The 913,164-nt window shown below is 70.2% G+C and carries 850 protein-coding genes, 15 tRNA genes, 3 rRNA genes, 1 other RNA gene, 4 pseudogenes and 2 riboswitches (2 of these 875 cut by a window edge); of the genes and pseudogenes, 490 read left to right on the top strand and 383 right to left on the bottom strand.

The annotated features are described in order from the left end of the window. The 4 genes in view from OG707_RS14235 to OG707_RS14220 are tightly spaced (at most 40 nt apart) and all read left to right on the top strand, a layout consistent with a single transcriptional unit that may run on beyond the window. A protein-coding gene (locus OG707_RS14235; protein ID WP_329127786.1) for a helix-turn-helix domain-containing protein crosses the window boundary here: on the top strand, positions 1–690 show its 3' portion. The gene continues 177 nt to the left of window position 1, outside the view; only the last 690 of its 867 coding nucleotides appear in the window; the start codon falls outside the window, past its left edge; the stop codon is at positions 688–690. Then, a complete protein-coding gene (locus OG707_RS14230; RefSeq protein ID WP_329118094.1) occupies positions 687–896 on the top strand; it encodes a DUF397 domain-containing protein in 210 nt (69 codons plus the stop codon). Before OG707_RS14235 ends, OG707_RS14230 begins: the two co-directional genes overlap by 4 nt. 40 nt (positions 897–936) lie before the next feature. Next, entirely contained in the window at positions 937–1,146 is a 210-nt protein-coding gene (locus OG707_RS14225; protein WP_329118093.1) for a DUF397 domain-containing protein, read from the top strand. Further along, positions 1,139–2,509, top strand: coding sequence for an oxidoreductase (locus OG707_RS14220; RefSeq protein WP_329118091.1), 1,371 nt, complete (start codon positions 1,139–1,141; stop codon positions 2,507–2,509). The genes OG707_RS14225 and OG707_RS14220 overlap by 8 nt, the downstream gene beginning before the upstream one ends. Positions 2,510–2,551: 42 nt before the next feature. Here the strand turns inward: OG707_RS14220 and OG707_RS14215 are convergent, their stop codons facing one another. Beyond that, positions 2,552–3,532, bottom strand: a complete 981-nt coding sequence (locus OG707_RS14215; protein WP_329118088.1) for a winged helix-turn-helix domain-containing protein — start codon at positions 3,530–3,532, stop codon at positions 2,552–2,554. An 89-nt stretch (positions 3,533–3,621) separates the two neighbouring features. On the opposite strand from OG707_RS14215, the gene OG707_RS14210 reads away from it, so the two are divergent. Both OG707_RS14210 and OG707_RS14205 read left to right on the top strand, forming a co-directional pair. Then, positions 3,622–4,938, top strand: coding sequence for an MFS transporter (locus OG707_RS14210; protein WP_329118087.1), 1,317 nt, complete (start codon positions 3,622–3,624; stop codon positions 4,936–4,938). 1,278 nt (positions 4,939–6,216) lie between these two features. Continuing rightward, complete coding sequence (locus OG707_RS14205; RefSeq protein ID WP_329118085.1) at positions 6,217–6,597, top strand: VOC family protein; 381 nt, start codon at positions 6,217–6,219, stop codon at positions 6,595–6,597. Between the two features lie 60 nt (positions 6,598–6,657). On the opposite strand, the gene OG707_RS14200 is transcribed toward OG707_RS14205, so the two are convergent. The 9 genes from OG707_RS14200 to OG707_RS14160 form a co-directional block, all read right to left on the bottom strand. Continuing rightward, positions 6,658–7,440 carry a hypothetical protein gene (locus tag OG707_RS14200; protein ID WP_329118083.1) on the bottom strand — a complete coding sequence of 261 codons (783 nt, stop codon included), beginning with the start codon at positions 7,438–7,440 and terminating at the stop codon, positions 6,658–6,660. 169 nt (positions 7,441–7,609) lie between these two features. Further along, positions 7,610–8,494, bottom strand: coding sequence for an aldehyde dehydrogenase family protein (locus tag OG707_RS14195; RefSeq protein WP_329118081.1), 885 nt, complete (start codon positions 8,492–8,494; stop codon positions 7,610–7,612). Next, positions 8,487–9,923 carry an aldehyde dehydrogenase family protein gene (locus OG707_RS14190; RefSeq protein WP_329118079.1) on the bottom strand — a complete coding sequence of 479 codons (1,437 nt, stop codon included), beginning with the start codon at positions 9,921–9,923 and terminating at the stop codon, positions 8,487–8,489. Before OG707_RS14190 ends, OG707_RS14195 begins: the two co-directional genes overlap by 8 nt. A gap of 5 nt (positions 9,924–9,928) precedes the next feature. Continuing rightward, complete coding sequence (deoC, locus tag OG707_RS14185) at positions 9,929–10,876, bottom strand: deoxyribose-phosphate aldolase (protein WP_329127785.1); 948 nt, start codon at positions 10,874–10,876, stop codon at positions 9,929–9,931. A 73-nt stretch (positions 10,877–10,949) separates the two neighbouring features. Continuing rightward, positions 10,950–11,600, bottom strand: coding sequence for a PH domain-containing protein (locus OG707_RS14180; RefSeq protein WP_329118077.1), 651 nt, complete (start codon positions 11,598–11,600; stop codon positions 10,950–10,952). A gap of 59 nt (positions 11,601–11,659) precedes the next feature. Next, positions 11,660–12,835 carry a glycosyltransferase family 39 protein gene (locus OG707_RS14175; RefSeq protein WP_443071330.1) on the bottom strand — a complete coding sequence of 392 codons (1,176 nt, stop codon included), beginning with the start codon at positions 12,833–12,835 and terminating at the stop codon, positions 11,660–11,662. Positions 12,836–12,951: 116 nt separating this feature from the next. Further along, the gene (locus tag OG707_RS14170; protein ID WP_329118075.1) at positions 12,952–14,586 is read right to left on the bottom strand and encodes a phospho-sugar mutase; all 1,635 of its coding nucleotides are present in this window, start codon (positions 14,584–14,586) and stop codon (positions 12,952–12,954) included. 306 nt (positions 14,587–14,892) lie between these two features. After that, the gene (locus tag OG707_RS14165) at positions 14,893–15,702 is read right to left on the bottom strand and encodes a purine-nucleoside phosphorylase (RefSeq protein WP_329118073.1); all 810 of its coding nucleotides are present in this window, start codon (positions 15,700–15,702) and stop codon (positions 14,893–14,895) included. Between the two features lie 103 nt (positions 15,703–15,805). After that, positions 15,806–16,243 (bottom strand): gamma-glutamylcyclotransferase, encoded by a 438-nt coding sequence (locus tag OG707_RS14160; RefSeq protein WP_329118071.1) that lies wholly within the window; start codon positions 16,241–16,243, stop codon positions 15,806–15,808. A gap of 158 nt (positions 16,244–16,401) precedes the next feature. On the opposite strand from OG707_RS14160, the gene OG707_RS14155 reads away from it, so the two are divergent. Beyond that, positions 16,402–17,841 (top strand): NAD(P)H-quinone dehydrogenase, encoded by a 1,440-nt coding sequence (locus tag OG707_RS14155; protein ID WP_329118068.1) that lies wholly within the window; start codon positions 16,402–16,404, stop codon positions 17,839–17,841. Positions 17,842–17,989: 148 nt separating this feature from the next. Next, positions 17,990–18,952: a DeoR/GlpR family DNA-binding transcription regulator gene (locus OG707_RS14150; protein ID WP_329118067.1), complete on the top strand. Its 963-nt coding sequence runs from the start codon at positions 17,990–17,992 to the stop codon at positions 18,950–18,952. Between the two features lie 147 nt (positions 18,953–19,099). Here the strand turns inward: OG707_RS14150 and OG707_RS14145 are convergent, their stop codons facing one another. Beyond that, positions 19,100–20,854 (bottom strand): acetyl/propionyl/methylcrotonyl-CoA carboxylase subunit alpha, encoded by a 1,755-nt coding sequence (locus OG707_RS14145; protein WP_329118065.1) that lies wholly within the window; start codon positions 20,852–20,854, stop codon positions 19,100–19,102. A gap of 347 nt (positions 20,855–21,201) precedes the next feature. Here OG707_RS14145 and OG707_RS14140 point away from each other — a divergent pair, with 347 nt between their 5' ends. Continuing rightward, entirely contained in the window at positions 21,202–21,684 is a 483-nt protein-coding gene (locus OG707_RS14140) for a hypothetical protein (protein WP_329118063.1), read from the top strand. Positions 21,685–21,690: 6 nt separating this feature from the next. Here the strand turns inward: OG707_RS14140 and OG707_RS14135 are convergent, their stop codons facing one another. From OG707_RS14135 to OG707_RS14115, 5 genes are all read right to left on the bottom strand, one after another. Then, on the bottom strand, positions 21,691–22,626 hold the full coding sequence (locus OG707_RS14135) for a hypothetical protein (protein WP_329118061.1): 936 nt from the start codon (positions 22,624–22,626) through the stop codon (positions 21,691–21,693). A gap of 52 nt (positions 22,627–22,678) precedes the next feature. Continuing rightward, positions 22,679–23,275 (bottom strand): Maf family protein, encoded by a 597-nt coding sequence (locus OG707_RS14130; RefSeq protein WP_329118059.1) that lies wholly within the window; start codon positions 23,273–23,275, stop codon positions 22,679–22,681. A gap of 158 nt (positions 23,276–23,433) precedes the next feature. Continuing rightward, positions 23,434–23,562: a morphogenic membrane protein MmpB gene (gene mmpB / locus OG707_RS14125; protein ID WP_329118057.1), complete on the bottom strand. Its 129-nt coding sequence runs from the start codon at positions 23,560–23,562 to the stop codon at positions 23,434–23,436. Positions 23,563–23,637: 75 nt separating this feature from the next. Further along, positions 23,638–23,847 carry an acyl-CoA carboxylase epsilon subunit gene (locus tag OG707_RS14120; RefSeq protein ID WP_329118056.1) on the bottom strand — a complete coding sequence of 70 codons (210 nt, stop codon included), beginning with the start codon at positions 23,845–23,847 and terminating at the stop codon, positions 23,638–23,640. A 9-nt stretch (positions 23,848–23,856) separates the two neighbouring features. Then, positions 23,857–25,443, bottom strand: coding sequence for an acyl-CoA carboxylase subunit beta (locus OG707_RS14115; protein ID WP_329118054.1), 1,587 nt, complete (start codon positions 25,441–25,443; stop codon positions 23,857–23,859). 110 nt (positions 25,444–25,553) lie between these two features. Here OG707_RS14115 and OG707_RS14110 point away from each other — a divergent pair, with 110 nt between their 5' ends. The 5 genes from OG707_RS14110 (at position 25,554) to hutH (ending at position 31,327) form a co-directional block, all read left to right on the top strand. Continuing rightward, on the top strand, positions 25,554–26,414 hold the full coding sequence (locus tag OG707_RS14110; protein ID WP_329118052.1) for a biotin--[acetyl-CoA-carboxylase] ligase: 861 nt from the start codon (positions 25,554–25,556) through the stop codon (positions 26,412–26,414). A gap of 131 nt (positions 26,415–26,545) precedes the next feature. After that, positions 26,546–27,697 (top strand): adenylate/guanylate cyclase domain-containing protein, encoded by a 1,152-nt coding sequence (locus OG707_RS14105; RefSeq protein ID WP_329118050.1) that lies wholly within the window; start codon positions 26,546–26,548, stop codon positions 27,695–27,697. A gap of 12 nt (positions 27,698–27,709) precedes the next feature. After that, positions 27,710–28,501, top strand: a complete 792-nt coding sequence (locus tag OG707_RS14100) for an enoyl-CoA hydratase/isomerase family protein (protein ID WP_329118048.1) — start codon at positions 27,710–27,712, stop codon at positions 28,499–28,501. A 60-nt stretch (positions 28,502–28,561) separates the two neighbouring features. Next, on the top strand, positions 28,562–29,707 hold the full coding sequence (locus tag OG707_RS14095; RefSeq protein ID WP_329118046.1) for a GGDEF domain-containing protein: 1,146 nt from the start codon (positions 28,562–28,564) through the stop codon (positions 29,705–29,707). 81 nt (positions 29,708–29,788) lie between these two features. After that, on the top strand, positions 29,789–31,327 hold the full coding sequence (hutH, locus tag OG707_RS14090) for a histidine ammonia-lyase (protein WP_329127781.1): 1,539 nt from the start codon (positions 29,789–29,791) through the stop codon (positions 31,325–31,327). Between the two features lie 3 nt (positions 31,328–31,330). On the opposite strand, the gene OG707_RS14085 is transcribed toward hutH, so the two are convergent. After that, positions 31,331–31,510 (bottom strand): hypothetical protein, encoded by a 180-nt coding sequence (locus OG707_RS14085; protein WP_329128239.1) that lies wholly within the window; start codon positions 31,508–31,510, stop codon positions 31,331–31,333. 221 nt (positions 31,511–31,731) lie between these two features. On the opposite strand from OG707_RS14085, the gene OG707_RS14080 reads away from it, so the two are divergent. From OG707_RS14080 to OG707_RS14060, 5 genes are all read left to right on the top strand, one after another. After that, positions 31,732–33,000: a L,D-transpeptidase gene (locus OG707_RS14080; protein ID WP_329118044.1), complete on the top strand. Its 1,269-nt coding sequence runs from the start codon at positions 31,732–31,734 to the stop codon at positions 32,998–33,000. 123 nt (positions 33,001–33,123) lie between these two features. Continuing rightward, positions 33,124–34,611 carry an ABC transporter permease gene (locus OG707_RS14075; protein WP_329118042.1) on the top strand — a complete coding sequence of 496 codons (1,488 nt, stop codon included), beginning with the start codon at positions 33,124–33,126 and terminating at the stop codon, positions 34,609–34,611. A 54-nt stretch (positions 34,612–34,665) separates the two neighbouring features. Continuing rightward, entirely contained in the window at positions 34,666–35,361 is a 696-nt protein-coding gene (locus tag OG707_RS14070; RefSeq protein WP_329118040.1) for an ABC transporter ATP-binding protein, read from the top strand. 65 nt (positions 35,362–35,426) lie between these two features. Beyond that, on the top strand, positions 35,427–36,386 hold the full coding sequence (locus tag OG707_RS14065) for a GNAT family N-acetyltransferase (RefSeq protein WP_329118038.1): 960 nt from the start codon (positions 35,427–35,429) through the stop codon (positions 36,384–36,386). 104 nt (positions 36,387–36,490) lie between these two features. Then, a complete protein-coding gene (locus OG707_RS14060; protein ID WP_329118036.1) occupies positions 36,491–36,955 on the top strand; it encodes a group II truncated hemoglobin in 465 nt (154 codons plus the stop codon). 1 nt (position 36,956) lies between these two features. Here OG707_RS14060 and OG707_RS14055 read toward each other — a convergent pair whose 3' ends face one another. Further along, positions 36,957–37,820 (bottom strand): helix-turn-helix domain-containing protein, encoded by an 864-nt coding sequence (locus OG707_RS14055; RefSeq protein WP_329118034.1) that lies wholly within the window; start codon positions 37,818–37,820, stop codon positions 36,957–36,959. Positions 37,821–37,968: 148 nt separating this feature from the next. Between OG707_RS14055 and OG707_RS14050 the strand changes: the two genes are divergently transcribed. The 4 genes from OG707_RS14050 to OG707_RS14035 all read left to right on the top strand — a co-directional run bounded on the left by OG707_RS14050 (position 37,969) and on the right by OG707_RS14035 (position 42,219). Then, on the top strand, positions 37,969–39,015 hold the full coding sequence (locus OG707_RS14050) for an NAD(P)-dependent alcohol dehydrogenase (RefSeq protein ID WP_329118032.1): 1,047 nt from the start codon (positions 37,969–37,971) through the stop codon (positions 39,013–39,015). A gap of 96 nt (positions 39,016–39,111) precedes the next feature. Then, positions 39,112–39,462 carry a DUF1330 domain-containing protein gene (locus OG707_RS14045; protein ID WP_329118030.1) on the top strand — a complete coding sequence of 117 codons (351 nt, stop codon included), beginning with the start codon at positions 39,112–39,114 and terminating at the stop codon, positions 39,460–39,462. Between the two features lie 91 nt (positions 39,463–39,553). After that, the gene (locus OG707_RS14040; protein ID WP_443071328.1) at positions 39,554–41,179 is read left to right on the top strand and encodes a hypothetical protein; all 1,626 of its coding nucleotides are present in this window, start codon (positions 39,554–39,556) and stop codon (positions 41,177–41,179) included. Between the two features lie 491 nt (positions 41,180–41,670). Next, positions 41,671–42,219 (top strand): hypothetical protein, encoded by a 549-nt coding sequence (locus tag OG707_RS14035; protein ID WP_329118028.1) that lies wholly within the window; start codon positions 41,671–41,673, stop codon positions 42,217–42,219. A 17-nt stretch (positions 42,220–42,236) separates the two neighbouring features. Here OG707_RS14035 and OG707_RS14030 read toward each other — a convergent pair whose 3' ends face one another. The 8 genes from OG707_RS14030 to OG707_RS13995 all read right to left on the bottom strand — a co-directional run bounded on the left by OG707_RS14030 (position 42,237) and on the right by OG707_RS13995 (position 49,191). Further along, positions 42,237–43,511 (bottom strand): L,D-transpeptidase, encoded by a 1,275-nt coding sequence (locus OG707_RS14030; RefSeq protein WP_329118026.1) that lies wholly within the window; start codon positions 43,509–43,511, stop codon positions 42,237–42,239. A 93-nt stretch (positions 43,512–43,604) separates the two neighbouring features. Beyond that, on the bottom strand, positions 43,605–44,261 hold the full coding sequence (locus tag OG707_RS14025; protein WP_329118024.1) for an HAD family hydrolase: 657 nt from the start codon (positions 44,259–44,261) through the stop codon (positions 43,605–43,607). 14 nt (positions 44,262–44,275) lie between these two features. Next, entirely contained in the window at positions 44,276–44,851 is a 576-nt protein-coding gene (locus tag OG707_RS14020) for a maltokinase N-terminal cap-like domain-containing protein (protein WP_329118022.1), read from the bottom strand. A gap of 74 nt (positions 44,852–44,925) precedes the next feature. Further along, on the bottom strand, positions 44,926–45,669 hold the full coding sequence (locus OG707_RS14015) for an SDR family oxidoreductase (RefSeq protein ID WP_329118020.1): 744 nt from the start codon (positions 45,667–45,669) through the stop codon (positions 44,926–44,928). A gap of 66 nt (positions 45,670–45,735) precedes the next feature. Continuing rightward, complete coding sequence (locus OG707_RS14010; RefSeq protein WP_329118018.1) at positions 45,736–46,188, bottom strand: hypothetical protein; 453 nt, start codon at positions 46,186–46,188, stop codon at positions 45,736–45,738. 135 nt (positions 46,189–46,323) lie between these two features. Further along, complete coding sequence (msrA, locus tag OG707_RS14005) at positions 46,324–46,836, bottom strand: peptide-methionine (S)-S-oxide reductase MsrA (RefSeq protein WP_329118016.1); 513 nt, start codon at positions 46,834–46,836, stop codon at positions 46,324–46,326. Positions 46,837–46,913: 77 nt separating this feature from the next. Further along, positions 46,914–47,987 carry a hypothetical protein gene (locus OG707_RS14000; protein WP_329118013.1) on the bottom strand — a complete coding sequence of 358 codons (1,074 nt, stop codon included), beginning with the start codon at positions 47,985–47,987 and terminating at the stop codon, positions 46,914–46,916. Between the two features lie 85 nt (positions 47,988–48,072). After that, the gene (locus OG707_RS13995) at positions 48,073–49,191 is read right to left on the bottom strand and encodes a hypothetical protein (protein ID WP_329118011.1); all 1,119 of its coding nucleotides are present in this window, start codon (positions 49,189–49,191) and stop codon (positions 48,073–48,075) included. A 52-nt stretch (positions 49,192–49,243) separates the two neighbouring features. On the opposite strand from OG707_RS13995, the gene OG707_RS13990 reads away from it, so the two are divergent. Then, a complete protein-coding gene (locus OG707_RS13990) occupies positions 49,244–50,401 on the top strand; it encodes a cystathionine gamma-synthase (protein ID WP_329118009.1) in 1,158 nt (385 codons plus the stop codon). Here the strand turns inward: OG707_RS13990 and OG707_RS13985 are convergent. The 3 genes from OG707_RS13985 to OG707_RS13975 are packed head-to-tail and all read right to left on the bottom strand — an operon-like array spanning position 50,398 to position 51,675. Next, entirely contained in the window at positions 50,398–50,649 is a 252-nt protein-coding gene (locus OG707_RS13985; RefSeq protein ID WP_329118007.1) for a hypothetical protein, read from the bottom strand. The genes OG707_RS13990 and OG707_RS13985 overlap by 4 nt on opposite strands. Beyond that, positions 50,646–51,119 carry a sigma factor-like helix-turn-helix DNA-binding protein gene (locus OG707_RS13980; RefSeq protein ID WP_329118005.1) on the bottom strand — a complete coding sequence of 158 codons (474 nt, stop codon included), beginning with the start codon at positions 51,117–51,119 and terminating at the stop codon, positions 50,646–50,648. Before OG707_RS13980 ends, OG707_RS13985 begins: the two co-directional genes overlap by 4 nt. Positions 51,120–51,171: 52 nt before the next feature. Beyond that, entirely contained in the window at positions 51,172–51,675 is a 504-nt protein-coding gene (locus tag OG707_RS13975; protein ID WP_329118003.1) for a MarR family winged helix-turn-helix transcriptional regulator, read from the bottom strand. 156 nt (positions 51,676–51,831) lie between these two features. Between OG707_RS13975 and ilvA the strand changes: the two genes are divergently transcribed. From ilvA to OG707_RS13955, 4 genes are all read left to right on the top strand, one after another. Then, the gene (gene ilvA, locus OG707_RS13970; protein ID WP_329118000.1) at positions 51,832–53,061 is read left to right on the top strand and encodes a threonine ammonia-lyase; all 1,230 of its coding nucleotides are present in this window, start codon (positions 51,832–51,834) and stop codon (positions 53,059–53,061) included. Positions 53,062–53,183: 122 nt separating this feature from the next. Beyond that, entirely contained in the window at positions 53,184–54,167 is a 984-nt protein-coding gene (locus OG707_RS13965) for an ATP-binding cassette domain-containing protein (protein ID WP_329117998.1), read from the top strand. Beyond that, positions 54,164–55,018 carry an ABC transporter permease gene (locus OG707_RS13960; protein ID WP_329117996.1) on the top strand — a complete coding sequence of 285 codons (855 nt, stop codon included), beginning with the start codon at positions 54,164–54,166 and terminating at the stop codon, positions 55,016–55,018. The genes OG707_RS13965 and OG707_RS13960 overlap by 4 nt, the downstream gene beginning before the upstream one ends. A gap of 25 nt (positions 55,019–55,043) precedes the next feature. Continuing rightward, positions 55,044–55,463 carry a universal stress protein gene (locus OG707_RS13955; RefSeq protein WP_329117994.1) on the top strand — a complete coding sequence of 140 codons (420 nt, stop codon included), beginning with the start codon at positions 55,044–55,046 and terminating at the stop codon, positions 55,461–55,463. Positions 55,464–55,539: 76 nt separating this feature from the next. Here the strand turns inward: OG707_RS13955 and greA are convergent, their stop codons facing one another. Further along, positions 55,540–56,040 (bottom strand): transcription elongation factor GreA, encoded by a 501-nt coding sequence (gene greA / locus OG707_RS13950; RefSeq protein ID WP_329117992.1) that lies wholly within the window; start codon positions 56,038–56,040, stop codon positions 55,540–55,542. Positions 56,041–56,187: 147 nt separating this feature from the next. Beyond that, the gene (locus OG707_RS13945) at positions 56,188–56,592 is read right to left on the bottom strand and encodes a DUF4307 domain-containing protein (protein ID WP_329117991.1); all 405 of its coding nucleotides are present in this window, start codon (positions 56,590–56,592) and stop codon (positions 56,188–56,190) included. Positions 56,593–56,688: 96 nt separating this feature from the next. On the opposite strand from OG707_RS13945, the gene mca reads away from it, so the two are divergent. Continuing rightward, positions 56,689–57,570, top strand: coding sequence for a mycothiol conjugate amidase Mca (gene mca / locus OG707_RS13940; RefSeq protein ID WP_329117990.1), 882 nt, complete (start codon positions 56,689–56,691; stop codon positions 57,568–57,570). Then, on the top strand, positions 57,563–57,808 hold the full coding sequence (locus OG707_RS13935) for a hypothetical protein (RefSeq protein ID WP_329117989.1): 246 nt from the start codon (positions 57,563–57,565) through the stop codon (positions 57,806–57,808). The genes mca and OG707_RS13935 overlap by 8 nt, the downstream gene beginning before the upstream one ends. Before the next feature lie 43 nt (positions 57,809–57,851). On the opposite strand, the gene OG707_RS13930 is transcribed toward OG707_RS13935, so the two are convergent. The 4 genes from OG707_RS13930 to OG707_RS13915 all read right to left on the bottom strand — a co-directional run bounded on the left by OG707_RS13930 (position 57,852) and on the right by OG707_RS13915 (position 62,614). Next, complete coding sequence (locus tag OG707_RS13930) at positions 57,852–61,064, bottom strand: tetratricopeptide repeat protein (RefSeq protein WP_329117988.1); 3,213 nt, start codon at positions 61,062–61,064, stop codon at positions 57,852–57,854. Positions 61,065–61,159: 95 nt separating this feature from the next. After that, entirely contained in the window at positions 61,160–61,666 is a 507-nt protein-coding gene (locus tag OG707_RS13925; RefSeq protein WP_329117986.1) for a GNAT family N-acetyltransferase, read from the bottom strand. Between the two features lie 25 nt (positions 61,667–61,691). Further along, positions 61,692–61,853: a hypothetical protein gene (locus OG707_RS13920; protein ID WP_329117984.1), complete on the bottom strand. Its 162-nt coding sequence runs from the start codon at positions 61,851–61,853 to the stop codon at positions 61,692–61,694. After that, entirely contained in the window at positions 61,850–62,614 is a 765-nt protein-coding gene (locus OG707_RS13915; protein ID WP_329117982.1) for a MerR family transcriptional regulator, read from the bottom strand. The genes OG707_RS13920 and OG707_RS13915 overlap by 4 nt, the downstream gene beginning before the upstream one ends. Positions 62,615–62,730: 116 nt before the next feature. Here OG707_RS13915 and OG707_RS13910 point away from each other — a divergent pair, with 116 nt between their 5' ends. From OG707_RS13910 to OG707_RS13885, 6 genes are all read left to right on the top strand, one after another. Next, on the top strand, positions 62,731–63,309 hold the full coding sequence (locus tag OG707_RS13910; RefSeq protein WP_329117980.1) for a CGNR zinc finger domain-containing protein: 579 nt from the start codon (positions 62,731–62,733) through the stop codon (positions 63,307–63,309). Between the two features lie 88 nt (positions 63,310–63,397). Beyond that, the gene (locus tag OG707_RS13905; protein WP_329117979.1) at positions 63,398–63,961 is read left to right on the top strand and encodes a sigma-70 family RNA polymerase sigma factor; all 564 of its coding nucleotides are present in this window, start codon (positions 63,398–63,400) and stop codon (positions 63,959–63,961) included. After that, the gene (locus OG707_RS13900; RefSeq protein WP_329117978.1) at positions 63,958–64,716 is read left to right on the top strand and encodes an anti-sigma factor family protein; all 759 of its coding nucleotides are present in this window, start codon (positions 63,958–63,960) and stop codon (positions 64,714–64,716) included. Before OG707_RS13905 ends, OG707_RS13900 begins: the two co-directional genes overlap by 4 nt. Before the next feature lie 66 nt (positions 64,717–64,782). Next, entirely contained in the window at positions 64,783–67,125 is a 2,343-nt protein-coding gene (locus OG707_RS13895) for a HelD family protein (protein WP_329117976.1), read from the top strand. Between the two features lie 342 nt (positions 67,126–67,467). Next, complete coding sequence (locus OG707_RS13890) at positions 67,468–68,910, top strand: NAD-dependent malic enzyme (protein ID WP_329117973.1); 1,443 nt, start codon at positions 67,468–67,470, stop codon at positions 68,908–68,910. A gap of 235 nt (positions 68,911–69,145) precedes the next feature. Continuing rightward, positions 69,146–69,427, top strand: coding sequence for an HU family DNA-binding protein (locus OG707_RS13885; RefSeq protein ID WP_003968811.1), 282 nt, complete (start codon positions 69,146–69,148; stop codon positions 69,425–69,427). Positions 69,428–69,514: 87 nt separating this feature from the next. On the opposite strand, the gene murA is transcribed toward OG707_RS13885, so the two are convergent. Beyond that, positions 69,515–70,855 carry a UDP-N-acetylglucosamine 1-carboxyvinyltransferase gene (gene murA / locus OG707_RS13880; protein ID WP_329117971.1) on the bottom strand — a complete coding sequence of 447 codons (1,341 nt, stop codon included), beginning with the start codon at positions 70,853–70,855 and terminating at the stop codon, positions 69,515–69,517. A 211-nt stretch (positions 70,856–71,066) separates the two neighbouring features. Between murA and OG707_RS13875 the strand changes: the two genes are divergently transcribed. The 9 genes from OG707_RS13875 to OG707_RS13835 all read left to right on the top strand — a co-directional run bounded on the left by OG707_RS13875 (position 71,067) and on the right by OG707_RS13835 (position 81,881). Then, positions 71,067–71,627 (top strand): YqgE/AlgH family protein, encoded by a 561-nt coding sequence (locus OG707_RS13875; RefSeq protein ID WP_329117969.1) that lies wholly within the window; start codon positions 71,067–71,069, stop codon positions 71,625–71,627. Between the two features lie 31 nt (positions 71,628–71,658). Beyond that, positions 71,659–71,946, top strand: a complete 288-nt coding sequence (locus OG707_RS13870; RefSeq protein ID WP_329117967.1) for a DUF3039 domain-containing protein — start codon at positions 71,659–71,661, stop codon at positions 71,944–71,946. 99 nt (positions 71,947–72,045) lie between these two features. After that, positions 72,046–73,680, top strand: coding sequence for a beta-N-acetylhexosaminidase (locus OG707_RS13865; RefSeq protein WP_329117965.1), 1,635 nt, complete (start codon positions 72,046–72,048; stop codon positions 73,678–73,680). A 235-nt stretch (positions 73,681–73,915) separates the two neighbouring features. After that, complete coding sequence (locus tag OG707_RS13860; RefSeq protein WP_329117963.1) at positions 73,916–74,809, top strand: FAD binding domain-containing protein; 894 nt, start codon at positions 73,916–73,918, stop codon at positions 74,807–74,809. Further along, complete coding sequence (locus OG707_RS13855) at positions 74,806–76,335, top strand: 2Fe-2S iron-sulfur cluster-binding protein (RefSeq protein WP_329117961.1); 1,530 nt, start codon at positions 74,806–74,808, stop codon at positions 76,333–76,335. The genes OG707_RS13860 and OG707_RS13855 overlap by 4 nt, the downstream gene beginning before the upstream one ends. Then, the gene (locus OG707_RS13850) at positions 76,332–78,638 is read left to right on the top strand and encodes a xanthine dehydrogenase family protein molybdopterin-binding subunit (RefSeq protein ID WP_329117959.1); all 2,307 of its coding nucleotides are present in this window, start codon (positions 76,332–76,334) and stop codon (positions 78,636–78,638) included. The genes OG707_RS13855 and OG707_RS13850 overlap by 4 nt, the downstream gene beginning before the upstream one ends. Further along, the gene (locus OG707_RS13845) at positions 78,635–79,033 is read left to right on the top strand and encodes a cytidine deaminase family protein (RefSeq protein WP_329117957.1); all 399 of its coding nucleotides are present in this window, start codon (positions 78,635–78,637) and stop codon (positions 79,031–79,033) included. Before OG707_RS13850 ends, OG707_RS13845 begins: the two co-directional genes overlap by 4 nt. A 71-nt stretch (positions 79,034–79,104) precedes the next feature. Then, entirely contained in the window at positions 79,105–81,285 is a 2,181-nt protein-coding gene (locus tag OG707_RS13840) for a terpene synthase family protein (protein WP_443071327.1), read from the top strand. Between the two features lie 89 nt (positions 81,286–81,374). Further along, positions 81,375–81,881, top strand: a complete 507-nt coding sequence (locus tag OG707_RS13835) for a DUF1269 domain-containing protein (protein WP_329117953.1) — start codon at positions 81,375–81,377, stop codon at positions 81,879–81,881. A gap of 62 nt (positions 81,882–81,943) precedes the next feature. On the opposite strand, the gene OG707_RS13830 is transcribed toward OG707_RS13835, so the two are convergent. Continuing rightward, a tRNA-Cys gene (locus tag OG707_RS13830) sits at positions 81,944–82,015 on the bottom strand. 172 nt (positions 82,016–82,187) lie between these two features. On the opposite strand from OG707_RS13830, the gene OG707_RS13825 reads away from it, so the two are divergent. From OG707_RS13825 to OG707_RS13800, 6 genes are all read left to right on the top strand, one after another. Continuing rightward, positions 82,188–83,651, top strand: coding sequence for an MFS transporter (locus OG707_RS13825; RefSeq protein ID WP_329117951.1), 1,464 nt, complete (start codon positions 82,188–82,190; stop codon positions 83,649–83,651). A gap of 339 nt (positions 83,652–83,990) precedes the next feature. Next, positions 83,991–84,215, top strand: a complete 225-nt coding sequence (locus tag OG707_RS13820) for a hypothetical protein (RefSeq protein WP_329117949.1) — start codon at positions 83,991–83,993, stop codon at positions 84,213–84,215. Beyond that, positions 84,212–84,586, top strand: a complete 375-nt coding sequence (locus OG707_RS13815; RefSeq protein ID WP_329117947.1) for a type II toxin-antitoxin system death-on-curing family toxin — start codon at positions 84,212–84,214, stop codon at positions 84,584–84,586. The genes OG707_RS13820 and OG707_RS13815 overlap by 4 nt, the downstream gene beginning before the upstream one ends. A 150-nt stretch (positions 84,587–84,736) precedes the next feature. Continuing rightward, positions 84,737–86,518, top strand: a complete 1,782-nt coding sequence (locus tag OG707_RS13810; RefSeq protein WP_329117945.1) for a DEAD/DEAH box helicase — start codon at positions 84,737–84,739, stop codon at positions 86,516–86,518. Between the two features lie 267 nt (positions 86,519–86,785). Beyond that, positions 86,786–87,430, top strand: a complete 645-nt coding sequence (locus OG707_RS13805) for an IclR family transcriptional regulator (protein WP_329117943.1) — start codon at positions 86,786–86,788, stop codon at positions 87,428–87,430. 33 nt (positions 87,431–87,463) lie between these two features. Next, entirely contained in the window at positions 87,464–88,261 is a 798-nt protein-coding gene (locus OG707_RS13800) for a S16 family serine protease (protein ID WP_329117941.1), read from the top strand. 23 nt (positions 88,262–88,284) lie between these two features. Here the strand turns inward: OG707_RS13800 and OG707_RS13795 are convergent, their stop codons facing one another. From OG707_RS13795 to OG707_RS13775, 5 genes are read right to left on the bottom strand one after another with little or no spacing between them, the layout of a single operon-like run. Next, the gene (locus OG707_RS13795; protein ID WP_329117939.1) at positions 88,285–89,268 is read right to left on the bottom strand and encodes a glycine betaine ABC transporter substrate-binding protein; all 984 of its coding nucleotides are present in this window, start codon (positions 89,266–89,268) and stop codon (positions 88,285–88,287) included. After that, positions 89,265–90,125: an ABC transporter permease gene (locus tag OG707_RS13790; RefSeq protein WP_443071326.1), complete on the bottom strand. Its 861-nt coding sequence runs from the start codon at positions 90,123–90,125 to the stop codon at positions 89,265–89,267. The genes OG707_RS13795 and OG707_RS13790 overlap by 4 nt, the downstream gene beginning before the upstream one ends. Continuing rightward, positions 90,122–91,369: a betaine/proline/choline family ABC transporter ATP-binding protein gene (locus tag OG707_RS13785; RefSeq protein WP_329127777.1), complete on the bottom strand. Its 1,248-nt coding sequence runs from the start codon at positions 91,367–91,369 to the stop codon at positions 90,122–90,124. Before OG707_RS13785 ends, OG707_RS13790 begins: the two co-directional genes overlap by 4 nt. A 25-nt stretch (positions 91,370–91,394) precedes the next feature. Then, positions 91,395–92,042: an ABC transporter permease gene (locus tag OG707_RS13780; protein ID WP_329117937.1), complete on the bottom strand. Its 648-nt coding sequence runs from the start codon at positions 92,040–92,042 to the stop codon at positions 91,395–91,397. A gap of 39 nt (positions 92,043–92,081) precedes the next feature. Continuing rightward, positions 92,082–92,552: an Lrp/AsnC family transcriptional regulator gene (locus tag OG707_RS13775; protein ID WP_329117935.1), complete on the bottom strand. Its 471-nt coding sequence runs from the start codon at positions 92,550–92,552 to the stop codon at positions 92,082–92,084. 124 nt (positions 92,553–92,676) lie between these two features. Between OG707_RS13775 and hppD the strand changes: the two genes are divergently transcribed. The 4 genes from hppD to nthA all read left to right on the top strand — a co-directional run bounded on the left by hppD (position 92,677) and on the right by nthA (position 95,096). Next, the gene (gene hppD / locus OG707_RS13770; protein WP_329117932.1) at positions 92,677–93,834 is read left to right on the top strand and encodes a 4-hydroxyphenylpyruvate dioxygenase; all 1,158 of its coding nucleotides are present in this window, start codon (positions 92,677–92,679) and stop codon (positions 93,832–93,834) included. Positions 93,835–93,956: 122 nt separating this feature from the next. After that, the gene (locus OG707_RS13765) at positions 93,957–94,238 is read left to right on the top strand and encodes a hypothetical protein (RefSeq protein WP_329117930.1); all 282 of its coding nucleotides are present in this window, start codon (positions 93,957–93,959) and stop codon (positions 94,236–94,238) included. Next, the gene (locus OG707_RS13760) at positions 94,231–94,512 is read left to right on the top strand and encodes an SH3-like domain-containing protein (RefSeq protein WP_329117929.1); all 282 of its coding nucleotides are present in this window, start codon (positions 94,231–94,233) and stop codon (positions 94,510–94,512) included. Before OG707_RS13765 ends, OG707_RS13760 begins: the two co-directional genes overlap by 8 nt. Continuing rightward, positions 94,509–95,096, top strand: a complete 588-nt coding sequence (gene nthA, locus OG707_RS13755) for a nitrile hydratase subunit alpha (RefSeq protein ID WP_329117927.1) — start codon at positions 94,509–94,511, stop codon at positions 95,094–95,096. Before OG707_RS13760 ends, nthA begins: the two co-directional genes overlap by 4 nt. Before the next feature lie 4 nt (positions 95,097–95,100). On the opposite strand, the gene OG707_RS13750 is transcribed toward nthA, so the two are convergent. Beyond that, entirely contained in the window at positions 95,101–95,823 is a 723-nt protein-coding gene (locus tag OG707_RS13750) for a hypothetical protein (RefSeq protein ID WP_329117925.1), read from the bottom strand. Positions 95,824–96,019: 196 nt separating this feature from the next. On the opposite strand from OG707_RS13750, the gene OG707_RS13745 reads away from it, so the two are divergent. Then, positions 96,020–96,745: a hypothetical protein gene (locus OG707_RS13745; protein WP_329117923.1), complete on the top strand. Its 726-nt coding sequence runs from the start codon at positions 96,020–96,022 to the stop codon at positions 96,743–96,745. A gap of 9 nt (positions 96,746–96,754) precedes the next feature. On the opposite strand, the gene OG707_RS13740 is transcribed toward OG707_RS13745, so the two are convergent. From OG707_RS13740 to OG707_RS13730, 3 genes are read right to left on the bottom strand one after another with little or no spacing between them, the layout of a single operon-like run. Beyond that, positions 96,755–98,215 (bottom strand): nickel/cobalt transporter, encoded by a 1,461-nt coding sequence (locus OG707_RS13740; RefSeq protein ID WP_329117921.1) that lies wholly within the window; start codon positions 98,213–98,215, stop codon positions 96,755–96,757. Next, positions 98,212–99,537, bottom strand: coding sequence for a tetratricopeptide repeat protein (locus tag OG707_RS13735; RefSeq protein ID WP_329117919.1), 1,326 nt, complete (start codon positions 99,535–99,537; stop codon positions 98,212–98,214). Before OG707_RS13735 ends, OG707_RS13740 begins: the two co-directional genes overlap by 4 nt. After that, a complete protein-coding gene (locus tag OG707_RS13730; RefSeq protein ID WP_329117917.1) occupies positions 99,524–100,942 on the bottom strand; it encodes a DUF4331 domain-containing protein in 1,419 nt (472 codons plus the stop codon). The genes OG707_RS13735 and OG707_RS13730 overlap by 14 nt, the downstream gene beginning before the upstream one ends. 130 nt (positions 100,943–101,072) lie before the next feature. Here OG707_RS13730 and OG707_RS13725 point away from each other — a divergent pair, with 130 nt between their 5' ends. Continuing rightward, positions 101,073–102,440 carry an FAD-binding oxidoreductase gene (locus tag OG707_RS13725; RefSeq protein ID WP_329117915.1) on the top strand — a complete coding sequence of 456 codons (1,368 nt, stop codon included), beginning with the start codon at positions 101,073–101,075 and terminating at the stop codon, positions 102,438–102,440. A 16-nt stretch (positions 102,441–102,456) separates the two neighbouring features. Here OG707_RS13725 and OG707_RS13720 read toward each other — a convergent pair whose 3' ends face one another. Then, the gene (locus OG707_RS13720; protein ID WP_329117913.1) at positions 102,457–102,936 is read right to left on the bottom strand and encodes an SsgA family sporulation/cell division regulator; all 480 of its coding nucleotides are present in this window, start codon (positions 102,934–102,936) and stop codon (positions 102,457–102,459) included. 220 nt (positions 102,937–103,156) lie between these two features. Here OG707_RS13720 and OG707_RS13715 point away from each other — a divergent pair, with 220 nt between their 5' ends. Then, positions 103,157–104,599, top strand: coding sequence for an RDD family protein (locus OG707_RS13715; protein WP_329117911.1), 1,443 nt, complete (start codon positions 103,157–103,159; stop codon positions 104,597–104,599). A gap of 77 nt (positions 104,600–104,676) precedes the next feature. Then, positions 104,677–105,327, top strand: coding sequence for an RDD family protein (locus OG707_RS13710; protein WP_329117909.1), 651 nt, complete (start codon positions 104,677–104,679; stop codon positions 105,325–105,327). Positions 105,328–105,337: 10 nt separating this feature from the next. Here OG707_RS13710 and OG707_RS13705 read toward each other — a convergent pair whose 3' ends face one another. After that, positions 105,338–105,634, bottom strand: coding sequence for a hypothetical protein (locus OG707_RS13705; RefSeq protein WP_329117908.1), 297 nt, complete (start codon positions 105,632–105,634; stop codon positions 105,338–105,340). Positions 105,635–106,018: 384 nt separating this feature from the next. Between OG707_RS13705 and OG707_RS13700 the strand changes: the two genes are divergently transcribed. Then, positions 106,019–108,406, top strand: coding sequence for an immune inhibitor A domain-containing protein (locus tag OG707_RS13700; RefSeq protein ID WP_329117906.1), 2,388 nt, complete (start codon positions 106,019–106,021; stop codon positions 108,404–108,406). Positions 108,407–108,528: 122 nt separating this feature from the next. Then, the gene (locus OG707_RS13695) at positions 108,529–108,822 is read left to right on the top strand and encodes a hypothetical protein (RefSeq protein WP_329117903.1); all 294 of its coding nucleotides are present in this window, start codon (positions 108,529–108,531) and stop codon (positions 108,820–108,822) included. Positions 108,823–108,841: 19 nt separating this feature from the next. On the opposite strand, the gene OG707_RS13690 is transcribed toward OG707_RS13695, so the two are convergent. Both OG707_RS13690 and OG707_RS13685 read right to left on the bottom strand, forming a co-directional pair. Continuing rightward, complete coding sequence (locus tag OG707_RS13690) at positions 108,842–109,426, bottom strand: isochorismatase family protein (RefSeq protein ID WP_329117901.1); 585 nt, start codon at positions 109,424–109,426, stop codon at positions 108,842–108,844. A 106-nt stretch (positions 109,427–109,532) separates the two neighbouring features. Further along, positions 109,533–110,861: a nicotinate phosphoribosyltransferase gene (locus OG707_RS13685; protein ID WP_329117899.1), complete on the bottom strand. Its 1,329-nt coding sequence runs from the start codon at positions 110,859–110,861 to the stop codon at positions 109,533–109,535. An 81-nt stretch (positions 110,862–110,942) separates the two neighbouring features. Between OG707_RS13685 and clpS the strand changes: the two genes are divergently transcribed. The 7 genes from clpS (at position 110,943) to OG707_RS13650 (ending at position 115,553) form a co-directional block, all read left to right on the top strand. Beyond that, positions 110,943–111,263, top strand: coding sequence for an ATP-dependent Clp protease adapter ClpS (gene clpS / locus OG707_RS13680; protein ID WP_329117897.1), 321 nt, complete (start codon positions 110,943–110,945; stop codon positions 111,261–111,263). Continuing rightward, positions 111,263–111,817 carry a DUF2017 domain-containing protein gene (locus tag OG707_RS13675; protein WP_329117894.1) on the top strand — a complete coding sequence of 185 codons (555 nt, stop codon included), beginning with the start codon at positions 111,263–111,265 and terminating at the stop codon, positions 111,815–111,817. The genes clpS and OG707_RS13675 overlap by 1 nt, the downstream gene beginning before the upstream one ends. 287 nt (positions 111,818–112,104) lie before the next feature. Next, entirely contained in the window at positions 112,105–113,544 is a 1,440-nt protein-coding gene (locus OG707_RS13670; RefSeq protein ID WP_329117892.1) for an amino acid permease, read from the top strand. Positions 113,545–113,623: 79 nt separating this feature from the next. Further along, positions 113,624–114,040: a M67 family metallopeptidase gene (locus OG707_RS13665; RefSeq protein ID WP_329117890.1), complete on the top strand. Its 417-nt coding sequence runs from the start codon at positions 113,624–113,626 to the stop codon at positions 114,038–114,040. A gap of 70 nt (positions 114,041–114,110) precedes the next feature. Further along, positions 114,111–114,227: a putative leader peptide gene (locus OG707_RS13660; protein WP_329117888.1), complete on the top strand. Its 117-nt coding sequence runs from the start codon at positions 114,111–114,113 to the stop codon at positions 114,225–114,227. 91 nt (positions 114,228–114,318) lie between these two features. Beyond that, on the top strand, positions 114,319–114,597 hold the full coding sequence (locus OG707_RS13655; protein WP_329117886.1) for a MoaD/ThiS family protein: 279 nt from the start codon (positions 114,319–114,321) through the stop codon (positions 114,595–114,597). A gap of 5 nt (positions 114,598–114,602) precedes the next feature. Then, positions 114,603–115,553, top strand: coding sequence for a PLP-dependent cysteine synthase family protein (locus tag OG707_RS13650; RefSeq protein ID WP_329117884.1), 951 nt, complete (start codon positions 114,603–114,605; stop codon positions 115,551–115,553). A 408-nt stretch (positions 115,554–115,961) separates the two neighbouring features. Here OG707_RS13650 and OG707_RS13645 read toward each other — a convergent pair whose 3' ends face one another. Continuing rightward, positions 115,962–116,435, bottom strand: coding sequence for a type II toxin-antitoxin system PemK/MazF family toxin (locus OG707_RS13645; protein WP_329117882.1), 474 nt, complete (start codon positions 116,433–116,435; stop codon positions 115,962–115,964). Between the two features lie 152 nt (positions 116,436–116,587). Here OG707_RS13645 and OG707_RS13640 point away from each other — a divergent pair, with 152 nt between their 5' ends. Beyond that, positions 116,588–117,340, top strand: a complete 753-nt coding sequence (locus OG707_RS13640; protein WP_329117880.1) for an MBL fold metallo-hydrolase — start codon at positions 116,588–116,590, stop codon at positions 117,338–117,340. Between the two features lie 6 nt (positions 117,341–117,346). On the opposite strand, the gene OG707_RS13635 is transcribed toward OG707_RS13640, so the two are convergent. The 4 genes from OG707_RS13635 to OG707_RS13620 form a co-directional block, all read right to left on the bottom strand. Beyond that, complete coding sequence (locus OG707_RS13635; RefSeq protein WP_329117879.1) at positions 117,347–118,258, bottom strand: DUF7916 family protein; 912 nt, start codon at positions 118,256–118,258, stop codon at positions 117,347–117,349. Positions 118,259–118,350: 92 nt separating this feature from the next. After that, positions 118,351–119,616, bottom strand: a complete 1,266-nt coding sequence (locus tag OG707_RS13630) for a PTS transporter subunit EIIC (protein WP_329117877.1) — start codon at positions 119,614–119,616, stop codon at positions 118,351–118,353. Positions 119,617–119,856: 240 nt separating this feature from the next. Then, entirely contained in the window at positions 119,857–121,098 is a 1,242-nt protein-coding gene (locus tag OG707_RS13625) for a PTS transporter subunit EIIC (RefSeq protein WP_329117875.1), read from the bottom strand. Between the two features lie 198 nt (positions 121,099–121,296). Continuing rightward, positions 121,297–122,589 (bottom strand): PTS transporter subunit EIIC, encoded by a 1,293-nt coding sequence (locus OG707_RS13620; RefSeq protein ID WP_329117873.1) that lies wholly within the window; start codon positions 122,587–122,589, stop codon positions 121,297–121,299. Between the two features lie 156 nt (positions 122,590–122,745). Between OG707_RS13620 and OG707_RS13615 the strand changes: the two genes are divergently transcribed. Then, positions 122,746–123,042: a PTS glucose/sucrose transporter subunit IIB gene (locus OG707_RS13615; RefSeq protein WP_329117871.1), complete on the top strand. Its 297-nt coding sequence runs from the start codon at positions 122,746–122,748 to the stop codon at positions 123,040–123,042. 90 nt (positions 123,043–123,132) lie between these two features. Here OG707_RS13615 and OG707_RS13610 read toward each other — a convergent pair whose 3' ends face one another. Next, positions 123,133–124,815, bottom strand: coding sequence for a GAF domain-containing SpoIIE family protein phosphatase (locus OG707_RS13610; RefSeq protein WP_329117869.1), 1,683 nt, complete (start codon positions 124,813–124,815; stop codon positions 123,133–123,135). A 133-nt stretch (positions 124,816–124,948) separates the two neighbouring features. On the opposite strand from OG707_RS13610, the gene rph reads away from it, so the two are divergent. The 4 genes from rph (at position 124,949) to rdgB (ending at position 127,136) form a co-directional block, all read left to right on the top strand. Then, complete coding sequence (gene rph / locus OG707_RS13605) at positions 124,949–125,686, top strand: ribonuclease PH (protein WP_329117867.1); 738 nt, start codon at positions 124,949–124,951, stop codon at positions 125,684–125,686. 107 nt (positions 125,687–125,793) lie between these two features. Then, positions 125,794–126,171, top strand: a complete 378-nt coding sequence (locus tag OG707_RS13600) for a hypothetical protein (RefSeq protein WP_329117866.1) — start codon at positions 125,794–125,796, stop codon at positions 126,169–126,171. A 22-nt stretch (positions 126,172–126,193) separates the two neighbouring features. After that, entirely contained in the window at positions 126,194–126,526 is a 333-nt protein-coding gene (locus OG707_RS13595; RefSeq protein WP_329117864.1) for a hypothetical protein, read from the top strand. Positions 126,527–126,533: 7 nt separating this feature from the next. Next, entirely contained in the window at positions 126,534–127,136 is a 603-nt protein-coding gene (gene rdgB, locus OG707_RS13590) for an RdgB/HAM1 family non-canonical purine NTP pyrophosphatase (RefSeq protein WP_329117863.1), read from the top strand. A gap of 42 nt (positions 127,137–127,178) precedes the next feature. Here the strand turns inward: rdgB and OG707_RS13585 are convergent. The 3 genes from OG707_RS13585 to bcp all read right to left on the bottom strand — a co-directional run bounded on the left by OG707_RS13585 (position 127,179) and on the right by bcp (position 129,379). Beyond that, positions 127,179–127,262: transfer RNA gene (locus OG707_RS13585), tRNA-Leu, on the bottom strand. A 47-nt stretch (positions 127,263–127,309) separates the two neighbouring features. Then, the gene (gene proP / locus OG707_RS13580) at positions 127,310–128,806 is read right to left on the bottom strand and encodes a glycine betaine/L-proline transporter ProP (protein ID WP_329117861.1); all 1,497 of its coding nucleotides are present in this window, start codon (positions 128,804–128,806) and stop codon (positions 127,310–127,312) included. A 105-nt stretch (positions 128,807–128,911) separates the two neighbouring features. After that, positions 128,912–129,379 (bottom strand): thioredoxin-dependent thiol peroxidase, encoded by a 468-nt coding sequence (gene bcp / locus OG707_RS13575; RefSeq protein ID WP_329117858.1) that lies wholly within the window; start codon positions 129,377–129,379, stop codon positions 128,912–128,914. A 125-nt stretch (positions 129,380–129,504) separates the two neighbouring features. Between bcp and OG707_RS13570 the strand changes: the two genes are divergently transcribed. The 3 genes from OG707_RS13570 to sugE all read left to right on the top strand — a co-directional run bounded on the left by OG707_RS13570 (position 129,505) and on the right by sugE (position 130,649). Next, positions 129,505–129,834: a DUF3618 domain-containing protein gene (locus OG707_RS13570; RefSeq protein ID WP_329117856.1), complete on the top strand. Its 330-nt coding sequence runs from the start codon at positions 129,505–129,507 to the stop codon at positions 129,832–129,834. Positions 129,835–129,921: 87 nt separating this feature from the next. Further along, positions 129,922–130,218, top strand: coding sequence for a GroES family chaperonin (locus tag OG707_RS13565; RefSeq protein WP_329127775.1), 297 nt, complete (start codon positions 129,922–129,924; stop codon positions 130,216–130,218). Between the two features lie 13 nt (positions 130,219–130,231). Continuing rightward, positions 130,232–130,298: riboswitch (guanidine-III (ykkC-III) riboswitch) on the top strand. A gap of 30 nt (positions 130,299–130,328) precedes the next feature. Further along, positions 130,329–130,649, top strand: a complete 321-nt coding sequence (gene sugE / locus OG707_RS13560; protein ID WP_329117853.1) for a quaternary ammonium compound efflux SMR transporter SugE — start codon at positions 130,329–130,331, stop codon at positions 130,647–130,649. Here sugE and OG707_RS13555 read toward each other — a convergent pair. Further along, the gene (locus OG707_RS13555; protein WP_329117851.1) at positions 130,646–132,895 is read right to left on the bottom strand and encodes a transglycosylase domain-containing protein; all 2,250 of its coding nucleotides are present in this window, start codon (positions 132,893–132,895) and stop codon (positions 130,646–130,648) included. The genes sugE and OG707_RS13555 overlap by 4 nt on opposite strands. A gap of 154 nt (positions 132,896–133,049) precedes the next feature. Between OG707_RS13555 and OG707_RS13550 the strand changes: the two genes are divergently transcribed. Genes OG707_RS13550 through OG707_RS13535 form a run of 4 tightly spaced genes read left to right on the top strand, consistent with a single transcriptional unit; the run spans position 133,050 to position 136,339 of the window. After that, on the top strand, positions 133,050–133,853 hold the full coding sequence (locus OG707_RS13550; protein ID WP_329117849.1) for an ABC transporter permease: 804 nt from the start codon (positions 133,050–133,052) through the stop codon (positions 133,851–133,853). Further along, the gene (locus OG707_RS13545; RefSeq protein WP_329117847.1) at positions 133,846–134,679 is read left to right on the top strand and encodes an ABC transporter permease; all 834 of its coding nucleotides are present in this window, start codon (positions 133,846–133,848) and stop codon (positions 134,677–134,679) included. The genes OG707_RS13550 and OG707_RS13545 overlap by 8 nt, the downstream gene beginning before the upstream one ends. A gap of 13 nt (positions 134,680–134,692) precedes the next feature. Beyond that, the gene (locus OG707_RS13540; protein WP_329117845.1) at positions 134,693–135,664 is read left to right on the top strand and encodes an ABC transporter ATP-binding protein; all 972 of its coding nucleotides are present in this window, start codon (positions 134,693–134,695) and stop codon (positions 135,662–135,664) included. A gap of 30 nt (positions 135,665–135,694) precedes the next feature. Next, positions 135,695–136,339 carry a DUF1707 SHOCT-like domain-containing protein gene (locus OG707_RS13535; RefSeq protein ID WP_443071485.1) on the top strand — a complete coding sequence of 215 codons (645 nt, stop codon included), beginning with the start codon at positions 135,695–135,697 and terminating at the stop codon, positions 136,337–136,339. Between the two features lie 309 nt (positions 136,340–136,648). Here the strand turns inward: OG707_RS13535 and OG707_RS13530 are convergent, their stop codons facing one another. Continuing rightward, on the bottom strand, positions 136,649–137,800 hold the full coding sequence (locus tag OG707_RS13530) for an SGNH/GDSL hydrolase family protein (RefSeq protein WP_329117841.1): 1,152 nt from the start codon (positions 137,798–137,800) through the stop codon (positions 136,649–136,651). A gap of 97 nt (positions 137,801–137,897) precedes the next feature. Here OG707_RS13530 and OG707_RS13525 point away from each other — a divergent pair, with 97 nt between their 5' ends. Next, positions 137,898–139,217 (top strand): DUF445 domain-containing protein, encoded by a 1,320-nt coding sequence (locus tag OG707_RS13525; RefSeq protein WP_329117839.1) that lies wholly within the window; start codon positions 137,898–137,900, stop codon positions 139,215–139,217. Here OG707_RS13525 and OG707_RS13520 read toward each other — a convergent pair. Next, positions 139,214–139,510 (bottom strand): hypothetical protein, encoded by a 297-nt coding sequence (locus OG707_RS13520; protein ID WP_329117837.1) that lies wholly within the window; start codon positions 139,508–139,510, stop codon positions 139,214–139,216. The two genes, OG707_RS13525 and OG707_RS13520, sit on opposite strands and share 4 nt — an antisense overlap. A 60-nt stretch (positions 139,511–139,570) precedes the next feature. Then, positions 139,571–140,410 (bottom strand): excalibur calcium-binding domain-containing protein, encoded by an 840-nt coding sequence (locus tag OG707_RS13515; RefSeq protein ID WP_329117835.1) that lies wholly within the window; start codon positions 140,408–140,410, stop codon positions 139,571–139,573. Between the two features lie 127 nt (positions 140,411–140,537). Here OG707_RS13515 and OG707_RS13510 point away from each other — a divergent pair, with 127 nt between their 5' ends. Both OG707_RS13510 and OG707_RS13505 read left to right on the top strand, forming a co-directional pair. Next, a complete protein-coding gene (locus tag OG707_RS13510) occupies positions 140,538–141,062 on the top strand; it encodes a GNAT family N-acetyltransferase (protein WP_329117834.1) in 525 nt (174 codons plus the stop codon). Beyond that, positions 141,062–141,529: a hypothetical protein gene (locus OG707_RS13505; RefSeq protein ID WP_329127774.1), complete on the top strand. Its 468-nt coding sequence runs from the start codon at positions 141,062–141,064 to the stop codon at positions 141,527–141,529. The genes OG707_RS13510 and OG707_RS13505 overlap by 1 nt, the downstream gene beginning before the upstream one ends. A gap of 34 nt (positions 141,530–141,563) precedes the next feature. On the opposite strand, the gene OG707_RS13500 is transcribed toward OG707_RS13505, so the two are convergent. The 5 genes from OG707_RS13500 to OG707_RS13480 form a co-directional block, all read right to left on the bottom strand. Then, positions 141,564–142,418 (bottom strand): DUF4190 domain-containing protein, encoded by an 855-nt coding sequence (locus OG707_RS13500; protein WP_329117833.1) that lies wholly within the window; start codon positions 142,416–142,418, stop codon positions 141,564–141,566. 158 nt (positions 142,419–142,576) lie between these two features. Beyond that, positions 142,577–143,809, bottom strand: coding sequence for an ABC transporter permease (locus OG707_RS13495; RefSeq protein ID WP_329117831.1), 1,233 nt, complete (start codon positions 143,807–143,809; stop codon positions 142,577–142,579). Further along, on the bottom strand, positions 143,806–144,489 hold the full coding sequence (locus tag OG707_RS13490; protein ID WP_329117829.1) for an ABC transporter ATP-binding protein: 684 nt from the start codon (positions 144,487–144,489) through the stop codon (positions 143,806–143,808). Before OG707_RS13490 ends, OG707_RS13495 begins: the two co-directional genes overlap by 4 nt. Beyond that, positions 144,486–145,547, bottom strand: a complete 1,062-nt coding sequence (locus OG707_RS13485) for a peptidoglycan-binding protein (RefSeq protein WP_329117827.1) — start codon at positions 145,545–145,547, stop codon at positions 144,486–144,488. The genes OG707_RS13490 and OG707_RS13485 overlap by 4 nt, the downstream gene beginning before the upstream one ends. After that, complete coding sequence (locus OG707_RS13480) at positions 145,544–146,062, bottom strand: hypothetical protein (protein WP_329117825.1); 519 nt, start codon at positions 146,060–146,062, stop codon at positions 145,544–145,546. Before OG707_RS13480 ends, OG707_RS13485 begins: the two co-directional genes overlap by 4 nt. Before the next feature lie 128 nt (positions 146,063–146,190). Between OG707_RS13480 and OG707_RS13475 the strand changes: the two genes are divergently transcribed. After that, positions 146,191–146,856: a response regulator transcription factor gene (locus OG707_RS13475; protein WP_329117823.1), complete on the top strand. Its 666-nt coding sequence runs from the start codon at positions 146,191–146,193 to the stop codon at positions 146,854–146,856. Beyond that, positions 146,853–148,055, top strand: a complete 1,203-nt coding sequence (locus OG707_RS13470) for a sensor histidine kinase (RefSeq protein WP_329117820.1) — start codon at positions 146,853–146,855, stop codon at positions 148,053–148,055. The genes OG707_RS13475 and OG707_RS13470 overlap by 4 nt, the downstream gene beginning before the upstream one ends. A gap of 10 nt (positions 148,056–148,065) precedes the next feature. Here the strand turns inward: OG707_RS13470 and OG707_RS13465 are convergent, their stop codons facing one another. Next, the gene (locus OG707_RS13465) at positions 148,066–148,407 is read right to left on the bottom strand and encodes a transcriptional regulator (protein WP_329117818.1); all 342 of its coding nucleotides are present in this window, start codon (positions 148,405–148,407) and stop codon (positions 148,066–148,068) included. Next, a complete protein-coding gene (locus OG707_RS13460) occupies positions 148,404–148,883 on the bottom strand; it encodes a hypothetical protein (protein WP_329117817.1) in 480 nt (159 codons plus the stop codon). Before OG707_RS13460 ends, OG707_RS13465 begins: the two co-directional genes overlap by 4 nt. Positions 148,884–148,999: 116 nt before the next feature. On the opposite strand from OG707_RS13460, the gene OG707_RS13455 reads away from it, so the two are divergent. Continuing rightward, positions 149,000–149,437 carry a hypothetical protein gene (locus OG707_RS13455; RefSeq protein ID WP_329117815.1) on the top strand — a complete coding sequence of 146 codons (438 nt, stop codon included), beginning with the start codon at positions 149,000–149,002 and terminating at the stop codon, positions 149,435–149,437. A 5-nt stretch (positions 149,438–149,442) separates the two neighbouring features. On the opposite strand, the gene OG707_RS13450 is transcribed toward OG707_RS13455, so the two are convergent. Continuing rightward, entirely contained in the window at positions 149,443–149,946 is a 504-nt protein-coding gene (locus OG707_RS13450; RefSeq protein WP_329117813.1) for a DinB family protein, read from the bottom strand. A 112-nt stretch (positions 149,947–150,058) separates the two neighbouring features. Between OG707_RS13450 and OG707_RS13445 the strand changes: the two genes are divergently transcribed. Genes OG707_RS13445 through OG707_RS13430 form a run of 4 tightly spaced genes read left to right on the top strand, consistent with a single transcriptional unit; the run spans position 150,059 to position 153,166 of the window. After that, the gene (locus OG707_RS13445; protein WP_329117811.1) at positions 150,059–150,886 is read left to right on the top strand and encodes an alpha/beta fold hydrolase; all 828 of its coding nucleotides are present in this window, start codon (positions 150,059–150,061) and stop codon (positions 150,884–150,886) included. Between the two features lie 9 nt (positions 150,887–150,895). Then, complete coding sequence (locus OG707_RS13440) at positions 150,896–151,738, top strand: AraC family transcriptional regulator (RefSeq protein WP_329117809.1); 843 nt, start codon at positions 150,896–150,898, stop codon at positions 151,736–151,738. After that, positions 151,735–152,307: a hypothetical protein gene (locus OG707_RS13435; RefSeq protein WP_329117807.1), complete on the top strand. Its 573-nt coding sequence runs from the start codon at positions 151,735–151,737 to the stop codon at positions 152,305–152,307. The genes OG707_RS13440 and OG707_RS13435 overlap by 4 nt, the downstream gene beginning before the upstream one ends. A 10-nt stretch (positions 152,308–152,317) precedes the next feature. After that, on the top strand, positions 152,318–153,166 hold the full coding sequence (locus tag OG707_RS13430; RefSeq protein WP_329117805.1) for a hypothetical protein: 849 nt from the start codon (positions 152,318–152,320) through the stop codon (positions 153,164–153,166). Here the strand turns inward: OG707_RS13430 and OG707_RS13425 are convergent. Further along, positions 153,159–153,932: an alpha/beta fold hydrolase gene (locus tag OG707_RS13425; RefSeq protein ID WP_329117803.1), complete on the bottom strand. Its 774-nt coding sequence runs from the start codon at positions 153,930–153,932 to the stop codon at positions 153,159–153,161. The genes OG707_RS13430 and OG707_RS13425 overlap by 8 nt on opposite strands. A 110-nt stretch (positions 153,933–154,042) precedes the next feature. Between OG707_RS13425 and OG707_RS13420 the strand changes: the two genes are divergently transcribed. The 5 genes from OG707_RS13420 to OG707_RS13400 all read left to right on the top strand — a co-directional run bounded on the left by OG707_RS13420 (position 154,043) and on the right by OG707_RS13400 (position 161,309). Then, positions 154,043–155,086 (top strand): saccharopine dehydrogenase NADP-binding domain-containing protein, encoded by a 1,044-nt coding sequence (locus OG707_RS13420; RefSeq protein ID WP_329117801.1) that lies wholly within the window; start codon positions 154,043–154,045, stop codon positions 155,084–155,086. A gap of 210 nt (positions 155,087–155,296) precedes the next feature. After that, entirely contained in the window at positions 155,297–157,540 is a 2,244-nt protein-coding gene (locus OG707_RS13415; protein ID WP_329117799.1) for a M12 family metallopeptidase, read from the top strand. Between the two features lie 287 nt (positions 157,541–157,827). Beyond that, complete coding sequence (locus OG707_RS13410) at positions 157,828–158,787, top strand: hypothetical protein (RefSeq protein ID WP_329117797.1); 960 nt, start codon at positions 157,828–157,830, stop codon at positions 158,785–158,787. Between the two features lie 1,062 nt (positions 158,788–159,849). Continuing rightward, a complete protein-coding gene (locus OG707_RS13405) occupies positions 159,850–160,713 on the top strand; it encodes a helix-turn-helix domain-containing protein (RefSeq protein WP_329117794.1) in 864 nt (287 codons plus the stop codon). A 23-nt stretch (positions 160,714–160,736) separates the two neighbouring features. Next, positions 160,737–161,309, top strand: a complete 573-nt coding sequence (locus OG707_RS13400) for a YdeI/OmpD-associated family protein (RefSeq protein WP_329117791.1) — start codon at positions 160,737–160,739, stop codon at positions 161,307–161,309. 4 nt (positions 161,310–161,313) lie between these two features. Here the strand turns inward: OG707_RS13400 and OG707_RS13395 are convergent, their stop codons facing one another. Next, entirely contained in the window at positions 161,314–161,643 is a 330-nt protein-coding gene (locus tag OG707_RS13395) for a hypothetical protein (protein ID WP_329117789.1), read from the bottom strand. Between the two features lie 103 nt (positions 161,644–161,746). Here OG707_RS13395 and OG707_RS13390 point away from each other — a divergent pair, with 103 nt between their 5' ends. The 3 genes from OG707_RS13390 to OG707_RS13380 all read left to right on the top strand — a co-directional run bounded on the left by OG707_RS13390 (position 161,747) and on the right by OG707_RS13380 (position 164,115). Then, positions 161,747–162,214 (top strand): hypothetical protein, encoded by a 468-nt coding sequence (locus OG707_RS13390; protein WP_329117787.1) that lies wholly within the window; start codon positions 161,747–161,749, stop codon positions 162,212–162,214. An 82-nt stretch (positions 162,215–162,296) separates the two neighbouring features. Further along, positions 162,297–162,833: a DinB family protein gene (locus tag OG707_RS13385; RefSeq protein WP_329117786.1), complete on the top strand. Its 537-nt coding sequence runs from the start codon at positions 162,297–162,299 to the stop codon at positions 162,831–162,833. Between the two features lie 43 nt (positions 162,834–162,876). Further along, the gene (locus OG707_RS13380; RefSeq protein WP_329117784.1) at positions 162,877–164,115 is read left to right on the top strand and encodes a hypothetical protein; all 1,239 of its coding nucleotides are present in this window, start codon (positions 162,877–162,879) and stop codon (positions 164,113–164,115) included. Between the two features lie 6 nt (positions 164,116–164,121). Here the strand turns inward: OG707_RS13380 and OG707_RS13375 are convergent, their stop codons facing one another. Then, the gene (locus OG707_RS13375) at positions 164,122–165,015 is read right to left on the bottom strand and encodes a LysR family transcriptional regulator (protein ID WP_329127772.1); all 894 of its coding nucleotides are present in this window, start codon (positions 165,013–165,015) and stop codon (positions 164,122–164,124) included. Positions 165,016–165,178: 163 nt separating this feature from the next. On the opposite strand from OG707_RS13375, the gene OG707_RS13370 reads away from it, so the two are divergent. From OG707_RS13370 to OG707_RS13360, 3 genes are all read left to right on the top strand, one after another. After that, a complete protein-coding gene (locus OG707_RS13370; protein WP_329117782.1) occupies positions 165,179–165,913 on the top strand; it encodes an SDR family NAD(P)-dependent oxidoreductase in 735 nt (244 codons plus the stop codon). Positions 165,914–165,941: 28 nt separating this feature from the next. Further along, positions 165,942–166,565, top strand: coding sequence for an NADPH-dependent F420 reductase (locus OG707_RS13365; RefSeq protein WP_329117780.1), 624 nt, complete (start codon positions 165,942–165,944; stop codon positions 166,563–166,565). A gap of 66 nt (positions 166,566–166,631) precedes the next feature. Beyond that, the gene (locus tag OG707_RS13360) at positions 166,632–167,570 is read left to right on the top strand and encodes an SDR family oxidoreductase (protein ID WP_329117778.1); all 939 of its coding nucleotides are present in this window, start codon (positions 166,632–166,634) and stop codon (positions 167,568–167,570) included. 88 nt (positions 167,571–167,658) lie between these two features. On the opposite strand, the gene OG707_RS42440 is transcribed toward OG707_RS13360, so the two are convergent. Then, the gene (locus tag OG707_RS42440) at positions 167,659–167,841 is read right to left on the bottom strand and encodes a hypothetical protein (protein WP_443071325.1); all 183 of its coding nucleotides are present in this window, start codon (positions 167,839–167,841) and stop codon (positions 167,659–167,661) included. Between the two features lie 149 nt (positions 167,842–167,990). Between OG707_RS42440 and OG707_RS13350 the strand changes: the two genes are divergently transcribed. After that, positions 167,991–168,314: a hypothetical protein gene (locus tag OG707_RS13350; RefSeq protein ID WP_329117776.1), complete on the top strand. Its 324-nt coding sequence runs from the start codon at positions 167,991–167,993 to the stop codon at positions 168,312–168,314. Positions 168,315–168,434: 120 nt separating this feature from the next. Here OG707_RS13350 and OG707_RS13345 read toward each other — a convergent pair whose 3' ends face one another. After that, positions 168,435–169,013 (bottom strand): hypothetical protein, encoded by a 579-nt coding sequence (locus tag OG707_RS13345; protein ID WP_329117774.1) that lies wholly within the window; start codon positions 169,011–169,013, stop codon positions 168,435–168,437. Next, positions 169,013–169,603, bottom strand: coding sequence for a hypothetical protein (locus tag OG707_RS13340; protein WP_329117771.1), 591 nt, complete (start codon positions 169,601–169,603; stop codon positions 169,013–169,015). The genes OG707_RS13345 and OG707_RS13340 overlap by 1 nt, the downstream gene beginning before the upstream one ends. Positions 169,604–169,711: 108 nt before the next feature. On the opposite strand from OG707_RS13340, the gene OG707_RS13335 reads away from it, so the two are divergent. The 5 genes from OG707_RS13335 to OG707_RS13315 all read left to right on the top strand — a co-directional run bounded on the left by OG707_RS13335 (position 169,712) and on the right by OG707_RS13315 (position 172,397). Further along, complete coding sequence (locus OG707_RS13335; RefSeq protein ID WP_329117769.1) at positions 169,712–170,002, top strand: hypothetical protein; 291 nt, start codon at positions 169,712–169,714, stop codon at positions 170,000–170,002. Positions 170,003–170,188: 186 nt separating this feature from the next. Continuing rightward, positions 170,189–170,962, top strand: a complete 774-nt coding sequence (locus OG707_RS13330) for an alpha/beta hydrolase (RefSeq protein WP_329117767.1) — start codon at positions 170,189–170,191, stop codon at positions 170,960–170,962. 116 nt (positions 170,963–171,078) lie between these two features. Continuing rightward, positions 171,079–171,522, top strand: a complete 444-nt coding sequence (locus OG707_RS13325; RefSeq protein WP_329117765.1) for an SRPBCC domain-containing protein — start codon at positions 171,079–171,081, stop codon at positions 171,520–171,522. After that, complete coding sequence (locus OG707_RS13320) at positions 171,519–171,905, top strand: ArsR/SmtB family transcription factor (protein WP_329117763.1); 387 nt, start codon at positions 171,519–171,521, stop codon at positions 171,903–171,905. Before OG707_RS13325 ends, OG707_RS13320 begins: the two co-directional genes overlap by 4 nt. A 30-nt stretch (positions 171,906–171,935) precedes the next feature. Then, positions 171,936–172,397: a hypothetical protein gene (locus OG707_RS13315; protein WP_329117762.1), complete on the top strand. Its 462-nt coding sequence runs from the start codon at positions 171,936–171,938 to the stop codon at positions 172,395–172,397. 71 nt (positions 172,398–172,468) lie between these two features. On the opposite strand, the gene OG707_RS13310 is transcribed toward OG707_RS13315, so the two are convergent. Continuing rightward, positions 172,469–173,473 carry an SEC-C metal-binding domain-containing protein gene (locus OG707_RS13310; RefSeq protein WP_329117759.1) on the bottom strand — a complete coding sequence of 335 codons (1,005 nt, stop codon included), beginning with the start codon at positions 173,471–173,473 and terminating at the stop codon, positions 172,469–172,471. Positions 173,474–173,595: 122 nt separating this feature from the next. Here OG707_RS13310 and OG707_RS13305 point away from each other — a divergent pair, with 122 nt between their 5' ends. From OG707_RS13305 to OG707_RS13275, 7 genes are all read left to right on the top strand, one after another. Continuing rightward, the gene (locus OG707_RS13305; RefSeq protein WP_329117757.1) at positions 173,596–174,411 is read left to right on the top strand and encodes a class E sortase; all 816 of its coding nucleotides are present in this window, start codon (positions 173,596–173,598) and stop codon (positions 174,409–174,411) included. 1 nt (position 174,412) lies between these two features. Next, positions 174,413–174,622, top strand: a complete 210-nt coding sequence (locus OG707_RS13300) for a DUF3311 domain-containing protein (protein ID WP_329117755.1) — start codon at positions 174,413–174,415, stop codon at positions 174,620–174,622. Next, positions 174,619–176,109 (top strand): sodium:solute symporter family protein, encoded by a 1,491-nt coding sequence (locus OG707_RS13295; RefSeq protein ID WP_329117753.1) that lies wholly within the window; start codon positions 174,619–174,621, stop codon positions 176,107–176,109. Before OG707_RS13300 ends, OG707_RS13295 begins: the two co-directional genes overlap by 4 nt. Before the next feature lie 40 nt (positions 176,110–176,149). Next, positions 176,150–176,458 carry a DUF6412 domain-containing protein gene (locus OG707_RS13290; RefSeq protein WP_329117751.1) on the top strand — a complete coding sequence of 103 codons (309 nt, stop codon included), beginning with the start codon at positions 176,150–176,152 and terminating at the stop codon, positions 176,456–176,458. A gap of 90 nt (positions 176,459–176,548) precedes the next feature. Beyond that, entirely contained in the window at positions 176,549–177,325 is a 777-nt protein-coding gene (locus tag OG707_RS13285) for a YidC/Oxa1 family membrane protein insertase (RefSeq protein WP_329117749.1), read from the top strand. 119 nt (positions 177,326–177,444) lie between these two features. Then, a complete protein-coding gene (locus tag OG707_RS13280; protein ID WP_329117747.1) occupies positions 177,445–178,302 on the top strand; it encodes a fumarylacetoacetate hydrolase family protein in 858 nt (285 codons plus the stop codon). Positions 178,303–178,638: 336 nt separating this feature from the next. Next, complete coding sequence (locus OG707_RS13275) at positions 178,639–179,364, top strand: dienelactone hydrolase family protein (protein WP_329117745.1); 726 nt, start codon at positions 178,639–178,641, stop codon at positions 179,362–179,364. Here OG707_RS13275 and OG707_RS13270 read toward each other — a convergent pair. Together OG707_RS13270 and OG707_RS13265 are read right to left on the bottom strand one after the other, a co-directional pair. Next, complete coding sequence (locus OG707_RS13270; protein ID WP_329117744.1) at positions 179,348–179,821, bottom strand: heme-degrading domain-containing protein; 474 nt, start codon at positions 179,819–179,821, stop codon at positions 179,348–179,350. The two genes, OG707_RS13275 and OG707_RS13270, sit on opposite strands and share 17 nt — an antisense overlap. Then, positions 179,818–180,903: a Gfo/Idh/MocA family oxidoreductase gene (locus tag OG707_RS13265; protein ID WP_329117742.1), complete on the bottom strand. Its 1,086-nt coding sequence runs from the start codon at positions 180,901–180,903 to the stop codon at positions 179,818–179,820. Before OG707_RS13265 ends, OG707_RS13270 begins: the two co-directional genes overlap by 4 nt. Positions 180,904–180,959: 56 nt before the next feature. Between OG707_RS13265 and OG707_RS13260 the strand changes: the two genes are divergently transcribed. The 14 genes from OG707_RS13260 (at position 180,960) to OG707_RS13195 (ending at position 195,625) form a co-directional block, all read left to right on the top strand. Further along, the gene (locus tag OG707_RS13260) at positions 180,960–182,090 is read left to right on the top strand and encodes an ROK family transcriptional regulator (RefSeq protein ID WP_329117740.1); all 1,131 of its coding nucleotides are present in this window, start codon (positions 180,960–180,962) and stop codon (positions 182,088–182,090) included. A gap of 151 nt (positions 182,091–182,241) precedes the next feature. Next, positions 182,242–183,417 (top strand): hypothetical protein, encoded by a 1,176-nt coding sequence (locus OG707_RS13255; RefSeq protein ID WP_329117738.1) that lies wholly within the window; start codon positions 182,242–182,244, stop codon positions 183,415–183,417. A gap of 116 nt (positions 183,418–183,533) precedes the next feature. Then, positions 183,534–184,298 (top strand): GntR family transcriptional regulator, encoded by a 765-nt coding sequence (locus tag OG707_RS13250; protein ID WP_329117736.1) that lies wholly within the window; start codon positions 183,534–183,536, stop codon positions 184,296–184,298. Positions 184,299–184,397: 99 nt separating this feature from the next. Continuing rightward, positions 184,398–185,519, top strand: a complete 1,122-nt coding sequence (locus OG707_RS13245) for a TIGR03364 family FAD-dependent oxidoreductase (protein ID WP_329117734.1) — start codon at positions 184,398–184,400, stop codon at positions 185,517–185,519. Positions 185,520–185,533: 14 nt separating this feature from the next. Further along, complete coding sequence (locus OG707_RS13240) at positions 185,534–186,223, top strand: HAD family hydrolase (protein ID WP_329117732.1); 690 nt, start codon at positions 185,534–185,536, stop codon at positions 186,221–186,223. Further along, positions 186,220–187,287 carry an ABC transporter ATP-binding protein gene (locus OG707_RS13235; protein WP_329117730.1) on the top strand — a complete coding sequence of 356 codons (1,068 nt, stop codon included), beginning with the start codon at positions 186,220–186,222 and terminating at the stop codon, positions 187,285–187,287. Before OG707_RS13240 ends, OG707_RS13235 begins: the two co-directional genes overlap by 4 nt. Before the next feature lie 412 nt (positions 187,288–187,699). After that, positions 187,700–188,563 carry a 2-aminoethylphosphonate ABC transporter permease subunit gene (locus OG707_RS13230; RefSeq protein ID WP_329127770.1) on the top strand — a complete coding sequence of 288 codons (864 nt, stop codon included), beginning with the start codon at positions 187,700–187,702 and terminating at the stop codon, positions 188,561–188,563. Then, the gene (locus OG707_RS13225; RefSeq protein ID WP_329117728.1) at positions 188,550–189,347 is read left to right on the top strand and encodes an ABC transporter permease; all 798 of its coding nucleotides are present in this window, start codon (positions 188,550–188,552) and stop codon (positions 189,345–189,347) included. The genes OG707_RS13230 and OG707_RS13225 overlap by 14 nt, the downstream gene beginning before the upstream one ends. A gap of 32 nt (positions 189,348–189,379) precedes the next feature. Next, positions 189,380–190,441, top strand: coding sequence for a 2-aminoethylphosphonate ABC transporter substrate-binding protein (locus tag OG707_RS13220; RefSeq protein ID WP_329117726.1), 1,062 nt, complete (start codon positions 189,380–189,382; stop codon positions 190,439–190,441). A gap of 142 nt (positions 190,442–190,583) precedes the next feature. After that, on the top strand, positions 190,584–192,077 hold the full coding sequence (locus tag OG707_RS13215; protein ID WP_329117724.1) for an alkaline phosphatase family protein: 1,494 nt from the start codon (positions 190,584–190,586) through the stop codon (positions 192,075–192,077). Positions 192,078–192,165: 88 nt separating this feature from the next. Further along, positions 192,166–192,945 carry an HAD-IIA family hydrolase gene (locus OG707_RS13210; RefSeq protein WP_329117722.1) on the top strand — a complete coding sequence of 260 codons (780 nt, stop codon included), beginning with the start codon at positions 192,166–192,168 and terminating at the stop codon, positions 192,943–192,945. Positions 192,946–193,028: 83 nt separating this feature from the next. Next, positions 193,029–193,562 (top strand): hypothetical protein, encoded by a 534-nt coding sequence (locus tag OG707_RS13205; RefSeq protein ID WP_329117720.1) that lies wholly within the window; start codon positions 193,029–193,031, stop codon positions 193,560–193,562. A gap of 1 nt (position 193,563) precedes the next feature. Then, positions 193,564–194,235, top strand: coding sequence for a class F sortase (locus OG707_RS13200; RefSeq protein WP_329117718.1), 672 nt, complete (start codon positions 193,564–193,566; stop codon positions 194,233–194,235). A gap of 373 nt (positions 194,236–194,608) precedes the next feature. After that, on the top strand, positions 194,609–195,625 hold the full coding sequence (locus OG707_RS13195) for a glycoside hydrolase family 6 protein (protein WP_329117716.1): 1,017 nt from the start codon (positions 194,609–194,611) through the stop codon (positions 195,623–195,625). A gap of 224 nt (positions 195,626–195,849) precedes the next feature. Here the strand turns inward: OG707_RS13195 and OG707_RS13190 are convergent, their stop codons facing one another. Both OG707_RS13190 and OG707_RS13185 read right to left on the bottom strand, forming a co-directional pair. Beyond that, the gene (locus OG707_RS13190; protein ID WP_329117714.1) at positions 195,850–197,784 is read right to left on the bottom strand and encodes a kelch motif-containing protein; all 1,935 of its coding nucleotides are present in this window, start codon (positions 197,782–197,784) and stop codon (positions 195,850–195,852) included. Next, positions 197,781–199,709, bottom strand: coding sequence for a glycosyltransferase family 2 protein (locus OG707_RS13185; RefSeq protein ID WP_329117712.1), 1,929 nt, complete (start codon positions 199,707–199,709; stop codon positions 197,781–197,783). Before OG707_RS13185 ends, OG707_RS13190 begins: the two co-directional genes overlap by 4 nt. Positions 199,710–200,151: 442 nt before the next feature. Here OG707_RS13185 and OG707_RS13180 point away from each other — a divergent pair, with 442 nt between their 5' ends. Beyond that, on the top strand, positions 200,152–200,874 hold the full coding sequence (locus OG707_RS13180) for a trypsin-like serine peptidase (protein WP_329117710.1): 723 nt from the start codon (positions 200,152–200,154) through the stop codon (positions 200,872–200,874). A gap of 53 nt (positions 200,875–200,927) precedes the next feature. On the opposite strand, the gene OG707_RS13175 is transcribed toward OG707_RS13180, so the two are convergent. Further along, positions 200,928–201,001 (bottom strand) — tRNA-Lys (locus OG707_RS13175). 175 nt (positions 201,002–201,176) lie between these two features. Between OG707_RS13175 and OG707_RS13170 the strand changes: the two genes are divergently transcribed. The 5 genes from OG707_RS13170 (at position 201,177) to OG707_RS13150 (ending at position 207,057) form a co-directional block, all read left to right on the top strand. Then, positions 201,177–202,436, top strand: a complete 1,260-nt coding sequence (locus tag OG707_RS13170; protein WP_329127768.1) for a peptidoglycan-binding protein — start codon at positions 201,177–201,179, stop codon at positions 202,434–202,436. Between the two features lie 11 nt (positions 202,437–202,447). Further along, on the top strand, positions 202,448–203,542 hold the full coding sequence (locus OG707_RS13165; RefSeq protein WP_329117707.1) for an SPFH domain-containing protein: 1,095 nt from the start codon (positions 202,448–202,450) through the stop codon (positions 203,540–203,542). Between the two features lie 102 nt (positions 203,543–203,644). Further along, on the top strand, positions 203,645–204,244 hold the full coding sequence (locus OG707_RS13160) for a lytic polysaccharide monooxygenase auxiliary activity family 9 protein (RefSeq protein WP_329117705.1): 600 nt from the start codon (positions 203,645–203,647) through the stop codon (positions 204,242–204,244). Positions 204,245–204,279: 35 nt separating this feature from the next. After that, positions 204,280–205,965, top strand: coding sequence for an AMP-binding protein (locus OG707_RS13155; RefSeq protein WP_329127766.1), 1,686 nt, complete (start codon positions 204,280–204,282; stop codon positions 205,963–205,965). 153 nt (positions 205,966–206,118) lie between these two features. Further along, a complete protein-coding gene (locus OG707_RS13150) occupies positions 206,119–207,057 on the top strand; it encodes an SGNH/GDSL hydrolase family protein (protein WP_329117703.1) in 939 nt (312 codons plus the stop codon). A gap of 63 nt (positions 207,058–207,120) precedes the next feature. Here the strand turns inward: OG707_RS13150 and OG707_RS13145 are convergent, their stop codons facing one another. Next, on the bottom strand, positions 207,121–208,638 hold the full coding sequence (locus OG707_RS13145; RefSeq protein ID WP_329117701.1) for an MFS transporter: 1,518 nt from the start codon (positions 208,636–208,638) through the stop codon (positions 207,121–207,123). 148 nt (positions 208,639–208,786) lie between these two features. Here OG707_RS13145 and OG707_RS13140 point away from each other — a divergent pair, with 148 nt between their 5' ends. Next, complete coding sequence (locus OG707_RS13140; RefSeq protein WP_329117700.1) at positions 208,787–210,010, top strand: sensor histidine kinase; 1,224 nt, start codon at positions 208,787–208,789, stop codon at positions 210,008–210,010. Continuing rightward, positions 210,010–210,642, top strand: a complete 633-nt coding sequence (locus tag OG707_RS13135; RefSeq protein WP_329127765.1) for a response regulator transcription factor — start codon at positions 210,010–210,012, stop codon at positions 210,640–210,642. The genes OG707_RS13140 and OG707_RS13135 overlap by 1 nt, the downstream gene beginning before the upstream one ends. Positions 210,643–210,704: 62 nt before the next feature. Here the strand turns inward: OG707_RS13135 and OG707_RS13130 are convergent. The 6 genes from OG707_RS13130 to ehuB all read right to left on the bottom strand — a co-directional run bounded on the left by OG707_RS13130 (position 210,705) and on the right by ehuB (position 214,848). After that, a tRNA-Lys gene (locus OG707_RS13130) sits at positions 210,705–210,778 on the bottom strand. A gap of 51 nt (positions 210,779–210,829) precedes the next feature. After that, a complete protein-coding gene (locus OG707_RS13125; protein ID WP_329117698.1) occupies positions 210,830–211,588 on the bottom strand; it encodes an IclR family transcriptional regulator in 759 nt (252 codons plus the stop codon). A 258-nt stretch (positions 211,589–211,846) separates the two neighbouring features. Further along, positions 211,847–212,626: an amino acid ABC transporter ATP-binding protein gene (locus OG707_RS13120; RefSeq protein WP_329117697.1), complete on the bottom strand. Its 780-nt coding sequence runs from the start codon at positions 212,624–212,626 to the stop codon at positions 211,847–211,849. Beyond that, positions 212,616–213,233, bottom strand: coding sequence for an ectoine/hydroxyectoine ABC transporter permease subunit EhuD (gene ehuD / locus OG707_RS13115; protein WP_329127764.1), 618 nt, complete (start codon positions 213,231–213,233; stop codon positions 212,616–212,618). The genes OG707_RS13120 and ehuD overlap by 11 nt, the downstream gene beginning before the upstream one ends. A gap of 32 nt (positions 213,234–213,265) precedes the next feature. Further along, a complete protein-coding gene (ehuC, locus tag OG707_RS13110; RefSeq protein ID WP_329117695.1) occupies positions 213,266–213,943 on the bottom strand; it encodes an ectoine/hydroxyectoine ABC transporter permease subunit EhuC in 678 nt (225 codons plus the stop codon). Next, a complete protein-coding gene (gene ehuB, locus OG707_RS13105; protein WP_329117693.1) occupies positions 213,940–214,848 on the bottom strand; it encodes an ectoine/hydroxyectoine ABC transporter substrate-binding protein EhuB in 909 nt (302 codons plus the stop codon). Before ehuB ends, ehuC begins: the two co-directional genes overlap by 4 nt. A 62-nt stretch (positions 214,849–214,910) precedes the next feature. On the opposite strand from ehuB, the gene OG707_RS13100 reads away from it, so the two are divergent. Then, positions 214,911–215,420, top strand: coding sequence for a DUF3830 family protein (locus OG707_RS13100; RefSeq protein WP_329117692.1), 510 nt, complete (start codon positions 214,911–214,913; stop codon positions 215,418–215,420). Here the strand turns inward: OG707_RS13100 and OG707_RS13095 are convergent. Together OG707_RS13095 and OG707_RS13090 are read right to left on the bottom strand one after the other, a co-directional pair. Continuing rightward, a complete protein-coding gene (locus tag OG707_RS13095) occupies positions 215,392–216,801 on the bottom strand; it encodes an amidase (RefSeq protein ID WP_329117690.1) in 1,410 nt (469 codons plus the stop codon). The two genes, OG707_RS13100 and OG707_RS13095, sit on opposite strands and share 29 nt — an antisense overlap. After that, positions 216,794–217,744 carry a D-2-hydroxyacid dehydrogenase gene (locus OG707_RS13090; protein WP_329117688.1) on the bottom strand — a complete coding sequence of 317 codons (951 nt, stop codon included), beginning with the start codon at positions 217,742–217,744 and terminating at the stop codon, positions 216,794–216,796. The genes OG707_RS13095 and OG707_RS13090 overlap by 8 nt, the downstream gene beginning before the upstream one ends. 164 nt (positions 217,745–217,908) lie before the next feature. Here OG707_RS13090 and OG707_RS13085 point away from each other — a divergent pair, with 164 nt between their 5' ends. The 4 genes from OG707_RS13085 (at position 217,909) to OG707_RS13070 (ending at position 222,628) form a co-directional block, all read left to right on the top strand. Beyond that, positions 217,909–218,712, top strand: coding sequence for a maleate cis-trans isomerase family protein (locus OG707_RS13085; RefSeq protein ID WP_329117687.1), 804 nt, complete (start codon positions 217,909–217,911; stop codon positions 218,710–218,712). Beyond that, the gene (locus tag OG707_RS13080; RefSeq protein WP_329117686.1) at positions 218,709–219,431 is read left to right on the top strand and encodes a maleate cis-trans isomerase family protein; all 723 of its coding nucleotides are present in this window, start codon (positions 218,709–218,711) and stop codon (positions 219,429–219,431) included. Before OG707_RS13085 ends, OG707_RS13080 begins: the two co-directional genes overlap by 4 nt. A gap of 167 nt (positions 219,432–219,598) precedes the next feature. After that, positions 219,599–220,660 (top strand): LLM class flavin-dependent oxidoreductase, encoded by a 1,062-nt coding sequence (locus tag OG707_RS13075; RefSeq protein ID WP_329117685.1) that lies wholly within the window; start codon positions 219,599–219,601, stop codon positions 220,658–220,660. Between the two features lie 261 nt (positions 220,661–220,921). After that, a complete protein-coding gene (locus OG707_RS13070) occupies positions 220,922–222,628 on the top strand; it encodes a glycosyl hydrolase family 18 protein (RefSeq protein WP_329117684.1) in 1,707 nt (568 codons plus the stop codon). Positions 222,629–222,673: 45 nt separating this feature from the next. Here the strand turns inward: OG707_RS13070 and OG707_RS13065 are convergent, their stop codons facing one another. Continuing rightward, a complete protein-coding gene (locus OG707_RS13065; protein ID WP_329117683.1) occupies positions 222,674–224,494 on the bottom strand; it encodes a putative bifunctional diguanylate cyclase/phosphodiesterase in 1,821 nt (606 codons plus the stop codon). 278 nt (positions 224,495–224,772) lie between these two features. Between OG707_RS13065 and OG707_RS13060 the strand changes: the two genes are divergently transcribed. After that, on the top strand, positions 224,773–226,062 hold the full coding sequence (locus OG707_RS13060) for a M6 family metalloprotease domain-containing protein (protein WP_443071324.1): 1,290 nt from the start codon (positions 224,773–224,775) through the stop codon (positions 226,060–226,062). 62 nt (positions 226,063–226,124) lie between these two features. Here OG707_RS13060 and OG707_RS13055 read toward each other — a convergent pair. The 7 genes from OG707_RS13055 to OG707_RS13025 form a co-directional block, all read right to left on the bottom strand. After that, a tRNA-Lys gene (locus OG707_RS13055) sits at positions 226,125–226,198 on the bottom strand. After that, positions 226,189–226,797: a bifunctional DNA primase/polymerase gene (locus OG707_RS13050; protein ID WP_329117682.1), complete on the bottom strand. Its 609-nt coding sequence runs from the start codon at positions 226,795–226,797 to the stop codon at positions 226,189–226,191. Before OG707_RS13050 ends, OG707_RS13055 begins: the two co-directional genes overlap by 10 nt. 219 nt (positions 226,798–227,016) lie before the next feature. Next, entirely contained in the window at positions 227,017–227,361 is a 345-nt protein-coding gene (locus tag OG707_RS13045) for a hypothetical protein (protein ID WP_329117681.1), read from the bottom strand. A gap of 237 nt (positions 227,362–227,598) precedes the next feature. Further along, positions 227,599–228,939, bottom strand: a complete 1,341-nt coding sequence (locus tag OG707_RS13040; RefSeq protein ID WP_329117679.1) for an AAA family ATPase — start codon at positions 228,937–228,939, stop codon at positions 227,599–227,601. A 112-nt stretch (positions 228,940–229,051) separates the two neighbouring features. Continuing rightward, positions 229,052–230,638 carry a hypothetical protein gene (locus OG707_RS13035; RefSeq protein ID WP_329117677.1) on the bottom strand — a complete coding sequence of 529 codons (1,587 nt, stop codon included), beginning with the start codon at positions 230,636–230,638 and terminating at the stop codon, positions 229,052–229,054. A 175-nt stretch (positions 230,639–230,813) separates the two neighbouring features. After that, on the bottom strand, positions 230,814–231,950 hold the full coding sequence (locus OG707_RS13030) for a hypothetical protein (RefSeq protein WP_329117674.1): 1,137 nt from the start codon (positions 231,948–231,950) through the stop codon (positions 230,814–230,816). Next, a complete protein-coding gene (locus OG707_RS13025; RefSeq protein WP_329117672.1) occupies positions 231,868–232,758 on the bottom strand; it encodes a phosphatase PAP2 family protein in 891 nt (296 codons plus the stop codon). Before OG707_RS13025 ends, OG707_RS13030 begins: the two co-directional genes overlap by 83 nt. 195 nt (positions 232,759–232,953) lie before the next feature. Between OG707_RS13025 and OG707_RS13020 the strand changes: the two genes are divergently transcribed. Further along, positions 232,954–233,550, top strand: coding sequence for a histidine phosphatase family protein (locus tag OG707_RS13020; protein WP_329117671.1), 597 nt, complete (start codon positions 232,954–232,956; stop codon positions 233,548–233,550). A 9-nt stretch (positions 233,551–233,559) separates the two neighbouring features. On the opposite strand, the gene OG707_RS13015 is transcribed toward OG707_RS13020, so the two are convergent. Beyond that, a complete protein-coding gene (locus tag OG707_RS13015) occupies positions 233,560–234,897 on the bottom strand; it encodes a hypothetical protein (protein ID WP_329117669.1) in 1,338 nt (445 codons plus the stop codon). A 218-nt stretch (positions 234,898–235,115) separates the two neighbouring features. On the opposite strand from OG707_RS13015, the gene OG707_RS13010 reads away from it, so the two are divergent. Both OG707_RS13010 and OG707_RS13005 read left to right on the top strand, forming a co-directional pair. Then, positions 235,116–235,547, top strand: a complete 432-nt coding sequence (locus tag OG707_RS13010; protein ID WP_329117667.1) for a hypothetical protein — start codon at positions 235,116–235,118, stop codon at positions 235,545–235,547. An 85-nt stretch (positions 235,548–235,632) separates the two neighbouring features. Beyond that, a complete protein-coding gene (locus tag OG707_RS13005; RefSeq protein WP_329117665.1) occupies positions 235,633–236,496 on the top strand; it encodes a spermidine synthase in 864 nt (287 codons plus the stop codon). Here the strand turns inward: OG707_RS13005 and OG707_RS13000 are convergent. Further along, positions 236,493–237,059, bottom strand: a complete 567-nt coding sequence (locus tag OG707_RS13000; RefSeq protein WP_443071323.1) for a hypothetical protein — start codon at positions 237,057–237,059, stop codon at positions 236,493–236,495. The two genes, OG707_RS13005 and OG707_RS13000, sit on opposite strands and share 4 nt — an antisense overlap. Before the next feature lie 79 nt (positions 237,060–237,138). On the opposite strand from OG707_RS13000, the gene OG707_RS12995 reads away from it, so the two are divergent. From OG707_RS12995 to OG707_RS12980, 4 genes are all read left to right on the top strand, one after another. Next, on the top strand, positions 237,139–237,828 hold the full coding sequence (locus OG707_RS12995; RefSeq protein WP_329117661.1) for a response regulator transcription factor: 690 nt from the start codon (positions 237,139–237,141) through the stop codon (positions 237,826–237,828). Next, positions 237,825–239,219, top strand: a complete 1,395-nt coding sequence (locus OG707_RS12990) for a sensor histidine kinase (protein WP_329117659.1) — start codon at positions 237,825–237,827, stop codon at positions 239,217–239,219. The genes OG707_RS12995 and OG707_RS12990 overlap by 4 nt, the downstream gene beginning before the upstream one ends. A gap of 174 nt (positions 239,220–239,393) precedes the next feature. Further along, positions 239,394–240,872, top strand: a complete 1,479-nt coding sequence (locus tag OG707_RS12985; protein ID WP_329117657.1) for a glycoside hydrolase family 18 protein — start codon at positions 239,394–239,396, stop codon at positions 240,870–240,872. Between the two features lie 150 nt (positions 240,873–241,022). Then, on the top strand, positions 241,023–241,751 hold the full coding sequence (locus OG707_RS12980) for a radical SAM protein (protein WP_329117654.1): 729 nt from the start codon (positions 241,023–241,025) through the stop codon (positions 241,749–241,751). Between the two features lie 97 nt (positions 241,752–241,848). Here OG707_RS12980 and OG707_RS12975 read toward each other — a convergent pair whose 3' ends face one another. From OG707_RS12975 to OG707_RS12945, 7 genes are all read right to left on the bottom strand, one after another. Next, a complete protein-coding gene (locus OG707_RS12975) occupies positions 241,849–243,504 on the bottom strand; it encodes a bifunctional aspartate transaminase/aspartate 4-decarboxylase (protein ID WP_329117652.1) in 1,656 nt (551 codons plus the stop codon). Positions 243,505–243,520: 16 nt separating this feature from the next. Further along, positions 243,521–245,224 carry an aspartate-alanine antiporter gene (aspT, locus tag OG707_RS12970; RefSeq protein WP_329117650.1) on the bottom strand — a complete coding sequence of 568 codons (1,704 nt, stop codon included), beginning with the start codon at positions 245,222–245,224 and terminating at the stop codon, positions 243,521–243,523. Beyond that, complete coding sequence (aspT, locus tag OG707_RS12965; protein WP_329117648.1) at positions 245,221–246,906, bottom strand: aspartate-alanine antiporter; 1,686 nt, start codon at positions 246,904–246,906, stop codon at positions 245,221–245,223. Before aspT (OG707_RS12965) ends, aspT (OG707_RS12970) begins: the two co-directional genes overlap by 4 nt. Before the next feature lie 117 nt (positions 246,907–247,023). Next, on the bottom strand, positions 247,024–248,442 hold the full coding sequence (locus OG707_RS12960) for a GH1 family beta-glucosidase (protein ID WP_329117646.1): 1,419 nt from the start codon (positions 248,440–248,442) through the stop codon (positions 247,024–247,026). Positions 248,443–248,585: 143 nt separating this feature from the next. Continuing rightward, entirely contained in the window at positions 248,586–249,473 is an 888-nt protein-coding gene (locus OG707_RS12955) for a carbohydrate ABC transporter permease (protein ID WP_329117643.1), read from the bottom strand. 3 nt (positions 249,474–249,476) lie between these two features. Further along, positions 249,477–250,478, bottom strand: a complete 1,002-nt coding sequence (locus OG707_RS12950; RefSeq protein ID WP_329117641.1) for a carbohydrate ABC transporter permease — start codon at positions 250,476–250,478, stop codon at positions 249,477–249,479. A gap of 102 nt (positions 250,479–250,580) precedes the next feature. Further along, positions 250,581–251,921 (bottom strand): ABC transporter substrate-binding protein, encoded by a 1,341-nt coding sequence (locus OG707_RS12945; protein WP_329117639.1) that lies wholly within the window; start codon positions 251,919–251,921, stop codon positions 250,581–250,583. A 258-nt stretch (positions 251,922–252,179) separates the two neighbouring features. Between OG707_RS12945 and OG707_RS12940 the strand changes: the two genes are divergently transcribed. Together OG707_RS12940 and OG707_RS12935 are read left to right on the top strand one after the other, a co-directional pair. Further along, positions 252,180–253,235, top strand: coding sequence for a LacI family DNA-binding transcriptional regulator (locus OG707_RS12940; RefSeq protein WP_329117637.1), 1,056 nt, complete (start codon positions 252,180–252,182; stop codon positions 253,233–253,235). An 88-nt stretch (positions 253,236–253,323) separates the two neighbouring features. Beyond that, positions 253,324–253,485 (top strand): hypothetical protein, encoded by a 162-nt coding sequence (locus OG707_RS12935; protein WP_329117634.1) that lies wholly within the window; start codon positions 253,324–253,326, stop codon positions 253,483–253,485. Between the two features lie 89 nt (positions 253,486–253,574). On the opposite strand, the gene OG707_RS12930 is transcribed toward OG707_RS12935, so the two are convergent. The 4 genes from OG707_RS12930 to OG707_RS12915 all read right to left on the bottom strand — a co-directional run bounded on the left by OG707_RS12930 (position 253,575) and on the right by OG707_RS12915 (position 256,334). After that, a tRNA-His gene (locus OG707_RS12930) sits at positions 253,575–253,647 on the bottom strand. A gap of 91 nt (positions 253,648–253,738) precedes the next feature. Continuing rightward, positions 253,739–254,341, bottom strand: coding sequence for an oligoribonuclease (orn, locus tag OG707_RS12925; protein ID WP_329117633.1), 603 nt, complete (start codon positions 254,339–254,341; stop codon positions 253,739–253,741). Positions 254,342–254,350: 9 nt separating this feature from the next. After that, positions 254,351–255,562: a helix-turn-helix domain-containing protein gene (locus tag OG707_RS12920; RefSeq protein WP_329117631.1), complete on the bottom strand. Its 1,212-nt coding sequence runs from the start codon at positions 255,560–255,562 to the stop codon at positions 254,351–254,353. A 391-nt stretch (positions 255,563–255,953) separates the two neighbouring features. Continuing rightward, positions 255,954–256,334, bottom strand: coding sequence for a hypothetical protein (locus OG707_RS12915; protein WP_329117629.1), 381 nt, complete (start codon positions 256,332–256,334; stop codon positions 255,954–255,956). A gap of 322 nt (positions 256,335–256,656) precedes the next feature. On the opposite strand from OG707_RS12915, the gene OG707_RS12910 reads away from it, so the two are divergent. Then, entirely contained in the window at positions 256,657–257,178 is a 522-nt protein-coding gene (locus OG707_RS12910; RefSeq protein ID WP_329117627.1) for a universal stress protein, read from the top strand. A gap of 133 nt (positions 257,179–257,311) precedes the next feature. Next, the gene (locus tag OG707_RS12905; RefSeq protein ID WP_329117625.1) at positions 257,312–257,881 is read left to right on the top strand and encodes an acetate uptake transporter; all 570 of its coding nucleotides are present in this window, start codon (positions 257,312–257,314) and stop codon (positions 257,879–257,881) included. A 100-nt stretch (positions 257,882–257,981) separates the two neighbouring features. On the opposite strand, the gene glmS is transcribed toward OG707_RS12905, so the two are convergent. From glmS to OG707_RS12890, 3 genes are all read right to left on the bottom strand, one after another. Beyond that, the gene (gene glmS / locus OG707_RS12900; RefSeq protein ID WP_329117622.1) at positions 257,982–259,799 is read right to left on the bottom strand and encodes a glutamine--fructose-6-phosphate transaminase (isomerizing); all 1,818 of its coding nucleotides are present in this window, start codon (positions 259,797–259,799) and stop codon (positions 257,982–257,984) included. A gap of 28 nt (positions 259,800–259,827) precedes the next feature. Next, positions 259,828–260,103: a hypothetical protein gene (locus OG707_RS12895; RefSeq protein WP_329117620.1), complete on the bottom strand. Its 276-nt coding sequence runs from the start codon at positions 260,101–260,103 to the stop codon at positions 259,828–259,830. An 85-nt stretch (positions 260,104–260,188) separates the two neighbouring features. Continuing rightward, positions 260,189–261,064 (bottom strand): DUF4429 domain-containing protein, encoded by an 876-nt coding sequence (locus OG707_RS12890; RefSeq protein WP_329117618.1) that lies wholly within the window; start codon positions 261,062–261,064, stop codon positions 260,189–260,191. A 133-nt stretch (positions 261,065–261,197) separates the two neighbouring features. On the opposite strand from OG707_RS12890, the gene OG707_RS12885 reads away from it, so the two are divergent. Further along, a complete protein-coding gene (locus tag OG707_RS12885; protein WP_329117616.1) occupies positions 261,198–262,793 on the top strand; it encodes a beta-N-acetylhexosaminidase in 1,596 nt (531 codons plus the stop codon). Positions 262,794–262,862: 69 nt separating this feature from the next. Here the strand turns inward: OG707_RS12885 and OG707_RS12880 are convergent, their stop codons facing one another. From OG707_RS12880 to OG707_RS12835, 10 genes are all read right to left on the bottom strand, one after another. Then, positions 262,863–264,629: an IucA/IucC family protein gene (locus tag OG707_RS12880; protein ID WP_329117614.1), complete on the bottom strand. Its 1,767-nt coding sequence runs from the start codon at positions 264,627–264,629 to the stop codon at positions 262,863–262,865. Further along, a complete protein-coding gene (locus OG707_RS12875; RefSeq protein WP_329117612.1) occupies positions 264,626–265,150 on the bottom strand; it encodes a GNAT family N-acetyltransferase in 525 nt (174 codons plus the stop codon). The genes OG707_RS12880 and OG707_RS12875 overlap by 4 nt, the downstream gene beginning before the upstream one ends. Beyond that, on the bottom strand, positions 265,147–266,409 hold the full coding sequence (locus tag OG707_RS12870) for a lysine N(6)-hydroxylase/L-ornithine N(5)-oxygenase family protein (RefSeq protein WP_329117610.1): 1,263 nt from the start codon (positions 266,407–266,409) through the stop codon (positions 265,147–265,149). Before OG707_RS12870 ends, OG707_RS12875 begins: the two co-directional genes overlap by 4 nt. After that, positions 266,393–267,829, bottom strand: a complete 1,437-nt coding sequence (locus OG707_RS12865) for a pyridoxal phosphate-dependent decarboxylase family protein (protein WP_329117608.1) — start codon at positions 267,827–267,829, stop codon at positions 266,393–266,395. The genes OG707_RS12870 and OG707_RS12865 overlap by 17 nt, the downstream gene beginning before the upstream one ends. A 114-nt stretch (positions 267,830–267,943) precedes the next feature. Continuing rightward, entirely contained in the window at positions 267,944–268,816 is an 873-nt protein-coding gene (locus tag OG707_RS12860) for a siderophore-interacting protein (protein ID WP_329117606.1), read from the bottom strand. Positions 268,817–268,821: 5 nt separating this feature from the next. After that, complete coding sequence (locus OG707_RS12855; RefSeq protein ID WP_329117604.1) at positions 268,822–269,850, bottom strand: ABC transporter substrate-binding protein; 1,029 nt, start codon at positions 269,848–269,850, stop codon at positions 268,822–268,824. A gap of 586 nt (positions 269,851–270,436) precedes the next feature. After that, positions 270,437–271,591: an acyl-CoA dehydrogenase family protein gene (locus OG707_RS12850; RefSeq protein WP_329117602.1), complete on the bottom strand. Its 1,155-nt coding sequence runs from the start codon at positions 271,589–271,591 to the stop codon at positions 270,437–270,439. Between the two features lie 6 nt (positions 271,592–271,597). After that, positions 271,598–272,533 (bottom strand): hydroxymethylglutaryl-CoA lyase, encoded by a 936-nt coding sequence (locus OG707_RS12845; RefSeq protein ID WP_329117600.1) that lies wholly within the window; start codon positions 272,531–272,533, stop codon positions 271,598–271,600. Then, the gene (locus OG707_RS12840) at positions 272,530–274,440 is read right to left on the bottom strand and encodes an ATP-binding protein (RefSeq protein ID WP_329117598.1); all 1,911 of its coding nucleotides are present in this window, start codon (positions 274,438–274,440) and stop codon (positions 272,530–272,532) included. The genes OG707_RS12845 and OG707_RS12840 overlap by 4 nt, the downstream gene beginning before the upstream one ends. 5 nt (positions 274,441–274,445) lie before the next feature. Then, positions 274,446–276,062: a carboxyl transferase domain-containing protein gene (locus OG707_RS12835; RefSeq protein WP_329117596.1), complete on the bottom strand. Its 1,617-nt coding sequence runs from the start codon at positions 276,060–276,062 to the stop codon at positions 274,446–274,448. Positions 276,063–276,161: 99 nt separating this feature from the next. Between OG707_RS12835 and OG707_RS12830 the strand changes: the two genes are divergently transcribed. Both OG707_RS12830 and OG707_RS12825 read left to right on the top strand, forming a co-directional pair. Next, positions 276,162–276,740 (top strand): SACE_7040 family transcriptional regulator, encoded by a 579-nt coding sequence (locus OG707_RS12830; protein ID WP_329117594.1) that lies wholly within the window; start codon positions 276,162–276,164, stop codon positions 276,738–276,740. Between the two features lie 50 nt (positions 276,741–276,790). After that, positions 276,791–277,579, top strand: coding sequence for a phosphatase (locus OG707_RS12825; RefSeq protein ID WP_329117592.1), 789 nt, complete (start codon positions 276,791–276,793; stop codon positions 277,577–277,579). Here OG707_RS12825 and OG707_RS12820 read toward each other — a convergent pair. The 4 genes from OG707_RS12820 to OG707_RS12805 form a co-directional block, all read right to left on the bottom strand. Further along, positions 277,549–278,526: a cation diffusion facilitator family transporter gene (locus OG707_RS12820; RefSeq protein ID WP_329117590.1), complete on the bottom strand. Its 978-nt coding sequence runs from the start codon at positions 278,524–278,526 to the stop codon at positions 277,549–277,551. The two genes, OG707_RS12825 and OG707_RS12820, sit on opposite strands and share 31 nt — an antisense overlap. 19 nt (positions 278,527–278,545) lie before the next feature. Continuing rightward, positions 278,546–279,406: an acyl-CoA thioesterase gene (locus tag OG707_RS12815; RefSeq protein WP_329117588.1), complete on the bottom strand. Its 861-nt coding sequence runs from the start codon at positions 279,404–279,406 to the stop codon at positions 278,546–278,548. 11 nt (positions 279,407–279,417) lie between these two features. Continuing rightward, positions 279,418–280,575: an acyl-CoA dehydrogenase family protein gene (locus OG707_RS12810; protein ID WP_329117586.1), complete on the bottom strand. Its 1,158-nt coding sequence runs from the start codon at positions 280,573–280,575 to the stop codon at positions 279,418–279,420. A gap of 70 nt (positions 280,576–280,645) precedes the next feature. Continuing rightward, entirely contained in the window at positions 280,646–282,079 is a 1,434-nt protein-coding gene (locus OG707_RS12805; protein WP_329117584.1) for a PucR family transcriptional regulator, read from the bottom strand. A gap of 100 nt (positions 282,080–282,179) precedes the next feature. Between OG707_RS12805 and OG707_RS12800 the strand changes: the two genes are divergently transcribed. The 3 genes from OG707_RS12800 to OG707_RS12790 all read left to right on the top strand — a co-directional run bounded on the left by OG707_RS12800 (position 282,180) and on the right by OG707_RS12790 (position 286,385). Then, on the top strand, positions 282,180–283,649 hold the full coding sequence (locus OG707_RS12800; RefSeq protein ID WP_329117582.1) for a sodium:solute symporter: 1,470 nt from the start codon (positions 282,180–282,182) through the stop codon (positions 283,647–283,649). Positions 283,650–283,728: 79 nt separating this feature from the next. Beyond that, a complete protein-coding gene (speB, locus tag OG707_RS12795) occupies positions 283,729–284,709 on the top strand; it encodes an agmatinase (protein ID WP_329117580.1) in 981 nt (326 codons plus the stop codon). Then, positions 284,706–286,385 carry a thiamine pyrophosphate-binding protein gene (locus OG707_RS12790; protein ID WP_329117578.1) on the top strand — a complete coding sequence of 560 codons (1,680 nt, stop codon included), beginning with the start codon at positions 284,706–284,708 and terminating at the stop codon, positions 286,383–286,385. Before speB ends, OG707_RS12790 begins: the two co-directional genes overlap by 4 nt. 75 nt (positions 286,386–286,460) lie before the next feature. On the opposite strand, the gene OG707_RS12785 is transcribed toward OG707_RS12790, so the two are convergent. Beyond that, positions 286,461–287,273 carry an endonuclease I family protein gene (locus tag OG707_RS12785; protein ID WP_329117576.1) on the bottom strand — a complete coding sequence of 271 codons (813 nt, stop codon included), beginning with the start codon at positions 287,271–287,273 and terminating at the stop codon, positions 286,461–286,463. Positions 287,274–287,438: 165 nt separating this feature from the next. Next, the gene (gene cpt / locus OG707_RS12780; protein WP_329117574.1) at positions 287,439–287,963 is read right to left on the bottom strand and encodes a chloramphenicol phosphotransferase CPT; all 525 of its coding nucleotides are present in this window, start codon (positions 287,961–287,963) and stop codon (positions 287,439–287,441) included. Positions 287,964–288,105: 142 nt separating this feature from the next. On the opposite strand from cpt, the gene OG707_RS12775 reads away from it, so the two are divergent. The 3 genes from OG707_RS12775 (at position 288,106) to OG707_RS12765 (ending at position 294,212) form a co-directional block, all read left to right on the top strand. Further along, positions 288,106–289,371 (top strand): hypothetical protein, encoded by a 1,266-nt coding sequence (locus tag OG707_RS12775; protein ID WP_329117572.1) that lies wholly within the window; start codon positions 288,106–288,108, stop codon positions 289,369–289,371. 109 nt (positions 289,372–289,480) lie between these two features. Then, entirely contained in the window at positions 289,481–290,395 is a 915-nt protein-coding gene (locus OG707_RS12770; RefSeq protein WP_329117570.1) for a serine hydrolase, read from the top strand. Positions 290,396–290,498: 103 nt separating this feature from the next. After that, a complete protein-coding gene (locus OG707_RS12765) occupies positions 290,499–294,212 on the top strand; it encodes an ABC transporter ATP-binding protein (RefSeq protein WP_329117568.1) in 3,714 nt (1,237 codons plus the stop codon). A 34-nt stretch (positions 294,213–294,246) separates the two neighbouring features. Here the strand turns inward: OG707_RS12765 and OG707_RS12760 are convergent, their stop codons facing one another. Beyond that, positions 294,247–294,750, bottom strand: a complete 504-nt coding sequence (locus tag OG707_RS12760; protein ID WP_329117566.1) for a hypothetical protein — start codon at positions 294,748–294,750, stop codon at positions 294,247–294,249. 161 nt (positions 294,751–294,911) lie between these two features. Here OG707_RS12760 and OG707_RS12755 point away from each other — a divergent pair, with 161 nt between their 5' ends. Together OG707_RS12755 and OG707_RS12750 are read left to right on the top strand one after the other, a co-directional pair. Continuing rightward, entirely contained in the window at positions 294,912–295,313 is a 402-nt protein-coding gene (locus OG707_RS12755; protein WP_443071322.1) for a hypothetical protein, read from the top strand. A gap of 90 nt (positions 295,314–295,403) precedes the next feature. Continuing rightward, positions 295,404–296,846 (top strand): S28 family serine protease, encoded by a 1,443-nt coding sequence (locus OG707_RS12750; RefSeq protein WP_329117564.1) that lies wholly within the window; start codon positions 295,404–295,406, stop codon positions 296,844–296,846. A 22-nt stretch (positions 296,847–296,868) separates the two neighbouring features. Here the strand turns inward: OG707_RS12750 and OG707_RS12745 are convergent, their stop codons facing one another. From OG707_RS12745 to OG707_RS12735, 3 genes are all read right to left on the bottom strand, one after another. Then, positions 296,869–297,525 carry a hypothetical protein gene (locus OG707_RS12745; protein WP_443071321.1) on the bottom strand — a complete coding sequence of 219 codons (657 nt, stop codon included), beginning with the start codon at positions 297,523–297,525 and terminating at the stop codon, positions 296,869–296,871. A 58-nt stretch (positions 297,526–297,583) separates the two neighbouring features. Further along, complete coding sequence (locus OG707_RS12740; protein ID WP_329117560.1) at positions 297,584–299,407, bottom strand: glycoside hydrolase family 3 protein; 1,824 nt, start codon at positions 299,405–299,407, stop codon at positions 297,584–297,586. A 340-nt stretch (positions 299,408–299,747) separates the two neighbouring features. Beyond that, the gene (locus tag OG707_RS12735) at positions 299,748–300,644 is read right to left on the bottom strand and encodes a LysR family transcriptional regulator (RefSeq protein ID WP_329117558.1); all 897 of its coding nucleotides are present in this window, start codon (positions 300,642–300,644) and stop codon (positions 299,748–299,750) included. Positions 300,645–300,744: 100 nt separating this feature from the next. Between OG707_RS12735 and OG707_RS12730 the strand changes: the two genes are divergently transcribed. Further along, positions 300,745–301,728, top strand: a complete 984-nt coding sequence (locus tag OG707_RS12730; RefSeq protein ID WP_329117556.1) for an EamA family transporter — start codon at positions 300,745–300,747, stop codon at positions 301,726–301,728. Here the strand turns inward: OG707_RS12730 and OG707_RS12725 are convergent. The 3 genes and pseudogenes from OG707_RS12725 to OG707_RS12715 form a co-directional block, all read right to left on the bottom strand. Continuing rightward, positions 301,610–302,392: pseudogene (locus tag OG707_RS12725) on the bottom strand (sugar phosphate isomerase/epimerase family protein); the annotation flags it as partial. The gene OG707_RS12730 and the pseudogene OG707_RS12725 sit on opposite strands and share 119 nt — an antisense overlap. Next, positions 302,389–303,324: a bifunctional helix-turn-helix transcriptional regulator/GNAT family N-acetyltransferase gene (locus OG707_RS12720; RefSeq protein WP_329117554.1), complete on the bottom strand. Its 936-nt coding sequence runs from the start codon at positions 303,322–303,324 to the stop codon at positions 302,389–302,391. The gene OG707_RS12720 and the pseudogene OG707_RS12725, both read right to left, overlap by 4 nt. Before the next feature lie 84 nt (positions 303,325–303,408). Further along, positions 303,409–304,470 carry a LacI family DNA-binding transcriptional regulator gene (locus OG707_RS12715; RefSeq protein ID WP_329117552.1) on the bottom strand — a complete coding sequence of 354 codons (1,062 nt, stop codon included), beginning with the start codon at positions 304,468–304,470 and terminating at the stop codon, positions 303,409–303,411. Between the two features lie 174 nt (positions 304,471–304,644). Here OG707_RS12715 and OG707_RS12710 point away from each other — a divergent pair, with 174 nt between their 5' ends. From OG707_RS12710 to OG707_RS12700, 3 genes are read left to right on the top strand one after another with little or no spacing between them, the layout of a single operon-like run. Continuing rightward, positions 304,645–305,796: a Gfo/Idh/MocA family protein gene (locus OG707_RS12710; RefSeq protein ID WP_329117550.1), complete on the top strand. Its 1,152-nt coding sequence runs from the start codon at positions 304,645–304,647 to the stop codon at positions 305,794–305,796. Beyond that, the gene (locus tag OG707_RS12705; RefSeq protein WP_329117548.1) at positions 305,793–306,953 is read left to right on the top strand and encodes a dihydrodipicolinate synthase family protein; all 1,161 of its coding nucleotides are present in this window, start codon (positions 305,793–305,795) and stop codon (positions 306,951–306,953) included. Before OG707_RS12710 ends, OG707_RS12705 begins: the two co-directional genes overlap by 4 nt. A 35-nt stretch (positions 306,954–306,988) precedes the next feature. Further along, positions 306,989–307,786 (top strand): sugar phosphate isomerase/epimerase family protein, encoded by a 798-nt coding sequence (locus tag OG707_RS12700; RefSeq protein ID WP_443071484.1) that lies wholly within the window; start codon positions 306,989–306,991, stop codon positions 307,784–307,786. A gap of 70 nt (positions 307,787–307,856) precedes the next feature. On the opposite strand, the gene OG707_RS12695 is transcribed toward OG707_RS12700, so the two are convergent. After that, positions 307,857–308,432 carry a hypothetical protein gene (locus OG707_RS12695; RefSeq protein ID WP_329117544.1) on the bottom strand — a complete coding sequence of 192 codons (576 nt, stop codon included), beginning with the start codon at positions 308,430–308,432 and terminating at the stop codon, positions 307,857–307,859. A gap of 134 nt (positions 308,433–308,566) precedes the next feature. Between OG707_RS12695 and OG707_RS12690 the strand changes: the two genes are divergently transcribed. The 3 genes from OG707_RS12690 to OG707_RS12680 all read left to right on the top strand — a co-directional run bounded on the left by OG707_RS12690 (position 308,567) and on the right by OG707_RS12680 (position 312,898). Beyond that, on the top strand, positions 308,567–311,863 hold the full coding sequence (locus OG707_RS12690; protein ID WP_329117542.1) for an AfsR/SARP family transcriptional regulator: 3,297 nt from the start codon (positions 308,567–308,569) through the stop codon (positions 311,861–311,863). Between the two features lie 209 nt (positions 311,864–312,072). Then, positions 312,073–312,309, top strand: coding sequence for a hypothetical protein (locus OG707_RS12685; RefSeq protein WP_329117540.1), 237 nt, complete (start codon positions 312,073–312,075; stop codon positions 312,307–312,309). 40 nt (positions 312,310–312,349) lie between these two features. After that, the gene (locus OG707_RS12680) at positions 312,350–312,898 is read left to right on the top strand and encodes a hypothetical protein (RefSeq protein ID WP_329117538.1); all 549 of its coding nucleotides are present in this window, start codon (positions 312,350–312,352) and stop codon (positions 312,896–312,898) included. 11 nt (positions 312,899–312,909) lie between these two features. Here OG707_RS12680 and OG707_RS12675 read toward each other — a convergent pair whose 3' ends face one another. From OG707_RS12675 to OG707_RS12665, 3 genes are all read right to left on the bottom strand, one after another. Next, the gene (locus OG707_RS12675; RefSeq protein WP_329117536.1) at positions 312,910–313,419 is read right to left on the bottom strand and encodes a hypothetical protein; all 510 of its coding nucleotides are present in this window, start codon (positions 313,417–313,419) and stop codon (positions 312,910–312,912) included. A gap of 35 nt (positions 313,420–313,454) precedes the next feature. Further along, complete coding sequence (locus OG707_RS12670; protein WP_329117534.1) at positions 313,455–313,919, bottom strand: VOC family protein; 465 nt, start codon at positions 313,917–313,919, stop codon at positions 313,455–313,457. Between the two features lie 73 nt (positions 313,920–313,992). After that, positions 313,993–314,703, bottom strand: coding sequence for a DUF7674 family protein (locus tag OG707_RS12665; protein ID WP_329117533.1), 711 nt, complete (start codon positions 314,701–314,703; stop codon positions 313,993–313,995). A 30-nt stretch (positions 314,704–314,733) separates the two neighbouring features. Between OG707_RS12665 and OG707_RS12660 the strand changes: the two genes are divergently transcribed. Continuing rightward, complete coding sequence (locus OG707_RS12660) at positions 314,734–315,168, top strand: GNAT family N-acetyltransferase (protein WP_329117532.1); 435 nt, start codon at positions 314,734–314,736, stop codon at positions 315,166–315,168. Between the two features lie 12 nt (positions 315,169–315,180). Here the strand turns inward: OG707_RS12660 and OG707_RS12655 are convergent, their stop codons facing one another. The 3 genes from OG707_RS12655 to OG707_RS12645 all read right to left on the bottom strand — a co-directional run bounded on the left by OG707_RS12655 (position 315,181) and on the right by OG707_RS12645 (position 317,761). Next, complete coding sequence (locus tag OG707_RS12655; protein WP_329117531.1) at positions 315,181–315,648, bottom strand: DUF937 domain-containing protein; 468 nt, start codon at positions 315,646–315,648, stop codon at positions 315,181–315,183. Positions 315,649–315,867: 219 nt separating this feature from the next. After that, complete coding sequence (locus OG707_RS12650; protein WP_329117530.1) at positions 315,868–316,803, bottom strand: alpha/beta hydrolase family protein; 936 nt, start codon at positions 316,801–316,803, stop codon at positions 315,868–315,870. A gap of 55 nt (positions 316,804–316,858) precedes the next feature. Next, positions 316,859–317,761 carry a ribokinase gene (locus OG707_RS12645; protein ID WP_329117529.1) on the bottom strand — a complete coding sequence of 301 codons (903 nt, stop codon included), beginning with the start codon at positions 317,759–317,761 and terminating at the stop codon, positions 316,859–316,861. A gap of 120 nt (positions 317,762–317,881) precedes the next feature. Here OG707_RS12645 and recD2 point away from each other — a divergent pair, with 120 nt between their 5' ends. Both recD2 and OG707_RS12635 read left to right on the top strand, forming a co-directional pair. Beyond that, the gene (gene recD2 / locus OG707_RS12640) at positions 317,882–320,098 is read left to right on the top strand and encodes an SF1B family DNA helicase RecD2 (protein ID WP_329117528.1); all 2,217 of its coding nucleotides are present in this window, start codon (positions 317,882–317,884) and stop codon (positions 320,096–320,098) included. A 193-nt stretch (positions 320,099–320,291) separates the two neighbouring features. Further along, on the top strand, positions 320,292–321,581 hold the full coding sequence (locus tag OG707_RS12635; protein WP_329117527.1) for a citrate synthase: 1,290 nt from the start codon (positions 320,292–320,294) through the stop codon (positions 321,579–321,581). 401 nt (positions 321,582–321,982) lie between these two features. Here the strand turns inward: OG707_RS12635 and OG707_RS12630 are convergent, their stop codons facing one another. The 3 genes from OG707_RS12630 to OG707_RS12620 all read right to left on the bottom strand — a co-directional run bounded on the left by OG707_RS12630 (position 321,983) and on the right by OG707_RS12620 (position 325,567). Then, on the bottom strand, positions 321,983–324,097 hold the full coding sequence (locus tag OG707_RS12630; protein ID WP_329127759.1) for a heavy metal translocating P-type ATPase: 2,115 nt from the start codon (positions 324,095–324,097) through the stop codon (positions 321,983–321,985). Between the two features lie 139 nt (positions 324,098–324,236). Further along, entirely contained in the window at positions 324,237–324,566 is a 330-nt protein-coding gene (locus tag OG707_RS12625; RefSeq protein WP_329117526.1) for a heavy-metal-associated domain-containing protein, read from the bottom strand. A gap of 92 nt (positions 324,567–324,658) precedes the next feature. Then, on the bottom strand, positions 324,659–325,567 hold the full coding sequence (locus OG707_RS12620; protein ID WP_443071483.1) for a PrsW family intramembrane metalloprotease: 909 nt from the start codon (positions 325,565–325,567) through the stop codon (positions 324,659–324,661). A 50-nt stretch (positions 325,568–325,617) separates the two neighbouring features. Between OG707_RS12620 and OG707_RS12615 the strand changes: the two genes are divergently transcribed. Continuing rightward, positions 325,618–326,832, top strand: coding sequence for a cation:proton antiporter (locus tag OG707_RS12615; RefSeq protein WP_329117524.1), 1,215 nt, complete (start codon positions 325,618–325,620; stop codon positions 326,830–326,832). Positions 326,833–326,835: 3 nt separating this feature from the next. Here OG707_RS12615 and OG707_RS12610 read toward each other — a convergent pair whose 3' ends face one another. The 4 genes from OG707_RS12610 to OG707_RS12595 all read right to left on the bottom strand — a co-directional run bounded on the left by OG707_RS12610 (position 326,836) and on the right by OG707_RS12595 (position 330,485). After that, positions 326,836–327,390, bottom strand: coding sequence for a GNAT family N-acetyltransferase (locus tag OG707_RS12610; RefSeq protein ID WP_329117523.1), 555 nt, complete (start codon positions 327,388–327,390; stop codon positions 326,836–326,838). 59 nt (positions 327,391–327,449) lie between these two features. Continuing rightward, complete coding sequence (locus OG707_RS12605) at positions 327,450–327,653, bottom strand: helix-turn-helix transcriptional regulator (protein WP_329117522.1); 204 nt, start codon at positions 327,651–327,653, stop codon at positions 327,450–327,452. Between the two features lie 286 nt (positions 327,654–327,939). Further along, on the bottom strand, positions 327,940–328,296 hold the full coding sequence (locus tag OG707_RS12600) for a peptidoglycan-binding domain-containing protein (RefSeq protein WP_329117521.1): 357 nt from the start codon (positions 328,294–328,296) through the stop codon (positions 327,940–327,942). Further along, positions 328,293–330,485 carry an MMPL family transporter gene (locus OG707_RS12595; protein ID WP_329117520.1) on the bottom strand — a complete coding sequence of 731 codons (2,193 nt, stop codon included), beginning with the start codon at positions 330,483–330,485 and terminating at the stop codon, positions 328,293–328,295. Before OG707_RS12595 ends, OG707_RS12600 begins: the two co-directional genes overlap by 4 nt. Before the next feature lie 65 nt (positions 330,486–330,550). Here OG707_RS12595 and OG707_RS12590 point away from each other — a divergent pair, with 65 nt between their 5' ends. After that, positions 330,551–331,342, top strand: a complete 792-nt coding sequence (locus tag OG707_RS12590; RefSeq protein WP_329117519.1) for an AfsR/SARP family transcriptional regulator — start codon at positions 330,551–330,553, stop codon at positions 331,340–331,342. Here OG707_RS12590 and OG707_RS12585 read toward each other — a convergent pair. Then, positions 331,322–332,218, bottom strand: a complete 897-nt coding sequence (locus OG707_RS12585) for a sugar phosphate isomerase/epimerase family protein (protein ID WP_329117518.1) — start codon at positions 332,216–332,218, stop codon at positions 331,322–331,324. The two genes, OG707_RS12590 and OG707_RS12585, sit on opposite strands and share 21 nt — an antisense overlap. Before the next feature lie 145 nt (positions 332,219–332,363). Between OG707_RS12585 and OG707_RS12580 the strand changes: the two genes are divergently transcribed. From OG707_RS12580 to OG707_RS12555, 6 genes are all read left to right on the top strand, one after another. Beyond that, the gene (locus tag OG707_RS12580) at positions 332,364–333,551 is read left to right on the top strand and encodes a 5-dehydro-2-deoxygluconokinase (RefSeq protein WP_329127757.1); all 1,188 of its coding nucleotides are present in this window, start codon (positions 332,364–332,366) and stop codon (positions 333,549–333,551) included. Then, positions 333,548–334,432 (top strand): Cgl0159 family (beta/alpha)8-fold protein, encoded by an 885-nt coding sequence (locus tag OG707_RS12575; protein WP_329117517.1) that lies wholly within the window; start codon positions 333,548–333,550, stop codon positions 334,430–334,432. Before OG707_RS12580 ends, OG707_RS12575 begins: the two co-directional genes overlap by 4 nt. A gap of 9 nt (positions 334,433–334,441) precedes the next feature. Continuing rightward, entirely contained in the window at positions 334,442–335,257 is an 816-nt protein-coding gene (gene iolB, locus OG707_RS12570) for a 5-deoxy-glucuronate isomerase (RefSeq protein WP_329117515.1), read from the top strand. After that, positions 335,254–337,089, top strand: coding sequence for a 3D-(3,5/4)-trihydroxycyclohexane-1,2-dione acylhydrolase (decyclizing) (iolD, locus tag OG707_RS12565; protein ID WP_329117514.1), 1,836 nt, complete (start codon positions 335,254–335,256; stop codon positions 337,087–337,089). The genes iolB and iolD overlap by 4 nt, the downstream gene beginning before the upstream one ends. Before the next feature lie 20 nt (positions 337,090–337,109). Then, a complete protein-coding gene (locus tag OG707_RS12560; protein ID WP_329117513.1) occupies positions 337,110–338,612 on the top strand; it encodes a CoA-acylating methylmalonate-semialdehyde dehydrogenase in 1,503 nt (500 codons plus the stop codon). Positions 338,613–338,701: 89 nt separating this feature from the next. Continuing rightward, positions 338,702–339,232, top strand: coding sequence for a GNAT family N-acetyltransferase (locus tag OG707_RS12555; protein ID WP_329117512.1), 531 nt, complete (start codon positions 338,702–338,704; stop codon positions 339,230–339,232). A gap of 3 nt (positions 339,233–339,235) precedes the next feature. On the opposite strand, the gene OG707_RS12550 is transcribed toward OG707_RS12555, so the two are convergent. Next, positions 339,236–339,910, bottom strand: a complete 675-nt coding sequence (locus OG707_RS12550) for a hypothetical protein (protein WP_329117511.1) — start codon at positions 339,908–339,910, stop codon at positions 339,236–339,238. Positions 339,911–339,946: 36 nt separating this feature from the next. Here OG707_RS12550 and OG707_RS12545 point away from each other — a divergent pair, with 36 nt between their 5' ends. Genes OG707_RS12545 through OG707_RS12530 form a run of 4 tightly spaced genes read left to right on the top strand, consistent with a single transcriptional unit; the run spans position 339,947 to position 342,443 of the window. Next, positions 339,947–340,468 carry a CGNR zinc finger domain-containing protein gene (locus tag OG707_RS12545; RefSeq protein WP_329117509.1) on the top strand — a complete coding sequence of 174 codons (522 nt, stop codon included), beginning with the start codon at positions 339,947–339,949 and terminating at the stop codon, positions 340,466–340,468. Positions 340,469–340,476: 8 nt separating this feature from the next. Next, a complete protein-coding gene (locus OG707_RS12540) occupies positions 340,477–341,526 on the top strand; it encodes an aminoglycoside phosphotransferase family protein (RefSeq protein WP_329117507.1) in 1,050 nt (349 codons plus the stop codon). Continuing rightward, positions 341,523–341,939, top strand: a complete 417-nt coding sequence (locus tag OG707_RS12535) for a GNAT family N-acetyltransferase (protein WP_329117506.1) — start codon at positions 341,523–341,525, stop codon at positions 341,937–341,939. Before OG707_RS12540 ends, OG707_RS12535 begins: the two co-directional genes overlap by 4 nt. A 9-nt stretch (positions 341,940–341,948) precedes the next feature. Then, positions 341,949–342,443, top strand: coding sequence for a tetratricopeptide repeat protein (locus OG707_RS12530; protein WP_329117503.1), 495 nt, complete (start codon positions 341,949–341,951; stop codon positions 342,441–342,443). 15 nt (positions 342,444–342,458) lie between these two features. On the opposite strand, the gene OG707_RS12525 is transcribed toward OG707_RS12530, so the two are convergent. Together OG707_RS12525 and OG707_RS12520 are read right to left on the bottom strand one after the other, a co-directional pair. Further along, on the bottom strand, positions 342,459–342,953 hold the full coding sequence (locus OG707_RS12525; RefSeq protein ID WP_443071320.1) for an isochorismatase family protein: 495 nt from the start codon (positions 342,951–342,953) through the stop codon (positions 342,459–342,461). Positions 342,954–342,974: 21 nt separating this feature from the next. Next, entirely contained in the window at positions 342,975–343,397 is a 423-nt protein-coding gene (locus OG707_RS12520; RefSeq protein WP_329117500.1) for a GNAT family N-acetyltransferase, read from the bottom strand. A gap of 121 nt (positions 343,398–343,518) precedes the next feature. Between OG707_RS12520 and OG707_RS12515 the strand changes: the two genes are divergently transcribed. The 4 genes from OG707_RS12515 (at position 343,519) to OG707_RS12500 (ending at position 349,163) form a co-directional block, all read left to right on the top strand. Next, positions 343,519–346,149, top strand: coding sequence for an alpha/beta fold hydrolase (locus OG707_RS12515; RefSeq protein WP_329117498.1), 2,631 nt, complete (start codon positions 343,519–343,521; stop codon positions 346,147–346,149). Then, positions 346,146–347,012 (top strand): ABC transporter permease, encoded by an 867-nt coding sequence (locus OG707_RS12510; RefSeq protein WP_329117496.1) that lies wholly within the window; start codon positions 346,146–346,148, stop codon positions 347,010–347,012. Before OG707_RS12515 ends, OG707_RS12510 begins: the two co-directional genes overlap by 4 nt. Before the next feature lie 95 nt (positions 347,013–347,107). Continuing rightward, positions 347,108–348,649 carry a vWA domain-containing protein gene (locus OG707_RS12505; RefSeq protein WP_329127755.1) on the top strand — a complete coding sequence of 514 codons (1,542 nt, stop codon included), beginning with the start codon at positions 347,108–347,110 and terminating at the stop codon, positions 348,647–348,649. A gap of 55 nt (positions 348,650–348,704) precedes the next feature. Then, on the top strand, positions 348,705–349,163 hold the full coding sequence (locus tag OG707_RS12500) for an anthrone oxygenase family protein (protein ID WP_329117494.1): 459 nt from the start codon (positions 348,705–348,707) through the stop codon (positions 349,161–349,163). Between the two features lie 4 nt (positions 349,164–349,167). Here the strand turns inward: OG707_RS12500 and OG707_RS12495 are convergent, their stop codons facing one another. Then, complete coding sequence (locus tag OG707_RS12495) at positions 349,168–349,623, bottom strand: tellurite resistance TerB family protein (protein WP_329117492.1); 456 nt, start codon at positions 349,621–349,623, stop codon at positions 349,168–349,170. Positions 349,624–350,654: 1,031 nt separating this feature from the next. Here OG707_RS12495 and OG707_RS12490 point away from each other — a divergent pair. Continuing rightward, positions 350,655–352,055: a hypothetical protein gene (locus tag OG707_RS12490; protein ID WP_329117489.1), complete on the top strand. Its 1,401-nt coding sequence runs from the start codon at positions 350,655–350,657 to the stop codon at positions 352,053–352,055. A 457-nt stretch (positions 352,056–352,512) separates the two neighbouring features. On the opposite strand, the gene OG707_RS12485 is transcribed toward OG707_RS12490, so the two are convergent. Continuing rightward, entirely contained in the window at positions 352,513–353,370 is an 858-nt protein-coding gene (locus OG707_RS12485; RefSeq protein ID WP_329117487.1) for a DUF4231 domain-containing protein, read from the bottom strand. Between the two features lie 675 nt (positions 353,371–354,045). On the opposite strand from OG707_RS12485, the gene OG707_RS12480 reads away from it, so the two are divergent. Beyond that, complete coding sequence (locus tag OG707_RS12480; RefSeq protein WP_329117485.1) at positions 354,046–354,507, top strand: GntR family transcriptional regulator; 462 nt, start codon at positions 354,046–354,048, stop codon at positions 354,505–354,507. 1 nt (position 354,508) lies between these two features. Further along, positions 354,509–355,081: an HD domain-containing protein gene (locus tag OG707_RS12475; RefSeq protein ID WP_329117483.1), complete on the top strand. Its 573-nt coding sequence runs from the start codon at positions 354,509–354,511 to the stop codon at positions 355,079–355,081. Here OG707_RS12475 and OG707_RS12470 read toward each other — a convergent pair. Further along, the gene (locus tag OG707_RS12470; RefSeq protein WP_329117481.1) at positions 355,069–355,542 is read right to left on the bottom strand and encodes an NUDIX domain-containing protein; all 474 of its coding nucleotides are present in this window, start codon (positions 355,540–355,542) and stop codon (positions 355,069–355,071) included. The two genes, OG707_RS12475 and OG707_RS12470, sit on opposite strands and share 13 nt — an antisense overlap. 2 nt (positions 355,543–355,544) lie before the next feature. After that, on the bottom strand, positions 355,545–356,303 hold the full coding sequence (locus tag OG707_RS12465) for an XRE family transcriptional regulator (RefSeq protein ID WP_329117479.1): 759 nt from the start codon (positions 356,301–356,303) through the stop codon (positions 355,545–355,547). 863 nt (positions 356,304–357,166) lie between these two features. On the opposite strand from OG707_RS12465, the gene OG707_RS12460 reads away from it, so the two are divergent. From OG707_RS12460 to OG707_RS12355, 22 genes are all read left to right on the top strand, one after another. Beyond that, complete coding sequence (locus OG707_RS12460) at positions 357,167–357,487, top strand: hypothetical protein (RefSeq protein ID WP_329117477.1); 321 nt, start codon at positions 357,167–357,169, stop codon at positions 357,485–357,487. Continuing rightward, positions 357,484–358,086, top strand: a complete 603-nt coding sequence (locus OG707_RS12455) for a hypothetical protein (protein WP_329117475.1) — start codon at positions 357,484–357,486, stop codon at positions 358,084–358,086. Before OG707_RS12460 ends, OG707_RS12455 begins: the two co-directional genes overlap by 4 nt. Further along, positions 358,083–359,063 (top strand): DUF2637 domain-containing protein, encoded by a 981-nt coding sequence (locus OG707_RS12450; protein ID WP_329117474.1) that lies wholly within the window; start codon positions 358,083–358,085, stop codon positions 359,061–359,063. Before OG707_RS12455 ends, OG707_RS12450 begins: the two co-directional genes overlap by 4 nt. After that, complete coding sequence (locus tag OG707_RS12445) at positions 359,063–359,425, top strand: hypothetical protein (protein WP_329117472.1); 363 nt, start codon at positions 359,063–359,065, stop codon at positions 359,423–359,425. Before OG707_RS12450 ends, OG707_RS12445 begins: the two co-directional genes overlap by 1 nt. Next, positions 359,422–360,120: a hypothetical protein gene (locus OG707_RS12440; RefSeq protein WP_329117470.1), complete on the top strand. Its 699-nt coding sequence runs from the start codon at positions 359,422–359,424 to the stop codon at positions 360,118–360,120. The genes OG707_RS12445 and OG707_RS12440 overlap by 4 nt, the downstream gene beginning before the upstream one ends. Before the next feature lie 29 nt (positions 360,121–360,149). Beyond that, positions 360,150–360,701 carry a hypothetical protein gene (locus OG707_RS12435; RefSeq protein ID WP_329117468.1) on the top strand — a complete coding sequence of 184 codons (552 nt, stop codon included), beginning with the start codon at positions 360,150–360,152 and terminating at the stop codon, positions 360,699–360,701. A 25-nt stretch (positions 360,702–360,726) separates the two neighbouring features. Beyond that, positions 360,727–361,077: a hypothetical protein gene (locus tag OG707_RS12430; protein ID WP_329117467.1), complete on the top strand. Its 351-nt coding sequence runs from the start codon at positions 360,727–360,729 to the stop codon at positions 361,075–361,077. 136 nt (positions 361,078–361,213) lie between these two features. Then, positions 361,214–363,475 (top strand): cell division protein FtsK, encoded by a 2,262-nt coding sequence (locus OG707_RS12425; RefSeq protein WP_329117465.1) that lies wholly within the window; start codon positions 361,214–361,216, stop codon positions 363,473–363,475. A gap of 141 nt (positions 363,476–363,616) precedes the next feature. After that, on the top strand, positions 363,617–363,868 hold the full coding sequence (locus OG707_RS12420) for a hypothetical protein (RefSeq protein ID WP_329117463.1): 252 nt from the start codon (positions 363,617–363,619) through the stop codon (positions 363,866–363,868). A gap of 20 nt (positions 363,869–363,888) precedes the next feature. Then, positions 363,889–364,080: a hypothetical protein gene (locus OG707_RS12415; protein ID WP_329117461.1), complete on the top strand. Its 192-nt coding sequence runs from the start codon at positions 363,889–363,891 to the stop codon at positions 364,078–364,080. Positions 364,081–364,097: 17 nt separating this feature from the next. Beyond that, positions 364,098–364,286, top strand: a complete 189-nt coding sequence (locus tag OG707_RS12410; RefSeq protein WP_329117459.1) for a hypothetical protein — start codon at positions 364,098–364,100, stop codon at positions 364,284–364,286. Between the two features lie 15 nt (positions 364,287–364,301). Then, positions 364,302–364,907: a hypothetical protein gene (locus OG707_RS12405; RefSeq protein ID WP_329117457.1), complete on the top strand. Its 606-nt coding sequence runs from the start codon at positions 364,302–364,304 to the stop codon at positions 364,905–364,907. Then, positions 364,904–365,248, top strand: coding sequence for a MazG-like family protein (locus tag OG707_RS12400; RefSeq protein WP_329117455.1), 345 nt, complete (start codon positions 364,904–364,906; stop codon positions 365,246–365,248). Before OG707_RS12405 ends, OG707_RS12400 begins: the two co-directional genes overlap by 4 nt. A gap of 2 nt (positions 365,249–365,250) precedes the next feature. Continuing rightward, positions 365,251–365,577: a hypothetical protein gene (locus OG707_RS12395; protein ID WP_329117453.1), complete on the top strand. Its 327-nt coding sequence runs from the start codon at positions 365,251–365,253 to the stop codon at positions 365,575–365,577. A 6-nt stretch (positions 365,578–365,583) separates the two neighbouring features. Next, complete coding sequence (locus OG707_RS12390) at positions 365,584–365,787, top strand: hypothetical protein (RefSeq protein WP_329117450.1); 204 nt, start codon at positions 365,584–365,586, stop codon at positions 365,785–365,787. A gap of 19 nt (positions 365,788–365,806) precedes the next feature. Continuing rightward, positions 365,807–366,331, top strand: a complete 525-nt coding sequence (locus OG707_RS12385) for a hypothetical protein (RefSeq protein ID WP_329117448.1) — start codon at positions 365,807–365,809, stop codon at positions 366,329–366,331. An 86-nt stretch (positions 366,332–366,417) separates the two neighbouring features. Then, on the top strand, positions 366,418–367,911 hold the full coding sequence (locus tag OG707_RS12380; RefSeq protein ID WP_329117445.1) for a DNA cytosine methyltransferase: 1,494 nt from the start codon (positions 366,418–366,420) through the stop codon (positions 367,909–367,911). Positions 367,912–368,010: 99 nt separating this feature from the next. After that, positions 368,011–368,466: a single-stranded DNA-binding protein gene (ssb, locus tag OG707_RS12375; protein ID WP_329117443.1), complete on the top strand. Its 456-nt coding sequence runs from the start codon at positions 368,011–368,013 to the stop codon at positions 368,464–368,466. Between the two features lie 182 nt (positions 368,467–368,648). Next, entirely contained in the window at positions 368,649–369,503 is an 855-nt protein-coding gene (locus OG707_RS12370; RefSeq protein WP_329127753.1) for a bifunctional DNA primase/polymerase, read from the top strand. Next, a complete protein-coding gene (locus OG707_RS12365) occupies positions 369,500–371,047 on the top strand; it encodes a YfjI family protein (RefSeq protein ID WP_329117441.1) in 1,548 nt (515 codons plus the stop codon). Before OG707_RS12370 ends, OG707_RS12365 begins: the two co-directional genes overlap by 4 nt. A gap of 331 nt (positions 371,048–371,378) precedes the next feature. Beyond that, complete coding sequence (locus OG707_RS12360; protein ID WP_329117439.1) at positions 371,379–371,576, top strand: helix-turn-helix transcriptional regulator; 198 nt, start codon at positions 371,379–371,381, stop codon at positions 371,574–371,576. Beyond that, complete coding sequence (locus OG707_RS12355) at positions 371,576–372,964, top strand: tyrosine-type recombinase/integrase (RefSeq protein WP_329117437.1); 1,389 nt, start codon at positions 371,576–371,578, stop codon at positions 372,962–372,964. Before OG707_RS12360 ends, OG707_RS12355 begins: the two co-directional genes overlap by 1 nt. A 196-nt stretch (positions 372,965–373,160) precedes the next feature. On the opposite strand, the gene OG707_RS12350 is transcribed toward OG707_RS12355, so the two are convergent. Beyond that, positions 373,161–373,236 (bottom strand) — tRNA-Arg (locus OG707_RS12350). Between the two features lie 348 nt (positions 373,237–373,584). Here OG707_RS12350 and OG707_RS12345 point away from each other — a divergent pair. The 8 genes from OG707_RS12345 to OG707_RS12310 all read left to right on the top strand — a co-directional run bounded on the left by OG707_RS12345 (position 373,585) and on the right by OG707_RS12310 (position 385,928). After that, on the top strand, positions 373,585–375,171 hold the full coding sequence (locus tag OG707_RS12345; protein WP_329127750.1) for a dynamin family protein: 1,587 nt from the start codon (positions 373,585–373,587) through the stop codon (positions 375,169–375,171). 78 nt (positions 375,172–375,249) lie between these two features. Further along, a complete protein-coding gene (locus OG707_RS12340; protein WP_443071482.1) occupies positions 375,250–376,989 on the top strand; it encodes a GTPase in 1,740 nt (579 codons plus the stop codon). Positions 376,990–377,098: 109 nt separating this feature from the next. After that, a complete protein-coding gene (locus OG707_RS12335; RefSeq protein ID WP_329117433.1) occupies positions 377,099–377,518 on the top strand; it encodes a single-stranded DNA-binding protein in 420 nt (139 codons plus the stop codon). Positions 377,519–377,719: 201 nt separating this feature from the next. Then, positions 377,720–379,120 carry an LAETG motif-containing sortase-dependent surface protein gene (locus OG707_RS12330; RefSeq protein WP_329117431.1) on the top strand — a complete coding sequence of 467 codons (1,401 nt, stop codon included), beginning with the start codon at positions 377,720–377,722 and terminating at the stop codon, positions 379,118–379,120. 148 nt (positions 379,121–379,268) lie between these two features. After that, positions 379,269–380,933, top strand: coding sequence for an energy-dependent translational throttle protein EttA (gene ettA, locus OG707_RS12325; protein ID WP_329117429.1), 1,665 nt, complete (start codon positions 379,269–379,271; stop codon positions 380,931–380,933). Continuing rightward, positions 380,933–381,376: an acyl-CoA thioesterase gene (locus tag OG707_RS12320; RefSeq protein ID WP_329127749.1), complete on the top strand. Its 444-nt coding sequence runs from the start codon at positions 380,933–380,935 to the stop codon at positions 381,374–381,376. The genes ettA and OG707_RS12320 overlap by 1 nt, the downstream gene beginning before the upstream one ends. Beyond that, a complete protein-coding gene (locus tag OG707_RS12315) occupies positions 381,373–382,080 on the top strand; it encodes a hypothetical protein (protein WP_329117427.1) in 708 nt (235 codons plus the stop codon). Before OG707_RS12320 ends, OG707_RS12315 begins: the two co-directional genes overlap by 4 nt. 137 nt (positions 382,081–382,217) lie before the next feature. After that, complete coding sequence (locus OG707_RS12310; protein ID WP_329117424.1) at positions 382,218–385,928, top strand: S8 family serine peptidase; 3,711 nt, start codon at positions 382,218–382,220, stop codon at positions 385,926–385,928. An 80-nt stretch (positions 385,929–386,008) separates the two neighbouring features. On the opposite strand, the gene OG707_RS12305 is transcribed toward OG707_RS12310, so the two are convergent. The 3 genes from OG707_RS12305 to OG707_RS12295 are packed head-to-tail and all read right to left on the bottom strand — an operon-like array spanning position 386,009 to position 392,983. Then, positions 386,009–386,953: an ABC transporter ATP-binding protein gene (locus tag OG707_RS12305; protein WP_329117422.1), complete on the bottom strand. Its 945-nt coding sequence runs from the start codon at positions 386,951–386,953 to the stop codon at positions 386,009–386,011. Then, a complete protein-coding gene (locus OG707_RS12300) occupies positions 386,950–389,667 on the bottom strand; it encodes an FtsX-like permease family protein (protein WP_329117420.1) in 2,718 nt (905 codons plus the stop codon). The genes OG707_RS12305 and OG707_RS12300 overlap by 4 nt, the downstream gene beginning before the upstream one ends. A 1-nt stretch (position 389,668) precedes the next feature. After that, a complete protein-coding gene (locus OG707_RS12295; protein ID WP_329117418.1) occupies positions 389,669–392,983 on the bottom strand; it encodes an ABC transporter permease in 3,315 nt (1,104 codons plus the stop codon). Positions 392,984–393,234: 251 nt separating this feature from the next. Here OG707_RS12295 and OG707_RS12290 point away from each other — a divergent pair, with 251 nt between their 5' ends. Further along, the gene (locus OG707_RS12290) at positions 393,235–393,855 is read left to right on the top strand and encodes a hypothetical protein (RefSeq protein WP_329117416.1); all 621 of its coding nucleotides are present in this window, start codon (positions 393,235–393,237) and stop codon (positions 393,853–393,855) included. 7 nt (positions 393,856–393,862) lie between these two features. On the opposite strand, the gene OG707_RS12285 is transcribed toward OG707_RS12290, so the two are convergent. Next, complete coding sequence (locus OG707_RS12285) at positions 393,863–394,243, bottom strand: response regulator transcription factor (RefSeq protein ID WP_329117414.1); 381 nt, start codon at positions 394,241–394,243, stop codon at positions 393,863–393,865. Between the two features lie 138 nt (positions 394,244–394,381). Continuing rightward, positions 394,382–394,786, bottom strand: a complete 405-nt coding sequence (locus tag OG707_RS12280) for a globin (RefSeq protein WP_329117413.1) — start codon at positions 394,784–394,786, stop codon at positions 394,382–394,384. Positions 394,787–394,855: 69 nt separating this feature from the next. On the opposite strand from OG707_RS12280, the gene OG707_RS12275 reads away from it, so the two are divergent. Then, a complete protein-coding gene (locus OG707_RS12275) occupies positions 394,856–395,812 on the top strand; it encodes a methyltransferase domain-containing protein (RefSeq protein WP_329117410.1) in 957 nt (318 codons plus the stop codon). On the opposite strand, the gene OG707_RS12270 is transcribed toward OG707_RS12275, so the two are convergent. From OG707_RS12270 to OG707_RS12240, 7 genes are all read right to left on the bottom strand, one after another. Beyond that, positions 395,793–397,097: an FHA domain-containing protein gene (locus OG707_RS12270; protein ID WP_329117408.1), complete on the bottom strand. Its 1,305-nt coding sequence runs from the start codon at positions 397,095–397,097 to the stop codon at positions 395,793–395,795. The two genes, OG707_RS12275 and OG707_RS12270, sit on opposite strands and share 20 nt — an antisense overlap. Positions 397,098–397,112: 15 nt before the next feature. Continuing rightward, a complete protein-coding gene (locus tag OG707_RS12265; RefSeq protein WP_329117406.1) occupies positions 397,113–398,456 on the bottom strand; it encodes a vWA domain-containing protein in 1,344 nt (447 codons plus the stop codon). A gap of 42 nt (positions 398,457–398,498) precedes the next feature. Then, positions 398,499–399,773: a PP2C family serine/threonine-protein phosphatase gene (locus OG707_RS12260; protein WP_329117404.1), complete on the bottom strand. Its 1,275-nt coding sequence runs from the start codon at positions 399,771–399,773 to the stop codon at positions 398,499–398,501. Between the two features lie 4 nt (positions 399,774–399,777). Then, entirely contained in the window at positions 399,778–402,594 is a 2,817-nt protein-coding gene (locus tag OG707_RS12255; protein ID WP_443071319.1) for a tetratricopeptide repeat protein, read from the bottom strand. Further along, a complete protein-coding gene (locus OG707_RS12250; protein ID WP_329117402.1) occupies positions 402,591–403,913 on the bottom strand; it encodes a hypothetical protein in 1,323 nt (440 codons plus the stop codon). Before OG707_RS12250 ends, OG707_RS12255 begins: the two co-directional genes overlap by 4 nt. Positions 403,914–403,984: 71 nt before the next feature. After that, entirely contained in the window at positions 403,985–404,968 is a 984-nt protein-coding gene (locus OG707_RS12245) for a glutamate ABC transporter substrate-binding protein (protein WP_329117400.1), read from the bottom strand. Between the two features lie 14 nt (positions 404,969–404,982). Then, positions 404,983–406,374, bottom strand: a complete 1,392-nt coding sequence (locus OG707_RS12240) for a hypothetical protein (protein ID WP_443071318.1) — start codon at positions 406,372–406,374, stop codon at positions 404,983–404,985. Positions 406,375–406,623: 249 nt separating this feature from the next. Here OG707_RS12240 and OG707_RS12235 point away from each other — a divergent pair, with 249 nt between their 5' ends. Further along, positions 406,624–407,349 (top strand): hypothetical protein, encoded by a 726-nt coding sequence (locus OG707_RS12235; RefSeq protein ID WP_329117399.1) that lies wholly within the window; start codon positions 406,624–406,626, stop codon positions 407,347–407,349. A gap of 22 nt (positions 407,350–407,371) precedes the next feature. Here OG707_RS12235 and OG707_RS12230 read toward each other — a convergent pair whose 3' ends face one another. Genes OG707_RS12230 through yczE form a run of 3 tightly spaced genes read right to left on the bottom strand, consistent with a single transcriptional unit; the run spans position 407,372 to position 408,697 of the window. Next, complete coding sequence (locus tag OG707_RS12230) at positions 407,372–407,785, bottom strand: type II toxin-antitoxin system VapC family toxin (protein WP_329117397.1); 414 nt, start codon at positions 407,783–407,785, stop codon at positions 407,372–407,374. After that, complete coding sequence (locus OG707_RS12225) at positions 407,782–408,045, bottom strand: CopG family transcriptional regulator (protein ID WP_329117395.1); 264 nt, start codon at positions 408,043–408,045, stop codon at positions 407,782–407,784. Before OG707_RS12225 ends, OG707_RS12230 begins: the two co-directional genes overlap by 4 nt. 10 nt (positions 408,046–408,055) lie before the next feature. After that, complete coding sequence (gene yczE, locus OG707_RS12220; protein WP_329117393.1) at positions 408,056–408,697, bottom strand: membrane protein YczE; 642 nt, start codon at positions 408,695–408,697, stop codon at positions 408,056–408,058. A gap of 91 nt (positions 408,698–408,788) precedes the next feature. Between yczE and yczR the strand changes: the two genes are divergently transcribed. The 3 genes from yczR (at position 408,789) to OG707_RS12205 (ending at position 411,282) form a co-directional block, all read left to right on the top strand. Beyond that, positions 408,789–410,222, top strand: coding sequence for a MocR-like transcription factor YczR (yczR, locus tag OG707_RS12215; RefSeq protein ID WP_329117391.1), 1,434 nt, complete (start codon positions 408,789–408,791; stop codon positions 410,220–410,222). A gap of 52 nt (positions 410,223–410,274) precedes the next feature. After that, complete coding sequence (locus tag OG707_RS12210) at positions 410,275–410,859, top strand: DinB family protein (protein ID WP_329117389.1); 585 nt, start codon at positions 410,275–410,277, stop codon at positions 410,857–410,859. Positions 410,860–410,970: 111 nt separating this feature from the next. After that, positions 410,971–411,282: a hypothetical protein gene (locus OG707_RS12205; RefSeq protein ID WP_329117387.1), complete on the top strand. Its 312-nt coding sequence runs from the start codon at positions 410,971–410,973 to the stop codon at positions 411,280–411,282. A 44-nt stretch (positions 411,283–411,326) separates the two neighbouring features. On the opposite strand, the gene OG707_RS12200 is transcribed toward OG707_RS12205, so the two are convergent. The 7 genes from OG707_RS12200 to OG707_RS12170 form a co-directional block, all read right to left on the bottom strand. Further along, entirely contained in the window at positions 411,327–412,295 is a 969-nt protein-coding gene (locus tag OG707_RS12200; RefSeq protein ID WP_329117385.1) for an N-acetylglucosamine kinase, read from the bottom strand. Then, the gene (locus OG707_RS12195; RefSeq protein WP_329117383.1) at positions 412,286–413,551 is read right to left on the bottom strand and encodes a 6-phospho-beta-glucosidase; all 1,266 of its coding nucleotides are present in this window, start codon (positions 413,549–413,551) and stop codon (positions 412,286–412,288) included. Before OG707_RS12195 ends, OG707_RS12200 begins: the two co-directional genes overlap by 10 nt. Before the next feature lie 7 nt (positions 413,552–413,558). Continuing rightward, positions 413,559–414,455 (bottom strand): carbohydrate ABC transporter permease, encoded by an 897-nt coding sequence (locus OG707_RS12190; RefSeq protein ID WP_329117381.1) that lies wholly within the window; start codon positions 414,453–414,455, stop codon positions 413,559–413,561. A 1-nt stretch (position 414,456) separates the two neighbouring features. Further along, on the bottom strand, positions 414,457–415,401 hold the full coding sequence (locus OG707_RS12185) for a carbohydrate ABC transporter permease (protein ID WP_329117379.1): 945 nt from the start codon (positions 415,399–415,401) through the stop codon (positions 414,457–414,459). 6 nt (positions 415,402–415,407) lie between these two features. Beyond that, positions 415,408–416,742, bottom strand: coding sequence for an ABC transporter substrate-binding protein (locus OG707_RS12180; RefSeq protein ID WP_329117377.1), 1,335 nt, complete (start codon positions 416,740–416,742; stop codon positions 415,408–415,410). A 58-nt stretch (positions 416,743–416,800) separates the two neighbouring features. Next, entirely contained in the window at positions 416,801–417,964 is a 1,164-nt protein-coding gene (locus tag OG707_RS12175; protein WP_329117375.1) for an ROK family transcriptional regulator, read from the bottom strand. A 227-nt stretch (positions 417,965–418,191) separates the two neighbouring features. After that, the gene (locus OG707_RS12170; RefSeq protein ID WP_329117373.1) at positions 418,192–419,229 is read right to left on the bottom strand and encodes a mechanosensitive ion channel family protein; all 1,038 of its coding nucleotides are present in this window, start codon (positions 419,227–419,229) and stop codon (positions 418,192–418,194) included. Positions 419,230–419,465: 236 nt separating this feature from the next. Here OG707_RS12170 and OG707_RS12165 point away from each other — a divergent pair, with 236 nt between their 5' ends. Continuing rightward, positions 419,466–420,002, top strand: coding sequence for an HNH endonuclease (locus OG707_RS12165; RefSeq protein ID WP_329117371.1), 537 nt, complete (start codon positions 419,466–419,468; stop codon positions 420,000–420,002). A 45-nt stretch (positions 420,003–420,047) separates the two neighbouring features. Here OG707_RS12165 and OG707_RS12160 read toward each other — a convergent pair whose 3' ends face one another. Then, complete coding sequence (locus tag OG707_RS12160; RefSeq protein ID WP_329117368.1) at positions 420,048–422,969, bottom strand: beta-N-acetylglucosaminidase domain-containing protein; 2,922 nt, start codon at positions 422,967–422,969, stop codon at positions 420,048–420,050. A 217-nt stretch (positions 422,970–423,186) separates the two neighbouring features. Here OG707_RS12160 and OG707_RS12155 point away from each other — a divergent pair, with 217 nt between their 5' ends. Genes OG707_RS12155 through OG707_RS12145 form a run of 3 tightly spaced genes read left to right on the top strand, consistent with a single transcriptional unit; the run spans position 423,187 to position 425,711 of the window. Next, complete coding sequence (locus tag OG707_RS12155) at positions 423,187–423,411, top strand: hypothetical protein (RefSeq protein ID WP_329117366.1); 225 nt, start codon at positions 423,187–423,189, stop codon at positions 423,409–423,411. Beyond that, positions 423,412–425,463 carry a 4-alpha-glucanotransferase gene (gene malQ / locus OG707_RS12150; RefSeq protein ID WP_329117364.1) on the top strand — a complete coding sequence of 684 codons (2,052 nt, stop codon included), beginning with the start codon at positions 423,412–423,414 and terminating at the stop codon, positions 425,461–425,463. Between the two features lie 20 nt (positions 425,464–425,483). Further along, positions 425,484–425,711, top strand: a complete 228-nt coding sequence (locus OG707_RS12145; protein ID WP_329117363.1) for a hypothetical protein — start codon at positions 425,484–425,486, stop codon at positions 425,709–425,711. Between the two features lie 68 nt (positions 425,712–425,779). Here OG707_RS12145 and OG707_RS12140 read toward each other — a convergent pair whose 3' ends face one another. Then, positions 425,780–426,286, bottom strand: a complete 507-nt coding sequence (locus tag OG707_RS12140) for a MarR family winged helix-turn-helix transcriptional regulator (RefSeq protein WP_329117361.1) — start codon at positions 426,284–426,286, stop codon at positions 425,780–425,782. A 110-nt stretch (positions 426,287–426,396) separates the two neighbouring features. Here OG707_RS12140 and OG707_RS12135 point away from each other — a divergent pair, with 110 nt between their 5' ends. From OG707_RS12135 to alc, 5 genes are all read left to right on the top strand, one after another. Continuing rightward, positions 426,397–427,674: an MFS transporter gene (locus OG707_RS12135; RefSeq protein ID WP_329117359.1), complete on the top strand. Its 1,278-nt coding sequence runs from the start codon at positions 426,397–426,399 to the stop codon at positions 427,672–427,674. Positions 427,675–427,708: 34 nt separating this feature from the next. Then, complete coding sequence (locus tag OG707_RS12130; protein ID WP_329117358.1) at positions 427,709–428,632, top strand: EamA family transporter; 924 nt, start codon at positions 427,709–427,711, stop codon at positions 428,630–428,632. Positions 428,633–428,661: 29 nt separating this feature from the next. Next, on the top strand, positions 428,662–429,564 hold the full coding sequence (locus tag OG707_RS12125; protein WP_329117355.1) for a DMT family transporter: 903 nt from the start codon (positions 428,662–428,664) through the stop codon (positions 429,562–429,564). A gap of 14 nt (positions 429,565–429,578) precedes the next feature. Beyond that, positions 429,579–430,472, top strand: a complete 894-nt coding sequence (locus OG707_RS12120; RefSeq protein WP_329117353.1) for a LysR family transcriptional regulator — start codon at positions 429,579–429,581, stop codon at positions 430,470–430,472. 65 nt (positions 430,473–430,537) lie between these two features. Further along, entirely contained in the window at positions 430,538–431,665 is a 1,128-nt protein-coding gene (gene alc, locus OG707_RS12115; protein WP_329117351.1) for an allantoicase, read from the top strand. Between the two features lie 13 nt (positions 431,666–431,678). On the opposite strand, the gene OG707_RS12110 is transcribed toward alc, so the two are convergent. Continuing rightward, positions 431,679–432,881 (bottom strand): hypothetical protein, encoded by a 1,203-nt coding sequence (locus tag OG707_RS12110; protein WP_329117349.1) that lies wholly within the window; start codon positions 432,879–432,881, stop codon positions 431,679–431,681. Then, positions 432,878–434,017, bottom strand: coding sequence for a HesA/MoeB/ThiF family protein (locus OG707_RS12105; RefSeq protein ID WP_329117347.1), 1,140 nt, complete (start codon positions 434,015–434,017; stop codon positions 432,878–432,880). Before OG707_RS12105 ends, OG707_RS12110 begins: the two co-directional genes overlap by 4 nt. 193 nt (positions 434,018–434,210) lie before the next feature. Between OG707_RS12105 and OG707_RS12100 the strand changes: the two genes are divergently transcribed. Then, positions 434,211–435,548 (top strand): M14 family zinc carboxypeptidase, encoded by a 1,338-nt coding sequence (locus OG707_RS12100; RefSeq protein WP_329117345.1) that lies wholly within the window; start codon positions 434,211–434,213, stop codon positions 435,546–435,548. Here the strand turns inward: OG707_RS12100 and OG707_RS12095 are convergent. Then, positions 435,499–435,999, bottom strand: a complete 501-nt coding sequence (locus tag OG707_RS12095) for a DUF1203 domain-containing protein (RefSeq protein ID WP_329117343.1) — start codon at positions 435,997–435,999, stop codon at positions 435,499–435,501. The two genes, OG707_RS12100 and OG707_RS12095, sit on opposite strands and share 50 nt — an antisense overlap. A 79-nt stretch (positions 436,000–436,078) precedes the next feature. Beyond that, a complete protein-coding gene (locus OG707_RS12090; RefSeq protein ID WP_329117341.1) occupies positions 436,079–436,630 on the bottom strand; it encodes a hypothetical protein in 552 nt (183 codons plus the stop codon). Positions 436,631–436,732: 102 nt separating this feature from the next. Between OG707_RS12090 and OG707_RS12085 the strand changes: the two genes are divergently transcribed. Together OG707_RS12085 and pepN (OG707_RS12080) are read left to right on the top strand one after the other, a co-directional pair. Then, positions 436,733–437,251, top strand: a complete 519-nt coding sequence (locus OG707_RS12085; RefSeq protein WP_329117339.1) for a PadR family transcriptional regulator — start codon at positions 436,733–436,735, stop codon at positions 437,249–437,251. An 86-nt stretch (positions 437,252–437,337) separates the two neighbouring features. After that, positions 437,338–439,902 carry an aminopeptidase N gene (pepN, locus tag OG707_RS12080; RefSeq protein WP_329117337.1) on the top strand — a complete coding sequence of 855 codons (2,565 nt, stop codon included), beginning with the start codon at positions 437,338–437,340 and terminating at the stop codon, positions 439,900–439,902. A gap of 80 nt (positions 439,903–439,982) precedes the next feature. Here pepN (OG707_RS12080) and OG707_RS12075 read toward each other — a convergent pair whose 3' ends face one another. The 3 genes from OG707_RS12075 to OG707_RS12065 form a co-directional block, all read right to left on the bottom strand. Then, on the bottom strand, positions 439,983–440,999 hold the full coding sequence (locus OG707_RS12075) for an aspartate-semialdehyde dehydrogenase (protein ID WP_329117334.1): 1,017 nt from the start codon (positions 440,997–440,999) through the stop codon (positions 439,983–439,985). 184 nt (positions 441,000–441,183) lie between these two features. Then, on the bottom strand, positions 441,184–444,492 hold the full coding sequence (locus tag OG707_RS12070; protein WP_329117332.1) for a S8 family serine peptidase: 3,309 nt from the start codon (positions 444,490–444,492) through the stop codon (positions 441,184–441,186). A 181-nt stretch (positions 444,493–444,673) separates the two neighbouring features. Further along, entirely contained in the window at positions 444,674–445,219 is a 546-nt protein-coding gene (locus tag OG707_RS12065; RefSeq protein WP_329117330.1) for a CGNR zinc finger domain-containing protein, read from the bottom strand. A gap of 137 nt (positions 445,220–445,356) precedes the next feature. Here OG707_RS12065 and OG707_RS12060 point away from each other — a divergent pair, with 137 nt between their 5' ends. The 4 genes from OG707_RS12060 (at position 445,357) to OG707_RS12045 (ending at position 449,103) form a co-directional block, all read left to right on the top strand. Beyond that, entirely contained in the window at positions 445,357–445,806 is a 450-nt protein-coding gene (locus tag OG707_RS12060) for a VOC family protein (protein WP_329117329.1), read from the top strand. A 13-nt stretch (positions 445,807–445,819) separates the two neighbouring features. Beyond that, positions 445,820–446,698, top strand: a complete 879-nt coding sequence (locus OG707_RS12055) for a pyridoxamine 5'-phosphate oxidase family protein (RefSeq protein WP_329117327.1) — start codon at positions 445,820–445,822, stop codon at positions 446,696–446,698. Between the two features lie 9 nt (positions 446,699–446,707). Continuing rightward, complete coding sequence (locus OG707_RS12050; RefSeq protein WP_329117325.1) at positions 446,708–447,166, top strand: NUDIX hydrolase; 459 nt, start codon at positions 446,708–446,710, stop codon at positions 447,164–447,166. Positions 447,167–447,366: 200 nt separating this feature from the next. Then, a complete protein-coding gene (locus OG707_RS12045) occupies positions 447,367–449,103 on the top strand; it encodes a TIGR03767 family metallophosphoesterase (RefSeq protein ID WP_329117323.1) in 1,737 nt (578 codons plus the stop codon). Between the two features lie 12 nt (positions 449,104–449,115). Here the strand turns inward: OG707_RS12045 and OG707_RS12040 are convergent, their stop codons facing one another. Both OG707_RS12040 and pepN (OG707_RS12035) read right to left on the bottom strand, forming a co-directional pair. Beyond that, positions 449,116–450,171 carry a hypothetical protein gene (locus OG707_RS12040; RefSeq protein WP_329117321.1) on the bottom strand — a complete coding sequence of 352 codons (1,056 nt, stop codon included), beginning with the start codon at positions 450,169–450,171 and terminating at the stop codon, positions 449,116–449,118. A 236-nt stretch (positions 450,172–450,407) separates the two neighbouring features. Continuing rightward, the gene (gene pepN, locus OG707_RS12035; RefSeq protein WP_329117319.1) at positions 450,408–452,984 is read right to left on the bottom strand and encodes an aminopeptidase N; all 2,577 of its coding nucleotides are present in this window, start codon (positions 452,982–452,984) and stop codon (positions 450,408–450,410) included. A gap of 132 nt (positions 452,985–453,116) precedes the next feature. Between pepN (OG707_RS12035) and OG707_RS12030 the strand changes: the two genes are divergently transcribed. Together OG707_RS12030 and OG707_RS12025 are read left to right on the top strand one after the other, a co-directional pair. Next, positions 453,117–453,752: a mycothiol-dependent nitroreductase Rv2466c family protein gene (locus OG707_RS12030; RefSeq protein WP_329117316.1), complete on the top strand. Its 636-nt coding sequence runs from the start codon at positions 453,117–453,119 to the stop codon at positions 453,750–453,752. Positions 453,753–453,802: 50 nt separating this feature from the next. Further along, positions 453,803–454,417, top strand: a complete 615-nt coding sequence (locus OG707_RS12025) for a hypothetical protein (RefSeq protein ID WP_329117314.1) — start codon at positions 453,803–453,805, stop codon at positions 454,415–454,417. Here OG707_RS12025 and OG707_RS12020 read toward each other — a convergent pair. From OG707_RS12020 to OG707_RS12005, 4 genes are all read right to left on the bottom strand, one after another. Beyond that, positions 454,411–454,626 (bottom strand): hypothetical protein, encoded by a 216-nt coding sequence (locus OG707_RS12020; RefSeq protein WP_329117311.1) that lies wholly within the window; start codon positions 454,624–454,626, stop codon positions 454,411–454,413. The genes OG707_RS12025 and OG707_RS12020 overlap by 7 nt on opposite strands. Positions 454,627–454,805: 179 nt before the next feature. Then, positions 454,806–455,447 (bottom strand): superoxide dismutase, encoded by a 642-nt coding sequence (locus OG707_RS12015; protein WP_329117309.1) that lies wholly within the window; start codon positions 455,445–455,447, stop codon positions 454,806–454,808. 129 nt (positions 455,448–455,576) lie between these two features. Next, positions 455,577–457,013 carry an amino acid permease gene (locus OG707_RS12010; protein WP_329117307.1) on the bottom strand — a complete coding sequence of 479 codons (1,437 nt, stop codon included), beginning with the start codon at positions 457,011–457,013 and terminating at the stop codon, positions 455,577–455,579. Between the two features lie 100 nt (positions 457,014–457,113). Further along, entirely contained in the window at positions 457,114–458,502 is a 1,389-nt protein-coding gene (locus tag OG707_RS12005; protein WP_329117305.1) for an amino acid permease, read from the bottom strand. 251 nt (positions 458,503–458,753) lie between these two features. Here OG707_RS12005 and OG707_RS12000 point away from each other — a divergent pair, with 251 nt between their 5' ends. Next, positions 458,754–459,344, top strand: coding sequence for a biotin transporter BioY (locus OG707_RS12000; protein WP_329117303.1), 591 nt, complete (start codon positions 458,754–458,756; stop codon positions 459,342–459,344). Between the two features lie 71 nt (positions 459,345–459,415). Here the strand turns inward: OG707_RS12000 and OG707_RS11995 are convergent, their stop codons facing one another. After that, entirely contained in the window at positions 459,416–460,156 is a 741-nt protein-coding gene (locus OG707_RS11995; RefSeq protein WP_329117301.1) for a hypothetical protein, read from the bottom strand. Positions 460,157–460,291: 135 nt separating this feature from the next. On the opposite strand from OG707_RS11995, the gene OG707_RS11990 reads away from it, so the two are divergent. Further along, on the top strand, positions 460,292–461,941 hold the full coding sequence (locus OG707_RS11990) for a serine/threonine-protein kinase (protein WP_329117298.1): 1,650 nt from the start codon (positions 460,292–460,294) through the stop codon (positions 461,939–461,941). On the opposite strand, the gene OG707_RS11985 is transcribed toward OG707_RS11990, so the two are convergent. Further along, the gene (locus tag OG707_RS11985; protein WP_329117296.1) at positions 461,905–463,335 is read right to left on the bottom strand and encodes an amino acid permease; all 1,431 of its coding nucleotides are present in this window, start codon (positions 463,333–463,335) and stop codon (positions 461,905–461,907) included. The genes OG707_RS11990 and OG707_RS11985 overlap by 37 nt on opposite strands. 86 nt (positions 463,336–463,421) lie before the next feature. Between OG707_RS11985 and OG707_RS11980 the strand changes: the two genes are divergently transcribed. After that, entirely contained in the window at positions 463,422–463,910 is a 489-nt protein-coding gene (locus tag OG707_RS11980; protein ID WP_329117294.1) for a ribose-5-phosphate isomerase, read from the top strand. An 8-nt stretch (positions 463,911–463,918) separates the two neighbouring features. Continuing rightward, the gene (locus tag OG707_RS11975) at positions 463,919–464,746 is read left to right on the top strand and encodes an Fpg/Nei family DNA glycosylase (protein ID WP_329117292.1); all 828 of its coding nucleotides are present in this window, start codon (positions 463,919–463,921) and stop codon (positions 464,744–464,746) included. 37 nt (positions 464,747–464,783) lie between these two features. On the opposite strand, the gene OG707_RS11970 is transcribed toward OG707_RS11975, so the two are convergent. Next, positions 464,784–466,022 (bottom strand): GNAT family N-acetyltransferase, encoded by a 1,239-nt coding sequence (locus OG707_RS11970; RefSeq protein WP_329117290.1) that lies wholly within the window; start codon positions 466,020–466,022, stop codon positions 464,784–464,786. Positions 466,023–466,127: 105 nt separating this feature from the next. On the opposite strand from OG707_RS11970, the gene OG707_RS11965 reads away from it, so the two are divergent. Both OG707_RS11965 and OG707_RS11960 read left to right on the top strand, forming a co-directional pair. Next, positions 466,128–467,291: a PP2C family protein-serine/threonine phosphatase gene (locus OG707_RS11965; protein WP_329117288.1), complete on the top strand. Its 1,164-nt coding sequence runs from the start codon at positions 466,128–466,130 to the stop codon at positions 467,289–467,291. Between the two features lie 129 nt (positions 467,292–467,420). Further along, positions 467,421–468,248 (top strand): ABC transporter ATP-binding protein, encoded by an 828-nt coding sequence (locus tag OG707_RS11960; protein WP_329117286.1) that lies wholly within the window; start codon positions 467,421–467,423, stop codon positions 468,246–468,248. A gap of 28 nt (positions 468,249–468,276) precedes the next feature. Here the strand turns inward: OG707_RS11960 and OG707_RS11955 are convergent, their stop codons facing one another. Beyond that, positions 468,277–469,368 (bottom strand): acyltransferase family protein, encoded by a 1,092-nt coding sequence (locus OG707_RS11955; RefSeq protein ID WP_329117284.1) that lies wholly within the window; start codon positions 469,366–469,368, stop codon positions 468,277–468,279. A gap of 368 nt (positions 469,369–469,736) precedes the next feature. Between OG707_RS11955 and OG707_RS11950 the strand changes: the two genes are divergently transcribed. Further along, entirely contained in the window at positions 469,737–469,931 is a 195-nt protein-coding gene (locus tag OG707_RS11950) for a hypothetical protein (protein ID WP_329117281.1), read from the top strand. A gap of 51 nt (positions 469,932–469,982) precedes the next feature. On the opposite strand, the gene OG707_RS11945 is transcribed toward OG707_RS11950, so the two are convergent. Beyond that, positions 469,983–470,056, bottom strand: a tRNA-Gly gene (locus OG707_RS11945). A gap of 130 nt (positions 470,057–470,186) precedes the next feature. Here OG707_RS11945 and OG707_RS11940 point away from each other — a divergent pair. The 5 genes from OG707_RS11940 to clpX all read left to right on the top strand — a co-directional run bounded on the left by OG707_RS11940 (position 470,187) and on the right by clpX (position 474,875). Further along, positions 470,187–470,263 (top strand) — tRNA-Pro (locus OG707_RS11940). A 169-nt stretch (positions 470,264–470,432) separates the two neighbouring features. Further along, positions 470,433–471,824 carry a trigger factor gene (gene tig / locus OG707_RS11935; RefSeq protein ID WP_329117279.1) on the top strand — a complete coding sequence of 464 codons (1,392 nt, stop codon included), beginning with the start codon at positions 470,433–470,435 and terminating at the stop codon, positions 471,822–471,824. A 244-nt stretch (positions 471,825–472,068) separates the two neighbouring features. Continuing rightward, positions 472,069–472,674 (top strand): ATP-dependent Clp protease proteolytic subunit, encoded by a 606-nt coding sequence (locus OG707_RS11930; RefSeq protein WP_329127744.1) that lies wholly within the window; start codon positions 472,069–472,071, stop codon positions 472,672–472,674. A gap of 64 nt (positions 472,675–472,738) precedes the next feature. Then, complete coding sequence (locus OG707_RS11925) at positions 472,739–473,425, top strand: ATP-dependent Clp protease proteolytic subunit (RefSeq protein ID WP_329127742.1); 687 nt, start codon at positions 472,739–472,741, stop codon at positions 473,423–473,425. Between the two features lie 157 nt (positions 473,426–473,582). Further along, positions 473,583–474,875, top strand: coding sequence for an ATP-dependent Clp protease ATP-binding subunit ClpX (clpX, locus tag OG707_RS11920; RefSeq protein WP_329117277.1), 1,293 nt, complete (start codon positions 473,583–473,585; stop codon positions 474,873–474,875). 79 nt (positions 474,876–474,954) lie between these two features. Here clpX and OG707_RS11915 read toward each other — a convergent pair whose 3' ends face one another. The 3 genes from OG707_RS11915 to OG707_RS11905 are packed head-to-tail and all read right to left on the bottom strand — an operon-like array spanning position 474,955 to position 477,699. Beyond that, complete coding sequence (locus OG707_RS11915; protein ID WP_329117276.1) at positions 474,955–475,929, bottom strand: hypothetical protein; 975 nt, start codon at positions 475,927–475,929, stop codon at positions 474,955–474,957. A 16-nt stretch (positions 475,930–475,945) separates the two neighbouring features. Continuing rightward, complete coding sequence (locus tag OG707_RS11910) at positions 475,946–476,758, bottom strand: hypothetical protein (RefSeq protein ID WP_329117274.1); 813 nt, start codon at positions 476,756–476,758, stop codon at positions 475,946–475,948. Between the two features lie 14 nt (positions 476,759–476,772). Next, positions 476,773–477,699 carry a hypothetical protein gene (locus OG707_RS11905; protein ID WP_329117272.1) on the bottom strand — a complete coding sequence of 309 codons (927 nt, stop codon included), beginning with the start codon at positions 477,697–477,699 and terminating at the stop codon, positions 476,773–476,775. A gap of 137 nt (positions 477,700–477,836) precedes the next feature. On the opposite strand from OG707_RS11905, the gene OG707_RS11900 reads away from it, so the two are divergent. Further along, on the top strand, positions 477,837–480,461 hold the full coding sequence (locus OG707_RS11900; protein ID WP_329117270.1) for a valine--tRNA ligase: 2,625 nt from the start codon (positions 477,837–477,839) through the stop codon (positions 480,459–480,461). A gap of 57 nt (positions 480,462–480,518) precedes the next feature. Here OG707_RS11900 and OG707_RS11895 read toward each other — a convergent pair whose 3' ends face one another. The 9 genes from OG707_RS11895 to wecB form a co-directional block, all read right to left on the bottom strand. Further along, positions 480,519–481,625, bottom strand: coding sequence for a DUF5925 domain-containing protein (locus OG707_RS11895; protein WP_329117268.1), 1,107 nt, complete (start codon positions 481,623–481,625; stop codon positions 480,519–480,521). Between the two features lie 46 nt (positions 481,626–481,671). Continuing rightward, complete coding sequence (locus tag OG707_RS11890) at positions 481,672–481,854, bottom strand: hypothetical protein (protein WP_329117266.1); 183 nt, start codon at positions 481,852–481,854, stop codon at positions 481,672–481,674. 48 nt (positions 481,855–481,902) lie between these two features. Then, entirely contained in the window at positions 481,903–482,946 is a 1,044-nt protein-coding gene (locus tag OG707_RS11885) for a glycosyltransferase family 2 protein (RefSeq protein WP_329117264.1), read from the bottom strand. 152 nt (positions 482,947–483,098) lie between these two features. Then, a complete protein-coding gene (locus tag OG707_RS11880) occupies positions 483,099–484,634 on the bottom strand; it encodes a sensor histidine kinase (RefSeq protein ID WP_329117262.1) in 1,536 nt (511 codons plus the stop codon). A gap of 66 nt (positions 484,635–484,700) precedes the next feature. Then, a complete protein-coding gene (locus tag OG707_RS11875) occupies positions 484,701–484,880 on the bottom strand; it encodes a hypothetical protein (RefSeq protein WP_329117260.1) in 180 nt (59 codons plus the stop codon). A gap of 116 nt (positions 484,881–484,996) precedes the next feature. Then, complete coding sequence (locus OG707_RS11870; protein WP_329117258.1) at positions 484,997–486,523, bottom strand: PAS domain-containing sensor histidine kinase; 1,527 nt, start codon at positions 486,521–486,523, stop codon at positions 484,997–484,999. 37 nt (positions 486,524–486,560) lie between these two features. Beyond that, the gene (locus OG707_RS11865) at positions 486,561–487,241 is read right to left on the bottom strand and encodes a response regulator transcription factor (protein WP_329117256.1); all 681 of its coding nucleotides are present in this window, start codon (positions 487,239–487,241) and stop codon (positions 486,561–486,563) included. Between the two features lie 6 nt (positions 487,242–487,247). After that, a complete protein-coding gene (locus tag OG707_RS11860; RefSeq protein ID WP_329117254.1) occupies positions 487,248–488,627 on the bottom strand; it encodes a glycosyltransferase family 2 protein in 1,380 nt (459 codons plus the stop codon). 3 nt (positions 488,628–488,630) lie between these two features. Then, on the bottom strand, positions 488,631–489,770 hold the full coding sequence (wecB, locus tag OG707_RS11855; RefSeq protein ID WP_329117252.1) for a non-hydrolyzing UDP-N-acetylglucosamine 2-epimerase: 1,140 nt from the start codon (positions 489,768–489,770) through the stop codon (positions 488,631–488,633). A gap of 177 nt (positions 489,771–489,947) precedes the next feature. Between wecB and OG707_RS11850 the strand changes: the two genes are divergently transcribed. Next, positions 489,948–491,057, top strand: a complete 1,110-nt coding sequence (locus OG707_RS11850; protein WP_329117250.1) for a sensor histidine kinase — start codon at positions 489,948–489,950, stop codon at positions 491,055–491,057. A gap of 9 nt (positions 491,058–491,066) precedes the next feature. Here the strand turns inward: OG707_RS11850 and OG707_RS11845 are convergent, their stop codons facing one another. Continuing rightward, positions 491,067–492,074, bottom strand: a complete 1,008-nt coding sequence (locus tag OG707_RS11845; protein ID WP_329117248.1) for a rod shape-determining protein — start codon at positions 492,072–492,074, stop codon at positions 491,067–491,069. A 107-nt stretch (positions 492,075–492,181) separates the two neighbouring features. On the opposite strand from OG707_RS11845, the gene folC reads away from it, so the two are divergent. The 30 genes from folC to OG707_RS11695 all read left to right on the top strand — a co-directional run bounded on the left by folC (position 492,182) and on the right by OG707_RS11695 (position 530,731). After that, positions 492,182–493,663, top strand: coding sequence for a bifunctional tetrahydrofolate synthase/dihydrofolate synthase (gene folC, locus OG707_RS11840; protein ID WP_329127739.1), 1,482 nt, complete (start codon positions 492,182–492,184; stop codon positions 493,661–493,663). A gap of 4 nt (positions 493,664–493,667) precedes the next feature. After that, complete coding sequence (locus OG707_RS11835) at positions 493,668–494,018, top strand: DUF4233 domain-containing protein (protein ID WP_329117246.1); 351 nt, start codon at positions 493,668–493,670, stop codon at positions 494,016–494,018. A 63-nt stretch (positions 494,019–494,081) separates the two neighbouring features. Further along, complete coding sequence (gene ndk, locus OG707_RS11830; RefSeq protein ID WP_329117244.1) at positions 494,082–494,495, top strand: nucleoside-diphosphate kinase; 414 nt, start codon at positions 494,082–494,084, stop codon at positions 494,493–494,495. A 290-nt stretch (positions 494,496–494,785) separates the two neighbouring features. Then, on the top strand, positions 494,786–495,805 hold the full coding sequence (locus tag OG707_RS11825; protein ID WP_329117242.1) for a rod shape-determining protein: 1,020 nt from the start codon (positions 494,786–494,788) through the stop codon (positions 495,803–495,805). A 112-nt stretch (positions 495,806–495,917) separates the two neighbouring features. Beyond that, positions 495,918–496,853 carry a rod shape-determining protein MreC gene (gene mreC / locus OG707_RS11820; RefSeq protein ID WP_329117240.1) on the top strand — a complete coding sequence of 312 codons (936 nt, stop codon included), beginning with the start codon at positions 495,918–495,920 and terminating at the stop codon, positions 496,851–496,853. 12 nt (positions 496,854–496,865) lie between these two features. Then, complete coding sequence (gene mreD / locus OG707_RS11815) at positions 496,866–497,534, top strand: rod shape-determining protein MreD (RefSeq protein ID WP_329117238.1); 669 nt, start codon at positions 496,866–496,868, stop codon at positions 497,532–497,534. After that, positions 497,531–499,708: a penicillin-binding protein 2 gene (mrdA, locus tag OG707_RS11810; protein ID WP_329117236.1), complete on the top strand. Its 2,178-nt coding sequence runs from the start codon at positions 497,531–497,533 to the stop codon at positions 499,706–499,708. Before mreD ends, mrdA begins: the two co-directional genes overlap by 4 nt. 3 nt (positions 499,709–499,711) lie before the next feature. Then, positions 499,712–500,902 carry a rod shape-determining protein RodA gene (gene rodA, locus OG707_RS11805; protein WP_329117234.1) on the top strand — a complete coding sequence of 397 codons (1,191 nt, stop codon included), beginning with the start codon at positions 499,712–499,714 and terminating at the stop codon, positions 500,900–500,902. Positions 500,903–500,926: 24 nt separating this feature from the next. Next, on the top strand, positions 500,927–502,429 hold the full coding sequence (locus tag OG707_RS11800) for a CYTH and CHAD domain-containing protein (RefSeq protein ID WP_329117232.1): 1,503 nt from the start codon (positions 500,927–500,929) through the stop codon (positions 502,427–502,429). Positions 502,430–502,503: 74 nt separating this feature from the next. Beyond that, positions 502,504–504,426 carry a TIGR03960 family B12-binding radical SAM protein gene (locus tag OG707_RS11795; RefSeq protein WP_329117230.1) on the top strand — a complete coding sequence of 641 codons (1,923 nt, stop codon included), beginning with the start codon at positions 502,504–502,506 and terminating at the stop codon, positions 504,424–504,426. A gap of 78 nt (positions 504,427–504,504) precedes the next feature. Beyond that, positions 504,505–505,593, top strand: a complete 1,089-nt coding sequence (locus tag OG707_RS11790) for a hypothetical protein (protein ID WP_329117229.1) — start codon at positions 504,505–504,507, stop codon at positions 505,591–505,593. A gap of 122 nt (positions 505,594–505,715) precedes the next feature. Then, entirely contained in the window at positions 505,716–506,495 is a 780-nt protein-coding gene (locus tag OG707_RS11785) for a TIGR03936 family radical SAM-associated protein (protein WP_329117228.1), read from the top strand. A gap of 232 nt (positions 506,496–506,727) precedes the next feature. Further along, positions 506,728–510,762 carry an Rne/Rng family ribonuclease gene (locus OG707_RS11780; protein ID WP_329117227.1) on the top strand — a complete coding sequence of 1,345 codons (4,035 nt, stop codon included), beginning with the start codon at positions 506,728–506,730 and terminating at the stop codon, positions 510,760–510,762. A gap of 305 nt (positions 510,763–511,067) precedes the next feature. Continuing rightward, a complete protein-coding gene (gene rplU, locus OG707_RS11775) occupies positions 511,068–511,388 on the top strand; it encodes a 50S ribosomal protein L21 (protein WP_329117225.1) in 321 nt (106 codons plus the stop codon). A gap of 16 nt (positions 511,389–511,404) precedes the next feature. Next, entirely contained in the window at positions 511,405–511,668 is a 264-nt protein-coding gene (gene rpmA, locus OG707_RS11770) for a 50S ribosomal protein L27 (protein ID WP_329117224.1), read from the top strand. Between the two features lie 152 nt (positions 511,669–511,820). Further along, entirely contained in the window at positions 511,821–513,257 is a 1,437-nt protein-coding gene (obgE, locus tag OG707_RS11765) for a GTPase ObgE (protein WP_329117223.1), read from the top strand. A gap of 222 nt (positions 513,258–513,479) precedes the next feature. Next, positions 513,480–514,982: a bifunctional cytidylyltransferase/SDR family oxidoreductase gene (locus tag OG707_RS11760; protein ID WP_329117220.1), complete on the top strand. Its 1,503-nt coding sequence runs from the start codon at positions 513,480–513,482 to the stop codon at positions 514,980–514,982. Between the two features lie 128 nt (positions 514,983–515,110). Beyond that, a complete protein-coding gene (locus OG707_RS11755) occupies positions 515,111–517,210 on the top strand; it encodes a hypothetical protein (protein ID WP_329117218.1) in 2,100 nt (699 codons plus the stop codon). A 143-nt stretch (positions 517,211–517,353) separates the two neighbouring features. After that, positions 517,354–518,421 carry a glucose-1-phosphate thymidylyltransferase gene (locus tag OG707_RS11750; RefSeq protein ID WP_329117215.1) on the top strand — a complete coding sequence of 356 codons (1,068 nt, stop codon included), beginning with the start codon at positions 517,354–517,356 and terminating at the stop codon, positions 518,419–518,421. Further along, complete coding sequence (rfbB, locus tag OG707_RS11745) at positions 518,418–519,404, top strand: dTDP-glucose 4,6-dehydratase (RefSeq protein WP_329117213.1); 987 nt, start codon at positions 518,418–518,420, stop codon at positions 519,402–519,404. The genes OG707_RS11750 and rfbB overlap by 4 nt, the downstream gene beginning before the upstream one ends. Before the next feature lie 128 nt (positions 519,405–519,532). Continuing rightward, the gene (locus OG707_RS11740; RefSeq protein ID WP_329117211.1) at positions 519,533–520,927 is read left to right on the top strand and encodes a VCBS repeat-containing protein; all 1,395 of its coding nucleotides are present in this window, start codon (positions 519,533–519,535) and stop codon (positions 520,925–520,927) included. A gap of 43 nt (positions 520,928–520,970) precedes the next feature. Next, complete coding sequence (gene rfbD / locus OG707_RS11735) at positions 520,971–521,849, top strand: dTDP-4-dehydrorhamnose reductase (RefSeq protein ID WP_329117209.1); 879 nt, start codon at positions 520,971–520,973, stop codon at positions 521,847–521,849. 123 nt (positions 521,850–521,972) lie between these two features. Continuing rightward, entirely contained in the window at positions 521,973–522,839 is an 867-nt protein-coding gene (locus tag OG707_RS11730; RefSeq protein WP_329117207.1) for a hypothetical protein, read from the top strand. A 216-nt stretch (positions 522,840–523,055) separates the two neighbouring features. Then, on the top strand, positions 523,056–525,074 hold the full coding sequence (locus tag OG707_RS11725) for a glycosyltransferase family 2 protein (RefSeq protein ID WP_329117205.1): 2,019 nt from the start codon (positions 523,056–523,058) through the stop codon (positions 525,072–525,074). Positions 525,075–525,137: 63 nt separating this feature from the next. Then, positions 525,138–525,743, top strand: a complete 606-nt coding sequence (rfbC, locus tag OG707_RS11720) for a dTDP-4-dehydrorhamnose 3,5-epimerase (protein ID WP_329117204.1) — start codon at positions 525,138–525,140, stop codon at positions 525,741–525,743. Between the two features lie 98 nt (positions 525,744–525,841). Continuing rightward, the gene (proB, locus tag OG707_RS11715; protein ID WP_329117202.1) at positions 525,842–526,969 is read left to right on the top strand and encodes a glutamate 5-kinase; all 1,128 of its coding nucleotides are present in this window, start codon (positions 525,842–525,844) and stop codon (positions 526,967–526,969) included. A 129-nt stretch (positions 526,970–527,098) separates the two neighbouring features. Continuing rightward, the gene (locus tag OG707_RS11710) at positions 527,099–527,584 is read left to right on the top strand and encodes a hypothetical protein (RefSeq protein ID WP_329117200.1); all 486 of its coding nucleotides are present in this window, start codon (positions 527,099–527,101) and stop codon (positions 527,582–527,584) included. 75 nt (positions 527,585–527,659) lie between these two features. Beyond that, the gene (locus tag OG707_RS11705) at positions 527,660–528,943 is read left to right on the top strand and encodes a glutamate-5-semialdehyde dehydrogenase (protein WP_329117197.1); all 1,284 of its coding nucleotides are present in this window, start codon (positions 527,660–527,662) and stop codon (positions 528,941–528,943) included. A gap of 69 nt (positions 528,944–529,012) precedes the next feature. Then, positions 529,013–529,564 carry an SCO2584 family spore wall biosynthesis protein gene (locus tag OG707_RS11700; protein ID WP_329117195.1) on the top strand — a complete coding sequence of 184 codons (552 nt, stop codon included), beginning with the start codon at positions 529,013–529,015 and terminating at the stop codon, positions 529,562–529,564. A 78-nt stretch (positions 529,565–529,642) separates the two neighbouring features. Beyond that, entirely contained in the window at positions 529,643–530,731 is a 1,089-nt protein-coding gene (locus tag OG707_RS11695) for an SCO2583 family membrane protein (RefSeq protein WP_329117193.1), read from the top strand. On the opposite strand, the gene OG707_RS11690 is transcribed toward OG707_RS11695, so the two are convergent. Further along, entirely contained in the window at positions 530,694–531,824 is a 1,131-nt protein-coding gene (locus tag OG707_RS11690; protein WP_329117191.1) for a M48 family metallopeptidase, read from the bottom strand. The genes OG707_RS11695 and OG707_RS11690 overlap by 38 nt on opposite strands. A gap of 127 nt (positions 531,825–531,951) precedes the next feature. Between OG707_RS11690 and OG707_RS11685 the strand changes: the two genes are divergently transcribed. From OG707_RS11685 to OG707_RS11655, 7 genes are all read left to right on the top strand, one after another. Beyond that, positions 531,952–532,095: a hypothetical protein gene (locus OG707_RS11685; RefSeq protein ID WP_329117188.1), complete on the top strand. Its 144-nt coding sequence runs from the start codon at positions 531,952–531,954 to the stop codon at positions 532,093–532,095. 83 nt (positions 532,096–532,178) lie between these two features. Next, positions 532,179–532,340, top strand: coding sequence for a hypothetical protein (locus tag OG707_RS11680; protein WP_329117186.1), 162 nt, complete (start codon positions 532,179–532,181; stop codon positions 532,338–532,340). Between the two features lie 38 nt (positions 532,341–532,378). After that, positions 532,379–532,975, top strand: coding sequence for a nicotinate-nucleotide adenylyltransferase (gene nadD / locus OG707_RS11675; protein ID WP_329117184.1), 597 nt, complete (start codon positions 532,379–532,381; stop codon positions 532,973–532,975). Between the two features lie 19 nt (positions 532,976–532,994). Then, positions 532,995–534,689, top strand: coding sequence for an LCP family protein (locus tag OG707_RS11670; protein ID WP_329117182.1), 1,695 nt, complete (start codon positions 532,995–532,997; stop codon positions 534,687–534,689). 62 nt (positions 534,690–534,751) lie between these two features. Continuing rightward, positions 534,752–535,204 carry a ribosome silencing factor gene (rsfS, locus tag OG707_RS11665; protein WP_329117180.1) on the top strand — a complete coding sequence of 151 codons (453 nt, stop codon included), beginning with the start codon at positions 534,752–534,754 and terminating at the stop codon, positions 535,202–535,204. Further along, entirely contained in the window at positions 535,201–535,863 is a 663-nt protein-coding gene (locus tag OG707_RS11660) for a histidine phosphatase family protein (RefSeq protein WP_329127738.1), read from the top strand. The genes rsfS and OG707_RS11660 overlap by 4 nt, the downstream gene beginning before the upstream one ends. A 91-nt stretch (positions 535,864–535,954) precedes the next feature. Further along, positions 535,955–536,027: transfer RNA gene (locus tag OG707_RS11655), tRNA-Ala, on the top strand. A gap of 46 nt (positions 536,028–536,073) precedes the next feature. Here OG707_RS11655 and OG707_RS11650 read toward each other — a convergent pair. Further along, positions 536,074–536,925, bottom strand: a complete 852-nt coding sequence (locus OG707_RS11650; protein ID WP_329117178.1) for a helix-turn-helix transcriptional regulator — start codon at positions 536,923–536,925, stop codon at positions 536,074–536,076. Between the two features lie 111 nt (positions 536,926–537,036). Between OG707_RS11650 and OG707_RS11645 the strand changes: the two genes are divergently transcribed. Both OG707_RS11645 and OG707_RS11640 read left to right on the top strand, forming a co-directional pair. After that, positions 537,037–538,473 (top strand): MFS transporter, encoded by a 1,437-nt coding sequence (locus OG707_RS11645; protein ID WP_329117168.1) that lies wholly within the window; start codon positions 537,037–537,039, stop codon positions 538,471–538,473. Positions 538,474–538,663: 190 nt separating this feature from the next. Beyond that, positions 538,664–538,897, top strand: coding sequence for a hypothetical protein (locus OG707_RS11640; protein ID WP_024494568.1), 234 nt, complete (start codon positions 538,664–538,666; stop codon positions 538,895–538,897). On the opposite strand, the gene OG707_RS11635 is transcribed toward OG707_RS11640, so the two are convergent. Beyond that, on the bottom strand, positions 538,866–540,020 hold the full coding sequence (locus OG707_RS11635; protein ID WP_329117166.1) for a glycosyltransferase 87 family protein: 1,155 nt from the start codon (positions 540,018–540,020) through the stop codon (positions 538,866–538,868). The two genes, OG707_RS11640 and OG707_RS11635, sit on opposite strands and share 32 nt — an antisense overlap. A gap of 106 nt (positions 540,021–540,126) precedes the next feature. On the opposite strand from OG707_RS11635, the gene OG707_RS11630 reads away from it, so the two are divergent. Continuing rightward, positions 540,127–540,199 (top strand) — tRNA-Ala (locus OG707_RS11630). 56 nt (positions 540,200–540,255) lie between these two features. Here the strand turns inward: OG707_RS11630 and OG707_RS11625 are convergent. Next, positions 540,256–541,836, bottom strand: a complete 1,581-nt coding sequence (locus OG707_RS11625; RefSeq protein ID WP_329117164.1) for a ferredoxin — start codon at positions 541,834–541,836, stop codon at positions 540,256–540,258. Then, positions 541,833–542,780, bottom strand: a complete 948-nt coding sequence (locus OG707_RS11620) for a hypothetical protein (RefSeq protein WP_329117162.1) — start codon at positions 542,778–542,780, stop codon at positions 541,833–541,835. Before OG707_RS11620 ends, OG707_RS11625 begins: the two co-directional genes overlap by 4 nt. A 329-nt stretch (positions 542,781–543,109) precedes the next feature. Here OG707_RS11620 and leuS point away from each other — a divergent pair, with 329 nt between their 5' ends. From leuS to OG707_RS11585, 7 genes are all read left to right on the top strand, one after another. Next, entirely contained in the window at positions 543,110–545,980 is a 2,871-nt protein-coding gene (gene leuS / locus OG707_RS11615; RefSeq protein ID WP_329117160.1) for a leucine--tRNA ligase, read from the top strand. Positions 545,981–546,106: 126 nt separating this feature from the next. Beyond that, entirely contained in the window at positions 546,107–546,793 is a 687-nt protein-coding gene (locus OG707_RS11610; protein ID WP_329117158.1) for a hypothetical protein, read from the top strand. A 93-nt stretch (positions 546,794–546,886) separates the two neighbouring features. Further along, positions 546,887–547,732, top strand: a complete 846-nt coding sequence (locus tag OG707_RS11605) for a DegV family protein (protein WP_329117156.1) — start codon at positions 546,887–546,889, stop codon at positions 547,730–547,732. A gap of 102 nt (positions 547,733–547,834) precedes the next feature. Beyond that, positions 547,835–548,773: a ComEA family DNA-binding protein gene (locus tag OG707_RS11600; RefSeq protein ID WP_329117154.1), complete on the top strand. Its 939-nt coding sequence runs from the start codon at positions 547,835–547,837 to the stop codon at positions 548,771–548,773. Then, a complete protein-coding gene (locus OG707_RS11595; RefSeq protein WP_329117152.1) occupies positions 548,770–551,211 on the top strand; it encodes a ComEC/Rec2 family competence protein in 2,442 nt (813 codons plus the stop codon). The genes OG707_RS11600 and OG707_RS11595 overlap by 4 nt, the downstream gene beginning before the upstream one ends. 50 nt (positions 551,212–551,261) lie before the next feature. Continuing rightward, positions 551,262–552,074: an arylamine N-acetyltransferase family protein gene (locus tag OG707_RS11590; protein WP_329117150.1), complete on the top strand. Its 813-nt coding sequence runs from the start codon at positions 551,262–551,264 to the stop codon at positions 552,072–552,074. A 90-nt stretch (positions 552,075–552,164) separates the two neighbouring features. Continuing rightward, positions 552,165–553,052 (top strand): YceI family protein, encoded by an 888-nt coding sequence (locus OG707_RS11585; protein WP_329117148.1) that lies wholly within the window; start codon positions 552,165–552,167, stop codon positions 553,050–553,052. A 10-nt stretch (positions 553,053–553,062) separates the two neighbouring features. Here the strand turns inward: OG707_RS11585 and OG707_RS11580 are convergent, their stop codons facing one another. Further along, a complete protein-coding gene (locus OG707_RS11580) occupies positions 553,063–553,311 on the bottom strand; it encodes a hypothetical protein (protein WP_329127736.1) in 249 nt (82 codons plus the stop codon). A gap of 57 nt (positions 553,312–553,368) precedes the next feature. On the opposite strand from OG707_RS11580, the gene holA reads away from it, so the two are divergent. Next, positions 553,369–554,361, top strand: a complete 993-nt coding sequence (gene holA / locus OG707_RS11575) for a DNA polymerase III subunit delta (protein WP_329117147.1) — start codon at positions 553,369–553,371, stop codon at positions 554,359–554,361. A 189-nt stretch (positions 554,362–554,550) separates the two neighbouring features. Here holA and rpsT read toward each other — a convergent pair whose 3' ends face one another. Continuing rightward, positions 554,551–554,817, bottom strand: coding sequence for a 30S ribosomal protein S20 (gene rpsT, locus OG707_RS11570; protein ID WP_329117146.1), 267 nt, complete (start codon positions 554,815–554,817; stop codon positions 554,551–554,553). 374 nt (positions 554,818–555,191) lie between these two features. Here rpsT and lepA point away from each other — a divergent pair, with 374 nt between their 5' ends. The 4 genes from lepA to OG707_RS11550 all read left to right on the top strand — a co-directional run bounded on the left by lepA (position 555,192) and on the right by OG707_RS11550 (position 560,189). Continuing rightward, positions 555,192–557,057: a translation elongation factor 4 gene (gene lepA, locus OG707_RS11565; protein ID WP_329117145.1), complete on the top strand. Its 1,866-nt coding sequence runs from the start codon at positions 555,192–555,194 to the stop codon at positions 557,055–557,057. 253 nt (positions 557,058–557,310) lie between these two features. After that, the gene (locus OG707_RS11560) at positions 557,311–557,619 is read left to right on the top strand and encodes a hypothetical protein (RefSeq protein ID WP_329117144.1); all 309 of its coding nucleotides are present in this window, start codon (positions 557,311–557,313) and stop codon (positions 557,617–557,619) included. A gap of 192 nt (positions 557,620–557,811) precedes the next feature. Beyond that, positions 557,812–558,141 carry a hypothetical protein gene (locus OG707_RS11555; RefSeq protein ID WP_329117143.1) on the top strand — a complete coding sequence of 110 codons (330 nt, stop codon included), beginning with the start codon at positions 557,812–557,814 and terminating at the stop codon, positions 558,139–558,141. A 167-nt stretch (positions 558,142–558,308) separates the two neighbouring features. Beyond that, positions 558,309–560,189, top strand: a complete 1,881-nt coding sequence (locus tag OG707_RS11550) for an AMP-dependent synthetase/ligase (protein WP_329117142.1) — start codon at positions 558,309–558,311, stop codon at positions 560,187–560,189. Positions 560,190–560,231: 42 nt separating this feature from the next. Here the strand turns inward: OG707_RS11550 and OG707_RS11545 are convergent, their stop codons facing one another. Together OG707_RS11545 and OG707_RS11540 are read right to left on the bottom strand one after the other, a co-directional pair. Beyond that, the gene (locus OG707_RS11545) at positions 560,232–560,822 is read right to left on the bottom strand and encodes a response regulator (RefSeq protein ID WP_329117140.1); all 591 of its coding nucleotides are present in this window, start codon (positions 560,820–560,822) and stop codon (positions 560,232–560,234) included. 13 nt (positions 560,823–560,835) lie between these two features. Continuing rightward, positions 560,836–564,927 (bottom strand): HAMP domain-containing protein, encoded by a 4,092-nt coding sequence (locus OG707_RS11540; protein ID WP_443071481.1) that lies wholly within the window; start codon positions 564,925–564,927, stop codon positions 560,836–560,838. 179 nt (positions 564,928–565,106) lie between these two features. Here OG707_RS11540 and OG707_RS11535 point away from each other — a divergent pair, with 179 nt between their 5' ends. Both OG707_RS11535 and hemW read left to right on the top strand, forming a co-directional pair. Then, complete coding sequence (locus tag OG707_RS11535; RefSeq protein ID WP_443071315.1) at positions 565,107–567,026, top strand: SpoIIE family protein phosphatase; 1,920 nt, start codon at positions 565,107–565,109, stop codon at positions 567,024–567,026. A 41-nt stretch (positions 567,027–567,067) separates the two neighbouring features. Continuing rightward, positions 567,068–568,300: a radical SAM family heme chaperone HemW gene (gene hemW / locus OG707_RS11530; protein ID WP_329117138.1), complete on the top strand. Its 1,233-nt coding sequence runs from the start codon at positions 567,068–567,070 to the stop codon at positions 568,298–568,300. 165 nt (positions 568,301–568,465) lie between these two features. Here the strand turns inward: hemW and OG707_RS11525 are convergent, their stop codons facing one another. Both OG707_RS11525 and OG707_RS11520 read right to left on the bottom strand, forming a co-directional pair. Beyond that, positions 568,466–569,278, bottom strand: coding sequence for a DUF3097 domain-containing protein (locus tag OG707_RS11525; RefSeq protein WP_329117137.1), 813 nt, complete (start codon positions 569,276–569,278; stop codon positions 568,466–568,468). Positions 569,279–569,288: 10 nt separating this feature from the next. Continuing rightward, a complete protein-coding gene (locus OG707_RS11520) occupies positions 569,289–570,011 on the bottom strand; it encodes an MBL fold metallo-hydrolase (RefSeq protein WP_329117136.1) in 723 nt (240 codons plus the stop codon). Positions 570,012–570,176: 165 nt separating this feature from the next. Between OG707_RS11520 and hrcA the strand changes: the two genes are divergently transcribed. From hrcA to OG707_RS11455, 13 genes are all read left to right on the top strand, one after another. Then, positions 570,177–571,193: a heat-inducible transcriptional repressor HrcA gene (gene hrcA, locus OG707_RS11515; protein WP_329117134.1), complete on the top strand. Its 1,017-nt coding sequence runs from the start codon at positions 570,177–570,179 to the stop codon at positions 571,191–571,193. Beyond that, the gene (dnaJ, locus tag OG707_RS11510) at positions 571,194–572,330 is read left to right on the top strand and encodes a molecular chaperone DnaJ (protein ID WP_329117133.1); all 1,137 of its coding nucleotides are present in this window, start codon (positions 571,194–571,196) and stop codon (positions 572,328–572,330) included. A 217-nt stretch (positions 572,331–572,547) separates the two neighbouring features. After that, on the top strand, positions 572,548–573,615 hold the full coding sequence (locus OG707_RS11505; protein WP_329117132.1) for a nitronate monooxygenase: 1,068 nt from the start codon (positions 572,548–572,550) through the stop codon (positions 573,613–573,615). 10 nt (positions 573,616–573,625) lie between these two features. Then, positions 573,626–574,360, top strand: coding sequence for a 16S rRNA (uracil(1498)-N(3))-methyltransferase (locus tag OG707_RS11500; protein WP_329117131.1), 735 nt, complete (start codon positions 573,626–573,628; stop codon positions 574,358–574,360). Between the two features lie 49 nt (positions 574,361–574,409). Next, complete coding sequence (locus OG707_RS11495) at positions 574,410–574,928, top strand: hypothetical protein (protein WP_329117130.1); 519 nt, start codon at positions 574,410–574,412, stop codon at positions 574,926–574,928. Between the two features lie 21 nt (positions 574,929–574,949). Next, positions 574,950–577,250: an ATP-binding protein gene (locus tag OG707_RS11490; protein WP_329117129.1), complete on the top strand. Its 2,301-nt coding sequence runs from the start codon at positions 574,950–574,952 to the stop codon at positions 577,248–577,250. 30 nt (positions 577,251–577,280) lie between these two features. Continuing rightward, complete coding sequence (locus OG707_RS11485) at positions 577,281–579,563, top strand: ATP-binding protein (protein ID WP_329117128.1); 2,283 nt, start codon at positions 577,281–577,283, stop codon at positions 579,561–579,563. An 80-nt stretch (positions 579,564–579,643) separates the two neighbouring features. Continuing rightward, positions 579,644–580,588: an ATP-binding protein gene (locus tag OG707_RS11480; protein ID WP_329117126.1), complete on the top strand. Its 945-nt coding sequence runs from the start codon at positions 579,644–579,646 to the stop codon at positions 580,586–580,588. A gap of 10 nt (positions 580,589–580,598) precedes the next feature. Next, entirely contained in the window at positions 580,599–583,829 is a 3,231-nt protein-coding gene (locus OG707_RS11475) for a S41 family peptidase (RefSeq protein ID WP_329117124.1), read from the top strand. A gap of 104 nt (positions 583,830–583,933) precedes the next feature. Then, positions 583,934–584,761 (top strand): tetratricopeptide repeat protein, encoded by an 828-nt coding sequence (locus OG707_RS11470; protein ID WP_329117122.1) that lies wholly within the window; start codon positions 583,934–583,936, stop codon positions 584,759–584,761. A 42-nt stretch (positions 584,762–584,803) separates the two neighbouring features. Next, positions 584,804–585,163: a histidine triad nucleotide-binding protein gene (locus OG707_RS11465; RefSeq protein ID WP_329117121.1), complete on the top strand. Its 360-nt coding sequence runs from the start codon at positions 584,804–584,806 to the stop codon at positions 585,161–585,163. 5 nt (positions 585,164–585,168) lie between these two features. After that, positions 585,169–586,077 (top strand): ribonuclease Z, encoded by a 909-nt coding sequence (locus OG707_RS11460; RefSeq protein ID WP_329117119.1) that lies wholly within the window; start codon positions 585,169–585,171, stop codon positions 586,075–586,077. Positions 586,078–586,091: 14 nt separating this feature from the next. Then, on the top strand, positions 586,092–587,096 hold the full coding sequence (locus tag OG707_RS11455) for an adenosine deaminase (protein WP_329117117.1): 1,005 nt from the start codon (positions 586,092–586,094) through the stop codon (positions 587,094–587,096). Here OG707_RS11455 and OG707_RS11450 read toward each other — a convergent pair. Both OG707_RS11450 and OG707_RS11445 read right to left on the bottom strand, forming a co-directional pair. Next, positions 587,060–588,412: an MFS transporter gene (locus OG707_RS11450; protein WP_329117115.1), complete on the bottom strand. Its 1,353-nt coding sequence runs from the start codon at positions 588,410–588,412 to the stop codon at positions 587,060–587,062. The two genes, OG707_RS11455 and OG707_RS11450, sit on opposite strands and share 37 nt — an antisense overlap. A 435-nt stretch (positions 588,413–588,847) precedes the next feature. Further along, positions 588,848–589,624 carry an IclR family transcriptional regulator gene (locus OG707_RS11445; protein WP_329117113.1) on the bottom strand — a complete coding sequence of 259 codons (777 nt, stop codon included), beginning with the start codon at positions 589,622–589,624 and terminating at the stop codon, positions 588,848–588,850. 72 nt (positions 589,625–589,696) lie between these two features. Between OG707_RS11445 and OG707_RS11440 the strand changes: the two genes are divergently transcribed. The 7 genes from OG707_RS11440 (at position 589,697) to OG707_RS11410 (ending at position 596,419) form a co-directional block, all read left to right on the top strand. Then, positions 589,697–590,650 carry a 5-dehydro-4-deoxyglucarate dehydratase gene (locus OG707_RS11440; protein WP_329117112.1) on the top strand — a complete coding sequence of 318 codons (954 nt, stop codon included), beginning with the start codon at positions 589,697–589,699 and terminating at the stop codon, positions 590,648–590,650. After that, a complete protein-coding gene (locus OG707_RS11435; protein ID WP_329117111.1) occupies positions 590,647–591,948 on the top strand; it encodes a glucarate dehydratase family protein in 1,302 nt (433 codons plus the stop codon). The genes OG707_RS11440 and OG707_RS11435 overlap by 4 nt, the downstream gene beginning before the upstream one ends. A 75-nt stretch (positions 591,949–592,023) precedes the next feature. Next, positions 592,024–593,127 carry a carbohydrate kinase family protein gene (locus OG707_RS11430; protein ID WP_329117110.1) on the top strand — a complete coding sequence of 368 codons (1,104 nt, stop codon included), beginning with the start codon at positions 592,024–592,026 and terminating at the stop codon, positions 593,125–593,127. A gap of 108 nt (positions 593,128–593,235) precedes the next feature. Continuing rightward, positions 593,236–594,243 (top strand): PhoH family protein, encoded by a 1,008-nt coding sequence (locus OG707_RS11425; protein WP_329117108.1) that lies wholly within the window; start codon positions 593,236–593,238, stop codon positions 594,241–594,243. A 12-nt stretch (positions 594,244–594,255) separates the two neighbouring features. Beyond that, positions 594,256–594,753 carry an rRNA maturation RNase YbeY gene (ybeY, locus tag OG707_RS11420; protein WP_329117106.1) on the top strand — a complete coding sequence of 166 codons (498 nt, stop codon included), beginning with the start codon at positions 594,256–594,258 and terminating at the stop codon, positions 594,751–594,753. Continuing rightward, complete coding sequence (locus OG707_RS11415) at positions 594,750–596,045, top strand: hemolysin family protein (protein ID WP_329117104.1); 1,296 nt, start codon at positions 594,750–594,752, stop codon at positions 596,043–596,045. Before ybeY ends, OG707_RS11415 begins: the two co-directional genes overlap by 4 nt. A gap of 17 nt (positions 596,046–596,062) precedes the next feature. Next, a complete protein-coding gene (locus OG707_RS11410) occupies positions 596,063–596,419 on the top strand; it encodes an MmcQ/YjbR family DNA-binding protein (RefSeq protein WP_329117102.1) in 357 nt (118 codons plus the stop codon). 3 nt (positions 596,420–596,422) lie between these two features. Here OG707_RS11410 and OG707_RS11405 read toward each other — a convergent pair whose 3' ends face one another. Then, positions 596,423–597,856 (bottom strand): MFS transporter, encoded by a 1,434-nt coding sequence (locus OG707_RS11405; protein ID WP_329117099.1) that lies wholly within the window; start codon positions 597,854–597,856, stop codon positions 596,423–596,425. Between the two features lie 163 nt (positions 597,857–598,019). Between OG707_RS11405 and OG707_RS11400 the strand changes: the two genes are divergently transcribed. The 5 genes from OG707_RS11400 to OG707_RS11380 all read left to right on the top strand — a co-directional run bounded on the left by OG707_RS11400 (position 598,020) and on the right by OG707_RS11380 (position 602,629). Continuing rightward, positions 598,020–598,841: a helix-turn-helix transcriptional regulator gene (locus OG707_RS11400; RefSeq protein WP_443071480.1), complete on the top strand. Its 822-nt coding sequence runs from the start codon at positions 598,020–598,022 to the stop codon at positions 598,839–598,841. 333 nt (positions 598,842–599,174) lie between these two features. Beyond that, positions 599,175–599,660, top strand: coding sequence for a hypothetical protein (locus OG707_RS11395; RefSeq protein ID WP_329117096.1), 486 nt, complete (start codon positions 599,175–599,177; stop codon positions 599,658–599,660). A 97-nt stretch (positions 599,661–599,757) separates the two neighbouring features. Next, positions 599,758–600,111 carry a cytidine deaminase gene (locus OG707_RS11390; protein ID WP_329117094.1) on the top strand — a complete coding sequence of 118 codons (354 nt, stop codon included), beginning with the start codon at positions 599,758–599,760 and terminating at the stop codon, positions 600,109–600,111. 169 nt (positions 600,112–600,280) lie between these two features. Further along, positions 600,281–601,621, top strand: coding sequence for a WxL domain-containing protein (locus tag OG707_RS11385; RefSeq protein WP_329117092.1), 1,341 nt, complete (start codon positions 600,281–600,283; stop codon positions 601,619–601,621). Between the two features lie 57 nt (positions 601,622–601,678). Continuing rightward, complete coding sequence (locus tag OG707_RS11380) at positions 601,679–602,629, top strand: WxL protein peptidoglycan domain-containing protein (RefSeq protein WP_329117090.1); 951 nt, start codon at positions 601,679–601,681, stop codon at positions 602,627–602,629. Here the strand turns inward: OG707_RS11380 and OG707_RS11375 are convergent. Continuing rightward, a complete protein-coding gene (locus OG707_RS11375) occupies positions 602,595–602,933 on the bottom strand; it encodes a P-II family nitrogen regulator (RefSeq protein ID WP_329117088.1) in 339 nt (112 codons plus the stop codon). The genes OG707_RS11380 and OG707_RS11375 overlap by 35 nt on opposite strands. After that, positions 602,930–604,207, bottom strand: a complete 1,278-nt coding sequence (locus tag OG707_RS11370) for an ammonium transporter (protein ID WP_329117087.1) — start codon at positions 604,205–604,207, stop codon at positions 602,930–602,932. The genes OG707_RS11375 and OG707_RS11370 overlap by 4 nt, the downstream gene beginning before the upstream one ends. 178 nt (positions 604,208–604,385) lie before the next feature. Here OG707_RS11370 and era point away from each other — a divergent pair, with 178 nt between their 5' ends. Further along, positions 604,386–605,327, top strand: coding sequence for a GTPase Era (gene era, locus OG707_RS11365; protein ID WP_329117084.1), 942 nt, complete (start codon positions 604,386–604,388; stop codon positions 605,325–605,327). On the opposite strand, the gene OG707_RS11360 is transcribed toward era, so the two are convergent. Genes OG707_RS11360 through OG707_RS11350 form a run of 3 tightly spaced genes read right to left on the bottom strand, consistent with a single transcriptional unit; the run spans position 605,324 to position 607,504 of the window. Continuing rightward, the gene (locus tag OG707_RS11360; RefSeq protein ID WP_329117082.1) at positions 605,324–606,127 is read right to left on the bottom strand and encodes a GNAT family N-acetyltransferase; all 804 of its coding nucleotides are present in this window, start codon (positions 606,125–606,127) and stop codon (positions 605,324–605,326) included. The two genes, era and OG707_RS11360, sit on opposite strands and share 4 nt — an antisense overlap. 28 nt (positions 606,128–606,155) lie before the next feature. Beyond that, positions 606,156–606,422, bottom strand: a complete 267-nt coding sequence (locus tag OG707_RS11355; RefSeq protein WP_329117080.1) for a protealysin inhibitor emfourin — start codon at positions 606,420–606,422, stop codon at positions 606,156–606,158. Between the two features lie 17 nt (positions 606,423–606,439). Further along, positions 606,440–607,504 (bottom strand): M4 family metallopeptidase, encoded by a 1,065-nt coding sequence (locus tag OG707_RS11350; RefSeq protein WP_329117078.1) that lies wholly within the window; start codon positions 607,502–607,504, stop codon positions 606,440–606,442. A 298-nt stretch (positions 607,505–607,802) separates the two neighbouring features. On the opposite strand from OG707_RS11350, the gene leuA reads away from it, so the two are divergent. From leuA to OG707_RS11295, 11 genes are all read left to right on the top strand, one after another. Next, entirely contained in the window at positions 607,803–609,551 is a 1,749-nt protein-coding gene (leuA, locus tag OG707_RS11345; RefSeq protein ID WP_329117076.1) for a 2-isopropylmalate synthase, read from the top strand. A gap of 208 nt (positions 609,552–609,759) precedes the next feature. Then, positions 609,760–610,434, top strand: a complete 675-nt coding sequence (locus OG707_RS11340; RefSeq protein ID WP_329117074.1) for a TerB family tellurite resistance protein — start codon at positions 609,760–609,762, stop codon at positions 610,432–610,434. Between the two features lie 487 nt (positions 610,435–610,921). After that, positions 610,922–613,027 carry an MMPL family transporter gene (locus tag OG707_RS11335; RefSeq protein WP_329117072.1) on the top strand — a complete coding sequence of 702 codons (2,106 nt, stop codon included), beginning with the start codon at positions 610,922–610,924 and terminating at the stop codon, positions 613,025–613,027. A gap of 26 nt (positions 613,028–613,053) precedes the next feature. After that, positions 613,054–614,247: a sensor histidine kinase gene (locus OG707_RS11330; RefSeq protein ID WP_329117070.1), complete on the top strand. Its 1,194-nt coding sequence runs from the start codon at positions 613,054–613,056 to the stop codon at positions 614,245–614,247. Further along, on the top strand, positions 614,244–614,930 hold the full coding sequence (locus OG707_RS11325) for a response regulator transcription factor (protein ID WP_329117069.1): 687 nt from the start codon (positions 614,244–614,246) through the stop codon (positions 614,928–614,930). Before OG707_RS11330 ends, OG707_RS11325 begins: the two co-directional genes overlap by 4 nt. A 115-nt stretch (positions 614,931–615,045) precedes the next feature. After that, positions 615,046–615,366 (top strand): hypothetical protein, encoded by a 321-nt coding sequence (locus OG707_RS11320; RefSeq protein WP_329117067.1) that lies wholly within the window; start codon positions 615,046–615,048, stop codon positions 615,364–615,366. Further along, positions 615,366–616,655, top strand: coding sequence for a hypothetical protein (locus OG707_RS11315; RefSeq protein ID WP_329117065.1), 1,290 nt, complete (start codon positions 615,366–615,368; stop codon positions 616,653–616,655). The genes OG707_RS11320 and OG707_RS11315 overlap by 1 nt, the downstream gene beginning before the upstream one ends. Next, positions 616,649–617,311, top strand: a complete 663-nt coding sequence (locus tag OG707_RS11310; RefSeq protein WP_329117063.1) for a hypothetical protein — start codon at positions 616,649–616,651, stop codon at positions 617,309–617,311. The genes OG707_RS11315 and OG707_RS11310 overlap by 7 nt, the downstream gene beginning before the upstream one ends. Beyond that, complete coding sequence (locus tag OG707_RS11305; RefSeq protein ID WP_329117061.1) at positions 617,308–617,901, top strand: hypothetical protein; 594 nt, start codon at positions 617,308–617,310, stop codon at positions 617,899–617,901. The genes OG707_RS11310 and OG707_RS11305 overlap by 4 nt, the downstream gene beginning before the upstream one ends. Before the next feature lie 182 nt (positions 617,902–618,083). Next, on the top strand, positions 618,084–618,539 hold the full coding sequence (locus OG707_RS11300; RefSeq protein WP_329117059.1) for a hypothetical protein: 456 nt from the start codon (positions 618,084–618,086) through the stop codon (positions 618,537–618,539). Beyond that, positions 618,539–618,919 carry a nuclear transport factor 2 family protein gene (locus tag OG707_RS11295; RefSeq protein ID WP_329117056.1) on the top strand — a complete coding sequence of 127 codons (381 nt, stop codon included), beginning with the start codon at positions 618,539–618,541 and terminating at the stop codon, positions 618,917–618,919. Before OG707_RS11300 ends, OG707_RS11295 begins: the two co-directional genes overlap by 1 nt. A gap of 5 nt (positions 618,920–618,924) precedes the next feature. On the opposite strand, the gene OG707_RS11290 is transcribed toward OG707_RS11295, so the two are convergent. Together OG707_RS11290 and OG707_RS11285 are read right to left on the bottom strand one after the other, a co-directional pair. Continuing rightward, a complete protein-coding gene (locus tag OG707_RS11290; RefSeq protein ID WP_329117054.1) occupies positions 618,925–619,113 on the bottom strand; it encodes a DUF397 domain-containing protein in 189 nt (62 codons plus the stop codon). Continuing rightward, positions 619,095–619,928: a helix-turn-helix domain-containing protein gene (locus OG707_RS11285; protein WP_329117053.1), complete on the bottom strand. Its 834-nt coding sequence runs from the start codon at positions 619,926–619,928 to the stop codon at positions 619,095–619,097. Before OG707_RS11285 ends, OG707_RS11290 begins: the two co-directional genes overlap by 19 nt. 117 nt (positions 619,929–620,045) lie before the next feature. On the opposite strand from OG707_RS11285, the gene OG707_RS11280 reads away from it, so the two are divergent. From OG707_RS11280 to OG707_RS11260, 5 genes are all read left to right on the top strand, one after another. Continuing rightward, positions 620,046–620,279, top strand: coding sequence for a hypothetical protein (locus OG707_RS11280; protein WP_329117051.1), 234 nt, complete (start codon positions 620,046–620,048; stop codon positions 620,277–620,279). Then, entirely contained in the window at positions 620,276–620,491 is a 216-nt protein-coding gene (locus OG707_RS11275; protein WP_329117048.1) for a hypothetical protein, read from the top strand. Before OG707_RS11280 ends, OG707_RS11275 begins: the two co-directional genes overlap by 4 nt. A gap of 19 nt (positions 620,492–620,510) precedes the next feature. Next, positions 620,511–621,257, top strand: a complete 747-nt coding sequence (locus tag OG707_RS11270; RefSeq protein WP_329117046.1) for a hypothetical protein — start codon at positions 620,511–620,513, stop codon at positions 621,255–621,257. Between the two features lie 67 nt (positions 621,258–621,324). Beyond that, on the top strand, positions 621,325–622,074 hold the full coding sequence (gene recO / locus OG707_RS11265) for a DNA repair protein RecO (protein WP_329117044.1): 750 nt from the start codon (positions 621,325–621,327) through the stop codon (positions 622,072–622,074). Between the two features lie 15 nt (positions 622,075–622,089). Beyond that, a complete protein-coding gene (locus OG707_RS11260) occupies positions 622,090–622,932 on the top strand; it encodes an isoprenyl transferase (RefSeq protein ID WP_329117042.1) in 843 nt (280 codons plus the stop codon). A gap of 20 nt (positions 622,933–622,952) precedes the next feature. Here the strand turns inward: OG707_RS11260 and OG707_RS11255 are convergent, their stop codons facing one another. Genes OG707_RS11255 through OG707_RS11240 form a run of 4 tightly spaced genes read right to left on the bottom strand, consistent with a single transcriptional unit; the run spans position 622,953 to position 626,102 of the window. Next, the gene (locus tag OG707_RS11255) at positions 622,953–623,372 is read right to left on the bottom strand and encodes a Fur family transcriptional regulator (RefSeq protein ID WP_329117040.1); all 420 of its coding nucleotides are present in this window, start codon (positions 623,370–623,372) and stop codon (positions 622,953–622,955) included. A gap of 59 nt (positions 623,373–623,431) precedes the next feature. After that, complete coding sequence (locus OG707_RS11250; RefSeq protein ID WP_329117038.1) at positions 623,432–624,331, bottom strand: metal ABC transporter permease; 900 nt, start codon at positions 624,329–624,331, stop codon at positions 623,432–623,434. After that, positions 624,328–625,098 carry a metal ABC transporter ATP-binding protein gene (locus OG707_RS11245; protein WP_329117037.1) on the bottom strand — a complete coding sequence of 257 codons (771 nt, stop codon included), beginning with the start codon at positions 625,096–625,098 and terminating at the stop codon, positions 624,328–624,330. Before OG707_RS11245 ends, OG707_RS11250 begins: the two co-directional genes overlap by 4 nt. A 35-nt stretch (positions 625,099–625,133) precedes the next feature. Further along, the gene (locus OG707_RS11240) at positions 625,134–626,102 is read right to left on the bottom strand and encodes a metal ABC transporter substrate-binding protein (protein WP_329117035.1); all 969 of its coding nucleotides are present in this window, start codon (positions 626,100–626,102) and stop codon (positions 625,134–625,136) included. A 134-nt stretch (positions 626,103–626,236) separates the two neighbouring features. On the opposite strand from OG707_RS11240, the gene OG707_RS11235 reads away from it, so the two are divergent. Beyond that, on the top strand, positions 626,237–627,619 hold the full coding sequence (locus tag OG707_RS11235; RefSeq protein WP_329117033.1) for a glycine--tRNA ligase: 1,383 nt from the start codon (positions 626,237–626,239) through the stop codon (positions 627,617–627,619). A gap of 86 nt (positions 627,620–627,705) precedes the next feature. On the opposite strand, the gene OG707_RS11230 is transcribed toward OG707_RS11235, so the two are convergent. Both OG707_RS11230 and OG707_RS11225 read right to left on the bottom strand, forming a co-directional pair. Beyond that, positions 627,706–629,013: an MFS transporter gene (locus tag OG707_RS11230; protein ID WP_329117031.1), complete on the bottom strand. Its 1,308-nt coding sequence runs from the start codon at positions 629,011–629,013 to the stop codon at positions 627,706–627,708. A 75-nt stretch (positions 629,014–629,088) separates the two neighbouring features. Next, a complete protein-coding gene (locus OG707_RS11225) occupies positions 629,089–629,667 on the bottom strand; it encodes a winged helix-turn-helix domain-containing protein (protein WP_329117029.1) in 579 nt (192 codons plus the stop codon). An 87-nt stretch (positions 629,668–629,754) separates the two neighbouring features. On the opposite strand from OG707_RS11225, the pseudogene OG707_RS11220 reads away from it, so the two are divergent. Both OG707_RS11220 and OG707_RS11215 read left to right on the top strand, forming a co-directional pair. Continuing rightward, positions 629,755–630,342, top strand: a pseudogene (locus OG707_RS11220) (GNAT family N-acetyltransferase); the annotation flags it as partial. Positions 630,343–630,360: 18 nt separating this feature from the next. Beyond that, positions 630,361–630,837, top strand: coding sequence for a GNAT family N-acetyltransferase (locus tag OG707_RS11215; protein WP_329127733.1), 477 nt, complete (start codon positions 630,361–630,363; stop codon positions 630,835–630,837). Here the strand turns inward: OG707_RS11215 and OG707_RS11210 are convergent. Together OG707_RS11210 and OG707_RS11205 are read right to left on the bottom strand one after the other, a co-directional pair. Next, complete coding sequence (locus OG707_RS11210) at positions 630,807–631,625, bottom strand: aminoglycoside N(3)-acetyltransferase (RefSeq protein WP_329117027.1); 819 nt, start codon at positions 631,623–631,625, stop codon at positions 630,807–630,809. The two genes, OG707_RS11215 and OG707_RS11210, sit on opposite strands and share 31 nt — an antisense overlap. Positions 631,626–631,674: 49 nt before the next feature. Beyond that, positions 631,675–632,067 (bottom strand): hypothetical protein, encoded by a 393-nt coding sequence (locus OG707_RS11205; RefSeq protein ID WP_329117024.1) that lies wholly within the window; start codon positions 632,065–632,067, stop codon positions 631,675–631,677. Positions 632,068–632,243: 176 nt separating this feature from the next. On the opposite strand from OG707_RS11205, the gene OG707_RS11200 reads away from it, so the two are divergent. The 4 genes from OG707_RS11200 (at position 632,244) to OG707_RS11185 (ending at position 635,206) form a co-directional block, all read left to right on the top strand. Further along, complete coding sequence (locus OG707_RS11200) at positions 632,244–633,482, top strand: sensor histidine kinase (protein ID WP_329117022.1); 1,239 nt, start codon at positions 632,244–632,246, stop codon at positions 633,480–633,482. Next, positions 633,470–634,120, top strand: coding sequence for a response regulator transcription factor (locus tag OG707_RS11195; RefSeq protein ID WP_329117021.1), 651 nt, complete (start codon positions 633,470–633,472; stop codon positions 634,118–634,120). Before OG707_RS11200 ends, OG707_RS11195 begins: the two co-directional genes overlap by 13 nt. Continuing rightward, on the top strand, positions 634,117–634,920 hold the full coding sequence (locus OG707_RS11190; RefSeq protein WP_329117019.1) for a DUF4097 family beta strand repeat-containing protein: 804 nt from the start codon (positions 634,117–634,119) through the stop codon (positions 634,918–634,920). The genes OG707_RS11195 and OG707_RS11190 overlap by 4 nt, the downstream gene beginning before the upstream one ends. Before the next feature lie 61 nt (positions 634,921–634,981). Continuing rightward, complete coding sequence (locus OG707_RS11185; protein WP_329117017.1) at positions 634,982–635,206, top strand: hypothetical protein; 225 nt, start codon at positions 634,982–634,984, stop codon at positions 635,204–635,206. A gap of 9 nt (positions 635,207–635,215) precedes the next feature. On the opposite strand, the gene OG707_RS11180 is transcribed toward OG707_RS11185, so the two are convergent. Together OG707_RS11180 and OG707_RS11175 are read right to left on the bottom strand one after the other, a co-directional pair. Next, positions 635,216–635,800 carry a TetR/AcrR family transcriptional regulator gene (locus OG707_RS11180; protein ID WP_329117015.1) on the bottom strand — a complete coding sequence of 195 codons (585 nt, stop codon included), beginning with the start codon at positions 635,798–635,800 and terminating at the stop codon, positions 635,216–635,218. A 55-nt stretch (positions 635,801–635,855) separates the two neighbouring features. Continuing rightward, positions 635,856–636,863 (bottom strand): aldo/keto reductase, encoded by a 1,008-nt coding sequence (locus OG707_RS11175; RefSeq protein ID WP_329117013.1) that lies wholly within the window; start codon positions 636,861–636,863, stop codon positions 635,856–635,858. A 113-nt stretch (positions 636,864–636,976) separates the two neighbouring features. Here OG707_RS11175 and OG707_RS11170 point away from each other — a divergent pair, with 113 nt between their 5' ends. After that, entirely contained in the window at positions 636,977–637,192 is a 216-nt protein-coding gene (locus tag OG707_RS11170) for a DUF6243 family protein (protein ID WP_329117011.1), read from the top strand. Between the two features lie 89 nt (positions 637,193–637,281). Here OG707_RS11170 and OG707_RS11165 read toward each other — a convergent pair whose 3' ends face one another. Beyond that, positions 637,282–638,730, bottom strand: coding sequence for an MFS transporter (locus tag OG707_RS11165; protein WP_329117008.1), 1,449 nt, complete (start codon positions 638,728–638,730; stop codon positions 637,282–637,284). A gap of 101 nt (positions 638,731–638,831) precedes the next feature. Between OG707_RS11165 and OG707_RS11160 the strand changes: the two genes are divergently transcribed. Then, complete coding sequence (locus tag OG707_RS11160) at positions 638,832–639,686, top strand: helix-turn-helix transcriptional regulator (RefSeq protein WP_329117007.1); 855 nt, start codon at positions 638,832–638,834, stop codon at positions 639,684–639,686. Here OG707_RS11160 and OG707_RS11155 read toward each other — a convergent pair. Then, a complete protein-coding gene (locus OG707_RS11155; protein ID WP_329117005.1) occupies positions 639,659–641,113 on the bottom strand; it encodes an MFS transporter in 1,455 nt (484 codons plus the stop codon). The genes OG707_RS11160 and OG707_RS11155 overlap by 28 nt on opposite strands. Positions 641,114–641,165: 52 nt before the next feature. Here OG707_RS11155 and dusB point away from each other — a divergent pair, with 52 nt between their 5' ends. Together dusB and ppdK are read left to right on the top strand one after the other, a co-directional pair. After that, entirely contained in the window at positions 641,166–642,293 is a 1,128-nt protein-coding gene (gene dusB, locus OG707_RS11150) for a tRNA dihydrouridine synthase DusB (protein WP_329117003.1), read from the top strand. A gap of 589 nt (positions 642,294–642,882) precedes the next feature. Next, positions 642,883–645,603: a pyruvate, phosphate dikinase gene (ppdK, locus tag OG707_RS11145; RefSeq protein ID WP_329117000.1), complete on the top strand. Its 2,721-nt coding sequence runs from the start codon at positions 642,883–642,885 to the stop codon at positions 645,601–645,603. A 132-nt stretch (positions 645,604–645,735) separates the two neighbouring features. Here ppdK and pcaDC read toward each other — a convergent pair whose 3' ends face one another. The 6 genes from pcaDC to OG707_RS11115 are packed head-to-tail and all read right to left on the bottom strand — an operon-like array spanning position 645,736 to position 651,093. Next, a complete protein-coding gene (gene pcaDC / locus OG707_RS11140; RefSeq protein WP_329116998.1) occupies positions 645,736–646,881 on the bottom strand; it encodes a bifunctional 3-oxoadipate enol-lactonase/4-carboxymuconolactone decarboxylase PcaDC in 1,146 nt (381 codons plus the stop codon). Beyond that, positions 646,878–648,278: a lyase family protein gene (locus OG707_RS11135; protein WP_329116996.1), complete on the bottom strand. Its 1,401-nt coding sequence runs from the start codon at positions 648,276–648,278 to the stop codon at positions 646,878–646,880. The genes pcaDC and OG707_RS11135 overlap by 4 nt, the downstream gene beginning before the upstream one ends. After that, positions 648,265–648,768, bottom strand: coding sequence for a protocatechuate 3,4-dioxygenase subunit alpha (pcaG, locus tag OG707_RS11130; protein ID WP_329116994.1), 504 nt, complete (start codon positions 648,766–648,768; stop codon positions 648,265–648,267). The genes OG707_RS11135 and pcaG overlap by 14 nt, the downstream gene beginning before the upstream one ends. Continuing rightward, positions 648,765–649,535 (bottom strand): protocatechuate 3,4-dioxygenase subunit beta, encoded by a 771-nt coding sequence (pcaH, locus tag OG707_RS11125; RefSeq protein ID WP_329116992.1) that lies wholly within the window; start codon positions 649,533–649,535, stop codon positions 648,765–648,767. The genes pcaG and pcaH overlap by 4 nt, the downstream gene beginning before the upstream one ends. Continuing rightward, positions 649,532–650,269 (bottom strand): CoA-transferase subunit beta, encoded by a 738-nt coding sequence (locus OG707_RS11120; RefSeq protein ID WP_329127731.1) that lies wholly within the window; start codon positions 650,267–650,269, stop codon positions 649,532–649,534. Before OG707_RS11120 ends, pcaH begins: the two co-directional genes overlap by 4 nt. A gap of 23 nt (positions 650,270–650,292) precedes the next feature. Next, positions 650,293–651,093 (bottom strand): CoA transferase subunit A, encoded by an 801-nt coding sequence (locus OG707_RS11115; protein WP_329116990.1) that lies wholly within the window; start codon positions 651,091–651,093, stop codon positions 650,293–650,295. Between the two features lie 113 nt (positions 651,094–651,206). On the opposite strand from OG707_RS11115, the gene OG707_RS11110 reads away from it, so the two are divergent. Next, positions 651,207–651,644 (top strand): MarR family winged helix-turn-helix transcriptional regulator, encoded by a 438-nt coding sequence (locus OG707_RS11110; protein WP_329116987.1) that lies wholly within the window; start codon positions 651,207–651,209, stop codon positions 651,642–651,644. A gap of 2 nt (positions 651,645–651,646) precedes the next feature. On the opposite strand, the gene OG707_RS11105 is transcribed toward OG707_RS11110, so the two are convergent. Together OG707_RS11105 and OG707_RS11100 are read right to left on the bottom strand one after the other, a co-directional pair. Beyond that, a complete protein-coding gene (locus OG707_RS11105) occupies positions 651,647–652,759 on the bottom strand; it encodes a DUF5937 family protein (protein WP_329127729.1) in 1,113 nt (370 codons plus the stop codon). 2 nt (positions 652,760–652,761) lie between these two features. Continuing rightward, positions 652,762–653,367, bottom strand: coding sequence for an RBBP9/YdeN family alpha/beta hydrolase (locus OG707_RS11100; protein ID WP_329116985.1), 606 nt, complete (start codon positions 653,365–653,367; stop codon positions 652,762–652,764). A 51-nt stretch (positions 653,368–653,418) separates the two neighbouring features. Here OG707_RS11100 and OG707_RS11095 point away from each other — a divergent pair, with 51 nt between their 5' ends. Beyond that, the gene (locus OG707_RS11095; protein ID WP_329116983.1) at positions 653,419–654,351 is read left to right on the top strand and encodes a LysR family transcriptional regulator; all 933 of its coding nucleotides are present in this window, start codon (positions 653,419–653,421) and stop codon (positions 654,349–654,351) included. Here OG707_RS11095 and OG707_RS11090 read toward each other — a convergent pair. From OG707_RS11090 to OG707_RS11080, 3 genes are all read right to left on the bottom strand, one after another. Then, positions 654,348–656,237, bottom strand: coding sequence for an APC family permease (locus OG707_RS11090; RefSeq protein WP_329116981.1), 1,890 nt, complete (start codon positions 656,235–656,237; stop codon positions 654,348–654,350). The genes OG707_RS11095 and OG707_RS11090 overlap by 4 nt on opposite strands. 131 nt (positions 656,238–656,368) lie before the next feature. Next, complete coding sequence (locus tag OG707_RS11085) at positions 656,369–657,025, bottom strand: response regulator transcription factor (protein ID WP_329116980.1); 657 nt, start codon at positions 657,023–657,025, stop codon at positions 656,369–656,371. Then, entirely contained in the window at positions 657,022–658,143 is a 1,122-nt protein-coding gene (locus OG707_RS11080) for a sensor histidine kinase (RefSeq protein WP_329116979.1), read from the bottom strand. Before OG707_RS11080 ends, OG707_RS11085 begins: the two co-directional genes overlap by 4 nt. A 231-nt stretch (positions 658,144–658,374) precedes the next feature. Here OG707_RS11080 and OG707_RS11075 point away from each other — a divergent pair, with 231 nt between their 5' ends. The 4 genes from OG707_RS11075 to OG707_RS11060 all read left to right on the top strand — a co-directional run bounded on the left by OG707_RS11075 (position 658,375) and on the right by OG707_RS11060 (position 661,239). Beyond that, positions 658,375–659,286 carry an ABC transporter ATP-binding protein gene (locus OG707_RS11075; protein WP_329116977.1) on the top strand — a complete coding sequence of 304 codons (912 nt, stop codon included), beginning with the start codon at positions 658,375–658,377 and terminating at the stop codon, positions 659,284–659,286. After that, positions 659,283–660,137 carry an ABC transporter permease gene (locus OG707_RS11070; RefSeq protein ID WP_329116975.1) on the top strand — a complete coding sequence of 285 codons (855 nt, stop codon included), beginning with the start codon at positions 659,283–659,285 and terminating at the stop codon, positions 660,135–660,137. The genes OG707_RS11075 and OG707_RS11070 overlap by 4 nt, the downstream gene beginning before the upstream one ends. A gap of 98 nt (positions 660,138–660,235) precedes the next feature. Further along, the gene (locus OG707_RS11065) at positions 660,236–660,700 is read left to right on the top strand and encodes a hypothetical protein (RefSeq protein WP_329116973.1); all 465 of its coding nucleotides are present in this window, start codon (positions 660,236–660,238) and stop codon (positions 660,698–660,700) included. Between the two features lie 134 nt (positions 660,701–660,834). Beyond that, complete coding sequence (locus OG707_RS11060; RefSeq protein WP_329116971.1) at positions 660,835–661,239, top strand: VOC family protein; 405 nt, start codon at positions 660,835–660,837, stop codon at positions 661,237–661,239. A gap of 69 nt (positions 661,240–661,308) precedes the next feature. On the opposite strand, the gene OG707_RS11055 is transcribed toward OG707_RS11060, so the two are convergent. The 3 genes from OG707_RS11055 to OG707_RS11045 all read right to left on the bottom strand — a co-directional run bounded on the left by OG707_RS11055 (position 661,309) and on the right by OG707_RS11045 (position 664,220). Continuing rightward, the gene (locus OG707_RS11055) at positions 661,309–662,520 is read right to left on the bottom strand and encodes an RNA-guided endonuclease InsQ/TnpB family protein (RefSeq protein WP_329116969.1); all 1,212 of its coding nucleotides are present in this window, start codon (positions 662,518–662,520) and stop codon (positions 661,309–661,311) included. A 146-nt stretch (positions 662,521–662,666) separates the two neighbouring features. After that, entirely contained in the window at positions 662,667–663,236 is a 570-nt protein-coding gene (locus OG707_RS11050; protein ID WP_329116967.1) for a barstar family protein, read from the bottom strand. Positions 663,237–663,296: 60 nt separating this feature from the next. Continuing rightward, complete coding sequence (locus OG707_RS11045; RefSeq protein WP_329116965.1) at positions 663,297–664,220, bottom strand: oxidoreductase; 924 nt, start codon at positions 664,218–664,220, stop codon at positions 663,297–663,299. 154 nt (positions 664,221–664,374) lie between these two features. On the opposite strand from OG707_RS11045, the gene OG707_RS11040 reads away from it, so the two are divergent. The 4 genes from OG707_RS11040 to OG707_RS11025 are packed head-to-tail and all read left to right on the top strand — an operon-like array spanning position 664,375 to position 669,429. Next, complete coding sequence (locus tag OG707_RS11040; RefSeq protein ID WP_329116963.1) at positions 664,375–667,116, top strand: exo-rhamnogalacturonan lyase family protein; 2,742 nt, start codon at positions 664,375–664,377, stop codon at positions 667,114–667,116. Further along, positions 667,113–668,162 (top strand): GDSL-type esterase/lipase family protein, encoded by a 1,050-nt coding sequence (locus OG707_RS11035; RefSeq protein ID WP_329116962.1) that lies wholly within the window; start codon positions 667,113–667,115, stop codon positions 668,160–668,162. Before OG707_RS11040 ends, OG707_RS11035 begins: the two co-directional genes overlap by 4 nt. Then, positions 668,159–668,881, top strand: coding sequence for a DUF6250 domain-containing protein (locus OG707_RS11030; protein ID WP_329116960.1), 723 nt, complete (start codon positions 668,159–668,161; stop codon positions 668,879–668,881). The genes OG707_RS11035 and OG707_RS11030 overlap by 4 nt, the downstream gene beginning before the upstream one ends. After that, on the top strand, positions 668,878–669,429 hold the full coding sequence (locus tag OG707_RS11025; protein WP_329116958.1) for a GNAT family N-acetyltransferase: 552 nt from the start codon (positions 668,878–668,880) through the stop codon (positions 669,427–669,429). The genes OG707_RS11030 and OG707_RS11025 overlap by 4 nt, the downstream gene beginning before the upstream one ends. Here OG707_RS11025 and OG707_RS11020 read toward each other — a convergent pair. From OG707_RS11020 to OG707_RS10985, 8 genes are all read right to left on the bottom strand, one after another. Further along, positions 669,426–670,190 (bottom strand): SDR family NAD(P)-dependent oxidoreductase, encoded by a 765-nt coding sequence (locus tag OG707_RS11020; protein WP_329116956.1) that lies wholly within the window; start codon positions 670,188–670,190, stop codon positions 669,426–669,428. The two genes, OG707_RS11025 and OG707_RS11020, sit on opposite strands and share 4 nt — an antisense overlap. A 93-nt stretch (positions 670,191–670,283) precedes the next feature. Next, complete coding sequence (locus OG707_RS11015) at positions 670,284–670,868, bottom strand: TetR/AcrR family transcriptional regulator (protein ID WP_329116954.1); 585 nt, start codon at positions 670,866–670,868, stop codon at positions 670,284–670,286. A 10-nt stretch (positions 670,869–670,878) separates the two neighbouring features. Continuing rightward, complete coding sequence (locus OG707_RS11010) at positions 670,879–671,910, bottom strand: LacI family DNA-binding transcriptional regulator (RefSeq protein ID WP_329116952.1); 1,032 nt, start codon at positions 671,908–671,910, stop codon at positions 670,879–670,881. A 145-nt stretch (positions 671,911–672,055) separates the two neighbouring features. Next, entirely contained in the window at positions 672,056–672,748 is a 693-nt protein-coding gene (locus tag OG707_RS11005; protein ID WP_329116949.1) for an ABC transporter ATP-binding protein, read from the bottom strand. Between the two features lie 28 nt (positions 672,749–672,776). Further along, complete coding sequence (locus OG707_RS11000; RefSeq protein ID WP_329116947.1) at positions 672,777–674,243, bottom strand: ABC transporter permease; 1,467 nt, start codon at positions 674,241–674,243, stop codon at positions 672,777–672,779. A 111-nt stretch (positions 674,244–674,354) separates the two neighbouring features. Further along, on the bottom strand, positions 674,355–674,621 hold the full coding sequence (nirD, locus tag OG707_RS10995; protein ID WP_443071479.1) for a nitrite reductase small subunit NirD: 267 nt from the start codon (positions 674,619–674,621) through the stop codon (positions 674,355–674,357). A 53-nt stretch (positions 674,622–674,674) separates the two neighbouring features. Beyond that, positions 674,675–677,179, bottom strand: coding sequence for a nitrite reductase large subunit NirB (nirB, locus tag OG707_RS10990; protein ID WP_329127727.1), 2,505 nt, complete (start codon positions 677,177–677,179; stop codon positions 674,675–674,677). A 7-nt stretch (positions 677,180–677,186) separates the two neighbouring features. Then, positions 677,187–678,344, bottom strand: coding sequence for an NAD(P)/FAD-dependent oxidoreductase (locus OG707_RS10985; protein ID WP_329116943.1), 1,158 nt, complete (start codon positions 678,342–678,344; stop codon positions 677,187–677,189). 182 nt (positions 678,345–678,526) lie between these two features. Here OG707_RS10985 and OG707_RS10980 point away from each other — a divergent pair, with 182 nt between their 5' ends. The 6 genes from OG707_RS10980 (at position 678,527) to OG707_RS10955 (ending at position 684,280) form a co-directional block, all read left to right on the top strand. Next, positions 678,527–679,159: a sensor domain-containing protein gene (locus tag OG707_RS10980; RefSeq protein WP_329116941.1), complete on the top strand. Its 633-nt coding sequence runs from the start codon at positions 678,527–678,529 to the stop codon at positions 679,157–679,159. Positions 679,160–679,169: 10 nt separating this feature from the next. Beyond that, positions 679,170–680,414, top strand: a complete 1,245-nt coding sequence (locus OG707_RS10975; RefSeq protein WP_329116940.1) for a sensor histidine kinase — start codon at positions 679,170–679,172, stop codon at positions 680,412–680,414. Between the two features lie 13 nt (positions 680,415–680,427). After that, a complete protein-coding gene (locus OG707_RS10970) occupies positions 680,428–681,072 on the top strand; it encodes a response regulator transcription factor (protein ID WP_329116938.1) in 645 nt (214 codons plus the stop codon). A gap of 758 nt (positions 681,073–681,830) precedes the next feature. Beyond that, complete coding sequence (locus OG707_RS10965) at positions 681,831–683,219, top strand: ferredoxin reductase family protein (RefSeq protein WP_329116936.1); 1,389 nt, start codon at positions 681,831–681,833, stop codon at positions 683,217–683,219. Between the two features lie 31 nt (positions 683,220–683,250). Beyond that, a complete protein-coding gene (locus OG707_RS10960; RefSeq protein ID WP_329116934.1) occupies positions 683,251–683,454 on the top strand; it encodes a hypothetical protein in 204 nt (67 codons plus the stop codon). 43 nt (positions 683,455–683,497) lie between these two features. Then, a complete protein-coding gene (locus OG707_RS10955; protein ID WP_443071478.1) occupies positions 683,498–684,280 on the top strand; it encodes a sulfite exporter TauE/SafE family protein in 783 nt (260 codons plus the stop codon). A gap of 16 nt (positions 684,281–684,296) precedes the next feature. Here the strand turns inward: OG707_RS10955 and OG707_RS10950 are convergent, their stop codons facing one another. Then, complete coding sequence (locus OG707_RS10950) at positions 684,297–685,058, bottom strand: aminotransferase class IV (RefSeq protein ID WP_329116930.1); 762 nt, start codon at positions 685,056–685,058, stop codon at positions 684,297–684,299. Positions 685,059–685,124: 66 nt separating this feature from the next. On the opposite strand from OG707_RS10950, the gene OG707_RS10945 reads away from it, so the two are divergent. Genes OG707_RS10945 through OG707_RS10935 form a run of 3 tightly spaced genes read left to right on the top strand, consistent with a single transcriptional unit; the run spans position 685,125 to position 686,481 of the window. Further along, a complete protein-coding gene (locus tag OG707_RS10945) occupies positions 685,125–685,715 on the top strand; it encodes an NADPH-dependent FMN reductase (RefSeq protein ID WP_329116927.1) in 591 nt (196 codons plus the stop codon). Between the two features lie 29 nt (positions 685,716–685,744). Next, complete coding sequence (cutA, locus tag OG707_RS10940; protein WP_329127725.1) at positions 685,745–686,071, top strand: divalent-cation tolerance protein CutA; 327 nt, start codon at positions 685,745–685,747, stop codon at positions 686,069–686,071. Further along, complete coding sequence (locus OG707_RS10935; protein WP_329127724.1) at positions 686,071–686,481, top strand: gamma-glutamylcyclotransferase family protein; 411 nt, start codon at positions 686,071–686,073, stop codon at positions 686,479–686,481. The genes cutA and OG707_RS10935 overlap by 1 nt, the downstream gene beginning before the upstream one ends. Here OG707_RS10935 and OG707_RS10930 read toward each other — a convergent pair. Both OG707_RS10930 and OG707_RS10925 read right to left on the bottom strand, forming a co-directional pair. Beyond that, a complete protein-coding gene (locus tag OG707_RS10930) occupies positions 686,390–688,513 on the bottom strand; it encodes a molybdopterin oxidoreductase family protein (protein WP_329116925.1) in 2,124 nt (707 codons plus the stop codon). The genes OG707_RS10935 and OG707_RS10930 overlap by 92 nt on opposite strands. An 80-nt stretch (positions 688,514–688,593) precedes the next feature. Beyond that, a complete protein-coding gene (locus tag OG707_RS10925) occupies positions 688,594–689,202 on the bottom strand; it encodes a SanA/YdcF family protein (protein WP_329127722.1) in 609 nt (202 codons plus the stop codon). Positions 689,203–689,380: 178 nt separating this feature from the next. Between OG707_RS10925 and OG707_RS10920 the strand changes: the two genes are divergently transcribed. Continuing rightward, positions 689,381–690,613 (top strand): hypothetical protein, encoded by a 1,233-nt coding sequence (locus OG707_RS10920; RefSeq protein ID WP_329116922.1) that lies wholly within the window; start codon positions 689,381–689,383, stop codon positions 690,611–690,613. Beyond that, positions 690,610–691,392, top strand: coding sequence for an isocitrate lyase/PEP mutase family protein (locus tag OG707_RS10915; protein ID WP_329116920.1), 783 nt, complete (start codon positions 690,610–690,612; stop codon positions 691,390–691,392). The genes OG707_RS10920 and OG707_RS10915 overlap by 4 nt, the downstream gene beginning before the upstream one ends. On the opposite strand, the gene OG707_RS10910 is transcribed toward OG707_RS10915, so the two are convergent. From OG707_RS10910 to OG707_RS10890, 5 genes are read right to left on the bottom strand one after another with little or no spacing between them, the layout of a single operon-like run. After that, a complete protein-coding gene (locus tag OG707_RS10910) occupies positions 691,370–693,058 on the bottom strand; it encodes a hypothetical protein (protein WP_329116918.1) in 1,689 nt (562 codons plus the stop codon). The two genes, OG707_RS10915 and OG707_RS10910, sit on opposite strands and share 23 nt — an antisense overlap. Further along, positions 693,055–696,537: a DUF5682 family protein gene (locus OG707_RS10905; protein ID WP_329116916.1), complete on the bottom strand. Its 3,483-nt coding sequence runs from the start codon at positions 696,535–696,537 to the stop codon at positions 693,055–693,057. Before OG707_RS10905 ends, OG707_RS10910 begins: the two co-directional genes overlap by 4 nt. Then, positions 696,524–697,672: an AAA family ATPase gene (locus tag OG707_RS10900; protein ID WP_329116914.1), complete on the bottom strand. Its 1,149-nt coding sequence runs from the start codon at positions 697,670–697,672 to the stop codon at positions 696,524–696,526. Before OG707_RS10900 ends, OG707_RS10905 begins: the two co-directional genes overlap by 14 nt. Beyond that, positions 697,669–702,516 (bottom strand): hypothetical protein, encoded by a 4,848-nt coding sequence (locus tag OG707_RS10895; RefSeq protein WP_329116913.1) that lies wholly within the window; start codon positions 702,514–702,516, stop codon positions 697,669–697,671. Before OG707_RS10895 ends, OG707_RS10900 begins: the two co-directional genes overlap by 4 nt. Further along, positions 702,513–703,412, bottom strand: coding sequence for a DUF4132 domain-containing protein (locus OG707_RS10890; protein WP_329116911.1), 900 nt, complete (start codon positions 703,410–703,412; stop codon positions 702,513–702,515). The genes OG707_RS10895 and OG707_RS10890 overlap by 4 nt, the downstream gene beginning before the upstream one ends. 171 nt (positions 703,413–703,583) lie before the next feature. Between OG707_RS10890 and OG707_RS10885 the strand changes: the two genes are divergently transcribed. Both OG707_RS10885 and OG707_RS10880 read left to right on the top strand, forming a co-directional pair. Next, positions 703,584–704,480: a sirohydrochlorin chelatase gene (locus OG707_RS10885; RefSeq protein WP_329116909.1), complete on the top strand. Its 897-nt coding sequence runs from the start codon at positions 703,584–703,586 to the stop codon at positions 704,478–704,480. Positions 704,481–704,515: 35 nt separating this feature from the next. Then, on the top strand, positions 704,516–705,799 hold the full coding sequence (locus tag OG707_RS10880; RefSeq protein ID WP_329116907.1) for a deoxyguanosinetriphosphate triphosphohydrolase: 1,284 nt from the start codon (positions 704,516–704,518) through the stop codon (positions 705,797–705,799). Here OG707_RS10880 and OG707_RS10875 read toward each other — a convergent pair. Further along, complete coding sequence (locus OG707_RS10875) at positions 705,780–706,772, bottom strand: ArsR/SmtB family transcription factor (RefSeq protein WP_329116906.1); 993 nt, start codon at positions 706,770–706,772, stop codon at positions 705,780–705,782. The genes OG707_RS10880 and OG707_RS10875 overlap by 20 nt on opposite strands. 204 nt (positions 706,773–706,976) lie before the next feature. On the opposite strand from OG707_RS10875, the gene OG707_RS10870 reads away from it, so the two are divergent. The 4 genes from OG707_RS10870 to OG707_RS10855 all read left to right on the top strand — a co-directional run bounded on the left by OG707_RS10870 (position 706,977) and on the right by OG707_RS10855 (position 712,395). After that, positions 706,977–707,753, top strand: coding sequence for a sulfite exporter TauE/SafE family protein (locus OG707_RS10870; RefSeq protein WP_329116903.1), 777 nt, complete (start codon positions 706,977–706,979; stop codon positions 707,751–707,753). Positions 707,754–707,851: 98 nt separating this feature from the next. Continuing rightward, a complete protein-coding gene (locus tag OG707_RS10865; protein ID WP_329116902.1) occupies positions 707,852–709,114 on the top strand; it encodes an NAD(P)/FAD-dependent oxidoreductase in 1,263 nt (420 codons plus the stop codon). Between the two features lie 28 nt (positions 709,115–709,142). Continuing rightward, entirely contained in the window at positions 709,143–711,038 is a 1,896-nt protein-coding gene (dnaG, locus tag OG707_RS10860; protein ID WP_329116900.1) for a DNA primase, read from the top strand. A 109-nt stretch (positions 711,039–711,147) separates the two neighbouring features. Then, the gene (locus tag OG707_RS10855; protein ID WP_329116898.1) at positions 711,148–712,395 is read left to right on the top strand and encodes an RNA polymerase sigma factor; all 1,248 of its coding nucleotides are present in this window, start codon (positions 711,148–711,150) and stop codon (positions 712,393–712,395) included. 68 nt (positions 712,396–712,463) lie between these two features. Here OG707_RS10855 and OG707_RS10850 read toward each other — a convergent pair whose 3' ends face one another. From OG707_RS10850 to OG707_RS10835, 4 genes are all read right to left on the bottom strand, one after another. Beyond that, positions 712,464–714,392, bottom strand: coding sequence for an ABC transporter ATP-binding protein (locus OG707_RS10850; RefSeq protein ID WP_329116895.1), 1,929 nt, complete (start codon positions 714,390–714,392; stop codon positions 712,464–712,466). Further along, positions 714,392–716,131, bottom strand: a complete 1,740-nt coding sequence (locus tag OG707_RS10845) for an ABC transporter ATP-binding protein (protein ID WP_329116893.1) — start codon at positions 716,129–716,131, stop codon at positions 714,392–714,394. Before OG707_RS10845 ends, OG707_RS10850 begins: the two co-directional genes overlap by 1 nt. Positions 716,132–716,237: 106 nt before the next feature. Then, positions 716,238–717,683 carry an FGGY family carbohydrate kinase gene (locus OG707_RS10840; RefSeq protein ID WP_329116891.1) on the bottom strand — a complete coding sequence of 482 codons (1,446 nt, stop codon included), beginning with the start codon at positions 717,681–717,683 and terminating at the stop codon, positions 716,238–716,240. 29 nt (positions 717,684–717,712) lie between these two features. After that, the gene (locus OG707_RS10835; protein ID WP_329116890.1) at positions 717,713–718,033 is read right to left on the bottom strand and encodes a YtxH domain-containing protein; all 321 of its coding nucleotides are present in this window, start codon (positions 718,031–718,033) and stop codon (positions 717,713–717,715) included. A gap of 173 nt (positions 718,034–718,206) precedes the next feature. Here OG707_RS10835 and OG707_RS10830 point away from each other — a divergent pair. The 3 genes from OG707_RS10830 (at position 718,207) to OG707_RS10820 (ending at position 718,621) form a co-directional block, all read left to right on the top strand. After that, a tRNA-Asn gene (locus OG707_RS10830) sits at positions 718,207–718,279 on the top strand. A 5-nt stretch (positions 718,280–718,284) separates the two neighbouring features. Continuing rightward, positions 718,285–718,357 (top strand) — tRNA-Asn (locus OG707_RS10825). 190 nt (positions 718,358–718,547) lie between these two features. Then, positions 718,548–718,621, top strand: a tRNA-Ile gene (locus OG707_RS10820). A 66-nt stretch (positions 718,622–718,687) separates the two neighbouring features. Here the strand turns inward: OG707_RS10820 and OG707_RS10815 are convergent. After that, positions 718,688–719,155 carry a hypothetical protein gene (locus OG707_RS10815; protein ID WP_329116888.1) on the bottom strand — a complete coding sequence of 156 codons (468 nt, stop codon included), beginning with the start codon at positions 719,153–719,155 and terminating at the stop codon, positions 718,688–718,690. 60 nt (positions 719,156–719,215) lie between these two features. Between OG707_RS10815 and OG707_RS10810 the strand changes: the two genes are divergently transcribed. After that, the gene (locus OG707_RS10810; RefSeq protein ID WP_329116886.1) at positions 719,216–719,503 is read left to right on the top strand and encodes a hypothetical protein; all 288 of its coding nucleotides are present in this window, start codon (positions 719,216–719,218) and stop codon (positions 719,501–719,503) included. A 106-nt stretch (positions 719,504–719,609) separates the two neighbouring features. On the opposite strand, the gene OG707_RS10805 is transcribed toward OG707_RS10810, so the two are convergent. Next, positions 719,610–719,798, bottom strand: a complete 189-nt coding sequence (locus tag OG707_RS10805; protein WP_329116883.1) for a hypothetical protein — start codon at positions 719,796–719,798, stop codon at positions 719,610–719,612. 159 nt (positions 719,799–719,957) lie between these two features. Between OG707_RS10805 and OG707_RS10800 the strand changes: the two genes are divergently transcribed. Continuing rightward, complete coding sequence (locus OG707_RS10800) at positions 719,958–720,818, top strand: ABC transporter substrate-binding protein (RefSeq protein ID WP_329116881.1); 861 nt, start codon at positions 719,958–719,960, stop codon at positions 720,816–720,818. A 23-nt stretch (positions 720,819–720,841) separates the two neighbouring features. On the opposite strand, the gene OG707_RS10795 is transcribed toward OG707_RS10800, so the two are convergent. Beyond that, entirely contained in the window at positions 720,842–722,452 is a 1,611-nt protein-coding gene (locus OG707_RS10795; protein WP_329116878.1) for an FAD-dependent oxidoreductase, read from the bottom strand. A 64-nt stretch (positions 722,453–722,516) separates the two neighbouring features. Between OG707_RS10795 and OG707_RS10790 the strand changes: the two genes are divergently transcribed. Continuing rightward, positions 722,517–723,119, top strand: coding sequence for a helix-turn-helix domain-containing protein (locus OG707_RS10790; RefSeq protein WP_329116876.1), 603 nt, complete (start codon positions 722,517–722,519; stop codon positions 723,117–723,119). Between the two features lie 37 nt (positions 723,120–723,156). On the opposite strand, the gene OG707_RS10785 is transcribed toward OG707_RS10790, so the two are convergent. From OG707_RS10785 to OG707_RS10765, 5 genes are all read right to left on the bottom strand, one after another. Beyond that, positions 723,157–724,002, bottom strand: coding sequence for an SMP-30/gluconolactonase/LRE family protein (locus tag OG707_RS10785; protein WP_329116874.1), 846 nt, complete (start codon positions 724,000–724,002; stop codon positions 723,157–723,159). Then, complete coding sequence (locus OG707_RS10780; protein ID WP_329116872.1) at positions 723,999–724,769, bottom strand: IclR family transcriptional regulator; 771 nt, start codon at positions 724,767–724,769, stop codon at positions 723,999–724,001. Before OG707_RS10780 ends, OG707_RS10785 begins: the two co-directional genes overlap by 4 nt. Before the next feature lie 160 nt (positions 724,770–724,929). Then, the gene (locus OG707_RS10775) at positions 724,930–725,358 is read right to left on the bottom strand and encodes an organic hydroperoxide resistance protein (RefSeq protein ID WP_329116869.1); all 429 of its coding nucleotides are present in this window, start codon (positions 725,356–725,358) and stop codon (positions 724,930–724,932) included. A 69-nt stretch (positions 725,359–725,427) separates the two neighbouring features. Further along, entirely contained in the window at positions 725,428–726,447 is a 1,020-nt protein-coding gene (locus OG707_RS10770) for an NADP-dependent oxidoreductase (RefSeq protein WP_329116867.1), read from the bottom strand. 98 nt (positions 726,448–726,545) lie between these two features. Further along, the gene (locus OG707_RS10765; protein WP_329116865.1) at positions 726,546–727,205 is read right to left on the bottom strand and encodes an SCO2400 family protein; all 660 of its coding nucleotides are present in this window, start codon (positions 727,203–727,205) and stop codon (positions 726,546–726,548) included. Positions 727,206–727,317: 112 nt separating this feature from the next. Between OG707_RS10765 and OG707_RS10760 the strand changes: the two genes are divergently transcribed. The 9 genes and pseudogenes from OG707_RS10760 (at position 727,318) to OG707_RS10720 (ending at position 737,135) form a co-directional block, all read left to right on the top strand. Then, a complete protein-coding gene (locus OG707_RS10760) occupies positions 727,318–727,905 on the top strand; it encodes a hypothetical protein (RefSeq protein ID WP_329116863.1) in 588 nt (195 codons plus the stop codon). A 148-nt stretch (positions 727,906–728,053) separates the two neighbouring features. Then, entirely contained in the window at positions 728,054–729,091 is a 1,038-nt protein-coding gene (locus tag OG707_RS10755) for a rod shape-determining protein (RefSeq protein ID WP_329116861.1), read from the top strand. Continuing rightward, positions 729,088–730,239, top strand: a pseudogene (locus tag OG707_RS10750) (GAF domain-containing protein); the annotation flags it as partial. The gene OG707_RS10755 and the pseudogene OG707_RS10750, both read left to right, overlap by 4 nt. 170 nt (positions 730,240–730,409) lie before the next feature. Then, positions 730,410–731,759, top strand: a complete 1,350-nt coding sequence (locus tag OG707_RS10745; RefSeq protein WP_329116858.1) for an extracellular solute-binding protein — start codon at positions 730,410–730,412, stop codon at positions 731,757–731,759. Continuing rightward, positions 731,756–732,697: a carbohydrate ABC transporter permease gene (locus tag OG707_RS10740; protein ID WP_329116856.1), complete on the top strand. Its 942-nt coding sequence runs from the start codon at positions 731,756–731,758 to the stop codon at positions 732,695–732,697. Before OG707_RS10745 ends, OG707_RS10740 begins: the two co-directional genes overlap by 4 nt. Then, positions 732,694–733,563 (top strand): carbohydrate ABC transporter permease, encoded by an 870-nt coding sequence (locus tag OG707_RS10735; RefSeq protein ID WP_329116854.1) that lies wholly within the window; start codon positions 732,694–732,696, stop codon positions 733,561–733,563. Before OG707_RS10740 ends, OG707_RS10735 begins: the two co-directional genes overlap by 4 nt. A gap of 22 nt (positions 733,564–733,585) precedes the next feature. After that, a complete protein-coding gene (locus tag OG707_RS10730; protein WP_329116851.1) occupies positions 733,586–734,551 on the top strand; it encodes an arabinan endo-1,5-alpha-L-arabinosidase in 966 nt (321 codons plus the stop codon). Positions 734,552–734,578: 27 nt separating this feature from the next. Further along, a complete protein-coding gene (arfA, locus tag OG707_RS10725) occupies positions 734,579–736,090 on the top strand; it encodes an arabinosylfuranosidase ArfA (protein WP_329116849.1) in 1,512 nt (503 codons plus the stop codon). Between the two features lie 76 nt (positions 736,091–736,166). Further along, positions 736,167–737,135, top strand: coding sequence for an arabinan endo-1,5-alpha-L-arabinosidase (locus OG707_RS10720; RefSeq protein ID WP_329116847.1), 969 nt, complete (start codon positions 736,167–736,169; stop codon positions 737,133–737,135). Here OG707_RS10720 and OG707_RS10715 read toward each other — a convergent pair. The 3 genes from OG707_RS10715 to OG707_RS10705 all read right to left on the bottom strand — a co-directional run bounded on the left by OG707_RS10715 (position 737,092) and on the right by OG707_RS10705 (position 739,981). Then, positions 737,092–737,643, bottom strand: a complete 552-nt coding sequence (locus tag OG707_RS10715; RefSeq protein WP_329116845.1) for a GNAT family N-acetyltransferase — start codon at positions 737,641–737,643, stop codon at positions 737,092–737,094. The two genes, OG707_RS10720 and OG707_RS10715, sit on opposite strands and share 44 nt — an antisense overlap. A 14-nt stretch (positions 737,644–737,657) precedes the next feature. After that, entirely contained in the window at positions 737,658–738,806 is a 1,149-nt protein-coding gene (locus OG707_RS10710; protein WP_329116842.1) for a serine hydrolase domain-containing protein, read from the bottom strand. 83 nt (positions 738,807–738,889) lie between these two features. After that, positions 738,890–739,981, bottom strand: coding sequence for an Lrp/AsnC family transcriptional regulator (locus OG707_RS10705; protein WP_329116841.1), 1,092 nt, complete (start codon positions 739,979–739,981; stop codon positions 738,890–738,892). 66 nt (positions 739,982–740,047) lie between these two features. Between OG707_RS10705 and OG707_RS10700 the strand changes: the two genes are divergently transcribed. From OG707_RS10700 to OG707_RS10680, 5 genes are all read left to right on the top strand, one after another. Beyond that, on the top strand, positions 740,048–741,298 hold the full coding sequence (locus OG707_RS10700) for an MFS transporter (RefSeq protein WP_329116839.1): 1,251 nt from the start codon (positions 740,048–740,050) through the stop codon (positions 741,296–741,298). Then, a complete protein-coding gene (locus OG707_RS10695) occupies positions 741,295–742,584 on the top strand; it encodes an amidohydrolase (RefSeq protein ID WP_329116837.1) in 1,290 nt (429 codons plus the stop codon). Before OG707_RS10700 ends, OG707_RS10695 begins: the two co-directional genes overlap by 4 nt. Next, a complete protein-coding gene (locus OG707_RS10690; RefSeq protein WP_329116835.1) occupies positions 742,577–744,013 on the top strand; it encodes an amidase in 1,437 nt (478 codons plus the stop codon). The genes OG707_RS10695 and OG707_RS10690 overlap by 8 nt, the downstream gene beginning before the upstream one ends. 18 nt (positions 744,014–744,031) lie before the next feature. Continuing rightward, positions 744,032–744,832 (top strand): class I SAM-dependent methyltransferase, encoded by an 801-nt coding sequence (locus tag OG707_RS10685; RefSeq protein ID WP_329116832.1) that lies wholly within the window; start codon positions 744,032–744,034, stop codon positions 744,830–744,832. Between the two features lie 103 nt (positions 744,833–744,935). After that, on the top strand, positions 744,936–746,861 hold the full coding sequence (locus tag OG707_RS10680) for a flavin monoamine oxidase family protein (protein WP_329116830.1): 1,926 nt from the start codon (positions 744,936–744,938) through the stop codon (positions 746,859–746,861). 76 nt (positions 746,862–746,937) lie between these two features. Here the strand turns inward: OG707_RS10680 and OG707_RS10675 are convergent, their stop codons facing one another. The 7 genes from OG707_RS10675 to OG707_RS10645 are packed head-to-tail and all read right to left on the bottom strand — an operon-like array spanning position 746,938 to position 755,242. After that, entirely contained in the window at positions 746,938–748,101 is a 1,164-nt protein-coding gene (locus OG707_RS10675; RefSeq protein WP_329116828.1) for an aldose epimerase family protein, read from the bottom strand. Between the two features lie 26 nt (positions 748,102–748,127). Next, a complete protein-coding gene (gene mmsB, locus OG707_RS10670; protein WP_329116826.1) occupies positions 748,128–749,363 on the bottom strand; it encodes a multiple monosaccharide ABC transporter permease in 1,236 nt (411 codons plus the stop codon). A 5-nt stretch (positions 749,364–749,368) separates the two neighbouring features. After that, entirely contained in the window at positions 749,369–750,889 is a 1,521-nt protein-coding gene (gene mmsA, locus OG707_RS10665; RefSeq protein ID WP_329127721.1) for a multiple monosaccharide ABC transporter ATP-binding protein, read from the bottom strand. Positions 750,890–750,909: 20 nt separating this feature from the next. Then, positions 750,910–752,022 carry a multiple monosaccharide ABC transporter substrate-binding protein gene (gene chvE / locus OG707_RS10660; RefSeq protein WP_329116824.1) on the bottom strand — a complete coding sequence of 371 codons (1,113 nt, stop codon included), beginning with the start codon at positions 752,020–752,022 and terminating at the stop codon, positions 750,910–750,912. Next, positions 752,022–752,996, bottom strand: a complete 975-nt coding sequence (locus OG707_RS10655) for a hypothetical protein (RefSeq protein ID WP_329116822.1) — start codon at positions 752,994–752,996, stop codon at positions 752,022–752,024. The genes chvE and OG707_RS10655 overlap by 1 nt, the downstream gene beginning before the upstream one ends. Before the next feature lie 57 nt (positions 752,997–753,053). Next, the gene (locus tag OG707_RS10650) at positions 753,054–754,082 is read right to left on the bottom strand and encodes a zinc-dependent alcohol dehydrogenase (RefSeq protein WP_329116820.1); all 1,029 of its coding nucleotides are present in this window, start codon (positions 754,080–754,082) and stop codon (positions 753,054–753,056) included. Beyond that, positions 754,079–755,242: a mandelate racemase/muconate lactonizing enzyme family protein gene (locus OG707_RS10645; RefSeq protein WP_329116818.1), complete on the bottom strand. Its 1,164-nt coding sequence runs from the start codon at positions 755,240–755,242 to the stop codon at positions 754,079–754,081. The genes OG707_RS10650 and OG707_RS10645 overlap by 4 nt, the downstream gene beginning before the upstream one ends. A 228-nt stretch (positions 755,243–755,470) precedes the next feature. On the opposite strand from OG707_RS10645, the gene OG707_RS10640 reads away from it, so the two are divergent. The 3 genes from OG707_RS10640 to OG707_RS10630 all read left to right on the top strand — a co-directional run bounded on the left by OG707_RS10640 (position 755,471) and on the right by OG707_RS10630 (position 759,522). Further along, positions 755,471–758,050, top strand: a complete 2,580-nt coding sequence (locus OG707_RS10640; RefSeq protein ID WP_329116816.1) for an alpha-L-arabinofuranosidase C-terminal domain-containing protein — start codon at positions 755,471–755,473, stop codon at positions 758,048–758,050. Positions 758,051–758,060: 10 nt separating this feature from the next. Next, positions 758,061–758,846: an EI24 domain-containing protein gene (locus tag OG707_RS10635; RefSeq protein WP_329116815.1), complete on the top strand. Its 786-nt coding sequence runs from the start codon at positions 758,061–758,063 to the stop codon at positions 758,844–758,846. A gap of 67 nt (positions 758,847–758,913) precedes the next feature. Further along, a complete protein-coding gene (locus OG707_RS10630) occupies positions 758,914–759,522 on the top strand; it encodes a LysE family translocator (protein ID WP_329116814.1) in 609 nt (202 codons plus the stop codon). 18 nt (positions 759,523–759,540) lie between these two features. Here the strand turns inward: OG707_RS10630 and OG707_RS10625 are convergent, their stop codons facing one another. Next, positions 759,541–760,347: a carbon-nitrogen hydrolase family protein gene (locus OG707_RS10625; RefSeq protein WP_329116811.1), complete on the bottom strand. Its 807-nt coding sequence runs from the start codon at positions 760,345–760,347 to the stop codon at positions 759,541–759,543. Further along, positions 760,344–760,916 (bottom strand): TetR/AcrR family transcriptional regulator, encoded by a 573-nt coding sequence (locus OG707_RS10620; RefSeq protein ID WP_329116810.1) that lies wholly within the window; start codon positions 760,914–760,916, stop codon positions 760,344–760,346. Before OG707_RS10620 ends, OG707_RS10625 begins: the two co-directional genes overlap by 4 nt. A gap of 111 nt (positions 760,917–761,027) precedes the next feature. On the opposite strand from OG707_RS10620, the gene OG707_RS10615 reads away from it, so the two are divergent. Beyond that, positions 761,028–763,484 carry a beta-glucosidase family protein gene (locus OG707_RS10615; protein WP_329116808.1) on the top strand — a complete coding sequence of 819 codons (2,457 nt, stop codon included), beginning with the start codon at positions 761,028–761,030 and terminating at the stop codon, positions 763,482–763,484. A gap of 221 nt (positions 763,485–763,705) precedes the next feature. Here OG707_RS10615 and OG707_RS10610 read toward each other — a convergent pair whose 3' ends face one another. Further along, the gene (locus OG707_RS10610; RefSeq protein WP_329127719.1) at positions 763,706–764,680 is read right to left on the bottom strand and encodes an aldose epimerase family protein; all 975 of its coding nucleotides are present in this window, start codon (positions 764,678–764,680) and stop codon (positions 763,706–763,708) included. Positions 764,681–764,687: 7 nt separating this feature from the next. After that, entirely contained in the window at positions 764,688–765,599 is a 912-nt protein-coding gene (locus tag OG707_RS10605; protein WP_329116807.1) for an SGNH/GDSL hydrolase family protein, read from the bottom strand. 180 nt (positions 765,600–765,779) lie between these two features. Between OG707_RS10605 and OG707_RS10600 the strand changes: the two genes are divergently transcribed. Continuing rightward, positions 765,780–766,274 (top strand): DUF3145 domain-containing protein, encoded by a 495-nt coding sequence (locus OG707_RS10600; RefSeq protein ID WP_329116805.1) that lies wholly within the window; start codon positions 765,780–765,782, stop codon positions 766,272–766,274. Then, complete coding sequence (locus OG707_RS10595; RefSeq protein ID WP_329116802.1) at positions 766,271–767,197, top strand: NAD(P)-dependent oxidoreductase; 927 nt, start codon at positions 766,271–766,273, stop codon at positions 767,195–767,197. Before OG707_RS10600 ends, OG707_RS10595 begins: the two co-directional genes overlap by 4 nt. 218 nt (positions 767,198–767,415) lie before the next feature. Here OG707_RS10595 and fabF read toward each other — a convergent pair whose 3' ends face one another. The 5 genes from fabF to OG707_RS10570 form a co-directional block, all read right to left on the bottom strand. Beyond that, positions 767,416–768,681, bottom strand: coding sequence for a beta-ketoacyl-ACP synthase II (gene fabF / locus OG707_RS10590; RefSeq protein ID WP_329116801.1), 1,266 nt, complete (start codon positions 768,679–768,681; stop codon positions 767,416–767,418). A gap of 75 nt (positions 768,682–768,756) precedes the next feature. Continuing rightward, a complete protein-coding gene (locus OG707_RS10585; protein ID WP_206958848.1) occupies positions 768,757–769,005 on the bottom strand; it encodes an acyl carrier protein in 249 nt (82 codons plus the stop codon). A gap of 65 nt (positions 769,006–769,070) precedes the next feature. Continuing rightward, positions 769,071–770,102, bottom strand: a complete 1,032-nt coding sequence (locus OG707_RS10580) for a ketoacyl-ACP synthase III (protein WP_329116796.1) — start codon at positions 770,100–770,102, stop codon at positions 769,071–769,073. Between the two features lie 15 nt (positions 770,103–770,117). After that, positions 770,118–771,035, bottom strand: coding sequence for an ACP S-malonyltransferase (locus tag OG707_RS10575; protein WP_329116794.1), 918 nt, complete (start codon positions 771,033–771,035; stop codon positions 770,118–770,120). An 89-nt stretch (positions 771,036–771,124) separates the two neighbouring features. After that, positions 771,125–772,309, bottom strand: a complete 1,185-nt coding sequence (locus tag OG707_RS10570; protein ID WP_329116793.1) for a PucR family transcriptional regulator — start codon at positions 772,307–772,309, stop codon at positions 771,125–771,127. A 59-nt stretch (positions 772,310–772,368) separates the two neighbouring features. On the opposite strand from OG707_RS10570, the gene OG707_RS10565 reads away from it, so the two are divergent. Further along, on the top strand, positions 772,369–773,028 hold the full coding sequence (locus OG707_RS10565) for a pirin family protein (protein ID WP_329116792.1): 660 nt from the start codon (positions 772,369–772,371) through the stop codon (positions 773,026–773,028). Here OG707_RS10565 and OG707_RS10560 read toward each other — a convergent pair. Continuing rightward, entirely contained in the window at positions 773,015–773,833 is an 819-nt protein-coding gene (locus tag OG707_RS10560) for a serine hydrolase domain-containing protein (protein WP_329116790.1), read from the bottom strand. The genes OG707_RS10565 and OG707_RS10560 overlap by 14 nt on opposite strands. A 104-nt stretch (positions 773,834–773,937) precedes the next feature. Here OG707_RS10560 and OG707_RS10555 point away from each other — a divergent pair, with 104 nt between their 5' ends. Together OG707_RS10555 and OG707_RS10550 are read left to right on the top strand one after the other, a co-directional pair. Continuing rightward, on the top strand, positions 773,938–774,405 hold the full coding sequence (locus tag OG707_RS10555) for a MerR family transcriptional regulator (RefSeq protein WP_329116788.1): 468 nt from the start codon (positions 773,938–773,940) through the stop codon (positions 774,403–774,405). A gap of 5 nt (positions 774,406–774,410) precedes the next feature. Beyond that, on the top strand, positions 774,411–775,427 hold the full coding sequence (locus OG707_RS10550; protein ID WP_329116786.1) for an aldo/keto reductase: 1,017 nt from the start codon (positions 774,411–774,413) through the stop codon (positions 775,425–775,427). Positions 775,428–775,429: 2 nt separating this feature from the next. Here the strand turns inward: OG707_RS10550 and OG707_RS10545 are convergent, their stop codons facing one another. From OG707_RS10545 to OG707_RS10515, 7 genes are all read right to left on the bottom strand, one after another. Then, positions 775,430–776,638 carry an acyltransferase family protein gene (locus tag OG707_RS10545; protein WP_329116784.1) on the bottom strand — a complete coding sequence of 403 codons (1,209 nt, stop codon included), beginning with the start codon at positions 776,636–776,638 and terminating at the stop codon, positions 775,430–775,432. After that, positions 776,638–777,657, bottom strand: a complete 1,020-nt coding sequence (locus tag OG707_RS10540; protein ID WP_329116782.1) for an alpha/beta hydrolase — start codon at positions 777,655–777,657, stop codon at positions 776,638–776,640. Before OG707_RS10540 ends, OG707_RS10545 begins: the two co-directional genes overlap by 1 nt. 501 nt (positions 777,658–778,158) lie before the next feature. Beyond that, positions 778,159–778,851, bottom strand: coding sequence for a response regulator transcription factor (locus OG707_RS10535; RefSeq protein ID WP_329116780.1), 693 nt, complete (start codon positions 778,849–778,851; stop codon positions 778,159–778,161). Beyond that, positions 778,848–780,113 (bottom strand): sensor histidine kinase, encoded by a 1,266-nt coding sequence (locus OG707_RS10530; RefSeq protein ID WP_329116778.1) that lies wholly within the window; start codon positions 780,111–780,113, stop codon positions 778,848–778,850. The genes OG707_RS10535 and OG707_RS10530 overlap by 4 nt, the downstream gene beginning before the upstream one ends. 37 nt (positions 780,114–780,150) lie before the next feature. Beyond that, positions 780,151–781,008 carry a DUF4429 domain-containing protein gene (locus OG707_RS10525; RefSeq protein WP_329116775.1) on the bottom strand — a complete coding sequence of 286 codons (858 nt, stop codon included), beginning with the start codon at positions 781,006–781,008 and terminating at the stop codon, positions 780,151–780,153. Positions 781,009–781,057: 49 nt separating this feature from the next. Continuing rightward, complete coding sequence (locus OG707_RS10520) at positions 781,058–782,245, bottom strand: alpha/beta hydrolase (protein WP_329116772.1); 1,188 nt, start codon at positions 782,243–782,245, stop codon at positions 781,058–781,060. Between the two features lie 85 nt (positions 782,246–782,330). Beyond that, positions 782,331–782,987: a TetR family transcriptional regulator gene (locus OG707_RS10515; protein WP_329127717.1), complete on the bottom strand. Its 657-nt coding sequence runs from the start codon at positions 782,985–782,987 to the stop codon at positions 782,331–782,333. Between the two features lie 131 nt (positions 782,988–783,118). Between OG707_RS10515 and OG707_RS10510 the strand changes: the two genes are divergently transcribed. Continuing rightward, positions 783,119–784,720, top strand: a complete 1,602-nt coding sequence (locus tag OG707_RS10510) for an MFS transporter (RefSeq protein WP_329116770.1) — start codon at positions 783,119–783,121, stop codon at positions 784,718–784,720. Between the two features lie 150 nt (positions 784,721–784,870). Then, positions 784,871–785,197 (top strand): peptidase inhibitor family I36 protein, encoded by a 327-nt coding sequence (locus OG707_RS10505; protein ID WP_329116768.1) that lies wholly within the window; start codon positions 784,871–784,873, stop codon positions 785,195–785,197. A 246-nt stretch (positions 785,198–785,443) separates the two neighbouring features. Here the strand turns inward: OG707_RS10505 and OG707_RS10500 are convergent, their stop codons facing one another. Both OG707_RS10500 and aceE read right to left on the bottom strand, forming a co-directional pair. Then, a complete protein-coding gene (locus tag OG707_RS10500) occupies positions 785,444–786,214 on the bottom strand; it encodes a potassium channel family protein (RefSeq protein WP_329116766.1) in 771 nt (256 codons plus the stop codon). 96 nt (positions 786,215–786,310) lie between these two features. Further along, the gene (aceE, locus tag OG707_RS10495; protein WP_329116763.1) at positions 786,311–789,043 is read right to left on the bottom strand and encodes a pyruvate dehydrogenase (acetyl-transferring), homodimeric type; all 2,733 of its coding nucleotides are present in this window, start codon (positions 789,041–789,043) and stop codon (positions 786,311–786,313) included. Between the two features lie 432 nt (positions 789,044–789,475). Between aceE and OG707_RS10490 the strand changes: the two genes are divergently transcribed. The 6 genes from OG707_RS10490 to OG707_RS10465 all read left to right on the top strand — a co-directional run bounded on the left by OG707_RS10490 (position 789,476) and on the right by OG707_RS10465 (position 793,868). Continuing rightward, on the top strand, positions 789,476–789,913 hold the full coding sequence (locus OG707_RS10490; RefSeq protein WP_329116761.1) for a DUF3052 domain-containing protein: 438 nt from the start codon (positions 789,476–789,478) through the stop codon (positions 789,911–789,913). 127 nt (positions 789,914–790,040) lie between these two features. Beyond that, on the top strand, positions 790,041–790,499 hold the full coding sequence (locus tag OG707_RS10485; RefSeq protein ID WP_329116759.1) for a peroxiredoxin: 459 nt from the start codon (positions 790,041–790,043) through the stop codon (positions 790,497–790,499). 114 nt (positions 790,500–790,613) lie between these two features. Continuing rightward, on the top strand, positions 790,614–791,189 hold the full coding sequence (locus tag OG707_RS10480; RefSeq protein ID WP_329116757.1) for a TerD family protein: 576 nt from the start codon (positions 790,614–790,616) through the stop codon (positions 791,187–791,189). Between the two features lie 94 nt (positions 791,190–791,283). Then, a complete protein-coding gene (locus OG707_RS10475) occupies positions 791,284–791,859 on the top strand; it encodes a TerD family protein (protein WP_329116755.1) in 576 nt (191 codons plus the stop codon). A 22-nt stretch (positions 791,860–791,881) separates the two neighbouring features. Then, on the top strand, positions 791,882–793,024 hold the full coding sequence (locus tag OG707_RS10470; protein ID WP_329116753.1) for a DUF475 domain-containing protein: 1,143 nt from the start codon (positions 791,882–791,884) through the stop codon (positions 793,022–793,024). Between the two features lie 106 nt (positions 793,025–793,130). Then, a complete protein-coding gene (locus OG707_RS10465; protein ID WP_329116751.1) occupies positions 793,131–793,868 on the top strand; it encodes a TerD family protein in 738 nt (245 codons plus the stop codon). A 7-nt stretch (positions 793,869–793,875) separates the two neighbouring features. Here the strand turns inward: OG707_RS10465 and OG707_RS10460 are convergent, their stop codons facing one another. Continuing rightward, positions 793,876–794,676 (bottom strand): TerD family protein, encoded by an 801-nt coding sequence (locus OG707_RS10460; RefSeq protein ID WP_329116745.1) that lies wholly within the window; start codon positions 794,674–794,676, stop codon positions 793,876–793,878. 212 nt (positions 794,677–794,888) lie between these two features. Here OG707_RS10460 and OG707_RS10455 point away from each other — a divergent pair, with 212 nt between their 5' ends. From OG707_RS10455 to OG707_RS10440, 4 genes are read left to right on the top strand one after another with little or no spacing between them, the layout of a single operon-like run. Continuing rightward, positions 794,889–796,055 carry an HpcH/HpaI aldolase/citrate lyase family protein gene (locus OG707_RS10455; RefSeq protein ID WP_329116743.1) on the top strand — a complete coding sequence of 389 codons (1,167 nt, stop codon included), beginning with the start codon at positions 794,889–794,891 and terminating at the stop codon, positions 796,053–796,055. After that, complete coding sequence (locus tag OG707_RS10450; RefSeq protein WP_329116741.1) at positions 796,052–798,499, top strand: phosphoribosyltransferase; 2,448 nt, start codon at positions 796,052–796,054, stop codon at positions 798,497–798,499. The genes OG707_RS10455 and OG707_RS10450 overlap by 4 nt, the downstream gene beginning before the upstream one ends. Further along, positions 798,496–799,335: an HAD family hydrolase gene (locus OG707_RS10445; protein WP_329116739.1), complete on the top strand. Its 840-nt coding sequence runs from the start codon at positions 798,496–798,498 to the stop codon at positions 799,333–799,335. Before OG707_RS10450 ends, OG707_RS10445 begins: the two co-directional genes overlap by 4 nt. Then, on the top strand, positions 799,332–799,991 hold the full coding sequence (locus OG707_RS10440) for an O-methyltransferase (protein ID WP_329116737.1): 660 nt from the start codon (positions 799,332–799,334) through the stop codon (positions 799,989–799,991). Before OG707_RS10445 ends, OG707_RS10440 begins: the two co-directional genes overlap by 4 nt. Here the strand turns inward: OG707_RS10440 and OG707_RS10435 are convergent. From OG707_RS10435 to OG707_RS10425, 3 genes are all read right to left on the bottom strand, one after another. Then, positions 799,988–800,203 (bottom strand): FmdB family zinc ribbon protein, encoded by a 216-nt coding sequence (locus tag OG707_RS10435; RefSeq protein WP_329116735.1) that lies wholly within the window; start codon positions 800,201–800,203, stop codon positions 799,988–799,990. The two genes, OG707_RS10440 and OG707_RS10435, sit on opposite strands and share 4 nt — an antisense overlap. A gap of 20 nt (positions 800,204–800,223) precedes the next feature. Further along, positions 800,224–801,522, bottom strand: a complete 1,299-nt coding sequence (locus OG707_RS10430) for a hypothetical protein (RefSeq protein WP_329116733.1) — start codon at positions 801,520–801,522, stop codon at positions 800,224–800,226. 156 nt (positions 801,523–801,678) lie between these two features. Further along, complete coding sequence (locus OG707_RS10425) at positions 801,679–802,452, bottom strand: DUF4097 family beta strand repeat-containing protein (protein ID WP_329116730.1); 774 nt, start codon at positions 802,450–802,452, stop codon at positions 801,679–801,681. Between the two features lie 158 nt (positions 802,453–802,610). Here OG707_RS10425 and OG707_RS10420 point away from each other — a divergent pair. Then, positions 802,611–802,682, top strand: a tRNA-Val gene (locus tag OG707_RS10420). A 23-nt stretch (positions 802,683–802,705) separates the two neighbouring features. On the opposite strand, the gene OG707_RS10415 is transcribed toward OG707_RS10420, so the two are convergent. Beyond that, a complete protein-coding gene (locus OG707_RS10415) occupies positions 802,706–803,143 on the bottom strand; it encodes a hypothetical protein (protein ID WP_329116728.1) in 438 nt (145 codons plus the stop codon). A gap of 62 nt (positions 803,144–803,205) precedes the next feature. Beyond that, complete coding sequence (locus tag OG707_RS10410) at positions 803,206–803,946, bottom strand: peptidase E (RefSeq protein ID WP_329116726.1); 741 nt, start codon at positions 803,944–803,946, stop codon at positions 803,206–803,208. A 59-nt stretch (positions 803,947–804,005) separates the two neighbouring features. Between OG707_RS10410 and OG707_RS10405 the strand changes: the two genes are divergently transcribed. Further along, positions 804,006–804,791, top strand: coding sequence for a VOC family protein (locus OG707_RS10405; RefSeq protein WP_443071311.1), 786 nt, complete (start codon positions 804,006–804,008; stop codon positions 804,789–804,791). Between the two features lie 16 nt (positions 804,792–804,807). Here the strand turns inward: OG707_RS10405 and OG707_RS10400 are convergent, their stop codons facing one another. Further along, a complete protein-coding gene (locus tag OG707_RS10400; RefSeq protein WP_329116724.1) occupies positions 804,808–805,176 on the bottom strand; it encodes a hypothetical protein in 369 nt (122 codons plus the stop codon). 112 nt (positions 805,177–805,288) lie between these two features. On the opposite strand from OG707_RS10400, the gene OG707_RS10395 reads away from it, so the two are divergent. From OG707_RS10395 to rrf, 4 genes are all read left to right on the top strand, one after another. Next, positions 805,289–806,146, top strand: a complete 858-nt coding sequence (locus OG707_RS10395; protein WP_329116722.1) for an NAD(P)H-binding protein — start codon at positions 805,289–805,291, stop codon at positions 806,144–806,146. A gap of 553 nt (positions 806,147–806,699) precedes the next feature. Then, positions 806,700–808,224, top strand: a 16S ribosomal RNA gene (locus tag OG707_RS10390). 302 nt (positions 808,225–808,526) lie between these two features. Continuing rightward, positions 808,527–811,652 (top strand): 23S ribosomal RNA (locus tag OG707_RS10385). A gap of 77 nt (positions 811,653–811,729) precedes the next feature. Next, a 5S ribosomal RNA gene (gene rrf / locus OG707_RS10380) occupies positions 811,730–811,846 on the top strand. The 16S, 23S and 5S rRNA genes sit together here, the layout of an rRNA operon. Positions 811,847–811,900: 54 nt before the next feature. On the opposite strand, the gene OG707_RS10375 is transcribed toward rrf, so the two are convergent. From OG707_RS10375 to OG707_RS10365, 3 genes are read right to left on the bottom strand one after another with little or no spacing between them, the layout of a single operon-like run. Further along, positions 811,901–812,425 carry an AAA family ATPase gene (locus OG707_RS10375; protein ID WP_329116717.1) on the bottom strand — a complete coding sequence of 175 codons (525 nt, stop codon included), beginning with the start codon at positions 812,423–812,425 and terminating at the stop codon, positions 811,901–811,903. Between the two features lie 14 nt (positions 812,426–812,439). Beyond that, a complete protein-coding gene (locus tag OG707_RS10370) occupies positions 812,440–812,706 on the bottom strand; it encodes a hypothetical protein (protein WP_329116715.1) in 267 nt (88 codons plus the stop codon). 14 nt (positions 812,707–812,720) lie between these two features. Then, positions 812,721–813,059, bottom strand: coding sequence for an STAS domain-containing protein (locus OG707_RS10365; protein WP_329116713.1), 339 nt, complete (start codon positions 813,057–813,059; stop codon positions 812,721–812,723). Positions 813,060–813,215: 156 nt separating this feature from the next. Between OG707_RS10365 and OG707_RS10360 the strand changes: the two genes are divergently transcribed. Beyond that, positions 813,216–813,467, top strand: coding sequence for a DUF2277 domain-containing protein (locus tag OG707_RS10360; protein WP_329116711.1), 252 nt, complete (start codon positions 813,216–813,218; stop codon positions 813,465–813,467). On the opposite strand, the gene OG707_RS10355 is transcribed toward OG707_RS10360, so the two are convergent. Further along, positions 813,427–814,056: a DedA family protein gene (locus tag OG707_RS10355; protein WP_329116709.1), complete on the bottom strand. Its 630-nt coding sequence runs from the start codon at positions 814,054–814,056 to the stop codon at positions 813,427–813,429. The two genes, OG707_RS10360 and OG707_RS10355, sit on opposite strands and share 41 nt — an antisense overlap. Positions 814,057–814,250: 194 nt before the next feature. Between OG707_RS10355 and OG707_RS10350 the strand changes: the two genes are divergently transcribed. After that, positions 814,251–814,796: a superoxide dismutase family protein gene (locus tag OG707_RS10350; protein WP_329116707.1), complete on the top strand. Its 546-nt coding sequence runs from the start codon at positions 814,251–814,253 to the stop codon at positions 814,794–814,796. 54 nt (positions 814,797–814,850) lie between these two features. Here OG707_RS10350 and OG707_RS10345 read toward each other — a convergent pair whose 3' ends face one another. From OG707_RS10345 to OG707_RS10335, 3 genes are all read right to left on the bottom strand, one after another. After that, positions 814,851–815,276: a DoxX family protein gene (locus OG707_RS10345; protein ID WP_443071310.1), complete on the bottom strand. Its 426-nt coding sequence runs from the start codon at positions 815,274–815,276 to the stop codon at positions 814,851–814,853. 73 nt (positions 815,277–815,349) lie between these two features. After that, positions 815,350–817,011, bottom strand: a complete 1,662-nt coding sequence (locus tag OG707_RS10340) for an alkaline phosphatase D family protein (RefSeq protein WP_329116705.1) — start codon at positions 817,009–817,011, stop codon at positions 815,350–815,352. 75 nt (positions 817,012–817,086) lie between these two features. Next, positions 817,087–817,728 (bottom strand): HNH endonuclease family protein, encoded by a 642-nt coding sequence (locus OG707_RS10335; protein WP_329116703.1) that lies wholly within the window; start codon positions 817,726–817,728, stop codon positions 817,087–817,089. A 165-nt stretch (positions 817,729–817,893) separates the two neighbouring features. On the opposite strand from OG707_RS10335, the gene OG707_RS10330 reads away from it, so the two are divergent. The 4 genes from OG707_RS10330 (at position 817,894) to OG707_RS10315 (ending at position 824,821) form a co-directional block, all read left to right on the top strand. Continuing rightward, complete coding sequence (locus OG707_RS10330) at positions 817,894–818,628, top strand: ABC transporter permease (RefSeq protein ID WP_329116699.1); 735 nt, start codon at positions 817,894–817,896, stop codon at positions 818,626–818,628. Positions 818,629–818,852: 224 nt separating this feature from the next. Next, positions 818,853–819,434 carry a TMEM165/GDT1 family protein gene (locus tag OG707_RS10325; RefSeq protein ID WP_329116698.1) on the top strand — a complete coding sequence of 194 codons (582 nt, stop codon included), beginning with the start codon at positions 818,853–818,855 and terminating at the stop codon, positions 819,432–819,434. A gap of 115 nt (positions 819,435–819,549) precedes the next feature. Beyond that, positions 819,550–823,437, top strand: coding sequence for a Pls/PosA family non-ribosomal peptide synthetase (locus tag OG707_RS10320; protein ID WP_329116697.1), 3,888 nt, complete (start codon positions 819,550–819,552; stop codon positions 823,435–823,437). Positions 823,438–823,501: 64 nt separating this feature from the next. Then, positions 823,502–824,821: a M1 family metallopeptidase gene (locus OG707_RS10315; protein WP_329116695.1), complete on the top strand. Its 1,320-nt coding sequence runs from the start codon at positions 823,502–823,504 to the stop codon at positions 824,819–824,821. A gap of 20 nt (positions 824,822–824,841) precedes the next feature. Here the strand turns inward: OG707_RS10315 and OG707_RS10310 are convergent, their stop codons facing one another. Together OG707_RS10310 and OG707_RS10305 are read right to left on the bottom strand one after the other, a co-directional pair. Beyond that, entirely contained in the window at positions 824,842–825,501 is a 660-nt protein-coding gene (locus OG707_RS10310; RefSeq protein WP_329116693.1) for an HAD-IA family hydrolase, read from the bottom strand. A 137-nt stretch (positions 825,502–825,638) separates the two neighbouring features. Next, complete coding sequence (locus tag OG707_RS10305) at positions 825,639–826,394, bottom strand: peptidoglycan-binding domain-containing protein (RefSeq protein ID WP_329116691.1); 756 nt, start codon at positions 826,392–826,394, stop codon at positions 825,639–825,641. 54 nt (positions 826,395–826,448) lie between these two features. On the opposite strand from OG707_RS10305, the gene OG707_RS10300 reads away from it, so the two are divergent. Beyond that, positions 826,449–828,458 carry an MFS transporter gene (locus tag OG707_RS10300; RefSeq protein ID WP_329116689.1) on the top strand — a complete coding sequence of 670 codons (2,010 nt, stop codon included), beginning with the start codon at positions 826,449–826,451 and terminating at the stop codon, positions 828,456–828,458. A gap of 12 nt (positions 828,459–828,470) precedes the next feature. Here OG707_RS10300 and OG707_RS10295 read toward each other — a convergent pair whose 3' ends face one another. Next, on the bottom strand, positions 828,471–828,950 hold the full coding sequence (locus tag OG707_RS10295; RefSeq protein WP_329116685.1) for a GNAT family N-acetyltransferase: 480 nt from the start codon (positions 828,948–828,950) through the stop codon (positions 828,471–828,473). 96 nt (positions 828,951–829,046) lie between these two features. Between OG707_RS10295 and OG707_RS10290 the strand changes: the two genes are divergently transcribed. Together OG707_RS10290 and OG707_RS10285 are read left to right on the top strand one after the other, a co-directional pair. Beyond that, positions 829,047–829,652 (top strand): hypothetical protein, encoded by a 606-nt coding sequence (locus OG707_RS10290; protein ID WP_329116683.1) that lies wholly within the window; start codon positions 829,047–829,049, stop codon positions 829,650–829,652. Continuing rightward, the gene (locus OG707_RS10285; RefSeq protein ID WP_329116682.1) at positions 829,649–830,335 is read left to right on the top strand and encodes a hypothetical protein; all 687 of its coding nucleotides are present in this window, start codon (positions 829,649–829,651) and stop codon (positions 830,333–830,335) included. Before OG707_RS10290 ends, OG707_RS10285 begins: the two co-directional genes overlap by 4 nt. Positions 830,336–830,343: 8 nt before the next feature. On the opposite strand, the gene OG707_RS10280 is transcribed toward OG707_RS10285, so the two are convergent. After that, positions 830,344–830,673 carry an antibiotic biosynthesis monooxygenase family protein gene (locus OG707_RS10280; RefSeq protein WP_329116680.1) on the bottom strand — a complete coding sequence of 110 codons (330 nt, stop codon included), beginning with the start codon at positions 830,671–830,673 and terminating at the stop codon, positions 830,344–830,346. Positions 830,674–830,755: 82 nt separating this feature from the next. Here OG707_RS10280 and OG707_RS10275 point away from each other — a divergent pair, with 82 nt between their 5' ends. After that, entirely contained in the window at positions 830,756–831,016 is a 261-nt protein-coding gene (locus OG707_RS10275) for a DUF2087 domain-containing protein (RefSeq protein ID WP_329116678.1), read from the top strand. Between the two features lie 3 nt (positions 831,017–831,019). Here the strand turns inward: OG707_RS10275 and OG707_RS10270 are convergent, their stop codons facing one another. Together OG707_RS10270 and proP (OG707_RS10265) are read right to left on the bottom strand one after the other, a co-directional pair. Next, positions 831,020–832,114 carry a DUF2330 domain-containing protein gene (locus tag OG707_RS10270; protein ID WP_329116676.1) on the bottom strand — a complete coding sequence of 365 codons (1,095 nt, stop codon included), beginning with the start codon at positions 832,112–832,114 and terminating at the stop codon, positions 831,020–831,022. 80 nt (positions 832,115–832,194) lie between these two features. Next, positions 832,195–833,619 carry a glycine betaine/L-proline transporter ProP gene (proP, locus tag OG707_RS10265; protein ID WP_443071309.1) on the bottom strand — a complete coding sequence of 475 codons (1,425 nt, stop codon included), beginning with the start codon at positions 833,617–833,619 and terminating at the stop codon, positions 832,195–832,197. A gap of 303 nt (positions 833,620–833,922) precedes the next feature. Between proP (OG707_RS10265) and OG707_RS10260 the strand changes: the two genes are divergently transcribed. Continuing rightward, positions 833,923–836,013, top strand: a complete 2,091-nt coding sequence (locus OG707_RS10260; RefSeq protein WP_443071308.1) for a bifunctional glycosyltransferase 87/phosphatase PAP2 family protein — start codon at positions 833,923–833,925, stop codon at positions 836,011–836,013. On the opposite strand, the pseudogene OG707_RS10255 reads toward OG707_RS10260, so the two are convergent. The 5 genes and pseudogenes from OG707_RS10255 to OG707_RS10235 all read right to left on the bottom strand — a co-directional run. Next, positions 835,913–838,042: pseudogene (locus OG707_RS10255) on the bottom strand (MMPL family transporter); the annotation flags it as partial. The gene OG707_RS10260 and the pseudogene OG707_RS10255 sit on opposite strands and share 101 nt — an antisense overlap. A 110-nt stretch (positions 838,043–838,152) precedes the next feature. Continuing rightward, positions 838,153–839,589, bottom strand: a complete 1,437-nt coding sequence (locus tag OG707_RS10250) for a DHA2 family efflux MFS transporter permease subunit (RefSeq protein ID WP_329116674.1) — start codon at positions 839,587–839,589, stop codon at positions 838,153–838,155. A 124-nt stretch (positions 839,590–839,713) separates the two neighbouring features. Beyond that, a complete protein-coding gene (locus OG707_RS10245; RefSeq protein WP_329116673.1) occupies positions 839,714–840,832 on the bottom strand; it encodes a DNA alkylation repair protein in 1,119 nt (372 codons plus the stop codon). 87 nt (positions 840,833–840,919) lie between these two features. Further along, positions 840,920–841,612 (bottom strand): pyridoxamine 5'-phosphate oxidase family protein, encoded by a 693-nt coding sequence (locus OG707_RS10240; RefSeq protein WP_329116671.1) that lies wholly within the window; start codon positions 841,610–841,612, stop codon positions 840,920–840,922. Positions 841,613–841,955: 343 nt separating this feature from the next. After that, on the bottom strand, positions 841,956–843,203 hold the full coding sequence (locus tag OG707_RS10235; protein WP_329127708.1) for a cytochrome P450: 1,248 nt from the start codon (positions 843,201–843,203) through the stop codon (positions 841,956–841,958). Positions 843,204–843,460: 257 nt separating this feature from the next. Between OG707_RS10235 and OG707_RS10230 the strand changes: the two genes are divergently transcribed. From OG707_RS10230 to OG707_RS10220, 3 genes are all read left to right on the top strand, one after another. Next, positions 843,461–844,630 carry a steroid 3-ketoacyl-CoA thiolase gene (locus OG707_RS10230; protein ID WP_329116669.1) on the top strand — a complete coding sequence of 390 codons (1,170 nt, stop codon included), beginning with the start codon at positions 843,461–843,463 and terminating at the stop codon, positions 844,628–844,630. Between the two features lie 94 nt (positions 844,631–844,724). Further along, positions 844,725–845,990, top strand: a complete 1,266-nt coding sequence (locus OG707_RS10225; protein ID WP_329116667.1) for an alpha/beta hydrolase family protein — start codon at positions 844,725–844,727, stop codon at positions 845,988–845,990. Between the two features lie 216 nt (positions 845,991–846,206). Further along, a complete protein-coding gene (locus OG707_RS10220; RefSeq protein ID WP_329116665.1) occupies positions 846,207–846,614 on the top strand; it encodes a hypothetical protein in 408 nt (135 codons plus the stop codon). Between the two features lie 21 nt (positions 846,615–846,635). Here OG707_RS10220 and OG707_RS10215 read toward each other — a convergent pair whose 3' ends face one another. The 7 genes from OG707_RS10215 to OG707_RS10185 form a co-directional block, all read right to left on the bottom strand. After that, the gene (locus tag OG707_RS10215) at positions 846,636–847,265 is read right to left on the bottom strand and encodes a transglycosylase SLT domain-containing protein (RefSeq protein ID WP_443071307.1); all 630 of its coding nucleotides are present in this window, start codon (positions 847,263–847,265) and stop codon (positions 846,636–846,638) included. 201 nt (positions 847,266–847,466) lie between these two features. Then, entirely contained in the window at positions 847,467–848,315 is an 849-nt protein-coding gene (locus OG707_RS10210) for an ECF transporter S component (protein ID WP_443071306.1), read from the bottom strand. Further along, entirely contained in the window at positions 848,267–849,985 is a 1,719-nt protein-coding gene (locus tag OG707_RS10205) for an ABC transporter ATP-binding protein (protein ID WP_329116661.1), read from the bottom strand. Before OG707_RS10205 ends, OG707_RS10210 begins: the two co-directional genes overlap by 49 nt. Then, positions 849,982–851,097, bottom strand: coding sequence for a CbiQ family ECF transporter T component (locus tag OG707_RS10200; RefSeq protein WP_329116660.1), 1,116 nt, complete (start codon positions 851,095–851,097; stop codon positions 849,982–849,984). Before OG707_RS10200 ends, OG707_RS10205 begins: the two co-directional genes overlap by 4 nt. Next, positions 851,097–851,765, bottom strand: coding sequence for an SCO2322 family protein (locus OG707_RS10195; RefSeq protein WP_329116659.1), 669 nt, complete (start codon positions 851,763–851,765; stop codon positions 851,097–851,099). The genes OG707_RS10200 and OG707_RS10195 overlap by 1 nt, the downstream gene beginning before the upstream one ends. Positions 851,766–851,770: 5 nt before the next feature. Next, positions 851,771–852,988 carry a prenyltransferase/squalene oxidase repeat-containing protein gene (locus tag OG707_RS10190; RefSeq protein ID WP_329116657.1) on the bottom strand — a complete coding sequence of 406 codons (1,218 nt, stop codon included), beginning with the start codon at positions 852,986–852,988 and terminating at the stop codon, positions 851,771–851,773. 133 nt (positions 852,989–853,121) lie between these two features. Next, a riboswitch (cobalamin riboswitch) is annotated at positions 853,122–853,188 on the bottom strand. Between the two features lie 86 nt (positions 853,189–853,274). Continuing rightward, positions 853,275–853,781, bottom strand: a complete 507-nt coding sequence (locus OG707_RS10185) for an ATP-binding protein (protein ID WP_329116655.1) — start codon at positions 853,779–853,781, stop codon at positions 853,275–853,277. 84 nt (positions 853,782–853,865) lie between these two features. Between OG707_RS10185 and OG707_RS10180 the strand changes: the two genes are divergently transcribed. Beyond that, positions 853,866–854,690: a helix-turn-helix domain-containing protein gene (locus OG707_RS10180; RefSeq protein ID WP_329116653.1), complete on the top strand. Its 825-nt coding sequence runs from the start codon at positions 853,866–853,868 to the stop codon at positions 854,688–854,690. Further along, entirely contained in the window at positions 854,674–854,871 is a 198-nt protein-coding gene (locus OG707_RS10175) for a DUF397 domain-containing protein (RefSeq protein ID WP_329116651.1), read from the top strand. The genes OG707_RS10180 and OG707_RS10175 overlap by 17 nt, the downstream gene beginning before the upstream one ends. 1 nt (position 854,872) lies before the next feature. On the opposite strand, the gene OG707_RS10170 is transcribed toward OG707_RS10175, so the two are convergent. From OG707_RS10170 to OG707_RS10145, 6 genes are all read right to left on the bottom strand, one after another. Next, complete coding sequence (locus tag OG707_RS10170) at positions 854,873–855,289, bottom strand: hypothetical protein (RefSeq protein ID WP_329116649.1); 417 nt, start codon at positions 855,287–855,289, stop codon at positions 854,873–854,875. A gap of 110 nt (positions 855,290–855,399) precedes the next feature. Next, positions 855,400–855,939, bottom strand: a complete 540-nt coding sequence (locus OG707_RS10165) for a phosphoribosyltransferase family protein (RefSeq protein WP_329116647.1) — start codon at positions 855,937–855,939, stop codon at positions 855,400–855,402. Positions 855,940–856,027: 88 nt separating this feature from the next. Then, positions 856,028–856,666 carry a LysE family translocator gene (locus OG707_RS10160; protein WP_329116645.1) on the bottom strand — a complete coding sequence of 213 codons (639 nt, stop codon included), beginning with the start codon at positions 856,664–856,666 and terminating at the stop codon, positions 856,028–856,030. 54 nt (positions 856,667–856,720) lie between these two features. Then, on the bottom strand, positions 856,721–857,179 hold the full coding sequence (locus tag OG707_RS10155) for a MarR family winged helix-turn-helix transcriptional regulator (protein ID WP_329116643.1): 459 nt from the start codon (positions 857,177–857,179) through the stop codon (positions 856,721–856,723). Positions 857,180–857,237: 58 nt separating this feature from the next. Then, positions 857,238–858,461 (bottom strand): MFS transporter, encoded by a 1,224-nt coding sequence (locus OG707_RS10150; protein WP_329116641.1) that lies wholly within the window; start codon positions 858,459–858,461, stop codon positions 857,238–857,240. Between the two features lie 185 nt (positions 858,462–858,646). After that, entirely contained in the window at positions 858,647–859,081 is a 435-nt protein-coding gene (locus OG707_RS10145) for an ATP-binding protein (protein ID WP_329116640.1), read from the bottom strand. A gap of 147 nt (positions 859,082–859,228) precedes the next feature. Between OG707_RS10145 and OG707_RS10140 the strand changes: the two genes are divergently transcribed. After that, complete coding sequence (locus OG707_RS10140) at positions 859,229–859,993, top strand: GntR family transcriptional regulator (protein WP_329127704.1); 765 nt, start codon at positions 859,229–859,231, stop codon at positions 859,991–859,993. A gap of 128 nt (positions 859,994–860,121) precedes the next feature. Continuing rightward, positions 860,122–860,340, top strand: a complete 219-nt coding sequence (locus OG707_RS10135; RefSeq protein WP_329116639.1) for a hypothetical protein — start codon at positions 860,122–860,124, stop codon at positions 860,338–860,340. A 53-nt stretch (positions 860,341–860,393) separates the two neighbouring features. Here the strand turns inward: OG707_RS10135 and OG707_RS10130 are convergent, their stop codons facing one another. Continuing rightward, the gene (locus OG707_RS10130; protein ID WP_443071305.1) at positions 860,394–861,812 is read right to left on the bottom strand and encodes a cellulose binding domain-containing protein; all 1,419 of its coding nucleotides are present in this window, start codon (positions 861,810–861,812) and stop codon (positions 860,394–860,396) included. A gap of 217 nt (positions 861,813–862,029) precedes the next feature. Between OG707_RS10130 and OG707_RS10125 the strand changes: the two genes are divergently transcribed. Further along, positions 862,030–862,869, top strand: coding sequence for a GntR family transcriptional regulator (locus OG707_RS10125; protein WP_329116637.1), 840 nt, complete (start codon positions 862,030–862,032; stop codon positions 862,867–862,869). 4 nt (positions 862,870–862,873) lie between these two features. Here the strand turns inward: OG707_RS10125 and OG707_RS10120 are convergent, their stop codons facing one another. Together OG707_RS10120 and OG707_RS10115 are read right to left on the bottom strand one after the other, a co-directional pair. Next, positions 862,874–863,488, bottom strand: a complete 615-nt coding sequence (locus tag OG707_RS10120; RefSeq protein ID WP_329116635.1) for an acyl-CoA-like ligand-binding transcription factor — start codon at positions 863,486–863,488, stop codon at positions 862,874–862,876. Further along, on the bottom strand, positions 863,485–865,059 hold the full coding sequence (locus tag OG707_RS10115) for a DHA2 family efflux MFS transporter permease subunit (protein WP_329116634.1): 1,575 nt from the start codon (positions 865,057–865,059) through the stop codon (positions 863,485–863,487). The genes OG707_RS10120 and OG707_RS10115 overlap by 4 nt, the downstream gene beginning before the upstream one ends. Positions 865,060–865,168: 109 nt before the next feature. Between OG707_RS10115 and OG707_RS10110 the strand changes: the two genes are divergently transcribed. After that, entirely contained in the window at positions 865,169–865,672 is a 504-nt protein-coding gene (locus OG707_RS10110; RefSeq protein ID WP_329116631.1) for an NUDIX hydrolase, read from the top strand. A 40-nt stretch (positions 865,673–865,712) separates the two neighbouring features. Here the strand turns inward: OG707_RS10110 and OG707_RS10105 are convergent, their stop codons facing one another. From OG707_RS10105 to OG707_RS10095, 3 genes are all read right to left on the bottom strand, one after another. After that, complete coding sequence (locus OG707_RS10105; RefSeq protein WP_329116630.1) at positions 865,713–866,888, bottom strand: flotillin family protein; 1,176 nt, start codon at positions 866,886–866,888, stop codon at positions 865,713–865,715. A 10-nt stretch (positions 866,889–866,898) separates the two neighbouring features. Next, positions 866,899–867,159, bottom strand: coding sequence for a hypothetical protein (locus tag OG707_RS10100; RefSeq protein WP_329127700.1), 261 nt, complete (start codon positions 867,157–867,159; stop codon positions 866,899–866,901). 111 nt (positions 867,160–867,270) lie between these two features. Next, positions 867,271–868,308, bottom strand: a complete 1,038-nt coding sequence (locus tag OG707_RS10095) for an MBL fold metallo-hydrolase (protein WP_329116628.1) — start codon at positions 868,306–868,308, stop codon at positions 867,271–867,273. A gap of 202 nt (positions 868,309–868,510) precedes the next feature. On the opposite strand from OG707_RS10095, the gene OG707_RS10090 reads away from it, so the two are divergent. The 3 genes from OG707_RS10090 (at position 868,511) to OG707_RS10080 (ending at position 871,208) form a co-directional block, all read left to right on the top strand. Further along, positions 868,511–869,974: an aldehyde dehydrogenase gene (locus OG707_RS10090; protein ID WP_329116625.1), complete on the top strand. Its 1,464-nt coding sequence runs from the start codon at positions 868,511–868,513 to the stop codon at positions 869,972–869,974. Next, entirely contained in the window at positions 869,974–870,207 is a 234-nt protein-coding gene (locus OG707_RS10085; protein ID WP_329116623.1) for a ferredoxin, read from the top strand. The genes OG707_RS10090 and OG707_RS10085 overlap by 1 nt, the downstream gene beginning before the upstream one ends. A gap of 137 nt (positions 870,208–870,344) precedes the next feature. Next, positions 870,345–871,208 (top strand): tetratricopeptide repeat protein, encoded by an 864-nt coding sequence (locus tag OG707_RS10080; RefSeq protein WP_329116621.1) that lies wholly within the window; start codon positions 870,345–870,347, stop codon positions 871,206–871,208. Here OG707_RS10080 and OG707_RS10075 read toward each other — a convergent pair. Beyond that, positions 871,193–871,810 (bottom strand): TetR family transcriptional regulator, encoded by a 618-nt coding sequence (locus OG707_RS10075; RefSeq protein ID WP_329116619.1) that lies wholly within the window; start codon positions 871,808–871,810, stop codon positions 871,193–871,195. The two genes, OG707_RS10080 and OG707_RS10075, sit on opposite strands and share 16 nt — an antisense overlap. A gap of 229 nt (positions 871,811–872,039) precedes the next feature. Between OG707_RS10075 and OG707_RS10070 the strand changes: the two genes are divergently transcribed. From OG707_RS10070 to OG707_RS10050, 5 genes are all read left to right on the top strand, one after another. Next, positions 872,040–873,374 carry a glycosyltransferase family 4 protein gene (locus OG707_RS10070; protein ID WP_329116617.1) on the top strand — a complete coding sequence of 445 codons (1,335 nt, stop codon included), beginning with the start codon at positions 872,040–872,042 and terminating at the stop codon, positions 873,372–873,374. A gap of 67 nt (positions 873,375–873,441) precedes the next feature. Next, entirely contained in the window at positions 873,442–874,173 is a 732-nt protein-coding gene (locus OG707_RS10065; protein ID WP_329116615.1) for a class I SAM-dependent methyltransferase, read from the top strand. After that, positions 874,170–875,258, top strand: coding sequence for a prenyltransferase (locus OG707_RS10060; RefSeq protein WP_329116613.1), 1,089 nt, complete (start codon positions 874,170–874,172; stop codon positions 875,256–875,258). Before OG707_RS10065 ends, OG707_RS10060 begins: the two co-directional genes overlap by 4 nt. A 102-nt stretch (positions 875,259–875,360) precedes the next feature. Further along, positions 875,361–875,906 carry a hypothetical protein gene (locus OG707_RS10055; protein ID WP_329116610.1) on the top strand — a complete coding sequence of 182 codons (546 nt, stop codon included), beginning with the start codon at positions 875,361–875,363 and terminating at the stop codon, positions 875,904–875,906. An 18-nt stretch (positions 875,907–875,924) separates the two neighbouring features. Beyond that, complete coding sequence (locus tag OG707_RS10050) at positions 875,925–876,710, top strand: maleylpyruvate isomerase family mycothiol-dependent enzyme (RefSeq protein WP_329116608.1); 786 nt, start codon at positions 875,925–875,927, stop codon at positions 876,708–876,710. 16 nt (positions 876,711–876,726) lie between these two features. Here OG707_RS10050 and OG707_RS10045 read toward each other — a convergent pair whose 3' ends face one another. The 7 genes from OG707_RS10045 to OG707_RS10015 all read right to left on the bottom strand — a co-directional run bounded on the left by OG707_RS10045 (position 876,727) and on the right by OG707_RS10015 (position 884,526). After that, positions 876,727–877,512, bottom strand: a complete 786-nt coding sequence (locus OG707_RS10045) for an SAM-dependent methyltransferase (RefSeq protein WP_329116606.1) — start codon at positions 877,510–877,512, stop codon at positions 876,727–876,729. A gap of 72 nt (positions 877,513–877,584) precedes the next feature. Further along, on the bottom strand, positions 877,585–878,595 hold the full coding sequence (locus OG707_RS10040) for an LLM class F420-dependent oxidoreductase (protein ID WP_329116605.1): 1,011 nt from the start codon (positions 878,593–878,595) through the stop codon (positions 877,585–877,587). A gap of 137 nt (positions 878,596–878,732) precedes the next feature. Continuing rightward, positions 878,733–879,644 carry a hypothetical protein gene (locus OG707_RS10035; RefSeq protein WP_329116603.1) on the bottom strand — a complete coding sequence of 304 codons (912 nt, stop codon included), beginning with the start codon at positions 879,642–879,644 and terminating at the stop codon, positions 878,733–878,735. A 118-nt stretch (positions 879,645–879,762) separates the two neighbouring features. Continuing rightward, positions 879,763–880,737, bottom strand: a complete 975-nt coding sequence (locus OG707_RS10030; protein ID WP_329116601.1) for an N-acetylmuramoyl-L-alanine amidase — start codon at positions 880,735–880,737, stop codon at positions 879,763–879,765. Positions 880,738–880,758: 21 nt separating this feature from the next. Further along, the gene (locus OG707_RS10025; protein ID WP_329116599.1) at positions 880,759–881,409 is read right to left on the bottom strand and encodes a class I SAM-dependent methyltransferase; all 651 of its coding nucleotides are present in this window, start codon (positions 881,407–881,409) and stop codon (positions 880,759–880,761) included. A 1,347-nt stretch (positions 881,410–882,756) separates the two neighbouring features. Continuing rightward, the gene (locus OG707_RS10020; protein ID WP_329116597.1) at positions 882,757–883,605 is read right to left on the bottom strand and encodes a triphosphoribosyl-dephospho-CoA synthase; all 849 of its coding nucleotides are present in this window, start codon (positions 883,603–883,605) and stop codon (positions 882,757–882,759) included. A gap of 12 nt (positions 883,606–883,617) precedes the next feature. Continuing rightward, complete coding sequence (locus OG707_RS10015; protein ID WP_329116595.1) at positions 883,618–884,526, bottom strand: intradiol ring-cleavage dioxygenase; 909 nt, start codon at positions 884,524–884,526, stop codon at positions 883,618–883,620. A gap of 137 nt (positions 884,527–884,663) precedes the next feature. On the opposite strand from OG707_RS10015, the gene OG707_RS10010 reads away from it, so the two are divergent. Further along, complete coding sequence (locus tag OG707_RS10010) at positions 884,664–885,344, top strand: DUF6585 family protein (protein WP_329116593.1); 681 nt, start codon at positions 884,664–884,666, stop codon at positions 885,342–885,344. Here OG707_RS10010 and OG707_RS10005 read toward each other — a convergent pair whose 3' ends face one another. Continuing rightward, complete coding sequence (locus tag OG707_RS10005; RefSeq protein ID WP_329116591.1) at positions 885,345–886,565, bottom strand: ankyrin repeat domain-containing protein; 1,221 nt, start codon at positions 886,563–886,565, stop codon at positions 885,345–885,347. It lies immediately after the preceding gene. 98 nt (positions 886,566–886,663) lie between these two features. Then, positions 886,664–888,409, bottom strand: coding sequence for an MFS transporter (locus tag OG707_RS10000; protein ID WP_329116589.1), 1,746 nt, complete (start codon positions 888,407–888,409; stop codon positions 886,664–886,666). Between the two features lie 173 nt (positions 888,410–888,582). Here OG707_RS10000 and OG707_RS09995 point away from each other — a divergent pair, with 173 nt between their 5' ends. From OG707_RS09995 to OG707_RS09985, 3 genes are all read left to right on the top strand, one after another. Beyond that, the gene (locus tag OG707_RS09995; protein ID WP_329116587.1) at positions 888,583–890,757 is read left to right on the top strand and encodes an acyl-CoA dehydrogenase; all 2,175 of its coding nucleotides are present in this window, start codon (positions 888,583–888,585) and stop codon (positions 890,755–890,757) included. A 13-nt stretch (positions 890,758–890,770) separates the two neighbouring features. Next, positions 890,771–891,961, top strand: a complete 1,191-nt coding sequence (locus tag OG707_RS09990; protein WP_329116585.1) for a lipid-transfer protein — start codon at positions 890,771–890,773, stop codon at positions 891,959–891,961. 118 nt (positions 891,962–892,079) lie between these two features. Then, positions 892,080–892,952, top strand: coding sequence for a phosphotransferase family protein (locus tag OG707_RS09985; RefSeq protein ID WP_329116583.1), 873 nt, complete (start codon positions 892,080–892,082; stop codon positions 892,950–892,952). 21 nt (positions 892,953–892,973) lie between these two features. Here the strand turns inward: OG707_RS09985 and OG707_RS09980 are convergent, their stop codons facing one another. Then, on the bottom strand, positions 892,974–893,657 hold the full coding sequence (locus OG707_RS09980) for a GntR family transcriptional regulator (RefSeq protein ID WP_443071304.1): 684 nt from the start codon (positions 893,655–893,657) through the stop codon (positions 892,974–892,976). Positions 893,658–893,794: 137 nt separating this feature from the next. Here OG707_RS09980 and OG707_RS09975 point away from each other — a divergent pair, with 137 nt between their 5' ends. From OG707_RS09975 to OG707_RS09965, 3 genes are all read left to right on the top strand, one after another. After that, positions 893,795–895,249 carry an NCS1 family nucleobase:cation symporter-1 gene (locus OG707_RS09975; RefSeq protein ID WP_329116579.1) on the top strand — a complete coding sequence of 485 codons (1,455 nt, stop codon included), beginning with the start codon at positions 893,795–893,797 and terminating at the stop codon, positions 895,247–895,249. Between the two features lie 5 nt (positions 895,250–895,254). Continuing rightward, positions 895,255–895,989 carry an aspartate/glutamate racemase family protein gene (locus OG707_RS09970; RefSeq protein ID WP_329116577.1) on the top strand — a complete coding sequence of 245 codons (735 nt, stop codon included), beginning with the start codon at positions 895,255–895,257 and terminating at the stop codon, positions 895,987–895,989. Positions 895,990–896,061: 72 nt separating this feature from the next. Continuing rightward, a complete protein-coding gene (locus tag OG707_RS09965; protein WP_329116575.1) occupies positions 896,062–897,489 on the top strand; it encodes an MFS transporter in 1,428 nt (475 codons plus the stop codon). Here OG707_RS09965 and OG707_RS09960 read toward each other — a convergent pair. From OG707_RS09960 to OG707_RS09950, 3 genes are all read right to left on the bottom strand, one after another. Further along, the gene (locus OG707_RS09960; protein WP_329116573.1) at positions 897,486–898,091 is read right to left on the bottom strand and encodes a response regulator transcription factor; all 606 of its coding nucleotides are present in this window, start codon (positions 898,089–898,091) and stop codon (positions 897,486–897,488) included. The two genes, OG707_RS09965 and OG707_RS09960, sit on opposite strands and share 4 nt — an antisense overlap. After that, positions 898,088–899,266: a sensor histidine kinase gene (locus tag OG707_RS09955; RefSeq protein WP_329116570.1), complete on the bottom strand. Its 1,179-nt coding sequence runs from the start codon at positions 899,264–899,266 to the stop codon at positions 898,088–898,090. The genes OG707_RS09960 and OG707_RS09955 overlap by 4 nt, the downstream gene beginning before the upstream one ends. A 222-nt stretch (positions 899,267–899,488) precedes the next feature. Continuing rightward, positions 899,489–899,611 (bottom strand): hypothetical protein, encoded by a 123-nt coding sequence (locus OG707_RS09950; RefSeq protein WP_329116569.1) that lies wholly within the window; start codon positions 899,609–899,611, stop codon positions 899,489–899,491. On the opposite strand from OG707_RS09950, the gene OG707_RS09945 reads away from it, so the two are divergent. From OG707_RS09945 to OG707_RS09935, 3 genes are read left to right on the top strand one after another with little or no spacing between them, the layout of a single operon-like run. Beyond that, on the top strand, positions 899,610–900,464 hold the full coding sequence (locus OG707_RS09945) for a MaoC/PaaZ C-terminal domain-containing protein (protein WP_329116567.1): 855 nt from the start codon (positions 899,610–899,612) through the stop codon (positions 900,462–900,464). The two genes, OG707_RS09950 and OG707_RS09945, sit on opposite strands and share 2 nt — an antisense overlap. 46 nt (positions 900,465–900,510) lie before the next feature. After that, positions 900,511–901,587 (top strand): Zn-dependent alcohol dehydrogenase, encoded by a 1,077-nt coding sequence (locus OG707_RS09940; RefSeq protein ID WP_329116565.1) that lies wholly within the window; start codon positions 900,511–900,513, stop codon positions 901,585–901,587. 31 nt (positions 901,588–901,618) lie between these two features. Then, positions 901,619–902,560 (top strand): 3-oxoacyl-ACP reductase, encoded by a 942-nt coding sequence (locus tag OG707_RS09935; protein WP_329116563.1) that lies wholly within the window; start codon positions 901,619–901,621, stop codon positions 902,558–902,560. Between the two features lie 360 nt (positions 902,561–902,920). On the opposite strand, the gene OG707_RS09930 is transcribed toward OG707_RS09935, so the two are convergent. Next, entirely contained in the window at positions 902,921–904,054 is a 1,134-nt protein-coding gene (locus tag OG707_RS09930) for a hypothetical protein (RefSeq protein ID WP_329116562.1), read from the bottom strand. A 187-nt stretch (positions 904,055–904,241) separates the two neighbouring features. Between OG707_RS09930 and OG707_RS09925 the strand changes: the two genes are divergently transcribed. From OG707_RS09925 to OG707_RS09910, 4 genes are read left to right on the top strand one after another with little or no spacing between them, the layout of a single operon-like run. Beyond that, positions 904,242–905,276, top strand: a complete 1,035-nt coding sequence (locus tag OG707_RS09925; protein ID WP_329116560.1) for an ABC transporter substrate-binding protein — start codon at positions 904,242–904,244, stop codon at positions 905,274–905,276. A 54-nt stretch (positions 905,277–905,330) separates the two neighbouring features. Next, positions 905,331–906,170 (top strand): Nif3-like dinuclear metal center hexameric protein, encoded by an 840-nt coding sequence (locus OG707_RS09920; protein ID WP_329116558.1) that lies wholly within the window; start codon positions 905,331–905,333, stop codon positions 906,168–906,170. Then, positions 906,167–906,910, top strand: a complete 744-nt coding sequence (locus OG707_RS09915; protein ID WP_329127699.1) for a zinc ribbon domain-containing protein — start codon at positions 906,167–906,169, stop codon at positions 906,908–906,910. Before OG707_RS09920 ends, OG707_RS09915 begins: the two co-directional genes overlap by 4 nt. Beyond that, positions 906,910–908,088, top strand: a complete 1,179-nt coding sequence (locus OG707_RS09910; RefSeq protein WP_329127698.1) for a bifunctional RNase H/acid phosphatase — start codon at positions 906,910–906,912, stop codon at positions 908,086–908,088. Before OG707_RS09915 ends, OG707_RS09910 begins: the two co-directional genes overlap by 1 nt. 65 nt (positions 908,089–908,153) lie before the next feature. On the opposite strand, the gene eda is transcribed toward OG707_RS09910, so the two are convergent. Together eda and yaaA are read right to left on the bottom strand one after the other, a co-directional pair. Next, entirely contained in the window at positions 908,154–908,786 is a 633-nt protein-coding gene (gene eda / locus OG707_RS09905) for a bifunctional 4-hydroxy-2-oxoglutarate aldolase/2-dehydro-3-deoxy-phosphogluconate aldolase (protein WP_329116556.1), read from the bottom strand. Positions 908,787–908,848: 62 nt separating this feature from the next. Then, positions 908,849–909,631, bottom strand: coding sequence for a peroxide stress protein YaaA (gene yaaA / locus OG707_RS09900; protein WP_329116554.1), 783 nt, complete (start codon positions 909,629–909,631; stop codon positions 908,849–908,851). Positions 909,632–909,719: 88 nt separating this feature from the next. Between yaaA and OG707_RS09895 the strand changes: the two genes are divergently transcribed. From OG707_RS09895 to rnpB, 5 genes are all read left to right on the top strand, one after another. Further along, on the top strand, positions 909,720–911,159 hold the full coding sequence (locus OG707_RS09895; RefSeq protein WP_329116552.1) for an RNB domain-containing ribonuclease: 1,440 nt from the start codon (positions 909,720–909,722) through the stop codon (positions 911,157–911,159). Positions 911,160–911,239: 80 nt separating this feature from the next. After that, positions 911,240–911,665, top strand: a complete 426-nt coding sequence (locus OG707_RS09890; protein ID WP_329116550.1) for a DUF4260 family protein — start codon at positions 911,240–911,242, stop codon at positions 911,663–911,665. Further along, positions 911,658–912,206 carry a TetR/AcrR family transcriptional regulator gene (locus tag OG707_RS09885; RefSeq protein ID WP_329116548.1) on the top strand — a complete coding sequence of 183 codons (549 nt, stop codon included), beginning with the start codon at positions 911,658–911,660 and terminating at the stop codon, positions 912,204–912,206. The genes OG707_RS09890 and OG707_RS09885 overlap by 8 nt, the downstream gene beginning before the upstream one ends. 105 nt (positions 912,207–912,311) lie before the next feature. After that, positions 912,312–912,881, top strand: coding sequence for a Uma2 family endonuclease (locus OG707_RS09880; protein WP_329127696.1), 570 nt, complete (start codon positions 912,312–912,314; stop codon positions 912,879–912,881). A 39-nt stretch (positions 912,882–912,920) separates the two neighbouring features. Further along, an RNA gene (rnpB, locus tag OG707_RS09875) (RNase P RNA component class A) lies at positions 912,921–913,164 on the top strand; it runs 158 nt beyond the window's last position.

Below are 913,164 nucleotides of genomic sequence, written 5' to 3'. Positions count from 1 at the left end.
CTCGTCTACAAGGTCGAGGGCGGGAAGCGGATCCCTCGTCCCGAGTACCTGGAGCGGGCGGACGTACTGCTGGGCGCGGGCGGGAAGATCGCGGCGATGGCGGCGGACTTGGCGGCGGTTCGGTACCCGAAGAAGGTTCGGGAACTGGCGAAGCTGGAGGAGCGGGCCGTCGAACTGGCGGCATACGGCAACCACAACCTCCACGGGTTGTTGCAGACGAAGGAGCACGCGCAGGCGCTGCTCGGCACTCGGCGCCCCGTTCTGTCGGCGGACGACTTGGAGCGAGCAGTGGCCGCCCGTATGTCCCGGCAGTCCATTTTCGAGAGGTCGCCCGCGCCTGACCTCAGCTTTGTGCAGGAGGAGGCATCCTTGCTCCGCCCGATCGGGGGCACAATGGTGTGGCGTCGACAGCTGGAACACCTGTTGGATGTAGGGAAGTTGCCGTACGTGGAGATCCAGGTGATGCCGATCGCGCGCTGGGATCACCCCGGGACGGGTGGGCGGATTCAGGTGCTGAAGTTCGCCGACGGGTCGGCGGTGGGGCGCGCGGACGATGAATTTGGCGGGCGGCCGGTTTCCGATCCGAGGCAGCTCCGGATCCTGGAGCTGCGGTATGGCACCATCCGGGCTCAGGCTCTCAGCCCACGGGAGTCGATGGCCCTCATCGAGGAAATGCTGGGAGAGACATGATCCGCAAGATCTCTGCTGGGGAAGCTGCCGAGTTGGTGTGGTTCAAGAGCAGCTACAGCGACAGCAGCAACCCCAGCGACTGCGTCGAGGTTGCAAGCGCCCCCAGTGTGATCCACGTCCGTGACTCCAAGAACGCGCAAGGCGCCCACTTGGCCGTCGATCGTGCGGCATGGGCGGGCTTCGTCACGTATGTGGTGGCGATCTGAGCCATACGCCGGCCCCTGTCGAGGAAGTGTTGGGAGCGAGATGATCCGCAAGGTGTCTGCCGGAGACGGCTCCGAGCTGAAGTGGTTCAAGAGCAGCTACAGCAGCAACGGAAGCGAAGGCGACTGCGTCGAGGTGGCGTCCACCCCCGCCGCGGTCCACGTCCGCGACTCCAAGAACGACCCTGCCACCGGAGCCGTGCTCGCCATCACCCCCGGCGCCTGGACCGCGTTCCTCGGCGCCCGTGCCTGACGGGTACATAGACGCCACAGAAGTCAGACGCGCCATCCTGAACCCGGACGCGCACGCGGCCTCGGAGCCCTATGTCCTGCGCGGCATCCACGTTCGCGGGGCGCTGGCGCTCGACGGGGCCGACATCAGACGGCTCGTGCGTTTCGAGGCATGCCGTTTCGACGAGCCGATCACCCTCGAAGGCGCGAGCACCCTCGCCTTCACGGTCACAGGATGCGAGCTGCCCGGTTTCATCGCACCGACCGCGCGGATCGGCGGGCGACTCGATCTGCGCGGGTCGACGATCAGCGGGGGCCGGCGCGGCCCCGTGAACCTCCTCCATGCGCATATCGCGGGCGGGCTTCGGCTCGACGGGGCGCGCCTGGTGTCGGCGGAGGGCCCAGCGGTGAACGCGGGCGGGTTGGTGATGGCGGGAGGAGTCTTCTGCGAGGACGAGTTCGTCGCCTACGGGCAGGTGCTGTTTCCAGGAGCCGAGCTGCCCGGTGGGCTGTGGATGCGCGGGGCGCGGATCGTGATGCCAGAGCCGGACCAGCTCGCGTTCAACGGGGACGCGCTGCGGGCGTCGACCGTACGCATGCACATGGGTTTCCGGGCGAACGGGCGGGTCCGGTTGCGCGGGGCGCGTGTCGATGACCTGCTGTCGTTCAACGGGGCCGAACTCCTCGGCGTCGGCTCGTCGTTGATGTGCGTGGGCGCGCAGGTGGAGGCACTCGACCTGCGCTTCGCGAGCCCCCCGGCGGGTGGCGTGAACCTGAGCAACGCGCGTGCGACCCGCATCCAGGACCACCCGTCCACCTGGCGCAAACCGCTGGGCCTGGACGGATTGACGTACGACTGGCTGGAGTCGACGGCGCAGTCCCAGCACGAGGACTGCGCGAATCGGCTCGCATGGTTGGATCACCAATCCGTGTACGCGCCGCAGCCGTACGAGCAACTGGCCGCGCACTACCGGCGGTTGGGCTATGACGGCGAGGCGCGGCGCGTGCTGCTCGTACGGGAGCGGCGGCGTCGGGCGACGCGGCGCGGAGTCAGCCGGGTCTGGGGTGCTCTCCTCGACGTGACCGTCGGCTACGGCTACCGCCCCTGGATCGCCGGGATCTGGCTGGCGCTGCTGACGCTGCTGGGCTCGCTCGTCTTTCACTTCCACACCCCGGTGGCGAACAAGCAGGGCGAGGGCCCGCCTTTCAACCCGGTCGCGTACACCCTCGATCTGCTCGTACCGATCGGCGGCCTCGGCCAGCGAGGCGTCTGGCACTGGGACCAGGCAGGAGTCCAGGCGTTGGCGTACGGGCTGATCGCGGTTGGGTGGGTGCTGACGACGACGGTGGTGGCGGGGGTGACGCGGACGCTGAGCCGCGGCTGAGCCGGGACCGTCCGGGCGGGTGTTGCTCTGAGCCCTGAGCCCTCAGCCCGAACCGGCGACCAGTGCCTCGCCGAGCGGGGTGCGCCGGTAGAGCACCGACCGTCCGGACCGGGCGCGGACGAGCAGCCCCGCGCTTCGCAGGATGGCGAGGTGATCTCCTACCGCGCCGGGTGTCATGGCGAGGCTTCGGGCGAGGTGGCTGGTGCTGGCCGGGGCATCCAGCGCCAAGAGCAGCCGGGCTCGGGCCCGGCCGACCAGAGCGGTCAGCGCGTCCGGTTGAGGGACTGTCTCCTGTTCGCCCCACAGGGCGGCGGTTCCGCGGGCACGGTAGATCAAGGTTCTGGGCCAGGGGTCTTCCAGGTGGGCTGCGATATTGCCGACGAAGACCGAAGGGATCAGCAGGAGACCGTCGCCGGCGAGGCGGACAGTTCCGACTTGGGGGAAGTGACCGATCTCGATACCGCCGGCTTGCCAGGCGATGCTCGGGTGCAGGCTCTCGATGGTCGTGACCCATCCGTGTTCGCCGATCACCCCCACCCGGTGTACGACATCACGCTCACAGATCGCGCGCAGTTGCGGCCAGTCCGCAGCGAGCAGCTCGTGCCACGCCTGGTCCATCGCCGCGGCGATCCTGGGCACGGCCTCCGGAGAGTCCAGCACTGCGCGTACGCGGGGATCACGGGCGGACGGGCCGGTCGCGTTGGTGGCGAATTCGCGGCGGGCTGCTTCCAGAGGTGTGGCCCGGATCATGGCCAGGTCGTCTGCCCAGGTCTGGTTGAGGCCGCGCGGAGGCGGGGCGACGAAGTTCGGCCCCGATTGCGGGGCATGCAGAGCAAGGACGGCGTCCAGTTCGCTCTCGCGGCGAAGCCGTTCAAAGTCCGGCATGAGCCGGGTGGCCCACGCTCGCGGCAGCGGTTGGTCCTGGCCGGCGAGCGAGCGCAGCAGGAAGCAGAGGTCCATCGCGGGCGACAGTGCGAAGCGGCTGCGCAGCAGGTCCTCGACGGAGACTTCGAAGCGCAGCACCCTGCCATGCTACCGGCGGCCCTCTGTTCAGATTCGTCCAGCGACGAATCATTGGTGAGTGGCGTGGGCCCACGGCGAGGCTGGGCGCCATGCCCCCAACCGCCCAACCCGTGCAGGTCAACCACCGTGCCACCTACCGGGAAGTGCTGGCCGAGCCACGATTCCGGCTGCTCTTCTCGACCCGCACCGTCGCGATCACCGCGGACTCGCTGCGGATCACCACGTTCTCGGTGCTGGTCTTCGCGGCCACCGGCTCCGCGCTGCTGAGCGCACTGGCCTTCGGCATCGGCTTTCTCCCGCAGTTGTTCGGCTCGCTGCTGCTGGGCTCACTGGCCGACCAACTCCCGCCCCGCACGCTCATCGCCGGCGGCTACGCCTCGCAGTGCGCCGCCGCCCTGCTGCTCGCCCTGGTGCGGATGCCGATCGCGGCAAGCCTCGGTGTCGTGGCGCTGGTTGCCCTCGCCACACCGGTGTTTCACGGCGCGTCGAGCCGGCTGGTCGCGCAGTCGCTGGTCGGCGACGCCTATGTACTGGGCCGTTCACTGAACAACATCGCTGCCTCCGGAGCGCAATTGTCCGGTCTGGCGCTGGGAGGTGCGGCCGTCGCGGCACTCGGCCCGCACCGGGCGCTCACGCTCAGCGCCGCCCTCTACCTCGGCTGCGCGCTCGCTGTCCGCATCCGGCTACCCCGGCCGCAGGCGGGAGAGTTCGGCCGCACACCCGCCAGCACTCGGGGCGACGGCGGGACCGTCCGGGCAAGTCTGAACGGTGCCGGCCTGCTGCTGCGCGGCCACACAGTACGGCGACTGATGTTGGCCCAGTGGCTGCCGCCCGCGTTCGTAGCGGGCGCGGAAAGCCTGATCGTCGCTTACGCGGGAGGGCGTCACTTCGCGCCCGGCTGGTACGCGGTGCTGATGGGCTGTCTGCCGGTCGGCATGCTGGTCGGTGACCTGCTGGTGGGCCGACTCCTACGTCCACCCACCAGGGAGCGACTGGTGGTCCCGTTGATCGCGTTGATGGGACTGCCGCTGGTCGGCTTCGCCGCCGAGCCCGGAGTGGGCGTCTCGTCCTGGCTACTGCTGCTCTGCGGCTTCGGATTCGCCTACGGTCTCGGCTTGCAACGGCCGTTCCTTGACGCCCTGCCGCAGGATGGCCAGGGCCAGGCCTTCGGTCTGCTCGGCTCCGGCAACATGACGCTTCAGGGCGTCGGGCCGGCCGGCTTCGGCGCGGTGGCCGCAGGCATCGGAACAGGCGGCGCAATCGCCCTGGCAGGCATCGCGGCCGCGCTCACTGCCAGCTGGATTCTCACCTGGCACCCACTCACATCCCCGATCCCCGTCCCGAACTGCTCAACGGGATCAGAGAACGGCACCGAACAGCATGCGAGTAGTACGCCTGCGCAGTAACCGTCGCAGGCCGGGTCGCGATTCGCCGTGGGCCGCGAGGCATGGGCAGGCTTCGTCGCGTACGCGGCTGCGATCTGAGACGCCTCCTACCCGTTTCCCCTGGTCGGGGGCTTCGTGTGGTGGGTCTCCCTGTCAACCGACGCCGGGAGTGTGCGCGCCTCCAGGGCCGGCGTCAATGGCGCTCCTTCGTCGCGTCGGCTGCGCCGATTCCGCTGCGCTCCACCATTGACCCCGTCCCTTCCGGCGCTGGGGTTGGCGGCTATCGGTCGGCAGGGAGGCCTGGCCACAGTGGGGAGGGGATCAGGGTCGTGGGTTGGCCCGGACCGGAAGGGCGGGGGTCGGGGCGGGCCCGGGGCTGCGGGCGGCGGACCGGTGCCCGGGTGCGGGCTGCGCCCGCAACAGCGGCCCGGTCCTGGTGGCCCGGGACGCGAAGGGTGCGCGGTGGCCGGTTGGCGCACCACTTGAATGGGGCAATTGCTCTCGGCTCAGCGTCAACCACCCACTCGTTGGCCGGACTTCATGCCCCGCTGGTCACTGCCCGGTGGGGGGACGGGCGGGGTGGGCGTTGAACGGGGCTCCCACACCGCCCGGTGCACCGGGCCCGCCCCCGGCCCCCGCCACGGATTCCATGGTGCGGCCGGAAACGAACCCCCAGCACCCCCAACCAAGCACCCCGTAACACCCCATATAGGACAGGTGCAGTGAGAGCGGGACCATCACGGTCCCATTCTCACCGCACCTGTCCCAAATGCCCGGAATTCCATCTCGGCGAGGGATGATCCACCCACCGGACAGCGACCAGCGGGGCATGAAGTCCCGCCAACCGACAGCCAATTGACGCCGAGCCGGGAGTGGCTGCCCCATTCAGGTGGTGCGACCTGTGCCCCCACCCCGGGGAGCGGAGCTCCATCCCGGACGCTGTAACCGCAACTTCCCCGCCGAAGTGCCCCGCAGCCGAACCGATCAGCCCTACCGGCCCGCACGAGCATCGCGGTGTCCACGATGCCGCAACCACCGCGCGGCAGCAGCCAGCCGGACTCGCCCCCAGGGCGAGGCCTACGACGCGCAGCGTCGTACATCCTGCGACACCAACATCGAACCGGCCCGCGCGACCGGCAACCGGCCCCCGCCCCCCACCTGTTCGTCGTAGCCAGCCTCTTTGCGCCGAAGGCGCGAGACGAGCCCGCCACACACCCACCCACCCGACGCCCACCACCCACCGGAACCCGACGTTTCGGTGAAGACTGACAACCCAGCCTCGCGAAGGGAATCGCAGCCATGGACTTCCGCCTCGAACTGATCCCGCTCCCCGTCGCCGACGTCGACCGTGCCAAGGCCTTCTACGCCGATCAGCTCGGCTTCAAGGTCGACCTCGACTTCAGCCCGAACGACTCCTTCCGCGTCGTCCAGCTCACTCCGCCCGGGTCCGCCTGCTCGATCGCCATCGGGGTCGGCATCGTCTCCACCACCCCCGGCGCCGTCCAGGGGCTGCACCTCGTCGTCGACGACATCCACGCCGCCCGCGCCGAACTCGTCGGGCGCGACGTCGACGTCGCCGCCGTGGAGGACATGAGCGCGCCGGGCAAGCCCACCGTCTCCTACGCCGCCTTCACCGACCCCGACGGCAACGGCTGGACCCTGCAGCAACTCCCTTACTGACTATGCGCAAAAGGCCCCGCTCACCCTGGACGGAGGGTGAACGGGGTCCTTTGCAGCGCCTCAACGAGCAGCAGGGCGACGCGTCCGCCGGTAGAGCACCGTACCCACCGCGCACACCACCAAGGGCACGGTGACGGGCACGGTCCACCACGGGAGCCTGAGCCACGTCGCCGGGAGGCCGAGACCGAAGCCGGCCGCGAAGATCGTGATGAGCAGGCGCCTGCCGTACGGGTCCCAGGTCAGTCGCCCGTACCCGCCGCGGGACCCGGCCAGGCGTGCCGCTCCGAACACGAAGGCCTGGGCTGCGACAAGCGCCGCGAGCACGCCGAACGCCGCGTTCATCTGGATCTCGCCGCGGGGTGCCTCTGAGGTGTTCTGGCGTACGCCGTCCTTGCTCAGCACCACGATGTCGCGCCGCCAGACCGTGGCCGTGACCCGGTCGCCGGGCGCGAGCCGCTTCAGGAGGGGTCCGGGGTCGCCGAAGGACACCGTTCCGCGCCAGGAGTCCTGGCCCGTCAGGGTCGCTTCGTAGGTGGAGGTCTTCCCCTCGCTCTTGTTCACCGTCTTCTCCACGGTGAAGTGGAAGGTGCTCAGGCAGTCCTTCTGTTCCTGCTCGCCGGCCCGGGAGGTGCACGCGGCGGCCGCGCGGTAGTCCTGGTAGCGCTCACGGTCGGAGGGCAGCCACCAGGCGAACGCCGCGTAGCAGCCGACCGCCAGCGCCATCGACAGCAGGATCAGCAGCACCCCCATGGACCGCGCGCTGCCCGGCGGCCGCAGGTCCGCGCCGCCCCCGCTCAGCAGCGTGCTGCCGGTGCTGTGGGCTCTTGCCCGTGTTGTGGTCATCGTCTGCCCCCTCCGCCGTAGTTTCTCGCTCCGGGTCACGCGGATCACAGGGGTGGCACGGCAGTCTGCGAGGGGTGCCGGCTTCCGTAACCCGGCAATGACAACTGACATGCGAGGGCCCTGCGCCCCCGGGTCGGGGGCGCAGGGCCGGTTCGTCAGGTTCAGTGCGTCAGTACGAGGAGCCCGATGCGCCCAGCGAGCCCGTCGGGTGCCACACCGTCTTCGTCTCCAGGAACGCCGTCAGGCGGTGCGTGCCCGGGTCCGCCGTGAAGTCCACCGGCTGGGGACGCAGTACGCGCTTGAGGTTGTCCGCCGCCGCGATCTCCAGGTCGCGCGCCAGGTCCGCGTCCGCGCCCGTCAGGTCGATCGCGTTCACGTCCTGGTGGGACGCGAGCGACGGCGTGATCTCCGCCGTCTTGCCCGAGAGGATGTTGACCACGCCGCCCGGGAGGTCGGAGGTCGCCAGGACCTCGCCCAGGGACAGCGCCGGGAGCGGGGACTTCTCCGAAGCCACCACCACCGCCGTGTTGCCCGTCGCGATCACCGGTGCGATCACCGAGATCAGGCCCAGGAAGGAGGACTCCTGGGGCGCGATCACCGTCACCACACCCGTCGGCTCCGGCGTCGAGAGGTTGAAGAACGGGCCCGCCACCGGGTTCGCCCCGCCCGCGAGTTGGGCGATCTTGTCCGTCCAGCCCGCGTACCAGACCCAGCGGTCGATCGCCGCGTCCACGACCACGGCCGCCTTCGACTTCGACAGGCCCTCGGCCTCCGCGACCTCCCGTACGAACTGGTCCCTGCGCCCCTCCAGCATCTCCGCGATGCGGTAGAGGATCTGGCCGCGGTTGTACGCCGTCGCACCCGCCCACCCGCCGAACGCCTTGCGCGCCGCGACGACCGCGTCACGCGCGTCCTTGCGGGAGGAAAGGGGCGCGTTCGCCAGCCAGTTGGACTTCTTGTCCTGCACCTCGTACACCCGGCCGCTCTCGCTCCGGGGGAACTTGCCCCCTACGTACAGCTTGTAGGTCTTGAAGACGCTCAAACGGTCAGACATCGAGGTACGCCTCCAGGCCGTGGCGGCCGCCTTCGCGGCCGTAGCCCGACTCCTTGTAACCGCCGAAGGGCGAGGTCGGGTCGAACTTGTTGAACGTGTTGGCCCAGACGACGCCCGCCCGGAGCTTGTTCGCGACCGCGAGGATGCGCGAGCCCTTCTCCGTCCAGATGCCGGCCGAGAGGCCGTACTGCGTGTTGTTCGCCTTGGCGACCGCTTCCTCCGGCGTACGGAAGGAGAGCACCGACAGCACCGGGCCGAAGATCTCGTCGCGCGCGACCGTGTGCGCCTGCGTGACACCCGTGAAGAGGGTCGGGCGGAACCAGTAGCCCGACGTGGGCAGTTCGCACTCCGGCGACCAGCGCTCCGCGCCCTCCGCCTCGCCCGTCTCGGCGAGGGCGGTGATGCGCGCCAGCTGCTCGGCCGAGTTGATCGCGCCGATGTCCGTGTTCTTGTCGAGCGGGTCGCCGAGGCGCAGCGTCGACAGGCGGCGCTTCAGTGCGTCAAGCACCTCGTCCTGGACCGACTCCTGTACGAGGAGCCGCGAGCCCGCGCAGCAGACCTGGCCCTGGTTGAAGAAGATGCCGGTGACGATGCCCTCGACCGCCTGGTCGATGGGCGCGTCGTCGAAGACGATGTTCGCGCCCTTGCCGCCCAGCTCCAGGGTGACCTTCTTGTTCGTACCCGCCACCTGGCGCGCGATCGCCTTGCCGACCGCCGTCGAGCCCGTGAACGCGACCTTGTTCACGTCCGGGTGCTCGGTCAGCGCCGCGCCCGCGTCCCCGTAGCCGGGGAGGATGTTGACGACGCCCTTGGGGAGACCCGCCTGGCGGCAGATGTCCGCGAAGAAGAGAGCGGAGAGCGGGGTCGTTTCGGCCGGCTTCAGGACGACCGTGTTGCCCGTCGCCAGCGCCGGGGCGATCTTCCACGCCAGCATCAGCAGCGGGAAGTTCCACGGGATGACCTGGCCCGCCACACCCAGCGGCTTCGGGTCGGCCCCGTACCCCGCGTGCGAGAGCTTGTCCGCCCAGCCCGCGTAGTAGAAGAAGTGCGCGGCGACCAGCGGGAGGTCCGCGTCGCGCGTCTCCTTGATCGGCTTACCGTTGTCCAGCGTTTCCAGGACGGCCAGTTCGCGGCTGCGCTCCTGGATGATCCGGGCGATACGGAACAGGTACTTCGCGCGCTCGGAGCCGGGCAGCGCCGACCACTTCTCGAACGCCTTGCGGGCCGCCTTCACCGCGCGGTCCACGTCTGCGGTGCCCGCTTGGGCGACCTCGGAGAGGACCTCCTCCGTCGACGGGGAGACCGACTTGAAGACCTTGCCGTCCGCCGCCTCGACGAACTCGCCGTCGATGAACAGGCCGTAGGACGGCGCGATGTCCACCACAGACCGGGACTCGGGCGCCGGTGCGTACTCGAATACAGATGCCATGGTGATCAGTCCACCGTCACGTAGTCGGGACCGGAGTACCGGCCGGTGCTGAGCTTCTGCCGCTGCATCAGCAGGTCGTTCAGCAGCGAGGAGGCGCCGAAGCGGAACCAGTGGTTGTCCAGCCAGTCCGCGCCGGCCGTCTCGTTCACCAGCACCAGGAACTTGATCGCTTCCTTGGTGTTGCGGATGCCGCCCGCGGGCTTCACGCCCACCTGGATGCCGGTCTGCGCACGGTAGTCGCGCACCGCCTCCAGCATGAGGAGCGCGTTCGCGGGGGTCGCGTTGACCCCGACCTTGCCCGTCGACGTCTTGATGAAGTCCGCGCCGGCCATCATGCCGATCCACGAGGCGCGGCGGATGTTGTCGTACGTGGAGAGCTCGCCGGTCTCGAAGATGACCTTGAGCCTGGCCGTCCCGCACTCCGCCTTCACTGCCGAGATCAGCTCGTACGTCTCCATGTACCGGCCCGCGAGGAACGCCCCGCGGTCGATCACCATGTCGATCTCGTCCGCGCCCGCGGCCACCGCGTCGCGCACGTCCGCGAGCTTCACCGGGAGCGCCGCGCGCCCCGCCGGGAAGGCGGTGGCGACCGAGGCGACCTTGACCGGCGCCCCGCCGAGCGCGGCCTTCGCCGTCGCCACCATGTCGGGGTAGACGCAGACCGCGGCGGTCATGGGCGTCGTGCGGTCGGTCGGGTCGGGGTGGACGGCCTTCGCGGAGAGCGCCCGGACCTTGCCCGGGGTGTCCGCGCCTTCGAGGGTCGTCAGGTCGATCATCGAGATGGCCAGATCGATGGCATACGCCTTCGAGGTGGTCTTGATCGATCGGGTGCCGAGGGAGGCGGCGCGCGCTTCCAGGCCGACGGCGTCGACGCCGGGGAGGCCGTGCAGGAAGCGGCGCAGCGCACCGTCGGACGCGGTGGCGTCTACGAATGCGGGTGCAGTACTGGGCATGGTCACCAGAGCAGCATATCTACGCGCGTAGCTACCTGTACAGGGGGAGCATGGATCTGCTCCTGTGAGCGATTTAACCGACGGCGAGCACGATGACGAAGAGGAGCGCCCCGACCGCGGCCGGCGCGATGATCTCGAACGCCCAGCGCACCGCCGCCGCCCCCTGCGCCTCGGGCCGCGCGGCATTGCGCTCCGCGAGCCCGCGCAGGTCCGCGACGGCCTGGTCGGCCTGGGCCCGTCCGGTCTCCGCGTCCAGGCCCCGGCTGCTGCGGGCCGAGCGCGCCGACGCCACCGCCGAGGTGCGCCCGTACGGGTCGCTCGCCGCGTCCCGCGCCTGGCGGGACGTCGCCCGCTTGCGGCTGCGCAGCGAGACGGGGATCGCCCAGAGCTGGTACTTCTCGCCGCCGCTCGTGTAGATCTCGCTGGAGTAGCTCGCCCGGACGTCCTCGACCGCGGCCCAGGGGAGCGTGATCGTACGGAAGGGATTGCGGATCCTGATCCGGTTGTCGTTGGCGTACACGGCGGGCCGCAGCGTGAAGGCGATCACCAGGGGGATCACGCAGAGCAGTGCGGCCAGCGCGAGCCACGGCGCGCGGCCCTTGCCGTTCAGCACTGCGTCGCCGCCGAGCCAGACGGCGAGCGCGAGCAGCAGAACGCCGCCGACGAGGGCGGCGGACGACCGGAAGATGCGGTCGGCGTACGTGGTCTGCGGCTCGGTGCTCATGTACACGATTCTGCCTGATGCCCCGAGCCCCCTGGAGGGTGCCGTTCGTTACGGCTCCATCACGGAGGCCCGGTCCACACCAGCGTCATGTACGCCCCGAGGTACGCCGAGAACAGCGCCGCCCCGCCCAGCACCATGACCAGCGTCCGCGTCCGCGCCCGTGCGATCGCCACCGCGAACGGCAGCAGCAGCGGGAAGGCGGGCAGCAGGAAGCGGGCCCGCGGGAAGTACACGCCCCCGCTCCCGAGCACGACAAGGAGCAGCATCCCGGTGAAGACCAGCAGCGGCAGCGGCTGCCGCTGACTCACGCACACCAGCCACAGCGCCGCCGAGAGCGCCAGGATCGCCGTGACCACCAGCAGGAACGGCTGCGGGTGACCTTGGTAGATCAGCTGGCGGCGGATCTCGCGCAGGGTGTCCGCGCCGCCGTCCCACTGGTTCTTCCAGAGCTTCTGTACGGCGAAATAGCCGTCCCAGCGCCCGACCCTGACGCCCACCCAGGCGACGTAACCGACCCAGCCCAGCGGGGCGATCAGCGCGCCCGCGATCATCCGCCGCGAACGGTTCCCGCGCCAGAGCGCGACCGCCGCCGGGATCACGACGGCGGCCGCGACCGCGACGCCGGTGGGGCGGGTCATTCCGGCGAGTGCGGCGAAGACGCCCGCGTACACCCAGCGGCCGGTGAGGACCGCGTACAGCGACCAGGCGGCGAGCGCCGTGAACAGCGATTCGGTGTAGCCCATCCACTGGACGAGGGCGACGGGCGTCGCGCCCCACAGGATCGCGAGGACGGTGCCGGTCCTGCGCCCGTACAGCCGCTCACCGACCGCGTAGATCCCGGCGGCCGCGGCCAGCGAGCAGACCATCGCGAGCAGGACGCCGATGGTGGCGCGCGAGCCGGGGGTGACCGCGGCGACGGCCTTCACCAGGACCGGATAGAGCGGGAAGAAGGCGAGGTTGTTGTTGTCGAGGTGCTGCGCGTAGCCGTGGTCGGCGATCCCCAGGTACCAGGACGAGTCCCAGGACGTGGCGAGCGCGGGCCACAGACCGTGGTGCTTGAGGTGCGACCAGAAGGCGAGCAGGACCAGACCGGTCAGGCGTACGGCGGTGTAGACGGCCAGCGCGGGGACGGCGCGGCGCAGGAGACCGGCGCCTCTCGCCGCGACCCTTGCGGGGGCGGGGCGAGAGGCGGGTGCAGTGGGCAGTTCGGTCGCAGGGGACGCGATCGGGGGCACAGCGGCTGCTCCAGGGACTCGGCGTGGGTACCGGGCCACCTTTTCTCGGATGATCCGCAAAGGGTGCGGGCTGCTGCACCACCTGCCGTACGGGAATCACCCGTACGGGCGGTTCCTCAGATCCCCGCTGCCGCCGAGAGGTCGGCCTTGACGGCGGCGAGGAGCTCGGCGGCCTTCGCGTGGGCGGCCGGGAGCGCGGCGGCGTCCGCGACCGGGACGACGACCTCCAGGTAGCACTTGAGCTTGGGCTCGGTGCCGCTGGGGCGGACGATCACGCGGGCGCCTTCGAGGTGGTAGCGCAGGCCGTCGGTGGGCGGGAGTTGGGCCGTGCCCTGGTTGAGGTCCTCGGCGGAGGTGACGGCCAGGCCGCCGAGTGCGGTGGGCGGCTGCTCGCGGAGGCGCCGCATGGCGTCGGCGATGACGCTCAGGTCCTCGACGCGGACCGAGAGCTGGTCGGTGGCGTGCAGGCCGTGGGCGACGGCGAGGTCGTCGAGGAGGTCGAGGAGGGTGCGGCCCTCCTTCTTCAGCTCGGAGGCGAGCTCGGTGACGAGGAGGGCGGCGGTGATGCCGTCCTTGTCGCGTACGCCGTCGGGGTCGACGCAGTAGCCGAGGGCCTCTTCGTAGCCGTAGCGGATGCCGTCGACGCGGGCGATCCACTTGAACCCGGTGAGGGTCTCCTCGTACGGGAGGCCTGCCGCCTCCGCGATCCGGCCCAGCAGGGACGAGGAGACGATCGACTCGGCGAAGGTGCCGGTGACGCCGCGGCGCACCAGCTGGGCGGCGAGCAGCGCGCCGACCTCGTCGCCGCGGAGCATGCGCCAGTCGTTCTCGTACGGGACGGCGACGGCGCAACGGTCCGCGTCGGGGTCGTTGGCGATGATCAGGTCGGGGCCGGTGCGGCGGGCCGTCGCGAAGGCGAGGTCCATCGCGCCGGGCTCTTCCGGGTTGGGGAAGGCAACGGTCGGGAACGCCGGGTCGGGCTCGGCCTGTTCGGCGACGAGCACGGGCTCGGGGAATCCGGCGCGGGCGAAGGCGGCGACGAGGGTGTCCTTGCCGACGCCGTGCATGGCCGTGTAGACGACGCGGGCGGTACGGGGGGATCCGGGGGCCAGGACCGCGTCCGTACGGGCGAGATACGCCTCCAGGACGTCGTCCCCGAGGGTCTCCCAGCCGTCGATGGGGCGGGGGACGTCGTCGAGGCTCGCGACGGCGTCGATCTCGGCGGCGATGTCGGCGTCGGCGGGCGGCACGATCTGCGAGCCGTCGCCGAGGTAGACCTTGTAGCCGTTGTCGCGGGGCGGGTTGTGACTGGCGGTCACCTCGACACCGGCGACGGCGCCCAGGTGCCGTATGGCGAAGGCGAGGACGGGGGTGGGGAGGGGGCGGGGGAGGACGGCGGCGCGGAGGCCGGCGCCGGTCATGACGGCGGCGGTGTCGCGGGCGAAGTCCGCGGACTTGTAGCGGGCGTCGTACCCGACGACGACGAGGCCGCCGTCCTGGCCATTGGCCTTGAGGTACGCGGCGAGGCCGGCGGCGGCGCGGATGACGACGGAGCGGTTCATGCGCATGGGGCCGGCGCCGAGCTCGCCCCTCAGCCCGGCGGTGCCGAACTGGAGAGTGCCGCTGAAGCGCGCCGCGAGCTCGTCGGTGTCCCCGGCGTCGATGAGCGCTGCGAGCTCGTCGCGGGTGTCGGGGTCGGGGTCCTCGGCGAGCCATGCCTTGGCTTGCGTGATCAGGTCCTGCGTCGTCACCGTCGTCTGCCTCTCGCGTCGTGCATCTACATGTTCATGTCGCCTGCGGCGGGCAAGCTTCCCCAACCCCGCCCCTTCCCGAAACTGGGGGCGCCGCCCCCAGCCCCCCGTACGCGACCTCCGGCCGTGTGTCCTCAAGCGCCGGACGGGCTGGATTTTGCCGGCGTGGGATTTCCGGCGTCGGATCCGAACGGTCCGCAAGCGGCCATTGAGCAACCCCCACCCACGCCAGCAACCTCCGCGAGAGCGGCGCCGGTTTAGGCGCAAAACCAGCGGTCTGGGGCGGAGCCCCAGGAGGAGGCTGCGCTAGATGCGGTCCAGCACCCTGGTCAGGAGCTCGCCCATCCGCACCGCAGAGTCGCGGCCCGCCTGCAGAACCTCTTCATGGTTGAGGGGCTCGCCCGAGAGACCCGCAGCCAGGTTCGTCACCAGCGAGATGCCGAGCACCTCCGCCCCCGCCTCGCGCGCAGCGATCGCCTCGAGCACCGTCGACATGCCCACGAGGTCCGCCCCGAGGATGCCCGCCATACGGACCTCCGCCGGCGTCTCGTAGTGCGGGCCGGGGAACTGGGCGTACACGCCCTCCTCCAGCGAGGGGTCGATCTCCTGGCACATCGCCCGCAGCCGCGGCGAGTACAGGTCCGTCAGGTCCACGAAGTTCGCCCCGATGATCGGGGACGTGGCCGTGAGGTTGATGTGGTCGCTGATCAGCACCGGCTGGCCGGGGCGCATGCCCGGGCGCAGACCGCCGCAGCCGTTCGTCAGGACGATCGTCTTGCAGCCCGCCGCGACAGCCGTCCGCACACCGTGCGAGACCGCGGCGACGCCCCGGCCCTCGTAGAAGTGCGTACGCCCGAGGAAGACCAGCGCGCGCTTCTCGCCGATCTTGTACGAGCGGATCTTGCCGCCGTGGCCCTCGACGGCCGGCGGCGGGAACCCGGGCAGCTCGGTCACGGGGAACTCGGCCTCGGGCGTGCCGAGCGCGTCGACTGCGGGTGCCCAGCCCGAGCCCATCACCAGGGCGACGTCGTGCGACTCCGCTCCGGTGAGCTCGCGGAGGCGGGCGGCCGCGGCGTCGGCGGCGGCGTGGGGGTCCGGGATAACTGATGCGTTCACGCAGATGAGGGTAGCCGGTCTCGCCCTACGCGCGTAGATGACGGTCCTCACGTACCTGAAGCGATCTCCTTGGGGGATCACCCAAAAGGGGAACGGAGGGCGCTCAGCAGGGGCGCTTCCGCAGCTCCATCACATAGTCGTGCGGCGCCCCGGCCGATTCGGCGGCGTCCGCCAGCTCGCCCAGGTAGCGCGCGGAGGGCAGACCGCCCTCGTACCCGTTCAGTACGTACATCCAGGCGGGCTCCTCGCCCTCCAGGGTGTCGACGCGGACCCGCATCCGCCGGTAGATGTCGAGGCCGACACCCTCCCAGCGGTCCATGGAGTCCTCGTCCATCGGGGCGATGTCGTACAGCGCGACGAAGACCTGCGAGCGCGGTGCCTCCACGACCGTGCAGAGCGCGCCCTCCCAGCCCATCTGCTCTCCGCCGAAGGTCAGCCGCCAGCCGCTGAGCCAGCCGGTCGAGCGCATCGGGGAGTGCGGGGCGCGGCGTGACATCAGCCGCGCGTCGAGGTTGCCGGCGTACGCGGCGTAGAGCGACATGGTGTCGAGGGTACGACAGAGGCGTTGTACCGCCCCGGGGAAGAAGCATCTTGAAGCGTGCGGGACAATGGAGTACGTACTGCATCTCCCGGGGGCGACCCCCGGACCCCCGGCCGGGCGGGCAGGCGCGCCGGGGTTGGCGACGCGAGGGACTTTCTGTGACCCGGATCGTGATCATTGGCGGCGGACCCGGCGGGTATGAGGCGGCCCTGGTGGGCGCGCAGCTCGGCGCTGAGGTGACCGTCGTGGACTGCGACGGTCTGGGCGGGGCGTCGGTGCTGACCGACTGCGTACCGTCCAAGACCCTCATCGCGACGGCCGAGGTGATGACGACCTTCGACTCTTCGTACGAGGAGTTGGGCATCCTCGTCGCCGACGACACTCCTCCGGAGGAGCAGTCGGCCCGCGTCGTCGGCGTCGACCTGGGCAAGGTCAACCGCCGTGTGAAGCGCCTCGCGCTCGCCCAGTCCCACGACATCACCGCCTCCGTCACCCGGGCGGGCGCCCGCGTGATGCGCGGCCGCGGCCGCCTCGCGGGGCAGCAGGCGATGGACGGCTCCCGCAAGGTGATCGTCACGGCCGCCGACGGCAGCGAGGAGACGCTCACCGCGGACGCCGTGCTGCTCGCCACCGGCGCCCACCCGCGCGAGATCCCCGACGCGCTGCCCGACGGCGAGCGCATCCTGAACTGGACGCAGGTGTACGACCTGGACGAGCTCCCCGAGGAGCTCATCGTGGTCGGCTCCGGTGTCACGGGTGCCGAGTTCGCCGGCGCCTACCAGGCCCTCGGCTCGCGCGTCACCCTCGTCTCCTCGCGCGACCGCGTGCTCCCGGGCGAGGACCCGGACGCCGCCGCGGTCCTGGAGGACGTCTTCCGCCGCCGCGGCATGAACGTCATGGCCCGCTCCCGCGCCGAGTCCGCCAAGCGCGTCGGCGACCGCGTCGAGGTCACCCTGGCGGACGGCCGGGTCATCTCCGGTACGCACTGCCTCATGGCCGTGGGCGCCATCCCGAACTCCGCGGGCATGGGCCTGGAGGAGGCCGGGGTCAAGGTGAAGGAGTCGGGCCACATCTGGACCGACAAGGTCTCCCGTACCTCCGCCCCCGGCGTGTACGCGGCCGGCGACGTCACCGGCATCTTCGCGCTGGCCTCGGTCGCCGCCATGCAGGGCCGTATCGCGATGTACCACTTCCTGGGCGACGCGGTGCAGCCGCTCAACCTCAAGACGGTCTCCTCGAACGTCTTCACCGACCCGGAGATCGCGACCGTCGGTTACTCGCAGGCCGACGTGGACTCGGGCAAGATCGACGCCCGGGTGGTCAAACTCCCGCTTCTCCGAAACCCGCGCGCCAAGATGCAGGGCATCCGCGACGGCTTCGTCAAGATCTTCTGCCGTCCGGGCACGGGCATCGTGGTCGGCGGCTGTGTAGTGGCGCCCCGCGCAAGCGAGTTGATCCACCCGATTTCGATCGCGGTCGACAACAACCTGACCGTGGAACAGATCGCGAACGCGTTCACCGTGTACCCGTCTCTGTCGGGTTCGATCGCAGAGGTGGCACGGCAGTTGCACACCCGGAAGTCCGCCGGCGAGGCATAGGGCGGGGCGCGACAAGGGCGTGTGGCAAGGGCGCGTGGCACTGACCGCCACGCGCCGTATACCACCCGGCAACCTGATCTGGGCACAACTTCTGTTATTCGGCGCAAACTGCTGAAAAGAATCGGCCGGTCAGGTTACTGTCAGTTTCGTGTTCGCTGCAGAACGTCGCCAATTGATCCTCGAAATGGTGCGTGCCAACGGGGCCGTGTCGCTCCGTGAGCTCGCCCGCGTCGTCCAGACCTCCGAAGTAACCGTACGGCGGGACGTGCGGGCGCTGGAGGCAGAAGGACTCCTGGACCGCCGCCACGGCGGAGCGGTCCTCCCCGGCGGATTCACCCGTGAATCCGGATTTCCCCAGAAGTCCCATCTCGCGACCGCGGAGAAGACGGCCATTGCCGACCTCGCCGCGTCACTCGTCGAGGAGGGCGAGGCCATCGTGGTCGGCGCGGGGACGACCACGCAGGAGCTGGCCCGCCGGCTCGCGCGGGTCCCAGGGCTGACCGTCGTCACCAACTCCCTCCTGGTCGCCCAGGCGTTGGCACACGCCAACCGCGTGGAAGTGGTGATGACCGGCGGGACGCTGCGCGGCTCCAACTACGCCCTGGTGGGCAGTGGTGCCGAACAGTCCCTGCAAGGCCTGCGGGTCTCCCGCGCCTTCCTCTCCGGGAGCGGACTGACCGCCGAGCGCGGGCTGTCCACCTCCAACATGCTCTCGGCGAGCGTGGACAGAGCCCTGGTGCAGGCGGCGGCGGAGGTCGTCGTCCTGGCCGACCACACCAAGCTCGGCACCGACACGATGTTCCAGACCGTGCCGACGGACGTCATCACGCGTCTGGTCACCGACGAGCCGCCCGTCCACGACGACCGCGCCGCAACGGAGTTGCAGGCCCTGGCCGACCAGGGCGTGCAGATCACGGTGGCGGGCCCGGGCACGGGCTCGGTGGGCAACGACCACCCCCCGGCGGGGCGCCAGCCCCGCCGGGACATGCCCCTCCCGGGACAGCGCCGCACGGCCCCGGGCAACACGTCGCCGCTACGGAACGCGACGGCATCCCTGGCCGATCAACAGGCGGGGGAGCGGGCGAGGGTGGCCGAGATGCGGCGTCGCTAGGCGCTGTGCCGGGGGCGGGTGGGGCTAGTCGTTTCCGCGCAGGTTCGTTGTGGCTGGTCGCGCAGTTCCCCGCGCCCCTGACTCCTGGACGCCAAGGACCCCGCCGAACCAGCCGACGGGGTCCTCGCTCGCGGATACGGATCCGCGTCAGTCCTTGATCTCGCAGATCGTCGCGCCGGAGGTGAGCGAGGCTCCGACCTCGGCCGCCAGTCCCTTGATGGTGCCGGACCGGTGCGCGTTCAGAGGCTGTTCCATCTTCATGGCCTCGAGCACCACGATCAGGTCGCCCTCCTTGACCTCCTGGCCCTCCTCGACCGCGACCTTGACGATCGTGCCCTGCATCGGAGATGCCAGGGTGTCGCCGGACGCAGCCGAGCCCGCCTTCTTCGCGGCCCGCCGCTTCGGCTTGGCGCCGGCGGCAAGTCCCGTACGGGCCAGGGTCATTCCGAGCGAGGACGGCAGCGAGACCTCGAGCCGCTTGCCGCCGACCTCGACGACGATCGTCTCGCGCCCGGCCTCGTCCTCATCCGCGTCGCCGCCGCCCGGGGCGAACGGCGGGATCTCGTTGACGAACTCGGTCTCGATCCACCGCGTGTGGATGGTGAACGGGTCGGCGGTGAACGCCGGGTCCACAACCACCGCACGGTGGAAGGGAATCGCCGTCGCCATCCCCTCGACCTCGAACTCCGCGAGCGCGCGTGCCGCACGCTGCAGCGCCTGCTCGCGCGTGGCGCCGGTGACGATCAGCTTGGCGAGGAGCGAGTCCCAGGCCGGGCCGATGACCGACCCGGACTCGACACCCGCGTCCAGCCGGACACCGGGCCCACTCGGAGGCGCGAAGCTCGTGACCGTACCCGGAGCGGGAAGGAAACCGCGGCCCGGGTCCTCGCCGTTGATACGGAACTCAAAAGAGTGCCCGCGCGTGACCGGGTCGTCGTAACCCAGCTCTTCGCCGTCGGCGATACGGAACATCTCGCGGACCAGGTCGATGCCGGAGACCTCTTCGGTGACCGGGTGCTCCACCTGCAGACGGGTGTTGACCTCCAGGAAGGAGATCGTCCCGTCGGCGCCGACGAGGAACTCGACGGTGCCGGCGCCCACATAGCCGGCCTCCTTGAGGATGGCCTTCGACGCGGCGTACAGCTCCGCGTTCTGCGCCTCGCTCAGGAACGGGGCCGGGGCCTCCTCGACGAGCTTCTGGTGGCGGCGCTGCAGCGAGCAGTCACGCGTCGAGACGACGACCACGTTGCCGTGGGAGTCGGCGAGGCACTGGGTCTCCACGTGCCGCGGCTTGTCCAGGTAACGCTCGACGAAGCACTCGCCGCGACCGAACGCGGCCACCGCCTCGCGCACCGCCGAGTCGTACAGCTCGGGGATCTCCTCCAAGGTGCGGGCCACCTTCAGACCACGCCCGCCACCACCGAAGGCGGCCTTGATCGCGATCGGCAGACCGTGCTGCTCGGCGAAGGTCACGACCTCGGCGGAGCCCGAGACCGGGTCCGGGGTGCCCGCGACCAGCGGGGCGCCGGCGCGCTGGGCGATGTGACGGGCCGCCACCTTGTCGCCCAGATCACGGATCGCCTGCGGCGGCGGGCCGATCCAGGTCAGACCCGCATCCAGTACGGCCTGCGCGAACTCGGCGTTCTCCGACAGGAATCCGTAACCGGGGTGGATGGCGTCCGCGCCCGAATCCTTGGCGGCCTGAAGCACCTTGGCCATGTCCAGATAGCTGGTGGCCGGGGTGTCACCGCCCAGGGCGAACGCCTCGTCGGCCGCGCGGACGTGCAGAGCGTCCCGGTCCGGATCTGCGTAGACGGCTACGGATCCGATTCCGGCGTCACGGCACGCCCTGGCCACACGGACAGCGATTTCGCCACGGTTGGCGATGAGCACCTTGCGCACGATGGCTCCCTCCAAGAAACAAGCTGAGTTTAGGGACTGCCGACACGGCCGGACGACCCGTCCCCAAGGGTGAGCTTGCCCACACGCTGTGTGATTCGAGGCCCACTCGAGTCGCGAAATCCCTTGTCGCACCACGGTACGGGGGCTTCCTGCTGCCCACAGTAACCCTGCTGTGTGGCCTAGGTCTCTGTCAGCTGGGCCAGCGGCGACGGACGTTTCTTTGTGGAGTCCCTACGAATGGCCGAATGATTCTTTGCCGTCCGTCAGAACCCTTGTCCGTACGGCTACCCATTAGTAGCCTGCGCGATGTCAGACGTACTGGCGGTAACGGACCGAGGGTGGGGGCCATGGCACGCAAGCCGGTGGCATGGACGGGCGCGATACTCCTCTTCCTGGAGGCGCTCGGCATCGCATTCGTGAACTGGATACTCGGCAGGGTCGCCGACAACCAGAACATGTCCCTCGCGGGCATAGACCCCCAGGCGATATCCGCCGGCGCATGGATCATGGGCGGGGTCACCGCGCTCTATCTGATCCTCTGCGGAGTGGTCCTCCTGAGGATGGCGCTGCGCGACCGCGGCCCCGGCCTCCCGGGATGGATCCTCCTCATCACCTGCGCGGTGATGCACGGGATTCTCGGCGCGCTGGCGGTGGGCCTGGTCGGCTGGGACGCGTTCGCGTTCATGATGGTCGTGCTCGGCCTGATCGTTTTCAGCCTGATGATGTACGAGCGAGAGGGCGACGCCCCCGCGGCCCCGCAGGACCAGGCGCCGCCCGCGCCGCCGGTGCCGCCCGCGCCCGCCGCGAACGGCGGCCCGAGCCCCGCCTGAGTCCTCTCAGCCCCGGTAGATCATGGTGCAGAGCACCGCCGAGCTGTCGCGGATCTTCCAGATCCAGTACCGCGTCTGATCGCCGCTGGAGCGTGCGCAGGTGGACGAGGTGATGGCGCCCGAGTGCTTGTAGACGCCGGTGATGTGCATGATCTGGTTGTAGGCGATCGGGACCTTCTTGGCCTTGCAGTCCACGGCGGTCATCGGCCCGAGGGAGATCTTGTCGCCGGACTGCTTGCCGAGGACGCAGTAATTCTTGTGGTAGATCCGGGTCAGGCAGAGCGCGGTGGTCTCACCGGTGGAGGCGGACTGGTAGTCCCAGTAGGACTTGTCCGATCCCGTCGGGCAGCTGCTGCCTGATGTGGTGACCTGGGTGACGAAGACGAGCGCGTCGCCGCTGTCGCAGTTCCCGACGGGGGCCGGGGGCGTCTTCGAACTCCACTCGACGGTGTTGCCGCCGTACCCGGTGTCCCAAACGGCATAGCACTGACCGGACTTGACCGCCTTGAAGGCGTCGGCGGTGGGGTCGGGTGAGGGGGTCGTCGGGTCGGGCGTGGGGGTGCTGTAGGTGCTCCCGCTCGTGCCTCCGCTCCCGTTGTTGCTGTCGTCCGTCGAGCCGCCGTAGGTGGCGGTGGGTGAGACGCTCGACCCCGAACCGGCCTTGTCCGTCTCGGATTTGAACCACCCGTCGATGAGCCCGAAGGCGAGCACGGCGATCAGCGCGAGGGCGACGGTGGAGCAGAGCCCGACGATGAGGATGATCTTCGCGGGGTTCGGGGGCGGAGCCTGGGGCCCGAAGGGCTGCTGGCCGAACGGGGGCGGCCCGTACGGCGGTTGGCCCTGCGGGGGCTGAGGGGGAGGCGGTCCGTACGGCATGGGCGGCGGTCCCTGCGGCGGGCCGAATTCGCCGGGCGGTGGTGGACCGAAGGAGTTGTTGCTCATGCTGTGATGCCCCCCGTGACGGTGTTCTTTGGCGTGTACAGGCTATCGGCAGCTACACCCAGAGGTCGGTGACGGAGACGCCCAGCTCACCGAAAAGCTGCCGCAGCAGGGGCAGGGACAGGCCGATGACATTGCCGTGGCTGCCGTCGATGGAGTCGACGAAGGGGGCCGAGCGCCCGTCGAGGGTGAACGCCCCGGCGACGTACAGGGGTTCACCGCTCGCGACGTACGCGGCGATCTCGGCGTCGGTCGGCTCGCCGAAGCGGACGGTGGTGGAGGCGGTGGCCGAGGCGCGGCGGCCGGTGGCGGTGTCGATGACGCAGTGCCCGGTCTGCAGGACGCCGGCGCGGCCGCGCATGGACTTCCAGCGGGCGGTGGCCTCTTCGGCGTCGGCGGGCTTCCCGTACGCCTCGCCGTCGAGCTCGAGAACGGAGTCGCACCCGATGACAAGCGCCCCGGCGGCCTCGGCCCGAGCGGCGACGACGTCGGCCTTGGCCTCGGCGAGCACGAGCGCGAGCTCACCCGGAGTGGGAGCGCTGATGGCGTCCTCGTCGACGCCACTGACGATCACTTCCGGGGCGAACCCGGCCTGGCGGAGGAGGCCCAGACGGGCGGGGGACTGAGAGGCGAGAACGAGGCGCGGGGTCATGGGGGGAAAGGTTAGCCGGGCTCGTTCGTGCCAGTGCGCACGAGCCCATGTGGGCAAAATCAGCCCCTCCGGCGATTGAGGAGCGGGGTCCGGGGCGGAGCCCCGGTGGGGGCAAGTCCGCTGGGGGTGCGCCTACCGGAGGCCCAGTACCAACGCGCCTATCCCAGGCCCAGCACGATCATGCCCACCACCATCAGCAGCGCCACGAGCAGCGCCGCCCGCCGCAGCATCGCCTGCGCCTCGCGGAGCTCCTTCGGGGGCTCGTTCTTCGGGTCTGACCAGAGCATGCATCGATACTCCTGCGCCCGCCGCAGAGGCGCCTGAGTACGCGTACTCAAGCGCCTCTGGTCAATCGGGAGGGGTCAGGAGGGCCAGTACGTCCTGGCCCACGCCCGCGGCCCCGGCTGCTGCATCCGGTGCCTGGCGATCCGCGCCGGATCGGACCATTCCTCCGGCGGCAGCGGCGCACCGCCGGCCGCGGCCGAAGCCGTCGCCGCGGCGCGCGCCTGGACCACCGCCAGTGCGGCGGCCAGCTCCTCAGGGGTCGGGTTTCCCCGTACGACCTTGATCATCACCGCTCCTTACAGGGGGATGTTGCCGTGCTTCTTCGGCGGCAGCGACTCGCGCTTCGTACGCAACTGCCGCAGCCCGCGCACCACATGGCGCCGCGTCTCCGACGGCATGATCACGGCGTCCACGTACCCGCGTTCGGCCGCGACGTACGGATTGAGGAGCGTGTCCTCGTACTCCGAGATCAGCTCCGCCCGCGTAGCCTCCGCGTCCTCGGCCGCCGCGATCGTCCGCCGGTGCAGGATGTTGACCGCGCCTTGCGCGCCCATGACCGCGATCTGCGCCGTGGGCCACGCCAGGTTGAGGTCGGCGCCGAGGTGCTTGGACCCCATGACGTCGTACGCACCCCCGAAGGCCTTCCGCGTGATCACCGTGATCAGCGGGACGGTCGCCTCCGCGTACGCGTAGATCAGCTTCGCGCCCCGCCGGATGATCCCGCCGTACTCCTGGTCGACGCCCGGCAGGAAGCCCGGCACGTCCACGAACGTCAGCACCGGCACGTTGAACGCGTCGCACGTCCGCACGAACCGCGCCGCCTTCTCGCTCGCGTTGATGTCGAGACATCCCGCGAACTGCATCGGCTGGTTGGCGACGATCCCGACCGGGAAGCCCTCCACCCGCCCGAAGCCGGTGATGATGTTCGGCGCGAACAGGGCCTGGGTCTCCAGGAATTCACCGTCGTCGAGGACGTGCTCGATCGCCGTGTGCATGTCGTACGGCTGGTTGGCGCTGTCCGGGATGAGGACATCCAGCTCGCGGTCCTCGTCGGACGTCTCCAGGTCCGCCTCCTCCGGGAAGGCCGGCGGCTCGCTGAGATTGTTCGACGGCAGATAGGAAAGCAGCGACTTCACATACTCGATCGCGTCCTTCTCGTCGCCCGCCATGTGATGGGCCACACCCGACGTCGTGTTGTGTGTCCGGGCGCCGCCCAGCTCCTCGAAGCCGACGTCCTCACCGGTGACCGTCTTGATGACGTCGGGTCCGGTGATGAACATGTGCGAGGTCTGGTCGACCATCACCGTGAAGTCCGTGATGGCGGGCGAGTACACCGCACCGCCCGCGCACGGCCCGACGATGAGCGAGATCTGCGGTACGACACCCGACGCGTGCACGTTCCGCCGGAAGATCTCCGCGAACAGGCCCAGCGCGGCGACACCCTCCTGAATACGGGCGCCACCACCGTCGTTGATGCCGATGACCGGGCAGCCGGTCTTCATCGCGAAGTCCATGACCTTGACGATCTTCTCGCCGTAGACCTCGCCGAGCGAGCCGCCGAAGATGGTGAAGTCCTGGGAGTACACGCAGACGGGACGCCCGTCCACGGTCCCGTACCCCGTCACGACCCCGTCCCCGTACGGCCGGTTCTTCTCGATGCCGAAATTGGTGGAGCGGTGCCGGGCGAACTCGTCCAGCTCGACGAACGACCCCTCGTCGAGCAGCAGATCCACCCGCTCGCGAGCCGTCAACTTGCCCTTGGCGTGCTGCTTTTCGACAGCGCGCGCGGAGCCGGCGTGGGTCGCCTCGTCGACGCGGCGCTGAAGATCAGCGAGCTTCCCCGCGGTGCTGTGGATGTCCAGTTGCTCTTCCGACTCAGGCATCGGGCTGCGGCTCCCTGGCTGCTCATGTGTGGCATTGGCTACTCACGCGTAGCGTAACGGCGCAGGTACGGGACGGCACTGCGTCGTTTGCCACACCTACTGTGGCTTGCATGACTGCGTTTAATCCTGCTGGCAACCGTTGGTCCAACCTCGACCGTCCGCCCCTCAACACCACCGCTCTGCGCCGCGCCCTGGTGCGCCCCGGCGCGCTCTGGACCTCCTTCGACGTCGTGGAGTCCACGGGCTCGACCAACACCGACCTCTCCGCCCGCGCGATCGCCGGTGCGGAGGAGGGCGCGGTCCTGGTCGCCGAGGAGCAGTCCGCCGCCCGCGGCCGCCTCGACCGCCGCTGGTCGGCGCCCGCCCGCTCGGGCCTCTTCTTCTCCGTACTCCTCAGGCCGGGCGCGCACGCCATCCCGATCGAGCGCTGGGGCTGGCTCCCCCTGCTCACCGGAGTCGCCGTGGCGACGGGCCTCTCCCGCTCGGCCGGCGTCGACACGGCGCTGAAGTGGCCGAACGACCTCCTCGTCACGGTCGACGGCGAGGAGCGCAAGGCGGGCGGCATCCTCGCCGAGCGCGCGGGCGAGGACGGCGTCGTGATCGGCATCGGCCTGAACGTCACCCTCGCCAAGGACGAGCTCCCCGTCCCCACGGCCGGCTCCCTCGCCCTCGCGGGCGCCGTCTCCACCGACCGCGACCCCCTGCTGCGGGCCGTGCTCCGCTCGCTGGAGCAGTGGTACGGGGACTGGCGCGCGGCGGGCGGCGACCCGGCGGCGTCCGGGCTCCACGACGCGTACGCCGCGGGCTGCTCGACTCTTGGCCGTACGGTACGGGCCGAGCTCCCCGGCGACACCTCCCTCACGGGCGAGGCGGTGGCCGTCGACGGCGACGGACGGCTCGTCCTGGCGACCGGCGAAGGTGTCCAGCATCCGGTCGGAGCGGGCGACATTGTCCACTTGCGGCCCGTCTGAACCCCCTTCCCTCCACATCGACACGTGAGCTACGGCACACCTGCCGTATGGTTGAGGCGATCCACGGAGATCAACGGAGATCGGCAGGGCAGTGGCAGGGCAGTACGCAGGGAATGGGCAGGAGGCGGCAGGTGACCGTCGACGACACCTCGTCTGAGTCCAGCAGCAGCGGCACTCCGGCGTCCTCGCCGTACCCCACCCCCCATCACGAGGTCGATCACACGGCCGAACCGACCGACGACCCCCTTGCGATCCGGCTCGAACAGCTGATCCTCGGAGCGGAACGCCGCTACACCCCCTTTCAGGCCGCCCGCACGGCCGGTGTCTCCATGGAGCTCGCCTCCCGCTTCTGGCGGGCGATGGGCTTCGCCGACATCGGCCAGGCGAAGGCCCTGACCGAGGCGGACGTGCTGGCCCTGCGCCGACTGGCCGGTCTCGTGGAAGCAGGTCTCCTCAGCGAGCCGATGGCCGTCCAGGTGGCGCGCTCCACCGGCCAGACGACCGCCCGCCTGGCGGAGTGGCAGATCGACTCTTTCCTCGAAGGCCTCACCGAGCCCCCCGAGCCCGGAATGACGCGCACCGAGGTCACGTACCCCCTGGTCGAGCTGCTCCTGCCCGAGCTGGAGGAGTTCCTGCGGTACGTGTGGCGCCGCCAGCTGGCGGCCGCGACGGGCCGTGTCGTCCAGGCGGCCGACGACGAGGAGATGGTCGACCGCCGTCTGGCCGTCGGCTTCGCGGACCTCGTCGGCTTCACGCGGCTGACCCGCCGCCTGGAGGAGGAGGAGCTCGGCGAGCTCGTCGAGTCCTTCGAGACGACCTGCGCGGACCTGGTCGCGGCGCACGGCGGCCGCCTCATCAAGACCCTCGGCGACGAGGTGCTGTACGCGGCGGACGATGCCGGGACGGCAGCCGAGATCGCGATGCGCCTGATCGAGACGATGTCGAACGACGAGACGATGCCCGCGCTCCGGGTCGGCATCGCCTTCGGCACGGTCACGACGCGCATGGGCGACGTCTTCGGTACGACGGTGAACCTGGCGAGCCGCCTCACGTCGATAGCGCCGAAGGACACGGTGCTGGTGGACGGCGCGCTCGCGGAGGAGCTGAGCCGTACGGGAGACGCGCCGGTCTCCGAGGCGGAGGCGGCGGCGGAGGCCGAGCGCGCGGAGAAGACGGGCGACGAGCCGCCTTCGTACCGCTTCGCGCTGCAGCCGATGTGGCAGCGGCCGGTGCGTGGTCTGGGTGTCGTCGAACCATGGTTGCTCACGCGCCGCACGTCCTGACATCGTGCGCGGATGACTGATGAGCAGCGCTTCGGAGAATTTGTAGCAGTACGGCGGCACGGGTACGTGGCCGAGCTGGTCCTGGACCGCCCCAAGGCGATGAACGCCGTCTCCACGGAGATGGCGCGCTCGATCGCGGCCGCCTGCACGGCCCTCTCCGCCGACCCCGACGCCCGCGTCACCGTCGTCACCTCCACGCACGACCGGGCGTTCTGCGTCGGCGCGGACCTCAAGGAGCGCAACTCCTTCTCGGACGCGGACCTGGTACGCCAACGCCCCACGGCCCGCGCCGCCTACACGGGCGTCCTGGAGCTGCCGATGCCGACGATCGCGGCCGTCCACGGCTTCGCCCTCGGCGGCGGCTTCGAACTTGCGCTGGCCTGCGACGTGATCGTCGGGGACGCGACGGCGGTGGTGGGCCTCCCCGAGGTCTCGGTCGGCGTGATCCCGGGCGGCGGCGGTACGCAGCTGCTGCCGCGCAGGGTCGGGGCGGCGCGGGCGGCCGAACTGGTCTTCACGGCACGGCGGGTGGAGGCGGAGGAGGCGCGGGAGCTGGGTCTCATCGACGTACTCGCGTCGGACGCCCGGCCCGAGGCGCTGGAGCTCGCGGCCCGTATCGCGGCGAACTCGCCGGTGGGGCTGCGGGCGGCGAAGCGGGCGATGCGGCTGGGGCAGGGGCTCGATCTGCGGGCGGGCTTGGAGGTCGAGGACGCTGCGTGGCGGTCGGTCGCTTTCTCGGGTGACCGTGCGGAGGGGGTCGCGGCGTTCAACGAGAAGCGGAAGCCGAACTGGCCAGGGGAGTAACGACTACGGTCCGTAGTCAATAACTGTCCAAACAACCAAAAACCCTCCTAAACTGGGTCAATGGGTGACGACGACAGGCTACGGGCCGTGGTGGCGCTGGCGCAGGCCATGGCGGCCGCGCAGAGTCCGCGCGAGACGTGGCGGGCGGCGGCGGTGGGGGCGGGCAGTGCGCTGCAGGGGAGCTTTTCGGCTCTCTCGGTCTGGGAGCGTGAACTCGGCCGCCTCAAAGTCCTGGTCAACGTAGGGGAGTTGGCGGACGGGGAGGCCGAGTTCCCCGAGGACGAGACGTACCCCGTCCACCAGTTCCCGGAGATCACCGAGTTCCTGCACGAGAAGTGGGCGGGCGGCGGCCAGCCCAACGCCTGGGTGGAAACGGCGGCGGGCCCGTCCGAACCGACGGCCGGCTACTGCCACCAGCGCGTGGCGGCGCTGCGGCGCCGGGGGAGGGGCTGCTGCGTGGTGGCGCCGATCGTCCTCCGCGGCCGTGCCTGGGGCGAGCTGTACGTGGCCCGCCCGGCGGGAGCGCCGATCTTCGACCCGGCGGACGCGGACTTCGCGACGGTGCTCGCGTCGGTGGTAGCGGCAGGAATCGCCCAGACGGAACGCCTCGAAGAGGTCCGCAAACTGGCCTTCACGGATCCCTTGACGGGCTTGGCGAACCGCCGAGCAGTGGACATACGCCTGGACGAGGCGATCGAGAAGCACCGCACGACGGGCGCGACGGTGAGCCTGGTGGTCTGCGACCTGAACGGCCTGAAGAAGGTCAACGACACCCTGGGCCACGCAACGGGCGACCGCCTCCTCGAACGCTTCGGCTCGGTCCTCTCGCTCTGCGGCGCGATGCTGCCGGGGGCGCTGGCGGCCCGCCTGGGAGGAGACGAGTTCTGCCTCCTGTCGGTGGGCCCCACGGCGGACGAGGTGATCCACGCCTCGACCGAACTCTGCATCAGGGCGGCCGAGTTGGACCTGGGCGAGGGAGTGGCCTGCGGCGTCGCATCAACAGGCGACCCCATCGGCCCCCTGCGCTCGGCCCGCCGCCTGTTCCGCCTGGCGGACGCGGCCCAGTACAGCGCAAAGGCAACCCGCTCCCCGAAGCCGGTGGTGGCGGGCAGAGACGGCGCGGTCATCCGCCTCGCGGACGCCCCTCCGTCACGCACGGACCGCCGCCGCTTCCGGGGCACGCGCCCGCAGCCGGGGCCCGGGTAGGCGGGGGAGGCGGGTAAGGGGCCAACCCCGCGTCCGGTGGTGACATCTTGGGTTTCAGTCCGTACGCTCCTGAATATGGATATGCACACCGTTGTGTTGGGGACGTCCGGGACCACCGCCGCCGACGTCATCGCCGTCGCCCGTGGGAACGCTCGGATCGAGCTCTCCGGGGAAGCCGTCGCCGCCCTTGCCGCCGCCCGTGAGATCGTCGACGCGCTCGCCGCCAAGCCCGAGCCCGTCTACGGCGTCTCGACCGGGTTCGGGGCGCTCGCCTCCCGGCACATCAGCCCCGAGCTGCGTGCGCAGTTGCAGCGCAACATCGTGCGGTCGCACGCCGCCGGCATGGGGCCGCGGGTGGAGCGCGAAGTCGTACGCGCGCTGATGTTCCTGCGGCTCAAGACCGTCTGCTCCGGGCACACCGGGGTGCGGCCCGAGGTCGCGCAGACCATGGCCGATGTTCTGAACGCGGGCATCACGCCTGTTGTTCATGAGTTCGGGTCGCTGGGGTGTTCCGGGGATCTTGCGCCGCTGTCCCACTGTGCGCTGACGCTGATGGGCGAGGGTGACGCCGAGGGTGCCGATGGTGTGGTGAAGCCCGCCGGGGAGCTGCTCGCCGCTGCCGGGATCGCTCCCGTCGAGCTGCGCGAGAAGGAGGGGCTCGCCCTCCTCAACGGGACCGACGGCATGCTCGGCATGCTCGTCATGGCGCTCGACGACCTGGAGATGCTCTACAAGAGCGCCGATGTCACCGCCGCGTTGAGCCTTGAGGCTCTGCTGGGGACTGAGAAGGTGCTTGCTCCTGAGCTTCATGCCATTCGGCCCCACCCGGGGCAGGGTGCCGCCGCCGCCAACATGCTCAAGGTCCTCGAGGGGTCCCAGCTCACCGGTCACCACCAGGACGACGCGCCGCGCGTCCAGGACGCCTACTCGGTGCGGTGCGCGCCGCAGGTCGCGGGGGCCGGGCGCGACACCCTTGCCTATGCGCGCGTCGTGGCCGAGCGGGAGCTCGCCTCTGCCGTCGACAATCCTGTGGTGCTGGCTGATGGGCGCGTGGAGTCCAACGGGAACTTCCATGGTGCGCCCGTTGCGTACGTGCTGGACTTCCTCGCCATCGCCGCCGCCGACCTCGGGTCCATCGCCGAGCGTCGCACCGACCGGCTCCTCGACAAGAACCGTTCGCACGGGCTGCCGGCCTTCCTCGCCGACGACGCCGGTGTCGACTCCGGGCTGATGATCGCCCAGTACACGCAGGCCGCGCTCGTGAGCGAGATGAAGCGGCTCGCGGTGCCCGCTTCCGTCGATTCGATTCCGTCCTCCGCCATGCAGGAGGACCACGTCTCCATGGGGTGGTCGGCCGCGCGGAAGCTGCGGACCTCCGTCGCGAACCTCGCCCGGATCGTCGCCGTCGAGTTGTACGCGTCGACGCGTGCGATCGAGTTCCGTGCGGGGCTCGCCCCGGCGCCTGCCTCGCAGGCCGTCATCGACGCCGTACGGAAGGCGGGGGTCGAAGGCCCCGGCCCCGACCGGTTCCTCGCGCCGGACCTTGCCGCGGCGGACGAGTTCGTACGGGGTGGCGGCGTGGTCACGGCCGTCGAGACCGTGACCGGAGCGCTCGCCTAGGCGCTACTTGGCAGACGTGTTCGCAGCGGGCTGCGGCTGTGCGACCTGGTGGTCCACCGTCGCGACCCGCTGCTGCTGTTCCTGCGTCGCATTCGCCGACGGCACGAACCACAGGGCGGCGAGCAGAGTGCCCGCGGCGGTGGCGGTCAGCAGCGGGCGGCGTACGGAAGCGGACGCGTGCACGAATCGATCTCCCTTGTGGCATACACGAATTGGCCCCCTGTGCGGTGATGTTAGTGACCCCGGGCCACCTGAGGAAAGCCCTGGCCACCCCCGTGTTCGCGAGATGATTCGGGAGAGGAGGATGGGGTACCCGGCGTGGCGTTGTTCACAGGCGACGCATATGCGGAACCGAATCATCGGTATGGGTGTTAATACGGGGTAAGGCAGGGGATTCGCCAACGATGGAGATGCGTGTGAAGAGGGACAGCAAGCGGCGCAGGGCTCTGATAGCCGCGTCTGCGGTGCTCGGCGGCGTTGTGGTGCTGTCGGCGTGCAGTGGCAGCAGCGACAAGGGGAGCGACTCGACCGGGTCGAAGTCGTCGTCGCAGGCGCAGGCGGACAAGGCCGCTGCCGAGGACACCTCAGCCGCCAAGATCACCATCGCGCCCAAGGCCGGTACGCAGAACGCCGGTATCAACAGTGACGCCAAGGTCACCGTCAGCGAGGGCAAGCTGACGCAGGTGGCGATGACCACCGCGGCCGGTGCCGCCGTCAAGGGCACGATCTCCGCCGACGGGCTCAGCTGGAAGCCGGACGCCCAGCTCGACCGGTCGACCACGTACAAGATCGACGCGACCGCCGAGGACTCGAAGGGCCGCCAGGCCCACGAGAACTCGTCGTTCACGACCGTCTCGCCGGCCAACAGCTTCATAGGGAACTTCACCCCCGAGGACGGTTCGACCGTCGGCGTGGGCATGCCGGTCTCGATCAACTTCAACAAGACGATCACCGACAAGAAGGCCGTCCAGTCCGGCATCACGGTGACGTCGAGCGCCGGTCAGGAAGTCGTCGGGCACTGGTTCTCCGGTACACGGCTCGACTTCCGCCCCGACCAGTACTGGAAGGAAGGGTCGACGATCACCCTGAAGCTGGCCCTGGACGGCGTCGAGGGCGCCAACGGTGTCACCGGCGTTCAGGACAAGACCGTCACCTTCAAGATCGGCCGCAACCAGGTCTCCGTGGTCGACGCCAAGGCGCACACCATGAAGGTCACGCAGGACGGGAACGTCATCAAGACGATCCCGATCTCGGCGGGCTCGCCGGAGCACACCACGTACAACGGCCAGATGGTGATCTCCGAGAAGTACAAGCAGACCCGTATGAACGGTGCGACGGTCGGCTTCACGGACTCCGACGGCAAGGGCGAGTACGACATCAAGGACGTCCCGCACGCCATGCGGCTGTCCAACTCGGGCACCTTCATCCACGGCAACTACTGGGGCGCCAAGTCGATCTTCGGCTCGACCAACACCAGCCACGGCTGTGTCGGCCTGTCCGACACCAAGGGTGCGGGCGACCCGAACACGTCGGCCGCGTGGTTCTACAACCACTCGCTCATCGGTGATGTCGTGATCGTCAAGAACTCCAACGACAAGACCATCCAGCCCGACAACGGCCTCAACGGCTGGAACCTGAACTGGTCGTCGTGGAAGGCCGGTTCGGCCGTCTGACCGACCTGATCAACGCGCTGTAGCACGGCGGCCGTCCCTCCGGGAACGGCCGCCGTCTGCGTTCTCATGCGACTCTCACACTGGCCTTATCCCACCATCACCACAGCGCCTTAATTTCGCGCCATGTTCTTCACCTACCTCCGGCGCGAACTGCGCCGCCGCAGAAAAGCGGCACTGGTCATCGCGTCGGGGCTCGCCCTCGGCATCGCCCTGGTCATCGTGGTCTCCTCGGTCTCCTCGGGCATGGGCAAGGCGCAGGACAAGGTCCTGCAGTCGCTGTACGGACTCGGTACGGACATGACCGTCACCAAGGCCGCCGCCGCGCCGGGCACCACGGGCGCCACCACCCGCCCGAAGTTCAACTTCGACGCCCAGGGCAGCGGCGACGCCAAGACGCAGTCCACCGACCGCGTCATGGTCCAGGGCTTCCAGACCCTCGCCGCCTCCACCGTCACCAAGGTCGGCAGCCAGAGCGGCGTCTCCGGCGCCGTCGGCGGGCTCTCGCTGACCGTGATGAAGGTCGACGGGCAGTTCACCCGCGGCGAGTTCAAGCAGACCCCCGGCACGGGCACCGGCGGCGGCCAGGGCGGCCGCAACGGCGGCGGAGGCAACCAGCAGCCGCAGGGCGAGGTCCGCGGCGGCGGGGCCAACTTCGACGTCAACTCCTACACCGTCTACGGCACCGACGTCGCTCACCTGGGCCTCGGCCCGATGACCTCGTCGAAGATCACGTCCGGGCGTACGTTCACGTCCTCGGAGACCAACGCCAAGGTCGCCGTGGTCGACGCCTCGTACGCCAAGGAGAAGAAGCTCAAGGTCGGTTCGACCGTCACCATCCACGCGGTCAAGTTCAAGATCGTCGGTGTCGCGACCCCCGACAGCGGTGACGCGGCGGCCAACCTCTACATCCCGCTGACCCAGGCGCAGACCCTCTCCTCCTCGAAGGACAAGGTCACCACGGTCTACGTCCAGGCCACCGACTCGAAGCAGATCTCCGGCGTGAAGTCGGCCATCCAGAAGAACGTCTCGGGCACCACGGTCACCACCTCCGCCGACCTGGCGAAGTCCGTCTCCGGCTCGCTGTCGACCGCCTCCAACCTGGCGACCAACGTAGGCAAGTGGCTCTCCATCGCCGTCCTCGTCGCCGCGTTCCTGGTGGCCGGACTGCTCACCTCCTCCGCCGTCAGCCGCCGTGTGCGCGAGTTCGGCACGCTCAAGGCGCTCGGCTGGAAGAGTGGGCGCGTCACCCGTCAGGTCATGGGCGAGGCCCTGGTCAACGGCCTTCTCGGCGGGATCCTCGGCATCGCGGTCGGCCTGGCCGGCGCGTACACCGTGACCGCGATCAGCCCGACCCTCTCCGCCTCGCTCGGCTCCACGGGCGGCGGCGCGGGCGGTGGCGGCGGTGGCTTCGGCGGGGGCGGCGGCTTCGGCGGTCCCGGCCGTCAGGCCGCCTCCAAGGCCGTCGACATCGCACTGACCGCGCCCGTCTCGGTCTCCACCATCGGCATCGCGGTCGCTCTCGCTGTCGGCGGCGGACTCGTCGCGGGCGGCTTCGGCGGCTGGCGCGCATCGCGGCTGCGTCCCGCGGACGCGCTGCGCCGCGTCGAGTAGTCCCGGCCCCCGCCCCGATCTTCCTTACGTACAGCAGGAGTTGAGAGCGATCCCATGTATGAACTCAGCGGCGTCATCAAGCGCTACGCCAAAGGCAAGAAGACCGTCGACGCGCTCGCCGGCGTCGACCTGACCATCGAGGACGGCGGCCGGCTCGTCATCCAGGGCCCCACCGGCGGCGGCAAGTCCACCCTGCTGCAGATGCTCGGCGGGCTCGACCGGCCGACGGCCGGCAGCGTCGTCCTGGACGGCGTCGACCTGGCCAGGCTCAGCGAGGCCAAGCTGACGAAGGTACGGAGCGAGAACATCGGCTTCGTCTTCCAGTCCTTCAACCTCATCCCGACGCTCACCGCCCAGGAGAACGTCGAGACGGCCCTCGTGCCGCTCGGTCTCAAGGCCAAGGAGCGGCGCGCCCGGGCCGCCGAGGCGCTGGAGTCGGTGGGGCTCGGTGAGCGCTTCGGGCACCTCCCCGGCGAGATGTCCGGCGGTCAGCAGCAGCGCGTCGCGATCGCCCGCGCGTTGGTCAAGAAGCCGAAGGTGCTCCTGGCCGACGAGCCCACCGGCAACCTCGACGAGGGTATGCGCGACGAGATCATGGACGTACTGGAAGGGCTGTGGAAGGACCACGGCCTGACGTTCATCATGGTCACGCACGACACGACCCTCGCGAAGCGGGCGCCGCGGCTGGCCACGATCCGCAAGGGCAGGGTCACCGTCACGGAGAACCCGAAGAGCGCGGCTGCCGCGTAGGGGAGTTGGGGCGTCGTACGGAAATGCCCGGCCCCTCGGCGGGGGCCGGGCATACGCTCGCCGGTATGCAGATCACCACACTTCCCACCCCGCCCTCCGACGCCGACGTCGCCGCCTGGCACCGCACCGTCACTGCCGCCCAGTCCCACGACCTGCCCCCGGGGGTGCCCGCCCAGGGCCCCGTCGAGACGGCGGGGCGGCTGCGGACCGCTTCGGTGCACGGGCGGTCCACGCACCGGGTGGCGGGGGAGTTCGACGGGGTGGCCTCCGTGCTGCTCTCGGAGGCCGAGGGCAATGAACACACCGCGTTCCTGGACGTGTTGACGGTACGGCCCGAGGCGCGGCGCCGGGGTGTGGGCGCGGCGCTCTGGCAGGACGTACGGGCGGAACTGGTCGCGTCAGGGCGCAGTGCGGTCTCGGTCATGGTCGAGGTGGACGGTCCCGGGGAGGTCTTCGCGCGGGCACAGGGCTTCGAGATGGTGCTGCCGCTGGCGTGGTACGTACAGGACGTGACGGCTCCGTCCCCCGCACCTCAACTCCCGGACGGCTACCGGCTGGTGGCGTGGTCGGGCGTCGTACCGGACGCGTACGCGGAGAGCTCGGCAGTGGCGCACGAGGCGATGGAGGACGCGCCGACGGGCGACGTCGAGGAGCAGGCGCCGACGTGGACGGCGGACCAGGTGCGGGCCGCGGTGCAGATCGTGCTCGACCGGGGCGGCCGGATGCTGACGGTGGCGGCGCTGGACGCGGAGGGCGCGATGGCGGCGTACACGGAGGTGGTGCTGCGGGACCCGGCGGATGCGCGGGCGCTCCAGTACGACACGGTGGTGGTGCCGGCGCACCGGGGCAAGGGGCTGGGCCGGGCGGTGAAGCTGCGGATGCTGGAGGAGGTGCGGCGGGCGGAGCCGGGGGTGCGGGCGATCGGGACGACGGTGGCGGACGAGAACGGCCCGATGCTGGTGGTGAACGAGGGGCTGGGGTACGTGCGGGAGCGGGGACTGGCGGTGTACCAGGCCAAGCTCTAGGCGGAGCCCGCCGTGACGCTGAGAGCGAAGCCCGGCCCCGCTCCGGCCGGATCCGCATACGTTGGGCCCATTACCCGTCCCTGGTAAGGGAGTTGACCACACCCATGACCGACGACATCCCCACCCTCTACGACTGGGCCGGCGGAGCAGACGCGCTGTCGCGGCTCACCGAGGCCTTCTACGTGCACGTCCGCAAGGACGAGCTCCTCGCCCCGGTCTTCGCCGAGATGTCCTCCGCCCACCCCGCCCATGTCGCCCTCTGGCTCGGCGAGGTCTTCGGGGGCCCGGCCACGTACACCTCCGAGCACGGCGGTTACCCCGCCATGCTCGCCCACCACCTCGGCAAGGCCATCACCGAACCGCAGCGCCGCCGCTGGGCATCCCTGCTCATGGACGCCGCCGACGAGGTGGGGCTGCCCGACGACCCCGAGTTCCGGTCCGCGTTCGCCGCGTACATCGAGTGGGGCACGCGCATCGCCCTGACCAACTCCCAGCCCGGCGCCACCCCGCCGCCCCGCGCCCCCGTCCCGCACTGGGGCTGGGGTGTGGCACCTCCGTACCAGGGCTGACTCAGCGGTGCTGGGGCGCGGCGGCCGCGTCCACGCCCCAGCTCGCGAGCAGCCGCAGCGACTCCGCCGACGCCGAACCCGGCTCCGCGTGGAAGGTGACCAGCGACAGGTCGTGGTCGTCGGGGAACTTCAGGGTCTCGTACGAGAGGGTCAGCTCGCCCACCACCGGATGGTGCAGCCGCTTCACCCCGTGCCCCTTCTCCGTCACCGTGTGCGCCGCCCACAGCGTCCTGAACTCGTCGCTCTTGACGGAGAGTTCACCCACCAGGGCGGAGAGCTGCGGATCGTCCGGCGAGCACCCCGCGTACAGCCGCAGCACGCTCACCACCTCCGTCGCCTTGCACTCCCAGTCCATGTACAGCTCGCGCTGCGTCGGATTGAGGAAGACCTGGCGCGCCACGTTCCGCTCGGCGGGCGGGACCGACGCGAGGTCGCCGAAGAGCGCCTGCCCGAGCCGGTTCATGCCGAGGATGTCCAGGCGCTGACCGAGCAGATACGCCGGTACGCCCTCCATCGCGTCCATCAGGTGCTGGACGTCCGCCCGCACCTTCTGCGTCCGCCACGCGGGCTGCCGCTTCTTCTTCGTCTTCGGCTTGGCGAGGTGAGTGAGATGCGCCTGCTCGGCGTCCGTCAGCCGCAGGGCGCGCGCGATCGCGTCCAGGACCTCGGTCGACACATTGCGTCCGTTGCCCTGCTCCAGGCGCGTGTAGTACGCCACCGACACCCCGGCCAGCTGCGCCAGCTCCTCGCGCCGCAGCCCCGGCACGCGCCGCGCCCGGCCGTGCTCCGGCAGCCCGACGTCCTCGGGCTTGAGGCGGGCACGGCGGGAGCGGAGGAATTCGCTGAGTTCGGCGCGCTGGTCCATGACATCCAGTATCCGTGGTCGTACGTCCACGATCCTGTCCCTGCCAGTAGTACGTTCGCCAGGCGTAGGCACAGCAGTGACCTGGGTAAACCCTTCGCACTCAGGCAGGCTGTACTGAGACACCCCCCTCCTGAGGAGATCGTTCCGCATGAGCATCACCACCGTCGCTGCTTACGCCGCCCCCTCGGCCAACGCCCCGCTGGAGCGCACCACCGTGCCGCGCCGCCCGGTCGGCGAGCACGACGTACTGATCGACATCAAGTTCGCGGGCATCTGCCACTCCGACATCCACCAGGCCCGCAACGGCTGGGGCGAGGGCATCTTCCCGATGGTCCCGGGCCACGAGATCGCCGGCGTCGTCGCCGAGGTCGGTGACGGAGTGACCAAGTTCAAGGTCGGCGACCGCGTGGGCGTCGGCTGTTTCGTGGACTCGTGCCGTGAGTGCGAGTACTGCAAGCAGGGCCTGGAGCAGTACTGCTCGGGCGCCGGAGTCTCCACGTACAACGGTGTCGGCAAGGACGGCGAGCCCACCTACGGCGGCTACTCCACCCACATCGTCGTCGACGAGAACTACACCCTCCGCATCCCGGACGGCATCAACCTCGACGAGGCCGCCCCGCTGCTCTGCGCCGGCATCACCCTCTACTCCCCGCTCGCCCACTGGAACGCGGGCCCGGGCAAGAAGGTCGCCATCGTCGGTCTCGGCGGCCTCGGCCACATGGGCGTCAAGATCGCGCACGCGCTCGGCGCCGAGGTGACCGTGCTCTCGCAGTCGCTGCGCAAGCAGGAGGACGGCAAGAAGCTCGGCGCCGACCACTTCTACGCCACCAGCGACCCGAAGACCTTCGAGGAGCTCGCGGGCACCTTCGACCTGATCATCTCGACGGTCTCGGCGCCGCTGGACTTCTCCGCGTACCTCTCCCTCGTCAAGACGGACGGCGCGCTGGTGAACGTGGGCGCCCCCGAGGAGCCGATCTCGCTCAACCTGTTCTCGCTGATCGGCGGCCGCAAGACCCTCGCCGGTTCCATGATCGGCTCCATCGGTGAGACCCAGGAGATGCTGGACTTCTGCGCCCAGCACGGGCTCGGCTCGGAGATCGAGCTGATCAACGCGGACCAGATCAACGAGGCGTACGAGCGCGTCATCAAGAGCGACGTGCGCTACCGCTTCGTGATCGACACGGCGACGATCTGATCGGCATCACCCGCATTACCTCTGCGGTAATCGACGCATGACGCCCTCCCCGGGAGGATCGGTACTACCGATTCCGACCGGGGAGGACCCGTTCTCATGACTGCTTACGCGATAGGCAACCTGCGCCCCACCGAGGCTCTCGTCCACGAGGACGTCATCGTCTACATCGAGCGCATCCAGTCGACCCTCGACCCCTTCGGCGGCCGCTTCCTCCTCCACTTCGCGACCCCCGAGGTGCGCGAGGGCCAGTGGCCGACCGCGCCGGTGATCATCGGCTTCCCGGGGATCGAGGAGGCGCGCGCCTGGTACGACTCCCCGGCCTACCAGGAGCTGATCCCGCTCCGGACGAAGCACATCGACGGGGACATCATCCTGGTGGAGGGCGTCGCGCCGGACTACGACCCCCGCAAGACGGCGGCGCGGATCCGCGAGGCGCAGGCTCAGTAGGCGGAGCGCTCAAGTCGTGGCATTTCGTTGAGTAGTTAGGGTTGGCCTCCCGGCGGACCTGTTTCTGCTCGACGACTGATCGGAACCGCTTGTGCCGCTCTCCACCGAGACGAGCCGACTGCCCTCGCAGCGTACGAACAACGGCGATCTCGCGCGGACACCTGCCTTCCTGCATCGCCACCGTGTGCCGCTGCTGGCCGCAGCCCTCGCCGTACCTCTGTATCTGCTGTGGGCGATCTTCCTCGCCACGGGCGGCGGGGACCTCGCGGCGCAGGTCGCCTGGGCCGACTTCGTATCGCGCCACCCCGGCTCTCCGTACAACCTCTCCTGGTACGGCGGCTCCTACGTCGGCAACTACAGCCTCATCGCACCGCAGTTGATGGCACTGTGCGGTGTGCGCACGGTCACGGTGCTGTCAGGGATCGCGGGTTCCTGGCTGGCCGCGAGCCTGTTCGTGCGGAGCGGTGTCCGCCGGCCTCTGTGGCCCGCCCTGCTCGCCACGCTCACTCTGTGGTGCAACGTGGCGTCCGGGCGCTCCACCTTCGCTCTGGGCGTGGCGCTCGCCCTGGTCTCGTGCCTGGCGCTGATGGGGAGCCCGCACCGACTCGTGGTGGCCGCGCTGTTCAGCGCGCTGGCCACCATGGCCAGCCCGGTCGCCGGGCTGTTCCTGCTGGTCGTAGCCGCGGGCCTGCTGTTGGACCGCGATGTCCGCAGAGCCGCCGCACTCGCTGCCCCGCCGGTGGCCGTGGTCGGGCTGACGACCCTGTTGTTCCCCTTCAGCGGCGAGATGCCGATGGCGGCGAGCGATGTCTGGAAGCCGGTTCTCTTCAGTGTGCTGCTCGCCGTGCTGGCACCGAGGGACTGGCGGGTGGTGCGTTACGGCGCGGGGGTCTATGCGGTGGGGGTGGTGCTGACGGCCCTTGTCCCGTCCCCGGTCGGCTCGAACGTGATTCGCCTTGCCGAGCTGTTCGGACCGCCGGTTCTGCTGGCAGCGCTCCTGGCGCACGGAGTGCAGCTGGTCCGCAGGATCGCGTTCGCCCTGGCCCTGGCGCTCTCCGTGCAGTGGGTCGCACAGCACACTGTCCATGTGCTCCGCATGTCAACTCCCGTACCGTCGTGGGCGAGCGAGACGAAAGGCGTGGTGGCCGCTCTCGACCGTCTCGGTGCCGACCGCACGCGTGTCGAAGTGGTGCCGGCCGTCAACCACAGGGAGACGAGCGCGCTGGGCCCGCATGTCGATCTGGCCCGGGGCTGGAATCGCCAGCTCGATGCGGAGCGGGGCGGGCTCTTCTACGACGGCACCTTCTCCGCCGCCACGTACCGTTCCTGGCTGGACCGTTGGGCTGTCGGCTATGTCGTACTGCCGGAGGGGACCCCGGACTGGGCCGCCGAGGACGAGGCCGCACTGGTGAGGGCGCAGCCGAGCTGGCTGAAGCTCGTATGGCAGGACTCCGGCTGGCGCATCTATCAAGTCAAGGACGCCACGCCCCTGGTGGCGGGCGCCGGGGCATCCGTGGTCAGCAGCGACGGTGCCGATCTGGTGGTGCGCGCCCGTGGACGAGGGCCTGTGACGGTGCGCATCGCATATTCCCCGTGGCTCCGTGCCGACGGAGGATGCCTGGAGAGGACGGGGGAATGGACGCTGCTGAACGTCCCCGCGGCCGGTGAATACCGCATCGATTCGTCGTATCGACCCCACTGGGGCGCACGGTGCTGACCGTTGCGGGGTCCTTAACCTCCTCCTGCCGTGCGCGTACGCCATCACCGTCGACCCGTGCACGCTCGCGCAGGGCGCGCGGGCGGCGCGGGGGTACGGCAGGGGGCCGATACGGGCCGCCGCATTCAGCCGTACGGGTGTCTGGGCGTGGACCTGCCCCGGCTACGCCTGTGAACCCGGGCCTGCGGTGGGCGGAGGTACGCCTTCCGGGGCGGGGGGATCGGCGCCGGAGGGCGGACTTCCGGGGCGGGCCGGCGGCGCCCGCAGCTCCGAGGGCTTGCAAGTGACGTACCGTCAAAAACCGTCATGTGCCGGATATTGAGGCACGGATACGCCCCTGCTCGTGTCCCGGTTTCGCCACATACAGAACGCCTCGCCAGGGCGCCGCACCCCTCCCCGAGAGTCCGCAACCGCCCCGATCCCGGCCCCCGTCCCTCACCGCGAAGGCCGACCCACGGGGGATGCGGCCGACCATCTCGGGGGAGACCACCATGAACACGCAGACCGCACCCACCAGCACAGACACCACGACCCGCGCCACCCGCCGACGACGCACCGTCGCCCTCGGAATGGCCACACTCTTCGCCGCGGCGGCCGTCGCCACGACCACCTCCTGCGCGGGCCACCCGGCGAAGTCGGCCTCCGCGCCGGCCAAGGCGGCGGCGAAGACCGCGCCGTCGACCTCGAAGCCGGCCGTGGAGGGCAAGGCTTTCGGCCTCAACCCCTACGCCTGGGCGACCCGTAGTCCGAGCAAGTACGGCATCTACGGCATCACCGCGCACGGCCAAAGCTTCAGCTACAGCCAGGTGCGGCTCGCCGTCTTCAAGGACGGCGGTTTCCCCGGCGTCCCGAGCTGGACCGGGACGACCACCGCGCACTACGTCTCCGGGCGCCCCGGCGGCGGCTTCGACGTCACGACGGGCCTGCTGGACTGCACCGCGTACGGCTACCGGCTGAACGCGACGATGATGGTCCTGGACCTCGCGACCAACACCTGGTCGAACAAGGTCCGTGTCTCGACGGGCTGCGGCAACAACTGACGGCGCGGGGGCCGGAGTTACGTCCTGGTCCCCGTCCCCGACTGCACGTCGGACTGCGGGAGCGCACTGCCCGCGGTCCACTTCGCCCAGGAGAGGTTCCAGCCGTTGAGGCCGTTGTCCGCGGAGACGTCACCGCCGCCGTCGGAGTTCTTGACGACGACGAGGTCGCCGAGCAGCGAGTTGCTGTAGAACCAGGACCCGGGCATCGACGCGTCTCCGCCGCCCTGCACGTCCTGCAGGCCGATGCAGCCGTGACTGGTGTTCTCCGAGCCGAAGATGGACGGGTTCGACCAGTAGTTGCCGTGGATGAAGGTCCCGGAGTCGGTCAGCCGCTGGGCGTGCGGGACATCGGGGATGTTGTACTCGTCGCCGAGCCCGACCGTCGTGGAATCCATCTTGGTCTGCTCGAACTGCTCCTCGATGGCCATGATGCCGTTCCACGTCGGGTGCTCCGGGGAGCCGGCCGACACCGGGATCGTCTTGAGCGTCGCGCCGTCCCTGACGACGGTCATCTGATGCGTTGCCGCGTCGACGGTGGAGATCTGCTTGCGGCCGACGGTGAAGGTGAAGGACTTGTTCTGCACCCCGAACACACCCTGGGAGACCTCGACGCCGTCGAGGTCGAAGTCGACCGTCACGGTGGAACCGGCGGTCCAGTACTCCTTGGGCCGGAAGTCGAGCCGCTGCGAGCCGAACCAGTGCCCGACGGCCGTCTGCCCGCTGCTCGAAGTGATCGTGACGGCGGACTCGACGGCCTTCTTGTCGGTGACGGGTTTGTCGAGCTTGAAGGAGACCTCCATGCCGACGCCGACCTTGCTGTTGTTCTCCGGGGTGTAGTACGCGATCGCCGAATCCGCCTTCGAGACGGTGGTGAAGTTCGAGGTGCGGGTCGCGGTCTTCCCGTTGGAGTCCTTGGCCTTCGCGGTGAGCGTGTACTTGGTGCCGCGCTCCAGGGCGCGCGAGGACTTCCAGGAGGTCTTCGAGGCGTCGGTGACGCCGGGTACGGAGACGCCGGTGAGGGGGTCGGCGAGGGTGACGGAGGTGAGGGTTCCGTCGTCCACGGAGGCCTTGACGGTGCCGGAGGTGATGGAGACGTCGGTGGCGTTGTTCTTCGGGGTGAGGGTGAGGGTGGCGGCGGGTGCGCTGGAGGGCGTACTGGAGCTGTGGTTTCCGCTTCCCCCGCCGGACCCGCTGGAACACCCCGCCAGCGCCACCACGGCCGCGACGGGCGCCGCCACCAGGGCGGTCCAGCGACCGCGGCGCCGGCCTCCGGCGGACTGCGTGGATATCAAGGCTCAGGCCTCCCAGCGCGGGGCGCTGTGCCCCGTATGTGGCGAAATTCCCTCCACAGCAGTCTGCCGGACGGACCGGAATCCGACACCTTCTCAGCCGGCGAGCAGCTGGGGCAGCTTCCGCATGTCCTCGAAGACGACGGTGTCAGGACCTTCGAGCCAGGCGGCGGGGGTGAGCCCGCCCGCGTACCCGAAGGAGCGCATACCGGCGGCGCGGGCGGCGCGTACGCCGTACTTGCTGTCCTCGACGACGGCGCAGGCGGCGGGGTCCACGCCCAGCTGCCGGGCGGCGTGGAGGAAGAGATCGGGCTCGGGCTTGCCGCGGTCGACCTCGGTGGCGCTGAAGATGCGCCCCGCGAAGCGCTCGTACAGGCCGGTGCGCCCCAGGGTGTGCCGCATCTTGTCGTGGCTGCCGCTGGACGCGACGCAGACGGGGAGCCCGAGGAGCCCGATGCGGTCGAGGGCCTCGTGGATGCCGTCGACCGCGACGAGCTCACGGTCGACGGCCTCGCGGTGCAGCTCCTCGAAGCGCGCCTGCCAGGCGACGGCGGCCTCGGCGCCGAGTCGCGCGGCGACCTGCTCCCCGTTGGAGGCGGCGGACCGCCCGACGAAGAGCTCCATGACGTCGGCCTCGGTCAGCGGCCAGCCGAGTTCGGCGCCGATGGCGACCTGGACGCGTACGGCGATGCGCTCGCTGTCGACGAGGACGCCGTCGCAGTCGAATATGACGAGCTCAATGGGTGTGATCACCGCTGAAGTGTGCCTCAGGCAGGCAGCACGAGGACGTACGGCCCCCGCACGGTGCTCCCGTCGGGCAGCGTCCATCCGGCGGTGACGTGTCCGGGGGCGTCATGACCGTCCCCGGCGAGCAGGACGCGCTGCACGCGGATGCTCAGCCCGTCGAGGGCGCCGTCTTCGAGGTGGGTGACGACGGAGGGGTCGGGGGTGTCGCTGATGCTCTGGGCCTGAGGGACGGCCTTCCCGGCGAGAAGGGCGGTCAACTCCTGTACGAGAACGGGGTCTTGAGTCCCGTCGTACACCCAGCGCTTGCCGAGGACCCCGTGCTCGGTGATCCCGATGAGGGCGTCGTCGGCACCGTCGAGGGGAGCGGCGCGATAGGTGAACGGGACGTGATAGGTGACGACTTGACCCCCGGAGACATCCCGCACGGCCATGAACTCGATGCCGACTTCCCCTTCGGGATCGTCGAGCCGGAACCCGCCGACCTTGGAGAGTTGGGTCGCGGACTCGTCCCCGAGATACCAGGACTGCACGGGCAGCCACTCGGCGAGGAGTTCGAGCTTGGTGGGGGTGAGGGTGGTGTGGTGGATGGAGGCCATGCGATGGCGCCTTTCCCGAGTCCTGAGCACGTGTGACCGGCGCTCATCCTGCCATTCGGTTCTGGCCCCGGGCCCTAGAGGATGCCCCCGGTGGCGCGCAGGTTCTGGCCCGTCATCCAGCGGCCGTCCGAGCCCGCCAGGAAGGCGACGACGTCCGCCACGTCCTCCGGGGTGCCCAGGCGGCCCAGCGGCGTCATGCCGGCGACCCGTTCCAGCGCCTCCGGAGGGTTGGCGTTGCGGAGGAGGTCGGTGTCCGTGGCGCCGGGGGAGACCGTGTTGGCGGTGATGCCGCGTGCGCCCAGCTCGCGCGAGGCGGCCAGGGTGAGCTGCTCCACGGCGCCCTTGCTCGCCATGTACGAGGCGGCGCCGGGGGCGGGGCGGACCGTGTTGAGGGTGGAGATGTTCACGATGCGGCCGCCGTCGCGGAGGTGCCGGGCCGCGTAACGCATGGTCAGGAAAACGGACTTGGCGTTCACCGTCATCGTACGGTCGAAGTCCGCCTCCTCGGTGTCGGCGAGGGGAGCGATCTCGATGGCGGCGGCCGCGTTGTTGACGAGGATGTCGAGCCCGCCGAGCTGCTGGTCGGCGGCCTCCATGAGGGCTTCGGCGGCGCCGGGTTCGGCCAGGTCGAGCTGGAGCGCGATGACGGTCCCGCCGGCCGCCTCCGCTTTCCGTACGACCTCGTCCGCCGCGTCCTTGCTCCGCGCATAGTTGAAGACGACCGCGGCCCCGTCGCGCGCGAGCCGCAGCACGATGGCCCGCCCGATGCCGCGCGAACCCCCGGTCACAACCGCGGTCTTGCCTTCGAGTGCCGCCATGGCCCCGCCCCTCCCGCTCCTGAACGACCTTGCCCGGCGACGTTACCCGTGCGGAGAGGATGCTGGTCAAGCCCTCGGTGTGAGCTGCTCCACTGCGGCGCGCAGTTCCTCGAAGCGGGCGTCCTGGGGTCTGGACCCGGCCATGTCGCTGAGGGCGCAGGCGGTGAACTTGAAGCCGTCGGGCGTGATGAACTCGGCACCCCAGTTCCCCAGACGCACGTCCGCGACGCGGTCCCACGGCAGGCACTGGGTCCCCCAGGGATTGACCATCACGATGAGGTCGGCTCTCAACTCCAGGCGTACGCGCAGCACACAACACCACATGAAGACGTACGCGCCGAGGGCGAGACCCGCGTACAGGCCGGCCGACTCGAGGCTTCCCACGGTGGGGTGATGCGCCAGGCGCAGGGTTTCCACCAGCGCCTTGAGCGCGGTGGCGCCGATGGCGATGTAGGCCACGAGCGGGCCCGGCCCGTCCACGCGCCACACATGCACGGGCGCGTTGGTTTCCTCGGCCATGGCGTAACTGTGCCCGGCCCGGTGGGCCTTGAACAGGCCGCAGTCCGGTCCGACCGCAACTCCCGTCGCGAGGGCGCCGTCCGCTTCGGGCAGACGCTGGTCATGCCCGCCGCGCCGTGACGGCGCGGACCGTGCTCAGCCCTCCGCGCGCGCCGGCAGCCGCCACCCCGGCCGCGCGAAGTGGCAGGTGTACCCCTCCGGGTAGCGCTCCAGGTAGTCCTGGTGCTCCGGTTCCGCCTCCCAGAACGGGCCCACCGGCTCCACCTCCGTGACGACCTTCCCCGGCCAGAGCCCGGACGCGTCCACGTCCGCGATCGTGTCCTCCGCGATCCGCTTCTGCTCGTCGTCCGCGTAGTAGATCGCCGAGCGGTAGCTCAGGCCGATGTCGTTGCCCTGGCGGTTCTTCGTGCTCGGGTCGTGGATCTGGAAGAAGAACTCAAGGAGCGCGCGGTAGTCCGTCCCCGTCGGGTCGAAGAGGATCTCGATGGCCTCCGCGTGCGTGCCGTGGTTGCGGTACGTCGCGTTCGGGACGTCGCCGCCCGTGTAGCCGACCCGCGTTCCCGTCACTCCGGGGAGCCGGCGGATCAGGTCTTCCATGCCCCAGAAGCATCCGCCCGCGAGTACGGCCCTCTGTGTCTGCGCAGCCATTGCGGCTCCTCCAAAAATCGTCGGCTCGGTGCCGTCCCTCTCAACGTACGAAGGGCCCCGACGATTCCGCCGCCCCCTCAGGCCGTCGCCCTGACCGTCCGCTCGCGCGCCTTCACGTACGTCTTCGCCGTGTCCCCGTAGTACGACCACGGGAAGCCGCCCACGTACCCGTCCACCAGCAGGAACTGCTCCAGCGCCGCCTCGTGGCGCTCCAGCTTCACCAGGTACCAGGCCAGCAGCAGCCGCACCTCGCGCAGCCGCGGGTGGTCCTCGGAAGCCGCCGCCACGTCCGCCGCGAGGGCGTCCACCAGGGCCGCCACCTCGGGGGAGCCGTAGCCGCGCGAGGTGTGGCCGAAGGACTCGTGTTCGTACCAGCAGATCAGGGGGAGCGCCGTGAGCAGGCTGCCCTGCGGGGCCGTCGCGGCGGCGTGGGCCGCGAAGTCCGTGCCCAGTTCGACCGAGCCGCGCCACTTCTGGCACCAGTACTGCAGGGCGCTGTAGTGCGCCGAGTAGTGGTACGGGGCCCGCGCCGTGATCTGCGCCCAGAGCCTGCGCATCTCCTCGTGCGGGTAGCCGAGGGCCAGCGCCACCCAGATCTCGCTGATCGCGGGGGTCGGGTCCGTCGGGTTCAGTTCGGCGGCGCGGGCGATCTCCGACCGGGCCTGGCGCATCATCCGGTGGAAGCCGTCGAACTGCTCCTGGGTGGTCTTCTTCGCCGTGGCGCTGCCGCGCAGTGCGCCTGCCACCGACACCGTGGTGTCGGCCCGTACGACCGCCGCGTCCGGGTCGTCGGGGCGGGCGCTCTCCCAGGCGACCAGCCAGGCGTCGTCCTTCGCACCGGCGCTCCCGAGCGAGCTCACGAAGGCCGCGCGCCGCTCCCAGTCGGCTCCGGTCGCGACGAGCAGCGCGGCCGCGGGCTGCCAGTCGCCGGCGCGGGCCGCGGTCAGCGCGGCGGCCAGGGCGGGGTCGGCGGGGGCGGCGCGCTCGGTGTCCAGCTGGTCCGCGGGGAGGAAACCGAGCTCCCGCGAGCGGGCGGACTGGGCGGGGGCGGAGGACTTCACGCCGAACTTCTCCGGGTCCAGCCGCTTCTTGTTCTTCAGCCAGGAGTAGACGACCAGCGCGAGAATGATCAGGGGTATGAGCCGTGCCATGAGAGGGGGATCCGATCGTCCGGGTCAGGTGAGGGTGTGCCAGTGGCACGGCGCCTGAGCGGAGTGGAGTATCCCCTGTCGCAGGTCAGTGGGGCAATGTTGCCGGGCTCCCGCCGTTCGCCTCGTACCCCGCCACCGCCAGCGCCCGGTACACCGCGTACTCCGCCGCCGGGTCCGCGTTCATCGTCCACGGCAGCGCGCCCACATGGCCGTCCACGTGCATGAGTTGGTCCATCGCCTCCGCCCACCGCTCGCCGCGCACCAGGAAGAGGATCAGGAGGTGCCGTACGTGCGCGAGCATCGGGTCGTCCGGGCGGGCCGTGTGCACCGCGTGCAGCGCGCCCTCCATCGCACGGCGCACCACCGCGCTGCCGTAGAAGTCCTGGACCAGGACGATGTCGGGCAGGTGCTCGTACACCGCGAACAGCGGAAGCGCCGCCAGCATCGAACCCCTGGGCGCCCGCGCCGCCGCCGCGTGCGCGAACTCGTCCGCCAGTTCGCGCGAGCCGTGCCACTTCTCGCACCAGTAGTGCAGGGCCGCCAGATGCGCCCCCATGTGATCCGGTGCGCGGTCGATCACCTTCGCCCAGAGCTGCTCGAACTCGGCCTGGGGGTACGCGAGTCCGCGCGCCACCGCCAGTTCCGTGATGTACGGAACGGGGTCGCCCGGAGCGAGCAGCGCAGCCTCGCCGCAGACCGTCCGCGCCTCCTCCAGGATGATCCGGAAGTCGTCCGCGTGCGCCGCCGACGACCGCCACGCCTGCTGCACCAGGAACTCCGCGTGCACCTGCGCAGCGCCCGCGTCCTTCGGCGACTCCGCCCGCCACTTCCGCAGCCACGCCCCGCCGACCCCGGGCTGCTGCGCCAGCTCCAGCGACGCCGCGCCCGCGAAGGCCTGCACGCGCTGCAGCCGCACCTCGCCCTCCTTGGGCGTCCCCGCGAGCAGCTGTGACGCGGCCCGCCAGTCCTGGGTGCGCTGTACGACCTCCCACACGTTGAGGAGGTCCTTGTCCGGGCCCGGCAGCCGTACGTCGAGCAGCTCCTGCCGTACGAAGCCGTAGTTCGCCGGGTCCGCCCCGTCCGGATCCCCCGGCGACACCAGCTGGATGCCGCCGCCACCGCGCGCCGCCCGCCTGCGCCGCAGGATCGGGCCGACGGCCATCGTCAGCATGCAGAGCGCGAGCAGGATCCAGAGAATCTCCATGTCACAAGGGAACCAGACATGACTGACATCCGACCAACTACGCTCTGGCACCATGAGCGACCAGCACAGTGCGCACCAGAGTTTCGAGACTCTCGCCATTCACGCCGGGAACACCGCCGACCCCCTCACGGGCGCGGTCGTCCCGCCGATCTACCAGGTCTCCACGTACAAGCAGGACGGCGTCGGCGGACTGCGCGGCGGCTACGAGTACAGCCGCAGCGCCAACCCCACCCGCACCGCCCTGGAGGAGAACCTCGCGGCCCTGGAAGGCGGCCGCCGCGGTCTCGCCTTCGCCTCGGGACTGGCCGCCGAGGACTGCCTGCTGCGTACGCTGCTCAGCCCCGGTGACCATGTCGTCATCCCCAACGACGCGTACGGCGGCACCTTCCGCCTCTTCGCCAAGGTCGTCTCGCGCTGGGGCGTGGAGTGGTCGGTCGCCGACACCTCTGTCCCGGCAGCAGTACAGGCCGCGATCACCCCCCGTACGAAGGTCATCTGGGTCGAGACGCCCTCCAACCCGCTGCTCGGCATCACCGACATCGCGGCGGTCGCCGAGGTGGCGCGCACGGCCGGCGCGAAGCTGGTCGTCGACAACACGTTCGCGAGCCCCTACCTGCAGCAGCCCCTCGCGCTGGGCGCGGACGTGGTCGTGCACTCGCTGACCAAGTACATGGGCGGCCACTCTGACGTCGTGGGCGGCGCGCTGATCACCGCCGACCAGGAGCTGGGCGAGGAACTGGCGTACCACCAGAACGCGATGGGCGCGATCGCCGGCCCCTTCGACTCGTGGATCGTGCTGCGCGGCATCAAGACGCTGGCCGTACGGATGGACCGCCACAGCGAGAACGCGGGCCGGGTCGCGGAGATGCTCACCGCCCACCCCAAGGTCACCAAGGTCCTCTACCCGGGCCTGCCCGACCACCCCGGCCACGAGACCGCGGCCAAGCAGATGCGGGCCTTCGGCGGCATGGTGTCGTTCCAGGTCGCGGGCGGCGAGGAGGCGGCGGTCGAGGTCTGCAACCGCGCACAGCTCTTCACGCTGGGCGAGTCGCTGGGCGGCGTGGAGTCGCTGATCGAGCACCCGGGCCGGATGACGCACGCGAGCGTGGCGGGGTCGGCGCTGGAGGTGCCGTCGGATCTCGTACGACTGTCGGTGGGCATCGAGTCCGGCGATGACCTGCTCGCCGATCTCAAGCAGGCGCTGGGCTAGAAGCCTTCTACAGGCGGTGTCACCGTAGACGGTGGCACCGCCCACGGCTGGGCCACCGCCACCCACACCACGAACCCGATCACCACCACAACGAGCACCATCCACGCCGCCCGCCGCGCGACCCGCCGCCTGCGCTGCATCCGCGCCCCGCGCTCCGTGGCGCGGACCGCCAGGCCCGCGGGCACCACCGGATGCGGGGTCTCCAGCATCAGCCGGACCTCGGTCTCCTTGCGGTCGGGGGCGCTCATGGGATCGCCACCTGCCGCAGCGCGGACCCCGCACGCTTCTGCGAGCGCATCTCGGCGATCGCGCGCGTGCAGATCGCTCTGACCCGCTCCACCGGAAGCCCGATCAGCGCCGCCGTCTGCTCCTCGGCCACCCCTTCGTACAGCCGCAGCACCAGAATCAGCCGCTCCTGCGGCGACAGCCGGTCGAGGACCCCGCCCCTGATCCGGTGATAGCGCCACGCACCCCGCGCGAAACGCGAGGCCAGTTCCTGGCGGGTGCGGTCGTAGGGGTCCTCGCCGCGCAGCCTGTCCCAGCGGGCGTACGTTCCCGACAGGGCGGCCAGCAGCAGTCGTTGGGCCCGCGGGTTGTCCTCGACGGGCTCCGCGGTCAGCAGGGTGGCCGCATGCAGCAGCCGGCCTGCCGCGCCCGCGACGAATGCCTCGAACTCCCGGGCGTGGCGGACCTGTTGGGCCACCGAACGCTCGCGCACAGTACGACCTCCCTGCCCTCAACCTCATATGAGGGCAGGCAGGCCGCCCCGGTCAAGAGGCCGGAGTACCGCTTTCCTGCTGGCCCGCGGCCCGCACGGAGAGCGCCGAGTTGAAGCGGGTGAGCAGCGTGCAGAACGATTCGCGCTCGTCCTCCGTCCACCCGTCCGTCACCTGCGCCATCAACTCGCGCCGCGAGGAGCGGACCTCGCCCAGGCGGGCCTGACCGCGCGGGGAGAGCTGCAGGACGACCGCGCGGCCGTCCTCGGGGTGCGAGGTGCGCTTGACCAGGCCGGTGTCGACGAGCGGTGCGACCTGCCGGGTCACGGTCGAGGAGTCGATCCCCATCCCGGCAGCGAGCGCCTTGACGCCCATCGGACCCTCCAGGTCCAGCCGGTTGAGCAGGAGATACGCGGCCCGGTCCATGGAGTTGCGGACCTGGCCTACGCCCCCGAGCCTGGTCTGCTCGGCACGGCGGGCGAAGAGGGCGACCTGGTGCTGGAGCGCATCGAGGAGGCCTGGTTCGAGATCAGAAGTCATGTCCTGAGAAAGGGGCATGGCCGGGGGCTCAATTCGTGCGATGGTCGGTTGGTGGGGGACAGAGTACGCGGCCCGGGGCAGACCCGTACCGGCCGTGCGCAAACAAGTGCGCGCGCAGCGTCCAAGGGGCAGACGGACGGGCTCGCACGCCGCTGAGCTGCAAGACTTGCGGTCATGAGCTTCGGTACTCCAGACCCCTTGCAGACCCTGATCCTCGACGACATCCGCGGGGCCCAGAAGATGCTGTCCGGGGTGTCCCGTTCGACCGCGATGGAGGGCAGCCGCCATCTGTCGCGGCTGGTCGGCTCCCCGGTCCACTTCAAGTGCGAGAACCTCCAGCGCACCGGCTCCTTCAAGCTCAGGGGCGCGTACGTGAGGATCGCCGGCCTCAGCCCCGAGGAGCGGGCGGCGGGCGTCGTCGCCGCGAGCGCGGGCAACCACGCCCAGGGCGTCGCCCTCGCCTCGTCCCTCCTCGGCGTGCGCTCCACGGTGTTCATGCCGGTCGGCGCCCCGCTGCCCAAGGTCGCGGCGACGCGCGAGTACGGGGCGGAGGTGCGGATGCAGGGCCAGGTCGTCGACGAGACCCTCGCGGCCGCGCAGGAGTACGCGGAGCAGACGGGCGCGGTCTTCATCCACCCCTTCGACCACCTCGACATCATCGCGGGCCAGGGCACGGTGGGCCTGGAGATCCTGGAGCAGTGCCCCGAGGTGCGGACGATCGTCGTCGGGGTGGGCGGCGGCGGGCTGATCGCGGGGATCGCGGTCGCGGTGAAGTCGGTGCGGCCCGACATCAGGATCATCGGCGTCCAGGCGGCGGGCGCGGCCGCGTACCCGCCCTCGCTGGCCGCCGGGCACCCGGTCTCGATCCCGGCGCCGACCACGATGGCGGACGGCATCAAGGTGGGCCGCCCCGGCGACGTCCCCTTCGGGATCATCAAGGAGTACGTCGACGAGATCCGTACGGTCTCCGAGTACGAGCTCTCCAGCGCCCAGCTGCTCTGCCTGGAGCGCGCGAAGATGGTGGTCGAGCCGGCCGGTGCGTCCCCGGTGGCAGCGCTCCTCAGCAACCCGTCCTCCTTCGAGGGCCCGGTCGTGGCGGTCCTCTCCGGCGGGAACGTCGACCCGCTCCTGATGCAGCGCATCCTCACGCACGGCATGGCTGCGGCCGGCCGCTACCTCTCGCTGCGCCTGCGGCTGACCGACCGCCCGGGGGCGCTCGCCCATCTCCTCGGGGTGATGTCAGTGGCGGACGCTAACGTCCTTGATGTGGGTCACGTACGCATCGACCCGCAGCTCGGACTCAGCGAAGTGGAGGTGGAGTTGCACCTGGAGACGAAGGGCCCGGAGCACTGTGCCGAGGTCGGTGCGGCGCTGCGGGACGCGGGCTACACGGTCATCGAGTAAAACCCCTGCGATACGCGATGTATCGCGTTAGTGTGTGGTCCGCGAGCTGCTCACCGGGCGCCGTGCGCCCGACAAATCTAAGATTTGTGCAGGAACTCACCCAAAAAACTGGGGGAACCCACATGCCAGGCGCGATCTACGCCGAAGGCCTGGTCAAGACCTTCGGTGATGTACGAGCGGTGGACGGCGTCGATCTCGACGTACCGCAAGGCACGGTCCTCGGTCTGCTCGGCCCCAACGGAGCCGGCAAGACCACCGCCGTCCGCTGTCTGACCACCCTCCTGACCCCCGACAGCGGAACGCTGACGGTGGCGGGAATCGACGTCGTCAAGAACCCGAACGAAGTACGCCGCAACATCGGCCTCTCCGGCCAATTCGCCGCCGTCGACGAGTACTTGACGGGCCGCGAGAACCTCCAGATGGTCGGCCAGCTCTACCAGATGTCGGCCAAGGCGGCGAAGGCCCGCGCGGGCGAGCTCCTCGACCGCTTCAACCTCGCGGACGCCGCGGACCGCCCCTCCAAGACGTACTCCGGTGGCATGCGCCGCCGCCTCGACCTGGCGGCAGCGCTCGTCGTCTCCCCGCCGGTGATGTTCATGGACGAGCCGACGACCGGGCTCGACCCGCGCAACCGGCAGCAACTGTGGGACGTCATCCGGGAGTTGGTCTCCGGCGGCACGACCCTGCTGCTCACCACGCAGTACCTGGAGGAGGCCGACCACCTCGCCCACGACATCTGCGTCATCGACCACGGCAAGGTCATCGCGCGTGGCACCTCCGACCAGCTCAAGGCCCAGATCGGCGGCGAGCGCGTCGAGGTCGTCGTTCATGAACGCGACCAGATCGACCCGGCCGTCGAGGTCATGCGGGCGCTCGGCAAGGGCGAGGTGAAGGTCGAGGACCACACGCGCAGGCTGACGGTCCCGGTCACCGGCGGCGCCAAACTGCTGGCGGAGGTCATCCGAGACCTGGACGCGCGGGGAGTGGAGATCGACGACATCGGTCTGCGCCGCCCGACGCTCGACGACGTGTTCATCTCGCTGACCGGCCATGCGGCCGAGATGGACGAGGCCGAGAACGGGACCGAGAAGGAGGCCGACAAGTGAGTGCCATCACCGAGACCACGGTGAACTCCGTGGCTCCGCGGCCGCGCGGCGGACTCAGCCAGTCGGTCTCCGACTCGCTCGTCATAGCCAAACGCAATCTGATCCGGATGACCCGGATCCCGGAGATGATCATCTTCGGGCTGATCCAGCCGATCATGTTCGTGGTGCTGTTCAGCTACGTCTTCGGTGGCTCGATGGTCATCAACGGCTCGACCAACGCCGCGGACTACCGCGAGTTCCTGATGGCGGGCATCTTCGCCCAGACCGTCACCTTCGCCACCGCGGGTGCGGGCGCCGGCATCGCCGACGACATGCACAAGGGCCTGATCGACCGTTTCCGCTCCCTGCCCATGTCGCGCGGCGCGGTCCTCACCGGGCGCACCCTCGCCGACCTGGTCCAGACGGCGCTGACCCTGGTGGTCCTGGCGATCGTCGCGCTGCTGGTCGGCTGGCGCACCCACGAGAACATCGGAAAGGTGCTCGGCGCCTTCGGGCTGCTGCTGCTCCTCGGGTACGCGTTCTCCTGGATCGGGGCGCTGATCGGTCTCTCGGTCCGTACACCCGAGGCGGCCACGTCCGGCGGGCTGATCTGGCTCTTCCCGGTCACGTTCATCTCGAACGCGTTCGTGCCGACGGCCACGATGCCGGGCTGGCTGCAGCCCGTCGCCGAGTGGAACCCGTTCAGCGCGACCGTCCAGGCCTGCCGTGTGCTCTTCGGCAACCCGGGTGTGTCGACGTCCGACGCCTGGCCCATGCAGCACCCGGTCTGGGCCTCGCTGATCTGGTCGATCGTGATCCTGGTGGTCTTCCGGACCCTGGCCGTACGCAAGTACCGCTCGGCGACGGCCTGATCCCGATACCGAACTGGAGGCACTCATGGGCAAGATCGTGGTCGGCGTGGACGGTTCGGAACCGTCTCTCAAGGCGCTGCAGTGGGCCGTGAAGCAGGCGGCCCTGACCGGCGACTCCGTGGAGGCGGTCATCGGCTGGGAGCTCCCCGCCGCGGGCTGGGCCGTGCCGGCGGGCATGCCCGAGGACTTCGACCCCGAAGCGCTGGGGACGATGCAGCTCGACGAGGCGCTGGCGAAGGCACTCGAACCGGAAGCCGCGGAGGCCGTCACCAAGGTCGTCGTGGTCGGCAGCCCCGCACAGGCGCTGCTCGACCGGTCCGAGGGCGCCGAGCTGCTGGTCGTGGGCGCGCGCGGGCACGGCGCGCTGAAGGCGGCGCTCCTCGGATCGGTGAGCCTCCAGGTCGCCCAGCACGCCTCCTGTCCGGTCACCGTCCTGCGCGGCTGACGGCCCGGCGTACCGCATACGCGAAAGCCCCAGCCCGGTCACCGGGCTGGGGCTTCTGCGTGTCGTGGTCCGGGGCTCAGCCCTGGTACGGCTCGGCCTTCAGGATCTTGACCGTGGCCTTCTTGCCGTTGGGCAGCTCGTACTGCGCATTCTCGCCGACCTTCTTGCCGATCACGCCCGTGCCGAGCGGCGACTGCGGCGAGTACGTCTCGAAGTCCGAGCTCGCGTACTCGCGCGAGGCGAGCAGGAACGTCATGGTGTCGTCCTCGTCGCCGTCGAAGGCGATCGTCACGACCATGCCGGGGGCCGCCTCGCCGCTGGCCGTCGGGGCCTCGCCGACCTTGGCGGCCTCCAGGAGCTGGGTGAGCTGGCGTACACGCAGCTCCTGCTTGCCCTGCTCCTCCTTGGCCGCGTGGTACCCGCCGTTCTCACGCAGGTCACCCTCCTCGCGGGCCGCCGCGATCTTGGCAGTGACTTCGGCGCGCGCGGGACCCGTCAGATACTCCAGCTCGGCCTTCAGCTGGTTGTACGCATCCTGAGTCAGCCAGGTGACGTTCTCACTGCTGGTCTGGGTCACGGTCGCTCCTCGTAGGTACTGGGAATACAAAGCATCGCCCTACCCAGAAGTGTGTGCCTCCATGGGCGGGCGAAACCACGAGCCTAACAATTTCGGGACGGAAGGGGGAGGACCGAACGTCAGAGGTACGCCAGAAACGGGATGCGGTCAGCCGGTCTGACAGCTGACCAGTTCCGCACTGCTGGCCTTCGCCGTCGTCCGCAGTTCCACGGTGACGTGGGACACCTTCTGGCCCTTGGTGAAGGCGACGTCCTTGCGGCCGACCTCGTTGTGGTCCTCGTCCAGGGCGCGCACCGTGCAGGTCCCGGCGGCGGAGGTGTCCTTGTTGACGTCCAGGCCCATCGTGACCTTGTCCTTCGAGGGAATGTCGAAGGTGACGACCTGCGCGTTGAGGGAGGACTTGCCGGAGACGTAGTCGAAGCCGATCCAGGCGACGACGACCAGCACGATGACGCCGAGCACAGCGCCGACGATCTTGAGTTTGTGGTCCGCGCGCTCGTCCGCGGAGCGCCCGTAACGGCCCTCGGGGAGCTCTTCGCGTACCGCAGTCATGATCGTTCCTCCAGGGGGCGGGCTCAGGAATTTTCTGTGCGCCCGTTCGGTCATCATAGGAGGCGCATTCCGCGACGAATCACTGAGGATCCTGTCTTGTCTGAGCAGCTGCGACTGATGGCCGTTCACGCCCACCCCGACGACGAGTCGAGCAAGGGCGCGGCCACCATGGCCAAGTACGTGTCCGAGGGGGTGGACGTGCTGGTCGTGACCTGCACAGGAGGCGAGCGCGGCTCCATCCTCAATCCCAAGCTCCAGGGCGACAAGTACATCGAGGAGCACATCCACGAGGTACGCAAGAAGGAGATGGACGAGGCCCGCGAGATCCTCGGCGTCAAGCAGGAGTGGCTCGGCTTCGTCGACTCCGGGCTGCCCGAGGGCGACCCGCTGCCGCCGCTGCCCGAGGGCTGCTTCGCCCTTGAGGACGTCGATGTGGCGGCCGGGCGTCTGGTGAAGAAGATCCGCGCCTTCCGGCCGCAGGCCATCACCACGTACGACGAGAACGGCGGCTACCCGCACCCCGACCACATCATGACCCACAAGATTTCCATGGTGGCTTTTGATGGTGCGGGCGATGCGGAGAAGTTCCCGGAGGCCGAGTTCGGCCCCGTCTACCAGCCGCAGAAGCTCTACTACAACCAGGGCTTCAACAAGCCGCGGACCGTCGCCCTGCACGAGGCGCTGCTCTCGCGCGGCATGGAGTCCCCGTACGGCGACTGGCTGAAGCGCTGGGAGGAGTTCGAGCGCGCCGAGCGGACGCTGACCACGCACGTTCCCTGCGCCGACTTCTACGAGATCCGCGACAAGGCGCTCATCGCGCACGCCACGCAGATCGACCCCGACGGCGGCTGGTTCCGCGTGCCGATGGACATCCAGAGGGAGGTCTGGCCGACGGAGGAGTACGAGCTGGCGAAGTCGCTCGTGGACACTTCCCTCCCCGAGGACGACCTCTTCGCGGGCATCCGCAACAATGGCTGACATGAGCGCTAGCTATGCAGCACTGACGCATCTCGTCCCTCTCGCGAAGGAGGTCGACGACAGCAAGGTGACTCCGGGCGTCCTCGGCTTCATCGTCTTCGCGGTGCTGGCCGGCGGCACGTGGCTGCTGATGAAGTCGATGAACCGCCACATGGGCCGCGTCTCCTTCGAGGAGGCCCCGGACCCGGACGCCGCCCCGGCCGCGGCCCCGGCGGCCGCGGAGCCGAAGCAGAAGTGACCTGACCGCTGTCCGGCGGGGGAGACCCCCGCCGGGCAGCGGATCAGTGCGGTGCCGCCGTCACCGGTACGCCCATGACCTCGCGTGCGTGCCGGTTCGGGACCATGCCCAGGCGCCAGGCCTGCCAGCCGTCCTCCAGGGCCACGCCCCGGCCCAGCACCAGGGCGTACGCCTCCGCGCAGTCCTCCAGCTTGCCGTCGCGCGTGGGGTGCGTGGCGCGGATCAGGTCCGCGAGCTCCTGTTCGGCGACCGCCGTGCCGACCTCCGAGCCTCCCGGGGAGGCGTACGGGAGCAGCGTGCAGCGCAGGAAGCGGGCCCAGTCGCCGCCGCGGCGGTCGTCGTACGTGGCGAAGAGCGTTGATGCCTCCTCGCAGAGGGCCAGTGCCTGTGCGGCGCGTGCGTTGCCCGCGTCGATCATCGCGAGTTCCAGGCAGGTCCACGCCTCGCCGTGCGCGTTGCCGATGCGGTGGAAGTCGTTGCGGGCGTCGACCAGGAGCTGGCGGGCGAAGCCGGAGTTGCGGAGGTTGCCGGTCTGGGCGGCCCGCTGGTCGCGGGTGACGCGGCCCGAGTGGTGGCGGGCGCAGGCCAGGCCGTACACGTCGCGCATCCGGGAGAACATCGCGCGGGCGCGCTCCAGTTCCCGTACCGACTGGTCGCGGTCGCCGCGCTCCTCCAGGGCCTGGCCCAGGTAGTACAGCGTCCAGGCCTCGCCGCGCGCGTCCTCGTTGTCGCGGTGGCGCGAGAGGGCGCCGCGCAGCTGGTCGACCGCTGCGGCCGGGTCGCCGTCCACCAGGCGGGCCCGCGCGAGCTGGGTCATCGCCCAGGCTTCGCCGCGGCCGTCGCGGGTCTGTCCGTACCCGTCGAGCGCGATGTGCAGCTCGTCCTCGGCGCGCTCCACGTCGCCCATGCGCAGACAGGTCTGGCCGAGCTGGAAGTGGGTCCAGGCCTCGCCGTGCAGGGAGTCGTTCTCCTGGTGGAGGGCGAGGGAGGTGGCGAGGAGGGTGAGGGCCTCGGCGATGTTGGCGCGGTCGCGTTCCACGGCCGCGAGCGCGTGCAGGGTCCAGGCGCGGTCGGCGGCCAGTTCGGGCGGGGCCTGCAGAGTGAGGGCTTCGCGCAGTCGTACGGCGGCCTCGGTGAGGTTGCCCTGGTGGTGCAGCGTGATGCCGAGCGAGCAGAGCGCGAGGGCCTCGCCCGCCTCGTGGTGCGCCTCTCGGTAGAGGTCGACGACCGAGGTGAGGGTGGTACGCGCCTCGTCGAGCTCGCCGAGCTGGCGGGCGGCGATTCCCGTACGCCACTGGACGGAGCGGACGAGGAGGCCCTGGCCGACGGCCTGCGTCAACTCGCTGATCTCGCCCAGGCGGTAGAGGTCGCCGCGCAGCAGGCAGTAGTCGCAGAGGGCGCCGAGGAGGTGGAGGACCACGTCCTGGTCGACGCCCTCGGCCTGGCGCAGGGCGGAGGTGATGAAGCTCGACTCCTCGTCGAGCCAGGCGAGCGCCGCGTCGAGTGAGGTGAAACCGTGGGAGCCGAATTTGGTTGCCCGGGTGGAGAGTTGGCCGTCCACGAGGCGGATCACGGCGTCGGCGAGTTCCGCGTAGGAGTTGATCAGGCGCTCCTGCGCCGCCGTGCGTTCGGCCGGTTCCTCCTCGTCGATCAGGCGGGCCTGGGCGAAGGTGCGCACCGTGTCGTGCAGGCGGTAGCGGCTGCCGCGTACGTTGTCGATCAGGCCGGTGCGGGCGAGGTGGTTGAGGAGCTGCTGGGCCTCCTGCTCCTCGGCGGAGAGCAGCGCCGCCGCGGCCGCGGCCCCGAGCGAGGCCCGGCCCGCGAGCGCCAGGCGGCGCAGCAGACGGCGGCCCTGCTCGGACTGGTCGCTGTAGCGCAGCCACAGGGCGCGCTCGATGGGCGGGACGGGGCCGTACGCGGCCAGGTCGGCGGCCAGCATGCGCGTGGTGCGGGGGCCGATCGCGGACCCGGAGACGCGCAGGGCGAGCGGCAGGCCGCCGCACAACTCCCGTACGGCGTCGGTCGCTTCGCTGTCGTACGGCGACTCCGCCTCCTCCGCGGCCTCCCGCAGCAGCTCCTCCGCGCCCGCCGCGCCCAGCGCCTCCACCGGCATCTGGTGGACCCAGGCGGGGAGGTCGGACGGCAGAGTGATGGGCTGGCGGGCGGTGACGATGACGAGGCTGTCGGAGCGTTCGGGGATGAGGGTGAGGACCTGGGCGGCGTCGTTCGCGTCGTCCAGTACGACGGTGACCGGGAGGCCCGTCAGGTGCTGACGGTAGAGCTCGTTGAGGCGCCTCAACTGCTGGTCGGGGGAGGAGCGTTCACGGAAGAGGAGCTGTTCGCGCGGTGCGCCGAGACGATTCAGCAGATGCAGCAGCGCGTCACGCGTCGACAGCGGCTCGTCGCCGGGCGCGTCCCCGCGCAGATCGACCACGCACGCCCCGCGGAACTGGTCCCTCAGCTGGTGCGCCGCCCGTACGGCCAGCGTGGTGCGCCCGGACCCGTCGACCCCGTGCAGGACGACGACGGTGGGCCGGGTCTCGGTGTTCGCGCGCGCCGCGTGCACCCACTGGGCGATCTGTGCCAGCTCGGTGCGCCGGCCCGCGAACGGGCCGTCGTTGAGCGGGAGTTGATCGAAGGACTGCTCCAGTACGGACCGCCGGCGCGCCGCCGCGCTCTTGTCGGTGCCGCGAAGCTGCGGCGGTACGGCGACGGGCGACGTCTTCTTCTTCGGGGTGGCCAGCATCCGCTGCTGGTCCAGGTACGGGCGGATGCCCCGTACCTCCAGCGCGGTGAGCCACTGCAGCCTCAACTGCTCGGCCCCGCCCGGCTGTCCGGCCGCCCCGGCGCGTGCGTGCGCGGCCGGCCAGTGCGAGGCGGTGACCTTGGCGACGGTGGCCGCCGCCCCGGCGACCGCGACGACCACGCCGGTGCCGAGCGCGGTGCCCGCCGGCGTACCGAAGACGACGTCGGAGCCGAAGGCGGCGACCGCCGCAACCACCGTCACCAGGGCGGGAGTTGCCACGTTCTTGCGGCTGAACCTCTCGGAGAGCGGATGCGCATCGGCCGCCGCGGCGTCCAGCGCCTGGGTGTACGCGGCGTACTCGTCGGCCGAGCTCGCGGCGAGCGAATCGAGCGCCGCCCGCCCCCGCGCAAGCAGCGTCCCCGTGTCGGCCCGGCCGCCAGAGCGCCGCGCCTCCTCCTCCACGGCGCGCGCCAACAGCCGCTCGGCTTCGGCCCGGTGGCCATCCCGCATGTGCAGTCCCCCTCCGCGATGCGATGCAATGCAATCGATGCGCTGCGCCTGGTCCGGCGGAACGCTTCCGCGTCAATTGTCCTGCGTGACGCGCGTCAGCGCGAGGGAGCGTGGGATACGTGCAGATGACCCTCGGTGGGCCAGGGCGGCGCGGCGGGCAGAATCTCGACGAAGGGGAAGCCGCTCTTCTCCGCGACGCGGCAGGAGGGCGCGTTGTCGACGGCGTGGAAGAGATCGAGCCGCCGCAGACCGTGGCTGCCGTACGCCCACTCCGCCACCGCACCGACCGCACGCGGCGCGATGCCGCGCCCGCGCACGGCGGCGGCGGTCCAGTAGCCGACCTCGGCCGAGTCCCCGGCCGGATCGGGGCGCTTCAGGACCACGCACCCGGCCACCTGCCCGCTCTCCGTGTCGATCACGGCGAAGGTGTAGAGCGTCCCCGCCTCCCACCAGGCGCGCCGCTCCTCCAGCCACTTCAGCCCGTCCGCCTCGTCCGTGATCTCGCTGTACGCCTCGACGAGCGCGCCCAGATCGCGCTCCTCCCAGGGGCGCAGCAGCAGTCCGGGGGCGTGCAGGGTCTCGGGTATCCGATCGCTGTCCATCGGATCACCGTACGACGAGGGCGAGTTACGGCGCCCGGCGTCCCGTACGGAAATACGTGAGCGCGGCCAGCACCGCCAGCGCGATCAGCACCGACGACAAGGCGCCCCACGGCAGCAGGCCCGCCGCGACGGCCAGCAGCGGGACCACGGACAGCAGCGCGACACGCGCCCGGCTCCTGCGGTTCACGACTCCTCACCGCCGCCCAGGGCTGCCCGCGCCCGGTCGAGGAAGTCCGCGAGCGCGCGCCACTCGTCGGCCGGAGCGTCCGCGTCGCCCGACATGGCCGCCGGATCCTCCCGCCAGGCCGCCCGGACACCACCCGAGGTCGCCCCGCCACCGAAGAGCGCCCCCAGCTCGTCCATCCTGGCGACGATCTTCCGTACCCGCGGATCCCCGGGCTCCGCCCCCTCGGCCCGCAGCACCTCCGCCCGCCGGTACAGCTCGGGCCACTCGATCTCCAGCAGGTAGCGCACGCCGGGCCCCAGCTCCGCGCCCCGCGCGGCCAGCACCCCCAGCTGGTCCTCGTCGAGATGGCGCCGCAGTACGCGCTCCCGCTCGGTCCCCGCCGCGCCCATCGCCTCCAGCGCGTCCATCAGCGCTCCGGTGGTCAGCCCGTCCCGCAGCTTCAGCAGCCGCTCCCGCAGCGTGCCGAGCGCCGCCAACGAGGCCTCCACGTCCGCCAGATGGTCCCGCAGCAGCCGGTCGGGATCGACCCCGGTGTCCAGGCACACGGCGATCGTCTCCAGCCCGAGCCCCAGACTCCGCAGCGCCAGCACCTGGTAGAGCCGGGCCGCGTCCTCCCCGGTGTACTCGCGGTGCCCGCCGGACGTCCGCCGCGACGGCGAGAGCAGCCCGATGGTGTCCCAGTGGTGCAGCGTGCGCACCGTGAGACCGCTGGCCTCGGCCAGCGGTCCGACCTTCCACGTCATCGCTCCAGAAGTGCTCATACGCCCACGATGCATCCTCACGCCGCGTGAGGTTCAAGCCCACCGCGCACCCTCGCGCACGGCGAGGGCGGTATCAGGGGTTCCGGCACGGGCGGGCTTTGGGCACTGTAAGAGGTATGGGTTCGTACGCGTACGAGTTGAGGTTCGACTCCGGGCGCATCTGCCTGGACCTGGTGGCGACGGGGGTGCACCCGGTCGAGCAGCTCGACTGCGGGGAGCGCCTCGCCGCCTGGCTCACGGGGGCCGGTCTGCTCCCCCCGGACACCACCCTTCCCGCCGACCCCGCCTGGCTCTCGGGTTTCATCGAACTCCGGGAGTACGTAAGGCAGTTGGTCCGCGCCGAGATCGCCGACCGCCCCGCCGACACCGCCCTCGACCGCGTCAACGCGTACGCCTCGGGCTCACCCCCCGCGCTGAAGGCGGTACGCCTCCCCGACGGCACCCTCGTGAAGTCCTTCGCCAATGCCCCCCACCGCGACGCCCTCCTCGCGGTCGTCGCCCGCGACACCGTGGACCTCCTCACCGACCCGGCGGCCCGCGCCCTGCTCCGCCAGTGCGAGGGCGACAGCTGCGCCCGGCTCTATCTCGACACGTCCCGCGGGCGCCGCCGCCGCTGGTGCTCCAGCGAGGTCTGCGGCAACCGGGAAAGGGTGGCCAGGCACCGGCGGCGTGCGGCAGTAGGGGCACGTGCGTAAAGAAAACCGGCCAGGCATTGAATGATTCCGGGCAGCCCCCCGTACAAGAGACCAAGGAGCAGGACAGGGTCTCGACCGGGAGGTTCAGGTGCGCAAGGATGCGGCCGTGGCCGATGACCGTCCGTCGGGGGCCCGTCATCGCTCCGTGCCCGACGAGGAGCTGATGCGGGCGCTCTACCGCGAGCATGCTGGACCGCTTCTCGCGTACGTCATCCGACTCGTCGCCGGCGACCGCCAGCGCGCCGAGGACGTCGTACAGGAGACGCTCATCCGTGCCTGGAAGAACGCCGGCCAGCTCAACCGGGCGACCGGCTCTGTCCGACCCTGGCTGGTGACGGTGGCAAGGCGCATCGTCATCGACAACCACCGCAGCCGGCAGTCCCGGCCGCAGGAGGTCGAACCGTCGCCGCTGGAGGTCATGCCCGCGGAGGACGAGATCGACAAGGCGTTGTGGCTGATGACGCTCTCGGATGCGCTCGACGACCTGACTCCCGCGCACCGGGAGGCACTTGTGGAGACGTACTTCAAAGGGCGTACGGTCAATGAGGCGGCCGAGGCACTCGGCATTCCCGCCGGGACCGTGCGGTCCCGGGTCTTCTACGCACTGCGCTCGATGAAGCTCGCACTGGAGGAGAGGGGGGTGACGGCATGACGACCCAGCACGAGCCCGAGTCGGTCCACGACGCCGTGGGCGCGTACGTCCTCGGCATCCTCGACGACACCGAGGCCACCGCCTTCGAGGCGCATCTGGCGGGCTGCGAGATCTGCGCGGCCGAGCTCGACGACCTCGCCGGGATGGAGCCGATGCTGGCGTCGCTGGCCGAGTTCCCCGGTCCCGCGCCCCGGGCCGAGCACCCCGTGCCCCCGCAGCTGCTCGACCACCTGGTCGACGAGGTCAGTGCCCAGCGCGCCAAGCGCAAGCGCCGCACGATGTACCTGGTCGCGGCCGCGGCGGCCCTGGTCATCGGCGGTCCCGCGGTCGCGGTGGTCGCCACGTCCGCGAACAACGACACCGGCACCTCCGCCCACCCGCACTCCACCAGCCCCGCCCAGGACGCCTTCTTCAGCGGCATGCTCGACAAGGTCTCGGCCACCGACCCGACGACGAAGGTCGCGGCGACCGTCGGCACCGAGGCCAAGCCCTGGGGCACCCATGCCGTCCTCGAACTGAAAAACGTCCAGGGCCCGCTGAAGTGCTCGCTGATCGCGGTCTCCAAGAGCGGCGAGCGCGAGACGGTCACCACCTGGGCCGTCCCGAAGTGGGGGTACGGAATCCCGGCCAGTCCGCACGAGTCGGCGAAGTATCCGCTGTACGTGCACGGCGGCGCGGCGATGAGTCCGTCCGACATCGACCACTTCGAGGTGGCGACCCTGGACGGGAAGAAGCTGGTCGACGTCCCGGTGTAGCTGTGTTTACGCTCCCCTTCGCGTAAGGTTGACGGTCGCCCAAATGCACGTCAGAAGGGGGCCTCAGTGGCCGCGCAGGACGCCGCTGTCGACTCGGTCAGAGACCGCGAGATCGGTATCGAGCAGGACCACCTCGACCAGGTGTACCGGCGCCTCGAGGAGAAGATCCACGAGGCGGAGTTCCTGATGAACGACGCCGCCCAGCGCGGCCAGGTCGGCACGCCCGGCGCCCTGGCCGAGCGGGACGCCCAGGTCTTCAGGGCCGGTGTCCACCTCAACCGCCTCAACAACGAATTCGAGGACTTCCTCTTCGGCCGCATCGACCTGCTGCAGGGCAAGGACGGCAAGAAGGGCCCGGACGGGGCGTTCACCTCGGTCGAGCCCGCCGACGACGCGATCCGCCCCGACGACACGGCGGACATCGCGGAGACCCTCCACATCGGGCGGATCGGGGTCCTGGACTCCGACTACTCACCGCTGGTCATCGACTGGCGGGCGCCCGCCGCCGCGCCCTTCTACCGTTCGACGCCGGTCGATCCGGGTCGTGTCGTACGCCGAAGGGTCATCCGCTCCAAGGGCCGCCAGGTCCTCGGGGTCGAGGACGACCTGATGCGCCCGGAGCTCAAGGCCACGCTCGACGGCGCCGAGCTCCCCGCGATCGGCGACGGCGCCCTGATGGCCGCGCTCGGCCAGGCCCGCAGTCACACCATGCGCGACATCGTCTCCTCCATCCAGGCCGAGCAGGACCTGGTCATCCGCGCCCCCGCCGCCTCGGTCACCGAGGTCGCGGGCGGTCCGGGTACGGGCAAGACGGCGGTGGCGCTGCACCGGGCCGCGTACCTCCTCTACCAGGACCGCCGCCGCTACTCGGGCGGCATCCTGATCGTCTCCCCGACGCCGCTGCTCGTCTCGTACACCGAAGGCGTGCTGCCCTCGCTCGGCGAGGAGGGCCAGGTCGCGATCCGCGCGCTCGGCTCGCTCGTGGACGGCGCGGAGGCGACCGCGTACGACGAACCGTCCATCGCCCGCATCAAGGGCTCGTCCCGGATGCTCGCGGTCCTGCGCAAGGCGGCCAGGGGAGCCCTGGAGGGCGACAGGGCCCCGGCCCCGAAGGAGAGCAACGGCCAACTGGCGTTCGGGGACGAGGGGAGCGCACCGAGCCCCGCCAACCGGCTCCGCGTGGTCGCGTTCGGCACCCGCCTCGAACTGGAGGCGGACGACCTCCAGCGCATCCGCCACAACGTCCTCGGCGGCACCGCCCCCGTCAACCTGCTGCGCCCGCGCGCCCGCAAGCTGCTCCTGGACGCGCTCTGGTCCAAGTCCAGCGGCCGCGGCCGCTACAGCGACCCCGAGCTGCTCGCCGAGCTCCGCTCCACCTTCGACGACGAGGTCTCGTCCGAGGACTCCTTCCTCGCGTTCCTCGACGCCTGGTGGCCCGAGCTCACCCCGCGCGGCGTGCTCACCGCCATGTCGGACGAGCGCAGGCTGGGCCGCTGGGCGCGGCGCGTGCTCAATCCGCGCGAGGTACGCCAACTGGCCCGCGCTCTCAAGCGTGAAGCCCTCTCCGTGCACGACGTGGCGCTCCTCGACGAGCTGCAGACGCTGCTCGGCACCCCGCACAAGCCGAAGAAGAAGCGCGAGTACGACCCGCTGGACGCGCTCACGGGCCTCGAGGAGCTGATGCCGCACCGCGAGGAGACCCAGTGGGAGCGGGCCGAGCGGCTCGCGCAGGAGCGCACCGAGTACGCGCACGTCATCGTCGACGAGGCGCAGGACCTGACGCCGATGCAGTGGCGGATGGTCGGCCGCCGGGGCCGGCAGGCGACGTGGACGATCGTCGGCGATGCGGCCCAGTCGTCGTGGTCGTACCCGGACGAGGCGGCCGAGGCCCGCGACGAGGCGCTCGGCACGCGCCCGCGCCGCCGTTTCACGCTCACCGTCAACTACCGCAACCCGGCGGAGATCGCGGAGCTCGCGGCCAAGGTCCTCAAGCTCGCGATGCCGGGCATGGAGTCCCCCTCCGCGGTCCGCTCGACCGGCGTGAAGCCGCGCTTCGGCGTCGTACAGAACGGCGATCTGGCCGCGTCCGTACGGGCCGAGGCGCAGCGTCTGCTGGACCAGGTGGACGGCACGGTCGGTGTGGTCGTGGCGATGAACCGCCGCGAGCAGGCGCGCAAATGGCTGGCGGATCTCGGCGACCGGGTGGTGGCGCTCGGCTCCCTGGAGGCGAAGGGCCTGGAGTACGACGCGACGGTGGTCGTCTCGCCCGCGGAGATCGCGGACGAGTCCCCGGCCGGACTGCGGGTGCTGTACGTCGCGTTGACGCGCGCCACCCAGCAGCTGACGGTGGTCTCCGCCGCACGTGACGAGCCGGACGGGGACGGTGTCCCGGACCTTCTGAGGGACTGAACGGGGCTGAATGTCAGTCAATCTGCGATGCGGGAATCACTTCCTGAGGGTGTTTGTTAGCCTGGGTGTGACACCGGCTCGATCCAAGCCCCCGGGCCCAACCTTCGTCGCTTAGAGCGACCACTTGCCGCGAGGCGAGCATGGCGGGTCGGTGTCGCTAAAACGCACAGGGAGAGGCCTTCCTCAACTGAGGGAGGCCTCTTCTGTTTCCTCTTCATTTTCGCGCCAACTTCTCGTATGGTGGAAAACTCTTTCCGAAACGGACCGCCTTTACCTGCTACCCGCAGGTAGGTGCGACCATCGGACAGCAGCAAAGAAGCTCAACGGAAGAGGAAGTCGGCCATGGCAACGGCGCCCAGCGTCTCGTACTCGATGACGGCACGACTGGAGGTTCCCGCCAGCGGGACCGCGGTCAGCCAGCTCACCACGGCCGTGGAGTCCTCCGGTGGCTCGGTAACCGGCCTCGACGTGACCGCATCGGGTCACGAGAAGCTCCGTATCGACGTCACCATCGCCGCGACGTCCACCGCGCATGCGGACGAGATCGTCGACAAACTCCGCTCGGTCGAGGGCGTCGAGGTCGGCAAGGTCTCCGACCGTACGTTCCTGATGCACCTCGGCGGCAAGATCGAGATGGCGTCCAAGCACCCCATCCGCAACCGTGACGACCTCTCCATGATCTACACCCCGGGCGTCGCCCGCGTGTGCATGGCGATCGCCGAGAACCCCGAGGACGCGCGCCGCCTCACCATCAAGCGCAACTCCGTTGCAGTGGTGACGGACGGGTCCGCCGTACTCGGCCTCGGCAACATCGGCCCGATGGCCGCGCTGCCCGTCATGGAGGGCAAGGCGGCCCTCTTCAAGCGCTTCGCCGGCATCGACGCCTGGCCGATCTGCCTCGACACCCAGGACAGCGACGAGATCGTCGCCATCGTCAAGGCGATCGCCCCCGGCTTCGCCGGAATCAACCTCGAGGACATCTCCGCACCCCGCTGCTTCGAGATCGAGGCACGGCTCCGCGAGGCCCTCGACATCCCCGTCTTCCACGACGACCAGCACGGCACCGCGATCGTCGTCCTCGCCTCCCTCACCAACGCACTTCGCGTCGTGGGCAAGGGAATTGGGGACGTCCGCGTCGTCATGTCGGGCGCCGGAGCGGCCGGTACGGCCATCCTCAAGCTCCTCATCGCGGCCGGTGTGAAGCACGCCGTCGTCGCCGACATCCACGGCGTCGTGCACGCGGACCGCGAGGACCTGGTCGACGCGCAGCCCGGCTCCGCACTGCGCTGGATCGCCGACAACACCAACCCCGAGGGCGCCCGCGGCACCCTCAAGGAGGCCGTCGTCGGCGCGGACGTCTTCATCGGCGTCTCCGCCCCGAACGTCCTCGACGGCGACGACGTCGCGGCCATGGCGGAGGGTTCCATCGTCTTCGCACTCGCGAACCCGGACCCCGAGGTGGACCCCGCAATCGCCCGGCAGACGGCGGCAGTTGTGGCCACGGGCCGCTCCGACTTCCCCAACCAGATCAACAACGTGCTGGTCTTCCCGGGCGTCTTCCGAGGCCTCCTGGACGCCCAGTCGCGCACCGTCAACACGGAGATGATGCTCGCCGCCGCGGGCGCCCTGGCGGACGTCGTCGCCGAGGACGAGCTCAACGCGAACTACATCATCCCCTCGGTCTTCAACGACAAGGTCGCGGGAGCGGTCGCCGGGGCGGTGCGTACGGCCGCCAAGGCGGCCGGTGCGGGCGCCGGGGCTGTGACAGGCCCCACGTCCGTCTGACGCCCGGCGCGTCGCGCGACGCGGCGCCGTAAACGCCCCTTTAGGGTGGCGGGCAATGAGCCCAGGAGCCCGGCAGTCCGTGCCGGATTGGCTTTCCCGCCGCTGGTGGGGGCAGGATGCGTAATCGGGCGCGAGGGTCTGACGTCAGACCCGGGTCCGGGGACTGTCCTAGGGCCCTGGCAGCATCGGCTTCGATCTCACGCCTTACAGGCAAGAAGAACACGGGAGTAACAACATGAACCGCAGTGAGCTGGTGGCCGCCCTGGCCGACCGTGCCGAGGTCACCCGCAAGGACGCCGACGCCGTTCTGGCCGCGCTCGCCGAGACCGTCGGCGAGATCGTCGCCAAGGGCGACGAGAAGGTCACCATCCCCGGCTTCCTGACCTTCGAGCGCACCCACCGTGCCGCTCGCACCGCTCGTAACCCGCAGACCGGCGACCCGATCAACATCCCGGCCGGCTACAGCGTGAAGGTCTCCGCGGGCTCGAAGCTCAAGGAAGCCGCCAAGGGTAAGTAATTCCTTGTAGGCAACGACGAAGGGCGCTACCCCAGCCGGGGTAGCGCCCTTCGGCATATCAAGCCCCGCCCTGGGGCGGGGCTTGAACTACACGAGCGCCCCACCCGGCAGCTCGACCTTCGCGCCGAGCTCCGTGAGCTTCTCCATGAAGTTCTCGTAGCCCCGGTTGATCAGGTCGATGCCGTGCACCCGCGAAGTCCCCTGCGCCGCGAGAGCAGCGATCAGGTACGAGAAGCCGCCGCGCAGGTCGGGGATGACCAGATCCGCGCCCTGGAGCTTCGTGGGGCCGCTCACGACCGCCGAGTGCAGGAAGTTGCGCTGGCCGAAGCGGCAGTCCGAGCCGCCCAGGCACTCGCGGTAGAGCTGGATGTGTGCGCCCATCTGGTTGAGCGCCGAGGTGAAGCCCAGACGGGACTCGTAGACCGTCTCGTGGACGATCGAGAGGCCCGCGGCCTGCGTCAGCGCCACGACCAGCGGCTGCTGCCAGTCGGTCTGGAAGCCGGGGTGCACGTCCGTCTCCAGGACGATCGCGTTGAGCGCGCCGCCCGGGTGCCAGAAGCGGATGCCCTCGTCGTCGATCTCGAAGGCGCCGCCGACCTTCCGGTAGGTGTTGAGGAAGGTCACCATCGAGCGCTGCTGGGCGCCGCGCACGTAGATGTTGCCCTCGGTCGCCAGCGCCGCGGACGCCCACGAGGCCGCCTCCAGGCGGTCCGGGAGGGCGCGGTGGGTGTAGCCGTCGAGGCGGTCGACACCGGTGATGCGGATCGTCCGGTCGGTGTCCATGGAGATGATCGCGCCCATCTTCTGCAGTACGCAGATGAGGTCCTCGATCTCCGGCTCCACGGCCGCGTTGGAGAGCTCCGTCACACCTTCGGCCAGTACGGCCGTCAGCAGCACCTGCTCGGTCGAGCCGACCGAGGGGTAGGGCAACCGGATCTTGCAACCGCGAAGGCGCTGCGGGGCCTCCAGGTACTGGCCGTCCGCGCGCTTCTCGATGGTCGCGCCGAACTGGCGGAGCACCTCGAAGTGGAAGTCGATCGGCCGGCCGCCGATGTCGCAGCCGCCGAGGCCCGGGATGAAGGCGTGGCCGAGGCGGTGCAGCAGCGGGCCGCAGAAGAGGATCGGGATCCGCGAGGAGCCCGCGTGGGCGTCGATGTCGGCGACATTGGCGGACTCGACGTGGGACGGGTCGAGGACCAGCTCGCCGGGCTCGTCACCCGGGCGGACCGTCACGCCGTGCAGCTGCAGCAGGCCTCGTACGACCCGGACGTCGCGGATGTCGGGCACATTGCGCAGCCGGCTCGGACCGCTGCCCAGGAGGGCGGCGACCATCGCCTTGGGCACGAGGTTCTTCGCGCCGCGCACGCGGATTTCGCCCTCCAGCGGGGTTCCGCCGTGGACAAGCAGTACATCGTCGGTGACGGTCATGAATCTCGCGTTCCGGAAGGGGGACGGACGGGGGACAGCTTTCAAGAGTAAGGGGGGAACACCCCTGTTCCGTAAGGCCAAGGGGGGTCCCGGGATGTCATGGGTTTGCTACAGCACGCTGTGTGCGGGGGTCGCCACGGGCGGTGTGCGCCTCCGGTGCGCCCCCCGATCCGCTCCCCGCGGAGGGCGAAGATGCGGGAGGATCTCTGGCATGACGGAGGTGTCCTCGCTCACCGGGCGGCTGCTCGTGGCCACCCCTGCCCTGGCGGACCCGAACTTCGACCGCGCCGTGGTGCTGCTCCTGGACCACGACGACGGCGGTTCGCTCGGCGTCGTGCTCAATCAGCCGACCCCGGTGGAGGTCGGTTCCGTACTGGGCGGCTGGGAGAGTCTCGCGGGGGAGCCCGGCGTGGTCTTCCGCGGCGGCCCGGTCTCGCTGGACTCGGCGCTCGGCGTCGCGGTGATTCCCGGCAGCTCGGGGCCCCTGGGCTGGCGGCGGGTGTACGGGGCGATCGGCCTGGTCGACCTGGAGACGCCTCCCGAGCTGCTGATCGCCGCCCTCGGCAGCCTGCGGATCTTCGCCGGTTACGCGGGCTGGGGACCCGGTCAGCTGGAGGGCGAGCTCAAGGACGGGGCCTGGTACGTCGTCGACTCCGAGCCCGGCGACGTCTCCTCCCCGCGCCCGGAAAGCCTCTGGCGGGCGGTGCTGAGGCGCCAGCGCAGCAGTCTCGCGATGATCGCGACCTACCCGGACGACCCGTCGCTGAACTGAAGCCCGCATCTGCTGAGTACCCTTGGCAGTTATGAGCACTCTTGAGCCCGAGCGCGGGGCAGGTACGGGGACCCTCGTAGAGCCGACACCTCAGGTGTCGAACGGCGACGGCGACCACGAGCGCTTCGCCCACTACGTCCAGAAGGACAAGATCATGGCGAGCGCGCTGGACGGCACGCCCGTCGTCGCGCTCTGCGGCAAGGTCTGGGTCCCGGGCCGTGACCCGAAGAAGTATCCGGTCTGCCCCATGTGCAAGGAGATCTACGAGTCCATGGGCGCCGGCGGCGGCGACAAGGACAAGGGCGGCAAGGACAAGTAGGCCCGCAGCCCTGCGCCGCGTTGCGCAGGGTGCTTCACCCGGTTACGGAGTGGTGTAGACCTCTTGCCGTTCCCGGCCGGTTCGGGTGGGGTGGGGTGCATGGATCTGATTCCGGCACCCCGGGCCGTCCAAGGCCCCGGCCACAGCGCCTTTTCCCTCGTCACGGACACGCAGCTCGTCGCCGCCCCCGGTACGGAGACCACGGAGCGCTGGCTGCGCTCCACGGTCGGCGTCGCGCTCGGGCTGCCGCTGCCGCCGGGCGAGGCGGGCGCCGCGAACGCGGTGACGCTGCGGATCGACGACGCGCTCGCCCCCGAGGCGTACCGGCTCGACGTCTCCGGGCGGGGCGTCGAGATCCTCGGCGGCAGCGCGGCCGGCGTCTTCTGGGGCGCGCAGACGCTCCGTCAGCTCCTCGGCTCCGACGCGTTCCGCAAGGCGCCGGTGCGGGCGCGGGCCGCGTACGAGATCGCGTACCGGACCGTCGAGGACAGCCCCCGCTTCGGCTGGCGCGGCCTCATGCTCGACGTCTCCCGGCACTTCATGCCCAAGGACGGCGTCCTGCGCTACCTGGACCTGCTGGCCGCCCACAAGCTCAACGTCTTCCACTTCCACCTCACCGACGACCAGGGCTGGCGCATCGAGATCGAGCGCCACCCGAAGCTCACCGAGGTCGGCGCCTGGCGGGCACGTTCCAGGTGGGGGTACCGGACCTCCGGGCTCTGGAACGAGACCCCGCACGGCGGTTACTACACCCAGGACGACATCCGCGAGATCGTCGCGTACGCCGCCGAGCGCCACATCACCGTCGTCCCCGAGATCGAGATCCCGGGCCACTCGCAGGCCGTCATCGCCGCCTACCCCGAGCTCGGCAACACCGACGTCGTGGACACGGCCGCGCTCACCGTCTGGGACACCTGGGGCATCAACCCCAACATCCTCGCCCCCACCGAAGAGGTACTGCGCTTCTACGAGGGCGTCTTCGAGGAGGTCCTCGACCTCTTCCCGTCGACCTTCATCCACGTCGGCGGCGACGAGGCCCCCAAGGACCAGTGGAAGGCGTCCCCGACCGCCCAGGCGCGCATCAAGGAGCTCGGGCTCGCCGACGAGGACGAGCTGCAGTCGTGGTTCATCCGCCACTTCGACCAGTGGCTCGCCGAGCGCGGCCGCCGCCTCATCGGCTGGGACGAGATCCTGGAGGGCGGGCTCGCACCCGGCGCCACCGTCTCCTCCTGGCGCGGTTACGAGGGCGGGATCGCCGCCGCCGAGGCCGGGCACGACGTCGTGATGTGCCCGCACACGCAGGTCTACCTCGACTACCGGCAGGCGGACGGCGACGAGGAGCCGATGCCGATCGCGTACGTACGGACCCTCGAGGACGTCTACCGCTTCGAGCCCGTCCCGCCGCAGCTGAGCCCGGAGGCCGCTGCCCATGTGATCGGCGTACAGGCCAATGTGTGGACCGAGGTGATGGAGAACCAGGCGCGCGTCGACTACCAGACGTTCCCGCGGCTGGCCGCCTTCGCCGAGGTCGCCTGGTCCGACCTGCCCGCCTCCGCGGAGCGCGACTACGCCGACTTCGACCGCCGAATGGGCGCCCACTACGGGCGACTTGACGCGCTGGGCGTCGACTACCGGGCGCCCGGGGGCCCGTTGCCGTGGCAGAAGCGACCGGCCCCCGAGAATTTCAAGGGAAGTCTCGGACGCCCGATCGAGGGGGCGCCCCCAAACGTGTGAGCGTGAGGGGAAGGTGCGTGTCCCGCGGGCGCGCTCCTGGGACCGTTGAGGGCCGTACGGAACAAGCCGTGCGAAACGGACCATCGACGTGGACCGGTACGGATCATCCCTTCGTGGACCCTCGCGTCGGGCAGATCGGAAGATGTGCCAGAGTTGCCACGTCCGGCCTGTGAGCACGTACCGTACGGCCGTAGTGCGGCGGACTGCCGGGACGGACCTGGAAGGGGCAGCTGGGTTGAGCACGTACGTACCGCAGGCGGCGGCAGCCGTGACGCTGCCGGCCTCGCTCGACGAGGCCGTGGCGGCCCTCACCGCCATGCCCGCCGCCGTGCCCGTCGCGGGCGGCACCGACCTGATGGCGGCGGTCAACGCGGGCCTGTTGAGGCCCGCGGGACTCGTCGGCCTCGGCCGCATCAGCGAGATCCGCGGCTGGCACTACCAGGACGGACACGCGCTGCTCGGCGCGGGCCTCACGCACGCGCGGATGGGGCGGCCGGACTTCGCCGCCCTGATCCCGGCGCTGGCGGCGGCCTCGCGGGCCGCGGGCCCGCCCCAGATCCGTAACGCCGGAACGCTCGGCGGGAACATCGTCACCGCGGCACCGACCGGCGACGCGCTGCCCGTACTGGCCGCGCTGGAAGCCACCTTGGTGATCGCGGGGCCCGGCGGGGCGCGGCGCGAGACGCCGGTCTCGCATCTGCTCGCGGGGCGGGACATGCTGGAGCCCGCCGAGTTGGTGGGTTTTGTACGGGTACCGCTGCTGCACGCCCCGCAGGTCTTCCTCAAGGCGACCGGGCGCACCGGGCCGGGACGCGCCACCGCCTCGGTCGCGGTCGTCCTCGACCCGGCGCGGCGCGGAGTGCGGTGCGCGGTCGGCGCCATCGCGCCGATGCCGCTGCGGCCGCTGGAGGCCGAGCAGTGGATCGCCTCGCTGATCGACTGGGACGGCGAACGGGCGGCGCTCGCACCGGAGGCGCTCCACGCCTTCGGGGAGTACGTCGCGGCCGCGTGCATCCCCGACCCGGTCGGCGAGGGGGACGAGGCGCCACCGCTGTCCCCGGCCGTACTCCACCTGCGGCGGACCGTCGCCGCACTGGCCCGTCGAGCACTGGGGAGGGCGCTGGCATGACCACGAACGACGAGAACCACGAGCAGCAGGGCGGCTGGCAGCCGGTCCCGCAGGGCGGCGAGTACGACTCCGAGGCGACGGCGTTCGTCCAGCTGCCCGCGTACCCCGAGGACATGGACTGGGCGGGCCCCGCGGGCTCGCCGCTCGCGGCGCCCGGGCACGGCTACGTACCGCCGATGATCCTTCCGTTGACGCCCGCGGCCGGTACGGACCCGGCGGCGACGGGGTCCTGGTCGATGCCGGTGACACCGCAGGCCCCGCAGTGGCCCGAGCCGGAACCGGCGCCCGCGCCGGTGCAGGACCAGGGGCTGACGGGGCAGTGGACGTTCAGCGAGCCGGAGCCCGAGCCGACGGCGAGCGACCTCACGGGCCAGTGGACGATCCCGGTGGCCGGGGGCGAAGTCCCGGAGGACTCGGGCGAGTTCACGATGTCGACGCTGCGCGGCCCGGCGACGCTGCCGGGCGGGGCGGCGGCTCCCTGGGCGGTACGGGACGAACCCGCGGGGGACTTCGACCCGCGCCCCACGCACCCGGACGCGGAGCCGGCCCCCGCGCCGTGGCCGACGCCGGCCGCGACGGACGGAACCCCGCCCGAGGGCACCCCGGTACCGGAGTTCACGACCCACCAGGCCCCGCCGACCCTGCCCGGCGGCGCCCCGGCGCCATGGGCGGTGGCCGGCGGCGGGACCCCGGCGCAGGGCACGCCCGTACCGGACGAGACGTTCACGGCCGTCGAGGAAACTCCGGTCGAGGAGGCGCGGCCCGCGCCCGTCCCGGAGCCGGAGTCCGCCGTTCCCGTACCTGCACCCGTGCAGGAACAGGTGCCCGCGGAAGAGCCGGAGCCCGAGGCCGATGTGCCCGGACCCGAGCCCGAGGCCGATCTCGATCTCGCGGCCGAACCCGAAGCCGAACCCGCGCTCCCCGCAGCCCGGAGCGAGCACACCCCCGCCTCCTACGTCCTGCGCGTGAACGGCGCCGACCGGCCCGTCACCGATGCCTGGATCGGGGAGTCGCTGCTCTACGTCCTGCGTGAGCGCCTCGGTCTCGCCGGGGCCAAGGACGGGTGCTCGCAGGGCGAGTGCGGGGCCTGCAATGTCCAGGTCGACGGGCGGCTCGTCGCCTCCTGTCTGGTGCCCGCGGCCACCGCCGCCGGGTCCGAGGTCCGTACGGTCGAAGGGCTCGCCACCGACGGCGAACCCTCCGACGTCCAGCGCGCCCTCGCCCAGTGCGGGGCCGTGCAGTGCGGATTCTGCATCCCTGGCATGGCCATGACGGTCCATGACCTCCTCGAGGGCAACCACGCCCCCACCGAGCTCGAGACCCGTCAGGCGCTCTGCGGCAACCTCTGCCGCTGCTCCGGCTACCGGGGCGTCCTGGACGCCGTCGCCGAGGTCGTCGCCGGGCGCGAGGCGTCGGCAGCGGCGACCGCAGCGAGTACCGAGGAAGCCCGCATCCCGCACCAGGCGCCCCCCGGCGCGGGCAGCGTCCAGCAGCAACCCCACCCGCACGACGGAGGCATGGCGTGAGCAACGACGCGGCCACCGCGACGACCCCCGAGACGAGCGGCACCGAGCAGGAGCAGCCCGCCCACGGGCTCGGCGCGTCGCTCTCCTCGGCCGACGCGCGCGCCAAGGCGGAGGGCACCTTCCCGTACGCCGCCGACCTCTGGGCCGAGGGCCTGCTCTGGGCCTCCATCCTGCGCTCGCCGCACGCCCACGCCCGGATCGTCTCGATCGACACCTCGGCCGCCGCCGCGATGCCGGGCGTGAGGGCCGTCGTCACGCACGCCGACATCCCCGGCGACACCGCCCACGGGCGCACCGTCGCGGACCGGCCCGTCTTCGCCTCCGACCTCGTACGCCACCACGGCGAGCCCATCGCCGCGGTCGCCGCCGACCACCCGGACACCGCGCGCCTGGCCGTCGCCGCCATCGCGGTCGAGTACGAGGTCCTGGAGCCGGTCACCGACCCGGAGAAGGCCTTCGCCGCCGAGCCGCTGCACCCCGACGGCAACGTCATCCGCCACATCCCGCTGCGCTACGGCGACCCCGACATCACCGGCGAGGTCGTCGTCGAAGGGGTCTACCGCATCGGCCGCCAGGACCCCGCCCCCATCGGTGCCGAGGCCGGTCTCGCCGTGCCCCGCCCCGACGGCGGCGTCGAGATCTACACGGCGTCGACCGACCCGCACACCGACCGCGATCTGGCCGCCGCCTGCTTCGGCCTGGAGCCCGACCGCGTGAAGGTCGTCGTCACCGGCGTGCCCGGCGCGACCGGCGACCGCGAGGACACCGGCTTCCAACTCCCGCTCGGGCTCCTGGCGTTGAAGACCGGCTGCCCGGTCAAGCTCGCCGCGACCCGCGAGGAGTCCTTCCTCGGCCACGCCCACCGCCACCCCACCCTCCTGCGCTACCGCCACCACGCGGACGCCGAGGGTCGGCTGGTCAAGGTCGAGGCGCAGATCCTCCTCGACGCGGGCGCGTACGCCGACGCCTCCTCCGAGTCGCTCGCCGCCGCGGTCGCCTTTGCCTGCGGCCCGTACGTCGTCCCGCACGCCTTCATCGAGGGCTGGGCGGTACGGACGAACAACCCGCCGTCCGGCCACGTCCGGGGCGAGGGCGCGCTGCAGGTCTGTGCCGCGTACGAGGGCCAGATGGACAAGCTGGCCGCCAAGCTGGGCGTCGACCCCGCCGAGCTGCGCCTCCGCAATGTGCTCGCCACCGGCGACCTGCTCCCCACCGGCCAGACCGTCACCTGCCCGGCCCCCGTCGCCGAACTCCTGCGCGCGGTAAGGGACTTCCCGCTGCCCGCGCTCCCCGTGGACACCCCCGAGGACGAGTGGCTGCTGCCCGGAGGGCCCGAGGGCGCGGGCGAGCCCGGTGCCGTACGGCGCGGAGTCGGCTACGGCGTCGGCATGGTCCACATGCTCGGCGCCGAGGGCAAGGACGAGGTCTCCACGGCCACCGTGAAGGTCCACGACGGGGTCGCGACCGTGATCTGCGCGGCCGTCGAGACCGGGCAGGGATTCTCCACGCTGGCCCGGCAGATCGTCCAGGAGACGCTCGGAGTCGAGGAGGTGCACGTCGCCTCGGTCGACACCGACCAGCCCCCGGCGGGGCCCGCGACGCACGGGCGCCACACCTGGGTCTCCGGCGGTGCGGTCGAGCGCGCGGCCAAGATGGTGCGGACGCAGCTATTGCAGCCCCTGGCGCACAAGTTCGGGATGTCGACGGAGCTGCTGCAGATCGCGGACGGCAAGATCACGTCGTACGACGGTGTGCTCTCGACGACCGTCACCGAGGCGATGGACGGCAAGGAGCTCTGGGCCACCGCCCAGTGCCGGCCGCACCCGACCGAGCCGCTCGACGAGAACGGGCAGGGCGACGCCTTCGTCGGCCTCGCGTTCTGCGCGATCCGCGCGGTGGTGGACGTGGACATCGAGCTCGGTTCGGTCCGGGTGGTGGAGCTGGCCGTCGCGCAGGACGTGGGCCGGGTCCTCAACCCCCGTCAGCTCGCGGCCCGTATCGAGGCCGGGGTCACGCTCGGCGTCGGCGCGGCGCTCACCGAGAACCTGCGGACCACGCGCGGAGTCATCCGCCACCCCGACCTCACCGGCTACGCACTGCCGACCGCCCTCGACGCCCCGGACATCCGCATCGTGAAGCTGGTCGAGGAGCGCGACGTCGTCGCCCCCTTCGGCGCGAAGGCGGCCGGCGCGGCGCCCGTGGTGGCGTCTCCGGCGGCGGTCGCTTCGGCCGTACGGGCGGCCACCGGGCGTCCGGTCAGCAGGCTGCCGATCCGGCCGCAGGCGGCCGTGGTGACACCGTGAGCGACGCCGAACTCGTCGCGGCGGCAACGGAGTTGGCGGCCACCGGCTGCCGCGGTGAGAACCACACGATGGCGGCGGCCGTGCGCACGGCCGACGGCAGGATCGTCACCGGCCTGAACGTCTACCACTTCACCGGCGGACCCTGCGCCGAACTCGTCGCGATCGGGGCGGCGGCCACCCAGGGCGCGTACGACCTCACCACGATCGTCGCGGTCGGCGACGGGGGCCGCGGCATCGTGCCGCCCTGCGGGCGCTGCCGCCAGGTCCTGCTCGACTACTTCCCGGAGATCCGGGTGCTGCTCGGCGCCGGTGAGCACGTAGGTGAGCACGTAAAGGCCGTCCCTGTCAGGGATTTGCTGCCCGAGTCATACGTTTGGGCAGATCACCAGCTCTGAGCGGATGGCCCCGGCGGGCCGCGGGTAGTGCTGACCGAGTTCAGTGACCCCGTGGGAAAGGCCGGAGTGCAGTGGCGAAGAGTTTTGTCATGCCGGAGTTCTATCTGCCTCATCCGGCACGGCTCAATCCCCACCTCGAAGCAGCCAGGACCCACACCAAGCAGTGGGCCAGGGACATGGGGATGCTGGAGGGCTCGGACGTCTGGGAGGAGAAGGACCTCGACTCCCACGACTACGCGCTGCTCTGCGCCTACACGCACCCGGACTGCACCGCCGAGGAGTTGGCGACGGTCACCGACTGGTACGTGTGGGTCTTCTTCTTCGACGACCACTTCCTGAAGCTCTTCAAGTACTCGCACGACCGCGAGGGCGGCAAGGCCTATCTGGACCGCCTCCCGGCTTTCATGCCCATGGATCTGTCGGCCGGCTTCCCGGAGCCGCAGAACCCCGTCGAGGCGGGCCTGGCGGACCTCTGGGCGCGGACCGTCCCCTCCATGTCGATGGAGTGGCGGGCGCGGTTCGCGGAGTCCACCGAGCACCTCCTCAACGAGTCCCTCTGGGAACTCTCCAACATCAACGCGGGCCGCATCTCCAACCCCGTCGAGTACATCGAGATGCGGCGCAAGGTGGGCGGCGCGCCCTGGTCGGCGGGCCTGGTCGAGTACGTCACCGCCGAGATCCCCGCCGCCATCGCCGGCACGCGCCCGCTGCGGGTCCTCAAGGACGCCTTCTCGGACGGGGTGCACCTGCGCAACGACCTCTTCTCGTACGACCGCGAGATCCACGACGAGGGTGAACTCTCCAACGGCGTCCTGGTGTTGGAGACTTTCCTCGGGTGTACGACGCAGGAGGCGGCGGACGCCGTCAACGACCTGATCACCTCGCGCCTCCAGCAGTTCGAGCACACGGCACTGACCGAACTGGCCCCGGTCTTCGCGGAGTCGGGCGTGGACGCGGCGGGGGTCGCGGACACGCTGCTGTATGTGAAGGGCCTCCAGGACTGGCAGTCGGGCGGCCACGAATGGCACGCGGCCTCGGGCCGCTACCCGGAGGGGCGGGCCGACCGGGGCTTCGCGTTGGGTGCTCTCTCGGGGCCCGGCACGTCCGCGGCCGACATCAGGCAGCTGATCGGCGCGAGCGGTCTCGGCAGGCTCAGGCAGCACGCGCATGTCCCCTTCCAGCGGACCGGACCCTCCCAACTCCTCGACTTCGACGTGCCGTTCCCGCTCTCGCTCAGCCCGCACCTTCCCGGGGCGCGGGTCGCGCTGGTGGAGTGGGCGCACCGGATGGGGATGCTCAGCGACATCTGGGACGAGCACAAACTCATCGGCTACGACTTCGCGCTCTGCTCGGCGGGCATCGACCCGGACGCGACCCCGGAGGAGCTGGCGCTGTCGGCGGAGTGGCTGGCGTGGGGGACGTACGCGGACGACTTCTACCCGCTGGTCCTCGGCCAGTCCCGCAGCCTGCTCGCCGCCAAGCTCTCCAAGGACCGGCTCGCGGCGCTGATGGCGGTCGAGGGGGAGTCGGAGGTCGTCCCCATGGACGCGATGGAGCGCGGTCTCGCGGATCTGTGGGCGCGGACGGCGGGCCCGCTGGACCTCGAAGGGCGCCGGTATTTCAGGGCCGCCGTCGACACGATGCTCGACAGCTGGCTCTGGGAGCTGGCCAACCAGGCGGAGCACCGGGTCCCCGACCCGGTCGACTACATCGAGATGCGCCGGGCGACCTTCGGCTCGGACCTCACGATGGCGCTCGCGCGCCTGCGGCGCGGGAATGTCATCCCGGCCGCCCTCTACAACAGCGGCCCGATGCGCTCGCTGGAGGGCGCGGCCGCGGACTACGCGGCGCTGATGAACGACGTCTTCTCGTACCAGAAGGAGATCGAGTTCGAGGGCGAGCTGCACAACGCCCTGCTGGTGGTGCAGACGTTCTTCGGCTGCGACTACGAGGCCGCGCTCGCGGTCGTCGACGATCTGATGCGGGAGCGGATGCGACAGTTCCAGCATGTCGCCGAGCATGAACTCCCGGTGCTGTACGAGGACTTCGGGCTCGACGGGGAGGGGCGGCAGGCGATGGCCGACCATGTGCGCGAGCTGGAGGACTGGATGGTGGCGATCTTGAACTGGCACCGGGGCACGCGCCGTTACGGGGAGGCGGAGCTGCTGGCCGACCGGCCCGGGATCCGCCCGCTGCCGCTGGCGCCGACGGGGATCGGGACCTCGGCGGCGCGGGTGTTCGTCGCCGGCTGAGGATCCACACACGCCGTTTATGCCCTATTTGCGGACTTATTCCTATAGTGGGTGTTGTCGTACCGCATCCCGATGAGGAGTCAGTCCGCATGAGCAATCTGTTCGTCGTCGCCTACAACGACCTCGCCACCGCCAACCAGGTGCGCGACAAGCTCTTCTCCATGAACCGCGAACACCTTGTCGAGCTGGAGGACGCGGTCGTCGTCGAGCGCCGCGAGTCCGACGGCAAGATCAAGCTGCACCAGGCCGTCAACCACACCACCACGGGTGCTGCCAGCGGCGCGCTGTGGGGCGGCGTCATCGGGCTGCTCTTCCTGGTGCCGTTCCTCGGCGCGGCTGTGGGCGCGGCGGCGGGCGCCGCGGGCGGGGCCGTCACCGACACCGGGGTCAACGACAACTTCATGAAGGAGGTCAGCGAGAACCTCCGTCCCGGAGCCGCTGCCCTCTTCGTGCTGGTCAAGACTGCGGCGCGCGACAAGGTCGTCCCGGAGCTGGCGCAGTTCGGCGGCCAGTTGGTGCAGACCTCGCTCTCCACGGAGGACGAGGAGCACCTCAAGGAGATGGTGAAGGCGGCGCAGGCCGAGAAGCAGGCCTAGTCCGTACGCACGCGAAGAAGTGGCCGCCCCCGCACCATGGGGGCGGCCACTCCTTCGCTGTGAGGCCGTGACGGGAATCGAACCCGTGTGCTTCGCTTTGCAGGCGAATCCCTCAGCCACTCGGGCACACGGCCATGTGCCACTCGAACACCTCGACCGTAGGCGGGCGGGGTGCGGGAGCTCAAGGGTGCGGGCCGCCCTGCAATGCGACTGCCACACGGCGTTCATGGTCGTACGACCAAAGGCCTAGCCCAGGCCCTCCCCGGGACAGGGTTCAAAGCCCGCAACGCCCCTTACTCTGAGCCCATGACCGTCCTGGAACCACGCGACGCCGAGGTCGCTGCCCCCGCCCCCATACCCGCCCCTGAGCAGGGCGGGATCCTCGGCAGGACCCACCGCGCGCTCTCCCTCGGCATCATCACCGTCGTCCTGCTGATCGCCTTCGAGGCGACGGCCGTCGGCACGGCGATGCCGATCGCGGCGCGTGAACTGGACGGTGTCTCGCTCTACGCCTTCGCGTTCTCCGCGTACTTCACGACGTCTCTGTTCTCGATGGTCCTCTCCGGGCAGTGGGCAGACCGGCGCGGGCCGCTCGCGCCCCTCGCGACCGGGATCGCCGCCTTCGGAGCAGGGCTGCTCCTGTCCGGCACGGCGTCCTCGATGTGGCTGTTCATCGCGGGGCGTGCGGTGCAGGGGCTGGGCGGGGGACTGGTCATCGTCGCCCTGTACGTCGTCGTCAGCCGCGCCTACTCCGAGCGGCTGCGCCCCGCGATCATGGCGGGGTTCGCGGCGAGCTGGGTGGTGCCGTCGGTGGTCGGGCCGCTGGTCTCCGGGGCGGTGACCGAACACCTGGGCTGGCGCTGGGTTTTCGTGGGGATTCCGGTCCTTGTCGTCTTCCCGCTCGCGCTGGCGCTCCCGGCGATCCGGCGGATGGCATCGGGCCCTGCGGACCCCTCGGCCCCGGTTCCGCCCTTCGACCGGCGGCGCATCCGACTGGCGCTCGCGATCTCGGCGGGGGCGGCGCTGCTGCAGTACGCGGGGGAGGACCTGCGGTGGCTGTCGCTGATCCCGGCGGTGGCGGGTGCGGGGCTTTTGGTGCCCGCCGTACTCGGGCTGCTGCCGCGCGGGACCTACCGCGCGGTGCGCGGGCTGCCGTCCGTGGTGCTGCTGCGGGGGATCGCGGCGGGGTCCTTCATCGCGGCGGAGAGCTTCGTGCCGCTGATGCTGGTGACACAGCGGGGGCTCTCGCCGACGATGGCGGGGCTCTCGCTGGCGGTCGGCGGGGGGACGTGGGCGCTGGGGTCGTGGGTGCAGTCCCGGCCGCGGCTGGAGCCGTACCGGCAGAGCCTGATGGTGTTCGGGATGCTGTGCGTGGTGGTGGCCATCGTGCTGGCGCCCAGCGTGCTGATCCAGTCGGTGCCGGTGTGGATCGTGGCGGTCGCGTGGGCGATCGGGTGCTTCGGGATGGGGATGGTGATCGCGTCGACGAGCGTGCTGCTGCTGAAGCTGTCGGCGCCCGAGGAGGCGGGGGAGAACTCGGCGGCGCTGCAGATCTCCGACGGGCTGTCGAACGTGATTCTGCTGGCGGTGGGCGGGGCGACGTTCGCTGCGCTGGGCGGGGGAGCGGTGGGGGCGCTTCACGACACGTCGTCGGCGTCGCACCCTGCCGCGTTCGCGGCGGTGTTCCTGCCGATGGCCGGGGTGGCGCTGGTGGGGATGTGGGTCGCGACGAGGCTGGGGCCGGGGTCTCCCCGCCGCGGGGCGGCGTAGCCAACGCCGCTGCACCCGGCCGCTCCGCGGCCACCACCCCGGCCGCTCCGCGGCCACCACCCCGGCGCTCCGCGCCGCTGCCTCCCACCACGCCCACCCGTGCAAGGTGGCTGCGATGGGGCGGCCTCCTGGTCGTGGGTGGCTCTCGCCGTTGGCGGCCGCGGGTTGGTGGTGCGGGCCGGGTGCGTGCAAGGAGGCTGCGACCCTGCGGCCTCCTGCTCGTAGGCGCCCCTCGCCGTCGACCGCCGCAGGCCGGCCGTGCGTGCAGGGTGGCCGGGGCGGGCCCCCGCAATCCCCCATGCGCCCCCACCCCCACCCCCACCCCCGTACGCTCCTCCCGTGCACCACCAGACGATCAACCTCAACTTCAACCTCAACCTCAATCTCACCGACGCCGAGTCCGTCGCCCTCGCCGACCTGGCCGACGCCCAGGGCCGTACCGCCGACGACCTCGTCCAGGACGCCGTCCGCTTCCACCTCCGCGCCGAGGGCGAACGCGTGCAGGCGGCCGCCGAGCGGCTGGCCGGGGCGCACGCCGATCTGTTGCGGAGGCTGGGCGAATGACCCGTCATCTCACCGTCGCCGAGGTCACCGGCCTCGCCAGCGCCGCCTTCGGCGGGCAGCCGCCCGAGCTCCGGGCCCCCGGGCTCCTGGAGTCCGCCGTGCACCGGCCGCGCGCCCGGATGTTCGGCACCGAGGCGTACAGCGACACGTACGAGCAGGCCGCCGCCCTCCTCCACGCCATCGCCACCAACCACCCCTTCGTGGACGGCAACAAGCGCACCGCCTGGCTGGCAGCGGCGACGTTCCTCGCGCTCAACGGCGTCGATCTCGCCGGCGCCGACCAGGACGTGGCGTACGACCTCGTCATCGACATCGCGGCCGGTACGGCAAGCGACCTCCCCGCCCTCGCGCAGCGCCTCCGCGCGCTGTGACGCTGTGACCTGAGTCGCACCGGACCCGTCCCCGGCGTCGTCGGCGGCGGGTCCGGTCGGGCCACCGGTAAGGTGGCCCGGTTGTCCTACGGAACGTACGGACGGAACGTACGGACGCCCCCGTGCCCCCGAGAGCCCGAATCGGAGACCGTGACTACTACCGCCTCCCACCACCTCTCACCCGCCTTCCCCGGCCGCGCCCCCTGGGGCACCGCCAGCAAGCTGCGTGCCTGGCAGGAGGGTGCCCTGGAGCGGTACCTCCAGGAGCAGCCCAAGGACTTCCTCGCCGTGGCGACGCCCGGCGCCGGGAAGACCACCTTCGCGCTGACCCTCGCGTCGTGGCTGCTGCACCACCATGTCGTGCAGCAGGTGACCGTGGTCGCGCCGACCGAGCATCTGAAGAAGCAGTGGGCCGAGGCGGCCGCCCGCATAGGGATCAAGCTCGATCCGGACTACTCCGCGGGCCCGCTGAGCAAGGAGTACCACGGCGTCGCCGTGACGTACGCGGGCGTCGGCGTGCGCCCCATGCTGCACCGCAACCGCTGCGAGCAGCGCAAGACCCTTGTGATCCTCGACGAGATCCACCACGCCGGTGACTCGAAGTCCTGGGGCGAGGCCTGTCAGGAGGCGTTCGACCCGGCCACCCGCCGGCTCGCGCTGACCGGGACGCCTTTCCGCTCCGACACCAACCCGATCCCCTTCGTCGCGTACGAGGAAGGCAACGACGGGATCAGGCGCTCCTCCGCCGACTACACCTACGGCTACGGCAACGCCCTCGCCGACGGTGTCGTGCGGCCCGTCATCTTCCTCTCCTACAGCGGCAACATGCGCTGGCGCACGAAGGCCGGCGACGAGATCGCCGCCCGTCTCGGCGAGCCGATGACCAAGGACGCCATCGGGCAGGCCTGGCGTACCGCGCTCGCGCCCACCGGCGACTGGATCCCGAACGTCCTGAAGGCCGCCGACACCCGTCTCACCGAGGTCCGCAAGGGCATTCCGGACGCCGGCGGGCTCGTGATCGCCACCGACCAGGAGTCGGCCCGCGAGTACGCGAAGATCCTCAAGAGGGTCACCGGCGAGAAGGCCACCGTCGTCCTCTCCGACGAGAAGGCCGCGTCCAAGAAGATCGACCAGTTCGCGGCCGACGAGTCGCGCTGGATGGTCGCCGTCCGCATGGTGTCCGAGGGCGTCGACGTCCCCCGGCTCGCGGTCGGCGTGTACGCGACGACCATTTCCACCCCGCTCTTCTTCGCCCAGGCCGTCGGCCGTTTCGTACGGTCGCGCCGCCGCGGCGAGACCGCCTCCGTCTTCGTCCCCACCATTCCGATGCTCCTCGACTTCGCCAACGAGATGGAGGTCGAGCGCGACCACGTGCTCGACAAGGGCAAGAAGGGCAACGACGAGGAGAACCCGTTCTCCGAGGAGGACAAGCTACTCGCCGACGCCGAGAAGCTCGAGGACGAGGAGACCGAGGACCAACTCCCCTTCGAGGCACTGGAGTCGGACGCGGTCTTCGACCGGGTGCTGTACGACGGCGCCGAGTTCGGCATGCAGGCCCACCCGGGCAGCGAGGAGGAGCAGGACTACCTCGGCATCCCCGGGCTCCTGGAGCCCGACCAGGTCCAACTCCTGCTCCAGAAGCGGCAGACGCGCCAGATCGCGCACAGCCGACAGAAGCCGGCCTCGGAGGCCGACCTCCTGGAGAAGCCGGCCGAGGACCGCCCGGTCGTCACGCACAAGAAGCTCCTCGAACTGCGCAAGCAGCTCAACACGTTGGTCTCGGCCTACACCCACCAGAGCGGCAAACCGCACGGCGTCATCCACACCGAACTCCGCCGCACCTGTGGCGGTCCGCCGAGCGCGGAGGCGACCGCGCACCAGATCCAGACGCGGATCGCGAAGGTCCAGGAGTGGGCCACGCGTATGCGGTGACCGGACGCTCGTACGGTCAAAAAGGAACGGCATCCCGGGACAATCCGGATGCCGTTCTTCCATTACTGCCCGGATTCTGGACGGAGTCTTCCGCTGAGCGGACCAGCTCGCTAATGTCCCCGCAACGCACACGCCCCGTGGCAGCGCCGCCTCGGAGCGCAGCCGGTGCCATGGCCTGCCGGTGGCCTCTGCGCGCGACGCCGATGGGACCGGTGGAGCGAGTTCCGTGGAAGTGCCGCCGCGACTCACCACTAAGGAGTGGGCGTCGTGACCGCGGAGACCTCCCAGACGCTCGACCGAGGACTTCGTGTCCTCAAACTGCTCGCCGACACCGACCACGGCCTGACCGTCACCGAGTTGTCCAACAAACTCGGCGTCAACCGCACCGTGGTCTACCGTCTGCTCGCCACCCTCGAACAGCACGCGCTCGTCCGCCGCGACCTGGGCGGCCGCGCCCGCGTGGGTCTGGGCGTGCTGCGGCTGGGCCGCCAGGTGCACCCTCTCGTACGGGAGGCCGCGCTGCCCGCGCTGCGTTCCCTCGCCGAGGACATAGGCGCCACCGCCCACCTCACCCTCGTCGACGGCACGGACGCACTCGCCGTCGCGGTCGTCGAGCCCACCTGGACCGACTACCACGTCGCCTACCGGGCCGGCTTCCGCCACCCGCTGGACCGCGGAGCCGCAGGCCGGGCGATCCTGACCGCCCGGGCCGGGGGCCCGGCGGAGGGCCCCGGCTACACCCTCACCCACGGCGAACTGGAGGCCGGCGCCTCAGGGGCCGCCGCGCCGCTGGTCGGGGTGTCGGGCCTGGAGGGCAGCGTCGGCGTGGTGATGCTCGCCGAGGCGGTGCCGGAGCGGGTCGGGCCGCGGGTGGTGGAGGCGGCCCGGGAGGTCGCGGACGCACTGCGATAAGGGGGGAACGGGGTCGCCCGATAGATTGGCCCCGTGCTCACCCGCCTCACGCGCTCACGCCCCCGCGCCCTCGCCCTCTGCGCCCTGCCCGTCCTCGCGCTCTTCGGCACGGTCGCCTTCGCGCCCCTGCCGTTCTCCGTCGCGCAGCCCGGCCAGACCACCGACGTGCTCGGCGACGACAAGGGCAAACCGGTGATCACCATCAGCGGCGCGCCCACCCGCACCACCACCGGTGAGCTGCGGATGGTCACCATCCTGGCGACGGGCCCGGACGCCGACGTCCGTCTCTCCGACGTCGTCGACAGCTGGTTCCGTACGGACCGGGCCGTGATGCCGCGCGACTCCGTCTACCCGGCGGGCGACAGCACCGAGGAAGCCAACCAGCACAATCTCGCCGAGATGAAGGAGTCCCAGGACGCCGCCACGGCGGCCGCCCTCTCCTACGTCGGCGACAGTGCGAGCAAGGTCAAGGTCACCCTGAACCTGGCGGACGTCGGCGGCCCCAGCGCCGGTCTGCTCTTCACGCTCGGCATCATCGACAAGCTCGACGGCGACGGCGCGGGCGGCGACCTCACCGGCGGGAAGACCATCGCCGGTACGGGCACGATCTCCGAGTCCGGCGAGGTCGGCGCGGTGGGCGGGGTGGCCCTGAAGACGCAGGCCGCGGCCCGCGACGGCGCGCACGTCTTTCTCGTACCGAAGGCCGAGTGCTCGGACGCCAAGTCCGAACTCCCCGCCGGAATGCGGCTGATCCCGGTGGGCACCCTCAAGGACGCGGTGGCGTCGCTGACGGCGCTGGAGAAGGGCAGCGGGAAGATCCCCAGCTGCTGAGAACCTGAGAACCGCTGCCGCCCTCAACTGCCCTTCTTGACGAAGCCCTCCTGCACCAGCCAGTCCAGCGCCACGTCGTGCGGGTCCTGCCCGTCGACGTCGACCTTGGCGTTGAGCTCCTGCGCCACCGAGTTGTTGAGCTTCTTGGTGATCGGCTCGATGACGTCGGCCATCTGCGGGTACTTCGCCAGCGCCTTGCTGTTGATCTCGGGCGCCGCGTTGTAGTTGGGGAAGAAGTTCCTGTCGTCCTCCATCACCGTCAGGTTCATGGCCTGGATCCGGCCGTCGGTGGTGTACACCTCGCCGAAGGTGCAGGCGCCCTTCTGGACCTGGGTGTAGACGATGCCGGTGTCCATCTGCGTGATGTTCCCGGCGGGGATGTTCATCCCGTACGCCTTCTCCATGCCCGGCAGCCCGTCCGCCCTGTTCGCGAACTCGCTCTCCACGCACAGCGTCACCGCCGAGGGGTTCGACTTGGCGAGCGCGGCCACGTCGGAGAGGGTCTTCGTCCCGTACTTCTTCTCGTTGGCGGCGTTCGTCGCCAGCGCGTAGGTGTTGTTGAGCTGGGACATCGGGAGCCAGGTGATGCCGTTCTTCAGGTCGGCGTCGTGCACCGCCTGCCACTGCTTCTGCGGGTCGGCGATGGGCGTGGAGTTGCCGAGGTACGTGATCCAGGCGCTGCCCGTGTACTCGTACATGGCGTCCGCGTCGCCGTTCTCGATCGCCGCCCGTGCGCCGATGGAGCCCTGGATGCCGGTCCGGTCGAGGACGTCCGCGCCGGCCGCCTTGAATGCGATGCCCATCATCGCGCCGAGGATCAGCTGCTCGGTGAACTCCTTGGACGCCACCGTGATGTCGGCGCCCTTCAACGGCAGACCCTTGCCGACCGAGCCCGGCACCACGTCGTCGACCATCGGGGATCCGCTGGTCAGCCCGCATCCGGCGAGCAGGACTCCGGCCGCGGCGAGGAGGCAGGCGGTCTTCTTCGTACGGGGAAAGCTCCTCATGAGCGAGCCTCCAGTCCGCGCGGGGAGAGCAGGATCTCGGCCAGCGACGCCAGCCAGTCCACGAGCAGGGCCAGGGCCACGGTCAGGATCGAGCCGAGCAGCAGCACCGGCATGCGCTGGTTGGTGATTCCGGTGGTGATCAGTACGCCGAGCCCGCCGCCGCCGCCGAAGGTGGCGAGGGTCGCGGTGCCGACGTTCAGGACGAGCGCGGTGCGGACGCCGGCGAGGATCAGCGGTACGGCCAGGGGGAGTTCGACCTTCGTCAGCACGCCCATCGGCGACATTCCGATGCCGCGGGCGGCCTCCATCAGGTTCGGGTCGTTCGCCTTCAGGCCCGCGATGGTGTTGGAGAGGACGGGGAGCACGGCGTAGATGATGATGCCGATCAGGGCGGGCTTCTCGCCGATGCCCATCCAGATCACCAGCAGTGCGAGGAGCCCGATCGCCGGGGTCGCCTGGCCCATGTTGGCGAGGGTCATCGCGATGGGGGCGGCTTTGCGGAACGCCTTGCGGGTCAGCAGGATGCCCAGCGGGATCGCGATGATCAGCACGAAGAACGTGGAGATCACGGTGAGTTGGACGTGCTGTCTGAAGCACTTCCACACCTGGCCGTTGGACAGCGCCGTCTCGGAGATGGTGTCGAGGTCGGCCCGCTGGAACCAGAGCCAGGTGGCCAGCAGGATCACGACGAGCACCGAGGGCAGCAGGACCAGCTTCAGTGTGCTGATCCGCCGCACCTTCTTCGCCGGCTCCGCGACGGGCGGCGTCTCCTGCTCGCCGACGCCCACGCCCTCGTCCCGGAAGGCGAGGCCCTTGACCTCGTGCTCGCCCTCGGGCCGTTGCTCTCGGGTACTCACGCCTCCGGCTCCCCTCCGTCGCCCTCCTGGGCGTGGTGGACCTGGTCGGCGCGCTGCTCCTCCAGCTCGTGCTGGTGCTCGACGGCGTCCAGGCGGTCGGCTTCCAGGAGTTCGTGGACGGAGTTCATGAGCGTCTCCATGTCCACGACGCCTTCGTACGCACCACGCTTGCCGGTCACCGCGACGCGGCCCGCGTTGTCGGTCAGTACGGCTTCCAGTGCGTCGCGCAGCGTCGCGTCGCGCGTCACGGTGTCGTGCACCAGCGTGCCCGCCCGTGCGAGCGATCCGCGCGCCCGCATCAGGTCGCCGCGCCTCAGCCACTTGTAGGGGCGGCCGCGCTTGTCGAGCAGCAGCAGCTCGTTGGTGTTGGCGGCGCGGAGCTTGTTGAAGATGTCCTGCAGCGGGTCGTCGACGGTCACCGTCGGATAGTCGGTGATCGCCACGTCCCGTACGCGGGTGAGGTTGAGCCGCTTCAGCGCGGCGCCCGCTCCCACGAACCCCGACACGAAGTCGTCGGCGGGGTTGGTGAGGATGGCCTCGGGGGTGTCGAACTGGGCGATCTGCGAGCGTTCGCGCAGCACCACGATCCGGTCGCCGAGTTTGATGGCCTCGTCGAAGTCGTGGGTGACGAAGACGATAGTCTTGTGCAACTCCCGCTGCAGGCGGATGAGTTCGTCCTGGAGGTGGTCGCGGGTGATCGGGTCGACGGCGCCGAACGGCTCGTCCATCAGCAGGACGGGAGGATCGGCGGCCAGTGCCCGTGCCACGCCCACACGCTGCTGCTGTCCGCCGGAGAGCTGGCGCGGGTAGCGGTTGTGGAACTCGCCCGGGTCGAGGCCGACCAGGTCGAGCATCTCCTCGACCCGCGACTTGATCTTCGACTTGGGCCAGCCGACCATCTTCGGTACGAGGGCGATGTTCTGGGCGACGGTCATGTGCGGGAAGAGCCCGGACGACTGGATGGCGTACCCGATCTTCCGGCGCAGCTTCACCGGGTCCATGTCGGTGACGTCCTCGCCGTCGATGCGGATCCGCCCGCTGGTCGGCTCGATCAGCCGGTTGATCATCTTCAGCGTGGTGGACTTACCGCAGCCCGACGGGCCGACGAAGATGACCAGCTCGCCGGCCTTGATCTCCATGTTGACGCTGTCCACGGCCGGGTCCGCGGTGCCGGGATAGCGCTTGGTGAGGTTCTCCAGCTCGATGGTCGCGCCGGTGGTGGAGGAGGAAGTGGTCTTCTCCACGGCCTCGATGGATGTCGTGGATGTCTCAGACACGGATCCCCCTCGGGATGGTCAGTCGGCCGACGAGGACGTACACGGCGTCGAAGATCAGGGCGAGGATGATGATGCCGATCGTGCCCGCGAGCACCTGGTTGAGTGCGTTCTTGCTGCCCAGGGATGCGATGCCGCGGAAGATCTCGTTGCCGAGGCCGGGCCCGGAGGCGTACGCGGCGATGGCGGCGATGCCCATCAGCATCTGGGTGGAGACCCGGATCCCGGTGAGGATCGGGGGCCAGGCGAGCGGCAGTTCCACCCGTACGAGCCGGGCGATGCGCGACATCCCGATGCCTTTCGCGGCATCGATCAGGGCGGGATCGACGCCGCGCAGTCCGACGATGGAGTTCCGGACGATCGGCAGCAGCCCGTACAGGGTCAGCGCGATGACGGTCGGTGCGACGCCGAGCCCGACGATGGGGATCAGCAGACCGATCATGGCCAGCGAGGGGATGGTGAGGATGGTCGACGTGGTGATGGTCGCGAAGCTGCCCGCCCATTCGCTGCGGTACGAGACGACGCCGATCAGCACCCCGATGACGGTGGCGACGACCATGCACTGGAACACGGCGCTCGCGTGTTGATACGCATCTGCCAGCAGCTGCTGGTGACGGTTGCCGATGTAGTCCCAGAAGTTCACACCCGCGCACCTCCCGGTCGGTCCTGCTACCCGGCCGGGTCAGGAATCTCCTGCCGCCTGTTCCACGAGCGGGATGATCCGCAGCGGAACGGGGTTCTCCATGACGATCGCCGTGGAAGCCCGGACGATGCCATCGAAACCCACCACGAGGTCGATCACCCGCTGAAGATCGGCGTTGGAGCGGGCCACGAGGCGGCAGAGCATGTCGCCGTGCCCGGTGGTGGTGTGCAGCTCCAGGACCTCCGGCACACCCGCCAAGTGCGCCCGTACGTCCGCCCCTTGCCCCTGCTTGATCTCCAGCGTGGCGAAGGCCGTGACGGGATAGCCGAGGGCGGCCGGATCGACATCGGGACCGAATCCCCGGATGACTCCATTCGACTGAAGCCGGTCGAGCCGCGCCTGTACGGTCCCGCGCGCCACCCCCAGCCGCCGGGACGCCTCCTGCACCCCGATCCGGGGCTCCCTGGCCAGCAGCACGATCAGCCGGCCGTCGAGCGCGTCGATACCCACCGCACACCTCTTCTCTTGGTCACCCTGTACAGATCGCGCCCCTATCCTGCCGATGCACTGGGCATTCTGCCCACCAAAAACGCAAACTATTGCGCACCCTGATGGCGGGGGAGACGCTGGACCCATGACTGAGACGACGCAGCACGACACCACCGTCACCCCCACCACCGCGCGCGAGGCCGACCCCTTCCCGGTCAAGGGAATGGACGCGGTCGTCTTCGCCGTGGGCAACGCCAAGCAGGCCGCGCACTACTACTCCACCGCCTTCGGCATGAAGCTGGTGGCCTACGCGGGCCCGGAGAACGGCACCCGCGAGACCGCCTCGTACGTCCTCACGAACGGCTCGGCCCGCTTCGTCCTCACCTCCGTCATCAAGGCCGCCACCGACCACGGCCGCTTCCTCGACGAGCACGTCGCGGCCCACGGCGACGGCGTGGTCGACCTGGCCATCGAGGTCCCGGACGCGCGGGCTGCGTACGCGTACGCGGTCGAGCACGGAGCCACCGGCCTCACCGAGCCCCACGAGGTCAAGGACGAGCACGGTGTGGTGGTGCTGGCCGCGATCGCCACGTACGGCAAGACGCGCCACACGCTCGTCGAGCGCGGCGCGTACACCGGCCCCTACCTGCCCGGCTACGCTGCCGCCGCGCCGATCGTCGAGCCGCCGGCCAAGCGCACCTTCCAGGCGATCGACCACTGCGTGGGCAACGTCGAGCTCGGCAAGATGAACGAGTGGGTCGCCTTCTACAACAAGGTCATGGGCTTCACGAACATGAAGGAGTTCGTGGGCGACGACATCGCGACCGAGTACTCGGCGCTGATGTCGAAGGTCGTCGCGGACGGCACGCTCAAGGTGAAGTTCCCGATCAACGAGCCGGCGATCGCGAAGAAGAAGTCGCAGATCGACGAGTACCTGGAGTTCTACGGCGGCGCGGGCGTCCAGCACATCGCGCTCGCGACGAACGACATCGTCGCCTCGGTGAAGGCGATGCGCGCCGCGGGCGTCCAGTTCCTCGACACCCCCGACTCCTACTACGACACGCTGGGCGAGTGGGCGGGCGAGACCCGCGTGCCCGTCGAGACGCTGCGCGAGCAGAAGATCCTGGTCGACCGTGACGAGGACGGCTATCTGCTGCAGATCTTCACCAAGCCGGTCCAGGACCGTCCGACGGTGTTCTTCGAGATGATCGAGCGCCACGGGTCGATGGGCTTCGGCAAGGGCAACTTCAAGGCGCTGTTCGAGGCGATCGAGCGCGAGCAGGAGAAGCGCGGCAACCTGTAGGCAGAGCAGGGCAGTTACGACTCGAGGGCGGGACCGCGGTGGCGCGGTCCCGCCCCCGAGGTGTTTGCAGGTCGGTCGGCCAGGCCCTTCGGCTGAGGGGCGACCGGCGCTAGGGTCGGCCCATGGCCAGGATCAATGACGTGGGCGGAATGCAGGGATTCGGCGCCCTCGACACCACCGACGACAGCGAGCCCTTCCACGCCGACTGGGAGGCCCGCGTCTTCGCCCTCAATCGGGCGCTGATCGCCCAACAGGTCTACAACCTCGACGAGTTCAGGGACGCCGTCGAGTCCATGGCCCCCGCCGACTACCTCGCCGCGTCCTACTATGAGCGCTGGTTCCACGGCATCGTCGCGCTCCTGGAGCGCAAGGGCGTCATCGCGGCGGGCGAGCTCGATGACTGACCCGCGCTTTTCGCCGGGGACGCGCGTACGGACCTCGGACGTCGACCCCGTCCACCACACCCGGCTGCCGCGCTACGCCCGCGGCAAGCTCGGGGTCGTCGTCGAGCCCGAGGGTGCCCACCCGCTCGCCGACATCCGCTCCCAGGGGCGCGACGACTTCCCCGTGGAGCCGGTGTACGCGGTCCGGTTCGCGGCCCGGGACCTGTGGGGCGAGGGCGACCACCACGTCGTACTCGACCTGTGGGAAAGCTACTTGGAGGAGGACGACTCATGAGCGGTACGCATTCCGACGCGCTGATCTCCCGGCAGGTGCGCCGCCTGGAGACCCTCCTCGAGACCCGGGGGATCGTCGCCGGCGCCGCCCTCGACGAGGCGCTCGACGCCTTCCTCAGCGGCGCGTCTCCCGCCAACGGCACCCGTATCGTCGCCCGCGCCTGGACCGACGACGCGTACCGTGCGCGGCTCCTCGACGACGCCAACTCCGCTGTCGCAGAGCTCGGTTACGCGAGTGGGGGAGTGCAGCCACAACGCCTGCGCGTCGTCGAGAACACCGACGGCGTCCACAACGTCATCGTCTGCACGCTCTGCTCCTGCTACCCGCTGGGGCTCCTCGGCCCGTCCCCCAGCTGGTACAAGAGCGAGGCCTACCGCTCGCGCGTCGTCCGCGAACCCCGCGCCGTCCTGGCCGAGTTCGGCCTCGACCTCCCGGACGGCACGGAGATCACGGTCTGGGACTCCACGTCGGAGTCCCGCTACATGGTGCTGCCGCGCCGCCCGGCCGGGACCGACGGGCTCGACGAGGCGGCGCTGGCCGCGCTCGTGACCCGTAACGCACTCATCGGTACGGCCGCCGTCTGAGGGGTCAGCGCTTCGTCTTGCCGTGCAGCGCCTGGTACGGGTTCGGGCGGCCCGGCTCCGAGCCGGTCGGCGGAGTGCCGTACGCGTCGAAGACCGAGATCGTGGCGTCCAGGTTGAAGATGGGCGTGCCCTTGGTCAGGCCGCTGATGCCCAGCTCGTCGATGGCCGGTGTGATGTCGTCGTCCAGGTAGAACGGCCAGATCGTCGGGCCGATGCCCGGGCCCTTCGGCGCGATGAGGGAGAAGGGGAACTGGGCGAGGTTGAAGTAGCCCATCTTCACCTCCTTCCACGGCTCGTCGTTCACCTTGAGGTTGCACCAGACGCCGGACGGATTGACCTTCAGCCAGAAGCCGTTGCACTCCATGCTGTCGTGCGTCGCGTCACGGATGATCTTGAACCCGCCGGAGTAGTAGACCCGGCCCTGGGTCACGTCGAGGCTGTCGTACTTGAAGCCGATGGGCATCCAGATCCCGGTGTCCGAGCCGTCCTTCGACTTCATGCGGCTGACCGGTGCGATCGTCTCGACGCGGGCGTTGTTGGCCTTGAGTGCGGACTGGAGCTCCTTGCTCCAGGTGACCACGGCGTTGCCGGTGGGGGCGAAGTAGCTGCCCAGGGGTGGCAGATAGGTGGGTTGGTCGCCGCTGTCGGCGGAGGCCGCGCCGGGCAGGGTCAGCAGGGCGGCGAGGGCGAGGGCCGCTGTGGTCGTGGTACGGCGGAGTGTGCGCATGGGAGGGGCTCCTGGTGCGGTACGGGATCGGGGCTCCCCCCACCCCGAGTGGACCCTCCACGCGGGCGGGCGGCCATCGGGCGGGGCCGTTCGTGGTAGCTGACCGTGACCCGTTCAGTACGCTCCGTGTCGCGCGGGAGGTGGCGGCGGGCTTCAGTGGAAGCGCCGTATCCCCACCCCACAAGGAGCTCCGCCCATGCGCATCCCCCGCCGTATCGCGGCCGTCGCCGCCTCCGCCCTCCTGCTGACCGGCGCCGTCACCGGCACCGCTGCCGCCGCCTCGCACGCGGCCCCCGCCTCGGACGCGCCCTGCAAGACCCGCACCGGTGGTGCGTACCTCTCGCCCTTCGGGCACGCCGACGTCACGCTCAAGCCCGAGGCCCTCGCGAAGCTGAAGCAGGAGCACGCGGAGGTCGGCGCCGTCGCCCCGCTGTCGATGAACCGGCCCGACCAGTTCAGATTCCCGCTGGGCTTCATGGAGGACAGCATCGAGCCGGACCTCACGAGCGGGCTGCGGGTCTGCTACCCGGGCGGCATCACCATCAGTCGGCCGTCCACGCACGACGAGGCGGTCTGCGACGGCGTGTGGCTCACCGTCTTCCCGACCGCGGCCTGGTGCAACGTCAGGATCAACGGCGGCCCGGAGAAGAAGATCATCCTCGCGGAGACCACGATCCCCGAGGTGCTGCTCGGCTCGAAGACGTTCCACCCGGTCCTGCTGCCGCGCGTCGACTTCAAGACGGGCGAGTTCGGCTACGGGCCCGAGGACTGGGAGTTCCGGGCGAGCAAGGACTTCAGCACGGTGCTGAAGACGTTCGGCGTGGACCTGCCCGTCGGCACCCCGCTGTTCAACCTCGACGCCACGCTGAGCTTCCTGCCCGGACCGGACTTCTGGTCGCGGATCACGGGCGAGAAGCACTAGCGCGTCGCGTCAGTAGAGCAGCTGCCCCGCACTCCGCAGGGCGAGCCCGGCCCCCACGGCGACGACCAGCGAGGCCGTCAGCACGGGGGTCCAGGGGCTCAACCGCCGTACCCACCGCATGCGTTGACCGAGCGCGCCCTGCGCCCGGTCGCCGAACCGGGCCACGAGAAGCCCGGCGGCGGTGAGTACGGCGGCCATGCCGACGCCGTACCCGAGCACGAGCCCGACACCGAAGGCCGTACGGTTCAGGGCGATCGCCCCGAGCAGCACAACGAGCGCGGACGGACTGGGGACAAGCCCCCCGGCGATCCCCATGCCGAGGAGGGTGCGACGGCGGTAGGGGGCGGGGTGGTGGTCGTGGTCGTGGTCGTGGTGATGTGCGGCTTCATGGGTGTGCGTGTGGCCGTGCCCGTGCGTGTGCCCGTGCCCGTGCGCATGCCCGTGACCCTCCTGTACGGCCCTCGGTCGCGCCCCCCGCAGCAGCATGAGCCCCACCCCCGCCACCAGCACGCCGCTCGCCGCGCCCAGCCAGTTCAGCATGCGGTCGGCGGCCAGGGAGGCCGATGCCGTCAGGATCAGGCCCAGGGCCAGGACCCCTGCCGTGTGCGTGAACGTCACCGTCGCGCCCACCGCCACCGCGTCCTTCACCCCGCCCCTGCGCCCCGCCATGCACGCCGCCATCACCGTCTTGCCGTGGCCGGGGAGCGCGGCGTGCGCCGCCCCCAGCAGCAGCGACAGCAGGACTGCGGCCAGCCCAACGGGCAGTGTCAGCCGGTCCGTTGAGCTCAGTGCCGCCAGGTGCCCGTCCATCCCCGCCAGCCATCCCTCGGCCGACCAGCCGGACCCCGGAGCGCCCGCCGCAGGCGCCGCACCCGCGCCCGGGCCCACCTTCAGCCGTGCGCTCCGTACGTCCAGCGGGTCCGTGAGCAGCTCCTGCGGATAGCGCGTGAGGCGGTTCGACGCGCTCCGCACAGGCACGTCCGAGGCGCTCAACCGCACCCCTCCCGCCGCCCGCGCCGTGACCTCCCGCCAGCCGACGCGCCCCGCGTCCGAGGGGTCCGTGAACGTCACGTCCGACGGGGTGCGCAGATCGGCGGGGGCCGTGAAGTGGCAGGTGATACGGCTCGTCCGCAGCCCGGCCTGCCCCTCCCGCAGCTCCATCCGGCTCGCGTCCACCCGCCACGCCAGCACCCTCCCGCCCGCCGCAGCACGCAGGCCGTGCCCCAACTCCCCGCAGAAACGGGCCGCATGGAGCGCAGGCCCGCCCTCCGCGCGTACCGCACCCTGCGCCTGAAGCGTCGGGATCTCGGCCCGGTCGACGACCGCGTCGTCCTCGATCCGGTCGGGGAAGACCGTCAGGCCGTGGAAGTGGTTCACCGTGAAGTTCCCCAACGGGTGTGCCTGAGCCGGGAATTGACTCCACAGTACGAGAACGGCCGCCGCCCCCACCACTGCCAGTACCGCCCTCATGACGCCATCGCCTTCCGCGCCCGCGGCGCCAGTAGCGGCGAGAAGTGCGGGTTCAGCCGCAACGCCTCGCCCAGGTGGGTACGGGCCGCATCCCGCATCCCCAGCGCCCGCTCGATCTCGCCCCGGTGGTACGCGAACACCGCGCTGCGCGTGCCGATCGCCGCCGCCTTCCGTGCGTACGCGAGCGCCTCCTCGTCCCGCCCCGCCCGGTGCAGCGCCCACCCCAGACCGTCCGCCACCAGCACGCTCTTCCGCCGCCCCCACTCGCGCTCCAGGTCCCGGACGGCCGCCGCCGCGGACCCGTGGTCGGCCTCGTACAGGCCGAGCGTCAGATCGTCCCGCGCGCCGTTCGCCGCGAAGAGCTTCACCTCCGCGCGCAGCACGGCGTACTGCGCCCGTGCCTCCTCCACTCGCCCCAGTGACTCGTACAACTCACCCAGCTCCAGTACGTATTCGGGCAGCGGCACCCGCTCCACCGCCGTCCGGTAGTCCCGCAGCGCCGCCCCGGTCCGCCCCAGCGCGGCCTCCGCCCGCGCCCGCCCGACCAGTGCCGCGTGATGCTCCGGATCGGTCCGCAGCGCGTCGTCCTGAAGGCGCAGCGCACCCCGTACGTCACCGCGCTGCCACGCCAGCTCACCCAGCCGCTGCAGGCAAAAAGCGCGCTCCGCAGGCGAGTTGGCGGCCGCCAGCGCCTCCCGCAGGGCGAGCGCGGACTCCGCGGTGCGGCCGTGGATCTCCAGCTCGTACGCCGCCCGTGTGAAGGCGGGGAGTCCAGGCCGCAGATCGAGCAGCCGCTGTACGGCACGGCTCGCCGCCCGGTAGTCGCCGAGCTGCGTGTACGCGTCCACCAGGACCGGGTACACGCTCCACCGGTCGGGCGCGGCCGCCCGCACCCGCTCGCCCCACCCCTTCGCCGCCCCGAAGTCGTGCCGGGCATTGGCGAGAGCGCCCATCCCCGTCATCGCGTCCGGGTTGCGCGGGGCCACGGAGAGCGAACGCCGCAGCGCCGCCTCCGCCTTGGGGTAGTACGCCGGGTCCATCGACCGCCGCGCCTGCCCGATCCGCGCCGACCCGAGCACCGCCCACGACGCGGCGTCGTCGGGGTGCTTGCGCAGCCACCCGCGTCGCGTCTCCACCGTCGCCGCCAGCTCCCCGGCCGGGGCGGGCGCACCGGCCGCGGCCAGCGCACCCCCCTCGGCCCGGGGTGCGGCGACCGGGCCCGGCCCCGACGTGGTGTCGGGGCCGAGCGCCAGCAGTCCGCCGACGGCCGCGGCGAGTGCCGCGGCCGCGGCCAGTGCGCTGCGTCGGTTACGCAAGCGCATGCGGCGTCGCCAGGTACGGGAAGGTGCCCAGGAACGGCTTGCTGCTCCCGATCGTCACCTGGGGCACCAGCTGCGGTGCCCCCTTCGCGCCGGGCTCGCCCATCAGCCGCCGGAAGATGACGGGCACGATGTCGTCGGCGGGCCTGCGCCCGTTCGGCCAGCCCTGCGGGTCGCCGCCGAGCGGGCCCCACGGGCTGGTCTTCGTACTCACCGGGGTGGTGAGGTTGAGCCGCAGCTCCTCGGCGGGCACGAGCCCGGACGCGTCCTTGTTCATGCTGTGCGCGTTGAGCCCGGGGATGCCGGTGAGGAACAGCTCCTCGATGTCCTTGCGCGGGGCGGCCGGCACCGGGATCCGGCTGTCGAGGAGGTGCACGGAGCGCGGGGTGTCCGGGTCCTGCACGGCCTTCATCAGTCCGGCGCTCTTGTGGTCGGTGTCGGGCGTCGCCCAGTTGAACCGGTCGGCCTGCCCGCCGCGCGTGCCGGTCGGCAGCCCGTCCTGGAAGAGGCTCTCGCCGAAGAAGGGGTTGCCCATCCGCCCGACCTGCCGGTAGCTCCCCGCGCCCTTGCGCAGGTCCTCGCTGAGGTCGAGGGAGTGCCGGGAGGCGGTGGCCCAGGCGCCGATGACGGGGTTGCGGTTGACGTCCCCGCCGAGCGCGACCTCGCTCTTGGGCACCTGGAGAGCGATCGAGTTGACGTTGGTCAGCACGGTCGGATTGACCGGGGGCAGCACCGGCGCACCGGCCTTGAGCAGCGCGAAGACCCCGACGTTGAAGACGAAGGAGTCCGCGGACTGTCCGGCCATGGTCTTGCCGCCGCCCTTCAGGGCGGTCGTGGCCTGGGTGCGCAGGGCGCCGTAGTCGGGCATCTGGACGAGGCCGGCGTGCGGCGGGGCGGCCACGTGGTCCCGTACGAGCACCTCCTCGCGGCCGCCCGAGATCCGCTTCAGCGAGTAGTGCTGACGGAACTTCAGGTTGGGCGAGTCCAGGGACGTCACGATGCCGAAGGCGGCGCCGCCGACGGAGAGCGGGCGCAGGTCCTCGTCCCAGAAGTCCCAGCGGTAGGTGGTCTCGGGCTTCCCGTCGCCCGACCCGTCGACGTTGATGTCGTAGTGCGTACGGGTCGCGAACGGCTCGAAGCCCGTCGGGTTCCCGGGCGGGATGATCGGGTGGTAGTTGGCGACGAAGGTGACCGTGTCCGGGTTGTCCGGGCTGGTGAAGGCGTAGAAGTCGGTGCCGTCGACGGCCGCGTCGGCGGCGACCGTCGGGGCGTCGACATGGCTCGCGGCCTCGGGGCTCCCGGTGCCGGGTCCGGCGACGATGCCGGTGGCGATGACGGTGCCGGCGGCCACGGTGACGGCGGTGTGCCGCACCGACCTCCGCAGGGTTCGGGGTCTGAGTTTGTTCATGTTTCTCTGCTCCTCGCTGTGTATGTCCCTGGACGTGATCACTTTGCGTCTGCAAGTGATCGACTTCTGTCCGCGAGTGAGCAGGAACAGGGAGGTTCACACCGATGGCTCCGAGTGCGAGGCTGGAAGGATGAGCGATCTTCTGGACCAGCTGAGCACGGGCCTTCCGGCCGAGGCGCTGATCTCCGACCCGGACGTCATGGCCTCGTACGCACACGACATGGCGAGCTTCTGCGACGCGGGCGCCCCCGCCGTCGTGGTCCTCCCGCGCACCGTCGAGCAGGTCCAGCACGTCATGCGCACGGCAACCGCCCTGCGCGTCCCCGTCGTCCCCCAGGGGGCGCGTACGGGCCTCTCAGGGGCCGCGAACGCCAGCGACGGCTGCATCGTCCTCTCGCTCACCAAGATGGACCGCATCCTGGAGATCAGCCCCGTCGACCGGATCGCGGTCGTCGAGCCGGGCGTCGTCAACGCCGTCCTGTCGCGCGCCGTCGCCGAACAGGGCCTCTACTACCCGCCGGACCCCTCCAGCTGGGAGATGTGCACCATCGGCGGCAACATCGGCACGGCCTCGGGCGGACTGTGCTGTGTGAAGTACGGAGTGACCGCGGAGTACGTCCTCGGCCTCGACGTCGTCCTCGCCGACGGCCGGCTGCTCGCCACGGGCCGCCGCACCGCCAAGGGCGTCGCGGGCTACGACCTCACGCGACTCTTCGTCGGCTCCGAGGGCAGCCTCGGCATCGTCGTCCGCGCCGTACTCGCCCTCAAGCCCGCCCCGCCCCAGCAGCTCGCGCTCGCCGCCGAGTTCCCCTCGGCCGCCGCGGCCTGCGCCGCCGTCTGCCGGATCATGGAGGAGGGGCACACCCCGTCACTCCTCGAACTCATGGACCGCACCACCATCCAGGCCGTCAACAAGATGGCGCAGATGGGGCTCCCCGAGACGACCGAAGCCCTGCTCCTGGCCGCCTTCGACACCCCCGACCCCGCCGCCGACCTCGCCGCAGTCGGCGCGCTCTGCACGGCCGCCGGAGCCACCGACGTCGTCCCCGCCGACTCCGTCGCCGAGTCCGAACTCCTCCTCCAGGCGCGCCGGATGTCGCTCACCGCGCTCGAGACCGTCAAATCGGCCACGATGATCGACGACGTCTGCGTCCCCCGCTCACAGCTCGGCGCGATGATCGAGGGCACCGCGGCCATCGCCGAGCGGTACGGACTGACCATCGGCGTCTGCGCCCACGCGGGCGACGGCAACACCCACCCGGTCGTCTGCTTCGACCACGAGGACGCCGACGAGTCCCGCAGGGCCCGCGAGTCCTTCGACGAGATCATGGCGCTCGGCCTGGAACTCGGCGGGACGATCACGGGCGAGCACGGCGTCGGCGTACTGAAGAAGGAGTGGCTGGCACGCGAACTGGGCCCGGTGGGGCTGGAGTTGCAGCGCGGGGTCAAGCAGGCCTTCGACCCGCTGGGTCTGCTCAACCCGGGCAAGCTGTTCTGATCAGTACGTCTACGCCTCACGCACCCTCCTCCGGCGACGACTCGTCGGAGGGCCAGGGGTCCCGCAGCCAGAGATCGTCGGCGGGCAGCGGCGCCAGCAGCTCCGCCAGCCCCTCGTCGATCCCGAGCTGCGCGGTCTCCGACCCCGGAGGCACGATCCGCAGCGTCCGCTCCATCCACGCCGAGACCTGCGCGGAGGGCGCCTCCAGGAGCGCGTCCCCGTCCGGCGAGGTCAGCGCGATGCAGATGACGTTGCGCGAATCCACCTTGGTCGGCCAGATCCGCACATCGCCGTGACCGCACGCCCGGAACACCCCCTCCACCAGCAGCTCGCGCGCGAAGGTCCAGTTGACGGGGGAGTCCGAGCCGATGTGGAAGCTGACGTGCACGGCGTACGGATCGGCCGTGTTGTACGTCAGCCGGGCCGGCACGGGGATGCTGCGCTCCGGCGACAGCACCAGCTTGAGTTCCAGTTCGCGTTCGACGACGGTGTTCATGACGCGGGTTCCTCTCGTTCCGTACGCGGACCGGAAGCGGGCCGCTACAGGGTGAGAGCGCGCGGGCCGGGGTTCATTACGCGGGTTTCGGGACTGATTTCAGGAAACTTTCCGATGCCCGAAAAGTGGCCCATACGGCAGGACCGGCCCGCCGGTGCACAGCGGTCTGATAGATGTGGTCCTTTGAAACAAGGCCTCTAGGAGATACGGGACCACGGTGATGAGCGCCCCCACCCCGGCCACCGGAGACGGCAGCCCCACGCCTGGCTACTATCCGGATCCTTCAATTCCGGGATATGTCCGCTTCTGGAACGGCGGCGCATGGGTCCCCGGTACGAGCCGGCCCGCACCGGCCGACGGCGAGGCACTGCCGTCCGCACCCGCGGCAACCTCCGCACCGGCACCCACCCCCGTCGTACCCCCGGCGGAAGAGACCGGGCCGATGTTCTTCGACGAGGAGCCGGAGCCGAGCAGCCGTCAGGAGCCCGCCTCCGCCTGGCAGGCCGACACCTCGCGCCAGACCGGGTTCGGCGGCGAACGCGACCAGCGCGTCTCCTGGGGCGGCCCGGTGCCCTCGCAGGCCCCCGCACAGGACCCGCGCGGCATCCCCGCCCAGCCCCCGGCCGCGGCGCAGCAGCAGGCGGCCGAGCTCCCCGCGGCCCCGACCCCGGCCGCGCTCCCTCCCGTACGCCAGGCCCCTTCGGAAGGCACGGCGCTGATCCGCCGCACCCGCCGCCCCGAGCCCGCGCCCGAGGAGAGCCAGGAGCCCGCGCCCGACCGTACGACCGCGATCCGTGCCGTGCGCCCCCAGGCCGCGTCCGCGCCCACGAACCGCACCGACGGCACGATGGCCATCCGCTCGATCCAGCCGAACCGGACGCCGAACCAGGCGCAGGCTCAGGCCGCACCGCAGGCGCAGACCCCGGCCCAGGCCCAGCCCGCCCCGCTCCCCGTACAGCCCCAGCAGCCCCGCCCCGAGGCGCTCAACTCGCCGACCACCCCGGGCCCCGGCGGCGGCTCCGCGTCCTGGGCGCAGCAGGTCCACCAGCTCGCCCAGCCGGACGCGCCGCAGCAGCAGTCCCCGCAGCAGCAGTCCCCGCAGGCCGAGCCCCAGCAGGCCGCCCCCTGGAAGCCCCCGACCCTCGACCCCTTCGCGCAGCTCGCCCAGGCCCAGGCCAACGCCCGGCCCGCCGGCCTCGGCAGGCGTCTGGCGGCCCGGCTGATCGACACCGTCGTCCTGGGCGCGGCCGTCGGCGCGATCGCGACTCCCTTCGTCACCAAGGCCGTCGACCACATCAACGCCAAGATCGACGAGGCCAAGCTCTCCGGCGAGACCGTCACGGTGTGGCTGCTCGACGGGACGACGGCGACGTACCTCGGTATCGTGCTCGGCGCCTTCCTGGTCCTCGGCGTGCTGTACGAGGCCCTGCCGACCGCCAAGTGGGGCCGCACCCTGGGCAAGAAGCTCTGCGGCATCGATGTGCGCGGCATCGAGTCCCACGAGCCCCCCGGCTTCGCCGCGGCCCTGCGCCGCTGGCTGGTCTACGGGATCCTCGGGCTGCTCGCGATCGGCGTGCTCAACGTCCTGTGGTGCCTCTTCGACCGCCCGTGGCGCCAGTGCTGGCACGACAAGGCGGCCGGTACCTTCGTCGCGGCAGGCTGACAGCACGTCACTCGTCGCGTCACTCGTACGGCCTTGACCGGATGGCGGCGGGGCACGGGGCGGGTTCTGCTCGGGCCATGAGCACCCAGCCGCCCGAGGACGACCCGTTCCTCAAGAAGCCGCAGGACAACACTCCGCCGTCGGGCGACCCGTACGGCTCGACCCCGCCGCCTCCGCCGCCGCCCCCGCCGTCCGGTTCGCCGTACGACAACGCCCCGCCCCCGCCGTACGACCCGAACGCCTACGGCGGCGGTGCGGGCTACGGAGCCACGGACCCGCTGGCCGGGATGCCGCCGCTCGCCGACAGCGGCAAGCGTGTGCTGGCCCGGATCATCGACATCGTGATCATCTCGGCGGTCATCTGGCTGATCTTGCTGATCTTCGGCGGGTTCAAGTACGACACGGATCACGTCAACTACGGCCGCCAGGCCGGGCAGAGCCTGCTCGCCGCCGTGCTCTACATCGGCTACGACGTCTACATGACCGTCAAGCAGCAGGGCCAGACCGTCGGCAAGCGCATCATGAAGCTGCGGGTCGCCAACCTCAACGACGGTTCCATCCCCACGGTGCAGACCGCTCTCGTGCGGGCAGCGGTGCTGTGGCTGCCCGCTGTGTTCTGCTGCGCGTGCATCTGGACCGCGATCTGCGGCGGCTGGAGCTTCTTCGACAAGCCGTACAAGCAGGGCCTGCACGACAAGGCGGGCAAGACGGTCGTGGTCTCGGCCTGACGGTCGCGGCTCAGCGCCGGAGCGAGGGCTCGCTGACTCGCTCGGCACCCGTACGGGACGTACGGACACGGGGCTGCGGCACCCGGGCAGTTGGGACGGAGGCGGCGGTGCGGTCCTCGAGGGCCGCGCGCGCCGCCTTCGGCATGGGTACGGTCACCGCGACCAGTACCCCGAGCACCAGGGCGGCCAGGACGATGACGGCGACACCGACGCCCGTCTCCGTCCGGGAGAGCAGGAGCATGGCGACGGTCGAGAAGACGACGGTGGCCGAACCGTAGGAGAGCTGTGCGGCAGTCGGACGCGGCATGGCGATATCCGTCCTCGGGACAGCGATGGGGGATCTGAATCGGTCTCGACTGAGCAAAGCATTTCGTCGAGCGACTCTATTCCGACGGATGCCCGAGGGGAACGGTTGGTAAGCGTGACCTAACCCACGGTGGGGAGTCATGGGGGGCGCACGGAGTCATACCACCATCCAACTGGCGAGACGGACGCGCCGGTTGGGCCGTGGACAGGGGTCGGGCAGGGGGCCGGGCGGGCGTCGCGAGGGCGTTCGGATAGCGGAACGCGCTTTCGCATAATGCAGTCACCATGCTCAAGTCAAGATCTGTTATTTCTTCCTCACCTCCGGTCAAATGGCGTCACTTGTGACGCGTGGTGCGCCTGCGCCACGGAGGAGGGGAACTACTAAGTGACCACGAAGAGACGGGCGTTGCGATCCACCGCCGTCCTCATCACTCTCGCGGCGACTGCCGCGACCGGGACGGCGTTCAGCGCGGCGCAGGCCGACACCAAGGCTCCGACGGGCATCGACCGCCAGGACCCGAGCACGTCGAGCGGCCAGAAGGACGACCTCGACGGCCCGTTCAGCAAGCAGCAGGACAAGGAGCGCCAGGCCGCGCTCGAGCAGGTCATATCCGGCTCGAAGCAGGTCCAGCAGCGCGGTGCCTCCAAGGTCGTCAAGCTCGACGACAAGAAGTACGTCGAGCTCGGCCGGGAGAAGACCGACAAGATCTTCACGATCCTCGCCGAGTTCGGCACCCAGGTCGACGACACCACGATGTTCGACCCGGACGGCACCGGCCCGGCGCCTGCCGTGAAGAAGTACGGCGGCGCCCCCGGCCCCGCGCACAACGAGATAGCCGCGCCGGACCGTGCGAAGGACAACAGCACGGCCTGGCAGGCGGACTACAACCAGAAGCACTTCTCCGACCTGTACTTCGGTACGGGCAAGGGCGTCAACTCCCTCAAGACCTACTACGAGAAGACCTCGTCCGGCCGCTACTCGGTCGACGGCGAAGTCTCCGCGTGGGTCAAGGTCCCGTACAACGAGGCCCGTTACGGCTCCAACTACTGCGGCGCCAGCAACTGCGCCAACGTGATGGACCTGGTCCGCGACGGCGTCACCGCGTACGCCGCCGACCAGAAGGCGGCCGGCAAGACCGACGCCGAGATCAAGGCGGACCTCGCCCAGTACGACCAGTGGGACCGCTACGACTACGACGGCGACGGCAACTTCAACGAGCCCGACGGTTACATCGACCACTTCCAGATCGTGCACGCCGGCGAGGACGAGTCCGCAGGCGGCGGCGTCCAGGGCGGCGACGCACTCTGGGCACACCGCAGCTACGCCTACGGCACCGGCGCCGGCAAGACCGGCCCGGACAACAACAAGGCCGGCGGCACGCAGATCGGCTCCACCGGCATCTGGGTCGGCGACTACACGATGCAGCCGGAGAACGGCGGCCTCGGCGTCTTCGCGCACGAGTACGGCCACGACCTGGGCCTCCCGGACCTGTACGACACCACCAACACCGCCGAGAACTCGGTCGGTTTCTGGTCCCTGATGTCGGCGGGCTCCTGGCTGGGCACGGCCTCCAACGCGATCGGCAACCTGCCGGGCGACATGACCGCCTGGGACAAGCTGCAGCTGGGCTGGCTCGACTACGACAAGGCCAAGGCGGCCACCAAGTCGACGCACAAGCTGGGTGTTTCGGAGTACAACACCAAGAACCCGCAGGCGCTCGTCGTCTCGCTGCCCGACAAGGCAGTCACCACCACCGTCGTGAAGCCCGCCGAGGGCTCCAAGCAGTGGTGGAGCGGCATGGGTGACAACCTCAACAACACCCTGACGCGCTCCGTCGACCTGACCGGCAAGACGTCCGCCTCGCTGGACCTCTCGGGCTGGTGGGACATCGAGAAGGATTACGACTACCTCTACACCGAGGTCTCCACGGACGGCGGCGCCAACTGGACGCCGATCGACGGCACCGCGGACGGCGCGCAGATCACGCGTGACGGCAGCGACCAGCCGGCCCTGACCGACGTCTCGGGCGCGTACAAGAAGCTCTCGTACCCGCTGAACGCCTACGCCGGCAAGAAGATCGACGTCCGCTTCCGCTACACCTCGGACGGCGGTGTCGCGCAGAAGGGCTTCGCGGCCGACTCGATCACGGTCACCGCGGACGGTGCGGCGCTCTTCACGGACAACGCCGAGGGCGACGACAACGGCTGGACCGCGAAGGGCTTTTCGCGGATCGGTGAGTCGTTCACCAACGACTACCCGCAGTACTACATCGCGGAGAACCGCCAGTACGTGTCCTACGACCAGACGCTGAAGGTCGGCCCGTACAACTTCGGCTTCGCCTCGACCCGTCCGGACTGGGTCGAGTACTACTCGTACCGTCCCGGTCTGGTCATCTGGCAGTGGGACACCTCGCAGGCGGACAACAACGTCAGCGCCCACCCCGGCCAGGGTCTGATCCTGCCGATCGACGCGCACGCCAAGCCGCTGAAGTGGTCGGACGGCACGGTGCTCCGCAACAAGATCCAGCCCTTCGACGCCGCGTTCAGCTGGTACCCGGTCCCGGGCTTCACGCTGCACAAGGCGGACGTCGCGACCAAGTTCAAGGCGCAGCTGGGCGTCCCGGTCTTCGACGACCACAAGGGCACCTACTGGTACGAGGAGAACAAGACGGGAAGCGTGCAGGTTACTGACACGAACACCCGGATCTCGATCGTCCAGCAGCCGCTGAGTGGCTCGACGATCACCGTCCAGGTGGGTGCGTCGCACCGCTAGAACACATCACCGCAGGTCAAAGCATGATCGGCCGTCGCCCTCTAGCGGGCGGCGGCCGATCGTGTTTAGGTGCGTCGTACGAACTCTTATTGACGCGACGTCTCACGGGGGAGATGAATGACATGCCTGGTGGTGGATTTGCCAGACTTCCGAACGGCAGCGTGGTGGTCGCCCTCACGCTCCCGGTCGACAACCAGAGCATCCGCATCCTGGTGCACGCGGCGAACCGCGCCCGGGCGCTGACGAGGCTGCGGAACCTGGGGCTGCGGGCGGTCTATCTGCGCGGAAACGCGCAGCCGCCGACCCCGGACGAGATCACGGCGGTCCTGCACCATCCGGACGGCCTGCTGTGGCGCACGGCCCCGGAGGGCGCGGAGGAGCTGTGGCACCCGATAAGGGCGCTCAAGGTGACGTGAAGCCCGGTGTGAGCTCCGCTCACACCACCGGCTTGCCGCTCAGCTCCACACCCGCCGCCCGCATCTCCTCCAGAGCCCGCTCCGTGGTCTCCTCGGAGACCCCGGCGGTCAGATCCAGCAGCACATGCGCAGCGAACCCCGCCCGCACCGCATCGAGCGCCGTGGCCCGTACGCAGTGGTCCGTGGCGATGCCCACCACGTCCACCGCGGTCACCTCGCGGGCCCGCAGCCAGTCGGCGAGCGTCTGGCCGTTCTCGTCGAGTCCTTCGAAGCCGCTGTACGCAGCCGCGTACGCCCCCTTGTCGAACACCGCGTCGATCGCGCCCGAGGCGACGACCGGCGCGAAGTTCGGATGGAAGCCGACGCCCTCGGTCCCGGCGACGCAGTGCACCGGCCAGGAGTGGACGTAGTCCGGGTTCGGCGAGAAGTGGTCGCCCGGGTCCACATGGTGGTCACGGGTGGCCACCACATGCCGGTAGCAGGCGGGCGACTGCCCGATGAGATCGGTGATCGCGGCGGCCACGTCGGCCCCGCCCGCGACCGCCAGGGATCCGTTCTCGCAGAAGTCGTTCTGCACATCGACGACGATCAAGGCGCGGTGCATGGGCGGTGTCCTTCATCGGGAGTTGGCGGCGAGTCCAGCGTAGAGACTTCAACGGGCTTGCGGCAGTGGGCAATTGGGGCGCGGGGCGGCGCGAGGGCCGGCTGGGTCAGGCGTACTCGGTCGGGATGACCGGCTCGCCCCGCGACAGCTGGATCGCGGACATGGGCAGCGTCGCCCGGACCGCCAGATGCCGGTCCCGCACCGCGTCCAGCGGCTCGCGCGCGACGACCTCGCCGCCCTTGACGAGCTCCACCAGAAGCTGCCGGTCGACGAGCTCGGCCGGTACGGGACCCGTGCCGACGACCTCCGCCTCGGCGATCCCGTCCGCGTCCGTGCGCCGCGCGGCCCACTTGCGGCCGCCGACCGAGTACTTGCCGCCCATCGACTTCTTGGCGACGGACACCAGCGGCGCCGAGCGGTCGGCCGAGGTGGCCCGGGCGACGAGCTTGTAGACCATCGAGCAGGTCGGGTGCCCGCTGCCGGTGACCAGCTGGGTGCCGACCCCGTACGCGTCCACGGGGGCGGCGGCCAGCGAGGCGATGGCGTACTCGTCCAGATCAGAAGTGACGACGATCTTCGTCTGCGTCGCACCCATCTCGTCGAGCTGCTGCCGCACCTTGTGCGCAACGAGCAGCAGATCCCCGGAGTCGATGCGTACGGCGCCCAGATCGGTCCCGGCAACCTCGACGGCGACCCGTACGGCCTCGGCGACGTCGTACGTGTCCACCAGCAGTGTCGTCCCGCGCCCGAGCGACTCGACCTGCGCCGTGAAGGCGTGGCGCTCGCTGTCGTGGAGCAGGGTGAAGGCGTGGGCGCTGGTGCCGACGGTCGGGATCCCGTACCGGAAACCGGCCGCGAGGTCCGACGTCGTGGAGAAACCGCCGACGTACGCGGCCCGGGCCGAGGCGACGGCCGCCAGCTCGTGCGTACGCCGCGCGCCCATCTCGATCAGCGGCCGGCCGCCCGCGGCGGCGGACATCCGCGAGGCCGCGGCGGCGATCGCCGAGTCGTGGTTGAGGATGGAGAGGATCACGGTCTCCAGGAGCACGCACTCGGCGAAGGAGCCCTCGACCCGCAGCAGCGGGGAGCCGGGGAAGTAGACCTCGCCCTCCGGGTAGCCCCAGATGTCGCCGCCGAAGCGGTACGAGGCGAGCCACTCGGCGGTCGGCCCGTCGACGATGTTGTTCTCGCGCAGGAAGGCCAGGACCGGCTCGTCGAAGCGGAAGTTCTCGACGGCGTCCAGGACCCGGCCCGTGCCCGCCACGACGCCGTAGCGGCGCCCCTCGGGCAGCCGGCGGGTGAAGACCTCGAAGACGGAGCGCCGCTCGGCGGTGCCGGCCTTGAGGGCGGCCTGGAGCATGGTCAGCTCGTACTGGTCGGTGAAGAGGGCTGTCGACGGGACGTCCACCGGCAGTCCAAGGTCCGCAGTGTTCATGCGAGGGATGCTACCCCCAATCTCGTCAGAGTGACGAGATGTAGGAGCCCATGTGTGCGACGGGCTCCGCAGGGTGGCAGCATGGATGGGGTGAGTGTCGCTCCCGTAGAGATCGAACGTCCCGAATCGGCCGAGTCGGAGGAAACCTTCGCCGTCCCCGAACCCGACGTCCCCTGGGTGACGCTCGTCCACAACGACCCCGTGAACCTGATGAGCTACGTCAGCTATGTGTTCCAGAGCTACTTCGGCTACTCCAAGGACAAGGCCCACAAACTGATGCTCGACGTGCACCACAAGGGCCGGGCCGCCGTCTCCAGCGGCAGCCGCGAGGAGATGGAACGCGATGTGCAGGCGATGCACGGGTACGGGCTGTGGGCGACGATGACCCAGGACCGCAACTGATGGCCGGGCAGTTCGAGACGGTGGCCGGCGGCGGTGCGTCCGTCGCGCTCGACGAGGTCGAGATCTCCATCCTGCGCTCGCTCGCCGTACAGCTCCTGGAGCTGTACGGCCCGGGCGACGAACCGGCCGAGGGCGAGGACCCCCTGGCGGCGCTCTTCGCCGAGGGCCCCAGCGAGCCGCCGTCGGACCCGGCGCTGGCCCGGCTGTTCCCGGATGCGTACGGCGAGGAGAACCCGGAGCACTCCGCGGAGTTCCGCCGCTTCACCGAGAACGACCTGCGCACCCGCAAGCGCGAGGACGCGCTCGCCGTGATCCGCACGCTCGACGCGGCGGACGCCTCCGGCGTCACCCTCTCCGCCGAGGACTCGCGCCACTGGCTCGGCGCCCTCAACGACCTGCGCCTGACGATCGGGACCCGCCTGGAGGTCTCCGACGACGAGGACGACCGCGGGCTCTACCGGCTCCCGGACGACGACCCGCGCAAGCCGATGGTGATGGCGTACCTCTGGCTCGGGGCGCTCCAGGAAACCTTGATCGAAACGCTGATGCCGTAACCCAGCAGTTCGCTCAGCGGACGCTCAATTCCGGATAACGATCACGTCACTACTGCAAAGACCTTTGCTGCGGTAATGACGCTATGTCCGGTTCTTCCAGTGGTGTGCGCCACATTCGCCCAAGATGATCACTTATGCGGCCGTGATAGTTCTTCACGACCGCTCGGAGGACGCCACCCCTGTCCCCCGGGGCGCTACAGCCGGCCGACCGTCGGCGCTGCTCCAAGGATCGTCACAGTCGATCCGCGCCAGTCAGGCCGGATCGGCATGGAGAAAGGCGCACCACCATGACCTCAGTGCAGGTCGATCAGGTCCCCGACAGCAGTGAGGCCCAAGGCCCGGAAGGCTCCTCCGGGGAGGGCTACCAGCGAGGCCTCGGCGCCCGCCAGATCCAGATGATCGCGATCGGCGGCGCCATCGGCACCGGGCTCTTCCTCGGCGCCGGCAAGGCCATCTCCAAGGCCGGACCCAGCCTCATCCTGGCGTACGCCATCGCGGGCCTGGTCATCTTCTTCATCATGCGGGCGCTCGGCGAGCTGCTGATGTACCGCTCGGTCTCCGGCTCCTTCTCGGAGTACGCCCGCGAGTTCATCGGTCCGTTCTGGGGCTTCGTCACCGGATGGACGTACTGGCTCTTCTGGGTCGTCACGGGCATCACCGAAGTCACCGCGGCCGCCCAGTACATGTCCTTCTGGACCCACGACAGCTTCCCGCAATGGGCGTACGCGCTCATCTTCACGGTCGTCCTCTACGGAGTGAACCTGATCTCCGTGAAGCTCTTCGGCGAGCTCGAGTTCTGGTTCTCGATGGTCAAGGTCACCGCGATCGTCGGCATGATCCTCATCTGCGCCGGCATCCTCACGGTCGGCTTCTCGGACGCCGCGGACACCGCGACCGTCTCCAACCTCTGGAACGACGGCGGGTTCTTCCCCAAGGGCATCGGCGGCACGCTGATGACGCTGCAGATCGTGATGTTCGCCTTCCTCGCCGTCGAGCTGGTCGGCGTCACCGCGGGCGAGTCCAAGAACCCGGAGAAGACGCTCCCCAAGGCCATCAACACCGTGCCGTGGCGCATCGCCGTCTTCTACGTCGGCGCGCTGATCATGATCCTCTCGGTCATCCCCTGGCACGAGTTCCAGCCGGGCGTCAGCCCCTTCGTCCACGCCTTCCAGAAGATGGGCCTGGGCGCCGGCGCCGCGATAGTCAACTTCGTCGTCCTCACCGCGGCCCTTTCCTCCTGCAACTCCGGCATGTACTCCACCGGCCGGATGCTGCGCGACCTGGCCCTCAACAGCCAGGGCCCGAAGGCCTTCACGAAGCTCACGAAGAGCGGCACCCCGCTGATCGGCACGACGGTCTCCGCGGCGCTCATGCTGGTCGGCGTCTGGATCAACTACGTCGCCCCCGGCCAGGCGTTCAACTACGTCGTCTCCTTCGCCACGATCTCCGGCATGTGGGCCTGGATCATGATCCTGGTCTGCCAGCTCCGCTTCCGCGCCAAGGCCGACCGCGGCGAACTCCCGCAGTCCTCGTTCCGCGCCCCCGGCGCCCCCTGGACCAGCTGGTTCTCGCTGGCCTTCATCGGCATGGTCATCGTGATGATGGGCGTCGACAAGGACGCACGCATCTCCCTCTACTGCGCCCCGCTCTGGGCGGTCCTGCTCTGCATCTCGTACGTGGTGCTCAAGCGCCGCAATCCGGCGGCGGCAGCCTTCCAGAAGCGGTAATCACCCGCGCGTCTCAACATCCGGGCCCGCCCGTACCGCACTCCGGTACGGACGGGCCCGTCTGCTTATCCTTCTCAGCATGCTGACCATCACCCAGTCCCTGTACGACCAGATCGTGGCCCACGCCAGGGCCGACCACCCCGACGAGGCCTGCGGAGTCGTCGCGGGCCCGGTGGGGGAGGGCCGCCCCGAGCGCTTCATCCCCATGCTGAATGCCGCGCGCTCGCCGACCTTCTACGAGTTCGACTCCGCGGACCTCCTCAAGCTCTACCGCGACATGGACGACCGCGACGAGGAGCCGGTGATCGTCTACCACTCGCACACGGCGACCGAGGCCTACCCGTCGCGCACGGACATCACGTACGCGAACGAGCCGGGCGCGCACTACGTCCTGGTCTCGACGGCGGACGCGGACGACGCGGGCCCCTTCCAGTTCCGCTCGTACCGCATCGTCGACGGCGAGGTCACGGAGGAAGAAATCAAGATCGTCCACTGATTGGACGCGACTGTCCCACCCCTCAAGACAAGACTCCGAATTCAGGACCGGGAATCGATACGATGACCGCATGGTTCTCCACGACGTGAGCGACAAGACGCCGAGCGCACTGCTGCTCGTTGCGCGCCTCCACGTCGACCTGTGCCGACTGGCGAGCGCGATCTGTTGTGGGCGCGCCGCCGTCTGAGCCGCGCTCCACCCCCGCACCACAGCCCCACTCCCAGCGCTCAGCCGTGCGCGCCCCCGCCTTCCCCTCTCCTCCCGACTGGAGTCCAGCCATGGCCATCGAGGTCCGCATCCCGACCATCCTCCGCACCTACACCGACGGCGCCAAGGCCGTCGAAGGCAGCGGCGACACCCTTGCCGACCTCCTCGCCGACCTCGAGACCCGGCACAACGGCATCCAGGCGCGCATCGTCGACGGCGAGCAGCTGCGCCGCTTCGTGAACGTCTACCTCAACGACGAGGACGTCCGCTTCCTCGACGGCATCTCCACCAAGCTCACCGACGGCGACAACGTCACGATCCTCCCGGCCGTGGCCGGCGGCATGGTCTGAGCCCGATGCGCTACGACAGCCCCCTCGCCGCCGTCGGGAACACCCCGCTGGTACGCCTCCCGCGCCTGTCCCCGTCGGACGACGTCCGCATCTGGGCCAAGCTGGAGGACCGCAACCCCACCGGCTCGATCAAGGACCGCCCCGCGCTCCACATGGTCGAACAGGCGGAGAAGGACGGCCGGTTGACGCCGGGCTGCACGATCCTGGAGCCCACCAGCGGCAACACGGGAATCTCCCTCGCGATGGCGGCGAAGCTCAAGGGCTACAACATCGTCTGCGTCATGCCGGAGAACACCTCGCAGGAGCGGCGCGACCTGCTGGCGATGTGGGGCGCGGAGATCATCTCGTCCCCCGCGGCGGGAGGCTCCAACACGGCGGTACGGGTGGCGAAGGAGCTGGCGGCGGAGAACCCGACGTGGGTGATGCTCTACCAGTACGGAAACCCAGACAATGCGGGCGCGCACTACGCGACGACGGGCCCGGAGATCCTCACCGACCTCCCGTCGATCACGCACTTCGTGGCGGGCCTGGGGACGACGGGCACGCTGATGGGCGTGGGCCGCTACCTCCGCGAGAACGTCCCCGGCATCAAGATCGTCGCGGCGGAACCGCGCTACGACGACCTGGTGTACGGCCTGCGCAACCTGGACGAGGGCTTCGTCCCCGAGCTGTACGACGCGTCGGTCCTCACGACCCGCTTCTCGGTGGGCTCGGCGGACGCGGTGACGCGGACGCGTGAACTCCTGCAGCAGGAGGGCATCTTCGCGGGGGTCTCGACGGGGGCGGCGCTGCACGCGGCGATCGGTGTGGGGCAGAAGGCAGTCAAGGCGGGTGAGTCGGCGGACATCGTGTTCGTCGTAGCCGACGGCGGCTGGAAGTACTTGTCGACGGGCGTGTACACGGCCGCGACGACGGAGGCGGCGATCGAGACTCTGCAGGGCCAACTCTGGGCGTAGCGCGGCTGGGCCTCCTCTGGGGCTCCGCCCCAGACCCCGCTCCTCAATCGCCGGAGGGGCTTGATTTTGCTGGTGAGGGCTCACTTTCTGCGGGCCGTACGAGCCCGCACGTGCGAGCTCAGTTGGGCAAATCCAGCCCGTCCGGCGATTGAGGACAAGCGGCCGAAGGTCGCTTACGGGGGTGCAGGGGGCGAAGCCCCCGCAAGGCGGGGTTGGGGGTGCGCAGCCCCCGTTCAACCCACCCCAGCCAAGGGGGCGCAGGGGGCGAAGCCCCCGCATGCGGGGCTCGGGGGCGCAGCCCCCGTTCGCCCCACCCCTGGCAAGGGGGTCTGGGGCGTAGCCCCTCACGCGGCGGAGCCGCAAAATGTCACAGCCGGGAAGGGGCGGGGTGGGGGGAAGAACCCCCGGTCAGCCCGCCAAGTGCCGGACCTGGTCCCAAAGCGTCGGGTCCACCACCCCCACCCGCCTCCGGAACTCCCACACCGCGACCTCCCGCAGCTCATCCGTCTCCAGGAAGCTCGGCCGCCCCTGCGCATCGCCCACCGACCCCGGCGGCAGCGCAATGACCCCCGGCCGCTCGTCGTGGTACTTGCTGGTGATCTTCGCGACCAGCACCTGCTCGCCCCGCAGGGACAGCACCAGACACGGCCGGTCCTTGGCCCCGGGCCCGTCCTCGTAAGGCACGTTCGCCCACCAGATCTCCCCGGCGGCGGGCGCCTTCTTCGGCCCCGTACGACGAGGTCCCCGCGCCCGCCCCGGCGGCCGGGTCCGCCCCCGCGGCCCACCGGGCCGGCGGCCCCCGCGCGCCCGCCCGTCCACCACGGCAGCGACGAGCGCGATCAGCACGACAGCGATGAGCGCGAGCACCCAAGACGTATCCATGGAGCCGACGCTACCCCCACCCGAACCGGTGACAACGCAGGTGAGTTCGCCCACAACGGCCCGCCGCGAAGGAGCGAGCCCCCCTTTCGCGCCTTACGCTCAACAGACCGCTCGACCCCCGTCGCCTGCCCGCCCACGGAGGTTCCCTCCCCATGAAGCTCACCGTCGTCGGCTGCTCGGGGTCGTTTCCGTCCGCGGATTCGGCCTGCTCGAGCTACCTCGTAGAGGCCGACGGCTTCCGGCTGCTCCTCGACATGGGCAATGGCGCCCTGGGCGAGCTGCAGCGTCACATCGGCCTGTACGACCTCGATGCGATCTTCCTCAGCCATCTCCACGCGGACCACTGCATCGACATGTGCGCGTACTTCGTCGCCCGCTACTACCGCCACGAGGGCGGCCGCTGCGACGCGATCCCCGTGTACGCCCCCGAAGGCGCCGACCAGCGCCTGACCACGGCCTACGCGGACACGCCTTCCCCCACCTCCATGGGTGAGGTCTTCGACTTCCACACCCTGAAGCCGGGCTCCTTCGACATCGGCCCCTTCTCGGTCCGTACGGAGAAGGTCTGCCACCCGGTGGAGGCGTTCGGCATCCGCATCGAGCACGACGGCAAGTCCCTCACGTACTCCGGTGACACGGGAGTCTGCGAGAGCCTGCACGAACTGGCCGACGGCACCGACCTGTTCCTCTGCGAGGCGTCCTTCACGCACGGCAAGGAGGACGTCCCCGACCTGCACCTCAACGGTCGCGAGGCGGGCGCCCACGCGGAGCGCGCGAAGGCGGGCCGCCTGGTCCTGACCCACATCCCGCCGTGGACGGACGCCGAGCAGAACCTGGCGGACGCGCGCGAGGTGTACGGCGGCGAGGCCGAACTGGCCGCCCCCGGCGCGGTGTACGAGATCTAGCGGGATCTAGCGCGCGTCCCCGCTGCGGTAGCCGCGGCCGCTCAGCCCCATCCGGTTCCAGGTGTGGCGCCGGCCGCGGATCGCGACCGAGTAGGCGTAGAAGACCTCGGGGTCGCACATGCCGGGGATGTAGGAGTCGCCGAAGTGGTGGGCGTCGAAGCCCACTTCCTTGGCGTTCAGCGCGAGTTGCGGCACGACATCGGCGTGCGAGCCCTCCTGGCTGGTGCCGATGGCGCCCATCACGATCGCTCCCGCGTCCTGTACGGCGGCGACCGCCTCGGCCGCGAGCTCCTTGGTGACACCGGGCATGGTGCCGGGCAGCGGCATGACCACACCGTCCGCGCCCGCGTCGACGAGCGCGGTGAGCCGCCCCACGGTGATCCGCTCGGGATGACCGGCGTGGTGCATTTTCCCGCTCCACAGCGCGACGTCGTCACCGAGCCCGTTGCGGAGCTCTTCGGTGACGCGGGCCATGCCGTCGAAGGAGCCGCCGGTGCCGGGGTTGGCGGTGATGCAGAGCATCGCCGCCCCCATGTCGATCAGCCGCTTGGCGTGCTCGGGCTTGGCGCGGCGGATCTCGGGGACGTCGCCGGGCTCGAGGTTGATGCCGACGGGCCGCCCGATGTACGCGGCGAGGTCGGTGAAGGAGGTGAAGGTGCCGAGCCCCGGCAGCTCCAACTTCTCGCCGTCCCAGGCGCGCTCGATCAGATTGAGTACGACGATGTCGGCGCCGAACGCCGAGACGAGCTCCATGTTGTGGATGCCGCGGCCGCCCGGGTCGGGGATCATCGCGGCGCGTTCGGCGAACACTTCGGCGATCATCGTGCGGCCTTCGGCGGCGGCGACGGAGGCGGTGAGTTCGCGGCCTCGGAGGGCGGCGAGCTGTTCGCGGTGCAGGTCGAGGATGCGCTGGGTCATGCATTCCACCGTAGGCCCCGAAACAGGACAAAGCCCCTCGCCATTGGGGTCAATGGCGAGGGGCTTTGGTCCCGTACGGGAGGGGCTGAGGACTACTTCGCCTCGGCCTTGAGGATCTCTGCGAGCTCCTCGTCGGACTCGCGGCCCGGCGTGGGGAGGTTCCACTTGATGATCGCGAAGCGGAAGACCACGTAGTAGACGACTGCGAAGCAGACGCCGACCAGGGCGAGGCCCAGCGGGTTGGTCGCGATCCCCAGGTTGAGGAAGTAGTCGACTGCGCCGGCGGAGAAGCCGAAGCCGTCCTTCATGCCGAGCGCCCAGGTCAGGGCCATGGAGACACCGGTGAGCACCGCGTGGATCGCGTACAGCGCCGGGGCGATGAACATGAAGGTGAACTCGATCGGCTCGGTCACACCGGTGACGAACGCGGTGGCCGCGAGGGAGAACATCATGCCGCCGACGACCTTGCGGCGCTCGGGGCGGGCGCAGTGGACGATCGCGAGGCAGGCCGCGGGAAGGGCGAACATCATGATCGGGAAGAAGCCGGTCATGAACTGTCCGGCGCTCGGGTCGCCGGCGAGGAAGCGCGAGATGTCGCCGTGCTTGCCCTGGTAGTCGCCTGCCTGGAACCACGGGAAGGAGTTCAGCAGGTGGTGCATGCCGATCGGGATCAGCGCACGGTTGGCGACACCGAAGATGCCCGCGCCGACAGCGCCCGAACCGACGAGCCACTCACCGAAGTTGTGCAGACCGGTGCCGAGGACCGGCCAGATGAGACCGAAGACGATGCCGATGACCAGACCCGCGAAGGCCGAGAGGATCGGGACCAGGCGGCGGCCGCCGAAGAAGCCCGCCCAGTCGGGGAGCTTGGTCCGGTAGAACTTCTGGTAGAGCAGGGCGACGACTACGCCCATGATGACGCCGCCGAGCACGCCGGCGTTGACCGGTGCGGCGTTTTCGACGATCTTGCCGTCGACCACGGCCGCGACCTTGGGCAGGTTGCTGTCGGTGAAGGTGCTCAGCACCTTCTGGAAGACGAGGTAGCCGGTGACTGCGGCGAGGGCGGTCGAGCCGTCCGACTTCTTGGCGAAGCCGATCGCGATACCGACGCAGAACAGCAGCGGCATGTTGTCGAGGATCGCGCCACCACCGGCGGCCATGTAGCCGGCGATCTTGGTGATGAACGTCGGGAACGAATCGCGGCCGAGCATGTCGGGGTTGCCGAGGCGCACGAGGAGCGCTCCGGCAGGCAGCACGGCGACCGGCAGCATGAGGCTGCGGCCGATGCGCTGCATGACAGCCATCGCGCCGGAGCCCTTTTTCTTGGCGGCCGCGGGGGCGGCACTGGCCGTGGACACAACTTCCTCCAGTAGGCAAGGCGCCGCCTGGGGACATGGAAGTGGGGACGGCGGCGTCTCCGGGGGGACGCGGCGAGAACGCCGCGTGGTCTACACCACTCAGTGGTGTAGACCAGTTGTACCCCGTGAAGCCGGGATAAAGGAACCCCCTTAAACCTGTGGCACGGGACACACCGCACCAGACACGCCGAAAAGCCCCAGCTCTTTATGGAACTGGGACTTCCGGTCGTGGGGGAGCGGCTACGCCTTGGTGAGGTCCTCGACCTCCTCGTCGGGCTCGCGGCCCGGCGTCGGCAGGTTGAACTTCACGATGATGAAGCGGAAGAGCGTGTAGTAGACCGCCGCGAAGGCCAGGCCGATCGGAAGGATCAGATACGGCTTGGTGGCCAGCTTCCAGTTGAGCAGGTAGTCGATCAGGCCGGCCGAGAACCCGAACCCGTCGTGCACCCCGAGCCCCCAGGTCACCGCCATCGAGAGGCCGGTCAGTACCGCGTGGACCGCGAAGAGCGCCGGGGCGATGAAGAGGAAGGTGAACTCGATCGGCTCGGTCACACCCGTCACGAACGAGGTCAGCGCGAGCGAGATCATCATGCCCATCACGGCCTTGCGGCGGTGCGGCTTGGCGCAGTGCGCGATGGCGATCGCGGCGGCCGGGAGGCCGAACATCATGATCGGGAAGAAGCCCGACATGAACTGCCCGGCGGTCGGGTCACCGTGGAAGAAGCGGGGAATCTCGCCGTGCCAGACCGCGCCCGTGCTGTCGGTGAAGGTGCCCATCTGCTGCTGGAAGAACGTGTTCAGGAACTGGTGCATGCCGACGGGTATCAGCCCGCGGTTGAACACGCCGTAGATGCCGGAGCCGACCGCGCCCAGGCCCATGAGCCAGTCGCCGAAGCTGGTCAGCGCGTCACCGATCGGCTGCCAGGCCAGCCCGAAGACCACGCCGAAGATCACGCCGATGAAGGCCATGAGGATCGGCACGAGACGGCGGCCGTTGAAGAAGCCGAGCCAGTCGACCAGCTTGGTGCGGTGGTACTTCTGCCAGACGATGGCGCTGACCAGGCCGACGAGGATGCCGCCGAGGACACCGGGGTTCTGCGGTACGCCGCCCGGCAGGGCGTCGGTGACCGAGCCGTCCGCGGGGAACGCGGTCAGCACGTTCTTGTAGACGAGGAAGCCCACGAGCGCGGCCAGCGCGGTGGAGCCGTCGGCCTTCTTCGCGTAGCCGATGGCCACGCCCACGCAGAACAGCAGCGGCAGGGCGTCGAAGAGCGCACCGCCGGCGGCGCCGAAGACCGCGGAGACCTTGTCCCAGCCGAGTCCGTCCTTGCCGAAGACGTCGTCCTGGCCGAGCCGGAGCAGGATGGCGGCGGCGGGCAGGACGGCCACCGGCAGCTGAAGGCTGCGGCCGATCTTCTGCATTCCCTGGAACAGGCCGGAGCCCCGCTTCTTCGCGGGAGGTGCGGCAATGGCCGTACTCATGACGTGACTTCCTCCAGTACGTCCAGGTGGTCTGAACCACCCAGTGGTGTAGACCAGTACTAGCACGGTCAAATCGGCATAAAGGCCTGGAAGTTACCTATGGCGGGAAGCTCGCGCCAGGACATGACGAAGGGCCCCCGGACCATGAGGTCCGAGGGCCCTTCGTGCTGCGGGGCGTAGGTCCCGAAGCGGGCGCCGCTACTTCACGTTGTCGCGCTCCATCTCCTCCGCCACCTCGTCGTCCTCGCGACCGGGGGTCTTGAGGTTGAACTTGGTGATGACGAAGCGGAAGAGCGCGTAGTAGACCACCGCGAAGCACAGGCCGATCGGAATGATCATCCAAGGCTTGGTGGCCAGGCTCCAGTTGATGACGTAGTCGATCAGACCTGCCGAGAAGCTGAATCCGTCCTTCACTCCGAGCGCCCAGGTCACGGCCATCGAGACACCGGTGAGGATCGCGTGGATTCCGTACAGGACCGGGGCGATGTAGAGGAACGAGTACTCGATCGGCTCCGTGACACCCGTGACGAACGAGGTCAGGGCGACGGAGACCATCATGCCCGTGACCTCCTTGCGGCGGTGCGGCTTGGCGCAGTGCGCGATCGCCAGGGCCGCCGCGGGGAGGGCGAACATCATGATCGGGAAGAAGCCCGAGGTGAACTGGCCGGCCGTCGGGTCGCCCGCGAGGAAGCGGGTGATGTCACCGTGGACGACCGTGCCGTCGGGCTTGGTGAAGTCGCCGAACTGGAACCACATGAAGGTGTTCAGGAACTGGTGCATACCGACCACCAGCAGGGCGCGGTTGGCGACACCGAAGACACCCGAACCGAACGAGCCGAGGTCCGACATCCACTGCGCGAACGACGTGAGCGCGTCACCGACCGGCGGCCACACCCACAGGCACAGGACGGCGAAGACGAGTGCGACGCCGGACATGATGATCGGGACGAGGCGGCGGCCGTTGAAGAAGCCGAGCCAGTCGACCAGCTTCACGCGGTGGTAGCGCTGCCAGAACCAGGCCGTGAGCAGGCCGATGATGATTCCGCCGAAGACGCCGGGGTTCTGGTACGAGAAGGCGGTGACGGTGTGGTCGGCGGCCTGGCAGCCCGTGGCGACCGCGACCGCTCCCTTGGCGCAGTCCACCGGGAACGCCTGAAGGATCTTGTAGTAGACGAGGAAGGCGGTGACCGCGGCGAGCGCGGTCGAGCCGTCCGACTTCTTCGCCATGCCGATCGCGACACCGACCGCGAACAGCAGCGGCATGCCGAGCGAGGAGTCGAGCAGCGCGCCACCGGCGCCTGCGAAGACCTTCGCGACGTTGTCCCAGCCCAGGCCGTCGGAGCCGAACACGTCGGGCTGGCCGAGCCGGTTGAGGATGCCCGCTGCGGGCAGTACGGCGATGGGCAGCTGGAGGCTGCGTCCCATCTTCTGGAGTCCGCCGATCAGCCCCTGGTACCAGGGTGTCTGTACGGCGGATGGGTTCGTGCTCATCGGTCGGCGTCCTCCGTGCGGGCTGAAGCGGCGGTCGCCGTACACTGGTGTAGACCACTTACGGCGCGGGTCGGCACCAAGCCCCCGAGGGCGCAGCACCAGTGATCGTCATCCTGCGATCCGGCGCCGCGTAACGCTCGTATAAGTGGTCCAAACGTGCGTTACCGTGATCAAACGGACCGGGTCGCCGGGCCGCGAAGAGACACTCAGGAGTCAGACATGGCCACTAAGGCTGAGAAGATCGTCGCCGGGCTCGGCGGACTCGACAACATCGAAGAGGTCGAGGGCTGCATCACCCGCCTGCGCACCGAGGTCAAGGACCCGTCGCTCGTCGACGACGCCGCCCTCAAGGCAGCCGGCGCCCACGGCGTCGTCAAGATGGGCACCGCGATCCAGGTCGTCATCGGCACCGACGCCGACCCGATCGCCGCCGACATCGAAGACATGATGTAAGCACCTGCAAAGCTCGCAGAAGGGCCTGTTCCGACCGACCGGAACAGGCCCTTCTGCGTACGCAATCGCTAACCGGCCGCCAGCCGGCTGCTAGCCGACCCGGATCGCCAGGATCGCCACGTCGTCCGGGTTCGCCCCCTCGTCCAGGCACTCCTCCACCAGGTGCGCGCACAACTCGCCCACCTCCGAGGGCGCGCTGAGCGCCGCCCGCCGCAGCCGCTCCAGACCCGTCCCCAGATCCTCGCCCCGCCGCTCCACCAGACCGTCCGTGTACATCACCAGCAGCGCACCCGGCGGCAGCGGCACTTCCTTCTCCTCGGCGTTCCACTCGTCCACGACACCCAGCGGCACACCCTGGCCCGCCCGCACGAACGAGGCACCCGACTGGTCGATCAACAGTGGTGGAGGATGCCCCGCCGACACCACCTGCGCCACGTGCTCCTTCGGGTCCACCGTCATGTACAGCACCGTCGTCATGTCGGTCAGCCCCATGTTCTGGGTCAGTGCGTTGAGGTCCGTCAGCACCGCCACCGGGTCCTCGCCCTCCACCAGTGCGTACGCACGCAGCGCCGTCCGCAGCTGCCCCATCGCAGTCGCCGCACCCAGGCCCTTGCCCATCACATCGCCCAGCGCCAGCGCCACCTTGCCGTCGCGCAGCGCCACCACGTCGTACCAGTCGCCGCCCGCCTGCATCCCGTGCGCACCCGGCAGACTGCACGCCGCGATCTGCACCCCCTCGATGTGGGGGAGCGTCTGGGCGAGCATCGACTGCTGCAGGGTGCTCGCGATGCGCCGCTCGCGCTCGTACAACTGCGTGTTCTCCACGATCTGACCCGCGAACCGGCAGTAGGTGCCGGTCAGTTGACGCTGGCGCAGCGTCGGCCGGCCCGGCTGCCGGAACGCCCAGCCCACGACGCCGAGGCGCCGCCCGTCGGAGGCCGAGAGCGTCACCGCGTACGCACTGCGGAAGCCGGCCGTACGGGCCAGCTCCCGGAAGGACTCCCCGCACGCCGGGTCCGTCTCCACGTCCTCGACGATCAGCGCGCCGCCGGAGTCCGCCACCTCGTCCATCAGGCAGCGGTCCTCCGTCAGCTTCTCCAGCGCGCGATGCACCTCGTCGTCCGGATCCGCCAGCCCGAACACCGCCTGCGTCGTCATGGTCCCGTGCTCGTCGTCGAAGAGCCGGGCCACCCCCATGTCCGCGTGCAGCAGCAGCGATCCCTCCTCCAGGACCCGCGCCAGCGCGCTCTGCAGCGAGCCGCGGTCCGCGAGCCGCTCGGTCAGGCCGTGTACCCAGGTCAGGTCCTCCAGCTGCTCGGCGAGCCGCTGGTTCGCCTCGTCCAGCTCGGTCGCCGAGTGGCGCTGGTGGGAGACGTCGTGGATGTACGAGACCGCCAGGGGCTGCCCGCCGTACGTGCACTCCAGGGGGCTCGCGCTGATGTCCAGCCAGAGCGGCGGCTCGCCCGGCACCCGGTACTGCACCTCGGCGCGGGTGGCGCGCCTGCGGTGCAGGGCGATGCCCATGGGGGAGTCGTCGAACGCCATGGGCTCGCCGTTGCGGTCGAAGAGGAGCAGCGCGGCGGCGGCGATGCCGCCCGGCTCCATGGGGACCGGCGTACGGAACAGCTCCGAGAGGCGCCGGTTCGCGTACACGGCGGTGCCGCCGTGGTCGGCCGAGGCGATCAGGATTCCGTGCGGGGACCCTTCCAGCACCGTGACCGACGAGAAGCGGTCGGACGAGTCGGTCGTGGGCTGGCGGACGTCGACGGTCATGGCTACCTTTCTCTGTAAACAATTTAGGGCTTTACTCTAAGAGTAGTAATTGTCGCATAAGTACGTCTTGGGCCATTGGTCCTGCTCTTCCGGGACCTTCGACCCCCCCACCACGCCAGCTAGGCTCGACGCCATGTCTCGCATCGACGGCCGCACCCCCGAACAGCTCCGCCCGGTCACCATCGAACGTGCCTGGAGCAAGCACGCCGAGGGCTCCGTCCTCATCTCCTTCGGCGACACCAAAGTCTTCTGCACCGCCTCCTTCACCGAAGGCGTACCGCGCTGGCGCAAGGGCAGCGGGGAGGGCTGGGTCACCGCCGAGTACTCGATGCTGCCCCGCTCCACCAACACCCGCGGCGACCGCGAATCCGTACGCGGCAAGATCGGCGGCCGCACCCACGAGATCTCCCGCCTCATCGGCCGCTCGCTGCGCGCCGTCATCGACTACAAGGCGCTCGGCGAGAACACGATCGTCCTCGACTGCGACGTCCTCCAGGCCGACGGCGGCACCCGTACGGCAGCCATCACCGGCGCGTACGTGGCCCTCGCCGACGCGATCGCCTGGGGCCAGTCCAAGAAGGCGATCAAGCACGGCCGCGTGCCCCTGACCGGCACCGTCTCCGCCGTCTCCGTCGGCATCGTCGACGGCGAACCCCTCCTCGACCTCTGCTACGAGGAGGACGTGCGCGCCGAGACCGACATGAACGTCGTCTGCACCGGCGACGGCCGCTTCGTCGAGGTCCAGGGCACGGCGGAGGCCGAGCCCTTCGACCGCAAGGAGCTCAACGCGCTCCTCGACCTCGCCACCGGCGGCTGCGCGGACCTCACCGCGCTCCAGGTCGAGGCCCTCGGAAAGACCCTCGGCGAGTAAAGAAGCAACCAAGTCGGCCCGGCCGACGTCATCCCAGACACGGGCGCGCGGATCGAACCGTGCGCCCGTCCGTCTGTCCGTACACGTCGAAACCGGGGGACCCGACCATGCGTCGCATCGCACTGGCAGCAGCAGGAGCCACACTCGCCCTGACCGCGACCATGGTCGGCTGCAGCGCCGTGGACAAGGCGGTCGACTGCGTCCAGACCGCGGACGCGATCGCCTCCAACGTCAACAACCTGCAGCAGGCCGTCTCCAACGCCGCGAACGACCCGACGCAGGCGGACAAGGCCCTCGACGACATCAGCAAGAACCTCACGTCGCTCAAGGACAAGACCGACAACGCGGACCTCGACAAGTCCATCGACAGCCTCAACACGGCCGTGGACAACGTCCGTTCGTCGATCAAGAACGGCGACAAGACCCCCGACATCAGCCCGGTCGCGGACGCGGCGTCGGAGCTGGGTAAGGTCTGCACCTCGTAGACCGTCAGGGGGGCCTGTCCGTATGCGCCGTACCAGCTGTGCCGTGTCGGCGGCGGTCGTGATCGCCGCCGGAATCCTGATCTTCCGGGCCTGCGGCCCCGGCGGGGACGACGCCCTGGCCCGGGAGTGCAAGGACACCCGGGGCCTGATGGCCCTGGCCATCGAGGCCGGAGGCGGGCATCCCCAGACGGACCTCATGCAGCGGCGCCTCGACGAGCTGCACGGCGGCAACGACCTCAAGGACCCCGACGTCCAGCAGGCCGTTTTCACCATCGACAAGGTCCTGTACGACAAGGACCCGGCCCGCCTGCTCAACGCCGGGTACGCACTTCAGGAAGCCTGCGGCGCGGGATAATCACCCCATGAGCCGTCTGATCCTCGCCACCCGCAACGCCGGGAAAATCACCGAACTCCACGCGATCCTCGCCGAGGCGGGCCTCCCGCACGACCTGGTCGGCGCGGACGCGTACCCGGAAATCCCCGACGTGAAGGAAACGGGCGTCACCTTCGCCGAGAACGCCCTCCTCAAGGCCCACGCCCTGGCCCAGGCCACGGGCCTCCCGGCGGTCGCCGACGACTCGGGCCTCTGCGTGGACGTCCTGAACGGCGCCCCCGGCATCTTCTCGGCCCGCTGGTCGGGCGTGCACGGCAACGACCAGGCCAACCTGGACCTGCTCCTGGCCCAGCTCTCGGACATCGCCGACGAACACCGCGCAGCCCACTTCGCGTGCGCGGCGGCGCTGGCGCTCCCCGACGGCACGGAACGAGTGGTGGAAGGCCGCCTCCTGGGCACCCTGCGCCACACCCCGGCGGGCCAGGGCGGCTTCGGCTACGACCCGATCCTGCAGCCGGAGGGCGAGACGCGAACCTGCGCGGAGATGTCACCAGCAGAGAAGAACGCCATCAGCCACCGCGGCCAGGCATTCCGGGCGCTGGTCCCGGTCGTCAGGGAACTGCTGGGCTAAACACGCGGAAGGGCCGCCCCGAGGGGCGGCCCTTCGTGTCTGTGCGGCGGAAGGGATTCGAACCCTCAAGCCGTTTCACGGGCCACAGATCCTAAGTCTGCTGTGTCGCCATTGCACCACCGCCGCCAGCCGTCAGTCATCGTACTGGGCAGGCGGTTCGGGGAGGCGTGGGGTCAGAACTTGGGGTCCGGGGTCTGGGCGTGGACCAGTTCCTCCGCCTCCTCCTTCGTTTCCACCGACGGAGGCGAGCCCGCCAGGGGCTTCTGGGCCGTTTCCTTCATGCAGGCCACCGCGATCACGCCGATCAGGGCCGCCGCCATCGAGTAGTACGCCGGCATCAGGTTCGAGCCCGTCCAGGCGATCAGGGCGGTGATCACCAGGGGTGTCGTACCGCCGAAGATCGATGCCGAGAGGTTGTAGCCCACGGAGAGCGAGCCGTAGCGGACGTGCGTGGGGAACAGGGCCGGGAGCGCTGCCGACATCGTGCCCAGGAGGCAGACCAGGGAGAGGCCCAGCATCAGCATGCCTGCCACGATCGCCGGGATCGAGCCCTGGCCGATCAGGAGGAACGCGGGGAGCGAGAGGAAGAAGAAGCCCAGCATTCCTGCCATCAGCAGGGGCTTGCGGCCGAAGCGGTCGTTGAGTTTGCCGACCTGGTTGATGATCAGCATCAGGAAGGCCATCACGGCCAGGAGGATCACCAGGCCGTGCGTCTCGCTGTAGCCGAGTTCGTCCGAGAGGTACGTCGGCATGTAGGACAGGAGCATGTAGTCCGTGACGTTGTACGCGCCTACCAGGGCGATGCACAGGACCAGGGACGGCCAGTAGTCCTTGAAGATCTTGCCCAGGTCGGCCGTTGCCGAGGTCTCCACCGCGTCCGCCGCCTCGCTCGCGCGGGCGTTCTCGTTCTCCAGTTTCTGGAAGGCCGGGGTCTCGTCCAGCTTGAGGCGGAGGTAGAGGCCGACCAGGCCGAGCGGGCCTGCCACCAGGAACGGGATGCGCCAGCCCCAGGAGTTCATGTCGGGGGTGGAGAGGACCGTGGTGAGGATCGTGACCAGGCCGGCCGCGCCCACGTAGCCCGCCAGGGTGCCGAACTCCAGGAAGCTGCCGAAGTAGCCGCGGCGCTTGTCGGGGGCGTACTCGGCGATGAACGTCGAGGCGCCGCCGTACTCGCCGCCGGTCGAGAAGCCCTGGAGCATACGGAAGAGGATCAGCAGGACCGGGGACCAGAAGCCGATCGCCGCGTACGAGGGGAGCAGGCCGATCGCGAACGTGCCGATCGCCATCAGCACCATCGTGAGGGCGAGGACCTTCTTGCGGCCGATCTTGTCGCCCATGGGGCCGAAGACCATGCCGCCGATGGGCCTTACCAGGAATGCGACTGCGAATGTTGCGAACGAGGAGAGCAGCTGGACGGTGTCTCCGGCGCCCGAGAAGAAGACATGGCCGATGGTCGACGCCAGGTAGGCGTAGATGCCGAAGTCGAACCATTCCATCGCGTTGCCGAGCGAGGCCGCCTTGACGGCCCGCTTGACCGCCGCTTCATCGGTGATGGTGATGTCGGTGCGGCGGAGTTTGGGGTTTTCGCGTCTTCTGATCGCTCGGAAGAGAGCCCGGTGGCGCTTGACCGCTTCCGGGTCGGCCTGGCTCTCGGGGCCTGCGGCCGCCATGGTGCTGTTCCTCTCGGTTGACATTCGTGTCCAAGAGAAACATCTGCACGATTGCGACGGTTGCAAACCGAAGTCCCACCTGAGTGGGACTTCGGTCACTCGTTTTCAGAGACCAAGGTCCTTGATGATCTTGGCTACGTGGCCCGTCGCCTTCACGTTGTAGAAGGCGTGCTCGACCTTGCCCTGCTCGTCGACGACGATCGTCGAGCGGATGACGCCGGTCACCGTCTTGCCGTAGAGCTTCTTCTCGCCGAAGGCGGCGTACGCCTCGAGGGTCTCCTTCGACGGGTCGCCGACCAGGGTGACCTTGAGGGACTCCTTCTCGCGGAACTTCGCGAGCTTCTCCGGCTTGTCGGGGGAGACGCCGATGACGTCGTACCCGGCGGCCGCGAGCAGGTCCAGGTTGTCGGTGAAGTCGCAGGCCTGCTTGGTGCAGCCGGGGGTCAGGGCGGCCGGGTAGAAGTAGACGATGACCTTGCGGCCCTTGTGGTCCGCGAGGGAGACGTTCTTGCCGTCCGCGTCGGGGAGGGTGAAGGCGGGGGCGGTGTCGCCGGTCTGGAGTCGCTCGCTCATCGGGGGTCCCATCGAGAAGACGTGTGCGTACGCGATTGAGCGTAATAGGGGTGCCGTGGGGTGCGGTGCGTCGCGAGCTGACAGACTGTCGACCTACGACTACCGGATACGACGGAGGCAGCGCAGTGTCGGATGTGTCGGACGCCAGGACCCCTGCGCAGATCGAGGCGGACATCAAGAGCCGGCGCGACCAGCTGGCGGTCACGCTGGACGAGATCGGTGTGCGGTTGCACCCGAGCACCGTCATCGGGGATGCGAAGGCCAAGGTCGCTTCTGCTGTCGATCAGACCGCTGGGCGGGCCTTTGTCGCCGTCAATCGCGGTGTGAGCGATGTGAAGGCCCAGTTCGTCGACGAGGACGGGGCGCCTCGGCTGGAGCGTGTGGTTCCGGTGGCGCTGGTTGTGGTGGGGCTGGTGGGGTTGCTCGCCCTCAATGCCAAGCGGCGTCGGGGCTGACCCCTTCCGTGAACAGCGGCTTCGTGGGCGGGTAGGTTCGAGTCCGTGAGCAAGGACACCACCACCCACGACAAGCTGCCGATCCGGATGCTGCACGACCGCGTGCTCGTCCGGTCCGATTCGCCCGAGGGCGAGCGCCGGTCCGGCGGCGGGATTCTGATCCCGGCGACCGCGGCGGTCGGCAGGCGTATGGCCTGGGCCGAAGTGGTCGCGGTCGGTCCCAATGTGCGGACCGTGGAGCCGGGGGACCGGGTGCTGTACGACCCGGAGGACCGTGCCGAGGTCGAGGTGCGCGGGGTGGGGTACATCCTCATGCGCGAGCGGGATCTGCACGCTGTTGCCTCCGAGCGCGGGGGCGAGGGCTCCACCGGGCTGTATCTGTAGTCCTGTGGTTGTTTGCTACCTTTGAGGGACCCCGACGAGACGCGCCGTACCGGGTTTCTGAACTGGAAAGACGACGCACCCCCTGTTGTTTCTTCACGGAGGTCGTCGTCATGGCGTGGGTTCTGCTTGTTGTTGCCGGTCTGCTCGAAGTGGGCTGGTCGATCGGGATGAAGTACACCGACGGTTTTACGCGGCTCGTGCCGAGTCTTCTGACCGGTGCCGGGATCGTCGCTTCCATGGCGCTGCTTGCGCAGGCCACCAAGACCCTGCCCATCGGTACGGCGTACGGCGTGTGGGTCGGGATCGGTGCTGCCGGTGCGGCGGTGTTCGGCATGGTGGTGCTGGGTGAGCCTGCCACCGCCGCCCGGATCTTCTTCGTCTGTCTGCTGCTGGTCGCCGTCGTCGGGCTGAAGGCGACCTCCGGGCATTAGTTCCTGTTGCCGCCGTCGGCGTTCTCGTCGGGGCCGAAGCTGAACGTCGGGGTCTCCGTCGGGAGGGTCGGTGTGTCCGTCGGGGACTCCGACGGCGTCTCCGTCGTCGGGATGTCCGTGGGGGACTCCGACGTCGGGGGTTCCGTGGACGGGGTCTCCGAGGGTGTCTCCGACGGGGTGGGCGACGTGGTCGGTTCGGGCTCCGCGCCCGACTGGAGCTCCAGGTCGAAGGGGACGGGCGTCGTGTTCTCGAGGGCGTCCGCCGTGTACTGGCCCCAGATCTGGGCGGGCGGGCCTCCGCCGTTGACGCGGCCTCCGCCGAGTGCTCCGTACAGCGCCTTCTGGTTGCCGTTCTTCGGGTCCTCGCCCATCATCGCGACGACCGTGGAGAGGGCCGGGGTGTAGCCGGCGAACCAGGCGGCCTTGTCGTCGTCGATGGTGCCGGTCTTGCCCGCGACCTCCCAGCCGGGGACCTGGGCGGCTGCGCCGGTGCCGTTCTCGACGACGCTGGTGAGCATCGAGGTGGTGGTGTCGACGGCGTCGCGCGGGGTCTTCTGGTTGTCGTCCTCGCTGGGGAGGCTGACCGTGTCGCCGTTCTTGGTGAGCTTCTCGACGAAGGTGTACGGGCGGTAGTTGCCGTGGTTGGCGAGCGTCGCGTACGCGTGTGCCATGTCGAGCGGGCTGACCTGGGCGACGCCGAGTGCCATGGAGGGGCCGGGGTTGAGGTTCACGGTCGCCTTCGGTACGCCGAGGTCGACGGCGGTGGCTGCGACGTTGTCGGTGCCGACGTCCTCGGCCATCTGCGCGAAGACCGCGTTGACGGAGTTGTCCATCGCCGTGGAGACGGTGATGTTGCCGTAGTTGCGGCCGTCCTCGTTGGGCGGGGCGTAGCCGGTGGGGCCGTCCGGGCCCTGGACCTCGCGCTGGGTGTTGCCGTTGTAGATCGTGTACGGGGTGATCGTGCGGCCGTCCTGGGTGGTGGAGTTGTTCTGCACGGCCGAGGTGAAGATGAACGGCTTGAAGGTGGAGCCGACTTGGAAGTCGCGGCGGGTGGCGTTGGAGATGTAGTGCTTGAGGTAGTCCGTGCCGCCGTACAGGGCGCGGACCTTGGCGCTCTCCGGTTCGATGGAGGCGGCGCCGATCTGGACGTAGCTGTCGACCTTCGAGCTGCCGAGTTTGTCGGTGACCTGCTGTTTTACGCTCTTGGTGAGGTCGTCCTGCTTGGACTTCTCCAGGGTGGTGGTGATGCGGTAGCCGCCGGCGGCGAGGTCGTCGGTGGAGACGACGCCTGCCGTGTCGAGGTAGTTCTTGACGGCTTCGACGATGTAGCCGCGCTGGCCGGAGAGGCCGGCGGAGGGGTGGGCGTCGGGGACGTCGGGGAACTCGGCCTCGTCGTGCTGGGCCTGGGTGATCCACTTCTCCTTGAGCATGCCGTCGAGCACGTACTGCCAGCGGGCCTTCGCCGCGGGCTTGTTCTCGGGGTGTGCGGCGACGTCGTACGCGCTCGGGGCGTTCAGGAGCGTGGCGAGGTAGGCGCTCTGGGAGAGGGTGACTTCGTTGGCGTCCTTGGAGAAGTACGCCTGGGACGCGGCCTGGATGCCGTACGCGTTGCGGCCGAAGTAGCTGGTGTTGAGGTAGCCGGCGAGGATTTCGTCCTTGGACTCGTTGCGGTCGACCTTGATGGAGATGAACAGTTCTTTGATCTTGCGGACGATCGTCTGTTCCTGGCCCAGGTAGTAGTTCTTCACGTACTGCTGGGTGATGGTCGAGCCGGACTGTTTGCCCTTGCCGGTGACGGTGTTGAAGAGGCCGCGCAGGGTGCCGGTGATGGAGATGCCGCGTTCGTTGTAGAAGTTGCGGTCCTCGGCGGCGAGTGCGGCGTGCTGGGTGGTGAGGGCGATCTTGCTGAGGGGGACGTCCTCGCGGTTGACCGCGCCGTCGATGGCGAGCTGGGTCTTGCCGTCGGCGTAGAGGTAGACGTTGGACTGGGCGGTGGCCGCGTCGTTGGGGTCGGGGATGGGGACGAGTGCGTAGCCGAGGAAGAACAGGCCGATGCAGAGGAGGAGGAAGCCGAGGATCGAGCCGAGGACCCAGCGCCAGCGGGGGACGAAGCGACGCCAGCCGGTGCGCTTGGGGCGCTTGGGCTTCTTGCCGTTCTTGCCGGGGGCGGCGGGCGCGGGCTCGGGGGCGGTGAGGTCCCGGGGTGCCCAGCCCGGGTGCTGCTGGTCCGGCTGCTCGTCGCTCATGTCTCTCCGGCCGTAATGGGATGGTATGCGCCCATATTGCACTTCTTCGGTGGCGAACCCCCGGACCCCTGGGCCCGGGCCGCAAAACCCGTCGCGGCGGCCGCCTTCGGTGGACTAGGGTCGGGCGCTTTGGTGCGTGGACGGAGGGGACCGGGTGTTACGGCTGTATGCGCTGGTCGCGGCGGGTGGGTTCCGGCGCCATGCGACCTACCGGGTGGCGACGGTCGCGGGGGTGTTCACCAACACCGTCTTCGGGTTCATCGTGGCGTACACGTACATCGCGCTCTGGGACCAGCGGCCGCACCTCGGAGGGTACGACCAGGCCCAGGCCCTGACGTACGTGTGGCTGGGCCAGGGGATGATGGCGACCGTCGCCATGATGGGCGGCGGCTTCGAGGAGGAGTTGATCGAACGGGTCCGCAGCGGTGACATCGCCACGGACCTCTACCGCCCCGCCGACCTGCAACTGTGGTGGCTGGCAGGGGACTTGGGGCGGGCCGCATTCCACCTCCTGGTGCGCGGCACGCTGCCGATGCTGCTGGGGGCGCTCGCCTTTGATCTCGCGCTTCCGGACAACCCTTTCGTGTGGATTGCTTTTGTGGTGGCCGTGGTCCTGGGGGTCGTGGTCAGTTTCGCGGTGCGCTATCTGGTGGCGCTCTCCTCCTTCTGGCTCCTCGACGGGGCGGGTGTCACGCAGATCGCCGCGCTGGTGACGATGTTCTTCTCGGGGATGCTGCTGCCGCTGAACGTGTTTCCCGGGGCGCTGGGCGAGCTGGCCAAGGTGCTGCCCTGGTCGGCGCTGCTGCAGATTCCGGCCGACGTACTGCTGGGCAAGCACACAGGGTGGGGGCTTGTGGGGGCGTACGCCTTTCAGCTGGGGTGGGCCGCCGTGCTGCTGACGGCGGGGCGGCTGCTGCAGTCCGCCGCCACCACGAAGGTGGTGGTGCAGGGTGGGTGAGGGCCGGGTGAGTGAGGGCCGGGTGCTCGGCGGGATCCGTGTCTACGGGCTGATCGTCTCGATGTGGATGCGCTCGACGATGGCCTACCGGGCCTCCTTCGCGATGACGGCCTTCGGCAACTTCGCGGCGAACGCCTTCGACTTCGTCGCGATCCTGCTGATGTTCAGTCATATCGACGCGCTGGGCGGCTACTCGCTGCCGGAGATCGCCTTCCTGTACGGGACGTCGAGCATCTCCTTCGGGCTCGCCGACCTTGCCCTGGGCTCGATGGACCGCCTCGGCCGGCGGATCAGGGACGGCACGCTGGACACGCTGCTCGTGCGCCCGGCGCCCGTCCTCGCACAGGTCGCCGCGGACCGGTTCGCGCTGCGGCGGCTGGGGCGGGTCACGCAGGGGGCGCTCGTGCTCGGCTATGCGGTGGTCGCGCTTGATATTGCCTGGACGCCGCTGAAGGTGCTGCTGATGCCGGTGATGCTGCTGTCCGGCGGGGTGATCTTCTCGGCGGTGTTCGTGGCAGGGGCTGCGTTCCAGTTCTGGGCGCAGGACGCTTCGGAGGTGCAGAACTCCTTCACGTACGGCGGGGCGACGCTCCTGGAGTACCCGCCGACGGTGTTCGCCAAGGACCTGGTGCGGGGCGTGACCTTTGTGGTGCCGCTGGCCTTCGTCAACTGGCTGCCGGCGCTGTATGTGCTGGGGCGGCCGTATCCGCTGGACGTGCCGCGGTGGCTGGCCTTCGCGGCGCCGCTGGTGGCTGTGGTGTGCATGGGGCTGGCGGGGATCGTGTGGCGGGCGGGGCTTCGGTCGTACCGCAGTACTGGGAGCTGAGGGGTTGGTTGGTGTGGACGCGGATTTCATTGAACTGGACGGACTCGAGAAGGTCTTCGACGTACGGCGCAAGGCGGGTCTTCTGCGGCGCGAGCGGACGCAGGTGCGGGCCGTCGACGGCATCAGTTTTCGCGTGGCGCGGGGCGAGATGGTCGGGTACATCGGGCCCAACGGGGCGGGGAAGTCGACCACCATCAAGATGCTGACCGGGATTCTGACGCCGAGCGGTGGGCGGCTGCGGGTCGCCGGGCTCGATCCGGCGCGGGAGCGGACGAAGCTGGCGCAGCGGATCGGGGTCGTGTTCGGGCAGCGGACCACGCTGTGGTGGGATCTGCCGCTGCGGGATTCGTACCGGCTGGCGCATCGGATGTACCGGATTCCGGATGCGAGGTTCCGGGAGAACCTGGAGCGGTGCGTCGAACTGCTCGATCTGGAGGAGCTGTTGGAGGTGCCGGTGCGGCAGCTGTCTCTGGGGCAGCGGATGCGCGGGGACATCGCGGCGGCGCTGCTTCATGATCCCGAGGTGCTGTACCTGGATGAGCCGACCATTGGTCTTGACGTCGTCTCGAAGGCCAAAGTGCGGGAGTTTCTGCGGGAGTTGAACGCTGAGCGCGGGACCACTGTGCTTCTGACCACTCATGATCTGCAGGACATCGAGCAGTTGTGCAAGCGCGTCATGGTGATCGACCACGGGCGGCTGATGTACGACGGGGCGCTGGCCGGGCTGCACGAGGTGGGGTCGGGGGTGAGTGAGCGGATGCTGGTGGTGGACCTGGAGCGTGAACTTCCGCCGGTGGAGGTGGAGTTGGTGCGGGTGGTGAAGGTTGAGGGGCCGCGGCAGTGGCTGGCGTTTCCGGCGTCGGCGTCGGCGGCGCCGATCGTGGCGGCTGTCGCTGCCTCGTATCCGCTGGTCGACCTCTCGGTGAGGGAGCCGGACATCGAGGCGGTCATCGCAAAGATGTACGCAGATCGCGGCGTTTACTAGGGTGGCGGTATGACTTCTGAACTCCCGGAGATGCGCGCCTCCGATGCCGAGCGCGAGAGGGTGGCCGAGTCGCTGCGGGAGGCCGTGGCGGAGGGACGCCTCGACATGGAGGAGTTCGAGAACCGGCTCGATGCGGCCTACAAGGCGCGTACGCACGGAGAGTTGGAGCCGCTCGTACGGGATCTGCCGGCGCCGGGGACGTTCCGTAAGGCGGGGGCGGTTGCTCCTGCTTCCTCTGCGGCTGCGGAGGGGTGGGCGGAGCGGGTCGGCGGGACTGTCTCTTCGGGTGGGGCTTTCGCTTTCTGGGGCGGGTTCAGCCGCAAGGGGCGGTGGACCGTGGGGCGGCGGTTCACGGCGTTCGCGATGATGGGCGGCGGGGAGATCGATCTGCGCGAGGCGCGGTTCGCCGAGCGGGATGTGGAGATCCGGTGCTTCACGCTGATGGGCGGGATCGGGGTGGTCGTGCCGCCCGACCTGACGGTCACGGTGCGGGGGATCGGGATCATGGGGGGCTTCGGCGACGAGGCGACCGGTGAGGGCACGGAGGGGTCGCCGCGGGTGACGGTGAGGGGGTTTGCGCTGATGGGCGGGGTGGGGGTCGAGCGGAAGGTGACGCGGGCGGAGAGGTTGCGGTTGCGGGAGGAGAAGAGGGCTCAGCGCAAGGAGTTGGGCTGAGTTCGGACGGCTGGTCCGGGCCGGGGTGGGCCTGCGCCGCCGCTGCGCGGGGCTGGTTCCCCAATCCCGCCCCTTCCCGAAACTGGGGCTCCCGCCCCAGACCCCGGGCCCCGGTGGGCGGGGGCTTCGCCCCCTGCGCCCCCGTACGCGACCTTCGGTCGCGTGTCCTCAATCGCCGGACGGGCTTGATTTGCCCGATGTGGACTTTCCGGTGTCGCATCGGAACGGACCGTATGCGGCCATTGAGCAACCCCCACTCACGCCGGCTACCTCCGCGAGAGCGGCGCCGGTTTAGGCGCAAAACCAGCCTCAGAGCCCAACCACCGGTACCGCCCGGCCCATCGCCCGGTACCCCGCATCTCCCGGGTGCAGATGGTCCCCCGAGTCGTACCGGTCCAGCATCCGCTTCGGTGCGTACGGGTCCCTGATCACCTTGTCGAAGTCGACGACCCCGTCGAAGATCTTCCCCGACCTGATCGCCGCGTTGACCTCCTCCCGGACCTCCTCGCGCGCCCGCGTCGACCGCTCGTACCCGCCGAACGGTGTCAGCGTCGCTCCGATCACCCGCAGGCCCCGCGCGTGCGCACGCTCCGTCAGGTCACGCAGGCCTGCCGTGATCGACTGTGCGTCGCTTCCGTGCAGGACGTCGTTGATCCCCAGCGCCACCAGCACCGTCTTCGCCCCGGCCCGCGCCAGCACGTCCCCGTCGAACCTGGTCAGACCTGAGCGTCCGCCTGTGCCGTCCGTCAGCAGGCGGTTGCCCGCTATGCCCTCGTTGACCACGCCGTAGCGGCCGGCCAGGCGGTCGGCCAGGACGTCCGGCCAGCGGTGGTTCGCGTCCGGGCTGGAGCGGTAGCCGTCCGTTATCGAGTCGCCGAAGGCGATGACCGTGCCCTCCGCGCGGTTCGTCAGGACGTCCACCGCCGTCAGGTAGCGCCAGTACGGGGTCGGCGCCGTCACCGCGCCGGTCACCAGGGTGGAGATCTGCTGGGTGTGCGGGTGGTACGTGACCGGGCCGCTCGCCGCGGGGGTCAGCAGGGCCACCACCAGGTCCGCGTCCGCCGCCACCTTCATCCGTACCGGGTCGGAGACCGTCTGGCCGCCCGCCGGGACCGTCACCGCCGTACGGCCCGCGAAGGTCACCTGGTGCGTGCCCACCGTGGCCCGGGTGATCCGCAGCGGCCCGGTCCCGTAGAGGTTCGAGACGGTGATCCTGGCCGCGGTGCCCCCGATGCTGGTGTGCACGATGTTGCTCACGGTGCTTCCGGGGAACCCGCGTGACGTCCCCGGCTCCGCGCCCCCCGGTGCCGCCGCCCAGGTCCCGACCCAGACGGAGGGCCTGGCCAGCTCGGAGCGGACCGCGGAGGCCGGGGTGCGGGCCAGCAGGACGATGCCCACGGACAGGGCCGCCACGACCGCCACCAGAGCGGCGAGCAGGGCGTAACCGCGCCTCAGGGTCATTTCAGGGTTCTCCTTGGGAACTCGACGTGCGTCCCGGGAGTCGCTCAGGTAGGGACAATACGTACGGGGGTCGCGGATGGACGGACGGGCGGAGCGGATGGAACGTACGAGAGGGACCGGCACCCCGGATCAGGGTGCCCCGGCCCCGCTGGGCTCCTTTGCCTTCAGCGCGGCCGACGAGGAGAAGCGCCGTGGGGTGCGCCGCATGAAGGCGACGGCCACCGGCCTGCTTCTGATCGTCTCCTTGATTTTCGTACTTGCCACCTGGGCGAAGAACAGCGGGGCCGGTTCCTGGGCCGGTTACGTCGCTGCGGCCGCCGAGGCCGGCATGGTGGGCGCGCTGGCCGACTGGTTTGCCGTGACGGCACTTTTCCGCCGTCCCCTCGGTCTTCCCATCCCGCACACCGCGATCATTCCGAACAAGAAGGACCAGCTGGGGGCGTCCCTCGGTTCCTTCGTCGGGGAAAATTTTCTCTCCGGTGATGTCGTACGCGGCCGGCTCCGTGCCCTGGGGATCGGGCGTCGGCTCGGTGCGTGGCTGGCGGAGCCGGACCACGCGGACCGCGTCACCGCCGAGCTCGCCACCGCGCTGCGCGGCGCGCTCACCGTGCTCAGGGACTCCGATGTGCAGGCCGTCGTCGGCGAGGCGATCACCCGGCGGGCGAACGCGGCCGAAGTCGCCCCCGGCGTCGGCAAGATGCTGGAGAAGGTCGTCGCGGACGGCGGCCACCGCCGCGTCGTCGACCTGATCTGCGCCCGCGCCCACGACTGGCTGACGGTCCACTCCGACTCGGTGATGGACGCGGTCCAGGGCGGCGCCCCCGGCTGGACGCCGCGCTTCGTCGACCGCAAGGTCGGCGACCGCGTCTACAAGGAGCTGCTGCGCTTCATCACGGAGATGCGCGACATGCCGGGCCACCCGGCGCGCGGCGCCCTCGACCGTTTCCTCGCCGACTTCGCCTCCGACCTGCAGTCGGACACCGAGACGCGGGCCAAGGTGGAGCGGCTGAAGTCGGAGATCGTGGGGCGGCCGGAGGTGCAGGACGTGATCGCGTCCGCGTGGTCCTCCGTACGCACCATGATTCTTTCGGCGGCGGAGGACGAGCAGAGCGAACTGCGGCTGCGTGCGCGGGCGTCGCTGATGTCGCTGGGGGCGCGGCTGTCGACGGACGAGCGGCTGCAGGCCAAGGTCGACGGGTGGCTGGAGGAGGCGGCGGTGTACGTCGTCACGACGTACCGCAACGAGATCACCTCGCTGATCACGGACACGGTCGCGGGCTGGGACGCCGACCACACCTCGAAGAAGATCGAGGCCCACATCGGCCGCGATCTGCAGTTCATCCGGATCAACGGCACGGTGGTCGGCGCCCTGGCGGGCCTGCTGATCTACACGGTCACGCAGGCGGTGGGGGGCTAGCGGCGGGTGGTCGCCCAGGAGGCGGCGGCGACTGCCCCGGCCACGGCGAAGACCGCGGGCCAGGCTCCGACCTTCTTGGCCAGGGGGTGGGAGCCGGCGAAGGCGGCCACGTATGCACCCGTCAGGCCGACGGCGGTCTTCGTGCCTGCGGCCTGCTGCCAGTCGCGCGCGGCGACCACCCCTGCGGCGGCCAGCACGGCACCGCCCAGCGGGCGCTTCCTGGTCCAGCGGGCGACGGCGTACCCGCCGACGAGCCCGCCCGCCGCGACAACTGCTGCCGGAACCTTCGCCATGACGACAACCTCCTGGTCTGTGGACCCCCGAGGTTCCCGAGGCTAACGGGGGCCGCCGGGTCACTCGCAGCCGACCCCGTCGCCGTCCCGGTCGAGGTGGGGGCCGTACCCGGGGTCTCCGACGTGGATGGGCGCGGCGCCCGCGGCCCGTACGGCGGTGCAGTTCTTGTAGTACGTGGTGCTGCTGTCGCCGCCCCCGCCACTGGAGCCGCCGGTGCTGCCGCCGCTGGTGCCGCCGCCGCTCTTCTGTTCGCAGCCGATTCCGTCCCCGTCGCGGTCCAGCCACCGCCCGTACCCGGGATCGCCCACGCGCACCGGTGCGGCGCCCGCGGCGCGGGCCGCCGTGCAATTGCGGTAGTACACCTTGGGTTTGGCGGACGGTGTCGGCGAGGGGGAGGGCGTGGGCGACGGTGAAGGGCCGGCCACCGTGATCCGTACGACAGCCGTCCCGGTCAGCGGCGGTTCGCCTTTCAGCGTCACGCGGTACGTGAACTCGTCCTCGCCCCCGTAGCCGCCGGTCGGCGTGTAGGCGACGCCGGTCCCGTCCACGACGGCGGTCCCGTGCGCGGCGGGGTGGTCGACGGTCACCGTCAGGTCCGTGGCGCCGAACTCCGTGGCGAGGTCATGGCTTTCGCCCGCCTCCAGCGTGATGCGGTCATTGCCCAGCACCTTCACGACGAGGCGCTTCCCGGCCCGTGCCTGCGCCGTGTCGTCGGCGAGCTTGAGCACCCGTCCGGGCGCGGGCGACGACGCGGTCTCCTTCACCGGGACGGCGGATGCGGTCGTGGCGGCGGGCTTCGCATCCCCCGTGCCGCCCCCGTCCCCGCATCCGGCGAGCGCAAGTCCCAGTGCCAGCACACCGACTGCGCAGCTTCCCCACTTCGTACGGTCCGAAGTCACGTGCCCCCCAAGGCAGTTCACGTCTCCCGAAGCAAGCGATGCTCGCAGTGCGCGGCGCACGCCAGGGCCGCTTGGCCGAAGTTGTGATGAAACTGTGCGTGCGTGGCCAGTAGGTACTCTGCCGGGCATGAGCGACGACGACCCCGTAATACTGCGCCCGGTCCTGGAGGGCGACCTCCCCTTCTTCGACCAGTTCATGACGGACTCCGAGGCCACCGGCGCGTTCGCCTGGACCGGCTGGCGCGATCCCCGCCACTGGCGCAGGGGCTGGGAGGAGAACGCGCTGCTCGGCACCGACGGCGGGACGCTGCTGGTGACGGCCGGTGCGGAGAGCCTCGGCTTCGTCGCCTGGCGGAAGGTCCCGGTCTGGAACGGCGGCCACTACTGGAACATCGGCGTCCAGCTGGTGCCGGCGGCCCGCGGCCGAGGGGCCGGCACCCGGGCCCAACAGCAGCTGGTGGCCTACCTGTTCGCGCACAGCCCGGTGGTACGGATCGAGGCCGACACCGAGGCGGGGAACATCGCGGAGCAACGCGCCCTGGAGAAGGCCGGGTTCACCCGCGAGGGCGTGGGCCGCAGTGTCGCCTTCCGCGACGGCCAGTGGCGCGACGTGGTGCACTGCGGCATCCTGCGCGGCGAGCAGGGCGTGTGATGGAGGCGCTGTGGACGAGCGCGGTCGCGGTCATCGGAACGGTGCTCGGCGGTGTGATGACGCATGTGTTCCAGCGCCGGGCGGCCCGGGAGAACGAGGTCTTCTCGCGTGCGGAGTCGCTGCGGCAGGAGCGCATCGCCGCGTACAGCGCGCTCGCGGGGGCGCTGGAGGACTTCCGGAAGGTGCAGGGCGACCGCTGGTACCGCCGTCAGGAGGACCGCAACGGGGAGCCGTACAAGGAGGCGATGCGGGAGGGGCACATCCGGCGGGCGGCGGCGCGCCAGGCGCTGTTCCGGGTCAAACTGCTCGCGGGCGACCCGGAGTTGATCGCGGTGGCGGACCGTGCCTTCGAGGCGACGCGGGACACGGCGAGGGCCAGGGACGCAGTGCACAGGGACGAGCTCTTCGCCGCCGCCAGCGCGGCGATCGAGGCGTTCGTGGAGGCGGCCGCGCCCAGCGTCCAGTGACGCGGGGGCGCGGCCGACTGCCGTACGCACAGGCCTACTTGACGGCGCCGACCCAGATGGCGTCGTCGTGCTCGATGTCGGGGGAGAGCTCGACCTGGAGCTCCTTGGCCGCGTCGGCGGGCAGGGAGAAGGTGAACTGGCTGACGGCCTGCTTGCCCGGCAGCAGCTTCCCGGCGAAGGGCTTGCTGGAGTAGTGGCCGTCGAAGACCATCTCCGGCTCGGCGCCCTTGGCGTCCTTCGCGGAGGGCAGGGCGAGGGTGATGTCGTAGGGCTTCTTGGTGCCGTTGACGATGGTGATCTTCACCTGGACGGCGACGTTGCCCGCCTTGTGCCCGGCGGCGAACTCGTCGGGCTTGTACGTGGCCGGCTTGCCGACGGTGACCTTGATCCCGTCGTCGTACGTCATGGCCTGCCCGAAGGCGAGCGGCTTGTCCTCGGCCGGCTCCTCGGCAGGCTCCTCGGAGGCGGACGCCCCGCTGTCGGCGGGAGCGGTGGCGGCGGGGCTGCCCTTCACGGACTTGGCGTCGTCCACCGCCTTGACGGCGTCCTTCACGAGGAAGACGGTGACGATGAGCCCGACCACGGCCAGCGCGGTGGCCACGCCGCCGAGGGCGATCCCGGCTATCGCGATGCCCTTGTTGTTCGCCTGTCCCTTGCGGACGCGGCCGAGGCCGACGATGCCGAAGATCAGGGCGAGGATGCCCAGCGGACCGGCCAGCCAGAACAGGAAGATGAGGGTCCCGAGAAGGGTGCCGACGATGCCGACGACGAGCGCGGCGGTGCCGAGTCCGTTACGGGGCTGCTGCTGCATCACGGGCGGCGGCATCCCGGGGATTCCGGTGGGCGGCGGGCCCCACGGGGACTCGGGGCTGTTGGTGGGCATGGGCATGCGAAGTCCTTCTGGGATCAGGGAAGTCGGCACACCTTAACAGGATGCTTTACGTTTCATTTACTTTATTTACGATTCCGCCGCATGCTCACGTGCACATAGGTGTGGGCGGTGTCCATGGGGGATGTCCCCGGGCGGCAGTGCCGCCCGGGGCCCGTTCAGGCGGCGTGCAGGGCCAGCGTCGGCGAGAGCCGGGCCGCGCGTACGGCTGGATAGAGGCCCGCGATCGTCCCGATGGCCAGTGTGGAGACGAAGCCCCCTGCGACGGCCCACAGCGGTACGACCCACGGCAGCCCGCCGCTCGTCGCGTACACCCCGGTCGCGGCGGCGCCGAGCAGGACTCCGGCGAGCCCGCCAAGACCCGAGAGCATCAGCGACTCGGTGACGAACTGGATGCGGATCTGCCCCCGGGTGGCGCCCAGCGAGCGCCGCAACCCGATCTCGTAGCGTCTCTCCAGTACGGAGATGATCATGGTGTTGGCCACGCCGACCCCGCCCACGAGCAGGGCGATCCCGCCCAGACCCAGCAGCAGATTGCTGAAGGCGCCCTCCGTGGCCGCCTTCGCCTGGAGGGCCGAGGACGGGTCGGTCACCCGTACGTCCTGCGGGCTCTGGGGGTTGATGGTCCCGGCCATCCGCTTGCGTACGTCGTGGACGGTGGCGTCCGTCGAGCGCTCGTAGACGGAGGTGGGGTGACCGTCGTAACCGAGGAGCTTCTGCGCGGCGCTCCAGCCGACCAGGGCCGACCGCTCGATCTCGGGGGCGAGCGGCAGCGGGTCGAGGATGCCCACCACGGTGAAGTAGCGGTTGTCGACCCGGACTTGCTGCCCGGGTGTGGTGATGCCCAGGCGCTCCGCCGCGACATGCCCCAGGACGACGGCCGGGTAGCGGCCGTTGGCGCCGTTGAGCCAGGTGCCGGTGGCGACCTTGCCGCGCAGGACCTGCAGGAGCGATTCCGTCGCGGCCTTGACGGCGATCCCGGCCGTCTCGTCCTCGGGGATCTTCTCGCTGCGGCGGACGGTGGCGTCGACGTCGCCGGTCGCACCGGCCTTCTCGACCCCGTCGATACGGCCGACCGTACCGACCGACTCCTTGGGCAGCTTGACCGTCTCCCCGGCGAACATCGACTCTCCGGGCGTCGCCACGAGCATGTTGGTTCCCAGCGCGTCGAGTTGGCGCAGCAGCTGCTCCTTGCTGGACGCGGAGATCCCGACGACGGCGATCATCGTGGCGATCCCGATGGCGATGCCCAGCGCGGACAGCACGACGCGCAGGGGCCGGCTGCGGAGCCCGGCGGAGCCGACGTGTGCGACGTCGCGCGGGCTCAACCGGGCGGCGTGCAGGGCGTGTTCGGGGCGCTCCCGCGTACCGGCCCGCGTACCGGCGCTCACCGCGTACCGCTTCCGGTGTCCGCGACGACCTGTCCGTCGCGCATCCGCACCTGCCGCGGCAGGCGCTCGGCGATCTCGGTGTCGTGGGTGATGACGGCGATGGTGGCGCCGTCCTGGTGGAGGTCGTGGAGGAGTTTCATCACGGTCTCGCCCGATGCCGTGTCCAGTGCGCCGGTGGGTTCGTCGGCGAGCAGCAGGTCGGGCTCCCCGACGAGCGCGCGGGCGATCGCGACCCGCTGCTTCTGTCCGCCGGAGAGTTCATGGGGTCTGTGGCCGGTGCGTTCGGCGAGGCCGACGCGCTCCAGGGCCGCGGCGGCGCGCCTGCGGCGCTCCGAGCGGGGGAGTCCGGAGTAGAGGAGCCCTTCGGCCACGTTGTCCTGCGCGCTGATGCCGGGGACCAGATGGAAGGCCTGGAAGACGAAGCCGATGTGCTGGGCGCGCAGGGCGGAGAGCTTCCGGTCGGAGAGCTCGGCGATGTCGTGGCCGGCGACGGCCACGGAGCCTGCGGTGGGCCGGTCGAGCGTGCCCACGATGTGCAGCAGGGTGGACTTGCCGGAGCCGGACGGGCCGACGATGGCGAGGAGTTCACCCTGTTCGACGGTCAGGTTCACGCCGTCCAGCGCTCTGACTCCGCCGGGATACTCCTTGGTGACGCCGCTCAGGGCGACCACGGTGCTCATATCTTCGGCACCCCGACCTTCATGCCCTCGCGCAGGCCGCCGCCCGACACCTCCACGCGCCCCTGCCCGAACAGCCCCAGCTCGACCTTCACCTCACGGGCGGTGCCGTTCTCCACCACCTGTACGCCGAAGCCGCCGCCCGACAGGGCCAGCAGCGCGTCGACCGGGACGGTCAGCACGCCCGTACGCGTCTGCCCGGTGAGATCGACGGTGACCGGCGACTGGTCGATGCCGCCGACCTTGTCCGGCTCGTCGAAGGCCACGGTGATGCCGATCTTCGGCGTCTTGTCCTGCGGGTCGTCGCCGGGCCTGGCGGTCTTGCCGACCGAGGCGATTTTCCCCTTCGCCGTGGACCCGTCGGGAAGGCCGACGCTCACCCCGGCGCCCACCTTCACGGACTTGCTCTCGGCGACAGCGAGGCTGAACGTCACGATCCGCTCGGAGCCCGTCGTCCTCAGTACGGGACGGCCGGGCGCGACCTGGTCGCCGACCGCCCCCTCCGTCTCCTTGACGCGTACGGCGCCGGGCGCGAAGGCGATCTGATCCGGTCCCGCCTGCCCGGTCTCCTTCAGGCCGTGCGACTTCTGCCACCGCTCGACGGCGTCCGCGGTCAGGGCGCTGTACTCGTCGTCGACCGTGAACCCGGTGTACCCCAGTGCGGCCAGGTTCTCCTCCAACTGCCGTACGTCGCGGCCCTTGTCCCCGGTCTTGAGCGTGCGGTACATCGGCCCCGCCCCGTACATCAGCCGGACCGGCGTCCCGTCGATCTCGTACAGCTTCCCGTCGCGCTTCACCGAGGACCCGGCCCCCGCGGCCCAGGTCAGTGTCCCCGCGGCACCCGCGTTGACCTTGCGCTCCTTGGCGTACCCGAGGACGCCGTCCACCTGCGTGCTGTCGCTCAGATCGCCGCGCTCGACGGATGCGGTGGCCGGGGGCAGGCCGGTGTCCTTGCCGACCGTGCCCGTGTCCCGCGCCGACAGCGTGGTCGCGGCGACGGCCGCACCGCCGATCACGGCGAGGACCACCGCCGAGGAGACCAGGACCCTGCGGCGCTTCATCGGACGATGCTTTCGCAGACCTTCGACGCCTTGTCGAACTTCTGCTTCTCCGCGCCCTGCGGGATCTTCTGGGCCGACATCATCGACCCGTCGAACTTCGGATCGGGCATGTTGTAGCCGTTCTTGCGCATGCACTGGGCGTACTTCAGCATCTTGTCCTTGTCGGCCTGGGTGATCTCCCCGCCCGCACCCGCCCCGCCCTTGCCCGTACGGCACGCCTTCAGCGCCTTCTCCAGCTGCGCCTTGTCCATGTCGCCGCCGATGGTGAGCCCCACGCCCTTCTCGCCCGGCTTGGGCTCGGGCACCTTCAGCCCGTGCTCGCGCAGACACTTGCGCTGCTTGACGGCGGCGTCGTCGGCGTTGCCGCCACCGCTGCCCGTACTGCTGGACCCCTTCGAGGCGCCGTCGTCCGAGCCGCCCCCGGAGCAGGCCGCCGCGAAGAGGGCGAGGGCCGCGCATCCCGAGGCGATGACAGCAGAACGCGTACGGGTACGGGTACTGGTCCGCACATGCATGGGTCTCTCCTTGCCGACTGGCAGGCCGCATCTCGGCCGCGCCGGCAGCGTGCCAAGGGCCGCTGTTTCGTCTCTCTAAGGGAAGTCGTTAACAGAGACGAAAGGTGCGGATGGGATAGACAGAGCCCATGCGCGTGCTGGTGGTGGAAGACGAGACATTCCTGGCGGAAATGATCGCCGAGGGGCTGCGCCGCGACGCCCTCGCCGTGGACGTGGCCCCCGACGGCCTGACCGCGCTGCGCAAGCTGCAGTTCGGCGAGTACGACGTGATGGTCCTCGACCGCGACCTGCCCGACATCCACGGCGACGAGGTGTGCCGCCGCGTCGTCACCCAGCGCCTGCTCACCCGCATCCTGATGCTCACGGCCTCCGGAACCCTGCGCGACCGGGTCGAGGGCCTCGGGCTCGGCGCCGACGACTACCTGACGAAACCCTTCGCCTACGACGAACTCCTCGCCCGGATCCTGGCGCTCGGCCGCCGCGCCCGCCCCGCCCTCCCGCCGGTCATCGAACGCGCCGGACTCGTCATGGACACCTCCCGCCGACAGGTCAGCAGGGACGGCCGCCATCTGTCGCTCTCGCGCAAGGAGTTCGCCGTCCTGGAGACCCTGCTGCGCGCCGACGGGGCGGTCGTGAGCAGCGACGACCTCATCGAGCAGGTCTGGGAGGAGGACACCGGCTACCGCACGAACGCCGTCCGCGTCGCCCTGAGCAAACTGCGGGCGAAACTCGGCGACCCCCCGGTCGTGGAGACCGTGCCGGGCGCGGGCTACCGCATCGGGGGCACGGCATGAGCAGCGAACGCGTACGGCTCACCGCCCTGTACGGGGGTCTGCTCGTGCTGGCCGGGGGCCTTCTGACGGCGCTCGTGTACTTCCTCGTACGCAGCGGGCTCGGCACCAGCATCTCCACGGCGATCACCACCGTGCCCACCCGTGCCCTGACCGAGGCCGAGGCCGAGGCGATGCGGTCCCCGTACGCGTCGGCCTCACCGGCCCAGCCGATGCCCGGTGTGACGCCGGGCAAGAGGTCGATGGCGTTGGCCGTCACCCATCAGCTGAGCAAGGCGGCGGAGGATGCCACGCTCCACCGCCTGCTCACCGTCTCGGGCATCGCGCTGGTCTGCTTCGCGGCCGTCTCCATCGCGCTCGCCTGGTGGATGGCGGGACGCGTACTCCGCCCCGTCGCTGTGATCACCACGACCGCCCGCCGCCTCTCGGGCGAGAACCTCCACGAACGCATCGCGCTCAAGGCGCCGCCGGGTGAGCTCAAGGAACTCGCCGACACCTTCGACGCGATGCTCGGTCGCATAGAGCAACTGGTCTCCGCACAACAGCGGTTCGCCGCCAACGCGGCACATGAACTGCGCACCCCGCTGGCCGTCCAGCGGGCGGCGGCCGAGATCGGGCTCGCGGACGAGCCCACCCCTCAGCGGGTCGCCGAGATCAGGGCCAAGCTCATCCAGGTCGCCGACAACAGCGAGCACCTCATCGAGGAACTCCTCCTCCTCGCGGCCTCCGACCAGGGCCTGCAGCGCAGGGAGCCGGTGCAGTTGGCGAACACGGCCGCCACGGTGGTGGAGACACTGGCGGCCGAAGCGGCCGGTGCGGGCATCACCGTCGAGACCGACCTCGAACCCCTGGAGGTGCAGGGCGACGAGGTCCTCCTGGAGCATCTCGTACGCAATCTGCTCATCAACGCCGTCCGCTACAACCACCGCGGCGGAAGCGTCCGGATCCGTACCCGCGAAGGCGTCCTGGAGGTGTCCAACACCGGTCCTCTGATCCCGGCCGGCTCCGTGGACCGCCTCTTCGAACCCTTCCAGCGCGCGCAGGAACGCCGGCACGCCCCCGGCGAAGGGGCCGGGCTGGGACTGTCCATCGTCGAGTCGATCGCCCAGGCCCATCTGGCCACCGTCACCGGCCGGTCCAATGCGGGCGGGGGGCTGACGATCAAGGTGCGGTTCACTGCCGCGGCCGCACCGGACCACTGACCGGCCCCGCTCATCTGGCGAGGTGTTCCGCCTTCTCCCTGGCCGCGGATGCGATGTCCTGGAGCGCCGTGATGTGCGCGACCAGCGCGTCCTGGCCCTCGTCGGTGAGCGCCAGCCAGGTGCGGGGGCGTTTGCCGACGTGGCCCTTGCGGACGGTGAGGTAGCCGGCCGCCTCCAGCGCGGAGGCGGTCTTGCTGAGGACCGAGTCGGAGATCCCGCAACCGTCGCGTACGGCCGCGAACTCCGCCTCGTCGCAGGCGGAGAGGAAGGCGGTGACGGCGAGCCGGGTCGGGTGGTGGATCGTCTCGTCGAGGGCGGCGGGCGGCGGGTCCGGGGGCGGCGTGCCGGTCATGCGAGGTCCTGGAGTCTCTGGCGGATCGAGGCGTTGCGTACGGCGACGACGATCCACGCGCCGATCCCCGAAGTGACGGACGTCAGCAGGAGCGTGCCGTTGCGGCCGATGTCGAACTGCAGGCATAGGGCGAGGACAACCAGGTCGGCTACGAGTACGGAGGCGAGGGCGAGCCACCGGCGCCTGAGGCGCGCGGCGAGGGGCTGCGACACCACAACTCCCGTCCTGCGCCGGGCTGTTCGGACCAGTATGAGGATGGCGGCCAGCCCTGCGAACGGCAGCAGCAGCGACGCGAGCAGCCACAGGCCGCCCCGGCCCGAGGCCCAGGCCTGGCCCGCGGCCGGGGCGGTGACGGTGGCCGCCGCGACGGGGCCGTACCAGCCGGGCATGAGCGTGGACCGCAGGTGGGCCTGCTCCTTGAACCCCTCGACGTACCGCAGGGCGTCCTGTGCGGTGTGGTTCTCGTACGTTGCCATCGGGGGTTCCGGGCCCTTCCTGGGTCTGCGACCAGCCTGTCGCTTGCCATCATGGCACGTACTTTCCAGGGTGGAAAGTGAATGCCGCACCGGTCCGGCAGGTCATGCTGGGAGGTATGGCAGAGACAGACGCGAAACGCGTGGCGCTTCTGGCCCCGCTGTCGACCCGGTCCGCGGCGGAGAGGTGGCTGACCCGCCTGGCGGTCGCCCTCGTCTCCGCGGGGGCGTATCTCCTCCTCATCCCCTGGGACACGCGCAACAGGGCGACCCCGGCCCATCCGTACGACGAGACGACGCCCGTCTCCGGCCTGGGAGTCGCCCTGCTCGGTGTGATCCTGGTGGCCCTGGCGGCTTACCTCGGGCACCGCGATCACGTGGTGTGGGCCATGGTGCTGATCCCGGTGCCGCCCGCGGTCCTGATGTTCGTGTCCTTCGACTCCCACCCCACCGAGGACGCGTCGCTCTGGCCGATCGCCTGGGCCTTCTTCACGGCGGTGATCGTGGGGGCGGTGACGGTCGCGGCGCTGGTGGGGCGGGCCGTGCGGAGGGACTGACGCGGTCAGTCGCCGGTGGTGCCGTCGGCCAGCTCGCGCAGGATGTCGAGGTGGCCGTTGTGCCGGGAGGTCTCCTCGATGATGTGCATGATCACCCAGCTCAGGGTGACGTGCGTACCGTCCCTGACGGGTCGCTTGGCGGTGGCCGCCAGGTCGGTCGTGGCGACCAACTCCCGGAAGCGGACGCTCTGTTCCTCGTACTCGGCGAGCAGATCGGCGAGGGGGAGCTCGGCGCCGATGCGCATCTCGCGGTCGGGGTCCTCGTCCGTCCAGGGGCCGCGGTCCTCCTCGCCGAGGAAGATCACCTCGAACCACCAGTGCTCGACCCATCGGAGGTGGCTGATGAGGCCGCCCAGGGTCATGAGGGGCGAACCGGGAAGGGGTGCGGCGGCGGCGTCCTCCGCGGAGACGTCGGCGCACTTGGCGACCGCGGTGGCCCGTGCGTAGTCGAGGAAGGTGGCGAGCATGGCGCGCTCGTCCCACGTGGTCGGCATATCGGTTCGTGACATCCGGTGATGCTCCCACGTACGGGTGTGCAGGCGGACATGGTTTTTGACGGGGGTGTCCGGCGGCGACATTTGTACAAGACCGGCCCGCACCGGCCCGCGCACCATCCGTCGCATGAGGAAGTACGACGCAGAACTCGCGCAAGGGATGCACGTGGTCCACGACGGCCCTCCCCAGGCGCCGCCCCTGCTGCTCATCCACGGTTCGGGCGCCTCGGGCGACACCTGGGCCCCGATGGTCCCGGAGCTCGCCGCCCACCGCCGGGTGATCCGGGTCGACCTCCCGGGCTGCGGCCACTCGCCGCCGGCGCCGTCGTACGAGGTGCCCGACCAGGCCGCCCGCCTCGCATCGCTGCTCGACGAACTCGGCCTGCGCGAGGTCGCCGTGGCCGGGCACTCCAGCGGCGGCTACGCGGCCACCGCGCTCGCCGAGCAGCGCCCCGACCTGGTGGGCTCCCTCACCCTGATCAGTACGGGCCCGGGTCTCGATGCGCTCCTCCCCGAACCCGCCGTCCTGCGGCTGCTGTTGGGCCCGCCGTTCGGGCCGCTGCTCTGGTCGATCCGTACGGACTCGATGATCCGCAGGGGGATCGGCTCGACGACCGCGCTGCCGGCGGAGATCCCGGACGACCTGGTGGCGGGGGTGCGGCGCATCTCGTACCGGGCGTTCAGGAAGGTGGCGCGCGGGAACATCGCGTACCTCGCCGAACGGAGCGTGCCCGAGCGCCTCGCCGCCCTCCGCGTCCCGGTCCTGGTGATCTTCGGGGCGGCGGACCCCCGCTGGGATCCGGCATCGGCGCACGACTACGAGTCTCCGTACACCAGGATCGAGATGCTCCCCGAGGTGGGCCACATCCCGCTGATCGAAGCGCCGGGGGCGACCGTACGTCTCCTCCTCGCGCCAACACTCGTTCCCTCACCGGCAGTTGGCACCGAGACCTAGACTGTTCCCATGCTGCCGTCCGGGGCGCCACCCGACTGGTCGAGCGTGGACATCGCCACCCCGCGCCCGTCGGACCGGCTGCCCGGGATCAGCATGGCGGGCTTCCGCCAGCGGGTCCCCGCCTCCGTGAACATCGCGATGGTCGCGCACCCGTCGGTCACCCTCCTCCTCGACCTGAGCGAGGGCGAGGGCCTCGTCTACGACACCCGCGGCAGACACGCACGCGGCAGCGCGGTCATCGGCCTCCTCCCCGGTGAGGTCCGGGCGGGAGGCCTGGTCGGCGAGTGCCTGCAGATCCGGCTGGGCCCGGTCGCGGCGGCCGCGGTCCTCGGCGGCGCATCAATGGAACTGAGCGGGACGATGGTGTCGCTGGACGACGTCTGGGGCGCCGACGCCGCCCGTACCGAGGACAGACTCCGTGCCGCCGCCACCTGGGACGAACGCTTCACGATCGCGTCGGACATCCTGACCCGCCGCCTCGCCGCCCGCCCCCGGGTCGACCCGGAGGTGGCCCACACCTGGCGCCGGACGCTCACGAGCCGGGGCCGCCTGCGCGTGGAGGGACTGGCGGACGAAACGGGCTGGAGCCGCAAACGCCTCTCGGCCCGCTTCGGCGCCCAGTTGGGGATCACGCCCAAGCGCGCGGCCCGCCTGGTGCGGTTCGACCACGCCGCCCATCTGCTGGCGGCGGGACATCCGGCGGCCGTGGTCGCGGCGGCCAGCGGATATGTGGACCAGTCCCATCTCCACCGGGACGTAAGGGAGTTCACGGGACTCACGCCCGCCGGGGTGGCGTCGGCCCCGTGGCTGGCGATCGACGACGTGGCCTGGCCGGCGCGGAGCTCCCGATGAGTGCGCAGGACGTCGTGACGGTCGCTGTGGCGGTACTGGTCCCGGTGGTGACGGCGGCCACCGGAATCCTGAGCCTGGTCCTCCAGGACCGGCGCCAGCGGCGCAGCCGACGCGGGCGGCGGCGGCTCGCGTACGAGGACGCGTCCCGGCAGGTGTCCTTCGCGGCCGAGTGGTGGGCGGCGCAGCAGTCGCTCCCCGCAGCACCGGAGACACTCAGTGCCGGGCAGTCGCAGGCGCAGGCCTGGCTCGACCAGGCGTCCGAGCGCGTGAACGAGGCGGGGCGGCAGGACGCCGACGACGAGCCCCAAGTGACCTTCGCCAGGCTGCTGTTGCTCTACGGAATGCAGAGCAGGCAGGCCAAGATCGTACGGCTCGGCTTCTACGCGGGACTGGTCGCCATGGCCTGCTGGAGCCTGGTCCTGATCAGCGAGGTGTCCGCCCACGGGTCGCGCGATGCGGTGACCGGCGAGACGGTGACGATGCTGCTCATCGCCGTAGCACTGCTCCTGCTGCGCTTCTGGGCGGTCTCGGCGGACGCGGCCACCGACCATGTTCATGGCGGCGGCTAGCATCCTGCGCATGGTGAGACGGGGGTGGCGGCTGAGTGCCGTGGCAGGGGTGGCGTTGCTGGCGGCGGTCTGTGCCTCGGGGCCGGCAAGCCCGGACACGGGCGTCCGTACGGGATCGGACCTCGGCCCGCTCCCCGCCGACCGTTACGACTACACCGGGCAGGACTACCAACGCGACCGCCGCGCCTCGGCGTTGCTGGTCCGCCAGTGCATGGCGGGCCACGGCCACCGGGACTTCCCGCTCGACCCTCGATCCCCGTACAGCTCCATTGGCACCATCGTCTTGGCCGGCACCGACTACGGCGTCCTCGATCCGGACGTAGCCCGCCGCTGGGGCTACGGCTGGGATCCGGCCAAGCACCCGTCCCTCACCCCGAAGGGCCGCCGTATGACCAACGCCGAGTATGCGGACTGGCCCGCCTGCGGGGCAGAGGCGAACCGGCGGCTGATGCGCGGCATCGACGTCAAGCGGGACTGGGGTTACGCGTCCATCCGCGGCGTCGAGGTCGACAAGGCGGTCATGCGCGACCCGCGTCTCCGCGCGGCCTGGGCCGTGTGGTCCAACTGCCTTGTCCAGCGGGGATTCCCGCGCTATCCGGACCCGGTCGCCGCGTACGCGGACAAGGCCTGGAAGCGGGACCGCGACGCCAACACCCGCCACACGGAGCGCGAGCGGGCCACCGCCGCGGCGGACGTGACCTGCAAGCGCCGCCACCACACGGCCGAACTCTGGCACACCGTGAAGGCGGAGAAGCAGGCCGCGGACATCGCGCTCCACCGTGCGCGGTACGCAGCCGGACTGCGGGCCCTGCGCACGTACCGGAGCAACATCACCGAGGTTTTGGACGAGCTCAGCTGACGGGGACGGGCACCGTCTCGCGCAGGAACCCGGCCAGCAGCTCCGTCACCTCGGCGGGCCGCTCCAGGCTGGGGAGATGGCCGGCCCAGGGCAGTGCGAGGTGCCGGGTGGTGTCGCCGAGCAGGTCCACCAGCCGGTGCGCGATCTGCCGGTAGTCCGCGAGATCGTGGTCGCCCGTGACGGCGAGAACGGGTGCCTTGATCGCCGACAGGTCGCTCTCGACCTTGTTCCGTCCGGCGCCCTCGGGGGCGGCGAGCTGCACGTCGAAGGCCTGCCGCTGCATCGTCCGCACCTGCTCCCGGGCCGCGTCGTTCGCGTCCGGTCCCAGCCAGAAGTCCACGTTCAGTTCCACGGCCGCCGCGACATCGCCCGCTTCGAGGAGCTCGTCCTCGCGGTCGCCGAACGCGCGCATCTCGTCGGAAGGTTCATGTCCCGGCACCCCGGAGCACAGCAGAGCCAGTGCGGACACCCGGTCCGGACGGCGCGCGGCGATCTCCACGGCGATCTGGCCGCCGTACGAGGAGCCGATCAGCGCCGCCTGCTCGACCCCGAGGGCGTCCAGCAATTCCAGTACGTCTTCGGCGTCGTTGTGGCGCCGGTCCGGCAGAGGGGACTGCCCGAAGCCGTGGAAGTCGGGGCGCACCACCCGATAACCGGCATCGACAAGGGCGGTGAACTGCGGGTCCCACATTCTTCGGTCGCACACCGCGGAGTGCAGAAGAACCAGCGCGGGACCGTCTCCGGAAACATCGTAAGCAAGAGTCATTGCGCAGACCTTAAGCGCAGAGTGATCAAAACACCCAGGGCTTTTCACCGCCGCAGGCCCCGCCTCTCGGCGACACTTGCCCTCACCGGAACAGCGAGATGGGGGACAGCATGAACGCGCAGGCTGCAGTGGTGGTGTACGGGGCGACGGGGCACACAGGTCGCTTCATGGTCGCCGAGCTGAGACGCCGCGGCTTCACGACGATCGTCTCGGGCCGTAACGCGGCCCAGTTGGAGGCCCTGGCAGCCTCGTCCCAGCCGGGTCTTGTCGTACGACCGGCCGCCGTCGACGACCCGGCCGCGCTCGACCGGGCCCTCGCCGGGGCGGCGGCCGTGATCAACTGCGCCGGACCGTTCGCGGTCACCGGCGGCCCGGTCGTCGAGGCGGCGCTGCGGGCGGGGATCCCGTACGTCGACGTGGCGGCGGAGCTGGAGGCGAACGTCGCGATGTTCGCGGACTACGCGGAGGCGGCCGCCAAGGCCGGGACCGCCGTGGTCCCGGCGATGGCGTTCTACGGCGGGCTCGGCGACCTCCTGGTCACGGCGGCGATGGGGGAGCGGACGGCGGCGGACGCCGTGCACGTGGCGTACGGACTGAGCAGCTGGCGCCCGACGGCGGGCACGCGGGCCGCGGGCCAGGTGTCGCACGACCGGCGCGGGGGCCGGCGGGTGCGGTTCGCGGAGGGCGAGCTGCAGTACCACGACGAGAAGACGGTGGTGGAGCAGGACTGGGAGTTCCCGGAGCCGCTGGGCACGCGCAGGGTGTTCGCGGAGTTCACGATGGCCGACGTGGTGACGGTCCCGAGCCACGTGCAGGTGCCGTCGGTGACCACGTACATGGCGGTCGAGGCGGCCCGCGACCTGGCGGGTGCGGACACGCCGGCACCGGAGGCGATGGACGAACTGGGCCGCTCCGACCAGACGTTCGTGGTCGACGTGCTGGTCGTGTCGGACGGCGTCGAGCGCCGGGCGACGGCCAGTGGCCAGGACATCTACGCGGTGACCGCACCGCTCGCGGTGGAGGCGGTGGAGCGGCTCCTCGACGGGCGGACGCGGGCGGGGGCGACGGGTGTGGTGTCGGCGGGAACGGCGTTCGAGGCGGCGGACTTCCTGCGGGCGCTGAGCCCGTACGTGACGGTGCAACTACCGCACTGAGCATCAGACTTGGGAAAGTCGATTCGGAGGTTGGCCCGTCTGTGAGGTAGGCGGCACCTCTGGGTGCCTGAAGCCGGCGTGCGCGGGCGCGGAGTTCGGAAACCCCGAACTCCGCGCCCCCCACGGTGGCCTGTTCGCGGCTGTCGGCCGGGCCGCGGCGGTGCTTGTCTCGTTCTCACCACCCTGAAGGGCAACCGTGGGGAGGCCGTCATGGCCGACGAGCAGATGCATCCCGCCGACGTTCCCGAGGAGAAGCACGGGGAGGATTCCGGCGAGCAGCAGCCGGGCGGGAAAGTCATCAGGACGGCGCTGATCACCGGCGAGACGTTCGAGGTGCGTGCTGTCCGGTACGCGGTGGTCGACGGTCTGGCCGTCGTCGAGGGCGACATCGTTCTGGGCCGGGACGAGGACGTCCGGCGACGGACCGACGAGCTGCGCGAGAAGGCGGCACAGGGCGCGGCGGGAGTCGGGGACGGGGTCCTGGAGGGGGATGCCGTCGACCTGACGAAGTTCGTCGGCGTCAGGCCCACGGCGGTCGTGATCCCCTGGCAGGGCAGGCGGTGGCCCGGCGGAGTGGTGCCGTTCGTCCTGGACGTCTCCCTGACCTCCACGGCCCGGACCGCCATCACCACGGCGATCTCCCACTGGCACGACCGAACCCGCCTCGCACTGCGCCCGCGCAACGGCTCCGATGCGGCCTGGCTGAACTTCCGGGACGCAAGCGTGTGCCGGTCCTCGGTCGGCCGCCAGGGTGGGTCCCAGGACGTCGAAATCGGCGTGAAGTGCGGCATCAGCGGGACCATCCACGAGATCGGCCACGCGGTCGGGCTCTGGCACGAGCAGAGCCGCGAGGACCGCGATTTCTTCGTCAGCATCATCTGGGCGAACATCGTGGCCGGTGAGGGCCACAACTTCGACCAGAACATCTCCGACGGCGATGACGTAGGGCCGTACGACTACGGCTCGATCATGCACTACGGGCCAACGGCCTTCGGTGTCATCAACCCCGCGACGGGCCAGAAGAGGACGACCATCGTGGCGGAGCAACAGCTGCCGCCCGGCGTCACCATGGGCGGTGCCTCCGGACTGAGTGTGGGCGACCGGGGGGCCGTGGCCACGATGTACCCCGGTGTCTACCCGGGCCCGCGCAACGTGTGGCTGGGGCGCTTCCGGGGGCAGCCGGGGACCGACGTCCTGTACTACTCACCGGCCCGTCAGCGCTGGTACCTCGGGCGGACGAATCCGGGTGCGCCGGGAACGCTCGTGTTCAGCGATGTCAGTGACACCAGCGGGTTCGGGGACCTGGCGGACGGCCGCCCCTTCTGGACGGGCGACTTCACCGGCGACGGTGCGACCGACATCATCTTCCACTTCCCGGGGGACCAGAACTGGATCCTCGGCACCGTCCAGAACGGGCAGCTCGGCTGGTCGCTCGTGGGGAACACGGCAGGCTTCGGCGACGTGACCGGAAACCCTTTCTGGACAGGGGACTTCACCGGAAACGGACGTACGGAACTGCTCTTCTACTACGCGGGCGACCAGAACTGGTGGCTCGGCTCGATCACGGGCGGGCAGTTGAGCTGGACCCGCGTGGCGGTCACGACCGGATTCGGCGACGTGACCGGAAACCCGGTCTGGGCAGGCGACTTCACCGGTGACGGGCGTACGGAACTGCTCTTCCACTACCCGGGCGACCAGAACTGGTGGCTCGGCTCGGTCACCGGCGGACAACTGAGCTTCGACCTGGTGGGCAACACGGCCGGCTTCGGCGACGTGTCCCACAACCCGTTCTGGACGGGCGACTTCACCGGTGACGGGAAGACCGACATCATCTTCCATTACCCGGGCGACCGGAACTGGTGGCTCGGCACGATCCGGAATGGGCAGCTCACCTGGGCGTACGTGGGGAACACGACCGGCTTCGGCGATGTGACCGGAAACCCGTTCTGGACGGGCGACTTCACCGGTGACGGGAAGACCGACATCGTCTTCCACTACCCGGGTGACGAGAACTGGTGGCTCGGCTCCATCCAGCTGGTACCTCCCGAGAACGCGCGGTGCGCAGTGCTCCGCTCGGAAATCGCCGGGCATCGCGCGGAGATCCGTACCCTCCAGGACATCAGGGACGGTCTCGACCCCAAGCTCGACCGGGAGGAGATCAGGGAGATCAACCGGCAGATCACGGCGATCCGCCAGGCCATGACCTCGGAGCAGTCCGAAATGGCAACGCTCGCCTGCCCGGTCACCCCCAACCCGGGCGGCCTGCAGCTGGTCTGGTCGCTGATCGGGAACACGGCAGGATTCGGGTCGTTCACCGATGGCCGTCCGGTCTGGGCGGGGGATTTCACCGGCGACGGGCGGACCGATCTGCTGTTCCACTACCGCGGTGACCTCAACTGGTGGCGCGGCAGCGTGGACGGCAGCCTGAACTGGACGCTGGCGGCCAACTGGTAGGAATCGAGGCGGGCAAGGCGGCAGGTCATGGCCCAGGACGTGAAGGGCGAGGTGCTCCTGCGCGGCGGGTCGCGCGCCACGCCCATCGAGGGGATCCACCTCCGGATCTCCGTCCGGTACACGGACTACCACGGCGCGTGGGTGCATGTGCGCCGCGCGGCCCCCGACGTACGCGGCTGTGGCAGAAAGCCCCAGTCCGCCGCGCGCTTGTCACCGCAGGGTGACTGTTCAGGTGCGGCGGTGCTACTGCGGTGTCGGGGCGTACGGGGTCCGGGCATCTCCGCAGCATGCTCTCAACGATCTTCGCCAGTACGGAAATTGCCTGCACGCAGCAGGGACTGCTCACCTCGGCTCAGCTGATCGCCATGGGGTGCCCGAAATCGACGATGTCAGACAGGGTCGCGGAGGGCGGGCCGTGGCAGAGGCTGTTGCCGCGGGTGATCCTTTTGCAGACCGGTGCCCCCAGCTCACAACAGCGTTTGCAGGCAGCGCTGTTGCATGCAGGTCGGGGTGCGTGCCTGACGGGTGACGCGGCGCTTGCGCTGTACGAGGTGCGTGCGGCGCCACGGCTGGAGCAGGTACGGGAGGTCGATGTGCTGGTGTCGCAGGACAGGAGCCCGCGAAGCGTTGGCTTCGTACGCATCCACCGCACGCACCGCCCCTGGCGGACGCTCCCTGTGCAACGGCTGCCGTGTGCACCCCTGGTCAGGGCGGCGCTGCAGGCAGTCCCGTATCGCAGGACGGAGGACGAGGTGGTGGCTCTGCTGGCGGAGTTGGTGCAGAACAGGCGTGTTGGAGTGGAGGAGTTGCTCGGCGAGGTGCGGGACGCCGCGCTGGGGAAGGTGCCGGGGGTCGCGGCGGCGAGGGACGGGCTGGTCGCGGGGGTGCGTTCGGTGGCGGAGGCGGAGGCGCGGCGGATTCTGCGTACGGCGGGGATCCCGGACCCGCTGTGGAATCGCGACCTCCGCCTGCCGGACGGCGCATGGGTGGGTCGCGCGGATGCGTACTGGCCGGGGGAGGGTGTGGCGCTGGAGATCGACTCGCGCAGCTGGCACCTGAACCCGGGCGACTGGCAGGACACGATGACTCGCCGTAACCGGATGACGGGGGTAGGGCTGATTGTGCTGGCGTTCTCACCAAACCAACTCCGGGTGGCTCCCGCCAAGTTCGTGGCCTCGGTCCGGGCGGCACTGGCGACGGGGGCGGGCCGCGTGCCGCCGGTGATGCGGGTGGGGGTAGGCGGGTAGCGATGGCCTGCGGTGTCCGGGCTCGGCGACCGAACCCCGTGCTCCGTGCCGGGCTCCTCGGCTATGGCCGGTGGTGACGACACCGGGCCTCGTGGCCGACTGCGGACGGGTGGAGGGCCGCCTCTACTCTTCGGTGGGGTGCGGGGGCAGGGCGTGAGCGGGTGCGGCTCAATGATTGAGATTGGCGTGGTTGCTGCCCGTGGCCGGTTGAACTACCTCCGCATGCGCGCTGCAGGCTGCGGCACCGTCGCAACGACCGTTCCCCAACTGGTCTTCGGACTGGGCCCGGTGGGGAGCGTCGGCTCGGTTCGGACAGTTTCGGCGCGTGTCGCGCCTGACGGCGCAAAGACGCTGGTTGGGTGAGGAGGGGTGAGGGCCGGTTCGCGATCCTCGGCGGGGACGGCGCTGAGGCGACGCCCCAGTGTCCAATATGCCCGAGTGTGGGAGTGCTTGGCGGTACTCCGAGATACGTAGGTCCGGTCTCACCGGACCTACGTATCTCGGAGTGTCCGCGCGGTCCTCGAAGGGCGGGATTTGGTCCCGGGCCGCGTCTCGCCGGTTCGTCGTAGCCCGACTCTTTGCGCCCGGAGGGCGCGAGACGAAGTGTGGGTTCGCCTCTCACCCGAAGCCCACCACCGGGCCCATCACTCACGCCAGTTGGAACACGGACGTTGCGACGGTTCCGCAGACGGCAACGCGCGAAGGGAGAGGCGCCGACCGACCACGCACCCCAGCCACGTATTTCTCCGTCTTTGAGCCGCGCCCGCCCACGCTCTGCCCCTGCACTCCGCCGGACAGTAGAGGCGGCCCTCCACTTACCAGCACCCGGCCGCGAGACCCGGTGTCGTCACCACCGGCCGTAGCCGCGCGCAGTTGTGATCAGGGTTCGATCGATCGGGGTGATCAAGGCGTCAGGTCGTGGCCAATACGCGTCAAGTGATCAGTGTGCATTGACAGTTCGGAATGGGCCCGGCCTACGCTCACGCCAAACGACCCGGACATAGACGGTCCCGGCGGTGCTCGAACACCCCGGGACCCGACACCGAAGGAAGTAGAACTTCGATGCGCATCCACACTAGCGCCCACGCGCGCAATTTCACGGTCCTCCCCAACGCGGCCGTCCGTGACCCCCATCTCAGCTTCACGGCACGAGGCATCCTCTGCCACCTCCTCTCCCTCCCCGACGGAGCCCGCGAGGACGTCCGTACGCTCGCGGACCGCCATCCCCGGGTCGGCCGCAGCGGCGTGGCGAAGGCCGTGGATGAGCTGATCGAGCACGGCTACTACGTCCGCCGCACCACGCACGACCCGGCGACGGGCCAAGTGCGCACGGAGACACATGTGTACGACACTCCGCAGTACCCGGGAACCGGTGAGGCGGGGCACGGCATCACGGGAGCGTCCCCTGAAGGGGTTAAGGACCAGGAGCAAGAACCCTCCCTCCCTGAGGAGCAGGCTCCGGAACTGCCAACTCCCGTACAGGAGACGCCAGAGCTGGCCCGTGCGGCAGCCCTCCTCCTGCGCATCGTCAGCCGCGAACCCAAGCTCGCCCTCAGCGCCACCGAGGCGTTGGCCCTTGCGCCGCGAGCTGTTCCGTGGCTGGACCGAGGAGTCTCCGACCTGGAGGCCCGCTCTCTGCTGACCTCCGGTCTGCCCCCGGTGGTCTTCTCCGCGCGGGCGATCCTGTCGGACCGCCTGCACCGCAAACTCCCGCCCGAGCGCCGGGACGCGGTGGTCGCCCGGGCGGAGTGCGCCGACTGCCGGGACCCGCTCCCGCCCACCCAGAAGACGGGCATCTGCACGCCGTGCACGGGGGCCGCGCCCCGACCCGTAACGCAGCCACTGCCGGAATCCGTACCGGCCAGGGTGGCGGCGCTGCGATCATCTCTGCGTAGGGGGAGGGGTGTTGACCCGGCTCCGGCTTGATCGGCCGGGCTAGCCTGGCGCGCATGGAGAAGTTCCACGAGGTGGACGTCGTCGCGTTTCCCGATGCTGCGGCCTTTGAGGACTGGCTGGCGGCCGGGCATCACACGCGCCGTGAGGGCGTGTGGGTGAAGGTGGCGAAGAAGGCGTCGGGGATCGCGTCGGTCACGGACGACGAACCGGTCGACGTGGGGCTGTGCTGGGGCTGGATCTCCGGTCAGCGCAGGGGCCTGGACGATCAGTACTACCTGCAGAAGTACAGCCCTCGGCGCCCAAGAAGCGTGTGGTCGCGGGTAAACGTAGAGAAGGTCGCGGCGCTGACAGCGGCGGGCCGGATGCGAGAGCCAGGCCTCGCCGAGGTGCAACGGGCCCGGGAGGACGGCCGCTGGGACCGCGCGTACGCGTCGCAGGCAACGGCGGAGGTCCCGGACGACCTCGCGGCGGCGCTCGCCGCGGACCCGGCGGCGAGCGCGGTGTTCGACGCGCTCGACCGGAGCGCCCGCTACCAGCTGATGCTCCCGCTGCTCCAGGCCGCGACGCCGGAGACGCGGCGGACGCGGCTGGAGCGGGCGGTTCAGGCGCTGGGGGCCGAGGGGTGACGGCTCACTGCACGGCGCCCTCGGGGAGGCAGACGTACCCCGACCCCCACATGTTCGGCTCGACGTGGTTGGGCGGCAGGCAGTCGAGCCACACCGAGCGGTACGCCGCGTCGTCCCAGATCAGCCGCTGCTCGTCCGGGGATGCCTGCGCGAAGCGGTCGTAGTCCTCATTGGACAGTACGAGGGTGGAGGGCGGCCCGGGGCAGGCGGCGAGGGCCGGCGCGGCGACGCCGAGAGAACCGGCGGCGGCCAGCAGCAGGGCGGTCAGGGAGGTGCGGATATGGGGCATGGTGGAGGGCTCCAGGGTCGGGATACGGATGCGAAGGACGCGCACCCTCAACCTCGTAGCTCCGAAGAGGTCACGCTTCAGGCGTGCAGGGTGGGCCGGTAGACGGCACGTCACGGCGAAACGCATCGCCGGCTGACTGGGGGAAGCGATGGAGCGACGGAGAGTGATCGGGATCGGGGCGGGGCTGGCGGCTCTGCCCGCCTGGTGGGTCCTGCGGCAGGAGTCGGACGGGGCCAAGGGGGACTGGCGCACCGACACCGCACCGCTGGAGCGGGCGTTCCCGCTGCTGGGACCGCTCACCGGCGCGAAGTGGGTGAGCAGCCGGGACAACGACCGGGACCTCCCGTCGCCGGAGCTGGTGATCTCGGGCTTCGCCCGGCTGGCACCGGGGAAGCTGGCGGAGCTCACGGCGGCGCATGCCTTCGTCTCCGAGGGGCCGGCCTCCGATGGCTTCACCTCGTGGTTCGAGAAGCCGCTCAAGGGCGAGGGCCCAGAGGATCCGCAGTGGGTTCGGTCGAACGAACTCGACCGCGACGGCACGGGCTACTCCACCACCCTGTGGTTCGACCGCCGCAGCGACATCGTCCGCTTCCGGGCACTCAACCCGTATGGATAGGGCGGGAGTTGTGCGATGAGTTCCGGCGCGAACCGAGGTCTTCTTGGCGACAACGCCCAGTCCTCGGAGGGGAGACTCCAGCGTGAGCGACATCGTGGTCCAGAAGGCCGTCAGGCCCGAGCGCACGCTATCGGGTTCATGGCTGGAGGTGATCGCCTCGAACCTCGACCACCACCGGGCGACGTTCCTGTGGAAGTGCGAGGGCCTCTCGGACGCACAACTGCGCCAACGCCCCGTGCCGTCCTCGGCGTTGACCCTTCTGGGCCTCATGCGCCACCTGCAAGGCGTTGAACGCGCCTGGTTCCAAAGGGCGTTGGCCGGCACGACACCCCGCTTCTTCCCGTACCGGACCTACGCCACCCCCGACGGCGACGAGTGGTACGACGAGTCGGACGCAACACCCGCCATCGACGTCTACGAGGACTACCTCAAGGCGTGCGAGGAGTCGCGCCAGATCTTCGCCGAGGTCACCACCGACCCCGCACGCATCGTCCCGAACCCGGAATTCGGCGACACCGACGTACGGTTCATCCTCGAGCACGTCATCGAGGAGTACGCCCGCCACGTCGGCCACACAGACCTCCTCCGCGAGGCCGTCGACGGCGCCACGGGCGAGTAACGCGCCCTGCCGAGGCCGGAGTTCCGCCGCTACCGTCGGCCGTATGGGGGGATGGCGCAAGGCGTTGTTGGCGCTCGGGGTGATGGCGGTGATCGTCACCCTCGTGCTGGTCGTGGGGGATCGGAGCGACGACGAGCCAGGGAAGGGGAAGTCCGAGCAGGCGGCACCGTTCACCGTCGCCGTAGTGACCGACCACGCCACCGAGGACCGTGCCGCAGCGGCCCGCGTCGCGCTCGACGAGTTGCGGCGACTGCTGGTGGACAACAAGTCGCCGGGCCGCCTGCCGCTGGAGTTCGTCGCGGTGAGGCCGCGGGACGGGCTGACGGTCGGGGCGCTGCGCAAGAGCTACCCGCGGCTCGTGGCGGTGGTTGCCGACGACCCGGTCGATGACGACACAGGCAGTTCCGTGCCGGTGGTGGGCACGTGCCGCCCGGACGCGCCGACCGGCTTCGGCGACGACTTCACCACGACGATCGCCCCGCCGGTGGCCGAGGTGGGCTGGCAGTTGAGGACGTACCTGGCGAAGAAGCAAAGGACGAAGAAGCTGCTCGTATTCGGCTCGTGGGGCACCGATGCCGGGATCACCGACGAACTGGGGAAACGCGGCGCTGATCCGGGCTGGCGCGGGCCGGACCTCCCCTCGATGACCGTCGAGATCCACAGGCCGGGCGACATGACCGCCGGGGAACTGCGTTCCGCCCTCTCCAAAGGCACCGGCGACGCCCGCACCGCCGTCCACCTCTCGGGCAGGTTCTCCAGGCTCTCCGCCGATCTGCGCGCCCTGGGCCGCGCCGGCTACCGCGGCACGGTGCTGTACGCCCCCGGCGTCGAGAGCCCCTGCTGGGACGTGGAGTCGGAGGCCCCCGGCCCGGTGCCCGACGGCATCACCCTGTACCGCGTCGACACCGTGGCGCCCGGCTCCGTACTGGCGAAGGACTGCCAGAAGGGGAACACCGAGCGGTGCCCGTGGCTGGTGCAGCTGCCCGACCGGCTCGGCGCGCTGGAGGAGTACGAGGCGGCACAGGCGATCGTCCGGATGTACCGGACCGTCTGGTACGAGGGGAAGGGCGAAGTGCCGGACGACCCCGACGAGTTGGCCGAGGGTCTGGCCAAGGGGATCAACGAGCAGCTCGTACGGAGCCTCGGGGGCTGGTTCGATCCGAGCGGCGAAGCAGAGGACCACACGTTCGGCTTCGGCCACGACATCTGGCTCCACCGGTGGTCGGAGCGGGCCGGCGGGCGGTGGGAACGGCTCGGTCCCCTCTCGGCGCTGTACTGGTAGCGCTCGTCAGCGAGCGTCAGGCTGCCACATTTCGTAATTCCCGCATTCAGACGTGATCTCGGCCGTCGCCCGAGCCGCGGTGACGAAGTCATCGACCACGGGCGAGGTACGTGATGCCGCCACCGCGAGGCACACCTGGTCGGGTGCCAGATCCGGGATGGGCACATAGGCGACGTCCGGATGGGAGAAGAACACGGACGCCGAACGGGCCAGGAACGAGATGCCCCGGCCGGCCGCGACATGCTCGAGCGTCTCGTCCACCCCGCGCACCAGGTACCCGGCGTTGGGGTGCGGGCGCCTGGTGGGCTGCGTGCTCGGATCGGCATGCCAGAGCAGCGGTTCACCGTCCAGGTCGGCCTCGGTGACCTCCTCCTTGCCGGCCAGCCGGTGGCCGGCGGGCAGCACCACCACGCGCGGCTCGTCGTAGAGCGGGGTGACGTTCAGGCCGGCCTCATCGATGGGCAGCCGTACGTAGGCGACGTCGATGCGGCCGTCGAGCAGCATCGCGGCCTGGTCGTCCCCTTCGATCCGCTGTACGTCCACGACCACGTCCGGGTGCCGGGCCTCGAACGCCCGCGCCGCCGGGATGACCGGGATACCGGCCCGGAAGCCGACCATCAGCCGCCGGCTGCCGTGGGCCGCCACGGACACCCGGCGGCGGACCGCGTGCGCGGAGGCGAGCAACGGACCGGCGTCGGCCAGCAGTTGCCGGCCCGCCTCGGTCAGCGCTACGCCGTGGCGATCCCTGGTGAACAGCGAGGCGCCGAGATCCTTCTCGAGCGCGCGGATCTGCCGGCTGAGCACCGGCTGCGCGATATGGAGCTCATCGGCGGCGCGGCCGAAGTGCAACTGGTCGGCCACGGCGGCGAAGTAACGCAATTTGCGCAGGTCCAGATCCAGATCCATGGCGTCCCCCAGTCCGGTGATGCCTTCAGGGTATCACCGCGGCTAAAAGAGGTCTTGGACACCAACTCGGGCCAATGGCAACCTGAATGGGAATTCGACACCGGAATTCGTCAACACGTACCCGTCAATAAATACCCGTCAATTCAACGGAGTGATCGTGGGAAAGCTCGATGGCAAGGTAGCGGTGATCACCGGTGGATCCACCGGCATGGCACTGGCCGGCGCCAGACTCTTCGTCGAGGAAGGAGCGCACGTCTTCATCCAGGCCCGGCGGCAGGAAGCACTGGACGACGCCGTCGAGTTGATCGGCCGCAACGTCACCGCCGTCCAGGGCGACGCGGCAGACCTGGATGACTTGGACCGCTTGTACGCCACCGTCAAGCGGGAAAAGGGCTCGATCGACGTGCTGTGGGCCAGCGCCGGGACGGGCGAACCCGCCGCCCTCGGCGAGATCACCGAGGAACAGTTCCACCGCGCCTTCTGGCTCAACGCGCGCGGCACCCTGTTCACCGTGCAGAAGGCGCTGCCGCTGATCAACGACAACGGCTCGATCTTCATGACCGGATCCAACGCCTCTCTCGGCGCCTTTTCCGGCTGGAGCCTCTACGCGGGAAGCAAAGCCGTCCAGCAGGCCTGGGCCCGTGTCTGGCTCAACGAATTGCGCGACCGCAAGATCCGGGTCAACGTCCTGACTCCCGGCCAGGTCGCCACCGCCAAACAGGCAGAACTGTTCGACGAGACAACCAGGGCTGCATTCGAGTCCCTGATCCCCCGCGGAGAAATGGGACGCCCCGAAGAAATCGCCACCGTCGCCCTGTTCCTCGCCTCCGACGACTCCAGCTACGTCAACGGCCTGGAACTGGTCGCCGACGGCGGCACCACCGCCATCTGAACCACATCGTAGGAAGAGAGCACACCTCATGAGCAGCATCACCCTCATCGGTACAGGGAACATGGCCCGAACCATCGGCACGCTCGCGGTCGCGGGCGGCAACACCGTAGAGGTCATGGGACGCGATCAGTCCAAGGCCGACGACCTGGCCAAGGCTCTGGGCGGCGGCGCGACGACGGGCAAGTGGGGCGCCGTTCCGGCCGGGGACATCGTGATCACCGCCCTGTTGTACGACGGTGTCGTGCCGGTCGTCGCCGAGTACGCAGACGCCCTCGCCGGCAAGGTCATCGTCGACATCAGCAACCCCTTCAACGCCGCGTTCGACGGACTGGCCCACAGCGAGGAGACCTCGATCGCGCAGGAAGTCGCCAAGGTGGCCCCGGCCAACGCCCGCGTGGTAAAGGCGTTCAACACCATTTTCCGCAATGTCCTGGAGAAGGGCCGCCCCAATGTCTTCGTCGCCGGCGACGATGCGCGGGCCAAGGCGGACGTGGCGGAATTCATCGAGAGCCTCGGGCTGCGCCCGCTGGATGTCGGCGGCCTGAAAATGGCGCACTGGCTCGAAGGAATGGGCCTGGTCACGATGGGTCTCGCCGGCAACGGGGTCGGCCACTGGGACTTCGCCCTCGGCGTCGACGAATTCACCGGCTGAGCGCGCCCGCACCACCACGTGCCGCGCCACATCACACCAGTCGGTCTACTCACGAGGAGCAGTCGCATGCGCGTTTTCGTCACCGGCGGGACCGGTCATTCCGGTTCGTACATCGTCCCCGAACTCATCACCGCCGGACACGAGGTCACCGGCCTGGCCCGGTCCGACAAGGCCGCGGCGACGCTGTCCGCGCTCGGCGCGAAGGTGCGCCGCGGCGACCTCCAGGATCTCGACGGGCTCAAGGAGGCGGCCGCGGACTCCGACGGCGTCATCCACGTCGCGCACCGGCAGGACCTGCTTCCCTCCGGCGGGCTCGACGCCGTGGCCGCCGCGGAGCTCCCGATCATGCTCGCGTACGGCGAGGCACTCGCGGGAACGGGAAAGCCGCTGGTCGCAGCGGGGAGCATAGGTTCGCCCGGGCAGCACCTGGGCCGGCCGGTCACCGAGGAGGACCCGGCCCTTCCCGGCGGCGACGAGTACAAGGGCACCCTGCGGGTGCGCAACGTCGTGGAAACCGCCGTAATCGGCCTCGCCGAGCGGGGAGTGAGGTCTTCCGTCGTACGGATCGCCAACATCGCGCACAGCACGACCGATCGCGCCGGCTTCCTCGTGCAGCTGATCGCGCTCGCGAAGGAGAAGGGCTTCGTCGGCTACCCCGGAGACGGCACGAACCTGTGGAACGCCGTGCACATCCGCGATGTCGCGTCCTTGTTCCGCTTGGCGCTGGAGAAGGGGCCGGCCGGCAGATACTGGCACGCGGTGGACGACGGTGCCGTCCCGCTCCGCGCAATCGCCGAGGCCATCGGCAGCCGCCTGGGCCTGCCCGTCGTGAGCATTCCCGCGGACGTACTGATGGTGCCGGGATACTTCGGTTTCCTCGCGAACATCGTCACGCAGAACTACCCGGCGTCCAGCCTCATCACCCGCCGGACCCTCGACTGGGAACCGTCCCAGCCCGGCCTGCTCGCCGATCTGGACAACGGCCACTACTTCTCCACCAGTTGACGGTCCCCCGTCCCCCCCCGCCCCCGGTCATTCGATCTCCTGGTAGGGACCGCCGGCAGTACCTCGAGCAGGTCGGAACCCGCACCCCCTACATCCAATTGCGCTGCGGTCGTTGCGCAGAGCGGTTTCCGGGGACCGGGACGTTCACGCGGTAGGGCAGGCCCGCCGCGTGCAGGATTTTGCGTACGGCTACTTCGGGAGCTGTGTCGCGCGAGGCCCGGCGGCTCATGCGGGCCGACACAGCGGCCGAGGACGGGGCGGGGTCGGGCATGGAGGGCATTGTGCCGCTCCCTGGCGGGTTCTCCTGGCGGTCCCCTCCACCTTGGCTGTCAGTGGTCGTGCTTAGGGTCTCGGGCCATGGGGTTCTCGGGTTCATTCATCGTGGCGCGTGCCGATCGGCCTGTGACGGAGTTGGGGGCGATGAGCGCGTCGTCCTGTGCTGCGGTCTGGTGGGCGCGGGACGGCGGATGGCAGATCGTGGAAACGGATCTCATGGAGGATCCTGACTCGTCGATCGTCGATGAGACCGCGGCTCCGGTGATGGTCTGCCACGTGGTCGACAGCGACTTCGTCACCGTTCAGGCTCACAGCCCCGGTGGCGTGTCATGGCAGTGCGCGTTGTCTCCGGTCATGGCGCGGGACTACGAATTTCCGGAGGAGTGGATCGGGATCCGGACGTGGTGGCCGAGCGGGCAGTCGCGTGGGCTCGGGAGGCTGGTCTCGATCCGGTGCCGGCGGAGGTGAGAGCTGCCCTGGTGGCGGAGTGTGATCCGTTGGCCGAGGACCTGGTCTTTCAGCTCGCCCGCGCATTGGGGTTCCGGTTCAACGAGGGGGAGCGGCTGGGGTAGTTGCTCTGTCGTCCGGTCAGTCGTCGAGTGCCGGGCCGGGCTTCGCCTGTCGGACCGTTGTTGTCCAGTAGCCCTCCACCGTTTGCGTGCCCCGGATGTGGTGCGGGTGGAGCGGGCGGGCGCCCTGGGGTGGGCCGAAGGGGGCCGTGAGCGCGGGGGAGAGGCGGGTGCCCGTTTCGCCGTTGAAGGGGTAGTAGGTGTTCTCGGTTTCGTCGTGGTGGCCCGCGAAGACGTACTGCCGGCCTTTGCGGGGGAGGACCGCGCCTCCGTCGGCGGTGAGCGAGCCGTTCGGGGTGCGGTAGGCCAGGGTGCTTACCGTTACCAGACCGGATGCCTGGCCCTTGAAGGTTCTGTCTACGCGGACCTGCCAGTGCTGTTCCACCTCGCCCTGCTGGTCTGTGTTCCTCTGGAGAGTTTTTCGGAGGGCTGTGCCGTGGAAGATCTCCGGGGAGGCCGCTGCCAGGTATTCGTCCTTCGACAGGTCTGTGGCCAACAGTGATTCGGTGGTGGGGTGTTCGGTTTGCGTTGTGCAGGCCGCAGCGCCGAGGAGTAGAGCGGCTGCCGCGGTGATGGCGGCCGTGGTGGTGCAGGTCATCAGGTCCCCCAGATCCGGTGGTAGTCGCCGCGGTCGCGGCGCGTGGGCTTGTTGTCCGCCGTGTCGCGCGCTTGGCGGCCCATGATCGTGGCCCACCGGTCCGGATTTTTGTGGCACAGGCCCAGGGCGTGGCCGAACTCGTGGGATGCGGCGAAGCGGCGCCACCAGGGGGTGTCGTAGTCCCCGGGGCTGTTCTTCTTCAGGTAGCGGTCGTTCATGTAGATCACGTCTGTCATGCCGGTGTTCGGGTTGCGTGCGTACGTGGCCAGGGCGTCGTCCTTCTTGTTCTTGTCCTTCCAGATCAGGTCGTTGCTCGTGTTCCAGGCGTCGGGCCTGATGGCGACCCGGCGCAGGCCGTTGCCGTTCCACACCCTGTGGGCGTGAGCGCGGGCGTCGTCGTACTTCGACTCCTCCGTCCAGCGGATCTCGTGGTCGTCCACGGCGCTTCGGTGCGGTGAGTCATGGCCCTCGCGGCCCACGCAACGCGCGGGACCGGAGGCTGAGTTGGCGTGGGCCGGAGCAGTTGACGTCGTTGTGGCGAGGAGCGTTGCTGTCGCCAGGGCCGTCGGCCAGGTCGTCGTGGTGATCATGTTCTACATGAACGGCGAACTCCCCGAGTGCGAAACGGGGTTCCGTCGCTCTTGTGGGTGTGGTCCGGGACACGGCATCCGGCGCGTGCGCCGTGGCACACTCCGCGCGTGCCTTCCTGGATAACCCCGCGCCGCCTCGGCGTCACCGCCGTCCTGTACGCCGTCTTCGTCGGTGGCTGGTTTCTCGGTCAGCCCCTCGCGGGCGTCGGCTGCGACTCCTCCCAGCCCGACTACGCCTCCGACGCCTCGACTGAGTTCGGGGAGCCCGGTGATGTTTCGCGTGACGTCAGCAGGGTCGTGGGAACGGCCGTCACCTACGACATCGTCTCTACGCAGGGCCTGTGCCGGTGGGAGCCCCGGCCCCGGCTGGTCGCCTGGGTGCTCGGGGACTGGCGCTGAAAAAGCGTTGGATGTTGTGGCGGGCGTGCTGCTAGCGTCCGTAGCACCGTGACGACGTACGAGGAGGTGGGACCCATGAACGCTGTATTCACGTGGGTGCTCTCTCTCCCGCCACGGCCGTGCGACTGACGTAGACGTCGCCGGGAGCGCCTCGACACATCAGGCACTCCTGAGAGGCAGAACGTCATGGAATCTATTCTCTTCAGCGCACAGACATCTTCGGACGGCGTCCTCGAACGCGACTTCACCCTGGGCGACATTGCCGGGGTTCTGTGGTCGCCCACGTCCCCCGCATCCGACCGTCCCACCCCCCTCGTCCTCATGGGGCACAGCGGCGGCATGCACAAGCGGGCTCCGGGGATCGTTGCCCGGGCCGAGCGTTACGTGAGCGACTACGGGTTCTCCGTCGCCGCCATCGATGCCCCCGGGCACGGCGACCGGCCCCGTAACCGCCGCGATCAGCAGTGGGTCGACGAGCTCATGCGTACCCGGGACGCCGGCGAGTCCATCGCGCCCGTCGTCGCCGAGTTCAACGCGTCCCTCGCCCAGCGCGCCGTGCCCGAGTGGCAGGCCACTCTCGACGCGCTCCAGGCGCTGCCCGAGATCGGCGTCGAAGCGCCCGTCGGGTACGGCGGGATGACCTTGGGGACCGCGGTGGGGCTGTTGTTGACGGCCGTTGAGCCTCGGATCGTCGCCGCGACCCTGGGTGGGGTTCTCGTGTACGACGATCTCGTCGAGGCCGCGCGTGCGATCACCGTTCCCGTGGAGCTTCAACTCCCCTGGGACGACGAGGAGATCAGGCGTGAGGGCGGGCTGGCGCTCTACGACGCCATCGGGTCCAAGGAGAAGACCTTGCACGTCAACCCGGGGCGCCACAACCAGGTACCCTGGTTCGAGATCGACAACTCCTCGCGCTTTCTTCAGCGGCACCTTGGATGGGGCGGCACGTTGCGGAGGTGATCTCGACTGACGGGTGTCGGTGCTTGTCCCGCAACCCTGGAGTTGCGCGAGAGGGGGTGATGTGCAACTCTTGGGTTGCATCACCACCCCCTCTCATCGTGACGAAGGAGTTCCTCATGAGCGCGGACCGGATCGAGTGCGACACCCTCATTGCCGCATCCCTGGAGCGCGTCTGGGACCTCGTGCTGCAGCCCGGGTTCTGGCTCGACGAACACGCCATGGCCGGGGTCGTCGCCAAGGAGGGGGATTCGATGGTCGTGAAGAGCGCCGAGCACGGCGACCACCCCCTCCGGGTGGAGAAGATCGACCCGCCCACGTACATCGCGTACCGCTGGAACAGCGCCTACAGCCCCGATCCGGTGACCGACGACAACAGCACCCTCGTCGAGTTCACCCTCAGCCGGGAGGGTGACCGGACGCGACTGCGCGTCGTTGAGAGCGGGTTCGCCACGCTCGCCGGGTCCGAGGAGCTGCGCGCCAGCAACTACCAGGACCACAAGGGTGGTTGGCCCGTCGTGATCGACTCGTTCCGGGTGCGCGTCGAGAGGTCCTCGGCGTGAGCGACGGGCGGCGCGGCAGGGACGAGACCGTCGACTCCGTCCTCACCGCACTCGCCGACCCGACCCGTCGGCGGCTGCTCGAGATCCTTGCCGCGCGGGGCGAGGCCACCGCGACGACCCTCGCCGAGCCGTTGCCCGTCTCCCGTCAGGCGGTGGTCAAGCACCTCGCCGTACTGGACGCCGCCGGGCTCGTCTCCGGCGGGCGGGTCGGGCGCGAAGTGCGGTACGCCGTACGGCCCGAAGCCCTCGACGTGACCGCCCGCTGGATGTCCGCGCTCGCCGCCGACTGGGACCGGCGACTGGCCACCATCAAGCGCCTTGCCGAGGCCGCCGAGGCCGCCGAGGCCGCTGAGACCGACGAGCGGTCGGCCTCGTCCGACTGATTTTCATTGCGAGTTGAAGGGGTGTCTCCCATGGATTCCGCAGCACTGCGCGCCGCCTACGACCGACTGCTCGACGCCGCCGCCTCCCCCGGCCTCGGTGAGGCGAGCGACGGCGGGTGGGATGCCGATCACGTCCTCGCCCATCTCCTCAGCGTCGACGCCACCGTCGCGGCCGTCGCCCTCGGCGTCGTCGCGGGGGCGCGGCCCACCTTCGACAACCGGATCACCCTCGACGAGTGGAACCTCCGGCGCATCATCGCCGAGCACGCGGGCCGGGCCGATCTCATCGCTCATGTACGCAGCCAGGCCGGCATCCTGTGCGACATCGCCGACCGGCTCGGCAAGGACGCCGCCGCCGTTCTGGTGCCGTCGATCCTCTTCTCCGGCGGAGAACTTGCCCTGGACCAGCCCCTCTCCGTCGAGGGGCTCATCGACGGACTCGCAGGGGATCATGTGCCGCGTCACACCCAGCAGCTTCTTGATCTTCGCTGAGCGGAGTGGAGCGACGTGACGTGAAGTGGCGTGAGGGGAGCTGCCCTGTGGCGGCTCCCCTCGGCGTCGTTCTACGGGTTCGGCGTCCCATGGCAGTCCCTGTACGCATCCCCCGACCCGCACCAGCACGGCGCCGTCCGCGCCGGCGGCCACGGGATCGCCCGGCCGCGCGCGGCGAGGGTCGTCGCGTACTGGGGCAGCAGGTCCACGTCCGCCGGCTGCGTCGACTCCGATGCGGCGAACGCTTCGTACGACGGGACCGTGCCCGTCACGATGCCCAGGTTCTGCGTCCCCGTCTGGCGCAGCTCCCGCAGTGACGTCTCCACGTCCAGCAAGTGCGCCTCGTGCGTGGGGTATTCGTCCCCCAGACGCGGGTACGCCGTCGTCAGCTCCGTGAGCTCCGACGCCGTCCAGTGCAGGATCGCCACCGGGAACGGGCGCGACAAGGCTGCCCGGTACGACCCCAACTCCGCCTGCAGACGCCTGATTTCGGCCCGCAGCTCCTCCGGGTTGTCCGAGCCCAGCGCCCACAGCCGCTTCGGGTCGTGCAGTTCGTCCAGCGGCACCGGCGACGTGTGCGCCGTGTCCGCGAGCGCGTCCCACTCGTCGTGGGGGAGCGCGAGCAGCCGGCGTACGCGATGCCGGCCCGTGAGCAGCGACTGGGAGGTGTACGGGACCGGCTCGGCGGGGTCGATCAGTTTCTCCGCCGCCGAGGTGAAGGCGGTGTGCGCCGCCTCCAGCTCGTCGTGCGTCTCCAGGGTCTCCGCGATCACGGCCCACGCCGCCGGGGTGTCCGGGGACGCGGCGCGCAGGCCCTCGATGATCGCGCGGGCCTCCGGCTCGTGGCCGTACTCCCAGAGGTTGGCGGCCTGGAGGGCCTTGATCAGTGAGGCGTCGTCGGGGTCGGACTGGAGGAGTTGGTCGTAGAGCGTCGTGGCACGGGGGCGGTCGTCCGCCAGTTCCAGATGGGCCGCGGCCTGGAGGAGCAGCGGCTCCTGGTCCTCCGGGTACTGCGCCGCGGTGCGCAGCAGGCGCTCGGCTTCGGCGATGTGGTCGGCAGGCGTGTCGGGGCGCATGCACCACACCGTACTGCCGCGTGATGGGACGCGGTCAGGATGTGGTGGGGATGTGGGCAATGACCCACGTGAGAGTGGCGCGGCTCTGGAGAGTTGCCGGGCCAGGGCCTATCGTGCGCGCCGTGCGGGAGCGGATAGCGGGAGTACCGGTGGTCGTGCAGCGGCACGCGTCCCGGCGGCGTGCGGGTGCGCTGCGCGGGCTGTGGGTCGGGGCCGAGGCGGCGGTGACGCTCGGGGTCGTCGTACTGCTGCTCGTGGTGCATCAGCTGTGGTGGACCAACCGGGAGGCGCGGGCCGCGGCCGGGCACAAGGTGCAGGCGCTGGAGCGGGAGTGGGGCGACAGCAGTCCTGGGACCGGGACCGGGCCCGATCCGGCTGCTTCCGGTGCTCCTGCGCCCGATCCTTCGTCCGATGCGGGTTCGGGTTCGGGTTCGGGGGGTGCCAAAGGTTCCGGTTCCGGCGTACGGAAAGAATCGGCGCCCTCCTGGGACCAGGCCTTCGCCGTCATCCGTATCCCCAAGCTCGGGGTCGTCGCCCCCATCGCGCAGGGCGTGGGCAAGCAGAACGTCCTCAACAAGGGATATGTCGGGCATTACGTCGGCACCGCCCTCGCCGGGCAGCCCGGCAACTTCGCCCTCGCCGGCCACCGCAACACCCATGGCGAGCCCTTCCGTTACATCAACCGGCTCAGCCGCGGCGACACCGTCGTCGTCGAGACCCGGACCTCCGTCTTCACGTACGTCGTCGACAAGGGCCTGCCCCAGACCTCCTCGCGCGACGGAGGCGTCATCGCCGCCGTGCCGCGCTCCATCGTCAAGCCGTCGTACGGCTACAGCGCCGCCGGGCACTATCTGACCCTCACCACCTGCACCCCCGAGTACACGTCCAAGTACCGGCTCGTCGTGTGGGCGAAGTTGCAGTCGACGCGCCCGCGATAGCGTGATCGCCGTGCTCAGACGTCGTCCTCATCTCCTGTGGTTGCTCGTGCCCTACGTGCTGTTCGTGGGCGCCCTGCCGTTCGTCAACCGCGTCCAGCCCGTGATCCTCGGGCTGCCGTTCCTCTTCGCTTGGCTGATGGGGGCGACGCTCGTCACGCCCTTGCTGGTGTGGCTCGCGCGACGAGGCGATCAGCGGGGTGACCGGCGATGAGCAGCGACGCGGCGATCGCGACCTCCGTCTTCGGCGTCTTCATGGTGGGCACCGTCCTTCTCGGGCTGCTCGCCGTACGCGGCGGCCGCGGCGGCGGCCTCACCGCCTGGTCCGTGGGCGGCCGCAGCCTCGGCTCCGTCTTCATCTGGGTCCTGATGGCGGGCGAGGGCTACACCAGCTTCAGCTATCTGGGCGCGGCGGGCTGGGGCTACAACTACGGGGCCCCGGTGCTCTACGTCGTCGCGTACATGTCCTGCGGATACGCCGTCGGCTACGTCGTCGGGCCGATGCTCTGGTCCTACGCGCGCCGGCACGGCCTCGTCGGCATCACCGACATGATCAGCCACCGCTACGGAAAGCCCTGGCTGGGCGCCGTCGTCGCCGTCCTCGCCACCGTCTTCCTTCTCCCGTACATCCAGCTGCAGATCACCGGCATGGGCGTCGTCGTCTCGACCATCTCGTACGGTTCGATCAGCCTCAACTGGGCCTATTTCATCGCCTTCGCCGTCACGACCGGCTTCGTCGTCGTCAGCGGCCTCAAGGGCAGCGCCTGGGTCTCCGTCCTCAAGGACGTCCTCGTCATCGGGACGCTCGGCTTCCTCGCCTTCTACGTCCCCTTCCACTACTTCGACGGATACGGCCCCTTCCTCGACCGCCTCGTCGCCGAGAAGAGCGACTGGCTGACCTTCCCCGGCCACGGCGACAGCGGCTTCGGCCAGGCCTGGTACGCGACGACCACCGTCCTCAACTCCCTCACCGTCGTGATCTTCCCGACCACCGTCGCCGGCTACCTCGGCGCCCGGAACGCGGACGTCCTGCGCAAGAACGCCGTCTGGCTCCCCGCGTACAACATCCTTCTCTTCGTCCCGATGCTGCTCGGCATGGCGGCCCTTTTCGTCGTCCCCGGCCTCGTCGGCGCCGAGTCCAACCTCGCCCTCTTCAAGCTGGTCGTCGACTCACTGCCCGCCTGGGCGGTCGGCGTGATCGGGGTCGCGGCCGCGCTGTCCTCCGTCGTCCCCATGGCCGTCTTCATGCTGGTGATCGGGACGATGTGGGGCCGCAGCGTGCTCTCGCTCGTACCGCGCTGGAACGAGCGCCAGAAGGGCGCCTCGCAGGTGGTGGTCGTCGTCGCGGGGACCCTCGCCCTGGTCATGACGTACACCGCGCCGAACACCCTGGTCCGCCTCTCCCTGATCTCGTACGAGGGGATGGCGCAGCTCCTGCCGATGCTGCTGCTCGGCCTGGTGTGGCGGCGGCTGACCCTCCTCGCCGCCGGGAGCGGGCTCGTCGTGGGCGTCGCCGTCGTCTGCTCGCTCGTCTTCACCGACCGCGACCCGGTGTGGGGCGTCAACGCCGGGATCGTGGCCCTGGCCGCCAACCTCGCCGTCGCGCTCGCCGTGACGTACGCGGGGCGGCCGGACCGGGATCCGCGGCCGGACTCCGAGGTGCTGGCCTCCGATCCGATCCTGGAGGACAGTCGTGTATAACGGCTGAAGGTCTGTTTTTTCGCGGGAGAGGAGGGGTGCCATGTTCGGTCGACGTGTACGTGTGTCGGCAGCCGGTCTGCTGCTCTTCCTCCTCGCCGATGTGCTGCTCGCCGAGGGCGGCACGCTCACCTCCGCCGTCGCACTCGCCGCCACCGCCGCGGTCGGATCCGCGCTGGCCGCGTGTGCGCTCGTCGCCTCGCGCAATGTGCCCGCGGTGCCGCGGACGCGCGTCCGCACCGCCATCCGCGACCGGGAACGGCGTACCGCCTTCCTGCCGCAACGCGATCCCGACGCATCGGGGCGGCCCAGGCCGCGAGCTCCGGGACGTCTCGTCCCGACGGCCGCGTAGGACACACCTCTTCTCCGGTTCTCCCCGCGGTCCGTCACGCCGACATCTCCTGCCTGTCCGGCTTATGACGAGACCCCTCGGAGGGCTCCCGTGTCCGCATTCATGTCCGCTTTCGCCAGCCTGGTCGCGCACCTCGCCGATCTGCTCGACCCGCTCTTCCACGGAGCCTCGATGGCCGCCGCGATCGTCCTGTTCACCGCGTGTGTACGGCTCGCGATCCACCCGCTCTCCCGCCAGTCGGCCCGCGCCCAGAAGGCACGCGCCGCGCTCGCGCCCCAGATCGCCGCGCTGCGCAAGAAGCACGGCAAGGACGCGCAGAAGCTGCAGAAGGCGACGATGGAGCTGTACGCGGCGGAGAAGGTCTCGCCGCTGGCCGGCTGCCTGCCGAGCCTGCTGCAGATGCCCGCCTTCTTCCTGATGTACCACCTCTTCGAGTCGACGAAGATCGGCGGCAAGGCGAACGTGCTGCTGGAGCACTCGCTGCTCGGGAGTCCGCTGGGCGGGACGTGGCGCGGGGCGCTCGCGGACGGCGGGGTGTTCGGGTCCGAGGCGGTCGTCTATCTGGTGCTGTTCGCGATCGTGGCGGCGGTGGCCACGTTCAATTACGGGCGTACGAAGCGGATGATGGCGGCCAGTGCGGCCGCTGCGCCGGCGCCGAGTTCATCGGATGTTCCGGGGGCGGGCGCGATGAGCGCGATGACCAAGGTGATGCCGCTGATGTCCTTCATGACGCTGTTCACGGTGGGCATCGTGCCGTTGGCCGCGGCGCTGTACGTGGTGACGAGTACGACGTGGTCTGCAGTGGAAAGGGCCTACCTTTACCGGGACATGGTGCCCTCAGCGGCGGTCCTTGCTACTCCGATGTAAAGGTCCGGGTGGTGAACAGGGTCTTGCGGAGTGGACGCCGGGCTTAGAGGATCGACCAGTCCTCCGATGACCGCTACTCGTCGGCCCGGACAGTCTCTAGTCCAAGGAGTTGACTGACCATGAAGCTGCTGCGAGTCGGTACGGCCGGGAACGAACGCCCTGCGCTGCTCGACGAGGACGGAACGCTGAGGGATCTGTCCGGGATTGTCCCGGATGTGAACGGCGAACTGCTCGGCGACGCGGGCGCGATGACGCGCGTACGGGAGGCGGCTGCGGGCGGGGAGCTGCCGGTCCTGGACGCGGACGGGCTCCGGGTCGGGCCGCCGCTGGGGCGGATCGGCAAGATCGTGTGCATCGGGCTGAACTACCACGACCACGCGACGGAGACGGGCGCGGCGATCCCGGCCGAGCCGATCCTGTTCATGAAGGCCCCGGACACGGTGGTGGGCCCGGACGACACGGTGCTGGTGCCCCGGGGGTCGGTGAAGACCGACTGGGAGGTCGAGCTGGCGGTCGTCATCGGGCGCACGGCCCGGTACGTGGGCGAGGACGAGGACCCGCTGTCGTACGTGGCGGGGTACGCCGTCGCCCATGACGTGTCCGAGCGCGCCTTCCAGATCGAGCGCGGCGGGCAGTGGGACAAGGGGAAGAACTGCGAGACGTTCAACCCGCTGGGGCCGTGGCTGGTGACCGCCGATGAGGTGGGGGATCCGCAGGCGCTGGGGCTGAAACTGTGGGTGAACGGGGAGCTGAAGCAGGACGGGACGACTGCGGAGCAGATCTTCGGGGTCGCGGAAGTGGTGCGGTACCTGAGCCAGTTCATGACGCTCTACCCGGGCGATGTCATCAACACGGGGACGCCGGCGGGGGTCGCGCTCGGGCAGCCCGAGCCGAAGCCGTATCTGCGGGCGGGGGATGTCGTGGAGCTGGAGATTGCTGGGCTGGGGCGGCAGCGGCAGGAGTTGAAGGGGGCGTAGGGGTTGGCGGGGGTGGGGCGGGGGCTTGCGTCCGGGGGGTGCCCCGAGCCCTGGCCCCAGACCCCGCTCCTCAATCGCCGGAGGGGCTGGATACGGGCATCTCAAGCCCGTCCGGCGATTGAGGACAAGCGGCCGAAGGTCGCGTACGGGGTGCAGGGGGCGAAGCCCCCGCAGGGGCGGGGCTCGGGGGGTCTGGGGCGCAGCCCCAGTTTCGGGAAGGGGCGGGATCGGGGAGCCCCTCTGCTTGAACCCGCGCCATCACCCCCGCGCAAACCAATGGTCAAGCCCGCAAAACCCGCCGCCCCAAAGCCAGTTGACCCGCCTATCGTCACCCCCATGACGACCTCAACCTCCACCTGGGCCGACATCAACGGCATGGCCGCCTACATAGCAAGGCCCGCCACCCCCGGCACCCACCCCGGCGTCATCCTCGCCCCCGAACTCTTCGGCCTCGACGAGAACATCCAGGCCACCGCCCGCCGCCTCGCCGCCCTCGGCTTCACCGTCGTCGCCCCCGACTTCCACCACCGCACCCAGCCCCGCGCGGCCCTCGCCGGCGACGAAGCGGGCCGCAAGCGCGGGTTCGAGCTGCTGACGCTCCTTACCCGCGACGGCGTCCTCGCCGACGTCGAAGCCATCATGAACCACCTCCGCGCACACGAAGGCACCGGCGACCGCATCGGCATGGTCGGCTTCAGCGCCGGCGGGCACATGGCCTACCTCGCCGCCGCCCGCCTCCCCCTCCGCGCGGTCGCCACCGTCTACCCGGGTTGGCTGACCGTCACCGACATCCCGCTCTCCACCCCGGAGCCGACCCTCACCCTGACCTCCGGGATCACCGGGCGGCTCCTCTTCCTCGTGGGGGACGAGGACCACGTCATCAGCCCGGCCCAACGCGCCCGGATCGAAGCCGAGTTGAAGGCATCCGGCGTCCGCTACGACTTCGTCGTCTACCCGGGCGCCGGTCACCCCTACCTCTTCGAGGGCCGCGAGACCTACGACGAGGCCGCGGCCACCGACACCTGGCGCAGGGTGGAGGAGTTGCTCAGCTCGCTGCGATGAGGCGCTCCAGCGCCTCCACCACCATCGCGTGATCCTCCACCTGCGGCAGCCCCGACACGGTCACCGTGCCGATCACCCCCGCCCCCTCAACCACCAGCGGGAACGAACCCCCGTGCGCCGCAAACAAATTGGCGTCGAGCCGCGAGTCCGTCTCGAACGTCTTGCCCTTCTCGCGGAAGCGCGTCCCGACGAGCAGCGAGCTCTCGCCGTAGCGCGCCACCACCGCCCGCTTCCGGTCGATCCAGCCGTCGTTGTCGGCGGAGGAGCCGGGCAGCGCCGCGTGGAACAGCTGCTGCGCGCCCCGGTGGATGTCGATCGCCACCGGGGCCTTGCGTTCCCTGGCCAGATCGGTCAGGAGCGTGCCGAGCGTCCAGGCGTCCTCGTACGTGAAACGGGGCAGCGTCAGACGCAGCTGCTGCGCCTCCAGCTCGGCCACCGTCGGCGGGGTCGTCGTCACAGCTGCACCGTGATTCCCTCGGCGGCGCTGCGACGCGCCGCTTCTAGTACGTCCAGCGCGGACGCCGCCTCCTCCGCGGTGACCGGGGGCTTCGCACCCGTACGGAGCGACTCGGCGATCCCCGCGTAGTACGCCGGGTAGTCGCCGGGCAGCGTCCGGACCGGGCGGCCGCCGCCCGTCAGCGGGGACTCGCCGGAGCCGACCCGGCCCCAGAGCGACTCGGGCTCCTCGCCCCAGCCGCCGGCCGCGGCCGGGCGCTTGCCGTCGCGCAGGGCGGCCTCCTGGGGGTCGAGGCCGTACTTCACGTAACCCGCCGAAGAGCCCAGCACCCGGAAGCGCGGGCCCAGTTGGGCCGTCGTCGCCGAGACATAGAGGTGCGAGCGGACCCCGCCGGCGTGCGTGATCGCGATGAACGTGTCGTCGTCCGCGTACGCGCCGGGGCGGCGTACGTCCGACTCGGCGTACACGCTCACCGCCGGGCCGAAGAGCACCAGCGCCTGGTCGACGACGTGGCTGCCGAGGTCGTACAGCAGTCCGCCGATCTCGCTCGGGTCGCCCGACTCGCGCCAGCCGCCCTTGGGCTGCGGACGCCAGCGCTCGAAGCGCGACTCGAAGCGCTGGATCTCGCCGAGCTCGCCGTCGGCGATCAGGGCCCGGAGGGTGAGGAAGTCGTTGTCCCAGCGGCGGTTCTGGAAGACGGAGAGGAGCAGGCCCTTCTCCTCGGCGAGGGCCGCCAGGTCGCGGGCCTCGGCCGCCGTGCCGGCGATCGGCTTGTCCACGACCACCGGGAGGCCGGCCTTGAGGGCGGCCGTCGCGACGGGGATGTGCGTCTTGTTCGGGGACGCGATGACGATCAGGTCGAGCTCGTCCGCGTGCTGCCACAGGTCGTCGGCGGAGTCGACGAAGCGGACGTCGGGGAACTCGGCGCGTGCCTGCTCCTGACGCTCCGGGTTCGACGTGACGACCGTGTCGAGGACCAGGCCCTCGGTGGCGGCGATCAGAGGGGCGTGGAATACGGAGCCCGCCAGGCCGTAGCCGACGAGGCCCACACGGAGGTCACGGTGGTCATGGGGAGCAGTCATGCCATCCACTTAAGCAACGCTGTTGCCAAAGTGCAAGCGCAGTGGAGAATGTCCCTGTGAACAGGGACAACAGTGGGGTGAATCTGCCGGCACTGCGCAGCCACAACGCCGCGCTGGTGCTGGATCTGCTGCGAATGGCGGCAGAGGGCGGCATCAGCAGGCTGGAGCTGGCCGAGCGCACCGGTCTCACACCGCAGGCCGTCAGCAAGATCACGGCCCGGTTGAGGGACGAGGGCCTCGTCACGGAGGCCGGCCGCCGCGCCTCCACGGGCGGCAAGCCGCGTACGGTGCTGCGGCTCGTGCCGGGGGCCGGCCATGCGGTCGGGCTGCACCTCGACCGCGACGAGGTGACCGCCGTCCTGGTCGACCTCGCCGGGACGGTCGTCGGGGAGCAGCGCGGGGAGCTGGACTTCGGGGCAGGGGTCGCGGCGGTCGCCGACACTGCCGTACGAGAGGTCGACGCGCTCGTCGCGGAGAGCGGCGGATGCGGGCCCGTGCTCGGGGTCGGCGTCGCCACCCCCGGGCCGCTCGACCACGAGGCGGGGGTGCTGCACCGGGTCACCGGGTTCCCGCAGTGGAACGGGGTGCCGCTGCGGGAGGTCCTCGCGCAGAAGCTCCGGAGCACCGTCGTACTGGACAAGGACACCAACGCCGCCGCCCTGGGCCTCGCACTGCGCGGTCAGTGTGGTCTGGGGGCTGCCGACTCCTTCGCGTATCTGCACCTGGGCAGCGGGCTCGGCGCCGGGCTCGTCCTCGGGGGCGCGCTCTACCGGGGCGCGCGCACCGGGGCGGGCGAATTCGGCCACCAGACGATCCTTATCGGCGGCCCTCCGTGCGGCTGCGGCGGACGCGGCTGCATCGAGGCGCTCTGCCTGGGCGCGGTCGAGCGCGGGGACGTGGCGGCCGCCGCCCGGTTCCTGGGGGCGGGCGCCGCCAACCTCGCCGGGCTGCTCGACATCGACCGGGTCCTGCTGGGCGGACGTACCGTCGACGCCCATCGTGACCTGTTCGTACGGGGAGTTGGCGCCGTACTGGAGGAACGGGCCCGCAGGGAAGGGGGCGTGGCCGCCGTGCCGGTCTCGGCCGTCGACGGCGGGCGGGGCATGGTCGCCGAAGGGGCCGCACAGTTGGTCCTCGCATCCGTATTCGGCCGGGGAACTATGGCGTTTCCCGCCAATCGGAAATGACTGAAAATGGGCTGACCGAGGGGGATTCGAGGGCTATTCGGCCGTACGGGTTCGTGGCGTTCGTGGCCGACCGCGCGCGCGTGGGAGTGTCACGGAACACGACCGGGTGATCACCCGGTGGTGTTCGTCCGCTCGTGAGCAAGGGTTCTTCATGCGACTGCGCAGTGCGATTGCCTTCGGCGTTACCGCAGCCTCTCTGGCCCCTGCCGCCCTCGGTGCGGCGTCCGCCGTGGCGGCCGACGGGGGCCTCGTCGACCAGCAACTCTGTGTGGTGACGGGCCTGTTGGGCGCGCAGCCGGACGCGAGCTGCGGGGACGGCGGCGCCGCCCAGACGGACACCACCAGTGAGACGGAGAACGGCGTACAGACGCTGCAGCCGGCCGATCAGCCGGCCGCGGATCAGCCCGCCGGGGACCAGCCTGCAGTCGATCAGCCGGCAGCGGATCAGCCGGCAGCGGATCAGCCCGCCGCGGACCAACCCGCAGCCGACCAGCCTGCGAACGTGCCCGTCGCCCCGCCGTCCAAGGACATCGTCGGCGACACCACCGACACCGGGCAGGGCATCACGCCCGTCATCGCAGAGGACGCCCCCGCCGACACCTCCTCGGACACCACCACCCAGGCGGTGCCCAAGCCGCGCCGGCAGCCGGTCGCCACCGTGCCCCAACTGGCGCAGGACGAAGTCCTGAAGGCCGATCAGGCCCCGGTCTGCGGCGCCTCCGGCGACAGCGCAGAGTTCCCCGTCGACACCAAGATCCACGGCGGCCCGACCGAGTACAACGCGGGCGGCGGCTACAAGACCTGGTACATCGACATGACGAACACGGCCAAGGAGAGCTGCCACAACATCCACCCCGTGGTCGTCTTCGTCGACCGGGACCGCACGCTCAAGTCCCAGCAGGTCCAGATGGAGTTCTTCGACGAGAGCACCGGCAGCTGGCGCCCCATCCCCTTCACGGCCACCGACGAGGACGAGCACATCGGCGTCTTCGACGACGGCTTCCCGGGCTTCGTCATCGGCGCGGGCGAGACCCTCACCGTGAAGGTACGGCTCGCCTTCACCAGCGACACCGCCCCCAACGAAATCGTCGCCAACGCCGCGATCGTGCAGCGCCAGGGCGACGACGGCGACTGGGTCGGCGAGTCCAACGACTACCGCTTCTCCATCCTCGGTGCCTCCGGCATCAGGCCCGGCGCCGGAAGCGCCGAGCTCGCAGAGACAGGCCCGAGCTCCCTGCTCGGGCTTGGGGCCACCGCCGGCGCCTTCCTCCTCGGCGGCGGTGCCCTTGTGGTGGGTTCTCGGCGCCTTCGTACGAAGGGGCGCTGACCAGCCGGCCCACCACGCTCCGGAAGCAGTGCCCGCGTCGCCCCAGCCGAGCAGTACCGGTGGCGCGGGCGCCGCTGTGTGCGGGGCCGTTCAGGTTCGGATGAGAACATCCCGGCGTGGACTACCCGAATGACCAGGCACCTGGCGCACCCGTCCGCTCCGGCATCCCGGAGCACGGCCGCATTCCCAAGTACTACGCGGTCAAGGCCCAAATCGCGCTGCTGATCGACGAGTTGGGCGAGGGCGGACTGCTGCCCACCGAGCGCGATCTCGCCCTGCGCTACGAGGTCTCGCGCGAGACCGTACGGCAGGCGCTGCGTGAACTCCTCCTGGAGGGGCGGCTGCGGAGGCAGGGGCGCGGCACGGTGGTGGCCGGGCCCAAGCTGGAGCAGCCGCTGTCGCTGGCGAGCTACACCGAAGGCGTACGGCGGCAGGGGCGGCGGCCCGGGCGCCATCTGATCTCGCTCGACCGCTTCCCCTGCCCGCAGGCGCTCGCCGCCGAGATGGGGTTCGCGCGGGGCGAGGAGGTCTGGCACCTGGAGCGGGTGCTGCTCGCGGACGACGAGCGGGTGGGGCTCGAGAGCACGTACATCGCGGTGGCGCGGGCGCCCCGGCTGGACGTGGACTTCGAGCCGGACTCGTCCTTCTACTCGTATCTGCGGGAGAGGCTCGGCATCGGCTTCGGGACCGCGGACGAGCGGATCGAGACCGTACTGGCGACCCCGCGCGAGGCGCTGCTCATCGGGACGCCGCCCGCGCTGCCGATGCTCCTGATCCACCGGCTGTCGCGGGACACGGGCGGGCTGCCGCTGGAGCGGGTGCGGACGCTGTTCCGGGGGGACCGGTTCAGCTTCACGACGCGTCTCGGTACACGCCGATAACAGACTCGTAACGGGTCTAGGCCAGCCTTGGGGGGCTGTTCACCGTGCCGTTGCCGAGAGGTCGGCAGCGGGTCACTCCCCCCGAGGAGCGTGTCCGCCGTGAGAGTCATAGTCGTTGGAGCCGGCGTCGTGGGAACCATGCACGCCTGGCACGCAGTGGAACGCGGCCACGAGGTCGTACAGATCGAGCGCGAGAGCGAGGCGCGGGGAGCATCCCTCCGTAACTTCGGGCAGGTGTGGGTCAGCGGGCGCGCCGGGGGCGAGGAGCTCGAGACCGCCCTGCGGGCCCGGGTGCTGTGGGAGGAGATCGGGGAGCGGGTGCCGGGGCTCGGCTTCCGGGCCAACGGGTCGCTCACTCCCGTACGGGGAGAACTCGAACTCGCCGTCGCCGAGGCCGCGTTGAAGCGGGGTGATGCGGAGGCGCGCGGGTATCGGGTGGTGAGCGCTGCTGAGGCGCGGGAGATCAATCCGGCGCTGCGGGGTGATTTTGAGGCTGCGCTGTGGTGCGAGCGCGATGCCGCTGTGGAGCCTCGGGTTGCTCAACTGGAGCTGAAGAAGGCGCTGTTGGCGTCCGGTCGGTACACGTATCTCGGCGGGCGTGAGGTCCGGGAGGTCGTGGGCGAGCGTGCCGTGCGTGACGACCACGGGGACGTTCATGCCGGGGATGTTGTCGTGCTGTGCACCGGGGCCTGGCTGGGTGGGCTGGTGCGTGAGCTCGCGCCGGAGCTGCCTGTGCGGCGGGTGCGGCTGCAGATGATGCAGACCGAGCCGCTGGGGGAGACGCTCACTACTTCTGTGGCTGATGCGGACTCCTTCCGGTACTACCCGGCGTACGCGGGAGAAGCGCTGGACGCGCTGAATGCCGGGCAGGCGCAGGATCCGGTGGCTGCCGAGCACAAGATGCAGCTGCTGATGGTGCAGCGGCGCGACGGCGGGCTGACCATCGGCGACACCCATGAGTACGAGCACCCCTTCGCCTTCGACGTGCGGGAAGAGCCGTACGCGCACGTCGCGCGGGTGGCGGAAGGGTTCCTGGGGCGGCCGCTGCCGAAGATCCGGCACCGGTGGGCCGGGGTGTACGCGCAGTGCACCGACACGACGCGCGTTGTTCACCGGGAGCAGGTCCGCGACGGGGTGTGGCTGGTGACCGGGCCCGGTGGGCGCGGGATGACCTGCTCGCCCGCCATCGGAGAGACCACTGCCAACGAGCTGGGCTGGTAAGGGAGTTGCTGGGGATGAGTGCAGGTATTCACAAGCTGGTCGTGCTCGACATGGCCGGGACGACCGTTGCCGACGGTGGACTCGTCGAGGAGTCGTTCGCTGCTGCGGCGCGGACCATGGGCGCCGATCCGGAATCGATGATCGGGTACGTGCGCGCCACGATGGGCGAGTCGAAGATATCCGTCTTCCGGCACCTCTTCGGGGGTGACGAGGGGCTGGCGCGGACCGCCAACTCCGCTTTTGAGGCGGCGTACGGGGAGCGGGTCTCGGCCGGGCTCATCGCGCCGGTGGACGGGGCCCGGGAAGCGATTGAGCAACTGCGAGGGGAGGGGCGGGTTGTCGTACTGAGTACGGGGTTCGCGCGGGTCACCCAGGACGCGATCCTCACGGCGCTCGGGTGGGAGGACCTCGCGGACTTCACGCTCTGCCCGGCGGATGCGGGGGGCCGGGGGCGGCCGTACCCGGACATGGTGCTTGCCGCGTTTCTGCGGGCGGGGGTTGCGGACGGCGTGCGGGAGGTCGTTGTGGCCGGGGACACCTCGTACGACATGGTGAGTGGTGTGCGGGCGGGGGCCGGTGTGGTGGCGGGGGTGCTCACCGGGGCTCATGGCAAGGCGCAGCTCGTGGAGAACGGGGCCGGGTTCGTGCTCGGGTCCGTTGCTGAACTCCCGGGGCTCTTGGGTGAGTTGGAGCGGGCGTCGTGAGCAGCGGGATTCGGTTCGAGTCGGTCTCGGTCGCGTACGGGAAGAACGTGGTTCTTGACGCGCTGGACCTGGTGGTCGAGCCCGGGGAGGTCATGGCGCTGCTCGGCCCTTCGGGGTCCGGGAAGACGACGGCGCTGCGGGCCGTCGCGGGATTCGTACGGCCGGTGTCCGGGCGGGTGCTGATCGGGGGGCGGGACGTCACTGCTCTGCCGCCGCATCGGCGGGGGATCGGGATGGTCGTGCAGCAGTACGCGCTGTTTCCCCATATGAAGGTCGCCGAGAACGTGGCTTTTGGGCTGCGGGCGCAGAAGGTTGCGCGGGGAGAGATCGCGGGGCGCGTGGCCGAGGCGCTGGAGATGACCGGGATGGGGGCCTACGCGGCCCGGTATCCGCGGGAGCTCTCGGGCGGGCAGCAGCAGCGGGTCGCGATCGCGCGGGCGCTGGCCATTCGGCCGGGGGTGCTGCTGCTGGATGAGCCGCTGTCGGCGCTGGACGCGCAGCTTCGGTCGGGGATGCTGGCTGAACTGGCGCGGCTGCACCGGGAGTTGCCGGACGTTTCTATCTTGTACGTCACTCATGACCAGGTCGAGGCGCTGACGTTGGCGGACCGGATCGCGGTCATGGACCGGGCGCGGCTGCGGGACTGCGGGACGCCGCAGGAGCTTTATCGGCGGCCTCGGACGGAGTTCACGGCTTCGTTCGTGGGCAATGCGAATTTGCTGCCGGTGGTGGTGGGGCCGGGTTCGGGGTCTGTCTCCTTCGGGGAGACGGAGCTGGCTGTCGCTACGGGGGGTGGGGCTTCTGTCGGGGCTTCGGCGACTCTGTGCGTACGGCCGCACCTGGTGGGTCTGGGCGATGGCCCGAACGCGCTGCACGGGAAGGTCACGGAGGTGCAGTGGCGGGGGTCTACGCACCGGCTGTTCGTGGATGTCGACGGCCATCGGGTGAAGGCGGACGTGCGGGAGTTGCGGGTGACGCCGGGGCTGGGTGATTTGGTGACGCTGCATTTCGCCGCGGACGATGCGGTGTTGCTGCCGGCGGGGGCGGGGGTCTCCGATGTCTGAGCGTGATGGTGGCGCGGTGGGTGCGGCTCCGTCGGGGGTGGGTCCCCTGGGGGTTCCCACCCGCACCGCCCGTGCAGGAGGTGGGGAAGGTACGGGTTCCCCTGTGCGGGGTGGCTCGCCGTCGGCGGGTGCGGGTGTGGGGTCGCGTGCGGCTCTGCCCGGTGCGGCCGGGAGTGAGTCGGACGGCCTGGGTCCGGCCTCCGGCCGGGGGGTTCCCACCCGCACCGCCCGTGCAGGAGGTGGGGAAGGTGCGGGTTCCCCTGTGGGGGGTAGCTCGCCGTCGGCGGCTGCGGGTTCTGCCACGACCGGCTTCGCCGGCGCGGACGGCTCGGCCGTTCCGGCTCAGGCCGGTGCTGATCGCGCCGCGAAGGGGTCGGTTGACGCCGACTCCGATCGGCCTTCAGGACCCGGGATCGTTCCGGGTCGTGAACAGCCGAACCCAGCCGCCCATCCCCGCACCCTGCCCCACTGGGTCTGGGCCCTGCCGCCCGTCCTCGTCCTCGCGCTCGTCTTCCTCTATCCGCTCGCCCTCGTCGTCCAGCAGTCCTTCTCTCCCGACACCGGCGGCACCTCCCTCTCCCCCTACCGCACCGTCTTCGCCTCCGACGCCTTCCGCGACGCCCTCGGCACCACCGTCTGGCTCGCCGTCGGCGCCACCGTCGGGTGTCTCGTCCTCGGGTTCTTTCTCGCCCTCGTCATCTCCTTCGTCCCCTTCCCCGGCGGGAAAGCCGTCGCCAAGTTCATCGACGTCTTCCTCTCCTTTCCCTCCTTCCTCATCACGCTCGCGCTGCTGTTCATCTACGGCACCGTCGGCATGGCCAACGGCGTCTGGACCGGTGCCACCGGTGCCCACAGCGGGCCCTTCCAGTTCCTCACCACCCCCTGGGGCGTGCTCCTCGCGGAGATCACCTACTTCACGCCCTTCGTCATGCGGCCCCTCCTCGCCGCCTTCTCCCAGCTCGACACCTCGCAGCTGGAAGTCGCGTCCTCCCTCGGCGCCGGGCCCGCCCGCATCGTGCGGCGCGTCATCCTGCCCGAGGCGCTGCCCGCCCTCGCCGCCGGCGGCAGCCTCGTCCTCGTCATGTGCCTCAACGAGTTCGGGATCGTCCTCTTCACCGGGGCCAAGGGCGTCAACACCCTCCCGATGCTCGTCTACTCGAAAGCCATCCTCGAGTCCGACTATCCCGCCGCCTGCGTCGTCGCCGTCGTCAACGTCGCGATCTCCGTGGGGCTTTACTCGATCTACCGGGTGGTGAGCCGCCGTGTTGGTGCATAGCCGTACGGGCAAGTGGACGACCTGGGGAGTCTTCGGGCTTCTCTTCGTCCCCCTCTTCGCCCTTCCCCTCCTCGTCATCCTCGCCGCCTCGTTCGCCGGGCACTGGTCCGGGGCCTTTCCCTCCGGGTTCACCGGGGAGCACTACTCCTCCGCCGTACGCGGAGACTCCCTCCAGGCCCTGACCACCAGCCTCGTCACCGCCCTCAGCGCCAGCCTTCTCGCGCTCACCGTCGGGACATGGGCCGCCCTCGCCGCCGCCGCGCTCAAGAAGCGCGGGCGCCGCGTGCTCGACGGGCTGTTCATGCTGCCCGTCGCCGTGCCGTCCGTCGTCGTCGGGCTCTCCGTGCTGGTCGCCTTCAGCAAGCCGCCCGTCATCCTCAACGGCACCTCCACCATCGTCATCCTCGCGCACACCATTCTTGTCACGGCGTTCGCCTACCAGTCGGTTTCGGCCGCCATCCTGCGTCTGGATCCGATGTACGAGCAGGCCGCGGCCTCCCTCGGGGCCAGGCCCTCGTACGTCCTGTGGCGCGTGAAGCTACCGCTTCTCCTGCCCTCCCTCACGGCGGCCGCCGGGCTCTGCTTCGCCCTGTCCATGGGCGAGTTGAGCGCCACGATGATGCTCTACCCGCCGGACTGGACACCTCTTCCGGTCCAGATCTTCGCGGCCACCGACCGCGGATCCCTCTTCACCGGTGCGGCCGTCGCGGTGGTCCTCATGGGGGCGACGCTCCTCGTGCTGTTCGCCGTCTCCCGGATCCGTAACCGCGCTTCCTTCCGCTGACCAGACAACAACTTCAGGAGAAGAACCACGCCATGCGCAGCAACCACATCAGGCCGATCGCCGCCCTCGCCGGCTCCCTCGTCCTCGCCGGCTCCCTCACCGCCTGCGGCGGCTCCGCCGGTGCCTCCGATGCCAAGGAAGTCACCGTCTACAGCGCCGACGGCCTCAAGGGCGAGAACAACGACGGCTGGTACGACCAGGTGTTCAAGGACTTCACCGCCAAGACCGGCATCAAGGTCAAGTACGTCGAGGGCGGCTCCGGCGAGATGGTGCAGCGCGCCGTCCGCGAGAAGTCCAACACCCAGGCAGACGTCATCGTCACCCTCCCGCCCTTCATTCAGCAGGCCGACGAGAAGGGGCTGTTGCAGGCCTACAAGCCCGCCGGCTCCGAGAACGTCGACGCCGCCAGCAAGGCCGCCGACGGCAAGTGGACCTCCGTCGTCAACAACTACTTCGGCTTCATCTACAACAAGAAGGAGCTGAAGACCGCCCCCACCACCTGGGACGAGCTGACCGGCCCGACGTACAAGAACAAGCTCCAGTACTCCACCCCCGGCGTCGCGGGCGACGGCACCGCCGTCCTCATCAAGGCCATGCACGACTTCGGTGGGAAGGACGCCGCCCTGACCTACCTGGGCAAGCTCCAGTCCAACAACGTCGGCCCCTCCGCCTCCACCGGCAAGCTCGCCCCCAAGGTCGACAAGGGCGAGATCCTCGTCGCCAACGGTGACGTGCAGATGAACTTCGCCCAGCAGAAGACCATGCCGAACCTCGGCATCTGGTTCCCGGCCAAGGCGGGCGGCAAGCCCACCACCTTCGCCCTCCCGTACGCCGCCGGCCTCGTCAACAAGGCCCCGCACACCGCCAACGGCAAGAAACTCCTCGACTTCATGCTCTCCGCCGAGGCCCAGAAGCAGGTCAGCTCCATAGGCGGCGGCTTCACCTCCCGTACGGACGTGAAGGCCACCGACGCCAACGCGACCGCGCTCACCCAGCTGATGAGCGGCGTCGAGATCTTCCAGCCCGACTGGGCCGACATCTCCAAGAACCTCTCCTCGTACGTCGACGGATGGAAGTCCGCCACGCACAGCTAATCCAAGGTTCACCGCACGCTCTCTGGCGCGCGGCGATCTGTCGCGGAAAGATAACGGGTCTAGTCCCAGGCTCACCCAACACCCCGTGCACGAAGGGGTGTTGGGTGGGCCTCCCCCCACTCCCCACCCGGAGGACGACACCGTGTCTGCCCGCCTGTCCCGCCGCTCCCTCCTCGTCGGTGCCGCCGCCCTCGCCGCGGCCGCCGGCCCCCTCGCCTCCGTCGCGCGCGCCGCCGCCAAGACCCCCAAGGTCCTGGTCATCGGCCTCGACGGCACCCTGCTGAAGAGAATCAAGGACGCCGACGCCCCCCACCTCGACGCCCTGATGGCCGGCGGCCTCACCGCCGCCAGTTCGCTCTACGCCAACCCCCTCGCCCCCACCCTCTCCGGGCCGGGCTGGTCGACGATCATCACCGGGGTCTGGCCGGACAAGCACAACGTCAAGGACAACAACTTCACCGGCTCCAACTTCACCCAGTACCCCGACTTCCTGACCCGCATCGAGACCGCCAAGCCCTCCCTCGGCACGTACGCGATAGCCTCCTGGAACCCGATCACCACCACCGTCTTCTCCGCGAAGGTCGACACCCGCGTCAACACCCCCAGCGCCGAGTACGACACCGGGACCACGTCCCGCCTCGTCACCCAGCTCGCCTCCGGCTCCGCCGCCGCGCACTTCGTGCAGCTCGACGGCGTCGACGAGGCCGGGCACGAGCACGGTGCCGCCAGCCAGCAGTACCTCGACGCGATCCATGCCGTGGACGGGTCCGTCGGGCAGTTCGTGGCCGCCGTCAAGTCCCGTGCCTCGTACGCAAATGAGGACTGGCTCCTCCTCGTCACCGCCGACCACGGCCACACCGACCCGGGCGGCCACGGCGGCTCCACCTGGCAGGAGCGCCAGACCTTCCTCATCGCCAACGGGGCCGGAATCAGCGCCGGTTCGACCCGCTACGACATCAAGATGCCCGACGTCGCCGCCTCCGCCCTCGCCCACCTCGGCATCGCGATCGACCCTGCGTGGGGTCTCGACGGCCGTCCTCTCCAGCAGCCCACGCCCGACGCGTTCGACGCGCTGCGCCCCCAACTCCAGGCCCCCGTCGACGAGTCGGGCATCGGCGCCGGAGTCATCGGCTTCACCCACACCCCGCCCTCGGGGTGGTCCGTCGACAACACGAAGATGGGCACGGGCGGCGTGACCGAGTGGCGCGGCTGGTCCTTCACCACCGACGAGTTCTGGACCAAGGCCGAGCGCGACCAGCAGCGCGAGTCCAACATCCGGGCCCGCAACGTCTTCGCCGTGGCCGACGGCGACGAGTGGTCCGACAAGACCTTCTCCGGGTCCTTCGACTCGACCCTGATCAGCCCCGCCTTCCCGGTCACCGCCGGGCGCGCGGCCACCCTCACGTACACGACCTTCTACCGCCAGGAGGCCCCGCAGAAGGGCGAGGTCCTCGTCTCGTACGGCGGCGGGACCCCGGTCGGCGTCAAGACGTACACGGCGGACACCTCGTCCCGCACCGAGACCATCACCCTGCAGGTCCCGGCCGGTGCCACCACCGCCCAGGTCCGTTTCCGCTACACCGGCGGCAACAACTGGTACTGGGTGATCGACGGGGTCAAGATCACCGCTTCTTGATTAGGCTGGGGGCGTCGGGGGGCACAGAGCGGTGCGACCGGCGTCCCCAGCTCAAGAAGCACACCGCGTACGGCAGGAGTCCCACCCCATGGCAGAGCGCAAGCCGATCGAATCCTGGCTCACCGACATGGACGGTGTCCTCATCCACGAGGGCACCCCCATCCCCGGCGCCGACGCCTTCATCAAGCGGCTGCGTGACTCCGGGAAGCCCTTCCTGGTCCTCACCAACAACTCGATCTACACCGCCCGTGACCTGCACGCCCGCCTCAACCGGATGGGCCTGGACGTCCCCGTCGAGAACATCTGGACCTCCGCGCTCGCCACCGCGAAGTTCGTGGAGGCCCAGAACCCGGGCGGCACCGCGTACGTCATCGGCGAGGCCGGTCTCACCACCGCCCTGCACGACGCCGGGTACATCCTCACCGACCACGACCCGGACTTCGTGATCCTCGGCGAGACGCGGACGTACTCCTTCGAGGCCATGACCAAGGCCGTACGGCTGATCAACGGCGGCGCCCGCTTCATCTGCACCAACCCCGACGAGACCGGCCCCTCCGCCGAGGGCCCGCTGCCCGCCACCGGGTCGGTCGCCGCGCTGATCACCAAGGCCACCGGCAAGGACCCGTACTTCGTGGGCAAGCCGAACCCGCTGATGATGCGCACCGGCCTGAACGCGATCGGCGCACACTCCGAGTCCAGCGCGATGATCGGCGACCGCATGGACACCGACGTGCTGGCCGGACTGGAGGCCGGGATGGAGACGTTCCTGGTGCTCACCGGGCTCACGGGGACGGCCGACCTCGACCGCTACCCGTTCCGGCCGACACACGTCCGCGACTCGATCGCGGACCTGGTCGACCTGATCTGACCTCCGGTTCTCGCCCGAACGGCCCAGTGGGGATGCGGGCACGGCCTTAGCACGTGAGCCTTCGAAGTACCAGGAGGTTCACCATGCGTATATCCCGTGTCACATTCTGTGCCGTCGCCCTCACGGCGACGGCACTGCTGCCCGTGACCACTGCCAGTGCCGAATCCGAGTCGACCGGCTCCGTCACCGTCACCCCGTCCGTCATCGCACCCGGCGGGGTCGTGGACCTCCGGGTGAGTGTCTGCAGCGGCGAGGCGGCGGTCGGGTCCTCGGACGCGTTCGTCTCGGAGGCGCAGTTCGCGCCGGCCGCGGACGGCGGGCTCTTCGCCGAGATGAAGATCCGCTCCGACGCCTCGGCCCGCGAGTACCCGATCCAGGTCAAGTGCCAGGACAGCTCCGGCAACGCCACCGGCACCGTCACCGTCGTCCGCTCCAGCGCCACCCCCGTGGCCCCCGTCCACGCGGGCGGCGGCGGTACGGCGCTGCTCGCGTCCGACGGCGCCCAGGAGGAAGGCCCCGGCACCCGGCACGCGCTGATCGGGCTCGGCCTCGCCGGAATCGCGGCCGTTGCGGTCGCCGGGCGGAGTGTGCGCCGCCGCCGGCAAGGCATGAAGTGACATGTCCGACTCCCGTTCGTCGGGTACGGGCAGGCTGCTGACCGGGGTCGCCTGGGCGGTCCTGCTCCTCGGGCTGTGGCTCTGGGGCAAGAACATCGGCGACGGCACGGGCAGCGGGAGCTCGGCCCCCACCACGGGTGACGTGGCGGCGGTCGGGCGCCCGCTGGACGTACCGCTGCCGCCGGCGCACGAGCCCGTGCAGGGCACGAAGCCGGAGCGGGTCGACATCCCCTCGGTGGGCATCACCGCACCGGTGATGGCCCGCGGCCTCGACGCGGACGGCGGGGTCGACCCGCCGCCGTTCGCGGCACCCGGCACGGTCGGCTGGTACGACGAGGGCACCAGGCCGGGGGCCTCCGGGCCCGCGCTGCTGGTCGGTCATGTCGACACCAGGGACAAGAAGGCCGTCTTCTACGGACTGAGCGCGGCCCGCCCCGGCGAGAAGGTCAGGGTGACGGGGATCGACGGCTCGGTCTCCGAATTCACCATCGACGACGTACAGGTCGTGCAGCGCGACCACTTCGATCCGCAGAAGGTGTACGGGGCGCACCAGCGCGGGCGGGCGGAGCTGCGGCTGATCACCTGCGGCGGTTCCTACGACAGGGAGGCCGAGGCGTACTCGGCGAACGTGGTCGTCTCCGCGTATCTGACGGACGTGCCGAAGGCATCGTGACGGGGTGGCGGTGTGACGCGCGTAAACGCAGCCCGGCCGACGTACTGCTCCCCCCGGGAGTCGCCGGCCGGGCTGGTCCTCGACCGCGGGCGCACGGACTGCGGGAGGAGTCCGGCACCGACGCGGGAGGTGTGTGGAAGACCAGTGGCATATCTGGCAGGCCAGGGACCGGGGCCACTCAGACACTGTAGGACGTTCAACTGCCGTGGCCTAGAGGCTTTTTGACGCCATGTCGTGAATCTGTCGCTGTGCGTGGCGGCGCGGCTCCCCGTAACAGGTCATACACGAAGAAGCGGGACCTCGTTGGCGGCAGGGCCCGTGTGTCACAGTGGAAGGGACGGCGTGTGCCGGTAGTACACCCAAGGGGGAGTGGATGTACGGCAGTTGTGCGCGGAGGGCCGCGGTGGGGGCTGCGGGGGCGGTGGTGCTGCTGGTGTCGGGGTGTTCCTCGTCGGGCGGCGGTGGATCCAAGGACGGCGCGAGCCCGTCGGCGGTGACGCAGCAGCCGAAGGGGGACGACCCGTACTGGGTGAATCCGGACGGGAACGCGGCCCAGCAGGTCGCCGCGTACACGAAGAGCGGGGATGCGGAGAACGCGGGCCTGATCCGGAAGATCGCCTCGCAGCCGACCGGCGAATGGATCGGCCCCGACAACCCGCAGGCCGAGGCGGAGGGCTTCACGGAGGCGGCACAGAAGGCCGACCGGGACGCACTGCTGGTGCTCTACAACATCCCGCACCGCGACTGCGGCCAGCACTCGGCGGGCGGGGCGGCCGACGGGAACGCGTACCGGGCGTGGGTGGACAAGGTGGCGCAGGGGATCGCGGACCGGCGCGCGACGGTGATCCTGGAGCCGGACGCGGTCCTGCACATGGTGAACGAGTGCACGCCGGAGGAGTTCCACGAGGAGCGGTACGACCTGCTGAAGGACGCCGTCGAGCGGCTGAAGCGGCAGCCGGGGGTCAAGGTCTATCTGGACGCGGGGAACGCGGGCTGGCAGAAGCCGGATGCACTGTTCCAGCCGCTGCAGCGGGCGGGGATCGGGGAGGCGGACGGGTTCGCGGTGAACGTGTCCAACTTCCAGACGACGGCGGCCAGTACGGAGTTCGGGAAGGCGCTGTCCGAGAAGGTGGGCGGCAAGCATTTTGTGATCGACACGAGCCGGAACGGGAACGGTCCGTACACGGGCGGCGACCCGGCGGAGAACTGGTGCAACCCGCCGGGGCGGGCGCTGGGGGAGACGCCGTCCACGGAGACGGGGGAGGCGCTGGTGGACGCGTATGTGTGGGTGAAGCGGCCCGGGGAGTCGGACGGGGACTGCCGGGGCGGGCCCAAGGCGGGGGACTGGTGGGCGGATTACGCGCTGGGGCTGGCCCGCAACACGAAGTAGGGGGCGGGGGAGGTGCGGCTCCTCCGGGGCGAAGCTCCTCCTGGGGCTCCGCCCCAGACCCCGCCTGGTTTTGCGCCTAAACCGGCGCCGCTCTCGCGGAGGTGGTTGGCGTGGGTGTGGGTTGCTCAATGGCCGCTTGCGGTCCGTTTGGATGCGACACCGGAAAGCCCACATCAGGCAAATCAAGCCCGTCCGGCGATTGAGGACAAGCGGCCGAAGGTCGCTTACGGCACCCGCACCCACTGCGCCTTCGACGGCGTGCCCTGATCGTCCGTCACGAACAGCATGTACCACCCCGGTTGGACCAGATTCCGATTCGCGGGCAGCGTCACCCGCACACCCCCCGCCACCTTCCCCACCGTCAGCGCGATCGACGTCTGGTCGATGTCCGTCACATGCGTCGACGCACTCGGCTTGATCAGCCGCGCCGTGCGAATCGCGTCGCCGTGGCCCGTCTTGAACACCCCGCTCGCCCCCCGCGCGATCGACTCCGGCCCCGCCCCCAGCTCCGGCCGCCCGTCCCGGTACAGATACGGCGGCGTGTAGATCTCGATGCGCTGCTCGAAGACGCCCGGCTTCGTGTTGTCCTTGTCGGAGTACAGCGAGTCGCCGCCGAACGTCAGCACCCGCCCGTCCGGCAGCAGGATCGAGCCCGAGTGGTAGTTCCGGCCCACCTCGGGGTCGGCAACTCGCCGCATCTGACCCGTCGTTGCGTCGTACAGCCTCGCCTCCAGGATGTTGGACCCGCCCCGGCCCCGGTAGTCCTTCGAGCCGCCCGTGATCAGTACTGAGTCGTCGGGGAGGATCGACGATTCCGGATAGCGCGTGCCCTCGTCGAGCGACGGGCCGTCCTTGAACGCCGGGTTCGGCACCGACAGGTCGACGATCCGCGTCTTGTTCGACGACGCCGACGACTCGCCCACCCCGCCCCCGCCCAGCACCATGAACTTCTCGCTCTGCGACGGCGGCAGCCGCACCGTGCCCGCCGTCTCCATGTCGGACGCGTCGCTCAGGCCGGGCAGCTTCACGAAGCTGTTCGTGTCGACGTCCCAGACCCCCGGGTCACGGCCCACATTGTCCGGCCCGTACCCCGCGTTCGCGCCCGAGTAGAAGAGCTTCCCGTCCTGGAGCAGGAAGACCGCCGGGTACGTGGGGAACTGGCGGATCCCCTTCGTGTACGTCCACTTCTTCGTCGCCGGGTCGTACACCTCGTTCTTCCCCGGCACCAGCTGCCCGATCTCGTCGAGACCCGACAGCGCGAGAATCTTCCCCGACGAGAGCGTGGTGAGCGTCGGGTACCAGCGCGCCTCGTTCATCGGGTCGACGGTGATGTACCGCTCCGCCTTCGCGTCGAACTCGTACGCCTCCCGGATCCCCTGGAAGTCCTTCTTGTCGAGGGCGAGCTTCTGGGCCATTCCGTATACGTTCTGGGCATCCGTCCCGGTGAGGCCCGCAACGCGGTAGTTGTCCTGCGTCCCCGTCTCGTGCTTCTGCCCGGACAGCGGCGCCTCGACGTAGATCCGCCCCAGCCCCGGGTCGTTGCGCAGGAACTTGCCGGTCTTCTTGTCGAAGACCTTCGTGGCCCGCGGGACCAGCACCGGGTCCTTCGAGACGAAGGTCTTCCCGTTCTGCTTGCCCGTGAATTTGGTGCCCGCGGGCAGCGTGATCGGCTTGTCCGGGTCCTCGTTGTGGACGATCATCAGGCCGCCGGCCTTGGTGACGTCGCCCTTGAGCTTCTCGTACCGCTTCGTGCCGCCCGCGATCAGCAGGTCCCCGTTGGGCAGTTGGGTGTGGCCCGAGCAGAACAGGTCCTTCGGCGTCGGGATGTTCTTGAAGGTGTCGTCCGCCGGGTCGTAGAGGACCGACCGGAAGCTCTTCGCGTCGAAGTTCTTCTGGTTGTTGCCGGAGCCGGCGACCAGCAGGATCTTGCCGGTGTGGAGCAGCGCCGCGTGGATCGTGTTGATCTTGTACTCGGACGGGACGTTCAGCGTCGCCCAGTGCCCGTTGTCCGCCTTGTACTCCGGCTTGTTGATCGAGTACGTGTGGTACTTGTCCGACCCGACCCGGTACAGCCACGGCCCGTTCGCTCCCGCCAGCGCGAGGACCACTGCCGTCGTGATCGCCAGCCGGCGGGTGCGGCGGCTAGGACGGTAGTTCATTTGTTGCGTCCCCCGAGTGCGATCTGCATGGTCTGGTCACCGGCCGCCCAGGTGGGCTTCTGCTGCGGCGCGTGACCGTGTGCGGGCGGCGGCGGGCCCTGCGGCGGCTGCGGGTCCCGCGGCTGCGAGGCCGCCTTCTTCTTGTCCTGGCGCATGGTCCAGCGCCAGATCAAGATCGGCGACGCGGTCATCAGCAGGGCGAGCGAGGCCCAGGTGAGCATCGCGGGATGGCTGTGCCCGAAGACGAAGGACGCCCCGAGGGAGCCGCCGAAGACCAGGATGAAGAAGAGGTGGATGCGGAAGGTGCCGAAGAGGGTGTCCGGGCTCGACGAGTCGCCCTTCGGGGTCACCACGAACTTGCTCTTGCGGCGCAGCACCGCGTCGAAGAGCGAGCGCGCGTACACGGGCGCCGACAGCGCGGACATCACCATTCCGGCCAGACCGCCGGAGCCCTCGGGCTCGTGCGGGGAGACGTTGTGGCGGCGGTTCCAGATGTAGAGGCCGATCTGGAGGGCCGAGGCGTTGCCGTACAGCATCATCCACACCGACGGATCGATCTGTACGCCCGATGCGCCCATGCCCAGGAAGAGGGCACAACTCAGCGCCGCCAGAATCCAGTTGAGCGCCGACATCGGGTAGAAGATGATCATCATCGTGTAGTTGAAGAACTTGCCCGGCGGCAGCGTGCAGAGGCCCTTCCAGTACTGCTTGAGGATCGTCTCGTACGTCCCCCGCGACCAGCGCAGCTGCTGCGTGAAGAAGTCCGTCCAGGCGGTGGGTCCCTCGCCGACCGCGAGCACGTCGGGGGTGTAGACCGAGCGCCATTTGCGGCCCGTCTCCGGGTTCTTGGCGCGGTGCAGTTCGAAGCCGGTGGCCATGTCCTCGGTGATCGAGTCGTAGAGGCCGCCGATGCCCTTGATCGCCTTGATCCGTACGGCATTCGACGTCCCCACGAACATCGGGGCGCCGTACGCGTTGCCCGCGCGCTGGATCAGCGCGTGGAAGAGGAACTGCTGGGACTCCGCCGCCTTCGTCACGAAGGAGTCGTAGTTGCCGTAGACCTGCGGGCCGATGACGAAGCCGATGTCCGGGTCGCGGAAGTAACCGAGCATCCGCTCCAGGTAGTTGGGCAGCGGTACGTGGTCGGTGTCGACGGAGGCGAAGAAGTCGTAGTCGCCGCCGTGCGCCTGGAGCCAGGCGTTGTAGTTGCCGTGCTTGGTCTTCGCCCGGTGGGGCCCCTTGGGCTGGTTCCACTGGGCCACGCCCTTGCGGGAGAAGTGGTGGACGCCGAGCCGCGCGCAGACCTCCTTCACCGCGGGGTCGTCGCCCTCGTCCAGGAGCCAGACGTGAAGCAGGCCCCGGTGACGGATCTTCACCGCGGCCTCCAGAGTCTTCGTCACCATCTCGAGCGGCTCTTTGCCGGGGACGAAGGAGGTGAGGAAGGCCACCTTGGTGCCGGTCTCGGGCACCACGGGGACCGGGTCTCTCGCCACCAGGGTGGCGTGCGCGTTGGAGAGGACGTTCATGCAGCGGAAGAACTCGATCAGGCCGATCGAGACGAGCATGACGACGTCGAGGACCTTCAGCGTGTCCGACGCGTAGTCGCGCTGGGTCCAGTGCTCGGGCTGCATCAGCCACGCCAGTAGACCCAGGGAGAGCAGCGGGGCGGCGCCCAGGAGCAGGGCCGCGCGGAAGCGGTGCGGTTCCTGCGAGAGCAGGGTGCGGTACTGCACGGTGTACGGCCGGGTCGGGTCGGGCTGGGTCAGCGGGCCCGCGAGCCGGCTGTAGTGCTCGTAGTCGTAGCGAGGCAGTGCCTTGGCGGGCCGGGGACTCCGTCCGGCGGTCCGCAGCTGCTGAGGCACCCGCAACTGGGTGGTCTGGGACGGGTCTTCGCCCCGTCGGGCGCCAGTAGGCGTCGACGTCATGAGTCATCCCCCCGCACGCAAGCTGGCTGCGTGTTTGGTCGGTTCACTTCCGCACGGGTTGATCCCCCTCGACCTTCCCGAGCGCAATCACTGGTCTCTGGCTGCCTTTTGTACAGACGCGGGAAGAGCATCTTCCGGTTGCTTGATACCCACCTGCACATCTGTTCACCTACGGGGGTCCCTAGTCCCCGTACAGCCCTCCAGTACCTTCCAACTCCTTTACGTTTGTGCCCCATTGAGGCCATTGGCTCCAGGTCAGATTGTCCGACCTGTGGCTTGAACGCAAGGGTGAAACGCACTGTTTACCGGTCGTGCGCGCGATGTGAGAGGCCTTTGTGGTGGTCGTGTGAAGGGGCTGGGGCGGGTGGGGTGAAACCGTTGCTTTGGTGATCGCGCGGCGGGTATTCAGCCACCTCTCAGAAAGGTTCGGCATGATGCGGGGGTGACCCATCGGATGCTGATCGCGGTGTTCCTGCTCACCGCCTCGCTGCTGGCCGGCCCCGTGCGCCCGGCCGCGGCCGCCGCGCCCGGCGTCTCGCACACGGTGTGGAGCGTGGCCTCCACTGCCCCGGTCGGCGCCCTCTTCAACGGTTCGCCGGCGGACGACGACCACAGCTGTACGGCGAGCGTGGTGAGCAGCGAGGGCCGCGACCTGCTGGTGACGGCGGCGCACTGCCTGGACGGCGGCACGGACGGTCTCGTCTTCGTCCCCGGCTACCACGACGGCGAGGAGCCGTACGGGGAGTGGAAGGTCACCGGGTCGGTCACCGCCTCGCGGTGGACCGACGACACGGACCAGGACGCGGACGTGGCCTTCGCGACGGTCGCGCCGAACGACGGCGAGCGGATCCAGGACGTGGTCGGCGCGTACACCCTGGGCGTCGACGGGGTCTTTGGCAGCGCGGTGACGGTGACCGGGTATCCGGCCGACTCCGAGACGCCGATCACCTGCACCAACGCGGCGGGCAGGTACACCGACCGGCAGTGGGTCATCGACTGCCCCGGCTACAGCGGCGGGACCAGCGGAAGCCCGTGGGTCACGGAGCGCGGCACGGTGATCGGCGTCATCGGCGGGTTCGAGCGCGGCGGCGACACGGACGACATCTCCTACAGCGTGCGCTTCGACGCCGACACCGAGGCGCTCTTCCAGCGGGCCGACAGCTGATACGGAAACGACTGAAGCCCCACCAGCAGTGCTGGTGGGGCTTCAGGTGCCGGTGCGCCGTCAGGGACTCGAACCCCGGACCCGCTGATTAAGAGTCAGCTGCTCTAACCAACTGAGCTAACGGCGCCTGCTGACCTGGAGAACTTTACCGGACGGAGAGCCGTGCTCCGCACCGCGCCGTGCGCTCGAAGGTTCGATTTGTCATAGTTTCCTCCTTTTCATCCGTCAAAGTGCGATATGCGGCGACAATTGAGAAGCTGACGCTCGTGAAGTTACGAGTCGTCAAGGCGGAGGGGACGCACATGATGCTGCCGGTCTTCGAGGAGTACGAACCCGACCACGACTGCGGCTGCGAGGGCTGCATCCAGCAGCGCAGGTCCCTGCGCAACGGAGACCACCCCTCGGCGCACGGCGCCCGCCGCGCGCTGGTCCTGGTCACCGCGGCCGGTGTCGTGCTCGGCGGCGCGAGCGTCGCCCAGGCGGCGACCGCCCGCACCTCCCCGTCCGCCTCCCAGCCCGACAGCCCCCAGGCCGCCGTCGCCCCGCACGCCGCCGGCGCCGCCCGCAAGCTGCCCGCCACCACCCGGGCCGACATCCTCAGCAGGGCGCAGCTGTGGGTGAGCGCCCAGGTCCCGTACAGCATGGACAAGTACTGGTCGGACGGGTACCGCCAGGACTGCTCGGGCTTCGTCTCGATGGCCTGGAACCTCGACGGCAGCGAGTGGACGGGCAGCCTGGCCGAGTACGGGACCCGCATAGCCGCATCGGATCTCCAGCCCGGCGACATCCTGCTCTTCCACAACCCGGCCAACCCGACCAAGGGCTCGCACGTGACGATCTTCGGAGGGTGGGCGGACGCCGCGCACTCCTCGTACGTCGCGTACGAGCAGACGCGGCCGCACGCCCGCAAGCAGGTCACGCCGTACGCGTACTGGAGCAACTCCAGCCGCTACGTCGCCTACCGCTACAAGGGACTGATCGGCGGGAGCACGGGCGGCGGCTCGGGGACCTCGACCCGTTTCCCCGGGGCGAAGTCCTTCGGCCCGGGCGCCAAGAACGCCTACGTCACCCAGCTCGGCCGGATGCTCGTCGCGCGCGGCGGCTCCCGCTTCTACAAGACGGGTCCCGGACCGAGCTGGGGCAACGCCGACAAGCTCGCCACCCAGGCCTTCCAGAAGGCGCAGGGGTGGAAGGGCTCGGCGGCCGACGGGCTGCCGGGGCCCACGACGTGGTCGCTGCTGGTCAGCGGCGGCGGGAGGAGCATTCCGAAGGCGGGTGCGGGCGGCAGCACCGGGAGCGGGGCGGGTGCGGGTGCGGGTGCGGTCAAGGCCTTCCCGGGCAAGGGCTATTTCCGGCCGGGGCAGTCCAACGCCTATGTCACGGCGCTCGGCAGGCAGCTGGTGAAGAAGGGCTTCGGCAAGAACTACACCTCGGGACCGGGACCGAGCTGGTCCGAGGCGGACCGGCGCAACGTCGAGGCGTTCCAGCGCGCGCAGGGCTGGCGCGGCGGAGCGGCAGACGGCTACCCCGGCCCCGAGACCTGGCGGCGGTTGTTCGCATGACGGAGGCAACGATGCAATCCCCCGAGCCCGCACGACGGACTTCGGTCATTCTCAACGAGTCCACGACCGAGATCCCGGTGCATCTGCTCTTCCGGGACGACCCCGAGCCGGGCGCGGAGGGCACGAAACCCAAGCCGAAGCCGGTTCGCAGGAACGCCCCGGCCGTACGCCCCCCGGCCCGGCCGGCACCGCCCGCCGACGCCCGGCTCGGCGAGCGGCCCGGGCCCGTCCTGCCGGGCTGGGTCGCGGTGTTCACCGGTGGTGCCGCGCTCGCCGGGATCGTGGCGGCGCTGTGGCGGGCGGGGGTGATCGGGGCGCCGGTGACCGGGGTGCTCGGGCTCGAGTCGTATCCGTACGACGGTCTGGCGATCGGTCAGGCCCTGGCGCTCGCGGTGCTCGTGGCGGTCCTGATCCTCGCGTTCGGCGGGCTCGGGCGCGGGCGGGCCGGGCACGCGTGGGTGCTCACGCTCTTCGGGGACTACCGGGGGAGTGTGCGGCGGACGGGGCTGGTGTGGCTGAGCCCGCTGCTGCTGCGGCGGCGGGTCGACGTACGGCTGCGGCACTGGCGCAGCGAGCCGATGCCCGCGGTGGACGCGCAGGGCACGGCGCTGCAGGTGGTGGTCCTGGTGGTGTGGCGGATCAGGGACACGGCGCGGGCCACGTTCGCGGTCGCCGACCACCAGGCGTATCTGCGCGAGCAGGTCGAGGCGTCGATGGCGCGGGTGCTCTCGCAGCTGCCGGCCGACGCCTTCCACGCGGAGGCCGACGCGCCGACGCTGCGCAACGCCGAGGCGGTGGGCGGTGCGCTGACCCGGCTGCTGAAGGCGGAGGCGGCTCCGGTGGGCATCGACGTCTACTCGGCGCAGCCGACGCGGATCGAGTACGCGCCCGAGGTGGCGGCCGCGATGCAGCGGCGGCGGGTGGCCGCGATCGACGCCAAGCACCGGGACACCGTGCTGACCTCGGTCGTGGACGCGGTCGACGACACGGTGACGCGGCTGACGGCGCGGGGGCTCGTCGAACTGGACGACTACGAGCGCAAAGCTCTCGTCAAGGATCTGACGGTGGCGTTCTACACGGGCGGACGGCACGGAGCTTCTTCCTGAGTTCTTCAATTGGTATGGACATGTCTAAGCGGCGTCCATACATTGGGACTTGGTCTAGACCGCATGCACAGCAGAACTCCCCCACGTTCTCTGAGGAGCGGTATGAAGAAGCAACTCGGCGTGGCCGTTGTGGGCCTCGCCGTCGCAGGTGTGTCCCTGCTCGCCACGTCCAGTGCGAGCAGCCACGGCTACACCGATCAGCCCATCAGCCGTCAGAAGCTCTGCGCCAACGGCACCGTGACCAACTGCGGCGCCATCCAGTACGAACCCCAGAGCGTCGAGGCGCCCAAGGGCTTCCCCGGGGCAGGGCCTGCCGACGGATCGATCTGTTCCGGCGCGCACGCCAACTTCTCCGCGCTCGACGGGGCCAAGACCCCGGGCGGCGCGGCGTGGCCCACCACCCATCTGACCGGCGGGCAGGGGTACACCTTCCGCTGGCAGTTCACCGCGCGGCACGCGACGACCGACTTCCGGTACTACATCACCAAGAACGGCTGGGACGACACCAAGCCGCTGACCAGGGCGGCGCTCGATCCGCAGCCGTTCATGACCGTCCCGTACGGGGGTGCGCAGCCACCGGCCACGCTCTCCCAGCAGGGCACGATCCCCACCCAGAAGACGGGGCACCACATCATCCTGTCGGTCTGGAACATCGCCGACACGACCAACGCCTTCTACTCCTGCGCGGACGTGTCTTTCTGACGGTGCGTCAATTACCGTGCTGATCCATGGATTCCATGGGGAGTGCGGGCACCGTAGCGGAACTCGTCGCGCGCCAATGGGGCGACGACAGGGTGGGGCTGAGGGCGGACAGCCTCACTCTGAGCCATCACGACGTGGCGGCGGGCGCGGCGGCGCGGGCGGCGCTGCTGGTGGACCTGCTGCCTCGGGGCGCTCAGCCGCACCTGGGTGTGCTGCTCGACAACACCCCTGAATTTCCCCTGTGGTTGAGCGCCGCGGCCCTCGCGGGGGCCGCCGTCGCCGGCATCAATCCGACCCGGCGCGGGGCGGAGCTGGCGCGGGACATCGTGCACACGGAAGTCCGGGTGCTGGTCACCTCGCGGGAACGGATCGGGCTGCTCGACGGGCTTCAACTGCCCGGCGTACGGATCCTGGTGACCGGGACGGACGCGTACGAGGAGCTGCTGGCTCCCTACGCGGGGGCGCGGCCGGGAGACGCGGTGGCCCGGAAGGTCACGCCCGACAGCCGGATGCTCCTGTACTTCACCTCCGGGTCGACCGGGGCGCCCAAAGCGGCGATCTGCACGCAGGGGCGGCTGGCGGCGGCAGGATATTCGCTGGTCAGGCACTTCGGGGTGACCGGGGACGACGTCCACTATGTGTGCATGCCGATGTTCCACGGGAACGCCGTGATCGCGAACTGGGCGCCCGCCCTGGCGGGAGGGGCGGCGGTCGCCCTGCGGGAGCGGTTCTCGGCGTCGGGGTTTTTGGGTGATGTGAGGAAGTTCGGGGCTACTTACTTCACGTACGTGGGGCGGGCCGTTCAGTATCTGCTGGCCACACCGGAGCGGGACGACGACCGCGAGCACGCGCTGCGGATGGGGTTCGGCACGGAGGCGGGCGCGGTGGACGCGGCCCGCTTCAAGGAGCGGTTCGGGGCGCCGCTGGTGGAGGGGTACGGATCGTCGGAGGGCGGCGCTGCGATCCAGCGGACCGCGGACACGCCGGCGGGCGCGGTGGGGCGGGCGGCGCCCGGGGACCAGCTGGCCGTGGTGGATCCGGAGACGGGGGAGGAGCGGGTCGCGGCGCGGTTCGGGGAGGGTGGGGTGCTGGTCAACGGGGCTGACGCGATAGGGGAGTTGGTGAACCGGGGGCCGAATCCTTTTGAGGGGTACTGGCGGAACGAGGCTGCGGATGCGGCGCGGCGGCGGGGCGGGTGGTACTGGACCGGGGATCTGTTCTTCCGGGACGGGGAGGGGTTTCTCTATTTCGCAGGGCGTACGGACGACCGGCTGCGGGTCGACAGCGAGAACCTGGCGGCGGCGATGATCGAGAACATCCTGGCCAGGTGGGAGGACGCGGCGGGGGTCGCGGTGTACGCGGTGCCGGATCCGGTGGCCGGGGATCAGGTGATGGCGGCGGTGGCGTTGCGGGAGGGGGTGGCGTTCGACGCGGATGGCTTCGCCGAATTCCTGCGGGCACAGGGCGACTTGGGCACGAAGATGGCGCCCCGGTTCGTACGGGTGGTGGCGTCGATGCCGGTGACCGCCACGAACAAGGTGCACCGGGTCGCGCTGCGGGGGGAGGGTTTTTCGGGGTGTGCGGATGAGGTGTGGTGGGCGGAGGGTGGCTCGTACCGGAGGCTGACCCCGGAGGACGTTGCGGTTCTGCGGGAGGAGTACCGCGTGCACGGGCGGGAGGGGTTGCTGGAGGCGGGGAAATCCAGCCCGTCCGGCGCTTGAGGACACGCGGCCGAAGGTCGCGTACCTGGGCGTGGTCGGAATGGGCTAGGCCGTACGAGGGCATCGCACAGGTGGATGATCCGCGCGGCGCGCATGGGTGAATCCGGGCCCGGTGTGACCCGCGCGGACCCCCATCGGTGGCCTGATGGCGGGGTGAAATCCACCCGCGTCCTCCTCGCGCTCGCCGTCGCCGCCTGCGCCCTCGCCGCCGCACCCGCCCATGCGGAGACCGGGCCTCCGTACAAGGAGTACGTGGCCCTCGGGGACTCCTGGTCCGCCGATGTCACCCCGATCGGCATCGACTCCACGTACGCGCCCAGCGGTTGTGCCCAGTCCTCCTGGAACTACCCCAAGCAGGTCGCCAAGGCCCTCGGTGTCCCCGTCTTCCGCGACGCCACCTGCGGCAGCGCCACCACCGTGGAGATGACCAAGGCCCAGGACGTCAACATCGTCCCGGGGCTGGCGTGGGGCACCAACGCCCCCCAGTTCGACCGCCTCACCCCCACCACCGACCTCGTCACCCTCGGCATCGGCGGCAACGACGTCGGTCTGGCCGGTGCGGCCAAGGGGTGCATCAATCTCCTGCCCCAGCTGACCCTCATCCCCGGCGTGCACCTGCCCGCGCCCCTCGGCGGCTCCTGCAAGTCCGGGTGGGTCAAGCCCGACGGCACCGATCTGATGTCCCAGAAGATCAAGGACACCCAGCACCTCGTCGAGGACGCCGTGAAGGGGATCAAGGACAAGGCGCCCCACGCCAGGATCCTCGTCGTCGACTACCTCGCCGGCGTCCCCGTCGACCACGGCTGCTATCCGTACGTCCAGGCCCTCGACGACGACCTGGAGTGGCTCGGCGCCAAGCTGAAGGAGATCGACGCGATGCTGGCCCGGGTCGCCGCCGACACCGACACCACCTTCGTCGACACCTACACCGGCTCCATCGGGCACGACGTCTGCGAGGCCCCCGGCACCAAGTGGGTGGAGGGCGTGATCCCGCTCTCCACCAACCCGCCCGGTCTCGCCATCCCCTTCCACCCGAACCAGCTCGGCGCCAACCACCAGGCCGCCACCGTTCTGGAGACGCTGAAGAAGTAGGCGAGCACGCGGAAGGGCCGGCCGTCGGGGAGACGGCCGGCCCTTTTCGCGTTCGTACGGTGGTTACGCGATCTCTGCAAGTTCCGCCACCGGGGCAGGAGTTGCGGCCGACCGGTTCCGCAGCATCGTCACCGACAGCACCGCCCCCGCCACCAGGACCGCCGCCCCGCCGACCGCCGCGTACTGCATGCCGTGCACGAAGGCCTCCTGGGCCAGGTGCAGCAGACCCGCGTCGCCCGTCGCCGCCGCGCCGCCCAGCGTCTCGCGGGCCGCCGAGGGGGCTGCGGCCGGCATGTCCGAGCGGTAGACCGCCGTGGCGATCGAGCCCAGGACCGCCATGCCCAGCGCCCCGCCGAACTCCTGGCCCGTCTCCAGGAGCGAGGCCGCGGAGCCCGCCTTCTCCACCGGCGCCGTCGACAGCGCCATGTCGGTGACCAGGACCATCACCGCGACGATGCCGCAGCTGATGACGGCCGCACCGCAGAGCAGGATGGCGAGGGAGTCCGTGCCGGACAGCATCAGCATTCCGAAGCCGGCCGCGGCGACGAGGAAGCCGACCGCCATGACGTACGCCCGGTCGAACTTCTGGCCCAGCGCACCGGCCACCGGAGCCGCGATGCCCACCGAGATCGACGGCGCCAGCGACCAGAACGCGGCCTTCATCGTGCTCATGTCGAGGACCAGCTGCAGGTACTGCGTGGTGAAGAGCGCCGACCCCATCATCGCGATCGCCGCGATGGTGTTGAGGCTGATGCCCGCGCCGAAGCGGTGGTCACGGAAGAGCGCCGGGTTGATCATCGCGTGGGGCAGGGTGCGCTGGCGGCGGACGAAGACGTACGCGAGGACCGCGCCGAGGGCGATGAGCAGGGCCATCGGGACGCTGAAGCCGTGCGACGCCATCTCCTTGAGCCCGTAGATGACCGGGAGCACCGCGCCCATGGAGAGCGGGATCGAGAGGAGGTCGAAGCGACCCGGGTTCGGGTCCTTGAACTCGGGGACCAGGACCGGGACCAGGACGAGCAGGAGCAGCATCGCGGGGACGTTGATCAGGAAGACCGAGCCCCACCAGAAGTGCTCCAGCATGATGCCGCTCATCACGGAGCCGAGTGCGATGCCGCCGGCCATGGCGCCCGACCAGATGCCGATCGCCTTGGTGCGCTGCTTCTCGTCGGTGAACATGTTGCGGACCAGCGCCATGGTGGAGGGCATCAGCGTGGCCCCGCCGATGCCGAGCAACGCCCTTGCCGCGATGAGCATTTCGGCGCTCTGTGCGTACGCCGCCCCGACCGAGGCGAGCCCGAAGGCCGCGGCTCCGAAGAGGAGGAGCTTGCGGCGGCCGATGCGGTCGCCGAGCGAACCCATGGTGATGAGGAGCCCGGCGAGCGCGAATCCGTACACATCGAAGATCCACAGCTGCTGGGTGGCGCTGGGGTCGAGTTCGCGGGTGATGGAGGGGGCCGCGAAGTACAGGACGGAGACATCCATCGCGACCAGGAGGAGGGGCAGCAGGAGGACGACGAAGGCGGTCCATTCCTTGCGGCCTGCGGTGGTGCCGGCAGAAGTGCTCGTCGGGTTCGTCATGACAGTGACTGTACGGATGTCATAAACGCTTGTCTAGTACGAGTGTGTAAAACGTTTGTCTGGGGTCCGGGGGTAGGGCTGGGCCTACCCCCGAAGCGCCCACTGGGCCGATGGTGGCGGGGAGTTCGCGGCGCTTACGGTTACCGCCATGAACTCCCCCTGGCAGGCCCTCACCCGGCCCCGCTACCTGCGCACCCGCTGGCCCTGGCGCTCGGCGGCGTATCTGCTGAGCGGTGCGCTCACCGGGATCCCGGTGCTGCTGGTGATCGTGCTGCTCGCCGTCTTCTCGCTGGTGGGCGTCGGGCTGCCGCTGCTGCTCCTCGTGGGGGTGCCGCTCGCCGCGGTCGAGCGCCGCAGGCTGCGGATCGCGGAGACCGAGCCCGCTCCGAGCCCGCACCGCGACCCCGCCGAACCGGGGCTGCTGGCCTGGGCGCGGCTGCGATTCACGGAGCAGGCGACCTGGCGCGAGCTCGCGTACGCCCTGCTGCACGCCCTGGTCCTCTGGCCGCTGGACCTCCTCGCCGTGGGCGTCGCGCTGGGGGCGCCGGCGGGGATGATGCTCGCCCCGGTGCAGCTCGCGGTGGACGGCCACGAGGCGCGGGTGATCAAGCTCTGGCTGGTGGACTCCTACCCGGCGGCCTTCGCGCTGGCCGCAGGCGGTCTCGTACTCCTCGCCGTGCTGCTCTATCCGCTCGGCGCACTGGCCGGCGCGCGGGCCGCCTTCACGCGGCTGCTGCTCGCCCCCAGGGAGTCGGAGGTGGCGCGCTCGCGGGCCCGCCTCGTCGACTCCTTCGACGCCGAACGGCGGCGCATCGAGCGGGACTTGCACGACGGGGCGCAGCAGCGGCTGGTTTCGCTCACCATGGCGCTGGGTCTCGTACGGCTGGACGCGCCGCCCGGGCCGCTGGCCGACCGGATCGGTGCGGCCCACGACGAGGCCGGTCAAGTGCTGGTGGAGATCAGGGAGTTGATCCGGGGCATCCATCCCCAGGTGCTGACCGACTACGGTCTCGGCGCGGCCCTGGAGGACGTCGCCGACCGCTCCGCCGTCCCCGTCGACACCGACATCGACGTGCCCCGGCTGCCCGGACCGGCAGAGACCGCCGCCTACTTCGCCGTCTGCGAGGCGCTCGCCAACGTCGCCAAGCACAGCGGGGCGACGGGCGCGCAGGTGCGGGCGCGCCACCGGCGCGGGCGGCTGACCGTCGACGTACGGGACGACGGCCACGGCGGGGCGGACCCGTCGCGCGGCACCGGACTGACCGGTCTCGCCGACCGCCTCTCCGTGCTCGATGGCACACTGTCGATCACCAGCCCGCCCGGCGGGCCCACCGTCCTGCGTCTGGAGATCCCGTGCCGCCCCTGTCCGTAGTGCTCGCCGAGGACAGTGTGCTGCTGCGCGAGGGGCTGACCGGACTGCTCGCCCGCTTCGGGCACGAGGTCGTCGCGGCGGTCGGGGACGCGGTGGCGTTGCCGGCCGCGGTGGCCGAGCACCGGCCGGACATCGTCGTCACCGACGTACGGATGCCGCCGTCGTTCCAGGACGAGGGGCTGCGCGCCGCCCTCGCCCTGCGCGCCGGGCAGCCGACCCTGCCGGTCCTGGTGCTCAGCCAGTACGTGCAGCGGTCGTACGCGGCCGAGCTGCTCGACACCGGCGACGGCACCGGCGTCGGCTATCTGCTCAAGGACCGCGTCGGCCAGGTCGAGGAGTTCGTCGCCGCGCTGGAGACCGTCGCGGGCGGCGGCACGGTGGTCGACCCCGAGGTCGTGCGGCAACTGCTGCGGCGCCGCCGCGACCCCCTGGAGAAGCTCACCCCGCGCGAGCGCGAGGTGCTCGGCCTGGTCGCGGAGGGCAAGTCCAACGCGGCCATCGCGCGGACGCTCGTCGTCACCGAGGCCGCGGTCGGCAAGCACATCGGCAACATCCTGGCCAAGCTCGGACTCCCGCAGGCCGACGACACCCACCGCCGTGTCCTGGCGGTCCTCGCCTACCTCAAGGGGTGATCTCCCCGGGGCGAGCGGACACGAAAAAGCCCCTCGCTCTCGCGAGGGGCTTTCTCCGTCTGTGCGCCGTCAGGGACTCGAACCCCGGACCCGCTGATTAAGAGTCAGCTGCTCTAACCAACTGAGCTAACGGCGCCTGGTGACTCGGACAAGAATACCTGGTCCGGAGGGGTGCTCCAAACCGGATTCAGATCGCCAGCGAGAGGACCACCGGAGCGGCCCGCCGGTTCAGGGTGTCCGCCGCCGCGCGCAGCCGGTGCGCGTGCTCCAGCGGGAGGGAGAGGGCCAGGCAGCCCACGGCCGAACCTGCCGTCAGCGGCACCGCCGCGCAGACCGTCCCCACCGCGTACTCCTGGAGGTCGAGCACCGGGACCGTGGCCGGCTGGCTGTCCAGCTTGGAGAAGAGGACCTTCTCGTTGGTGATCGTCTTGGAGGTCAGCCGGGCGATCTTGTGCCGGGAGATGTGGTCGCGGCGCCCGTTCTGGTCGAGCTGGGTGAGCAGGCACTTGCCGACCGCGCTGGCGTGGGCCGAGGAGCGGAAGTCCACCCACTCGTGCACCGCGGGCGTACGCGGACCGTCGGCTACCTGGGTGATCTTGACCTCGCCGTCCAGGTACCGGCTGATGTAGACCGCGGCGCCGAGCGAGTCCCGCAGCTCGGTCAGGGTCTCCTGGAGCTTGGCCTCCAGGGCCGCCTTGCGGGTGGCGCCGGAGCCGAGCAGGACGAGGGAGTCGCCGATGACGTAGGCGCCGTCGGTGATCTGCTCGATGTACCCCTCGCGGCGCAGCATCAGCAGGAGGGAGGTGAGGTGGACGATGGGGAGTCCGGTCTCGCGGGAGATCTGGGCGTCGGTGACGCCCCCGCCGTGCTTCGAGATCGACTCGAGGACGCGGAGTGCGTACTGCACCGAATGGAACGGCGCAGTCGGCTCGGGCTTCAGCGCCACGGTTCCCCCTACAGGTTGTGACCGCTTGCTCGCACACCACGATAGCGGCCAAGAGCCCTTCGCGGTGCGGGTGTTGACGAGAATGATGGAGTGCCGTAGCCCCGTACGCTGCGGGTCGCCACCGTGGCATATGCCAGAGTCACGATTGCGCGATGGATGCGGAGGTCAGGGGAGTGCGTCCATGGGCTCGGTCGTACGTTCGGGGCCCGGTTCTCCGAAGATTTTCTCCGGAGAACCGGAATCGATCAGCCCGATGCGCTACAGGACGGCACTGAGGAATTCGCGCGTACGGTCGTGTCCCGGCTCGCCGAACATCTGCTCCGGCGGACCGAACTCGATCACCTTCCCGGAGTCGAACATCATCACGCAGTCGGAGATGTCCCGGGCGAAGCTCATCTCGTGCGTGACGCACAGCATCGTGATGTCCGTGGTGCGGGCGATGTCGCGCAGGACGTCGAGGACGCCGGCCACGAGCTCCGGGTCGAGCGCGGACGTCACCTCGTCGAGGAGGAGCACCTGCGGGCGCATCGCCAACGCCCGTGCGATGGCGACCCGTTGCTGCTGGCCGCCCGAGAGCTGGCTGGGCTTGGAGCCGGCGCGGTCGGCGAGGCCCACCAGGTCCAGGAGGCCCTTGGCGCGCTCGGCGGCCTCGTCCTTGTCCATGCCGAGGACCCGGACCGGGGCCTCGGTGATGTTGCGCAGGACGTCCATGTTGGGGAAGAGGTTGAACTGCTGGAAGACCATGCCGATGTTCTTCCGTACCTCGCGGACCTGCTTGTCCGTCGCCGGGAAGAGCGAGTCGCCGTTGACCTTGATCGTGCCCTCGTCGGGCTTGAGCAGGGTCATCAGGAGACGCAGGATCGTCGTCTTTCCGGAACCGGAAGGTCCGATCAGGGTCACGTGCTTGCCCGGGTGCACGGAGAAGCAGAGGTCGTCGAGGACCGTGTTCTGGCCGAACCGCTTGGTGACGTTGTCGAAGCGGACCAGGTCAGTGGCCTTGACGGGCTCGATGGGCTCGGTGGTGGTGTCAGCGGACAAGGCGGCGCTCCAGGGCTCGTACAAGAAGAGAAGCCGGATAGGCGATGAGGATGAAGGCGACGCCGACGACGGTCAGCGGCTCGGTGTACTGGAAGGTGTGCGAGCTCTCCAGGCGGGCCTGGCCCAGCAGGTCCAGGACGCTGATCGCGACGACCAGCGGGGTGTCCTTCAGCATCGCGATGACGTAGTTGCCGAGCGCGGGGACCACCCGGCGGATCGCCTGGGGGAGGATCACCGCGGTCCAGGTGCGGGTCGTGGGCAGGGAGAGCGCGGTGGCCGCCTCCCACTGGCCGACGGGGACGGCGTCGATGCCGGCCCGGTAGACCTGCGCGGTGTACGTCGAGTAGTGGACGCCGATCGCCACCGTGCCGGTGGTCAGGGCGGAGAACTGCACACCCCAGTCCGGCAGGACGAAGTAGAGGAAGAACAGCTGCACCAGCAGCGGGGTGTTGCGGATGAACTCGGTGACGAGGTTCACCGGCCAGCGGATGAAGCGGGTCGGCGCCCGGAAGGCGATCGCCCAGACCAGGCCGAGTGCGAAGGAGAGCACCGAGCCGAGGGCGAGGATCTGCAGGGAGACCAGGAGGCCGTCCCAGAAGCGCGGCATGAAGTCCCAGACCGCGGACCAGTCCCAGCTGTTCACTTGGCACCTCCGGCGGCTACGGGCTGCAGGCCCAGGCCGGCTTTCGTCTTGCGTTCAAGTGCGCGCATTCCTCGGGTGAGGAGGAAGGCGATCACGAAGTAGATGACCAGGGAGATCGCGTAGATCTGCGCGCTCTCCTGGGTGGCGAGGCGCACCAGGTACGCGGCGAACGACACGTCGCCGACGCCGAGCAGCGAGACGAGCGCCGTGCCCTTGAGCAGCTCGACCAGGAGGTTCGAGAACGGCGGGATCATCTCCGGGATCGCCTGCGGCAGGCGGATCAGCCTCATCTGCTGCCACGGCGTGAAGTTGAGCGCGATGCCCGCCTCGCGCTGGGCGGGCGGTACGGCGTTCAGGGCGCCGCGCACGATCTCGGCGCCGTACGCCCCGTAGCTCAGCCCGAGCGCGAGGACGGCCGCCCACATCGGGACGAGCGCCCAGCCGAAGAGGTTCGGCATCACGAAGAAGATCCAGAACATCAGGACCAGCGCCGACGTGCCGCGGAAGATCTCCGTGTAGAAGCCCGCGAGGAAGCGGACGAAGCGCGAGCGGTGGGTGCGGGCCATGCCGACGCCGAACGCGACGACGGTCGCCAACGCGGCGCTGTAGACCGTCAGTTGGATCGTTATCCAGATGCCTGGGAGGACCCAGTGCTGCCACAGTCCTGACGTCATGCGCACAGCTCCTTGGCCGTCAGCGTGGTCATCTCCGCCTTGGTGAAGCCGAACGGCTGGAGCACGCGGAAGAGCTCGCCGCTCTTCTTCATCTTGTGGATCTCCACGTTGAAGGCGTCGCGGAGTTCGGTGTCGGTCGGGCGGAAGGTGAATCCGCCGCCGTCGATCTTCTTCTTGCCGTCGACGACCGCGGCGAAGGCCCCGGTCGCCTCGGCCTTGCTGGACTTCTTCACCACTTCGCGGGCGGTGAGCGCGGTACCGGCGAAGACGTCGACCCGGCCCGACTCGACGGCGTTGAGCCCCGCCACCTGGTCCTGGAGGATGACGATGTCCTTCTCGCGGTAGCCGGCGGCGACGGCGTAGGCGATCTCCGCGTAGCCGGTGCCGGTCGCGAACTTCGCCTTCTGCTTCACCACGTCCTCGTAGCTGTGCAGGTTCTTCGGGTTGCCCTTGCGGACGATGAAGGAGTCGAGCATCTGGTACTCGGGGTCCGCGAAGATGACCTGCTCGCAGCGCTCCTTGTTGATGTACATCCCGGCCGAGACGACGTCGAACTGCTGGGAGTTGAGGCCGGGTATGAGGGAGGCGAAGTCGGTGGCGACGGGCTGGACGTGGGCGACGCCGATCCGCTTGAAGATGATCTTCGCAAGCTCCACCGCCTCGCCGGTGAACTCGCCCTGGTCGTTGATGTAGCCGTACGGAACCTCGCCCGCGATGCCCAGGCGCACGGTCCCCTGCGACTTCAGCCGCGCCAGGGTGTTCCCCGACGGGACCTTGGCGCAGCCGGCAGCCCCGAGCGCCCCCGCGGCACCCAGGGCAGCCGTGCCGAACAGGAGGGAGCGGCGGCGTATCGCGCGCCGTGACGTGGTGTTGCTCTTCGAATCGTTCCTCGATGGTGGAGCCATGGCCGCGCGGCTACCCGGGCCCAGCCGAGTTATTCCGATCTTTTTTCGGGTAGCCAGGGGGGATGACCGACCGATTCATCGAAGTCTCGCTCGACAAGCGCGGTGTGAGCTGTACCGCGAAACTCCTCGACGACCTGGCCCCGGTGACCTGTGCGGCGGTGTGGGACGCGCTGCCTCTGGGCGGAGATGTCTACCACGCGAAGTATGCGCGTAATGAGATCTATGCCCTGTTCCCCGGCTTCGCCGAGCACGAACCGCCGCTGGAGAACCCGACGGTGACCCCCATCCCCGGCGACCTCTGCTACTTCACGTTCTCCGAGATATCCCTGGGCACGTCATCCCACGGCTACACGAAGAAGCACGCCACCCGGGAGCCCACCCCCGTGGTCGACCTCGCCCTCTTCTACGAGCGCAACAACCTGCTGCTCAACGGGGACGCGGGCTGGGTGCCCGGCATCGTCTGGGGCACGGTGGTCGACGGCCTCGACCGGATGGCCGAGGCCTGCCAGGACCTCTGGCGCGCGGGCGCGATCGGCGAGACGCTCAGCTTCCGGCGGGTGGAGCGGGGATAGTCGCCGCCGCCCCCGACTCGTAGAGCGCGTGGGCCGCTCGCAGCACCAGGGCGTCCTGGTGCCGGGCGCCCACCAGTTGGACCCCGATCGGCAGCCCGTCCGCGTCGACTCCGCACGGGACGGTGGCCGCGGGCTGCTGGGTCATGTTGAAGGGGTACGTGAACGGGGTCCACCCCGTCCACCGCCGGTGGCCCGAGCCCTTGGGGACCTCGGCTCCCGCCTCGAAGGCGGTGATCGGCATCGTCGGGGTCACCAGCAGGTCGTACGTCTCGTGGAAGAGGCCCATGCGGCGGCCGAGTTCGGCCCGTACGTCCATCGCCGCCAGATACTCCAGCGCCGAGTACCGCGCCCCGGCCGTCGTGATCTCCCGCAGCCCCGGGTCGAGTTGGTCCCGCTGCTCGCGGCTCAGGGACTGCGCGACGCGGGCCGCCCCGCTGAACCACAGGGTGTGGAAGGCCTCCACCGGGTCCGCGAAGTCCGGGTCCGCCTCCTCGATGTACGCGCCGAGCTCCGCCAGCTTCGAGACCGCGCCCCGTACGGCCGCCGCCACGGCGGGCCGCACCGCGACCTGGCCGCCGAGCGCGGGGGAGTAGGCGATCCGCAGCCCCTTCACGCCCTCGTCGAGGTGGGTGCGGTAGCTGGTGGACGGGGGTGCCAGCTGCGACCAGTCGCGGCTGTCCGGGGCGGAGATCACATCCAGCAGCAGGGCCGCGTCCGCCGCGTCCCGGGTCATCGGGCCCACGTGGGAGAGGGTTCCGAAGGCGCTGGCGGGGAAGAGCGGCACCCTGCCGTACGTCGGCTTCAGCCCGAAGATCCCGCAGAACGACGCCGGTATACGGACCGACCCGCCGCCGTCCGTCCCCAGTGACAGCGGCCCCGCACCCAGCGCGACGGCCGCCGCGCTCCCGCCGCTGGACCCGCCGGAGGTGCGCGCGCGGTCGTACGGGTTGCGCGTCACGCCCGAAAGGGGCGAGTCGGTGACGCCCTTCCAGCCGAACTCCGGGGTCGTCGTCCGGGCCACGAAGACCGCGCCGTGTTCGCGCATCCGTGCCACGGACGGCGCGTCCTGGGTCCAACTGCCCTGTGGATTCACGGTCTTCGAGCCACGCAGGGTCGGTCCGCCGCGCTGCAGCAGGATGTCCTTCACCGTGACCGGCACCCCGTCGAGGAGCCCCTGCGGCTCCCCGCGCCGCCACCTCCCGGCCGACTCCTCCGCCCGCGCGAGAGCCTCCTCGGTGTCGAAGCGGACGAACGCGTTGACCCGTGGCTGGATCTCCTCGGCCCGGGCCAGGACGGCGCGGGTGACGTCGACGGGGGTGAACGCGCCGTTCTCGTAGCCGGAGAGGAGTTGGAGTGCGGTCAGGCGGGTGAGTTCAGTCATGCTGGGGGACGTACCCACGTTTCTTGTCGACCACGTTCGGAAGTTGCTTCCCGGCTGCCCAGAGTTCGTACAACTCCAGGAATTGGGTGCCCAGTTCGTCGCGCCAGCCGACCGTGTCGCCGCTCATGTGCGGCGACACGATCAGGTCGGGCACGTCCCAGAGCGGGCTCTCCGGGGGCAGCGGCTCATGGGCGAAGACATCGAGCGCCGCCCCTGCGATCCACCGCTTGCGGACCGCCTCGACCAGGTCGTTCTCGACGACGAGCGCCCCGCGCCCGACGTTGATGAAGCGGGCGGACGGCTGCATCGCCCCGAAGGCGCGCGCGTCGAACATGCCGCGCGTGGACTCGGTGAGCGGCGCCGCGCAGACCACCCAGTCCGCGCGGGTCAGCAGCAGTGGGAGGTCCTCGGGGCCGTGCACCCGACCGCGCGCGGTGCGGCCCGTCAGCGCCACCTTCACGCCGAGCGCGGCGAGCGTGGTGCCGATCGCCCGGCCGATGGGGCCCGAGCCCACCACCACAGCCCGGGTGCCGGCCAGGCGCACCGTCTCGCGGTGGCGCCAGCGGCGCTGGCGCTGGAGCTCCAGCGTGCCGGGGAGGTCCTTCGCGAAGGCGAGGACGAGCCCGGCGACGTACTCGGCGATCGGCTGGTCGAAGATGCCGCGCGCATTGGTCACCACGGTGTCGGAGGCGGCGAGTTCAGGACAGAGGAGGTGGTCGACGCCGGCGCTCGCGGTGTGCACCCAGCGGGGCCTCGGGCCCTCGCCCGGCCAGGCGCGGCGTACCGCGTCGGAGAGGAAGTCCCACACCAACAGGACGTCTGCGGAGGGGAGTTGAGCGGCGAGCGTGTGCTCGTCGGCATGCAGGACGCGGGCCCGGCCGGTCAGTGCGCCCAGGCGGGGTGGCGGGTCGTCGTCCAGTACGAGAAGGGTGATCTCGGACATCGGTGCAGCCCTTCGACGGAGGTCGTCAGGATTTCGTCAGGGTAAGCACAAAGCAACGTCTGAGATGTACGGATTGACCGGGCTCGCGGCGTACCCCTACCGTCGGCACCAGTAGAGCCTCGTCAAGAACGGCCGCCTCACGTATGTCAGTTGGGGGCAGGTAAATGGACATCTCCTTTCTGGGCGGGCCCCAGCCGCAGTGCGGCGTCGGAGTCGTGGCCCCTTTCGATTTCGCGCTCGACCGGGAACTGTGGCGCTGGGTCCCGGACGACGTCTCGTTGCACCTCACCCGTACCCCGTTCGTCCCGGTCGAAGTCTCCCTGGATCTCGCCCGGCTGGTCAGTGAGCACGAGACGCTGCGCGAGGCGGTACGGGCGCTGATCGCGGTGGAGCCGCAGGTCGTCGCGTACGCCTGCACGAGCGGCAGCTTCGTCGGCGGGCTCGCCGGGGAGCGCGCGATGTGCGAGGCGATGACGCAGGCCGGCGAACTGCCGTCGGTGACGACGTCGGGGGCGCTGCTCGCGGCCTTCGAGGAGCTGGGGGTGCGGCGGATCGCGCTGGTCACGCCGTACACGGAATCGGTGACTTCCTCGCTGGAGGAATATCTTGCCGAGGCCGGGATAGCCGTCACCGGACGGGCTTTCCTGGGCCTCACCCGGCACATCTGGAAGGTTCCGTACCGCGATGTGGTCGACATGGCGCGGCAGGCGGTGGTGGGTGCGGCGGATGCACTGTTCATCAGCTGCACGAATCTGCCCACGTACGACGTGATCCCGCAGCTGGAGGCGGAGTTGAGGATGCCGGTGCTGTCGGCGAACCAGGTCACGATGTGGGCGGCGCTGCGGTCGATCGGGGCGCGGGCGGTGGGCCCGTACCAGCAGCTGCTGCTGGCGACGCAGCCCTCCCCGTCACCGTCCCCTTCCCCCGCTCCTGCCGAGCCGGAAGAACAGGGAGGCTGGACGGCATGACAGCGATCGGATTCCTCTACCCCGGACATTCGGCGGAGGACGACTACGAGCGCATGGAGCAGATGCTCGCCTCGGACAACGTCCGGCTGCCGGTGGTCCACACGGACATCGGCGAGGACGCGCACCGCGTCGACGCCCTGCTGGAAATGGGCGCGGCGGACCGGCTGGCGGCGGGCGTGGAGGAGCTGCGGCTGTCGGGGGCCGAGGCGGTCGTCTGGGCGTGCACGAGCGGAAGCTTCGTGTACGGCTGGGAGGGCGCGAAGGAGCAGGTCCGGGGCTTGGCGCTGGCGGCGGGCCTGCCAGCGTCCAGTACGTCCTTCGCTTTCGCGCACGCGGTACGGGCGCTGGGCGCGACCAGGGTCGCGGTGGCGGCGACGTACCCGGCGGACGTGGCGGCCCTCTTCGCGGACTTCCTGAAGGCGGGGGGAGTGGAGGCGGTCTCGGCGAGGTCGAGCGGGATCATCACGGCGGCGGAGGTCGGCACGTGGGGCCGCGACGAGGTGCTGGAGCTGGCGCTGGCGGGAGACGCGAGGGGCGCGGAACTGGTCCTGCTGCCGGACACGGCGCTGCACACGGCGGCGCACCTGCGGGAGCTTGAGCAGGTACTGGGCAAACCGGTGCTCACGGCGAACCAGGTGTCGGTGTGGGAGGGCCTGCGCCTGGCGGAACGCCGGGTGTGGTCGGAAACGCTGGGTCGCCTGTTCGCGCGCCCGGAGTAGGGATTTCCCCGCGCCGGGCAAAATCCAGCCCCTCCGGCGATTGAGGAGCGGGGTCCGGGGCGGAGCCCCGGAGGAGGCGCGCCCCCAGCACGGGTGCGGGAATAACCGGGGGGTGCCCCCAGTTGCCACTAGCCGTACGTACCGACGGCAGAAAAGGGCACCCCACGGTGGACGCGATCAAGGGCACGGCACTCGGAGACGCCCCCGTACCCCTCTCCGTACTGGACCTCGTCACGGTCGGCGCAGGCCGCACCGCCACCCAGGCGATCCGGACCGGCGTCGACATCGCCCGCCTCGCAGAGAGCCGCGGCTACCACCGGCACTGGGTCGCCGAGCACCATTCCATGCCCGGCGTCGCCTCGTCCTCGCCCGCCGTCCTCCTCGCGCACCTCGCCGCCCACACCACCCGCATCCGCCTCGGCTCCGGCGGCGTGATGCTCCCCAATCACGCCCCGCTCGTCATCGCCGAGCAGTTCGGCACCGTCGAGGCGATGGCCCCCGGCCGCGTCGACCTCGGTCTCGGCCGCGCCCCCGGCACCGACGGCGCCACCGCCGCGGCCCTGCGCCGCAGCGACAACCTCCTCGAGGGCGCGGACGAATTCCCGCAGCAGCTCAGCGAGTTGACCCGCTTCCTCGACGACGACTTCCCCGACGGCCACCCGTACTCCCGGATCCACGCCGTCCCCGGCCCCGTCCAGGGCCCCACCGGACGCCCCCCGATCTGGCTGCTCGGCTCCTCCGGCTTCAGTGCGCGCCTCGCCGGCACGCTCGGCCTGCCGTTCGCGTTCGCGCACCACTTCTCCGCGCAGAACACCGTCCCGGCCCTCGACCTCTACCGGGACTCCTTCCGCCCCTCGGCCGTCCTCGACGCCCCGTACGCCCTCATCGGCGTCTCGGCGCTCGCCGCCGACGACGAGAAGGAGGCGCACCGCCAGGTCCTGACCGGCGCGCTCTCCATGATCCGGCTGCGCACCGGCCGCCCCGGCCTCATTCCGACCCCCGAAGAGGCGGCCGCGTACACCTTCAGCGCGATGGAGCAGGAGTTCGCCGACAGCTGGCTCTCCAACGTCATCAAGGGCACCGCGGACGAGGTCCGCTCCGGCCTCGACGACCTGCAGAAGCGCACCGGCGCCGACGAGTTGATGATCACCGCGAACGCCCACGGCGGGGACGTCCGACTGCGTTCGTACGAGCTGATCGCGGACGCCTACAACCTGCCGAAGGCGTAAATCCTGGGTTACCGGAACTGCCTGGTCCAGATCCCGGCAGCCGCCCCGCCCACCCCGCCAAGATCGATTAACTCAGCCTTAAACCGCTCGTCACCCATGGTGGCGGGCGGTTTTTGTGTGCCCAACGCACCTCCACCGTAAGCGGTTTCACGGCCAAATTGGTCTAGTCCTCAATTTGGTTCAGACCATTGACTCGGTGCTGACGGGGTCGCTATCTCTACTCCACGACCGACCTCACCCGCTCCCCACCGGAGGCTGTAAGTGCGCTCCCGCAGACCCCTGATCGCGGCCCTGACCACCGCCGCGCTCGCCACCGGCGCGCTCGGCGCGCTGCTCGGCCTCGGCTCCACCGCCGAGGCCGCGGCGACCCCGTCCACCGGTGGCGTGAAAATCGCGTACTACGACCAGTGGAGCGTGTACGGCAACGCCTTCTACCCCAAGCAGCTCGACACCCGGGGCATCGCGGGCAAGCTCGACGTCATCAACTACTCCTTCGGCAACATCCACCCCACCGACCTCACCTGTTTCGAGGCGAACAAGGCGGCGGGCGACGACAACAACCCCAGCGCCGGTGACGGTGCGGGCGACAGCTACGCGGACTACCAGAAGTCCTTCTCCGCGGCCGACAGCGTCGACGGCACCGCCGACAAGTGGGACCAGCCGATCGTGGGCGTCTTCAACCAGTTCAAGGAGCTGAAGGCGAAGTACCCCAAGCTGAAGATCAACATCTCGATCGGCGGCTGGAGTTACTCCAAGTACTTCTCCGACGCGGCCAAGACCGACGCCGGCCGCAAGAAGCTCGTCGCCTCCTGTATCAAGCAGTACATCCAGGGCGACCTGCCCGTCGACGGCGGCTACGGCGGCGCGGGCGCGGCGGCCGGGATCTTCGACGGCATCGACATCGACTGGGAGTACCCGGCCTCGGCCGGCGGCCACCTCGGCAACCACACCGACCCCGCCGACAAGCAGAACTTCACGCTCCTGCTCGCCGAGTTCCGCAAGCAGCTGGATGAGTACGGCACCGCGCACGGCGGCAAGAAGTACCTGCTCACGGCCGCTCTCCCGGCCGGCCAGGACAAGATCAAGAACATCGAGACGGACAAGATCGGCGCGTATCTCGACTACGCCAACATCATGACGTACGACATGCACGGCGCCTGGGACGCCGACGGCCCGACCTACCACCAGTCGCCGCTCACCTCCCCGGCCAACGACCCCACCGACGCCATCGCCCCCGGCACCGAGAAGTACTCGGTCACCAACGCGATCGACGCCTGGCTCGACGGTGACTCCACGTACGGCATCACCGGCGGCTTCCCCGCCAACAAGCTGACCCTCGGCTACGAGTTCTACTACCGCGGCTGGAAGGGCGTCCCCGCCGGCACCGCCAACGGCCTCGCCCAGAGCGCGACCGGCGCATCGGCCGCCCGCCCGCTCAGCGCCCAGGCGGGCATCGCGTACTACAAGGAGCTCGGCGGCATCGTCGACAACCCGGCGACCACCTTCTGGGACGACGCGGCGAAGGCCTCGTACTTCTACAAGGACGGCGAGTTCTTCACCGGCCTGAACCAGAAGTCGATCCAGGCCCGCGCCGACTACGCCCACAGCCGGGGCCTCGCAGGCGCGATGATGTACTCCCTGCTCGGCCTGGACGCCAACACGACCCTGTTCAACCAGATCGTGACCGCGGTCGGCTCCTCCCCGTCCTCGACCCCGGACCCGACGCCCACGGCGACCGCGAGCCCCACCCCGACCCCGACCGCCACGGCGTCCCCGAGCCCGACCGCGACGGCCACCCCGCCGGCCGGCAGCTGCACGGCGCCCGCCTGGGACAAGGCGGCGACGTACACGGGCGGCTCGACGGTCTCGTACGGCGGTCACACCTGGAAGGCCCAGTGGTGGACCCAGAACGAGGTCCCCGGCACCACGGGCCAGTGGGGCGTCTGGACCGACCTCGGCGCCTGCTGACCGGATGACCATCTGAACCCCCCACAGGGGCACGGTGATTCGGGGTCAGGCCGGCAGCGGACTGACCCCGATCATCGTGTCGATCTTCTCCGGCGCGACCGCACGCGAGTACAGCCACCCCTGCCCGGTGTCGACGCCGATCCGCCGCAGCCGCGCCGCCTGCTCGGGCGTCTCCACGCACTCGGCGGTGACGGTCAGCCCCAGCCGGTGCGCCAGCTGGACGAGCGTCTCGACGATCACCTCGTCGGCCGGGTTGGGGTGCGTACCGCCCTCGTCGTACTGGAAGCCGCGCACGAAGGAGCCGTCCAGCTTCAGTACGGAGACGGGCAGGCGGCTGAGATAGGCCAGGTTCGAGTAGCCGGTGCCGAAGTCGTCGATGGCGATCTGCACGCCCATGTCGCTGAGCGCCTGCAGAGCCTGCAGCGGACGCCCCGCCGACCCCATCACCGCGGACTCCGTCAGCTCCAACTGCAGCAGTTCCGGGGCGAGTTCGGTCTCCGCGAGAATGCCCGCCACATCGGCCACCAGATCCGAGTCCCACACCTGGCGCACCGCGACGTTGACGCTCACGAAGAGCGGCTCCTCGTCCGGATGGTCGAGCTGCCACTGCCTGGCCTGGACGCACGCGGTCCGCAGCACCCAGCGCCCCAGCTGGACGATCGAGCCGTCCTCCTCGGCGATACCGATGAACCGATTCGGCGCGAGCATGCCGAACTGCGGGTGCCGCCAGCGCACCAGCGCCTCCACGCCCCGCACCACTCCGTCCGCCATCCCGACCAACGGCTGGTATTCCAGGGTGAATTCACCCCGCTCGACGGCGGGGCGCAGCGATGACGTGAGCGCCTGGCGGGTCATCCGGTGGGCGTTGCGCTCCGGGTCGAAGAGGGTCCAGCGGGCCTTGCCGTCCGCCTTCGCCCAGTAGAGCGTCGTGTCCGCGGCCTGCATCAGACCGGTCGCCGTGGTGCCCGCCGCGATGCGCTCCACGACCCCGATCGAGGCCGACACCGAGAGCCGCTGGCCGGCCAGGTCGAACGGCTCCTGGAGGGCGACGAGCACCGACCTGGCGAGGTCGGCGAGCTGTTCCGTACCCGTGGAGTCCTCGACGAGCAGTGCGAACTCGTCGCCGCCGAGCCGGGCGACCAGATGGCCGCTGCTGCGGGTGTATCCGGCCTGGTCGGCGCAGGTGGTGAGGCGGGCGGCGACGGCGCTGAGGAGCCGGTCGCCGACGCGGTGGCCGAGTGTGTCGTTGACCGCCTTGAAGCCGTCGAGGTCCAGATAGCAGAGGCCGATCCTGCCGGTTCCGCTCTGCCCGCAGGAGGAGGTGTCGAGGGCGGCGGAGAGCCGCTCGAAGAACAGGGTGCGGTTGGGGAGGCGGGTCACCGGGTCGTGCATCTGCAGGTGCCGCAGCCGCGCCTGGAGCTCGCGCCGGTCGCTGATGTCGGAGACCGAGACCAGCACGCTGGAGCTGTCGGGTACGGGGGCGACGCTCACCTCGGCCCAGAGCGAGTGCCCGTCGGGGTGCTTGAGGCGGCGCGTGCAGCGGAAGCGGGAGCGGCGGCCGCGGAGCACCTCGCGGTAGGCGTGCCAGGTGCGGGCGTCGGCGGCCAGGTCGACGAGGTCGGCGGCGGGCCGTTCGGTCAGCGAGGCGGGGTCGGTGCCGAGCAGTGCGGCGAGGGCGTCGTTGGCGGTGACGACGAGGCCCTCGCGGTCGACGACCGCCATGGCGAGCTGGGCCGCGTGGAAGGCGGCGCGGTAGTCGCGCAGCTCGGAGGCGGTCCGGCCGACAGCATGACGCTCCGTGACCGTAAGCCGGGGTGTGCGCGGCGTACCGGGCGCCTGGCTCGGTCCGTCGGAGGTTCCGCTCACCGCTCGCTCCCGCAGGGCAGTTGTTCTCGTACAGATGGAATCCGGCGAGGTAAGTGTGCCGATCATAGAGGCTGGCGCAAGGGCCCAGCCAGCTTCGCCACCGTACTCCCGCAGTGATGCGGAGCACCCTGTGCTCGCGGTCGATCGTTTCTGCGCGGGTGTGATCGAGGTGGCTCTTGCTCGTGATCGTTTGTGACTTTCCGTGAAGTGCCGGGGTGTTCGGTCGGTCACCCGACTGGGGCATCGGAACAGTGCGAAACCTCCCAAATCACCACAGTGTGGGTGGGGTGTTCCGCATCCGTTACCCGGAGGTCGACGTGGAGCGTCATCCGACACCCGGGGGAGTGGACCGCCGCCTGCGCAGTACGGCGGCCGGCCTCACTTCCCTGTTGGCGCTCGCCGCCATCACTCTGGCGGCAGGTCCCGCCGTCGCCGCATCGGCGGCCGCCGGGCCCTGCGCGCTGCCGCGCACGGGCGCGCACCACTCGCTGGGCCTGGACAGCTGGAATTCCGCGTACACCCGCCCCGACAAGGCGCTCGACGCGGTCATGATCTTCCTGTCCTTCCCGGACTCGGAGCCGCTGTCCACCCCCGAGGAACTCGCGGGCGACTACTTCCCCGCCACCAGCAACTTCTTCCAGCGCGCCTCGTACGGGAAGTTCACGCTGCGCCCGCATCCGCTGAAGCAGTGGATCCAGATGCCCGAGTCGGCGACCTCGTACGACATAGAGCGGGACTGGGACGCCGACCGGCGCACCGCCTATCTGCGCGACGCGGTCGCCGCCGCGGACCCCTCGGTGGACTTCGGCAAGTACGACGTCGTCTATCTCGTCGCCGATCCGGACGCCCCCGGGGTCAACGCCGACGCCACCAAGGTCGTCAACTTCGACACCCCGATGCGGGCCGACGGCCACGACCTCAAGCGCCTGGTCACCGTCTTCGAGCAGCACCCGCCGGACCGCAACGTGCTGGCCCACGAGACCGGGCACGTCTTCGACCTGCCCGACCTCTACCACCGGCCGACGGACGGCAACGGCGACTGGGACACCTACGTCGGCGACTGGGACGTCATGGGCAGCCAGTTCGGGCTCGCCCCGGACTTCTTCGCCTGGCACAAGTGGAAGCTGGGCTGGCTCGACCCGCGCCAGGTCGCGTGCGTGCAGCGCGGCGGCGGCGGGCGCCTCACCCTGGACTCGCTGGAGTCGCTGCCCGCCCGCGGCGGGGGCGGTGGCGGGACGCGGCTCGCGGTCGTACGGACCGGGGACGACAGCGTCATCGCCATCGAGGCCCGCTCGTCCACCGGCAACGACCGCTCGACCTGCACCGAGGGCGTGCTCCTGTACCGGGTGCGCAGCGGGACGGAGTCGGGCGGCGGGCCCGTCGAGGTGATCGACACGCACCCGAGGACCGCGGCCTGCTGGGACCAGTCGGTCTATCCGCAGCTCGCCGATGCGCCGCTCCGGGTCGGCGAGACCTTCACGGTGCCGGACGACGGGACGAGGGTGCAGGTGACCGACCGGACGCGGTCGGGGGCCTGGACGATCAGGGTCACGCCGGGTCCGGCGTAGGAGCGCGTGAGCACACGAAGAAGCCCCTCGCAGGTGAACCTGCGAGGGGCTTCTTCTGTCTGTGCGCCGTCAGGGACTCGAACCCCGGACCCGCTGATTAAGAGTCAGCTGCTCTAACCAACTGAGCTAACGGCGCCTGGTGACGTCGTAGACATTAGCACCCTGATCGGCCGGAGGAAAAATCGATATCCGCGGGGAGGACACCGAGGTCGCACGGGCTGCGCGTACGCAGGCCCAGAGCATCACCTCGGGCCCCGGGAGCCAGGGGTGGCGGGTGTCGGGGGCGACCACCCAGCGGGCCCCGGCGGGGGCGTCGGTACGGGCCGGCGACGGTACGGTCACGGCGTCGCCGACGCCGTGACAGAGCAGCGGCGGCACTTCCGAGCCCCACTCCTCCCAGTCGAGGAGCGAGGGCAGTCGCTGGGCGGTCCCCGGGGCGGTGAAGAGCAGCATCCGGCCCCGGTGCGTGGCGACCGGGCCGCACCCCGGGCCCTCCGCCCATAAGGCGTCCAGCATCCGCCGGCCGAACATCGCGGGCACATTGACCACGTCGAAGGCCGACCCGCAGGGCAGGACGACCGGGGCGACGGGCCGGGACTCCCACAGCGAGAGCGTGGAGCGCGGGTAGGCGACGGCGGAGGCGAGCCAGGCGGCGCCCGCCGGGGTCACCTCGGCGGCCTGGGTGTGGGTGCGGTCGCGGTCGCTGTCACGGAGGAGGGAGAAAACGTCGCTCATGGGATCTAGATCTACCGGCTGTGACGGTTCCACTTCTGAGGGTTGGCAGAAACCGGGACAGGGCGGGCCGGCGGGGAGTATCTTGCGGTCCGGCATATGCCAGTCGGCTATGGGCGGGTGGTGTCCATTCCTTCGCGTGCGACCCTCGCACCGTTCGGCACTGGCGGGCCTCTCGGGCTTCGGGCCGCTGTGCCGGACTCCGTCCGGCGCGCGGGGGTGCTAGGAGGTGGCGTCCTTCAGGAGGTCGCGGCCGAAGTCGATCATTTTCTTCGCGTAGTCCTCCGTCCACTGGGCGCGGTCCGCGATGTCGGCCGCGGTGAGGCGGTCGAAGCGGCGGGGGTCGGCGAGCTGGGCCGCGGCGACCGCCTGGAACTCCGTTGCCCGGTCGGCCGCGGCGCGGAACGCCAGGGTCAGCTCCGTGGCCCGGGTGAGCAGGGCCGCGGGATCGTCCATCGACTCCAGGTCGAAGAAGTGCTCGGGGTCGGTGGCCGCCTCCGAGGGCTCGAAGAGGAGGGGCGCGGGACGCAGACGCCGTGGCTGCTCGCTCTGGTCGGACTCCGCCATGGGTTGCTGCTCCTTCGTGGTGCTGTGATGACCACCGTCCATTGTCCAACGCCGCGCAAGGGGGCCTGCCCTGCCCTTGGTGGTTACGGCTGGTACGGCACCCGGTGTTCTGCCAGGTGGGCCAGGACCGCGTGGTTCGCCTCCCAGCCGTCCGGGGCTGTATTCATTTGCCGCCTCCGGCGGCGTGCCGGACTCCGTCCGGCGATTGGGGTCCGGGGGTGAGGGCCGGGGCTCGCGTCAGCTGGTCCAGGGCACCCGGTGTTCCGCGAGGTGGGCCAGGACCGCGTGGTTCGCCTCCCAGCCGTCCGGGAACTTCAGCGTCACTCCCAGGTGGACCGGTTCCGTCGAGGGGTGTTCGTCCAGGAGCTCCGCCACGCCCTCGCGGCAGACCACGATGCACGCGTGGCGGTGGCGGGAGGCCAGGACGCAGAGGCGGCCCGTCTCCAGGTGGAACGCCGTCGCGTCGGGGCGGCCCGACAGGGGGTGCAGGATCACCGTCACGTCGAACTCGCGGCCCTGGAGGCGGTTGGCGGTGTCCACCGCGACGCCCGTCACGCCCAGGTCGGACAGGGCTGCCCGTACCGCCGCCGCCTGGTCCCGGTGTGCCGTCCCCACCGCGATCCGGTCCGCCGTCAGCGGGACCGGGTCGGCGGACTGCTCGCTGAGGGCCGCGCCGCCGCGGTCCAGGAGGCGGCGGACCGTGTGGGCCAGGGCCCTGACCGCCTCGGGGTCGGTGCGCGGGGTGTGGCGGGCGGGGAGCTCGAGCAGGGCCCAGCCGGACTCCGCCGCCTCGTCCAGGGCCCGGTCGGGCGCCGTGCCGTCGGACGGGACGCCGAAGGTCAGGCGCCGGTCGCCGTGGTCCGTACCGCTGCGGAAGGGCGTGTACGGGTAGAACGCGCTCGACACCAGCGGGGCCGCCGAGGCCGGCAGGCGCCAGGAGACCGGGAGGCGGTGCTGGGGGAGGTCCGGGTTGTGGGCGAGGAGCGTGGAGACCGCGCTCGCCGAGGGGTCGTAGGACAGGCCGGCCCATTGGTCTGCTCCGACCACCGAGAAGGGGTCCAACTGGCCAGGGTCGCCCACGAACAGGGCCCGCTCGAAGAGGCCCGCGACGGCGAGGAGTGCGTCCGAGCGCATCTGGTACGCCTCGTCGACGATCGCGTGCTGCCAGGGGTCGACGTTCTTGACGTGGGCCCACTTCGCGGCGGTCGAGATCACGATGTCGAGGCCGGTGAGGTCGGCGGCCTTGGACGACTTGCGGACGTTCGGGAGGTCGTCGAGGACCTTGTCGTACGGGTCGGGGTCGCTGCTGTGGAGGCGGCCGACGGGGAGGTCGGGGTCCTTGTCGGCGAGGCGGACCACCAGGTCGTCGACCTGGGCGTTCGTCTGCGCGATGACCATCAACGGACGCCCTGCGGCGGCGAGTTCGCGGGCCGCACGGACCACGAGGGTCGACTTCCCCGCGCCGGGCGGGGAGTCGACGACGACGCCGCGGGCGGCGTCGTGCAGCGTCGAGTCGAGGATGGCTTGTGTGGCGCGGGCGGCTTCCGCGCCGGGGTCGAAGCCGGGGGAGGGGGTCACTGGGCGTCCTCCGAGGGCGTGTGGGGTCGGCCGGTGCAGGTCGCGCCCGGTCGAGCGGGGGTGAGCGAGCAGGGCCGCCCTGTTCCTGCGGGCGCCGGGGCCGGGGTGAACGTCACAGGACGTCCTCCGTCGTTACGGGGTCCGGGTTCTCCGCCGTCGTGCCCGGGGGGCCGCCGTGGGTCCAGGGGGTGTCCTCCTGGGCGGGGAGGTCCGGGCCGCCTCGGGAGGAGTGCTCGAAGAGCGTCCAGCAGATCCGGTCGCCCTTCTCGGGGACCGTTCCGGGGGCCGGGTCCTTCGAGCGGCCCATCCCGTTGACCAGGCGCAGGGTGAGCGTGCCGTCCTCCTCGTACGCGACGAACTCCGCGCTCTGCGGCTTGCCTTCGAGGGAGCGGTGGACCTTGGCGCGCTCGGCCAGGTGCGGGGCGTCGTCCGTACGGAACGCGATCAGGGGGCGGGGGGACGGGCGCTTCGACTCGCTCCACGCCATCGTGACGTCGACGACCTCGCCCGCGAACGCCTCGCCCGCGAGGCGGCGGCCCGCCATGACGAGCGGGTCGTCCAGGGCTTCCTGGGCGTCGAGTTGGGCCTGCGCGGTCTCCCGGGAGGCCAGTTTCTGGGCGGCCGTCACGGCGTCGTCGCGGCGCGGCTGCGGGGGTTCGCCCGCGCGCACCCGGTCGCGGTGGCCGGTGAAGGACCAGCGGTCGCGGGTCCAGCGGTCGGTGGCGCGGGGGCCCTCGGGGAGGGTGCGGAGGTGGTCGATCGAGCGCCAGACGGCGTCCCAGGTGGGGCGCATCACGGCGTTGAGGACCTCGCGGATCTGCCGCTCGGCGGCGGCGAGTTCGGCGAGGTGGGCATCGGCGGCGAGGCCGTCCTCGGCGGTCGCCAGGGCCTGGCGGGCCCGGTCGTGGCGCTCGATGGCGGGGGCCAGGAGCTTGTTGTCGAAGGCGGGGTCGGTGGCCGGGCCCGCGGGCGGGCAGATCAGCTGTCCCTTGGGGTCGCGGTCGAGCTCGGCGTGGAGCGCGGCCTCGGCCCCGGAGGTGCCCTCGGGCGGGTCGATCCAGGCGAGCAGGGCGCCCAGGTGCTGGTCCTCCAGCGTGGACTGGCCCGTTGCCCAGTGCCGGTTGAGGAGATCGGTCGCCGAGAGGAGGAGCGAGGAGCCGGGGACGCGGGCGCGCTCTCCGTAGTGCGTCAGCCAGCGGCCGAGGAGGGGGACGCGCGGGGGTGCGGGGTAGGGGGTCTCCGGGTCTTCCTCGGCGGTGCGGCGGAAACGCATGGAGCGGCCGAGGAGGCGTACGAAGTCGATGCCGGCGCGGCTGGGGAGGATCAACTGGGGTGCGTCCGCACAGAGTTCGACCTCGACCTTGGCCTTCTTGCCGGTCTCCGAGTCGAGTTCGTTGCGCTCGGCGGTCTCGATGTTGTCCGTGAAGGTGTCGATGTACGGGAGGACTGATTCGGCCAGCTCGGCGAGGAACGCGAAACGGAGGTCGCGGTCGCGGGGCTGGGTGACGGTGAGCAGGCGGGGGGCGTCGCGGTCCGTGCCGACGAGGGCGCCGAGGGGGGCGCCGGCTTCGCCTGCGGTGGTGAGGGGGACGAGGACGAGGGGGTGGTCGGAGAGGTGGCGGTGGCGGACTGTGGCGGTGGGCTGGGCGCGGCCGGCCTCGACGGCTTCGAGCCGCGCGAGCGTGCTGATCAGCGACACGGGTGCATCTCCTCCGCTGCGCGGGGCTGATTCCCCAACCCCGCCCCTTCCCGAACTGGGGCTGCGCCCCAGACCCCCCGGGCCCCGGTAAGCGGGGGCTTCGCCCCCGGCGCCCCCGTACGCGACCTTCGGTCGCGTGTCCTCAATCGCCGGACGGGCTGGATTTGCCTGGTGCTCAGCACGCAGCACCCCCAAGCGCCTCCGACCGCAGCGCCGCCGCCCTGCGGAGGGCAGCCACCGTGGGGTCGTCCGGGTCGCCCGCGACCCCCCGCGCCGCGGCCAGCACTGCATCCACCGTTCGCAAGCCCCCGAGCTCCCCCCGCACGCTCCTCCCCAGCGTCTCCACCGCCCCCGCTTCCCGCGAGCGCCCGCGGCAGTGGAAGGCCAGTTCGCATGCGGCCAGGCACTCCGGGGCGTACGCCGCCTCGACCTGCTCTACCGCCTCCTTCAGCTCTTCCTTCGGCAGGCCCGGGTCGAACGTCGTGCCCTCGGGGAGCGTCTCCGCGATCTCCTCGATCCTCGTGAGGCGGGTCAGCTGGCGGCGGGTCACCGACAGCTGTTTGCGTACGTCGACGACCGACGCCGTCGGCAGGTTCGAGAAGTCCTTCGGGCAGACCAGCAGCACCCGGTCGTGGACCGAGGCCCCCGTCGTACGCGCCGCCACCCGCTCCAGCGCCAGTACGTACACCGCGGACTGGCGCGCCGCAGCCCCCACCTTCGCCGCGTCCGCCGCCGCGTCGATCATCGGGAAGGACTTGATCTCGATCACCGTCCAGCGGCCGTCCGGCGCCACCACCACCGCGTCCGGCTCCAGGTAGACGGGCGATCCCGCCACCTCCAGCGCCAGCATCGGGTGGTCCAGGAACGTCCACCCGTCCGACTCCGTCGCCTCCCGCAGCGCCAGCGCCGTACGGGCCGCGCGGCCCTCCGGGCCTGCCGCCGAGAGGTCCGGGGTGGAGACCGCGGCGTCTTCGGGGCGGTCCGGGGCGAGCAGCCGCAGCAGTTCCGCGCCGCCGTCCGCCTTGACCTTCGCCTCGAAGGCGTTCCCCCGCATGAAGGCGAACTGCGACTGGCCGAAGCCCGAGGGCGAGCCGAGCGCGTTCGCCAGGACCGCCTTGTTCACCCCGGCGCCGTCGAGCAGCGCCCGGCGTCTGCAGCCGGGGTTGGCCGCGAGCGCGGCCAGGGCGCGGGCGTCCAGCGGCTGGGGCGCGACCGTGGGGCCGCGCAGCTCAGCGAGCCGCTGTCGAAGTGCCGTCGTCGGCGGGTGCGTCGGCAGATGCGGAGGAGGTCCGCTGGCCAGGGATGCGCTCACCCGCGGAAGTCTTGCATCCGGCACTGACAATCGGGGACGGAGCGGGAGTTGTGGTGGCCGAGAAGCGTGCGCGCACCCGGTCCGTGAGAGCCAGCGCGGGCTTCGTGAGCAGGAAGCCGACGCCCATCACGGCCGCCCCCGCCAGCGCGTCGAAGAAGTAGTGGTTGGCCGTCCCCATCACCACGAAAGTGATGGTCAGCGGGTACGCGACCGCCAGCACGCGGGCCAGCGGAGTCCGTCCGTAGCGCCACAGCATGACCCCGCACCACAGCGCCCAGCCGACGTGCAGGCTCGGCATCGCCGCGAACTGATTCGTCATTCCGCCCATGCCGCGCGGCGCGCTCGCCTCGCTGCCCCACCAGCCGTACGAACTGAACTGGGCCATCGTGTCGACGAAGCCCTCGCTCGCCGCGAGCAGCCGCGGCGGACAGGTCGGGAGCAGCGTGAAGCCGATCAGGCCGAGCAGCGTGGAGATCATCAGCCAGGTGCGGGCCGCGCGGTACTGGACGGGGCGGCGGCGGAAGAGCCAGATCAGCACGGCCGGGGTGACCAGATAGTGCAGGGAGGCGTAGATGAAGTCGGCCGGTATGCCCACGGCCGGGGTGTGCGTGAGGAAGCGGTTCAGCGGGTGCTCGAGGTTGAGATGCAGGAACTTCTCGGCCCTGAGTATCTCCAGGCCGTGGTCGACCGCGTCCGCGGTGGAGCCTCTGGCCAGCAGGCGCCCGCCCGAGTAGGCCGAGTAGACCACGGCTATGAGCAGCAGCTCGGTCCACCAGCGGGGCCTGGTGCGGGGCTCGCTGTACGGCATCCGAACGCTCTCCATCGTGTGAGTAAACGAGGGCAGGAATGCCCAGCGTTCAAATGTACGGGTTCCGTCGACGGGGGCGTCCGCCGCCCCGTCCTACCCCTCTGACGCGGGTTTCGGCTCCGAGGTTGCGTCCGTCCCACGTACGGGATGATGGAAGACGAACAACAGGCACGATGAGTAGGGAGTGGAGCCGTCGTGGCACCGCGCATGCTGCTGGCCCGGCACGGGCAGACCGAGTGGTCGCTCTCGGGCAGGCACACCGGCAGGACGGACATCCCCCTCCTCGAGGAGGGCCGCCGCGGCGCGAAGCTCCTCGGCGAGCGGCTGCACCGGGCGCCGTGGGACGCACTGCCGGACACCGACGTGCTGACCAGCCCCCTCGTCCGCGCGAGCGAGACCTGCGAGCTGGCCGGCTTCGGGGAGCGCGCGCAGACGTGGGACGCGCTCATGGAGTGGCACTACGGGGAGTACGAGGGCATGACGCCGCCCGAGATCCAGGCGATCAGGCCGGGCTGGTTCATCTGGCGCGACGGGGTCCCCGGCGGCGAGTCCGTCGCCGACGTCACCGCCCGCGCCGACGAGGTGATCGAGAAGATCCGCTCGGGCGGCCGCGACGTCCTGGTCTTCGCGCACGGCCACATCCTGCGGGCCCTCGGCGCGCGCTGGCTCGGCTACGACCTGGACTTCGGTGCCCGCATCCGGCTCGCCCCGACCTCGCTGTCCGTGCTCGGGTGGGCGTACGACGCCCCCGCGGTCGAGCGGTGGAACGACACCGGGCACCTGGAGCAGTAGACAGCGCTGTTACGCGGCGTGCCGCTCCAGGAACTCCCCGACCCCGGCCGCCCTGCGGTGCGGCAGCAGCACCCGCGCCGTCCCCGCCAGCATCGTCCGGATCCGCTCCGACCTGACCCGGTCCCCGTCGAGCAGATCGAGGACCCGGTGCCCCGCCGCGGCCGCCCGGTCGGGGGCGCCGGCCCTGGCCAGGTCGTCCGCGAGCTCCGCCCGGTAGAGCGCCAGGTTGCGGACGAAGTGCGGGTCCTGCAGCGAGGCGGCGCGGTGCGCGTGACGGGACGCCCGGGCCCAGTCGCCCACCGACGACCAGCACTGCGCCTCCAGATGCTCCAGCTCCGCCTCGCCGAAGAAGCTCATCCACTCCGGGTCCGCGTCCGAAGTGCCGTGCGCGAAGAGGGACTTGGCGCCGGTGAGAGCCTCGGCGCAGCTCGTACGGTCACCGAGCCCGGCCCAGCCGCCCGCCTCCCGCAGGGTCAGCAGCGAGAGCAGCCTCGGCGAGGACAGGTGCTTGGCCGCCCGCTGTCCCGCCTGCGCCGCCCTGACCGCCTCGCGCGGCCGCCCGGTGTCGCGCGCCAGGAAGGCCATGTTGCAGAAGGCGTGCGCCTCCAGTGCCGGGTCGGCGGACATCCGGGCGGTGGCGAGGGCCTCTCCGTAGTGCGAGCGCGCATCGTCGAAGCGGCCCGAGTCGTGCGCCAACCAGCCGACGGAGATGGCGAGTTCACCGGCGCCCGCGTGCAGCCGGTCGGACGCGTTCTGCCGGGCCGCCCCCGCGTCGAGCAGTGCGTACGCCGTACGGAGCGGCTGCGCGGCCCGGTGGTAGAGCCCGTCGGCGCCGTGCCGGTCGTCGAGCAGCCGGATCTGCCGTACGGCCGTCTCGACGGCCCGCACCTCGCTCTCGCCGACGCGGTGGTGCACCGCCCGCTCGGGCGCGGGGCCGAGCCCCAGTGAGACGGCCGCCATCGCGGCGGAACCGCTCGTCATGAATGCGCGACGCAGCACGTCGCTCTCCTCGTGGTTCTGGACTGTGTGGTTCGTGGGGTGCGGCAGGGGCGCGTCGTCCACTTCACGCGCCCCCCTTCCACGCACCGTCTCCCTGTCCGAGAACCCCAGATCGGTGAGGGTCAAACCCGGGAACATGTGCAGAAAGACGCGCTCGTAGGCGTAGTTGGGGCAGCGGATCTCGCCTGCCTCCACCCGGCCGATGTAGCGGGCGTCGCAGGCGACCTGTTCGCCGATCTCCCGCGCGGCCCTGCGGACCACTGCGGCGAACTCGCCGGGGGAGCGCGCTCCCCGCAGCCGTCGGAAGGCGGAATTGTGTACTGCCCGTGCTGCCCGTGACGTCGCCATGGCCGAGCCCTCTCTGGCGGTTGGTGCTGCCGGGAACGTACCGGCTGTGCCCGGCCGCTCACGCCCGGTTTGGCTACAAACGGGATATCTCACCCCTGATCTGCCATGAACTGCCATCCTTTACGGCGGCGTGGTGCCGTAGCCCTTGACGTCCTGGCGCGTTGAACCCTTGCGGACACCGCCACGGACGCGGAGGGGTTGCCTTGTTGGAGGCCAGCATGGAGATCAGCGGTTCGGTCACACACGCCACGACTGCCCGGCACAGGCCCCAGCAGGAGGCCAGCGCGCCACCACCGGCACCGGACGGCTGCGATCTGGTGACGGTCCCGGCCCGGCAGGGGCTCGAGGCCGTCGACATCCTGCGCCGCGCGGCCGGTACGGCCGAGGTGGGACCCGTCCTGCACGACGGCTCCTGCGACACCCTGGGCTTCCTGGTTCCGCCCGGTACGGCCGCGGGCTGGGACATGCCCGGCAGCGCGTGTACGGAGACGGACGGGCGGGGGCTGCGGATTCCTGCGGAGCCGCCGGTGAGCGGTGGGGGGTGGCTCCTTCCTCCTGCGGAGGACGCGCCCGTCACGGACCCGACGGTGCTGCGCGCTGCGCTGGGGGAGGCGGCTCGGCTCATCGAGGCCGCGGACGGGTGCCGCTGATAAGCCCCTCCGGCGATTGAGGAGCGGGGTCCGGGGCAGACCTCGTGCAGCGCGCCCGCGCCAAGAGACGGCGATAATGACGTCCGTGGCCAAAAACAAGCGTCAGGGGCGGGCGGCCCCCGAATCCGTCGTCGAGCCCGTCGACGGCGGTCTCGCCGAGCTGATACCCGACCGGGACCGTCCCCGCGCGTGGACCCTCCTCCTGGACGGCGCCCCGCAGTCCCACGTGGACCTCGACGATCCTCGCCACCTCGACTTCGAGTACCAGCGCCGCCTCGGCCATGTCGCCGACCTCGTCGCGCCGCTGCCCCAGCCGCTCCAGGTCCTCCACCTCGGCGGCGGCGCCTTCACCCTCGCCCGGTACGTCGCCGCCACCCGCCCCCGCTCCACGCAGCAGATCGTCGAGATCGACGGGCCCCTGGTCCAACTCGTGCGCCGCGCCCTCCCGTTGGACCCCGCCGCCCGCATCAGGGTCCGGTCCGCCGACGCCCGGGCGGGGCTCGCCAAGATCCCCGACGGGTGGGCCGACCTGGTCATCGCCGACGTGTTCAGCGGCGCCCGGACCCCGGCCCACCTCACCTCCGGCGAGTTTCTCGCCGACGTACGACGGGCGCTGAAGCCGGGCGGCTGGTACGCGGCCAATCTCGCCGACGGGCCTCCGCTCGCGCATCTGCGCGCCCAGATCGCCACCGCCGCCACGGTCTTCCCCGAACTGGCCCTGGCCGCCGACCCGACCGTGTTCCGCGGCCGCCGCTTCGGCAACGCCGTCCTGGTCGCCTCCGCCGTGCCGCTGCCGGTCGCCGAGCTGACCCGCCGTATCGCGGGCGACCCGCATCCCGGACGCGTCGAACACGGGCGTGCGCTGGCCGACTTCACCGGGGGAGCGGTCGCCGTCACGGATGCGAGCGCGGCCCCGTCACCCGCCCCGCCGCCCGGAGTTTTCCGCTAGCGGTTGTCGACCTCGACGGTCGGGGGGTGGTCGTTCCAGGTGCAGAAGACCGAATTGGAGTCGGTGCCCTGGGTGAACGTCACCCGGATCCACTCCGCCTGCTTCCAGACCTGCATCTTCCAGCCCGCCGTGGGTGTGGCCGAGACCAGCTCCGCCGACGAGGGGCCGAGGTCGAAGACGACCCGGCCGCCGGTGACCGTGTAGCTCTTCGCTTCCCTCGACAGTGACGACGACGCGGAAGCGGACGCGGACGACGAGGCGGAGGGTTTGCCGTCCGCCGACTTCGATGCCCCGGGGCTCCGGCTCGCGCCCGGCGACTGCGACGGCTTGCTGCTGCCCGGGCCGCTCTCCTCCGCCTTGTTGAGCGACGGAGCGCCGCCCTCCGGGCGCTGCGTCGAGTTGCCCAGTGCGTCCGCGCCCTTGGCCACGGCGAGCGCCGGAGGCGGGTCGTAGACCGTCCCCGCCATCACCGTCCGCACCCCCCACCACGACAGCGTGACCGCCGCGCCGGTGGCGAGCGTCCAGGCCAGGGTGTGTATGAGTCCGCGTCGCATCCGGCCCATCCTGCACCACGCGCCCCTCTGCTGTCCCGAGAGGCGGGAGGCTGCCCGGGGGTCCCCCGTATGGCGTACGGTGCCGCCCATGGCAAGTGTGCTCGTGGTCGAGGACGACCAGTTCGTACGCTCAGCCCTCATCCGGCACCTGACCGAGGCCTCCCACACCGTACGGAGCGTCGGCACGGCCCTGGAGGCGCTGCGCGAGGTGGCCCATTTCAGTTTCGACGTCGTGATTCTCGACCTCGGACTGCCCGACCTGGACGGGTCCGAGGCGCTGAAGATGCTGCGCGGGATCACCGACGTACCCGTGATCATCGCCACAGCGCGCGACGACGAGGCGGAGATCGTCCGGCTGCTGAACGACGGCGCCGACGACTACCTCACCAAGCCCTTCTCGGTGGAGCACCTCTCCGCTCGGATGGCCGCCGTACTGCGCCGCTCGCGCGCGACCGCCGGCGCCGAGCCGCCGTCCCGGGTGATCCAGGTCGGGGGTCTCTCCATCGACCCGCTGCGCCGCCAGGCCGAGCTCGATGGAGGCCAACTCGACCTGACACGGCGCGAGTTCGACCTGCTCGCCTTTCTCGCCGGGCGTCCCGGTGTCGTCGTACCGCGCAAGGAACTGCTCGCCGAGGTGTGGCAGCAGTCGTACGGTGACGACCAGACCATCGATGTCCATCTGTCCTGGTTGCGCCGGAAACTGGGTGAGACGGCCGCCAAGCCCCGCTATCTGCACACCCTGCGCGGGGTCGGAGTGAAGCTGGAGCCGCCGCGATGAGGTGGGCGCTGGTCAAGGTGTGTCTGGCGGTCACGGCGATGGTCGTGATCGCCTTTGCCGTACCGCTGGCGCTGGTCATCAAGGAGATGGCGAGCGACCGGGCGTTCTCCAACGCCGAGCGGCAGGCGGCCGCCCTCGGCCCCACGCTCTCCATCACCACCGACCCGGTCGCCCTCGACGGGGCCGTCAAGAGCACCGCGGCGGGCGCCGACGACCGCATCGCGCTGCACATCCCGGCCTCGGGGGAGCCCGGCTCGCTGCCGCTGGACCTCGGCACGGGGCACGCGACCGCCAAGGAGATCGAGGCCGCGCGCGCCCAGTCCGTCATCGCCCCCGTCAAGGGCGGCTCCGCGCTCCTCCAGCCGACCGCGCTGCCCACCGGCAAGGTCGCGGTCATCGAGGTGTACGTACCCGAGGGCGAGGTCTCCAACGGCGTCGGCACCTCCTGGCTGGTCCTCGCCGGCGTCGGGCTCGCGCTGATCGTCGGCTCGGTGGCGGTCGCCGACCGGCTCGGCGTCCGCATGGTGCAGCCCGCCCAGCGGCTCGCGGGCGCGGCCCAGGACCTGGGGGACGGCAAGCTCGGGGCGCGCGTTCCCGAGGAGGGGCCGACCGAACTGCGCTCGGCCGCCGTCGCGTTCAACTCCATGGCCGATCAGGTCGTACAACTCCTCGCCAACGAACGGGAGTTGGCGGCGGACCTCTCGCACCGGCTGCGCACTCCGCTCACCGTCCTGCGGCTCAATGCCGCCTCCCTCGGCGAGGGGCCTGCTGCCGAGCAGACCCGGGCCGCCGTCGAGCAGCTGGAGCGCGAGGTCGACACGATCATCCGGACCGCCCGCGAGGCCAAACCGCAGACCCAGCCCGCAGGAGCGGGCGCCGGGTGCGACGCCTCCGCGGTGATCCGGGAGCGCATGGACTTCTGGTCGGCGCTCGCGGAGGACGAGGGGCGCGAGGTGCGGCTCGCGGGCGTGGATCGTACCGTACGCATCCCGGTCGCCCGCGCCGAACTGGCCGCCGCGCTCGACGCGTTGCTCGGCAACGTCTTCCGGCACACCCCCGAGGGCACGTCCTTCTCGGTCGACGTCCACAACGGCGACGACGCCGTGATCGTGCTCGTCTCGGACGCAGGCGGCGGGATATCCGACCCCGCCTCCGCGATGGCGCGCGGCAACAGCGGGCGGCAGGCGGGCTCGACCGGCCTCGGTCTGGACATCGTCCGCCGGGTCGCGGAGTCCACCGGCGGCGACGTACGCATCGGGCGCTCGGTGCTCGGCGGGACCGAGGTCCGCATCTGGATCGCACTCGACGGCGGGCGCACCGCGGGGGGCGGGCGGGGACACCGGGTGCGCGGGAAGCGGCGCGGGTCGTCACGCAGGGGTGCCGGAGTCTGACCACAGTGGTACAGACCTTTAATCGCCCCCTTTGGCTTCCTTAAGCCCGCCCTAAGAAGTGCAACGGCCGCCCCAAACAGATCAATTGTCCGTTTCGGAGCGGCTAGCGTGCTGCCGCACCCACCCCCCACTTCTCCACTTCCCCCACTTACGTAATGCAGAGGCAGGCACGCGATGAGCACGACGACGCACCGGCGCAGAGTGAGCGGCAGGAACAAGGCAATAGGCGCGGTTGTGGCCCTGGGCCTGGCAGGCGGCGTGGCCTTCGCGCTGACGAGTTCGGCGCAGGCCGCCTCCGTCGGTGCCGCGTACAGCAAGACCAGTGGCTGGAGCGGCGGTTACACCGGCCAGTACGTCATCACCAATGACACCGACAAGGCGCTGGCAGACTGGAAGCTGGAGTTCGACCTGCCGGCCGGCACCAAGATCAGCTCGCTGTGGAACGCCGAGGACACCGTCAGCGGCCAGCACGTCACCGTGAAGCCCGCGAGCTGGGACACGACGGGGATCGCCCCCGGCAAGACGCTGACCGTCGGTTTCGTCGCCAACTCCGGTGCGGATGCCGGGGACCCGACCGGCTGTCTCATCAACAACACCGCGTGCTCGGTCGACTCCACGACTCCTCCGACCGCCACGGCGACCGCGACGCCGTCCGCATCGGCCTCCGCGTCCGCCACCCCCACCGCGACGGCGAGCGCCACAGCGACCGCGACCGCTTCCCCGACCCCGACGGCCACCTCCACCTCCGGCACCTCGACCGCCGCGGGCTTCTCGCCGTACGTCGACACCTCGCTCTACCCCGTGTACGACCTGGTCGCCCAGTCCAAGGCGACGGGCGTCAAGGACTTCAACCTGGCGTTCATCACCGACGGCGGCTCCTGCACCCCGAAGTTCGGCGGCGTCACCGACGTCGGCAGCGACGCCGTGGCCTCCCAGGTCGGCGACCTGCGCGCGCTCGGCGGTGACGTCCGGGTCTCCTTCGGCGGCGCGTCGGGCACCGAGCTGGGCACCAGCTGCTCCTCGGTCTCGGCTCTGCAGGCCGCGTACGAGAAGGTCATCTCCGCGTACAAGCTCACCAAGGTCGACTTCGACATCGAAGGCGGTGCGATCACCAACACCGCGGCCAACACCCTGCGCGCCAAGGCCATCGCCGGCCTCCAGTCCGCGCACCCGGGCCTCGAAGTCTCCTACACCCTCCCGGTCATGCCCGAGGGCCTGACCGCCGACGGTGTCTCCCTGGTCAAGAACGCGGCCGACAACGGTGTGAACATCGACGCCGTCAACATCATGGCGATGGACTACGGCGGCTCCTACTCCGGCGACATGGGTACGTACGCCGAGCAGGCGGCCACCGCCACGCAGGCCCAGGTCAAGAGCGCCCTGGGCATCTCGGACAGCGCCGCCTGGGCCAAGGTCGCGGTCACCCCGATGATCGGCGTCAACGACGTCAACACCGAGATCTTCAAGGTCGACGACGCCACCCAGCTGGCCACCTTCGCCAAGGAGAAGGGCCTGGCCTGGATCTCGATGTGGTCCGGCGCCCGTGACAAGGAGTGCTCCGGCGGCGCGAAGAACTACGCCGACCCGACCTGCTCCTCGATCGTCCAGGACGCGAACGCCTTCGCGAAGGCCTTCGCCGCCTACACGAAGTAACCCCACCCCGAGCCCCACCCCCCAGCGCGCCCCGGCCGGCACCCCCCCCACCCGGCCGGGGCGCGCGCCTCTGTCCGTACGAGCCGAAGGTCCCCCAGGACGGGCCGAACGGCGCCTGCCGCCCCGCCGGGACCGGCGCAGACTGAACTCATGAAGCTCATCAGCCGCTTCCGCCCCACGCCCTCACCGGCAGCCGTGGCCGCACCCACCGCCCCCGGCACCCGCGGTTTCGTCCACTCGCTCCTCTTCGACGCCAGGGACACCGAGCGCGGAGCGCTGATGTCACTGCGACTGGCGGGCGACAGCGTGCGCTGCCCGTACGCCGAGCACCCCGAGACCTGGTTCCGCAGTACGTCGTGCCGCCTGACCAGCGCCGACCTCCACGACTACGCCCTCCCGCACCTTCAGCACCTGCGCGAGGGCCGGGGCATGGAGATCACGGGCGGCGAACCGCTCACCCAGCCCGAGTTCACGTCGGAGCTCCTGACGACCTTCGCAACGTCGGGCATCCGCACGACACTCCGCACCAGCGGCCACGCCCCCGCCGACCTGGACCTCTCCCTCCTGGACGCCGCCGACGAGGTGATCCTGGACCTGCACGCCTGCGACGAGCGCACCAGCTGGGCCCTCCACCACCGCCGGGCCACCCCCGCCCTGACATTCGCCCGCCGAGCAACGGCACACGGAACCCCGCTCCGGATCTCGTACGCCCTGATCCCCGGCGTCACGGACACGGAAGCGCCCCTGACGGCGGCGACGGAACTCTTCAAGGAGCTGGCCTGCCCGGTGGACCTGCACCCCTCCACACGCCTGGCCCCCGCAGCCCTCGCCGAGACCCGCGCCCGCTTCGAGCAGGCAGGTCTCAAGGTCGCGGCGTGAGGCTCAGCGGTCTGCACACGAGAGAGCTCCAGCGGCCGAGAGGCAGGGGTCGTACCCTGCCCAGCGGCCACTGGAGCCCGTTCCTGCAGGTCAGGCGTTAGGCGTTCGCGCCCGACGCCTTCCACTCCGTCGCGTAGTCCAGGAAGATCTCGCGGAGGTGGTGGCCGATCTTCAGGTAGTCCAGGTCGTCCAGGTTGGCCAGTGAGACGCGCACCGACCACTCCGGGCCGTCGAAGCCGCCGCCGTTCAGGAGCACCACCGAGGTCTGCTCGGCCAGGCGGAACAGCGGGTCGACCGGCTCGTACGTCTTCTCCAGGAAGTCCGCGAAAGCCTTGCCGTGCACGCGCTCGGCCTCCGCGAGGAGGTCCAGCTCGATGTAGTAGCCCGCCCGCTGGGGGTCGTCGGCGATCTTCATCTGGGCGCCTTCGAGGAGCAGGTCGAGGCGCTGGTTCACGATGGCGCGGATCTTGCCCTTGTAGGCCTGGCCCTCCTCCAGCATGTCGAAGAGCGAGAAGAGCGTCATCATGACCTGCTGGGGGAGCGACAGGCCGGCCGTGTGGTTCAGCGCCACCTGGCGGGAGTCGGCGACCAGGCGGTCGATGAACCTGATCTTCTCCGGCTCCAGGGTGAGCGTGCCGTAGCGCTTGTTGAGGCGCTCCTTGTCCGCCTGCGGGAGCTTCGCGATCATCTCATCGATCACGTTGTCGTCGTGCAGACCGATGACGCCCAGGCGCCAGCCCGTGCAGCCGTAGTGCTTGGAGAAGGAGTACACGAGGAGGCAGTTGCGCGGGATGTCGGCGGCCAGCGAGCGGAAGCCCTCCACGAACGTGCCGTAGACGTCGTCCGTGACGAAGAGCAGGTTCGGGTTCTTGTTGGCGACGATGTCCTTGATCTGGTTGCCGACCCGCTCCGACAGCGCCAGCGACGGCGGGTTGCTCGGGTTGACCACGCAGACCAGCTTGATCGCCGGGTCCTCCAGCTTGGCGACCTCCTCCGTCGGATAGCGCCACTCGCGTACGCCGGTCTCGGTGAAGAGGGAGGCCTTGACGTGCACGACCTCGAACTCGTACGTGTCGAGCTCGGGGATCTCCAGGTACGGGGTGAAGACCGGCGTCATCAGCGCGATCTTGTCGCCCTTGTGCAGGATGCCGTTCTTCATCAGCGAGTCGAAGATGTAGCACATGGCGGCGGTGCCGCCCTCGGTCGCGAACAGGCTCAGATTGTCCTGCGGCGGCTGCTTGTTGAACATCTCGTCGCCGACGTACCCGCGCACGATCTTCTCCGCGTGCACCAGCATCCGGTCGGGGACCGGGTAGTTGTCGCCGACCGAGCTGTCGGTCAGCTCGTGGATGAAGTCGTCGCGGTCGAAGCCGAAGCGCTCGACGGCGTACGCGATGCACTTCTCCAGCAGCTCGATGCCCGGCAGGTCGGCGTGCTGGCGGACGTACGTGTCGAAGCGCTCGCCCGAGCCCTTCTTCTCCGGCATGCCGCCCAGGTTGTCGGCGGTCCACACCCGGCGGGACTCGGCGAGGGCGAAGTAGCCGAGCGCGTAGAAGGCCTCGCGGGGGCCCGTGGCGATCCAGTTCGGATTGCCGCGGCCCGCGTTCAGCATCTGCGCGCTGGACTTCTCCTTCTGGCCCGGCTTGTCCGCCTGCGCCGCCTGGGCGATCTGGATGAACTTGTCCTTCAGCTCGAACGGGCTGAGCTGCGCGAAGGACTGGATCTCTTCTCGGGTGAACGTCGTTTTGGGCACGGTGGGGACTCCCTGGTCAGTGGTTCAGGAGGACGATGACTGCGCCCCACACCGTCAGCAGCACGTTGCCGATGGCGTAGGGGATCGTGTAACCGAGCGTCGGGATCTGCGACTTGGACGTCTCGTTGATCGCACCGATCGCCGCCGTGGTGGTCTGGCCGCCGGCCAGCACGCCCATCAGGATCGGGAAGCGGATCTTCTGGATGTAGTGGCCCACGAGGAAGCCCACGATCAGCGGGATGATCGTGATCACCGCTCCGAAGAGGAGCAGGCCCCAGCCGGCCGACGAGAGACCGCTGGTGAAGCTCGGGCCCGCGTTGATGCCGACGACCGCGACGAACATGCACAGGCCGAGCGTGTCCATGAACCACTGGGCGCCGGGCGGGACGTTGCCGTACGTCGGGTACTTGCCGCGGATCCAGCCGAAGACCAGACCCATGATCAGGCCGCCGCCGGAGGTCGAGAGCGAGATCGGGACTCCGCTGACCGTCAGCGCCGGGATGCCGAGGCAGCCGCCGAGGAAGATGCCGATGCCCACCCAGACCATGTCGGTCGCGAAGCTGGTGGGGACGCGCTTGCCGATGGCCGCGCCCGCCGGGTCCACCAGGCGCTTGGGGCCGGTGAGGATGACGGTGTCGCCGCGCTCGATCTGCGTGGAGAGGCGGTAGGGGAACTGGGAGCCCGCCCGGTAGAGCTTGTCGACGTACACGCCGACCATGAACGGCTCCTTGCGCAGCTCGGCGATCGTCTTGCCGATCTGGTCCTTCTCGGAGACGACGACGTGCAGCGACTCGGTCTGGTAGCCGAGCAGTTCGATGTCGTCGGTCTCGGCGCCCACGTGCGTACGGGCGTCGAATTCGACGAGGTCGCCGCGGATGGCGCTGACGGCGACGATGTCGCCCTCCATCAGCGCGGTCTTCTGGTCGTGCTCGAGGATCGCCCCGTCGCGCCGTACGCGCGTGATGTAGACGCGGCGGCCGAGCTCCTGCTGCTGCTTCTCGAAGTCGTCGATCGTGCGGCCGACGAGGTCGGGGCGCTGGATCGTGTACGCGCGCAGGACGGCCTCGTAGTAGCCCGCGCCGAGGTCGGGGTCGCTGTCCGGGGCGTCCAGCTCGACGGCGAGCTGGGTGCACTCCGCGGCCAGGTCGCGGCGGTAGAGCTTGGGCAGGACGTTGGCCAGCAGCATCGCGCAGAGGATCGTGCCGAGCGGGTACGTCACCGCGTAACCGACGGCGACGAGGTTGGACTCCGACTTGACCTGGGCCGAACTCAGCCCGGGGAGCGTGGAGATGGCGTCCTGGGCGACACCGATGGCGGCGGACTGCGTGAGTGCGCCGCTCATCATGCCGGCGCCGAGCCCGGGTCCGTAACCGAGCATCGCGGCGAAGAGCCAGGAGGCGAGGAGGCCGGTGACACAGACGATGACCGCGTTGAGAACCTGCGGCAGGCCGTCCTTCTTCAGACCGCGGAAGAACTGCGGGCCGACCCGGTAGCCGAGGGCGAACAGGAACATGATGAAGAACAGGTTCTTCACCGTCCCGTCGATCTCGACCTTGAACTGGGCGCCGAGGACGAGCCCCGCGACCAGACAGCCGGTGACGGCGCCGAGCGCGATGGCCTTGTAGCGGACCTTGCCGACCAGGAAGCCGAGGGCGACGACCAGGAAGACGAGGAGTTCGGGGTGCGGGTTGAAGATGTTTCTGTTGAGGAAATCGATCATGATCCGGCTCCCAGGATGCCGACGAGCAGAGGCCCGGTCAGCGGCAGAAGGAAGTTGGAGAGGGTGTAGGTGATCGTGTAGCCGAGCATCGGGACCGAGCTCTGGGCCACCTGGGTGACCGAGGTGATCGCGGGGGTCGAGCACTGCTGGCCCGCGATGGCGCCGATCAGGAGCGGCGGCTCGATCTTCAGCAGCTTGCGTCCGACGATCAGCGAGAGCGTCGCCGGTACGAGGACCATCGCGATCCCCGCGAACGGCAGCAGCGCTCCGTACTCCTTGAGCAGCGGCCACGCCTGCGGGCCCGAGACCAGACCGGTGCACGCGATGAACACCGCGAGCCCCATGTCCTTGATCGTGGTGGCGGCCTGCGGCGGGAACGCCCCGAAGGTCTGCTTGCGGGAGCGGAACCAGCCGAAGAGCAGCCCGGAGATCAGACAGCCGCCGCCGGTGCCGAGCGACATCGGGACGGTGCCGAACTTGACGACGATCTGGCCGATCAGCGAACCGACCGCGATACCGAGCCCCAGGTAGATGAAGTCGGTGGCGTCGTTCTTGACGGCGGCGCCGATCCGGCCCGCCAGCTTGTTGAGGCCGGAGCGGGCGCCCACCAGGGTCACCACGTCGCCGCGGTGCACGACGGTCGTGCCGTTGGCCGGGAGGTGCTGGTCACCGCGGACCAGGTCGGTGACGTACACCCCGTCCTTGTAGAACTCCGGGTGCGCCTTCTGCAGCTCGTCGATGGTGATGTTCTCGACGGCCTTGTCGGTGAGCGCCACCTGGCTGGTGGCGAGCGGAGAGTCGAGGCCGGGCACGCCGGGCGTCTCGGGGCCGATCTCGCGTCCCGCCTCGATCGTGTTGGCGCGGCGGCCGACGACCAGGACCAGGTCGGAGAGGGTGAGTTCCAGGTCGGGGGAGGGCTCGAGGAACGTCGAGCCGCGCTTGACGGACTCGATCGTGATCCGGTTCTCGAGTCCCGACTCCAGCGCGCCGACGGTGGAGCCGTCGGCCTTGGTCACCAGGTACGTGCGCCCGACGAGCCCGGGCAGGGACTCGCGCTCGTCGGCCTCCAGGCTGCCGCTGGTGCCGCGGGTCTTCTCCCACAGCTCGCGCGAGGCGTCGCGGAGGTTGATGCGCAGCAGCATCGGCATGATCTGGCTCGTGTACATCACGATCGTGATCAGGCCGAAGAGGTAGCAGACGGTGTACGCGGTGGCCACATGGCCCTGGTACGTACTGATCTGCTCGGGGGTCAGACCGGAGAGCTGGCCGATGGACTCGGTCGCCGTACCGACGACCGCGGACTCGGTGGCGGCTCCGGCCAGGATGCCCGCCGCCGTGCCGACGTCCAGGTCGAAGGCCTTGGCCAGTCCGAGCGCGATGGCCACGACGGTGACCACCTCGATCCCGCAGAGCACGAAGAAGCGCAGGCTCTTGCGGTTGAGGTTGGCGAAGAACTGGGGGCCCGCCATGTAGCCGAGGGCGAAGATGAAGAGCGCGAAGAAGATCGTCTTCACGTCGCCCGAGATCTCGACCTTGGTCCAGGCGCCGATCAGCAGCGAGACGATCAGCGTGCCGCAGATGCCGCCGAGGGTGAGGGGGCCCACGCGCAGCTTGCCGAGGAGATAGCCGGCCGCGAGGCAGAGGAACAGTACGAGTTCGGGGTGGTCCTTGAGGATGCCCATGGCGGCTCAGCCGACAACTAGGACACTGAGGTTAATAGCGGACATAAAGGGAAATTAGCAGCGGCGTGAGGCGGGGGCATCCGCTTCCCCCGCGCCACGCCGCTGGATGAGCCCCCGTCAGGCGGCCGGAATCTGCGGCAGTTCGCCTGTCCTCGCGAGGTCCGCGTACCAGTACGCACTCGACTTGGGGGTGCGGACCTGGGTCTCGTAGTCGACGTACACCGCGCCGAAGCGCTTGCTGTACCCGTAGGACCACTCGAAGTTGTCCAGCAGCGACCAGAGGTAGTAGCCGCGCACGTCCGCGCCGTCCCCGATCGCGCGGTGGACCGCGTCCAGGTGCGCCTGGAGGTAGCGGATGCGGTCCGGGTCGTGGACCGTCCCGTCGGCGCCCGGCTTGTCGTCGTACGCCGCACCGTTCTCGGTGATGTAGATCGGCAGGCCCGGCGCCAGGCGGGTGTAGCGCGAGATCAGGTCGTGCAGGCCCGTGGCGTCGACGGACCAGCCCATCTCGGTGCGCTCGCCCGGCAGCTGGTGGAAGGTGATGTCCTCGGCGCAGGGCCAGGGGGAGTGGTCGCTGGCGCCGTGGCCGTCCGCGCGGCGGGTGCCGGGGGCGACGGGGGCGGCGGAGACCACGGTGGGCGTGTAGTAGTTCAGGCCGAGCGCGTCCAGCGGCTGGTGGATGGTTTCCAGGTCGCCGTCCTGGACGTAACTCCAGTCGGTGAGGCGCACTGTGTCGGAGAAGAGCGTCTCGGGGTACGCGCCCTGCAGCATCGGGCCGTGGAAGATCCCGTTGGCGAGGTTGTCGATGCGGCGGACCGCCTCCAGGTCCTCCGGGGAAGGCGAAAGCGGCCTGATCACCGAGGAGTTGAGGCTGACCGCGACGGAGTTGCGGGCCGGCATGGCCGCGCGCAGCGCCTTGGTGCCCAGGCCGTGCGCCAGGTTGAGGTGGTGGGCGGCGCGCAGGGTGGAGAGCGGGTCGGTGCGGCCCGGGGCGTGCACTCCGGATCCGTAGCCGAGGAAGGCGCTGCACCAGGGCTCGTTGAGGGTGATCCACTGCTCGACGCGGTCGCCGAGCGCCTCGCCCACGATGTGCGCGTACTCGGCGAAGCGGTACGCCGTCTCGCGCTCGGGCCAGCCGCCCGCGTCCTCCAGCTCCTGCGGCAGGTCCCAGTGGTAGAGGGTCACGGCCGGCTTGATGCCCTTGTCGAGCAGCTCGTCGACCAGGCGGCGGTAGAAGTCCAGGCCGCGCTGGATGGCGGGGCCGCGGCCGGTGGGCTGGACGCGCGACCAGGAGACGGAGAACCGGTAGGCGTTCAGGCCGAGTTCGGCCATCAGCGCCACGTCGTCGCGGTACCGGTGGTAGTGGTCCACGGCCACGTCGCCGGTCTCACCGCCCTCGGTCTTGCCGGGTGTATGGCTGAAGGTGTCCCAGATGGACGGGGTGCGGCCGTCCTCCCGTACCGCACCCTCGATCTGGTACGCGGACGTGGCGGCGCCCCACAGGAAGGTGGACGGGAAGGCCAGGGATTCAGGCATGGAAGCGCTCCCAAGAAGGTAAGGAGGGAAGGGATCAAAGGCGGGGCGACCCGGTCAGGGCGGGTGCGAAGCGCGGCGGGGGGCAGAGGCGACAGCGGCTCGGCTCCCCCGCGGCGGACACCCCGACAAGGTGGGGCGGTGGATCAGCTCTTGACCGCGCCGGCGGTGATGCCGCCCACGATGTGCTTGCCCAGGAAGGCGAAGACGAGCAGCAGGGGCACGGTGGAGATCAGCGCCCCGGCCAGCACGATCGCCGAGTCCACCGTGTGGTTGCCCGCGCCGAGGCCCGCCAGGGAGACCTGAAGGGTGGGTGTGCCGTTGTCGGTGAGGACGATGAACGGCCAGAAGAAGTCGTTCCATGACTGCACGAACGTGAGCATGCCGAGTACGGCCATCGCGGGACGGGCGATCGGGAAGACGATGTGCCAGATGATCCGCAGGCTGTTCGCCCCGTCCATGCGGGCCGCTTCGACCAGTTCGACCGGGAGCGCCTCGACGAGGAACTGCCGCATGAAGAACACACCGAAGGCCGCGACGAGCGACGGCATGATCACTGCCTGCAGGGTGTCCGTCCAGTGCAGGTCCGTGACGATCTGGTAGAGCGGGATCACCGTGAGCTGCGGAGGCACGGTCATGGTCGCGACGACCAGACCCAGCAGAAGGTTGCGGCCCTTGAACCGCAGCTTGGCGAAGGCGAATCCGGCGAGAGTCGCGAAGAGCACGGTGCTGAGACTGACGACGCTCGCGACCACGGTGGTGTTGACCAGCGCCGTGCCCATGTGGACTTCGTTCCAGGCGACGGAGAGGTTGTCCAGCAGGTGGGAGCCTGGCAGCAGGGGCGCCGGGGCCTGCTGCACCCGCGCGCCGCTGTTCGACGCCGCCACGAGGTTCCAGTACAGCGGGAACAGGGAGACCAGTGCGGCGACGATCAGCAGCACATACGCGATCGGTCCGGCCTTGCGCTGGTCTCCGGCACCGAGCGCGAAGCGGCTCCGGCGCGTGGCCGGAGCCACCGGGAGTTGGGTGGTCATGGATCAGCCTCCCAGCTTCTTGCGGTTCACTCGGGCCGTGATCACTTGGATCGCCCCGATCAACAGAAGGATCAGCAGCATCACCCAGGCGATGGCGGAGGCCCGGCCCAGGTTGTTGTTGGTCCAGCCGGTCTGGTAGAGCAGCAGCGAGAGCGTCTGGTACTGGCCGCCGCTGCCGCCGCTGATGCCGACATTGCCGCCGTAGAGCATCGGCTCCCCGAAGAGCTGGGTGGCACCGATGGTGGAAACGATGATGGTGAACAGGATCGTCGGCCGGATGGACGGGATCGTCACGCTGATGAACTGCCGCCAGCGCGAGGCCCCGTCGAGCGCGGCCGCCTCATAGAGGTCGTTCGGTACGGCCTGCATCGCGGCGAGGTAGATGAGCGCGTTGTAGCCGGTCCAGCGCCACGTCACGATCGTCGAAATCGCGATCTGTGCGGGCCACTTGGACGTTTCCCACTGCACGGGGCCTATCCCGAACACGTCGAGCAGTGAGTTGATCAGCCCGTAGTCGGTCTGGAACAGCGCTGCGAAGACCAGGGTGGCCGCGGCGATGGACGTCGCGTACGGGGTGAGCACCGCGATCCGCAGGAAGGCGCGGCCCCGCAGTTTGGAGTTGAGCAGATGGGCGAGACCGAGGGCCATCAACAGCTGGGGGACGGTGGAGATCACGCCGATGGTGAAGGTGTTGACCAGTGCGTGCCAGAAGAACTCGCTGCCCATCAGCTTGGCGTAGTTCTCGAAGCCCACCCACTGGGCCTGTCCCTCGGCGCCGAGCTGCACTTTGTGCAGCGAAAGCCAGCCGGTGTAGATCAGCGGGAACAGGCCGAAGGCGGCGAAGCACAGGAAGAACGGGGCGATGAAGGCGTACGGCGACGCCTTGAGGTCCCAGTGGTAGATCTTGCTGCGCAGGCTCGAAGGGGAGGGGCGGCGGTGCTGGGCGGGGGAGGGCGGTACGGAGGCCGGACTTCCGCCGGAGTCCGCCTTGACGGAGGTGGCCACGAGGGCTTTCCTTCCGGATCGATCGGGTGTGGTGCGCCGTGGTGTGGTCGGCAGGGCCCGGCAGCCGGCCGTCAGGTGCGGTGCCGGGCCCTGCCGTTGGGATTACTGCGTGATCTTGTCGTCGACCAGCTTCTTCACGTTGCCCCAGGCCTTCTCGGGGGACGTGCCTCGCGTCTCGATGTCGAGGATGCCGTTGTCGGTGAGGAAGGTCTTCACCTGGCCGTCGTTGGCGCCGATCGGAACCGGCTTGATGCCCGCGGCGATGGTCGTGTAGATCTCGCCGACCGGAGTGTCACCGAAGAAGTCCATCTTCGAGTTCTTGACCGCCGGGTCGGCCAGACCGGCCTTGGTGGAGGGGATGTTGCCGGTGACCGCGAAGTTCTTGGCCTGCGAGGCGGCCGAGGTCAGGAAGGCCGCCAGTTCGGTGGCCTCCTTGACGTGCTTGCCGGACTTCGGGACGCCGAGGAAGGAACCGCCCCAGCTTCCGTTCTGCGGCGGCAGGGCGATGTCCCACTTGCCCTTGTTCGCGGGGCCCGCGTTGTCCCTGACGAGACCGGCCATCCAGCTCGGGCAGGCGACCGTGGCGAACTTGTTGTTCTTGAACCCGGCGGCCCAGGTACCCGGCTTGTCGAACTGCCGCAGCTTGGCGGAGTATCCGTTCTGCGCGGCCTTGGCAGCCAGGTCCCAGGCCGTCTTCACACCGGGGCTGGTGTCGTAGATCAGCTTGCCGCTGCTGTCGGAGTACTGCTCGGGCTGGCTGGAGAGCACCGCGTTGAACAGCCCGCTCGCGGAGTCGGTGAAGGCCGTGCCCGCGGGAGCGCTCTTCTTGTAGTCGGCGGCCACGTCGAGGAACTTGGACCAGTCGCCCGTCCACAGCTTGGCGACTGCGTCGCGCTCGGTGGGCAGACCCGCCTTCTTGAAGAGGTCCTTGTTGTAGCAGATGGCCATCGGGCCCGCGTCGGTGCCGAAGGCGATGGTCTTGCCGTCGGTGGTGGTGGCCTGCTTTTCCTTCCAGTCGACGAAGTCGCCCACGTGGGGGTTGTCGGCCAGGTTCGTCCACTTGTCCGCCATGGTGGGACCGGTGGCTTCGGCGATGTAGCCGATCTCGATGGCCTGGATGTCGGCGAGGCCACTGTTGCGGGACATCCGGAGCTTGAGGGTGTCCCAGTACTGCTGGCCGTCCTGGACGTTGTCCTCGACGATCTTGATGTTCGGGTGGGACTTCTCGTACTCGGCGTAGAGCTTGGCGCCCTTGACGTTGTCGAAGCCGAACGCGTTGAACGTGCCGACATGCAGCGTGATCTTCCCTCCCGCCGAAGAGCTGCCGCCGTCGTCGTCGCTGGCGCTGCACGCGCTGGTCAGCAGCGATATGGCGGCCAGTCCTGCGGCTGAGGCCAGGGCGGTGCGGCGGGCGCTCCTGTGGGAGTTGCCGGAAATGCGCATTGCGTCCTCCAATGTGCTTTCTCTGCTATGACGGTCCGACCCCGGCCAACTGCCTTGCTCGGCCCGTTCGTTGTTGCATACGGCTCGGGCGGGGATTACGGCTTCTGTATGGGTCTAGTACGGTGGGAGCGCTCCCACGCGTGATGTGTTGAAGAGACTCGCCGCTCGGTCGGTTGGTGTCAAGACGCGCGACAGATCCAAGTCCGACTGGTTACAGGGCTGTTAGATTCCGCCCTAGACATCCTGGAGGTAGCGCAGATGGCCCATCGCGGCATGCATGGCAGGCGGCCCACCCTCGAAGAGGTGGCGGCACGGGCCGGCGTCGGCCGAGGCACGGTGTCCCGGGTGATCAATGGATCGCCTCGCGTCAGCGAACGCACGAGGAGCGCGGTCGAGGAGGCGGTGGCCGAGCTCGGGTACGTACCGAACACCGCGGCGCGTGCCCTCGCCGCGAACCGCACCGACTCGATAGCCGTAGTGGTTCCCGAGGCGGAATCCCGCTTCTTCTCCGAGCCCTACTTCTCCGGGATCGTCGGCGGGGTCGGCGCCGCCCTGGCCGAGACCGACCTTCAGCTGCTGCTCACCTTCGCCGGCGGCGCACGCGAGCAGGACAAGCTCGCCTCCTACCTGGCGGCCCACCGGGTGGACGGCGTCCTGCTGGTCTCCGTCCACTCCGACGACCCGCTGGCCGACCGTCTTCACCAGATGGATCTGCCGACCGTGATCAGCGGCCCCCGTTCGGCCGGCGAACCGCTGCCGTCGGTCGACTCCGACAACTACTCAGGTGCCCGCGCGGCGGTCGACCATCTGCTGTCCCGGGGGCGCCGCTCCGTCGGGATCATCGCGGGGCCGCTCGACGTGTACGGCGCCGAGCGGCGTCTGGTGGGCTACCGGGACCAGCTGGCCGCGGGCGGATTCGCGTACGAGAAGAAGCTGGTCGCGTACGGCGACTTCACGGAGGAGGGCGGTCGGCGCTGCATGGCCGAGCTCCTGGACCGCAGTCCCGGCCTCGACGCCGTCTTCGCCTGCTCGGACCTGATGGCCTCGGGCGCCCGCCAGGTGCTGCGCGAGTCGGGCCGGCGGATCCCCGATGACGTCGCCCTGGTCGGCTTCGACGACTCGATGATCGCCCAGCACATGGAGCCCACGCTGACGAGTGTGCGCCAGCCGACCTGGGAGATGGGCCGGGCGATGACGGGCCTGCTCCTCGACGAGATCGCGCTCGCCGCGGAGGGCAACCGCTCCTCGGCCTCTCGCGATGCCGAGCGGCATCTGGTGCTGCCGACGGAGCTGGTGATCCGCGCCTCCTCGTAGCGGCGGTCTTCCCCCGGATGCCGATCGGAGAGGGCGGGCGCAGAGTGGAAGGACCTGTCGCGCAGTACGTCCTCGAGGAGGATCGATCATGGCCAAACAGGCCCATCGCCCGCAGGAACAGTCCCAGCACGCGAAGAACGCGGCTGCGGAGGCCCGGGCGAAGCAGGCAGCACGCCCCGTGGAGTCGATCTCGGCCAGGACGCGGGGCATGCAGCAGAAGTCCCAGGCCCGCCGACAGGGCAACCGCTGACAGTCGCGGCCCGCACCCGGCCCGGACATGACGGCCCGGACATGACGAAGGCCCGACCTGTTCTCACAGGTCGGGCCTTCGTCGTACAGGGTGAGTAACGGGACTTGAACCCGCGACATCCTGGACCACAACCAGGTGCTCTGCCAGCTGAGCTATACCCACCATGACCATGTCGTTTCCGACCGGCCGAGAAGAAGTCTACAGGGTCCGGGAGGGTGCTCGCGCCCCCCTTTTCCCGGGCCCTCGCGGAACGCTAATCCGCAGGCAGGACGTGCTTCGCCGCGATCGCCTTCGCGGTCTCCGAGTCCGGTCCGGGCTGCGGGACGAAGACCGCCTCCCGGTAGTAGCGCAGTTCCGCGATGGATTCGCGGATGTCGGCGAGCGCCCGGTGGTTGCCGTTCTTGTCCGGGCTGTTGAAGTACGCCCGCGGGTACCAGCGCCGCGCCAGTTCCTTCACCGAGGAGACGTCGACGATGCGGTAGTGGAGGAAGCCCTCCAGGTCGGGCATGTCCCGCAGGAGGAATCCGCGGTCGGTGCCGACCGAGTTCCCGCAGAGCGGAGCCTTGCCCGGTTCCTTGACGTGTTCACGTACGTACGCGAGGACCTGTGCCTCGGCGTCGGCGAGGGTGGTGCCCTCCGCCAGCTCGTCGAGGAGACCCGACGAGGTGTGCATCCTGCGCACCACGTCGGGCATCGTCTCCAGCGCCTCGGCGGGCGGGCGGATCACGATGTCCACCCCTTCACCGAGCACGTTCAGCTCCGAGTCGGTGACCAGTGCGGCCACCTCAATGAGTGCGTCGTCCGTCAACGAGAGCCCGGTCATCTCGCAGTCGATCCACACCATGCGATCGTTCATGCGTCTACCTTATGGGGCACTCCGCTGCCCAGGCACCGCCGGACGCCCCGGAGCGTACGTATCGGAGCTCGGCTTGCCCGGGTCCGGTGGGGCCGGGGACGTCGCCGCCGGGGCCGACGGAGCGGCCGCGGCCGCCGCCCGGCGGGCCGGGGGGACCACCGTCTCCGTCACCGTGGCCACCGCCGACGCGGGCTCGCTCTGCGGCCTGCGGGCGCGGTACGCGGCCCGGTACGCGGCCGGGGAGGACCCCAGCTGCCGCCGGAAATGGCCACGCAGGGCCACCGGGGAACGGAAGCCGCAGCGGCCCGCGACCTCGTCGACCGAGTACTCCGACGTCTCCAGGAGCCGCTGGGCCTGCAGCACCCGCTGGGTGATCAGCCACTGCAGCGGCGCGCTGCCCGTCAGGGAGCGGAAGCGGCGGTCGAACGTACGGCGGCTCATGTACGCCCGCGCGGCCAGTGTCTCCACGTCGAACTGCTCGTGGAGGTGCTCCAGCGCCCAGGCGACGACCTCGGCCAGCGGGTCGGAGCCGATCTCCTCCGGCAGCGACCGGTCGAGATAGCGCTCCTGGCCGCCACTGCGCCGCGGCGGTACGACGAGGCGGCGGGCCAGTGCCCCGGCCGCCTCCGTGCCGTGGTCGCTGCGGACGATGTGCAGACAGAGATCAATTCCGGCCGCCGTGCCCGCGGAGGTGAGCACGTCGCCGTCGTCGACGAAGAGCTCCCGGGGGTCGACGTGGACCGAGGGGTAGCGCTTGGCGAGCGTCGGCGCGTACATCCAGTGCGTGGTCGCCGGGCGCCCGTCGAGCAGGCCGGCGGCCGCGAGCACGAACGCGCCGGTGCACAGACCGACGATGCGCGCGCCCTCCTCGTGCGCGCGGCGCAGCGCGTCGAGCGCCTCGGACGGCGGCGGTGAGGTGATCGACCGCCACGCGGGTACGACGACGGTGCCCGCCCGCCCGATCGCCTCCAGGCCGTATGGAGCGGTCAGTTCGAGCCCGCCCGTGGTCCGCAGCGGTCCCTCCTCGCCGCCGGCGACCAGCAGCCGGTAGCGCGGAACCCCCGCGTCCTGGCGGTCGATGCCGAAGACGGAGAGCGGAATGGAACTCTCGAAGATGGGGCCGCCGCTGAACAGCAGCACAGCGACGATCTCCTTGCGGCGACGCCCGGAGAGCTTCCGCGCGGCCTCTGGTGCGGCGGTGGAGTCCTGGCCCTGGCTCATGGCGCTAAGCCCCCCTCGTTGCTCACGGCTCCCTGCTTATTGCGAGCTTGTTGCTCCTGCACGCTGTTGCCCCTCGGTCCTGCACGAGATCCCCCGCCGTCCTCTGGCCATGATCGAATCTACTGTGTCCCGTGGTGGCGCCGTGACAAGTTCGGCCCACGGCACTATGTCGACAAGGCAACTTGGCGTGAAGCATTCGATCACGAAGCGTTCCACTCACAGGCCGCGCAGGGAAGTACGCCTCACGCGCATGGCCCGTCCCCGTAGGGTGCAACGGCTTGCGATGGTCCTTTCATCCCTGGTGGCACGGGGGTTGGCGGGTCATTCCGCCAAGGTCTGGACGGTGCAGTGAAGTTGGCTGAAAAGTACCAGGGGCGTGTGTGCGAATCAGTCAGTCCTCCGGCGCACTCCCGCCGGCGTGACGGCCGCCCCGGTGCGCCCCGGAGCCCGTCCGTCCGTGCCGGCCGCGATGGGGTGCGGACTGCTCGGCGATCAGTCGTGCCGCGGTGCGCTCGGAGTGGAGCAGCAGCAGCCGGCTGACGGCGGTCACGGCGGCCAGTCCGAGGGCGGCCAGGAGGGCGGTGACGAACCCCGTTCCGTAGACAAGGAGGACGACCGGGACCAGGACGCAGCAGAACGCCGCCCAGCGGACCACCTCGGCGCCGGAGTCCGAGAGCGGTTCCGGGGGAGCGGCGGGCGGGGCCGCGGGGGACGGTCCGGGGGCGCGGCGTCGGCCGCGCGGCGGGGCGGGGACGGTCGGCGGTGCAGACACTGCGGGCTCCCTGGGCTCCCTGGGCGGTGGCGGGTACAGCCGGTGGGAACAACGGGGAGAAAGCGCCTTCGGTCACTGTGGGGCGGCCGGGCGGCGGAGGTGGGACAAAGCTGTAAATGCCAACAGGCATTGCCTAAGGGGTGCCCGCTCGTGCATGCTCCCTGGAACGCCGGAGTGGTTCGGCAGGCTCTGGGCAGGAGAGGAGTGTCGCCGTACCCTTGGGGGTATGGGGTTGGGAAGATGATTCCCGGACACAACTCCACTGCCGATTAGGTTTTGCTTCCCGTTCCCTCCTCAGAGGATCTCCTTCGCCGAGACGCCGATGGCCGGTTACGAATACTCCGAACCCGCGGACCGCAAGCAGGTTGCCGACCCCTCGTCGGACCTCCAGGCGGCAGAAGAGACACGTCATGCCTGCGACCCGGCCTTTCGGCACGGAGTCGTCGTCGGCTTCGACGGGTCGACCTCCAGCGAGCGTGCGCTCGCCTACGCCATCGGCATGGCGCTCCGGTCGGGCTCCGGCCTGATCATCGTCCATGTCGCGAACCGGCTGCCGACCACGGTGTGGGCCGGCTGTGAGCCCCCCGTCTTCGTCGACGTGCCGGACCACCGCACCGAGGTGCTCGGACTCGAACTGGCCTGTGCGGACTATCTGTCCGAGGTCCCCTGGATCCTCGTCGAGCGCGGCGGCGACATCTGCCACGAGCTGGAGGAGGTCGGCCGGGAGTACTCGGCCGACGCGATCGTGGTGGGGTCGACCCATGGGATCGTCGGGCGGATCTTCGGGTCCGTCGCGGGGCGGCTCGCGCGGCGTGCGCAGCGGCCCGTCATCGTCATTCCCTGATTTGGCGTCAACTCCCGCTTGACCGTGGTCGACGGCGCGAAAACTACCCGTGCGTAGAGGTGGATTGTGCCCTTGTGAAGGGTACATAACGGTCGCTGGGAAGCAGCACCACTGCACTTGAAGGGAGCCCGCCGTGGACAACGACGTCTCTGCGGGAAGCACCACATCGACTCTCGGCCAACTCGCCCTGGGCCTCACCCTGCTGGCCTTCGGCATCGGAGCCACGGGTGTGATCGACGGCGTGACCACAGCCAACGCCGTTCCGATCGCCACGTACGTGGGCGGCATCGCACTGTTCATCGCGGGACTCCTCGAGTTCCGGGCCGGCAACTCCTTCTCCGGTACGGCCTTCAGCGGCCTCGGCGCCTTCTGGTTCACCTGGGCCGCCGCCTCCGACAACCAGGTCTCGGCGCACGCCGCCGGACTCTTCCTGCTGCTGTGGGCGCTGCTCGCACTGAGCCTCACCCTGGGCGCCGCGGGGAGCGGGCTGCTCTCTCAGGGGACCTACGGACTCCTCTTCGCCTCGCTGGTCCTCCTGGCGGTGGCGGCCTTCGCGGACAACAACAGCCTTGCCAAGGCGGGCGGTTGGGTCGCCGCGGTCGCCGGACTCGCCGCCTGGTACGCCGCCACGGCCGCCCTCGCCAAATGGCCGACGGCCGTTCCCGGACGCGCTGCCGGCCGGGGGGTGACGGCCACCGGCTGAGCAGCAATGCGCTGACGCAATGGGCGGTGTCGGCGCTTACGAGAGCGACCCCCGTGCGCATGGTGGCGCGCACGGGGGTCGCTCTCGTGTTGGGACGGGCCTACTCGACCGTGACCGACTTCGCCAGGTTGCGGGGCTTGTCGATGTCTCGGCCCAGGTGCAACGCCGTGTGGTACGCGAGGAGTTGGAGCGGGATGCCCATCAGGATCGGGTCCAGCTCGTCCTCGTTCTTCGGGACCACGATCGTGTGGTCCGCCTTCTCCTGCTCCTGGTGCGCGACCGCGAGGATCCTGCCGTTGCGGGCCTTGATCTCCTCCAGCGCCGCCCGGTTCTTCTCCAGCAGGTCGTCGTCGGGGACGATCGCGACCGTCGGCATCGCGGGCTCGATCAGCGCGAGCGGGCCGTGCTTCAGCTCGGAGGCGGGGTAGGCCTCGGCGTGGATGTACGAGACCTCCTTCAGCTTCAGCGACGCCTCGCGGGCCACCGGGTAGCCCCGGACCCGGCCGATGAACATCATCGACTTGGCCTCGGCGTAGTGCTTGGCCAGCTTCTTGATCTCGCCCTCGGTCTTGAGGATCTCGTCGATCTGGCCGGGCAGCCGGCGCAGGCCCTCGATGATCCGCTTGCCGTCGGAGACCGACAGGTCGCGGATGCGGCCCAGGTGCAGGGCCAGGAGCGCGAAGGCGACGACCGTGTTGGTGAAGCACTTCGTGGAGACGACGCAGACCTCCGGGCCCGCGTGGACGTACATCCCGCCGTCCGCCTCGCGGGCGATCGCCGAGCCGACGACGTTCACCACGCCGAGGACGCGGGCGCCCTTGCGCTTCAGCTCCTGGACGGCGGCCAGCACGTCGTACGTCTCGCCGGACTGCGAGACCGCGACGTACAGGGTGTCCGGGTCGACCACCGGGTTGCGGTAGCGGAACTCCGAGGCCGGCTCGGCGTCCGCGGGGATGCGGGCCAGCTCCTCGATGAGCTGGGCGCCGATCTGGCCCGCGTGGTACGACGTGCCGCAGCCAAGGATCTTGATCCGGCGCACGCCGCGCGCCTCGCGGGCGTCCAGGTTCAGCCCGCCCAGGTGGACGGTGGCGAACCGGTCGTTGATCCGGCCGCGCAGGACGCGGTCGACCGCCTCCGCCTGCTCGGAGATCTCCTTGTGCATGTACGTGTCGTGGCCGCCCATGTCGTACGAGGCGGCCTCCCACTCCACCGTCATCGGCGTCGGCGAGGTGGAGGAGCCCTCGGTCGTGTACGTACGGAAGTCGTCGGCCTTCAGCGTCGCCATCTCGCCGTCGTCCAGCGTGACGATCTGGCGGGTGTGCGAGACCAGGGCCGCGACGTCCGAGGCGACGAACATCTCCTTCTCGCCGATGCCGAGCACCACGGGCGAGCCGTTGCGGGCGACGACGATGCGGTCGGGGAAGTCGGCGTGCAGGACGGCGATGCCGTACGTGCCCTCGATGATCCGCAGCGCGTCGCGGACCTTCTCCTCCAGGGTGGGGGAGGTGGAGCGGGCGATCAGGTGGACCAGTACCTCGGTGTCGGTCTCGGAGGCGAAGACGACTCCGTCCGCGATCAGCTTGGCGCGCAGGTCGGTGGCGTTGTCGATGATGCCGTTGTGGACGACGGCGACCTTGCCCTCGGTGTCCAGGTGAGGGTGTGCGTTCTCGTCGCTCGGGGCGCCGTGGGTGGCCCAGCGGGTGTGGGCGATGCCCGTGGTCCCCGCGAATCGCTTGGGGATCCGGGACTCCAGCTCGCGGACCCTGCCCTTGGCCTTGACGGTCTTGAGACCGGCGGCCTTGGGGCCCGTGATGACGATGCCCGCGGAGTCGTAACCGCGGTATTCGAGCCGCTGCAGGCCCTCCAGCAGCAGCGGTGCCACGTCACGCTTTCCGATGTACCCGACGATTCCGCACATATCGCTCCTTCAGGTCGTTCTGGCCGTACTAGCCGTAGATCATGCGGCGCAGTTGCCGCAGGGAGAGCTCGGGCGGTGCCACTGCACGATGAGGCAGCTCGTCCGAGATCCGCTCGAAAATGTCCGGGTTGTTGAGTCCGCCGGACTGCAGCTCACGGTGGCGGCGGCGGACGTATTCCTCGGTCGTCTCGTCGAAATACGCGAGCACGTCGAGGATCACCCGGGCGGCCTCACCACGTTGCAGCGCGGTGGAGCGGACCAGGTGGTCAATGAGGTCGTCGTACGACGGACGTGTTTCGAGCACTCGCTGATACTGCGGGCCCAGGAGGTGCTTTGCAAGATTTCTGCCCGCTTTCGGGCAGAAGTGACGCCAAACGGCGCTGAAGCGTCTACTGGAGTCGCTTCAGGATGGCTTGTTTCGCCTCTTTGAACTCATCAGCGTCGAGAATTCCGGCCTGGTGCAGCTCGCCGAGCTCGCGGAGGCGGCGGAGCAGGACGTCGTGGTCGGCGGGGTCCGCGGGCGCCGGTGGGGCGGGTGTGCTGTCGGCGGGGCCGGTCAGGACGGATTCACCGCGGTCGAGACGGGCCGCGACCGCCGCCCCGACGAGTGCCATCAGCGGGTCCTTCTTGAAGCCCCAGAGCTCGACGGCGTGCAGGTCGTACTTGGCGGGGGCGGTGGTCGCGGCCTGCGGGACGACGAAGCGGAGGAAGCCGTTCTCCAGTCCGGCGGACGGCTGCCACTTCACCTTCTGGACGTCCTTGAGCGGGATCGTCACCGGCCCCGCCGAGCGCTTGGACTCCTCGGTCTTCCAGTTCCACTCGATGCGGATCTGCTCCCCGTCGAAGGTGACGGAACCATCCCCGGCGGCGGCCGAGACAGGGATGGAAGGCCCAGGGAGGAGGAAGCGGTCGACGGGACCCGTGGGCACCTGGTCGAGGAGGAGGGCGTTGCGGACCTCGTCGACCAGATACTCGGCGACGCCCGAGCGGTCGGAGTCGACGGCCAGCTGGTACGGGTCGTTGGCGCCCTCCAGCCGGCCCCCGGTGACCTGCAGCAGCGGGTCGGCGCCGTCGCGCAGCCGGAGCCGCAGACGGCCGCCCTTCTTGCCGGACTCGAACGCGATGCCCGCCAACGCGCCCAGGGGGACGGCCAGTTCACCGAGCGTCTGCCGCAGCAGGCTGACGCCCTTGTCGCGACCGGGCACGATGCGGACCGTGTCCCCGTCGAAGGTCCAGGTCCCGTCCTTCTGGATGATTTCCGCCATGGTGCCGATTCTTGCACCGGCTGCCGGGCGGAAGTGGTCTACACCTTGACCGCGGGTGGGGCGGGCGGTTCCCATGGTGTCGTTCAGTTGCTCTGCACCACAGTCGCGCGACCCCGTCGAAAGGGACCCGCTTGTGAGACAGCACAGAACATTCCCCCGACTGCTCGGTTCGCTGCTGCTCTTCGCGGCGGCCGGAGTCTCCTGCATCGGCGCCACCGAAGCTCCCGCCTCCGCCACTGCTCCGGAGGTCCGTGCGCTCGACCAGATCGTGCCCGCGCCCGCCGCGGTCGCGCCGGGCGGATCCGCGTACGCGATCACGAGCCGGACCCGGATCCAGGCCGAAGGACCGCGCGAGGTGCGCGCGATCGGGTCGTATCTGGCCGGGGTGCTGCGGCCCTCCACGGGCTACCGGCTGCCGGTCACCGGCGGCGGAGGCGGCGACGGGATCCGGCTGCGGATCAGTGCGTACGAGAAGAGCCTGGGCGACGAGGGCTACCGCCTGGTCAGCGGCGCGCACGGCGTCACGATCACCGCCCGCAAGCCCGCCGGGCTCTTCCACGGCGTGCAGACGCTGCGCCAGCTGCTGCCCGCGTCGGTGGAGAAGGACAGCCGGCAGCCGGGGCCGTGGAAGGTCGCGGGCGGGACGATCACGGACACTCCGCGCTATGCCTACCGGGGCGCGATGATCGACGTCTCGCGGCACTTCTTCACCGTCGAGCAGGTCGAGCGGTACATCGACCAGATGGCGCTCTACAAGATCAACAAACTGCATCTGCACCTGAGCGACGACCAGGGCTGGCGCATCGCCATCAAGTCCTGGCCCCGGCTTGCCACTTACGGCGGCTCGACCCAGGTCGGCGGCGGCAAGGGCGGCTACTACACGCAGGCGGAGTACAAGGAGATCATCCGGTACGCGGCCTCGCGCTATCTGGAGGTCGTCCCCGAGATCGACACCCCCAGCCACACGAACGCGGTGCTCGCCTCGTACGCGGAGCTCAACTGCGACGGTGTCGCGCCGCCGCTCTACACGGGCACGGAGGTCGGCTTCAGCTCGCTGTGCGCGGGCAAGCCGGTGACGTACGACTTCATCGACGACGTGGTGCGTGAGCTGGCGGCGATCACGCCGGGCAAGTACCTCCACATCGGCGGGGACGAGGCGCACTCGACGAGTCCGGCGGACTACCAGACGTACATGGGGAAGGCGCAGGCCATCGTCCAGAAGTACGGCAAGACCGTGATGGGCTGGCACCAGATCGTCGGGGGCAACCCGGTGAAGGGCGCGGTCGCGCAGTACTGGGGTACGGACGGGAACGAGGCGGACGTGGTCGCGGCGGCGAAGGCGGGCACGAAGCTGGTGATGTCGCCCGCCAACCGCGCGTACCTGGACATGAAGTACGACGCGAAGACCCCGCTGGGGCTGTCGTGGGCGGGCTATGTCGAGGTCGACAAGTCCTACAACTGGGACCCGGCGACCTTCGTGAAGGGGGTCCCGGCCGAGTCGGTCCTGGGTGTCGAGGCGCCGATCTGGTCGGAGACGCTGACGAAGAGCGACGAGATCGAGTTCATGGCGTTCCCGCGTCTGCCGGGGATCGCCGAGCTGGGCTGGTCGCCGGCGTCCACGCACAACTGGGACGCGTACAAGGTGCGCCTGGCCCAGCAGGGCCCGCGTTTCGAGGCGCTGGGGATCGACTACTACCGGTCGCCGGTGGTGCCCTGGCCGGCGGGGTAGGGGCTTGGGCCGGTGCCCCGGGAGAGGAGCTCTCCCGGGGCACCGGTGTGCTCAGGCTCAGGCTCAGGCTCAGGCGATCGGGTTCTGCAGGGTGCCGGCCAGTTGGAGGGCACCTGCCGGGTCCGTCAGGTCGACCATCTGCTGGTTGTTGCGGAGCTGCAGGCGGTTCAGGCAGGACAGGGTGAATTCGGGGGCGAAGAGGTCGTACTGGCGGAACTTCTCCGCCAGTTGGGGGTGCGCCTCCTGGTAGTCGCGGACCGTGTCCGCCACCGTGCTCCAGAAGTCCTTCTCCTCCAGTACGCCCTCCGTCACCAGCGTCGCGTTGAGGAAGCGGAAGAAGCAGTCGAAGACGTCCGTGAAGAGGGAGAGGATCTTCAGGTCCTCGGGGACGTCCGCGCGGATCCGCTCGACTGCCTTGGGGAGTACGGCAGTTGGGTCCATTACCGCGATCTCCTCCGCGATGTCCTTGTAGATCGCGCGCTGCACGGCGCCGTCCTTGAGGACCAGGATCACGTTCTCGCCGTGCGGCATGTAGACCAGGTCGTACGCGTAGAAGCTGTGCAGGAGCGGGACGAAGTACGCCTTGAGGTAGCCGCGCAGCCACTCCTGCGGGGACAGGCCCGACTCCTCGATCAGGGCCGCCGCCAGGGACGCGCCCTCGCGGTCCGTGTGGAGGAGCGAGGCCATCGTGGCGAGGCGTTCGCCGGGGGCCAGGTTCGGGACCGGGCTCTCGCGCCAGAGCGCGGCGAGCATTTTCAGGTACGGGGAGCCCTTGGCGGTGGCGGCCTCGTACTGGCGGTGGTGGTAGCCGATCGCCGCGCGCTCGCGGATGACCGTCAGGCCCGTGGAGGAGAGGGTCTCGTCGGCGGCGATGAGCTGGGCCAGCCAGTCGTTGATCGCCGGGGTCGCCTCCATGTACGCGGCGGAGAGGCCGCGCATGAAGCCCATGTTGAGGACGGAGAGGGCTGTTTTGACGTAGTGCTTGGAGGGGTCCGTGGTGTTGAAGAAGGTGCGGATCGACTGCTGGGCGAGGTACGCGTCGTCGCCCGGTCCCAGGTGCACCAGCCGCTGCTGCGCCACCTCCGCCGCGAAGGTGACCGAGAGCTTGTTCTGCCACTGCCAGGGGTGCGTGGGGATGAGGAAGTAGTCGGCCAGGTCCAGGCCCTGCGCCGTCATCGTGCGCTCGAAGCGCGCCAGGGTGCGGGGCGCGAGCTCGGTGCGGATCAGCGTGTCGTAGTCCAGGTCCGCGCCCGCCGTGAACGTCGCCCGGTCGCGGCGGGCCGCCAGCCAGACCAGGTGGACGGGGGTCGCGGTCTCGGGGGCGTACGCGAGGTACTCGTCCGCGCCGAAGCCGAGGCGGCCGTTGTTGGCCACGAAGCAGGGGTGGCCCTCCGTCATGCCCGTCTCGATGGACTGGAAGTCGGCGCGGGCCAGTTCGGCGGCCGGGATGTGCGGCTTGGTGAGTTTGTACGCCGTGCCCGAGAGGGTGGAGGAGATCTCCTCCAGGTAGGTGGGGAGGACCTTCTCGGAGAGGCCGAGCGCGCCTCGGAACTCGATGAAGAAGTCCAGGGCGTCCAGGGGGAGTTCGGGTTCGTCGGCTCGGTGGCGGGAGATCGAGCCGGCCTCGATGTGCCAGTGGTCGAGCGTCAGGACGGCCGCCGTGAAGCGGTACTCGGTCGCGCCGTCGTCGCTGGTGACGGCGTACCTGCCGTCGCCGCCGAGCGGGCGGGGCGTCAGCAGCCGCTCGTGCGAGAACTCGGCGAGCGCCTTGCGGACCAGGAGGCGGTTGGCCTCGGCCCAGAGGGCGGGGGTGAGGTGGTCGGGCTGGGTGCTCATCGGATCGCCTCTTCGTAGCTTCGGCGGGTGCATATGCTCAAGTAGGCGAGTTTTTCCGGCTTCTGGAGCTCGCGGACGATCTCGAAGCCGACGGCCTTGTTGAGGGTGTGGACGGCGGTGTTGCTCACGTCCGGCTCGACCACGACGCGGCGCGTCGCGGGGTCCGCGAAGAGCTCCGCCATGACCGCGGTGATCACGGCGCGTGTGAAGCCGTGGATCGGGGTGTCGGTCGGGGCGACGAGGAAGTGCATGCCGACGTCGCCCTCCTCGGCCTCGTACAGGCCCTTGAGTTCGATGTGCTCGGGGTCGTAGCGCTCCATGAGGACGGCGGGGGCGCCGTCGTGGAGGCCGATGTACGCGTCGTGGTGGGGGGAGGCCGCGATGCCCATGTACTCGCGCTCGATGTCGGGGAGCGATGCGTCCTGCATCAGCCAGAACGCGGCCTTGGGGTGCGTGACCCAGCTGTGGACGAGCTCGGAGTCGGTGAGGGGATCGAGGGGGCGGAACGTGATCGGGATCATGCGGCGAACTCCTGGAAAGCGATGGCCTTTTCGACCGGGTAGTACTCGCGGCCGCCGAGCAGCTCGCGGATGATCGTCGAGTTGCGGTACGCCGCCATGCCGAGGTCGGGGGCGACGAAACCGTGGGTGTGCAGCTCGGCGTTCTGGACGTAGATCGAGGCGTCCGGGGTGATGCTGTAGTTGCGGTGGACGTCGAAGCGGCCCTGGTCGTCCCAGTTGATGCGGTCGCGTACGGGGGCGAGGAAGGCGGGGACCTCGTACTTGTAGCCGGTGGCCAGGATCAGGCCCTGGGTGGCGAGGGTGAGGTCCTTGCCCTGCTCCTCCTGGCGGAGGCCGAGGGTGTACGTGCCGTGGTCGTAACTGGCGCTCTGAAGTGCTGTGTTGGTCATCAGGCGGGTCGGGACCGGGCCCCTGCGGTTCTTCGCGTACAGCAGGTCGAAGATCGCGTCGATCAGCTCGCTGTTGATGCCCTTGTAGAGGTTCTTCTGGGCGGTGTTGAGACGGTCGCGGGTCGCCGGGGGGAGGGCGTGGAAGTAGTCGACGTACTCCGGCGACGTCATCTCGAGCGTGAGCTTGGTGTATTCGAGCGGGAAGAAGCGCGGCGATCGGGTGACCCAGTTCAGGGCGTAGCCGTGGGCGTCGATGTCCTGGAGGAGGTCGTAGTAGATCTCGGCCGCGCTCTGGCCGCTGCCGACGATCGTGATCGACTCCTTCTGCTGGAGGGCTGCTTTTCCGTCCAGGTAACGGGAGTTGTGGATCAGGTCGCCGCCGAGGTCGCGGCAGGAGTCGGGGACGTACGCCGGGGTGCCGGTGCCGAGGACCAGTTTGCGGGCCTGGTGCGTGGCGCCGCTCGCAGTCGTCACGGAGTAGAGCGCGGCTCCCTCGTCGTAACTGACCTCCGTCACCGTCTCGTTGAAGCGGATCGCGGGGATCTTCGCGGCCGCCCAGCGGCAGTAGTCGTTGAACTCCTCGCGGAGCGGATAGAAGCTCTCGCGGATGTAGAAGGAGTACAACCGCCCCGATTCCTTCAGGTAGTTGAGGAAGGAGAAGGGCGACGTCGGGTCGGCGAGAGTGACCAGGTCCGACATGAACGGGGTCTGGAGCGTGGAGCCCTCCAGGAACATTCCGCTGTGCCAGTCGAAGTCCGGCTTCGATTCGAGGAACAGACCGTCGAGTTCGTCTATGGGTTCCGTCAGCGCGGCGAGGCCCAGGTTGAAGGGGCCGAGGCCGATCGCGATGAAGTCATGAGGCGTGGACAAGGGAGTCTCCCAGGTACTGGCGGGCGTGTCCGGCGAGGAGGTCGAGGACCGCTTCGATGTCGGCGACGGTCGTCTGCGGGTTGAGGAGGGTGAACTTCAGGTAGTGGCGGCCGCCGACCTTCGTGCCTGCCACGACGGCCTCGCCCGAGGCGAACAACGCTTTGCGTGCATAGAGGTTGGCGCGGTCGATCTCGGCCGGGCTGGTCACGTTGTCGGGGATGTAGCGGAAGACGAGCGTGGAGAGCTGCGGCTCCACAGGGACGTCGAAGCGCGGGTCGGCGGCGAGGAGCGCCCAGCCCTGCTCGGCCAGGTCGACGACCTCGTCGAAGAGGCCGCCGATGCCGTCCGCGCCCATCACGCGCAGCGTCATCCACAGCTTGAGGGCGTCGAAGCGGCGGGTGGTCTGGAGGGACTTGTCGACCTGGTTGGGGACGGGCGCCGAGCGCGGGTTGAGGTAGTCCGCGTAGTACGTCGCATGGCGCAGGGTGACGCCGTCGCGGACCAGGAGCGCGCTCGAACTCACCGGCTGGAAGAAGGACTTGTGGTAGTCGACGGTGACGGAGTCCGCGTGCTCGATGCCGTCCAGGAGGTGGCGGCGGGTGGGGGAGACGAGGAGTCCGCAGCCGTACGCGGCGTCCACGTGCATCCAGGTCTCGTACTGCGCGCAGAGCGCGGCGATCTCCGGCAGCGGGTCGATGGACCCGAAGTCGGTGGTGCCGGCGGTGGCGACGACCGCCATGGGGATCGCGCCTTCGTCGGCGCAGCGCTCAAGGGCGCGGGCGAGTGCCACGGTCTGCATGCGCTTGTTGTGGTCGACGGGGATCGACACGACGGACTCGGGCGGCAGGCCGAGGAGTTTGGCCGACTTCTGTACGGAGAAGTGGCTGCACTCGGAGGTGAACACCCGGAGATCCGAGGGGTGTTGGGCTTTCGCCTCCTCGCGGGCGAGCAGCAGCGCCTGGAGGTTGGACTGGCTGCCGCCGCTGGTGAAGACGCCGTCGGCGGTGGTCGGTCCGTAACCGATGCGGCCGGCGGTCCAGTCGATGAGGCGGCGCTCGATCAGGGTGCCGCCGGCGCTCTGGTCCCAGGTGTCGAGGGAGGAGTTGACGGCGGAGAGGACGGCCTCGGCGGTGACGGCGGGGATGACGACCGGGCAGTTGAGGTGGGCCAGGTAGCGGGGGTGGTGGAAGTAGACGGCGTCGCGGAGGTAGACCTCCTGGAGCTCGTCGAGAGCGGCGGAGGTGTCGCCCAGCGGCCGGTCCAGATCTACGGCGTCGACGGCCGGGGAGAGCTCGTCGGGGGAGACGCCGGTGAAGGGCCTTTTGGTGGCGGCGAGTTGGGCTGCCACCCGCTCGACTGCTTCGGTCGCGGAGCGGCGGTACTGCTCCGCGGTCGTGTCATTGAGCAGGTGTGAGCGCATGAACGGTCCTCCGGGCAGGGAGAAGGGGGTGGGGGTGCGAAGCGTTAGTTAGGTTAGCCTAACCTCACCGTGCTTCGCACCCCCACCCCCTCCGGAGTGGTTCCGTTTCGGCCGTTACGCCGCTGCTTCCTCGCGGAGTTGCTCTTCGCTCAGGCCCCGGCGCCAGTAGCCGACGAACGTGATGTCGCGCCGGTCCAGCTCGCGCTCCCGTACGAGATGACGGCGCAGCTCCTTGACCGACCCGGACTCGCCCGCGATCCACACATAGGGGCGTGCGCCGGGCAGTTCGGCCTCGCGTACGGCGTCGAGGGCCTGGGGTGCGCCCTCGTCCCGTACGAGCCAGGTGATGCGTGCGTCGGCGGCCGTCGTCAGCGCCTGGCGGTCCTTGGTGTGCTGAACTTCCAGCCAGACGCGGGCAGTTGTGCCCGTGGGGAGCGACTCCAGGATCGCGGCGGCGGCGGGGAGGGCCGTCTCGTCGGCCCAGATCAGGACCGAGTCCGTGCCCTCACGCGGCTGGAAACGTACGGCGGTGTTCTCCGCGACGGTGGGACCGATGACCGCGACCCGGTCGCCCGGGGCGGCCTGCGCGGCCCAGCGGCAGGCGGGGCCCACGCTCGCGGCGTCGGACGCCGCCTCGTGGAGGACGAAGTCGATGTCGATCTCTTCGCGCGGGTGCCGGCGCTGGGCGCGCACCGTGTACGAGCGCATCACCGCCCGGACGTCCTCGGGCACGGACCGGTACTCGGCGTACCAGGTGGCGGGCTCGTAGGAGGCGGGCAGCACCGGCTCGTGCTGGCCGGGGTGCGGCAGGAAGAGCGTGATGCTCTGGTCGCGGCCCCCGGCGTAGAAGTCCTTCAACTCCTCGCCGCCGAAGGTGACGCGCATGAGGGAGGGACTGATCCGCCGCGCCCCGACGACCTGCAGGCCGAAGAGGCGGAACGGCGCGATTTCGGGGGAGGTCTTCGTCGGGGCTGCGGCAGTCGGCACTGGGGTCAGCTCACCTTCTTGGCGTTCTCGATGGCCTTGGCGAGGTCGTCGAGGATCGGGGTGCACTTCGCGTACGAGTAGATGGGCTCCGTCGTACGGGGGACGACCTGGCCGACCTTGACCGCGGGCAGCGCGGCCCAGGTCGGCTTGTCCGTGAGGGCGGACGGCTGGAGGGCGGAGGCGCGGTTGTCCATCATGATGATGTCGGCCTTGTACTTGTCCGCGTTCTCCCAGCTCAGCTCCTCGAAGAAGCCCTGGGCGTTGGCCTTCGGCTCGACGAAGTTCACGCCGAGCTCCTGGAAGTAGAGGGTGTCCGCGGACATCTTCGGGACCGACGCGTAGAGCAGGTCCTTGGAGGCGGAGCCGATCAGGACCTTGATGTTCGGCTTCGACTTCGCGGCGGCGCGCAGGCGGGCCGCGGCCTTCTCGAAGGCGGCCTTGGCGTCCGTGAACTTCGCCGTCGAGAGGTCGGCGCCGAGGGACTTCGCGAGGTCGGCGCGGCGCTGCAGGGCCTTCGCCATGTTGACCTCGGCGGCCCAGAGGGCGACGGAGGGGGCGAGCTTGAGGATCTTCGCCTTGGACTCGTCCGGGACGTACCAGAGCGCGTCCTTCTGCCACATGTCGGTGACGAGGAGGTCGGGCGCGAGGGTGGCGTACTTCTCGACGTTGAACTCGCCCCAGACGTTGCCGAGGATCGTCAGCTTCGAGATGTCCAGGTCACCGGCCTGGACGTCGGGCTTGCCATCGGCGGCCTTGGTCGGGCCGAAGACGCCCTTGACCTCGATGCCGTAGTCGTGGAGGGCGGCGGCGGTGCCGGTGAAGGCGACGATGTTCTTGGGCGTCGACTTGGCTGTCACCTTGGTGCCGCGGTCGTCGGTGAAGGCCCAGGGGCCGGAGTCCTCGGCGGCGCTGCCCGACTTTTTCTTGTCGTCGCTGCCGCCGCAGGCGGTGAGGGCGGCGCCGATGCCGATGACGCCGCCGGCGGCGAGGATGCCGCGACGGGAGAAGTGGGAAGCGCGGGCGGTGGAGGACATGGCAGGGCTCTGCTTTCCATACGTGGCGGGGGCCACCGGGCAAGTTCCTGGGTAGGTTAGCCTAACCTTGCTGTGTGTCCAGAGGGCCCCCTCCTCGTACTCCTCAGCCTGTGAACTGGCTGAGACACCCCTCCAGCCCGGTGATGGTGACGTCGGCTGTGGGGCGGGCCGCCTCCCACTGCGTGCGGTCGATACGGAGACGCTGGAGGGTGGCCCGACCGGCGGCCTGCCAAGTTGGGCGGCGGGGTGTCGAACGGTTTGCGGGGGCGGGGAGGCTTTCCCCGATCCCGCCCCTTCCCGAAGCTGGGGGCAAGCCCCCAGACCCCCGGGCCCCGGTGTGCGGGGGCTTCGCCCCCTGCGCCCCCGTTCGGGGGCTCCGCCCCCGGACCCCCGCTCCTCAATCGCCGGAGGGGCTTGAATTTGCCTGGCGTGGGCTCCTTTTTGTGCGAGTGCGTTCAGTACTGGCTACGTGTGCGGGTCCGCACAGCACGGGCCACGTGTGCAGGCCCCCTCCAGGCAAAACCAGCCCGTCCGGCGATTGAGGACAAGCGGCCGAAGGTCGCTTACCGCCCCCGGCCGTTTCGCCTCAGCCCGAGAGCCCCATCTCCCGTGCGATCAGCATCCGTTGCACCTCGCTCGTGCCCTCGCCGATCTCAAGGATCTTGGAGTCCCGCCACATCCGCGCCACCGGATACTCGTTCATGAACCCGTACCCGCCATGGATCTGCGTCGCCTCACGCGCGTTGTCCACAGCCACCGTCGACGAGTACAGCTTCGCCAGCGCCGCCTCCTTCTTGAACGGCTCGCCCGCCACCAGGCGGGACGCCGCGTCGCGCCACGCCAGGCGGGCCGTGTGGGCCTTCATCTCCATGTCCGCCAGCTTGAACTGGATCGCCTGGTTGTCGCCGATCGGGCGGCCGAACGCCTTGCGCTCCTTCGCGTACGACAGGGACTCGTCCACGCAGCCCTGCGCCAGGCCCGTCGCCAGCGCCGAGATCGCCACCCGGCCCTCGTCGAGGATGCGCAGGAACTGGGCGTAGCCGCGGCCCTCCTCGCCCACCAGGTTCGCCGCCGGGACGCGGACGTCGGAGAAGGAGAGCTCACGCGTGTCCGACGCGTTCCAGCCGACCTTCGAGTACGGGGCCGCCACCGTGAAGCCCGGTGTCCCCGACGGGACGATGATCGAGGAGATGCGCGGGCGGCCGTCCTCCTTGCGGCCCGTCACCGCCGTGACCGTCACCAGGCCCGTGATGTCCGTACCCGAGTTGGTGATGAAGCACTTCGAGCCGTTGATCACCCACTCGTCGCCGTCCAGGACGGCTGTCGTGCGCGTACCGCCCGCGTCGCTGCCGCAGTCCGGCTCCGTCAGGCCGAACGCGCCCAGCACCTCGCCCGCGCACATCCTCGGCAGCCACTCGTTCTTCTGGGCCTCCGTGCCGAAGCGGTAGATCGGCATCGCGCCCAGCGAGACGCCCGCTTCGAGCGTGATCGCGACCGAGGAGTCGACCCTGGCCAACTCCTCCAGGGCGATCCCCAGCGCCAGGTAGTCGCCGCCCATGCCGCCGTACTCCTCCGGGAAGGGCAGGCCGAAGAGGCCCATCTGCCCCATCTCGCGGACGATCTCGTACGGGAACTCGTGCCGCTCGTAGAAGTCGCCGATCTTCGGCGCGATCACATCGTGCGCGAACGCCTCCACCGTGCGGCGGAGTTCTTCGTGCTCAGGGGAGAGACGGTGGTCCATCGTTGTTCACTGCTCCTGGTGGGAGAGGGCTCGGACGGTACGGGAAGGGCTCGGTCGGCCCAGTTCGCCGGCCAGCCACACGCTTGTGGCGGTGAGCCGGCCGAGGTCGACCCCGGTGTCGATACCGAGGCCGTCGAGCATCCACACGAGGTCTTCGGTGGCGAGGTTTCCGGTGGCGGACTTCGCGTACGGGCAGCCGCCCAGGCCGCCCGCCGACGCGTCCACCGTGGTCACCCCGTGCTGCAGCGCGGCCAGGGTGTTGGAGAGCGCCTGGCCGTACGTGTCGTGGAAGTGCACGCCGATCGAACTCGTCGGCACACCCGCCTCGTTGAGGCCCGCCAGAAGCGTCTGGACGTGGCCCGGTGTCGCCACGCCGATCGTGTCGCCGAGGCTCAGTTCGTCGCAGCCCATGTCCATCAGCGCCTTCGCGACCCTGATCACCTGCGCCACCGGCACGGCCCCCTCCCAGGGGTCGCCGAAGCACATCGACAGGTAGCCGCGCACATGGACCTTGTCCGCCTTCGCCTTGGCCACCACGGGGGCGAACATCCCCAGCGCCTCGTCCACCGTGCGGTTGAGGTTGGCCTTCGCGAAGGACTCCGTGGCGCTCGCGAACACCGCGATCCTGCGCGCCCCGAGCGCGAGTGCCCGGTCCAGGCCCCGCTCGTTCGGGACCAGGACGGGGAGGGCCACACCCTCCATGTCCCCGAGCAGCGGGAACAGCTGCTCCGCGTCCGCCAGTTGCGGCACCCACTTCGGGTGCACGAAGCTCGTCGCCTCGATCGTCGTCAGACCCGCTTCGGCCAGGCGGTGGATGAACTCCGCCTTCACCTCCACCGGCACGACCGCCTTCTCGTTCTGCAGCCCGTCGCGCGCACCCACCTCGTGGATACGGACCCTCGCCGGAAGGTCCTGCGCCGGTACGACCATCGGGAGCGTCATGCCGTCTCCTCCTCGTCCGGGGTCACCACGGCCAGCACCTGGTCCATCGCGACCGTGACGCCCGCCCTGACGTCCAGCTCGGTGACCGTGCCCGCGTGCGGGGCGGAGATCAGGTGTTCCATCTTCATCGCCTCCACCACCAACAGGCCCTGGCCTGCGGCTACTTGGTCGCCGACCGCCACCTTCACCACCGTCACCGTCCCCGGCATCGGTGCCGTCAGGCTGCCGGTCCCGGAGCCTCCCGCTCCGTGCAGCGCCGCCTCCACCGGGTCGTGGTCCTGCACGTGCCAGGAGTCGCCGTCCCTGCCGAGCCAGTCACCGGCCCGGTGGAAGGTGTGCACCGTCCCGTCGACCGTGACGGAGACCGTGCGCTCCTCGACCCGTCCGCCCGAAGCGTGCACCTGCACCGGCTCCTGTCCCGCGATACGCAGCCAGTGCCCGACCCGCACCGCGTCCCCGCCCAGCCGCCAGCCGCTCGGCACCGAGAACGGGTCCGTCCAGCCGCTGGCAGAAACCGGGGCCAAGTCGGCCTCCCGTACCGCCGCAGCGGCCGCGTAGACCTCCTCCGGGACCCCGTCGGGGACCAGCCCCTCCGCGTCCCGCTCCACCAGACCCGTGTCCAACTCGCCTGCCACCACCGCGGGATGGGCCAGCAGCCGCCGCAGGAAGCCCGCGTTCGTCGGCACGCCCAGCGTCACCGTCTCCGCCAGCGCCGCCCGCAGCTTGCGCAGCGCGGTCGCGCGGTCCGGGCCGTACGCGATGACCTTCGACAGCATCGGGTCGTACGCGCTCCCGACCTCCGTGCCCTCGCTCAGCCCGGAGTCCGTCCGCACCCCGTGCCCCTGCGGCTCGCGCAGCGACAGGACCGTTCCGCCCGAGGGGAGGAACCCGCGAGCAGGATCTTCAGCGCAGATCCGCGCCTCGATCGCATGCCCCGTCAGCGTGATGTCGCCCTGCCCGTACGGGAGTTCCTCGCCGGCCGCGACCCGCAGCTGCCACTCCACCAGGTCCAGCCCGGTCACCAGCTCCGTCACCGGGTGCTCGACCTGCAGGCGCGTGTTCATCTCCATGAAGTAGTACGAGGCCGGGTCGTCGCCCGGGACGATGAACTCCACCGTCCCCGCGCCCTCGTACCCGCAGCTCCGCGCCGCCTGCACCGCAGCCTCGCCCATCGCGGCCCGCGTCGCCTCGTCGAGCAGGACCGACGGCGCCTCCTCGATGACCTTCTGGTGGCGTCGCTGCAGCGAGCACTCGCGCTCGCCCAGGTGCACCACATTGCCGTGGCCGTCGGCCAGGACCTGGATCTCGATGTGGCGCGGACGGTCGATCCACCGCTCCACCAGCAGCGTGTCGTCGCCGAAGGAGTTCAGCGCCTCGCGCTTCGCCGCCGCGATCTCGTCGCCGAGCAGCGCCTCGTCGCGCACCAGCCGCATGCCCTTGCCGCCGCCGCCCGCCGACGGCTTCAGCAGCACCGGCATGCCCATCTTGCGGGCGATCTCCTCCAGTTCGGGCCCGGAGCCGCCGGGGACGACCGGCACCCCGTACGCCGAGACCGTCTCCTTGGCCCGGATCTTGTCGCCCATCAGCGCGATGGCGGATGCGGGCGGGCCGATGAAGACCAGCCCGGCCGCCGCGCACGCCTCCGCGAACGCCGCGTTCTCCGCGAGGAATCCGTACCCCGGGTGGACCGCCTCCGCGCCCGCCCGCCGGCCCGCGTCCACCAGGTCGTCGGCCGACAGATAGCTGCCGATCCGGACCGCCGTGTCCGCCTCCCGTACGTGACGGGCGTCCGCGTCCGCGTCGCTGAACACGGCCACCGATCGCACGCCCAGCTCCCGCAGCGTGCGGATGACGCGGACCGCGATCTCGCCCCGGTTGGCGACCAGCACTGAACCGAACATTCCCATCCCCATCACATCCGGAAGACGCCGTAGCCGGGCTCACCCAGCGGCGCGTTGCCACACGCGGTCAGTGCCAGACCCAGGACCTGCCGGGTCTCCATGGGGTCGATGACCCCGTCGTCCCAGAGCCGGGCGGTCGCGTAGTAGGCGTTGCCCTGCTGCTCGTACTGGGCGCGGATCGGGGCCTTGAAGGCCTCCTCGTCGTCGGCCGGCCAGGTGTAGCCCTGGCCCTCGATCTGGTCCTTCTTCACCGTCGCGAGCACCGAAGCCGCCTGCTCGCCGCCCATCACCGAGATCTTGGCGTTCGGCCACATCCACAGGAAGCGCGGCGAATAAGCGCGCCCGCACATCGAGTAGTTGCCCGCTCCGTACGAACCGCCCACGACCACCGTCAGCTTCGGCACCCGCGCGCACGCGACCGCCGTCACCATCTTGGCGCCGTGCTTGGCGATGCCGCCCGCCTCGTAGTCCCGGCCGACCATGAAGCCGGAGATGTTCTGCAGGAAGACGAGCGGGATGCCGCGCTGGTCGCACAGCTCGATGAAGTGCGCGCCCTTCTGGGCGGACTCCGAGAACAGGATCCCGTTGTTGGCGACGATCCCCACCGGGTGGCCGTGGATCCGCGCGAAGCCCGTCACCAGCGTTGTCCCGAACTCCGCCTTGAACTCGGCGAATCGCGACCCGTCGACGACCCTCGCGATCACTTCCCGCACGTCGTACGGCGTCCGGGAGTCCACCGGAACCGCCCCGTACAACCCCGCAGGATCAACCTTCGGCTCCTCAACAGGCTCAACGCTCCAGGGCAGTTGACCCCGCTCCGGCAGCGTCGAGGCGATCGTCCGTACGATCCGCAGCGCATGCGCGTCGTCCTCGGCGAGATGGTCGGTGACACCAGAGACCTTGGAGTGGACCTCGCCGCCCCCCAGCTCCTCCGCCGTCACGACCTCGCCCGTCGCCGCCTTCACGAGCGGCGGTCCGCCGAGAAAAATGGTCCCCTGACCGCGCACGATCACGGCCTCGTCGCTCATCGCGGGCACATACGCACCGCCCGCGGTGCACGAGCCCATGACGGCCGCGATCTGCGGGATCCCGGCCCCCGACATCCGCGCCTGGTTGTAGAAGATCCGCCCGAAGTGGTCCCGGTCGGGGAAGACCTCGTCCTGCATGGGCAGGAACGCGCCGCCCGAGTCGACCAGATAAATACACGGCAGCCGGTTCTCCAGGGCCACCTCCTGCGCCCTGAGGTGCTTCTTCACCGTCATCGGGTAGTACGTACCGCCCTTGACGGTGGCGTCATTGGCGACGACCACGCACTCGCGCCCGCTGACCCGCCCGATCCCCGCGATCACCCCGGCCGCGGGTGCCGCGCCCCCGTACAGCCCGTCGGCCGCGAGCGGCGCCAGCTCCAGGAAGGGCGATCCGGGGTCGAGCAGCCCGTCGACCCGGTCCCTGGGCAGCAGCTTGCCGCGCGCCACATGCCGGGCCCGGGACTTCTCGCCGCCCCCGAGCCGGGCCGCGGACAGCTTGGCCCGCAGCTCCTCGGCCAGCGCCTCGTGCGCCGCCTCATTGGCCCGCCAGGCCTCCGAGGCGGGGTCGGCCGCGCTGGCCAGCACCGGTGCCTGCTGCATCGCTTCGAGCCCCCTCTGTACGGTCTGCTCTGTTAATGAGCGTTAACACGTCGCGTTCAGGTTAACGCTCGCTAACCCCCACTGTCTAGAATCGAATCCATGACCACCAGGACGGACGCCCCGACCCGCCGCGAGCAGATCCTCAAAGAGGCCGCCCGCCTCTTCGCAGCCCGTGGATTCCACGGCGTGGGCGTCGACGAGATAGGCGCCGCAGTCGGCATCAGCGGCCCCGGGCTCTACCGCCACTTCGCCGGCAAGGACGCGATGCTCGCCGAGCTGCTCGTCGGCATCAGCGGCCGCCTCCTCGACGGCGGCAAGCGCCGCGTGGCCGAGACCGGGGGCGGCCCGCAGGACGTACTGTCCGCGCTCATCGACGGCCACATCGATTTCGCCCTCGACGACCGTCCCCTCATCACCCTCCACGACCGCGAGCTCGACCGCCTGCGCGACAGCGACCGCAAGCTGGTGCGCCAGCTGCAGCGCCAGTACGTGGAGCTCTGGGTCGGTGTCGTAAGGGAAATCCACCCCACGGCCCCCGAGGCAGAGGCCCGCGTCGCGGTCCACGCCGTCTTCGGCCTCCTCAACTCCACCCCGCACCTGGGCTCCCTCGGCCGCCCCGCCACCGAGGCCCTGCTGCGCCGCCTCGCACACGGAGCGTTCGCCGCCCTGTCGGGCTGAGGGCGGGCTGCGGGCGTACGGCCTTTCGCCCCGCGCGGCACAATGGGCCCATGCCGATATCCGGGATTCCCAGCCGCGCCGACCTCGTCGACCACCTCGTCCGTACGCGGATCGCCGGAGAGGTCGCCACTCCCCGCGACAACAACCTCTCCCACTACCGCAAGCTCGCCAACGGCGACCGTCACTACTGGCTCGGCCTGGAGCTCGGCGACCGCTGGACGGACGAGCAGGACGTGCTCGCCGTCATGGCCGAGCGCTGCGGGGTCGTCGACGACCCCGAGCACCGCAGCGGCCAGGACACCATCGACGTGGAGCTGACCGTCGACGGGCTCGACCGGATGGCGGCGCGGCTGCGGAAGGCCGCCGAGGGGCGGCAGCGGGTGCTGATCGCGACCGGGCACCCCGGCGCGCTCCTCGACGTACACGGGGAGACGGGGCGGGCCCTGCGGAGGGCCGGGTGCGAGGTGGTGCGCATTCCGGAGGGGCTGACGACCGACGAGGGCTGCGTGGTGCAGTTCGGCGGGGTCGCCGTTTTCGAGCGGGGCGCGACCCTGTGGCACACGCACGCGCCCGAGCCGATGACCGCGATCCTCGACGGCCTGGAGCGCGAGGGGCGTCCGCTGCCCGATCTGGTCGTCGCCGACCACGGGTGGGCGGGGTGCGCGGGGCAGCGGGGCATCGACTCGGTCGGTTACGCGGACTGCAACGACCCCGCCCTGTTCATCGGCGAGGCCGAGGGGACGATGCAGGTCACCGTGCCCCTCGACGACCACGTCATCGACCCGTTCTTCTACGAGCCGATGACCGCCTACTTGCTGGGCGCCGCCGGCCTGACCTGATGCAGCCCGGGGGTCGGGTCCAGATAGACCCGCCGGATGGCCGGGAAGCGCTCGCGCAGCTGCTCCTCGGCCTCCTCGCAGGCCCACTCGATCTCCTCGGCCGTCGACACGTCCCGGAAGTCGACCTTCGCCGCGATCAGGATCTCCTTGGGGCCCTGCACGATCGTGGTCAGCTCCAGTACGGCCTCCACATGCGGTACGGAGAGGATTTCCGCCCGCACCTCGTCGCGCATCTTCTCCGGCAGCGCACGGCCGATCAGCAGGTCGGCGTTGGAGCGGCCCAGCTCCCAGGCCACCCAGACCAGCAGCAGGCCGATGAGGATCGACGAGATGCCGTCGAAGATGCCCGACCCGGTCAGCTGGCCGCCGAGCAGGCCGCCCGCGGCAAGGAGCAGGCCGATGAGGGCGGCGACGTTCTCCAGGAGTACCGCCTTGACCGCGGTGTCCGGGGTGTCGCGCACATAGACGGCGAGCGGGGCGCGGAAGCGGGCCGCCTCGCCCTTCATCTGGCGCCAGGCGACCAGGAGCGAGTAGCCCTCCAGGAGGAAGGCGATCGCCAGGATGATGTACGAGAGGGTGGGGTTGCCGGGGTCCTCGCCGTGCACGAGCGTGTGGATGCCGTCGTAGATCGCGAAGACCGCGCCGCCGACGAAGGTGGCGATGGAGGCGAGCATCGCCCAGATGTAGCGCTCGGGTCCGTAGCCCAGCGGGTGGGCCTCGTCGGCCGGCTTCTCGCTGCGCTTCAGGGCGGCGAGCAGCAGGACCTCGGTGACGGTGTCGGCCACCGAGTGGGCGGCCTCGGAGAGCATCGCGGACGAGCCGCTGACGATGCCGCCGATCGCCTTGGCCACGGCGATGCCGAGGTTGGTGACGACCGCGACGATGACGGTCCCTACGCTCTCGCCGCTTTCCTCGGGCTCAGTGCTCTCCGACTCCACATCAGACATGGTCTGACGGTATGTCCGATCAGCGAGGTACGCGAACGACGCCTTCCTGGATGACCGTCACCGCGAGCTGCCCGCCCTGCGTGTAGATCCGGGCCTGGCCGAGGCCCCTGCCGCCCGACGCGGACGGCGACTCCTGGTCGTACAGCAGCCATTCGTCCGCCCGGAAGGGCCGGTGGAACCACATCGCGTGGTCGAGCGAGGCGCCGACGACGTCGCCGACCGCCCAGCCGCCGCGGCCGTGCGCGAGCAGCACCGAGTCGAGCAGGGTCATGTCGGAGACATAGGTGGCGAGGACGACGTGCAGGAGCGGTTCGTCCGCGAGCTTGCCGTTCGTACGGAACCAGACCTGCGAGCGCGGCTCGCGCGGGGTGCCGACGCTGCCCCACGGCGGGGTGTCCGCGTACCGCAGATCGACGGCCGCGCGGGCCTCGACGAGGCGCTGGGCCACGTTCGCCGGGAGGTGGCGCGGCAGCATCTCGGCCGCGGTGGGGAGGGTTTCGGGGTCCGGGGCGGCCGGGATCGGGTACTGGTGCTCGAGCCCCTCCTCGTACGTCTGGAAGGACGCCGAGAGGTGGAAGATCGGCAGCCCGTGCTGGGTCGCGACGACGCGGCGGGTGGTGAAGGAGCGCCCGTCGCGGATGCGGTCGACCTCGTAGACGATCGGCACACCGGGGTCGCCGGGGCGCAGGAAGTACGCGTGCAGCGAGTGCGGCGGCCGGTCCTCGGGGACGGTGCGGCCCGCGGCGACCAGGGCCTGGGCGGCGACCTGGCCGCCGAAGACCCGCGGCACGAGGGCCGAACGGCTCTGGCCGCGGAAGATGTCCTCCTCGATCCGCTCGAGGTCGAGCAGATCGAGGAGGGACTCAAGTTGCTTGGACATCAGGTGAGTTCTTAGAGGCCCATGTCCTTGGCGATGATCATCTTCATGACCTCGCTGGTGCCGCCGTAGATGCGGTTGACGCGGTTGTCCGCGTACAGGCGGGCGATCGGGTACTCGTTCATGAAGCCGTAGCCGCCGTGCAGCTGCAGGCAGCGGTCGATCACGCGGTGCGCGACCTCGGTGCAGAAGAGCTTCGCGGACGCGGCCTCGGCCGGGGTCAGCTCGTCGTTGTCGAGGGCTTCGAGGGAGCGGTCGACGACGGCCTGGGCGGCGTCCACCTCGGCCTGGCAGGCGGCCAGTTCGAACTTGGTGTTCTGGAACGAGGCGACCGTCTTGCCGAAGACCGTACGGTCCTGGACGTACTCCTTGGCGAAGCGGACGGCGGCCGCGGCCTGCGCGTACGCACCGAAGGCGATGCCCCAGCGCTCGGAGGCGAGGTTCAGGCCGAGGTAGGAGAAGCCCTTGTTCTCCTCGCCGAGCAGGTCGTCGACGGGGACCTTCACGTCGACGAACGCCAGCTCGGCGGTGTCGGAGACCTTCAGGCCGAGCTTGTCGAGCTTGCGGCCGACCGAGTAGCCCTCGGACTTGGTGTCGACGGCGAACAGCGAGATGCCGAAGCGGCGGTCGTCCTCGCGCGGGGCGGAGGTACGGGCGCAGACGATGACCTTGTCGGCGTGCACACCGCCGGTGATGAAGGTCTTGGCGCCGTTGAGGACGTAGTGCGTACCGTCCTCGGAGAGCTTCGCGGTGGTCTTCATGCCCGCGAGGTCGGAGCCGGTGCCCGGCTCGGTCATCGCGAGGGCCCACATCTCCTCGCCGGAGACGAACTTCGGCAGGAAGCGCTTCTTCTGCTCGTCGGTGGCGAGCATCTTGATGTAGGGCAGGCCCAGCAGCACGTGCACGCCGGAGCCGCCGAAGGAGACGCCCGCGCGGGCGGTCTCCTCGTACATCACGGCCTCGAACTTGTACGAGTCGATGCCCGCGCCGCCGAACTCCTCGGGGACGCGGATGCCGAAGATGCCCAGCTCGGCGAGCTTGTAGTAGAAGTCCCGGGGCGCCTGACCCTTGGCGAACCACTCGTCGTAGACCGGGACGACCTCGGACTCGATGAAGGCGCGGAGAGTCTCCCGGAACGCCTCGTGGTCCTCGTTGAATACGGTACGGCGCACGGGGGAGCCTCCTTGTTGATTCTTCTTGGTTCACCTAAGCGCTTGCTCAGCGTTAAAAGTTACCCGCCGGTCATTCTTTCTGTCCAGAGTGAGCCTCAGCACTCCGGAGCGCGAACCAGAGCTCCGCGCGTACGTCCATGTCGTCCAGATCCGCGTCCAGCAGGGCCGCGCAGCGGGCGATGCGCTGGCGGACGGTGTTGCGGTGGACGGCGAGGGCGACGGCGGTGCGGTCCCAGCTGCCGTGGAGGGAGAGCCAGCTGCGGAGGGTCCTGGGGAGGGGACTGCTTTTCTCGTCGCCGAGCGGGGCGAGGAGCTCGCGGGCGTACGAGGCCGCTTCGGCGGGGTCCGTCAGCCCGGCCAGGCCCGAGGTGCGGTGGCGGACCAGGGGCGAACGGGTGGCCTCGGCGCGGCGCAGGGCGCGGGCCGCCTGGGCCTCGGCGGCGGGGAGTTGGCGGGGGTCGGCGGGGGCGCTGATGCCGAGCGTCCAGCCGGGGTGGGGGGCCGGTTCGTGGCCGGCGGGGAGCAGGATCCGTACGGACTCGGGCTGTACGTCCACGAGCGGACTGCCCAGCGCGGGCGGCGGTCCTTCGCCGCGGGCGTGCACGACGGTCCAGGGGGCGTCGCCGAGGAGCGGGGCGACGTCCGCGGCCTCCTCGCCGAGGAGCATCCGTACGAGGGCGGAGGACCGGGCGGCCTCGTCGGCGCCCTGCCGTTCGGCGGTGAGGAGGGAGAGGAGGACGACGGCGACTCCGGCGACGGTGTGGTCGCCGGGTTCACGGTGGGGGGTGGCGATGCAGAGGGTTGCGCGGTTGGCGAGGGCGTAGGCGGTGAGGTGGGTGCCGTCGACGGTGTCGGTGGCGGAGGACACCAGTCTCTCCGGCGCGGGCCGCACCACGTGGGCCAGCGCGTCGAGCGAGGTCCGCACCGCCGCCGACGGCGCAGCCCCCGCCTCGTACGCCACCGAACCGTCCGCCCCCAGCACCCCGGCCCACCCACCCACCCGCGTCGCCAACTGCCGCAGCACCGCCGGGACCGGGTCCGGGCGGGCCGCGGCCGACGCCAGGCCCTGCTGGGCGTCCGTCACCCGCCGCAGCTCCCGGTGGCGGGCCTGCGCCATCAGCCCCCACACCGCCCGCGCCACCGCCGTGAACGGAGTCCGCGGCGGGACCTCCACCAGCGGCAGGCCCCGCCGGTCGCACGCCTCCGCGAGCGCCGCCGGCACCGTGTCGTACACCGGCGTCACCCCGAAGCCCAGCGCCGCCCCGCCCGCCTCCACGATCCGCGCGACGTAGAGGTCCGGGTCGGTCCCGGGGAGCTGCACGCCCGCCGTCAGCAGCAGTTCGCCGCCGAGCAGATACGGATACGGGTCGGCCATCTCGCTCGTGTGCACCCAGTGCACGGCCGCCTCCGACGGACCCGCCACATGAAGGAGCCCCAGATCCTCGCGCGCCAGCAGCGCGGCGAGAGGAACCGGGGAGGTCGGGGGAGAAGCGGGGTCCGGCATGGACGGTCCATCCACTCAAGAGGGTGAGGAGTGGAGGAAACGTACACTTCAGAGTCGCTTTCCGGCCACCTAGGGTCGTCCCGACCGGAAGGAGGCCCCCATGGCCATCGACTACGCGGTGATCGTCATTTACCTGGCCGGCATGCTGGCCATGGGCTGGTGGGGCATGCGCCGCGCCAAGTCCAAGAGTGAGTTCCTGGTCGCGGGCCGCCGCCTCGGCCCCGCCATGTACTCCGGGACCATGGCCGCCATCGTCCTCGGCGGTGCCTCGACCATCGGCGGCGTCGGCCTCGGCTACCAGTACGGACTCTCCGGCGCCTGGATGGTCTTCACCATCGGCCTCGGTCTGCTCGCGCTCTCGGTCTTCTTCTCCGCGCGCATCGCCCGCCTGAAGGTCTACACCGTCTCCGAGATGCTCGACCTGCGCTACGGCGGCAAGGCCGGCCTCATCTCCGGCATCGTCATGTGGGCGTACACCCTCATGCTCGCGGTGACCTCGACCATCGCCTACGCGACCATCTTCGACGTCATCTTCGACATGCACCGCACCGTCGCGATCATCCTCGGCGGCGCGATCGTCGTGGCGTACTCGACGCTCGGCGGCATGTGGTCGATCACCATCACCGACATGGTGCAGTTCGTCGTGAAGTCGGTCGGCATCCTGATCCTTCTCCTCCCGATCGCCGTCATCCGGGCGGGCGGCTTCAGCGAGATGAAGGCCGAGCTGCCGACCTCGTACTTCGACCCGCTGGGCATCGGCGGCGAGACGATCTTCACGTACGTCCTGATCTACACCTTCGGGATGCTCATCGGGCAGGACATCTGGCAGCGGGTGTTCACCGCGCGCAGCGACAAGGTCGCGCGGGCCGGCGGCACGGTCGCCGGTACGTACTGCCTGCTGTACGCCATCGCCGGCGCGGTCATCGGCACCGCGGCGAAGGTCCTCTACCCGCACCTGGCCAACCCGGACGACGCGTTCGCGACCATCGTCAAGGACCAGCTCCCCATGGGTGTGCGGGGCCTCGTGCTCGCCGCCGCCCTCGCCGCCGTGATGTCCACGTCCTCCGGCGCGCTGATCGCCTGCGCCACCGTCGCCAACAACGACATCTGGTCGCGGCTGAAGGGCCTCACGGGCTCCGCCCGCGCAGAGGGCGACCACGACGAGGTGAAGGGCAACCGCATCTTCATCCTCGTCATGGGCATCGCCGTGATCGTCATCGCGATCCAGCTCAAGAGCGTCGTCGAGGGCCTGACCGTCGCGTACGACCTGCTCGTCGGCGGCCTCCTCGTCCCGATCCTCGGCGGACTGCTGTGGAAGCGCGGCACGGTGTACGGCGCGCTCTCGGCCGTCGTGGTCGGCGGGCTCGCCGTCCTGGGGCTGATGGCCGCGTACGGAATCCTCGCCAACGAGCCCGTCTACTACGGCCTCCTCGCCTCCCTCGTCTCGTACGTCGCCGTCTCCCTCGCGACGCCCCCGACCGACCCCGCCGTCCTCGCCAACTGGCGCGAGCGGCTGGCCGGCCGGGGCACGGAGACCGAGGCGGAAGACCTGGCCGAGGTCCCGGCCTGACCCCGTGCACCGGCCCGCTGTCAGTGGGCCGGTGCATTCTTGACAGAGCACCACCCGCATCACCCGAAGGGCACCCACCATGAGCAGCACCGGACAGCAGAGCAGCGGCCCCCGCGGCCCCGTCGACTCCTCCCGCATCCCGCGGTACGCGGGCCCTGCGACCTTCGCCCGGCTGCCCCGCCTCGACGAAGTCGGCACCGCCGACGTCGCCGTGGTCGGCGTGCCCTTCGACTCCGGGGTCTCCTACCGCCCGGGCGCCCGCTTCGGCGGCAACGCGATCCGCGAGGCGTCCCGGCTGCTCCGCCCGTACAACCCGGCACAGGACGCGTCGCCCTTCGCGCTCGCGCAGGTCGCGGACGCCGGGGACATCGCGGCGAACCCGTTCAACATCAACGAGGCCGTCGAGACGATCGAGGCCGCGGCCGACGACCTGCTCGGCACGGGCGCCCGGATGATGACGCTCGGTGGCGACCACACCATCGCTCTGCCGCTGCTGCGCTCGGTCGCCAAGAAGCACGGCCCGGTGGCGCTGCTGCACTTCGATGCGCACCTGGACACCTGGGACACGTACTTCGGCGCCGAATACACGCACGGAACCCCGTTCCGCCGGGCCGTCGAGGAGGGCATCCTCGACACCTCCGCGCTCAGCCACGTCGGTACGCGCGGCCCGCTGTACGGCAAGCAGGACCTGACCGACGACGCCAAGCTCGGTTTCGGCATCGTCACCTCCGCCGACGTCATGCGGCGCGGCGTCGACGAGGTCGCCGACCAGCTGCGCCAGCGCATCGGCGACCGCCCGCTCTACATCTCCATCGACATCGACGTCCTCGACCCGGCGCACGCACCCGGCACGGGCACCCCGGAGGCGGGCGGCCTGACCTCGCGCGAGCTCCTGGAGATCGTGCGCGGGCTCTCCTCCTGCAACCTGGTCTCGGCGGACCTGGTGGAGGTGGCCCCGGCGTACGACCACGCCGAGATCACCTCGGTCGCCGCATCCCACACGGCGTACGAGCTGACGACGATCATGTCCCGTCAGATCGCGGAGGCGCGTACCAAGTGAGCCCCCACGACCACCACCACGAGACCCCGCAGCTCACGCCCGAGCAGATCGAGGCGGCGCTCAACCCGCCGGCCGGACGCAACGGCGGCGACCTGGTCGTCGAGACGCTCCAGGGTCTTGGCGCCACCACGGTGTTCGGGCTCCCGGGGCAGCACGCGCTCGGCATGTTCGACGCCCTGCGCCGGTCCGCGCTGTCGTACGTGGGCCTGCGCGTCGAGAACAACACCGGCTTCGCGGCGGACGCGTACGGCCGGGTGACCGGCGAGGTCGCCCCGCTGCTGCTCTCCACGGGCCCCGGTGCGCTGACGTCGCTGGCCGCGCTGCAGGAGGCGGCGGCCGCGTCGTCCCCGATCCTCGCGATCTCCAGCCAGATCCCGACGGCCGGACTGGGCGGCGGACGGCACGGCTATCTCCATGAACTCCGGGACCAGCAGGCCTCGTTCCGCGACATCGTGAAGTCGGTCCACACCGTACGACACGCCTCGCAGATCCCCTCCGCCATCGCGGCGGCCTGGGAGTCGGCGCTCACCGCGCCGCACGGCCCGGTCTGGGTGGAGATCCCGCAGGACGTGCTCCTCGCCGAGACGACGCTGCCCGTGGTCACGGCGATGGACGCGACGCCGCGCGACCTGGACCCCCGGCCCGAACTCGTCGCCGTGGCAGCGCACTTGCTGTCGCACGCGACCCGGCCGGTGATCATCGCGGGCGGCGGTGTGGTCCGCTCGGACGCCGCCGGCAAGCTCCGCGCGCTCGCCGAGAAGGTGAATGCCCCGGTCGTCTCCACCTTCGGCGGCAAGGGTGCGTTCCCCTGGGAGCACCCCCTCTCGCTCCAGTCCTGGATGGAGGACCGCCACACCACGGACTTCCTGGAGTCGGCGGACGTCCTGCTCGTGGTCGGATCGGGCCTCGGCGAACTCTCCTCGAACTACCACACGTTCGCCCCGCGCGGCCGGGTGATCCAGATCGAGGCGGACCTCGGCAAGCTGGAGTCGAACCACCCCGCGCTGGGCATCCACGCGGACGCACGTATCGCGCTCTCGGAGATCCTGGAGCAGGCGGAGGAGCGTGCGGACGAGACGGCGGCACCTGCGGTCGCCGAGGTCCTGGCCAAGGTGAAGTCCCGTATCGACTCCCAGGAGTTGACCTTCGAGCAGCAGATCCTGGCATCGGTGCGCGAGGCCCTTCCCGCCGCGTCGCCGAGCTTCTGGGACATGACGATCCTGGCGTACTGGGCCTGGTCCGCCTGGCCGGGCGCGCTCCACTCGGCGCAGGGCGCGGGCGGTCTCGGGTACGGCTTCCCGGCGGCGATCGGGGCTGCGGCCGCCGACCGTACGACGCCGGTGCTCGCGGTGTCGGGCGACGGCGGTGCGATGTACTCGATCGCCGAGCTGGCCACGGCCCGGCAGTACGACCTCCCCGTCACCTGGCTGATCGTGGACGACGGCGGGTACGGCATCCTCCGCGAGTACATGACGGACGCCTTCGGCGAGGCCACGGCGACGGAGCTCACGCGCCCCGACTTCGTGGCGCTGGCGGAGTCCTTCGGGGTCCCGGCGGTCCGTACGACACCCGAGTCGCTCGGCGACGACCTCGCCAAGTCCTTTGTCCAGCCGGGCCCTTCGGTGGTCGTGCTCCCCGCGGTGCTGAAGATGTTCGCGCCGACGCACCTGGGCTGAGTGCCGCATCCGGTCCGGCCGTCAGGGGAGTGACGGCCGGACCGGGGCGGAGCCGCGGGCCCAGTGGCCCAGCGCCTAGTAGATCGACTCCACCCACTCGGGGTGGTCGATGAACGGGTTGCGGTTGTGCTGGTAGGTCGCGTAGATGACCTGGTTGCGGTTCTCCTCGAAGGCGTCCGGCGGGTCCTCCTCGTTCCAGGCCTTCAGCACGGAGAGCCGGCCGATGTACGGGTTGGAGCCGTTGTTGACGATGTCGTCGGGCTCCAGGTCGGCGAAGCCGTCGCCGCCCTCGTAGCGGACCGCCATGTAGAGGATCATGCGGGCCACGTCGCCCTTGACCGCGTCGCGCGGTTCGAAGGAGTTGGAGTCGACGAGGCTGCCGCCGCTGTTGGTGAAGCTGCTGCCGCCGTTGTCGAAGTCCAGGTTGCCGCGGACGTTGTTGACGGCCACGTCCTCGGGACGCAGATGGTGGAGGTCGGTGCCGGGACCGGTCGCCGTCCCGAAGTCGCCGTGGGACTTGGCCCACACATGTTCACGGTTCCAGTCGCCGCTGTCGCCGCCGTTGAGCGACTTGCTCCGCGAGAGACCGCTGTAGAGCAGGATCACGTTGCTGCTGTTCTTCGGGTCCTGGTCGGTGACCTTGAGCGCGTTCCAGACCGCGTCGTACGAGATCTTGGTCTGGGTGCTGATGATCGTGTGCAGCGAACTCTTCAGCGCTGAACCGCTCTTGCCGACCGCGTTCTTGTAGTACGTGCTGTCGTACGCGGTGTTGTACGCCGTGGCGGCGTTCGCCGGTGGGGCGGCGGCGGTCGGCACGGCGAGGGCGATGAGCAGCGTGGAGAGCGCGAGGGCTCCTGATCTCCAGCGACGTATGTGCGAGGCGGGCATGTGGGGATGTCCTCTCCCGAGGGGACGGAAGGCCGCCGCCCCTCAACCGGGCGGCGATCTACGCGCGTTGACGACGCGCATGAACGAGAGAGTGACATGTCCGAGTGTTGCCTGGCATGAACATTGCGAGGCGGTGGTGTGACGATTTCCTGTGGATCCCCGGGGTCACTCCACCCAGGCGGCGATGACCTGGGCGCACTCCAACGCCTCGGCCCGCGAGCTGTCCACTTCGAGGTCGTACCGCACCCCGCGGTGCACCAACTCCGCCTGGGCGGCGGCCATTCCGACGGTACGGTCACCCCGCGCGGCCTCACGCCCCGCCGCGACCTCCGCGTCGCACCGCACCCCCACCCAGAGCACGCGCACCCCGTCGAGCTCCTTCTCCCACCGCGCCTGGGACTCGCCCCCACCGAGAAACACCTCGTCGACGACGACCCGCGCCCCGGCCCGCACCATGGCGGCAACCCCGGCGATCCAAGCAGCCTCGAGCTCGCGGAACGCGGCCCCCACGACGACCTCGCCGTCCGCCCCGAACTCGATCCCGTCCGCATCCGACGACGTCATGGACAGAGGCAGGGCATCGACAAAGGTGTCGGTCCCGAAGGTCAGCCACGGATCGGGCAGCAACTCCTGCAAATGCCGGGCGACGGTGGACTTCCCGGCGCTGGAACCGCCGTTGAGAACGATCATTCGTGTGGATTCTGATTGCGTCATGACACCACCATCATGACAGGTCAGAGGGGATCCGCGTAGGACGAACGGCACAGCGGACAAGGCTTGTTGGGCCCGTCCCGGCGCCCTCAGAATCTGGGCTATGCATCACTCGGGGAAAGTGGATCAGGACGACATTCTGCGGGCCCGGAACACACTGCTCGCTTCAGGCCGGCGCACCCCGCGCGAGGAGGTGGACGCCTACCGGGTGCTCGCCCACGTCAGCCCCGCCGCCTACCTTCCGCGCCTGTCCAAGGCACTGCAACGGCTGAGCTACAACACCAACAACGCCACCTGGCATCCGGACCGCCTCGCGCTGTGCGAGGAAGCGGTGGCTGCGGCCCGGGCCGTCGACCCCTCCGATCCCGCCCGTGCGGACCTCCTCTTCGAGGCGCTCAACTCCTGCCAGAGGGCGCTGTACACGCTGGGCCGACGGACCGAAGGCCTCGCGATGCGCGCCGAGATGCTCGCGATCGGCCGTGCACAGGCCGACCTGACCGGAAAGTCGGCGGTAGTAGGGCTGGGCGTCTGGGCTGCAGGTCTCTCGGAGGAAGGCCGCCATGCCGAGGCTGCCGATGCGCTGACCGAGTCGATGGCGGCAGAACTCCCCGGCGGACCCAGGAGCGGGGCGCTCGCCTGGTCACTCCTGGAGTGGATCGCCACGCTCGCCGACGCGGGCCGGCCCACCGAAGCGCTCTCCGCGTTCAAGACACTGGTCGGCATGGAAGCGGACGAGGCCGCGAACGACCGCGGTCCGATGGCCTGCCATCTGTACTCGCTGATCGGGTACGCGCAGATGCAGGACATCTGCGGACGAGGCGAACAGGCGGCCGCAGTGCGGCAGGAGGCGCTCGCTCTGCTGACGGAACTGGCCGCCACCGGTGAGCGTAAGTCCTGGAGCGGCTATCAGGCGTCGTACTGGGCGGTGCTCCTGACCTTCTACGGCGCCGACAGCGAACGGCCGAAGTCCGGCGAGCCGCGCCCGCCTTCGGGGGCGACGCCCATGCGATGGTCCCCCGACGTCAAGCAGCGCTACTTCGACAGCCGCATCGCCCTGCGCGAGGAGGTGGACGCCCTGGCCCCGCGAGCCACCGAGGATCCGGACCAACACCTGGCCGAACTGGTCCGGCTGCACCGGGTCCTCACCGTCCGCTCCGCCGTCTACTGGCAGGACCGCACGCATCTGTTCGCGGAACGAGTGCGCCCCCTGTTCGACGACGGGGTGGCACTGGCCCGCAGGCTGGCCCAGCACAGCCCGGCGGACGGAACCCCGACGCTGGCCAAGATCCTCGTGGACCGGTCGACCTTCCACACCACCACGGGCGATTTCGGCCCGGCGCTCGCCGACTTCCGCGAGGCCCTGAGCCACCTCGGGGAGGCCGCGTAGGGAAACCAAGGGTTTCGTACAACTTTTCGGTCGGCCGTGAGTCATCTGTGACGGGCGTGGCCATGGGGGACGCGCCCGCACGACCACGCAGCACTGAACGGGGAAGCTCATGACCTCACACCGCCACCACCGAATACTGGCCCTCACCGTGGCCGCCGGCGTCGTCGCGCCCGTCGCCCTCGTCGCGGCGCCCGCGCAGGCCGCCGCGCCCGCCGTGAGCTGCACCTCGGCCAAGGCCGGGCTCGCCGCCAAGCTGAAGACGGACATCACCGCCGCGCTCAAGGGGCGCAAGTCCACCGTGGCCCTCGGGCTCTACGACCGGACCACCAAGACCACCTGCACCCTGCGCTACGACACGAAGTACGACTCCGCCAGCGTCGTGAAGGCGACCGTCCTCGCCACCCTGCTCTGGGACCACAAGAAGACGAACAAGTACCTGACGTCGCGCGAGGTCAGCCTGACCACCGCGATGATCACCAAGTCCGACAACAACGCCACCACCGCCCTCTGGAAGCAGCTGGGCGTGACCAAGGTGAAGGGGTTCCTGAAGGCGGCCGGGATGACCCACACCGTCCCCGGGTCCGGCGGCTACTGGGGGCTCACCCAGATCACCCCGCGCGACGAGCAGCGGCTCCTCGCCCTCCTCACCGCCAAGAACTCCGTGCTGAGCGACAACTCGCGCGCGTACGAACTCGGGCTGATGCGCAAGGTCACCTCCTCGCAGCGCTGGGGCACCCCCGCCGGCGCCCCGAGCAACGCCACAGTCCAGCTCAAGAACGGCTGGCTCCAGCGCTCCACCCACGGATGGCGCGTCCACTCCATCGGGGCCTTCACCGGCAAGGGGCACGACTACACGATCAGCGTGCTCACCCAGGACAACAAGACGATGACCGACGGTGTCAACACCATCCAGGCCGTCGCCCGCGTCATCCACCGCGATCTCAACACCAAGACCGCGCTGAGCGCCACCGTCGTCCCGCCCGCACTGCCCCGTGAGGTCGCCCCGCCGGTGCCCCGCCCCTGAGGTCCGGTCCTAGGACTTCCGGCCGAAGTTTTGTTGCAGCGGGATGAAATCCGCTGGTCGCCGCGTTGGTGCCTTCCGGTGGGATCGACAACGGGAGGCATCAGTGGCGGACGACGCCGCAACAGAGACGTGGGCGCGACGGCTCACGCGGTACGCCTGGCGCTACCGGACCAATGTGGTGCTCGCGCTCGGCTCCTCGCTGGCCGGCATGGCCGTCATGGCACTCGTCCCGCTGATCACCAAGGTGATCATCGACGACGTCATCGGTGACGGATCGCGGTCGCTGGCCGTCTGGACCGGCGCGCTCATAGCCGCAGCCGTGGTCGTGTACGTACTGACGTACATCCGGCGCTACTACGGCGGACGCCTCGCCCTCGACGTCCAGCACGACCTCCGTACCGAGATGTACGGGACGATCATGAAGCTGGACGGCCGCCGCCAGGACGAGCTCTCCACCGGGCAGGTCGTCGGACGCGCCACCAGCGACCTGCAGCTCATCCAGGGCCTGCTCTTCATGCTCCCGATGACCATCGGGAACGTGCTGCTCTTCGTGATCTCTCTTGGGATCATGGCCTGGCTCTCGCCCGTCCTGACCCTGATCGCCCTCGCCGTCGCCCCCGCCCTCTGGGTCATCGCCAAGCGCAGCCGCACCCGTCTCTTCCCCGCCACCTGGTACGCCCAGGGCCAGGCCGCCGCCGTCGCCGGAGTCGTCGACGGGGCCGTCACCGGCGTCCGCGTCGTCAAGGGCTTCGGGCAGGAGGAGCAGGAGACCGGGAAGCTGCGCGCCGTCAGCCGCCGCCTCTTCGCCGGACGGCTCCGCACCATCAAGCTGAACTCCCGCTACACCCCCGCACTCCAGGCCGTGCCCGCCCTCGGCCAGGTCGCGATGCTGGCCGTCGGCGGATGGCTCGCCACCAAGGGGGAGATCACGCTCGGGACGTTCGTCGCCTTCTCCTCGTACCTCGCCCAGCTCGTCGGCCCGGTGCGCATGCTCGCCATGGTGCTCACCGTGGGGCAGCAGGCGCGGGCCGGTGTCGAGCGCGTACTGGAGCTCATCGACACCGAGCCGTCGATCGAGGACGGCACGGCGGAGCTGCCCGCCGACGCCCCCGCGACCGTCGAGTTCGACAACGTCACGTTCGGCTACGACGACGACCGCCCCGTCCTCGACGGCTTCTCCCTCACCATCGCCCCCGGCGAGACCGTCGCCGTCGTCGGCTCCTCCGGCAGCGGCAAGTCCACCGTCTCGCTCCTCCTGCCGCGCTTCTACGACGTCACCCGCGGCGCCGTCCTCGTCGGCGGGCGCGACGTGCGCGAGCTGACGCTCGAATCGCTGCGGGCCGCGATCGGCATGGTCCCCGAGGACAGCTTCCTGTTCTCCGACACCGTCCGCGCCAACATCGCCTACGGACTCCCCGACGCCACCGACGAGCAGATCCTCGCCGCCGCCCGCGCCGCCCAGGCCGACCGGTTCATCTCCGAGCTGCCTGCCGGGTACGACACCAAGGTCGGCGAACACGGACTGACGCTCTCCGGCGGCCAGCGCCAGCGCGTCGCGCTCGCCCGCGCCATCCTCACCGACCCCCGGCTGCTGCTCCTCGACGACGCCACCTCCGCCGTCGACGCACGCGTCGAGCACGAGATCCACGAGGCGCTGAAGAGCGTCATGGAGGGCCGCACCACCCTCCTCATCGCCCACCGCCGCTCCACCCTCAACCTCGCCGACCGCATCGCCGTCCTCGACGGCGGCCGGCTCGCCGACATCGGCACCCACGAGGAGCTGGAGCGCCGCTCCGCCCTCTACCGGCGGCTGCTGACCGACCCCGACGAACTGGGCGGCGTATCACCCGGCCACGTCAAGCCCGAGGCGGTCGTCGAGGACACGTCCGTACGGGCAGAACTGGACGCCGAGTTCGACGCCGAGCGCGGCATCACACCCCCGCTCTGGATCCGCGAGGAGAAGGCGATCGAGGCGGCCCCGGGCGGCATGCCGGCCACCCCGGAACTCCTCGCGCAGGTCGCGGCGCTGCCTGCCGCGGACGACACCCCCGACGTGGACGAGGCGGGCGCGGTCCGCGCCGAGGACTCGTACGGGCTGCGACGCCTGCTGCGCGGCTTCGGCCCCGTCCTCCTCGTCAGCCTGCTGCTCGTGGCGATCGACGCGGGCATGAGCCTGCTCCTGCCGGTCCTGATCCGGCACGGCATCGACGAGGGCGTCACCAAGCTCGCGCTCGGCGCGGTGTGGGCGGCGGCCGGGCTCGGACTGGGGACCGTGGCCGTGCAGTGGCTGGCCCAGACCGCGGAGACGCGGCTGACCGGGCGGACCGGCGAGCGGGTGCTCTACACACTCCGGCTGAAGATCTTCGCGCAGCTCCAGCGGCTCGGACTCGACTACTACGAGCGGGAGTTGACCGGGCGCATCATGACCCGGATGACCACGGACGTCGACGCGCTGTCGACCTTCCTGCAGACGGGACTGGTCACCGCCTTCGTCTCGGTGGTCACCTTCTTCGGGATCCTGGTCGTGCTCCTGGTCCTCGACGTACAGCTCGCGCTGGTCGTCTTCGCGACGCTGCCGCTGCTGATCGTGGGCACGTACTTCTTCCGGAAGAAGAGCGTCAAGGCGTACGAACTCGCCCGCGAGCGGGTCGCGTTGGTCAACGCCGACCTCCAGGAGTCCGTGTCGGGGCTGCGCATCGTGCAGGCCTTCCGGCGCGAGCGCAGGGGCGGCGCCGCCTTCGCGGCGAGCAGCGACAGCTACCGCCAGGCGCGGGTGCGCGGCCAGTGGCTGATCTCGGTCTACTTCCCGTTCGTGCAGCTCCTGTCGTCGGTGGCCGCGGCCGCCGTGCTGATCGTGGGCGCGCACCGGGTCGAGGCGGGGACGCTGACGACGGGTGCGCTGGTGGCGTACCTGCTCTACATCGACCTCTTCTTCGCGCCCGTGCAGCAGCTGTCCCAGGTCTTCGACGGATACCAGCAGGCGACGGTGTCGTTGAAGCGCATCCAGGAGCTGCTGCAGGAGCCGACGTCGACGGAGAACGCGACCGACCCGGAGCCGGTGGCCGCCCTGCGCGGCGACATCGCCTTCGAGGACGTGCGCTTCGCGTACGGCGACGAGGAGGAGGCCCTCAAGGGCATCGACCTGCGGATCCCCGCGGGCCAGACAGTCGCCTTCGTCGGCGAGACCGGCGCGGGCAAGTCCACGCTGGTCAAGCTCGTGGCGCGGTTCTACGACCCGACGGGCGGGCGGGTCACCGCGGACGGGACGGACCTGCGGACGCTGGACATGACGGCGTACCGGCACCGGCTCGGGGTCGTACCGCAGGAGGCGTATCTCTTCCCGGGGACGGTGCGCGACGCGATCGCGTACGGGCGCCCCGAGGCGGGCGACGCGGAGGTCGAGGCGGCGGCGCGGGCGGTCGGCGCGCACGAGATGATCGCGACGCTGGACGGCGGCTACCTGCACGAGGTGGCCGAGCGGGGCCGCAATCTCTCCGCCGGGCAGCGGCAGTTGATCGCGCTGGCGCGGGCGGAGCTGGTGGACCCGGACGTCCTGCTGCTCGACGAGGCGACGGCGGCGCTGGACCTGGCGACCGAGGCACAGGTCAACCAGGCGACGGACCGGATCGCGGGCCGGCGCACGACGCTGGTGGTGGCGCACCGGCTGACGACCGCGGCGCGGGCGGACCGGGTGGTGGTGATGGACCACGGGCGGGTCGTGGAGGACGGCACGCACGAGGAGCTGCTGGCGCTGGACGGGGACTACGCGAGGCTGTGGCGCACGTTCGTGGGCGAGGAAGAGCCCGTCGGGGCGTAGCGGGGCCGACCGGCCGGCCCCGCTCGCTGCGGCACTAGCGCCGCGCCTCCCGGATCCCCGAGATCTTCTTCGTCGCCAGGTCCGACTGGACGTCCAGGTACGTGTACGACGGGTGCCTCGGCGAGCCCCACGTCAGCCGCACCGTCGACCACGTGTGGCCCATCCCGCTGTCGACCGGCGTCACCTTCCACGCCCGCGGCACGTTCTGCGCGCGCAGCACGCCGTCCGCGTGGTTGCGGGCCTCCCATGCCGCGAGGTGCTTCCGCAGCTGCGGCGTGAGGTAGAAGTTCCGCAGCGCGGTGGAGAGTTTGCCGCCCGCGACGCCGCCCTCTCCGTAGCCGGCGTCGATGTACGACCCGTAGAAATCGGCGACCCTGTTGTACGCCACCTCGGGGCTGCCGCTCTTCGACGGAGCCGGCGGGTGCGCGGCCGAAGAGGAAGCCGAGGAGGTCGTGGACGCGGCGGCCGGAACCACCGCCACTGCCGTGAGGAGTGCGGCCGCAATCGCAATACGGCCCGCTGTACGCGTGTGAACCATGGCAAGCCCTGCCTTTCGCGCGCAACCGTGCGCGCGGTCTGTCCCGTTAGACCCCGGGTGGGTTGGTTTGGTTGTTCCCAACCTCGCACCGGGCCGCCCGGAACCGCCCGCCCGTGCCACGCGTCGTACACACATACGCTCATGTGGCCCAGGGGGAATTTGTGTTCGACGGCGGATTGCGCAGGAGGCTGGTCTTCGGCCTCGCCGTACTGACGGCGACGGCGGTTCTGGAGATCGCGGCGCCGGGCGCGCACGCGGCGACCCCGGCCGCCACCGCGGCCGCGTGCCCCGGCCAGCGCGTGAAGACCGTGGCCTTCGCCACCGGGCGCCTCGAGGTGTACCGCAGCGGTGCCTACACCTGTGCCGTCACCCTCGCGAAGACCCCCGGCGCCCGCCGCCCCATGTCCGTCACCCTGCAGCCCCGCGGCGGGAGGGTCGTCGTCGACAGCGGACGGTTCACGCGGCTCGCGGGTCCCGTGAAGGTCCGCAGCGCCAAGCGGTGCGTGCGGGCCGTCGGCACGGTCTCCGGGAAGTCGGGCGCCACGGGATGGATCCTCTGCTGATCATGTGCCCAACTGGGTCTGGCGGGTCGCCTGTTGACCCCGCTAGGTTCTCGGGGTCTGTCGTGATCTCGTAAACCCAGGGGAGGGCGAATGCGCAAGGCGCTCAGATGGCTGCTGGCGCTCGTGGTGCTCATAGGCACCGTGAGTGCGGCAGGAGTGTCGACGGCCGGAGCGGTCACCACCGCGGAGCCGAGTACGGCGAGCACGGACATCAAGGAACGGATCCTCGCGATCCCGGGGATGAGCATCGTCGAGGAGAAGCCGTACACCGGCTATCGCTACTTCGTCCTCAACTACACCCAGCCCATCGACCACCGGCACCCCTCCAAGGGCACCTTCCAGCAGCGCCTGACCCTGCTGCACAAGGACACCAGCCGGCCCACGGTCTTCTTCACCTCGGGCTACAACGTCTCGACGACCCCCAGTCGCTCCGAGCCGACCCGGATCGTCGACGGCAACCAAGTCTCCCTGGAATACCGGTACTTCACCCCGTCCCGGCCCCAGCCCGCCGACTGGACCAAGCTGGACATCTGGCAGGCAGCCAGTGACCAGCACCGGATCTTCCAGGCGCTGAAGCCCATCTACAACCAGAAGTGGCTGACCACCGGCGGCTCCAAGGGCGGCATGACCGCCACGTACTTCGAGCGCTACTACCCGCGTGACATGGACGGCGTCGTCGCGTACGTCGCGCCCAACGACGTGGTGAACAACGAGGACTCGGCGTACGACCGCTTCTTCCAGCAGGTCGGCACCAAGGAGTGCCGCGACAAGCTCCAGGCCGTGCAGCGCGAGGCCCTGGTGCGCCGCGCACCGCTGGAGAAGAAGTACGCGGAGTACGCCGCCGCGAACGGCTACACCTTCACCACCGTCGGCACCCTCGACAAGGCGTACGAGGCCGTCGTCCTCGACTACGTCTGGGGCTTCTGGCAGTACAGCCTTCTCGCCGACTGCGCCGAGATCCCGGCCGACGCCCCGCACGCCACGGACCAGGCGATCTGGGACTCCATCGACACGATCTCCGGCTTCTCCTTCTACACCGACCAGGGCCTGTCCCCGTACACGCCGTACTACTACCAGGCGGGCACGCAGCTCGGCTCGCCCGACATCCGCCAGCCCTGGCTCGGCAAGCTGTCGCGCTACGGATACCAGCCGCCGCGCAACTTCGTCCCGAGCGACATCCCGATGCGCTTCCAGAAGGGCGTCATGCGGGACGTCGACTCCTGGGTGAAGCGCAACGCGCACCAGATGCTGTTCGTGTACGGGCAGAACGACCCGTGGGGCGCGGAGCGCTTCAGCGTCGGGCGGCACGCGGACGACAGCTACGTGTTCACCGCGCCGGGCATGAACCACGGTGCGAGCGTCGCGACGCTCTCCGCCGACCAGAAGGCCCTCGCCACGGCCCGCATCCTGGAGTGGGCGGGCGTCGCCCCGGCCGCGGTCCAGGCGGACCCTGCGAAGGCGAAGCCGCTGGCCTCGTACGACGCGAAGCTGGACCGCCAGAGCGTCGAGCGGGAACCGGCTCTGCGCCCGTAACACCCCTGGCTGCGCCCGCCGTTCAGAACACGCGGCGGGCGCAGCCCACCGGTTTCGCGCCCCCCAGCTGCACGTACAGCCTGGTCGTCGAGGGGCACAAGGCGCGGCGCGCCACCGACGTCGTCACCTCGAACTCCGGTGCCTTCTCGCCCGACCCGTTGCACGCCGTCTCCTTCACCTGCCCCTTGCCGGCGTTGTAGACGCAGTCCCCGACCACCGTCCGCGGACCGCCCCCCATGCCCGGGTCACCGGGATGCGGCGGCTCCAGCGTGCGCATGCAGGCGTAGCCGCGCGCGACCGGCGACGGTGTCGCACTCGCCCCCGGAGTCGCGCTCGCGCCTTCGGCCAGCGCCGGTGTGGTCTCCGAGATATAGAGGACGAAGTCCGTCGGTCCCGGGCAGGCGGGCCCCGCCGTCCGGTTCCCGTCGTGGCGGGCGAGCACCCGCGCGTACGCCCTCTCGCTGGTGCAGGACACTTCGCGGAAGTCCTTTCCGCGCGAGCTGCATTCGTCCGGCCCCAGGAACGTCGCCCCGTACCCCGTGGGCTGCGGCGACTCCTGGAGCTTCTGCGCCGAACCGCCCCCCGACGGCTGCTGGCAGGAGCTGAGCACCCCCACCAGCACGACGCACAGCAGCCCCAAAACCCAAGCTCCGAGCCTGTGCACAAGTACACCCCCCATTACTGCATCCAGCGTGACCCGCCGGGGCGGGACCACGCCAGATGCACGGAGCGTACGTCTAGTACGACAGACCGTAGCCGATCGGGTACAGCACCTGTGTGGGGTCGTCCGCCCGGGGGACCGGCACGGGCAGTTTCCCGCGGGGTTCCACTGTGCCCGCGATCACCCGTGCTGCGGCCCGGAGTTCGACATCCGTCCAGCTGTACGTCGCGAGCGCCGCGCCCACCGTGGGCAGTGCGGCGATGTCGTACGGATTGCGGATCGCGACCTGCACCACCACCGCCCCGCTCGCGACGAGCGCCGCCACGAGCTTGGACTGGGCGCCGCCCGCACCCGCGTTGTACGTACCGATCACCACGGCGTCCTTGCCCTGCGCGGCGGCGACGGCCGCGTCGATCTGGGCCTGGGTGGGGAGCGTGCCCGTGGAGAGCACCGTGGTGGTGAAGCCCAGCCGGTCGAACTCCTTGCCGAGCACGGTCGTCGGCGGACCGGTCGTGCCCGAGGGCGACGCCGGGTCGGCGCCGAGGACCAGGAGGTTCTTCTGACGGCGCCGGGAGAGCGGCAGCAGAGCGCCCTGGTTGCGCAGCAGGGTGGTGGTGCGCTCGGCGATGCGGTCGGCGGTGGCCAGGTGCGAGCGGGTGCCGACGACGTGGTCGATCTCCCGGTCGCTGACGTACGGACGGCTGAACAGGCCGCGCCTTGCCTTGAGTTGGAGGACGCGCAGGATCGACTCGTCGAGCCGGGCCTCCGTGATCTCGCCGCTGTCGACGGCCGCGCGGACCCCGTTCCAGGCGGTCGCCAGGTCGGGCGGGTTCAGGAGCTGGTCGACGCCCGCCTTGAGGGCGAGCACGGGGACGCGGGCGTCGCCGTACTTGTCGCGTACGCCCTGCATGTCGAGCGCGTCGGTGATGATCACGCCCCGGTAGCCGAGCTCGCCGCGCAGTATCCCGGTGAGGATGGGGTGCGAGAGCGTCGCCGGGTCGTTGCTCGGGTCGAGCGCCGGGAACTGGATGTGCGCCGTCATGATCGAGTCGATCCCGGCGGCGATCACGGCCCTGAAGGGCGGGGCGTCGATCCGCTCCCACTCCTCGCGGGTGTGGGTGATGAGCGGGATGCCGGTGTGGCTGTCGACGCTCGTGTCCCCATGTCCGGGGAAATGCTTGGCAGTTGAGGCGGTCGACGAGGACTGGTAGCCCTGCACCTCGGCGGCGGCCATCCGGGCGACGGAGGCGGGGTCGGCGCCGAAGGAGCGTACGCCGATGACCGGGTTGGCCGGGTTGATGTTGACGTCGGAGTCGGGGGAGTAGTTCTGCCGGATGCCGATCGCGTTCAGCTCGGCCCCGGCGATCCTGCCGACCGTACGGGCGTCGTCGCGCGAGCCTCCCGCGCCGAGCGCCATCGCGCCGGGGAAGAGGGTGGCGGGGTAGCCGACGCGGCAGACGATGCCGTGCTCCTGGTCGGTGGCGATCAGGAGGGGGATCGGGGTGGGCTGGGAGAGGCCGGCGCGCTGGATGCCGTTGGAGAGGGCGGCGATCTGGTGCGGGTCGCGGACGTTGTGGGCCCAGCCGAAGTAGATGATGCCGCCGACGTGGTACTTGGCGATCAGCTCGGCGGCGGTGCGGACGCCCATCTGGGCGAGGTTGGCGTCGATGTCGGCCTGGTCGGGGGCGGTGGCGGAGTGCCCGTACACCCGCATGACGAAGAGCTGGCCGATCTTCTCCTCGATGCTCATCCGGGCGATGAGCCTCTTGAGCTGCCGGTCGCGGTCGCGGTCGTGGTCGCGGTCGTGGCTGTGGGCTTGTGCGGGGCCGCCGACGGCAATCGTGGCGGCGGCTGCCGCGGTAGCGGAGAGCAGGGTGCGTCTGGATGTGCGGTGGGGCACTGGTGCTCCTTCCGGCCATGCTGCGCAAGGGAGTTGAAGGAAACTTCCAAGGTGCAGCGATAGCCGGAAAGTAACTGCCGGGTCAAGAGGGCGCGCAGAACCCGCCGCCGAAAGGGGGCCGGCGAGAGGGCCGGAAGGGAGCCGCCACCGGTGCAGTTGGAGGGGGGCGCACCGGTGGCGGCTGTGCTGCTGGCCGCAGGCGGTTGGAGAGGGGAGTCGGCGTTCGCAGCCAGCAGCGAGGCCGACACCGCTCTGCGGTGACTCACCAGCAGTACGGGACTTGGACGCCGGCCGTTCCCCGCCGGTTCCGCGCATTTCCGCAGTTCGGTACGGGTGTGAACTAGCGGGCCCAGTGCTCCTGGAGGGCCCGAACGGTCTCCGTGATCGCGGGCCGCCGCGCCGCCCCGGTACGCCAGAGGGCGTACAGCCGCCGCACCGGAAGCGGATCCAGCGGTACGGCGACGGCCCCCTCCGGCACTGGACCGCGCCCCAGCCGGGGCACCACCGCGATCCCGAGCCCGGCCGCGACGAGGGCGACGATGGTGTGGTTCTCCTCGGCGGTGTGCGCGATGTCCGGCTCCTCGCCGATCGCGCGCAGCGTCCGTACGAGCCAGTCGTGGCAGACCCGCCCCGGCGGCTGGCAGACCCAGACCTCCCCGGCGAGTTCCTCGCGCCGTACGGACTTCCGCCCGGCCAGCGGATGGGCGGCCGGTACGAGCAGATCGCAGGGGTCGTCGCCGATCACCGCCTGCTCGACGCCCTCGGGGGTCGGCAGCGGGGCGATGTCCCAGTCGTGCGCGACGGCGAGGTCGACGACGCCGCGTGCGACGAGACCGATCGAGAGATGCGGATCGACCTCGCTGAGGCGGGCGGTCAACCCGGGGTGATCGGCGGCGAGTTGGGCCAGTACGCCGGGGAGCAGCCCGCGCGCGGAGGAGGCGAAGGCGGCGATGGAGAGCCGGCCGGCGGGCTCCCCGCGCTGCTCCTCCAGGGTCGTCTCGGCGCGTTCGACGATGGCGAGGAGCTCCTGCGCGGTGGCGGCCAGCTGGACCGCCTCCTCGGTCAGGGCGATGCCCCGGCCGCGGCGCTCCAGGAGGGTGGTGCGGGTCTCGCGCTCCAGCTTGGTGATCTGCTGCGAGACGGCGGAGGGGGTGTAGCCGAGGGCGGTCGCGGCGGCGGCGACCGAACCGTGGACGGAGATGGCGTGCAGCGCGCGCAGCCGGGCGAGATCGAGCACGAGAGCCCTCCTTCATCAGCCCATTCATTAGCGATGCTCAATCCAACCATGAAGACATCCGCGCTGGTGCTAAAGGGTCGATCCGGCCGATCATCGACCCATGCGCCCACCGCACATCGCCCTCGCCGTCCTGGTCACCGCCGTCTGGGGAGTCAACTTCGTCGTCATCGACATCGGCCTCGCCCACTTCCCGCCGCTGCTCTTCTCGGCCCTGCGCTTCCTGGTCGCGGCGCTGCCCGCGGTCTTCTTCGTAGGACGCCCCAAGGTCGCCTGGAAGTGGGTCCTGGGGGTCGGACTCGCCCTGGGCGTCGGCAAGTTCGGGCTGCTCTTCATCGGCATGGACCAGGGGATGGGGGCCGGTCTGCCGTCCCTCGTGCTGCAGGTCCAAGCGGTCTTCACAGCGCTCTTCGCCGCGGCCGCGCTCGGCGAGAGGCTGCCGCGCGTACGGGTGCTCGGCATGGCGATCGCACTCGCCGGCATCGGAGTCGCGGCGGTCGGCGAAGGGGTCGACGGGGCCGTGCTGGGCTTCGTCCTGGTGGTCGCGGCGGCGGCCTTCTGGGGCATCTCGAACGTACTGACCCGCAAGGCCGCCCCGCCCGACCCGCTCAACTTCATGGTGTGGGTCTCGACCGTGCCCGTACTCCCGCTCCTCGCCCTCTCCCTGCTCTTCGAGGGCCCCCGCGCGGACGCGGACGCCCTGGCGGGGCTCGACTGGAGCGGGGCGGGCACGATCGTCTTCGTCGCCTGGGTCTCCACCGTCTTCGGCTTCGGGGCGTGGGGCTATCTGCTCCGCCACCACCCCGCCAACTCGGTGGCGCCCTTCACGCTCCTGGTCCCGGTCTTCGGGATGTCCTCGGCGGCACTCTTCCTCGACGAGCGCCTGACCGCGCTGGACTGGTGCGCGGCGGCGCTCCTCGTCGGCGGAGTGGCTCTGGCTTCTAGGACTGCACAGCCTTCGCTCGCGCGATCAACCGCTCCAGGTGCTCGCGCCCCGCTGCCAGCATCCCCGGCAGCTCCGCCGCCTGCGGATACCACCGCTTCTCGTACTCCCAGCACAGCCAGCCCTCAGGGTTCTCGGAGCTGAGGATCCGTACGCACTCGGCGAGTGGCAGGACCCCGGCGCCCAGCGCGAGCGGGGTCTTGTCGTCGGCCGACGCGATGTCCTTGACCTGGGCGTATCCGAGGTACGGGGCGAGTACGGCATGGCTGGTGACGGGGTCCTCGCCGCCGAGCCAGGTGTGCATGACGTCCCAGAGGGAGCCGGCGTTCTTGTGTCCGACGGGGCCCAGGACGCGGGCCGCGGAAGCGCCCGTACGGTGCGAGTCGTGCGTCTCCATCAGGATCCGTACGCCCTTCTCCGCCGCGACCTCCGCCCCGAAACCCAGCCGCCGCGCGGCCGTTGCGTCCGCAACCTCCTGGGGCTGCTCGCCGCCGCCGGGGAAGACGCGGACGAAGGGTGCGCCCAGGTCGGCGGCGAGGTCGACGAGCTCGACGAGCCCGCGCTCGGCCTCGGTGTCGTCGCCCTCGGCGGCGACCTTCACATACCCGGCGACGCCGAGGATCTCGATACCGCCGCGCGCGAACTCCTCGACGGCGGCGGCCCGTTCGGCCGCGGTGGACCCGGGGTGCAGGGGCTCCTCGGGGTGGGCGCGCAGCTCGACGCCCTGGTAGCCGGTGTCGGAGGCGAGCCGTACGACATCCGCTATGGGTAGACCGGGCACCCCGAGGGTGGAGAACGCGAACTTCAACGCACTGTTCCTTCCTGAAGACTGAGCCGCCAGTCCTGTCCGACCAGATCCGCCCCGTAGGAGCGGTGCGGCTTCTCGGCGACGAGCGTGAACCCGGCGCCCTGATAGATCCTGCGGGCGGACGCGAGCACGTCGTTGGTCCAGAGCACGAGCTCGCGATATCCCACTTCGCGGGCGAACTCGACGACGGCGTCCACGAGTTGGCGTCCGACGCCGTGCCCGCGCGCCGACGGCTCGACGAGCAGCAGCCGCAGCCGGGCGGTCCCGGGCGCATCGTCGCGTACGCACATCACACCGCCGACCGGGCGCCCGTCGAGCTCGGCGATCCAGACCCGTTCCAGATGCGGGTCGTGGTCCTGGGTGAAGTCGGCGACGATCCGGGCGACGAGCCCCTCGAAGTCGGCGTTCCACCCGAACTCGGCGGCGTACAGGGCCCCGTGCCGCTGCACGATCCACCCCAGATCGCCGGGTCCGGGATCGCGCAGAGCGGGCCGGGCGGCGTCGATTCCGCGGCTCCGCTGCAGGATGTCGCGTACGGACCGCAGGGACTCCGTGAGTCGGTCCCGTTCGGCGGGATCGACCCGGGAGAGCATCGTGGAGACGGCTTCGCGCGAGCGCTCGTCGAGCAGCGCAGCGGCCTCGCGCCCGCTCGGGGTGAGCGTGATGCGCTGGCGCCGCGAATCGAGCGCGGAGGGCGCCCGCTCGACCAGTCCGTCACGCTCGAACTTGGCGAGGAGTCGGCTCAAGTACCCGGCGTCAAGGGAGAGTTCGGCCCGGAGGTCGGCCGCGTCGGTGCGGGGCGCGTGGGCGAGCTCGTAGAGGACGCGGGACTCGGTGAGCGTGTACGGGGTGTAGAGGTGCTTGCTGTAGTCGAGCGCGCCGATGAGGTTGGTGTAGAAGCGGTTGAACGCGCGGATCTCATGTACGGGCATGATGTCCACCCAGGGCCGGTTTCTTTGACTCCGTCAACGGTAGGAGGCGGGGCGCGCCCGCACAAGGGGTCCGCCCGTACCCGTTCACCGCCCCGGCGCCCCCGTGGACGCCCGCGCCATCAACTCGCCCCGGACCACCGCGACCCCGCCCGCGGGCGGTGCCTCCGTGCCCATCGCGAGGCGGCCGGCCCAGGCCCCGGCGTCGTACAGCGGCAGTCGTACGGTCGTGAGCGCCGGCACCGCGTCGACCGAGAACGGCAGGTCGTCGAAGCCCGCCACCGAGATGTCCTCGGGGATCCGCAGCCCCCGCTCGCGCACCGCCGCGCACGCGCCCAGGGCCACGGTGTCGTTGGCGGCGACGACCGCCGTCAACCCCGGCTCCCTGTCGAGGAGTTCGCGCGTCGCCTCGTACCCCGACTGGCGGTCGTACGGACCGTGCACCACCAGCCGCGGGTCGTCCTTGATCCCCGCCGCCTCCAGCGCCTTGCGGTGTCCCTCCAGCCGGTGGCGGGTGGTGGTCCGCTCCTCGGGCCCGGCGACGTATCCGATCCGCCGATGCCCCAACTCCAGCAGGTGTTCGGTGAGTTGACGCCCGCCGCCCTGGTTGTCGAAGCTCAGCGTCGCCAGTACGGCAGCCCCGCCGCCCTCCATCGGCGGCCGTCCGCACAGCACCACGCGCGTCCCCGCGTCCGCGAGCTTCCCCAGCTTGGCCAGGACCGCGGCCGAGTGCTCGGGGTCCTCGATCGCCCCGCCCGTCAGCACCACGGCCGCCGCGCGCTGGCGCTGCAGCAGGGTCAGATACGTCAGCTCGCGCTCGGGTGACCCGCCGGTGTTGCAGACCACGGCCAGCTTCTCGCCGCCCCCGCGCCCCGTGCCCTCCTGGCCGCCGATCGCCGACTGGGCGGCGCCCGCCATGATCCCGAAGAAGGGGTCGGCGATGTCGTTGACGAGGATGCCGACCAGGTCGGAGGTGGCGGCGGCCAGGGAGCTCGCCGTCGCGTTCAGGACGTAGTCCAGCTCGTCCACCGCCCGCAGCACCCGCTCGCGGGTGGAGGCGGCGACCGGGTAGTTGCCGTTCAGGACCCGGGAGACCGTCGCCGGGGAGACCCGGGCCCGGGCTGCCACGTCCGCGAGCGTCGTCGTCATCTCTTCCTCGTCTCAATCCCCGGGCAACTTGCTGATTGCCACTTGTCCGACCCGTCGGTCGCAGGTTAGCTTCATAGCGCGTAGAAAGCGCTTGCTATCACGCTTGTCGTCGCAGTGCGGACGGAAATGCTGCGGTTGGAAATGCTGCGGTTGGAATTGCGGAGAGGGAATCTCGTGACGCGTAAGACAGTGCGGATCGCCATGAACGGTGTCACCGGCCGGATGGGGTACCGCCAGCACCTGGTCCGCTCGATCCTCGCCATCCGTGAGCAGGGCGGCCTCGACCTCGGCGACGGCACGGTCCTGTGGCCCGAGCCGGTCCTGGTCGGCCGCCGCGAGCACGTACTGAAGTCGATGGCCGAGAAGCACGGCATCGAGCACTGGTCGACGGACCTCGACGCGGTCCTCGCCGACCCGACGATCGACATCTACTTCGACGCCCAGGTCACCTCCGCCCGCGAGGAGGCCATCCGCAAGGCCATCGCGGCCGGCAAGCACATCTACACCGAGAAGCCGACCGCCACCGGCCTCGACGGCGCCCTGGAACTGGCGCGCCTGGCGAAGGCGGCCGGGATCAAGCACGGCGTGGTCCAGGACAAGCTCTTCCTCCCCGGCCTCCTCAAGCTGAAGCGCCTCATCGACGGCGGCTTCTTCGGCAAGATCCTCTCCATCCGCGGAGAGTTCGGCTACTGGGTCTTCGAGGGTGACTGGCAGGAGGCGCAGCGCCCGTCCTGGAACTACCGCTCGGAGGACGGCGGCGGCATCGTCGTCGACATGTTCCCGCACTGGGAGTACGTGCTGCACGAGCTCTTCGGCCGCGTCACCGCCGTCCAGGCGCTGACCGCCACGCACATCCCCGAGCGCTGGGACGAGCAGGGCAAGCCGTACGACGCCACGGCCGACGACGCCGCGTACGGGATCTTCCAGCTTGAGGGCGGCGCGATAGCCCAGATCAACTCCTCCTGGACGGTCCGCGTCAACCGCGACGAGCTGGTGGAGTTCCAGGTGGACGGCACCGAGGGCTCGGCAGTGGCGGGCCTCCGCAACTGCCGCGTACAGCACCGCAGTTCCACCCCGAAGCCGGTCTGGAACCCCGACCTCCCGGTCACGCACTCCTTCCGCGACCAGTGGCAGGAAGTCCCGGACAACACGGACTTCGACAACGGCTTCAAGGTCCAGTGGGAGCTCTTCCTCCGTCACATCGCCCTCGACGAGCCCTACCACTGGGACCTCCTCGCCGGCGCGCGCGGCGTCCAGCTCGCCGAGCTCGGCCTGAAGTCGTCGGCCGAGGGTACCCGCCTCGACGTCCCGGAGATCCAGCTGTGACCCTCCTCCTGCCGCGCGCGGACGGCACGACGTACTCGTACGCCCCGCGCACCGCACCCACCGCCTTCCAGCCGGGAGGCGCCGCGCTCACCTCCCGTACGGTCTTCTCGGCCGCCCACGTCGTCGCCGACCCGTACGCGGACATCTCCCCGGACTCCCCGGCCGCCGTCGACTGGGACGCGACGCTCGCCTTCCGCCGCCACCTGTGGTCGCACGGCCTGGGCGTGGCCGAGGCGATGGACACCGCGCAGCGCGGCATGGGCCTGGACTGGGCGAACGCCGCCGAGCTCATCCGCCGCTCGTCGGCCGAGGCGAAGGCGGTCGGCGGTGCGATCGCCTGCGGCGTCGGCACCGACCAGCTCACGCCCGGCGAGGCGACGCTGCACGACGTGATCGAGGCGTACGAGGACCAGCTGAGCCTCGTCGAGGAGCAGGGCGCCCAGGCGATCCTGATGGCGTCGCGCGCCCTGGCCGCCGCGGCGAAGACGCCCGACGACTACCTGGAGGTGTACGGCCACCTCCTCCGCCAGTGCACCGAGCCGGTGATCCTGCACTGGCTGGGCCCGATGTTCGACCCGGCGCTGGAGGGCTACTGGGGCTCGTCTGACCTGGACGCCGCAACGGAGACGTTCCTCGAAGTCATCGCCGCCCACCCCGACAAGGTCGACGGCATCAAGGTCTCGCTCCTGGACGCCCAGCGCGAGGTCGACCTGCGCCGGCGCTTGCCGGACGGAGTCCGCTGCTACACGGGCGACGACTTCAACTACCCCGAGCTGATCGAGGGCGACGACCGCGGCTTCAGCCACGCGCTGCTCGGCATCTTCGACCCGCTGGGCCCGGTCGCGGCGGAGGCGGTACGCCACCTGGACCGCGGCGACGACGCGGCCTTCCGCGACCTCCTGGACCCGACGGTGGAGCTCTCCCGCCACCTGTTCCAGACCCCAACGCGCTTCTACAAAACGGGAGTTGTGTTCCTGGCGTGGCTCGCGGGCCACCAGCAGCACTTCACCATGGTCGGCGGCCTCCAGTCGGCGCGCTCACTCCCGCACTTCGCGAAGGCGTACGAACTCGCCGACGGCCTGGGCCTGTTCCCGGACCCCGCGGTGGCGGAGTCCCGTATGAAGTCGCTCCTCAACGTGTACGGAGTCCCCCAGTGACCTCACAGGACCTGACCCGCTTCTCGATCAACCAGATGACGGTGAAGCAACTCCCGCTCCCCACCCTGGTGGAGGCCTGCGTCGACCTGGGCATCCCGGGCATCGGCCTCTGGCGCGAGCCGGTCCAGAACTACGGCGTGGAATCGGCGGCGAAGCTGGTCAGCGACGCGGGCCTGACGGTGACGACACTGTGCCGCGGCGGCTTCCTGACGGCGATCGACGCAACGGAACGCGCGGCAGCGATAGCCGACAACCGCAAGGCGATCGACGAGGCGGCCACGCTCGGCACGGACACCCTGGTCCTGGTCTCGGGCGGCCTCCCGGCGGGCTCGAAGGACCTGCACGGAGCGCGGGAGCGGATCGCGGACGCGATCAGCGAACTCGCCCCGTACGCGGCCGAGCGCGGCATCCGCCTGGCGATCGAGCCGCTGCACCCGATGTACGCGTCGGACCGCTGCGTGATCTCCACCCTGACCCAGGCCCTGGACATCGCGGAGCGCTTCCCGGCGGACCAGGTGGGCGTGGCGGTCGACACGTACCACATCTGGTGGGACGACCAGGCTCCGGCGCAGGTGGCGAGGGCGGGTGCGGCGGGCCGCATCCACACCTTCCAACTCGCCGACTGGACAACGCCGTTGCCCGAGGGCGTCCTGAACGGCCGTGGCCAGATCGGCGACGGCGCGATCGACATGCGCGAGTGGCGCGAGCGGGTGGACGCGGCGGGCTACACGGGCGCGATCGAGGTGGAGCTGTTCAACGACGTGCTCTGGGCGAGGGACGGCCTGGAACTCCTGAAGGAGACGGCGGACCGCTTCGTCGAGCACGCGCTGTAACTCCGCACCAGGTTCCGGCCCGGCATCCGTGGGGGGTGCCGGGCCGGTGTCATACGGCGCGCACCTCGCATCACCCCGCCAACCGACCCCGGGCGTCCTGCCGTTCAGGGCGGGCTTCGCGTGTCAGAGGGAACGATGCTCCGGCCGGCCAGAGCCGGTCCTCGTGGTCCACGCGGCAGCCGAGCCGTTCCGGCAGGCCCCGCAGGAACGCGACCGCGGCAGCGGTGAGGCGGACCCGGCCGGTGCCGAGGCGGGTGATGCCCTCGGGGCCGGCGAGTGCGGTGAGGCGGGTGATGTGGCGGCGGGGCAGGCCGGCCGTGTAGGTGGTGTGGGAGCCCGCGGTCAGCTCCAGGGCGCGCAGCACGTCGCCGAAGTAGGCGTTGTCGAGAACCGCGCGTACCGCCGAATCGGCGCTGAACAAGCCGGAATCCACCAGGTCGCAGGCGAAGATCCGGCCGGGGCGCGACCGGGCGTAGGCGTACCAGGTTCCGGTGCGGGACGGGATGACGTACCCCACCGGGTAGCCGCCGGGGAGGCCGTCGGCCAGGCATACGTACAGGATCTCGGCGGCGTCGCTGCGTTCCTGGGCGAGGAAGAGCCCGCGCTGATTCAGCAGTTCCGCCAGAGCCCGGTCAACTACAGTCATGTTCGTGATCCTTCCGCGGGTCGACGGCGGCGGCCGTTCCCCTGTGTCGGCCGCCGCACTGGTGCACCGTCGCGGAAGATGCTGCGGATTCGCTGAATTCTTGATGTTGTGCCTGGTGGGGCGGGGGATGCAGGGTGGGCTCGGGATCTCGGCTGCGGCTCTCGGTCCTCGGGCCGGTGCGGGCCTGGCGCGACGGTGTGCGGCTGCCCCTCGGACCGGTCCGGCAGCAGGCGGTGCTTGCCGCGCTCGCGCTGCGTCCGGGCCTTCTGGTGAGTCGTGAGCAACTGCTCGACGCGGTCTGGGGTGACAGGCCGCCGCAGTCGGGCCACAAAGTGCTGCCCAGCCACGTGTACGGGTTGCGCAAGTCGCTCGACGAGACAGGTGCCGGGCCCGCCGAGTCGCTGATCCGCGGCGAGCGCGGGGGCTACCGGTTCGTCCGGGACGGGGTGCGCCTCGATGTGGCCGATCTCGCCGACCGGGTCGAGAGCGCCCGGCGTATGAAGGCGGCCGACGACACGGCCGGCGCGGCGGGTCAACTGCTGGAGGCACTCGGCCTGTTCGACGGCGAACCGCTGGCCGGACTGCCCGGACCGTACGCCGAAGCCGAAAGGCAGCGGCTCCTGCAGCGCCTGCGTACGGTCCGCATCGAGCGGATCGACTGCCTGGTGCTGCTCGGCCGCCACGCCGAGGCCCTCGAGGAACTCGTCGCGCCGTCCGCCTCCGATCCGTACGACGAGTCACTGCTCGCTCTGCGCATGCGGGCGCTGTACGGCAGTGAGCGGCAGGCCGAGGCGCTCACCGCGTACGAGGAGATGCGCTCACGGCTGCGTGACGAACTCGGCGTCGATCCGGGCGAGGAGCTCCGCCGGGTGTACGAGTCGGTGCTGCGCCAGGACGGCGTTGCCCCCGCCGGCTCGGCCCCGCCCCCGTCGGCACACGCAACGGATGCCGCACCCTCCCCGGCGGAACTCCCGCACATCACCCGGGGGTTCGCGGGCCGCTTCGACGAACTCGCCCATCTGGACGGCCTGTTGACGCCGACACGAGCCCAAGGGCAGGCGAACACCGTGGTGATCTCCGCCATTGGAGGTGCTGCAGGCATCGGCAAGACGGCCCTCGCCGTGCACTGGGCGCACCAGGTCCGTGACCGTTTCCCCGACGGCCAGCTGTATGTGAATCTGCACGGATTCGACCACGAGCGGCCGCCGCTCACGCCCGGCGAAGTCCTCGAACTGCTGCTGCGCAGCCTGGGATTCGAGGCGTCGCAGATACCGGCGGACGGCGAGGCGCAGGCACGCGCGTACCGGACCCTGACCGATGGCCGGCGGCTGCTCGTACTGCTGGACAACGCGGCCTCCGCCGAGCAGGTGCGCCCGCTGCTGCCGGGCAGCCCGTCCTGCTGCGTCGTCGTCACCAGCCGCAACCGGCTCGGCGACCTCGTGGCCCGCGACGGAGCACGCGCCCTGGCGCTGGACGTCCTGCTGCCGGACGAGGCTCGCGCGCTGCTCGTCGAGGCACTCGGCGCGGACCGGCTGACCGCGCAGCCGGACGCGGCCGACGAACTGATACGGCTGTGCGGCGGCCTGCCGCTGGCGCTGCGCGTGGCCGCCGCACGACTTGCCGGTGATCCGGGGTTCGGTGTGGCCGATCTGGTCGGCGAGATGTCCGAGGGCAGCCGCCTGGAAGCGCTCGCTCTGGACGAAGACGCGAACTCCCCGCTGCGGGTGGCCTTTTCGGTGTCGTACGGATTCCTGGCCCCTGAGGCGCAGCGGCTCTTTCGGCTGCTCGGCCTGTTTCCCGGTCCGGAGTTCACCGCGCCGGTTGCGGCGGCTCTGCTCGACATCGAGCCGACGCAGGCCCGGCGGCTGCTCGGGGCGCTCGCCGCGGCCCATCTCATCGACCACGGGGCGACGGGCCGCTACCGGTTCCACGACCTCCTGCGGGAGTACGCGCGGGAGTGCGCACGGGCGGAGGAGGCGGAGGCGGACCGAGAAGCCGCGTTGAAACGCGTCCTGATCTGGTACGTACACGCCACCCGGGCCGCCGCAGGCACGTGGTTCTTCCCGGAGCTGCCCGACAGCCTCGACGGGGGCGAGCAGCGGGGCCTGCCGACCGCAGCCGAGGCCAGAGCATGGCTGGAGGCGGAGCGGGCCAATCTGCTCGCAGTGATCAATCACGCAAGTCTTCACGGCCCGCACGCCGTCGCCGGATATCTGGTCTCCAGCCTGCTCGGCTACTTCTGGCTCCATCTGTCGCGGGCGACCTGGAGGTCCCTCGCGCAGACGGCACTGGAAGCGACCATGGCTGCGGACGACCTGCACACCCAGGCCGTCATGCACAGCATCCTCGGCATCACCCAGTGGGACCAAGGGCAGCCCCGGCGCGCGGCGGAGCACTGCACACGCGTGCTGGAGATTGGCCGGGAACTCCACTGGCCGGCAGCGGAGGCCATGGCTCTCGGCGTCAGCGGCTATGTGGACTGGAGCACGGCCCGCCTCGACCGTGCGTACGAGCGTCTTACTGCGGGCCTTCGGATCACCGACGAGATCGGGAACCGCTACTTCGAGGCCTTCGGTCTGCTCGGGCTCGGGATGACCGCCCGGGATCTGGGCCGATTGCACGAGGCCGCCGGCCATCTGGAACTGGTCATCAGCCGTAACGCAAAGGTGAGTTGGTGGGACGACAGCCTGGCGTTGCAGGTTCTGGGCGGAGTCTACTGGGAGCTCGGCCGTCTCGCCGACGGCCTGTACGTCCTCGGCCCCAAGGTGACCGCAGACGACGGGGGCGGGTATCGCAGCGGCCGCGCGATGATGCTCGACGCCGCTGCGAAGATCAAGGTCGAACTCGGCCGTCACGAGGAGGCGCTGGCGCTGACGGAGCGGGCCTGCGACATGTTCGGCGACCCCGAGCGCCCGTGGATCCACTCCGGCATCCTCAATACCGTCGCGAGCGCTCACCGCAGTCTGTCCCGCTTCGACACATCCCTGCAGGCCGACCAAGAGGCCCTTGCACTGGCCCGTACGTCGCGCTCCCGACGCGCCGAGGCGGACAGTCTCCTGGGTCTCGCCCTCACCCACGAGCGCCTCGGCCGCCCCGAGGACGCCCGCCGCCCGGCCGACGAGGCGCTGCGGCTGGCCCGTGCGTACGGCTTCCGTGTGGTGGAGGGCCAGGCCCTGACCGTCCTGAGCGCCGTGGCGCTGTCTGAGTCGGCGTACGCCAAGGCCGTCACCCTGGGCGAGGCCTCCCTGACGGCACACCGTGAGACCGGCCACCGCCTGGGCGAAGCCCGCGCCTTGACCGTCCTCGCCCGCGCACTGGGGCCGAGCGACGGCGCCGCCGCCGACCGCCTGCGGCAGCAGGCGTCGGCGATCTACTCGGGTGCGGGCATCCCGGCGGAGGTGTACGAGGGAGGCTTGGGCCACTCGACGTGAGGTCAAGGCCCTTGGCGTGAACTCTGCTCTGTTGCGGATTTTGCCGGTGCCATCACCACCGGCAAAATCCGCAGCAGGGCGTGGGTGTGGCTCTCGAAGCGCGCGCTGTACTTCCGTGCACTGACCACGGAGAGGGCGGCCCGAGGCGTAGATTCGCACCGATGTCATGTGATGGTGACGGGCCGAACGCATGCACTCGGGAGGTCGAAATGGCGGGCCCCTACAAGGAGTTCGAGCAGCGCTTCGCTGCGTTCCTCGCCGAGCGGAACAAGGAGCGCTGGGACGCCGAACGGGCAGGGGCCGCTCGCGAGGCGCGGGAGCAAATGAGGGCTGCACGTGTGTTGGCGCGCCAGGTTTCGCTGGAGGAGTTGGAGCGGCTGCGTGTGTGCGGGCTGATCACGGAGGTGGAGTACAAGAACCGCCTCACGGTGCTCCTGGAGATGTGACACCAAAGCATTGTCAGTGGGCCAGGGCATGATCCCGGGCATGCGCTATACAACCTGGTCCTCGGACCGCATGTTCGTCTCGTACCACCAGTACTACCTGCAGGGCGACGGCTTCCTCACGGAGTACCAGGAATCCGACACGGTCGGGCGGATCTTCGCAGGCAACAGCGTCGTGGCCGGAGGGCCGGAACATCTCACGGTGCGGTCCGGCACGCACACGGGCTGGATACGCCTGACCACCCAGCAGTGCGCAGCCGAGCCACCGCTGCCCGGCCCGGAGTGGGAGACGGTGGTGGACGTGAGCATCTGCAGTACGAGCGGCCAGCTGCACCTGTGCTGTTGGGGCGGCGATGTGGAGGAGGACGCAGGGAACTTCGCGATGGCGGGGGAGGGTTGGTACCGGGTCCGCGTCCAGGCCCGTGGCCGTGACGAGGGCGATGCGAACCAGGGCGACGACCCGGTGGAGGAGCACGTCCTGAGCGTGTGGCCGTCACCGCCGCAGCCCGACGTGGTCCACTCCGCGTCGGACACCTTCGCCCGCGAACACTACGACCCCGCCCGCCCGGCGCCCGAACCGATCCAACCCTGAGGGAGGTGCACTCAGCCGAGGGAGTGTCGCCGGTAGTGCGGATCCGGTGCGCCGAAGTCCAGGCCGTTCTCGTCCAATGCGTTGGAGACGGTGACCCGGCCGCCAGGGAAGAGCAGGCTCACCGCCACCATCCCCGAGGCCATGTCGCGATCGGCCACCCACTCCAAGAGCTCAACGCCCAGGAGGGTCTGTCCTTGAACGGCCTTCAACTCGGGCAGGGGCGCCTGACGCCACCGCAGGTCGAAGTCCACCCAATAGACGGAGAATTCGGGGTCGATGGAGTTCCACGTGATCGAGAGGTCGTCGAACTTCGTGTGATTGATCTCGGTCTGTTCACCCTCGAACTCGAAGAGGACGGGACAGTCGCAGAACCACTCGTCGCTCTCGATGTCCCACACCAGCCACACTCCGGTGAGCACACGACCCACGAGCGCGCGCAGCCGATCGCCCTGGGCGTCCTTGACAGCGTCAATGCCGCTGAGCCACTGCGGTCGGTAGGTCTTTATCCCGAAGTCGAACATCGACCCATTGTGCCTAGGCTGTTGTGCGGGGATGGCTAGGGGCGGAACAACTCCCGGGCCCGGCCGGCGATTTCGTCCGGTGTGAGGTCCTCCAGGTGCGTGAGGAAGACCCAGATGTGTCCGAAGGGATCACGCAGTACGGCTGTCCGGTCGCCATGGAACTGGTCGGTCGGCGGCTGCAGCAGTTCCGCACCGGCGGCGACCGCCCGCTGCGCCAGAGCATCAACGTCATCCACGTAGACGTGCAGCCCCACCGTGGTGCCGCCGACGGCGGTCGGCGCGCTGAACAGCAGGCCCTCCGCGTCGCCCAGCATGATGGTCGACCCCTTGACGCTGACCTCGGCGTGCACGACGCGTCCGTCGGGCCCGTCGATACGGATCAACTCCTCTGCGCCGAAGGCTTCCGCGTAGAAGTCGATCGCCGCAGCGGCACCGTCGATCATGATGTGGGCGATCACGGCGTTGCGGTAGTTCTCGGGAACGGTGGTCGTGGTCGGCATGGCGAGCCCTCTCGGTCGGAGTCTGTCGTTGACCACGAACGTAGAAGCTCAACTTCGATAGAGGTCAAGCAGTTCAGAGCTGTGCATACGGTGCCTGGAGCTGTGCGGATCGGAGCAGTGCGGGAGGCCAGGTCCGGATGAAGGGCGCCATCTGCGGGTCCCAGGGGCCGACCTGATAGACGAAGGATGTGGCGACCATGCTCCGGGTTTCGGCGTCGTCGCAGGTCAGAGCTCGCTCGATGAACTGCATGCAGCGGTTGGTCAGTTCGGTCCGGTCCTGGTTCCAGGCGCTGATCACGAACGGCGTGACGTCGAGTGCCATGAAGACGTGCTGCAGGAGCTCGTACTCGTTGTAGAGATGGATGGCCAAGTCCTCGCGGAGTTCGGGTACTTCGGCCACCAAGGCGTGCAGCACCTTGTCGTACGCAAAGCCCATGGGTTCGTTCGGAGGGCAGGATCCGGCGAGGTGGCGTTCGCAGGCGTAGTCGAATATCTCCTCGGGTGCGCCCGTCCAGGCTCCGGAGGGAAGCGCACCCTCCTGGTAGCGCCTGCCCGGGCAGGTGGTTCGGAAGGCGAAGGTCCAGAAATCCGCATGGGCCGTCTCGCGGAGCCTGCACAGCTTGCCGGGGCGCTCGTGCTCTTCGCCGGCCCAACGAGCCTCCAGGTGGACGAACTCGCCCCGCGCGCGGACGGTCAGGTCCGCGATCTGGGGCCACCGCGCCGCTGCATGCCGGACCAACTGCTGGATGCGGTCCGCCCTGGCCTGCTTGTACGACGTGGTCATGGCGCTCATTGTGCCGATAGGTTCCAGGGCATGAGTGTGGAGACCGAGATCGTTCGCGAGGCGACCGACGAGATCGTGGAGGCGTTCGCGCGCCTCCTGCCGCAGTTGTCGTCCACGGCCGATCCCCTGGATCAGGAGTCGTTGACGCGGTTGATCGGCGCCGGCGTCAACACCCTGCTCGTGGCCCGCGTCGGGGGCGTCATCGTAGGGGCGTTGACGCTGGTCGCGGTCCCCTTGCCCTCCGGGCTTCGCGCCCACATCGAGGACGTCGTCGTCGACAGCGCCGCACGCGGGCACGGGGTCGGCAAGGTGCTGATCGACCGGGCCCTCGCGCTGGCCGCCGACGCCGGTGCCCGTACCGTCGATCTCACGTCGCGGCCCTCACGCGAAGCTGCGAACCGGCTCTACGAGCGCGCGGGGTTCCAGCGGCGGGAGTCGACCGTCTATCGCGTCACCCTCGGCTGACGCGTCTGTCGTCTACTTCTTGCCGCCGCCCAGGAGCGACCCCAGCAGGCCGCCCAGGCCGCCGCTCTTCGCGGCGCCCGTCGTACCCGCCGCCTTGCCCGCCGCCGCCCGCTTCGTCACCACCGCCATGATCACCGGCAGCAGGATCTCGATCCCCCGCGTCACCGACGCCGCCGGGAGGCCCGTCTTCTTCGCCACCGCGTTGGCGATCGGGCGGCTCATCTTCGCGAGCATGCCGCCCATCATCGCGCCGCCCAGGCCGCCGCCCAGCGCGGCCACGCCCTCCAGCTGGGGCTCCGGCTGCGGGACCGGGGTGTCCGCCACCGCCTCCTGGACCTCGCTGCCCGACAGCGCGGACACCGTCGTACCCACGAAGGACTCCGCGCCCGCCGTGTCCGTACCGAGCAGTCCGGCGATCTCCTGGAGCTTGTCGTCGCCGAGCTCGCTCAGGACGTCCTTCTGCATCGAATCGTCGCTCATGGCTGAAACGCTACGACTGACCCGCTATGTCGGCATTCTGGGAGCCCGGGATTCCGGAAAAATTACTCGCCGCATCCGTACAACCCTGTCTGGGTCACGTGGGTCTTACTTGGCATCGGGACTTCCGGGAGGGGATCTGGGGGGATCTGGCAGTCCTGATGGAGGGGGAAACAGGGGAGGGGAATGCGGGAGGGGGCTCGGTCCACGGATCGGGCCCCCTTAAAACGTCCTCCCCGCGAGCCAGTTGGTCAGGACGGCCAGGTAGCCGGGCGCGAGCCGGTCCGTTCCGGGCGTCTGGAGCCGGTGGTCCGCGCCCGGGAAGAGCTCCGTGGTCAACGTTGCCGTGGGGTGGCGGCCGGGACGGCAGGCCGTCGTGGCGTACGCGTGCATGCTGTCCGCCACCGGCACCAGCTCGTCCGCGGCGCCGAACAGCGCCAGATGCGGGCAGCGCAGGTGTGCCGCGTCCGCGAGCGGGTCGTGATCCTGCTTCCGCTTGAGGAACCCCCACAGACGTTCGTCCATGCCGTCCCAGAAGGCGGCCAGGGCGGGTGGATCACCCGCGGCCGCGACGAGCGCCGACACCTCGGCGAAGCCGGCGTCCCGTCGGCCCGCCGCGACGATGCGGTCGTACAGGGACAGGACTCCGGCGACGTCGTCGGTGTCCCGCCGTACGACGCGGGCCAGCGCATGGCGTTCCTGGATCGCCGGAGTCGTTCCCGGGCAGCTGTTGGTGATCACCCACGGCAGGGCGTCACCCTCGGCGGCCGCGGCGCGAAGCGCGACCCAGCCGCCCTCGCTGTGACCGAACACGCCCACCGCGCCGGGCCGGACGCCGGGCTGGGCGCGGAGGAATCGGAGTGCGGCGCGCGCGTCGTCGGCGAGGTCCGCGAGGGTCGCCTCGCGCCAGTCGCCGGAGGAGTCGCCGACGCCGCGCTTGTCGTACGACAGCACGGCGAATCCTGCGTCCCGCAGGTGCCGGCGGATCGGCGGGAAGTACGTGCCGTTGTCCCGGTCGGACGGGCCTGACCCGCCGACCAGGACGATTCCGGGTGCCTGCGACGCGCCCCCGCTGCCCGGGAGCGCCAGCGAACCGGCAAGCGTCACCTGGTCGTTGGTGAAAGTGACGGCATCGTACGGAGTCCGGTCGGTCGGCATGGAGCCAGCCTTCCCGGTCGCGTCAGAAGCAGGCCCCGTATGCGACGGCCCGCCGTCAGAGACCCAGTTCCTCCGCCGTCGGGTACGACTCCTGGGCGCCCGCCCTGGTCACCGCCGCCGCTCCCACCCGTACGGCGAACCCCGCCGCCTCCGCGAGCTTCTCGCCCAGGCCCAGCCGCCAGGCCAGCGCCGCCGTGAACGCGTCGCCCGCGCCCGTGGTGTCCACCGCGTCGACCCGGGGGCTCGGTACGCGGTCGTACGCACCCGAGGCGTCCGCCGTCAGCGCGCCGTCCGCGCCCAGCGTGATGACCACCGACCGCGGGCCCAGCGCGAGCAGCCCCCGCGCCCAGTCCTCCGGCGTCTCGCCCGCCCCGTCGCCCAGGACCACCCTGGCCTCGTGCTCGTTGACCACGAGGGGGTCGCAGGCCGCAAGCAGCTCGGCGGGCAGCGGCATCGGCGGGGAGGGGTTCAGTACGAAGCGCGCGTCGGGCGCCAGCATCCGTACCGCCTCCGTCACCGACTCCAGGGGGATCTCCAGCTGCGCCGACACCACCTTCGCCGCCGCGATCAGCGGGGCGGAGGCCCGGATGTCCTCGGGCGTGAGGCGGCCGTTGGCGCCGGGGGAGACCACGATGCTGTTGTCGCCCGTCGGGTCGACTGTGATCAGCGCGACGCCCGTGGGGGCCCCGCCGACCAGCACGCCCGCCGTGTCGACCCCGGACTCGCGCTGGGAGTCGAGGAGCAGGCGCCCGTTGGCGTCGTCGCCGACCCGGGCGAGCAGCGCGGTGCGCGCGCCGAGGCGGGCCGCGGCGACCGCCTGGTTGGCGCCCTTGCCGCCGGGGTGGACGGCGAGGTCGCCGCCGAGGACCGTCTCGCCGGGGGCGGGACGGCGCTCGACGCCGATCACCAGGTCGGCGTTGGCCGAGCCCACCACCAGCAGGTCGTAGTCCTCGTGCATCTGGGGCCCGCTTTCGGATCGAAGAGCAATGAAGCAGACAGAGTAGGTCAGCCAGAGAAGGTCAGAACGTTTTCCACAGGCCCGCACGGGCTGTCGGACCCGGGCGATAACGTCGGTCACATGTCCAACATGGCAGTGCTGGAAGGGGTCCTGGAGCGGATCACGTACAGCAACGAGGAGAACGGCTACACGGTCGCCAAGGTCGACACCGGCCGCGGCGGCGGTGACCTGCTGACGGTCGTCGGCTCGCTGCTCGGCGCCCAGGCCGGCGAGTCGCTGCGCATGGAGGGCCGCTGGGGATCGCATCCGCAGTACGGCAAGCAGTTCACCGTCGAGAACTACACGACCGTGCTCCCCGCCACGATCCAGGGCATCCGCCGCTACCTCGGCTCCGGCCTGATCAAGGGCATCGGCCCGGTGATGGCCGACCGCATCACCACCCACTTCGGCACGGACACCCTCGACATCATCGAGCAGGCGCCGAAGCGCCTCGTCGAGGTCCCCGGCCTCGGCCCCAAGCGCACGAAGATGATCGCGGCCGCCTGGGAGGAGCAGAAGGCGATCAAGGAAGTGATGATCTTCCTCCAGAGCGTCGGGGTCTCCACCTCCATCGCCGTGCGCATCTACAAGAAGTACGGCGACGCCTCGATCTCCGTCGTCAAGAACGAGCCGTACCGCCTGGCCGCCGACGTCTGGGGCATCGGCTTCCTCACCGCCGACCGCATCGCCCAGGCCGTCGGCATCCCGCACGACAGCCCGGAGCGCGTGAAGGCGGGCCTCCAGTACGCGCTCTCGCAATCCTCCGACCAGGGCCACTGCTTCCTCCCCGAGGAGCAGCTCCTCAGTGACGCGGTGAAGCTGCTCCAGGTCGACATGGGCCTGGTCATCGAGTGTCTGGACGCGCTGGCCGCCGAGGAGGGTGTCGTACGGGAAGACGTGCCCGGCAAGGACGAGGGCGGCCAGGCGACCATCACCGCCGTCTACCTCGTCCCCTTCCACCGTGCCGAGATCTCCCTCGCCTCCCAGGTGGTCAGACTCCTGCGCACCGGCGAGGACCGGATGCCGGCTTTCAGGGACGTGGCCTGGGACAAGGCGCTGACCTGGCTCGCGGGCCGTACGGGGGCCGAGCTCGCCCCCGAGCAGGAGGCCGCGGTGAAGCTCGCCCTGACCGAGAAGGTCGCCGTCCTCACCGGCGGCCCCGGCTGCGGCAAGTCCTTCACCGTCCGGTCGATTGTGGAGCTGGCCCGCGCCCGGAAGGCCAAGGTGGTCCTCGCGGCCCCCACGGGACGGGCCGCCAAGCGCCTCGCCGAGCTCACCGGAGCCGAGGCCTCCACGGTCCACCGGCTCCTTGAACTCAAGCCGGGCGGGGACGCCGCCTACGACAAGGACCGGCCCCTCGATGCAGACCTGGTCGTGGTCGACGAGGCCTCCATGCTCGACCTCCTCCTCGCCAACAAGCTGGTCAAGGCCGTCGCCCCCGGCGCGCATCTCCTCCTGGTCGGCGATGTGGACCAGCTGCCGTCGGTCGGGGCGGGCGAGGTGCTGCGCGACCTCCTCGCGGCGATCAGTCCCGTACCGAATGTGCGCCTCACCCGGATCTTCCGCCAGGCCCAGCAGTCCGGCGTCGTCACCAACGCGCACCGCATCAACTCCGGGGTGCAGCCCATCACTCAGGGCCTGCCCGACTTCTTCCACTTCGTGGCCGAGGAGACCGAGGAGGCCGGTCTGCTGACGGTGGACGTGGCGGCCCGCCGCATCCCGCAGAAGTTCGGCCTCAACCCGCGCAGGGACGTCCAGGTGCTCGCGCCGATGCACCGGGGCCCCGCGGGCGCCGGGAACCTCAACGGGCTGCTCCAGCAGGCGATCACACCCGCCAGGCCCGACCTCCCGGAGAAAAGGTTCGGTGGAAGGGTCTTCCGCGTCGGCGACAAGGTCACCCAGATTCGCAACAATTACGAGAAGGGTGCCAACGGGGTCTTCAACGGCACGGTCGGCGTCGTCACCGCCCTGAATCTCGACGAGCAGACGCTGACCGTACTGACGGATGAGGACGAGGAAGTGGGGTACGACTTCGATGAGCTCGACGAGCTGGCCCATGCGTACGCCGTCACCATCCACCGCTCCCAGGGGAGTGAATATCCGGCGGTCGTGATTCCGGTGACCACCGGCGCTTGGATGATGCTCCAGCGGAACCTGCTCTACACGGCGGTCACCCGGGCCAAGAAGCTCGTGGTCCTCGTCGGGTCGCGGAAGGCGATCGGGCAGGCGGTCCGGACGGTTTCCGCAGGCAGGCGCTTTACCGCACTTGATCACCGGCTGTCAGGTGGTGGCAGGTAGCGGAGATCGTGTGAAACCTCACCCCGCCCTTCCGGAACCGGGGCGAAGAGGGCAGGATGAGCAGGTTGGCGGCACTGAGTGCCGCTGAATAGCCCAATGGGCGACCCCGAGTGCACTCTGCTGAGCCAAGTGGGGGATGGTAGAGACAGTCAGGGCACCTCGAAGAAGAGGCACTACGTCGGTGAGGGATGACGTGAGCGACAACTCTGTAGTACTGCGGTACGGCGATGGCGAGTACACCTACCCGGTGATCGACAGCACCGTCGGCGACACGGGCTTCGACATCGGGAAGCTCCGGGCCCAGACCGGTCTGGTGACCCTCGATAGCGGATATGGCAACACCGCCGCCTATAAATCCGCCATTACCTACCTCGACGGCGAGCAGGGCATCCTGCGTTACCGCGGGTACCCGATCGAGCAGCTCGCCGAGCAGAGCAGCTTCCTGGAGACGGCGTACCTGCTGATCAACGGTGAGCTGCCCAAGGTCGACGAGCTGTCGACCTTCAAGAACGAGATCACCCAGCACACGCTGCTGCACGAGGACGTCAAGCGGTTCTTCGACGGCTTCCCGCGTGACGCACACCCGATGGCCATGCTGTCCTCGGTCGTGTCCGCGCTGTCCACCTTCTACCAGGACAGCCACAACCCGTTCGACGAGCAGCAGCGCCACCTCTCGACGATCCGGCTGCTTGCCAAGCTGCCGACGATCGCCGCGTACGCGTACAAGAAGTCGATCGGCCACCCCTTCGTCTACCCGCGCAACGATCTCGGCTACGTCGAGAACTTCCTGCGCATGACGTTCTCGGTCCCGGCCCAGGAGTACGTGCCGGACCCGGTCGTCGTCTCGGCGCTGGAGAAGCTGCTCATCCTGCACGCGGACCACGAGCAGAACTGTTCGACCTCCACCGTGCGTCTGGTCGGCTCCTCGCAGGCGAACATGTTCGCCTCGATCTCCGCCGGCATCAGCGCCCTCTGGGGCCCGCTGCACGGTGGCGCCAACGCGTCCGTCCTGGAGATGCTGGAGAGCATCCAGGCCGACGGCGGCGACGTCGACGCCTTCATCCAGAAGGTGAAGAACAAGGAGGACGGCGTCCGCCTGATGGGCTTCGGCCACCGGGTGTACAAGTCCTTCGACCCGCGCGCGAAGATCATCAAGGCTGCCGCGCACGACGTCCTCTCGGCCCTCGGCAAGTCCGACGAGCTGCTGGACATCGCGCTCAAGCTGGAGGAGCACGCGCTCTCCGACGAGTACTTCGTCTCGCGCAACCTCTACCCGAACGTCGACTTCTACACGGGTCTGATCTACCGGGCGATGGGCTTCCCCACCGACATGTTCACCGTGCTCTTCGCGATCGGCCGGCTCCCCGGCTGGATCGCCCAGTGGCACGAGATGATCAAGGAGCCGGGTTCGCGCATCGGCCGCCCGCGCCAGATCTACACCGGTGAGGTTCTTCGGGACTTCGTCCCGGTCGAAGGCCGCTGAACTCAAGGCCGCTGAACATCACGGCACACCTGGCCTGAGCCGCTGCAGTAAAGCGGAAAGCGCCCCGCCGTCGATCCCCCCACGGGTCGACGATACGGGGCGCTTCCCATTTCCCCGGTCGGATTCCCCCCACGGGATCCGGGCCGGGCGTCTGCTGGCTGCAGCCGGTATCTGGGTGCGGTCCGCCGGGGTACGCACCAGGCGGGAGGGCCGCTCAAAGCTCCCCGCCGGGCGTGCCCCGGCCAACGCTTGCCTGGAACGTCCCCCAAGACATTCCACGGACGTCCCCCAAGACATCCTTGGCATCGCCCACTAAGACTCACGAGGGGTGCGAATGGTTACCCCCAAATATGTGTGATCCACGTCTCATTCGTGTGCGAGCTGTGAAGCGGAGCGTCCGGTTACGTGAAGGACCGCAGCCGGAGGCTGTTGGTGACCACGAAGACGGACGAGAACGCCATGGCCGCGCCCGCGATCATGGGGTTCAGCAGCCCGGCGGCGGCCAGCGGCAGCGCCGCCACGTTGTAGCCGAAGGCCCAGAAGAGATTGCCCTTGATCGTGGCGAGCGTCCGGCGCGACAGCCGGATCGCGTCGGCGGCCGTCCGCAGGTCTCCCCGTACGAGCGTGAGGTCGCCCGCCTCGATGGCCGCGTCCGTGCCCGTCCCCATCGCCAGGCCCAGGTCGGCGGTGGCGAGCGCGGCCGCGTCGTTGACGCCGTCGCCGACCATGGCCACGGTCCGCCCCTCGGCGCGGAGTTGGCCGATCACCGCGGCCTTCCCTTCCGGAAGCACCCCGGCGTGTACGTCCTCGGGGGCGATGCCGACCTCCGCCGCCACCGCCTCGGCGACCGCCCGGCTGTCCCCGGTGAGCAGTACGGGCCGCAGCCCCAGGCCGCGCAGGTTCCGTACGGCCTCCGCGCTGGTCTCCTTGACCGTGTCCGCGACGGCCAGGACACCGCGCGGCTTCCCGTCCCAGGCGATGCACACGGTCGTACGGCCTTCGGCGCCCGGCGGCGTCTCCGGCACCTCGATGCCCGCCTCGACGAGCAACTGCCCGCGCCCGGCGAGCACCTCGTGCCCGTCGACGGTCCCGCGGACCCCCAGCCCGGGGACGTTCACGAAACCGGTCACCGCAGGAAGCGGACCGGTCCGCTCCTGCGCGCCCGCGGCGACAGCGCGCGCGACCGGGTGCTCGGAGGCGTGCTCCAGAGCCCCGGCGAGCCGCAGCAACTGCGCCTCGTCCGTCCCCAGTACGGGATGAACGGCGACCAGCGCCATCCGCCCCGTCGTCACCGTCCCCGTCTTGTCGAGGACGACGGTGTCCACGCGCCGGGTCGACTCCAGGACCTCGGGACCCTTGATCAGGATGCCCAGTTGGGCTCCGCGCCCGGTGCCGACCATCAGCGCGGTCGGCGTGGCGAGGCCGAGCGCGCAGGGGCAGGCGATGATCAGCACCGCGACGGCGGCGGTGAAGGCGGCCGTGGCGTCCCCGGTCACCAGCAACCACCCCGCGAGGGTGCCGGCCGCGATGACGAGGACGACGGGCACGAAGACGGCGGCGATACGGTCCGCGAGCCGCTGCACCTGCGCCTTGCCGTTCTGCGCGTCCTCCACGAGCCGCGCCATCCGGGCGAGTTGGGTGTCGGAGCCGACCCGGGTCGCCTCGACGACGAGACGCCCCGACACATTGACGGTCGCCCCGGCGACGGAGTCCCCGGCCGCGACGTCCACCGGCACGGATTCGCCGGTGAGGAGGGCGGCGTCCACGGCCGAACTCCCCTCGACGACCCGCCCGTCGGTGGCGATCTTCTCCCCGGGCCGTACGACGAAGCGGTCGCCGACGGAGAGGCGGTCGGCCGGAATCCGTACCTCCGTACTCCCGTGCAGCACGGCCACGTCCTTGACGCCCAGCTCAAGCAGCGCCCGTAGGGCGGCGCCTGCCTTCCGCTTGGAGCGGGCCTCCAGATAGCGCCCGAGCAGGATGAAGGTCACGACCCCGGAAGCGACTTCGAGGTAGATGTCCATGGATTCGCTGATGAACAGCGCCCAGAGGGACCAGACGAAGGCGGCCAGTGTGCCCACCGAGACCAGGGTGTCCATGGTCGCGGCGCCGTGCCGGAGGTTGGTCCAGGCGGCCCGGTGGAAGGGGAGCCCGCCCCAGACGACGACCGGGGATGCGAGGGTCAGCGCGAGCCAGCGCCAGTTGTCGAACTGGAGCGCCGGGATCATCGACATCAGGACGACGGGCAGCGCGAGCACGGCGCACACGACGAGCCGCTGCCGCAGGGAGGCCAGTTCGGGGTCGCCCGCGGGCGTCTCCCCGGCATCGGGCTCCGGGGGTGCGGGCACCTCCGCCGTGTACCCCGTCTTCACCACCGTGGCGATCAGGTCCGCCACCTCGACCCCGTCGCCGTAGACGACCCTCGCCTTCTCCGTGGCGTAGTTGACGGTGGCCTCGACCCCGTCCATGCGGTTGAGCTTCTTCTCGATGCGGGCCGCGCACGAGGCGCACGTCATGCCGCCGACGACGAGCTCCACCTGGGAGGTTTCCACTGACGTGCTCCAAAACGAGACCGGGCCGTACAGAACCAGTATGGAACTGGTCCGGTACGGCCCGGTCGGCAGTGTGAATCAGGGGTGTGAGTGTGGGGGTGTGTCAGGCCCGGCCGACGAGCTCGTAGCCCGCCTCGTCGACCACCGCGCGCACGGCCTCCTCGTCCAGCGGGGCCTTGGAGACCACCGTCACCTGGCCCGTCGACGCCACGGCCGTCACCGAGGTGACGCCGGGGAGCTCCGAGATCTCGCCGGAGACCGCGCCCTCGCAGTGGCCGCAGGTCATGCCGGTCACCTGGTAGACCGCGGTGACGGCGCCGACCTCGACCTCGGCGGAACCGGCGGGTCCGCAGGATCCGCCGCCGCAGCAGGAGCCGGCGGTCGGGGCGGTCTGCGCGATCTCGGCCTGGGGGATCTCGGTCTCGGCGGTCATCTCGTTCTCCTCTTCAGGGATGTACGTACCCATGGTGCGCCAGTGGTCCTGCGGGAATCCCGCGACCCCCTGACACGAACCACACTATACCCCTAGGGGGTATCACGTCGAGACAGCGACCTCAGCCAGAGGATCGCCAGCGCCGTGATCACGACCAGCCCGCCCACCGAGAAGAGCGTGAACAGGTGCTTCTGCTCCTCCGTCGGCTTCGGGATGTAGCCGAGCGCGAAGAGGCTCCGGTCCCAGTCGCTCGCCGTGATCTTCGCGACCAGCCAGATCGCGATGCCGTGCATCGAGTCCCACAGGGAGTGCAGGATCGCGACGCCGACGTACGTACCAACGACCGGGGCGGTGAAGCGGAAGTGGCCGTTCGGCTTACGGAAAGACAGCAGCACCCCGCCCGCGATCGCCGTCCACAGCCCGTGCCCGAAGGGTGCGAGCAGTCCGCGCAGGATCTCCGTCTCCAGGAGCGAGCGCAGATCGATGCCGCGCAGGGTGACGGCCGCGTTGAACGCGTACCCCGCGCTCTCGAAGGCCGCGAAGCCGAAGCCGACGGTCGCGCCGAGCACCAGGCCGGCCCGCATCCCGTGGATCCGCGGGTAGCGCCGCAGCACGAACATCAGCGCGACGAGCTTCACCGCCTCCTCGATCAGCCCGACGCCGAGGAACATCCAGGCGGAGGGGTGGAGCAGGTAGTACTCCATGACCGAGGCGCCGAGCACACCGAGGATGCCGCCGGTGACGAAGCAGCCGAGGATCAGGTTCACCCCGAAGTCGGCGCCGTGGCGCTCGTACGCCCAGAGCACGAAGACGGCCGGCGTCAGGAACGAGCCGAGCAGGATGAGGGTCGGGAGCAGGGTCGTGTTCTGGGTCGCGTACGTGACGACCGCGGTCAGCGCCCAGAGCGCGAGCCCGCCCCACAGGCAGCGCTTCCACAGGCCGGGCCGTGCCTGTGGAGCCGCTGACGGACCGCCGGGATCGATGTGCTGCGTCACGCTGATTCCCTCCGCTTATTGGCCAACTTGTCCGGAGCCTATGGTAAATACCCCATATGTCGCATTCGGGGACGCTGGTCCTGATCATGTCCATCGCGGTGCTCGCACCACTTCTGGCCTACGGGCTGGGCCGTTGGGTGCCCGTGCCGCTCGTCATCTTCGAGATCCTGCTCGGCATCGCGATCGGCCCCGACGTCCTCGGCTGGGCGCACACGGACGCGGCGACCGACGGACTCTCCCAACTCGGCCTGGCCATGCTGATCTTCCTGGCCGGGTACGAGATCGAGTTCGACAAGATCCGCGGCGACACGCTCAAGCGGGCGAGCTGGGCGTGGCTCGTCGCGCTCGTACTCGGCCTGGGAATCGGCGTACTGCTCGCGAGCGGCGACTTCAGCAAGGGCGTCTACATCGGCACCGCGCTGACCAGCACCGCACTCGGCACCGTCCTGCCGGTCCTGCGCGACTCCGGCGATCTGCACAGCCGGTTCGGCTCGGTGATGATGGCGGTCGGCGCGGTGGGGGAGTTCGGCCCGATCATCGCGATGGCGCTGCTGCTGAGCGGCCGCAATCCCGGCGAGTCGACGGTGCTGCTCGCCCTGTTCGCGGCGATGACGGCGGGCGCGGTGTACTGGGGGATGCGGCCGAAGCCGCCCTGGTTCTCGGGCGTGATCGCCAAGACGCTGCACTCCAGCGGTCAGTTCGCGGTCCGCTTCGTGGTGTTGATGCTCGCGGTGATGCTCGGCCTCTCCCAGGCGCTCGGCCTCGATGTGCTGCTCGGCGCGTTCGCCGCGGGGCTGGTCACCCGGCTCGTGCTGCACGGGGCGGTGCCCGAGAGCAGCGGGGAGATCCTGGAGAAGGTCGAGGCGATGGGCTTCGGTTTCCTCGTACCGATCTTCTTCATCGTCACCGGCATCGAGTTCGACCTGCGCGCGCTGCTCGACGGCGGGCGGGTGCTGATCCTGCTGCCCGTGTTCCTGGTGCTGTTCCTGGTCGTACGCGGCGGACCGATCTGGGTCCTCGCCCCGCGCGACCTGGGCCCCAAGGACCGCAAGGCGCTGACCCTCTTCGGGTCGACCGCGCTGCCGCTGGTCGTGGCGATCACCACGATCGGCGTCGAGGACAAGGTCCTGGAGGCGGGCGAGGCGGCGGCGCTGGTGGGGGCGGGCATGGTGTCGGTGCTGGTCTTCCCGCTCGTCGCGCTCAAGCTGCGGGCGGGTGCGGGCGGGAAGGTGATGCCCAACGGGCCGATCCAGGGGGCGGAATCCTGGTGAGTGCTATGGGGCCGCGGTCCACTCCCGGGCGAGGATCGACATCGATACGGAGTCGATCCACTGGCCGTCGTGGAGCAGCGCCTCGCGCTCGACGCCCTCGACGACGAAGCCGGCCTTCTCGTAGGCGCGCCGGGCGCGGGGGTTGAAGTCGAAGACGCCCAGGGCGATGCGGTTCAGGCCCAGTTGCCCGAATCCGTACCCGACGATGAGCCGGCAGGCCTCGGTGCCGAGGCCGCGGTCGCGTCCGGTCGGGCCGATCAGGGTGCGGAAGGTGCAGCTGCGGTTGTGGGCGTCGTACTCGTAGAGGATCGCCTCGCCGACCAGTTCGCCGGTCGTACGGTCCGTGACGGCGAGGTCGAGGCGGTCCGGCTGGTCGTTGCGCGTGGTGTAGAAGGTGCGCACCGTCTCGTCGCTCACCTCGGTGTGCGCGGATCCGGTGAACTTGAGGACCTCGGGATCGCGGAGGATCACGGACATCGTGTCCACGTCCTCGGCGGTGAAGGGCCGCAGGACGACCTTGTCTCCGCTGAGGGTGGGCTTGAAGGAGAAGTCGCTCATCCGGGGATTCTCTTCAGTGGGGGGTGGGGCGCGCAATCGGATTGCGCGCCCCACCGGTACTAGTACTTGTCCCTGCTGCCTCTGGTCCCGGGCCGCCGGGCCTGCCAGGCGCGGATCGTGTCGGCGAACCAGTAGGGCTTTCCGCCCTCCACGAGGTCGGGCGGCGGGAGCAGTCCGTGTTTGCGGTACGAGCGCACCGTGTCCGGCTGCACCCGGATGTGCGCGGCAATCTCCTTGTAGGACCAGAGCCTTCGGTCGGTCATAGGGACACCTCCTTGCGTACGCCGCGACGTCGGCCTGGGGGCCGGCGGGGGAGCCGCGGCGGGGACGCTGGCGATCACTCAGCCTGTGCCCGGTGAACGACGGAGAGTGAGGCTGGAGGTATGGCTGTTGATCTCCTGTGACGGAAAGCCCGCGTAATGGAGACATGTGTGACGAGGGGGTAACTGCCGTGACGTATGCAGCACATGGGGCGCGATATTACAAAAGGGAAAAGGTCCGGACTCGCGGGGTGCGGGTCCGGACCTTCGGGGGGCTGGGGTTACGGGGCTACGCGTACCAGAGCGCGTTCCAGGTCAGCGTCCCCACCATGCCGTCCACGGCCAGCGGCGGATGGTCGCGCTGGAAGCGCTCGACAGCGGCCAGGGTGCGGTCGCCGAAGACCCCGTCGACCGCCTTCCAGGGGAGGTAGTGCCGGTTGGCGAGCATGCACTGGATCTGCGAGACCCGGTCGCCGCGCTGTCCGTACATGGTGAGCGCGTCACCGTCGTAGAACGCGCAGGCGGCCGCGGTGTCGGCGGTGGGGGGTTGCTGGGCGGCGGAGGCCGTGGCGGTCGGGGCGAGTGCGAGGACGGCGGTCAGGGCGGCCGCCGCCCACGCCGAACGCCTCAGGGTGGTGCGCATCATGGTGTGCTGCTCCTTGCGGTTGGCTCCGGTCGGGTCACCGGATCAACGCCGCGTACGGGGCCGGGGTCACCGCGTCGGCGCCCCGGCATCCACCAGTTGGCGTTCCCCGCCAGCCGCATGAGGACGGGGACGAGCACCGCCCGGATCAGGGTCGCGTCGACGAGGATCACCACGACCATGCCGACGGCGAGCATTTTCAGATAAACGATGCCCGACGTGGCGTACGTCGCGAACGAGGCGGCCAGCACCGCGGCGGCCGACGTGATGAGCGGGCCGCTGCGTGCCAGACCGGTGGCGACCGATCCGGGCAGGTCGCCGGTCCGCCCGTACTCCTCCGTGATCCGCGACAGCATGAGGACTTCGTAGTCCATGGAGAGGCCGAAAGCCGTGCAGAGCATCAGGATCGGGATGCTCGGTTCGATGGAACCGGTCGGCGTGAAGCCGAGGAGGCCGGAGAGATGCCCCTCCTGGAAGATCCAGACCAGGGTGCCGAACATGACCGCCATGGAGAGGAAGTTGAGCACCATCGCCTTGGCGGGGAGCAGGACGCTGCGGGTCATGAGGAGCAGGACCAGGAAGGTGACGGCCAGGATCAGAGCGAGCACCAGAGGGGCGCGGTCCGTCAGTGCGGAACGGAAGTCGTGGAGTTCCGCCGGGTAGCCGCCGAGGCGGACGCTGTCGGGTCCCGCGGCGGTGCGGACGGCGGAGAGCAGGTGGTCGACGGATTCGGTTGATTCCAGGGCGTGTTGGGAAGGGACGACGGAGTACCAGCTGTCCCGGGGGGAGTCGAAGCGTCGCGAGGCGTCGTTCGGGCCGAGGATCCGGCGGCCCTGGGCGTACGCACCGGACAGGGCGTCCACCTGCTGGACGCCGGGGATACGGGAGAGCGCGAGCGCCGTCGAGGCGGAGTCGCGCGCATCGGGCGTCAGGACCTGGATCGCGTCGGTCTCCTCCGCCGCGAAATGGTCACGGACATCCTGCTGGACGACCCGGCTGGACACGTCCTCCGGTAGGACCCGGTCGTCCGGGGTGCCGAAGCGCAGGCCCGGGGCGGGGGAGGCCAGGGCCAGGACGAGGAGCAGGGCCGGGATCCCGTACCGCAGCGGGTGGCGCATCATGCGCAGAGCCGTGTCGCTCCACCAGTCGCGCGACGGGCGGGAGTTGGCCGGCAGGATCCGGTGGCCGAGGCGGGTCAGAGCGGCGGGCAGGATCACCAGGGCGGCGAAGACCGAGGTCAGGACGGTGCCGATGCCCGCGTACGCGAAGGAGCGGAGGAAGGGGAAAGGGAAGAGGAGGAGGCAGGACAGGGAGATCAGAACGGTCAGGCCGCTGAAGGCCACGGTGCGCCCCGCGTGGGCGACCGACTGTGCGACGGCCCCGGGGACGTCCTGTCCGGAGCGCAGTTCCTCGCGGAATCGGCTGATCACGAAGAGGGAGTAGTCCACGCCGAGACCGATGCCCATGACGAGGGTGAGATTGGCCGCGAACGTCGAGACCTCGGTGAGATGGCTGACGCCGCGCAGCAGAGCAAGGGTGGCGGCGACGGAGAAGAGGCCCATGGCGAGGGTGAGGGCGGCGGCGGGGAGGCGGCGGTAGATGAGGAAGAGCAGGAGGAGGACCAGGGGAAGGACCATCAGTTCGGCGCGCAGGAAGTCCGTGCGCGCCTGCTCCGCCGCTTGCCGGAAGACCTCGTCACTGCCGCCGACGCGGACGGTGAGGACGGCATCGGAGCGGGTGAACTCCGGGGAGAGAGCGGCGAGTCGGGACCGCGCCTCGGTGACCGTGCCCGACATCCGGGCCAGGATCATCGCCCGGCGGCCGTCGGTGGAGCGCAGCACCGGGGAGCTTCCGTGGGACCAGTACGAGGCGGTCTCGGCGACGCCCGGTTGTGCGGCCAGCTCGCGTTCCAGGGCGCGGCCGGCCGCGGCGACCTGCGGTGAGTCCGCCGTGCCGTGCCGGGCGGTGAGGAGGAGCAGGACGCTCGGCGGACCGGTGCCGAACTCTTGTCGCAGCAGGGCGCGGGTGGTGACGGACTCCGATCCGGGGCTCTCGAACCGGCTCAGCACGAGGCGGTCCATCGTGCCCGCCGCGACCGCGAGGCAGACGGCGGCCAGGGCTACGGAGAGCCAGATGACAGGACGGGGGCGCCGGCGGAGGGGGCTGCTGGGTGGGCTGCTGGGTGGGGCCATGCGCACAGCCTGCGGCGGGGCGCTGGAACGTACGCTGGAACAACCGCTGGAAGGGGGCACGCAGAATGACCCGTACCGTGCCGTACGCCATTGACCTCTACGGGCCGCTGAGGGTGCGCGCGGGCGACACCGCCGTCCCGCTCGGTCCGCCGCGCCAACGGGCCCTGCTCGCCGTGCTGTTGCTGCGCCCGGGAGCGGTGACGACGGCGGACCAGCTGGCCGCCGCGCTCTGGGGCGACCGGCATCCGGCATATGTGAAGAACCTGCTGCAGAAGTGGGTGTCGGGACTGCGGGGTGCGCTCGGTGACGCGGTGGAACTCAGCTGGGCCGGGGACGGCTACCTGCTGGACACCGGGGGTGCGGTGGTGGACGTCGTCGCGTACGAGCAGCTTGCGGCGGAGGGCACGGCGGCGGCGACGAGGGGCGAACTCGCGCGTGCTGCACAGCTGTTGGACGAGGGGCGCGCCCTGGTCAAGGGCCCCCTGGTCGAGGGGCTCGAAGGGCCGCTCCTGGAGCTTGAGCGGATGTACCGCAAGGAGCGGTTCCTGGCGGATATCGAGCTTCGGGCGGAGATCGAGCTGGACCTGGGGGGTCACCGCAACGCGGTCCCCTATCTGCAGCGCATCGTGACGAAGCATCCGCTGCGCGAGCGGTTCGTCTGGTTGCTGATGCTGGGGCTCTACCGGGCAGGGCGCGGGGCCCAGGCGCTGGGCGTGTACGCGGAGTATCGCAGGCAGGTCGGGGAGGAGCTTGGTGCGGACCCCGGCCCCGAACTCAAAGTGCTGCACGCCCAGTTGCTCCGGCAGGACCCGGAGCTGGCAGAGCTGGTGACCCTCTCAGTGCCCGCAGGAGCGTAGGAAGGCGCGGGTGCGGCGGGCGATGGGGAGGGGGCGGTCGGGCGGGCAGGGGTACATGTCCTGCTCGACGACGGCGAAGAGCTCGTCCTGGTGGGCGAGGGCGCGGGCGGCTTCGAGGACCGGCTCCAGGGCGGGGATGCCGTGCGGGGGCTCGCACATCACGCCCTGGGCTACAGCGGGGCCGAACGGGGTGTTGTGGGTGCGGACTTGGGCCAGGACGGTGGGGTCCACCTGTTTGAGGTGGAGGTAGCCGATGCGCTCGCCGTACGTCTTGATGAGCTGCAGGCTGTCGCCGCCGCAGTAGGCGTAGTGGCCGGTGTCCAGGCAGAGGGAGACCAGGTCCGGGTCGGTCGCGTCGAGGAAACGGGTGGTGTTCTCGTCCGTGTCGATGTGGGTGTCGGCGTGGGGGTGGACGACGATGCGGAGGCCGTAGCGGTCCTGGACCTCGCGGCCCAACTGGTTTGTTTGGGTGGTGAGTTGGTCCCACTGGGTGGGGGTGAGGGTGCGGTCTTCTAGGACCTTGCCCGTCTTGTCGTCGCGCCAGAAGGAGGGGATGACGACGAGGTGGCGGGCGCCGGTGGACCGGGTGAGGGCGGCGACTGCGGAGACGTGGTTCCAGGTGGCGTCCCAGACGGCGGGGCCGTGGTGGAGGCCGGTGAAGACGGTGCCGGCGGAGACGCGGAGGCTGCGGGCGGCGAGTTCGTCGGCGAGGCGGGCGGGGTCGGTGGGGAGGTACCCGTACGGGCCGAGCTCGATCCACTCGTACCCGGAGTCGGCGACCTCGTCGAGGAAGCGGGGCCAGGGGACTTGAGCGGGGTCTTCGGGGAACCAGACCCCCCAGGAGTCGGGGGCCGAGCCGATCCGGATGCGCGTCATGGGGCCAGGCTGCGGGGGGACTTGGAGGGGTGTCAAGGGTTGGTCCGAATGTCCGGACATTGCGTTGACAGGGGGTGGGGGAGGGGTTTAGACCTGGGGGCAGCCTGGGTGAGGGAGGGATGTGCGGGTGTACGACCTGATCACGATGGGCCGGATCGGGGTGGATCTGTATCCGCTCCAGGGGGGCGTCGGGCTGGCGCGGGTGGAGACCTTTCAGAAGTTTCTGGGGGGCTCGGCGACGAATGTGGCGGTTGCGGCGGCGCGGTTGGGGCGGCGGGTGGCTGTCATTACGCGGACGGGGGCGGATCCGTTCGGGGAGTATCTGCGGGCTGCGTTGCGGGAGTTCGGGGTGGATGACCGGTGGGTTACTGAGGTGTCGGGGCTTGCGACGCCGGTCACCTTCTGTGAGATTTTTCCGCCGGACTCGTTTCCGCTGTACTTCTACCGGCAGCCGACGGCTCCTGATCTGGTGATCAGGGAGGGGGAGTTGGATCTGGAGGAGGTGCGGGAGGCTCGGGTGTTCTGGGTTACGGGGACTGGGTTGTGTGCGGAGCCGAGTCGGTCGGCGACGCTGGCTGCGCTTGAGGTACGGGCGGAAGCTCTCCCCAACCCCGCCCCTTCCCGAAACTGGGGGCTCCGCCCCGCAGACCCCCACCGGGGCTCCGCCCCGGACCCCGGTCCTCAATCGCCGGACGGGCTTGAAAATCAAGCCCGTCCGGCGATTGAGGACACGCGGCCGAAGGTCGCTTACGGGGGTGCAGGGGGCGAAGCCCCCGCTCTCCGGGGCCCGGGGTCTGGGGCGGGAGCCACAGTTTCGGGAAGGGGCGGGATTGGGGAAGCCCGCCCGCCGCAGGCGACCCGTACCGCAACCGTCTTCGACCTCGACTGGCGGCCCATGTTCTGGGGCGACGACGACCCCCGCCCCCACTACACCACCGCCCTCGCCCACTCCACCGTCGCCGTAGGCAACATCGACGAGGTAGAGATCGCCACCGGCGAGCGCGACCCTCTCACCGCCGCCCACGCCCTCCTCGACCACGGCCTCGAACTGGCCGTCGTCAAGCAGGGCCCCAAGGGCGTCCTCGCCGTCCACCGCGACGGCACCACCGTCGAGGCCCCACCCGTCCCCGTAGAAGTCGTCAACGGCCTCGGCGCAGGCGACGCGTTCGGCGGGGCGCTCTGCCATGGGCTCCTCTCCGGCTGGGACCTCGACCGCACGATCCGGTACGCCAACGCCGCCGGCGCCATCGTCGCCTCCCGCCTCGCCTGCTCCTCCGCGATGCCGTTCCCGCCCGAGGTGGAAGCCGTACTGGACGGGCAGCAGACGCCGTGACCCCCGTCTCCGTCGCCGACCTCGTCTCCATCCGCAGCCGCCACCCCGAAGCCGTCGCGGAGGCCGCCGCCCGCCGTACCCGACGGCCCCTCCTCGGCGACCGCGGCCGGCTGATGATCGTCGCCGCCGACCATCCCGCCCGCGGCTCCCTCGCCGTGGGCGCCCGCACGCACGCCATGGCCAACCGCCTCGACCTCCTCGAACGCCTCTGCCTCGCCCTCTCCAGACCTGGCGTCGACGGCGTTCTCGCCACCGCCGACATCCTCGACGACCTCCTCCTCCTGGGCGCCCTGGAGGGCAAGGTCGTCATGGGCTCCATGAACCGCGGCGGCCTCGCCGGGGCCTCCTTCGAGCTCGACGACCGGTTCACGGGACACCGCCCCGAGGACCTCTCCCGGCTCAACTTCGACGCGGGCAAGCTCCTCCTCCGTATCGACTACGACGACCCCGGTTCGCTCGCCACGCTCCACTCCGCCGCCCGCGCCATCGACGCCATGGCGGCCCGTCGGCTGCCCGTCTTCGTCGAGCCGTTCATCTGCCGGCGCGACGCGGACGGAGCCCTCCGCAACGACCTCACCCCCGACGCCGTCACCCTTTCCATCGCCATCGCGTCGGGACTCGCCGGCACCTCCGCGTACACCTGGCTGAAGGTCCCCGTCACCGCCGACCCCGACGACATGGCCCGCGTCATGGAGACCTCCACCCTGCCCGCCGTGCTGCTCGGCGGGGAGACCGGGGGCGACCAGGACGGTACGTACGAGAAATGGCGCAAGGCGCTCCAACTCCCCACAGTTCAGGGGCTCGTGGCAGGCCGCTCGCTGCTCTACCCCGGTGACGGGGACGTGGCGACGGCCGTCGACACCGCCGTCGGGCTGCTCTAGGAGGCGACCATGAAGGACGACCAGCTCCACGTACGGGCGGGCTCCACCGCCCACGGCCCGTACACCCTCGACATCGACCCCGAACGGGCCGGCTGGACCCATTCCTCGCTGCGCGTGCTCGAACTGGACGCCGGAGGTTCACATCTTCTTTCCGCAGGAGACAGCGAGTGGATCGTGCTGCCGTTGCGCGGCCACTGTACGGTCCTCGTCGACGGAGAGATCTTCGAACTGCGGGGCAGGACCGGTGTGTTCGACGGAGTCACCGACTTCGTGTACGTACCGCGCGACGCCCATGCCCAGATCGCCTCCGGTGCGGGAGGCCGCTTCGCCCTGGCAGGAGCGAAGTGCGAGCGACGACTCCCCGCCCGCTACGGCCCCGCACCGGAGGTACCCGTCGAGCACCGCGGCAGCGGCAACTGCGCCCGTACGGTGCACAACTTCGCCGCCGCCGACAGCTTCGACTGCGACCGGCTGATCGCCGTGGAGGTGCTCACCCCCGGCGGCAACTGGTCCTCCTACCCGCCCCACAAGCACGACGAGCGGCGACCGGGCGAGGAGTCCGAGCTGGAGGAGATCTACTACTACGAGTTCGGGCGCGGCGTCGGCCCCGGCTACCAGCGCGTCTCCCCGTCGAGGGAAGGCGGCGCCGACCTGCTCACCGAAGTCGCCACCGGGGACGCGGTGTTGATCCCCGACGGCTGGCACGGCCCGTCCATCGCGCCGCCCGGACGCACCATGTACTACCTGAACGTGATGGCGGGTCCGGGCGAGCAGCGCGAGTGGCGTATCAGTTTTCACCCGGACCACGAAGTGGGGTATCAGTGAGGCTCACGACCGCACAGGCGCTGATCGCCTTCCTGGCCGCGCAGTACACCGAGCGCGACGGCGTACGCCACCGCCTCGTCGGCGCCACCTGGGGCATCTTCGGGCACGGCAACGTCGCTGGCGTCGGCCAGGCGCTGGTGGAGGCGGGGCCCGACCTCATGCCGTACCACCAGGGGCGCAACGAGCAGGCCATGGTGCACGCGGCCGTCGGCTACGCCCGCCAGTGCGACCGTCTCTCCGCGCACGCCGTCACCACCTCGATCGGCCCCGGCGCCACCAATCTGGTCACCGGGGCCGCGCTCGCGACGATCAACCACATTCCCGTGCTGCTCCTGCCCGGCGACACCTTCGCGGGCCGCCCCGCCGACCCGGTGCTGCAGCAGCTCGAAGTCCCTTACGCGGGCGATGTGTCGGTCAACGACTGTCTGCGCCCCGTCTCGAAGTACTTCGACCGGATCACCCGCCCTGAAGCCCTGATCCCCGCCGCGCTCGCCGCGATGCGGGTGCTCTCCGACCCGGCGGAGACGGGCGCGGTCACGCTCTGCCTGCCGCAGGACGTGCAGGTGGAGGCGTACGACTGGCCCGAGGAGTTCTTCGCGCACCGGGTGTGGCACGTGCGCAGGCCGGCCCCGGAGCCGTACGAACTCGACCGCGCGGCCGATGCGGTACGGACCGCCCGCCGGCCCCTGGTGATCGCGGGTGGCGGCGTCCACCACAGCGCCGCCGAGGACGCCCTGCGCGCCTTCGCCGACGCCACCGGGATCCCGGTCACCTCGACCCAGGCGGGCAAGGGCTCGCTGCCGTACGACCACCCCGCCGACGTCGGCGGGATCGGCCACACGGGGACGGCCACCGCCGACCGACTCGCCCGCGAGGCCGACCTGGTGATCGGGATCGGCACCCGGTACTCCGACTTCACCACCGCGTCCGCGACGCTCTTCGCCCACCCCGGAGTCCGCTTCCTCAACCTCAATGTCGCGCCCTTCGACGCCCACAAGATGGCGGGGCAGACGCTGATCGCGGATGCGCGTGCGGGGTTGGAAGCGCTGACGTCCGCGCTGGAAGGTCACCGGGTGGAGGTGCGGCACGGGGACGCGAAGGCGGCCTGGGAGCAGCGGGTCGACGAGGCGTACGCGGGTCCGGACGGCGCCCGGCCCACGCAGGCCCAAGTTCTGGGCGTACTCGACGAGTTGGTGACCGGTGACGACATCCTGATCAACGCCGCAGGGTCCCTCCCCGGCGACCTCCACAAGCTGTGGCGCACCCGCTCCCGCGACCAGTACCACGTCGAGTACGGCTACTCCTGCATGGGCTACGAGATCCCCGCCGCGATCGGCGTCCAGCTCGCCGCGCCCGGGCGGCCGGTGTGGGCGCTGGTCGGCGACGGTACGTATCTGATGAACCCGACCGAAATCGTCACGGCCGTCCAGGAGGGCCTGCCCATCAAGATCGTGATTCTGCAGAACCACGGCTATGCCTCGATCGGCGGCCTCTCGGAGTCCGTCGGCGCGGAACGCCTGGGCACGGCCTACCGCTTCCCGTCCGGCGATCCGCTCCCCGTCGACCTCGCGGCCAACGCCGCCTCGCTGGGCATGTCCGTACTACGCGCGAAGACCCGCCACGACCTGCGCGAAGCCCTGGCCACGGCTCGGGCGGCGGACGTTCCCACATGTGTCTACGTGGAGACCGAAACGGCAGACACAGTGTCGGGCCCGCCCCCTGCCCAGGCGTGGTGGGATGTGCCCGTGGCCGAGACTGCGACCCGCCCGTCGGCGGTCAAGGCCCGGGAGGAGTACGACAGGCAAGTCGCCGCCCGACGCCGCCATCTGTGAAGGTTCGTAAGGAGCTAGTTATGACCAAGACCGTCAACCACTGGATCGGTGGCAAGACCGTCGAGGGCACGTCGGGCAACTGGGGCCCGGTCACCGACCCGGCGACCGGAGAGGTGACCACACAGGTCGCGCTCGCCTCGGTCGAGGACGTCGACGCCGCGGTCGCCTCGGCGAAGGCCGCGTACGCCACCTGGGGCACGTCGTCCCTCGCGGCCCGCACCACGGTCCTCTTCAAGTACCGCGCGTTGCTCGACGCCAACCGCGACGCGATCGCCGCGCTGATCACCGCCGAGCACGGCAAGGTCCACTCGGACGCGCTGGGCGAGGTCGCCCGCGGTCTGGAGATCGTGGAGCTGGCCTGCGGCATCACCACCCAGCTCAAGGGCGAGCTGTCCACCCAGGTCTCGAACCGGGTCGACGTCTCCTCCATCCGCCAGTCGCTGGGTGTCGTCGCGGGCATCACGCCCTTCAACTTCCCCGCGATGGTGCCGATGTGGATGTTCCCCATCGCCATCGCGTGCGGCAACACCTTCGTGCTGAAGCCGAGCGAGAAGGACCCCTCGGCCGCGGTCAAGCTGGCCGAGCTGGCCTCCGAGGCCGGCCTCCCGGACGGCGTCCTGAACGTCCTGCACGGCGACAAGGTCGCGGTCGACGCGCTGCTCGCCCACCCGGACGTGGCCGCTGTCTCGTTCGTCGGCTCGACGCCCATCGCCCGCCACATCCACACCACGGCCTCGGCGAACGGCAAGCGCGTCCAGGCGCTCGGCGGCGCCAAGAACCACATGCTGGTCCTCCCGGACGCGGACCTCGACGCTGCGGCGGACGCCGCGGTCTCGGCCGCGTACGGCTCGGCTGGCGAGCGCTGCATGGCGATCTCGGCGGTCGTCGCGGTAGGTTCGATTGCGGACGAACTGGTCGCGAAGATCAAGGAGCGCGCCGAGAAGATCAAGATCGGCCCCGGCAACGACCCGGCCTCCGAGATGGGCCCGCTGATCACGGCCGCGCACCGCGACAAGGTGGCGTCGTACGTGACGGGCGCGGCGGCCCAGGGCTCCGAAGTCGTCCTGGACGGAACCGACTTCACGGTCGAGGGCCACGAGAAGGGCCACTGGATCGGCCTCTCGCTGCTCGACCGGGTCCCGACGGACTCCGACGCGTACCGCGACGAGATCTTCGGCCCGGTGCTGTGCGTGCTGCGTACGGAGACCTACGAGGAGGGCGTCGCCCTCATCAACGCGTCCCCCTTCGGCAACGGCACCGCGATCTTCACGCGCGACGGCGGCGCGGCCCGCCGCTTCCAGCTGGAGATCGAGGCCGGCATGGTCGGCGTCAACGTCCCGATCCCGGTCCCCGTCGGCTACCACTCCTTCGGAGGCTGGAAGGACTCGCTCTTCGGCGACCACCACATCTACGGCAACGACGGCGTGCACTTCTACACGCGCGGCAAGGTCGTCACCACGCGCTGGCCGGACCCGTCGGAGGCGGCGGCCGGAGTGGACCTGGGCTTCCCGCGCAACCACTGAGCGCTGCTGCTCCTCTCCGCGGCCCGTACGGACATCACACGACGTCCGTGCGGGCCTCGCGCTCACCTGACGTGTGTTTGCATGCTGCGGTGAACCAACAGAATGAATCCTCGCCCTGCCGCATCAGGCGGCGCGACGCAGCCGATCTCGATGCCTGCGTCCGCGTGCTGGCCGACGTCCATGGCGGCGACGGCTATCCGGTGAACTGGCCCGAGCGGCCCGGCGATTGGCTTGCGCAGCCCTCGCTGCTCGCGGCCTGGGTGGCGGAGCTGGACGGGCAGGTGATCGGTCACATCGGGCTGTCCCGCAGCGGTGAAGGCGATGCGGCGCCGGTGCTGTGGGGCCGCCGCGAGGGCGCCTCGGCCGGCCGCACTGCGGTGATCAGCCGCCTGTTCGTGTCGCCGGCGGCGCGTGGCCATGGGATCGGTGCCCGGCTGATGGCGCGGGCCGTGGAGGACGCGCACGAGCGCGGTCTGCACCCGGTCCTCGACGTCCTGGCCTCCGACACCGCGGCGGCGGCCCTGTACGAACGCCTGGGCTGGGAGCTGCTGGCCACGGTGGACCAGCAGTGGAGCCCGACCCAGACGGTGACGGTGCACTGCTACGCCGCACCGGCCTGATCCCTAGGCGGCCTTGAGCCAGGTCAACCCCAGCTCCTCGGCGGTCCCAGCGGCGATCTCGCGCAGCTCGTCACCCTCCTCGCCCGGGCCCAGTGCCTCCGCCAACGTCATCTGGGAGGCCGCCACTTGGGGCCGCGCCCCGCAGGCCGCGCGCAGCTGAAGCGAGCGGCGCAGGAGGGGGAGGCCGCGCTGGTGGTCGCCCTTCTCGAAGAAGAGGAGGCCGCCCTGGTGGCGTACGGCGTACGACTCCACCAGGCGATCCCCTTCGGCCGCGGCGAGCGCCCGCGCCCGGGCCAGCCCCTCGGCGGCCGCGTCCTTGTCCTGGAGGAGGTTCTCCTGGGCCACGGACCACCAGAAGACGGACCACGCCGTCGGCGGCAGGCCGGCGAAGGCTTCGACGGGGTCGGCGCAGAGTGCGGGTCCGCCGAGGTTGAACAGTCGCCGGTAGTACTCCAGTTGGGCGGTGAGCAGGGCCGCGGTTCCGGAGTGCGGATCGCCCAGGCTGCGTACGGCATCCAGCGCCTCGTCGACCGGATCGAGCCGCCAGGTGTGCCGGTCGACGAGCAACTCGGCCCGCAGGGCGGCGGTTTCAGCGCCCCCGGGGAGCAGCGCAAGTGCGGCGTCCCACTGGCCGGCCCGCTGGAGTGTGCGCGCAGAGTAGGTGGCATCAAGCATCATGGTGGCTACAGTCCCAGCGGAGAGGTAGGTGGTCAAGTGCGCTACGAGGACTACATGGGAAACGTGGCCCGGGTGGCCGTGGAAGTGGCCAACGCCGAGTCGGAGTCCGAACTCACCGACCACACACGGCAGATGCTCACGGAGCACCACGTCACCCTGACCGCCTGGACCGAGCTGGCACCCCTCTTGGCTCCGCTCCGCGCGGCAGTGGCCGCCGTGGCCGACGGAGACGCCGGCGACGTCGAGGCCGTCAACCGGCTCCTGACCCGCTTCCCGCCCCGCCTCCACCTCAGCGCCCACGACGGCCCCGGCACCGCCCACCTCCACTACGCCCCCGACGGCGAACCCCCGGCCCGCTGGCTGGGCCGCACCTGCGCGGCGGCGCTCGCGCACGTCGCGAGTGGCGCCCCGGAGGTGACGGTGGGCCGCTGCCGCGCGACAGGCTGCGCGCGCTTCTTCGTCGACCAGTCGCGCAACCGCAGCCGCCGCTTCTGCGGCAACACGTGCGCGAGCCGTACGACGGTGGCCGCCCATCGGGCCCGTAACCGCGGTGAATAGTGGGACAGATGAGATCACCGGTGCCGTACGGGGAAGGCATGCAAGCCGAGTTGGGCCAGCTGAAGGGGGCCAGGAAGCTGGTCAGCAGCCCGCGCTCGCGGGTGTGGCGGGTGGAACTGGACGCGGGCCCGGCGGTGGTGAAGCAGTTCGTGGAGGGACCGGACGCCGCCGACCGGTACGCGCGCGAGGTCACCGCCCTGCGCCTCGCCGCCCGCGCGGACCCGCCCGTGGTGCCCGCACTGCTGGCCACGGACGACGAGGAACGGCTGCTCGTACTGGAACACGTGGAGCACCACCTCCGCCCCGCCGACGGGATCGTGCACTACGCCACGGCGCTGGCGGCGCTGCATGCGACGACGGGGCCGGAGGACAGGGGTGCGCTGCCGAAGTGGAAGGGCCCGGCGCAGGAGGACGTGACGGCGTTCCTGGCACTCGCGGACACTCTGGAAGTTCCTTGCCCTACAGGGGTGTCGGGGGAACTCGCAGCACTCCTGGACCGCCTGGCCGAGGCTCCGGGCGACGCCCTGCTCCACGGCGACCCGTGCCCGGGCAACGACCTGCACACCTCCGCCGGAGTCAGATTCATCGACTTCGAACAGGCCTCGCTGGGCAACGGCATGGCGGAACTCGCGTACCTGCGCATCGGCTTCCCGACGTGCTGGTGCGTCACCGCACCCCCGGCCGACCTGCTCGACCGGGCGGAAGCGGCCTACCGTACGACGTGGCGCGAGGCGAGGGGTGCGGAGCCGGAGGGCGACCTCACGGACGCGTGCGTGGGCTGGCTGATCAGGGGAGACGCCCTGGTGGAGCGGGCGTTGAGGGAGTCCGAGGACCACCTGGCCCAACTCCCGTACAAGGACTGGAAGTGGGGCACGGTCACGGCGAGGGAACGGCTGACGCACCGCCTGGGCGTGGTGACCCGCCGCACGGCGGCCCGCCCCGACCTGGCGGGTGTCCACGGCCTCACCAGGGATCTGCACGACCGCGTACGAGAACGCTGGCCCAAGCTGAAGCCGCCGCCGGAACGCCCCGCGAGGCGAGGCAGTCTCGCCGCATGACGACCAACACCCCGACCCTCTCGGTGAGCCCCGCACTCACGGACGAAGCCCTGAACACCCTCTTCACCGCCGCCTGGCCGGACCACCGCCCGACGGCCTTCGCACCGTTGCTGGCCCGGAGCCTTGTCTGGATCGCGGCGCACAGGGGTGATCGCCTGGTGGGGTACGTCAACGTGGTCGGCGACGGCGGGGCGCACGCCTTCATCCTGGACACGACGGTCCACCCGGAGGAGGGCCGACGAGGCCTGGGGGTCCGCCTGGTGCGCGCGGCAGCGGCCGAGGCGCGGGCGCGGGGCGCGGAGTGGCTGCACGTCGACTACGAGCCGGAGCTGGAGCCGTTCTACGCCGCGTGCGGTTTCCGCCCCACCGCGGCCGGCCTCATGAACCTCCGGGCGGACGCGTCCGCTCCCTAAGGTGTGACCATGAACTCTGACTGGGAGCAGCGCATCGTGGACGCCTACGCGTCCATCGACTCGTACGAGGACAACGATTTCCGGGCCGCCATCGACAAGCTCGTCGCCGAACTGCCCGAAGGAAGCCCGATCGGGATCTTCGAGCGCGCGGCAGCGCTCGATTCGACCGGGCATTCCGACCTTGCCGTGCCGCTGTACAAGGAGGCACTGGAGGCCGGGCTGCCCGGGATACGGCGGCGACGTGCCGTGATCCAGATGGCCAGTTCGCTGCGGAATCTGGGGCGGTCGGAGGAGAGCGTCACCCTGCTCACCGCCGAGGCGGACGCCGGGAGCGACGAACTCGATGATGCCGTAAGGGGATTCCTCGCATTGGCCCTGACCGACGTGGGCCGCGAGCGCGAAGCCGTGTCGCTCGCACTCCGTGCACTCGCACCCCATCTGCCGCGTTATCAGCGGTCGTTGGGGAACTACGCGCGGATCCTGGTGGAAGGCGAGGGCGAGTGACCTGATCGGCTGGCCTCAGAGGTACGCCGACGCGTTCCTGACCTCACCGAACCGGGGGAAGATCCGCTCCACCGCGAAGTCGTGCTCGTCCGCCGCGAAGGCGGACATCGCATCGGCCACGAACTCCAGCTCGTAGCCGTGGTCGCTCGCCGCCCGCGCCGTGGACTCCACGCCCATCGTGGTGACCAGCCCCGCCAGCACCAGCGTGTCCACCCCGCGCCTGCGCAACTCCCCGTCCAGGTCCGTCCCGTGGAACGCGCCCACCGTGCGCTTGACGATCTCGATGTCGCCGGGCCGTACGAGGCCCTCGGCGAAGCCGCTGCCCGGCGGCTGCTCGGCGACGTTCGGGCGGTCCACCCGGACCAGCACCACTGGCCGGCCGTCCGCCCGGAACGCGTCCGCCAGGAGCAGGGAGCGCGCCAGCACCTCCTCGCCGGTGTGCGGGGCCAGAGGGAGGGCGACGATGCGCGGCATCAGGTCGATCAGGACCAGGGCTGAAGGCATGGGCATGATCGTAGGGGCGGCGACGGTTCAGTCCCAGGTCCAGGTCAGCACCGCGACCGCTTCCTCTGTCCCCGCCCCCGTCGCCCGGTACAGCGCCAGCGCCACCTCGTTGTCGGCGTCTACCGGGACCCACATGTCGTAGCAGCCGCGGTCGCGCGCCACCGCCGCCAGCGTCGCGACGAGCTCACTGGCGATCCCGCGTCTGCGGTACGGCTCGTCCACCGCCAGTTCGTACAGGCACATCTCGGACCCCTTGTCGGGGTGGAGCATCTCGATGCCCGTGATGAAACCGGCCGGCGCCCCCTCGACGTACGCGAGGAGCATCAGATGGCCGGGGTCCGCCAGGAAGCGCTCCGACCACTCGCGGCGGACCGGGCCGTCGAAGAGGTGCTGGGCGGCGAGGAGTTCGGCGGGGTCGCTCGCGCGGCGGATCTCCAGATGGTCCGGCATGGGCGCCGCCTCTCTACTCCTGCTGCGGTACGGGGCGTCGGCCGCGTACTCCCCGGGTGCTACCGAGAGTTCCACCTGGTGGCAGCTTCGGGTGTCAGACCTGCCGCTTAGGGTTGCAGTCATGAAGCTACGCAAGCCTCGCAGCAGGCGCAGCCGGGTTTTCACCGGCGCTGTCGCCGCGATCGCCGTCCTGGTGGGGGCGGGGACGTGGACGGCCGTCGCCTCCGACGGGCCTGCGCCCGTGCACCGCGAGGACCGGACCATGGCGGTGGACGGGGTCTCGCTCGACACCTCGTACTTCACCGAGGGCGGTTCCGGGCGGCGTCCCGCCGTGCTGATCGGACACGGGTTCGGCGGGTCGAAGGACGAGGTGAAGGGGCAGGCCGAGAAGCTCGCACGGGACGGGTACGCGGTCCTGACCTGGTCCGCGCGCGGCTTCGGCAAGTCGACCGGCAAGATCGGCCTGAACGATCCGAACGGCGAGGTCAAGGACGTCTCACGGCTGATCGACTGGCTGGCGAAGCGACCGGAGGTCCAGCTGGACAAGGCAGGGGACCCGCGCGTTGGCGTCACGGGGGCGTCGTACGGAGGGGCGATCTCACTCCTCGCGGCGGGGTACGACGGGCGGGTCGACGCCATCGCCCCGCAGATCACGTACTGGAACCTTGCCGACTCACTCTTCCCCGACGGCGTCTTCAAGAAGCTCTGGGCCGGGATCTTCATCAACAGCGGCGGCGGCTGCTCGCACTTCGAGAAGCAGCTCTGCGAGATGTACCAGCGGGTCGCGGTGGCCGGAAAGCCGGACGCCGCGGCGACCGCACTGCTGGAAGCGCGCAGCCCCTCGGCGGTGGGCAGCAGGATCAAGGTGCCCGCGCTGATCGTGCAGGGCCAGACCGACTCCCTCTTCCCGCTGGGTCAGGCGGACGCCGCGACGAAGGCGATCAAGGCGAACGGCGCACCCGTGGCCGTGGACTGGATCGCGGGCGGCCACGACGGAGGGGACCGCGAGACCGGCCGTATCGACGGGCGGATCTCGAACTGGTTCGGGCGCTATCTGAAGGGGGACAAGGGCGTCGACACGGGCCCTGCCTTCCGGGTGACGCGCACGGGCGGGATCAGTTCGACCGACGGGGCGGCCCAGTTGAGGGGCGCGAGCTCCGGCAGCTACCCGGGGCTGGTCTCCGGCGACCGTACGATCGCGCTCACCGGCCGCGAACAGACCGTCGAGAACCCTGCGGGCGCCAACCCGCCCGCGATCTCCGCCGTGCCGGGTGTGGGCGCGCTGTCGCAGCTCTCCGGGCTCGGCGTCGGCCTCTCCCTCGACTTCCCCGGTCAGTACGCGCGCTTCGACTCGGCGCCGCTGAAGCAGAACCTGCGGATCACGGGCACGCCGACCGTCAAGGTGAAGGTGAAGTCCGAGGGCAGCGACGAGACGGTGCTCTTCGGGAAGGTGTACGACGTCGGGCCCGACGGGAAGCAACAGGTGCTGCCCAGCCAGCTGGTGGCACCGGTGCGGATCACCGGGACCGCCGCGGGCAAGTCGGTCGAGCTGACGCTGCCCGCCGTCGACCACCAGGTCGACGCGGGGCACCGGCTGCGGCTGGTGCTCGCCTCGACCGACCTCGGGTACGCATCCCCGGCCGCCCCGGCGACGTACACCATCGGCCTCGAAGGGAGCGGCGGGCTGAGCGTGCCCACCGACCCGGCCGTGAAGACGGCGGCCGCCCCGCTGCCGTGGTGGGTCTGGGGGCTGCCCGCGCTGGCGGCGCTGATCGCCGCAGGGCTGCTGGTCACGCGGAGGAAGTCGGTCCCCGCGCCGGACCCCGAACTGGCGGAAGTGCCGCTGCAGATCACCGACCTGGCGAAGAAGTACTCCAAGTCGTCCGACCGGTACGCGGTCCGCGACCTCTCCTTCCGGGTCGAGAAGGGCCAGGTCCTCGGCCTGCTCGGCCCCAACGGCGCGGGCAAGACCACCACCCTGCGCATGCTGATGGGGCTCATCACGCCCGACGGCGGCGACATCAGGGTCTTCGGGCACGCCATCCAGCCGGGCTCGCCGGTGCTGTCGCGGGTCGGGGCCTTCGTGGAGGGCGCGGGCTTCCTGCCGCACCTCACCGGGCGCGAGAACCTGGACCTGTACTGGAAGGCGACCGGCCGCCCGACCGAGGACTCGCACATCGAGGACGCCCTGCGGATCGCCGGCCTCGGCGACGCGCTGGAGCGCGCGGTGCGGACGTACTCGCAGGGCATGCGGCAGCGGCTCGCCATCGCCCAGGCGATGCTCGGACTCCCGGACCTCCTCATCCTCGACGAGCCGACCAACGGGCTCGACCCGCCGCAGATCCGCGAGATGCGCGACGTGATGATCCGGTACGCGGCCGAGGGCCGGACCGTGATCGTCTCCAGCCACCTGCTCGCCGAGGTGGAGCAGTCCTGTACGCATCTGGTCGTCATGGACCGCGGCCGGCTGATCCAGGCCGGACCCGTCGCCGAGATCACGGGCAGCGGGGACACGCTGCTGGTCATGGCGGAGACGGAATTCACCGACGTACTGGCGGAGAAGGTGGCCGCACTGCCCGGCATCGGATCGGCCGTACGGACGGACGGCGGACTCCTGGTGCGGCTGGACGGGGCGACCCCGGTCGCGCTCATCACCGAACTGGTGCGCCTGGACGTGCCGTTGACGGCGGTCGGCCCGCACCGACGCCTCGAGGACGCGTTCCTCACCCTGATCGGAGGAGGAGCCGAATGAGCAGCACCCCCGTAACCCTCGTACAGACCGCGCCCGGCTACCGCCCCCGGCACACGCTGCCGCTGCGTGTCGAGGCGATGCGGCAGTGGAAGCGGCGGCGGACGCTGGTCATGGGGGCGGTGCTCGTGGCGCTCCCGTTCATCCTGATCGCGGCCTTCGCGATCGGCGGGACCCCCAGCGGGCGGGACGGCCGGGTGACGCTGATGGACACCGCGACGGCGTCCGGGGCCAACTTCGCCGCGACGTGCCTGTTCGTCTCGGCGGGGTTCCTGCTGGTGGTGCCGGTGGCGCTGTTCTGCGGCGACACCGTGGCTCAGGAGGCGAGTTGGTCCTCGCTGAGGTATCTGCTCGCCGCCCCCGTGCCCCGGGTGAGGCTGCTGCTGAGCAAGCTGACGGTGGCGCTGGGCTTCAGCCTGGCGGCGATGGTGCTGCTGCCGCTCGTGGCGCTGGCCGCGGGGACGGTCGCGTACGGCTGGGGCCCCCTGGAGCTGCCGACCGGCGGATCGCTCACGGCCGGCGAGGCGATTCCCCGCCTGGCGATCGCCGTGGCGTTCATCTTCGTCTCCCAACTGGTCACCGCGGCCCTGGCGTTCTGGCTGTCGACGAAGACGGACGCGCCGCTGGGGGCGGTCGGGGGCGCGGTCGGGCTGACGATCGTGGGCAATGTGCTGGACGCGGTCACCGCGCTCGGCTCCTGGCGCGACTTCCTGCCCGCGCACTGGCAGTTCGCGTGGGCGGACGCGCTCCAGCCGCACCTCGAATGGGGCGGAATGCTCAAGGGGTCGGCGATCTCGGTGACGTACGCGCTTATCCTCTTCGCGCTCGCATTCCGGGGGTTCGCCCGAAAGGACATCGTCTCGTAGCCCGCCCGTGACTGCTGTGTCCGCATCGAGACGCAGCCGCAACTCCTTCGTCTGCTCCGAAACGGGGCCTCGCGAGTCTCATAGACATGAAGCTCATGAAGCTCAGCGGAAAGACCTGCAGAGGAGTGCTGGCCACGATGCTGGCCGGCGGAATGCTGCTCACCGCCGGATGCGGGGCGGGCGGCAGCCAATCGGACCGATCCAACGGAAGCAACAGCAAGGGCGGCGGAGGGTACAGCGGCCCGCTTCCCGCCCCCGCGCAGCCGACTTCGGCCGCGGGGGCGGACAAGGCCGAGGGCGAACAGAAGGACATGGCCCCCACTCCCACCCCCGACTACCTCTCGACGTTCGCACTGGACGTGGACACGGCCTCGTACGGCTACGCCCGCCGCACCCTGGCCGACGGACGGCTCCCGGAGGCGCACACCGTACGGCCCGAGGAGTTCGTCAACAGCTTCCGGCAGGACTACGAGCGCCCGGACGGCAACGGCTTCACGGTGACGGTCGACGGCGCCAGGACGGGCGATGACGACTGGTCACTGGTCCGCGTGGGTCTCGCCACCCGAGGCCGCTCCGAATCGTCCGAACGCCCGCCCGCAGCCCTCACCTTCGTGGTCGACATCTCGGGTTCGATGGCCGAATCGGGCCGCCTGGACCTGGTGCGCGACGCACTGGGAGTCCTCACCGACCAACTCAGGGACGACGACTCGATCGCGATCGTCACCTTCAGCGACAGGGCCGAGACGCGGCTCCCGATGACCAGGGTCGAGGGCCGCAGGGACCGCATCCACCACATCGTCGACAGCCTGGAGCCGACCGACTCCACGAACGTCGAGGCGGGCGTCAGGACCGGCTACGACGTAGCGGTGGAAGGCCACAGGAAAGGCGCGACCAACCGCGTCGTACTGCTCTCGGACGCGCTCGCCAACACGGGCGAGACCTCGGCGGACAAGATCCTGAAGCGGATCGACGGGGCGCGCCGCGAGTACGGCATCACGCTCTTCGGCGTAGGAGTAGGCAGCGACTACGGGGATGCCCTCATGGAACGCCTGGCGGACAAAGGCGACGGCCACACCACCTACGTCTCCACGCGCACGGAGGCCCGCAAGCTCTTCTGCGACCAGCTCCCGGCGAACATCGAGCTCACAGCCAGGGACGCGAAGGCCCAAGTCGCCTTCGACCCGCAGACGGTGGAGCAGTTCCGCCTGATCGGCTACGACAACCGCAAGGTCGCGGACAAGGACTTCCGCAACGACCGGGTGGACGGCGGAGAGGTGGGCCCCGGCCACACGGTGACGGCGCTCTACGCGGTACGGCTGCGAGCGGGAGCCACGGGCCACATGGCGACGGCGACCGTACGGTGGCAGGACCCGTCGGACCGCTCCCCGCACGAACAGAACGGCATGGTGGAGACGGAGACGCTCAAGAGCAACCTCTGGAACGAAACGAGCACCCGCCTCCAGGTGACGGCGGTGGCGGCCTACTTCGCGGACGAACTACGAGGCAGGAGCCTCCCGTCCGCACCGACACTCACCGAACTGTCCGACAGGGCAGCCAAGCTGGCAACCACAACGGAGGACGCCCAAGTGAAGGACCTGGCGACAGCAATACGAGAGGCGAACAACCTCAAGACCTAACTCTCGCCGCACAACAAGGCTGCAAGATCGCCCAGTTGGAGCCATGATGTCTCGCATGGCCACCACACTGCTCGTCCTCGCCGTCATCGCCACAGGGCTCTACGCCGGCTTCATGTTCTCCTTCGCGACAGGAATCATGCCCGGCCTGAAGCTGCTGGACGACGAGCAGTTCGTGGCGGCCATGCGCCGCATCAACGAGAAGGTCCCGGGCCCCTTGTTCCTTCTGCTCTTCCTGGGCTTCGTAGCACTGCCGGCCGCAGCCCTGGCGGTCCCCGTGACCGACCGCACGGACGACGCCCGCCTGCTCCTGATAGGAGCCCTGGCATGCGCGGCGGCCAGCCACCTGATCACGATGGCAGGCAACATCCCCCTGAACGTGGCGCTGGACAAGTCAACAACACCGGCACCCGAAACCCGCAAGGCCTTCGAGGCCAGGTGGACCCGTCTCCACCTGGCCCGCACCGCGGTGACGACAGCGTCGTTCGCCCTGACGGCAGGCTCGGCCCTGGCCTGAAGAACTACAGATCGAACTCCGTAGGAGCGATCCCCAACGCATAACAAGCCTCACGCACGATGGCCTGCTCGGTCTTGTCGAAGTCACCGTCGGCGCCACCGATGACGATCCCGATCTGAATCACGGCACGCGCCTCGGTCGGCTTCTTGCTGACCTTCCCGATGGTCTGCAGAACGCTGACCTTGCCGAAATCAAAGTCGGCGGAGAGCTTCTGGCAGTAGTCGTTGAACCGAGCCTGCAGATCATCGGCAGGGAAGTTCTGCAGCACGTCATTGGTAGCGATCAGCGAGGCAACACGCTGCCGCTCCGACGGATCAATGGACCCGTCCGCAGCCGCGACGAGCGCGCACATGGCCATGCTGGCATCCCGGAACCCGCCGCTCTTCAGGTCGTTCTTCTTGGCGTTGAGCTGGCTCTGCATGGTCTGCGCAGAGTCCTTGAAGCGGTCCCACAGGGCCATCGTTCGTCTCCATAGTCATCAACGTGCACAGCGCTTACACCCCGACAACGGACAACCCCCCAAGGAAGTGCCCACCCCCACCATTCCCCTGCGGCACCCACCGGAGGTGCCCTTCACTGGCGACATGGAACTTGTCGAGCCACCGATCCAGTGGGATCAGCACAAGCACGCAGTGGGCACGGAGTCTCATCGCCGGCACTGCGCATGGAACGCCCCATGCCCCAACAGGGCAGCCTGGAGCGTCCACGTGAGTGACAAGGGCGGCGAAAGCTGGTGGGCGGTCTGCGAGCAGCACCGCGCTTCGTCCCCGGTCCTGAACGCCCTGCCGCCAGCCGAATAGCGTCCCCGGCGAAGAAGCACGCGTAGACGGGGTCCGACCCTTATGCGCCCTGTACGGGCCTCTCGCTAGTGTGCCGCTGGCCAGCAAAAAGGCCCTCCCAGGAGGAGGGCCGGACACTGGCTGATCAAGAGTGCCCCCGGCAGGACTCGAACCTGCGGCCAAGTGCTTAGAAGAGAGTGGGCGGGTACGGCACGATCATGGCGTTGACCTCTACCTATGTGCCCTCACCTGCTGGAGATCGGCTTAACTTCAGTACGTATTCGGGGGAGTGAGTCCCGGGACGCCGTTCGGGCGAGGCCCAACTGACGCCCTCAGGGCCCCGTCCGGTGAAACTACGTCAGCCGCCTTGTGTCCTTCTGTATCACGACACGGTTCCATTGGATCAGTTGCTGCACTATGCGTTCTGCCCGCTGGCTGCCTGCCTGACCCGTGAACGGCAGAATCAGCAATGCGGGCACAGCCGAGATGCTCACTAGCACGAGCGGGACCATGCGTAGTGCGACGATCAATGCCTCTTGGACTACGCCAGCCCCAACGACTGGTGATCTCCAGTTCTCCACCCTGATTGACCTCCTTCAGCTCTTGTGGATGTCTGCTTGGCCAACATGTAAGCCAGGATGGGGAAGTTGCTGCAATCATCAAGCGTTGCCAGTGCAGTTGCACCGGTCTCGACACTGGAGGTTGGTCAGAGATGTCCGAAGTTGCCAGGTCAGAGCTTGGTCGCTCCGAGTTGGAAGTCAGTACTCCTCCCGAAGTTGCGGCGCTGGCAACGGAGTTGACAACTCTCTTCAACAGCTTGGGTATCCCGCAGCAGCAGTACGCCGCGCGCATCATGATCGACAAGAGCACTGTGTCCAGATTCCTAAAAGGGCGGCGAGTTTGTACTCAAGAGTTCATTGATCGACTCTTCCAAGAGCTAGAACGGCATCAGAGGCGCGAAGTCACTCGGGAGGCGCGACAGAGAATTCATCAGCTCAGGCTCGATGCGCTGAAGGTCACCGATCCGGCTGCATTCAAACTGGAGCATCTGCGTGACGAGGTGGACCGCTCTCATCGGGCAATCCGGCAGCTTGTACGACAGCAGGAGGCACTCGAACTGCTTCTGGATCAGAGAGAGGCCGCAGCCGATGACGCAAACAGACAATTAAGTGAATTGCGTAGCGATTGGGTGCAGGAGAGGCTGCAAAATGAAACCCATTCCAGCGAGCTGGCGAGGAGAGAGGGGGAGTTTAGGGATGAGCAGGATCGGTTGAGGGATGAAATAGCAGACTTGAGGAGGCAGCTTCAGGTGCTCACTCGCCTGAAGGCCGAAGCGGAAGGGCGGTGCGCTGAGCTTGAAGAGCGGATCCATCAGGTAGAGGTGGAGCTCGCGGAGCGGGCCGAGGCGGCGAGTGGATCGTCATTCACCCTCAGTCCTGAAGAGGTAGTAGAGGAGATCTCGGTAAGCTACAGGGATCAGCGATATCATGACGCGGCGCGCACCCTTACCTTGGCTGCGGCACATTTTTCGGAAAGCGAGATCGTCGCCCTCTGGGGACTTCTCAGCCGAGGCCTTAGGCGCCAATTTGATGCTGCCAGATTGTTGGATGATGCAATCCGATTTAGGTCTGCGGAATTTAGCGCAAATATCGTCGAATCGATCCTCGTGGTGGACTCTTCGGATTACTTGACTCAGCAGAATCTTGCAGCGAGCCTTAGTACGTCGAAGTCTTCGGAGGAGTTCTTCTATCTTTATGACAGGTGGAAGAGTGGGGGTCCTCTCTATGGAGTTCTTCGGTCGGCGCTAGTGGCGTGGACCGAATTAATGGGCGCGACGAGTGTCTTCCTCTGGCTGCGTAAACTCACTGAGGAAAATGACACACCTATTCGGATCAGGATCCTGCACCTCTTCGGCCTGAGGTCCGCTGACGAAGTCGTAAAGCTTGTCAGCAAGTGCGTCGAATGGGGTATGGATGAAGATATCCGAATACTTGTTTCACGATGGTACAGCTCAATCCCGCCGGAAGATCGCGCGCATCAACGGGACGTTTGGCGGGAAGCGGCCAGCAAGTGCGAGAATAGTGAAAAGGTGTCGAAGATTTTCAGAGGGTGAAGGGGGCGAGTGGGTCTTCGGTTCGAACGCTTGGGTCTATCGGTGCGATTGGGAATTTTACGGACGAACTAAATCGTCCGGTGGCGTACCCCAGTCTGTCACCTCGATGCCCGCGCGAACTATAAAGTCGCTGCTTATCTCGAGGAGTTGGAAAGGAGATTTGCCGTGACGGGCGAGCCACTTTCCGCGTCGTCTTATTTCGCTGTTCGGCAGGGTGGACCATTCGTCGAACCGAACTCCAGAGTCCGCGCTGACGGGTAGCGCGCTTTCGGACAGTGCATAATCCGCCTCGGCTGGGTTCCTTCTTAGTCGTACAAGTACCCAGGCAGTCTGAACGTCCATCCCGGCACCCTGTTGTTTCGTGAACCTCTGTGCGCGCCATTGAGTCAGTGGCGACAGGAGCCATCGTTTCGTAGTGCGCTGCATAGGATCAGATCCCCCTGTTCGCTGGAATACTTCAGACGGTCCCGTCGCGACCTTCATGCGGCTGGTCCAGTTGCTGTTCCCGTTTGCGCTGCTCGACGCGGAGTGACTCAACCTCCTTCGTCAGCTTCGACAGGTTGTCCATTTCATCTCCTCCGGCGTACGGAGGGATACCGAGCTCAAACGCTGCGGTGTGTTGCTCTATCGCATCAGCGGTCTGTTGCAGGTAGAAGCTCCGCTCGCGGTACTTGAAGTACCCCGTGAACCCTGCCGAGGCCCCGACTGCAAAACTGAGGCCGACAGTTACCCATTTCAGATACGACGGAGTTTCGGCCAGGCTTGCAGCAGTGGTAGTTCCAAGGGAGCCAAGGATGATGACAGACTGAAACGCGTTGTGGAGTCTTCGATAGTGTTGTGCGTCCGTTCTTAGCTGGTCGAGCTCCTTTGGGAGTGAATCCTTGTACGAGAACTGACGCTGCTCTACAGGTACCCCGAGAGTGAACGCGTGGAGGAGCCGATGTTCTTCGGCAATCTCAAGATTCAGTTCAAGCTTCCGAATCGAGTTCCGTTCCGTTTGGTTCGTCCCCTCCTCGTGATGCGTTTCTGTCGTACGGCGTCTCTCTTTGCGGCCTAGGTATATCGCGCAAAGCCCACACAGGCCGGCCAGTGGTATTGCGATCCTGTTGACGTTGGCCATATCGACTGCGCGCCATGTTGCCGTAGTTGCAACATAGATTGCGACGAATGAGAACACTGCGATAAATCTGGCGCCGTACAGGGTTCGGAGTTCGCGCTTCCTGCTCTGGATCTGGGATTGTAGTTCCAGGATCGCCGTCTTGTGCTCCAAGAGCTGTTCAGCAGGGCCACTTTCCGAATTGAGCGGACCGGCCATGTCTCCCACCCCCCCCGTGATCACAAAATGTGACCTGGGGAATCCTACAAGCGGAGTTCAGGTAATGGTTCCGTCTTGGTCGCGCTTGAGTGTGATCCATCAAGAATGGCGGAATGGCGACGGTATTGACAGTCGGGAGTTTTGATGTCTTCGCCAATCGGCCCTGCTGGCCGGTGTTCAGAATTGGTCTGCGACTTGGAGGGGTCTATGGCCAAATTGTGTGTCTGGCGCAGTTGCTCTGTCGCAGGTGGGGGGCTAGTGCGAGAGATGGCCTGGCTGAATTCATTCTCGGCTCTGTGGCTGGTTTCCTTGCTGCGTTCCGTGACTCGGTTGACGCATGTCCTACTTGGGAAGCCCTGGACCCGGACACTCCGTCTGTCCGAGCGGTACGCGCTGCGTTCTGCGGCCCTGCGGGTAGAGGCGGATCGGTCCCGGTGCCATCGGCTGTATCGGTGGTTTGCACCGGGAGTCAGGGATAGAACATCGGGCCCCTCAGGGCCAAAACCATGATCCAAGCCATACAAAGGAGCCATCCTGAACCCCCATGAACGAGCGCGGACGGTGATGAATGAGGCGGGAGCCGAGAGTAGAGCCGGGACCGCATTGAGGCTGTCACCTGCGGGGCAACCCGTGCGAGGCTTGCGTCTGACGACGGCATGCGGAGAAGGAGAGCCAGTGTCGCAGCAGGCCAGTGCCCGGGGGACGTACCTCACAGTGGCGCAAGCGGTGAAGGGGCAGATCGATGCTGACCCGGAGATGGAGAACCTGCCGCTGATCGCCGATGTGATGGCAGCGCATGACGTTTCCCGGGGCGTGGTCATTCGGGCATTCGGGGTACTCCGTGAAGAAGGCCGCGCGGAGGCGGTACCCGGTGGTCGCTGGCGCGTGGTCCGGAGCGGGGACTCGACGGACCGCCGGCCATTGGCCGAACGGCTTACCGCCCTGATCACGGATAGGGGGCTCAAGGTGGGGGAAGCGTTTCCGAGTGCTTCCGCACTGAGTGCTGAACTTGGCGTCGCGAGGCTGACGGTCAGCAAGGCCCTGGAGAAGATGGAAGCGGCCGGGCTGCTGTCAGAAGGAGGACAGGGCAAGCTCCGTACGGTGCGGGCCCTGCCCCATGGAGAGGAGAGTTCGTAGCTTGAGTGCCACGGGACTGACTGAGTGGGCCCACCCCCTTGCCGAATCGCTCCTTGCTGAGCCGCTGCCGCGTCGGTGGCGTCACTCGGAGGGTGTGGCGGAGAGAGCACGAACCCTCGCGCCAATCCTCGGGGAAGACGCTGATCTGTTGGAGGCGGCAGCGCTGCTGCACGACATCGGCTATGCGCCCGACCTCGCCAAGACGGGCTTTCATCCGTTGGACGGCGCGCGGTACCTGCGGGACGTAGCGCGGGCAGACGAACGGATCGTGCACCTGGTGGCGCACCACTCGTGTTCATGGATGGAGGCCGAAGCGCGGGGCATGCGCGCGGAGTTGGAAGCGGAGTTTCCCCGGGAACCGGCCAGCCTCAATGACGCGCTCTGCTACTGCGACATGAACACGACTCCGGACGGTACCCCCACGAACCCCGTGGACCGGGTGAACGAGATTGCCGGGCGGTACGGGCCGGACAGCCTGATCGGTACGTTCATCCGCCGTGCTGAACCGGAGATTCTGGCGAGTACGGCCCGTGTGCTCGACCGACTCGCCGCGGTGGAGCGTCAGCCGATATAGGGCGTCGGCCGCTTCCGGTCCATCGCGTGCTCGATGCGAAGCCGCATGGTGGAGTGGATGTCGTACTCCGACAGGTCCGCTGGGTCCACCCAGCGGACCTGTGTCGTTTCGTCGCTCGTACGGACGTCACCGCCGACCGGCCGGGCGCGGAAACAGATGCTGAATTGCTGCCGGGCCTCGCCGTCGCTGTACAACATCACGTGGCCGGGGTCGGTGTAGATCCCGGACATGTCGATGACTTCGGCCTTGACCCCGGTCTCTTCCCAGACCTCGCGCACCACGGTGTCGCTGATGGACTCGCCGACGTCGTGGCCACCACCGGGCAGGGCCCATCGGCCGTTGTCGGACCGCTGGATCAGCAGCACCTGACCAGCGTCGTTCTGGACGAACGCCACGACGGAGGGCACGACCGAGTTGGGTGCCGGACCGTCTGGGTCGTGCAGGTAGTCGATGCGTCCCATGCTCAAGCTCCCGTGATGTCGTGTTCGGTCACCGGCCTGGCGCCTTCCCAGGTCTGCTGAACGCTATTCGCAAAGGTGTCGAACAGACCACCTCCGGGAAGCCGACGCAGGTGCAGCACAGGCGCCATGTACGCGCCGATCCCGTACACGTGGGTGTTGGCCAACATCTCGTCATCTGCGCAGTAGATCGAGTTGTAGAGCACGGTGTCGTGCAGCCGGAATTCGATCTCGGGGTGGCTGGTGAGGAGCGGGCGGTAGTTGACCAGGGCATTGCGGATCTTGCCATCCATGATGCGATGCCCTTCGTCGATGCCGCGCCGGATGACGGCTTCGCACGTCGGGTCGCCCATCAGTACGCGGATGCGGACGCCGCTCTCTGCCTTCGCCTTCAATGTCGAGAAGAAGAGCGGATCTTCCGCCAGGTAGATACCGGCGTACACGAGGATGTCGATGCGCTGCATAGCGCGTTGGCACATCTCGCGCCACAGGTTCGACGGCACGACGTGCCGATGCGGGTAGACAGCCGCGATCTCGGCCTTGCTCAGGTCTGCTGAGGACTCCTGGTTGCGGGAGTCGTCCCACAGCGTCGTCACGTCGACCTTCAACACGGAGGCCGTGGCGTACTGATGCCGTCGGTACGGCACCTTCCCCTGCGTGATCCAACGCTCGACCGTCTTCGGGTTGACCTCAATCGCTTCGGCCAGGCCGTTCAGGGTCATGCCCTGAGCCAAGAGAGCTGAACGCAGACGTTCGTTGGACATCTGGACCCCCGAGGGACTTCTTGGGAGCTCTTGACGGTAGCGAGCTGACCACAAGCTGTCCAGGCGTGGGGTGACCAACTCCCCTGACCTGCACCGATTCTGATGGTGCGCCAAGAAGTCCCGGCGCGAAGAGAAGAAGTTCCGCCGATGCACTTGACGGAACTCGATGCAGTACCTGTAATACAGGTACTGCATCAGCGCCCGGAGGGCTCCGTGAGACGGGCTCGAAGGAAGCGTCCGTTCCTTGAGAACTGAACAGTGCGACATGCGACGGGATGAGACTTCCCGTCCCCGCAACGGCCCGGGTGACGGCCGCCGGCGGCCACTTCGTGGCAGGGGAACGAGCCTTGCCCGCGCGTCAGCTCTGGAGAAACGCTCTTGGGGAGCATGCCTTCATCACTGGAGGACAGCCCCGCGGGTGCCACCTGATGCGCGCCGCCCTGCTGGCGTCAGAGCAGTGACGATGACGCACCGACTCGCAGGCTCGGGACCGGAAGGCCGTCGCAAACGGCCCGCCGGCGAAGCCCTGATCCCTCCGGATCTGGAGGTTGTTGTGATCCGCCGATTGCTTCCGGCGCTGCCCGGGTTGGACCAACCCGGCGGCAACGCCCTTCGCGTCATCGCTTGACCGTCGTGGGAGACGGGGCCCGAGCCGCGAGCCCGGGACCGTCTCGCACGGCGTGACCACGCACCACCGCCCCGGCAATTCGCCGTGAGGGCGCGGGATCAAATCCCGCCCGGGGCGCCGCCCGCCGCTGCTGCAGCGGGCCCTGTTCCTTCCTGTCTCCCCGTGCGGTCGCCGTCTCGCCAAAGCCGGGCGGCCGTACGGGCTCTGCGTCCCTTCGACATCAGGAGTGATCCCTATGCGTGCCTACATCGGCCGCCACCAGGTCGTCAGCACCGACGACTTCATCGAACTCGCCCTTGGCACCCCCGTTGAGCTGTGGCTCGGGGTGGAGGGCGAGAGCGAGTTGGACCGCCTGGCCCGCGAGGACGCGGCCCGCGACATCCTCGCCGAGGACCCCGGCCTGCCGGACCGCGTCAGCCAGGTCGCCGCGCAGGCCATCGAGACCTACGCGCCGGAGCTGTTCAACGTCGCCCTACTGATCCGCCCGCTCTCCCGCAGCACGGCACACGCCCTCCCGCTGGGCATCACCCGGCGCGGCAAGGGGGTGGCGGCATGAGGGCCACCGCCCCCGCCCCGGAACTGCTGGCGGACCACCGGGGTACGCCCCGGCCGACGCTCCACATGCCGCTCAGCTACGAGCAGGCCCGTTTGGGCCTCGCGTTCCATGAGGCCGGTCACGCCGTGCTCGGTATGGCCTACGGCATGCACGTCCAGACCAGCGAGGTCATCGCCTGGTCCCCCGAACCCGACAAGTGGACGGTCACCGGGAACACCACGTGGGGGACGTGCAATGTCGACCAGTGGCAGTTCGCCGCGCAGGCGGCGGCCGGAGAGATCTGCCACGTGCTGTACCTGATGACCTGCGGCCTGTGGACCCCGGACCGGGCAGCTGCCTGCGCCTCCCCGCATGACCGAGAGCAGGCCATCGACGTGCTCGCCGAGTTCGGCTACCGCATCGGTCGCACCTACGTACCCGAGGGCGGCAAGTCCTGGGGGATGGTGCGCGGGATGGCCCGCCGCAAGGTCGGCTACCTCTGGCGCGAGATCCGCACCGTGGCGCATGCGATGAACGAGCACACCGTCCTGACCGGTGCGGACATCGCCGCCCTGACCGGCATGACCAACGCTCCCCTCGCAGAGGGGGCGACGTCATGACGGCAGCCATCGAGACGACGCCACCGCGGGTGCCGCCGCTGACCCGCCCTGAACTGGGCTTGGCCGGGGTGGGTATCGCCGCCGCGGCCGGAGTTGGCGTGCTGGGTCTGGCATCGTCCTTCGACTCCGTGTCAGCCGCCGCACTGTCCTGGGGCTTCAGTGCTCCGTGGATGCTGCCGATCGGTATCGACGTCGCCATCCCGGTGTTCACCCTGGCCAACCTGCTACTGATCCGCACCGACATGCCTCTTGCGTGGGTGCGGTTCGTGCCGTGGGTGCTGACTCTGATCACGTGCGGGCTGAACGTGGCGGCCGGGCATTCGCTGTCCGCGAAGGTCGCGCATGGCACGATGCCGCTGCTGTGGGTGGTCTTCTCCGAGATCGCCGCCCACATCTACGCCTCACGGATCGGTGCGGTGACCGGACGGCGGATGGAGAAGATCCGCCGCTCCCGGTGGCTGCTGGCCTTCCCCTCCACCTTCGCCCTGTGGCGGCGGATGACGCTGTGGGAGATCACCTCCTACTCCGAGGCCCTCGCCAAGGAGCGGGAGCGGCAGCTGGCCCGCGCGCAGCTGCGCCAGGAGCACGGGTGGCGGTGGAGGTCCAAGACCCCGCGCCCCGAGCGCGTGTTGCTCAAACTCGGAGAGCTGAACCCGCCGAGTGAGGAGCTGCCGCCCCTCCCCCCGCCGAACACCGAGCCGGACAAGGACCGGGCGCCCAAGGTGCCGCGCAAGCGCGCCCCGAAGGCGAAGGCGTCGAAGGGTGCACGGACGGCGGCGGAGTTGCTCGCCGAGGCCCGCACGGCCACCGCCACATGGGCGGACGCGGAGATCAACGCGGAGGCCCTGCGGACCACGCTGCGCTGTTCGGCTGCCAACTCCCGTGCGCTGCGCGATGCGCTGCTGGGGGAGCGGGCGGAGGGCAAGCGGCTGCACGCCGTGGACGACGACGGCAACGGCGGGGAGGTGGCTGCGTGATGTCCGATCCCATCGTGGCCGCCGACCTGTTCCGCACCGTGATGGCGGCGGCCGGCGGTCGCTGCACCTGCGCCGGGGCGTGCGGTTCTCCGCACGCCAAGACCGAAGGCCGCTGCCCGCGCGAGCACAACACCTACGCGGCCAACCGGCCGGTGCGGCTGATCGCGGCTGCCGCCGACCCGCTCACCCCCGACCGCCAGGCCGCTGCCCTTCCGGGCAGCGAGCTGCGGGCGTGGTGCCCGGAGTGCTTCGCCGCCGCCCGCCGCATCGCCCGACGTGAGCACGCCCCCGCACCGACCACCGACCAGGGCGGGCTGTTCGATCTGCCCGCCCCGGGCCAGAGCGAAGGAGACGCGGCATGATCGGCCCGATCGCGGACTTCCCGCACCTGCTGAACCAGCTCAGCGGTCACATGCACCCGCTGAGGCATGACATCCCGCATCTGAACGGCATCTACTTCGAGGCCACCGGGACGCACCTGTACGCGGTCGCCACCGACCGGCACACCCTCGCCGTGGTCAAGCGCCCGTTGGAGGCGGGACCGGAGCGGGAGTGGGAGGCGTTCGTGACGGCCGATGCGCTCAAGTCGGTGCGTGCCTTCGTCCGGCTGAACCGGCGCGAGCCGATCTACCTGGACTACGTCAGGGGGATGTACGACGACGTGCTCAGCGTGACAGCCGGACGCCAGACGCTGGCTGTGCCGACGCTGGACGACCAGGAGCTGGGCAGTCCCTGGCGCAGCGACAACCCGAAGTGGCTGTGGCGCAACGTCCTCACGGACGCGCTGGCCGGCGCCCCCGACCTGCGGCAGGAAGCCCACTTCTCGCCCCGCCTGCTGGCCCGCTGGGGCACCGCGGGCGGAGCGGTCGGTCATGAACCGCTGACCGTGTGGGCGGCCGGTCCGAACCGTCCGCTGGTCATCGCCTGCGGCACCGACTTCATCGGTCTGCACATGCCGATCCGGGTGGACGGCTCCATCGTCCACCCGCTGAAGAGCATCCGCGCCGACTGGGCCGACCTGGCCCCCGCAGCCTCCCGCGACCAGCACGCCGCCTGAACACCTCACCTGCTGAAGGAGATTGACCGATGAAGGTCACCACGCACCGGCTGTTCGGGCAGCGTCACATCCTGCGCGAAGTGCAGTACCTGGCCCCGTACGCGGCCCGCCTGGTCGAGCGCCACGTTCCCGGTCGCCTGCCGAATGTCGAGATCGTGCTCACCACCCCTGAAGGGATGACCGAACTCACCGTCGACTACGCGGCCGCGGTCACCGGGGCGAGCGTCACGCCGAAGGTGCGGGCGAAGGCGCAGCGCGAGCTGCGCCGCGAGGACCGCCGCGCCTACGGCAAGGCCCTGCTCGCCCCGTCCGGGGCGGTGGTGCTGCTGAATGCCCGCCAGGTCACCAACTCGACCGTGATCGCGGAAACCCTCGTGCACGAGCTCGTGCACACCGTGCAGTTCACCCGCCACGGAGTGCGCGAGCTGATCACCGCCTCGCTGCGCGAGAACCTCGGCATCGAGCCGATGCCCCGGCGCGAGGCACGCCGCTACGACCGGCTGCTGACCGCGCACGAGAGCGAGGCATACCGCACCGAATCCAACCTTGCCCCGCAGCTCACCACACCCTCCGCCGCCTGACCGTCCATCGCACGAGGAGACCGAGATGACCAGCCGCACCGAACAGCCCGTCGCCCCCATCACCGCCGAACAGCGCCGCGAGGACCGTAACCGGCGTCGTCGCGTACAGCGCCGTATCGAAGGCCGACTCCGCATGGCCCGGCACGCCGCCCACGAGCTCATCACGTACGGCAGGTGGATCGACAACGAGCCCGCCGCGACCGCGCAGGACGTCATCGCCCAGACCGGCTTCATGTACGGCGGCTACCTCGATGGCGTGCCGATCACGACCGTGGAGGCGGAGATCGCCCTTGGCTTCGCGAAGGACCTCGCGGCGTCGTTCGAGGACAACCAGCGACCGGTCCGCGAGGCCGCGCGCCGCATCCTCGCCGCTTGAACAGCACGACAGCCCCGATGGTCGCAGGACCGGTTCGACTCCGGCCCGGGGCACGCACAGGCACAGCGGGGTCCGGACGGTAGGCCGTCCAAAGCGCCGTCCGGACCCCTTCCACTCCCTTTCGGAAGGACCTTCAGTGAAGCACCCCGACGACGACAACGAACTCTTCAACCGGCTCGAAGCCGAGATGGCCCCCGACTTGGGCGGTGAGGTGGTCGACCTGAAGTCGGCCCGCACCGCCCGCGACCAGTCGGCCACACCCGCCCCCGACTCTGACCCGACCGGGTCGGTCGACTCCGCCCCCGACTCCTTTGGTGCCCCGTCGCCCGATCCGACACCCGGACCGTGGTCGGGGGAGTCGGGCGACCCCACCGCGCCCGTGATGGTGGATCCTCCGGCCGCGAAGGCGACCGGCCCCGGCTACCTGGGTCGCCTGCTCGCTGCCCAGCGGCGCCCGGTCGTTCCGCTGTGGCTGCGGTCCGTGGCGGAGCTGAAGACCGCCACCGGGTGGGTGGCCCGCCACTACGTCCACACCCTCGGCTACCACGCGCTGCGCTCCCCGGTCTACGCTCTGCGGCTCGCCCTTCAGGCGCCGTCCGGTGCGGCGAAGTTCGTGGGCGCTTCCATGCGGTGGATGGCCGACCGGGAGGGCGAGCCGGTGCGCCTGGCCGCGGTTCGCCGCGAGGACGCGGGCGAGTACCTCAAGCTGTCGCGGCAGCGTGATGGCCGGGTCCGGCTGCGGACCCTGGCCATGGTGCTGGCGACGTTCATCGGAGTCGGTGCCGCGCTCGCCCTCTACGTGCTGGCTCCGGGCTGGCTTCAGGCCGTGTCCGTGGGCGCGGTCACGATGGCGCTCGGGGTCGCCGGCGGCAAGGCGGATGACCCGGTCATCCACCGGGCGGTCGAGATGCCCAAGGCGGTCAAGCTCACCAGCGACATTGTGCTGCGCGCGCTGGGAGCCCTCGGCATTCCGGCGATCAACCAGGCGCAGGGCAAGGGCCGGGACGGGTTCGAGTTCACCGCCCCGATCACCCGGGACGGTCCCGGCTGGCGGGCGGAGGGCAACCTGCCCTACGGCGTGACCGTGACCGACGTCATCGAGCGCCGCGACCGCCTCGCCTCCGGGCTGCGCCGCCCGCTGGGCTGCGTGTGGCCCGAGGCGGTGCCCAACGAGCACACCGGGCACCTGGTGCTGTGGGTCGGCGATGAGGACATGTCGACCGCGAAGAAGCCCAAGTGGCCGCTGCTGAACAGCGGCAGCGTGAACCTGTTCAAGCCCGTCGCGTACGGCACCGACCAGCGGGGACGCTGGGTCGAGGTCACCTTGATGTACATCGCGGGCATCATCGGCGCCATCCCGCGCATGGGCAAGACGTTCCTGCTGCGTCTGCTGCTGCTGATCGCGGCCCTGGATCCGCGAGCTGAGCTGCACACCTACGACATGAAGGGCACCGGCGACCTGGACCCGGTCGGCAACGCCGTCTCCCACCGGCACGCGGCGGGCGACGACGACGAGGCGATCGCGTATGCGCTGGCGGACTTCCGCGCACTGCGCGAGGAACTGCGACGGCGCACCAAGGTGATCCGCTCCCTGCCCCGGGACATCTGCCCAGAGTCGAAGGTGACCAGCGAGCTGGCCGACAAGCGCTCGCTCGGTCTGCACCCGATCGTGATCGGGGTGGACGAGTGCCAGGTGCTGTTCGAGCACCCCAAGCACAAGGACGAGTTCGAGGAAATCGCCACTGACCTGGTCAAACGCGGCCCGGCCACCGGCATCGTCCTCCTACTCGCCACCCAGCGACCCGACGCGAAGGCCCTGCCCACCGGCATCTCGGCGAACGCCTCCGCCCGCTGGTGCCTGAAGGTCATGGGCCAGCTGGAGAACGACATGGTGCTGGGCACCTCCGCCTACAAGCGCGGGGTGCGGGCGACCATGTTCGCCTGGGGCGACAAGGGCATTCACTACTTCGTCGGTGAAGGCTCCGATGCCCGCATCGTGGGCTCCGCGTACGTGGACGGCCCCGGCGCCGACCGCATCGCCGCCCGCGCCCGCAAGGTCCGCGAGAGCGCCGGAACCCTGTCCGGGTACGCGCTCGGGGAGGAGCCGCAGGTCGTGGTCGGCGGCTACGACCTGCTCTCCGACCTGCTCGCCGTCATCCCGGTCAAGGAAACCAAGGTCTGGTCGGAGACCGTCGTGGCCCGCCTCGCCGACCTGCGCCCCGAGGTCTACGACGGCTGGGAGCCCGACGGGCTCGCCGCGGCCCTCAAGCCGCACGGCATCGCCACCATCCAGGTGGGCCGCCGGATCGAAGGCAAGTTCACCAACAAGCGCGGCATCGACCGCTCACACCTCACCACCGCGATTGCGGAGCGTGACGGAAAGCGGGACGCGAGCTGACCGCTCGGGGCCGCTATCGATATCGGCGCACCCCGCTATCGATAGCGGCCCCGATAGCGCCCCAAACCCCGTCTGATCAGGTCGCTAGTACATAGCGGCCCACCTGCGGAAACCCCTGAAACCCGCCCGTGGAGGCCTCTCATGCCCCCTGTTCTCCTGGCTATCGCCTGCCTGTTCGCAGTCACGCTGTGTTACGCGTCGGTGTGTGCGGCGAGCCCGTTCGGCAACTGCCGCAAGTGCAAGGGCCACGGCCACATCGTGAAAATCACCCGCCGCGGCACAGCCCGGCGCGGCAAGGACTGCCGCCGCTGCAAGGGCCACGGCAAACGGATACGCGTCGGCCGCCACCTCTACAACCTCGCCGCCCGCATCCACCGCGACGGCACCCGATGACCCCCAAGGAGCACCCCGCCATGCCCAACACCCCCGCGACATCGGCCCCGCCCGTCATCGTCGTCGTCGACGAAGGGCAGGACTTCCGCTCCCTCCCGGACACCGCAGCCAGCGCCACGGTCCGCGTGACCGTGGAGGAACTGATGCGGGTGGCCGCTGAGATGCGACACCGGATAGAGCACCGCACCGTCTGCACCCACCGCCCGCACTGATCCGAAAGGAGCCTGCCGTGGCCCTGACCGTCTCCCTGGTCTTCCTCTTCGGCCTGGTCCTGTTCTTCCTGCTGCGCTCCAACACCCTCGGCTACGGGGCCGCGTTCGTCGCCGTGCTCTTCGGCTTCTACCTCGCTTCCACCGGCGCCGCAGGTCCCATCAACCAACTGACCCGCGCCGTCATCGACGCCATCCCCAACCTGTAGAGGAGAAGCCCGGTCATGAACGAACCGATCCTCGCCCACAACCTGCTCACCCTCATCGCCCCCAAAGCCGCCCCCGCGCTGGCCACCTCCACGGTGCTGATCCTGGGGCGGATCTGGAATGCCAACGGCGCCGAACACTCCGTCGGCAACGCCGCGTTGATGGTCGTCCTCGCCACCGGATCGGCGGCGGCCGGCGCCGCCTCCTCCAAGGGCTGGTCCGGCGACAGCGTGATCGCCGGAACCTGCTTCGCCACCTCCGGAGGCCTCGCCCTCGCGGGGGTCGCCGGGTACGCGGACGGCATCTCGCTCCCGCTGCTGCTGTGGGTCCTCGCGACGGCCGTCGCCTACGGGCTCGCGGCCCGCTACTGGCGCACCGACCGACGCGAGGCCCTGGCGCACGAGCGGCACACCACCGAACGGCACCAGGAGCACGCGCACATCGAGCGCGTGGAAGCCCTGCGCGCCGGAGCCCAGATCGAATCCGCACGGGCGGGCGCCGCGTACGCGGAACAGCTCGCCACCGCGCTCATCACCCGCGCCACCCTCCCCGGCTACGACCCCGCCGCCCTCACCAAGGCGGGACTGCCCGAACTCCCCACCGCTGAGAGGAAGTCCATATGAACACCGCCCTGTGGCCGATCGTGGCCCACATCACCGCCACCTTGAACCAGGCCAACGGCACCGGCGAACACGAGATCGCCATGCGCCTGCTGAAGGTCACCGAGGAAGCGGGCGAAGTCGCCGCCGCGTACATCGGCAGCACCGGCCAGAACCCCCGCAAAGGCACGACCCACACCACCCACGACGTGGCGCAAGAACTGGCCGACGTCATCATCGCCGCCGCGGTCGCCCTGCACTCCCTGACCAACCAGGCGCCCGCGGTCCTGGACGCCAAACTGCACGCCGCCGCCCGGCGACTGCACACCGATCCCGCACTGCCCGCCACCAAGCGCGACGCCTAGCCATGGCGGAGCCCCGGTTACTCATCTGGCGCGACACCGGGCACTTCGACCGCTTCAACGACCGGCCGTGCACCCTGTGCGGCAAAGCCACCCCGCTGCGCTCACAGACGAACGAGCCGGTCCACAAGGTATGCGCCGAAGCGTGGAACGCCGCCTACCCCGAGGCGCCCCGCCACCGGTCCGGGAAGCGGGATCTGGGCACTGTCCGCTTCCACGACGACGCCCCCACCACCGCCAAACAACCGGCCGCACGGTCCGCGACCCCACCGTCCACCCGCACCGCACAGCCCGAACTCCTCCTGCTCGCCTCTGAGATCACTAAGGAGTGATGCCCCATGGCCTGCCGCACCTGCACCGGCCACCACCCCAAGCCGCTACGCACCTTCCCCGCCGGAAACCCCCGCGCCTCGCTGCTCGCCGCACACGCGGCGACCGAAGCCCGGAACGAAGCTGCCGAGCCCGTGCACGTCCACTACGACGCGACCACGGACACCTTCGTCGTCGTCCGCACCCACCCCGCCGCCGCGCTCGCGGCCTGAACACCCGGAAGGACAGATCGTGTTCGAGATCCGCGTCATCTGCACCCAGAACGAGACTGCTCAGATCATGCACACGTTGGAGCGGACGTTCCTCGCCAAGTCGGTGCGCCCGCGCCCCACCCGCGACGGGCAGGGCGTGCGCCTGTACGTGTCGGCCGAACTGCGCCCCGAGCCCAACCGCTGGCCCACCCCCGAAGCCGCGTACGCACTCGCCCCGCCGGTCGTACGGGAGATCGGCTGGACTGCGGAGCGGGCCCGCACCCACCTGCACGGCCGCGCCGTGGACCGGGAGTTCTGGCTTCGCAAAGCCGCCCTGCTTGACCGCCTGGCGCTCGATGACGAGCAGGCGGGCATCTACGCGGATGCGACCGAGGTGGCGGTGAATGCCGGCCGCCGCCTGCTGGACATCGACCGCGAGGGCCCCGGACCGTTCGGCCTCGGAGAAGGCCCGTACACCCCGCTGCACCCGGACAGCGCGGCCGAGCCGCGCGGCTATGTCCGCCAGGAGTACGCGATCTGGGTCAAGTCCCACACCTCGAGGTAGCTGTGCCCGGGGTGGGTGTCGTCTCGCCAAAAGCCTGCACCCACCCCGGCCCTGCGTCCCTTCGATCACCTTCAGGAGAGCAAGCAGTGCTGACTTTCACCGATCTGTTCTGCGGAGCCGGCGGCTCCTCCACCGGCCTGGTCGCGGCCGGACTTGAGCTGAAGCTGGCCGCGAATCACAGCAAGGTCGCCATCTCCACCCACGCCGCGAACCACCGCGACGCCGACCACCTGTGCGCCGACATCGACCACTACGACATGCGCCGCCTCCCCAGGACCGACATCCTGTGGGCCTCGCCGATCTGCACCGAACTGAGCCCGGCCGGCGGGCGCCGTCGCGCCAAGGTCTCGCGCGGGCAGCTCGCCTTCGAAGAGGAGGGGTCGATCGCCTCCGACACCTTCGAGCGCACCCGGGCCACCTTCTGGGACGTCCTGCGCGCGGTGGAGGTCCACCGGTATGCGGCCGTCCTGGTCGAGAACGTCCCCGAGGCGGCGGACTGGGAGCTGTTCGACGTCTGGGTCTCCGGCATGCGCGCCCTGCGCTACCAAGTTCAGTTCGTGTCAGTCTCCTCCGCGCACATCGGCGGTCCGGGCAACGAACTCGCCCCGCAATGGCGCAACCGCATCTACATCGCCATGACCCGCGAGGGCGTACCCCTGCCCGATCTGGAACCCCGCCCACTGGCCTGGTGCCCCACCTGTGGCACCGACGTGGCGGCCATCCAGTCGTGGAAGAAGCCCGGCGCACGCCACCTGGGCAAGTACGGGCAGCAGTACGTCTACCGCTGCCCCAACGGGGGCGTCTGCCGCCACCAGGTGGTGGAGCCGTACGTGCGCCCGGCCGCCGACATCATCGACTGGACGAACCTCGGAGTGCGCATCGCGGACCGCGCCACGCACCGCCTGCCGCCGCTCGCGGCGACCACTCTGCGCCGCATCCAGGCGGGCCTGGACATGCTCGGACAACGGCGCATGGTGCTGACCGTCAACCACGGCGGCCACGACGGGCGAGCCGTCCCCGCCGACGGGGCGCCGCTCGCCGCCCGCACCGCCAAGATCGGCGATGCGCTGCTCATCCCTTCGGGCGGGACCTGGAACACCACTCCGACGACCACGGGCGAGCCGATGCGCACCCGGCTTGCCAACCCCAAGGGCTTCGAGGCGCTTCTGACACCGCCGCACGCGGAAGACGCGTTCATGGTCACTTTGCGGCGCAACGCCACCCCCACCCCCATGGACCGGCCCGTGGACACGGTCACAGCCTCCGGGCGGCATCACTGGCTGGTCGTCCCGTACCGCAACGCGGCCACCAAGACCACCGGGGAGCCGCTGCACACCCTGGGCACGGTCGACTCCGCCGCCATCGCCTCCCCGGCCCTGGTGCTGGAGGAGTGCCGGTACCGGATGATCCAGCCCCGCGAACAGCTCCTCGCGCAGCGCTTCCCCACCGACTACATCGTCCACGGCACCAAGGGCGAACAGACCATGCAGGCGGGCAACGCCGTCTCCTGCAACGTCGCCCAATGGCTCGGAGAGCGCGTGAGCGAGGCGCTCGCGCGGACAGCGGCGCACGCGGCCTGACGGTCCCCCGTATCGCCCCGCCCCGACCCGGGCACACCGCGGTCGGGACGGTGCGGGGGACCGGACAGCCCGGACCCGCACCGCATTTGGAGGAATCCAATGTCCGTGGGAGACACCCCTATCACCGTCGTCGGCAACCTCACCGCTGACCCGGAACTCCGCTACACCACTGGCGGTGACCCGCTTGTGAAGTTCACCGTCGCCTCCACCCCGCGCAGCTACGACAAGGCCAGCGGGCAGTGGAAGGACGGCACCGCGATGTTCCTGCGCTGCACCGCCTGGCGCACCCTGGCGACCAACATCGCCGAATCCCTCGCCAAGGGCACCCGCGTCGTCGTCTCCGGGCGGCTGCGCCAGAACAACTGGCAGACCCCCGAGGGCGAGAACCGATCGATGCTCGCCCTGGAGGTCGACGACATCGGGCCGTCGCTGTACTTCGCCACGGCCAAGGTCGAACGCTCCCAGCGCACCACCACCGCCCGCACACCCGACGCATGGAACACCGCGCCCGCGGGCTCTGCCCCGGCGGCTGGGGGCGACGAACCGCCGTTCTAAATGTGCCCGGGGTGGGTGCCGTCTCGCCAAAGCCTGCACCCACCCCGGCTCCGTGTCCCTTCGACAGAAACAGGAGAACCCCCAGCATGACGCAAGCCAACCCCCGGGCGCGAGGGGCCCATCGTCCCGCACACCCCGCCCCACACCGGCCCCGCGACGTCGCGGGCAGCGACCTGCTCACCATGGCGCTGCGCCTCGCCGCATCCGGCGTGCCGGTGCTACCCCTGCGCGTGGGCAAGGCCCCGTTCGGGAACTGCCCTGCCTGCGCACACAATGCGTGCGGCGGGCGCCCGAACATGAAGACCACCGGCCCCTGCCAATGCCCCCAGCCGTGCCACGGCTGGGCAGCGGCGACCACCAACCCTGGTGTGCTCACGTCGGCACCGTGGACTGCTGTGTGGGGCCAGGCCACGGCCCTCGCCTACCACCCCGGCGGCGCCCGGCTCACCGTCGTCGACCTGGACAACGAGGCGGCGGTCACCTGGGCCCAGGAGCACCTGCCGCCGACCCGGACCGTAGCCACCACCCGGGGTCAGCACTGGATCTACACCGGCACGATGCGCTCAGCGAACACCGTGCGTCCCGGCATCGACATCAAATCCCGGATGTCCTACGCCCGTTGGCTGGGCTCCGGGATCGGTCGCATGGCGCCGCTGCCCACGGCCGTACGCGCGTTGGCTGTGAGGGAAGAAACCACCCCCGGGCGCGGCGGGGTGGTCTCTTCCGTCCCGGTGCGCGCGGCCTGGGATCAGACCGTGGCCACCGGATGCCGACACACCGCCAACTACGTGCGGACCGGACTGGAACGCGGGCTCGCCCTGGTGCGCGCACGCACCGAATCCGGCGCCGCCTCCCAGGCGTTCGGCGTCGCGCAGTTCCTCGCAGCCCAGCACACCCAGTGCCCCGGCCCCTGCGGACTGGACGTACTGGGCTGGGAGATCACCGCCGCCGCTGTCTCCGTCGGTGTCCCCGAGACCTACGCACATCGGGCCGTCACCAACGGCCTGAACCCCACCGGCGGCGGAGGAACGTCATGACCTCCCACACCCCCGCGCCCGACCTGTGGACCGGAGCGGACACGACAGAGCAGGCCCGGCCCGCCGAGCCGGTGTGGGAGGAGCCGATACCGCTCACCGGGAAACGCGATTTGCCGCCCTTCCCCGCGCACGTCCTGCCCGCGTGGCTGGGGCAGTTCGTGAGCGCGGTCGCGGAGGAGACCCAGACCCCCGTCGACCTCGCCGGATCCATCGGCCTGTCCGTCCTCGCGGCAGCGGCCGGCGGGCGCGCGGTTGTCTGGATCCGGGGCAACTGGCGCGAGCCCACCAACCTCTACGTGGTGTGCGCGCTGCCTCCGGCCAACCGCAAATCCGCCGTCTTCGCCCTACTCACCGACCCGCTGTACGAGGCGGAGAAGCAACTCCAAGCTGCGGTGGCCCCGGCCATCGTGGAAGCGGCCATGACCGCGCGCATGGCCAGGGAAGCTGCCGACAAGGCCGCGGCCAAAGCGGCAGGCGCCGAAGGGTCCAAGCGCGAGGAACTCACAGCCCAGGCAATCAGCCTGGCGCAGACCGCAGAAACGCTCTCCGTGCCGGTCGAACCGCTGCTGCTGGCGGACGATTCCACCTCCGAGACGGTCACCTCACTGATCGCAGAGCAGGGCGGGCGGCTCGCGGTGATGTCCGCCGAGGGCGGCATCTTCGACATCATCGCCGGACGGTACTCCGGGGCCCCGAACATGGAGGTATTCCTCAAAGGCCACGCCGGGGACCGGCTGCGCGTCAACCGCCAGACCCGCCGCGAATACATCGACCACCCCGCCCTGACCATCGGCCTGGCCGTGCAGCCCGACGTGCTGCGCGACATTGCCAAGGTCAAAGGGTTCGACGGGCGCGGGCTGCTGGCCCGCTTCCTGTACTGCCTGCCCAAGTCCCTGGTGGGAGAGCGGAAGGTCATCACCGATCCGATCCCCGAAACGACCGCGACCACCTACGCGCGCAACATCATCGACCTCACGCTGTCCCTAGCGGAGTGGACCGACCCCGCCGTACTCCAGCTCAGCCCCGAGGCCGACAAGGCCCTGATCGGGTTTCAGCAGCGGGTGGAGCCCCAACTCGGGGCACGCGGCGGAGCCTTGGGGCACATCGCGAACTGGGCAGGGAAGCTCGCCGGGGCGGTCGCTCGGATCGCGGCCCTGCTGCACCTGGCGGAGCATCTCGACACCGGGCACACCCAGCCCATCACCGAGACCACGATGAACGCGGCCATCACCCTCGGGGAGTACTTCACCGCCCACGCGCTCGCGGTCTTCGACGTCATGGGCGCCGACCCCACCGTGAGCCGCGCACGCGCCGTACTGGACGTTCTGCGCGCCGAGGACTGGACGGACGTCAGCCGCCGGGACCTGTTCACCAAGCTGTCCCGCAGCGAGTTCCCCAACGTCGCCGACCTGGAGCCCGCCACCACCCTGTTGGAGGAACACGGATTCCTCCGCAGCTACCTCCCCGAGCGCACCGGGACCCGCGGCCGGCCGCCCGCACCCCGCTACCGCCTTCACCCCACGCTGACCGGAGGCGACCTGTGACAGCTCCGGCAGGCCCAACCCCCGCCGCACAAACCGCAAAAAAGCAAAAAACCCCGGACCCCGCCCCCCACCTGCGGCAACACCCCCCGGCCGCCCGGGGCGGGGCCCTCCCGCACAAACCCCCGGTAATTCCGCAAAAATCCCGCACCCCTTACACCCCCGGCCGGACGCCCCGCCGGGCCGCTGAATTTTGCGGAATTTCGCAGATTTCTGCGGGGGCTCCCACCGCACAAAACCCGCCCACGTTCCCGCAGGTCAGCGGCCCCCCGGTGGGACCCACAGCTTTTTGCGGTTTGTGCGGGGCCTTCCCTCCCAGCGAGAGGACCGAGACGTGACCACAGCAGCCAGCCCGCGAGCCATGCTCACCCTCCCCGAGGTGTGCGACGAACTCCGCATCTCCCGCTCGACCTTCTACGACTGGCGCGCCAAGGGCCGTGCCCCGCGCTGCATCAAGCTCCCGAACGGAGACCTCCGTATCCGCCGCGGTGACCTGAACAACTGGCTCGACGACCGGGAGGACCGGGGCTGATGGACACCACGTACAACGTCAAGGTCTGGAAAATCGAGATCTACAAGGGCCAGCGCAAAACCACGTACACGGTGCGGTGGACTGTCGACGGCAAGCGGGAGCGCCGGCCATTCGATACCGAGCCCTTGGCGGACTCGTTCCGCTCCGAGCTCATCAGCGCCATGCGCCGTGGCGAAGCGTTCAACATCGCCACCGGGCTTCCCGTCGCGCGTGAATCGGGAGCGAGCGCGGTGAACTGGTACGGCTTCGCCGTGCAGTTCGCTGACGCCCAGTGGGCGCGGACGGCAGGCAACAGCCGCAAGGTCACCGCCAAGGTCTTGATGGCAACGACCATTGCCCTGCTGCGCACGGAGCCGACTGCCTTCAAGCCGGTTGACGTACGCACCGCGCTGCGGGAGTTCGCCTTCAACAAAGGGCGTCGGAAAGAGGCGCCTCCCGAGGTGGTCGCGATCCTCAAGTGGGTGGAACGCAACACCCTCACCACGGCCGCATGGGAGGACCCCATCAAGATTGAGGAGATCCTCCAAGCCGTTGACACGAAACTCGACGGCAAACGGGCGGCAGCCAGCTCCGTCAAGCGCAATCGCCGGGTCCTGAACGTGGCTATGGAGTACGCCATCAAGCACCGGATCCTGCACAGCAACTCACTGCCCAAGGGAAGAGGCGCAACGCCTCAGACGTCCAATGCGGTGGACCGGCGCGCCCTGATCAACCCGCAGCGGATGGCCCGCATGCTCGACAGGATCAGGCGGCGGCCTCGTGGCGGTCGGAGGCTGTACGCGTACTTCGCCACGGTCTACTACACCGGGCCGCGTCCCGAAGAAGCCGTGGCGCTGTACGTGGACGATGTCACGCTGCCGCCCGAGGACGCCGAAGACCAGTGGTGCGACGTGCTGTTCCACACCGCACAGCCGGAAGTCGGGAAGAACTGGACCGACGACGGCGAGATCCGCGAAGAGCGAGGGCTGAAGGGACGGGCCGAGGACGACACCCGCGTCGTACCCGGCCCACCCGCGCTGACGAAGATCCTCCGAGAGCACATCAAGAAGGAGGAGTTGAAGCCCGGCGACCGGCTCTTCCAGGGCGAGAAGGGCGGGTTCCTCGCTGGGTCGGTGACCCGCCGGGTGTGGAGAAGCGTCCGCAAGGCGGAGCTCACCGAGCGGGAGTACAAGACGCCGATGGGAAAGCGCATCTACGACATCCGGCACACGCGGCTGACGAAGTGGCTCAACGACGGCATCCCGCCGGCGCAGGTCGCGTACTGGGCAGGCAACAGCGTCCCTGTCCTGCTGGCCTTCTACGCGGGCTGCATCGAGGGGCAGATCCCCGACCTGAAGCGGCGCATGGAGGCTCAGGGGGACCTCCCCGAGCTGCCGGAGGAGGACTGACGCCTCAGGAGAACTTCGGGGCGTATTCGGGGGAGCCACCCGCAGAAACCCGGTGACAGCCGGACAGCGCCGGACCCTCCCCGCTCTCACCTGGGGCGGGTCCGGTGCTTATGCGCCCTGTACGGGGCTCTCGCTAGGGTGCCGCTGACCAGCAAAAAGGCCCTCCCCGAGGGAGGGCCGGACGGTGGTTGCACGGTGGTGCCCCCGGCAGGACTCGAACCTGCGGCCAAGTGCTTAGAAGGCACCTGCTCTATCCACTGAGCTACGGGGGCCGGATGGTGGCCTCGGTGGCCTGGAGCCCCGGGTTGGACGGGTGCGTGACCTTGCCGGGGACAAGGATAGGGCTCCGTTCCCCTCGTCCCGGTTGCTTCACCTCCGTGGCACGATGTGGAGGTTCGGTGAAGCGAACCGATAATCGCAGGCAGGTGCGATTCTTGCAGCGCTTTTTGCGCCTCACGCGCCGGGTGTTGTGCACTCGTTATGCCCCTGTCCCACTCGTCCCGTCTGTCCCGGGTGCCTGAACGGTTCCGGATGCCACTGGATGGCCCTGATCGGCGCGCAGAAACGGCCATACGCTTCAAAAACGCACTAAAAACGGGCATTCTTCCCATGTGGTGACCTTGGATGTACGGCCCCAGCTGATCGACGCACTCTCCGTCCTGCGCGACCGGGTGGCGGCCGTGCGCCTTCCGCTTCCCGTCGAGGGGGCGCCGCGTGCGCGGCAGACGCAGACCGAGTTGCTGGCGCAGCTCGACGACTATCTGGTGCCCCGGCTGAGAGATCCGCACGCGCCGGTGCTCGCCGTCATCGGCGGGTCCACCGGCGCCGGGAAGTCCACGCTCGTCAACTCCCTGGTGGGGCGGCGCGTGACGGAGGCCGGGGTGCTGCGGCCCACTACGCGGACTCCGGTGCTGGTCTGCCACCCCGATGATCACCACTGGTTCGCGGGGCTCCGGGTGCTGCCGCAGCTCACTCGCGTATGGCTGCCGCAGCAGGAGGAGCCGGGGGAGGACGGCGACGGGGAGCGGGTCGTTCCCGGGGGTGAGCTGAAGGTTGAGGTGGCCGGGACGCTGCCGCGGGGGCTCGCGCTGCTCGATGCGCCGGACATCGACTCGCTGGTGGCCGGGAACCGGTCGCTGGCCGCCGAGTTGATCTGCGCCGCCGATGTGTGGGTGCTCGTCACGACCGCTTCGCGGTATGCGGATGCCGTGCCGTGGCATCTGCTGCGTACGGCCAAGGAGTACAACGCGACGCTTGTCACCGTTCTCGACCGGGTGCCCCATCAGGTGATCGGGGAAGTCGCGCGGCAGTACGGTGCGCTGCTCACCCGCGCCGGGCTGGGGGAGGTCCCCCGGTTCACCATTCCCGAGCTCCCCGAGTCCGCCGGCGGGGGCAGCGGGCTGCTGCCGACCACCGCCGTCGCGCCGCTGCGCGCGTGGCTCACCCACCGGGCGCAGGACCCCGCCGCCCGCCAGCAGGCGCTGGACCGGACCGCCAGTGGCGTCGTCTCTTCGCTGCATTCGCGGATGCCTGAGCTGGCCGCTGCCGTTTCGGGGCAGTACGCCGCTGCCGTGCGGCTGGCCGGGACCGTAGAGGACGCGTACGGGGAAGAAGGCAAGCGCGTGCGGCGCGAGCTCAAGGGCGGGGCCGTGCTCGCCGGGGATGCCCGGACCCGGTGGCGCGGCTACCCGGTGGACTCCACCGCGGGCGAGCTGCTCGACGCGCTCGTGGAGAGCCTGACCGCGCTCCTGGAGTGCGCCGTTGCCGCCGCCGACGAACGCGTGCGGGAGGACTGGCTGAAGGCGGAGTTGAGTGCTCCGCATCCCGGGGCGGACGAGGCGCGGGAGCGGATCGGCGTCGTCGTACGGCGGTGGCGGCGCGTCCTGGAGGAGCAGGCGGAGGACGAAGTACGGCTGCTGGAACGCTCGGCCGCGCCCGAACCCGAGGCGGTGGCCGCGCTGCTCGCCGCCGCTCTGCTCGGCGGTCGGCGGGCGCGCCGGGCGGGTGAGCGCCTCGCGATGCGGATCGGTGCGCAAGGTGCGCTGCGGCTGCGGGACAAGGGCGCGGTGCTGGTCGGGGACTGCATCGACCAGGTGCTGGACGGGGAGCGCGACCGGCGGCTCGCGCCGCTCGACGCGCTCGATGTCGGGCCCGAGTCGCAGGCCGAACTGATTGCCGCGCTGTCTGTGCTGAAGAGGGAGTGGTGAGTGGTGGCTGAGGTTGTTGAGGTTGACGAGGCAGTTGAGGTTGACGAGGCGCAGGTTGCGGAGGTCGCTGAGGGTGAAGTGACGGTTGAGGAGACCGTGGTCGCACCCGCCAAGGGATGGGACGACGGGTTCATCGCCCGGCGCGCCAGCGAGCGCGGCACCGCGCGGGAAGGCGCGATGCGGCCGCTGCCCGAGGCGTACGCGGATCTGCCGCGTCCGACTTCGTACACCGGTGATCTGCGCGTACGGCTGGACGCCCTGCGGGAGTTGGTCGGGCTGTCCCGCACGCGGCTCGAGGACACGACCCTCGGTGAGGCGGGGCGTGTGCTCGACGAGGCGGCTGCCCGGCAGCGGCTCTCCTCGCAGCACACTGTGGTCGCCATTGCCGGTGCTACGGGGAGCGGTAAGTCGACGCTCTTCAACGCCCTTGCCGGGGTTGCCATTTCGGAGACCGGACTGCGCCGGCCCACCACCTCCGCGCCCATCGCCTGCAGTTGGACGGACGGGGCGGCCGGGCTGCTCGACCGGCTCGGGGTGCCGGGGCGGCTGCGGCGCAGGCCGTGGCAGGGGGCGGGGCCGGGTGACGAGCTCCATGGGCTGGTGCTCATCGATCTGCCCGACCATGACTCCGCCGTCACCGCCCACCGTGAGCAGGTGGACCGGGCGCTGGAGCTGGTCGACGCCGTGGTGTGGGTGGTGGATCCGGAGAAGTACGCCGATGCCGCGCTGCACGAGCGCTATCTGCGGCCGCTGGCAGGGCATGCCGAAGTGACCTTTGTGGTGCTCAACCAGGTGGACCGGCTGCCCGGCGACGCCGCCGACCAGGTGCTCGACGATCTGCGCAGGCTCCTCGACGAGGACGGGATGGCGCTGGGCGAGCACGGTGAGCCGGGGGCGACCGTACTGGCGCTCTCCGCGCTGACCGGGGACGGTGTCGGTGAACTGCGCGAGATGCTCGGGCAGTTCGTGGGCGAGCGCGGGGCCGCTGCCCGGCGGCTGGCCGCCGATGTGGACGCCGCGGCCGACGACCTGCGTCCGGTGTACGTCGCCGAGGGGCACCCGGGTCTGGACGAGCAGGCGCGCGAGGACTTCGGCGCGGGGCTCGGCGAGGCCGTGGGCGCGGCCGCCGCGGGCGAGGCGGCGGAGCGCGAGTGGCGCAGGAACGCCGTGAAGGCGTGCGGGACGCCCTGGCTGCGGGCCTGGCGCTGGTACGAGGCCTCGCGCGCGCCCGGCGGGCCCGAGCCGGTCGTGGAGCCGGAGACGGAGGCGCCCGAGTCGGAGCTCACCGCCCGGCAGCGGGTCGAGCAGGCCGTACGTACGGTCGCGGACGAGGCGTCGGCCGGGCTTCCCGGGCCCTGGGCGCAGGCGGTGCGCGAGGCGGCGGTGCGCGGGGCCGAGGAGCTGCCCGGGGCACTGGACGTGCTGGCGGTCGAGGCCGCGGGCAGCGGGCGGCCGGTGCGGCCCGCCTGGTGGCCCAGCGCGGTGCTCGCGCAGGTGCTGATGACTGTGCATCAGGTGCTGGGCGTGCTGTGGCTGGTGGGCGCCGTGTGCGGGCTGCTCGACGTGTCGCTGAAGACGCCGCTGCTCGTGCTGCTGGCGGGGACGCTCGGAGGGCCGCTGGTGGAGTGGGCGTGCTCGGTGGCGGCGCGCGGTCCCGCACGGCGGTACGGGCAGGAGACCGAGCGGCGGCTGCGGGAGGCGGCGGCCGGGTGCGGGCGGGCGAAGGTGCTCGACCCGATCTCGGCGGAGCTGCTGCGGTACCGGGAAGTGCGTGAGCAGTACGCGACGGTGGCGGGGTTGTCCACAACCGGGCAGTAATCCACAGGCTCCGGCAGGTTCTCCGCGTCCGGTCCAGCATGGGATCACACATTGATCGCAGGGCGGGGACCGGGCGAGGTCCGGGCAAGTGCCCGACGGGGAGGCCGAGATGAGCAACGACACGCTGGTGACGCTGGTGGGGAACGTCGCCACGGAAGTGAAGCAGCACGGGGGTGCGGACGGGGAGGTGGCCCGGTTCCGGCTCGCGGTGGCACCGCGGCGCTGGGACCGGCAGCGGGAGGAGTGGGTGGATGTGCCGGCCAGCTTCTACACGGTGTGGGCGCGGCGTTCGCTCGCTGCCAATCTCTCCAGTTCCCTCTCCATCGGTGAACCGGTGATCGTGCACGGCAGATTGAGGGTGCGCGAGGAGGAGCGGGACGGGCGCTGGCGGTGCTCGGCGGATGTCGACGCGGTGACGGTGGGGCACGATCTGGCGCGGGGGACCTCGGCTTTCAAACGGGTGGTGAAAGTGGAGTCATTTCTGACGGAGCGCCCGAAAGATTCCGTTCCGTATGCGGCGCGCACGTGAAGATGCGGCAATCGGCCCAGGTCGGAGGGGGGTTCGGGATAACGATTCCGAGTCGGAATGGTTGTAGCGCGCATTGAGGGGGGACTCTGATGCGCCTGCGTCTCTAGGATCTGCGGGTACTCACGAGGCAATTGAGTCTGCAGGCGAGGCACTCCCCACTGCGCACACCGCGCGAAAGCGCCTCGCCCGGAGGGGAATTCTGTGTTTTCTGCCATAGGCAGGCGGGGTGTCGCCCGTATCACCACTGCGATCGTTGTTTCTGGTCTGGTCGCGGCGGGGGCGGTGGCCGGAGCGGGTGCGGCCGCCGCGGACGACGCTCCGTCGCAGCAACTGGGCGGCGCGGCCGCCACGATCGACGGCCTGAAGACGTACGACAGCGCCGTCATCCACGGGGACGGCGGCGACCGCAAGGTGTCGGCCGGTCTGTTCGAGATGACGGTGAGCGGCGGCGGCAAGCTGTCGACGTACTGCATCGACATCGGGCACCCCACCAAGGATCAGGCGTCGTACCTGGAGACCCCCTGGGCCCAGACCTCGCTCGGTTCCAACGGTGACGCGGGGAAGATCCGCTGGATCCTGCAGAACTCGTACCCGCAGGTCAACGATCTTGCCAAGCTCGCCCAGGAAGCCGGGACCGGTGAGCTCAGCGAGAAGACCGCTGCCGCCGGCACCCAGGTCGCGATCTGGCGCTACTCCGACCACGTCAAGGTCGACGCGGTCGACAAGCAGGCGGAGCTGCTGGCCGACTGGCTGACCGACCACGCCGCGAACGTCGCCGAGCCCAAGGCGTCGCTCACCCTCGACCAGACCGCGGTCTCGGGCAAGGTGGGCGAGAAGCTCGGTCCGATCACCGTGCACACCGACGCCGACAGCGTGACCGTCGCGCAGGGTGCCGGGCTCGCGGACAGCGGCGTCAAGATCGTCGACGCGGCGGGCAAGCCCGTGACCGCGCCGGTCGGCAACGGGGCCAAGCTCTTCTTCGACGTCCCCGCGGACGCCCAGCCCGGCAGCGGTTCGCTGACCGTGCAGGCCACCACTCAGGTTCCCGTCGGCCGCGCCTTCGCAAGCAGCACCGGCAGCCAGACGCAGATCCTGGCCGGTTCGAGCGAGTCGACCGTCTCGGCCAGTGCCACGGCGACCTGGGCCAAGCAGGGCGCCATCCCGGCGGTCTCGGCCCAGAAGAACTGCGCCAAGGGCGGGGTGGACATCACCGCCGCCAACACCGGCGACGAGGACTTCACCTTCGAGCTGGCGGGCAAGTCGTACACGATCGGTGCCGGGAAGTCGCAGACGGTGACGATCCCGGTCGCCGAGGACCAGGCGTACGACTTCACGATCACCGGTCCCGGTGGTTTCAAGAAGGAGTTCCAGGGCGTCCTGGACTGCAAGACGGCAGCGACCGGCGGCAGCACGCCGACGCCGCAGCCGAGCGCGGCCTCGGTCGGTGGCGCCTCCACGGGCGGCACGGACACCAACCTGGCCGAGACCGGCTCCTCCAGCGCCACCCCGATGATCGCGGGCATCGCGATCGCCCTGGTGGTCCTGGGCGGCGGCGCGGTGTTCTTCCTCCGCAGGAAGAAGAGCGCCGGAAACGCTCAGTAGTCGCTGTGAAGTAGTCGACGCTGAGTAGTCGCAGCGTCACTCCGGCCCCGGTACGCCCTTGGCGTACCGGGGCCGTTTTCGTCAGGGGATGGACGTACGGCAGACTGGGGTGTATCTGCCCACACATCTAATGCCCGGACGGTTTCTCTTGGCTGAGTTCATCTACACCATGCGCAAGACGCGCAAGGCGCACGGCGACAAGGTGATCCTTGATGACGTCACCTTGAACTTCCTGCCCGGCGCGAAGATCGGTGTCGTGGGCCCCAACGGCGCCGGTAAGTCCACGGTGCTGAAGATCATGGCGGGCCTGGAGCAGCCGTCCAACGGCGAGGCGTACCTCTCGCCCGGTTTCAGCGTCGGCATCCTCATGCAGGAGCCGAAGCTCGACGAGACCAAGACCGTGCTGGAGAACGTCCAGGACGGCGCCGCCGAGATCATGGGCAAGCTGCAGCGCTTCAACGAGGTCGCCGAGCTCATGGCGACGGACTACTCCGACGCGCTCCTCGAAGAGATGGGCAAGCTCCAGGAGGACCTGGACCACGCCAACGCGTGGGACCTGGACGCCCAGTTGGAGCAGGCCATGGACGCCCTGGGCTGCCCGCCCGGCGACTGGCCGGTCAACAACCTCTCCGGTGGCGAGAAGCGCCGTGTGGCGCTCTGCAAGCTGCTGATCGAGGCCCCGGACCTGCTCCTCCTCGACGAGCCCACCAACCACCTCGACGCCGAGTCGGTCAACTGGCTGGAGCAGCACCTCTCGAAGTACTCCGGCGCTGTCGTCGCGGTCACTCACGACCGGTACTTCCTGAACAACGTCGCCGAGTGGATCCTCGAGCTGGACCGCGGTCGCGCGATCCCCTACGAGGGCAACTACTCGACGTACCTCGACAAGAAGTCCGCCCGCCTCAAGGTCGAGGGCAAGAAGGACGAGAAGCGCGCCAAGCGCCTCAAGGAAGAGCTCGAGTGGGTGCGGTCCAACGCCAAGGGGCGTCAGACCAAGTCCAAGGCCCGTCTCGCCCGTTACGAGGAGATGGCCGCCGAAGCCGACAAGATGCGGAAGCTGGACTTCGAAGAGATCCAGATCCCGCCGGGCCCGCGTCTGGGCTCGATCGTCGTCGAGGTCGAGAAGCTCTCCAAGGCCTTCGGCGACAAGGTGCTCATCGACGACCTGAGCTTCACGCTGCCGCGCAACGGCATCGTCGGCGTCATCGGTCCGAACGGTGCGGGCAAGACCACGCTGTTCAAGATGATCCAGGGCCTGGAGACCCCGGACTCCGGCTCCATCAAGGTCGGCGACACCGTCAAGATCTCCTACGTCGACCAGAGCCGCGCCAACATCGACCCCAAGAAGACGCTGTGGGCCGTCGTCTCGGACGAGCTCGACTACATCAACGTCGGCCAGGTCGAGATGCCCTCGCGGGCGTACGTCTCCGCGTTCGGCTTCAAGGGCCCGGACCAGCAGAAGCCCGCGGGCGTGCTCTCCGGTGGTGAGCGCAACCGCCTCAACCTGGCGCTGACGCTCAAGGAGGGCGGCAACCTGCTGCTCCTCGACGAGCCCACCAACGACCTCGACGTCGAGACCCTGTCCTCGCTCGAGAACGCGCTCCTGGAGTTCCCGGGTGCGGCCGTGGTCATCTCCCACGACCGCTGGTTCCTGGACCGAGTCGCCACGCACATCCTGGCGTACGAGGGCGAGTCCAAGTGGTACTGGTTCGAGGGCAACTTCGAGTCGTACGAGAAGAACAAGATCGAGCGTCTCGGCGCCGACGCCGCCCGCCCGCACCGTGCCACGTACAAGAAGCTGACCCGAGGCTGATCGTGCGTCATATCTACTCGTGCCCCCTGCGCTGGTCGGACATGGATGCCTTCGGGCACGTCAACAATGTGGTCTTCCTGCGGTACTTGGAGGAAGCGCGCATCGACTTCATGTTCCGGCTGGCGCCGGGGGACGGGTCGCCGTCCTTCTCCGGCGGGTCCGTCGTGGCCCGTCATGAGATCGACTACGTGCGGCCGCTGGTCCACCGGCACGCGCCGGTGACCATCGAGTCCTGGGTGACGAAGATAGGCGCCGCGTCGCTCACCATCGCCTACGAGGTCAAGGACCCGGCTGCGTCTAATTCAAATGCGGTGGTGTACGTGCGGGCTTCGACCATCGTGGTGCCGTTCAACCTGGAGGCGCAGGTTCCGCGGCGGATCACCGCCGAGGAGAAGTCCTTCCTGCAGGAGTACCTGGACGAGCCCGGAGCGCTCGCCGCATGAGCGTGCGACTGGCCTTCGCCGACGTGGGGGAGGCGGCGGACCTCGCCGCCTTCCTCGGCCGGCTGATCCATTACGACAAGGCCGCCGCGGTCCGCCTCCAGGCGGGGGGCGCCGGAGAGAAAATTCGCAGCCTGGCCGTGTTCGGGCGGCCGCCGTCCTTCGAGGTGCTGGCCATTCGTACGGCCCGTCTCGCCGACCCCGTCGAGCTCGACGTGACCGTGTCCGCGGGTGAACTCCTGGAGTCCGTCGACGAGTCGGCCGGTACCGCAGAGGTGCCTGCCGCCGTGACCGGCCCCCCGTGGGCCGGTGTGCTGCCGCCCCGCGGCGGCTGGCAGCAGCTCGACGGGATGCCGTCGCAGGACGCGGTGCGCGCGGAGGTCGCGGCGGTCGTCGCCGAATTCCGTACGCGCACCGAGGAGTTGCCGGCCGAGAGCCGGACCCGTGCCGAACTCGACCGCATCGGCCGCGAGATCTGGTCCCGGCCGCTGGGTGACACCGAGCTTCCCGTACGGGCGGCGCATGCGGCCCAGTCGCTCGGTTTCCTGCGGCCCGTCAGGGTCGCGGTCGCGGCGGGCGGCCCCCCGCAGGAGCAGCCCTTCGCGCTGCTGGCCGCGGGGGCGTGGCTTCGGCTGCGTACGCCCTATGGATCGGTCGCCGTACGCAGCGCGTCGGCGCTCGGCGGGCTGAGCGTGACTCCCGCGTAGGCCGGGTTCCACCCGAGGTGGCGCAGACGTGACGCAGTCACGCATGCGCCACTTTTTCGTGTGTGCGCCTGGGGTGGGGTTGGAAGGGTTCCGCTCGGGCTCGACGGACGAGTCCGATGCGAAGGAGCTCCCTCATCATGCGAAGACCGCTCAGGAAGAGATCCATATCGGCCGTGTCCGTTCTGGCGGCCCTGGCGGCCGCCGGGTTCACCGCTCCGGCGGGTGCGGCTCCGACCGTGAGCACCCTCAAGCCGTCGGCCGTCGCGGCCTCCGTCCACACCGTGCGCCTGGTCACCGGCGACCGGGTCGTGGTCACCGACAACGGCGGCGGACGGACGGTGGCGTTCGCGCCCGACTCCGACAGCCCGACGGGTACGGCCTCGATCGTCCAGCACGGCAAGGACGTCACGGTGATCCCGCAGGAGGCCGCTCCGCTCATCGACTCCGGCGCGCTGGACCCCCGGCTCTTCGACGTCGGCGCGCTGATCGAGCAGGGGTACGACAACGGGCACGACCTGCCGCTGATCGTGCAGAACAGCACCGCATCGGCTCCCGCTCCGGCCGACTCCCGTGAGATCAGACGCCTTTCGTCGCTGCGGGCGACAGCTGCCCGGGTGCGGTCCGAGAAGACCCAGAGCTTCTGGGCCGGACTGCGTACGGCGAAATCCGGCGCCACCGCCAGGAAGCTGGGTTCGGGCGTACGGAAGATCTGGCTCGACGCCAAGGTCTCGGCCGCGCTCGACCAGAGCGTGCCGCAGATCGGCGCGCCCACCGCATGGGCCGCGGGCTACGACGGCAAGGGTGTCAAGGTGGCGGTCCTCGACACCGGGATCGACGCCACGCATCCCGATCTCTCCGACCGTATCGACGAGGCCAGGAACTTCTCCGACTCCGCGGACACCGTCGACCGCTTCGGGCACGGTACGCACGTCGCCGACACCATCGTCGGGTCCGGGGCCGCATCGGGCGGAAAGTACAAGGGAGTTGCCCCCGGAGCCAGGCTGCTGATCGGCAAGGTCCTCGGCGACAACGGCTCCGGCAGCGACTCCACCGTGCTCGCGGGCATGGAGTGGGCCGCGCACAGCGGCGCCAAGGTCGTCAGTATGAGTCTGGGCGCCGACACCTCCACCGACGGCACCGACCCGATGAGCCAGGCCGTCAACGACCTGACCAAGGAGACCGGCACCCTCTTCGTCATCGCCGCGGGCAACAGCGGACCCGATGCCACCACCCTCGGCACCCCGGGCAGCGCGGACGCGGCCCTGACCGTGGCCGCGGTCGACAAGCAGGACAAGATCGCCCCGTTCTCCAGCCGCGGCCCGCGCTTCGGCGACAACGCGCTGAAGCCCGACATCGCGGCCCCGGGCGTGAACATCGTGGCCGCGCGTGCGGCGGGCACCGCCATGGGCACACCCGTGGACGCCGACTACACGTCCGCGAGCGGTACTTCGATGGCCACCCCGCACGTCTCGGGCGCGGCCGCGATCATCGCCCAGGAGCACCCGGACTGGAGCGCCGCCGACATCAAGGGCGCCCTGATGTCCAGCGCCAAGGTGCTGCCCGACGGCGCGTTCGCGGAGGGCTCGGGCCGGGTCGATCTGACCACGGCCATCCATGCGAGCGTCTGGGCCACCAACACCTCCTTCGGCCGTTTCGCGCAAGGCGCGGTCTCCGGTCCGGTCACCAGGACCGTCACCTTCCACAACACCGCCGACACCGCGGTCACCCTCGCCCTGACCGGTGCGCTGAGCAGGGACGGCGGCGGTACGGCGATCCCAGGAGCGCTCACCCTCGGCAGTGACAGCGTCACCCTGCCGGCGGGCGGGAGCCAGGACGTGCAGGTCACCGCCGCCCCGGACCTCGCCACCACCGGCGGCACCTACACCGGCACCGTCATCGCGACCGGCGAGGGTGTCACCGCTCATGCCACCGTGACGCTGACCCGCGACCTGCCGACGTACAAGGTCGGTCTGAAGACCCTGATGGCCGACGGCACCGCGCCCACGTCCGCAGCTGTCTCGCTCTACAACCTCCGCAAGAACGACCCTCCGACCGCGTTCCGGATCGGAGCCGACGGCACGGGTTCCGCCCAGCTGGTGGCCGGTCGCTACACGATCCTCGGCCACGTCTTCAAGGGCACCGCCTCGGTGACCTTCGAGCTGCCGGACGTCGATGTCACCGATCACGGTCTCGACCTCGCCGTAGACGGCCGCAAGGCTGCCCTGATCACGACGGTGACGCCCAAGCCCAGCGAGCCGCGTGGGATGGCCGTCTCGGTCCTGCGCCAGTCGGCCGAGCAGAGCATCGGTGTGAACGCGATCCTCGCCGGCGGGCCCGGCGCCCACTACGTCATGCCCTCCGCCTCCGCCAGGGACGGCCTGCTCTCCTCCACCGTCTCCCAGGACCTGTCGGCCAGGCCGATCTCCGCACGGGCGGACCTTCCGGGCCGTGACCTCGACCTCACCACCCAGTTCATCAGCGCCTCCGCGCGATTCAGCGGCAGTCGCAAGCTGTCCGTGGTGGACGCCGGTTCCGGAAGCGCCGCCGATCTCGCCGCCCACGACGTCACCGGGAAGCTCGCCCTCGTACGGGTGGGGAGTGAGTCCTTGTACACCGCCCTGCCCCGGGTGGCGGCGGCCGGGGCGTCCGCGGTGATGCTGGTCAACAGCTCCGACGACCCGTTCGCCGGCGGTGTCGCGCTCAAGATCCCCGCCTTCAGCGTCCCCAGGTCGGAGGGGGACAAGGTGGCTGCGTCCGTTGTGCTCAAAGCCACCTCGGTGCGGCTGACCGGAGAGATCGTCCCCTCGTACTCGTACCACTTGATCAATGGCCACGACGGTGCGCTGCCCGTGAGTCAGACCTACGCGCCCCGGCAGTCGCAGTTCGCCGACGTCCTCGCCAAGGACTACTCACCCGCGCCGGCCGGCGCGACCGGTCTCTACTCGCAGGGCAGCTGGGTGGGGCAGTCCACCGTCACCGGCTCCGGCATCGGCAACTTCGACGAAGTGAACCTCGGCACCTCTTCGCACGCCTACCTGCTCGCAGCAGACACCAAGTGGTCGCGTCAGGTTGTCCTTTCCGGATATCTCTCGGCGCAGATGAACTACGGCCCCACCATCGTGTACAAGGCGGGCAGCCACTCCACGCAGGAGTGGTTCAAGCCGGTGCTGCACGCCGGAACGCCGAACGCGGTCACGGACCCGACGGCAGGTCTGCAGCCGTACCGCAAGGGCGACTTGATGGTCGTGACGATCCCGAAGTACGTCACCGGGGTGTCCAACGTCTTTGAGTACGGCGGCCGCGGCGCCGACGGCGACGCAAGCGAGTTCCGGCTCTACCGCGACGGCACCCTGCTCGGCTCCGCCCCCAGCGCGTGGGTCGCGATCAACAATCTGCCGCAGGAGAAGTCGCGGTACCGCATCGAGATGGATGCCCAGCGCGCCAACAGGTGGTGGTCGGTCTCCACCGACGAGCACACCGCCTGGTCGTTCGACTCCGCCCGTACCGACAGTGCGGTCAACACCCAACTGCCGTTGCTGCAGGCCGATTACGACCTGGCAGGTGTCCGCCTCGACTCCTCCGTCAAGGGGCGGAGCGACCACCGCGTCACGGTGTCCTTCCGCAACCCCGACGGCACGCGGGCCGCGCTCACCAAGGGCTCCGTGCAGGTCAGTTACGACGAGGGCCTCACCTGGAGGACGGTCTCCGCCAAGGTCTCCAAGGGAGCCGTCACCGGCACCCTGAGGGCCCCCGCGGGCGCCACCGGCGTCTCCCTCCGTATCCACGGGGAGAACGCAGCGGGCAGCACGATCGACCAGACCGTGATCCACGCGGTGCACGTGCGCTGAGCCCCTGGCTCACGTCAACGGCCGGAGGCCGCGTACCCCGTGGGGGGTGTGCGCGGCCTCCGGTTCCATGTCCGGGGTGCTCAGTGCGTCTGGTCGTCCGGCCAGACGCCGATGTGGTCGTTCTCCAGCTCCAGTGCCACCCGGTGCTCCATCGCGAGCGCCTCCGTGTACTCGGCCGGCAGCTGCAGGCGGCCCGCCCGGTCGAGCATCGCGTACTCGCGCGCCACCACCGACTCCTCGCCCGTCGCCGCGTCCACCTGCTTGCGGCGCAGCACCTCCGTGGAGGTGCGGCCGTCGCGGATCGCCACCGTACGGCGGACCTCGCCGGCCACCGCCTGGTCGTGGGTGACGATCACGATCGTCGTGCCCAGCTCCTCGTTGGCCGTGCGGAACGCCCCGAAGATCTGCTCGGCGGTGTGCGAGTCCAGCTCGCCCGTCGGCTCGTCCGCGAGCAGTACGGACGGCTCGTTGGCCAGCGCCACCGCGATCGCCACGCGCTGCTGCTCGCCGCCCGACATCTGGTGCGGGCGCCGGTCCTTGCAGTGCGCGACGTCCAGCATCGTCAGCAGCGACTCCGCCCGTTCCGCCCGCTTGGCGGAGCGGCCGCGCAGCTGCATGGGCAGTGCCACGTTCTGGCTCGCGGTCAGGTACGGGAGGAGATTGCGCGCGGTCTGCTGCCAGACGAAGCCGACCACGTCGCGCCGGTAGCGCAGCCGGGCCTTCGCGTCCATGGCGAGCAGATCGCAGCCCGCGACGCTCGCCGCACCCGCGGTCGGTACGTCGAGGCCGGCGAGGATGTTCATCAGCGTCGACTTGCCGCTGCCGGACGCGCCCACCAGGGCCATCAACTCGCCCTGGGTGACCAGGAGATCGAGCCCCTGCAGGGCCTGCACCTCCACCCCGTCGGTGGAGAAGATCCGTACCAGACGGTCGCAGGCGATCAGCGCGTCATGGCCGAAGGCGGGCCGGTTGCGGCGCGCGGACGCGCGCTGTTCCAGGTCCGCGAGAGTGGTCGTGTCCGTCATCGTGCGTCCCCTGCCCTGAGTTCGGTGATCGATCCACGCCGTCCTGTCCACCAGGCCTGCAGTGCGGCCACGCCGACCGCGAGCAGCACCACGCACAGTGCGGGGACCGCCAGTGACCAGGCGTCCGGTCTGAGCCGGGCCCCTTCGGCGGTGGCCCCGGCCGACGCCACCGCCAGACCGTCGAGATCGACGCCGGAGGCCAGCAGCCGGATCGCCGCCCACCCGGTGACGGCTCCGCCCACCGCGGCCGGCAGGGCCTGCGGCAGGGCTTCGAAGATCAGCAGTCTGCGGCCCTGGCGTCGGGTCAGACCCATGGTGCGCAGCCGGGCGAGGAGCGCGGCCCGCTCCGGTGCCGCCCGCATCAGCGCCAGCAGCAGCGCCACGGCGGCGAAGCCCGCACCCGCGGCGACGGCGGCCGTGTAGAGGTTCTTGGCGCCGTTCTGCATGGGGGTGTCGGCGAGCTTCTTCCGCTCCTCGGACCAGAGTTGGACACCCGCCCCGGTGCCCGTCACCGCGGCCCGCAGCGCCGTGCCGTCCGGTTTCCCGGTGATCAGGAGCGCGTTCGGCGGCTGCTTGTCCAGGCCCGCTCGGTCCACCAGCAGGAAGTCGTCGGAAGGGGACCCCGGGGTGTGGTCGCGTACGGCGACGATCCGCACGGAGTGCTCGTAACCGGCCACGCTGATGGTGAAAGCAGCCGAGCCGAACCGGTGTGCCGCGGCGGGCGACGCGATGACCGGCAGCGGCGCCGAAGCTCCGCCGCTGTGCGTCAACCGGTCGGCGGGGAACGGGCCGAGGCCCGTGTGCCGGGCCAGTTCGCTGTACGAGGACGGGTCGACGCCGACCACCGGGATGCGGGGTCCGTCGCCGGGATAGAACACGTTGTGCTCGACGTAGACGGAGTCGACGGACCGTACGCCGGGCACCTTCGCGACCTTGCCGGGCAGTCCCGCGGGCACCCCGTTCAGCGTGTTCACCCGGGCGTCCGCCCCGACGGTGCTCATCGCCGTCTGGTCACGGGCGTCCGCGATGCCGGCCAGCACCGAACCGCCGAACGCGGTCGTGGTCAGCGCGGTGAGCAGCGCGAGGAGCGGCAGCACACCGCTGCCCGCCGAGCGCCCGGCCCGGGCCAGCGAGAGGAAGCCGACGGCGGCGCGCAGCCGGGCGGCCGGGCGCGCGCTCCAGCGCAGGGGCAGCGGGTACAGCCGTACGAGAACGAGTGCCGCGATGATCCCGACGAGCACCGGCGCCGCGCTCACCAACTGGTCGGCGCCTGCTGCGGTGCCGCGCCTGCGCAGGGCGACCACCGCGCCGACGGCCAGGACCAGCAGGGTGAGTTCGGCGACGGTACGACGCCGCGACGGTTTGACCGCTGCGGCGTCCTGGCGCTCCACGTTGACCTGCGGGCGCCGGTGCTCGACGAGCGCGCGTACGGGAAGAGCGAGGACGGTGAGGGCTGCGACCAGCACCGTGGCGAGCACGGCGGGTCCGGTGCGGCCCCCGGGCACGGCGAGCACGGCGAGGGCGTGACCCAGCGCGGCGGCGGGCACGACGACCACCGCGGTCTCCGCCGCGAGCCGCCCGCAGATGCCGGCCATCGAGCCGCCGCGCGAGCGCAGCAGGGCGAGTTCGGACCGGCGGCGTGCGGCCGCGAGGCCGCCCGCCATCAGCAGGACGATCGCGGCGACCGTTCCCGAGCCGAAGGCGGCGACGGCCACGACCGGGCTGATGGACTCCCTGACCTTCTTGTACTCGCCGAAGACGTCGTCGAGGCCGGTGCGTACGTTCGCCCCTTCGCCGACGACGCTCCGTACCTTCAGCAGGTGCGGACCGCCCTCCAACGAGGCGACGAGGGACGTCAGCCGGTCCAGTTCGTGGGCGGTGAAGTGCGAGGTGACCGGGGCGAGGTCCCAGTACATCTCCGAAAGACCGGCGGTGGCCTGGAGCACCGGAGCGGCCTCGGGAGCCAGGAGCAGACCGGCCGTCCAGAACCTGACCGGTTCACCGCCGCCCGGGAGCGCGGTGAGGGCCGGCTTGAGCAGCGCCGTCTGGACCGTCCAGTAGCTGTCCTGCGGCCGCAGGGGCTCGACGATGCCCGTGACCGTGAAGGCGAGTTGCCTGCCGGAGATGTCACTCGGCACGTGGACGACCGATCCGACCTTGATGTGCATGATCCGCGCGGTGTCGGCGGTGACCGCGACCTCGCCTCCGCCGGATGCGTGCGTGACCTCGCCCTTCGCCGAGGGCAGCCGCCCCTCGACCACGCGCGAGTGCGCGGGCAGACCGGCCTGGGCGGCGATGTTCACCTTGGCCGTGATGCCGTAGGGCTTCGGCAGCCACGGGTCGAGTGTGTCCAGGGACTTCACGGTGCGGTAGCCGTACGAGGACTGCGCGGCGTCGATCGGCAGCCCGTCGGGGATCTGCTGCAGCACCTGCTTGTTGTAGCCGGCCAGCGCATCGGGCCGCACCAGCGCGTCGCGTTCGGCGGGATCCGAGGTGATGCCGGGTCCCTGGGTGTACACGTCGATGATGCTCTGGGCCGCAGGGGCGTCGGAGACCGCGTGGCGCAGCCCTCGGTCCTCGTACGTGTCGACGCCGCGCGGGAACGCCGCGGCGAGGCAGCTGGTCAGCACGACCAGCACGGCGAGGGCGATCGCGGCGCCCGGTGCGGTGCGCAGTCGGGTCCGTACCCAGGGGGCAACGGCTGGTGCCGGCATGTCAGTTGCCTCCTTGGTGGCGCAGGGTCACGGCGGGATCCGCGCGGCGCAGCGCGATCGCCGTGACGATCAGCAGGGGTACGGCGGCGACGCTCAGCAGGGTCAGGGCGACCCGTCCGAGGGGCAGTTGGACCAGGACATCCGGCACCGGCTGCGCGGCCTGTCCGGTGAGCACGATCAACGGGACGACCGCCCGGGTGAGTACGGTGCCCAGAGTCAGGCCCACCAGCAGGGCGATGACGATCAGCACCCCTTGTTCGGCGGCGATCGTCCGGGCCAGCTGGCGGCGCGGGGCTCCCAGCGCCCTCAGTACGGCGAACTCCTCGGACCGCTCGCGCAGCGAGCCCACCGCGCTGACCGCGAACCCGACCGCTGCCAGGGCGGCTGCGACCAGGGCGGCCGCGGTGAGCGCCGACTGCGGGCCCGCGCCGAGCGGATCGTCCAGGAGCTGCTTGGCGGTCTCGTCCCTGGCCAGCACCTGAGCGGGATCCAGGTCGGCCCTCGCCCGCAGGGCGGCGGCCACCTCGGCCTCCTTGCCGCGGTCGGTGGACAGCCACCACTCGGTGGGGTTGACCGAGGTATCGGGTGTCGAGGCGATCAGCTGGTTGACGGCGCGCAGGTCGAGCAGCAGGGCTCCGCCCTGGGGTGCCTCGGATCCGGACGCCGTGGTGGCCCCGGCCCCGGTGGTCGGGAGTTCGGCCACGGAGCCCACGATCCGTACCTTCGGCGTCCGGCCGCCCAGTTCCGTGTCCACGGTGTCACCGACCTTCGCTCCGGTGGAGCGCAGATAGCTGTCGGTGGCGATGGCGGCGAGCGGCGGTGCGGAGGGACGCTTCGTACTGATCCGTACGGTCTTCACCTGCGGGGAACTCCATGCGTCCTGATCGGCTGAGCCCGTGGCGAACGGGGCGGACAGGAGTGCCTCGGCGGAGGTGGTCAGTCCGAGGCGGTTGTCGGGGCGCTGGGGCGTGCCCTTGGGGACGGGGACGGTTTCCGAGCCCTGCCAGCGGGCGAGCCCGGGGAGCTTCACCGGGCTCACCGCGCCGGTGGCGGTGACGGATCGCAGCGCCCGCAGGTCGAAGCGTTCCTGCTCGGACGTGGCCTGCTGGATCAGATCGCTCTCCACACCGGTGAGCCGCAGCGGCTGCGCGATCTTCCCGGCGGGCGCCTCGGCGGCCTTCGCCAGATCGGCGGTGAGGACGTGGGGGCGGCCGTCGACCGGCAGTTCGCCGAGCCTCAGCCGGTAGGAGAGTCCGTAACGGTCCTCGACGACAAGGGACATCGACGTGGTCAGGTCCAGGGGCGAGACACCGTCGGGCGCGCCGTCGGAGGAGAGTCGCACCTCCACCTGTATCTGCGAGGCGTCCTGGGGCAGCACGACACCCGAGGTCGCCTGTTTGCGGGCGGCGACGGACCGCAGCAGTTCCGTGCGCCGCCCGTCCGCCAGGTCGTCGCGGAGCATCAACTGGTCAGGGGCGTGGGCGAGATCGACGGCCAGGACGGTCGCGATCCGGTTGCCGGAGAGCTCGGTGAAGGTACGGGAGACGGGCGCCGCGTCCCGTACGCCGGGCAGCGAGGCGTAGAGCCCGGCCTGCCCGAGCTGCGGGGTGTCGCTGCCCAGGACCCGTATGGAGGCGCCCGACCGGAAGTCGGCCTGGTCGGACTGCGAACGGTCCCAGGAGGCGCCCTGGCCGATCGCCAGGATGCCCATCGACACGGCGAGCACGAGCAGCAGTACGGGGCCGGCGTTGCGCAGCGGTCGGCGGCTGAACTGCCAGCCCGCGAGCGCCGCGGGCAGTCCGCGGCCTCCTGCGGCGCGGCGTTCGGCGAGCTTCGCGACGGGCGGCAGCAGGCGCAGGGTGAGCACGGTGCCGGCGAGCAGCGCCAGCGCGGGCGCGGCCACCAGGAGCGGGTCGATGCCGAGCTTGCCGCTCCGGTCGCCGGTCAGCGCACCGCTGCCGGACGTCTGGCGGTCCAGCTGCCAGTACGCGACACCGGCGATGATCAGCAGACCCACATCCGCACCGGCACGCACGGGGGCGGGCAGTGACGCGGCCCGGCCGCGGGTGCTGCGGCCTGCCGACAGCGCGGGCGCGACGACCGCCGCGGCACAGCCGAGCGCGACCGCACCCGCGATCAGCCAGACGGTCGCGGTGGCACCGGAGTCCAGGTGCAGTCCGATGCGGGCGAGTGCGCCCTGCCCGCCGAGGAGCCGGGTGAGCGGACCTGCGAGCAGGGGGCCGCAGACCGCGGCGGGGAGGGCGAGGAGCAGCGCCTCGATCGCGGAGAGTGCGGTGATACGGCTCTTGGACCCGCCGCGCGCACGCAGCAGTTCGGTCTCGCCCGCCCGCTCCGAGCTGAGGAGACGGGCCACCAGGAGCAGTGCGTACCCGGCGAGCAGCACCAGCTGCAGGGCGACGATCAGCAGGGTGGAGCGCGAGACGAGCAGGCTCCGCTGGGCCTGGCCGAGCACCTCGGGCAGCGAGGTGGTCGCGGTCGCCGATGCGCCGAAGGCCTTGTCGGTGGTCACCGCTTTCGACTCGGCGGCGGCCGATGCCCGCAGCCGGTCGATCCGGTCGGTCGTGATCGTGGAGTAGTCGGCCGCGGCCTGCCAGGACGTCGCGCCCGAGCTGACGCGCCCGGCGGTGAGATCGGCTGGGTCGGTGAGGAGCGGGCCGTAGGTGGTGAAGTTGACGGTCCGGGTGCCGCGCCCGCCAAGGTCGTCGAGCTGCCAGTACGGGTCGGAGCGGTCGGCGGGCCGGTAGACGCCGGTGATCAGGACGGTCGTCTTCTTGCTGCTGAGCCGGTCGACGAGCGTGAGCCGCGTGCCGGGGCGCAGTTTGAGCTGCTTGGCGACGGTCTCGGGGAGCGCGGTCTGCACCGCACCCGACGTGGTGGCGTGCGGCCAGGCGCCGGAGGCGAGCCGTACGCGGGAGTGGTCGATGGCGGAGAAGAAGGTGAGATCGGGGTCGCCGCCGCGGGCCGATGCGGCCTGGAGACTGCGCGGCAGCGCGTAGGGCCCCGACCGGCTCAGCTTCCGTACGGTGACGGGCAGCCCGTCGAAGGCCTTGTCCGCATGGCTCCGTACGGCAGCGTCCGCCGCCTTCTGCTGTCCGGCCGGCAGCTCGGCCTTGACGATCAGCGTGGCCGCCGCGGCGCTACGGGTGCTCAGGGCGTTGCGCAGCCCGGCGTCGCCGATGGAACCGGAGAAGGCGGCGAGCGTGGCGAGCACCGAGGTGGTCAGCAGCACGGCCAGCAATGCCGCGGCCAGCAGCAGCCGGTGCGCGCGCACCCGCAGAAAAACAAACCCCGTCACACGTCCCCCTCGACCCACGCCCCCGAACGTCCTTCCGGATGCTTTCAGACAGCACGGGCCTGATGTAACCGCTTGCCGGACGACCTTGATGCGATTGTGACCGGAATGCGGGGCGTGAACTCCGGATTCCGTCTCGTCCCAGGGTTGAGGGGGAGTGCATACGGCTGGGGGAGGACGCGGCTCGCGTGCTCTCGTACGTTTCTCGCACACCGGCCCGACCAGGGGCCGGTCGTGAGAAGGGGGAACCGCTGATGTTCGCATCTCGGGGGAGCGCCGTACGGGGTCTGCAGGCCGTTGTCGCGGCGGGGGTCGCGATAGCCGGTGTCGGTCTGCTGCCGGCGTCGGCGCATGCTTCGGCCGCCGCGGCGAAGAGCTACACGTATCTGCAGTTCAAGAAGAACAGCAAGGACCCGTCCAACTCGCGCCTCAGCCTGGTCTACGTCCAGGTGATCAACGCCGACAAGGTCCGCACCCACACCGTCGCCAGCTGGCGGGCGGGCTCCGGGCTCGGTACGGCGTCCAACAAGATCGGCCGCGACGCCTGCAAATCGAACCAGGGCTGGCTGCCCAGCGCCACGTACAACATCGGCACGTTCTACAGCAATCACGTCGGCACCGTGCACGGCGTCGCGTGGGACATCGGCAACAAGAAGTGCAAGGGCGGCGGGAAGAGCGGCACCCTGCGCACCGAGCTCTTCATCCACAGCGAGATGCTCACCAACGGCAAGCAGGGCACGAGCGAGCCCACGCGCTGGGACGGCAACAGCGACTACAAGTCGTACGGCTGCATCAAGTTGAAGCCGGCCGATGTGCGGGCGCTCAAGGGATATCGGTCGAACTACCCCAAGCCGACCAAGCTGTACGTTTCCTGACGCATCGTCAGTGCTTCTGGTGGCAGTGACGCGGGACCACGAGCCCCGCCTCGTACGCCGCCACCACCGCCTGCGCCCTGCTGCACACCCCGAGCTTGGTCATCGCCCGGCTCAGATGTGATTTCACGGTGGCCTCGCTCACCGTCAGCAGGGCCGCGATGGCGCAGTTGTCGGCGCCGGTGGCGACCAGTCGCAGGATCTCCAGCTCACGCGGTGTGAGCCGCTTGAGATCGGGGGGCGGCCGGTCGCCGTCGGCGTTCTTGTACGGGTGGGTGTGGGCGTCCAGCAGGCGGCGGGTCACGTCGGGTGCGAAGAGCCGGTCCCCCGCGGCGACCGAGTGCAGTGCCGCGGCCAGGATGCGTGCACACGCTTCGACGTCGTCGACCATGCTTCTCCCCCTGGTGTCCCTGCTGTCCCCTGAGCACATGGTGCGGTCTGCGGGGGCGGGGAGGAGGCCGGCATGGTCCACTCGTACGGAATTGAGGCGGAACGGACAGTTCCGTGACGATCGCGAGCGGGGGCCGGATCAGCCCTCGGTGTTCACCATGGAGGCCGCCGCGTAGGTCAAGTACCGCCAGAGCTGCTCCTCGTGCTCGGCGGAGAGCTTCAACTCGTCGACCGCCACCCGCATATGGGTCAGCCACGCGTCGTGCGCCGCCCGGTCCACTGCGAAGGGCGCGTGCCGCATCCGCAGGCGGGGGTGGCCGCGGTGGTCGCTGTACGTGCGCGGGCCGCCCCAGTACTGCATCAGGAACAGGACCAGGCGCTCCTCGGCCGGGCCCAGGTCCTCCTCCGGGTACATCGGGCGCAGCAGCGGGTCCTCGGCGACGCCCTGGTAGAAGCGGTGGACGAGGCGGCGGAACGTCGGCTCGCCACCGACCTGCTCGTAGAAGGTCTGCTCCTGGAGGGTGCCGTGCGGGATCTCTGTCACACCTCCATCGTCTCAGACGGCGCGGCGGAGGACCTTGGTCCTACGGCCACGACGGCGCACAGTGGAGGCATGAGCGCACACCGGGAACTGCGGGAGGCGCTGGTGCGGGAGATCGTCCGGGGCGGGGGACTGGCGGATCCCGCCTGGCGGGCGGCTTTCACCGAGGTGCCGCGGCATCTCTTCGTGCCGTACTTCTTCACGGGCCGGCCCGGGATTCCCGAGCGTCTCTGGGGCGAGGACCCGGATCCCGGGCGGCGCGAGCGCTGGCTGAAGGGCGTGTACGCGGACGAACCGCTCGGGACGCGGATGAAGGACGGGGAACTGGTCTCCTCCAGCAGCCAGCCGTCGCTGATGGCCCGGATGCTGGAAGAGCTCCGGGTGCGCGAGGGGGACGCCGTACTGGAGATCGGGGCGGGCAGCGGCTACAACGCGGCGCTGCTCTCGCACCGGCTCGGGGAGCGGTGTGTGACGAGCGTCGAGTACGACGTGGAGATCGCGGAGTCCGCGCGGGCGCATCTGGCCGCCGCCGGGTTCCGTCCCGAGGTGGTGGCGGGGGACGGGGCGCGCGGGTGTCCTGCCCGGGCGCCGTACGACCGGATCATCGCGACCTGCACCCTGCCCTCCGTGCCGCAGGCGTGGCTCGCGCAGTGCAGGGAGGGGGCGCGGATCCTGGCACCGCTGTCGACCGGGCTGATCCTGCTGGAGGTGCGGGACGCGACCTACGCGGAAGGGCGGTTCCTGCACACGCCCGCGTACTTCGTGGCGCTGCGGGGCGGTGGTGAGGGCGTGCATCAGCACATTGGCGGGCTGCCGCGGAAGGCGCTGCAGAACGGGCTGTTCCGGTTCCTGCTGTCGCTGACCGCGGGGAGTCTCGACCCCCAGGAAGCACTCTCCCTCTGGGAGCGCGAGAAGCGCCCGCAGAGGGAGAGGTTCGGGGTGACGCTCCGGGACGGCGGCCAGTGGGCCTGGCTGGACGACCCGGGCGGGCCCTATGTGTGGGAGCTGTTCAGCCCTGGTGGATCGTGATCGTCGTCCAGGCGCCCACGTGGACCCGGTCGCCGGCCTGGAGCTGGACGGGGACGTAGGGCTGGATCGGCTCCTCGCCGCCGTTGATCGTCGTGCCGTTGGTGGAGTTCTGGTCGACGACCGCCCAACTGCTGTCGGGCTGCTGCACCAGCACGGCGTGCTGGTGCGAGACGCCCGGGTCCTCTGGCGGGACCGACAGATCGATGTCGGGGGACTCACCGGTGGAGTGGCGGCGGCGGCCGATGGTGATCTGGTTGCCGACCAGCGGGCGCTGCTGCTCCGGGGAGTACGCGGGCAGGTTGAGGCCTGCCGCGTCGGGGCCGCTGCGGTGCATCATCGCCATGAAGTACTCGCGGTCGGGGCCGATGGTGGCCGACCAGGCGAGCGTTCCCTGGGGTGCCTGCGTGTGCTGCTGCTGTGGGGGCTGCTGCGTGTGCTGCGGCTGCTGGGGTTGGAACTCCTGCTGGTGCTGCTGCGGAGGCGGCGGTGCCTGCTGCTGGAACTCCTGCTGCGAGGGCGGCGGCAGCAGCCAGTCGTCACCGCCCGGCTGCGGCGGCGCCGTCTGCTGGGGGTGCTGCGTGTGCTGCGGGGGCGCCTGCTGCTGGAACTGCGGCGGGGCCTGCTGCTGGAAGGCCTGGGGCGGCGGCGGGGCCTGCTGCTGGAACTCCTGCTGCTGCTGGTGCTGCTGCGGCGGAGGCGGCGGACCGGGCTGCTGCTGCTGGAACCCCTGCGGCGGCGGGGGCGGACCCGGCTGCTGCTGGAAGGCGGGCGGCGGCGGGGGCGGGCCCTGCTGCTGGCGCATCGACGGGTCGGCGTTCAGCGGCTCGGCGGGCCGGTTCATCTGCGACGGGCGCGAGCTCTGGTACTCGTACGGATCCGGAGCCGTCCCGGCCGCCGGCGGCTGCGGACGCTGCTGCTGCGGAGGGGGCGGCGGGGCCTGCTGGGCCTGGAACCCGGGCGGCAGGTTCAGCCCCTGAGAGGGCTGGGGCGGCTGCGGGGCCAGCGGGGTGTAGGAGGTCGCGGTGTTCGTGAGGAAGTTCCAGCGGCACTCCTCGCAGTACGGCGCCATCGCCTCGCGCGGCGTACGGCACTGCGGGCAGAGCTCCGCCTGGGCGGTGGGGTCGCCGCCTGACGGCGGGTAGCCGTACCCGGGCTGCTGCTGGGGCGCTCCACCCCCGTACGGCGGGGGCGGAGGAGGGGGCGGCGGCACGGCGCCCATGCGATGGCCGCAGACCTCGCACCAGTCGTCGGAACCCGACTGGTGTCCGTTCGGGCAGGTCGCCATGGAGTCGATCCCCTTCTACTTCTTTACGCGAACAGTCTTGGTGGAGCGTGTCTCGAGAGTCATCTCGTCCGCTTCCGCGACCTTCGCCTTCAGCCGTACGGTACCTGTCGCTTCATCCACGACGTCGACCACCTTCGAAAGCAGTTTCGCAGTATCTGCGTTCCCCGAGGCCGCCGCGAGCTGAACCGCCCGCCCCAGCTTGGCCGTTGCGCCGTCCACGTCGCCCGATTTGCGGGCATCCAGACCCTGTTGGATGACTTGTGCCAGTTCGGCCTGGCCTGTGTAGTGCGCCACCTGCGGATTGATGGACGTGGAGGCCGACATGTCGTCCGTCCAGACTGCCCTCACCAGCCCCTGCGAGAGCGTCTGCGGCGTCCCGCCGAGCGGATCGGGGAGTACGAGAGAGACGCGGGCGGCCAGCATCTCCTGGCCGATTCCGGCCTCGGGGACGGCCACGCACACGTGGTAGTCGCGGGACTCGTCGCCCCAGGAGCCCGTCGGATAGTCGCCGGCGCGCGGGCCGACCTCGGTGCGGCGCAGCGTCAACTCCTCGACGGTGGGCGCCACTTGCTTGACGAACTTGATCTCCACGCCGACCGGGGTCCAGAGCCGCAGTGCGACGTCCGCGACCTCCTTGCCCATCGCGTTCTCCATCATCTGCGTGAAGTCCGCGGCGAGGTTGGCCGGATCGGCGACGATGTCGGCGGTGCCGAGCAGCGCCGATGCGATGCCTGTGACCTCCTTCACCTCCCAGTCCGTACCGACGCCGCGGGCGTCGCAGGTGAAGCGGCCCGCGCAGGCGTCGAGCGCGGACTTGAGGTCCTCGGGCGACTCGTGCTCGTTGCGGCCGTCGGTGAGGAGAATTCCGTGCCGGATCGGGACGTCCGCGGAGGCCAGGAGGCGGTCGGTCAGCCGCAGCCAGGTGCCGATCGCCGTACCGCCGCCCGCGCTCAGCTTGCGCAGGGCCTCTTTCGCCTGGCCGCGGGTGGTGTTGTCGGCGATCGCGAGGCGCCCGTTGCCGGGGTAGACCTCCTTGGCGATGTGCGTACCGCCGACGATCGCGAAGGCCGTGCCGTCGCGCAGCGTGCTGATCGCGGCGGCCGTGGCGTCGCGGGCATTGCGCATCTTGGTCGGCGGGTAGTCCATCGACCCCGAGCAGTCCACCATGATCACTACGGCGGCGCCGGGCGCCTGCCCCGGTATGGAGGAAGGGGACGGGCCGGGGCTCATCAGCGAGGCGCCGCCGGTCGAGGTGACCGTGACGATGGCGTTGACCTCACGGCCGCCCTCGGGGAGGTACTCGTTCTGGTACACGTCGACAGAGAACTGCGGCACGTTGGGCTTGGCGAAATTGGCCATTTCACTGGCTCCTTAAGAGGATAAAGCGGGGTGCGCGCCGTCTCAGGCGGATCCTGCCCCTGTCCGAGGTACGAGGAACGGCAGCACGGCCACTGTTACGTTGTCGTGGCCCCCGCCGTCGAGCGCATGACCGACCAGCACCTGTGCGCCGTGCAGCGGGCGGGCGCCGGCGTCGGCGGGCACGACGGCGGCCATCTCCTCGGCTCCCTCCGCGTAGTTCCACAGACCGTCCGTGCAGACGACCACCACTCCCGGGCGGTCTGGCTTGAACGACGCGGTGTGCGGCTCCAGTTCGTACGCGTCCGCCCCCAGCCAGCCCGTGATGGCGTGCGCCCGCTCGTCCGCGTACGCCTGCTCCTCGTTCATCAGGCCGGTCGCGACCATCTGCGCCGCCCACGAGTCGTCCTCGGTCAGGCGCGAGGGGTGGGCGGTGCGGTCGTCGGGCACCCAGTAGACGCGGCTGTCGCCGACCCAGCCGACGACCAGCAGTCCGCCCGCGACGATCGCCGAGACGATCGTGCAGGCGGGGGCGTTGGTGTGCCGGTTCGGGTCGTGCTCCATCGCCTCGCCGTGCTCGGTGACAAGGGAGTTGACGGATTCGGCGGCGGCCAGGATCGCCTCGTGCATCGCCTGCTGGGGGTGGGTGCCCAGCGGCAGCGACGCCAGCAGCGCCTCGTTGGCGGCGACGGCCGCAGCCGCCGATGCCTCGTCGGGGCGGGTCGCCGAGGAGACCCCGTCGCAGACGACGGCGATGACGGCGGGGGAGCCGTCGGGCAGGGCCGTCGAGGAGACCGCGTAGGAGTCCTCGTTGCGGTGGTGGCGCAGGCCGCGGTCGGAGACGGCGGCGACCGCGCCGAGCTCCTCCTCCATGTGGTCGCGCTCGCGGGGCTGGGCGTGGCCGCAGTTCTCGCAGTAGCCGTCCTCGTCGATGCGGCCCGAGCGGCAGGCGACACAGATCTTGGTACCCGCCGCGGGGGTCGGCTCGACCGTCCGCGGGTCGGGGAGCGGATACTCGGCAGGCTCGGGCGGGTCGTCCGTCCGTACTGCGGTGGGCAGTTCGGTGCCGCCCGATGTCGTCCCTGCGAGGTCCGTCGGTGTCTGTACGGCCGCGGAGGCGCTCTCCGCGGGGGCCGCCGGCCAGGCTGCCGCTGCTGCCGCGCCGTTGACGGCGACGGTCGGCCTGTCGGTCCCGGGCACGGAGACGGTCACGGCCGAGAGGTCGTGGCCGCACGCACCGCAGAACAAGTCGCCCGCCTCCACGGGTTCCTCGCAGCCGGGGCAACGCCCGGTGGCGACCGGCTGGTTCGTCTGCGACATCACTTCACACCCACGTCCGGGGGCGGAAACGGTTGGCCCGCTCCACCAGGTCGATCCTCTCCTCGCCGCGCTGGGCGAGCCGGGCGAGTACCCGGTACGAGCGTTCCAGACCGAGGCGCAGGCCCCGCTCGTCGAGTGGGTTGCCAAGCAGGGTCATGGATGCGACCAACTGCCCCTCGCTGCCTCCGGAGAGTACCCAGTCGAGCGCCGTGCCCAGTACCTCCGTGGACAGCAGCTCGCGGCGTACGGCATCGAGGCCGAAGCCCTGCAACGCCTCCACCTGCGCGGCTGCGGCCCGAAGGTCGTCAAGGAGCGGCTCGCCCGGATCACGCCTGCGGAGCCTCGCCCGTACGGCTGCCACGCGGGCGGCCGTGTAGTGGATCGAGGCCTCGGGGACGGATTCGAGGGTCTTCACGGCGCCCGTACGGTCACCGGCCGCGAGCTGTACGCGGGCCAGACCGAAGGCGGAGCTCACATAGCTGGGGTCGGTCGCCCAGACGAGGCGGTAGTACTCGGCGGCGTTGTCGAGCTGGCCGAGGACCTCCGCGCAGACGCCGAGGGCCAGCTTGGGGGCGGGCTCGCCGGGGAACGCGTCGTAGATCGCGTCGAAGGCGAGGGCCGCCGTCTCGTGGTCGCCGGTGACCAGCGACGCGAGGCCGCGGTACCAGACGACGCGCCAGTCGTCGGGGTGCTGGACCTCCAGCTGCTGGATGTCCTCGACGGCGGTGAACAGGTCGAGGTTCTCCAGCCAGGCGCGCACCTGCCGGAGCCTGAGCTCCAGCGAACTGCTGGGCGCGGCCTGGAGGGCGGCCGTCACCTCGGAGGGCGCGGAGGCCAGGAGGCCCGCGAGGAAACCGGCATTGGGGTCGTTCGGGTCGACGCGCGGCACCGGGAGCGCAAGCGAGGTGGCGCGTGCGTCCAGGGTCGCGGTGATGGGGGTGTCGGAGTTCCGGCCGCCGGTGAGGTCGACGCCGTTCGCCGGGTGGCGGGGGGCGGGGATCACGGCCTGGGTGGGGGCGTAGGCGGCGGGCGGGAGCTGGGGCGGCGGCGGCCCGGCGGTGACGGAGGCGGCGGCCAGGACGCGGGGTGCGCCGTTTCCGTTCGCGTACGTTGCCGTCCTCCGCTTGAGCCCGCGCCGTGACGGCGGGAGCACGCGGGAGCCCAACGTCGAGACGTCGCCGGTCAGTTCGGCGAAGAGCGTCGCGTCGGTGACCCTGAGCTCCAGGCCGAAGAGCGTGGAGAGCGCGGGACGCGGTCGGCCGGTCTGGAGGGCGACGACCTCGCGCAGGACGCCGGTCAGCTGCTCCGCCATCTCGGCCGCGGAGGAGAAACGGCGGGCGGGGTCCGGGTCGGTGGCCCGTACGAGCAGACGGTAGAAGGACTCGTACGTCCGGAAGACCTCGATGTTGTCGGGGTCGGGGAGGGAGTCCACGAAGACGTTCGTATAGCCCTGGAAGTCGAAGGTCAGCACGGCGAGCGTGCGGGCGACGGTGTAGAGGTCGGAGGCGACGGAGGGGCCGACCTCGGCGACCTCGGGGGCCTGATAGCCGACGGTGCCGTAGATCGCGGACTCGTCGTCGTCCATCCTGCGGACCGCGCCCATGTCGATCAGCTTCAGCTGGTCGGCCTGCTGGATCGCGTTGTCGACCTTGAAGTCGCAGTAGAGAAGGTTGCGGCTGTGCAGGTGGCCGAGGGCTTCGAGCGCCTCGATGCCGTACGCACAGGCCTGCTCGACCGGGAGCGGATCGCGCTTCCCGCCCACCTGACGGCGGTCGTTGGCGATCTCCTTGAGTGACTTCCCGCCGACGTACTCCATGACGATGTAGCCGTCCATGGAGCCGGTGCGCTGGTCGAGGTGCTCGACGAAGTTGTAGATGCGGACGATGTTGGAGTGCTCGATCTCGGCGAGGAAGCGGCGCTCGGAGATCGCGGCGGCCATGGCGTCCTGGTCGCCGGTGTCGAGGAGGCCCTTGAGGACGACCCAGCGGTCGGAGACGGCGCGGTCGACGGCGAGATAGACCCAGCCGAGACCGCCGTGGGCCAGGCAGCCCATCACCTCGTACTGGCCGTGGACGACGTCGCCCGTGGTCAGCTTCGGCACGAAGGAGTACGGGTGGCCGCACTTGGTGCAGAACCCTTCGGTGCGGCCGGTCCGCTCGCCGCGCGAACGCCCCACCGGCGCCCCGCAGTCGGAGCGCGAGCAGAACCGCTTGCGCTCGGGGACCTCGGGGTTCTCCATGACGGCGGACTGCGGGTCGGGGCGCGGGACTTCGGGGATGGAGACCAGGCCCGCGCCGAGCCGGTTGCGGCCCGAGGCGCTGGCGGAGGCGCCCGAGGCGCGGACCGAGACCGAGCGCGATGCGGTCGTCCCGGAGAGCGCGCGCGACAGCCGCCCGGAGACGGAGCGGCGGGAGGTCGAGGAGCGGGAGGAGGACCGGGACGAGGCGCGCGAGGAGGCCCGCGAACTGGAACTGCTGCCCCGGCTGCTTCCCTTGCCGCTCCGGCCGCCGCCCGTGATCCCGGTCGCGGGTGAGCTGACCATGCCGGTGGGGGACACGACGGGGGCGAGGCCGCAGGTGTCGCAGTAGAGCTCCCCGCCGCCCATGTCCTCGTAACTGCCCTCGCAGCCGCGCCGCTGGCACTTCGAGGAATGCGCCTCGCCGGTACTGCTTGAGCCGGCGGTCCCGCTCTTCCCGCTTGTCCCGGTGGACTGTCCTTCGGGGGCCAGACCGCAGGCGTCGCAGTACAGCTCGCCGCCGCCCATGTCCTCGTACGCGCCCTCACAGCCGGGCCGCGTGCACTTCTGCTGCTCTTCACTCATGCGTGATCCCCCCTGCGGTCAGTGGGCCCGGACTGCCGTGGCACCAGTACTTCGGCGGTTGCCTGCTGATAGCGCAGCACGGCCTGTTCGGCCGCGCGCAGGTCGCAGGGCGCGCTCCAGAGCATCCGGCGCGCCATGTCGTACCGCTCGATGAGCAGCGGGTCCTCGGCCATCCCGTGCCGGGCGACCTTCGCCTTGTACGCATCGAGCCGCCCGCGCAGTTCGGCCCGTACGGCCAGCGGCGCGGTGACGGCGGTCAACGACTCGCGGGCGCGCAGCAGTTCGTCCTCGGCCTCGCGCTCCAGGGTTTCCAGGAGCGGGGAGAGGCGGTGCCATTGGGCGTGACGCCGGTACTCGGCCGCGGTGGCGAGGCGCTCCTGCAGCACGGTGGGCGGCCCGCTCACGGCGGGCACCTCGGAGGCGGCGATCTTCGCCAGCACTTCGCCGCGCGCCGACCGTGCCTCGGTCAGGGTCCGGTCGGCCCGGGAGAGGACGTCTCTGAGCTGCAGCAGCCGTTGTTCGGCGTCCTGGCGCACGGTCAGTACGGCTTCGATCTCGCGCCGGATCTCCTCCAGCGCCTGGGCCGCACGGTCGTAGCGGGCGGTGTCGGGCCGGCCGCCGCCGGGGGCGGAACTCCCGGGCGCCGCCTGCCAGAAGGCCAGCGGATCGGATATCACCTGGGCGCGCAGCGCGGTGAGCTCGGCGGTGATCGATTCGAGGTCGTCCCCGGCCGGATGCTCCCCGGGCCGTACGCCCACCGAGTGGGCGAGCGAGCGCGTGCGCCCCAGCTCGGCGGAGAGCAGATCGATGCGAGCGGGAAGAGCCGACCATACGGAGTCCGAGGCGACGACCATGTCCAGGGCCTTCGCGTACAGCTCGTTCATACGCGAGACGAGTTCCACGAGCGTGAACCGCTCGGTGAGCTTGGCGGGTCCGGCGATGCCCGCGCCGATGGTGGGAGCGGAGTGGGCGGCGGCGCCGGAGAGCGTGACGCCCTCGCCGCGCAGCAGATCGGTGAGCTCGACGAGCTCCTCGCGCCCGGGCCAGCGCTTGCGCTCACGCACGCCACGGGCGTCGTCGAGCGCACCGGCGTAGGCGTCGAAGTAGGCCCACAGCAGGGTGATGGACTGCTCGGTGGAGGCCCAGCGGTCCTTGGTGACCCCGGTCAGCGCGGCTCCTTCGAGGAGTCTTCGGCCCGCGTGGTCCTGGAGCGCGAGCAGCGAACTCTCGATCGCCTCGTGCTCCGCCCCGAGCCGCGCCAGCGCACGGTCCACCTCGTCCCGGTCCATCACCGGCCCGGTGGATCCCGCGACGCCCATCGATCACCTCTCCGCTCTGCTGCTGCCAGCTCTCACCATGCGTGTGTCCGTACCCTCAACTCAGCTTAAGCTCAGCGGTACTTCGGGGCGGGTGGCCCCGTTATCCCCTTGAGATCGCTCGCGAGCCACTTGTCGTAGGCCTTCATCCACGGGCTGTTCTTGCCGCCCTCGCGGTAGTCGACGAGGACGTCGTTGATGCGCCGCACCAGATCGTCTTTCCCGATCTTGGTGGCGACTCCGTAGTACTCCGTGGTGAAGGGTTCGCCCTTGAGCTCGACGGCCGGGTCCTGCGCCGCCTGCCCTGCGGCGAGCGCGTTGTCGGTCACGACGGCGTCGGCCTCGCCCACCTGGAGCCGTACGAGACAGTCCAGTTGGTTGGGCACGGTGATGTCTGTGAAGTCGGCGCCGAAGGACTTCGCCTTCAGGGCGTCGTACGCGGTCGATCCGCTCGCCGTGCAGACCCTCTTGCCCTTGAGGGTGTCGTTGTACCCGGTGATGGGCGATCCCTTGGGGGCCAGCACCTGCTGGCCGGCCTGGAAGTAGGCGGTGGAGAAGGCGACTTGCTTGATGCGGGAGCAGTTGATCGTCATCGTGCGCACGACGATGTCGACCTTGTCCTTCTGGATGGCGTCGATGCGCTGGTTGGTGGGGATGGCGCGGTAGATCACGGCATCCGGATCACCGAGGATGTTCTGGGCGATGGCCCGCACAAGATCGATGTCGAAGCCTTCGAGGTTCCCGGTGGCGGGATCGCGATATCCCCACCGGTAGCTGTTCTGGTCAACGCCGACGACGAGCTTCCCGGCCTGCTTGATCTTGTCGATGGTGGGCCCGTCGGCGCCGGAGGGCGTCAGGCTGGCTTCGGGGTTGGAGCACTCGTCGGCCTGGACGGCGACACCCTGCCCGATGCCCTGCCCGCCGGGCCGCGAGCCGTCGGTATCTCCGTTGCCGCTCGCGTAGAGGATCGGTCCCAGGGTCACGGAGGCGGTCAGTGCACACGCCGCGGCCATGCCCGTGACGCCGCCCCAGCCGCGCAGTCTCGGTTTCCTCGCCATCGCCGTGTCCCTCCTCACCTGTACTCCGAAAGCCTGCGGCTGATGCCGATGGCCGCACCCGCGGCCCCGAGCACAGCCAGCACGGCAGCGCCGATGGGCAGCCCGTTCAACGCATCGCGCCCGTCCTGGGCGGCGGTGGTGAACTGCTGCTGCTCATGGTCGATGGCCTGTTGAATCGCGGCGTCCACCTGGTCGAAGCAGGCGCCGGTCGACTTCTTCGGATCCTTGGTCCCGATGACGGCTTCCAGCGCGCCTTCGTAGTCACCGTTGTCATCGGTCTTGCGGGCGTTGCTGTGCCGCCCCTGCCAGATGTCGGCGCTGGTGGCGGCGAGCGTCACCGGGTCGAGCCCCGCCTTGTCGTTGGCGAGCTTCTTGGCCTGGGTGAGCCCGGCGAGGAGGGACTTCATCTCCCCGCTGTAGTCGGCCTCGTACTGATCCTGTGTGCCGTCCTTGGTCAGAACGGCCCCCCGGGCCACAAGCGTCAGATTCTCATTGGCCCGAGCCTTGAGCGAGTTGATGCGGGCATCGTTGAGCACCTTCAACGACTCCTGCCCGTGGGTCCGGGAGGTGGAGAGATCGGCGCGAGCGACGGCATGACCGACGACGAGCCACAACAACACGACAACGGAGGCGGCGGAAGCGGCGACAAGACCGTGGTTGAACACCCGGTTGGTACGGCGGTAGTGACGCCGCTGAGCGTAGAAGAGCCCGCCCAGCGCGACGAGTCCGACGGCGGTCGCGAAGTAGGGCCAGACCTCGGCGGAGTCGTAGTCCTCGTACAGCCGCCCGGTCTCGGCGTCGTACAGCTTCTCGGCGGCGGGCAGCAGCTGGGTGGTCATCTGCTGGTTGGCGTACCGCAGATAGGCGCCACCGAGGGGAAGCCCCTGCCGGTTGTTGGCGCGGGCGCGCTCGATGAGCCCGGTGTAACGGGGCAGCCACTCGTTCAACTGGGCGATCTGCTGCCCGGATTCACTGGAGCTGTCGGTGTTGGAGGCGGCCTTCACGAGCAGTCGCGAGGCGGTCGCGATGTCCTTGTCGTACCGAGCGTGCACATCGGCGGGCTCGATGGCCCCGGCGAGGAACCCACTGGCGGCAGCGGTGTCGGCATCGGCCAACGACCGGTAGATATTGGCGGCGTCGGCGCTCAACGGCTGACTGCGGTTGACCACGTCGTCGGCGGCGGCGGACCGATCGGTGATCTCAAAGGCGGCCACGGCCCCAAAAGCCACGACCAGCACGGCGATCACAGCCCCGATGATGCGCAACCGCCCGGGCTCGGTGGTGGCGGCAGCACGCAGCCGATCCTTCGACTCGGACCAGGCGCTGCGCCGGACCGGAGCGGGTGCGGGCGCGCCGGTCTGCACCGGTGCGGGTGCTTCTGCGCCCGTTGTCGGCGGGTGTGCCACTTGACCTCCCCCTGGGTCGTGGACGGTTGCTACGGCGAGCAGTATGGCCGCAAGTACTGACATGCACACCAGGATTGACTGGATCTTGATCAACCCGGTGCCTGCGCCCCCGCTGCCTCCCCATCATGAATACGCCGCGGGGATCAATTCGGTTCCCGTTCGAGGTCACCTGATGGGAGGCCGGCTACCTGTCGGGTGGGCCACGACAGCGGGGCGCGTGCGAACGACACGAGGCGGTTGAATGCCCAGATGAGCGACTGGGTGGGGATGTACGACTGTTTCGGGGACGTCGATCGTGTACCCGAGCTCTTGAGGCGGGCGGAACGTGAAGACGATGCCCTGGTCTGGGATGAGCTGGGACACCGGCTGTGCCTTGAGGACGACCTCGTGTTCCCCGCCGGCTTCGCCGCACTGCCCCACCTGGTCAGCCTCGCGGCAGGCAACCAGCGCGCCCGTGAACTGGCCGGGACTGTCGTGCGGAACGCGGCGGGGCACCACGGCTGTGACGACCTCTTGGCGGGCTGCGCTGACGCGATTGCGGAGCTCCGGGGCCTGGTGGACCGCCACCTGCGATCGAGGCCCGTCGACTACCTCCCCGCCTTCATGGATCTGCTCGCGACCGGGGGCCAGTACCACTTGAGTGCGCAACTGGGCGATTTCACGGACGACTTCTACCACCTGACCTGCCCACACTGCGTTACGGAGGTGTCGATCGCGATCGGGGACCATGGGCGCTACTCGGCAGTCAGGGACTGGAACTTGGGTGACATTGATCGCCGTCACCTCCTGCCGGCATCTCCCTCGGAGCTCCACGGCACAGGCCGTTGGATGCACGAGACTGCCGTCCGCGACGGACAGTCGGCGCTCGCCACGGGAATCCTCCATCTCTTCGGCGGGGCTGAATGCCCGCGCTGCGCCAGTGTGTTCCGGATCGCGGAGGAGTATGCGGCGGCGAACCTCCCCGTTCTGGAATGACCCGCGGTGAGCGAGAGCCCGTCTACACCTTGATGACGGTGACCTTGGTGCTGCACAGGGCCGTGATGTCCTCCGGGTCCGACGTCAGCACGGTCACGGGGCCTGGGGACACGAGGGCGGTGGCGCAGAGCATGGCGTCGATCGCGTACTTGTGCCCGTGCAGTCTGGCGTTGGAGAGGAGGGTGGCGGCGTGCCGGGCGATGTCCTCGCTGATGGGCTCGACGATGATCCGGGAGAGGGTCCATTCGAGGGCGGGGCGATTGATGTGGGGGTGCACCACCTCGACGAGGGTTGCCGCGCTGGTGATCACGCGCATGTCGTCGGCGCGGGCCAGGGCAAGCCAGCTGGTCACTTCCCGCTCGCGCAGTACCGCCTTGGCGAGTCCTTCGCTGTCGAGGACCAGGGTGCCACCCGGTACGGCAGGGGAGCGTGTCATGCGGCGTCCGCTCCGCCCTGCCGCTGCGTCTCGCGGGCGCGGTGAAGCTGGTCTCGCTTGGACTGGATCTCTTCCTCGGTGATGGCCCCGTGTTCGGCCTCTGCGACCGAGATCAGCTCGTTGAGATTGTCCCGCTCGATTTGGCGGGCGACGGCTGCGGCGACATACGCAGACAGTCCGGACGGGCCGCTGCGTGCGCGGGCGGCTTCGGCAATGTTCCGGGGCATCGTGATCGAGTACTTGCCGGTAGGGTCATCCATGCCCTTTATCCTACCTGTGATCCTCTCGGGTGCGCCTGTACGCGAACCGCGGCAGGAAGAGTTGGGTGATCGGGCCTATCGCGAGCGCGTAGAGCACCGTGCCCGCTCCCACGCTTCCGCCCAGCAGCCAGCCTGCCGCCAGCACCGTGAGCTCGATCAGGGTGCGGATCAGGCGGATGGAGCGGCCCGATGCGGCGGAGGCGCCCGTCATCAGGCCGTCCCTCGGGCCCGGGCCGAAGCGGGCTCCTACGTAGATGGCGATCGACAGGCCGTTCAGGAGGATGCCGGTCGTGAGGAGGGCCCAACGGGTCGGTAGGGGCTGGTCGTTCGGGATCAGGGACAGGCCCAGGTCCGAGGTGATCGCCAGGACCACGATGTTCGCCACCGTGCCGAACTTCGGGCGCTGTTTCAGGGGGATCCAGAGCAGGAGGACGGCCACGCCCACCAGCGCCGTGATCGTGCCGAAGCTCAGGGACGTGTGGTGCATCAGGCCCTCGTTCAGGACCGTCCAGGGGCTCAGGCCCAGCTCGGACCTGATCATCAGCGCCAGGCTGAATCCGTACAGCGCCAGGCCCGCGAAGAGCTGGGGCAGGCGTCTCAGGGGGTGTGCGGTGAGGGTGACGTACGTCAGTGGGGGGAGCGTGCCGTTCATGGAGTGCCGTCTTTCGCTTGCCTTCAGGCCAATGAGCGGCAGTCTGTAAAGTTATTGGCCTCGTCTGCAGGGCCAATTTTTGGAGAGTGGTATGGAACGGTCGATTGGCAGCCGTCAGCTCGCCGCGATGCTCCCCGACCCCGCCGGCGCCCGGCCTGCCTACCGCCACCTCGCCCAGGCCATCAGCGCGCTCATCCTCGACGGGCGCATCGCGCTGCACGTCCGGCTTCCCGCCGAGCGTGAGCTCGCTGTTGCTGTGGGGGCGAGTCGGACCACGATTACTGCCGTGTACGACCTGCTGCGGGACGGCGGGTATGCGCAGAGTCGGCAGGGGGCCGGGACCTGGACCGCCCTTCCCGAGGGGCGCACCCATCGCGGGATCGCCCGGCTGCTCGGATCCGTCGACACCGCCATCGACCTCGCCCGCGCCGCTCCCGGTCTTCCCGAAGAGGCTCTCGCCGACGCCCTCGCCCAGGTCGGGCCGCAGCTTGCCGAGCAGGTGCAGACACCTGGGTACCACCCTTATGGGCTCCCGGAGTTGAGGGCCGTCGTCGCCGAGCGGTTCACCCGGCGCGGGCTTGCCACCCTTCCCGAGCAGGTTCTCGTCACCTCCGGCGCTCAGCACGCTCTTTCGCTTGTCCTTGGGGTGCTCGGGCGGCCCGGCGACCGCGTCATGGTCGAGAACCCGTCGTACGCCAATGCCCTGGACGCCATGCGTCGCGCCCGGCTGCGTACCGTCTCCGTCCCCGTCACCGACCACGGCTGGGACGTCGAGATCGTCGAGTCGACCCTGCGGCAGGTGGTGCCACAACTCGGGTATCTCATTCCGGACTTCCACAATCCGACCGGGTGTCTGATGCCGGACGAGGAGCGTGCTCGCATCCTGCGTGCCGCTCAGCGCTCCGGTACCTGGCTCGTTGTCGACGAGACTCTCGCCGAGCTCGCGCTTGATGTCCCCGCGCCGCTGCCCTTCGCCTCGCACGGTCCGTCTGCGCAGGTCATCACCATCGGCTCCATGAGCAAGACCCACTGGGGCGGCCTCCGCATCGGCTGGCTCCGTGCCCCCGCCAAGCTCGTCACCGAGCTCGCCGGGCAGCGCGTCGCCACCGACATGGGTGGATCCGTCATCGATCAGCTTCTGGCACTGGCGTTGTTGGAACGCGCCGACGATCTGTTGCCCGCCCGCCTCGAACAGGCCCGGGTGCAGCGCGCCGCGCTCGCCGACGCCCTCGCCTCGCACATCCCGCAGTGGACCTGGCACACGCCGCCTGGTGGGCTCTCGCTGTGGGTCGATCTGGGCGAGCCCGTGGGGTCGGCTTTTGCGGAGACGGCCCTGGAGCACGGCGTACGGATCGAAGGCGGCGCTTACTTCTCCACCGACCCCGGCCTCTTCGAGCAGCGGCTCCGCATCCCGTACACCGTGTCCCCCGACACCCTGCGCGAGGCCGTGCAGCGCATGGCCGCCGCCCTTGCGCACGGGGTGTCGCCCGGGTCCGTGGACCGGCGGCCGCACTGGGTGGCTTAGACCACGCAACGGATCTTGAGACCATGGGCGGCCCATGGCAGGCTCAAGCCGCATGATCGATGAATTCGCGAAGGACAACCTGCACACGAGACTGCGGCGGGACCGCCAGGCGCTCCTCTGGAAACTCGACGGCTTGTCCGAGTACGACGCCCGCCGACCTTTGACAGCGACCGGGACCAACCTCCTCGGCCTGGTCAAGCACATGGCCAGCGTCGAGGCCAGGTACTTCGGTGAGGTCTTCGACCGCCCGTCCCCGGAACCGCTGTGCCGGTGGCAGGACTCCGACGGAAGCGATCTGTGGGCGGCCGAGGACGAGACCCGCGAGCAGATCGTCGGGTTCTACCGGCGCACGTGGGAACACGCGGACGCGACGATCGACGCACTTCCCCTCGACGCCCCCGGCCACGTGCCGTGGTGGCCGGAGCCTTCCCCCAACACGAATCTGTTCGCCGTCCTGGTCCATGTCCTCGCCGAGACCAACCGGCATGCCGGGCACGCCGACATCCTCCGCGAGGGCCTCGACGGCCGCACCGGGATGCGCCCCGAACACGAGCAGCCGATCGACGAGGAAGCCCGCGCGGCCTACCGCGCGAAGATCGAGCAGGCCGCCAAGTCGGCCGCACCCACCAGGGCTTAGCTTCTCCGACGAACACCTGGGCCGGCCGCGATGAGTTCCGGGGGTCTCGCCGGTACGTACTGATGGGCCTGGATCCGGGCCCTCAGGAATCCCCGTACCGAAGAGCGCACCATGACCGTGACCCGAGCGCACGAACTTGCCGCACAAGGCTTGCCCACCAAGCGCACCAAGGAACTCTGGAGGACAATGATGGCCGTGGACACCTCCTTCTTCACCTCGTACCTCTCTGAGGAGATCCGCGACGAGGGTCGTGCTCAAGGTGAGGCAAAGGCTCTGCTGCGTCTCCTGGAGCGGCGGGCGGTCAACGTTCCCGAGGAGGCTCAGGAGCGTATCCGTGCCTGCACCGACATCGACCAGCTCGACCGCTGGTTCGACCGCGCCGTGACTGCAGAGTCGGCCGAGGAACTCTTCGCGGAGGAGTGAGGCGGCCTGACGGCGGGGCGACCCATCCGCCCCGCCACCAGCGGTTACGCGTACGCCTCCCGAAGCCGCGCATGCGCCTCCGCCGAAGCCCCCACGTGGTCGAGCCCCAGCTGGGCCGCCCCGAGCACCGGAGCCTCCGTCACCACCCGGATCTCCGCCTTCGGAGCCCTGGCCGACATCAACTCCGCTATCCGGTCGTCGAGTTGCGGGTGACGCGCAGCCAGTACGCTCCCGCCGAGCAGCACCGGCGCCTCCTCCGTGAGGAGGTCCAGGCGGGTCAGCGCGACCGTTGCCAGCGCCACCACCTCGTCCGCCAGGCGGTCCACCAGGGAGCGCGCTATCGCGTCGCCCTCCGCCGCCGTCGCGAACAGCACCGGTGTCAGCTCGTGCTGGCGTTCGGGCGCGATGTGGCCCAGGTGCAGGGCCTCGATCAGTGCGTACATCGTCGGCAGCCCGAAGTGGCCGGGTAGGGAACGTACGAGAGCCGTCTGCTCGCCCCGCCCGTCCTCCGCCCGCGCCGCGCACCACAGCGCCTCCTCCGCCAGGCCTCCGCCACCGCCCCAGTCGCCCGAGATCCGGCCGATCGCGGGGAAGCGGGCCGTGCGGCCGTCCGGGGTCATGCCGACGCAGTTGATGCCCGCGCCGCAGACCACCGCGACGCCCCGCGGCTCCTCGACGCCCGCGCGCAGGATCGCGAAGGTGTCGTTGCGGACCTCCACCGTCGAACCCCAGCCGCGCGACTCGAGCGCTGCCGCCAACTGCCGTTCCTCGACCGGGAGATCGGCATTGGCGAGACAGGCCGAGACATGGGCGGCGTACGGGAGCGACACAGCGCCGACCGCCTTCGCGACCGCCTCCGCCAGCACGTCCACCGCCGCCTCGACGCCCACGGAAGCAGGCTGGAAGCCGCCCCCGCGCCCCGTCCCCAGGACGGATCCGTCCGCGGCGATCAGCGCCACGTCCGTCTTGCTGTTGCCGGCATCGATCGCCAGCACACTTGCTGTCACGCCCACGCGAGGTGCTCCCGGTTGTGCGCGACCAGGCGGTCGGTGAGGTCGTCCGCCAGCGCGTACTGGCCGATCAGCGGGTGCGCGAGCAGCGCCTTGAAGACGCGGTCGCGGCCGCCGCGCAGTGCGGCCTCCAGCGCCAGGTCCTCGTAGGCGGTGACGTTCGCGATGAGGCCCGAGTAGAGAGGGTCGAGCGCCGGGACCGAGAGCGGAGTCGCACCCGTCCCGTCGACCGTCGCCTGGACCTCGATCACCGCGTCGTCCGGCAGGAACGGCAGCGTCCCGTTGTTGTACGTGTTGACCACCTGGTAGCGCGAACCGCCCGCTCCCAGCAGCGACGACGCCAGGTCGACCGCCGCCTCCGAGTAGAAGGCGCCGCCCCGCTTGGCCAGCAGCTCCGGCTTCTCGTCGAGGGCCGGGTCGCCGTACATCTTCAGCAACTGCCGTTCCATCTCCGCCACTTCGGCGGCACGCGACGGCTTCGTCGCCAGCTCCCGTACGACCTCGTCGTGCGCGTAGAAGTAGCGCAGGTAGTACGAGGGGACGACGCCGAGGCGGTCCACGACCGACCGCGGCAGATGCAGGTCGTCGGAGATCGCGTCACCGTGCTCGGCCAGCAGCTTCGGCAGCACGTCCTCGCCCTCGGGGCCGCCGAGCCTTGCGCCCAGCTCCCACGTGAGGTGGTTGAGGCCCACGTGGTTGAGGAAGACGTCGGACGGCGCGACATCGAGCTGCGCCGCGAACTTCCGCTGGAAGCCGATCGCGACGTTGCACAGCCCGACCGCCTTGTGGCCGGCCTGCAGCAGCGCTCGCGTCACGATCCCCACCGGGTTGGTGAAGTCGATGATCCAGGCGTTGGGGTTCGTACGGCGGACCCGCTCGGCGATGTCGAGCACGACCGGGACCGTACGGAGGGCCTTCGCGAGGCCGCCCGCTCCCGTCGTCTCCTGGCCGATGCAGCCGCACTCCAGCGGCCACGTCTCGTCCTGGAGGCGTGCCGCCTGACCGCCGACGCGGAGCTGCAGCAGCACCGCGTCCGCGTCGGCGACGCCCGCATCCAGGTCGGAGGTGGTCGTGATGGTGCCCGGGTGGCCCTGCTTGGCGAAGATGCGGCGGGCGAGGCCGCCGACGAGCTCCAGGCGGTCGGCGGCCGGGTCGACGAGGACCAGCTCACTGATCGGCAGCGTGTCCCGCAACCGGGCGAAGCCGTCGATGAGTTCGGGGGTATAGGTGGACCCGCCCCCCACTACTGCGAGCTTCATATCGAGATCAGCCCTTTACTCCGGTCAGTGTGACGCCCTCGACGAAAGCCTTCTGTGCGAAGAAGAAGACGAGGATCACGGGGGCCATGACCAGTACGGTCATGGCCATGGTCAGATTCCAGTCGGTGTGGTGTGCGCCCTTGAAGGAGTCGAGGCCGTAACTGAGCGTCCAGGCCCCCGGGTTCTCCGAGGTGTAGATCTGCGGGCCGAAGTAGTCGTTCCAGGCGTAGAAGAACTGGAAGAGCGCGACGGCGGCGATGCCCGGCTTGGCCATCGGCACGATGACCTTGAGCAGCGTACGGAGCTCGCTGCACCCGTCCACCTTGGCCGCGTCCAGGTACTCGTTCGGGATCGTCAGCAGGAACTGCCGCAGCAGGAAGATGGAGAAGGCGTCGCCGAAGGCCATCGGGATGATCAGCGGCCAGAGCGTCCCGCTCAGATCTAGCTGCTTCGCCCAGAACAGGTACATCGGGATGATGATGACCTGCGGCGGCAGCATCATCATCGAGATGACGAGCATCATCGACAGATTGCGGCCGCGGAAGCGGAACTTGGCGAGCGCGTACGCCACGGGGAGCGACGACACGACAGTAAGTACTGTGCCGAGGCCCGCGTAGACGAGGGTGTTGCGCCACCAGCCGAGGAAGCCCGGGGTGTTCCACACCTGGCGGTAGTTGGACCACTCCCAGTGGCTGGGGATCAGGTCGCGGGTGAGGGTCTGCTGGTCGCTCATCAGCGACGTCAGCACCACGAACACGAAGGGCAGCACGAAGAAGAGCGCAGCCGCGATGCCGAGGGCATGCACGGCGACCCACTGCAGTGCGGCCTTCCTGCGGGCCACACGGGCGGCAGGGGTGTCCGTCTGCTCGGTGACACGCGGGGTGTCGATTACCTGTTGTGCCATCTCACTCACCAGCCTGGATCAGTCCGCCGCGACGCCGCATCAGCAGTGCGGTGAAGGCCATGGCGAGGACGAACAGCACGAGGGCGACCACACAGGATGCGCCGTAGTTGAAGGTCTGGAAGCCCAGGGTGTAGACGAGCTGCGGAAGCGTCAGCGTCGACTTGTCCGGGAAGCCGGGCTCGAACTGCTGACCGGAGCCGCCGATGACCCCGGACGCCACTTTCCCCGCCACCAGTGGCTGGGTGTAGTACTGCATCGTCTGGATGATCCCGGTGACCACCGCGAACATCACGATCGGCGAGATGTTCGGCAGCGTGACGAAGCGGAACCGCTGCAGCGACGAGGCGCCGTCGAGCTCGGCGGCCTCGTACTGCTCGCGCGGTACGTCGAGGAGCGCCGCCATGAAGATCACCATCAGGTCGCCGATGCCCCACACCGCGAGCAGCGTCAGGGCCGGCTTCGACCAGGAGGGGTCGGTGAACCAGCCGGGACCCGAGATCCCGATCTTTTCGAGGATCGAATTGACCGGTCCCGTACCGGGGTTGAGGAGGAAGGCGAAGGCCATCGTCGCTGCGACCGGCGGTGCGAGGTAGGGCAGGTAGAAGAAGGTGCGGAAGAGGCCCGTACCCGTCTTGATCTTCGTGATCAGCAGTCCGATGCCGAGCCCGAAGGCGACCCGGCAGGTCACCATCACCAGGACCAGCCACAGGGTGTTGCGCAGGGCGGGCCAGAAGAGCGGGTAGTCGTTGAAGACGTACGACCAGTTCTTGAAGCCGGTGAAGGTCGGGGGGTCGATGCCGTTGTAGTGCGTGAAGGAGAAGTAGACCGTGGAGATCAGCGGGTAGGCGAAGAAGACGCCGAAGCCGATCAGCCAGGGCGACATGAAGGCCAGCGCTCGAAGCGCCGCGCGGCGGCGCTTCGAACGGAGCGTGTAAGTGGCGCTCATGTCAGGCTACTTCGCCTGCTCGATGGCCTTGTCGATCTCCGTCGCGGTCTTCGTCAGACCGGCCTGCAGATCCGTCCGCTTGCCCTTCTCGAAGTCGAAGCCGAGGTTCTGGATCGAGACGAGGTACGCGCCGCCGTTGGGCGATGCGGGCGTGGTGGTGCTCGCGGGGTTCTCCGCGATGTCCAGGAAGGTCTTGAAGCGCGGGTCGTACTTCAGGTCCGGGGACTTGAGGGCCGCGAGGGTGGACGGCACGTTGTGGATCGCGTTGGCGAAGTTGACGACCGCTTCGGTGTCGGTGGTCAGGTACTTGACCAGCTCCCAGGCGGCGTTCTGCTTGGTCGAGGTGGCGGGGATGCCCACGATGGTGCCGGTGACGTAGCCCTTGCCGTACGAAGCGGCCTCGTCGTCGGGGACGGGCAGCGGTGCCACACCGACCTCGAACTTCACCTTGGCGTCCTGCGTCATGCCGAGCCGCCACTCGCCGTCGAGCTGCATGGCGACCTGGCCGGTGTGGAAGGGGTGCTTGGCGCCCCACTCGTCGCCGAAGCTCGACCGGAACTTCTCCAGTTTGGTGAAGCCGCCGAGCCCGTCCACGAGCTTCTTCTGCTCGGTGAAGGCCTTGGCGAAGGCCGGGTCCTTGGCGATGTTGGACTTGCCGTTCGCGTCGAAGTACGTCGGGGACCACTGGCCGAAGTAGTGCTCGGTCGTGGACTCGTAGCCGTGGTAGGTCGGCATGAAGCCGAGCTGCTCGTAGCTGTCGCCCTTGGTCTTCGTCAGCAGCTTGGCGTCGGTGAGGAACTCCGACCAGGTCTTCGGCGGGGCCTTGATGCCGGCCTTCGCGAAGGCCGTCTTGTTGTAGTAGAGGCCGTACGCGTCACCGAGCAGCGGCAGCGTGCAGCGGTTGCCCTTGTACTGCGTGTACTCGTTCATCGTCTTGGGGAAGGTGGCCGCCGGGTCGATCTTGTCCTTCTTCAGGAAGGGGTCCAGATCGACGAAGGACTTGGAGGAGCAGAACTGGCCGACGTTGTTCGTGGTGAAGGAAGACACCACGTCGGGGGCCTTCGAACCGCCCGCGCGCACCGCCTGGTTGATCTTGTCGTCGTTGATGTCGCCGACGACCTTGACGTGGATGTTGGGGTGCGCCTTCTCGAAGGCCTTCACATCGTCCTGGATCGCCTTGACCTCGTTGGGGGAGTTCCACCCGTGCCAGAAGGTGATGGTGGTGTCCTTCGACGCGTCGTCGGTGGCACCGGACTTGCTCTGCCCCGTACACGCGGAGGCGAGCAGGGATATGGCGGCGGCCGTGACTCCGGCGGCGGCCAGGCGGCGGTTTCTGGGCATGACTCGATCTCCCTCTGGCGGATCTTGGGGGTACGGGGGCGGTGCGGGGGTCTGTGGGTCAGCGGGCGGAGGTGTCGAAGACCTCGTCGCGGGTGGTGGCGAGCGCGCTCTCCAGCGCGCCTTGCAGAACGGGATGCTGCTGTACGTCGCCGAGCACGAGCCGGGGCCTGGAGGCGGCGAGCTCGGCGAGCTCGCTCTCCACCAGCTCGCGCAGGGGTTCGCCTCCGGCGGTGATCACTTCACCGGAGAGCACGACGAGTTGGGGGTCGAGTACGGCGACGACCGAGGCGAGTCCGGTGGCGAGCCCCGTCGCGTACGTCTCCAGGAGCTGTCGCAGGGGACCGCTGCCGGCGGCCGCACCGCGCTCCACGAGCGAGGCGGCGATGTCGGGATACGCGCCGTGCCCGGCGTCGTCGATCCCCAACTCCCTTGCCAGGCGCACCAGTACGTGGGCTCCGGCCAGCTCCTGGTACCCGCCGGCGTTGGCCTTGGTGACCTGCCGCATCAGGGGCACACCGGGGACGGGCATGAACCCGACCTCGCCGGCGCCCCCGGTGAAACCGCGGTGCAGCCGGCCGCCCAGGACGACGGCGGCGCCGACGCCCTCCTCGTTCCAGAGGAGGACGAAGTCCTCGTGACCGCGGGCCGCGCCGAGGCGCTGCTCGGCGATGGCGACGAGGTTGACGTCGTTCTCGTACTCGACCGGCATGGGCAGGGCCGCGGCCAGCTCGTCGAGGAGGGTGGGGGAGTGCCATCCGGGCAGGTGGGAGGCGTAACGGAGGCGCCCGGTGCTGGGGTCGAAGGCGCCGGGGGTGCCGATGACGACGCGCCGCAGGTCGTCGCGGGCGAGCCCGGCGGCCTTCACGGCCCCGTCGAGCGCGTCGACGACCTGGCGTACGGCGCTGACGTTGCGCCGGCCCGGGGTCTCCAGCTTGAACGTGCCGACCGTGCGGCCGGTGACATCGGCTACGGCGGCCCTGATCCGCTGGGGGTTCACATCGAGCCCGGCGGCGTAAGCTGCACGCGAATTGACCGCGTACAACTGGGCGTTGGGCCCGGGACGGCCTTCGCTGGTCCCGGTGGCGACGACGAGCCCGGCGGCTTCGAGCCGCGCGAGCAGCTGCGACGCGGTCGGCTTCGACAGTCCGGTGAGCTTGCCGATCCGGGTCCGCGACAAAGGCCCGTGCTCAAGGAGCAGGTCCAGCGCGGCGCGGTCGTTCATGGCCCGCAGTACACGCGGTGTACCCGGGATCGTTCCTCCGGCCACCTGCCCCACCCACCCCTCGGGCACTGTTAGGAAACTTTCCTATTCAGTGAGAGGAACGTAGGCCGCACGTCAGCGGCACGTCAATGCCCCGCACCCCACAGGCAACCAAAGCGTTACCTACGGAGATGCGGGGCAGGGTGCGCGGCGGTGTGTACGGCGGTGTGTACGGCCGTGCGCGCGGGCTACTTGGTGATGTTCGGCGGGGTGATCGGAGCCGCCGCGAGCGACTGCGGGGACGTCGGGTTGGCGAGCGCCGAGGGGGCCGCCATCGCGGCCGACGAGTCCGCCGGGGGCTCCTCCGTGTCCACCGCGGCCGGGCCGCCGACGATACGGATGCCCGCCTCGTCCAGCGCGCGCTTCAGGCGCCAGCGCAGCTCGCGCTCCACGCCCAGCGCCTTGCCGGGCATCGTCTTGGCCGAGACCCTGATGATCATGGAGTCCAGGAGGACCGAGTCGAGGCCCAGGACCTCCACCGGGCCCCAGAGGCGCTCGTTCCAGGGCTCCGACTTCGCGAGCTCCTCGGCCACCTCGCCGATGACCTCGCGCAACCGGTCCAGGTCCTCCGTCGGCTTGACCATGACGTCGACCGCGGCCGTGGCCCAGCCCTGGCTGAGGTTGCCGATGCGCTTGATCTCGCCGTTCCGTACGTACCAGATCTCGCCGTTGTCCCCGCGCAGCTTCGTCACGCGCAGGCCCACCTCGATCACCTCGCCGGAGGCGACCCCGGCGTCGATCGAGTCCCCGACCCCGTACTGGTCCTCCATGATCATGAAGACGCCGGAGAGGAAGTCGGTGACCAGGTTGCGGGCGCCGAAGCCGATCGCGACACCCGCGACACCCGCCGAGGCGAGCAGCGGGGCCAGATTGATCTGCAGGGTGGAGAGGATCATCAGGGCGGCTGTGCCCATGATCACAAAGGTCGCGACCGAGCGGAGGACCGAACCGATCGCCTCCGAGCGCTGGCGGCGGCGCTCCGCGTTGACCAGCAGACCGCCGAGAGCCGTGCCCTCCACCGCCGTCGCGCTGCGGTTCATCCGGTCTATGAGCTTGGTCAGGGAGCGGCGGATGACCGTGCGCAGGACCATGGCGATGACCAGGATCAGGATGATGCGCAGACCGACCGAGAGCCAGGTGGACCAGTTCTGCTCGACCCAGCCTGCGGCGTTGTTCGCCGACTGCTGGGCCTGATCGAGGGTGGCGGCCGTCTGGGGCTCACTCACGGCTGAAACCTCCGTATGTGCGGGCAGACCCTCCACCCTAACGGGGGACAGACAAAGGGTTGTTGTCGTGCCCGGGGGAGAGACACTCCTCACCTGGGGATGTACAGGGTGTGGTCCAAAACACCTCGGGCCCGTTACCTGGTGATGGTGGCGCTTCGACCAGGCATGAGGAGAGACTGAAGGCAGATCGTCCCGGCGCGAGCCACGCGCCGCCGGCGTACAAGGAGGCATCCACCGTGCCGCACGTCCTGGTCCTCAACGCGTCGTACGAGCCCCTCGGCGTCGTACCGCTCCGCCGCGCGCTCGTCCTCGTCCTCGAGAACAAGGCCATCTGCCTCGAGGAATCCGGCGCCTTCATGCACAGTGCCACCCGCATCGTCCCCGCTCCCAGCGTCGTACGACTCAAGCGGTTCGTGCGGGTCCCCTACCGGGGGCCCGTTCCTCTCACCCGGCGTGCGCTGTTCGCCCGTGACGGCGGACGCTGCGCCTACTGCGGTGGCGTCGCAACCAGCGTCGACCATGTCATTCCGCGCAGCCGCGGCGGACAGCACCGCTGGGACAACGTGGTGGCGGCCTGCCGCCGCTGCAACCACGTCAAGGCCGACCGGCACCTTCTGGAGCTGGGGTGGCGACTGCGTCATCAGCCCGAACCGCCGAGCGGGCTCGCGTGGCGCATCATCGGGACCGGGCATCGGGATCCGCGCTGGTTGCCCTACCTGCAACCATTCGGCGCGGACGACGCCCTGGCCCGGATCGACGGCATCTCAGCCTGAGGATCCGGGCTTTTGCTGTGGTGGCGCCGACTGGCCCGGTGAGGGTCAGCCGGCCACCGCGTACGCCTCGACCGACCAGAGCGAGTAGCCGAAGCGGGTGGCCCGCCGGTCGCCCTGGACACGGACGAAGCGGGTGTCCTTCGCGTCCATTCGGACCGATTCCGTACCGCCCCTGCCATCACGGACCGTGGCCGCCGTACGCCAGGTGCGGCCGTCCGCCGAGGTCTGGATGCGGTAGCCGCTCGCGTACGCGTCCTGCCAGTGCAGCACCACCTGCCCCAGCCGCACCTTCTTCCCCAGATCGGTCTGCCACCACGCCCCGTCCTCCGCCGGTGAGGACCAGCGGGTCTTCGGGTCGCCGTCGGAGGCCGCCGTGGCCGGGAAGTCCGGGGTCTCGTCGCCGGACGAGGAAGGGGTCGCCGTACGGGCGAGATCGGGGCCCGCGGTGCGCGGATAGGCCCGGACGGTGAGCGTCCGCTCCTCGCCGTGGAAGGTGACGGGGACGCGGTACTCGCCGGCCGGGGTCGACGGGTCGACCGTGACGTCGAAGGGGACGGTCGTACCGGCGCCGCGCTGGGCCGTCGCCTGCCGCGGGACCTCGACATGGATGCCCCGGGGCGCCTTCGCGCTCAGGGCGCCGCGCACATCGGCGGGGCGTTCGGCGGTCAGCCGGGCCTGCACCCGCTGCGGCCGGCCGCCGATCTCGGCATCGGCCTCGTCCCGTACGAACGCGAACGCGGCCTGCGGGCCGTCCGCGAACCACGGGGTGAGACGGCGTACGGAAGGAGCCGCTCCGGTCCAGCTGAGGCGGACCGCGTCAGCGCGCACGCCCTTGGCCGCGGTCTGCGTCCAGCCGGTGGGGGAGAGGACGCCGATCCTGCGCCAGCCCTGACCGGGAACGTGTGCCTCGACCGACGCGTTCTCATGGGTACGGGGGACGACCGCCGCAGTGACCGCGTCGACGGGGCGCACGCGGTCGAAGGCGACCGTGTAGGAGCTCGCGTCCTGCGCGACGGTGCCCGCGGCCGCCGTGCGGTCCGCGCCCGTCCAGGCGTCCGACGCCTTGGCGGCCCGGTCGAGGAACGGGGCGAGCACGCCCTTGCCGACGGTGACCCGGCCGGCCGCGGCGGCCTTGCGCACCGGCTCCAGCGCGAGCTGCGCCTGCCAGGCCGCGGCTCCGTCTCCGCGCGCCTGCGCCTGCAGGACGTCGACGGCGAGCTCGCCCGCGCGCCCGAACCGCGCCAACTGGTCGATCCAGGGCCCCACTTCGTCGTCCAGGGCCCCGCCCGCCGTGTCCTTGAGCCGGTGCGGGGCCTCGGCCATCACGGCGAAGGCGGCGCGCAGGTCCTTGGCGGCCTTGTCCTGCGCCGTCCGGTCGGTCGTCGTGCGCGCGGCCCAGAAAGCGGCGATCAGCGGCTTGAGATAGGCGGATTCGTCGCCGCCCAGGACGGAGGACGCGTCGTTCGCGGAGAGGGCCGTGAGCGCTTCGCGGGTCTTCGTGCTGCCGCCCGCGAGGTCGTCGACGGCCGCCTTCCAGGACTCCTGGGGGTTGTACGCCTTGGGGTTCCAGGCGTAGTCGGCGGCCGTGAAGAGCGGGATGCGGGAGGCCGACGGCTGCTGCATGGCGTTGGAGAGGAGGGCGGAAGAGCCGCCCGCGACGGCGGAGTCGCGGCCGGTGTAGGGACCGAGGAAGATCCGGCCGGGCGCGTAGTCGTTGACCGGGTAGTTGTCCATGGTGACCAGCGGGTGCTTGAACGCGGCGCGCGCACCGGCCAGTTCGGACCCGGTGATCGTCTTCGGTACGACGCCGACGCCCGTCCACGCCACCTGCACGGCGGGGTCCAGCTGCGCGGCGAGCGCGCTCCGGTAGGCGGTGGCCCCGTCCTGGAAGTACTCGGTCGGCATCAGCGACAGCGGGCCCGCGCCCGGGTGGTGGGCGGCGAGGTGCTGGGCGACCGCGCCCGCGACGCGCGCCTGCGCCTTCGCGGCGGCCTCGGGGCCCGAGCCGAAGGTGTCGGAGTCCGCCGAGCAGTGCCACTCGCTGTAACTGACGTCCTGGAACTGCAGTTGGAAGGAGCGCACGCCCAGCGCCCACATCGCGTCGATCTTGCGGTTGAGCGCCTTCACGTCGTCGTCCGAGGACATGCACATGGCCTGCGCGGGGGCCACGGCCCAGCCGAGCGTCACATGGTTGCGGGCGGCGCGCTCCGCCAGGGCGCGGAAGTCGGCGCGCTGGGCGGCGGGGTACGGGTCGCGCCAGCCGGCCTGGCGGTAGGGGTCGTCGCCCGCCGCGTAGAGGTAGCGGTTCTGTTTCGTACGGCCCATGAAGTCGATCTGGGCCAGGCGCTGTTCACGGGTCCAGGGCTGTCCGTAGAAGCCCTCGGTCATGCCGCGCACAGCCGTCCCCGGCCAGTCGCGCACGACCACGCCCGGGACCTCGCCGCGGCGGATGAGCTGGCGGAGGGTCTGCACGGCGTGGAAGAGGCCGTCCTCGCCGATGCCGTCGAGCGCGACGGTGTCGCGTCCTTCGACCTGTCCGGTGGCGATGCGGTAACCGCCGGAGGGGAGATCGGTGCTGTCGGGGGCGCGGAGCGCGCGCAGGGCGTCCTGGGCGCCGGAGCCGCCGAGGCGTACGACGGGGCCGCTGCCCGGGAGCTGCGTCGACACGGTCCGTACGCCTGTCTGCGCGAGGACGTCCTTCAGGGCGTCGACGGCGTACGGATCGGCGTCGGGTGCGGCGTCCAGGGTCACTTCACGGCCCAGCGCCACGGACTGTCCGGCGGCCCGCAGGGACTGCGGCCGCGGCCATACGGACGGCAGCGTGCTGTCGCTGCGGTCCTTGGTGGTGGTCGTGCCGGGGGTGTTCGGGTCGTTCGGGGCGGCGAAGGCACCGGGCGCGGTGCCGAGCAGACCGCCGATCACGGCGACCGCGACGGCCGTCGCCCTTCTCCTGCGACCGAGCTGCACTGCTCTCGCCTCCCGCGCTTCGTGGGTGTCGAGCCCACCACCACGGGGCAGGGGGTGTCAACGCAAGTGGCCGGTGTGCCGGAATTGCCCGTCGGGAAGTCGGGCCGCGGGGAACGGAATGTGACCCGGCACACGTTGGCAGGGTGTACATGGATGCGGCTGCGCCCGGTGGGTAGGGCTGGATGCGTCCCGACGTCGACACCTCAGGAGGCCCGCCGTGGCCGCATCAGCTCAGCTCCTCCTCTCCGCCCTCTCCAAACAGGCCCCGGAGCCGGTGATCGAGGAGTACGCGGACATCTCCACCACCAGCGCCATGGAGCTGCCCCTCACCAGCGAGCCCTCGTTCTCCGACGCGGCCCCCCTGACCAGCGAACCGCCGCTCGCCGACGTCACCCCGCTCACCAGCGAGCCCACCGCGTACGGAACAGCCGCGGGGCTCTGAATGGCCCTGGCCCGCCTTGCCGCGCTGCACGGTGTCGCCACCTCCTACTCCCCGTCCGACGACCTCACCGTCCAGGTCCCCGACACCACGGTCGTCGCCGTGCTCGCAGCGCTGGGCGTCGACGCCTCGACCCCGGCGGCGGTCCGCGGTGCGCTGGCCGCGGGCGAACGGGACGTGTCGTTACGCCTGTTACCGCCCACCGTGGTGGCGTGGGGCCCCCGGCGGCCCGAGGCGCTGCGCGCGCTGCCCGCGGGGACGACGCTGCGCATCACCACGGAACAGGGCCGGACGCTCACCGCCGCCGATGAACTCCCGCTCGGTGTCCACCGGTTGGCGGCCCGCGCCGCCGACGGGCGCACCGCCGAGGCCACGCTCGTCGTCGCCCCCGAGCGCGTACCGCAGCCGCCCGCCCGCACGCACGGCTTCCTGGTCCAGCTGTACTCGCTGCTCTCCACCCGCTCCTGGGGCATGGGCGACCTGGGCGACCTCGCCGAACTCGCCGCCTGGTCCGGGCGGGTGCACGCCACCGGATTCGTACAGGTCAATCCGCTGCACGCCGCTGTGCCCGGCACGCCCACCGACCCGTCGCCCTACCGCCCCTCCTCGCGCCGCTTCCCCGATCCCGTCCATCTGCGCATCGAGTCGATCCCCGAGTACGCGCACCTGACCTCGGACCGCGCCCCGCTGCTCCAACGGGCCGCCGCCCTGCGCACATCCGTACTGGACGAGGACGCGCTCATCGACCGCGACGCGGTCTGGGCCCTCAAGCGCGAGGCCCTGGAGCTGATCCGCGACATCCCCCTCGGCCCCGGCCGCCGCGCCGCCTACGCCGACTTCCTCGCCGACCGCGGCCGGGCCCTCGACGACCACGCCACCTGGTGCGCACTGGCCGAGGTCCACGGGCCGAACTGGCACACCTGGCCCGCCGGCCTGCGCGACCCGCGCTCCGCGCAGACCGCCCGCGCCCGCAGTGAGCTCGCCGACCGCATCGACTTCCACTCTTGGCTCGCCTGGCTCACCGACACCCAGCTCGCCGCCGCCCAGCAGACCGCCCGCGACGCGGGGATGGCGATCGGCCTCGTCCACGACCTGGCCGTCGGCGTCCACCCGGACGGCGCCGACGCCTGGGCCCAGCAGGACGCCTTCGCCGCCGGGATGTCGGTCGGCGCCCCGCCCGACGCCTTCAACGCCCGGGGCCAGGACTGGGGCCTGCCGCCCTGGCGCCCCGACGCCCTCGCCGCCTCCGGCTACGCCCCGTTCCGCGAGCTGCTGCGCGGACTCCTGCGCCATGCGGGCGCCCTGCGCATCGACCACGTCATGGGCCTGTTCCGCCTCTGGTGGATCCCGCAGGGCGAGGCCCCGACCACCGGCACCTACGTCCGCTACGACGCCGAGGCGATGCTCGCCGTCCTCGCCCTGGAGGCCCACCGCGCGGACGCCGCCGTCATCGGCGAGGACCTGGGCACGGTCGAGCCCGGCGTACGCGAAACGCTGTCCGAACGCGGCGTCCTCGGCACCTCGGTCCTCTGGTTCGAGCGCGACTGGACCGGTACGGGCCGGCCGCTGCCCCCGGCGCAGTGGCGTAGGGGCTGCGTCGCCACCGCCACCACCCACGACCTGCCCTCCACCGCCGCCCGCCTCACCGGCGAACACGTCGCGCTCCGCCACCGCCTGGGCCTCCTCACCCGCCCGCTCGCCGACGAACAGGCCGAGGACAAGGCGGAGGTCGCCGACTGGCTGGCGTATCTCTCCCGGCTGCGACTGCTCCCGGAGGGCGCGGGCGACGAGGAGGGCGAGATCCGCGCGGTCTACCGCTTCCTGCTGAGCACCCCGGCCCTGATGATCGGCATCTGGCTGCCGGACGCGGTGGGCGACAGGCGCCCGCAGAACCTCCCCGGGACCTGGGACCAGTACCCCAACTGGCGTCTGCCCGTCGCCGATGCGCAGGGCCGCCCCGTCACCCTCGAGGACCTGACCGCATCACCCCGGCTGCACAGCCTCCTGAGCGAGTTCGCACCCCGTACGGCACCCCCGGGCGCGCGCCCGTCCTAGGCGTTCGCTACGTTTGGTCCGTGGACAAGAAGAACGCCCTGCGCGCCGGCGCCGTAGCAGCCGGTACGACGCTGATGATGCTGCTGATGTCGACCAACGCGCTCGCGCTCACGCGCGACGACGGCGACGACCCGGGTTCCGGCCTGAGTGTGTTCGACACGATCGGTCTCTTCGTGGTCGCGCCACTGGCTCTTTTCGCGATCATCGCCGGACTGGTGATGGTGCTGGACAAGTCCAAGAAGGCCTGACGCACTCCAGTTTTTCCTGAAGGCGCGGGCGGGTCGCGTACGTAGGCGTACGCGACCCGCCCGCGCCTTCAGTGTTTCTCCTCCGCTGCGAGCAGCAGCTTCAGCAGCCCCGAGAGCTGCTCGGCCTGCGCCTCGTCCAGCCCCGCGCCGAGCACCTCGCGCTGCACTTCGAGGCCGGCCGCGACCGCCTCGTCGATCACCTTCAGACCCTTGTCGCCGAGGACCACGCGCAGTCCGCGCCGGTCGTGCGGATCGGGTTCGCGGCGCAGCAGCCCGGCCTTCTCCAGCTTGTCGAGCCGGCCCGTCATCCCGCCGGTGGTGAGCATCAGCGTCGCGGAGAGCTGGCGCGGCGAGAGCGTGTACGGCTCCCCGGACCGGCGCAGCGTGGACAGGACGTCGAACTCGCCGCGGGAGATGCCGAACCGTCCGTACTCCCTCTCCATCCGGTCGCCCATGGTGCGCGCGATCCGGTAGATGCGGCCGTAGACGGCCATCGGGACGGTCTCGAGTTCGGGCCGCACGGCGGCCCACTGCGCGGTGATCGCGTCCACGGCGTCCTGGGGGTCCTTGCTCATGGGGTCCAGTGTTGCCGAAGCATCGGTCGCTTGCAAGAAAGTAGCTTGACGGTAAGTCGCTTAGCGATAAGCTACTTTCTACCAAGCAACTTCCACCGGGGGAGCATCCGATGTCTCGCACCACCCGCACCCGCATACCCGGCGAACGCCGGATGCTCGTCGCCATGGCCGTCGACGCGACCGGCTCCGGCATGTACGTCCCCTTCAGCCTGGTCTTCTTCCACCACATCACCGGCCTCTCCTTCGCCGCGGTCGGCCTGGTCCTCACCGTCGTCGGCCTCGTCGGACTCGGTGCACTGCCGCTCGCCGGCTCGGCGGTCGACCGCTTCGGCGCCCACCGCGTCCAGCTCGTCCTGTACGGGATCCGGGGCGCGGGCTTCCTCCTCTACCCCTTCGCCCACTCGCTCCCCGCCTTCGCCGCCGTCGCCCTGATGACCGCCTTCGGCGACCGCGCCTTCCCCGCCGTCCAGCAGTCGCTGATCGGCGAGATCGCCCGGGGCGCCGACCGCGACCGCCTCCAGGCCTCCTCCCGCGCCCTGCGCAACGGCGGCCTCGGCGCGGGCGCCCTGCTCGCCTCGCTGATCGTGGCCCTCGCCGGCGACACCGGCTTCACGGCGGCCGCCTGGCTGAATGCGGCGAGCTTCGCACTGGCGGCCCTGCTCATGAACGGCGTACGGGTGGTCCGGTGCGTCCCCGCCGAACGCCCCCAGGCGGGCTACGGCCTGGTCCTGCGCGACCGCCCCTTCCTCGCCCTGACCTTCGCCAACTTCCTGAACGCACTGGGCTACGCGGCCCTCGCCATCCTCTTCCCGCTCTACATCACCACCTGGCTGCGCGGCCCCGCCGCGATGTCCGGCGCCGCCTTCACCCTGAACACGATCCTGTGCGCGGCGGGCGGAGTGCTGGTGGCCGCCCGCGTACGGTCCCGGGGCGCGCGCCGCACCCGCTCCGCGGCGCTGGGCTCGGTCCTCTTCGCCGGCTCCTTCGTGGCCCTGGTGGTGCTCGGCACGCTCCGACCCGGCTCGGCGTGGCTGATCGGCGCGGCCCTGCTCGCCATCACGGTGCTCTACACGCTGGGCGAACTCGTCCACAGCCCTGCGGCCGGCGCCCTGTCCGTGGCCGCCGCTCCCGCCGAACTCCGGGGCCGCTACATGGCCGCGTACCAGCTCTCCTGGTCCCTGTCGGCGGCCGTCGCCCCCTCGCTCTTCACCGCGCTGCTCGACGTCGACGGCCGACTGCCCTGGCTGCTGCTGGCCGTGACCTCGCTCGCCGCGGCCGCGCTGCTCCTCCGCCTGGAGCGGGTCCTGCCGAAGTCCGCGGTCCACGCGCTGGTTCCGGCCGCCGTGGCCGGCTCTGCCCGCCCGGCGCAGGTCACGGCAGCCGCGTAACCCCTCGTCGCGCCACACCCCAGGAGGACCGCTCATGAACCGCGCAGCGACCGTCGCCCTCACCGCCCTCGCCCCCGTCTCCTGGGGCTCCACCTATGCCGTGACGACCCAACTCCTGCCGCCCGACCGCCCGTTGTTCACCGCTCTCGTACGGGCCCTGCCCGCCGGGCTCGCCCTCCTCGCCGTCACGCGAGTCCTTCCGCGCGGCGCCTGGTGGTGGAAGTCGGCGGCGCTCGGAGCCCTGAACATCGGCGCCTTCTTCCCGCTCCTCTTCCTCTCCGCCTACCGCCTCCCCGGCGGGATGGCCGCCGTCGTCGGTTCCGTGGGGCCGCTCTTCGTCGCCGCGCTCGCCGCCCTCCTCCTCTCCGAACGCCCCACCGTCCGCACCCTGTTGACCGGCATCGCGGCCGCGCTCGGGGTGAGCCTGGTGGTGCTGAAGGCGGCGGGCGCCTTCGACCTCGTCGGCGTCGGGGCCGCCCTCGCCTCGTCCGCCGCGATGTCCGCGGGCACCGTCCTCACCAAGTGGTGGGGCCGCCCCGAGGGCGTCGGAGCCCTCGCCCTCACCGGCTGGCAGCTCACCGCGGGCGGGCTGCTGATCGCCCCCGTCGCGTTCCTCGCCGAGGGTGCGCCGCCCGCGCTCGACGGGCGCAATCTCGCCGGGTACGCGTATCTGGCGCTGGTCAACACGGCGGTCGCGTACTGGCTCTGGTTCCGGGGGATCGGCAAGCTCACCGCCACCTCCGTCACCTTCCTCGGGCCGCTCTCCCCGCTGACGGCCGCCGTCATCGGGTGGGCCGCGCTCGGCCAGACGCTCACTCCGCTGCAGCTCGCCGGGATGGCGATCGCCTTCGGGGCGACGCTCTCGGGGCAGCTGGCGCCACGCGCATCGTTCAGTTCTACTGAAAAGAATCAGCGAAAAGTTTCGATGGACGTGATGCTTTCGGGGCTGCGACGGTAGGGACACACCCGATCAAGGAGGAACCTTCCGTGGCTGTCCTGACCCTTTCCCGCCCCCGTACGGGAAGCACCGCCGCAGGCGCCGGCCTGGCACTCGCCGCCCTCGCCACGGTCGTCTGGTCCGGCAGCTTCGTCGCCTCGCGCGCACTCCACGACTCCGTGCCTCCCGTGCAGGCCGCCTTCTGGCGCTGGATCGTCGCCCTCCTGGCGGTCGCCCCCTTCGCGGCCCGGGCCGCCTGGCGCCAACGGGCCCTGATCCGCCGCCACTTCGGCTTCGTCGCCCTCGCCTCACTCCTCGGCGTGACCGTCTACAACACGCTGGTCAACCAGGCCGGACTCTCCACCTCCGCCGGCAACATGGGCATGATCATGGCCGCGTCACCGGTCCTGATGGCCGCCATCGAGCGCGTGGGCGGACAGCGCCTGGGTGCCCGTCGCACCACCGGGATGCTGATCGCCTGCGCCGGAGTGATCCTCCTGGTCGGCAAGGGATCCCTCGCCCCGGACTTCTCCACCGGCGACCTCTGGATGCTCGCCGCGGCCTGCTGCTTCGCCTCGTACAGCGCGCTCCTGCGCCGCAAGCCGGCCGAACTGACCGGCCCCGCCTTCCTGTTCACCACGTTCGTCCTCGGCGCGCTGATGCTGCTCCCCGCGTACGTCGTCAGCCTCACCACCCAGGGCGGCTTCACGGTCGGCACCGGGACGGTGGGCCCGCTCCTGTACGTCGGCGTCTTCTCCTCCGCCCTCGCCTTCTTCGCCTGGAACAAAGCGATCGCGACGATCGGCGCCGCCCGCGCCGGAGTCGTCTACTACCTCCAGCCGGTCTGCGTCGCGCTCCTGTCCTACCCCCTGCTGGGCGAGACCACGGGACCGCTGCAGCTGCTCTGCATGGCGCTGATCCTCGGCGGAGTCACCCTCGGCGCGCGCAGGTAGATATGTTGCGCCCCATGACCGACTGGGACATCAAGAAGCTGCACATCCTGCGGACCCTGAACGAACGGGGCACCGTGACCGCGACGGCCGAGGCGCTGCTCATGACGCCCTCGGCCGTCTCGCAGCAGCTCTCCAACCTGGCAAAACAGCTCGGAGTCCCGCTCCTCGAAGCGCACGGCCGCCGCGTCCGCCTCACGGACGCGGCACATCTCGTGCTGCGCCACGCCGAGGCCGTCTTCGCCCAGCTGGAGCGTGCGGACGCGGAGCTGTCCGGCTATCTGCAGGGCGAGGCAGGGGAGGTGCGGGTCGGCGCGTTCTCGACGGCCGTGCCCGCGCTGGTCGTTCCGGCGGTACGGGCGCTGCGCGCGTCGCATCCCGCGCTGGAGGTACGGGTCCGGGAGGCGGAGGCGGCGGAGTCGTACGCGCTGCTCTCGGCCGGTGACGTGGACCTGGCGATCTCCCTCGCGGCGCACGCCCCGACGGCCAGGGACGCCCGCTTCACCCGCGTCACCCTGCTCGCCGACCCCCTGGACGTGGCGCTTCCGGCGGCCCATCCACTGGCGGCGACCCCCGGTCTGCGCCTCGCCGATCTCGCCGACGAGCCCTGGATCTTCGGGGGCAGCGGCCCCTGGTCGGAGATCACCAGAACGGCCTGCGAGGCGGCGGGATTTGTGCCCGAGCAGGCGCATTCGGCGGCGGGGTGGACGGCGATCCTGGCCATGGTGGAGGCGGGGATGGGGGTCGCGCTCGTCCCGCGTATGGCGGCGGCGGAACGCCGGGCCGGAGTGGTCACCCGGGTCCTCAGCGCAGACCAGCCGCGCCGGCATGTGATCGCCGCGGTGCGGCGGGGGTCGGAGGAGGGAACGGCGGTGGCGCGGGTGCTGACCGCGCTCCAGAACGTTCAGTAGAACTGAAAGAACCGTACGAAAACTTTCGATGGACCTGCCGTGTCATGTGCTGCGAAAGTCGAAGCATGACGACGCAGCAGGAGAACCAGCCCGAGAACCCGCACGCCAACGACGCAGCCCCCTACGGCGGAGGCGACCCGTACGCCGACTACCGCCCCTTCGAGCACCCCTTCACGGAGCTGGTCGACCTGGCCGACCGGCGCCTGGGTGCGGGTGTGGTCGCCGCGAACGACGAGTTCTTCGCCGAGCGCGAGAACCTGCTGGTCCGCGAGCCGGCGGTCTTCGACCCCGAGCACTTCGGCCACAAGGGCAAGATCATGGACGGCTGGGAGACCCGCCGCCGCCGGGGCACGGAGACCGACCCGTTCCCGGCCCCGGAGGACCACGACTGGGCGCTGATCCGTCTCGGCGCCCCCGGCGTGATCAAGGGAATCGTCGTCGACACGGCCCACTTCCGCGGCAACTACCCGCAGCGGGTGTCGATCCAGGCGGCGTCGGTCGAGGGCACCCCGAGCCCGGAGCAGCTGCTCGCCGACGACGTGAAGTGGGAGGAGCTGATCCCGCCGACGCCCGTACGCGGCCACGCCGCCAACGGCTTCGAGATCACCTCCACCCGCCGCTGGACCCACCTGCGCCTCAACCAGCACCCCGACGGCGGCATAGCCCGCCTCCGCGTCCACGGCGAGGTCGTCCCGGACCCGGAGTGGCTGGACCTGCTGGGCACGATCGACCTGGTCTCGGTCCTCAACGGAGGCGCGTACGAGGACGCCTCGGACCGCTTCTACTCCTCCCCGACGCAGATCATCCTGCCCGGCACCTCGCGCAAGATGGACGACGGCTGGGAGAATCGCAGGCGCCGGGTCCGCGGCACGAACGACTGGGTCCGCTTCCGCCTGGCGGCCCAGGGCGCGATCCGCGCGGTGGAGATCGACACGGCCTACCTCAAGGGCAACTCGGCGGGCTGGATCGCACTGAGCGGCCGCAACGGCGAGACGGGCGAATGGTTCGAGATCATCCCCCGCACCAAGCTCCAGCCCGACACCCTGCACCGCTTCCCCCTCGCAGCCCTGGCCGTCGCCACCCACGTACGCCTCGACACGTTCCCCGACGGGGGAGTGGCCCGGATGCGCCTGCACGGCGAGCTGACGGAGGCGGGCCGCGAGGACCTGCGGGCCAGGCACCGCCAGGGCTGACAGGCGGCAGCCGTCACATCTGCTTCCTGGTACGGCGGTTGCGCCACCAGGTCCGTACCCACAGCAGATGCACCCCGCCGAGTGCGACGACCACCGTCGCCGCGTCGAGGTTCCGCGGCCAGGAGTGGGACGGGCCCAGGGCGGTGACAGCGCGGGCGAGGAGTGTGGCGTCGGCGGGGAGCGTGACCGTGGCGAGGAACAACAGACACAGGGCCGTGCCCACGACCAGCACCATGCTGTACGTGCGCACGGCCCGCCGCTCGTGGGCGGGCAGTTCGCGGCTGGGGTCGTCCTCGGCCGCCGTACGGCGGAGGGCGGCCCGTACCAGCCGGCGGGCCGTGTACCGCGCGTAGGCGGTCCCGTCGCCGTACAGATCCCGGCACCGCGTGAGGTCCTGCACCACGAAGTAGAGATCGGTACGCATGAAGACCAGGAGCTGGAACGGGAGCGGCACCAGCGCCAGCAGCGTCAGCGCCGACAGCAGCCGATGCGACGTGGTGGCCGGTGCGGTGAGGGGAATGAGCAGGATCCCCGTCGCGGCGACGGTCAGATTGGTGGCGATACCGGCCAGATACGCCGTCAACCGGTGTCGCCGCGGGGCGAGTTCGATGCCGCTGATGTCCGTCTGCACCACCAGGAACTGCAGACGGGTGCCGAGGCGCATACGGCCGGGCACCCCTGTGGCCCGCGCCGTCAGCAGATGTGCGCACTCGTGCAGCAGGAGCAGGGCCCAGCCCGCTGCCGCGCCGGTGGCGATCACCAGGCTTCCGTGGGAACTCCACAGGAGCGAGCGGTAGTTGAAGGACATGGGGGCGTGCAGCACCTGAGCGACGACCGCCGCGCCGATCAGCAGGCCGATCGCTGCAGGCACGGCCGGATGCAGGGTCCACCGGACGTGCCGGGGTCGGATCCGAGGCAGGGCGGGTGCGGGCACCTTCTCCGACGGCAGGGGCAGGCCGTCCGCAGCGGCTACGAATCCCAGGTCGACGAGGGCTGCGACGAAGTCGGGTACGTCGATGTCCTCCCCGCTCTCCCGCTGTATCCGGTCGGCGACCTCGGCGACGCCGAGGCCCTCCCCGAGGAGGTCCAGGCAGCGTTTGCCGGTGTCGGGGAGCGCCACGAAGCGGCCGGTGGCCATCCGGCCGACGATCCACTCCGTACCGTCCCGACGTGCGGCCAGGCAGTGGAGGCGGATCCGGGTGGGTGTCACCGTCACGGGCGGTCGCCTCCGCGCCGGTCGTCGCCGCACGCGGGGCAGTCGGGCCTACGCGGGAAACGGTCCAGGACCGGTTCGCCGGGGGTCATGAGATTGATTCCGTACCGCACCCCGGGCTCCATGCGCGGGATGCCGGTGAGCAGGGCGACGGCGGCATGGGCGAGGAGGCTTCCCGAAAGTCCGGCCGTCACGGCGTTCGCAGGATTCCAAGGCATACGGGGCGAGGCGGCGGACTCGTCCTGATCCGGCCCGAGCCGCAGATCGCGCCGCTCCACCTCCCCGGTGCGCAGGCACTCCCAGCAGCCGCCCCGGCCGGGTACGTGGACGCCCACCGTGACCAGGGGGCCGCGGTATCCGGCGACGGCCCAGGGGACTCCGGCGTCCAGGCAGGCGCGGTTGGCCCAGCGCCGGATGTCCGTCGGCCGGTCGGCGGCGAGCAACATCACGTCGTAACCGGGGAGCAGAGCGGAGAAATCGGCGGGGCTTCCCACAGTGCACTGCTCGCCGGTGACGACCACGTCCGAGTTGAGCGCCCGTAGGTCCTCCACCGCGATCCGGACCTTGGGTTCGCCGATGTGGCGCTCCCGGTAGAGGAGCTGGCGATTGAGGTTGGACAGCTCGACCGTGTCGGGGTCCACGCAGTGCATCAGGCCCACCCCGGACGCGACGAGCGCCTGGGCGGCGGAACCGCCCGTGCCGCCGGTGCCGATGAGCAGGACCTTCGCTTGACGCAGGGCGAGTTGGGCATCCCAGGGGCTCTCCCGCGGGCTGAGATCCATCCACCGCAGCAGAGGTACGCCGCGGCTGTAGCGGGTCTGTTCGCGCGTGGACAGGTCGGGCGGGGGAGGCGCGGCGTCGTCCAGGAAGCCGGCTTCCCACAGGTCGGCCATGGCCTGCAGGACGTCCTCGTTCTCCAGTGCGGGATGACAGCGCAGCACCTCTGACGCGACTGCCTGCGGGGTGCGGGATCCGTCCAGGTTCTGCACCAGGGACCAGACCCAGCCCTGCTCGTCCAGGATCTCCGAGCCGATGCCGTGGATCACGCTCCCGATGCGGACATGGCCGTCGACGGTCCGGTAGGCCCGGTGCTCCGGCTTGATGCGGGGTCGCCGCAGGGACCCCACGTTTTTGGCCACAGAGCCACCTCCCGTCACGGATGCGTGCCCTTGACACTCTTGTTCATGCGGATGAATGTTGGCAACAACCGTGTGTGACAGGCGAGTTGACGAAACGGAGTGAACATGGCCACGAAGATCGTGATACGCCCGCTGGACAAGAAAGAGACGACCGGGGACAGCAACTCCAACGGCAGCTGAGTGGAGGGCCGGCGTGCGGACACCGTGGTATCCGACGATCGACGAGCTGGAACTGCAGGCCCGCGCGCTGGTCGCCGCGCACCCGGAAACCCTGGGACTGCGCACCGTGGGCGAGAGCAGGGCGGGGTCTCCGCTCTGGCTGCTGTCGGCCGGGCGGGGGGAGCGCCATGTGCTCACCGTGTCCGGCGCGCACGCGAACGAACCGGTGGGCGGGGCCTCCGCGCTGCGGCTCGCCGGTGAGTTGGCCCGCGCGCCCGAGCTTCTCGAACTGCTCGACTGCACATGGCACATGCTGCTCTGCCTCGACCCGGACGGCGCGCGTCTGGCGCAGGGGTGGGCGCCGGGGGAGGCGGATCCTTCTTTGGAGGGCTACCACCGGCACTTCTACCGGCCCGCGTTCGTCTGTCAGCCGGAGTCGTTGCCCGCGCAGGGCGACGGCCGGGACCCGCTCCCCGAGTCGTCGGCGCTCGTACGGCTCCTCGACGAACTGCGGCCGACGGTGCAGTTCTCGTTGCACGGCATCGAGTTCGGCGGCGCTTTCCTGCAGTTGACGCGGCCGGTGCCCGGTGCTGCTCATGACTTCAGGGAGACGGCGGGGCGCTTGGGCGTCCCGCTGGAGCACCGGCCCTACGACTCCGTCGACTGGGACGAGGACGGGCCGGGTGTGCTGGTGCTGCCCGGTGCGCGCACACGTGGTGAACGCGATGCCAGCGGGTTCGTCTCCGAGATGACCTGGACGTACCCACTGAGGCACGGCACGGTCACCGCCATCGTCGAGACACCCTCCTGGGGCCTGACCTCGGTGAGTGACGGGCGTCCCGCAGCCGACCCGGGCAAAGAGCTGGCAAGGGCGCGTGAGCTGTTGCTGCGCAGGACAGGGCAGTTGACGGACGCACTCGGCGCGGGTGACACCGCTGTGCCCGAGGGGCTGATTCCGATCCGTACCGCGGCTCAGGAGCTCATCGACGTCGCTCCCTCGATCGTCGGCACCTGGGATTCGTACGCGGAGGATCCGTACGCACAGGGCGGGTTGCGCACCGTCGAGGGCCATTTCGCTTCACTTGCTCTCGCAGCCCGCCGTATCCCTCTGCGCGCGGCAGCCATGATGCGCAGGGCTCTGGAAGTCACCGAACCCGCCACCGCCGACGCACTCACCGGCCTGGTGCGCGCATGGTGCCGGGAGCTCGAGGAGACGTACGACCCCCGCTGGGTCCCGGTCGCCGCGCAGACGGAGCTCCATGTGCGAACCATGCTGGACCTGGCCGGGAAGCTGCTCGTCGACGACGGCGACCAGGCCCCCGTTACGGCCTGCGGACCTCGAACTGGAAGCAGCCGTACTCCACGGCCCTGATGTGCACCAGCGCGACCTCCGGCTCGGCGAACGCTTCCGCGAGGGCCGTGTCGAACCCCTCGGCGGCTGTCTCCGGTATCTCCAGGAGGCGGCCGCCGACTATGTGGCCCTCGGCGTTGTAGCGGCGGAGCGTGCGCAGGGCGCCGGGGCGGCTGAAGGGGTACTCCTCGGGGGCCTCGGCCGGGCCCTCGCACTCCTCGGCGTGGATGAAGACCGGGCCCTGCTCGTCGTACGCGCCCGGCTTGGCCCAGGTCTCTGCTGCCCAGCGGCGCAGCGGTGCGTACGAGACGAGGGCGATCTCCTCGCCCTCGTGGACGGGGCGCAGGCAGCAGCGGAGCGGGGAGCCGGCTTCGGTGGCGGTGTACGGGGCGCAGGCGCGGCCCGCGTCGTCGGTGGAGCGGAGCTCCTTGAGGGCTGCCGGGGGGATCGCGAGTGCGGTGTAGTTCGTCATGACTCCAGACTCCTTCCGGCCGCGGGCCGTTTCCGGCGGTATTCGGACGTTGCGCTGGGCGGACTCTCCGGACTGGTGCTCAGGCCTGGGTGACGCGGGCCCGGGCGCGCTCCGGGTAGCGGGCGGTGAAGACCGCGGCGACCGCGAAGCCGGCGACCTGGACGGCGGTGGAGACTCCGCTGCCGAGGTCATTGGCGTACACGGCGACCAGTACGGCGGCGGTCACGGTGAAGGAGGCCGCCCAGAAGGCGGTGATCACCACATTGATGCGGCGGAAGAGCGGCGTGTGCCAGACCGCCTCCGGCGCCTGCTTGCGGGCTATGCCGGTGGTGAAGGGGCGGCCCACGGCCAGCGTGGCCCAGGCGGTCACGGCCAGCCAGCCGAAGGAGAGCGTGCCGCTGTAGTCCTGCAGACCGCTGTCGGGGCGGGCGAAGGCGAAGACGGTGAGGACCGCGAAGTAGGCGACGGTGCTGATCTCCAGGATCTTCGCTCCGGCGGCCTCGCCGGCCTGGCGGTCCTTGACCAGCAGCCAGGCGCCCAGCGCCAGACCCGTCACTGCTCCCCACTGCCAGCCCGCGGAGGAAACGACGGCGAACGCGATCCACGGGAGAAAGCCGCGCAGGTAGTTCATGAGGAGCTCCTAGTTCGGTCCGGCCTTGCGTTCCAACTTCGACATGTCAAAAGTAGAAGGTCCTGCATTGACGTGTCAAGAGTGGAAGGTAAAGTGGAGTCCATGAGTCTTCGCCACGCTGTTCTCGGGCTGCTCGCCGAAAAGCCGGCCAGCGGCTACGACTTGATGAAGCTGTTCGAGTCCTCGCTGGCCAACGCCTGGCCCGCGACCCAGAGCCAGGTGTACGGGGAGCTGGGGAAGCTCACCGACGCCGGTCTCATCGAGGTCGCCTCGGAAGGCCCTCGCGGGCGCAAGGAGTACGCCTTGACCGAGCCGGGCCTCACCGAGCTGCGCCACTGGCTCACCGAGGTCGAGCCCACCCGGGTCAGACGGAGCGACCTGCTGCTGCGGGTCTTCTTCCTCGGCGTCCTCACGCCGCTGGAGGCCAGGACCTACCTCGCCACCGAGGCCGCCCGCGCCGAGCGGCAGCGCAACGGGCTGAAGGAGCTGGAGGCGTCGATCGACTGGGGCGACGACCCGATCTCGGTCCACGGGCGCCTCGCGCTGGAGTACGGGCTGCGGATCAGCGCCGCCCAGGAGGAGTGGGCCCGGTGGGCTGCCGAACAGCTCGGATCCCCTTGAGTTCAGCCCTGGGAAATACGGACTGACCCACACCCTCGGGGCGTGGAAGGATGGCCGGAAACGTCACATACCGAGGAGATGCCCAGGTGCCTGGCACGAATCTGACCCGCGACGAGGCGCAGCAGCGGGCGCGCCTGCTCACCGTCGACTCGTACGAGATCGACCTCGATCTGAGCGGCGCACAGGAGGGCGGCACCTACCGGTCCGTGACCACCGTGCGCTTCCAGAGCGCGGAGGCCGGGGCCGAGACCTTCATCGACCTCGTCGCGCCCACCGTGCACGAGGTCGTGCTGAACGGTGACGCGCTGGACGCCGCGGCCGTCTTCCAGGACTCGCGCATCGCGCTGGCCGGACTGATCTCCGGTCCCAACGAGCTCCGGGTCGTCGCGGACTGCGCGTACACCAACACGGGCGAGGGTCTGCACCGCTTCGTCGACCCCGTCGACGAACAGGCCTACCTCTACACGCAGTTCGAGGTCCCGGACGCGCGCCGCGTCTTCGCCTCCTTCGAGCAGCCGGACCTGAAGGCGACCTTCCAGTTCACGGTCAAGGCCCCCGAGGGCTGGACCGTGATCTCCAACTCGCCGACGCCCGAGCCCAAGGACCACGTGTGGGCCTTCGAGCCGACGCCGCGGATCTCCTCGTACATCACGGCCCTGATCGTCGGCCCGTACCACTCGGTGCACAGCAGCTACGAGAAGGACGGCCAGTCCGTTCCCCTCGGCATCTACTGCCGTCCCTCGCTGGCCGAGTTCCTCGACTCGGACGCGATCTTCGACGTCACCCGGCAGGGCTTCGACTGGTTCCAGGAGAAGTTCGACTACGCCTACCCCTTCGCCAAGTACGACCAGCTCTTCGTGCCGGAGTTCAACGCCGGCGCCATGGAGAACGCGGGCGCGGTGACCATCCGCGACCAGTACGTCTTCCGCTCGAAGGTGACGGACGCGGCGTACGAGACGCGGGCCGAGACGATCCTGCACGAGCTCGCGCACATGTGGTTCGGCGACCTCGTCACCATGGAGTGGTGGAACGACCTGTGGCTGAACGAGTCGTTCGCCACGTACACCTCCATCGCCTGCCAGGCGTACGCCGAGGGCTCCAAGTGGCCGCACTCGTGGACGACGTTCGCCAACTCCATGAAGACCTGGGCCTACCGGCAGGACCAGCTGCCGTCCACGCACCCGATCATGGCCGACATCCGTGACCTGGACGACGTCCTCGTCAACTTCGACGGCATCACCTACGCCAAGGGCGCGAGCGTCCTCAAGCAGCTCGTCGCGTACGTCGGAATGGACGAGTTCTTCGCGGGCGTCCAGGCCTACTTCAAGGCCCACGCCTTCGGGAACACACGGCTCAGCGATCTGCTCGGCGCCCTGGAGAAGACCTCCGGCCGTGACCTGAAGACCTGGTCGAAGGCATGGCTCGAGACCGCGGGCATCAACATCCTGCGGCCCGAGATCGAGGTCGACGCGGACGGCGTCGTCACCTCCTTCTTCGTCAAGCAGGAGGCGCCCGCGCTGCCCGCCGGAGCGAAGGGCGAGCCCACGCTGCGCCCGCACCGCATCGCCATCGGCTGCTACGACCTCCAGGACGGCAAGCTCGTCCGGACCAGCCGCATCGAGCTGGACGTCGACGGCGAGCGCACCGAGGTGCCCTTCCCCGCCGGGACGGTCCGCCCCGACGTCGTCCTGCTCAACGACGACGACCTCAGCTACGCCAAGGTCCGCCTCGACGAGGAGTCCCTGCGGGTCGTCACCGCGCACCTCGGCGACTTCACGGAGTCGCTGCCGCGCGCACTGAGCTGGGCGTCCGCCTGGGACATGACGCGCGACGGCGAGCTCGCCACCCGTGACTACCTGGCCCTGGTGCTCTCGGGCATCGGCAAGGAGACGGACATCGGTGTGGTGCAGTCGCTGCACCGCCAGGTGAAGCTGGCCCTCGACCTGTACGCCGCCCCGGAGTGGCGCGAGGCCGGTCTGACGCAGTGGACGGACGCCACGCTGGCGCACCTGCGGGGCGCCGAGCCGGCCAGTGACCACCAGCTGGCCTGGGCCAGGGCCTTCGCGGCCACGGCCCGCACGCCCATCCAACTGGACCTGCTGCAGGGCCTGTTGGAGGGCACGGACTCCATCGAGGGTCTCGCCGTCGACACCGAGCTCCGCTGGGCGTTCGTGCAGCGGCTCGCCGCCGTAGGCCGGTTCGACGTGGAGGAGATCGAGGCCGAGCTCGCACTGGACAAGACGTCCGCGGGCGAGCGCCACGCCGCCTCCGCGCGTGCCGCGCGGCCCGTCGAGGCGGCGAAGGCGGAGGCCTGGGCCTCGGTCGTGGAGTCGGACACCCTGCCCAACTCGCTGCAGGAGGCCGTGATCGGCGGCTTCGTACAGACCGACCAGCGCGAGCTGCTCGCCCCGTACACGGAGAAGTACTTCGCCGCGGTCAAGGGTGTGTGGGACTCGCGCAGCCACGAGATGGCGCAGCAGGTGGCCATCGGGCTCTACCCGTCGCTGCAGGTCTCGCAGGCGACGCTGGACGCGACGGACGCCTGGCTGGCTTCGGCGGAGCCGAACGCCGCGCTGCGCCGCCTGATCTCGGAGTCGCGCTCGGGCGTCGAGCGGGCCCTGAAGGCGCAGGCGGCCGACGCGGCCGCGTAGCGGGGACAGCAGTACGCACTGGGCCCCGCCCGACCCCGGAGAGGGTCGGGCGGGGCCCAGTGCGTACGAGCCAGGAAAGGTCAGCCCTTGAGCTCGGCAGCCACCAGCTCCGCGATCTGGACGGCGTTGAGCGCGGCGCCCTTGCGGAGGTTGTCGCCCGAGACGAAGAGCGCGAGCGAGTTCTCGGCGGTCTCGTCGTTGCGGATCCGGCCCACGTAACTGACGTCCTGGCCGGCCGCCTGGAGCGGCGTCGGGATCTCGGAGAGCTCGACGCCGGGGGCGCTCTGGAGGACCTCGTACGCGCGCTCCACGGACAGGGGGCGCTCGAAGCGGGCGTTGATCTGGAGGGAGTGACCCGTGAAGACCGGGACGCGGACGCAGGTGCCCGAGACCTTCAGCTCCGGGATCTCCAGGATCTTGCGGGACTCGTTGCGGAGCTTCTGCTCCTCGTCGGTCTCGAAGGAGCCGTCGTCGACGATCGCACCGGCCAGCGGCAGGACGTTGAAGGCGATGGGGCGCTTGTAGACGGCGGGCTCGGGGAAGTCCACGGCCCCGCCGTCGTGCACCAGCTTGTCGGCCTCGGCGACGACCTTCTGCGCCTGGCCGTGCAGCTCGGTGACGCCCGCCAGACCCGACCCGGAGACGGCCTGATAGGTGGTGGCGACGATCGCGGTCAGCGCGGACTCGTCGTGCAGGGCGCGCAGGACCGGCATCGCGGCCATGGTCGTGCAGTTCGGGTTGGCGATGATGCCCTTGGGGCGGTTCGCGATCGCGTGAGGGTTGACCTCGGAGACGACGAGGGGAACCTCGGGGTCGCGGCGCCAGGCGGAGGAGTTGTCGATCACGACGGCGCCCTGGGAGGCGACCTTCTCCGCGAGCACCTTGGAGGTGGCGCCACCGGCGGAGAAGAGCACGATGTCCAGGCCGGAGTAGTCGGCGGTGGAGGCGTCCTCGACCGTCACACCGTCCAGGGTCGTGCCGGCCGAGCGCGCGGAGGCGAACAGACGCAGCTCGTCGACCGGGAAGTCCCGCTCGACGAGGATCTTGCGCATGACTGTGCCGACCTGACCGGTGGCTCCGACGATTCCGACCCTCACGGTGACTCCTCCGTACGTGACTGCTGACCAGCGTGTTGTTCCATGATGCGTATGTCCGGGTGTGCCTTGTCCAATCCATTGTCCGGGGGACGGACAGCGGAGGACGGACACCCGGCACGCACAGCGGGGCGGGAGCTCCGAAGAGCGCCCGCCCCGCTGCCGTACCGCTCAGAGAGTCCTGCCGTTACGGCGTGACCTTCTCGATCTGGACGCTGCCGCTGCCCGCGACGGTGCCGCGGCCGTTCAGCAGCTGTACCTCGCCGAAGAACTCACGGCCCTCGGGGGCCGCAGCGGCTGCCGTGACAGTGGCGCTGACCTGGGCCGATGCGCCGTTGGCCAGGGAGATGGCCTTCGACTCGTCGACCGAGACCGTGCCGAGCGCCGGGGCGTAGTACACATCGCGGTAGTTGTAGGTCGTCGACCCGGACGGGACCGAGTAACCCGCGACCTCGATGGTGTACGTACCGGCGGCGGGCTTGAGGATGCTGACCGCCTCCTCCGAGTCGCCGTCCGCGGACTGCGCGACCTGCGTGGCGCCCTTGTAGACCGTGAGGTCCAGGTCGGCCGCGTTGTCCGAGACACCGCCGATGGCGACGTCCAGACGCTCGACGCCCTCACCGATGGTGACCGTGGTGGTCTGGGTCTCACCGTTGGCGATGGTCGGCTTGGCGACCTTCGCGGAGCCGAGCGAGCCGCCCTTCAGCTTGCCGCCGGTGATCGCGGCGAAGCCGTTGGTGACCTTCCAGTCCACCGCTGCCGGGGTGCCGATCTTCGCCTCGGGGATCACCTTGACCGCCGGGTCGAAGGTGGCGCCCAGGAGCGCGACATCCAGCTTGTACGGGTTGTCGAGGTACGGCGAGGTGCGGCGCGCCTCGACCTCGATCTCCCAGACGCCCGGCGTCGGGTCCGCGTAGGAACGCAGGTCCGGACGGCAGGTGTTGGCCGGGTTGTCGTAGTTCGGGTAGCAGTTCGGCGTGCCGCTGTCGTCGACGGCCACACCGTACGGGTGGATCGAGATGAAGCGGGTCTGGCTGCCCGAGCGCAGCGCGCTCATGCCGACCTCAAGGGTCTTCGCGCCCGCCGGGACGGTGACGAAGTACGACTTGGTGCTGTTGCGCTGCACCGAGCTCGAGTTCTTGAAGGTGTACGACGGCGAGGCGAGCGGCGTCGAGACGATGGCGGTGACCATGATCTGCTGGTCCACGCCCTCGGTGCGCTTGTCGTTCACCTCGAGGATGGCGCTGTGCACACCGGCGGAGTCCGGACGCGCCTGGACCTTGACGGTGACCGGCGTGCCGAGCGGCAGCGCGACCTCGTCGTCACCCAGGATGCGCCAGGTGCCGTCGTTGTTCTTCAGCGACAGCTTGTGCTTCACCGCGCGGTCGGGACCGGTGGTGCGGGTGATCGTGACGTCGTACGTCTTCTTCTGGCCGGCCTTCAGACCGCTCTCGCGGTCGTAGATGCCGGTGCCGACGTTCGGGGTCGCGAGCGCGTAGGAGATCGCGGAGGAGACCGGGGCCTGCACCGTGTACTCGTGGGCGGTCGCGCCGTCCTTGATCGCGTCCCAGGCGCCGAGGATGTTGATCAGGCCCGCGCCCTCGGCGTACGCCTGAACACCCTTGATGTGCTTGGCCGTCGACGTCAGCGCGGTGCGCAGGTCGGCGGGCGCCAGCTCGATGTGCGCCTGCTTGGCGGCCGAGATGAGCAGCGCGGTCGCGCCGGTCGCCTGCGGGGAGGCCATCGAGGTGCCCTGGAGCATCGAGTAGCCGGCCGGCAGGGAGTAACCCGACTCCTTGACCGGCGAACCGGGCAGCCAGGTCTGCGTCGTGTTGATCGCCGCACCCGGAGCGGAGAGCGTCGGCGTGAAGCCGCCGTCCTCGCGCGGGCCGCGGGAGGAGAACGGCATCATGTCGTACGACTTGGAGACACCCGAGCCGTAGTTGGACGCCCAGGTCTCCTTGGAGATGGTGGCGCCGACGGAGATGACGTGGTCCGCGAGACCGGGGTCGCCGATGGTGTTGACGCCCGGGCCCTCGTTGCCGGCCGAGATGACCAGCTGGACGCCGTAGGTGTCGATGAGGCGCTTGTAGAGCAGGGCGCGCGCGTTGTTGCCGTCGTTGAGCGCCGGCAGGCCGCCGATCGACATGTTGACGATGTCGACGTGGCGGTTGACGACGAGGTCGATCATGCCCTCGGTCAGCGCGACGTTCGTGCAGCTCGGGCCGAAGACGCAGGCGCGCGAGGAGACGATCTTCGCTCCGGGCGCCGCGCCGTTCATCTTGCCGCCGAACAGGCCGTTGGCGGCGGTGATGCCCGCGACGTGCGTGCCGTGCTCGGAGGCGATGATGCCGATGTTGACGAAGTCGGCCTTCTTGCCGACCCAGTCGCCGCCGTACGGGTCCATCGGGACGCTCTTGCGGATCTCGACGACGAACGGGATGCGCTCGACGACCTGGGTCGCCGGGTTGTCCTTGCCGAAGTAGCCGATCTGGTAGCCGTCCTTGTACGGCTTCATCGGCTCGTTGTTGGTGAAGTCGTTGTCCTGGTCGGTGTCCACGCGCACCGTGCCGGCCACCGGGTCGTACAGCATTCCGAAGACGTCGGTGGTGTCACCGTCCCGGTTGACGTCACCCGCCTCGTCGCCGCCCGCGGTGACCGCCTCGGAGAAGCGGCTGAACTGGTAGGAGCCCGCAGGCGCCTTCCAGGTGGCGCTCGACGCGGTGAAGACGGGGCCCGCCACAGGGGTGACCTGTGCGCGCCAGCTGCCGTCACCGTCGAGGATCGGGTCCGTCGAGGTCACCCAGTCGACGATCTTGCGCTCGCCGGTGGAGGTCTTCTGCAGCGCCGGGTGTCCGAGGTCCACACCCGAGTCGAGGATGCCGATGGTCACTCCGCGGCCGTCGGCCTTGGGGTGCTGCTTCACGAAGTCGACCGCACCCGTCTCGAAGGACGGGTTGTACGGGTTCTTCGCGGGGGTGTCCTTCCCCGGAGCGGCGTACGCATCGGAGCTGGCCTGTGACTTCGCGCCCTTGGCGGTGTCCGCGGCGGGCGTCGGGTCGTCCAGCTCGATCTCGTGCTTGAGGTCGATGCCCTTGACGGCCGACAGCTTCTCCGCTGCCTTGATCGCCGCGTCCGCCTTGGCGGTGGGGATCGTGGCCCGTACGTAGCCGAGCTTGTCGTCGGTCTTGCCGACGCTCGCGCCCGCGACGGCGTCGAGCTGCTTGCTCACCTGCTCGGTGGCGCCGGGGGCGGTGGCGACCATGACCGTGACGGTCTTCTCGCCCTTCGCCTGGGCGTCGTCGAGCAGTTTCGCGTCGGACGAACCGAGCTTGTCGGCCGAGGACTTCGGCGCGACGGGCGCCGGGTCGTCGGTGTTCGCGGCGAACACGGGGGCGGCGCCGGAGGCGGCCAGTGCGGCCACCAGACCGGCTGCGGCCGCTATACGGGCCGCGCGTCTCGCCCCGGGTATGGAGCGAGGGGATTCGGAGGTCATCAGCATCCCTGAAGGTGTCGATTAGGGTCCGGAATACGGTGCCGGATGACCGCTCAGCTTTACTTATATGGCGTGATTTTGGGGAGGCTTGACCCTGGCGGGATGGAGCCATGGCGTATTTCCGCCATGCGTCATCGGGGGCATGGCGGTGCAATTGGTGCGTACGGGGCGCGGGTTGACGTCAGTTGTCTCGGGTGCGCGCGTAGTGGCGTGAGGCCTTGGCGCGGTTGCCGCAGGCGGCCATTGAGCACCAGCGGCGGGTTCCGTTCCGCGAGGTGTCGTAGAAGTACAGAATGCACGATTTGTGCGCGCAGGACCGGATCCGGTCGGGGGCGGCGCGCAGGAGGTCGAGATAGTCGCGGGCGGCCGTCCAGGCCGCACCCCAGGAGGGGTCCTCGAACTCGGGCCGCTCGCCGGGCCCTTCGGCGGTGAGCGTGGCGCGGATACGGCCGTGGTCGAGTACGGCGTTCAGCCGGGCGGCGGCGCGGGCCTCGCCGGGGCTTTCGACCAGACCCGACAGCGCCTCGCGTGCGCTCAGGAGGTGCTCCAGGGTCGGCTCGTCGGCGGCGAAACGGCCGTCGAGACCCGCGCTCGCGAGCCAGACGCGCAGTCCGTCGACGCCGGTGAGCAGGTCCTGCCGTACGTCTTCGTGCATCCACCGGGTGTTGAGCAGGTCGAGGGAGACCGGCTCGCCGGTGAGGGGGCGGGGGTCGGTCGTCGCTGGCATTCCTGGCTCCCTTTCCGAGCTAACCACTCAAGGGTACGTGACTGGTTGACGCCCTCCGATACTAACCTCTAAAATCGAATTAAGAGGTTAGCCATGCATCGCGCACCGCACGCACCGCACATCGACGGAGGCACCCCATGCCCAGCACCCTGCGCACCGGCCACATCGGCCTGAACGTCACCGACATCGACCGCTCACTCGCCTTCTACGCGGACGTCCTCGGCTTCCAGGTGATCGGCGAGGGCAAGGAGGGCGAGAGCCGCTACGCATTCCTCGGCGAGAACGGCACCCTCGTCCTCACCCTCTGGCAGCAGGCCGACGCCGCCTACGACCGGACGCGCGCCGGCCTCCACCACCTCGCCTTCGAGGTCCCCGCCCTCGACGACGTCAGGGCCGCCGAGCAGCAACTCCGCGAGCGCGGGACCGAGTTCGCGTACGACGGCGTGGTCGCCCATCGCGAGGGCGGCGCCTCCGGCGGCATCTTCTTCCACGACCCCGACGGCACCCGCTTGGAGATCTACGCCCCGACCGGCGCCGAGGAGGCCCCCGCCCCCTCCGCCACCGCGCCCACCTGCGGTTTCTTCTAGAAGGAGGCCCGCCGTGGCCACGTACCACCAGGGATCGCTCACCGTGCAGGACCGCGTCGGCGTCCGCGCGCAGGCCGAGCACGTCGGCCGCTCCATAGGGCAGGGCATCAAGCCCGTCGCCGCCGCCTTCCTCGGACTCCAGCCGATGCTGGTGATCGGGGCGGCGGACGGCGCGGGCCGGATCTGGGCCTCGCTGCTCACGGGACGCCCCGGTTTCGTACGGGCCACGGGGCCCCGGTCGATCTCCGTGACCGGCGGCCCGCACGAGGGCGACCCCCTGTACGGCGCCCTCGAAGGCCCCGTCGGCACCATCGCCCTCGACCCGCGCACCCGCCGCCGTATGCGCCTCAACGGAACCGCGCGCACCACCCCGCGCGGACTGGCCGTCGAGGCCGACGAGGTGTTCGCCAACTGCCCCAAGTACATCCAGCGCCGCGACCTCCTCGCGCCCGCCGAGGACACCCCGACCGGTGCCGTGCGGCGCGGCGGACACCTCACCCCCGACCAGGAGAGGTTCCTCCGCGCCGCCGACACCTTCTTCATCGCGACCGCCGCCCCCGACGGCGTGGACGCGAGCCACCGCGGCGGAAACCCGGGATTCGTCACCGTGGAGTCCCCGACCGCGCTGAGCTGGCGCGACTACCCCGGCAACACGATGTTCCTGACCCTCGGCAACCTGGAGACCGACCCCCGCGCGGGAATCCTCGTCCTGGACTGGACGACCGGCGCAACGCTCCAGCTGACGGGCACCGCACACACCGACTTCGACGTGGGCACAGGCGAACGCAGGACGCGCTTCGAGATCGACGAGACGGCCGAGACGCGGTCCGCCAGCCCTCTCCGCTGGTCCGCCCCCGACTACTCACCCGCCAATCCGCCCCCGGGGCACTAGCCTCAACCAATGAACAAGGAGCTCAGGGTGGCGGCGTATGCCGTCTGCGTACGCGACGAACAGGTTCTCCTCGCCCGCTGGGTGGCCGGGGACGGCACGAAGCGCTGGACGCTGCCGGGCGGCGGGATGGACCACGCGGAGGACCCCCTCGAGACGGTCGTCCGCGAACTGGACGAGGAGACGGGGTACACCGTGGAGCCGGTGCGGCTCCTCGGCATCGACTCCATCACTCGCCGCTATCCGCGCAAGCTCGGCATGTTCGCGGACTTCCACGGGCTGCGCATCATCTACGAGGGCAAGATCACCGGCGGTGAACTGCGCCCCGAGGAGGGCGGCTCCACCGACCTCGCCGCCTGGCACCCCCTGGCGGCGGTCGACGACCTCCAGCGGGTCGAACTCGTCGACGTCGGGCTGGAGTTGTGGCGAGACCAGCCGCCGCTCGGACGGGCCGCCTTCCCCGGCCGGTGAACGGGGAATGAGCGCGCCCAGGCCTGCCGGCGAGCGGTGCGTGACGATGTGCGGTCGCGACTGATCCCTGTGCGGAGATCGGTGTCGCGCGTTGCGGCTTCGTTCACGCGCAGGTCACGCCCGGTGCCAACCATCCAAGGAGAGCGGGGAGTTCACCCCGCGGCCCTTGCAGATGCGTTCGCACCCGGGGAGACCGCGCCATGTCACGCACACCTACCGGTGGTACCTCGAACCGCCTCGGCCGCCGCGCCTTTATCGCTGTGACGGGGGCGGCCGGAGTCTCGGCCGGGGCCGGCGCCCTGCTCGACCTGGGCGGCGCACCGTCCGCGCCGCCCGCCGCGGCTGCAGAGCCCGTCGCCCCCGTGCGGCCGGCGGCAGCCCCCGCCGCGGCGCCCTCCCGCAGCGGCACCACCCTCCTCACCGTCGCCGCGCCCCGCACCTCGGGCGGCTACCGGCGGCTCGGCGACGGGCCCGGCTGGTCCCGTACGGTACGGACCGACCTGGCCTCCGCGAAGGCGGGCCGCGACGGGCGCCGCACCACGCTGGCCGCCTTCGTGCAGCTCACCGATCTGCACCTCACCGACGTCCAGCACCCCATCCGCGGCGAGTTCCTGCGCGCCGCGGAGACCGCCACCTGGCGCCCCCAGGAAGCCCTCACCGTCCCCGGCGCGGTCTCGCTGATCGAGCGCGTCAACGCCCTGCGCGCGGCCCCCGCGACCGGCGCGCCGCTCAACTTCGTGATGACCACCGGGGACAACGCCGACAACAACTCCCGGGCCGAACTCGACTGGTTCCTCAAGGTGATGAGCGGCGGCCGGATCACCCCCAACACCGGCGACCCGCGCCACTACGAAGGCATCCAGAACTCCGGCCGCGCCCTCTACTGGCACCCCGAATCGGCCCTGCGCGACGACGACAAACTGCACCACGGCTTCCCGCGGATCGAGGGCTTCCTCGCGGCCGCCATCCGTGACGTCAACAGCCCCGGCCTGCGCATCCCCTGGTACTCCACGGTCGGCAACCACGACACCCTCACCACCGGCGCCTCCGCCGACCACAGCGGTTTCCTGGCCGACTACGCGGTCGGCGACCGCAAGCTGTACGCCGCCCCGCTCGCCGAGGTGCGGGCCCAGCTCAAGCGCGACCGGGCCAACGGCGACTTCGACGGCAGCCACTTCGCCGCCCTCGTCCGCCGTCACGCCAAGACCCTGCATACCATCACCCCCGACCCGTCCCGCGCCCCCTTCACCCCGCGCGAGTACGTCGCCGCCCATCTCGACCCGGCCCGCACGGGCCCCGGTCCGGTCGGCCACGGGTACACCGCCGCCAACCTCGACAGCGACACCCTCCACTACGCCTTCCGCATCTCCGACGACGTACTCGGCATCAGCCTCGACACGACCGACCGCGGGGGCCACTTCGAGGGCACCATCGGCACCACGCAGCTGAAGTGGCTGGAGCGGACCCTGAAGGAGAACCGTCAGCCGTACGCAGTGATCTTCAGCCACCACAACAGCTGGACGATGGACAACACCTACCCCGACCCCGCCCACCCCCATGACACCCGCCACAGCGGCGAGGAACTGGTCGCGGTGCTCAAGCGCCACCCCGAGGTCGTCGCCTGGATCAACGGGCACAGCCACCGCAACAAGATCCAGCCGCACGGCACCTTCTGGGAGATCACCACCGCGTCCCACATCGACCACCCCCAACTGGCCCGGATCGTCGAGCTGGTGGACAACAAGGACGGCACGCTCTCCGTCTTCACCACCCTGGCCGAGTCCGCCGCCCCCCACCGCACCGACTTCACCGACCTCTCGCAGACCGGCCTCGCCGCGATCTACCGCGAACTGGCCTTCAATGCCCCCGGCCACCAGGCGGACCGGACGGGCAAGGCGGGCGACCGCAATACGGAACTGGTGCTGAAGCGGAGGTAGTTGCTCACCGGCTCACCGCGGGAGTACGACCACATAGGCGGCCGGGTCGCGGTCGTCGGACGCCATCAGCGCTGTCCGTACGACCATGGCCTGCTGCTCCGCCGCGTCGCGCAGCTTCTTCGGCGTGATGTGCACGACCGTGATGCCGAGCCGCTCCAGGTGCTCGCGCTTACGGGCGTACTCCGACCACATGGCGTCCTCGTCGTGGCGCGGGGCCCGGGTGTCGAGCTCCAGGGCCACGGCCTGGTCGGACCAGTACGCGTCGACGCCGCCCAGGTGCGGTCCGCCGGGCAGCCGCAGATCCACATTCCACAGCGGATCGGGGAGTCCGTGCTCGCGCACCATCGCATACAGCCGGTCCTCGGCGATGGCCCGTCCCTCGGCGAGGAGCGAGTCGACGGCGTCGACGACGTGGGAGCGGGTGAGGAGCCGGGCCTGGTTCAACTCCTTGACGATGGCGGCCGGTTCGCAGTGCCCGCCCCGTACGGCCTCGGTCAGCAGCCGCCGTACGGCATTGGCGTCGGTGAGCTGCGCGACGGCGTCGGCGAGGGCGCGGGGGACAGGGGCGACGGGCACGCCGGTGATCTCCTGCGCCCGGGGGAGGGCGTGGGCGCGGATGAGACGGGCGAAGCCGGTGGAGCGCAGCCGTCGCGTCCTGGCCACGAGTACATCGATCTGGTCGAGGGAGAGGAGCGGGGGAGCGGAGGAGAAGCGGTGCAGGGCGAGGGCGGCGAGACCGGTGACCATGGTGTCGCCGTACGGGGCGGGGTCCGGCGCGGGCGCCGCCCCCGGCTGCGACTGCGCCGGCACGCCCCGGAGGGTCCCCTCGGCGGGCCGCCCCGCGTACAGCAGCGCCGCGTGCAGCCGCTCCTCGCTGGTCGGCGGCCCCGGGTGCAGGACGAACACGCCGGGCAGCAACTGCTGCCAGGGCCCACCGGGCCGGCACTTGGCGGCGGACCGGGCCGCGCTCACGCCGTGGTGGCGGAGCTGGGCGGCGGAGAGGACACGACGCTGGACGTCGGAGAGGTGGCTGAGGGGGCGGGGGGAGAGGGGGGTGTTGTGGTTCATGCGGTGGGGATTCCCGCGGCGGTCCCGCCCGCTAACCCCTGTTACACGGCCGTCGACAATTACGGACAACGCCGTCCTAAAGCACGGGAGTTCGAGTGCCGATAGGGGGCGGGGACCTGGTGTGATGTCGGGGTGTCAGGGGTCGGTTACACACCGTCGATTACTCCGAACGAGGAGGAAATCAAGCCCGTCGAGGGCCCGGGGCGCGCAGCCCCGGGCCCCCGCTCGATCTCAGGTCAGGCCGCAGCCTCGTCGCACGCCTGCCCGCGCAGCGTCCGCGCCAGGTCGTCGCGTGCCTCGAGGACCAGCCTCCGCAGCGCCGGAGCCGCGCCCTCGTGCGACGCCAGCCACGCGTCCGTCGCGTCCAGCGTCGCCCGGTCGTCCTGCAGTCCGGGGAAGAGCCCCTTCACCACGATCATCCCGATCTGGATCGACCGCTCCGCCCACACCCGCTCGATCGCGGCGAAGTACTTCTCCCCGTACGGCGCGATCAGCTCCCGCTGCGAGCTCTGCTCGAAGCCCGCGATCGTCGCCTCCACCAGGGTGTTGGAGAGCGCGTCGGACTCCACGACCGCCGCCCACGCCTGCGCCTTCACCTCCGCCGTCGGCCGCGAGGCCAGGCAGCGGACCTGGTGGCGCTTGCCCGACGCCGTGTTGTCCCGCGCCAGTTCGGCCGCGATGACCCCCTCGTCCGCAAGCCCGTGCGCGGCGAGCGGCGACAGGAACGCCCAGCGCAGCTCCTGGTCCACGTCCAGTCCGTCGACCTTCGCCGACCCCTCCAACAGCCCCTGCAGCAGCTGGAAGTCGGCGTCCGACGAAGCCACCGCCGCGAAGAACCGCGCCCACGTCAGCTGGTGCTGCGAACCCGGCTCGGCGACCCGCAGCTCCCGCAGCGCGCCCTCGGCCAGCTCGCGCCCGCCCTCCTCGCGCCACGCGGGCGCCGCGTAGTGCGTGAGCGCCGACTGCGCCCAGGCGTGCAGCATCTGCAGCACGCCGATGTCCGTCTCGCGCCCCGCGAACCGCAGCACCAGCCGTACGAAGTCCCGCGCCGGCATCAGCGCGTCGCGCGTCAGGTTCCACAGCGCCGACCAGCACAGCGCCCGCGCCAGCGGGTCGGTGATCTCGCCGAGGTGACCGCGCAGCGTCTCCAGTGACCCCTCGTCGAAGCGGATCTTGCAGTACGTGAGGTCGTCGTCGTTCACCAGCACCAGATCGGGCTTCTCGGCCCCGGCCAGCTCGCCCACGACCGTACGCGTCCCGGCGACGTCCACCTCGGCCCGCGCGTACCGCACGAGCTCCCCGGCGTCGCGCCGGTACAGGCCCACCGCGACACGGTGCGGCCGCAGCTCCGGGTGGGACTCCGCCGCCTCCTGCACCACAGCCAGCTCGGTGATGCGCCCGGCCTCGTCGTAAGTGACCACCGGCGTAAGGGAGTTGACCCCTGCCGTTTGCAGCCACGACTGCGACCACGACGTCATGTCGCGCCCGCTGGTCTCCTCAAGCACGGCCAGCAGATCGCCGAGCCCCGTGTTCCCGTACGCGTGCCGCTTGAAGTAGCGCCGCGCGCCTTCCAGGAACGCGTCCTGCCCGACGTACGCGACGAGCTGCTTCAGCACGCTCGCGCCCTTGGCGTACGTGATGCCGTCGAAGTTGAGCTTGGCGTCCTCCAGGTCACGGATGTCGGCCGTGATCGGGTGCGTGGACGGCAGCTGGTCGGCCCGGTAGGCCCAGGACTTGCGGTTGTTGGCGAAGGTGATCCACCCGTTCTCGAAGCGGGTCGCGCCCACCATCGAGAAGGTCCCCATGAAGTCCGCGAAGGACTCCTTGAGCCACAGGTCGTCCCACCAGATCATCGTGACGAGGTCGCCGAACCACATGTGCGCCATCTCGTGGAGGATGACGTTGGCCCGCCGCTCGTACGACGCCGAGGTGACCTTGCCGCGGTAGATGTACTCCTCGCGGAAGGTGACGATGCCCGGGTTCTCCATCGCCCCGAGGTTGTACTCCGGCACGAAGGCCTGGTCGTACTTGCCGAAGGGGTACGGGTAGTCGAAGTGCTCGTGGAAGAAGTCGAGCCCCTGCTTGGTCAGCAGGAAGATGTCGTCGGAGTCGAAGTGCTTGGCGAGCCCCTTGCGGCACATGGCGCCGAGCGGGATCTCCAGCTCGGTGCCGTCCTCGAACGTCCGCCGGTAGGAGTCGGTCACGTAGTGGTACGGACCGGCGACGACGCACGTGATGTACGTGGAGATCGGCTTGGTCTCCGCAAAAGCCCAGGCCCCGTCGGCCCCCTGCTCGCTGGCCCCGTTGCTCCAGACCGTCCACCCGTCGGGCGCGGTGACCGAGAACCGGTACGGAGCCTTCAGGTCGGGCTGCTCGAAGTTGGCGAACACCCGCCGCGCGTCGGCCGGTTCGTACTGCGTGTAGAGGTAGACCTCGTCGTCCTCCGGGTCGACGAAGCGGTGCATGCCCTCACCCGTACGGCTGTACGCACACTGCGCGTCCACGACCAGCACGTTCTCGGCGGCGAGCCCGTCCAGCGCGATCCGCACCCCGTCGAAGACGGCCGCAGGATCCAGCGCCTGCCCGTTCAGCGTCACGGCGTTCACGGACGGCGCGACCAGGTCGGCGAAGGAGGAGGCGCCCACCTGCGCGGACCGGAAGCGGATCGTGGTCACCGAGCGGAAGGTCCGGGGCCCCTGAGCCGGGCCGTCCCCGACGGCGGACCGCAGGTCGAGCGCGACCTCGTACCCGTCGACGGACAGCAGCTCTGCCCGCTCCCGGGCCTCGTCACGGGACAGATTCTCACCGGGCACGGGCACTCCTTTGTGTATTCGTTCCGATGTCTGAATACTCCCATGCACCTCCGACAGCGAGCACGCGGGAATGGTTTGGCCCCTGGCGTGCGTTCGGTCCGTCGAGACCGATCCGCGCTCCTGAGGAGAGACATGTCTGAGAGCAAGACCCCCGTCGACTTCTGGTTCGACCCGCTCTGCCCCTGGGCCTGGATGACCTCCCGCTGGATGCTCGAAGTCGAGAAGGTCCGCCCGGTCGAGGTCAGCTGGCACGTGATGAGCCTGGCGGTCCTCAACGAGGACAAGCTCGACGAGCTGCCCGAGCGCTACCGCGAGCTGCTCGGCCCCAAGGGCTGGCGCCCGGTCCGCGTGGTGACCGCCGCGCGTGAGCTGCACGGGGACGAGGTCGTGGGCAAGCTGTACACGGCCCTCGGCACCCGTTTCCACAACAAGGACGAGGGCGCGACCCTCGAATCGATCGCCGCGGCCCTCGCCGACGTCGGCCTGCCCGCCGACCTGATCGAGTACGCCGACAAGGACACCTACGACGCCCAGGTCCGCGCATCCCACAACGAGGGCATCGAAAAGGTCGGCCAGGAGGTCGGCACCCCGGTCATCGCGGTCCCCGGCGCGGACGGCGAGCAGATCGCCTTCTTCGGCCCGGTCGTCACCCCCGCGCCGAAGGGCGAGGAGGCGGCGAAGCTCTGGGACGGCACGCTCCTGGTGGCCTCGATCCCGGGCTTCTACGAGATCAAGCGGACCCGCACCCAGGGCCCGATCTTCGACTGACCCGCACCCCTGACCGGGCGAGGGCGCCCGATCTGACCTACGGTCGCCCTATGAAGATCGGCAGCGACGGCGGCCGCGAAGACCCCGCCCTTCCGAACGACAACGCCCCCTTTGCCACCCTGCCCGTACGCCCGACCGACCGGGTCGTACGGGCAGGGTGCCTCGCCCTCGCCGCCCTCTGGCAGGCCCTCGGCCTGCGCGAGGCGGCGGGCACGATGCGCCACTACCTCTCCGCCACAGGCGCCCCGTACCGTATCGACGCCGACCGGATCCTCGCCCTGCCCCCGGTCCACCGCGCGGTCGACACCCAGCTGTCCCGCTGGCTGACGGAGGCCCCGGAGCTCCCCGGCACGTACGAGGCGGACAGCACCTGGCGAGGCGTCCTGATCAACCGCACGGCCGATACGGACCTGTGGCTGGCGCTGCGAGGAATCCAGTACCGCCTGACAGGAACGGTCCGCGTGACGGAGCGCGGCCCCACGGTCGCGGCGTACCGCTTCCACGTCCACAAATCGTGGAACTTCGACCGCGGCGAGAACGAGTACGGCATCCCCTTCACCCCCTTCGCCCGCCTCCACGAAACAGGCCTGGCAAGGGAGTTCACGGTAACGGGCGAGACCTCACCGGTCACCGCACGTGCCTCGGTCGAAGCCGGGGATCACTGAGGGTCGGGCAGCTTGCGGGGCTTGTCGAAGGGGTTTTCGTTCAGGCCTGTGCGCAGCGTGCCGCAGCCCGGGGCCACGCAGACCAGGAAGTCGTCCACGTACCTTCTGCCGGTGGCCTGCTTCAGCTGCTGCTTCTCGCCGGTGTTCAGCCAGCGGTGCGGTTCCCGCCTCTTGCACGTGCTGCACGACAGGATCCTGGTGCTTGCCACGGTGCCTCCCTCGGTTCCCCGGAGGCGGGAGTCTATGCCGGAGCGGCGTGGGCGCGGCAGGGCGAAAACAGACAGCCCCCGCGAGTCCTGTCCTCGCGGGGGCCGGCCGTTCCATCCGCCTGCACGCGACAGTTGAGAAGACGATCACGAGCAGGACGTTTCTTCAGTTCTTCAGTGACTCACGGCGCGAGCAGCAGCACGTTCGTCCGCTCCTTGGCCGCGGCGTAACGCTTCGCCACGTCCTGCCAGTTGACGACCCGCCACATCGCCTCGATGAAGTCCACCTTCTGGTTCTTGTACTGGAGATAGAAGGCGTGCTCCCAGGCGTCGAAGACGAGGACCGGGGTCGAACCCTGGCCGACGTTGCCCTGGTGGTCGTAGATCTGCTCGACGATCAGGCGACCGCTCAGCGGCTCGTACGCGAGGACGCCCCAGCCCGAACCCTGCGTCGTCGCCGACGCCTTGGTCAGCTGGGCCTTGAACTTCTCGAAGGAGCCGAAGGATTCGGCGATCGCCTCCGCGAGCTCGCCCACGCCGTCCGCCGCAAGCGGCTCGCCGCCGCCGTCGCCCGTCATGTTGTGCCAGTAGATCGAGTGCAGGATGTGGCCGGAGAGATGGAACGCCAGGTTCTTCTCCAGGCCGTTGACCGCACCCCACTGGTCCTTGTCGCGCGCCTCGGCGAGCTGCTCCAGGGTGTCGTTCGCGCCCTTCACGTACGCCGCGTGGTGCTTGTCGTGGTGCAACTCGATGATCTGCGGGTTGATGACCGGTTCGAGTGCCGCGTAGTCGTACGGGAGTTCAGGAAGTGTGTACGTCGCCATGGCCGAGCCCTCCGACTGCTACTGCTGCTAACTGCTTGTTATTGCAACTAATGTGCAAGTGCAGGCTATCAGCATTAAAAAACACCCCCCGGGCCGAGGTGGCCCAGGGGGTGTCGTCGAGTGGCGTGATCAGGCGGCGTACGCAGCCTTCGCCGCGTCGCGCCGCTGCTTCGCATAGCCCGCGCCCGCCAGCGCGGCGACCAGGATCGCCGAGACGTACAGCTGGTCGCGGCCGCCCGACGTCGTGCCCATCGCGACGAAGACGCCGACGATCGCGACGAGCGCGACCCACGTCAGATACGGGAAGCCCCACATCTTCACGGTCAGCAGCTCCGGCTCCTCGCGCTCCAGCCGACGGCGCATCTTCAGCTGCGTCAGGCAGATGAACGCCCAGACGACCAGGACGGCGCAGCCCGTCGTGTTCATCAGCCAGGTGAAGACCGTGTCCGGCCACAGGACCCCGGCCTCGATGGCCAGGAAGCCGAAGAAGCAGGAGGCGATGACGGCGGGCATCGGAACGCCCTTGATCACCTTGCCCAGGAAGCGCGGACCCTGGCCGCGCGAGACCAGCGAGTACGACATGCGCGAGGCGCCGTAGATGTTGGCGTTCATCGCGGAGAGCAGCGCGATCAGGATCACGACCTTCATGATCGTGTCGGCCGCGGGGATGTCGAGGTCCTGCAGCACGGTCACGTACGGGCCGTTCTTGGCCACGTTCGGGTCGTCCCACGGGACCAGCGTGACGATCAGCGCCATCGAGCCGATGTAGAAGATCGCGATGCGCCACACCGCGGTGCGCACCGCGCGCGCCACGTTCTTGCGCGGGTGGTCGGACTCGGCCGCCGCGATGGTGACCGTCTCCAGGCCGCCGTACGCGAAGACCGCGGTCAGCAGCCCGGCGATCAGCCCGGCCGTACCGGTCGGGAAGAAGCCGCCGTCGCCGGTGAGGTACGCGTCGCCCGGTGCGTCGCCGAAGACGCCGCAGATGCCGAGAACGCCGATGACCAGGAAGGACGAGATGGCCAGGACCTTGATGCCCGAGAAGATGAACTCGAACTCACCGAAGTTCTTCACCGCGGCCAGGTTGGTCAGACAGAAGAAGACCATGAAGATCGCGACCCAGCCGTACGCCGGGATGAAACCGGCCCAGCCGTGCATGATGTCGCCGGCCGCGGTGGCCTCGGCGGCGACGCCGCAGCAGAGCATCACCCAGTACATCCAGCCCGAGGTGACCCCGGCCCAGGCGCCGATCTCCTTCTCGGCGTGCACCGAGAAGGAGCCCGTCGCGGGGCGGGCCGCGGACATCTCGCCGAGCATCCGCATGATGAGCATGACGACCGCACCGGCACCCGCGAAGAGCAGCACGATGGCCGGTCCCGCCGCCGCGATGCCCGTGCCGGAGCCGACGAAGAGGCCGGCGCCGATGACGCCGCCGAGCGCGATCATCGAGAGGTGACGCTGCTTGAGACCGTGCGTGAGCTGGGAGCCCGATGCTTCCTCCGGAGCGGCCGAGGCCCCCGGGGTCTTATCAGTCTTCGCCTTTTCGGGCGCGGTTGTCCGAGTCATGGTCGTGCCTGTTCAGTACGTGAGACGGGTTGGACGGTCCCACAGTCTGAAGTCGCGTACCGCTGAGGGGAAGTGAACGCCCGCTATGCGGACACCTGCCTCACCTACGGTGATCGCGCAGCTCCCGTACGCCCGCAACCGCGAGCACCGCGGCCGTCGCCCCGAGCGACCAGAGCAACTGCGGACGCGCCGCACGGTCCGTCAGCATCAGGACGAATACGGCCGCGAGCCCGACCAGCGTCGCCCAGGTCAGCCAGGGGAACGCCCACATGCGCAGCTGCAGCAGCTCCGGGGTCTCGCGCTCGATCTTCCGGCGCAGCCGCAGCTGCGAGGCGGCGATCATGCCCCAGACGAAGAGCAGCACCGCGCCGACCGCGTTGAGCATGTAGAGGAAGACCGAGTCGGGCCACTTCAGATTGAGCAGTACGGAGACGAAGCCGAAGGCGACCGAGGCGAGGACCGCGCGGCGCGGCACATTCCCGCTCACCTTCAGCAGCCCGCGCGGCGCCTCGCCGCGCTCGGCCAGCGAGAAGATCATGCGCGAGGAGCCGTAGAGGTTGGCGTTGAGGGCCGAGAGCAGCGCCACGAACACGACGATGTTCATGATGTTCCCGGCCGAGGGGATCCCGATCGCGTCGAGCACGGCGACGAACGGGGAGAGCCCCGCGTGCTGTGCCGTCCACGGCAGCACGGTCACGATGACCAGCATCGATCCGACGTAGAAGAAGAGGATGCGGAAGACCGCGCTGCGCACCGCCCGGCTGACCGCACGCGCCGGGTCGTCCGTCTCGGCCGCCGCGATCGTGACGACCTCCAGGCCGCCGAAGGCGAAGACGACGGTGAGAACGCCGGAGACGACGCCGTGCCAGCCGTTGGGGAGGAAACCGCCCTGCCCGGTGAGGTTCGTCAGCCCGACCGGATCGGTGTCGGGGAGTACGCCGAAGATCGCGAGCGTGCCCAGGATCAGGAAGAGGACGATCGCGCCGACCTTCAGCGCCGCGAACCAGAACTCGAACTCCCCGAAGTTCTTCACGGCCGCGAGGTTGGCCACGGTGAAGACCACCATGAAGAGCAGGACCCACGTCCACTGAGGAACCCCGGGCACCCACCCGTTGGCGATCTGCGCCGCAGCCGTCGCCTCCACGGCGAGCACGACGACCAGCAGGAACCAGTACAGCCAGCCGGCCGTGAACCCCGCCCAGCGCCCCATCGCCCGCTCCGCGTGCACGGAGAAGGACCCGGAGGCGGGCATCGCCGCCGACATCTCGCCCAGCATCCGCATCACGAGCATCGCCAGGGCGCCCGCGATCAGATACGAGACGACGATCCCCGGGCCCGCGACCGCGATCCCCGCGCCCGAACCCACGAAGAGCCCGGCGCCGATCACCCCGCCCAGACCGAGCATCGTGAGGTGGCGCTGCTTGAGCCCGGGGGAGAGGGGCTCCGCGGGAAGGCCGGCGGGCAGGGTGTCGGACGGGGCCTCGGGCATGGTGCTCGTAACTCTCGGACGATTTATCAGGAACCTACAGTCTCCCTACGGACTGCCCCGTTCCGCAAAACCGATACATCCCCTCGGACCTCCAGTGACCAGCGTCACTCCCGCCGAGGTGTACTTCCCGTTCTTTGTGCGAACCCCACCAAGGTCCCAACCTCCGCTTTGTGGGCCGCAGATGGTGATCACGCGCGGACCCGTCGGCTAACGTCACCCTGTCCCCACCTGCCAGCCACCGCGGAGTCCCGATGAGCACTGCTGCCACCACCCGCCCCGGAGCGGTCCTCGCCGACCTCCTGCCCGCCACGCGGAGCCGATACGCCGTGGACGCGGCCCTGGTCATGGGCGGCGCCGCGCTCACCGGCATCGCGGCGCAGATAGCGGTCCCGGTCCCCGGCTCCCCGGTCCCGGTCACCGGCCAGACCTTCGCCGTCCTGCTCACCGGCGCGGCCCTCGGCGCCCGCCGTGGCTTCCTGGCCCTCGCGGTGTACGCGCTCGTCGGCATGGCGGGCATGCCGTGGTTCCAGAACGGCACCTCCGGTGCGGGCGGCGCCACCTTCGGCTACGTCCTCGGCATGCTGCTCGCCTCCACCGTGGTCGGCGCCCTCGCCCGCCGCGGCGGCGACCGCTCGGTGCTGCGCACCGCGGGCACGATGGTCCTCGGCTCGGCCATCGTCTACGCGGTCGGCGTCCCGTACCTGGCCCTCTCCACCGGCATGTCGACGACCGCCGCCGTCGCGGCCGGCCTCACCCCGTTCCTGATCGGCGACGCCCTCAAGGCGGCCCTCGCGATGGGCGCGCTGCCGGCCGCCTGGAAGTTCGCCGGCCGCCGCGGCTGACCGACCAGTACACCGAAGAGGGCCCGCACCCCCGTCACCGGGGATGCGGGCCCTCTTCTCGTACGAACCGATCAGTGGCGCCCCGCCCTACGTGCGCGCGTGGTCCACCAGACCCCCGCACCGCCCGCGAGCAGCAGCGCACCGCCCACGAGCCCGGCGGGCAGAGCCACCCCGGCCCCCGTCTTGGGGAGACCGCTGCCCGAACCGCCCGAACTCGGAGCCTCGGAAGGCTGAGCGGGACCGGCCGGCACATTGTCCGTGCCGAGCAGCAGTGGAGTGTCCGGAGCGTTCGGCGTCGGCTTCGACGTCCCGAAGGGCACCGGGCCCTGCTGCCACAGGACCTTGTCGCTCGTGTTCTTGGTCACCGGCAGACAGATCTGCCCCTTGGACTTCAGGTCGTACGTCGCCGAGACCGCGTACGACTTGCTCTTCCCCGCCGCCAAGTCGGGGATGACGCAGGCGAATCCGCTGTTGACGCCCTTGAGCAGCCGCCCCTGCGGGATCTTGATGCAGCCGTCGACGCCCGTGATCTTCATCCCGCCGAGACCGAGCACCGACAGCGTGATCTGACCGCTGCCCTTCGTCCCGGTGTTGGAGACCTTGGCGGTCAGACCGGTCGTCGTCCCCGCCTTGTTGTCCACCTTGATCTGCTTGGGCAGTTCGGTGGTCAGCTTGACCCCGGAGATCGTGTTCGGCCCGGCCTTGCCGCCCTGGCTGCTCCCTCCGGGATCATCGGCGGCCGCCGCGAAAGGCAGAAATAGAACAGCCGCAGCAGTGGCGGCAATTAGTGACCCAAAACGTTTTCCTTGCATTTCCCCATCCCCCTCAACCGCGCAGGATGCAGCAGTATTGAAGGGGTACCACAAGATCTCGTAGAACTATGCTGTCATGGTGGCAAGTTCATGCTTCTGTGCTGATCACAGCTGGTACTGAGGGGGTGGGCGTGAATGCCGGGGAATGTGAGCGGCGGGGTGCAGGGGTTATTGATCGCGGCACGTTACCGACTGGGCGAAATCATCGGCCAGGGAGGGATGGGGCGTGTGTGGCAGGCGGCGGACGAGATACTCGACCGACGCGTGGCGATAAAGGAAATGCGCATCGACGATCTCGATGCCGAGGACAGCCGCATCCGCCGCGAGCGGACCCTGCGCGAGGCCCGCGCGACCGCCAGGATCGACCACCCCAACGTGGTCAGGGTCTACGACGTGGTCGAGGAGGGCGACCGGCTGTGGATCGTGATGGAGCTCGTCGACTCCCGCTCCCTGGAGAAAGTCCTCATCGAGGACGGCCCGTTGACCCCGCGCGAGGCGGCCAGGGTCGGCATGGGGCTGGTCGCCGCGCTCCGTGAGGTGCACGCGGTGGGCGTCCTGCACCGCGACATCAAGCCCGGCAACGTCCTGCTCGGCCCGACGGGACGCGTCGTCCTCACCGACTTCGGCATCGCGGCCATCCAGGACACCACGTCGCTCACCGTCGTCGGCATGCTGGTCGGCTCGCCCGACTACATGGCGCCCGAGCGGGTCGGCGGCCGGCCGCAGGGCCCGCCCTCCGACCTCTGGTCGCTGGGCGCCACGCTCTGCGCGGCGGTCGGCGGCTCGTCGCCGTTCTCGCGCCCGACGACGCTCGCCACCCTGCACGCGGTGCTGTACGAGGAGCCCGAACTCCCGCGCGGGGCGGGCCCGTTGGCCCCCGTCCTCGCGTCCTTGCTGGTCAAGGAGCCGGAGCGGCGTCCGAGCCTGGAGGCCGTCTACGAGCGCCTGGAGCCGATCGCGGCGCCGCCCACCGTACAGAAGCCCGCCCCGCCCCCGGTCCCGCAGGACGCGCTGCCCACCCAGTCGGCACCCACCAGGCCCGCACCCCCGCAACCCGAGGCGGCGCACCCGCCCTCGTCCCAGCAGAGCTCCGCCCCGCCCCAGCACCCGCCTCGGTCGCAGCCGGGCCCCTCGGGCGACCCGACGCTGACGGTGCGCAGGCCCGTACCGCAGCCGCAGGCTCCCAAGTCCCCGCGCGGCAGGCGCAATCGGATTCTGGTGGGCGTCGCCGCGGCAGTAGCCGCAGCGACGGTCGCCACCGTCCTGCTCCTCGACAACCAGGGCAGTCCGTCCGCCAACCCCACCAGCAGCAACAGCAGTTCGCCCGCCCCCACGGTCGCCGGCACCTCGCGCCCGCCGATCATCCCGCCCGGCACCCAGAGCGAGACGGGCTTCGCCTGGACGCCGCCCAAGGGCTGGACCCGCAACGCCAAGTCCCCGTCCAACGTCCACTACCACTCGCCGGACGGTCTCCAGGAGACCTCGGGGACGTACGGGCTCGCCTCCGGCGGCGACCTCATGACCCAGTGGATCAAGGCCGAACGAGGCTCGCACGACGTCCCCGGCTACAAGAAGATCCGCCTCGACAACACGACCTTCAAGGGCCGTCCCGCGATCGTCTGGGACTACTTCTTCACCCAGAACGGCGCCGCGTGGAAGGCCCGCCAGATGGGCTTCAACGCGGGCGGCAAGTCGTACCAGGTCAACATCTGGTACGACGCGAGCACCGAGACCTCCGCCCTGCGCACCTACGACGCGGTGACGTCGTCCTTCACCCCGCTCTGAGCGCGCCCGCGGTTGCGCACCAGGGCAACTGCCAGCACCAGCACGCCCACCAGCACGGAGAGGAGCATCTGGGGCCGGCCGTCCTTGTCGTACAGCATGTAGCCGACGACGAACAGGATGAGCGCGATCGTCGCGTACGTCAGATACGGGTACAGCCACATCCGCACGGTCAGCAGCTCCGGCGTCTCCCGCTCGATCTTGCGCCGCATCCGCAGCTGCGAGAAGCAGATGACGAGCCAGACGAAGAGGGCGACCGCGCCCGAGGAGTTCAGCAGGAACTTGAACACGGTGTCCGGGGACACGTAGTTGAAGAAGACGGCGACGAACCCGAAGGCGACCGAGGCCCAGATCGCGACGGCCGGCACCCCGCCCCTGTTGACGGTGGCGAAGGACTTCGGGGCGTCCCCGCGCTGTCCGAGCGAGAAGGCCATCCGGGAGGCCGTGTAGAGACCGGAGTTGAGGCAGGACAGCACGGCGGTCAGGACAACGATGTCCATGATGGTGCCCGCGCCCGGGATGTCGAGGGAGTCCAGTACGGCGACGTACGGGCTCTTCTTCACGGCCGCCGAGTCCCACGGCAGCAGCGTCACGATCACGAGGATCGATCCGATGTAGAAGAGCGCGATCCGCCAGATCACGCTGTTGACGGCCTTGCGTACGGCCTCCACCGGATTGGGTGATTCGGCGGCCGCCAGGGTGACGATCTCCGAGCCCATGAAGGAGAAGACGACCAGCAGCATCCCCGACAGGATCGCCCCCGGGCCGTTAGGCAGGAATCCGCCGTGCCCGGTCAGATTCGCCATCCCCACCGCGTCGTCACCGGGCGGCAGCCCGAAGACCGCCAGCGCCCCGATCACGATGAACGCGACGATCGCGACGACCTTGATCCCGGCGAACCAGAACTCGAACTCCCCGAAGGACCCGACCGAGACCAGATTGGTCCCGGTCAGCACCAGCATCACGATCAGCGCCCAGGCCCACTGCGGCACGCCCGGCACCCACCCGGTGAGGATGGTCGCGGCCGCGGTGGCCTCCACGGCGAGCACGACGGCCCAGAAGAACCAGTACAGCCACCCGATCGTGAAGCCCGCCCACCGCCCGAGCGCCCGGTCGGCATAGGTCGAGAAAGAACCCGAGACGGGGTCGGCGGCAGCCATCTCGCCCAGCATCCGCATCACGAGCACGACGAGCAGCCCGGTGAGCGCGTACGAGAGCAGGATCCCGGGCCCTGCGGCCGCGATCCCGGCGCCCGAGCCGACGAAGAGGCCCGCGCCGATGACACCACCGATGGCGATCATCGACAGATGCCGGTTCTTCAGCCCGGCCTGCAGTCCGTCGGGCGAACCGCCGGCCGGCGGTCGTTCCGTCACCTCGACAGGGGGAGTGGTCGCCATGCGCTCTGTCCTTAATGTCGCCAACGGGGCACGCCATACGTGCCCCGACCAGGCGTCCCGCCTACCCTCCATGCCACACTCGACACATGCGCGTGTACCTCGGCTCCGATCATGCCGGTTTCGAACTCAAGAACCACCTCGTCGAGTGGCTCAAGGCCCACGGCCACGACCCCGTGGACTGCGGCCCGCACATCTACGACGCCGTGGACGACTATCCGCCGTTCTGCCTGCGTGCCGCCGAGAAGACGGCCGCGGACAGCGACAGCCTCGGCATCGTGATCGGCGGATCCGGCAACGGTGAGCAGATCGCCGCCAACAAGGTCAAGGGCGTACGGGCGATCCTCGCCTGGAGCGAGCAGACCGCGGCGCTCGGGCGTGAGCACAACGACGCCAACGTCATCTCGGTCGGCGGCCGGATGCACACCCTGGACGAGATGACGAAGTTCATCGAGATCTTCCTGTCGACCCCGTACTCGGGCGAGGAGCGCCACCAGCGGCGCATCGACATGCTCTCGGCGTACGAGGAGACCCACGTCCTCCCGCCCGTCCCGGCCCACCACCCGCAGCAGGACTGACTCCTTCCGTGCCCGAGGGTCACACGATCCACCGACTGGCCGCCGACCACTTCGAGAGGTTCGGCGGCCGGCCTGTGCGTGCGTCCAGTCCGCAGGGGAAGTTCGCGGACGGCGCCGCGCTCATCGACAAGCGCCCTATGACGTCCACCGAGGCGCACGGCAAGCACCTGTTCCTGGGCTTCGACGGCGAGACCTGGGTCCACATCCACCTCGGCCTCTTCGGCAAGCTCGGCTTCGGCACGACGCCCGTGCCCCCGCCGACGGACACGGTCCGCCTGCGCCTGGTGGGCGAGAAGGCCTACGCGGACCTGCGCGGCCCCACGACCTGTGCCCTGATCACGGACGCGGAGAAGCGGGCGATACACGACCGCCTGGGCCCGGACCCGCTGCGCCCCTCGGACACTGCATCCGATTCAGGTGGGACCAAGGCCTGGAACCGCATCTCCCGCTCCCGCACGACGATCGCCGCACTCCTGATGGACCAGAAGGTCATCGCGGGCGTGGGCAACGTCTACCGCGCGGAGGTCCTCTTCCGGCACGGCATCGACCCCTTCCGCCCGGGCAAGGACGTCACCCGGGCGGAGTGGGACGCGATGTGGAGCGACCTGGCGGCCCTGATGCGCGAGGGCGTACGGAACAACCGCATCGACACCGTCCGCCCGGAGCACACCCCCGAGGCAATGAACCGCGCCCCGCGCGTGGACGACCACGGCGGCGAGGTCTACGTCTACCGCCGGGCCGCGATGGAGTGCCACCTGTGCGGAACGGAGATCCGCACAGCCCCCCTCGCGGCCCGCAACCTCTTCTGGTGCCCGACGTGTCAGCCGGACACTTAAAGCCCGTCCGGCGATTGAGGACATCCTGAACCCGCGCTCAGAATCCGTGCGGAAGCCAAGGCGCGACGTCGGACCCGAACGCCACCGACGCCTCGCTCAGCGCCCCCTGCCGCACCTCCCGTACGAAGCCGCCGCCCGCCAGCGCGGACAGTGACACCCCGCCCAGATACGCCGCCCCCAACTCCCGTACGGTCAGCGCCAGATCAGCCGCGTCCTCCGTCCGCGTGCACGACGCCCCCTTCGAGTTGCCGCTCAGCCGCCAACGCCCGCTGTTCCAGGGGCAGAACGCGTCCTCCACCTCGAACACCACGTCCACCGGCGTCAGATACGTCCGCGCCTCCAGCGCAGCCCCCACATCCACCAGCCGCACATGCAGCGAGTCCCGCTCCCGCAGACCGCACCGCCGGATGTCGGAGGCGAGGTACTGCCACGGGTCGTCGACGGGCCGGTTGTGCACCTGCACGGTCGACGTCAGGTCGATGGAGAACAGGAACCGCCACAGCGCCGCGTACGCCACCGGATCCAGGGCGTCCAGATTCCGCAGCATCACCGTCCCCTTGGGCCCGCTCGCATCCCAGTCGGGCTTGATGTGGAACCGTACGTACCCCACCGTCTCGCCGTCCCGCTCCGCCAGCACGCACTGCAGGGCCGACGCGCCCTCGCGGTCGGCCGGCGGGTCGAGCAGCGGCAGCCGGTCCCAGTGCGCGGTGCGGGCCGGCATCCCGGGGCGCGAGCCGATCGAGGCCGCATAGACGGCCTCGCACCGCTCCGCCGCGGCCTGCGGATCGACGTACCGCAGCCGTACGCCTTCCACACCCTCCGGCATCGCCAGCGACACCCGGTCCGTGTCGATCTCCGCCTTCAGCTGGCGGGTCGCGGCCGCGTAGCCGAAGCGCCCGTAGATCGCCGGCTCGGACGCGGTCAGCACCGCCAGGGGCTCGCCCCACGCCCGTACGTCGTCCAGCTGCCTGCGCATCATCGACGTCAGCACCCCGCGCCTGCGGTGCGTACCGGCGACGCTGACCATGGTCACGCCCGCGGCCGGCACGAAGGCGCCGCCCGGCACGCTCAGCCGGAAGTCGAAGGCCCCGGCCGTCCCCACGCACTCGTCGCCGTCCCAGGCGCCGATGAACCGCTCGTACCCCGCCGCCTCGGTCAGGTCCCGGTAGACCCCGCGCTCCTCGTCGGTCTCCAGAACACCACCGAACGCCCGCTCCAACTTGCCGTACCAGTCGGCCCATTCGGCCGGAAGCAACACCCGCAATTCGGTCGTCATATGCCATGCCTACCAGGACTCTCCGCGCCGGGCGAGCCGATTTCGAACGCAATGTCACAGGGGTCCCCCTGCGCGGACCCAGCCAGGGTGGATAAGGTCCGAGGAATGGCCGGCGGCGGAGCGGAGTCCTTCACGGCCCGGATGCGCATGAGGCTGCACCGGGTCAGGACCGGCGTGCGCAAATCCGGTGTCGACTACTTCCGCGGCGACGGCTCCGACTGGATCGCCCTGGCCGGACTCCTGCTCACCGTCCCCGCGATCGCGGCGCTCACGATGGCGATGCCCGTCTGGTGCGCCCCCTCCGCGCTGGTCCTGCCCATCGTGGCCGGCGGTCTGCTGCTGCGCCCGGCGAGCCTGCTCGGTCTGTACGCGGCCGCCGCGGCGGCGCTCATCGTCGAGTCCGTCGCGCTCGGCCCGTACACGGACGGCCCGGGCAGGGTCACCCCCGGCACCGTCCTCACGGTCGCCGCCTGCGGCCTCTTCGGCCTGCTCATCGCGCAGTTCCGGTCCCGCGTCGGGGTCCCGTGGCGGCGCGGCGGCACGATGCTCTTCGACCTCCGTGAGCGGATCCGCGTACAGAGCAAGCTCCCGCGCCTCCCGCAGGGCTGGCACCGCGAGATGGCGCTGCGCCCGGCCGGCGGCCAGTCCTTCTCCGGGGACTTCGTGGTCGCGGCCCGCACTGGCAGCAGCGGCCGCACGCTCGAAGTGGTCCTCACCGACGTCTCCGGCAAGGGCATGGACGCGGGCTCCCGCGCCCTGCTCCTCTCCGGCGCCTTCGGCGGCCTCCTCGGCTCACTGCCCCCGCACGGCTTCCTTCCCGCGGCCAACGGCTACCTGCTCCGCCAGGACTGGGACGAGGGCTTCGCCACCTCCATCCACCTGGTCCTCGACCTGGACTCCGGCGACTACGAACTGCTCTCCGCGGGCCACCTCCCCGCCCTCCAGCTGCACGCGGGCAGCGGCCGCTGGGAGGAGAAGTCGGGCGAGGGCCCCCTGCTCGGTGTCTACGACGGGGCCCAGTTCGACCCCGTCAAGGGCAGCCTCCGCCCCGGTGACGTCCTGATGATGTTCACCGACGGACTGGTCGAGTCGGCGGAGCGCGACATCAGCGAGGGCATCGACCGGCTGACGGGCGAGGCGGACCGCTATGTGGCCTCCACCTTCGAGGGCGCGGCCTGGCACCTCATCGAGGCGGTGGCCAAGGACGTCAACGACGACCGCGCGCTGCTGCTGATCTGCCGGGACAGCGACGCGGGCCCGATCCTCTGAGCCCGCACAGGTAGGGCTTTCCCCACCCTCGATCCGCCAGCAGCCGCCATGGCCGCCGCACCCCCGTGATCCGTAGCGTCGAAGTGTCGGAACACAGACATCGGGCGGATCCGGAAGGCGGACAACACCATGGGGCTGCGACGCGGCAAGCGGGACCGGGCGGACCGGGGCGACCTGCACGCCACTCACACCGTGGGCGGTGCGGCCGCCGACTGGGCGGTGGAGCTCCGAGGTGTGCGCCGTCAGTACGGCCGCGGCAACTCGGCGGTCCACGCCCTGCGCGGCGTCGACATCTCCCTCCCGCGGGGCAGCTTCACCGCGGTGATGGGCCCCTCTGGCTCGGGCAAGTCGACGTTCCTGCAGTGCGCCGCGGGGCTCGACCGGCCCACCGAAGGGTCGGTGCGCCTCGGCTCCACCGAGATCACCGGCATGAACGAGAACAAGCTCACCGCCCTGCGCCGCTCCCGCCTGGGTTTCGTCTTCCAGGCCTTCAACCTGCTGCCTTCGCTCACCGTCGAGCAGAACATCCTGCTCCCGATGCGGCTCGCGGGAGAGCGCCAGGACCGCCACCGCGCCGCCCAGCTCCTGGCCCAGGTCGGCCTGGACGGCAAGGGCAAGCGCCGCCCCGGCGAACTCTCCGGCGGCCAGCAGCAGCGCGTGGCGATCGCCCGCGCCCTGGTCACCCGCCCCGACGTGATCTTCGCCGACGAGCCGACCGGAGCCCTGGACACCACCACGGCCGCCGAGGTCCTGTCCCTCCTGCGCGACGCGGTGGACACCCTGGGCGCCACGGTCGTCATGGTGACCCACGACCCCGCGGCGGCCGCCTACGCGGACCGCGTCCTCTTCCTTGCCGACGGCGAGATCGCCGACAGCCTCCCGCGCGCCACGGCCACCCAGATCGCCGCCCGCATGACGGCGCTCACGGCTCCGTCCTACGCCCGGGTGGCCGCGTAACCAAACCAGTCGATTTCCGGCCACGGCCTCAACTCGGCCGCCGGAAGGCCCAGTTCATCTCCGGTTCGGTGACGCACCGCATCGCCCGGCGCACCGGCGGCGTGCAGAACGCCGTCACCGCCACGACGATCGCCAGCGTCACCACGACCTCGCCGAACGGGTCGCTCAGCCAGTGGTACGTGTCGAACCACCCGGTGTAGTCGATGGTCTTGATCAGCAGCCCGTGCAGCAGATAGCCGCAGATCGTGCCCGCGCCGAGGACCGTGAACCAGGTCCTGCGGCGCGGCACCCAGGCCAGGAAACACACGGTCAGCACGAGCGAGCAGGCGAAGAGCCCCAGCGTCACCAGGATCCCGACGTACCAGGACACGGCCAGATCCTGCACCGCGAAGCTGCGGAAGAACCACCGCAGACTCATACGCGGCGAAGCCCAGTACGCGAAGAGCAGCGCACCCGCGAACACCGGCACGGAGGCCATCCGCACGGCCCGCCGCTGGACCATCGCGAAGTGCTCGGGCCGCAGATTGAGCCCCAGCACGAAGAACGGCAGGAACTGCAGCACCCGCTGGAGGTCGAAATCCGGTCCGATGCTCGGGGTGACCGAGGCCAGTACGCACATCGTCAGCGCGACCGGCACCGGATGGCGCACCACCTTCCACAGCGGTGTCGTCAGCCGCCAGATGAAGAGGGCGGCCAGGAACCAGGTGAGGAAGAAGGGGTCGAGCAGGCTGATCTCGTGGTGCGGGTCGACCGTCCAGCGCTCGTAGAGCGAATACGTCGTCTCGAAGACGAGGTAGGGGACCGCGACACCGGTGATCAGCCGCTTCAGCCGGTCGGGCCGCATGTCGAACGTCCGGGAGAAATAACCGGAGATGACGATGAAGGCCGGCATGTGGAAGGTGTAGACGACCATGTACAGCGCGCGCGTCGCGCGGCTGCCGTCCATGACCGGCTCCCACGAGTGGGCCATGGCCACCAGCACGATCGCCAGGTACTTGGCGTTGTCGAAGAAGGCGTCGCGCCGTGTGTGCTGCGTGTTCAGCGTATTGGAAGCGTCGAGTTCCGGCTTCTTTGCCGGGGGAAGCGGAGCTCGCTGATATCCGGGGGGAGCGTGAACCATTCGATCCACCCTAGCGTTGCGATCGGGATTCCGTAAAACCCCCCAGGGGCTCATGAATTATGTCCGACTATGCTCACTCTAAGGCCCCTTAATTAGGGCATTTCAGCAGCCTTCGCCGCATCTGCATTCAGGGGACATATTCACTGCTGCAAGGGGTAGCAGTGGGGCCGCCCGGCACCCGGGGGCGCGCGCACACCCGGTGTGCGCCAGGCGCGCACCGAGCGCGCGGATGGCGTGATCCGATCGCCGACGATTCGTCACCGGGCAACAACCACAGGCTCGTTGGTGGCACGATGGAACATGCGGATGCGTGCTGGGCTGCGCGCCTCCGGGCCGGCAAGGCGGACCGACCGAGGGTGTGATCAGTTGTGGCCATTTCACTGTCTGTGGTGCTCTTGCTGGCAATCGTGCTGGTGGTGTTGATACGAGGCGGCTCCATCAAGGCCGGACCGGCGATCGTCGCCGTGCTCTTCGGCTTCTTCCTCGCGTCCACGGGCATGGCCCCGTCGATCGACCGGTTCCTGAACTCGATAGCGGACACGATCAACCAGATCAAGTTCTGAAACGACTTCGGCCCGGCAGGTGAGTGATCACCTGCCGGGCCGAAGTCCGTATGGAGCGGGCGACGGGAATCGAACCCGCGTAGTCAGTTTGGAAGACTGGAGCTCTACCATTGAGCTACGCCCGCATACAGCGCACCGCAGGTCGGAGCGACCGCGGCACGTGAAGCATCGTAGCGGGTCGTACGCCGTTCCCGCACACCACATAAATGCAGTCACCCCACTTCGGACGGGCATGTACCCTACGTCTCGCACCGACGGGGTGTGGCGCAGCTTGGTAGCGCGTCCGCTTTGGGAGCGGAAGGTCGTCGGTTCGAATCCGGCCACCCCGACCAGCCAGCCCGACCAGTCTTCTCGGTCAGTCAGGCCGCACAGGCCCTCCAGGCCCGCAAGCAAGATCGCATTGTGGGTCATCGTCCGCTTGCCGTTACTATGCAAGCTGCGTGCCCGCGTGTCTCTGAACCGGGCAGAATCCCAAAATCAGCCCACCAAGGAGACCCAACCGTGAAGAGCGCCGTGGAGACCCTGAACCCGACTCGGGTTCGGCTCAGCATCGAGGTGCCCTTCGAGGAGCTCAAGGACAGCCTCGACGCGGCGTACAAGAAGATCAACCAGCAGGTCACGGTGAAGGGCTTCCGCAAGGGCAAGATCCCGAACCGCGTCATCGACCAGCGGTTCGGCCGTGGTGCTGTGCTCGAAGAGGCCGTCAACGACGCGCTCCCGAAGTTCTACACCGAGGCCGTCAACGAGGGTGAGCTGAACGTTCTCGGCCAGCCCGAGGTCGACATCACCGAGCTGAAGGACGGCGAGCTGCTGGCCTTCACCGCCGAGGTCGACATCCGCCCCGAGATCGAGATCCCGGACTACTCCGGCATCGAGGTCGAGGTCGACGCGGTCACCGTCTCCGACGAGGACGTCGACAAGGCCGTCGAGGAGCTGCGTGGCCGCTTCGCGTCCACCAACCCGGTCGAGCGCGCCGCCGAAGACGGCGACGTCGTGACGCTGGACCTCGAAGCCAAGGTCGAGGGCGAGGTCCTGGAGGACGGCGTCGCCGAGGGTGTCTCGTACACCATCGGTTCCGGCGAGCTCCTCGAGGGCATCGACGAGGCCGTCAAGGGCCTGGAGGCCGGTGGCGAGGCCACCTTCACCTCCGAGCTGAAGGGCGGCTCCGCCGAGGGCAAGCCGGCCGAGGTCACCGTCAAGGTGTCCGCCGTCGCCGCCCGTGAACTCCCCGCGCTGGACGACGACTTCGCGCAGCTGGCGAGCGAGTTCGACACGCTGGAGGAGCTCCGCGACGACAGCCGCAAGCGCCTCGAGAACATGAAGCAGTACGACCAGGCCACCCAGGCCCAGGAGCGCGTCCTCGACGAGCTGCTGAAGCTGGCGGAGGTCCCGATCCCCGAGAAGCTCCTCGAGGACGAGATCAACACCCGCAAGCACAACCTGGAGCACCACCAGCTCGGCCAGATGGGCCTCGACCTCGCCAAGTACCTGGAGATCCAGGGCAAGACCGAGGACGAGTTCATCGCCGAGACCAAGGAGCAGGCCGAGAAGGGCATCAAGACGCAGTTCATCCTCGATGAGCTCGTCAACAAGGAGAAGTTGAACGTCAACCAGGAGGAGCTCACCGAGCACCTCATGCGGCGCGCTGCCTCCTCCGGCATGTCCCCCGACCAGTTCGCCCAGGCCGTCGTCGAGGGCGGCCAGGTTCCGATGCTCGTCGGCGAGGTCGCCCGCGGCAAGGCCCTCGCGGTCGTCGTCGAGGCCGCCACGGTCAAGGACACCAACGGTGAGATCGTCGACCTGAGCGACGACGAGGACGAGGTCGAGGGCGAGACCGCCGAGGTCACCGAGGCCGCGTCCGAGGACGCCGCCGAGGAGAAGACCGAGGCCTGAGCCTCCGCCTGACCCTGCACAGCGGGCCCGGACGCGAGACGCGTCCGGGCCCGCTGTCGTACACACGCACAGGGGGCCTACCTTGCGCTCCGAGCGAACAGTTCGGGAAGCGGGATGGCGTTGTCCTACCTGCGCGTTAGGGTCCATGAATAGGAGGGCACGGGAGTACCCGAACCCTCCTGAATGAAGACGCTGAGACGGTAGAAGCCGTCAGAGACGAGCAGGTGGATACGTGACGAATCTGATGCCTTACGCCGCCGGCGAGCCCAACTTCGGTGGAGGCCTCGGCGACCAGGTCTACAACCGACTGCTCGGCGAGCGGATCATCTTCCTCGGCCAGCAGGTCGACGACGACATCGCCAACAAGATCACCGCACAGCTGCTCCTCCTCGCGGCAGACCCCGAGAAGGACATCTTCCTGTACATCAACAGCCCCGGCGGCTCGGTGACGGCGGGCATGGCGGTCTACGACACCATGCAGTACATCCCGAACGACGTGGTCACCATCGGCATGGGCCTCGCGGCCTCGATGGGCCAGTTCCTGCTCACCGGCGGCACCGCGGGCAAGCGCTTCGCGCTCCCCAACACCGACATCCTGATGCACCAGGGTTCGGCCGGCCTCGGCGGCACCGCCTCGGACATCAAGATCCAGGCCGAGCAGCTGCTGCGCACCAAGAAGCGCATGGCGGAGATCACCGCCCGTCACTCCGGCCAGACGATGGAAGCGATCATCCGCGACGGTGACCGCGACCGCTGGTACACCGCCGAAGAGGCCAAGGCCTACGGCCTCATCGACGAGATCATCACCTCCGCCTCGGGCGTTCCGGGCGGCGGCGGCACCGGGGCCTGAGGCTCCGTACGACGCCTCACAGCCCGACCCGATGACCACTGACGCAGCACTGAACGCCACCAGGATGGTGAACCCCCGTATGAACAGCTTCCAGGCCAACGCCTCCGCCAGCGGCCTCTACACCGGCCCGCAGGTGGACAACCGCTACATCGTTCCGCGCTTCGTCGAGCGCACCTCGCAGGGCGTGCGTGAGTACGACCCGTACGCGAAGCTCTTCGAGGAGCGCGTGATCTTCCTCGGCGTGCAGATCGACGACGCGTCCGCCAACGACGTCATGGCGCAGCTCCTGTGCCTGGAGTCGATGGACCCGGACCGCGACATCTCCATCTACATCAACAGCCCCGGTGGCTCGTTCACGGCCCTCACGGCCATCTACGACACGATGCAGTTCGTGAAGCCCGACATCCAGACGGTCTGCATGGGCCAGGCGGCCTCCGCCGCCGCGATCCTGCTGGCCGCCGGTACGCCGGGCAAGCGCATGGCGCTTCCGAACGCGCGTGTGCTGATCCACCAGCCGTCCTCGCAGACCGGCCGCGAGCAGCTCTCCGACCTGGAGATCGCGGCCAACGAAATCCTGCGCATGCGCGCCCAGTTGGAAGAGATGCTGGCCAAGCACTCGACCACCCCGATCGAGAAGATCCGCGACGACATCGAGCGCGACAAGATCCTCACGGCCGAGGACGCTCTCGCGTACGGTCTGGTCGACCAGATCGTCTCGACGCGCAAGAGCGCTGCGGGCGTTCTGGCCTGACGGCTCCAAGGAGTCCTGCCTCCCCTTGGCGCGGTCCACGTCAAAGTGAACCCTGCCAAGGGGGGCCCGAACGGGGGGCCCGGCAAGGTACCGTCGAATATGAGGCACCAGGAACCGCAGAATCGCGAGCGGTTCCCAGGCGAAGGGGAAGCACCTCGTGGCACGCATCGGTGATGGCGGCGACCTGCTCAAGTGCTCGTTCTGCGGGAAGAGCCAGAAGCAGGTGAAGAAGCTCATCGCGGGGCCAGGTGTGTACATCTGCGACGAGTGCATCGACCTCTGCAACGAGATCATCGAGGAGGAGCTCGCAGAGACCTCCGAGGTGCGGTGGGAGGAACTCCCCAAGCCGCGCGAGATCTATGAGTTCCTGGAGAGCTACGTGGTGGGCCAGGAGCCCGCCAAGAAGGCGCTCTCGGTCGCGGTGTACAACCACTACAAGCGCGTCCAGGCCGGTGAGAACGGCGGCGCCCAGGGGCGCGACGACGCCATCGAGCTGGCCAAGTCCAACATCCTGCTCCTCGGCCCCACGGGCTCCGGCAAGACGCTGCTCGCGCAGACGCTCGCCCGGATGCTCAACGTCCCGTTCGCCATCGCGGACGCGACGGCGCTGACGGAGGCCGGCTATGTCGGCGAGGACGTCGAGAACATCCTGCTGAAGCTCATCCAGGCCGCCGACTACGACGTCAAGAAGGCCGAGACGGGCATCATCTACATCGACGAGATCGACAAGGTCGCCCGTAAGAGCGAGAACCCGTCGATCACGCGCGATGTCAGCGGCGAAGGCGTCCAGCAGGCCCTGTTGAAGATCATCGAGGGCACGACCGCCTCGGTCCCGCCGCAGGGCGGCCGCAAGCACCCGCACCAGGAGTTCATCCAGATCGACACGACGAACGTGCTGTTCATCGTGGGCGGTGCCTTCGCGGGCCTGGACAAGGTCATCGAGGGCCGCTCGGGCGCGAAGGGCATCGGCTTCGGCGCGACGATCCAGTCGAAGCGGGAGCGGGCCGACCGCAACCTCTTCGCGGACGTCATGCCGGAGGACCTGGTGAAGTTCGGGATGATCCCCGAGTTCATCGGCCGCCTGCCTGTGCTGACGTCGGTGCACAACCTGGACCGGGAGGCTCTGCTCCAGATCCTGATCGAGCCGAAGAACGCCCTCGTCAAGCAGTACGAGCGCCTCTTCGAACTCGACGGTGTGGAGCTGGAGTTCGACCGCGAGGCGCTTGAGGCAATCGCCGACCAGGCGATCCTGCGGCAGACGGGTGCGCGTGGGCTGCGGGCCATCATGGAGGAGGTCCTCCAGTCGGTGATGTACGAGGTGCCGTCCCGCAAGGACGTCGCCCGGGTCGTCATCACGGCGGACGTCGTCCGCAACAACGTCAACCCGACGCTGGTCCCGCGCGAGCCGCGGATCATCGGGAACGACGGGCGTCACGAGAAGTCGGCGTAGGCGCTTGCGCATACGCAACAGGGGCGCCCGGTCAGGTAACTGGCCGGGCGCCCCTGTGTGTTGGGCGGGTGTGTGCTCGCTACTTCTTCACGCGGGCCGAGTTGTAGAGCTTGGCGGTGAGCTCGGCGGCCTTCTCCTGCGTTACGGGCGTGCCGCCCCCATCGATCTGGGACAGGTCGATGGATACGACGATGCCGACCGTGCTGTAGTCCGTCCAGATGCAGATCGGGACCTGTGTGGTCTTGGCGTTGGCGCTCGTCGTCATGGCCATTTCGGCGTTCTGGCACTTCATGAGGGCGCCCGAGAAGCCGGCGGGCTTGTACGCCTTCGGGCTTCCGACCAGCTTCATGGTGCCGCCGCTGGAGCTCTTGCCGTCGGAATTCGTCGCGGTGTTGAACGCGTTGTCGATCGTCGACGCGGGGTCGGTGACATCGCCGTAGAGACCCGAGAGGGAGAGCGACTGTCCTTCGAGCTTCGTCGGATCGGCTGCGTTCGTGTAGGTCGCGGCCGTCTGCGACGGGTTCTTGACCCCCGCCTCCTCGGCCTTCTGCTTGTCGCTCGCGGTCAGCGCGGGGGAGTCGTTGCCCGTGTTGCCCTTCTTGAACTCGCCGACCGTGGCCGGGGCCACGATCTTGTAGCCCTTCGTGCTGTCCGCGACGTCGGTGTTGCTGCTGGAGCCGCTGTCCCCCTTGGTCAGGAAGTACACGCCGCCGCCGATGACCGCGACCGCCACGATCGCCGCCGTGATGATGAGGCCCGTCTTCTTCTTGGGGGCTTCCGGCGGGGGCGGGACCTGGCCGTACGGGGGCTGCTGGCCGTACTGCGGCTGCTGGCCGTACGGGGCCTGCGGCTGGCCCTGCTGTGGGTAGCCGTAACCCGGCTGCGGCTGCTGCTGCGGCGGGACGCCCTGCGGGGCCTGCTGCGGGTAGCCGTAGCCCGGCTGGGGCGGCTGCTGGCCGTACGGGTTGGGCTGGCCCTGCGGGGGCTGGCCGCCGTACGGGCCGGGCTGCTGCGGGGGCTGCTGGCCGTACGGGCCCGGCTGGTTGTAACTCATGAGTGGGGTTCCCCTCCTACTTGACCTCGACGCGGACATCGTCGCGGAGTTTGGCCGCGAGTGCCGCAGCCTGGTCCAGGGTCTGGCTCGTGCCCTGGCCCGCCATGGCGGCGAGGTCGATGTTGGTGACGTACGCGATGGTGCTGTTGTCTGCCCAGATGCACACGGGGATGCTGATGGACTTGCTGCCGGCGGCGCTGTCGGTGATCTTGGCCTCCTGGCATTTCAGGACGCCGTTCTTGAAGCCGTCCGGGGTGAAGGCCTGGGGACTGCCGACCAGTTCACCCTCGGTCTTCGAGTCCCCGGCCTTCTCCGACTTGGTCTTGGCCTTGGCGAACATGGCGTCGAGGACCTTCTCGGGGTCCTTGATGTCCCCGTACACCCCGCTGAAGCCCAGCACCTTCTGGGCCGCGCCTGTGCCGGTGCTGTAAGACCCGTTGGCGGTCTTGGGGTCGGTGACGCCCCAGCTCTTGAAGTCCTTGATCTCGTCGTCCGACTCGGGGTCGGCGGCCAGGTTCTTGTCGGTGGTCTGCTTGTACGTTCCGCCGATGACGGTCTCCGGTGCGACCAGCGTGTACTTCTTGCCATCGGAGGTGACCGAGCTGCCGCCGTCGTCCTTGGTCAGGAAGTAGACGCCGCCGCCGATGACCGCGACCGCCACGACCGCCGCCGTGATGATGAGGCCGGTCTTCTTCTTGGGGGCCTGCGGCGGGGGCGGGACCTGGCCGTACGGGGGTTGCTGGCCGTACTGGGGCTGGCCCTGCTGCGGGTAGCCGTAGCCCGGCTGCTGCGGCTGCTGGCCGTACGGGCCCGGCTCGTTGTGGCTCATCGGTGGTGTTCCCCCTACTTGGCGACGCGGACGTCGTTGCGGACCTTGGCTGTGAGGGCAGCGGCTTCTTCCAGCGTCGCGCTCTTGCCGGAGCCCGCCATCGCGGCCGAGTCCACGTTGACGACGAAGCCGACCGTGCTGCCGTCGGCCCAGGCGCAGATGGGCGTGGTGACGGCGCCGTCACCCGTACCGGACTCGCTGAGCTTCTGCTCCTGGCACTTCAGAACCCCGCCACTGAAGCCCTCGGGGGTGAAGGCCTGCGGGGAGCCCACCATTTCGGTCTTCGTCGTCCCCGAGGTGTCCTTGGTGCTCGCTTCCTTGATCTTCACGAACTGGGCGTCGACGACCTTCTCCGGGTCCTTGACGTCCCCGTATACGCCGCTGAAGTTCAGGAGCTTCTTCGCCGAATCGGCGGAGTACGTCGCCTGGACACCCTTGGCGTCGCTGACCCCGTACGAGGCGTATTCCTTGACGTCCTCGCTGGTCATGGCCTTGCCCGAGCCGTCGCCGGTCTTCTTGAACTCACCGCCGAGGATGGTCGCCGGCGCGGTCAGCGTGTACGCCTTGCCGTCGCCTCCGCTGCCGTCGCTGCTGCTCCCGCCCTTGGTCAGGAGCCATGCGCCGCCGCCGATCACGGCGAGTGCCACGACGGAGGCGATGACGATGAGGGGCGCCTTGCTCTTCGGCTGCGGGCCGCCCGGCGGGGGCGGCGGCGCCTGGCCGTACGGAGCCTGCTGCCCGTACTGGGGCTGCTGCCCGTACTGCGGCTGCTGCGGTGCCGGGGGCTGCTGCGGGGCTTGCTGCGGGGCTGGGGGCTGCTGCGGCGGGACGCCCTGCGGGGCCTGCTGGGGATAGCCGTAGCCGGGCTGGGGCGGCTGCTGCGGCTGCTGCCCGTAAGGGTTCGGCTGCTGGCCGTACGGGCCCGGCTGGTCGTGGCTCATGCTCTGGGTTCCCCTCCAGAAACTTATGTGTCGCGAACATCCTTGCCGACACCCGTGTGACGTGGGGTGGCAGGGTGCGCATCGTTACGGAAGATTCCCGTTTCAGGACAGGGCGGTGACACCTCTAAACTGGGCCCGTGACCGATATCGCTCAGCAGCAGCCCGCAGACAGCAACCCCGAACTGCCGACCCAGTACGCACCGGCCGAGGTAGAGGGGAAGCTGTACGAGCGCTGGGTAGAGCGTGGTTACTTCGAGGCCGACGCGAAGAGCGAGAAGCCTCCGTTCACCATCGTCATCCCGCCGCCGAACGTCACCGGCGCCCTCCACCTGGGCCACGCCTTCCAGCACACGCTCATGGACGCCCTCACCCGCCGCAAGCGCATGCAGGGTTACGAAGTCCTGTGGCTGCCCGGTATGGACCACGCCGGCATCGCCACCCAGAACAAGGTCGAGCAGCAGCTCGCCGAGGAGGGCCTGTCCCGTCACGACATCGGCCGCGAGGCCTTCGTCGAGAAGGTCTGGCAGTGGAAGAAGGAGTACGGCGGCAAGATCCTCGGCCAGATGCGCCGCCTCGGCGACGGCGTGGACTGGTCGCGTGAGCGCTTCACCATGGACGAGGGCCTCTCCAAGGCCGTCCAGACGATCTTCAAGAAGCTGTACGACGACGACCTGATCTACCGCGCCGAGCGCATCATCAACTGGTGCCCGCGCTGTCTCACCGCGATCTCCGACATCGAGGTCGACTACCAGGACGACAACGGCGAGCTCGTCTCGCTGAAGTACGGCGAGGGCGACGAGACCGTCGTCGTCGCCACCACCCGTGTCGAGACGATGCTGGGCGACACCGCGGTCGCCGTCCACCCCGACGACGAGCGGTACGCCCACCTCATCGGCAAGCGCATCAAGCTGCCGCTGACCGACCGCACCATCCCGGTCGTCGCCGACACCCACGTCGACCCCGAGTTCGGCACCGGCGCCGTCAAGGTGACCCCGGCGCACGACCCGAACGACTTCGCCATCGGCCAGCGCCACGGGCTGGAAATGCTCACGGTCATGGACGAGCGCGCCATCATCACCGTGCCCGGACCCTTCCAGGGGCTCGACCGCTTCGAGGCCCGTTCCGCCATCGTCGAGGCCATGCGCGAGCAGGGCCGCGTCGTCGCCGAGAAGCGCCCGTACACGCACTCCGTCGGCCACTGCTCGCGCTGCAAGACGACCGTCGAGCCGCGACTGTCCCTGCAGTGGTGGGTCAAGGTCGACACGCTCGCCAAGGCCGCCGGTGACGCGGTCCGCGAGGGCGACGTCGTGCTGCACCCGAAGGAGATGGAGCGGCGCTACTTCGACTGGGTCGACAACCTCAACGACTGGTGCATCTCACGGCAGTTGTGGTGGGGCCACCGCATTCCCGTCTGGTACGGCCCCGAGGGCCAGGTCGTCTGCGTCGGTCCCGACGAGCAGCCGCCGACGGGTGAGGGCTGGACCCAGGACGAGGACGTCCTCGACACCTGGTTCTCGTCCGGCCTGTGGCCGTTCTCGACGCTGGGCTGGCCGGAGCAGACGCCGGACCTGGAGAAGTTCTACTCGACCGACGTTCTCCTCACCGGTCACGACATCATCTTCTTCTGGGTCGTCCGGATGATGATGTTCGGCCAGTACGCGATGGACGGCCAAGTCCCGTTCAAGACCGTCGCGTTGACCGGACTCGTCCGCGACGAGAACGGCAAGAAGATGTCGAAGTCCTTCGGCAACGTCGTCGACCCGCTGGACTGGATGGACGCGTACGGCTCCGACGCCGTCCGCTTCACCCTGGCCAACGGCGCCAACCCCGGCGCCGACGTCCCGATCGGCGAGGACTGGGTCAAGGCGTCGCGCAACTTCGCCAACAAGATCTGGAACGCGACCCGCTTCGCGCTCATGAACGGTGCGACCGTCGAGGGTGAACTCCCGCCCGCCGAGCAGATGTCGGCGAACGACCGGTGGATCCTCTCGCGCCTCAACTCGGTCGTGGCCGAGGCGGACGCGTACTACGACGACTTCCAGTTCGCCAAGCTCGCGGACAGCCTCTACCACTTCGCGTGGGACGAGGTCTTCGACTGGTACGTCGAGCTCTCGAAGACCACCTTCTTCGCGGGCGGCGAGCCCGCCAAGGTCTCCGCGCGCGTCCTCGGCGAGGTCCTCGACAAGCTGCTGCGCCTGCTCCACCCGATCGTCCCCTTCGTCACGGAGACGCTCTGGACCTCGCTCACCGGCAAGGAGTCCCTGGTCATCGCCGACTGGCCGACCGATTCGGGCTTCCGTGACCCGGCCGCCGAGCAGGAGATCGCCCTCGTCCAGCAGGTGATCACCGAGGTCCGCCGCTTCCGCTCCGACCAGGGCCTGCAGCCCGGCCAGAAGGTCCCGGCCGAGCTCGACCTGACGGGGACGGCGCTGGCTCCGCACGAGGCGGCCATCCGTCAGGTGCTGCGTCTGCAGCCTGCGGGCGAGGGCTTCCACGCCACCGCCTCGCTGCCGGTCGCGGGCTGCAAGGTCGCCCTCGACCTGTCGGGGACGATCGACGTCGAGGCCGAGCGCAAGCGTCTGAGCAAGGACCTCGCGCTCGCCGAGAAGGAGAAGGCGGACGCCAACAAGAAGCTCGGCAACGAGGCCTTCCTGGCCAAGGCGCCGGACAACGTGGTCGACAAGATCCGCGGACGCCTGGCCAAGGCCGAAGCGGACATCGAGCGGATCACGGCACAGATCGAGGGCCTGCCGAAGGCCTAGTACGTACGCGAAGGCCCCCGGATCGCCTCACGGCGGGCCGGGGGCCTTCGTACGTCCTCACATGTAGTTGCCGTTCGGCAGCCGCGGATCCCCGGGCAGCAGCGGGTCCCCTCCGCGCTGCAGCGCGTACAGCTCGGCCAGCGTCGCGCCGTCCACCGGTGCGGCGGCCGGGTCGCCCAGCCACTCCGCCGCCTCCTGGCGGGTGAGCGGTCCGACCTCGATACGGGCCAGACAGCGGCCGGGGCGGACGATCGCCGGGTGCAGCCGCCCCAGGTCCTCGTTGGTGGTGATCGCGACCAGCACCTTGCGGCCCTGGCCGAGCATGCCGTCCGTGAGGTTCAGCAGACGGGCCAGGGACTGCCCCGTGGCGAACTTGGCGTCGGCGCGGATCAGTTCGTCGCAGTCCTCCAGGACCAGCAGCCGCCACCGGTCGTCGTCCGCCTCGGACTCTCCCTCGTCGCCCATCGCGATCCCGATGAGATAGCTCGCGTCCTCGAAGAGCCGCTCCGGGTCCAGTACGCAGTCGATCTGGCACCAGTCGCGCCAGGCGAGCGCCAGCGACCGCAGCGCCGAGGTCTTGCCGGTGCCCGGCGGGCCGTGCAGCAGAAGCAGTCGGCCGCTGACCTGTTCGGGGTCCATGGCCATCAGGAGGGAGAGCTGGCGGGCGGGCTCGGCGCTGTAGTTGGCGTGCGCGTCGGACCATTCGACGGCTCCGATACGGCGCTTGCTGTGGACTCCGCCGCGGTCGGCGGACCAGTACCAGAAACCCATCTCCGTCGTGCCGGCCGGCGGCGGCTCGGTGTCCTCCAGGGACTCGACGAGCTCGGCCAGGATGCGCTCGGCGGTGGCCAGCTCGACGGCGGTCACCGTGATCTTGGTGTCCTCGGAGAACCAGCGGCTGATCCGCACCGTCCAGCCCTCGCCGCGCGCCAGCATCCAGGCGCGGCTCTTGTCGTGGCTGTGGCGCACGATCTCTGCGCCCTCGGGGAGCCGGATCCCGCCGGGCTTCACCCGTTCCAGAGTGGCGGTGCGCGACCAGGGCTCGGCGCCGCTCGCGAAGGGGATCAGTGCCAGCAGGTCGACGAGGTCGAAGTGCGACTGGTGGTCGCGCAGGCCGATGTCGAAGTTGCTGGGGACACCGGCTGCGGGGTCCGGAGGGGTCATAGGCCCATGATCGGGGCGGCGGGCGGAGCCTGCCATCCGGGCGGGGTCAGGGGCGGCGGTCGTCGCCCGCGATCACGGGGCGCAGGCTGCGCAGGGCGAGGCCGGCGGCGATCAGGGTGGTCGCGGCGACGATCATCGCCAGGATCATCATCGGGGAGGAGCCGGTGGAGGCCAGAGCGGCGGAGCTGCCGCCTCCGACGGCGGCGGTGCCTGCGGGGTGTCCGTACATGGGAGGTCCTCGGTTTCGAGTTGTGGGGAAGGGCGAGCGAGGGAGGGGTCAGGTCGCGACCCAGCGCTCCTGGCGGCGCAGGACGAGGTTGATCAGCGACATGAGGAACACGGTCTGGCGGAACACGTCGTACAACAGCTCGGGGATCAGCGGGGCCGCGAGCAGTACGGCGCGGGGGCCGAGTCTGCGGACGGTCAGGGTGCGTTCGGCGATGAAGATCACGGTGATGGTGGTCCAGAGCGGCGAGAAGCCCGTCCAGCCGAAGAGCACCAGCGACAGCACGATGAACAGCGCGGCCAGCGCGAGCGCGAGGCCTCCCAGGCCGAGCATCAGCTGCTGGCCGAAGTACGGGAGGGTGACCCGCGTCAGTCCGTAGTCGCGGAGGTTCTCCAGGGCGCCGCGCTGCCAGCGCATCCGCTGGTGCCACAACTTCGGGACGGTGGGCATGACTTCGGTGACCAGCCAGCATCCTGCGGGGGAGACGGTGCGGTGGCCGAGGGTCTTCACGGCCTTGGTCATCTCGTCGTCCTCGGTGAGCGACGCGAGGCTGTAGTGGTCGCTGCCGCCGCCGATACGCCCTTCGATGCGGGCCTCGCGCACCTCGCGCAGGACCCGGGAGCGGAAGAGGGTGCCGGTGCCGGTGAGGACGGTGGCCTTGCCGCCCTTGCGGCGGATCTCCAGGGAGTAGCGCTGGTACTCCATGCGCTGCAGCAGCCCGAGCACACCGCCGCCCTCCTCCCCGTAGAAGACTCCGCCGACCGCGCCCACGGTCGGCTCTTCGAGCGCTTCGACGGCGCACTCGACGAAGCGCGGGTTGAGGACGGTGTCGGCGTCCTGGATCAACACCTGGGCGTCGTCGGGGAGTTCGTCGAGAAGGGGGGCCAGTACCTGGTTGAGCGCGCCGGCCTTCTTGTCGCGGTTGCCGGTGGGGAGGAAGACCTCGGCGCCGCAGCGCTCGGCGATGCCGGGGGTGTCGTCGGTGCAGTTGTCGGCGACGACGATGATGCGGTCGGGTCGCCGGGTCTGCCGGTAGAGACCGGCGAGCGTGGCCGTGATCCGGTCCGCTTCGTTGTGCGCGGGTATCACCGCCACGAGCTGCACTGTTCCCCCACCTCTCTTCCCTGCCGCAGTTCCTGTGTCCGTCAAGAACACTGCGGGGGAGGGGTAGCAGAAGGGTGGCGGCCCGGTTGCACGACGGTTGCCCCGGTCGATACGTGGTGGCTCGGGACCAAGGGCCCGGGACTTCAGTCCTTGTCCAGCTCCACCGGCGCCAGCGGAAGCGTCACCGTGACCGTCGTCCCCGCGCCCTCGGTGCTCGACAGCGCGACGGTGCCGCCGTGCCGTTCCACCAGGCCGCGCGCGACCGAGAGGCCAAGGCCGCTGCCCTGGATGCCGCCGGCGTTCGACGCGCGCCTGAACTGGTCGAAGAGACCGGCCTGTTGGTCCTCGGGGATGCCGATGCCGGTGTCCGTGACGGTCAGCGACCAGAGATGGGCGGACTCGTCGTAGAGGCAGCTCAGGGAGGCCTCGCCGCCGGCCGGGGTGTACTTGATCGCATTGCCGAGGAGATTGTCGAGCACCTGGCGCAGCCGGTAACGGTCCGCGCTGATCGGCGGTCCCGCCCCCGCGTCACAGCGCAGCTCCACCTGGGCGGCGGCGGCCATCGGGGTCAGCTCGGCCACCGTCGTCGCACAGAGTTCGGGTACGTCGACTTCGGCGCGGTCCAGCACCACGGCTCGCGCCTCCAGCCGGGTGATCATCAGCAGGTCGTCGATGATCCGCCGCATCCGCCCCGCGCTCTTCGCGACGACGCCGACGTAGAGCCGTTGCTCCTCGGTGAGCGGAGTCTCCTCGTCGCTGATCAGCAGCTCGCAGAAACTGCTGATGGTGGTGAGCGGAGTGCGCAGGTCGTGGGAGACGGCGGCGGTGAACCGGGCGCGCTCGTCGGCCAGTTCGGCCAGGCCGCGGTTGCGCTCGTGGAGGACTTCGAGTGCCTGGAGCTGCTCGGTGATGTCGCGGAACAGCCAGAGATTACCGATGTACACGTCGCCGCTGTACAGCGGCACATAGGTGCGCCGGACCGTGCGGCCGTCGGCGAGCGACAGGCGCTCGGACGTCGCCGCGCGCCGCTCTGTGATCTCGTCGGCGCTACGGACGCGGGGGTCGGCCGGGTCGCGGAGCAGCTGGGCGAGACCGCGTTCGACGTGGTGGATGTCGGTGCCGCGCTTGAGGGGGCACAGGTCCTGGAGGTGTCCGAGGTCGACCAGGGCGGTGTTCAGGAGCCACAGCCGGTAGTTGCCGTCGGTGAGCATCACCCCGTCCTCCAGGGCGTCGATCAGCTGGGCGAGGCGGGTCGTCTCGGCGGTGTACCGCGCACGCGTCTCGTACAGGTCGGTGCCGTCGATGGCGCGTACGAATTCGCCGCCGGAGGGGTTGCCGCTGCGGTGCAGCGTGATGCCGAGGATGACCCGGCGGGCGCCGCTGGGGTGGCCGATGCGCACGACCACGGTCTCGGAACCGAGGGGGCCCGGCTCCTCGGAGAAGCGTTTCAGCGCCGCGGTGAGCGCAGGGGCGTCGAGCGGGTGGACCTCGTTCTCGGCCGGCGGGGGATAGCTGCCGGGCTCGGCGCGGTCGAGGGCGGCGAGGACATCGGCGCACAGGTCGTACGCCGAGGACCGCGGCCTCAGCGGGATCAGCGTCTGCCGGGCGTCCACTCGGAGCGGCGGCGTGCTCGGGTCGTACAGCGCGGCGAGGTCGTCGGCGTAAGCGTCGTCCGGCATGGACGGCCTCCCGGGAGCGAGGATCGGGACGGCCCCGACGCTACGGCGGAAGGCGGTGGCGGACGGTCAGGCGCGTCGGGTGGCGCTCGTGCGCTGCACCAGTTCGGTGACGACGACGAGGGCGACCGGCACGAGCAGGGCGAGGGGAGGAATGACGCCGAAGATCGCCAGTACGAAGAGGACCAGGGCGACCCCCTGGACCGCGCGGACCGTCCAGATCTGGGTCCTGCCGATGGGGGAAGTCATGTCCGTGCTCATGGTGCTCACCGCTTTCCGTCCGATACGTGAAGACGAAGTCCACGGTGGCGGGCGGGAGTTGCGGCAGTCGGTGCGGACCGGTTGCGCAATGGTTGTGCGGTGGACTAAGGGACCTCCGGCCCCTGCGGCTGCGGGCCCTTGAGCCCCCGGGGCAGCCGCAGAAGGACCTCGACCCGGTCCTCTCCGGAGCGCAGGACCTCCAGCACACCGCCGTGCGCCTCCAGGACCGCACGGGCCACGGCGAGTCCCAGGACGTCGGCGGTGCCGGAGGTGGGGTCCTGCAGCCGGCCGAGCGCCGGATCGTAGAGCTCCTCCTGGGGCACGGGGCGGTCAGTGGCGTGCACCGTGATCTCCCAGGTGCGTCCGCCGGTCCCGACCTCGGCCCGTACCGTCACCGTGCTGCCCGCGTCCGCGGCCCGTACCGCCTTGCGCACCACGCTCACCAGCGCGCGCCGCAGCCGGTCGGCGTCGCCGCGGACCTGCAGCCTGGGCGGCGCCTCCTGCTCCAGCCGTACGCCACTGCCCTCCGCGTCCGCACGGACCTCGTCGACGGCCGAGGCGAGGAGCCGGGTCATGGTCATCGGCTCGATCCGCAGCGGCAGTGTCCGGGTGTCGAGCCCGCTGACCAGGAGGAGGTCCTCGATCACGGACTGCATCAGGGCCGTGTTGCGCTGGATGGCCGCCGCGAACTCCTGTTCCTCCGTGGGTGGTTGGCCGGGGGCCGCGGTGGTGAGCAGCTCGGCGAAGCCCGCGATCGAGGTGAGCGGCGTACGCAGTGCGTGGCTGACCGCCGAGGTGAACCGGGCCCGCTGGTCGACGAGTTCGGCCAGCGCGTCAGCGCGCTCGGTCAGCGCGCGTTCCACGGCGTGCCGGTCGGTGACGTTCTCGATGATCCAGAGGTTGCCGAGCCGCTCGGTCCCCTCGTACACCGGGCGGAAGTGCACCCGGCGGATCGTCCCGTCCTTGAAGGGGAAGTCGCGGAAGCCGGACCTGCCCTGGGCACGGGCCTCGTCGATCAGGCGCCGCACGCCCGCCGGATCGTCGCTGCGGTCGGCGAACATCCGCACCAGGGAGTGCACATCGACGTCGGACGCGGTCAGGGGGAAGGGCAGACCGAGCCAGGTGGTCGCCCTGCGGTTGATGTGCAGCAGCCGGAAGGAGCCGTCGGTGAAGACGATGCTCGCGTCGATGGAGTCGAGGAGCGTGGCGAGCCAGACGCGTTCAGTGGCGAGCTGGGCGTGGGTCTCCTGCGACTCGGTGATGTCGGCCGCGTACAGCATGACCGTGTCGCCCTCCAGCGGGAGCGGCGCCCGGAAGGCCGTCACGACGAGGAAGCGCGGCCGGCGTCCCGCGGCTCCGAACCGCACGGGGAAGGGCACGGTGGATTCGCCGCGGCCCGAGTCGAAGGCGGCGAGGACCTCGGCCAGCTGCTGTGCGTCCTGCTCGAAAGGGTGGTGGGGCTCGGTGCTCCAGGGGGCGGAGCCGTCCGGTCCGGCGAGCTGGCGGAAGAGCCGTACCAGTACGTCGGGGACGCTCTCGCCCGCGAACCGGTGGGCGACGGACGACCACCGGGTAGTGGCCCGGGGCGCGGTGCCCGGGTTGTAGAGGGAGACGGCAGCGGCATCGACCACCTGATGATCATCGCGCAGGGGAGCGGAGCCCGCAGGGTCAGTGGGTCCGGTAGCGGTAGCCCACACCCCGTACGGACTCGATGGGATCGGCGTCCGGATCCAGCTCCTGGATCGCGCGCCGCAGCCGCAGCACCGCGAACTTCACGCGGTCCCCGCTGCCGCCGCTCGTGTCGTCCCAGACCCGCGCCAGCAGCTGCTCGGGGGTGACGACGGTGCTTTTGTGCTGGACGAGCACATGGAGCAGCCGGAACTGCAGATCGCTCAGTTCCAGCGGCCGCTCCCGCCACCTCGCCTGCCGGGTCACCGCGTCGAGCGTCAGCACCCCGTCGTCGTACGTCCGCGGTGCCGCCGCGTGCGCGGGCACCCGGCGCAGCAGCGCCTCGATCCTGGCGACGAGTTCCGGGTTGGAGAAGGGCTTGGTCAGATAGTCGTCGGCGCCGGCCCGCAGCCCTCGTACCCGCTCCGACTCGTGGCCGTGCGCGGTGAGCATCAGGACGGGCAGATCGCTCATGTCCCGTACGCGCTCCAGGACTTGCCAGCCGTTGAGCCCCGGCAGCCCGACATCGAGGACCATCACGTCCGGCTTCGTCTCGTGCAGCATCCGCAGCGCGCTGCGCCCGTCGTCCGCGTGCACGGTGTTCCAGCCGCTCCGCCTGAAGAGCGCGGAGAGCACCAGTGCGACATCCGGGTCGTCCTCGACGACGAGCACAGTGGTCATGGCGTCTCACGCCTCCTTGGCGACGGGCCCGATGCCCAGGGCCTCGGCATTGCGGCGGGTCTTCGCCCAGCCGTTGCGGCCGAGCACGATGCGGGCCAGGCCGCGGTTGGTGACGACGAAGAGGTGATACGTGTACACCCACAGGCCGAGACCCCACATCAGCCCCGCGAACCAGCGGCTCTCGGGGAGACGGGTCGCGCGGTAGCGGGTGCCCCACATGGCGAGCGGGCCCGCGGCGATCAGGAAGAACACCGACGGCAGCAGCAGGTGGGCGAAGGCCGAGTCGAGGAAGGCGGTCGGACCGCGGGTGAAGTCGACGAAGCACAGGCCCATGAAGAGGAGCGTGGTGATGGTCATGAGGATGTGCAGCGGGCCCTGCATCAGGGTGTACGCGGTCTCCCACTTGCCCCAGAACGTGTAGTTCTTCGAGCGCAGGATGCGCGGCAGGTAGCGCAGGCACTGCAGGTTGCCCTGCGCCCAGCGGGTGCGCTGCGTCATGAAGCGGCGGGCGGAGACGAGGCCCTCCTGGGAGACGTAGGTGCCTTCGAGGTGGCTGATCCTCCAGCCGTCGAGCAGCATCAGCAGCCCCGACTCGTAGTCCTCGAGCAGCGCGTCGTCCGGCCAGGCGGCGGCGGTGGCGTCGTCGGCGATGGAGTCGAGGGCGGTGAGGCGCACGAACTGGCCGTTGCCGCCGAGGCCGACGCTGTTGGTGCGGCGGCGCAGGATCTGCATCCCTGCATTGTTGACGGAGAACTCGACGTCCTGCATCCGGGCGAGCCAGCGGGCGTGCGCGTTGGCGAGGCGTCCGGCGTCGGGGCGCGGCAGCGGATCACCCGCATTGCGCATGCGTACGCCGATCTGCGCGCCGCCGAGCTGCGGGTCCTCGAAGGCCGCGGAGGCCTGCTCCAGGGCGTTGGCCGCGAGCTGTCCGTCCGCGTCCACGACACAGACGACGACCTCGGAGCGGTCGGCGTCCGCGGGCAGCCAGTCGCTGAGCTGCCGGTACGCGGCGTTCAGCGCGGCACCCTTGCCGAGCCGGGCGTCGGGGCGCCGGCGGGCGACGAGGTGGACGTGCGGGTCGTGGGCGGCCCGCTCCTCGATGATCGCGCGCGTACGGTCCTCGCTCGCGTCGTCGATCGCCCACACGTGGCAGCCGGGGAAGGTGTCCCGCAGCCGGGCCACGGAGGTGGCGACGACCGTCTCCTCGTCGCGGCAGGGGATGAAGAAGTGCCAGGTGAAGCGGGAGACGTCGCCCGGCTCCAGCGGCTTGTCCTGCCAGAAGGCGTCGGACACCGCGAACCAGTAGACGAGAAAACGCACCAGGGACAGGACGGCGATCACGGCCGTCACCGTGCCGGTGACGGCGATCGCGGAGTGCAGATCCATGGCTCAGACCACCCTCTGCAGGTCGTGGTGGACGGGACGCTCGGCGAGACCTTCGAGGAGCCGGACGATCCGGGCGGAGGCCAGCCCGTCGCCGTACGGACTCGGAATGCCCGCGAGCCGCTCCAGGCGCGCCTGCCGGTCGGCCAGCCAGGCGCGGGCGGCCGCCGTCAGCTGCGCACCCGGGGCGGCGAGCGCGGCGAAGCCCGCGTCGACGGACTCGGGCCGCTCGGTGGAGCGCCGTACGACCAGGAGCGGACGGCCGAGCACCGTGCACTCCTCCTGAACGCCGCCCGAGTCGGAGACCAGCAGGGCCGCGTGCCGGGCCAGCGCCAGGAACTCGCCGTACCCGACCGGCGGCACGACCAGCAGCCCGGTCAGCATCCGGCTCAGCCCGAAGCGCTCGACGGCGGCCTGGGTGCGCGGGTGCAGGGGGAGGAGGACGGGGGTGCCTCCGGCAGCGATCGAGCGCAGCGAGGAGAGGAGCTCGCGCAGGGTGTCGGGGTCGTCGGTGTTCTCCGGGCGGTGGACGGTCGCCAGGACGTACGCGTCCGGGCGCAGCCCGTATCCGTCGAGGAGCGCCGCCCGGTCCGCCGCGGAGGGCAGGGACCGGCGGACGACCTCGACGACGGTGTTGCCGGTGAGCGAGATCCGCTCCTCGGCGTGGCCCTCGGCCCGCAGCGCCGCCCGGTTCTCGGGGGTCGCGGCGCAGAGCAGGTCCGCCAGCTGGTCGACGACAAGGCGGTTGTGCTCCTCGGGCATGGCGCGGTCGTGGCTGCGCAGCCCGGCCTCCACGTGCAGCAGCGGGATCGAGCGGGCGTTGGCGGCGAGCGCGCCGGCGAGGGTGGCGTTGGTGTCGCCCTGGACGACGACGGCCGCGGGGCGGTCGGCCGCGAAGAGGTCGTCGAGCTGCTCGACGGCGCGGCCGATCTGGGTGCCCCGGGGGCGGCCGCCGATGCCGTGCAGCAGCTCGGGTGCGGGCAGCCGCAGCTCGTCGACGAACCGGCCGGAGAGTGTCTCGTCCGAGTGCTGGCCGGTGTGCACCAGACGGGCGGCGGGCCCCAGCTCGTGCAGGAGCGGGGCGAGCTTCACCAGCTCGGGGCGGGTGCCGAGGACGACTGCTACGGAGGAGGGCGCGAGGTTCATGCCTCTACGGTTCGCCGGTCGGGTGGTGTGCGGATTGCCCGTGGGGTGCGCAATGGTTGCGGGCGCGCCTGACCTGCGGATCGGGACCTTGGTCCCGGACCCAAGGGTGGGCCACATCACTCGATAAAGGACCTAATCGGCTCGAATCGGGCCCAAAGGCCTTGGATGATGGAACGCATGCCCGAGATGCCCGCCGCCACCGCGCTCCTGCGCCGGTACGCGGGCAGCCCCTTCGCGCTCGACGTCCTCACCGCGCTGAGCTGCTTCGCCCTGATGGTCCTGGACGTCCCCGGTCTCGCGGCCGCGGACAACTCCCTCTCCGGCTTCACGGCGACCGTCGTCCTGGCGGCAGGTTCCGCCGCCCTGCTGCTGCGGCGCCGGGTGCCCTGGGTGACGTACTTCGTCGCCCTGGTCCTCCTGGCCTGGCTGCACGAGCTGACCCTGATCCAGTTCGCGCTCTACTCCCTGGGCCGATTCCGCGGCCGCTGGGCCGGCATCGCGGGGACGGTCGTCTACGTCGCGCTGGCGTACGCGCTGTTCACCACACCCGGCTGGCCCGACCACCGCGGCGACACCCTCAGCTCGTTCCTCAGCCTCGTCGTCCCCATCGGCGTCCTCGCCTCCAGCGTCGGCATCGCCGCCTACCGCCAGGACCTCGTCCGCGAACTGGAGGCCCAGCGCGCCGAGACCGTGGCCCTCCAGGCGGTCCAGGAGGAGCGCCAGTCGGTCGCTCGCGACGTCCACGACCTGGTCGGACGCGAACTGACCATGCTGACCGTGCGCTCCGAAGTCCTGGCCGTACGCTCCCGGGGCACCGACCACGAGGCCGACTTCGAGGAACTCTCCGAGACGGCCCGCCGCGCCCATCTCCTCCTCAACGAGATCATCGTCCGCCGCGCCGACGAGCGGCGCGGCGCGACCCCCGGCCTCGACGGCCTCCCCGCCCTGGCCGCGCAGAGCGGACGGGCGGGCAGCCCCGTGCGCCTCACCGTCACCGAGGAGGCCAGGACCCTCTCGCCGCTGCGCCAGGCCGCGTTCCACCGGGTGGTCCAGGAGTGCCTGACGAACGCGGCCAAACACGCCCCCGGCGAGCAGGTCACCGTCACGGTCACCGCGACCCGCGCCGAGATCAGCAACGCCCTGCCGGCCTCGGCCCCCTCCCGCGCCCCCGTCTCCACGGGCACCGGAATGCTCTCCATGGAGGAGCGGATGAGCAGCGTGGGCGGCACGCTCAGCGCGGGCCGCGAAGACGGTACGTACCGCGTCGTGGCCCGCATCCCTTCCTGAGCACGGCAGTTACGCCGCCCGCAGCACCTTCTCCAGCCCCTCGAAGTCCTCCGCGCACTTCCCCGCGCCCAGCACCACACAGTCCAGCGGGTCGTCCGCCACGAACACCGGAATCCCGGTCGCCGACGCCATCCGCAGATCGAGACCCGGAAGCAGCGCACCGCCCCCGGTCAGCACGATCCCGTACTCCATGACATCGCCCGAGAGCTCCGGCGGACACTCCTCCAGCGTCGCCCGCACCGCCGCGATGATCGCCTCCACCGGCTCGTCCAGCGCCGAACGCACCTCCCTGGACCGCAGATCCACGGTCTTCGGCAGCCCGCGCACCTTCTCGCGCCCGCGCACCGTGAAGGTCAGCTCCTCCAACTCGGCGTTGCCCGGCACCGGCCACGCCGAGCCGATCGCCACCTTCACGTCCTCGGCGGTCCGCTCGCCGATCAGGAGCCCGTGCTCCTTGCGTACGTAATCCGTGATCGCCGCGTCCAGCCGGTCGCCGCCCACCCGCAGCGACTGCGACGTGACGATCCCGCCCAGCGAGATCACCGCCACCTCCGTCGTCCCGCCGCCGATGTCGACCACCATCGACCCGCGCGGATCCGACACCGGCAGCCCCGCCCCGATCGCCGCCGCCATCGGCTCCTCGATCAGATGCACGGACTTCGCCCCGGCCCGCTGCGAGGCGTGCACGATCGCGCGGCGCTCCACCGGCGTCACCCCGCTGGGCACGCAGACCACCATCCGGGTCCTCGGCCGCCGTCCGGGCACGGCCTTCCGTACGAAGTGCCTGATCATCTCCTCGGCGGCCTCGTAGTCGGAGATCACGCCGTCCCGCAGCGGCCGGATCGCGGTGATCGAACCGGGCGTCCGCCCGATGGTCTCCTTGGCCTCGGTGCCCACCGACAGGGCTTTGCGGCTGTCCCCCTGAACCGCGACCACCGACGGTTCGTTGAGCACGATCCCCTGGCCGCGGGCGTAGAGCAGCGTATTGGCAGTGCCGAGATCGATACCTATGTCCATGATCGACCAGTCTGCCTGGCGATGCTGTGAAACGCGTGGGACTTTGGTCCCGACCTCGACTGTCCGAGGGGCTCCGTAGACTGGGGCACGTGAGTGAGCCAGAGCCCATGGACGACAGGTTCGACGAGATCGTCGACGCAGAGACCAACCGCGATCCCGACCTGGCGGTGATCGAGGCGGGCAGCCGTACGCTGCGCACGCAGTCCGGCGCCCCCCAGGGCGACCAGGTCCCGGCCCGACCGGCCGACCCCGAGGTCGACAAGGCGCTGCGCGCGGTGGAGCAGGAGCTGCTCGGCCGCTGGCCCGAGACGAAGCTCGACCCCTCCCTCGTACGGATGGAAGCGCTGCTCGACGTCCTGGGCGAGCCCCACAAGGCGTACCCCTCCATCCACATCACCGGCACCAACGGCAAGACGTCGACGGCCCGCATGATCGAGACGCTGCTCGGCGCCTTCCACCTGCGCACCGGCCGCTACACCTCGCCGCACGTCCAGTCGATCACCGAGCGCATCAGCCTGGACGGTGTGCCGATCTCGGCCGAGCGGTTCATCGAAACGTTCGAGGACATCAAGCCGTACGTGGAGATGACGGACGCCTCCCAGGAGCACCGCCTCTCCTTCTTCGAGGCGCTCACGGGCATGGCGTACGCGGCCTTCGCGGACGCGCCCGTGGATGTCGCGGTCGTCGAGGTCGGCATGGGCGGCAGCTGGGACGCCACCAACGTCATCGAGTCGTCGGTCGCCGTCGTCACCCCCATCTCCCTCGACCACACCGACCGCCTGGGCAACACGCCTGGCGAGATCGCCGTCGAGAAGTCCGGAATCATCAAGCAGGACGCGACGGTCATCCTGGCCCAGCAGCCGGTGGACGCCGCCCAGGTGATGCTGAAGAAGGCCGTCGAGGCCAACGCCACGGTCGCCCGCGAGGGCATGGAGTTCGGCGTCACGACCCGCGAGATCGCGGTCGGCGGCCAGCAGTTGACGCTGCGGGGCCTCGGCGGCGAGTACGAGGAGATCTTCCTCCCCCTCTACGGAGCCCACCAGGCGCACAACGCGGCCGTTGCCCTCGCCGCGGTCGAGGCGTTCTTCGGCATCGGCGCCCACCAGGCCGGCGCGCTCGACATCGAGACGGTCCGCAAGGCCTTCGCCTCGGTGACGTCGCCGGGCCGCCTGGAGGTCGTACGCCGCTCGCCCACCGTCGTCCTGGACGCCGCGCACAACCCGGCGGGCGCTGCGGTCACGGCGGCGGGCATCACGGAGGCGTTCAACTTCTCGCGCCTGATCGGCGTGGTCGGGGCCAGCGGCGACAAGGACGTGCGCGGCCTCCTTGAAGCCTTCGAGCCGATCTTCGCGGAGATCGTCGTCACGCAGAACTCCACACCCCGCGCGATGAACGCGGACGACCTCGCCGCGATCGCCGTCGAGGTCTTCGGCGACGAGCGCGTCGTCGTCGAACCCCGCCTGGACGACGCCCTGGAAGCGGCGATCACCCTCGCGGAGGAAGAGGACGAGTACGCGGGGGCGGGCGTCCTGGTCACCGGCTCGGTCATCACGGTCGGCGAGGCCCGGCTGCTCCTGGGGAGGGGCTGATCCCATGCGCACACTCTGTGCATCCACACTGATCGGCGAATTCTTCGTCATCGGCTTCGCGGGCCTGGTCGCCATGAAGGGCGACATCTCGGACGCGGTGGTCTGGACGGTCTGCGGCATCGCGATGCTGCTCTCGGTCCTGCTCTGCGGAATGCTGAGCCGCCCGGGCGCGATCCAGATCGGCTGGGTCCTGCAGATCGGCCTGATCGCGAGCGGCTTCGTGGTCCCGACGATGTTCATCCTGGGCGCGGTCTTCGCAGGCCTGTGGTGGGCGTCGGTGCACTACGGCCGAAAGATCGACGAGGCCAAGGCCCGCTGGGCCGCACAGGCTTCCGCCGAACCTGACGCTGCGTAATGGGTGCAGGGTGACGCCCTGTAGCCTCTAGATCCGCACACCGCACCTGAAGGAGCCCGCACCGTGAGCCAGCGCACTCTCGTCCTGCTCAAGCCGGACACCGTACGCCGTGGTCTGATCGGCGAGGTCATCGGCCGCATCGAGCGCAAGGCGAACTGGACGATCTCCGCGCTGGAGCTGCGCACCCTGGACCAGGACACCCTGGAAGCGCACTACGGCGAGCACAAGGGCAAGCCTTTCTACGAGCCCCTGGTCGAGTTCATGGCGTCGGGTCCGATCGTCGCCCTCGTCGTCGAGGGCGAGCGCGTCATCGAGGGCGTCCGCGCCCTGGCCGGCCCGACCGACCCGATCGCCGCGGCGCCTGGCTCCATTCGTGGGGATTTCGGGACCATCGTCCGGGAGAACCTCATCCACGCCTCGGACTCCGAGGAGTCCGCAGAGCGAGAACTGAAGATCTTCTTCCCTTCCTCTTCCTGACGGAACGTCAGCCATATAGCGCTCATGACCTGGGGCGACCGAATTAATTCGGTCGCCCCTCGGCATATGAATGACGAATCCGGGAACGCATCCCTCCGACACAGCGTCACCATGGTGGAGGCGGGCACTCGTTCCGTCCACCTGGCGAAGGACCCTCGCGCCGCGGTCGTACCGGCCGCACTACGATGGGGTCTTCAAGCCCGCAGCGCCCGCTTCGCCTACCAAAAAAGCCAATCGCTCCACTTGGGAAGGCCCGACGCATCCTCATGGGGAACAGAGGGAACTCGAAAATGTCGTTCATCGGCCGTGACATGGCTATCGACCTCGGGACTGCCAACACGCTGGTGTACGTCAGAGGTCGAGGGATCGTTCTCAATGAGCCCTCCGTCGTCGCCATCAACACCAACACCGGCGGAATCCTCGCGGTCGGCTCCGAGGCGAAGAAGATGATCGGCCGTACGCCGGGCAACATCGTTGCCGTGCGGCCGCTGAAGGACGGCGTGATCGCCGACTTCGAGATCACCGAGCGGATGCTCCGCTACTTCATCCTCAAGATCCACAAGCGTCGCTACCTGGCCCGCCCGCGCGTCGTCGTCTGTGTGCCCAGCGGCATCACCGGAGTCGAGCGCCGCGCCGTCATCGAGGCCTCCACCCAGGCCGGCGCCCGCCAGGTGCACATCATCGAAGAGCCCATGGCCGCGGCCATCGGCTCGGGCCTGCCGGTCCACGAGGCCACCGGCAACATGGTGGTCGACATCGGCGGCGGCACCACCGAGGTCGCCGTGATCTCGCTCGGCGGAATCGTCACGGCACAGTCGATCCGCGTCGCCGGCGACGAGCTGGACAACGCGATCATCCAGCACATCAAGAAGGAGTACTCGCTCCTCCTCGGTGAGCGCACCGCCGAACAGATCAAGATCACGATCGGCTCGGCCTTCGACCTGGACAAGGACGAGCACACCGAGATCCGTGGCCGCGACCTCGTCTCCGGACTCCCCAAGACCGTCGTCATCTCGGCCGCCGAGGTCCGCAAGGCCATCGAGGAGCCCGTCAACGCGATCGTCGACGCGGTGAAGACGACCCTCGACAAGTGCCCGCCGGAGCTCTCCGGCGACGTCATGGACCGCGGCATCGTCCTGACCGGCGGCGGCGCCCTGCTGCGCGGACTCGACGAGCGGCTGCGCCACGAGACGGGCATGCCGATCCACATCGCCGAGGACCCGCTCGACTCCGTCGCGCTCGGATCCGGCAAGTGTGTCGAGGAGTTCGAGGCGCTGCAGCAGGTCCTGGACGCGCAGCCCCGCAGGTAGCGGTCAACGGAACACACCGGTCCGCCGTATGGGGCACTGCCTCCTCGTACGGCGGATCGTTGATATACAAAAGTGCACAACGACCCCGACGAGGAAGGCACGGCCTCCGCACGTGAGGGACACACGAGAGAGCCGTCTGCTCCTGGTGCTGCTGATCGCCATCGCGTTCGCGCTGATCACAGTGGACATCCGAGGCGGCGAGGACTCACCGGTCGACGGCGCCCGGCAGGCCGCCGCCACCGTCTTCGGGCCGGTCGAGAAGGGCGTCGCCTCCGCGGTCGACCCGGTGGGCAACGCGATCGGCGCCGTACGGGACTCCGGAGAGCGCCACAACCGCATCTCCGCACTGGAGCGTGAGAACGCCGCTCTGAAGGAGAAGCTCGGCAGCGACGACCGGAACCGCAGCCGGCTGCGCCAGTTCGACACCATGCTCAAGACCGCGGGCGAAGGCCAGTACGGCATCAAGGGTGCCCAGGTCATCGCCATAGGAGCGGCCCAGGGCTTCTCCTGGACCGTCACCATCGACGCCGGATCCGACGACGGCATCCTGCGCGACATGACCGTACTGAACGGCGACGGACTCGTCGGCCGCGTCACCACCGTCGGCCCCTCCACGGCAACCGTCCTGCTCGCCAACGACCCGGACTTCACCGTCGGCACCCGGATGGAGAACACCGACGAACTCGGCTTCGCCACCGGCCAGGGCGACCGCCCGCTCTCCGTCCAACTCCTCAACGGCAAGGCCCGGGTCAAGCCCGGCGACCGCCTCGTCACCTTCGGCTCGCAGGCCGACAAGCCCTTCGTCCCCGGCGTCCCCGTCGGTGTGGTCACCCGCGTCGACCCCTCGGGCGGCGACCTGACCCGCACGATCTACGTGCGGCCGTACGTCGGCTTCACCAAGCTCGACATCGTCGGCGTCGTCGTCACCGCCCCGCGCACCAACCCGCGCGACGAAGTCCTGCCCAAGAAGCCCGAGAAGCCGAAGCCCACGCCGACCGTCACCGTCACGGCGACGCCCTCCGGTGGCGCCTCGTACCCCCAGCAGTAGGAGCTGATCCGTATGCGTGTCAACCGGATGCTGCTCTCGGCCACGCTGGTGGTGGTCGCCCTGGTGATCCAGGTGAGCGTGCTCGCCCGACTCCAACTCCCCGGCGCCGTACCGGACCTGCTCCTGCTGACCGTCCTCGGTCTGGCCATGGTCTACGGACACGTCGCGGGCGCCCTCATCGGCTTCGGCGCAGGCCTCCTCGCCGACCTCGCCCCACCCGCCGACCACGCCGCCGGGCGCTACGCGCTCGTGCTGTGCGTGATCGGCTACCTCGCCGGACTCGCCAAGCCCGAGAACGGCCGGATGCGGTCCGCGACCGTACCGATGATCGTCGTGGTCGCCGCCGCGATCGGCACCACCCTGCTGTACGCCGGTGTGGGCGCCCTCGTCGGCGACACGGCGGCCCGCCATGTGGGCCTCGGCTCACTGCTGTTCAGCGCGGCGGTCTACGACCTGCTGCTCGCACCCTTCACCGTTCCGTTCATCATGGCGCTGGCCAGACGCGCCGAGAACGACCCGCTCGCCGACACCCAGGGCGGCGGCAGCAACGTCGCCTCCGGCTGGATCTCCTCGGCGGGAACGGGTCTGCGGATCGGCAACCAGCGCGGGGGACTCCGGATGAAGGCCGCCAAGTCCCGTGCGGCCAAGGCCGGACGCATCAAGGGGGTCAAGCGCCTGTGACCAACATCCCCGAAACCGGGCGGACCTCAAGGGTCCAGATCCGGCTCGTCGTCATCCAGATCCTCGTCTTCTCCCTCCTCCTCACCCTCGGCGGCCGCCTCTGGTACCTCCAGGTCCGCAACGGCCAGGAGTACACCGACGAGGCCAAGAACAACCACGTCCAGCAGGTCGTCCAGCCCGCCGTACGCGGCTCCATCCTCGACTCCCGCGGTGTGCCGCTCGCCGACAACGAGACCCGCCTCGTCGTCACCGCGTCCCGCACCGAGCTGCTGAAGATGAAGGACGACGGCAAGGCCGTCCTCACCCGCCTCGCCGGGGTCCTGAAGATGAAGCCCAAGGACGTCATGGACAAGGTCCGCCTCTGCGACTCCAAGACCCCCAAGCCCTGCTGGAACGGCTCCCCGTACCAGCCGATCCCCATCACCGACGAGGCCACCACCCAGCAGTCCCTGCAGATCCGCGAGCGCTCCGAGGACTTCCCCGGCATCTCCGCCGACCCCACCGCCGTGCGCCGCTACACCTCGCCCGGCAAGGCCAACACCTCGCAGGTCCTCGGCTACCTCTCGCCCGTCACCGACGACGAGATCACCAAGGCCAAGGACACCGAGTCGCCCTATCTGCGCTCCGACCAGGTCGGCCGCTCCGGCCTGGAGCGCACGTACGACAAGGAGCTGCGCGGCAAGGCGGGTGTCACCCGTTACGAGGTCGACAACCTGGGCCGGGTCATCGGCGAGGCCGACAGCGACAAGGCGCAGGCCGGGTCCAACGTCGTCACCTCGATCGACGCCCGCGTCCAGGCGCTGACCGAGTACGAGCTGAACTACGCGATGAAGGAAGCCCGCAAGCAGTTCGACAAGCTCACCGGCACCAACTACAAGGCCGACTCCGGCGCCGCCATCGTCATGGAGGCCAAGACCGGCCGCATCGTCGCCATGGCCTCCGCGCCGACGTACGACCCGAACGCCTGGGTCGGCGGCATCTCCGCCAAGGACTACGCCAAGCTCACCAGCAAGAGCTCCAACTACCCGCTCCTCAACCGGGCCATACAGGGTCAGTCCGCGCCCGGTTCGACCTTCAAGGTGGTCTCCACGGCCGCCGCGGTCGAGGCCGGATACGTGTGGGACGGCGGCTACCCCTGCACCAGCTCCTACTCGGTGGGCAACCAGGTCTTCAAGAACTTCGAGGGCGAGAACTTCGGCCCCATCTCGCTCGGCCGCGCCCTGGAAGTCTCCTGCGACACCGTCTTCTACGGCCTCGCCGACCGCGAGTGGAAGAAGGACGGCGGCATCAACCCGAAGAAGGGTGAGCCCAAGGACTTCTTCTACAAGGCCGCCCACCAGTTCGGGCTCGGCCAGGAGACCGGCGTCGACCTCCCCAACGAGGTCACCGGCCGCGTCCCCGACCGCCAGTGGAAGCAGAGCTTCTGGAAGGCGAACAAGAACATCTGGTGCCAGCAGGGCAAGAAGAACGGCACCTACGTCGAGCAGATCGCGTACGAGAACTGCCTCGAAGGCAACAAGATGCGCGAGGGCGACTCGATCAACTACTCCATCGGCCAGGGCGACACCCTCGTCACCCCGGTCCAGATGGCGATGATCTACGGCGCCCTCGCCAACGGCGGCACCGAGCACGTCCCGACCATCGGCAAGGCGATCATCAGCGCCGACGGCAAGACCGTCCAGGAGATCAAGCCGAAGGTCAAGGCCAAGCTCCCGGTCAGCAAGGCCACGCTCAAGGGCATGGACAAGGCCCTCGCGGGTGTCGTCACCAGCGGTACCGCCGCCTGGAAGTTCCAGGGCTGGCCGCAGGACAAGATCGAGCTGCACGCCAAGACCGGTACCGCCGAGGTGTACGGCAAGCAGACGACGTCATGGCTCGCCACGTACAGCAAGGACTACACGGTGATCATGACGATCTCCCAGGCCGGTACGGGTTCCGGCGCCTCAGGTGAGGCGATCCGCAACATCTACAGCGGGCTGTACGGCGTCCAGTCCGACGGCTCCGTCGACAACAAGAAGGCCCTGCTGCCCACGCCTCAGACGTCCCTCCCCAAGATCGCCACGGACGGCTCGATCGACTCCCCGAAGATCACCGACTACGACCCGAACTCGAACAAGGCCCCGGCCAAGACCGGCGACCAGCAGCTCGCCGCCCGCGTCGGCAGGAGGGACTGACCCATGGCCGGCTTCTCCGTCTCGCGTTACGCACCCGAGCGCGGCGCCTGGTCCAAACTCACGGCCCGCGACTCCGTGGTCCGCAGGCTCGACTGGCCGCTGCTCCTCTCCGCGCTCGCCCTCTCCGCGATCGGCTCCGCACTGGTCCTCTCGGCGACCCGCGGCCGCACCAGCCTCACCCACGGCGACCAGTACTACTTCCTGCTGCGCCACGTCATGAACACCGGCATCGGGCTCGCCCTGATGATCGGCACCATCTGGCTCGGCCACCGCACCCTGCGCGGCGCCATCCCGATCCTCTACGGCCTCTCGGTCCTGCTGATCCTCGCGGTCCTCTCCCCGCTCGGACAGACCGTCAACGGCGCCCACGCCTGGATCGTCATCGGCGGCGGATTCTCCCTCCAGCCCTCCGAGTTCACGAAGATCACGATCATCCTCGGCATGGCGATGATCCTCGCCTCCCGGGTCGACGCGGGCGACCAGACCCACCCCGACCACCGCACGGTCGCCAAGTCCCTGGGCCTTGCCGCGATCCCGATAATGATCGTCATGCTGATGCCGGACCTCGGCTCGGTCATGGTGATGGCGATCATCGTCCTCGGCGTCCTGCTCGCCTCCGGCGCCTCCAACCGCTGGGTGCTCGGACTGCTCTCCGCGGGTGCGGTCGGCGCCGTCGCCGTCTGGCAGCTCGGCCTCCTCGACGAGTACCAGATCGCCCGCTTCGCCGCCTTCGCCAACCCCGCCCTCGACCCGGCGGGCGTCGGCTACAACACCAACCAGGCGCGTATCGCGATCGGCTCCGGCGGACTCACCGGCACCGGCCTCTTCCACGGCTCGCAGACCACCGGGCAGTTCGTCCCCGAGCAGCAGACCGACTTCGTCTTCACCGTCGCCGGCGAGGAACTCGGCTTCGTGGGAGCCGGACTGATCCTCGTCCTCCTCGGCATCGTGCTCTGGCGCGCCTGCCGGATCGCGCGCGAGACGACCGAGCTGTACGGAACGATCGTGGCGGCCGGCATCATCGCCTGGTTCGCGTTCCAGGCCTTCGAGAACATCGGCATGACGCTGGGCATCATGCCCGTCGCCGGCCTTCCGCTTCCCTTCGTCTCCTACGGCGGATCGTCCATGTTCGCGGTCTGGGTCGCGATCGGACTCCTCCAGTCGATCCGCGTGCAACGCCCGATGACAGCCTGACCCCTTCGCCATTAAATTCGGTCCATGGCGGACACGAAGCGCGAGATCGAGCGGAAGTACGAAGCCACCGACGACAACCAGCTGCCCGACCTGACCCGAGTCCCCGGTGTCTCGGCCGTCATCGACAAAGGCGTCGCCGAACTCGACGCGACCTACTACGACACCCCCGACCAGCGGCTCGCGGCCGGCGCTCTGACCCTGCGCCGCCGCACCGGCGGTGACGACGCGGGCTGGCACCTCAAGTTCCCGGTCGCCCCGGACGTGCGCGACGAGATCCGCGCCCCCCTCTCCGACACCGTCCCGCGAGCGCTGGCCGCCCTCGCCCGCTCGCGCACCCGTGACGCCGAACTCGTCCCCGTCGTACGCCTGTTGTCCTCCCGCGACGTACGTCATCTGACGGCGGACGACGGTGCGCTGGTCGCGGAGCTCAGCATCGACGCGGTACGGGCCGAGCGGCTGGCCGGCGGCCCGGGGGAGTCGCACTGGACGGAGATCGAGGTCGAGCTCGCCGACGACGTGGATCCCGCGGTCCTCGACGCCGTCGAGAAGCGTCTGCGCAAGGCGGGCATCCGCCGGTCGCACTCCGCCTCCAAGCTTGCCCGCGCCCTGGCCGAGACCGCCCCGTCGGTTCCCGCGCCCCGGCGCGAGGTCGATCCGGGCACGGCGGGGGCGCACGTGCTGGCGTACCTCCGTGCGCAGGTCGACGCGATCGTCGCGTACGACCCGGCCGTACGGCGCGAACTCCCCGACTCCGTCCACCAGTTGAGGGTCGCGACCCGCCGGCTGCGCAGCGCGTTCCGTACGTACGGGAAGATCCTCGACCGCACCGTCACCGATCCCGTCGGCGAGGAACTCAAATGGCTGGCGGCCGAGTTGGGCGTCGACCGCGACCAGGAAGTGCTCACCGAGCGCCTCACCTCCCGCATCAACGCCCTCCCCAGGACCCTCCTGCTCGGCCCCGTCCGCGGCCGCCTGCGCATCTGGACCGTCGCCCGCCGCACCGGATCGCGCCGCCACACCCTCGCCGTGCTCGACGGCCACCGCTACCTGGCCCTCCTGGAGACGCTCGACGCCCTCCTCGCGGCACCCCCGCTGCTGCCCCGGGCCGCACAGCCCGCGGCGCAGGTGCTCCCCAGGTCGGTCCTGAAGGACCACACGCGCCTCGCGACCCGTATCGAACATGCGCTCGCACTGCCCCCGGGCGAGGAACGCGACCTGGCGATGCACGAGGCCCGCAAGGCCGCCAAGCGTGCGCGGTACGCGGGGGAGGCGGCGACCCCGGCCCTCGGCACACCGGCGCAACGCTTCGCCAAGCGCATGAAGGCCGTACAGACGGTCCTCGGCGACCACCAGGACAGCGTCGTGGCCCGCGAAGCCCTCCGCACCCTGGCGGCCCAGGCCCACGCGGCGGGCGAGACGGCCTTCACCTGGGGGCTGCTCTACGGCCATGAGGAGGCGTCCGCGGCGGACCGCGAGCGGGAGCTGCCGAAGGTGTGGGCGAGGGCGGCCGGGGCCCCGGCGTTCTGATCGCCGTACGAGGGGTGGCTCCGGTCGCGTTAGGCTTGAGGGTCACCCCTGTCGGTCCACGGAAAGTCGCCGAGATGTCTGCCGAGTCGGTCTTCCCACAGCTCGAAGCTCTGCTCCCGCATGTGCAGAAGCCCATTCAGTACGTCGGCGGTGAGCTCAACTCCACCGTCAAGAACTGGGACGAGTGCGACGTCCGCTGGGCGCTCATGTACCCCGACGCGTACGAGGTCGGGCTGCCCAACCAGGGCGTCATGATCCTCTACGAGGTACTGAACGAGCGCGAGGGCGTCCTCGCCGAGCGCACGTACAGCGTGTGGCCGGACCTCGAGGCGCTGATGCGCGAGCACAAGGTCCCGCAGTTCACGGTGGACGCGCACCGCCCCGTGAAGGCATTCGACGTCTTCGGGCTCTCCTTCTCCACCGAGCTCGGCTACACCAACATGCTCACCGCCCTGGACCTCGCGGGCATCCCGCTGAGCGCCAAGGACCGGACGGTCGACGACCCGATCGTGCTCGCCGGAGGCCACGCCGCCTTCAACCCCGAGCCGATCGCCGAGTTCATCGACTGCGCCGTCATCGGCGACGGCGAGCAGGCCGTCCTGGCGATCACCGACATCGTCCGCGCCTGGAAGGCGGAGGGTCGCCCCGGCGGCCGCGAGGAGGTCCTCCTCCGGCTCGCGAAGACCGGCGGGGTGTACGTCCCCGGCTTCTACGACGTCGAGTACCTGCCGGACGGGCGTATTGGCCGTGTCGTACCCAACCGCTCGGGGGTTCCGTGGCGGGTCTCCAAGCACACTGTCATGGACCTCGACGAGTGGCCGTACCCCAAGCAGCCGCTCGTGCCGCTCGCGGAGACCGTCCACGAGCGGATGTCCGTAGAGATCTTCCGCGGCTGCACCCGCGGCTGCCGTTTCTGCCAGGCCGGCATGATCACGCGCCCCGTACGGGAGCGAAGCATCACCGGCATCGGCGAGATGGTCGAGAAGGGTCTCAAGGCGACCGGGTTCGAAGAGGTCGGGCTGCTCTCGCTGTCGTCCGCGGACCACAGCGAGATCGCCGAGGTCGCGAAGGGCCTGGCCGACCGCTACACCGAGGACAAGATCGGCCTGTCGCTGCCGTCCACCCGCGTGGACGCCTTCAACATCGACCTGGCCAACGAGCTCACCCGCAACGGCCGCCGCTCCGGCCTCACCTTCGCCCCCGAGGGCGGCTCCGAGCGCATCCGCAAGGTCATCAACAAGATGGTCTCGGAAGAGGACCTGATCCGTACCGTCGCGACGGCCTACGGAAACGGCTGGCGTCAGGTGAAGCTGTACTTCATGGTCGGCCTCCCCACCGAGACCGACGAAGACGTCCTCCAGATCGCCGAGATGGCGGCCAACGTCATCGCCAAGGGCCGCGAGGTCGCGGGCAACGACATCCGCTGCACGGTCTCCATCGGCGGCTTCGTGCCCAAGCCGCACACCCCCTTCCAGTGGGCGCCGCAGCTCAGCGCCGAGGAGACGGACGCCCGGCTCACCAAGCTGCGCGACAAGATCCGCGGCGACAAGAAGTACGGCCGCTCGATCGGCTTCCGCTACCACGACGGCAAGCCCGGCATCGTCGAGGGCCTGCTCTCGCGCGGCGACCGCCGGATCGGTTCCGTCATCCGCGCCGTGTACGAGGGCGGCGGCCGTTTCGACGGCTGGCGCGAATACTTCAGTTACGACCGCTGGATGCAGGCTGCCGAGAAGACGCTGCCGGACGTCGGCCTGGACGTCGACTGGTACACGACGCGTGAGCGCACGTACGAGGAGGTCCTGCCCTGGGACCACCTGGACTCCGGTCTCGACAAGGACTGGCTCTGGGAGGACTGGCAGGACTCGCTCGACGAGACCGAGGTCGAGGACTGCCGCTGGACCCCGTGCTTCGACTGTGGCGTCTGCCCGCAGATGGACACGAGCATCCAGATCGGCCCGACGGGGAAGACGCTGCTTCCGCTCACGGTCGTCAAGTAGCTTCTGCATTACGAGAATTGCCGGCCCGGTCACGGAACTCCGTGGCCGGGCCGGGTCGTCTGACGGGGCATGGGGGACATGGTGGAACCGGAGCGCAGAACCGAGCCCGAAGGCTGCCTGACCGCGGCGATCCGCATCCCGGTGCGGATCGTGGTGCTGGTCGTGGTGCTGCCGGTGCGGATGGTGTGGGACGCGCTGTCGTGGACGGGGCGGCAGTTCTACCGCTACGTGCTCACCCCGCTGGGGCGCGCACTGCGGTTCGTGGGCATGGCGCTCTTCGTCTGGCCGTGGGTCGCCCTCTGGCGGTACGTCGTCGTCCCGCCCGCCCGCTGGATCTACCGCCGGCTCCTGACGCCCCTCGGCCACGGCATCGCCGCCGTCGTCCGCGGGACGGGCGCGGCACTCGGCTGGCTCGGCCGGACGCTCGTCGTGATCCCGGCGCGCTGGTTCTACCGCTGGGTGCTCACCCCGATCGGGATCGCGCTCGGCTGGATCGCCAGGGCGCTGTTCGTCTGGCCCTGGGTCGCGCTCTGGCGGTACGTGGTGGTGCCGGTAGTCCGGTACGGCATCGTGATCCCGGCCGTCTGGCTGTACGGCGCGGTGCTCACCCCCCTCGGCCACGCGATCACCTGGGCCGTGCTCGGCCTCGGGGCGCTGCTCCGCTGGCTGGGCGTCCAGACGTACCGCTTCGTGCTCACCCCGCTCGGCATCGCGATCGCCTTCCCCTTCATCGTGCTGTGGCGCTACGTCCTGGTCCCCGTGGGCCGCGCCCTGCGCGTGATCGGACGCGAGATCGTCGAGGCCGTCGGCGTCTGCTGGCGGATCGCCGGCTACATCTCGCGGGCCGTCGGGCGCGCGCTGAAGTGGCTCGGGTGGAATCTGGTGGGGCGCCCGGTGCGGGCGGCCTGGCGCTGGAGTTACGACTATGTGCTGGCGCCCGTCGGACGGGCGGCGGCCGAGGCGGGGCGCAGTGTGCGGGCGGCGCTGCGGTCGGCGCGCGAAACCGTGCGGGACACCAGGCGTGAGGTGTGGCGGGCGCTCTTCGGCGGGGCGGCGCCCGTGGAAGGCCGGGAACCAGCGGGGGCCCGAGCGCGTACTCTGGGTAGTACAACGACTGTCCCCGAGGCGGCACCCGAACCCGAGATCTCCCTGCGGAAGCAGGGGTGAACCGGCAGTCCGGTGCCCCGGGAACCCCGCCGTAGGGCGGCGCGCCTCCCGCGCCCGCTCCGCACCGAGGAGAAGAACCACTGGGCAAGCGACAGCCCGAAGGCCCGCCGCCCGCACCGGCGGTGCAGCGCATCCGACTGCGCTACACCAAGCGCGGCCGCCTCCGGTTCACCAGCCACCGTGACTTCCAGCGCGCTTTCGAGCGTGCGCTGCGCCGGGCCGAGGTGCCCATGGCGTACTCGGCGGGCTTCACCCCGCACCCCAAGGTCTCGTACGCCAACGCCGCACCCACCGGCACGGGCAGCGAGGCCGAGTTCCTGGAGATCGCCCTCACCGAGGCGCGGGACCCGGAGAAGCTGCGGCTGCTGCTCGACGAGTCGATGCCGGTCGGCCTCGACATCGTCGACGCGGTCGAGGCAAGGACGTCGGGTCTCGCCGACCGGCTGACCGCGTCCGTATGGGAAATGACCCTGAACGGCGTCGAGTTCGAGGATGCCGAGAAGGCGGTGGCGGCTTTCAACGCTGCCGAGACCGTCGAGGTCCAGCGGCGTGCGAAGAACGGTCTGCGGACCTTCGACGCCCGCAGTGCTGTAGCGGAGCTCGAGGTCGTTCGTCCACAGCCTGATAGGCCGGTGGACGGGCCCTGTGCGATACTGCGGCTGGTTGTTCGGCACGTGACACCTGCCGTGCGACCCGACGACGTCCTGTCCGGTCTCACTGTTGTGGCCGACCTGGCGCCGCCGGTCCCCGCAGCGGTGACCAGGCTGGCGCAGGGGCTCTTCGACGAGGAGTCCGGCACGGTGACCGACCCGCTCGCGCCCGACCGCGAGGCTGCCCCGGCCGCTCCACCCACGGCCGCCGGGACTGCCGCCGCGACGGCGCCGGATGGTCCCGCCGCGTAAGGGCAGTCGTTGTAGCGCAGCCCTCGTATCCGGGAGCCACCTGGGTCGGGCAGCGCACTGACCAGGAGACTTTCGCCAGGCCGTACGCACAACGCGTACGGAACCGGCGAGCCAGACATCAGCTCCCGTGCGGCGCCCGCGCCCCGGACGAGCGGAACCGCGCACATCACGCGGACCGCGACGGACCGGACACAGACGCGGCGCCCGGGAGCGTGACGGGAGAACCGCCCGCATGCTCGAGCGAGAAGAATCCGGCAACGCCGGATCGAACGAAGACAACAACTCACCCAGCGACACGCTGCCGCCGCGCCGTCGGCGCCGTGCGGCGTCGCGTCCGGCCGGTCCGCCGGTCGGCGGGGCCACTGAATCGGCCGAGTCGGCTGCGCCGGCCATACCGGCCGCGGAGGGTACCGCGGCCGAGGCCCCCGAGGCGTCGGCGCCTGCTGTACGCCGCCGCGCGACCCGTAAGGCGACCGCTGCTGCCGGTGCGCCCAAGGCTGAGGCCGCTGAGACCGTAGAGACCGAGGCCGCAGAGCCCGCACCCCGTGGCCGTACACGCCGCCGTGCTTCCGCTCCGGCCGGTGCGCCGGTGGCTGAGGCCGCCGTGACCGCCGTATCGGCATCCGCGGACGAGCCGCAGGCCGCCGAGCCGGCCGAGTCTGCTGCTCCGCCGCGTGCCCGTCGCCGTGCGACGCGTTCGGTGAGCGCGCCCGCCGGTGCCCCCAAGACCACCGAGGCCGTGGAGGCCGTCGAGGTCGCCGCACCCGCCGAGACCGTGGCGCAGGACGTAGCCGCCGAGCCGGCCGAGTCTGCTGCTCCGCCGCGTGCCCGTCGTCGTGCGACGCGTTCGGTGAGCGCGCCCGCCGGTGCCCCGAAGGCCGCCGAGCCTGCCGAGATCGTCGTGGCCGCCGTGCCGGACGCCGCTCCGGTCGAGGAGGCCGAGGCGGCCCCTGAGCCTGCCGCGCCGTCCCGCCGCCGTGCCGCTCGTAAGGCCACCGCGCCTGCCGGTGCGCCGAAGGCCGCCGAGGCTGTCGAGGCTGCTGAGCCCGCACCCGTCGAGAGCGACGAGCCCGCGCCCCGTGGCCGTAACCGCCGCCGCGCCACCGCCCCCGCTGCCGCGCCCGTCGCCGAGCCGGCCGGGGAGAGCCTGCCCGAGGCCGTCGCCGAGACGCTGGCCGAGGAGAACGACTCTCCGTCGCGCAGCCGCAAGCGCCGTCGCGCCGAGGCGCCGCAGTTCACCGCGAAGGCGGAGGAGAAGCAGCCGGAGGAGAACGGGCGCTCGCGCCGCCGGGCCCAGCGGCCCGCCGTCGCCGTGTTCCAGGCCCCGGTCTTCACCGAGCCGATGTTCCAGACCCCGGAGTCCGCCGCGGCCGCTGCCGCCGCCCGGCCCGCAGAGGTCGAGGACGAGGAGGAGGTGGAGGAGACGGTCGTGGAGGCCGTGACCCCCGCCGAGACCGAGCAGCCCGCGTCGCAGGCGGGGTCGCGCAGCAGCCGTCGCCGTCGCCGTCGCGGTGAGCCCGCCGAGGCCGAGAAGGCCGTCGAGGCGGCTCCCGTGGAGGAGCCCGCGGTCGAGGAGCCCGTCGAGGCCGAGGTCGAGGCCGAGGACGGTCAGGACGCCGAGGAGTCGGACGAGTACGGCGACCGGCCTTCGCGCCGTCGCCGCCGCGGTGGCCGTCGCCGTCGCCGGGGCGAGCCCGCGGACGCGGACGAGCAGCAGGACGAGGACGCCGACGAAGCCGAGGCGCAGGCCGAGGCCGAGGAGCCGGAGGAGGACGACGAGGACGACAACTCCGCGTCGGGTTCCGCCAGCAGCCGTCGCCGTCGGCGTCGCCGCCGTCGCAGCGGTGACGCGTCGGGCGACGACGGTACGTCGGGGGCGGACGACCCGGAGCGTACGGTCGTCAAGGTCCGCGAGCCGCGCAAGAAGGAAGCCGAGCGCGAGCTGGGCACCGGCTTCGACGAGGTCCAGTCCATCAAGGGCTCGACCCGTATGGAGGCCAAGAAGCAGCGCCGCCGCGAGGGCCGCGAGCAGGGCCGCCGCCGGGTGCCGATCATCACCGAGGCCGAGTTCCTGGCGCGCCGCGAGGCCGTCGAGCGCGTGATGGTCGTGCGTCAGCACGGCGAGCGCACGCAGATCGGTGTGCTCGAGGACAACATCCTCGTCGAGCACTACGTCAACAAGGAGCAGTCGACCTCGTACGTCGGCAACGTCTACCTGGGCAAGGTCCAGAACGTGCTCCCGTCGATGGAGGCCGCGTTCGTCGACATCGGCAAGGGCCGCAACGCCGTCCTGTACGCAGGTGAGGTCAACTTCGAGGCGCTCGGCATGGCGCACGGTCCGCGCCGTATCGAGACCGCGCTCAAGTCGGGTCAGTCGGTTCTGGTGCAGGTCACCAAGGACCCGATCGGTCACAAGGGTGCCCGTCTGACCAGCCAGGTCTCGCTGCCCGGCCGCTACCTGGTGTACGTGCCCGAGGGCTCGATGACCGGGATCAGCCGCAAGCTGCCCGACACCGAGCGCGCGCGTCTGAAGACCATCCTCAAGAAGATCGTTCCCGAGGACGCGGGCGTCATCGTCCGTACCGCCGCGGAAGGCGCCAGCGAGGACGAGCTGCGCCGTGACGTGGAGCGTCTGCAGGCGCAGTGGGAGGACATCCAGAAGAAGGCGAAGAGCGGCGGCGCGTCCAACGCCCCGACCCTGCTCTACGGCGAGCCGGACATGACCGTCCGGGTCGTCCGCGACATCTTCAACGAGGACTTCTCGAAGGTCATCGTCAGTGGTGACGAGGCGTGGGAGACGATCTACGGGTACGTCGCCCATGTCGCCCCCGACCTGACCGACCGGCTCTCGCGCTGGACGTCGGAGGTCGACGTCTTCGCGACGTACCGGATCGACGAGCAGCTGATGAAGGCGCTGGACCGCAAGGTCTACCTGCCTTCGGGCGGCTCGCTGGTGATCGACAAGACCGAGGCGATGGTCGTCGTCGACGTCAACACCGGCAAGTTCACCGGTCAGGGCGGCAACCTCGAAGAGACCGTCACGAAGAACAACCTCGAGGCGGCCGAGGAGATCGTGCGGCAGCTTCGCCTGCGCGACCTCGGTGGCATCGTCGTCGTCGACTTCATCGACATGGTCCTGGAGTCCAACCGCGACCTGGTGCTGCGCCGTCTCCTGGAGTGCCTGGGACGCGACCGCACCAAGCATCAGGTGGCCGAGGTCACCTCGCTGGGTCTGGTCCAGATGACGCGCAAGCGCGTCGGCCAGGGCCTGCTCGAGTCCTTCTCCGAGACCTGTGTCCACTGCAACGGGCGCGGTGTCATCGTGCACATGGAGCAGCCGACGGCTTCGGGCGGCGGCGGCAACGGCACCGGCAAGCGCTCCAAGAAGCGTGGCGGCAGGGGCGGTTCGGACCACACGGACCACGTCGAGCACACGCACGAGCACGACACCCACGAGGACGAGCACGAGACGGAGGCCGAGCTGGCCGCCGAGGTGGCCGAGCCCGTGGCGCTGCCCGAGCCGTTCGCGCCGGACGAGGAGCTGTACAGCAGCGCCGCCGAGGCGGAGGCGGCCGCAGGCCGCGGCCGTGGCCGCCGCAGGGCGACCCGCAAGGCGTCGGCTCCGGCCGGTGCGCCGAAGATGGCGGCCGAGCCGGTGGTGGAGCACGCTCCGGAGCCGGTAGTCGAGCCCGAGCCCGCTCCGGTGGTCGAGCCCGAGCCGGTCGTCGAGTCCGGTGCAAGCACCGGCTCCACTGGAGCGGCTGACGCCGCGCCCCCCGCTGCGGCCCGTGGGCGCCGCAGGGCGACCCGCAAGGCGTCGGCCCCGGCCGGTGCGCCGAAGGCTGCGGAGGAGGTCGCTGAGGTCGTCGTAACAGAGGCGCCCAAGGTGGAGACCGCCCCCGAGCCGGTGGCCGAGCCCGTGGTCGAGGAGACCCCGGCCGAGGCGGCTCCGCCGCGTGCCCGCCGCCGTGCGACGCGCAAGGCGACCGCTCCCGCGGGTTCCCCGTCGGGTACGGCCGAGGCCGCTGTGGTCGTGGTGGACGCCCCGTCCGCCGAGGCCGAGCCGGAGGAGGCTCCGGCCAAGAAGACGGCCGCCCGCAAGACCGCCAAGAAGGCGACGGCCAAGAAGGCCGCCACCAAGAAGACGGCGGCTGCGAAGAAGACGGCCGCGAAGAAGACGACGGCGAAGAAGGCCACCGCGAAGAAGACCGCGGCGGCCGAGCAGACATCCCTCCCGGGGGTGTCGGCGGACGCCTCCGAGGCGTAATCGCCGTACGCAGCAAGACGGTGGGCCGTTCCTCGAACCGAGGGGCGGCCCACCGGCGGTTCGGGGGCCGGAGCCCTGGTGAGGCCGGCGGGAGCCGGTCGGGGCGGGGCCGGTTTGACCCCCTGTCGTGGGCCCCGTAACCTTGACCGTCGGCGTGTTTCCCTAAGCGTCGCACCCTTTGAGCAACTCACCTCCCGGCAATTCTTGCGGGGGAGGCCGTTCATCCAATCCGGATTGTCGTGGGCTTCTGGCCTGCGCGGGCGGCTGGCATCAGAGGTACCGGTTCCGAGCGAAAGAGAGTCCGCGTGTACGCCATCGTGCGCAGCGGTGGTCGCCAGCACAAGGTTGCTGTCGGCGACATCGTTGAGGTTGACAAGATTTCCACCGCCCTGGTTGGCGACACCGTAGAGCTCTCTACGCTGCTCGTTGTCGACGGCGACGCTGTGACCAGCGACCCGTGGGTCCTGGCCGGTATCAAGGTCACGGCCGAGGTCGTGGACCACCACAAGGGCGAGAAGATCGACATTCTCCGCTACAAGAACAAGACCGGCTACCGCCGTCGCCAGGGTCACCGTCAGCAGTACACGGCGATCAAGGTCACCGGTATCCCCGCGGCTGCGAAGTAAGGGAAGGGACTGAGACATGGCACACAAGAAGGGCGCATCGTCCACTCGGAACGGGCGCGATTCCAATGCTCAGCGGCTCGGCGTGAAGCGCTTCGGCGGTCAGGTCGTGCTTGCTGGTGAGATCCTGGTCCGCCAGCGCGGCACCCACTTCCACCCGGGCACGGGCGTCGGTCGCGGTGGCGACGACACCCTGTTCGCGCTGAACGCCGGTGCGGTCGAGTTCGGCACGCACCGTGGCCGCAAGGTCGTCAACATCGTTCCGGTCGTCGCCGCAGCCTGATTTCGGGCCGCGTCACTGCTGTAGAGCGATAGTCGAAGGCGGACCAGGTTTTCCCGTTGCGCACTGCGCAACGGGAATCTGGTCCGCCTTTGTCGTGTTAAGACGTTAGACATTCTGTTTTCCCTGTTTTCCCCGTTCCTGGAGGCACACCCATGACCACCTTCGTGGACCGCGTCGAGCTGCATGCCGCCGCGGGTAACGGAGGCCACGGCTGCGCCTCCGTACACCGTGAGAAGTTCACCCCGCTCGGCGGGCCCGACGGCGGGAACGGCGGGCGGGGCGGCGATGTGATCCTCGTCGTCGAGCAGGCCGTGACCACGCTGCTCGACTACCACCACTCACCGCACCGCAAGGCCACCAACGGCCAGCCCGGCGCCGGTGACAACCGCTCCGGCAAGGACGGTCAGGACCTGGTGCTGCCGGTGCCGGACGGGACCGTTGTCCTCGACAAGGACGGCAACGTACTGGCCGACCTGGTCGGGCAGGGGACCGTCTTCGTCGCGGGGCAGGGCGGGCGCGGCGGGCTCGGCAACCGTGCGCTGGCCTCCGCCCGGCGCAAGGCGCCCGGGTTTGCGCTGCTGGGTGAGCCGGGGGAGTCCCGGGACATCGTCCTCGAGCTCAAGACCGTCGCCGACGTCGCGCTGGTGGGCTACCCGAGTGCGGGCAAGTCTTCGCTCATTTCCGTACTGAGCGCTGCCAAGCCGAAGATCGCCGACTATCCGTTCACGACGCTCGTTCCGAACCTGGGCGTCGTGACCGCGGGGTCGACCGTTTACACCATCGCCGACGTTCCTGGGCTCATCCCGGGCGCCAGCCAGGGCAAGGGGCTCGGTCTTGAGTTCCTGCGGCACGTGGAGCGCTGCTCGGTGCTCGTGCACGTACTGGACACGGCGACTCTTGAGTCGGAGCGCGACCCGGTCTCGGACCTCGATGTCATCGAGGCCGAGCTGAAGCAGTACGGCGGGCTCGAGGACCGGCCGCGCATTGTGGTGCTCAACAAGATCGACATTCCCGACGGCAAGGATCTCGCCGAGATGATCCGGCCCGATCTGGAGGCCCGCGGCTACCAGGTATTCGAGGCGTCGGCCGTTGCACGGACGGGTCTGAAGGAGCTGTCCTTCGCGCTCGCTGGCATCATCGCCGAGGCGCGTGCGGCCAAGCCCCTCGACGAGACGACTCGTATCGTCATCCGGCCCAAGGCCGTGGACGACGCGGGCTTCACCGTCAAGCTGGACGAGGAAGGCATCTACCGGGTGCGCGGCGAGAAGCCGGAGCGCTGGGTGCGCCAGACCGACTTCAACAACGACGAGGCCGTCGGCTATCTCGCGGACCGCCTCAACCGTCTCGGTGTCGAGACCGAGCTGCTCAAGGCCGGTGCGAAGTCCGGCGACGGCGTTGCCATCGGTACGGACGAGAATTCCGTGGTGTTCGACTGGGAGCCGTCGATGACGGCCGGCGCCGAAATGCTGGGCCGTCGTGGCGAGGACCACCGCCTCGAAGCGCCGCGCCCCGCGGCCACGCGCCGTCGCGACCGCGAGGCGGAGCGGGACGAGGCGCAGCAGGAGTACGACGACTTCAAGCCCTTCTAGGTGCCGTTTGCCCCGGATGTCCGGCTCGTTCTCGTCGGGTCGGGCATCCGGGGCTGTGGCATCGGTCACGCCCCGTCGCGGTGATGGACCGGCACTGTCCTGACCTGGGAGTGAACGCCCGGTATCGCGGGGGTTGTGGGCGGACGGCGTCCGCCTTGCGAGACGGTCACGGAGAGTGCGACCATCACACTTGTTCCCTAGTCATCGCAAGGTAGGTCGTCTGTGTCTGTGCAGCACAAAGCAACCAAGCCCCGCACTACAGCAGTCGTGCTCGCCGGTGGTACCGGTCAGCGCGTGGGTCTGTCCATCCCCAAGCAGCTGCTGAAGATCGCCGGCAAGGCTGTCATCGAGCACACGCTGACGATCTTCCAGAACGCGGAAGACATCGACGACGTCATCGTGCTCATGGCCCCGGGCTATGTGCCGGACATCGAGAAGATCGTCGCCAAGGCCGGTCTGACCAAGGTCACGCGGATCATCGAAGGCGGCTCGACCCGTAACGAGACCACCGAGCGTGCCATCGCGGCCCTCGGCGAGGGTCTCGCGGAGGGCGAGGACCGCAACGTCCTCTTCCACGACGCGGTCCGTCCGCTGCTGTCGCAGCGTGTCATCAAGGACTGCGTGGAGGCGCTGGAGCGCTACCAGGCCGTCGACGTCGCCATCCCGTCCGCGGACACGATCATCGTGACGCGTACGCACGGTGAGGACGGCGAGTTCATCACCGAGGTCCCCGACCGCTCGCGTCTGCGCCGCGGCCAGACCCCGCAGGCCTTCAAGCTCTCGACGATCCGCAGGGCGTACGAGATCGCCGACGGCGACCCGAACTTCCAGGCGACCGACGACTGCACCGTGGTGCTCAAGTACCTCCCCGACGTGCCGATCTACGTCGTCGCGGGCGACGAGTACAACATGAAGGTCACCCAGCCCGTCGACGTCTTCATCGCCGACAAGCTGTTCCAGCTGGCCTCCACCGCCGCCCCCCGCCAGGCCGACGAGGCCGCCTACCGCGAGCTGCTCGCCGGCAAGACGCTGGTCGTCTTCGGCGGTTCGTACGGCATCGGCGCGGACATCGCGGAGCTCGCCAAGAACTACGGCGCCAGCGTCTACGCGCTCGGCCGCTCCACCACCGGCACGCACGTCGACAACCCGGAGCACGTCGACGACGCGCTCTCCAAGGCGTACGCCGAGACCGGCCGCGTCGACTTCGTCGTCAACACCGCGGGCGTCCTGCGCATCGGCAAGCTCGCCGAGACCGACAACGCCACCATCGAGGAGGCGCTGCGGGTCAATTACCTGGCGCCGGTGCAGATCGCCCGTGCCTCGTACAAGTACCTGGCCGAGACCAAGGGCCAGCTGCTGCTCTACACGTCCTCCAGTTACACGCGCGGCCGCGCCGAGTACAGCCTGTACTCCTCCACCAAGGCCGCCATGGTCAACCTGACCCAGGCGCTGGCCGACGAGTGGGCGGGCGACGACATCCGCGTCAACTGCGTCAACCCCGAGCGGACCGCGACCCCCATGCGCACCAAGGCCTTCGGCCAGGAGCCCGAGGGTTCGCTGCTGTCCTCCGAGGCGGTGGCCAGGACTTCTCTGGACGTGCTGCTCTCCGAGCTCACCGGCCACGTCATCGACGTACGGCAGCAGGACCCGACGCGCGAGGCGAGCGAGACGTCGGACTTCGAAGCTGCGCTGGCCTCGGTCCTGGACCGTCAGGGCGATGTGTAATAATCGCTGAATTATGAATTAGTCGGGCCTCTGTGATCGCTATCCGCGCGCATCGCAGAGGCCCGAATTCGTGAAGCTCCACCTTCACATATCCCACAAAGTGTGACCCCACTGGAGCAGGTTTCTTCGTGATCTCGTCAGCCATCCGAATGGCCCGTGTGGGCAGCGGCGCAGAGCTCGCCGCCGCGATCCTCATGGTGCTCGGCTATCCGTGCGTGATGATCGCCGCACTGATTCCGAACATCTGGTTTTTCGCAGCTGCCACTGCTGCGACGTACATAGGCGACTGGTATCTGCACTACCGCGGCAGCTATCTCATCAACCGTCTGGCCAAGGTCCGGGCCGGGCTGTCGATCCGGTTCCTGCTGCGTGAGCTGCTGCTCGTCCTGCTGCTCGCGCGCCTGGACCTCGCCGAGGCGAACGTCTACTACGCGGCGGTCGCCTGCTTCCTGATCTTCTACGGCATCCAGGCGGCACACGGCACCCTGACCACCCTCATCCGGCTCCGCCGCACCATGCCGGTGGTCACCCGGAACGTGGACCTCGCGGGTCTGCGCATCCCCGACGCCCCGCCGCAGCGGCTGCTGTTCCGCGCGGCCGAGAAGATGCTCTACCTCGACATCTTCGCGGTGGTCGGGCTGCTGATCGCCGCCCAGAGCGGCAACCACACCTTCGGGTACGTCGGCATCATCGCCACCCTCGGCTGCGGGGCGCTCTACATCGCCATACTGCTGCCGAACATCCGCAAGAGCCGTCTGGTGCCCGGCGACACCAAGGTGCTGAAGGCCCTGGACAAGTGGCTGGCCTCGTACAAGCCGACCGTGGCGCTGTACTTCTCCGGCTCCAAGGACTCCGCTTACCAGGTCAACATGTGGCTCGAGACGATGGCGAAGACCGACGGGAAGCCGCTGGTCATCCTGCGCGAGCGCAATATCGTCCCGCAGCTCGCCTCGACCTCCGTGCCGGTCGTCTGTGTGCCGGGCGGGGTGCACCTGATGAACATGAACCTCTCGACGGTGCGCGTCGCGCTGTACGCGGCCAACGTCGGCAAGAACATCCACCTGCTCCGGGTGCCCACCATGAAGCACGTCTTCATCGGGCACGGCGACAGCGACAAGCTCGCCAGCGTCAACCCGTTCAGCAAGGCGTACGACGAGGTGTGGACCGCGGGCCGGGCCGGCCGCGACCGGTACGCGCTGGCCGACGTCGGTGTGCGCGACGAGGACATCGTCGAGGTGGGCCGCCCGCAGCTGGCGCCCATCAAGACCTGGAGCGGCAAGCCCGGGAACCCCGTCCCGACCGTGCTGTACGCACCCACCTGGGAGGGCTGGGACAACCAGCCCGGCAACACCTCCCTGATCCTGGCCGGCGAGAACATCGTCCGGCGGCTCCTGGAGGCCGAGCAGCCCGTCCGCGTGCTGTACAAGCCGCACCCCTTCACCGGCACCGTCAACGCCAAGGCGGGGGCCGCCCACGCCCGTATCACCGCCATGGTGGAGAAGGCCGCCGCCGATCGCGCCGCCGACGCCCGCTGGGCCAAGGAGTCCGAGGCCGGGCAGAGCGAGCGGGACGCGGCCAAGGCCGACCTGGCCCGGATCGACGCCCTGCTGGCCGAGCTGACCGGCGGCACGGGCCGTACGGCGGGCGACGAGGCCGAGGAGTCGCGGGACGCGAAGGTCGACCCGGAGCGCGAGGCGGAGATCGCCCGGCTGAAGGGCCAGTGGAACGACGCGTACTGGCGCTCCTTCGGCTGGTGGGAGCACAAGGTCGTCACCGGTGCGGGACCTGCGCTGTACGACTGCTTCAACGAGTCGGACGGCATGGTCTCGGACATCTCCAGCGTGGTGTCCGACTTCATCGCGAGCGGCAAGCCGTACGCGGTCACCGACTCCGCGGAGCTCGGCGAGGCGGAGTTCAAGCGGCAGAACACCGCGGTCCGGGCAGCGGTCGTCCTCTCCAACTCGGCAGAAGAGATCGGGGAGTTCCTCGGCGCGATCACCGACTCGGCCGCCGACCCGATGGCGGACGAGCGGCGCGAGCTGAAGCAGTATCTGCTGGGCCCCGACGAGCCGACCTCGATCGAGCAGTACAACGCCGCGGTACGGGCGCTGGTCGTCAGGGCCGAGGCGCGCAACCAGGGCGTTGCCCAGCGCACCGGTGATCCGTCGGCGGCTCCCGGGCTGAACGACTCGGACGAGACCGACGTCGACACGGCCGTGGCGGGCTGACCGTAACGTCACCTTTCGTCACTCTCTGTGGCCGTCCTCGCTCTCTGCGAGGGCGGCCACAGGCTGTTCAAACGCGCGACGGATAAGATTCGCCCAAAGGACCTCGACTGTCCGGCCAGAACTGCTCATCGGAACGGGAAATCGTGAAGGCACTCATACTCTCCGGCGGGGCGGGCACCCGCCTGCGCCCCATCACGCACACCTCGGCCAAGCAGCTCGTGCCGGTGGCCAACAAGCCGGTGCTCTTCTACGGCATCGAGGCCATCGCCGACGCGGGCATCACCGAGATCGGGATCGTCGTCGGCGACACGGCCGACGAGATCCGCGAGGCCGTCGGTGACGGCTCGCGCTTCGGTGTGAAGGTCACCTACATCCCGCAGGACGCGCCGCTGGGCCTGGCCCACGCCGTACTGATCGCCAAGGACTTCCTGGGCGACGACGACTTCGTGATGTACCTCGGTGACAACTTCATCGTCGGCGGCATCACCGGACTGGTCGAGGGCTTCCGCGCCGACCGCCCGGCCGCCCAGATCCTTCTCACCAAGGTCCCCAACCCCACCTCCTTCGGTGTCGCCGAGCTCGACGCCGACGGCCGTGTGGTGGCCCTGGAGGAGAAGCCGAAGGTCCCCAAGAGCGACCTGGCGCTGGTCGGCGTCTACCTCTTCACCCCGGCGATCCACGAGGCCGTACGGTCCATCGAGCCGTCCTGGCGCGGCGAGCTGGAGATCACGCACGCCATCCAGTGGCTGATCGACGAACAGCGCGACGTCCGCTCCACCACCATCTCCGGGTACTGGAAGGACACCGGCAATGTCACCGACATGCTGGAGGTCAACCGGTCCGTCCTGGAGACCGTGGAGCCCGTGATCGAGGGCACCGTCGACGAGACCAGCGAGATCATCGGCCGCGTCCGGGTCGAGGCCGGGGCCAAGGTCAGCGGTTCGCGCATCGTCGGACCCGCGATCATCGGTGCGGACACCGTGATCAGTGACGCGTACGTCGGTCCGTTCACCTCCGTCTCGGAGGGGTGCCGGATCGAGGACAGCGAGATCGAGTACTCCATCGTCCTGGCGCGCGCCTCCATCACGGGCGTGCGCCGCGTCGAGGCCTCGCTCATCGGCCGCGACGTCGAGGTGACCCCCGCTCCCCGTAACCCCGCAGCCCACCGACTCGTGCTCGGCGACCACAGCAAGGTGCAGATCTCTTCATGACGACAAAGATTCTGGTGACCGGCGGAGCCGGTTTCATCGGCTCGCACTACGTCCGTACGGTTCTCGGCGCCGAGGGCCCGGGCGACGTGGCGATCACGGTGCTCGACAAGCTCACCTACGCCGGCAATCCGGCCAACCTCGACGAGGTCCGCGACCACGAGGGCTTCGCCTTCGTCGAGGGCGACATCTGCGACCCCGAGCTCGTCGGCAAGCTGATGGCCGAGCACGACCAGGTGGTGCACTTCGCCGCCGAGTCGCACGTCGACCGCTCCATCGACGGGGGCGCGGAGTTCGTCCGTACGAACGTCGTGGGCACCCACACCCTGATCGACGCCGCCCACCGGGCCGGCATCAAGACCTTCGTGCACATCTCCACGGACGAGGTCTACGGGTCGATCGACGAGGGCTCCTGGCCCGAGACCCACCCGCTCGAGCCGAACTCGCCGTACTCCTCGGCGAAGGCCTCCAGCGACCTGATCGCGCTGTCGTACCACCGCACGCACGGTCTCGACGTGCGGGTGACCCGCTGCTCCAACAACTACGGGCACCACCACTTCCCGGAGAAGGTCATCCCCCTCTTCGTGACGAACCTGCTGGACGGCAAGAAGGTCCCGCTGTACGGCGACGGCGCCAACGTCCGCGACTGGCTGCACATCGACGACCACGTCCAGGGCATCGAGCTGGTCCGTACCAAGGGCCGCGCCGGCGAGGTCTACAACATCGGCGGCGGCACCGAGCTCTCCAACAAGGAGCTCACCGGGCTGCTGCTCGACGCGTGCGGCGCGAACTGGGACGAGAGCGTGGAGTACGTCGAGGACCGCAAGGGCCACGACCGCCGCTACTCGGTGGACTGCACCAAGATCCGCGAGGAGCTCGGTTACGTCCCGCGCAAGAGCTTCGAGCAGGGCCTGGCCGAGACGGTGCAGTGGTACCGCGACAACCGCGCCTGGTGGGAGCCGCTGAAGGAGCGCGCCGCTCTCTAGCCGACGCGCGACCACTGAAGGACCCCCGCCCGCCGGGGCGGAAGATTGCATTCATGTTCCGTGCAACCAACTTCCGCCCCGGCGAGTCTGTTTGTGCGTACACGCACATGACAGGGGAAGGCTGCACCATGAACAAGAGGCGAACTCGGCTGTCGGTCCTGGCAGTTGGGGTGGTCGGGGGCCTGGTGGGCCTGCTGGCCGTCGGCGGTACGGGAACGGCTTCCGCGGCCCCGGCGGTCAAGGCCTCCGTACAGGACGACTTCAACGGTGACGGGTACGCGGACCTCGCCGTCAGCGGCACCCGAGGCACGGTGAGCGGTCTGGCCGACGCCGGGTACGCGGCGGTGATGTACGGCGGCCCGCACGGTCTGTCCACCACGAGCCGCGTCGTGATCAGCCGCGCCACGACCGGAATCCCGGGCAACCCGGAGGAGGGCGTGGGCTTCGGGTACGCCCTCTCGCACGGTGACCTGGACGGCGACGGCTACGCCGACCTCGTCATCAGCGGCATCGGCGGCGAGGACTCTGTCATCGTCTGGGGCTCCCCGAGCGGGCTGTCCAGCGGCACCTCCGTACCGAACTACCGCTCGCTCTCCCAGGTCGGCGACTTCAACGGCGACGGCAAGACGGACGTGGCGCTCTTCCGCACCACGCACGCCGGGCACGACGACCCGTCCGGGACGCAGTCGGTGATCTGGTACGGACCGATCTCGCGGGCCGGCAAGCCCACCAGGACGGCGGCCTTCGGCGACGACTCGATCAGCGCCACCGAGATCCAGTCGGCCTCGAGCGGGGACGTCGACCACGACGGTTACGCGGACCTCGCGGTCGGTGCGTACTCCGGCGAGGGGACCGACAGCACGTACCTCTTGTACGGCAGCGCGACCGGACTGGCCAAGAAGTCCGATGGCCCGACCTACTGGGCCAACGGCACGGCCGCGCTGGGTGATGTGAACGGCGACGGCTTCGACGACTTCGTCGCCGGAGACGTGAACGGCGCCGTCCAGGTCGCCTACGGGTCCACGTCGGGCCTCGGCACTGCTGTGAAGAGGATCGACCAGAACTCGCCTGGCGTCCCGGGAGCCAACGAGGGCGCAGACGGCTTCGGCAGCTCGATCGCCGTCGGCGACGTGACCGGCGACGGCATCGATGACGTGGCGGTGGGCGCGCCCGGCGAGGCGATCGGCACCATCGCCGACACGGGCGCCGTGACCCTGCTGAAGGGTTCGAAGAGCGGGCTGAGCGGGACCGGATCGCAGGCCTTCAACCAGGACACCGCGGCCGTTCCCGGCGCCGCCGAGAAGGGGGACCGCTTCGGCTATGCGGTCCACCTCGTCGACATCAACGGCAACGGCTACGCGGACCTGGCCGCCTCGGCCGCCGGCGAGGACGCGTGGAACGGCGCGGCCTGGCTGCTGCGCGGACGCCCGGAGGGCATCACCACCGACGCCGCGCTGCTCTTCGGACCGAAGGGGATCGGGGCACCCGCCACGAAGACGTGGTTCGGGTACGTCCTGGGCTGACTAGGCTCAGTGCGGTAAACGGAATGACGGAGAGCGGAGCAGTATGAGCGGCAGCTGGTTGATCACCGGAGCGGGCGGAATGCTCGGACAGGACGTCCTGGCCCGGCTGGCCGAGGACGGCGAGCAGGCCGTGGGTCTGGACCGCGCGGCGCTCGACATCACGGACGCGGCCGCCGTACGCGCCGCCCTGGCCGAGCACCGCCCGGCCGTCGTGGTGAACTGCGCCGCCTGGACGGCGGTGGACGACGCCGAGACCCGTGAGGACGAGGCGCTGCGGATCAACGGAGACGGTCCGCGGCGCCTCGCCGAGGCATGCGCGGAGCAGGGCGTCGTCCTGCTCCAGGTCTCCACGGACTACGTCTTCGCGGGCGACGGCGAGAAGCCGTACCCGGAGGACGCCCCCACGGGCCCGCGCAGCGCCTACGGGCGCACCAAGCTGGCGGGGGAGCAGGCCGTGCTCGAACTGCTCCCCGAGGCCGGTTACGTGGTCCGTACAGCCTGGCTGTACGGGGCGGGCGGCCCCAACTTCGTCCGTACGATGATCAAGCTCGAAGGCATCAAGGACACCTTGGACGTCGTGGACGACCAGCGCGGCCAGCCGACCTGGACCGCCGATCTGGCCGACCGCCTGGTCCTGCTGGGCCGGGGCGCCCTCGCGGGGACCGCGCCGGCCGGTGTCTACCATGGCACCAGCAGCGGCGAGACGACCTGGTTCGGCTTCACCCGGGCCATTTTCGAGGCGCTGGGCGCCGACCCCGAGCGGGTCCGCCCGACCACCAGTGCGGCTTTTGTGCGGCCGGCTCCGCGGCCCGCGTACAGCGTGCTGGGGCACGACCGGTGGGCGGAGGCGGGAATCGAGCCGATTCAGGACTGGTCCACAGCTCTGCGACAGGCGATGCCGGGACTCCGCACAAACAGCTGACCTGCAGGTGTTTACGGACGGCCCTCTCACGCAGTAAGTTCTTGCGAAATTAAGCCAGTTGACTTTTGCGCGAGGGCGGCCGTTCCCGTTGCTCCGTCGCGCCCACCTCATCGAGTGCTTTGCGTGAAGGAGATCAGCACGATGCCGGCTCGTTCGACCGTAAAGAAAACCGTCAGGGCTGTTGTCGGCGAGAAGGGCTGGAAGGCGCTCCGCCGATACAAGCGCAAGTTGTCCGGAGCCCCGGCCCCGGCACCGCGTCCGGCACCCAAGCCGACGGGTGTCGCCGCCATCTCGGACGACCTGTGCAAGCTCGCCGCCCACTTCAAGACGGACAAGTGGGGCGGACACCGGTACGCGCAGCATTACCAGCGTCATCTGCAGCACCTGAAGAACGACTCGTTCAACCTGCTGGAAATCGGTATCGGCGGTTACAACCGTGCCGGTCAGGGTGGCGCCTCGCTGCGTATGTGGAAGCACTTCTTCCCGAATGCGCAGATCTTCGGCATGGACATCCAGGACAAGTCGCATGTCGACGAGGACCGCGTCACGACGTTCATCGGCGACCAGTCGGACCCCGGTTCGCTGACCGGCATCGCCGCCAAGATCGGGACGCTCGACGTCATCATCGACGACGGCAGCCACCGCAGCCCGCACGTCATCACGTCGTTCGAGACGCTCTTTCCTCTGCTCAAGGACGGTGGAATTTACGCCGTCGAGGACACGCAGTCGTCCTACTGGCCGGAATGGGAGGGCAGTGACGACCGGAATGCCCCGAATACGAGCATGGGGCTGCTGAAGCGTCTCGCGGACGGCCTGAATTACGAGGAGTTCGTCGACGCCGACTATGAGCCGTCGTATACGGATCTCAACATCGTGAGCATGCACTTCTACCACAATCTCGTGATCATCGAGAAGGGGAAGAACGCGGAAGGCACGAACAAGAAGCGGATTCTCAAGACCCGTTACAGCGAGGAAGGCGTCAAGGGGTAGTCGCTTGCGCACCCTCTGAAGGGGCGGCGAAATCCAGGCCGAAGGGCCGGGTTCGCCGCCCCTTGCCGTGCCCCGGTCCTGTCCGGTCCCGCCGGGTCCGGCCCCCTCGTCCGGTCGAACGACTCATCGTTTCAGGAACACCTGCGCCATATATCATGTGCGGGGCGTCATTGATGTGATCGACGCCGAATCCCTGAATCCAGATGAGGTTTCTGCATGGCCGTCAAGGTGAGCGTGGTCATTCCGGTCTACAACCCGGGGGAGTACGTCGAGGACTGCATCGCCTCGCTGCTCCGCCAGAGCCTGCCGGACGTCGAGTACGAAGCGATCTTCGTGAACGACGGCTCGACGGATGCGACCCCTGCCCGGCTGGACGCGCTCGCCGCCGAGTACCCGCACATGCACGTCATCCACCAGGAGGCCTCCGGCTGGTCCGGGAAGCCCAGGAACGCCGGAATCGCCGCCGCCCAGGGCGAGTTCGTGATGTTCGTCGACAACGACGACTGGCTCGGCGACGAGGCCCTGGAGCGGATGTACGAGTACGGCGTCGCCAACAAGGCCGATGTCATCGTCGGCAAGATGGCGGGCAAGGGCCGTCCCGTACCGCTGGAGCTCTTCCGCGAGAACCGCCCGCACGCCACGGTCGACAACGCCCCGCTGATCGACAGCCTCACCCCGCACAAGATGTTCCGCAAGGAGTTCCTCGACCGGAACAACCTGCGCTTCATGGAGGGCCGCCGGCGCCTGGAGGACCATGTCTTCGTCGCCGAGGCGTACCTGCTGGCCTCGAACGTCTCGGTCCTGAGCGACTACCTCTGCTACTACCACATCAAGCGCGAGGACGCCTCGAACGCCGGCTTCCAGCGCTTCGACCCGGTCGGCTACTTCAAGAACCTCCGCGAGGCCCTCGACGTCGTCGAGCGGCACACCGAGCCCGGCCCGCTGCGCGACAAGCTCTACCGCCGCTGGCTGCGCAACGAGATGGTCGAGCGGCTGCGCGGAAGGCGTCTGCTCAATGTCGACGAGGACTTCCGCAGGGAGCTCTTCGCCGAGATCCACTCCGTCGTCACCGAGCGCTTCGGCCCGGGTGTCGCGGCCGGGATGAACCCCCAGCAGCAGGCCGTCGCCGCGCTCGTCGTCGCCGACCGGCTCGCCGACGTCGAGGAACTCGCCCGCTTCGAGGCCCAGGTGCGGCCCACCGGCCGGCTCAAGGGCCTGGAGTGGGACGGCGGCGTGCTGCGGATCGCCTTCACCGCCGAGTACCAGGCGGGGGAGGCGGAGGACGCGGCCCCGCTCACCTTCCGCAGCGACGAGGACGGCAAGGACCGGCTCGAGGCGCTGACCGCGCTCGGCATCGACATCCCCGTCTCGCTGAAGAGCGCCCGCGTCGATCTCGTCGTACGGGAGCGGCCCACGGCGGCCGAGTTCTTCCAGCCCGTCGACTGCACCCCCGAGCGGCAGACCGCCGACGACGGCTCCTTCCGGCTCGTGCTGCGTGCCGAGGCGTCGGTCGACCCGCTGACAGCGGCCAAGGGCGTCCCTCTCGGGGACGGCATCTGGGACGTGGTCATCCGTATCACCGCCTCCGGCTGGACCAAGGAGACCCGGCTCGGTTCGGTACGCGGTGAGGCCGCCGAGTCCGCCCGCCGGGGCACGCTCGGCGGGGAGCCGCGCCGGCTCGTCCTGCCGTACTGGACCGAGGGACCCGGCAACCTCTCGCTCGACGTCGACCACTCCACCAGCAAGTTCGACCGCGACGTCCGGGAGATCACCCCGCAGGACGTCACGCTCGACGGCGGCCGCATCACGCTGCCGATCCGGCTGGAGGTCGCGGAGACCGAGGCCGTGAAGGTGCGGTTCAAGTCCCCGTTGGACGGCAAGGCGGTCGAGGCGGACGCGACTCTTGCGCCCGGCGGGAACAGCGCCGAGCTCTCCGCCGCCCTGCCCGCCGAGGGTCTCGCGGGCCGGCAGGTGCGCATCGAACTGGGCCTGCCGTCCGCCAAGCGCGGCGAGCCGCGCTGGACGGTCCTGCCCGTCGCGCTGGACGTCGCGGCCGACGGCACCGCAGCCCTCACCACGACCGAGGCCGTCAACGCCGCGGCCAAGGAGGCGAAGGCCGCCGCGGCCGCTGCCGCGAAGGCCGCCAAGGCGGAGGCCGCCCGCAAGGCCGCGCGCAAGAAGCGCTCACTGCTGCGGCGTGTGGCTGGGCGTGTCAAGCGCACGCTCACCAAGTAGCGTCCCCACTCGCCCCCGATTCACGTACTGACGAATCACGTACTGACGAAAGCGCGACACATCATGCGAGCACTGTCCATCGAAGGCGCCTGGGTCCACGAGCCGAAGGTCTTCCCCGACGACCGCGGCAGCTTCCACGAGTGGTTCCGCGGTGCGGACTTCCGTGAGGCCACCGGCCAGGACCTCGACCTCGTCCAGGCCAACTGCTCGGTCTCCAAGCGGGGCACCCTGCGCGGCATCCACTTCGCGGACGTCCCGCCGAGCCAGGCCAAGTACGTCAAGTGCGTGCGCGGCGCGGTCCTGGACGTCATCGTCGACATCCGGGTCGGCTCCCCGACGTACAAGCAGTGGGAGATCGTCCGCCTCGACGACGAGACCCACCACGCGGTCTACCTCTCCGAGGGTCTCGGTCACGCCTTCTTCGCGCTGACCGACGACGCGACGGTCGTCTACCTCTGCTCCGAGGGGTACGCACCCACCCGCGAGCACGGCCTCCATCCGCTCGACGCCGACCTGGCCATCGAGTGGCCGGAGGGCATCGAGCCGCTCCTGTCGCCGAAGGACGAGCAGGCGCCGACCCTCGCCGAGGCCGAGGCGCAGGGGCTGCTGCCGAAGTACGAGGACTGCGTGTCCTTCCGTACGCAGCTGAAGAACCGTCCCAACCGCTGACGTCCCACCCTCTGATAACCCCGAGCACCCGGCCCGCAGCCTCACGTACGCTGCTGGCCGGGACTCAGGGACGTACAAGCAGGGACGGGGCAATCGCGGTGGCAGGCGCAAGGCAGGGTGTCGCTGACGCCCGCAGGATCGTCGTCAAGGTCGGCTCCTCGTCCCTCACCACCGCGTCCGGCGGGCTCGACGCCGACCGCGTGGACGCGCTCGTCGACGCACTCGCGAAGGCCCGCAGCGGCGGCGAGAAGGAGATCCTGCTGGTCTCCAGCGGCGCCATCGCCGCCGGGCTCGCCCCGCTGGGACTGACCCGCCGGCCCAAGGACCTCGCCCGCCAGCAGGCCGCCGCCAGCGTCGGTCAGGGGCTGCTCGTCGCCCGCTACACCGCCTCCTTCGCGCGGTACGGGGTCCGGGTCGGCCAGGTGCTCCTCACCAGTGACGACACCAGCCGCCGCGCCCACTACCGCAACGCCTACCGGACCCTGGACCAGCTCCTGGCCATGGGCGCGCTGCCGATCGTCAACGAGAACGACACGGTCGCGACCGACGAGATCCGGTTCGGCGACAACGACCGTCTCGCCGCCCTCGTCGCCCATCTCGTCCGCGCCGACCTGCTGGTCCTGCTCTCCGACGTGGACGGTCTCTACGACGGCGATCCGGCCAAACCCGGTACGACCCGCATCGACGAGGTCGCGGGCCCCGAATCCATCGCACACGTCTCCATCGGCGCCGCGGGCAAGGCCGGAGTCGGCACCGGCGGCATGGTCACCAAGGTGGAGGCCGCACGGATCGCGGCAGCCGCCGGCATCCCGGTCGTTCTGACCTCGGCCTCGCAGGCCGGCGACGCGCTCGCGGGCCGCTCCACGGGTACGTACTTCCTGCGTACCGGCCGCCGCTCCGGCGACCGGCTGCTCTGGCTGCAGCACGCCTCGACGCCGCAGGGCGCCCTGACCTTGGACGACGGGGCGGTACGGGCCGTCGTCGAGCGGCACTCCTCGCTGCTGCCGGCCGGAATCGCCGCCGTCGAGGGCGAGTTCAGCGCCGGCGACCCCGTCGAGCTGCGCGACACCGAGGGACGGGCGATCGCCCGCGGCCTGGTCAACTTCGACGCCAAGGAGCTGCCCCAGCTGCTCGGCCGCTCGACCCGGGACCTGGCGAAGGAACTCGGTCCGGCGTACGAGCGCGAAGTCGTACACAGGGACGATCTGGTGCTGTTGAAGCCCTGAAACGGCTGAAAGTCCAGCCTTCTGACAGGAACCTTTACGGAAACCGCCCCGCGACCCCCGTCGGACTGGTCAACTTTGTCTCGGGGGCAGAAGCAACACGCCACGACGCAGCAGCACAGGAGGCCGCCGGTGAGACGAGCGCGCCCGGGGTCACCGCCCCGAGGGGCCGGGGAGCGGACCCTGACCAGCGTCGGTGCGGGGACCGACTTCGACGAGAACCCGCAGTCCGAGCCCGACGAGGGCGTGCGGGGGGAGTCCGTGGATTCCACAGTGCTGTCCAAGCTGTGGCACATCACGCTGAGCGTCTCCGGTGCGGAGGCGCCGCTCAAGGAGGTCAGGCGCGGCCTCGAACAGCTCGCGCACGACCACCCGTTCCTGCTGACCAGCCGGTACGCAGGCGATCATGCGGAGATCCGCTACTGGGAAGAGGCGCGGGATCTGCACGACGCCGCGGCCGTCGCGCTGCGGTTGTGGGGCGAGCACCGGCAGACCGCGCAGCTGCCGCCGTGGAAGATCGTCGGGCTCGAGGTCATCGACCGCGAGACGTACCACCAGCGGATCGCGGAGGGGTACGGACCGCCGCCGGCGGCGCCGGTCGGTGTCCACCCCTTCTGAGGGGCTGTCCCAGCGACTGTCTCGGAGGCTGGGATTGCGGTCGGACGGCCGGAGCGGGCGCATTAGTCTGCGGTCATGACCTCGCTCTCGCCGCTCTCCGACCAGTCCCCGGTCATCCAGGCCGCCTACCGCGCCCGCGCCGCCGCGGCCGACCTCGCGCCGCTTCCGCGCTCCGCCAAGGACGACGCCCTGCTGGCGATGGCGGACGCGCTGGAGGTGCGGACCGCCGAGATCGTCGAGGCCAACGCGGCCGACGTCGAGAAGGCGCGGGCCGCGGGGACCAGCGAGACGGTCGTCGACCGCCTGACCCTCACCCCTGAGCGCATTCGCGCCATCGCGGCCGATGTGCGCGACGTGGCGGCGCTGCCCGACCCGGTGGGCGAGGTGGTGCGCGGCTCCACGCTGCCCAACGGCATCGACCTGCGCCAGGTGCGCGTGCCGCTCGGCGTCGTCGGGATCATCTACGAGGCCCGGCCCAATGTCACCGTCGACGCGGCGGCGCTCTGCCTGAAGTCCGGCAACGCGGTGCTCCTGCGGGGCTCGTCGTCCGCGTACGCCTCCAACACGGCTCTCGTACGGGTGCTGCGCGACGCCGTCGGCGGCTCCGGGCTGCCCGCCGACGCCGTACAGCTGGTGCCGGGTGAATCCCGGGAATCCGTGGGGGAGTTGATGCGCGCCCGCGGCATGGTGGACGTGCTCATTCCGCGCGGGGGCGCCTCCCTGATCCGTACCGTCGTCGAGCAGTCGACCGTCCCGGTCATCGAGACCGGCACCGGCAACTGCCATGTGTACGTGGACGCCGCCGCCGACATCGACATGGCCATCGCGATCCTGGTGAACTCCAAGGCGCAGCGGCCGTCGGTCTGCAACGCGGCCGAGACGCTCCTGGTCCACCAGGACATCGCCGAAGCGTTCCTGCCGCGGGCGCTGGACGCGCTGGCCGAGGCGGGGGTGACCGTGCACGCGGACGAGCGGGTCATGCCGTACGCCGAGGGCTCCAAGGCGACCGTGGTGGCGGCCACCGCCGAGGACTGGGAGACCGAGTACCTGTCGTACGACATCGCGGCGGCCGTGGTCGACTCGCTGGAGGCGGCCGTGCACCACATCCGGCTGTGGACCTCGGGGCACACGGAGGCGATCGTCACCACCTCGCAGCAGGCGGCGCGGCGCTTCACCCAGCTCGTGGACTCGACGACAGTCGCGGTAAACGCCTCGACACGGTTCACCGACGGCGGGCAGTTCGGGTTCGGGGCGGAGATCGGGATCTCCACGCAGAAGCTGCACGCGCGGGGGCCGATGGGGCTGCCCGAGCTGACCTCGACGAAGTACATCGTGACCGGGGACGGCCACATCAGGTAACGGGCATGCCCGGGGGGCAAGTTCGTACTCTCCCTGCCCAAAACGCCCGTCCCGGTCTACTCTGAATCCGTGCCGGACGACGTGGGGAACAGGCCCGACGACGACCGCGGGGGCGCGGACGACGAATTCGCCTCCGTGGTGTTCGACGAGGAGTTCGTACGGGCCGCCGCGATACATGAACCGAGCGCCGTGGAGCGCCTGTTGGCAGCCGCCGAGGCGCGCGCCGCGGCCGAGGCGGCGCGGGCGCGCGCGGGCGGGATATCCGGCGACGACGACCCCTACGACGACTACCGCCACGGCCCCGGCTACGACGCGTACACCACGGGGGAGCTGGGTGCCCCGGAGGCGGGTCCCTACGGGCGGCACGGCGGCGCTCTGCGCCCCTACCGCGGCTCGGCCCGCTGGCACCGGCCGATCGCCTGGATGCTGGCCCTCGTGCTGGGCGTGGGGATGGTCGCGCTGGCCTTCGCCGCGGTCTACCGGGGGGCTGCCGCCGGCCGTGACAGCCAGGTGCCGCCCCTGCCCGCATCGAGCGGTATCGATACGCCGGGAGCGGCCGCTCCTTCGGCGTCCGCGGACTACTCGGTGCCCGCGGTCTCGGCCGTCCCGCGCACCCCCTGAGCAGCGGCGTGAGAACTCGTCCGAACTTGTCGTGTACCAGGGCGTTTACCTTCCCGTTCCGCGACCTACTCTGAAGGTATGACGGGGCGTGGAGAGCCACCCGAGGGGACACCTGAAGGCCTCCCGAGCGGTGGCGAGGACGAGTACCGGTCCGTGGTCTTCGACGAATCGTTCGTCCGCGCTGCCCGGCTGCAGGAGTTCTCCGCGCAGGAGCGGATGGGCCAGCACGCGCGGGCCGTGCGCAGCCGCTCCGCGTTCTCGCTGCGCAGCGGACCGAAGCAGGCGGCTCTGCTCGTGGTGCTGCTGCTGATCGCCTTCGGTACGGCGATCTACATGGGTGTACGCCACCCCTACCAGGCGCCGGAGACCGCGAAGGCCGAGCCCGCCCGGATGACGGTGATACCCCTGGCACCCCAGCAGACGGTGCAGGGCGGCAGCGCCGCCGACCTCTTCGCGCGCAGCCCCGCCGCCCAGTTCAGGATCGGCGCCGAGGGCGTCAATCTGCCCGCGGTGCGGCGGACCGACCACTTCGCGGACAGCCAGGTGACGACGGCGCTGACCACCGCCAAGGACTACATCGTGGAGTCCTCGCTCGACCCCGACGTGCTCATCGGCGGCGTGGTGCGTCCGGTGCGGATGCTGCTCGACCCGGACCAGTTCGACCAGTTCGACCAGAGCTTCGCCTCGCCCTCCGACGACGGGCGTCATGCGGCGACCGGCTGGCTGGTGCGCTTCGACCCGTCGAAGGTGACGCTCGCCGACAAAGTGCGGGTGCAGGGAACGCTGAGCTACACCGACGTGGGCGCGGGGGAGCTGGAGGTCGTCGCGGACCACACCTTCACCTACGCGCTGCAGCCCGCCGGTGCGGGGACCGGGTCCGCGACAGGCGTCTCGCTGTTCACCGTCCGCCGCGAACTGCACTTCCGCTTCGACCAGGAGGACCTGCGCCAGCACCGGGCGGAGCTCCAGATCGCCTACGTACAGGCCGGTCCGCAGGCCTGCTCCGCGGATGCGGCCGCCGTGCTCAGGCCGCTGCTCGCGGGCCAGCAGGCGACGGCCCAGGGACCGGCGGGCACCGATCCCTACGCCACCGGACAGGCCACCGCCTCGCTGTGCGGGACCCTGTCACCTAGCTCCCAGCCGAGCCCGGCTCCTCGTCATTCGTAGTGTCGTCGTCGCTCCTGGCCTGGTCCTTCGCGGAGCCCGCCGAGCCCGACGACCCGCCGCCGGTGAACTTGCCGCGCAGCTTGCCGCCGATGTCCGCCGTACCGCCCGCTATGTCGCCGACCAGCTTCATCAGCGGGTCCTTGGAGTTGCGTACGTCATTGGCGTAACTGGACGCCGACTGGCGGAAGGAGTCCGAGACCGAGGTGTCCTTGTCCGCGTCGCGCCGCGGGTAGTGCCCGTCCATGATCCGCTGGAAGTCGCGGCTCTCCGCCCACTTCTTCAGCTCGGCGGCGCGCACGGTGGTGAAGGGGTGGGTGCGCGGCAGGACGTTGAGGATCTTCAGCACGGAGTCGCGCAGATCGCCGCCCGCCTCGTACTCCTCGGCCTGCTCCAGGAACGCGTCCACGTTCATCTCGTGCAGATGGTTGCCGCCGGCGATCTTCATCAGCCCGCGCATCGACGCCTTGAGGTCCTGGCCGACCAGCAGCCCGGCGCGGTCCGCGGAGAGTTCGGACTTGCGGAACCACTCGCGCAGTGCCGTCACGATCGCCATGATCGCGACATTGCCGAGGGGGATCCACGCGACCTTGAGCGCGAGGTTGGTGAGGAACAGCAGGATCGTGCGGTACACCGAGTGCCCGGAGAGGGCGTGGCCGACCTCGTGGCCGACGACCGCGCGCATCTCCTCCTCGTCGAGCAGCTCGACCAGGCCCGTCGTGACCACGATGATCGGCTCGTCCAGACCGATGCACATGGCGTTGGGCTGCGGGTTCTGCGTGACGTACATCGGCGGGACCTTCTCCAGGTCCAGGATGTAACAGGCGTCCCGCAGCATGTGGTTGAGGTGCGCGAACTGGGCGTCGCTCACCCGCACCGAGTCGGAGAGGAAGAGCAGCCGCAGGCTCCGCTCGGGCAGCAGGCCACTGAGCGCCTTGAAGACCGTGTCGAAGCCGGTGAGCTTGCGCAGCGCCACGAGGGCCGAGCGGTCCGCGGGGTGCTCGTAGGCGCGCGAGGAGATGCCAGGGAAGCGTTTGCGCTGCCTGCTCGGTACGTTGTCGCTGCTGTCGCCGGTGCCATTGGTGTCGTCGGTCATCGGTGTCCCCCTCATGTCGTCGAGCTGCCTGCGAGTCCTTGCTCGTCCCCCTGACGGCCTTCAGCGTATGCCCTGGGTCTACCGTTGGGCCGGGGGCTGTGGACAAACTCTGAGAGGCACACCCGACATGTCAGACCAGTTGGCGCTGCTTGCGGCCGCATCCGATTCGCAGGGTCCGGGCAATGTGATCCGGGTTGTGCTCGTCGTCTCGATTGTCGGAGCTGGGCTGCTCGCCTGGATTCTGCTGCGCGGATACCGCAAGAACGACTGAGTCGGCGTGAGCGTGCCCACAGGGCCCGCATACGATGTGCCGAAGTTGAAGTTCCCGCTCCGACTCCCGGATAGGTCCTGCCGATGAGCCTCCACACCACCACCGCACACCTGGTCTCCCTCGCAGAGGGTGCCGAAAAGGGCGGAAACCACGAATCGCTCAGCCCCTACATCACAGGCGGTGGCGCCTTCGTCGCTCTGATCCTCCTTCTGTGGATCACCACCCGCTTCAACCGCGACCGCTGATTCCTGCTCCTCAGCAAGGACCAGTAGGGTCTGCACGCATGGGAGAGCAGAAGAGGCGTCTCGGCGTGATGGGCGGGACTTTCGACCCGATCCACCACGGGCACCTGGTGGCCGCCAGCGAGGTGGCTTCGCAGTTCCACCTCGACGAGGTGGTGTTCGTACCGACGGGACAGCCGTGGCAGAAGAGCCACAAGGCGGTGTCCCCGGCCGAGGACCGCTATCTGATGACGGTCATCGCGACGGCGTCGAACCCGCAGTTCTCGGTCAGCCGCATCGACATCGACCGCGGCGGGCCGACGTACACCCACGACACCCTGCGGGATCTGCGCGACGCCAACACCGACGCGGACCTGTTCTTCATCACCGGTGCCGACGCGCTCTCCCAGATCCTGACCTGGCGGGACGCGGAACAGCTCTTCGCGCTCGCCCACTTCATCGGCGTGACCAGGCCCGGTCACGTCCTGACCGACGACGGACTGCCGGAGGGCGGTGTCTCCCTGGTGGAGGTGCCGGCACTGGCGATCTCGTCGACGGACTGCAGGGCGAGGGTCGCCCAGGGCGATCCGGTCTGGTACCTGGTTCCGGACGGTGTGGTGCGCTACATCGACAAGCGCCAGCTGTACCGCGGCGAATGAACCGCGGAGAGGGGCACCGTTGAACGACCGACAGAACCCGTATGTCCAGTACGACCAGTACGGGCAGCCGATGCAGCTCGTCGGGTACGACGAGTACGGGCAGCCGGTGTACCAGAGCTACGACCCGTACGGGCAGCAGCAGCCGCAGCAGCCCCCGGCCCCGCCGCAGCAACAGCCGCAGCAGGGGTACGGCTACGACCCGTACGCCCAGCCGCAGCAGCCGCAACAGCAGCAGCCCCGGTCGCCCCAACAGCCGTACCAGCAGCCGGGGTACGACGCCTACGGCCAGGACTACGGCACCGGCCAGCAGCCCGCGGTCGACACCACCCAGCAGTGGGCCGCGCCCCCGCAGCAGCAACCGCAGCAGCAGCCGCAGCGGCCCCAACAGGCCCCGCCCGCCCCGCAGCCGACCGTGCCCGAGCAGCGGCGGCCCGCCCCCGGCAGCCGCGAGTACGAGACCGGCCAGTTCGACTTCATAGAAGAGCCCGACGAGGACTCCGAGGACGTCATCGACTGGCTCGCGTTCACCGAGAGCCGCTCCGAGCGGCGCGAGGAGGCCAAGCGCCGCGGCCGCAACCGCGTCACCTCGCTGATCGTGGTGATGGCGCTGCTGGTCGTCGGCGGCGTCGGCTATCTCTGGTACGCGGACAAGATCCCCGGCCTGTCGGGCGGATCCAAGGACGACAAGGGCACGACCGCCTCGGGCGCGCAGAAGCGTGATCTGATCGTGGTGGACCTGCACGACCTCAAGAGCGGCTTCACCTCCTCGCTGCTGCTCGTCGACAACGTCACCACCCAGCAGGGCAGCGCCGTCCTGCTCCCCAACTCGCTCATGGTGGCGAACGACGACGGCACCTCCACGACGCTCGGCAAGTCGGTCGACGACGACGGTTCCGACGGCACCAGGGAGTCGCTCGGCACGCTCTTCGGAGCGAAGATCGGCGGCACCTGGCGGCTGGACACCCCGTATCTGGAGAACCTCGTCGAGGTGGTCGGCTCCATCGAGGTCGACACCGACACCGACGTGCCCGGCGCCAAGAAGGGCGACCAGCCCGTGGTGAAGAAGGGCAAGGCCCAGTCGCTGAGCGGCACCATGGCCGTCGCGTACGCCACCTACCGGGCGCCCGGCGAGGCCCAGGTGGCGCAGTTGCAGCGCTTCGGGCAGGTCATGCAGGCCGTGCTGAAGAAGTTCACCTCCGTCCCCTCGGGCGCGACGGTCGTGATCAAGAACCTGAACCAGGTCCTCGACCCGTCCCTCACGGACGCGGAGCTGGGAGCCTCGCTGGCCAAGCTCGCCGAGCACGCGAAGAAGGGCGCGTACAAGACGGCGCTGCTGCCGGTGCAGGCCGACGGCACGCTCACCGAGGCCGCCAGCAGCAGTGTGGTCAAGGACATCCTGGGCGGTGCGGTGAAGGCTCCGGAGAAGAGTTCGACGACCCGCGTGGGCATCAAGGACGCCACCGGGAAGACGGGCGCCAAGGAGTCCGCGAGGATCACGGTCGTCAACGGCGGCTATGCCTTCGTGGACGGAGGCAAGGCGAGCTCGGTGGCATCCTCGCAGGTCACCTATGGTGACGCGGCCGACAAGGCGAAGGCGGAAGAGGTCGCCAAGACGCTGGGTCTGTCCACCGGCGCGGTCAAGAAGGGCACGGTCGCCACGACCGCCGACGTCATGGTGGTGCTCGGCCAGGATTACAAGATCAATACTTCCTGACGGGTCCGTCGGCGGTCCGTGAGACCCTTGAGGTCTACACGACCGCCGACGAAAGCCTGCTTGTGACCGCCACGGACCGCTCCATCGAGCTCATCAACGCCGCCGCTCAGGCGGCCGCCGACCGGCTCGCGCACGACATCACCGCGTACGACGTCAGCGATGTGCTGTCGATCACCGACGCCTTCCTGCTCGCCTCCGCGCCCAACGACCGCCAGGTCAAGTCGATCGTCGACGAGATCGAGGAGCGCCTCAACAAGGAGCTCGGCGCCAAGCCGGTGCGCCGCGAGGGCGACCGCGACGCCCGCTGGATCCTCCTGGACTACGTCGACATCGTCGTCCACGTCCAGCACAGCGAGGAGCGTGTCTACTACGCCCTCGAGCGCCTCTGGAAGGACTGCCCCGAGCTGCCCCTCCCCGAGGACGCCGTGGCGACCCGCGGCAAGGGCGAGGAGCACGCCAAGCTCAACGGGCAGGCCCCCGGCAGCGGCCTCGACACGGACGGTGAGCTGATCTGAACGGGGACGACACCCAGCAGCGCAGCCGGGGCCGCCGCATCGTCCTGTGGCGGCACGGCCAGACCGCGTGGAACCTGGAGCGACGCTTCCAGGGCAGCACGGACATCGAGCTGACCGAGACCGGTGTCGCCCAGGCGCACCGGGCGGCCAGGCTGCTCGCCTCGCTGAAGCCGGACGCGATCGTCGCCTCCGACCTCAAGCGGGCCGCCGCCACGGCCGGTGAGCTCGCGGCCGTCACGGGTCTGGAGATCGCCCACGACTCCGCCCTGCGCGAGACGTACGCGGGCGACTGGCAGGGGCTGACCCACGAGGAGATCGTGGCGCGCTTCGGCGACCAGTACACCGCGTGGAAGCGCGGTGAGCCGGTCCGCAGGGGCGGCGGCGAGCTGGAGACCGAGGTCGCCGACCGGGCCGCTCCGGTCGTGCTCGGCCATGCCGACAAGCTCCCCGACGGGGGCACGCTCGTGGTGGTCAGCCACGGCGGCACGATCCGCACCACCATCGGCCGGCTGCTCGGTCTGGAGTCCCACCACTGGGAGGGCCTGGGCGGGCTCTCCAACTGCTGCTGGTCGGTTCTGGGCGAGGGCGCACGGGGCTGGCGGCTGCTCGAGCACAACGCCGGAACCCTTCCGGAACCGGTGCTCGGGGACGACGACTGAGCGCGGACGAGCGGATTTCACTTTCCGGCTGGTCACAGGCTAAAGTTCTTCTTGTTCGCAGCGCGGAAACGCGAAGGACACAGCGGACAGCGGGGCTATAGCTCAGTTGGTAGAGCGCCTGCATGGCATGCAGGAGGTCAGGAGTTCAATTCTCCTTAGCTCCACAATCAAGATCCCGGTTCCTTCAATCGAAGGGGCCGGGATCTTCTGTTACGCCCAGAGTTTCTCCCTGTTGTCGCGCAGCGTTTTCGTACGCAGGCTGCTCTCCTCGTCGTTCGGGGTGTACGCGACGATCCGGCACTCCGGCATCCCGTTGATCGAGAGCGACACCGAGGTCATCCTGATCTCGCCCACGGCGTCGTGGCGGAAGGTCTTTATTCGCGGGCCAGGCGGAACCACGTCGCCGTTCTGCCAGAGCTCCGCGAAGTACGGGCTGGCGGCCGAGAGGCGGGCGATGAAGGTCTCCCAGGCGGGCTCTCCCGCATGGGGGCCGTACGAGGCGCGCAGCGTCGCGACCATCACCGGCAGTTCCTTCTCCCGGAAGAGGACCGGGCAGTGGGCGTCCGGGATGGTGAAGAGCGTCCACAGCACGTTCTGGACGGCCGCGTCGCGCATCTGCGGGACGTCGAAGAGATCGCGGTAGGCGGGGTTGGTGGCGAGGATGTCGTACCGCGCGTTGTAGACCACGGCGGGGTGCGGGTCGAGGGCGTCGATGATGCCCTGGATGTCCGGGCCGACGGCCAGGGCGTCCGGCGACAGGTCGGGGCAGAAGGCGACCCCGGCCAACTGGTACAGATGCTTGCGCTCGGCGTCGTCGAGGCGGAGCGTACGCGCCACGGCGTCGAGGACCTGGTCCGAGGCGTTGATCGGGCGGCCCTGTTCGAGCCAGGTGTACCAGGTCACTCCGACACCGGAGAGCTGGGCGACTTCCTCGCGGCGCAGTCCGGGGGTGCGCCGGCGCAGTCCGCCGGGCATGCCGACATCGGCAGGTGTCACCCTGGCCCGGCGGCTGCGCAGGAACGCGGCCAGCTCCGACCGCCTGCGGTCCTTCGATACGGCCATCGTCGTCACTCCCCCATGGTCGGCGCAGAGCCCCTCCGCTGCCAGGTGCTGTCAGTACCAGCATCACTGGGCTCTCACCACCTGTACCGGATTGTCGTCACGCTCGATGTCATGACGACAACGACCCCGACAACTCCTGTACTCAGTAAAGACCCTGGCACTGACAAACGGCCCGGATGGCTTCTCGCCGTCGTCCTCGCGGCCCAGTTCATGGCGCTCCTCGACGTCTTCATCGTCAATGTCGCCGCCCCCACCATCCGTACCGAACTGCACGCCTCCGGCGCCGGGTTGCAGCTGATCGTCGCCGGATACTCCATCGCCTACGCCGTGTTGCTGATCACCGGCGCCAGACTCGGTGACCTGCTGGGCCACCGCAGGATGTACCTCGGCGGACTCGCGCTCTTCACCCTCGCCTCGCTCGCCTGCGGACTGGCCCAGGGGACGGGCGAGTTGATCGCCTTCCGGTTCGTCCAGGGCTCGGGCACGGCCCTGATGATCCCGCAGGTGCTCTCGCTCATCCAGCGCAACTTCACCGGACCGGCCCGGATGCGCGCCCTCGGTTTCTACTCCGCGGTGCTCGCCGTCGGTGCCGCCGCGGGCCAGGTGGTCGGCGGGGTGCTCGTCAGCGCCGACCTCTTCGGGGCGAGCTGGCGCCCGGTCTTCCTGGTGAACGTTCCCATCGGTGCGGCGCTTCTCGTCCTCGGGGCCCGCGTCCTGCCCAAGGACAGCCGTCAGGAGCCGGAGCGTGCCCGCAGCCTCGACCTGCCGGGGCTGGTCCTGCTCGCCGCCTCGGTCTGCCTGCTGACCGTGCCGCTGGTGCTGGGCCAGGAGCTCGACTGGCCGCTCTGGTCCTGGTTCTCGCTCGGCGCCAGCGTGGTCGTCTTCGCCGCGTTCTTCGCCCACGAATCCGCCCTCGCCCGCCGCGGCGGCGCACCGCTGATCGCGCCGAGGGTGCTCAGGATTCCCGGCATGGGCCGGTCGGTGGCACGCATCCTGCTGGTCATGGCGGTGAACTCCGGCTTCCTCTTCGCGCTCACCCTGCACATCCAGGGCGGGCTCGGCTACAGCGCGCTGCGTGCCGGACTGACCTTCGCGCCGACCGCGGTGGTCTTCGGCGCGGTCGGGCTGACCTGGCGGCGCTGGCCTGCCGCCCTGCTCAAGTCGCTGGTGCCGGCCGGGTTCGTCCTGACGTCCGTCTCCGCCCTGGCCGTGGGCTGGGTGCTCAAGGACGGGAGCGACGGAGGCGCCTGGATCTTCGTGGCGTACGCGGGCATCGGTGCGGGACTCTCCGCCGCCTTCAGCCCCACCTTCGCGGGCGCGCTCTCGACCGTACGGCCGGAGGACGCGGCGGACGCCAGCGGACTGCTCGCGACCGTCACCCAGCTCGGACAGCTGATCGGTGTCGCGGCCTTCGGCACGCTCTTCCTCAACCGGGTCGATGTGCCGGGGGCGCACGCGTCGGCCGATGCGCTCTGGGTATGCACCATTGCGCTGGCAATCGCCGCGATCGCCGGAGGTGTGGCCGGACTGGTACGCCGACGCCACTGACCCCCTTGCGGGGCCATGGCAGAATCGGACGGCCGGAGGGGGACGACGGTCCGAGACGGGGAGGGAGAGCGCATGCCCGCGAGCAAGCTGACATGCCCGTCCTGCGGCTCCGTCCATGTCGCCCAGGTCCTCGGTGACAACGGTGGCATCTCCTACGTGTGCACGGCCTGCGGCCACAGCTGGAACTGACGTGGGTGCACACAGGAGGAAATGCGACTGGTGCGGCAGCGGTACGCCCATCGTCAGGGACATGGACCCGGTCAACCCCGACTACCAGTACTGGTGCGAGGAGTGCGCGCGGGCGCTCGTCATAAAGGGCGACCCGATCGAGACCTACCGGGAGCTCGAGGGCGAGCCGATCTACGGCCGGCTGCTCGAGGAGCACTGCACCCTCAAGCGGTTCTACTCCTTCGCCACAGCGTGACCAGGACGGCTGCCGCCGCCGTCGGATAGAGCGCCGACAGCGTCATCAGGCCAAAGTTCTGGGCGAGTTCGGGCCGCGCCGGACCGTGCGGCACCCACCACAGGGCGAAGCTGGAGAAGAGCAGCCAGCCCGCGGCCGCGCCGGCCCGGGTGTACGTACCGAGCAGGATCAGCGCCGGTACGCACCAGACCCAGTGGTGCGACCAGGAGACCGGCGAGACGAGCAGAGCGGTGGCCGCGCAGGCCACGACCGCCTGGGCGCGCTCCCCGCGCAGCTCCGCCCGTACCGCCACCGCGAGCCCGGCCGCGGCGGTCAGAACGGCTGCGGCCGCCCACCACAGCCCCGGATCGCCGGTGTGCAGAAGGCGCGCCAGGACCCCGCGAAGCGACTGGTTGGCGGTGTCCTCCGCATGACCCACCCGGCTCGCGGTGAAGACGGCGTCCGTCCAGAAGCGGCGCGAGTCGTACGGAAGGACGGCCGCGGCCGCGAAGGTCGCGCCGGCGAAGACCGCAACGGCCAGCGCCGCCGGGCGCCGGCAGGGGCGCCGTACGACCCCCGCGAGCAGCAGACAGAGCACGAAGAACGCCGGGGTGAGCTTGATGGCGGCCGCAAGACCGAGCGCCGCGCCTGCCCAGCGGTGGCCGTCCCTGCGGGTGAGGTCGAAGAGGACGGCGACCGCGAGGAGGAGATTGATCTGTCCGTAGCGCAGGGTCGTCCAGACGGGTTCGCACCACACGGCGAGCGCCGAGATCCAGAGCGCGGACTCCAGGGATTCGCGCCCGGCCAGACGCAGCGAGAGATGGACCAGCGCCACGAGCAGGGCGAGGTTCGCGAGCGTCGCGAGTGCGCGCATCTCGCCGACGCCGAGCAAGGTGAGCGGGGTGAACAGCAGGGCTGCGAACGGCGGATACGTCGTGGGGAGGCGGGCCGCGGTCGTGCGCATCGCGTAGAGGTCCTGGCCGGCGCGGACCGTCGCGCCCTCGGCCCGGTAGACCATCAGGTCGATCATCGAGACGTGGGCGGCGCGCTGCGCCAGCCAGAAGACCGTGAAGGAGAGCAGGCAGACGGTGGCAGCGGCGGGGAGGGAGCGCAGGCGTGTTACGGGGAGTGCGATCACGGTCACGAAGGGCGACAGTACCGGGCGGGCCGCAAAGGATTTTGGCGGCCTGCGACGACCGTGTAATGTTGGCGGAGCCGAAGGGGAAACCCGCGAAAGTGGCACGCAACGAGGGGCTATAGCTCAGTTGGTAGAGCGCCTGCATGGCATGCAGGAGGTCAGGAGTTCAATTCTCCTTAGCTCCACAGTGAAGAAGAGGGCCACCCGATCCGGGTGGCCCTCTTCTCGTACGTCAGGCGCTTCAACTGCGGCCGCTGCCCAGGGCCTTGCGGTCCGCGGCGGGGAGCGCGGGGCGGTCCGTGCGCTCGGCGGGGGGTTGTTCGATCCGTAGCGCGAGCTCCGGGCACCGGCGCACGGCGCGCTGTGCACGCCCCCTCAGATGGACGGGTACGGAGGCGTCGGCGAGCGCCGGATAGCCGTCGGGGCCGAGCCGGATCAGCTCGGGGACGAGGTCGGCGCAGAGGCCGTGGCCCTGGCAGAGCGTCCAGTCGACGGTCAGTTTCTCGCCGCTGGGCAGGGACTTCTCCGCGTAACCCTCGGGGCCCGGAAGCGGCAGCACGCCGAGCGTCTCGCGGCCGCAGCCGCCACCGAGCACATGCGCGGCGAGGTCGTCGGTGAAGGCGGAGACGGTCGAGGCGAGGAAGCGGGCCGAGCCGTCGGGGTGCTTGCAGGCGCCCCTGCCCTTCACCGCCTGGGTGACTTCGCGCAGCGCCTCCAGGGCTGCGGGGCCGCCGCCGTTCAGTACGTCGGAGAGGCCGCCCGCGGCTGCCGGCAGGCCCAGTTTGCAGGGGCCGCACTGGCCCGCGGTCTCGGCCGCCAGCCAGTTGGCGATCCGCAGCGCCTCGCCGAGCGGGCAGGTCTCGGGGCCGATCGGGAGGATCGCGCCTGCGCCCAGTGCCCCGCCGAGCGCGGCCAGGGACGCCCGGGAGACGGTCGCGTCATGCGCGGCGACAGCGTCCAGCCAGCTGCCGTGGTAGCCGCCGGTCAGCACGCCCTGGGGGAGCGGTGGGGCGCCGGCCAGCTGGAGGACGTACCGCAGCGGGACTCCGGTGGGGACCTCGACGACCATCGGGCGGGCGACCGCACCGGAGACGGTCAGCAGGACGGTGCCGGGCTCGGTGGGGAGGCCGGTGTGGCCGTAGCGCCGGGGTCCCATGCGTGCGGCGACGGCGAGTTGGGCGAAGGTCTCGGCGTTCGAGAGCAGCGTCGGGGCGCCGCCCACCCCGGACTCGGCGGCGCGCGTCCGGCGTCCCGGCGGCAGGGCGGGGCCGCCGTCGATGGCGCGGATCAGGGCGGACGCCTCGCCGGAGACCATGCGCTCGGGGGTGCGGACGATCCGGGCGCGCAGCGAGCGGCCGCGGCGGTCGGCCAGGCCGCGCTCCGCGAACGCCTTGCGCATCGAGGCCTCGGTGGAGTTACGGGTGAGGCCGACGACCAGCGTGCGGGCGCCGAGGGCCTCGGCGGCGAGGAGGGCGCCGTCCAGGACGAGGTGGGGGGCGCGGTTGAGCAGCACGGTGTCCTTGCGGCAGGCCGGTTCGCCCTCGCTGGCGTTGACGACGATCACGGGCCGGACGCCGCGGCGGATCGCGGACTTGGCGACCGCCCGCATCTTCTCGCCGAAAGGGAAGCCGGCCCCGCCCCGGCCGCGGAGCACGATGTCGTCGGCGAGCTGCGCCAAGTGCTCGCCGGACAGGGGCTTCAGCGGGCCGTGCACCTTGAGGTGCAGGGAGAGGTCGAGCCGCTCGACGAGGTCGAAGCCGGAGGTCAGGTGCGGGAGGCCTACGACGCGGACCTCGGGGACGTCGGGGAGGGGGGCGTTCATGGGCGGTCTCCTGCGGGGGTGTGCCAGGGCTCGCCGGGTGCGGGGGCGTGGAAGGGGCCTGGCAGGGGTTCGGTGTCGTACGCGGAAGGGGTGTCGTACGGGGGGTGGTACGGCGGTGCCTGCGCGGGCGGCGGCGGGGCGGGGGCGGGCCAGCGGGCGGAGGGGAGCCCGGGGGGCGCGGGGGACTCGTAGCGCGGGGGAGCGGGCGGCGGGCGGCGGGGCTGCGCGGGGGGCGGGGCCTCGGTGGCGGGCGGCGGTTCCGGGGCCGGACGCGGTTCCGGGGCCGGAGGTGCGGGCCTGGTCGCGGCGGTGATGCGGTCGGCGATACGGCGCCGGGTGCGGCGGGGCAGCGTACGCAGCGAGAGCGCGCCCGCGACGGCGGTCAGCGAAAGGGCGTACAGCACGATCACCCAGGTCTTGGGCGGCCGGCCCGCGTACAGGCCGTGAAGAAGCCCCGTGCACCAGGCCGGATAGGCCAGCATGTGCAGCGCGCGCCAGCGGACCGCGATCCCCCCGGGGGCGGCGAAGGCGCTGCGCAGGGCGCCCGTCGCGGCCGCGGTGATCATGAGATACGCGGCGAGCGAGCCGAGGCCGATCAGTCCCGCCGTACCTCTGAAGCCGAGGCCGAAGGGGACGAGGGCGCCGATCAGGCCCGTATGCCCGAGCGCGATCTTGACCGTGATGTGGAGGAGGAGAAAGACGATCGAGGCCACCGAGACGGTGCGGTGGACGGCCTGGGCGACCAGGCGCTGCCGGGAGGAGAGCAGAAGCCGGTCGGTGGCGATCAGTCCCCAGACGACGGCTGCGGAGAGCGAGACCAGGGTGAGGACGCCGGTGGTGAAGTCGAGTGCGGCACGGACCTCGTCACTCCCTGCCACGGCGAGCAGGGGGACGAGGAGGAGTAACGCGACGGGGAGGATGCGGCGGGGGGTGTGGGCGTTCATGGGAGGCGACTCCAGAGGTTCCGAATGTTTCGTTTCGGCAATGCAGTCCCGTTGCGGCACGCTAGCTCGCTGCGTACCGGGCAGTACGGCGTTTGGACGCTTGCCCCATAAGGGGCCGGTACGCGGGGTAACCTCGCCCCCGCGATACGCCTGTGCGGGCCGCGCGGGGCCTGCGGTACCCTGACGCCATGCGTGCCGTACGCCTTCTGCTTAGCGAGCCGCACTGACGAGGAACCAAGTCGGTGCGGCGACCCCTCCTGTGTGAGGGGTTTTTTCATTTCCTGGAGAAGCAGGCGCTGGCAGAGACGATCGATGGAGCTTTGAGGATCATGAGCGAGAATTCCGCTGCCGCCGAGGCGGCCGACGCCCACCGCTACACGGCTGCCATGGCGGCCGACATCGAGGCACGCTGGCAGGACTTCTGGGACGCCGACGGCACCTACGAGGCGCCGAACCCGGGCGACGGCGAGCTGGGCGGGGACCCCGTCCTGGCCGCGAAGCCCAAGAAGTTCATCATGGACATGTTCCCGTACCCCTCCGGTGCGGGCCTGCACGTCGGACACCCGCTGGGCTACATCGCCACCGATGTCTACGCCCGCCACCAGCGCATGACCGGCCACAACGTGCTGCACACGCTGGGCTTCGACGCCTTCGGCCTGCCCGCCGAGCAGTACGCGGTACAGACCGGGACGCACCCGCGGGTCTCCACCGAGGCCAACATGGAGAACATGAAGGTCCAGCTGCGCCGGCTGGGCCTGGGCCACGACAAGCGCCGCTCGTTCGCGACGATCGACCCGGACTACTACAAGTGGACCCAGTGGATCTTCGTCCAGATCTTCAACTCCTGGTACGACACCGAGGCGAAGACCGCGCGGCCGATCACGGAGCTGGTGGCGCAGTTCGAGAGCGGGGAGCGCGCGGTCTCCGGCGGGCGCTCCTGGAGTGCGCTGAGCGCCGCTGAGCGCGCCGACGTGCTGAGCGAGTACCGGCTGGCGTACGCCTCGGACGCACCGGTCAACTGGTGCCCGGGCCTGGGCACCGTACTGGCCAACGAGGAAGTGACCGCCGACGGCCGCTCCGAGCGCGGCAACTTCCCCGTCTTCAAGGCGAAGCTGCGCCAGTGGAACATGCGGATCACCGCCTACGCGGACCGCCTGCTGGACGACCTGGACGGGCTGGACTGGCCCGAGGCGATCAAGCTGCAGCAGCGGAACTGGATCGGCCGCTCCGAGGGCGCGCGCGTCGACTTCCAGGTGACCGACACCGACGCGATCACCGTCTTCACCACCCGCCAGGACACCCTGTTCGGCGCCACCTACATGGTGCTGGCCCCCGAGCACGAGCTGGTCGACTCCATCGTTCCGGCCGCCTGGCCCGAGGGCACCCACGACGTGTGGACGGGCGGGCACGCGACCCCGGCCGAGGCCGTCGCCAAGTACCGCGCCTTCGCCGCCTCCAAGTCCGACGTCGAGCGGCAGGCCGACGCCAAGGAGAAGACCGGCGTCTTCACCGGCGCGTACGCGACGAACCCGGTCAGCGGCGAGCAGGTCCCGGTCTTCATCGCCGACTACGTGCTGATGGGCTACGGCACCGGCGCGATCATGGCCGTACCGGCGCACGACACCCGCGACTTCGCGTTCGCGCGCGCCTTCGAGCTGCCGATGCGGTGCGTCGTCGAGCCGTCGGACGAGCGCGGCACGGACGCTTCCGTCTGGGACGATGCCTTCGCCTCGTACGACGCCAAGCTGGTCAACTCCGCCAACGACGAGATCTCGCTGGACGGCCTGGGCGTCGTCGACGCCAAGGCGAAGATCACCGACTGGCTGGCCGCGCGCTCGATCGGCGAGGGCACGGTCAACTTCCGGCTGCGCGACTGGCTGTTCAGCCGCCAGCGCTACTGGGGCGAGCCCTTCCCGATCGTCTACGACGAGGACGGCATCGCCCACTCGCTGCCCGAGTCGATGCTGCCGCTGGAGCTGCCCGAGGTCGAGGACTACTCGCCGCGCACCTTCGACGCCGACGACGCGGACACCGTCCCGGAGCCGCCGCTGTCGCGCAACGAGGACTGGGTGAACGTCACCCTGGACCTGGGCGACGGCCCGAAGAAGTACCGGCGCGAGACCAACACCATGCCCAACTGGGCCGGTTCCTGCTGGTACGAGCTGCGCTATCTGGACCCGCGCAACAGCGAGAAGCTGGTCGACCCGGCGGTCGAGCAGTACTGGATGGGCCCGCGCGAGGGGCAGCCGCACGGCGGCGTCGACCTGTACGTCGGCGGTGCCGAGCACGCCGTACTGCACCTGCTGTACGCGCGGTTCTGGTCCAAGGTGCTGCACGACCTGGGCCACATCTCGTCCGTGGAGCCCTTCCACAAGCTGTACAACCAGGGCATGATCCAGGCCTTCGTCTACCGCGACAGCCGCGGCATCGCGGTGCCGGCCGCCGAGGTCGAGGAGCGCGACGGCGCGTTCTTCTACGAGGGCGAGAAGGTCAGCCGCGTCCTGGGCAAGATGGGCAAGTCCCTGAAGAACGCGGTCACTCCGGACGAGATCTGCGGTGAGTACGGCGCGGACACCCTGCGTCTGTACGAGATGGCGATGGGCCCCCTGGACGTCTCGCGTCCGTGGGACACGCGTGCCGTCGTCGGTCAGTACCGGCTGCTGCAGCGCCTGTGGCGCAATGTCGTCGACGAGGCGACGGGCGAGGTCACGGTCGTCGACGCGGAGGCCGACGAGGACACGCTGCGTGCCCTGCACAAGGCCATCGACGGCGCCGGGCAGGACATGACGGGGCTGCGCTTCAACACCGCCATCGCCAAGGTCACCGAGCTGAACAACCACCTGACCAAGGCGGGCGGCCCGCTGCCCCGTACGGTCGCCGAGCAACTGGTGCTGCTGATCGCGCCGCTGGCTCCGCACATCGCCGAGGAGCTGTGGCGCAAGCTGGGCCACAGCGAGTCCGTGGTGCACCAGGACTTCCCGGTGGCGGACCCGGCGTACGTCGTGGACGAGACCGTGACCTGCGTCGTGCAGATCAAGGGCAAGGTCAAGGCGCGCCTGGAGATCTCGCCGTCGATCACCGACGAGGAGCTGGAGAAGCTGGCGCTGGCCGATCCCGGTGTCGTGGCCGCGCTGGGCGGTGCCGCGATCCGCAAGGTGATCGTGCGGGCGCCGAAGCTGGTCAACATCGTCACCGGCTGAGGAATCCGAGGCTTCCGAAGCTTCAGGGCTTTCCCCTACGGGCAGGTTGGGGGTTCCGATGGAACCCTCGGCCTGCCTGTTCCGTTTACCGTGGAGGGACGCGAAACCACTAGCCGAGGGGCGCCCATGGAAGCCGTCATCGCGATCTTGGCGCTGCTCTTTGTTGTCTTTGTGGCGACGGGGGTGTTTGTGACCGTGAAGGTGGTCGGCGCCGCGAAGCGGGGCGTCGAGCGCACGGTCACGCAGGCCCGCCGGACCGTCGAGGACACCACGCTGCGGGCGAAGAGTTACGGACAGCCGGGCGTCGCGGGCGAGCTCTCGCAGCTCAGGCTCTCGCTGCGCACGTCGATGCGGGCGACGCAGGACGCGCTCCAGGCGGCCGTGACCGAGGACCCCACGCTCCAGGAGTCGCTCGGTCTCTTCGTACGACTCAGTGCGCACGGGCACGAACTGGACGAGGAGCTCAGGCGGCTGGAGCGCGACCCGGACAAGGCGCGGCTCGGTGAGCGGATGCCCGAGCTCCGCGAGCGTACGGAACGGATCACGCACTCCGCGGAGTCGCTGCGGTGGGCGGCCAGGGACCGGGCGCGGAAGTTCGCCGACGACGATCTGGCGGCGCTGAACGCGCAGATCGACGTGGAGGCGGGGGCGCTGCGGCACTGGACTTTGGCGGAGCCGGAGGGAGAGGCCGCGCCTGCGCAGGCCGAGGATCCGAGGGACGCGCAGCCCCAGGCGATCACCGGACGTGACCGGAATCAGCCGTTCACGAACTATCCGTGGCAGAAGACCGCGCGCCCCGAAAGCACCACCTGAGCACCACCTGAGCAGTTCTGAAGCGTCCCCGGAGTGGATCACTGTGACGGTCCGCACTGCCGTGGGGCGCCCCCTGCGGGTAACCTCCCGCTCATGTCCCGCCATGTCGCGATCGTCACCGATTCAACGGCCTACCTGCCGCCGCAGACGATGATGCAGCGCGGTATCACCGCGGTGCCGCTGACGGTGGTCCTCGGGGACCAGGCCCTCGAGGAGGGCACGGAGATCTCGGCGCGTTCGCTCGCACAGGCGCTGCAGAAGCGGCGCTCGGTGACCACGTCCCGGCCGAGCCCCGAGGTGTTCGCTGCCGCCTACCGTGCGGCCGCCGAGGCCGGGGCGGAGTCGATCATCTCCCTCCATCTCTCGTCGGAGTTCTCCGGCACCTACGACGCGGCCGTGCTGGCCGCCCGGAACGCCCCCGTGCCGGTCCGGGTGGTCGACACCGGCATGGTCGCGATGGCGCTCGGCTTCTGCGCGCTCGCCGCCGCCGACGTCGCCGATGCGGGCGGCTCCCTGGACGAGGCGGTGGCCGCGGCGGAGAAGCGCGCAGGGGGCACCTTCGCGTACTTCTACGTGGACACCCTGGACTATCTGCGGCGCGGCGGGCGGATCGGAGCGGCCCAGGCGCTGCTCGGCTCGGCCCTCGCGGTGAAGCCGCTGCTGGAGCTCAACGGCGGCCGCATCGAGCCGCTGGAGAAGGTACGTACGGCCTCGAAGGCCATTGCCAGGCTCGAGGAGATCGCCGCGGACCGGGCGGGGACGGCGCCCGTGGACATCGCGGTGCACCACCTCGCGGCCCCCGACCGGGCGGCCGCGCTCGCGGAGCGGCTGCGCGAGCGGGTGCCCGGGCTGGTCGATCTGCATGTCAGCGAGGTGGGTGCGGTGATCGGCGCGCACACGGGGCCCGGACTGCTCGCGGCCGTGGTTTCGTACCGCTGATCTCACCCGTGTGGGTGGCGGGATTTTCCACAATCGCCGGGTTTTCCACCGGAATTGACCATGATCAGCGGGCTTGCTCCTGGGTGCCTACGGTCTTCTGCCATGGCACTTCGATCACATTCAGCAACCAGCGGCCCGGGCCGTGCGCCGGCCTCCGACGGCCGCGCCCGCGGTGTACGGAGCCGGCGCAGGCACCGGGTGTACGCATCCCAACTGGCCATGCGGGGCCGGGCGGAGGCGCTCTTCCCCCGCGCGGGATCCCCGCCGCCGCTGTCTTTTTCCCCGCCTCCTCCTGTGCGGGGCCCTGACCGGGCCGCGCCCGATGTACCTGTCGCGGAGGGCACTACGCGTCCGTGGGCCGCCCTGCGGGAGCGGCTGCCGGTGTGGGTGCAGGCGCGCTGCGGACTGGCGCCGAAGACCCTGGCCGCGCTCGGCGTCGTACTGATCCTGGCCGTGGGCTTCGCCGTCCAGCACTTCTGGACCGGGCGCCCCCAGGCCGTACGGGCCCCTGAAGTGGTGGGCGGCCGCCGGGCCGCGGCGGAAACGCAGCCCCAGCTTCAGCCGCAGCCGTCGCCCGGTCCCGCTCCGAAGGAACCGCAGGGCAGCAGCCAGATCGTCGTCGATGTGAGCGGCAAGGTCCGGCACCCGGGCATCCACCGGCTGCCGGCGGGATCACGGGTCGCCGACGCGCTGCGCGCGGCGGGCGGGATCAAGGGCTCGGTGGATGCGTCCGGGCTGAACCGGGCGCGGCTGCTGATGGACGGCGAACTGGTGGTCGTGGGCGGTCCGGCACCGCAAGGGGCCACCGCACCGGGGGCGGCCGGGGGAGGTGCACAGGGCGCCCCGTCCGGCCCGGTGAGCCTCAACTCCGCCACCGCCGAGCAGCTGGAGACGCTGCCGGGGGTGGGTCCCGTACTGGCCCAGCACATCGTCGAGTACCGCACCGAGCACGGCGGTTTCCGCTCCGTGGACGAACTGCGCGAGGTGAACGGGATCGGCGACCGCCGGTTCAGCGACCTGCAGCCCCTTGTACGGCCATGACCCGCCCCGCCGTCCACACCGCGTCGGCCCACCGCCTGGGCGCCTCGGACCCGCGCCAGGAGGGCCCCGGCGACTACCGCCTCGTACCCCCGGCCCTGGCGGCCTGGGCGGCGGCGGCCCTGATGGTGGCGGCCCCGGGGTGGTGGGCCGTCACCGCGGTCGTGGCGACGGTCTGCGGTGCGGGGGCGGTGTTGGCGTTCCGCCGAGTGCCGGTCCGTTCCACCGTCGTCGCGGCCGCCCTGCTCTGCGCGGCAGCAGGGGCGGCCTCCGGCGGGCTGCAAGGGGCCGATGTGCGCCGGGGGCCCGTCCCTGCTCTGGCCCGCCAGTACGCCCAGGTCGACGCCGAGTTGACCGTGACGTCGGATCCCCGGCCCACCCGGCCCCGGGTCCGCGGGGACCGGGCGACCGCCGCCTCGGTCGTCGTCGGCGCCGAGGTGACGCGCGTACGGACACGGGACGGTGCGGCCTCTGCCGTCCGCACGCCGGTCCTGGTCATCGCCCATGCCGGCGGCTGGCAGGGGCTGTTGGCCTCGACCCGGCTGCGGCTGACCGGCCGCCTCGCGCCCCCGCTCCGTGACGGCGACCGCATCGCCGCCGTGCTCCGCGTCCCGGGTGACGAGCCGCCGCGGATCATCGGGGCCCCAACAGCCCTCCAGCGCACGGCCGGAGACCTCCGCGCCGGGCTGCGTACCGCCAGTGAAGGGCTGGCCCCCGATGCGCGCGCCCTGCTGCCGGGGCTGGTCGTCGGGGACACCTCCCGGATCCCGCCGGACCTGGAGGACGCCTTCCGGACCACCGACCTCACCCATCTCCTCGCCGTGTCCGGCTCCAACCTCACCCTTGTCCTCGCCCTCCTGATCGGACCACCCGGCAGAGCCCTGCGGGCCGAACGCGGCGGCCTCGCCCCGAGGCTGGGCATCTCCTTGCGCACCACCGCGATGCTCGGCGGGGCGCTGACCCTCGCCTTCGTGACCGTCTGCCGTCCCGACCCCAGCGTGCTGCGGGCCGCGGCCTGCGGTCTGGTCACGCTGCTCGCCATCGGCACGGGGCGCCGCCGCTCCCTGATCCCCGCGCTGGCCGCCGCCGTACTGCTGCTGGTGCTGTACGACCCCTGGCTGGCCCGGAGTTACGGGTTCCTGCTCTCCGTGCTGGCCACCGGCGCCCTCCTCGTCCTCGCCCCGCACTGGAGCGACGCGCTGCAGCGCCGCCGGGTCCCGCCCCGCCTCGCCGAGGTGCTGGCCGCGGCCGCCGCCGCGCAAGCGGTCTGCGCACCCGTCATCGTCGTACTGGCCTCCCGGGTCGGTCTCGTCGCCGTCCCCTGCAATCTCCTCGCGGAACTCGCGGTGGGCCCGGCGACCGTCCTCGGCTTCGCCGCGCTGGCGGCGGCCCCCGTGGCCATGCCGGTCGCCGAACTGCTGGCCCGTTGTGCGGGGTGGCCCGCGGGGTGGATCGCTTCCGTGGCGCGCAAGGGGGCCTCCCTTCCTGGTGCCGAGATGCGGTGGCCGGGCGGATGGGGAGGTGCGCTGCTGCTCGCCGCGGCCACCGTCGCAGTGCTGTTCGCCGCCCGTGGGCTGCGCCGTCACGTCTGGCTCGGCGCCGTCTGTGCGCTCCTGCTGGTGCTCGCGGTCCTGCGCCCGGCCCCGCTCACGCGGATCGTCACCGGCTGGCCGCCACCCGGCTGGAGATTCGCGATGTGCGACGTGGACCAGGGCGACGCCACGGTTCTGGCCGCGGGCGACGGGACCGCGGTGGTGATCGACACCGGACCCGAACCCCGCCTGGTCGACCGCTGTCTGCGGGAACTCGGCATCACCCGCATCCCGCTCCTGCTCCTCACCCACTTCCACGCCGACCACGTGGCGGGCCTGCCCGGTGTCCTGCGCGGCCGGTCCGTCGGTCTGATCGAGACGAGCACGCTCCAGGACCCGCAGGACCAGAGCGTGTTCGTCCGCAGGACAGCCGCTGCGGCCCATGTGCCCGTCGCCCGCGCGGCCCCGGGGGAGCGACGCAGGATCGGCCCGCTCGACTGGCAGGTGCTCTGGCCGCCGGCTCCACCGGCCCCTCTGCCCGACGGGCCCAACGACGCCAGCGTCACCCTCTTCGTGCGCACCGCGGGCCTGACCCTGCTGCTGCTCGGAGACCTCGAACCCCCGGCCCAGGAAGGCCTGTTGCGCAGCTACCCCGCGTTCCCGCCCGTCGACGTACTGAAGGTCGCCCACCATGGATCGGCGTACCAGGACCCCGCCCTGATACGCGCCGTGCACCCCCGGCTCGCGCTCATTTCCTGCGGTGAGGACAACCCGTACGGACATCCCTCGCCCCGTACGGTCGACGCGCTGCGTGCGGAGGGCGCCGTGGTGCTCCGCACGGACCGGGACGGGGCGATCGCCGTGACGGGGCCCGAGCCGTCCCTGACCGCGATACCCGCGGGCCGCTGACCGGCCCTGGCCCATGGCGCGTCACGGTGCCGCCGGGCGAGACTTGGCCCATGGACACCCCGCAGCCTCCGAGCACCCAGCAGATCGACGCCTACCTGGACCGGATCGACGCGGTCCGTCATCCGCAGGCGGACGCCGACTTCCTGCGCGTACTGCACCGGAAGCATCTGCGGGCCGTCCCGTTCGAGAACCTCTCCATCCATCTCGGCGAGGACATCGTGCTCGCCGACCAGCCCCTGCTCGACAAGATCGTGGGCGCCCGGCGGGGCGGCTTCTGCTACGAACTCAACGGCGCCTTCGCGGTGTTGCTGAGGGCGCTCGGCTTCCGGGTCTCGCTGCTGCAGGCCCGGGTGTACGGGTCCGACGGCAAGCTGGGCATCCCGTTCGACCATCTCGCCCTGAAGGTGGGCACGGACAGTGGAGGGCCCTGGCTCGTCGACGTCGGCTTCGGCGACCACAGCCACTATCCGCTCGCGCTCGGCACCGACCGTGAACAGGAGGACCCCGGCGGCCGGTTCACCGTCGAGGACGGTCCCCGGGGCGACCTCGACGTCCACCGCGACGGGAAGCCGCAGTACCGCATCGATCTGCACCCGCGCGAACTGGAGGAGTTCGAGGTGGGGGCCTGGTTCAACCGGACCTCGCCCGCCTCGCACTTCACCCGGTCCCTGGTCTGCTCCCGGCTCACCGAGGACGGCCGCATCACCCTCAGCGGCGACAAGCTGGTCACCACCGTGGACGGGGAGCGCCACGAGGAGCATCTGGGGTCCGACGCCGAGATCCTGGCCGCCTACCGCGACCACTTCGGTCTCGTGCTCGGAAGCGTCCCTACTGTGCGGAAGATTACCGTCCAGTACGACTAGGGCGGAAGCGCCTCTGTTTGCCCCGAACGCCCCACCAGTGATCGAATGCATCTTCGGTAATGGATGGTGCGATGCCGGGGGAGTGTGAAGGTGTTCAGTCGACTGCTGGGCAAGCGTTCGAACGAAGTGACACGTGGCGGCGGCCTCTTCGGGGGCCTGCAGATCCCGCCCAGGGCGGGCGTCCTCAGCTGTCGTGTCCTCGACCCGGTCAACGAGCCGGTGCAGCAGGCCGAGTTCGTGCTCACCGACAGCGTCGGCCGCAAGGTCGTCGGCGGTGAGACCGACCCCTTCGGCAGCGTCATGGCGACCGTCCCGGCCGGCGAGTACCGGCTGGCGGTCACCGCCGAGGGCTTCACCCCGTACCACGCGAACGTCACCGTCACCGAGGGCGGCCATTCGGGCCTCGGCGACGTCACCCTCCAGATCACCCCGCCGCCCGTCCTCCCCGAGCCCGGCGACTGGGAGATCGAGCCGATGCACACCCAGATCGCCTTCACCGCCCGCCACATCGGGCTCGCCCGCATCCACGGCAGGTTCAACACCTTCGCCGGAGCCATCCGCATCGCGGACCGGATGGAGAACTCCGCGATGCACGTCATCATCGACGCGGCGTCCATCGACACCAACGTCCAGATGCGCGACGACCATCTGCGCTCGGGCGACTTCCTCGACGTGGCGCGCTTCCCGACGCTCGAGTTCTACAGCGACCGCTTCATCCACCGCGGCGGAAGCCGCTGGGGCGTGACCGGGGCGCTCACCCTGCACGGCGTCAGCCGTACGGTCACCCTGGAGACCCAGTACCTGGGCATCGGCAACGGCATGGAGGGCGAGACCCGCGCAGCCTGCCGCGCCACCACCGAACTGCACCGCGAGGACTTCACGGTCAGCTGGCAGACCATGCTGGCCCGCGGCATCGCGGTGGTCGGCAACAGCATCACCATCGACCTGGACATCCAGATCGTGAAGAAGTCCGGCTGAGGCACACCCTCTAAGGGGCCTCGAGCCAGCCCTCGTACTCCGCGGCGAACTCGTCGAGCGCCGCGGGGTCGAGGCGCCCGGCCGGATCCTCGACCACGAGCAGCCACTGCGCGTCCTCGGCGTCGTCCTCGCCGGCCAGTGCGTCGCGCACCAGCTGAGGCTCCTCGCCGACCCCGAACCGGTCGGCGAGCTCGCCCGCCGCCTCCTCGGCCGCATCCCGGTCGGGCAGCACCAGCACATGTCGTCGTACGTCGCTCACCTGCCCATTCTCTGTCACGTACGGGACTGTCAGTGCCCCGTGGGATGCTGGACCGCGATGGCCACCAGAAAGAGTTCGACCGACGATCCGCTCGCCCCCGTCACCCTCGCCGTGGGGCAGGAGGACCTGCTCCTCGACCGCGCCGTGCAGCAGGTGGTGGCGGCCGCCCGCGCCGCCGACGCCGATACGGACGTACGCGACCTCACCCCCGACCAGCTGCAGCCCGGCACGCTCGCCGAGCTGACCAGCCCCTCGCTCTTCTCCGAGCGCAAGGTCGTCGTCGTCCGCAACGCCCAGGACCTCTCCGCGGACACGATCAAGGACGTCAAGGGGTATCTGGACGCCCCCGCCGAGGAGATCACCCTGGTCCTCCTCCACGCCGGCGGTGCCAAGGGCAAGGGTCTCCTGGACGCCGCGCGCAAGGCCGGGGCCCGTGAGGTCGCCTGCCCGAAGACGACGAAGCCGGCCGAGCGCCTCACGTTCGTACGCTCCGAATTCCGCACCCTGGGCCGCTCGGCCACCCCCGAGGCCTGCCAGGCCCTGGTCGACTCGATCGGCAGCGATCTGCGCGAGCTCGCCAGCGCCGCCTCCCAGCTCTGCTCCGACGTCGAGGGGACGATCGACGAAGCGGTGGTCGGCCGGTACTACACGGGCCGCGCCGAGGCCTCCAGCTTCACCGTCGCCGACCGGGCCGTGGAAGGCCGCGCGGCCGACGCCCTGGAGGCACTGCGCTGGTCGCTGTCGACCGGGGTCGCGCCCGTGCTGATCACCAGCGCCCTGGCGCAGGGCGTACGGGCCATCGGCAAGCTCTCCTCGGCCCGGGGCGGCCGCCCGGCGGACCTGGCGCGCGAGCTGGGGATGCCGCCGTGGAAGATCGACCGGGTCAGACAGCAGATGCGGGGCTGGACCCCCGACGGAGTCGCGGACGCGCTCAAGGCGGTGGCCGAGGCGGATGCCGGGGTGAAGGGCGGGGGGGACGACCCCGAGTACGCCCTGGAGAAGGCGGTCGTCGCGGTGGCCCGGGCGGCCCGCCGGCCCGCCGGCCGCTAGCCGCTACCGCGAGACCGGCACACGACGAAGGCCCCGCTCTCCGCCCTGGGGAAGGGCGGCAACGGGGCCTCGTCGTACAAGCTTGGTGCGCCGCACCCGCGTGGCGAACGCAGGCCGTGTGCGGCGCGGGGTTGTCGGTCCGGAGCGGTAGAGGGGCCGCTGGGTCCGGGCCGGCAGGGTGGTGCTGGATCAGGCAGAGATACCGGCAACGCGCTTGGCGATGGCCGACTTCTTGTTGGCAGCGGCGTTCTTGTGCAGAACACCCTTGCTGACAGCCTTGTCGAGCTTCTGCGACGCCTCACGAGCGGCAACAGTGGCCTTCTCGACGTCGCCCGCGGCAGCGGCCTCACGGGCCTTGCGGATCGCGGTCTTGAGCGAGGACTTGACGGCCTTGTTGCGCAGGCGCGCCTTCTCGTTCGTCTTGTTGCGCTTGATCTGGGACTTGATGTTCGCCACGAAAGAGCCTTTGCAGGTTCGATGATTTTCGATGAGCGCCCAGAGTCCGCAAGGACACCAGGCACAGCTGTCCACGGTACCAGTCGTCCCTCTACCAGCCCAAACCGGGCCCTGGTCGCCAATCGTGGGACGATGGGGGCTAGGGGATGTCCGGCGGATCAGGCCGTTCCTGGTACGCCTTGATCCTTTCGCTGCTGGTGAGCGGTGGTCTGGTGCGTGCAGCTGCAAGGCGGAGGAGGGCGACAACGCGGAGCGTTGGCAACCGACGACAACGCCGCAGATGTGCGTGCCAGACCGGCGCGACCCAGGCATGATCCGCCGGACATCCCCTACACGTATCGATTGCCCACCCACCGTCCGAGACGAGACCCTGCGTGCCCGCGACTCCTACCCACGTGCCCGAGCCGAGCCGTACCGACCCGGCGCTGATCCGCAACTTCTGCATCATCGCGCACATCGACCACGGCAAGTCCACGCTCGCCGACCGGATGCTTCAGCTGACCGGGGTCGTCGACTCGCGGCAGATGCGTGCTCAGTACCTCGACCGTATGGACATCGAGCGCGAGCGCGGCATCACGATCAAGTCCCAGGCGGTCCGTCTGCCCTGGGCGCCCACCACGGGCGAGGGCACGGGCAAGACCCATGTCCTGAACATGATCGACACCCCTGGCCACGTGGACTTCACGTACGAGGTCTCGCGTTCGCTCGCCGCCTGTGAGGGCACGGTCCTGCTCGTCGACGCCGCCCAGGGCATCGAGGCGCAGACCCTCGCCAACCTCTACCTGGCGATGGAGAACGACCTCACCATCGTCCCGGTGCTCAACAAGATCGACCTTCCCGCGGCCCAGCCCGAGAAGTTCTCCGAGGAGCTGGCCAACCTCATCGGCTGCCAGCCCGAGGACGTGCTCAAGGTCTCGGCCAAGACGGGCATGGGTGTGGAGGCGCTGCTGGACCGCGTCGTCAAGGACGTCCCGGCCCCGGTCGGCGTCGTGGACGCCCCCGCCCGCGCGATGATCTTCGACTCGGTCTACGACTCGTACCGCGGTGTCGTCACCTACGTCCGTGTCGTCGACGGTCAGCTCAACAAGCGCGAGCGCATCCGCATGATGTCCACCGGCGCCACCCACGAGCTCCTGGAGATCGGCGTCTCGTCCCCCGAGATGACCCCCTCCGACGGCATCGGCGTCGGCGAGGTGGGCTACATCATCACCGGCGTGAAGGACGTACGGCAGTCCAAGGTCGGTGACACCATCACCTCCCTGCACAACGGCGCCACCGAGGCCCTGGGCGGTTACAAGGACCCGAAGCCGATGGTCTTCTCGGGTCTGTATCCGCTGGACGGCTCGGAATACCCCGACCTGCGCGAGGCCCTCGACAAGCTCCAGCTCAACGACGCGGCCCTGGTCTACGAGCCGGAGACCTCCGCGGCCCTGGGCTTCGGCTTCCGCGTCGGCTTCCTCGGCCTGCTCCACCTCGACGTGATCCGCGAGCGCCTGGAACGCGAGTTCGGGCTCGACCTGATCGCGACCGCCCCCAACGTGGTCTACCGCGTCGTCATGGAGGACGGGGCCGAGCACACGGTCACCAACCCGAGCGAGTTCCCCGAGGGCAAGATCTCGGACGTCTACGAGCCGGTCGTACGGGCCACGATCCTGGCCCCCAGCGAGTTCATCGGCGCGATCATGGAGCTCTGCCAGACCCGCCGCGGCACGCTCCTCGGCATGGACTACCTCTCCGAGGACCGCGTCGAGATCCGCTACACGCTGCCCCTCGCGGAGATCGTCTTCGACTTCTTCGACCAGTTGAAGTCCAAGACCCGCGGTTACGCGTCCCTGGACTACGAGCCCACCGGCGAGGAGGCCGCCAGCCTGGTCAAGGTCGACATCCTGCTGCACGGCGACAAGGTCGACGCCTTCTCCGCCGTCACGCACAAGGACGCGGCCTACGCGTACGGGGTGCGCCTCGTGGCCAAGCTGCAGAAGCTCATCCCGCGCCAGGCCTTCGAGATCCCCATCCAGGCCGCGATCGGCTCCCGCGTCATCGCCCGCGAGACCATCCGCGCCATCCGCAAGGACGTCCTCGCCAAGTGCTACGGCGGTGACATCTCCCGTAAGCGGAAGCTGCTCGAGAAGCAGAAGGAGGGCAAGAAGCGGATGAAGATGGTCGGCAGCGTGGAGGTCCCGCAGGAAGCCTTCATCTCGGTCCTCTCCAGCGACGACTCCGGGGGCAAGAAGAAGTAGGACCACCGTTCTTCAATACCCCCGCAAAAGCGCCCTCCGGACACGGACGGGCGCTTTTTGCGGTTGTGTGAGGATTGGAAAAGCTTCTGCGTGCATTTGGGTGATCGCCAAAAAAGCCCGGGATTAATAGTTTCCGCTGACCAGGTCCCTCCGTTACGAATACTGAAAGCGGTGTTCCGAGCGGCCAGCAAGACGCTCGGGCGGCACGACGGTCGTGACCGTGACGGACGCCGCTTCAGAAAGGGATCCTGAAGTGAACTACACCAAGGCTGCTGCTGTTGTTGCCGGCTCCATGATGGCCCTCGGCGTTGCCACGCCGGCCTTCGCCGACGGCGTCGACAACATCCCGGGTGCCCCGGCTGCCGACGCCCTGGTCGACAGCTCGACGGTCTCGAAGAACGTTGTCAAGAAGCCGAACGTCAACATCGACGCCGTCATCGGTGCCGTGACCAAGGCGACCGACAAGCTCAAGGCCAACCAGAACACCGCTGCGAAGTCCGTGGTCGGTTCGGCCAACGGCGCTGCCGCCCCGATGATGGGTGGCCTGCCGATCGGCGGCTGATCTCCCGGATTCACCGCCCTGCCGCTTCCTCGAGCCGCGGCAGAGTGAATTCAAAGCGGGCCCGGTGCATTGCACCGGGCCCGCTTTTATCTGTTTAATGGGCTTTCCGGGTGTTTGATGAGTGAAGTCGAATCTTCTGCGTTACGTTCCTGGAATTCGGGTTACCGATCCTGTTCAAAGGAGGCAACAAACATGAATCCCAGCGTAATTGCCCGTTGTGCCGGTACCGTTCTCGCCGCTGCTCTGCTCGTGGGTGCGGGTGCCGCATCGGCTTCCGCCGACGACGGTCCGGCCGTCAGCAGCCACGACACCGTCGGCGTCAGCGTCGGCAGCCTGCTCAACATCGGTGCCGTCAGCGACACCACCGTCGGCGGCAAGGCGGGCCACGGCCACGACAAGGGCCACGGCAAGCACAAGGAGACGGCTGCCGTCGGCGTCAACGTCGACACCGATGTCAACCTCGGCCTCGACATCGCGGCCGACCTCCTGGCGTCCGTGGGCGCGGCGGCCCACGGTCTCTGACCCGGCCCCACCAGCGAACGGGCCCCTGCGCTGCGGCGCGGGGGCCCGTTCGTTATGAACCCCCCTCTTACGTGGCGGACCCCGGCGCTCTACTCTGATCACTAGTTACTCGCCAGTTAAATACCAGCCAGTCGCGCAGAGCTGCCGCGGGCCCGGAGGACGACGTCGTGAGCGACACACAGACAATGATCGAGAACCGACCGCCTTCCGTGGCGACCCTCTTCACCCAGCGCGTGGCCGATACACCGGACGCGGAGGCCTACCGTTATCCGGTGCCGGCCGCCCCGGGTGCGGGCGCGGACGAATGGAAGTCGCTGAGCTGGGGGCAGGCCGCCACGCGGGTGTACGCCATTGCCGCGGGGCTCGTCGATCTCGGGCTGCAGAGCGAGGACCGGGTCGCGCTCGCCGCGAGCACCCGCGTCGAGTGGATCCTCGCGGACCTCGGCGTGATGTGCGCGGGTGCCGCGACCACCACGATCTACCCCTCGACCAATGCGGAGGAGTCGGCGTTCATCCTCTCCGACTCCGGCAGCCGGGTGCTGATCGCCGAGGACGCCGTGCAGCTGGCGAAGGCGCGGGAGCGGCGGGCCGATCTTCCGGAGCTCGCCCATGTCGTCGTCATCGACGCGCAGGGCGTCGAGGCGGACGAGAGCGGTTGGGTGATCACCCTCGCCGAGCTCGAGGCCCGCGGAGCGGCATACCTGGAGAAGAACCCCGACGCGGTCCAGGAGCGGATCAAGGCCATCGAGGCCGACCAGCTGGCGACGCTGATCTACACCTCGGGGACCACGGGCAAGCCCAAGGGCGTACGGCTGCCGCACGACAACTGGTCGTACATGGCGAAGGCGATCGCCGCGACCGGTCTCATCGGCCAGGAGGATGTGCAGTACCTCTGGCTGCCGTTGGCGCACGTCTTCGGGAAGGTGCTGACCTCGGGGCAGATCGAGGTCGGTCATGTCACCGCCGTGGACGGGCGCGTGGACAAGATCATCGAGAACTTGCCCGTGGTACAGCCGACTTACATGGCCGCCGTGCCGCGGATCTTCGAGAAGGTCTACAACGGGGTCGCGGCCAAGGCGCGCGCCGGCGGCGGCGCCAAGTACAAGATCTTCCAGTGGGCGGCCGACGTCGCGCGCGAGTACGCGAAGGTCACCCAGGACAACTTCCGACGCACGGGCAACGCCAGTGCCCCCTTCGGGCTTTCGGCCAAGCACAAGGTCGCCGACGCGCTCGTGTACTCCAAGATCCGCGAGGCGTTCGGCGGGAATCTGCGCGCCTGCATCTCGGGTTCAGCGGCCCTCGCACCCGACATCGGCTACTTCTTCGCCGGCGCGGGGATCCACATCCTCGAGGGGTACGGACTGACCGAGTCCAGCGCGGCCAGCTTCGTCAACCCGGGCGAGGCGTACCGCACCGGTACGGTCGGCAAGCCGCTGCCCGGCACCGAGGTGCGGATCGCCGACGACGGCGAGATCCTGCTGCGCGGCCCCGGCATCATGCAGGGCTACCACGGGCTACCGGAGAAGACCACCGAAGTCCTGGAGTCCGACGGGTGGTTCCACACCGGGGACATCGGGGAGCTGTCCGCGGACGGGTACTTGAGGATCACCGACCGCAAGAAGGACCTGATCAAGACGTCGGGCGGCAAGTACATCGCACCGGCCGAGGTCGAGGGCCAGTTCAAGGCGGTGTGCCCGTTCGTCTCCAACATCCTGGTGCACGGCGCCGACCGCAATTTCTGCACCGCGCTCATCTCGCTCGACGAGCCGACGATCCTGGGCTGGGCCGAGGAGAACGGGCTCGACGGGAAGAGCTACGCCGACGTCGTGGCGGCGCCCGAGACCCAGGCGCTGATCGAGGGCTATGTGAAGCGGCTCAACGAGGGCCTGCAGCGCTGGCAGACCATCAAGAAGTTCCGTCTGCTGCCGCGTGACCTGGACATCGAGCACGGCGAGCTGACGCCCAGCCTGAAGCTGAAGCGGCCGGTCGTCGAGCGCGAGTACGGGGCGCTCATCGAGGAGATGTACGCGGGGTCGCGCGAGGCGTAGGAACGGCGGAGGATTCGGGGGCTCGCGCCCCCGGACCCCCGTTCAGTTCGTGCGGCCGCGCCGCATCTCCGCGAGGATCTCCTCCATCCTGGTGAGCTGCTGGCGCAGTTCCCGGACGTCGCGCTCTTCTTCTCCGTGGGCCAGTTCACTCTCGACCGCCGACAGGCGCTCCGCGAACTGGCCCAGCTGCTTCTGCTCCTGGGCCAGCATCCGCTCCAACTGGCGGTTCTTGCGGTGCAGATCGATGAAGACGTTCACCTTGGCTCGCAGTACCCAGGGGTCGAAAGGTTTCGTCAGGAAGTCGGCGGCCCCGGTGGCGTACCCCCGGAAGGCATAGCCGCCGTCGCCCTCGGACCCGGTCAGGAAGATGATCGGGGTGTCCTTGGTCTGGTCGAGCCGCTTGATGTTGGACGCCGTCTCGAAGCCGTCCATGCCGGGCATCCGGACGTCGAGGAGCACCACCGCGAAGCTCTGTCGCAGCAGGGCCTTCATCGCTTCCTCGCCCGAACGTGCCCGTACCAACGGTTCGTTGAGGGAACCGAGGACCGCCTCGAGCGCGATGAGGTTGTCCTCCATGTCGTCGACGAGAAGGATGCTCGCACGGTCGTTCGCGGTCGGTGCCTCTGTGGTCATGCTCTTGACTGCCTCACTGGGTCGGCGGAGGGACGGCGGGCTCCCCGGCACCGCTCGCCTGTCCTGGGACGACTGGATCGGCCGAGGTGGTTTCGTCCAGGTCCTCGCTCTCACCCTCAGGGTCCAGGAGAGCGCAGACGACGGACAGCAGACGGTCCACATCAACGGGCTTCGGTACGTACTCGTTGGCGCCCTGGGCGATGGATTTCTCCCGGTCGCCGGGCATCGCCTTCGCGGTCAGGGCGATGATCGGCAGGTCGGTCCAGAGCGGGCTGCGGCGAATGGCTTCGATGGTCTCGTAACCATCCATTTCCGGCATCATGATATCCATCAGGATCAGTTCGATGTCAGGGTTGCGCTCCAGGGTTTCGATGCCTTCCCTGCCGTTCTCCGCGTAGAGGACCGGCATTCCGACCCTGCCCAGTACGTGCGTCAGGGCGAAGACATTGCGGATGTCGTCGTCGACGATCAGGACGCGGCGCCCCGGCAGAACAGTTCCCGCCCGGCCCGAACGCCACTCTTCCAGTTTCGTCGTGGTCGGCCAGCCGTCGTCCTGGTCGGGGAGCAGGACGTGGTCGGAGGAGAGCCGTTCCGGTGCGGTGAGCGGGAGTTCGTGGGTGTGGTGGGTCTCCCCGTCGGTGGACACGATGTGGCCCGGATAGACCATGGGCACGTACAGCGTGAAGACCGAACCCTTGCCGGGCACGCTCTCGGCGATGATGCGGCCGCCGAGCAGCCCCGCGATCTCGCGGCTGATGGACAGGCCGAGCCCCGTACCGCCGTACTTGCGGTTCGTCGTGCCGTCGGCCTGCTGGAACGCCTCGAAGATGACGGGGAGTTTCTCCGGTGCGATACCGATGCCGGTGTCGCGCACCGAGAAGGCGATCAGGTCGTCGGTGCCCTTGAGGAGCTTGTCCTCGGGGTCCCTGACCCGGCCCACGCGCAGCTCCACGCGGCCCGCCGAGGTGAACTTGATGGCGTTGGAGAGGAGGTTGCGCAGGATCTGCTGGAGGCGCTGTTCGTCGGAGTACACCTCGCGCGGTACGTCCTCGCCGACCGCCACCTCGAAGGCGAGCCCGCGGTCGAGGGTGATGGGGCGGAACGTCGCGTGGACGTAGTCGAGGAGTTTGATGAGGGGGAGCTTCTTGGGGCGTACGTCCATCCGGCCGGCCTCGATCTTGGAGAGGTCGAGGATGTCGTTGATCAGCTGGAGGAGGTCGGAGCCCGAGCGGTGGATCGTGGTCGCGAACTGCACTTCCTGGTCGTTGAGATGGCTGTCCGGGTTGTCGGAGAGCAGCCGGGCCAGGATGAGCAGCGAGTTGAGCGGGGTGCGCAGCTCGTGCGACATGTTCGCGAGGAACTCCGATTTGTACTGGGACGAAGTGGCGAGCAGCGCCGCCTTCTCTTCGAGTTCGGCGTTGGAGCGCTGCAACTCCGCCTGCTGGCGCTGGAGTTCGTCCGAACGTTCCTGCAACTGGATGGCGAGTCGCTGGGACTCGCTGAGCAGGGACTCGGTGCGGGAGTTGGCGATGATGGTGTTGATCGCGACGCCGATGGTGTTCACGAACTGGTCGAAGAAGGCCAGGTGGACGTCGGAGAAGCGGGAGAAGGAGGCCAGCTCGATGACGCCGAGCAGCTTGTCCTCGAAGAGGATCGGGATGATGACGACGCTGGCCGGGGCGGCCTCGCCCAGACCAGAGTTGATCTTGATGTAGTCCGGCGGCGCCTCCTCGACGAGGATGCGCTTCTTCTCGAGTGCGGCCTGGCGGACCAGTCCGTGGCCGGGCATTCCGTGGGTGTCGACGGTGGCGCCCTGGGCGGATCCGTACCCGGCGATGAAGGCCAGTCCCTTGATGGAGCTGGTCGTACGGGAGAGGGAGCCGTCGGCGTCCGGGTCGGCCAGGAAGAAGGCGCCGAACTGGGCGTTCACCAGCGGGGTCAGCTCGCGCAGGATCAGGTCGGCGACCTCCATCAGGTCGCGGTGGCCCTGCATCAGCCCGGCCAGACGGGCCAGGTTCGACTCCAGCCAGTCCTTGGCGCGGGTGGTCTCGCGGAGGTTGGACACCATCAGGTTGATGTTGTCCTTGAGCTCGGAGACCTCGCCCCGGGTCTCGACCGTGATGGCGCGGGTCATGTCGCCCTGGGCCACCGCGGAGGCGACCTCGGCGATGGCGCGCACCTGGGTGGTGAGGTTGAGGGCGAGCTCGTTGACGTTCGTGGTGAGGCGCTTCCAGGTGCCGTACACGCCCTCGACCCGTGCCTGGCCGCCGAGTTGACCCTCGGAGCCGACCTCGCGGGCCACGCGGGTGACCTCGGAGGCGAAGGAGGAGAGCGTGTCCACCATGGTGTTGATCGTCGTCTTCAGTTCGAGGATCTCGCCTCGGGCGTCGACGTCGATCTTCTTGGAGAGGTCGCCCTGGGCCACCGCGGTCGCCACCTGGGCGATGTTGCGGACCTGTGAAGTCAGGTTGTCGGCCATGTAGTTGACGTTGTCGGTGAGGTCCTTCCAGACCCCGGAGACGCCGAGCACCTGGGCCCGGCCGCCGAGCCGGCCGTCGGTGCCGACCTCGCGGGCCACACGGGTCACCTCGTCGGCGAAGGCACGCAGCTGCTGCACCATCGTGTTGATGGTGTCCTTCAGCTCTAGGATCTCGCCGCGCGCGTCGACCTCGATCTTCTTGGAAAGGTCGCCGTTGGCCACCGCGGTGGTGACCTGGGCGATGTTGCGCACCTGGGAGGTGAGGTTGGAGGCCATGAAGTTCACGTTGTCGGTGAGGTCCTTCCAAACCCCGGAGACGCCGCGGACCTGGGCCTGACCGCCGAGGTTTCCTTCCGTACCCACTTCGCGGGCCACACGCGTGACCTCGTCGGCGAAGGCGGAGAGCTGGTCGACCATCGTGTTGATCGTCGACTTCAGCTGGAGGATCTCGCCCTTCGCCTCGACGGTGATCTTCTTGCCGAGGTCGCCCTGGGCGACCGCCGTCGACACGAGCGCGATGTTGCGGACCTGTGAAGTCAGGTTGTCCGCCATGAAGTTGACGTTCTCGGTGAGGTCCTTCCAGACCCCGGAGACGCCGCGGACCTGGGCGCGGCCGCCCAGGTTTCCTTCGGTGCCGACCTCGCGGGCCACGCGGGTCACCTCGTCCGCGAAGGCGAGGAGCTGGTCGACCATCGTGTTGATCGTCGACTTCAGTTCCAGGATCTCGCCCTGGGCGTCGACGGTGATCTTCTGGGAGAGGTCGCCGTTGGCCACGGCCGTCGTCACCTGGGCGATGTTGCGCACCTGGGAGGTGAGGTTGGAGGCCATGAAGTTGACGTTGTCGGTGAGGTCCTTCCAGACCCCGGAGACGCCGCGGACCTGGGCGCGGCCGCCCAGCTGTCCTTCCGTACCCACTTCGCGGGCCACACGCGTGACCTCGTCGGCGAAGGCGGAGAGCTGGTCGACCATCGTGTTGACGGTGAGCTTCAGCTCCAGGAGCTCGCCGGTCGCCTCGACCGTGACCGTACGGGTCAGGTCGCCCCGGGCCACCGCCGTGGTCACCGCGGCGATGTCGCGCACCTGGGCGGTGAGCCGGGACGCCATCGTGTTGACGGCCTCCGTCACATCGCGCCAACTCCCCGACAGGCCCTGGACCTTGGCGCGTCCGCCGAGCCGTCCTTCCGTACCCACTTCACGGGCCACCCGGGTGACTTCACCCGTGAAGAGGGACAGCTGGTCGACCATCTTGTTGACGGCGCGGCCGAGTCTGCGCAGATCGCCCCGCAGCTGACGGTTGCCGTCGTGCAGGTCGACCCGCTGGGTCAGATCGCCGCCGGCCACCGCGTCCAGGACACGCGTCGCGTTGGCCGCCGGTACCACCAGGGCTTCCAGCAGGGTGTTCGTATTGCTGACGCCCGCGGTCCAGGCGCCCTGCCCCGGGCTGGCCGAGAGGCGTTCGTCCAGGCGGCCGTGGCGGATCACTTCACGCCGCACGCGCGAGAGCTCGTCGGTGAAATGCTGGTTCCGTACGGCGATGTGATTGAAGGCGGCGGCCAGTTCGGCCGGCATGCCCTCATGGGTCTCCGGGAGCCTGACCCGGAAATCCCCGTCACGCAGCGCCGTCATGGCGGCCAGCAGAGGTCGGAGTTCCGAGGTGCGGACCCAGCCGCCCCCGGGGGACGGCATAGCACTTTCTTCGTTCATGTTGGCCCACTTCGGTGACTCGGTGCTTATGGGCAGGCTCAGTCTGTCACTCTGTCGGTGTCGCAAGCGGCGCATTGCAAGAACTGGTCAGGGAGCCGCACGTGGGGTCCATTCCAACGCAGCGGGATATCACTATCCCCTCAACTCGCAGCTCTGGAACGGGTGTTGACGTGCCATCTGTCGCACGCACCAGTCTGCCCGGCAACCCGATGGCCCCGTCCGCCGCACGACGCTTCGTCCGCGCCGCGCTCGCCGACTGGACCGCGCTCGGCCTGCCGACCGCCACCGGATTCACCGACCGGCTCGCCGACGACGCCGCACTCGTGGTCAGCGAGCTGGTCACCAATGCCGTGGTGCACGCCGGGACCACCGTCGAGCTGATCTGCAGGCTGGAGGAGGAGCCGCCCGACGAACCCACAGGACCGCCCTCCCTGGTCCTCGAGGTCTCCGACCACCATCCCTCCCGTGCTGTACGCAACGAATCGCAGGGAGCGCAGGCGGAGCGGGGCATTCCGGAGTACGGGCGTGGACTGCGGCTCGTCGGGACGCTGGCCGAATGCTGGGGCATCACCTACCGCACCGGCCTGAAAACGGTCTGGGCCAGACTCGCGGTCGACGCCGGGGAACCGCACCCCCGACCGGGCGACGACCAGATGCTCCAGCGCGGACTGCGGGCCGCCGAGATCCTGGCCCCCGCCACCCGCCGCGGCGGCGGCCGCGACGACCGGGACTGGATCAACCGAGGTGCGCTCACCTTCCTCGCCGAGGCCTCCGACCTCCTGGCCGGACAGTTCGACGAGGACATGATCGCCGCGCTCGCCGGACAGCTCCTGGTGCCCCGGCTCGCCGACTGGTGTGCCGTATGGCTCGAACCGGAGGCGGGCGGCGCGCTGCGCGTCCCGCGCCTCTCCCGGGTCTGGCACGCACGCGAGGGCCGCAACGAGGAGCTGCGCACCGCCCTGGAGAAGGAGCCGCCGAGGCTCCCGGAGTCCGCGCGCGGCGGGGGAGTGGCCGTGCCCTGGCCGCCCATAGGAACCCTGACCGAGACCGACGGGTCGGCCCTCGCGTACCGGCTGATCGCGGGCGGGCGGCCGCTCGGCACACTGATGCTGGGTCGGGCCGGGATCCAGCGCACCCCCGACGAAGTCTCCGGACTGGTCGAGGACTTCGCGCGCCGGGTGGCGCTCGCCATCGCCTCCGCGCGCCAGTACACCCGGCAGGCCACCATCAGCCGCGTCCTCCAGCGCGGGCTGCTGCCGAGCTCGGTCGCCGAGATCCCCGGCGTGGACAGTGCGCTGGTCTACGAACCGAGGGGCGAGGGCGTCGCGGGCGGCGACTTCTACGACGTCTTCCCCGGATCGGGATCCGGCGGCCGCTGGTGCTTCGCGCTGGGCGACGTCCAGGGCAGCGGTCCGGAGGCGGCGGTCGTCACGGGGCTGGCCCGGCCCTGGCTGCGGCTGCTTGCGCGGGAGGGATATGCGGTCGCGGAGGTGCTCGACCGGCTGAACAAGCTGCTGGTCGACGAGGCGATGGAGACGGCGGAGGCCGCCGCCAGGATGGTCGCGGCGGCCGGCGGACAGGAACTGCCGGAGGGGCCGCAGTCGCGCTTCCTGTCGATGCTCTACGGGGAACTGGTGCCGCTGGACGGCCCCGGCGGCGGGGTCCGCTGCACCCTCTCCAGCGCCGGCCACCCGCTGCCGCTGCTGCTGCACCCCGACGGAAGCGTGCAGCCGGCGGCGGCGCCGCAGGTGCTTCTCGGGGTCGTCGAGGACGTCGCGTACGAGAGCGAGAGCTTCGACCTCATGCCGGGCGACACCCTGCTCTGTGTGACGGACGGGGTGACCGAGCGGCGCGCCGGGGCGCGGATGTTCGACGACGCGGACGGGCTCGCTACGGTCCTGGCGGGGTGCGTGGGGCTGACCGCGCAAGGGGTGGCCGAGCGGATCAGACGGGCCGTGTACGAATTCGGGGACAAGCCGCTGGACGACGACCTGGCGCTGCTGGTGCTGCGGGCGGAGTGATGGCGGCCGAGTGATGGGCGGGCGTGACGGACAATGGGGGCATGCCTTCCGTACTGCCCGATGGTGAGCCCATGCCCGAGGACGGGGCGCTGCCCCCTGCCGCCTTCGAAGGCGCGGGTGAGCGGCCGCTCGGGTTCTATCTGCACGTGCCGTACTGCGCGACGCGGTGCGGGTACTGCGACTTCAACACGTACACCGCCAGTGAGCTGCGGAGCTCGGGGGGTGTGCTGGCCTCCCGGGACAACTACGCCGAGATGGTTGTTGAGGAGATCCGGCTCGCGCGGAAGGTGATGGGGGACGATCCGCGGCCGGTGCAGACCGTATTCGTGGGGGGCGGGACGCCGACGCTGCTCGCCGCCGGTGATCTTGTGAAGATGCTGGCGGCCGTGAAGGAAGAGTTCGGGCTCGCCGAGGGCGCCGAGGTCACGACCGAGGCCAATCCGGATTCCGTGGACGCGGAGTATCTGGGGGAGCTGCGGGCCGGGGGGTTCAATCGCGTTTCGTTCGGGATGCAGAGCGCTCGGCAGCATGTGCTGAAGGTGCTGGAGCGGACACATACGCCGGGGCGGCCCGAGGCGTGTGTCGCGGAGGCGCGGGCGGCCGGGTTCGAGCATGTGAATCTTGATTTGATCTACGGGACTCCGGGGGAGAGCGACGAGGACTGGCGGGCCTCGCTGGCCGCGGCTGTGGGGGCCGGTCCTGATCATGTGAGTGCGTATGCGCTGATCGTCGAGGAGGGGACGCAGCTCGCGCGGCGGATTCGGCGGGGTGAGGTGCCGATGACGGATGACGACGTGCATGCGGACCGGTACTTGATCGCTGATGAGGTGCTGGGGGCTGCTGGGTTCGAGTGGTACGAGGTCTCCAACTGGGCGACGACGGCTGCTGGGCGGTGTCTGCACAACGAGCTGTACTGGCGCGGGGCGGACTGGTGGGGGGCCGGGCCGGGGGCGCACAGCCATGTGGGGGGCGTGCGGTGGTGGAACGTCAAGCATCCCGGGGCGTATGCGGGGGCTCTGGCGGGTGGTCGGTCGCCGGGGGCGGGGCGGGAGGTTTTGGGTGCGGAGGATCGGCGGGTCGAGCGGATTCTGTTGGAGCTGAGGCTTCGGGAGGGGTGTCCGCTTTCGCTGCTGCGGGCTGAGGGGCTTGCTGCTTCTCGGCGGGCGCTTGAGGGTGGGTTGTTGGAGGCCGGGCCTTATGAGGCTGGGCGGGCTGTGTTGACGTTGCGGGGGCGGTTGCTTGCCGACGGGGTCGTGCGGGATCTGGTGGATTAGCGGGGTCGGGGGTGGGAGGAGTTCCCCAATCCCGCCCCTTCCCGAAACTGGGGCTCCCGCCCCAGACCCCGGGCTCCGGTGAGCGGGGGCTTCGCCCCCTGCGCCCCCTCTCGGGGGCTCTGCCCCCGGGCCCCCGGTCCTCAATCGCCGGACGGCTTGAAATACCTAGCCCGTCACGAAGTCGATCAGTTCCTCGACCCTCCCCAGCAGCGCCGGCTCCAAGTCCTTGTACGAGCGCACCCGCCCCAGGATGTGCTGCCACGCCGCCCCCGTGTTCTCCGGCCAGCCCAACTCCCTGCAGATGCCCGTCTTCCAGTCCTGGCCGTGCGGGATCCGGGGCCACGCTTTGATCCCCACGCTCGACGGCTTCACCGCCTCCCAGACGTCGATGTACGGGTGGCCCACCACCAGTGCGTGCGCGCTCGACACCTCCGCCGCGATGCGCGACTCCTTCGAGCCCGGGACCAGGTGGTCCACCAGTACCCCCAGGCGCGCGTCCGCCGCCGGGGCGAACTCCGCCACGATCGCGGGGAGGTCGTCGATGCCCTCCAGGTACTCGACCACCACGCCCTCGATGCGCAGGTCGTCGCCCCAGACGCGTTCCACCAGCTCCGCGTCGTGCCGGCCCTCCACATAGATACGGCCCGCCCGCGCGACCCTCGCCCTCGCGCCCGGGACCGCGACCGAGCCCGATGCCGTACGGGCCGGGCGCTGCGGGGCCGCCGCCGTCGGACGTACGAGCGTCACCGGGCGGCCGTCCAGCAGGAACGCCGACGGGGTCATCGGGAAGACCCGGTGTTTGCCGAAGCGGTCCTCCAGCGTGACCGTGGGCCCCTCGGCCGTCTTCTCGCAGCGGATCACCGCACCGCAGAAGCCGGTGCTGATCTCCTCGACCACCAGGTCGGGGTCGGCGGGGACGGTCGGGGCGGGAGTCGACTTCTTCCACGGGGGCGTCAAGTCCGGGTTGTAGCTGCGCATTTCGCAGACGCTACGACACCGCGAAGCGTGCTGCCAGCGCATCCCGCTGCGCGCGGACGTACGCGGCGTCGACCACCGCGCCGTGGCCCGGGACATAACGGGCGTCCTCCCCGCCGAGGGCCAGGAGGCGGTCGAGGGCCGCGGGCCACTGGGCGGGGACCGCGTCCGGGCCCGCCTGCGGTGCGCCCGACTCCTCCACCAGATCTCCGCAGAAGACGATCGGCGGAGAGGAGGGGACCACGGCCACCAGGTCGTGGCCCGAGTGGGCCGGGCCGATGTTGGCGAGCAGGACGTGGCAGCCGGCGCCCAGATCCAGGGTCCACTCGTCGCAGACCGTGTGATGCGGCCGTACGAGGAGATCGGCGGCCTCCGCCGCCTCCCGTTCGGGTACACCCTGGCGCACCGCGTCGGCCGCCAGCTCCTCCGCGCCCCGCGCGAACAGCGTGTCCATGCCCACCGCGCCGTACACCTGCGCACCGGAGAAGACCGCAGTGCCGAGGACGTGGTCGAAATGAGGGTGGCTGAGAGCGATGTGCGTCACTCTGCGGCCGAGCAGTTGCTCCGCCTGGGCGCGGATCTCGGCGCCCTCACGGAGTGTGGATCCGGTGTCGAAGAGGAGTGCCGCGCCGTCTCCGGCGACCAGGCCGACCGTCGCATCCCAGCCGGGAAGCCTGCGGCGGCCGACTTCCGGAGCGAGCCGTTCCCAGCCGTGGTCTTCCCAAGTCACGTCCATACCGCGACGCTATCCCGGGTGGCATGCTCCGTCGCGGTAGCGTGTCTGGCCGCACTCCGCCTTGCTTCGGCGCAGGCAGGCCGCCGTACACTGGGGGGATTGCTGGCACTCGTACACACAGAGTGCCAGGCAGGTGCCAAGGGACGACAGCTGGAGGTGTGCGCGATGCTCAGTGAACGCAGGCTTGAAGTGCTGCGCGCCATCGTCCAGGACTATGTGGGCACCGAGGAGCCGGTCGGGTCGAAGGCGCTCACCGAGCGGCATCGTCTCGGGGTCTCTCCGGCGACCATCCGCAACGACATGGCCGCCCTGGAGGACGAGGGGTTCATCGCCCAGCCGCACACCAGCGCCGGGCGGATCCCCACCGACAAGGGCTACCGGCTCTTCGTCGACAAGCTCGCCGGAGTGAAGCCGCTGTCGTCGCCCGAGCGGCGCGCCATCCAGAACTTCCTGGGCAGCGCCGTCGACCTGGACGACGTGGTGGCGCGGACCGTACGGCTGCTCGCGCAGCTCACGCGGAACGTGGCCGTCGTGCAGTACCCGTCGCTCACGCGGTCGACGGTGCGGCACGTGGAACTGCTGTCACTGGCGCCGGCCCGGCTGATGCTGGTGCTGATCACGGACACCGGACGCGTCGAGCAGCGCATGATCGACTGCCCGGCCCCCTTCGGGGAGACCTCGCTCGCGGATCTGCGGGCGCGGCTCAACTCGAGGGTCGTGGGGCGTCGCTTCGCCGACGTCCCGCAGCTGGTGCAGGACCTCGCGGACTCCTTCGAGCAGGAGGACCGGGGCACCGTCTCGACGGTGCTGGCCACTCTGCTGGAGACTCTGGTCGAGGAGACCGAGGAGCGGCTGATGATCGGCGGCACCTCGAACCTCACCCGCTTCGGGCACGACTTCCCGCTGACGATCCGGCCCGTGCTGGAAGCGCTGGAGGAGCAGGTTGTGCTGCTGAAGCTGCTCGGTGAGGCGCAGGACTCAGGCATCACCGTACGTATCGGGCATGAGAACGCTCACGAGGGCCTGACGTCCACATCGGTCGTCGCCGTCGGCTACGGTTCGGGCGACGAGGCAGTCGCCAAACTCGGGGTCGTAGGCCCCACACGCATGGATTACCCGGGAACGATGGGAGCGGTACGCGCAGTGGCACGTTACGTCGGACAGATCCTGGCGGAGTCGTAAGTGGCCACGGACTACTACGCCGTACTCGGCGTGCGCCGCGACGCTTCCCAGGACGAGATCAAGAAGGCCTTTCGGCGTCTTGCCCGCGAGCTTCACCCGGATGTGAATCCGGACCCGAAGACGCAGGAGCGCTTCAAGGAGATCAACGCGGCCTACGAGGTTCTCTCGGACCCGCAGAAGAAGCAGGTCTACGACCTGGGCGGCGACCCGCTCTCCGCCTCCGGCGGTGGCGGGGCCGGTGGCTTCGGCCAGGGCGGCTTCGGCAACTTCTCGGACATCATGGACGCCTTCTTCGGTACGGCGTCCCAGCGCGGACCCCGCTCGCGGACGCGGCGCGGCCAGGACGCGATGATCCGGCTGGAGATCGACCTCAACGAGGCGGCCTTCGGCACCACCAAGGACATTCAGGTCGACACGGCTGTTGTGTGTACGACCTGCAGTGGTGAGGGTGCTGCGCCCGGTACTTCGGCGCAGACGTGCGACATGTGCCGCGGGCGCGGCGAGGTGTCGCAGGTCACCCGGTCCTTCCTGGGCCAGGTCATGACCTCGCGTCCCTGCCCGCAGTGCCAGGGGTTCGGGACCGTGGTCCCGACGCCCTGCCCGGAGTGTGCGGGCGACGGGCGCATCCGCTCGCGTCGCACTCTCACGGTCAAGATCCCGGCCGGTGTCGACAACGGCACGCGGATCCAGCTCGCCGGCGAGGGCGAGGTCGGTCCCGGCGGCGGTCCCGCCGGTGACCTGTACGTGGAGATCCACGAGCTGCCGCACGCGGTGTTCCAGCGGCGGGGCGACGATCTGCACTGCACGGTGACGATCCCGATGACCGCGGCATCGCTGGGCACGAAGGTGCCGCTGGAGACGCTGGACGGGATGGCGGACATCGACATCCGGCCCGGTACGCAGTCTGGGCAGTCGATCCCGCTGCACCAGCACGGCATCACGCATCTGCGGGGTGGCGGGCGCGGTGATCTCATCGTGCACGTCGAGGTGCTGACGCCGACGAAGATGGACCCGGAGCAGGAGCGGTTGCTGCGGGATCTGGCGAAGCTGCGGGGTGAGGAGCGGCCTACTGGGCAGTTCCAGCCGGGTCAGCAGGGCTTGTTCTCGCGGCTGAAGGACGCTTTTAACGGACGCTGAGTGGGTGGGTCCGGGGGCTCTGCCCCCGGACCCGCGGCTACCGCCGCGCCCTCTTTGCGGCTAAACCGCCGCCGCTCTCGCGGAGGTGGCTGGCGTAGGTGGGGGTTCTCAATGGCCGCTCGCGGTCCGTTCGGATGCGACACCGGCCAAAATCTGCCCGCAGACTCCTAACCCTGCATGATTCGGCCCCGACCTCGTCACATGGCACGATGCCGTTATGTCCTCTGTTCTGGCCGACCTCTGTCGGTATCCGATCGTGCAGGCGCCCATGGCCGGCGGTGCTTCCGGGCCGCGGCTGGCCGCCGCCGTGTCCGAGGCCGGGGGGCTCGGGTTCCTTGCCGCCGGGTACAAGACGGCCGACGGCATGTACGAGGAGATCAAGCAGGTGCGCGGGCTCACCTCCCGCCCCTTCGGCGTCAACCTCTTCATGCCGCAGCAGGACACCGCCGACCGCGCCGCCGTCGAGGTCTACCGGCACCAACTCGCGGGCGAGGCCGCCTGGTACGAGACCGCGCTCGTGGACCTGGACGCCTGCGGCGCGGGTGACGACGGGTACGAGGCCAAGCTGGCCATCCTGCTCGACGACCCCGTGCCGGTCGTCTCCTTCACCTTCGGCTGCCCCTCGCGCGACGTTCTCGACGCCTTCGACCGGGCCGGTACGTACACGATCGTCACCGTCACCACGCCCGAGGAGGCGCAGAGCGCCCAGTGGTGCGGGGCCGACGCCGTGTGTGTGCAGGGCATCGAGGCGGGCGGGCACCAGTCCACGCACCGCGACGACCCCCAGGCCGACGGCTCCGGGCTCGGGCTCCTCTCGCTCGTCGCGCAGGTGCGCGAGACCGTGCCGATCCCGATCGTCGCCACCGGCGGGCTGATGCGCGGTTCGCAGATCGCCGCCGTGATGGCGGCGGGTGCGGAGGCCGCGCAGTTGGGGACGGCGTTCCTGGTCTGTCCCGAGTCGGGTGCCAACCCGCTGCACAAGCAGGCGCTGACCAACCCGCTGTTCGTACGGACCGAGCTCACCCGGGCCTTCTCCGGGCGGCCCGCGCGCGGGCTCGTCAACCGGTTCATGCGCGAGCACGGGCCGTACGCCCCGGCCGCGTACCCCCAGGTGCACCACCTCACCGCGGGCCTCCGCAAGGCGGCTGCCGGGGTGGGCGACGCGCAGGGCATGGCGCTGTGGGCGGGGCAGGGGCACCGGCAGGCGCGGGAGATGCCGGCCGGGCAGCTGGTCGAGGTGCTGGCGAGTGAACTGGACGCGGCGCGGACCGCGCTGAGAGCGTGAGGAGTACGGGATGACTGCGCCTGTTTTTGTCGTCGACGACGTGCCCGGGGCGGGCCTGTTCGTGCTGGACGGCGCCGAGGGGCGCCACGCGGTGTCGGTCAAGCGGCTGCACGCCGGTGAGGACGTCGTGCTGACCGACGGGCGGGGCAACTGGGCCGAAGCCGTGGTCAGTTCGGCCGAGGGCAAGGACCGGCTCACCGTCGATGTGACCGCCGTACGGGCCGAGGACGAGCCCGCGCCGCGCATCACCGTCGTCCAGGCGCTGCCCAAGGGCGACCGCGGCGAGGTTGCCGTCGAGACCATGACCGAGGTCGGCGTCGATGCGATCGTGCCGTGGCAGGCCTCGCGCTGCATCACGCAGTGGAAGGGCGACCGGGGCGCCAAGTCCCTTGCCAAATGGCGGAATACGGCCAGGGAGGCGGGGAAGCAGTCGCGCCGCGTGCGGTTCCCCGAGGTGGCCGACGGGATGAGCACGAAGCAGGTCGCAGCCCTGCTGGCCGGGGCGGACTTCGCGGCCGTACTGCACGAGGCGGGGACCGTGTCGCTGGCCGCCGCGCGGCTTCCGGCCGAGGGGTCGATCGTGCTCGTCGTGGGGCCCGAAGGGGGTGTCTCTCCCGAGGAGTTGAAGGCGTTCGCCGAGGCGGGCGCCGAGCCGTACGTGCTGGGGCCGAGTGTGCTGCGTACCTCCACCGCCGGAACCGCCGCCTCCGCGCTGCTTCTCGGTCTCACCGGCCGCTGGACTTGACCGGACAGGGGCTTTTGCGGGCGGCCCCTGCGGTGGGACCCTGTCCTTCATGGGGGCATTGAGACGCTTACGGTACCGGCGGACCCTCGCGGCGGGCGGCGTCGCCGTGGCAGCGGTGGTGGGGCTTGCCGCCTGCGACCCGGTGGGCGGAATGAACTCCGCGGCCGTCGCCTACACCACCGACCAGATGGCGACCAAGGTGCTGGAACGCGCCGGGGTGAAGGTCAACTGGCTGAGCTGTACGGCGACCCTTTCCGGCGGCGGCACCGCGACCCCGACCGCATCGCCCAGCAAGGCGAGCGTCGACTGTCAGGGCCGTACCGACGACAACAAGAAGATCACCGTCAACGGGACGGTGACCTATGTGCGCGACGGTTCGTGCGTGAAGGGGCATCTGACCGCGAAGGTCGGCGCGAAGACCATGTTCACCGCCACGGTGCTGGGGGACTGCAACGCGGCACCCTCCAACGGGGGTTCACGGCGGACGACACCGCCGGCCGGTGGTGGGGGAGTACGTCCCGCGGTCACGGTGACGGTCACTGTGACGGAGTATCCACAAGGCAAATGAGTCCCGCTCTACGATGGATCCATGGCGGGATCCGGCTGGGCATGGCAGCGCGGTGAACTCCCCAGTGAGATGACGAGTTTCATCGGCCGGGAGTTCGAGATCGATGGGGTGTGCGCCCTTCTGGAGGGCGCCCGCATGGTGACGCTCCTGGGGCCGGGGGGCGTCGGCAAGTCCCGGATCGCGGTGCGTGCCGCCACCTCGCTCGCCCCCCGATTCCGTGACGGCGTACGGATGGTGGAGCTGGCCGGGGTCCGCGACGGGGAGCTGCTGCCGCACGCGGTGGGGGCGGCCTTCGGGCTGCCGGAGGCGGCTGGGCGCAGTCCGCTCGACATGGTGGTGGAGTTCCTGCGCGAGGAGCAGTCGCTGCTGGTGCTGGACACCTGTGAGCATCTGGTCGACGCGTGCGCGCTGTTCGCCGAGATTCTGCTGAGCTCGTGTCCGGGGCTGCGGCTGCTGCTCACCAGTCGGCAGGCCCTGGATGTTCCCGCCGAGCACACGCTGACGGTGGCACCTCTCGAACAGGCCGAAGCGGTACGGCTGTTCATCGAACGCGCCGCAGCCGCCCGCCCCGGCTTCGCCCTGACCGAGGCCAACGCGGAACAGGTCGGCGCCCTGTGCGCGCGTCTCGACGGGATTCCGCTGGCCCTGGAGCTGGCTGCCGTACGGCTGCGGGCGCTGCCCCTGGAGCAGGTGCTGCGCCGGCTGGAGGACCGCTTCCGGGCGCTCGGCGGGGGCCGTGCCGCGCATCCCCGGCACCAGACGCTCCGTACGGCCATCGACTGGAGCCACGACCTGTGCACGCCCGAGGAGCAGACGCTGTGGGCTCGCCTTTCGGTCTTCGCGGGCGGCTTCGACCTGGAGGCCGCCGAACACATCTGTGCCGACGGCGAGTTGGACGCGTACGACATCGTCGACCACCTCATCGCCCTGGTGGACAAGTCCATCGTGATCCGGCGCGAGGGCGAGGGCGACGACCGGTACCGGATGCTCGACACGATCCGTGAGTACGGGGCCGAGAGGCTCGCCGCGTCCGGGGAGGGCCAGGGGCTCGCCCGGCGCCACCGCGACCACTTCCTGCACATCGCGCGCGAGGGGTACGCGGGCTGGTTCGGGCCCGCGCAGATCGCCTGGATGCACCGCCTCGACCGCGAGATCGACAACCTCCGCGCCGCCATGGAGTGGTCGCTGTCCACACCGGGGGAGGAGGCGGGCGCGGTGGCGGTCTCCGGGGCGCTCACCGGCCTGTGGATCGGCATGGGCCGGGCGCTGGAGGGCTCCCGCTGGAGCGCCAGGGCCGGAGCCACCGGGGCGGGCGGCCCCGCCGACCGGGCGATGCTGGACTTCCAGCGCGGCGCGTGCCAGGTCATCGGCGGGCAGTGGGAGGAGGCGGCCGACTGCTATCTGCGGGCCGCCGAGGGGTACGGGCTGGCAGGCGACGCGCACGGTCGGACCCAGAGCCTGGTGTATCTGTCCATCACGTACATCCATCTCGGCCGTACCGAGGAAGCGGCCCGCAACGACACGGAGATCGACCGGTCCGTGCGCGACCTCGGTGACCGCCATCTGCTGGCCATGCACCTGCGCAACGCAGGTGACCGGAGTCTGCGGCTGGGTGACCCTGCGGCGGCCGAAGAGATCCTGCTGCGCGCCCTGGACACCTTCCCGCCCGGTGAGGCGTGGGCCACCGGCGTCACCCGCTTCTTCCTCGCCCTCGCGCGCATCGCCGACGGCGACGCGGCCGGCGCGCAGGAACACGGCAGGCAGGCGCTGCGGAGCTTCGCCCTGCTGCCGGACGTCTTCGGCATCGGCAACGTCGCCGCCGTACTCGGCTGGGCCCTGGTCCTCCAGGACCGGCACGTGGAGGCGGCCGTACTGGCGGGCGTGGCGGCGGGCACCCGGTACGGAGACGTACCGCTGCTGGTCGGCGACCCGCTGCTGCTCGGGCTGCACGCCCACTTCCGGGAGCAGGCCGAACAGGCCCTGGGAGAGGCGGAGTTCGCGCGACTGTACGCGCAGGGCGCGGCGATGGAGCTGCGCCGTGCGGTGGCGCTCGCACTCGGCGAGCCCCCTGACCCCGAGCCGGGCCCGGCCCCGCTGCGCACCCTCGACGTCCTGACCCGGCGCGAGCGCGAAGTCGCCGCCCTCGTCCACCAAGGCCTGTCCAACCGGGAGATCGCCGAGAAGCTCGTCATCTCGAAGCGCACCGCGGACGCGCACGTCGAGCACATTCTCGCCAAGCTGGGATTCGGCTCACGGGGCGAGATCGCGGCCCTGGTCCGCGACGCCGAACTCCACTCCGGTCAAACAGGCATTGCAGGGTAGCGGCGGGCTCCGAGACCCTACGATGCTCGTATGGCGGAATCCGTCTGGGCCTGGCAGCGCGGTGAACTCCCCAGCGAGATGACGAGTTTCATCGGCCGGGAGCGGGAGATCGACGACGTCTGTGCGCTCTTCGGCAGTGCGCGGATGGTCACCCTGCTGGGACCCGGCGGAGTGGGCAAGTCCCGGATCGCCGTACGGGCCGCCGGCTCGGTGGGCCGCCAACTCCGTGACGGTGTGCGCCTGGTCGAGCTCGCCGGGGTGCGTGACGGGGAGTTGCTTCCCTATGCGGTCGGTTCGGCCTTCGGGCTGCCCGAGGCGGCTGGGCGCAGTCCGCTCGACATGGTGGTGGAGTTCCTGCGCGAGGAGCAGTCGCTGCTGGTGCTGGACACCTGTGAGCATCTGGTCGACGCGTGCGCGCTGTTCGCCGAGATTCTGCTGAGCTCGTGTCCGGGGCTGCGATTGCTGCTGACCAGCCGGCAGGCGCTCGACGTTCCCGCCGAGCACACGCTGACGGTGGCGCCCCTCGAACAGGCCGAAGCGGTACGGCTGTTCATCGACCGGGCCGCCGCCGCCCGCCCCGGCTTCGCGCTGACCGAGAGCAACGCGGACCAGATCGCCACCCTCTGCGCGCGCCTCGACGGGATTCCCCTCGCCCTGGAGCTGGCCGCCGTACGACTGCGGGCGCTCCCGCTGGAGCAGGTGCTGCGCCGCCTGGAGGACCGCTTCCGGACACTGGGCGGCGGCCGCTCCTCGCACCCCCGGCACCAGACGCTCCGTACCGCCATCGACTGGAGCCACGACCTCTGCACCCCCGAGGAGCAGACGCTGTGGGCCCGGCTGTCCGTCTTCGCGGGCGGCTTCGACCTGGAGGCGGCCGAACAGGTCTGCTCCGAGGGCGAGTTCGAGGAGTACGGCATCGTCGACGACCTCATCGGTCTCGTCGACAAATCCATCGTGATCCGGGAAGACGGCGACGGGGACGACCGCTACCGGATGCTCGACACGATCCGCGAGTACGGAGTGGAGCGGCTCGCGGCAGCTCCCGGCGGCACGCTGCCCTCCGCGTGCCGCCACCGTGACCACTTCCTGCACCTCGCGCGCTCCGCCGACGAGGCCTGGTACGGGCCGGGCCAGCTGCAGTGGACGCGCCGTCTCGACCGGGAGATCGACAACTTCCGTACGGCGATGGAGTTCTCCCTCTCCGCCCCCGGGGAAGAGGCGGCCGGGGTGGCCCTGGCGGCAGCACTGACGGGTCTGTGGATCGGGAGAAGCCGACTGGTGGAGGGCGTGCGCTGGGCCGACCGGGCCCTGGCCGCGGGTGCCGGCACGGAGGCGGACAGTGCCACCCTGCACTTCCAGCGGGCCCAGTGCCTCGCCAACAACGGGCCCATGCACCTGGCGCTGCCCGACTTCTATCAGGCGCTGGAGATCTCCCGGCGTACCGGCGACGGCAGGATCCGGATGCGGACCCTGGCGTATCTGGCAACGACCGAACTGCATCTGGGCCACGCCGAGGAGTTTCTGGCTGCCCACAACGAACTCCTGCCGCTCGCCGAGGCGTACGACGACGGCTTCGCCCTCGCCTACGCGCACCGCAACGCCGCCATGCACCTGGCACGGGCCGGCGACGCGGCCGCCGCCGTGGGGGAGTTGCTGCGCTCCCTGGAACTGGCGCCGCAGGGCGAGAACTGGGCCAACGCCCACAGCACGCTCGCCCTGTGCATGGTGCGGATCTTCACCGGCGACTTCCCCGGTGCCCTGCGCGAAGGCCGTGAGGCACTGCGGCTCTACATGGAACTGCCCGAACTGTTCGGCGGCGGTCACGCCCTGGAGGCGCTGGCATGGGTGGCCCGCTTCGAGGAGCGGTACGCCGACGCGGCCCTGCTGATGGGCGCATCCGTCGACGTGCACCGGGGTCTCTCGCCGTTGATGCTGGGAGACCCGGTGCTGGTGGCTGTCCATGACGCGGCCAAGGCGCATCTCGTAGAGGCGCTGGGGGAGCGGGAGTTCGAGCGGTTGCACGCCGAGGGGGAGGTGCTGGGCCGGGACCGTGCGGTGGCCTTCGCCCTCGGGGAGCCGCCGGCCGTCCGTACCGCGCCCGTCGGCGCCCTGGAGGCCCTCACCCGCCGCGAGCGCGAAGTGGCGCTCCTCGTGCACGAAGGCCTCTCCAACCGGCTGATCGCCGAGCGGCTCGTCATCTCGAAGCGCACCGCGGACGCGCACGTCGAGCACATCCTCGCCAAGCTCGGCTTCGGCTCGCGCGGGGAGATCGCGGCGCTCGTAGGTGAAGTGGGAGCGGACGTACCTAGGTAGGCCCCACCTGGGGTTTTAGGTGTACGGATCTATGGCCCGCACCCGCGCGCACCCGGCCCCCCGCCCGCCACGCTGTCTCCATGTCGCCAGCACAGTCAAGGCCGCAGCAGAATCCGCCGCTCTCCGCACTCCTCGACCGGCTCTCGTCGACCCGGCTGGTCACCCTCACCGGACCCGCGGGTGTCGGCAAGTCCCACCTCGCCGCACGGATCGCCGAGTCCATCGACCTGCCCGTCTTCCGCGCCGACCTGTCGGCCTGCCAGGACGCCGCCCTGGTGCCGCACGCCGTCGCCGCCGCACTTCACACCTCGCCCGAGCAGGGCGCCGATCCGGTGTACGCGGTGCTCCAACTCCTGTCGCGACGGCGCGGGTTGCTCGTCCTCGAGACCTGCGAGCACGTGCTGACGGGGTGTGCGTATCTCGTCGGCAGACTGCACGACCACTGCCCCCAGCTGCAGATACTGACCACCAGCCGCAAGGCGCTGGGCGTACCGGGCGAACAGTCCCTCGCCCTGCGGCCGTTGCCGCCCGAGCAGACCGTGGGAATGCTCACCGAGAAGGCCGCGACGCAGGGCGTCGACCTGCCCAACTACTGGGGCCGGCTCATCGCCCAGCGCCTCGACGGCGACCCGCTCTCCATCCTGCTCGCCGCGCGCAGCCTGCGCCTGATGCCCGCCCAGCGGCTGTACGCGAGCCTCGCCGTCCCCGGGGGCCGCTTCACCGTCCTCACCGACGGCCCCAAGGACCCGCCCCGCCACCGGAGTCTGCTGCGGGCCATCGACTGGAGCCACGAGCTGTGCAGCAGGGCGGAGCGGCTGCTGTGGGCGCGCATCTCCGCCTTCGAGGGCACCTTCACGGAGGAGCAGGTACGTACCGTCTTCGCGAGCGGCGCCGAATTCGCCGCGCTGGTGCGGTCGTCGGTGGTCATCCCGCAGGACGGGACGGCGAAGAGCGGGCCCGCGTACCGGCTGCCGCTCGCCCACCGCGAGTACGGACAGCTGCGGCTGGCGGGGCTCGGCGACTAATGTGATCGGCGTGACGACGCAGACGGCCTATCTCCGGTATCCGCATGTCCAGGGCGAGTTGATCGCCTTCACCGCCGAGGACGACGTCTGGGTCGCGCCGCTCGACGGCGGCCGCGCCTGGCGTGTCAGCGCCGACAACAGGCCGGTCACCCAGCCGCGGATATCCCCCGACGGGGCGACCGTCGCCTGGACGTCGACGCGCGACGGGGCGCCCGAGGTGCACGTTGCGCCGGTCGACGGAGGGCCCTCCCGGCGGCTCACCTACTGGGGGGACCACCGGACGTCGGTCCGCGGCTGGACCTCCGGCGGCGAGGTCCTCGCGATCAGTACGTACGGACAGGCCTCGCTGCGCCGCAGCTGGGCGCGGGCGATCCCGCTGGACGGCGGACCCGCAACCACCCTTCCCTACGGACCCGTTGGGGGACTCGCACACGGCCCGGACGGGCGCGTGCTGCTCCTCTCGGCGACCATGGGGCGCGAGGCGGCGGCCTGGAAGCGGTACCGCGGCGGCACGGCGGGCAAGCTGTGGATCGGCGAGGGCGACTCCTTCGCGCGCATCCACTCCGGACTCGACGGGAACATCGAGTGCGCGATGTGGGTCGGCGACCGGATCGCCTTCCTCTCCGACCACGAGGGGGTCGGCGCGGTCTACTCCTCGCTGCCCGACGGCTCGGACCTCCGCCGCCACACACCGGTGGACGGCTTCTACGCCCGTCACGCCACCACCGACGGCACCCGCGTCGTGTACGCGTCCGCCGGTGAACTCTGGCTCCTCGACGACCTCTCCGCAGGCACCGGGCCGCGCCGCATCGAGATCCGCCTCGGCGGCCAGCGCGCCGACCTCCAGCCGCACCCCCTGCACGCAGGACACCACCAGGTCGTCGCCTCGCCCGACCACACCGGACGCGGCAGCGCGGTCCTGGTGCGCGGCACCGTCCACTGGCTGACCCACCGCGAGGGCCCCTCGCGCGCGCTGGCCGCCGAGCCCGGCGTACGGGCCAGGCTGCCGCACACCTTCCGGGTGGACGGCGACGAGCAGGTGGTCTGGGTGACGGACGCGGACGGCGAGGACGCCCTCGAATTCGCCCCGGCGACGGGCGCCGCCCCCGGCGCGACACCGCGCAGGGTGGCGGGCGGGCAGCTCGGCCGCGTACTGGGCCTGGCCGTGGCCCCCGACGGCGGGCGGGTCGCGGTCGCCTCGCACGACGGGCGTGTGCTGCTCGTGGACCGTACGTCGGGCGACGTACGGGAGGTGGACCGCAGCGACAACGGCGACGCGAGCGGCCTCGTCTTCTCGCCCGACTCCGGCTGGCTCGCCTGGTCGCACTCCGGGCCCGGCGACCTGCGTCAGCTCCGTCTCGCGGACACCGCGAACCTGACCGTCACCGAGGCAACTCCCCTCCGTTTCAAGGACTATCAGCCCGCCTTCACCCTCGACGGACTGCATCTCGCCTTCCTCTCGGAGCGGGCCTTCGACCCGGTCTACGACGCGCACGTCTTCGACATGTCCTTCGCCGTGAGCTGCCGCCCGCACCTCATCACGCTCGCCGCGACGACGCCGTCGCCCTTCGGGCCGCAGCGCCACGGCCGCCCGTTCGAGGCGGACAAGGAGAAGAAGGGCGACGACGCGGAGGGCGGTACGGAGGAGAACGCCGCCCCCGTCACCCGCATCGACCTGGACGGACTCGCGGGCCGGATCATCCCCTTCCCCGTCGAGGCCGCCCGCTACTCCACCCTGCGCGCCGCCAAGGACGGAGTGCTCTGGCTGCGCCACCCGCTGCGCGGAGTCCTCGGCACCACCCGAGCCACCCCCGACGACCCCGGCCCCACCACCACGCTGGAGCGCTACGACCTGGCCCAACTGCGCGTCGAGGAACTCGACTCCGACGTCGACCGGTTCGCGGTCAGCGGCGACGGCAAGCGGGTGGTGCTCAGCGGCGACGGCAAGCTCAGGGTCGTACCGTCGGACCACCAGGCGTCCAAGGACGACGACAGCGACAGCAACATCACCGTCGACGTGTCCCGGGTGCGGCACACCCTCGACCCGGCCGCCGAATGGCGCCAGATGTACGACGAGACCGGCCGCATCATGCGCGACAATTTCTGGCGCCCCGACATGGGCGGCGTCGACTGGTCCGGGGTCCTCGACCGGTACCGCCCCGTCCTCGCCCGCGTCGCCACCCACAACGACCTCACCGACCTCCTGTGGGAGGTGCACGGCGAACTGGGCACCTCGCACGCCTACGTCACCCCGATGGGCGGCTGGGGCTCCGACGCCACCCGCCAGGGCCTGCTCGGGGCGGACATCTCCCGTACGGACGACGGCAGTTGGCGCATCGACCGCATCCTCCCCACGGAGACCTCCGACCCGCACGCCCACTCCCCGCTGACCGCACCGGGGGTGGCGGTCCACCCCGGGGACGCGATCCTCGCCGTGGACGGCCGCGCGGTGGACACGGTGACGGGCCCGGGACCGCTCCTCACGGGATCCGCGGGCAAGCCGGTCGAGCTCACGATCGCCCCGGCCGGCGGCGGCGAGGTGCGCCACGTGGTGGTCGTACCGACGGCGGACGAGGAGGCGCTGCGCTACCACGACTGGGTCGCGGACCGCCGCGCGTACGTCCACGAACACTCCGGCGGCCGCCTCGGCTACCTCCACGTACCCGACATGGTCGGCTCCGGCTGGGCACAGCTCCACCGCGACCTTCGGGTCGAAGTCGCCCGCGAGGGGCTGGTGGTGGACGTACGGGAGAACCGCGGCGGCCACACGTCGCAGCTGGTGGTGGAGAAGCTGGCCCGCCGCATCGTCGGCTGGGACCTGCCCCGCGGCATGCAGCCCTTCAGCTACCCGGCGGACGCCCCGCGCGGCCCGGTGGTGGCGGTCGCCAACGAGTTCTCGGGCTCGGACGGCGACATCGTGAACGCCGCGATCAAGGCGCTGGGCATCGGCCCGGTGGTCGGCACCCGTACGTGGGGCGGCGTGATCGGCATCGACAGCCGCTACCGTCTGGTCGACGGGACGCTGATCACCCAGCCCAAGTACTCCTTCTGGCTGGAGGGCCAGGGCTGGGGCGTCGAGAACTACGGCGTGGACCCGGACGTGGAGGTGGTCATGACCCCGCAGGACCACGCGGCGGGCCGCGACCCCCAGCTCGACGAGGCGATCAGGATCGCGCTGGCGGAACTGGAGTCGAACCCGGCGAAGACGCCGCCGGAGCTACCGGAGCTGCCGGGGCTGTAGGAGCCCTTCGGCACGCAGCCTTGCGCAACTGTCCCTCGGTGCACTCGAATTGGGCGCATGGGGACCAACGTGCAGGGCATGCGCGTCACTTCGGGGTTCACGCCGTGACGGGTGGCTTCGAGCACGCGGCGGCCCGTGCCGCGTTCGACCAGGGGGCACGGGCCCGGGCCGAGGGGCGGGTCGATGACGCCCGGGAGGCGTTTCTGCGGGCTGTTGCCGGTGGGGACCCCGACATCCGGGCCAAGGCGCTCGCCAATCTCGCCGTGCTCGAAGCCTCCGCCGGGCGGAGCGACGAGGCGCGCGCCGCGTTCGAGCAGGCCATTGCCACGGGACATCCCGAGCACGGCCCGCAGTCCCTGTTCAACTTCGCGATCTTCGTGCAGCGCGGCGGGGAGCTGACCCGCGCCCGTGAGCTCTACGAGCAGGCCATCGCCAGCGGGCACCCCGAGCACGGGCGCAAGGCCCTGCTGAACCTCGCCAATCTGGCAGCCAACCAGGGGCGCCTGGACGAGGCTTGTGGCCTGTTCCTGCGGGCCATGGCGCCCCCGTTCCTCGGCGACACCGCCTGGCGCGCCCACCGGCGCCTCGTCGAGGTCGACCGCGGCCGGCTCGCGGCGGGCCGTGCGGTCTATCTGCGGGCCATCGAGAGCGGCGACGAGCGGACGGCGGCGCACGCCCGTGAGCTGCTGCACGACCTCGATCCGCAGAACAGCGTGCCTCCCCGTACGATCCAGATCGGCCGGCGGACCTTCGTGCTGTCCGACATCGAAGACGCCGAGTGGGCGGGCGGGGAGCCCGCGTACTCCAGCGGCCACCTCGACATCTTCACCCGCGACGGCGGTCAGCACGTCGTCTTCGTCGACCTCAACGACCCCTACGACAGGCGCGGATACGACTGGCTCAGACAGCACCTCGGGCAGTCCGGCCGGTAGGCTGCCGGACAACTGATCACCAGCGACCGAGGAGGGCGAGTCATGGCGGGAGAGCCGCAGACCGACTGCCTGTTCTGCAAGATCGTCTCGGGGGACATCCCGGCGACCGTCGTGCGGGAGAGCGAGACCACCGTCGCCTTCCGCGACATCAACCCGCAGGCGCCGACGCACGTCCTGGTGATCCCCAAGGTGCACTACGCGGACGCCGCGTCCCTCGCCGCCGCCGAACCGCAGATCGCTGCCGACGTCCTCCGCGAGGCCGGACAGGTCGCCGCGGACGAGAAGGTCGACGAGAGCGGGTACCGCATCGTCTTCAACACCGGCGCGGGCGCAGGACAGACCGTCTTCCACGCGCACGCCCATGTGCTGGGCGGTCGCGGGCTCAACTGGCCGCCCGGATAAGCGCGTTGTCCGCACGAGAGCTGGTCGTGCTCGGGACCGCGAGCCAGGTCCCGACCCGCCACCGCAACCACAACGGGTACTTCCTGCGCTGGGACAGCGAGGGCTTCCTCTTCGATCCCGGCGAGGGCACCCAGCGGCAGATGCTGCACGCGGGCGTCGCCGCGCACGACATCGACCGGCTCTGCGTCACGCACTTCCACGGCGACCACTCGCTGGGGGTCGCGGGCGTGATCCAGCGGATCAACCTCGATCAGGTTCCGCATCCGGTCACCGCGCACTACCCGGCGAGCGGCCGCCACTTCTTCGAGCGGCTGCGGTACTCGACGGCCTACCGCGAGTCCGTCGCCATCGCGGAGGTCCCCGTGGACGGCGACGGCGCGGTGCTGGCGGAGACCTCCTCGTACCGGCTCGAAGCGCGGCGGCTCTCGCATCCCGTCGAGTCGTACGGCTACCGGATCGTCGAGCCCGACGGGCGGCGCATGCTCGTCGAGAAGCTCGCCGAGGCCGGGATCAAGGGTCCGGACGTCGGGGTGCTGCAGCGCGAGGGCGCGGTCGGTGACGTGACGCTGGAGCAGGTCAGCGAGGTGCGGCGCGGGCAGCGGTTCGCCTTCGTGATGGATACGCGGATGTGTGACGGGGTGCTGGCACTGGCTGAGGGGTGCGATCTCCTCGTCATCGAGTCGACGTTCCTCGACGCGGACGTGCGGCTGGCCGAGGACCACGGTCACCTCACCGCCGGGCAGGCGGCGGCGGTGGCCAGGGACGCGGGTGTGCGGCATCTCGTACTGACGCACTTCTCGCAGCGCTACTCCGACCCGGAGGAGTTCGAGCGGGAGGCCAGGGCGGCCGGGTACGAGGGCGAGCTGACCGTCGCCCGCGACCTCGACAGGATTCCGCTTCCCAAGCGCCTCTGACCTACGCTTTCGGGATGCCGAACCCCGCACCCCTCCCCAAGGCCGAACTGCACCTGCACATCGAGGGCACCCTGGAGCCCGAGCTGGCCTTCGCGCTCGCCGCACGCAATGGCGTCGAGCTGCCGTACGCGACCGCCGACGAGCTGCGGCGCGCGTACGCCTTCGACGACCTCCAGTCGTTCCTGGATCTGTACTACGCGCTGATGGCCGTGCTGCGGACCGAGCAGGACTTCGAGGAGCTCGCCGACGCCTATCTCGCCCGGGCCGCCGCCCAGGGCGTCCGCCACGCGGAGATCTTCTTCGACCCGCAGGCGCACACCGCGCGCGGAGTCGAGATCGGTACGGTCGTCGAGGGTCTCTCGCGGGCGCTTGACCGCAGCCAGGAGCGGCACGGGGTCTCGACCCGGCTCATCCTCTGCTTCCTGCGCGACCAGCCGGTCGAGTCCGCGATGGAGACGCTGCACTCGGCCGTCCCGTACCTGGACAAGATCGTCGCGGTCGGGCTGGACTCGGCGGAGGTCGGCAACCCGGCGTCGAAGTTCGCCGACGTGTACGACGAGGCGTCCGCGCTCGGGCTGCGGCGCGTCGCGCACGCGGGCGAGGAGGGCGACCCGTCGTACATCTGGGAGGCCCTCGATGTCCTCGGCGTCGAGCGCATCGACCACGGGTTGCGCTGCATGGAGGACCCGGAGCTCATCGAGCGGCTGGTGCTCGGGCGGATTCCGCTGACGCTGTGCCCGCTGTCCAACGTACGGCTGCGGACCATCGACGTCCTGGAGGAGCACCCGCTGCCCAAGATGATCGAAGCCGGGCTGATGTGCACCCTCAACTCGGACGACCCCGCGTACTTCGGGGGCTACGCGGGCGACACCTTCGACGCGGTGCGCACCGCGCTCGACGTCGGCGACGAGCAGCTGCGCGAGCTGGCCAGGAACTCCTTCCTGGCCAGCTTCCTGGACGACGACGAAGAGCTGCGGGCGCGCTACTTGGCCGAGGTCGAGGCGTACGACTTCGGCTGAGTCCGCTTGGTTGTCGTACGGATCCTGAGCGGCCGGGGCGGCAGTGCGGCGACCTCGATCTCGGCCACCGGCTGCTCGGGGGCGCCCAACTGCGGGACCGTACCGGGCGTCGCGCCCGCGGTCGCCGAGAGCAGCGCCGCCGGGGCACCGCCCCTGCGTCGCACCGCGCCGGGGACCAGCGGGCGGCCCGCGGTGTGCAGGGCGACCGCCGTCATGGGGACGGCGAGGAGCAGGAGCAGTACGCAGAGGATCTGGCCCATCGCGGGGAAACCCGTGTGCGCGGCGAGCGTCGACCCCGTGACCGGGCCGCACGCCGTGCCGAGCGAGGACGCGGAGCCGACGAGGACCGCCCAACGGCCGCGCGGGTCCAGGGATGCGGCCAGTCCGATGAGGTACGAGAGGACCACCGGGTAGATCGCGTTCCAGGCGATCTCGCCCGTCGCGAAGGACGTCAGGCCGTCGGCGGAGGCGGCCGTCGCGATGCACACGGCGATGACGGCCGTGCCCGCGCCGATCGGGAGCGCGCGGCCGAGGCGCGCGCCGAGCGCGGTCGCGGCCGTCACCCCGAGGAGGCCCGCGCCGAGGCCGGCTGCGAAGACGGCGCCGACGGTGACCTCGGAGAGGCCCGCCTGGTCGAGACCGATGCGGCTGCTGACGCCCCAGAGGGAGTTCTGGGCGAGCGACCAGAGCGCGATGGCGCCGGCGAGGACCAGTCCGGCGCGGAGGTAGGGGAGCGGGGTGCGGGGGGTCTGGCTCGTGTGGGTGGCGGGCGCTGCGGGGATGCGGCCTGCCGCGGGCCAGGCGCAGACCGCGAGCGCGGCCAGGGCGAGGAGCGGGGTGCGGTGGCCGCCGCCGAGGTGGGGGATCGTCAGGTAGAGGGCGCCTGCGGTGGCCGAGACGGAGAGCAAGCCGAGGGCGGAGGCGCGGTGGGGGTCGCGCTGGGCGGCGATGGAGGAGGCGGCGACGGTCGTTGCCGTACCGGAGCCGAAACCGCCGACGACCGCGCCGAGCAGGACGAGCGGGGTGGTGGCGGTGGCCGCGGCGGTTCCGTACCCGACGAACATCAGGAGCAGGCCGGTGCGGGCCAGGCGGTGGGGGCCGATGCGCTCCACGCGGGAGGCGAGCACGAAGCCGGCGGTCGCGGAGGCGAGCAGGAGGGAGCTGCCCATCAATCCGGCCTGGGCGGCGCCGAGTTGGAGTGACGTGCCGAGGCGGGCCACGGTCGTGGGGAGGAGGTACGCGGCGAGGTAGCCGGCGGTGAAGAGAGCGACGAGCGGCCATACGGGGGTGGCGGCTGCGCGCGGGCGCGGAGGCACGGGCTGTTCCTGAATGAGGGCGCGGCAAAGGAGGGTACTGCGGGGAGGGGTGCGACTCGACTGACCCGTGGGTCAGGAGCTCGCGGCCAATTTGTATCAAGTGGGAGGGCTGCGGAAAAGCCGTGGCTGTGTGATCTGTAACACGGTTGGTTTGTGGCGGGGTTTGGCGGGTAGGCGGGGGTGTTTGCGCTGGTCCGGGTCAGGTGTGGCCTGCGCCGCCGCTGCGCGGAGCGCGTCCCCGAACCCGCCCCTTCCCGAAACCGGGGGCGTTGCCCCCGGACCCCCTGGACGCGGCCTTCGGCCACGTGTCCTCAATCGCCGGACGGGCTGGATTTTGCTGCATGTGCGATTCAAGTGCAGCAAAATCCAGCCCCTCCGGCGATTGAGGAGCGGGGTCTGGGGCGGAGCCCCAGGGCGGGGGTTCAGGGCGGGGGTTCAGCGCCAGTCCGGGGCCCCCGGCAACGGCACCGCCGCCGCCTCGATCCGCGCCCGCGCCTCCCGCATCACCGTCACGATCTCCTTCTCGTGCGCTTCCGTCAGCCGTGCCACCGGCACCGAGCAGCTGATCGCGTCCACCGCCGGCACCTCGTACCGCAGTACGAAACCGAAGCCGACGATCCCCGTCACGCCCTCCTCGCGGTCGATCGAGTAGCCGCGCTCGCGGACCTGCTCAAGGTCCGCCGCCAGTGACGCCCCGTCCACGTGCGTGTTCGGGGTGAAGCGCTCCAGGTCGCCCTGGGGGAGCGTGTCCCGTTCCGCCAGCAACGCCTTCCCCAGCGCGCCCACATGCGCCGGGAGCCGTCGGCCCACCCTGCTGATCGTGCGGACGTATTCGTGCGACTCCCGCGTCGCCAGGTACACCACGTCGTCCCGGTCTATCCGGCCCAGGTGCACCGTCTCGCCCAGCGCCGTCGACGCCTCGTCCAGGTGGGGGCGGGCGGCGCGCACCCGGGGGTCCGTGTCCAGGTAGCTCGTGCCCGTGAGGAGGGCGCGGATGCCGATGCCGTACAGCGAACCCGTCGCGTCCGTCCGCACCCAGCCGCGGTCGATCAGGGTCTGGAGGAGGGCGTACATGGAGCTGCGCGGTACGCCCAGCTCCTCCGCGAGTTCGCGCAGGCGGGCGGGGCGGTCGCCGCGTGCGGCCAGCACTTCGAGCAGTTCGACGGTGCGGCCCGCCGACTTCACCTCGCGTACGCCTCCGGTCTCTGGCATGGGGTGCATCGTACGTAAGCCGGCGACGCACCCCCTTGACCATCCCCGTCCACATACCTACCCTCCATTCTTATGCGTGGACAGCATCTACATACGGAGACAGAGACGGTGGAGCGGCTGCGGGAGGGGATGGGACGCGGGGTCCTCTCCTTCCCGCTCACCAGCTTCGGCGCGGGCGGCGAGCTCGACCTGGACGGATACCGGGCCTACCTGGAGCGCCAGTTGGCGGCGGGGCCCGGCGCCGTCTTCCCCGCCTGCGGCACCGGCGAGTTCTTCTCGCTCGACGAGGACGAGTACCGCGCGGTCGTCACCGCCACCGTCGAGGTCACCGACGGGCGCGTCCCCGTCGTCGCGGGCATCGGCTACGGCTGGGCGCAGGCCGCCCGGTTCGCCCGTATCGCCGAGGAGGCCGGGGCCGACGCCGCCCTCGTCCTGCCGCACTACCTCGTCTCCGCCCCGCAGGACGGCCTCGTCGCGCAGCTGGAACAGATCGCCGCCCGCACCCGGCTGCCCCTCATCGCGTACCAGCGCGGACAGGTCTCCTTCACCGCCGACAGCCTCCGCTGCATCGCCGCGATCCCCGGCGTCGTCGGCCTCAAGGACGGGCACAGCGACCTCGACCGGCTGCAGCGGCTCACCCTCGCCGCCCCCGAGGGCTTCCTGTTCTTCAACGGGGCGTCCACCGCCGAGATCCAGGCCCGCGCCTACGCCACCGTCGGCATCCCCGCCTACTCCTCCGCCGTCCACGCCTTCGCCCCCGAGATCGCCGGCGCCTTCTTCGCCGCCCTGCGCGACGGCGACAACGCGCGCGTGGATGAGCTCCTCCGCGGCTTCTACGTCCCCCTCGTCGAGCTCCGCGACCGCGTCCCCGGATACGCCGTGTCCCTGGTCAAGGCCGCCGCCCGCCTGCGCGGCGAGCGCGTCGGGCGGGTCCGCGCACCGCTCACCGACCCCGGCGCCGACGACCTCGCCGTACTTGAGAAGCTGCTCGCCACCGGACTCGACCTCGTAGGAGCCGCCGTATGACCGCCGCCGACCTGACCATCACCGAGGTCCGTCTCACCCCCGTCCTGATCTCCGACCCGCCGCTGCTCAACGTCCAGGGCGTGCACCAGCCGTACACCCCGCGGCTGGTCATCGAGGTCGTCACGGCGGACGGGATCACCGGGATCGGCGAGACGTACGGGGACTCCAAGTACCTGGAGCTGGCGCGCCCGTACGCGGACCTCCTCGTCGGCCACTCGATCGCCGACCTCAACGGGCTCAACACCCTTGCCGAGCAGGTCGGAGTGGACGAGGCACGCGTCGACAACGCGGTCGACGTCGGCGGCCTGCGCGGCGTCCAGACCGCCGACAAGCTGCGGCTTTCCATCATCTCGGGCTTCGAGGTCGCCTGCCTGGACGCGCTCGGCAAGGCGTACGGGGTGCCCGTGCACGAGCTGCTCGGCGGCAAGATCCGCGACACCGTCGAGTACAGCGCGTATCTCTTCTACCGCTGGGCCGAGCACCCGGGCGGCGCGGGCGAGGCCGACACCTGGGGCGAGGCGGTCGACCCGGCGGGCATCGTCGCCCAGGCCCGCCGCTTCGTCGACGACTACGGCTTCACCTCCTTCAAGCTCAAGGGCGGCGTTTTCCCGCCCGACCAGGAGATCGCCGCGGTCAAGGCGCTCGCCGAGGCGTTCCCCGGCCACCCCCTGCGCCTCGACCCCAACGGCGGCTGGACGCCGGAGACCTCCCTTGAGGTCGCGGCCGAGCTCGCGGACGTACTCGAATACCTGGAGGACCCCGCCCCCGGCACCCCGAACATGGCCAAGGTGTCGGCCGGCACGGACGTCCCCCTCGCCACCAACATGTGCGTGACGACGATCCCCGAGATCCGCGAGGCGTTCCTCACCGACGCCGTCCAGGTCGTCCTCTCCGACCACCACTACTGGGGCGGACTGCGCGCGACGCGCGAACTGGCCGCGATCTGCCGCACCTTCGGCGTCGGCCTGTCCATGCACTCCAACACCCACATGGGCATCAGCCTCGCCGCGATGACCCACGTCGCGGCGACCGTCCCCAACCTCGACTACGCCTGCGACAGCCACTACCCGTGGCAGACGGACGACGTCATCACGACCCGCCACGAGTTCACCGAGGGCCGCCTCACGGTCTCCGACGTCCCGGGCCTCGGCATCGAACTCGACCGCGACACCCTCGCCCGTCTCCACCAGCGCTGGCTGGACGACGACGGCACGATGCGCGACCGCGACGACGCGGCCGCCATGCGCAAGGCGAAGGGCTACGAGGACTGGGAGACCCCGGCGCTGCCCCGCTGGTAAAGGGCGAGGTCACGCCGTGTGTCAGAGGCGTACGGCACACTGGCGTGACCTGCAGCTGAGTACGGGGAGCCCACGGTGACGACCGACGACGACCGCAAACACCAGAACACCCTCGACCCCCTGGGCGCCCTGCGCGCCCCCGAGGATCCGGCCTGCGACGTCTATCTCACCGGCACCGTGTTCCTCGACATCATCTTCACCGGGCTCGACTCCGCCCCCGTCCGCGGCACCGAATCCTGGGCGCGCGGCATGGGATCGAGCCCGGGCGGGGTGGCCAACATGGCGACCGCGCTGGCCCGCCTCGGGCTGCGGACGTCCCTCTCCGCCGCCTTCGGCGACGACCACTACGGGGAGTACTGCTGGGACGCCCTGGAGCAGGGCGAGCACATCGACCTGAGCAGATCGCGCACCGTCCCCGGCTGGCACTCCCCGGTCACGGTCTCCATGGCGTACGAGGGCGAGCGCACGATGGTGTCGCACGGCCACGAGGCCCCCGTCCCCGAAGGGTCCGTCCCCAGCTGCCCGCCGCTCGCCCGCGCCGCGATCGCCTCGCTCGGGCCCGGGAAGCGCGAGGACTGGGTGGCGCACGCGGCCGGGCACGGGACCCGGGTCTTCGCCGACGTCGGCTGGGACGAGACCGGGCGCTGGGACCTGGCCGCGCTCGAAGACCTCGGCCACTGCGAGGCGTTCCTGCCCAACGCCGAGGAGGCGATGCGCTACACGCGCACCGACTGCCCGCGCGCCGCCGCCCACGCCCTGGCCGAGAAGGTGCCCCTCGCCGTGGTGACGCTGGGCGCGGACGGTGCGTACGCCGTGGACGGATCCACGGGGGAGAGCGCCGAGGTCCCCGCCATCGCCGTCGAGGCCATGGACCCCACGGGCGCCGGCGACGTCTTCGTCGCGGGCTTTGTCACCGGCACCCTCGCGGGCTGGCCGCTCGCCGACCGCCTCGCGTTCGCCGGGCTCACCGCGGCCCTCTCCGTGCAGGAGTTCGGCGGGTCGCTGTCCGCGCCCGGCTGGGTCGAAGTGGCCGCCTGGTGGCAGCACGTGAACGCGTACGACGACCAGGACCCGGCGGCGCTGCGGCGCTACGCCTTCCTGGAGGAGCTGCTGCCCGCCGCCTCCCGGCCGTGGCCGCTGCGCCGGGCGGTACCGACTATTGGTTTCAAGGCCTCCTGAAAACCCCTCGGTGATGTCAGTGGTGGGTCGTAGGCTTGGTAATCCAGAGGTTGTCGAGCAGCGAGAACCCTGTAATGGGAGGTATGTGCAGGCCCGAGGGCCCGGCCCATGACCCAGACACCCACACAGCCGCAGGCAAGCGCCCAGATCAGCATCCCGGCCGCGCACCCCATGGTGCTGCTCCTGGGATCCGGCGACTCGCTGCTGCGCGTGATCGAGAAGGCCTTCCCGGCGGCCGACATCCATGTCCGGGGCAATCGGATCAGCGCCACGGGGGAACCGGCCGACATCGCCGTCATCCAGCGACTGTTCGACGAGATGATGCTGGTGCTCCGTACGGGTGCGCCGATGACGGAGGACGCAGTGGAACGCTCGATCGCGATGCTGAGGGCGAACGGCAACGGCGGGGGGTCGGCGGAGACGCCGGCCGAGGTGCTCACGCACCCCATCCTCACCTCGCGCGGCCGCACCATCCGCCCCAAGACGCTCAACCAGAAGCGGTACGTCGACGCGATCGACCAGAACACGATCGTGTTCGGGATCGGCCCGGCCGGTACCGGCAAGACGTACCTCGCCATGGCCAAGGCGGTCCAGGCGCTGCAGGCCAAGCAGGTCGACCGGATCATCCTCACCCGCCCCGCCGTCGAGGCGGGCGAGCGCCTCGGCTTCCTGCCGGGCACGCTCACGGAGAAGATCGACCCGTATCTGCGGCCGCTCTACGACGCCCTGCACGACATGCTCGACCCGGACACCATCCCGCGTCTCATGGAGGCGGGCACGATCGAGGTCGCACCGCTCGCCTTCATGCGCGGCCGCAGCCTCAACAAGTCGTTCATCATCCTCGACGAGGCGCAGAACACCAGCGCCGAGCAGATGAAGATGTTCCTGACGCGGCTCGGCTTCGACTCGAAGATGGTCGTCACCGGTGACGCCACCCAGGTCGACCTGCCCGGCGGCACGACCAGCGGCCTGCGCCAGGTGCAGAAGATCCTCGACGGCATCGAGGACGTGCACTTCTCGCGGCTCACGAGCAACGATGTCGTCCGGCACAAGCTCGTCGGCCGTATCGTCGACGCGTACGAGAAGTACGACAGCTCCAGCGAAACCGGGAAGTAGCGAACACGCACCATGTCGATCGACGTCAACAACGAGTCCGGAACCGAGGTCGACGAGCAGGCGATTCTCGACATCGCCCGCTACGCCCTCGCGCGGATGCGCATCCACCCGCTCTCCGAACTCTCGGTGATCGTCGTGGACGCCGACGCCATGGAGCAGCTGCACATCCAGTGGATGGACCTCCCAGGTCCGACTGATGTCATGTCCTTCCCGATGGACGAACTGCGTCCGCCGGCCAAGGACGACGAGGAGCCCCCGCAGGGGCTCCTCGGCGACATCGTGCTCTGCCCCGAGGTCGCCGAGCAGCAGGGCAAGGACGCGCCCACCGAGCACACCATGGACGAGGAGCTCCAGCTGCTCACCGTCCACGGGGTGCTGCACCTGCTCGGGTACGACCACGAGGAGCCCGACGAGAAGGCCGAGATGTTCGGCCTCCAGGCGGCGATCGTCGACGGCTGGCGGTCGGAGAAGGGCATGACCGGGCCTTCCCCCGCGCCGACCGTCTCATGACCGCACAGCTGATCGTCGGCGCCGTCGCACTGGTCGTCGTCGCCTGGCTCGCGGCCTGCGCGGAGACGGGCATCGCCCGCACCTCCAGCTTCCGGGCCGCCGAGGCCGCGCGCTCCGGGCGGCGCGGCAGCGCGAAGCTCGCCCAGATCGCCGAGGACCCGACCCGCTATCTCAATGTGGCGCTGCTGGTGCGCGTCGCCTGCGAGATGGCGGCGGGCGCCCTCGTCACGTACGTCTGCCTGCGCGAATTCACCGTCACCTGGCAGGCCCTCGCCATCGCCATCGGGGTGATGGTCCTCGTGAGTTACGTCGCGGTGGGCGTCTCCCCGCGCACCATCGGACGCCAGCACCCGCTCAACACCGCCACCGCGGCCGCGTACGTCCTGCTGCCGCTCGCCCGCATCATGGGGCCGATCCCGCAGCTGCTGATCCTCATCGGCAACGCGCTCACCCCCGGAAAGGGCTTCCGCAAGGGGCCGTTCGCCTCCGAGGCCGAGCTGCGCGCCATGGTCGACCTGGCCGAGGCGGAGTCGCTGATCGAGGACGACGAGCGCCGCATGGTGCACTCCGTCTTCGAGCTCGGCGACACCCTGGTGCGCGAAGTCATGGTCCCGCGCACCGACTTGGTCTGCATCGAGCGGCACAAGACCGTACGCCAGGCACTCACCCTCGCCCTGCGCTCCGGTTTCTCCCGGATCCCGGTGACCGGTGAGAACGAGGACGACATCGTCGGGATCGTCTATCTGAAGGACCTGGCCCGCAAGACCCACATCAACCGCGAGGCCGAGGCCGACCTGGTCTCGACCGCGATGCGGCCCGCGACCTTCGTGCCCGACACCAAGAACGCGGACGATCTGCTGCGCGAGATGCAGCTGGAGCGCAACCACGTCGCCGTCGTCATCGACGAGTACGGCGGCACGGCCGGCATCGTCACCATCGAGGACATCCTGGAGGAGATCGTCGGCGAGATCACCGACGAGTACGACCAGGAGGCCGCGCAGGTCGAGGAGCTCGGCGAAGACCGGTTCCGGGTCACCGCGCGTCTGGACATCGACGACCTCGGTGAGCTGTACGGCATCGACGAGTACGACGACGAGGACGTGGAGACCGTCGGCGGCCTCCTCGCGAAGGCACTCGGCCGGGTCCCCATCGCGGGCGCCACGGCGCTGGTCGACCTCCCGGACGGTCGGCGGCTGCGGCTCACCGCGGAGTCCCCGGCCGGACGCAGGAACAAGATCGTGACCGTACTGGCAGAGCCGGTCCGGCCGGTGGAACCGGCCGAAGGGGACTGAGACATGGGGAGTGGGACATGAAGACCGCGCAGGAACTCAGGGCGTTCTGCCTGGAATTCAACGCGAGCGTCGAGGAGTTCCCGTTCGGGCCCGAGACCTCCGTCTTCAAGGTCCTCGGCAAACTCTTCGCGCTCTCCCACCTCGACGGCGACCCGCTCACCGTCAACCTCAAGTGCGAGCCCGAGATCGCGATCCAGCTCCGCGAGGAGCACCCGGCGATCATCCCCGGCTGGCACATGAACAAGCGCCACTGGAACACCGTGACCGTGGGAGAGCTCCCGGACCGCATGGTCCGGGAGCTCATCGAGGATTCGTACGACCTGGTGGTGGCGGGTCTGCCGAAGGCGGAGCGCCTGCGGCTCGACCGGCCCTGACGCTCACGCCTTCCTGCGGCCGAGGCCCACGGCCACCAGGACCGCCGCAGCCACCACGATCGCCGCGTCGATGGCGAGCACCGTCCGCACCCCGGTGAACAGGTCGCCCTGCGTGGTGGCCAGCACGCCCAGCAGCGGGATGCCGATGGTGAGGCCGATCTGCTGGGTGGTGGTGACCAGTCCGGTCGCCAGCCCCTGCTCCTCGTCGGGGACCCCCGAGGTGACGGTCAGTCCGTACGAGATGATCGCGCCGAGGTGGCACATGCTGGCCAGCGAGACAGCGACCGTCGCGACCAGGGCGCCGGCCGAGGAGCCGATGAACAGCAGGGCGCCGACGAACAGGCCCTGGCCGAGCAGCGATCCGACCAGGACGCGGCGGACGCCGAACCGGCCGATGACCTTCGCCGCGTACGTACCGGCCACGGCCGACATCACACCCTGCACTCCGAAGACGAGGCCGGTCTCGAAGGACGAGAGCTTCAGGACCTCCTGCAAGTAGAGGGTGAGGACGAAGACGACCGTCGACATCATCGAGAAGGTGATCAGACCACCGAAGTTGCCCCAGGCCACGGTGCGTCGCTTCAGCATCGGGAGCGAGACCAGCGGGGCCTCCGCCCTCGACTCGACGACCACGAAGGCGGTCAGCAGGGCGATTCCGGCGATCAGGGTGGCGATGACGTCGGTGTGGCCGAAACCGTTCTGGGCGGCCGTCGACAGGGAGTAGATCAGGGCGAGCAGGCCGCCGGTGACGGTCACCGCGCCGGGGACGTCCAGACGGGGGCGGACCGGGTTGCGCGACTCGGTCAGCAGACCGGGGGCGAACGCCAGCACGACCGCCGAGGCCACACCGAGCAGACCCATGGTCGAGCGCCAGCCGAGCGTGTCGGTCAGTACGCCGCCCAGCACCATGCCGACGGTGAAGCCCAGCGAGAGCAGGGTGCCGCTGATGCCCAGCGCCCGGTCGCGCTGCGGGCCTTCGGGGAAGGTGGTGGTCAGCAGGGACATCCCGGTGGGGACGATCACGGCCGCGCCGAGGCCCTGGAGCGCACGCCCGGCGAGGAAGACCTCGGGGTTCCAGGCGAGGGTGGCGAGCAGGGACGCCGAGCCGAAGACGGCGAGGCCCGTCAGGAAGAGCTTGCGGCGGCCGAAGAGGTCGGCGATCCGGCCGAAGAGCAACAGGAAGCCGCCGGACGGGAGGGCGAAGGCGGTGACCGCCCACTGCAGTCCTGACTGGGTCATGCCGAGGTCCTTGCCCAGGACGGGCAGCGCCACGTTCAGTACGGAGAAGTCGAGCGCGACCATGAACTGGGCGGCGCACAGGACGAAGAGGATGAGCTTGGCCCGGGGGGAGAGCCGCTCTGGGGCCGCCGGGGCTGCCGGTGCTTCCGGAGCGGGGGCCTGTGGGGTGGTGGTTGAGGGTGCGGAGTCGATCGCCATGACCTCACCCTCGGGCTTCCCGGACGGGCGTGGGGAGCGGCAACTTATGCTGGTGTTCGTACCACCAGCCAGCATCACAGGGGGAGTCGACGTGGCCAGCCCGGTACAGAACACCGCACATGACCCCAAATCGCACCGGCTCAGCGAGCTCCGCGAGTTCCTGATGAGCCGCCGCGCCAGGGTCAGCCCGGCCGAGGCGGGCCTCCCCGACGGCGGGGCCAGGCGCCGTACGCCGGGGCTGCGGCGCGAGGAGGTCGCCGTCCTCGCGGGCGTCGGCGTCTCCTGGTACCAGTGGTTGGAGCAGGGCCGCGACATCACCGTCTCGCCGCAGGTCCTGGACTCGGTCGGCCGCGTGCTGAAGCTGAGCAGCGCCGAGCGCCGGCATCTGTACGTACTGGCCGGGCTCAACCCGCCGCCCCCCGAGGTCGATCCGGCCAACGCGGACATGTGCGAGGGGCTGCAGCGGCTGATCAACGCCTGGATGCCGTTCCCGGCGCACATCATGGACCGCTACTGGAACACGGTGCGCTACAACGACGCGGCCGCGATGGTCCTCGCCATGCGCCCCGAGATCGTGCAGAACTGCCTGATCGCCTTCTTCACCGACCCGATCTACCGCTCCCGCAACAAGGGCTGGGAGGCGATCGCCCACCATGTCGTCGCCCAGTACCGCGCAGCCTGCTCGGAGCACCCGGACGACGAGGGATTCCAGGCGGTGATCGAGGAGGCGCAGGAACTCAGCCCGGAATTCGCCGAGTTGTGGGCCCGCCGCGACATCGCCCCCAGCGGCCAGGTGCGCAAGGAGCTGGAGAACCCGGTGGTCGGCACGCTGTACGTCGAGTCCACCAACCTCAGGGTCCCGGCCCGCCCCGACCTCTCGATCGTGCTCCACACCCCGCTGCCGGACACCGGCACGGAGGCCAAGCTGCAGTGGCTGGCCTCGCCCGAGGGGCGGCGCGGGTCGATGTACCCGGTCGCGGGCTGAATCCCGCCAAAACCGAACAGCCGGAAGAATCAAGGGAGTTCCCCTTGTAATCATTGGCCACTTGCGTCTCAATGGGCAGGCTCGCACATCCGACGGACCGTCAGATTCAAGGGACGGCCGGGTACAGGACGCAGAGCCGCAGTCCTTTACCCGCGTTCGGCCGCCCCTCCTTCCGTGCCGCGCCCGCCCCACCCGCGGAAGGTTCGCGTACGCCTTTCACGCACCCCTGCAGCGCCGTGCCCGGCGACGGGCATCCGGTGGGAGTCCACCGCGTGGATCTCGTGCGCCCTCGTGCGGCCAGGCCCAACTCCCTGACAAGGGAAGGGGAATTTCATGGGACGCGCAAGATTAGGCATCGGCACGGCCGTCGCGGCGGGAGCTCTCGCCCTGGGCGGTCTCGCGTTCGCTCCGGCCGCTGCGGCGGTGACCCCGACGGTCGCCACCGCGGAGTACGACTGCGGCATCTTCGGCGGTGGCACTGCTCAGCTGACCGCCGCGCAGACCGGCAGCGGCATCGTCGTCTCCGTGGAGACGGCCGTCACCACGCCGCTCCAGATCAACCCGGGCGACGCGACCACCTCGCTCACCCTCGCCCTGAACGGCTCGGGCACCGCCGTGTTCACGGGCAGCAGCAACCCGCTCATGCCGTCCGGCACCCCCTACAAGAGCGGACCGCTGACCAGCGCCACCAGCTTTGCCACCGGTGACTCGCTCGACTCGTACTTCGGTGGTACGGCGCTCACTCTCTCGATCTTCGGTACGACGGTTTCGTGCGATGCGGTGACCGCACAGGACCCGGGTGCGTTCGTGGCCGACTGATCCCCAGCGCGACGAACCGGTGCCGCCCGGCCCGCGGCATCGGTTCCAGGGGTCGCCCAGGTGCGCCGCCCCCGGACGGTTTCCCTATGCTCACCGTATGACTGAGAGCACCGACCTCGGCCCCGAGGACCGCAAGATCATCACGTTGGCGCGCAGTGCGCGGGCCCGCAACGGAGTGCCCGAAGGGGCTGCCGTACGCGACGAGACCGGACGGACGTACGTCGCGGGGACCGTCTCCCTGGACTCCCTCAAACTCTCCGCGCTGCAGACCGCGGTCGCGATGGCGGTGGCGTCGGGGGCGCAGTCCCTGGAGGCCGCGGCGGTCGTCAGCGAGGCGGAGGCCGCCTCCGACGAGGACCGTGCCGCCGTACGTGACCTGGGCGGGGCCGGTACCCCGGTGCTGCTCGCGGGCCCCGACGGAGCCCTGCGGGCCACCGTCACCGCAGGCTGAGCGAACGGCCCCTCCTCCTGACCTGCGCGCACAGGGATCTTGACAGCATCTGACGTCCCATCAGTCAGTGCATTTCGGTTCCATTGACTTCTTTCGGCCATCGCTCGTCAATGGCCCTCTGCCGGCGCAGAAGAGCCGCTGCGCCCTTGTCCCTCAGGAGGGGCCAACCATGGCAAGAGGAACACGAAGACGTCGCTGGGCCGCAGCATTAGGAGTGGCCGCGCTCGCCGTCGGTGGGGGAGGGGTCCTCGCCGGGTCGGCGCATGCCGAGGCCACGGCCGCCGCTTCCACGGCGGTCGACTTCGCCACCCACTGCATTCCGCCCGCCATCGCCGGGATCCCGCCGATCGACGGCACCACGACCGCGCAGATCACCGTCGACAACGCGGCCCCCAAGGTGGGCGACACGGTCACCGTGACGTACACCGTGATCAAGCCCGCCGCGAGCAACCCGGTCGACCTGGCGCTCCCCGCCGACATCATGACGCCCACCGGCAAGGTCGCCCTCGGCGGCGCTCAGACCGGCAGCGTCACCGTCGCAGGGCCCAAGAAGAACGACCCGGTGCCCGCCAAGGGTGCCTTCCCGCAGTTCTCCATGACCGGGACGTTCAAGGTGACCGCGCCCGGCGCGATCACGCTCTCGCCCAGTGACTACAACATCCACACCAGCTACATCATGGAGCTGGACACCCCCTGCACCGTGACCAACGGTCCCGCGCCCGTCTCCGAGACGGTCACCGCGACGGACGGCGGCGGTCCGGTCAACGAGCGCACCATCTCGCTCAGCAAGGCTTCCGGTGCACCCGGCGACCGTGTGGTCGTCTCGGGTACGAAGTTCACCGGCGGCTCCGCAGCGATCGCTGCGGGCTGGAACGGCACCTCGGTCACCTCGGACACCCAGGCCTTCACGGTCCCCGCGTCCGGCACGATCGGTGTCAACCTGAAGGTCACGGACCCGGCCACTACGGGAATCGTCGTCTTCGAGGGGGCCACCTGGGATCCGGCGAAGGGCGCGGGACCTGCCGCGTACAGCGTCATTCCCGTGGTGAACCCCGGGGATCTCACCCAGAAGCTCAACTCCTCGGTCAAGGCAGGGACGTTGTCGATGTCCCAGGCCGGTGACACCGTCGCGATGTCGTCCGTCGACTTCGGACAGGGCGGCGCATCCACCGGCGACCTGCAGACGGTGACCGTGAAGGACTTCCGCGGCGGTCCGGCCGGCTGGTCGCTGACCGGCAAGGTCACCGCGTTCTCCGGTCCTTCGGGCGCGTCCATCGGAGCCGACCAGCTCTCCTGGACTCCGGCCTGCGCCACCAAGACCGGCAGCCCCAGCACCTGCGCCGCCGGTTCGGCGGGCACGGTCGGAAGCGCAGGGGCGACCCTCGCCTCGACGCCCAACGGGGCCCTCACCGGTGGTGAGTTCACTGCCAACGCCAAGGTCTCGCTGAACGTCCCGGCGTTCACCGCACCCGGCGCGTACTCCGGCACGCTCACCCTGACCCTCAGCTGACCGTCCGGTGGGCCGGGGCGCACCCGTCGGCCCACCCCAACCCGGGGGTTCCGCACCGTGCGCAAGTTGTACGTACTCCTGCTGACCGTGTTCTCTCTGCTTGCTGCCGCCGTATGCACGAGCACGCCCGCCCAGGCCGCCGACAACGGCAGCTGGTCGGTCTTCCCCGCCGCCTCCAAGGTCGGCGCCCGCCCGTACTTCTATCTCTCCGCCGACCCCGGCACGACCATCACCGACAAGGTCGTCGTCACCAACAAGACGGCGCAGCCGCTGACGTTCCGCCTCTACGGGGCCGACGCCTACAACACCGAGCGCGACGGCGGTTTCGCCGTACGCAGCCTCAAGGAGAAGCAGACCGGTGTCGGCGCCTGGGTCCGCACGGGCCAGGACCGTGTCACCGTCCCGCCGCACGGCGCCCTCACCGTGCCGTTCACCCTCAGCGTCCCCGCCGGCGCGATGCCCGGCGACCACCCCGGCGCGCTGGTCGCCCTCGACGAGCGCGTCGACAAGGCCAAGGGCGATGTCGCCGTCGGCGTGCAGTGGGCGGTCGGGGCCCGGGTCTATCTGCGGGTGACCGGGCCGACCGTGACCGGGCTCGCCGTCGAGCACGTCAGCCTCGACCACAAGCAGCCGCTGATTCCGGGTACGGGAGACAGCACCACCCTCATCACGTACACCTTGCGCAACACCGGCAACGTCACCCTCGACCCGAAGGTGCAGCTGAAGGCGGAGGGCCTCTTCGGACGCACCCTGCTCAGCCGCACCCTGAAGAAGGTCCCCTCCGAGCTGCTCCCCGGCCAGCAGGTGAAGCTCACCGAGCCCTGGTCGGGCGCGCCTCAGCTGGAGTGGGGCGATGTGACGCTGACCGCCCGCGCGCAGGACGTGAAGGAGTCCGCGAGCGCGTCGTTCTTCGCGCTGCCGTGGCTGGCGGCCGTGATCCTCGTCGCCGCCGTCGCGGGCGGGGTGGGTGTGTTCAGAGTGCGTCGGGTCCGCGCTCGCCCGTCCTGACGCGTACGGCCGTCTCCACGGGGACGGCCCAGACCTTCCCGTCGCCGATCTTCCCGGTGTGCGCGGCACGGACGACGGCGTCGATCACGGCGTCGGCGTCCGCGTCGTCGACCAGCACCTCGATGCGGATCTTGGGCACCAGATCGATGCGGTACTCCGCGCCCCGGTACACCTCGGTGTGCCCGCGCTGGCGGCCGTAGCCGCTCGCCTCGGTGACGGTGAGACCCTGCACGCCGAGCTCCTGGAGCGCGGTCTTCACCTCGTCCAGCTTGTGCGGCTTCACGACGGCCGTGACCAGCTTCATGCGTGCACCTTAGGTGTGGCGGAGAGCGGGGCGCCGTGCCCCAGAACCCCGTGATCGTAGGCGCTCTCGGCGTGCACGGTCAGGTCCAGGCCCTGCTGTTCGTGCTCCTCGTCGGCCCGGAAGCCGATGAGCCGGTCGATGACCTTGGCGATGCCGTACGTGACGAGGAAGGCGTACGCGGCGATCACGACGACCGCGACCAGCTGCCGCCCGAGCTGCCCGAGCCCGCCGCCGTACAGCAGCCCCTCGGGGCCGCCGGTCATCGAGGACGTCGCGAACAGCCCGATCAGGACGGTCCCGACGATCCCGCCGACCAGGTGCACACCGACCACGTCGAGGGAGTCGTCGTAGTTCAGCTTGAACTTCCAGCCGACGGCGTACGAACAGACCACACCCGCGGCGAGCCCCACGACCAGCGCCCCGACCAGCCCCACGACCCCGCACGCCGGAGTGATCGCGACGAGCCCGGCGACCGCGCCCGACGCGGCGCCGAGGGTGGTGGGGTGCCCGTCCCGCTTCTGCTCCACGAAGAGCCAGCCGAGGAGGCCGGTGCAGCCGGCGGCCAGGGTGTTGAGGAACGCGGCGGCGGCGAGACCGTTGGCGCCGAGCGCGGACCCGGCGTTGAAGCCGAACCAGCCGAACCAGAGCAGGCCCGCCCCCAGCACCACCATGGGGAGGTTGTGCGGCCGCATCGCGTCCTTCTTGAAGCCGAGCCGCGGCCCGAGCACCAGACAGAGAGCGAGGCCCGACGCGCCCGAGGTGATCTCGACGGGCAGTCCGCCCGCGAAGTCGAGAGCCTTCAGCTTTGTGAGGATCCACCCGCCGGGCCCCCACACCCAGTGCGCCACGGGAACGTATACGAGCAGCGCCCAGACGGGCACGAAGACCAGCCACGCCGCGAATTTCGCGCGGTCCGCGACCGCCCCGCTGATCAGTGCGGCGGTGATGATCGCGAAGGTCAGCTGGAAGGTCGCGAAGAGGAGCGTCGGGACGGTGCCGTGCACGGAGCCGACGCCGATCCCCGCCATCCCGAGGTGGTCGAGGCCGCCGATGAGGCCGCCTCCGGCGTCGTCCCCGAAGGCGAGCGAGTACCCGGCGAGCAGCCACACGACCGTGACCAGCGCGATCGAGACGAAGCTCATCATCAGCATGTTCAGGACGCTCTTGGTGCGGACCATGCCGCCGTAGAAGAGCGCGAGGCCGGGGGTCATCAGGAGGACGAGGGCTGTCGCTGCGAGCAGCCAGGCGGTGTCGCCGGTGTCGATACGGGTCACGGAGGGGCACCTCTCCGGGTCGGGGTCCGGTAGAGGCTCGCTCCTCCGCGTTTCGCATCCGCTGCACGCGTGTTTCGTACGGATTTCGTGTTGCGGAGGGGTTACCGGAACCTCACGATGCCGGTCTCGTCGTCCGGCTTGGTCGGCGCTCCCCGCCCGATCGGGGAGAATAGGGCGCATGAGCGTTCACACCCCTGAGACCGAAGCCCCTCACCGGGCCGGCTTCGCCTGCTTCGTCGGCCGTCCCAATGCGGGCAAGTCCACCCTCACGAACGCTCTGGTCGGCCAGAAGGTGGCGATCACCTCGAACCGGCCGCAGACCACGCGCCACACGGTGCGCGGCATCGTGCACCGCCCCGACGCGCAGCTGATCCTGGTGGACACCCCCGGGCTCCACAAGCCGCGCACGCTGCTGGGCGAGCGGCTCAACGACATCGTCCGTACGACGTGGTCCGAGGTCGACGTCATCGGCTTCTGCCTGCCCGCCGACCAGAAGCTCGGCCCCGGCGACAAGTTCATCGCCAAGGAGCTCGCCGGGATCAAGAAGACCCCGAAGATCGCGATCGTCACGAAGACGGACCTGGTCGAGGGCAAGGCCCTGGCCGAGCAGCTCATCGCGATCGACCAGCTCGCGGTGGAGCTCGGCTTCGAGTGGGCGGAGATCGTCCCGGTCTCGGCGGTCGCCGGCGACCAGGTCTCCCTGCTGGCCGACCTCATCGCCCCGCTGCTGCCCCTGAGCCCGCCGCTCTACCCGGAGGGCGACCTCACGGACGAGCCCGAGCAGGTCATGGTGGCGGAGCTGATCCGCGAGGCGGCGCTCGAAGGCGTACGGGACGAGCTGCCCCACTCCATCGCGGTGGTCGTCGAGGAGATGATCCCCCGCGAGGGCCGCCCGGCGGACAAGCCGCTGCTCGACATCCACGCGAACGTCTACATCGAGCGCCCCAGCCAGAAGGGCATCATCATCGGCCCGAAGGGCGCGCGCCTGAAGGACGTCGGGATGAAGTCGCGGAAGCAGATCGAGGCGCTGCTGGGGACCCCGGTCTTCCTGGACCTGCACGTGAAGGTGGCCAAGGACTGGCAGCGGGACCCCAAGCAGCTGCGCAAGCTGGGGTTCTAGGAGGCGTCAGCCTCCGCGATCAGCGCTGTCGCCACCCGGGTGAAGCCCAGGCGTCCGTACAGCCGTGCCACATCCTCGTTGTCCGCGGACAGAAACACCGTCTCCACGCCCCGCGTACGCGCCTCCGCCACCAGCGCCGCCGTCACCGCCAGCCCCAGGCCCCGGCGGCGGGCCGACGGGAGCGTGCCCACCGCTGCCACCTCCGTGACGCCGTTCAGGGGGTTGTGCAGGCCCGAGCCGAGCACCGTGCCCTCCGCTACCGCCGCGGCCACCACCGTGCGGCCTTCGCGGATACGGGCCGCCACCGCCTCCGCGCGGCCGTCCCCCAGGCGCGCCTCGATCTCCTTGGCCAGCTCCGCCGGGCCCGCCTCGCCCACCGCCGTGCCCGGCGCCGCGAACGCGACGTGCGGGACGGCCAGGGCCGCCGAGAGCAGGGGGTCGTCCGCCGTGAGGATACGGACCGACTCGTGCGCGGCGGGGCGCGGTGCGGAGGGGTCCTGGACCATCAGGGGGTGGGCGAGGACCCGTATGCCCGATGCCTCAACCGCCGTACGCAGGGCGGGAGTTGTCTCCTCCACCCACTCGAACGCCTCCGGCACCCCCAGCTCCCGCTGCCGCGCCCGCACCCGGTCCACGTCCGCAGCCGTCGCGGCCGGCCCCGTCCAGCCCAGCGTGGGGCGCGCGTAGAACGGCCAGCCTGCACCCTCCCGTACGAACAGGGTCAGCGCGCCGAAGTCCTCGGTGCGGGCGCCGAGTCGGGGCACACCGTCGTAGTACTGCTCCAGAGCGTTCAGGGTCATGTGGTGCAGTCAAGCCTGTTTCCGCAGCTCAGGCACCCTCTTTTAGGACCCGCGCAATCAACTCGCGCTGCGCCTCCGTCAGATGCGGATCCGCGCAGTGGACCGTACGGCCGTCGACCGTGATCTCGTACTGGAAGCCGTCCGGGACGCCGGCGGGCGGCGCTGCCCGCCCGCCCGCCAGAGCCTGGTCCGCCAGGGCCTGCCACGCGTTCGCGTCGGGGCGGCCCGCCGTGTCGACCGCCGCCCGGCGGTCGAGTCCGGCGAAGCCGCCCGTCTGTCGTACCTGAATACGCATGGGTCCTTTTCTAGTCGCTACGAGCCGGTCGGGACACCCACCTGGGACCAGGCCTTGAGCACGGACTGCTGCTCGTCGCCGTCGCCGAAGCGCGTGTGCGCGGCCTTGACCGTGAGGCGGGCGAAGTCCGCGAACATGGCCTGCTTGCCGAGCTCGCCGCCGGTCAGGACGTCGAACCAGATCTGCCCGGCCTTCTCCCAGGCCTTGCCGCCCAGCGCTGTGGCCAGGAGGAAGAAGGCGTGGTTGGGGATGCCCGAGTTGATGTGGACGCCGCCGTTGTCGCGGCCGGTGGTGACGTAGTGCTCCATCGTCGCGGGCTGCGGGTCCTTGCCGAGGACCGTGTCGTCGTACGCCGACCCGGGCTCCTTCATGGAGCGCAGCGCGACCCCGTGCACGCGCGGGGCGAGCAGTCCGGCGCCGATCAGCCAGTCGGCCTGGTTGGCGTCCTGGTCGAGCGAGTACTGCTTGATGAGGGAGCCGAAGACGTCCGACATCGACTCGTTCAGCGCGCCCGGCTGACCGAAGTAGGTCAGGTTCGCGGTGTGCTGCGTGACGCCGTGGGTCAGCTCGTGGCCGATGACGTCGATCGGGAGGGTGAAGTCGAGGAAGATCTCCCCGTCACCGTCGCCGAACACCATCCGCTCGCCGTCCCAGAACGCGTTGTTGTACTCGCGGTCGAAGTGGACGGTGGCGTCCAGCGGCATGCCGTCGCCGTCGATGGAGTTGCGCGCGTACGCCTTCAGATAGAGATCGAAGGTGGCGCCGAGGCCGGCGTACGCACGGTTCACCGTGGCGTCCTTGCCCGGCTTGTCACCCTCGCCGCGGACCTTGCGCCCGGGCAGGTCCTGGGTGTGGCGGGCGTCGTAGATGGTGCGGTGGACGGCGTCGGCCGCGGCGCCCTTGGGCGGGGCGACGGTCGGTGCGCCGAGCACGGTGGTCAGACGGCGGCTGGTGCGCTGCGCGGAGTCCGCGATGAGAGTGCGGCGGGCGGCCTTCGCGATGGCGGGGTCCTCGGCCTGGACGAGCTTGTCGAGGGCATGGGGCGGCACGATGGTGCAGAAGACGGGATGTGTTGCTTCCATGCTCCGCAACATGGCACTGGGTCATGCCACTGTCACTAGATGCCACCATGATTTCCCGAAATGGAGTGAAGCTTCGCCGTTTAGGCGTTACGTATAGGCGATCCCGCATACTGATACGGGTACGGCGCTCGTGGGGCTGCTGGGCTACTCTGCTGGACATCATGCGTTTCGGGCTGCTTCTTCTTAGTTGCCGCGGCGAGGGTCTGTAGTCGTAGGCCGACCCCCTCCCCGCGGGTCTTGGCGTTGCAGCAAAACCGTCGGCCGTCCCCCAGAGACGGACACGAGGAGCCCTACGCAGATGTCGAATCCGACGCCGATCACCAACGCCACCCAGACGCAGAAGCCGTCCGGAATGCCGGTGCACAAGTACAAGCCGTACGAGCAGGTCGACATCTCCGACCGCACGTGGCCGAACGCCCGGATCACCGCAGCCCCCCGCTGGCTCTCCACCGATCTGCGCGACGGCAACCAGGCGCTGATCGACCCCATGAGCCCCGCCCGCAAGCGCGAGATGTTCGACCTGCTGGTGAAGATGGGCTTCAAGGAGATCGAGGTCGGCTTCCCGTCGTCGGGCGACACCGACTTCAATTTCGTACGGTCCATCATCGAGGAGCCGGGCGCGATCCCCGAGGACGTGACGATCTCCGTCCTGACCCAGGCCCGCGAGGACCTGATCGAGCGCACCGTGGAGTCGCTGCGCGGCGCGAACCGCGCGACCGTCCACCTGTACAACGCGACCGCGCCGACCTTCCGCCGGGTCGTCTTCCGCGGCTCGAAGGACGACATCAAGCAGATCGCGATCGACGGCACGCGGCTGGTCATGGAGTACGCGGAGAAGATCCTGGGCCCGGAGACGACCTTCGGCTACCAGTACTCGCCGGAGATCTTCACCGACACCGAGCTGGACTTCGCCCTGGAGGTCTGCGAGGCGGTCTGTGACGTCTGGCAGCCGGCCGAGGGCCGCGAGATCATCCTCAACCTGCCTGCCACGGTGGAGCGTTCGACGCCCTCCACGCACGCGGACCGCTTCGAGTGGATGTCGCGCAACCTGTCGCGCCGCCCGTACGTATGCCTGTCCGTGCACCCCCACAACGACCGCGGCACCGCCGTCGCCGCCGCCGAGCTGGCCATCATGGCGGGCGCCGACCGTATCGAGGGCTGCCTGTTCGGGCAGGGCGAGCGGACCGGCAACGTCGACCTGGTCACCCTGGGCATGAACCTGTTCTCGCAGGGCGTCGACCCGCAGATCGACTACTCGCAGATCGACGACATCCGTCGCACCGCCGAGTACTGCAACCAGATGGAGATCCACCCGCGCCACCCCTACGCGGGCGATCTGGTCTACACGTCCTTCTCCGGCTCCCACCAGGACGCCATCAAGAAGGGCTTCGACGCCATGGAGGCGGACGCGGCGGCCAAGGGCGTCACGGTCGACGACATCGAGTGGGCGGTCCCGTACCTGCCGATCGACCCCAAGGACGTCGGCCGCTCGTACGAGGCCGTGATCCGGGTCAACTCCCAGTCGGGCAAGGGCGGGATCGCGTACGTCCTCAAGAACGACCACAAGCTGGACCTGCCGCGCCGCATGCAGATCGAGTTCTCGAAGATCATCCAGGCGAAGACGGACGCCGAGGGCGGCGAGGTCACGCCGAAGGAGATCTGGTCGGTCTTCCGCGACGAGTACCTGCCCAACCCGGACAACGCCTGGGGCCGCATCCAGCTGCGTTCCGGCCAGACGACGACGGACACCGACGGGCGCGACACCCTGACCGTCGAGGCGGTCGTGGACGGCGTCGACACCGTGCTGACCGGCACCGGCAACGGCCCGATCTCCGCCTTCTTCGCGGCGCTGTCCGCGACGGGTGTGGACGCGCGGCTGCTGGACTACCAGGAGCACACGATGAGCGAGGGCGCCGAGTCCCTGGCAGCGTCGTACATCGAGTGCGCGATCGGCGACAAGGTCATGTGGGGCATCGGCATCGACGCCAACACCACGCGTGCGTCGCTGAAGGCGGTCATCTCGGCGGTCAACCGGGCAGCGCGCTAGGCACTTCCTCGGCCTGATCGCATTTTCGATGCAGGCCCGCTTGCGAATCGGTACGCACCCCTCCTGACCTCGCACTTCCTTGGTCCCGTCTGCCTGTTGAGGCAGGCGGGACCAAGCCATCTCCTGCCGAGGTGCTGACGCCGCATCATCGATGTGGCTAACATCACGTCAACGCGGCAATGTTGCCGAGGCGTTACGGAGGTGCGACGTGCTGCCAGCCCGAGGTCACAGTGGCAAGAAGTCGATCATCTGGGCAGTCCGTACCTCCTGGGAAACCGTCGGCGACGGCGAGTTCTTCTGCGCCGACTGCGGAGGCGACCGCAACTACCGCCGCCGCACCGGGCGCCGCCGGCTGACGGTCCTGGGTGTACCGCTGCTCAAGCGAGGGACCGAAGGCCCGGTCGTCGAATGCGCTGCCTGCCAGACGCACTTCGGCCTGGACGCCCTCGACCACCCCACGACGACCCGCTTCTCCGCGATGCTGCGGGACGCGGTGCACACGGTCGCGCTCGCGGTACTCGCCGCGGGCGGAGCGTCCTCGCGTACGGCAACGGCGGTGGCGGCGTCCGCCCTGCGGGCGGCCGGCTACGACGACTGCAGCGAGGAGCAGTTGGGGATCCTGGCGGAGGCACTGACGGCGGACGCGGACCCCTGCGGGGTGGCGCTCGCGATCGAACTCCACGAGGCGCTGGAGCCGCTGGCCCCGCACCTGGCCCCGGCTGGCCGGGAGTCGATCCTGCTGCAGGGTGCGCGGATCGCTTTGGCGGACGGCCCGTACAGCCCGGCGGAGCGAGAAGTGCTGACGGCGGTGGGCGGGGCGCTTGCGCTGTGCGACGAGGACACGGTGCGGCTCCTGGCGGCTGCGGCGCGGACCCCTTCTTAGCGGGTGATGGGGTCGGGCCCGCGGCCCCGCCGGTAAGCGACCTTCGGCCGCTTGTCCTCAATCTCCCCCAAGCTCTCGGCTTCGCTCGAGCAGGGGGGACCCCCTCGACGGGCTGGAAATGCCCACCCCCAGCCCCTCCGGCGCTTGAGGAGCGGGGTCTGGGGCGGAGCCCCAGTGGGGGTCCGCGGGGCAGAGCCCCCGGTTTCGGGAAGGGGCGGGATTGGGGAAGCCTTGTACGCGGTGGAGCTGGCGGCTCCGGAGCGGCCGCTCCGCGAACTCCGCATAACGCGACCGCGGACCGCGAACATGCCGTCTCCTCTCGAGCGCTTCCCCCCCACCTTGCCCCACCCGTACTCCCGCGGGAGTAACCCTCCGCTCCCGCCACCCCCGGCAGTACCGCCCAACTCCGCCACCGGTGCGACGATTCGCGCCGCCCCCGACGGGAGTCTGGTGAGGACCGGACATCCGCCCTGGAGGGGAGGCCCACATGAGGGCCGCACAGCAGACACCGACACCCGTACGCCGACCACGCCGCTGGCTCCCCTGGAGCATGCTCGCGTTCTGGATCGCCGTCATAGCCGTCGCAGGCCCCCTCGCGGGCAAGCTCGCCGACGTACAGCAGAACCGCGCCGTCGACTACCTCCCCGCGGGCGCCGACTCCACCCAGGCCGCCAAGATCCAGGACCGGCTCCCCGGCGGCGAGTCCACCGACCTCGTCCTCGTCTACCACCGCGACGGCGGCCTCACCGCCGCCGACCGCACCACCGCGGCCCACCAGATCGACCAGATCGCCGGCGCCCACCGCCTCACCTCCACCCCCCACGCCGTACCGTCCAAGGACGGCGCGACCCTCATGTACCCGGTCTCCACCACCGAGCCGGGGCAGGACGACGACCTCAAGAAGACGTTCGTCACCGAGGTACGCCAAGTCGCCGACGGCAGCGGCGGGTTGAGCGCCGAAGTGGGCGGGCCCGGCGCGATGAACGTCGACGCGCAGGAGGTCTTCTCCTCCCTCGACGGACCGCTGCTCTACACCACCGTCGCCGTCGTCGCGATCCTGCTGATCATCATCTACCGCAGCCCGATGCTCTGGCTCGTCCCCCTCGTCTGCGCGGGCGTCGCCGACGCGCTCGCCATGGCCACCGTCTACGGCCTCAACCGCGGCTTCGACATCACCGTCACCGGCCAGAGCCAGGGCGTGATGACCATCCTCGTCTTCGGCGCGGGCACCGACTACGCCCTCCTCCTCGTCGCCCGCTACCGCGAGGAACTCCGCCGCATCGCCCGCCCGTACGACGCCATGGCCGCCGCCCTCCGAGGCAGCGGCCCCGCCATCCTCGCCTCGTCCGGCACGGTCGCGGCCGGACTCCTCTGCCTGATGGCCGCCGACCTCAACTCCAGCCGCGGCATGGGCCCGATCGCCGCCGTCGGCGTGCTCTGCGCGCTGCTCGCGATGATGACGCTGCTGCCCGCGATCCTCGTCCTCCTCGGCCGCAGGGTGTTCTGGCCGCTCGTCCCCGCGTACGGAAGCGAGCCCAAGCAGGGCCGTTCGCTCTTCTCCGCGATGGGCGCCTCCGCGGGCCGCCGCCCGATCGCGGTCCTGCTCACCGGCGCGGTGGTCCTCGGGGCCCTGGCGCTCGGCGCGTTCAGCCTCCCCGGCGACCTCAAGCAGGAGGACTCCTTCACCACCAAACCCGAGTCGATCACCGCGGCGAAGACCCTCACCGCCGCCTTCCCCGAGCGCTCCACCCAGCCGATCACGGTGCTCGCCCCCACCGACAAGGCGACGGAGGCGGTCGCGAAGGCCCGTACGACCGAGGGCGTCGCCTCCGTGACCCAGGGCCGCAGCGGCAGCGGTTGGACGGAGATCTCGGTGATCGCCACGTCCAAGCCGGAGTCGGCGGGCGAGCAGGCGACCATCCACGCGCTGCGGTCGGGCCTCGACGGTTCGCTCGGTGCGTACGTCGGCGGGCCGAGCGCCCAGCAGATGGACCTGGAGGCCACCAGCGCAAGGGACTTGAAGGTCATCGTGCCGCTGGTGCTGGTCTCCGTCCTTCTGATCCTGATCGTGCTGCTGCGCAGCCTCGTCGCCCCGCTGATGCTGATCGCGGCGGTGGTCGCGGTCTGGGGCGCGTCGCTCGGCATCGCGGGCCTGGTCTTCGAACCGCTCTTCGGCTTCGAGGGCACCGACCCCGGCCTGCCCCTCCTCTCCTTCGTCTTCCTGGTGGCGCTCGGCGTCGACTACGGCATCTTCCTGATGCACCGGATGCGCGAGGAGTCCCAGTCGGGCGCCGAGCCGGCGGCGGCCGCGCTCACCGCGCTCCGTACGACGGGCGGTGTCATCGCCTCGGCGGGTCTGGTCCTGGCGGCGACGTTCGCGGTCCTGATCAACATGCCGCTCGCGATGCTGGCCGAACTGGGGTTCGTGATCGCGGTCGGAGTGCTCCTGGACACCTTCCTGGTCCGTACGTACCTGGTGACGTCGGCCAGCGTGGCCCTCGGCCGCAAGGTGTGGTGGCCGGGCGCGCTGAGCCGTACGCCGGCCGAACCGCCCGCCGCGTCACCCGAGCATGAGCTGATCGGCTCCCGTTGAGGTTCCCGTACCGGAAGATGGTGGGCGTGCCCGCACTCTCACCTCCGCCGTCTCCGTCGCTGAGCGAGCGCATCCTCGTGGTCGTCAACCGCGACCCGATGGACGCGCCGCACCGGCAGCGCAACGACGCCCTCCTCGCGGTGGGCGTCGGTGTGCTGTCGCTGCTCCTCGGGCTGTATTCCGATCCGGCGCTGCGCCCGGACGCGCTCGGCTGGGCGCTGCTGCTCGGCGCCGTGCTGACGGTGGCGTTCCGGCGCCGGAACCCGGTGCGGGCGTTCCTCGCCATGGTGGCCTTCGTCTTTCCGTACCACGCGCTCGACAACGCGCACAGCGCGGCGATCCCGATGTCGATGATCGTGCTCTACACGGTGGCGTCGACGGGCAGGCCGCTGCGGACGCTGGCCTTCGGCGCCATGGCCCTCACCATCATGATCGCGACGGTGACGACCCTCAACCGCCACAACGGCATTGAGCTGCTGAGGACTTCGGGCTGGAACATCGCCGTGCTGTTCTGCGGGGTGGACGTCCGGGTCTACCGCCAGTACGTGGCCTCGCTCAAGGCCCGGGCCGAGAAGGAGGCGGAGCAGCGGGTGACGGACGAACGGATGCGCATCGCCCGCGACCTGCACGACCTCCTGGCCCACTCGATCACGCTGATCGGCGTGCAGACGTCGGTGGCGTCGCACATCCTCACCGTGGACCCGGACCGCCTGGACCGGGCGACGATTGCGAAGGCACTGGACGGGATCGCGGAGACGTGCCGTACGGCGCGGGGCGAGCTGCGTACGACGCTGGAGGTGCTGCGGGCGGACGGCGCCGGGGGAGTCTCGGAGCCGCTCCCCGACCTGGCGGCGCTCCCGGGCCTGGTGAAGGCGTCGTCGGCCGAACTCGACCTGCGGAGCGAGGGGTTGGCGATGGCGCCGGCGACGGAGGCGGCGGCGTACCGCATCGTCCAGGAGTCCCTGACGAACGCGGTGCGCCATGCGGGCGCGGGCGCGCGCGTCCGGGTCTCGGTGTACGGGGAGGGGGAGACGCTGCAGGTGAGGATCGTGGACGACGGGAAGGCGCCGGGCGGTACATCGGGATCGGGGTACGGAATCATCGGGATGCGGGAGCGGGCGCGGAGTGTGGGCGGGCTGTTGACGGCGGGGCCGCGACAGGACGGCGGCTTCGAGGTGAGGGCGGAACTCCCGCTGAACGAAAGGCGGTTGCCCGAATGACGGAGAACCAGACCCCTGTGATCCGCGTCCTGCTGGCGGACGACCAGACCCTGGTCCGGGCGGCGTTCGCGATGCTGGTGGACTCGGCGCCCGGCATGGAGGTGGTCGCCCAGGCGGCGAACGGCCGGGAGGCGGTGGAGCTGGCCCGTGCGTCGCGCGCGGACCTGGTCGTGATGGACATCCGGATGCCGGACATGGACGGCATCACGGCGACGCGCCTGATCGCGGCGGACGAGGACCTGGCAGGGGTGAAGGTCCTGGTCCTCACGACGTACGACACGGACGAGCACGTGGTGGAGGCGCTGCGCGCGGGGGCGTCGGGCTTCCTGGTGAAGGACACGAAGCCGGCGGACCTGCTGGCCGCGATCCGCTTGGTGGCGGCGGGCGACTCCCTGCTCTCCCCGGGCCCGACGTCACGCCTGATCGCCCGCGTCCTGAGGGTGCGCGAAGCCCCGTCAACGGGCGGCCCGGACGGCCTCTCTGAACGTGAGTGCCAGGTGTTGGGCCTGGTGGGGAGGGGTCTGAACAATGCGGAGATCGCGGAGAGCCTGGGCCTCTCACCTCTCACGGCAAAGACGCATGTCAGCCGGATCATGGGCAAACTGGGCGCAAGGGACCGGGCGCAACTGGTGATCATTGCGTACGAATCGGGCTTGGTGGTGCCGGGGGCGCACGGCGTGTAGCCGTACGCCTCGCACCCCACCGGAATCCCCTCCTCCGCTTGCTCCGTACAATCGACCGCCACTGCTGATGGAACACTCGATTCCGGTCTGTTCCAGCACGACGGAGGCGCTTGGCATGGGGGATCACTTTGCGACGGACACCGACCAGCTCGGTTCGTTCCTGACGACCCTGGAAGGCTGCATCCGGGACCTGAACGAGGCGCGTACGGCGCTCGGGCACGTCCGGGCCGACCAGATCGGGACACCCCGCCTGGACGAGGCCTGCGACGGATTCCAGGAGCGCTGGAAGTACGGGTCCGAGCAGACGAAGAAGATGATCGACGCGGTCGGCGCAGGCGTGAAGACGAACAAGCAGGCCTACGAAGAGGTCGAGAAGGCGCTGGAGCAGGCGTTCAAGAAGATGGCGGCGGAGTCGACGTCGGGCGGCACGAACTGATGGCGGCGAACCCCTATCCGGACCTCGGCTGGAACCCGGCACCCGGCATCCCCACCGAGGTCAACGCCCTCCGGTCAAAGGTCACTTCGGCAGCCACGGCGCTCCGCAACTGCCACACCCAGCTGCAGAAGCTGATCGGTGAGAGCAGCTACTGGGAGGGCGACGCGGCGACGGCGTTCCGCGAGGCGATCGACGGCGAGTTGCCGACGTACATCAAGAACGCGGCCCGCTCCCTGGAGAAGGCGTCGGCCCAACTGAAGATCTGGGACGGCGACCTCACGTCCAACCGGGACCTGGCGAAGAAGTACGACGAGGCGGCAGCCGAGAAGAAGGCGGCGGCGAGTTCGGCGCAGCAGCGCCACGACGCGGCGGCGGAACACCCGGACCTCAAGCTGGCGGGCCGGACGTTCCCCTCCCAGGACGAGGCGGACGCGGCGACGGCACGGCTGCGGGCGGCGGAGAAGAGCCTGGGCGAGGCTACGACGGCGCTGGACAGTGCGAATGCGGCGTACAACGACGTCATCCGCAAGGCCGAGGCGCTGGAAATCCAGCATACGGACCAGGCGGAGGGTGTCGCCAGGGCGCTCGACGACGCGACGGACAAGCTCGCACCGCGCGAACCCGGCTGGCTGAGCACGGCAGTTGATGCCATCTGGGGCGGCATCAAGGCGGTCGGCGAGTTCCTGTACGAGCACGCGGGCACGATCGGCGCCATCGCAGGAATGCTGGCACTCTTCCCGACGCCGCTTGCGCCGCTGTTCGCGGGGATCGCGGTCGTGGCGAGTGCGGCTTCCATGACGAAGAACCTCACCGACCCGGAGTTCAGAGATGCTCTGTGGGGCGACAAGACCGGCTGGAACATGGACACCTTCAGCGCCTATGCGTCTTTCGCGGGTGACCTGGTCGGGATGGTTCCAGGCGCTGGAGCTCTCGGTAAAGCAGGGAGCGAAGCCATCGATGCCGCGCGGGTGGCTCGCGAAGGCGGGGAAACGCTTGCCCAGTCGGCGCCGCACGCATCGAAATTCGTGAAGGATATTGTGCCTGCATTCTCCACAAAGGCCGCTTCTGATGCGCGTGAAGGCGCAGAAGCATTTGCTGAAGGTGGCAGAAAGGCGGCACTACGAGTCGCTGAGGTCAGCGTCAGCGGTGTGAATGTGTCAGCGAACCTGGTGTCCTCCGGCGAAAGCCTCGACCTGATTCCGGGTCAGGGTGCTGCACACAACAGCGCGGAGACGACCAAGGCTGCTGCGACCCTCTTCGACATCGCAGGGCTGGTGTCGGCGTGGTGACAACTCTCGCGGAGGCGGGGGTGCGTCCCTCCTTCTGGTACGGAATCCCCCACGGGTACGCGCAGCTGGATCTCGCGCCGTCGACCGACCATGTCGAGGCGATGATGCGGCAGGTCCAGGGCCTGCCCGACGGGGTGCGCGAGCGAGCGTCTCAGGCGCTCCAGTTCTACGCCGGCGCGGTAACGCTGCTGAACGCGCAGAAGGTGCAGGGCTGTGCGATCGGCGTGCATCCCGATGAGGCCGGCGGATACGCGATGTCCGTCCTCACCGTCGCCAGCGTCTCCTCGGCCGGAATTGACCCGAAGCTTGTGCTCGCCGACATGGTGAGGTCGGCTGCGGCATCTGATTCGGGCGAGGGTGTGCGGCCCGTGGAACTTCCCTGTGGAACCGGCCTGTTGGCCGAGACGAAGCGACGCGTGGTGGCGCCGGGACGGCAACGTGCTGAAGGCGACGTCTGGCAAGGGACAGTGGCGGTTCCGGACGCCGGATCGTCGGAGATTGTTCTGGTTCAGCTGGTGACAGCAGCCGTTGATCAGGCCGACGACTATCTGCGGGTGCTTCTCGGTGTCGCCCACACCGTGACGTTCAGCGACCCTGCCCCCGTCCCATCGCCGACGAGCGGCGTGGCCGATTCCATGAGGAGCGACTTCGGATGATCGATGGAGAGGCAGTGGTGAGTGGCGTGGACGTGCAGAGAGCTCTGAAAAGATCGCGCGCTCTCGTATTCAGGCGCTTCGCCACGATTGTGCTGGTGTCGTTGCTGCTCGTTGTACCGGCGCCGCTGTTCCACAGCGGCTTCTTGTTCCCGCTCTCGTTCCTGGGAATCTGCGGCCTCATCTACACGTTCAAAATCCTTCCGCGGTCACTGATCTGGCTTGGTACGTGCAAGCGGGTGCTGGCCGCCTATCCGTCGGTACCGAGGTCGCCGATGGCCGGACAGCAGCGCATGACCAGCAGCAAGGGCTGGAAGATGGTTGTGCTGCTCGGACGGGAGGGCGTTGACCGTTCGCCAGAGATGGCGGCGACTGCGGTACTTGGGCAGCGTCGGGAGATTCCGGCGGAGGGTGCTGAGGCGTGGTTCGCGGGAGACGATCTCTTCGGGGGCGTCATTCTGCTGCCCGGCACGGATGAGCTTCTCCTCGCAGAGCCTCGCGAGTGGGACGAACTGGCCCCCGCCAGGGAAGCGGCGGGCAGAGCCAGGCGGGAGACGGCGAAGCAGGCAGGACTCAGGGGAGGACGGAAGTGACGTACGGAGTTCAAGTCCCGCTGGACAAGCACGCTTTCGACCATGCGGAGACCCGCGCAGGATGGGAGCGGGCCCGTTGGAGAGTGAGGATTCGGCTGCTCATCTGGTCGGTTCTCACGGTGGCATCGCTGGCGATGGCCGGAATGCAGCACGAAGATACCTATGGGCGGAAGGAGAACCCCTTGGCCACGCTCTGGGTCTTGGTGTTTCTGGTTCTGCTCTTCTTCGTGGGGGCGAGCTACGGCTCGCTGCGGCGCCTGCACAAGGTCCGCAAGGTGCTGCGGAGTTATCCGTGGGAGTACCGGGAGTCGGCCCGCAAGACCGCCAAGGAGCCCGCGGGCGTCACCGTGCAGCTCAAGCCCGGCGATGGCCAGGACGGCTGGACGCGCGGGGTGGTGGCGCGCGACCCGTTGAAGTGGAACCGCTGGAATCCGGAGATGGAGCGCGGAGCGTGGTTCGCGGGTGACCTCCCCCTGGGAGGGGTCATCGCAATGCCCGGTGGGAGCGGCTTCATGCTGCTGAGCGTCCGCTACCGGCTCAGCGTCGACGATCGCGTGGCCCTCGTGCGGCAGCGCGAGCGCATGGCGCAGGCCAAGGGTGCGGGGATCGCCAGGAACGTGAGCGGGGGCTATCGGTAGTGGCCAGCGCATCGGATCAAGTGGCGGCGGCGATCGCGGGCGAGCTGCGGCTCTTGGACCCCAGTGTGCGGTCCTCGCGTGCGCTCGCCGCGCAGTTGCTGGACCCCGAGTTCGTAGAGGTTGGTGCCTCGGGGCGGCGGTGGACGTACGAGGAGATGCTTGCCGCGCTTCCCGGGATGCGGGGCGCAGCGCAGGACGGGCCCCGCGCCGAGGTCTCCGGCATGGCTGGGGTGCTGCTTGCGCCCGGGCTGGTGCACCTGACGTACGAGACCGCCTTCGGGGAGGAGCGAGCCCGCCGGAGTTCGATCTGGCGCAGGGAGCAGGGGAGTTCGGACTGGCGGCTGCTCTATCACCAGGGCACGCCGGTTCCGCGCGCCTGACCGGTTCAGAGCGTGGCCACGAACGCCGTCCAGCTCTCGGCGGGGATCAGGAGGGCGGGGCCCTCGGGGCGCTTGCTGTCGCGGACGGGGACGAGGGAGGGGTGGCCGTCGGAGACCTCGACGCAGTTGCCGCCCTCGCCGTTGCTGTGCGTGCTCTTGCGCCAGCGGGCGTTCCTCAGGTCGTACGTGTGCATCGTCTGAAGTCCTCCGCCGCCGATTCGATCAGGGTCAGGGACGCCTTCGGCGACAGTGCGACGGCCCCGATCAGATCGTAGGCGCGGTGGGCCCGCTTCACCACTGCCGGATCGTCGAGCAGCGTTCCCGAAAACGACGTCTCTGTATAGGCAGTTGGCGGTGCGTCCTCGAACTCCATGAGTCGCAGGTCTCCGAGCATGGACGCGTGTGCGCCCGCCGCGAACGGGATCACCATCACCATCGCCGTACGGTCCCGCATCAGCTCCGTGATGTGGTCGAGTTGCCGGGCCATCGCGGCCGGACCGCCCACAGCGATACGGAGGGCCGACTCGTGCAGTACGGCCCAATACTCGGGCCTTGTAGCGTCCTGGAGGATGACCGCGCGCTCCAGGCGGGCTGACACCTTCTCCTCCACGTACTCGTCCGTGACGAACGGGTTGGCCGCGATCGTGACCGCCCGCGCGTACTCCGCCGTCTGCAACAGGCCGGGGACGACCGTGGGCGCGAACTCGCAGATCTTCGTCGCTGTCCGCTCCAGGTCCACGACATGCGCGAAGTACTCCGCATAGCGGGTGTCATTGATCAGCTTGCGCCACATCCGCTCGAAAATACCGTCGGTTTGCAGCGTCGCATCGATTCTCTGTGCCACGTCCAACTGCGGCTTCCGAATTGCCTGTTCGAATTGGCCGATGTAGCCGCCGGATACGAAGACCCGGACCCCGAGTTCCGCCTGTGTCAGGTCCGCCGCCTCCCGCAACCGCTTCAGTTCCGCTCCGAAGAACTCCCATGCCGCCTGCCGGGAAACGTTGGCCATGGCTGAACTCCCTTGTCCTGCCCAGGGGTTGTAGTGCGCATACCTCTGCCGATCGTAGCCCGGTGACGCCATCTTGATGAAGCGAAGCATGAATTCCGATCAGGAAGGGGAGCCGCGATGGAGACGCGGAAAGTGAGGCACTCGATGGTGTGCATGGAAGAGGCGGACGAGGCGGTTGCCGAATTGCGGGCCGCGCTGGTGGGAATCGGTGTCGTACTTCCGTCATTGCGGATCGACCCCCTTTCCTACGCCCGGGAATCGCCCTGTCCGGCGCTCGACCTCGGGTACTGCTCGGTCGACGGGGCCAGGCGGCTGGCCGCCGCGCTGCGGGAAGCGGGGCGGGAGCGGTGAGCGTGAAGGTCGGGACGTACGTCGTCGATGTGCGTACGGGGAAGGTGTGGCTCGTGGTGGGGAGCGAGGGGGCCGGGCTGCGGCTCCGGCCCGTCGGCGGCGGGCGCGTCCGGGTCTGTGCGGCGGGGGACGTGCGGGCGGCGACGGCGTACGAGCGGGTGAGTGCGGCGACCGCGTACGCCAATGCCAGAAGCCGGGGCGAGGTCCCGTGAGCGGGCCCATACTGGCGCCGTGAGCAATGGGGGCGACGGCCGGACATGGGCCGAGCAGTGGCTGGGCGAGTGCGGAGTGACCCGGGTCGGTGACGGGTGGGTGGACCGGGATGCGCCGGGCGATGCGCTGGCCGAGCTGGATCTCGTGCAGACCTGGGCCGGACCCGCGTTGGAGGACGCCGATCTGGATCCTGCGGAGCGGTTGCGGCTGGGCTTCGGGCTCCTGGATCTGTTCGGGCTGTGGTGGGTCACCGTCGAGATGCGCTTTGTGCTCATGGGGGAGGACAACCCCCTCCCGGTCGACGCGTTCTGGGCGGGGTACCGCGAGCGGCTCGAAGCGGTCGAGTCGACCGGGGTCGTCGAGGCGGTGACGTACTCGCTCTGGGTCGACTGGTTCGAGGACCGGGCCACGGTGGACGCCGCCTTCGCCCAAGTACTGGGAGACAGTGCAGGGCAGCTGAAGGGCGGCGACGAGCCGCTGCTCCGGCGGGCCCGGCGCGTCCTTGAAGTGTCCGGGCCTGTGCCTTGGGCGCTCAAGCACCCCGTCTACCGGATCGCGGCGGGCATCCCTGAGCTCCAGGGCGCGCTCTTCCGCGGGATCCTCACCAGTTATCGCGATGTGTACGGAGACCTCGAGCCCGGCCCCGCGCTGGAGCTCCTCCAGGGCCTCGACCTTCCCGCCGACACGGAGCACCTCGGAAAGCTCCGCGCCGTACTGGAAGCGGGCCACGTCAATCACCACCGGTCGCCGGACGCCTGGCAGTGAAGCGGGGCAAGCATCACATTTCGGCCCGACCGGAGGAGCCGGTCCCGCACTGGGCGACAATGGGCGCATGAGTCTGTTCCGGGACGACGGCATCGTGCTGCGGACCCAGAAGCTCGGTGAGGCCGACCGCATCATCACGCTTCTGACCCGCGGGCACGGGCGGGTGCGCGCCGTGGCCCGGGGGGTGCGGCGGACCAAGTCCAAATTCGGGGCGCGGCTCGAGCCGTTCAGCCACGTCGACGTGCAGTTCTTCGCGCGCGGCAGCGAGCTCGTCGGGCGCGGTCTTCCACTCTGTACGCAGAGTGAAACCATCGCTCCGTACGGTGGCGGGATCGTCACCGACTACGCCCGCTACACCGCCGGCACCGCCATGCTGGAGACCGCCGAGCGCTTCACCGAGCACGAGGGCGAGCCCTCCGTACAGCAGTACCTGCTGCTCGTCGGCGGGCTGCGGACCCTCGCACGCGGGGAGCACGCGCCGAATCTGATCCTGGACGCCTTTCTGCTGCGGTCGCTCGCCGTCAACGGGTACGCCCCGAGCTTCGAGGACTGCGCGAAGTGCGGGCTGCCGGGCCCCAACCGGTTCTTCTCCGTCGCTGCGGGCGGAGTGATATGCGGTGACTGCCGGGTGCCCGGGAGCGTCGTACCCTCCTCGGAGGCCGTCGCGCTGCTCAGTGCGCTGCTCACGGGGGACTGGGCGGGCGCCGAGGCGGCGGAGGCGCGGCATGTGCGGGAGGGCAGCGGGCTCGTATCGGCTTATCTGCACTGGCATTTGGAGCGCGGGCTGCGGTCCTTGCGGTACGTAGAGAAGAACTGAGGGAGTACTTCGAACATGGCACGACGCGGAATTCTGGGTGGGCGCGGGCAGCGCGAGTACAAGGTCCCCGAGCCTCACCCCTCGGGCGCCGTACCGCCGAAGATCCCCGGCGAGCTGGTCCCGAAGCACGTGGCGTGCGTGATGGACGGCAACGGCCGGTGGGCCAAGGAGCGCGGGCTGCCGCGCACCGAGGGGCACAAGGTCGGCGAGGGTGTCGTGCTCGACGTCCTCAAGGGGTGCCTGGAGATGGGCGTCAAGAACCTCTCCCTGTACGCCTTCTCCACCGAGAACTGGAAGCGGTCGCCCGAGGAGGTCCGCTTCCTCATGAACTTCAACCGCGATGTCATCCGGCGCCGGCGGGATGAAATGGACGAGTTGGGCATCCGGATCCGCTGGGTCGGCCGTATGCCGAAGATGTGGAAGTCCGTCGTCCAGGAGCTCCAGGTCGCGCAGGAACAGACCGTCGACAACGACGCGATGACCCTGTACTTCTGTGTCAATTACGGGGGCCGGGCCGAGATCGCGGACGCGGCGCAGGCCATCGCGCGCGACGTGGCAGCGGGCAAGCTGGACCCGTCGAAGGTGAATGAGAAGACCTTCGCCAAGTACATGTACTACCCGGACATGCCGGACGTGGACCTCTTCCTGCGGCCGAGCGGCGAGCAGCGCACGTCCAACTACCTGATCTGGCAGAGCAGTTACGCGGAGATGGTCTTCCAGGACGTCCTGTGGCCGGACTTCGACCGGCGCGACCTGTGGCGCGCGTGCCTGGAGTACGCGTCCAGGGACCGGCGGTTCGGCGGCGCGATCCCCAACGAGCAGCTCGAAGCGCTCAGCAAGGCGAACGACCCGCGCTGAGCCCGCCGGCCCCGCACGCTCTAGGAGGTCGGCACGGCGCCCGCGCAGTCCGCGCACGTGCCGAAGATCTCCACTGTGTGGGCCACGTTCACATAGCCGTGCTGGGCGGCGATCGCCTCCGCCCACTTCTCCACCGCCGGGCCCTCCACCTCCACCGCCTTGCCGCAGACGCGGCAGACCAGGTGGTGGTGGTGGTCGCCCGTCGAGCAGCGGCGGTAGACCGATTCGCCGTCGCTGGTGCGCAGCACGTCCACGTCGCCCGCGTCCGCCAGCGACTGGAGCGTGCGGTAGACCGTCGTCAGGCCCACCGAGTCGCCCTTGTGCTTCAGCATGTCGTGCAGCTCCTGCGCGCTGCGGAACTCGTCCACCTCGTCGAGTGCCGCCGCCACCGCGGCTCGCTGCCGGGTCGACCGGCCTCGTACTGGTGCTCCCGCGCTCACAGGTGCCTCCTCGCCGTCAGTCCGCCCGCGTGCATTGTCCGCCCATTGTGCCAGCTTGGTCAGACCTTGACCGAGTCCGTCGACTCGCGCGCGAGCGGGATCTCAGCAGCGCATGACGCCTCCGCGGCCACGACGGTCCTCGCCCGCCTTCGTGCCAGCGGCGTGGCCAGTGCCGTGAGGATCATGAAGACGGCGATCGCGCAGAGCACGATCGTCGCGCCCGGCGGGACGTCCTGGTAGTACGAGGTGACCGTGCCGGTCAGCGTCACCGCCGTGCCGATCACCACGGCCAGCGTGAACGTCACCGCGAAGGACTTCGAGATCTGCTGGGCCGCGGCCACCGGGACCACCATCAGTGCGGACACCAGGAGCAGGCCCACCACGCGCATCGCGACCGTCACCGTGACCGCAGCCGTGACCGCGATCAGGAGGTTCAGGGCGCGGACCGGGAGGCCCGTGACCCTCGCGAACTCCTCGTCCTGGCTGACCGCGAAGAGCTGGCGGCGCAGACCCACCGTCACCAGGATCACGAAGGCCGCGAGGACCACGATCGCCGTGACGTCGGAGTTCGAGACCGTGGAGAGGGAGCCGAAGAGGTACGTGGAGAGGTTGGCGTTGGAGCCGGTCGAGGAGAGGTTGATCAGCAGGACACCGCCCGCCATGCCCCCGTAGAAGAGCATCGCGAGCGCGAGGTCGCCGCGCATCTTGCCGTAGCTGCGCACCAGTTCCATGGCCACGGCGCCGACCGCGGAGACCGCCATCGCCATCCAGACCGGGCTGGTGTTGAGCAGGAAGCCGAGGCCCACGCCCGTCATGGCGATGTGGCCTATGCCGTCGCCCATGAGCGCCTGGCGGCGCTGGACGAGGTAGATGCCGATGGCGGGGGCCGTGATGCCGACCAGGACGGCGGCGATGAGCGCCCGCTGCATGAAGGGCGCCTGGAGCATTTCCGTGATCATGTCAGCAGCCCCGTGCGGATCGGCTCGGTGGAAGAGGTGTGCGGGTGTACGTGATCGTGGCCGGGCAGCGCGTGCTGGCCGAGCGACTCCGGGGGCGGGCCGTCGTGGGTGACGCAGCCGTCGCGCAGGACCACCGCGCGGTCGATCAGCGGCTCCAGGGGGCCGAGTTCATGGAGTACGAGAAGGACGGTCGCGCCCGCTTCGACCTGCGCGTGCAGGGTCCGGGCGAGGATCTCCTGGCTGGCCAGGTCGACGCCCGCCATCGGCTCGTCCATGATCAGCAGCTCGGGCTCGGAGGCCAGCGCGCGGGCGATCAGCACGCGCTGGTGCTGGCCGCCGGAGAGAGCGTTGACGGAGTCGTTCGCCCGGTCGGCGAGGCCGACGGTCTCGATGGCGCGGGAGATCGCGGCCCGGTCCGCCTTGGTGAGGATGCCGAGCTTCGTACGCGAGAGCCGGCCCGACGCCACGATCTCGCGGATCGTCGCGGGCACACCGCCCGCAGCCGTCGTGCGCTGCGGTACGTAACCGATGCGCGACCAGGACCGGAACCGCGCCCTCGGCGTGCCGAAGAGCTCGATCTCCCCGCCGGTGAGCGGGACTTGGCCGATCACGGCGCGGACGGCCGTCGACTTGCCCGAGCCGTTGGCGCCGAGCAGGGCGACGACCTCGCCGCGGCGGACAGTGAGATCGATGCCGCGCAGCACGGGGCGCGAGCCGAGCGTGGCCGTGGCCGCGCGCAGGGATATGACGGGTTCGTGTTCCTTCACGGTGCGCGCCTCCGTTGCTGCTGCGGGTGGTGGGGTCACTTCGCTCCCAGGGCCTTCTGCAGGGCCGCCAGGTTCGACTCCATGACCTCGAAGTAGTTGTCGCCCTTGGACTTCTTGGTGATCCCCTCCAGCGGGTCCAGGACGTCGGTCGTGACGCCGAGGTCGCCCGCGAGGGTCTTCGCGGTGTCCGGGCTGGCGATGGTCTCGAAGAAGACCGTGGAGACGTGGTGCTCCTCGGCGAGGTGGTGCAGGTCCTTGATGCGGGCCGCGCTCGGCTCGGTCTCCGGGTCGATGCCGCTGATGGCCTCCTCGGTGAGGCCGTAGCGCTCGGCGAGGTAGCCGAAGGCGGCGTGAGTGGTGATGAAGGTGTCGGAGGTGCGGTTCTTGAGGCCGTCCTCGAACTTGGTGTTGAGGGCGCCGAGCTCCTTGACGAGCTCGTCGGTGTTCTTCTGGTACTCGGCCTTGTGCTCGGGGTCGGCGGCGGCGAGCGTCTTGTTCACGCCCTTGGCGACCTCGGCGTACTTCACGGGGTCGAGCCAGATGTGCGGGTCGGCGCCGGCGTCGCTCTCGGAGTGCGAGTGGTTGTCGCTGGTGGAGTGGTCGTGGCCGTCGACCTCGGTGCCGTGGTCCTCCAGCGAGGTCAGCGAGGCCGCGTCCGCGGTGTTCTTCACGCCGGACTGCGCGATGGCGTCGTCGACGGCGGGCTGCAGGCCCTTGAGGTAGACGATCGCGTCCGCCTCGGAGAGGGAGGCGGTCTGGCGGGGGCTGAGCTCGAGGTCGTGCGGCTCGACGCCCGGCTTGGTGAGGTTGGTGACGGAGACGTGGCTGCCGCCGATCTCCTCGGCCAGGAACTGCATGGGGTAGAAGGACGCCACCACGTCCAGCTTGCCGTCCGCCTTCGCCGAGGCGGCAGGGGACCCGGAGCAGGCGGAGAGGACCACGAGGCCCAGGGCTACGGCTCCGGCGGTGGCGGTCGCGGGTATGAGGCGGCGGCGTACGTTCATGACAGTCATTTTCAACTAAAGTGGAAACGATTGTCAACAAGGAGCTTCCCGGATACCGATTTGATCCAGGGGGTGCGGCCGCCGGTAACCTGAAGCATTCCGCTGTTCGCCATCGTCGTAATGAAGAGAGCACCGTGGCCGCCGACAAGATCGACACCATCGTCAGCCTGAGCAAGCGCCGTGGCTTCGTCTACCAGTGCAGTGAGATCTACGGCGGCCAGAGGGCTGCCTGGGACTACGGGCCGCTGGGTGTCGAGCTGAAGGAGAACCTGAAGCGCCAGTGGTGGCGTTACATGGTCACCGCGCGCGAGGACGTGGTCGGTCTCGACTCGTCCGTGATCCTGGCCCCCGAGGTCTGGGAGGCCTCCGGCCATGTCGCGACCTTCAGCGACCCGCTGACCGAATGCACCTCCTGTCACAAGCGTTTCCGCGCTGACCACCTGGAGGAGGCGTACGAGGAGAAGCACGGCCACGCCCCCGCGAACGGCCTCGCCGACATCAACTGCCCCCACTGCGGCAACAAGGGCACCTTCACCGAGCCGAAGAACTTCTCGGGTCTGCTCTCCACCCACCTCGGCCCGACCCAGGACAGCGGCTCGGTCGCCTACCTGCGTCCCGAGACGGCGCAGGGCATCTTCACCAACTTCGGCCAGGTCCAGCAGTCCTCGCGCAAGAAGCCGCCGTTCGGCATCGCGCAGATGGGCAAGTCCTTCCGGAACGAGATCACTCCGGGCAACTTCATCTTCCGCACGCGCGAGTTCGAGCAGATGGAGATGGAGTTCTTCGTCAAGCCGGGCGAGGACGAGCAGTGGCAGGAGTACTGGATGGAGCAGCGCTGGAACTGGTACCGCGGCCTGGGCATGCGTGAAGAGAACATGCGCTGGTACGAGCACCCGGCGGAGAAGCTCTCCCACTACTCGAAGCGCACCGCGGACATCGAGTACCGCTTCCGCTTCGGCGGCAGCGAGTGGGGCGAGCTGGAGGGTGTCGCCAACCGCACCGACTTCGACCTCTCGGCGCACGCCAAGGCGTCCGGCACCGACCTCTCCTACTTCGACCAGGAGAAGGGCGAGCGCTACACGCCGTACGTCATCGAGCCGGCAGCCGGTGTCGGCCGCTCGATGCTGGCCTTCATGCTGGACGCGTTCAACGAGGACGAGGCCCCCAACGCCAAGGGCGTCATGGAGAAGCGCACCGTGATGCGCTTCGACCACCGCCTGGCGCCGGTCAAGGTCGCGGTCCTGCCGCTGTCGCGCAACGCGCAGCTGTCGCCGAAGGCCAAGGGCCTGGCCGCGGACCTGCGGCAGAACTGGAACATCGAGTTCGACGACGCGGGCGCCATCGGCCGCCGCTACCGCCGCCAGGACGAGATCGGCACGCCGTTCTGCGTGACCGTCGACTTCGACACCCTGGACGACAACGCGGTGACCGTGCGCGAGCGCGACACCATGAAGCAGGAGCGCGTCTCGCTGGACCAGATCCAGGGGTACCTGGGCAGCCGACTGCTGGGCTGCTGATCTTCTTCGCGTACGTACGCAACTGAGCCCCCGGTCCCAGGAGTTGGGACCGGGGGCTCAGTGCTGCCCGGGGGTGTCGGGCAGGGTCAGGCGGACTGGAGCGCCTTCGTGAGGGCGGCCGGCGGCTCGGTCGGCATGTCGCGGCGGCCGCGGATCGGCGAGAAGAACATCAGCGAGGCCGCGAGCGGGATGCCCGCGGTGCCGATCCACAGGGCGGGGCGGGTGCCCAGGGTCTCGCCGAGCGCACCGCCGAGGAGGGCGCCGAGCGGGATCGTTCCGTAGGCGAGGAACCGGCTGGAGGTGGCGGTGCGGCCGAGGATCTCGCTCGGGCAGTACTGCTGGCGGAAGGTCGAGTTGAGGATGTTCCCTGCGATCACTCCGAAGGACACCGCGCTGTAGCCGATCGCGAAGAAGATCAGCCCGAACCCGGCGGTGGTCAGCGGGATGAGCAGGGCCAGGGACGGAACGGCCATCTCGAAGAAGAGCAGGGCGCGGGCGGTGCCGATCCGATTCGCGAGCCGGCGGGCCGCGAACGAGCCGAGGATGCCGCCGATGCCGCTGCCGGTCATCAGGGCGCCGATCGTGCCCGAGGTCAGGTGGACCTCGCGGACCAGGAAGACCACGAGGATCGACTGGTAGGCCATCAGCGCCAGGTTGGAAGTGGCGCCCGATATCGCGAGGGCCCGCAGATACCCGTCGCCGAAGGTCAGCCTCAGCCCCTCGCCGATCTCCCTGGTGAGCGCGCCGCGTTGGCGGACGACGGCGGGCTTGGCGGGCTCGCGGTGCCGGATGCGCAGGACGCAGGCGAAGGAGACGGCGAACGTGGCGGCGTTGACGAGGAGCCCGTTGGCGGCGCCCATCGCCTGCACCAGGAACCCTCCGGACCCGTACCCGGCGAGCTGGGCCGCGGACTCGCTGCCGTGCAGCTTGGAGTTCCCCTCGGCCTGGTCCTCGGTGTCGACGAGTTGGGGGAGCAGGGCGGTGTAGGCCGTCTCGAAGAACACCGTGGCGGTTCCCACGAGGAAGGCGGTGGCCAGCAGATACGTCATCGAGAGCAGCCCCAGCCAGGCGGCGGCGGGTATCGATGCGAAGAGCAGGAAGGCGGCGGCGTCGGCGGCGAGCATGACCGGCCGCCGCGGCAGCCGGTCCACCCAGGCGCCGACCGGCAGCCCGATGAGCAGCCAGGGCAGCCAGGTGGCGGCGGTGAGCAGGCCCACCTGGAGGGTCGAGGCGTGGAGCAGGGTGACGGCGACCAGGGGAAGGGCGACCGAGGTCACCGAAGCGCCGTACTTGCCGGTGGTGGTGCCGGTCCACAGGCTGCGGAAGTCGCGGTTGCGGAGGAGGAGGCTGCGGCGCACGGAAGTGCGCTCGGAGACGTCCTGTGTCGTCGTCATGCCTATGAAGTTACCTTGCAGAGGAGTCTCTGCAAAGTGGTTGCAGAGAACTCTCTGCATCTTTATCCGGAAGCGTCAGTTCCGGCCCTCTCGGCGCGGGAACGCCTGGATCTGCACGCTCACCGGCAGGCTCCCGGGCTCGGGCTCGGTCCCCTCCGGCGGGTAGTACCTCTCGATGGCGGCCATCAACTCGTCGTTCAGTGACCGCAGTTGGACCGGAGTCAGCCGCAGGTCGTCCCAGTTCCCGAGCTGACCGGCCCGCTCCCACTCCTCGGACCAGTCCTCCGTGATGTAGGCGTCCACCTTCGCGTGCAACTCCCGCAGCATCTCCTGCAGATACACCTCGAGGGCCCCGCGCGACTCCGGGTCCTTGCGCATGTCGGAGCTGTGCAGCACGTGCGTGCTGCTGACGGCCTTCCACCACCGCTCCCGCTTCGTACCGCGGTCCACGTCCTCCTCGATGAACCCGTGCTCGGCGAGATTCCGCAGGTGCCAGCTCACGGTTCCGGTGTTCTCGCCGAACTCCGCGGCCAGCCTGGACGAGGTGGCGGGCCCGTCCAGTCGCAACGAGTCCAGCATCCGCACCCGAAGGGGGTGTGCGAGGGCGCGCAGGCTGCGCGCGTCGATGGTCCGTACGGGCTTGTCTTTGGACATGTGCGCAGGTTACTCGCACCCCCCGTCCATTTGAACTAGTGCAATTATCTCTTGTGAACAGTGCAAAAGGAATCTACGATCAAGAGCATGACAGCCAAGATCCCGGCCCCCGTTGTGCTCCAGGGGCAGCACGTCCGTCTGGAACCGCTCACCCTCGCTCATGTGCCGGGTCTCTTCGCCGCCGGCGGCGCCGACGACGACGTCTGGCGCTGGCTGCCGATCGATGCGCCGCGGACCGAGGACGAGATGCGGGCCGTCGTGGAGTGGCTGCTCGCGCCCGGGGCCCGGCCCATCACCCCCTTCGCCGTGGTGGAGATCGCGAGCGGCCGGACCGTCGGCTGGACCACCTATCTGGACCCGAACGCCGAGGACGAGCGCGTCGAGATCGGCTGGACCTGGTACGGGCGTGAGTGGTGGGGGACCGCGGTCAACGCCGAGGCCAAGCTGCTGCTGCTCACCCACGCCTTCGAGGACCTCGGCATGGGGCGCGTGCAGTGGAAGACCGACTGCCTCAACGTCCGTTCGCAGCGCGCCATCGCAGCCCTCGGCGCCCACCGCGAAGGGGTGCACCGGCGGGAGCGGCGGCGCCCGGACGGGAGTTGGCGCGACAGCGTGTACTTCTCGATGCTCGGCGAGGAGTGGCCGGTCGCCAAGGAGCGGCTCGTCGCCCGGGTCGAGGGCCGCCGGGGCGCGGTGCGCGTGCGGGGCGAAGGCGTCCGGATCAGTGCCGTACGGCCCGAGGACCGGGCCCTGTGGCAGCCGCTCTTCGAGCAGTACTGCGCGTTCTACGACGTCGACGCCGACCAGGCGCACGTCGACCGGGTGTGGGCGTGGATCCAGGACCCCGAGATCGCGGCGTACTGCGTCGTGGCGCGCGACGAGGACGACCGGCCCATCGGTCTTGCGCACTACCGGCCCTGGAACTGGACCACGCGCGGCGCGACCGGCTGCTTCCTCGACGATCTCTTCGTCGATCCGGCGCACCGCGGAGAAGGTGTCGCCGACGCCCTCATCCGCGAGGTGCGCAGGATCGCCGCCGAACAGGGGTGGGCCGCCGTGCGGTGGCTCACGGGGAACGACAACTTCCGGGCGCAGGCCGTGTACGAGCGCCATGCGCAACGGATCGGGCTGCAGGTGTATCAGGTGGCGTCGGGTCCGGCCGAGGCCTGATCCTCGTCCTGGGCGAGCAGTTCGGTCAGGCGGCGCACCGCGAACGGGACGAACGGCTCCAGCGGGACGAGACGGCAGGGGGCGCCGCCCACGGTCGTCTCCGCCAGGCCCGCGAACTCCTCGAACTCCCGCCCCACCGTGGGGAAGTGCCTGCCGTTGTCGTTGCCCACGTCCACCGTCTCGGCCCAGACGCGCTCGCCGTCGACCACCAGCGGGAAGCGGCGGAGCTTGAGGCGGGGGCGCGGGGTGAGCGTCTCCGCGTAGTGCAGGAAGGTGTTGCGGTTGTGGCCCACGCCGATCAGCAGGATGTGACCGCCGAGCTCGTGGATCCGGCCGAAGGGCGAGGCGGGGCCGATCGCGAAACCGAGAGGCTGCGCGGCGGTGATCTCGGCGGCGCGGGCGCCCACGGCGGCGACCGAAGCCTGCGGATGGGAGCTGCGCACACTGTCCGGGAGGGTCCGGAGGGTCTCCGATATCGCGCCCATCTCCGTGGAGGGCAGATCGGGGTGGAAGGCGGGGACCGCGGCGCGGAGTCCGGCCGTCGCGGCGTCGGGGACGCCCTTGTGGTCGGGGGCCGGGTCGGTCACCTGCCAGGTGAAGGCGGGCATCACCAGCGTCCCCGCCGGACCGACCGCCGTGCGCAGGCTCTCGACCACGGTCGCGGCGCCGCCCGCCACGGGGCCGAGACTGGAGAGCGAGGCGTGCACGATCAGCGTCATGCCCTCCTCCACACCCGCCTTGCCCCAGCCCTCGACGAGGTCGGCAGCGGTCAGCCCTGTGGTGCTCATACGTGTCTCCGGCGCGGTCTCGATCAGGCGTTTCCGTACTCTGCCGAAGCTACCTGGCGCCACTGACAACCGGCCGCCGTGCCAGTACGGCACAGAGCGCAGCCAGCGGCAGCTCCGCACCCACCGCCATCGCCACCGCGAGCGCCAGCTCCGCACCCGGGGCCGCGGTCAGCAGATCGGTCGTGGCGTCCGCCAGCAGCAGGGCGGCCGCTGCGGCGGCGGCCGTGTGATGACGGCCGCTCCCACGGGCCAGCCGGGTGCCCGCGAGGATCAGACAGCTCGCCTCCAGCGCGTCCAGGGCTATCCAGGCCGCGGCCTTCGCGGGCGGCATCGTCGCCGCCATGTACCCCATCCAGGGAAGCAGGGCCAGACCGGCGCCGGTCAGCAGCCGGCCCGTCAACAGGACATGTGCATCACGGGTGTTGAGGGCGGTGACGGCCATGGCGCGGTCTGCCTTTCGGGGTCGTGGACCCGGCTCCCGGGCTCACGATCAACCGTCCCTTTTCCGCCCTTCACCGTCAGTAACGCTGCTGTCCGACTTGGGGTGGCACCAGCACTACCCCCGATCCGGGCAACAGGGTGATGGCACCGCCTGAGCAGGCCATCTACGGTGTGGGCATGCCAAAGCGCTTCATCTCCTGGGCCGCCGGGCACGCACCGTGGTCGGCCTGGGCGTGGCGCAACACCGCCTTCGCCGTCGCCGCGCTGCCCATGGCGGCACTGACCGGGCTGGCCCTCGCGTACACCTTCTCCGACCCGAGCGCCCAGCACATCGCCTCCACCCTGGCCTTCATGCTGCTGCTCAACCCGCTGCTCACCGCGGTGCAGCGCAGCCGCTTCCGGTCGCTGCTCGGCCTCGACATCCCGAAGGTCCACTGGCCCCACCCGCGCTACGCCCCGCGCGGCGTCTTCCACCGGCTGCGCGCCGAGTCGACCTGGCGGCAGTTCGGCTACCACCTGGTCGTCTCGCCGCTCGCCGCGCTCGGAGGGGCGCTGGTCGTCTGTGCCTGGGCCACGGGGGTCGCCTTCGCGCTGGTCTTCTCCTGGGCGTGGGCGCTGCCGCCGGTCGACCAGTCGAAGGGGTGGACCATGGCGTACGCCGGGATCACCGTCGGCGGGGTGCTCCTCCTTTTCGCCACCCCTTGGCTGGCAGCCGCGATTGCCCGGATCGACGCGAACGCCGCCGCAGCGCTCCTGGGACCCAACCGGGCCAAGGTGTTGGAGCAGCGCGTCGAGGACCTGGCGGAGAGCCGGGCCGGCGTCCTGGACGCAGCCGACCTCGAACGGCGGCGCATCGAGCGGGACTTGCACGACGGGGCACAGCAGCGGCTGGTGTCCCTGGCCATGAACCTGGGCATCGCACGGGCCACCCTGACCGATCTGCCGCCGGAGGCGAGGGCGGTCATCGACGAGGCGCACCGCGAGGCCAAGGAAGCCATCGAGGAGCTCAACAACCTGGTGCGCGGGCTGCATCCGGCCGTCCTGGAGGACCGCGGGCTCGATGCGGCGCTCTCGGGGATCGCGGCCCGGGCGCCCCTGCCCGTGGAACTGGGCGTCGACATCGCGGTGCGGCCCTCGCCGACCGTGGAGGCCGTGGCGTACTTCGTGGTGTCGGAGGCGCTCGCCAATGTCGCCAAGCACGCCCGGGCGGACCGGGTTTCCGTACAGCTGAAGAGGGTGGGTGACCTGCTGCGGGTCACCGTCACCGACGACGGGGCGGGCGGCGCGGACGCCTCGCGCGGGACCGGACTGGCCGGGCTCGCCAAACGCGTAGGGTCGGTCGACGGATCGATCCGGATCAACAGCCCCCGCGGGGGCCCGACTGTCATCACCGTGGAGTTGCCGTGCGGGCTGTGATCGCCGAGGACTCGGTCCTGCTGAGGATCGGACTCGTCAAGGTGCTGGAGATGGCCGGGTTCGACGTCGCCGCCGAAATGGGCGATGCGGAGGGGCTGCTCGCGGCAGTGGAGGAGCACCGGCCGCAGCTGGCGCTGGTGGACGTACGGATGCCGCCCGGCTTCACGGACGAGGGCGTACGGGCCGCGCTGGTGATCCGGCGGCAGTGGCCGGACACCGCGGTGCTGCTGCTCTCCCAGTACGTCGAGGAGCGGTACGCCGCCGATCTGCTCACCTCCCAGGCGGGCGGCTTCGGCTATCTGCTCAAGCAACGGGTCGCGGACGTCGAGGAGTTCATCGACGCGGTACGGCGCGTGGCGGGCGGCGGCACCGCGCTCGACCCGCAGGTCGTCGCGCAACTGCTGTTGCGGCGCGGCGGCCCCGACCCGCTGGAACGGCTCACCCCGCGCGAGCGCGAGGTGCTCGCGCTCATGGCGGAGGGGCGGTCCAACGCCGGGGTCGCCAAGGAGCTGGTGGTCGGCGAGAGTGCCGTCGCCAAACACATCAACAGCATCTTCGCGAAGCTGGATCTGGGGCAGGCGGACGCCGACCACCGCCGGGTCCTCGCCGTACTGCGCTTCCTCGACGGCGCCGCATGAGCGAGATGCCCGGCCGGCGCCTCCGCGGCCTGTGGATCACCGTCGCCGTGCTCAGCGCGCTGTTCATCGTGGTACCGGCGGGGGCCGAGGTCTGGGCCCAAGCCGCCCGCCAGAACCGCTCGTCCACCTCCACCGAGACGACCGAGCAGCATCCGGTGCGGGCGGTCGAGGTGCACGGCGGGAGCTCCGAGGTGTCGGTGAGCGCGGGGACGGACACCGAGGTGAAGATCCACCAGGAGCTGAGCTGGTCGGTGCGGCGGCCGGTCGTGAACAGGAGCTGGGACGGCGACACCCTGAAGGTTTCCACCGCCTGCGACGGCATGCTCGCCCTGACCGGTCTGGGCTGCTCGGTGAAGCTCGAACTGGCCGTGCCCGCGGGCATCTCCGTGAAGGTGGTGAACCAGTCGGGCCCCGTGCGCGTCAGCGGGCTCACCGGCGCGATCGACCTGAAGACCGGCTCGGGGTCCGTGCAGTTGTACGGGGTGCGGGGGCCGGTGAAGGTCCGGGTGGGGTCAGGTTCGGTGGACGGTGTGGCGCTCGGTTCGCAGCAGGTGGAGGCGCGTGCCGGATCGGGGGAGGTGGAGCTCGGTTTCGCCGCCCCGCCCCGCGAGTTGACGGGCTCGGTCGGCTCGGGCGAGTTCCGTGCGACCGTCCCGCCGGGCAGCCGCTATCGGGTCGAGGGCTCGACCCGCTCGGGCAGCAGGGAGATCGACAGCGCCCTCGCCGACCCGGCCGCGGACCGGCTCATCGACGCGTCGTCCGGTGCGGGGACCGTAAGGATCGGATATCCGGGGTGGTGACCGCCTGCTGCTGATCTCATGGGTACGGCAGACTGGGCCGCCTCCGAGCAAGGGGGCACCCATGCCGTCCATGACCACCAGCAAGGTCAGCAGATGGGACCAGCACGGACGCGAACATGTCGTACACGTCCAGAAGGCCGGTATCCAGCGGGCGTTGACCTGTGACACCTGCGGCTGGCGCAAGGCCACCCAGTTCCTGCCGTGGCTGAAGGCGGAGGAACATCTGGCCGACGCCCACCAGGCGACCGTCGACCCCGGTGCGGGTACGGGCGGCGGCGAGCGGTGACGCGCGCCGTTACGCGCGCAGCCCGCGCATCAGCAGACCCGACACCGCGCTGAACTCCGCCTCGATGGTGGGCCTCCGCCACTCCGCCGCATACCCCGGGTCGTGGAAGCGGGCCGTGGCGGCGAACACCGCCTGGGCGGCAGACCCGGCATCGTCCACCGCGAACTCCCCTTCGCGCGTGCCCTGTTCGATGATCTCCGTCACCTGACTCACCAGCTCGGTCAGATGCCGGTCGACCACCCCGCTGCTCTCGTCGAGCAGCACGGTGTACGTGGCGAACAGCTCGGGGTCGTCCCCCGCCTTGTGCCGCTTGGCCTCGAACAGCGTGGTCAGCCAGTGCTCCAGCTTGCTCGGGGCCGGCTCGCCCGCATCAGCAGTGATCTTCGCCAGAGCCGCTTCCGTACGCCCGAGCCAGCGCTCCGTGACGGCCTCGCGGAGCGCGGCCTTCGTACGGAAATGGCGGTAGACGCTGCCGTGGCTCACCCCGAGCACGCGTGCCACGTCCACGACCGTCGCCTTGGCCGGGCCGTGGCGGCGCAGCACGTCCTCGGTCGCTTCGAGGATGCGCTCGGGGGTCAGGGCTTCGGGCGTCATGGTGGCTGCACCGTCTCTCGGGGGTGGGTCTGCGCTGTCCGACCGTACCGGCAGGTCAGCGTTCGCTGTCGAGGTGGGCCATCTGGTTCGACGGGTAGCGGTCGCCGGCTGCCGCGCCCGCGGGGACGGCCTGCTCGATGGCCGCGAGGTCGTCCGCGGTGAGGGTCACGTCGAGTGCGCCGAGGGCCTCCGTGAGGCGGTCGCGGCGGCGGGCTCCGACCAGCGGGACGATGTCGTCGCCCCGGGAGGCCACCCAGGCGATGGCGATCTGCGCCACGGACACCCCCTTCTGCTCGGCGATCTTGCGCAGGGCGTCGACCAGGTCGAGGTTGTGCTGGAGGTTCTCGCCCTGGAAGCGCGGGCTCATCCCGCGGAAGTCGCCCGGGGCCAGCTCGCGGTCACGGGTGAAGTGGCCGCTGATCAGGCCGCGGGACAGGACCCCGTACGCCGTGACGCCGATGCCCAGTTCGCGCAGGGTCGGCAGGATCTCGGCCTCGATGGAGCGGGAGATCAGGGAGTACTCGATCTGCAGGTCCGCGATGGGGGCGGTCGCGGCGGCCCGGCGGATGGTGTCGGCGCCGACCTCGGAGAGTCCGATGTGCCGGACGTGGCCGGCCTCGACCAGCTCGGCGATGGCGCCGACGGTCTCCTCGATCGGGACGTCCGGGTCGACACGGGCGATCCGGTAGACGTCGATGTGGTCGGTGCCCAGGCGCTGCAACGAATACGCCGCGAAGTTCTTCACCGCGTTCGGCCGGCCGTCGTATCCGGTGAAGCCGCCCTCGACGGTGCGCAGGGCGCCGAACTTGACGCTGGTGAGGGCCTGTTCGCGCAGGGCGGCCGGGGCGGTGCGCAGTGCTTCGTTGATCAGCAGTTCGTTGTGGCCCATGCCGTAGAAGTCGCCGGTGTCCAGCAGCGTGATGCCCGCCTCCAGGGCGGCGTGGATCGTGGCGATCGACTCGGCGCGGTCCGCCTCTCCGTACAACGCGGACATGCCCATGCAGCCGAGCCCGAGGGCGGAGACCTGAGGACCGGTGGAGCCGAGGGTGCGAGTGGTGTTCATGACGGCAACTATGACATGACAGCTGACAGATATCAATATCTGTCAGCTGAGATTTGTCAGCCGTTCTGTGAAATGGTGCCCTGCCCGCCGTGCTGCCCGGTACTGTGACCTGCATGGCTAAGAGTCGAAACAACCTTCTCGGCGTGGGCGGACAGCGCACGAAGATGTCCCGGTCGGGCTCGCAGAGCCAGGCCGGTGCGAGCGCCGATGACCGCAGGACCTCTGCGGACGCGAAGCAGGAGCTGGCGCGCAAGATGCGCGAGCGCGCGGCGGGCACCGAGGCCGCGGAGAGCACCGAGAACACCGAGGGTGCGGAGCAGCAGGGCTGACCTGACTGTCCTGGAACAGAGACACGACTGCGGGCCCGGAACACCAAGGTGTTCCGGGCCCGCAGTCGTCGGTACGCATCTGAGGCGGGCTACCTCACGGTGCGCGGCAGCCTGAGGCTCAGCAGCACGGTGACCGCGACCGCCGCGAGCTGCACGAGCAGCGTGACGGCGAGGGCCTCCCGCATGCCCACCGAGGGGATCAGGGTCAGGAAGAGGCTGCCCAGCGTCGCGACCCCGAGCGCCAGCGCGGACTGCTGCGTGGTCGTCATCACGCCGCTGCCCACACCCGCCCGCTCCGCGGGGACGTCCGAGAGCACGATCCGCATGAGGACGGGGAGTTGGAGCCCCTGGCCGAAGCCGGCCAGCGCTGTTCCGGGCGCCAGGCCCGCGATGCCGAGGCCGTCCCAGCCCCACCACACGGTCGCCGCGATGGTCACGACGCCCACGGCCTGAATGAGCCCGCCCGCGGTGACCACCCTGCTGCCGTACTTGCCGACGAGCCGCGGCCCGGCGAGCGATGCGGCGAAGAACGCGGCCGCCATCGGGACCAGGGCGAGGCCGGCACTGACGGGCCCCATCCGCAGCCCCTGCTGCAGAGCGACCGCGATCACGAACATGAATCCGCCGAAGCCGATCGAGAAGGGCAGCACCAGCGTCAGACCGCTGCGCAGCGAGTGCAGCCGCAGCAGGCTCGGCGGCACCAGCGGCACCTCACCGCGCCGGTCGGCGGCCCGCTCGGTCAGGAAGAAGGCCGTCGCAGCGAAGGGGAAGAGGGCCAGCGAGACCCAGGTCCACACGGGCCAGCCGGCCGCCCTGCCCTCGGTCAGCGGGGCGAGCAGAGTCACCAGGGAGAGCCCCAGAAGCAGCGTTCCCGGTACGTCGACGGGCGCGGGCTTCTCGGAACGGGTCTCCGGGACGAACCGGCCGGCCAGGACCAGACCGACGATCGCCACAGGGACGTTGACCAGGAAGATCGCCCGCCAGCCGGAGCCCGCGATGTCGGCCGCGACCAGGACGCCGCCCAGGATCTGCCCGGCGACCATGGAGAGTCCGGCCGTCGCACCGAACAGGCTCATCGCCCGCGCCCTGCGGGGACCGGTGGTGGTGGCCTGCACCGTGGCGAGCACCTGCGGCATCATCAGCGCGGCAGCCGCGCCCTGCGCCACACGGGCACCGACCAGCGCCCAGGCGCTCGGGGCGAGACCGCAGGCCAGCGAGGTGAGGCCGAAAGCCGCCATGCCGATCATGAAGAGCCGCCTGCGGCCGACCATGTCGCCGAGCCGGCCGCCCAGGACGAGCAGGACCGCGTACGCGACGCCGTACCCGGCGACGACGAGCTCCAGCATCGCGCTGCTCGCGGCCAGATCGTGCGCGATGGTCGGCAGTGCGACGTTGACGATGAAGAAGTCGATCAGGGGGAGGGCCGCGCCGAGCAGCACGGTGAAGAGCCCGAGCGCTCCGAGCACCGGCGTGGGGTGGTCGTGGCGTGGGACGGTGGGAGTGGCGGTGGGCGAGGTGGTCACAGATGCAGTACTCACGACATCGAGACTCCTCCGGCGCTCAGCCTGGTACCAGAGTCTCCTTATCCTGGTAGTAGCAGTACCTGGCAACGGGCTGAGGTGTGCGGCACTCTGGATGCATGACCACGATGGCGCCGGAGACCGATGTACGCAGGCACGAGCTGGCGGCCTTTCTGCGCAGCCGCCGCGAGCGCATCACCCCTGAGCAGGTGGGACTGCCCCGCGGCGCCCGCCGTCGCACGCCGGGGCTCCGCCGCGAGGAGGTCGCGTCTCTCGCCGCGGTCGGGGTCACCTGGTACACGTGGCTGGAGCAGGCGAGGGAGATACAGGTCTCGCCCCAGGTCCTGGACGCCATAGCCCGCGCCCTGCTTCTCGACTCGAGCGAGCGCACGCATCTCTTCTCGCTCGCCGGCGCCAGCGACCCCGCTCCGAACGCCGACTGTCCGAGCGTCACGCCGTCCCTGCGGCTCATGCTGGAACAGCTCGACCCGATACCGGCCTGTGTCATGAACAGCCGGTACGACATCCTGGCGTACAACGTCACCTACGGCCGTCTCCTCTGCGACATGGACGCGCTGAGCCCGGCGGACCGCAACTGCATGTGGCTGGCGTTCTGCAACGAGGAGTTCAGGTCCTCGCTCGTCGACATCACCGAGGCCAACCGCACGATGGCCGCCAAGTTCCGCGCCTCCATGGCCTCGCACCTCGCCGAGCCCGCCTGGAAGGCACTGCTCAAGCGGCTGGAGACGACCTCGCCGGAGTTCCGGGAGGTGTGGGCGAAGCACGAGATCGTCGACCAGGGCAGCCGCGTGAAGTACATACGCAACCCGCACGTGGGCCTGATGCACCTGGAGCACACCAACCTCTGGCTGGGCCCCTCGTCCGGACCGCGACTCGTCTCCTACGTCCCGCTCAACGCCGACTCACGGATGCGCCTGGAGCAGCTCTACGCGTTGGCGCCCGTCGCGGCCTGAGAGGTCTCCGGGGCCTCCAGCCTCTCCGCCGTACGGAGGGCCGTTCCGCGGGCCCACTTCCCGCTGGTCAGCAGCCCTATGGCGAGTACGGCCACACCGCAGCCGGTGATGATCCACCAGGCCGGACGGCTCGCCCCGACGAAGCTGTCCGCGTACGAGGACGCGCTGACGCCCGAGGCCAGCACCGCCCCGATCACGGCCACGCCCAGCGTCTGGCCGAACTGCCGGCTGGTCGATGCGACGGCGGATGCGACGCCCGCCTGGGTGCGGGGCATGCCGGACACGGCGGTGTTGGTGATGGGGGCGTTGACGACGCCGAAGCCGAGGCCGAAGAGGACGTACCCGGTGAAGAGCAGCGGGGTGGAGGTCTCCGCCTCGAAGGCCGCGAACAGCAGGCCGCTCGCCGCCATCGCGACGCCCGCGACGAAGAGCGAGATGCGCGGGCCGCGGCTGCCGACGATGCGTCCCGAGATCGGCGCGCAGACCAGCGTCATGGCGGCCATCGGGAGCATGTAGAGGCCCGCGTGGAGAGCGGACAGGCCGCGGACATCCTGCAGATAGAGGGTGTTGAGGAAGAGGAAGCCACCGAGCGCGGCGAAGGCGCAGATCGCGATGACCGTGGCGCCGCTGAACGGTGCGCTGCGGAAGAAGCGCAGGTCGATGAGGGGTTCGGTCCGGCGCGGTTCGTAGACGAGCAGGCCGATGAGCGCGGCCGCGGCGAGCGCGGCGAAGGCCAGGATCTCCGGGGAGGTCCAGCCGGCGCTGGGCGCCTCGATGATCGCGTACGTGAGGGAGCCGAGCAGCGCGATGACCAGCAGCTGGCCGACCGGATCGGGGCGGCGGCCCTTGGGGGCGCGGGACTCGGGGATATAGCGCCAGGTGAGGAAGAGGGCCGCGAGGCCGACGGGGAGGTTGACCCAGAAGATCGAGCGCCAGCCCACCGAGTCGACGAGCAGACCGCCGACGATGGGGCCCGCGGCCATCGAGACACCGACCACACCGCCCCAGACGCCGATGGCGCGGGCGCGCTCACGGGGTTCCGTGAAGGTGTTGGTGATGATCGACATCGCGACCGGGTTGAGCATCGAGCCGCCGACCGCCTGGACCATCCGGAAGGCGACCAGCGATTCGAGGTTGGGCGCGACCGAGCAGAGCAGCGAGCCGATGGTGAAGATGACGAGCCCGGCCTTGAAGACCCTGCGGCGGCCGATGCGGTCGGCGGTGGAGCCCGCGAGCATCAGGAGCGAGGCCAGGACCAGGGTGTACGCGTCGATGGTCCACTGCATCCCCGCGAGGCTCGCGTTCAGGTCCTTCTGCATGGAGGGGAGCGCGACGTTGAGGATGGTGTTGTCGAGGCTGACGATCAGCAGGCTCATGCAGCAGATGGCAAGGACGAGCATGCGTCGACGGTGGCTGAGCTCGGGCATGTGTCGATAGTACGGCTAACTAATGAGTGCTCGCGTACGCGACAATGGGGGAATGACCACGCTCAACATCGGCCCGCACCAGGTGCAGCCGCCCGTCGTGCTTGCCCCCATGGCGGGCATCACCAATGCTCCGTTCCGTACCCTCTGCCGCGAATACAGCGGCGGGAAGGGGCTGTTCGTCAGCGAGATGATCACGACGCGGGCGCTGGTCGAACGCAACGAGAAGACCATGCATCTCATCCACTTCGACGAGACGGAGACGCCTCGGTCGATCCAGCTCTACGGAGTGGATCCCGTCACGGTGGGCAAGGCCGTGCGGATGATCGTGGACGAGGATCTCGCCGATCATATTGACCTGAACTTCGGGTGCCCCGTGCCGAAGGTGACCCGGAAGGGCGGCGGGTCGGCGCTTCCGTACAAGCGGCCCCTGCTGCGGGCGATCCTGAACGAGGCCGTCGGCAACGCGGGTGATCTGCCCGTCACGATGAAGATGCGCAAGGGCATCGACGACGACCACATGACGTATCTGGACGCCGGGCGGATCGCGGTCGACGAGGGTGTCACCGCCATCGCGCTGCACGGGCGGACCGCTGCCCAGCACTACGGGGGCACCGCGGACTGGGACGCGATCGCGCGGCTGAAGGAGCATGTGCCCGAGATCCCGGTGCTGGGGAACGGCGATATCTGGTCCGCCGACGATGCGCTGCGGATGGTGCGGGAGACCGGGTGCGACGGGGTTGTGGTCGGGCGCGGGTGCCTGGGGCGGCCTTGGCTGTTCGGGGATCTCGTGGCCGCCTTCGAGGGCCGGGAGGACCGTGAGACGCCTCAGCTGCGCCAGGTCGCCGCGGCCATGCGGCGTCACGCGCAGCTGCTCGGCGAGTGGATCGGCGACGAGAAGCGGGGTGTTGTCGACTTCCGTAAGCATGTCGCCTGGTACCTCAAGGGCTTCGCGGTCGGCTCCGACCTGCGCAAGAAGCTTGCCGTGACCTCGTCCCTGGCCGAGATGGACGACCACCTCGGGGTCCTGGACCTCGATCAGCCGTGGCCGGTGGGTGCGGACGGGCCGCGCGGGCGTACGTCGGGGAACGGGCGGGTCGTGCTGCCGGACGGGTGGCTCAAGGACCCGTACGACTGCTCGGGGGTCAGCGCGGAGGCGGAGCTCGACACGTCTGGGGGGTGACCGGTCGGCGCGGGTCCGGTGGGCGGGCGCGGCGCGGGCTGCTCGGGGTGGGCTCGGAGTTGTTGTGCGGGTGCGGGTCTGTTGTGGTGCGCACGGCCTGGCGGCCGTGCGGGGTTCCCACCCGCACCACCCGTGCGGGTGGGTGGGTTGGGTGCGGGTTTTCCTGTGAGGCGCTGAGCGCCGTCGGCGGGTGCGGGGTGTCCATTTGGGGGTCCGGGATCTGGGATCCGGGCGTCTGGAGCGCGTGATTCTCGCCACGCTTGATAGGGGGTGCGCTCAGGTGAGCGGATCTTGCGTGGTTGCATCTCTCCAAGGAGTGGCACTCAGTGCCACCCTCTTTGTGTTCGATGGATCGGACCGTCCTTGCTCTGTGTGAGCGGAATGCGGAACTCCTGTTGCGCTGTGTGGTGTTCCGTTCGAGAAGTGAATGCACGGGGTCGGCTTTCGCTACCCGTCCGTCACTTTCGATCTGCTGGCGGACGAGTGGTTAAGGCCGTATGACGGGCAAGTGGACGTACCCAGACGCCTTCGATCTGGGTATGTTCCTCGCCGTCAGGGCAGCCACCGCGTCGTCGAGGAGTCGAGACCCGTGTCGGAAAACAAAGATCCTCACGTAACGAAGTTCGTCTACGACTTCACCGAGGGCAACAAGGATTTGAAGGACCTGCTCGGCGGGAAGGGTGCGAACCTCGCCGAGATGACCAACCTCGGTCTGCCCGTCCCTCCGGGCTTCACCATCACCACCGACGCCTGCAAGGTCTACCTCGACAGCGGCGACGAACCGGCCGAGCTCCGTGACGAGGTGAGTGCGCACCTCGACGCCCTCGAGAAGAAGATGGGCAAGCGGCTCGGTCAGGCCGACGACCCGCTGCTCGTCTCCGTCCGCTCCGGGGCCAAGTTCTCCATGCCCGGGATGATGGACACCGTCCTCAACATCGGCCTCTCCGACGAGTCCGTGGTCGGGCTCGCCGCGCAGGCCGGCGACGAGCGCTTCGCGTGGGACTCCTACCGGCGGCTCATCCAGATGTTCGGCAAGACCGTGCTCGGCGTCGACGGGGACCTCTTCGAGGAGGCGCTCGAAGAGGCCAAGGACGCCAAGGGTGTCGTCAGCGACGTCGATCTTCCTGCCGGTGAGCTGAAGAAGCTCGTCAAGCACTTCAAGAAGATCGTCGAGCGCGAGGCGGGGCGGACGTTCCCGCAGGACCCGCGCGAGCAGATGGATCTTGCGATCCACGCCGTCTTCGACTCGTGGAACACCGATCGCGCCAAGCTCTACCGGCGCCAGGAGCGCATCCCGGGGGACCTCGGGACGGCCGTCAACGTGTGTTCCATGGTCTTCGGGAACCTCGGGCCCGACTCGGGGACAGGGGTTGCCTTCACCCGCGATCCCGCCTCCGGGCACGCCGGCGTCTACGGCGACTACCTGCAGAACGCGCAGGGCGAAGACGTCGTCGCCGGTATCCGCAACACCGTGCCGCTCGCCGAGCTGGAGGCCATCGACAAGGCCTCGTACGACCAGCTCATGCAGATCATGAAGACCCTTGAGAACCACTACAAGGATCTCTGCGACATCGAATTCACCATCGAGCGCGGCCAGTTGTGGATGCTGCAGACACGCGTCGGCAAGCGGACGGCGGGCGCCGCCTTCCGTATCGCCACCCAGCTCGTCGACCAGGGGCTCATCGACGAGGCCGAGGCGCTGCAGCGCGTCAACGGTGCTCAGCTCGCGCAGCTGATGTTCCCGCGCTTCGACGAGGACGCCAAGGTCGATCTGATCGGGCGCGGCATCGCCGCATCGCCCGGTGCGGCGGTCGGCAAGGCGGTCTTCGACTCGTACACCGCGATCAAGTGGTCGCGGTCCGGCGAGAAGGTCATCCTCATTCGGAGGGAGACCAATCCGGACGACCTCGACGGCATGATCGCCGCCGAAGGCATCCTGACCTCGCGCGGCGGCAAGACCTCGCACGCCGCCGTCGTCGCACGCGGCATGGGCAAGACCTGTGTCTGCGGCGCCGAGGAGATCGAGGTCGACACCAAGCGGCGGCGGCTCACCGCCGCGGGCGGGGTCGTCATCGAGGAGGGCGACGTCGTCTCGATCGACGGCTCCACGGGCAAGGTGTACGCAGGTGAGGTGCCTGTCGTTCCCTCGCCGGTCGTCGAGTACTTCGAGGGGCGCATGCACGCAGGCGCCGACGACGCCGACGAACTGGTCGCCGCCGTCCACCGGATCATGGCGTACGCGGACCGGGTGCGCCGGCTGCGCGTACGCGCCAACGCCGACAACGCCGAGGACGCGCTGCGCGCGCGGCGGTTCGGAGCGCAGGGCATCGGGCTCTGCCGTACCGAGCACATGTTCCTCGGCGAGCGGCGCGAGCTCGTCGAGCGGCTGATCCTCGCCGACACCGACAACGAGCGCGAGGTGGCACTGGGTGCCTTGCTGCCGTTGCAGAAGGCCGACTTCATCGAGCTCTTCGAGGCGATGGACGGACTGCCGGTGACCGTGCGGCTGCTCGACCCGCCGCTGCACGAATTCCTGCCCGACATCACGGAGTTGTCCGTACGGGTGGCACTTGCGGAGTCCCGCAAGGATGCGAATGAGAACGATCTGCGGTTGCTGCAGGCCGTCCACAAGCTGCATGAGCAGAACCCCATGCTGGGGCTGCGCGGTGTGCGGCTGGGGCTGGTGATTCCTGGACTGTTCGCCATGCAGGTACGAGCCATCGCGGAGGCCGCCGCCGAGCGCAAGAACGCCAAGGGCGACCCGCGTGCGGAGATCATGATTCCGCTCGTGGGGACGGTGCAGGAGCTGGAGATCGTACGGGACGAGGCCGACCAGGTCATCGCCGAGGTCGAGGCCGCTACGGGGACCCGGCTGAAGCTCACCATCGGGACGATGATCGAGCTTCCCCGGGCCGCGCTGACCGCCGGGCAGATCGCGGAGGCGGCTCAGTTCTTCTCGTTCGGGACGAACGACCTCACCCAGACCGTGTGGGGCTTCAGCCGCGACGACGTGGAGGCCTCCTTCTTCACCGCGTACCTGGAGAAGGGCATCTTCGGAGTCTCCCCGTTCGAGACGATCGACCGCGACGGCGTCGGCGCGCTGGTGCGCAGCGCCTGCGAGGCCGGGCGCGCGACGCGGCCCGACCTCAAGCTCGGCGTCTGCGGCGAGCACGGCGGCGACCCGGAGTCGGTGCACTTCTTCCACGAGGTCGGGCTCGACTACGTGTCCTGCTCGCCGTTCCGGATCCCCGTCGCCCGCCTCGAAGCGGGGCGCGCGGCCGCGGAGTCGAAGGGCAGCGACAGCCGCTGACCTGACCTGACCGACTCAACTCCGGAGCTGCCGCCGGGACGGGAAACCCCACCCTCACCGGCCGGCGGCGGCTCCGGATTCCCCACGGCTGAGGGGCGGGACCACCATCTTGTGCGGAGATGGACCCGTCCCTCAGCCGTTGTTCGTTCCGTCCAGTTCGTCGAAGACACGTTGGGCCACTGCGAATGCCGAATTGGCCGCCGGGACACCGCAGTAGACCGCCGTCTGGAGGAGAACCGCGCCGATCTCGGTACGGGACAGACCGTTGGTGAGGGCCGCCCTGACGTGCAGGGCCAGCTCGGTGTGGTGGCCGTGCGCGGTCAGTGCGGTGAGCGTGATGCAGCTGCGGGTGCGGTGGTCGAGGGTCGGGTCGGTCCAGATCTCGCCCCAGGCGTAGCGGGTGATGAAGTCCTGGAACGGGGCTGTGAAGGGGGTTGTTGTGGTGGTTGCGCGGTCCACGTGGGCGTCGCCCAGGACTGCTCTGCGGACTGTTTCGCCGGTGGGTGTGCGCGTGAAGTGCTGGAGCAGGGCTGCTGTTACCGGCTCGGGGCGTTCTGCGTTGGCCAGGTGGGCTGCTTCTGGGATCTCGAGGAGTGTTGCGTGGGGGATTGAGTCGGCCAGTTCTCGGGCCGAGGCGGGGGGCGTTGCCGGGTCGTTGCGGCCTGCGATCACCAGGGTGGGGGCCTTGATGGTGGGGAGCTCGGCGCGGATGTCGAAGGCTGCGAGGGCTTCGCAGGCGGCGGCGTAGGCGGTGCGGTCCGTGGCGATCAGGTCCTCGATCAGGCGTTGGCCTGCTTGGGTTTTCGCGAAGGCGGGGGAGAACCAGGTCCCGGGGCGGCTGTCCGCCATCGTGGCCGTGCCCTTTGCGCGGACCAGATCTGCGCGTTCCCGCCATGACTCCGGAGTGCCGAACCTTGCCGCGGAACAGACGACCGCCAGGCGGTCGATGCGGTCCGGGTGATCCGCCGCGAGACGGAGACCGACCGCGCCGCCCAGGGAGATGCCGGCGTACGAGAAGCGCTCCCAGCCCTGGGCGTCCGCCAGGCGCAGGACGAGCGTCGCCAGGTCGGCTACGCGGGGCGGGTGGGTGGGGTCGAGGAGCGACGCCGGGGAGCCGCCGTGGCCCGGGAGGTCCCAGCGGAGGGTGCGGTGGGTTCGGGTGAGGGCGGGGAGTTGGGGGTCCCAGACGTGGAGGCTTGTGCCGAGGGAGGGGCCCAGGATCAGGGGGGTGCCGGAGGCGGGGCCCTGGAGGGTGTGGTGGGGGAGGTTGTTCTTCACTGGCGCTCCAGGGCTCTGTCCACCAACTCGGCTGCTGCGCCTGTGTATTGGGCCGGATCGGTGAGGGTCTTGTCGGGGATCAGGTCCTTGAGAGGGATGTTCTTGGCTGTTGATTCGGCGATGAGTTCTTCTGTGCGGGCTCGGCCCAGTGTTGCCGTCAGGCGTTCGCTGATGATCAGGCCGCCTGTGAGGTCCAGGTTCGCTCGCATCCGGGCGGGGTCCACGCGGAGGGTGGCGGTGAGGGCGGCTGCGTGTTCGGCTGCGCCCGCCGTGAGGCGGAGGAGCGTGCGGAGGGGGTGCCACTCCGCGTGCCAGGCGCCTGGGGGGCGTTCGTCCTCTGCGAGGAGTGCGGTGAGGAGGGTGGCTGCCAGGTGGGGGGCCTGGCGGGCTGCGGAGGTGATGAGGGTGGCGTGGACGGGGTTCTGTTTGTGGGGCATGGCGGAGGAGGTTCCGCCTTCGCCCTCGGAGAGTTCGGCTACTTCTGTGCGGGTGAGGGTGAGGACGTCTGCGGCCAGTTTTCCTAGGGCTGTTGTCGTGAATGCGAGGGTCGTTGCCAGGTCTGTGATGGGGGTGCGGAGGGTGTGCCAGGGGAGGGGCGGGGGTGTGAGGTTGAGGTTGTCCGCGTAGGCGTTGACCAGGGTCAGGGGTGTGTACGGGGTCGGGGGTGCGCCTGCGGCGGGCTGGGGCCCCGGACCCACCCCTTCCCGAAACTGGGGCTCCGCCCCAGACCCCGTTACGGGGGTGGATTCGGCAGTCAGCGTCGTGGCTGTGCCCACCCGTTCCGCCCTGCGGAACGATTGCCCACAGGTGGGCGGCAGGTGCAGCAGCGTCGACAGTGCTGCCAAGGTGCCTGCTGCGCCGCCAAGTTGGGCCGGGTACGCCAGTCTCTGCAGGCGGTCTCTGGCGTCCAGCACCAAAGACCTCCAGCCCGCCGCCTTCAGGCCGAACGTCGTCGGCACCGCGTGCTGCGTCAGCGTGCGGGCCGGCATCGGGGTGTTCCTGTGCTCCCTCGCCAGGCCCTCCAGCGCCTTCGCCGCCCGTTGCAGGTCCTCCACGATCAGCGCCACCGACTCCCGCGCCACCAGCATCGTCGCCGTGTCCAGGATGTCCTGGCTCGTCGCGCCCCTGTGCGTCTCCGGGCCCAGTCGTACGCGCAACTCCTCCACCAGCGGGATCACCGGGTTCCCTCCCGCCCGCGCCTTCAACGCCAGAGCCCGTACGTCCAGATCCCCCGCGTCCACCCCGTCCGCCGCCAAACCCCGCGCCCTCAGCAGCGCCACCTCCGCATCCACCATCGCCTGCAGATACGCCGCGTCCCCCGTCGCCGCCTCCACCCGCGTCCCCGCGCTCACCGGCGACAGCAGGCCCACATCTGCCGTCTCCTCAGCGGAAGTCAAGGAACACCGTCTCTCCCTCGCCCTGCAGGCGGATGTCGAAGCGGTACGTACGACCCTCGCCGCCCTGCGCGAGCAGCGTCTCCCGCCTCTCCGGCGGCAGCGCGTCCAGCAGCGTGTCCGGGCCGTCGTTCACGTACGCCCGCGTGAACAGGTGGTGCGTGAGCCCCCGCGCGAAGACGCACACGCTGATGTACGGCGTCCTCGGCGCGAGCGTGTGCACCGTCCAGTGGCCCGCCGCGTCCGTCGCCACCCGGCCGAAGCCCGTGAAGTCCACGCCGTTCCTGTGCAGCGAGCCCGGCAGTCCTTCGCCCTGCCAGAACTCCAGCAGCGCGTCCGGCACCGGCTCGCCCTCTCCGTCGTACACGCAGCCGTGCAGCGTGATCGCCGACGCGTGGCCGGGCGGTGCCATCTCGCCGCCGCCCTCGAAGGGCAGCGCGTAGCCGTAGAACGGGCCCACCGTGTGCGAAGGCGTGGGAAGTTGAGAGGTCATCGGCCTTCCTCGATCCAGGTCGCGGACGGGCCGTCCAGGACGATGTCCCAGCGGTAGCCGAGTGAGAATTCGGGTCGCGAGAGCGCGTGGTCGTACGTGGCCACCAGGCGGGCGCGCGCCGCTTCGTCCGTCACCGACTGAAGGATCGGGTCGTACGCGAAGAGCGGGTCGCCGGGGAAGTACATCTGCGTGATCAGACGCTGCGTGAACGCCGTCCCGAAGAGCGAGAAGTGGATGTGCGCCGGGCGCCAGGCGTTCTCGTGGTTGCGCCACGGGTACGCACCCGGCTTGATCGTCGTGAAGCTGTACGAGCCGTCCGCCTCCGACGTCAGCATCCGGCCCGTCCCCGTGAAGTTGGGGTCCAACGGGGCCTGGTGCTGGTCGCGTTGGTGCGGGTAGCGGCCCGAGGCGTTCGCCTGCCACACCTCGATCAGCTGGCCGCGCACCGGGCGTCCTGCGCTGTCCAGGAGGCGGCCGCTGACGGTGATGCGTTCGCCGAGCGGTTCGCCGGTGTGCCGGCGCGTCAGGTCGTTGTCCAGGTCCCCGACGTCCGTTGCGCCGAAGACCGGGCCCGTCAGTTCCATCGCCTCCGGGTCGCCCGCGATCGCCACCAGGGGCTGCTTGGGGTGGCGCAGGACGCTGCTGCGGTACGGGGCGTAGTCGCGCGGCGGGTGGTGCGCGACCGGGGCGCCGCCCGCCCGCGCCTTCTCGTACGCCTCGCGTATCGCCGACACTTCCGTGTCGATGTCTGATTGATTGAGCGTCATGAGGCTTTCTTTCCCGCTGACTTGAGGGTGCGGAGTGCCGTCAGTTCGGCTTCCGTCGGTGAGGGTGTCGTACGGAGTTCCGCTGCCGTCCGCAGCTCCCAGCCCGTCGCCTTCCGTACCTGCTCCACCGTGATCCCCGGGTGGAGATCGGTGAGCGTGAGCTCCGCCGTGTCCGGGTCGGGGCGCAGGATCCCCAGGTCCGTGATGACCGCCACCGGTCCCGCTCCGCGCATGCCGAGCCGTGCGCGGTCGTGCGGGCCCGTGCCGTGGCCGAGCGTCGTGACGAAGTCCAGCTTCGCGACGAAATTGCGGGGGGAGTGGCGCAGCACCATCAGTACCTGCCGGCAGTTGGCCGCGATCTCGGGGGCGCCGCCCGCGCCCGGCAGTCGTCCCTCGGGGCGGTCCGGGCCCCGGTCGACGACCGTGGTGTTGATGTTGGCGAAACGGTCCACCTGGGCGGCGCCAAGGAAGCCGAAGTCGATACGGCCGCCCTGCAGCCAGTAGTTGAACATCTCCGGGACGGGGACCACCGCGTCCGCCGTCTCGGCCAGTTCGCCGTCGCCGATGGAGAGCGGGAGGCGGGTCGGCTTGGAGCCGATGGTGCCCGACTCGTAGATCAGGACCAGGCCGGGGTTGAGCGTGGCGCGCGCGAGGTTCGCCGCCGTGGAGGGCAGGCCGATGCCGACGAAGCAGGTCTTCGCCCCGGCCAGGGCGCGGGCCGCGTTGACCTCCATCAGTTCGTCGCCCGTATAGCTGGTCAACTCACCGTCTCCTCAAGCCACTTGGTGAACTTCTCGCGGTCTCGCGAGACCGGGTCCCACGCCTGGTAGAAGTCGTTGTCGCGGACCGAGTAGCCGCTCGCGTACGAGGGATGCGCACCGCCCGGGACGACCGCGACCGCGTCGATCACCCACCCCGGCAGCACCACCCCGCCCGGGCGCGGCACCAGCGAGTCGACGATCTCCTCGACGGTGACCAGGACCCGGTCGGCCGCCAGGACCGCCTCCTTCTGCACGCCCGTCAGGCCCCACATCTGGACATTGCCGTCCGGGTCCGCCTGCTGTGCGTGGATCACGGTGACGTCCGGATTGAGGGCGGCGACCGCCGCCAACTCCTCACCCGTGAAAGGGCACATGACGGTGGAGACCGTGTCGGTGCGGGTGGCCAGGTCGGAGCCCCGGTAGCCGCGCAGGACCGCGAAGGGGAGGCGTGACGCCCCGGCCACGTAGCGGTTGGCCATGCCCGCGTGGCTGTGCTCGTCGAGTTCGAGGGGGCGCGGCCAGCCGTTCTCGACGGCGTCACGGAAGCGGTGGAGCGAGCCGACGCCCGGGTTGCCGCCCCAGGAGAAGACCAGTTTCTTCACCAGGCCGGCGCCGATGAGCTGGTCGTAGATCACGTCCGGAGTCATCCGGACGAGGGTGAGATCGGTGATCGACTGGCGGATGACCTCGTGGGCGGCGGCGTACGGAATCAGATGCGTGAAGCCCTCCATCGCCACGGTGTCCCCGTCGTGGACAAGATCCGCCACGGCGTCGTGCAGGGTGCGTATCTCTGCCATCACCACCACCTCGCATTGCTCAGTGCACTGACTATTTGTTCGTCGAGGCCGTACGCTTCCATTGAGTTGGGTGCACGTCAATGGGTCTGTGCACTGAGGAAGAGGGAGTTCTCATGGCTGCGACCGACCTGTCGACGCACCCCGGGCACCTGGCCAGACGGCTCCAGCAGGCGCACACCCTGCTCTGGACGACGATGGTCTCCGAGGAGACGACGTCCCCGCAGTTCGCCGTGCTCAACGCGCTGGTGGAGAAGCCCGACACCGACCAGCGGACCATCGGCGAGCACGTACGGCTCGACCGGTCCACGATCGCCGATCTGGTGGCGCGGCTCGCCCGGCGCGGGCTGGTGGAGCGGGTCCGCGACCCGCTCGACGGGCGGCGCAATGTGCTCACCCTCACCGAGGAGGGGGAGAAGGTGCACCGGCGGCTCGTGACGAAGACCGCCCGGATGAACAAGGTCTTTCTCGCGCCGCTGGATGCGAGTGAGCAGGAGACTTTGCTGCGACTCGTTGCGCGCGTCGCGGACGCTGCGGAGGAGCTCAGGGGCTGAGCTCAGCGCAGGATTCCCTCCAGGAAGTCGCTGCCCAGACGGGCCACCACCGTCACGTCCAGCTGGTGCATGACGTACCGGCCGCGGCGCGTCGTGGTGACGAGCCCCGCCTTCTTCAGCACGGCGAGATGCCGGGACACCTCGGGCGCGGTGATCCGGTGGAAATCGGCGAGCTCCCCGGTCGTGTACGGGGCACGGGCCAGGTTGCGGCACAACTGCATCCGCACCGGGTGGGCCAGCGCGTCCAGCCGCCGCTTCATCAGCTCCACCGACGCGTGCGACGGCAGATCGGGGGCGCCGACCGGGTAGTGGATCACGGGACGCCAGCGCGGCCGGTGCAGGACCATCAGATGCGGCCAGCCGAAGTGCGACGGCACGAAGGTGAGCCCCGCCCCGACCGCCGGATCGACGGCGGTGGCACGTCCGACGGTGAGCTTGTCCGCTTCGATGCGCGTGCCCCCTCCGTCCAGGGACAGGGCGGGCGAGACCGAGTGCAGCGTCTCGCTCAGCCCCTTGTGGCGCAGCAGCTCGGACTTGTGCCGGGCGTCCGCGGCCAGCTGGGCACGGACCCGCTGCCAGGTGTCCGCGAAGAACGCCTCGTCGCAGTCCTCCGCCAGGCGCCGTACCCACGCACGCGTCGCAGCGGGATCGTCCAGCAGCCGGCTGGTGAAGTCCCGCTGCTGAGGGCCGCGGGCGGCAGCCATGTCGAGCGCCCGGTTACGCATGGCCGGGTCGGTCAGCGGCGAAGGCGCACCCGTGTTGTACGTGGTCGGGCAGGTGAACTCCAGTGCCGCGTCCACGAATTGCTCGTCGTCCAGCCGGTCCAGGAGCGCCAGGTCGTCGGCGAGCGTCGCCCCGGTCCTGCCGTCGCCGCCCCGCACACCGGCGAACGGCATGAACAGGTCGGAGAACGTGTTTCGCCACAGGAAGTCCGCCTCGTGCAGCCGGTCGGCGAGATCCGGCTTGAGCGAGGCCGCCGTCGCGGTCGCCCAGGCGCCCATCCCCGGGTGGTGCCCGGGCTCGGACAGGGCGTGCAGGGCAAGGCCCAGCTCCGCCAGCGGCGACGTCTCGAAGACGATGCGCTCGGGCGGCAGCCCCGCGATCTCGATGCTCACGCTCATACGTACATGGTGCCTGCCGCCCCGGCGGGCCTGGCGGCCAGGCGTACCGAAGGGTCGAGGCACCAGTCCAGGACCGACGGCCAGGCACCGTACCCCTCGTCGAGCGACAGATGGCCACCGCCCGCCACGACGTCGGTCTCCAGGCCCAGCAGCTTCCCGTAGTGGTCCGCCGCACCGCCCGCGCAGTACGGGTCGTCGTCCCCGGCGACGAGGCGGGTCGCGCCCGAGGCGGCGGCCACCTGCGCGGCGGTCGCCGTGGGGCCGCCGAAACCGGCGACCTCCTCGTACCCCGCCAGCACCTCGGAGGACGGCGGCGCGACAAGCAGCACGCGGTCGGCGGCCGCATCGCCGCGGGCCACCGCGTGCAGCCACAGGACGACGGCCAGGCTGTGGCAGACCACCGTGTCCGGCCCCTCGGCGAGCTGGGTGCGGAGCCTGCCGAGCCACGTCTCCAGGTCCGGGCGGTCGGGGTCCGGGAGCTGCGGATAGGCCACGCGGTGGCCGCGCGCGGTCAGCTCGTCCGCCAGCCAGTGCTGCCAGTGGCCCTCGGGGCGGTGGTTCTGCCAGCCGTGCAGGATCAGGAAGGAGCGCGAGGTCGTCATGCGTACGATCGTCCGGCCCCGCGTCGTGTCAGGTCCAGTTAATCTTTCTGGATGGAACAGGTAAGCGGCGCCTTCACCATCGATCTGCGCCGTCTCGGCGCGCTGCGCGAGCTGGACCGCCGGGGCAGTCTGGCCCGGACCGCCGAGGCCCTGCACCTGACCCCCTCTGCCGTCTCGCAGCAACTCGCCGCGCTCTCCCGCGAGTTGGGCGTCCCACTCGTGGAACGGCAGGGGCGCGGCGTACGGCTCACGGGGCAGGCGCGCGTGGTCCTCCAGCACGCGGACCTCATCTCCGCCCAGCTGGAGCGGGCCCGCGCCGACCTCACCGCCTGGGGCGAGGGACAGCGCGGCGCCCTGACCGTCGGGGCCTTCTCCAGCGCCATCTCCGGGCTCCTGCCCGCAGTCCTCACCGACCTCGCCGCCACCCGTCCCGACCTCTCCGTCGCCGTCGTGGAGGCCGAGCCGCCGGACCTCTTCACCCGCCTCGACGCGGGCGAGATCGACCTCGCGGTGGCCGTCGACTTCGCCGCCGCGCCCCCGTTCACCGACCGCCGGTACGCGCGCACCGACCTGCTCACCGACCTCCTCGACATCGCTCTCCCCGCCGGTCACCGCCTCGCCTCCCTGGACCGCATCCCCCTGCGGGAGCTCGCCGCCGACCCCTGGATCGTCGGCGACGGGCGCAGCTGCTGCGGGGCCGTGACCCGGTCGGTCTGCGCCGCGGGCGGCTTCACGCCGGAGATCCGGCACGCCGTGAACGACTGGCAGTCCCTCGCCGCCCTCGTCGCCGCCGGTGCGGGCGTCGCGCTCGTCCCGCGCCTGGTCCAGCCGCTGCACCGCCCCGGCCTCGTCCTGCGTACGCCCGAGGGGCAGGCGCCCACCCGCCATGTCTTCGCCGCCGTACGGGCCGGGTCCGAGGGGGATCCGGTGCTGGGCGCCGTGCTGGAGCGGCTGGTCGCGGCCGCCCAACTGGCGGCCGGTTAGGGGTTGTTGACCTTCGCCTTCGCCAGGCGGAAGCGCAGCCGGCAGATCGCCGCGTCCGTGTCCCGGCGCACCGCGTGGGCCAGGACCGCGCCGCGCTGGTTCTGCAGGAGGCGCTGCCAGAGGTGGGCCGGTTCGACCTCGGGGATCAGTACGGTGACGCGGGTGTCCGGGTGGTACGCGTAGATCTTGCGGACGTACTCGGCGACGGGGCGGCCGACCGTACGGTGAACCGAGGTCAGCTCGACCAGGTCGACACCGGGGTTCCACGCCCTCCACGCCCTGCGGAGACTCTCGGCCGCCTCCTGGTCCTCGGGGTCGGTGGGGTCCGTGACCGTCACAGCGCGCACCTCGTCGCCCATCGACATGGCGGCGTTGACCGCCTCACAGGTCGGCTTCGACAGGTGCGAGACCGGGACCAGGACCAGCGAGCGGTCACGGTGCGGGGCCGCGGGGACGGCGCCGTTCAGGTCCGTGCGGTCGCCGATCCTTCCGTACGCCCGCTTGATCGCCTCGAAGCCGAGGACGAGGAGGGGGAGCGCGATCACGATCATCCAGGCGCCCTCCGTGAACTTGGTCGCGGTGACGACGATCGCCGCGACCCCGGTGAGCAGGGCACCGAAGCCGTTGAGCGCGGCCTTGCCGCGCCAGCCCGGGGAGCGCTCCAGACGCCAGTGGATGACCATGCCCGTCTGGCAGATCGTGAAGCCGACGAAGACGCCGATCGCGAAGAGTGGGACGAGGGTGTTGGTGTCGCCGCCGGAGAAGACCAGCAGGGCTGCCGCGACGACGGCGAGCGCGAGGACTCCGTGGCGCAGGACCTGGCGGTCGGCCCGGAGGGCGAAGACGTGCGGGAGGTAGTCGTCGCGGGAGAGCAGGGACATCAGGACGGGGAGGCCGCCGAAGGAGGTGTTCGCGGCGAGCGCGAGGAGGACGACGGTCGCGAACTGGACGACGTAGAAAGCCCAGTTGTGGCCGAGCGCGGCGTCCGCGAGCTGGGCGAGGACGGTGACGCCCTCGACCGGCTGGAGGTGGAAGCGGCCGATCAGGACCGACAGCCCGATCAGCATGACACCGAGGAGCGCGCCGAGTGCCACCTCGGTGCGCTGGGCGCGCTTGGCGGCCGGGGCGCGGAAGGAGGGGACGGCGTTGGCGACGGCCTCGACGCCGGTGAGGGCGGAGCAGCCGGAGGCGAACGCCTTGAGGAGGAGCAGGGTGCCGACGGCTCCCGACTGATGTTGCAGCGCATTGACCGTGAGGACCGAGGCGTGGCCCTCCGCCGTGTACGTGGACGCGGGGGCGTCCCGGAAGAGGCCGACCACGATGATCGCCATGATCGAGCCGACGAAGACGGCGGTCGGCACGATGAACGCCTTCGCCGAGTCGACGATGCCGCGCAGATTGATCGCCGTGACCAGGACCAGGACGCCGAGGCAGAGGGGCAGGCGGTCGCCGTAGAGGGAGGGGAAGGCGGAGGTCAGGGCGGCGACGCCGGCGGTGACGGAGACCGCGACATTCAGTACGTAGTCGAGGACCAGGGAGGCGGCCGCGACGAGCGCGGTGCGCGGGCCCAGGTGCTTGCGGGCGACGGCGTAGCTGCCGCCACCGTTCGGGAAAGCCGCTATGACCTGGCGGTACGAGGCGACGAGGACGGCCAGGAGACCGGCGATCGCCAGGGTCACGGGGAGGGTGAAGCCCAGTCCGTGGGCGCCTGCGGCAGCCAGCACGAGGACGATCGCCTCGGGCCCGTACGCGACGGAGGCCATGGCGTCGAGCGAGAGCGCGGCAAGCCCCTGGGTCGCGGTGAGCCGGTGACGGTCGCCGGGCGGCCGGTCGGGCACCGGAGCGAGGGACGGGACGGCGTCGGGGGCGACGGCCTGGGTGGTCATGCGGGCTACCTCCGGGATGTGAGCGCTGCGTGCTCAGCGTGCGCGGGAGGCGGGACGGGGGCATCGGGCGTTGCCGGGTTCTTGGCGGGCGGGGCGGGGATCTTGTCGCCGTATTGACGCGGAGCGGGGCGTCACCGGGACGGCGACACCAGCCCCGCCTCGTAGGCGAGGATGACGAGCTTGACCCGGTCGCGGACGCCGAGCTTGGAGAGCAGGCTTGCGACGTGCGTCTTGGCGGTGCCCGGGCTGATGTGCAGACGGTCGGCGACCTCGGCGTTGGACATGCCACGTCCGACGAGGACCAGGACTTCGCGTTCCCGGGCGGTGACGCACATGAGTCGGGCCGGTGGAGGGGCGGGTTCGGGGCGGCCGGCGAACTCGGCGATGAGGCGGCGGGTGATGTTCGGCGCGATCAGGGCGTCGCCCGCCGCGACCACGCGGACCGCCGTGAGGATGTCCTCCAGTGCCATGTCCTTGACGAGGAAGCCGCTCGCACCGGCACGCAGCGCGGCGTACACATTGGTGTCGTCATCGAAGGTCGTGAGGACGAGTACACGGGTCCCCGTGGAGTCGGCGGTGACCATCTGGGTGGCCTCGATGCCGTCCATGCCGGGCATCCTGATGTCCATCACCACCACATCGGGGCGCAGTTCCCTGGCCAGGGCCACCGCCTGGATGCCGGTCGTGGCCTCGCCGACGACGTCGATGCCGGAGCTGTGGTCGATGACCATACGCAGCCCGGCGCGCACCAGCGCCTGGTCGTCCGCGAGGACGACGCGGATCGTCATGGGGCCGTCATCTCCGAGTCGCAGGGCCGGGGCAGGGGCAGACGTGCGGCGACCCGGAAGCCACCTTCGGGGCGTGGGCCCGCGGTGAAGCTGCCGTCGAGGAGCGCGACCCGCTCGCGCATGCCGCAGATGCCGTAGCCGGAGGGATCAGTTGCAGTGTCCGTGCGGCAGCGCCCGTCGTCGGCCACCTCGATCCACAGTTCGTGGGGCCGGTACTCGACCGTCGCCCGGCAGCGCCCGGTTGCCGCGTGCCGGACCACATTGGTCACCGACTCCTGGATGATGCGGAAGGCTGACCGGTCGACGGCAGTGGGCAGCGGGCGCTGCTCACCTCGGCGCCGCACCTCTAGCCGGACTCCCGCTTCCGCCGCCGTCGCGACCAGCCGGTCGAGATCGTCGAGACTTGTGAACGGGGCGTATTCCGGGGCGGGTTCCCGCCCCGGCTCCGGCTGCCGCAGCAGATCGAGCATATGCCGCAGGCCGCCCAGGGTCTCCCTGCTGACGACCTCGATGGCCTCCAGCGAGTGCTGTGCCTGCTCGGGTGCGCTGCCGATGACTCGACTGCCTGCGCCTGCCTGGATCGCGATGACGCCGATGCTGTGGGCGACCATGTCGTGGAGTTCGCGCGCGATGCGCAGCCGGTCGGCGGTGACGGCCCGGTCGGCGGCCTGCATGCGCAGCGCCTCGTCGTACGCACGCCGTTCGCGGACAGAGGCACCGGTCTGCCAGGCGAACAGTACGGCGAAGGCCAGGCAGGCAGTCAGGCCGAGATACCCCGGAGCCAGTACGCGCGCCCAGCCGCCGTCCCTGAAGAGGTTCACCTGCACGACCGTCACCTGAACGGCGAATGTGAGGGCCGCGGCGGCGTGACCGGCGCGTGGTGAGCGCGCGGCCGCGACCACACCGACCAGGAGATCCGCCGCCGGAACGAGGGGGCAGATCTGCGCGACCCCCAGCCTCGTTGCCACCGCGGCGGCAGTCTCGGTGAGGAGTACCGCGAGGACCGGCCACGGGTGCCGCCGCGCCCACCCCAGCGGTGCCGCCATGGCGAGCGCGAGTGCGGCAAGTGCGACGCCCTGGCTGTCCTGCCCGACGACCGGGATGGGACCACCAGACATCGTTGCGTATAGAGCAACTCCCAGCGCAGCAACCCCGAACCAGACAGACGGACGTCGTAGAGCTGTTCCGGGAGGCCGGTGAGGCGTGATCTCGGGCACGGTTGCGATCGTAGGTCGCTGCCGACCATCGGACATCAGCCTGCAGATGTATGCCTGAAGGCAGATACGGCGTCCCTAATCCGGCCCGGCGGCCGATGCGGCGGTGGCCATCACGGCGGCACCGTGGACCGCATGATCGAAGTCAGTGGACTAAGCAAACGCTACGGCGACGTCCTCGCCGTCAACGACCTGAGCTTCACGGTGCGGCCCGGGAGCGTCACCGGGTTCCTCGGGCCCAACGGCGCGGGCAAGAGCACCACCCTGCGCATGATCCTCGGGCTGAACCGGCCCACAGCCGGAACCGCCACCGTCGACGGGCGGCCGTTCGCCGACCGGCAGGCCGGACTCCACCACGTCGGTGCGCTTCTCGACGCCGGGGACGTCCACCCCGGGCGGAGTGCCGAGGCCCACCTGTCGGCACTGGCCCGCACCAATGGGCTGTCCCGCCGCCGAGTGCAGGAGGTTCTCGACGAGGTGGGGCTGGCCGGTGCGGCACGCCGCCGCGTCGGAGGGTTCTCCCTGGGGATGCGGCAGCGGCTCGGGATCGCGACCGCCCTGCTCGGCGATCCGCCCGTGCTGTTGTTCGACGAGCCGGTCAACGGACTCGACCCGGAAGGCGTGCGGTGGGTGCGTGAACTCTTCAAGGGGCTGGCCGCCGAGGGGCGCACCGTACTCGTCTCCAGCCACCTGATGAGCGAGATGGAGCACACCGCCGACCGTCTCGTCGTCATCGGCCGCGGCGAACTGATCGCCGAGGAGAGCGTCACAGACTTCGCGGCACGTGGCACCCGGACCCGCGTCACCGTCTCCACGCCCGACCCCGTCCGGCTCGCAACCGCCCTCGCCCTCGAAGGGGCCGCCGTACGAACGGAATCCACCGGGGCACTCACCGTGACGGGGCTCCCCGCGGCCCGCATCGGTGAGATCGCCTTCGAGCACCGGATCCTGTTGCGTGAACTCGCCTCGCGCAGCGCCTCGTTGGAGGAGGCATTCATGGAACTGACCGCCGACAGCGCCGAGTACCTCGCGGGTGACAGCCGATGACGTCGCCGACCGCCGTCCGTCCGCCCGCGGCCCCCCGGCCGGCAGCACCGGCCGAACCACTTGTCCGTACGCGCGATCTTGTCGCCGCCGAGTGGATCAAGCTGTGGTCGCTCCGCTCGACCTACTGGGTGCTCGGGGCCGGCGTCCTGGTCCTGATCGGGTTCGCCGCGCAGAGCAGTTTCGACGCCTACGGCGACTGGCCGGACTTCGGACCGCAGGAGCGGTCCCACTACGACCCGATGACCGAGGCGCTCAACGGTGTCGGTGTCTCGCTCCTCATGATCGGTGCGGGCTGCGTCGGTGCGCTGACGATCGTCGGTGAGTACGCCTCCGGTCTGATCCGCACCACGCTGACCGCGGTGCCGGCCCGCCACCGGGTGGTGACGGCCAAGGCCGTGGTCGTCGCGGGCGTCATGCTCGCTCTCGGGGCGGTCGTCTCGGCGGGCACGTTCGGGGTCAGCCAGGCTATTCTGTCCGGCCGCGGTATCGGCCTGTCCGTGACCGATCCCGGCGTCCTCTCCGTGCTTGTGGCGAACGCGCTGCTCGCACCCGTGGCGGGCCTGGTGGGGATGGGGATCGGGGCGCTCCTGCGGCACACGGCCGGCACGGTCGTCACGGCGTGCGCTGTTCTCGTCGTCGTGCCGGGCTTCTTCAAACCAGGCGTCCATCAGTGGGCGAACGACCTGTACGGCATGTTCCCGTACTACGCCTGGCGCACCTGCCTGTCCCAGGTGCATCCGCACTCCGGATCGGCCTTTCCCACGGCGGCCGAAGCATGGACGGCCTTCGTGCTCTGGCCGCTCGCCGGGCTACTCCTCACCGTGCTTGCCGTACGGCGCCGCGACGTGTGATCCCCGCGTACGTAGGACCGGGCACTTCCATGGCGCGGTGCGCGCCCCCGGTCGTACCCTCGGGCGTGGTCGTCCGGGACCGGGCGTGGGGGAGGGACGTGCGGGCCGCTGCCTTCTGTGCGGCGGCCCTCCTCGCCATGCTGCTGCTCGTGGACGGCGGACGCGGCTCGCTGAGCGTGCTGCGGGGCGGGATCTGGGGCGCGCTCGCGGTGGCGCTGTTCGTCGTGCTCTACCCGCCGCGCGTCACGGCGGGCGACGACTGGCTCGCGGTCCGCGGTCTGCTGCGCGAACGCCGGGTTTCCACACGCCAGTTGACGCTCGTACGGCACTCCGAGGGCGTCGCCCCGCGCCTCGTACTGAGAGACGCCCAGGGAAACCGGGTGGAGGTCGACCCCGAGGTCCTCGTCGGCAATCCGCTGCTCTGGCACCGGCTGGAGTCGGGCGTACGGAGTGCGCGGGAGCGCGGGGTGCTGCGGTCCGGCACAGGGGCCATGAAGGCGCTGGCCGAGCGGATCGACGGGGACGAGGCGCAGGCGGTCTTCCGGGCTTCGGGGCTCGAGTAGCGGGGCCGTGGGATCGCCGCGAAGCTCTTTCTGTACGAGTTTCCGTTCGACCGATGAGTTTCCCACTGCCCCCACGTCTACCCCCTTGAAGCGCACGCCAGGGGGCGGGCCGCCAGAGAGTGAAGGACAGCACCATGACTCAGATGATCTTCGTCAACCTGCCGGTCAAGGACCTGGAGGTCTCGAAGGCCTTCTTCACGAAGCTCGGCTACTCGGTCAACGCCCAGTTCACCGACGAGAACGCCTCCAGCATCGTCGTCAGCGACACGATCGTCCTGATGCTGCTCAAGGAGTCCTTCTTCGAGACCTTCACGACGCGGAAGATCGCCGACACGTCCACCACTGTCGAGTCGATCACCTGTTTCAGCGCGGAGAGCCGCGAGGCGGTCGACGAGCTGGTCGACACCGCGCTGTCCTCCGGCGGCTCGCCCGCGCAGGAGCCCCAGGACCACGGCTTCATGTACGGGCGCTCCTTCCTGGACCCGGACGGCCACCACTTCGAGGTTGTCTGGATGGACCCGTCCGCGATTCAGAGCTGAACGGGCACTTCGAGGTCATGTGGGTGACTCCTCCCGCCGGATAGTTCCGGGGGATTCTCCTGTCGGTGGCTAGGCCACGTCAGGAAGGACCAGCCCGGCCCTGACAGCGACGTTGAGTGCGCCAACGTGGTCGGCGTGAGCGGTGTGCCCGCACTTGGTGCACTCGAACTTCTCCTGCGTGGGGCGGTTCTCGCTGGACACGTGCCCGCAGGTGGGGCAGGTGCGGGAGGTGTCGCGAGGGTCCACCGGGATCAGCTTGCGACCGGCGCTTTCAGCCTTGTGCGCGAGGATGCCCAGGAACACCCCCCAACCCGCGTCCTGGATGCTCTTGTTCAGCCCTGTCTTTGCCGCAGCCCCATTGGGCAGGTAGTGGCCGGGCCGCTCGGGGTCGGGGCTGGGTTTGGGGGTGCGGACCATGTTCGCGATGTTGAGGCGTTCGTGAGCGATCACGTCGTAGGCGCGTACCAAGGCCAGGGCAGTCTTGTGCGCGTGATCCGTGCGCTGACGGCGTACCTTGCGGTGGAGTTGCGCCACCTTCTCGACCGCCAATTGATGCTTTACAGTGCGATTCTCTCGCTTTCGGCGGGGGAATTTCTTGAGGGCGCGCTGGGCGTCGGCGAGTGCGTTGGCAGTGCGCCGGCCGAACCGGGGGTTGGGCTGGTGCTCGCCCTCCGACGTGGTGAGGAAATGGGCGAGGCCCACGTCGATGCCTGTCTCCGCGCCCGTGGTGGGGAGTGGCTCGGTCGGCACCTCGGCACAGGCAAGGATGATGTACCACTGCTTGCCCTCACGCTTGATGCTGACAGTTTTGACGTGACCCTTCACCGGGCGGTGCTGGTGTACCCGTACATGGCCGACACCCTGCAGTCGCACGCGCGTGACGGGATCGGTCGGGGTGGAGTCCCACCGGCAGCCGTCCCCGTCCTTGGGGAACTCCACCGTGTCGAACCAGTTCGCACCCTTGAAGCGAGGATAGCCCGGCGTTTCGCCAGACTTGACCCGGCGGAAGAAGGCAGCAAATGCCCTGTCCAGGCGGCGAAGTGTTGCTTGCTGGGAGGAGAACGACCAGCGCCCCTGGCGCTCCGGGTCAAAAGCACGGATGCCCTTGAGCTGCGCTGACTGTTGCACGTATGTGATGCCGGTCCTGGAGACGTGCCGGTAGGCGTCTCGGCGCTCCTGGAGTGCACCGTTGTAGAGCGAGCAGTGATCAGCCAGCATCTCGCCCAGCTTGGCAGCCTGGCGAGCAGTGGGTCGCAGGAGGAATTTGTACGCACGGCGCATGTTCGTCCCCCCTCTTCCCCGCTGAAACGATCTCGGCAGGCTGAAGGTAAGCCGCGTCTTGCGCTGCAGTGAAGTGCATGTCAGTAATTGGCGGTCAATATTCTCAATAGGTGTAGAAGTGACAGGGTTTGATCCCTGTATTGAGCTCAGTGCACCCGGGGATCTGAGATTGAGGGACGCCACACCGTGAGATTCAAGGCCACTGTGAGGAAATCTCCCTCGACGGCGACCGCGAGGTCCGGGTCCTCGATCTCGACTTTGAACTCCTCTGCGCGTACCTCGTCGAGCAGGAAGAGGAAATGCTCGATGACCACCGGTCGGCCACGGGGCTCACCGTCCGAATCGACCTCGGTGTTCGTGCGGTCGGCTGCGAGGCAGAGCGAGCTCATCAGTACCCTGAGGTGGTTCGCCCCGAGGAGTTCGTCGGCCCCATGTACCAGCACGACGATGCCCACTCCGCCGGTGAGCTGATCGTGAAGGTCGTCAAGACAGTCGACCAGAGCATCCCAGTTCCAGCCGAAGTAGCCCGGGGCTCCGACCGCCCGGGCAAAGGCTTCGCAGGTACTCACTTCGTCTCTCAGGTCACGGGCTTGCAGCTCGTACACCCGCCCGCCCGCAGCGCGCAGTGCCAGCGCTTGTTCCTCGAATTCGACCGTCTCGCGTGGCCCGAAGACAACCCAGGGAGCTTTCGGTTTGGGCACGTCGAACGGGGTCACATCTGTCCTTCGCGGTCGAACGTTCACGAGCAGGGTGTGGCCGTTGGACTTCAGTGAACTTCAGATCTTCTTGTACGGCACCCCTGTGAGCTGCTCGGACGCGATCCACAGCCGCTCGCCCGCCACGTCGTCCCGCGTCCACTTCGCGCGCCAGGACGGAGCGGGGGCCCCGCGCCAGCCCAGGCGGCCGGGGCCCGTGAAGGAGTCGGGGTGCACGGCGGGGGCGGTGGCCGCGTACAGGGTGGGGAGGGCGCCGGCCTCCGCGGGCTGGGCCAGGACGCGGTTGCCGAGTTCCACGACGCGCGTCGCCGTGGCGCGGCCCTCCATCTTGGTGCCCGCCGTCTGGAGGTTCGTCGCCGCGTAGCCGGGGTGTGCGGCGGCGGCGATCACGTCGGAGCCCGCAGCTTCTAGGCGGCGCGCGAGCTCGTGGATGAACAGGAGATTGGCCGTCTTGGAGCGGCCGTACGCGACCCAACGGCGGTAGCGGTGCTCGCTGTTGAGGTCGCCGATGTCGACGTTGGCGATGGCGTGCATCCCGCTCGACACGGAGACGACGCGCGCTCCGGGGGTGTCGAGGAGCTTGGGGAGCAGGAGGCCCGTGAGGGCGAAGTGGCCCAGGTGGTTCACCCCGAACTGCGTCTCGAAGCCGTCCGCGGTCTGTCCGTAGGGGAGCGCCATCACGCCCGCGTTGTTGATGAGCAGGTCGAGCCCCTCGTGGGGGTAGGCCGCCGCGAATTCCCGTACGGACGCGAGATCGGCCAGGTCCAGCGGTACGAACTCGGCGTCCGCGTCCGGAACCTCGCGCCGCAGCCGCGCCTGCGCCTCCTGGCCCCGGGCCTCGCTGCGGCACGCGAGCAGGACGCGTGCGCCGCGGCGGGCCAGTTCGCGCGCCGTGACGTAGCCGATGCCGCTGTTGGCTCCGGTGACGACGGCGGTGCGGCCGCTCTGGTCGGGGATGTCGCGCGCGTTCCAGCCCTGGGTCATGGGGCCCAGGGTACGACCGGGGTGCAGCGCAGTGTGTGCGCGGTGTTGCGAACTCATGGCAGGGGCCGTGAAGATCTGGCGTCGATGCGCTTCGACGGGCACGGTGGCAGCAAGATCGCCCACCCCCCGACTCCCTTGCCGCCAGAGGAGCACCGTGTCCGGCCCCGCCCGTCGCACCGTCATCAAGTCCGCCGCATTCGCCGCGGCCGCCGCCCAGTTCGCCTGGGCCTCGAACCGAAGCGCGTACGCAGCCGACTCCGCCGACCCCGGCGCCGAACTGCACTGGCTGGAAGGATCCGCCCCTGCAGCGCACACCGGCACCACCTGGGGCGTGCCCTGGGCGAGAGGGGTTCACCCGGCCGACCAGCGGTTCCGTCTCGCCACCGCCGACGGTGAGGAGGTGCCCGTACAGAGCTGGGTCACCGGCTACTGGCCCGACGGGTCGGCCAAATGGACGGCGCACGCCATCGCCTCCGGAGCCCCCAAGTCCGGTACGTACAAGCTGAGTTCGGGCATTCCGGCCACCGGTGGCGAGCAGGTCTCCGTCACCACCAGGGGCGGACAGGTACGGGTGGACACGGGACCAGTCACCACCGTCTTCGGCGCGAAAGGCTCCTCCGTCGTCGTCTCCTCCGTCCGGCGCGGCACCACGGAGATCGCCCGCGACGGCAGGCTCGTCGCCCTCCGGCAGGGCAGCGTCGGCGACGAGGCGCGTTCGACCGCCGACTGGCAGGAGTTCACGGGCCGCGTCGAGAAGACCGTCGTCGAACAGGACGGACCCGTGCGCGCCGTCGTACGCGTCGAGGGCAGACACCACGGCAGGGGAAGGGGCGACTGGCTGCCGTTCACCCTGCGGTTCGTCTTCACGGCGGGCGCCGACTCCTTCCGCCTCGTGCACACCTTCGTCTGGGACGGCACGCAGAATCCGGGCTCGGACAAGGGCGACTTCCTGCGCGGTCTCGGCGTCCGCTTCACCGTGCCGCTCGTCGATGCCGCGTACGACCGCCATATCCGCCTCGCCGACTCCGAGGGCGGCCTCTTCAGCGAAGCCGTACAGGGCATCACCGGGCTGCGCCGCGACCCGGGCGAGGCGGTGCGCGCCGCGCAGATCGCCGGCCGGAAGCTGCCTGACACCTCCACCTGGGCCACCACCGTCTCCGGCCGCCTCGCGTACATCCCCACCTGGGGCGACTACACCCTCGCCCAGCTCTCCGCCGACGGCTACAGCATCCGCAAGCGCACCAAGCCGGGCCACGGCTGGATCCAGTCGGCGGCCGGGCGGCGCGCGGGCGGTTTCGGTTACGTCGGCGGGGCGGGCGGCGGACTCTCCTTCGGCCTGCGGGACTTCTGGCAGCGCCACCCCACTCAGCTCGACATCCGGGGCGCCGCCACGGACGCCGCCGAGGTCACCCTGTGGCTCTACTCTCCCGAGGCCGCCCCGCTCGACCTGCGCTTCTACCACGACGGCCTGGGCCAGGACACGTACGAGAAGCAGTCCGAGGGCCTGGAGATCACCTACGAGGACTACGAGAAGGGCTTCGGCACCCCCTACGGCATAGCCCGCACCAGCGAGCTCTCCTTCTGGGCCAACGCCGCCACCCCCTCCGCCACCACCCTCGCTGCCCAGGCCGCCGCCACCGCGACGCCCCCGCAACTCACCGCCACCCCTGAACGCATCCACAGCGCGGGCGTGTTCGGCGACTGGGCGCCCGTCGACCGCTCCAGCGCGGCGCGCGCCACCGTCGAGGACCGCCTCGACGCGCTCTTCGCGTACTACCGCGACCAGCGCGAGGACCGACGCTGGTACGGCTTCCTCGACTACGGCGACGTTCAGCACACCTACGACAACGACCGGCACGTCTGGCGCTACGACGTCGGCGGCTTCGCCTGGGACAACTCCGAACTCGGCACCGACCTCTGGCTCTGGTACCACTTCCTGCGCACCGGCTCCGCCGAGGTGTTCCGTTTCGCGGAGGCCCTGACCCGCCACACCGGCGAGGTCGACGTCTACCACCTGGGCAAGTGGGCGGGGCTCGGGACCCGGCACGGTGTGCAGCACTATGCGGACAGTGCGAAGCAGGTCCGTATCTCCACTGCCGCCAACCGCCGCTTCTACTACTTCCTCACCGGCGACGAGCGTACGGGCGACCTGCTGCACGAACTCGCCGACGTGGAAGAGACGTTCATCGCGCTGGACCCGCAGCGCAAGGTACGCACCGACGGCTACACCCCCGGCGACCGGCACGCCCTGTCGGTCGGCTTCGGCACCGACTGGGGCGGCATATCGGCGGCCTGGCTCACGGAGTGGGAGCGGCACGGTCCCAAGGCGGACCAGGCGAAGGCGAAGCTGGTCAACTCGCTCCGTACGATCGCCGCCCAGCCGAACGGCTTCTTCACGGGGACGGGGCTGCTGGACGCGGACACCGGCAAGTTCGCCGTGACGGCCTCCACCGCCGTCAGCGTCTCGCATCTGAGCGCCGTCTTCGGGCTCGTGGAGACCAACAGCGAGATCATCACGCTGATCGGCGAGGAGGAGAAGGAGTTCGCGCAGGCGTGGCTGAACTACGCCCAGTACTACAACGCCACCAGCGCCGAGAAGATCCAACTCACCGGCTCCACCTGGAAGTCGGCGCTCCCGGCGGCCCACTCGCGGATCACCGCGTACGCCGCGCACAGGAAGAACGACGCGACACTCGCCAAGCGCGCCTGGAACGAGTTCTTCACCGGCAGCGACACCTATTTCCCGTCGAACGACTGGACCCCGGCCAGGATCAAGGCCCCGAACGTGCTGCGCACCACGGAGGAGATCCCCTGGATCTCCACCAACTCCTCCGCGCAGTGGGCGCTCGCGGCCATCCAGAATCTGGCGCTGATCGGGGAGTCGATCCCGTCATGAGACTCGGGGTTACGTTCCTCGCGGCATCCACCGTCGCCGTCCTCGCGAGCCCGGTCCACCACTCCACCCTCGTACGCCCCGACGACCGGCGTCTCGCCTACGAAGGCCACTGGGACCGCACCGACCGGGCGGCCACCACCGTCAACTCCGGCTCCCGGCTGCGATTCCGCTTCGCCGGCACCGGCGTCCACCTCCGCTTCGACGTCTCGACGGTCACCGTGCCCGCGCAGGTCTACGTGACGGTCGACGGCGGCGCCGAGCAGCTGTACGCAGTCGACCGCGCCGACCTCGCCATCGCGGCGGACGGTCGCGGACCGCACACGGTCGAACTGTCGGTGAAGGACGTGTACGCACGCGTGGAGCGCTGGACCCCACCGCTGCGGACGGGCGTCGCCCTGACCGGCCTGGCCCCGGACCCGGGAGCCCGGATTCTGCCCCAACGGCCGTCCAAGCGTCTGGAGTTGGCGTTCTACGGAGACTCCATCACGCAGGGCGTCATGGCCCTGTGCGACGTCAACACCTCCGACTGCGCCGACGGCACCGCCGCCTACCCGACCCTCGTGGCGGACGCCCTCCGCGCGAAGCTCACCCAGGTCGGTTTCGGCCGCCAGGGCGTCATCCAGACGGGCAACGGCGGAGTGCCGGCGGCATCCGGGGCGTACGGCTGGAACTTCGCGGGCTCACGGGCGGATCCGGACCGCGATGCCGATGTCGTCGTGGTGAACCAGGGCACCAACGACGCGGCGTCCGCACCCGCCGACTTCCGCGCCGCCTACCTCACCTACCTGCGCCAACTGCGGTCGGCCGCCCCGCATGCCCGCATCCTCGCGCTGCGCCCCTTCAACGGTACGCACGCGGACGACATCGCGGCCGTCGTAGCCCAACTGGCCGACAACCACGTCGAGTTCGTCTACACCGTCGGCTGGCTCTCGCCCGCCGACGGCGACTTCCACGGCGACGTACACCCCAGCGAGCAGGGCCACCGCAAGGTGGCGGACCACCTGCTGACCCTCATCCGCACCACCATAGGAGATCCCCGCCGATGACCACTCGCCGCGCCTTCGGCGCCCTCGCCGCAGGCACCGCCCTGAGTGCCCTGCTTCCCACCGCCGCCTCCGCCAGGACCCGCCCCCGGCCGGGCGGCCGGCTGATCGCCGCCGACCACTTCCGCCACGGACTGGGCCAGTGGGCAACGGAGTTGGAGCTCGGCGGCACTGTCACCGCCGCCCGCGGCGTGCTCGACGTCGACGTACCCGGTGGTGCGACCGTCTGGTTCAAGCAGCGCCTGACCGGCCCGTACGTGCTGTCCTACACGGCCACCCCGGTGTCGGCGGGCGGCGTGAACGACCGTGTCTCCGACCTCAACAACTTCTGGAACGCCACGGACGTCCGCTCCCCGCGCAACCTCTTCGCCACGCGCCGCAGCGGTGCGCTGGCCGAGTACGACCAGCTCACGACGTACTACGCCGGCTATGGCGCCAACACCAACACCACCACCCGCCTGCGCCGTTACGTCGGCGAGGCCGGCAACCGCCCGCTGATCTACGACTACACCGAGCCCCTGCTCACGGCGAACGAGCCCAACCGGGTCCACATCGTCTCCGACGGCCCGACCGTGCAGTGGTGGAACAACGGCCGGCTCGTCTTCGACTACCGCGACCCGGCGCCGTACACGAGCGGCCACTTCGCCTTCCGTACCACGTGGAGCCACTTCCGCATCTCGGACTTCGAGGTGCGCCGTCTGCGGGCAGAATCGGGGGCATGACACGCCGGAGCGAGATCGTGCTGCCGCCGTACGTCCGGCTGAGCGGGGAGGGCATCGAGCTGAGGGAGTGGACCGAGGACGACCTGTCCTCGTTGGTCGAGCTCTACGACGATCCGGAGATCGACCGGTGGACGCCCGTGCCCTCGCCGTTCGACGCCGAGGCGGCGCGTGCGTATCTGGCGAAGGCGCGCGCGGGGCGCGACGAGGGCCGCAGCACGGTGCAGTTGGCGATCACCTCCGACGGGAAGTTGCCGCAAGGGGAAGTGCTTCTCTTCCGGTCCGCGCTCGACGGCCGTGAGCTCGAACTCGCCTATGGTGTCGGCCGGTTGCACCGGCGGCAGGGGCTTGCTGCCCGGTCCGTCGCGCTGGTGACGGAGTACGCGGCGCACCGGCTGGGGGCGCGGCGCGTGCTGTTGCGCATCGAATCGGAGAACGCGCCCAGCGTGGCCGTCGCCCGTGCCGCCGGATTCCGGCTCACGGACGACGAGCCCGTTGCGCGCGAGGCCAAGGGGCGGCAGGTGCTGCTGCACACCTGGAGTTACGGCTAGGCTGCCGCGCCCCCGTCGACCACCAGGTCCGTGCCGACCACCGACGCGGCGTCGTCCGAGGCCAGGTAGAGGACGGCGGCGGCGATTTCCGCGGCGGAGGAGACGCGGCCCAGCGGCGACTCCTCCTTCATGCGGGCCGCGCGGTCCGCTTCCGTCTCGCCGGGGTGCAGGGACATGACGGAGTCGGCCGCACCCGGGCTCACCGCGTTGATGCGCACCCCGTCGGAGATGTGGTCGAGGGCGGCGGCGCGGGTCAGGGCGGAGACCGCGGCCTTCGTCGCGATGTAGCCGGCGGCGCCCTTCACACGGCGGTGGACGCCGAAGTTGGAGGAGATGTTGACGATCGCGCCGCCGTGCTGCTGGGTCTTCATCTGGGTGACCTGGGCCTGGAGGCCGTAGAGGACGCCGGAGAGGTTGATGCCGAGCTGGAGGGTCCAGTCCTCCTCGGAGAGTTCGGCCACCGGGGCGCCGCCGCGGAAGACACCGGCGTTGTTCACCGCCACGTCGAGCGAGCCGAAGCGGTCGACCGTCCGGGTCACCAGGTTCCGTACGTCGGCGGAGTTCGAGACGTCGGCGGTGAACGCCACCGCCGTGCCGCCCGCCTTCTCGATCAGGGCGACGGTCTCGTCCAGGGTGGTCGCCGTGCGGCCCGTGACCACGACGTTCGCGCCTTCGGCGGCGAGGGCCAGGGCGATCGCGCGGCCGAGGCCGGAGCCCGCGCCGGTGACGAGTGCGGTCCGGGAGGTGAAGCGTGCAGACATCGGAATCCCCTGAGCAATAGTGGAACGAACGGTCAAATATTCGGGCGTACGTCAAGTGGGCCGTGGTGTGGGGTCAAAGAAAAAGAGACGGGGTCAGTCCAGCAGGGCCAGTGCCTGCTCGGTCGCGTCGCGGACCCGGGCCGGGTCGGACGAGGCCTTGCCGACGATCCGCTGGCCCTGTGCCAGGACCAGGAGCATCCGGGCGATGGCGCGCGGGTCGCGGTCGGCGGGCAGCTCCCCCTGGGCCTGCGCCCTGGCCAGCGCCGCGTGCAGCAGGGTCTCCAGGTGGTCCCAGCTGCGCTCGACGCGGCGGGCGCAGGCGGCGTCGTGGGGGCCCAGTTCGGCGGCCGTGTTGCTGACCAGGCAGCCCGCGAGGCGTGAGGTGTCGGCCATGGACTCGGCTGCGAACCGCCGGAACATGGAACGCACCTGGGGCAGGGCGGGGCCCGGCTGCGACAGCTCGGCGATCAGCTGCGGGTCGCGCATCTCGCCGTAGCGGTCGAGGGCCTTGAGGTAGAGCTCGTGCTTGTTGCCGAAGGTCGCGTAGATGCTGGCGCGGCCGATGCCGAGGTGTTCGACGAGGTCCGCCATCGACGTCGCCTCGTACCCGCGCTGCCAGAACAGCTCGAGGGCCGACTGCAGCGCGGCGTCCGGATCGAATTCCTTGGTCCTGGCCACGGGAATGACCTTAGGCGATATTGGAACGGTCGGTCAAGTTGGGGGAGTGTGGTGCCGTGCTCGCCCGCAGGACCAGCTCCGTCGCCAACTCCACGCGCGGGGAGTCGAGTTCCTCGCCCCTGGCCAGCCTCATGACCGTACGGGCGGCGACCTTGCCCATCTCGGACAGCGGCTGGCGCACGGTCGTCAGCGGCGGCGCGGACCAGCGCACCTCGGGCAAGTCGTCGAAGCCCACCACGCTCAGGTCCTCCGGCACCCGCAGGCCCCGGCGGCGCAGCGCCTCGATCGCGCCGAGCGCCATCTGGTCGCTGGAGGCGAAGAGCGCGGTCGGCGGCTCGGCCAGCGCCAACAGCTGTTCCGCGCCCGCGAATCCGGACGCGTGGTAGAAGTCGCCCTGCACGATCAGCGCATCGTCGACCGCGATCCCCGCACCCTCCAGCGCGGCCCGGTATCCGTCCAGGCGGGCGCGCGAGCACAGCAGCCGGGGCGGGCCCGCGACGAACCCGATCCTGCGGTGGCCGAGCGCGATGAGATGCTCCGTCGCGGCCATTCCGCCCGCCCAGTTGGTGGCGCCGACCGTCGGGGCGTCCAGCGTCGGCGAGCCGGCGGGATCGATCACCACGAGCGGTACGCCGAGCCGGTGCAGCTCCTCGTGCATCCCTGGTTCGAGGACCGATGTCACCAGGATGACGCCGTCCGACGCACGCGCCCGGAGATTTTTCATCCACTGCTGTGCGGAGCCGGCCCGGTCGTGGATCGCGGACACCACCGTGCCGACGCCGGCCGCGTGCGCGACCTCCTCCACGCCCCGGATGATCTCGACCGCCCAGGGACTGTCCAGGTCGTTGAAGACCAGGTCGACCAGGGCTGCCCGGTTGCCGGACGCCTGTGGCCGCCTGCGGTAGCCGTGCTCCCGCAGCAGGTCCTCGATCCTCGCCCTGGTCTGCGGCGACACGTCCGAGCGGCCGTTGACCACGCGGGACACGGTCGGTACCGAGACCCCGGCCGCCCGTGCGATGTCGGTGATCGTCACCTTGCCCATTTCCCCACCTTCCCCCTTCACCCCCGCACGCCTGCCGGGAATCTTCCAGAGCTTACGCAGGGCGGCGTCCGGCATTTCGGTCGCGTACGCCGAAGAGCCGGTCCGCGCTGAGGACACGGACCGGCTCTTCGGGGACGGGGAGAGATCAGTGACTGACCTGCTGCGCCTGCTCGGTGACCGTGACCTCGCCGGCCTTGATGGTCGCCAGGCGCGGGGCCTTGGCGGCCAGGGCGGAGTCGTGGGTGACCATGATGAAGGTCAGCCCGTGCTCACGGCACATCGTGTTGAGGACGTTCATGATGTCGTCCCTGGTGCCCTCGTCGAGGTTGCCCGTGGGCTCGTCGGCGAGGAGGACCTTCGGCTTCTTGACCAGCGCGCGGGCGATCGCCACACGCTGCTGCTGGCCGCCGGAGAGCTCCGAGGGCGCGTGGTGCAGACGCTCGCCCAGACCCACCGAGCGCAGCGCCTCGGCCGCCCGCTCGCGGCGCTCGGCGGGCTTGACGCCCATCGGGACCAGGGCTGTCTCCACGTTCTCCTGGGCGGTGAGCGTGGGGATGAGGTTGAAGCTCTGGAAGATGATGCCGATCTTCTCCGAGCGCACCTTGGTGAGCTTGGCCTCGCTGAGCCCGGCCAGGTCCACACCGTCGAGCTCGACGCTGCCCGACGTCGGCCGGTCCAGGGCGCCGATCATCTGCAGCAGCGTGGACTTGCCGCCGCCCGTGGGGCCCTGGATGACGAGCTGGTCGCCGTCCTCGATGACCAGGTCGATGCCGCGCAGGGCGTGGACGGTCTCCTTGCCCCGCGAGTACTGCTTGGAGACGCCGGTGAGCTTGTACATGGGAGTTGCTCCTGGTGGGGGTGGTGAGTTACGCGACGCTGCGGAGCGCGTCCGCCGGGCGCATCCGGGACGCGCGCCAGCCGCCGAAGCCGCCGGCGATCAGACCGCCCGCGATCGCGAGACCCGCCGCGAGGGCGATGGTGGTGACCGAGACCGGGGCGGAGAGGGCGACCTCGATGGCCTTGGACGCCGCCTGCTGACCCGGGCCGCCGCCCATGCCGCCACCGCCGGGGCCGCCGCCCGAGTCGGAGGTGGTGGAGCCGAGCTCGGCCGTCATCGTCGGGCTGATCGCGGTCACGACGTACGCCGCCCCGAGACCCAGCGCGATGCCGAGGCCGCCGCCGATCAGGCCGTTGACGAAGGACTCGCCGACCACCTGACGGGTGACCTTGCCGCTCTTCCAGCCGAGCGCCTTGAGCGTGCCGAACTCGCGCACCCGGCGGCTGACCGCCGAGGAGGTGAGCAGCGCCGCGACCAGGAAGGCCGCGAGCAGGACGGCGATGGAGAGCCACTTGCCGACGCTGGTGGCGAGCTTGGTGGCGGTCGAGAGCGAGCCCGAGACCGTCTTCGCCAGGTCGGCCGACGTGGTGACCGTCGTACCCGAGATGTTCTTCTGGATGGTCTTCTTGACGGCCGAGATCTGCTGCGAGTCGGTCGCCTTGACGTAGATCGTCGAGACCTTGTTCGCGGAGGAGGCGAGGGTCTGCGCCTGCTTCAGCGGGATGTAGATGTTGGCGGCCGAGTCGCCGCTGGTGGCCGTCGAGACACCGATGACCTTGTACTTCACGGACTTGATGGTGACCGTGGAGCCGACCTTCAGCGACTTCTCCTTGGCGTACGAGGAGTCGACGACCGCCACCTTGGCGTTCGACTGGGCGCTGGTGAAGGTGGTGCCCGTGGTGACCTTCGAGGAGGAGAGCGGGCCGAGGGTCAGGTTGGCCGTGTCCACGCCGTACACCGTGTAGCTGTTGACGTCGAAGGAGGCGCCGCCGCCCTGGACGCCGGGCTGGCCGCCGCCTTCTCCGCCGCCGCCCTGACCGCCCTGGCCGGTGCCGCCCGAGGTGGTGGACTTCGCCTTGCCCTGCGTGAAGGTGCCGTCGACCTTCATCACGTTGAGGCTGAGCGCGCCGACCGCGTTCTCCACGCCGGTCTGCTTCGCGACCGCCGCGACCTTGGTGGAGGCCAGGGTCTGGCCGCCCGCGGTCATGACCCGGTCGGAGCTCTGCGACTTGCTGCTGTCGTTCGACTGGGCGTCGAAGTTGAACTTGGGACGGCCGCTGCTGCTGCTCGACGGCGCCTCGGCCGCCTTGGTGACCGTCATGTCGGTGCCGATGCCGTACAGGGACTTCAGCACCTGCGTCTGTGCCTGCTTCATGCCCGCCGACACCGAGGTGACGGTGATGACCAGCGCGATACCCAGCGCCAGGCCCATGGAGATCACCAGGGCGGCCTTCTTGCGCCGGCTCAGCTCACGCCTGAGATAGATCAGAAACATCCGGTTCCTCGCCGTTGTAGCCCCATGGGGACGGGGTGGTGAGGCTGACGCTAGGGACGGACGCTTCGTGGTTCCTGAGGGGAGGTTGTGAGCCGCATAAGAATGCGGACGTCAGAGGGCACGCACCGCGAAGACCGGGACCGAGACCTCCTCGTCGTCCAGACAGGCACCCGTCTCCAGGTCGAAGCGCTGCTTGAGGAGCGGGGACGCGACGAAGGTGCGGCCCTCGTGGGTGCCGATCAGTCCGCGCGACAGGACGTGCGCCCCGGTGAAGGGGTCGCGGTTGCCGATTGCGTACGGACGTGACGTGCGGTCCAGGAAGAGCGCGGCCTGCCTGCCGTCGGGGAGCAGCGCCGCGACACCGCGGCCCGGGATCATGTCGGACTGCTCGCAGACGGTGAACCAGCCGCCGTCGAGGAGGAGTTGGAGCGTCACAGTGTGCGCGTCCCTTCGAGGGTGAGGATCGTCAGGTCGGGCTTGATCTGGTCGCGCTCGGGGACGAAGGCGACCGACGGGTCGGGGGTGTCGGGGGCGTTGACGAAGGAGACGAAGCGGCGCAGGCGCTCGGGGTCGTTGATGGTGTCCGACCACTCGTCGCGGTAGTTCGCGACATGGGCCTGCATCATCGCTTCCAGCTCGTCGCAGAGGCCGAGCGAGTCGTGCACGACGACGTCGCGCAGATGGTCGAGGCCGCCTTCCAAGCGCTCCAGCCAGGTCGCGGTGCGCTCCAGGCGGTCCGCGGTGCGGATGTAGAACATCAGGAAGCGGTCGATGAGCCGGACCAGCTCGGCGTCCGAGAGGTCCTGGGCGAGGAGGTCCGCGTGGCGCGGGGTCGCGCCGCCGTTGCCGCCGACGTAGAGGTTCCAGCCGTTGGCGGTCGCGATGATCCCGAAGTCCTTGGACTGGGCCTCCGCGCATTCGCGGCCGCATCCGGAGACCGCCGACTTCAGCTTGTGGGGTGCGCGCAGCCCGCGGTAGCGGAGCTCCAGGTCGATGGCCATACGGACCGAGTCCTGGACGCCGTAGCGGCACCAGGTCTGCCCGACGCACGACTTCACCGTCCGCAGGGCCTTGCCGTACGCGTGCCCGGACTCGAAGCCCGCGTCCACCAACCGGGTCCAGATGAGGGGGAGTTGCTCGACGCGCGCGCCGAAGAGGTCGATGCGCTGGCCGCCGGTGATCTTCGTGTAGAGGCCGAAGTCGCGGGCCACCTCGCCGATCACGATCAGCTTCTCCGGGGTGATCTCCCCGCCGGGGATGCGCGGCACGATCGAGTACGAGCCGTTGCGCTGCATGTTCGCCAGGAAGTGGTCGTTGGTGTCCTGCAGGGCGCCCTGCTCGCCGTCGAGGATGTGCCCGTTGCCGAGGCTCGCGAGGATGGAGCCGATGGTCGGCTTGCAGATCTCGCAGCCGTCGCCGCCGCGGGCGCCCTCCCGGCCGTGGGAGTCGAGGACGGCCGCGAACGAGGTGAGGCCGAGCGTGCGCACGATCTCGTACAGCTCGCTGCGGGTGTACGGGAAGCAGCCGCAGAGCCCCTTGTCGCCGGTGGCGGGCAGCAGCTGGCCGATGAGCTTGACGCAACTCCCGCAGCCCGTACCGGCCTTGGTGCACTTCTTCACCTCGGGGAGGGTCGTGCACTCCTGGATCGCGTGCTTGGTGACGTTGTGGCAGGAGCAGATGACGGCGTCGGCGGGCAGCGCGTCGGGGCCGAGCGCGACCGGGCCGCTGCCGGCGGGGGCGATGAGCTGCTCGGGGGCGACGGGCGGGATCGATCCGGTGAGGGGGCGCAGGAGCGCGTACGAATCCGCGTCGCCGACCAGCACACCACCGAGCAGGGCGCCTTCGGGGGAGACGACCAGCTTCTTGTAGATGCCGGAGCGGGAGTCGGAGTAGACGACGTCCAGGCAGCCTTCGGCGGAGCCGTGCGCGTCGCCGAAGGAGGCGACGTCGACGCCGAGGAGCTTGAGCTTGGTGGAGAGGTCGGCCCCGTTGAAGGCGTTCTCCTTCTCCGCGATCGTGTCGGCGGCCGTCTCGGCCATCTCGTAGCCGGGGGCGACCAGGCCGTAGACCCGGCCGTCGGCCGCGAGCGCGCACTCACCGATCGCGAAGACGGCGGGGTCGGAGGTACGGCACTGCTCGTCGACCTTGATTCCGCCGCGCTCGCCCACCAACAGACCGCATTCGCGGGCAAGTTGGTCACGGGGCCGGACGCCCGCCGAGAAGACGACGAGGTCGGCGGCGACCGTGGAGCCGTCGCTCAGCTCCATGCCGCTGACCGCGCCGGCGGCGTCGGTGGTGACGGCCTGGGTGCCGACGCCCGTGTGGACGGCCAGCCCCATGTTCTCGATCGTACGGAGCAGGGCCGCGCCGCCGCCCTCGTCGATCTGGACGGGCATCAGCCGGGGTGCGAACTCCACGATGTGCGTGTCGAGTCCGAGCCCCTTGAGCGCGCCCGCCGCCTCCAGGCCGAGCAGGCCGCCGCCGACGACCGCGCCGGTGCGGGCGGTCTTCGCGTACTCCTCGATGGCCAGCAGGTCCTCGATGGTGCGGTACACGAAGCAGCCCGTGGCGTCCTTGCCGGGGACGGGCGGGACGAAGGGGTAGGAGCCGGTGGCGAGCACGAGCGTGTCGTACGTGAAGACCTGGCCGGAGCGGGCGGTGACGGTGCGGGCGGTGCGGTCGACGGCGGTGGCCGGGTCGCCGAGGTGCAGCTCGATGTTGTTCGCCGCCATGAAGTCGCCCTCGACGAGGGAGAGTTCGGCGGGCGTCGAGCCCGAGAAGTACGAGGTCAGCTTGACCCGGTCGTACGCCGGACGCGGCTCCTCGCAGAGCACCACCACCCGGCAGGTCGAGGTCAGGCCGCGCTCGACGAGCGCCTCCAGGAAGCGCTGGCCGACCATTCCGTGGCCGACGACCACGATCGTAGGTGTGGGCATCGGCATGTCAGGAGCCTCCAAGCAGGTGGACCAGCGGGGTGGAGGGGAGCGGCTCGTCGCCCTCCCAGGTGCGGGCGAGCTCACCGACGGAGGTGAGATCGCCGAGGAGTACGCCGCCGACGAGGCGGTCCCCGCGGACGACGACCTTGCGGTACGCGCCGCGGGTGGCGTCGGCGAGGGCGACCACGTCGTCGCCGGGGAGCGGGGTGGTCTCGCCGAAGGCGGCGAGATCGAGGGGGCCAGGACCGTTGAGGGTGAGGCGGGTGAGGGCGCGGGTGCCGGTGTAGGCGGCGGGCCGCCCCGACAGCAACTCGGCGAGCACGTCGGCCTGTTCGACGGCCGGGCCCGCGAGTCCGTACACCTGGCCGTTGTGCTCGGCGCAGTCGCCGACGGCGTGGATGCGGGGGTCGGAGGTGCGCAGCTCGTCGTCGACGACGATGCCCTTGCGCACGTCGAGCCCAGCGGCGCGGGCGAGTCCAGTGCGGGGGCGGGCGCCGCAGGCCAGGACGGTGAGGTCGGAGGTGAGGACGTAGCCGTCGGCGAGCTCGACGTCCCGGCCGCGCAGGCCTCGGACGTGGCACTCGGTGTGCACCTCGACGCCGAGGTCGGTGAGGTGCGTACGGAGCAAGTCGGAGGCGGAGACGTCGAGTTGGCGCTCCATGAGGCGCTCGCCCTGCTGGGCGAGGACCACCTGGGCGCCGCGCAGGGCCAGCGCGCGGGCGGCCGAGACGCCGAGGAGGCCGCCGCCGATGACGACGGCGCGGGTGCCGGGGCGGACCGCCTCCGACAGGGCGACGCAGTCGTCGAGCGTACGGAACGGGTGGACGCCGTCGGGGAGTTCATTGCCCAGGCCGCGCAGTGGGGGCAGCACCGGGTTCGATCCGGTGGCGAGGACCAGGGTGCCGTAGGGGATCGCGGACCCGTCGTCGCACTGGACGACCCGGTCCGCGCGGTCGATCCGGACGACGCGCACTCCGCGCCGTACGGGGACGGCGGGCTGCGTGATGGCGTCCGCCCCGTACCGGCCGGCCAGGACCTCGGCGAGCAGCACCCGGTTGTACGGGGCGTGCGGCTCCTCGCCGAGTACGGTGACCTCCGTACCCAGCTGCCGGGCCAGCCGGGAGCCGGCGGTCCCGCTCCCGATCACCACGATGTCCTTGCTCATGTCCGCAGCCTGCGGGCCCGGTGTTACCCGTCCGGATCCCTTCCGTTTCCCGCGGGGGACGTTGCGCTCAGCGCGGGCGGGGGCGCGGTGTGAGGGCCGGGTGCGGGGGTGGGGTAAACCGAACCCCCGACTTCCGTGGAGGCACGATCGATCGGGAGCCGTGCCGGCGGGAGCCTGGACGCATGGACCTCACACAGCAGCCCCTCACCCGCACCGCCCGCCCCGCAGCCGGCCGGACCGGCGCCCGGGCCCGCGCTCTCGCTCGCGTGATCCTGCGCGAGCCGTTCCGCGCCGAGACCTGGCTCCGGCTGGCGTACATCGTCCTCGCACTCCCCGTCGGCCTCCTCTGCATCCCGCTCGCCCTGGTCGGCGGACCTGCGGGCCGCATCCAGCGCGGACTGGCCCGGCGGCTCCTCGGCGTACAGGTCGAAGAGCCCGCGCGCACCGGACCGCTCGCGCTGGTCCACGCGCTGATCAGCGCCCCGCTGAACCTCGTCGCGGTCGCGTTCTCCGGCTTCTTCTGGCTGGTCGTGGTGATCAACCTCGGCTACCCGCTGCGGCCCGACAACGACCCCTCCGGCTCCTGGGGCGGCCCCACGATGGCCGGGGCGTGGGCGCTGCACGCGGCGTGCGGCGGGATCGGGTTCCTCCTGCTCACGCCCTGGGTGATGAAGGGGTTCACCGCGCTGCAGACCCGCCTCGTGAAGGGCTTCCTCGGTACGGACCGGACCGGCCTCCTCCGGACCACCGGTCTGGCACTGGCGATCGCCGCCGTCTGCGCCCTCTTCTCGATCCCGCTGATCCACCAGCTCTAGGTTGAACCCCATGCGAACCCTGCGCGCCCTCCTCTACGCGGCCCTGGCCCTGCCCCTCGCCCTGACGGGCCTGGTGCTGGTCCTGTGCGGGCTGCTGGCCGGGGGCGCGCTCAGCGTGACACCGCTCGGGCCGTGGCTGCTCGCGCTGACCGTGCGCGGGGCGCTGGCGCTCGGGGACCTCCAACGGGCCCTGCTGCGGGCGCTGTTGGACGTACGGATCGATGCGCCGCCGCACCCCGGAGGCGGTACGGGCGCCTTCGGCTGGCGGCGGGCCGTGCTCGGCGACCGGGCCGGATGGCGGGCCGTGGGCTGCGCGCTGGCAGCGCCGCTGACCGCGGTCCCGCCGCTGGCGGCCGTGGTGGTGGGGTACGCGTACGGGGTGATGTTCGTCCTGCATCCGCTCCTCAAGCGCTGGAACTACATCACGGTCCGGGAGCCCGACGGCTCTACGCGTCATGTCTCCTTGGAGATCGGGGGAGTCGAACTCGACTCCTGGCCACGGTGGTTGGCCGTGGTCGCGGCTGGTGTGCTGCTCCTCTGGCTCGCTCCCCGCCTGGTCCGCTGGTCCCTCGTCCCGCACCGTCTGCTGCTGGCCGGGCTCCTCGGCCCGGACGCCGCCGCCCGACGTATCCACACCCTGGAGGAGACCCGCGCCCAGGCCGTCGACGACGCCGCCGCGACGCTCCGCCGGATCGAACGCGACCTCCACGACGGCACCCAGGCGCGCCTCGTCGGCCTGGGCATGCACCTCGCGATGATCGGCGAACTGATCGCGGCCGACGCCGACCGCGAGCGCCTCCTCGAAGTCGTCGCCACCGCCCGGTCCAACGCCCAGCAAGCCGTCGCCGACCTGCGCCACCTGGTCAAGGGCATCCACCCGCCGGTCCTCGACCAGGGCCTCGACACGGCGCTCGCCACGCTCGCCGCGGACATCGCGCTCCCGGTCGCGGTCACGGTCGACCTTCCCCAACGCCCGTCCCCCGCCCTGGAGTCGATCGCGTACTTCTGTACGGCCGAGCTCCTCGCCAACGCGGCCAAGCACAGCGGGGCGGCCGGGGCGGAGGTGAGGGTGCGGCCGTACGAGAACGGGCTGCGGCTCTCGGTGAGCGACGACGGGCGCGGGGGAGCGGTGGTCGGCGGGGGCAGCGGGCTGACGGGGCTGCTGGCCCGGGTCCGTACGGTGGACGGCACGTTGACCTGCGACAGCCCGGCCGGAGGGCCTACGGTGGTGAGTGTCGAACTCCCGTACCGCTGAAGGAATTGTCACCATGCGCGTCGTCATCGCAGAGGACTCGGCGATCCTGCGGGACGGGCTCGTGCAGCTCCTCGCCCTGCGCGGAGTGGAGGTCGCCGCGGCGGTCGGCGACGCGGAGTCGCTGCTCGCGGCGGTCGCCGAACACCGCCCGGACGCGGCCGTGATCGACATCAGGCTGCCGCCGGGCCACACGGACGAAGGGCTGCGGGCGGCGGTCGAGATCCGTGCCTCGTCGCCGGGGGTGGGCGTGCTGATCTTCTCCCAGTACGTGGAGACGCGGTACGCGGCCCAGCTGCTGGGCGACGGCGGGGCGGGCGTCGGCTATCTGCTCAAGGAACGGGTCGTGGACATCGGCGAGTTCGTCGAGGCACTGCAACGGGTCGCGGCGGGCGGCACCGCGCTCGACCCGGAGGTGGTCGCCCAGCTCTTCGGCGCGAGCAGGCGGGCGTCCGCGCTGGACGCGCTGACGCCGCGCGAGCGGGAGGTGCTGGGGCTGATGGCGCAGGGGCGTACGAACCAGTCGATCGCGGAGGGCTTCGTCGTATCGGAGCGGGCGGTGGAGAAGCACATCGCGAACATCTTCGCGAAGCTGGACCTGCCGCAGTCGGAGGGCGGGCACCGGAGGGTGCTGGCGGTGCTGCGGTACTTGGAGGCGTGAGGGCCGCGGGCCTGGATTAACCACTGCTGAGCCGCTCCTCAAGGGCGCCTTAAGGATCGCCCGGACCCTTCTGACCAGGGCGTTAGCGGCGGGGTGTGCGCCTAGATTCGCTACCTGTGACCACAGAGGCCCCGGACCAGCACCACGCCACCCACCCTGCTCTGGCTGCGTACTTGCAGCAGACGGGTGCGACGGCCGAGGCGAGCGCCGGCATACGGATCCCCCCACGCCCACACGCCAGGCCGCGGCCCCGCCGCGGGCTCACGGCGTGGGGGGCACGGGTGCGGGGCGCGCGGGCGAAGTGGGCGGCATCCCGAGTGGGGGCCAGCCCGCGGACGGTATCGACCGACGCGCAACGCGTGGAGCACGCAGGACTGCGACCACAGCCCGCGGAGATCGCGCACGATGCGCAGCCGGCGCGGGACGGCACGCACGGCGCCGAGCCTGCGCGGATCGGCGCGCACACCGACGGACCCGTGCCGTTCAGCTCGCACTGCGCTGAATCTGCGTATCGCGCCGAATCCGCGCCGGACGGTGTGCACTTTGCGGGGCCCGCGCCGGACGGTGCGCGCACCGCCGGGCCCGCGCCGCTCGGTCCGGATCGCGTCGGACCCGCTCCGCAAGGCGGGCACCATGCGCCGTCCGCGGAGCAACTGGGGCTGCCTCCGCGGCCTGCGCAGTTTCCTTACGGTCCGCAGCCCGTGTTCGCGGGCGCGCGATCCGTGCACGCCGCGCCGGCGGCTGCTGCGGGCTCGCAAGTGGCACCCGACCGCGCGCATGTCGTCCAACGCGCCGCGTTCGGGGCGCGCCCTCAGCCGCAGCCCGCGCCGCCCGCCCCGCCCCTCCGCCTCGCCCCCCGCGCCCTGCGCGGCGGGATCGCCGCCGGGGCCTTCGGGGTGTGTGCCCTCTGGGGGCTGCAAGTCGACGCCTCCGCCCGGCTCGATGCCCTTTTCGCCTCCGGGGCGCATCTCTCCGGGCTTCTTGCCGGGTACGGCGTTCTCGTCATGCTCTTCCTCATGGCCCGCGTCCCCGCCGTCGAGCACGGCGTCGGCGCCGACCGGCTCGCCCGGTGGCACGCCTTCGGCGGACGGTACGTCCTCTCCCTCTGCGCCGGGCACGCCGTCCTCGCCCTCTGCGCCTACACCGCCCACACCGGCACCGACCTCCTCACCGCCGCCGTCGGCCTCCTCGGGTACGCCGGTATCGCGGCCGCCCTCGCCGGCACCGTCCTCATCGCCTCCGCGGGCATCACCTCGGCCCGCCGGATCCGCGTACGGCTGCCCCACGAGGTCTGGCGCGCCGTCCACTTCCTCACGTACGTCGGCGCCGCCCTCGCCTTCGCCCACCAGCTCGTCGGTCCCGACATCGCGAGCAGCGCCCTCTCCCGATGGCTCTGGGCGATGGCGCACGCCACCGTCGCCGTACTCCTCCTCTGGTACCGGGTCGTCGTCCCCGTACGGCAGGCGCTGCGCCACAGCCTGCGCGTGATCGCCGTCCGCCACGAATCCCCCGACGTGGTCTCCGTCGTCATGCAGGGCATCGGTCTCGCCCAACTCCGGGCAGAACCAGGCCAGTTCTTCCGCTGGCGCTTCCTCCAGCGCCGCATCTGGCACACCGCGCTGCCCTTCTCGCTCTCCGCGCCCGTCACCGGCGACACCCTGCGCATCACCGTGAAGTCCGTCGGCAACCACACCCGCCGCATCCGCCGCCTCCGCACCGGCACCCGCGTCCTGGCCTCGGGCCCCTTCGGCGCGATGACCGCCCACCGCCGCACCCGCCGCAAGGTCCTCCTCCTGGCCGGCGGCGTCGGGATCACACCGATGCGCGTCCTGTACGAGACCCTCCCCGCCGGCCCCGGCGAGCTGACCCTCCTCTACCGCGCCCGCAGCGCCGCCCAGCTCGTACTCCGCGACGAACTCGAGGAGATCGCCCACCGACGCGGAGCCGCCCTCCACTACCTCCTCGGCCCCTCCGACGCCTCCTTCGACCCCCTCGCACCCCAGGCCCTCCGCAACCTGATCCCCGACCTCGCCGACCACGACGTGTTCCTCTGCGGCCCGCCCGGCATGGCGGCCGCCGCGACCACCGCGCTCACGACGGCGGGCGTCCCCGAGGACCGCATCCACTCCGAGCAGTTCCCCCACTGAGCCAGCCCCGCTGAGGAGGCCCACCCCCACCATGGCCCGCCACCGCAGACCGCCCGCCCCACCCGCCGCCCCCACCGACCGCTCCTCACGCCGACTTGCCGCCGGCCTGCTCCTCACGAGCGCCCTCGCGGCCTCCGTCCTGGCCGCCGTCGTCACCCCGGCCGCCCCGCCCGCCCCCGACCGGTCGCCGCCCTCCGCGGGAACCTCTGATCTCGCTCAACAATCCGGTCATTGATGGACGGGACACGTATCTCCTGCCTAGGGTCGCGGTCATGCTCATGCCGCCCGACCTCTCCCTGACCACCCTCGTCCTCCTCTGCCTGGCCGCCGCCGCGGCCGGCTGGATCGACGCGGTGGTGGGCGGCGGCGGACTGCTCCTGCTGCCCTCGCTCCTCCTCGGACTGCCGCACGTCCAGGCCGTGCACATCCTGGGGACCAACAAGGCGGTCTCCATCGTCGGTACCACGGGCGCGGCGGCGACGTACCTGCGCAAGGCGCCCGTCGACGTGAAGATGGCGGTACGCATCGGGCTCATGGCCCTCGTCGGTTCCATGACCGGGGCCTTCTTCGCGGCGGGCATCAGCAGCGCGGTCCTGCGCCCCGTGATCATGGTGGTGCTGCTCGCCGTCGCGGCGTTCGTGATGCTGCGCCCGGCGTTCGGCAGGGTTCAGCAGGACACCACCCCCGTCACCCGCGCCCGTATCGCCACCGCGATCGTGCTCGTCGGCGGCGGGATCGGCTTCTACGACGGCCTGTTCGGCCCCGGCACCGGCACCTTCCTCGTCCTGGCGCTGACCGCGGTGCTCCACCTCGACCTGGTGACGGCCTCGGCGACCGCCAAGATCGTCAACGTCTGCACGAACGCGGGCGCGCTCGCGATGTTCGCGTACCAGGGCGTGGTGATGTGGGAACTGGCCGCGATCATGGCGGTGTTCAACCTGGTGGGCGGCACGCTCGGCGCGCGCATGGCGCTGCGCAAGGGAGCTGAGTTCGTACGCGGCGTGCTGCTCGTGGTGGTCTTCTCGCTCGTCGCGAAGCTGGCCTTCGACCAGTGGATGTGAGCGGAGCCCGCTGCCCTCAGATCGCGTCCCACGGCACGTCCGCGTACACCCCCGCCACCGTCTTCATCAGCGCCTCGTCCACCGCGAACTCGGTCGGGCCGATCCGCCGCACCGGCGCGATGCCCTGCGAGTTGGTGACGAACGCCGCCCGGTAGCTGCCCAGGCCGCCCAGCGTCACCTGCCGCCGCACCGAAGGCAGCAGCGGCTCCAGCAGCGCCATCGTGATGCCGAGCAGCGCGGGCGCGTCCGGCCAGACCACCGACTCCCCGTCCCAGAAAGCGATGTTGGTGATCGAGCCCTCCGTGATCACCCCGCCCGCCCCCGTCAGCAGCGCGTCGTCGAAGCCCGCGGCGACCGCCGCCCGCCCGTAGTAGGTCTGGGCGAAGCCGCCCAGGTGCTTGATGTGGGGGACGGGCCGCTCGTACGGGACCGGCATCAGGGCCTGCGCCGCCTCCGCCATCACCGCCGGGGGCCGCACCGTGACCGCCAGGGTCGCCGCCTCCGCGTCCGGCGCCCAGTACACGTACACGCGCGTCGACGCGTCCCGCACCCCCGCCCGCTCCAGCGCCCCGCGCACCAGTCCCCGTACGTGGTCGCCGTCGATCCCCGCCCCGAACAGCTCGCGCGTCGCGGAGTCCAGGCGCGCGAGGTGCAGCGCGAGGCCGCGCACGCGCCCGCCCCGCACCTGCATCGCGGTGAAGTGCCCGTAACTGAAGAACGCCGGGACGGCGAGCGGGTCCTGAGCGGGGACGGGCCGGCCGTCGATCTCGATATGCATACGGCCACCGTACGTTCCGCACGGCCCGCTTGACCTCAACCTTGGTTGACGTACGACGCTCTCCGCATGGACCTCACCACACCGCCCCTGCGGCTCACCGTCATCATCGCCAGCAACCGCCACGGCCGCTTCGCGGACACCGTCGCCGACTGGTACCTGGAGCGCGCCCGCCTCCACGACGACCTCGACATCAGCGTGCTCGACCTGGCCGACGTCGACCTCCCGACCGCCCTCTCCCACGAGCCCGCGCCCGAGGTCACCGCCGTGCTCGACCGCGTCACACCCCAACTGGAGTCCGCCGAGGCCTTCGTCGTCATCACCCCCGAGTACAACCACTCCTTCCCCGCCTCCCTCAAGAACCTCGTCGACTGGCACTTCACGCAGTGGCAGGCCAAGCCGGTCGCCTTTGTCTCGTACGGAGGGATCTCGGGCGGCCTGCGCGCCGTCGAGCAGCTGCGCCAGGTCTTCGCCGAGATGCACACCGTGACGATCCGCGAGACGGTCAGCTTCCACAACGCGCACGGGCACTTCGACGCCGGCGGCACGCACAAGGACCCGGAGGCGCCGAACGGGGCCGCGAAGGTGCAGCTCGACCAGCTGACCTGGTGGGCGCACGCGCTGCGCGACGCCAAGTCGGTCCGTCCGTACGGGGGCTGAGCGCGCGCGACAATCACCGTATGACGCAGATGACCGATGCGCGGTGGCTGACCGTACTGACCACGACCGACACCGAGGCGAAGGCGAAAGCCCTCGCCTCGGGCGCGGTGGAGGCGCGGCTGGCGGCCTGCGCGCAGATCTCGGGCCCGGTGACCTCGGTCTACCGGTGGCAGGGCGCGATCGAGACCGCCGAGGAGTGGCAGGTGCTGCTGAAGACGGCGGCCGACCGCTACGACGCCCTGGAGTCCCACCTCGCGTCGGCGCACGACTACGAGACGCCGGAGATCATCGCCACACCCGTGGTGGGCGGCAGCGCGGAGTATCTGGCGTGGCTGACGGACGAGACGCGAGCCTGATGCCGGAGCAGCAACTCCCCTTCTTCGTGTACGGAACCCTGCGCCCCGGCGGCCTCAACCACGACCTGTTCCTCCGCGGCCGCACGGCGTCGGAGGAGCCCGCGACCCTGCCGGGACTGGTGCTGTACGAGGGCCCCGGCTACCCGTACGCGGTCGAGGAGCCGGGCGCGACGGCCCAGGGGGAGCTGGTCACCGCCGAGCCGGCCGCGTACCCCCAACTCCTCGGCGAACTCGACCAGTTGGAGGACGAGTACGCCCGCGTGGCCCGCGAAGCCCTGCGCCCCGACGGCACCCCGGTGCGCGCCTGGGTGTACGTGATCACGGGCGCCGCGGCCCGGCGTCTGCGGTCGGGCGGGCGTCCGGTGCCGGGCGGGGACTGGCGGGCTCGACGCGTACCGCGCAGACCTTGAACTCCGGCATGCGCGACGTCGGGTCCAGCGCCGGGTTGGTGAGGGTGTTGGCGCGGCCCTCGCCCGGCCAGTGGAACGGCATGAAGACCGTGTCGGGGCGGATCGTCTCGGTGACCCGCGCGGGCGCGACGGCCCGGCCCCGCCGCGAGGTGACGGCGAGGGCGTCGCCGTCCGCGACTCCGAGGCGCTCCGCGAGGCGGGGGTGGAGTTCGACGAAGGGGCCGGGGGCCGCGGCGTTGAGCGCGGGCACGCGGCGGGTCTGGGCGCCGGACTGGTACTGGGACGCGACCCGGCCCGTCGTCAGCAGCAGCGGGTACTCCGCGTCCGTCTCCTCCGCCGCGGGCCGGTGGCTGACGGGGACGAAGCGGGCGCGGCCGTCCGGGGTCGCGAAACGGTCCAGGAAGAGGCGGGGCGTCCCGGGGTGTGCGGGGTCCGGGCACGGCCAGAAGACGCCGTCCTCCGCCTCGATGCGGGCATATGTGATTCCGGAGTAGTCTGCGGCCCCGCCCGCCGACGCGCGCCTCAACTCCTCGAAGACTTCGGCCGGTTCGGACGGGAACCCCTTCGCGTGGCCGAGGGCCGCGGCCAGCTCGTGCAGGACTTCGAGATCACTCCGTACGCCTTCCGGAGCACTCAGCGCCTGCTTCCGCAGCAGCACCCGGCCCTCCAGATTGGTCGTGGTCCCGGTCTCCTCCGCCCACTGCGTCACGGGCAGGACGACGTCGGCAAGCGCGGCCGTCTCGGAGAGGACGACGTCCGCGACGGCCAGGAAGTCCAGGGAGCGCAGCCGCTGTTCGATGTGGCCGGCGCGGGGAGCGGAGACGACCGGGTTGGAACCCATGACGAGGAGCGTCCTGATGTCGCCGCCGAGCGCGTCGAGCAGTTCGTAGGCGCTGCGTCCCGGGCCGGGGAGCGAGTCGGGGTCGACGCCCCAGACCTCGGCCACATGGCGGCGGGCGGCCGGGTCGTCGATCTTGCGGTAGCCGGGCAACTGGTCGGCCTTCTGGCCGTGTTCGCGGCCGCCCTGCCCGTTGCCCTGGCCGGTGAGGCAGCCGTATCCGGAGTGGGGCCGGCCGGCGCGCCCCGTGGCGAGGCAGAGGTTGATCCAGGCGCCGACCGTGTCCACCCCCTTGGACTGCTGCTCGGGTCCGCGCGCCGTGAGCACCATGCCGCTCCCGGCGTCGCAGAACATCCGTGCCGCAGCCCGCAGTTGGGGCACCGGGACTCCGGTGATGCGCTCCACCTGCTCGGGCCAGTGCGCCATGGCGGCGGCCCGCGCCTCCTCCCAGCCGGTGGTGCGTTCCGCGATGAAATCCTCGTCCGTACGGCCTTCCGCGATCACCAGGTGCAACAGGCCGAGTGCCAGGGCGAGATCGGTCCCGGGGCGGGGCGAGAGGTGCAGATCGGCCTGGTCGGCGGTGCGGGTGCGGCGCGGGTCGACGACGATCAGCTTCCCGCCGTTCTCCCTGAGCCGGGTGAAGAAGCGCAGTGCGGGCGGCATCGTCTCGGCGGGATTGGACCCGACGAGGATGACGCAGCCGCTGTGCTCGATGTCCTCCACGGGGAAGGGCAGCCCGCGGTCGAGCCCGAAGGCCCGCTGGTGGGCGGCGGCGGCCGACGACATGCAGAAGCGCCCGTTGTAGTCGATCTGCGAGGTGCCGAGCGCGACGCGGGCGAACTTGCCCAGCGTGTACGCCTTCTCGTTGGTGAGCCCCCCGCCGCCGAAGACCCCCACCGCGTCGGCCCCGTACTCGCGTCGCGTCCCGCGCAGCGCGGCCGCGACCGTACTGACGGCCTCCTCCCAGGAGGCGGGGGTGAGGACGCCGTCACGGCGGACGAGCGGCTCGGTGAGGCGGACACTGGAGGAGAGCACCTCGGGTGCCGTACGCCCCTTTCCGCACAAAGCGCCCCGATTGACCGGGAAGTCCGGCCGCTCCACCACTTCGACGCCCCCGGCGGGCACGGCCTTGAGGTTCATCCCGCACTGCAGGGCGCAGTAGGGGCAGTGGGTCGGGGTGGTGGTGTCGGTCATGCCCCCCACCGTGCGACGGCCGTGTTACGGAGCCGGGCGCACCGCATTACGCCACCGGTACGCGCACCTCAGCCCGGCCCCTACCGTGCGGTGAGGGCGAGCCGCACCCCGTTCTCCTTCGGGCCGAGAAACGTCGGGTCCGGCTTGAACACCGCGTCCATGGCGGCCTTCCCGGCGGCGAGCACCTCGCGAGCCCCGCCCGCGTACCAGGTCACGTCGTGCTTGTCGTCGACCCCGATCCCGTACGAGGTGACCCCTGCGGCCTGGCAGAGGGCGATGGCGCGGCGGATGTGGAAGCCCTGGCTGACGAGGACGGCCCGGTCGACGCCGAAGATCTTCTTGACGCGTACGCAGGAGTCCCAGGTGTCGAAGCCCGCGTAGTCGGTTACGACCTTCTTCGTGGGGACGCCGTGCTGGGCGAGATAGGTGCGCATGGCGTCGGGCTCGTCGTAGTCCTCGCGGCTGTTGTCGCCGGTGACCAGCACGACCTTCACCTTGCCCGCCGCGTACAGCTCGGCGGCCGCGTCGAGGCGGTGGGCGAGGTACGGCGAGGGCTCCCCGTCCCAGAGACCGGCGCCGAAGACGACGGCAACGTCGGTCGCGGGCACATCGGCGGTCGTACGGATCCGGTCGGAGGCCGTCGCCTGCATCCAGGTGGCGGGGGTCAGCGCGAGGACGCAGGCGACCATGACGCCCTGGACGGCGCGGCGCTTTCCGCGCTGCGTCCTCGGCAGGTGTGGTCTGCGCACAGATGTCTCCAACCGGGTGTGATGTCTTCTGAGTGATCGGACGCGTGGGGCGGTGCTGCGGTTGCGCACCGGGACAGTTCGGCGGGGACCGAAGCATTCCGGGCCTAGCGTGCGGGGCATGACGCCGACCACGCACGAGCACGAGCACGAGTTCGCCCGGTACGCCGAAGTGCGATCCGCCCTCGCCGACCCTCACCTGGTCCCGATCCCCGCTGATCCGGGGCCGGTGGGGACGGTGGCCTGGCTGCGCGCCTCCGTCGCGCGGTTCAGTGCGGGCGAGGAGCATGCGCGGCGGCGGGCACGGGTGGAGGCGGAGCTGGCGCGGCTGGATCCGGCGGGGCTGCGGAAGACGGTGGGGGAGGGGGACGCGCGGACGGCGGTGGTCCGCGCGCTGGCGGAGGCGATGGGGATCGGGGAGCCGGACGCGGTCGCCCGGGACGTCGGGGTCGTGGCCGGGGCGTACTTCGGTGGGGGCGGAGCCGTCGAGGACGCGGCGGTGGCGCGGCTGGTGGAGCGGTGCGGTCCGGAGCCGGAGGCCGCCGCCCACCGGATCGGTCTGCTCGTACAGGCGTGTGACGCGACCGGCGGGCTGGTGGAGAAGGCGCGGGCGCGCGCTGGGGGGCCCGGGGAGTCCGTCGAGGCGCGGCTGACGGACACGCTCCGGTACGACCCGCCGGTACGGGTCATGCGCAGGACCGCCGCGGCCGCGACACGGGTCGGCGGGGTCGCCGTCGCCGAGGGCGACCTGGTGCTGCTCGACATCGCGGCGGCCAACCGCGACCCGGAGGCGGCCGACCACCTCACCTTCGGCGCCGAGCCCCGGGTCTGCCCCGGCCGGGAGCACGCACTGGCGCTGGCGGCGGGGATCCTCGAACGCAGGCCGCCGGGGCGGGAGTTGGCGGACGGGATCACGGCCCTGGTCGCGCACGTACTGCGCCTCGCGTCGACCTGGACACACTGGGACGGCAGCCCGCGCGCCGTCGACGACCGCGTCTACACCCCGCACAAGGCGATCCGCCGGGTGGCCGACCACCTCGTCGACCACCTTGCGGAACTGGAGGCACGCCTCGCGGGCGAGGAACCGCAGCCCGACCACTGGCACGCCTCGGCGACCACGACCCCGGCCGACCTGGCGCCGTTCACACGGGAAGACCTCGACGAGGCGCACAGCAGACTGAACCGGCTGGCCAGGATCTGGTCGAACCGCCTCGACGCCCTCACGGCCGGCCAGTTGGACGACTCGCCGGGGACGGGCTGGACGTTCCGGGAGATCGCCACCCATCTGCAAGGTTCGGTGTACTACGCCGACGCCGTAGGAGACCTCACCCCCGCCAAGGAGCAGACCCCATGAACGACTTCACCGCACTCCACCACCGCCCCGGCACCCCGCTCCTGCTCCCCAACGCCTGGGACCACGCCTCCGCGACGGCTCTCGCGGCCGAGGGCTTCGAGGCGATCGGCACCACCAGCCTGGGCGTGGCCGCGGCGGCGGGCCTCCCCGACGGCACGGGAGCGACCCGCGAGGAGACGCTGCTGCTCGCACACCGACTGGGCGGATCCGGCTTCCTGCTGACGGTGGACGCGGAGGGCGGCTTCAGCGACGACCCGGATGAAGTGGCGGATTTCGTACGGGAGTTGGCGGACGCGGGCGCGGTCGGCATCAACCTGGAGGACGGCAGGGGAGACGGCACGCTCACCCCTGCGGACCTGCACGCGGCGAAGATCGCGGCGGTGAAGGAGGCCGTGCCGGGGATCTTCGTCAATGCCCGTACGGACACCTACTGGCTGGGCGGCGACAGGCAGCAGGAGACCGAGCACCGTCTTGCGGCCTACCAACAGGCGGGCGCAGACGGCGTGTTCGTCCCCGCACTGAGCGACCCGGGGACGATCACGGCCCTGCTCAAGCACCTCGACGTCCCCCTGAACATCCTCTACTCGGCCACCGGCCCCACCGTGCCCGAGCTCGCCGCCCTGGGCGTGAGCCGGGTGAGCCTCGGCTCCCTGCTCTTCCGCGCGGCACTCGGCGCGGCGGTCGGGGTGGCGAAGGACATCAGGGCGGGCAGGCCGGCGGAGCCGGGCACGGTGACGTACGCGGAGGTGCAGCGGCTCAGCTCCGGTACGACGCCGTGAGCAGCGACCTGGTCGCCGTCCTGGCATAGACGGAGGCGGCGAGCCAGGCCCGGGCGAAGGCGTCCGGGTCGCCGGGGAGCAGCCTTCCGAGTGCGTCGTGCCTGCGGTCCGCCGCCGCGTCGGCGAGCGCCCGGGCGCAGTCCGCCCCGGTGGTCAGGCCCGCCGCCCTGAGCCGGTGCGGCAGGTCGCCGTCCGCGGCCGCCCACGCCGCGACGGGGCGGCCGCCCGCCACCGTACGGTCGACGGTCCGGCGCAACAGGTCCAGTGCGACGGGGAGTTCGGCCGGGGAGGGGTGCGGCACCGCCGTGACGGGTGCGAGGGGCGGCAGGTGCGTGCGGTTGAGGCGGCGCAGGCCGAGGTCGGCGCGTACGGGGACGCCGTCGGGCCCCGGCCAGACGGCGGCCAGGACGGCGATCGAGCCCGGGTGCTCGGACCGGACCCGGCCGATGATGCGCAAGGTCAGGCCCGGGCGCGCGGTGAGGAGGCGCAGGTTCTCCGCGTACGGGAGCTCGAGCCGCTCGTCCGGTGCCGCCAGGCGGAGGGTGGGCCCCCCGTCGGCGGCGAAGGTGCCGTCGGTGGTGAGGGTGCCGGCGAGGAAGAGCAGCCCCGAGGGGGCGTCGAGTTGCGCTGCGGGCGGCTGCTCCCACAGCGTGTCGAGCGGCGCTTCGTGCCACTGGGCACCCTGCGCGCGAACGGAACGAACCTCGCTTCCGCCGCCGATCCGGCCGTCCGCGGAGACCGTGGGCGAGGTGAGGATCAGCCCGCCGCCGTCACCCAGCTCGCGCAGGGAGAGCGCGGCACCCCCGGGGACACGGGAGTTGGCCGCCTGCGCGGCACGGTCGGCGGCACCGGGGGCGATGTCGGAGATCGTACGGAGGGAGCCGTCCGGGGCGAGCGCGTACGTGGTGGCTCCCGCGTAGCCGGACGCGGTCACGACAGGCTCGGTGAACAGGCCGTAGAGGCGCAGGGGTCCGGCCGGCGTGTAGCTGCGGCGCGCGGGGGTGAGCGCGGTGCGGTTCGGGAGACGGGTGGATTCGAGCAACTCGGCCAGATCCGCGACCAGTTCGCCGAGCCGGAACGCGGGGTCGTCGCCGCGCGCCTCGCCGAGCCGGCGCGCGACACGCACCGCCGTCGCCGATGGCCGGTGGAGCCCTGCGAGGCGTGCGGAGTGCGAGGCGTGCAGGAGCCGGCTGCGGTGTACCGCCCCACTGCCCGCAACTCCCGCCGCCAGTACGGCGACTCCGGCCTCCCACAGGGACCGGGCCGCCGCAGCGGGCCAGTCGGCGGAGGGGTCCTGGTCCGGAATCCGGCCAGGTCCCTGCTCCTCGTCCACCGCCGCGGGCTCCGGCGGCTCGGAGGCCGGCGGCTCGGAGGCCGCCTCGGCCAGGGGCGCACGCGACAGCACCGCAGCACGGTGCAGGCATGCCGGGGCCAGCAGGCAGGAACAGACGGCGTCGTCCGCATGCATGACGACCCCCGTCCCCGTCACCTTCAGCGTCACCGCGGTGTCCTCCGCCGCCCGCACCACCACCCCGTCCGGTGTGACCTCCACCGGCCAACCGGCAGCCTTGGCCACCGCCCCGTCCACGCGTTTGCGCAGCCGGGCTGGCAGCAGGTCGAGTGCGGCGGCCGCCACCTCGGCGGTCACCGGCGGGAGTGCGGTCATCGGTGCGTACCTCCTACGCGCTCGCCGACCCAGCGGGCCAGTTCCAAGGGGCTGAGAGCGGCGACCGGCATTCCGGCGGCGACCAACTGACCCGCCACGCCCGTCGAGTAGCGTGGCCGGCCGGCATCGTCGAGCGACGCACAGCCCAGGACATGGCAGCCCGAGTCGACCAGTGCGCGGACCTCGCCGAGCAGCGGCGCGACCGGACCGCCCTCCTCGAAGTCGCTGACCAGCACGACCAGCGTGCGGGAGGGCACGGTCACGAGCGCGCGGGCATGGCGCAGCCCGCGCGCGATGTTCGTACCCCCGCCGACGCGCACTTCGAGCAGCAGGCCGAGTGGGTCGTCGACCCGGTCCGTGAGGTCGAGGACCTCGGTGGAGAAGGCGACGAAGTGCGTGCTGAGGGCCGGGACTCCGGCCAGCACGGCGGCGGTGAGCGCCGCCCAGACCGTCGAGGCCTCCATGGACCCGGACACATCGACGACGAGCACCAGGCGCCAGTCGGCCGACCTGCGCGCCTTCGTACGGAACACCGGCCGCTCGGGCAGCACCGTCACCGCGCCGGACTCCGGATCCCGGCGCGCCGTGGCGAGGTTGGCCCGCAGGGTGCGCGCCAGGTCCAGCTGCCCGCCGGGGCGGCGGGTGGGGCGCGGGTGGGACAGGCCGGTGAGCGCGGGCCGCATCCTGTTGGCGAGGGCCTCGGTCAGTTCCCGTACGAGACGCGCCACCAGCGGTCGCAGCCGGGCCAGTTGCCGCTCGGGCATTCCGCCCGCGTACGACAACACCGTCCGCAGCAGGTCCACGGAGGGGCGGGCCGAGGCCGGGTCCAGCTCCAGCGCCGCGTCGAGCCGCCCCGCGTCGGCTGCGGCGGCCAGCACTTCCTCGCGCACCCCGGGCCCGAAGAGCGCCGTCAGCTCCTCCGACCAGGAACGCACATCGGGGTACGACGCCTCGGACCCACCACCGGAGCCCCCGCCGTCCCCGCCGCGCGAACCCTCGCCGTGCCCGCTTCCGTACAACTCGTCGAGCGCGCCCGCGATCCGGCGCGCGGACCCGGTCAGCTCCTGCCCCCGTCCCAGCAGCAGCCGCCACCGCTCGGCGGCGGTGAGGGCGTGGCCGGTCACCCGTACGGGGACGGTGCCGGGCAGCACGGGGGCCGTATCGGACCAGGTGGCGCCGACCTCCAACTCCCTTGCTGCCAGCGCCTCACGTCCCGCCAGGTCGGCCTCGGCGAGGAGAGCCAGGACGGCCGGGTCCTGCACTGCGGAAGGGAGCACGCCCGCGGCGACTCCCGTACGGTCCTCCACTGCCGCCAGCAGCCGGGCCCTGGCGGCCGGTGACAGCGCTTCGAAACCGGAGCGCAGTGCGGGCAGCCGGTCCATGAAAGGGCGGTCGGGCAGTGACTCGACCCGTTCGATGAGGGGGTCCAGCGCCTGGCCGACCTCCAGCAGGGGGCCTGCGGCCAGCAGCGCACCGCGCAGGAACGCGGCCAGGTCGGCGCGGAGTTCGGGCGTGGTCGCCCCGTCCGTACGGGATGCCATCCGGGTCCCGAAGCCTCCGGCGTCCCGCTGTCCGAGGAGGACCCGCGCCGCGCCCGCCGCGCCCTGGATCAACGGGGTCGCCGCCGCGTCCAGCCTGGCCAGGGCGTCCGCGAGACGCAGGCCTCCGCCCGCGGCGCCGGCCTGCGTGGCGAGCGTGACGAGCGCACGGGCGTCCTCCGGCTCGGTGGAACCCGTCAGCCCGTCCAGCGCACGGACCCCCGCCGCGGCCACCTCCTCGTACGCCGCGGTGACGGCGTCGGCCGACCAGTCGGCAGGCAGCCCGGGCAGATGGCCGGCGGCGATCCTGTCCAACAGGCCGAGACCCGCGAGCAGTTCGGGAAGCGAGCCGACCGCGGGCAGTATCTCGGCCGTCTCCGTCAGCCGCTCCCCAGCGAGCACGGGCAGCCCGCAGTGGGCGGCCTCCTTTAGGCCGGCCAGTATCTGGGCGGCGGTCGGCCCGCCCTCCCGCTGCTCTGTGGCGCGCCGCTGCCGCAGCATTCCGGCAGCGGCCTGCTCCAGGGTCACTCCGTGGGTTCCCGCGGCATCGAGGATCGCGGCGGTCGCGGGGGACCAGGCCACGGCCCATCGGGTGGTGAGGGCGGCGGCATCGCCGACCCCCGCGACCTCGGTCTCCTGGCCGTACGGGATCCGGCAGGCGGCCAGCCGACGCAGCATGATCTCCCGGCGCCGGTCCAGATCGGACCTCAGGACGTCGAGGCGCAGTTCACGCCGGGCGGGGGAGTCCGGTCCCGGCAGCGACAGCTCCCCGGTCAGTGCTTCGACGCACGGGCCGAGCCCGGAGCGCGGTGTCCCGGGCGCGAGCCGGCCCTGCCGCCACCCGACGAGCACCTGCTCCATGGCCGAGGCCACCACACGCCCCCGCCCGAGGAGTTGCCCCTGCGTGAGCACGGTCTGCACGGCCTCGACCAACTCGCCGCGCCCGGCGGCCGGCAGCCCCCGCAAGGTGGCCAGATCCCGTGCGACTCGCACCACTTCGCGTGCATCGGCGGGCCCGCTGGGGTGCCCGGCATCCCGTACGGCAGCACATATACGTACGGCGGTGTCGGTCAGCAGATCGTCGAGTCGCGCCGGATCGCCCCCTGCGAGGAACACCCCGTGCTGCCACTCCGGATCGCGGATCCCGGCGGGATACCCGGACCGCGCGTCGAGCAGCGGATACGCGTACGGCACGAGCGAGGTGACGACGTCCGCGGAGTCGGCCACGGACTCCGCCGGGCCACCGGCCGAAACGCCGCTCTCGTACGGAGACATCAGGGCCGGGGCGTGGAACGCGCCGATCACCGCCGCTGTACGCCGGCCCGCGTACGACGCCAGCCTGCGCCGCATGTTCTCCTCGCGCCGCAGGTCGTACGGATCCACCTCGCCCGTGTCCCCGCGCAGCGCCCATCCCACCAGCAGCGCCGCCCGCCGGAGAGCCTCGGGCGTCGAGCCGGGCGCCGTGGCCTCCACGAGCCGGTCCCACAGATCGTCACCGGGCCGGCCACCGGTCCGCGCCCTCAGCGCTGCCGCGAGCGCCCCCGCCGAGCCCGGGTCCCGAGACCCTGCCCGATCCCCGGAATCCGCCGCCCGCGCGGCCAGCGGCAGGTCGAACGCCACCACCGGCACCCCTGCCGCGCGCGCCCAGCGGATCGCCGCCAACTCCGGGGAGAACTCGGCGAACGGCAGGAAGACCGGACCACCGTCGCCCGCACCCCCGCTGCCCGCCAGCGCCACTGGCGGCACCGTTGCCGGATCGCCCAGATGCTCCAGCCACGGTGTGAACTCCTCCGGCAGCTCCACCAGCAGAACGTCGGGACCGGCCCGGTCGAGCATCGCGGGCAGGGCTGCGGCCAGCGCGGGGGAGTGGTGCCGCACCCCGATCAGGAACGGGGCGCGGCACCCCGCCAGCTCCTCGACAGCCTCCTCAGGCGAGCTCATCACGCAGCTCCCACAGCGTGCGCCAGAGCGGAGCCCCGCCCTCCGCCCGCCGCCGCACGGGCCCGTCCCAGTACCCCAACAGCCGTGCGTGATCGGCCGGGTCGTCCTTCCGTACGGTCCCGAGCAGATGGCCGGGCAGGCTCCGTACGACATCCCGGCCCGTGCCCAGATATGCGGCGCCGATCCCCATGGCCGAGGCGACCTGCACCGCTTCCGCCGTGGACATCACCGTCGAGGGCCGCTCGATCTCCCAGCCTTCCGCGCTGCGCCCGGTCCGCAGATCCCGGAACGCGGTCACCAGCGCCTGCAGCACGGTGTCGTCCACGGCGAACTCGGCCCCGGAACGTGCCAGCGCGGCCGTCGCCTGGCTTCGCACCAGGGCCGTCTCCGCGTCGAGGTCACCGATCGGGCCGACCGTCTCGAAGTTGAAGCGGCGCTTGAGTGCGGCGGACATCTCGGAGACACCCTTGTCCCGGAGGTTGGCCGTGGCGATCAGCGTGAACCCGGGCACGGCGTGCACCGTCCCGTCCCCGTCCTCCCCACCGGCCAGTTCGGGTACGGACATCCGCCGCTCGGACAGCAGCGACACCAGGGCGTCCTGGACCTCGGGCAGACACCGCGTGACCTCCTCGATGCGCGCGACCGCGCCGCGCGTCATCGCCGTCAGCACCGGAGACGGGACCAGAGCCTGCCGACTCGGGCCCTTGGCCAGCAGCATCGCGTAGTTCCAGCCGTACCGGAGCTGGTCCTCGGTGGTGCCCGCCGTGCCCTGCACGGTGAGCGTGCTCGTTCCGCACACGGCGGCGGACAGGAGCTCGGAGAGCATCGATTTGGCGGTGCCGGGCTCCCCGACCAGCAGCAGCCCCCGATCGCCCGCCAACGTGACCACACACCGCTCGACCAGAGCCCGGTCGCCCACGAACTTCCGTGCGACGACCGTCTGTTGACCGTCCGACGCCCGCAGCACCTCATCACCGGAACCGCAGACGAAGGTGACCACCGCACGCGGCGTCAGCCGCCACCCCGGAGGCCTCGCCCCTTCGTCGTACGCGGCGAGAAACGCCAGCTCCCGCGCATACCGGTCCTCGGGCAGCGCGACCTGCCGGTCCTGCACAGCCCCTACGGAACCCGTCATCGCCTGCCTCCCCTACGGCTCTCGCGGCCGGTGAACTCCTCGAACCCCGGCACATCACCCTCCACGACGCGCTGCCACGCCCGCGCGTACAGCACCGCCACCGGACAGTCCGGTACGACGAACACGCCCTCGCCCCGGGCCGGCAGCAGCTCCGACTTCCAGGACTCCCACGGCAGACGGGGCGACTTGACCTCCACCCAGCCGCCGGGCAGGAACAGCGAACGCCCCGCACGCGACCGCTTGGCCTCCACCACCAGCTCGGTGGCGGCCAGTTCGGCCCGGGCCTTCTTCAGCCGGGCCGGCTTCCAGCCCGTCCACAACGCCTGGTTGCGGTCGGTCGGATCGGGAAGCGCGAGCAGCATCAGATAGAGCGTGGCCGCATCGTCCGAGAGACCGAACCGGGCCGCGGCCTCACTCACCAGACCCGGAACGGACACCCCCGGGTCCTGAGGCGCACTCACGGATCCCTCCGCACCACCGGCACCGACCAGCTCCGCGAACCGCTCTCCCAGCAGCGCCCGCACCGCCCGCAGCCCCACCAACTGCTCACTCGCCGCCAGCACCAGCTTCACGGCAGAGTGATCCACCACCCCGTCCTCCAGCAGCGCGGCCGGCCGCAGCCAGACGGTCTCCCGCCCGTACTCCCCGCTGTACCGGGTCGGCCCGAGCACCAGCGCAGGTCCGGCGGACACCAGCCCCTCCGCATTCGCCCCGCCGGTCCCGGGCATCGCGCATGCCTCCCGGATCCGCTCCGAGAGCGACAACTGCCCCGGCTGCGCCCAGCCCTGGTCGATCTGGAACAGCAGCCCGGGATCGGCCATCCGCTCACGCACCGCACGCAGCGTTTCGGGAAGCACCTCCCGCAGCGGATCGCCGTACGGCAGCCGGTACGCCAGCCAGCGCAGTCCGACGGCGATCCGCGACAGCCCCCGCAGGTCCAGCAGCTTCCCGGGCTCCTCCGCCCCCATCACGCCGTCCTTGAGGCGCTGCACGGTACGGCCCCAGAGCCGCGCGTCCAGCTTCGGGTTGAGCGCCAGTTGCAACTCCATCGCCCCCAGTCCCTCCCGAACGGCCCGGTCGAGCAACTCCTGCGGAACGGGGCGCTGCTTGCCGCGTGCCTCGATCCACCCGTCGATCACCGGTCCCAGGTCGAAGCCCCGCTCCCAGAGCCCGTCGACCTGCTCGGGCGCTTCGGGCACCAACAGGCCGACGAGCCGGCGCCGGAGCTCGGCGCCCATCTGCCCGAGACTCTCCCTGGCCGTCCCGACATGTGTCGCCTTCAGCCCCAGAGGCGTCAGCCACTCGGCTCCGGGCAGATCGTTGCGGCCGTACGCGTGATGCCCAGGAAGCCCCAGCAGCATCAGCAGCGCGGAGGCGGTGTCCACACCGGTCGCCTCGGCGAACTCCGTCACCTGTTCCGGCCGGAACGGCACCGGTCCGCGCTCGGCGGCCACGGCCAGCAGCCGGCGCAGTGCGGGCGCCCTCACCGGGTCGTCCGGCGCACCGTGCACCTGTGTCTCCTGGATCTGCCACCCCTCCCACGGCCCGAACTGCCCGGCAGGGTCGTACTCCAGGGCACACCAGTGCTGTCCGGAGACGGGCCTCCAGGTGGCCGCGGTGATCAGTACGACCCGCTGTCCGTCGCGGCGGACCGTACCGACCCCGGCGGGTCCCGACGGAGCGGAAAGAACCAGCGAGCGCAGCCTGCCCCGCGGGTCGGCCAGGACCGAGTCCCCGGCCTCACCGCAGTCGAGTGCGGCGGTGAGGAACTCGACCAGCGCCGCCCGCTCCTTCTCGCCCATGACCGGGTGCACGGCCCGCAGCGCGGCCGCGGCCAGGCCGACGCCGGCGAGCCCGCGCCATTCGACACGCGTCGCGCCGAAGCTGAACGTCTCGTCGCCGGACGGCGGCGGAACCCGCAACACCTGTCGCAGTACGTGCAGTTGGTCCACGGCCGTGGTGGCCGCGTAGTCGGGACTCCCGAACCCGTAGTGGGCCCCTCTGTTGTCCAGCAGCGCGTTCAGCGATCCGGACAACAGCCCGTCCGTCGCATGCCGCACGACCGGAGCGGCCGGCGAGGCCTCCCCCTGTACGGCCTTCTCCGCAAGCCTGCCGAGCCGCTCGGCGCACCTGACGGCCTCCTGCACCACCCCGGCCACCCCTGCGACCAGCGCCTCGTCGGTGATCGCGGGCAGGACCCGCGCTACGGCTTCCGCAGCGGTGAGCCCCTCCTCCACCGCTGCCAGCAGCGCCGCCGCATCCGTGTCGCTCACCGACCGGAGCGCGGCCGAACCCCGTTCGTCGCGGGGTCGCAGCGCATGCCAGTACCAGAGGGGCGGTACGAACCGGGAGCCCGCTGTGTACGTGCTGCCCCGGTCACCCTCCTGCAGGGTGGCGACCACGACCCCGTCCGTGTCCCGCAGCTCGATGTGCTCACCCGACCAGTGGCTCCGCACGGGATGCAGCACCGACTTCCCGGGCATCCTGAGTGGCGCCACCGGGATACCGGCAGTGACGGGCAGGCCGCGCGTTCCGTCGACCGAACAGGCCGTGTGCGTACCGGTGTTCTCGTCGTACGTCACCGACCAGCCCAGCATTCCGTCCTTCGACCCGAACGGCGAGTCCTCGAGGCCGGGCTGCACCGGCAGCAGCCGACACCCTGCCTCGGCCAACCGAACCCCGGCTCCGGCGCCCACGAGCGCCGAGTCGAAGAAGGCCGGCACCGACGCCCGCCCGCGTCGCGCGGTCTCGGGGTCGTACTCGTACCAACTGCCGTCGTGCAGCACCCAGTAGGAGATGGTGTCGAAGGCGATCTCGCGCTGCTGCTCCGCGAAGGACGTGTCACCGGCGTGCACCGGCCGCCCGCCGTAACTGCGGCCTCCGCCGGGCATGGCGAGGGAGACACGGCCGCTGCCGTGCAGTGAACCCGTCACCTTGAAGACGTCGGCCGGCCTGCCCGACCAGGTGCCCTTCCACCCCCCGTCGGCCCAGGACGCGGTGAGCCACTGCCCGTCCACGTACCGCACGAGCGGATCCCGGTGCGCGGTGGGCGCGGGCAGGTTCAGCGCGCGGTCGTCGAGCACCTCCGCAGGCCCGGCCAGCGCGACCTGGAGCCCGGCCCGCACCCCCAGCGCGGGCCACGCGTCCACGCCGTGGAAGTTCTTCTTCCCGCTCGCCGCGCTCACCCGGTTCAGCGCCTCGTCGAGCGCGGGCCAGCCCAACTCGTCGTAGACGCCCGCCCGCAGTGACCGTCCCAGCACCGGTGCCGGGTCGAAGGAGACGATCCGCCGCACCGCGGCGGGCGCGGTCGCCAGTACGGAAGGAGACGCGAACAGCGCCACATCGCGCAGCAGATTGCGCAGCCCGGGAAGCCCGATCGGCCGCCCCACCTCCTCGGCGCGGTCCCGGAGCCAGGCGGCGATGACGGCCCGCAGCGCCGGATACTCGGCGGCGCGCTGCAACCGCTGCGAGGGCCCGGTCCACTGCCCGTTGGCGTCCGAGAGGTTCTTCACCGCCTCTTTCATGAGCGCGGCGAAGCGCGGGTCGGACGTGAGCGCGACCAGATCCCGCCGTCCCTCCCCGTCGTCCTGGATCCAGGAGTCGAGCTGCAGCCGCGCGGACCGCGCGGAGGGATCGGCGACCGGAACTCCCGCTGCCAGCGCCGTGTCCAGCAGATCGAGGTCGGCAGCCTCACGCCAGCCACGTCCGCTGACCAGCTGAACCGGTGTCCCGTCCGCGATCAGCCGGGCCGAAAGACGCTCCACCAGAGACAGTTCCCCGGCGAGCCGCTTCGTCTGCCGCCAGCCGCGCTTGCGGTGCTTCGCCCAGGCCTCCAGCCACGCGGCGGCCGGCACCGTCCCGTCCTCCAGCAGCCCGATCGCCCCGCACCTGTCGAGCAGGCCCAGCCACGCCGCGTCGAAGACCTCAGGACTGTCCCCGCCCGCCGACGGGAAGAGCGCCAGCAGCCGTTCCCTGACTCCCTGTTCAGCGCCGGCGACCTCCGCCAGCGCGGGCAGCGCGGCCGTCCAGAAGCTCGCCGCAGCCCGGTTCATCGCCCCCGAGTGGATGATCTCCGCGAGCAGTTCCCGCTCTTCGGCCCGCGCATCGAGACCGGTCTTCCTGGCCAGCCGCCGCAGATCCTCCAGCATGCCCGCGTACGGGGCGAGCCCGGCCGCGCACCGCTCCACGGACAGCGACCTGAACTGTGCGTACGCCTCCTGCGCCGACAGCCTCTCCGCCAGGCCCTTCGCATGGTCGCGCAGCGCCTTCCCGCTCAACGCGCCCGCCCCGGCGAACTCCAGGAACACCTCGCGCAGCCGCTCCTCGTCGACCACCAGCGCATGCCGCTGTTCGGCGGCCCGCGCCTTGCCGAAGAAGGCCGACGCCTGCTGCACCGACTCGGCCGCCAGGAAGAGCCGTGCCACCTGTTCGTAGTACGTCGGCAGGAACTGCGGAACCGACCGGTCCAGCCGCCCGGCGATCTCGTCGAACCCGTCCTTGGCGTTCCCCGGCTTGCTCGCCACCATCCGGGCCAGCCGCTCCATCTCCTTGACCACGGCCAGGGCGTGGTGCCCGTTGGCCGGATCATGGACCAGCGCCCACGCGGGGAACCCCAGCGACTGCCGCTTCACCCGCCCCACCAGCGCGGAGGATTCGGCCGCGAACCCCAGATATTCGAGTGAGAGATCCTCCGCCGGCCCCAGAGCCTCGGGCACCAACCGCACCACCGTGCGCCCGTCCAGTACGGAATGCCCGTACGCCCGCGCGGTCAGCACATCGCCCGCATCCGCATCCACACCGCCGCCGAGCGGCAGTACCGCCCCGGCCTCCAGCAGTCCGCTCACAGCAGTTCCCCCTCGTCGTCCTTGACCACACGCCCCGCGAACACCAGCGCAGCCATCCGCGCCCCCTCCGACCAGGCCACAGGCCCCACTTCGCGCAGAGTCAGCCGCTTGCCGCCGGCGTCCCGCCACTCCAGAGCGCCGGTGTACGCCTCGCCCTCCGGGTAGTCGTCGCCCACCCAGTACGCGGCCTCCACAGGCCTGCCGCCCTCGACCGTCGGACACACCGCGTATCCACCGCGCACCCGGTACCCGGCCGCCACCGCCCGGCCCGTCGCATGACGCAACTCCTCGAACGTCCCGCCCGCGTACGCGCCCCACTCGTGCGCGGCACCGGCCGGCCCTTCGAGGTCGGCGGGCCGCGGCCACACCTCGCGGAACAACTGCTCCAGCCCCTGCTCGACGCCCAGCTCCGCCGCGAACTCGCGCAGTTCCTCCAGGTCTTCGAGCAGCAGCACGGGATGGGGGATCAGCACGGACTCCTCCGTCAGCCGTACCGAGTCCCCGTCGAGGTCGACCACGCCCAGCCCCCGGCTCGGATCCGGATCCGCGTCCCGCAGGAACCCGGCACGCGCGAAGTCGGCGTCACCGTCCGCGCCCACCGGCGCCACCACCAGATCCCGCAGCGCCTCCTGCCAGGCGGGATCCGGCCAGACCCGCGCCAGCAGCGCGGCCGGCACCGGCAGCGACCGCACCAGCCAGGTGTCCACCTGCTCGCGGCACTCCCGTGCGTGCCGCTCCAGCCACTGCGCCACCTGCCGCAGCCGCACCACCTCCGCGTCGTCGCGGAGCTTGGCGGGCACCTGCTTCAGCGCACGGCCCGCCGCGTTCCTGCACAGCACTTTCGTGCCGTCCAGGCCGACGGAATATCCGCCCGTCGCCGTCTCGATCCAGCCCATGGCAGAGCTCCCTCCCCGGATTGGCCGATGCTCTCCCCGAACATCAACTTCAGTTGCCGATCACCGTAAGTGAGGGCACTGACAATCGACGTCCGGGGTCGGTGAGGCTCAGGAAAAGACCCGTCACCCTCACGCAATCCCGGGGCAACCTCCGCCTGGCAGGGTCGGTCCATGACGGAGCCCGAGCACCCTCGCGATGTACGGCCCGAATTACTGCCTCTCGACACCACATCGGGTCTGCTGACCCGCATCACCGCCCAACTCGGAACCCAGCTCAGCCTTGTCTCACTGAACGGATCCCGCAGGCCCGTGCACCCTGACCAGACCGCGCCCACCCTCGTCGCCGTCGCCCACGGCAGCCGCGACCCGCAGGCCCTGCGCACCGTGACGACCCTCCTGGAGCGCGTCCGTGACCTGCGCCCCGGACTTTCCGTGCGCCTCGGCCACATCGAGCTGAACGAACCCCTGCTCCCCGCCTCCCTCGCCGTACTCGGCACCGGACAGGCCGTCCTCGTCCCCCTCCTCCTCAGCCGCGGCTACCACATCAAGCACGACCTCCCCGAGGCCGTCGCCACCGCGCCCCGCCTCCACACCCGCACCGCCGCCCCGCTGGGCCCGCACCCGTTGCTGGTCGAGGCGTTGTACGCGCGGCTCGTCGAGGCCGGCTGGCGTACCGCCGACGGAGCCGCCCGCTCCACCGGGGTCGTCCTCGCCGCCGCCGGTTCGCGCGACCCCGCTTCGGCCGCCGACGTACGCCGTACGGCCGCGATGCTCAGCGAGCGGCTCGGCGGTGTCCCCGTCCTGCCGGGGTACGCGTCCGCCGCATCGCCCACCGTCCGCGAAGCCGTGCGCGCGCTGGCAGCCAGGGGCCGGCACCGGGTCGCGGTCGCCTCGTACTTCACCGCGCCGGGACGTTTCGCCTCCGCGAGCGCGGCCGCCGCCCCCTGGATCGCCGCCGCCCCGCTCGGCGCGCACCCCGCCCTCGCCCGGCTGATCCTGCAGCGTTACGACCGCGCCCTGGCCGGTGCGCAGGACACCGCCCCGCTCCACCTGGCCGCCACCGCCTGAGGCCCGCTGTCAGTCCGGCCACTTACCCTCGGTGCATGGAAGGCACTGCGTACACCCCGACCGACATCGAACGCTGGGACCCCGAGCCCGACAAGCGCCCTGGCCGCACCGCCTTCCAGCGCGACCGCGCCCGCGTGCTGCACTCCTCCGCACTGCGCCGCCTCGCCGGCAAGACCCAGGTCGTCACCCCCGGATCCAGGACCCAGATCTGGGACGCCAGCCCCCGCACCCGACTGACCCACTCCCTGGAGTGCGCCCAGGTCGGCCGTGAGCTCGGTGCCGCCCTCGGCTGCGATCCCGACCTCGTCGAAGCGGCCTGCCTCTCGCACGACATGGGCCACCCGCCCTTCGGCCACAACGGCGAACAGGCCCTCAACGACTTCGCGAAGGACTGCGGCGGCTTCGAGGGCAACGCCCAGTCGCTGCGCCTCCTCACCCGCATCGAGCCGAAGCGCTTCGTCCACTCCGAGCGCACCGGCGACCTGGTCAGCGTCGGCCTCAACCTCACCCGCGCCGCTCTCGACGCCGCCACCAAGTACCCCTGGCCGCGCGGCAGTCACCCCACCGAGCCCGACTCGCCCAAGTTCGGCGTGTACGAGGACGACCTGCCCGTCTTCGCCTGGGCCCGCGAGGGCGCCCCCGACGACCGCAAGTGCTTCGAGGCCCAGGTCATGGACTGGTCCGACGACGTCGCCTACTCCGTGCACGACGTCGAGGACGGCCTGCACGCCGGCCACATCGACCCCAACTGCCTCTACTCCGAGCACGAACGGGCCGCCATCTGGACCGCCGCCATCGGCCGTTACGTACCGGAGGACACCGACCCGCACGAGCTGGCCGAGGCCCTGGACCGCCTCCTCGGCCAGGAGTGGTGGCCGCACGGATACGACGGGACGGCCGTCGCCCAGGCCCGGCTGAAGGACGCCACCAGCCAGCTCATCGGCCGCTTCTGCCTCGCCGCCGAAGCCGCGACCCGTGCCTCGTACGGAACGGGCAGGCTCACCCGGTACGCGGCCGAACTGGTCGTCCCGCGCGAGGCCCGCCTGGAGTGCGCCGTCCTCAAGGCCGTCGCCGACCTCTACGTCATGCAGCGCGACGAGCAGGAGCGGCTCCGCGCCGACCAGCGCATCGTCCTCGCCGAGCTCGCCGAGGCGCTCACCGCCCGCGCCCCCGAAGGCCTCGACCCGCAGTTCCGCGCCCTGTTCGACGCGGCGTCCGACGACAGGACCCGCAAGCGCGTGGTCGTCGACCAGATCGCCGCCCTCACCGACGCCTCGGCCCGCTCCCTGCACCGGCTGTTCACAGCCGCCCGTCCATGAGCGCGTCGCCCAGCCGGGACCGGGTGTGCACGACCGCGGAGCCGCGCCGCTCCGAGGTGACAAGACCGGACTCGCGCAGCACGGTGGCGTGCCGGCTCGCCGTGGAGAGGGTGATCCGCAGGGCCTCGCCGATCTGAGTCGTCGTCAACGGCCGCTCCAGCGCGTCCAGTACGGTCGCCCGGGTCGGCCCGATCAGCTGCCCCACCGGAAGTTGCGCGGGATCCGTGGCCCGGGACCTGGCCAGCCAGCCGGGCGCGGGAGTGAGCGGGTGGACGAGCACGGGCGGCAGTTCGTGGTCGGCCAGGGCGACCGGGCTCCGTACGCAGAAGAAGGAGGGGATCAGCGTCAACGCCCGCCCTTCCAGGGCGAGTTCCTTCGCCACCGGATAGGCCGACTCGAGCCGGTCCCCGCGCCAGGCCAGATCGGGCTGGTAGCTGGTCAGGAGCCCGCCGGGGCCCGCGTTCAGCGCCGCATCCGCCCGCACCAGACGGTCGGCTGCCACCACCGTCCTGATCTCCCCGGCGTAGGGGGCGACTGCCACCGCGTGGTAGCGGCGCAACGCGTCACCGAGCCCTGACAGGGTCCGCGGGTCCCCGCCGGCCAGGCTCCGGGCCCCGGGCGGCAGCGGCCGCGTACCGGGGTAGAGGTGCCCGATCTCCCGGCCCAGGCGCCGTATCGGTACCGAGAGAACCTGCTCGATCCCGGTCTCCAGATCGTCGATGCCCTGCCCCGGGGTGAGGAAGTCGGGGAAGTACTCGGCCCACGGGCAGAGCCGGTGGAGCGCGGCCACCGTCTCGGTGAGCCCGGCCTTCGCGAGCGCGGCCCGCACCTCGCGCCGCCAGGGGTCGAAGACGAGCGCGGCCTGCCGGTTCTGCAGGAGGTGCAGGCTGTGCACCGTCTCCCACAGTGGGTCCGGTCCGGCCGCCACCCTTAATCGGTTGAGGTCTTCAGTGCCGAAGTGGATACGTAACATGCGCCCCCCTGCGCCCGGTCTGTCCCGCTTCCTGCCTCTGCTCCTCCAGGAGCGTAGCCAACAACGCCGCTGACGTTTGCGCTCCCTTTGCATTCTGGACGAAACCTCCGTCAACCCCCCGTCCCGCACACACTCTTGGACGGCGGCGGCCGCGGCTGTCCCACGGGGGGAGACTCCGCGAGCCGCCGCACCGGGGGATGCGGTGTGGACGTACTCGATCTTGATGTCTGGGGCATTTGTGCCCTGCTCGCGGTGGCGCTCGCGGCCGGCTGGCTCGACGCGGTGGTCGGCGGCGGGGGACTGATCCAGATCCCCGCGCTGCTCTTCGCGCTGCCGGGTGCGTCGGTCGCGACCGTGCTGGGCACCAACAAACTGGTCGCGATCACCGGCACCTCGTCGGCGGCCGTGGCCTACAGCCGCAAGGTGCCCGTCGACTGGCGTCCGGTCGCCGCCGCGGGACTGGCCGGCATCCCGGCCTCGGTGGCCGGCGCGCTGACCGCTTCACACCTCCCGCAGAACGTGTTCAGACCGGCCGTGATGGCGGTACTGGTCCTCGCGGCGGCCTGGGTCGCCTGGCCGGGCAGGTCCTGTGCGCCCAAGGACCCGCACACGCACCGTAGTTGCGTGCCACTCAACTGCCTGCTCGGCGCGGTGGTCGGCTTCTACAGCGGAGTGCTGGGTTCCGGCACCGGGGTCCTGCTGGTCATGGCCTTCGTCTCGCTCCTCGGCAGCGACTTCCTGCGCGGCTCCGCCATGGCCAAGGTCGTCTCGGTCGGCACCGACCTCGGAGCCCTCGCCCTCTTCGCGGCACTGGGCCACGTCCTGTGGACGCTGGGCGCCGGGATGGCGGTCGCGAACGTCGCGGGCGGCACACTCGGCGCCCGTACGGCACTGCGCCGCGGCTCCGCCTTCGTCCGCGTCGCCCTGCTCTGCGTAGTCCTCGCTCTGGTTGCGAAACTCGCCCACGACACCTGGGTCTAACCAGCCAAAAGACACGCCCGGGCACCCGCCCCCTCTTCCCCCATCACGCTCCGTGCGGGACGCTCGCAAGTGGCGCAGGCACATCGAGGAGGCATCAAGTGGTCGACGCACATCGCACGTTCGTCATCATCGGCGGGGGCCTGGCGGGGGCGAAAGCCGCCGAGACGCTCCGCGGCGAGGGGTTCACCGGCCGGGTGATCCTCGTCGGGGACGAACGCGACCACCCCTATGAACGCCCGCCGCTCTCCAAGGGCTTCCTCACCGGCAAGGAGGAGCGCGACAGCGTCTTCGTCCACGAGCCCGCCTGGTACGCACAGGCCGACGTCGAGCTGCACCTGGGCCAGACGGTCGTCGCGATCGACCGCACCGCCAAGGCCGTACGTCTCGGCGAGGGCACCCTCATCCACTACGACAAGCTCCTCCTGGCCACCGGCGCCGAACCCCGCCGCCTCGACATCCCCGGCACGGACCTCGCCGGCGTCCACCATCTGCGCCGCCTGGCCCACGCCGACCGGCTGCGCAACGTGCTGTCCGCGCTCGGCCGCGACAACGGCCACCTGGTCGTCGCCGGGGCGGGCTGGATCGGCCTGGAGGTGGCGGCGGCCGCGCGCGGCTACGGGGCCGAGGTGACCGTGGTCGAACCGGAAGCCACCCCGCTCCATCAGGTCATCGGCCCTGAGCTCGGCCAGATCTTCACCGACCTGCACACCTCCCACGGCGTCCGCTTCCACTTCGGCGCCCGCCTCACGGAGATCACCGGACACGACGGCATGGTCCTGGCGGCCCTGACCTCCGACGGCGAGGAGCACCCCGCCCACGACGTCCTCGCCGCGATCGGCGCCGCACCCCGTACGGGCCTCGCCGAGGCGGCAGGCCTGGACCTCGCGCCCCGCGAACACGGCGGCGGCATCGCGGTGAACGCGAGCCTGCAGACCTCCGACCCCGACATCTACGCGGCCGGTGACGTGGCCTCCGCCCAGCACCCCTTCCTCGACACCACCGTCCGCGTCGAGCACTGGGCCAACGCCCTCAACGGCGGCCCCGCCGCTGCCCGCGCGATGCTGGGCCACGAGGTCAGCTACGACCGGATCCCCTACTTCTTCTCCGACCAGTACGACCTGGGCCTGGAGTACTCGGGCTGGGCGCCCCCGGGCTCGTACGACCAGGTGGTCATCCGCGGCGACGCGGGCAAGCGCGAGTTCATCGCCTTCTGGCTGAAGGACCACCGCGTGCTGGCCGGGATGAACGTCAATGTGTGGGACGTCACAGACACGATCCAGCAGCTGATCCGCTCGCGGACGGAGGTGAACCCCGAGTTGCTGGGGGACCCGTCGGTGCCCCTGGACTCCCTGGCAGTCTGATGTCAGTCCCTCCCCGTAGACTCCTTACGTGGCAGGCAGGATCAACGATGACGACGTGAAGGCGGTCCGGGACGCGGTCCCGATCGACGCCGTCGTGTCCGAATACCTCCAGCTGCGCAACGCGGGCGGCGGCAACCTCAAGGGCCTCTGCCCCTTCCACGACGAGAAGTCCCCGTCCTTCCAGGTCAGCCCGAGCAAGGGTCTCTTCCACTGCTTCGGCTGCCAGGAGGGCGGCGACACGATCGCCTTCATCCGGAAGATCGACCACCTCTCCTTCTCGGAGGCGGTCGAGAGGCTCGCGGGCACCGCGGGCATCACCCTCCGGTACGAAGAGGGCGGGTACAACCCCTCCCACCAGCGCGGCGAGCGCATCCGCCTGGTCGAGGCGCACAAGGCGGCCGCCCAGTTCTACGTCGAGCAGCTGGACACCCCCGAGGCGGAGATCGGCCGCAAGTTCCTGGCCGAGCGCGGCTTCGACCAGTCCGCGGCCCAGCACTTCAGCGTCGGCTACAGCCCCGCAGGATGGGACCACCTGACGCGCCACCTCCGCGGCAAGGGCTTCAGCGACAAGGAGCTGATCACCTCCGGCCTCTCCCAGGAGGCCCGCGGCGGAAAGCCCATCGACCGCTTCCGCGGACGCCTGATGTGGCCGATCCGCGACATCAGCGGCGAGGTCGTCGGCTTCGGCGCGCGCAAGCTCCGCGACGACGACAACGGCCCCAAGTACCTCAACACCCCCGAGACGGCGATCTACAAGAAGTCCCAGGTCCTGTACGGAATCGACCTGGCCAAGAAGGAGATCGCCAAGTCGTCGCGGGCCGTGGTCGTCGAGGGGTACACCGACGTCATGGCCTGCCACCTCGCGGGCGTCACGACCGCCGTCGCCACCTGCGGCACGGCTTTCGGCACCGACCACATCAAGATCCTCCGCCGCCTCCTGATGGACAACGGATCGGCCCGCGTCATCTTCACCTTCGACGGTGACGCAGCGGGCCAGAAGGCGGCCCTCCGCGCCTTCGAGGACGACCAGAAGTTCGCCGCCGAGACGTACATCGCGATCGCCCCCGACGGCATGGACCCCTGCGACCTGCGCCTCGCCAAGGGCGACGAGACCGTACGGGACCTGGTCGAACCCCGCACCCCGCTCTTCGAGTTCGCCCTCCGCCAGATCGTCGGCCGCTACGACCTCGAGACCCCGGCCGGCCGCGCCGCCGCCCTCGACGAGGCGGCCCCGGTCGTCGCCCGCATCAAGAACAGCGGCGCGCAGCACGAGGTCGCGGTCCAGCTGGCCGGCATGCTCGGCATCCTGGACACCCAGTTCGTCGTCAAGCGCATCAGCCAGCTCGCCCAGTGGGCCCGGAACAACGGCGGCAAGGCGCCGGCTCCCACCCGCGGCGGCTCCGCCCGCGGCGAGATCCAGGCCCCCACGGCCCCCTCCGGCGGCCCGGCCCTCAACCTCCGCTCCCCGGCGCATCGCACCGAGCGCGAGCTCCTCAAACTGGCCCTGCAGCGCCCGGAGTTGGTCTCCCCGGCCTTCGACGCGTACGGCATCGACGAGTTCACGGCGCCCCCGTACGCAGCGGTCCGCCAGTGCATCGAGGAGGCGGGCGGCGCCGACCAGGCCACCCCCGACTACCTGACCACGGTCATCGACATCGCCCCCAACGACACGGTCCGCGCGCTCGTCACCGAGCTGGCCGTAGAGGCGATCCACGCCAAGAACGTCGACGAGGTGTACGCGGGAGACCAGCTGGTCCACGTCCGCCTGCGCGCCGTCGACCGCCGCATCGTCGAGGTCCAGGGCACCCTGACCCGCCTCGGCGGCCACGGCTCCCCGGAGCACCTGGCAGCCGTCCAGAACGAGCTCTGGGTCCTCCAGCAGTACGGCCAGTCGCTGCGCAACCGAGGCGCGGAAGCCCTCTAACCCGGCCCCTCCGCCCCCACCCCGGTAACCGCCCGGTTACAGCGCGGACTCAAAAAGTCACCGCACGCCCCTCGTGGCGGCGATGTGTCGTACCCCACACTGGGTTGCGGTGCCTGAGTCCTCGGAGCGCGGCCGGCCCACTGACAGTGGGCATTTCACCCCCGCGGATCCGCTCATCGTGTACGGGACGGACGGCGGCTCGGCCGCCCATGTCCCGCTGCCGCACGCCCCCGATCCGGCAGCGAGAACCCTGGAGGTCGCACCCGTGCAGACCCAGACCCTGACCGACAACGACGTGGTCACGGCAGTCCCCGCGCAGAGCAGGGCCGCTCACCATCCCGAAGCGGAACCGGAGAGCGAACCGGACGCACCCGCCGAGGCCGTCATGGAGGAGGAAGAGGTCCCCGAGCCTCCCGAACCCAGCCGCAACCGTGCGGACACCGGAGGCCCCTCCTCCGATCTCTTCCGCCAGTACTTACGCGAGATCGGCCGCATCCCACTCCTCACCGCGGCCGAGGAGGTGGACCTCGCCCGCAAGGTCGAAGCGGGCCTCTTCGCCGAGGAGAAACTGGCGACGACTCCGGACCCGGACTCCCAACTGGCCGTGGACCTGGACAAGTTGGTGGTGATCGGCCGCATGGCCAAGCGCCGCCTCATCGAAGCCAACCTCCGCCTGGTCGTCTCCGTCGCCAAGCGCTACGTGGGCCGCGGCCTGACCATGCTCGACCTCGTCCAGGAGGGAAACCTGGGCCTGATCAGGGCGGTCGAGAAGTTCGACTACGCGCGCGGCTACAAGTTCTCCACGTACGCGACCTGGTGGATCCGCCAGGCCATGTCCCGCGCCCTGGCCGACCAGGCCAGGACGATACGAGTCCCGGTCCACGTGGTCGAGTTGATCAACCGAGTGGTCCGCGTCCAGCGCCGCATGCTCCAGGAACGGGGCTACGAACCGACCCCCGAGGAGGTCGCCGGCCAGCTGGACCTCACGGCCGAGCGCGTCAGCGAAGTCCTGCGCCTGGCCCAGGAACCGGTCAGCCTGCACGCCCCCGTGGGCGAGGAGGACGACGTGGCGCTGGGCGACCTGATCGAGGACGGGGATGCGGCGTCGCCGGTCGAATCAGCGGCGTTCCTGCTCCTCCGCGAACACCTGGAAGCGGTCCTCTCCACCCTCGGCGAACGCGAACGCAAGGTGGTCCAACTCCGCTACGGCCTGGCGGACGGCCGCCCCCGCACGCTGGAGGAGATCGGCAGGATCTTCGGCGTCACGCGCGAACGGATCCGCCAGATCGAGTCGAAGACCCTGAACAAGCTCCGCGACCACGCCTTCGCGGACCAGCTGCGGGGTTACCTGGACTAAGGGTGCGCCCCCGTACGCGGCCTGAGGTCGCGTACGGGGGCGCAGTGAGCGAAGCTCCGCCCCACTCCCTAGTCCACCTCCGCGACCGCCTGCGCGAACTGCGCCGCGTACAGCCGCGCATACGCGCCCTCCGCCGCCAACAGCTCCTCGTGCGAGCCCTGTTCGACGATCGACCCGTTCTCCATCACCAGAATCACATCCGCATCGCGAATCGTGGACAGCCGGTGCGCGATCACAAACGACGTCCGCCCGTGAGCCAGCCGCGCCATCGCCTTCTGGATCAGCACCTCGGTCCGCGTGTCGACAGAACTGGTCGCTTCGTCGAGCACCAGAATCACCGGGTCCGAAAGGAACGCCCGAGCGATCGTGATCAGCTGCTTCTCACCCGCGCTGACCCCCGTCCCCTCGTCGTCGATCACGGTGTCGTACCCGTCCGGCAGCGTCCGGATGAACCGGTCCGCATGCGCGGCCCGAGCCGCCTCCTCGATCTCCTCGCGCGTCACCTTCTGCGAAGGAGCCGCCCCGTAGGCGATGTTGTCGGCAATGGACCCGCCGAACAGCCACGTGTCCTGCAGCACCATCCCTATCCCGGACCGCAGTTCCTCACGGGACATCTTCGCGATGTCGACACCGTCCAGGGCGATCCGCCCACCGGTGACCTCGTAGAACCGCATCAGCAGATTGACCAGCGTGGTCTTGCCCGCACCCGTCGGCCCCACGATCGCGACCGTGTGCCCCGGCTCGACAGCCAGCGACAGGTCCTCGATCAGCGGCTTGTCCTTCTCGTACCGGAAGGCCACCTTCTCCAGCGAGACACTGCCCAGGACCTCCTGCGGAAGCCCCGCCGAATCCACATCGGCCTCCTGCTCCTCCGCGTCGAGAAGCTCGAAGATCCGCTCGGCAGAGGCCACACCCGACTGCACCAGGTTCGCCATCGAGGCGACCTGGGTCAGCGGCATCGAGAACTGCCGCGAGTACTGGATGAAGGCCTGCACATCACCGATGGACAGCGATCCACTGGCGACCCTGAGCCCACCCACCACAGCCACCAGCACATAGTTCAGGTTGCTGACGAACATCATCAGCGGCTGCATGATCCCGCTGTTGAACTGCGCCTTGAACCCGGCCTCGTACAGCGCGTCGTTCTGCTCCTTGAAGAGCTCGGCCGACTCGTCCTGCCGCCCGAAGACCTTCACCAGCGCATGGCCGGTGTACATCTCCTCCACATGGGCGTTGAGCTTCCCGGTGACCTTCCACTGCTGTACGAACTGAGGCTGCGACCTCTTCCCGACCCGCGCCGCCACAAAGACGGACAGCGGCACGGTCACCAGTGCGACGAGCGCCAGCAGCCACGAGATCGAGAACATCATGATCAGCACGCCCACGATGGTGAGCAGCGAGTTGATCAGCTGCCCCATCGTCTGCTGCATCGTCTGACCGATGTTGTCGACGTCATTGGTCGTCCGGCTCAGCACCTCACCGCGCTTGGCCTTGTCGAAGTACGACAGCGGCAGCCGCGACAGCTTCGCCTGGATGTCCTCGCGCATCCGGTAGACCATCGCGTTGACGATCCGTGCGGTCAACCGCGTGGCAACGAGCATCAACAGCCCCGCGGCCACAAAGATCCCCAGCGCAGCGAGCAGTACGGCCCCGATCTTGTCGAAGTCGATGCCCTGCCCTGGGGTGAAGTCGGTCCCCGCGAGCATGTCCGCGAGCCCGCCCTGCCCCTTGCTCCGCAGATTCTCCAGCGCCTGCGCCTTGGTGACCCCCGACGGCATCTGCCGTCCGACGATCCCCGCGAAGACCAGGTCGGTCGCCCGCCCCAGGATCTTCGGCCCGACCACCGACAGCGCGACGCTGCAGATCACCGCGAAGATCATCCCGGCCAGCGCGGCCCGCTCCTGCGCGAGCATTCGCACCAGCCGCTTGCCCGACGCCTTGAAGTCCATGGACTTCTGCGTCGGGCCCATCATCATGCGTCCACCAGGACCGGCCATCAGGCTGCCTCCGCCTCGGTCAGCTGGGAGAGCACGATCTCCCGGTACGTCTCATTGCCGGCCATCAGCTCGTGATGACGTCCCGTACCGACGACCCGCCCCTCGTCCATGACGACGATCCGGTCGGCGTCGCGAATCGTCGAGACCCGCTGAGCCACGATGACCACAGTCGCCTCGGCGGTCTCCCTCCGCAGCGCAGCCCGCAGAGCAGCATCGGTCGCGTAGTCCAGCGCCGAAAAGGAATCGTCGAACAGATAAATCTCAGGCCGGGCCACGAGCGTCCTGGCAATCGCCAGCCGCTGCCGCTGCCCGCCCGAGACATTGGTCCCGCCCTGGGCGATGGGCGCGCCCAGCCCGCCCTCCAGCTTCTCCACGAACCCCTTGGCCTGCGCCACGTCGAGCGCGTGCCACAGCTCCTCGTCGGTCGCGTCGGGATTCCCGTACCGAAGATTGGTGGCCACAGTCCCCGAAAACAGATACGGCTTCTGCGGCACGAGCGAAACGGTCTTCGCCAGCAGCACAGGATCCAGCGTCCGTACGTCGACCCCGTCGACCAGCACCTCACCGCCGGTCACGTCGAACAGCCGCGGCACAAGACCGAGCAGCGTCGACTTCCCGCTGCCCGTGGACCCGATCACCGCGGTCGTCTCCCCGGGTCTGGCCTCCAGCTCGACGCTCCGCAGCACGGACGCCTCGGCCCCCGGGTACTTGAAGTCGGCTCCCCGTACGGCCAGATGACCGTGCCGGGCCAGCTCGAAGACGGCGTCCGCCTTCGCCGGCGGCACCACACTCGAATCGGTCGCGAGGACCTCCTCGATGCGCTCGGCACACACCTCGGCGCGCGGCACCATCATGAACATGAAGGTGGCCATCATCACGGACATCACGATCTGCATCAGATACGCGAGGAACGCGGTCAGCGCCCCGATCTGCATCGCGCCGCTGTCGATGCGGTGCGCCCCGAACCACACCACGGCGATGCTGGAGACGTTCACCACCGTCATGACGGTCGGGAACATCAGCGCCATCAGCCGCCCGGTGCCCAGCGACACCTCGGTCAGCTCGGCGTTGGCGCCCCGGAAGCGCTCCTTCTCGTACCCGTCCCGCACAAAGGCCCGGATCACACGGTTCCCGGTGATCTGCTCACGCAGCACCCGGTTCACGGTGTCGAGCCGCACCTGCATGGTCCGGAACAGCGGCCGCATCTTCCGCACGATGAGCGAAACGGCGGTCAGCATCACGGGAAGCACCGCGACGAGCACCAGCGACAGCGGCACGTCCTGACCCAGCGCCATGATGATCGCGCCGACGCACATGATCGGCGCGGAGGCCATCAGCGTGAAGGCCATCAGCACCAGCATCTGGACCTGCTGGACGTCATTGGTGGTGCGCGTGATCAGCGACGGAGCTCCGAAGTGCCCGACCTCCCGCGCGGAGAACGACTGCACCCGGTCGAAGATCCCGGCCCGCAGATCCCGTCCGACCGCGGCCGCGGTCCGTGCGCCGTAGTAGACCGCGCCCATGTTGCACACGACCTGGATGAGACTGATGGCGATCATGACGCCACCGAAGGTCAGGATGTAGCCGGAATCCCCCTTCACGACACCCTTGTCGATGATGTCGGCGTTGAGGGTCGGCAGATACAGGGTGGCGCTCGTCTGCAGCAGCTGCAGCAGCGCCAGCAGTGCCATCGGTTTCTTGTACGGACGCAGGTAGGTCCGCAGGAGTTTTATGAGCACGCGCAGTCTCTCGGAGTCGACAAGATCGTGAGGTCACCCCATTTTCCGCCACGGGGCGCCCCAACCTCGAACCGTTTTCCTCAAGCGCGGGTCAAGAACCCGCCCCTCAGGCCGTCTCCCCGAAGGCATCGGGGTGGATCTGGTCACGCGTGGCGACGTACTGCTGACGCACCGCCTTCCCCACGGCCATCTCGTCGCCGGCCTCCAGCACCTGGGCCGCGGCCCCCTGCCAGGACGGCGGAGTCGCCGCGTCGAGCGTCCCCTCGGCCACCCCGAGCGCCCACGCGGCCTGCCGGGCGGCACCGATCGCCGCGTAGTCCGCGGGCTGCGGCACGACGACCTGCGCCCCGAAGAGCGAGGGCGCGCAGGCCTGTACGGCACCGAGCTCGGCGGCCGCACCCAGCAGGAACACCCGCCGCACCTCCACGCCCCGCTCCCGCAGGACGTCCATGGCATCGGCCAACGAGCACAGCATGCCCTCGAAGGCGGCCCGCGCGAGATGCTCGCGCTTCATGGACTCCCGCCGCAGCCCCGACAGCGTGCCCGCGGCGTGCGGAAGCCGAGGCGTCCGCTCGCCCTCCAGATACGGCAGCAGCACCAGCCCCGAGGCCCCGGGAGTCGACTTCAACGCCAGCTCGGAAAGCTCCTCAAGACTGTCGACACCCAACAACTCAGCAGTCCCGCGCAGCGCGCGTACGGCGTTGAGCGTATGCACCACCGGCAGATGCATCCCGGTGGCATCGGCGAACGAGGTGATGATCCCGCTCGGGTCGGCCAGCGCCTCATGGTGCACGGCCATCACGGACCCGGAGGCCCCCAGCGAAACGACAACATCCCCGACCTCCACCCCGAGCCCGAAGGCGGCGGCCATGGTCTCCCCGGTCCCTGCCGAGATCAGCAGCCCCTCGGGGGTGGTGCCGGCAGACTCGCTCGGACCGAGCACCTCGGGCAGCGCGGCCTGGTGCCCCAGCGCCAGCTCCACGAGATCGGGCCGCCAGGCCCCGGTCTCCGCGGACCAGAACCCGGTCCCCGAAGCTGCCCCCCGGTCGGTGATCCGCCGGGCCGGACGCCCGAGCAGCTGCCACACCAGCCAGTCGTGCGGCTGCATCACGGCAGCCACCTTCGCGGCGTTCTCCGGCTCGTGCCGGGCCATCCAGCGAAGCTTCGCTATGGGCTGCGGAGACTGCGGTACGGAACCGACGGCCTCGGCCCAGGCCTGCTTGCCCCCCAGCAGATCCACCAGATCAGCGGCGGCGACCTGCGCACGTTTGTCATTGCCGACGAGAGCGGGCCGTACGAGATTGCCCTGCCGGTCCAGCGGCACGAGCCCGTGCTGCTGAGCGGAGACCCCGATGGCCTGGACGCCCTCGAGCAGGCCGCCGCCCGCGGCCTCGCCCAGCGAGAGCAGCCAGGCCTGCGGATCGACCTCCGTGGCCTTCGCCTCCACGGGGTGGGGTGCGTACCCCTGGCGCAGCACGGCGCCCGTGTCCGTATCGCAGACGACGATGCGCGTGAACGCGGAAGAGCTGTCAAGACCGGCGACTATCCCCATGCGGGTGATTGTGCCGCACCCCGGCCACCTCAGGTGTTGCTGGTACCCCAGTCGTCCTCACCGGCACCGCTGCGCTCCTTCAGTGACCGGACCCGGGCGGCCACCGAGGCGGGCATCTTCTCCCCGACCTCGCCGAACTTCTCCCCGACCTTGTCGCTGACCGAGTGGTACGCCTTGCCCGCCGCCTCGCGCCCGGTCTGGGCCGCGGACTCGACGGTGTTGCGCACGGCCGGATTCTGCGCGACCTGGCGCGCGGACTTCTTCAGCTGTTCGTAGCGCTCCCTGCCGGCCCGGGTCCCGATCACGTACCCGAGAGCCAGTCCGGCGACGAACGTGAGCTTGTACCGCATGGCGAGCCACCCTTCCCTGAGTCGGTGCCGACCGCCTACCCGGCGGCGCCCCTGATCACCCGGGGCGGAACCGATTGGCGGAGCACCCCCCTGCTTGCGCTAATGTATGTGTCGCAGCGAACGCACGCCCTCCGGGAACACCCGAGGTAGGTACGTTCGAGGCAACGCAGCAATCCCCTGTAGCTCAATTGGCAGAGCAGCCGGCTGTTAACCGGCAGGTTACTGGTTCGAGTCCAGTCGGGGGAGCGCGATCCCCTGTAGCTCAATTGGCAGAGCATTCGGCTGTTAACCGGAGGGTTACTGGTTCGAGTCCAGTCGGGGGAGCACAAGACGGAAGAGGGGCCCGAGAGGGCCCCTCTTCCGCTTTTTCGGGTGACTTTCCGGGCCCTGCGCAACCGCCCGGACCTCCCCGGAGTCCTCATGGTCATGCGAAGCCGACCATCCGAGGCAGGAGATCGTATGAGCGGCTATGCTGCGGCAGACGGCGCGCACAAGTGTGCGCGACGCGCCGTAAGGGGCGGTAGCTCAGCCGGTTAGAGCAGCGGACTCATAATCCGTCGGCCGTGGGTTCGAGTCCCACCCGCCCCACTTCGGGACGTTCCTGCAGGAACGTTTCCAGCAGGCAGAACGCAGAGAGCCCCACCGGCCGGCTGATCACCGGAGGTGCGGTGCCACCGCGGCCACCAGGTCGCGGATGGACTGGCGGGTGCGGTCGCGGGCCTCGTCCAGGGCCTCTCGGTCGTCGATCCGGTGGAGCTCGGTGATCTGCTCCATCGCCCGTTCGGCCAGCGCGGTGAGCTCGGGGCTGTTGCCGACCATCTGGGCGCGGAACATGGCTTCCTGGGCCGCGTACCGCTTGGTGTACGTCTCGTTCAGCAGCTCCGGGGTGTCCTCCGCGAAGCGGCCCTCGTGGCGGACGAACCAGCGGAAGACCAGGACCCGGCGGTAGTTGAGGAGTGCGCCCGCGTACGTGCTGAAGGCGTCGATGCGCTCCTGGCGCAGGCGCTCGTCGCGCGTGAACGCCTCGGAGCGCTCCTGGGCCTTGCGCTGGAAGTAGTACGTGGACCCCGCGCCTATCAGGGTCCCCAGTACGGCGATGACACTCACTGCTACAGCTTCCACCGGGCCAGGGGATCACAGGCGGGCAGGTTTCGACTCGCTGTTCGAGGCAACTCGTCGAGTATGTCCAGACGCTATGGCGGAAACCCCGCGGCAACGGTCATTCTCATCGTCGCCGACATCGCGGCACTGATCCTGATCCTGTGGATCGCCTTCTATCTCTTCAAGGCCAACCCGGCCAACAACCTGGTCGACTGGGTCCACGACTCGGCGAACTGGCTCGCGGGATGGTCCCGTGACCTGTTCACCGTCGACTCGGCCAACTGGCGCACCGTGCTCAACTTCGGTCTGCCCGCGGTCGTCTACCTGCTGATCGGCCATGCGGTGGCCGGGCGGGTCAACCATTCGTAGAGGTTCACCCTGATGCGGTCCGCGAAGACCCCCGCCGGACGGGCGGGGGTCTTCGCGGACCGCTGAGTCGTGTACGCACTGATCGGATCACCGTCGGTGGCGGCGGTCAGCGCCTGCGGCTCCGGCTGCGGCCCCTGGCCGCCCAGCCGGTCCCGATTCCGCCCACGTGCAGGGCGAGGAGGGCGAGGCCGAGGAACATCAGGCTCGTCGGTGCGAAGACCAGATCCGTGGATGTCTCCGTGACATGGATGATGAACGCGATCGCGAAAAGCACGGCCGCTACGAATGCGAGCATGTGGTTTCTCCCTCTGACGTCGGCTGCTGGCTGTGCCGTTGGCTGCCGAGTTCCCATGAATCGCCCGAACAGTCGCTCGGGCGTGCGCCGGTTCACGCCCGGTGGGGTGGGCAGGTAGGGAGTGTGGAATCCGGGGTGGGAAGCGAGGGGAGCGTGCGCGTGATGGGGCAGACGGGCTGGGAATTCACCGACGACCGGGGGCAGTTGGCGGCGGCATCGCGGCGGCCCTCCAAGGTGGTGGCGTACGTCCAGGCCGGGGCCACCCTGGCCGACCACGGGGTGGTGTGCGCGGGGGTGTTCGGGTCGCTGCACGACGGGGCGGAGCTCGACCGGGCGAAGGCCGGGGCGCTGGCGGAGGCCACGACGGCGTATCTCGGCGCGGGCGGGACGCTCGACGTGGAGACTCTGCTGCGGGGCGGGCCCGATCTGGTGGTCGCCGTCAGTTATGGGGGCGGGCAGGTGTACGGGCTGGACCCCGGGGTCGCCAAGCAGCTCGAGGAGCACGTTCCCGTGGTCGTGCTCGATGTGGGACAGACCCATGAACTGGGCGGTATCCGGGGGCGGTTCGACGCGCTCGCCCGGTCGCTGGGGGCCGACGTGGACGCGGAGGACGGCGTACGGGTCCTGGGCGCGGCCGAGGAGCGGCTGCGGGCCGCGGGCGCGCGGCCCGGGGCGGCGCGGGTGCTCGCGCTGTCGTCGGCCGGGGCGGAGCAGGTGCATCTGGCCAGGCCGGGCGCCTGGCCCGAACTGCGCGCGCTCACCGCGTGCGGGGTGGCGCTGGTGGAGCCTCCGGCCGAGGGCGGGATCAACTGGTCCACGGTGGGCTGGGCGGATGCGGGCGGGCTGCGGCCGGAGATCGTGCTCGCCGACGTACGGTCCAATGCGGGGCCGATGGACGCGGAGTTCGCGCGCGGTGCGCGGGTGGTGGCGTGGAATCCGGAGGCGCCGTGCAGTGCGCGGGCCCATGCGGAGTTCCTCACCATGGTCGCCGACGCGCTGGAGGGCGTGTCGGCGACGTAGGAGTTCCGGCGGCCGAACGGGCGTCAACTCGCCTTGGTGCGGCGGATCTTGAGGGTGTTGTCCGTGCGGTGCGTCGGGACTCCGTCCGGGTCCTTCTGGACGCGGTCGTGCTCCTCGCTGACCAGGACCTCCCAATCGCCCTCGGGGAGTTGGAGGGATGCGAGGACCTCGTCGGGCGTCGGCAGGTGCACGCCCGGGTGCGGGTCCTTCTCCCAGTGGGGGAGGCCCGAGTGGCCCTCGATCAGGAGCGTGCCGCCGGGAGCTACCGCCGCGGCTGCCCTGCGCAGGATCTCCTCGCGCGGGAACTCGCCCATGGAGTGCAGGAATTGGGCCGAGATCAAGTCGAAGACGCCCTCGGGGAACGTCTCGGAGAGATCGTGCTGCTGGAAGTCGACGCGGTCCGCGACCGACGAGTCCTGGGCGTGCACGGTCGCGCGTTCCAGGGCGACGGGGGAGATGTCGGTCGCCGTGACCTGCCAGCCCTGCTGGGCCAGCCAGATCGCGTCGGCGCCCTCCCCGCAGCCCAGGTCGAGGGCGCGGCCCGGCTCCAGGCCGGTGATCTGCTGGACCAGCGCCACATTGGGGTTGCCGCTCCAGATGCGGTGGCTCTCGGCGTACCGGGCGTCCCAGAACTCCTTGCCCCCGGCCGCCCTGCGGTGCGCCTCCACGGCGAGCTGCGTCTCCTCCTCGATCAGGTCGGCGTTGATCGCGGCCCCCGCACGCACCCCGGCGGCCGCGGCGCCGATCACCTGGTCGAGGACGTTCGTGACGTTGCCCGCGACCCAGATGCCCGCGACCTCGGTCGCGCCCATCGGGTCCGCGGCGATGTAGCTGCCGATGACATGGCCGTCCCGCTCCAGGTCGGTGGGGCGCAGGCCGAGGGCGGCGAGGAGGCCGCCGCGGGCCGTGAAGCGGGGGGCCACGACCAGGGCCTGGACGGGGACGGTGGTGCCGTCGGCCGTCGTCACGCCCGTGAGCCGGTCGTCGGACGACTCGACCGCGGTCACCTCGCCCTCCACCACGGTGATGCCGCGGGCCGCCAGCTGCTCGTACTCCTCGTCCGAGGGCTCCGGCGCGGTGTGCAGGAAGAGCGTGATGTCGCTGGTCCACTGACGCCACAGGAGCGCCTGGTGGACGGCGAGCGGGCCGGTCGCCAGGACCCCGACGGCCTGGTCGCGGACCTCCCAGCCGTGGCAGTACGGGCAGTGCAGCACCTCGCGGCCCCAGCGTGATGCCAGGCCGGGGACGCCGGGCAGCTCGTCGGTCAGGCCCGTGGTCACCAGGAGACGGGACGCGGCGAACGAGCGGCCGTCGTCGAGCGTGACGCGGAAGCCGCCGCCGTCGCCGTGCTCGGCGGAGACGACCTTGCCGGTGGTGAACTCCCCGCCGTAGAGCGCCACTTCGCGACGACCCTCGGCGAGCAGTTCGGCGGGCGGCGTGCCCTCGCGGGTCAGGTACGTGTGGACGTGCCCGGCCGGGGCGTTGCGCGGCTCGCCCGCGTCGATCACCAGCACCGAGCGGCGGGCCCGGCCCAGGGCGAGGGCGCCGCTCAGGCCGGCGGCGCCGCCGCCGACGACCACGACGTCGTACCGCGTGGCTGTCTCTGTCTGCGTCTGCTCAGTCTCCGAAGTCATACGGAAAGAGTCCGCCCGCGCCCGCCGTTTGACAAAGTTTCTTGCCGGGGCAGCAAATGGAGGCATGGCAGACGACGACCTCGCGCAGGTACTGACAGCGGTGGGACCGAGGCTGCGGGCGCTGCGCCGGGAGCGCGCGATCACGCTGGCCCAGCTGAGTGAGACGACCGGGATCTCGCTCTCGACGCTGTCGCGGCTGGAGTCCGGTCAGCGCAAGCCCACGCTGGAGCTGCTGTTTCCGCTGGCGAAGGCGTACGGCGTACCGCTGGACGAGCTGGTGGACGCGCCGCCGACGGGGGATCCGAGGGTGCATCCCCGGCCCTTCACCCGGTGGGGCAAGACCTTCGTGCCGCTCACCAGCCGGCTCGGCGGGCTGCAGGCGTACAAGATGATCCTGCCGGGACGGCCGGCGGGGAGCCAGGAGCTGGAGCAGCGGACGCACGAGGGGTACGACTGGCTGTATGTGCTGGCGGGGCGGCTGCGGCTGGTCCTGGGCGACCATGATGTGGTGCTCACCGCGGGTGAGGCGGCGGAGTTCGACACCCGGACCCCGCACGCGTTCGAGAGCGCGGGGCCCGAGCCGGTGGAGATCCTGTCGATCTTCGGGCGGCAGGGGGAGCGGATGCATGTGCGGGCGCGGCCAAAATCAAGCCCCTCCGGCGATTGAGGAGCGGGGGTGTGGGGGCGGAGCCCCCAAGCGGGGGTTAACCCGCGAACTCCGGCTGCGCCACACCCTGGCCCGCTCCCGGCACCACCAGCAGCGATCCCGACAGCGGGTGCGGGGCGGTCAGCCCCACCCTGGCCGTCGTGACGTACAGGTCGCGCAGGTCCGGCCCCCCGAACGCGCACGCCGTCGGCCGTCGCACCGGGAGCGGGATCGTACGGTCCAGCGCCCCGTCCGGGGTGTAGCGCCGGACCTGGCCCCCGTCCCACAGCGCCACCCAGACGCAGCCCTCCGCGTCCACCGTCAGCCCGTCCGGGAAGCCCTCGCCCGCCTCGATCGACGCGAACTCCCGCCGTCCCGACGCGCGTTCACCGTCGAAGTCGAAGACGTCCACCCGGCGGGTCGGGCTGTCGATGTAGTAGAGGCGCGAGCCGTCCGGGCTCCACCCCGTGCCGTTCGACACCGCCACGGTGAGCAGCTGCTCGGCCGACCCGTCGCCCGTCACCCGGGTCAGCGTCCCCCCGCCCGCCGCCTCGTCGTACCGCATGGTCCCCGCCCACAGCGACCCGTCCGGCGCGATCGCCGCGTCATTGCCGCGGCGGCCCGCGACGGGGTCGCGGTGGAGCCAGCTGAAAGCGGAGCCGTCCGGGCCGTACAGGGCAATGCCGTCACGCAGGTTGACCACCAGGCCGCCGCCCGCCCGCGGCTTGGCCGCGCCCACGTGCTGGGGTGTCGTCATGACCGTACGGCGGCCGCTGCCCGGGTCGTACGTGTGGACCCGCGAGGAGAGGATGTCGACCCAGATCAGCCGGTCCGCCGCCGCGTCCCAGGTCGGGCCCTCGCCCAGCTCGGCGAACTCCCGTACCGCCAGCTCCACTTGGGTCACGACTGGCCCCGGAATCCCAGGCGCGTCGAGAGCTCCGCGGCCCCCTTGAGCGCCAGGTCCGCGAGCTCGCCCTCGCGCTCCTCGTTCCACCGGATCATCGGTACGGAGATCGACAGCGCGGCCACCACCCGCCCCGCCCGGTCCCGTACCGGAGCGGCCACACAGCTCACGTCCGGGTTCGACTCGCGGTGCTCGGCGGCGATCCCGCGCTCGCGGATGTCGGCGAGGGCGGTGCGCAGATCGGCCGGATCCGTGATGCTGTTGGGTGTCATCGGGGCGAAGTCGCGCCCCGCGAGCCGGGACTCGAGATCGTTCTCGGGGAGCGAGGCGAGCAGCATCTTGCCGACCGAGGTGCAGTGCGCGGGGAGCCTGCGGCCCGCGGCCGAGACCATCCGGACCGCGTGCGTGGAGTCCACCTTCGCGATGTAGATGACATCGGTGTCTTCCAGGATGGCGACATGGACGGTCTCGTCGCAGGTCTCGGCGACCTCGCGGGCGACCTGCTGCCCCTCGGCGGCGAGGTCGAGCTTCTCCGCGTACCGGCTGCCGAGCTGGTACGTCCGCACGCCGAGCCGGTAGCGTCCGGCCTGCTCGGGGATGGCGGTCAGATAGCCGCGGGCGGCGAGCGTGGTGAGCAGCTCGTGCACGGTGGTGCGCGGGAGCTGCAGCTTGCGGGTCACATCGGGCGCGGAGAGGGTCCCGTCTCCTTCGAGGAAGAGCTCGAGTATGTCCAGCGCCCTGGTCACCGCGGGGACCAGTCGTCCCATGATCGTCCACCCACCCCATCTGTTCGAAACTCCGGCCGATGGTCGGAATGACGAACACAGGCTATCCGCAGCGCAGTTCGCAGGGCAATGCCTCTGCGGAGACGGCAGAGGGCCGCGCTCCGTACGGTGACGGAGCGCGGCCCTCGCGGAGGAGTGCGGGTCAGGCGACCGCGAGCTCGACCTTGATGTTGCCGCGGGTGGCGTTCGAGTACGGGCACACCTGGTGCGCCTTCTCGATCAGCTCCTGGGCTGTGGCCGCGTCGACGTTCGGGATGGAGGCGGTGATCGCGACCTCCAGGCCGAAGCCGCCCGCCTCCGTCTTGCCGATGCCGACCGAGGCCGTCACCGTCGAGCCCGAGATATCGGCCTTGGCCGCACGCGCGACGACACCGAGCGCACCCTGGAAGCAGGCGCTGTAACCGGCGGCGAAGAGCTGCTCCGGATTGGTGCCGGCGCCGCTGCCGCCCATCTCCTTCGGCGGGTTGACGACGACGTCGAGCTGGCCGTCGCTGGAGGAGACGCGGCCGTCACGGCCGTTCTCGGCGGTGGCGACAGCGGTGTACGCGACGTCGATCTTCTGGATTGCCATGGTGAGACGGTTCCTTTTCTGCTGGTACGCCGCGACTCGCGCCCACGATCACGGCGGCTGGGACCGAGCTTACTTGCCGAGCGAGACCAGCATCTTGCCGGTGTTCTCGCCCCTCATCAGACCGAGGAACGCCTCGGCGCCGTTCTCGATGCCCTCGACGACCGTCTCGTTGTACTTGAGCTCGCCGGAGCCGACCCAGCCCGCGACCTCGGAGACGAACTGCGGCTGCAGCGCCGCGTGGTCGTTGACGAGCATGCCCTGCAGACGCAGCCGCTTGCCGATGATCAGCGCCATGTTGCGCGGTCCCGGCGTCGGCTCGGTCGCGTTGTACTGGGCGATCATTCCGCAGATGGTGGCGCGGCCGCCCACGTTGAACGAGGTGATGGCCGCTTCGAGGTGGTCGCCGCCGACGTTGTCGAAGTAGACGTCGATGCCGTCCGGGGCCGCCTCGCGCAGCTGCTGGCCGACCGGGCCGTTCTTGTAGTTGAAGGCGGCGTCGAAGCCGAGCTCCTCGATCAGGTACTTGACCTTCTCGTCCGAGCCGGCCGAGCCGATGACCCGGGCGGCGCCCTTCAGCTTCGCCATCTGGCCGACCTGGTTGCCGACCGCGCCGGCCGCGCCGGAGACGAAGACGGTGTCGCCCTCCTTGAAGGAGGCGACGTCGAAGAGGCCCGCGTAGGCCGTCAGACCCGTCATGCCGAGCACGCCCAGGTAGGCGGAGAGCGGGGCGAGGGAGGCGTCGACCTTGGTGGCGTGCTGCGCCGGTACGTCGGCGAGCTCGCGCCAGCCCAGACCGTGCACGACGTGGTCGCCGACCGCGAAGCCGTCCGCGTTCGAGGCGATGACCTCGCCGACCGCGCCGCCGTCCATGGGCTTGTCGAGCTGGTACGGCGGGACGTAGGACTTCACGTCGTTCATGCGGCCGCGCATGTACGGGTCGACGGAGAAGTAGAGGTTGCGGACCAGGATCCGGCCCTCGGCGGGGGCGGCCACCGGCGTCTCGACCAGCGCGAAGTCCTCGGGGACGGGCCAGCCGCTGGGACGGCGGACGAGGTGCCATGCGCGGCTGACCGTGGGGAGTGCGGACATGGTGGAGCGACCTCCTAGAAAAGCTTTAGATGCTCAAACAACCATGCGCCCCGATATTTGAGATTGTCAAGTAAGTGGGAGGGTGTCTGTGTCTGCGTCTACGTGCAGAACCAGAGCCAGTGCGTGCAGGTCTCCGACGGGGTGGGCGTGGGCGTCGGGGTCGGCGCGGGCGCCGACGTGCTTGCCCCGCCGGTCGGGGACGCCGACGGCGGACGGCTCCCGGCCGGGGCCGACGAGGACGCGGCCGGGGGAGTGGTGTGCACGGACCTCGAAGGCGTGGGCTTGCTCGAAGGGGCAGTGCCGGTGCCGGGCGCCGCGGAGGTCGCGTCGGCGTTGCGCGCGCTCGCCACGCCCGAGGGCTGCGCCGGGTCGGCGGGGCCCGAGGTGCCGGGGGCCGGCGACTCCTCCGAGGGCAGCGCGTCCTCCCGTACGGAATCCGCGGACGTGTTGTCCTGCGGCCCCTCCGTGCCCAGCTCGGCCAGGCTCAGCGCGCCCGCCGCCAGCATCACGGCCACCGCGGCGATCAGTACCGTACGGCGGCCGCGCCGGCGCTTGCGCGCCCGGCCGCGTGCGCGGGACTGGGACCGGGACCGGGAGTGCGAGCGCGGTGCGCGCTCGGAATCGGCAGGGTCCGCGGTGATGTCGTAGACCGTGGACTCGACGGGCTCGGGTGCTCCGAGCCGGTCCGCGGGGGTGCCGCACCCCGCACAGGCGAGCGCGCCGTTGAGGTGCCTCCGGCACGAGTAGCAGTAGTCCATGGCGCCCGAACGCTATCCGCACAGCCACGAACAAGGGGAGCACGTCCTGTGTGGATCTTGTGTGGAATCCCTGATTCCAGAGCGTGTCAGCGCATCGGGGCAGGATGGACACATGTCGCCCGACCGGCCCACCGCCAGGCCCCTCTCCCCGCTCGACTTCCAACTCGTCCTGCTGCGCCGGATGGCCGACCACCAGCCCGATCTGGTCGAGGACGCGCGCCACCGCCTCGGCGTCTCCATCGCCGAGATGCGCGAGGCCAACCGCCGCTGGCAGGCGATGGCGCACTCGCCGCGCTCGCGCGGGGCGGCGCAGCGCTACCGCTCGGTGCTCGGGGCGCCCGAGACGGCCGTACGGAAGAAGATCGGCGACCTGGAGTGCGACGCCCTCCTGTGGCCGGTGCCGCTCTGGCCCGATCTCCGCTTCGAGGCGCTCGTCGCGCCCGGCGGCGCCGTGTGGAACGAGTGGCTGGTGCGGGCGCCCGGAGCGGCAGGACCCGTGCTGCGGACGGCCGGCGACCTGGTCCCCTGGTCGTGCACGGTGGACGAGGTGGCCCGCGCCTTCGCTCCCGTACGGCCGATGGAAGGGACCGCGCCGACGCGGTGGCGGCTCGCCTTTACCCCACCCGGCGGGCAGCCGCACATCGCCGAGTTCACCTGGGGACTGCTGCAGCGGGTGCAACTCCCCGACACGCGACCGTAAATGCTTGCTTTCTGGCCGTCCGTCAGAAACGCACCCGTCCGGCTCAGCCCAGCGCGCGCACGGCTTGCGGCGCCCACACGATGCGAAGAGGACCGGCCCCCGCCGGAGATCCGATCCACCACCTCAGCGCTTCTCGGGAGAACCTGCCGTGACCGTCAGTCTTGAGCAGTTGCGCCGTTGCCATGTAGCCGTCGACCTCGGGGCCGCCAGAACCCGTGTGTACGTGAAGGGCAGCGGGCTCGTCGTCGACGAACCGAGCGTCGCCGCCGTGAACGTCCGTACCGGCTCGCTCATCGCCGTCGGCACCTTCGCCGAGCAGATGACCGGGCGCACCCCCGACCACATCCGGGTGGTCCGCCCCGTCTCGGGCGGCACCGTCATCGACATCGAAATGGCCCAGCGCATGCTCCGCCAGCTCCTGGGCACCCCGCTGCGCCGCCGGCTCCGCCGCAAGCTGCGGCTGCGCGCCGCCGCCTGCATCCCGCACGACGCCGACCCGCTCGCGCAGCGCGCCGCCGTCGAGACGCTGGTGGGCATGGGTGCCAGCCGCGTCGAGCTGGTCGACACCCTCATTGCCGCGGCCGTCGGCTGCGGGCTCCCCGTGGAGCAGCCCACCGCCACCATGATCATGGTGTGCGGGGCGGCCTCCACCCAGATCGCCGTCCTCTCCCTGGGCTCGATCGTCACCGCGCAGCGCATCCCGGTCGGCGGCGAGGCCATCGACCGCGCGGTCATCGAGCACCTGCGCCACCAGCACGAACTGATGCTGCCGAGCCAGTCCGTGCGCCCGCTGCAGCTGGCCCTCAGCGGCAACGGCCTGATGGTCAAGGGTCCGGACTCCACCGAGATCCACGGCCGCGACGTGGCGACCGGTCTTGCCCGTTCGGTGCAGGTGGAGACGGCTGCCGTACGCAGTGCCATCCACACCCCGCTCACCGCGGTGCTCGACGGCATCGGCCGGGTGCTGCGCGACTGCCCGCCCGATCTCGTCGCCGACCTGGTGGACCGCGGGATCATGATGGTCGGCGGCAGCGCGCTGCTGCCCGGACTCGACCAGATGCTGCGCGACGCGACGGGCATGCCGGTGCACATCGCGGAGCGGCCCGACATCTGCGCCGTGCTGGGGCTCGGGGCGATGCTCGACGGCAAGATCGAGCCGATGGTCCTCAACCCGCTCGCCGGATGACTGGTCGGGAGCCCGAGCTTGCGCAGGGGCAGATGCCGATCCGGCTGCCGATGCTCCTGGAGGCGGTGCTGAGCGTCGGCACCGATCTCGAACTGCACTCCACCCTGCAGCACTTGGTGGACTCCGCCACCGAACTCACCGGGTCGCGGTACGGCGCTCTCGCGGTCCAGGACCCCGAGACCGGCCGGCTCACCGAACTGTTCACCTCGGGGCAGACCGTCGAGCCCTCGGTCACCGTCCCGGCCGAGGGGGACCCGGACGTGCTCCAGGTCCCGATCCGTGTCCACACCGAGGTGTTCGGCACGCTCCATCTCGCGGAGAAGCGGAACGGGTTCTTCACCGAGGACGACGAGGCGCTCCTGCGGGTCCTCGCCTCGCAGGCGGGCATCGCCATCGGCAATGCGCGGCTGTACGAGACGGCCCGCCTGCGGGAGCGCTGGATCGAGGGCGCCGCGGCCGTGACCACCGCGCTCCTCACCGGCAAGAGCGCCGAGGACGCCCTGATGACGGTGGCCGAACGCGCCAGGATGCTCGCCGACGCGGCGGCGGGGGTGGTCCTGCAGCCGACCCAGGAGGGCGGTATGGAGATCGTCGCCGCTTCCACGCTCGACGACCCCGGCGACCTCGTCGGCACCACGATCGCACCCGGCTCCCCGGTCCTGGTCCAACTCCTGGGCGGGGAGCCGGTGTTCATCGAGGACTCCTCGACGGACCCCCGGATGACCACGCAGGTCAGGGCGCGGTTCGGGCCGAGCATGATGCTGCCGCTGCAGAGCGGGGGCCGGCTGATCGGCACCCTCGCCCTGCCGCGCCGGCGCGGCGAGCGGCCGTACACCGCCGTCGACCGGCTGCTCGCCTCGCAGTTCGCCTCGCAGGCCGCGCTCGCCCTCGTACTGGCGGACGCGCAGCAGAACCGGGAACAGCTCGCGGTGTACGAGGACCGCGACCGCATCGCCCGCGATCTGCACGATCTGGTCGTCCAGCGGCTGTTCGCCACCGGGATGATGCTGGAGTCGACCCAACGGCGCGCGGGCACACCGGACATGGTCGAGCTGCTCGACCGGGCGGTGGACGAACTGCACGCCACGATCCACGAGGTGCGGACGGCGATCGTCACGCTGCAGCAGCCGCCGCCGGATCCGCCGACGGCCGCCTGAGAGGCGTCTCCTTGTTCGAGATTTCGTAACACGGCCGAAATCCTGGCGAGTTACTGAGAATGTCTGCGTGATCCATTGACGCGGAAGCGCTTCAACCTTACGTTCCGTTCGAAGTTACGGCCATCATTCGAAATTTCGAACACGGAACAGTGAGGGTGGGCATGGGAATACCTCCCCTGAACCGTCGGCAGGTCCTCGCCGGTCTCGGCGGGGCCGCGGTCGCCGGCAGTCTCGGGTTCGCGTCGCTGGGCTCGGGCGCCGACGCGCTCGCCACCGGCGCGGATGTCCGCGTCCGCTACTGGAACCTCTTCAGCGGCGGCGACGGCGCCAACATGATCGCGATGCTGGACGCCTTCCGCGCAGACCACCCCGGCATCGCCGTCAAGGACTCCACGCTCCAGTGGGGCAACCCCTTCTACACCAAACTCGCCATGGCGGCCGCGGGCAACCGCGCCCCCGAGCTCGGCGTCATGCACCTCGGCCGGGTCGCGGGCTTCTCGCCGGGGCGGCTCCTCGACCCGTGGGACGAGACCCTCCTCGCCAAGTACGGCGTCCGCAAAGCGGATTACAACCCGGTGCTGTGGAACCGCGGTGTCATCGACGGCAAGCTCTACGCCCTGCCGCTCGACATCCACGTCCAGCTCTGCTTCTACCGCCGCGACGTCCTGAAGAAGGCCGGACTGCTCGGCGACGACGGCCGGATGATCGAAGTCACCTCCACCGACGCGTGGTTCGACGTACTGAAGAAGGCCAAGGCCGCCCAGAAGAAGGGTCTGCAGACCATCGGCCTGTGGACCAACGACCAGAACTTCCAGTGGTGGTTCTTCGTCGCCTTCTACACCCAGCTCGGCGGCCAGTGGTTCAACGCCGAGAACACCGAGGTCCTCTTCGACGCCGACAAGGCCACCCAGGTCCTGGAGTTCTTCCGCAAGCACGTCACCGACGGATACGTCATCCCGGGCGCGCCCACCGGCGAGCAGTTCATCAACGGCGCCCCCTTCACCTGGGAGGGCAACTGGTCGGTGCCCGTCTTCTCCGGCGCCAAGCTCGACTACGGCGCGACCCCGCTCCCGCCCGTCTTCGGCAAGCAGGCCACGCACGCCGAGTCGCACTCCTTCGTCCTGCCCCACCAGGCCGGCCGCGGCGGCGCCACCAACGACGCCGCGCACCAGCTCGCCGCGTACGTCGTCCAGCACGCCCAGCAGTGGGCGGCCGGCGGTCACATCCCCGCGTACACGCCGACGCTCTCCACGGCCGCGTACAAGAAACTCACCCCGCAGAACGAGTACGCGAGCGCCATGGACCACCAGGCCACCGAGCCCAAGGTGTGGTTCGCGGGCTCCACCGGTGTCCTCGCCCAGGACCTCGGCCCGATGGTCGTCTCCTCGACGATGGGCTCCGCCAAGCCGGCCTCCGTCGCGCAGCGCATGAAGAAGGAGCTCGTCAAGCTCCTCGCCTCGAAGAACCCGATGGACGGCAGGACCGCAGCGCAGGGAGGTGGAGTCGCATGACGACGACCAGTGCCGAGACCGTCGTCGCCCCGGTGCGGGCGAGGACCGCGACCAAAGCCGCGACCGTACGCCGCAAGCAGGGCTTCCAGCACGGGGGCTGGTTCATCGCCCCGTTCCTGGCCCTCTTCGTGCTCTTCGTCATCTGGCCGCTGCTGCGCGGCATCTACCTGAGCCTGACCGACGCCAACATCTCCGGCGACGGCGCGAACTTCGTCGGCCTCGACAACTACCGCGAGGCGCTGGGCGATACGGCGATGTGGGACGCGCTCGGCCACAGCGCGTACTTCACGCTGCTCGTCGTGCCCTGCATCACCGTCCTGGCCTTCCTGCTCGCGATGCTCGCCCACAACATCGAGCGCGGCAAATGGCTGTGGCGGCTCTGCTTCTTCGCACCGTTTCTGCTGCCGTCGACCGTCGCCGCCAACATGTGGCAGTGGCTGCTCACGCAGGGGATCGGCCTGTTCAACGAGAGCCTCGGGCTCACCACGCCCTGGCTGACCGACAAGTCGTACGCGATGCTCGCCCTCGTCATCGAGACGCTCTGGTGGACGGTCGGATTCTCCTTCCTCCTCTACCTCGCCGCGCTCCAGTCCATCCCGGCCCACCTCTACGAGGCCGCCAAACTGGACGGCGCCAACGCCTGGCAGCGGATGGTCCACATCACGCTGCCGATGCTGCGCCACATCACCGGACTGGTGATCGCGCTCCAGGCCCTCGCCTCGCTCCAGCTCTTCGACCAGGCCGTGGCGATGATGGACTTCGGGCCAGGACCCGAGCTCAGCACGCGCGCCTTCGTGCAGTACACCCTCGAACAGGGCTTCACCAGCTACCGCGTGGGCTACGCCTCCGCGATGTCCATCATCTTCTTCGTGATCATCGCCGCCGTCGCCCTCGGCCGGATGGTGCTGCTGCGCAACCGTGAGGAGGGCGTCCGATGACCACCACCACGGACACGCCGCTGAAGATACGCAAGACCCGCAAGCCCTGGACGCCGAGCCAGATCGTCCTCACGCTCCTCGGCGTCGCCGTCTCCGCCGTCTTCGTGGGGCCGATCGTGGCGGCCCTGCTCACCTCGCTCAAGTCTGAGGCGGAGGCGGCCGAGATCCCGCCGCACTGGCTGCCCAAGGTCTGGACTCTGCAGGCGTGGAAGGCGCTCTGGGAGACGGGCAACGTCTCGAACTGGTTCGTCAACTCCCTTGTGGTGTCCGTGCTGGTGACCGCCATCGTGCTGTCGGTCGCAGCCCTCGCCGGATACGGATTCGCCCGTACGGAGTTCCGCGGCAAGGGCGTCCTGATGGGCGTCGTGATGGCGGGCCTGATGATCTCGCCGGCCGTGCTCGGCGTCCCGCTCTTCACGACCGTCCAGCAGATGGGGATGGTCGACACGTACTGGGGCATGATCCTGCCGCAGTGCGCGCCCGCCGCGATGGTCTACATCCTCTACAAGTTCTTCCAGGGGATCCCGAAGGAGCTGGAGGAGGCGGCGTTCATCGACGGCGCGGGCCGCTGGCGCGTGTTCTTCACGATCGTCCTGCCGCTGTCCCGGCCCTCGCTCGCGGCCGTCGGGATCTTCACCTTCATCAGCTCGTGGAACAACTTCCTCTGGCCGTACATGGTCACCAACAACCCCGACCTGATGACCATGCCGAACGGCATCGCGACCGTCATGAACTCCTACGGCATCCAGTGGGCGCAGCTCATGGCGGGCGGCCTGATGGCGGGTCTGCCGCTGATCATCGTCTTCGTCTTCTTCCAGCGTCAGATCGTCGCCGGCGTGGCCCACACGGGCCTTGCGGGGCAGTGAACACCCGTCAGGAGACTGTCCGTTGAAGCGCTTCAGAGCTGCGGCCGTGCTGGCCGCCGCCCTCCTCGCCCTCCTGCCGTCCACCGCGCAGGCCGCCGACTACCCCGACCCTCTGCCCCTCACGGGCCAGCAGATCATCCACGACCCGACGGTGATCCACCTCAAGAACGGCCAGTACGTCGCGTACTCGACGGGCGGCGTGATCGGAGCCCGCCTCTCCCCGGACCTCCGCGACTGGACGGACGCCGGCAACGCCTTCGCGACCCCGCCCTCCTGGTGGTACGAGTACAACACCACCGGCGACCCCTGGGCCCCCGACATCTCCTACCGCGACGGCGTCTACTGGCTCTACTACGCCGTCTCCTCCTGGGGCACCAACCACTCCGCGATCGGCGTCGCCACCTCCCGCACCGGTATGCCCGGCACCTGGACCGACCGCGGCAAGGTCTTCACCTCCGAGACGACCGACACCTGGAACGCCATCGACCCCGGCATCGTCCGGGCGGACGGCCGCCTCTGGATGGCCTTCGGCTCGTACTGGTCCGGCATCCGCATGGTCGAACTCGACCGCCGTACGGGCAAGGCCGACCCGTCGCACCCGACGGTCCGCCACCTCGCGACCCGCCCCGACCTCCCCTACGCGGTCGAGGGCCCGGCCGTCGTCCAACACGGCCGCTACTACTACCTGTTCGCCTCGTACGACGCGTGCTGCGCGGGCGTGAACTCCACGTACAAGATCAGGGTCGGCCGCTCGACGTCCGTCACCGGCCCCTACACCGACTCCACCGGAACGCCCCTCCTGGAGGGCGGCGGCGACCTGCTCCTGGCCGGGCACGGCAGATACTTCGGCCCCGGCGGCGAGTCGGTCTTCCGCGACCACGGCCACGACGTCCTCGCGTACCACTACTACGACGGCGACGACAACGGCACACCGAAGCTGGGCCTCAACACGCTGCAATGGCGCGGCGGCTGGCCCACGGTGTCCTGACCACCCCTGTCCTCCTGAAAGGAAGCCATGTCCCTCCGCACCTCCCGCTTCACCCTCGACCCCGCCTTCGCCGTGGGCGCCGTCGATCCGCGCCTCTTCGGCTCCTTCGTCGAACACCTCGGCCGCTGTGTCTACGACGGCATCTACGAGCCGGGCCACCCGTCGGCCGACGAGGCCGGCCTGCGCACGGACGTCCTCGCCCTGATCCGCGAACTCGGCGTCACCGCAATCCGCTACCCGGGCGGCAACTTCGTCTCCGGCTACAAGTGGGAGGACTCCGTCGGCCCCGCCGAGGACCGCCCGCGCCGCCTCGACCTCGCCTGGCGCTCCACGGAGACGAACCGTTTCGGCCTCTCCGAGTACATCGCCTTCCTGAAGAAGATCGGCCCGCAGGCCGAGCCGATGATGGCGGTCAACCTCGGCACGCGCGGCGTCTCCGAAGCGCTCGAACTGCAGGAGTACGCCAACCACCCGGCCGGCACCGAGCTCTCCGAGCGCCGCATATCGCACGGTGACAAGGACCCCTTCGGCATCAAGATGTGGTGCCTGGGCAACGAGATGGACGGCCCCTGGCAGACCGGCCACAAGACCGCCGAGGAGTACGGCCGCCTCGCCGCCGAGACCGCCCGCGCGATGCGCCAGATCGATCCGTCCGTCGAGCTCGTCGCCTGCGGTTCGTCCGGCCAGTCGATGGACACCTTCGCCGAGTGGGAGGCCACGGTCCTCGCCGAGACGTACGACCTGGTCGACTACATCTCGCTGCACGCCTACTACGAGGAGCACGACGGCGACCGCGACTCCTTCCTCGCCTCCGCCGTCGACATGGAGTCGTTCATCGACAACGTGGTCGCGACGTGCGACCACGTGGGCGCCCGCCTCAAGTCGAAGAAGAGGATCAATCTCTCCTTCGACGAGTGGAACGTCTGGTACATGAGCCGTACGCAGTCCGAGGTCAGCGCCCTGGACTGGCCGGAGGCCCCCCGCCTCTTGGAGGACAACTACAGCCTGACGGACGCGGTCGTCTTCGGCTCGCTGCTGATCGCCCTGCTCCGGCACGCGGACCGGGTGACCGTCGCCTGCCTCGCGCAGCTCGTCAACGTGATCGCGCCGATCATGACGGAGCCGGGCGGCCCGGCGTGGAAGCAGACGACGTTCTTCCCGTTCGCGCAGGCGGCCAAGTACGGACGCGGGCAGGTCCTCGACGTACGGGTGGACTCGCCGACGTACGAGACGGCGAAGTACGGCGAGACCGACCTGCTCCACGCGACGGCGGTGCGCGCCGAGGACGGCACGGTGACGGTGTTCGCCGTGAACCGCAGCCAGACCGAGGCGCTCCCGATCGAAGTGGCCCTGAACGGGCTCGACTTGACGCAGGTCGCCGAACACAGCGTCCTCGCCGACGCCGACCCGGAGGCCCGCAACACCCTCGCCGAGCCGGAGCGGATCGCTCCCCACGCGGCCGACGGGACGGTGCTGGAGGACGGCGTCCTGCGCACGACGCTGGAGCCGCTCTCCTGGAACGTGATCCGCCTGGCCTGACCGGCAGGGCGCGGGCGGCGGGAGCTCCCCCTCCTCGCCGCCCGCGCCCTGCATCCCCACCGAAGGGAACCTCCGCATGAGCCGCACCTCCCGCAGAGCCGTACTCGCCCCCCTCCTCGCCGCGGCGCTCATCGCCCTGGTCCCGGCGACCGCGAACGCCTACCCCAACCCCGGCACGGTCAAGGGCGACGTGGTCGTCCACGACCCGACGATGGTCCGCACCTCCGCCGGCCGCTATCTGCTGTACGCCACGGGCGGCGGCCTCGCGTACAAGACGTCCACGGACCGGATCACCTTCACGGCGGGCGGGGACGCCTTCTCGACGAAGCCCGGGTGGTGGTCGTCGTACGCGACCGAGGCGTGGGCCCCGGACATCTCGTACCACGGCGGCAAGTACCTGATGTACTACGCCGTTTCGACCTTCGGATCCAATACGTCGGCGATCGGCCTGGCGGGCTCGACGACGGGTCTGCCGGGCTCCTGGACGGACTACGGAACGGTCTACACGTCGACGTCGGCGAGCGACTACAACGCGATCGACCCGAACCTCTTCGTGGACGACAACGGCACGTGGTGGCTCTCGTTCGGGTCGTGGTGGACGGGGATCAAGATGATCCAGATCGACCCGTCGACGGGCAAGCAGCTCTCCACGAACACCACGCGCTACTCACTGGCGTCGCGTCCGACCGGCACGAAGGCGGTGGAGGCCCCGTACATCGTCAAGCGGAACGGCTACTACTACCTCTTCGCGTCCTACGACGTGTGCTGCGCGGGCACGTCCTCGACGTACAAGATCAAGGTCGGCCGGGCGACCGGCATCACGGGCCCGTACGTGGACGCGAGCGGTACGGCGATGACGAGCAACGGCGGGACGCCCGTCCTGGAGTCGCACGGCAACTACATCGGGCCGGGCGGCCAGTCGGTGATGGCGGACTCGGACGGGGACCTGCTCGTCTACCACTACTACGACGGGGCGGACAGCGGGACGCCGAAGCTTGGTGTCAACTTGCTGAACTGGTCGACGGGTTGGCCAGTGGCCTACTGAGAGCGAAGACCCGGGTGGGGCGCCCGGACCCGGGAGTCACGAGCTCGCGGTCGAGATGCATGCCGAGCTTGACCGCGATCCGCTCGGAGGCGGTGTTGCCGGTCTGGATGACGCTGATGACGTCGTCCAGACCGCGCTCCTGGAACGCGAACCGCAGGGCGGCACGGGCGGCTTCGGAGGCGAACCCCTGCCCCCAGAAGGCCCGTCCGAGCCGCCAGCCGATCTCGACGGCGGGCATCACAGCGGGCAGGAAGTGGGGTACGGCGAGACCGGTGAACCCGGCCAGTTCACCGGTCTCGCGCACCTCGACGGCGAAGAGCCCGAACCCCTCGGCCTCCCAAGTGGCCTCCATAGCGGCGATGTTGGCGCGCGTCTCCTCCAGGCCCCGGACCGAACCGTCGCGGATCCAGCGCATCACCTCGGGGTCGCCATTGATGGCCGCCATGGGAGCAACATCGGTGTCGCGCCAGCGGCGCAGCACCAGCCGGGGAGTCTCGATCGTGATCACCGGACCATCGTGCCCTACCGCGCGGTCGCTGCCCGCAGTACGGCGGCGATGAGCCGCTCGTTCTCCGGGGCCGCACCGCCGGGGAAGGCCATGCGGCGGCGGGTGTACGCGTAGGCGACGCCGTTGCGGGGGTCGGCGAGGGCGAGGGCGCCGGCGGCCCCGCTGTGGCCGATGGCGTCGGCGCCGAGGGGGCGGTACTTCTGCCCGAGCGCCTGGAACCCGAGCCCGAAGGTCTGGTCGAGCTCACCGGTCACCAGGTCTCGGCCGGAGGAGTGGATCCGGGAGAACTCGGAGTAAGTGCCGGGCTCCAGAAGGGTGTTGACGACGGCGTACATCCCCGCGAGCCCGCGGGCGTTGCCGACGCCGGAGGAGGAGGTCTGGCCCTTGGCGCGTACGGCGCGGGTGTTGATGAAGTCGACGACGTCGAGCGGCTCCTTGCCGTTGGCCCCGAAGGCGATGCCGAGGAGGCTGTGCGGGGAGGAGGCGTTGGCGTCGAGTTCGGCCTGCTGGGCGGGTGTGGGGAGCATGGGGAGGACGGGCCGGTAGCGGGGCTCGAGCTCCTCGGGGAACCCGAGGTAGAGGTCGAGCGAGTAGGGCACCCGTACGCGCTCCTCGAAGATCTCCTGAATGGTGCGCCCGGTGGCCCGCCGTACGACCTCACCGGTCAGCGCGCCGATGACCAGCGCGTGATACCCGAACCCGCTCCCCGGCTGCCAGAAGGGCCGCTGCGCGGCGAGCCGGGGGGCGAGGAGCGCCTCGTCGGCGTACTCCTCGGGGCTGAACCCGCTGTCCACCCCGACGACTCCGGAGCGATGGGCGAGCAGCTCGCGCAGGGTGAGCGCGCCCTTGCCCTCGGCGGCGAACTCGGGCCAGTAGAAGGCGACTTCCTTGTCGAGCTCCAGCACGCCGTCCTGCACGAGCAGCGCAACGACAAGATGGGCGGCGCCCTTGGTGGCGGAGTACACCCCGGTGAGGGAGTCGCCGGTGACACTGTCCCCACCCCAGAGATCCACCACGAGCTCCCCGCGGTGATAGGCGGCGAGCTGCGCACCGGGGTCGTGGACCTCGCCGCCGACAAACGCGGCGAACTCCTCGCGCACACCCTCGAAGCCGGGGGCGACGGTGCCATGGACTGTGGTGGCGGTGGTGATGGTCTGAGACATGTGCTGGTGCCTTCCCCCGTTGACGCGTGTGCTCTGTGGATGATCAAGCGCCGTCACCGGCGGGCTATTCCCGGACCGGGGCGTCAGACCTGCGGCAGGGCGAACGGGACCAGCCCCGTGGCGCGACCGTCGGTGTCGAGCAGCCGGCCCATGCGTTTGCGGGAGTGGAGAACCACGGTGCGGTCATCGACCTTCAGGTTCGGGAAGCGTTCGGCGAGCAGTGCTTCGAACGGGTCGATGGCGTGCAGTCCGTGGAGCCAGACCATCACCAGCAGGTTGTCGGAGCCGCTGACCGACACGGCCAGCCGGACCTCCTCCATCCGGGCCAGCGCGTTGCCCGTCTCCTCCAGGTGGGTGTGCGGGACCGCGGTGCGGTAGAGCACCACCGTCGAGAGCCCCGCGAGAGGGTGGGCCAGATCGCAGCGGAGGTTGATGTCACCGTCCCTGATCATCCGCTGCAGCCGGCGCCGGGCGGTGTGTTCGCTCATTCCGGTCGCGGCACCGAGCTCGGTGTAGCCGAGCCGTCCGTCACTGCCGAGCGCCGCCAGCAGGGCCTCGTCCCCGGACGGCGGCCGGTGGTGCATATGGGCGCTGTACGCGGTCCGCCGTGACGTCCGGGGAGGGGAGAGTTCGGCACGCCCGGCGGGCTCCATGGCCCTCATCCGCCAGTCGCCGCCTTCGCTGTAGAGCGTGATGCCGAGCCGCGTACGGGTGGAACGCACCCCGTCCAGACCGCCGATCAGGCCATGGACCGCGCGGCCGAGGCCGGGCAGATCGGGGGCGGCGACCGATGCCAGGAGGTCGTAGTCGCCCGCCGTCTCGTCGACGCTGAAAACCCAGGGCATCGCGGCCAGGGCGGCGCCGACGGAGTCGAAGGCCCGGGGCCGGCACCGCACCTCCACATAGGCGACGGTGACGTTCTTCGGGGCCGCGTACGCGGTGATCCAGGCCAGGCCGTTGGCGCGCAGCCGTTCCCAGCGGCGGGCCGCCGTGGTCGCGTCCACGCCGAGCGCCCGCCCGATCCGGGACCACGGCGCCCGAGGGGCGGCCTGGAGCGCGTCGATGAGGGCCAGGTCCGATTCGGAGAAGCGGTGCTCAGGACCGGTGGTGCCGGAATCGGGTGCCGCAGCTTCAGCAGTGACGTTTTCCTGCAGTTCTCCAAGGATTTCGCTCACAGACCGGATCGTAGGGGCACTTCCGGCCGATGCCCAGCCTCGGCCACCGGCGACGAGGAGTACCCCGTGTCTGCTCCGCCCCCGCAGTCCGCCCGGCGAACCGTCCGGATCACGATCACCCTGCTGTTCGCCGCCTGGCTGGTCGACTACGCCGACCGGCTCGTCGTCAACCTGGCTCTGCCCTCCCTGGGCGACGAGTTCGATCTGAGCCGCGGGGAGCAGGGGCTGATCGTCTCCGTCTTCTTCCTCGCGTACGCCCTGTGCCAGATTCCCGGCGGGATGCTCGCCGACCGCTACGGCGCTCAGCGGGTGACCTGCTGGGCCCTGCTGTCCTGGTCCGTGTTCACGGCGCTCACCGGCTTCGCCTGGTCGTTCGCCGTACTGCTCGTCATACGGTTCGCGTTCGGCGCCGCCGAAGGCATCTTCCCGCCGGCCGCGCTGAAGGCGCTCGTCGAGCGCACCACGCCGGAGGAACGGATGGGCGCCAACGGGCTGATCATGAGCTCCAACGCACTCGCCGGCGTCCTCACCCCGCTCCTCGTCGCCCCTCTGATCGCCGCCTTCGGCTGGCGCTCGGCGTTCTTCTCGACGGCGGCGCTGGGCGTCTTCGTGGTGGTTGCGGTACGGATGCGGCTCCCCGCCCCGCTGCCCCGGACGGAGCCGGACGCACCCGCCGTGCCCCGCCGTGCGAGCGGTGTCCTGCGGCTGGGCGTGGTCTGGCGCTTCGCCGCGATGATGTTCGGCTACAGCGCGATCGTCTGGGGTCTGACCACCTGGATGCCGTCCTATCTCAGGGACGAGTTCGGCGTTTCCCTCACCGCGGCCGGAATGATCGGGGCGGTCCCCGGCCTCGCCGGGGCCGGAGCGACGATCGTCGGCGGCCGGCTCTCGGACCGGCTCGGCGGCCATCACCGCAAGGTGATCGTGCCCGGTATGACGGTGGGCGGCGTCGCGCTGCTCCTCATGGCCTTCTCGGACTCGCTCACCGGCTTCGTCGTCTTCGCCACGCTCGCCTCGGTGTCCATAGCCCTCTGCTACATGCCGATCTTCGCCGTCCCGCTGGGCGGTCTCGCGGCCGAGGACGTGGGAGTGGGCAGCGCGGTGATCGTCTTCGGCGGCCAGGTGGCCGGGATGGCCGTCCCGCCCGTCGTGGGCCTGCTCGCCGACACCTTCTCCTTCCAGGTGGCCTTCGCCTTCCTGGTTCTCGGCGCCGTCATCGCCACCGCGATGGCCCTCCTGACCCCGCAGGACGCCGCCTCCTTCCGGACCGCCGCCGGCGCGTCCGGCCTGCCCACTCCCGTAAAGGAGCGCTCATGACCACCGGCGCTGTCACACCCCTGCTGTCCGGCTTCCCGGACCGACTGCCCGGCCTGCGAGCCCTCTACGAGGACCTGCACGCCCATCCCGAGCTGTCCTTCCAGGAGTTCCGTACGGCCGGAGTCGTCGCCGCCCTGCTGCGGGAGCAGGGCTGGGACGTCACCGAGAACGTCGGCGGCACCGGTGTCGTAGGGGTCCTCGCCAACGGCGAGGGGCCGGTGGTCCTGCTCCGCGCCGACATGGACGGGCTGCCGGTCGAGGAGCAGACGGGACTGCCGTACGCCTCCCGTGAAACCGCCGTCGACGGCGAGGGCCACCAGGTGCCCGTCATGCACGCCTGCGGTCATGACATGCATGTCACCTGTCTCATCGGAGCGACGGCCCAACTGGCCGCCACCCGGGGGAAATGGCGAGGCACAGTCGTAGCCGTGTTCCAGCCGGCCGAAGAGGTCGGCGGCGCACCGGCGATGATCGAGGACGGCTTCCTCGACCGCTTCCCGCGCGCCGAAGTCTGCCTCGGCCAGCATGTGGCGCCCGCCCCCGTCGGCTTCGTCGGCACCCGCCCCGGGCCGGTGATGGCCGCGTCCGACAGCCTGCGCGTCCGTCTCTTCGGCCGCGGCGGACACGGGTCCGCACCCGAGACCGCCATCGACCCGATCGTCATGGCCGCCGCGGTTGTGATGCGGCTGCAGACGGTCGTCTCCCGGGAGGTGGGGGCGGGGCAGACAGCGGTGGTGACCGTGGGCTCGCTGCACGCCGGTACCAAGGAGAACATCATCCCTGACCATGCCGACCTGCGGATCAACATCCGCTCCACAACTCCCGCTGTACGAGAGCGAGTTCTGGCGGCGGTCGAACGAATAGTCCGCGCCGAAGCAGCCGCGTCCGGCGCTCCCAAGGAGCCCGAGATCGCCGGGATCAACTCCTTCCCCGTCACGGTGAACGAGGCTCGGGCGACGGCAACCGTCCTGACGGCGATCGGCGAAGCCCTGGGCGCCGAACGGGTCTTCACCCTGCCCCAGACCCTCACCGGCAGCGAGGACTTCGGGGTCTTCGGCACGGCTCTTGGTGTTCCCTCGGTCTTCTGGCACTTCGGCGGCGCGGACCCCGCCCTCTTCACGCACCTGGACCCCGACGCCCTGCTGACGGACGGCCTGCCCGACACGATCCCCGCCAACCACTCGCCGCACTTCGCGCCCGTACCGGACCCCACGATCCAGATCGGCGTGACCACACTGCTGGCCGCAGCGGCCCGCTGGCTGCACACGGAGGACGACCATGCCTGACCTCGAACTCAGCTACCTCAGCGCCACGGAGGCGCGCCGGCTCTTCGAAGCCCGCGAACTCTCCCCGGTGGAACTGATGCGCGCGGTGGTGGCCCGCGCGGAGCAGACCGAACCGACCGTCAACGCCTTCACCGAACGGCTCTTCGACGAGGCACTCGAACAGGCCCGGCACGCCGAAGCCCGCTTCCTCGGCAAGAACGGCCTGACACCGCGCCCGTTGGAGGGCATCCCGGTGGCCACCAAGGAGAAGCACGCCATGGCCGGGCGCTCGCTGACCGAGGGCTCGCTCGTCAACGTCGGCAACATCGCGACCGAGAACGCCCCGGTGATCGACCGCATCCTGGAGGCCGGCGGCATCATCCACGCGCGTACGGCCACCCCCGAGTTCTCCATCACCACGTACACCCACAGCCGCCTGTGGGGCGTCACCCGCAACCCGTGGAACCCCGAGTTCACCCCCGGCGGATCGTCCGGCGGCGCAGGCGCCGCGCTCGCAGCGGGCACCACACTGCTGGCCTCGGCCTCGGACATCGGCGGCTCGACCCGCATCCCCGCCGCCTTCACCGGAACGGTCGGCTACAAGGCGCCGTACGGCAGGATCCCGGGCGTCGCACCACTCTCCGCCGACCACTACCGAGGCGACGGACCCATGGCGCGCACCGTGGACGACTGCGTGACCTTCGCCAACGTTCTTGCGGGCCCGGACCCGCGCGACCACGTGTCGCTGCGCCCGAAGCTGGTCCTGCCGACCGAGTACGAGGCGGTCGCCGGGATGCGCATCGCGCTCTGCGTCCGCCTGGGCGCGTACGACGTCCACCCGGAGATGGAGGCGAACACGAGGGCGGTCGCCCAGGCGCTCACGGATGCGGGCGCGATCGTGGAGGAGATCGAACTCCCCTGGACCAAGGAGGACTTGCTCGTCGCCCTCGCGGCCCACTTCTCCACCATCTTCGGGGCCATGGTGGCGGAGGTCGAGGCGAAGCACCGCGACCGGATGTCGGCGTACGCGACGGCCTTCGCGGACAACATGGCCCTGGCCCGCGAACACGTCACGTACCTGGATGGCCTGCGTATAGAGACGAGGCTCCAGCGCGAACTGGCCGAGGCGATGGCGCCGTACGACGCTCTGATCTGCCCGACCACAGCCGTCCCGGGCATGCCCGCGGGGGACGACCTCCTGGGCCGCCTGGTGGTGAACGGCGAGGACCACGGCGAGCCGCTGTGGGCAGCCATGACGATCCCCTTCAACATCAACAACCGCTGCCCGGTCCTCAACGTGCCCAGCGGCCACTCCAGTTGGGGCGTTCCCACGGGCGTCCAGATAGTCGGCCACACCTACGACGACCCGACGGTCTTCCGTATCGGCAAGGCCCTGGAGCGGCTCCGCCCCTGGGGGTACACCCCGGACCACCGGCCGAAAGGCTGCTGATGTGGCTAGGGTGGCCGCGTGGACCACAGGGCTGAGATATCCGCACGCTATGACGGTTTGGCCGAGTCCTACGACCGATCGGGGCCGCCCTTCTACTCCGTTGCCGGTGAACTGCTGGTCCAGCAGCTGGAGTTGACACCTGGCGGGCGGATCCTGGACGCCGGCTGCGGTCGGGGTGCGTGTCTCTTTCCCGCCGCGGCGGCGGTCGGGCCCACGGGGCAGGCGGTCGGAGTGGACATCTCGCCCGGCATGGTCCGGAAGACGGCGGCCGACGCCGCCCGACTCGGCCTGGCGCAGGTGAAGGTCGCGGTCGGGGACGCGGAGGCGCCGGACTTCGCCGATGCGTCCTTCGACGCGATCACGTCCGGCTTCGTACTGCGACAACTCCCTGACCCCGAAGCCGGGTTGGACGCCTACCGTCGACTGCTGAGGCCGGGCGGCCGATTGGGGATCTCCCAGTTCGTCTCGGGGTTCCCTCCCGATTGGCGGTCGGTGGACGTAGCTCTGGAGCGCTTCGCACCCGCCGCGCAGCGGAGCGACCGGGTGGATCCGCCGGGTCTGGCGCGGGCGGCCGGGTTCGTGGACGTGACCACTGAAGAGCTGACGGTCGACGTCACGCTGGAGGGGCCCGCGGAGTGGTGGGACTACCTCTGGTGGAGCGTGCACCGGGGGAGAGTCGCAGCCATCCCCGAGGCGCGACGCGGGGAGGCACGCGCCGCCGCCCTTGCGGCGGTTCAGGGATTGCGTGCGGGGGACGGCCGACTGGTCATGCCCATCCGGGTGCGCTGCACCACAGCGACGCGCCCGCCCGCACCTTGACCGTCGGGGCACTGCGAGACCGTATGACCGGCGCGGGTGAATCTCGTGCGCGCCACCACCCGCGTTCGCCGGGATCGCGGGATGCACCCGCAGTGTGAGCCCCATGAGCACACAGTCTGATCAGCACGGCACAGCAGCCGGCCGTCCCACCCGTCGGACCCTTCTCGCGGGGGCCGGCGCCGGTGCCGCGGTACTCGCCGGGGGGATCGGCGCCGCACCCGCGGCGGTCGCCGTCCCGGCCGCCGCACCCACCGAACGCGATGCCGCTCTCGCCGTCGCCCGCGCGATCCTCGTCCTGGACAAGGACGGGCAGCCGTTGGGGGAGCGGTACGCCGAAGTCCTGCTGAAGGAGGGGCTGCCGGAGAACGGCAAGGCTCCGAGGAAGGTCCTCGTCGTGGGTGCCGGGCCATCCGGAATGGTCGCCGCGCATCTGCTCAAGCAGGCCGGGCACGACGTCACCGTCATCGAGGCCAACGGGAACCGCGTGGGTGGGCGGATCAAGACCTTCCGGTCCGGCGGGCACGAGCATGCGTCGGCCCCCTTCGCCGATCCGAAACAGTACGCAGAGGCCGGGGCGATGCGGATTCCCGGGAGCCACCCGCTGGTCTCCGGGCTCATCGACAGCTTCGGGCTCAAGCGGCGGAAGTTCCGGCTCGTGGATGTCGACGCGCACGACAAGCCCGCATTCCGGACCTGGCTGTACGTGAACGGGATCCGCGTCCGGCGGGCCGACTACGCGAAGGATCCGCGCGTCGTCAACCGGTCCTTCGGCGTTCCCGAGCAGTACGAGACCGTGCCGTCCGGCACGATCCTGCGCAATGCGCTCGCCCTCGCGTACACCGAGATCGAGGGGAAGAAGGGCGGCGAACTGCTGGAAGGGTGGGCGAACGTCGTGCAGCGGTACGGGCACTGGTCGATGTACCAGTATCTGACCGAGGCCGCCAAGCTCGACGCCGCCACGATCGATCTGGTCGGGACGCTGGAGAACGTCACGTCGCGGATGCATCTGGGGTTCATCCACGCCTTCATCGACGCGTATCTGATCAGCCCCGACACCACCTTCTACGAACTCCCCGGCGGCACCGCCACGCTGGCCGACGCGCTCTACGCGCAGGTGAAGGATGTGGTGCGGCTCGACCGGCGGGTCACGCGGATCAGTTACGACCCCGTGAAGCCCTCCGTCACCGTCGACACCGTCTCGGAGGGGAAGGACGGCAAGGTCGTCCGGGAGACCTTCACCGGCGAGGCCGCCATCGTCACCGTGCCGTTCTCCGGGCTGCGCCACATCCCGGTCGAGCCCCCGCTCTCGTACGGCAAGCGGCGTGCCATCACCGAGATGCACTACGACGCGGCGACCAAGGTGCTGCTCGAATTCAGCGAACGCTGGTGGGAGTTGGACGAGAAGGGATGGGAAGCGGCGCTGGAGGCGGTCCGGCCCGGGCTGTACGAGGACTACCGGCGCGGGAAGGTCCCGGCCGACGGGTCGCTGCTGGGGGCGCATCCCTCCGTGCCCAAGGGGCACATCAGCGATGCGCAGCGGGTGCACTACGCGGCCAGCCGGGCCGTGGCGAAGGATCAGCCCGAGGCCGCGCACGTGGTCGGGGGCGGGTCGGTCACCGACAATCCGAACCGGTTCATGTTCCAGCCGTCGTATCCGGTGGAGGGGAGCCCGGGCGGGGTGGTGCTCGCCTCGTACAGCTGGGCCGACGACGCGCTGAAGTGGGACTGCTTCGACGACGAGGAGCGGTATCCGCGGGCGCTGGGCGGAGTGCAGGAGGTCTACGGGCAGCGGATCGAGGTGTTCTACACGGGAGTTGGGCGCACGCAGTCGTGGATGCGTGATCCGTACGCGTACGGCGAGGCGTCCGTGCTGATGCCCGGCCAGCACACCGAGCTCCTGCCGCACACGGTGACGGCCGAGGGGCCGCTGCACTTCGCGGGCTGTCATACGTCGGTCAAGCCCGCCTGGATCGAGGGCGCGCTGGAGTCGGCGGTGCGCACCGCGCTGGAGGTCCACGCCGGGATCTGAGGCCGCGGTCTGAGGCCGGGCGCGGCTGTGCGCCCCCGCGGGGTCAGAACCCGCGGAGGCGCACAGCGGTCGGGGGCTAGCGGGTCGAGAAGGTGTGGAGCGTTGTCGTGCGGTACGTCTGGCCGGGACGCAGCACCGTTGACGGGAAGTTGCTCTGGTTCGGGGAGTCCGGGAAGTGCTGGGTCTCCAGGCAGAGCGCGTCGCCCTGGCGGTAGATGTGGCCCGAGGTGCCGACCAGCGTGCCGTCCAGGAAGTTGCCCGAGTAGAACTGCAGGCCCGGCTCTGTCGTGTGGATCTTCATCACGCGGCCCGACGCGGGGTCGGACAACGTCAGGGCGTACTCGGGGGTCTGTGTGATCCCCTTGTCCAGCGCCCAGTTGTGGTCGATCCCCTTGCCGTACAGGAGCTGCTGGTTCGCCTTGCGGATGTCCGCGCCGATCACCTTCGTGCGGCGGAAGTCGAAGGGGGTGCCCGCGACCTTCGCCAGTTCGCCGGTGGGGATCAGGGCCGAGTTCACCGGGGTGTAGCGCGAGGCGGCCAGTTCGAGGGTGTGGTCGTAGATCGAGCCCGTGCCCTCGCCGGAGAGGTTGTAGTAGGTGTGGTTGGTGAGGTTGACGACCGTGGCCTTGTCGGTCGTCGCCTCGTAGTCGATGCGCCATTCGCCGCGCGCGGTGAGGGCGTAGGTGACCTTCACCTTGAGGTTGCCGGGGTAGCCCATCTCGCCGTCGGGCGACGTCCGGGTCAGGACCAGGCCGGTTTCGGAGCCCTTGGTGTACGGGGCGACGTTCCACGGGACCTTGTCGAAGCCCTTGGTGCCGCCGTGGAGGGAGGTCGTGGTGTCGTTCAGGGGGAGCTGGTACGTCGTGCCGTCCAGCGTGAACTTCCCGCCCGCGATGCGGTTGCCGTAGCGGCCGATCAGCCCACCGAAGTAAGGGGACTTGGCGACGTAGTCGGCGAGGTTGTCGAAGCCGAGCGCGACGTTGGCCCGCCTGCCGTGGCGGTCCGCCGTCTCCAGGCGGTGGATGATTCCGCCGTACGAAAGGACCTGGAGGCGGGTGCCTCCGTTCGCGACCGTCCAGACGTACACCTTCGTGCCGTCGTCCAGGGTGCCGAAGTACTCCTTGGACGGGGTGTGCGACGGGCGCGACGAAGCCTGCGCCTGTGTCGCCGTGCCCAGCGTCGTCGCGGCCAGGCCTGCCGCCGCCGTCGCTGCCAGTACTGTGCGTCTGCTCGTGCTCATGTGCGGCTCCTCGGGAGGCAGTTGCATTACGAACCGACCTTGCGCTTGTTGTAGACGTCGAAGCCGACCGCGGCCAGGAGCACGAGCCCCTTGATGACCTGCTGGTAGTCGGTGCCGATGCCCACCAGGGACATGCCGTTGTTGAGCACGCCCAGGACCAGACCGCCGATGATCGCGCCGAAGACCGTGCCGACGCCGCCGCTCATCGACGCGCCGCCGATGAACGAGGCGGCGATGGCCTCGAGTTCGAAGTTCACACCGGCATTGGGGGTGCCCGCGTTGAGGCGGGCGGCGAAGACGATGCCCGCCAGGGCCGCGAGGACGCCCATGTTCACGAAGACCAGGAAGGTGACGCGCTTGTCCTTGACGCCCGAGAGCTTGGCCGCGGCCTGGTTGCCGCCGAGCGCGTAGACGTGGCGTCCGACGATCGCGTTGCGCATCACGAAGCCGAGTCCGATGAGCAGGGCGGCCAGGATGAGCAGCACCACGGGGACGCCCCGGTAGCTGGCGAGGGTCATCGTGAAGGCGAGGACCGCCGCGATCATCGCCACCAGCTTGGTGATGAAGATCCCCTTCGGCAGGACGTCGAGCTCGTACTCCTGCTCGCGGCGGCGCGAACGGAGCTCCTGGACCACGACCACCGCGATCAGGACGAGACCCATCAGCACGGTCAGGTTGTGGTAGTTGGTGTTCGGGCCGACCGAGGGCAGGTAACCGGTGGAGATCTTCTGGAAGCCCTCGGGGAAGGGGCCGAGCGAACGCGAGCCGAGCATGATCTGCGTGGCACCGCGGAAGATCAGCATTCCGGCGAGGGTCACGATGAAGGATGGAATTCCCACGTACGCGATCCAGAAGCCCTGCCAGGCGCCCGCCACCGCGCCGATCAGCAGCCCGATGACCAGGGCGACCGGCCATGACACATGGTGTTCGACCATCATCACCGCGCACGCGGCCGACACGAAGGCCGCCAGCGAACCGACCGAGAGGTCGATGTGGCCCGCGATGATGACGATCATCATGCCGATGGCCAGGACCAGGATGTAGCTGTTCTGGAGGACCAGGTTGGTGACGTTGTTCGGCTTGAGCAGAACGCCGTCGGTCCATATCTGGAACAGGACGACGATCAGGCCGAGCGCGATCAGCATGCCGTACTGGCGCATATTGCGGCGCGCCGATTCCAGGAGCAGGGCCCCGGCGGTGGGGCCGGTGGAGCGGGGCGCCGGCGGAGCGCTCTTCTTGATGTCGGTGGGAACGGGGCCCATGTCGGCTACCTCTTGTCCATGGTCATGTGGCGCATCAGAACTTCTTGTGTCGCTTCGGCCCTGGAGATCTCACCGGTGAGCCGGCCGGCCGCCATCGTGTAGATGCGGTCGCACATGCCGAGCAGTTCGGGGAGTTCGGAGGAGATGAAGACGACGGCTTTGCCTTCGGCTGCCAGTTGGTCGATGACGGTGTAGATCTCGTACTTGGCGCCGACGTCGATGCCGCGGGTCGGTTCGTCCAGGATCAGGACGTCGGGACCCGCGAAGATCCACTTGGAGAGGACGACCTTCTGCTGGTTGCCGCCGGAGAGCCGCCCGACCTGCTCGAAGACGGTCGGGGTCTTGATGTTCATGGTCTTGCGGAACGACTCGGCGACCCGGGTCTCCTCGTGCTCGTCGACCACCCCGCGCTTGGTCACCTTGGGCAGGGCGCTCAGGGTGATGTTGCGGCTGATGGTGTCGATGAGGTTGAGGCCGTACTGCTTGCGGTCCTCGGTGACGTACGCGATGCCGTGGCGGACCGCCTCGGGGACGGTCTTGGTCCGGATCTCCTTGCCGTCCTTGAAGACCTTGCCGCTGATGTTGCGGCCGTAGCTCCGCCCGAAGACGCTCATCGCGAGCTCGGTGCGGCCCGCCCCCATCAGCCCCGCGATGCCGACGATCTCGCCGCGGCGCACATGCACCGAGACGTCGTCGACGACCTTGCGCTGCTGGTCGATGGGGTGGTGGACGGTCCAGTCGCGGACTTCGAGCGCCGGATGGGTGTCCGCGGTCCCGTCGTACGGCGTCCGGTCGGGGAAGCGGTGGTCGAGGTCGCGGCCCACCATGGAGCTGATGATCCGGTCCTCGGTCGTCTCCTCCGAGCGCACATCGAGGGTCTCGATGGTCCTGCCGTCGCGCAGGACCGTGACGGAGTCGGCGACCGCCGATATCTCGTTGAGCTTGTGGGAGATGATGATCGAGGTGATGCCATGCTCCTTCAACTCCAGGATGAGCCGGAGGAGTTGGGCACTGTCCTCGTCGTTCAGGGCAGCCGTCGGCTCGTCGAGGATGAGGAGCTTGACCTCCTTGGAGAGCGCCTTGGCGATCTCCACGAGCTGCTGCTTGCCGACCCCGATGTCCGCCACCCGGGTCTGCGGGTGCTCCTTCAGTCCGACCCGCTTCAGCAGCCTGGAGGCGTGCTTGAGCGTCTCGTTCCAGCTGATGACGCCCCGGGTCGCGTGCTCGTTGCCGAGGAAGATGTTCTCGGCGATCGAGAGGTACGGGACGAGCGCCAGCTCCTGATGGATGATGACGATCCCGCGCGCCTCGCTGGCCCGGATGTCCTTGAACGAGCAGCCCTCGCCCTGGAAACGGATCTCGCCGTCGTAACTCCCGTGCGGATGAACCCCGCTGAGAACCTTCATCAGGGTCGACTTGCCCGCGCCGTTCTCCCCGCAGATCGCGTGGACCTCCCCGGCGGCGACGGTCAGTGTCACATCGGAGAGCGCCTTGACCCCGGGGAAGGTCTTGACGATCGAGCGCATCTCCAGGACGGGGGCTCCGGTCACTTCAGGTCACTCGCCTTGAGGTAGCCCGAGTCGACCAGTTCCTTCTGGTAGTTGGTCTTGTCGACGGCGACCGGGTCGAGCAGGTACGAGGGGACGATCTTGACGCCGTTGTTGTACGACTTGGTGTCGTTGGTCTCCGGCGTCTTGCCCGTGAGCATCGCGTCCGCCATCTGCACGGTGACCTTGGCGAGCGCGCGGGTGTCCTTGTAGACGGTCATCGTCTGCTCGCCCGCGATGATCGACTTCACCGAGGCGACTTCCGCGTCCTGCCCGGAGATGACCGGCAGCGGCTTGGAGGCGGACCCGTAACCGTCGGACTTCAGGGAGGAGAGGATGCCGATCGATATCCCGTCGTACGGGGAGAGGACCGCGTCGACATTGGCGGCGGAGTACGCCTTGGTCAGCAGGTTGTCCATGCGCTTCTGGGCGGTGCCGCCGTCCCAGCCCTGGGTGGTGACCTGGTTGAGGTCCTTCTGGCCGCTCTTGATGACCAGCTGCTTCTTGTCGATGTACGGCTTGAGCGTCTTCATGGCGCCGTCGAAGAAGTAGCGCGTGTTGTTGTCGTCGGGGGAGCCGGCGAAGAGCTCGATGTTGAACGGGCCCTTCTTGGCACCGGACTTGAGGCCGAGCTTGTCGACCAGGTACGAGGCCTGGAGGACGCCGACCTTCTCGTTGTCGAACGAGGCGTAGTAGTCGACGTTCTTGGTGCCGAGGATCAGGCGGTCGTAGGCGATCACCTTGATGTGCTGGTCGGCGGCCTGCTGCAGGACGTCGGTGAGCGCCTTGCCGTCGATCGCCGCGATGACCAGGACGTTGACGCCCTTGGTGATCATGTTCTCGATCTGGTTGACCTGCTGGTCGACGCTGTTCTCGCCGTACTGGAGGTTGGTCTTGTAGCCCATCGCCTGGAACTGCTTGACCATGTTGTTGCCGTCGGCGATCCACCGCTCGGAGGACTTGGTCGGCATGGCGATCCCGATCGTGGATCCCTTGCCTGCCGACTTGGTCTCCTTCGATCCGCCGGAACTGCTCTGGCCGCAGGCGGCGAGGGCGAGGGTGAGGGATCCGGCGATCAGGGTGAGTGCTGCTCTGCGCGTGCGCATGGTCATCAGTCCTCTGCGGGGGTGGGTACGGAGAAACGGGTGAGGGTGCCGGGGAGGCGGGAGCCGAGCGGGGACATGCCGCCGTCCGCGCCGTGTCGTGCGAGGAGGTCGAGGGCGAGCCGGCCGCGCCTGACGCGTTCGCGGGCGGTGTTGAGGGTGTGGTCGCGGAGCTGGGCGCCGTAGGGGTAGATCCCGGGGGACTTGGAGAGCCCGAACTTGAGGTAGATCGGGGCGCCGCGCCGGATCAGCTCGGCGGCCTCGTACATCCGGACGTAGCCGCCGAGGTCGTCGGGGGCCTCGATGTAGAGGTCCATGGGGGTGGCGGAGACCCGGCGGATCTCGGTGAAGTGGGCGAGCGTGAGGTCGGAGGGGATGTTGATGGAGTCCGCGCCGAGCTGCTCGTAGACGGCGTACGAGGCCGGGTTGACCGGTCCGATCAGCGCCGACACCTTGAAGGTGGTGTCGGCGGGCAGCACGCCGGCCGTACGGAGCTGGTGCAGCGACCAGAGCACGCCCTCGTCGGCGACCAGCAGACACTTGACGCCCAACTCCGTTGCGCGCAGGGCGTCTTCGACGCACCCGGCGAGCGCGTCGTGGCCGCGGGCGCGCAGCCCGGCGCCGCCCGAGTCCGTACGCGTGGAGCCGCCGATGTCCCAGGTGCCGCGCGGCCCGGTGAAGAGGCAGAGCTCGATGTCGCGCTCGGCGCAGGCCTCGACCATCTCGGTGATCTCGGCGTCGGTCAGCATCCAGACGCCGCTGCCCTGGCTGATGCGGTGGATGGGCACGTCGAGTCTGGAGGACTCCTTCAGTACGACGGCGAGCGCCTCCGGGCCCTCGACGGAGGGGATCTCGGTACGCCAGGTGCCGCCGTCGGGGAAGGCGTGCGGGGAGGAGTCGGCGGGGTTGTGGGCAGGCGCGGCGAGGCCGAGCGCGGCGAGGGCCTGTTCGCCGGGTCGGCGGGCTCCTGAGGGGGTGGTCACGTGACTCCTCGGTGTTCGAAATTTCGTACGCAGTTCGGATATCAGGGCACGGAGCTGCTACTCCGGGTGCAGCAGGACCTTGCCGACCTTCGGGTCGCCGCTGCCCACCAGGTCGATGGCGTGCGGGAATTCGCTGAGCGCGAGCTCATGGGTGATGAGGGGTACGGGGTCGAGGAGACCTGCGCCGAAGACCCGTACGGTGTGCGCCCAGGCGGCCGGGGGTGCGCCGAACACGGTCTGCACCTCCAGCTGCCGTACGACCAGATCGGTCGGATCGAGCCCCTGCGCGCCCGCGGCCGGAATCCCGGTGAGGACGAGCCGGCCGCCGCGGCGGAGGAGGGCTGCGGCCGTGGTGGCGGCGGATGCGGAGCCCGCGGTCTCGATGACGACGTCGTAGTCGGCGGCGGGGAGGTCGTGCCGGGTCCGGAAGGAGGTCGCGCCGAAGGCGTGCGCGAGCGCCTCGCGGTCGGTGCTGCTGCCGACGGCGAGGAGCTCGCCGGGGGAGCCGGCCGCGAGGAACTGCACGGCGAACATCCCGAGCGTCCCGGTCCCGACGACGGCGACGCGCTCACCGGGCCGGGCATTGGCCTTCAGCGCGGCGGCGGCGATGCAGGCGGCGGGCTCCAGGAGGGCGGCGGCGTTGAGGTCGGCGGCGTCGTCGAGGGGGTGGAGGAGGCGGGCGGGCAGGGTGAGGGTGGGCGCCATGGCGCCGGGCTGGGTGAACCCGGTCTCCTCGTACCCCGCGGTGCAGAGGGTGGTGTCCCCGGCATGGCACCGGTCGCACACCTGACAGTTGCGGAACCCCTCGCCGACGACCTTGCGCCCGACGAGGGCGGCGGGCGCGCCGGGTCCGACGGCCTCGACGGTGCCGGACCACTCGTGGCCGGGGGTGACGGGGTAACGGACGTACTCCGGCGGCCGGTTGCCCTGCCAGAGCTCCCGGTCACTGCCACAGATCCCGGAGGCGTGCACGCGGACACGGGCCTCGCCGGGCCCGGGTTCGGCGACCTCGTGGGGGACGAGGCGGTGGGCGCCGGGGGCGTCGAGGACGATGTGGTGGGCGGTGGAGCTGCCGGCCCCGCTCATCCCTGGCCCCCACCCTTCGGCGCCCTCTTCTCCCAGCCCTCGGCCCACAGGTCGAACCGGGCCTGCTGCTGCGGGAATTCCGCCGCAGCATCCACATCCAGCTCCACCCCGAGCCCCGGCGCGTCCGAGATCTCGAAGTAGCCGTCGACCACCTTCGGCGCCCCCTTCACGACCTTCTTGATCTCCGCGTCCGCGAAGTCGTTGAAGTGCTCCAGGATCTTGAAGTTCGGCGTCGAGAACCCGACTTGCAGCGACGCAGCCGTCAGCACCGACCCGCCCACGTTGTGCGGCGCCACCAGCACGTAGTGCGTCTCCGCCGTCGCTGCCAGCTTCCGCGTCTCCCAGATTCCGCCGATGTGCCCGACGTCCGGCTGGATGATGTCCGCGGCCTGCGACTCGAAGAGCTCCCTGAACTCGATCCGGTCGTGGATCCGCTCCCCGGTCGCGACCGGGATCTCCACCTTCCCCGCCACCTTCTCCAGCGCCTTCAGGTTCTCCGGCGGCACCGGCTCCTCCAGCCACGCCGGCTTGAAGGGCGCCAGGTCCCGCGCGAGCCGCACCGCCGTCGAAGGCGAGAACCGCCCGTGCATCTCCAGCATCAGCTCCGCGTCGGGCCCGATCGCATCGCGCACCGCCTCGATCAGCGAGACCGAGTAGTTGGTCTGCGCCTGGTCGAGCTCGAAGTGCCCGGTCCCGAACGGGTCGATCTTCAGGGCCCGGTAGCCCCGCTCCATGACCGCGCGCGCCGCCTTGTGGTACGCCTCCGGCGTCCGCTCGGTGGTGTACCAGCCATTCGCGTACGCCTTGACCTTGTCGGTCACCTTGCCGCCGAGCAGCTGCCACACCGGCACGCCCAGCGCCTTGCCCTTGATGTCCCAGCACGCCATCTCGATGACCGCGATCCCGGACATGACGATCTCGCCGGCGCGCCCGTAGTCGCCGTACTTCATCTTCCGCACCAGGTCCTCGATCGCGAACGGATCGGACCCCGCGATGTGATTCGCGGTCGCCTCGTGCAGATAGCCGAGCAGCGCGTCGGTCCGCCCGAGCATCCGGGTCTCGCCGACGCCGGTGATGCCCTCGTCGGTGTGGACCTGGACATATGTCAGGTTGCGCCAGGGCGTCCCGACGACGTGGGTGGTGATTCCCGTAATACGCAAGGCAGTTGCCCCCGGAGATTGTTCGGTATTTCGTCACACGTTCGAAATGCTGGCGTGAACGTAATCGCGTCACGTGGCCGGAGTCAATGGTCCGGCGCGGGTCGATTTCGGCGGTGTGACGGGGGTGTTGACGGAGGGGCGTGAGGGGCGGCAAGCTCCCGGCCGTCGAAATATCGTAAAGCGTCCGAAATCTCGAACCCCGCACATCGAGCTTGAGGAGCCCCACACATGACCCGGATCAGCCGCCGCACCCTGATCGCCGCAGCGGGCGCAGCCCCCTTCGCGTACGCCCTCGCAGGGGCCGCCCCCGCCTCGGCGGCCCCCACCGCCGAGGCCGTCGCGCTCCCCGCCCCCACCGCGCACTGGGCCTTCGACGAGGGCGCCGGCACCACCGCCGCCGACGCCTCCGGCAACGGGAACACCCTCACCCTCACCGGCAAGGCGGCCTGGGGCGCGGCCAAGTCCGGTGCGTACAGCCTCGACACCACCCCCACCGGATACGCCGAGCACGACTCCGCCGTCGTCGACACCTCCGCCGCCTTCTCCGTCGCGGCCTGGGTCCGCCTCGCCCGCAACGACGGCTACCAGACCTTCGTCTCCGCCGACGGCGCGGCGGTCAGCGCCTTCTTCCTCCAGCTCCGCGCGGACACCGGCACCTTCGCCTTCACCCGCCTCCCCACCGACTCCACGGACGCGAACACCGCCGCGGCCGTCGCGGGCGCGACCTTCGCCCCCGAGACTGGCACCTGGTACCACCTCCTGGGCGTCGACGACCCGTCCGCCGGGACCATCAGGCTGTACGTCGACGGCGTACTGGAGGGCGAAGCCGCCTACACCAGTGGCTGGAAAAACGCCTCGGGCACCACCGCCGTCGGCCGCGGCTTCTACGGCGGCGCGAAGGTCGACCAGGCGTACGCACTGATCGACGAGGCCTCCCTCTACGCCATCGCCCTCACCGCCGACCAGGCCGCCGCCCTCGCCGGAGTCGACCCGGCCGACACCGCGCCCCTGCTCAGCATCGACACGGCGACGGCGGGCCCCACCGTCAGCCCCGACCTCGGCGGCATCTTCTTCGAGGACATCAACCACAGCGGCGAGGGCGGCCTCTACGCCGAACTGGTCAACAACCGCAGCTTCATGGCGGCGGCCACGCCCCTCCACTGGTCGGCGACGGGCGCGGGCACGATAACGATCGACACCTCGACCCCCCTCAACACCGCCCTCACCCAGTCCCTGAAACTGACCGTCACCGCCCCCGGCGACGGCATCTCCAACGAAGGCTTCTGGGGCATCCCCGTCCGCCCCCGCACCACCTACCGCGCCTCCCTCCGGGCCAAGGGCACCTACCGCGGCCGCCTCACCGTCGCCCTGACGGGCAAGGACGGCACGGTGTACGCGACGGGCACGACGAAGCCGGTCACCGGCGACTGGACCCGCTACGACCTGAAACTCCGCACAACGGCCGCCGCCCCCACCACATCGGCAGCCACCCTCACGGTCACCACCGGCAGCTCCGCCTCCTCCTCCGACACGCTCTGGTTCAGCAACGTCTCCCTCTTCCCGCCGACGTACAAGAACCGCCCCAACGGCCTCCGCCCCGACCTGGCCGAAAAGCTCGCCGCGCTGAACCCCAAGTTCCTGCGCTTCCCCGGCGGCAACTACCTCGAAGGCAACGTCATCGCCGACCGCTTCGACTGGAAGAAGACGATCGGCCCCGTCGAGGAGCGCCCCGGCCACCAGAACTCCGCCTGGGGCTACTGGTCCACCGACGGCCTCGGCCTCCTCGAATACCTGGAGCTCACCGAGGACCTCGGCTGTGCACCCCTCCTCTGTGTCTTCGCGGGGTACGCACTGCACGGCGAGCACGTCACGGGCGACGCCCTCAAGCCCTTCGTCCAGGACGCACTCGACGAGATCGAGTACCTGACAGGCGACACGACCACCCCCTGGGGCGCGCGGCGAGCGGCGGACGGCCACCCGAAACCCTTCCCCCTCACCTACGTGGAGATCGGCAACGAGGACTGGTTCGACACGTCCGGCTCCTACGAGGAGCGCTACGCGGCCTTCCACGACGCGATCAAGGCCGCCCACCCCCACCTCAAGCTGATCGCGACGACCCCCGTCGCCTCACGCCCGTACGACCTGATCGACGAGCACTACTACCAGTCGCCGTCGGCCTTCCAGCACGGCGCGCACAAGTACGACAACCGCGACCGCACCACCCCCAAGGTCTTCGTCGGCGAATGGGCCTCCCAGTCCGGCCGCCCCACCCCCGACCTCAATGCCGCACTGGGCGACGCCTCCTGGCTGACGGGCCTGATCCGCAACTCCGACCAGGTCCTGATGGAGTCGTACGCCCCGCTCTTCAGCCATGTCTCCAACAACGTCTGGGCCACCAACCTCATCGCGTACGACGCCCTGACGAGCTACAACTCACCCAGCTACTACGCCCAGCAGATCCTCCGCACCCACCAGGGCACGGTGGTCGCCCCGACGACGGCCCGCGCGCTGCCCGGCCTGAACACGGTCACCACACGCGACCCGGGAACGGGCCGGCTCTACGCGGCGGTGGTCAACTTCGGCTCGGTGCCGCGTACGACGCCGGTGGAGATCACGGGAGCGCGCAGAGTCCGCGCAACGGGCCGGGCAACGGTCCTCTCCGGCACATCCCTCTCCGACACGAACACCCTCACCGACCCGGAGAAACTGATTCCGCGGACGCACCGCATCACCAACCTCTCGACCACCTTCACCTACACCTTCCCGCCCTACTCGGTCACTGTCCTGGAGCTGGACGCGCCTCGCTAAGCTCCTCCCCATGCGAGATCTTGGGGCGGGCTTCGGCTATCTGATGAAGGGCCAGCGCTGGGTCGGCAAGCACGGGAGGCAGTACGGCTTCGGCCTGCTCCCCGGCCTGCTCACCCTGGTGCTGTACGTGGCGGCGCTGGTGGCGCTCGCCTTCTGGGCGGACGACGCGATCGCCTGGGCCACCCCCTTCGCGGACGACTGGAGCTCGCCCTGGCAGGGCCTGTTCCGCGGCTTCCTGACGGCGCTGCTCTGGGTCCTGTCGATACTGCTCGCCGTCATCTCCTTCACGGCGGTCACGCTGCTGATCGGCGAACCGTTCTACGAGAAGCTCTCGGAAGACGTCGACCGCAGCGAGTCCCCGGACGGCTCGGCCCCCGAATCGGGCCTCCCGCTCTGGCGCGAACTGTGGATCTCGGCCAGGGACAGCCTCCGCATACTGCTCCGGGCCGCGCTCTGGGGTCTGCTCCTCTTCGCGCTGGGCTTCGTCCCGGTGATCGGCCAGACGGTGATCCCGGTGCTCGCGGTCTGTGTGACGGGCTACTTCCTGACGCAGGAGCTGACAGCGGTGGCCATGCAGCGCCGCCGCATCGAACTCCGCGACCGCCTCACCCTCCTCCGCTCCCGCCGACTGCTGGCCCTCGGCTTCGGAGCCCCGCTGGCGGCATCGTTCCTGGTCCCGTTCGTGGCGATCTTCCTGATGCCGGGGGCGGTGGCGGGGGCGACGCTGATGACGCGCGAACTCCTGGGCGAGAACCCGGACCCGGAGCCGGAGGAAGCAGGCCCGTCCGGGGATTGAGCCCTGGCCCCGTCCACCATCCGGACGCCCCCTTGATCCCCGATACGCCCCTCACCACGATCCCCGTATGACCGAAGTCGTCGCAGTAGCCGTCATCACGATCCTCGCCGTCATCAGCCCCGGCGCGGACTTCGCCATGGTCGTCCGCAACAGTTACCTCTACGGCCGTACGACCGGACTCCTCGCCGCCGCGGGCGTCGCCGCCGGCGTCCTCGTCCACGTCACGTACACGATGCTCGGAGTCGGCCTGCTCATCGCCTCCTCCACCTCGCTCTTCACGGCGATCAAGCTCGTCGGCGCGGCCTACCTCGTCTACATCGGCATCCGCACCTTCCGCACCCGCGGCGACCTCCACCTCGACCTCGAATCGAAGCCCGAGCTCTCCCCGTTGGGCGCCCTGCGCACCGGCTTCCTCACCAACGCGCTGAACCCCAAGACAACGCTCTTCGTGGTCTCGACGTTCACTCAGGTCGTGGGCCCCGGCACCCCCGTCGCCCAACAGCTCGGCTACGGCCTGTTCATGTCCGCGGCCCACTTCGGCTGGTTCGGCCTCGTCGCGCTCTTCTTCTCCAACTCCCGCCTGCGCACCGCGATGCTCCGCTGGCAGAAGGCGCTCAACCGGGGCATCGGCTCGGTCCTGATCGGCCTCGGCGTCACGCTGGGCCTCGCGCGCTGACGCCTGCATCCAGGGTGGTCACTGGGCCTGAGGGCCTTCCTCCGCGATTCCGGCGAGGAGGGCATCGGCGAGTGTGACCTCCGTGTCGGTCAGCGGGCCGTTCCGGACCTGCGCGCTGACCGGCCCGGACCGGTCCGCTCCCATGGTGGCGAGCACCGAACCGTCCGGCGCCCACAATGCGCTCAGTCCGCACGCGTCGTAGGGACCCGCTCGACCGACATGGTTCGCGAGAGCGACGTACAGTCCGTTCGCCCCCGCGAGCGCCGGGTACACGGTTGCCACCTCACGCTCCCCGTTCCCGAGCCCGTACAGCGAACTGGCCATATACACACCACAGTTGTCAGCCGCGGCCCGCTCCGCCAGCTCCGGGAAGTGGTTGTCGAAGCACGTGGCCAGCGCGACCCGCACACCGCCCACCTCGAAACGCCCGTCCACCGCGCCCGCCGCGAAGAGATCGCGCTCGCTCTCGTACAGATGCTGCTTTTCGTAGCGCGTCAGCAGCGAGCCGTCGGGCCCGTACACATACGAGGTGATGGCAGGCCGCGCCGAGTCGCCCACCGCAGGAGCGGCGCAGTTGACCACCGCGGCCGTCCCCGTCTCCCGGCAGGCCTCCCGCACCGGATCGATCCGTGGATCGTCCGCCTCCGCCCACAGCTCTCGGTCCCTGGCGATCAGCCCCAACTCGTATCCGGTCAGGGCCAGCTCGGCGAAGCCCACCAGCGACGAACCTTCGCGCGCCGCTTCCCGTACGAAGCCGGCCATCACCTCCGCATTGGCGGCGATGTCGCCGGGCCGGCAGGTGAACTGGGCGACAGAGAAAATCACGCGCGCTCCGGATCGAGAAGGGTGACGAACGCGCGGTACGCCGCCGCCATGTCCACCGACTCCGGGTCCAGGAGCCACTGGTACTGCAACCCGTCCAGGACCGCGACCAGGAGAGGCGCCGCGTCCTCCGGGGTCAGCCCGCCCGGCAGGCGGTCGCCGTACTCCTTGCGCAGGGTGTCCGCCATCGACGCCCGCACCTGTACGTACCGCCGGGTGAAGAAGTCGCGCGCCGGATGGTCCTCGGTCACGCTCTCGCCGAGCAGCGCGGCGAAGGTCTGGACGATCCCCGGCCGCATCGCGTTGTATTCGACCAACGAGCCGAGCAGCTCAAGACTCCATGGCTCCGCCGTACGCCCCGACGCGCCCGGATCCCACCGGTCGCGCGCCTCCAGTACGGCGACGAGCAGCGCCTCCTTGGTCGGGAAGTAGTGCAGCAGCCCCTGCTGGGTGAGCCCGACGCGCTCGGCCACGGCGGCCAGACTCGCGCCCCGGTAGCCGCGTTCGGCGATCACTTCCAGGGCGGCGCGGAGGATCTCCGCCCGCCGCTCCTCGTTCCTGGCACTGGGCACGCGCCGGCTCCTTCCTCGTTGTCACGGATGCATAACAAATCCGACCGCTGTACCGGCAATGGGGTCAGGATAGAGACACACACCCGGTGGCTACACAGCGGAGGTACGGCCGTGTCAGAGACACTCCATCACGGGGCAGAGGCCCGCGAGGCGGCCGTGGAGGCGGCCCTCTCCAAGCTGGACCTCGACACCAAGGCCCGCCTGATCTCCGGCCAGGACTTCTGGTCCCTCCCCGAACTGCCCGAGATCGGCCTCGGCTCGCTCGTGATGTCCGACGGCCCCATCGGCGTACGCGGAGTCCGCTGGACCGCCGACGACCCCTCGATCGCCCTCCCGTCCCCGACCGCGCTCGCCGCCTCCTGGGACCCTGAACTGGCCCGCCGCGCTGGGGTGTTGCTGGCGCAGGAGGCCCGCCGCAAGGGCGTCCACGTACTGCTCGCGCCGACGGTCAACCTGCACCGGTCGCCGCTGGGCGGCCGCCACTTCGAGTGCTACTCCGAGGACCCGTACCTGACGGGCGAGATCGGCACGGGGTACATCCGGGGCGTTCAGTCGGGCGGCGTGGGCACCACGGTCAAGCACTTCGTCGGCAACGACGCGGAGACCGACCGCTTCACCGTCAACAACATCATCGCCCCGCGCCCGCTCCGCGAGCTCTACCTCGCCCCCTTCGAGGCGATCGTCGCGAACGCCCACCCCTGGGGCATCATGACCGCGTACAACACGGTCAACGGCACGACCATGTCCGAGCACCGCTACCTGGTCAACGAAGTCCTGCGCGGCGCATGGCACTTCGACGGCGCCAACGTCTCGGACTGGACGGCGGCCCGCTCGACAGTGGGCGACATCACGGGCGGCCTGGACGTGGCGATGCCCGGCCCGCGCACGCCGTACGGCCCACCGCTCGCGGCCGCGGTCCGCGCGGGCGAGGTCGACGAGGCGGACGTGGACGCGGCGGTGCGCAACGTCCTGCGCCTGGCGGCCCGCGTGGGCATCCTGGAGGGCGCGGACCCGGTCGTCCCCGCGTCGGACCTCCCCGCCCAGGTCGACGGCGACGCGCTTGCCCGCGAGGTCGCCCGCCGCTCCTTCACGCTCGTACGCAACGAAGCCGAGACCCTGCCGCTGAACCCGACGACCCTGCGCTCCCTCGCCCTCATCGGCGCGGCGGCCCGCGACGCCCGCATCCTCGGCGGCGGCTCCGCGACGGTCTTCCCCAACCATGTGATCTCCCCGCTCGACGGGCTGACCGAGGCGCTGGGCGAGGGCGTCGTGACGTACGCGATCGGAGCGGACCCCAGCGGCGAACTGGCCGCCGCCGAGAAGGGGTTCGCGCTGCGCGCGATCTGCCGCGACGCGCAGGGCGAGGTCCTCGGCGAGGGTTCCGTGCCCGGCGGCCAGGTCAAATGGGTCGGCAGCGACCTGCCGGACGGGGTGACGCACGAGGCGCTGCACACGGTGGAGGTCACGGGCACGTTCACGCCGCGCGAGACCGGCGAGCACACCTTCGGCACGCAGGGCCTGGGCGGCTTCGAAGTCACGGTGGCGGGCCACACCCTCTTCACGGGCATGGAACGCCCCGCGGACGTGTCCGACCCCTTCGCGGCGGTGTTCGGCGGCGCGGTGGAGCGTGGCCGCGTCACCCTGAAGGCGGGCGAGCCGGTCCCGGTGACGCTCACCAACACGGTCTACAAGGAGTCGGGTTCACGCCTCCAGGCGATCGGCTTCACCCTGATGCACCGCGACCCGCAGCGTGACGCGGACGAACTGATCGCGGAGGCGGTGGCGACGGCGAGCGCGGCGGAGGTGGCAGTGGTGGTGGTCGCGACGACGGAGGCGGTGGAGTCCGAGGGCCACGACCGTACGGACCTGCGACTGCCGGGCCGCCAGGACGAGTTGGTGCGCGCGGTGGTGGCGGCCAACCCGAACACGGTGGTCGTGGTGAACGCGGGCTCCCCGGTGGAGCTCCCGTGGCGCGACGAGGTGGCGGCGGTGCTGCTGAGCTGGTTCCCGGGCCAGGGGGGCGGGGCGGCACTGGCGGACGTCCTGCTGGGCACGGAGGAGCCGGGCGGCCGACTGCCCACGACGTGGCCGGCGGTGTTCGAGGACGCACCGGTGACGGAGGTGATCCCGACGGACGGCGAACTCCCGTACACGGAGGGCGTGTTCATCGGCTACCGGGCCTGGGACAGGACGGGCGTGCAGCCGGCGTACGGCTTCGGGCACGGCCTGGGCTACACGACGTGGCGGTACGAGTCGGTGGAGGCGACACCGACGACGGCGAAGGTCCGCGTCAGCAACACGGGCGGGAGGAGGGGGCGCGAGGTGGTGCAGGTGTACGTGGCCCCGACGGCCGACACGGTGGAGCGCCCGGCGCGCTGGCTGGCGGGATTCGCGAGCGTGGAGGCGGGGCCGGGGGAGTCGGCGGAGGTGGAGATCGCGCTGCCGCGCAGGGCGTTCGAGATCTGGGACGAAGGGGAGGGGGCGTGGTCGTTGGTCGGGGGCGAGTACGAGATCCGGGTCGCGCACGCGCTGCAGGACGTACGCCTGACGACAACGGTGAACGTCTGACGGGCTGGTCCCACTGGGGCTCCGCCCCAGACCCCGCTCCTCAATCGCCGGAGGGGCTGGAGATGGGCATATCAAGCCCGTCCGGCGATTGAGGACACGCGGCCGAAGGTCGCGTACGGGGGTGCAGGGGGCGAAGCCCCCGCAAAGGCGGGGCTCAGGGGGTCTGGGGCGCAGCCCCAGTTTCGGGAAGGGGCGGGATCGGGGAAACCCTCCCGCCCCGCCTACCGCACCGCGAACCCGTACACCGTCTCCGACCGGAAAACCTCCCCAGGCCGCACCACCGCGCTCGGAAACTCCCCCCGATTCGGCGAATCAGGAAACCGCTGAGTCTCCAGCGCCACCCCGGCCCCCGCCCCGAACGGCTCCCCGTCCAAGTGATCCGCCGTATACACCTGCATCCCCGGCTCACTGGTCGTCACGCTCAACACCCGCCCGGACCCGCCCTCATAAAGCTCAGCAGCAACCCCACCCCCATCCAGCACGAAGTTGTGATCCAACCCCGACCCCACCTTCCGCGCCTCCCGGAAGTCGAACCGCGTCCCCTCCACAGCCGCCAGCTCCCCGGTAGGAATCAAGTCCCCGTCCACGGGCGTGACATACGAAGCCCCCACCCGCAGCTCATGCCCCTCCGCACTGCCGCTCCCCGCCCCCGCAAGGTTCCAGTACGTGTGATTGGTCAGACTCACCACGGTCGGAGCATCAGTGGTCGCCTCATACGAAATCCGAAGCGCCCCCCGCTCATCGACCACATAAGTCACCGCCACATCCAGCCGCCCCGGAAACCCTTCCTCCCCATCAGGACTGACCCGCGAGAGCCGCACCCCCGCACCGTCGCTGCCCACCGCCTCCGCGTCCCACACCCACTTGTCGAACCCCCGCACACCCCCGTGCAGACAGTTCGGCCCGTTGTTCCGCGCCAGCGCGTACACGCGCCCGTCGAGCTCGAAGGACCCGCCCGCGATCCGGTTCGCATACCGCCCGACCAGCGCCCCGAAGTACGGCCCCGGCTGGTCGACATACCCCGCCACGTCCCCGAACCCCAGCACCACGTCGGCCACCGCACCATCCCGGTCGGGGACTTCCACCGACTGGACGATCCCGCCGTACGTCAGCACCCGCACCCGCGTCCCACCGCCCTCCAGCGTCCAGCGGTGAACAGGGGTTCCGTCGGCGAGGCGACCAAAGAGTTCCATGATCCGGACCCTACGCGGGCGGCTCCGCGGCCGTGACATTGCGGTACGCGATCTCGGCCAGCCGCCCCTGCCCGTTCTTGCTCGGATGGAACCAGTCCCACCGGCTCAACTGGTCCCCGCTGAACCGGTACCCGAAGACCGCCCCGCCGTCGTACCGGCAGCGCTTGTCCCGCGCGCACACCTCCCGCAGCACCTTGTTGTACGCGACGACCCGCTCCTGCACGCTCTCGCGCCGCTGCACCGCCCCCTCGTCCATGGAGTCGGCATCACCCAGCATCGAAGCGCAGATCCCCAGCTTCCAGATCTGCTTGCCCAGCGGATTGCCGCGCCCCTCCGACCAGAGCCGCTTGAGATCGGGCACGCTCGCCACGTACACCTGCGTCTTCGGCAGCTCCCGCCGCACCTCCCGCAGGGCCGTCTCGAACGAGGCGCGGAATTCCGCCACCGGAGTCATGTACGAAGCCGAGTCCCGGCAGGCGTCGTTGGCGCCCGCGAGCACAGTGATCATCTCGGGCTTCTTCTCCGCCGCCTGCTCGATCTGCCCGGGCAGATCGGCCATCCGCGCCCCGGTCTTCGCGAAGTTCCAGCTGCCGTGCGCCCCGAGCCGCTCGGCGAGCGACCGCACCTTCTCGTCCGTACCCGTGGCCCATGACACCTCCGGGCAGTCGGAGAGCACCGAACAGGCGTCAAAACCGCGGGTGATGGAGTCGCCGACGGCCGCGACGGAGTTCGGGGAGCGGTCCCACAGCGGGGTGGGTTTCGGGGTCGGACGCGGGGCCGCGGACGTGTGCTTGGCACCGTCGGCGCTGCCGGAGTCGCAGCCGGCGAGCGCCCCCAGCGGCAGCAGAAAGGCCGTCGTCAATGCGACGACGGCCCCACGGCCACGGCCTCTGCGCGCGGTCCCCTGAAACCTCTTCCGCATCCTTTGACCCCCTCCGTGTGGCGGTATGGCGCATCCTGTCGAGTGAATGGCGGGTGTTTCCAGGCTCTTGGACCGACAGTACGTCACACCTCGGACGCCGACGCGCGGTAGCTTTTCCCCACCGAACCAGAGGCATCTTCGTTCACATACTGTCCCATTTCAGGCGCGCTGGAGGTCCCGGTGGCGACACGTGGAGTCCTGTACGTACATTCCGCACCCCGCGCACTCTGCCCGCACATCGAGTGGGCCGTCGCGGGAATTCTCGGGGTGCGGGCCAGTCTCGACTGGGTCAGGCAACCCGCGTCCCCCGGCACCTGGAGAGCGGAGCTCTCCTGGCAGGGGCAGATCGGCACGGCCTCCAAGATGGCCTCCGCACTGCGCGGCTGGGACCTCCTGCGCTTCGAGGTGACCTCGGAGCCCTGCCCCACGGCGGAGGGCGAGCGCTACAGCTCCACCCCGGCCCTGGGTATCTTCCACGCCGTCACGGGCATCCACGGCGACATCCTGATCCCCGAGGACCGGCTGCGCGCGGCGATGGCACGGGCGGCGCGAGGCGAATCCGTCCTCGAAACGGAGATCTCCACCCTCCTCGGCAAGCCGTGGGACGACGAGTTGGAGCCGTTCCGGCACGCGGGCGAGGGCGCCCCGGTCCGCTGGCTCCACCAAGTCGTATGACGTCGGTAGCAGTCCTGGGCACGGGCATCATGGGCGCGGCGATGGCCCGTAACCTCTGCCGTGCACCGGGCGTGGACGTCACGGCCTGGAACCGCACCCGCGCCAAGTCGGAACCCCTGGCGGCAGAAGGCGCGGTGATCGCCGCGACGCCGGCCGAGGCGGTGGCGGGCGCGGACGTGATCCTGACGATGCTGTACGACGGCGACGCGGCCCTGACGACGATGCGCGAGGCGGCGCCCGCGCTGGCCCCCGGCACGATCTGGCTCCAGTCGACGACGGCGGGAGTCGAACTCCTCCCCGTCCTGGCCGAGTTGGCGGCCGCCCACGGACTCCTCTTCGTGGACGCGCCGGTCCTCGGCACGAGGGCCCCGGCGGAGAACGGCCAACTGACGGTCCTGGCGGCGGGCCCGGAGGCGGCGCGCACGCCCCTCGAACCGGTGTTGTCGGCGGTCGGCAGCCGCACGACGTGGGTGGCGGACGACGGCACGACGGGAGCGGCCACCCGCCTCAAACTGGTCTGCAACAGCTGGGTCCTGACCCTCACCCAGGGCACGGCGGAGGCACTGGCCCTGGCGAAGGGCCTGGACGTAGAACCCCAGGCGTTCCTCGATGCGGTGGCGGGCGGCCCCCTGGACTGCGGCTACTTGCAGGCGAAGTCGAAGGCGATCCTCACCTCGGACTACACCCCCAGCTTCTCGGTCACCACGGCGGCGAAGGACGCACGCCTGATCGTGGAGGCGGCGGAGGGGGCGGGCGTCCGCCTGGACGTGGCGGCGGCGGGCGCGGAACGCTTCCGCAGGGCGGAGTCGCAGGGCCACGGCGGGGACGACATGGCGGCGACGTACTTCGCGAGCTTCGACGCATCAAGCGCGTCCGGCACATCCAAGCCCACCTCAGGCAAATCCAGCCCGTCCGGCGATTGAGGACACGCGGCCGAAGGTCGCGTACGGGGGTGCAGGGGGCGAAGCCCCCGCATGCGGGGCCCGAGGGCTCGGCCCCGTCAACTCCCCACCCCGGCAGGGGGTCTGGGGCGCAGCCCAAGTTTCGGGAAGGGGCGGGGTGGGGGAAAGCTCCCCCGGACACGGACGAGGCCCGCCCCCCTGGCCAGGGGAGCGGGCCTCGCGGCGCGTAAGGCGCGGGATCAGACCGAACGGAACGCCAGCACCACGTTGTGGCCGCCGAATCCGAACGAGTTGTTGATCGCCGCGATCGTGCCCTCGGGCAGCGGCCGCGGGTCGTTGCGTACGACGTCCGCGTCGACCTCCTCGTCGAGGTCGTCGACGTTGATGGTCGGCGGAGCCGTGCGGTGGTACAGCGCGAGGACCGTCGCGACGGTCTCGATGCCGCCCGCGCCACCCAGCAGGTGACCGGTCATCGACTTCGTGGCGGAGACCGCGACGTGCTCGAGGTCGTCGCCGAGCACCTTGCGCAGAGCCTTGATCTCGGCGACGTCACCCTGCGGGGTCGACGTGGCGTGCGCGTTCAGGTGGACGATCTCCGACGGCTTGAGGCCGGTCGAGTCGAGCAGCTGCTGCAGGGCTGCGGCGATGCCGCGGCCCGTCGGCTCGGGCTGCGCGATGTGGTGGGCGTCCGAGGACAGGCCCTGGCCCACGGCCTCGCAGTAGACCCGGGCGCCACGTGCGGCGGCGTGCTCCGCCGACTCCAGGACGACGATGCCGGCGCCCTCGCCGAGGACGAAGCCGTCACGGGCCTTGTCGTACGGGCGCGAGGCCTTCGTCGGCTCGTCGTTGTTCTTGGACATCGCCATCATGTTGGCGAAGGCCGCGATGGGCAGCGGGTGGATGGTCGCCTCGGCGCCACCGGCGACGACGACGTCGGCGCGGCCCGAGCGGATCATCTCGATCGCGTACCCGACCGCCTCGGCGCCGGACGCACACGCGCTCACCAGGGAGTGCACGCCCGCCTGGGCGCCCACCTCCAGGCCGACGTTGGCGGACGGGCCGTTGGGCATGAGCATGGGCACGGTGTGCGGGGAGACGCGGCGTACGCCCTTCTCCTTCAGCACGTCGTACTGGTCGAGCAGGGTGGTGATGCCGCCGATGCCGGAGGAGACGACCGCGCCGAGCCGCTCGGGCTCGATCTGCGTCTCTTCCTCACCGGCCTTGCCGGTGAAGCCGGCGTCGGCCCACGCCTCGCGGGCCGCGATCAGCGCGAACTGCGCCGAGCGGTCCAGCTTGCGGGCGAGCGGGCGCGGAAGTACTTCGGACGGGTCGACCGCCGCAGGGGCGGCGATACGGACCGGCAGTTCGGCAAAGCGCTCGCCCTCGAGGGGCTTCACGCCCGACCGGCCGGCCAGTAGACCTTCCCAGGTCGATGCGCTGTCGCCACCCAGCGGTGTGGTTGCGCCGATACCGGTGACGACCACGGTGCGATTGGTCGAGCTCACTGGAATTTCTTCTCCACGTGTAGAGGGATCGAATCACGGCGCCACCGCGGGGTGGCGTCAGCCGCGCGGCCTGGATCAGGCCTGGTGGTTGGCGATGTAGCTCGCGGCGTCGCCGACCGTCTTGAGGTTCTTGACGTCCTCGTCGGGGATCTTGACGTCGAAGCGCTCTTCGGCGGCGACGACGACCTCGACCATGGAGAGCGAGTCGACGTCCAGGTCGTCGGTGAAGGACTTGTCCAGCTGGACGTCCTCGACCGGGATACCGGCGATCTCGTTCACGATCTCGGCGAGACCGGCAACGATCTCTTCCTGAGTGGCGGCCATGATGGCGCTCCTTCGATGTTCGTTATCAGGGGTGTGGCAGCACTGACCGGAGGTCCGGACAGCGCCTAGGGGAGGGTAACGACCGTCGCGGCGTAGACGAGACCCGCCCCGAAGCCGATGACGAGCGCGGTGTCGCCGCTCTTCGCCTGTCCGGTCGCCAGGAGCCGCTCCATTGCGAGCGGGATCGAGGCGGCCGAGGTGTTGCCGGTGGTCTCCACGTCACGGGCGACCGTGACGTGCTCCGGCAGCTTCAGAGTCTTCACCATCGAGTCGATGATCCGCATGTTGGCCTGGTGCGGAATGAAGACGTCCAGGTCGTCCGCGGTGATTCCGGCCGCGTCCAGCGCCTGCTGGGCGACCTTCGCCATCTCGAACACGGCCCAGCGGAACACCGCCTGGCCCTCCTGCGTGATCGCAGGGAACTTGATGTGGCCCTCGCTGTCGAGCGGGAGCTCGTTGACGTCGCCGATGTGGAAACGGTCCCAGGAGACGGTCTGCTTGATCGTCTCGGACTTGTCGCCCTCGGAACCCCAGACCGTGGGGCCTATGTGCGGCTGCTGGGCGGGGCCCACGACAACCGCACCGGCGCCGTCGCCGAAGAGGAAGGCGGTGGCGCGGTCGGAGAGGTCGGTCAGGTCGGAGAGCCGCTCCACGCCGATGACCAGAACGTACTCCGCGCTGCCCTCGACGATCATGCCCTTGGCGAGGGTGAGGCCGTAACCGAAGCCTGCGCAGCCGGCCGAGATGTCGAAGGCCGCGGCCTTCTGCGTGCCGAGCTTGTCGGCGATCTCGGTGGCGATGGCCGGGGTCTGCTTGAAGTGCGAGACGGTCGAGACGACGACCGCGCCGATCTGTTCGGCGGCGATCCCGGCGTCGGCGATCGCCTTTCCGGAGGCCTCGATCGACATCATCGCCACGGTCTCCTCGGGGGAGGCCCAGTGGCGGGTCGCGATGCCGGAGCGCGAGCGGATCCACTCGTCGGAGGAGTCGATCGTCTCGAGGATCACCTCGTTGGGCACTACACGGACCGGGCGGTAGCCGCCCACGCCCATGATGCGTGCGTACGGGGCGCCCTGGCTGGGCTTGATCTTCGCCATGCTCTTCCGGGCTCCTTAGGCAGCCGCGTGCTCGGCGATGAGCTCGCGAGCAGCGTCCAGATCGTCGGGGGTCTTCAGCGCGAGGGTCTTTACACCGGGCAGGGCGCGCTTGGCGAGGCCGGTGAGGGTGCCGCCCGGGCAGACCTCGAGGAGCGCGGTCGCGCCGAGCTTCTGGAAGGTCTCCATGCACAGGTCCCAGCGGACCGGGTTGGCGACCTGGCCGACGAGGCGCGAGATGACCTCGGCGCCGGTGGCGACCGCCTGGCCGTCCTTGTTGGAGACGTAACTCAGCTTCGGGTCGGAGACCGTGAGCTCCTGGGCCGCCTTGCCGAGCTCCGCCACGGCCGGGGCCATGTGGTGCGTGTGGAAGGCGCCCGCGACCTGCAGCGGAACGACCCGGCGGGTGCCCTCGGGCTTGTCGGCGACCAGGGCCTCGATCTGCTCGGCGGTCCCGGCGGCCACGATCTGGCCCGCGCCGTTCACATTGGCGGCGGTCAGCCCGAGCTTCTCCAGGTGCGGGAGTACGGACTCGGGGTCGCCGCCCAGCAGCGCCGCCATGCCGGTCTTCGTGACCGCGGCGGCCTCTGCCATGGCCAGTCCGCGCCTGCGGACCAGCTTCAGGGCGGCGGTGTCGTCCAGTACGCCGGCGAAGGCGGCGGCGGTGATCTCACCGACGCTGTGGCCGGCGACCGCGCCAGGGGTGACATCGCCGAGGGCGGAGGCCGAGAGGAGACCGGCGGCGACCAGCAGGGGCTGGGCGACGGCGGTGTCGCGGATGGCGTCCGCGTCGGCCTTGGTGCCGTAGTGGGCAAGGTCGAGCTCGATGGCGTCGGACCACGCGGCGATGCGGTCGGCGGCGCCGGGGAGGTCGAGCCAGGGAGTCAGGAAGCCGGGCGTCTGAGCGCCTTGGCCGGGAGCGACGAGTACGAGCACCCTCACACTCTCTCTTGTGGACGGCTCCGGACGCCCGTGGGGACAGGGACGAAGAACCGTCGGGGTAATTGTTGGTGTCCGACAAAAGTCTAGAGCTGCGAATCTCCGTCGGCCAGACGCCCCAGGATCAGGGCGATGCGCAGCGTGAACGCCGAGCGGACATCGGAGGGCGACCAGCCGGTGACGTCTGTCACACGTCGCAGCCGGTAGCGCACGGTGTTGGGGTGGACGAAGAGCATCCTGGCCGCGCCTTCGAGGCTGCTCGCCTGCTCCAGATAGACGCTCAGCGTCTCCAGGAGCGCGGAGCCCGCTTCCTCCAGCGGTCTGTAGATCTCCTCCACCAACTGCTCCCGCGCGGCCGGGTCCGAGGCGATCGCGCGCTCCGGAAGCAGATCGTCCGCGAGGACGGGCCGTGGGGCGTCCTGCCAGGCCGAGCATGCCTTGAGTCCGGCGGCCGCGGCCTGCGCCGACTTCGTGGCGGCGAGCAGGTCGGGGACGACGGGTCCGGCGACCACGGGACCGGCCGCGTACGGGCCGATGAGGGCCTTCGCGACCTGCAGCGGATTGTCGCTGCCGCCCGCGATGACGACCAGACGGTCACCGAGGACACCGGTCAGGACCTGCAGTTTCGCGTGCCGGGCGGCCCGGCGGATCGCCTCGACGGTGAGCTCGCTGTCGCCGTTGGGGGCGGTGCCGAGGATGACGCAGACGTGCTCGGGGGAGTTCCAGCCGAGGGCTGCGGCGCGGGATACGGCGCCCTCGTCGGCCTCGCCCGACAGGACGGCGTTCACGACGAGGGATTCCAGGCGGGCGTCCCAGGCGCCGCGGGCCTCGGCGGCCTGGGCGTAGACCTGGGCGGTCGCGAAGGCGATCTCGCGGGCGTACACGAGCAGCGCCTCGCGGAGGATCGACTCGTCGCCGGGGGCGGCGACCTCCTCGATCGCGGACTCCATGACCTCGATGGTGGTGCGCACCATCTCGACGGTCTGGCGCAGAGTGATCGCCCTGGTCAGCTCGCGGGGCGCGGTGCCGAAGACGTCGGTGGAGATCGCCTGGGGGGTCTCGGGGTGCCTGAACCACTCGGTGAACGCGGCGATGCCCGCCTGGGCGACCAGTCCGATCCAGGAGCGGTTCTCCGGGGGCATGGCCCGGTACCAGGGCAGCGTCTCGTCCATGCGGGCGATCGCATGGGCGGCGAGTCGGCCGGAGGACTGCTCCAGCCGCTTCAGGGTCGCGGCATGCGGGTGCGGGGCGTTGGCTGCAGGTTCGGGCACGGGGACAAGACTGCCTTATCGGGACGGGGGCGTGCCCGGCCGGGGCTACGGTGGGCTTCGTGATTTCAGTACGGCGCTCCGGCGACCGGTTCCCGGGCGGCGACCCGGCGGCCGGAATCGAGTCCCACCACGCCTTCTCCTTCGGCACCTTCTACGACCCCGACAACCTGCGCTTCGGCCCGGTCCTCGCCTGCAACGAGGAGCGGCTCGCGCCCGGCGCCGGCTTCGACGAGCATCCGCACAGCCACACCGAGCTCATCACCTGGGTCGTCGAGGGCGAGCTCACGCACCGCGACTCGGCCGGGCACGCGACGGTCGTACGGGCCGGGGACGTCCAGCGGCTCTCCTCGGCCGGCGGGGTCCGCCACGAGGAGCGCAACGAGGGCACGGTCCCGCTGACCTTCATCCAGATGTGGCTGGCCCCGCTGGAGCCGGGCGGCGACCCGTCGTACGAGATCGTGCACGGCATCGCGGACTCGACTCCGTACGCGGTGCTCGCGGCGGGCGCGCTTCTCTACGTACGGAGGCTGGCGGCCGGTGAGCGGACCGCGGTGCCGGATGCGCCGGGGGTGTATCTCCATGTCGTACGGGGTGAAGTCGCCCTCGGTGGCGAGGAGTTGGGGGCGGGCGACTCGGCCCGCATCACCAAGGCGCAGGGGCTCGACCTGGTGGCGGCCGGCCCCGCGGAGGTCCTGATGTGGGACCTCAACTCCGCCTGAGCTCCGCCAGTACCGAGTCCGTGAGGGCCGGCCAGACCTCGACCGCCCACGGCCCGAAGGCGCGGTCGGTCAGCGCGATGCACGCGGCCCCCGCGTCGGGGTCGACCCAGAGGAACGTGCCCGACTGCCCGAAGTGGCCGAAGGTGCGCGGCGAGGACGAACTGCCCGTCCAGTGCGGGGACTTGGCGGCGCGGATCTCGAAGCCGAGGCCCCAGTCGTTGGGGTTCTGCAGTCCGTAGCCCGGCAGGACGCCCTTGAGGCCCGGGTAGGCGACCGAGGTGGCCTCGGCGACCGTACGCGGGTCGAGCAGCCGAGGGGCCTGGAGCTCGGCCGCGAACTTCACGAGGTCCTCGACCGTGGAGACGCCGTCCTTGGCGGGCGAGCCGTCCAGCGTCGTCGCCGTCATGCCCAGCGGCTCCAGGACCGCCTGGTGGAGGTAGTCGGCGAAGGGGATCTCGGTGGCCTTGGCGATGTGGTCGCCGAGCGCCTCGAAGCCGGCGTTGGAGTAGACGCGGCGCTCTCCGGGGGCTGCCATCACGCGCGGTTCGTCGAAGGCGAGGCCGCTGGTGTGCGCGAGGAGGTGGCGTACAGTCGCGCCCTCGGGACCGGCGGGCTCGTCGAACTCGATCGCGCCCTCCTCGTACGCCACCAGCGCGGCATACGCGGCGAGCGGCTTGGTGACCGAGGCCAGCGGGAAGCGGTGCGCGGTGGGGCCGCGGTCACCGGCGAGGGTGCCGTCCGCTCGTACGACGGCGGCCGCGGCGGTCGTCACGGGCCAGTTCTCGATCATCGCCAGGCTCTCCATGCGTACGAGCCTAAACGCAAAGTTCTCCACGGATTCGCTTGCTTGGAGTGCGCTCCAAGGAATTAGCGTTGTGGGTGTCGCGAGGACGAAGGAGCTGGGACCGCATGACCGTGCTGGAGACCGCACCCGCAGCCGTATCCACCAAGACGGACGTCTGTGCGTCCGCGCCGGACGCGCACCCCCGCCCCGCGGGCCAGGACAAGTACACGATCAGCGAGGTCGTCGCCTGGACCGGGCTGACCGCGCACACCCTGCGCTGGTACGAGCGGATCGGCCTGATGTCGGACGTCGACCGCTCCCACACCGGCCAGCGCCGCTTCAACAACCGCGACCTGGACTGGCTCGCCTTCGTCGGCAAGCTGCGGCTCACCGGGATGCCGGTCGCGGACATGGTCCGCTACGCCGAGCTCGTCCGGGCGGGCGAGCACACCTTCGAGGCACGGCAGGAGCTCCTGGAGCAGACCCGGCGGGACGTGCGCACGCGCATCGCCGAACTTCAGGACACGCTCGCCGTACTGGACTTCAAGATCGACTTCTATGCGAGCGCCCACCGGGCGCCGGAGAGGTACTGAACAGCATGAGCACGGAGAAGATCGCACGCGTCACGCTCGGCACGAACGGCCCCGAGGTCGGTGTCCAGGGCTTCGGCGCCATGGGCATCAGCGAGTTCTACGGGGAGACCGACGACACGACCGCCCGGGACACCCTGGAGGCCACGGTCGAGGCGGGCGTCACGCTGATCGACACCGCCGACATCTACGGTCGCGGGGCCAACGAGAAGTTCCTCGCGCCCTTCGTCGCCGCGCACCGCGACGAGATCACCCTGGCCACGAAGTTCGCCATCGAGCGCACCGACGACCCCGCGTACCGGGGTGTGCGCAACGACCCGGCGTACATCCGCCAGGCCGTGGAGGAGAGCCTGCGGCGGCTGAACGTCGACGTCATCGACCTCTACTACATGCACCGGCGCGACCCGGCGATCCCCTTCGCCGAGTCGGTCGGCGCGATGGCCGAGCTCGTACAGGCCGGCAAGGTCAAGCACCTCGGGCTGAGCGAGGTGACCGGCGCCGAACTGCGCGAGGCGCACGCGGTGCATCCGATCGCTGCCCTGCAGTCGGAGTGGTCGCTCTTCTCGCGCGACACGGAGATCAGCGCGGTCGGCGCGGCCGCCGAGCTGGGTGTCGCCCTCGTGCCGTACTCCCCGCTGGGTCGCGGCTTCCTCACGGGGTCGTTCGCGGACGCGGACAAGGACCTGAAGGGCAGCGACTTCCGCAAGTTCCAGCCGCGCTTCACCGGCGACAACGCGAAGACGAACGCGGCGCTCCTCGAGCCCGTCCACAAGATCGCGGCGGCTCATGGTGCGACGGCCGCGCAGGTTGCCCTCGCGTGGGTGCAGCAGCGCGCCGAGGTGCACGGCCTGGTGGCGGTCGTGCCGATCCCGGGGACGCGCAAGCGCAGCCGTCTCCTGGAGAACACCGGGGCGACCCGACTCACCCTCTCCGCCGAGGAGTTGGCGCTCTTGGAGCCGATCGCCGGACAGGTCGCGGGCGACCGCTACCCGGACATGTCGAACACGGCGGCGGCGCGCGAATAGCATCACGCCAGCCCCAGCGCGAACACCCCGAAGCCCGCCGCGAGCAGTCCCACGACTGCCCGGCGGGTTTTCGTCGTCCGGGTCCAGGGGGACTCGAAGACGCGGGTGAAGCGGGCGGTCGCGGCGAGGATCACGCCGAAGGCCGGTAGCCAGGCGATCCGCTCGAAGATCCAGGCGAGGGTGTCGGGAGTGGTGGTCAGGCCGGGGACATGGCCGGCGGAGGAGGCCGGGACCGCGGCGGCGAGCATCGCGAGCTGGTGCCAGCACAGGATCGTCATCGCGGAGAGGTTGACGATGACGACCGGGGCCCAGAGGGCGGGCCGCTTCAGGACCTTGGCGATCTTGTCGCGGAGGAGGATCGCCGCACCGGACTGGGCGGCTACCAGGGCGAGTACGAGCAGCGACGGCGGATGGGAGTTGGTACGGATCTCGCCGGGGACGCCGACCATCGACGCCGGGTAGTGGAACAGGGTGAGGAGGGTGGCGAAGAGCGCGGTGCCGGCGACGAGGAGGACGGCCCCGGCCCGCTTGGAGACCTTCTTCTCGCCCCAGGAGACGCCGAGTTGGTACGCGAAGAGCCAGCCCGGAAGGATGTTGATCAGCGACAGCCAGGACGGCATCGCGTCGGCGAAGGGCCCGTAACGGAGGAAGTCGACGGCGGCGACCACGGCGAGCAGCGGTGCGGCGGCCCAGGCGCCGAGGGTGCGGGCGGCGCGGATGCAGTACGGGGTGAGGGCGGTGACGGCCGCGTACACGCCCACGAACCAGAGGGGTTGGACGACCAGGGTCGCCCCGGTGTGCAGGGTGGTGGCGGGCACCCCGAGTCCGTACAGGACAGGGAACATCGCCGCGCAGACGGCGGTCACGCCGAGGACCGGGCGGCCGAGGCGGGCCAGCCGGCCCTTGATCCACTGGGTGGTGGTGCCGGTGTGGCGGCGGAAGGACAGCACGGATGCGTAGCCGCCGACCAGGAAGAAGATGCCGAGCATCTGCAGCACCCAGCTCAGCGGCGCGAAGAAGCCGAAGGCGGAGAGCGGGCTGGCGTTGTGGAGCGCGCCGGAGGAGTCGAGGGTGAAGCCGCCGAGCAGCCAGTGGCCGACCGGGACGGCGAGGAGGGCGAGGGCGCGGAGGCCGTCGACGGCGCGGTCGCGGTGGGAGGGGGTGCGGTCCTCGATCTTCTGGACGAGGCTCGTCTTCGTCTTCAGCTTCATCAGATCTCCCCGAGCGCGATGGCGGCGAAGGTACGGAGGGAGTCCGTGCCCGGGGTGAAGTAGCCGGTGTGGCCCTTGGCGTCGTGCGCCGGGACGGTACGGGCGCCGAAGGCGGGGGAGGTGGGGTCCTCGCCGTGGCCGAGGCCCGCGATCTCGACGTTCGGTACGTCGTCGATCCAGTCGGTGGAGTCCTTGGCGGCCCAGACGCGGGCGTCGGTGTGCAGGTCTTCGACGGTGTCGGCGTGCATGCCGGGGGAGCCGGAGACGACGAGGTCGGAGGCGTAGGGGGTGTCGTGGGCGGCGAGGCCGCAGACGACGGAGCCGTAGCTGTGGCAGAAGAGGACGGGCTCGGGGATGTCGGTGGCCTCAAGGCCTTCGGTGAGGCGGGTCAGCCGGGGTGCGCCGGCTTCGGCGAGGTCGGAGGTGGCGGCGTCGAGGCCGACGCCGACGGGGGTGGTGTAGCCGGCCCAGGCGATGACGGCGGTGTTGTCGTCGGTGGCGGTACGGAGGTTCTTCGCCATGGTGGCGGTGGTCGAGAAGTGGGTGGCGTCGGTGTCCGCGCCGGGGACGAGGACGGAGACGTGGGCGGCGGTGGTGAGGTCGCCGTAGACCTCGGCGACCTGGCCGCGGCCGCGGGGGTCGAAGGCGAGGATCTGGTGGCCGGGGGCGGCGAGGTCCTGGTAGCGCGGGTCGGCTTGCTGGAGGGCGAGGTGGTTGGCCTCGTAGCGGAGGGGGACGGGGGCGCCGTCGAGGTTGCCGACGGTGAGGGGGTGGCGGTGGGCGAGCTGTTGCTGCTGCTCGGCCGTCAACGTGCGGAAGAAATGGGCGACTTGGGCGGGGGTGGAGTCGGTGGGGTCCGGAAGCGCTCGGCCGAGGGAATCGTCGGCGAGCCAGGCGGCGGTTCCGGGTGGAGGCCCGGTGAGGGCGTGCTGGGAATCGGCGGAGGCCCAGCCGGCGGTACCGGCGACGACGGTGGTGATGAGCGCGGCGGTGAACAGGGTGCGGTGGTAGCGGCTCATGGGGGTCGACTCCTCGTCCGTGGCGGCTGCTGACGGAGAGGAAGGTAGGAAGGGGGTGGGGGTGGGGGCGTCACACCGGGGGGCCAAGTCTGGGGTGCTACTGAGGTAGGGGGTGGAGGAGGCTTTCCCCGATCCCGGCTGGTTTTGCGCCTAAACCGGCGCCGCTCTCGCGGAGGTGGCCGACGTGGGTGGGGGTTGCTCAATGGCTGCTTGCGGTCCGTTCGGATGCGACACCGGGGCAAATCAAGCCCGCACCCGCAGATCCAAGCCCACCTCAGACAAATCAAGCCCGTCAAGGGGGTCCCCCCTGCTCGAGCGAAGCCGAGAGCTTGGGGGAGATTGAGGACACGCGGCCGAAGGTCGCGTACGGGGGCGCAGGGGGCGAAGCCCCCGCAAAGGCGGGGTCCGGGGCGCGCAGCCCCGGCCCACCCCACCCCCGTCAGGGGGTCTGGGGCGCAGCCCCAGTTTCGGGAAGGGGCGGGGTGGGGGAGAAGCCCCCGCCTAAGCCCCCGGCGCGACCAGCCCCGACTCGTACGCGAAGATCACCATCTGCGCCCGGTCCCGAAGCCCCAGCTTCCCCAGCACCCGCCCGATGTGCGTCTTCACGGTCTGCTCGGCCAGCACCAATCGCCCCGCGATCTCCTGGTTCGAAAGCCCCTTCGCGATCAGCTCCAGGACCTCCGTCTCCCTCGGCGTCAGCCCGTTCAGCCGCAGCGCCGGATCCCTCCGTACGACCGGCCGCTGCGCCGCGAAGTCCGCGATCAGCCGCCGTGTCACCGACGGCGCGAGCAGTGCGTCCCCGGCCGCCACCACCCGTACCGCCGCGATCAGATCCGCCGGCGGCGCGTCCTTCAGCAGGAAGCCCGACGCCCCCGCGCGCAGCGCCTCGTACACGTAGTCGTCCACATCAAAAGTCGTCAGCATCAGCACTTTCGGCCGGTGCACGACCCCCACCGGCGGGTCCAGGATCTCCCTGGCAGCCGCAAGCCCGTCCAACTCCGGCATGCGTACGTCCATGAGCACCACGTCCGGATGCGTGGACCGTGCGACCGCCACCCCCTGCCGCCCGTCCGGCGCCTCGCCGACCACGTCGATGTCGGCCTGCGCGGCGAGCAGCGCGGCGAAGCCCGCCCGGACCATCGCCTGGTCGTCCACGATGATCACGCGGATGGGGGCAGGGGCAGCTCTGGTCACTTCACGTCCTCCGAGGCCGAATAGTCGAGCGGCAGCCGGGCAGCGACCCGGAACCCGCCGTCGGGCAGCGGACCGGTGTCCAGGGTTCCGCCGGTCAACCGTACGCGTTCACGCATGCCCACCAGTCCATGTCCCGTCCCGGTCGCCTCCAGCGGCGAACTCGGCGCCTCGGAAGGCCCGTTGACCACCACGACCATCAGATACGCACCGTCCGAGACCACCGACACCCGCGTCTGAGCCCCCGGCGCATGCCGCACCACATTGGCCAGCGCCTCCTGCACGATCCGGTACGCGGAGAGGTCCACGGCGGGCGGCAGAACCCCCAGATCCGCCGGCAGCGACAGCTCCGCCGGCACCCCGGCCCGAACCGTCGCCTCGACCAGCTGCTGCGCCCGCGCGATCCCCGGCTGCGGCGCCCGCTCGCCCTCCGTACCGTCGTTGCGCAGCACGACGAGCAGCCGCCGCATCTCCGACAGCGACTCGCGCGCGCTCGACGCGATCGACCCGAACTCCTCGGCGGCCTCCGCCGACAGCCCGGTCAGCCGGTACGGGGCGGAGTCGGCCTGGACCGTGATCACCGACATGTGGTGGGCGACCACGTCGTGCAGCTCCCGTGCGATACGGGCCCGCTCCTCGAGCAGCGTCCGCTGTGCCCGCTCGGCCTCGCTGAGCGTCTGGACCTCGGCGAGGCGCCGCTGGGCCTCGCCGCGCTCGCGGACCGCGCCGCCGATGACCAACACCACCGCGGACAGGATGAACATCAGCAGGTTGGTGCCGCCGTTGTGGTCGGGGAAGCCGAGCGCCAGGCCCAGACACACCGCCCCCGTGACCAGCAGCACCCCGATGAGGGTCTGCCGCTTCTCGCGCAGCGAGATCGCGAGCACCAGGAAGAGATAGCCGACGATGGTGGGTGCGGGCCAGGGCCAGGCGTCGTCCGTGCCGGGGCGGGCAGCGAGCACCAGCGCTCCGGCGACATCGGCGGGCAGCACGATCCACCAGGCCTGGAGCGGCCGGTGCGCCAGCATCAGCAGCGGGGCGGACTGGGCGACGGCGAGGGCCCCGGCGAGCGCACCCGGCACACCGTACGAACCGGTCAGGACCGTGATGGTCACCGGGAGGAGAACGAGGGCGAGCGCGAGCACGACGACGTACGGCAGCAACCGCTGCCAGCGCTTGGGGGAGTCGGCGAAGACCGGCGTCGGCGGATGCGAGGGGTGCGTGATCCCGTGGCCGATGGCGCGCAGCGTGGGTGAGGGAGTCATGGGGTTTCAAAATAAGCCCGTCCGGCGCCGCGCACCCCTACAGCTCGGCCAGCAGCTCGGCCTTCTTCGCGCTGAACTCCTCGTCCGTCACCAGCCCCGCCCGGTGCAGCTCACCGAGGTGCCGTATCCGGTCCGCGACGGCGGCGGGGTCGCGCAGCGCCGCGCCCACGGCGGGCACCGCGGCGCCCACCGCACCGCGCGCGGCCCCCAGGACGGCGGCGGCGAAGGGCAGCGACTCGTGCACGGGGCCGTAGCCGAGGCCGAAGACGACGGCCGAGGGGTCCTGATCGGCGGGGGCCGGCTGCGCGCCGTTCGCGTCGCGCGGCAGCAGCCGCAGATAGCCCTCGAAGAGTTCGGGGGAGCGCCACTCGACCCCGGCGAGCTCGCGGACCGCGAAACTCTGGTCGCCCGCCTTCCACTTGGCGGACGAGGCGCCCGTCCAGAACCACCGGAAGGCGACCTTCGAGCCGTCGAAGGTCGCCTTGCCGTCGTACGCCTTGAAGTGCAGCGGGGCCTGCGGAGGCTCCACCAGGAACCGGTCGGAGGGCTGTTTCGCCTCGGGTGTGAGGACGGAGGCGAGCTCGTCCGCGTAGTACTCGGCGAGCGTCTCGCGCTCGGCCGGAAGCACCAGCCGGTACGGGTCGCAGGCCTCCTTGAGCTGGCCCGAAGCAGCTTCCATCAGCGGATCGGCGCCCTGCCGCACCGTCGCGTGCAGCACCACCGTCCCGCGCTTGCCCGGCGCGAGCGACACCGACTCCAGCGCCTCGTACGGGATGCGCCGCTCGCCCAGCGCCTGGAAGAGCTTCGGCGTGCGGATCCCCCGTTCGAAACGGATGAGCACGGCGTCCGGCTCGAACTCCCAGGTGGCATGATTTCCGGCCAGCACATCACCCATGGGGCTCATCGTAGGCGGCGTGCGCCCGCGCGTCGCCCCTGTGAGCCGCCTATGAATTGCAGGCACTCCGACCGTCCGCACAGCTCACTTCCTGGTACGAACCGACCCCGATGGCGGCGAAGTTGCTGAGGCTGGCCGTTCCGGGCGTGAAATATCCGGTGTGCCCGATCGCGCCCTTGGCCGACATCACGCGCGCCCCGAAGGCCGGATCCACCGGATCCTGGCCATGTCCGAGCCCGCCGACGTCCAGGTGGGGGACGTCCTGGATCCAGTCGTCACGGTCGCGCATCGCCCACACCGTGGCGTTGGTGTCCAACTCCGACACCTTCTCGGCGCGCATGCCGGGGCTGCCCGCCACGGCCACATCGCTCACCCGGGAGGGGAGCTCGCGTGCGGCGACTCCGCAGAGCACGGATCCGTAGCTGTGGCAGAAGAGCTCGACCGGGGTGGATCCCGGCAGGGCGGTCACGAGGCCGTTGAGACGGACCGCGCCGTCCTCGGCGAGCCGCCCGATGGCCGCGTCGACGCCGATGCCGACGGGCGCGGTGTAGTCGGCCCAGGCGATGACGGCGGTGCGGGTCGTCGGGGAGGCCGACTGCTCGGCCGCGTAGAGCGACTTGGCCATGCCGACCGGCGCGGAGTAGGGGCGCCAGCTCTTCTCGAAGGTGAGTGCCGTGGTGTCGACGCCGGGGACGACGATCGAGACGCGCTGCGCCTGGTCCAGATCGCCGTAGACCTCGGCGACCCGGCCGCTGCCCGCGGGGTCGAAGGCGAGGATCTGGCGGTCGCGGGAGGCGAGGGCGCCGAAGCGGTTCATCCGGTTCGAGGCGTCCTTGCGACCGTCGGGCGAGAGCTCCGGGTCGTGGACGCGGCGTTCCTCGACCGTGACCGCCTGGTTCAGCGCGACGCGGTTGGCCTGATAACGCAGCGTCACCGGAGCGCCGTTCAGATTTCCCACGACCAGCGGATAGCGGTCGGCGAGACGGGTCCGCTCGGTGGCGGTCAGCGACGCGAAGAAATGCGCGAGCCGCTGCGGCCGGGCGTCCGGGTCGGGCAGGTCGAGACCGTCGATGGAGCCCCGGCTCCATGCGGCAAGAGCTGCCAGACGTGGCTGGCCATCGCTCTTGTGCTGGCGCACGGCGGTCCAGCCGGTGGTCGCCAGCATCACGAACACCACCGCGAGCGCGAGCAGTGCGCGCCAGGCGGTGAGGGTGGGGGAGGAGTCGAAGGAAGTCACTGCGACCCACCCTAGGAGACATAACCGTTACCTTGTGACGAGAGTGAGGCAGATCACGTTTCGTAGCGGGAATGTGCGCGGGTGATTACGCTCCGCGTGCGCCGGGTGTGGGCGAGTTACGCCAGTTTCCGGCCAATGCCGGTCCGATATGGGCGAGATGGGTCACGGTCAGTTCGCGGATCGCCTCCACACTCACGTCCTGCCCCTGCCCCCAGATGCGGCCGGTCAGCCGCATCACACCGGTGTACGCGGCGACGGCGACACGCGGCCGCGGATCGGTGTTCACATCAAGGCCCTCGCGCTCGGCGATGAGTTGGGCGACCTGCTCCTCCAACTCGGCGGACTGGCGCAGATGGGCGGCGAGCAGAGCCGGGGTCGACTCGATCATCTGGTGCGTCCGCATATGGAGCTCGATCGGGATTACGGCCTCGATCGCCTCGCCGATGGAGTCCCAGGAAGCGAGCACCGCTCGGTTCATCGCCTCGAAGGGGCTCTCCTCCGCCGGCCGCTCGCGCAGCGCCGCCAGGAACTGCGACTCCGCGAGGCGCTGTACGGAGAGGGCGGCTTCCTCCTTGTTGGCGAAGTAGCGGAAGAAGGTGCGCTGGGAGACCTCGACGGCCTCGGCGATCTCGTCGACGGTCGTCTGCTCGTAGCCCTGGGTGGTGAAGAGTTCGAGTGCGGCGCGCAGGAGGGCGTCGCGGGTGCGCTGCTTCTTGAGCTCGCGCAGTCCGGGCCGCAGCATCTGCGCCGTCTCCTCCACCAGGGCCTCGTTTCTCCGCTTTGTCCAGCTCAGCCTACCTGTGAGCCATCTGACACGGGCTGACGTGTGGAATACTCTGTCAACTGTCAGCGGCTGACACTAGCCTCACGTTCATGACTAGTCAGACCACTGTCGAAAAGGCTCTGCAGGACGACGCTGCGGTGCCACCGGCCAAGGGGCTCCGCGGCCACCCCTGGCTGACCCTGATATCCGTCGCCATCGGCGTGATGATGGTCGCGCTCGACGGCACGATCGTCGCGATCGCCAACCCCGTCATCCAGAGCGACCTGCACGCCACGTTCGCCCAGGTGCAGTGGATCACCAACGGCTACTTCCTGGCCCTCGCCGTCACCCTTATTACGGCGGGCAAGCTCGGTGACCGTTTCGGCCACCGGCAGACCTTCCTCATCGGCGTGACCGGCTTCGCCGCCGCCTCGGGGGCCATCGGCTTCTCCAACAGCGTCACCCTGGTCGTCACCTTCCGCGTGCTCCAGGGCCTGTTCGGCGCCCTGTTGATGCCCGCCGCGCTCGGACTGCTGCGCGCGACCTTCCCCGCCGAGAAGCTGAACATGGCCATCGGCATCTGGGGCATGGTCATCGGCGCCTCCACCGCCGGCGGCCCGATCCTCGGCGGATACCTGGTCCAGAACCACGGCTGGGCCTCCGTCTTCTTCATCAATGTGCCGGTCGGTGTGATCGCGCTCGTCATCGGCATCGTGATCCTCCGGGACCACCGCGCCGAGAACGCCCCCAAGTCCTTCGACATCCTGGGCATCGCGCTGCTCTCGGCCGCCATGTTCTGCCTGGTCTGGGCGCTCATCAAGGCGCCGGCCTGGGGCTGGGGCGACGCCAAGGTCTGGATCTTCCTGGGCGTCTCCGTGGCGGCCTTCCTGCTCTTCGGCTTCTGGGAGACGAAGGTCAAGGAACCGCTCATCCCGCTGACGCTGTTCCGTTCCGTACCGCTCACCGCGGGCACGATCCTGATGGTGCTGATGGCCATCGCCTTCATGGGCGGGCTCTTCTTCGTCACCTTCTATCTGCAGAACGTGCACGGCATGACCCCGGTCAAGGCGGGTCTGCACCTCCTCCCGCTCACCGGCATGATGATCGTCGGCTCCCCACTGGCGGGCGCGATGATCACCAAGGTCGGACCGCGGATCCCGCTCGCGGGCGGCATGGCGCTCACGGCCGTCGCGATGTACGGAATGTCCACGCTGGCCACCGACACCAGCAGCACGCTCATGTCGGTCTGGTTCGCGATGCTCGGCCTCGGTCTCGCACCGGTCATGGTCGGCGCCACCGAAGTCATCGTCGGCAACGCCCCGATGGAGCTCTCCGGGGTGGCGGGCGGACTCCAGCAGGCCGCGATGCAGATCGGCGGATCCCTCGGTACGGCCGTGCTCGGCGCGGTCATGGCCTCCAAGGTCGACAGCGACCTCGCGGGCAACTGGGCGAACGCGGGCCTGCCGCCGCTCAAGGGCGACCAGCTCGACCAGGCCTCCCAGGCCGTCCAGGTCGGCATGGGCCCGGTGCCGCCGGGCACCCCGGCCGCGCTGGCCGACAAGATCAACGCGGTGGCCCACGACACCTTCATCTCGGGCATGGGCCTGGCCTGCCTCGTCGCCTGCGGCGTCGCGGCGGTCGCGGTCTTCGTCGCGCTGCTGACCAAGCGCGGTGCGAACGCCGAGGCGGGTGCGGGCGCGGCCCACATCTGACGTCAACCCCGCGCCTCGTACAGCCCCGCCGGACACCTCCGGCGGGGCTGTCGCCTATCCGGGTGATCCGCGCCGACGGGTCTTCCGTCGGTACGTACTCCCAGGTCAGCGTGGTGCAACTGATCCGCACCACACGGGGGTTGATTTCTGATGCGTACGACCGTCATCGCCGCGGCCGCCCTGGCCGCCACTGTCCTGGCTCCTTGCGCACCCGGCCAGCTCTGCCTCTGGGGCAAGCCCGACTTCAAGGGCGGCCGCCAGACGTACGAGCTCGCCACGACCGACATCGACAGCTGTATCCCGCTCCCGCCGGGCACCACGGTCCAGGGCCTGGCCAACCGCATGGGCCGGCCCGTCACGACCTATCAGTCGGCGGAGTGCGCGGAGACGGGCGAGTTCCAGACGTACCCGGGCGACGGCACCTGGGTCCCCCAATCTCCGTACCTCGTCCGGGCCTTCAAGGTCTGGGAGCGCTGAGGGCGGGTACGCGAGGGGTGAGCCCGAATCGGCAACCTGAAAGGGAGTGATGATGACGGGCTACGGAAACTCCTCGCGTACGCGCAAGCGCCCTGGTTCACGCAGCCGCATGGGGTCGCGAGTGGGGTCTCCCCTGCTCGAGCGAAGCCGAGAGCTTGGGGAACGGCCGGACAGCGCGTCGCTCGGAATCATCGGCCTGGTCTGCGCGAGGCCGGTCGGCCAGGGGACCCCGGGCAACGGCCTCTTCTAGCGCACCGGTTGATCGGCGGCGGTGTCTGTCTGCGAGGGCAGTGCCGCCGCCGACAGCTGCCGGACCTCGGCCCGCAGCGAGACGACCTCCGCCGTCAGTGCCTCGATCGCGGCCGTCTGGCGGCGCTCCTGCTCGTCGTCCTTGTTGAAGCGTGAGATGAACCAGGCGGCGATGTTCGCGGTCACCACACCCAGCAGCGCTATCCCCGAGAGCATCAGCCCGACCGCGATGATGCGGCCGAGGCCGGTGGTGGGCGCGTGGTCCCCGTAACCGACCGTCGTCATCGTCGTGAAGGACCACCACAGCGCGTCGCCCAGCGTCTTGATGTTCCCGCGCGGGGCGCCCCGTTCGGCCTGCAGCACGGCGAGCGAACCGAACATCAGCAGCCCCACCACCGCGCCCCCGACATACGTCGTGAGCTGTATCTGCGGGGCCATCCTGGCCCGCCGCCCCACCAGGGTCAGCGTCGAGACCAGCCGCAGCAGCCGGAGCGGCTGGGCGAGCGGGAGCAGGACCGCGATCAGGTCCAGCCAGTGGGTGCGTACGAAGAACGCCCGGTCCGGGGTGAGCGCGAGCCGCACCAGATAGTCGACCGCGAAGGACGCCCACACCACCCATTCGGTGACCGAACAGAGCGTGCGGACCCAGGAGTCGGCGTCGGGCGCGACGATCGGGACCGAGTACGCGAGGGCGAAAGCCACGGCCAGCGCGAGCAGTGGCCACTGGGTGTGCCGCTCCCACCGCATCTGTGCTGGTTGCTGCTTCATGGAACGCATCGTAAGGAACGCGCCAAGAACACGGGAAGGCGGCGGGACCGTTGCCGGGTCCCGCCGCCTTCCCGTTCCGCGATGCGTGCTGAGCGACTACGCGTCGCCGCCCGCGGCCCCCGGGTCGGCCGAGGCCACGTCCAGGAGCTGGTAGCGGTCCACGGCCTGCTTCAGCAGCGAGCGGTCGACCTTGCCCTCCTTGGCGAGCTCGGTGAGCACCGCCAGGACCACCGACTGGGCGTCGATGTGGAAGAAGCGGCGGGCCGCTCCCCGGGTGTCGGCGAAGCCGAAACCGTCGGCGCCCAGCGACTGGTAGGTCCCCGGCACCCAGCGCGAGATCTGGTCCGGCACGGACCGCATCCAGTCGGAGACGGCCACGAACGGGCCCTCCGCGCCGGCCAGCTTCTGCGTGACGTACGGGACGCGCTGCTCCTCCTCCGGGTGGAGCAGGTTGTGCCGCTCGACCTCGACGGCCTCGCGCCGCAGCTCGTTCCAGGAGGTCGCGGACCAGACGTCGGCCTTGACGTTCCACTCCTCGGCGAGGATCCGCTGGGCCTCGACGGCCCACGGCACCGCGACGCCCGACGCCATGATCTGGGCCGAAATCGCGCCCTGCTCACCGGACTTGAAGCGGTAGATGCCCTTGAGGATGCCGTCCACGTCGACGTCCGCCGGCTCGGCCGGGTGCTGGATCGGCTCGTTGTAGACGGTGAGGTAGTAGAAGACGTCTTCGCTGTCGGGGCCGTACATCCGGCGCAGACCGTCCTTGACGATGTGCGCGATCTCGTACCCGAAGGCCGGGTCGTAGGCGACACAGCCCGGGTTGGTCGAGGCGAGCAGCTGCGAGTGCCCGTCGGCGTGCTGCAGACCCTCACCGGTCAGAGTCGTACGACCGGCGGTCGCACCCAGCACAAAACCGCGCGCCAACTGGTCGGCCATCTGCCAGAACTGGTCACCGGTGCGCTGGAAACCGAACATCGAGTAGAAGACGTAGACCGGGATCAGCGGCTCGCCGTGCGTCGCGTACGCGGACCCGGCCGCGATCAGCGAAGCCGTGCAGCCCGCCTCGGAGATGCCGTCGTGCAGCATCTGACCGGTCGGCGACTCCTTGTAGGCGAGGAGCAGTTCACGGTCGACGGCCTCGTACTGCTGACCCAGCGGGTTGTAGATCTTCGCGCTCGGGAAGAACGCGTCCATGCCGAAGGTGCGGTACTCGTCGGGCGCGATCAGCACGAACCGGCGGCCGATCTCCTTGTCCCGCATGAGGTCCTTCAGCACACGGACGAACGCCATGGTCGTGGCGATCGACTGCTGTCCCGACCCCTTCTTCGCGGTCGCGTATGCCTTGTCGTCGGGCAGCGCGAGCGGCTTGGAGCGGACGACACGCGTCGGCACGTACCCGCCCAGCGAGTTGCGCCGGTCGTGCATGTACTGGATCTCTTCGGAGTCGCGACCCGGGTGGTAGTACGGCGGGTAGCCCTCGTCCAGCTGCTGGTCCGTGATCGGGATGTGCAGCCGGTCGCGGAAGCGCTTGAGGTCCTCGGTGGTGAGCTTCTTCATCTGGTGGGTCGCGTTGCGGCCCTCGAAGTTCGGCCCCAGCGTCCAGCCCTTGACGGTCTGGGCGAGGATCACGGTCGGCTGGCCCTTGTGCGCCTTGGCCGCCGCGTACGCCGCGTAGACCTTCTTGTGGTCGTGACCGCCGCGCCCCAGGTGCAGGATCTGCTCGTCGGTCATGTTCTCGACCATGCCGCGCAGCCGGTGGTCGTCGCCGAAGAAGTGCTCGCGGATGTACGAGCCGGTCTCGGTCGCGTACGTCTGGAACTGGCCGTCCGGGGTCGTGTTGAGCTTGTTGACCAGGATGCCGTCGCGGTCCTGCGCGAGCAGCGGGTCCCAGCTCCGGTCCCAGACCAGCTTGATGACGTTCCAGCCGGCGCCGCGGAACTGCGACTCCAGCTCCTGGATGATCTTGCCGTTGCCGCGGACAGGGCCGTCGAGGCGCTGCAGGTTGCAGTTGACGACGAAGGTGAGGTTGTCGAGGCCCTCTCGAGCGGCGATGGAGAGCTGGCCGAGCGACTCCGGCTCGTCCATCTCGCCGTCGCCGAGGTAGGCCCAGACGTGCGACTTGGAGGTGTCGGCGATGCCGCGCGCCTCCATGTAGCGGTTCATCCGCGCCTGGTAGATCGCACCGAGCGGGCCGAGGCCCATCGAGACGGTCGGGAACTCCCAGAAGTCCGGCATGAGGCGCGGGTGCGGGTACGAGGAGAGCCCGTACGGCGCCTTGGACTTCTCCTGGCGGAACGCGTCCAACTGCTGCTCGCTGAGGCGGTCGAGCAGGAACGCGCGGGCGTAGATGCCCGGCGACGCGTGGCCCTGGAAGAAGATCTGGTCGCCGCCGTCGCCCTCGTCCTTGCCGCGGAAGAAGTGGTTGAAGCCCACGTCGTAGAGCGAGGCGGAGGACGCGAAGGTGGCGATGTGGCCGCCGACCCCGATGCCGGGGCGCTGGGCGCGCGAGACCATGACGGCCGCGTTCCAGCGGGTCGCGTTGAGGACCTTGCGCTCGATCTCCTCGTTGCCGGGGAAGAACGGCTCGTCCTTGGTGGCGATCGTGTTCACGTAGTCCGTGCTGCGCATCTCGGGCACGGCCACGCGCTTCTCACGGGCGCGCTCGATCAGGCGGAGCATCAGATAGCGGGCACGCTCACGGCCCCGCTCGTCGACGGCGGCGTCGAGGGAGTCCAGCCATTCCTGGGTCTCTTCTGGATCGAAGTCCGGGACCTGGCTGGGAAGGCCGCCAATGATGATCGGGTTGCGATCGGATCCGGAAGCCACGCTGTTCCTTCGCTGTTGGTGGTGCGTCTACAGGGACGTCTGCGGAGCAGAACCGCTTCCATCGTGGACCGCCCCGGCGCAAACGTCATCTCTACCGAGAGGTAACCACTGCACGGGAGGGAGTTCGACCAAATCGCAACCTTACGCCCATCTCGTGCACGCGTTCCCGGCCGGCTTTCCGGCCCGGCGGGGACGCTGACGGTGCATTCAAGCCGCGGATGGTCACAAACCCGGACCAACCGTGTGTGATGAATCACCAGGAGGGGTCCGGACCTGCCAGGAGTTGGGGTGAGGTGCCTGGAAACGTCACCGTTTCGGCGGTCTCGGCGGCCGGGTACTTGCGCGATCGGTCCCGCCCGTGTGGACTACGGCCAACGCCCCGCGCACGCGCGTGGCTGAAGCATTTCCCGAAAAACGATCAGGAGGCAATCCGTGAGCGCGACCGCGGACCACGCGGAGGAGCGGACCAACCCGGCATCACGCCTGGGGTTCGAGCCCGGACAGGTGGTCCAGGAGATCGGCTACGACGACGACGTCGAGCAGGAACTCCGTGAGGGCATTGAGGCCATTACCGGCCAGGATCTCGTCGACGAGGAATACGACGACGTCGCTGACGTCGTCGTGCTCTGGTTCAGGGACGAGGACGGCGACCTTACGGACGCGCTGGTTGACGCCATCGGTCTGATCGAAGAGGGCGGCGCGGTCTGGCTGATGACTCCGAAGACAGGCCGAGACGGCTATGTCGAGCCGAGCGACATCAACGAGGCCTCGCAGACCGCAGGCCTTGCCCAGACCAAGAGCGTCAGCGCCGGCAAGGACTGGACGGGCAGCCGTCTGGTCACCCCGAAGGCGGCGAGGTCCAAGCGCTGAGCCACCACCGGCTCCGCGAGGACTCCGTACAGACGAAAGCAAAGGCCCCCACCGACCCCGGTCGGTGGGGGCCCTTTGCGTAGGCTGGGCGCCACCTGAACGGCGCAAACAGAGGGAAGGCGTTTCCATGGCGATCGAGGTCGGCACCAAAGCCCCGGAATTCGAGCTGAAGGACAACCACGGCCGGACCGTGAAGCTCGCCGACTTCCGGGGCGAGAAGAACGTGGTGCTGCTCTTCTACCCCTTCGCTTTCACCGGCGTGTGCACGGGCGAGCTGTGCGCGCTCCGTGACGAGCTGCCGCAGTTCGTCAACGACGACGTGCAGCTCCTCGCCGTCTCCAACGACTCCATCCACACCCTGCGGGTCTTCGCCGAGCAGGAGGGGCTCGAATACCCCCTCGTGTCGGACTTCTGGCCGCACGGCGAGGTCAGCCGCGCGTACGGCGTCTTCGACGAGGACAAGGGGTGCGCGGTGCGCGGCACCTTCATCATCGACAAGGAGGGCGTCGTCCGCTGGAGCGTCGTCAACGCTCTGCCGGACGCGCGTGACCTGAACGAGTACGTCAAGGCACTCGAGGTCCTTTGACCTACCCCCTCCGTCAAGAGTCTGCCGTGGCCGGGAACCGGTCACTAGGATCGATTCGTTGATCCGATGCCAACGCAATTGCACCAACTGTGGCAACACATCTAGGGAGGACTCGTGGGAGTCAGCCTCAGCAAGGGCGGCAACGTCTCGCTGACCAAGGCCGCGCCCAACCTGACCGCGGTCATCGTCGGTCTCGGATGGGACGCGCGCACCACCACCGGAGGCGACTTCGACCTCGACGCCAGCGCACTGCTGACGAACGAAGCGGGCAAGGTCGCCAACGACTCGAACTTCGTCTTCTTCAACAACCTCAAGAGCCCCGACGGCTCCGTCGAGCACACCGGTGACAACCTCACCGGTGAGGGCGAGGGCGACGACGAGGTCATCAAGGTGAACCTCGCCGGGGTCCCCGCCGACGTCGCCAAGATCGTCTTCCCGGTCTCGATCTACGAGGCCGAGAGCCGCCAGCAGAGCTTCGGCCAGGTCCGCAACGCGTACATCCGCGTCGTGAACCAGGCCGACAACACCGAGCTGGCGCGGTACGACCTCAGCGAGGACGCCTCGACGGAGACCGCGATGGTCTTCGGCGAGCTGTACCGCAACGGCGCGGAGTGGAAGTTCCGTGCCATCGGACAGGGGTATGCCTCGGGCCTGCGCGGGATCGCCCAGGACTTCGGCGTCAACGTCTAGCAGGGTCTTCACCACCGTCCGGCGCCGCACACGACCAGTGCGGCGCCGGACGCGCTCGACAACCGTCTTCGTACCTCGGGGAGGACCCAAGACCATGGGCGTCACGCTCGCCAAGGGAGGCAATGTCTCCCTCTCCAAGGCCGCACCCAACCTCACGCAAGTACTGGTCGGGCTCGGCTGGGACGCACGCTCCACCACCGGAGCCGACTTCGACCTCGACGCCAGCGCGCTGCTGTGCCAGTCGGGCCGGGTCCTCGGCGACGAGTGGTTCATCTTCTACAACCAACTCACCAGTCCTGACGGCTCGGTGGAGCACACGGGTGACAACCTCACCGGTGAGGGCGAGGGCGACGACGAGTCGATCCTGGTGAACCTCTCCGAGGTCCCCGCGCACTGCGACAAGATCGTCTTCCCGGTCTCGATCCATGACGCGGACAACCGGGGCCAGACCTTCGGCCAGGTCAGCAATGCGTTCATCCGCGTCGTGAACCAGGCGGACGGCCAGGAACTCGCCCGGTACGACTTGAGCGAGGACGCCTCGTCGGAGACCGCGATGATCTTCGGTGAGCTCTACCGTTACGGCGGCGAATGGAAGTTCCGTGCCGTGGGGCAGGGGTACGCGTCCGGACTCCGGGGCATCGCTCTAGACTTCGGGGTCAACGTTTCGTAAAGCCTTATCAATGGGGTAGCCAGTGATTCTGAAAACCTTCGGCTGGTCGTTCGCGATCACCGCGATCGGCCTGGCCTTGGGGGTGCTCTACGACGGCTGGACGGCGTTCGGCGTCGTCGCCATCCTGGCGGTCCTCGAGGTCTCGCTGTCGTTCGACAACGCGGTGATCAACGCCGGAATCCTGAAGAAGATGAATGCCTTCTGGCAGCGCATCTTCCTCACGGTCGGCGTGCTGATCGCCGTCTTCGGCATGCGGCTGGTGTTCCCCGTCGTCATCGTCGCCATCAGTGCCAAGCTCGGCCCCATCGAGGCGGTCAGGCTCGCGCTGAACGACAAGGACCGGTACCAGCAGCTGGTCACCGACGCGCACCCGTCCATCGCGGCCTTCGGCGGCATGTTCCTGCTGATGATCTTCCTCGACTTCATCTTCGAGGACCGGGACATCAAGTGGCTCTCCTGGCTGGAGCGCCCGCTCGCCAAGCTCGGCAAGGTCGACATGCTGTCGGTCTGCATCGCGATGATCGTGCTGCTCGTCTCCGCGTTCACGGTCGCCACCCACGCCCACCAGCACGGCGGCGTCCATGTGGACAAGGCATCAACGGTGCTGATCTCCGGACTCTCCGGTCTGATCACGTACCTCATCGTCGGCGGTCTCTCAGGCTTCTTCGAGAACCGTCTCGAGGAAGAGGAGGAGCGCGAGCACGAGGCCCAGGAAGCGGCCGAGAAGAGCGGCAGCGCCGTCCCTGCTGTCCTCATGGCCGGCAAGGCCGCGTTCTTCATGTTCCTCTACCTCGAGGTCCTCGACGCGTCCTTCTCCTTCGACGGGGTCATCGGCGCCTTCGCCATCACCAACGACATCGTGCTGATGGCGCTCGGCCTGGGCATCGGCGCCATGTACGTACGTTCGCTGACGGTCTACCTGGTCCGCCAGGGCACCCTCGACGACTACGTCTACCTGGAGCACGGCGCGCACTACGCGATCGGCGCGCTCGCCGTGATCCTGCTCGTCACCATCCAGTACGAGATCAACGAGGTCATCACCGGCCTCGTCGGCGTCGTCCTGATCGCCTGGTCGTTCTGGTCGTCGGTGCGCCGCAACAAGCGCATCGCCGCGGAGGGCGGCGGGGATTTTAGCGAACAGCAAGAAGTCTCGTCCGGGGTGTGACCCGGACCTGATTGCGGAACGCTCTGAGCGGGGCGGCTTCGAGGCGCACAGCCTCCGGGCCGCCCCGCCGGTCTGTGCGGGGACACGAGAGATCTGGGGGTGGGCGATGGCCTTCTGGGACAGCCTGAAGCGGGAGAACCATCCGCACTACGAGTCGGGCAGCGCGGCGTCCAACTCCATCGAGCTGACGAAGCGCAATCCGTCGGTGTCGCTCACCAAGCAGGGGGCGACGACCGGCAACCTGCGCATCAACCTGTCGTGGCGGATGCGCACGTCGGACATCGGCGGCAGGTCGCGGGGGAGCGGCAGCCTGCTGCGGCACCCCTTCAAGATGTTCCAGCCCGACGTCGTCCAGGCGCACACCCAGGGCGTCGTCAACGTCGACCTGGACCTGGGCTGCCTCTACGAGCTGCAGGACGGCGCGAAGGGCGTGGTGCAGCCGCTGGGCAGCCTCTTCGGGGATCTGAACGCGGCGCCGTACGTCCAGCTGAGCGGCGACGACCGGTTCGGCTCCCCGTCGGGCGAGACGATCTTCGTCAACCTCGACCACCGCGACGAGATCAAGCGGCTGCTCGTCTTCGTCTACATCTACGACCAGACCCCGGCCTTCGACCGTACGCACGCCGTGGTGACGCTCTACCCGAGCAACGGGCCGCGGATCGAGATCCAGCTGGAGGAGCGGGCCCCCGAGGCGCGCTCCTGCGCGGTCGTCTCCATCGAGAACATCAAGGGCGACATGGTCGTACGCCGCGAGGTGAAGTTCGTCTACGGCTTCCAGGCCGAGCTGGACCGGCTGTACGGATGGGGGCTGCAGTGGGGCCGGGGCTACAAGGCCAAGATCTGACCCGGCGCTAGCGCGGCAGGAACTGCGGCCCCATCGGCGGCAGCCGGAAGTTCGGGTCGGGTGCGAAGGCGGCGGTCGCGGCCGGCTGCGGGTAGCCGTACGCGGCCTGGGTCGTCGCCGACTGCGGATAGCCGTACGCGGAGGCGGGCGACACGGTCTGGGGGTAGCCGTAGGCGGGAGGGGCCTGCGGCTGCGGGGGCACCGGTGCGGGCTGCGGTGTCGCCTCGGGCTCCGGCTGGGGCTCCGTCTCGTCGACCGAGATGCCGAACGCCGTCGCCAGACCGATCAGCCCGGTGGGATAGCCCTGACCCACCGCACGGAACTTCCAGGTGTCCCCGCGCCGGTAGAGCTCGCCGCAGATGATCGCCGTCTCCTCGCCGGTCTCCGGCTTCACCTCGAACACGGCGAGGGGCTGAGCCTCGCCGCCGCCGGCGGCCGCCGCGTCGTACAAGAGGATCTGCAGGTCCCGTACGGACTGGAACGGCACGTCGTGGTCGGTCGACGCGGCGAGCACCACCTGGTCGACCGAGGGGTCGAGCCGGGCCAGGTCCACCTCGACGGTGTCGGTGCGGCCTCCGGTGACCACCTTCTTGGGGAGCCTGCGGACCAGGCCCGAGGGGTGACGCGGCTGGTTGTAGAAGATGAAGTCCTCGTCGGAACGCACGCGGCCGTCGGTGCCGAGCAGCAGCGCCGAGGCGTCCACGTCGTGGCCGTCGGGGCCCGGCGCCCAGCGGATCACGGCGCGCACGGCCGTGGCGTCCAGCGGGATGTTCGAGCCCTTCAGCATCGCGTGCGTCATGTCCGTCATCCTGCCTCCCGGGGCCGCGCCCGTACAACGCGGGGTGTGCCGGGGGTCCGGGGGTCGTCCCCCGGGAAAGCACAGCACATACGTTCAGTACATGGTGCGGAGACGGACGAGTTACCTGAATTTCACGCACTTGAGGAACTCTTGACGTCGCTGATACGTACTATTACCGGCCACCCATCTTCGCGGCCGACTTGGCAGTACGGGGGATTCACATGCGTCATTTCGGGCATATCCCGGCCGCTGTCCGGGACGGACTGTTCCACCAGCAGCCGGCCGAGTTCAACGCGGCCTCACCGGCGCGCACGCTGGCCGCCGCGCTCGGCGCCACGCTCTACAGCCCTGCCACCAGGCCGCGGCTCGCCGAGGCCGTGGTCAAGCAGGCGGCCGCGCGCGGGGTCGCCTCCATGGTCCTGTGCCTGGAGGACTCCATCGACGACGCCGAGGTCGCCGGCGGCGAGGCGAATCTCGTCCGCCAGTTCGCCGACCTCGCCGCTCGCGGGGACGACGTCCCGCTCCTCTTCATCCGGGTGCGCGAACCCGCGCAGATTCCCGACCTGGTGCGCAGGCTGGGTGCCTCGGGCCGGCTCCTCTCGGGATTCGTCCTGCCGAAATTCACCGAGGAACGCGGAGTGGCGTTCCTGGAGGCGCTCACCGCGGCCGAGTCCGCGAGCGGACGGCGGCTCTTCGCGATGCCGGTCCTCGAATCACCGGAGCTCCTCCACCTGGAGACCCGCGCCGAAGCCCTCGTCGGGATCGCCCGCACCGTCGACAAGTACCGCGACCGGGTCCTGGCGCTGCGCCTCGGCGTCACCGACTTCTGCTCGGCGTACGGACTGCGCAGAGCGCCCGACATGACGGCGTACGACGTCCAGATCGTCGCCAACGTCATCGCGGACGTCGTGAACGTCCTGGGCCGCTCCGACGGCACCGGATTCACCATCACCGGGCCCGTCTGGGAGTACTTCCGCGTCCAGGAGCGCATGTTCAAGCCACAGCTGCGCCGCAGCCCCTTCATGGAGGGGCGGGCGGAGGAGCTGCGCACCGCGCTCATCGAGCACGACCTGGACGGACTGCTGCGCGAGATCGAACTCGACCGCGCCAACGGTCTGCTCGGCAAGACCTGCATCCACCCCACGCACGTCGTCCCTGTGCACGCGCTCTCGGTCGTCAGCCACGAGGAGTTCAGCGACGCCCAGGACATCCTGCGGCCGGACCGGGGCGGTGGCGGAGTGCTGCGTTCCGCGTACACGAACAAAATGAACGAAGTGAAGCCGCACCGGGCCTGGGCCGAGCGGACACTGCAGCGGGCCGAGGCGTTCGGTGTCGCCAGGGAGGACATCGGCTTCGTGGAACTGCTGACAGCGGGCCTCAACGCGTGACGCGACGAACGGAAGAGACACAGAACGTGGTGTGGTCGGGGGAATGGGTCGCGGAGCGGCTGGACGTCAACCTCGCCGGGGACGAGTCGCTGCGCGGCCTCCTCGGCATGGCGCTGCGCCGCAATCCCAAGCGAGCGCATCTGCTGGTGTCGAACGTGCTGGGCAAGCACGTGCCGCAGAAACCGTCGGTGGTCTACGGCGCCGGCTTCGCGCTCGGCGAGCGCGTCCTGGAACTCCTCGGCGCGGAGGCCGCGGCGCGGTCGGTGGTCCTCGGGTACGCGGAGACGGCGACGGGCCTGGGCCACGCGGTGGCCGACGGCGTGGGCCTCGTCCCGTACCTGCACTCGACGCGCCGCCACGTGCCGGGGGTCGCCCTGGCCGGCGGCTTCGAGGAGTCCCACTCCCACGCCACGTCGCACCTGCTGCTCCCGGAGAACCCGCGCCTGCTGGCGGGCCCCGGCCCGCTGATCCTCGTCGACGACGAGTTCTCCACGGGCAACACGGTGCTGAACACGATCCGCGCCCTGCACGACCTCCGCCCGCGCGACCGGTACGTGATCGTCGCCCTGGTCGACATGCGCTCCCCGGAGGACCGCGACCGCCTGACGGAGTTCGCGGCCGAGATCGGCGCCCAGGTCGACCTGCTGGCGATGGCATCGGGCACGGTGCGGCTGCCCGAGGGCGTACTGGAAAAGGGCCAGCGCCTGGTCGAGGAGCACGAGGCGACGCAACCCGCCCGGCGGGGGGCGGAGACGACCAGCCGCGGCGACGTCACCCGCATCGACCTGGACTGGCCCGCCCGCGTACCGGACGGCGGCCGCCACGGCTTCACCCCCGCCCACCGCCAGGAGCTGGAGGCCGCGCTCCCGGGCATGGCGGCCCGGATCACCAGTGAACTCGGCGGTGCCTCCCGCGTCCTCGTCCTCGGGTTCGAGGAGCTCATGTACGCGCCGTTGCGGCTGGGGCTCGCGCTCGAAGAGGGTGGGGCCGACGTCCGGTACTCCACCACCACCCGGTCGCCCGTCCTCGCCGTCGACGACCCCGGGTACGCGATACGCACCCGCCTCGTCTTCCCCGCCCACGACCGGCCCGACGACGGGCCCGGGACGCGCTTCGCCTACAACGTCGCGGGCGGAGGCTTCGACGCCGTGGTCGCCGTCGTCGACTCCGCCGGTGACACCCCCGAACTGCACGCCCCCGACGGCCTGTTGGCGCAGCTCGCCGCGCACACCCCGCGCGTGCTGCTGGCCGTCGTCCCCGCTTACGTACCCGAACGGCAGGACACGCCCCCCATGACCGAGACCCTGCCCGAGCCGCTGCGCGGCCCCGCCTTCTCCTCGTACGCGCCCGACGACGTCGGCTGGCTCCTCCAGGACCTCTCCGGTGTCGAGCTCGAGGCGCCCACCGAGGAGCGCGAGGAGGCGATACAGGCGGGCGGCGCCCACTATGCGGAGTCGCTGCCCGTCGAGTACCAGCCCAGCGAGCAGTACCAGCAGCTCTTCCACGCCGCCCTGGAGACCTCCGCGGCCCGGATCGCGCAGGCCGTCGGCACCGTCACCGAGACCGTCCTCGCCGAGCGGTCGCCGCGCCCCGTCCTGGTCTCCCTCGCCCGCGCCGGCACCCCCGTCGGCGTCCTGATGCGCCGCTGGGCCCAGCACCGGCACGGCCTCGACCTGCCGCACTACGCCGTCTCCATCGTCCGCGGCCGCGGCATCGACACCAACGCCCTGCGCTGGCTCGCCGCCCACCACGACCCCGCCGACGTCGTCTTCGTCGACGGCTGGACGGGCAAGGGCGCCATCACGCGCGAGCTCGCCGAGGCGCTGGAAGAGTTCCCGGGCTTCAATCCCGAGATCGCCGTCCTCGCCGACCCGGGCGGCTGTGTCGGTACGTACGGCACCCGCGAGGACTTCCTCATCCCCTCCGCGTGCCTCAACTCCACCGTCTCCGGGCTCATTTCGCGCACCGTGCTGCGTGCCGACCTCGTCGGGCCGAACGACTTCCACGGCGGCAAGTTCTACCGCGAGCTGGCGGGTGCCGACGTCTCCGTCGACTTCATCAACACCGTCGCCGCCCGCTTCGACGAGGTCAGCGATGCCGTCGACGCGGAGGTCAAGGAGCTGCTCTCCGCGGACCGCTCGCCGACCTGGGAGGGCTGGGCCGCCGTCGAGCGCATCAGCGAGGAGTACGGCATCCACGACGTCAACCTCGTCAAGCCCGGAGTCGGCGAGACCACCCGCGTCCTCCTGCGCCGCGTCCCGTGGAAGATCCTCGCCCGCCGCGGCGCAGGCCCGGACCTCGACCACGTACGCCTCCTCGCAGAGCAGCGCGGCGTCCCCGTCGAGGAGGTCGACGGCCTCCCGTACACCTGCGTCGGACTGATCCACCCGAAGTACACCCGCGGCGCGACCGGCGCCGACGGCAAGGCGGTGGCGGCCAAGTGACCACCACCGCAGGCCATACCGGCCCCGTCCTGGTTGCCAGCGACCTCGACCGCACCCTCATCTACTCCCGGGCCGCGCTCGACCTGACCATGCCCGACACCAAGGCCCCGCGCCTCCTCTGCGTGGAGATCTACGAGGGCAAGCCGCTCTCCTTCATGACGGAGACGGCGGCGGCCCTGCTGCCCGAGCTCGCCGTCCGTACGGTCTTCGTGCCCACCACCACGCGCACCCGCAAGCAGTACCAGCGCATCCAACTCCCCGGCCCCGCCTCGAAGTTCGCGATCTGCGCCAACGGCGGCCACCTCCTCGTCGACGGAGTCAGCGACCCCGACTGGCACCGAGGCGTCACCCGCCGCCTCGCCGAGGAGTGCGCCCCCCTCGCCGAGATCCGCAGCCACCTGACGTCGGTCGCCGACCCGTCCTGGCTGCGCAAGGAGCGCGTCGCCGAGGACCTCTTCGCGTACCTCGTCGTCGAGCGCGAACTGCTCCCGGAGGGCTGGGCCAAGGAGCTCTCCGACTGGGCTGAGCCCCGCGGCTGGACCGTCTCGCTGCAGGGCCGCAAGATCTACGCCGTACCCAAGCCCCTCACCAAGAGCGCCGCCATGCGCGAGGTGGCCCGCCGTACGGGAGCCCGACTCACCCTCGCAGCAGGCGATTCGCTCCTGGACGCCGACCTCCTGGAAGCCGCCGACCACGGCTGGCAGCCCGGCCACGGCGAACTCGCCGACTCCGGCCGGCACGCCCCGCACGTCACCGCGCTCACTCGGCGGGGTGTGGTCGCAGGGGAGGAAATCATCCGCGGATTCCTGGAGCGCGCCGCTACCGTCGCCGTATGACCAAGGGAAACAGCACCAAGATCACCGACGAGCTCTACGCCTACATGCTCGACCACAACCCGCCGCTGGACCCCGTGCAGAGCGCGCTCGTCGAGACGACGTACGCGACCTTCCCGGACCACGCGGGCATGCAGTCGGCCCAGGAGCAGGGCCCGTTGCTCGCCTTCCTCGTCCGTCTGACCGGCGCCCGGCACATCGTCGAGGTCGGCACCTTCACTGGCTTCTCGGCGCTCTCGATGGCGCAGGCGCTCCCCGAGGACGGCCGGCTCATCGCCTGCGACGTCTCGGAGGAGTGGACGGCGTACGGCAAGGAGGCCTGGGCCAGGGCCGGAGTCGCGGACCGCATCGACCTGCGGATCGCACCGGCGCTCGACACGCTGCGCGCGATGCCGGCCGAACCGCACATCGACCTCGCGTACGTCGACGCCGACAAGGGCAACTACATCGCGTACTGGGAGGAGTTGGTGCCCAGGATGCGCGCCGGAGGACTGATCGTCGCCGACAACGTGCTCTTCCACGGCCAGGTCGTCGACCCGCAGGCGCAGGGCAGCGCGGCGGGGATCCAGAAGTTCAACGACCATGTGGCCGCCGACCAGCGCATGGAGAGCGTGCTGCTGGCGATCTCCGACGGCCTCACGCTCTCCCGCAAGCGCTAACTGCAGCAGCCCCCGCCGCAGCAACCCCCGCCGCCGGACGGCGCGGCAGGACCGGAGGACCCCTGCGTACCGCCCACCGCCACGGCGGAGAGCAGCTTCACGGTGTCGTCGTGCCCGGCGGGGCAGGATGCGGGGTCCGAGGACTGGGCCATCGGACGGCTGACCTCAAAGGTGTCGCCACAGCTGCGGCAGCGGTACTCGTAACGGGGCATGCGCACAGGCTAATGCCGAATCAGTGCGCGCCGGCCCCGCGGTCCTCGCGGATCTCCGCGACGACGCGCGACGCCGTCTGCCGCACCGCCTCGGTCTCCGTCAGGAAGTGCCAGTAGTCGGGGTGGCGCCCCTCGAGCCCGGCGACCGCCCGCTCCAGCCGGCCCACCGCGTCGTCCAGCGGCCGGGCATGGCGCGGATCGGGCGTGTTCCGCCCGGCCATCGCGAGCCGCTGCGCATCGCGCAGCGCGAACCGCGTCCGCTGGATCTCCTGCTGCGGATCCTTGGCCACGGCATTGAGCCGCTCCAGACGCCCGCCGGCGGCGGACACGGCCTCGTCGGTCGTATTGAGCAGCGCCCGCACGGTCGTCAGCAGCGATGTCGCATCCGCCCACCGCTGTTCGTCGCGCGCCTTCGAAGCCTCCTTGAGCTTCTCCTCCGCCTGGCGCACCGCCTTCGCGGCCTGCTCCGGCACATGCTGCAGGTCCTGCCAGCACGGCGCCGTGAACCGCCGCCGCAACTCGCTCAGCACGGGGTCCACCGTGCCCGCCCGCGTCGTCAGCGCCTGCGCACGCGTCCGCAGCGATACGAGGCGACGGTCGATCTCCGCCGCCCGCTCGGGCAGCCGCGCGGCCTCGGTCCGTACGGCCTCGGCATCGCGCAGCACCCGGTCCGCACGCTGCAGCGTGTCCGGCACGCCGTGCTGTCCGGCGCCCTGGTTGAGCCGGGTCAGCTCGGGCGCGAGGGCGGCGAGGCGCGCCGCGAGGTCGTCGGCCTTCAGCCCGGCAGCCCGTACGGCATCGAGCGCGTTGCTCGCGCCCAGCAGCGCCTGCCGGGCCCGCTCCACGGCGGGCGCCAGCCGGGCCAGCTGTGTTTCGGCCTTCCCGAGCAGCGGCCCGAGGCCCTGCCCGAACCGCTCCAGCTCGCCCTTCACCCGTACAAGATCGTCCTTGGCCCGCGTCAGCTCGCTGCGCGCCTGCGCCGCAACGGACGCCTCAAGATCATCGCGATCGAGATCATGGGCGTCCACGGCGGTGATGTAGGCCGTGCTCACCTCGTCGATCCGCCGCCCGAACGCCGCGAAGTCCTCAGCGGCCTTGCGCGCCCCGGGGGAGCTGTCCACGGCGGTGATCGTCTCGATGGAGATCTCAAGATCGCGCTGAGCGGTGTCCAGCTCGAGAAAAGCCGCGGCAGCCGCGTCCTTCGCGGCCTGCGCATCGGCCCGCACGCTCTCCCCGCGCCCGCCGAACCAGCGCCTGGTCCCGCCCCCGGCAAAGGCCGAGGACATGACGACAGCCAGCAGTGGCACCGGCAGAACCATGACGGTGAGCGTGTCCCGGACGTCCCGGACAGCAGAGCTCGCTCGCGCATACGGCCGTCTGCTTCTTGCCGAGCCTGCCGTCACAATCCCTCTCCCGTGCTGGTCCGTCCTGCCCGGTACATTCTCCCACCCGGTAAGGACGAACACACGGGCCGGTTAGTTCGCGCTTCGGACGGTGACTTCCCCGTTGTCGCTCGTCGCACGCACCACATGGGCGCTCGTGTCGCTGCGGGGCACGCTGACATTCACGTCGCCGTTGTGGCTCTTGGTGCTCACCTTGTACGTGAGCCCGGCCTGCTTCGGCAGCGTGACCTCCACGGCACCGTTGTTGCTGCTGGTCTCGACGCGGTCGGGCACGGAGGTGAGCGTGAGCCTGACCCCTCCGTTGTGGGACCCGGCGACCACGCTCTTCGCGCTGATCCCCTCGCCCTCGACCTTGCCGTTGTCGCTGTCCAGGTCCAGCGCGCCACTGGAGTTCCGTACGGTCACCCGCCCGTTGCCGGAGCTCACCTTGAGCGGCGTCGAGAACCCGGTGGCGGTCACACCGCCGTTGCCGTCCCGTACGGTCACGGCCACCCCGCGCGGCACCCTGATCTCGTGCCGGGCCGCGCAGCTGCTGGCGACCGCGTCGCACTTCACCCGCAGCGTGAGCGTCCCGTCCTTCATGGACCACTTCGCCTCGGGCCCCGTACCCATGAACACCCACCCGTCCACGCGCCGGGTGACCTCGACGTCCTTCACATCGGCGGGCACCAGTTCGATCTGCGAATTGTCGGAGTCGACGGTCAGCGTCTTCCCGCTCAGCGCGAACGACTTGTGCTCGGCCTTCGCGTCCCCCGCGTCGGCCCCGCACCCGGTCACGGCGACGGAGACGAGGACGGCGCCGCCTGCGGCAAGAAGTGTGCGCGTACGGAGTGCCACGATGATCATTCCCCCAGCTAGAACCTGCGATGCGCCCACGGTACGAAGGAGCGCCCCGCCCCGGCGATCCGGCCGCCCACCGCATCGGGGGTGGGGATAACCCCCGGCACCGCTCAACGGGTTTGCCGTCGGCCCCCACCTGCCATGTACTCTGTTGCTTCCTCCACGGGTGTGTAGCTCAGGGGTAGAGCGTCGCTCTTACAAAGCGAATGTCGGCGGTTCGAAACCGTCCACGCCCACCGTCACGAAGACCCCCCGCCGATCAAGGCCGGGGGTCTTCGGCGTCCACCGGCCGGGTCTGTCGGCCCAGCACCATGCAGAGATGCTCGACCTGCCCCGGCAGAGCGGCTATGTGCACGTCACCTTCGGCGGATGTGCACTCGATGACCACGAAGCGGTGGTTGAGGCGTGTCCCGTCCGCCCGGGACAGTGGTCTCACCTGTCGTTGCGCCAGGTCGGGCGGGAGCGCGACGGGGTTCTGCTGCCGCTTTCCGGGCTCCCACGACCACGATCCGGATTCGAGGGTGATGTAGCCGCGGGTCCACAGCCGGTCCCCGCCCGCCCTCACGAGGCAGAGGATCCGGGTGTGCCGTCCGCCGAAGAGGCGGGCCGTGATCTTGCGCTGCCGGCTGTTGACGTACACGGCCGAGGCGCACGCCCCCAACAACCCTGCGTAGACGAGCATTTGGATTTCCGGCACCCGCGCATTGAAGCAGCAGCCCCGATCCCGGTCCAGAGCGGGATCCGGGGCGCCGTCACCGGCTAGCGCGGCGGGGCCGGGAGCCTCCGGGGTTCGATGCGCTCCTCCACCGCTGTCTCTCCCTCGCGCCTCACGATGTAGGCCCCCTTGCCCGGCGCCTCCGCGACCGCCTCGACCAGCTCCGTCCCCCGGTAGACCAGGCCCACCCCGTCGTCCGTGCAGTGCGTCGTGGGCAGGGTGCCGTCGGCGACCAGCTGGTGGATCAGGGGGCGGCGCCCCTTGTCGCTGTCGTAGTGGACGCCATTGCCGTACGGCAGCAGACCCAGCGCGTCGGTCACCGGGCGCAGCTCCGGGCCGAAGGAGTCCGTGGTGCCGCCCTGGAACCAGCAGATCGACCCCGCGCTGACCCCGCTCAGCACCACACCGGCCTCCCACGCGCGGCGCAGGATCGCATCGAGGCCGTGGACGCGCCAGACGGCCAGCAGGTTGGCGACCGAGCCGCCCATGACCCAGACGACGTCCTGCCCCTGTACGGCGCCCTCGACGTCGTCCAGGTTCGGCATCGGGAAGAGGTGCAGCGGCGTGAGGTCGAACCCGGCGACCCGTGCGGCCTCGGTCATGCGCAGGGTGAAGTGTTCCGCGTCTCCGACTGCCGTACCGACGTACATGACGCGCGGACGCCTGCCATGGACCCCCGACAGTTCGACGGCGTGATGCACCAGCGAGTCGAAGGACACCATGATGCGGCGTCCGGCGCGGAGGCCACCGGAGGTGGCGAGGATGGTGCGCTCCGAGGCAGTCATGGTCAGCGACCTTATCGAGCTGCGATCGCGGCCGGGCCGCGGGTAGGTTCTGGCGGGCGGTGCGCACCCAACTCCCGGAGGACAAGAGCGACATGAACGACGTCCCGATCCGCTGGTCCTACGTTTTCGTCGACCGCCCCCTGGATCGATTCGACCTGAGCAGCGCATTCTGGACGAGTGTCACGGGCACGCACCTCTCCGAACGCCGGGGCGACCGGGGCGAGTTCGCGACGCTCCTCCCGCCGGCGGGCGACGCATGCGTGAAGCTGCAGGGCGTCGAGGAAGGCGGCGGGGCGCATCCGGACTTCGCCGTGGACGACATCGACGCCTTCGTACGGAAGGCCGAGGAGCTCGGGGGCGGGGTCGTGTTCGCCGAGCCGGGACTGGTCGTCATGCGGTCACCGGCCGGGCAGCCCTTCTGCGTCGTGTCCTGGCAGGGCGAGGCGGTACGCCCCGGAGTCGTGGAGGGGCCGGAGGGCTCGTACAGCCGGCTCGACCAGATCTGCGTCGACCTGGCACCGGCGGCGTACGACACCGAGCCGGCCTTCTGGGCCGCGCTCACCGGCTGGGAGTGGGGCGCGAGCTCCCTGCCCGAGTTCCAGCGCGTCGCACCCGGCTCCGACCTTCCCCTCCGCATCCTGTTCCAGCGGCTGGAGGAGGACCGCCCGACGTCGGCCCATCTCGACCTGGCCTGCTCGGACGTCGACGCGGTCCGGACGTGGCACGAGCAGCTCGGCGCGGTGTTGGTGGCCCGCTTCCCGTACTGGACCGTGATGCGAGACCCGGCGGGCGCGCTCTACTGCCTGACCTCCCGCGACCCGCACACGGGCAATTCGCGGGGGTAGTGGGGGCAGGCGGGGATCAGTCCTCCCAGTCCAGCTGCGGCTCGGGCACACCGGCGAGCCGTCCGTACGCCTGCGCCCGTGCGCGCCCGGCCGCATTACCGCGCGGGTAGCGGCAGATGCGGCCGGCGAAGACGACGTACGCCTCGCCCGCGGTGTTGAAGTTGACGTACCAGCCGCCCGTCGGAGCCAGCGCGGACGCGAGCGCCTCGGCGAGGGGCTCGGCGTCATCTTCGGGAGCCTCGAAGTCGAGCAACGTCCAGTGCCCGGGCTGATCCGGCGCCGCACTGCCGACCGCGATGCGCCGGAGCCGCGTGACGAGCAAAGGCACCTCGCTGACATCGGCCCCCGCGCGCAGACTCTCGCCGATCAGAACTCCTCTGAGCACGTACGTCTCCCCACTCGCGCCGACAGTCCGGACGGTCCGGATGTCACACATCCGGGGCTTGCACCGCTCCCAGGATGCGACCGAGACACGAGCGCGTCAGTGGAGTACAGAAATGATCTTGATAACCGGAGCGACCGGCACCGTAGGACGACCCCTCGTCGACATCCTCCACACGGAGGGGTCCCAAGTACGGGCGGTGAGCCGCACCCCGTCCGAGGCGGGCCTCCCCGCAGGCGTGGAGGTCGTCGAGGGCGACCCTTCGCGCCCCGACACGATGACCACCGCGTTCGACGGAGCGACCAGCCTCTTCCTGCACCCGCGCGCGGCGGGCGAGCGCGCCGCCGAACTGGTGGCGCTCGCCCGGGAGCACGGGGTGCGCCGGGTGGTGGCGATGGCAGCCCTGAACATCGACGAACCCCTCGCCGACCAGCCCTCCCGCCACCGCGGCGACCGCAACAAGGAGGCCGAGGAGGCCGCGGTGGCCAGCGGCCTGGAGTGGGTGAGCCTGCGGCCGGGGACGTTCGCGGTCAGTTCGCTGCACGCATGGGGCGGACAGATCAGGGCCGGAGACGTCGTACGCGGCCCGTACGCCTCCTTCACCGAAGCGCCGCTGCACGAGCGGGACCTGGCGGCGGTGGCGGCCCGTGCGTTGCTGAGCGACGACCTGCTGGGGCGGAGGGTCGACCTCACGGGCCCACAGGCGCTCACCCAGGAGGAGATGGTCGCCTGCATCGGCGAGGTGGTCGGCCGGCCACTGCAGTACCAGGAGGTGCCGGCCGACCTTGCGGCGAAGGGAATGGTCCAGCGCGGAATCTCCGAGGCGTTCGTGCTGGCCCTCATGGCGAGGTACGCCCGGGACCTCGGCGGCCCGGCGCCCGTCACCGGCGAGGTGGAGAAGATCCTCGGCCGCCCGGCGCTGACCTACCGGGACTGGGTCGCCGACCACGCCGCGGCCTTCCGTACGGACTGAGCCGCGAGTTGACGTGGAACCGTCCGGTCCGTACTGTCCTCCGAGTTGTCACGGAGTCGGAACGGTTCCGCGGCAGCCGATCCCGCCGCGAGAGCGGCAACAAACTCAGCACGACCTCCCCCCGGGGACAATTTCGGCATGCCGAAATTGGGCACTGGGACTCGATTATGAGTAACCGGGGAAAACCGCTAGAGTTTGAGACGTCGGAACGGCCCAACAGCCGGAAAGACAAACCCACTTCGACTGGGAATCAGGCCCGAAAGGATCTGATAGAGTCGGAAACGCAAGACCGAAGGGAAGCGCCCGGAGGAAAGCCCGAGAGGGTGAGTACAAAGGAAGCGTCCGTTCCTTGAGAACTCAACAGCGTGCCAAAAGTCAACGCCAGATATGTTGATACCCCGGCCCACCTCGGTGGGTTGGTGGTTCCTTTGAAAAAGACCTTGTCTCTTAACTGAAGGCAAGGCAACACAGCGAGGACGCAGTGAACGGTCGGTCCTATTCCGACATGACCGTTCCGCTCTTTCGTGTGTCTACTCGCTTCGGCGAGAAAACATTCACGGAGAGTTTGATCCTGGCTCAGGACGAACGCTGGCGGCGTGCTTAACACATGCAAGTCGAACGATGAAGCCTTTCGGGGTGGATTAGTGGCGAACGGGTGAGTAACACGTGGGCAATCTGCCCTTCACTCTGGGACAAGCCCTGGAAACGGGGTCTAATACCGGATAACACCGGGTTCCGCATGGGACCTGGTTAAAAGCTCCGGCGGTGAAGGATGAGCCCGCGGCCTATCAGCTTGTTGGTGGGGTGATGGCCTACCAAGGCGACGACGGGTAGCCGGCCTGAGAGGGCGACCGGCCACACTGGGACTGAGACACGGCCCAGACTCCTACGGGAGGCAGCAGTGGGGAATATTGCACAATGGGCGAAAGCCTGATGCAGCGACGCCGCGTGAGGGATGACGGCCTTCGGGTTGTAAACCTCTTTCAGCAGGGAAGAAGCGAAAGTGACGGTACCTGCAGAAGAAGCACCGGCTAACTACGTGCCAGCAGCCGCGGTAATACGTAGGGTGCGAGCGTTGTCCGGAATTATTGGGCGTAAAGAGCTCGTAGGCGGCTTGTCACGTCGGTTGTGAAAGCCCGGGGCTTAACCCCGGGTCTGCAGTCGATACGGGCAGGCTAGAGTGTGGTAGGGGAGATCGGAATTCCTGGTGTAGCGGTGAAATGCGCAGATATCAGGAGGAACACCGGTGGCGAAGGCGGATCTCTGGGCCATTACTGACGCTGAGGAGCGAAAGCGTGGGGAGCGAACAGGATTAGATACCCTGGTAGTCCACGCCGTAAACGTTGGGAACTAGGTGTTGGCGACATTCCACGTCGTCGGTGCCGCAGCTAACGCATTAAGTTCCCCGCCTGGGGAGTACGGCCGCAAGGCTAAAACTCAAAGGAATTGACGGGGGCCCGCACAAGCAGCGGAGCATGTGGCTTAATTCGACGCAACGCGAAGAACCTTACCAAGGCTTGACATCGCCCGGAAAGCCGTAGAGATACGGCCCCCTTGTGGTCGGGTGACAGGTGGTGCATGGCTGTCGTCAGCTCGTGTCGTGAGATGTTGGGTTAAGTCCCGCAACGAGCGCAACCCTTGTTCTGTGTTGCCAGCATGCCCTTCGGGGTGATGGGGACTCACAGGAGACTGCCGGGGTCAACTCGGAGGAAGGTGGGGACGACGTCAAGTCATCATGCCCCTTATGTCTTGGGCTGCACACGTGCTACAATGGCCGGTACAATGAGCTGCGATGCCGCGAGGCGGAGCGAATCTCAAAAAGCCGGTCTCAGTTCGGATTGGGGTCTGCAACTCGACCCCATGAAGTCGGAGTTGCTAGTAATCGCAGATCAGCATTGCTGCGGTGAATACGTTCCCGGGCCTTGTACACACCGCCCGTCACGTCACGAAAGTCGGTAACACCCGAAGCCGGTGGCCCAACCCCTTGTGGGAGGGAGCTGTCGAAGGTGGGACTGGCGATTGGGACGAAGTCGTAACAAGGTAGCCGTACCGGAAGGTGCGGCTGGATCACCTCCTTTCTAAGGAGCATCTAGATTCCGCAAGGAATCCAGAGCCACTACGTCGGCAAATGTTCGACGGTGGTTAGCTCATGGGTGGAACGTTGACTACTCGGCACGGTCTCTTCAGCACAACAAGTACTGCTTCGGCGTGGAACGTTGAGCGAAGAGGGATCGGGTCGGGCACGCTGTTGGGTATCTGAAGGTACGGGCTGTAAAGCCTTGTGTCTTCGGTTGCCGGCCCCGGTAAAGCACCGCGTGAGTGGTGTGTGATGGGTGGTTGGTCGTTGTTTGAGAACTGCACAGTGGACGCGAGCATCTGTGGCCAAGTTTTTAAGGGCGCACGGTGGATGCCTTGGCACCAGGAACCGATGAAGGACGTGGGAGGCCACGATAGTCCCCGGGGAGCCGTCAACCAGGCTTTGATCCGGGGGTTTCCGAATGGGGAAACCCGGCAGTCGTCATGGGCTGTCACCCATACCTGAACACATAGGGTATGTGGAGGGAACGAGGGGAAGTGAAACATCTCAGTACCCTCAGGAAGAGAAAACAACCGTGATTCCGGGAGTAGTGGCGAGCGAAACCGGATGAGGCCAAACCGTATGCGTGTGATACCCGGCAGGGGTTGCGCATGCGGGGTTGTGGGATCTCTCTTTCACAGTCTGCCGGCTGTGAGACGAGTCAGAAACCGTATGGATAGGCGAAGGACATGCGAAAGGTCCGGCGTAGAGGGTAAGACCCCCGTAGCTGAAATTCATGCGGCTCGTTTGAGAGACACCCAAGTAGCACGGGGCCCGAGAAATCCCGTGTGAATCTGGCGGGACCACCCGCTAAGCCTAAATATTCCCTGGTGACCGATAGCGGATAGTACCGTGAGGGAATGGTGAAAAGTACCGCGGGAGCGGAGTGAAATAGTACCTGAAACCGTGTGCCTACAAGCCGTGGGAGCGTCGCTGGCAGCACTTGTGCTGTCAGTCGTGACTGCGTGCCTTTTGAAGAATGAGCCTGCGAGTTAGCGGTGTGTAGCGAGGTTAACCCGTGTGGGGAAGCCGTAGCGAAAGCGAGTCCGAATAGGGCGATTGAGTTGCACGCTCTAGACCCGAAGCGGAGTGATCTAGCCATGGGCAGGTTGAAGCGGCTGTAAGAGGTCGTGGAGGACCGAACCCACCAGGGTTGAAAACCTGGGGGATGACCTGTGGTTAGGGGTGAAAGGCCAATCAAACTCCGTGATAGCTGGTTCTCCCCGAAATGCATTTAGGTGCAGCGTCGTGTGTTTCTTGCCGGAGGTAGAGCACTGGATAGGCGATGGGCCCTACCGGGTTACTGACCTTAGCCAAACTCCGAATGCCGGTAAGTGAGAGCACGGCAGTGAGACTGTGGGGGATAAGCTCCATGGTCGAGAGGGAAACAGCCCAGAGCATCGACTAAGGCCCCTAAGCGTACGCTAAGTGGGAAAGGATGTGGAGTCGCAGAGACAACCAGGAGGTTGGCTTAGAAGCAGCCACCCTTGAAAGAGTGCGTAATAGCTCACTGGTCAAGTGATTCCGCGCCGACAATGTAGCGGGGCTCAAGCGTACCGCCGAAGTCGTGTCATTCCAGCACATACCCCCAACGGGGGCTGGGATGGGTAGGGGAGCGTCGTGTGCCGGGTGAAGCCGCGCCGGAAGGCAGTGGTGGACGGTTCACGAGTGAGAATGCAGGCATGAGTAGCGATACACACGTGAGAAACGTGTGCGCCGATTGACTAAGGGTTCCTGGGTCAAGCTGATCTGCCCAGGGTAAGTCGGGACCTAAGGCGAGGCCGACAGGCGTAGTCGATGGACAACCGGTTGATATTCCGGTACCCGCTTTGAAACGCCCAATACTGAATCAGACGATGCTAAGCCCGTGAAGCCGTCCTGATCTCTTCGGAGTTGAGGGAAGTGGTGGAGCCGGTGACCCAGATCTGTACTAGGTAAGCGATGGGGTGACGCAGGAAGGTAGTCCAGCCCGGGCGGTGGTTGTCCCGGGGTAAGGGTGTAGGCCGTGTGATAGGCAAATCCGTCACACATTGAGGCTGAGACCTGATGCCGAGCCGATTGTGGTGAAGTGGATGATCCTATGCTGTCGAGAAAAGCCTCTAGCGAGTTTCATGGCGGCCCGTACCCTAAACCGACTCAGGTGGTCAGGTAGAGAATACCGAGGCGTTCGGGTGAACTATGGTTAAGGAACTCGGCAAAATGCCCCCGTAACTTCGGGAGAAGGGGGGCCATCACCGGTGATCGGATTTACTCCGTGAGCTGGGGGTGGCCGCAGAGACCAGCGAGAAGCGACTGTTTACTAAAAACACAGGTCCGTGCGAAGCCGTAAGGCGATGTATACGGACTGACGCCTGCCCGGTGCTGGAACGTTAAGGGGACCGGTTAGTGACCTTTCGGGGTTGCGAAGCTGAGAACTTAAGCGCCAGTAAACGGCGGTGGTAACTATAACCATCCTAAGGTAGCGAAATTCCTTGTCGGGTAAGTTCCGACCTGCACGAATGGCGTAACGACTTCTCGACTGTCTCAACCATAGGCCCGGTGAAATTGCACTACGAGTAAAGATGCTCGTTTCGCGCAGAAGGACGGAAAGACCCCGGGACCTTTACTACAGTTTGATATTGGTGTTCGGTTCGGCTTGTGTAGGATAGGTGGGAGACTTTGAAGCTGTGACGCCAGTCATGGTGGAGTCGCCGTTGAAATACCACTCTGGTCGTGCTGGATGTCTAACCTCGGTCCGTGATCCGGATCAGGGACAGTGTCTGATGGGTAGTTTAACTGGGGCGGTTGCCTCCTAAAGAGTAACGGAGGCGCCCAAAGGTTCCCTCAGCCTGGTTGGCAATCAGGTGTTGAGTGTAAGTGCACAAGGGAGCTTGACTGTGAGACCGACGGGTCGAGCAGGGACGAAAGTCGGGACTAGTGATCCGGCAGTGGCTTGTGGAAGCGCTGTCGCTCAACGGATAAAAGGTACCCCGGGGATAACAGGCTGATCTTCCCCAAGAGTCCATATCGACGGGATGGTTTGGCACCTCGATGTCGGCTCGTCGCATCCTGGGGCTGGAGTCGGTCCCAAGGGTTGGGCTGTTCGCCCATTAAAGCGGTACGCGAGCTGGGTTTAGAACGTCGTGAGACAGTTCGGTCCCTATCCTCTGTGCGCGTAGGAATATTGAGAAGGGCTGTCCCTAGTACGAGAGGACCGGGACGGACGAACCTCTGGTGTGCCAGTTGTCCTGCCAAGGGCATGGCTGGTTGGCTACGTTCGGAAAGGATAACCGCTGAAAGCATCTAAGCGGGAAGCCTGCTTCGAGATGAGTATTCCCACCCCCTTTGAGGGGTTAAGGCTCCCAGTAGACGACTGGGTTGATAGGCCAGATGTGGAAGCCCGGTAACGGGTGGAGCTGACTGGTACTAATAGGCCGAGGGCTTGTCCTCAGTTGCTCGCGTCCACTGTGTTAGTTCTGAAATAACGAACAACCGTGTCCATATCCGGTGGTTCAATTTCATAGTGTTTCGGTGGTCATAGCGTTAGGGAAACGCCCGGTTACATTCCGAACCCGGAAGCTAAGCCTTTCAGCGCCGATGGTACTGCAGGGGGGACCCTGTGGGAGAGTAGGACGCCGCCGAACAATTTTTAGCCTCAACCCCCGAGCATTTGCTCGGGGGTTGAGGCATTTTTGCGTTCAGTCGCAGGTGAGCCACTGTGCGACTGCTGCTGTGTCCACCGGGTTTGTCGTGTCGACCCGCAGCAGCCGGCCGCCCAGGTGGAGCGGACCCGGGTACGTCGACCTGACCTCGGCGACGCGGGCTGCCAGTTCTGCCGGGGTCCGGTCGGCGTCCAGGTGGCCCGGGTGGCGGGTGCGGGACTGGAAGCGGTGGGCTGCCGTGGTGGGATCTATGTCGCAGTGGATTTCGGTCAGTTCGGCGGTGAGCGCTGACAGGCGTTGTGGGGCCGTGGTGTGGTGCCACCAGTTCACCAGGATCGCCTGCGGGACCGACTCCGCCAGGGTGAACAGGATTTCGTCCGCGGCTCGGCTCAGGCGGTGGCGCCAGGTGGGGTCGCCCACGCCCAGGGTGTCGTAGAGCGACTCCAGGATGGTGTCCTTGTCCATGACCGGCCAACCCAGTTGTGGGGCAAGGAGGTTGGCCAGGGTTGTCTTTCCGCTGGCCGGGAGGCCGGAGATGATGATGAAGCTGCGGGTGGTCACCCCGGGGAGACTAGTTACCTGCGGTCGTCCTGCCTGCGGCCCCCTGCTTGGGAGGAGCCGAAGCCCTTGTGTTCGCGGCGGTAGCGGCGTTCGAAGCGGGCCTGGCTGTCGCGGCGGTCGCGGTAGGCGCGGTACTCCTCGTTGCGGGAGCGGCCGCGGCCGCCTGCGCGGCCGTACTGGACGTAGACGAAGAGCAGTACGGCTGCGGCCACCCAGAAGGCCGGCTTGACGATTCCCACGGCGAGCAGGGCCACGATCAGGAAGATGAGCAGTGCGGACATGGCGCGTTCCTTCCCTACGCCGCTGTTGCGATCTCTGGTTCGGGCGAGTCCGTCGTCCGGTCGGCGACGACCGGGAGCAGACGGATCAGGCCAGTTGCGGTGAGGGCATCGAGCACCGGGGCGCTGGGTGTGAGCAGTTCCAGGGCGCCTCCCCGGTTGCGGGCGCGGCGTGCTGCGGCGAGCAGGATGCCCAGGGCGCGGTGGTCACAGGCGGTGACGGCCGAGAGGTCGAGCGTGACCCTCGTTCCGGGCGTCAGGGCGCTCAGACGGGCGCGCAGTGCCGGGAGGGCCGTCAGGTCCAGGCTTCCCGTGACAGTGATGGGGCGTGTGGTGAGCTTGAGCTGGGCGTGCACCGTGCCTCCTCGGAGCGGGATCCGCTCTGTGTCGCTGCCGGGGGCTGGGGCTTCAACACGCAGTGTAGTCCCGGGAGTTCGGTGTTGACAGGGACAAGTGCCAGGTGTTCGCCGACGACGCGGGCGCGGTGGGGCCGGAGGCGCGACACTGGAGGTATGTGCCGGAGTATCAAGACCCTTCGCCCGCCCGTTCTCCCCGAGGAAGCCACCGAGGAGGACGTCCGGGCCGCTGCCCTTCAGTACGTACGCAAGGTGTCCGGATTCCGGGCCCCCGCCGCTCACAACCGCGAGGTGTTCGAGCGCGCCGTCCAGGAGATCGCGGACGCGACTCAGGCGCTGCTCGACGGGCTCGAGGTGCGGGGAGGGGCTAGGACGCAGGCGTCGGAGACGGAGCCGGGCGCCGCATGAGGAAGGCCGCCAGGGTGCCGGCGCCGAACAGGGCGAAGACGGAGACCGCCGTGCCCAGCCAGCTCGCGCCGAGCCACTGGCCGCCGAAGTAGCCGAGGCCCACGCTGTAGACCGCCCAGGCCACGCCCGCCAGTGCCGACCAGGGCAGGAACTCCTTGGCCTTGCGGTGGGCCGCGCCTGCGCCCAGGGAGACCACGGAGCGGCCCGCCGGGGCGAAGCGTGCGATGACGACCAGGACGCCGCCGCCGCGTGCGAGGGCGCTGCCGAGACGTTCCTGCGCGCTGGTCAGCCGGCGGGAGCGGGCGATGGCCCGGTCCAGGCGTTCGCCGCCGCGCCAGGCCAGCCGGTACGCCACCAGGTCGCCGAGGACCGAGGCCGTTGCCGCGGAGAGGGTCAGGAAGAGCAGGTCCGGCACGTTGCGCGGGACCTGGCCCGCGACCGTCGTGGAGCCTGCGGCCGCCGCGGTCGCCGCCGTGATCACGAGGACGCCGCTGGGCAGGAGGGGCACAAAGACGTCGAGTACGACGGAGAGCGCCACCACGGCGTAGATCCATGGGCTGCCGGTCAGCGCGCCCACACTCTCCAGCACTTTCGTCTCCCCGATTTCTTCACACGCGTCTGTCGCGTTACAGCCATACAGCGTACGCCGGATGTTTCGGGAGAGTTGCTGTGGGGCGCCTGTTGTTCGAAAAGTCACGTTCACCCGAGTGGTGCACCTGGCAGGTCGGTGTGTGCCCGTCGCGCCGAGGCTGTGGGGCAGGGGGCTAGCGCGAGGAGTGTTCGATGGTGGCAGGTGCACTGGCCGGGGCAGCGGCTCTGGTGATGTTGACGGGCGGCGTCGCCGGAGGCGGAGGCTCGGGGCCCGCCGACGCGTACTGGCTGCGGGCCGAGGCGCGGTTCGCGCCGCCGACGGCCTTCGTGCCGTCCCCGGCGATCACGTACGACATGGATCTGGTGCCCGCCGCGGCCTGGATCCAGGTCGAGCAGCGGACCGATCCGGCGGGGACGCGGGTCTCGGCGCGGGTGAAGGGGCTGCAGGCCGGCCATGCGTACGGGGTGCATGTGCACACCAAGCCCTGCGGGTACACGGGCGAGGCCGCGGGGCCGCACTACCAGAACGTCGCGAGCCCGAAGGCGGACCCGGCCAACGAGGTGTGGCTCGACTTCACCACGGACAAGAAGGGCGCCGCGCACGCGAGTGCCCGCCACCGGTGGGGATTCCGGGCCGGGGAGGCCGCGTCCGTGGTGATCCACCGGGATCCGGGCGGGGCGGGGGAGAGAGTTGCCTGCTTCACGGTGCCGTTCGGTCAGGTGGTGTGGGGCAGTTGAGGTGAGGGGCGGCTTCTTCTCGTACGCGTACGAGAAGAAGCCGCCCCCCGTCCGTCAGGCTCCCGCCAGCGCCGGTTCGCGGCGGCGGGCCGGCAGCAGGCGGCTCAGGGCCAGGGCGCCGGGGCCGGTGAAGACCAGCAGCAGGAAGGCCCAGCAGAACATCGCGGAGGCCTCGCCGCCGTTCTGGATCGGCCACAGGGCGTTGGACTGGTGGACGTCGAAGTAGGCGTACGCCATCGAACCCGAGGCGATCAGGGCCGCGGGGCGGGTGAGCAGGCCCGACAGGACCAGGACACCGCAGACGAGCTGGATGACGGCCGCGTACCAGCCGGGCCAGGTGCCCGCGTCGGTCTTGGTGCCGCCCAGGACGCCGAAGAGCGCGGAGGCGCCGTGGCAGGCGAAGAGCAGGCCGGTGACGATGCGGAACAGGGCGAGCGCGTAGGGCTGTGCGCTCTCTGTGCGTGCGGTCAGCGAAGACATGAGTGGGGACTCCTTCGGTGGGGGACGACCGGAGGAGACCTAGATTAGGTAAGCCTTATAAGTACTTGCAAGTTCAAGAGTGTGTTGTTTCTGTCAACTCCTGTTTCAGAACGGTGTCCAGCCGCGCACCGGTGCCGCTCTTCCTGGCCTGGTCCAGTCGGAGTTCGGCCGCGCGGCCGCGCAGGACCAGCGTCATCAGTTGGTTGCCGAACCAAGGGCCGCCGTCCTTGCGCCAGTTGACCGCGGGGCGGGCCGTCCGGCCGTGGCGTGCCAGTGCGCGGCCGAGGCGGCGGCCGATGCGGCTCCAGCCGAAGCGGAAGCCGACGCGCATGAAGGCGGGGACGCTGTTGTGCACGGGGGAGCAGGTCAGTTGGAGGACGCGGGCGTCGGGGGTCGTGCCGTCGGCCCAGTGCGGTTCGGCGAGGTAGGCGTGGTGGACGTCGCCCGACAGGACGCAGATCGTGGCCGGTGCGTCGGGGCCCGTGCCGGTGCGGGCGATCAGCGCGGTGAGGCGTTCGAAGGAGTCGGGGAAGGCGGCCCAGTGCTCCAGGTCGGCCGCCCTGCGCAGCTTTTCGCCGAAGCGGGACCAGCGTTCTCCGCGGGTTCCGGCGCAGAGCGAGGCGTTCCAGCTTTCCGCGTCGTGGATGAGGGGCGGCAGCAGCCAGGGGAGCGAGGTGCCGATGAGGAGGTGGTCGTACGATCCCGGGCTGTCCAGCGCCTGGTCGCGCAGCCACCGGGCCTCGGCCTCGTCGAGCATCGAGCGCTTCTGTTCGTCGAGGATGCGCGAGGCGCGGGAGTCGACCATGAGCAGGCGGGTGCGGCCGAAGTCGCGGCGGTAGCTCCAGCTGGTGAAGGCGGGGTCGGCGTCGGCGGAGGCCGCGAACTCCCGCAGCCGGTCGGTGCCGTCGGGGGTTTCGCGTATCGCCGCGTAGAGCGGGTCGGTGGCCAGTTCGGCGGGGGAGAGGTTGCCGAGGTGCTGGTGGACCCAGTACGACATCAGGCCGCTGAGGATGCGCTCCTGCCACCAGGCGGTGGCGCGCATGTCCTCCTGCCAGGAGGCGCTGGTGTTCCAGTCGTCGATGACGTCGTGGTCGTCGAAGATCATGCAGCTGGGGACGGTGGAGAGGAGCCAGCGGACCTCGGGGTCGAGCCAGGACTCGTAGTAGAGGCGGGTGTACTCCTCGTAGTCCGCGACCTCGGCTCCCGGGGCTTCGCGCAGGTCGCGGCGGGCGGCGAGCCAGCGGCGCGTGGCCTTGGACGTCTCGTCGGCGTAGACCTGGTCGCCGAGGAGGAGCAGGACGTCGGGGCGCGGGGTGGCGGGGTCCGCGGCGAGCGTGGAGGCGAGGGTGTCGAGTGCGTCCGGGCCGCCGGGGTCCGGCTCGCCGTGCGCGGGGGCCGCCCAGCGACAGGAGCCGAAGGAGACGCGTACGGCATCGGAGGCGGGGGCCGCGGTGCGGATGACGGAGGCGGGGAAGGCGGAGTCCTCCTGCGGCCACACGCGGGTGCCGTCCAGGCGGACTTCGTAGGGGTGGTCGGCTCCGGGGTGCAGTCCCGTCACCGGTATCAGGGCGTAGTGGTGGCCGGCTATCTGGAAGGTACGGGTGCTGCCTCCCGCGCCGTCCTCGCAGCGGACCTCGGCGGTGCACGGGCGGTCCGCCTCGACCCAGACGGTCGCCGACTCGCCCCGCTCCCAGTCGACATACCTCAGCAGTGGCCCCAGCAGCAGCGCCGTCATGTGATGCCCTCCTCCGTCGCCCCGTACCGTACGGAACGACGGAGGGTCCTGGACAGGTTCCGGATCACATCTTGATCAGCAGCCGCTCAGGACACTGCTGATGGCGCTCTTCTCGGCCGAGTCGACCTTGAGCTTGTAGTAGTACTTCACCTGGACCCAGGCGCGGACGTAGGTGCACTGGTAGGCGGTGCGCGACGGGAGCCACGTGGCCGGATCCTGGTCGCTCTTCGACTGGTTGACGTTGTCGGTGACGGCGAGGAGCTGGGGGCGGGTGAGGTCGTTGGCGAACGCCTGGCGCTGCGCGGTGGTCCAGCTGTTGGCGCCCGACTTCCACGCCTCGGCGAGCGGGACCATGTGGTCGATGTCCACGTCGGAGGCGGCGGTCCAGGTGGCGCCGTCGTACGGGGAGTACCAACTGCCGCTGGTGGCCGCGCAGGTGGAGGACTGGACGACGTTCGTACCGTCGCGCTTGAGGATCACCTCGCGGGTGTCGCAGCTGCCGGACTGGGTGATCCAGTGCGGGAACAGGTCGCGGCTGTAGCCGGAGGTGGAGCCCGGGGTCGCGACGGTGAGGGAGGCCAGGTAGGTGCGCGCGGTGGCGGCGCTGACCGGGGTGGGCAGGGCGGCCTGGGCGGTGGGGGCGCTGATGAGGCCGGTGATGGCGAGGGCGGCGGTCGCGGTGGCGACGGCTATTCGACGCGCGTAGATACCTGACATGCGAACTCCCTTGTGGGGTACGGGGGTTGGGTGCTCGGGCTCGGTCATCGTGGTGGCGCGGGATTTCCGTGGGGTGTGCGCCGGGTAACAGGATGGCGACATGCTCACGTCATGTGAAGGGGTGGGTGGGCCTCCGATTCGGTTGCCCGGTCCTAGAGTTGGCGCGTGCTGCTGCCCGTGAATGTGACGCTGGGCGTCGTTCTCGCCGTACTTCTGCTGGTCGCGGCCCTTGTCGCGGCGCTCGCCCAGTTGGGACTGGCCCGCGCGATCCTCACCGCCGGAGTGCGGGCCGGGGTCCAGCTCGCCGTGGTGGCGCTGCTGATCGGGTGGGTGGTGCGCAGTGGGCTCAGCTTTGCCTTCGTGGCGCTGATGTTCTGTGTCGCCGTACGGACCGCCGGGCGGCGCATCACGAAGAACGCGACCTGGTGGTGGGCCGCGGCGCCGATCGCGGCCGGGGTGGTGCCGGTGGTGCTGGTGCTGCTGCTGACCGGGCTCGTGCCGGTGGGCGGGATCGCGGTCATCCCGGTGACGGGGATCCTCATCGGCGGGGCGCTGACCGCCACCGTGCTCGGCGGGCGGCGCGCGCTCGACGAGCTGGGGCTCAGGAACGGCGAGGTCGAGGCGGGGATGGCGCTCGGGCTGCTCGACCGCGAGGCGCGCATGGAGGTCGCCAGGCCGGTCGCGTCCGATGCCCTGCTGCCCGGGCTCGACCAGACGCGGACCGTGGGACTGGTCACACTGCCCGGGGCCTTCGTGGGGATGCTGCTCGGGGGCGCTTCGCCCGTGGAGGCCGGGGCTGTGCAGCTGTTCGTGCTGGTCGCGCTGCTTGCCGTACAGGCCGTGGCGGTGGCCGTGGTGCTGGAGCTGGTGGCCCGGGGACGGCTGCACCGGGTATCCTGAAGGTGCAGAAGGGGAGTAGCTCAACGCCGGACCGTCGACATACTGCTGGATCTCGTCCCGAGGGATGCGTTCCGGCCGGCGCCCGGAGGCGGACTTTCATCGGTCCGCCAGCGAGACCTTCGGCCGCAGTGTTCTGTTTACGCTGCCGTGCCGAAGCGACCCCATTTTGGCTGTGGACAGGTCCTCTCGGTGCGGGCAGCCCGACCGATTGAGGAATTCAACTCGTGATCAGCTTCACGATCCTGGCGATCACCTTCGGTGTCGTCTTTCTTGCCGAACTCCCCGACAAGACCGCTCTGGCCGGGCTGATGCTCGGGACCCGTTACAAGGCCTCCTACGTCTTCGTGGGCGTCGCCGCCGCCTTTGCCGTGCACGTCGTCCTCGCCATCGCGGCCGGCAGCGTGCTCACCCTCATTCCGCACCGGCTGCTGCAGGCCATCGTCGGTGTTCTCTTCCTGGCCGGAGCGGCGATGCTGCTCTTCAAGAAGGACGACGGGGAGGAAGAGGTCAAGGCGCCCGCGGACCAGTCCTTCTGGAAGGTCTCCGGGGCCGGTTTCATGCTGATCCTGGTGGCCGAGTTCGGTGACCTGACGCAGATCATGACGGCCAACCTCGCGGCACGGTACGACAGCCCGGTGTCGGTCGGCATCGGTGCGGTGCTGGCGCTGTGGGCCGTCGCGGGGCTGGGGATCGTCGGCGGAAAGACCCTGATGAAGCACGTACCGCTGAAGCTGATCACGAAGGTTGCCGCGGCGCTGATGGTGGCGCTCGCCGGGTTCAGCCTGTACGAGGCGATCGTCGGCTGAGGCGGCTGCGTAAAATATCCCGGTTGCCCGGCCCCGTGCCGGGCAACTCCGGGTACTCCGAAGGCAGTTGGACTCACGCCTCCGGGGGTGCCGCGGCCCCCGACGTGAGGATCCGATGGACGCCACGCGAGAGAACGCCGAGCTCAGCCTGCTCGAAGCCGAGCTGACCGGGCCCTTCGGAGAATCGGCACTCTTCGCCGCGGGGGACGCCCCCGTCCCTCGCACCCTGATCGACATCCTCGACGAGACGGTGCGCACCCACCCCGACGAACCCGGCCTCGACGACGGCATCCGCACTCTGACGTACCGCGAACTGGCCGCCGAGGTCGAGCAGTTACGTCACCGTCTGGCCGCCTCCGGTGTGGGCCGCGGCGACCGCGTCGGCATCCGCGTCCCGTCCGGCAGCTGCGACCTCTACGTCGCGATCCTCGCCGTCCTCGCCGCGGGCGCCGCCTATGTCCCGGTGGACGCGGAGGACCCCGACGAGCGGGCCGCGCTCGTCTTCGGCGAGGCCGGCGTACGGACCGTGATCGGCGCGGGCTGCGCATTCACGGTCAGGGAGCCTTCAGAGGTGCCGGCCGGGCGACCCGGGCCCGGCGACGACGCGTGGATCATCTTCACCTCCGGATCGACCGGCAGGCCCAAGGGCGTCGCCGTCACCCACCGCAGCGCCGCGGCCTTCGTCGACGCCGAGGCCGCCCTGTTCCTCACCGACGAGCCGATCGGCCCCGGCGACCGTGTCATGGCCGGCCTGTCCGTCGCCTTCGACGCGTCCTGCGAGGAGATGTGGCTGGCCTGGCGCTACGGCGCCTGCCTGGTCCCCGTACGGCGCTCGCAGGTCCGCAGCGGCGCCGACCTCGGGCCCTGGCTCGTCGAGCAGGAGATCACCGTGGTCTCCACCGTGCCGACGCTGGCCGCCCTCTGGGAGCCGGAGTTCCTCAACGAGGTCCGGCTGCTGATCTTCGGCGGCGAGGCCTGCCCGCCCGAGCTCGTCCAGCGCCTGGTCACCGAGGGCCGTGAGGTGTGGAACACCTACGGACCCACCGAGGCCACCGTCGTCGCCTGTGCATCCTTGATGACCGGCGCCGAGCCGATCCGCATCGGACTGCCGCTGGCCGGCTGGGAGTTGGCCGTTGTCGACGATGAGGACCGGCCCGTCCCCATGGGCGAGAGCGGCCACCTCGTCATCGGCGGCGTGGGCCTGGCCCGCTATCTCGACCCCGCCAAGGACGCCGAGAAGTACGCGCCGCTCGCCTGCATGGGCTGGGAGCGCGCGTACCGCAGCGGCGACCTCGTCAGGGCCGACCCCGAGGGCCTGGTCTTCCTCGGCCGCAGCGACGAGCAGGTCAAGCTCGGCGGGCGCCGTATCGAACTCGGCGAGGTCGACGCCGCCCTCCAGGCGCTGCCCGGCGTCGCAGGAGCGGCCGCCGCCGTACGCACCGCACGCGGCGGCAACCAGCTGCTCGTCGGCTACATCGTCACCCAGGAGGGCTGGGTCCACCCTGCCGCCGTCGAGAAGCTGCGCGCCACGCTGCCCGCCGCGCTCGTGCCGCTGCTCGCCCCCGTCGACGAACTGCCCACCCGCACCTCCGGCAAGGTCGACCGCAACGCCCTGCCGTGGCCGCTGCCCGACCTGGAGACCGCGGGACCCGCCGAGCAGCTCTACGGCACCGAGGCCTGGCTTGCCGAGCAGTGGAGCGAGACCCTCGGCATCCCCGTGACGAGCGCCTCCGACGACTTCTTCGCCGTCGGCGGCAGCAGCCTCGCCGCCGCCCAGCTCACCACCCGGCTGCGCACCCGCTATCCGAGCGCGGCCGTCATCGACATCTACGAGCGGCCCGTGCTGCGCAGACTCGCCCACCGCCTGGAGAAGTCCGTCCAGGAGGACGGTGCGACGAGGGTGATCGCACCGGTCCCGACCCGTACCAAGATCGTTCAACTCCTCTTGCTCATACCGCTGTTCACGCTCGTCGGCCTGCGCTGGTCCGTCGCGCTCGCCGCCCTGGGAGACGTCCTGCACCGCTCCGGCGCCTACCCCTGGGCGCCCACCGCCTCCTGGTGGCTGATCGCCGCCGGGGCGCTGCTCCTGTTCACCCCTCCAGGCCGCCTCGCCGTCGCGGCGGGCGGCGCCCGGCTCCTGCTGCGGGGCGTCGAGGCGGGTACGTATCCGCGCGGCGGCAGAGTCCACCTCAGGCTGTGGCTCGCCGAGCGGCTCGCCGAGCACAGTGGGGCCGCCTCGCTGACCGGCTCCTGGCTGGAGCGGTACGCCCGTGCGCTCGGCGCCAAGGTCGGCCCCGATGTCGACCTGCATTCGATGCCCCCGGTGACCGGCCTGCTCAAACTGGGCCGCGGCTGTGCCGTCGAGAGCGAGGTCGATCTGTCCGGGCACTGGCTCGACGGCGACCGTCTGCACATCGGTCCCGTGAAGGTCGGCGCCGGGGCCGTCGTCGGTACGCGCAGCACCCTGCTCCCGGGCGCCCGTATCGGCAAGCGCGCCGAGATCGCCCCGGGCTCGGCCGTCGAGGGTCATGTCCCCACCGGCCAGCGCTGGTCGGGCGCGCCCGCGGCCAAGCTGGGCAAGGCCAAGCGCGACTGGCCGGGGCAGCGGCCCTCGCGCGCGACGCGCTGGCGCGTGATGTACGGCGCCACGGGAGTCGTGCTCACCCTGCTGCCGGTCCTCGCCGCCGCGCCCGCGCTCCTGGTCGCGGGCGCGTTCGTACCCGCCGACGCCGCGCTGGGCGGGGCCGTGCGCGGCGCCCTGGTGGCGCTCGTGCCGGCGACCCTGGCCTACGGCTTCGCGTACGCCCTGCTGATCCTCGCCGGCGTACGCCTGCTCGGCCTGGGCCTGCGTACCGGCACCTTCCCCACGCACAGCCGCACCGGCTGGCAGGCCTGGACCGTCACGCAGTTGATGGACCTCTCCCGGCAGACGCTCTTCCCCCTGTACGCGGGTCTCGCCACCCCCGTCTGGATGCGGCTGCTCGGCATGCGGGTCGGCCGGGGCGCCGAAGTCTCCACGGTGCTCGCGCTGCCCGGTCTGACCACGGTCGGCGAGGGCGCGTTCCTCGCCGACGACACGCTCACCGCGCCGTACGAACTCGGGGGCGGCTGGGTGCGGATCGGGCGCGCGGAGATCGGGCGCAGGGCGTTCCTCGGCAACTCGGGCATGACCGCGCCCGGCCGCTGCGTGCCCGACGACGGACTGGTCGGGGTGCTCTCGGCCACCCCGAAGCACGCGAAGGAGGGCAGCTCCTATCTGGGGCTGCCGCCGGTCAGACTGCCCCGCCCCGCCGCCGAGGCCGAACTGAGCCGCACGTATGCGCCGTCCGCCCGGCTGCGTACGGCCCGCGCGCTCGTCGAACTGTGCCGGATAGTCCCGGTGTTCTGCTCAACTTCCCTCGCCGTGCTGGTCGTTGGAGTGCTCAGCACGCTCGCGGAGCACGGCCTGTGGGTCGCGGCGCTGCTGAGCGGTCCTGTCCTGCTCGCCGCAGGGGTGCTCGCGTGCGCGGTGACCGTGGTGGCCAAGTGGGTGCTCGTGGGCCGGCACCGCACCGGTGAACACCCGCTGTGGTGCGGCTATGTGTGGCGCAACGAACTGGCCGACACCTTCGTCGAGATGGTCGCCGTACCGTGGCTCGCCGGATCGGTGCCCGGCACCCCCGTCCTCCCTGTGTGGCTGCGCGCGCTCGGCGCACACATCGGAAAGGGCGTGTGGTGCGAGAGTTACTGGCTTCCGGAGACGGATCTGGTCACCCTCGGGGACGCGGCCACGGTCAACCGCGGCTGCGTACTGCAGACCCACCTCTTCCACGACCGGATCTTGCGGACGGATACTGTGACCCTTCGCGAGGGCGCCACCCTGGGGCCCGGCGGGATCGTACTGCCCGGCAGCGACATCGGACCGAGGAGCACGCTGGGGCCCGCATCCCTCGTGATGGCCGGCGAGTCGGTACCGGAGGGCACCCGCTGGCTGGGCAACCCGATCGAGGCCTGGCGCTCCTGAGCCGCCGGGCCAGTACCGTGCGACGGACAGGCCGGACGAGCACAGGGCAGGGAGCGCACCAGTTGTGAACGGGCAACACAAGCCAGACCCCTACTTCCCGTCCAACGGGGACTCCCGCTTCCGGGTGCACCGCTACGAACTCGACCTGAACTACCGCCCCGCGCCCAACCGGCTCGAGGGTGTGGCCCGGCTGAGCGCGATCGCCGGACGCGCGCCGCTGCCCGAATTCCAGCTGAACTTCGGCGACTTCAGGATCAGCCGGATCCGCGTCGACGGCCGCGCCCCGCACTACACGCTCCGCGGCGGCAGGCTCCGTATCCGGCCGGCCAAACCGCTGCCCGCGGGCGCGGCTTTCACCGTCGAGGTGCACTACTCCGGCAATCCGAAGCCGGTCAACAGCCCCTGGGGGGCGCTCGGTTGGGAGGAGCTGACGGACGGGGCCCTCGTCGCGAGCCAGCCCGTCGGCGCTCCGTCCTGGTATCCGAACAACGACCGGCCCGCCGACAAGGCCGCGTATCAGATCTCGGTCACCACGCCCTCCGCCTACCAGGTGGTGACGGGCGGCCGGCTCCTCACGCGTACGACCAGGGCCTCCACCACCACCTGGGTGTACGAGCAGCCCGCCCCCACCCCCAGCTATCTGGTCGGCCTCTACATCGGCAAGTGCCAGACCGTGCTGCTCGGCGACCCGGGGCTCGGCGGCACACCGCAGACCGGGCACATTCCGGCGCATCTGATCACCCCGTTCTCGCGGGACTTCGCGCGCCAGCCGCAGATGATGGAGCTCTTCGAGGAGCTCCTCGGGCCCTTCCCCTTCGGCGAGTACACGGTCGTGGTCGTCGACGAAGAGCTGGAGGTGCCGGTCGAGGCGCAGGGCATGTCGCTGTTCGGTACGAACCACGTGGACGGCGCCCGGGGCTTCGAGCGCCTCGTCGCGCACGAACTCGCGCATCAGTGGTTCGGGAACAGCGTCACCGTCGCCGACTGGCAACACATCTGGCTCAACGAGGGCCTGGCGAAATACGCGGAGTGGCTCTGGTCCGAGCGATCCGGCGGGCGCACCGCCCAGGATCTGGCCGCCGTCGCGCACCGAGAGCTCGCGGGCCGGCCGCAGGACCTGAAGCTGGCCGACCCGGGCCGCAAGCGGATGTTCGACGACCGGCTCTACGAGCGCGGCGCCCTGGCGGTGCACGCGGTGCGCTGCGCGCTCGGCGACATCGCGTTCTTCAAGATGCTGCGGGCCTGGGCGACCGTGCACCGGCACGGTGTGGTGAACACGCTGATGTTCACCACGCATGTGGAGCGGTACGCGCCCCGGCCGATCGGGGAGTTGATCCGGGCGTGGGTGTACGAATTCCGGCTGCCGGAGCTGCCCGTCCACTGACTGGGCGCGAGCCCCAGGGCTTATTCGGTGACGTGGAGTTCGATCGTGCCGTCCGCCGCCTGGGCCACCCGTACATGCGTCAGGTCGGGGACGTACGCGGTCGGGGCGTACGCATGCGCCCTCGGACCCACGCCCACGACGCGCATCCCCGCCGCGCGACCCGCTTCGACGCCCGCCTCCGAGTCCTCGAAGACGATGCAGTCCTCGGGGGCGAAGCCCAGCTCCGCCGCACCCTTGAGGAAGCCCTCGGGGTCGGGCTTGCTGGCGCTGACGCCCTCCGCCGTGACGCGGATCTGCGGCATCCGCAGGTCCGAGGCCGTCATACGGGCCTGGGCCAGCGCCTCGTCCGCCGACGTGACCAGCGCGTGGGGGAGAGCGGCGATGGCCTCCATGAAGGCGGGGGCTCCGGGGACCGGGACGACGCCCTCCGTGTCGGCCGTCTCCAGGGCGAGCATCTCGCGGTTGTCCGCGTAGTTCTCCTCCATGGGGCGGTCGGGGAGGAGTACGGCCATCGTCGCGTAACCCTGGCGTCCGTGGACGACCTTGAGCGCCTGGACGGGGTCGAGGCCGTGGTTCTCGGCCCAGCGGCGCCAGATGCGCTCCACCGCGGCGTCGGAGTTGACGAGCGTGCCGTCCATGTCGAGGAGGAGGGCTCGTGCGGTGAGGACGGTCGTGGACATCAGGTGACTCCAGGGGCGCGGGAACAGCGGGTGCGCTGGGAACAAAGAAGGCCCCGTCCGCCGGTCAGGGAGTACGGACGGGACCACTTTGTTTCCCCATGGTACAAAACCGGGGTCCCCTCGCGCCACCCGCCCCCTCACTGCTCCTGTGTCGATGCCTCCAGGACGCGGCGCGTGTGCGCTCCGTATACGCCCGAGGGGTCGTCCTCGATGCCCATCCAGGACTGGTACATCCGGACCGCGTCCTCGACCTTGTTGTCGAAGCGTCCGTTGGTGGAGCCCTGGTAGACCCAGGCCTGCTGCAGCCGCTTCTGCAGCTCCACCACCTCCGGCCCGCTGTCGCCCCTGCTCAGCACGGGTGCGGCCGCCGCGGACGTGGGCGGGTTCGACGTCGGGGTCGCGGACGGGGTCTGCACCGTGCCCGTCGCCCGCGCCGTCGACCGCGTCGGGGACGGCGTGGGCGGCGCCTGCGACTTCGTGCGGGTCGCCGACGGCGTGGGCCGCGAGGGTGTGGGGGACGGGCTGTGCGACGCGGTGGTGGTCGGCTGCGGCTCGGCGGTGGTCGGCTCGGGCGGCGGTGCGCTCGTCGGGGCGATCGGCAGCGCGTCCGTGGAGTCGTCGCCGGAGAAGAGCCCGCCCGCGAACGCCGCCGTGCCCGCGACGGCGAGCGCCGCGACGGTGGCTGCCAGGACGGCCAGGGGTCTTCGGCGGCGCGGGGGCGCGGAGTCGGAGGTCAGGTACTCCGGGGGCCGGGGCTCTTCGCGTACGGGCGCGAGCGGTTGCGTGTCGTACGCCGCCCCCACCACGTCGTCCGCCGCGTCCGGCACCGGATCTGGCAGATTGACGTACGGACGTATCCGCAGCGGCTCGAAATCGTCGTCCTCGTGCACCATGGGCCCCTCCCCCTAGAACTCGCGGTGATTATGCCGCAGGCCGAGGATGGGCCCATGGCCCAGGAAACACCCGCCGCCCCGGCAGTCGACATCCAGCCACAGCGCAGCGTCCTCGTGGCGATGGGCGCGCTGCTGCTCGGCATGCTGCTCGCGGCCCTCGACCAGACCATCGTCTCCACCGCGCTCCCGACGATCGTCAGCGATCTCGGCGGGGCGGAGCACATGTCGTGGGTGGTCACCGCGTACATGCTGGCGGCCACGGCGGCCACACCGCTCTGGGGCAAGATCGGCGACATGTACGGCCGGAAGAAGGTCTTCCAGACCGTCATCGTGATCTTCCTGGTCGGCTCCGCGCTCAGCGGGCTCGCGCAGAACATGCCGGAACTGATCGCCTTCCGCGCCCTCCAGGGCCTCGGCGGCGGCGGTCTGATGTCGCTGTCGATGGCGATCGTCGGCGACATCGTCCCGCCGCGCGAACGCGGGCGCTACCAGGGCCTGTTCGGCTCCGTCTTCGGGATCGCGAGTGTGCTCGGGCCGCTGCTCGGCGGTGTCTTCGTCGACAATCTCTCGTGGCGCTGGGTCTTCTACATCAACCTGCCGATCGGCGTCGTCGCGCTGATCGTCATCGCCGCCGTACTGCACATCCCGGTCCGCTCCACACCGCACAAGATCGACTACATCGGCATCACGCTGCTCACCGCCATCGCCTCCGCCATCGTGCTGGTCACCTCCCTGGGCGGGGTGACCTGGGCCTGGGGTTCGTGGCAGATCATCGGGCTCGCGGTGCTGGCCGTCGTCATGATCGTCGTCTTCGTCCCGCAGCAGCGCAGGGCGAAGGAACCGGTGATGCCGCCCAAGCTGTTCTCCAACTCGATCTTCGTCGTCTGCTCGCTCATCGGCTTCATCGTCGGCTTCGCGATGTTCGGCGCGATGACCTATCTGCCGCTGTTCCTGCAGATCGTGCGCGGCGTCAGCCCCACCATGTCCGGCATGCACATGCTGCCGATGGTGCTCGGCATGCTGGTCTCCTCGATCGGCTGCGGGCGCCTGGTCTCCAGCACCGGCCGCTACAAGTTGTTCCCGATCATCGGGACCGCCCTGACGTCCGTGGGGCTGCTCCTGCTCCACCAGCTCTCCGAGACCACCAGCGATCTGGTCATGGGGCTGTTCTTCGCGGTCTTCGGGCTCGGGCTCGGCTTCGTGCTCCCGATCCTCACCCTCGCCGTGCAGAACGCGGTCGGCTACGAGGACCTGGGCGTCGCCACCGCCGGCGTCACCTTCTTCCGGTCGATCGGCGCCTGCGTCGGGGTCGCCGTCTTCGGCTCCATCTTCAACAGCCGGCTCGACAAGCACCTGGGCGAGGCCCTGTCCGGACAGCAACTGCCGCCCGGATTCGACCCGGACACCGTCCAGTCCGACCCCAAGGGCATCGCCGCCCTGCCGGCCGCACTCGTCGGACCGATCCTGCACGCCTACTCGTTGTCGGTGACCGACGTCTTCCTGTGGTCCGTGCCGATCGCCCTCCTCGCCTTCGTCGTCGCCCTCTTCCTGAAGGAGATCCCGGTCCGCGGCTCGGTGACCGCCCCCGACATGAGCGAGACCGTCGGCACCAACCCGGTCGAGCGCTCCAGCTACGACGAATGCGCGCGCGCCCTCACCGTCCTCAGCACCCGCTCCGGACGCAAGAAGGTCTACGTCGAGATCACCGAGCGCGCCGGACTCGACCTCCTCCCGGCCGCGAGCTGGATGATCCTGCGCATCCGCAAGCACGGCACGGTGCGCCCGGCCGAACTGGCCGAGCACGCCCCCGTACCGCTGCCCGTGATCCTGGAGGCCGGGGCGCAGCTGGAGGAGCGCGGTCTCGTACGGCGCGAGGGCGTGGAGCTGGTCCTCACCGAGAAGGGCGTGGAGACCTCGGTCGGCCTCGCCGCCGCGCGCGAGGAGGAGCTCTCCGCGCTGCTCGGCGACTGGTGGGGGCCGGACCGGCCGACGGACCTGGTGCGGCTGGTGGAGGAGCTGAGCGGCGGGCTCGGCGGCTCGCACACGGAGATGCCGCAGCGGTAGGCAGGGCGCTGGTCAGAGGTCCTTGGCGTACCAGATCTCGCTGTACTTGAGGACGGTCTTGTACGGCGGGATCTCCTGGTAGCCGTGCCGTACGTACACCGTGCGCGCCTCGATCAGGTCGAGCCGGGTGTCCAGCACGATGCGCTGCGTGCCCAGGGCGCGGGCGGCGTCCTCCAGGGTGCTCATCAGGAGGCCGCTGCCGCCCTTTCCGCGGTACTCGGGGCGGATGAAGACCCTGGTGATCTCGGCGGTGTCGGGGGCGAAGCGCAGGATGCCGGCGCAGGCCGCGGGCTCGCCGTCGTACCGGCCGACGAAGAACTCGCCCGTGGGGGCGGCCAGTTGCTCCACCCCGTCGTCCTTGAGGCCCTCGTCGATCTCCGCCTCGGTGGCCGGGCGCTTCCAATAGCTGCTGGCCACGTCGTAGTAGTAGGCGCGGCGCAGTGCGGTGGCGGCGGGGGAGTCGTAGGGCTCGGGGGCCAAGGTCCAGTTCACCGGGGCATTCTGCGCGGTGATGCGCCGTTTGGCATCCGAATTTGCGGCTACCCGGAGCGGGCAGAAGCTTCGTCGATGCGAACCGGGAAGGTATTCATGTCCACCATCGGGATTGTCATCTTGATCGTGGTGTTCGTCGCAGTCGTCGGCGCGGTCCTGTACCTGGGGCCCGGCAGGGGCGGCGGCGTCGGCCGCGGCGGGCTGAAGCGGCGCTTCGGTCCTGAGTACGACCGGGTGGTCGATCGCCACGGCGGAGACACCAAGGCCGCCCAGCAGGAGCTCGGCGAGCGGGTGAAGCGCCATGGCTCGCTGGAGCCGCGACCGCTGCCGGCCGAGGCGCGCGAGCGGTACATGGCGCACTGGGCCGGACTGCAGGAGCAGTTCGTCGACTCCCCGCAGAAGGCCGTCGCCGAGGCGGACCGGCTGCTCGCGGCGCTCGCCCACGACCGGGGGTTCCCGGACGGGGCGCAGTTCGACGAGCAGGCCGACGCGCTCTCCGTGCACCACGCGCGGCACGTCGACGGATACCGGCGCGTGCACCGGTCGGTGCAGGAGGAGAACGGGGACACCGAGGAGCTGCGCGAGTCGATGGTCCGGGCGCGGGCGCTCTTCGAGGCGCTGATCGAGGAAGGGCACCAGGACCGTGAACGGCGGCTTCCGCAGGGGGAGTCGAAGGCTGAGGGGAAGGGTGGTACGCGATGACCTACGTACCTGAGCAGAAGCCGGAAGAGCCCGAGCGGGCGCAGCAGGCCAAGGAGGCCGACGAGGCCAAGCGCCGCGAGGCGGCCGAGCGCGCCGGGCAGACGGGCGGCAGGGACCGGGACCACGAGCACGGGACGGCGACGGCGCCGCGGACCGGCGACGAAGGTCCGGGCCGGCACGCCGCAGGGGAGCCGGGCGTCGTGCCCGCGCGTCCCGGACAGGCGAAGGGGCCCGGGGGACCGCTGTCCGACGAGCCGGGCACCGCGCCCGCGGGCGTCGGCCGCAGCGGCGGTCTGGGCAAGGACGCGCCGGTGACCGGAGAGCGGGCGGCCGGGGAGCGGCCGACCGGACAGCGGCCGGCCGGCGAGAAGGCCGCCGACAGGAAGTCCGGCGGCGGCATCACGAACGGCACGGACCCGCTGATGCCGGTCAGCGAGCGCGACAAGCTGCACGACCGGCTCCAGCAGGCCGTCAACGGGTTCGTCGACGGCCCGCGCCATGCGGTCGAGGAGGCCGACCGGGTCTTCGAGGAGACTGTCACCCGGGTGACCGACTCGCTCAGCGAGCGGCACGGCTCGATCCGTACGGCCTGGAAGGGCCAGGACCACGAGGCCGAGACCGAGGACATGCGCGTCGCTCTCCGTACGTACCGCGAGGTGACGGAGCGACTGCTGGAGCTGTGATCAGCGGGTCATGCGGACTTCGGGGCGGCCTGCTGGACGACCTCGAAGGACCACAGGGAAGAGCCGGAGGCGGCGGGCTTGGGACGCTCGCCGCCTTCTCCCGTGCCGCCGCCGTGGGCGCCGCGCATGGAGGTGGCCATCCACTTCTCGAAGTCGGCCTCGGTCGCCCAGCGCGTGTAGACCAGGTACTGGTCGGTGCCCTCGATGGGGCGCAGGAGCTCGAACCACTCGAAGCCGTCGGAGTTCTCCACGGATCCGGCGCGGGAGGCGAACCGCTTCTCCAGGACCTCGCGCTGTTCGGCGGGCACTTCCAGGACATTGATCTTCACGATGCTCATGCGGGCCATCCTGCCGTACGGAGACGGAGGGGCCGCGTAAAGAAGGTGACCAGGTCGGGGGCGGGATGGCAGCCTGGGCCCCATGTCTGACAATTCTGGGGTCGCGGCCCTCTTCTCGCGCGGTCGGCTGACCGCGATCCCGCGCAAGGCCGTGCGCCGTGATCAACTGCTCGCGCATCTGACGGAGACGCTCTTCGAGATGGACCGGGAGTACACGGAGCGCGAGGTCAACGACGCGATCCTCACCGTCCACGACGACTTCTCGGCGCTGCGGCGCTATCTCGTCGAGGCCGGATGGCTGGCACGGGCGAAGGACGGCAGCACGTACCGGCGGGCGCGCTGAGTCTCAGTACCGGACCGAGAGCGGCGGGATCACCGGGCGCCGGCGGTGTGCCCGTACGAGGAGCAGGGTCACCGCCGCGACGGCCAGGGCGAGCGCGCCGAGCGTGGTCAGGAGCCAGGCCGGGATGCCGGCCAGGGTCATCAGCTTGTCCGTGTAGATGACCTGTTGGTACGGGGTGTCGGCGGCGGTGCGCGTCAGTTCGTGGTCGCCGTCGATCTCGGACGGGACCGGGAAGCTCTGGTTCAGGGCCGTCAAGTAGCTCTCACCGGCGGCGAGTTGACCCACCGGGCCCTGCGAGTCGACCTTCCCCGCGTACGTGACCGCCGGGCGCATCCCGCCGATCCTGCCCTTCGGCTCCATACGGTGGGAGGCCAGGACGTACAGGCTCAGATATTGCTCCGTCTTCGCGCGCCGCGACAGGCGCATCGGGTAGACGAGCCGGTCGCTGGCGAAGCTCAGGGCGAGCGGGTCCAGGGTGCCGGAGAGGGGCGTGCCCTGCTGCTGGGGGGCGAGGCGGATCGCCACGTACTCCCACTTCAGGGCGGTGTACGGCCGGAGGTCGGCGGTGAGGCCCGCCGGGAGGTCGAAGCCGTTGGTGTGCAGCCAACTGCCCAGTGCCGCCGGGTCGGTGGCGGTCAGGCGGGCGACGTCGAAGGGGCCCAGGGTCTCGCGGCCGACGACCTGGACGCGGGGCGCCGGGGCGGTGGCGCGCGGGGCGCCGTCGCCGCTGCCGGACGAGCCGTCGAAGGGCCAGTCGCCGTCGTCGGGAAGGAAGTGGGTGCGGGTGCGGTGCACCGGGGCCGTGATCTTCTCCAGCTCGTCGAAGAGCTTGCGGTCCCCGAGCGTGACGGACGCGCGGTGCGGGACGGGCATGATCCACGCGGCGGTGCGGGCGGTCCCCGAGACCGTCAGGCTCATCACGATCTGTTCGGTGCGACCGTCCCAACGGACCGCTGACGTCTCGCGGTTGACGTCGAGCCGGTCGGCGGGGTCGTGGACCATGGCGCCGCATCCGCAGGCGTAAGCGGGCGAGACGAGCGAGCCGAGCTGGAGTGCCGCCAGTAGTGCCAGTAGTGCCAGAACCGCCCTGTACCGCATGACCCGTGTCTCCCCGTTCGTCTCGCCGGACAGCGGCTGAGACGGCGGGGAGACACGGGTGGTTCCGTACGGCGTACGGGTCAGGCCGCGCGGGAAGCCGCCGCCCGCAGCGCACGCGCCTCGGCGCGGGTCTCGACCGCCGGGGGCGAGCCGGGCAGCGGGCGGCGGTTGCTCTCCGGCATGAAGAACACCGCGATGCCGCCGACGACCGCCGCGGCCATCACGTAGTACGCGGGCATCATCATGTTCCCGGTCGCGCCGATCAGCGCGGTGATCACCAGCGGCGTCGTACCGCCGAAGACCGACACCGAGATGTTGAAGCCGATCGACAGCGAACCCGAGCGGACCTTCGTCGGGAAGAGCGCGGGCAGCGCCGACGGCATCGACGAGGTGAAGCAGACAAGCAGCAGGCCGAACGCCGCCATGCCCAGCGCGATCGCGAGCAGACCGCCCTGACGGATCAGCAGCAGCGCCGGGACGGACAGCAGCAGGAAGCCCGCGCAGCCCGCGCCGATCACCGGGCGGCGGCCGTAGCGGTCGGTGAGGCGGCCCGCGAAGGGGTGGACCGCCATCATCAGCGCCATGACGCCGAGGACGACCAGGAGGCCGTGCGTCTCGTCGTAGTGGAGCTCGGAGGTCAGATAGCTCGGCATGTACGACAGGAGCATGTAGTCCGTGACGTTGAAGACCAGGACCAGGGCGATGCAGAGCAGCATGGCCCGCCACTGGCCGAGGACCATGTCGCGTACGGACACCTTCGGCTGCTTCTTCTGCTCCTGCTCGGCCTCCTCCGCCATCTTCGCGAAGGCGGGGGTCTCCTCCAGGCGCATCCGCAGGTACAGGCCGATCAGGCCCATGGGGCCTGCGATCAGGAACGGGATCCGCCAGCCCCACGACTCCAGCGCGTCCGTGCTCAGGAGCGCGGTGAGCAGGGTGACCAGGCCGGCGCCGCCGATGTAGCCGGCGAGCGTGCCGAACTCCAGGAAGCTGCCGAGGAATCCGCGCTTGCGGTCGGGGGCGTACTCGGCGACGAAGGTCGCGGCGCTGCCGTACTCGCCGCCGGTCGAGAAACCCTGGACCAGGCGGGCGGCGAGGAGCAGGACCGGGGCCCAGACGCCGATGGTCGCGTACGACGGGATCAGGCCGATCGCGAAGGTGCCCGCGGCCATCATGATCATGGTGATGGCCAGGACCTTCTGGCGGCCGATGCGGTCGCCGAGCGGTCCGAAGACCATGCCGCCGAAGGGCCGCACGAGGAAGGCCGCGGCGAACGCTCCGAACGTCGACAGCAATTGCGCGGTGGAGTCCGCGGACGGGAAGAAGACGTGTCCGAGGGTCACCGCGATATAGCTGTAGACGCCGAAGTCGAACCACTCCATGGCGTTGCCGAGTGCGGCGGCCTTCACGGCCCGGTTGACCATCGCCGGGTCGGTGACCGTCACTTCGAGCTGGTGCTGCTGATCGTGCTGAACAGGGCGGGGCAGTGCTGCGGTGTGGGGCGGCACGGAGGGGTTCACCTGCGCTTCGGTCGACGGCAATGACGTGAGCCGCCTCGTGCGGGAGGCGGCTCAGAAATCGACCTTAGGTGCCCAATAGGTCATTACAGACAGTCGATCCATGATCGTCACGTAGTGAACGAACCTGCTCCGACCAGGGCGAACGCCGCGTTCGAGCCGTCGTTTCGTACCCCTTTCTTGTGATCTTTGTCGCGGATCGTGGCCGGAACCGTACGGATTCGGCGAGGTAAACCGGGGGTGCCGTGCGTCTCTTCCATGGAACAGTGCGAGGCTCTAGGAGCAGGGACGCGAATGAGTGTGAATGGGGCGGAGGGCCGGCGCGGCGTGGCGAGTGGCGAGCACAGCGGACCGGGAAGCGTGGCTGGAGCAGCAGGGCCGGGCACCAGGATCGGGGCGATGCGGGCGGCCATGTGGCTGGTCGTCGCCGTCCTGGCGATACGTCAACTGGCCGCCGTGTTCAGACTTCCACCGGGTGAACGGCTGACCGCGCTTGACTCCTGGACGGGTGAGAACGGCGTACTGCACCTGACCGGCTCGCTCTACGACAGCCACCAGTTCACCGGTACGCCCTTCGCCGGACTCGCACTGAAACCCTTTGCGAGTTCCGCAGAGCAAAGCCTCGGCGTCGCCTGGACGTTCGGCACGCTGCTGCTCGTCGTCGCCCTCGGTGTGGTGGCCGCGCGCGCCCTGCCGGGCACGGTCTCGCGCCGTACGTCGCTGCTGGCCGCGCCCGCCGCGATCAGCCTGCTGATGGTGTCGCTGCCCGTACGCAACACCCTCAACCTCGGCCAGACCAGCATCATCCCGGTCCTCCTCGTCCTCCTCGGCTGCTTCTCGGCGCGCGGCGAGCGCAGCTCCGGGCTTCTGGTGGGGCTCGCGGCCGCGCTCCAGCCGACGGTGCTCCTCTTCGTACCGCTGCTCTGGCTGACAGGCCGCCGGCGGGCCGCAGTCTCCACGACCGTGACGTTCGCCGCGTGCACGGCGCTGGCCTGGGCCGCGATGCCGGGCGACTCGTGGGCGTACTGGATCCACCACGTGGCCGGAGCGGGCCTCGGCGACAAACCGGCGGGGCTCGCCAACCAGTCGCTGCACGGCGCGCTGCTGCGCCTCGGGCTGGAGGGCCCGCTGGAGATCACGGCCTTCCTCGCGCTGGCCGTCGCCGTCACCGGGCTCGGGCTGCGGCGAGCGGTCCGTTACGCGAAGGACGGCCAGCTCCTCCTCGCCGTCGCCGTCACCGGCTGCGCGGCGGTGGCCATCTCGCCGACGGCCTGGCAGCACCAACTGCTCTGGATTCTCCTGGCAGTTGTGGGCCGTGTCGGCACCCGCGCCTCCAGCCGCCCTGTCTGGCCCGCGCTCGTCGTCCTGGCGATGACGCTGCCCGGCACGATGCTGCTCCCCAACATCGAGGCCGTCTACCCGGTCCGCGACAACGTGCTGCTCATCGTGGCCCTCTGCGCCGCCTGCGCGGTCCCCTTCCTGCCGCGCTCCTCGCCGTACTGGCAGAACCCGGTCCCCACCGCCTACGCCACCCCGCTCCCGTCGCGCTGGGCGCGCGTCCCGCTCGCCCCCTTCTGGCGGCGTGTCCTGACCCGCCCCAACCTGCTCATGGAGCTGCTCGCGATCCGCGTCGGCTACTCGGTCTACTCGCACATCCGGGCGGCGGCGACCGGCGACCGTGCCACGGCGGAGGCCCACGGGCGCACGATCGTCTCCATCGAGAAGGCGCTGCACATCGACATCGAGCACTGGGCCAACCACGCCATGGTGAAGCTGCCCCGGCTCGAGGCGTTCCTCGACTTCTACTACGAGTCCTTCCACTTCGTCGTCCCGCTGACGATCCTCGCGGTGCTCTACGTCCGCCGCCCCTCCGACTACCGCTGGGCGCGCAGCGGCCTCGGTTTCGCCACGATGCTCGGCCTGGTCGGCTTCTACTTCTTCCCGCTCGCGCCGCCCCGGCTGATGCCCGGCATGGGCTTCATCGACACGGCGCACGGGGTGCAGGACCTGGCGAACCCCGACTACGGGGCGCTGACCGCGATGACGAACCAGTACGCGGCGATGCCCTCGCTGCACTTCGGCTGGTCGCTGTGGTGCGGCATCGTCATCGTCGTACTGGCGCCGAAGTGGTGGATGAAGGCGCTGGGCCTGGTCCACCCGCTCCTCACCGTCACCGCGATCATCGGCACCGCCAACCACTGGGTGCTGGACGCGGTGGGCGGTGCGACGGTCGTCGCCGCGGGCTTCGGTCTTACGTATCTGCTGGCGGGGCGGCGGGAGTTGACGAAGACTCCTCAGGATCCGGAGTCGACGGATCCGTCTTCCGGTCGCCATGACCCGGCCACCACGCCGCATGCCCGATCAGGGCAGTCAGCGCAGGCGTGAAGATCATCGCCATGACGAAGGCGGCGACGGCGATGCCGAAGGCGAGCGAGAAGCCCATCTGGGAGAGCGTCGAGTTGCCCGCGAGCATCAGCGTCGCGAACGTACCCGCGAGGATGATGCCCGCCGACCCGATGGTCGGCCCCGAGTGCCGGATCGCGGTGGCCGCCGCCTCGCGCGGGGAGCGGCCCTCGCGGGCTTCCTCGCGCAGCCTGCTGACCATGAGGATGTTGTAGTCGGTGCCCAGTGCGACCACGAACAGATACATGATCACGGGCAGCATGAACATCAACCCGGGCTGGTTGCCGATCTGCTGGAAGAGCAGTGAGGTCGCGCCGAGCGTCGCGCCGAAGCCGAGCGCGACCGAGAGCATCAGGTACCAGGGGGCGACCAGGCTCCTCAGCAGCAGCCCGAGAATGACCATGATGCAGACGGCGGCGACCGGGAAGACCACCGAATAGTCGCGGTCCACGGCCTTGTTGATGTCGACGTACACCGCGGTGATCCCGCCGACGAGCGCCTCGGTCCCCTCCGGCGCGTCCGCGTGGGCGGTCGGCCGCAGCTGGTCCTTGACGGTGGACATGGCCGCTTCGGAGGCGGGCGGATCGGCGAGTACGACGGAGAAGTCGGCGGTCGTACGGTCCTGGCTCAGCCGGGGTTCCGCGACCGACCCGACCCCCTCGACGCCCTTCAGATCGGCGCGGAACTTCGCCGTCTCCAGGACGGTGAGCTCCTTGCCGTTCGTCGACGTCAGATACACGGACGTCGGGTCGGTGGTGCCGGCGGGGAACCCCTTCTGGAGGTCCTTCAGGGCGACCACGGACTCCTTGTCCTTGGGGAGCGAGGACCCGGCGAGGTCGAAGTTGGCCTTGTAGCCGAGGGCGCCGAGCGCCAGTACGCCCATGAAGAGGGCGGAGAGCACGGCCCAGACGACGGGCTTGCGGCCGACGGCTCCGCCCAGCTTGGCGAAGCCGGACCCGGTGGGCTCGCGCTGCCAGGACTTGGAGGGCCAGAACACCTTCGTACCGAGCAGGGACACCACGGCCGGTACGAGGGTGAGCCCGGCCAGCAGCGTCACGAAGACGGCGATGGCGAGGGCGGGGCCCATCGAACGCAGCATGCCGAGCGAGGAGAGCGTCAGCGCGGCGAAGGCGACGATGACCGCGCCGGCCGCCGAGGTGATGGCCTCGCCGACGCGCTCGACGGCGTGGATCATGCCGGACTTGGGGTCCTCGCCTGCCCGTAGCGCCTCCCGGTACCGGAACAGCAGGAAGAGGATGTAGTCGGTGCCGACGCCGAACAGGACGACCGTGAGCAGCTCCTGGATCGAGGAGTCGGCCTTCATGTCGAAGAGCTTGTTGGCGGAGGCGATGAGGCCGGTCGCCATGGGCGAGATCAGGCCGATGAGCACGACGGGGAGGAAGGCGATGATCGGCGACCGGAAGATCACCGACAGCAGCACGATGATGATCACGATCGTGCCGACGCCGACCAGCATTCCGGCCTTTTTGGAGGAGTCGGCCTCGTCCAGCGCCTGCGCGGCGGAACCGGTGACCCCGGCCTTGAGATCCGTCCCCTTGATGTCGTTCTGCAGATCGGTGCGGAGGGTTTTCACCGCGTCCTGCTGCTTGGTGTCCGAGGGGTCGGTGACCTTCGGCATGGCGACGACGGAGGTCTGCACGAGCCCGTTCGGCGAGACGGCCCCGGGGACGACCTTCTCCACCTGGGGGATCTTCTGCGCCTGCAGCTCCTTCGAGACCCGTACGACCTCGGCGGAGTCCGCGGCGGTGAGTTTGCCGCCGTCGTCGCGGGTGAAGACGATGACCGCGCCGACGTTCTCCTGCGCGGGGAACTGCTTCTCCTGCACGTCCGAGGCCTTGATGGACTCGTAATTGCTGGGCAGGAAGCTCGCCTCGTCACTGCTGGAGGTGAGCTTGGGGGCGAGGGAGATGACCGCGACGGCCGCGACGATCCAGGCGGCGATGATCCACCAGGGACGACGGACCACGAACCGGCCCAGACCAGCGAACATGCGACGGCTGCCTCTCCTCGCCCCCGAGGCGGATCACTCGCGTCCAGCCAGGATCCGTCGGGGGGCCGGGGCTCGCCACTCGGGGCTCCCGGGCCGGGCCCGTGCCCGGGTCAGCGGGTGGCCGGGACGGGGCGGAGGGCCGGGGTGGTCTTCGGCCTGGTGTGGTTGTGGACCAGGCAGCAGGCCAGGGCGCCCGCCAGGACCACCGCGATCGGGAGGATCGCCGTCACGTGGAGCGTCGCGACGAAGGCTGCCGCGTACGTCTTGCCCGTGGCCAGCTCCGCCGCGAGGCGGCCCTGGAGCAGGGCGCCCACCGTGGCCGCGCCGATCACCGAACCGATCTGGCGCACGGTGTTGTTGACGCCCGACGCGGCGCCCGCCAGGCGCGGGTCGATCGTGCGCATCGCCTCCGTCGACATGGGGGCGATGATGCAGCCGACGCCGAGGCCCGTGATCACGGTGGCCGGGACGAAGGCGTACCAAGGAGTGAGCGGGCCTGCGATCAGGACGATCGCCGCCATGCCGGCCGCGTACAGCGTCAGGCCTGTCATCAGGAGGTACTTGCCGCCGATCCGGTCCGAGAGGCGGCCCGCGAAGGGGCCGACCGTCATCGACACGAGCGAGGACGGGGCGAGGACCAGGCCGGCCTTCATCGCGCTCAGGTGCAGTACGGACTGGAGGTAGAGGTTGAAGGGCAGGACCAGGCCGATCATGGCCATGGAGACCAGCGCGACGAGCACCGTCATGACGGTGAAGTTGCGGTTGCGGAAGAGCGCGAACGGCACCAGCGGCTCGCGGTCCTGCCTGCGCCGCTGGTGGAGTACGAATCCGGCGAAGAGCGCGGCGGAGGCGGCGAGCAGGGCCTGGATGCCGGGGCCCCAGTGGTAGTGGCCGCCCTCCTGGAGGCCGAAGGCCAGGCAGAACAGGGCAGTTGTGGCGATGAGGACGCCCATGACGTCGAAGCGGTGCTTGCGGCCGGTACGGAGGTCGGGGACCACGAGGAAGGTCAGGGCGAGCGCTGCGATGCCGATCGGGACGTTCACCAGGAAGATCCAGCGCCAGCCGACGGTGGAGACCAGGATGCCGCCCAGGGTCGGACCCGAGAGGGTGGCCAGGCCTGCGACCGTGCCCCAGATTCCCATCGCCGTACCGCGGCGGTCCGCCGGGAAGACGGCGACGATCAGGGCCATCGTCTGCGGTACGAGCAGGGCCGCGCCCAGGCCCTGGACGGCGCGGGCCGCGATCAACAGGCCTGCGCCGGGGGCCAGTCCGCAGGCGATGCTGGCGAGGGTGAAGACGATCAGTCCGGCGGCGAAGAGGTTGCGCGGGCCGAAGAGGTCTCCGAGGCGGCCCGCGGTGATCGTGAGGACCGCCAGGACCAGGGCGTAACCACTGACCACCCAGAGGGTCTGGTCGAGCGAGGCGCCCAGGCTGTCGATCATCTGCGGGATGGCGATGTTGACGATGGTCAGGTCGAGCAGGGTCATGAAGAACCCCAGGGAGAGCGTCACCAGGACCGCCCATGGGTTCGCGTGCCACTTCCGCATTGATCTGCCCGCCCCTCCGCCGGGCGCCGGAGTCTCCGGCGCGCCTTCTGAAGGAAACATAACCCATCCAATTTGATGCATCAAGATGGATGCATCAAATTGGATGGGTTGTTGGGTGTGCGGGTCAGGGGGCCTTGAGGTCGAACACCGTGTGGCCGTGGCGGGCGCCGTTCACCTGGAGCTCGATCGCGTGCTCGCCGGGGTAGTAGCGGCGGGTCGTGATCTCGCGGAACGAGTGGGTGCGGGTGATCTCCAGGGTCTCGGCCGGGTCGAGGAGGCGGGTGGCGAGCTTGAAGGTCTTGGTGCTGTGCTGTCCGTTCGCGCGGAGGTGGTGGACCACGTAGTCGATCGCCAACTGCACTGGTTCCGTACTGGTGTTGGTGAGCGATGCGGTGAAGTGGAGTGTGCCGCCGTACGGGATCGAGGTGGTGGTGAGAGTGGGGCCCTTGACGTCCACGGACGGGGTGGGGGCGAAGCCCATCAGGGCGAGCGCGCCCGGGTCGCCCTTCTTGATCAGCGTGCGCAGTGCGTGGCGGACGAGGCGCTGGGTGTTGTCGTCGGGGGCGGCCAGCCAGGCGCCGGCGGTCTCGACCACCAGGTCGGGGTGGTTGCGGCTGAGGTCGTTGAGGTGGTTGGCCACGGAGCGGCGTACGTATTCGCTCTCGTCGCGGTAGAGCGCGTCGAGGATCGGGAGGGTGGCGCGCGGGTCCTCGAAGAGGGCCGGGACTCTGATCGCCCAAGGGAGGAAGGGGCGCGTCCCTTCGCTCGCGAGGCGGCGTACGTCCTGGTCGGAGCTGCGCGTCCAGCGGGTGATCCGCTTGAGCGCGCGCTGCGGGTCGTGGCGGAGGAGGGGGCGCAGGGCGAATTCGGAGGTGAGGCGGCCGGTGAGCTCCGCGAGGAGGTCGAGTGCGTCGTCGAAGGACTTGGTCTTCGCCTTCGTTTTCGCCTCGGTGACCGCGCGTTGGGCTACTGCGCTGGTGACCGGCCAGATCAGCCAGCCGGTGAACGTCTTCTCGTCGCGGGCCGCCGATCGGATCGTGGCCGCGAAATCGGCGTACGTACCGGGAAGGTCGGTCAGGAGCGCGTCGCGGAGGAGGTCCGAGCGCTCGCGCAGGGGGAGGGGGCCCAGGCTGCGGGTGGCGGAACGCAGCGCCTTGAAGTCGGTGTCCGGGGCTGCGGCCTGCATTGCGCGGAGCAGGTCGCGGGCGGTGGAGGGGCCGATGAGTTCGTCGGCGAAGGGCATGGGCGCGCTCCGGGGTCGGGTGCGGCGGGCATCTGCCGTTGAGCTTGCCGCAGTTCGGGCTGCGGGCGTCGTACCCCGGGGGTTTCGCTAGGCGCGGGGCGACCCCAGGGCCGCGATGTGGGCGGGGAGCTCGATGCCGGGCGGCAGGGCGGGGTCGGGTTCCGGGGTGCCTGCGGTGGTGTGGTGGGGGATCACGCCGGCCCAGAGGCCGAGGGCGCCGTCCGGTCCTTCCGCGTCCTCGGGCGGGCCCGACGCGGTCTTCACCGAGGCCTCGTCGAGGGGGAGCGCGAGCAGTGAAGTGGCGCGCAGTTCCTTGGTGTTGGGGCTGCGCGCGTAGTCCCACTGGCCGGGGGCGCAGTGTTCGGTGAGGGTGCGGAGGCCGGTGAGGAGGACTTCGGGGGCGGTGGCGTGGGTGATGAGGGTGGGGGTGCCGTAGATCATCGCGCTGCGGTAGTTGACGCCGTGCTCGAAGACGGAGCGGGCCAGGACGAGGCCGTCGACGTGGGTGACGGTGACGCAGATCGTGGTGTCGGGGGACTGGGCCAGGCTGCGGCTGGCTACGGAGCCGTGGAGATAGAGGGTGCGGGTCGCGAAGTCGACTCCGTACACGGTGGGGACGACCATGGGGGTGCCGTCGACGAGGACGCCCAGGTGGCAGACGAAGCCTGCGCGGAGGATCGCGTCCAGGTCTGCGCGGGAGGTGCTGCCTTGCTCGCGGAGGCGGCGGTGGCGGGTGCGCTCCGTGACCGCGAGCTGCTGATTCCGTTCCTGCTCCGTCATTTTCCTGCCGATTCGGTCGTCGTGCGATGGCAGGGCGACTATTTCAGCAGATGGGCTGGCTGTACAGGGTGGGCGGCGTTGGCTGGGTGCGGGTGCGGGTGCGGGCAGAGGGTTTCCCCAATCCCGCCCCTTCCCGAAACTGGGGCTGCGCCCCAGACCCCCTTGCCAGGGGTGGGGTAGGCGGGGGCTTTGCCCCCTGCGCCCCCGTACGCGACCTTCGGCCGCGTGTCCTCAATCGCCGGACGGGCTGGATTTTGCTGATCTGGGCTTGCTTGTGCGGGTGCCGGACGGCAGGGGCCGGGGAGTGGGGGAGGGCCGGGCCCTGCCGTCCGAGTGCGGGGCTTCAGCCTGTCGTGACCTGGAGTTCCTTGATGCCGTTCAGCCACGCCGAGCGCAGGCGGCGCGGGTCGCCCGCCGGTTTCAGGTTCGGGAGGGCGTCGGCTATCGCGTTGAAGATCAGGTTGATCTCCAGGACCGCCAGGGACTTGCCCAGGCAGAAGTGCGGGCCTCCGCCGCCGAAGCCCAGGTGCGGGTTCGGGTCGCGGGTGATGTCGAACTTCTCGGGGGCGTCGAAGACTTCGGGGTCGTTGTTGGCCGAGGAGTAGAAGATCCCCACCCGGTCGCCCGCCTTGATCGACTGGCCGCCCAGCTCCAGGTCCTGCGTCGCCGTGCGCTGGAAGGCCACCACCGGGGTCGCCCAGCGGACGATCTCCTCCGCCGTGGTCTCGGGGCGCTCGCGCTTGTAGAGCTCCCACTGGTCGGGGTTGGTGAGGAACGCGTGCATGCCGTGGCTGATCGCATTGCGCGTCGTCTCGTTGCCCGCGACCGCGAGCAGGATCACGAAGAAGCCGAACTCGTCGGAGGAGAGGTTGCCTTCACCCTCCGCCGCCACCAGCTGCGAGACGATGTCCTTCGCCGGGCACTCCTTGCGGGCGGCCGCGAGGTTCATCGAGTACCCGACGATCTCCGCCGCCGCCTCCATGCCGACTTCCGCGGTGATCGCGTACTCGGGGTCGTCGTACGCCGCCATCTTGTTGGACCAGTCGAAGATCTTCGAGCGGTCCTGCTGCGGTACGCCGATGAGCTCCGCGATGGCCTGGAGGGGGAGTTCGACGGCGATGTTGGTGACGAAGTCGAAGCTGCCGTCCGTCGAGGCGGCGTTCTCGAGCGCCGTCGCGACGATCGAGTGCGCGCGGTTGCGCAGGGCCTCTTCGAGGGAGCGGATCGAGCGGGGCGTGAAGCCGCGCTGCACGATCTGGCGGACCCGGGTGTGCTCCGGCGGGTCCATGTTGAGCATGATCAGCCGCTGGGCGTCGATCGCGTCGCGCTTGATCGACTGGTTGAAGCGGATCACCGCGGTGTTGGTGTGCGAGGAGAAGAGCTCCGGGTGCGTCGAGACGTACTTGACGTCCGCGTGGCGGGTCACCGCCCAGTAGCCCTCGTCGTCGAATCCGGAGATGCCCCTCGGCTGGGCGCACCACCAGACCGGGGCGGTCTGCCGCATCTCGGCGAACTCCGGGTGGGGTACGCGGGCTTGGAGCAGATCGGGGTCCGTGAAGTCGAATCCATCGGGCAGATGGGGGCATTGCATGGGCATCCGTCAACTCCAGGTCGGGGTGAGGGCTGTCTGACGACCCATCAGAAGTTGACCGCAAGGTAGTAACGAGTTCTACAAGGTGCAAGGGTCCCGGTCGGATCTGTTGCAGGCAAGAGGTGCGCAATGGCCGTGCAAGACCCTTGCGTACCGGGGGTAGCAGTTAGCAGACTGCGGGGAGAACTAGAACGCGTATCAGTTCTGTCGTGGGGGCGCCGGGACGCCCCTCGGCGGTGCGAGGAGAGGATTGGGTCATGGCCGCGGAACCCGTCATCGTCGAAGCCGTACGCACGCCGATCGGCAAGCGGGGTGGGGCGCTTGCCAACCTCCACCCGGCCTATTTGCTGGGCGAGACCTACCGTGAACTCCTGGGGCGCACCCAGATCCATGCCGACTGCGTCGAGCAGATCGTCGGCGGCACCGTCACACACGCCGGCGAGCAGTCCATGAACCCGGCGCGCAACGCCTGGCTCGCGATGGGACTGCCGTACGAGACCGCCGCGACCACCGTCGACTGTCAGTGCGGGTCCTCGCAGCAGGCCAGCCACATGGTCGCCAACATGATCTCCGGCGGTGTCATCGACATCGGCATCAGCTGCGGTGTCGAGGCCATGTCGCGCGTGCCGCTGGGCAGCGGGTCCAAGCACGGGCCGGGGAAGCCTTTCCCCGACGAGTGGAACGTCGACCTGCCGAACCAGTTCGAGGCCGCCGAGCGCATCGCCCGCAACCGCGGTCTGACGCGCGAGAACGTCGACTCGCTCGGGCTCATCTCGCAGGAGCGCGCCGCCATCGCCTGGTCCGAGGAGCGCTTCAAACGGGAGACCTTCGCCGTCCAGGTGCCCACCACCGAGGCCGAACAGGCCGCGGGCCAGGGCATGTGGCGGCTCGTCGACCGCGACCAGGGGCTGCGCGACACGACGATGGAAGGGCTCGGCGCGCTGAAGCCCGTCATGCCCACCGCCGTGCACACCGCCGGGAACTCGTCCCAGATATCCGACGGCGCCTGCGCCATCATGTGGGCGTCCAAGCGGATGGCGCGGGCCCTCAAACTCAAGCCGCGCGCCCGCATCGTCGCCCAGGCGCTGGTCGGCTCCGACCCGCACTTCCACCTCGACGGGCCGATCGACGCGACCCGGGCCGTGCTCGGCAAGGCGGGGATGTCGCTGAAGGACATCGACATCGTCGAGATCAACGAGGCTTTCGCGTCCGTGGTGTTGAGCTGGGCGCAGGTCTTCGAGCAGGACCTGGAGAAGGTGAACGTCAACGGCGGCGCCATCGCGCTCGGCCACCCCGTCGGCGCCACCGGGGCCCGCCTCATCACAACCGCGCTGCACGAACTGGAGCGCCGTGACAAGGAGTTCGCGCTCATCACGATGTGCGCGGGCGGGGCCCTCGCGACCGGGACCATCATCCAGCGGCTCTGACGGTGGCCCCCGGGTGAGGTGGTGCTACGTACACCGCCGGATCCGGGGGCACGTCGGATGGGGTGCGCGGGCCGTTCCGGCGAGCATTCTCTGCATGACGAACACACAGAACCACACGGTCAGTTCACGTGCGAAGCGCGGAGCGGTGGCGGCCTGTGCCGCCGTCGCTCTCGCCCTCGGAGCGGCGGCCCCGGCCCTCGCGGTCACGCACACCGGCAGCGGTACGCACCAGACCGTGCAGACCTCCAGGGGCACGCTCATCTCCGTCGTCCCCGTCGCCGACCACACCCGCGCCGAAGTCGCCGCCTTCGTCAAGGACGCGGGCGCCGACCCGAGCGCCGTACGGTACGGAGTCACCGCCTACCGCCTCACCTACCGCACCGTGACCGCCGAGGGCCGGCCCACCACCGCCACCGGCCTCCTCGTCCTCCCCAAGAACGGCGTCCACCGGCTGCCCGTCGTCTCCGACACCCACGGCACCATGACCCACCGCGGCTACGCGCCCTCCGTCGCCGAGGACTTCGGCCGCCTCTCCCCGTACGTCCAGGCGGCCGCCGGCCGTGCCGTCTCCGCGCCCGACTACCTCGGGCTCGGCAAGGGCCCCGGGCTCCACCCGTACATGGACACCCGCTCCGGCGTGAGCGCCACCCTCGACATGCTGCGCGCCTCGCGCACCGCCGCACGCCAACTGGGCAGGCTCTTCACGGGAGATGTGTACGTCACCGGCTTCTCGCAGGGCGGCCAGGTCGCCATGGCGCTCGGCAGGGCGCTGACCGAAGGCGCCGACCGGAGCTTCCGGCTGAAGGCGGTGGCGCCGATCGCGGGACCGTACGACCTCTCGGGGGCCGAGCTCCCGGGGATGTTCAACGGCAGCATCAACAACACCAGTGCCGTCTTCTACATGTCGTACTTCCTCACGGCACAGAACCGTCTGCACCCACTGTGGAAGGACCCGGCGGACGTCTTCCGGGCGCCGTACGACAAGGTCGTGACGGGTCTCTTCGACGGGCTGCACGGAGACGTGGACGTGGTGACGGCGCTGCCGCCGACCATCCAGGAGCTTTTCACGGACGCGTACCTCAAGGAGCTGCAGCACCCCACCGGCGCGCTGAAGTCCCTGCTGAAGGCCAACGACGGGGCGTGCGACTGGAAGCCGGCCGTGCCCGTGCAGCTCTACAGCGCGAGCGGGGACACGGATGTGCCGATCGCCAACGCCCGTTCCTGTGCTGACCAGTTGGCGGCGCACGGGGTACGCGCTCCCGCCGTGGTCGACCAGGGTGCGGTCGACCACGGCGGGAGCGCGATCAAGTCGGTGGCGCAGATAGCGCGCTGGTTCGACGGGGTCGAGCGTCGGGGCTGAGGTACGGCGGAGTTACGGGTGATCAAGGGCTGACCCGTGGAAACGGGTCAGCCCTTCTTCGAATGGCCAGGCAGGCAGGTTCCCGCGTCGAGGAGAAACTGCAAAAGTAGTCGGGTGAGCCGAAGCTATGTACTGCCCGTCGTCGCACTCGCTCTTTTCGTGAGCGGCTGTACAGGTTCCCCCAAGGCAGCACAGCCGGCCCCCGAGCGAGCATCCGTGAGTGCACGCAGCACCTGCCGCCCCGCCGTTGAGCAGGGCGAACTGCCGACTTGGGCGCGCAGTGGCTTCTCCGGGAACACCGCAATGCGGCACATCGTCGGCGACAACGGAGAGATAGCCGCAGTGCTCTTCGGCTACCCGTACCACGCGCCGGCCGCCGCCGAGGGGCACGGAAACAAGATCCTCTGGGTTGCCAAGGAGCCCAAGGGTGCCCAGGGCTCAGGCCCGGACGCCAAGTTGACCATCACGGCAAGGCTCGCGGGCTCCGGTCAGGTGGCGTCACGCTCGGTTGCGGGAGGGCCGGGCCCGTCGCTGATCGACATGCCGAAACCGGGCTGCTGGCAGTTCACTCTCTCGTGGCCAGGTCATTCGGATCGTCTGGACATCGAGTACCTGGCCGGCTGAGGAAGCGGTTCAAATACCGGCTCAGTACCAGCCGTTGGCCTGCCAGAACGACCAGGCGCCGCACGGGGAGCCGTAGGTCGAGTCCATGTAGTCCAGGCCCCACTTGATCTGGGTGGCCGGGTTGGTCTGCCAGTCGGAGCCCGCCGAGGCCATCTTGCTGCCGGGCAGCGCCTGGACCAGGCCGTACGCGCCGGACGAGGCGTTGGTCGCGGTGACGTCCCAGCCGCTCTCGTGGCTGACGATGTTGTTGAAGCACTGGTACTGCGCGTCGTCCGGGATCATCTGGTGCGCGATCTCCTGCGGGGTCTTGCCCGCAGTGCTGCTGGAGCCGGCGCTGCTCGTGGTCGAGGCCGCCGTGGCCGTCGTGGTCTTCGCCGCGGCGGTCGCGGCGGAGGCCTGTGCGCTCGCCTGCGTGTCCAGGGCCTTCGCGGCCTCCTGCGGCATCACCCACGTGACCGTCGTCTGCGCCGCGGTGGAGGTGGCCGCCTCCGCGGGTGTCGCTGCCATCGTCAGTCCCAGTGCGCCGAGCAGGACGGCGGCGCCTGCGGCACCGGTCCGCTGACGGACGGAGGGGCGGGTGAGCAGCGACATGCGGGACACTGAGAGGCCTAACGTCGGGGACGGTGAGGCCGCGGGGCGCACCTCGACCACTCGGCCTGTCGGCCCGGGTGGGAGGGGGTACGGCGCCTTGCGACGTCCTCCATAGGAGCAGGGGCTCACAGGCTCCGCAAAGGGTCCGGATACTAGGCCCGCTCGCACGCCTTCCCGAAATGCCCGGGGCTCCGTCGCAGGTCAGCGCCGCTCAGCGCCTACTAGGCGGCCTCGTACAGGACCAAAGCCCTGTGGCCCGGCTCACTTCCCCGCGGCCTCGAATGTGACCTGGGTCTCGAAGGCGGCACGCCTCGTGGCCCGGTGCAGCGCCTTCAGGACCGGGCGGCCGAGCAGCAGACAGAGGGCGGCGGTGACGGCGGCGCGCATGAAGTCCCAGCCGAGGGACGTCGCCACGTAATAGGCGAGGAAGCGCGGCAGGTTCTCGGAGGCCGGCGCCCCGGCGACGTACGAGAGGGACGTCGACTGGCCGGTCACGACGGGCCAGCCCCAGAGGTTCATGACGAAGCCGTACGCGAATCCGGCGAGCGCCCCGTACGCCGCGAGCACCCACAGCTCGGCGCGGCCCCCGGCGCGCGGCAGCAGGCCCGCGCCCATCGTCACCCACCCCATGGTCAGCATCTGGAACGGCATCCACGGCCCGACCCCGCCCGTGAGCAGCGCGGACGCGAACATGGTGAGCGAGCCGAGCGTGAACCCGAAGCCGGGGCCGAGCGCGCGTCCCGCGAGCACCATCAGGAAGAACATCGGCTCGATGCCCGCCGTCCCCGCCCCTAGGGGCCGCAGCGCCGCGCCGACCGCCGCGAGGACGCCGAGCATGGCGACGGCCTTCGGGCCGAGGCCGGTGTCGGCGAGCGTGGCCAGGACCACGGCCAGCATCAGGGGCAGCAGGAGGGCGAAGAGCCAGGGGGCGTCGCCGCTGTGCGCGACGACGTCGGAGCCGGGGTCGGCGAACAGCGGCCACAGGAACGCCATCGCGCCGATCGCGGAGACGAGCGCGACGGCGCAGAGGGAGCGGACGCCGAAGCGGATGGGGGCGGCGGTCATGGTGTGTTCTCCAGCGCGGCGGCGACCTGCGGCACGGTCAGCCATTCCTGCGGGGCGAGGACCTTCGCGACCTGGGGTGCGAACGCGGGCGAGGAGACGACCACTTCGGCCGTCGGGCCGTCCGCGACGACCTCCCCGTCGGCGAGGATCACGACGCGGTGGGCGAGCTCGGCGGCCAGTTCCACGTCGTGGGTGGCCATGACGATCGCGTGGCCCTCGGCGGCGAGGGCGCGGAGGCGGGTGACCAGACGGGACTTGGCCGCGTAGTCGAGGCCGCGGGTGGGCTCGTCGAGGAGAAGCAGCGGAGGGCGGGCGGTCAGCACGATCGCGAGGGCGAGGGTGAGGCGCTGCCCCTCGGAGAGGTCGCGGGGGTGGGTGTCGTCGGGGACACCGGGGAGCAGCTCGGTGACGAGGGCGCGGCAAGTCCCTTCGGGGACGGCGGAGTCGTGGTCGGCGGCGGCGCACTCGGCGGCGACGGTGTCGGCGTAGAGGAGGTCGCGGGGCTCCTGCGGTACGAGTCCGACGCGGCGCATCATCTCGCGGGGCTGCGTGCGGTGGGGCGGGAGCCCGCCGACGCGGACGCTGCCCGAGGTGGGCTCGACGAGCCCGACGAGGGAGGAGAGGAGCGTGGACTTCCCGGCGCCGTTGCGCCCCATGAGGGCGACGGTCTCGCCGGGGGAGACGGTGAGGGTGACGCGCCGCAGGGCTTCGACGCGGTCGCGCCGGACGCCGAGGGAGGTGAGTTCGGCGACGGGGCCGGATGCGGATGCGGTGGGTGCGTCGGTACGCGGCTGGGGGCGACGGCGTCCGAACAGGCCGCGCTTGGGCGGGGCGGGCTCTTCGGTCCGTACGGGGAGAGAGGGGACGGGGGTGTTGTGCGGAGCCTGGACGGGGCGCGTGACCGCCAGCCGCTCACGCAGGGGACCCGCGCTGCGGCGCGCGTCCCGTACCGACAAGGGGAGCGGGTCCCAGTTCACCAGGCGGCCCAGGGCCACCACCGGGGGGTGCACCGGGGAGATCGCCATGATGTCGGCCGGGGTGCCCATCTGCGGCGCGGCTCCGCGGTCGGCGAGGAGGATGACCCGGTCCGCGTACTGGACGACCCGTTCCAGGCGGTGTTCCGCCATCAGGACCGTCGTGCCCAGGTCGTGGACCAGGCGTTGCAGGACCGCGAGGACCTCCTCCGCCGCGCCCGGGTCCAGCGCCGACGTCGGCTCGTCCAGGACCAGCACGCGCGGGTGCGTCGTCAGCACCGAGCCGATCGCGACGCGCTGCTGCTGGCCGCCCGAGAGCGTCGCGATGGGGCGCATCCGCAGGTCGGCCAGGCCCAGCAGGTCCAGGGTCTCCTCTACGCGGCGGCGCATCGTGTCCGGCGGGAGGCCGAGCGACTCCATGCCGTACGCGAGCTCGTCCTCGACCGTGTCCGTGACGAAGTGGGAGAGCGGGTCCTGGCCCACCGTGCCGACCACGTCCGCGAGTTCGCGCGGCTTGTGCGTACGGGTGTCGCGGCCCGCGACCGTCACCCGGCCCGTCAGCGTGCCGCCCGTGAAGTGCGGGACCAGGCCGCAGACCGCGTTGAGGAGGGTTGATTTGCCGACGCCGGACGGTCCGACGAGCAGCGCCAACTCGCCCTCGGGGACGGTCAGTTCGACCCCGGCGAGTGCGGGGGTGTCCGCACCGTCGTAGGTGACCGACACGTTCTCGAAGCGGATCACTTGGCAGACTCCTCGGTGCGGAGAGAGGGCGCGGGCGCTACGAAAGCCGGGAGCAGCCCCACCAGGATCGCCGCCGCCGGCCAGAGCGGCAGCTCCGGGGCGGCCAGCGGGAGGGTCGTGGGGTTGAGGGCGAGGGCCTCGGTGGAGGAGAAGCGGATCATCAGGGCGGCGACCGCGACCCCGGATCCCGCGACCAGCCAGGAGCGCGGCCCCCAGTGGTCGGGGCGGTAGCGGGTGCGGACCGCGCGCCGCCCGCCGAGCCAGAGGCCGCCCATCGCGAGGGCGACGCCGATGAGGAGGAGCGGGAGCCCGTAGAGCCCTCCGGCCGCCGCGAGCAGTCCGTACGTACCGGCGCAGACTCCGAGGAGCCCGGCCAGGGTGAGGGCCGAGGTGGTGCGGCGTACGGCGGCGGGCACGTCCGCCTGCCGCCCGTAACCGCGCGCGTCCATCGCCGCCGCCAGCGCGACCGACCGCTCCAACGCGCCCTCCAGGACCGGGAGTCCGACCTGGAGCAGGGCCTTGACGCCGGTGTCGGGGCGCCCGCGCAGACGGCGGGCGGCGCGCAGCCGCGTCACGTCCGCAACCAGGTTCGGGGCGAAGGTCATCGCCACGACGACCGCGACCCCCGCCTCGTACAGCGCCCCGGGAAGCGACTTGAGCAGCCGCGCCGGATTGGCGAGGGCGTTGGCGGCGCCCACGCAGATGAGGAGCGCGGCGAGCTTCATGGCCTGGTAGACGGAGGCGAGCAGGCCTTCGGCGGTGACTTTCCCGCCCAGCTGGATGCCCTGGAACCAGTCGGGGAGCGGGACTTGGGGCAGCGTGAACAGGATGTGCGTGCCGGGGATCGGCGAGCCGAGGACGACCGTGAAGAGGACGCGGATCCCGAGGACGAGCAGAGCGAGCTTGAGGAAGACGCTGTACGAGCGCGCCCACGGGGCGTCGGTCCGGCGGGCCGCGACGACGTAACCGCTGACCGCCACCAGGAGGAGAAGGAGCAGCGGATTGGTCGTGCGCGAGGCGGCGGTCGCCAGACCCAGCGCCCACAGCCACCAGGCCCCGGCGTGCAGGGCGTTGGAGCGGGTGGCTGCGGGGGCGCGCAGGGAGGTGGGCATCAGCGGCGGTGTCGGCGGCGCATCTGCCAGACGGCGGCTCCGCCGACGACCACGACGACGGCGAGTCCGCCGAGGAGGCCGGCGGAGGGTCCGGAACCGGAGTCCTTGTCGGCGGTGGGCTCGGTGGTGGCGGTCGCGGCGGGGGTCTTCTTGCCGCCGCCGCTCGTCGAGACCTGCTCGGCGCAGCCGCCCTTCGGGTAGCCGGCGATCGCGCAGAGCAGCGCGTTGGCGTCGTAGCGCAGCGGCGGCGCGGCCGCCGCGAGCGCCTCCGCCGTGGTCGCGTCCGTGCCGACCTGCGCGCAGGCGGTACGGGGTGCGGGCGGCGTCTCGCCGCCGGGTGCGTCGGCTGCCGTACCGAAGTCGATGACGAGCGCGACGCGCTTGGCGCCGGACTTGGCCGGGGTCTTCGCGCAGATCGCGGCGAAGTCGGCGGATCCGCGCGGCTGGACGGCGTTGGCGGAGTCCTCGCTGACCGCGAAGCGGAAGCCCACGACGTCGCCGTCGGAGGGGTGCGCGGTGGACGGGCCCTGGGTCGCGTACGTCCAGGAGCTGCCGTCGCGGTCCCAGAACGACCAGTAGCGGTAGCCGGCCGCCTGGGCGGGCCCCGCGCCCAGCACCGCGAGGGCGGCGCCGAGCGCGAGGAGAAGAGCGAGCAGACGGGTTCGCAAGGAGATCAGCCCTGGTTCTTGCGGCCGCGCGCGCTCATCAGGAAGCCGATGCCGACACCGGCGACGAGGCCGATGCCGACGATCCACCAGACGCTGAAGCCACCGGAGTCCTTGTCGTCCTTCTTCGTGTCGGAGGACGAGGCGGCCGCGGTCTGTGGGGCGGGACCGGTCGCGTTGAGCTGCTCGACCAGGTTGGCGCCGCCGAAGTCCTTCGGGTCGGTGCCGGTCGCGTGGGCGGCGAAGATCAGCTGGGCGTACGCGGCCGGGCCCGAGGTCTTCGCCCACGTGGCGGTGTTCTTCTCCAGCCAGGCCAGGGGCGCCTGGGCCTGCGCGGAGAGGCCGTCGGCGGCGAGCGCGGTGACGGCGTCGGCGGTGGTGCCGTAGTCGGGGAGCTTCTCGGAGCCGGGCATCGTGGACTTCAGGTAGCCGGCCTTGCTGAGCTGGCCCGCGAGGTACGCGGAGCCGTTGTGCGCGGCGCCCGCCGGGTCGGTGGCCTTCTCGCAGGCGGTGCCCTGGGGGTCCTTGTCGCCGGCGGACGGGTTGAGCTGCTTGCCGAGAGCGCCGAGGACCGCGCCGGTGGTCGCCTTGGCGTTGGCGTAGAGCTTCCCGGACTTGTCGGGCTGGTACGCGAAGGCGCCCGCGCCGGCGGCGTCGTCGCAGGACACGGAGAGGGAGAGGAGGACGTCCTGCGCCTTGTCCGCGTTCTCGCCCACGGCGGCGAGCGCGCCGGCGACGACGGCGGTGGAGTTGGCGTCGCTGGGGCCGCCCGGGTTGTAGGACCAGCCGCCGTCCTTGCCGGCGACGGACTTCAGCCAGTCGACGCTCTTCTTCACGGTGTCGTCGTGACCGCCGAGCGCGTGCAGCGCCTGGACGGCGGCGGCGGTGGCGTTGGTGTCGAGCATCGTCTTGGCGTCGCAGGCCTTGGCCGGGTCGGCCCGGAAGGAGGCGAAGGCGCCGTTGGCGCACTGCTGGCCGGTGAGCCAGTCGACGGCCTTGGCGGCGGGGGTCACCTTGACGGTGTCCTGGGCGAGGAGCGCGAGCGACTGGCGCCAGACACCGTCGTAGGTCGGGTCGGTCTTCCCGTACAGGCCGGAAGGGATCACCACGGCGGGCGACGCGGAGGCGGACGGTGACGCGTCGTCGGCGAAGGCGGCCGGGGCTGCGGCCGTGCAGAGCACGGCGGTGGCGGCGGCGAGCACTGCGGCGCTGCGGCGAACGGTCATGACGGGGTGGGCCTCTCCTGCGGGGAAGCCGGGACACGGGCCCGCTCGGGCACCGGGGCTCCGGCTCCGCTTACCTCGACGGTGCCGGCCACCGGGGGATCCGGTGACACGAGCCGCTACACGGTCGCGTACAGGGCATTCCGACTTACCAGTGATGGCTTACGGCTGCGGGCCAGCGCCGGATTTGCACCGGCTTTCCCCTGTACGGGTGTGATGACGACGGGCTCACTCTACCGGCCCGTATTCGAGGCGGCGCGGGGGCGGTGGGGGCGCTGCCGGGGCCCCCTCAGCGTCCGGCACGCAGGATGGCGTCCATGTCCTCGTCGGACATCGGCTCGCCGAGATCGAACTCCGGCAGGTCGATGTCACCGATGGCGGCGGCTGACGTGCACTCGAACCAGACCGTCTTGCCGCTGCCGTCCGGCCTCGGCTCCACGCCCCAGTCGTCGGTGACGGCGTCGATCAGCATCAGCCCGCGCCCGCTCTCGGCGAGACTGGATTTGCGCGCTGGGCGGGGCAACTGCGGACAGGCGTCGGAGACCTCGACCCGCACGCCGTCGCCCTGGCGCAGGATGAGCGTGGAGCAGCGGCGGCCGGGGACGTGCCGTACGACGTTGGCGATCAGCTCGGTCAGCGCCAGTTCGGCCGCGTCGGCAAGCTCCGGCAGCCCCCAGCCGGTGAGGTACAGCCGCAGGACGCGCCGCAGATGCCGGGCGGAGTGCTCACTCACGGCGAGCTCCGCGCGATAGCCGGTCTCAACACCCGCCACCTGCGGACCAGTTGTGTGATTCATGGCACCAGCGTGCGACGGGGTGATTACGCTCGGCTACGGAACGAAACGAACGCCGCGAGGTGTTGGAGCCCGGAGGTGCCCGCCGTGGCCAGAGTCCACCCGCTCGACCCCAGCGCGTCCCCACTGGACTACTACGGCTACGAACTCCGCCGCGCCCGCGAGGCCTGCGGCCTCAAGCAGGGCCAACTTGGCGACATCATCTTCTGTACGGGGTCGTTGATCGGCCAGATCGAGACGACGAAGAAGATCCCGACCCGCGACTTCTCGGAGCGACTGGACGCGGCGCTGGGCACGGACGGGCTGTTCTCGCGCCTGATCGGGCTGGTGCTGCGGAGCCAACTCCCGGCGTGGTTCCAGGCGTACGCGGAGATGGAGGCGCGGGCGACGTACATCTCCACGTATCAGGCGCAGTTGGTATACGGGCTGTTGCAGACGGAGGCGTATGCGCGGGCCGTGCTCGGCGTCGAGGCGCCGGAGAAACTCGACGCCCGGTTGGAGGCCCGCATGGACCGCCAACGCGTCCTTGCGTGCGAGGAGCCGCCCGTGGTGTGGGTGATCCTGGACGAGGCGACGCTGTACCGGGAGATCGGGGGCCGCGAGGTGATGCGGAGCCAACTAGCCCGCTTGTTGGAGTTCCGCGACTGGGCATGGGTGAACCTGCAGGTGCTGCCCTTTTCGGTGGGTCAACACAGCGGAATGATGGGCTCGTTCACGATCATGCGCTTCGAGAACGACCCGGACATCCACTACTGCGAGAGCTACGACCAGGGCCATATGACGGCCAACCCGCAAGTGATCAAAGAGCGTTCGGTCGGTTACTCTCGCCTGCAGGCCGAGGCGCTGTCGCCCAGAGACTCGGCGGCACTGATCGCTCGCGTGATGGAGGAACGCTATGGGGACCACCCCTGACCTGACCAACGCACAGTGGCGGAAGTCCTCGTACAGCGGCAGCAGTGGCGGCGAATGCGTCGAGGTGTCCGACACCTGCCCCACCACCGTCCCGGTCCGCGACAGCAAGCGCCCCGACGGCCCCGCCCTCGTCTTCAGCGCCGATGCCTGGCGCGCCTTCGTCGCCGACGTGCAGCAGTAACTCAGCCAGTCTCGGACCCGGCACCACGATCGCGGCGCCGACCGATGCGGGTCCTGGCCGGCAGGGCTGCGGCCTCCGCCGTTCGCCAGAGCGAGATGTAGTCGTTCGCCCCGGAGGTGACGGCGGTGATTGCGGACGGCTGATCGCCCGGGGCGCAGGCGAAGTAGGCCGGCGTACCGGCGTCGATGTCGACGGTCATCGCGGGACTTGAGCACCAGGCGATCGTCAGCCGCAGCTGGTGTGTGCCTGCGGGGACCTGGAGGTTCAGCGTCTGCCCGCGACGGATCCGGCCCGCCGGGACTTCGTCGACCAGCACGGTGTAGCTGCGGAGGAAGTCCCGGTAACCGTCCGGGACCCTGGTCAGCTCGATGGTTCCCTGGCCCGCTGGTACGGGGTCGTTCTCGTCGTCTGTCTGCACGTCGGCCCCCAGCGATCTCAACAACCTTGGCGCGAGAGCCTACGCGGGCCAAGACGGGAGAGGAACGCGGGGCTGCCTGGGCAGGGCCGCATCACATGCCGTCAGCTGCTTCAGGCTTCGTACGGTGGGAGGTCCTGCGCGGCCAACAGTCCTCGAACGGTGCCGAGGGTGATGTTCTCCGACGAGTCGCTGAGCTGATCGACGATGACGCTGCACCCCACCCAGGTGGAGCCGCGCTCCTCGGCCATGCTCTTGACGGATGCGGCCTGGCTGCCGGTCTCGATCCAGTCGTCGACCAGCAGGACACGGTCCCCCGGACCCAACGAGGATCTCTGGAGCCGAAGGGTGTGACGAAGGCGTCGGTAGTCGGGAGCCGACTGACGCACCACTTTGTCGCCGGGGAAGAGACCCTCACCCTTCCGGATGGGAACGAATCCGACACCAAGCTCGACGGCTGCGGCGCCACCCAGGAGGAATCCCCGCGACTCGATCCCACAGACCGCTGTGATCCGCTCGTCCCGGAACGGTTCCACCAGACCAGCCACCACCGCGGCCAGCGCCTTGGCATCCCGGAAGATCGCCCACACGTCCGCGTGCCCACCGATCCACCGGAAGTGTTCAAGTGTCAGGTCACGCGCAGTCGTTGGCATGAGAGCGAGTCTCCTGATCACCACAAAACGCGGCAAACCAATTTCGACGCCCGAACGACAGAGCTGAATCGGCGGCGAGCGATTCCGCCTAGTCTTTGCGACCGGTCGCGGCGATGGTGACGCCGAGTCCGATCATCGCGAGACCACCGGTACCACCCACCACGGCGAGACGGCGCGGTGAGCGGGCGAACCAGGTTCGGGTGGTCGCCGCGGCCAGGCCCCACACACTGTCGGAGGCCACCGCGATGACATTGAAGACCAGGCCGAGCAGCAGCATTTGTGTCGTGACGTGGCCTCGGCCGTGGTCGACGAACTGCGGCAGTACGGCGGCGAAGAACACGATCGTCTTGGGGTTGGCCACACCGACGGCGAACCCCTCCCACAAGGTGCGCAGGCTGCCGTGCGTCGGGCCGTCGCCGGTGAACGCGGTGTGCAGTGCCCCTCGTTGCCGTACCGCCTTGATCCCGAGGTACACCAGATACGCGGCGCCCGCGAGCTTCAGCACCGTGAAGACGAGGACCGATCGCTCCACCACGGCCCCCACCCCCAGCGCCACGGCCACGACGAGCACGTACGCGCCGAGCGTGTTCCCGGCGACCGTGGTCAGCGCGGCGCGGCGTCCCTGTGACAGGGCTCGCCCGATCACGAACAGCACGCTGGGTCCGGGTATCACGATCAGCAGGAACGACATGGCCGCGAAGGCCAGCAGGCGGTCGGTGGAAACCATGAACTCATGTAAGCACGACGGCTGTTCATGCGCCCACAGTGCCGCCGCCGGTCCCTAGTGGTGCCAGGCCCGGCCGCCCGTGTTGTGGATGAAGCGCTGGAGCACCTTGAGCGTGGCGCGGTACTCGTTGTCGGAGATGCCGGCGTGGCGTTCCGCCTGGAGTTCGCCCTGGAGGGTGGCGGCCTTCTCGTAGAGGGCCCGGCCCTCGGGGGTGAGGTGCAGGTGCTGCTGTGCGTCGGGGGCCTGGGTGATCCAGCCCTGGGTCACCGTGCTGTCGATCTCCGCGCCAATGCCGTCCTCGCCCGTGTCGAGGTAGCCCTTGAGGATCCGGGCCACCTCGGTACGGGACTTCGGGCCCTCGGCGGCCTGGCGGAGGACCCACCACTGGGGCTGGGTGAGTCCGATCTCGGCGAGGGCACCCCTGGTGCGGGTGACGACGGCGTTGTACGCGGCCCAACTCCAGTACCCGATCGGCTGCTTGATGATCTCGGCGTCGCTGTGCGAGTACTCCATGACGGGCTGCCCCCTTCGGATGCCGGACCGTTCCGGCGACACGTCCGAAGCTAGATCCTCAACTGGACTTGAGGTAAAGGCCGGGTGTTGACCCGCGGGTTCCGGCGCGCGCATGTGCCACCGCCAGGACCGCCATCGCGGCCGTGGCCGCCGCCGCGATGGCGAAGCCCGCGTGGGCTCCATGGGCGTCCACCGCGCGGCCCGAAAGCGCTGCCGCGCCCGCCGAACCCGCCGCGCTCGCCGACGCCAGCCAGGCGAACGCCTGGGTGAGGGCCGCCCGGTGTACGGACGTAGTCGTGAGCGTCGAGGAGAGCACCAGGATCGGGGGGATGGTCAGGCCGGTGACCGCTAGTGCGGCGGCCAAGGTCGGTACCGAGTCGGCTACGAGCAGGGGCAGTGTGCTCAGCGTCAATCCTGTTGTCACTAGCGCCAGTTGGCGCTGAGGTGTCGCGCGCCAGCGGCGCAGTCCGTACAGCCAGCCGGCCAGCAGGCTCGCGCAGTTCGATACGGCGTAGAGCGGTGCTGCCGTGTCCGGTGCTCCGAGTTCCACCGCGAACGCCGTCACCGACACCTGCATCGCGCCGAAGTACACGCCCAGGGTGAGATTCACGCCGACCAGCACCGCGAAACCCGGCCGCAGCAGCGAGCGGCCCGCGTGCTTGCGCTCGGCGGCGCCCGAAGTCGCCGGCGCTGTACGGCGCTGCGCCGCGAATGCCAGGCCGCCGCCGACCACCAAAGCTGTGGCCAGGACCATACCGTACGCCGGGTCGCTGCTCGACCCGACCGCCGTGACCAGCGCCGGGCCCGTCAAGTAGCAGAGGCCGTTGGCCAGCGACTCCAGGGCGAAGGCCGTGGGCAGCGATGCCGCCCGGTCGCCGCTCAGCAGCGCCGACCAGCGGGCCGCCGACAGCGCGCCCAGCTGTGGGATCGTGGCGCCCGCCAGCGCCCCGGCCACCGTCATCAGCCAATGGGGATTGTCGTTTTCGACCGGGGCCAGCAGTGTCCCCACAGCCGTTGCATGTGCCAGGAGGATCAGGGGCAGTACGCGGGTCTGGCTGAAGCGGTCGAAGAGGCGGGCCAGTTGAGGCCCGACCACCGCCTCGGCCACGGCGAACGCGCCGGTCACCAGGCCGGCCACGGCGTACGAACCGGTCCGGCCGTGCACCAGCCAGATGATGCCCAGGCTGGACATGGCGATGCCCGTACGGGCAACGGTCGCGGTGAGGAAGAAGGCTGCGGCCCCAGGGGTCCGGAGCAGGGTGCGGTAGGTCGCCGACGGCACGGCGCGTCCCTTTCGCTGCCCGGCGGGGCGGACCACCCGGGGCCGTCGGCGTCCTGATGTGCCGACCCGTGGTCATCGCCTGGAACCGTCCAGTGCTGGCGTGGAACAGGGACGCGCGCCCCACGCCGACTCCGTCACCGGGCAGAAGTCTCTTGAGTAAGTGAGACCGAGCCTAGGCCATCACGCTAGCGAAGCGCCCCGCGCATCACGAAAGCAACAACCGTCCCCCCGTGCGGACTTGGCCCGACCGACCACTCGTACGCCAGCGCGTCCACCAGCAGTAGCCCCCGCCCGTGCTCGTCGTCCTGTCGCGGCTTGACCAGTTGTACGGGTCCGGGCAGGCCCGGGTTGTGCACCTCGACCCGTAGGGCGTCGGACGTCCGGTGCCATTCGACGCGCACCAGCCAGGGCTCCTCCGCGCAGCCGTGGGCGATCGCGTTCGTCACCAACTCCGAGAGCATCAGCACGCATTCGTCGACGCGGCCGACCAGGTCGAGCCGTATCGCCGACACCAGGAACTCGCGGCGGGCGGTCGCCACCGACGCGGGGTCCGCCGGCAGTGTCATGAGGCCCAGCAACGTGTGGCCGTCGGCGGGCGTGCCGGCTTCCGGATCCTGCAATTCCTGCCTCCTCGCGAAGACATCTCTCATCAGTCCAAGTGAAGCGATACATCTCTAGAGATGTCAATCGAATGCGAGGATCTGACCAGCAGTTCGACCCATGTGCAGGAGGCCTAGGGTGTCTCCGGAGAGGATCGGAGGGTGACAGTGGGAGCGGGGCAGGGAGAGGCCGGGGGCCGCAAGTACCAGCGCATCGCGGACGAGCTGAAGACCGCGATTTCCGCGGGCGAGTACGGGCCCGGGGACCGGCTGCCCGGGGAGAACGACCTGATGGCCGTCCACGGCGTCGCCCGGATGACGGTCCGCCAGGCGCTGGCCGTGCTGCAGGGCGAGGGCATCGCCGAGGCCCGCAAGGGCGCCGGCGTCTTCGTACGCGGATTCCGTCCGCTCCGGCGCCGGGGCATCCAGCGGCTCGCGGCCGAGCAGTGGGGCGCGGGGCGGTCCGTGTGGTCCGCCGATGTCGGGGAGGAGCGTGAACTCGTCGTCGACCAGGTCTCGGTGGCGGAAGAGCCCGTCGACGCACGGATCGCCCACGTCCTCGGCGTCGAAGCGGGAGCCCTCGTCTGGGTGCGCCGCCGCCGGTACGCGCTCGACGGGAAGCCCGTGATGCTGGCGGCTTCGCATCTGCCCGCCGGGCTGGTTGCCGGATCGGCTGTGACGCGACCTGACCCGGGCAGCGGCGGCATCTATGCCCGGCTCGCCGAACTCGGCCACGCGCCCGTCCACTTCCGCGAGGAGCTCCGCTCCCGCATGCCGACCCCCGCCGAGGCCAAGGACCTCGAACTCCCCAGCGGCACCCCGGTGATCCTCGTGAGCCGTACGGCCTTCGCGGCGGGCGGGGGAGCGGTGGAGGCCAACGAGATGGTCCTCGACTCCGCTTCGTACATCCTGGAGTACGACTTCGAGGCCTGACGAGGCAGGGCACGCGCCCGCCTGTGACGCTCGCCATGCCTGGGCCGCTTCCGGAACCGGAGCCCGGCGGCGCGGTGTGTTCTGCCTTGGCCGGACAACGGCGTGCGGCACAGGACACGGGGGCGGACATGGACATGCAGCAGTGGCGGGACGGTCGTAAGACCGCCGAGGATGCGACCGAAGCGGTGCGGGAGGCTTTCGATGCGCTGGGTGTTCCGGAATTCGTGTGCGGGCAGCTCCGGCCCTGGGTCACCCATACCGGGAAGCCGTACGTAAATCTGGGGATGGTCCCCGCGGAGTACGCCGAGCGGCTCGCCGAAGCGTTACGGCTGCGGGCCGCGCGCTGACGGGATGGAGGCGGTGGCCGCCGAGCGCTGCGGCCACCGCCCCTCGTCCCCGGTCAGCCCGACGAAGGCACCGTGTCCTCGAAGTGCGTTCCCGCCGCCCTGTACGCCGCGATCTTCGCGTTGACCTGGGCCGGGGTCAGGACCTGGTCCTTCACGTGGAGGACGTAGTCGACCTGCTGGTCGTACGCGCGCGGCGTCGTCGACGACTGGCCGCCGAAGTCGATCAGCCACTGGTTGAAGTTGATCGACATCGGCGCCTCGGGCAGGTACTGGGCGTCGTGCTGCCCGAACTGCGCGCCGTCGATGTAGTACGTGATGTGCGCGTCGTCGATCGTCACCACCAGGTCGTGCCAGCCCGCGAACGACTGCCGCGACTCCGAGTGCTGGTTGACCGCCTGCCAGGGGTCCGGGTTGTACGTCTCCCACGACGTTGTGTAGAGGATGTTCGACGGCTCGCCCCAGCCTCCGTTGGGGAGGTACTCGAAGTCGTACTCCGCGTAGTCGTCCGCCATCGGGGCCTTGAGCTGGTTGATCGTGAAGAACGTCTGGACCAGGTGGTCGCCGTCCGGGCCCGTCGCCTTCGGGGCGTCCGCGAACTTCACGCGCGCCGCGTACGTCCCGTTCTTGAACTTCATTGATTTCGTGAGGACTTCGGTCTGCTTCGTCGACTCGCCCGTGCCTGCCGTGGACGTTTCGAGGTTCATCACCGAGTTGCCGCTCTGCGTGGCGAAGGTGACGTTCTGCGGGGCCCATGTCGCGCCCGAGACGCCCGGACCGCCGGAGTTCGAGCGGACGCTCCAGCCGTGGGCGTCGATCGAAGGGTCGTTGTACGACGTGTAGTTGAAGTCGTCGAAGAGCGCCGTTCCGCCGCCGGGGGGCGGTGTCGTCGGCGGGTCGGTGGGCGGGGTCGTCGGGTCGTTGCCCGCCGGGGCCGTGCCCCAGACCGTGGTGCCGGCCACCGTCGCCGTGACCTTCGTCCAATCGCCGTACGCCGTCTGCGCCGCACCGAAGGAGTAGTCGTCGCTCTGGTTGAGCGACGCCCAGTTGGAGCGGTAGAAGCGCAGCTGCATGTCGCCGGTGTCGGCGCCCGCCGCGAGCGATCCCGCGCCCGACGTGAAGCCGATCTCCAGGTAACGGTCCGCGGTGGCCGTGGGGTTGGCGAGTGTGCCGAAGGTTCCGGTGATGTTCGCGCAGCCCTTCACCGCCCAGGAACACGCGAAGGTGTACGAGGCGCCGGCGTCGGCCTTGAAGTAGTACCGGATCTTGACCTGGCTCAGGGCCACGCTGCCGCTGCCCGAGTTGACCACCTTGAACCAGGGCTCGGCCTGGTCCGAACCGGTGGAACTCTGCCGGTACTGGATCTTCACGGGCTGCGCCGCCGCGTTCGCGGGCAGTGCGGTGAGCGCGGCCAGGCAGAGGCCGGTCACGGTGGCGGCACCGACGGCTGCGCGCATCAGGGGTCTCTTCATCATCTGGCGGGTCCTCTCCGAGTGGGGGTGTTGCGGAGGGTGTGCGTAGGGCAGTGCGGATCGTCCGTACCTGACCAATTGGCAAGCTGACCAGTTGACGCTGGCAAGAAGGTGGCATAGACCACTTGGGGCGTCAAGTGCCTGAGTAATAGGGGTTGTTGTTGTCGTTCGCCGCTAGGATGGCGGCCACGCATATGACCAGTGGTAATGGAGGCAACGCATGGATGGCGGTTCCTCGGGCGCTGTACTGAAGCGCGAACGGGTCCGCGAGCACCTGCTCGGACTGATCGAGACGTGCCGTCCCGGCGACGCCATTCCCTCGGAGCGGACGCTGTGCGCGGCACTGGGCGTCTCGCGGCCCACGCTGCGTGCCGCCGTCGACGAGCTGGTGGCCACCGGGCAGTTGGTACGTCAGCACGGGCGCGGGATGTTCGTCGCGCCCGCGAAGATCACGCAGGAGCTGGTCTCGGACGACGCGACGGTCGCGGTCCCGCTGGCGAACGGGCACTGGTCCAGCAGGCTGCTGGAGTTCTCCACGGTGCAGGCGGGCGCCCGCATCGGGCGCAGGCTCCGGATGTCACCCGCCGACGAGCTGGTCTACATCGCACGGCTGCGACTGGTCGACGAGGCCCCGATGGCGATCGAGCATCTGCACATCCCGGCCCGGCTGGTGCCCGGGCTGAGCGCCCAGGAGCTGGAGGCCGGTGATCTGTACGTCCATCTGCGCGAGCAGCACGGGGTGTTCGTGCACGAGGCGGTGCAGTCGATCGAGCCGACGGTGGTGAACGAGGCGGAGGCCGCCGTACTGGAGGTGCCGGTGCTTTCGCCGGCGCTGCTGATCGAGCGGTTGACCACGGACCGGTCGGGCCAACCCGTCGAGTACGTGCACTCGGTGTACCGGGGGGACCGGTATCGCATCGTCTCCCGGCTGGCCCTGGGGACGTCGGTCGCGCAGGGCGCCCGGTCGCGGGGGCACCACCCGGGGATCCCGCCGGGGGACTTCGCGCACGGCGACATCATCACGTCGTCGACCACGGGGGATGTGCAGGGGCCGACCTGAGGAGTCAGAGCCTCAATCCCGCCGCCAGCAGCCCCAGTTGCGTGTCGTACAGCGCCGAGAGGTTCTCCTGACCGTCCCCCTCGACCCAGTGGCGTATCACCGCCGACGACACCGCGATGATCGCCGCCGCCGCGCAGCGGATCTCCAGGTCCGACTCCGGGCGGCCCGTGCGGTCGGCGATCATCGCCGCCACCTCTGCCTCGCTCCGTACCAGCTCGTCCATCGAACGGGCCCTGATCGCCGGGTCGTTGTAAGTCAGCCGCGTACGGATCATGAGCTCCTCGCGGTCGTGCTGCAGGAGCTCGCCCACCGAGTCGGTCAGTGCCTGGCGGATCGACTCGATGACCGGTTCGTCGGCGGGGCGGGCGCGCAGGGCCTCCGCCATCGCCGGGTTGTAGTCGTCGTCCAGGACCACGTCCTCCTTGGTCGGGAAGTACCGGAAGAACGTGCTGGGGGAGACCTCGGCCGCATCCGCGATCTGGTCCACCGTCGTCGCCTCGTAACCCTGTTCGGCGAAGAGGCGGAAGGCCTCGCGGCGGATCGTCCGCAGCGTCTTCAGCTTCTTGCGCTCGCGCAGGGACAAAGGTGCGGACACGGCCGGGGTCTCCTTGGGGCTCATGCCAGTGATTCTGCAGGTACGGGCGTCGTCGCGGCCACCGGCTGCGCTGTAGTGCTGCCCGGCACGAACCGCGCCGCGAGCAGGGCCGCCAGTACGGAGATCGCGCCGCACGCCAGCATCACCAGGTTCATGCCGTGCGTGAAGGCCACATGGGCGGAGGCCAGCAGCTCCGGGTTGTGGAGCTGCGCCGCCACCGCGTCCGCCCCCGATACGGAGTCCCGCGCCGCGCCCGCCGCCTCCGAGGGGACCCCGGTGAGCGTGAGGCGCGCCAAGTAGCCCGCACTGAGCAGAGATCCGAGGCCCGCCACACCCAGCACCCCGCCGACCTGCTGCACCGTCTCCAGGAGACTGGTCCCCTGTCCCGCCGCGTCGGCCGGGAGCGAGCCCATCGCCAGGCTGGTGGCCGGCACGACCGCCGTACCGAAGCCGAGCCCGGTGAGGGCCAGCCAGAGCGCGGTGAAGCCGTACCCGTCGGTGGCTGTCGTCGTGGCGCCGAGGAAGGCGCCTGCTGCGAGGAGCAGCAGGCCCGCCGTGATCACCTTGCGGGCGCCGAGCTTCGGGACCAGTGCCTCGCTGAGCGTCGCCGCCGCCATCAGGCCGCCGATCAGGGGGAGTACGCGCAGGCCTGTGCCGAGTGCGTCATTGCCGAGGACCGCTTCGAGGTACTGCGGGACGACGAACAGGATCCCCATCACCGCGAAGTTCACGAAGACGGCGAGGAGCGTGCCCCAGAGGAACGCGCGGCTCCGGAAGAGGGTGAGGTCGACCAGCGGGTGGGCGGTCTTCCGCTGGCGGCGTACGAACGCGGTCAGCAGCGCGAACCCCGCCACCAGCGTGGCCAGGACGAACGGGCTCGTCCAGCCCTCGGTGGGGATGCGGATCGTTCCGTAGACGAGCGCGGTGATGCCCAGTGCGCTCAGTGCGGTGCCGAGCAGATCGAACGGGGCCTTCGTCGTGGGGAGTTGGATGCGGGTACGGGACCGGTCGCTCGGGAGCAGCCAGAGTGCGGCGGTCAGGGCGAGGGCGACGACCGGGACGTTGAAGAGGAAGACCGAGCCCCACCAGAAGTGGTTGAGCAGCCAGCCGCCGACGACCGGGCCGACCGGCATGCCGAGCGCGGTGGCGGCGGTCCAGACGGCGACCGCCTTGGGGAGTTCGGACTTGGCGAAGACGCGCGGCAGGATCGCCATCGACAGCGGCATGATCATCGCGGCGCCGAGGCCGAGGACCGCCCGGACCGCGATGACCGCGGCGGTCGAGCTCACGAGTGCGCCGGCCAGTGAGGCGAGGCCGAAGAGGGTGATGCCGCCGAGGAGCAGGCGTTTGTGTCCGTACCGGTCGCCGAGCAGCCCGGCCGGGAGCATCGCAACCGAGAGGGCGAGGAGGTATCCGCCGCCGATCCACTGCAACTGGGCGCTGTCGGCGCCGAGATCGGTGGAGAGTGTCGGTAAGGCGACGTTGATGATCGTGCCGTCGAGTCCCACGATCAGCACGCTCAGGGTGAGCGCGGCGAGCGCGAGCCAGCGGCGTGGGGAGTCGGCGAGTGCGGGGGTGGTGGCGGGGGTTGCCATGGTGGCCTCCGATGGAGTCGGCTGCGAGCATTAGTGACAGTAACTCGCAAAAAGTTGTCGACTGTCAATTGGTTCTCGACTTTCTCTTGGGTGTGAAATGGTGTGCGCCATGGGCGAGTTGGTGGATCGGGTGGACGAGAACGACCGGGTGATCGGGGTCGTCGAGCGCGGCGAGGCGATACGAAACCGCTGGCTGCACCGGGTGGCGACGACCATCTGCCACGATCGGCAGGGGCGGATGCTCATCCATCGGAGGCCCGACGACGACACCCGATTCCCAGGCCTCTACGACGTGATGGCGGGCGGCGCCGTCGACGTCGGCGAGTCCTACGAGGCCGCCGCCGAGCGGGAGTTGGCCGAGGAGATGGGGGTGCGGGCGACTGTCCGGCCCGTCGTGAGGTTCCTGATGGAGGGCGCGATCAGTCCGTACTGGCTCGGTGTGCACGAGACCGTCATCGGCGGCGCGATCGTGGCCGACCCGCGCGAGATCGCCTGGCACGCGTGGCTCACCGAGGCCGAACTGGCGACGGCCCTGCGCGAGTGGACCTTCGTCCCCGACGGGCAGGAGGCGTTCCGGCGGTACCTGGACGCGAAGAAGGCCCCGACCCCGTGAGGGGTGGGACCTTCTTCAACTGCCGTACTGCGTAGCCGAGTTACTGCACGTCGATCGGGCCGTTGTCCGAGCCCGAGTCCCGGCGCTGACCGCCCAGGTAGCGCTGGATGTCGCTGCCCGGCTTCCCCGCGCCGTCCGGGGTGCCCAGGTTCTTGCGTACCGAGTCGAGGATCGTCAGACCCTGGCCGACCAGGCCCGCCGCGATCTCGCCCAGGCCGTCCGCGCCGTTGAGGACGTTGACGTTGGCGCCCTGGAGGCCCGCCGAGGCCTCCTTGACGATCATCGGGAGCTGGTCGATCAGCATCCGGTCCAGGGCCACGCGGTCGTACGAAGCCGCCGCCTCCGCCTGGATCTTCATCCGCTCGGCCTCGGCCACCGCGAGCACCCGGATCCGCTCGGCCTCCGCCTCCGCCGGCTTCACGATCTCCGCGACCAGCTGCTGCTGGCGCAACTCACCGGCGCGCTGCGCCAGTTCGGTCTGCGCTGCGAGGACTTCCTGCTGGGCGTGCGCCTGCGCGAGGGGGCCCGCCTGGGCGGCCTCGGCCTGGGCGCGGTCGACCTCGGCGCTGTACTGGGCCTGCACGATCGACGTCTGGCGGGCGTACTCCGCCTGGTTGCGCGCCGCTACCTGCTGCGCCTCCGCCGAGGCCTGCGTGGCCTGCGCCTGGGCGATCTGGGCCTGGCGCTGGATGGCCGCCTTGTGCGGGGCGGACATCGCGTCGATGTAGCCCGTGTCGCCGTCGTCGATCGACTGAATCTGGAGCGAGTCGACCGTGAGGCCGATCTTCGCCATCTCCGCCTTCGACGTGTCGAGGACCTCCACGGCGAGCTTCTGCCGCTCCGTGACGATCTCCTCGACCGTCATAGAGCCGATGATCGACCGGAGGTGGCCCGCGAAGATCCGCCCCGTCAGGATCGACATCTGGTCCTGGTCGGAGAGGAAACGCTGACCGGCGTTGACGATCGACTCGGTGTCGTTGCCGACCTTGAACGCGATCACGGCGCGGACCGTGAGCGCGATGCCCTGCTTGGTCACACAGGTCTCGGAGACCTCCGCCTCGCACATCGACAGGGTGAGGAACCGGGTCTTGCGGAAGACGGGCAGTACGAACTTCCCGTGGCCCGTCACCACACGGAACGGCGCACCGCCGAGACCCCGCTTGCCGCCCGAGATCAGCATCGCCTCGTCGGGCGCGGGAACGCGATAACCGAACATCCATCTCTCCTTAGCTGGCGTCGCCGGCGGGGTCGGTCAACGCATCCAACTCGTCGAGTGGATCTGTCCACGCGACGACCTCGACCCGGCGCGTCCCGCGGGACTCGACCACAAGGACGTCCGCCCCGGTCGGCAAGGGTTCATCGGACCAGGCGAGAAACGTCTCGGTGCCGCCTCTGACGCACACCACGACCTCGCCCGGACCGGCAGGTCCCCGAGTGCCGACAACCAGCTTCCCCGTACAGCCGATCACAGCCTCGTCCGGCCCCATCTGCGGCCGCCCCCTCGTCGTCCTGGTCTTGAGAATGCCGACCATACGCCTCCCGTGATCTGCGGCCCATCCATGGGTGCGAACCCTGAGGAGAACTTGAGGGAGCGGATTTCAGACGGCGACGTAGGTGACCGGATCACTGCCCGGGACGGCCTCCGCGCGCCCCAGTTTCACCAGCCTGCGCAGGTGCGCCTCGGCCTCGGAGACGGCGATGTTGCGGGAGCCGTACGGGATCTCCGACCAGGGCCTGTTCCACTCCATCCGCTCGGCGATCTGCCAGGTCGTGAGCGGGGTGGCCAGGAGGGTGCGCAGGTCGGTGAGGCGGTCCTCGTGGTGGTCGAGGAGTTCGCGTACGCGGGCGGGGGCGTCGGTGAACGCGTGCTGGTGAGCGGGGAGCACCTCGGCGGGGGCGAGGCGCCCGATGCGCTCCAGGGAGTCGAGGTAGTCGCCCAGGGGGTCGGTGGCGGTGGCGTCGTCGGGGTCCTCGTAGAGGCCGATGTGCGGGGTGATCCCGGGGAGGAGGTGGTCGCCGGAGAAGAGGCGGCCGTTGCCGGGCTTGTGGGCGGGGTGCTCCTCCTCCAGGTGCAGGCATACGTGGCCGGGCGTGTGCCCCGGCGTCCAGATCGCGCGCAGCCGGCGGCCCGCGAGGGGGAGGAGGTCGCCGGGGACGATCTCGCGGTCGGGGACGGCGGCGTCGAGCCCCGGGAGGGTGCGCATCCGGCCGGAGGCGCGGGCCTTGCGGAGGGGGGCGATGTGCTCCTCGGGGGCGCCGGCGGCGACGAGCTTGTCGGCCATGTACGCGTACCAGACGGCGGGTTCGGCGCTACGGGTGCGCTTGACGACGTCGGTGTCGGCGGCGTGCATCGCGATCCAGGCGCCGGAGGCGTCGCGGACCTGGCCGGAGAGGCCGTGGTGGTCGGGGTGGTGGTGGGTGATGACGACGCCGTGGATGTCGGTGACGGCGACGTCGAGGGCGCCGAGTCCGTCGACGAGGGCGTCCCAGGAAGCGGGGTCGTCCCAGCCGGTGTCGATGAGGACGGGGCCGCTGTCGGTGTCGAGGAGGTGCACCAGGGTGTGGCCGAGGGGGTTGTCGGGGATCGGAACCTTCAGGGACCAGACGCCCCCGCCGTGCTCGGTCACCTGGGTCATGGAGTCCTCGGCTTTCTTCGGCGGGGTGGAGCGCGGCCACTATAACTAGAACCAGTTCCATTAGTAGCCCAAGTCTACTGTTGGCGAGGGCGGTTGCCGGTCGGTTGCTGCTCTTTCCGTGGACTCCTGGAACTAGAACTGGTATCAGTTCTGAAACAGTGTCAGGAAGTGTCAGGCAGCGCCGCGCGGGAGGCATTCACCCATGACCGAGCTTGTGGAACACGGACAGCTGTTCATCGGCGGGGAGTTGGTGGACCCCCTCGGCAAGGACGTCATCGAGGTCATCTCACCGCACACGGGACAGGTCTTCGCCACCGTTCCGCACGCCGCGCCCGCCGACATCGACCGGGCGGTCGCCGTTGCCCGCAAGGCATTCGACGAGGGGCCCTGGCCCCGGATGAGCCTCGACGAGCGCATCGCGGTGGTCACGAAGATCAAGGACGCCTTCGCCGTACGGTACGAGGAGGTCGCCCGCTGCATCAGCACCGAGAACGGCACCCCGTACACCTCCAGCGTGATGGTCCAGGCCCTCTCCGCGATGATGGTGTGGGACGCGGCGATCACCACCGCGCGCAACTTCACGTACGAGGAGAGGCGCGACGGCGTCCTCGGCAAGCTCCTCGTACGGCGTGAGCCGGTGGGGGTCGTGGCGGCCGTAGTGCCATGGAACGTCCCGCAGTTCACCGCCGCCGCCAAGCTCGCGCCCGCGCTGCTCGCCGGCTGCCCGGCGATCCTGAAGGTCTCGCCGGAGGCGCCGCTGGACGCGTACATCCTCGCGGACATCGTGAAGGAGGCCGGTCTCCCGGAGGGCGTCCTGTCGATCGTCGCGGCGGACCGCGAGGTCAGCGAGTACCTGGTCGCGCACCCGGGTGTGGACAAGGTCTCCTTCACCGGTTCGGTGGCGGCGGGCAAGCGCGTGATGGAGGTCTGCGCGCGCAATCTCACGCGCGTCACCCTTGAGTTGGGCGGCAAGTCGGCGGCGATCATCGCCCCGGACGCGGACCTCGCGGCGGCCGTCGCGGGCATCGTCCCGTTCGCCTGGATGATCAACGGCCAGGCGTGCGTGGCCCAGACCCGGATCCTCGCACCGCGCAGCCGCTACGACGAGATAGCGGAGGCCTTCGCCTCGGCGGCGGGCGCGCTGAAGGTCGGCGACCCGCTGGACCCGGCGACCGAGCTCGGCCCGCTGGTCGCCCAGCGTCAGCAGCAGCGCTCGCTCGACTACATCCGTATCGGCCAGGAGGAAGGCGCCAAGATCCTTACCGGGGGCGGGCGTCCGGCGGGTCTCGATGCCGGGTGGTACGTGGAGCCGACGCTCTTCGGGGACGTCGACAACTCGATGCGGATCGCCCGCGAGGAGATCTTCGGCCCGGTCATCTGCCTGCTGCCGTACGGCGACGAGGAGGAGGCGGTCAAGATCGCCAACGACTCCGACTACGGCCTGAGCGGCAGCGTCTGGACCGCGGACACCGAGCGCGGTATCGACATCGCACGGCGGGTGCGGACGGGTACGTACAGCGTCAACACCTTCAGCCTGGACATGCTCGGCCCCTTCGGCGGCTACAAGAACTCCGGCCTGGGCCGGGAGTTCGGCCCCGAGGGCTACGGCGAGTTCTTCGAGCACAAGATGATCCACCTCCCCAACGGCTATGAAGGGGCGGTCTGATGGGAGACCGCTGGAGTGTGGAGGTCGACCGTACGGTCTGCATCGGCTCCGGCATGTGCGTGAGCCACGCCCCGGAAGGCTTCAAGCTGGACTCGGCACGCCAGTCGCACCCGGTCCAGCCGGAGTCGGACGCGAACGAGGCGGTGCTCGCGGCGGCGGAAGGCTGCCCGGTGGAGGCGATCGCGATCGCCCTGCTGGGCTCGGGCGAACCGGTGTTCCCGCCGGAGGAGTAGCAGCGATACCGGGGGCTGCGGCCCCGCGCCCCCGGTACGCGCCCTTCGGCCGCGTGTCCTCAAGCGCCGGACGGGCTGGATTTGTCTGTTGCGCCACCGGATACCCTCCACCCGTTGATCGACAAGGGTGGGGAAAAGTGAAGAAGTCCGAGGCCAAGAGCCTCCTCCAGCAAGCGCGCACCGCATGGGACGCCGAAGAGTGGGCCGAGTCCGCCGACCTCTACGAGCGCGTCCTCGCGCACTTCCCCGACGAAAAGACCAGCCCGGTCTGGTGGTACGACGCCGCCCTCGCCCACAAGTTCCTCCGCGACTGGCCCAAGGCCTACGCACTCGGCCGCGAGGCCGCCGCCCGCTCCCCCCGAGGGGAGGGCGACCCCGCGTACTGGAACCTCGGCATCGCAGCCACGATCCTGCGGGAGTGGGCCGTGGCCCGCGACGCCTGGGAGGGCTTCGGGATCACCCTGCCCGCCGGCGAAGGGCAGATCGACGGGCGCTTCGGGATGGGACTCATACGCCTCGACACCGACGGCGAGCGCGAGGTCGTCTGGGCCGAGCGGCTCTGCCCCACCCGCGCCCGCGTCGTCAACGTGCCCGTCACTTCCGGGCGCCGCTGGGGCGAGATCGTCCTCCACGACGGTGAACCCACCGGCGAGCGCATCGTCGACGGCAACGCGTACTCCGTCTTCGACGAACTCCTCCTCTTCGAGCCCTCCGAGCTGCCCACCCTCGCCGTCACCGTCAACGCGTCCGAGGCGGCGGACCTGGAGGCGCTCACCGAGCTCTTCCTCCAGGAGGGGTACGGAGCCGAGCCCGCCAGCAGCGTCAACGTCCTCTGCGCCTGCTGCAGCGAGGGCAGTCACGAGCAGTCGCGCACCGTCCACGCCGGCGCCCAGCAGGTGTCGCTCGCAGCCCCCGAGGACGAGGCCCGCCGCCTCCTCGACGCGTGGTCGGGGGAGACCGTCATCGGGCGCAGCTGGAGCGGGCTTCAGCCCATGTGGTGAGCGTCCGGGTCCGTCAGGTCGATCAGGCGGCAGACCGTCTCGATGTCGATCTTGACCTGGGCGATGGAGGCCCGGCCCGACAGCCAGGTGATCAGCGCCGAGTGCCAGGTGTGCTCGATCACCCGGACCGCGGAGAGCTGCAGCGGGGTCGGGTTCTCCAGGCCCATCGCGTCCAGGATGATCACCGTCGTCTGGCGCGAGACCGTGTCGACCTCGGGGCTCACGCTGCGGTCCGCGAAGGTCAGGGCGCGGACCATCGCGTCCGCCAGGTGCGGTTCGCGCTGCAGGGCGCGGAAGGCGCCCATCAGGGTCGATGCGACCCGTTCGGCCGCCGTGTCACCGGCCGGCGGGCGCTTCTTCAGTGTCGTGTGCATGTGCTGGAGCTGGTCCTGCATCGTGGCGACCAGCAGGTGCACCTTGGAGGGGAAGTAGCGGTAGAGCGTGCCGAGCGCGACCTGCGAGGACTCCGCGACCTCGCGCATCTGTACCGCCTCGAACCCGCCCCGGCTGGCGAGCTGCGCGCTCGCGTGCAGAATGCGACGGCGGCGCGCTTCCTGACGTTCTGTCAGTGCCGGCGATGGCGGCTTCGCTTCCGCTGTCATGTGTCCCCATCCGTGACATACATCTGAGCTGCACCGTTTCGGGAGGCGACAGCATGCCAGGAGGCCCCCGGGTGGCGCGAATCACCTGATCGGGCCGGTCCCGCAGGGGCTACCAGCCGGTAGATTCGATGCTCGTTCAACGATCAGGCCAGTGTACGAGAACTTGTTCTAGATTGGCACGAGCGGATACGCTCCGGCGAAAAGCTTGCAGTGAAGAAGGGGGCCGAGAGTGACCGCTGAGGCCGTGGAGGCGGGGCCCCTCGCCGACGGAGCGCCCGGACGGGACGACGGCGACGCCGACCGTCCCCTGCACATCGCGCTCCTCACGTACAAGGGCAATCCGTTCTGCGGAGGCCAGGGCGTCTACGTCCGCCACCTCTCGCGCGAGCTCGCCCGCCTCGGGCACAGCGTCGAGGTCATCGGGGCACAGCCCTTTCCCGTACTCGACGAGGGCGTGCCCCTCACCGAGCTCTCCAGCCTCGACCTCTACCGCAGCCCGGACCCCTTCCGGAACCCCAAGCGCGACGAGTACCGCGACTGGATCGACGCCGTCGAGGTCGGCACCATGTGGACCGGCGGCTTCCCCGAGCCCCTGACCTTCTCGCTCCGCGCGCGCCGCCATCTGGCCGCCCGCCGCGGCGAGTTCGACGTCATCCACGACAACCAGACGCTCGGCTACGGACTGCTCGCCGACCTCGGCGCGCCCCTCGTCACCACCATCCACCACCCCATCACCGTCGACCGGCAGCTGGACCTGACGGCCGCCCCGGACTGGCGCAAGCGCGCCTCCGTTCGGCGCTGGTACGGCTTCACGCGCATGCAGAAGCGCGTCGCCCGCCGCCTGCCCTCCGTCCTCACCGTCTCCGGCTCCTCGGAGAGGGAGATCGTCGACCACCTCGGGGTGCGCCCCGACCGCATCCACGTCGTGCACATCGGCGCCGACACCGACCTCTGGTCGCCCGACCCCTCCGTCGCCGAGGTCGAGGGCCGCATCGTCACCACGTCGAGCGCCGACGTCCCGCTGAAGGGGCTCGTGCACCTCGTCGAGGCCCTCGCCAAGCTCCGTACGGGCAACCCCGCCGCCCACCTCGTCGTCGTCGGCAAGCGCGCCGAGGACGGCCCCGTCGCCCAGGCCATCGAGAAGTACGGGCTCGAAGGCGCCGTCGAGTTCGTCAAGGGCATCACCGACGCCGAACTCGTCGACCTGGTGCGCAGCGCCCAGGTCTCCTGCGTCCCGTCCCTGTACGAGGGCTTCTCGCTGCCCGCGGCCGAGGCCATGGCCACCGGCACCCCCCTCGTCGCCACCACCGGCGGCGCCATCCCCGAAGTCACCGGGGCCGACGGCGAGACCTGCCTCGCCGTCCCGCCCGGCGACGCGGGCGCCCTCGCCGACGCCCTCGACCGCCTCCTCGGCGACCCCGACCTCCGCGCCCGCCTCGGCGCAGCGGGCCGCGAGCGGGTGCTCTCCCGCTTCACCTGGCGCCAGGCGGCGATCGGTACGGCCGAGCACTACCGCGCCGCGATGGCGGCCGCCCGGGCCGCCCGCCGCGGCGGCAGCCGTTGAGCGCGGCCGCAGAACTCCACGCCCCGCGCCGGGGTGCCACGACCATCCACCCGGAAGGGCTGACTCCGTGCTGACCGTCGATTTTTCCCGCTTCCCGCTCGCCGCAGGCGACCGCGTGCTCGACCTGGGCTGCGGCGCGGGCCGGCACGCCTTCGAGTGCTACCGGCGCGGCGCCCAGGTCGTGGCCCTCGACCAGAACGGCGAGGAGATCCGCGAGGTCGCCAAGTGGTTCGCCGCCATGAAGGAGGCCGGTGAGGCCCCGGCCGGCGCCACCGCCACCGCGATGGAGGGCGACGCGCTCAACCTGCCCTTCCCCGACGACTCCTTCGACGTCGTGATCATCTCCGAGGTCATGGAGCACATCCCCGACGACAAGGGCGTCCTCGCGGAGATGGTCCGCGTCCTCAAGCCCGGCGGCCGCATCGCCGTCACCGTCCCGCGCTACGGGCCCGAGAAGGTCTGCTGGGCGCTGAGCGACGAGTATCACGCGAACGAGGGCGGCCACATCCGCATCTACAAGGCCGACGAGCTCCTCGGCAAGATGCGCGAGGCCGGCCTCAAGCCGTACGGCACCCACCACGCGCACGCACTCCACGCCCCCTACTGGTGGCTCAAGTGCGCCTTCGGCGTCGACAACGACAAGGCGCTGCCGGTGAAGGCGTACCACAAGCTCCTGGTCTGGGACATCATGAAGAAGCCCGCCGCGACCCGCATCGCCGAGCAGCTGCTCAACCCGGTCGTCGGCAAGAGCTTCGTGGCGTACGCGACCAAGCCCCACACCCCCAAGGCCGACGCGTGACCTCACCGGGGCGCACCGAGCACCTCGTCCTGCCCGGGGTCCTCACCGCAGAGCAGGCCGCAGGGACGGTGACCGGGATCCTCGCCGTACAGCGCGAGGACGGCGCCATACCGTGGTTCCGCGGCCACCACCTCGACCCCTGGGACCACACCGAGGCCGCCATGGCGCTGGACGCGGCGGGCGAGCACGAGGCCGCCGCACGCGCGTACGAGTGGCTGGCCCGCCACCAGAACCAGGACGGCTCCTGGTATGCCGCATACCAGGACGGGGACGCCGCCGACGTCACCGACCGGGGCCGCGAGACCAACTTCTGCGCGTACATCGCCGTCGGCGTCTGGCATCACTACCTGGCCACCGGCGACGACACCTTCCTCGACCGGATGTGGCCCGCCGTCTACGCCGCGATCGAGTTCGTCCTCGGCCTCCAGCAGCCCGGCGGCGAGATCGGCTGGAAGCGCGAGGAGGACGGCACCCCCGTCCGCGACGCGCTCCTCACCGGGTCCTCCTCGATCCACCAGGCGCTGCGCTGCGCCCTCGCGATCGCCGAGGAACGCGAAGAGCCGCAGCCCGACTGGGAGTTGGCGGCCGGCGCACTCGGCCACGCGATCCGCAGCCACCCCGAACGCTTCCTCGACAAGTCCCGCTACTCCATGGACTGGTACTACCCCGTCCTGGCCGGCGCGATCACCGGGCCCGCCGCCAAGACCCGTATCGAGGCGGAGTGGGACCGCTTCGTCGTCCCCGGCCTCGGCGTCCGCTGCGTCCTGCCCAACCCCTGGGTCACCGGCGGCGAGAGCTGTGAACTCGCTCTGGCGCTCTGGGTGATGGGGGAGTCGGACCGCGCCCTGGAGATCCTTCAGTCCGTCCAGCACCTGCGGTGCGCCGAGGACGGCCTCTACTGGACGGGGTACGTCTTCGAGGCCGGTGCGGACGGCAGCCCCGCGGCCATCTGGCCGGAGGAGAGGACGAGTTGGACGGCCGGGTCGCTGCTGCTCGCGGTCGCCGCGCTCGGGGGCGACGAGGCGACCGTCGCGGTCTTCGGCGGGGAGCGGCTCCCCAGGGGCCTGGAGCCGGACTGCTGCTAGCCGCCCGGCCGGCGACACCTGTCCGGACGCGCCCGGGTGGCGGGGCGCGGGCACCCGGGTGAGGCTGCGGGAAGCAACGATTCGTGTACCTGGAGGTACGTCGTGCCCGCTTCCGCCCCCCTTCGCCGCGCGCTGGTCGCGCTGCTCCTGTCCTGTGCCCTGTTGGCCGGAACCACGGCCTGCGGAAGCAGTGACGACGACACGAGCGCGTCAGCGACGCCGACGTCGTCCGCAGAGGCGCAGAAGTTCGCCAAGACCCGGTTCGTGGCCAACGCGGGTCTCGCGGCCGGGGCGACGTACCAATGGATCGTGAAGCCCTTCAAGGCGGGCAAGTTCAAGAAGGGCGCGAGCGGCCAGAAGTTCGCCATGGTCAAGGCGGGTGTGGCGGGTCTCTTCACGTACAACCGCCTCAAGGCCGCGGTCTCCAACGCCAAGGGCGACCCGACCCTCGCGAAGGCCGTCGCCCCGCTCTCCGCGGGCATCGAGTCGCTGAAGTCCCTGCCGAGCAAGCTGCGCAACAGCGACAGCGCGGAGGGCGCCGCGGGCACCTTCGAGGACGTGATCAACTCCGTGAAGGACGCGGGCAAGAGCGCGGGCGCGGAGATCACCGACAAGGTTCCGTCCGCGGGGCAGCTCACCGGTAGCTGACGTGCATAGGCTGCGCCCATGACACTGCTTTCCCATGAGCGCTACTGCGACGAACTCCTCCGCGAGACCGGCCTGTTGAGGTCCGTGATCGCCGGAGCCGACCCCGCGTCCCGGGTCCCGAGCTGCCCCGACTGGAACCTCGGGCAGCTCGCCCGGCACGTGGGCGCCGCGCACCGCTGGGCGGAGCACATCGTCCGTACGCGGGCCACGAAGGAAGTCCCGGACGAAGACGTCCCGGACGCCACAGGCCCCGCCGGGGACGACCCCGCCGCCCTGGGCGCCTGGCTGGCACAGGGCGCCGAGCTCCTCGCCGCCACACTGCGGGAGGCGGGCCCCGATCTGGCCGTGTGGACCTGGGCCAGGGAGCAGCGCGCGGGCTTCTGGGCCCGCCGCATGGTGCACGAGACCGTGATCCACCGCGCGGACGCGGCGCTGGCGGCCTCGGTGGCGTACGACGTCATCCCCGAGGTCGCCGCTGACACCATCGACGAATGGCTGGAGATCGTCGCCCTCTCGGCCGAGCTGGGCGACCCCGAGGCGCTTGAGCTGCGGGGCGCGGGGCGCTCCCTGCACCTCCACGCCACGGACGCGCCGGGCGTGGACGCGGAGTGGATGATCGAGTTCGGCGACGAGGGCTTCACCTGGCGGCGCGGCCACGACAAGGCGACCGTGGCCGTGCGCGGCGCGCTCGCCGACGTGCTCCAGGTCTTCTACCGCCGTCTGCCCGCCGACAGCGACCGGGTGGAGGTCTTCGGCGACACGGAGCTGCTGGACTTCTGGCTGGCGCGGGCGTCGTTCGGCTAGGCGGTTCCGGCCGGGTCTACGGGACGCGGGCGACGCCGACGTAGAAGCCGCTCAGCTCCTCCGCGGGGGCGGGCTCCTGCTGGTACCACTTCGTGGCGGTGACCAGGCCGGGAGCCACCAGGTCGAGGCCCGCGAAGAACGGCTCGACCTCGGCGCGGGTCCGCATCCGCAGGGGGATCTCACCCTTCTTGTACGTCGCCTTCACCGACTGCACGAGATGCGGGTGCTCGTCGGTGGTGCCGTGGGAGAGGACGAAGTAGCTGCCCGACGGGAGCGCGTCGACGAGGGTCCTGGCCAGGCCGTACGGGTCCTCGTCGTCGCCGATGAAGTGCATCAGGGCGATCATGGAGAGGGCGATGGGGCGGGTGAAGTCCAGGAACGTACGGGCGTGGTCGAGGATCAGGCCGGGCTGGCGGACGTCGGCCTCGATGTAGTCCGTGCCGCCCTCGGGGGTGCTGACCAGCAGGGCTTCCGCGTGGCGCAGCACGATGGGGTCGTTGTCGGCGTACACGATCCGCGCCGTGGGGACGGTGGTCTGCACGATCTGGTGCAGGTTGGGGTGGGTCGGTATGCCCGTACCGATGTCGAGGTACTGGTCGATGCCGTTGCCGGCCAGCCAGGCGGCCGCGCGGTGCATGAACGCGCGGTTTCGGCGGGCGTTGAGGCCCGCTTCCGGGGGCAGCTTCTCCGCCACTTCCTGATCGACGGGGTAGTTGTCCTTGCCGCCGAGGAGCCAGTCGTAGACACGGGCCGGGTGGGGCCTGCTCGTGTCGATGCGGCTTCCGGTGGGGCGTATCGACATGTGTGATTCCAGCCTGGGGTGGGGGAGTTCGATTATGACACTGGCCAAATCCCTTGATCCAGGCGGTGGTTGTCAGCTGTTGAGTTCGGCCAGGACGCGGAGGGTGTGCGGGTCGGGGGCGGTGACCAGGAGGTCGGTGACCGGGCCCTTGCGCCACAACTCCAGGCGTTCCGCGATGCGTTGGCGGGGCCCGATCAGGGAGATCTCGTCAGCGAAGGCGTCGGGGACAGCCAGGACGGCCTCCTCCTTGCGGCCCGCGAGGAAGAGCTCCTGGATGTGGCGGGCTTCCGACTCGTACCCCATGCGTGCCATCAGGTCGGCGTGGAAGTTGCGGGCCGCGTGGCCCATGCCGCCGATGTAGAAGCCGAGCATCGCCTTCACGGGGAGCAGGCCCTCGGCGACGTCGTCGCAGACCTTGGCGCGGGCCATCGGGGCGATCATGAAGTTCTCGGGGAGGTCGGCGAGGGACGCCTCGTAGACGTCGGTACGGGTGGGCGACCAGTAGAGCGGGAGCCAGCCGTCGGCGATACGGGTCGTCTGGGCGATGTTCTTGGGGCCCTCCGCGCCGAGGAGGAGCGGGAGATCGGCGCGGAGCGGGTGGGTGATGGGTTTGAGGGGTTTGCCGAGACCGGTGGCGTCGGGGCCCGTGTAGGGGTGGGCGTGGAAGCGGCCTTCGACGGCCACCGGGCCCTCGCGGCGCAGGACTTGGCGGATGACGTCGACGTACTCGCGGGTCGCGGTGAGGGGGCTGCGGGGGAAGGGGCGCCCGTACCAGCCCTCGACGACCTGGGGGCCCGACAGGCCCAGGCCCAGCATCATGCGGCCGCCGGAGAGGTGGTCGAGGGTCAGGGCGTGCATGGCGGTGGCGGTGGGGGAGCGGGCCGCCATCTGCGCGATCGCCGTGCCCAGGCGGATGCGGGAGGTGTGGGCCGCGATCCAGGTGAGCGGGGTGAAAGCGTCGGAGCCCCAGGCCTCTGCGGTCCAGACGGAGTCGTAGCCGAGCCGCTCGGCCTCCTGGGCGAGTTCGAGGTGGCCGGGTGTCGGCCCGCGGCCCCAGTAGCCGAGGGCGAGTCCGAGGCGCATTGAATCCCCTTTGGTCGCGGGTCAGTTGCGGGTCATCTGACGGTGCGTCAGGCGACGACTTGCGACTGTAAGCGCAACGGCCCCCACCCGGAAGGGGTGGGGGCCGTGATCAGCTTCTCCGTACGAGAACGGAACCGCTAGCCGCGCTGGATGCCCGTGGTGTCCTGGAGGACGCCGCGACGGCCGTCCTGGGTCTGGGCGATCAGGGCCGGACCGCGCTGCTCGACCGCGAGGTACCAGGTGCCCGGCGCCAGTTCGGCGATCGGGGACGGGTTGCCGTCCTCGGCGTAGAGGGGACGGGCCACCGGCACCGCGAACCAGAACGGGGCGAAGTCCCCGACGGGCCCGCCGGCGGCCGGACCACCCGGACCCGGCTGCGGCTGCTGGTGCTGCGCGGGCTGCGGCTGACCCTGCTGCGGCTGGCCCGGACCGGGCTGGGCGCCGAAGGGCTGGGGCTGACCCTGCTGCGGCTGCCCGGGACCGGGCTGACCCGGCTGGGCGCCGTAGGGCTGCTGCTGGGCGGGGTAGCCGTAACCCTGACCGGGCTGACCGGGCTGAGCACCGTACGGAGGCTGCTGGACCGCGGGGCGCGGGGCGCCGAGCAGGGGGGCCTGGAGGGCGGGGACGAGGGGGGTCGCGACAGCAGCTCCGGCCAGGACGAGCGCGGCGATCAGGCCGAGGATGAGGCCGATGCCGAGGTCCGGGGACGAGCCGCCCTTGTCGAGGCCGGCTGCCGGGTCGAAGAGCCAGCCGAGCGCGCTCCACAGCGTGATGACTGCGGCAGCAACCCCGAACTGACCGAGGTCGATGCCGATGACCTTCCGCGGCTGCGGGAGCGCGCGGTTGATGACGATCAGCGCTGCGGCGATGAGGCCCAGCAGATACACGCCCATGAGGAGCGGACCGGCTTCCCAGCCGTTGGGAATGACCTTGTCGCAGACGTCGTCGGAGGCATCGCAGCCGTAAGAATTGAGGAACGAGGCGATGAACAGCACCACCGCTGCTCCGATCACCACGCTGTCGCCTCGAGTGAGGGAGCGGATGTTCACGTAAGAAGTCCTTCGTCAGTCGTCTCGATATCGGGGCAACGCGGAGCTCGGGGGCGGCTCCCCATCGTACGGATGAATCTATCGTCTGCTCGGGCGGGGCGTGTGCCGGGTCGTGTGACTACTGGTGGAGAAACGAGATGATTCCGTCCGCGATGCCCTGCGCGGCCTTCTGGCGCCAGCTCCCGCTCGTCATCAGCGCCGCGTCCTTGGGGTCACGCATGTTGCCGCACTCGATGAAGACCTTCGGAACCGTCGAGAGGTTGAGGCCGCCCAGATCGCTGCGGGTGTCCAACCCCGTACCGCCGCCGATGTAGTTGGACGGTGCGCTGCCCGTGTCCTGGACGAACTTGCCCGCGATACGGACGCCGAGGTCGTGCGAGGACGCGACGATCGGGCTCGTGTCGGCGGCGCCCCCGCGCACCAGTGCGGGAAGGATCACATGGAAGCCCCGGTTGCCCGCGGCCGAACCGTCGCCGTGCACCGAGACCACCGCGTCGGCCTTCGCCTTGTTGCCGATACGGGCTCGCTCGTCGACGCACGGCCCGAAGGAGCGGTCGCCGTCCTGGGTGAACTTGACCGTGGCGCCCTGTGCTTCGAGCAGCGAGCGCAGGCGGTGCGAGACATCCAGGGTGAAACGGGCCTCGCTGTAGCCCCCGTTGGTGGACGTGCCCGTGGTGTCGCACTCCTTGCTGGAGTTGCCGATGTTCACCAGTCGGGCGATGTCGCGGGTGTGGTTGTAGTTGTTCGGGTTGTGGCCCGGGTCGATGACGACCACCTTGCCCGCGAGGGGGCCCTTGCCCGTGGGGGGCTTGTTGTCCGCGGGAGTGGAGGGGGTCGGGGACTTGGAGGCGGCCGGGTGCGAGGTCGCCGGGGTCTTGCTCGGGGACTTCGCGGGCCGCGTCGTCGCCGTGGCCGTGGGGCTGGGCAGCGGCAGCACCTTCTGCGGTGCGTTGTCGTCGCCGGGACCGTTCATTGCCTGCCAGACCAGCCAGCCCGCAAGGCACGTCGGCACGAGCGCGACGAGCACGATCAGGAGGGTCGAATTGCGGAAGCGGCGGCGGGGGGCGGGGTACTGGTCATCGTCGTACGACACGGAGCGAGCCTATCCGGGGCCTCAGATCCCCGTTCCCGTACGGCGGAGAACGCGCAGGGATTCCGTGGCCGAGACCTCCGTGAAGGCTCCCGACGCGAGGGCGCGGAGGTAGACGCGGTACGGGGCCTGGCCCGTCCACTCGTCCACCGGGTCGGGGAAGACGTCATGGATGAGGAGCAGGCCGCCGGGGGCGACGTGCGGGGCCCAGCCCTCGTAGTCGGCGGTCGCGTGCTCGTCGGTGTGGCCGCCGTCGATGAAGACGAGGCCGAGCGGGCCGCCCCAGGCCTTGGCGGCCTGCGGGGAGCGGCCGACGATCGCGATGACGTGGTCCTCGAGGCCCGCGTGGAACAGGGTGCGGCGGAAGGTGGGGAGCGTGTCCATCTGCCCGACCTCGGGGTCGACGACGGACGGGTCGTGGTACTCCCAGCCGGGCTGCTGCTCCTCGCTGCCCCGGTGATGGTCGACGGTGATCGCGGAGACGCTGGCCTGACGGGCGGCGTCCGCGAGCAGGATCGTGGAGCGACCGCAGTACGTACCGACCTCCAGGAGGGGCAGCCCGAGGTCGCCGGCCTCGACGGCGGCCGCGTACAGGGCGAGACCCTCGGTGGCGGGCATGAACCCCTTGGCGGCCTCGAAGGCGGCCAGGACTTCCGGCTTGGGGGTGGCGGCCACGGGGTCCTCCTGAGGGGGCGGCTGGGGTGAGCCGGGCCATCGTAGTGGGGGGGCGAGGAGTGGTCGTCGGGGGAGGGGCCCGACGGTCCGAGGGTGGGTGCCGGGGGTGGGCCCGGTGGTGGGCTTCGGGTGGGTGGGTGTGTGGCGGGTTTCGTCTCGCGCCTCCGGCGCAAAGAGGCTGGCTACAGCGAACAGGTGGGGGGCGGGTGTCGGACGCCGGTCGCGCGGGTCGGCTCGATGTTGGGGTTGCGGGATGTACGACGCTGCGCGTCGTAGGCCTCGCCCTGGGGGCGAGTCCGTCTGGCTGCTGCCGCGTGGTGGTTGGGGTTTCGTGAACACCGCGATGCTCGTGCGGACCGGTTGTGCTGATCGGTTCATCTGCGGGGCACTTCGGCGGGGGGTGAGCGTTACAGCGTCCGGGATGGAGCTCCGCTCCCCGGGGTGGTGGCGGATGTCGCACCACTTGCATGGGCTGCCGGTCTGGTCTTGGCGTCAACGGGCCGTTGGTTGGTGGGTGTTCATGCCCCGCTGGTCGCTGTCCGGTGGCCGGATGGGGTGTTACCTCGGGTTACTGTCGGAAACGGACAGGCATAGCGGACATATGGGTGCGCCTGGTGTCCATTTCCGGCCGCAACGGGCAACTGGCGTCGACTCCGGCTACTCCGAGATACGTAGGTCCGGTCCCGCCGGACCTACGTATCTCGCAGTGGCAGCCACGCCACCCAAAGCAGCGCAAAAGGTGCATGCTGGGCGGTGGTGGGAGAGGGTGTGGCGCGGAAGTTCGGCGGGACCGAACTTCCGCGCCGCAGGACCCTTCGCACCCCCTTCGCACCCGCGAGGCGCTTCGCCCGCCCCACCACCCACCGGGCAGTGACCAGCGGGGCATGAAGTCGAGCCAACGGGCGGGTGGTTGACGCCGAGCCGAGAGCAACTGCCCCATTCAAGTGGTGCGCCAACCGGCCACCGCGCACCCATCGCGCCCCGGGCCACCAGGACCGTGCCGCCGTTGCGGGCGCAGCCCGCACCCCGACACCGGCCCACCGCCCGCAGCCCCGGACCCAGCCCGACCCCCGCCGTTCCCGGTCCGGGCTACCCCCACCCCAGATCCCCGTACACGTGCGGCCAGGCCTCCCTGCCGACCGATAGCCGCCAACCCCAGCGCTGGAGGGTGCGGAGTCAAGGGTGGAGCGAAGCGGAATCGCGCAGCGACGCGACGAAGTCGCGCCCTTTACTCCGGACCCGGAAGCGCGCACACTCCCGGCGTCGGTTGACAGGGAGACCCACCCAACGAAGCCCCCGACCAGGGGAACCAGGTAGGAGCCCAACCAACCCCCGCCCCCCCACTGGTCAGGCGGCCAAGGAGCCGACCGCGTGCGGCGTGACGACCACCGGTAGGGACTCCAGGAACAGGGCGCCGGCGAGCAGCCCTGAACTGCCGCGCGGGATCCACGCGTTGGCGCGGAGCTCTCCGTCGAAGGCGGCCAGCTGCTCCGCACCCTGCGGAGTCGCCGTACCGCCCGCCTCCAGGGCCTCGCGGGCCCCTGCCTGGACGCGGCGCAGGCCGGGCGGCCCGGCGGAGTGGAGGAGTTCGGTGTCCTGGAGCGTGGACATCACGGTGAGCAGGGCGTCGAGGCGGGCCTCTGTCTCTCCCGCACCGGAGGATCGCGCTGTGGCGAGCGCGTCAAGTGCCCTTCGTACGTGGGGAAACCCGGCCCGCGCCTCGCCGCGCGCCCCGGCCGCCCCGTACTTCGCGGAGATCGACGAGCCCCGGGACGGGCGCCGGGGTGCGCCCTTGTCGGTGAGCGCGGCGATCGGTTTGGCGGCGGCCACGACCTCGCGTGCGGACGCACGGGGGTTGAGTGCGGCCGCGGCGACCAGCAGGCCGAGCACCCACAGCGCCCCCCGGTGACCGCCGCCCGCCAGGCCCACCGAATGCTCGGTGGAGCGGCCGATCGCACCCAGTTCCGCCCGGAGGAGCGGAGTGGGTTCGCCGCTGCGGCGGGCGGCGGCCGCCATCGCCGTGAGGCCGGGCGCCAGTGCCTTCGCCGACCAGCGCAGGGCACGGTGGTCCCGGCCGGCGGCGGGGACGCCGAGGTCACGCGGGTCGGGCAGGCCCGGCTTGGGGGCCAGCGCGAGCTGCTCGGTCAACGCGGTCACGGCGGCCTGGGCGAGCGCCTCGTCCTCACGGCTGTTCATGCAGGTACGTCCTTACGAGGATGCCGAGGCGGATGAATTCGGAGCGTCGGACGGTGGAGTGCCGCCGTCCGCCGGGGGTGCGCCTCCGCCTGCATCTTCGGCGTCGGGGTCGATGCCGAACGTGATGGAGCCCTTGTAGCCGGCGGACGGGTCCTTCTTGTGTACGGGTTCGAGCGTCAGCAGACCGCTGGACGCGCCGCCGCCGTCGTACACCATGTCGTCGGCGAGGACGGTGTAGCTGCCGGAGTGCTTCGAGTACGGCTCCAGCGCGAAGATCGCCTCGGCGATGTCGTCGTCGAAGAACAGCTGGCCGGTGTAGTTGACCTTGCCGCCCTCGTACGTGCCGTCCTCCTTCTCGCCGCCGGTGTGCACCTTCACATGGATGTGGGCGGTGCGCGGGGTGTACCAGCCGGGCATGATCGTCTCGAACTTGACGACCCCGTTGGCGTTGGCGATCTGGTAGCCGCGAAGGTACGTCGCGTCGTCGGCGGTCGAGCCGTCCTCGCTCTCGGCGGGTGCGGAACCGCCGGGGTTGGCGGTGGTGAAGCCGGAGTAGTAGCCCCAGGCGTCGCAGTGCCAGATCTCCACGGCTGCCTTGGGGACCGGGGTGCAGCCGTCGGTGGCGTCCACGACGGTCAGACGCAGGGTCAGCGGGACGCCGCTCTTGCCCTCGGTGATGTCCTTGCGGACCAGGGCGCCGTCCAGGTAGTACGGGCCCTCGGTGACGCTGGACATCAGCGTCATGCACGTACTGCTGGTGGCTGTGCTCGTGGTGCTGGTGCTGGTGGCGGCGGTCGTCGTCTCGTCGGCGAAGGCCGACTGGTAGCCGGCGACGGTGAGTCCGCCGACCACGACGGCGCCGCCGGTCACGGCGATGGCTCGGCGCCGGGTGACTGAGTTGTCCCTGTGCTTGGCTGTCATGGTCATGAACGTAGGCAGGCAACCTGTCAGGACCATGAGTGTGTGCTGCGCGACGGCTGAGGAGTGGAACCGCCTGGCATGATCGGCGCGTGATGACCGACTGACAGGTGTCACCGCTGAGTTGACCGGGGGAATGCATGGACGAGCCGATAGCCGGACCCGACGCGCGCGTGACCGCGCTGGCCGAGAAGGAAGGCCTGGGCGGTTGGCGTATGGCGGCCGCCAACGTGAAGGGTGGCTTCCGCAAGCGCTGGGGCGACGACCGGCTCCACCTGTACGAGAACGGCCTGGTCGTCACGGCCGCCGATGGGGGCGAGTGGGTCCGCCGCTGGGACTCGACGGCTGCGGTCCTGCAGCACCTGGTCACGATCAACGGCGGTGCGTACAGGGACGCGACGTACACCCTGATCGGCCGGGACGGCGCCGCGCTGAGTGTCGGCCGCGGCGGCAACGGCCTCTTCCGCCGCGACCTCGACCGGCTGGGTGCCACGTCGCACACGCGCGGCCCCTACATCGTGCTGGAGGGACAGTGGGGCCCGGAGATCCAGCAGGGCGTGACGGCGGTGCAGTGGCCGCTTGCGCTCGAACGGCTGCGCAGGGGCGAGACGTTGGACTTCGGGCCGATGTCGCTCGACCTCGCGGGGGTGCGGGAGGGCAAGTACAGCGCGAGCTGGGCGGAGATCGGTGACCTGCACCGGTACGACGGGAAGATCGGCTTCCTGGGGACGGACGGGCGTGCGCTGCGGCCGCAGGCGAGCGTCTACCGCATGCCCAACGCGTACCTGTTCATGGCCCTGGTCAACCAGCTCAAGGCCTGATCATCGCCGTCCGTCCCGGCGCCGCTCGTACCGCTCGGCCGCATCGATGATCCACCCGTCGTCCCAGTCCTTCCGGTCGACGGGTCCCACCCGGCGCTGTCCCTCCACGCAGCGCGGATCGTCGCGGTCGGCCAGTCCGTAGACGGCCCAGATGCGCGTCAACTGGTCGCCCTCGTGCAGGAGTTCGGCCAGAACGTCCACGACCTCGATGCTGTGGTCCCCGTGCTCGGCGAGCCAGTAGCACGCGGACCGCCGTATGCCCGGGTCGGCATCGCGTGCCAGCACCGTCATGGTGTCCGACGTCGCCGGCACCATGATGCGCAACTCGGGATCCGGGTGCGTCAGATAGGTGAGCCCCACGGCCTCCGCCCTCGGGTCGTCGAAGTCGTTCAGGCCGTGGAGCACGGCCAGGAGGACGGTCCGGTCGGTCTCCTCCACGGCCCAGGGGAGGAAGACTTCCAGACCTCGCTGCTCGTACGGCTTGGGCTCGAGGGAGTGTGAGAGCGGGTTCAGGTCGACGAAGTTGATGTACCACAGGACGTCTGCCGCGAAGAGTCGGTGCGTGGGGTCGGGGTGGTGGCGCAACTCCGCCGCGGCCGCCCACGTCTCCTCGTCCTGCCGGCGGCCCAGAACGCTCCTGACGCTCGACCAGTCGGCGTGTTCCGGATCGGGGTGCGCGAGGGCGCGGGCGAGCAGTTCGCCGAAGGGCGTACGGATCCCGAAGCCCGCCTCGAAGTCGGTGAGGATCGCCGCGTGACCGTCGCGTACGGTCAGGCCGCCGAGCGTGAGCTCATCGTGGTCGGTGTACCAGTAGCGGTCGGAGACTCGGATCCGCCCGGGCGGGCCCGAGATGCCCGTCCTGCGCCGAAGCTCGTTGATCACGCCCGCCTCGTGCCAGTGCCGCGCACGGTCCAGGAGCTGTGTCCGCGTGGCCTCGGAGAGCCGTGCCGGGTCGCCGAGCAGGCGGCTCGCGAGGCTGTTGGACCCGCCGTCGATGGCTTGAAGGAGGGGCGTCTCTCCGTTCGGCAGCGGGCGGTTCGCGTCCGCGCCCCCGTTCATCAGGGCGTCGGTGACCGGGCTGTCGTACGCGGCGACGGCGAGGCACAGCACTGGGACGCCCTGCTCGTCGACGGTGTCCGGATCCGCCCCGCCCTCCAGTAGCGCCCCGACCGCTTCCGCGTCTCCGCTCCGTACCGCTGCAACGAGCGCGTCTTCGTTCATGTTTTCCCAGCCCCCCGGTGTCAGCGCGAGGGTAGGCGTACACGAGCGCCCCGCGCACGGCGTGGTGACGTCGTGGGCGGGGCGCGGTGGCGGGACCGTCAGGCCGTGACCGGGGTTGCCGTCAGGGTCAGGTCCGCCTGGAGCGGGGTGCCGTTGTACGTCAGCGGGTGGGCCAGGGGCGGGAGGCCCGTGGCCGTGACCGCCAGGATGTAGCGGCCCGCCGGGCGCGTGGGGAAGGTGTAGTGGCCCTCCTCGTCCGCGACCGTGAGGCCCGCCTGGCGGTGGTGGCTGTCCAGGAGCGTGACCGAGGCGCGGGGGACCGGGGTGCCCGTCGCGTCCACGACCCGGCCGCGGATGCCGGTGAAGAAGACGGGCTCGTCCTCGCTGGACGCCATCGGCTTCGGCGCCAGTACGCCCGGCTTCGCGCGGCCCGGGATGAAGATCGCGAGCAGGACGCCCACCGCGACCGCGCCCGTGGCGATCATGAAGGACGTGCGGAAGCCGTCCATCGAGGCGACCTGCACCGGGCCGAACTTCACCGAGGTGTGGGCCAGGACCATGCCGATCACCGCGCTGGAGACCGACGTGCCGATGGAGCGCATCAGGGTGTTGAGGCCGTTCGCCGCGCCCGTCTCGGACGGGTCGACCGCGCCGATGATCAGGGCGGGGAGCGAGGAGTACGCGAGGCCGATGCCCGCGCCGACCACCACGGAGATGATGATCGTCTGCCAGGCGGCGCTCATCAGGCCGAGGCCGGCGCCGTAGCCGATCGCGATGATGACCATGCCCGCGATGAGCGTGATCTTCGGGCCGTAGCGTGCGGAGAGGCGGGCGTAGACCGGGGCCGTCAGCATCATCGTCAGGCCGAGCGGGGCGACGCAGAGGCCGGCGACCACCATCGACTGGCCGAGGCCGTAGCCCGTCGTCTTCGGGAGCTGGAGCAGCTGGGGGAGGACCAGGGAGATCGCGTAGAACGCGACGCCCACCATGATCGACGCCAGGTTGGTGAGGAGCACCTCGCGGCGGGCCGTCGTGCGCAGGTCCACCAGCGGGGCCTTCTTGCGGAGCTCCATGAAGCCCCAGAGCAGGAAGATGACGAGGGCTGCGGCGAAGAGGCCGAGCGTCTTGCCGTTGGTCCAGCCCCAGTCGCTGCCCTTGGTGATGGGGAGGAGGAAGGCGACCAGGCCGAGTGCCAGGCCGATTGCGCCGGGGAGGTCGAAGGTGCCCGGGGCGCGGACCTTGGACTCGGGTACGAAGATCAGGGTCAGCGCGATCGAGACGACGCCCAGGCCGGCCGCCGTGAAGAACAGCGCGTGCCAGTCGGCGTGCTGCGCGATCAGTGCCGCGCCGGGAAGCGCGAGGCCGCCGCCGACGCCGATCGATGAGCTCATCAGCGCCATGGCCGAGGGGAGCTTCTCGCGCGGGAGCTCGTCGCGCATGATGCCGATGCCCAGCGGGATGGCGCCCATCGCGAAGCCCTGGAGCGCGCGGCCGACGATCATCACCAGGAGGTTGTCGGTGAACGCGCAGATCAGGGAGCCGACGACCATGACGGCGAGGCTGAGGATCAGCATCTTGCGCTTGCCCGCGAGGTCGCCGAGGCGGCCCATGATCGGGGTGGCGATGGCGCCGGCGAGGAGGGTCGCGGTCATGACCCAGGTCGCGTTGGACGGCGCCGTGGAGAGCAGGGTCGGGAGGTCCTGGATGACCGGCACGAGCAGGGTCTGCATGACCGCGACGACGATGCCGGCGAAGGCGAGGACCGGGACGATGCCGGCCCGGTGGGTGACTGCGGGGGTTCCTTCTTCGGTTATCGCGGGCTGCGGGCGTGCGGCCTGTGTCATGCGTGGAGCCTCCGGAGGCGGTAAGTGTGTGCATGGTGCAACCTTCGGCCGGGGTGGTCATATTCCGGATTTCGGTAAAGGGGAGGTAAGGCGCGTGGGTGATCCGCGTCACGTGGGATCAGGTATGTATCTGACCTTCCGTCAGATTGGAACGTGTTCTAGTCTGCGTGCGCATGGGCATCGGAATCACGCAGGAACAAGGGGAGTTGGCCGACGCCGTACGCGGCTGGCTGGCGCGCAACGTGCCGGTCGAGGAGGTACGGAAGCTTCTTGACGCTCCGGGCGGAGGTGCCGGACGGCCCGGCTACTGGGATGCGATCGCCGACCAGGGGCTGCTCGGAGTGCACCTCCCTGAGCGGTACGGGGGCGGGGGCGGCGGGCTCGGGGAGCTCGCCGTCGTACTGGAGGAGGCGGGGCGGGCCGCACTGCCCGGGCCCTTCCTCGCGAACGCGCACGCCTCCGTGGTCCTGGAGCGGGCGGGCGGCTGCGGGGAGCTCGTCGCCGCGCTGGCCGCGGGTGAACGGATCGGGGCCGTCGCGCTCGGCACCGGGTCGCTGACCGCGGTGGCCGTCGAGGGGGGCGGGTATCTCCTCGACGGCATCGCGCCGCCCGTGCTCTCCGGGGCTCATGCGGATGTGGTCGTGCTGGCCGCAGAGGCGGCGCACGGCACGGTGTGGGTCGCCGTCGACGCGGACCGGCTGGCGGTGCGGGCGCACGAGAGCGCCGATCCGACGCGGCCCACGGCGGAGGTTGCGGCGGGGGGCGTGGAGGTGCCGGCCGGGCGCGTGCTCGGCGGCGTCGACTCGGTTCTCGTACGGGATCTGGCCGCCGTTCTGTACGCGGCCGATGCGTGCGGGACCGCCGCCTGGGCGCTGGAGACCGCGGCGTCGTACGCGAAGGTGCGCGAGCAGTTCGGGCGCCCCATCGGACAGTTCCAGGCGATCAAGCACCTGTGCGCGGACATGCTGGTGCGCGTCGAGCAGGCGCGGGCGCTGGCGTGGGACGCGGCGCGGGCGGTGGGGGATGTGGCCGGCGCGCGCGGGCTGGCTGCCGCGCTGGCGGCGGCGACCGCGCTGGACGCGGCGTACTCGTGCGCCAAGGACTGCATTCAAGTGCTCGGCGGGATCGGCTTCACGTGGGAGCACGACGCGCATCTGTATCTGCGGCGGGCGCTCGTCGCACGGCAGCTCCTGGGGGCGGGCGACGCGTGGCGGCTGCGGGCCGTGCGGCTGGCGGCGGAGGGGGCGCGGCGGGAGCTGCGGCTCGAACTGCCGCGCGAGGCCGAGGGGTACCGGGTCGCGGCGCGGGCCGTGATCGAGGGTGCGCGCGGGATGGATCCGGCGGCGGCGCGGCGGGCGCTCGCGGGGAGCGGGTATGCGGCTCCGTATCTGCCGAAGCCGTACGGGCTGGGCGCCGGTGCCGTACAACAGCTCGCGGTGCAGGAGGAGTTGAAGGCCGCCGGGGTGCGGGTGGCCGACCTGGGGATCGCGACCTGGGTCGTGCCCTCGCTGCTCGCGTACGGGACGAAGGCGCAGCAGGAGCGGTACGTGGCGCCGACGCTCCGGGGCGAACTCCACTGGTGCCAGCTCTTCTCCGAGCCGGGGGCCGGCTCCGACCTGGCGTCGCTGCGGACGAAGGCCGAGCGGGTGGAGGGCGGCGGCTGGCGGGTCAACGGGCAGAAGGTGTGGACGTCTTCGGCGCAGAGCGCGGACTACGGAATTCTGCTGGCGAGGACCGATCCGGACGCGCCCAAGCACAAGGGGCTGACGTACTTCGTCGTCGACATGAAGCGGACGCCGGGCATTGATGTGCGGCCGCTGAAGGAGATCACCGGGGAGGCCCTCTTCAACGAGGTGTACTTCGACGACGTACTCCTGCCCGAGGACGCGGTCGTGGGGGAAGTGGGGGGCGGCTGGAAGGTCGCGCGGAACACCCTCGGGAACGAACGGGTGCACATGGCCGACCAGATGACCTTCGACGTGGGGCTCGAAGCGCTCATCGCGCAGTCCGCGGAACTGGACGGGGCAGGCAGGGTCCGGGTCGGCGCGCTGGCCGCCGAGGCGCATGCGCTGGGGTGCATCGGGCTGCGTACGACCATGCAACAGGTGTCGGGTCTCGAGGCCGGGGCGGGGGCTTCGGTGCGCAAGCTCGTACAGACTCCGCACCAGCAGAAGGTCGCCGAGCTGGCCCTGGAGCTGCTCGGTCCTGCCGGTGCGGTGCGCGAGGGGGCGGGGGAGCGGGCCGTCCACGGATTCCTGATGGCGCGGTGTCTGACCATCGCCGGAGGCACAACTCAGGTGCAGCTCAATGTCGTTGCCGAGCGGATTCTCGGCCTTCCGAGGGACTGAAGGGATCAATGCTGTGAAGGCTTACGTGGTCGGTGTCGGGATGACGAAGTTCGAGAAGCCCGAGAGCCGTGACTGGCAGTACTGGGACATGGCGAAGGAGGCGGGCGAGGCGGCGCTCGCGGACGCGGGGGTCGCGTACGGGGAGGTGGAGCAGGTCCCGGTGGGGTACTGCTTCCAGGCCTCCACGGCGGGGCAGCGGGCGGTGTACGAGCTGGGGCTCACCGGGGTGCCGGTCTACAACGTCAACAACAACTGCGCGACCGGGTCGAGTGCGTTGATGATGGCGCGGCAGTTCGTGGAGGGCGGGATCAGCGACTGCGTGCTCGCGCTCGGCTTCGAGAAGATGAAGAAGGGGGCGCTGGGCGGCGGGGCCGACGGGGGCGACTTCAAGACGTCGCCGGTCGCACGGCACTACGGGATCATGGCGGCCGGCCACGGCTTCGAGATGTCGCCGCCGACCGCGCAGATCTTCGGGAACGCGGCGCGGGAGCACATGGAGAAGTACGGGACGACGGAGGCGCAGCTCGCGGCGGTGGCGGCGAAGAACCACCGGCACTCGGCGAACAATCCGTACGCGCAGTTCCAGGACGTGTACGAGGTCGACGAGATCCTGGCGGCGCGGTCGATCCATGCGCCGCTGACGAAGCTGCAGTGTTCGCCGACCTCGGACGGTGCGGCGGCTGCGGTGGTCGTCTCGGAGCGGTTCGTGGACGAGCACGGGCTAGGGGAGAAGGCGGTCGAGATCGTCGCGCAGGCGATGACGACGGACACGGGGGTGTCGTTCGAGTCCGGGTCGTGCATCGACGTGGTGGGGCAGCCGATGTCGCGGGCGGCGGCGGACCAGGTGTGGGAGCGGTCGGGGCTCGGCATCGGGGATGTCGATGTGGTGGAGCTGCACGACTGCTTCTCGGTGAATGAGCTTTTGACGTACGAGGCGCTGGGGATGTGCGCGGTGGGGGAGTCGGGGAAGCTCGTGGAGAGTGGGGCGACGACGTACGGGGGCCGGTGGGTGGTGAACCCGTCGGGCGGCCTGATCTCGAAGGGGCACCCGTTGGGGGCGACGGGGATCGCCCAAGTGGCGGAGCTGAGCTGGCAGTTGAGGGGTGAGGCGGGGGCGCGGCAGGTGCCGGGGGCCGGGGTGGGGCTCGCGCACAACATCGGGCTGGGGGGTGCGGCGGTGGTGACGCTGCTGCGGCGGGGGTAGCGGAGGGTTCGCCTCCGGTGTTCCACCCGTAGATCATGAAGTCATGACCGACCTGCGGCATGCTCACGCTGAGACTCGCGCAATCGCCGCTACGGCCATGGGGCGCGACCCCGGTCCCATGGCCACGGTCGAGAGCAGCTCCCACCACGTGTACGTCGGCTCGGACGCCGTCGTGAAGATCATCGATGCGGCAGACCACTCGCGGCTTGACCGGGAGATCGCACTCGCGCCCCACCTGCCGGCCGGGCTCACTGCCCCGCTGCTCGGGAGCGGGCGCCATCGGCTGGGGACGCGTGATGTCCGGTACGCCTGCTACGGCCGCGTGCCGGGGGCGGCTCCCGGCATGGGCATGCCCGGGGTGGACCGCGCGACCGCGCGCTCATGGGCGGAGGAGGCGGTCCAGCGGCTCGACCTGCTGCACAAGTGGACGCCGTCGAGCGACATCGAACAGCTGCTGAGAGAGCCGCTCGACCACGGTGGATTCACCGGCCGGGCGGCGTTCTCCGCAGATGTGGAGAACCTCGCCGCCCTGGACCGGGAGGGATTCGTGCCACGCCGACTGCTCGATGGCCTGACGGCGATCGCTGAGCGCGCGCCGCTGCACGCACGGGCGGTCGTCCCGGTTCACGCGGACTGCCACTGGGACAACTGGCTGGTGCAGGACCAGAGAGTGACGGCACTGCTGGACTTCGAGTGGGCCCGCTTCGGCGAACCTGCCGACGACTGGTTCTTCCTGGCCCGGTTCAGCGGCCCGCACATGGAGAGCGTGCTCGACGTCATCGCCCGTGCGACGGGGACTTCCACGGAGACGCTCCGGGCGGAGTGCGAGGTGCGCGAGGCGAGCCACCTGGTCGCCGACCTCCGTTTTGGGCTCGAACACCCCTCTGCGCATGGGCAGATGGCTGCCGACAGGCTCCGCGCGCTGGAGGAGCTCATTGTCGGGCGCTACTGGTGGCGTGGCGGGGGTTCTTCCCCCACCCCGTGCCCGTAAGCGACCTTCGGCCGCGTGTCCTCAATCGCCGGACGGGCTGGAAGCGTCGTCGCCGAAGAGCTGCCGCCGCGTCGAGCGGTAGTTCGTCCGGACATGCGCCAGTGAGCTCTCCCTCGCCCGACCCGCATCCCCCGACGCGATCGCCTCGTACAACTCCCTGTGCTCGCACAGGAGTTGCGGCCAGTCCTCGTTCCGGCGCGTCAGCCACCGCAGTCGCCCGTCCACCGGGTCCATCACCGACATCAGCAGGCCGTTCCCCGCCATCTCCAGGATCCGCTCGTGGAAGCGGGTGTTGATCTCCGTGATCGCCTCCGCGTCCGCAGTCCGCGTCGCAGCCGCCGCCCGGTCGAGCAGACCCCGGAGCTCGGCCAAGCCCTCGGGCGTCGCGCGCTCCGCCGCCAGGCCCGCCGCGTAGACCTCCAAGGCCTCCCGCAGTTCGAAGAGTTCCTTGACGTCGACCCGCGTCAGCGTCCGCACCACCAGGCGCCGCGGCGTCTCGAAGGTGACGAAGCCCTCCGTGACCAGTGCCCGTACCGCCTCGCGCACCGGCACCCGTGACACCCCGAACCGCTCCGCGAGTTCGCGCTCGACCAGGCGGTCGCCCGGCCGCATCCGGCCGCTGATGATGTCCTCGCGCAGCCCGGCGAGCACCCGTTCGCGTACGGCGCCGAGCGCGGTCGCCGTCACGGGTTCTGCCGTGGTCATCTCCGTCATCTCCCCATCTTCGCCGAGGCGGACGGTGTTTTACCCAGCCGTAACCGCGCGGACATTGCGGGCCGCCATCAGGAGCGGGAGCATGTCGCAACGTTTGGTATACCAAACAAACCCCCAGGGAGGCTCCCTTGTCCGCCGCATTCGTCCCCGATCCACGCCTCACCAACGAAGACCTCGCACCCGCCACCGAGCGCAAGTGGAAGGTCTACGACCTCTTCGCCATGTGGATGTCCGACGTCCACAACCTCGGCAACTACACCTTCGCCGCAGGGCTGTTGGTCCTCGGTCTCAACGTCTGGCAGATCTTCACGTCACTCCTCGTCGGCTTCGTCCTGATCTACCTCGGGATGAACATGATGGGCCGCATCGGCCAGCGCCACGGGGTCCCCTTCCCCGTCGTCAGCCGCATCAGCTTCGGCGTCTGGGGCGCCAACATCCCCGCCCTCATCCGCGCCGTGATCGCCATCATGTGGTACGGAATCCAGACCTACCTCGCGTCCGTCGCCGTCAACGTGATGCTCCTCGCCGCATCCCCCGGCCTAGAGTCCTGGACCAAGCACTCATTCCTCGGCCTCGACGCCCTCGGCTGGGTCTCCTTCCTCTCCCTCTGGGTGCTGCAGGCGCTGATCATCACGCGCGGCATGGAGGCCGTCCGCAAGTTCCAGGACTTCTGCGGGCCCGCGATCTGGCTCGTCATGATCGCGCTCGCGCTCTGGGTGCTCTCCAAGGCCGGCTGGACCCTCTCCCTCACCAGCACCCCGCACCCGGTCTCCACCGGTGAGCAGTTCCGTCAGTGGTTCGGCGCGATAGGACTGATCCTCGCCACGTACGGCACCCTCATGCTCAACTTCTGCGACTTCTCCCGCTTCGCCCCCGACCAGCGCACCGTCAAGCGCGGCAACTTCTGGGGCCTGCCCATCAACTCGACCGCCTTCGTCATCGTCTCGGTCATCGTCACCGCGGGCTCCATCGAGGTCTTCGGCGAGGCCATCACCGACCCGGCCCTGCTCGTCGCCAAGGTCGGCAACACCTGGGTCCTGGTCCTCGGCGCGCTCACCTTCGCGATCGCCACCATGGGCGTGAACATCGTCGCCAACTTCGTCTCACCCGCGTACGACCTCGCCAACGTCTGGCCGCAGAAGATCACCTTCAAGATCGGCGGCCTCATCAGCACGGTCGCCGCGCTCCTGGTCACCCCGTGGAACCTCTACTCCAACCCCAACGTCGTCAACTACTTCCTCGGCGGCCTCGGCGCCTTCCTCGGCCCGCTCTTCGGCGTGATCATGCTCGACTACTACTGGGTGAAGCGCGGCCGCGTCGACACCGCCCAGCTCTTCGACGCCTCGCCGGATTCCCCGTACTACTACCGCAAGGGCGTCAACCCCAAGGCGCTCTGGGCCTTCCTGCCCTCCGCCGCCGTCGCCGGGGTCTGCGCGCTCGTCCCGTACTTCAGCGACGCCGCGCCCTACTCCTGGTTCATCGGCACCGCGATGTCCGCCGTCCTCTACGCGGCGCTCTGCCGCTCAGAGCGCACGGCCACACCCGCAGCCGTCCCGGTCCCCGAGCCCGCCCTGGAGGTCTGAGGCGCGTGCGCATCGTCGTCACCAACTGCAACACCACCCGGTCGATGACCGACGAGATCGTACGAGGTGCCCGGGGAGCAGCAGGCCCGGGCACCACGATCACCGGACTCACCCCGGCCTGGGGACCGGAGTCGGCGGAGGGCTGGCTGGACAGCTATCTCTCCGCCGCCGCCGTCCTCGACACCCTGCGCCTCCATACGGAGACCGCGCAGGAGCCGTACGACGCCGTGGTCATGGCCGGGTTCGGCGAGCACGGGCGCGAGGGCGCCCGCGAGCTCCTCGACGTCCCCGTCGTCGACATCACCGAGGCCGCCGCCCACTTCGCCTGCCTCCTCGGCCGGCGCTACGGAGTGGTCACCACCCTCGACCGCGCGTGCGGGCAGATCGAGGACAGTCTCTACGCGGCCGGGGTCGGCGCCCACTGCGCCGCCGTCGTCGGCACCGGGCTCGGCGTCCTCGACCTCGGCGACGAGCAGCGCACCACGCGCGCCTTCGTTGCCGCGGGGGAGCGGGCCAGGGACGCCGGGGCCGAGGTCCTGGTGCTCGGCTGCGCGGGCATGACCGGGCTGCAGGCCACGGTCGGCGCGATGCTCGGGATGCCGGTGGTCGACGGGGTCGCCGCCGCCGTACGGCTCGCGGAGTCGCTCGTCGCGCTCGGCCTGACGACGAGCCGCGTCGGCGCGTACGCCAAGCCCCTCACCAAGCGGCGCACCTGGAGCGCACCCCCCGGCAGGTCCTAGTCCCATCGGCCCCCCGTCCGTACACCGATATCCCGATGCAACAGCCGCACACCAACTGCGACCATTACCCCCATGCCGCAGACCCGCACGGAAGACCTCCGCATAGCCCCCAGACCCGCACCGACCCGCACCTGGCTCGTCGTTCTCGCCGCCTGCGCGGGACAGTTCCTCGTTGTCCTCGACGTCTCCGTCGTCAACGTCGCACTCCCCTCCATGCGCTCCGACCTGGGCCTCAGCGCCACCGGCCTTCAGTGGGTCGTCAACGCCTACGCGATCGCCTTCGCCGGGTTCATGCTGCTCGGCGGGCGCGCCGGCGACCTGTTCGGGCGCAAGCGGATGTTCCTCGTCGGGCTCGGGCTCTTCACGCTCGCCTCGCTCGCGGGCGGACTCGCCCAGGAGGGCTGGCAGTTGCTCGCCGCCCGCGCCGTGCAGGGGCTCGGGGCGGCCGTCCTCGCGCCGTCCACGCTCACCATCCTCACCTCCGCGGTCCCCGAGGGCGCGGCCCGTGCGCGGGCCATCGCCACGTGGACCGCGGTCGGCGCGGGCGGCGGGGCCGCGGGCGGTCTTGTCGGTGGGGCGCTCACCGACTCGCTGTCCTGGCGGTGGGTGCTGCTGATCAACGTGCCGATCGGGGCGCTCGTCTTCGCAGGGGCCTACCGCTGGATCACCGAGAGCAAGGCCGGGGCGAAGAGGCGGCTCGACCTGCCCGGCGCCGTACTGGTGACGGCGGGCGCGGCGACTCTCGCGTACGGGATCGTGCAGATCGAGGCCGAGGGCTGGGGCGCTGCGGCGACCCTCGTCCCGCTGGCCGCCGGACTCGCGCTGATCGCGCTCTTCCTGCTGGTCGAGGCCCGTACGAAGACACCGCTGATGCCGCTGAAGCTCTTCACGGTGCGCTCGGTCGCCGCCGCGAACGCGGCGATGTTCGTCTGCGGCGCCGGCAGCTTCGGCATGTGGTTCTTCATGACGCTGTACGCCCAGAACGTCCTCGGCTACACCCCGCTCGGCGCCGGACTCGCCCTGATCCCCAGCTCGTTGAGCGTCGTCGCGGGCTCGAAGTTCGCGCCGCGCATCATGCCGGTCATCGGCGCCAGGAACGTCGCCGTCATCGGTGTGCTGATCACGGCCGCCGGGTTCGGCTGGCAGTCGACGATGACCGCGCACGGCGGTTACGTCACCTCGATCATGCTCCCCGGCATGGTGATGATGGCGGGCGCGGGCCTCGCGATGACCCCCCTCGCCTCGCTCGCCACCTCGGGCGCCGACCCGGGCGACGCGGGCCTCGTCTCCGGACTGGTCAACACCTCGCGGACGCTGGGCGGCGCGCTCGGCCTCTCCGTGCTCTCGACGGTCGCGGCATCCCGTACGGGCACGAGCACCACCGCCGAGGCGCTGACCGCCGGATACGCGCTGGCGTTCCGCTGGGGCGGGTTCATCCTGCTCGCCGGGGTCGTGGTGCTGATGCTCTGGATGCCGCGAACAGTGGCCAACAAGCGCTAGAGCCAGCCCTGTTGACGGGCCGCCCGCACCGCCTCCATGCGGTTGCGGGTGCCCGTCTTGCCGATCGCCGACGACAGGTAGTTCCGTACGGTCGACTCCGACAGATGCAGCGTCCCCGCGATGTCGGCGACCGTCGCCCCGTCCACCGAAGCGTTCAGTACGTCGGCCTCGCGCGCGGTCAGCGGGCTCGGACCCGCACTGAGCGCGGCTGCCGCCAGCGCCGGGTCGATGACCGTCTCGCCCGCGAGCACCCGGCGGATCGCCTCCGCCAGCTCCTCCACCGGGCCGTCCTTGACCAGGAATCCGGCCGCCCCCGCCTCCATCGCCCGCCGCAGATATCCGGGGCGGCCGAAGGTGGTGAGGATCAGCACCCGGCAGTTCGGGGCCTCGGCGCGCAGGTCGGCGGCGGCGTCCAGGCCGGTGCGGCCGGGGAGTTCGATGTCGAGGAGCGCGACGTCGGGGCTGGAGGTGAGCACCGCGTCGACGATCTTGTCGCCTCTGTCGACCTGCGCGACGACCTCGATGTCCTCCTCCAGCCCGAGCAGCAGCGCCAGGGCGCCGCGCATCATGCCCTGGTCCTCGGCGAGAAGTACTCGGATCATGCGCGGGGCTCCATCTCTGCTGATTCTGCTGAGGTGTTCGCGGGTTCTACGGGCAGTACGGCCACCAGCCGGAATCCCTTGCGGGGCCCGGGCCCCGTCGTCAGTGATCCGCCCGCCGCCGCCAGGCGTTCGGTGAGGCCCTTCAGCCCGCTGCCGGGGGCGTCCGAGCCTACGCCGCGACCGTCGTCGGTGATCATCAGGCGCACGCGTTCCGAGGAGCCGTCGACGGTGATCTCGCAGCGGCTCGCCTTCGAGTGCCGGATGGCGTTGGTGGCGGCCTCCCGTACGACCCAGCCGAGCAGCGCCGCCGTCTGCGGTTCCAGGGGCGGACCCGACTGCCGTACGACGGGCTCGATGCCCGCGGCGAGCAGCGCCGACTCGGCCCGCTCCAGCTCCTGGGCGAGGCTGGCGTCGCGGTAGCCGGTGACCGCCTCGCGGATCTCGGTGAGCGCCTGACGGCCGACGGACTCGATGTCGGCGACCTGGGCGAGCGCGGCGTCGATGTCGCGCGGGGCGAGGCGGCGGGCGGCCTCGGACTTCACGACGATCACCGAGAGGGTGTGGCCGAGGAGGTCGTGCAGATCGCGGGAGAACCGCAGCCGCTCCTTCTCCACGGCGATACGCGCCAACTCCTGCCGTGTGGACCGCAGTTCGACGACGGTCTCGGAGAGGGCCATGAGCGCCGCGGTCACCGCGCCCGTGATGAAGGTGGTGTATCCGAGGGTCCACGGCTCCCACGGACTGTCCCCCTCCATGCTCGCGAGCCACCCCGCCGAACCGGCCAGGACCACCAGGGTGATGCCGAGCCGCCGGTCGCGCAGGCTGGTGCCGACGGCGAGCGAGAGCAGCGGGAAGTAGAGCAGCCAGACATCTCCGTAGGCGATCGCGAGTCCGTACGTGATGCCGGCCATCGCGCCCAGCAGATACAGCGTGGTGCGGCTGGTCCGCTTCTCCTTGACGAAGGCGCGGAAGGCGATGGAGATGTAGAGGGAGTTGAAGGCGAGGAGGCCGATGCCGCCGATCCACGGGTTCGAGGTCTTGCCGTTGATGAGGTTGGAGAAGGAGCCCAGGCCGAGCAGCAGCCACGGCAGGAGGGCGTAGCCGTTGGGTGGCCCCGGATGCTGTTCTTCTTTGCTGAGCTTCCTGCGCCCCGTCAGCTTCGGCAGCTTCGGCATGGTCTCTCCCGTTGGTGCGGTCCCGGCGGAACCGTATGCGATCACCGTACGGAGCAGGGCGCGCGGTGCGGCAGATGCGCTTGTACGGAGACCGGCAGGACAAATGTCATGGCGGAGCACGGCGGGAGCGCGGCGGGAAACAGTGGATCTGACGTGGTGTCAGGAGTCTTCACAACTCCCGGGGGGTGCGTTATACATAGGGCCCATCGGCTAGAACGCGTTCTAGAACGGGCGCGGGAGAGCCGATCCGTATGCGACCTCGGTGCGGCCGACGGTGCGGACGGTCGCACCGAGGTCTTCCAGCCGTAGCACCCGTACGAGCACGTCAAGGAGCCTTGAGTCCATGCCGATTGATGCAGCGAAGGCCGTCGCCGCCGAACCCCGATCGAGCGAGATCAGCTGGGACCACAAGGACGTCCAGCTCTACCACCTGGGCGTCGGCGCGGGCCTCCCCGCCACCGACCCCGACGAACTGCGCTACACCCTCGAATCCCGCCTCCACGTCCTGCCCAGCTTCGCCACCGTCGCGGGCGCGGGCATGGCGCTCGCGGGCGGACTGTCCGCACCCGGCGTGGACGTCAACCTCGCCCACGTCCTGCACGGCGGCCAGCGCGTCGAGGTCCACCGCCCGCTCCCCGTGAAGGGTGCCGCGGTCTCCACCTCGAAGGTCCAGGCGGTCTACGACAAGGGCAAGGCGGCCGTCATCGTCCTGCGCTCGGAGGTCGCCGACGACGAGGGCCCGCTCTGGACGAGCGACTCGCAGATCTTCGTACGCGGCGAGGGCGGATTCGGCGGCGAACGCGGCCCCTCCGCCCGCACCGAAATCCCCGCCCGCGACCCCGACCGGACCGTGGACCGCCCGATCCGCGAGGACCAGGCGCTGCTCTACCGCCTCAGCGGCGACTGGAACCCGCTGCACGCCGACCCCGAGTTCGCAAAGCTCGCCGGCTTCGACCGGCCGATCCTGCACGGACTGTGCTCGTACGGGATGACGCTCAAGGCCGTCGTGGACACGGTCCTGGGCGGAGACGTCGCCCGCGTCACCGCGTACAGCACGCGCTTCGCCGGGATCGTCTTCCCCGGCGAGACCCTGCGGATCCGGATGTGGCAGTCGCCGGGCCGCGTCCAGGTCACGGTCGCGGCGGTCGAACGCGACGAGGCGCAGGTCCTCGCGGACACGATCGTCGAGCACTCCTGAACCAGCTTCGAACCAGCCCTGTTCCGCACCCGAAGGGAGCCGCGCCATGCGCGCAGCAGTACTGCACGAGATAGGCCAGGACAAGCTCGAAGTCCTCGACGACGTCGAGGCGGTGGGCTTCGGCCCCGGCAAGGTGAAGATCAGGGTCAGGGCGACGGGCCTGTGCCACTCGGACGTCTCCGCGATGAGCGGCGTCCTCCCGCAGCCCGCCCCCTTCATCCCCGGCCACGAGGGCGCGGGCGAGATCCTGGACGTCGGCGACGGCGTGACCCACGTCAAGCAGGGCGACCGGGTACTGATCTGCTGGCTGCCCGCCTGCGGCGTCTGTCCGGCCTGCAAGCGCGGCCAGACCCAGCTCTGTCTGGCCGGCTTCATGAACGCGGGCACCCCGAACTTCAAGCGCCCCGGCGGCGATGTCTTCGGCTTCGCCGGGACCGGCACCTTCACCGAGGAGGTCGTCGTCGACGCCGGGTGCGCGGTGCCGATCCCCGACGACGTGCCGTTCGAGATCGCGGCCCTCATCGGCTGCGGAGTGACGACCGGCCTCGGCGCGGCCATCAACACCGCGAAGGTGGAAGCCGGTTCGTCGGTCGCCGTCATCGGCTGCGGCGGCGTCGGCATCTCCGCGATCCAGGGCGCGCGGCTCAAGGGCGCGGCCCAGATCGTCGCCGTCGACCCGGTCGCCTCGCGCCGGGAGGCCGCCCTGCGCTTCGGCGCGACGGAGGCGGTCGCCCCCGACGCGCTCGGCGACGCCAAGCAGCGCATCACCGCGGGCGAGGGCTTCGACTACGTCTTCGAGGTCGTCGGCAAGTCCGCGACCGCGCGCACCGCGTACGAGACGACGCGGCGCGGCGGCACGCTCGTCGTGGTCGGCGCGGGCGCGATGGACGACAACCTGCAGCTCAACATGTTCGAGCTGTTCTTCGACGAGAAGCGGATCCTGCCGTCCATGTACGGCGGCGGGGACGTGCTCCGTTCGTACGAGCGGGCCATCGCCCTGTGGCGGGCGGGCCGCATCGACCTCGAATCCATGATCACCCACCGGGTGTCGCTCGCCGAGATCAACGACGCCCTGGCGCAGATGCGTACGGGCGAGGCGCTGCGCACCTGCATCGAGATCTGATCTCTGATCCGACCTGAGGGGAACTCCACGCATGTCTTTGCCACTTGAGGGCCTGTCCGCGATCGTCACGGGCGCGGGGAGGGGCCTCGGCCGCGCCGAGGCACTCGAACTCGCCCGCCTGGGCGCTTCGGTCGTCGTCAACGACTTCGGCCAGCCAGGACGTGACGGCTCGGGGGAGGCCTCGGCCGCTCCGGCGGAGGAGGTCGCCGCGGAGATCCGGGCGGCGGGCGGACAGGCGGTCGCCCACCTAGGCGACGTCGCGGACCACGAACAGGCCCGCGCGCTGGTGGAGTTGGCGATCAGTACGTACGGGAAGCTCGACATCCTGGTCAACAACGCGGGCATCCTCCGCGACCGGATGATCTTCTCCATGAGCGAGGCGGAGTGGGACACGGTGATCCGGGTCCACCTCAAGGGGCACTTCAACACCACCCACTTCGCCTCGGTGCACTGGCGCGAGCGGTCCAAGGCGGCGGGGGCCCCGGTCTACGGCCGGGTCGTCAACACCTCCTCGGAGGCGTTCCTCGCGGGCTCGGCGGGCCAGCCGAACTACGCGGCGGCGAAGGGCGGCATCGTGGGCCTGACGACGTCGACGGCGCTGGCGCTGGGGAAGTACGGGGTCACGGCGAACGCGATCTGCCCGAGGGCCAGGACCCGTATGACGGAGGACGTCTTCGCGGGCTTCGCGGAGCCGGGTGCGGGGGAGCTGGACGCGCTCGCCCCCGAGCACGTGTCCCCGCTGGTGGGCTACTTGGCGTCGCCGGCGGCGGCGAAGGTGAACGGGCAGCTGCTGGTGGTGCACGGCGGGATGGTGGCGATCGTGGACCGCCCGAAGGTGGCGGCGAAGTTCGACACGGCGAAGGAGGCGTTCACGTACGAGGAGCTGGACGGCGTGTTGTCCTCGTACTACGAGGAGCGCCCGTCCGGGGAGACGTTCGCGGCGTCGGAGGTCCTGGGCCTGAAGAAGGGCTGACCCCCGCTGGGGCTCCGCCCCAGACCCCGCTCCTCAATCGCCGGAGGGGCTTGATTTGCCCAGGTGGGCATTTCCAGCCCGTCCGGCGATTGAGGACACGCGGCCGAAGGTCGCGTACTGGGGGTGCAGGGGGCGCAGCCCCGTTCAGCTCACCCCCGACACCCTCCGCTCCCCTTCGCGCCGGTGCCGGCCATGCGCCTCCGACGTCGACGCCTCCGTCGACGCCGCGCCCCCTCGATGCTTGCCTGAGCCGTCGGTTCCGCCCCGGTTGATGGTCGCGGCGGCCGTGTCGGTTCCGGTTTCGGACATGATGACGAATCACCCCGTGTGATCGCTTACGTATGCGTGCAGGCCGAAAGTCTAGTCAGCCCCCAACCGCCCCGTCAGAGGCGCCTGCTGCAACGGGACGGGCTTGCACACAGCAGGAGCCTCCTCAGCCTCGGACGGTTCCTCACCTGCGGCTTCCGCTTGTGAGAGTTCCGTGATCATGACGCTCAGATCGTCCACCGGCGGCTCCACCTCCACCACCCCGTAGTCCACATCCCCCTGTGCGTACGGCAGCCTCAGCACCCCCTCCCGCGTCCACAGCCCCGCCCCCGTCAACCACCCGACCGGCGCCGCGAGTTGATGCAGCCGCCGCCCCGCAGGGCGCCAGACCCCCACCCAGCTCCCACCCCCGCCGTCGATCCGCAGCGCCACCCCACAGCTCTCCGGCATCAGCACCTGCCCGGGCTGCACGGCGAAAGGCGACATCACCGCGTCCTCCACCCGCAGGCACTCCGGAAACCGCACCGGCCGCGCCGACCCGAGCACCCCCCACCCCAGCCGGTCCTCCCCAGGCGCGTCCGACCGTACGAGCAGCAGCCCGCTGTCGGGATCCGCCAGCAGCAGACGGTCGTTGCTGTCCTCCGCGATCTGCAGCAGCGGCGAGACCTCCCCGCCCCGTTCCAGATCGACCGCCACCGCCTTGGTCACCCCGTCCAGCTCCAGGTCCAGCGCGAGCATCCGCCCGGCGCGGTCCAGCCAGACCCCGCCCGAGCACCGCCCCGGCACCTCCGCCACATGTTCGGGCCCGAACGCCCCGCCCGCGACCAGCCAGACCGCCGTCGACTTCTCGCCGACCGCGAGCCCGTACGCCAACTCCCCGCCCGGCGCGGGCGCCAGCAGCGTCAGCTCCTCGCACTCCACCGCGCCCAGCTGCAGTTCACCGGTGCCGGGCCCCGTCGGATACAGCAGCGAGAACGCGTGCCGCCCCTCCACGAACCGCCGGATCAGCACCCGCCCGTCCGCCAGCGGCAGCACCTCCGCGCCCGGGTCCTCGGGCTGGGCGCCCGGCAGCTGGACGACGTACGGCTCGGGCCCGTCGAGCGTCCACCGCTCCGGGCACCATGCCTCCGTCGCCGCGTCCCTCCGCGCCAGCCGTGCCGCGTAGGACCCGTCAGCCGCGATCGTGAGACCCGTTCCTTCACCGGTCTCGATGGCCAAGGCCGTCATCGTGTCGGTCACCTCCGGCCCCGAAGCTAGTTTTCGTACGGCCGGGCGAACCGCACGAGTCGCCCCACTTCACACATAAGGGTGGCCGTCCATCGATTCGCCTGAGGGGGAGGGGGCGGGTGTGCTGTGCACGAATCGGGGCAGTTAAGGTAAGGCGAACCTAAGAAAACACTGTCAGGAGCCTGTGATGTCCCTACGCCGCCGCGGAACCGCCGCAGCCGCCCTCGCCGTCGTCGGAGCGATCTCGCTCGCCGCCTGCTCCAGCGGCGACGACAGTGCGGGCTCCGGCTCCAAGGGAGGCGCCGACAGCAAGGCCGTCGCCCAGGGCGGCAAGGACTTCGGCGACGCGGCCGCGAAGACCGCGGCGCTCGGCACGGACGCCAAGGCAGGACAGTTCCCGCGGACCGTCACCCAGGCCATGGGCAAGACCGAGATCAAGGCGCAGCCCAAGCGGGTCGTGGTCCTGGACGTGGGCGAGTTCGACAACGTCGTGTCCCTCGGCATCAAGCCGGTCGGCTACGCCCCGACCGAGGGCAGCGTCGGCATCCCCAGCTACCTCAAGGCGGACGCGGGCAGCCCCAAGAACGTCGGCACGATCAACAACCTCAACCTCGAGGCGATCGCCAATCTCCACCCGGACCTGATCCTCGGCAGCCAGCTGCGCGCCGCGGACAAGTACGACGAGCTCTCCAAGATCGCGCCGACCGTGTTCTCCATCCGCCCGGGCTTCACCTGGAAGGAGAACTACCTCCTCAACGCGGCCGCGCTCGACAAGACCGCCGAGGCGAAGACGAACCTGGCGGCGTACGAGACGAAGGCCAAGAAGCTCGGCACGGACATCGGCCCCAACAAGCCGACCGTCTCGATGGTCCGCTACCTCCCGGACAAGATCCGCCTCTACGCCCAGGCCTCCTTCATCGGCACGATCCTCAAGGACTCGGGCATCCCGCGCCCCAAGAACCAGCAGATCAACGACCTCGCGGTCGAGGTCAGCCCCGAGAAGATCGACTCCGCGGACGCCGACTGGATCTTCACGGGCGTCTACGGTCCCCCGAAGGCCACCAAGCGCGACACCACCCAGTCCAACCCGCTGTGGAAGAACCTCAAGGCGGTCAAGGCCGGCCAGGCCAAGGACGTCCCGGACGAGACCTGGTACCTCGGCCTCGGCGTGACGGCGGCCGACAAGGTCCTCGACGACCTCCGCGCCTTCCTCGTCAAGTAAGCAGCACCGGCCGTCCCGGCAGGCGGGGCACGGAGCGCAGGTAACCTGTACTCCGTGCCCCGTCTGTCTGAAGTCCTCTCCGCGCTCGACGCCCTGTGGCCCCCCGAGCGGGCCGAATCCTGGGACGCCGTCGGCACGGTCTGCGGAGACCCGGACGCGGACGTCACCACGGTCCTCTTCGCCGTCGACCCCGTGCAGGAGATCGCCGACGAGGCCGTCAAGCTCGGCGCCCAGCTGATCGTCACGCACCACCCGCTCTATCTGCGCGGTACGACGACGGTCGCGGCCACCACCTTCAAGGGCCGCGTCGTGCACACCCTGATCAAGCGGGACATCGCCCTGCACGTCGCCCACACCAACGCGGACACCGCCGACCCCGGCGTCTCCGACGCCCTCGCGGACGCCCTCGGCCTCCGGGTCGTACGCCCCCTGGTGCCGGACGCGACCGACGCTTCGGGCCGTCGCGGCCTCGGCCGTATCTGTGAGCTCGACCACCCTCTCCCGCTGCGGGACTTCGCCGCGCAGGCCGCCGCACACCTCCCCGCCACCGCGCAGGGCATCCGCGTGGCCGGTGACCCGGACGCTCTTGTCCGTACGGTCGCGGTCTCCGGCGGATCCGGCGACAGCCTCTTCGACCAGGTGCGTTCCGCCGGAGTCGACGCCTTCCTCACCGCGGACCTGCGCCACCACCCGGTGTCGGAGGCCCGCGAAACATCTCCTCTCGCGCTGATCGACGCCGCCCACTGGGCCACCGAGTGGCCCTGGTGCGAGCAGGCCGCGGCACAGCTCGACGAGATTTCCGACCGGAACGGATGGGGTCTTCGCACCCATGTCTCCCGTACGGTCACAGACCCCTGGACAGCACACCACTCATCTCCTGGAGCCCCCAACTGAACGCCGCCCACGCCGACCAGATCCGCCTCCTCGACGTCCAGGCCCTCGACGTACGCCTGTCGCAGCTCGCGCACAAGCGCAATTCGCTGCCCGAGCACGCCGAGATCGAATCCCTGACCAAGGACCTCACCCAGCTGCGCGACCTGCTCGTCGCCGTGCAGACGGAGGAGTCCGACACCGCACGCGAGCAGACCAAGGCCGAGCAGGACGTCGACCAGGTCCGTCAGCGCGCCGTACGCGACCAGCAGCGCCTGGACTCGGGTGCGGTCACGTCCCCCAAGGACCTGGAGAACCTCCAGCGCGAGATCGTCTCCCTCGCCAAGCGCCAGGGCGACCTCGAGGACGTCGTCCTGGAGGTCATGGAGCGCCGCGAGTCCGCGCAGGAGCGCGCGACCGAGCTCACCGAGCGCGTCTCCGCGGTCGAGGCCAAGACGGCCGACGCCACGTCGCGCCGTGACACCGCGGCCGCCGGCATCGACGCCGACGTCGCGACGGCCACCAAGGAGCGCTCGGTCGTCGCCGAGTCGGTCCCGGCCGACCTGCTGAAGCTGTACGAGAAGCTGCGCGAGCAGCAGGGCGGCGTGGGTGCTGCCCGGCTCTACCAGCGCCGCTGCGAGGGCTGCCGCCTGGAGCTCAACATCACCGAGGTGAACGAGGTCAAGGCCGCGTCCCCCGACACGGTGCTGCGGTGCGAGAACTGCCGCCGCATCCTGGTCCGTACGGCCGACTCGGGGATCTGATGCGGCAGTTCGTCGTCGAGGCCGACGGCGGCTCCCGGGGCAACCCGGGTCCCGCCGGCTACGGCGCGGTGGTGCTCGACCCGGTGACAGGCGAGCCCCTCGCGGAGGCCGCGGAGTACATCGGGGTCGCCACGAACAACGTGGCCGAGTACAAGGGCCTGATCGCGGGCCTCAGAGCGGCAAAGGCGCTCGACCCCGAGGCGAAGGTCCGGGTCCGGATGGACTCGAAGCTGGTGGTCGAGCAGATGTCGGGCCGCTGGAAGATCAAGCACCCGGACATGAAGCCCCTGGCGGCGGAGGCGGCGACGATCCTGCCGCGCGCCCAGGTCACGTACGAGTGGATCCCGCGAGAGAAGAACAAGCACGCGGACCGCTTGGCCAACGAGGCGATGGACGCGGGCAAGAAGGGCAAGCAGTGGGAGCCGTCGGCGTCCACGGCGGCCCTGGACGTGGGCGACCCGGTGGCCGGCGCGGCAAAGGCGCGGGCGGCGATGGCCCCTCGTACGACTGAAGCCGCTGCCCCGCCGGTGGGCTGGGCGGCCCCGGCGGACCTCGGCGCCCCGGCGACGTTCGTCCTGCTCCGGCACGGCGAGACGGCGCTGACCCCTGAGAAGCGTTTCTCGGGCAGCGGGGGAACGGACCCGATGCTGTCGGCGGCGGGCCGCACCCAGGCCGAGCGAGCCGCAAAGGCACTCTCCGCACGAGGCACGATCCAGGCGGTCGTGACGTCCCCCCTGGTCCGCTGCCGCGAGACGGCGGACGTGGTGGCGACGGCCCTGGGCCTGCCGGTCACGGTCGAAGAGGGCCTGCGCGAAACGGACTTCGGGGCGTGGGAGGGCCTGACGTTCGGCGAGGTGAGGGAGCGGTACGCGGACGACCTGGACGCGTGGCTGGCCTCCCCGAAGGCGGCCCCGACGGGCGGCGGAGAGAGCTTCGCGACGGTGGCGAGGCGGGTGTCGACGGCGCGGGACAAGCTGGTGGCGCGCTACCAGGGCAAGACGGTCCTGCTGGTGACACACGTGACGCCGATCAAGACGCTGGTACGGCTGGCGCTTGGGGCTCCGCCGGAGTCGCTGTTCAGGATGGAGCTGTCGGCGGCGTCGGTGTCGGCGGTGGCGTACTACGCGGACGGCAACGCGTCGTTGAGGCTCCTGAACGACACGAGCCACTTGCGCTGACGAGGACGGCGGGGGTGCTGGGGTTTCCCCGTCCCCCGCCGTAAGCGGCCTTCGGTCGCTTGTCCTCAAACGCCGGACGGGCTGGAGATGAGCGCCGCCGCCTCCCGCGCCAGCGCCTCCACCCGCGCCCAATCCTTCGCAGCAATCGCATCCGCCGGAAGCATCCAAGTCCCGCCCACGCAGCCCACATTGGGCAGCGCCAGATAAGAAGGCGCCGACCCGAGCCCGATCCCCCCGGTCGGACAGAACCGTGCCTGCGGCAGCGGCCCGCCCAGCGACTTCAGATACGGCACCCCACCCGCCGCCTCCGCCGGGAAGAACTTCATCTCGTTCACGCCCCGCTCCAGCAGCGCCACAACCTCCGAGGTGGTCGACACCCCAGGCAGGAACGGCACCCCCGACCCCCGCATCGCGTCGAGCAGTGCATCCGTCCACCCCGGGCTCACCAGGAACCGCGCCCCGGCGCCCACCGCGGCCTCGACTCCCGCAGCGGATATGACGGTTCCGGCACCCACCACGGCCTCGGGGACCCCGTCCGCGATGGCCCGTATCGCATCCAGGGCCGCATCCGTCCGCAGGGTGACCTCGATCGCGGGCAGCCCGCCCGCGACCAGCGCCCGCGCGAGCGGGACGGCATCGGCGGCGTCGTCGATCACGACAACAGGAACAACGGGCGCAAGGTCCAGCACGGAAGTCATGGCGCCATCCTGCCTGGCACACCACGCCATACGCAACGCCCGTTGCGCCCTCCGCAACAGGCCTAGTGGATCTGATCCACCAGCACATCCAGAGACCACGCCTGCCCACCCTTGCCCGGAGCCGACGCCTCCACCACGTACCCCAGCTCCCGCAACACCTCCACCAGCTCCGCAGGCCCACCGGGCGCCGCCCCCGCCACCAGCAGATCCCGTACGATCCGCCCCTTCGTGGCCTTGTTGAAGTGGCTGACGACCTTCCGGGTCGGCGCATGCAGCACCCGCACGGAAGCGGTCCGCCCGGCAACCTCCCCCTTCGGCTTCCACGCGGCCGCATAAGCCCCCGACCGCAGATCAAGCACAAGCCCACCCCCCGCGGCCTCCGGCATCACCTCCGCCATGGGCCCCCGCCAGAAAGCCCCGAGCGCCCCGAGCCCCGGAAGTTTGACGCCCATGGAGCACCGGTACGAAGGAATCCGGTCGCCCACCCGCACCGCCCCCCACAGCCCGGAAGAAATCAGCAGCGCCTTCCCGGCCCGCCGCTTGGCCGCCGCGTCCAGCGTCGCGAGATCCAGTGCGTCGTACAGCACACCCGTGTAGATCTGCCCCGCGGGCCGCGCCCCCGCGGTCCGCAGCTCCACGTTCTTCGCGACCTCGCCCCGCAGCCCCTCGCTCAGCCCGAGCACCTCGCGCGCCTTCTCCTCGTCGCCCGCGCAGAGCTCCACCAGGGAGTCCAGCACCACCGCCCGTGCCTCGGTCAGCCCGGGCAGCGACAGCGACTCCAGCTTCAGGGGCGCACCGGACCCACTCGCGGCCTTACCCTCCGACGGCGGCAAGAGCACCAGCACGGCTTGTCTCCTTCATGTACGTACCTACGACAACAACCGCCGCCAGCGTAAAGGTGCCGGGCGCCCCCACCCGCAATACGCTCGCCCCATGCCCAGCCGCCATATGCACATGACCGGCCCCGACGACGCCCCGCTGCGGGCCGCCCTGTGCGAGCTGCGCACAAAACTCGAGCTCCCCGACGACTTCCCGCCCGAGGTACTCGCCGAGGCGGAACGATCCGCCAAGTCCCCGCGCCTGCCCGCCCGCGACGCGACGGACATCCCCTTCTTCACGGTCGACCCGCCGACCTCCCGCGACCTCGACCAGGCGATGCACCTCGCTCGTACGCCCACGGGCTTCCGCGTCCACTACGCGATCGCCGACGTGACCGCCTTCGTGACCCCCGGCGGCGCGATCGACGCAGAGGCGCACCGCCGCGTGACGACGCTCTACTTCCCCGACGCGAAGGTCCCCCTCCACCCGCCCCTCCTCTCCGAGGGCGCGGCGAGCCTCCTCCCGGACCAGCCGACCCCGGCGCTGCTCTGGCAGATCGACCTGGACCACGACGGCAGCACGACGGCGACCCACGTGGAGCGCGCGCTCGTACGCAGCCGGGCGAAGCTCGACTACGAGACGGTCCAGCACCGCATCGACGCCGGCACGGCCGAGCCCCCGATCGCCCTCCTCGCCGACATCGGCCACCTCCGCGAGGCGCTGGAGGTGGCGCGGGGCGGCATCTCCCTGAACGTCCCCGAGCAGGAGATCACCGAACAGAACGGCACCTACGTCCTCGGCTACCGCACCCCGCTCCCCGCCGACGGCTGGAACGCCCAGATCTCCCTCCTCACCGGCATGGCGGCAGCGGACCTGATGCTCACGTCAGGCACGGGCATCCTCCGTACGCTCCCCACGGCCCCCGACGGCGCGGTCTCGCGCCTGCGCCGCTCGGCGAAGGCGCTGCGCATCGACTGGCCGCACCACGTCCCGTACTCCCGGCTGATCCGCACCCTGGACCCCAAGAACCCGCGTCACGCGGCCTTCCTCCAGGAGTGCACGACGCTGCTGAGGGGCGCGGGCTACACGACGTTCACGAACGGCGAGCGCCCGGACCCCGCCACCCACGCGGCGGTGGCGGCCCCCTACACCCACTGCACGGCACCCCTGCGCCGCCTGGTCGACCGTTACGCGGGCGAGCTGTGCCTGGCGGCGGTGGCCGGGGAGGAACCCCCGGAGTGGGTGACGGCGGCCCTCCCCGACCTCTCCCAGGAGATGGCGGACGGCACGCGCCGCGCCAACTCCGTGGAGCGCGAGTGCGTGGACATCGTCGAGGCGGCGCTGCTCAAGGACCGGGTGGGCGAGACGTTCGACGCGTACGTGGTGGACGTGAAGGAGCAGGACCCGACCGCCGGCACGGTGCACCTGGAGGACCCGGCGGTGGTGGCCGCGATCAAGGGCGGCACGGCGAAGCTGCCGCTGGGGGAGCGCCTGCGCGTACGGCTGACGCAGGCGGACCCGGGTGCGGCGAAGGTGCAGTTCGCCCCGGCGTGATTCCAGTCCCTTGACAGGCTAACGCCGTTAGCCGCACACTCATGGCTAACAGCGTTAGCCACTGCCGCAGGAGGCCAGCCATGAGTGCGACGACGACCACCACCACCACAACCACCACCGCATCGGTCCTCAGGACCACCCGCCGCACCGCCTGGCTGGTGAACGCCCTGTTCTGGTCGGCGTTCGCGGTCCTCGAAGCCGTCAACCACGGCTGGATCGCCGGCCTCTTCGCGCTCGCCTTCTTCATCGCCCCGGACCTGACGATGCTGGTCGGCGTCTCGGACGCCCCGCGCCCGGCCCACGGCCAACTCGCCCCGCGCGCCGTCCCGTTCTACAACGCGGCCCACCGGGCGCTGGTCCCGTTGGCGCTCATGGCGCTCTACACCTTCACGCCCCTCGCCTGGGCGCCGATTTTTGCGGCTCTGTGCGGCTGGCTCGCCCACATCTCGTACGATCGCGCCTTCGGCTACGGCCTGCGCTCCGAGGAAGGCTTCCAGCGTGCCTGACCCCACCCCCGCCCCCACCCGCGCCCAGCAGATCACCGCGGCGGCGCGGACCCTCCTGGAGACGGAGGGCCCGGACGCCCTCACGATGCGCCGGATCGCGGAAGCGGTCGGCATCAGGGCCCCGTCCCTCTACAAGCACTTCCCCGACAAGCAGGCGGTGGAGGCGGCGCTCAAGGCGGAGTCGCTACGGGAAACGGCGGAGGCGCTGGAAGCGGCGGAGGCCCGCACACCGGGCTCCTTCGCGGCCCTGGCCGCCGCGTACCGCACGTACGCCCTGGCCCACCCCCACCTCTACCGCTTGGCCACGGACCGCCCCCTGGAGCGCGAGGCGATCGCCCCGGGCCTGGAGAACCGCGCAGCGGCACCGCTCTTCCGGGCCGTGGGCGGCGACGAACACGTGGCCAGGGCGGCGTGGGCGTTCGCGCACGGCATGGTGATGCTCGAACTGACGGGCCGCTTCCCCGCCGACGCGGACCTGGACAAGGCCTGGGCGACGGGCGCCGAGGCATTTCGGGCGGAGAACTCCGACGGCGCCCCGTGATCGTGTGCCACGATCGAGGGAAGAACTCCCATCTCACGGACGGTGGATCACGCGATGTCCCAGTCTGGCGAGCGACCGAGGAAGGGGCGTGACGACATGACTGCCATGCCGCATGAACCGCTCACGCAGGCGGATGTCCTGCTGGAGGGCTTCCTGGCGCTGGATACGCCGGAGGGCTTCCGGGCCGAGCTGATCGAGGGGGAGATTGTCGTGACGCCGCCGCCGGATGGGGATCATGAGGACTACATCGGCCTGATCGTGACCCAAGTGATCAGGAAGTCCCTGACAGACATGCAGTTCTCCGGGAACAAGGGCCTCAAGCTCAGGAGCGGCGGAGGTTGCCCCAAGAACCACGCCATCCCCGACGGCACCTTCGCCCCCACCGCGCTGCGCCTGTTCCGGGGTGCGGAATCCTGGATGCCCTGCGACGGGGTGGCGCTGGTCGTCGAGGTCACTTCGACCAAGCCGAGGGCGGACCGGGAGGACAAGCGCCGGTGCTACGCGCGGGGCGGCATCCCCCTCTATCTCCTCGTAGATCGTGAAGCCTCCTCGCTCACGCTCTTCAGCGACCCCGAGGCGGACGACTACCGCCAGCACTGCACCCTTCCCTTCGGGAAACCGCTGTCGATCCCCGACCCCTTCGGCTTCGACCTGGAGACAGCCGCCTTCGTCTGAGGCGCCCGGTCCAGCCGGTAGCATGGTCGTTACGGCGGACGAGCCGGCTGGACGGCCGCGTGGGGATCTTCGGATCCTCCCGAGGAACGTCCGGGCTCCACAGGGCAAGGTGGTGGCTAACGGCCACCCGGGGTGACCCGCGGGACAGTGCCACAGAAAACAGACCGCCGAGGGCTTCGGTCCTCGGTAAGGGTGAAACGGTGGTGTAAGAGACCACCAGCGCCTGAGGTGACTCAGGCGGCTAGGTAAACCCCACCTGGAGCAAGGTCAAGAGAGGCCGTCG

Origin of the sequence: Streptomyces sp. NBC_01465 (genome assembly GCF_036227325.1) — a bacterium.
GTDB lineage: Bacteria > Actinomycetota > Actinomycetes > Streptomycetales > Streptomycetaceae > Streptomyces.
This window is presented reverse-complemented; position numbering and strand designations above follow the sequence as displayed.

Bases quoted from the DNA above. Each gene is read 5' to 3' on its own strand.
- OG707_RS14230 (WP_329118094.1), top strand. From the start codon at position 687: ATGATCCGCAAGATCTCTGCTGGGGAAGCTGCCGAGTTGGTGTGGTTC.
- OG707_RS14225 (WP_329118093.1), top strand. From the start codon at position 937: ATGATCCGCAAGGTGTCTGCCGGAGACGGCTCCGAGCTGAAGTGGTTC.
- OG707_RS14210 (WP_329118087.1), top strand. From the start codon at position 3,622: ATGCCCCCAACCGCCCAACCCGTGCAGGTCAACCACCGTGCCACCTAC.
- OG707_RS14205 (WP_329118085.1), top strand. From the start codon at position 6,217: ATGGACTTCCGCCTCGAACTGATCCCGCTCCCCGTCGCCGACGTCGAC.
- OG707_RS14200 (WP_329118083.1), bottom strand. From the start codon at position 7,440: ATGACCACAACACGGGCAAGAGCCCACAGCACCGGCAGCACGCTGCTG.
- OG707_RS14195 (WP_329118081.1), bottom strand. From the start codon at position 8,494: ATGTCTGACCGTTTGAGCGTCTTCAAGACCTACAAGCTGTACGTAGGG.
- OG707_RS14190 (WP_329118079.1), bottom strand. From the start codon at position 9,923: ATGGCATCTGTATTCGAGTACGCACCGGCGCCCGAGTCCCGGTCTGTG.
- deoC (WP_329127785.1), bottom strand. From the start codon at position 10,876: ATGCCCAGTACTGCACCCGCATTCGTAGACGCCACCGCGTCCGACGGT.
- OG707_RS14180 (WP_329118077.1), bottom strand. From the start codon at position 11,600: ATGAGCACCGAGCCGCAGACCACGTACGCCGACCGCATCTTCCGGTCG.
- OG707_RS14160 (WP_329118071.1), bottom strand. From the start codon at position 16,243: ATGTCGCTCTACGCCGCGTACGCCGGCAACCTCGACGCGCGGCTGATG.
- OG707_RS14140 (WP_329118063.1), top strand. From the start codon at position 21,202: ATGGCACGCAAGCCGGTGGCATGGACGGGCGCGATACTCCTCTTCCTG.
- OG707_RS14135 (WP_329118061.1), bottom strand. From the start codon at position 22,626: ATGAGCAACAACTCCTTCGGTCCACCACCGCCCGGCGAATTCGGCCCG.
- OG707_RS14130 (WP_329118059.1), bottom strand. From the start codon at position 23,275: ATGACCCCGCGCCTCGTTCTCGCCTCTCAGTCCCCCGCCCGTCTGGGC.
- mmpB (WP_329118057.1), bottom strand. From the start codon at position 23,562: ATGCTCTGGTCAGACCCGAAGAACGAGCCCCCGAAGGAGCTCCGCGAG.
- OG707_RS14120 (WP_329118056.1), bottom strand. From the start codon at position 23,847: ATGATCAAGGTCGTACGGGGAAACCCGACCCCTGAGGAGCTGGCCGCC.
- OG707_RS14115 (WP_329118054.1), bottom strand. From the start codon at position 25,443: ATGCCTGAGTCGGAAGAGCAACTGGACATCCACAGCACCGCGGGGAAG.
- OG707_RS14110 (WP_329118052.1), top strand. From the start codon at position 25,554: ATGACTGCGTTTAATCCTGCTGGCAACCGTTGGTCCAACCTCGACCGT.
- OG707_RS14100 (WP_329118048.1), top strand. From the start codon at position 27,710: ATGACTGATGAGCAGCGCTTCGGAGAATTTGTAGCAGTACGGCGGCAC.
- OG707_RS14095 (WP_329118046.1), top strand. From the start codon at position 28,562: ATGGGTGACGACGACAGGCTACGGGCCGTGGTGGCGCTGGCGCAGGCC.
- hutH (WP_329127781.1), top strand. From the start codon at position 29,789: ATGCACACCGTTGTGTTGGGGACGTCCGGGACCACCGCCGCCGACGTC.
- OG707_RS14080 (WP_329118044.1), top strand. From the start codon at position 31,732: ATGGAGATGCGTGTGAAGAGGGACAGCAAGCGGCGCAGGGCTCTGATA.
- OG707_RS14075 (WP_329118042.1), top strand. From the start codon at position 33,124: ATGTTCTTCACCTACCTCCGGCGCGAACTGCGCCGCCGCAGAAAAGCG.
- OG707_RS14070 (WP_329118040.1), top strand. From the start codon at position 34,666: ATGTATGAACTCAGCGGCGTCATCAAGCGCTACGCCAAAGGCAAGAAG.
- OG707_RS14065 (WP_329118038.1), top strand. From the start codon at position 35,427: ATGCAGATCACCACACTTCCCACCCCGCCCTCCGACGCCGACGTCGCC.
- OG707_RS14060 (WP_329118036.1), top strand. From the start codon at position 36,491: ATGACCGACGACATCCCCACCCTCTACGACTGGGCCGGCGGAGCAGAC.
- OG707_RS14055 (WP_329118034.1), bottom strand. From the start codon at position 37,820: ATGGACCAGCGCGCCGAACTCAGCGAATTCCTCCGCTCCCGCCGTGCC.
- OG707_RS14050 (WP_329118032.1), top strand. From the start codon at position 37,969: ATGAGCATCACCACCGTCGCTGCTTACGCCGCCCCCTCGGCCAACGCC.
- OG707_RS14045 (WP_329118030.1), top strand. From the start codon at position 39,112: ATGACTGCTTACGCGATAGGCAACCTGCGCCCCACCGAGGCTCTCGTC.
- OG707_RS14035 (WP_329118028.1), top strand. From the start codon at position 41,671: ATGAACACGCAGACCGCACCCACCAGCACAGACACCACGACCCGCGCC.
- OG707_RS14020 (WP_329118022.1), bottom strand. From the start codon at position 44,851: ATGGCCTCCATCCACCACACCACCCTCACCCCCACCAAGCTCGAACTC.
- OG707_RS14015 (WP_329118020.1), bottom strand. From the start codon at position 45,669: ATGGCGGCACTCGAAGGCAAGACCGCGGTTGTGACCGGGGGTTCGCGC.
- OG707_RS14010 (WP_329118018.1), bottom strand. From the start codon at position 46,188: ATGGCCGAGGAAACCAACGCGCCCGTGCATGTGTGGCGCGTGGACGGG.
- msrA (WP_329118016.1), bottom strand. From the start codon at position 46,836: ATGGCTGCGCAGACACAGAGGGCCGTACTCGCGGGCGGATGCTTCTGG.
- OG707_RS14000 (WP_329118013.1), bottom strand. From the start codon at position 47,987: ATGGCACGGCTCATACCCCTGATCATTCTCGCGCTGGTCGTCTACTCC.
- OG707_RS13995 (WP_329118011.1), bottom strand. From the start codon at position 49,191: ATGGAGATTCTCTGGATCCTGCTCGCGCTCTGCATGCTGACGATGGCC.
- OG707_RS13990 (WP_329118009.1), top strand. From the start codon at position 49,244: ATGAGCGACCAGCACAGTGCGCACCAGAGTTTCGAGACTCTCGCCATT.
- OG707_RS13985 (WP_329118007.1), bottom strand. From the start codon at position 50,649: ATGAGCGCCCCCGACCGCAAGGAGACCGAGGTCCGGCTGATGCTGGAG.
- OG707_RS13975 (WP_329118003.1), bottom strand. From the start codon at position 51,675: ATGCCCCTTTCTCAGGACATGACTTCTGATCTCGAACCAGGCCTCCTC.
- ilvA (WP_329118000.1), top strand. From the start codon at position 51,832: ATGAGCTTCGGTACTCCAGACCCCTTGCAGACCCTGATCCTCGACGAC.
- OG707_RS13965 (WP_329117998.1), top strand. From the start codon at position 53,184: ATGCCAGGCGCGATCTACGCCGAAGGCCTGGTCAAGACCTTCGGTGAT.
- OG707_RS13955 (WP_329117994.1), top strand. From the start codon at position 55,044: ATGGGCAAGATCGTGGTCGGCGTGGACGGTTCGGAACCGTCTCTCAAG.
- OG707_RS13945 (WP_329117991.1), bottom strand. From the start codon at position 56,592: ATGACTGCGGTACGCGAAGAGCTCCCCGAGGGCCGTTACGGGCGCTCC.
- OG707_RS13935 (WP_329117989.1), top strand. From the start codon at position 57,563: ATGGCTGACATGAGCGCTAGCTATGCAGCACTGACGCATCTCGTCCCT.
- OG707_RS13930 (WP_329117988.1), bottom strand. From the start codon at position 61,064: ATGCGGGATGGCCACCGGGCCGAAGCCGAGCGGCTGTTGGCGCGCGCC.
- OG707_RS13925 (WP_329117986.1), bottom strand. From the start codon at position 61,666: ATGGACAGCGATCGGATACCCGAGACCCTGCACGCCCCCGGACTGCTG.
- OG707_RS13915 (WP_329117982.1), bottom strand. From the start codon at position 62,614: ATGAGCACTTCTGGAGCGATGACGTGGAAGGTCGGACCGCTGGCCGAG.
- OG707_RS13910 (WP_329117980.1), top strand. From the start codon at position 62,731: ATGGGTTCGTACGCGTACGAGTTGAGGTTCGACTCCGGGCGCATCTGC.
- OG707_RS13900 (WP_329117978.1), top strand. From the start codon at position 63,958: ATGACGACCCAGCACGAGCCCGAGTCGGTCCACGACGCCGTGGGCGCG.
- OG707_RS13890 (WP_329117973.1), top strand. From the start codon at position 67,468: ATGGCAACGGCGCCCAGCGTCTCGTACTCGATGACGGCACGACTGGAG.
- OG707_RS13885 (WP_003968811.1), top strand. From the start codon at position 69,146: ATGAACCGCAGTGAGCTGGTGGCCGCCCTGGCCGACCGTGCCGAGGTC.
- murA (WP_329117971.1), bottom strand. From the start codon at position 70,855: ATGACCGTCACCGACGATGTACTGCTTGTCCACGGCGGAACCCCGCTG.
- OG707_RS13875 (WP_329117969.1), top strand. From the start codon at position 71,067: ATGACGGAGGTGTCCTCGCTCACCGGGCGGCTGCTCGTGGCCACCCCT.
- OG707_RS13870 (WP_329117967.1), top strand. From the start codon at position 71,659: ATGAGCACTCTTGAGCCCGAGCGCGGGGCAGGTACGGGGACCCTCGTA.
- OG707_RS13865 (WP_329117965.1), top strand. From the start codon at position 72,046: ATGGATCTGATTCCGGCACCCCGGGCCGTCCAAGGCCCCGGCCACAGC.
- OG707_RS13855 (WP_329117961.1), top strand. From the start codon at position 74,806: ATGACCACGAACGACGAGAACCACGAGCAGCAGGGCGGCTGGCAGCCG.
- OG707_RS13835 (WP_329117953.1), top strand. From the start codon at position 81,375: ATGAGCAATCTGTTCGTCGTCGCCTACAACGACCTCGCCACCGCCAAC.
- OG707_RS13825 (WP_329117951.1), top strand. From the start codon at position 82,188: ATGACCGTCCTGGAACCACGCGACGCCGAGGTCGCTGCCCCCGCCCCC.
- OG707_RS13815 (WP_329117947.1), top strand. From the start codon at position 84,212: ATGACCCGTCATCTCACCGTCGCCGAGGTCACCGGCCTCGCCAGCGCC.
- OG707_RS13795 (WP_329117939.1), bottom strand. From the start codon at position 89,268: ATGAGGAGCTTTCCCCGTACGAAGAAGACCGCCTGCCTCCTCGCCGCG.
- hppD (WP_329117932.1), top strand. From the start codon at position 92,677: ATGACTGAGACGACGCAGCACGACACCACCGTCACCCCCACCACCGCG.
- OG707_RS13765 (WP_329117930.1), top strand. From the start codon at position 93,957: ATGGCCAGGATCAATGACGTGGGCGGAATGCAGGGATTCGGCGCCCTC.
- OG707_RS13760 (WP_329117929.1), top strand. From the start codon at position 94,231: ATGACTGACCCGCGCTTTTCGCCGGGGACGCGCGTACGGACCTCGGAC.
- nthA (WP_329117927.1), top strand. From the start codon at position 94,509: ATGAGCGGTACGCATTCCGACGCGCTGATCTCCCGGCAGGTGCGCCGC.
- OG707_RS13750 (WP_329117925.1), bottom strand. From the start codon at position 95,823: ATGCGCACACTCCGCCGTACCACGACCACAGCGGCCCTCGCCCTCGCC.
- OG707_RS13745 (WP_329117923.1), top strand. From the start codon at position 96,020: ATGCGCATCCCCCGCCGTATCGCGGCCGTCGCCGCCTCCGCCCTCCTG.
- OG707_RS13740 (WP_329117921.1), bottom strand. From the start codon at position 98,215: ATGAGGGCGGTACTGGCAGTGGTGGGGGCGGCGGCCGTTCTCGTACTG.
- OG707_RS13735 (WP_329117919.1), bottom strand. From the start codon at position 99,537: ATGCGCTTGCGTAACCGACGCAGCGCACTGGCCGCGGCCGCGGCACTC.
- OG707_RS13730 (WP_329117917.1), bottom strand. From the start codon at position 100,942: ATGAACAAACTCAGACCCCGAACCCTGCGGAGGTCGGTGCGGCACACC.
- OG707_RS13725 (WP_329117915.1), top strand. From the start codon at position 101,073: ATGAGCGATCTTCTGGACCAGCTGAGCACGGGCCTTCCGGCCGAGGCG.
- OG707_RS13720 (WP_329117913.1), bottom strand. From the start codon at position 102,936: ATGAACACCGTCGTCGAACGCGAACTGGAACTCAAGCTGGTGCTGTCG.
- OG707_RS13715 (WP_329117911.1), top strand. From the start codon at position 103,157: ATGAGCGCCCCCACCCCGGCCACCGGAGACGGCAGCCCCACGCCTGGC.
- OG707_RS13710 (WP_329117909.1), top strand. From the start codon at position 104,677: ATGAGCACCCAGCCGCCCGAGGACGACCCGTTCCTCAAGAAGCCGCAG.
- OG707_RS13705 (WP_329117908.1), bottom strand. From the start codon at position 105,634: ATGCCGCGTCCGACTGCCGCACAGCTCTCCTACGGTTCGGCCACCGTC.
- OG707_RS13695 (WP_329117903.1), top strand. From the start codon at position 108,529: ATGCCTGGTGGTGGATTTGCCAGACTTCCGAACGGCAGCGTGGTGGTC.
- OG707_RS13690 (WP_329117901.1), bottom strand. From the start codon at position 109,426: ATGCACCGCGCCTTGATCGTCGTCGATGTGCAGAACGACTTCTGCGAG.
- OG707_RS13685 (WP_329117899.1), bottom strand. From the start codon at position 110,861: ATGAACACTGCGGACCTTGGACTGCCGGTGGACGTCCCGTCGACAGCC.
- clpS (WP_329117897.1), top strand. From the start codon at position 110,943: ATGGATGGGGTGAGTGTCGCTCCCGTAGAGATCGAACGTCCCGAATCG.
- OG707_RS13675 (WP_329117894.1), top strand. From the start codon at position 111,263: ATGGCCGGGCAGTTCGAGACGGTGGCCGGCGGCGGTGCGTCCGTCGCG.
- OG707_RS13670 (WP_329117892.1), top strand. From the start codon at position 112,105: ATGACCTCAGTGCAGGTCGATCAGGTCCCCGACAGCAGTGAGGCCCAA.
- OG707_RS13665 (WP_329117890.1), top strand. From the start codon at position 113,624: ATGCTGACCATCACCCAGTCCCTGTACGACCAGATCGTGGCCCACGCC.
- OG707_RS13660 (WP_329117888.1), top strand. From the start codon at position 114,111: ATGGTTCTCCACGACGTGAGCGACAAGACGCCGAGCGCACTGCTGCTC.
- OG707_RS13655 (WP_329117886.1), top strand. From the start codon at position 114,319: ATGGCCATCGAGGTCCGCATCCCGACCATCCTCCGCACCTACACCGAC.
- OG707_RS13650 (WP_329117884.1), top strand. From the start codon at position 114,603: ATGCGCTACGACAGCCCCCTCGCCGCCGTCGGGAACACCCCGCTGGTA.
- OG707_RS13645 (WP_329117882.1), bottom strand. From the start codon at position 116,435: ATGGATACGTCTTGGGTGCTCGCGCTCATCGCTGTCGTGCTGATCGCG.
- OG707_RS13640 (WP_329117880.1), top strand. From the start codon at position 116,588: ATGAAGCTCACCGTCGTCGGCTGCTCGGGGTCGTTTCCGTCCGCGGAT.
- OG707_RS13635 (WP_329117879.1), bottom strand. From the start codon at position 118,258: ATGACCCAGCGCATCCTCGACCTGCACCGCGAACAGCTCGCCGCCCTC.
- OG707_RS13625 (WP_329117875.1), bottom strand. From the start codon at position 121,098: ATGAGTACGGCCATTGCCGCACCTCCCGCGAAGAAGCGGGGCTCCGGC.
- OG707_RS13620 (WP_329117873.1), bottom strand. From the start codon at position 122,589: ATGAGCACGAACCCATCCGCCGTACAGACACCCTGGTACCAGGGGCTG.
- OG707_RS13610 (WP_329117869.1), bottom strand. From the start codon at position 124,815: ATGACCGTCGACGTCCGCCAGCCCACGACCGACTCGTCCGACCGCTTC.
- rph (WP_329117867.1), top strand. From the start codon at position 124,949: ATGTCTCGCATCGACGGCCGCACCCCCGAACAGCTCCGCCCGGTCACC.
- OG707_RS13600 (WP_329117866.1), top strand. From the start codon at position 125,794: ATGCGTCGCATCGCACTGGCAGCAGCAGGAGCCACACTCGCCCTGACC.
- OG707_RS13595 (WP_329117864.1), top strand. From the start codon at position 126,194: ATGCGCCGTACCAGCTGTGCCGTGTCGGCGGCGGTCGTGATCGCCGCC.
- rdgB (WP_329117863.1), top strand. From the start codon at position 126,534: ATGAGCCGTCTGATCCTCGCCACCCGCAACGCCGGGAAAATCACCGAA.
- proP (WP_329117861.1), bottom strand. From the start codon at position 128,806: ATGGCGGCCGCAGGCCCCGAGAGCCAGGCCGACCCGGAAGCGGTCAAG.
- bcp (WP_329117858.1), bottom strand. From the start codon at position 129,379: ATGAGCGAGCGACTCCAGACCGGCGACACCGCCCCCGCCTTCACCCTC.
- OG707_RS13565 (WP_329127775.1), top strand. From the start codon at position 129,922: ATGCTGCACGACCGCGTGCTCGTCCGGTCCGATTCGCCCGAGGGCGAG.
- sugE (WP_329117853.1), top strand. From the start codon at position 130,329: ATGGCGTGGGTTCTGCTTGTTGTTGCCGGTCTGCTCGAAGTGGGCTGG.
- OG707_RS13555 (WP_329117851.1), bottom strand. From the start codon at position 132,895: ATGAGCGACGAGCAGCCGGACCAGCAGCACCCGGGCTGGGCACCCCGG.
- OG707_RS13535 (WP_443071485.1), top strand. From the start codon at position 135,695: ATGCGCGCCTCCGATGCCGAGCGCGAGAGGGTGGCCGAGTCGCTGCGG.
- OG707_RS13530 (WP_329117841.1), bottom strand. From the start codon at position 137,800: ATGACCCTGAGGCGCGGTTACGCCCTGCTCGCCGCTCTGGTGGCGGTC.
- OG707_RS13525 (WP_329117839.1), top strand. From the start codon at position 137,898: ATGGAACGTACGAGAGGGACCGGCACCCCGGATCAGGGTGCCCCGGCC.
- OG707_RS13520 (WP_329117837.1), bottom strand. From the start codon at position 139,510: ATGGCGAAGGTTCCGGCAGCAGTTGTCGCGGCGGGCGGGCTCGTCGGC.
- OG707_RS13510 (WP_329117834.1), top strand. From the start codon at position 140,538: ATGAGCGACGACGACCCCGTAATACTGCGCCCGGTCCTGGAGGGCGAC.
- OG707_RS13505 (WP_329127774.1), top strand. From the start codon at position 141,062: ATGGAGGCGCTGTGGACGAGCGCGGTCGCGGTCATCGGAACGGTGCTC.
- OG707_RS13500 (WP_329117833.1), bottom strand. From the start codon at position 142,418: ATGCCCATGCCCACCAACAGCCCCGAGTCCCCGTGGGGCCCGCCGCCC.
- OG707_RS13490 (WP_329117829.1), bottom strand. From the start codon at position 144,489: ATGAGCACCGTGGTCGCCCTGAGCGGCGTCACCAAGGAGTATCCCGGC.
- OG707_RS13485 (WP_329117827.1), bottom strand. From the start codon at position 145,547: ATGAAGCGCCGCAGGGTCCTGGTCTCCTCGGCGGTGGTCCTCGCCGTG.
- OG707_RS13480 (WP_329117825.1), bottom strand. From the start codon at position 146,062: ATGCATGTGCGGACCAGTACCCGTACCCGTACGCGTTCTGCTGTCATC.
- OG707_RS13475 (WP_329117823.1), top strand. From the start codon at position 146,191: ATGCGCGTGCTGGTGGTGGAAGACGAGACATTCCTGGCGGAAATGATC.
- OG707_RS13470 (WP_329117820.1), top strand. From the start codon at position 146,853: ATGAGCAGCGAACGCGTACGGCTCACCGCCCTGTACGGGGGTCTGCTC.
- OG707_RS13465 (WP_329117818.1), bottom strand. From the start codon at position 148,407: ATGACCGGCACGCCGCCCCCGGACCCGCCGCCCGCCGCCCTCGACGAG.
- OG707_RS13460 (WP_329117817.1), bottom strand. From the start codon at position 148,883: ATGGCAACGTACGAGAACCACACCGCACAGGACGCCCTGCGGTACGTC.
- OG707_RS13455 (WP_329117815.1), top strand. From the start codon at position 149,000: ATGGCAGAGACAGACGCGAAACGCGTGGCGCTTCTGGCCCCGCTGTCG.
- OG707_RS13450 (WP_329117813.1), bottom strand. From the start codon at position 149,946: ATGTCACGAACCGATATGCCGACCACGTGGGACGAGCGCGCCATGCTC.
- OG707_RS13445 (WP_329117811.1), top strand. From the start codon at position 150,059: ATGAGGAAGTACGACGCAGAACTCGCGCAAGGGATGCACGTGGTCCAC.
- OG707_RS13440 (WP_329117809.1), top strand. From the start codon at position 150,896: ATGCTGCCGTCCGGGGCGCCACCCGACTGGTCGAGCGTGGACATCGCC.
- OG707_RS13435 (WP_329117807.1), top strand. From the start codon at position 151,735: ATGAGTGCGCAGGACGTCGTGACGGTCGCTGTGGCGGTACTGGTCCCG.
- OG707_RS13430 (WP_329117805.1), top strand. From the start codon at position 152,318: ATGGTGAGACGGGGGTGGCGGCTGAGTGCCGTGGCAGGGGTGGCGTTG.
- OG707_RS13425 (WP_329117803.1), bottom strand. From the start codon at position 153,932: ATGACTCTTGCTTACGATGTTTCCGGAGACGGTCCCGCGCTGGTTCTT.
- OG707_RS13420 (WP_329117801.1), top strand. From the start codon at position 154,043: ATGAACGCGCAGGCTGCAGTGGTGGTGTACGGGGCGACGGGGCACACA.
- OG707_RS13415 (WP_329117799.1), top strand. From the start codon at position 155,297: ATGGCCGACGAGCAGATGCATCCCGCCGACGTTCCCGAGGAGAAGCAC.
- OG707_RS13410 (WP_329117797.1), top strand. From the start codon at position 157,828: ATGCTCTCAACGATCTTCGCCAGTACGGAAATTGCCTGCACGCAGCAG.
- OG707_RS13405 (WP_329117794.1), top strand. From the start codon at position 159,850: ATGCGCATCCACACTAGCGCCCACGCGCGCAATTTCACGGTCCTCCCC.
- OG707_RS13400 (WP_329117791.1), top strand. From the start codon at position 160,737: ATGGAGAAGTTCCACGAGGTGGACGTCGTCGCGTTTCCCGATGCTGCG.
- OG707_RS13390 (WP_329117787.1), top strand. From the start codon at position 161,747: ATGGAGCGACGGAGAGTGATCGGGATCGGGGCGGGGCTGGCGGCTCTG.
- OG707_RS13380 (WP_329117784.1), top strand. From the start codon at position 162,877: ATGGGGGGATGGCGCAAGGCGTTGTTGGCGCTCGGGGTGATGGCGGTG.
- OG707_RS13365 (WP_329117780.1), top strand. From the start codon at position 165,942: ATGAGCAGCATCACCCTCATCGGTACAGGGAACATGGCCCGAACCATC.
- OG707_RS13360 (WP_329117778.1), top strand. From the start codon at position 166,632: ATGCGCGTTTTCGTCACCGGCGGGACCGGTCATTCCGGTTCGTACATC.
- OG707_RS42440 (WP_443071325.1), bottom strand. From the start codon at position 167,841: ATGCCCGACCCCGCCCCGTCCTCGGCCGCTGTGTCGGCCCGCATGAGC.
- OG707_RS13350 (WP_329117776.1), top strand. From the start codon at position 167,991: ATGAGCGCGTCGTCCTGTGCTGCGGTCTGGTGGGCGCGGGACGGCGGA.
- OG707_RS13345 (WP_329117774.1), bottom strand. From the start codon at position 169,013: ATGACCTGCACCACCACGGCCGCCATCACCGCGGCAGCCGCTCTACTC.
- OG707_RS13340 (WP_329117771.1), bottom strand. From the start codon at position 169,603: ATGATCACCACGACGACCTGGCCGACGGCCCTGGCGACAGCAACGCTC.
- OG707_RS13330 (WP_329117767.1), top strand. From the start codon at position 170,189: ATGGAATCTATTCTCTTCAGCGCACAGACATCTTCGGACGGCGTCCTC.
- OG707_RS13325 (WP_329117765.1), top strand. From the start codon at position 171,079: ATGAGCGCGGACCGGATCGAGTGCGACACCCTCATTGCCGCATCCCTG.
- OG707_RS13315 (WP_329117762.1), top strand. From the start codon at position 171,936: ATGGATTCCGCAGCACTGCGCGCCGCCTACGACCGACTGCTCGACGCC.
- OG707_RS13310 (WP_329117759.1), bottom strand. From the start codon at position 173,473: ATGCGCCCCGACACGCCTGCCGACCACATCGCCGAAGCCGAGCGCCTG.
- OG707_RS13295 (WP_329117753.1), top strand. From the start codon at position 174,619: ATGAGCAGCGACGCGGCGATCGCGACCTCCGTCTTCGGCGTCTTCATG.
- OG707_RS13290 (WP_329117751.1), top strand. From the start codon at position 176,150: ATGTTCGGTCGACGTGTACGTGTGTCGGCAGCCGGTCTGCTGCTCTTC.
- OG707_RS13280 (WP_329117747.1), top strand. From the start codon at position 177,445: ATGAAGCTGCTGCGAGTCGGTACGGCCGGGAACGAACGCCCTGCGCTG.
- OG707_RS13275 (WP_329117745.1), top strand. From the start codon at position 178,639: ATGACGACCTCAACCTCCACCTGGGCCGACATCAACGGCATGGCCGCC.
- OG707_RS13265 (WP_329117742.1), bottom strand. From the start codon at position 180,903: ATGACTGCTCCCCATGACCACCGTGACCTCCGTGTGGGCCTCGTCGGC.
- OG707_RS13255 (WP_329117738.1), top strand. From the start codon at position 182,242: ATGCGACTGCGCAGTGCGATTGCCTTCGGCGTTACCGCAGCCTCTCTG.
- OG707_RS13240 (WP_329117732.1), top strand. From the start codon at position 185,534: ATGAGTGCAGGTATTCACAAGCTGGTCGTGCTCGACATGGCCGGGACG.
- OG707_RS13220 (WP_329117726.1), top strand. From the start codon at position 189,380: ATGCGCAGCAACCACATCAGGCCGATCGCCGCCCTCGCCGGCTCCCTC.
- OG707_RS13210 (WP_329117722.1), top strand. From the start codon at position 192,166: ATGGCAGAGCGCAAGCCGATCGAATCCTGGCTCACCGACATGGACGGT.
- OG707_RS13205 (WP_329117720.1), top strand. From the start codon at position 193,029: ATGCGTATATCCCGTGTCACATTCTGTGCCGTCGCCCTCACGGCGACG.
- OG707_RS13200 (WP_329117718.1), top strand. From the start codon at position 193,564: ATGTCCGACTCCCGTTCGTCGGGTACGGGCAGGCTGCTGACCGGGGTC.
- OG707_RS13195 (WP_329117716.1), top strand. From the start codon at position 194,609: ATGTACGGCAGTTGTGCGCGGAGGGCCGCGGTGGGGGCTGCGGGGGCG.
- OG707_RS13190 (WP_329117714.1), bottom strand. From the start codon at position 197,784: ATGAACTACCGTCCTAGCCGCCGCACCCGCCGGCTGGCGATCACGACG.
- OG707_RS13185 (WP_329117712.1), bottom strand. From the start codon at position 199,709: ATGACGTCGACGCCTACTGGCGCCCGACGGGGCGAAGACCCGTCCCAG.
- OG707_RS13170 (WP_329127768.1), top strand. From the start codon at position 201,177: ATGATGCTGCCGGTCTTCGAGGAGTACGAACCCGACCACGACTGCGGC.
- OG707_RS13165 (WP_329117707.1), top strand. From the start codon at position 202,448: ATGCAATCCCCCGAGCCCGCACGACGGACTTCGGTCATTCTCAACGAG.
- OG707_RS13160 (WP_329117705.1), top strand. From the start codon at position 203,645: ATGAAGAAGCAACTCGGCGTGGCCGTTGTGGGCCTCGCCGTCGCAGGT.
- OG707_RS13155 (WP_329127766.1), top strand. From the start codon at position 204,280: ATGGGGAGTGCGGGCACCGTAGCGGAACTCGTCGCGCGCCAATGGGGC.
- OG707_RS13145 (WP_329117701.1), bottom strand. From the start codon at position 208,638: ATGACGAACCCGACGAGCACTTCTGCCGGCACCACCGCAGGCCGCAAG.
- OG707_RS13140 (WP_329117700.1), top strand. From the start codon at position 208,787: ATGAACTCCCCCTGGCAGGCCCTCACCCGGCCCCGCTACCTGCGCACC.
- ehuD (WP_329127764.1), bottom strand. From the start codon at position 213,233: ATGCCGCGCTTCTGGGACGGCCTCCTGGTCTCCCTGCAGATCCTCGCC.
- ehuC (WP_329117695.1), bottom strand. From the start codon at position 213,943: ATGACGTCAGGACTGTGGCAGCACTGGGTCCTCCCAGGCATCTGGATA.
- ehuB (WP_329117693.1), bottom strand. From the start codon at position 214,848: ATGGCTCCACCATCGAGGAACGATTCGAAGAGCAACACCACGTCACGG.
- OG707_RS13100 (WP_329117692.1), top strand. From the start codon at position 214,911: ATGACCGACCGATTCATCGAAGTCTCGCTCGACAAGCGCGGTGTGAGC.
- OG707_RS13095 (WP_329117690.1), bottom strand. From the start codon at position 216,801: ATGACTGAACTCACCCGCCTGACCGCACTCCAACTCCTCTCCGGCTAC.
- OG707_RS13090 (WP_329117688.1), bottom strand. From the start codon at position 217,744: ATGTCCGAGATCACCCTTCTCGTACTGGACGACGACCCGCCACCCCGC.
- OG707_RS13085 (WP_329117687.1), top strand. From the start codon at position 217,909: ATGGACATCTCCTTTCTGGGCGGGCCCCAGCCGCAGTGCGGCGTCGGA.
- OG707_RS13080 (WP_329117686.1), top strand. From the start codon at position 218,709: ATGACAGCGATCGGATTCCTCTACCCCGGACATTCGGCGGAGGACGAC.
- OG707_RS13050 (WP_329117682.1), bottom strand. From the start codon at position 226,797: ATGAGCGACGTTTTCTCCCTCCTCCGTGACAGCGACCGCGACCGCACC.
- OG707_RS13045 (WP_329117681.1), bottom strand. From the start codon at position 227,361: ATGGCGGAGTCCGACCAGAGCGAGCAGCCACGGCGTCTGCGTCCCGCG.
- OG707_RS13025 (WP_329117672.1), bottom strand. From the start codon at position 232,758: ATGCCGTACAGCGAGCCCCGCACCAGGCCCCGCTGGTGGACCGAGCTG.
- OG707_RS13015 (WP_329117669.1), bottom strand. From the start codon at position 234,897: ATGGCGACGTCACGGGCAGCACGGGCAGTACACAATTCCGCCTTCCGA.
- OG707_RS13010 (WP_329117667.1), top strand. From the start codon at position 235,116: ATGGAGATCAGCGGTTCGGTCACACACGCCACGACTGCCCGGCACAGG.
- OG707_RS13000 (WP_443071323.1), bottom strand. From the start codon at position 237,059: ATGGGCCGGATGCGACGCGGACTCATACACACCCTGGCCTGGACGCTC.
- OG707_RS12995 (WP_329117661.1), top strand. From the start codon at position 237,139: ATGGCAAGTGTGCTCGTGGTCGAGGACGACCAGTTCGTACGCTCAGCC.
- OG707_RS12990 (WP_329117659.1), top strand. From the start codon at position 237,825: ATGAGGTGGGCGCTGGTCAAGGTGTGTCTGGCGGTCACGGCGATGGTC.
- OG707_RS12985 (WP_329117657.1), top strand. From the start codon at position 239,394: ATGAGCACGACGACGCACCGGCGCAGAGTGAGCGGCAGGAACAAGGCA.
- OG707_RS12980 (WP_329117654.1), top strand. From the start codon at position 241,023: ATGAAGCTCATCAGCCGCTTCCGCCCCACGCCCTCACCGGCAGCCGTG.
- aspT (WP_329117650.1), bottom strand. From the start codon at position 245,224: ATGATCGATTTCCTCAACAGAAACATCTTCAACCCGCACCCCGAACTC.
- aspT (WP_329117648.1), bottom strand. From the start codon at position 246,906: ATGGGCATCCTCAAGGACCACCCCGAACTCGTACTGTTCCTCTGCCTC.
- OG707_RS12960 (WP_329117646.1), bottom strand. From the start codon at position 248,442: ATGCCTGAATCCCTGGCCTTCCCGTCCACCTTCCTGTGGGGCGCCGCC.
- OG707_RS12955 (WP_329117643.1), bottom strand. From the start codon at position 249,473: ATGACCACCCAACTCCCGGTGGCTCCGGCCACGCGCCGGAGCCGCTTC.
- OG707_RS12945 (WP_329117639.1), bottom strand. From the start codon at position 251,921: ATGCGCATTTCCGGCAACTCCCACAGGAGCGCCCGCCGCACCGCCCTG.
- OG707_RS12940 (WP_329117637.1), top strand. From the start codon at position 252,180: ATGGCCCATCGCGGCATGCATGGCAGGCGGCCCACCCTCGAAGAGGTG.
- OG707_RS12935 (WP_329117634.1), top strand. From the start codon at position 253,324: ATGGCCAAACAGGCCCATCGCCCGCAGGAACAGTCCCAGCACGCGAAG.
- orn (WP_329117633.1), bottom strand. From the start codon at position 254,341: ATGAACGATCGCATGGTGTGGATCGACTGCGAGATGACCGGGCTCTCG.
- OG707_RS12920 (WP_329117631.1), bottom strand. From the start codon at position 255,562: ATGAGCCAGGGCCAGGACTCCACCGCCGCACCAGAGGCCGCGCGGAAG.
- OG707_RS12910 (WP_329117627.1), top strand. From the start codon at position 256,657: ATGGCCGGTTACGAATACTCCGAACCCGCGGACCGCAAGCAGGTTGCC.
- glmS (WP_329117622.1), bottom strand. From the start codon at position 259,799: ATGTGCGGAATCGTCGGGTACATCGGAAAGCGTGACGTGGCACCGCTG.
- OG707_RS12890 (WP_329117618.1), bottom strand. From the start codon at position 261,064: ATGGCGGAAATCATCCAGAAGGACGGGACCTGGACCTTCGACGGGGAC.
- OG707_RS12880 (WP_329117614.1), bottom strand. From the start codon at position 264,629: ATGAGCACCCAGCCCGACCACCTCACCCCCGCCCTCTGGGCCGAGGCC.
- OG707_RS12875 (WP_329117612.1), bottom strand. From the start codon at position 265,150: ATGATCCCGATCACGTTCCGCCCCCTCGATCCCCTCACCGACTCCGAG.
- OG707_RS12865 (WP_329117608.1), bottom strand. From the start codon at position 267,829: ATGCGCTCACACCTGCTCAATGACACGACCGCGGAGCAGTACCGCCGC.
- OG707_RS12855 (WP_329117604.1), bottom strand. From the start codon at position 269,850: ATGTCCTCCACCGCCCGCGCTTCCCACTTCTCCCGTCGCGGCATCCTC.
- OG707_RS12850 (WP_329117602.1), bottom strand. From the start codon at position 271,591: ATGGACCACCGTCTCTCCCCTGAGCACGAAGAACTCCGCCGCACGGTG.
- OG707_RS12845 (WP_329117600.1), bottom strand. From the start codon at position 272,533: ATGACGCTCCCGATGGTCGTACCGGCGCAGGACCTTCCGGCGAGGGTC.
- OG707_RS12840 (WP_329117598.1), bottom strand. From the start codon at position 274,440: ATGGGAATGTTCGGTTCAGTGCTGGTCGCCAACCGGGGCGAGATCGCG.
- OG707_RS12835 (WP_329117596.1), bottom strand. From the start codon at position 276,062: ATGCAGCAGGCACCGGTGCTGGCCAGCGCGGCCGACCCCGCCTCGGAG.
- OG707_RS12830 (WP_329117594.1), top strand. From the start codon at position 276,162: ATGACCACCAGGACGGACGCCCCGACCCGCCGCGAGCAGATCCTCAAA.
- OG707_RS12825 (WP_329117592.1), top strand. From the start codon at position 276,791: ATGCCGATATCCGGGATTCCCAGCCGCGCCGACCTCGTCGACCACCTC.
- OG707_RS12820 (WP_329117590.1), bottom strand. From the start codon at position 278,526: ATGTCTGATGTGGAGTCGGAGAGCACTGAGCCCGAGGAAAGCGGCGAG.
- OG707_RS12815 (WP_329117588.1), bottom strand. From the start codon at position 279,406: ATGTCCAAGCAACTTGAGTCCCTCCTCGATCTGCTCGACCTCGAGCGG.
- OG707_RS12805 (WP_329117584.1), bottom strand. From the start codon at position 282,079: ATGCCGGACCCCGCTTCTCCCCCGACCTCCCCGGTTCCTCTCGCCGCG.
- OG707_RS12800 (WP_329117582.1), top strand. From the start codon at position 282,180: ATGGCCATCGACTACGCGGTGATCGTCATTTACCTGGCCGGCATGCTG.
- speB (WP_329117580.1), top strand. From the start codon at position 283,729: ATGAGCAGCACCGGACAGCAGAGCAGCGGCCCCCGCGGCCCCGTCGAC.
- OG707_RS12785 (WP_329117576.1), bottom strand. From the start codon at position 287,273: ATGCCCGCCTCGCACATACGTCGCTGGAGATCAGGAGCCCTCGCGCTC.
- cpt (WP_329117574.1), bottom strand. From the start codon at position 287,963: ATGATCGTTCTCAACGGCGGTTCCAGCGCCGGGAAGTCCACCGTCGCC.
- OG707_RS12770 (WP_329117570.1), top strand. From the start codon at position 289,481: ATGACCTCACACCGCCACCACCGAATACTGGCCCTCACCGTGGCCGCC.
- OG707_RS12760 (WP_329117566.1), bottom strand. From the start codon at position 294,750: ATGGTTCACACGCGTACAGCGGGCCGTATTGCGATTGCGGCCGCACTC.
- OG707_RS12750 (WP_329117564.1), top strand. From the start codon at position 295,404: ATGCGCAAGGCGCTCAGATGGCTGCTGGCGCTCGTGGTGCTCATAGGC.
- OG707_RS12745 (WP_443071321.1), bottom strand. From the start codon at position 297,525: ATGGGGGGTGTACTTGTGCACAGGCTCGGAGCTTGGGTTTTGGGGCTG.
- OG707_RS12730 (WP_329117556.1), top strand. From the start codon at position 300,745: ATGCGCCCACCGCACATCGCCCTCGCCGTCCTGGTCACCGCCGTCTGG.
- OG707_RS12720 (WP_329117554.1), bottom strand. From the start codon at position 303,324: ATGCCCGTACATGAGATCCGCGCGTTCAACCGCTTCTACACCAACCTC.
- OG707_RS12715 (WP_329117552.1), bottom strand. From the start codon at position 304,470: ATGACGACGACGCTCGCGGACGTGGCAGCCCGGGCCCGGGTCTCCCCG.
- OG707_RS12700 (WP_443071484.1), top strand. From the start codon at position 306,989: ATGACGGTGAAGCAACTCCCGCTCCCCACCCTGGTGGAGGCCTGCGTC.
- OG707_RS12695 (WP_329117544.1), bottom strand. From the start codon at position 308,432: ATGACTGTAGTTGACCGGGCTCTGGCGGAACTGCTGAATCAGCGCGGG.
- OG707_RS12685 (WP_329117540.1), top strand. From the start codon at position 312,073: ATGGCGGGCCCCTACAAGGAGTTCGAGCAGCGCTTCGCTGCGTTCCTC.
- OG707_RS12680 (WP_329117538.1), top strand. From the start codon at position 312,350: ATGCGCTATACAACCTGGTCCTCGGACCGCATGTTCGTCTCGTACCAC.
- OG707_RS12675 (WP_329117536.1), bottom strand. From the start codon at position 313,419: ATGTTCGACTTCGGGATAAAGACCTACCGACCGCAGTGGCTCAGCGGC.
- OG707_RS12670 (WP_329117534.1), bottom strand. From the start codon at position 313,919: ATGCCGACCACGACCACCGTTCCCGAGAACTACCGCAACGCCGTGATC.
- OG707_RS12665 (WP_329117533.1), bottom strand. From the start codon at position 314,703: ATGACCACGTCGTACAAGCAGGCCAGGGCGGACCGCATCCAGCAGTTG.
- OG707_RS12660 (WP_329117532.1), top strand. From the start codon at position 314,734: ATGAGTGTGGAGACCGAGATCGTTCGCGAGGCGACCGACGAGATCGTG.
- OG707_RS12655 (WP_329117531.1), bottom strand. From the start codon at position 315,648: ATGAGCGACGATTCGATGCAGAAGGACGTCCTGAGCGAGCTCGGCGAC.
- OG707_RS12650 (WP_329117530.1), bottom strand. From the start codon at position 316,803: ATGCCGACCGACCGGACTCCGTACGATGCCGTCACTTTCACCAACGAC.
- OG707_RS12645 (WP_329117529.1), bottom strand. From the start codon at position 317,761: ATGCACGAGGACTACGACCTGCTGGTGGTGGGCTCGGCCAACGCCGAC.
- recD2 (WP_329117528.1), top strand. From the start codon at position 317,882: ATGTCCAACATGGCAGTGCTGGAAGGGGTCCTGGAGCGGATCACGTAC.
- OG707_RS12630 (WP_329127759.1), bottom strand. From the start codon at position 324,097: ATGACGTGCGCCTCGTGCGCGGCCCGCATCGAGAAGAAGCTCAACCGC.
- OG707_RS12625 (WP_329117526.1), bottom strand. From the start codon at position 324,566: ATGACCGCCGAGACCGAGATCCCCCAGGCCGAGATCGCGCAGACCGCC.
- OG707_RS12615 (WP_329117524.1), top strand. From the start codon at position 325,618: ATGTCGCATTCGGGGACGCTGGTCCTGATCATGTCCATCGCGGTGCTC.
- OG707_RS12610 (WP_329117523.1), bottom strand. From the start codon at position 327,390: ATGAGCGACTTCTCCTTCAAGCCCACCCTCAGCGGAGACAAGGTCGTC.
- OG707_RS12605 (WP_329117522.1), bottom strand. From the start codon at position 327,653: ATGACCGACCGAAGGCTCTGGTCCTACAAGGAGATTGCCGCGCACATC.
- OG707_RS12600 (WP_329117521.1), bottom strand. From the start codon at position 328,296: ATGATGCGCACCACCCTGAGGCGTTCGGCGTGGGCGGCGGCCGCCCTG.
- OG707_RS12595 (WP_329117520.1), bottom strand. From the start codon at position 330,485: ATGGCCCCACCCAGCAGCCCACCCAGCAGCCCCCTCCGCCGGCGCCCC.
- OG707_RS12590 (WP_329117519.1), top strand. From the start codon at position 330,551: ATGACCCGTACCGTGCCGTACGCCATTGACCTCTACGGGCCGCTGAGG.
- OG707_RS12585 (WP_329117518.1), bottom strand. From the start codon at position 332,218: ATGACGCGCATCCGGATCGGCTCGGCCCCCGACTCCTGGGGGGTCTGG.
- OG707_RS12580 (WP_329127757.1), top strand. From the start codon at position 332,364: ATGGGCCGGATCGGGGTGGATCTGTATCCGCTCCAGGGGGGCGTCGGG.
- iolB (WP_329117515.1), top strand. From the start codon at position 334,442: ATGAAGGACGACCAGCTCCACGTACGGGCGGGCTCCACCGCCCACGGC.
- OG707_RS12560 (WP_329117513.1), top strand. From the start codon at position 337,110: ATGACCAAGACCGTCAACCACTGGATCGGTGGCAAGACCGTCGAGGGC.
- OG707_RS12550 (WP_329117511.1), bottom strand. From the start codon at position 339,910: ATGATGCTTGATGCCACCTACTCTGCGCGCACACTCCAGCGGGCCGGC.
- OG707_RS12540 (WP_329117507.1), top strand. From the start codon at position 340,477: ATGAGATCACCGGTGCCGTACGGGGAAGGCATGCAAGCCGAGTTGGGC.
- OG707_RS12535 (WP_329117506.1), top strand. From the start codon at position 341,523: ATGACGACCAACACCCCGACCCTCTCGGTGAGCCCCGCACTCACGGAC.
- OG707_RS12530 (WP_329117503.1), top strand. From the start codon at position 341,949: ATGAACTCTGACTGGGAGCAGCGCATCGTGGACGCCTACGCGTCCATC.
- OG707_RS12525 (WP_443071320.1), bottom strand. From the start codon at position 342,953: ATGCCCATGCCTTCAGCCCTGGTCCTGATCGACCTGATGCCGCGCATC.
- OG707_RS12520 (WP_329117500.1), bottom strand. From the start codon at position 343,397: ATGCCGGACCATCTGGAGATCCGCCGCGCGAGCGACCCCGCCGAACTC.
- OG707_RS12515 (WP_329117498.1), top strand. From the start codon at position 343,519: ATGAAGCTACGCAAGCCTCGCAGCAGGCGCAGCCGGGTTTTCACCGGC.
- OG707_RS12510 (WP_329117496.1), top strand. From the start codon at position 346,146: ATGAGCAGCACCCCCGTAACCCTCGTACAGACCGCGCCCGGCTACCGC.
- OG707_RS12505 (WP_329127755.1), top strand. From the start codon at position 347,108: ATGAAGCTCAGCGGAAAGACCTGCAGAGGAGTGCTGGCCACGATGCTG.
- OG707_RS12500 (WP_329117494.1), top strand. From the start codon at position 348,705: ATGGCCACCACACTGCTCGTCCTCGCCGTCATCGCCACAGGGCTCTAC.
- OG707_RS12495 (WP_329117492.1), bottom strand. From the start codon at position 349,623: ATGGCCCTGTGGGACCGCTTCAAGGACTCTGCGCAGACCATGCAGAGC.
- OG707_RS12490 (WP_329117489.1), top strand. From the start codon at position 350,655: ATGTCCGAAGTTGCCAGGTCAGAGCTTGGTCGCTCCGAGTTGGAAGTC.
- OG707_RS12485 (WP_329117487.1), bottom strand. From the start codon at position 353,370: ATGGCCGGTCCGCTCAATTCGGAAAGTGGCCCTGCTGAACAGCTCTTG.
- OG707_RS12470 (WP_329117481.1), bottom strand. From the start codon at position 355,542: ATGGGACGCATCGACTACCTGCACGACCCAGACGGTCCGGCACCCAAC.
- OG707_RS12465 (WP_329117479.1), bottom strand. From the start codon at position 356,303: ATGTCCAACGAACGTCTGCGTTCAGCTCTCTTGGCTCAGGGCATGACC.
- OG707_RS12460 (WP_329117477.1), top strand. From the start codon at position 357,167: ATGCGTGCCTACATCGGCCGCCACCAGGTCGTCAGCACCGACGACTTC.
- OG707_RS12455 (WP_329117475.1), top strand. From the start codon at position 357,484: ATGAGGGCCACCGCCCCCGCCCCGGAACTGCTGGCGGACCACCGGGGT.
- OG707_RS12450 (WP_329117474.1), top strand. From the start codon at position 358,083: ATGACGGCAGCCATCGAGACGACGCCACCGCGGGTGCCGCCGCTGACC.
- OG707_RS12445 (WP_329117472.1), top strand. From the start codon at position 359,063: ATGTCCGATCCCATCGTGGCCGCCGACCTGTTCCGCACCGTGATGGCG.
- OG707_RS12440 (WP_329117470.1), top strand. From the start codon at position 359,422: ATGATCGGCCCGATCGCGGACTTCCCGCACCTGCTGAACCAGCTCAGC.
- OG707_RS12435 (WP_329117468.1), top strand. From the start codon at position 360,150: ATGAAGGTCACCACGCACCGGCTGTTCGGGCAGCGTCACATCCTGCGC.
- OG707_RS12430 (WP_329117467.1), top strand. From the start codon at position 360,727: ATGACCAGCCGCACCGAACAGCCCGTCGCCCCCATCACCGCCGAACAG.
- OG707_RS12420 (WP_329117463.1), top strand. From the start codon at position 363,617: ATGCCCCCTGTTCTCCTGGCTATCGCCTGCCTGTTCGCAGTCACGCTG.
- OG707_RS12415 (WP_329117461.1), top strand. From the start codon at position 363,889: ATGCCCAACACCCCCGCGACATCGGCCCCGCCCGTCATCGTCGTCGTC.
- OG707_RS12405 (WP_329117457.1), top strand. From the start codon at position 364,302: ATGAACGAACCGATCCTCGCCCACAACCTGCTCACCCTCATCGCCCCC.
- OG707_RS12400 (WP_329117455.1), top strand. From the start codon at position 364,904: ATGAACACCGCCCTGTGGCCGATCGTGGCCCACATCACCGCCACCTTG.
- OG707_RS12395 (WP_329117453.1), top strand. From the start codon at position 365,251: ATGGCGGAGCCCCGGTTACTCATCTGGCGCGACACCGGGCACTTCGAC.
- OG707_RS12390 (WP_329117450.1), top strand. From the start codon at position 365,584: ATGGCCTGCCGCACCTGCACCGGCCACCACCCCAAGCCGCTACGCACC.
- ssb (WP_329117443.1), top strand. From the start codon at position 368,011: ATGTCCGTGGGAGACACCCCTATCACCGTCGTCGGCAACCTCACCGCT.
- OG707_RS12370 (WP_329127753.1), top strand. From the start codon at position 368,649: ATGGCGCTGCGCCTCGCCGCATCCGGCGTGCCGGTGCTACCCCTGCGC.
- OG707_RS12365 (WP_329117441.1), top strand. From the start codon at position 369,500: ATGACCTCCCACACCCCCGCGCCCGACCTGTGGACCGGAGCGGACACG.
- OG707_RS12355 (WP_329117437.1), top strand. From the start codon at position 371,576: ATGGACACCACGTACAACGTCAAGGTCTGGAAAATCGAGATCTACAAG.
- OG707_RS12335 (WP_329117433.1), top strand. From the start codon at position 377,099: ATGAGCAACGACACGCTGGTGACGCTGGTGGGGAACGTCGCCACGGAA.
- OG707_RS12315 (WP_329117427.1), top strand. From the start codon at position 381,373: ATGAGCGTGCGACTGGCCTTCGCCGACGTGGGGGAGGCGGCGGACCTC.
- OG707_RS12310 (WP_329117424.1), top strand. From the start codon at position 382,218: ATGCGAAGACCGCTCAGGAAGAGATCCATATCGGCCGTGTCCGTTCTG.
- OG707_RS12305 (WP_329117422.1), bottom strand. From the start codon at position 386,953: ATGACGGACACGACCACTCTCGCGGACCTGGAACAGCGCGCGTCCGCG.
- OG707_RS12300 (WP_329117420.1), bottom strand. From the start codon at position 389,667: ATGCCGGCACCAGCCGTTGCCCCCTGGGTACGGACCCGACTGCGCACC.
- OG707_RS12290 (WP_329117416.1), top strand. From the start codon at position 393,235: ATGTTCGCATCTCGGGGGAGCGCCGTACGGGGTCTGCAGGCCGTTGTC.
- OG707_RS12285 (WP_329117414.1), bottom strand. From the start codon at position 394,243: ATGGTCGACGACGTCGAAGCGTGTGCACGCATCCTGGCCGCGGCACTG.
- OG707_RS12275 (WP_329117410.1), top strand. From the start codon at position 394,856: ATGAGCGCACACCGGGAACTGCGGGAGGCGCTGGTGCGGGAGATCGTC.
- OG707_RS12270 (WP_329117408.1), bottom strand. From the start codon at position 397,097: ATGGCGACCTGCCCGAACGGACACCAGTCGGGTTCCGACGACTGGTGC.
- OG707_RS12265 (WP_329117406.1), bottom strand. From the start codon at position 398,456: ATGGCCAATTTCGCCAAGCCCAACGTGCCGCAGTTCTCTGTCGACGTG.
- OG707_RS12260 (WP_329117404.1), bottom strand. From the start codon at position 399,773: ATGTCGCAGACGAACCAGCCGGTCGCCACCGGGCGTTGCCCCGGCTGC.
- OG707_RS12255 (WP_443071319.1), bottom strand. From the start codon at position 402,594: ATGAGTGAAGAGCAGCAGAAGTGCACGCGGCCCGGCTGTGAGGGCGCG.
- OG707_RS12250 (WP_329117402.1), bottom strand. From the start codon at position 403,913: ATGGGCGTCGCGGGATCCACCGGGCCGGTGATGGACCGGGACGAGGTG.
- OG707_RS12245 (WP_329117400.1), bottom strand. From the start codon at position 404,968: ATGGCGAGGAAACCGAGACTGCGCGGCTGGGGCGGCGTCACGGGCATG.
- OG707_RS12235 (WP_329117399.1), top strand. From the start codon at position 406,624: ATGAGCGACTGGGTGGGGATGTACGACTGTTTCGGGGACGTCGATCGT.
- OG707_RS12230 (WP_329117397.1), bottom strand. From the start codon at position 407,785: ATGACACGCTCCCCTGCCGTACCGGGTGGCACCCTGGTCCTCGACAGC.
- OG707_RS12225 (WP_329117395.1), bottom strand. From the start codon at position 408,045: ATGGATGACCCTACCGGCAAGTACTCGATCACGATGCCCCGGAACATT.
- yczE (WP_329117393.1), bottom strand. From the start codon at position 408,697: ATGAACGGCACGCTCCCCCCACTGACGTACGTCACCCTCACCGCACAC.
- yczR (WP_329117391.1), top strand. From the start codon at position 408,789: ATGGAACGGTCGATTGGCAGCCGTCAGCTCGCCGCGATGCTCCCCGAC.
- OG707_RS12210 (WP_329117389.1), top strand. From the start codon at position 410,275: ATGATCGATGAATTCGCGAAGGACAACCTGCACACGAGACTGCGGCGG.
- OG707_RS12205 (WP_329117387.1), top strand. From the start codon at position 410,971: ATGACCGTGACCCGAGCGCACGAACTTGCCGCACAAGGCTTGCCCACC.
- OG707_RS12195 (WP_329117383.1), bottom strand. From the start codon at position 413,551: ATGAAGCTCGCAGTAGTGGGGGGCGGGTCCACCTATACCCCCGAACTC.
- OG707_RS12190 (WP_329117381.1), bottom strand. From the start codon at position 414,455: ATGGCACAACAGGTAATCGACACCCCGCGTGTCACCGAGCAGACGGAC.
- OG707_RS12185 (WP_329117379.1), bottom strand. From the start codon at position 415,401: ATGAGCGCCACTTACACGCTCCGTTCGAAGCGCCGCCGCGCGGCGCTT.
- OG707_RS12180 (WP_329117377.1), bottom strand. From the start codon at position 416,742: ATGCCCAGAAACCGCCGCCTGGCCGCCGCCGGAGTCACGGCCGCCGCC.
- OG707_RS12175 (WP_329117375.1), bottom strand. From the start codon at position 417,964: ATGAACGACCGCGCCGCGCTGGACCTGCTCCTTGAGCACGGGCCTTTG.
- malQ (WP_329117364.1), top strand. From the start codon at position 423,412: ATGGCCCTGGCCCGCCTTGCCGCGCTGCACGGTGTCGCCACCTCCTAC.
- OG707_RS12140 (WP_329117361.1), bottom strand. From the start codon at position 426,286: ATGAGCAAGGACCCCCAGGACGCCGTGGACGCGATCACCGCGCAGTGG.
- OG707_RS12135 (WP_329117359.1), top strand. From the start codon at position 426,397: ATGTCTCGCACCACCCGCACCCGCATACCCGGCGAACGCCGGATGCTC.
- OG707_RS12130 (WP_329117358.1), top strand. From the start codon at position 427,709: ATGAACCGCGCAGCGACCGTCGCCCTCACCGCCCTCGCCCCCGTCTCC.
- OG707_RS12120 (WP_329117353.1), top strand. From the start codon at position 429,579: ATGACCGACTGGGACATCAAGAAGCTGCACATCCTGCGGACCCTGAAC.
- alc (WP_329117351.1), top strand. From the start codon at position 430,538: ATGACGACGCAGCAGGAGAACCAGCCCGAGAACCCGCACGCCAACGAC.
- OG707_RS12095 (WP_329117343.1), bottom strand. From the start codon at position 435,999: ATGACGAACTACACCGCACTCGCGATCCCCCCGGCAGCCCTCAAGGAG.
- OG707_RS12090 (WP_329117341.1), bottom strand. From the start codon at position 436,630: ATGAACTACCTGCGCGGCTTTCTCCCGTGGATCGCGTTCGCCGTCGTT.
- OG707_RS12085 (WP_329117339.1), top strand. From the start codon at position 436,733: ATGAGTCTTCGCCACGCTGTTCTCGGGCTGCTCGCCGAAAAGCCGGCC.
- OG707_RS12070 (WP_329117332.1), bottom strand. From the start codon at position 444,492: ATGACCTCCGAATCCCCTCGCTCCATACCCGGGGCGAGACGCGCGGCC.
- OG707_RS12065 (WP_329117330.1), bottom strand. From the start codon at position 445,219: ATGCCAGCGACGACCGACCCCCGCCCCCTCACCGGCGAGCCGGTCTCC.
- OG707_RS12060 (WP_329117329.1), top strand. From the start codon at position 445,357: ATGCCCAGCACCCTGCGCACCGGCCACATCGGCCTGAACGTCACCGAC.
- OG707_RS12050 (WP_329117325.1), top strand. From the start codon at position 446,708: ATGAACAAGGAGCTCAGGGTGGCGGCGTATGCCGTCTGCGTACGCGAC.
- OG707_RS12045 (WP_329117323.1), top strand. From the start codon at position 447,367: ATGTCACGCACACCTACCGGTGGTACCTCGAACCGCCTCGGCCGCCGC.
- OG707_RS12040 (WP_329117321.1), bottom strand. From the start codon at position 450,171: ATGAACCACAACACCCCCCTCTCCCCCCGCCCCCTCAGCCACCTCTCC.
- OG707_RS12030 (WP_329117316.1), top strand. From the start codon at position 453,117: ATGTCTGAGAGCAAGACCCCCGTCGACTTCTGGTTCGACCCGCTCTGC.
- OG707_RS12025 (WP_329117314.1), top strand. From the start codon at position 453,803: ATGAAGATCGGCAGCGACGGCGGCCGCGAAGACCCCGCCCTTCCGAAC.
- OG707_RS12015 (WP_329117309.1), bottom strand. From the start codon at position 455,447: ATGGCGACGTACACACTTCCTGAACTCCCGTACGACTACGCGGCACTC.
- OG707_RS12010 (WP_329117307.1), bottom strand. From the start codon at position 457,013: ATGACTCGGACAACCGCGCCCGAAAAGGCGAAGACTGATAAGACCCCG.
- OG707_RS12005 (WP_329117305.1), bottom strand. From the start codon at position 458,502: ATGCCCGAGGCCCCGTCCGACACCCTGCCCGCCGGCCTTCCCGCGGAG.
- OG707_RS12000 (WP_329117303.1), top strand. From the start codon at position 458,754: ATGAGCACTGCTGCCACCACCCGCCCCGGAGCGGTCCTCGCCGACCTC.
- OG707_RS11995 (WP_329117301.1), bottom strand. From the start codon at position 460,156: ATGCAAGGAAAACGTTTTGGGTCACTAATTGCCGCCACTGCTGCGGCT.
- OG707_RS11990 (WP_329117298.1), top strand. From the start codon at position 460,292: ATGCCGGGGAATGTGAGCGGCGGGGTGCAGGGGTTATTGATCGCGGCA.
- OG707_RS11985 (WP_329117296.1), bottom strand. From the start codon at position 463,335: ATGGCGACCACTCCCCCTGTCGAGGTGACGGAACGACCGCCGGCCGGC.
- OG707_RS11980 (WP_329117294.1), top strand. From the start codon at position 463,422: ATGCGCGTGTACCTCGGCTCCGATCATGCCGGTTTCGAACTCAAGAAC.
- OG707_RS11970 (WP_329117290.1), bottom strand. From the start codon at position 466,022: ATGACGACCGAATTGCGGGTGTTGCTTCCGGCCGAATGGGCCGACTGG.
- OG707_RS11965 (WP_329117288.1), top strand. From the start codon at position 466,128: ATGGCCGGCGGCGGAGCGGAGTCCTTCACGGCCCGGATGCGCATGAGG.
- OG707_RS11960 (WP_329117286.1), top strand. From the start codon at position 467,421: ATGGGGCTGCGACGCGGCAAGCGGGACCGGGCGGACCGGGGCGACCTG.
- OG707_RS11955 (WP_329117284.1), bottom strand. From the start codon at position 469,368: ATGGTTCACGCTCCCCCCGGATATCAGCGAGCTCCGCTTCCCCCGGCA.
- OG707_RS11930 (WP_329127744.1), top strand. From the start codon at position 472,069: ATGCCTTACGCCGCCGGCGAGCCCAACTTCGGTGGAGGCCTCGGCGAC.
- OG707_RS11925 (WP_329127742.1), top strand. From the start codon at position 472,739: ATGGTGAACCCCCGTATGAACAGCTTCCAGGCCAACGCCTCCGCCAGC.
- OG707_RS11915 (WP_329117276.1), bottom strand. From the start codon at position 475,929: ATGAGTTACAACCAGCCGGGCCCGTACGGCCAGCAGCCCCCGCAGCAG.
- OG707_RS11910 (WP_329117274.1), bottom strand. From the start codon at position 476,758: ATGAGCCACAACGAGCCGGGCCCGTACGGCCAGCAGCCGCAGCAGCCG.
- OG707_RS11905 (WP_329117272.1), bottom strand. From the start codon at position 477,699: ATGAGCCACGACCAGCCGGGCCCGTACGGCCAGCAGCCGAACCCTTAC.
- OG707_RS11895 (WP_329117268.1), bottom strand. From the start codon at position 481,625: ATGACCCCTCCGGACCCCGCAGCCGGTGTCCCCAGCAACTTCGACATC.
- OG707_RS11890 (WP_329117266.1), bottom strand. From the start codon at position 481,854: ATGTACGGACACCCCGCAGGCACCGCCGCCGTCGGAGGCGGCAGCTCC.
- OG707_RS11880 (WP_329117262.1), bottom strand. From the start codon at position 484,634: ATGCCGGACGACGCTTACGCCGACGACCTCGCCGCGCTGTACGACCCG.
- OG707_RS11875 (WP_329117260.1), bottom strand. From the start codon at position 484,880: ATGACTTCCCCCATCGGCAGGACCCAGATCTGGACGGTCCGCGCGGTC.
- OG707_RS11865 (WP_329117256.1), bottom strand. From the start codon at position 487,241: ATGACCACTGTGCTCGTCGTCGAGGACGACCCGGATGTCGCACTGGTG.
- OG707_RS11860 (WP_329117254.1), bottom strand. From the start codon at position 488,627: ATGGATCTGCACTCCGCGATCGCCGTCACCGGCACGGTGACGGCCGTG.
- wecB (WP_329117252.1), bottom strand. From the start codon at position 489,770: ATGAACCTCGCGCCCTCCTCCGTAGCAGTCGTCCTCGGCACCCGCCCC.
- OG707_RS11850 (WP_329117250.1), top strand. From the start codon at position 489,948: ATGCCCGAGATGCCCGCCGCCACCGCGCTCCTGCGCCGGTACGCGGGC.
- OG707_RS11845 (WP_329117248.1), bottom strand. From the start codon at position 492,074: ATGGACATAGGTATCGATCTCGGCACTGCCAATACGCTGCTCTACGCC.
- folC (WP_329127739.1), top strand. From the start codon at position 492,182: ATGGACGACAGGTTCGACGAGATCGTCGACGCAGAGACCAACCGCGAT.
- OG707_RS11835 (WP_329117246.1), top strand. From the start codon at position 493,668: ATGCGCACACTCTGTGCATCCACACTGATCGGCGAATTCTTCGTCATC.
- OG707_RS11825 (WP_329117242.1), top strand. From the start codon at position 494,786: ATGTCGTTCATCGGCCGTGACATGGCTATCGACCTCGGGACTGCCAAC.
- mreD (WP_329117238.1), top strand. From the start codon at position 496,866: ATGCGTGTCAACCGGATGCTGCTCTCGGCCACGCTGGTGGTGGTCGCC.
- rodA (WP_329117234.1), top strand. From the start codon at position 499,712: ATGGCCGGCTTCTCCGTCTCGCGTTACGCACCCGAGCGCGGCGCCTGG.
- OG707_RS11800 (WP_329117232.1), top strand. From the start codon at position 500,927: ATGGCGGACACGAAGCGCGAGATCGAGCGGAAGTACGAAGCCACCGAC.
- OG707_RS11795 (WP_329117230.1), top strand. From the start codon at position 502,504: ATGTCTGCCGAGTCGGTCTTCCCACAGCTCGAAGCTCTGCTCCCGCAT.
- OG707_RS11790 (WP_329117229.1), top strand. From the start codon at position 504,505: ATGGTGGAACCGGAGCGCAGAACCGAGCCCGAAGGCTGCCTGACCGCG.
- OG707_RS11780 (WP_329117227.1), top strand. From the start codon at position 506,728: ATGCTCGAGCGAGAAGAATCCGGCAACGCCGGATCGAACGAAGACAAC.
- rpmA (WP_329117224.1), top strand. From the start codon at position 511,405: ATGGCACACAAGAAGGGCGCATCGTCCACTCGGAACGGGCGCGATTCC.
- obgE (WP_329117223.1), top strand. From the start codon at position 511,821: ATGACCACCTTCGTGGACCGCGTCGAGCTGCATGCCGCCGCGGGTAAC.
- rfbB (WP_329117213.1), top strand. From the start codon at position 518,418: ATGACGACAAAGATTCTGGTGACCGGCGGAGCCGGTTTCATCGGCTCG.
- OG707_RS11740 (WP_329117211.1), top strand. From the start codon at position 519,533: ATGAACAAGAGGCGAACTCGGCTGTCGGTCCTGGCAGTTGGGGTGGTC.
- rfbD (WP_329117209.1), top strand. From the start codon at position 520,971: ATGAGCGGCAGCTGGTTGATCACCGGAGCGGGCGGAATGCTCGGACAG.
- OG707_RS11725 (WP_329117205.1), top strand. From the start codon at position 523,056: ATGGCCGTCAAGGTGAGCGTGGTCATTCCGGTCTACAACCCGGGGGAG.
- rfbC (WP_329117204.1), top strand. From the start codon at position 525,138: ATGCGAGCACTGTCCATCGAAGGCGCCTGGGTCCACGAGCCGAAGGTC.
- OG707_RS11705 (WP_329117197.1), top strand. From the start codon at position 527,660: ATGACCTCGCTCTCGCCGCTCTCCGACCAGTCCCCGGTCATCCAGGCC.
- OG707_RS11695 (WP_329117193.1), top strand. From the start codon at position 529,643: ATGACGGGGCGTGGAGAGCCACCCGAGGGGACACCTGAAGGCCTCCCG.
- OG707_RS11690 (WP_329117191.1), bottom strand. From the start codon at position 531,824: ATGACCGACGACACCAATGGCACCGGCGACAGCAGCGACAACGTACCG.
- OG707_RS11685 (WP_329117188.1), top strand. From the start codon at position 531,952: ATGTCAGACCAGTTGGCGCTGCTTGCGGCCGCATCCGATTCGCAGGGT.
- OG707_RS11680 (WP_329117186.1), top strand. From the start codon at position 532,179: ATGAGCCTCCACACCACCACCGCACACCTGGTCTCCCTCGCAGAGGGT.
- nadD (WP_329117184.1), top strand. From the start codon at position 532,379: ATGGGAGAGCAGAAGAGGCGTCTCGGCGTGATGGGCGGGACTTTCGAC.
- OG707_RS11650 (WP_329117178.1), bottom strand. From the start codon at position 536,925: ATGGCCGTATCGAAGGACCGCAGGCGGTCGGAGCTGGCCGCGTTCCTG.
- OG707_RS11645 (WP_329117168.1), top strand. From the start codon at position 537,037: ATGACGACAACGACCCCGACAACTCCTGTACTCAGTAAAGACCCTGGC.
- OG707_RS11625 (WP_329117164.1), bottom strand. From the start codon at position 541,836: ATGAACGCCCCCCTCCCCGACGTCCCCGAGGTCCGCGTCGTAGGCCTC.
- OG707_RS11620 (WP_329117162.1), bottom strand. From the start codon at position 542,780: ATGAACGCCCACACCCCCCGCCGCATCCTCCCCGTCGCGTTACTCCTC.
- leuS (WP_329117160.1), top strand. From the start codon at position 543,110: ATGAGCGAGAATTCCGCTGCCGCCGAGGCGGCCGACGCCCACCGCTAC.
- OG707_RS11610 (WP_329117158.1), top strand. From the start codon at position 546,107: ATGGAAGCCGTCATCGCGATCTTGGCGCTGCTCTTTGTTGTCTTTGTG.
- OG707_RS11605 (WP_329117156.1), top strand. From the start codon at position 546,887: ATGTCCCGCCATGTCGCGATCGTCACCGATTCAACGGCCTACCTGCCG.
- OG707_RS11600 (WP_329117154.1), top strand. From the start codon at position 547,835: ATGGCACTTCGATCACATTCAGCAACCAGCGGCCCGGGCCGTGCGCCG.
- OG707_RS11595 (WP_329117152.1), top strand. From the start codon at position 548,770: ATGACCCGCCCCGCCGTCCACACCGCGTCGGCCCACCGCCTGGGCGCC.
- OG707_RS11590 (WP_329117150.1), top strand. From the start codon at position 551,262: ATGGACACCCCGCAGCCTCCGAGCACCCAGCAGATCGACGCCTACCTG.
- holA (WP_329117147.1), top strand. From the start codon at position 553,369: ATGGCCACCAGAAAGAGTTCGACCGACGATCCGCTCGCCCCCGTCACC.
- OG707_RS11555 (WP_329117143.1), top strand. From the start codon at position 557,812: ATGAATCCCAGCGTAATTGCCCGTTGTGCCGGTACCGTTCTCGCCGCT.
- OG707_RS11545 (WP_329117140.1), bottom strand. From the start codon at position 560,822: ATGACCACAGAGGCACCGACCGCGAACGACCGTGCGAGCATCCTTCTC.
- OG707_RS11540 (WP_443071481.1), bottom strand. From the start codon at position 564,927: ATGACGGCGCTGCGTGACGGGGATTTCCGGGTCAGGCTCCCGGAGACC.
- hemW (WP_329117138.1), top strand. From the start codon at position 567,068: ATGCCTTCCGTACTGCCCGATGGTGAGCCCATGCCCGAGGACGGGGCG.
- OG707_RS11525 (WP_329117137.1), bottom strand. From the start codon at position 569,278: ATGCGCAGCTACAACCCGGACTTGACGCCCCCGTGGAAGAAGTCGACT.
- OG707_RS11520 (WP_329117136.1), bottom strand. From the start codon at position 570,011: ATGGACGTGACTTGGGAAGACCACGGCTGGGAACGGCTCGCTCCGGAA.
- hrcA (WP_329117134.1), top strand. From the start codon at position 570,177: ATGCTCAGTGAACGCAGGCTTGAAGTGCTGCGCGCCATCGTCCAGGAC.
- OG707_RS11505 (WP_329117132.1), top strand. From the start codon at position 572,548: ATGTCCTCTGTTCTGGCCGACCTCTGTCGGTATCCGATCGTGCAGGCG.
- OG707_RS11500 (WP_329117131.1), top strand. From the start codon at position 573,626: ATGACTGCGCCTGTTTTTGTCGTCGACGACGTGCCCGGGGCGGGCCTG.
- OG707_RS11495 (WP_329117130.1), top strand. From the start codon at position 574,410: ATGGGGGCATTGAGACGCTTACGGTACCGGCGGACCCTCGCGGCGGGC.
- OG707_RS11490 (WP_329117129.1), top strand. From the start codon at position 574,950: ATGGCGGGATCCGGCTGGGCATGGCAGCGCGGTGAACTCCCCAGTGAG.
- OG707_RS11485 (WP_329117128.1), top strand. From the start codon at position 577,281: ATGGCGGAATCCGTCTGGGCCTGGCAGCGCGGTGAACTCCCCAGCGAG.
- OG707_RS11480 (WP_329117126.1), top strand. From the start codon at position 579,644: ATGTCGCCAGCACAGTCAAGGCCGCAGCAGAATCCGCCGCTCTCCGCA.
- OG707_RS11465 (WP_329117121.1), top strand. From the start codon at position 584,804: ATGGCGGGAGAGCCGCAGACCGACTGCCTGTTCTGCAAGATCGTCTCG.
- OG707_RS11455 (WP_329117117.1), top strand. From the start codon at position 586,092: ATGCCGAACCCCGCACCCCTCCCCAAGGCCGAACTGCACCTGCACATC.
- OG707_RS11445 (WP_329117113.1), bottom strand. From the start codon at position 589,624: ATGCCAGAGACCGGAGGCGTACGCGAGGTGAAGTCGGCGGGCCGCACC.
- OG707_RS11440 (WP_329117112.1), top strand. From the start codon at position 589,697: ATGCGTGGACAGCATCTACATACGGAGACAGAGACGGTGGAGCGGCTG.
- OG707_RS11435 (WP_329117111.1), top strand. From the start codon at position 590,647: ATGACCGCCGCCGACCTGACCATCACCGAGGTCCGTCTCACCCCCGTC.
- OG707_RS11425 (WP_329117108.1), top strand. From the start codon at position 593,236: ATGACCCAGACACCCACACAGCCGCAGGCAAGCGCCCAGATCAGCATC.
- ybeY (WP_329117106.1), top strand. From the start codon at position 594,256: ATGTCGATCGACGTCAACAACGAGTCCGGAACCGAGGTCGACGAGCAG.
- OG707_RS11415 (WP_329117104.1), top strand. From the start codon at position 594,750: ATGACCGCACAGCTGATCGTCGGCGCCGTCGCACTGGTCGTCGTCGCC.
- OG707_RS11410 (WP_329117102.1), top strand. From the start codon at position 596,063: ATGAAGACCGCGCAGGAACTCAGGGCGTTCTGCCTGGAATTCAACGCG.
- OG707_RS11405 (WP_329117099.1), bottom strand. From the start codon at position 597,856: ATGGCGATCGACTCCGCACCCTCAACCACCACCCCACAGGCCCCCGCT.
- OG707_RS11400 (WP_443071480.1), top strand. From the start codon at position 598,020: ATGAGCCGCCGCGCCAGGGTCAGCCCGGCCGAGGCGGGCCTCCCCGAC.
- OG707_RS11395 (WP_329117096.1), top strand. From the start codon at position 599,175: ATGGGACGCGCAAGATTAGGCATCGGCACGGCCGTCGCGGCGGGAGCT.
- OG707_RS11390 (WP_329117094.1), top strand. From the start codon at position 599,758: ATGACTGAGAGCACCGACCTCGGCCCCGAGGACCGCAAGATCATCACG.
- OG707_RS11385 (WP_329117092.1), top strand. From the start codon at position 600,281: ATGGCAAGAGGAACACGAAGACGTCGCTGGGCCGCAGCATTAGGAGTG.
- OG707_RS11375 (WP_329117088.1), bottom strand. From the start codon at position 602,933: ATGAAGCTGGTCACGGCCGTCGTGAAGCCGCACAAGCTGGACGAGGTG.
- era (WP_329117084.1), top strand. From the start codon at position 604,386: ATGAGCGTTCACACCCCTGAGACCGAAGCCCCTCACCGGGCCGGCTTC.
- OG707_RS11360 (WP_329117082.1), bottom strand. From the start codon at position 606,127: ATGACCCTGAACGCTCTGGAGCAGTACTACGACGGTGTGCCCCGACTC.
- OG707_RS11355 (WP_329117080.1), bottom strand. From the start codon at position 606,422: ATGCGTATTCAGGTACGACAGACGGGCGGCTTCGCCGGACTCGACCGC.
- OG707_RS11350 (WP_329117078.1), bottom strand. From the start codon at position 607,504: ATGGAAGCAACACATCCCGTCTTCTGCACCATCGTGCCGCCCCATGCC.
- leuA (WP_329117076.1), top strand. From the start codon at position 607,803: ATGTCGAATCCGACGCCGATCACCAACGCCACCCAGACGCAGAAGCCG.
- OG707_RS11335 (WP_329117072.1), top strand. From the start codon at position 610,922: ATGAGGGCCGCACAGCAGACACCGACACCCGTACGCCGACCACGCCGC.
- OG707_RS11325 (WP_329117069.1), top strand. From the start codon at position 614,244: ATGACGGAGAACCAGACCCCTGTGATCCGCGTCCTGCTGGCGGACGAC.
- OG707_RS11320 (WP_329117067.1), top strand. From the start codon at position 615,046: ATGGGGGATCACTTTGCGACGGACACCGACCAGCTCGGTTCGTTCCTG.
- OG707_RS11315 (WP_329117065.1), top strand. From the start codon at position 615,366: ATGGCGGCGAACCCCTATCCGGACCTCGGCTGGAACCCGGCACCCGGC.
- OG707_RS11305 (WP_329117061.1), top strand. From the start codon at position 617,308: ATGATCGATGGAGAGGCAGTGGTGAGTGGCGTGGACGTGCAGAGAGCT.
- OG707_RS11290 (WP_329117054.1), bottom strand. From the start codon at position 619,113: ATGCACACGTACGACCTGAGGAACGCCCGCTGGCGCAAGAGCACGCAC.
- OG707_RS11285 (WP_329117053.1), bottom strand. From the start codon at position 619,928: ATGGCCAACGTTTCCCGGCAGGCGGCATGGGAGTTCTTCGGAGCGGAA.
- OG707_RS11280 (WP_329117051.1), top strand. From the start codon at position 620,046: ATGGAGACGCGGAAAGTGAGGCACTCGATGGTGTGCATGGAAGAGGCG.
- recO (WP_329117044.1), top strand. From the start codon at position 621,325: ATGAGTCTGTTCCGGGACGACGGCATCGTGCTGCGGACCCAGAAGCTC.
- OG707_RS11260 (WP_329117042.1), top strand. From the start codon at position 622,090: ATGGCACGACGCGGAATTCTGGGTGGGCGCGGGCAGCGCGAGTACAAG.
- OG707_RS11250 (WP_329117038.1), bottom strand. From the start codon at position 624,331: ATGATCACGGAAATGCTCCAGGCGCCCTTCATGCAGCGGGCGCTCATC.
- OG707_RS11240 (WP_329117035.1), bottom strand. From the start codon at position 626,102: ATGAACGTACGCCGCCGCCTCATACCCGCGACCGCCACCGCCGGAGCC.
- OG707_RS11230 (WP_329117031.1), bottom strand. From the start codon at position 629,013: ATGACGACGACACAGGACGTCTCCGAGCGCACTTCCGTGCGCCGCAGC.
- OG707_RS11225 (WP_329117029.1), bottom strand. From the start codon at position 629,667: ATGTCCAAAGACAAGCCCGTACGGACCATCGACGCGCGCAGCCTGCGC.
- OG707_RS11210 (WP_329117027.1), bottom strand. From the start codon at position 631,625: ATGAGCACCACAGGGCTGACCGCTGCCGACCTCGTCGAGGGCTGGGGC.
- OG707_RS11205 (WP_329117024.1), bottom strand. From the start codon at position 632,067: ATGGCCGTCACCGCCCTCAACACCCGTGATGCACATGTCCTGTTGACG.
- OG707_RS11200 (WP_329117022.1), top strand. From the start codon at position 632,244: ATGCCAAAGCGCTTCATCTCCTGGGCCGCCGGGCACGCACCGTGGTCG.
- OG707_RS11190 (WP_329117019.1), top strand. From the start codon at position 634,117: ATGAGCGAGATGCCCGGCCGGCGCCTCCGCGGCCTGTGGATCACCGTC.
- OG707_RS11185 (WP_329117017.1), top strand. From the start codon at position 634,982: ATGCCGTCCATGACCACCAGCAAGGTCAGCAGATGGGACCAGCACGGA.
- OG707_RS11180 (WP_329117015.1), bottom strand. From the start codon at position 635,800: ATGACGCCCGAAGCCCTGACCCCCGAGCGCATCCTCGAAGCGACCGAG.
- OG707_RS11175 (WP_329117013.1), bottom strand. From the start codon at position 636,863: ATGAACACCACTCGCACCCTCGGCTCCACCGGTCCTCAGGTCTCCGCC.
- OG707_RS11170 (WP_329117011.1), top strand. From the start codon at position 636,977: ATGGCTAAGAGTCGAAACAACCTTCTCGGCGTGGGCGGACAGCGCACG.
- OG707_RS11160 (WP_329117007.1), top strand. From the start codon at position 638,832: ATGACCACGATGGCGCCGGAGACCGATGTACGCAGGCACGAGCTGGCG.
- OG707_RS11155 (WP_329117005.1), bottom strand. From the start codon at position 641,113: ATGCCCGAGCTCAGCCACCGTCGACGCATGCTCGTCCTTGCCATCTGC.
- dusB (WP_329117003.1), top strand. From the start codon at position 641,166: ATGACCACGCTCAACATCGGCCCGCACCAGGTGCAGCCGCCCGTCGTG.
- pcaG (WP_329116994.1), bottom strand. From the start codon at position 648,768: ATGACCTCTCAACTTCCCACGCCTTCGCACACGGTGGGCCCGTTCTAC.
- pcaH (WP_329116992.1), bottom strand. From the start codon at position 649,535: ATGACGCTCAATCAATCAGACATCGACACGGAAGTGTCGGCGATACGC.
- OG707_RS11120 (WP_329127731.1), bottom strand. From the start codon at position 650,269: ATGGAGGTCAACGCGGCCCGCGCCCTGGCCGGGGCGAAGACCTGCTTC.
- OG707_RS11115 (WP_329116990.1), bottom strand. From the start codon at position 651,093: ATGGCAGAGATACGCACCCTGCACGACGCCGTGGCGGATCTTGTCCAC.
- OG707_RS11110 (WP_329116987.1), top strand. From the start codon at position 651,207: ATGGCTGCGACCGACCTGTCGACGCACCCCGGGCACCTGGCCAGACGG.
- OG707_RS11100 (WP_329116985.1), bottom strand. From the start codon at position 653,367: ATGACGACCTCGCGCTCCTTCCTGATCCTGCACGGCTGGCAGAACCAC.
- OG707_RS11095 (WP_329116983.1), top strand. From the start codon at position 653,419: ATGGAACAGGTAAGCGGCGCCTTCACCATCGATCTGCGCCGTCTCGGC.
- OG707_RS11090 (WP_329116981.1), bottom strand. From the start codon at position 656,237: ATGACCACCCAGGCCGTCGCCCCCGACGCCGTCCCGTCCCTCGCTCCG.
- OG707_RS11085 (WP_329116980.1), bottom strand. From the start codon at position 657,025: ATGACGATCCGCGTCGTCCTCGCGGACGACCAGGCGCTGGTGCGCGCC.
- OG707_RS11080 (WP_329116979.1), bottom strand. From the start codon at position 658,143: ATGTCTGGTGGTCCCATCCCGGTCGTCGGGCAGGACAGCCAGGGCGTC.
- OG707_RS11075 (WP_329116977.1), top strand. From the start codon at position 658,375: ATGATCGAAGTCAGTGGACTAAGCAAACGCTACGGCGACGTCCTCGCC.
- OG707_RS11070 (WP_329116975.1), top strand. From the start codon at position 659,283: ATGACGTCGCCGACCGCCGTCCGTCCGCCCGCGGCCCCCCGGCCGGCA.
- OG707_RS11060 (WP_329116971.1), top strand. From the start codon at position 660,835: ATGACTCAGATGATCTTCGTCAACCTGCCGGTCAAGGACCTGGAGGTC.
- OG707_RS11055 (WP_329116969.1), bottom strand. From the start codon at position 662,520: ATGCGCCGTGCGTACAAATTCCTCCTGCGACCCACTGCTCGCCAGGCT.
- OG707_RS11045 (WP_329116965.1), bottom strand. From the start codon at position 664,220: ATGACCCAGGGCTGGAACGCGCGCGACATCCCCGACCAGAGCGGCCGC.
- OG707_RS11035 (WP_329116962.1), top strand. From the start codon at position 667,113: ATGAGACTCGGGGTTACGTTCCTCGCGGCATCCACCGTCGCCGTCCTC.
- OG707_RS11030 (WP_329116960.1), top strand. From the start codon at position 668,159: ATGACCACTCGCCGCGCCTTCGGCGCCCTCGCCGCAGGCACCGCCCTG.
- OG707_RS11025 (WP_329116958.1), top strand. From the start codon at position 668,878: ATGACACGCCGGAGCGAGATCGTGCTGCCGCCGTACGTCCGGCTGAGC.
- OG707_RS11020 (WP_329116956.1), bottom strand. From the start codon at position 670,190: ATGTCTGCACGCTTCACCTCCCGGACCGCACTCGTCACCGGCGCGGGC.
- OG707_RS11010 (WP_329116952.1), bottom strand. From the start codon at position 671,910: ATGGGCAAGGTGACGATCACCGACATCGCACGGGCGGCCGGGGTCTCG.
- OG707_RS11005 (WP_329116949.1), bottom strand. From the start codon at position 672,748: ATGTACAAGCTCACCGGCGTCTCCAAGCAGTACTCGCGGGGCAAGGAG.
- OG707_RS11000 (WP_329116947.1), bottom strand. From the start codon at position 674,243: ATGTTTCTGATCTATCTCAGGCGTGAGCTGAGCCGGCGCAAGAAGGCC.
- nirD (WP_443071479.1), bottom strand. From the start codon at position 674,621: ATGATCCCGGGCCGCGGTGTCGCGGCGCTGCTCCCCGACGGCAGGCAG.
- nirB (WP_329127727.1), bottom strand. From the start codon at position 677,179: ATGCCCACACCTACGATCGTGGTCGTCGGCCACGGAATGGTCGGCCAG.
- OG707_RS10985 (WP_329116943.1), bottom strand. From the start codon at position 678,344: ATGAGCAAGGACATCGTGGTGATCGGGAGCGGGACCGCCGGCTCCCGG.
- OG707_RS10980 (WP_329116941.1), top strand. From the start codon at position 678,527: ATGGACCTCACACAGCAGCCCCTCACCCGCACCGCCCGCCCCGCAGCC.
- OG707_RS10975 (WP_329116940.1), top strand. From the start codon at position 679,170: ATGCGAACCCTGCGCGCCCTCCTCTACGCGGCCCTGGCCCTGCCCCTC.
- OG707_RS10970 (WP_329116938.1), top strand. From the start codon at position 680,428: ATGCGCGTCGTCATCGCAGAGGACTCGGCGATCCTGCGGGACGGGCTC.
- OG707_RS10960 (WP_329116934.1), top strand. From the start codon at position 683,251: ATGGCCCGCCACCGCAGACCGCCCGCCCCACCCGCCGCCCCCACCGAC.
- OG707_RS10955 (WP_443071478.1), top strand. From the start codon at position 683,498: ATGCCGCCCGACCTCTCCCTGACCACCCTCGTCCTCCTCTGCCTGGCC.
- OG707_RS10950 (WP_329116930.1), bottom strand. From the start codon at position 685,058: ATGCATATCGAGATCGACGGCCGGCCCGTCCCCGCTCAGGACCCGCTC.
- OG707_RS10945 (WP_329116927.1), top strand. From the start codon at position 685,125: ATGGACCTCACCACACCGCCCCTGCGGCTCACCGTCATCATCGCCAGC.
- cutA (WP_329127725.1), top strand. From the start codon at position 685,745: ATGACCGATGCGCGGTGGCTGACCGTACTGACCACGACCGACACCGAG.
- OG707_RS10935 (WP_329127724.1), top strand. From the start codon at position 686,071: ATGCCGGAGCAGCAACTCCCCTTCTTCGTGTACGGAACCCTGCGCCCC.
- OG707_RS10930 (WP_329116925.1), bottom strand. From the start codon at position 688,513: ATGACCGACACCACCACCCCGACCCACTGCCCCTACTGCGCCCTGCAG.
- OG707_RS10925 (WP_329127722.1), bottom strand. From the start codon at position 689,202: ATGGTCGCCTGCGTCCTCGCGCTGACCCCCGCCACCTGGATGCAGGCG.
- OG707_RS10920 (WP_329116922.1), top strand. From the start codon at position 689,381: ATGACGCCGACCACGCACGAGCACGAGCACGAGTTCGCCCGGTACGCC.
- OG707_RS10915 (WP_329116920.1), top strand. From the start codon at position 690,610: ATGAACGACTTCACCGCACTCCACCACCGCCCCGGCACCCCGCTCCTG.
- OG707_RS10910 (WP_329116918.1), bottom strand. From the start codon at position 693,058: ATGACCGCACTCCCGCCGGTGACCGCCGAGGTGGCGGCCGCCGCACTC.
- OG707_RS10905 (WP_329116916.1), bottom strand. From the start codon at position 696,537: ATGAGCTCGCCTGAGGAGGCTGTCGAGGAGCTGGCGGGGTGCCGCGCC.
- OG707_RS10900 (WP_329116914.1), bottom strand. From the start codon at position 697,672: ATGACGGGTTCCGTAGGGGCTGTGCAGGACCGGCAGGTCGCGCTGCCC.
- OG707_RS10890 (WP_329116911.1), bottom strand. From the start codon at position 703,412: ATGGGCTGGATCGAGACGGCGACGGGCGGATATTCCGTCGGCCTGGAC.
- OG707_RS10885 (WP_329116909.1), top strand. From the start codon at position 703,584: ATGACGGAGCCCGAGCACCCTCGCGATGTACGGCCCGAATTACTGCCT.
- OG707_RS10880 (WP_329116907.1), top strand. From the start codon at position 704,516: ATGGAAGGCACTGCGTACACCCCGACCGACATCGAACGCTGGGACCCC.
- OG707_RS10875 (WP_329116906.1), bottom strand. From the start codon at position 706,772: ATGTTACGTATCCACTTCGGCACTGAAGACCTCAACCGATTAAGGGTG.
- OG707_RS10850 (WP_329116895.1), bottom strand. From the start codon at position 714,392: ATGGCCGGTCCTGGTGGACGCATGATGATGGGCCCGACGCAGAAGTCC.
- OG707_RS10840 (WP_329116891.1), bottom strand. From the start codon at position 717,683: ATGGGGATAGTCGCCGGTCTTGACAGCTCTTCCGCGTTCACGCGCATC.
- OG707_RS10835 (WP_329116890.1), bottom strand. From the start codon at position 718,033: ATGCGGTACAAGCTCACGTTCGTCGCCGGACTGGCTCTCGGGTACGTG.
- OG707_RS10810 (WP_329116886.1), top strand. From the start codon at position 719,216: ATGTCCAGACGCTATGGCGGAAACCCCGCGGCAACGGTCATTCTCATC.
- OG707_RS10805 (WP_329116883.1), bottom strand. From the start codon at position 719,798: ATGCTCGCATTCGTAGCGGCCGTGCTTTTCGCGATCGCGTTCATCATC.
- OG707_RS10795 (WP_329116878.1), bottom strand. From the start codon at position 722,452: ATGACTTCGGAGACTGAGCAGACGCAGACAGAGACAGCCACGCGGTAC.
- OG707_RS10790 (WP_329116876.1), top strand. From the start codon at position 722,517: ATGGCAGACGACGACCTCGCGCAGGTACTGACAGCGGTGGGACCGAGG.
- OG707_RS10780 (WP_329116872.1), bottom strand. From the start codon at position 724,769: ATGGGACGACTGGTCCCCGCGGTGACCAGGGCGCTGGACATACTCGAG.
- OG707_RS10775 (WP_329116869.1), bottom strand. From the start codon at position 725,358: ATGGCAATCCAGAAGATCGACGTCGCGTACACCGCTGTCGCCACCGCC.
- OG707_RS10770 (WP_329116867.1), bottom strand. From the start codon at position 726,447: ATGTCCGCACTCCCCACGGTCAGCCGCGCATGGCACCTCGTCCGCCGT.
- OG707_RS10765 (WP_329116865.1), bottom strand. From the start codon at position 727,205: ATGGACTACTGCTACTCGTGCCGGAGGCACCTCAACGGCGCGCTCGCC.
- OG707_RS10760 (WP_329116863.1), top strand. From the start codon at position 727,318: ATGTCGCCCGACCGGCCCACCGCCAGGCCCCTCTCCCCGCTCGACTTC.
- OG707_RS10745 (WP_329116858.1), top strand. From the start codon at position 730,410: ATGGGAATACCTCCCCTGAACCGTCGGCAGGTCCTCGCCGGTCTCGGC.
- OG707_RS10740 (WP_329116856.1), top strand. From the start codon at position 731,756: ATGACGACGACCAGTGCCGAGACCGTCGTCGCCCCGGTGCGGGCGAGG.
- OG707_RS10735 (WP_329116854.1), top strand. From the start codon at position 732,694: ATGACCACCACCACGGACACGCCGCTGAAGATACGCAAGACCCGCAAG.
- arfA (WP_329116849.1), top strand. From the start codon at position 734,579: ATGTCCCTCCGCACCTCCCGCTTCACCCTCGACCCCGCCTTCGCCGTG.
- OG707_RS10720 (WP_329116847.1), top strand. From the start codon at position 736,167: ATGAGCCGCACCTCCCGCAGAGCCGTACTCGCCCCCCTCCTCGCCGCG.
- OG707_RS10710 (WP_329116842.1), bottom strand. From the start codon at position 738,806: ATGTCTCAGACCATCACCACCGCCACCACAGTCCATGGCACCGTCGCC.
- OG707_RS10695 (WP_329116837.1), top strand. From the start codon at position 741,295: ATGACCACCGGCGCTGTCACACCCCTGCTGTCCGGCTTCCCGGACCGA.
- OG707_RS10690 (WP_329116835.1), top strand. From the start codon at position 742,577: ATGCCTGACCTCGAACTCAGCTACCTCAGCGCCACGGAGGCGCGCCGG.
- OG707_RS10680 (WP_329116830.1), top strand. From the start codon at position 744,936: ATGAGCACACAGTCTGATCAGCACGGCACAGCAGCCGGCCGTCCCACC.
- OG707_RS10675 (WP_329116828.1), bottom strand. From the start codon at position 748,101: ATGAGCACGAGCAGACGCACAGTACTGGCAGCGACGGCGGCGGCAGGC.
- mmsB (WP_329116826.1), bottom strand. From the start codon at position 749,363: ATGGGCCCCGTTCCCACCGACATCAAGAAGAGCGCTCCGCCGGCGCCC.
- mmsA (WP_329127721.1), bottom strand. From the start codon at position 750,889: ATGCGCTCGATCGTCAAGACCTTCCCCGGGGTCAAGGCGCTCTCCGAT.
- chvE (WP_329116824.1), bottom strand. From the start codon at position 752,022: ATGACCATGCGCACGCGCAGAGCAGCACTCACCCTGATCGCCGGATCC.
- OG707_RS10650 (WP_329116820.1), bottom strand. From the start codon at position 754,082: ATGAGCGGGGCCGGCAGCTCCACCGCCCACCACATCGTCCTCGACGCC.
- OG707_RS10640 (WP_329116816.1), top strand. From the start codon at position 755,471: ATGACCCGGATCAGCCGCCGCACCCTGATCGCCGCAGCGGGCGCAGCC.
- OG707_RS10635 (WP_329116815.1), top strand. From the start codon at position 758,061: ATGCGAGATCTTGGGGCGGGCTTCGGCTATCTGATGAAGGGCCAGCGC.
- OG707_RS10630 (WP_329116814.1), top strand. From the start codon at position 758,914: ATGACCGAAGTCGTCGCAGTAGCCGTCATCACGATCCTCGCCGTCATC.
- OG707_RS10605 (WP_329116807.1), bottom strand. From the start codon at position 765,599: ATGCGGAAGAGGTTTCAGGGGACCGCGCGCAGAGGCCGTGGCCGTGGG.
- OG707_RS10595 (WP_329116802.1), top strand. From the start codon at position 766,271: ATGACGTCGGTAGCAGTCCTGGGCACGGGCATCATGGGCGCGGCGATG.
- OG707_RS10585 (WP_206958848.1), bottom strand. From the start codon at position 769,005: ATGGCCGCCACTCAGGAAGAGATCGTTGCCGGTCTCGCCGAGATCGTG.
- OG707_RS10580 (WP_329116796.1), bottom strand. From the start codon at position 770,102: ATGGCGAAGATCAAGCCCAGCCAGGGCGCCCCGTACGCACGCATCATG.
- OG707_RS10560 (WP_329116790.1), bottom strand. From the start codon at position 773,833: ATGGAGAGCCTGGCGATGATCGAGAACTGGCCCGTGACGACCGCCGCG.
- OG707_RS10555 (WP_329116788.1), top strand. From the start codon at position 773,938: ATGACCGTGCTGGAGACCGCACCCGCAGCCGTATCCACCAAGACGGAC.
- OG707_RS10550 (WP_329116786.1), top strand. From the start codon at position 774,411: ATGAGCACGGAGAAGATCGCACGCGTCACGCTCGGCACGAACGGCCCC.
- OG707_RS10545 (WP_329116784.1), bottom strand. From the start codon at position 776,638: ATGAAGCTGAAGACGAAGACGAGCCTCGTCCAGAAGATCGAGGACCGC.
- OG707_RS10540 (WP_329116782.1), bottom strand. From the start codon at position 777,657: ATGAGCCGCTACCACCGCACCCTGTTCACCGCCGCGCTCATCACCACC.
- OG707_RS10530 (WP_329116778.1), bottom strand. From the start codon at position 780,113: ATGACTCCCTCACCCACGCTGCGCGCCATCGGCCACGGGATCACGCAC.
- OG707_RS10525 (WP_329116775.1), bottom strand. From the start codon at position 781,008: ATGGGTGATGTGCTGGCCGGAAATCATGCCACCTGGGAGTTCGAGCCG.
- OG707_RS10515 (WP_329127717.1), bottom strand. From the start codon at position 782,987: ATGCTGCGGCCCGGACTGCGCGAGCTCAAGAAGCAGCGCACCCGCGAC.
- OG707_RS10510 (WP_329116770.1), top strand. From the start codon at position 783,119: ATGACTAGTCAGACCACTGTCGAAAAGGCTCTGCAGGACGACGCTGCG.
- OG707_RS10505 (WP_329116768.1), top strand. From the start codon at position 784,871: ATGCGTACGACCGTCATCGCCGCGGCCGCCCTGGCCGCCACTGTCCTG.
- OG707_RS10500 (WP_329116766.1), bottom strand. From the start codon at position 786,214: ATGAAGCAGCAACCAGCACAGATGCGGTGGGAGCGGCACACCCAGTGG.
- OG707_RS10485 (WP_329116759.1), top strand. From the start codon at position 790,041: ATGGCGATCGAGGTCGGCACCAAAGCCCCGGAATTCGAGCTGAAGGAC.
- OG707_RS10475 (WP_329116755.1), top strand. From the start codon at position 791,284: ATGGGCGTCACGCTCGCCAAGGGAGGCAATGTCTCCCTCTCCAAGGCC.
- OG707_RS10465 (WP_329116751.1), top strand. From the start codon at position 793,131: ATGGCCTTCTGGGACAGCCTGAAGCGGGAGAACCATCCGCACTACGAG.
- OG707_RS10460 (WP_329116745.1), bottom strand. From the start codon at position 794,676: ATGACGGACATGACGCACGCGATGCTGAAGGGCTCGAACATCCCGCTG.
- OG707_RS10455 (WP_329116743.1), top strand. From the start codon at position 794,889: ATGCGTCATTTCGGGCATATCCCGGCCGCTGTCCGGGACGGACTGTTC.
- OG707_RS10440 (WP_329116737.1), top strand. From the start codon at position 799,332: ATGACCAAGGGAAACAGCACCAAGATCACCGACGAGCTCTACGCCTAC.
- OG707_RS10435 (WP_329116735.1), bottom strand. From the start codon at position 800,203: ATGCCCCGTTACGAGTACCGCTGCCGCAGCTGTGGCGACACCTTTGAG.
- OG707_RS10430 (WP_329116733.1), bottom strand. From the start codon at position 801,522: ATGGTTCTGCCGGTGCCACTGCTGGCTGTCGTCATGTCCTCGGCCTTT.
- OG707_RS10425 (WP_329116730.1), bottom strand. From the start codon at position 802,452: ATGATCATCGTGGCACTCCGTACGCGCACACTTCTTGCCGCAGGCGGC.
- OG707_RS10410 (WP_329116726.1), bottom strand. From the start codon at position 803,946: ATGACTGCCTCGGAGCGCACCATCCTCGCCACCTCCGGTGGCCTCCGC.
- OG707_RS10395 (WP_329116722.1), top strand. From the start codon at position 805,289: ATGATCTTGATAACCGGAGCGACCGGCACCGTAGGACGACCCCTCGTC.
- OG707_RS10370 (WP_329116715.1), bottom strand. From the start codon at position 812,706: ATGTCCGCACTGCTCATCTTCCTGATCGTGGCCCTGCTCGCCGTGGGA.
- OG707_RS10360 (WP_329116711.1), top strand. From the start codon at position 813,216: ATGTGCCGGAGTATCAAGACCCTTCGCCCGCCCGTTCTCCCCGAGGAA.
- OG707_RS10350 (WP_329116707.1), top strand. From the start codon at position 814,251: ATGGTGGCAGGTGCACTGGCCGGGGCAGCGGCTCTGGTGATGTTGACG.
- OG707_RS10345 (WP_443071310.1), bottom strand. From the start codon at position 815,276: ATGTCTTCGCTGACCGCACGCACAGAGAGCGCACAGCCCTACGCGCTC.
- OG707_RS10340 (WP_329116705.1), bottom strand. From the start codon at position 817,011: ATGACGGCGCTGCTGCTGGGGCCACTGCTGAGGTATGTCGACTGGGAG.
- OG707_RS10335 (WP_329116703.1), bottom strand. From the start codon at position 817,728: ATGTCAGGTATCTACGCGCGTCGAATAGCCGTCGCCACCGCGACCGCC.
- OG707_RS10320 (WP_329116697.1), top strand. From the start codon at position 819,550: ATGGACGCCACGCGAGAGAACGCCGAGCTCAGCCTGCTCGAAGCCGAG.
- OG707_RS10310 (WP_329116693.1), bottom strand. From the start codon at position 825,501: ATGTCCACGACCGTCCTCACCGCACGAGCCCTCCTCCTCGACATGGAC.
- OG707_RS10305 (WP_329116691.1), bottom strand. From the start codon at position 826,394: ATGGTGCACGAGGACGACGATTTCGAGCCGCTGCGGATACGTCCGTAC.
- OG707_RS10300 (WP_329116689.1), top strand. From the start codon at position 826,449: ATGGCCCAGGAAACACCCGCCGCCCCGGCAGTCGACATCCAGCCACAG.
- OG707_RS10290 (WP_329116683.1), top strand. From the start codon at position 829,047: ATGTCCACCATCGGGATTGTCATCTTGATCGTGGTGTTCGTCGCAGTC.
- OG707_RS10285 (WP_329116682.1), top strand. From the start codon at position 829,649: ATGACCTACGTACCTGAGCAGAAGCCGGAAGAGCCCGAGCGGGCGCAG.
- OG707_RS10280 (WP_329116680.1), bottom strand. From the start codon at position 830,673: ATGAGCATCGTGAAGATCAATGTCCTGGAAGTGCCCGCCGAACAGCGC.
- OG707_RS10275 (WP_329116678.1), top strand. From the start codon at position 830,756: ATGTCTGACAATTCTGGGGTCGCGGCCCTCTTCTCGCGCGGTCGGCTG.
- OG707_RS10270 (WP_329116676.1), bottom strand. From the start codon at position 832,114: ATGCGGTACAGGGCGGTTCTGGCACTACTGGCACTACTGGCGGCACTC.
- OG707_RS10260 (WP_443071308.1), top strand. From the start codon at position 833,923: ATGAGTGTGAATGGGGCGGAGGGCCGGCGCGGCGTGGCGAGTGGCGAG.
- OG707_RS10250 (WP_329116674.1), bottom strand. From the start codon at position 839,589: ATGCGGAAGTGGCACGCGAACCCATGGGCGGTCCTGGTGACGCTCTCC.
- OG707_RS10245 (WP_329116673.1), bottom strand. From the start codon at position 840,832: ATGCCCTTCGCCGACGAACTCATCGGCCCCTCCACCGCCCGCGACCTG.
- OG707_RS10240 (WP_329116671.1), bottom strand. From the start codon at position 841,612: ATGACGGAGCAGGAACGGAATCAGCAGCTCGCGGTCACGGAGCGCACC.
- OG707_RS10235 (WP_329127708.1), bottom strand. From the start codon at position 843,203: ATGCAATGCCCCCATCTGCCCGATGGATTCGACTTCACGGACCCCGAT.
- OG707_RS10230 (WP_329116669.1), top strand. From the start codon at position 843,461: ATGGCCGCGGAACCCGTCATCGTCGAAGCCGTACGCACGCCGATCGGC.
- OG707_RS10225 (WP_329116667.1), top strand. From the start codon at position 844,725: ATGACGAACACACAGAACCACACGGTCAGTTCACGTGCGAAGCGCGGA.
- OG707_RS10210 (WP_443071306.1), bottom strand. From the start codon at position 848,315: ATGGCTGACCGTGCCGCAGGTCGCCGCCGCGCTGGAGAACACACCATG.
- OG707_RS10200 (WP_329116660.1), bottom strand. From the start codon at position 851,097: ATGCCCACCTCCCTGCGCGCCCCCGCAGCCACCCGCTCCAACGCCCTG.
- OG707_RS10190 (WP_329116657.1), bottom strand. From the start codon at position 852,988: ATGACCGTTCGCCGCAGCGCCGCAGTGCTCGCCGCCGCCACCGCCGTG.
- OG707_RS10185 (WP_329116655.1), bottom strand. From the start codon at position 853,781: ATGAATCACACAACTGGTCCGCAGGTGGCGGGTGTTGAGACCGGCTAT.
- OG707_RS10175 (WP_329116651.1), top strand. From the start codon at position 854,674: ATGGGGACCACCCCTGACCTGACCAACGCACAGTGGCGGAAGTCCTCG.
- OG707_RS10165 (WP_329116647.1), bottom strand. From the start codon at position 855,939: ATGCCAACGACTGCGCGTGACCTGACACTTGAACACTTCCGGTGGATC.
- OG707_RS10160 (WP_329116645.1), bottom strand. From the start codon at position 856,666: ATGGTTTCCACCGACCGCCTGCTGGCCTTCGCGGCCATGTCGTTCCTG.
- OG707_RS10155 (WP_329116643.1), bottom strand. From the start codon at position 857,179: ATGGAGTACTCGCACAGCGACGCCGAGATCATCAAGCAGCCGATCGGG.
- OG707_RS10135 (WP_329116639.1), top strand. From the start codon at position 860,122: ATGGACATGCAGCAGTGGCGGGACGGTCGTAAGACCGCCGAGGATGCG.
- OG707_RS10130 (WP_443071305.1), bottom strand. From the start codon at position 861,812: ATGATGAAGAGACCCCTGATGCGCGCAGCCGTCGGTGCCGCCACCGTG.
- OG707_RS10125 (WP_329116637.1), top strand. From the start codon at position 862,030: ATGGATGGCGGTTCCTCGGGCGCTGTACTGAAGCGCGAACGGGTCCGC.
- OG707_RS10120 (WP_329116635.1), bottom strand. From the start codon at position 863,488: ATGAGCCCCAAGGAGACCCCGGCCGTGTCCGCACCTTTGTCCCTGCGC.
- OG707_RS10115 (WP_329116634.1), bottom strand. From the start codon at position 865,059: ATGGCAACCCCCGCCACCACCCCCGCACTCGCCGACTCCCCACGCCGC.
- OG707_RS10110 (WP_329116631.1), top strand. From the start codon at position 865,169: ATGGGCGAGTTGGTGGATCGGGTGGACGAGAACGACCGGGTGATCGGG.
- OG707_RS10105 (WP_329116630.1), bottom strand. From the start codon at position 866,888: ATGTTCGGTTATCGCGTTCCCGCGCCCGACGAGGCGATGCTGATCTCG.
- OG707_RS10100 (WP_329127700.1), bottom strand. From the start codon at position 867,159: ATGGGGCCGGACGAGGCTGTGATCGGCTGTACGGGGAAGCTGGTTGTC.
- OG707_RS10095 (WP_329116628.1), bottom strand. From the start codon at position 868,308: ATGACCCAGGTGACCGAGCACGGCGGGGGCGTCTGGTCCCTGAAGGTT.
- OG707_RS10090 (WP_329116625.1), top strand. From the start codon at position 868,511: ATGACCGAGCTTGTGGAACACGGACAGCTGTTCATCGGCGGGGAGTTG.
- OG707_RS10085 (WP_329116623.1), top strand. From the start codon at position 869,974: ATGGGAGACCGCTGGAGTGTGGAGGTCGACCGTACGGTCTGCATCGGC.
- OG707_RS10075 (WP_329116619.1), bottom strand. From the start codon at position 871,810: ATGACAGCGGAAGCGAAGCCGCCATCGCCGGCACTGACAGAACGTCAG.
- OG707_RS10050 (WP_329116608.1), top strand. From the start codon at position 875,925: ATGACACTGCTTTCCCATGAGCGCTACTGCGACGAACTCCTCCGCGAG.
- OG707_RS10045 (WP_329116606.1), bottom strand. From the start codon at position 877,512: ATGTCGATACGCCCCACCGGAAGCCGCATCGACACGAGCAGGCCCCAC.
- OG707_RS10040 (WP_329116605.1), bottom strand. From the start codon at position 878,595: ATGCGCCTCGGACTCGCCCTCGGCTACTGGGGCCGCGGGCCGACACCC.
- OG707_RS10020 (WP_329116597.1), bottom strand. From the start codon at position 883,605: ATGAACAGCCGTGAGGACGAGGCGCTCGCCCAGGCCGCCGTGACCGCG.
- OG707_RS10015 (WP_329116595.1), bottom strand. From the start codon at position 884,526: ATGACAGCCAAGCACAGGGACAACTCAGTCACCCGGCGCCGAGCCATC.
- OG707_RS10010 (WP_329116593.1), top strand. From the start codon at position 884,664: ATGGACGAGCCGATAGCCGGACCCGACGCGCGCGTGACCGCGCTGGCC.
- OG707_RS10005 (WP_329116591.1), bottom strand. From the start codon at position 886,565: ATGAACGAAGACGCGCTCGTTGCAGCGGTACGGAGCGGAGACGCGGAA.
- OG707_RS10000 (WP_329116589.1), bottom strand. From the start codon at position 888,409: ATGACACAGGCCGCACGCCCGCAGCCCGCGATAACCGAAGAAGGAACC.
- OG707_RS09995 (WP_329116587.1), top strand. From the start codon at position 888,583: ATGGGCATCGGAATCACGCAGGAACAAGGGGAGTTGGCCGACGCCGTA.
- OG707_RS09985 (WP_329116583.1), top strand. From the start codon at position 892,080: ATGGCCACGGTCGAGAGCAGCTCCCACCACGTGTACGTCGGCTCGGAC.
- OG707_RS09980 (WP_443071304.1), bottom strand. From the start codon at position 893,657: ATGACCACGGCAGAACCCGTGACGGCGACCGCGCTCGGCGCCGTACGC.
- OG707_RS09965 (WP_329116575.1), top strand. From the start codon at position 896,062: ATGCCGCAGACCCGCACGGAAGACCTCCGCATAGCCCCCAGACCCGCA.
- OG707_RS09960 (WP_329116573.1), bottom strand. From the start codon at position 898,091: ATGATCCGAGTACTTCTCGCCGAGGACCAGGGCATGATGCGCGGCGCC.
- OG707_RS09955 (WP_329116570.1), bottom strand. From the start codon at position 899,266: ATGCCGAAGCTGCCGAAGCTGACGGGGCGCAGGAAGCTCAGCAAAGAA.
- OG707_RS09945 (WP_329116567.1), top strand. From the start codon at position 899,610: ATGCCGATTGATGCAGCGAAGGCCGTCGCCGCCGAACCCCGATCGAGC.
- OG707_RS09950 (WP_329116569.1), bottom strand. From the start codon at position 899,611: ATGGACTCAAGGCTCCTTGACGTGCTCGTACGGGTGCTACGGCTGGAA.
- OG707_RS09940 (WP_329116565.1), top strand. From the start codon at position 900,511: ATGCGCGCAGCAGTACTGCACGAGATAGGCCAGGACAAGCTCGAAGTC.
- OG707_RS09935 (WP_329116563.1), top strand. From the start codon at position 901,619: ATGTCTTTGCCACTTGAGGGCCTGTCCGCGATCGTCACGGGCGCGGGG.
- OG707_RS09930 (WP_329116562.1), bottom strand. From the start codon at position 904,054: ATGACGGCCTTGGCCATCGAGACCGGTGAAGGAACGGGTCTCACGATC.
- OG707_RS09925 (WP_329116560.1), top strand. From the start codon at position 904,242: ATGTCCCTACGCCGCCGCGGAACCGCCGCAGCCGCCCTCGCCGTCGTC.
- OG707_RS09910 (WP_329127698.1), top strand. From the start codon at position 906,910: ATGCGGCAGTTCGTCGTCGAGGCCGACGGCGGCTCCCGGGGCAACCCG.
- eda (WP_329116556.1), bottom strand. From the start codon at position 908,786: ATGACTTCCGTGCTGGACCTTGCGCCCGTTGTTCCTGTTGTCGTGATC.
- OG707_RS09895 (WP_329116552.1), top strand. From the start codon at position 909,720: ATGCCCAGCCGCCATATGCACATGACCGGCCCCGACGACGCCCCGCTG.
- OG707_RS09890 (WP_329116550.1), top strand. From the start codon at position 911,240: ATGAGTGCGACGACGACCACCACCACCACAACCACCACCGCATCGGTC.
- OG707_RS09880 (WP_329127696.1), top strand. From the start codon at position 912,312: ATGCCGCATGAACCGCTCACGCAGGCGGATGTCCTGCTGGAGGGCTTC.